Here is an 876,493-nt window from a genome sequence, read left to right on the forward strand (position 1 = left end):
TGCAGATCGGCTTCGACCCGGCGTGGGAGGGCGCACATGTCAGCCGCGTGACCAACATGGTCGAGCGCGACAAGAACCACCCGTCGATCATCTTCTGGTCGCTGGGCAACGAAGCCGGCATCGGTCCCAACTTCGAGAAGGCCGCCGCCGCCGCGCGTCGCCGCGATCCCTCGCGACTGATCTCGTATCTGGGCTGGGGTACGCTCGACTGGAATCACGCGCCCAACGGTTTCGTGGATATCTACGCGCCGATGTACGACGACATCGAGAAGATGGTGGACTGGGCGACGGACCCGACCCGTACCCAGCCGATGATCCAGTGCGAATACGCCCATATGCAGGGCAATTCGGGCGGCAACTTCAAGGATTACTGGGACACCATCTACAAATACGACAAGTTGCAGGGCGGCTTCATCTGGGACTGGGTGGACCAGTCGATGTACCGTTATAACAAGGAAGGCCGACGCTATTGGGGCGACGGCGGCGAGTACGGCCCGAACCCCGGCGGCGATATCGAGTTCGGCGACGGCCTGAACCAGCCCGACCGCACGCCCAATCCGCAACTGTACGAGGTCCAGAAGGTCCTCTCGCCGATCCAGTTCGAGGGGTTCGATCCCGCGACCGGCCGCGTCACGGTGCGCAACCGGCACGACTTCCGCGACCTGTCCGGTTTCGACTTCGACTGGGTCGTGGAGGAGGACGGCGTCGCCGTGGCGCAGGGCGCGCTGCCGGCGATCACGCTTGCCGCACGGTCTGCGGAGGTCGTGACGCTGCCACTGCCTGCCTTCACGCGCAAGCCGGGTGCGGAGTATCTGGTGACCGTCCGCGCCCGCGCTAAGGCGAACGCGGTGCCGCTGGTACCCGCCGGCTACACGGTCGGATGGGAGCAGTTCGCGCTGGGCAGCACGCCGAAGCCGGTCGTCGCGCGCGGCGGTGCGGTGACGGTGCGCGATGCCGCCGATGTGGTGCGGTTGTCGGCGAGCGGCGCCAGCCTGACGATCGATCGCAAGACCGGACTGGTCGACGGCTATGCCCGCGGCGGCGCAATGCTCGCGACCGGCGGCGCGCCCCATTTCTGGCGCGCGGAAACCGACAACGACACCGCCAACGGAGTCATCGCGCTGGTCGCGCCGTGGAAGGGCTTCAACGACGAGCGTCAGGTGCGCTCGATCACGGTGCGCAAGACCGATGCGGGCGCGGAGATCGTCGTCGATCACGAGATGGGGGCGGGCGCGGTGCGCTTCGTCACTACCTATACGATGGCGGGCGACGGATCGGTCGCGGTCGCGGGCGAACTGACGCCGCTGAAGAGCGATCTGCCGCCGCCGATCCGCGTCGGCCTGCAATATGCGATGCCGACCAGCATCAAGACGGTCGAGTGGTACGGGCGCGGGCCGCACGAAAGCTATGTCGATCGCAAGACCAGTGCCCCGATCGGCCTTTGGCGCGGCGCGATCGCGGAGCAGGACCACGATTTCATGCGGCCGCAGGATACCGGCAACAAGGTCGATGTCCGCTGGATGGAATTGTCGGGTGCAGGCAACGGCTTGAGGGTCGTCGGCGAGACGCCGCTGATGATGAACGCGCTCGCCTTTCCGTACACCGACCTCTACCGCCGCGCGCCGGGGACGTGGAAGTCGAGCGACATCGTGCCGCACGGTCAGGTATCGTTGCTGATCGACGCGGCGCAGTGGGGCGTCGGCGGTGACACGACGTGGAGCGACGTCGGCAAGCCGCACATGCAGTACCGTACGAAGCTGGAGCCGACGCGCGTCGCCTTCCGCTTCGAACCGTTTGCCGGCGAAGGCACAACTCCGACAAAGGCCAAGCCAGCGCGCGCGACCCAGCCGCAATAGGTTCCGTCGATTTGCCGCAAACTGAGGGCAGTACATCGCGTCGGGAGTGTAAAATGGCCACACTCCCGTCGCTTATGACGTTGATAACTCCTACTATATTGCAATCGTCCGATAAAACCGACTAGCGCAGCGGCGGGAAATCGCCGCCGTCCGGCGGCGGAACCTCCCGGGTTCAGGCAGGCCGAGAACGGCCGCGCGGTGCATCGCTGCACCGGTGGAGAGGACGAAAACGATGAAGCGCGCACCCTTATTCCTGTTGTCGAGCGCCACGATGGCGCTGGTGATCGCCGGCGCGATGCCCGCCGCGGCGCAGGACGCGCCAACACCCGCCGCGCAGGATGCTCCGGCCCCGACCGCCGGCGAGACGACGCAGGTCAACCCCGCCGCCGATGTCGCGCCCGCGCCTGCCGCGCCGCAGTCTCCGACCGCGCCGCAATCGCCCGAAGGTGGGCAGGATCAGGAGGCCGCGCAGGCGGCCCCGCCCGCCGGCTATGCGGCGCAGGGGGATGGCGGCGAGATCGTCGTGACGGGGTTCCGCCAGAGCCTCAGTTCCGCGCAGGCGTTGAAGCGCGACTCCGATTCGATCCTCGACGCGATCGTCGCCGAGGATATCGGCAAGCTGCCCGACAACAACGCGTCGGAGGCGCTGGCTCGCATCACCGGCGTGCAGGTGACGCGCACCAACGACGAGGCGACGGGCGTGCTGGTCCGCGGCCTGCCCGACCTGACCACCACCTTCAACGGCCGCGAGATCTTCACCGCCGAGAACCGCGGCGTCGCGCTTCAGGATTTCCCCGCCGGTGCGCTCGCCGCGCTGGAGGTCTATAAGTCCGGTACGTCGAACCTGATCGAGCCGGGCCTCGCCGGGCTCATCAACGTGCGCTCGCGCCGGCCGTTCGACTTCGACGGGCTGGAGATCGCAGGCGCGATCCGCGGCACGTACAACGACCAGTCGAACAAGTACGACCCGAACGGCAACATCCTCATCAGCAACCGGTGGGAGACGGGGATCGGCGACTTCGGTGCGCTCATCAACTTCGCCTACACCCAGTCGCATTACCGCAATGCCGTCCGTTACGACGAGGCGTTCGTTCGGACGCCGGTCGGCGATCTCGGCACGACCGACGACGATCTGCCCGTCACGACGCCGGGCGTCGGCAACGAATTCGCCTTCCCCGGCTCGATCGGCAATTATTACAGCCGCGGCAAGCGGTGGCGGCCGTCGATCAACGGCTCGCTCCAGTGGAAGCCTGCGTCGAACCTGGAAATCTATGCCGACGGCCTGTGGCAGGCCTATCGCGGAGAGGCCGCGAACGAGTGGTTCAACGCCAACCTCGAACGCGCCAGCGTTGCCGGCGTGCGCCCGACCCTGAGCAACGTCGTGCTGGTCGAAGGCGAGCCGAACAAGGCCGCCAGCCTGACCAAGACCGGTGGCTATCCGGCGGAGATGTACCGGTCGACCAACAACGATCGCACCGATACCTATCAGGGTGCGATCGGCTTCGTCTGGAGCATCGGTCGCGCGAAGATTTCGAGTGATTTCGCCTATACCACGTCGACCTACACCGCGAGCGAGTACAGCCTCGACTCGCAGTTCACCTCCGCGCCGACGGTCAATGCGGCGTTCGATGTCGACGGATCGGTCGATTACGACCTTGGCGGATACGACGCGCTGAACCCCGCCAACTATGCGTGGCGCGGCTATTACGAGCGCCGGTACAAGGCGAAGGGCGACGGTATCCAGTGGCGGGCCGATGTCGACCTCGCCACCGACTTCGCGGTGCTGCCGTCGATCCAGTTCGGCGCGCGCTACGTCGATCGCAATTCCAGTCTGGAACAGGGCAACCGCTACGCCAACACCTCGACGCTGGGCATCCCGCTCGCCAGCCTGCCGTCCGGCGCGCTGGAGACCGTGACGGACGGCTTCCGCAGCAACACGCTGCCGGGTTTCCAGAACTGGCTGATGCCCAGCCGCGTCAACATCCGCGAGAACTTCGCCGGGCTTCAGCAGGCGTCGGTCGCGGCGCTGACGCAGCTGGCGGCGGCCAATCCGACCGACACCGGCCTGGCCGAGAACCTCGCCCGGTTCCAGACGGCGATCATCCCGCTCGACCCGCTCGGCGGCTTCACCGCGACGGAGCAGACCTACGCCTTCTATGCGCAGGGCAAGTATGAATTCACGGTCGGGACGTTCGACATCGACGGCACGTTCGGGGTGCGCGCGGTGAATACCGACGGCCGCTATTCGGGCTTCCAGCGGTCGGTCGACGCCGCGGGCGTCGCCAGCATCGACCCGATCACCAACAAGCAGAACTACCTCGACATCCTGCCGTCCGCCAACATGCGGATCAAGTTCACGCCGAAGTTCCAGGCGCGTTTCGCCTATACCGAAACGCGCACGCGGCCGACCTTCGGCCAGCTCAACCCCGGTGCGACGGTGACGTTCAACAGCCAGACCTCGGGCGGGCAGACGACCGGGCCGGATGGACAGCCGCTGTTCAACGCGTTCGTCACGCGCGGCAATCCCAACCTCCAGCCGCTGACGTCGAACAATTTCGACGCGACGCTGGAATGGTATTTCTCGAAGACGGGGTCGCTGACCGGTGCGGTATTCTATCGCGACCTGTTCGGCTTCATCAACACGTACACGAATCCGGTCGAGAACTTCGAGGGGCTGGGCCGCGTCCAGTTGACGCAACCGGAGAATGCCGGCGCCGGCAAGGTCAAGGGTGCGGAGATCGGCATCCAGTCGTTCTTCGACTTCCTGCCGGGCGTCCTCAGCGGCTTCGGCGGACAGGCCAACGTCACCTATCTCGACGGCACCAACGAACTGCCCTCGGCACTGGGCGAGCAGGCCCCGATCGTGCCGATCACCGGCGTGTCGAAGTGGACGTACAACCTGACCGCCTTCTACGAGCGCGGGCCGATCTCGACGCGCCTGTCGTACAATCGCCGCAGCGAGTTCGTGAACAGCTTTAACCGCAACGTCAACGAGGAGCAATATGCCGGCGAGACGACGCGGGCGGTGTCGCGCCTCGATTATTCGCTGGCCTACACCCCGTTCAAGAACCTGACGTTGACGGCCGATATCAACAACATTCTGGCGACGCCGTTCAACAACTACCGCAACTATAACGCGACCCAGTTTTTTCCCCGCGATGTTCGCGAGGAGGGGCGCTATTACAGCCTCGGTGCCCGGTTTCGGTTCTGAGGTCATGATGAAAAACGCGTTCGCCATTCTCGCTCTGTGTCTTGCCGGAGCGGGGGTGGCGGCCGACGTTCCGACGCCGCGCTGGGATCTGCCGGGTGCGGGCAACCCGTTGCTGCCGGGGTATTTCGCGGACCCCTCGATCGTGCGCGACAGGGGCCGCTGGTACATCTTCGCGACGATCGATCCGTGGGGCGACGACCGGCTTGGTCTGTGGCAGTCGGACAACGGCCGCGACTGGACCTTCTCCACACCGGATTGGCCGACCAAACAGGCCGCGACCAGTCCGACCTCCGGCGACGCCAAGGTCTGGGCACCCTCCGTCGTGCAGGCGAGGGACGGCCGCTGGTGGATGTACGTGTCGGTCGGCAACGAGATCTGGGTCGGCACCGCACCCTCCGCTGGCGGACCCTGGCGCGATGCGAATGGCGGCAAGCCGCTGGTGAACAAAGCGTTTGCGCCGAAATATCACATGATCGACGCGGAGGCGTTCATCGACGATGACGGGCAGGCGTATCTCTATTGGGGTTCGGGCTGGAACTGGACCAACGGCCATTGCTTCGTCGCTAAGCTGAAGCCCGACATGATCGGCTTCGACGGTCCGGTGCGCGACGTGACGCCCGCCAACTATTTCGAGGGACCGTTCATGGTGAAGGCGAACGGCCGCTATTACCTGACCTATAGCGACGGCAACACGACAAAGGACACGTACAAGGTGCGCTATGCGGCCGGCGCGACGCCGTTCGGCCCGTTCGAGGAGGGTGTGACCAGCCCGATCCTCCAGACCGATGCGGCGCGACAGATCGTCAGCCCCGGCCATCACGCCGTCTTCCGGTCCGGCGGCGACCCGTACATCCTCTACCACCGGCAGGGCCTGCCGTTCGATCCCGCCGGCACCGAGGTGAAGCGGCAGATCGCGGTCGACGCGCTGCGCTTCGCCGCCGACGGCACCATCGCGAAGGTCGAACCGACGCATACCGGTGGGGCGGTGACGGGCTTCGCGGCCGCTCGCACGCGCGGATTGCGGTGGCAGGCGAGCGGCACGGCGGGCGATCCGCTGCATGGTCCCGAACGGGCGGCGGACGACAATTACGCGACGTTGTGGAAGCCGCTGGTCGGTCGGCCGGTGACGTTGGTCGCCGACCTCGGTAAGAGCCGGCCGGTGCGCGGGACACGGCTGCGGCCGGAATATGCGACGAAGCCGTACCGCTTCCGGGTCGAGGCATCGCGCGACGGCCGTCGCTGGACGCCGCTCGCCGCCGACGCCGTCCGCACCGGATCGCCGATCGTGGTCGCGCATCCGACGACGACGCGCTGGCTGCGGCTGGTGTTCGCGGACGCCGCCGATGTCGGTGTTTTCGAATGGACAATCGACTGATTGCGCCCGGATGAACGACTCGTTATGTCGGAGTAATCAACAGCGCCGCGACGACGGCGAACCTTGAACGGGAGAGATCGATGACACGAACCTGGCGCACCTTCGCGGCCGCCCTGCTGCTGACCGCCAGTGGCGGCGCTGTCGCCCAGACCGAGCAGGCGTCCGCTCCGGCGGCTCAGGGCGCGCTGACCGCGACCGCCACCGTTCGCGGCGACACGCCGGGCGCGACCTATGACCGCCGCGTCTTCACCCAGTTCGCGGAGCATCTCGGCAACGGCATCTATGGCGGCCTGTGGGTCGGCAACGACCGCAAGATCCCCAACACCCGCGGCTTCCGCAACGACGTGGTCGGCGCGCTGAAGGGGCTGGGCGTGCCCGTCATCCGCTGGCCGGGCGGCTGCTTCGCCGACGAGTATCACTGGCGCGAGGGCATCGGCGCGAAGGCGAAGCGCCCGGTCAAGATCAACACGCACTGGGGCGGCGTGACCGAGCCGAACAGCGTCGGCACGCACGAGTTCATGGATCTGGCCGAACAGGTCGGCGCGGACGCCTATATCAGCGGCAATGTCGGCAACGGCAGTCCGCAGGAAATGGCGGAGTGGGTCGAATACATGACCTCGCCCGCCGGCACGCTGGCGGACGAACGCGCGAAGAACGGCCGCAAGGAGCCGTGGAAGCTGCCGCTGTTCGGCATCGGCAACGAGCTGTGGGGTTGCGGCGGCAACATGCGCGCGCCCTATGCGGCGGACGTGACGCGTCGCTACGCCACCTTCATCAAGGCACCGGCGGGCACCCGCATCCTGAAAGTCGCATCGGGGGCGAACGCCGACGATTACGAGTGGACGGAAACGATGATCCGCGACACCGCGGGCCAGATCGATGCGCTGTCGCTGCATTACTACACGGTGCCGGGCGGCTGGGCGCCGCGCGCTTCTCCGTCGCAGTTCGACGAGGCCGGCTGGGCCGAGACGCTCGCGGAAACGTGGCGGATGGACGACATCATCACCAAGCATTCGAAGATCATGGACAAGTATGATCCGAACAAGCGGATCTGGCTGGCCATCGACGAATGGGGCACGTGGTACGGCCAGGACGAGGGGACGCACCCGGGCTTCCTGCGCCAGCAGAACTCGCTGCGCGACGCGCTGGTCGCGGCGATCAACCTCAACATCTTCGCCAAGCATGCCGATCGCGTGAAGCTGACCGCGATCGCGCAGATGGTGAACGTGCTGCAGGCGATGATCCTGACGGAGGGGCCGAAGATGGTCCTGACGCCGACGTACCACGTCTTCAAGATGTACAAGCCGTACATGGACGCGACGGTGCTGCCGATCGAACTGAAGACGCCGTGGTACAACAAGGACAAGTGGGTCGTCCCCACCGTCAGCGCGAGCGCGGTTCGCGACAAGGCGGGTCAGGTCCATGTCGGCATGGCCAACAGCGATCCGAACCGGTCGATCACCGTGTCGACGACGCTGACCGGCGTCACCGCCAGCGGCGTGACCGGCACGATCGTCACCGCCCCGACGATGACGGCGATCAACACGTTCGATCAGCCGAACAACGTCGTGCCGACCGCCTTCACCGGCGCGCAGCTCGGGAACGGCACGCTGACCGTGACGCTGCCGCCCAAGTCGGTCGTGATGCTCGACCTGCGCTGAGGGAAAGTCCGATGATCCGGATCGTCCTTGCCGCCGCGCTCTCCCTGCTTGCAGGGGGAGCGACGGTCGCCCAGGAGCCGCCATCGCCGCTCAACACGCGCCTGGACGGGGCGATCGCCCCGGTCCATGATCCGGTCATCATACGCGCGGGCGACACGTATTACGTCTACGGCACCGGTCTCGGGCCGGGCCAGATGCTCGGCGCGCGGACGTCGAAGGACCTGATCCACTGGACGGAGGCCCCGTCGCCGATCGCCGCTCTGCCCGACTGGGCGACGAAGGCGGTACCCGGCACGAAGGGCATGTGGGCACCCGACATCAGCTACGTGAACGGGCGCTACCGGCTGTATTATTCCGTCTCGACATTCGGATCGAATCGCTCCGCGATCGGGCTGGCGACCAGCACGACGCTCGATGCCGCCGCGCCCGGCTATGGCTGGCGCGACGAGGGGATGGTCGTCGGCTCGACGCCCGACAGGGATTACAATGCGATCGACCCGAACCTGATCGTCGCGCGCGACGGTCGCCAGTATCTCGCGCTCGGCAGCTTCTGGACCGGCCTCAAGCTGTTCGAACTCGACCCGAAGACCGGCAAGATGCTGAAGCCCGATGCCGCGCCGGTGTCGATCGCCCGCCGCCCGGCACCCGCCGGCGGCCCCGCGCCGGTCGAGGCACCGTTCATCATCGATCACGGCGGCTATTACTGGCTGCTCGCCAGCTACGACTATTGCTGCAAGGGCGCGCAGAGCACCTACTATACCGTCGTCGGCCGGTCGAAGAATGTCGCCGGACCGTATCTGGGCAAGGACGGAAGTTCGATGTTGCAGGGCGGCGGCACGATCTTCCTGCGCGCCGACCTTCAGGAGCAACAACGCTATCGCGGCCCCGGCCACGCCGGCGCGTTCCGCGACAAGGACGGCACCGACTACGTCGTCTATCACGCGTACGACAAGCAGAACAAAGGTGTGCCGACGTTGCGCATCGCCCGCATCCGCTGGGGCGCGGACGGCTGGCCGGTGGCGGAGCAGTAATCCGCTGGCCCGCTCATGCGCACCGCGTGTAGCAGGAAGCTTCGAGTGACTGAGGTCCCGAACTGTTCGTGCTGGGCCTGTCGAAGCATCTTCACGCCGGGCGTTGCAACAGGTAGCCCCATCGACAGGCTCAGGGCGAATGATAGGGTCGGTGGCGGCACAGGTGTGACCGTCCGGGCGGCGAGACACAGGACTAATGGAGAGCATCATGGACCCGATCACCCGCCGCCTGTTCATCGCCGGCTCCACCGCGACGCTGGCCGTGCCCGCGCTGGCGCAGCGGCGTGCCGCGCCGGTGCCGGTCAACCCGCTGGTCCGCCAGCGCGCCGATGCGCAGGTCTTCCGCCACACCGACGGCTGGTACTACATGACCGGCTCGGTTCCGGAGTATGACCGGCTCGTCCTGCGCAGGTCGAAGACGATCGCCGGGCTGACGACGGCGAAGGAAGCGGTGCTGTGGCGGCACGAGGCGTCGGGGCCACGCTCCGGCTTCCTGTGGGCGCCCGAGCTGCACCTCATCGATGGTCGCTGGATAATGTATTTCGCCGCCGGCCCAAGCGGCGGCGGCGAGGACGTGTTTCGCATCCGTACCTATGCGGTGGTGTGCGACGGTCCCGATCCGATGACGGGCAAGTGGTCCGTGCTCGGCCAGCTGGAAACGCCGTGGGACAGCTTCAACCTCGATTCGACCAGCTTCGTTCACCGCGGCACGCGCTATCTGGCCTGGGCGCAGCGGGAGCCGGGGATCGAGACGAACTCCAACCTCTACGTCGCCCCTCTGGCGACGCCGCTGACGCTCGCGGCCAAGCCCGCGCGCCTGACCGTGCCGACATTGCCGTGGGAAATCCGCGGCTACAAGGTCGCGGAGGCTCCGGCGCTGCTCGCGCGCAACGGGCGGCTGTTCATGACCTACTCGGCCAGCGCTACCGACGCGCGCTACTGCCTGGGCATGCTGACGGCGAAGGACGATGCCGACATCATGGATCCCGCGGTCTGGACCAAATCGCAGCAGCCGGTGATGAAGACCAGCGCCGCGCACAGGATCTACGGCCCCGGCCATAACAGCTTCACCGTCGACGAGCGCGGGCGCGACATGCTCGTCTTCCACGCGCGCGATTACGAGGCGATCAAGGGCGATCCTTTGTTCGATCCGAACCGCCACACCCGCGTCCAGCCGATCCGCTACGACGCGGCAGGCGTGCCGCAGTTCGACCCGCCCGTCGCCAACGGACCGGTGCGTTGAAGGCGCTGCTGCTGGCGGCGACCGCCGCGCTCCTGTGTGCGGCGGCATCACCGCCCGCGCTCGATACCAAGGCGATCGCGAAGGCGCGCTTCGGCAACGACGCGCCGTGGTACGAGAACCGCATCCCGTTCTTCGAATCCGCCGATCCGAAGATCGACGCGGTCTATTATTATCGCTGGTCGCTGTATCGCGCACATCAGCGTGATCTTGGCGAACGCGGCTATATCTCCACCGAATTCCTCGATGACGTCAGCTGGCAGCTCGAACCCTGGGCCAGCCTGAACGACGCCACCGGATTCCATCTCGGCGAGGGGCGGTGGCTCAACGACCGGCGCTTCGCCGACGATTACATCGCGCATATGTACAATGGCGGCAACGACCGCCATTTCACCGACTACATGGCCGACAGCGTGTGGGGCCGATATCTGGTCGACGGCGACCGTGCCGGGGCGACCCGGCATCTGGCGGCCATGCGGACGCTCTACGGCCAGTGGGACGATCATCTCGACCGAGCCAAGGGGCTGTATTGGGTCGAGCCGCTGCTCGACGCGACCGAGTACACCATCTCCTCGATCGACGCGTCGGGCGGCCAGGAAGGTTTCTTCGGCGGCGACGCGTTCCGCCCCTCGATCAACGCGTACATGTTCGCCAACGCGCGTGCGATTTCCAACATCGCATCGCTGTCCGGCGATGCGGCGACGGCGAAGGATTACACCGCCCGCGCCGCCGCGATCCGGACGCGGGTGGAGCGCGATCTTTGGAACCCGGCGCTCGGCCACTTCATCGACCGGTACAAGGTCGACAACCAGTTCGTGAAATACTGGGAGCCGATCCGCGGCCGCGAACTGGTCGGCTATTTGCCGTGGACGTTCGACCTCGCCGCCGACGATCCCCGCTTCGCCGCCGCGTGGAGCCACGTCCTGTCGCCGACCGAACTGGGCGGCGCGGGCGGAATGCGCACGGTCGAGCCCTCCTACCAATATTACATGCACCAGTACCGCTATGAGAGCGGCGTCTTCACCGGCGGTCGGCCCGAATGCCAGTGGAACGGCCCGATCTGGCCGTTCCAGACGACGCAGGTGCTGCTTGGCATGGCCAATCTGCTCGATCACTACAAACAGTCGGTCGTGACGCGCGGCGATTACATGCGCCTGCTGCGCCAGTACACGCAGCTTCACTATCAGGGCGATGCGCTCGATCTGGAGGAGGATTATCACCCCGATACCGGCCGCCCAATCGTGGGCCTGGGCCGGAGCCACCATTATTTCCATTCGGGCTATGCCGATCTGATCCTCGGCGGGCTCATCGGCATTCGCCCGCGCGCGGACGATGTGCTGGAAGTGAACCCTCTGCTGCCCGATGCACGTGATCCGCAGGCGCTGGCGTGGTTCCGCGTGCAGGACGTGCCCTATCACGGCCACCGCGTCGCCGTGACGTGGGACGCGACCGGCCAGCATTACGGGCGGAAGGGCCTGTCCATCGACGTCGACGGTCGCACTGTAGCGCAGCGCCCGACGCTCGGACGCCTGACCGTAGCCGTGACGCGCGTCGCTTCGCCACCGATCGATCGGCCGATCGACCGCGCCGTGCAGCTGAAGCGCACCGATTTCCCCAAGGGCAGCGCCTCCACCGCCGAAGAAGCGGAAAACGTCCATGACGCGATCGACGGCCGCGTCTGGTTCTTTCCCGAACTCGGCAATGGCTGGTCCTCCAAACCCAGCCCGGTGCAACAATGGTATGCGATCGACTTCGGCAAGCCTGTGAAGCTGGAGCGCGCCGAACTCGCCTTCTTCGCCGATGGCGGCCACTTCGCCGCGCCACGCGCTTACCGGATGCAGGCGTGGGTGGACGGTCAATGGCGCGATCTGCCGGCCCAGGCGGATGCGCCGCTGGCGAACGGGATCACGCATGCGCGCTGGCCGGCGTTGACGACCAGCAAGGTGCGCGTGATGTTCGACCTGACTCCCAACCGCGCGATGCGGCTGGTGGAGGCGAAGCTGTACTGATCCGACCGGCGACACGCCTTCAACTCTCTCGTCACCGCCGCGACAGCTAAGGTGACGACTGAATGCGTCGCGCCGTAGATATCCTCGTCATCCCGGGACCAGCCCGGCATGACGTTACCGACGCACTCATCCGCCGATCGAAAGCTGCGTGTCCTCCAGCGCGAGATCGACCAGCGTCCGCATCGCCGCGCTTGCGGCCGGGCCGTCGCCGGCCGCGATCGCGTCCAGCACGACGCGATGGTCGGGGATCGGGTTGCGGGGCAGGGCGCGTTGCCGCTGCTTGAACTGCGTCGTCCAGTTCACCGCCGCGCCGATGCTGGCGCTCAGCACCATCAGCGCGGGGTTGCCGGTCGCGTGCAGGATGGCGTTGTGGAAATCGCGATCCGCCGCGCGGCCCGCTTCGCTTGCGAGCGTATGGCGGGTCATCGCCGCCAGCGCATCCTTCATCGCCTTCAACTGCACACGGTCGCGCCGCTCGGCCGCAAGTGCCGCCGCCGCCGGTTCCACGATCGCACGCAACTCGAACAGGCCGCGGATCAGGTCGCGGTCGGGTTCGCCGGAAAACGCCCAGGCGAGAACCTCCGGGTCGAGGAGGTTCCACCGGTCCCGCGGCAGCACGCGCGTGCCCGCCTTGGGCCGGCTTTCGACCAGTCCCTTCGCCGCCAGCACCCGCACCGCTTCGCGATAGGCGCTGCGCGATACGTCGAGCGCCTCCGAAAAGGCGACTTCGCCCGACAGCACCTGCCCCGGGACATATTCGCCGGACAGGATCGCGATGCCCAGCTTTCGGGCGATGCCGCCATGCAGCCGCCGTCCCGTGCCGCGTGGCACCCGCACGCCATCCACCATGCGTGGAACGCCTGACCCCAGCGCGTCGGGCAGGTCGGTATCGGTCATCGGCATCTCTCCCCGCCCGACTGCTATCAGGCGATCCGGGAGCCTAACAGTCAATTGTCCGACCGGAAACGGGTCATCGCACCGGCAGCGTCGGGGCGGCTGCTCCATCGGTCATTCGAACCGGCAGAATCGTACCGTCCTTTGCGTAGCTTAACCGGTCGATCGCGACCACGCGCTCGCCCTTGAACGGGGCCGGGCCGGGGCGCTGCTCCCAACGGTGATAGACGATCAGCGTCTTGCCGTCCGGGGTCGGCACGATGCTATGGTGGCCCGGGCCCTGATGCTTCGCGTCGCTGGTCAGGATCGCGCCGCGATAGCGCCACGGCCCCAGCGGCGACGATGCCGTAGCGTAATGGACCGAGTAATCCGGCCCGTTGAAGCGACCGTGGCTGTACGACAGGTAATAGGTGCCGTTGCGGTAATCGACGAAGGCGCCCTCGGTGAAGTTCTTCGGCGTCGCGACCGGCATCTCGCGCACGATCGACACCATATCGTCCGCCATCTGCCACACGCGCAGCTTCGCGCCCGCGCTGCCGCCGGCATAGAGATAGGCGATGTTCGTCTTCGGATCGACGAAGACCATCGGGTCGATCGCCTCGAAGCCGTTGCCGCCGGTGACCAGCGGCTTGCCGATGTCGCGATAGGGACCCTGCGGGCGATCGGCGACGGCGACGCCGATGCGGCTGGGGGTCGGGTTCTGCGGGCCGACCGAGAAATAGAGATAGTATTGACCGTTGCGGGTCGCGACGCCGGGAGCCCACAGGAAATGCTCCTTAGCACCGTCATCGCCGATCCACTTGATCTGGTCGCGGCGGATCAGTTCGCCGCGCGCGGTCCACTGGCGCAGGTCGCGCGACGACCATGCCCCGAATCGGTCCGCGTCCCAGCTTCCGGCGGTGCTGCCGGTCTGCTCCTTCGGGCCGCCCGTCGGGAAGACCCACATCTCGCCGTCGATCATCATCGCGTGCGGGTCGGCGCCCTCGAACTGTGGATTGCCGGGCGTGCCGGTTGTTTGAGGCAGCGGTGTCGCACCGCCGAGGGTCAGGGCGGCGATGACGCCGGCAAGGGCAGGGCGCATGGCATTTCTCTCCCGTTCGTCTCATGACGTTTTCGACAGCATATCACGCGCCGCGAGAAGATCGAGGCTTGTTATAAGACTAATATGCCGTGATACTCGATGCTTAGCGATCAGGCCGCGACAGACGGCGAAGAGGAGGACGAGGCGCGATGAAGTTTTTGTGGGCGACCCTGCTGGCGAGCGTCGCGCTCACCGCCACATCCGCCGAGGCGCGTGGGCGCTGGACCGAGGCGCAGGCCAATGCGTGGTACGCGAAGCAGCCTTGGCTGGTCGGCGCGAATTACGCCCCCGCCACCGTGATCAACCAGATGGAGATGTGGCAGGCGGAAACGTGGGACCCGAAGCGCATCGACTACGAGCTTGGACTTGCGCAGGGGATCGGCATGAACACGATGCGCGTGTTCCTGCACGATCAGCTGTGGCAGCAGGATGCGGAGGGGTTCAAGCGTCGGATCGCCGAATTCCTGACGATCGCGCAACGGCATGGCATCAAGCCGCTGTTCGTACTGTTCGATAGTTGCTGGGACCCCAACCCCGTGCTCGGGCCACAGCATCCGCCGATTCCCGGCGTCCACAATAGCGGCTGGGTGCAGGGACCGGGCCTGCCCGGACTGCGCGATCGCAGCCGGTATCCCGGGTACAAGGCGTATGTGCAGGGCGTGATCGGCGCGTTCGCGACCGACGATCGCATCCTTGGCTGGGACGTATGGAACGAGCCGGACAATGGCGCCGACCAGTATAAGGGGCAGGAGGGCAAGGAGCCGCTGGTCCGTGCGATGCTGGCGCAGGTGTTCGACTGGGCGCGCGATGCCGATCCGTCGCAGCCGCTGACATCGGGCGTGTGGGTCGGAAGCGACTGGGCGCCCGGCGGCAAGTCGTCGCCGATGGAAAAGCTGCAGCTCGGCCAGTCGGACGTCATCAGCTTCCACGATTACAACTGGCCCGAGACGTTCGAAGGCCGCATCCGCCAGTTGCTGCCCTATGGCCGTCCGATCCTGTGCACCGAATATATGGCGCGCGGCAACGGATCGACGTTCGACGGCAGCCTGCCGATCGCCAAGCGCTACAACGTCGCGGCGATGAACTGGGGTTTCGTCGACGGCAAGACGCAGACGCGGCTGCCATGGGATAGCTGGCAGAAGCCATACGTCATGGCCGAACCGACGATCTGGTTCCACGAGGTGTTCCGCAACGACGGGACGCCGTACCGGGCTGCGGAAACGGACCTGATCCGCAGACTTGCGGCCGCGCCGAAGGGCGTGGTGCCGCCGGCCGTCGTGGCTCCGCAGCGGCGCAGGAAGCGCTGACCCGAATCCGGAACGCCGGTCGCCAAAGCTCCGGGAAACTGCGGGAGGCGGCATGTCCGCCTCCCGCGCGAGAACTACCGCGCTTTCACGAACCGCAGGGTCATCCGGTCGCTCTCGCCGATCGCGACGTATCTGGCGCGGTCGGTGTCGCCCAGCCGCAGGGTCGGCGGCAGCGTCCAGACGCCCTCCGCCCAGTCATGCGTGTCGCGCGGGTTGGCGTTGACCTTGCTCTCGCCGGCCAGCCTGAAACCGGCGTCCGACGCCAGCTTCACGATCGTCGATCGCTTGAGATAGCCGCTCTTCATCTCCGCCGCAGAATCCATGTCTTCGGGCAGGCGGTGGTCGACCACGCCCAGCGTGCCGCCGGGTTTCAGCATGCGGTGGAACGCTTTGAACGCGTTCGGCGCGGCCTGTCCGCCCTGCATGATGAGGTTGTGGACGTTGCGGAACGTCAGCACGGTGTCGACCGACCCGTCCGGCACAGTCGACGTACCCGCCGCGACGTCCAGCGCCGCCGCCGTCGCGCCCTTGTACCGGGTGCCGCCGCCCGCGAGCAGCTTCGTCAGCCCCTCCTGCCCCTTCTGACTGGTGAGGCCGACATAATGGCCGCGCGCCGACAGCATGGGTGCGAGGATTTCGGTGTACCAGCCGCCGCCGGGCTGGAACTCGACCACCGTCTGCGTCGGCGTCACGCCGAAGAACGCCAGCGTCTCGGCCGGATGCCGGTATCTGTCGCGCGCGCGGTTCTGCGGGCTGCGTTCCGGCGCGGCGACGGCCTTCGCGATCGCCGGGTCGGTCCGCTTCGCCACCGCCTGCGCGCCCGACGGCGTCGCCGCCGCGATCAGCATCCCGCCCATTCCTGTGACGGCCAGTGCCGCCAGACCGTGCTTCAGCATCATTCTCTCCCGCCGCTTCCTTGAGGGCGGGGGTGGTGGACCATAGATTGCGACCGGCCGCAACCGCGGCGAAGGAACCTGCGATGACCGACCCGAACTACGAACCGCCCAAGGTCTGGACCTGGAACCGCGAGGCCGGTGGCCGCTTCGCCAGCATCAATCGCCCGATCGCCGGGCCGACGCACGACAAGGACCTGCCGGTCGGCGACCATCCGCTGCAACTCTATTCGCTCGCCACGCCCAACGGGCAGAAGGCGACGATCATGCTGGAGGAGCTGCTGGAGGCGGGGCACGCCGGTGCGGAATACGACGCATGGCTGATCCGCATCATGGACGGCGACCAGTTCGGCAGCGGCTTCGTCGCCGCCAACCCCAATTCGAAGATTCCCGCGCTGGTCGATCATAGCGGCCCGGAGCCGGTCCGCGTGTTCGAGTCCGGTTCGATCCTCGTCTATCTCGCGGAGAAGTTCGGGGCGTTCCTGCCGACCGAGCCGGCCGCGCGCGCGGAGACGTTGTCGTGGCTGTTCTGGCAGATGGGGGCCGGCCCGCTGCTGGGCGGCGGCTTCGGGCATTTCTACGCCTATGCGCCGGTGAAGATCGAATATGCGATCGACCGCTATGCGATGGAGGTGAAGCGGCAGCTCGACGTGCTGAACCGGAGACTGGGCGAGGTGCCCTATATCGCGGGCGACGACTACACGATCGCCGATATCGCGATCTGGCCGTGGTACGGCGCGCTGGTGCAGAACAAGGTCTATGACGCGGCCGAGTTCCTGGCGGCGCAGGACTACGCGAACGTCGTCGCCTGGGCCGGGCGCATCGGCGAGCGGCCGGCGGTGAAGCGGGGACGGATCGTCAACCGCATCATGGGCGACCCCGCGGAACAGCTCCACGAACGCCACGACGCGAGCGATTTCGACGGGAAGCTGGCCTGACTTGAATCCTCCCCGTCACGGGGAGGGGGACCGCGCAACGGTGGAGGGGCAGCCACGGGCGACACCGCGTGTGGCCGCCCCTCCGTCACGCCTGCGGCGTGCCACCTCCCTGTGCCGGGGAGGAATAGTTGGCCGGCTCAACCCTCTACTGGTGAGGGAAGCCGGAAATAGCGGGGGATCGACAGAGGCCATTGCGACCGCCTCCGCCACATCCTAGGGCGATCCGCGATGGCATCGGGTTACCGCGTCTCGCCCGGTCGGCGTCGGCCCGCCTCGCTGATCCTGGCGCTGGTGGCGCATGTCCTTATCATCCTCGCGCTGTTCTGGGCCGCGCCGAAGCCGCCGCCGCCGCGCGAGGTCGATCCCGACCCCAAGACTTTCAGCCTCTATCCCGCGCCGAACGAGGTCGCGCGGCCGAGTCCGCAGAAGAGTGTCGCCCGTTCGACCAGCGCCGCGCGCAAGGCCCCCGCCGCCGCGCCGGTCGGCCCCGCTGTCGTACCACCACCGCCGCCGATCCCCGCGCCCGCGCCCGTGAAGATGCTGGCCGGCGGCATGGAGCTGTTCGACGCCGCCGACATCGGCAAGCTGGGCAACAAGGGCGATACCGGCGCTGACACCGCCGGCACCGGGAAGGGCAGCGGCAAGGTCTATGGTCCCGGCGAGGGGCCGGGCGGCGAGCGGTTGTACGACGTCGACTGGTATCGTCGACCGACACAGGCGGAACTCGACGGCTACCTGCCCAATGGCGCACCGCCCGGCGGCTATGCGATCATCGCGTGTCGGATGATCGAGAACTACCAGGTCGAGAATTGCCGTCAGCTCGCCGAATCGCCGGTCGGCTCCGGGTTGGCCCGCGCGATGCGGCTGGCGGCGTGGCAGTTCCGCGTGCTGCCGCCGCGGGAGGGAAACCGCATGATCCTGGGCGGTTGGGTACGCATCAAGATCAGCTTCGGCGAACTGCCGCAAAAATAGCACGTCACGCGTCCGTCACGGAGGCGTCACGACCCGGTCATCCGGTGGGAACATGGCCCCGCTCACCGGGAAGCATATCCGTTCAAGGGGCTGTAATCATGATCGCCAAGTTTCTGATGCTCGCGGGCGTCGCGCCTGCGGCGCTGTTCGCGCAGGCCGCCGTCGCGCAGGACATGTCCGTGCAGGCCGCCGCCGCTGCTCCTGCCGCCGCCGATATCACACCCGAAGATCAGGCCACTCCGGATCAGGCTGGCCCCGATCAGGCGGGCGGGGACATCGTCGTGCTCGGCTTCGGCCAGAGCCGTCAGGTCCAGACCGTCACTGCCAGCGATCTCGAGCGCCTGACGCCCGGCACGTCGCCCCTGAAGGCGGTTGCCAAGCTGCCCGGCGTCAATTTCCAGTCGTCGGACGCGTTCGGTGCGTATGAGTGGTCGACGCGGATCAGCCTGCGCGGGTTCAACCAGAACCAGCTCGGCTTCACGCTGGACGGCGTGCCGCTCGGCGACATGAGCTACGGCAACGTCAACGGCCTGCACGTCAGCCGCGCGATCATCTCCGAAAATCTCGCCAGCACCACCGTCGCGCAGGGCGCCGGGTCGATCGGTACGGCATCGACCAGCAACCTCGGCGGCACGTTGCAATTCGTCAGCCGGACCCCGTCCGACGCATTCGATATCGTCGGCTCCGGCACGTATGGCAGCGACGACACGTACCGCGCTTTCGTCCGCGTCGACTCCGGCGATCTGGGTGAGGGTCTGAAGGGGTATCTCAGCTACGGCTTCCTTCAGACCGACAAGTGGAAGGGCTATGGCAACCAGCGCCAGCATCAGGCGAACGGCAAGATCGTCAAGGACATCGCCGGGCTGGGCAGCATCACCGCGTTCCTGAACTTCTCCGACCGGCGGGAAACCGATTATCAGGACCTGAGCCTCGACATCATCCGTCGCCGCGGCCTGAACAACGACAATATCGGCGACAACTACCCGCTCGCGCTGCAACTGGGGCAGATCTACGCCAACCAGACGGTCCGCGCGGGCAGCGGTGCCGCGCCCTTGCCCTATCCCTCCGCGGGCCTCGCTTTCCCGTCGGGGATCGGCACGATCGACGACGTGTATTACGACGCGGGCGGCCTGCGTCGCGACTGGCTGGGCGGGGTGACGTTCGACGCCAAGCTGTCGCCGGAGCTGTCGGTCGTCTCGACCAGCTATTACCACAAGAACAAGGGGCAGGGATCGTGGATCACGCCCTATGTCGGTACCCCCGCCGGTGCGCCCGACGGCAATGGCGGCACGCTGACGGCCGGATCGCCGCTGTCGTTCCGCACCACCGAATACGGCATCGATCGCGCCGGCAATTTGACGCGGTTCGCGTACGAGACGGCCGTCAACAGGCTGGAGGTCGGCGGCTGGGTCGAGAGCAACAGCTTCAATCAGGCGCGCCGCTTCTATGGCATGACCAGCGCCGCGACGCCCAATCGCGAGACGCTGGCGTTCCAGAAGGACCCGTTTGCGACGCAGTGGAACGGCAAGTACGACACTTTCACGCTGCAATATTACGTCGCCGATACGCTGACGCTGGGCGACCTGACGCTGAACGGCGGGTGGAAGGGGATGCGCGTCCAGAACCGTGCGAACCTGACCACCGGTACGCTGGTCGCGGGTGAGATCCAGTCGAAGGACTGGTTCCTGCCGCAGGTCGGCGCGGTGTTCCGCCTCGGCGGCGGCGCGGAGGTGTTCGCCAGCTACACGGAAAACATGCGCGCGTTCGTGTCGTCGGCGACGACTGGCCCGTTCGCGATTACGCAGGTCGGGTTCAACGCGATCCGCAACACGCTGAAGCCGGAAACGTCGAAGACCGCGGAGGGCGGCGTGCGCCTGCGCACCGGCGGGCTGCAACTGTCGGCGGTCGGCTATTATGTCGATTTCTCGGACCGGCTGCTGACCTTCGCCAACGGGGCGGGCATCATCGGCAACCCGCCGACGCTGAACAATGCGGGCAGCGTCGAGAGCTATGGCGCGGAACTGTCCGCCTATTACCGGATCGCCGGCGGCTTTTCCGCCTTCGCCAGCTATTCGTACAACAAGGCGACGTATCAGGACGACGTCCGCAACGTCGCCGGCGCGGTGCTGACCGCGACCGAAGGCAGGACCGTGGTCGATACGCCGGAGCATATGGCCAAGGGCGAACTGGTGTTCGACAATGGCAGCTTCTTCGCGCGTGCCGGTGCGGATTACATGTCGAAGCGGTACTTCACCTACCTCAACGACCAGTCGGTCGGTGCGCGCGTGCTGGTCGATGCCAGCATCGGCTATCGCTTCCCGGCGCTGGGCGGGCTCGCGATCGAGGGCAGCGTGACCAACCTGACCGACAAGGAGTATATCTCCACGATCGGCTCCAACGGCTATGGGGCCAGCGGCGACAACCAGACGCTGCTGGCGGGTGCGCCGCGTCAGTTCTTCGTCTCCCTGCGCAAGGGGTTCTGACGATGCTGCGGCGTCTCCTGTTCGTGGCGGCGGCGCTGCTGACGACCGGCGAGGCTTCGGCCTCGTCGGTGCTGCTGATCTCGCTCGACGGGCTGCGGCCCGCCGACGTGGCGCAGGCGAAGGCGCGGGGCATGACACTGCCCGCGCTGACCGCGCTCGCGGCGGAGGGTGCGTCGGCGGAGGGGGTGATCGGCGTCCTGCCGACGCTGACCTACCCCAGCCACACCACGCTCGTTACCGGCGTCTCCCCCGCGAAGCATGGTGTGTCGAACAACCTGACCTTCGATCCCGATGTGAAGAACCAGACCGGCTGGTACTGGTATGCCAGCGACGTGCGCGTGCCGACCCTGTGGGCCGCGGCGCACGCGAAGGGGCTGACGACCGCCAACGTGCACTGGCCGGTCACGGTCGGCGCGCCCGGTATCGACGCCAATCTGCCGCAGATCTGGCGCACCGGCACTGCCGACGATCCCAAGCTGCTCGCCGCGCTGGCGACGCCCGGACTGTTGCCCGAACTGGAGAAGGCGGTCGGCACAGCCTATGCGCAGGGGATCGACGAGAGCGTCGAGGGCGACGCGAACCGCGTCCGCTTCGCCGCTGCGCTGATCGCGGCGCGCAAGCCCGCCTTCACCACCGTCTACCTCGCCGGGATCGATCACGAGGAACATCGCAGCGGCCCCGGCTCCGCCGCCGCCAACGCCGCGATCGAACAGACCGATGCACTGGTCGGCCAATTGGTCGCCGCCGCCCGCAAGGCGATGCCGGACGTGACGATCGTGCTGGTGTCCGATCACGGGTTCCAGCCGATCGCGACCGACATCAACCTGTTCAAGCCGTTCCTCGACGCCGGCCTCATCACGCTTGGGCCGGACGGCAAGCCGACCGGGTGGGAGGCGATGCCGTGGCTCGCGGGCGGCACCGCGGCGGTGCGGCTGGCGCGCCCGGACGACGCCGCGCTGGTGGCGAAGGTCGCGGCCGTGCTGGCGAAGACGGCTGCCGATCCGGCCTATCACATCGCCACCGTCATGGACCGCAGTGCGGTGGCGAAAGCCGGTGGCGCGAGCGAGGCCAGCTTCTTCGTCGCGCTCCAGCCGGGTTACGAGACCGGTCGCGATCCGGGGGCGCCGATCGCAAAGCCGGCGGCATACAAGGGCATGCACGGCTATGTCCCGACCGATCCGGCGATGCGATCGACGTTGATCGTGGCGGGACCGGGGATCGGGCCCACCGATCTGGGCGTGGTCGACATGCGCGCCATCGCGCCGTCGATCGCGCGGGTGCTGGGCGTGACCCTGCCGGATGCAGAGGTGAAGCCGGTGTTTTGAGGGGGGGCGTCACCTTTCCCGTTATTGCGAGCGCAGCAAAGCAATGGCCTTCGCCGCGGTGGCAGAAGATGTGGACCGGTTCCGGGCGGATGAGCAGTTGCGCTACCAAGCATCCGTGCTCCCGGGAAGGCGGGAGCCAGTGCCTTGGTTCGACAGGCGTAGACCGCTTTGGTTCACTGGGTCCCGCCTTCGCGGGGATACGGGGCCCAGCGCGGAGGGATCACGTCCGCCGGCATAACAGTGCGCTGGCGTTCGGCGGCATCTCACGCCGCCTCGTTCCCTACCGCGTCGCGTGGGCGATCGCGGCGAGCGCCACGGGGCGCATCGCCGCATAGCCCGCCTCGGTCGGATGCACCCCGTCGCTGGCCAGTCCCGGCTTCATCGCGCCGTCCGCCGTCGCCAGTACGGGGTGGTAATCGACCCACTGAAAGCCGTTCGCCGCCGCATATCCCTTGGCCCAGGCATTTATCGCGGCAATCTGCGGCGCGGGCTTCTTATCCTTGCGCCATGGAAACTCGATCGCCGGCGGCACCGAGGCGATGACGACACGGATGCCGTTCGCCTTCGCCAGCTCGGCCATGCTGCGGATGTTTCCTGTCACGGTCGCCATCGTCGCCGCGCCGGTGTTGCCGGCGATGTCGTTGGTTCCGGCCATGATATGCACGGCCTTCGGGTGGAGGTCGATCACGTCCTGACGGAAGCGGACCAGCATCTGCGGCGTGGTCTGCCCGCTGATGCCGCGCCCGACGACGCCGTTCGCGAACAGCGCCGGGTCCTTCTGCGCCCATCCCTCGGTGATGGAATCGCCCATGAATACGATCCGCACCGGCGTCTTCGCCGCGATCAGCCGGGCGTCGTCTGCGGCATAGCGACACAAGCCGCCGAAATCGCGTGTCTGCAGATGCAGCCGGTAAGCCGCCTTGGCCTTGTCGTCGATCGGGGCGGGATGCACGATACAGGGTCGATCGACGATGCCGACCGGGTCGGACGCGTAGTCGTCGGGGGCCACGATCTGCGCGCAGATCGGAGAGATGAACGGCACGCCCAGCAGCAGCGACATGGCGGTGACAGGGCGACGAAGCATCAGGCTCTCCTTCGAGGTAGTGGCGATCAGGATTCTGGCCGGTTCAGCCGCAATCGCAACGCGACGGAGCGGGCATGGGCGGGCAACCCTTCCGCCTCCGCCAGCGCCACGGTTGCCGGGCCGAGTTCGGCGAGTGCGCTCTCGTCCAGCCCCAGGAAGCTGGTGCGTTTCATGAAGTCCAGCACCGACAGCCCGCTGGCGAAGCGCGCGCGCCGGCCAGTCGGCAGGACGTGGTTCGGTCCCGCGACGTAATCGCCGATCGCCTCCGGCGTATGGCGGCCGAGGAACACCGATCCGGCGTGACGCACCCGGTCGAACAACGCCTGCGGATCGTCCACCGCCAGTTGCAGATGCTCGGGCGCGAGACGGTCGACCAGCGGCAGCGCCTCGTCCAGATCGCGGACCACGACGATCGCGCCGTTCGCCTCCCATGCGGTTCGCGCCACGATTTCGGTCGCCAGTGTGGTCAGTTGCGCCTCGACCGCGGCGGCGACGCGATCGGCGAAGGCGGCGTCGTCGGTGAACAGGATCGACTGCGTCGTCACGTCATGTTCGGCCTGACTCAGCAGGTCGGCGGCGATCCAGTCCGGATCGTTCGCGCCATCGGCCACGACGACGATCTCCGACGGTCCGGCGACCATGTCGATCCCGACGACGCCGTAAAGCTGGCGCTTGGCCTCCGCGACCCAGGCGTTACCCGGTCCGGTGACGACGTCGACCGGCGCGATCGGCCCCGCGCCGTACGCCAGCGCAGCGACACCCTGCGCACCGCCGACGCGGAATATTTCGTCCACGCCCGAAAGATGCGCGGCCGCGAGGACCAGCGGGTTGATCTCTCCGTTCGGTGTCGGCGTGACCATCGCCAGCCGCTTCACGCCCGCGACCTTGGCCGGGATCGCGTTCATCAGCAGCGACGACGGATAGGCCGCGCGTCCGCCCGGCACGTACAGCCCGGCCGCGTCGACCGCCGACCACCGCGCGCCCAGCCGGACGCCCGCCGCATCGACATAGTCGCTGTCCACCGGCCGCTGACGCTCGTGATAGGCGCGGATGCGGGTGGCGGCGAGGTCGAGCGCGGCGCGCAGGCCCGGTTCGAGTGCGTCATAGGCGGCGGCGCAGGTCGCGGCGTCGATCCGCCAGCCGGTCTGGTTCAGGTCGTGACGATCGAATTGCAACGTCAGCTCGGCGACGGCGTCCGCCCCGTGCGCCTTCACGCGCGCCAGCATCGCCGTCACGTCGCGCGTCACGTCGGCGGCGGATTCGCGCCGGCCCTCGACCAAAGCGTCGAATGCTTCCGCAAAGCCGGTGTCGGTCGTGTCGAGCCGGATCATGCCGCGATCGCTCCGGCAACGGCGCGGCGGAACGCCTCTACCAGCGGCACCACGTCCGGCCGCGTCTTCATCGCGGCGCGGTTGACGACGAGGCGGCTGGTCACGTCCATGATGCGCTCGACCTCGACCAGCCCGTTTTCCTTCAGCGTCCGGCCCGACGACACGAGGTCGACGATCCGCGGCGCGAGGCCCAGCGTGGGGGCGAGTTCCATTGCGCCGTTCAGCTTGACGCATTCCGCCTGCACGCCGCGGCGTGCAAAATGGGCGGCGGTGACGTGCGGGTATTTGGTGGCGACGCGGACGTGGCTCCACCCGCGCGGGTCGTCGCGCTCGGCCATCGCGACCGGCTCCGCGACCGAGAGGCGGCAATGACCGATGCCGAGATCGACGGGCGCGTAGAGTTCCGAATAGTCGAACTCCGCCAGCACGTCGGACCCGACGACGCCCAGTTGCGCCGCGCCGTGCGCCACGAAGGTCGCGACGTCGAACGCGCGGACGCGGATCAGCTCGATCTGCGGCACGTCGGTGGCGAAGCGCAGCGCGCGGCTGTCCTCGTCGGCGAAGGCGGCTTCGGGGCGGATGCCGGCGGCGGCGAGCAGGGGCAGCGCCTCGCTCAGGATACGCCCCTTGGGCACGGCGATGATGAGGGGTTTCACGTCCCGCGCCTTACCGGTGCGCCGCGAGGGGCGCAACGCGCCTCACACCACCAGCCGGTATCCGATCCCCGGCTCGTTCCGGATCAGCACGGGGCGTGACGGATCGTCCTCCAGCTTCACGCGCAACCCGCGTGCGGCGACGCGCAGATAGGCGATATCTTCGACATGCGCCGGGCCCCAGATCGCCGTCAGCAGCTGCGCGTGCGTGACGATCCGCCCCGGATGCGTGGCGAGCATCGCCAGCAGCGCGTATTCCTTGCGCGTCAGATGCACCTCCGCGCCGGCCTTCGTCACCGATCGCCGGTCCGCATCGATCGTCACGTCGCCGGCCGTCACGACCCGGGCCGGCACTGCGCCGCGACGGCGCAGTGCCGCACGGAGGCGTGCGAGCAGTTCGTCGCCGTCGAACGGCTTGGTCACGTAATCGTCCGCACCCAGATCGAGTGCCGCGACCTTCTCCGCCGCGGCCTCGCGCGCCGATACGATCAGCACGGGGGCGGTGCTGATCCGGCGGATGTCGCTCAGCACCTCCAGCCCGTCGCGGTCGGGCAGGCCGAGGTCGAGCAGCACCGCCTCCGCACGCGGCACCAGCCCCATCGCCGATCGCGCATCGCCCGCCTCCGCCACGTCGTACCCGCCGCGCGACAGGATCGTCGCCAGCAGCCGCCGCACATGCGGTTCGTCATCCACGATCAGGATCATGCGATGCGGAAGCCCACTGTGAAGATCGCGCCGCCGCCCGGCCGGTTCGCCGCGGTCACCCTCGCGCCGAACGCTTGGGAAAAGGCGCGGACGATCGCGAGGCCGAGGCCGCTGCCGCCATCGCGGTCCGAGCCGGCGAACCGGCGGAATCGGGTGAAGACATCGTCTTCGTGTCCGGCCGGAATACCCGGTCCCGCGTCGGACACGGTCAGCACCGCGCCCTCGACCACAATGGCGATCGGCCCCCCTGAAAACTTCGCGGCATTGTCGATCAGGTTGAGGAGGACGTGGTGGAGCAATCCCGGATCGGCCTGCACCAGCGGCGCATCGGGTGCGATCGTCACCGTCACGTCGCGTCCCGCCAGCATGCCCGCGGCATCGTCCAGCACGCTGGCGACGGCGTCGGTCAGGTCGACCGGCTCGATCGCGACCGCCACCGCCCCACCCTCGACCCGCGCCATGCCGAGCAGATTGTCGATCCGCCGCGCCAGCCGCTGCGCCTCCGCCACGATCGTTCCTCCGCCCGCCAGCGCGCGTCCCTCGCCGAGAATGACCGTCAGCGGCGTGCGCAGGTCGTGGCCCACCGACGACAGCAGCGCGGCGCCCAGTTCGCTGCGCCGCCGTTCCTCGCGGATCGCCGCCTGTTGCTCGGCCAGCCGCAGCCGGCCGATCGTCTGCGCCGCCGCCGCGATCATGCCCCGGATCAGCGAGCGCCGCCCCGCCGGCACCGGTGGGGTGCCGTCGACGCGGGACAGCGCGATCAGCGCCACCCGCTCGCCCCCGGCGACCACCGGCCAGTAGAGCCGGTCGGCGCTGTCGATCACGCCGCTGCCGCGCCCCGCCGGCTCTCCGTTCGCCAGCGCCCATTCCCCCGCCGCGCGGTCGAGCGGCGCGGCGACCGCGATATCGGGTTCGCCCAGCGCCGCCGCGTCGACAGCGAAGGCGGTGGTCACCGCATCGATCAGCAGCGCCAGTGCCGCACCCTGATCGCCGGCATCGGTCATCGCCCGCTCCAGCATGGCCAGCCGCCGCTGGTCGGCCGCCAGCGCCTCCGCCGCCTCCCGCGCCGCGCGCAGCCGTCCGGCGAGCTGGCTGACCGCGCCGGCGACCAGCAGAAGCACCAGCGTCGTCGCGACGTTGTCCGGATCGGCGATGCGCAGCGTGAAGCGCGGTTCGATGACGAAGAAGTTGAACGCCACCGCGCCGCCGCCCGCGGCGACCAGCCCGGCGACCAGTCCGCCCCGCGCCGCCGCGATCATCACCGGCAGGATGAACAGCAGCGCCAGACTGCCCGGCCCCAGCCATGGCGACAGCAGCATCGCGGTGACGCCGACCGCCGCCACGCCGAGCAGCGCCACGGCGATGCCGATCCGGCGGCTGACGATCCCATCGGTCATGCGGGCGTCCTGCCGCCTCGGATCGCCCACGTCTACACCTCGATCCGGCTGCCGAGTTCGACGACGCGGCCGGGCGGAATGCAGAAGAATTGCGTCGGGTCGGTCGCGTTCTTTTGCAGGAAGAGGAAGATCACGTCCTGCCAGAACGGCATCCCCTGACCCTTCGCCGCGCCGATCGAGTTGCGGCCGATGAAGAACGACGTTCCGCCCTTGTCGCGGGGCCAGCGCGGATCGCTCAGCAGGTCGGCCGGGATGTCCGGCGTATCCATATAGCCATAGGTCAGGGTCGCACATTCGAACAAATCGCCCAGCGCCGTCATCCGGAGCCGGTCCGGTGCCGCGACATAGGGAGTGTCGGCGGTCCGCACCGTCAGCACCACGTTGTGCGCGTGCAGCACCTTGTTGTGTTTGAGGTTGTGGAGCAGCGCGGCCGGCGCCTCGTGCGTCTCGCGCGTCAGGAAGACGGCCGTGCCCTCGACCCGTTCGGGCGGCCGACGCCCCAGCGCGGCGGCGATGTCGGCCAGCGGCACGCTGTCGCCCGACGTCCGCTCCGCCACCAGCGCGCGCCCGCGCCGCCACGTTGCGATCACCAGCCCGACCAGTGCCGCGACCAGCAACGGCACCCAGCCGCCTTCACTGACGCGCAGGATGTTGGCCCCGAAGAAGATCAGGTCGATCGCGAGCAGCGGCACGATCAGCGCCAGCGCGGTCGCCAGCTTCCACTTCCACAGCCGCGTGACGACGATGAACGCCAGACAGGTGGTGATGACCATCGTTCCCGTCACCGCGATGCCATAAGCGGCGGCCATCGCCGACGAGCTCTGGAAGGCATGCACCAGATACAGCACGCCGATCAGCACCAGCCAGTTGATGAGCGGGATATAGATCTGCCCGGCATGATGCTGCGACGTCTGGCGGATCGCCATCCGCGGCAGCAGCCCGAGCGCGATCGCCTGCTGCGTCAGGCTGAACGCGCCGGTGATGACCGCCTGCGACGCGATGATCGTCGCCAGCGTGGCGAGTACGACCAGCGGCGCGCGAAGCTGGTCGGGGGCCATCAGGAAGAACCAGTCGGCGTTGGCGAACGGCTTGCCCGCCGCGGTCGCCGTTTCCAGCGTCGCGAGCGCGAACGCGCCCTGTCCCAGATAGTTGAGCACCAGCGCCGGAAAGACGAGCGCGAACCAGCCGATGCGGATCGGCTGCGCCCCGAAATGACCCATGTCGGCGGTCAACGCCTCTGCGCCGGTCACGGTCAGGAACACCGCGCCCAGTACGAACAGCCCGGCGGTGCCATGACTGGCGAGGAAGGTCGCCGCATGCCACGGGTTGAACGCCATCAGGATACCGGGCCGGTCCAGCACGTGCCACGCCCCCAGCGCCCCGATCGCGAGGAACCACAGGACACAGACCGGCCCGAACACGCGCGCGACGCTGGCGGTCCCGCGCGACTGCACCGCGAACAGCGCGATGAGGATCACGACGGTCATGCCCATGATCGCGGGCAGCGACAGCCCGCCCAGGCCCGGCACCGTCTTCAAGCCTTCGACGGCGGACAGGACCGACAGGGCCGGCGTGATGATCGCGTCGCCGTAGAACAGCGCCGCGCCTGCCGCGCCGAGCAGCAGCACCAGCCCGCCGCGCTGCGCCGTGCCCGATCGGCTGGCCAGCGCCATCAGCGACAGCACGCCACCCTCTCCGTTGTTGTCGGCGCGCAGCAGGAACAGCACGTATTTGACGGTCACGATCAGGATCAGCGCCCACAAGGCGAGGCTCAGCACGCCGACGATCTCGCCCGCATCGATGCCACCCGCCGCCGACTGCGCCAGCGCCTCGCGAAACGCATAGAGCGGGCTGGTGCCGATATCGCCGAAGACGACGCCGATCGCGCCGAGCGTCAGGGCGGCCGTTCGGCCACGGGGAGAATGCTGGTCCATCCCGCCGCTGAACCACGCAGGGGCGTAAAGCCGCGACGGGGAATACCGGCTGCCGGCATAAAGATGTCGTAAAGTTCATTTGACTGCCCAGGCAATGGTAGCCAAGGCAACCATTATATGGGCTTCTACACCGACTCGGATTTCACGCCCGACTGCTCGATCGGCTATCTCGTCCGCCGCGTGCACCAACTGGGTGGCGTGCGGATCGAGGGCATTTTCGCGGCCGAGGGGCTGACAGCGATGCAGTGGCAGGCGCTGGTCGCGATCTGGTACGGGCGCGGCAACACCGCCGCCGAACTCGCGCGCGATCTGGGCCATGACAAGGGTGCGATGACGCGGCTGGTCGATGCGATGGAACAGCGCGGCTGGATCACGCGCGAACGCACCGCCGAGGATCGCCGCTGCATCAATCTCGCGCTGACCGCGGAAGGCGAGGCGGTGGCGCTCCGATGCAAGCGACAGGTGCTGGCGTGCTGGAACGAATGGCTGGCGGACTGGGAGCCGCAGGAGGTGGAGACGATGATCGCCCTGTTGCAGAAGCTGCGCGACACGCTGGTGACGGTGTCGGCATGATGCGCGTGTCCCGCCTTATGCCGCTCGCCGCCGCGCTGCTGGCCGGGTGCACCGTGCCCGCGACGCAGCAGGCGGTGACGCCGGTCGCACCCGCCGCGCTCGGCCTGACCGGCGCACCCGCGCCGTTGATCGCGGGCGACTGGTGGCACGGCTTCGGCGACCCGCAGCTCGACCGGGTCGTCGCCGACGCGACCGGCGGCAACCCGACGCTCGCCGCCGCGCTTGCCCGCGTCGCGCAGGCGCAGGCGGTGCTGTCGCAACGCCGGGCGGAGGACGGGCCGGACCTGACCTTCGACGGGCAGGGGCAGGTCAGCCGGCTGAGCGGCAAGTACATCATCCCGCCGCCCTTCGGCGGCTCGGTCCGGTTCGTCGGCACCGCGCTCGCCAATCTCAACTGGAACCTGGACCTGTTCGGGCGGCAGCAGGCGGCGATCGCCGGCGCGCGCGCCACGGGCCGGGCGGCGGCACTCGATCTGGAGGCGGCGCGGCTCGCGCTCGCCGGGTCGGTGGTCCAGACCTATCTCGATCTCGCCCGCGCCGAAGCACAGGCGCGGATCGCGAGCGACACGATCGCCACCCGCTCGCGCTCGGCCCGGCTGATCGACGTCCGCATCCGCAACCGGCTGGCGAGCAACCTCGATGCGCAGGGGGCGGCGACGCTGCTGGCGCAGGCGCGGCAGGCTTTGGTCCGCGCGCAAGCGGCGCAGGTGCTGGCGAAGAATGCGCTCGCCGCGCTGGCTGGCCGCGGCGTCGATTACCCGCAGACGATCGCGCCGACCCGCCTGACGCTCGACGCCGCCCTGCCGCTGCCAGCGACGGTACCCGCCGACCTGCTGTCGCGCCGGGCCGACATCGCCGCGGCGCAGGCGCGGGTCGAGGCGGCGGCGGCAGGGCGTCAGGTCGCGCGCCGCGCTTTTTACCCGAACATCAACATCTCCGCCGCGGCCGGGCTGCAGGCGATCGGCCTCGGCAATCTGTTTTCCCCCGATGCGGGCAATGCCGCGGTCGGGCCGGCGATCCACCTGCCGATCTTCGACAATGGCCGGTTGCGTGCCGATCTGGCGGGCGCGACGGCGGCGGTCGACCTCGCCACCGCCGATTACAACGACCGCGTCGTCGGATCGGTGCGGCAGGCGGCGGATGCCATCGCCCGCATCGGCGCGCTGGAGCAGGACCGCGCCCGCCAGCGCGAGGTCGTGCGCGGCTTTGCGGAGACGGGCCGCCTCAACGCCATACGCGTGTCGAGCGGCCTCGAAAGCCGGCTCGGCCTGATCGACAACGACGTCCGCCAGCTCGCCGCCGCGCAGGACGATGCCAACCTCGCGGTGGATGCGGCGCAGGCGCGCGTCGCGCTGGTCCTCGCGCTCGGCGGCGGCTTCTCACAGGACACGACCCGATGACCGACACGACCGCTCCCGCGCCGGAGGCTCCCGCCGCGCCGGCTCCCGCTCCTGCCCCCTCGGCACCGCCCGCCAGCGGCAATCCGCGCGCGCGGCGTCGCGGCCTGATGCTGCTCGGCCTCGTCGTCGTCATCGGCGCGATCGTCTGGGCGGTGTTCCACTTCCTGCTCGCCGCACCGGAGCAGGAGACAGACGACGCCTATGTCGCCGGCGATATCGTCGCGATCACCGCGCGCGATCCCGGCACGGTGCTGTCGATCCATGCCGACAACACGCAGATGGTGAAGGCCGGGCAGCCGCTGATCGATCTCGACGCCGCGACCGCCGATGTCGGCCTCGCCTCCGCCGAAGCCGATCTCGCCCGCGCCGTCCGCGCGACGCGGTCGGACTTCTCGAAGGTCGACTCGGCGGGTGCGGAGGTCGTGCAGGCGCAGGCGCAACTGGCGCGCGCGCAGAGCGATTACGCCCGTCGTCGCGGGGCCGCCGCCGAGGGGGCCGTGTCGGGCGAGGAACTCAGCCACGCCGCCGACGAGGTCCGCGTCGCGACCGCGAATCTCGCGCTCGCCCGCACGCGCCAGCAACAGTCGCGGACCGGCGTGCAGGGGACGACGGTCGACACCAACCCCGCCGTCCTCGCCGCGATTGCCGCCTATCGCCGCGCCGCGATCGTGCGCGGGCACATGCACGTCACCGCGCCGATCGACGGCGTCGTCGCGCAGCGCACGGTGCAGATCGGCCAGCAGGTCGCGGCGGGGACGCCGCTGATGGCGGTCGTGCCGCTCGACCGCGTGTGGGTCGACGCCAATTTCCGCGAGACGCAGCTCAAGGACCTGCGCATCGGCCAGCCCGCGACGATCCATTCGGACATGTACGGCGACGACGTCGTCTATCACGGCCGCGTGATCGGTCTGGGGGCGGGCAGCGGCAACGCCTTCGCGCTGCTGCCGGCGCAGAACGCCAGCGGCAACTGGATCAAGATCACGCAGCGCGTGCCCGTCCGCATCGCCCTCGACCAGCGCGAACTGAAGGCGAACCCGTTGCGCGTCGGCCTGTCGGTGGCGGCGACGGTGGATACGGCGAACACGTCGGGGACGCGCATCGGCCAGCCGGCGCGCGCTTCCTATAAGGGGCTGGACACCGCCGCCAACGACCCCGCGGTCGAGGCACGCATCCGCCAGATCGTCGCGGCCAACCGCTGATGGCCGGCCCTCCCGCCGCCGGTGGCGCACCGCCCCTGCAAGGGGGGAAGCTGGCGCTGGTCGCCTTCGCGCTGGCGCTCGGCACGTTCATGCAGGTGCTGGACGGCACGATCGCCAACGTGTCGCTGCCGACGATCGCGGGCAATCTCGGCGTGTCGAGCGACAATTCGACGTGGATCGTCACGGCCTTCGCGGTCGCCAACGGCGTCGCGGTGCCGCTGACCGGCTGGCTGATGGGCCGGTTCGGCGTGGTGCGGACATTCTGCACGTCGGTGTTTCTGTTCACGATCGCGTCGTTCCTGTGCGGGATCGCGTGGAACCTGCCCTCGCTGATCGGTTTCCGTATCCTTCAGGGGGCGGTGTCGGGGCCGATGATCCCCGGCAGCCAGGCGCTGCTGATCGCGATCTTCCCGCCCGACAAGCGCGGCACCGCGCTTGGCATCTGGTCGATCACGACGCTGGTCGCGCCGATCATGGGGCCGATCCTGGGCGGGTATATCAGCGACAATTATCACTGGAGCTGGATCTTCCTCATCAACGTGCCGTTCGGCCTGTTCTGCGCGGCGACGTGCTGGAAAGGTCTGAAATCGCGGGAGACGCCGACGCGCAAGCTGCCGATCGACCAGGTCGGGCTGGTGGCGCTGGTCATCTGGGTCGGCGCGCTCCAGATCGTGCTCGACCTCGGCAAGAACGACGACTGGTTCGCGTCCGAACGGATCGTCGTTGCGACCGTCGTCGCCGCGATCGGCTTCGTCTTCTGGCTGATCTGGGAACTGACCGACGCCAACCCGGCGGTGAACCTGTCGCTGTTCAAGAGCCGCAACTTCGCGATCGGCACCATCGCCTTCTGCCTCGGCTATGCGGTGTTCTTCGCCAACACGCTGCTGCTGCCGCTGTGGTTGCAGACGCAGCTCGGTTACACGGCGACCTGGGCCGGCCTCGTCGCCGCACCGTCGGGCGCGGTCGCGGTGCTGCTGACGCCGTTCGTCGCCAAGTTCAGCGGGCGGATCGATGCGCGGATCATGGCGACGATCGCCTTCGCGGCGTTCGGCCTCTCCTATTACCTGCGCTCCGGATATACGACGGGGGCCAGCTTCCGCGACCTGATGCTGCCGCTGCTGGTGCAGGGGATCGCGATGAGCACGTTCTTCCTCGCGATGCTGACGATCTCGCTCGATCGTATCCCGCCCGAACGCCTGCCGTCGGCGACCGGAATCTCCAACTTCGCGCGAATCACCGCGGGCAGCTTCGCCGCCTCGCTCATCACGACGGCGTGGGACCGGCGCGAGGCGCTGCACCAGAGCCGGCTTTCCGATGCGGTCGGCACCAACATGCCGTACCGGATGGCGTCCGGTGCGCTGGGGAAGATGGGCCTGACCGACGTTCAGTCCGCCGCGGTCGTGACGCGGCAGATGGTCGGGCAGGCGTATCTGCTAGCGTCGACGGACCTGTTCCGGCTGTCGGCGTGGCTGTGCGTCGTCATGGTCGTCGTCGTCTGGTTCACCCGCCGCGCGTCGCCGCCGCAGGGGCCGATCGCGGCGGATTGACCGTCCCAAATCCTCCCCGCTCGCGAGGAGGATTTTGGAGACGCCGCGCGCACGACCCGCTACCCTCCGCATCGTGAACCACTGGACCCCCAATGTCGTGCATCAGGGCGAGGAGCGGTCGCCTGTCCTGATCCTCGACGGTTTCGCGCCCGATCCCGCCGTCTTCGTCGCCGACGCCGCCGCGCGCGAGTTCGCGCCGATCGGCCCCTATTATCCCGGCGTCCGCGCCACGGTCCCGGCCCCGTTGATCGCCGATCTGCTCGCCGCGCTGGAGCCGCTCGCGAGCGAAACCTTCGGCACAGGCGCGCTGTCGGTGGTCGAAGCCTATTACTCCATCGTCACCACGGCCCCATCGGCGCTCGCGCCGATCCAGCGGCTGCCGCATATCGACGGCGTCGGCGAGGACCGGCTGGCGCTGCTCCACTATCTGTCACCCAACGAGCGGGGCGGCACCGCCTTCTTTCGCCAGCGATCGACCGGCTACGAGAGCGTCGATCGTTCGCGCTACCCGTCCTACGCCTCCGCGCTGCAACTCGACGTGCGCGAGCACGGGTTGCCGGATGCCGCGTATATCGACGGCGATACGCCGCTGTTCGCCTGTATCGCGCGCCACCAAGGCCGCTTCAACCGCGCGATCCTCTATCGCAGCAACACGCTCCACTGCGCCGATCTGCCCGCTGACCTGTCGCTCTCGCCCGATCCACGAATAGGGCGGCTGACCGTCAACACCTTCCTGAGCGCGGCATGAGCGCGCCCTTCACCGTCACGATCGCGGGCGGCGGCACCGCGGGGTGGATGACCGCCGCCGCGCTGGCGCGGTTCGCCGGGCCTGCGACGCGCGTCAGGCTGATCGAATCCGACGCGATCGGCACGGTCGGCGTCGGGGAGGCGACGATCCCGCAGATCCGCCTGTTCAACCACGGTCTCGGCATCGACGAGGACGCGTTCCTCGCCGCGACGGGCGGCACGTTCAAGCTCGGTATCGAATTCGTCGACTGGCTCCGCCGCGGCCACCGCTACATGCACGCGTTCGGCACCGTGGGTCGCGATATCGGCGTCGTGCCGTTCCATCATTACTGGGCTCGCGCCAACGCAGCCGGAGTGGCGGCTCCGCTCGGCGACTATGCCCTGAACGACGTCGCTGCGCGCGCGGGCCGCATGCACCGCGGGCCGTCGATCACCGCGCCCAATTTGCCGCCCGTCCCCTATGCCTATCATTTCGACGCCACGCTCTATGCGCGGTTCCTGCGCGATTATGCCGAGGCGCGCGGCGTCGAGCGGATCGAGGGCCGCATCCTGTCGGTCGAGCGTGCCGACACCGGCGACATCGGCGCACTGCGGCTGGAGGGGGATCGCCGCATCGACGGCGACCTGTTCGTCGACTGCACCGGTTTCCGCGCCCTGCTGATCGGCGAGACGCTGGGCGTCGGCTACGAGACGTGGAGCCACTGGTTGCCCTGCGACCGTGCGCTCGCGGTGCCGAGCGAACCGACGCCGGAGCCGGTTCCCTACACCCGCTCGACCGCGCATAAGGCGGGCTGGCAATGGCGTATCCCGCTGCGCCACCGCACCGGCAACGGTCATGTCTATTGCAGCGCGCATACCAGCGACGACGAGGCCGCCGCGACGCTGCTCGCCGGGCTCGACACGCCGGCGCTGGGCGATCCCCGCCCGCTGTCCTTCACGACCGGTCGTCGCATCCGCACGCGCGAGGCCAATGTCGTTGCGATCGGCCTGTCGAGCGGCTTCCTCGAACCGCTGGAATCGACCAGCATCCACCTGATCCAGTCCGCGATCGCGCGCCTGCTCAAGCTGTTTCCCGGCCGCACGGTCATCGCGGCCGAGCGCGTCGAACATAATCGCCAGACCGACTTCGAGATCGAGCGTATCCGCGACATGGTCATCCTCCACTATCATGCGACCGAGCGGCCGGAGCCGTTCTGGCAGACCTGCCGCGACATGACGCTTCCTGACACGCTGGCGGCGAAGATCGACCTCTGGCGCGCCCGTGGTCACATCGTTCGCGAGCATGACGAGCTGTTCACCGAACCCGGCTGGCTACAGGTGCTGGCGGGGCAGGGGATCGCCCCCGCTGCATGGCACCCGCTGGCGGAGACGCTGCCGGATGCCGACCTTGCGGGCTTCATGCGGATGCTGGCGGACCACAATGCCCGCGAAGCCGCGGCGATGAAGCCGCACGCGGCGTTCCTGCGCCCGCAATGACGGAACTTCAGGCGTTGGGCAGCCACTCGGTCGCGACTTCGCGGTAGCGGTCGACGAAGCCGGTCGCGGCGATCATCCCCGCCTCGTCCAGCATCGTCACGCGCCGGCCGTCCCGGCGGATCATCGCCTTGGCCTCCAGCGCGCGGAACGTGCGGTTGACGTGGACCTTGGTCAGGCCCAGCGCATCGCCGAGATCGGTCTGCGTCAGCGGCAGGTCGATCGTGTCGACGACGCCCCCGGCGGTGACACGCAGCCGCGCCAGCACGTCGAGCAGCAGCATCGTCAGCCGCTGCAGCGCGTTCATCCGGCCGATCGTCGTCAGCCGGTCCGCCATCGCGACCTTTTCCGCGCAGGCGACCGCATAGAGCAGCCCGCCGATCCGCGGATGCGCGGCGAACAGCCGGCCCAGATTGGCCTTCGGCACGACCGCGACGATACAGTCGCTGACCGCCGTCAGCGACGCCGCGGCGACCGACCACGCGATCGACGACGTGCCGATCAGGTCGCCGGAATAATGGAATCGCAGGATCTGCCGCCCGCCGGTCGCCAGCCGCTTCGACGAGTGGAGCCAGCCCTGCTGCACCACGAACAGCCCGTCGACGGGGCCGCCCTGTTCCTGCAACAGCTGCCCGGCGCTCAGTCGCCGCTCGCTTTCGATCAGCGCGGCCAGTGCGTCGCGCTCATGCCCGGTGAGGTCGACATAACGCGCCAGACGCATCGTCAGCGCATTGCGGGGTGTTCCTGGCGGATGCAGCAGCATGATGCTGAAACATCGCACTTACGCAGCGGTGCCGCAACGGCTTTACGCGCCCGATGCGTGATGCCGTGCGATATCAGCAACAGCGTCCGCCGCCCTTGCCGCCGTAACGCGCCTGCTGGCGATCCCGGAAGAACGCGACCTCGTCCATCGGGGCGGTTTCCGGGTGCCGTTCCGCCATATGCCGTCGATAGGCGGCGTAGGACGGCATTCCGACCATCGCCCGCGCGGTTTCCGCCAGCAGCGCGATCAGCGTCATGCCGCGGCCCCGTGCGCCGGAATTTCCCGGACGGTCGGCCGATCGACTCGCCGCGCGGCGAGGCAGGCGCGGATGCCGAACACCAGCATCGTCGCCACGACGGCGAGGAACAGCGCGCACAGCCCGGCGTCGATGCGATCGTTCAGCACGACGCGGCTCATCTCCGCCAGCGATTTGGCGGGGGCCAGCACGCGTCCCTCCGCGGCGGCGGCGGAGAACTTCGCCGCATGGGCGAGGAAGCCGATCGCGGGATCGGGATGGAAAACCTTCTGGAAACCCGCCGTGCCGGTGCACAATACCAGCCACGCCGCCGGGGCCGCCGTGACCCAGGCGTAACGGTCGCGTTTCATCCGGAACAGCACCACCGTCGCGAGGATCAGCGCGACGGCCGCGAGCATCTGGTTGGCGATCCCGAACAGAGGCCACAGCGTATTCACGCCGCCCAGCGGATCGGTGACGCCCTGATAGAGGAAGAACCCCCACGCGCCGACGCACAGGAAGGTCGCGACCAGCCCCGGCCCCCAACCCACCCCCTCGCGAAAGCGCGGCACCGCCAGCCCGAGCAGGTCCTGCAACATGAACCGCCCCGCGCGGGTGCCGGCATCGACCGCGGTCAGGATGAACAGCGCCTCGAACAATATGGCGAAATGGTACCAGAACGCCTTCATCGCCGATCCGCCGAGGATGTGGCTGAAGATCTCCGCCATCGCCACCGCCAGCGTCGGCGCGCCGCCGGTGCGGCTGATGACCGTCGCCTCGCCGACGTCGCGTGCCGCCTGTGCGAGGGCGGCGGGGGTGATCGGGAAACCCATCGCGGTCACGGCGGCGGCGGCGCTTTCCGGGCTGGTGCCGACGATTGCGGCGGGGCTGTTCATCGCGAAATACAGGCCGGGGTCGAGGATCGACGCGCCAACCAGCGCCATGATCGCGACGAAGCTCTCCGCCAGCATCGCGCCATATCCGATGAACGGCGCGTCGCCCTCGCTCGCGATCAGTTTCGGGGTGGTGCCGCTCGCGATCAGCGCGTGGAAGCCGCTGACCGCACCACAGGCGATCGTGATGAACAGGAACGGGAACAGCGTGCCCGCCCAGACCGGTCCGCCGCCATTCGTGAACTGCGTCAGCGCCGGCATCCGCAGCGGCGGGGCCATGATCGCGATGCCCAGCGCCAGCGCGACGATCGCGCCGATCTTCAGGAAGGTCGACAGATAATCGCGCGGCGCGAGCAGCAGCCACACCGGCAGCAGCGCCGCGACCGCACCGTAGGCGATCAGGCCGAAGCAGAGCTGCACCGGCGTCAGCGTGAACCACGGCGCGAGCGACGATTGCGCCACCTGTCCGCCCAGCACGATCGCGGCGAGCAGCCCGACGATGCCCAGCACCGACACCTCGCCGATGCGTCCCGGCCGCAGCCAGCGGGTGTAGCAGCCCATCAGCAGCGCGAGCGGGATCGTCGCCGCCACGGTGAACAGCCCCCACGGGCTTTCCGCCAGCGCGCGGACGACGATCAGCGCCAGCACCGCGAGGATGATGACCATGATCGCGAACGCGCCCACCAGCGCGACCGTCCCCGCCACCTGCCCCATCTCGGCGCGGACCAGTTCGCCCAGCGAGCGACCGTCGCGGCGCATCGACACGAACAGGATGCAGAAATCCTGTACCGCCCCCGCCAGCACGACGCCGACGAGGATCCACAACACGCCCGGCAGATAGCCCATCTGCGCCGCCAGCACCGGCCCGACCAGCGGCCCCGCGCCCGCGATCGCCGCGAAATGGTGGCCGAACAGCACGCGCCGGTCGGTCGCGACGTAATCCAGCCCGTCGGCGCGGCGCACCGCCGGCGTCGGGCGCGAGGGATCGATGCCGAGCACCTTCGTGGCGATGAAGCGGGCATAGAATCGATAGGCGATCAGGTAGGTGCAGAGCGCCGCGGTGACGATCCACAGCGCGTTGACGCTCTCGCCGCGCACGGTGGCGACGACACCCAGCGCGGTCGCCCCCAGCAGCGCCAGCGCGCCCCAGCCGATCCTGTCCTTGGTAGTCACGTCGCCTCTCCCGCTTCGGGAGAGGTTATCGGTGCCCCCTCGCATCGGAGCAACAGTCTTTTACCGGTCGCCGACCTTCCACGATATCGCCCAGATCAGCAGCCCGCCCAGCGCCAGCGCACAGCCGACGATGCCGGTCGACGTCCAGCCATAGCCCGCCGCCAGCACCAGTCCCGCCAGAAACGGCCCCAGCGCATTGGCGGTGTTGAACGCCGAGTGATTGAGCGCGGCGGCCAGCGTCTGCGCCTCGCCGGCGACATCCATCAGCCGCGTCTGGAGGACGGTGCCGAGCGCCCCGCCGACCCCGATCGCGAACACGTCCAGCGTCAGCCACGTCAGGTCGTGCGCGGCGAGCGGGAACAGCGCCAGCATCGCCGCCGACCACAGCAGCAACACGCCCGCGGTCGGCATCAGCGCACGGTCGGCGAAGCGCGGTATGAACAGGTTGCCCGCGGTCATGCCGCTGCCGAACGCCACCAGCACCAGCGCGAGTGCGGCGGGGCCGCCGCCGGTCACCGCCGCCAGCGTCGAGGCGAGATAGGTGTAGACCGCGAACATGCCGCCGAACCCGACCGCGCCGGTCGCCAGCGTCAGCCACACCTGCCGTTTCTTCAGCGCACCCAGTTCCCGCATCGCGTTCGCGCCGGGCTCAACCGTGTCGCGCGGGGCCATGATCGCCACCGAAACCGCCGTCGCCGCCGCCAGCACCGCCACCACGCCGAAACCCCACCGCCACCCGATCCACTGGCCCAGCGCATTGGCCAACGGCACGCCCGCCACGGTCGCGACGGTCAGCCCCAGCATCACGCGCCCGACGGCGCGCGTCCGTCGCTCGGCCGGCACCAGCGACGCCGCGACCAGCGACGCGATCCCGAAATATGCGCCGTGGGGCAGGCCGCTCAGGAAGCGGAACACCAGCATCGATCCATAGCTTGGCGCCAGTGCCGACAGCCCGTTGGCGATCGCGAACACGGCCATCAACGCGATCAGCATCGTCCGCTTGGGCCATTTCGCGCCCAGCACCGCCAGCGTCGGTGCACCGACGACGACGCCCAGCGCATAGGCGCTGATGACGTGCCCCGCGGTCGGTTCGTCGATATGCAGGTCGCGCGCCATCAGCGGCAACAGGCTCATCGTCGCGAATTCGGTCGTCCCGATCGCGAACCCGCCCAGCGCCAGCGCAAGATGGACGAGGCCGACGGCGGGGGTGCGCCGGACGGGGGCGGATAGCACGGTAGCGGTCATCCTGCCGGAGGTGAGGGCGCGCGGCCCCGAGGGCAAACGCATGTTGCGTCAGGATGATTGCACCGCGTGCATCTGAAATCCTCCCCGTTCACGGGGAGGATTTCAGATCAATCGTAATTCTTCAATTCGTCCCCGACGATCCGCGTCACATGGATGACGTTGGTTGATCCCGGCGTGCGGAACGGCACGCCGGCCATGACGACGACCTGCTCGCCCGCCTTGGCGATGCCGTGGCGCAGCGCCATGCGCTTCGACTTGGCGACCATCTCCTCGAACGATTCGACATCGCGGGTGTGGACGGCGTGCGTCCCCCAAAGCAGTCCCAGCCGCCGTGCCGTCTCCAGCTGCGGCGTCAGGACCAGGATCGGCACCGAAGGGCGCTCGCGCGCGATCCGGCGCGCGGTCGATCCGGACGAGGTGAAACAGATGATCGCCGTCGCCGACACCGTGCGCGCGATGTTCTTCGCCGCCTCCGCCAGCGCGTCGGCGGTCGTCGGGTCGGGCTTCATGACGGTGAAGTGGACACGGTCACCATGACCCGGATCGCGCTCCACCGCATTGCCGATCGCGTTCATCATCGTCACCGATTCGATCGGCCAAGCGCCCGCCGCGCTTTCTGCCGACAGCATGATCGCATCCGCGCCGTCGTAGATCGCCGTCGCGACGTCCGACACTTCGGCGCGGGTGGGCGATGGCGACTGGATCATCGATTCCAGCATCTGCGTCGCCACCACGACCGGCCGCCCCATCCGGCGCGACACCTCGACGATGCGCTTCTGCAGCGGCGGTACCTGCTCGGGCGGCAGTTCGACGCCCAGATCGCCGCGCGCGACCATCACGCCATCGCACTGCTCGACGATCTCCTCCAGCCGCTCGATCGCCGCCGGCTTCTCGATCTTCGCGAGCAACGCCGCCTTGCCGCCGATCAGGCGGCGGGCCTCCATCAGGTCCTCGGGCCGCTGCACGAACGACAGCGCGATCCAGTCGACGCCCTGCTCGACCGCGAACGCCAGATCGCTGCGATCCTTTTCGGTCAGCGCCGCCATCGGCACGACCACGTCGGGCACGTTCAGCCCCTTGTTGTTGGACAGCATGCCGCCGACCTCGATCGTCGTGACGATCTTCGTCTCGTCGTGATCGGTGACGCGCAGCACCAGCTTGCCGTCGTCCAGCAACAGGCGCGCACCCGGCTCGATCGCCGCGAAAATCTCCTTGTGCGGCAATTCGACGCGCGTGGCGTCGCCCGGCTCCGGCGAACGGTCGAGCGTGAAGACGGCGCCGGTCACCAGTTCGACGCGCCCCTCCGCGAAGCGGCCGACGCGCAGCTTGGGTCCCTGAAGATCGGCGAGGATCGTCGTCGGACGCCCGAACTGCTTCTCCAGACCGCGGATCGCCTCGATCACCGCGATCTTCGACTGCTGGTCGCCGTGGCTCATGTTCACGCGGAACGCGTCGGCTCCCGCCTGGAACAGGGTGGCGATCATCTCCGGCGTGTTGCTGGCGGGGCCGAGCGTCGCGAGCACGCGGACCTTGCGCGTCCGGGGGGCGATCTCCGTGGGGGCGTGGGCCTGGGTCATGGGATGGCTTTCATCAGGTGCGGCTGGGGGGATGCGGTGCCACCTCCTAAAGCCTATTATACCTCGATCAACCACGGAGCATACGAATGGACCCGCTTGACAGCGTCGACGACGCCACCGCCGCCGCGGTATATCGGCGGCTCGTGCGCCATTTGCGGCATCGGACGGACGCGCAGAACGTCGACCTGATGGGCTTGGCGGGATTCTGCCGCAACTGCCTCGCGGACTGGACGCAGGAGGCGGGCGGCCTCGACCGGGATGTCGCGCGCCAGGCGATCTACGGCATGCCCTATGCCGACTGGAAGGCGAAGCATCAGGGCGACGCCACGCCCGAACAGCTCGCCCGCATGAAGGACAGCGTCGCCCGCAATGCTCCGGCGGACCCGGCCGACGCCGAGGCGGCGCTCGACGAAGCACTGGACGAAAGCTTTCCGGCCAGCGACCCGCCCGCGATAACCGAACCCGGTCGGGGCTGAGGCCGGGTCAGGCTACAGCCGGGCCGGGCTTGAGCCGGTAAAGGTAAACGCCTAGACGCGCCCCCCTGCCGGTGATCCGGCATCCTTTCATCGAATCAGCAAAAGGCCGCGCACGGGCGCGGGCGGGGTGGGACTATGGCCGAAGAGCGTAACGAAGGCATGGGCGGCGGGCACGTCGCGGCGGACGAGCTGCGGCTCCTGATCGAGCGCGCGGAGCGTCTCGAAGAGGAAAAGAAGGGCATCGCCGACGACATCAAGGACGTGATGGCCGAGGCGAAGGGCCGTGGCTACGATCCCAAGGCAATCCGCAAGATCCTGTCGATCCGCAAGAAGAAGAAGGAAGAATATCAGGAGGAGGAGGCGATCCTCGAAGTCTACATGCAGGCGCTGGGCATGATCTGAACCGTTACATCCTCCCCCTGGAGGGAGGATGAAGTTCGCCAGCGTCAGGCGGCGCGCACGCCGATCAACGGGATCGCGCCGCCGAATAGCTGTCCCGTCACCGGCTCGTTCGCCAGCACGCGCGCCGCGATCATCGGCCAGTCGCGGCCGAACCAGCGGTCGCCGTCTTCCGGCCGCAGGATCGCGTCGCCGTGCGGCGCCGGCTTCGCGACGGCATCGCGCAGCGACAGGAAGCGCGAGTCCGGCACCGCATAGAACCGCCGGATGCACGGCAGCGTCGGTTCGTCGGCATTGGCGGCGATGACGATGCCGAGCTGGCTGTCGGCCATCTGCACCAGCGTGCCGATCGGATAGATGCCGATGCTGCCGACGAACGCGGACAGCACATTCGGGTCGAAATGCCCCTCCCACGTCATCATTTTGGACAGGGCGTCGGACGGCGACCAGGCCGGCTTGTAGCTGCGGTTGCTGGTGACCGCGTCGTACACGTCGCACACCGCGCCCATCCGTGCATGGACGCTCAACTGATCGGCGGTCAGCCCGAACGGATAGCCGGTGCCGTCCACCCGCTCGTGATGATGCAGGCACACGTCGCGCGCGATCGGCAACAGATCGTCGCCGTCGCCGCCCAGCAGGCGGATGCCCTCTTCCGGATGCGTGCGGATGATCCGCGTCTCCGTGTCGTCCAGCTTTCCCGGCTTGTCGAGCAGCCCGTTGGGCATCGCCATCTTGCCGATGTCGTGCAGCAGCCCGGCCATGCCGATGTCGCGGATCTCGCGCTCGTCCAGCCGCAGGTGCCGGCCGAGGTTTATCATCAGCGCGCACACGGCGACCGAATGGAGATAGGTATATTCGTCCTTGTTCTTCAGCCGGCAGACCGAGATGATCGCGCCGGGATCGCGCGCGACGGACGCCGCGATCTCGTCGACCAGCGGTGCGACGTCGGCCGGCTTCACCGCCTGGCCCAGCCGTGCTTCCCCGAACATGCGGCGGACCGCCAGCTTCGACTTCTGCACCGTCTCCGCGGCACGGGTGGCGGCATCCTCGCGGCGGCGGACCGGAGGACGGGGGCGGGGGGGAGCGGCGATCGGCTCGTCGACCGGTTCGCCCGGCGGCGGAGTCATCTCCGCGACGAACGAATCGTCGGGCGCGCTTTCGGCCGGGCGGGCGTCCGGCGTCGGTGACAGGCCGCGCTCGGTGTCGATTTCGATCCGTTGGAAATCGCTGGCGACGATCTTGTCGAGATCGGCCTGCCGTCGCAGCAGGAAGCTGCTCCGCCAGAAGGGATGTTCCCACCACGACGTGTCGATCGCACAGATATACATACCAAGCCGCAACTGGCTGGCGGTGATCGTCACGCGCATGAAGTTATCCTCCCGCCGCTGCTGATACGCAGCGGGAGTAAACAATGTAGAACCAAACTCGTTTTTCCGAATAAAATAACCTGGATCAGGCCGCGTCCGCCGACTCCGTCGTCCAACCGAGGCGCGGGATGGTGATCGACCGCTTGCCGGACAGATCGACGCGCGTGACGAACAGTTCGCGACTTTCGATATAACCGATCAGCCGCCGCACCCGTCCCAGCGAGCTCGTCCCATAGGTCGTCGCGAGTTCCGAATCGGAGGGACAGGGTCGTCCCTCCTTCGCCGCCCGGGCGACGAGCAGGAAGGCACCCATCATGTCGTCGGGCAACGTGCCCGCCAGCGCCAGTGCGTCCTGCCACTCCTCCGCCGCCACGTCGAAGATACCGGCCCGCGCGCAACTCAGCCGCCGGGTGAAGCCCGGCAGGTCCAGCGGCGGCCGCGCCAGCCCCGCCATCCGGCACCGCACCTGGAAATCCTGAAACAGCGTCGATGGCGACCGGAACGCCGCATCCGCATCGGCGACGATCGCACGCAGTGCCTCCGCATAGATTGCCTCGACCTCCGCCTCGTCCTTGTCGGGCACGGGCGCGAGGGGGGCCGGGGCAGGGCGGCCGATATCCGCCGCCAGTTCCTCCGCCGGTACCAGCCGCGGTCGCGATTCGAACGCCATCGGCAGCATCGGCGCGTCGACCACCCGCTCTGCCAGCATGTCGACCAGATCGAACGGCTTCGCCGCCGGCAACGGTGTCAGCTTGGGGCTGCCCGAGCGCGCGGACGTCTCGACGGTGCCGATCCTGACGGTGATCGGCCGCCGCGACACCGCTGGCCCCAGCGCCATGAAGGTGCCACGCGGCAGGTCGCGGATCGCCTCCGCCTGTCGCCGCTCCATCCCCAGCAGGTCGGCGGCGCGCGCCATGTCGATATCGAGGAAGGTGCGGCCCATCAGGAAGTTCGACGCCTCGGCGGCGACGTTCTTCGCCAGCTTGGCGAGTCGCTGCGTGGCGATCACCCCCGCCAGCCCGCGCTTGCGGCCCCGGCACATCAGGTTGGTCATTGCCGACAGCGAGGCGCGGCGCACCTCCTCCGTGACCTCGCCGCCGGTCGTCGGGGCGAACAATTGCGCCTCGTCGACCACGACCAGCGCCGGATACCAGTGTTCGCGCGGGGCATCGAACAGCGCCGACAGGAACGCCGCGGCGCAGCGCATCTGGCCCTCCGCCTCCAGCCCTTCGAGACTCAATACCACCGAGGCGCGGTGTTCGCGGATGCGCGATGCGAAGCGGGCCACCTCCGCCACCGAATAATCCGCCGCCTCGATCACGACATGCCCGTAGGGGCCGGCGAGGGTGACGAAATCGCCCTCCGGATCGATCACCACCTGCTGCACCTGCCCGGCGGACCGCTCCAGCAGGCGGCGCAGCAGGTACGATTTTCCCGATCCGGAATTGCCCTGCACCAGCAACCGGGTGGCGAGCAGTTCCTCAAGGTCCATCGCCACCGCCGAGCCGCGCTCGTCGGTGCCCATATCCACGCTTACCGTCATCGCGGTGCCGTTTGCCGGAAGGGGACGATTGGCGAAAGCCCTTTGTCGGGTCTAAGGACGCTGCCATCTTCCAAGAGGCGGACCGATGGCAGGCCATTCCAAGTTCAAGAATATCATGCACCGCAAGGGCGCGCAGGACAAGAAACGGTCCGGCATGTTCTCCAAGCTCAGTCGCGAGATCACCGTGGCGGCCAAGATGGGCCTGCCCGATCCCGACATGAACCCGCGCCTGCGCGCGGCGGTGAACGCCGCCAAGGCGCAGTCGATGCCCAAGGACAATATCCAGCGGTCGATCGACAAGGCGTCGCGCGGCGACATGGAGGCGTATGAGGAAATCCGCTACGAGGGGTTCGGCCCGGGCGGCGTGTCGCTCATCATCGAGGCGCTGACCGACAACCGCAACCGCACCGCGACCAACGTGCGGACGGCGGTGGCGAAGAACGGCGGCAATCTCGGCGCGTCCGGATCGGTCAGCCACGCCTTCGACCGCGTCGGCCTCATCAACTATCCGGCATCCGTGGGCGATGCCGAGAAGGTCTTCGAGGCGGCGCTGGAGGCGGGTGCGGAGGACGTGACCTCCACCGACGACGGCCACGAGATCTGGACCGCGCAGGGCGACCTGCACGAGGTCGCCAAGGCGCTGGAGCCGGTGCTGGGCGAACCCGAAGGCGCGAAGCTGGCATGGCGCCCGCAGACGATGGTCGGCGTCGACGAGGGCGACGCGGCGACGCTGTTCAAGCTGATCGACACGCTGGACGACGACGACGACGTCCAGACCGTCTGGGGCAATTACGAAGTCTCCGACGAGGTCATGGAGAAGCTGGGTTGAGCCACGCCCCCTCTCCGGCACGGAGAGGTTCGGGCGAGCGGCGGGATCGTCCTCATCCTTCCGTCGCTTCGCTCCTCCCTCCCTCTCCCTCTGGGAAGGGTGAGGCCGCACATTTCGCGGGCATCACGGCTGGCGAGCACACGGGCCGATGATCATCCTCGGCCTCGACCCCGGCCTCGGCACGACCGGCTGGGGCGTCATCCGGGCCGATGGCAACCGGCTCAGCCACGTCGCCAACGGGCAGATCCGCACCGATCCGTCGATGGCTTTGCCCCGCCGCCTGTCGCTGCTCTACTCGGCACTGGTCGACGTCATCCGCACCGAGCGGCCGGACGGCGCGGCGGTGGAGGAGGTGCTGGGCAACACCAATGCGCAATCGACGCTGAAGCTGGGGCAGGCGCGCGGCGTCGTGCTGCTCGCCGCTGCCGCCGCGGGGCTGCATATCGGCGAATATCATCCCTCCACCGTCAAGAAGGCGGTCGTCGGCACCGGCGGTGCGGAGAAGAAGCAGATCCAGGCGATGATGGCCGTCCTGCTGCCCGGCGCGAAGCTGGCCGGACCCGACGCCGCCGACGCGCTGGCGGTGGCGATCACGCACGCGCACCATCTCGCCAGTGCGGAGGGCATGGCGCGGCGTTCCCGCATCACCGCCTGAATACTTGCAACCCGGCAACGGATGTCGGAAATGCCGCTGCGACAGGGAGGGAATTGATGCGAGGACAGGTACTTGGTGTCGATGCGCGGACTGGGGCGGGGCAGGTCGCGGGCGATGATGGCCGCCGCTACACCTTCGGCCCGGACGATTGGGCGGATCGCGGCGAGCCGGCGATCGGCGCCTATGTCGATTTCGAGACCGCCGACACCCGCGCGCTGAGCATCTTCCCGCTGCCCACCGCGACGCAGGCGGTGGCCGTGCCGTCGCCGCCGGCCCGTCCCCGCACCGATCGCAACAAATATGTCGCGGCGATCATCGCGTTCCTGTTCGGCACGCTCGGCATCCACCGCTTCTATCTCGGCCGAACCGGCTCCGGCATCGCGATGCTGGTGCTGACCTGCACGCTGGTCGGCCTGCTCGTCACCGGCCCGTGGGCGCTGATCGACATGATCCGCTATCTCGTCATGTCCGACGACGATTTCGCGGAACGCTATCCGCGGTAGGTGCGCGGGCGCGGCATCGGCCCGATCAGGCGTTCATACTCCGCCTCCGGCGCGCCATAGGCATCGCCCGCAAACTCCTCCAGCGCCGGCCGGTCGCGCATCACGACCTGCCCGCGCAGCGACCGGATCAGCCCGCTCCCCTCCAGCGTCTGCAACGCCAGCGTCACGCTCGATCGCCGCGTGCCCAGCATCAGCGCCATGAACTCATGCGTCAGCGCGATGCCGTCGGTCGGCACCCGGTCGTGGCACATCAGAATCCACCGCGCGAGCCGCTCGTTGATCGTGTGCAACGCATTGCTGAGCGCGGTATGCGCCACCTGCACCGCCGACGCCTGCGCATAGCGGAGCATCAGCGCCATCAGCGTCGGACTGGCCCATGCGGCATCGGCGAACGCACCGGCGGGCATCCGCAGCGCATCCCCCTCGACCTGGATCAGCGAGTCGTGCGGCGATCGTCCGCCCGCCAACAGGACGGGAAGTCCCGACATCCCTTCCGCGCCGAAGAGGCCGGCCTCCACCCGGTTCCCGTCCGGCGATACCGCCAGCAGCGACGCGACCGCCGTCTGCGGGAAATAGACGTGGTCCATCACCTCGTCCTTGTCGCCCATGACATGGCGGACCGGCAGCATCATGCGCTCCAGCGAAGGCACCAGTCGCGCGAAGTCCTCCGCCGCCATCATCGCCAGCAACCGGTTGCCGATCGTCGCCTGATCCAGATCGGGCATCGTTCCACCCCCGTCGTCCGGCCGGAAGCGCCTGTCTTCCGGGCGTCCACACCCCGGATGATGCGAGCGGACGCGCGCCTGGCCTAACACCGGAAGCGCGGCACCGCCTTGCTGTGGATAATGCTGCCACGCTAAAATGTTCGCTTTCCGACCAAGTATTCTGGCGCGTGAACATGATCGGTATCCGGTCGGCGATACGTGAGACAAAGGAATATCCCGATGCCGGCAGGCGAACCCGTCCTCATGCCCATCGTCCGGAAACTGACACGGTCCGGCCCCCTCGGGGAGGACGACCGGGCGGCGATCCTGTCGCTGGCGCAGGATAGCGTGATGCTCGATGCGGGCGTGGCCATCGTCGCCGATGGCGGTCCGGTGGACCGCTGCTGCGCGCTGCTGTCCGGTTTCGCGTCGCGGTCCAAGGTCACGGGGGAGGGCAAGCGCCAGATCCTGTCGCTGCACGTGTGCGGCGACCTGCTTGATCTGCACGGCCTGATGAGGGGTGTAGCCGATCACGACATCCGCACGCTGACGCCGTGCCGCGTCGCGTTCCTCCCCCGGTCGGCGATCCTCGACCTGATCGATCGGCACGCCGCCATCGCGCATGCGCTGTGGCTCGATACGCTGGCCGATGCGTCCGTGTTCCGCGAATGGATCCTCAACGTCGGCCGGCGGGGCGCACGGACCCGTATCGCGCATCTGCTGTGCGAAAGCGCCCTGCGGGTCGCGGCGGCCGATCCGGATGCCCGATCCGGATTGCCGCTGACGCAGGCGCAACTGGCGGATGCGACGGGACTGACGCCGGTCCACGTCAACCGCGTGCTGCAGGCGCTGGTCCAGGAACGTCTGATCGACCGTGATGACGGCACGATCACGATCGTCGATTTCGACCGGCTGGCGATCCTGGGCGAGTTCGATCCCGCCTATCTCGGATCGCTCGCCCACGGCTGACACGGTACCGCTTTCGTTCCCCGTGCCCTTGCACTACGCCTCGCGGCCATGATTGCGCATCTCAAGGGACGGCTGGAGTCCACCGGCATCGACCATGCCGTCATCGACGTCGGCGGCATCGGCTATCTGGTCGGCGCATCCTCGCGCACGCTGGCGGCGATCGGCCCGGTCGGGGAGGCGGCCACGGTGTTTACCGAGATGCTGGTATCGGAGGATTCGATCCGCCTCGTCGGCTTCGCGAGTGCATCCGAACGGGATTGGTTTCGTCTGCTGACGGGCGTGCAGGGAGTCGGCTCGCGCGTGGCACTGGCGATCCTGTCGACGCTGGAACCGGTCGATCTCGCCCGTGCGGTCGGCGCGCAGGACAAGGCGATGGTCGCGCGCGCCAACGGCGTCGGTCCGAAGCTGGCGGAGCGCATCGTGCGTGAGTTGAAGGACCGCGTCGGCGCATTTCCGGCGGGAACCGGTGCCGCGCCGGGAATGGTGGCCCCCGCGGGCGCGGCGGCGGATGCGGTGTCGGCACTGCTCAACCTGGGTTTCCGGCCCGCCGAGGCCAGCACAGCCGTCGCTGCGGCGGACGAGGAACTGGGCGCGGGTGCCAGCCTCGATGCGCTCGTCCGACTGGCCCTTCGAAAAGCCGCGAAATGACACATAAATCAATCATTACGAGTGAAACCCATTTTGGATTCGTAACGGATGGGTAAGCGTTTGCTCGTAAAACCGGGATCATGGACACGACCCGCGCACTTCATCTGCTGCACGAGCATCGGCAGGGCCTATCGAACCAGTTAACCGCCGCGGAAGCGGTGGTGAGCGTCGCGGGGTCCGATGGCGGTCCGGCCCTCGCCCGCGCCCATTGGGATCTGGCGCGGCTGCTGCGCTCCTATCGCCTGTTCAAGCATGCGGAGGTGTTCTGCCCGGCCATCGCGCAGGGTGACACCGACGAACGGCGGTCGGCCGCCGACATGATGGTCAACTGCGACAGGGCCGCTGCCCGTTTCGACGACTATGTCCTGCGTTTCAGCGGGATCGGCGGCACCGTCCCCGTCGGGGAGCCGGATCGGCGCGCGGCGATGCTGGCTCTGATCGCCGGCATCCGCGCCCACCTCGACAACGAGGGCCGCGCAATCGAACGGTTGATGAACGACTGGCGCGGGATGCCGGTGGGTATGCCGCCATCGCAGCCTGCCGCAACCAGTCTCTACGCCCGCCGCTGAAGCGCCACGCCGGTCAGGTCTTCGATCCGATCAGTCCCGCGCCGACGGCGACGGCGACACTCGCCAGCATCATCGCGGCGATCATCAGTGCCCCGTCACGCACCAGCAACGCCAGTCCGAACGCCGCGATCGCCGCCATCGGCGCGGTGCTGGCGAACGGCAGCAGCTCCAGCGGCGGCACCGTCGCCGCCAGCACGATGCAGCACACGCCCGCCACCCGCACGAACGGCCCTCGCGTCAGTGCCGGCAGTCGCCCGTGGAACCAGCGATCGGCATGGTGCGCCGCGCCACGCAGCGTCTGCGTCGCCTTGCGGACCGTGTCCGCCCTGGCGCTCCGCCGCGCGAGGAAACCGGGCAGCCAGAGGTGATCGCGGCCCAGCACGATCTGTACCGCGAACAGCGCGATGATCGCCGCCAGCACCGTCGGCAGGCCGGGGATGCCGCCGATCGGCGACATCTCGATCAGCGCCGGCACCAGCAGGAACGGGCCGTACGACCGGTTGCCGAACGCCTCCACCGCATCGCCCAGCGACACGCGATCCTGTTCCCCGGCCAGCTCGTCCAGTCCGTCCAGAATGTCGCCGATGCTGTGGGGATCGTCCGCCATGGAGACCGAACCGCGCCACGCCGGAACGGGTTCCGCTGTCCTACAGGTGCCGCCGGTGCGATAGTGAGGCGATGTTCCGGCCGACACTCCCCCGCTCACCTGATCGGTCGTATCCGGTGGTGATGCGGGCGAAGTGGAGGCCGGTGCGCCGACGCCTCCACTTCCTCCACTTCGATCCCCTCGACTTGGGGCTGTCCGGTCCGCTACGGAACGAATCGTGACCGATGACCGCCTCCTGACCGCCAGCCGCCGCCCCGAGGACGTCGATGCCGCGCTGCGCCCCAAAAGCCTCGACGAATTCGTCGGGCAACAGGCGGCGCGCGAGAATCTGCGCATCTTCATCCAGGCCGCGCGCGGTCGCGGCGACGCGCTCGATCACGTCCTGTTCTTCGGCCCGCCGGGTCTCGGCAAGACGACGCTGGCACAGATCATCGCGCGCGAAATGGGCGTCGGCTTCCGCGCCACCTCCGGCCCGGTCATCGCCAAGCAGGGCGATCTCGCCGCCCTGCTGACCAATCTGGAGGACGGCGACGTCCTGTTCATCGACGAGATCCACCGACTGCAACCGGCGGTGGAGGAAGTGCTCTATCCGGCGATGGAGGACCGCGCGCTCGACCTGATGATCGGGGAGGGGCCGTCGGCACGTTCCGTCCGCATCGACCTGCCGCGATTCACGCTGGTCGGCGCGACGACGCGGCAGGGATTGCTGACGACGCCGCTGCGCGACCGGTTCGGCATCCCCGTGCGCCTGCAATTCTATACCGTGGAGGAACTGACGCGCGTCGTGTCGCGCGCCGCCGGGCTGCTCGACCTCGGCATCGCACCGGACGGCGCGGCGGAGGTGGCCCGCCGCGCGCGGGGCACGCCGCGCATCGCCGGTCGCCTGCTGCGCCGCGTCCGCGACTTCGCCAACGTCGCCGGGGTGGAGACGGTGGACGCCCGAATCGCCGACGCCGCGCTCAACCGGCTGGAGGTCGACAAGCTCGGCCTCGACGCGATGGACCGGCGCTATCTGCACATGATCGCCGACATCTATCGCGGCGGCCCGGTCGGGGTCGAGACGCTCGCCGCCGGCCTGTCCGAACCGCGCGATACGATCGAAGAGGTGATCGAGCCGTATCTGATCCAGCTCGGGCTGATCGCCCGTACCGCCCGTGGCCGCTTCCTGAACGCCGGGGGGTGGAAGCATCTGGGACTCAACCCGCCGGCGGGGTCGCAGGACGGATTGTTCGACTGACGGAGTAGAAGGGGGGATCACATGGGGGGAATGGTCGTCGATCCGGCGGATGGGGGCAATGTGCCGTCGCCTGCGCCACCCGCGATATCGTTGCCGGCGCTGTTCCTGCGTTTCCTGCGCTTTGGCTGCCTCGCCTTCGGGGGACCGGTCGCGCAGATCGCGATGATCCGGCAGGCGCTGGTAGAGGACGATCCGTGGATCTCCGGCGCGCGCTTCAATCGCCTGCTCGCCATCCTCCAGATCCTGCCGGGGCCGGAGGCGCACGAACTCTGCGTCCATCTGGGCATGGTCGCGCGCGGCCGCTGGGGTGGACTGCTTGCCGGGCTCGGCTTCATGCTGCCCGGTCTCGTGCTGATGCTGGGCGCGGCGTGGCTCTACGACGCGTGGCTGCTCGGCCGGACGGGGGCGTCGGGGTTGCTGCTGGGCGTGCAGATCGTCGTCGTCGCGATCATCGTCCGCGCGGTGCAGCGGATCGGCAGGCATGTGCTGGAGGATCGCCTGCTGTGGCTGATCGCGGGCCTCGCGACGGTCGCGACTTTGCTCGGCGTGCCGTTCTGGATTCCGCTGATCGCGGGCGGTCTGGCCTATGCGGTCGCGGCGCGGCGCCGGGCCGCGGCGGCGGTCGCGGTGCTGGCCGTCCTCGTCGCGATCGCGCTGCATGACGGCACGGTGGCGCCGGTCGGCGCGGTGGCCGCGTCACCCGGCGTGCAGGCGGGCATCGCCGCGCTGTTCGTCGCCGGGCTGAAGGGCGGGCTGCTGACCTTCGGCGGGGCCTACACCGCCATTCCGTACGTACGCGCCGACACGGTGGGGCGCGGCTGGCTGGCGGACGGCACGTTTCTCGACGGCGTCGCGCTGGCGGGCGTGCTGCCCGCGCCGCTGGTGATCTTCGGCACCTTCGTCGGCTATGTCGCCGGTGGGCTCGGCGGTGCGCTGGCGCTGACCGCGGGCATGTTCCTGCCCGCGTTCGCCTTTTCGATGATCCTGTTCGAACGGCTGGAGGCGGTGGTGGAGAACCCGGCCACCCACCGGCTGCTTGCGGGTGTCGCGGCGGCGGTGGTCGGGGTGATCGCCGCCACGTCGGTGCAACTCGGCTGGGCCACCGAAGCCCGCGCGCCGGCGCTGTGGCCGGTCGCGACGATCTTCGCGCTGGCGCTGGCGGCGGCGTGGTTCGGCAAGGGGCGCTGGCTGATCCCCGCGCTGATCGCGTTCGGTGCGGCGGCGGGGTGGCTGCTGTTTCCGTGATCGCGCCGCTACCCGGCCCCCGGACAATCTGATAGCGAGTCGCATCATGCCCACGGCCGCCGCCTCCGCCCGCGAGATTCTCGTTCGTCTCCACGACGTAATGGCGTCGCGCACGCCCGCGCAGGCGAAGCTCAATCAGGTCGTCGGCATCATCGGCGAGGAGACGGACAGCGAAGTCTGTTCGGTGTATCTGCTGCGCGAGGGCGTGCTCGAACTCTTCGCCACCCGCGGCCTGGCGCAGGAGGCGGTCCACGTCACCAAGCTGGCGCTGGGCGAGGGGCTGGTCGGCACGATCGCCGAGCGGGGCGAGGTGCTGAACCTCGACGAGGCCGCTTCCCATCCCGATTTCCGCTACATGCCGGAAACGGGGGAGGAGCGCTTCCACAGCTTCGCCGGCGTGCCGATCATCCGCCGCGAACGCGTCGTCGGCGTGCTCGCGGTCCAGCATGCCGAACAGCGCCGCTACGCCGATGTCGAGATCGAGGCGTTGCTGACGGTCGCGATGGTGTTGTCTGAACTGATCGCCAATGCCGGCCTGATCGACACCGGCGCGGTGACCGATCGTCCGCAATCGACCGCCGCCGTCCGCATTCCGGGGCAGAAGCTGGTCGAGGGCATGGCGTCCGGCGCGGCGGTCTTCCACCAGCCGCGCATCGTCGTCGAGCATACTGTCGCCGAGGACACCGATGCGGAGCGCCACCGCGTCTACGCCGCGTTCGACAAGATGCGCGAGCAGATCGACCGGATCGCGCGGGAGGCCGAATTCGGCGTCGGTGGCGAGCATATCGAGGTCATCGAGACCTACAAGATGTTCGCCTATGACGAGGGCTGGGCGCGGCGCATCAACGAGGCGATCGACAGCGGCCTGACCGCCGAGGCGGCGATCGAGCGCGTGCAGCAGCGCACCCGTCAGCGGATGCGCCAGATCGACGACCCGCTGCTCGCCGATCGCATGCACGATCTGGAGGACCTCGCGAACCGCCTGCTGCGCATCGTCTCGGGCCAGATGGGCACCGCCGCGCAACTCGGGCTGCGGCAGGACACGATCCTGATCGCCCGCAATCTCGGCCCCGCCGAATTGCTGGAATACGACCGCCGCCGTCTGAAGGGCGTGATCCTGGAGGAAGGATCGCTCACCGCGCACGTCACGATCGTCGCGCGCGCGATGGGCGTGCCCGTGCTCGGCCGGGTGCGCGACGTTCGCCGCCTGATCGCGGAGGGCGACCAGTTGTTGCTCGACGTGACGGAGGGCAACGTCTTCGTCCGCCCGTCCGCTGCGATGGAGGAGGCGTTCGACGCCAAGCTGGCGCTCCGTCAGAAGCGCAAGGCCGCGTTCGCCGCGTTGCGCGACGTGCCGCCGGTGACGAAGGACGGCCACCGCGTCACGCTGATGATAAACGCCGGGCTGCGCGACGATGTCGGTGCGCTCGACATCACCGGCGCCGACGGGATCGGCCTGTTCCGCACCGAATTCCAGTTCCTCGTCTCCGCCACCCTGCCGCAGCGCGAGCGCCAGCAGCGCCTCTATCGCGAAGTGATGGAAACCGCCGGCGACCGCCCGGTCGTGTTCCGCACGATCGACATCGGCGGCGACAAGGCTTTGCCCTATCTGAAGCTGGAGGGCGGGCACGAGGAGAATCCGGCGATGGGCTGGCGCGCGCTGCGCCTGTCGCTGGAGCGCGACGGCCTGATGAAGGTGCAGGCGCGCGCGCTGCTGGAGGCGGGGGCCGGCCGCACCCTCAACGTCATGTTCCCGATGGTGTCGGAGGCGTGGGAGTTCGACGAGGCGAAAGCCCTGTTCGAGGCGCAGCGCGACTGGCTGACCGGCCGGGGCAAGCGCGCACCGAATGAGGTCCGCTATGGCGCGATGCTGGAGGTGCCGGCGCTGGCCGAACAGCTCGACCTGTTGTTGCCCGCGGTCGATTTCCTGTCGATCGGCACCAACGACCTGACGCAGTTCCTGTTCGCCGCCGACCGCGCCAACCCGAAACTGGCGGAGCGGTACGACTGGTTGTCCTCCTCGATCCTGCGCTTCCTGCGCCGCGTCGTCACGGCAGCGCGGGAACAGGGCGTGCCGGTGGCGGTATGCGGTGAAATGGGGGGTCGCCCCTTGGAGGCGCTGGCGCTGATCGGTATCGGGATCGACCGGCTGTCGATCACGCCCGCCGCGGTCGGTCCGGTCAAGGCGATGATCCGGTCGCTGGACCGGACGGCGGTGACCGCGGAACTCGACCGGCTGCTGGCCCGCCCGCCGCGCGACATGCGTGGTGCGCTCGAAACATGGGCGGCGGCGAACGGAATCGAACTGGCCTGACAGGCAATCGGATGGCGGGCGCGGGTTGACGGGGCTGGAGCGCTCTGAAAGATGCAGGGGCGGGCGGGATGCCCGGGCGGAGTGAATGGATGAGTGACGTCGTGCCCGACCAGCCCGTGCCGCCCGCGCCGTCCGAACGCGTGGGCGATCGCCTGCGCGCGGGACGCGAGGCCGCCGGCCTGTCGATCGCCGAAGTGGGGCAGCGCACCCGCGTGCCGCTCCGCCATCTGGAGGCGATCGAGGCCACGGATTTCACCGCTCTGCCGTCGCCGACCTACGCTATCGGGTTCGCCCGCGCCTATGCCCGCACGCTGGGGATGGACGAGGTCGCGGTGGCGCACGATGTCCGGCTGGAATTGCGCAACGTCACCCGCGCGCCGGAATATGCGCCGTACGAAACCGCCGATCCCGCCCGCGTCCCTTCGCGCGGGGTGGCGATCGTCGGACTGGGACTGGCGCTGGCGGTCATCATCCTCGTCGGACTGTGGTATGGCACCGACCTGTTCCGCCGCACCGGCACCGGCACGATCGCCGCGACACCCGCCGCGCTGCCGAGCGCCGGGCCGACGCCGGCCGCAGCCCCCACGCCGGTCGCGCCGCGTCAGGTGACGCTGGCCGCCGGTGACGACGAGGTCTGGCTGCGCGTCTACGATGCGGACAATACGACGCTGTACCTCGGCACGTTGAAGCCGGGCGAGACGTTCGACGTACCGCCGACGGCGAACCGCCCGATGATCAACGTCGGCCGCCCGGACGAGTTGAAGGTCAGCGTCGACGGTCGCGCGATCCCGCCGCTCGGCGACGGCCGCCGGCCGATCAAGGACGTGCCGGTCGACGCCGCCTCGATCGCCGCGCGCCTGTCGGGTGCCACGCCTGCACCCTCATCCGGCGCGACTCCAGGCTCGACTGCGGGTCCGGTCGCCGCCACCGCCCGGCCTGTGCGGACCGCCGCTCCGGCGCAGCCTCGCTCGCGCCCGACGCGCGTTCTGACCGAGACGCAGCGCGCCAACCTCAATTCGGCCACCAACCCGCCCGCGCCCCGGCCGACCACCAGCGAGTAACCGCCAGTGACCCAGCGTATAGTGACCCAGCGTAGCGTATCTTTCCTGCCCCTCCTGCTCGCCGCAGCGCTTCCCGCCGCCCTTTTTCCCGCCGTCGCCAATGCGCAGTCCGGGCTCGACGGTCGCGTCGGCCGGCTGGAGAGCGAGATGCGCGCGGTGCAGCGCAAGGTGTTTCCGAACGGCCAGCTTCTCCAGCCCGACGTCACCGCCCCCGTCGCGCCGACCGAGGTTCCCGGCGCTCCTGCGTCCAGCGCGGTCGTCGACCTGACGGCGCGTGTCACGTCGCTGGAGCAGCAGCTGGCGACGTTGACGGGTCAGGCCGAACAGAATGGCTATCAGATCCGCACCCTGCGCGAGCAGTTCGAGGCCTATCGCCGCAGCACGGACGCGAAACTGGCCGCGCCGGTCGCCGCCGCACCGATCGACGGCGGCGAACCCGCGCCGATCGCTCCTGCGCCGGCTTCGCGTCCGCTGGGCTCCACCGGCGGTGCTGCGCGTCCGGCTCCGGCCGGCCCCACCGTCACCGACGAACGCGCCGCGCGTCTCGCGGCGCTGGAACGCCCGGCCAGCGGCGATGCGGCCGAGGACGCGTATCTCTACGGCTATCGCCTGTGGCAGGCGAAGCTCTATCCGGAAGCGCAGGCGCAACTGAAGAAGACGGTCGCGGACCATCCGAAGTCGAAGCGCGCCAGCTATGCCCAGAACCTGCTCGGTCGCGCCTATCTCGATGACGGCAAGCCCAGCCTCGCATCAATGGCTTTCTACGATAATTACAAGAAGATGCCGGACGGTGAGCGTGCGCCCGACAGCCTGCTTTATCTGGGTCAGGCTCTGGTCAAGCTCAACAAGCCTGCCGACGCCTGCAAGGTGTATGACGAACTGAGCGATGTCTATGCCGGCAAGCTGTCGGCCGGGATGCAGGCGGATATCGCCCGTGGCCGTACCGCCGCCAAGTGTAGGTGAGGCCCGGACGATCGACGCCGCGCAGGTCGATCGCTTCCGCACCGATGTCGGTGCGCTACTCGCCGATCCGCCGGGTATCGATCGTCCGCTCGCGCTGGCGGTCTCCGGTGGTCCCGACAGTATGGCGATGCTCGCGCTGGCTACGGCCGGCTTTCCCGGCCGGGTGATCGCGGCGACCGTCGATCACCGCCTCCGCCCGGATGCGGCCGACGAAGCCGCGATGGTCGCCGGCTGGTGCGCAGACGCCGAGATTCCGCACCGCACGCTGACGCTGGAGCCGCTGCCCGGCGGCAATCTGCATGCCGAAGCGAGGGCGGCGCGGTACGCCATACTGGCGGACTGGGCGACGGGGCAGGGGGCGCAGCACCTCGCCACCGCGCACCACGCCGACGATCAGGCCGAAACCTTCCTGATGCGGGCGAACCGCGGCAGCGGACTGGCCGGGCTGGCCGGCATCCGCCCACAGCGCGCGTATAGGAACCTCACGATCGTCCGCCCGCTGCTCGGCTGGCGTCGTGCCACGCTGCGCGCCGTCGCGGAGGCCGCCGCGCTGCCGTTCGTCGACGATCCCGCCAACGATGCCGATCGCTTCGACCGCACGCATCTGCGCCGCCATCTCGCCGGCCAAAACCTTCTCGATCCCGCCGCGCTCGCCCGCAGCGCCGGCTGGTGCGCCGAGGCGGACGCCGATCTGCGCGCGATGCGCGACTGGCTGTGGAGCGGGCGTGCCCGGTCCGGCGACGAGCTCGCGATCGATGTCGCCGACCTGCCGCGCGCACTGTGCCGCCTGCTCGTGCGTCGGGCGATCGAGGGGGTCCGCACGGCTCTTGCGATCACGCACCCCACCTTCTCCGAATCGACCAATGTCGAGGCGCTGCTGGATGCGCTTCAGGCCGGCAGATCGGCGACGCAGGCGGGCGTGATGGCGTCGCCGCGCGGTACGACGTGGTATTTTCGCGAAGCACCGCCACGTCGATCACTCTGAGCGCGGTTGTTCCATTGCCATTAACCCATCCCGGCTTATCTTGATGGTCGAAAGGTACAGCGCGACCCATGAACGACAACGACAAGCAGAACGGAACCGAGGGCGGCGGGCCCAACCCCTGGATGAAGAGTCTTCTCATCTGGGTGGCGATCCTGCTCGGCCTCGCGCTGTTCGTGACGATGATCGACGGTCGGACCACGACCTCGGGCACCGGCAACCAGATCGCCTATTCGGCTTTCCTCGACAAGGTCGACGAGGGCACGGTGCGTGACGTCAACATCAGCCGTGACATCATCACCGGCACGATGACGAGCGGGGAGAAGTTCCGCTCCTATCCGATTCAGGATGCGACGCTGGTCCCGACGCTGCGGAAAAAGGGCGTGACGATCACCGCCAAGCCGGAGGAGGGTCCCTCGGTCTGGATGGTGCTGCTGTATCAGTCGCTGCCGTTCCTGCTGTTCCTCGGCATCGCGTTCTTCGTGCTGCGCCAGATGCAGAAGGGCGGCGGCGCCAATGGCGCGATGGGCTTCGGCAAGAGCCGGGCGAAGATGCTGACCGAAAAGCACGGCAAGGTGACGTTCGACGATGTCGCCGGCATCGACGAGGCGCGTTCGGAACTGACCGAGATCGTCGACTTCCTGAAGGACCCGACCAAGTTCGCGCGCCTCGGTGGCAAGATTCCCAAGGGCGCGCTGCTCGTCGGGTCGCCGGGCACCGGCAAGACGCTGCTCGCCCGCGCCATCGCGGGTGAGGCGGGCGTCCCGTTCTTCACCATCTCCGGTTCCGACTTCGTCGAGATGTTCGTCGGCGTCGGCGCGAGCCGCGTCCGCGACATGTTCGAACAGGCCAAGAAGTCCGCGCCCTGCATCGTCTTCATCGACGAAATCGACGCGGTCGGTCGTCATCGCGGTGCCGGCCTCGGCAACGGCAATGACGAGCGCGAGCAGACGCTGAACCAGCTGCTGGTCGAGATGGACGGCTTCGAGGCGAACGAAGGCATCATCATCGTCGCGGCGACCAACCGCCCTGATGTGCTCGACCCTGCGCTGCTGCGTCCGGGCCGCTTCGACCGTCAGGTCGTCGTGCCGCGACCGGATATCGAGGGGCGCGTCAAGATCCTTGAAGTGCACATGAAGAAGGTGCCGCTCGCCCCCGACGTCGATGCCCGCACGATCGCGCGCGGCACGCCGGGCTTCTCGGGTGCGGACCTCGCCAACCTCGTCAACGAAGCGGCGCTGACGGCGGCGCGCAAAGGCAAGCGTCTCGTCGCGATGGCCGAGTTCGAGGAAGCCAAGGACAAGGTCATGATGGGCGCGGAGCGTCGCAGCATGGTCATGACCGAGGACGAGAAGCGCATGACCGCCTATCACGAGGCTGGCCACGCCATCGTCTCGATCCACGAACCGGCGTCCGATCCGATCCACAAGGCGACGATCATCCCGCGTGGCCGTGCGCTGGGCATGGTGATGCGCCTGCCGGAGCGGGACAGCTATTCGTACCACCGCGACAAGATGTACGCGAACCTCGCCGTGGCGATGGGCGGTCGCGTCGCCGAGGAAGTGATCTTCGGCTATGACAAGGTGTCCTCGGGCGCGTCGGGCGACATCCAGTACGCCACTGGGCTGGCCCGCGACATGGTCACCAAATGGGGCATGTCGGACAAGGTCGGTCCGGTCGAATACGCGCAGCCGGAGGGCGAGAGCTTTCTCGGCTATTCGTCCTCGCAGCCGGTGCGGATGTCGAATGCCACCGCGCAGTTGATCGATGACGAGATCAAGGCGATCGTCGAGGGTGGTCTGGCGCGTGCCCAGCATCTGCTGACCGAGCATGTCGACCAGCTTCACCTGCTGGCCGGTGCGCTGCTCGAATACGAGACGCTGTCGGGCGACGAAATCAAGAAGCTGATCGCGGGCGAGCAGCTCGACCGCAGCGATCCGGGTTCGAAGACACCATCGGTCCCCGCCGCCGGCACCTCGATTCCCAAGACCCGCCGCCCGACCGGTTTCGGCAACCCAAGCCCGCTCGGCGCGTAAGCGCCGGGTCGACCGCTCCGAAGCGGAAGTGGAGGAACTGGTGCGCCAGCGCCTCCACTTCCTCCACTTCGCCGGCTGGCGCTCCACCGCGCACCCCGCTATCCGGCGCGCATGACCAAGCCCGGCCTGCTTCCGGAGGGGTTCCACGACCGCCTCCCGCCTTTCGCCGATGTCGCCGCCGCCGTGGAGGCGCGCGTGCTGGAGGCGGCGCGGCTCTATGGCTACGAACGCGTCGATCCGCCGCTTGCCGAATATGCGGAGGAACTCGCCGCGCGGCTGAAGGCCGGCGGCCTTGCCAACGCCGTACGCTTCGTCGATCCGGTCGGGCAGGCAACGCTCGCGATCCGTCCCGATCTGACCGCACAGGTCGCCCGCATCGCCGCGACCCGCATGGGCCACCACCCGCGTCCCGTCCGCCTGTCCTATGCCGGCTCCGTCCTGAAACTGCGCGCGACGCAGCTCGCCCCGGCTCGGGAGCGCCGCCAGCTTGGCGTCGAACTCATCGGTCTCGATTCGATCGCTGCCGCCCGCGAAGTCGTGGCGGTCGCCGCCGACGCGCTGACCGCGGCGGGTATCACCGACCCGTCGGTCGACTTCACGCTCCCCGATCTGGTCGACACGCTTGCCGCCGGCGCGCTGCCGGTCCCCGCCGGGCAGATCGATGCGTTGCGCGACCGGCTCGATGCCAAGGACGCCGGCGGTGTCGCCGCGATTGCGCCGGCCTATTTGCCGCTGATCGAAGCGGCGGGTGCCTTCGCCCCCGCGCTGGAGCGGCTGCGCGCGTTCGACACGACGGGCGCGCTCGCCAGCCGGCTCGACGGGCTTCGGCAGATCGCCGAGTCGCTGGGCGATCGCGTGGCGATGACGCTCGATCCGACCGAACGTCACGGCTTCGAATACCAGTCCTGGCTCGGCTTCTCTCTGTTCGCTGCCGGCGCGGCGCGCGAGCTGGGGCGGGGCGGCACCTATGTGGTCGTCCATCCGAACGGCAACGAGGAACCCGCCACGGGCTTCACGCTCTACGCCGACGCACTGCTGGCCGGCGATGCCACGGTGGAGCGCCGCCGCCTGTTCCTGCCGCATGGTACGCCCGATGCCGAAGGTGCATCGCTCCGCGCGCAGGGATGGGTCACCGTCGCCGCCCTCGATCCGGCGGATACGCCGCAAGCGCAACTCGCGACGCATTGCTGGGTGGCAGGACAGGCGCAGGCCCTGTAGAGGGCACGCGCATCCGGGGAGAAACGCATTGGCGAACGTAGCGGTCATCGGCGCACAGTGGGGCGACGAGGGCAAGGGCAAGATCGTGGACTGGCTCGCCGAGCGCGCCGACATGGTCGTCCGTTTTCAGGGCGGGCACAATGCCGGCCACACGCTCGTCGTGGGCGACGCCGTCTATAAATTGTCGCTGCTGCCGTCGGGTATCGTGCGCGGTACGCCGTCGGTCATCGGCAACGGCGTCGTGCTGGACCCATGGGCGCTGAAGGCGGAGATCGAGCGTCTGGGCGAACAGGGCGTCGTCGCCACGCCGGACACGCTGCGCATCGCCGACAACTGCGCGCTGATCCTGCCATTCCACCGCGACCTCGACGGTCTGCGCGAGGATGCGAGCGGTGCCGGCAAGATCGGCACGACCCGCCGCGGGATTGGCCCCGCCTATGAGGACAAGGTCGGCCGTCGCGCGATCCGGGTCTGCGATCTGGCGCATCTCGACACGCTCGATGCCCAACTCGACCGTCTCTGCGCCCACCACGACGCGCTGCGGGCCGGCTTCGGCGTCGACCCGATCGATCGCGACCGCCTGATCGGCGACCTGCGCGAGATCGCCGATTTCGTCCTCTCCTTCGCCAAGCCGGTCTGGCGCGACCTGAACATCGCGCGCGCCGCCGGCAAGCGCATCCTGTTCGAGGGCGCGCAGGGCGTGCTGCTCGACGTCGACCACGGCACCTATCCGTTCGTCACCTCGTCCAACACCATCGCCGGCACCGCGGCGGGTGGCTCCGGCCTCGGGCCGGCGGCGGTCGGCTTCGTGCTGGGGATCGCCAAGGCGTACACCACGCGTGTCGGTTCCGGCCCGTTTCCGACCGAACTGGACGATCCGACCGGCGAGCAGCTCGGCATCCGCGGCCACGAGTTCGGCACTGTCACCGGGCGCAAGCGGCGCTGCGGCTGGTTTGACGCGGTGCTGGTGCGTCAGTCGGCGGCGGTCGGCGGGATCACGGGGATCGCCCTGACCAAGATCGACGTGCTGGACGGCTTCGAAGAGGTGAAGATCTGCACCGGCTATCGCCTGCGTGGCGAGACGCTGGATTACTTTCCGTCACACTCCGCCGATCAGGCGGCGGTCGAGCCGGTCTACGAGACGATGGAGGGGTGGCAGGAGTCGACGGCGGGAGCGCGCAGCTGGGCCGACCTGCCGGCGCAGGCGATCAAATATATCCGCCGTGTCGAGGAATTGATCCGCTGTCCCGTCGCGCTCGTTTCGACCAGCCCGGAACGCGCCGACACGATTCTCGTCCGCGATCCCTTCGCAGACTGACACGCGAAAGGGCCGGACGATCGCTCGCCCGGCCCTTCGATAACGCCCGAAACCGGCTTATTGCGGCGGGGTCGTACCCGTCGTTCCGCCAGCCGTTCCGGTGGTGCTGCCACCCATCGTGCCACCGGTCGTTCCGGGCGCGCCGGTGGTTTCACCCATCGTCGTCCCGGTCGTGCCCGGTGCGGTCGTGCTGTCGACGCCGGTCGTGCCTGCGCCGCCATACGTGCCCGGTGCGCTGGTCGTCGGATCGACGGTCGTCGCGCCGCCTGTGGTTCCGCCGGTCGCCGAGCCGCGGCGCGCACGGTTGGGTGAGCGGGTCGTCGTCGAACGCGTGGTGCTGGTCTGGGTATCCGGCGTCGTAGTCTGGGTGCCGGTCTGACCCATCGTGCTGCCGGTCGTGCCACCCATCGTGCTGCCAGCCGTGCCGCCCATCGTGCCGGCACCCATCGTACCGGAAGTGCTACCGGCGGTGCCGCCGGTGGTCCCGGTCGTCTGCGCTCCGGCGAGTGCGGGAAGGGCAAGAGCGGCGGCTGCCAAAGGAAGGATCATACGCATCGTCATTCTCCTAAAAGTCTCCGTCCAACGAAGACCGATAGGAGGCGTTCCATTTCAATTGTTTAGTAGGTTAACATTGCGCCAGTTTGACCGCGATGAAGCAACGCCTGGTCGGCCAGCACCAGTGCTACCATCGCCTCCACCACGGGAACTCCACGAATACCGACGCAGGGATCGTGCCGGCCTTTGGTGGCGATCTCGGCAGCTTCACCCGCCGGCGTGATCGTCGGCACCGGCGTCAGGATGGAACTGGTCGGCTTGAACGCCACGCGAAGCCTGATCGGCTGGCCGGTGGCGATCCCGCCCGCGATCCCGCCCGCATGGTTCGCCAGAAAGGCGGGGCCGTTTTCGCCCGGCTGCATCGGATCGGCATTCTGTTCGCCCGACAACGCCGCCGCCGCGAAGCCGTCGCCGATCTCCACACCCTTGACCGCGTTGATCCCCATGCACGCCGCCGCCAGTTCGCTGTCGAGCTTGGCATATAGCGGCGCGCCCCAGCCAGCCGGAACGCCGGTGGCCTCGCACGCGACGACTGCACCCAGCGACGATCCCGCCTTGCGGGCGCGGTCCACCAGCTCCTCCCAGCGGACCGCCGCCGCCCGATCCGGGCAGAAGAAGGGATTCTCGTCGATCGCGCCGTCATCGAACGCCGCGGGATCGATCGCGTCGCCGCCGATCGCCTCGACCCAGGCGCGAATGCGGACGCCGGGGATCACCGCCCGCGCGACTCCGCCCGCCGCAACCCGGCTGGCCGTTTCGCGCGCCGATGATCGGCCGCCGCCGCGATAGTCGCGAAAGCCGTATTTGGCGTCATAGGCGTAATCGGCGTGGCCCGGCCGGTACGCCTTGGCGACCTCCGAATAGTCCTTCGATCGCTGGTCGACATTCTCGATCATCAGGCTGATCGGCGTACCCGTCGTGCGCCCGTTGAACACGCCCGACAGGATGCGGACCAGATCCGGTTCACGTCGTTGAGTGGTGAAGCGCGACGTGCCAGGTCGCCGCCGGTCGAGCCACGGCTGGATATCCGCCTCGCTCAGCGCGATGCCCGGCGGGCAGCCGTCCACGACCGCCCCGATCGCCGGACCGTGACTTTCGCCCCACGTCGTGAACCGCAGCATGCGGCCGAAGCTGTTGACGCTCATGCCGCGCTCCGAGCCGCCTGCGTCATGTCACCGCGGCCTGCGATCAGGCCCTGTACAAAGATGTCTTTGTCGAAACCAACGCTGATCGCGCGTTCCAAGAGGGTCATTCCATGCATCCACGATCTCTGGCCGGCGAAGGCTCACCTGTTCGACGATCCATCGCAAGGTGCGGGCGTCCAGTCCATGATTATCGGCGATCGCCACGTCCGCGTAAGGGACGTGGGTTGGTGCCCGCGGTTCGGCCTCACTGGAATAGAAGTGGAAGCGATTATCGGTCGAGGAAAACGACAGGCACCCGCCCTTAGACCAGCGCGATGTCCGGCGCGTCCTCCGCCTTCATGCCGATGACGTTGTAGCCGGCATCGACGTGATGCACCTCGCCCGTCACGCCGCTCGCCAGATCGGAGAGCAGGTACAGGCCCGCGCCGCCGACATCCTCGATCGTGACGTTGCGCTTCAGCGGCGAGTTGAGCTCATTCCACTTCATGATGAGGCGGAAGTCACCGATGCCGCTCGCCGCCAGCGTCTTGATCGGACCGGCGCTGATCGCGTTGACGCGGATGTTGTCGCGGCCCAGATCGACCGACAGATACTGCACGCTCGTCTCCAGTGCGGCCTTCGCCACGCCCATGACGTTGTAATGCGGGATCACCTTTTCCGCGCCGTAATAGCTCAGCGTCAGCAACGCGCCGCCATCCGGCATCATCTTCGCCGCCCGCTGCGCCACCGCCACGAACGAATAGACGCTGATGTTCATCGTCATCAGGAAATTGTCGAGGCTGGTGTCGACATAGCGACCGCGCAGTTCGTTCTTGTCCGAAAAGCCGATCGCGTGGACCACGAAATCGATCGTCGGCCAGTCCTTGGCCAGTTCCTCGAATGCGGCGTCCAGCGCGCCCATGTCGGACACGTCACACTCGATCAGCCGCGCGGTGCCGAGTTGCTCGGCCAACGGACGAACCCGCTTGCCCAGTGCCTCGCCTTGATACGAAAAGGCGAGTTCCGCCCCCGCCTCGGCCAGCTTCTGCGAGATACCCCACGCGAGCGACTTGTCGTTGGCGAGGCCCATCACGAGCCCACGCTTGCCAGCCATCAATCCGTTCACGCCGATCCCTTTTGTCACATCAAGCCTTTACGCTATCGCCGCTCCCGCCGGCGTCGGTTCGTTCTTCTCTAGCGAAGATTCGGGCGGTTCCGCCAGTGCCGCGTTCAGATGCGCGCCGAACACGAGGCCAAGCCCGATGAGATAAAAGAATAACAGCATGACGACAACGCCTGCCAGGCTGCCATAGGTCATGTCGTATCCACCGAGTTGCGCCAGAACGACGGGCAGCAGCGCGGTCATGCTGACCCACCAGACCGTCGTGAACGCTGCGCCCGGCCATTTGCGGCAGTCGGTGTAGCGATATTTCGACGGCGTGACCGAATAGAACAGCATGTACAGCGCGCCGAACATGATGAAGCCGGGAATGAAGCGCGACAGGCCGATCACGCCGACCCAGTCCTGCGCGAACGGCAGCAAGCGATACACGAACTGTTCCGCGGCGGTCAGTATACCCTGCGCGAGGAACGCGAACAGCGCGACGACGACCGACAGGATGATGACGCCGGACGACGACAGCCGCGATTTCCAGAAGGGTGCCGTCGCCTTGATACCATATGCGCGGTGGAAGATGTCGCGGATCGTCTCCACGAAGCCGCCGACCGTCCACAGCCCGACGAGGCCACCCAGCCACAACAGGTTGCCGGTGCGAGATGCCAGCACGTCGGCGATCGGCTTTTGCAGGATCGTGGACACGTCGGGGGGCAGGACGTGGAGAAATCCCTCGACCGTCCGGACCGTCTCCTCGCTCTGCCCCAGCAGCGACAGAATCGCAGCGGCAACGATGAAGAACGGGAACAGCGTCATCAGCGCCAGATAGGCGAGGTTGCCCGCGTGCGTGAAACCGTCGTTGAACACGCCGACCGCCGCGCGCTTGAAAACTTCGAACGCGTAGCTGCCAGGTCGAACCTTCGCCAGTTGCTTGTCGAGACGGGCGCGGGCGCGACCGTGATGGTCGGCCCGTGCTTCCGGGGTCAGTTCGCCAATATCATCCACAGGGTCTTCAGACGCCCATCGCCGCCCGCGGGTTCCCCGCGTCGCGCCCGGCCCATGCCTCGACGAACGTCTTAAGCGCGGCGTCATCGGGAACGTCGACCATCAGCGTGACGAGCTGATCGCCGCGGTCACCCGCCTTTTTGTGGAAGCCTTTGCCCTTCAGGCGCAGGACCTTGCCCGACGACGTGCCGGCAGGGATGGTCAGCATGACGGGGCGTTCCACGGTAGGCGCCTTGATCTGCCCACCCAGTACCGCCTCGGCCAGCGAGATCGGCAGGTCGACGCGAACGTCGTCGCCGTCGCGCACGAAGAAGCGGTGCGGCTGCACCTCGATCGTCACCAGCGCGTCGCCCGCACCCGCCGGCCCCGGCTGGCCCTTGCCGCCCAGCCGCATCTGCGTGCCGGTCTCGACGCCCGCCGGCAGTTTCAGGTCGATCGCCTTGCCGTCGCCCAGCGTCACGCGTTGCGGCGCAAGCGTCGCGGCATCGGTGAAGGGCACCTGCAACTTATACTGTACGTCCGCACCCCTGGTCGCACCGCGCCGCCCGAAGCCGCTCGCGAAGCCGCCGCCGCCCGGTGCCCCGCCGCCGCGCGATCCGCCGCCGAACAGTCCTTCGAAGATGTCGCTCATGTCGGGCGCATCGGCTCCGCCGCCGCCGAACTCGAATCCCTGACTGCGGAACCCCCCGCCGCCCGCGCCGGGATGCGGCGAGCGACCACCACCGCCGCCGAAGCCGAACGGCGCGGCGGGGTTGCCGTCGCCGTCGATCTCCCCGCGGTCGAACCGCGCGCGCTTGTCCTTGTCGTTCAGCAGGTCGTACGCATTCGTCACCTGGCTGAAGCGTTCGGACGCCTTGGGATTGTCCTTGTTACGGTCGGGGTGCAGCTCCTTGGCGAGCTTGCGGTAGGCTTTCTTGATATCGGCCTCGGTCGCGGTGCGTGCCACGCCGAGTGTCTGGTACGGATCGGCCATCGAATTCCCTGTAATCCGGGTCGGTGTATTATCCGCCTATGTGGGCGCTTCGCCGCAAGAGCGCAACGCGCGAGCGGAACGGCGCGTTGTCGGCGATGAAGGAGAGAGTTCCATGTCCGATCAACCAATGCAGGCCGGTGGCGGCGACGGCCGCAAGGGCGCACCCGACGGGGTATCCGACACCCCCGCCAAGGATGGCAGCGGTGAGAGTGGCGGCGGTGCGTACCCGAACCCGCAGACCGGGAAGAAGCCCGAGGGCGGCGGATTCTTTGGTCATGGCGGCCAGACCGACAATCGCTATTCGGGGCCGGGCGACAAGGACGATCCCGATGGCGGCGACCCCAACGCCGTGACGAAATAGCGTCGTGATGCCGGGGTATTCCCGGCATACCAGCTCAGCGCCGCATCGTCCTCTGCGCGAAGGTCCAGCCGATGTCGGTGCCGATCGCCATCAATGGCAGCACCAACGCCCAGTCCGGCAGATCGCGTCCGGTCATCGCCCGGAACAACCAGTAGCTCAGGCCGAACAACGTCACGACGATCAGCATCACCAGCGCGAAGCGTTTCACGGAGCGTCTACCGGCGCGACATCGACGCTTACGGCCATGTCCTGCGCCCCCGACCCCAGCACGACCCCGTCGACCGGCGCGATCTCCGCATAGTCGCGGCCGACCGCGGTGACGATGTGGTCCGCCGCCATCCAGATGCCGTTGGTCGGGTCCATGCCGACCCAGCCGCGTGCCGGTCCGCACCATAGCAGCACCCACGCATGCGTCGCGTCCGCACCCACCAGCCGCGCCTGCCCGGGTGGCGGGATCGTGCGGATATACCCGGACGCATAGGCTGCCGGCAGCCCGGCGGCGCGCAGCCCCGCGATCATGATCTGCGCGAAATCCTGGCACACGCCGCGCCGCTGCCGGAACGCGTCGATCGGGGCCGTGTCGACGAAGGTCGCATCGGCATCGAACGCGAACTCCCGCTGGATGCGCCGCGCCAGCGCCATGCCCGCCTCCAGCGATCCCCGCGTCGGATCGAGGTCCGCCGCGCACCACGCGCCGATTTCCGGGTCCAGCGGGATCAGCGGCGAGGGGTAGATATACGCCGCCGGTCCCGCCGCCGAGAGGTCGCTGCTCGCCCGCGCCAGTCGCGCGATGTCCGCCAGCGTCGGATCGTCGACGGCCGGGATCGGCACCAGCCGATCCACCGTCACCCGCGCCACGCTCTCGATCGTCAGCGTGCGGACAGGGCTGTCCACCACCAGCCGCGTGACATTGGCGAGGCCCGCTTCCGCCCGCGCCGGGCTCGTCCGCCCCACCGGGGACACCGTCAGCCGATAATCGTCCAGCGTCTGCCCCGGCCAGTCGATCGGCTTCAATCGCAAATTGCAGCGCGCGAACTTGACCTGATTGCCGTAGTCGAACGTCGTGACGTGCCGGATGTCGTAGATCACGCCGCCACCCTCATGCGAGCGTCAGCCCGACAGCGCGCAGCGGCTCCGCGCCTTGCAGGAAATAGCGACGTGCCACCGCCTCCGACAGCGCCACCAGCCGGCTCTCGACATCGCCCAGCGTATCCACGTCCAGCGTCGTAGCATCCGCCGTCGTCACCATCGCCTTCAGCCGGATGGCCTGCGCCTGCTGCGCCTCCGCCATCTCGTCGTCGCCCAGCACCGGCAGCGCGGCGAGGTGACTGGCGATCCGTTCCGTCTGGAAACCCAGGCTGCGCGGGTTGTTCGGGTCGAGCGCAACGAGATCGACCACCGCGACGCGGGCCAGTCCGGTCGGATAACGCTGGCGATAGCTGATCTGGCTGTCCCCCAGATCGAGCAGCGTCGACAGATCGTCCACCGTCGCGCCCGGCATCCCGAACAGCCGCACTGCCCGCGCGATCGCCGCCGCACGCTCGATCCGCCGGCCGAGATCGTGGAACCGCCACGCCGAGGTCCGCACCATATGCTCCGCCGACAGGCCGACGATCGCCGCATAACGCCGCTGCAGCGACCCCGCCCGCTCCAGCATCCCGCGCTGCGTAGGGAAGGGTGCTTCCAGCAACCGCACCATGTCCGCCGACAGCCGGTCGCGCGATCCCTCGCCGATCGCGCGCGCGTTGCGGTTGATCGCCGCCACCGAATGCCAGTCCGGGTCTTCCATCGCGGTCCGCGCGAACTGGATCAGCGCGGGCCGGTTGAGCGACGAAGGTGAGGGGGCCGCACCCGATCCCGCCAGCATCCCGACCAGCCGCGCGAGCGTCGCGGTCGGCAGCACCGCGCCGCCGCCGTCCGCATCGATCGAATTGCCCAGCAGCACGCGGATCGCGCCCAGCAACGCTTCGCCCCGCTCCAGATACCTGCCCAGCCAGTAGAAATTGTCCGCCACCCGGCTCGGCAACGTCCCCGGATTCCGCCGGACGTGGAGCGAATCGGGCGCGGTCAGCAGCGACACCGGCGCGACCGGCTCCGCGCCGTAGATGCAGACGTCGGCCGACCACAGCCCCTCGCCGATCGCCGCCACGGTCGCCTGCGGATGTTCGCCGATCCGGCCGAAGCCGCCCGGCATCACGGCCCATTGGCCGTCACCGTCGCGCGCCGCGAAGACGCGGAGCATGAACGGGCGCGCCTCCAGCCGGTCGCCGACCACGACGGGCATGGTCGAAAGCCGCACCTCCTCCTGCCCGACATAATCCTGCGGGCGGCGGACCATGTCGGCGATCAGGTCGGCGCGCGACGCGTCGTCCGTCAGCCCCAGCGGCAGATGCCCGAAGGCCGGCGCGATCGTCAGCCGGTCGAGATTGGCGGCGACATGCGCGCACTCGTCCGCCCCACCGCACCACCACGTCGCGATCGTCGGCAGTTTCAGCGGCTCGCCCAGCATTGCCCGCGCCAGCGCCGGCATGAATGCGTGGAAGGCGGGGGCCTCCATCACCGCCGCGCCCGGTGCGTTGGCGAGCACGACATTGCCCTCCGCATAGGCATCGATCAGACCGGGTACGCCGATCTGCGAATGGGTGTCGAACGCCAGCGGATCGAGCATGCGCGGGTCCAGCCTGCGCCACAGCGCATCGATCCGCTTCAGCCCGCCGATCGTGCGGACATAGACCTTGCCCTCCAGCGCGGCGAGGTCCGCCCCCTCGACCAGCAACAGCCCCAGATACCGCGCGAGGTGCGCCTGTTCCGGATAGCTCGGGTTGAACCGCCCGGGTGTCAGCAGGCCGATGCGCGGATCGTCGCGCCGGCAGAGAGCCGCCAGCCCGCTGCGGAATGCCGCGAAGAACGGCGCGTGCCGTTGCACGTTCAGTCGCGCCGCCAGCCCGCCCAGCGTGCGTCCGACCGCCAGCCGGTTCTCCAGCGCATAGCCCGCACCCGCCGGCGCACGCAGGTGATCGGCCAGCACCCGCCACTCCCCGGTCGGCCCGCGCGCCAGATCGAACGCCACGAATTGCAGATGCTTGCCGCCCGGCGGCTCCAGCCCGACCATCGGTCGCAGGAACAGGCGGCTGCCGGTCACCAGCGACGCGGGCAGCACGCCCTCCGCAACCAGCCGTCCCTCGCCATACAGGTCGGCGACGACACGCTCGATCAACTCCGCGCGCTGCGCCACGCCTGCTTCGATCCCGGCCCATTCCGCTGCCTCGATCAGCAGGGGGACGGGCGATACCGGCCACGGTCGCTCGTCCGCCTCGCCGATGATCCGGAACCCGGTGCCGATGTCCGCCGCGTGCCGCTGCACGCGCTCGCGCGCATGGCCCAGATCGTCGCTCGCGACCGCCGCCAGTTCCTCCAGCATCGTCGCCCATGGTTCGGTCGATCCCGTCGCGAGCACGTCATGCGCCGGCGCCCGCGCGGCATAGTCGTCGATCCACCGCCGTGCGTTCACGCCGGCATCGAAAAGAGAGGTCGACTGCGTCGCCATGACCGTCGCGTCGCGTCCTTTGCTGGGGCGGAGGGTGCAGGCGCGCGTGGTCCCACAGGCGGACGGCGGCGGCAAGCCGTTTCGGTTTGGGAACGCGGGTGTGGGTATTGCCTGCCGCCTCCTTCTTAACTCCCCCAACCCTTGCCAAGGGGAGGGGAGCAGAAAGAAGCGGGGGGCGAGCGCATGGAAGTGCGCTCGATCCCCCCTTCAAAAATCCGGCAACACCTGATCCGCCACGCCCCAGCCCTGCAGCCCGCGCCCACTGGCACGCTTTGCCAGGGCGGCGAGGTCCGTCACGCTCCAGCGCGCCGCCGTGTCGATATCGCGCAACTCCGTCCATGACACCGGCACGGCCACCGGCGCACCTTCGCGGGCGCGCGCCGAATAGGGCATGATCGCCGTCGCCCCCCGCTGGTTGCGCAGCCAGTCGATGAAGATACGACCCTTGCGCTTCGCTTTCGCCATCGTCGCGACGAACCGGTCGGGCTCCGCCTGTGCCAGCGCCTGTGCGAAGCGGCTGGCGAAATCCTTCACCGCCGGCCACTCGGCTTTCGGCGTCAACGGAACGACGACATGCACACCTTTGCCCCCCGACAGCAGCGGAAAGCTGACCAGGCCCAGTTCCGCCAGTTGCTCCTTCAGATGCTCCGCCGCCTTTTTCGTGTCGGCGAAATCCAGCCCCTCGTCGGGGTCGAGGTCGAAGACCATGCGGTCGGGCTGTTCGACACTGGCGACCGACGATCCCCAGCCATGGAATTCGATCGCGCCCATCTGCACGCATGCGACCAGCCCGTCGGCCGTATCGACGTACAGATAGTTCTTGGTCGATCCGTCCTTCTCGCGGATCGGCACCTGATGCACCGTATCGCCGAAGCTGCCCGCATCGTGCTTCTGGAAGAAACAGGCGCGGGCGCGACCCTGCGGACAGCGGACCAGACTGACCGGGCGCTTGCCGGCCCACGGGAGCATGACCGGTGCGATCGCCGCGTAATAGTCCGCCAGCTGCCCCTTGGTGACGTTCGATTCCGGGAAGATCAGGCGGTCGCGGTTGCTGATCTTCACGCTGGTCGCAGTCTTCGCATCGGGCGCCGGCGCAGGAACCTCCGCTACCACCTCGTCCGCGCCCTTGTCCTCGCGCAGGCCGATGAAGCTCGCGTGGCGCAGCATTCCGTCCGGCGTCACCTCCGCATAGGCGATCTCCGCGACCAGTTTCGGCGTCACCCATTTCGCGCCGCGCACCATGGCCCGCGGCGCGCTGACCGTGGCGGTCTTGCGTTCCAGCGGCGCCAGCTTCGCGACCACTTCGTCCATCGTCCCGGCGTTGAAGCCGGTGCCGACCTTGCCGCGATAGGCGAAGCCGTCTCCCTCATGCACCGCCAGCAGCAGCGACGCGAAGCCGCGCCCTTTCGGCGACGGTTGCCAGCCGACGATCACGAATTCCTGCCGCTGGATGCACTTGGCCTTGAGCCACGCCTTGGTGCGCCCCGACCGGTAGGGCGAATCGGCGCGCTTCGACACGACACCCTCGAGCCCTTCGCGACACATCTGTTCGAACAGTGCCTCGCCCGATCCGACGACGTGCTCGGAATAGCGCAGCGTCTCCGATCCCTCGCCGATCAGCGCGCGCAGCCGCTCCTTGCGCTCCATCAGCGGCAGGTCGGACAGGTCCTCGCCGTCCTGTTCGATCAGGTCGAACGCGAACAGCGTCATGCCCCCGTCCGCCGCCGCGATCGCATCCTTCAGCGCGGCGAAGTCGGGTTTGCCGTCGCGGAACGCGACGATCTCGCCATCGATCAGCGCCGTCCCCGGCAGCGCCGCCACCGCGTCGGCGATGCCGTCGAACTTGTCGCTCCCGTCGAGCCCGCTGCGGGTGAAGACCTTCGCCGACTTGCCGTCGCCCGCGACCAGCGTGCGATACCCGTCATATTTGATCTCGTGCAGCCACGCCGACCCGGCCGGCACCGCATCGACCAGCGTGCATAATTGCGGCTCGCGAAACACGGGCGCGACCTTCCTGGCAGCCGCTTTCTTCGGCGCAGCCTTGCGCGTCTTGGGCGCAACCTTCGCCGCTGTCTTCCCCTCGGCGATCTCGCTCATCGTCCGGCCGGTGGCGACACTGGTCAGCGCTTCCTCAACCAGCGTGTCGGTGCCGCCGGCGAACCCGTCCTCCACCTTGCGCAACAGCCAGTTCTCGCCGCGATCCTTGCCGCGCGGTTTCAGGCGGATCAGTAGCCACTCGCCCCGCATCCGCTCGCCTTCCAGCACGAAATGCAGGTGGCCCTTGTCGATGTCCTTCGCCGACTTTCCGGCGATCGGCGACCACGTCCCGCGGTCCCACAGCATCACCGTGCCGCCGCCATATTCCCCCTTGGGGATCGTCCCCTCGAACGTCGCATAGGACAGGGGATGATCCTCGGTCCGCACCGCCAGCCGCTTTTCGCCGGGATCGAGGCTCGGCCCCCGCGTGACCGCCCAGCTTTTCAGGACGCCGTCGATCTCCAGCCGGAAGTCCCAATGCAGCCGCGTCGCGTCATGCTTCTGGACCATGAAGCTGTTGCCGTTACCGGGTTCCAGCGTTCCCGCCGGCTCCGCGGTCTTCGTGAAATCACGCTTGGCGTTGTAGCGTGCAAGTGCGTCCGTCACCGGTTCCCCTCCCCACCAGAGAGGGGAGACGGCCAGCCCCTAAGCACGCTTCTTCGCCGCGGGTTTGCGGGCTGGAGCCTTCTTCGCCGCCTCCTTCTTCGCCGGTGCCGCCTTGTCGCCCATCGACTTTCGCAGCGCCGCCATCAGGTCGACCACGTTCGACCCCTTCGCGTCTCCCGTGTCCTTCTCCTCGATGATCTTCTTGCCGTTCGCCTTGCGCTTGCGCTCGATCAGTCCTTTCAGCGCATCGACGTAGCGGTCGTGAAATTCCTGCGGATCGAACGCCGCCGTTTTCCGGTCGATCAGCGCCTCCGCCAGATCGAGCAGTTCCGCGTCGGGCTTGTCGTCGGGGATCTCGCGGAAATAGCCCTGCGCCTTATGCACTTCGTCGGCGTAGCGCAGCGTCTCCAGCACCATGCCGCGTCCGCACGGCTTCAGGCTGACGACATATTCGCGGCCGCGCATCGCCAGCTGGCCCAGCCCGACTTTCTTCGTGCGCCGCAACGCCTCGCGCAGGACGATGAACGCTTCTTCCGCCAGATCGTCGGCAGGCACCACGAAATAGGGCTTTTCATAATAGAGCACGTCGATCTCGGACGCGTCGACGAACTGCGTCAGCTCCAGCGTCTTCTTCGATTCCAGCTTCACCGCGTCGATCTCGTCCTGCTCCAGCAGGACGTATTCGCCCTTCGACACCTCGTACCCCTTGACGATCTCGTCGACATCGACCGGACCCATGCCGGTCACGACCTTCTCGTAGGATATGGGCTTGCCGGAGGGCTCGTGGATCTGGCGGAACGAAACCGCCGCGCCGCTCTTGGTGGCGGAGTAGATTTCGACAGGAATGGACACCAGCGCCAACCGGATCTGCCCCTGCCAATATGCGCGTGCCGCCATGTTGTGATCCCCGATTATCCTGAATGAATGCGGAGCCTGCGGACTCGTTCCGTTCGCCGCGCGATTGCGGTAAGGGCGGGGCATGACCGACGACCCTTTCGCCCTGTTCGATACGTGGTTCGCGGAGGCACAGGCGTCCGAACCCAATGATCCCAACGCGATGGCGCTCGCCACTGCGGACGGGCAGGGGCATCCTTCGGTGCGCATGGTCCTGTTGAAGGGCCACGGTCCGGGCGGCTTCGTGTTCTACACCAACCGCGACGGGCGAAAGGCTGGCGACCTCGCCGCCAATCCGCACGCGGCGCTGCTGTTCCACTGGAAGTCGCTGCGCCGGCAGGTGCGGATCGAGGGACCCGTGTCGCTTGCCACCGAGGCGCAGTCGGACGCCTATTATGCCAGCCGCGGTCGCGACTCGCAGCTTGGCGCATGGGCGTCGGAGCAATCGCGGCCTCTCGACTCGCGCGAGACGTTCAAGGGTCGCTTCGACGAGATGAAAGCCCGGTTCGAGGGGCAGGACATTCCCCGCCCGCCCTTCTGGGGCGGCTATGTCGTCGCGCCGAAACAGATCGAATTCTGGCAGGACCGTGCGCACCGGTTGCACGAGCGTCGACTGTTCGTGCGCCAGGACGGCGGCTGGACGGAAGGGTTGCTCTACCCATGACTCAGGAAGAACGTCGTCTCGCGCTGCCGCTCGCCACGCGCGCGGCGCTGGCCAGCGTTGCGATGGCGCTGTTCCTGCTGGCGCTCAAGGGCTTCGCCGCGTGGCACACGGGCTCGGTCGCGATGCTGGGTTCGCTGGCGGATACCGGGCTCGACCTGCTCGCCAGCCTCGTGACGCTGTACGGCGTGCGGCTGGCGGCGACGCCGGCCGATCACGACCACCGGTTCGGCCATGGCAAGGCGGAGGCGCTGGCGGCGCTGTTCCAGGTCGGCCTCATCACCGCGTCCGCCGCCGGCATCGGCTGGCGGGCGCTCATGGCTCTGGGCGAGACCGCACCGACGCAAGATGCGGAATTCGGCATCGGCGTGTCGATCGTCGCGATCGGCGCGACCGTGCTGCTGCTCTGGTATCAGCGGCGGATCATCCGCCAGACCGGATCGGTCGCGATCATGGCGGACAACGTCCATTACCAGTCGGACGTGTTGCTCAACGGATCGGTGATCGCCGCCCTGATCCTCGACCAGTATCTCGGCTGGCACGGTGCCGACGCGCTGTTCGGCATCGCCATCGCCGCGTGGCTCGCCTGGGGGGCGTTTCAGGCGTCTTCCAATGCGATCGACCAGTTGATGGACAAGGAGTGGCCGGAGGATCAGCGATCCGCCTTCCTCGACATCGCCGCGCGTCAGCCGGGGCTACGCGGCATTCACGACTTCCGCACGCGCCGCTCCGGCAGCCACGATTTCGCGCAATTCCATATGGAGGTCGATCCGACCATCACCGTCGCGCGCGCCCACGACCTCGTCGAATCGGTCGAGCGCAACCTGAAACGGGCCTTCCCGAAGGTGGAGGTGCTGATCCACCTCGATCCGGAGGGCCATGTCGACACCGACAACCCGCTGGTGGAGGCCGACGTGACGCCGCACTGGTTCAGCAAGCGCGTGGGATATTGACGATGCGGATACCCTTCACTCAGGTCGACGCGTTCGCCGATGCGCCGTTTACGGGCAATCCGGCGGCGGTGATGCCGCTGTCGGCGTGGCTGGCCGACGACGTGCTGCTGAAGATCGCGCAGGAGAACAATCTCAGCGAAACCGCCTTCCTCGTCCCTGCCGAGGACGACGATGCCGATTTCGAGCTGCGCTGGTTCACCCCGGGCGCGGAGGTCGTGTTGTGCGGCCACGCCACGCTGGCCAGCGGTCATGTCGTGCTCTCGTCCGATCCGGCGCTGCTCAAGGTCCGCTTCCGCACGCGCAAGGCGGGGATGCTGGAGGTTGCGCGGCAGGATGACGGCTACACACTGTCGCTGCCTGCCTGGGGGCCGTCGCCGCGTGCGATGCCGGGGCTGGTCGAGGCGCTGGGGATCACCGGCACCGCCGACATCCTGTGGCACGAACATGGCTACGCACTGATCGTGGTGGAGGACGAGGGAGTCGTCCGCAATCTCGATCCGGACCAGCGTGCGCTCGCCGCGCTGGAGCCGATGGTTGCGGTCGTCACCGCGCCGGGCGCGACCACCGACATCGTCAGCCGCGTGTTCACGCCCGCTTACGGCATCGACGAGGACCCCGTGACCGGCTCCGCTCATGCGCTTGCCGTGCCATATTGGGCAGATCGCTTGGATCGTGACACGATGACCGCGTTTCAGGCCAGCGCGCGTGGCGGGCACCTGACCTGCCGCCTTGCCGGCGACCGCGTCGTGCTGGGGGGGCAGTGCGTCACCGTTATCGAGGGCACGTTCCTTCTGCCCTGAGTATACGATTGCAACATTTGCAACTATGATGGATCAAGTTGCACTTGCGAAGAGCCGCGCTGCGCTGCACAAAGAGCGTGCCTTTCAGGCATCCTCTCCTAAAAACTTACACAGGCCGGCTTGTCCGGCCTTTTTTTTTGCCCGACGCTGATCTACGCAGCGCCCGACTGTCGCGGTCGCCGTCAAAAAAAGACGAATTCTGGAGCGGAGCCGCCGGCAAGACCGGCACCGGCGAACACGACAGCGGCGGGAGATCGAGCGCACCGGCATGCGCTCTCTCCCGCCTGAATCCCTGATGTTATGCGGCCTGTAGCGCCGCCTCCGTCGCGGCGATCCAGCCGCCGCCCAACACGCGCTCGCCCGCATACAGCACCGCAGCCTGACCCGGTGCGACGCCATATTCCGCCGAATCGAAGCTCAACCGTCCGCCGTTCAGCTGCGCGGGCACCGGCCGGGCCATCGATCGCACCTTCGCCGTCAGCGGTCCGGTATGATTTCCGCCGATCCAGTTGACGTTCTCCAGCGCCGCCGCCGTCACGGCCAGCGCCGCGCGGGGGCCGACGACGACGCGCTTCGATTCGGGTTCCAGCCGCACCACGTAGAGCGGCTCCGGCGTGCCGCCGATCTCCAGCCCCCGCCGCTGCCCCACCGTGAAGTGGATCAACCCGCGATGCCGCCCGAGTGTGCGGCCCGACAGATCGACGATCTCCCCCGCGGTATCCGCGTCGGGCCGCAGCTTGCGGACGAGGCCCGCGTAATCGCCATCGGGCACGAAGCAGATATCCTGACTATCCGGCTTGGCGGCGACGCCCAGCCCCAGTTCCGCCGCGATCTCGCGCACCCGCGCCTTGGGCAGGCCGCCGAGGGGAAAGCGGAGATAGTCGAGCTGCTCCTGCGTGGTCGCGAACAGGAAATAGCTCTGGTCGCGCGCCGGGTCCGCACCGCGATGCAGTTCCGCGCCGCCCTGACCGTCCACGCGGCGCACATAATGGCCAGTCGCGAGGCAATCCGCGCCCAGCTCGCGCGCCAGCGCCAGCAGATCGGTGAATTTCGGTCCGGTGTTGCACGAAACGCACGGGATCGGCGTGCGCCCCGCCAGATACTCGTCGGCGAATTTATCGACCACGTCGCGCCGGAACGCACTCTCGTGATCGAACACGTAATGCGCGATGCCCAGCCGGTCGCATACCGCGCGCGCATCGCGGATGTCGCGCCCGGCGCAGCAACTGCCCGCGCGCCCGACCGCCTCGCCATGGTCGTAGAGTTGCAGCGTCACGCCGATCGTCTCTGCCCCGGTGCGCGCCGCCAGTGCCGCCACGACCGAGCTGTCGACGCCGCCGGACATGGCGACGACGATGCGCCGTGCGCGGATATCGCCGCCCAATTGAAAGTCGGTGTCGTCCATCGTTCCCGCCACATAGGGGCGGGGGGCCGCAATGGCGAGCCGTACGGCCGGTCGGCTAGCGTGCTTTACCGGACCTTCATGCCCCTCCGCTACAGGTTGGCGACTACCCACCCGCCTGTTTCGGAAAGACGTGCCGCCTTGGACCTCAGCTTCTCCTTCGATCGCGATGCCGAGCCGGTGGCGTGGCAGGGCGATCTGGCGGTGTTGATGATCGGCGTGCGGGCGCGCCAGTCCGCCAGCCGGACGGCCGTGGCGCAGGCGGCGGGGGATGCGGTGCAGCGTCCCGCGCCGTCGGCGTTCGCGCCGGAGAACGGTAGTTTCAACGGCCAGGTGGCGGCCGCGATAACGCGTTGGAAGGACGAATGAAGAGCGCGTTTACCGTGGGATTTCAGGCGATCTTCAAGACCAGCCCTTACTCCCAAGTCATCGAGTTCGTGAAGGGGGCCCCCCGCCCCGACAGAGGTTGAGTATGATCGAGAACCAGAAGATCCGTCCGGCGAAAGTCATCGGCCCCCTTGGAGAGCCGTTGACGCTGGACACCCTGCCGCCGCCGGGCACGACCCGATGGGTCGTGCGTCGCAAGGCGGAAGTGGTCGCGGCGGTGAATGGCGGCCTGTTGTCGGTCGACGAGGTGTGCGAGCGTTATGGCCTGACCATGGAGGAGTTCGCCGGCTGGCAGCGGGCGATCGATCGTTCGGGTATGCCGGGCCTGCGCGTCACGCGCATCCAGCACTATCGTTCCCTGTACGAGCGCCAGCAACGCTATTAAAAATCCCCGTTACGAATCAGATCGCAGGCGGAACATAAATCAACGCCACCGATTTGTACCTTCATCGCCCGTATGATGGGCATAATGGAGGGAAGTAAAATGGGTATCATCCTTTGGCTCATCATCGGCGGCGTCATCGGCTGGCTGGCCAGCATCATCATGCGGACGGACGCGCAGCAGGGCATCTTCCTGAACATCGTCGTGGGCATCATCGGCGCCTTTATCGGCGGGCTCATCATCAGTGGCGGTTCGATCAACAACGCGCCGCTGAACGTCACGTCGTTCCTGGTGTCGCTGCTGGGTGCGGTGGTCCTGCTCGGGATCGTCAACTTGGTGCGTCGCGGTAGCGTGCGCTAATACGGACGCATCACCGCCAGCCTGGATGGCGGCAGATCGTCACTACGGGAATAGGGGCCGCCGGCTAAGCCGGAGGCCCCGTTTTCATCTATTAATGTCCGAGCAGGAAGCGGACCCGCAGCGTGGCGGTGATATCCTTTTCGCCGGGCACGATCTTCGTCGCCGAATCCATCATCTGCGCGCGCGCCGCGAGGAAGATCGGCGGCCGGTCCGGGCCGCCGGCATCCTGGCCCGCCTCGTCGATCGACACGATCCGGACGACGCGCATCCCGGCCGCTCTGGCATAGAGCTCCGCGCGTGCCCGCGCCCGCTTGACCGCGTCGGTCCGTGCCTCATCCAGCGCAGCCTCCGGCTGATCGACTGACAGGTTTGGTCCGTCGATCTGATTCGCGCCCTGTGCCACCAGCGTGTCGAGAACCGTGCCCGCCTTGCCGATGTCGCGGAAACGGATGCTGACGCTGTTGGTCGCCTGATACCCGGTGATGACCGGCGGCTGGTTATCCTGATAGCGATATTGCGGCGACAGCTGAACCGATGCCGTCGCCAGATCTCGCGGCTGCACGCCCGCCTTGCGCAGGGCGGCGACCACCTTCTCCATCGCATTGCTGTTCGTGGTCAGCGCCTGCGCCGCAGTCGTCCCCTGCGTCACCACGCCCGCGCGAATCGTCGCGAGGTCCGGGACGCGCGTCGTCCGCCCCTCCGCCGTAATGTCGAGCACGGTCCCCTCCGCCGGAATCATCGGCGCGACGCCGGGCACCGTCTGCGCGGCAGCGGGGGACATCGCCACCGGCGTCAGACCCGCGGCGACGAGGGCGAATGTGGTAAGGCGCATGGACTTCTCCCGAGGGTCACGAAACGGATACACACCCCATGACGCGACCACAGACAACCCGCGATGAACGGGGAAGACGCCATTAGGATATGATACTGGCCCCCTATTGAGCTTGGTGACCTATTCCGATAATACAGCCAAGACATTGACCAAAAGGGTCGTGTGGGGGGAAGACGAAAGCCGATGAACTACGAGACGGGCTCTATCGCGCAAGAACGGCTGCCGGGTGTCGAAGCGCCGCCGTCGCGTCGTAAGTTCCTGATCGCCGCGATCGTCGTGGCGGTGCTCGCCGTCATTGGCTGGGCGATGTTCGGCCGCGGCGGATCGGACGATGCGCCCAAGGCGTCTGGTGAACAGCTTGCCGCGATCTCCGTCATGGTGCCCGGCCGCACCGTCGTCGCCCGCGACGTGACCACCACCGGTTCGCTTGCCGCCCGCCGTGACATGCCCGTCGGGATCGCCGGCGAAGGCGGCCTCGTCACCCGCGTGCTGGTCGAACCCGGCCAGTGGGTCGCTGCCGGCCAGGTGCTGGCGACCGTCGACCGGTCCGTGCAGACGCAGACCGCCGCTTCGCTCGCCGCGCAGGTCAGCGTCGCCAGGGCCGATGCCGACCTCGCGCAGGCGGAACTCGACCGCGCCGCGCAGCTCGTCGACCGCGGCTTCATCTCCAAGGCGGATCTGCAGCGCCGCGCCGCCACGCGCGACGCCGCCTCCGCCCGCGTCAAGGTCGCACAGGCGTCGCTCGGCGAGGCGCGTGCCCGCAACGGCCGCCTCGACATTCGCGCACCGACCGCCGGCCTGATCCTGACGCGTCAGGTCGAACCCGGCCAGATCGTCAGTTCCGGCTCGGGCGCGCTGTTCCGCATGGCGCAGAACGGGCAGCTGGAGATGCGCGCGCAGATGAGCGAAGGCGACCTTCAGGGTCTTCGCGTCGGATCGCGCGCCACCGTCACGCCGGTCGGCTCGGCGCAGAGCTTCCCCGGCGAGGTGTGGCAGGTCGCGCCCGTAATCGATCCCTCCACGCGTCAGGGCATCGCCCGCATCGCCGTGAAATACGACCCGGCGCTGCGTCCCGGCGGCTTTGCCTCCGCGACCGTGACCGCCGGCACCGCATCCGAGCCGCTGTTGCCCGAATCGGCCGTGTTGTCCGATGCTACCGGCAATTTCGTCTACGTCGTCGGCAAGGACGACAAGGTGGAGCGCCGCTCGGTAAAGACCGGCGAGGGTGCCGATAACGGCATCCCGATCACGCAGGGACTGAACGGCACCGAGCGTGTCGTGATCTCGGCGGGCGCATTCCTGAACCCGGGTCAGAAGATCAAACCCGTCCTCCAGGCACGCAAGGGCTAACCCACGATGGGCTTTCGCAACATGTCCGCCTGGGCGATCCGGAATCCGGTCGTCCCGCTCGTCCTGTTCATGGCGCTGACGCTGGCGGGCATCATCTCGTTCAACCGGATGCAGGTGAACGACAGCCCGGAGATCACCTTCCCCGCGGTCTACGTCCAGATCAGCCAGCCGGGTGCCGCCCCGACCGAGATCGAGACGCAGATCACGACCAAGGTCGAAGCGGCGATCCGCGGGCTGGAAGGCGTCGACGAGATCAATTCGACGATCAGCGAAGGCTCCAGCGGCACCTTCATCCAGTTCGATTTCTCGACCCCGGTCGACCGGGCCGTCACCGACGTGCGCGACGCGGTGGCGTCGGTGCGCAGCGAATTGCCGGACGGCGTGATCGAACCGCGCGTCGAGCGCGTCATCATCAACGACGATTCGATCGCGACATGGTCGGTCGAGGGTACCGACACCACGATGGAGGGTTTGTCGGAATTCGTCGACACCGTCGTCGTCAAGCGCCTGCTCGGTATTCCGGGCATGCAGAAGGTCGACCTTTCGGGCGGCGTCGATCGCGCGATCCGCGTCATCCTCGATCCCGCCAAGATGCAGTCGCTCGGCATCACCGCCAGCCAGGTGAACTCGGCGCTGCGTAACGTGAACCAGAATGCGGCGGGCGGTCAGGCGGAGATTGGCGGGTCGCAGCAGTCGCTCCGTATCGTCGGCAGCGCCAAGACCGCGTACGAGGTCGGCCAGCTTCAGATCCCGATTGCCGGAAACCAGATCGCCAATGGGGGCCAGACGCTCCAGACGATGAGCCGGATGGTCAAGCTGGCGGACATCGCCCAGATCCGCGACACCTCGCTCGAACAGAAGCGCTTCTCCAAGGTCAACGGCCATCAGGTCGTCGGCTTCGGCATCCAGCGCGCGCGCGGCGCGTCCGAGGTCGCGCTCTACGACGCGACCGTGAAGGAGCTGGCGAAGATCGAAAAGGAGAACCCGAAGTTCCGGTTCATCCAGCAATTCACCAGCGTAGATTATACCAAGGCGCAGTATAAGTCCGCCGTACACGCGCTGCTCGAAGGCGCGATTCTGGCGGTCGTGGTCGTCTTCCTGTTCCTGCGCGACGGCCGCGCGACGGTGATTTCCGCGCTTGCGATCCCGCTGTCGGCGATCCCGACCTTCTGGATCATGTCGCTGATGGGGTTCAGCCTGAACTTCATGACGTTGCTGGCGCTCAGCCTCGTGGCGGGCGTGCTCGTCGACGATGCGATCGTGGAGATCGAGAACATCGTCCGCCACATGCGGATGGGCAAGACCGCGTATCAGGCATCGATCGACGCCGCCGACGAGATCGGGCTCGCGGTCGTCGCGACGACCTTCTCGATCGTTGCGGTGTTCCTGCCGGTCGGCCTGATGCCGGGTATCGCCGGTCAGTTCTTCAAGAATTTCGGCATTACGGTCGTCGTCGCGGTGCTGATGAGCCTTGCCGTCGCGCGCTTGATAACGCCGATGGTTGCGGCCTATTTTCTGAAAGCGCACGGCCACGCCGAACATGGCGAGGGCAAGGCGATGGACGTCTACATGGCGATCCTGCGCTGGACGCTGCGCAATCGCTGGTGGACGATGGCGATCGGCGGCCTCGCGTTCCTTGCCACGATCGGCGCGTTCGCGACACTGCCGTTCACGTTCCAGCCGCCGCGCGACAATGATTTCAGCCGCGTCTCGATCACGATGACGCCCGGTACGACGCTCGCGCAGACGGAGGCGGTCACCAGCCGCGTCGCCGATATCCTGCGCCAGCAGCAGGAGGTTCGCTCCGCCGTCGAGAACGTCCGCATCGGCAATGCCAGCATCGCCATCACACTGAAGAAGGACCGCAAGCGTAGTTCGATCGATTTCGAGCGCGAGACGGCGGTGCTGCTGAACGAGATTCCGGATGCCCGGATCAACTTTGGCGGCGGCGGCGGCGGTGGCCGCGCGGTGTCGCTGATGCTGGCGGGTGCCGATCCCGACGCACTGATGAAGGCCGCCAACACGCTCGCCAACGAGATGCGGACGCTGCCCAATCTGCGGGCGCCGCGAGTCGAGGGCGATCTGCCGCGGCCTGAGCTGGTCATCACGCCGCGGCTCGACCTCGCCGCTGATCTCGGCGTGACGACGGCGGCGCTGAGTCAGACGATCCGGATCGCGACGCAGGGCGAAATCGCGCAGAACGCGGCGAAGTTCTCGCTGCCCGATCGCCAGATTCCGATCGGCGTCGCGCTGGACGAATATAGCCGCCGCAACCTGTCGACGATCCAGAACCTGCCCGTTCAGACCTCCCGCGGGGGCACCGTGCCGTTGCGCGTCGTCGCGGAAATCGGCTTCGGGGCGGGGCCGTCGGAAATCCGTCGCTTCAACCAGGAACGCCGCATCATGATCGGCGCCGACCTCGCACCCGGCGCGATCGCCGGCGAGGAGCGGTCGAAGATCATGGAACTGCCGATCATGAAGAACCTGCCGCAGGGTGTGCACTACGCCGCCTCCGGCGAGGCGAAATGGCAGGCGGAGATGATCCAGAACTTCGTCATCGCCGTATTTGCCGGCGTGCTGCTGGTGCTGGCGGTGCTGATCCTGCTGTATCGCCGTGCGATGCCGCCGTTCGTGAACCTCGGCTCGCTGCTGCTGGCGCCGCTGGGCGGGGCGATCGCGCTGCACCTGTGCGGCATGCCGATCTCGCTGCCGGTGCTGATCGGTCTGCTGATGCTGCTCGGCATCGTCGCCAAAAACTCGATCCTGTTGATCGACTTCGCACTGGAGGAGATGCGCGTCGGCGTGCCGCCGCTGGCCGCGATCCTCGATGCCGGGCACAAGCGGGCGCAGCCGATCGTCATGACCACGGTCGCCATGATCGCCGGCATGATCCCGACCGCGTTGGCGCTGGGCGGCGACGGATCGTTCAACCAGCCGATGGCGGTGACCGTGATCGGCGGGCTGTTCCTGTCGACGATCCTGACGCTCTGCATCGTGCCTGCCAGCTTCAGCCTCGCGATCGGGATGGAAGAGTGGATCGGGCCGAAGCTGGGCCGCCGCCTGCTCACCTATCGTCCCGGTGACGAGGATGGCCCGGTGATTGCCGGCCCGTCCGCGCCGACGCCGCTCGGCGCACCGGCGGGCAAGATCGGTTACGATGCGGATCGTCCGCATCCCGCCGAATGACGCCGATCGTCGCGAACACCGGAACGGCTCCGTCACGAACCGGCTGAACCAAGTGGCCGGTTCGGGTATTGTGCAAGCGATGACGTTCGCCCCCCGATCCCCGCTGGCGACCCAGGCGCCGCCACCGGGACTCGTGCGGATGCGCCGACTGGCCACCGGGCTGCTGATCCTGATGGCGGCGGTGTTCCTCGCCAGCCGTCAGTTGGTGCCGCTCCATCCCGGCTGGGGCTATATCCGCGCCTTTGCAGAGGCGGCAATGGTCGGCGCGCTGGCCGACTGGTTCGCGGTGACGGCGCTGTTTCGCCACCCGCTCGGCCTGCCGATCCCGCACACGGCGATCGTCGCGCGCAACAAGGACCGGATCGGCGACCAGCTCGCGCAATTCCTGCGTGACAATTTTCTGATCCCGCACGTCGTCGCGCGCCGGATGCGGCGACTCGACGTGGCGGAAGCGGTTGCACGCTGGCTGACCGATCCGCCCGAAAGCGCCGGCGGCCGGTTCCGGCAGGGCGCGTCGGCACTGGTCGCCGGCATGCTCGACGGTCTCGATCCCGCGCGGCTCGGTGGCATGGTCAAGGCTGCGGTGGCAGGGCGGCTGCGCGATACGCAGGTATCGCCGCTCGCCGGCCAACTGCTCAAGGCGGCGATGGCGGAAGGGCGGCATGGGCCATTGCTCGATGCCGCGATCCGCTGGGGCGCGAATGCACTGTCCGGCAACGACACGCTGATCCGCCAGATGGTCCACGACCGCGCCGGCGCGATCCTGCGCTGGACGGGGCTGGACGAGACGCTGGCGGACAAGCTGATCGGCGGCCTCGAAAAATTGCTCGCCGACATGGCCGACGATCCGCAGCATCCGATGCGGGTCAAGGCAGAGGAGGGGCTCGATCGCCTGGCGTGGGATCTTCAGTACAATGCCGCCACCCAGGCTCGCGTCGAGTCGCTGAAGGAGGAACTTCTCGCCAATCAGGCGATGGCGCGGTGGCTGGACGGGTTGTGGGAACAGGCCCGGGGTGCGCTGCTCAACGTCGCACGCGATCCCGAGCGCGCGATGGCGGGAAAGCTGGGCGAGGTGCTGCGCCAGCTTGGCGCGACGCTGCGCCAGAACCGGGCGCTTGCGGCCCGGATCAACCGTTTCGTCCGCCGCACGGTCGTCGGTATCGCCTCCGACTATGGCGATGGTATCGTTCGGCTGGTATCGGAGACGGTGCGAAGCTGGGACGTACGGACCATCACCGGCCGGCTGGAGAATGCGGTCGGACGCGATCTCCAGTACATCCGCATCAACGGCACGATTGTCGGCGGGCTGGTCGGTCTGTGCCTGCATCTCGTTGACGGTCTGCTTTGATCGCAATGGCCGGATGTTTTCGGAAACGGTCCGTCGCGGTGGCAAGCCGCCTTGCCGTTCAGCAACGATTCGCCCAAGGAGTGGTCCGATGAGCGACGGTGCCACTTTTGATCGAGATCAGGATACGGTCCGATTCGCCGGCGACCTGTCGCTGGCGCGGCTCGGCACGCTGCCCGACCGCCTCGATCGCGTCGACGGCAAGGTCGCCCGCGTCGACATGAGCGGAGTCGATCGCATCGACACCGTCGGCGCATGGGTCGTCCACCGCTTCGCCGCCCGCCACGATGCCCCTGTCGAGGGGTTGAGCGCGGACGGCCAGCATCTGTTCGATCAGGTCGTCCAGTCCGACACGCCGGTTTCCGTTCGCCCCGGTCATCAGTCGAGCTTCAAGCGGGTGCTGGGGGAGGTCGGGGATGCCGTCGTCACCGCCGGCCGCACATTGTATGGCCTGCTCGGCTTCATGGGCGCGACGGTCATCGCGTTCGGACAGGTCATCCGTCACCCGCGGCGGTTCCGCTTCAACGCCGTCGTGCATGAGTTCGAAACGGTCGGCGTGTCCGCGCTCGCGATCCTGGGCCTGATGGGCTTCCTGATCGGCATGGTCATCGCGCAACAGGGTGCGGTGCAGCTTCGTCAGTTCGGTGCGGAGGTGTTCACGATCAACCTCGTCGGCCGCCTGACGTTCCGCGAACTCGGCGTGCTCATGACCGCAATCATGGTCGCCGGGCGCTCCGGCTCGGCCTTCGCCGCGCAGCTCGGAACGATGAAGCTGACCGAAGAGATCGACGCCATGCGGACGATCGGCGTGTCGCCGATGGAGGCGCTGGTGCTGCCCCGCACCCTGGCGGCGATCGTCCTGATGCCGCTGCTCGGCTTCTACACATCGATGATCGCGCTGATCGGCGGCGGCTTGCTGTCCTGGGTCACGCTGGAGATTCCACCGGTCACCTTCGTCGCCCGCATCCGAGAGGTCGTGCCGATCACCGACCTCTATATCGGCCTCATCAAGGCACCCGTGTTCGGCGCGATCATCGCCATTGCCGGCTGTTTTCAGGGGATGCAGGTGGAGGCGGATGCGGAGCAGGTCGGACTGCGCACGACGTCGGCGGTGGTGCAGGGCATCTTCCTCGTCATCGTGCTCGACGCGTTCTTCGCGGTGTTCTTCACGTGGATCGGGTGGAACTGATGGCCACCTCCAACGCAGCCCGGGACAGCCGCCGCGACGACGACATCATCGTCGACGTAAAGGGTCTGCGGAACAGTTTTGGCGAATCGGTCATCCATGAGGGTCTCGACCTCCAGGTCCGGCGCGGCGAGATACTCGGCGTCGTCGGCGGCTCGGGCACCGGCAAGTCGGTGCTGATGCGCTCGATCATCGGCCTCCAGTCGCCCGACGCCGGCGACATCACCGTCTTCGGAGAGCCGACGATCGGCCGCGACGAGACGGAGGCGACCAATATCCGCAAGCGCTGGGGCGTGCTGTTCCAGGGCGGTGCGCTGTTCTCGACGCTGACGGTGGCGGAAAACGTGCAGGTGCCGCTTCGCGAATTCTATCGCGATCTATCCCCCGCGTTGATCGACGAAATCGCCGCGTACAAGGTCGTGATGACCGGCCTGCCCGCCGATGCCGGGCCGAAATACCCCGCCGAACTGTCGGGCGGCATGAAGAAGCGCGCCGGCCTCGCCCGTGCGTTGGCGATGGACCCGGAATTGTTGTTCCTCGACGAGCCGACCGCGGGTCTCGACCCGATCGGTGCGGCGGCGTTCGACGGCCTGATCCAGTCGCTGCAGCGGACGCTGGGGCTGACCGTGTTCCTCATCACCCACGACCTCGACACGCTTTATGCGATCTGCGACCGGGTGGCGGTGCTGGCCGACAAGAAGGTCATAGCGGTCGGCACGATCGACGAGCTGAAGGCGCTCGATCATCCGTGGATCCATGAGTATTTCGAGGGACCACGCGGCCGCGCCGCCGCCACGACGCAGGAACTCGGCAAGGCCGATACACCGGCGGAGGCGCATCCGACCGAGGTCGCTGCCAACGAGACCGGCCAGCGCTCGCAAGGTGCCGCCGCCGACAACGCAGCAAGGGCAAGCTGATGGAAACCCGTTCTAATCACGTCCTCGTCGGTGCCGTCGTGCTGATCCTGCTCGGGGTGCTCGCGCTGTTCACCGTCTGGATCGCGCGGCTCGGCAGCACCGAGGCGAAGGAATACGACATCTTCTTCCGCCAGTCGGTCGATGGGCTGGCTCGCGGCTCGGCGGTGACGTTCTCGGGCGTGCCGTCGGGTCAGGTGAAGCAGATCGCCCTGTGGGCTAACGACCCGCAGTTCGTGCGTGTCCGCATCAGCGTCAACCACGACACGCCGATCCTGCTCGGCACCACGGCCAGCATCTCCGGCGTTGGCTTTACGGGCGTCAGTCAGGTGTCTCTGGATGGTGCGCGGAAGGGTGCGCCGCCGATTGCGTGTCCGGAAACGCCGGTCGCCGACAAATGCCCGTACGGCGTGCCGGTGATCCCGACCAAGCAGGGCGGCCTCGGCGCGATCCTGAACTCCGCGCCGCAATTGCTGGAGCGGCTGTCGACGCTGACGGAGCGGCTGACGGGTCTGCTAACCGATCGCAATCAGGCGTCGATCGCCGGCATTCTGGAAAATACCAACCGTCTGACCGATGCGCTCGCCGATCGCGGGCCGGAGATCGCGGCGACGCTGGCGCAGACCCGCGTGGCGATCCAGCAAGCGGGCAATGCGGCGGAGCAGATCGGCGCGCTGGCGGCGACGACCAACGGTGTGCTGGCGAACGACATTCAGCCGACGATCCGCAACCTGAACGGTGCGATCGCGGCGGCGCAGCAATCCGCGGAAACGCTGAATGGGGCGATCAACGACGCGCGGCCCGGCCTCCAGACCTTCTCGCGGCAGACGATCCCGGAGGCGAACCGGCTGGTTCGCGATCTGCGCACGACCGCGGCGGCGCTGTCGTCGGTGGCCGAAAAGGTCGACCAACAGGGCGCGAGTTCGCTCATCGGGCAGCAGAAGCTGCCGGATTACAAGGGTAAGTGAGGGGTATCGGCATGAAGACGCTCTCGATCGCGATCGGCCTCCTCGCCGCGCTTCCGCTCGCCGGCTGCATCAGCTTCGGGGCGACTCCGCCCGACACGCTGCTGAAGCTGGAATCGGCCGCACAGGTGCCGGTCGGTCAGGTCCAGAACTCCGCGACCGCCAAGTCGATCGTCATCGGCGTGCCGGTGACGCCGCAATCTCTGGCGACGCAGCGCGTGCCGGTGGCGACCAGCGCGACCAGCGTCGCCTATGTCAAGGACGCCCAATGGTCGGAACCACCTGCGCGCCTGTTCGCGCGGCTTGTGTCCGACACCGTTGCGGCACGTACCGGCCGCGTCGTGCTCAGTCCCGTCCAGGCGATCGCGGAGGCGAATGACGATCTGGAGGGCGAACTGCGCAGCTTCGGCCTCGACGCGGCAACGCGGGAGGCGGTGGTGACGTTCGACGGCGCGCTCCAGCGGGCTGGCCAGCCGGCGACCGAGAAGCGCCGGTTCGAGGCGCGCGTGCCGGTGACCGCGATCGACGCGGCATCGACCGGACCGGCGCTCAATCAGGCCGCCAATCAGGTCGCCGCCGAAGTTGCCGACTGGATCGGCCGCTAGGGCGAACGACACGGCGCGCAAGGCGGCGTAGCGAAATCGTGTTGATCGAAGTAAGTATCTCGCAAAGCTAGGCATTTTGCCCTGATCGCAGGGGAACTCCGCAACCCGGCGGAGGATTGCACCGCCGGTCGAACCCGCCCGCGCAGCATCGCTGCCACGGCGTTTCAACAGGAGAGATACGATGATCCGCACTTTCAGCATCGCCGCCGCGCTCGCGATCATGCCCGCCGCGGTCCACGCGCAGGCCGTGACCCCGAACACCTACGTCGCCAAGGCCGGAGCCAGCGACCTGTATGAGAAGCAGTCGAGCCAACTCGTCCTCGCCTCCACGAAGAACGCCAAGGTTCGCCAGTTCGCGAACCAGATGATCGCTCATCACACGAAGAGCACCAACGACGTGAAAGCCGCCGCCGGTCAGGCCGGCGTCCCGGTACCGCCGCCTACGCTGGAGCCGATGCAGGCAAGCAACATCGCCAAGCTGCGCGCCGCCAATGGCGCCGCGCGCGACCAAGCCTATATCCAGCAGCAGAAGACCGCACATCAACAGGCGCTGGCGCTGCATCAGGGCTACGCGTCGAACGGCGCGTCCGCGCCTCTGAAAGCTGCCGCCGCCAAGATCGCCCCCGTCGTGCAGATGCACATCAACGAACTGCAGCGGATGTGATGATTTAGGGCGGGTGGTGACATATCGCCGCCCGCCCCGCGAGCAGGACTGACATAATTTCCGCGCCGCTAGCTATTGGACTATCGCCAGCACGCGTTGCGCCTCGGCAAGGTGAAGGCGCTCCACCATCTCGCCGTTCAGACTGATCGCCCCGCGCCCTTGTGCATCGGGGGCCGCAAACGCCGTAACGATCGCCCGCGCCCGGGCGATCTCCGCCTCGCCCGGCCCGAATGCAGCGTTGGCCGCGTCGATCTGCGACGGGTGGATCAGGCTCTTGCCGTCAAAGCCCCAATCCGAGCCCTGACCACATTCCGCGGCCAGCCGCGCCGGGTCGTCGAACACGTTCAGCACTCCGTCGAGCGCCAGCATCCCGCCCGCCCGAGCCGCCGTCACGATCGCCCCCAGCGCCGGCAGCAACGGTGCCCGATCGGATCCCGGTCGACACCGCAGGTCCAGTGCCAGATCGTTCGTCCCCGCGACCAGCGCCGTCAGCCGCAGTTCCGCCGCCGTCGCGGCGATCTCCGGCAGCGCCACGATCCCGCGCGCCGTCTCGATCATGGCCCATAATGCCGGGCCATTCTCACCCAGCACCGTCCGCGCCGCCCGCAGGGTCGGGGTTCCGTCGACCTTGGGCAACAACACCGCATCCGGTGGCGCGGTCGCCAGCATCGCCAGATCGTCCGCGGCCCAGTCCGTGTCCGCACCGTTCACGCGGACCACCAGCAACCGGTCCCCGAAGCCGTCATCGCAGACCGCCGCCCGCACGGCCTCCCGCGCCGTAACCTTGGCATCCGGCGCGACCGCGTCTTCCAGATCGAGGATCACCGCATCGCACGGCAATCCGCGCGCCTTGACGATCGCCCGTGCGTTCGATGCAGGCAGGAACAGTGAGCTGCGACAGCGAGGCATGGGAGAGGGGGTCATCATCTTCATGATCCATGTTGTCCGGCGGCGTTTTTCACCATCCTCAGCCTAGCAGCGGATCGTCGGCAGGCGTAGAGCCAAGCCGTGATCGCCGGTAAACCTCGCTCGATCCGCATCGCCGCGCTGGCCGCCGCGTTGCTGCTGGCCGCCTGCGAGCCGGGCGTCCTCAATCCTGCCGGGCCGGTCGCGGCCGGTGAACGGACCGTGCTCCTGAACTCGCTCGTCATCATGCTCGGCATCGTCGTTCCGACGATCGTCGCCACGCTCGGCTTCGCGTGGTGGTTTCGCGCCGGCAATGAACGCGCGACGTACCTGCCGACCTGGACCTATTCCGGCCGCGTCGAACTGCTCGTCTGGTCGGTGCCGGCGCTGGTCGTCATCTTCCTCGCGGGCATCACCTGGATCGGCAGTCACGATCTCGCGCCCGAAAAGCCGATCGCATCGAAGGTCGCACCGATCGAAATCCAGGTCGTCGCGCTCGACTGGAAATGGCTGTTCATTTATCCCGGCCAGAACGTCGCGACGGTTAATCGCCTCGTCATCCCCGTCGGCACGCCGATCCGCTTCCGCATCACCAGCGGCACCGTGATGAACAGCTTCTTCGTGCCGCAGCTCGGCAGCCAGATCTATGCGATGTCGGGGATGGATTCGCGCCTGCATCTGCAAGCCGACCAGGCCGGCCGCTATCGCGGCATGTCCGCGCACTACAGCGGAGAGGGGTTCGCCGACATGAATTTCATCGTCGATGCCATCCCGCCCGCGCAGTTCACCGGCTGGGTCGCGCAAACGCGGGGGGCGGGACCGTTGCTCGACGGACCCGGTTTCGCCAAGCTCGCTCGGCAGGCATCGTCGGTGAAGACGCCGTTCAGCTACCGCGCGGTGCTGCCCGGCCTGTACGATCGTATCGTCGCGCATGCCGGTGCGTCGGTCCGCGACACCGCCGATTCCGGCCGGGAGGACAAGAAGTGAGCCCGCTGCACCCCGTCGAGACGGGGCAGATCTCGCCGATCTTTGGCAAGCTGAACTGGAATTCGATCCCGTTCGACGAGCCGCTGCCGCTGGTGTCGTCCGCCGTCGTGGCGATCGCGATCCTGAGCATTCTCGGCTGGGTGTGGAAGAAGGGGCTGTTTCCCTATCTGTGGAAGGAGTGGATCACCTCCGTCGATCACAAGCGGATCGGCGTGATGTACTGCCTGCTGGCGGCGGTGATGCTGCTCCGTGGATTTTCGGACGCGCTGTTGATGCGGTCGCAGCAGGCGATCGCGTATATGAATCCCGGCTATCTGCCGCCCGACCATTACGATCAGATCTTCTCCGCGCACGGCACGATCATGATCTTCTTCGTCGCGATGACGTTCATGATCGGCCTGATGAACTTCGCGCTGCCGCTCCAGCTCGGCGTCCGCGATGTGGCGTTTCCGACGCTCAACTCCGTTAGCTTCTGGCTCACCGCCAGCGGCGCGCTGCTGCTTAACATCAGTCTCGTCGTGGGCGAATTCGCGAAAACCGGCTGGGTCGTCTATCCGCCACTCAGCGAGTTGCGCTTCTCGCCCGGGGTCGGTGTCGATTATTATCTGTGGGCGATCCAGATATCGGGCGTCGGCACGTTACTGTCCGGCGTCAATCTGGTGACGACGATCCTGAAGATGCGCGCACCCGGCATGGGATACACGCGCATGCCGATGTTCTGCTGGACATCACTGGCGGCCAACCTGCTGATCGTCGCCGCCTTTCCGATCCTGACTGCGACGCTCGCGATGCTGACGCTCGATCGGTATCTCGGATTTCACTTCTTCACGAACGAGGCTGGCGGCAACCAGATGATGTTCGTGAACCTGATCTGGGCATGGGGCCATCCGGAAGTCTACATCCTGATCCTGCCTGCATTCGGCATCTTCTCCGAAGTCGTGTCGACCTTCTCGGGCAAGCCGCTGTTCGGCTATCGGTCGATGATCGCGGCGACGATGGTCATCTGCATCCTGTCGTTCATGGTCTGGCTGCACCATTTCTTCACGATGGGGGCGGGGGCGGACGTCAACGGCTTCTTCGGCATCACGACGATGATTATTGCGGTGCCGACGGGGGTGAAGGTCTTCAACTGGCTGTTCACGATGTATGGTGGCCGCATCCGCTTCACGTCGATGATGATGTGGTCGATCGGGTTCATGGTCACGTTCGTGATCGGCGGCATGACGGGCGTGCTGCTCGCCGTACCGCCGGCCGACTTCGTGCTGCACAACTCGCTGTTCCTCGTCGCGCATTTCCACAACGTCGTGATCGGCGGCGTGCTGTTCGGCGCGTTCGCGGGGCTCAGCTATTGGTGGCCCAAGGCGTTCGGTTTTACGCTGGACGAGCGCTGGGGCAAGCGGGCCTTCTGGTTCTGGATCGTCGGCTTCTACGTCGCCTTCATGCCGCTCTACGTGCTCGGCCTGATGGGCATGACGCGGCGGCTGGGCCATTACGACGTCGCCGCATGGCACCCGTGGCTGATCGCCGCGGCGGTCGGCGCGGTGCTGATCGCGATCGGCATCGGGTGTCAGATCGTCATGATCTACGTCTCGATCCGCGACCGGGAGCGGCTGGCGGACACCAGCGGCGATCCGTGGGACGGCCGGACGCTGGAATGGATCACCACCTCCCCGCCGCCGCCCTTCAACTTCGCCGTGCTGCCGAACGTGCAGGGCGAGGAGGCGTATTGGGACATCAAGTCGCGCGCGCTGGAAAAGAAACAGCTCAGCGACCAGCCCGAATACGAGCATTTCGAAATGCCGCACAACTCGCCGACCGGCATCGTCACCGCCTTCTTCGCGACGATCATGGGCTTTGCCCTGATCTGGCATATCTGGTGGATGGTCATCCTCGGCTTTCTGGGCGCGTGGGCGACCTTCGTGGTCTTCGCGTGGCGGGACGAGGGGGAATATGAGGTGCCGGCGGAGGAGGCCCGCCGCCGGGATGCCGAGCGCCGTCGCGCCAAGGCGATCCTGCTCGGCCTGCCCGAGGACAGGATAGCATGAGCGCGCATGCGGCACCCCGGCGCGGCGGGCACGGTCATGGCCATGGCGGGGGCGATCCCAACCATCTCGGCCACGGCGACACGCCGATCAGCGAGCAGGGACCGGCGTCGAAGCGGATCGTCGTCGCCTATGGCTTCTGGATTTTCCTGCTCTCCGACTTCATCATGTTCTCCGGGTTCTTCGCGGCCTATGCCGTGCTGGTCGGGGAGACGGCGGGCGGGCCGGGCGGACGCGATCTGTTCGAACTGCCGCTGGTCGCCGGGGAAACCGCGCTGCTGCTCCTGTCCAGCTTCGCCTGCGGCATGGCGGGTATCGCGATGCACGCCCGCTCCACCAAATGGTTTCAGGTCGCGATGGCCGCGACCGCGTTGCTCGGCGCCGGCTTCCTCGCGCTGGAACTCTACGAATTCCTGCACCTGATTGGGGAGGGTGCAGGGCCGGGGCGCAGCGCGTTCCTGTCGGCGTTCTTCGCGCTGGTCGGTTGCCACGGCGTCCACGTGGCGCTCGGCCTTGCATGGCTGACGACGATGATGGCGCAGGTTTGGACCAAGGGTTTCCGCGAGGACATCGACCGGCGGATCGCGTGTTTCATGCTGTTCTGGCATGCGCTCGACATCATCTGGGTAGCCCTGTTCACCGTAGTCTACCTTCTCGGCGCGGGAGCGGCGGCATGAGCGAACGCGACATGGAGATGGAAACCGGTCACGAGCCGGGCGATTCGGCGCCGGGTGAAAGCGACGAGCATGACGGCGCGTCGGTCGCGATCCAGGTCCGCAACTATCTGGTCGGGCTGGGGCTGGCGACGCTGCTGACCGCCGCGTCTTTCTGGGCGGCGGGCACCGGCCTGATCTACGGACCCGGCATCCCCGTCGCGCTGATCGCGCTGGCGGTCGCGCAGATGGGCATCCACCTCGTCTTCTTCCTGCACATCACCACCGGGCCGGACAACAGCAACAACGTGCTGGCGCTGGCGTTCGGCGTGCTGATCGTCGGGCTGGTGCTGATCGGGACGATCTGGATCATGAACCACCTCGACCACAACCTGATGCCGATGGGCGAGATGATGCGGATGCAGCGCTGAACGCAGGATCTCAGGGCGTCTCCGCCAACAGTGCGCGGGTGACGCCGTTGGTCCAGCCGAAACCGTCCTGATTGGGGTATTCCCCACCGCCTCCGGGCTTGCGTTCGACCACGTCGTATTTTTCCAGCAGCTTGCCCGACGCGGCATATTCCCGCTGCACGCCCGCCAGCCAGCCGGCCTTGATCCGGGTCGCCAGCGCGGTTTCGCCATAGCGGCGCAGGCCGGTGATCGCGATCCACTGGAGCGGAGCCCAGCCATTGGGTTCGTCCCATTGCTGGCCGCTGGGCGTGCCCGTGGTCATCACGCCACCCTCGCCGATCAACGGCTGGAACGCCGCCGCGGTCGCGCGGCCCTGATCGGGCGTCGCGGCCCCCACGAACAGCGGGAACATCGTCGCAGCGGTCAGCACGGTGTTGGCGCGGCCGGTGTCGAGATCATGGTCGGCGAAGAAGCGCCCGTTCCACAGATGCCGGCGGATCGCCCGCGTCCGCGCCTCCGCCCGCTGGCCAAACTCCGTCGCACACGCCGTATCGGTCAGTGTCCGGCAGTTCGTGGCGATCGCCTGCTCCAGCCCCAGCAACAGGCTGTTGAGATCGACCGCGGCGAAGCGTGTCGTCCGGATCGTCGCCAGCGTCCGCCCGTCCGCGAACCAGCGCGAAGAGAAATCCCAGCCGCTCTCCGCCCCGGCGCGCAGGTTGCGGAACAGTTCGGCCCGATCGCGGTCCGGCGTATGATCCGCCAGCGTGGCATCCTCCCGGTAACTTTCGTCGCGCGGATCGTCGCGGTCGTCCCAATAGCGGTTGAGCAGCGATCCATCGGCCAGCCGCGCGACGCGGCGATGCTGCTGCCCCGGCTTCAGCGCCGCTTCGCCATCCATCCAGAACGCATGTTCGGCGCGAAGCTGGCGGGTGCGGGTAGCCAGCGTCATGGCATCGCGCGACAGGCCGGACATCAGGTAGAAGACCGGCGGCTGCGACCGGCTGAGATAATAGGTGCGTGTGCCGTTGGGGATATGGCCGTAACGATCGATCAGGCTGCCGAAATCGGCGACCATCGTCTCGATCAGGTCCTGTCGCCCCGCCGCGGGCAGGCCCAGCATCGTGAAATAGCTGTCCCAGTAGTACAGCTCGCGAAACCGCCCACCGGGGACGACATAGGGCTTGGGCAGCGACAAGGCCGACGATCCCGCGGGGCCGCTGGTGGTGGTGCGCGTCAGATGAGGCCATAACGTGTCGATATGCTCGGAGAGGCTGCTCGTCGGTTGCGGCGTCACCACGCGTTCGGCGGGCAACGTAAAATTCCCGGTGACGAACGCCTTCAGCGCCGGATCGGTGTCGCAGTTGCAGCTTTTGTACGCGGCCATGATCGCCGCCGCCGGCCGTTTTGGGACGGCATCCGCGAACGTCTTTGAATCTGGGAAGATCTGGCGCATCTGCACCGCCTCGTAGAGCGGGCCGTACACCTGCGCCGGCGAGGGCGGGAACGGTCTGGATGGCACAGCGGCGATGGGGGCGGCAACGGCGGCGGCGGCCAGCATCATCAGCATCACAGTCGACTCTCCAGCATCGTCGCCCGCGCCAGCGTCACCCGCCGTTCGCCGCGATCGACGCGCAGGAACATCGTCTCGTCACCGGCAGGCAGGCGCAACAGGAAACCGCCTGCGCCCATCCACCGTTCCGGGGTCATCGGCCGGTCGCACAGGTCGCGCCAGTCCGCCGACGCCAGCCATGCGGGGTCCGCGAGCGGCCAGTCGCGCCGGAACGCGGACAGCGCCGCGACGAAATCCTCCAGCGCCACGTCGCGATGCTCCCAGTCGAGCCACGTCGTCTCGTCCTGCGCATAGGCGTTGTTGTTGCCGCGCTGCGTCCGGCCGAACTCGTCGCCGGCGGTCAGCATCGGCGTGCCCTTGGACGCGAACACCGTCGCGAGCATCGCACGCACATCGGCATCGCGGCGGCTGCGGATCGCGGGATCGCCGCTCGGCCCCTCGACGCCGCTGTTCCATGCGACTTCCTCGGCATGGCCGTCGCGGTTCTGCTCGCCGTTCGCCTCATTGTGGCGCTGTGCGTAGGCGACGACATCGCCCAAGGCGAAGCCGTCATGCGCCGCGACGAAGTTCACGGATCGCGATCCGGGCGCGCCGCCGAACACATCCGACGATCCGGCGATCCGCGTCGTCAGCACGCCTGCGCCGCCATCGCCGCGCCAGAAGCGGCGCACGTCGTCGCGGTACCGGTCGTTCCATTCCAGCCAGTTCGCCGGAAAATGCCCCAACTGATAGCCGCCTGGGCCGGTATCCCAGGGCTCCGCGATCATGATCCGGTCCCGCAGCACCGGATCGCCCGCGATCGCCGCGAAGATCGGCGCGGCGGGATCGAAGCCGGGCCCGCGCGCGAGGATCGGGGCGAGATCGAACCGGAACCCGTCGACACCCAGGGACGCGAAATGCCGCAACGACGCGAGCACCAGCTCCCGCACCGGCTCCCGCGAGCAGTCGAGCGTGTTGCCCGTCCCCGAATCGTTGATGAGCCGCCCCGCGCCATCCCGCGCATAAGCCGCCGGATCGAGCCCGCGCAGGCACAAGGTCGGCCCCGCCGCATCGCTCTCCCCCGTGTGGTTGAACACCACATCGAGCAGCGTGCCGATCCCCGCCGCCCGCAACGCCGCGACCGTCGTCGCCAGTTCTTCGACCCCGCCGGGACACAGGCCCGGATCGAGCGCCATCGGCGCGACGGGGTTGTAGCCCCAAGCGTTGACCAGCCCCAGCGGCGGCAGATGCCGTTCGTCGATCCACGCGATGATCGGCATCAACTCGACCCCCGCGACACCGATCTTCGTCAGATGCCGCAGCACCGCCGGGTGCGCGAGCGCCGCGATCGTGCCGCGCTGCTCCGGCGGCACCTCCGGATGCCGCATCGTGAAGCCGCGCACGTTCAGTTCGTAGATCAGCCCGCCCGGCGCGAAAGCGGGCGGCGGCGGTGGCCCGCGCGACGCGACGGCGGGCACGATCGCCTTCGGTACCAGTGCGGCGGTGTCCTCTCCGAACATCGCCAGTCGCGGGTCACAGACGAAGCGGCGGTCCAGCTCGATCGCCCACGGATCGACCAGCAGCTTGGCAGGATCGAACCACAGGTTCGCCGCGGGTTCGTACCGCCCATGCGCGCGATAGCCATAACGATCGCCGGCGCGCACGCCCGGCACCGTCAGGGTCCAGCCGTCACCGCTACGCTCCATTGGCAGCCGCCGTTCGCCGTCATCGTTGGGGGCGTCGCGGTCGAACAGGCACAGGAACACCGCGCTCGCATCCGGTGCAAGAACCGCGAAGTGCGTGCCCGAGGCGTCCGGACGAGCGCCCCAGGCGGGCACGCTCACGTCACGACGTCCGGACGCTCGCGACCCGTATGCCGGACGATGCCGGCGATCGCGTCGGCGGCGACGGCGATACCGGCCAACATCTTCGTCGTGTCGCCGTCGATGGCCGTCGCTTCGTACCGTTCGAGATAGACGCGCAGCGTCGCGCCACTGGTGCCGGTGCCGGACAGGCGGAACACGACGCGGCTGCCGCCTTCGAACAGCACGCGGATGCCCTGGTTGCGACTGACCGAACCATCGGTCGGGTCCTCATAGGCGAAATCGTCCGCCGCCTCCACGATCAGGTCGCCGAACCGCTGGCCGGGCAGATCGCCCAGTTTGCCGCGCAGTTCGGTCATCAGCGCATCGGCGCGGTCGCTCTCCACGCCCTCGTAATCGTGACGGGCGTAATAGTTGCGACCATAGGTCGCCCAATGCTCGCGCGCGATCGCCTCGACCGACTGGCCACGCACCGCGAGGATGTTGAGCCACAACAACACCGCCCACAGCCCGTCCTTCTCGCGGACGTGATCGCTGCCGGTGCCGGCGCTCTCCTCGCCGCAGATCGTCGCCAGCCCCGCATCGAGCAGATTGCCGAAGAATTTCCAGCCGGTCGGCGTCTCGAACGACGGGATGCCCAGCGCGGCGGCGACGCGGTCGGCGGCGGCGCTGGTCGGCATCGACCGCGCGATCCCCTTCAATCCGCCACGGTATCCGGGCGCGAGGTGCGCGTTGGCCGCCAGCATCGCGAGGCTGTCGGAGGGCGTGACGAAGATGTTGCGGCCGATGATGAGATTGCGGTCGCCGTCGCCGTCCGACGCGGCCCCGAAATCGGGGGCATCGGGTGCCATCATCGTCGCGTACAACTCATGCGCGTGAACGAGATTGGGGTCGGGGTGGTGCCCGCCGAAATCGGGCAGCGGCGTGCCGTTCCGCACCGTGCCCGCCGCGAAGCCGAGCTGCCGCTCCAGTATCTCGGTCGCGTAGGGACCGGTCACCGCGCTCATCGCGTCGAACGCCATCGTCAGCCCGGCGCTCCGAATCGCCTCAAAGTCGAACAGCTTGCGCATCAGTTCGGCATAATCAGCGACCGGATCGACCACCTCGACCGTCATCCCCGCCAGCATCGTCTCGCCGTCGGCGTCGAGGTCGATGTCGCCCGCCTCCACCGTCAGCCAGCGGTCGATCGTCAGCGTGCGCGCGTGGATCGCCTCCGTCACCTTTTCGGGTGCGGGGCCTCCATTCGCGATGTTGTACTTGATCCCGAAATCCTCGTCCGGCCCACCGGGATTGTGGCTGGCGGACAGCACCAGCCCGCCGAGTGCGCCGCGGATGCGGATCATGTTGCTGGCGGCGGGCGTCGACAGGATGCCACCGCGCCCGACGACCACGCGACCGAAACCGTTGGCCGCGGCGATGCGGATCGCGATCTGGATCACCTCCCGGTTCAGGAAGCGGCCGTCGCCGCCGATCACCAGCGTTGCATCGTCCTTATCCTCGACCGCGTCGAACACCGACTGGATGAAGTTCTCGGCGTAATTCGGCTGCTGAAACACGCGGACCTTCTTGCGAAGGCCGGACGTGCCCGGCTTCTGGTCGGTATAGGGGGTCGTGGAGACGGTGATGGTCATGATGATCCCGTTAGATCGCGGTAGAGGTCGGCATAGAGTCGGCCGCTTCTGCCCCAGGAAAAGTCGGCGCGCATCCCGTTTCGCTGCACCGCGCGCCAGCGATCGGCTTGGGCATATAGCGCGACGGTGCGATCGATCGCATGAGTGAGGGCCTCGGGCCTGACGCCGTCATGCACGATGCCGGTCGCGACGCCCGCCGCCAGCGCCGCTTCGTTGGCGTCGATCACCGTATCCGCCAGTCCGCCGGTCCGTGCGACGACCGGCACGCAACCATAAGCAAGACCGTAAAGCTGCGTCAGACCACAGGGTTCGAAGCGCGACGGGATCAGGATCGCGTCCGCCCCGCCCTGCAACACATGCGACACGCCCTCGTCATAGCCGATCCGCACGCCGACCCGCCCGCGATGCCGCTCCGCCGCCGCGAGGAACGCATATTCCAGCGCCGCGTCCCCCGACCCGAGCAGGGCCAGCCGGCCGCCGCGCTCGACCAGATGGTCCAGCACCTGTGCCAGCACGTCCATGCCCTTCTGCCATGTCAGCCGGCTGACGACAGTGAAGATCGGGCCGGGCGCGGGGTCGAGGCCGAACGCCTGTTCGACCGCAGCGCGATTGGCGGCGCGCCGATCGAGCGTTGCGACGCCGTACCGCGCGGGCAGGGCGGTGTCCGCATCGGGACTCCAGACCTTCGGGTCGATCCCGTTGACGATCCCATGCAGCGCCCCCTGCCGCGACCGCGTGGCGATCAGTCCCTCCAGCCCCATGCCGAACTCCGGCTTCAGGATCTCTCGGGCATAGGTGGGGGACACGGTGGTGATCGCGTCGGCGGCGTTCAGCCCGGCCTTCAGAAATCCGACCTGGCCGTAATATTCGACGCCGTCGATGGTCCAGTCGGACGCGGGCAGGCCCAGCGCGGGGAAGATGCCGGCGTCATAACTGCCCTGAAACGCGATGTTATGGACGGTGACGACCGTCTTCGCCCCGACTCCCAGTGCCCGCGCATAGACGGGGGCGAGCGCCGCCTGCCAGTCATGCGCGTGCAGCACGTCGAAACGGTGACCGTCGATCTGCCCGGCCGCAAGGTCCGCCGCAGCCCGGGACAGAGCGGCGAAGCGCCGCCAATTGTCGCTCCAGTCGCGCCCGTCCGCATCGGCATAGGGACCACCCGGCCGCGCGAATAGCTCCGGCGCGTCGAGGACGAGCAGCGGATGTTCGCCGATCCGCGCCTCGATCAGCCGCGCCTCGACTCCGAGCAGGTCCGGCCACCGATGGGCGACCCGCCCGTTGCGGGTGGCGGCGGCCAGCGTCGGATAGCCGGGCAGCAGCGTGGTGGTCGCGATGCCATGCGCGGCCAGCGCGGCGGGCAAGGCCCCGACGACATCGGCGAGGCCGCCGGTCTTGACGAGGGGATAGGCTTCGGACGCGACGGAGAGGGTCTGCATCACCTCATCCCCTCTCCCACGGCGAGGGGGAGATCCTTCGACATCCTCACAATCCCAGCCGGTCGATCATCGGCTGCGTAATCAGGCACACGCCTCGATCCGTCCGCCGGAACCGCGACGCGTCCAGTACCGGATCGTCGCCGACCACCAGACTGTTGGGGATCTGAACGCCCGCATCGATCACCACTCTCCGCAACCGCGCGCCGCGGCCGATATGGCAGTTCGGCAGCACCACCGCCTCGTCCAGCATGGAGAAGCTGTGCGCGCGCGTGCCGGTCGACAGCAGCGACCGGTTGATCGATGCGCCCGACACGATGCAGTTGCCCGCCACCAGACTGGCGACCGCCGACCCGCGTCGGCCGTCGATGTCGTGGACGAATTTGGCGGGGGGCGTGATCTCCGAATAGGTCCAGAGCGGCCAGCTATTCTCGTACAGGTCGAGCTCGGGCACGACATCGGTCAGGTCGATGCTCGCCTCCCAATACGCATCGATCGTCCCGACATCGCGCCAATAGGCCTGCGGCTCCCCGTCGGACCGCACGCATGATGCGCTGAAACGGTGTGCCTGCGCGTGGCCGTGCCTGACCAGATAGGGGATGATGTCCTTGCCGAAATCGCGGTCCGATCCTTCGGTCGCGGCGTCTCGGCGCAGTTCCTCGATCAGGAATTTGGTCGCGAAGACATAGATGCCGAGCGACGCTAGCGCGATCTCCGGATTGCCGGGGATCGCCGGCGGATCGGCGGGCTTCTCGACGAAATCGACGATCCGGTCGTTCTCGTCGACGTGCATCACGCCGAAGCCGACCGCCTCCATCCGTGGCACTTCCATGCAGGCGACGGTCACGTCTGCACCGCTGTCGCAGTGCTGCTGGAGCATGATCTCGTAATCCATCTTGTAGATGTGGTCGCCAGCCAGGATGACCATGAATTCGGGACCATAGCTTTCGATGATGTCGATGTTCTGGAACACCGCGTCGGCCGTACCCTCATACCATTGCGTCTCCGAGACGCGCTGCGATGCGGGCAGGATGTCGAAACTTTCGTTGCGTTCCGGGCGCAGGAAGTTCCAGCCGCGTTGCAGGTGCCGGATCAGGCTGTGCGCCTTGTACTGCGTCGCGACGCCGATGCGCCGGATGCCGGAATTGAGCGCATTCGACAGGGCGAAGTCGATGATCCGCGCCTTGCCGCCGAAATACACGGCCGGCTTGGCACGCGTGTCGGTCATCTCGAACAGGCGGCTGCCACGTCCGCCGGCCAGTACATACGCCATGGCGTCACGGGCCAGCGGCTGTCCCCGGCGGTGGTGGTGATCCATCCTCATCCCTCCTGTTAAGCCGCCACTGTTCCACCCGTTTCGGGGCGTTGTCGAGGGGGGAAGAAGCTGTTCTGCCCGCCTTTACCCCTCATACTCCAGCATGATCGTGGCGAGCGGCGGCAGCGTCACCCACGCGACCCCGTCCTTCGCTTCGACCCCGCCCATATTGCCGAGGCCCGACCCCCAATAGTCATGGGCATCGGAGTTCAGCACCTCGCTCCACCGCCCGTCGTGCGGCAGGGGAAGGCGATAGGGTGCCCGCGCGACCGGCGTCATGTTGGTAACGACCGCGACGGGTTTCTCGCCCGGTGCCTTGCGGAGCCACGCGAAGACGGAGTTGACACTATCGTCCGCCACCAGCCACTCGAACCCCTCCGGCTCGCAGTCGCGGGCGTGGAGTGCGGGCTTCGCGGCATAGAGGTGGTTCAGGTCACGGACCAGCTTGCGGACGCCGTCATGCGCGTGGCTGGAGCGCAGATGCCAGTCGAGGCCGCGTTCCTCCGACCATTCGGCGCGCTGGGCGAACTCCTGCCCCATGAACAGCAGCTTCTTGCCCGGATAGCCCCACATGAACGCGTAGTAGAGGCGCAGATTGGCGAATTGCTGCCAGTCGTCACCCGGCATCTTCGCCAGCAGCGATCCCTTGCCATGAACGACCTCGTCATGGCTGAGCGGCAGGACGAAGTTCTCGGAAAAGCTGTAGACCAGCCCGAACGTGATCTCGCCGTGGTGGTGTCGCCGATGCACCGGCTCTCGCGCCATGTAATGGAGCGTGTCGTGCATCCACCCCATGTTCCACTTGAACCCGAAGCCTAGCCCGCCATCGCGCTCACCCGGCGGTGGCGCGGGCTGGGACACGCCGGGCCACGACGTTGATTCCTCGGCGACGGTGAAGATGCCGGGATGCTCGCGATAGACGGCCCGGTTCATCGAACGGAGGAACTCCACCGCCTCCCAATTCTCGCGGCCACCTTCTTCGTTGGGAATCCACTCGCCCGCCTGACGGCTGTAATCGCGGTACAGCATCGACGCGACCGCATCGACGCGCAGTCCGTCGAGGTGGTAGCGTTCGGCCCAGAACAGCGCGTTGTTGACGAGGTAGGACGACACTTCACGCCGCCCGAAATTGTAGATCGCGGTGTTCCAGTCGGGGTGATAGCCGAGCCGCGGGTCCTCATGCTCGTACAGTGCGGTGCCGTCGAACCGCGACAGGCCGTGCACGTCGGTCGGGAAATGCGCCGGCACCCAGTCGAGCAGCACGCCGACCCCCGCCTGATGCGCCCCGTCAACGAAGCGCGCAAAGCCCTCGTGATCCCCGAACCGGGCGGACGGGGCATAAAGGCCGGTGGTCTGATATCCCCATGACGGATCATAGGGATGCTCGGTGATCGGCAGGAATTCGATATGGGTGAAGCCCATGTCGACCACATAGGGGATCAATCGGTCGGCCAGCGCGTCCCAGGTCAGATACCAGCCGTTCGCGTCCTTCTCCCACGATCCGGCATGAACCTCGTAGATCGAGATCGGCTGGCGGCGGGGGTCGACCGCGGCCCAATGCTGGCGGTGGCCGTCGTCCTGCCACGCGTGCGTGAACGCGCCGGTGGTGACCGACGCCGTCTTCGGGCGGAGTTCGGCGGCGAAGGCGAACGGATCCGCCTTTTGCGGCACCATCTCACCATGCGGGCCGATGATCTCGAACTTGTAGCCTTGGCCGGCTGACAGATCGGGCAGGAATATCTCCCAAACCCCGACGTCGACGCGGCGGCGCATGACGTGGCGGCGTCCGTCCCAGCCATTGAAGTCGCCGACCACCGATACGCGCCGCGCATTCGGGGCCCAGACGGCGAAGTGCATGCCGGTCGCGCCCTGATGCTCGATCAGGTGCGCGCCCATCTTGTCCCACAGGCGGTGGTGCGTGCCTTCGCCCATCAGATAATCGTCGGTCGGGCCAAGAACGGGGCCGTAGCTGTACGGATCGCCGACCCACCACTCTGCGCCATACCCTTGCGCCTTGTAGCGGAGCGGCTGCGGATCGCCCGCGACCGGCCCCTCGAACATATCGTCGCCGACCGGCGTCAGATCGCCGAGGCTTTCACCGGCAAGATCGAACGCCTCCGCCGTCTCCGCTCCGGGAATCCAGGCCCGCGCAAAGCTTCCCCCGGGGCCGGGGAAGACACCGAGGAGGGAGAAAGGGTCGTCGTGACGCCCTTCCAGCAGGGCGGCGATAGCGTCACTCGATGGTTTCACAGGACTCCCCAGATGTCCTTCGCGTATTCGCGGATGGTGCGATCCGACGAGAACCATCCGACGCGCGCGACGTTCCTTATCGCGGCGGCGTTCCATCCCTCCCGGTCCTGCCAGCGCGTATCGACCTGACGCTGGGCGGCGGCATAGGCATCGAAATCGGCGGCGAGCATGAACCAGTCGCCGTCATAAAGGCCGCCGATCAGCCCCCTGTACCGGTCGGGATCGTCGGGGGAGAAGACGCCTGACGCGATCCCGGACAGCGCCTGCGACAGTTCCGGCGACGCCTCGATGGCGGCACGCGGATTGTAACCGCGGGCGCGCTGGTCGGCGACCTCGTCCGCGGTCAGGCCGAAGATGACGATGTTGTCGTCGCCCACCCGATCGCGGATCTCGACGTTCGCACCGTCCAAGGTGCCGATCGTCAGCGCCCCGTTCAAAGCGAACTTCATGTTGCCGGTGCCCGACGCTTCCATGCCCGCGGTGCTGATCTGCTCCGACAGGTCGGCGGCGGGGATAATCTTCTCCGCCAGCGACACGTTGTAATTGGGCACGAACGCGACCTTCAATAGCCCGCCGATCGCCGGGTCGGCGTTGATCCGGCGGGCCACGTCGTTGGCCAGTTTGATGATGAGCTTGGCATTGTGATAGCTCGACGCCGCCTTGCCGCCGAACAGCTTCACGCGCGGCACCCAGTCGCGTTCGGGATGGCTGCGGATCTGGTCGTAGAGCGCGACCGTCTCGACGATGTTGAGCAACTGGCGCTTGTATTCGTGAATACGCTTGATCTGGACGTCGTACATCGCGTCGGGATCGATGCGGATGCCCATCAGCTCCTTCAGGTGCTGCGCCAGCGCGACCTTGTTGGCGCGCTTCACGCTCGCGAACTTGCTGCGGAAATCGGCATCGTCGGCGAACGGGTCGAGCGCCGACAGCTTCTCGGCGTCATCGAGGAAATCGTCCCCGATCGCTTCCCGGATCAGCGCGGTCAGTCCGGGGTTCGCCTGTTGCAGCCAGCGGCGCGGGGTGATGCCGTTGGTCTTGTTGTTGATCCGCTCCGGATACAGCGCGTGGAGGTCGGCGAAGACCGTCTTCTTCATCAGGTCGGTGTGCAGCGCCGCGACGCCGTTGATGCTGTGCGATCCCGCGAACGCCAGATTGGCCATCCGCACGCGCCGCTCGCCGCCCTCGGCAATCAGGCTGATCGCCGCGATCGCGCGATCGTCGGCACCCTTCGCCTTCGCCTCGCGCAGCAGCTTGGCGTTGATGGCGTAGACCAATTGCATGTGCCGGGGCAGCAACCGCTCGAACAGCGGCAGGGGCCAGCTTTCCAGCGCCTCGGGCAGCAGGGTGTGGTTGGTGTAGCCGAACGTCGCACGGGTGATGTCCCACGCCTCGTCGAAGCCCAGATCGTGGAAATCGACCAGCAACCGCATCAGCTCCGCCACCGCCACCGCAGGGTGCGTGTCGTTGAGCTGGATCGCCGCCTTGTCGGGCAGCGTGCGAATATCGCCGGTATACTGGATGTGACGGCGGACGATGTCCTGGATCGACGCGGAGGAGAAGAAATACTCCTGCCGCAGCCGCAGTTCCTGCCCGGCGGCGGTGGAGTCGTTCGGGTAGAGCACGCGCGTCAGCGTCTCGGCGCGGGTCTGTCCGGCCAGCGCACCCTCGAAATCGCCCGCGTTGAACTGGTCGAGCTTGATCGGGTCGAACGCGCGCGCGGTCCACAGGCGCAGCGTGTTGACCCGCTTCCCGCGCCAGCCGACCATCGGCGTGTCGACGGCGGTCGCCTCGACGCCCTCGCCCGCCTTCCAGTGGACATGGCCGGTCTCGGTGCCGACGACTTCACCGCCGAAGCCGATGAAATACGCGCTCTCGCGGCGCTCGAACTCCCACGGGTTGCCATGTTGCAGCCAGTTCTCGGGCAATTCGACCTGAAAACCGTCGTCGATCCGCTGCCGGAACATGCCGTTCACGTACCGGATGCCATAGCCATAGGCGGGCAGGTCGAGGCTCGCGAGGCTTTCCATGAAGCATGCCGCCAGCCGGCCGAGCCCGCCGTTGCCCAGCGCCGCGTCCGGCTCGATCTCCTCGATCATCGCCAGATCGACGCCGAGCGACGACAGTGCGCCGGCGATGTCGTGCGTCTGGTTCAGGTTCGACAGTGCGTCGCGCAGCAGCCGCCCGATCAGGAATTCTAGGCTGAGATAATAGACGCGCTTGGCCCCCTTGGCATGGGCTTCGCGCGTGGATTCCATCCACTTCTCGATGATGTCGTTGCGAACGGTGAAGATCGTCGCCGCCAGCCAGTCGTGCGGCCGTGCCGCCTTCTCGTCCTTGCCGATGCGGTGGACGAGGGTGTCGAGGATCTGCGCTGCGAGCGGCGTCAGCGTCGGCTTGTCGGCGGCAGGGGACAGCAGAGTGGCCAAGAGATGCTCCGGGATGATTGATCCGGATCAGCGATAGCGTGCGCGCCTTAAGGAAGTCACGCGATCATACGTATGTGGCTTGTTCGATCCTCCCCGCGCCGGGAAGGAGCTTGTGGATTAAACCATCCCGTACAGCAACGTACCGTTCAATCCGATGATGATCGCGGTAATCACCCATGCCAGCCCGCGCAGCCATGCCGGGCTGACCAGATCGCCCATCACCGCGCGCCGGCCGGTGAACATCACCAGCGGCACGACCGCGAACGGCAGTTGCAGGCTCAGGATCACCTGGCTCAGCACCAGCAACTGCGTCGCGCCCGAATCGCCGCTTGCGCCCACCACCAGCACCGCCGGCACGATCGCCAGCGCCCGCGTCACCAGCCGGCGCGCCCAAGTCGGCAGGCGCAGATGCAGGAACCCCTCCATCACGATCTGCCCCGCCAGCGTGCCGGTGACGGTGGAGTTCTGACCCGACGCCAGCAGCGCTACGGCGAACACGATGCTCGCCGCGCCGACACCCAGCGACGGCGCGAGCAGGCGATACGCCTCGTCGATCTCCGCCACGTCCGTCCGTCCCGCGGTGTGGAAGGTCGCCGCGGCGAGGATCAGGATGGCGGCATTGATGAAGAAAGCGAGGCCGAGCGCGACGGTCCCGTCGATCGTCGCCATCTTCGCGGCTTCGCGCTTGTCCGCCGGTTCTGTGCCGAACGCGCGGGTCTGCACGATCGAGGAGTGCAGGTAGAGGTTATGTGGCATCACCGTCGCGCCAAGGATGCCGATCGCGATATACAGCATCGCCGGATTGGTCAGGATCTCCGGCGTCGGCACGAAGCCCCGCATGACCGCCTGCGGATCGGGCCGCGCGAGGAAAAGTTCGTATACGAAGCAACCGGCGATGATGCACAGCAGCGCGATGACGAACGCCTCCAGCCGGCGGAACCCGAAGCGTTGCAGCGCGAGGATCAGGAACACGTCGACCGCCGTGATGAGCACGCCCCATGTCAAAGGCAGGCCGAACAGCAGTTTCAGCGCGATCGCGGTGCCCAGCACCTCCGCCAGATCGCAGGCGATGATCGCGATTTCGCACAATACCCACAACGCGATGCTGACCGGCTTCGAATAATTCGCGCGGCATGCCTGCGCCAGGTCCATGCCCGACGCCACGCCAAGCCGCGCGGACAGGGCCTGCAGCACGATCGCCATCAGATTGGACAACAGGATGACGCTGAGCAGCGTATAGCCGAACGCCGATCCGCCGGCGATGTCGGTCGCCCAGTTGCCGGGGTCCATATAGCCGACCGCGACCAGATAGCCGGGGCCGGCGAAGGCCAGGAAACGGCGGAATGCGCCCGCGCCGGCGGGCAGCGCGACGCTGCGATGGCTTTCCGCCAGCGATCGGAAATCGCCGCGGGGCAGGGTGTCGGTGGCGGAAGGTGGCGGCATCGCGGTCACAGGTGGCGCAGGTCGGGCGCGGCGGCAAGCGACTTGCATTAGGCCGGCGGGCAGGACAACGATTGCAGCGATGCAAAAGACCCTGATCCTGCTGGCGTCCGCCGCCGCTGCCACCGCCACGCCCATCCTTGCCACGACGCCGATCGCAGGTCGCTGGATCACCGAGGAAAAGACGGCGATCGTCACCATCGGCCCGTGCGGCGCGGCGATCTGCGGACGCCTGACGACGCTGCTGAAACAGCCGCCGTCGGGACCGCCGGTCGACTCCAACAACCCCGATCCGAAGCTGCGGCAGCGCCCGCTGGAGGGACTGGTGATCCTGTCCGGCTTCACCGAGAAGGGCGACGACTGGCGCGGCAAGATTTATGATCCCAGATCGGGAAAGACGTACAAATCGATCCTGAAGCGGGACGCGAACGGAACGCTGAAGGTGCAGGGCTGCATCGCGTTCTTCTGTCGGACGCAACGCTGGTCGCTTGTAACCCGTTGATCTTGGCCGGAACGGCCCATTAATAATTGATGAACGCGCCTTGACCGTTAACGACGAATGGTCATGATGACCCCCGGCTGATCCGACCAGAGTCGGGCGAAGTCAAAGCTATCTCGGGGAGATCACCATGAAGAATGCGTTGAAGCGTGCGAGCGCTGTCATGCTGGCGGCGACCAGCCTTGCCGCCGCCGCGCCGGCGTCCGCCGTGACCATCAACCTGATCGATGTCGGCGGCGTCGCCGGTTCGCCCGCCGCACGCGGCTTCGCCGCTGCCGCCGCTTATTGGGAGAGCGTGTTCACCAACGATGCGGTGCTGAACTTCGAAGTGGGCTTCTCCCCGCTCGGGCCGAACGTGCTGGGCGGCACGCGCAGCACCCTGCTGACCGACGTTGCGATCTCCAGCTATTACGGGGCCCTGCGCGCCGGTGCGTCGAGCGCTCTGGACCGGGCGGCCGTCGGCGGCCTCGCGCCGCTGACCGGCGGCAGCGTCAACGTCACGGTGCCGCAATATCTCAACCCGACCAACCGCACCGGCATCGCCGACAACGGCACGCGCATCGCCCCGCTCGGGCAGGAGATCAGCAGCGAGATCGCGATCTCGACCGCCAACGTGAAGGCGCTCTACGACGACAACGCCGCGTACGAGGCGGATTACGGGGCCGGCGTGATCGACGGCAACATCCAGTTTTCCAGCACCTTCAACTTCGATTTCGACCCGACCGACGGCATCACCGCCGGCTCCTACGACTTCATCGGCGTCGCGATCCACGAACTCGGCCATGCGCTGGGCTTCCTCAGCGGTGCCGACGATTTCGACTATTCGACCGGTTTCGCGGGTCAGGTCGACAATGTCTGGTGGGGCTATGCGGGCGACATGTTCCGCTATTCGGCGGAAGGCCAGCTCGACTGGACGTTCGGCACCGATTCCTATTTCTCGCTCGATGGCGGCAAGACGGCGTTCATGAACGGCTTCTTCTCGACCGGGGAGAACAACGGCGACGGCTGGCAGGCTTCGCACTGGAAGGCGCCGGGCGGCTGCACCGACCTGCTCGGGATCATGAACCCGTATATCTGCAGCGGTCTGGTCGACAAGGTCGACGCGCTCGATCTCGCCTTCTTCGACGCGATCGGGTGGAACGTGAACGTCGATGTGCTGGCCAATTCCGGCTATGCGTTCACCACCGGTCAGGCGTTCGGGCTGGTTCCGGAGCCGGCGACGTGGGCGATGATGATCGGCGGTATGAGTCTGGTCGGCGGTGCGATGCGCCGCCGCCGCACCTCCGTCCGTTTCGCGACGACGACGGCCTGAGCGAGCGAAGCCCGGCGGTTCCGACGGACCGCCGGGTTGATCGAACAAAAAAGGGAGCCGGACATCGCGTCCGGCTCCCTTTTTTGTCGCTCGATGAAAGGGCGGTTCATCGCGGTGATCCGCCTGAACCATCGGTCAGTGCTCCGCACGGCCCCGGCGCGAAATGCCGTATCGAAACCCCAACCCCTGGCCTGACTTTCCCGCGATCCCGCTCCCGTCCGGGCAGCGGGATCGTACCGGTCAGGCGACCAACTTCGCGCGGCTGGCCTTCTTGCGCTCGTTGGCGTCGAGGTGGCGCTTGCGCAGCCGGATCGACTTCGGCGTCACCTCGACCATCTCGTCGTCGTCGATATAGGCGATCGCCTGCTCCAGCGTCGCGCGCTTGGGCGGAGTCAGGCGGACCTGATCGTCCTTGCCGCCCGAGGCGCGGAAGTTGGTCAGCGCCTTGGTCTTCATCGGGTTGACCTCGAGGTCGTCCGGCTTGGCGTTCTCGCCGACGATCATGCCCTCGTACAGCGCCTCGCCATGCCCGACGAACAGGATGCCGCGCTCCTCCAGCGGTCCCAGCGCGTAGGAATTGGCCTCACCGGCACCGTTGGAGATCAGGACTCCGTTCTTGCGGCCCTCGATCTGGCCCTTGTGCGGGCCGTACTTCTCGAACAGCCGGTTCATGATGCCGGTGCCGCGCGTGTCCGACAGGAACTCGCCGTGATAGCCGATCATGCCGCGCGACGGCGCGGAGAAGGTGATGCGCGTCTTGCCGCCGGTCGACGGGCGCATGTCGGTCAGCTCCGCCTTGCGCAGGTTCATCTTCTCGACGACCGTGCCCGAATATTCGTCGTCCACGTCGATGATGACGGTCTCGTACGGCTCGGTCTTCTTGCCGTTCTCGTCCTCGCCGAACAGCACGCGCGGGCGGCTGATGCCCAGTTCGAAGCCCTCGCGGCGCATCGTTTCGATCAGCACGCCCAGCTGAAGCTCGCCGCGGCCCGCCACTTCGTAGCTGTCGCGGTCGGCGGCCTCGGTCACCTTCACGGCGACGTTCGACTCGGCTTCGCGGAACAGGCGGTCGCGGATCATCCGCGACGTCACCTTGGTGCCCTCGCGACCCGCCATCGGCGAATCGTTCACCGCGAAACGCATCGACAGTGTCGGCGGATCGATCGGCTGTGCGTGCAGCGGCTCGGTGACGGTCACGTCGGCAATCGTGTTGGCGACGGTCGCGATCGACAGGCCGGCCAGCGAGATGATGTCGCCCGCCTTCGCCTCGTCCACCGGCACGCGCTCCAGCCCGCGGAACGACATGATCTTCGACGCGCGGCCGGTCTCGACGATGTTGCCGTCGTTATCCAGCGCGTGGATCGCCTGGTTGGTCTTCACCGTGCCGGAATTGACCCGGCCGGTCAGCACGCGGCCGAGGAAGTTGTCGCGGTCGAGCAGCGTGACGAGGAAGGTGAAGGGAACGTCCTCGACCTCGACCTCGGGGGCGGGGACGTGGCTGACGATCGTCTCGAACATCGGGATCAGCGTGCCTTCGCGCGCGTCCATGTCGGTCGAGGCGTAGCCGTTGCGGCCCGACGCATAGAGCACGGGGAAGTCGAGCTGTTCGTCATTGGCGTCGAGCGAGACGAACAGGTCGAACACCTCGTCCAGCACTTCCTGGATGCGTGCGTCGGGACGGTCGACCTTATTGACGACGACGATCGGCTTCAGGCCGAGCGCCAGCGCCTTGCCGGTCACGAACTTGGTCTGCGGCATCGCGCCCTCGGACGAGTCGACCAGCAGGACGACGCCGTCGACCATGCTGAGGATGCGCTCCACCTCACCGCCGAAGTCGGCGTGGCCGGGCGTGTCGACGATGTTGATGCGGATGCTCTCGCTGGCGCCCGGCGGCGTCCAGTCGACCGAGGTGGGCTTGGCGAGAATGGTGATCCCGCGCTCCTTCTCGAGGTCGTTGGAGTCCATCGCGCGCTCCTCGACGCGCTGATTGTCGCGGAAGGTACCCGACTGGCGGAAGAGCTGGTCGACGAGCGTGGTCTTGCCGTGGTCGACGTGCGCGATGATCGCCACGTTGCGGAGGCTCATGGGGAATCCTGGATGTCTGGAGCGAAGTTGCGCGCCCCATAGCCGAAATGGTGCGCCGCGGGAAGGGCGGGCATTGCAGGGCGGGTCGGCCGTGCGTATTATTCGCCTAATACGCTTGCGCGGCAGCACCGGCCCGGCCACATTGCCGCTCCTATCCGAGGACAAGACGCATGGCGACGACGACCGAGACGATCACCGCTGAAAAAGAGCTGGTGCTGACGCCGCCCGATCCGGTGCCGACGGTCGCGCCGGCCAGGGCGGCGGGGCTGGTGCCGGTGGACGACACCAAGAAGTCGGAGCTGGAGACTAGGGTCGACAGCTTCGTGACCGATCTGGTCGCGCAGGACGTCAACAGCCCCGAATTCGGCAAGCGCGTCGATGCCATCACCGCGATGGGCGCGAAGGAGATTCGCGAGGCGGCGGGCCAGTCCAACCGCTTCCTCGACCGCCCGGTCCGCGCGATGGATCAGGAGACGGGTGTCGGCAAGGATCTGGCCGAGCTTCGCCGCGTCGTCGAGGACCTCGATCCCGGCAAGAAGGGCAATTTGACCGCGCCGCAGAAGCTGTTCGGGATCATTCCGTTCGGCAGCAAGATGCGCAATTACTTCGATGGCTACAAATCGTCGCAGACGCATATCAGCTCGATCCTGAAGAGCCTCGCCAGCGGCAAGGACGAGCTGCTGATGGACAACGCCGCGATCGATACGGAGCGCGCCAATCTGTGGAACGCGATGGGTCGGCTGGAGCAGATGATCCACCTGTCGCAGGCGATGGACGCCAGGCTGGAGGACAAGGCCAACGAGCTGGATCACACCGATCCCGCCAAGGCAAAGGCGATCCGCGAGACGGCGTTGTTCTATACGCGGCAGCGCACGCAGGACCTGCTGACGCAGATGGCGGTGACGGTGCAGGGCTATCTCGCGCTGGATCTGGTCAAGAAGAACAACGTCGAACTGGTGAAGGGCGTCGACCGCGCCAGCACCACGACGGTCGCGGCGTTGCGCACGGCGGTGACGGTGGCGCAGGCACTGACCAACCAGAAGCTGGTGCTGGAACAGATCACGCAGTTGAACACGACGACGGCGAACATCATCGATTCGACCGGCAAGTTGCTCAAGAGCCAGACCGCGCAGATTCACGAACAGGCCGCCGCCTCGACGATCCCGCTGGAGACGCTGCAACGCGCGTTCCAGAACATCTACGACACGATGGATGCGATCGACACGTTCAAGCTGAAGGCGCTCGATTCGATGAAGACGACCGTCACTACGCTGGGCAACGAGGTTGAGAAGTCGCGCGGCTACATCGCCCGCGCCGAAGGTGCGAGCCAGGGGGCGATTGCCGCCCCGACCAACCAGTACCGGCTGGAGAGCCTGTAACCGATGAGCGACGTCGACGACGCCATCTCGGCCGCGCGGTCCAGCTGGGCACGGATCAGCGATACCGGTGACGGGGTGCCGACCCGCGCCCGGCGGCGGCGGACCGCGAGCATCGCCAAACGGCTGACATGGATCGCCGGCGCGATCGTTGCGATCCTTGCGGTGGCGATGGTGTGGGGCATGATCGTGCCGCTGGGCATCGCCGGTGCGATGATAGTGATGGCGATACTGCTCGCGGCCGTGCTGCTGCTGTCGTTCATCCCCGGCGAGCGCGCTGCCCCACCGCCCGAGAAGCTGAAGACGGTCGATATCCGTGCGCTGCCCGCGCAGACCGAGCGGTGGCTGGGCGCGCAGCGCGGGGCATTGCCGCGGCCGGCGCAGGTGCTGGTCGACCGGATCGGCGAGCGGCTGGACACGCTCTCCCCGCAGCTGGCGCGGATCGAGCCGCAGACGGAAGAAGCGTTCGAGGTCCGGCGGCTGGTCGGCGAGCAGTTGCCCGCCTTCGTCAACGACTATGCGCGGGTGCCGGATACCCTGCGCACCGTCGAGCGGAACGGGCGGACGCCGGACGCCGAACTGGTCGCCGGCCTGCAACTGATCGAGCGCGAGATCGCCGACATGACGGCACGGCTGGCGCAGGACGATCTCGACAATCTCCAGACGCGTGGACGCTTTCTGGAGATGAAGTACAAGGACGGCGACGAGCCACGCTGACCGCAGCCCGGCGTCAGGCGAGGCCGTCTCCCTCCACGATCAGGCCCACGCCGATCGTGTTCCGCAGCGTCGTCGGCAGCGTCACGTCGAGGCCGCTCGCCGTCTGGCGGAACGTCAGCGGCGCGGCATCACCCGGGACGGTCACCCGCGCGACCTTGCCGGTGCGGCCGAGTGCCGGGAAGCGGGCGATATTGTCGTCGGGCCAGCCCAGCGTGAACGCGTGCACCGCCGATCCTTTGCGCATGTAGCGCACGTCGCGGGCGGTGTACGGGGACTCGTTGGTGCCTTCGTTGAAATGGCCCTGCGCGCTGGCGGTCGGACCTTCGCCCGCCAGTGTCCAAGGGCGCGTTCCATAGATCGCGACGGCGTAACGCTGCATCCACACCGCGATGCCCTCCACGACGGCGCGTTCCTTCTCGTCGATCGAGCCGTCGCCGCGGATCGGCACCGACAGCATCAGGTTGCCGTTCTTGGCCGCGACGTCGCACAGCGTGTGGATGACCTTGCCCGCGGTCTTGTAGCCGTTCCGGTCGTAGAGATCGCGGTCGTAATGCCAGTTGCCGATGCACGTGTCGGTCTGGAACGGGTAGCGCTGGATGTCGTCATGGCCGCCCCGTTCGACGTCGTCGACGATGCCGGCGCGCCATTTCTCCGGAGTCGACTTGGCGGTGACGACCGCTTCGTTGCGGCCGCCATGCCATTCCATCGACTTGTTGTAGAAATAGGCGGTCATGTCCAAGCCGGTCTGGCCCAGCGGCATGGCCATGTTGTCGAAGTAGATCATGTCCGGCCGGTAATTGTCGATCAACTCCTTGCAGCGGTTCGTCCAGTTGCGCGTGAAGGCCGGGTTGCTCGCCGGCGCCTCCTCGTTCCAGACGCGGTCGTTCTTCTCATGCCACGCGTTGGCCGCGGAGATCGAGCGGATGCCGTCCGGCATCGGCATGGTCCGACCGGTGTAGAGCTGTTGCGGGTCCAGCCCGTCCCACCACTGGCCGCGGCCATCGGCCTTTGTCAGCCGCCACGCATCGTAACGCTGACCTGCGCGAGGCCCCTCGGGGTCATAGCCATAGGCGGGCTGATACCAGTGCCAGGCATGGGCGGAATGGTTCGACACGGCGAACCGCATGCCGCGTTCGCGCGCCAGTTTCTCCCAGGTGCCGACGATGTCGCGCCTGGGGCCATAACGCGTGCTGTTCCACGGATTGTGGCTGGACGCATAGCTGTCGAAATTATCGTGATGATTGGCGAGCGCCATGAAGTATCTGGCACCGGCCCGCTTGTAGAGGTCGAGCAGATCGACGGGGTTCCACCGCTCCGCAGTCCAGCGCGGATACATCTGCATGAAGCCGACGTCCGATGGATGTCCGTACGTCTTCAGATGATGATTATAGGCGCGCGTTCCCTGAAGATACATTTCGCGCGCATACCAGTCGCCCGCCTCCGGAACGCATTGTGCGGACCAGTGCGCCCAGATGCCGAATTTGGCGTCGCGGAACCAGTCGGGGGCCTGATAACCGCCGGTCAGCGACGCCCAGTTGGGCTGGAACACCCCCTGCGGCGCGGCCATTGCCGACGCACCGACGAGTTGGCTGCCAAGGCCCATGCCTCCCATTGCGAGAAGCTGCCTGCGATCGATCGACATCCCGTTCTCCTATGGAGCCGAGACTATCTGCGAGGCGGGGCGGCGACAATGCCATATGTCGGACAAACTCGGGGGTGTCTTCGCTCCGTCCCGACCGTGGGGCGGGTCGCGGCGCACACCGGCCTCGTCAGTCGTTTTGCGCCTTCGGCCCTTCCAGCAGCGTCACGAGGTCGTAGCTGTCGAGCGGCTGAACGAACTCGCAGCCGGTGATGTCGCCCTCGCTCCACACCACGCGGGCATGACGCTTGTTGTTGCCGGGCAGGCCGATGTTGATGAGCGTACCGATCGGCAGCGGCACCGACAGCCGCGCCTTCACGCCCGTGGCGGAGGCGTCGATGATGTCGATACCGACGGCGATGCGCGCGCTGCCCTTGATGTTCAGCGAATGACGCGTGCTCTTGCGCACGTCGGGTCGATTATCTTCGATGGGCTGAGTCGCCACGTAATGTCTCCTGACCGATGCCGCGTAATGAACCGAAATGGTCAATATCGGCTTACCAGACGCACGATGCGGTGAAGAAACCAGCAAGCTGCTGTTCGATCTTGCTAAATTCAACGCGCCGCGACGGCACGCCCCTCCAGCCGGGTCACGGCGGCGGCGTGAAGGCCCGGTGCGGCGACGAGGACGCCGAACGCCTGCGGGCGGGACTTGTTGAAGATCAGGGGTTGGCCGTGCGCGTCGGTGGCGGCGGCTCCCGATTCGGTTGCGATCAGCGCTGCGGCGGCGATGTCCCATTCGTTGCCCCAGCGCAGCGTCGCGACGAGGTCGGCCTCGTCGGCGGCGACCATCGCCATGCGGAGCGCGATCGAATTGGGCTTGTGGACGGCGACGAAGTCGCGGTCCGAACGGGGCAGCGCGTCGGCGGGCACTCGCGCGCCGGTCAGGTCGCTGCGATCGCCCGCGGTCAGGCGCACGCCGTTGCGCCACGCGCCCCGGCCCAGCGTCGCGGACCAGCGCTCCTTGCGGGCGGGGGCGTCGAGGAACGCCAGCACGGGGCGACCATCCTCGACCAGCGCCACGGAGACGGCCCAGCCCTCGCGACCGCGGATATAGTCGCGGGTGCCGTCGATCGGGTCGACTACCCAGACGCGGCGGCGGGACAGTCGGTCGGGAGCATCGGCCGTCTCCTCCGACAGCCAGCCCGCATCGGGCAGCAAGGCGGACAGGCGCGCCATCAGCATCCGGTCGACATCCAGATCGACCTCGCACACCGGACTGCCCGGCTCCTTTTCCCAGCGACGGAAATCCGTGCGCCACCGGGAGAGCGCCATCTGCCCCGCCGCCGCGGCGATCTCCGCCACCGCGGGAAAAAGAGTGGCGGGGTTCAGGTCAGCCACTCGCGACCGTCATGCCGTCCACGCGCACGGTGGGGACGTTGGTGCCGTAGCGGAATTTCAGGTCGTTGGCCGCGGTCAGGTTCGCGTACATATCCTTCAGATTGCCCGCGATCGTGAACTCCGCAACGGGACCGGCGATCTCTCCGCCGACGATGCGGAAGCCGGCGGCGCCGCGGCTGTAATCCCCGGTGACGCCATTGACGCCCTGACCGATCAACTCCGTCACGTAGACGCCGTCGGCGATGTCGCCGATCAACGTCTCGACCGGCAGCTTGCCGCCGTCCAGATAGGTGTTGCTGGTCGTCACGCCGGGACCGCCGCCGATGCCCCGGCTGGCATGGCCGGTCGGCTCCAGCCCCAGTTGGCGGGCCGAGGCGGAGTCGAGCAGCCATGTCTCCAGCACGCCGTCCTCGACGATCGCGGTGGGGGAGACGGGCAGGCCCTCTCCGTCGAACGGGCGTGAGCGCAGGCCGTGCGGGCGGTGCGGATCATCGCGGACCGACAGGCCGTGCGGCAGGATGCGGGTGCCGAGCGCGTCGAGCAGGAAGCTGGTGCGGCGGGTGATCGAAGACCCGCCGATCGCGCCGATCAGATGGCCGAGCAGCGACGATCCGACGCGCGGATCGAAGACGACCGGCATCGCGCCGCTGGCAAGGCGGCCGGGGTTGAGGCGCGCGACGGCACGCTCCCCCGCCGCCCGCCCGATCGCGTCGGGGGCGTCGAGGTGGCGGAGGTGGCGCGCGCCGTGATGGGCATAGTCGCGCTGCATACCGGCGGCAGCGTCGCCGGCCAGCACGCTGGCGGACAGGCCGTAGCCGGTGGCGGCATAGGACCCCGCGAAACCCGTCGATGTCGCGAGCGCCCAGACGCTGCGCGAGCCGCTGGCGCCGCCGCCCTCCGAATTGGTGACGCCGGCGACGGCACGCGCCGCTTCCTCGGCGGCGAGCGCGAGGTCGCGGAGACGCTCGGGTGCGGGATCGTCGTGGTCCGCCAGATCGAGCAGCGGCGGTGCACCGTGGAGCAGGCGTTCGGCGGGCGCGAGGCCGGCCCACTCGTCCTCCGGTGCTTCGCGCGCCATCGCGACGGCGCGTTCGACCAGGGTCTGCATCGAGTCCGGCGTCAGGTCGGAGGTGGAGACGCTGGCCGAGCGGCGGCCGACGAACACCCGCAGGCCGAGTTCGGCGCTTTCGGACCGGCCGACATCCTCCAGCTTGCCGAGCCGGACGGACACTTCGAGTGCGGCGTCGGCGGCGAAGACGGCATCGGCGGCGTCGGCCCCGGCGCTGCGGGCGCGGGCGACGATGTCGGCGGCGCGGTCGCGCGCCTGATCGGTGGTGAGCATCGCGCAGACTTAGGGGGGTGGGCCTGCGGATGCTAGGGGTGGCCGGCCAGGGTCAGTCCAATGCGGCCGTTCGGCGATCACCCGTCCGACAGGCCGGGCGTGCAGGACAGCGTGTTCAGACCGTCGATCCGACGACGGCACAGGCGAGGAAGACGAGCAGCCCGGTAAAGCGGTTGGCGCGGAAGCGGGCGAGCGCACCCGTGCCATCCTCCGGACGCAGCGTCGCCGCCTGCCAGCCGAGATGGAGAGCAGCAGGGAGCAGGGCAAGGAGCGCGAGCGGGTCGGGCCGGATGCTCCACAGCGCCATGCCCCAGAGCAGCAACGCCAGGACATAGAAGGCCGCCACGCCGCTCCGGACTTGGCCACCGAGCGCGAGCGCCGACGAGCGGACGCCGATTAGCGCGTCGTCCTCCCGGTCCTGCACAGCATAGATCGTGTCGTACCCGATCACCCACGCGATCGAGCCGGCATAGAGCCACCACATCGGTGCGGACAGGTCGCCCGCGGTGTCCGCCCAGCCGACGAGCAGCGCCCAGCTGAAGACCAGGCCGAGCCATGCCTGCGGCCACCAGGTGATGCGCTTCATGAAGGGATAGGCGGCGACGGGCGCGAGGCTGGCGAGCGCGACGACCTTCGACAGCGTGCCGAGTTGCAGCAGCACGATCAGGCCGATCAGGCTGAGCGCGACGAGCCAGACCCATGCCGCCTTGACGGAGATCAGGCCGGCGGGGATCGGCCGGGCGGCGGTGCGCGCGACCTGAGCGTCGAGATCGCGGTCGACGATGTCGTTATAGACGCAGCCCGCGCCGCGCATCGCGATGCTGCCGAGCAGGATCCACGCGATCAGGTCCCACCGCGCGACCGTGCCGCCGGCGAGCGCGACGCCCCACGCGCCCGGCCAGAACAGCAGCCACCAGCCGATCGGCCGGTCGAATCGCGCCAGCAGCGCGAGAGCGCGCGGCGTGGCGGGCAGCCGCGCGACGAGGCCGCGATGTTCGCTGTCGGGGACGATCTGGGGCGGGGTGGCGGGCATCGCCGTCCTATGCCGCAAGGACCGGCGGGGAGGAAGGCGGGGGCTTGTGGCTTGGAGGGACCTTCAGCCGAAGCTCAGCTTCAGCGACCGACGACGCAGGCTACCGCCCGCCAATCCGATCCCGGCGATCATCAGCGCCCAACTGGCGGGTTCCGGCACGGCACCTGCGGCGGAGGCGATGGTCAGCGTATAGCGGCCGGTGCCCTGATATTGGGTCAGCGCGAAACTGCCGGTCAGGAAGGTCGGCGCATCGACGGTGCCGGTGAAAAGCTGCGGGCCATCGGCGACGAATACCGCGTCGAAAGTGGCGGGGTCGACGATGCTCATCCCGCCGCCGAAGCCGCCCTCGAAGAAGCCGAGATCGAAGACGCCGGTGTCGGTGCCCGTGACGGGAATACCGTAGAGGACGAGGCCGAGGCCGGGGATGAATTCGTCGGGAATCGGGCTGGAGTCGATCGCGAAGCTGGCGGTGTAGTCGCCGGACAGCGTGAAATTATACAGTTCTGCGCCGACGGGAGCAGCCGCCAGCGTGGCGGCGGCGGCGACAGCGGAGGCGAGCAGGATCTTCATCGGAACTCCTTGATCGGAACGCGCAACATCCGCGGCGTCGGGCGCAGGATGGGCGGAGTATAGCCATGACGTCAAGCAACATGAACGGCTGTTCATCCTTTTTTCTCGCGGCGCAGCAAACCGGGATACGGACTTGCCGACTGCGCCGCCATCGCTATCCCGATCGGATGCCGTGGTGCGCGCCTTCATGATCGGTCTGTCCGTCGCGGTCGGGCGCTTCGTGGAGGCGCTGTTCTGGGCGATCTTCCGCGTCGCCGGCGTGGTCGCGGGGATCGCGATCCTCGGCGTGCTCGGGCTGGCGGCGGCATGGGTGATCGGGCGGCGTATCTGGAAGAGGAAGCGGTGATGGCGGCGACGCCGGCCTGGCCGCCGCGATCGACGCCGCGGCTGTTCGTGGACGAGGAACTGGCGGCGGGCGCGCGGCGCGTCGACGGCCCGGCGGCGCATTATCTCGGCTCCGTCATGCGGATGAAGCCGGGCGATCCGGTCAAGCTGTTCGACGATCGCACGGGCGAGTGGCTGGCGGTGGCGACGGCGGTCGGCAGGCGCGACCTGATGCTCGACGTGCAGGAGCGGCTGGCGGAGCGGGAGGCGGTACCCGATCTGTGGCTGTGCGCCGCGCCGTTGAAGAAGAATCGCGTCGACTGGATGGCGGAGAAGGCGTGCGAGCTGGGGGTCGACCGCTACGTTCCCGTTGTCACGCGGCGGACGGTGGTCGACAAGCCCAATACCGAACGGCTGCGCACGCAGATGATCGAGGCGGCGGAGCAATGCGGGCGGACCGCGTTGCCGCAGGTGGCGGAGCCGGTGAAGCTGATGGCGCTGCTGCGCGACTGGCCTGCCGACCGCGCGCTGTTCTTTGCGGACGAAGCCGGCGGCGAGCCGGCGGTGGCGGCGATGCGGGAGCGGCCGGGCGCGGGCGCGATCCTGATCGGGCCGGAGGGGGGCTTCGACGACGACGAACGCGCGGCGATCCGCGCCTGCCCGGCGGCGGTGGGCGTGACGCTGGGTCCCCGCATCCTGCGCGCGGACACCGCGGCGGCGGCGGCGGTGGCGCTGTGGATGGCGGCGGCGGGGGACTGGTGAGGCGGCGAAGTGGAGGAAGTGGAGGCGCCGGACGGGGTCCTCTACTTCGCCCGTGATCGATTGCGATGGCGGCGGTCGACGATGTCAAAGAGCGGTTCGACTATCGCGCAAAACCGGCGTGTAGGACAGGGTGCGAACCCGCCGCGCGCCGTCACCGCACCGACAGGACGCCGCGTCGATCCACCTCGATGCGCGCGCCGCCGTTGACGACGCCGCCGGGGATGAACCGGCTCTGCAGGCGTGCCCAGTCCCAGCCGCTGGACGACGGCGAGATTGATGAGAATTCCTTGGGAAAGCTGGTGTCGCCGTCACCGGTTTCTTTGGTCGGGAACAGGACCGGGCGTAGCGATTTGTTCTTGATCGACCCCAGTCCGTTGGGGAGATGCTCGTCCCACAGGCGCAGGCTTTCTTTGTTGCTGACCTCTCCGCAGATGCGGCGCTGCTGATCCTGCGAATAGCCGTGGAACGCGGCGTAGAAGCCGATCAGGTCCGACACCAGATCCTCGGCGCTGAAGCCGCTGTCGGTGACGAGCGAGAAGGGGAAGCTCGCCTGTGCCCCCTCCAGATCGTAGGACGCCGACAGAAAGATACCCAGTGCCGCGCTTTCCCGCGAAGCACGGGGCAGGCCGCGGCGGATGACCCAGTGACGCGCCGCGCTGAACCCCGTCATGCCCTGACCGTAATGGATGGCGAAGGCGGGATGGCCGTTGAGCGTGACCGTCACCTGAGACAGGCCGGGCCATGCCGCGCGTTCGGATTCGAGCTGGGTCCTGAGGCCCAGCGCGTTGCCGGGCAGGGCATGGCCCCAATCAACCCAGCCGCAGCGGCGGGTGTAGCTCAGACGCTTCCAGCCATTCTTGTTCGGCAGGATATCGCTGCGTTGAGTCATGTCCGTCTCCCCGGGATCACACCAGACGGGTTTGCAAATAGGCGGTGCAGGTCTTCGTGCAGCGCAGGCGGAGGTGGATGCTGTCGCCGGGGCGGCTCGATCCGCCGACGCACGCCACATCGGCCTCGATCGCGCGGCGGCGAGCGTCCGGGGGCCGAAATCCCGCCGTCCGGCACGCCGCGACGATACGGGTGGCGATCGTCGCGGCGCCCGCGTCGATGACCAGCGTGCGGTCCGCCATCTCCGGCATAGGGCCGTCCGGGGCGGTGCGTTCGATCGGCCCCCGGTCCGATACGGGCAATGCCGCCGCCTTTTCGATGGCAACGAGCAGGGATGCCGCGCGATCGGCCCGGACGAGGCTCACGTCGCTGGTCCATGCGACCCACGCCGCGATCGCCAGCGCTGCCGCGGCGGGAATGGCCCAGAACCACAGTCGGAGCCGGCGTTTCGATCGATCGGGTCGCGCGGTCATCCGGTCCCCTTCCGATGCGGCCGCGTCGAACGTATTGGAGCCGTGGCATGCGGTCAACGACGGCGTCCCGCGCGCGCCCGGAATCGGCGCTCTGGAAGAACGGCGAGGGGGCTGGTAGCGTTGGCGATGCAGAATGTTCATCCGGTTCGCGTCCGTCGGCTTCTTTTCGTTCTGGCTCCGCTATTTGCGCTGTGGGAACCCCTCGCCGCCAAAGATGGAGCGGCACCAGGAGGCGTGATTCTGGTCGAACCGGTCGAGACGGTGGCGCAGGCCAGCCTGCCGCCGATGCTCGCCGGCAAGTTCGCGAGGCTGGCGAGCATCGATCCGCGGAACCCGCTGGCGGACGACGGCGACCGCCAGACGCTGAGCCTGTTCGGGCGGGAAGACCTGATCGCCGCCGTCAGCGACGATTACAGACCCGGCCGCTGCTCCCCGGCGATCGGGGTGGCAGGTGTGTTCGAGGAAATCGAGACGCGGGCACGTGCCACGTCGATCGTGATCGTCAACGAAAGTCACGAACGGTCGCAGCATCGCGGCTTCACGGCGGAGGTCGCGCGGCGGCTGCGGCCGCTCGGCTACGACGTGCTGGCGATGGAAACGCTGATGAACGATCCGCCGGGGCTGGCGGAGGACAAGCGCTCGACGTTCCTGAAACAGCCGACACTGCCGTATCTGGCCGACGAGGACGGTTATTATCTGTCGGAAGCGGGCTTCGGCCGGCTGGGGCGGCAGGCGAAGGCGCTCGGCTATCGGCTGTTCCCCTACGAACCGAACGAGGACGGCCCGGCCGTGGAGCGGACATGGGAGCAGCGGATCGCCCTTCGCGAGGAAGGGCAGGCAAGTGCGCTGGCGGCGTTCCTGCGCGATCATCCCGGCACGAAGCTGTTGATCCATGTCGGCTATTCACATGCCGCCGAAGTTCCCCGCGAAGACGGTTCCCGGTGGATGGCCGCGCGCCTGAAGCAGAAGACGGGGATCGATCCGCTCACCGTCTCGCAGATCAGCTGTCGCGGGTCCGGCAATAGCGTCGGGCTGTCCGCCCTGCCGGCCGACGAGCCAAAGGGATCGTTCGACCTGATCGTCGACCATCCCGATGCCCGGTTCGAGCGGGGGCGGCCGGAATGGCGGAAGCAGGCGGGCGACAGCGTCGTCAGCATCCCCTATCTGCTGCGTCCGACCACGGGATGGCGCGTCGTCGAGGCGCGGCCGGTGGGGGAGTCGACCGCATCCGTGCCGATGGACCGGGTCGCGATCCGGCCGGGCGAGGACGTGGCGCTGATGCTGCCGCCGGGACGCTATGCGCTGCGCATCATCGATCCGGTGGCGCCGGTGGCGGTGGCGAAGACGCCGGTGAACGCCGCGCACTGAGCATGTCGCGGCCGGATGAGATGCGGCGCGGCGGACCGGGTCGCCAATCCATCTGGCGCGGGTGCCCGCGCGCGCGTAGAGGCGCGGGATGACGACCAAGATCGATGCGCCTGCGCCCGCGACAACGACCGCGAAGGCATCCCCCATCATCGAATCGCGCGATCAACTGATCGCCAGTTTCGCGCGCGGGGAGAAGCCGGCGGAGCGGTGGCGGATCGGGACCGAGCACGAGAAGTTCGTCTATGCGACGAGCGATCATCACGCGCCGTCCTATGACGAAAAGGGCGGCATCCGCGACCTGCTGATGGCGCTGACCGAGCATGGCTGGGTGCCGGTCGAGGAGCTGGGGCCGGACGGCACGACGAACGTGATCGCGCTGACGGGCGCGGACGGGAGCGTCAGTCTGGAGCCGGCGGGGCAGTTCGAGTTGTCGGGCGCGCCGCTGGAGAATCTGCACCAGACCTGCGCGGAGACGGGCCGGCACCTGCGGCAGGTGAAGGAGGCCGGCGACCGGCTCGGCGTCGGGTTTCTGGGGCTGGGAATGTGGCCGGACAAGGCGCGCGCCGACCTGCCCGTGATGCCCAAGGGGCGGTACGGGATCATGCGGCAACACATGCCGCGGGTCGGGTCGATGGGCCTCGACATGATGCTGCGCACCTGCACGATCCAGGTGAATCTGGACTATGCCGCCGAGGCGGACATGGTGCAGAAGTTCCGCGTCGGGCTGGCGCTGCAACCGCTCGCCACCGCGCTGTTCGCGAACTCGCCCTTTACGGAGGGGAAGCCGAACGGGATGCTGTCGTACCGCAGCCATATCTGGTCGGACACCGATCCGGCGCGGACCGGCATGCTGCCGTTCGTGTTCGAGGACGGCTTCGGGTATGAGCGCTACGCCGAGTACATGCTCGATGTGCCGATGTACTTCGTCTACCGCGAGGGGCGCTATATCGATGCCGCCGGGCTGTCGTTCCGGGATTTCCTGAAGGGCGAATTGTCGGTCCTGCCCGGCGAGAAGCCGACGCTGGACGACTGGACCGACCACCTGTCGACGGCGTTCCCGGAAGTGCGGCTGAAGACGTTCCTCGAAATGCGCGGCGCGGATGGCGGGCCGTGGAACCGTATCTGTGCGCTGCCGGCTTTATGGGTCGGGTTGCTGTACGATAGCCAGGCGCTCGATGCGGCGTGGGATCTGGTGAAGGGCTGGTCGATCGAGGATCGTCAGAGCCTGCGCGATGCGGTGCCGAAGCTGGCGCTGGATGCGCCGCTGCCCGGTGGCGGCAAGCTGCGTGACGTGGCCGCGGAGGTGCTGGAGATCGCGCATCGCGGACTGGCGGCGCGGGCGCGGACCAACGCGGCGGGCGACGACGAAACCGGCTTCCTCGATCCGCTGCGCGAGATCGTGCGGCGTGGGAAGGTGCCGGCCGAGATGCTGCTGGAGCGTTACGAGGGCGCGTGGGGTGGCGATATCTCGCGCGTGTACGCCGAAGAGAGCTTCTGACGGACGCGCGCGATCGGACCGTGCCGGGCGATCCAGTCGCTGTATGCGACATAGGCCGGATCGCTGAGGAGGTGGCGTTCCTCCGTCTTCGCGCGCCAGTAATAGATGCCGCTGACCGCACCCAGCGTCAGCGTGGCGCGGATCGCGTCCACGGGTGATCCGGTGGTGAACCACGGTAGGACCGACAGCCACCAGAACAGGTTCTTCGACCAGTAGGCGGGGTGCCTGGTCCACGCATACGGCCCGTGCGTCAGGATGCCGCGGTGGGTGAGATTGGAGAAGCGCGGCCCGAACGCCAGCGTCGCCCAGGCGTAGATCGCGGTCAGGCCGACCAGCACCGAGCCGAACGCGGCCAGCAGGAGCGGGTGGTCGCCCAGCCAGTAATCCCATTGCGCGGTACCCTGATGATAGTCGAACGGCCCGCCGTCGATCATCAGGATGAAGGGCGGGTAACAGATCAGCGCGGGCATCCACGCCGCCGCGAACGGGTTGGCCGAGCGAATATGCGCGTCGAGCGGGCGGAACGTCAGGATATAGCCGACCGTGGCGATGCCCATATCGATCAGGAACATCGCGCCGATCAGCATCTGCGTCAGCGCAACCGGGTGTGCGAGTGCCCCGGCAAGGTCGGCGCGGACGAACGCGCCGAAGCCGGAGGGAACGCCGCCGAGCATGAACGGCAGGAAGAACGCCTTCACGCCCCAGCTCAGGAGGTGGTTCCGGATGGCGGCGCGGTCGACGCCGGACTGGCCGGTCAGCCATCCGCCGAGATGCCACGGACCGTCGCGCGGTTCGAGCATGTGACGGTCGATCCAGAGGACGTACGGGATCGACAGCGCGAACAGGGCCGGCGCTCCCCACAGGAAGCACCACATCGCGAACTCGAAATTGCCCTGCCAGTAGAAGCGGCCGGTCGCGTAGACCACGGCGATGCCGCCCCATGTCAGCCAATAGCCGGCGAGTTTGGTCAGGCTGATGTCGAGCGTGATCTTGAGCGGCCGGGGGTGCTGCCAGTCGAGGCCGGTGGTGGGCGAGCGGTGGACGCGATCGATCAGCAGCGACCAAGCGATCATCGCCAGCGCGCAGGCGGCGAGACCGACCAGCGCCGAATACGGCCCGTCGAGGAAATTGGCGCGCGCGACCAGCGTCCAGCTCGTGAGGCCGGCGAACCCGGCGAACCCCGCGCCGCCTGAAACGGCGGAGGCCGGACGCGTCACGCGGGTGGCGGCAGCGAGCGCTGGGTCGTGGTACATGGCGCAAGCGTAGCGCGCGGATGGTTAGGAGGGGGTTAAGGTGCGGCCGTCATGCCGGGCTTGTCCCGGCGTGACGAGAGCTACAGCACCACGCGCGGAGTTGCCGCGTGATCGATGGCGGTGAGGATCATGCGTTCCCAGATCGCCACGTCGCCGGCCTGCGCCATTTCTTCGTCGGGTTCGCGCAACGTGCGGAGGACGGCGAGCGCGTCAGGCAGATGGTCGCGCCAGTTCGCATCGATCGTGGCGGCGGCGGACTCTTCGTCGCCGGCGGCGTTGGCGCTGATCCGCTGCGCGGTCAGGACGCGGGCGATGCGTTCGGCGATGGGGGTGGTGGAGATGTCCATGTCGCGCTCCCGGTCACGTTCGTCGTCAGGGCGTAACGGGCGGGAAGGACTTGGTTTCCCGGATTTTTGAATGGTGTACGTCCCTCGCCTTGCAGCGGAGGGGGTGCAAAAGAAAAGGCGCCGCGACGGTGGGTCGCGGCGCCTTTTTCTAATGGTCGTGTGTCTTACCGCCCTTGCGTCGAAGCGCCGGCAGGCCGCCCGGCACCGCCGCGCCCTGCGCCGCCGCGACCGCGGCCACCGCCAGCACCCGTGCTACCAGCGGGACGCGCGCCGCCGCCGCTACCGCCGGCCGGGCGACCGCCGCGGCTGGCGTTGGCGTAGTTGCGGCCGGTCGCGCCGGTGTGCTGCGGCGCGTGCGTGGCGCGCGGCTTGGCGGGGCCGCGCTGCTGGCGGGGGCGGTCGGCGCGGGCGGCGGGGTCCTCGCCGATCGCCTTCACGCGCTGCGACTTGATCGCGTTCGCCTTGTTCTGGAAATCCTCGGGCAGGGCCTGAACCGGGATCTTCTGGCGCGTCGTGCGCTCGATATCCTTCAGGTACGGCCGCTCGTCATCGGCGCAGAACGCGATGGCGATGCCCGATGCGCCGGCGCGCGCGGTGCGGCCGATGCGGTGGACATACTGTTCCGGCACGTTGGGCAGTTCGAAATTCACGACGTGGCTGACGCCCGAGACGTCGATGCCGCGCGCCGCGATGTCGGTGGCGACGAGGATGCGGACGCTGCCAGTCTTGAATTCGCCCAGCGCGCGCTCGCGCTGGCCCTGACTCTTGTTGCCGTGGATCGCGTTCGCGGCGATGCCGTTGCCGGCCAGCAGCTTCACGACGCGGTCGGCGCCATGCTTGGTGCGGGTGAAGACCAGCGCGCGGTCGATCGCCGCATCCTGCAACGTCAGCGTCAGCAGCGCCTGCTTCTCCGCCTGGTTGACGAAGATGACGTGCTGGTCGACGCGCTCCGCCGTGGTGGCGGCGGGCTTGACCGACACGGTCGCCGGCTCGTGCAGGAACTGGCTGGCCAGCTCGCGGATCGAGGTCGGCATGGTCGCCGAGAAGAACAGCGTCTGGCGCTTGCGCGGGACCATCTTCACGATGCGCTTCAGCGCGTGGATGAAGCCCAGGTCGAGCATCTGGTCGGCTTCGTCGAGGACGAGGATCTCGATCATCGACAGGTTCACGAAGCCCTGCTCGACGAGGTCGATCAGGCGGCCCGGCGTGGCGACGAGGATGTCGACGCCGCGGCTCATGTCCTGACGGTTCTTGTTGATGCTGGTGCCGCCGAACACGGTCGTGACCGACATCTTCGAGAACTTGCCATAATCGCGCGCGCTGTCGGCGATCTGGCTGGCGAGTTCGCGGGTGGGCGCGAGGACGAGCATGCGGCAATGCGTCGGCAGCACGCGCTTCGGCGCGGCGGCCATGCGCTGGATCGACGGCAGCGTGAACGCCGCGGTCTTGCCGGTGCCGGTCTGCGCGATGCCGAGCAGGTCGCCGCCTTCGAGGACGGTCGGGATGGCCTGCGCCTGGATCGGGGTGGGAGTCGTATAGCCCTTGGCTTCGAGCGCGCGGACGAGCGGCTCGGACAGGCCGAGATCGATAAAGGACATGGGGTAACCTTAGAACAGATGCCAAGGCCGCGCGCACGGATGCGCTCGCTTGGCGGGGGAAGTTGACACCCCGCGTGAGTAGGGAAGCCGTTGGCTGGACCGAGACGGAGCCCGAACCGATAAAGGTCCGATCACGCTGCATGACGCCTCGATACTGCGGCAGATACGCTGCACCGCGGAAAAGTCAAGCCGCGCTTGTCCCGGAGCGGGGGCGGAACTACCCTCCGCATCAAACAAGGAGAGGTCCCCCGCATGAAACTCGCCAGCCTGAAGCATGGCCGTGACGGCAAGCTCGTCGTGGTGTCGAACGACCTCGCCTGGTGCGCGGATGCCGGCCACATCGCCCCGACGTTGCAGGCGGCGCTGGACGACTGGGACCGGCTGGAGCCGGACCTGCGCAATCTGGCGACCGATCTGGAACATGAGGTGATCCCGCGCGATCGTTTCCACGAACACGCCGCCGCGGCGCCGCTGCCGCGTGCCTATCAGTGGGCGGACGGGTCCGCCTATGTGAACCACGTCGCGCTGGTGCGGCAGGCGCGGGCGGCGGAGATGCCGGACAGCTTCTGGCACGATCCGCTGATGTATCAGGGCGGGTCGGACGGGTTCCTGGGGCCGCGCGACCCGATCCCGCTGGCGGACGAGAGCTGGGGCTGCGATCTGGAAGCCGAGGTGGTGGTCGTCACCGGCGACGTGCCGCTGGGCGCGAGCCGCGACGAGGCGCTGGCGGCGGTGCGGCTGGTCGGGCTGACCAACGACGTGTCGCTGCGCAACCTGATCCCGGGAGAACTGGCGAAGGGGTTCGGATTCTTCCAGTCGAAGCCGGCCAGCGCGTTCTCGCCGGTGTTCGTGACGCCGGATGCGTTGGGCGACTGGTGGCAAGACGGCAAGCTGCACCGGAAGCTGAACGTCGACCTGAACGGCCAGCCGTTCGGGCGTGCCGAGGCGGGCGAGGACATGAATTTCGACTTCGGCACGCTGGTCGCGCACGCGGCCAGGACGCGCAGGCTGGGCGCGGGGACGATCGTGGGCTCGGGGACGGTGTCGAACCGCGGGCCGGACGGCGGACCGGGCAAGCCGATCGCGGACGGCGGCGTCGGCTATTCGTGCCTGGCGGAGGTACGCACGGTCGAGACGATCACCGGCGGACAGGCGGTGACGCCGTTCCTGAAGAGGGGCGACATGGTACGGATCTGGGCGGAGGACGACCGCCATCATCCGATCTTCGGGGTGATCGAACAGACCGTGGAGTGATGCCCACGGTCGCCGGGGAACCGGGGGCGGGGGCGAGTGCCGCGGCCGGGCGTGACGCGACGCCCGGCCGGCCCAGCTTACGCTCCGTTGACTTTCTGCCCGGCATTGCCGCCGTCGTCATCCTTCGACGACGCGGTCTTCTTGGCGCCGGTCCGGGTGCCGCCGCCCCGACCTGTTCCGAGGCTGCCGCGGGCGCCGTCGCCGCCCTTCGTCGTGATCGCTCCGGGATTACCGCCTGCGCCTTTCTGTGCCATGTTCGCTCTCCTGCGTCCGATGCCTGTCGAACAGGCGCGAAGGCCGACAGTTCCTTTATTTTACAATAGCATAAGTTAGACAGAGGTCACGGAAGCAGCGATGTTGACGCAGGCTGGTGGAGGGCGCGCGAGCCGGTCGGCACAGGGGGAGTGCAGGCGCGGCACCGAACGATGCTTGAAATTTTATTTCAAAGCGGCAAGAGGGTCGGAAGGTCGCGAGGGGAACATCTCCGGGGCCGTCGTAGATGGAGAGACGAGTGGCCGATCCGACGCGCGCCAACCTGCCCCGGTTGTCCCTGCACGTGCCCGAGCCGAAGTTCCGGCCCGGCGACGCGGTCGATTTCGTCGGTGTGGAGGTGCCGCCCGCCGGCTCCGCGCCGCGCCCCGATACCGCCGCCTCGCCGCGAGACTTCACCGAACTCGCCTATACGATGGTCCGTGTGCTGGACGAGGAGAACCGCGCGGTCGGCCCTTGGGACCCGCGCCTGTCCGCCGACACGCTGCGCCGGATGTTGCGCCACATGGCGCTGCTGCGCGCGTTCGACGAGCGGATGTTCCGGGCGCAGCGTCAGGGCAAGACCAGCTTCTACATGAAGGCGACGGGCGAGGAGGCGGTGTCGGTCGCCGCCGTGCACGCGCTGGATTACGAGGACATGTGCTTTCCGTCCTATCGTCAGCAGGGGCTGTTGATCGCCCGCGACTGGTCGCTGGTCGACATGATGAACCAGATCTATTCGAACAAGGGCGACCGGCTGCAGGGCAAGCAGTTGCCGATCATGTATTCGGCGAGGGAGGCGGGGTTCTTCTCGATCTCCGGCAACCTGACCACGCAATATCCGCAAGCGGTGGGCTGGGCGATGGCCTCCGCCGCGAAGGGCGACACGCGCATCTCCGCGGTATGGTGTGGCGAGGGTTCGACGGCGGAGGGCGACTTCCACTCGGCACTGACGTTCGCGACGGTGTACCGCGCGCCCGTCATCATGAACATCGTCAACAACCAGTGGGCGATCTCCAGCTTTTCCGGGTTCGCGGGCGCGGAGGCGACGACCTTCGCGGCGCGCGCGGTCGGCTACGGGATCGCGGGCCTGCGCGTCGACGGCAACGACGCGCTGGCGGTCTATGCCGCGACGCAGTGGGCGGCGGAGCGGGCGCGGACCAATCAGGGGCCGACGCTGATCGAGCATTTCACCTATCGTGCGGAGGGGCATTCGACCTCCGACGATCCCACGCAATATCGCTCCGCCGGGGAGCCGACGGCGTGGCCGCTGGGTGACCCGATCCGCCGGCTGAAGGATCATTTGATCGCGCTGGGCGAGTGGGACGAGGAGCGCCACGCCGCGCAGGACCGCGAACTCGCCGAGCAGGTGAAGGCGGCGCAGAAGGAGGCCGAGAAGAACGGCATCCTCGGCCACGGCCTGCACCAGCCGCTGGATACGCTGTTCGACGGCGTGTTCGAACATATGCCGTGGCACCTGCGCGAGCAGCAGGCGCAGATGATGGCCGAGGAAGCCGCCAGCGGCCGGCCGTGGGACCGGAAATGATCGTGCAGAACTCCCTCCTCCGCCCTCGCGGGGGCACACACGGCCGGAACGATGTTCGATGAGTGACATGATGGAAACCGAAGCGATCGTTGCCGCAGATGGCGACACCACCCGCATGAACATGATCCAGGCGATCAATTCCGCGCTGGACGTGATGATGGCGCGCGATCCCGACGTGATCGTGATGGGCGAGGATGTCGGCTATTTCGGCGGCGTGTTCCGCGCGACCGCCGGACTTCAGGCGAAGTTCGGCAAGACGCGCGTGTTCGATACGCCGATCACCGAATGCGGCATCATCGGCGTCGCGGTGGGCATGGGCGCATATGGGCTGCGGCCGGTGCCGGAAATCCAGTTCGCCGATTACATCTATCCCGCGCTCGACCAGCTGGTCAGCGAGGCGGCGCGGCTGCGCTATCGCTCGGCGGGGGAGTTCACGTCGCCGATCACGGTGCGGTCGCCGTTCGGCGGCGGCATCTTCGGCGGGCAGACGCACTCGCAGTCGCCGGAGGGTATCTTCACGCACGTATCGGGCGTGAAGACGGTGATCCCGTCGACCCCCTATGACGCCAAGGGCCTGTTGATCGCGGCGATCGAGGACAACGACCCGGTCATCTTCTTCGAGCCCAAGCGCATCTACAACGGCCCGTTCGACGGATATTGGGACCGCCCGTCGCAGAACTGGTCGAAGCACCCCGCGGGTGAGGTGCCGACCGGTTACTACCGCGTCGATCTGGGCAAGGCGAAGGTGGTGCGGCCGGGCGAGGCGCTGACCATCCTCGCGTACGGGACGATGGTGCATGTCTGCACCGCGGTCGTCGCGGAGGCGGGCGTCGATGCGGAGATCATCGATCTGCGCACGCTGGTGCCGCTCGATATCGAGACGATCGAGGCGTCGGTCCGGAAGACCGGCCGCTGCATGATCGTGCACGAGGCGACGCGCACCTCCGGTTTCGGCGCGGAGCTGTCGGCGCTGGTGCAGGAGCGGTGCTTCTACCACCTGGAGGCGCCGATCGAGCGCGTGACGGGGTTCGACACGCCGTACCCGCACAGCCTGGAATGGGCGTATTTCCCGGGGCCTGTCCGTATCGGACAGGCGCTGAAGAAGATCATGAAGGACGCGTAAGACATGGCCCGCTTCACCTTCCGCCTGCCCGACATCGGCGAGGGCATCGCCGAGGCCGAGATCGTCGCGTGGCACGTCCGCGTCGGCGAGCGCGTCGAAGAGGACCAGAACATCGCCGACATGATGACCGACAAGGCGACGGTCGAGATGGAGTCGCCGGTGTCGGGCGTGGTGGTCGAGCTGGCCGGCGAGGTCGGCGATCAGGTCGCGATCGGCGCGGCGCTGGTGGTGATCGAAACCGACGTCGACGCGTCGGCGGAGGAAGCGCCCGCGCTGGGGCCGGTCGATGTCGAGCTGAAGGCCGCGCCGGCTTCGCGCGAGCAGGAGGAGGTCGCCGAGCAGTACGAGGCGGAAAATCCCGGCGTGGAGGAGGTGGTCGCTTCTCCCGCCCCCGCACCGATGACGGCGGATCCGGCACGGTCGGGGGATCAGGGCGGCTCCGCCAGGCCGACGCCCCACGCTCCCCGTTCAGAAAGGGCGGAAGCGGTCCTCGCATCCCCCGCCGTCCGTGCCCGCGCGAAAGACCTCGGCGTCGACCTGTCGCAGGTGAAGTCGGAGTCCGACCGCATCCGTCATTCCGACCTCGACGCGTTCCTGCGCTACGGCTCGGATCAGGGCTATGCCGCGCCCGGCGCCAGTCGCGCGCGGCCGGACGAGGCGATCCGCGTCATCGGCATGCGGCGCAAGATCGCCGAGAACATGGCGGCGGCGAAGCGCAATATCCCGCACTTCACCTATGTCGACGAGATCGACGTGACCGAGCTGGAGCGGGTCCGCGCCGACCTGAACGACAATCGTGGCAACCGGCCCAAGCTGACGTTGCTGCCGCTGATGATCGTGGCGATGTGCCGGACGCTGCCCGAGTTTCCGATGCTCAACGCGCGCTACGACGATGAGGCAGGCGTGGTGACGCGCCATGGCCGCGTGCATGTCGGCATGGCGGCGCAGACCGATGCCGGGCTGACCGTGCCGGTCATCCGCGACGCGCAGGACCGCAATGTGTGGCAGCTCGCGACGGAGATCGGGCGGCTGGCCGACGCCGCGCGCGCGGGCAAGCTGAAGCCGGACGAGCTGGGCGGCGGCACGATCACGGTCACCTCGCTCGGCCCGCTCGGCGGCATCGCGACGACACCGGTCATCAACCGGCCCGAAGTCGCGATCATCGGCCCGAACAAGATCGTCGAACGGCCGGTATTCCGGCCGAATGGTCGGGGGGGCGACGACATCGTCCGCGCGAAGCTGATGAACCTGTCGATCAGCTGCGACCACCGCGTCGTCGACGGCTGGGACGCGGCGAGTTACGTGCAGGCGCTGAAGAAGATGCTGGAGACGCCGGTCCTGCTGTTCGCGGACTGATCGGGATCGCGCCTCGACGTGGCTGCGTTGATGGTCGCGAAGGAGATTCGATGTGACGGACTGGCCGCGGCGGGCGGTGCTGCGCGGCGGCGTGGTGTCGGCGGCGATGATCGGCGGGGCGGGGCCGGCGGCGACGCGGGCCGCCACCATGCCCGCTTACGAGGGACCGGTCGTTTCGGTGCCGGATCGCGGCGCGCTGGCGGCGTTGGCGGCGATGCCGGGGCGGCTGGTCCATCTGGACGAGCGCGGGCGCGAGGGGCTGTTCCGCTGCGTCGTCGCGCAACCGTCCTATGCGCGGGTCGACCCGTTGCAGGGGCTGTACGTGCCGGGCCGCGATGTCGGCTGGGCGCGGGCGTGGGACGGGACTCACGGCCGGCCGGAATGGTTCGGCGCGATCACCGGCGACGGCAATGTCGATTGCGCGCCCGCGATCGAGGCCTGTTACGCGCTGTGTCCGGTCACCGATTTGGGGCAGGCCGATTACTTCGTGCAGCGGACGGTGAAGCTGGGGCGGAGCTGGCGCACGGTGCGCGGGCATGGTCGCTACGCCACGAACGACGGTCAGGGTACGCGCATCATCCTGAGCCGGGTGGCACCGGGCCTGCGCACCGACGACATCGTGCTGCTGGGCACCGCGACACGGCCGACGGGCGATCTGGTCAACGAAAATCACCTGAGCGGCGTCACCTTGGTCCGTGACGGGCCGTGCACGCCGCACCCCTCCGGCGATCTCGCCCGCTATCCCACCGGCCTGCGCGCGTCCTATCTGTTTCATTGCACCGTCAGCGGCGTGGCCTCGCTGGAGAACAGCGTCGGCTTCTATATCGGCGGCGTCGTCTACACCAAGGTGGACGACTGCCTCGCGCAGCGGACCCGTGCAGGCGAGGGACCGGGCAGCGACCGTGCGGCGGGGTATTTCCTCGATGGGCGGGTGCGGTTCGGCTATCCGGGCGGCAACGCGTCGCTCTACATGGACCGCTGCGTCGCCGCCGAACAGCACGCGCATCACGTCGAACCCGCCGGGCTGATCGCGCAGGGGGCGTTCGTGGACAGCTTTCTCGACCGGTTCGAAAGTGCGCGGATCGATACCGGCATGAGTTTCGACGCGGCCGGGTCGCGCGGGTTCGGGGAGACGATCGACCTGCACATCCGCAACCCGATCCTCGACGGGTGCGGGCGGTTCGGGCTGGACCTGAACCTGGACGCGACCGCCAGCGCGTGCGTGGAGATCGTCGATCCGTACGTGACGCCGGCGGGCGGGCGCGGCGATCGCGGCATCCTGATCCGCGATGGCGCCGGGCTGGTGACGATCACCGGCGGGCAGGTGCTCGGCGACTTTCCGGGCGGATCACTGTTCGTGTCGCGAACGCGCGGCCTGACGGTCCACGGGCTGAAGATCGCGCAATCGGTGCGGCCGGTGGTGGTGGTCGATGCCAGCGCGCTCCAGCTGGAGCCGCAGATATCGAATTGGAACAAGACGTCGCCGCATCCGGCGATCGAGTGCCGGCATGTGGAACGCAGCAGCCTGCGGCCCACCGTGATCGGATTCGACGCGCCGGGGTTCGCGGGTGGCGTCGCGCTGGATGCGACGTGCGCACGCGTGACGGTCGACGGGACGGCGATCGATCCGGCCAATCTGGCGGGTGGCGTGACGGCGAAGGTGACGTTCGGCGGGGCCGATGCGCGGGGCAGCGCGGCATTCGCGGCGGCGGGAAATCAGCTATCAGGGGTGCGGGACTGAACCGGACGGGCAGGCTCGGCTCTCGTCGTCCCAAGACCAACTTCGTTGCGGCGCAGCGCGAATGCGCCGATGGGGCGTCATGGCCTCGTCTCCTCCCGATCGCGCCGCGCCCTGGCTGGGCGTCAGCGCCTATGTGCTCTGGGGGCTGTTGCCGCTTTATCTGAAGCTGTTGAAGGACGTGCCCGCGCTGCAGGTGCTGAGCCACCGCGTCGTGTGGTCGCTGCTGTTGCTGGGCGTGATCGTGATCGCGCTGGGCCGGTTGCGCGGGATCGCGGCGGCGGCGCGGGGGCGGACGCTGCTGTTGCTGGTGGCGAGCGCCAGCCTGATCGCGGTCAACTGGCTGGTGTATATCTGGGCGGTGCAGCACGGCCATGTGCTGGAGGCGAGCCTCGGCTATTTCATCAACCCGCTGGTCAACGTCGCGCTTGGCGTCGCGGTGCTGGGGGAGCGGGTATCGCGCGTGCAGAAGGCGGCGGTCGCGGTCGCGGCGCTGGGCGTGATCGTGATGGCGGTGTCGGGCGGCGGCGCGATCCTGATCTCGCTGACGCTGGCGCTGAGTTTCGGCACGTACGGGCTGATCCGCAAGGTCGCGGCGATCGACGCGCTGGGCGGGTTGACGGTGGAGACGCTGATCCTCGCGCCGCCCGCGCTGGCGGTGCTGGGCTGGGCAGGGATGCACGGGCAGGGCGCGTGGGGCACGGACACGCGGCTCGACCTGCTGCTGGTGCTGGCCGGCGCGGTGACGGCGGCGCCGCTCCTGCTGTTCGCGGTGGCGGCGCGGCGGATGAAGTATACGACGCTCGGGCTGCTCCAGTATATCGCGCCGACCTTGCAGTTCGCCGAAGCCGTATTGCTGTTCGGCGAGCCGCTGCGCTGGGTCCACCTCGTCACCTTCGCGCTGATCTGGGGCGGGTGCGCGCTATACGCGAGCGACAGCCTGCGCAGCGCCCGCCGGGTCCCCGCTACCGCGAGCTGACCCGGCGTTGCTCGCCGATCCAGCGCCACAATGCCGGATCGTCATAGGCGGGCACCCACGAGAAATGGTCGGTGTCCGGATAGACGGTCAGGCGCGGGGCGACGTTGCCGCGGCAGGCGCGGACCGCCTCCACCATCTCGAAATCGCCGCGGACCGGCACCGCCTCGTCGCGATCGCCGTGCAGCGCCCAGATCGGCAGGTCCTTCAGCGTGCAGGCGGCGTCGGTCGGCGTCTTCGCCGCGACCGGCGCGATGGCCGCGAACAGCGCCGGATGCGCCAGCGCCCAGCGCCACGTCGCCATCCCGCCCAGCGACAGGCCGGTCAGATAGATGCGCGCATCGTCGACGCGGTAGGTGCGGCGCAGGTCGGCGAGCAGCCGGTCGAGCGTCGCCACGTCCCAGTCCCCCGCCGGCAATTGCGGCGACGCGATCAGCATCGGGGTGCCGGGATGCCTCGAAACGACCGCGGGCGGACCCCATTTCGCGACCACCGAAACGTCGGTGCCGCGCTCGCCCGAGCCGTGAAGGAAGATCATCAGCGGCCAGCGCGTCTTGCGGTCGTCGCCATAACCGCGCGGGACGAACATCTGGAACGCGTAGTCGCCGGTGCGATAGGCCATGTGCGGGGCCTGGCCGGCGACCGGTCCGGCCGGTTCGGCGGCACCCGCGGCGACCGCGAACAGCGCGGCGGCGATCAGCATCCTCTTCATGCGTCCTCTCCTTTTTTCGGCAGCTTGGCATGGCGGCGGGCGGCGGTACAGTGGCGGGATGACCGTTACCACCACCCGCGACGGACCGGTCGCGATCGTCAGTTTTGCCCGTCCGCCCGTGAACTTCGCCGACCTCGCGATGATCGCGGCGATCGGGGCGGCGTTCGACGCGGCGGATGCGGATCGCGATGTGCGCGCCATCGTGCTGCGGTCGGAGGGGCGGGTGTTCTGCGCGGGCGCGGACCTCGTCAACGCCAACCCGGTCGCGGACGGCGTCACGGCGGAACGCAACCCGTTCTACGTCGCGGCGGCGCGGCTGTTCGCGGTCAGGACGCCGGTCGTATGCGCGGTGCAGGGCAGCGCGGTCGGCGCGGGACTGGGCCTGTCGCTGGTGGCGGACTTCCGCGTCGGCACGCCGGACGCGCGGTTCGTGGCGAACTTCGTGCAGATCGGCTTCCACCCCGGTTTCGGCATTTCGGCGGTGCTGGAGCGGGTGATCGGGCGACAGCGTGCGAACCTGATGTGTCTGACCGGCCGCCGTATCCGGGGCGAGGAGGCGGCGGCATGGGGGCTGCTCGACACGCTGGTCGGACCGGCCGCGCTGGACGGGGCGGCACTGGCGCTGGCGCAGGAGATCGCGGCGGGCGCTCCGCTGGCGGTCCAGTCGACGCGCGCGACGATGCGTGGCGACCTGCACGCGCTGGTGACCGAGCAGACCGATCACGAACTGGCGGAACAGGCGTGGTTGCAGAAGACCACCGACTTCGCGGAGGGCGTGCGCGCGGTGGCGGAACGGCGGCCGGGGCGGTTCGTGGGGGCTTGAGGGCTGGCCCTGCCGGACAGGAAGAGGGGGCGAAAGGAAGAAGGAGCGTCGCGGCTAAGCCGCGCCGTCGGATGAGTTCGGCTTTGCCGACCCGTCGGCCGCTCGTTCTGATGAGGTGAGCCGTAGGCTCACCTCATCAGAACGAGTTCCTCCGCCATGCTCGGGTGCAGCGCCACGGTCGCGTCGAAGTCCGCCTTGGTCAGCCCGGCCTTCACCGCCACGGCGCACGCCTGGATGATCTCCGGCACGTCGGGGCCGATCATGTGGATGCCGACGACGCGGTCGGTGTCGCCGTCGCACACCATCTTGTAGAGTGCGCGTTCGTTGCGACCCGCCAGCACGTTCTTCATCGGCCGGAAGTCCGAGGAATAGACCTTCACCGATCCCAGCTTCTGCCGCGCCTGCGTCTCCGTCAGGCCGACGCCGGCCAGCGGCGGATGGCTGAAGACGGCGGCGGGGACGCACTCGTAATCGACCTTGGTGGGCTTGCCGCCATAGACGGTGTCGGCGAACGCCTGCCCCTCGCGGATCGCGACGGGGGTCAGCTGGATGCGGTTCGTCACGTCGCCGATCGCGTAGATCGACGGGCAGGTCGAGCGGTTGTCGCCATCGACCTTCACCGCGCCCGTCTCGTCCAGCTCGACGCCGGCGCTGTCGAGGCCGAGTCCCTCGGTGTTCGGGCGGCGGCCGGTGGCGAACATCACGCAATCGACCACGACCGGATCATGATTGGCGAGGCTGACCTTCAGGCAACCGTCGTCCAGCTTCTCGATGCCGCGGAAGCCGGCGTCGAACTTGAACTCGATTCCCTTCATCGTCGAGATCTGGAGCAGCCGGTCGCGGATCTGCTCGTCATAGCCGCGCAGGATGTCCTGGCTGCGGTTGGCGAGGATCACGTGCGCGCCGAACTGGTGAAAGATTCCCGCGAACTCGTTGGCGATATAGCCTGCGCCCGCGATCAGGATGCGCTTCGGCACCTCGTCCAGATGGAACGCCTCGTTGGAGGTGATGCCGTATTCGTGGCCGGGGCATTCGGGGATCGCCGGATGCGCGCCGACCGCGACGAGGATGCGCTCCGCCGTCTTTTCCGTGCCGTCGGCCAAACGCACGCTGTTCGGACCGGTGACGGCCGCGCGCTGCGGGATGATGTCGACCTTGTGCGTCTCCAGCGTCTGCGTGTAGGCGCCGTTGATCCGGTCGACCTCCCTCAGGACGTTGTCGCGCAGCCGCCGCCACGAAAAGCTGCACGGGCTGGGCACGTCCCACCCGAAATGCTGCGCGTCGCGAAGGTCCTCGGCGAAGTGTGCGCCATAGACGAGCAGCTTCTTGGGGACGCAGCCACGGATGACGCAGGTGCCGCCGACCCGGTATTCCTCCGCCACCGCAACGCGCGCGCCGTGCGCCGCCGCGACCCGGCTGGCGCGCGTGCCGCCGCTGCCTGCACCGAGGACGAAGAGGTCGTAGTCGTACTGGGGCATGGGGGTCCTTCCGAAGGCCCGTCACATGGCGCTGTCGCCCCGCGCGGGCAAGGGGCTCGCCCATCGTCAGCGTCGGTCGGGCACATGGGTTGCCCGGATGAACGCCCGGGCGTAGACGACGGACGTGGTGCGACGATGTTGATAGGCCATTCGGTGTCCGATGCGGACGGCCGGATTCTCACGATGGATCAGGCGCTTTGCGACCTGTTGCAGCGGTCGGAGCGGGAACTGGCCGGCCTGAGCTATGCCGATTTCACGCATCCGGGCGACGTTCCGCGCAACCGGCGTGCGGTGGATGCGCTGCTCGTCGGTCAGGGGCCGCTGCGGCTGCGCAAACGGTATGTCAGGGCGGACGGCGTCACCCTGTGGTGCGACGTCCATGTCTCGCGGTTCACGACCGGGTTTGGCGGACGGCTGGTCGGGACGATCCACCACGTCGGGCAGGATGCGCTGACCGAGGGGCCGGCGCGACTGTGGCGGGCGGCGCGGGAGGCGGATCGGATGATGCGTCGCCGACGGGCGGAGCTGGGCGACGACCTGTTCGCCGATCACGCATGGGCGATCATGCTCAACGCGTATCTGGCGGAGGCGGAGGGACGGCTGATCCGTCTGCCCGACGTGGCGGAACAATCCGGGATCAGCACCGGCATGGCGGAGCGATGGACGAACGCGCTGGAAGCCAAGGGGTATCTGGACCAGCGCGGCGGCAGCGACGGCATCGTCCAGTTGAGCCAGGCGGGCGTCGCGCGGGTCGAGAGGCTGCTGGTCAGCTCTTCGCGGGAGGCGGGATAGGATCGTGTTCGGCGTCGAGCAGGTCCAGCGCATGACCGAGATGCGCGGCGGCGATGAAATTCTGTTCCGTATCGAGGATGGCGAGCGCCTCCACGATCAACTTGCGTGCATGGGCGATCCGTGCGGCGCGGCCTTCCATGACCATATGTTCACCTGTCCTTCCTGGCTGCGTCGCGGGCGGCATCACCGGCGGCCCGCGCGGCGCATCGGCATCGCGTCGATCCGCGACTGAATGGATTCGGACAGGATCGGTTCCCCCGACCGGACCGCGACCTGCCCGTCCTTGCCGATCAGGATCACGCCGAAACGGTCTGCGGGCAGGCCGTAGGTGCGCCGGATCGCATCGGCCTCGTCCCCCGCGCCCGACACGCGGACGCCCACGACCTCCACGATCGTGACGTCGCGATCGGCGGCGCCGTCCCAGCCGGACAGCGCCCGGCGCTGCGCCAGCAACGCGGGATCGTCGGCGCGCGGTGCGGCGACGACCAGCACGCGCCGCTGCCACCGTAGATCGGCGATCGCCGGTCCGGTCGCGGCGACAAGGGCGGCGAGTGCCGGCAGCACCGGCATCAATCGAGCCCGGCGCGCCGGATCAGGTCCTGCGTCGAGACGTCGAAATCGCCGCCGCCCTGATCCGCCGCCTTGGCCATCTCCTTGCCCAGCTCGACGCCGAACTGGTCGAAGCTGTTGATGCCGAGCAGCACGCCATTCACGAACACGCGGTGCTCGTAAAAGGCGATCAGCGCCCCCAGCGTCCGTGCGTCGAGCGTGTCGAGCAGCAGCGTCGACGACGGCCGGTCACCCGAATAGCTGCGCGCCGGATCGTCGGCCTGCTTGCCCTTCATCAGCGCCGCACCCTGCGCGAACGCGTTCAGCAGCAACTGGCGGTGATGATCCTCCGCCAGCGTGTCATATTGTTCGATGACGGCGATGAACTCGACGGGGACCAGGTGTGTGCCCTGATGCAGCAGCTGGAACACCGCATGCTGCGCGTCGGTGCCGACGCCGCCCCAGGTGATCGCCGCGGTCGGGCGACCGACCGGCTGTCCGTCGACCGTCACCGCCTTGCCGTTCGACTCCATCTCAAGCTGCTGGAGATAGCTGGGCAGCAGGCGCAGGCGCTCGTCATAGGCGAAGGGCGCGCGCGTCTCGGCGTGGCGGACCTGCGTGTAATAGAGGTCGGCGAAGGCGGCGAGCGCGGGGGCGTTCTCGTGCAGCGTGGACAGGCGGAAGTGCCGGTCCATCTCGGCCGCCCCTTCCAGCAACTCCTCGAACTTGTCCCAGCCCAGCGCGATCGCGGCGGGAAAGCCGATCGACGACCACAGCGAATATCGGCCACCGACACCCTCGCTGAACGGCAGCACGCGCGTCTCGTCCACGCCCCATTCGACCGCCTTGTCCGGCGAGGCGGTCAGCGCGATGACCTTGCCATACGGGTCCTCGACGCCGTGTTCGGTCATCCACTGGATGGCGGAGGTGGCGTTGAGCATCGTCTCCGTCGTGGTGAAGGTCTTCGATGCGATCACCAGCAGCGTCGTCGCGGGATCAAACCGGTCGAACGCATCCTCCAGCGCGATGCCGTCGACGTTCGACACGATCGCCACGTCGTAGCGGCGATCGTCGCGGCCCAGCGCATCGACCAGCAGGTGCGGCCCCAGCGCGGAACCGCCGATGCCGACATGCAGGACGGAGCGGATCTCGCCCAGCGCCCCAGCCTCGATCGCGTCGATCAGCGCGCGCATCCGGGCGTGATACTGGCGCGACCGGGCGACGCTGTCCGCCTTGCCCTCGCCGCGTTCGGCGGTGTGTTCGACCGGACGGTCCTCGGTGACGTTGACATGCTCGCCCCCGAACATCGCCTCGCGCTTGCCGGCGAGGTCGCGGGCCTTGGCCAGCGCGGCGAAGGCGTCGATCGCGGGCCGCGTCAGGTGCGTCTTCGACCAGTCGAAATGGATGCCCGCGGTGTCCAGCGTCAGCAGGTCGAGTCGCGCGGGATCGGCGTCGAACAGCTCGACCAGCGTGGAAGAAGGTAGCGCCTCGATGGCCGACCAGTCGCTCATGAAACCTCCGGGGGATGATCGTTACGGGTTTGTCGCTAGCGGGGACGCATGGCCGGCGCAAACGATCCGGCCATCTTGACGCCGCCAACCGTGCACGCCACGCCTCAATTCATGGCCAAGCCTTCCAGCAAGACCCCGCCGGGCAAGCGTTCAGAGACGAACGAGACCATTCGCTTCCTGTTGAAGCTGGCGCTGATCGTGTTCGTGTTCCGCAGCTTCGTGATCGCGCCGTTCTCGATCCCGTCGGAATCGATGTTGCCGCGCCTGCTGATCGGCGATTACCTGTTCGTGTCGAAATGGAACTACGGCTATTCGCGCTGGTCGCTGCCCTGGGGCCTGCCGCTGATCCCCGGCCGCATCTTCGGATCGCTGCCGGAGCGGGGCGATACCGTCGTGTTCCGCTCGCCCGATCCCGCCCCCGGCGACACCGATCCGGCGCATGACGACCACGACGTCATCAAACGGGTCATCGGCCTGCCCGGCGATACGATCCAGGTGCGCGGTGGTCAGGTGATCCTGAATGGAAAGCCGATCCCGAAGCAGCGGATCGCCGATTTCACGCTGCCGCTGACGCCCAATTTCGACGCGACGCATTGCGAGTCCGACTTTCAGGACACCGACGCTGCGGGCAAGCCGATCTGCCGATACCGCCAGTATCGCGAGACGTTGCCGGGGGGACGCAGCTACCGCGTGCTCGACCAGCGCGATATCCCGGAGGCGGACGATACCGGCCTGTATACCGTGCCCGCCGGCAACGTCTTCCTGATGGGCGACAACCGGGACGACAGCGCCGACAGCCGCTTCGCAGCCCCGCGCGGCATGGGCTACATCCCGGTGGAGCGGATCGAGGGCAAGGCGATGGTCGGCTTCTTCTCGACCGACGGATCGGCCGAGTGGCTGAAGCCGTGGACATGGTTCTCCGCGGCGCGGTGGGAGCGTATCGGAGAAGGATTCTGACGCCGCCGCTGGAGGACTGGCTGGCCGGCGTGTTCGGCCGGGTGCCGGACGACGTCGTGCCCTTTGCGCGCGCGCTGACGCATGGCAGCCACGCGACCGAGACGTATCAGCGGCTGGAGTTTCTGGGCGACCGCGTGCTCGGCCTCGTCATGGCGGACTGGCTGTGGGCGCTGTTCCCGCAAGAGACCGAGGGCCAGTTGTCCAAGCGGCTCAACGCGCTGGTCACCGGAGCGGTCTGCGCCGAGGTGGCGCGCGAACTGGGCGTGCGCGATCATCTGCGTCTCGGCAAGCAGGCGCGCGACGACGGCGCGTCGAACAGCGACAATGTGCTGGGCGACGTGATGGAGGCGCTGATCGGGGCGTGGTACCGGGAAGCGGGACTGGAACCGGCGCGCGCGCTGATCCACCGGGCATGGGGCGGACGCCCGACCGCGCCGATGCAGCGGCATCCCAAATCCGCGCTGCTGGAATGGACCGCCGCCAACGGACGGGCGTCGCCGGTCTATACCGTGGTCGATCGCTCCGGCCCCGACCATGCCCCGCGCTTCACCATCGTGGTGACGGTGGGCAAGGCGCTGTCTGCGACGGCGACCGGCCGCAACAAGCAGGAGGCGGAGATCGCGGCGGCGGCGGCGCTGCTGGCGGAGGTGGAGGGCTGACTTCGCTGATGCAGATCAGGCGGTTCGCGCTGAACTCCTGACGCGACGGACCGTTGGGGGCGCATCGTCAACACCCCGAAAGGACGCATCATGGGCCTGTTCAGCAAAGACATCGCGACGTTCGACGACCTGTTCCTGCACCAGTTGCAGGACGTCTATTACGCCGAGAACCAGATCACCAAGGCGCTGCCGAAGATGATCGAGAAGGCGACCGCGCAGGACCTGCGTCAGGGATTCGAGCGGCATCTGAGCGAGACGGAGACGCAGATCACCCGGCTGGAGCGCGTTTTCGACCTGCTCGGCGAGAAGGCGAAGGCGGTGACCTGCCCGGCGATCGACGGCATCATCAAGGAAGCCAACGAGGTCGCGGGCGAAGTGTCCGACAAGGACGTGCTGGACGCGGCGCTGATCGCGGCGGCGCAGGCGGTCGAGCATTACGAAATCGCGCGGTACGGTACGCTGATCGCGTGGGCGAAGCAGCTCAGCCGGACCGAGATCGCCGGCATTCTTCAGGAGACGCTGGATGAGGAATATGCGACCGACGACAAGCTGACCCAGATGGCGACCAGCAAGATCAATGCAAAGGCCGACGCGGTTCCGGCCTGATCGAATGCGACAAGGTCGGGGGGTGAACTCCCCCCGACCTTGTCGCTGCGTCGCTTTTCCGTCATCCGGCGACGATGGATCAGGAACAGCATTGCGGCCTCGTTGCCGTCGTCGGCGCGCCGAACGCCGGCAAATCGACCCTCGTCAACGCCCTTGTCGGCCAGAAGGTGGCGATCGTCAGCCCCAAGGCGCAGACGACGCGCGCGCGCCTGATGGGCGTCGCGATCGAGGGCAGTACGCAGCTTCTGCTGGTCGACACCCCCGGTATCTTCGAACCCAAGCGCCGGCTGGACCGCGCGATGGTCGCGGCGGCATGGGGCGGCGCGGAAGGTGCTGACGTGCTCGCGCTGGTGGTCGACGCGAAGGGCGGGCTGGGGCCGAAGGTCACCGATATCGCCGAGTCGCTGAAGGATCGGCCCGAACCCAAGCACCTGATTCTCAACAAGGTCGATCTGGCCGACAAGGCGAAGCTGCTGCTGCACGCCGAGCGGCTCAACGCGCAGGTCGCGTTCGTGGAGACGTGGTTCGTCAGCGCGGAGACGGGCGACGGCGTTCCCGAACTGAAGAAGGCGCTGGCCGGGGCGATGCCGGCGGGACCGTGGCACTATCCGGAAGATCAGGTGTCCGATGCCACCGAACGCGCGCTGGCGGCGGAGGTGACGCGCGAGCAGCTGTATCTTCAGCTGCACGCCGAACTCCCCTATGCGAGCGCGATCGAGACCGAGTCGTTCAAGGAGCGCGAGGACGGCTCCGTCGAGATCCACCAGCAAATCCTGGTGGAACGGCCGACGCAGCGTGCGATCGTGCTGGGCAAGGGCGGCACGCGCATCCGTGAGATCGGCGCGCGGGCGCGCAACCAGCTATCGTCGCTGATGGATCGGCCGGTGCACCTGTACCTGCACGTGAAGGTGAAGCCGGGCTGGGACGAGGACCGCGCGCTGTATCGCGATATCGGGCTGGACTGGGTGGAATAGGGGGGACCGGTCGCGCTCGACTTTACCCACTCCAAGCCCCTCATCCCCGCTCCACCCCGGCAGAGGCCAGGGTCCAGTTGCCGATCACGCGGTGAGGCTCACGGCGTGCGCCGATGCTGGAACCCGGCTCCGAAGGGGCGGTCTGTCCGATGATCGACAGGGCCGGATTTTAACATCCCTCGCCTATCGCGACGACGATGCGCGTACTGACCCTCTCGACGCTGTTTCCCGATGCGTCCCGGCCCAATTTCGGGGTGTTCGTGGAGCGGCAGACGCGCGCTCTTGCCGCGGTGCCCGGCGTCGAGGTGACGATCGTCGCGCCGGTCGGGCTGCCGCCGTGGCCGCTGTCCGGGGCGGGGCATTACCGGGCGCTGGCGACGCTGCCGCGGCGCGAGACGTGGCGCGGGCTGGACGTCCATCGGCCACGCTTCACGACGATCCCGGCGACGCAGGGCCGGTGGCACGTTGCGGGGCTGATCCGTGCGCTGGGGCCGCTGCTGGATACGCTCGACTTCGATGTGATCGACGCGTCCTTCTTCTTTCCCGATGGTCCTGCCGCGGTGGCGCTGGGGCGGCGGTATGGCGTGCCGGTGTCGATCAAGGCGCGCGGGGCGGACATCCATCTCTGGGGTCGCTCCCCGGCGACCGCTGCCCAGGTGCTGGCGGCGGGGCGGAACGCGGACGGCTTGCTCGCGGTGAGCGCGGCGATGCGCGACGACATGATCGCGCTGGGGATGCCGGCGCAGCGGATCGCGGTGCACCGGACGGGGATCGATCGCGACCGTTTCCATCCACGCGAGCGGACGCCGGGGCGGCGGGTGATCGCGGTCGGCGCGTTGATTCCGCGCAAGGGGCATGACGTGGTGATCCGCGCCGTCGCGGCTCTGCCGGGCGTCACGCTGAAGATCGCCGGCGAAGGGCCGGAACGGGCGGCCCTGACCGCGTTGATCGCGGCGCTGGGCGTGGGGGACCGGGTGCGGCTGCTCGGCGCGGTGCCGCATGACGATCTGCCGAAGCGGATCGCGGCGGCGGACGTGATGGCGCTGGCGTCGTCGTCCGAAGGGCTGGCGAATGCGTGGGTCGAGGCGCTGGCGTGCGGCACGCCCGTGGTCGTAACCCCGGCGGGCGGTGCGGCGGAACTGGTGACGCCGGCGGCAGGGCGGATCGCGGCGCGGACGCCCGCGGCGTTCGCGGAGGCGATCGGGGCGCTGCTGACCGATCCGCTGCCGGTGGCGGGCGTAACGGAAAGCGTCGCCGCGTTCGGGTGGGACACCAATGCCGCGCAACTGGCCGCGCATCTGCGCGGGTTGGTGGAGGCGTTCCGGCTCAGATCCTAGTCCGGCCGCACGAAGCCCCGCTCAGGCGTCGAGCGGATACAGCGCCGCGGCCACGCGCCGGCCCTCGTCGCGCAGGACGCCCCACGCGCGGGCGGCGGCGCGGCTGTCCATCGCCTCCAGCCCGATGCCGCGGGCGTCCAGCGCGCGCACCAGCGACTGCGGCGGCCGGGCGAGGCGTGCGCCCGTGCCGAGGATCACGAACTCCGGCGGCGGCGTCAGCGCCGGCTCCAGCGCGTCGATCGTCAGATCCGCGATCGGCGGCGGCGTCCAGTCGGTCGCCTTGTCCTCCGTCAGCAGTAGCGCGGGAGCGACGGTGACATCGTCCAGCCGGAAGCCGGCGGCGGTGAAGCCCCGGATCACCGGGCCGCTCGCCGGCTGGCCGCGTTCCATCCTCATCGTGATATGCTCAGGCGCGCGGCTCGCGCGGGACGATGCGTTCCGCGTCGCTGATCCGCGTCTTGTCGGTGGTGCCCGGCTTCTCGCGGGTCGGCTCCGCACGCAGGCCGAGCGCGATCAGCAGCGACGACGACACGTAGATCGACGAATAGGTGCCGACCACGATGCCCAGGATCATCGCGGCGGTGAAGCCGCGCAGCACGTGCCCGCCCAGCAGCAACAGAGCCGCCAGCGCGAGGAGGATCGTCAGCGAGGTCATGACGGTCCGCGGCAACGTCTCGTTGACCGACAGGTTGATGATCTCGCGCATCTCCATCTTGCGATAGCGGCGCATGTTCTCGCGGATGCGGTCGTCGATGACGATCTTGTCGTTGATCGAATAGCCGATGATCGTCAGCACCGCGGCGACGATGTTCAGGTCGAATTCGAACCGCGTCAGCGCGAAGAAGCCCACCGTCATCAACAGATCGTGGACGATCGCCACGATGGTCGACACGCCGAACTGCCATTCGAACCGGAAGATCGCGAACAGGCCGATGCCGAGAACCGCCAGCGCCACGGCGAGCAGGCCGTTGCGGATCAGCTCGTTCGATACCTTGCCCGAAACCGTCGCGTAACGATTGAACGTCGCGCCGGGAAAGGCCTGTCCCAGCGCGGTTTCGACCTTGCGGACGACGGCGTTGGTGGCACCTTCGTCGGCATTTTGCTGCGCGGGCAGGCGGATGGTGATCGTCCGCGGGTCGCTGGCCTGCTGGAGCTGCGCCTCACCGAAGCCTTGCGCGTTTACGACCTCGCGGACGTGGTCGAGCGAGGGAGGAGTCGGGAACTTCTCCTCGATCATCAGGCCGCCGGCGAAATCGACACCCATGTTGAGGCCGCGCACGGCGACGAGGCCGATCGCGATCAGCGACAGGGCGAGCGTCAGTCCGAACGCCCATTTCCGCAGGCGGACGAAATCGATGTTGGTGTCGTCGGGGACGAGCTTCAGGAGTTTCATATGCCCGGCCTCAGATATTGATCGTCTTGGGCTTCGTGCGCCGGATCCACAGCGCGGTCAGCATGCGCGTGAAGGTCACGGCGGTGAAGACCGACGTCGCGATGCCGATCAGCAGCACGACCGCGAACCCCTTCACCGGACCGGAGCCCAGCACCAGCATGATGAAGCCCGAGATCGCGTGCGTCACGTTCGCCTCGAAGATGGTGCGGCTGGCCTCCTTGTAGCCCAGCTCCACCGCCTGCACGACGCTGCGCCCGCGATGCCGCTCCTCGCGGATGCGTTCGTTGATGAGCACGTTGCAGTCGACGGCGGTGCCGATCGTCAGGATGAACCCGGCGATACCCGGCAGCGTCAGCGTGCCGCCCAGGAAGGACAGCACGCCGAGGATGACGAACACGTTGATGACGACGGCGAGGTTCGCATAGGCGCCGAACCGGCCATAGGTCACGAACATGAACGCCACGACCAGTGCGACCGCGACGGCGGAGGCGAGGATGCCCGCGCGGATCGAATCGGCACCGAGTTCCGGTCCGACGGTCGATTCCTCGATGATCTTCAAGTTCACGGACAAGCTGCCCGACCGGAGCGCGATCGCGAGCTGATTGGCGGATTCGACGGTGAAGCTGCCGAAGATCGAGGCACGGCCGCCGAGGATCGGCTCGTTGATCGACGGTGCGGAGATCACCGAATTGTCGAGGATGATCGCGAACCGCTTGCCCGCATTCTCCTGTGTCACGCGGGCGAACCGCGCGCCGCCGGGGCCGTTGAACGTCAGCGCGACCTGAGGCGCATTGGTCTGCGGGTCGAACGTCTGCTGCGCGTCGGCGATCTGTTCGCCCGACAGGATCGTCTGGCGCTTCAGCGCAATCAGCGGGATGCCGGACGGATTGGTGGGATAGGGCAGGATGACGCTGCCGATCGGCGCCTGACGGCGGGCGATCGCGGCCGTGTCCTGATTGCCGACCTCGTCGACCAGCTTGAATTCCAGCTTGGCGGTCGTGCCGATCAGCGCCTTCAGCGCCTTTGGATCTTCCAGGCCGGGGACCTGCACGAGGATGCGGTCGTCGCCCTGGCGCAGGATCGTCGGCTCGCGCGTGCCCAGCGCGTCGATGCGGCGGCGGACCACCTCCGTCGCGTCGTTCATCGCGGTGTTGACCGCCTGCTTCAGGCCGGCCTGCGTCGGACGCAGCACGAAGCGGCTGCCGTCGACGACCTGGATGTCCCATTCGCGCTGGCCGGTCATGCCCGCGCCGCTGCCGGTGATGCCCAGCAGGCGTTCGCGCGCGGCATCGACCTGCGTCGAATCGCGGACCATGAAGGTCAACTGGCCGTCACGCGTGGAGATGTCGCCGATCGCGATGCGGGGATTGCCGCGCCGCATTTCGGTCTGCACCTGATCGCGCATCGATTCGATGCGGGTTGCGGCGAGATCGTTGACGTCGGCTTCCAGCAGCAGATAGCTGCCGCCGGCGAGATCGAGGCCCAGATTGATGTGCCGCGCGTTCGCGAGCCACGACGGCGAATAGCGTTCCGGCACCAGACTCGGGATCGCCAGCGCACAAAGCGCCGCGAGCAGCGCCCAGATCGACCAGACCTTCCAGCGGGGAAAGTCGAGCATCAGTCGTTCGCCGGCTTGGCGGACATCGGGTTCGTCACCTCGGCGATCGTCGCCTTGACGATGCGGACGCGCGTGTTGGCGGCGATCTCGACCTCGACGAACACGTCCTCGACCCTGGTCACGCGGCCGACGATGCCGCCGGCGGTCACCACGGAATCGCCCTTCTTCACGGCCGACACGGCGTCCTGCAACGCCTTCACCCGGCGCTGCTGCGGACGGATCATCAGGAAGTAGAAGACGATGAAGACGAGGACGAGCGGCGCGAGGCTGAGGAACGAGGCGAACCCGCTGGCCTGCGCGGCAGCGCCCGTGGTCTGGGCGTAGGCTGGTGAAATGAGCATGATGTCCCGACGTGACTGATCGGCCGGGCCGGGAAACCCGCCCGCGCGTTGGGCAGGGCCGCTACCACCCCCCGCGTCCGGAAGCAACGTCGCTTGCGACGGCGGCGCTTGCATCCGCGGGCAGCGGCGCGTAGAGGCCCCGGCTCTGGACTGCCCCGGATCGAACCGGTGCGGTCCTCGGTCGGGGCGTAGCGCAGCCTGGTAGCGCATCACACTGGGGGTGTGGGGGTCGCAGGTTCGAATCCTGTCGCCCCGACCATTTCTTCATCGTCGGATCGAGGTGATCGCTGGTGCCGGCACTGGCGCTTGCGAACGGCAGGGTTACGACCCACAGGTGCGCGCCATGTTGAACGCCACCAGAAAGCCCCCGTCCCGCCTGCGTCGTCTGGACGCCGCGCTGCTCGACCTGAACGACGGGGCGATGCTGCTGTCGGAGCTCGACGGGTTCGTCGCAGGGCTGCTGGTCGGCCCCGAAGGGATTTCGCCGGACGAGTGGCTGCCCGTGATCTGGGGCGGGGGCGAGCCGCCGTTCGAGGAGGCGGAGGATGCGCGGTGGTTCGCCGGCATGGTCACCGCCTATTCGGACGAGATCGCGCGGGCGCTGGAACGTGGCCGGTACCAGCCCCTGCTGGAGGTCGACGAACGGAACGGCGATGTCCTGTGGGAGATCTGGACCGATGGCTTCGCCAGGGCGATGACGCTACGACCGGAGGGCTGGAGCCTCATCGCGCAGGCGGATGACGACGAGGTTCGTGCGGCGCTGGCGGGACTACGCACCCTGATCGACATCGGAGAGGACGCCAGCGATCTCGCGCATCACGAGATCGATGCCATCGCCGACCGGGCGGCCGAACTGATCTCGATGTGGGTCGCGCCGCTGCATGCCGCGCGCTCCGTGGGAGGCAACATCGTCGCTTCGCCGGCCGCCATGCCGTCGAAGGTGGGCCGGAACGATCCCTGCCCCTGCGGATCGGGGAAGAAGTCCAAGAAATGCTGCGGGTGAGCTGATCCGGCGGCGGCTTGGCTTCGTGCTCGTGATCGGCCAGGATACTGGACGATAAGCCTTATCGGGAGAAGAGGGTGATCCGGCCGGGTGTCATCGCAGCGACGGCGGCCGCGTTCCTCGCGACGCTGCCCGCGCCGCGCGGCACCGCCCGGGAAAACCCGCCGGGCGGTCCGGTCACACCGCGGATCGACCCTGACGGTGCGTATCTGTTCGCGCACATGACGAAGGCGCGATACGGCGTGTTGCACTATTCCGTCAGCCGCGACGGGCTGCATTGGCGGCAGGTGAATGGCGGTCGGCCGGTGTCGTCGGACTATCACGGCCATGCCTCGATCGCCCGCGGTGGCGACGGACGCTATTATCTGGTCGGCAATCGCAGCGACGACGATCCGCTGATCCGCTTCTGGGTATCGGACGACCTGATCCGCTGGACACCCCATGGCACCTATCGGCCGGACCTGAAGGCGGTGGCGGGGCATCCGCATCCGTTGCCGCGCATCGGTGCACCGAAGCTGTTCTTCGATGCGCCCTCGGGCCGGTTCCTGCTGAGCTGGCATACGCCGAACCTCGACGGATCGCGCGAAGACCCGGAACGCTATTGGGGCAGCCAGCGGACGTTGTACGTATTGTCCAGGGACCTGAAGAATTTCCCCGATCGACCGCGGCGCCTGTTCGAATGGGATATGGCGACGATCGACACGATCGTGCAGCCGAATGGACAGGGAGGATATTGCGCGATCATCAAGGACGAGCGCTATCCGTCGACGAACTGGCCAACCGGCAAGACCATCCGGATCAGTTGCGCGAAGCGGCTGCTCGGCCCGTATCCGCCGCCGGGACCGCCGGTCAGCCCCAACTTCCGCGAAGCGCCGACGATCATCCGCGCACCGGGCAAGGGTGACTGGCTGCTCTATTACGAGCAATATGCCGGCACCGGCTATGGCCTGTCGACGGCACCGCGACTGACCGGGCCATGGTATCAGGTGTCCGGCAACACCGGCGTGCCGGAGTGGGATCGCTACGCTTTGCCGGCCGGGCTGCGGCACGGATCGATGATCGCGATATCGAAGGCGCAACACGACGCGATCGTCGCGGCGTTTCCGGACGGATGAAGGATAAACCCGCATGAGGATGTTGCCGACGCTCGCCGTACTGGCCTGCGCGACGTTGCCGATCGCGGGCGGCGTGGCGCAGGCGCCCGCCGCGCGCACCTTCACCAATCCGCTGCTGCCGTCCGGTCCCGATCCGTGGATCGTGCGGCATGGCGACACCTATTACTACATGCACACGCTGGGCAACCGGCTGGCGATCCGCGCCACCAGGGACGTGTCGCGACTGGCGGATGCGCCGGAGACGGTGGTGTGGACGCCGCCCGCGAGCGGACCGAACGCACAGTCGATCTGGGCACCCGAGCTGCACCGGATCGACGGCAAATGGTACCTCTATTACACCGCCGCGGCGAGCGGACATGACGACGACGCACATCGCGGCGTATTCGTGCTGGAAAATGGCGGCGAAGACCCGCTGGCCGGCGAATGGATCGATCGCGGGATGCTGAAGACCGCGCATCGCGGGATCGACGGCACCACCTTCGCGCATCGCGGCAGGCGGTATTTCGTCTATTCGCCCTATGTCGGGCGGGACAGCGTGCTGGCGATCGTCGCGATGCGCGACCCGTGGACGCTGACCGGGCCGGAGACGGTCATCGCCCGCCCCGATAGCGCGTGGGAGCGGCAGGGCGGCCGGCAGATACTGGAGGGGCCGGAGTTTCTGGCGGGCCCCGGGGGCGATCTGTTCCTGACCTATTCCGGCAGCGCCTGCTGGTCGGACGGCTATGCGATCGGGTTGCTGAGCGCCGCACCCGGTAGCGATCCGCTGGACGCCGGTGCGTGGAAGAAGTCGCCGCAGCCGGTGATCGCCAGCCATCCCGCCGCCGGGGTCTATGCGCCGGGGCATAACGGCTTCTTCACATCGCCGGGCGGGCGGGAGACGTGGATCGTCTATCACGCCAATCCGGGGCCGGACATGAAGTGCACCGCCCGGCGGTCGCCGCGCATCCAGCGGGTGACGTGGTCGACCGGCGGAAAGCCCGTGTTCGCAGCGCCGACCGGGCCGGGGACGAAACTCGCAGCGCCGCGCTAGAGGCGATCAGTGGCCGTAGGTCTTGATCCCGCGCCGGCGCAGTTTCTCGCGCCGCCGCCGTCGCCGGACGGCGATCAGGATGGGCACCGCGATGACGATCACCAACCCTATGATGCCATAGGCAATCAGCTTTCGGTCGAACTCGATCATGCCACGCCTGTGGCAAAGGATGAGCGCTTTGTCATGAAAAATTGCAGTCGCTGGCTCGGCATATGGGCGGACCGCCGGTCTATCGGTCGTCCGGCCGGGCCGGGGAGAACGGTGGCAGGCCGAAGTTCGCCGGGCTGAAACGCATCGCCTGCCCGCTCATTTCCCGCGTGGCGAGCAGCCCGTCCGTGGTGGCGAGATAGGCCCAGCTGGAATGCGGACGGGGCGGCGGCTTCAGCGCGGCGGGGTCGAGGACGGCGAGGTTGATGCCGCCCGCGCGCCGGGCCGAAGGCGCGCGGATCGCGGCGATCTCGTCGGTCCGGGCGCGCGCGGCGAGCGACTGGGTTTCCCGGTAATCGGACGGATGGGTCCAGCGGTCCTGCGGTTCCTGCGTCAGGTCGATACTGCGCGGTGCATCGACCGCGACGGAAAAGGCGGACATCGGTGTCGGCGTGCGCGGCCGCACGAAGCCCGGCGACCGCGCGAAGGCCACCAGCCGCCAATAGGCGGTTTCCGTCACCGCCGTCTCGATATCCTCCGACGCGTAGAATATGCCGGGCCGTACGTCTGCCGCGCGGTAGCGGGATGGCCGCCCCAGACCGTAGCGGAACGGCGAGGCGAGCAGCCACGGCAGATGCCGCGCCGCATCGGGCAGCGGCGGTTTCACCTCATCCGCCAGCGCCTCCAGCAGCGCCTGGTCGACGGCATCGGCGGCGAGGCGGTTGGTGGCGATCCGGTGCTGCGCCTCGACGATGCGGATGCCGCGCCCGTGATAGGGCGTGACTTCAAACGCGGGCACGCAGCGCGTCGACATAGTCGCCGGTGCGGAGCAGGCCACGCACCGTCGCCAGTTGCGCGATCGGCGGGCCTCCGAGATCGAGGTTCGGCGTCGTCAGCCACGATCGTGCGGACTGGTCGTCCTGTCCCAGCCAACTGTCGAGCGAGCGGAACAGCCGGAGCAGATGCTGCGCGAGTTCGAACGGCTTGCTGCCTGGCTCCAGCCGATACTGGCCGCTCCGCAATCGCGAGATGGTGGGGGCGGACAGACCCAGTATCGCCCCCGCCTGAGCATTGGACAGGTTCCAGAACGATGCGATCCGGCTCACCGCCTCGCTCAGCACGCGGGCGGCATTCGGGGTGTCGGCAGCGGTGGCCAGCGTCGCCATGGCGATCTCCTTGGAACGGATATAGGCGATATCGTTCCAAAGAACAACGACGGCATAAATCGCCGGGTTCACGATCAACGCGATAGCCGTTATCGCCATCGGCATGGAGCATCCCGCCCTCGTGATCGCGCTGATCGGTGCGCTCGGTATCGGCGCACAGTGGGTGGCGTGGCGCACCGGCTGGCCGGCGATCGCGCTGATGCTGGTCGCGGGCGTCGTCGCCGGTCCCGTCACCGGCCTGATCGATCCCAAGCACGTCTTCGGCGAACTGCTGGAGCCGATCGTGTCGATCGCGGTCGCGCTGATCCTGTTCGAGGGCGGATTGAGCCTGAACGTCCGCGAGCTTCGCCGCACCGATGGCGCGGTCACGCGATTGCTGTTTCTCGGCGTGCCGATCGGCTGGGTACTCGGGACGCTGGCCTGTTATTATATCGGCGGGCTGGTGTGGCCGGTCGCCGTGCTGTTTGCGGGTATCCTCGTCGTGACCGGGCCGACCGTCGTCCTGCCGCTGCTGCGCCAGAGCACGATCGCCGCCCGCCCGCGCGCGATCTTGAAATGGGAAGCGATCGTCAACGACCCGATCGGCGCGCTGTGCGGCGTCGTGACGTACGAATATCTGCGCCGGGTGGGGGAGGGTGGCACGATCGCCAGCGTCGCGCTGTCGCTGCTGGCGGCGAGCGTCGTCGCCGGGCTGATCGGCTGGCTGGCCGCGCGCGCGATCGGCTGGGCCTTTCCGCGCGGCCATGTGCCGGAATATCTGAAAGCGCCCGTGCTGCTGGTCGCGGTGATCGGGGCGTTCGTGGTGTCGAACCTGATCCATCAGGAAACCGGGCTGTTGACGGTGACGGTGATGGGCGTCGCGCTGGCCAACATGCGGCTGGCATCGCTGCGCGACATTCATCCGTTCAAGGAGAACGTCACCGTCCTGCTGATCTCCGGCGTGTTCGTGATGCTGTCGGCGACGCTGAATCTGGAGGTGCTGCGGCGGTTCGAATGGCGGTTCGCGGGATTCCTGCTGGCGCTGCTGTTCCTCGTGCGGCCGGCGACGGTGCTGCTGAGCCTCGCATTCACGCGGGTACCCTGGAACGAGCGGCTGCTCGTCGCCTGGATCGCACCGCGCGGTATCGTTGCGGTCGCGATTTCCGGCCTGTTCGCGCTGCGGCTGGATCAGCTCGGCTATGGTGACGGATCGATCCTCGTCACCCTGTCCTTCGCGGTCGTGATCGCCACGATCATCGCGCATGGTTTCTCGATCGGGCCGGTGTCGCGCTGGCTGAAGGTGACGGGCGCGACGGAGCGGGGGCTGCTGATCGTGGGCGGGACGCCGTGGAGCCTGTCGCTGGCCAATCAGCTTCGCACGCTGGAGGTGCCGGTGACGATCTGCGACACCAGCTGGCAACGGCTGTCACCCGCGCGTCAGGCGGGGATCGCGACCTATCATGGCGAGATCCTGGCGGAGGCGACGGAGGACCGGCTCGACCTGTCGCAGTTCCAGGTGCTGGTCGCCACCAGCGACAACGAAGCGTACAACGCGCTGGTCTGCAACGAATTCGCACCGGAGATCGGGCGTGACAACGTCTATCAGCTGGGCGGTGGCACCGACGACCACGACGAGGACACCCGCGCGCTGCCGACGTCGCTGAGGGGGCGCGCCCTGTTCGCCAGCGGCCACGGCGTCGAGGAGATCGTGTCGCGCGAACGGCAGGGCTGGGGCTTTCGCAAGACGCGGATCACCGAGCGGTATGATTTCGATGCGATCAAGGCCGATCTGCCCGACGAGGCGGACATGCTGCTGCTGTTGCGCAAGAACGGCGCGCTGCGCTTCTTCTCGCACGCGACGCGGCCGACGGCGCAGCCCGGCGATACCATCCTGTCCTATGCCCCGCCAACGCGGCCGGGGGCGAGGCGCGTGCAAGGGGAGGCGGCCTGATGAGGCGACTGGCGTGGATCGCGGCGGTGGGCGTAACGGCGTGTGCGCCCGGACCCGACGGCAACCGGGCGGAGCCGGTGACGGCGAACGCAACGATCGGCAACGACGCTCTGGCGAACGTCGCGGACAACGCCGCGGAGCCCGCCAAGTCGATCCTGCGGCCGGAGATCGTGGCGCCGGAACCCGCCCCGCCGGCGCTGGAGCCGGTCGCGGCGACGGTGGCGTTCGGCGCGTCCGGGCTGGTGCTGGACGATGCCGGGCGGGCGGCGATCGATGCCCTGCTCGCCAGTCCGACGGCGGCGGCCGGTGGACCGATCACCGTGCGCGGCCATTCGGACAGCCCGGGCAACGACCGCGTCAATCTCCGTGCGTCGCAATCGCGGGCGGAGGCGGTGCGCGACTATCTGGTCGAAAAGGGTATCGCGACCGATCGCATCACGGTCGTCGCGCTGGGCGAGACGACGCCGCTGGTCCCCAACGCGCGTCCGGACGGCAGTGACGATCCGGAGGCACGGGCCAGGAACCGTCGGGTCGAGCTGACGGTCGATCTCCCCGCCCCGCCTGCGGAAGCACCCGTAGCGGACCCGGACAATGCGGCCGGATAACGAAGTCTAGCGTGCCTTGCCGTTCCTGACGGTCGCGGTGCTGTCACGGACGACGAGTTCGTGGCGCAGCGTGACCTGTTGCAGCGGGGTTTCGACGTTGCGCAGGATGTCGACCAGCAATTCGACCGCGCGGCGGCCGATCATCGCCTTGGGCTGGGCGATCGTGGTCAGCGCGGGCTGGAAGAAGCGCGCGAGCGGCAGGTCGTCGAAACCGATGACGGACACGTCGCGGGGACAGGACAGGCCGGCCCGTCCGATCGCGCTGATCGCGCCCATCGCCATTTCGTCGCTGAAACAGAAGATTGCGGTGACGCTCTGCGCGATCAGGTTGTCGGCCTGTTCGAACGCCGACCGCGCGGAATAATCGCCGGCGCGGACGCGGAGGCGATCGCGCAGGCCGTGGCGATCGGCGGCGATCATCGCGCCCGCGAGACGATCGCGGCTGATCGGGCTGATCGACGGACCGGCGATGACGCCGATGTCGCGGTGCCCCAGCGCGATCAGATGCTCGATCGCGTCGACGCTGGCGGCGGCATTGTCGATATGGACGCTGGGGACGCCGATATCGGGGCTGTACTCGCAGCCGTTGACGATCGGCGCGGCGGGACCCTGCGCGGCGAGCAGCGGCTTCAGGCTTTCGGGTAGCCGGTGGCCGAGGAAGATCAGGCCGTCGACCTCGCGCCGGGACAGCATGTCGGCATATTGATCCTCGACCTCCGGATCGTGGCGCGTATCGCCGACGACGATCGCATAGCCGGCATCGCGTGCCACCTCCTCCGCGCCGCGAATGACGCTGGCGAAGAAGGGATTGGAGATGTCGGGGACGGTCAGCAGGATCTTGGCGGCGCGCAACGTCCGCAGGGTGCGGGCGGCGACGTTGGGCGAATAGCCGAGCGACTGTACGACCTGCAGCACGCGCAGGCGCGTCGGTTCGGCCACCCGCTGCGGCTGGCTCAACACGCGCGAGACGGTCGCGGTGGAGACACCGGCCATCGCGGCGACGTCGATGATCGTCGGCATTCCCGTGTCATGGGGCCGTCGCGGCATCCTGTCGAGCCTGCCCGATGTAATCCTTTACATCGGTTTGCGATCTGCCTAGCCTGTTGTCCGACAAGCGGCAAAGCTGCGTGGGGAGGGTAAGGCGAATGGCCACTGCGGACGCCGTGTTCACGGCGGGTGATCGAAACGGCGGCATGCTGACCGCACGGCTCAGTGCGATGATGTTCATGCAATTCTTCGTCTGGGGTGCCGGGGCCGTCACGCTGGGCCTGGTGATGCAGACGGTCGGCATCGGCAACCTCATCGGCAACGCCTTTTCGGTCGGGCCGATCGCGTCGATCGCGGGATCGTTCCTGCTCGGCATGGCCGCGGCGCGGTACGTCAGCCCGAAGATGCTGATGGTGATCCTGCACCTGCTCGGCGGCGTGCTGCTGTTCATGCTGCCGACGCTGCTGACGCCGGCGACCGGGTCGACCTTCGTCTGGCTGCTGCTCGGCTACATGATGCTGTACATGCCGACCGTCGGCCTCGCGAACACGATCGCGCTGAAGAGCTTCGGCGACCGCACCGACAACTTCCCCTTCGTGCGCGCGTTCGGCACGCTCGGCTGGATCACCGCCGGCCTCATCATCGGCTGGGCCGGACTGTCCGCCAGCCCGCAGATCTTCCGCGTCGCCGCGGTCGTGTCGATCGCGCTCGGCTTCTACAGCCTGACGCTGCCCAACGTGGAGGCCGACAAGCCGAGCGACGAGGGGATCGTGCGCCAGGTGCTGTGCGTCGAGGCGTTCGGCCTGCTGCAACAGCGATCGTTCCTGATCTTCATCCTCTGCGCGACGCTGATCTCGATCCCGCTGGCGATGTATTACGCCTATGCCTCGCCGTTCGTCGGCGCGGCGGGGATCACCAATGTCGGCGGCACGCTGGCGATCGGGCAGATGTCCGAACTGGTGTTCATGTTCTCGATGCCGTGGCTGTACCGCCGCTTCGGGGTGAAGCCGCTGCTGCTGGTCGGGATGCTCGCCTGGGCGCTTCGCTATGCGCTGTTCGCGATCGGCGACGGCGGCGGGTCGCTGTGGGCGGTGTATCTGGGCGTGGCGCTGCACGGCGTGTGCTACGACTTCTTCTTCGTGGCCGGGGCGATCTACACCGGCACGATCGCGACGCCGAAGGGCGTCAACGCACAGGCGCAGGGGATGCTGACGCTGTTCACCTACGGCGTCGGGATGTTGCTCGGGTCGCAGATCGGCGCGTTCCTGTACGCGCAGCTTCCGGCCAATCCGACGATCGCCGACTGGCACCAGATGTGGTGGTATCCCGCCATCGCGGCGGCGCTGATCGCGATCCTGTTCCAGCTGACGTTCCGCGACAACAGCAGGGGCGATCACCGGATGGGAGTTACGGCATGACGGCGATGAAGGGACCGGCGATCTTCCTGGCGCAGTTCCAGGGCGACACCGCACCGTTCGACACGCTCGACGGGCTGGCCGAATGGGCCGCCGGGCTGGGCTATGTCGGGGTGCAGATTCCCTGCAATTCGCGGCTGATCGACCTGAAGACGGCGGCGGAGAGCAAGGATTACTGCCAGGATCTGCAAGGCCGGCTGGCGCGGCACGGCGTCGAGGTGACCGAGCTGTCGACGCACCTGCAAGGGCAGCTGGTGGCGGTGCATCCGGCCTACGACACGCTGTTCGACGGATTCGCGCCGCCGGAGGTCCACGGCAAGCCCGCCGAGCGTCAGGTCTGGGCGGTCGAGCAGGTCAAGATGGCGGCGCGGGCCAGCGCCAATCTGGGGCTGAAGGCGCATGCGACCTTCTCCGGCGCGCTGGCATGGCCCTATGTCTATCCGTGGCCGCAGCGCCCGGCCGGGCTGGTCGAGGAAGCGTTCGCCGAACTGGCGCGGCGGTGGCTGCCGATCCTCGACGTGTTCGAGGAATCGGGTGTCGATTGCGCGTTCGAGGTGCATGCCGGTGAGGACCTGCACGACGGCGCCTCGTGGGAGCGGTTCCTGACGGCGGTGGGCGAACATCCGCGCGCGCGGCTGTTGTTCGATCCGTCGCATTACGTGCTGCAACAGCTCGACTATCTCGACTTCATCGATCGCTATCACGATCGCATCTCGTGCTTCCACGTCAAGGATGCGGAGTTCAATCCGACCGGGCGTTCGGGCGTCTATGGCGGCTATCAGGACTGGGTCGATCGCGCCGGGCGGTTCCGCTCGCTGGGCGACGGGCAAGTCGATTTCTCGTCGATCTTCAGCAAGCTGGCGCAATATGGCTATACCGGCTGGGCGGTGCTGGAATGGGAATGCGCGCTGAAACGGTCCGAGGACGGCGCGCGTGAGGGTGCGCCCTTCATCCGCGACCACATCATTCACCTGACCGATCACGCGTTCGACGATTTCGCCAGGAGCGGCATCGATCGCGACGCGATCCGTGCGATCATGGGGCTTCCGGCCGCCGGATCGGACGCGGGGCAGGGGAACTAGGCGCGTGGCGGTGGTGCAACCTCTACGGCTCGGGATGGTCGGCGGTGGCGAGGGCGCGTTCATCGGCGCCATCCACCGCATGGCGGCGGCGCTGGACGGCGACTGGCGGCTGACGGCGGGCGCGTTCAGCACCGATGCCGGCCGCAATGCGCGCACCGGCGATCTGCTGGGTCTGGACGCCGCGCGCGTGTACGACACGCTCGACGCGCTGGTCGCGGGCGAGGCGGCGTTGCCGGATGGCGAGCGGATCGACGCGGTCGCGGTGGTCACGCCCAATTACCTGCACGCGCCGATGGCGATCGCGGCGCTGAACGCCGGCTTCCACGTGTTCTGCGAAAAGCCGATGGCGATGAACGTCGCCGAGGCGGTGGCGATCGCCGATGCGGCCAAGGCGAGCGGCCGCCATTTAGGGCTGGCCTTTACCTATAGCGGCTATCCGCTGGTCGAGGAGGCGCGGCTGCGCGTCGAGCGCGGCGATCTGGGCGCGATCCGGCTGGTGCAGGTCGAATATCTGCAAGGCTGGCTGAGCCTGCCGATCGATACCGACGGCAACAAGCAGGCGGAATGGCGCACCGATCCGGCGCGCGCCGGCATGGGCGGCTGCCTGGGCGATATCGGCACGCACGCGTTCCAGCTGGCGGAGCATGTCAGCGGGCTGCGCGTCACGGCCGTGTCGGCGGAACTGTCGACGCATGTCGCGGGACGCCGGCTGGACGACGATGTCGGCGCGATGCTCCGCTTCGACACCGACGCGCGCGGGATGCTGAAGGCGAGTCAGGTCGCGGCAGGCGAGGAGAACGGCCTGAAGCTGCGCATTTATGGCGAGCGGGGCGGACTGGAATGGGCGCAGATGGAGCCCAACACGCTGACGCTGCGCTGGCTGGATCGCCCCACCGAAGTCGTTCGCGCCGGCGGGCCGGGACTGGACGCGCGATCGGTGGCGCTGGGGCGGACGCCGGCGGGGCATCCGGAGGGCTATATCGAGGCGTTCGCAAACCTGTACCGCGCCTTCGCCGCGACCATCCGGGGCGACACAAATCGCTGGTATCCCGGCGTTTCCGATGGTTTGCGTACGATGCGGTTCATCGAAGCCATGATAACGAACGCATCGTCCGACCAGAAATGGACGATGGTCGATTCGGGAGAGAGTGCATGAAGCTGTTCATCGGTCTGGCCGCTGCGGCCGCCGCCGCGTTTGCCGTGCTGGGGCTGTCCGAGCCGACCACGGCGCAGACCGCACCGGCCGCGTCGCCCCCCGCCTTCGCCGCCTGCAAGGCCTGCCACACCGTCAACAAGGGCGGCCGCAACGGGATCGGTCCCAACCTGAACGGCGTCGTCGGCCGTCCGGCGGCGTCCGTCGCCGGCTTCAACTATTCGCCCGCGCTGAAGGCATCGAAGCTGCGTTGGGACGAGAAGACGCTGAACGAGTATCTCGCCGCGCCGCAGAAGAAGGTGCCCGGCACGCGGATGCCGATCGCCACGCCCGATCCGGCGAAGCGCGCCGCGATCATCGCCTATCTGAAGGCGGAAGGCGCCAGGTGATCGCCGCAACGCTCCCCCGGTTGTCCGCATGACGTTCTCGCGCCGCACGATGCTGGCCGTGGGAGCCGCCGCGTCGGTGATCCCCGGCCTCGTCGCGGCGCAGCGGCGTCCGTCCAGTGCGGCGCGGTTCGCGATGAAATATGCGCCGCACGAGGGCAGCTTCGCCAGTCGCGGCGGCCGGATCGAACAGATCGCCTTCGCCGCCGACCAGGGTTTCACCGCGTGGGAGGATAACGAGGCCGCCGGCCGCACGATCGCCGAGCAGGACGAGATGGCGAAGGCGCTGCAACGGCGCGGCATGACGATGGGCGTGTTCGTCGCCAGCATGCCGAAATGGTCGCAGTCGCGGCCGGTGTTGGGCGGCAACGACGATTCGGAGCGCGAGGGCTTCCTGGCCGATGTCCGCGCATCGCTGGAGGTCGCCAAACGGCTGAACGCGTCGCGGATGACGGTCGTGACGGGCTTTCTCGACCGGAAGATCCCGGTCGAGATCCAGACCGCGCGCGTCATCGACGTGATGCGGCGGGCGGGCGACATCGTCGCGCCATCCGGCCGGGCGCTGGTGATGGAGCCGCTGAATACCCGCACCGATCATCCCGGCGTCTATATGCAGTCGTTCGCGGCCGGTTTCGCGGTCGCGCGCGGGGCAAACAGCCCGGCGGTCAAGATCCTGGCCGACCTGTATCACGAGCAGATCCAGTCCGGGAACCTGATCCCCGCGCTCGACACCTGCTGGAGCGAGATCGGCTATATCCAGTTCGGCGACAATCCGGGCCGCAAGGAGCCGACGTCGGGCGAGGTCAATTACCGCAACGTCGTCCGATGGTTGAAGGCGAAGAACTATGACGGCGTGATCGGCATGGAACATGGCAATTCGATCGCCGGGCGTGCCGGTGAGGACCGGTTGATCGCCGCCTATCGCGAAATCGACCAGCCATGACGGCGTCGTTGATAAACATCCGAAAAAACCGCAACATCTGGATAAGCCCGCAGGCCGAGATACCGGTCCCGCAGGGCATGGGAGGACATGGCCAATGATCGATCGCAGAACCGCCCTGGCAGGAGCCGTGGCGATGTTCGGCTCCGCGCTGTTCGCACCGATCGCGCGCGCGGCCGGTGCGTCGCTGGTGACGAAGCTTCCCGTCATCAACGACGGGCCGCCGAGTGTCGCGATCTTCACCGCGCCGCAACGCGCGACGATGACGGCGTTGAGCGAACGCGTGATGCCGACCACCGATACGCCGGGCGCGATCACCGCCGGCGTCCCGGCCTTCATCGAGAAGCTGCTCGCCGACTGGGCCTCGCCGCAGGACAAGGTGCCGATCCTCGCGGGTCTCGATGCGATCGAGGCGCGCAGCATGAAGGATTACAGGGTCGCCGCCGCGAAGGCGACGCCGGCCCAGCAGGACGCGCTGCTGACGCTGGCGATGAACGACCAGATCCCGGGCGGTGCGAAGTTCTTCGAACCGTTCCGCCAGCTGGTGATCGTCGGATATTTCACGTCCGAGGTCGGCATCACGCAGGAGCGCGAGTATCTGCCCGTGCCCGGCGAGTATAACGGCGAGTTCCTCTACTCCAAGGTCAACAAGGTGTATTCCTCATGATCGTCACCCGTCGACATCTGCTGGCGGGCGCAGGCGGCGTCGCCGCCCTCGCGCTGACCGATCTGGGGATCGCGCCGGCCTTCGCCGCGCAGCTCAGGGCGATCGGGATCCAGCTCTACACGGTGCGCGACCTGTTCCAGAAGGACCCGGTCGCCACGCTGGAGGCGATCGCGAAGATCGGTTACCGCGAGGTCGAATATGGCGGTGGCGGTTACGACGCGATGGACCACGCCATGCTGCGCCGGACCACGGACCGGCTCGGCCTGAAGGCGCCGTCGGCGCATATCAGCTACGATGCGCTGTTGCAGCATTTCGACCAGTCGGTGACGATGGCGAAGACGCTGGGCGCGGACACGGTCGTGCTGCCCTACATGACCGACGAGCATCGCACCGAGGCGGGATGGAACGCCGCCCTGCCGAACATCGCCCGGTTCGGCGCGGACCTGAAGAAGGCGGGGCTGGGCTTCGCCTATCACAACCACGACTTCGAATTCACGATCAAGCCGGGCGGCGTCAGCCTGTACGACCGGCTGGTGAAGGAAACCGATCCGGCGCTCGTGAAGCTGGAGCTGGACCTGTACTGGGCCGTGCACGCGGGCGAGGACCCGAAGGCGCTGATCGAGCGGCTGGGGCCGAGGCTTTATGCCTATCATGTCAAGGATATGCGTGCGGACCGCAGCATGACCGCGGTCGGCCAGGGTACGATCGACTTCGGCGCGCTGTTCAAGCTCCGGGCCGGGGCGGGCGTCCGTCATTTCTACGTCGAGAACGATCAGGCGCCCGCGCCATATCTTCCCGACATCACCACCAGCTACCGGACGCTGCGCGCACTGCGTTTCTGAGCAGCGATTCTGAACGATACGGGGAGAGGACAACATGGCTTCCACCAACAGGTTCGACGCGATCGTCATCGGATCGGGCGTCAGCGGCGGTTTCGCCGCGAAGGAACTGACCGAGAAGGGCCTCCGCGTCCTGATGCTGGACCGCGGCGTCATGGTCGAACATGGCGAAGATTACACCTACGACGGCAAGCCGGCCTATGAAGTGCCGGCGCGCAACATGATGCCGCAATCGCTGATGGAGAGCGATTACTTCATCTCGAAGCATGGCTATGTCGCGCCGAGCAACATGAAGTTCTACAACAACGACAAGGCCAACCCCTACGACTATGACGACGGTAGCCAGTTCTACTGGATCCGTCCGGCAGCCGTCGGTGGCAAGTCGCTGATCTGGGGACGCTGGAGCTTCCGCTGGGCGCCCGAGGATTTCGAGGCGAACAAGCGCGACGGCATCGATGGCATCTGGCCGATCGGCTATGACGACGTCGCGCCATGGTACAGCTATGTCGAGAAGTTCATCGGCGTGTCGGGATCGCGTGAGAACCTGCCGTACCTGCCGGACAGCGATTTCCAGCCGCCGATGCCGATGAACATCGCCGAGAAGTGGGTGAAGCAGCGGCTGGAATCGAAGTTCCCCGGTCGCAAGCTCATCAACACCCGCCTGTCGAACATGACGCAGGACAAGCCGGACCAGAACCGCACCAAGTGCCAGTTCCGCAACCAGTGCAGCAACGGCTGTTCGTTCGGTGCGTATTTCTCGACGCAGGCGGTGACGCTGCCGGCTGCGCGGGCGACGGGCAAGCTGACGCTGCGATCCGACGCCGTGGTCACGAACCTGGAATATGACGCCGTTCGCAAGAAGGTGACGGGCGTCCGCTATATCGATGCGAAGACGGGTCAGGCCCAGGTCGTGAACGCCGATCTGGTGTTCCTGTGCGCGTCGGCGATGGCCTCGACGCAGATCATGATGAACTCCCGCGCGCCGGGCAGCGACAAGAGCTATTTCGACAATAGCGGCACGCTGGGCCGGTACGTGATGGACCACATCTTCCGGGTCGGCGTGCGCGGCGATATTCCGGGGATGGAAGACTATATCGAATATGGCCGCCGCCCCGGCGGCGTCTACGTCCCCCGGTTCCGCAACATCGGCGGCGAAGAGGGCGTCGGCTTCAAGCGCGGCTATGGCTATCAGGGCAGCGCGCGGCGTGAACCCGCCAAGCCGGTCGGCTTCGGCGCGTCGATGAAGGACGGCATGCGCAAATATGGCGGCTGGAAGTTCGACATGGGGGCGTTCGGCGAATGTCTGCCCTATGCCGACAATCGCGTGTCGCTGAACGCGAACAAGGTCGACCGCTTCGGCGTGCCGCTGATGCGCTTCGACGTGACGTTCCGCGAGAACGAGCTGAAGATGATGAAGGACGCGCGCGAGCAGGGCGAGATCATGCTGCGCGAGGCGGGCCTGCTCAACGTCTCCAGTTCGGAAAGCGAGCATGTTCCGGGCGACGCGATCCACGAAATGGGTGGCGCGCGCATGGGAGCCGATCCGCGCAAGTCGGTGCTGAACGGCTGGAGCCAGGCGCACGACGCGTCGAACCTGTACGTGACGGACGGCGCGCAGATGGCGTCGGTATCGTGCGTGAACCCGTCGCTGACGTTCATGGCGCTCACCGCACGCGCGGCGGATCACGCGGTCAAGGCGATGCGCGCCTGATCGGGCGGAGAGGGCTTCGTGCGCCGGCGGTGTGCTGGCGGCGAGGTCCTCCCCTCCTCGACGGGCCGAGGCGAGGCTGGCCTCTGATCTGCTGCCACCCCGGCCTTCGCGGGGGTGGCAGGACGTATAGTGCTGAGATCCTCGTCGCCGTCTACCGCGCCGTCGACATCGAATAGGGCCGTGCCCCCGCGCTGCTGCCCCACGCCTTGTTCGGCGTGCTGGCCATCGTGAAGCGCAACGTACCGCCGGCGCGGATATCCTCGTCGCGGATCACGCTGCGGGTCAGCGGGCGGTCGTTGAGCGTCACCGACCCGACATAGCGGTTCGCATCCGACAGCCCGTCCGCGACGATCGCGAACTGCTTGCCGTTCGGCAGGCGCAGCGTCGCCCGGTTCACGAACGGCCGGCCGACGACATACTCGTTCGATCCCGGCGCGACCGGGTAGAAGCCGAGCGACGTGAACACCAGCCACGCCGACATCTGGCCGAGATCGTCGTTGCCCGACAGCCCGTCCGGCGTCGCCTTGTACTGCGACCCGACGATCTGCGCCAACCGCTCCTGCGTGCGCCACGGTGCGCCGGCGAAGTTGTACATATAGGCGACGTGGTGGCTCGGTTCGTTGCCGTGGATATACTGGCCGATCAGGCCGGCGATATCCTCCGCGTGGCTGTAGTCGAGCTTCGAATTGTCGTAATCGAACATCGCATCCAGCTTCGCGATTGTCTTGCGATCGCCGCCCAGCAGGCGGATCAGCCCGGCCTGATCCTGCGGCATGAACCAGCTATATTGCCACGCATTGCCCTCCGTATAATCCGATCCGTAGTTGATCGCGGTCGGATCGAACGGCACGCGGAAGCTGCCGTCGCTCTTGCGGGCGCGGAGCCAGCCGGTCTTCGCGTCGAAGCTGTTGCGCCAGTTGCCCGCGCGCTTCTCGAACCGCGCGGCGACATCGGTACGGCCCATCGCGCGCGCCATGCGGGCGATCGTCCAGTCGTCATAGGCGTATTCGACGGTCTTCGATGCCGCCTCCGGTTCCTTGTCGATCGGCACATAGCCGCGCGCGATATACTCGCCGAGACCGCCATACGCCTTCGCGTCGGCGCTCGCGACCATCGCGTCGAGCGCGGCGTCGGCGTCGAACCCGCGCAGCCCCTTCATATACGCGTCGGCGATCACGGGCACCGCATGATAGCCGATCATCGTCCACGTCTCGCGCCCGGCGAACTGCCACACGGGCAGGATGCCGTCCGGGCTATAGCGCTGCCCGTCGACCAGCGAGCGGACGACATCGGTCGTCGTCCGCTCCGGCTGGATCAGCGTCAGCAGCGGATGTTCGGCGCGAAACGTATCCCAGAGCGAGAAGGTGGAGCGGACCGTATAGCCGTCGGCGACATGCACCTGATCGTCGGGCCCGCGCCAGCGCTCGTCCGCATCGCTCCAGACGCTCGGCGCGAGCAGGCTGTGGTACAAGGCGGTCGATACGATCCGCTTCATCGGTGCGGCCGCCTCGATCGCGACCGCGCCCAGCGCCTCGTCCCATGCGGTACGGGTGCGTGCGAGGACGGCGTCGAAATCGCCGGCCTCGGCGGCGAGATTCGCGACCGCACCCGCCTCGTCGACCCCGGACAGCGCGACCTTCACCTCCAGCGGACGGTCGAGCTTGCCGAAATCGAGCCGCGCCTCCAGCGCCTTGCCGAGCTTTTCGGCCAGCGCATCGGTGCCGCGACCCGGCCCCTGGAAACCGCGATAGGGCACGTCCTTGTCACGGTCGACCAGCGCGTGGCCGGTCAGCGGCGCGGAGAAGCGCATCGCGAAGAACAGCTTGCGGCCCGGTGCCCAGCCGCGCGTCTCGCGGAAGCCGGTCAGGATGCCGTCGGGGCGCAGGTGCAGCCCGGACCACAGGATCTTGCCCGGATAATTGTACAGCGACGTGCGCAGGTCGACGACCAGATGCGCCGCCCGCCCCCTGGGAAAGGCATAGCGGTGGACGCCGACGCGCGTGCCCGCGGTCATCTCCGCGCGAACGCCGGGTCCGTCCAGCGTGACCGCGTAATAGCCGGGGCGCGCCATCTCGTTGGCGTGCGAGAATGCCGAGCGATAGCCGGGGGCGGCGGGGGTGCCGGGGTCCATCGGCACCGTCTCTCCCGACACCGGCATGACGAGGATATCGCCGAGATCGGAATGGCCCGCGCCGGAGAAGTGGGTGTGGCTGAACCCCTCGATGGTCGGATCGTCATGGCGATAGCCGGCGGCGTGGCCGTAGCAGTCGCGGATCTTGCAGCCGGTATCGGTATCCGGCGACAATTGCACCATCCCGAACGGCGCGACCGCACCGGGAAAGGTATGACCCTCGCCGCCCGTGCCGATGAACGGATCGACCGCATCGGACGGACGGGGCCGGGATTCCCGAGCGTCCTGCGCGGCGATCGGCGCGGACAGGATCAGGGCGGCGGTAAGGGCGAAACGGTGCAGCGTGGATGCCATGATCGGACCTTCCCGAATGAGGATATCAGAGAGCGTTGGCGGCGAGGACGATCGAGCCGAGCGGGCCGGCGAGATCGCCCAGCGCGGGGGCGGTGACGAAGGGGCGGGTGCCGGGCAGGTCCATGTAGCCGCCCAGGCTGTCTTCCAGCGCTGCCTCGATCCGCGGCAGGAGGTGCGGCTGACGGTTGAGCACGCCGCCGCCGATCGCGATCCGCAGCGGCCCCGTCGTGGCGACAAGCGAATGGCACATCGCCGCCAGCGTCGCGACCACCGGGTCCCAGACGGGATCGTCCGCCGCCACGTCGACGACCGCGCGACCTTCGAGGCGGACGACCAGTGCGCTGCCCGATGCCAGACCCTCGACGCAATCGTCGTGATAGATGCAGGCGCTGGCCACGGTGTCGTCGGGCAGGCGGGGCACGCGGATATGGCCGATCTCGCTATGGCCGATGCCGCGCGTCGGCTGGCCGTGGACGATCAGGCCGACGCCGACGCCGGTCCCGACCGTGACAAAGGCGAAATCGTGCAGCCCCTGCGCGCAGCCCCAGCGCATCTCCGCCAGCGCCGCGCCGTTCACGTCGGTGTCGAAGCCCACCGGCCGGTCGACCGCCGCCGCGATCGGCCCGACGATGTCGGTATCGCGCCAGCCCGGCTTGTTGGTGGCGAGGATATGGCCATAGCGGGGATCGTCGCGGTCGAGGCAGATCGGCCCGAACGAGGCGATGCCCACCGCGGCGAAGCCTGCGCCCGCGTCCCAGTCGCGCAACGTCGCGAGGATCGCCGCCAGCGTCTCGGCCGGCAGCGTGGTCGGGATCGTCCGCTGCTCGATGATGTCGTCGGGGCCATGCGCCAGCGTGCAGACGCATTTGGTGCCGCCGAGTTCGATGCCGGCATAGGGCCGGTGCTGCTGCGTATCTGGACCCAAGGCGGCCTGTCCCCTTACGTGCCGGCTTGATCTGGCGCCGGTCGTCTGCTTCGCTCTTGTGCGATGATATCGAACGATTAAACAATCAAATTGCATTATTCAAATCAAGATCTTGCGGGGCAAAACATGGCGCAGCGATTCCCGACGATCGTTCGGCCGGCCACCGTCGCCGGCCGGATGGACCCGACGTCATGACCCGGGGCGGCGCACCACGCCTGTCGGGCACCAATCTGGAACGGGCCGCGGATCACAACCAGCGGGTGACGCTGCACGCGATCCGGGTCGGCGGATCGCTGACGCGGGTCGATCTGGCGCGGATCACCGGGCTGACCGCGCCGGCGATCGCCAACATCACCCGCCGCCTGTTGCAGGATGGATTGATCGAGGAGGCGGGGCAACGCCGCGGCGGGCGGGGGCAGCCGCCGACCAATCTGGAGGTGCGGCGCGACGCCTGTTACTCGATCGGGGTCAATGTCGACCGCGATCACATGACGATCGTGCTGGTCGACTTCGCGGGCGACGTGCTGGCGCGCAAGTCGGAGGAGATCGATTTCGCGCTGCCCGACGATGTCCGGGCGCTGTACCGCCGCTCGATCCGGCCGATGCTGAAGAGCGCGAACGTCGATCCGGCGAAGCTGGTCGGGCTGGGTGTCGCGGTGCCGGACGATCTGGGATCGGTCGACCTCCCCGGCCGGCCTGCGGCCTATGCGGCGTGGAACGACGTCGACATGGCGGACCTGTTCGCGCAGCCGCTGCCGCTCGCCGTGTTCGTCGAAAACGATGCGGCGGCGGCCGCGACGGGCGAGATGCAGCTGGGTCTGGGGCAGAGCTTCAACAGCTTCTTCTATATCCTCATTTCCTCCGGTCTCGGCGGCGGCTTCGTGATCGACGGCGCCTATGCCCGCGGCGCGAACGGGCGCAGCGGCGAACTGGGCTTCATGCGCGCGCCCGACGGCGACGGCGGGCACGAGCAGGTGCAGGCGCTGGTGTCGCTGTCCGGACTGGCGGAGCATCTGCGCGGCGGCGGCTTCGCACTGACGGACATGGTGCGCGACGACGGCAGCGACCCTGCGCTGGCGGCGTGCATCGACCAGTGGATCGACCGTGCGGCACAGCGTCTGTGCACGCCGCTCGACGCGATCAACTGCCTCATCAACCCCGCCGTGGTGCTGATCGGCGGACGGTTGCCGAGCATGGTCGTCGAGCGGCTGGCGGAGCGGGTGAACGCGCGGATCGGTGGTGCGACCGATGCGCCCGCGATCGCGCCGGTGGCGCGGGCGGCCCTGTCGGAAGATGCGCCGGCAGTCGGGGCGGCGATCCTGCCGTTCAGCCATTTCCTGCTGCCCAAGCCGGGTGCGCTGTGGAAGGCGCCGGCGGCGGGCGACGGGATCGGCATGCCGATGTGACGGGCTTCGCGGACCGGCAGGACCGGCCGCGCAATCGGGAGAGAATGATGCGCAGACTGATCGGACCGATGCTGGCGGGATGGCTGGCGATGACGGCGATGCCCCTTTACGCGCAGGGGGCCTCGCCCGCAGCGACGTCGCCGGCCACGGCGCAAAAGGTCTACACGAACCTGACGACGCGGTGGGGACAGGCGGTGACGCCGGCGAATGCGTGGCAAAGCTATCCGCGTCCGCAGATGAAGCGGACGGCGTGGAAGAACCTGAACGGCCTGTGGAATTACGCCGTGACGCCCGCCGCCGCCGTGCAGCCGCAGCGGATGGACGCGACGATCCTCGTGCCGTTCCCCGTCGAATCGAAGCTGTCCGGCGCGACCGTGCGCGTGATGCCCGACGATCGCATCTGGTACAGGCGCGGCTTCACCGTGCCGGCCGACTGGCGCGGACAGAATGTGATGCTCAATTTCGGGGCGGTCGATTTCGAGGCGCAGGTGTTCGTCAACGGTGCGCCGGTCGGCGGCCATCGCGGCGGATCGGACGCGTTCGGGTTCGACATCACGCCGTTCCTGCGGGACGGTGAGAACGAACTGGTGGTGCAGGTCGCCGATCCGACATCGGCGGGCAGCCAGCCGCGCGGCAAGCAGATCCTCGACCCCAACGGCATCTGGTACACCGCCGCCAGCGGCATCTGGCAGACGGTGTGGCTGGAACCCGTGCCGAAGCTGCACATCGCCGACGTGCGCGCGACGCCCGATATCGATCGCGGCGTGGTGGACGTGGAGGTCGCGCTGAGCGGCTGGGCGGAGGACAGGGACGCGGTACGGCTGACCGCGAAGTCGGGCGGGCGCACGATCGCCACGACGATCGTCCGCGCCAATCGCCGCACCACGCTGGCGATCCCGACGCCGCATCTCTGGTCGCCCGACGATCCGTATCTATACGACCTGACCGCGGAACTGGTCGGTATCCGCGATCCCTATGCGGGCCTGCCGGAGCGGGACCGGAAGGCGTATGACGCGCGCTTCACCCGCGGCGAGCAGGATCGTTATGCCGCTGCCGTGGTCGAGGGTCCGGTGCGCGACCGGGTCGAGACGTATTTCGGGATGCGCAAGATCTCGGTCGGGCCGGGTCGCGTCGCCGGACAGCCGGTGCTGTTGCTCAACAACAAACCGCTCTTCCACAACGGCACGCTCGATCAGGGCTGGTGGCCGGATGGCCTGCTGACGCCGCCCTCGGAGGAGGCAATGAAGAGCGACCTGCTGTTCCTGAAGCAGGCGGGCTTCAATATGGTCCGCAAGCATATCAAGGTGGAGCCGGCGCGCTATTATCACGACGCCGACCGGCTGGGCATGCTGGTGTGGCAGGACATGCCCTCGGGCGGGGGCGAGGACCAGTTCGTCACCGGATCGAGCCAGTCGCAGGCGGTCATGTCCGCCGACATGATGGCGCAGCACCAGACCGAGCTTACGCGGATGGTCGGGCAGTTGCGGCCGTTCCCGTCGATCGTGCTGTGGGTCGTCAATAACGAGGGCTGGGGCCAGTACGACTCGGCGACGCTTGCCCGTTACGTGAAGGGTATGGACCCGACGCGGCTGGTGAACGCCGACAGCGGCTGGCTCGACGTGGCGGGCGGCGTATCCGACGTGTTCGACATCCACACCTACGAGGACGTGCCGAACACGCCGACGCGGCAGAGCGCGCGGGCGATCGTGATCGGCGAATATGGCGGTATCGGCCTGCCGGCGGAGGGGCATATCTGGAAGCCGGGCAAGCGCAACTGGGGGTATCAGACCGCCACCGGGGAGCAGGATTTCCTGACGCGCTATCGCCGCAAGATGGACGAGGTGATTCGTCAGGCCCGCGAGCAGGGCTTGAGCGCATCCGTCTACACCCAGACCACCGACGTCGAGGACGAGATCAACGGCCTGCTGACCTATGACCGGGCGGTGCCGAAGGTGCCTGCGGAGGCGCTGGCGAAGATCGCCGCGCCGTTGTGGCAGGCAAAAGCGCGCTAGGCCGTTGTCGTTGAGGGGGGCGGCGAAGCGGTCCGGAGCGTGAGGGCTTGGGTCGCTTCGCCGCGCCGGACGGCGTCGCCCTGCAATCATTTGCAGCCGTGATTACAGGTCCGGAAAGGACCTAAGTCGATCAATCTATTGACAATTTGCTTTTCATATTGCGAAAAGCGCCTCGGGTCGCCGCCTGTTTCGTACCCCGCCATGCCGGTCGGGTCGGGCTCGTGGACGGCCGATGTAACGGGAATTGCGATGCGGAGAGCGTCCTGCCCGAGGGAGGGATTTCGCATGACCGTATCCGATCGTAACCGCCGCCGCGCGCTGTCGCATCTTCTCGCGACCGCCGGCTTCGCCATCGCCGCTGCCGGGTCGGCGCAGGCGCAGCAGGCGACGTCGCCCGCCATCGCGCCCGCGACCGCCCAGCCGGTGGAAACGCCGCAGGCGCAGGCTCCGTCGAACCAGCCGGGCACCGAAAATCAGGCTGCGCCGCTCGGCGATGCAGCCGGGGGCGATATCGTCGTTACCGGATATCGCCAGTCGATCGAGCAGAGCCTGAGCCGCAAGCGCGAGGCGAATGCGTTCGTCGACGTCATCACCGCGGAGGATATCGGCAAGTTCCCGGACAAGAACGTCGCCGACTCGCTGCAACGCGTGCCCGGCGTCATCATCGACCGCGACGGCGGCGAGGGCTCGCGAGTCAGCATCCGCGGTCTCCAGTCGGATCTGACCCTGACGCAGCTCAACGGCAACTTCATCGCGTCCGCCGACGACAACGAACCGTCGCGCTCGTTCAACTACCTGCTGCTGCCGTCGAACATGATCGGCAGCGTCGACGTGTTCAAATCGCCGGAAGCGCGCCTGGACGAGGGCGGCGTGGGCGGCACGATCATTCTTCACACCCGACGTCCGCTCGACCTGAAATCCCTAACCGGCTTCGTGTCGGTCGAGGGCACCTATGCCGATGTGACCGAGAAGCTGGAGCCGCAGGTCGGCGGGCAGCTGTCGTGGAAGAACACCGACGAGACGTTCGGCGTCCTCGTCGGTGCGACCTATCAGGTCCGGACCGTGCGGGATCACCGCGCGGCGGCGTCGAGCTGGAACTGGTGGACATACGATCGCGCCAGCGAGCCGGCGACCGACGTCAACGGCAACACCTTCGCCAATGACGACGCGATTTCCTACTGGCCGGAGAACAGCGGCTCCACGACACAGTCGGGCGAGCGTTTTTCCGGCTATTGGGCGCCGCAGCAGGTCAGCCAGACGATCACCGACCAGAAGCGCAAGCGGCTCGGCATCCAGGCGACGGCGCAGATGAAGCCGTTCGAGGATTTCACCGTCACCGCAAACTTCTTCCGGTTTCAGGTGAACGACAATTTCGTCAGCAACGGTATCCAGATCCCCGAATGGGGCTACGGTAACTTCTTCTCGGGTGCCACGCTGGACCCCAGCGGCACGATCTTCCAGTCGGCGCAGTTCACCGTGCCGCAGGACGGCACCGGATGCCGCGTGCAGGTCGGCAACCAGCCGCCGTGCACGATGGAAACGCCCCAGATCTACGGCACGTACAGCCGCGAGAAGTCCGTCTCCAACACCTTCGATGTCGAGGGCGCGTTTGCCCGCGACCGGTTCGAGGCGACGTTCAAGCTGGGCAAGACGCGCGCCACCGGCGGTCCGTCCGGCCGGTTCAGCGTCGCCGCCAAGCCGCGCGTGGTGAACGGCACGACGGGGATCAACGGCAACCTGTACAGCGCCTGGAACTTCACCGACCAGTCGGCGAACTTCGAATTCTCGCCGGAGCTTCAGGACAACATCAACCGCGGCCTGACGCAGATCGATCTCGGCTCGACCAACTCGTCGTTCAACCGCAGCCGCATCGATCAGCGTTATGCGCAACTCGACCTGACCCGCCGGTTCGAGACGTTCCTCGATTCGGTGCAGATCGGCGCGAAGTGGCGTGACGGCGGGGTGCATCGCTCGACCGGCCGCAACGAATGGTATGCCGATCCGGCGACGCGCCTGCGCTATCAGGACACGCCGGGTGCCGCCGCGACCCAGCCGGGGTTCTTCTTCGACAAGCCGATCGGCAACATCGCCGGCGGCTTCACCGGCAACGCGTTTCCGGCGATCGATTTCCAGAACTATCTCAACTACCTAAACACCACTTACGGCGAGGCGGTGCGCGTCGACGAAACCGATTTCGTCTACGATATCGGCGAGCGGATCTGGGCGGGGTACGTCCAGACCAACTTCAAGACCGATCGCTTCCGCGGCAATCTGGGCCTGCGCTATGTCAACACGAAGCAGACCGGCGTCACGTCGGACCGGTTGCAGTTGCTGAACGATTACTGCGTCAACGCGCCGGGGGGTCCGTTCGTGACGCCGCCGGTCGGGGCGGACGGCAACTGCCTCGTGCTGCCGCTCGCGCAGCGGGAGACGATCGTCAACACGCGGCTCGACCAGACGCGGTCGTACGACGACTGGCTGCCGAGCGTGAACGCGTCGTTCGATGTGACGGAGAACCTGCTGCTGCGCGGAGCGATCGCCAAGGTCGTCTCGCGCCCGGCATTCTCGAATCTGGGGTCGCAGCGCAACCTGACGTTCCGCACCGCCGAATATGCGTTCGACCGCCGCCAGTTCGGCGAGCGCGAGGGCTGGTCGGGGTCGGGCGGCAACAGCGCGCTCAACCCGTTCAAGGCGTGGCAGTACGACATCGGCCTGGAATGGTATTTCAAGCGCGGGTCGGTGCTGGGCGCGACGCTGTTCCGCAAGGACGTGTCCGACTTCATCGTGCCGCTCGTTCTCGACGTGACGCAGACGGTGAACGGCGATCAGGTGCTGATCCAGCCGTACAGCACAGTCGCCAACGGATCGGACGCGCGGTCGCAGGGTGTCGAGGTCTATGCGCAGCACACGCTGCCGTTCGGGCTCGGCGCGCAGGTGAACTTCACCTATAACGACACGTCGGTCGCCCAGATCACGCTGGAGGGGCAGAATGTCGGCAGCTCGCCGCTGGTCGGCAGCGCCAAGACGCAGGTCAACGCGTCGCTGTTCTACGAAACCGACAGGATGCTGCTGCGCGCGTCGTACAACCGCCGCGGCGAGGTGGTGCGCGGGTTGCAGTCCGGCCTGAACGTCTACGACAATCCGTATGAGCAGATCGATCTGAACGCGTCGTACAATCTGGTCGAGAACCTCGTCCTCAGCGCGTCGATCATCAACCTGACCAAGTCGGAACAGCGCCAGCATCTGGGCAACGACACCGATGCGCGGTTCATCTCGAACCTCTATTCGGGTCGGCGCGCCTATGTCGGCGTGACGTACAAGTTCTGATGATGACCAGCCGGGCCGGGATGCGTACATTCCGGCCCGGATCGTTCCGAAAGGGCGCGCGATGAAGAAGGTGCTGCTGGCCGGACTGGCGATGCTGGCGTTGCCGGTGGCGGTGATCGCCGCCAATCCGATCGTGAAGGGCTGGTACGCCGACCCGGAGATCCGCGTCTTCCAGAACCGCTACTGGATCTATCCGACCTATTCCGACGACGACGGCAAACTTGACGTCACGAAAAGCTTCTCCCCTCGCCAGCTGGAGGATCGCAAGCGCCGGATGGTGCGGCCATCCTATGGCAAGCAGACGTTCTTCAACGCCTTTTCCTCGACCGACCTCGTCCACTGGACCAGGCACCCGCATGTTCTCGACGTGACCAACGTCGCCTGGGCATCCTATGCGATCTGGGCGCCGACGGTGATCGACGCGAAGGGCAAATTCTACATGTTCTTCAGCGCCAACGACATCCAGAGCGACGCCGAGGTCGGCGGCATCGGACTGGCGGTCAGCGATACGCCGGGCGGGCCGTTCCGCGACGCGATCGGCAAGCCGCTGATCGACAAGTTTCATAACGGCGCGCAGCCGATCGATCCGTTCGTGTTCCGCGACGACGACGGTCAGGTCTATCTTTATTATGGCGGCTGGAAGCACTGCAACGTGGTGCGCCTGAGCGACGACCTGCGCAGCGTGGAACCGTTCCCTGACGGCACGACGTACAAGGAGATCACGCCGCCCGGCTATGTCGAGGGTTCGTTCGTAGTCAAGCGCAAGGGCGTCTATTATCTGATGTGGTCGGAGGGCGGCTGGACCGGCCCCGACTACCGCGTCGCCTATGCGATGGGGCCGACCGCGACCGGGCCGTTCAGGCCGATGGGCACGATCATGGCACAGGACATGAAGATCGCGCGCGGCGCGGGGCACCACTCGGTCGTCAACGTACCCGGCACCGACGACTGGTACATCGTTTATCACCGCCGGCCGTTGAACGACGATACGGGCGAGCATCGTCAGGTCGCGATCGACCATCTGTATTTCGAAGGCGACGGCACGATCCGGCCGGTGAAGCTGACGAACGAGGGCGTCGCGCCCCGGCCGCTGACCACGAAGCGATAACGACACGCGCAACGGCGCGATGGGAGAGATTGATATGAAGCGCATCATCACCGCCCGGCCGCTGCGCGGTGTCGTGGCGACTCTGTTCGCGGGGTCGATGCTGGCGACGGGCGTGATCGACGCCGGCGCGGCGTTCGCGCGGCCGCAGGCCGGAGCGGCGCAGACCGCGTCCGTCGACCTCGTCAATCCGCTGATGGGGACCGATTCCAGTTACGAACTGTCCTACGGAAATACCTATCCGGCGGTCGCGGTACCGTTCGGGATGAATGCGTGGACGCCGGTGACGGGGAAACTCGGCAGCGGCTGGGGCTACACCTACGACGCGAACAAGATCAACGGCATCAAGCAAACGCACCAGCCCAGCCCGTGGATGAACGACTATGCCGCGCTGGCGCTGATGGCGATGACCGGGCCGCTGCGCATCAAGCAGGACGAGCGCGCGTCGTGGTACAGCCACAAGGCGGAAGAAAGCCGGCCCTACAGCTACAAGGTCTATCTGGCCGATTACGACGTGACGGCGGAGGTCGCGCCGACCAATCGCGCCGCGCAGTTCCGCTTCACCTTTCCCAAAAGCGACGACGCGCACATCCTGATCGACGGACAGGCGGGCGGGTCGATGGTTTCGGTCGACCCGGCGCGGCGGCGGATCACCGGATACGTGCGCAACAACAGCGGCGGCGTGCCGGCCAATTTCCACAACTGGTTCGTCGCCGAGTTCGACCACGACTTCACCGTCACGCGGACATGGGACGACAACGGGCAGGTCACCGCCGCACCGACGCGCGAGGGCGATCATGTCGGCGCGGTCGTCAGCTTCCGCACCGCCAAGGGCGAGCAGGTGGCCGTCAAGGTTGCATCGTCCTTCATCAGCGCCGAACAGGCCGCACGCAATCTGGACGCGGAGATCGGCCGCGACGGGTTCGAGCAGACCAAGGCCAAGGCGAAGGCCGCTTGGCAGCGCGAGTTCGACCGCATCCAGGTCACCGATCCCGACACCGAGAACCGGCGCATCTTCTATTCGGCGCTGTACCGGATGCTGCAATTCCCGCGCACCTTCCACGAGGTCGATGCAGGCGGACAGGCGGTCCATTACAGCCCGTATGACGGCAAGGTTCATCCCGGCCCGCTCTATACCGACAACGGCTTCTGGGACACGTGGCGCGCGGTCTTCCCCTTTTTCGCGCTGATGTATCCGGAGCGCGACGGGGAGATCATGCAGGGGCTGGTCAACACGTACAAGGAATCCGGCTGGCTGCCCGAATGGGCCAGCCCCGGTCACCGCAACGTGATGATCGGGTCCAATTCCGCGAACCTGATCGCCGACGCCTATTCGGCGGGCGTGCGCGGTTTCGACGTGAACACGCTGTACGAGGCGATGGTCAAGAACGCGACGACGTCCGAGGGACGTCCGCGTGACAAAAAGGGCAAGGTGCTGACCGCCGTCGGCCGCGAAGGCGTCGAATATTACAACCGGCTCGGCTATGTGCCGTACGACGTCGACATCAACGAGAATGCGGCGCGCACGCTGGAATATGCCACTGCCGATTTCTCGCTGTCGCGCCTCGCCACCGCGCTCGGCAAGACCGAGGACGCCAGGCTCTATGCGGGTCGCGCGCAGAATTACCGCAAGCTGTTCGACACGGGGAGCGGCTGGATGCGCGGGCGCAATCAGGACGGCTCGTGGTCGACACCGTTCAATCCGTACAAATGGGGCGATGCCTTCACGGAGGGCAATTCGATCCATTACAGCTGGTCCGTCATGCAGGACGTGCAGGGCCTGATCGACCTGATGGGTGGCGACAGGGTGTTCACCGACCGGCTGGATTCGGTGTTCACCACTGCGCCGATCTTCGACGACAGCTATTACGGGCAGGTCATCCACGAGATCCGCGAGATGCAGATCGTCGACATGGGCCAGTACGCGCACGGCAACCAGCCGATCCAGCACATGATCTATCTGTACGATTGGGCGGGCCAGCCGTGGAAGACGCAGTTCCACGTCCGCGACGTGATGCGGAAGCTCTATTCCTCCGCGCCGGATGGGTATCCGGGCGACGAGGATAACGGCCAGACATCGGCGTGGTACGTGTTCTCCGCGCTCGGATTCTATCCGGTGACGCCCGCTGTCGGGCAATATGCGGTCGGCAGTCCGCTGTTCCGCAACGTCCGGCTGGCGATGCCGGGCGGCAGGACGCTGACGATCGAGGCGCAGAACAATGGGCCGGACAATGTCTACATTCAGTCGGTGCGCTTCAACGGCAAGACGTACGACAAGCCCTGGCTTTCGCGCGACGCGCTGAAGCAGGGTGGAAATCTTCGCTTCGTGATGGGACCGACGCCGAACCGCAACTGGGGCACGCGCAAGGCGGATGCGCCGTTTTCGATGAGCGCGCCCCAAAGTGCGGCCGGGAGTTTGCAGAAGTGAACCGGCGTGACATGCTGGCGGGTGGTGCGGCGCTGGCGGTGACGAGCGCGATGCCGCTGCGGGCGGCGACGCCGGGCCTCGTCAGCAAGCGGCCGCCGGTGGCGCATCGCCGCTTCGTCAGCAAGGCGGTGGAGGCGGAGATCGCGCGGGTGAAGGCGAAGATCGCCGATCCCGAACTCGCGTGGCTGTTCGAGAATTGCTACCCCAACACGCTCGACACGACGGTCAAATATTCGGAAGCTGGCGGCAAGCCCGACGCGTTCGTCATCACCGGCGATATCGAGGCGCTGTGGCTGCGCGACAGCTCTGCCCAACTCCAGACCTACGTCCATCTCGCGCCCCGCGACGCGACGCTGCGCAAGCTGTTCGCCGGGCTGATCCAGCGGCAGGCGCGCTGTATCCTGATCGACCCCTATGCCAACGCGTTCATGGAGGACCCGACCGCGAAGTCGAACCTCGGTGCGCGGACCGACCAGACCGAGATGAAGCCGGGCGTGGCCGAGCGGAAGTGGGAGATCGATTCGCTCTGCTACCCGATGCGGCTGGCGCATGCGTACTGGACGACGACGCGCGACCGGACGCCCTTCGATGCGGTCTGGGCGCAGGCGATGGCCCGCGCCGTCGCGACCTTCCGCGAGCAGCAGCGCGAGGATGGCCCCGGTCCGTACCGGTTCCAGCGGCTGAACGTGTCCCCGACTGAAACGTTGATGTTCGAGGGGCTGGGCGCACCGACGAAGAAGGTCGGGCTGATCCATTCGATGTTCCGCCCGTCCGACGACGCCACGCTCTACCCGTTCCTGATCCCGTCCAACCTGTTCGCAGTGTCCGCGCTGCGCATGATGGCGACCGTCCAGCGCGAGGCGCGCGGCGATACCGCGGCGGCGACCGATGCCGAGGCGCTGGCGACCGAGGTCGAGGCGGCGCTGCGCCAGTATGGTCGGATGCCGGACGGCCAGGGCGGCGAGGTCTGGGCGTACGAGGTCGACGGATATGGCAACGCCATCTTCATGGACGACGCCAACGTGCCGTCCTTGTCTGGCCTGCCACTGCTCGGCGCGGCGGATCGTGCCGACCCGCTGTTCCGCCGTACCGCCGCGCTGGCGTGGAGTGATCGCAATCCGTATTTCTTCAGCGGCTCCGCCGCGAAGGGAATCGGCGGACCGCATATCGGCCTCGACATGATCTGGCCGATGTCGATCGTCACGCACGCGATGAACAGCGACGACGACGCCGTGATCCGGCAATGCCTGTCGTGGCTGAAGGCGACGCATGGCGGCACCGGCTTCATGCATGAGTCCTTCCACAAGGACGATCCGGCGAAGTTCACGCGAAGCTGGTTCGCCTGGGCGAACGGGCTGTTCGGCGAGTTGATCCTCGACCTGGAAAAGCGCAAGCCGGCGTTGCTCGCCGCCAAAATCTGATTTCACCCGGAGAATCGCCTTGACGACCACGACCCGCCGCCAGGTACTGGCAACCACCGGCCTTGCCGGGCTGGCCGGCGTGCTGCCCGCCCCCGCGCTGGGCGCGCGCACCGCGGCGGGCAAGCCGGACCTGTTCGTCGGCACCGGCGGTCACGGCCACACCTTTCCGGGGCCGTCGATGCCGTTCGGCATGGTGCAGCTGGGGCCGGATACCGACAACAAAAGGTGGGACGCGTGTTCGGGCTATCACCGGACGGACACGTCGATCATGGGGTTCAGCCACACGCACCTGTCCGGCACCGGCATCGGCGACATGCTCGACGTGCTGGTGGTGCCGACGACGGGGCCGCTGCAATTGCAGCCGGGGCCTCTCGACAATCCCGATGCGGGCTATCGCCAGCGGTGCTCCGAGGAGCACGCGGAGCCGGGTTATTACCGCGTGAAGCTGGAATCGGGCGTGCTGGCGGAGCTGACCGTGACGGAGCGGACGGGGCAGCACCGTTATCGCTTCCCCGCCGGGCCGGGGCACATCCTGATCGATTTCGCGCACATGATCCTCGACGTGTGGGACAAGGGGACGCTGGTCGACGAAGCGTCGCTGGCGCTGTCGCCGGACGGGCTGCTGACCGGCAGCCGTCGGGTGCATCGCTGGGCCAAGGGCCGCCGCATCCATTTCGCGATGCGGATGTCGCGCACGCCCGATCGCGTGCAGTTCTTCGGCGACAATGATGCGCCTGCCGCCGCAGGTGCGACCGGCGTGACGGGCAACAAGCTGAAGGTCGCGTTCTTCTTCGACGAGGCGGGTGGCGCGCCGATCGAGATCAAGACCGGCATCAGCGCGGTCGATGTCGAGGGCGCGAAGGCGGCGCTGGCGGCGGAAGCGCCCGGCTGGCGCTTCGACACGACGCGCAAGGCGGCCGCGCGCGCGTGGACGAAGGAACTCGATTGCGTGAAGGTGTCGGGCGGCACCGTGGCGCAGCGCACGATCATGGCGAGCGCGCTGTATCACAGCTTCGTCTCTCCCACGCTCTTCACCGATCGCGACGGACGCTATGTCGGGCTCGACCGGCAGGTGCATAGCGTGCCGGCGGGCGAGAAGGCGTACAGCGCCTATTCGCTGTGGGACACGTACCGCGCGCTCCACCCGCTGCTGACGATCGTGCGGCCGGAGGTGGCGACGCTGCTGACCCGCGACCTGATCCGCCAGACCGCGCAGAGCCCGTACGGCCCGCCGATCTGGCCGCTGCAGGGCGTGGAGACGGGAACGATGACCGGCTGGCACGCGGTGTCGGTGCTGGCGGAGGCGAAGGCGAAGGGGATCGAGGCGGACTATGCCGCCGCCTGGCCGATGATCCGCCGCCGCGCGTTCGACCGCACGCTGAAGGACGCCGACAGCACGCTGGGCCGCGGTTTCTATTACGATCTGGGCTATGTGCCCGCCGACAAGATCTGGGAATCGGTCAGCCGGACGCAGGAATATGCGTATGACGACTGGGCGATGGCGGTGCTGGCCGATGCGGTCGGCGCAGGTGACGATGCGGCGGCGCTGCGTCAGCGCAGCCGCAACTATCGCAACGTCATCGATCCCTCGATCGGCTTCGCCCGCCCGCGCTTCGCCGATGGCAAGTGGTGGACGCCGTACGATCCGATCCAGCTCGGGCATAATCCCGAAAAGTACCGCGATTATACGGAGGCGAACGGCTGGCAGGCGACGTTCCTGAATCAGCACGACATCTATGGCATGATCGAGCTGTTCGGCGGTGACGACAACTACGTGCGCAAGCTCGATGCGTTCTTCACGGCACCGTCGACATTGCCGCGCAACGCCCCGCCCGACATCACGGGGCTGGTCGGCCAGTACGCGCACGGCAACGAGCCGGACCAGCACGCCGCCTATCTTTATGCCTATGCCGGCGCGCCGTGGAAGACGCAGGCAATGGTGCGGCGTCTGTGCGTGGAGATGTACAAGGCGGACCCGGACGGCGTCATCGGCAACGACGATTGCGGCCAGATGAGCGCGTGGTTCGTGCTGTCGGCGCTGGGATTCTATCCGGTCGACCCGGTCAGCGCGATCTATGTGTTCGGATCGCCGCTGTTCGACATGGCGGAGGTCGAGGTCGGCAAGGGGCGCAGGCTGCGCGTCCGCGCGATCGGCAACGCGCCGAATGCACCCTATGTGCAGTCGGTGCGCTGGAACGGCCGGCCGTGGACGAAGAACTGGATTGCGCACGCCGACCTGATCCGCGGCGGCGAACTGGAATTCACGATGGGCACCGCGCCCTCGCGCTTCGGCATGGCGGTCGCGGACCGACCGCCGTCGTTCGGGCGCGGAGCGGCCTGAACCCCGAAGCTGCCGCTCCCCGGTTCCGGGGGGCGGCATGACCAGGTTCATGGTCGTCGACCGTTCCGGTCGAGCCGCGCGCAATCGAAAAAATGGCACCCCGGACGTTCATCCGAGGTGCCTCGCACCGCCGCTGGGAGGGGCGTGGGGTGACGGCGGGCGCCGCCCGTCAGCGATGTGACGGGAAGGTAGTAAACTCCAGCGCGATCGGGATAGCGGCACGGCCGTGACGCAGCACGGACAACCTGCCGATGCGACATGGCGGAACGGCGCGCGGTGCGCGGATCGTCATGGTCATGTGCGTCTCTCCCGATTGCGGATGCGCCCGCCCGTTGACGGTGTCGCCTGAACACCGTCGAATAAAGCAATTTGTTTGTCAATCGCAATGCGTTGAGCGACCGCGCTACTGTCGTCGGAGTGTCCGCCGGGGCGGTCGAGCAGGGCGGATGATGCTACATCCGCCCCGGTATCGATCAGAACGTCACCGTCGCGCCTGCGAACACTGTGCGGCCGAGCGCGTCGTATACGCCCGGGAAAGTGTTGCCGTTGCCGAACGCCGACAGGATACCGCTGGCGATGATCGGCGGATCCTTGTCGAGCAGGTTGTTGACGCCCATCCGCAGCGTAAACTGCTTGCCGACGCTGACCGTGCCCGCGAGATCGAAATAGTTGTAGTCGCCGATGCGCCGGTTGATGATGCTCGGCGTACCCGCCAGGAACGAGTTGTCCGACAGGCTCGAAAGCTTGGTCGCGCCCAGATGCCGCCACGACAGCGACAGGGTGGCATCGTCCGGCAGCAGCCACGTGGCTCGCGCGACGTGCCGCCATTCGGGATTCGGCTGGCCGCAGGTATAGCCGTACAGCCCCTTGCAATCATAGCTGCCCAGCCCCGGCAGCGGCTGTGATACCTGCTCGTTCAGCCACGTGCCGACGACATTGAGGTTGATGCGACCCGCGCCGCCCAGTTCCAGCATATAGTCCGCGGTCACGTCGATGCCCGACGTCTTGAGAAAGCCGGTGTTGACCGTGGTCGAGATCACATAACCCTGATCGCCGAAGATTGCGCCGCTGCGCGGATCACGCTTGAACAGGTTGCAGAAGAACGGATCGCTTGTCTGGGCGCACTGGGTGATCGCAAGCTGCGGCGCGACCGAACTGATGTAATCCTTCACCTTGATGTTGAAATAGTCGATCGACAGCGAGAATGCCTTCATCTGGCGCGGCGTCAGCACCACGCCGATCGTGTAGGTGTCGCCGGTTTCCGGCTTCACGTTGCGATTGCCGCCGAACTGGCCGGAGCAGGTGTCCGCCGGGCACGCGATGATGTTGCCATATTGCGCGGCGGTGACGCCGGTCAGCGAGCAGACCGCGGCACTCGCGGCCGGGGTCGCGCCCGAACACGGGTCCTGTGCGGATACGTTGCCGATGCTCTGCGCCGCGAACAGCTCACCGATATTCGGTGCGCGGATCGCGTGGTTGTAGCTGGCGCGGAGGCGTACGTCGCGTACCGGGCTCCACGTCACCTCGCCCTTGTAGGTCCAGACGTTGTACTTGGACCCGAATCCGGTCGACCCTTGCGAGTTCTTGTACGCCGAATAGCGCGCGGCGCCGTTCACCGTCAGGTCGTGGAACAGCGGTCGGTCCTGCACCAGCGGCACTTCCAATTCGCCATAACCTTCGGTCACGGCGATCCGGCCGTCGCTGTCGTTGAAGCCGCCCTGCTTGGCGACCGCATCACCGAAAGCACGCAGCGTCTCGATCCGGCGCTCGGCACCCAGCACCAGCGACGCGCCTGCGGTCGCGAAGGGACTGGTGATCCCCAGCTTGCCGAGATCGCCGGTAATGGTGCCCGAATACACGGTCTGGCGATTGCGCGAACCGGTGTTGCTGGGAGAGAACAGATACTGCGCCTGTTCGGCGGTGACGCCGTTCGCCTGAAACACGTTGGCGGGGAGGCAGGCCGGATCGGTGCCGTTGACGACCGAGCGGCATGTCGGGACGCCGTTGACGGTCACCACGTCCAGCGCACGCTGCGCCTTCACGTTGTCGACGTTGTTCAGATAGGTCTCGTCGAACTTCACGCGCGATTGCAGGAAGCCCACGTCGTAGCTGAACCCGCTGCCCAGATCGCCACGCAGGCCGGCGGTATACCGGTAATCTTCATGGCGCAGATCGTCGCGGCGCGGCGCGATCGCGAGGCGGTAGCCGACAAAGGCGGGCTGCAGCGTGGCGGTGCCGGCGCTGGCTCCACACAGCGACGTCAGCTGGCTGGCGCTGGCGAGGGGGCTGTTGCAAGGGATGTTGAACGTGGTGCCCTGGAACAGCGCGGACGGCGCGGCCTGGGAGAAGGTGTGATCCTTCATGTACATCAGGCTGCCATAGGCTTCCGCCGCCTCGGCGATCTTGAAGCGGGCGAAGCCGCCGCCGGTATAGCGTTCGTCGGACCGCTGAAAATAGTTGGTCGGTGAGAAATTATAGGCGAAGCTGTTGTTGTACGGCACCCAGGTGCGCGATCCGTCCTTGGCGTTGGTCAGCGTCTTGCCCTGGTTCGGTCCAGCCAGCGGCACGAAGGTTCCGAACGGCGTATTGCTCGATCCGCCGCAGACGAACGCGGAGTCGCCATCGGGGTTGATCCCACACGACGAAACGTCACGTTTCGATTGCAGCACCGGGTCGAAATGGCGGTAGCCGCCATAGAGCGTTATGTTGGCGCGACCGTCGAGGAATGTCTTGCCGAATACGGCGTTGACATCCTGCTTGCCGCCGTCCGCAACCTGCCGGGGTGCGAGGGCGTAGCCGCGTGCAGCCTGCACGGCTCGAATGCCCTTGTTATCGTTGATGTGCTGCGCGAAGCCGGCCTGCGCATCAATCCGCAGCCCATCGAAATTGTCGCGCAGAATGAAGTTGACGACGCCGGCCAGGGCATCCGAGCCATACACGGCGGATGCGCCGCCGGTGACCACGTCGATCCGCTCGATCAGTGCACTGGGCACGAAGTTGATGTCGACCGCCTGCTGCGGCAACATGCGTTGACCGTTGATGAGCGTCAGGACCCGCGAACTGCCGAGATTGCGCAGATTGACGTTGGCGGTGCCATCCGATCCGTTCGATACGTTCTCGTTCGCATCGGCGGTAAACTGCGGCAGGCGGTTCAACACGGCCTCTGCGGTGGTCGCGCCCTGATACTGGATCTCCTGACTGTCGACGGCGGTCAGGGGACTATTGCTGTTCAGGTCGGCGCGCTTGATACGCGTGCCGGTCACGAGGATGTCCGCATTACCGTCACCGGTGTCGGTCGGAGCGCCTTGCGGGAGATCGGCGGGAGAGCTCGCGACCTGCGCCATCGCAGTGCTGGTCAGCAGTGCCGCGCATATGGCAGCGATCGCGCCGGCGGTCTGGAACCTGTTAGTCATTAAAACCCCCTGATTTTTCCGGTCATGCCTAAATATCGGAGGATCGTATACTAACCACGGTATACGATCAATCTTTGTTGCGTTTTGTCGTTGAAAAGTGAAACATTCTTTATTGAGGCGGTGGGCTGATCCGCCAGCTACGCTTGACCCGCGACCCATGAGAGGCGCACCACCGTCGTTCTGGCGATCGAGGAGTGACCGGTTTGAACGCGACGCTGATCCGGGGCGTGACGGTCGGGGCGCTGGTAGGCCTGTTGTTCGGCTTCGATACGGCGGTGATCGCCGGCACCACGTCCGGCGTGCGCGATGCGTTCGGGCTGGATGCGGGCGGGGTCGGGATCACCGTGTCGAGCGCGCTGTGGGGCACGCTGGTCGGCGCGCTGACCGCGGGTATTCCCGGCGATCGCTATGGCGCGCGGACGTCGCTCCAGGCGATCGCGCTGCTCTATATCCTATCCGGCATCGGGTGCCTGCTGGCGTGGGACTGGGGGTCGCTGCTGGTGTTTCGCGTGATGGCCGGGCTGGCGGTTGGCGCTTCGTCGGTGCTGGCCCCTGTCTACATCGCGGAGATCGCGCCGGCCGACAAGCGTGGCGCGATGGTCGGCGCGTTCCAGCTCAACGTCGTATTCGGCATCCTCGTCGCGTATCTATCCAATTTTTTCGTCGCCAGCCTCGATCTCGGCGCGTGGGACTGGCGCGTGAAGTTCGGCGTCACTGCGATCCCCGCGGTGATCCTGCTCGCCCTTTTGTTCTCGATCCCTCACAGCCCGCGCTGGCTGGCTGCGAAGCACCGTGCCCGGGAGGCGGCGGCGGTGCTCGCCAGTCTGGGCGATCCCGATCCGGATCGCAGTGTCGCCGCCTATCAGCGCGCCGACGACCAGCAGACATCGGCGCCCAAACTGAGCTGGGCGAAGCACCGGAAACCGATCCTGCTCGCCTTCGCGGTGGCGGCGTTCAACCAGCTGACCGGCATCAACGCGATCCTCTATTATCTGAACGACATCTTCGCCGCCGCCGGGTTCAGCGGCACGTCGGCGGACCTTCAGGCGATCGCGATCGGTGCGGCCAATTTCGTCTTTACCGGTCTGGCGCTGACCGTCATCGATCGTCTCGGGCGGCGGACGCTGTTGATGATCGGATCGGTCGGGCTGGCCGCGACGCTGGCGGGGACGGCGGCGATCTTCCTGAGCGGGGAGGGGGAGCAGTATCTGCTGTGGCTGTTGCTCGCCTATATCGCGTTCTTCGCGTTCAGTTCGGGCGCGGTGATCTGGGTCTATATCTCGGAAATCTTCCCCACCGACGTGCGGGCGCGGGGCCAGTCGCTGGGATCGTCGACGCACTGGGCGTTCGATGCGGTAATCGCCGGCGGGTTTCCGCTGGTCGCCGCCTATTCGCGCGGTGCGCCGTTCGTGGTGTTCGCGGGGGCGATGGTCGCGCAGCTGGTGATCGTGTTCCTGTTCTTCCCGGAGACGAAGCAGCGGTCGCTGGAGCAACTGGGGCAGGGGCTGTGATCGATGGCTCGTGGCTGCCCCTCCGTCAGACTGCGGCTGTTACCTTCCCGTACCGGCGGGATCGTTCTCTCCGATGATCCCCCGCACCAGTTCCAGATCCGCCATCTTGTCGACATCGACCGCCGCCAGCCCGAATGGACTCGGCACCACCGCGGCCTGCAACCCGGCCCGCGCGCCCAGCGCCGTGACCGCATCCGCCAGCGTCAATCGCCCGGTGACATAGCGCAGCAACAGGCCAATCCCTAGCCGGCGCACGATCCGCCACGGCCGCTTGCGATCCGCCTCGACCTGCTGCCACAGGTCCAGTGCGCGTCCGGCCGGCGGTGTCGCGAGCAGGAACAGGTTGCACCCGGACCATGCGCCATCGGCGAAGCGGAGATAGGTGCGTCGCGTACCTGGTGCCGCGGTCTCGACATGCGCGCGCTCGGCCATCAGCGCGGCGACGTCGATGCCGACCGGAGCGTCTGTCAGGAAACGCGCGACCCACGCCGCCTCCAGCAGCGCATGATCCGCCGTCGTCACCAGCAACGGCGCGCCGAGCGCCTTCAGCGCCACGGCGACGCTGCCGCTCGGTCCCGCGGCGGGGGCGAGCGTCTCCAGCCCCAGCCGCTTCGCCTCCGCAAGCACCGCCGGATCGGACGCCGAGACCGCGATCCGCTCCAGCCCCGCAGCGCGCAAGGCCGTCGTCACCCGCTCCAGCAGCGTCTCGCCACCCAGCACGATCAGCGCCTTATGCGGCACCCCCGCCGCCGTGGCGAGCGGATCGGGCGCGCCGGGTCGCGAGCCGGCGAGGATCAGCGCGGCCGGGATCATCGCCGCGCCCGCCACACGCGCCAGAAGACGCCGGGCGCGGCGAGGATCGGGTGGCGTTCCCGCCACGGCGTCATCGATACGGCGATGCCGGTATGCCGCTCGATCTTCCACGCGCCATATTTTGCCGCGCCGTCGAAGGTGAAGGCGGCACGCACCAGCCGCACGACGTTCAGCGGCTTGCCCAGCCGCCGCCGTCGCGCCCATCTCGCGCGCCAACGCTTCGCCTCGCCCGGCGGCATCCGCGCGATCAGGCTCGATCCATCGCGCACGAACGGTACGCCGCCTGCCTCCCATGCCAGTGGCAGCAGCGTGTCATACCGGTTGCCGCCATGCGTCAGGATCTGCTCCTCGCGTCCCGGCGCCTCAACGCGCAATTCGGCGGCATAGGTCTGGCGGAACAGCGCCCGCCAGTAGTCCGCCGGGTTACCCTCCGCCGGGCCCAGCGCGGCGGCGAACCGCGAGGCCGTCACCGCCGCCGCCGCAATTGCATCCACGACGATCGCCGCCGCCGCCCCGGACCGTATCTGCGCCAGTGCGGCAGGCTGCACGAATCGGGTCCAGATCGTCGTATCGATCAGCCGCCCGGCGGCGGCGGCGGCGAAGGTAGCCAGCGTCATCGTCGCGATTTTCGCGCGCAACGTCGCGGGCCCCACCGCAAACTCCCGATATCCGACACGCGGCCAGATGCCGCGTTCGCGCGGACCGGCGGTCAGAATGTAGAAGTCGAGAACACCGTCGAGCGAACCGGTGCGCAGATTGGAGCCATAGAACAACACCGCCTCCGCGCCCGCCTCCGTCGCCAGCAGGTCGGCGACGTGGCGCACCGCCGCCGGCACCGGCGCAGCGAGCGTATCGGCGACGAACGCCCCAAGCGCGTCGGTCACGGCACCACGAAGGAGAGGCGCGGGCCCTGACGAACCTCCAGCGCCCCGCCCGAGAAATGTTCCCCGTCGAGGATGAAGTTCGCGTCCATCTCGAGCCGGAAACCGGTCATGTCGCGCCGGTGATAGCCCAGCTTCGCCAGCCAAGCACTCGCGCGGCCCGCCAGCACCGCGGGCACCGCCGCCGCCATCATCCGCGGGGGGGCATCGACATCGAGCAGTTTCAGCCCCTGGCGTACCGGCCCGAACGGCTTCAGGCCCAGCGGCATCCGCTCCATCGTCGAAGCCAGCAGCAGGTAACGGGGATGTGCCTCGATAGCGCCGACGGGTGTCGTCAGCGTCATCGGCGTGCCCGACCGCCATTCACCCGAATCGCTGCCGAACATCGTCTGCACGACGGTCCAGCCCAGTGCCAGTCCGACCGCGACGCCGTTGAACGCGCCGACGCGGTGCGTGCGCTGCGCCAGTTCGGTCGCGCTGACGAAGCCGCCGGCGCCCATCAGGAATCCGCGCACGCGAGGGGTCGCGGGCGCGTCGAGGCGTGCGATCTCCAGCGGACGGCGCGTCACCGTACGGCCGACGCGCGCCGCGATCAGCGCATCGTCCAGCGTCCAGTCGGCGGGCAGGCCCAGATCGATCGCCAGCGCATTGGTCTTGCCCGACGGGATCACGACGATCGCGGGCCAGCGCCGGCCCCAGGCGTCGCCCGCGCCGCTCAGCACGTCGCGGACCGTCCCGTCACCGCCGTCGATCACCAGCAGGTCGATCCCTGCCGCCGCGAACTCCGCCAACGTCTCGGCCAGCGCCTCGCGCGTCGACGGTGCCGCGACCATCACCCGCCCCGCACCCGGTACGCCTGCGGCATAGGCAGCCCCGCGGTTGCGGTGACTCTTCGGGTTGCAGACGATGCCGACGCGCAGATTGCCCGCGGCGGACGCGCTCGGCGCAGCCTTCACCTGCGGGGTGAAGTGCGGATCGACCCCGACAAAGGCAAGAACGGTAGCGGACATCGGCGTTGGACTTCCAGACAGGCTAGGAATGATGCCTGACTACACATTTGTGACCAATTCAGGGCGGGAATGTTTCGCTGCCGCATCGGTTCCGTCATGCCCGGTGGGCAATCGTATGCAGCGGCAACGGTTCACCGCATTTACTGGCGATAGCGCATCGCCATGTTCAGTGTCCGTCCGGCGGCCGGCAGGGTGAACCGCGCCGCATCGAGCGAGGGCAGGCCGATCGAGGTCGGCGCATCGTTGGAAAAGCCGAAGCCCTCCTTGGGTGCCCACAGCGTCCGGTTGAAGTTCCGGTCGCCATTCTCGTCATGATATTGCGCAACGGCGTATTTCCCCGCCGGCAGCCAGAAACATGCGCTCGTCACCGGCGCGCGGGCGGGGACGCGGACGCGCGCCAGCTTGCCCCCCTTCGCCAGGAACCGCTTCTTGTCGTCCGCATAGACGGTGAACGCGACTTCTCCGTCGCCGCTGCGCAGGCCGGTTGCCTGCACGGTCAGCTTCACCGCATTGCCGCCCAGCGTACCGGTGCAGGTTTCCGCGGCGACCATGGAAGGGGTGAGGGCCAGCGCGCCGGCAAGGATCGATTTCGTCAGTATCTTCGCAGTCATGCGGTATCAGATGGGCGCCAACCACGGCATTATAAAGGCGTTATGAAGGCCGCTTCGCCGCAGGCTTCGCAAGCCGTACGGCGACGATCGCCATCATCACCGCCACCCCCGCCGACCCGATCGCGACGCCGATCGCCACGCCCGTGGGTCCGAAGAACGGCATCAGCGCGAACGCGGCGGCCAGCATCAGTCCCGCGCCCAGCGCCCGGATAGCGAAGACGGTGCCCGCGCGTTGCAGCGCGGTCATGACGGTATCGACCCCGACCGTCGCGAAGTCGAGGCACCCCGCCACCGCCAGCCACAGCAGGATCGGCCACGCGCCCGTGAAGTCGCGTCCGCCGACGAGGTTCAGCACCGGCCGGCCCGCCACGGCGACCAGCGCCATGATGACGATCGCCGCCGCGCCGCTGCCGAGAAACAATCGCCGCAGCAACCGGCCCAGTTCGCCCGGTCTGGCGTCGCGGACCGTCTTCACCACCTCCGGAAAGGCCGCGCGGCTGATGAGCTGTGACAGTTTCGCCAGCGCCTGCGCAATCTGGCTGGCGAGGCGGAACGCACCAGCCGCCGCCGGCCCGGCGGCGGCACCGACGACCAGCAGGGGGATCTGCTTGCTCGACAGGCCCAGCGTCGAGCTGGCGTTGGTCGACAGCGCGAAGCGGACGATGCCGGGATGCTCCGCCAGCAGCCGCTTCATGCCCCGCCCGCGCCGCATCAGCGCGATGTCGCCGCGCCGCGCGACCATGATCCAGTAGGTCGCCGCCGTCAGGATTTCCGCCAGCCCCCATGCGGACAGGAATCCCTGCACGGTCGGGTGCACCGCCCAGACCAGCACGGTGCCGACGAAGCGCGCCACCGGCGTCACGCTGTCCGCCGCCGCGGACAGGGCGAACCGGTCGCGCAGACGCAGAATGCCGAGCGGGGTGGAGCGGATCGTGACCAGTTGTACGATCGCGAAGATCAGCGTCGCGCGCTGCAACGTCGGGCCGATCCCCAGCGCCTCGCCGAAGAACTCCAGGATCAGCCACGCCAGCACCGCGCCGATCGCGGCGCTGCCCGCATCGACCAGCGCCGATCCGCGGAACACGCGGCCCAGCGCATCGTCGTCGCCGCGCGCCAGTGCCGGCGTGCCGTACTGGACGATCACCTGCCAGCTCTGGAACGCGACCAGCGTCGCCAGCGTCTGCGCCGCACCGATGATGAGCGCGAACCGCCCGAAGCCGTATACGCCCAGCGACCGCGTCGCGATGCCGAGATAAAAGAGAGACAGCACCGCCAGCACGCCCCGGCTGGCCAGCAACCAGCCGAGATTGCGCCACACCGCCCCCATCGCGCCGCTGAAACGGCCTTCCGGTTCCTCCGCCACGTCCTCGGTCACGGCGTTCAATCGGCCAGCCAGCTGACGATCGGAATCCCGCGGGCCTTCATCGCCATCGCCTGGAACAGGCGGACGAGGTGGACGACAAGCGAGATCGCCGTCCACGCCGCGACGCCGATGATGCCCCAGTCGGGTCGCAGGACCAACAGGCTGGCGAAGAGGATGACCATATTCGGATTGCGCCGCGCGGTGACGAGGCGGAACTTGCTGTCGAACCGCTGCCAGACGTGGATGTGCATCTTGAAGCGGACGATGAACGCTCCCTCGATCAGCCGTTGTGCGACATAGCCGAACAGCATCGTGCCGATGACGATCCAGAACGTCTCGTCCGTCAGCGGCCGCCCATACGGTGCGCAGCCCGCCGCCCACGCCCACCACCAGAAGGGTGGGTGAACCAGATCGACGCCGTGATCCCACGCATTGCCCAGCTTCGACGAGGTGATGGTGCACCGCGCCAGCTTCCCGTCGACGGTGTCGAGCACCATGAACACGAGGCCGATCGCCAGTCCGGACCAGAACCATCCATACCAGAACGCCACCGTGGCAACGATGCACAGCACGCTGCCGATCGCGGTCACGCCATTGGGCGAGATGCCGATCCGCGCGCAAGCCCGTGTGATGTGGAACGCCCAGACCGGCCACAGATACAGCGTCAGCAGGTCGGTGACGCCCTTGTACGCGCCCTGATAGCTGGCGCGCTCGATCGCGGGGACCGTTTCGGGCGTGAGCGGCAGGGTGAAGGGCTTCTCCCGCTTGCGCAGGACATCGTCGTAGATGCCGGCGGGGTCCAATGCGTCGATGACTGCAAGCGAGGTGAGGGGGCCAGAGGGGGCATCCCGCATCGCCGCTGCAACCGCATCCGCTTGTCCGGCATCGACGTGCGCCAGCACCGGCACGCCATCCACCATCAGTACGCTGCCCGGCCGCGCCGCGATGTAACGGCTCCATGCCGGATCGAACGCATAATCGTCGTTCGCCAGCATCACCGCGGCATCGCCATCCGTCAGCCCCTGCGCCGTCGCGATCCGGCGCGTTCGTTCGGCATTGGTCATGCCCCAGATACGGGTCGGATTGTTGCCGACGGATGTCAGGCGGGGCTTGGTCACGGCAGTCATCGCAGGCGTTCCTAGCGGTTTCCGCTCCGCCTGCCACTATCTTGGCGCATCAGGCTCATGACGACGTCCGCCGCGCGGTCGCTGGCGCGACCATCGTCCACGCCCATCATCCGCTCGACATAGGCGCGCTGCACCGGTTCGTATGCCGCCAGCCGCCCCGGCGCGGCGTCCAGCGCGCGTGGCAACGCCGCGACATCCGCGATCACGTCGCCCATCGACCAGTGGCTGAAGCGGGGATCGTCCGCCCACGGATGCCGGTCGGGGTTCAGGAATACGACGGGCCGCGGCTTCACGGCGGCGAATTCGACCACCTGACTGCTGCCGTCGCCCAGATACAGGTCGGCGTTGCCGGTATAGCTCTGGTCGATCAGCCGGTACGATGTCGCGTCGACGACGATGTTCGGCCGGTCGCGATAGGGGGCGATGCGGCGTTCGAATTCGGGATCGAACTTCGGCAGGCGGACATGCGGCGCGACGATCAGGTTGTAGCGATCCTGCGCGGCGAACCACGCCATCACCGCCTCGCCCATGCCCCACCAGCTCGACTTGTCACGCTTCCAGTGCGGGACGTAGACGACGACCGGGCGCGCTTCCGCGAACACCGGCATCGCCGCCGCCGTGACGAGCGTGCGGACGTAATCCGGCTTGATATAGCCGACGACGTGGATCGGTGCGTCGTCATGCCCCGACGCGCGGACGCGGGCCGCCATGCCGTCGCTCGGCATCAGGATCGCATCCGCCTCGCGGTTGCGCGGGTCGGCGAAATTGGCGTGCGGGGCCGCGCCATGCTCGTTGTAGACAAACCGTGTCCTCCGCCCGATCCCCAGCCGCCGCGCGACCCGCGGCAGCCACAGGCTGGTCCGCTCCGCCACCACGACGACGTCGTGTGTCAGGAAGCGGCGCGCGTTCAGCGCCAGCACCAGCGGCTTGGAGGGCAGGGGCGGTGTTTCGCGCGACCCCGGTGCGGCTTCTCGGAAACCGCGCACGCGCCGGATCGCGAGATCGATCCCCAGCGTCGCGATCGCCTCGCGGAGGATCTCCTCATGCACCGATGTCGCGACGTGCAGTGTCACGGCGGGCGCATCCTCCCGCCGCGCCAGCGCTGCTGCGATCGGCAGCAGGTGCGGGATCAGGTGCAACTCGCCGAGGAACAAGAAGCCGACGCTGGTCATGCGGACAGGCCATTACGAACGCGCTGAAAGGTTGCTTCCATCTCTCGAGGCCGAGTCCGGCGCGCTCCACAGGCACCACCCCGGCGCAGGCCGGGGTCCAGTTGCCGCGCACCAAGTCGGAGAAGGTCGTCCACGCCAATCGAAACCCTCGCGACTGGACCCCGGCCTTCGCCGGGGTGGCACAATGGTCGGACTTGAAGCCCCGCTCCATCGCTCGCCAACGACTCACCCACCACCATGCTCCCGTCGCCAACGGTCGATATCCTCCGGCCGGTCGATCTCCTGCCAGTGGCCATCCGCCGGGATCGTCACCGCCGCCACAGCGTCGGCTTTTGCCAGCCGGTCGACGATCGCGTGATGATAGGCGTGGATGCCCTCATCCTCGCCGATCACCAGTCTCAGCGCGCGGGCATAGGCGTCGCCGCCGCGCGACAGCACCAGCCCCAGCGAGCGGTGCGTCGCCCCGTCCAGCGTCTTGCCCACCGCCAGCACGCGGCCGCGCTCCACCGCGACCAGCATGTCGTCCAGCTCGGCCGCACCCAGCGCCTCCACCATCAGTGTCACGCCGGACGGCGCCGCCTCCACCGCACCCCGCATCACGTCCGCATCGAACACGGTATCGCCGTTCATCAGCGCGAACGCGCCGCCCAGATGCGCGCGCGCCGCCCAGACGCTGCCGATGCTGCTCGCCGCCGACCAGAAGGGGTTGAAGACCAGCTCCGTGGTCAGGCCGCCCGCCCGCCGCGCCGCCAGATGCTCCGCGATCTGGCCGATCCGGTAGCCCCCAACGACCACCGCACGGTCGATGCCGGCCGCCGCGATTGCGTCGAGCTGATGGTCGAGGATCGCCCGGCCGCCCACCGGCACCAGGCATTTCGGCGTGGTCAGCGTCAGCGGCAACAGGCGCGAGCCGTGCCCCGCCGCGATGATGATGGCCTTCATCCCGCACCCCTATCCAAAGCGTCCGACCGAAAAAAGGCGCTGCTGTCCTACACGCGCGAATCGGTATAGTTGGTGCGCCCTGTTCGAGCGATAGATGGGGTGAAACATGAACATCGACGATCTGATCGGCGTGGTGATCGCGCGGGAGGGCGGCTTCGGCCACCATCCGGGCGATCGCGGCGGAGCGACGCGCTGGGGAATCACGGAGGCAGTGGCGCGCGCGGACGGCTGGACAGGACCGATGCGAACGCTGCCACGCGACCGGGCGGTCGCGATCTATCGCCGGCTCTACTGGTTGCGCCCGCGGCTCGATGCGGTCGCCGCGCTCGCGCCGAAGCTGGCGGCGGAGATGTTCGATACGGCGGTGAATATGGGGCCGGAGGTCGCGGTCGGCTTTCTCCAGCGCGCGCTGACCGCGCTCAATCGCGGCGGCGACGATTATCCCGATATCGCGATCGACGGGCAGGTCGGCCCGCGCACGCTGGCCGCCCTCGATGCGTTTCTCGGCCGCCGTGGCCGGGTGGGGGAGGCGGTGCTGATCCGCGCGGTCGAGGCGCTTCAGGGCGAACGCTATCTGACCCTTGCCGAAGGGCGACCGGCGAACGAGGCGTTCCTCTATGGCTGGCTCGCGAACCGCGCCGGTTGAGGCGTGCCGTTGGACCGCCTTCCCATAACCTTTGAAAGGATCGACATGGCCGTTCTGGATGCCATCATCGGCCCCGTCGCGGGTCTTCTCGACAAGCTTATTCCCGATCCGAAGGCACGGGATGCCGCCAAGCTGGAACTGCTGAGGCTGGAGAATACGCAGGATCTCGAACGCCTTCGACAGCAGATGGCGGCAGTGATCGCGGAGGCGCAGTCGCCCGATCCGTGGACGTCGCGGGCGCGGCCGATGTTCCTGTACGTGATGTACGCACTGTTGCTGTGGTCGATCCCGATGGGCCTGATCGCGGCGATCGACCCGGCGATGGCGAAGGGGATCGCGGCCGGCATGAACGCCTATCTGGCGGGCATTCCGGAGCCGCTCTACGCGCTCTTCGGCACCGGCTATCTCGGCTACACCGTCGCCAGAAGCTGGGGCAAGGCGAAGGGGCTGGAGCGATAGCGGCGGGCCGGCCGATGCTTCAATAAAAGCGTTTCAGCGTCAGCCGGCGCTCCTCGCCACCACACAGGGTCAGCCGCACTACCGTTCCCGGCGCGCCGATCGACCACGCCGCCATCCGGTTCTCCGCATAGTCCGCGGGCACCGGTACGCCGTCGACCGCGCAGATCGTCTCCCCCGCGCGCCAGCCCGCCGCCGCCGCCGGCCCGCCGCGCATCACGTGCAGCACGCTCAGCCGGTCTTTCGCGACGCCGAGCAGGATACCGCTGGTGGAGCGGAGCGGCGGTGTAGGATCGTCCAGCCGCAGGACCATGCGCCCGGCACCGGGGTCCAGCAGCACGCGGTAATGCTGCAGGAAGCTGGACCCGATCCGCCCCGCGACGCCTATCGCCTGGCTGAACCCGCCCGCCGGCTCGACGCGCAACTCGACCTCCCCGGTGGTCAGAGTTCCCAGTTTCAGCGACGGCACGATCGCCAGATCGGTGACCAGCGGTCCCGCCAGACCGAAGCCGATCGCCGTGGTGGTGGTCACCCCCGGCGGCGCGGCGGCGCGCCATTCCGGGCCGGTGATCGTCACCGACGCCCCGTCGCCGGTATCCACGATCATCGGCGCCAGCCGCCGCGTGCCCAGCGTCACGCTGGTCTCGTAGACCCGCCGCTCTCGGGAGATCGTCAACGGCGCGGTCGCCCCGGCGAAGGGAAGACGGCCGGACGGCAGCACCCGGAATCGGCGACGGGCGTAATCGATGTCGAGCGCCCCCTTCGCCAGCAGGTCACGCCCGACCAACAGGTCGACCGCCTCCGTCCGCCCGGTCGCGGCGGCGGGCAGCGCGGCGACCGCGACTGATCCGCCGCGCCGCTCGACCGCGCCGAAGGTCACGTTGCGTGTCGCCATCCATCCGATCGGCACCGCCCCGCCGATCGCCGCCGCGGTCCCGCCGGTCTTGACCCGCGCCGGCACCAGCGCGGCTGAGGTGCGCGCCAGCAGGGTGACGCTGACCCCGGTGTCGAGGATTGCGGTGACCTTTCGTCCGTCGAGGGTCGCGTCGAACAGGATCTGGTTGCCCGGCGTCAGCGTGAACGAGACCCAACGCGTTTCGGCATCGGATGCGATCGTGACGGTGCCCGCCGGCGGCTCGGCCGCGACGGGGGAAGCGAGAAGAAGGAGCAGGGCCAGCACGCGGGCGGCTCTAGCGGGTTATGCGGGGCAGGGCGAACGGGCATGTCCGCCGATCCGCGTGCGTCATGCCGGGCCTGTCCCGGCATCCACGGTGTCGCGAACCCGCCACCTGAGCATATGCGGCACGGCGGATGCCGGAACGAGCCCGGCATGACGAAGACGATGGGCTACGCGGACAGCGCCCTACAGGCACGCCTCCAGATACGCCTGATCGAACCCGAACTGCTTGGCCTTGTCCAGCGTGTAGGGGCGCAGACCCATCGAGCGATACTCGCCGAGGATCTTGCCGTCCGCCGACTCGTCCAGATATTCGAACTTGAAGAGTTCCTGTGTGACGATGACGGGGCCTTCCATGCCGATCACCTCGGTGACGTTGGTCACGCGGCGCGAACCGTCGCGCAGGCGCTTCACCTGGATGATGAGATCGACCGAATCGGCGATCTGGCGGCTGATCGCCTCCTTCGGGACCTTGATATCGGACATCATGACCATGTTCTCCATACGCGCCAGCGCCTCGCGGGGGCTGTTGCTGTGGAGCGTGCACATCGATCCGTCGTGGCCCGTGTTCATGGCCGCGAGCATGTCAAAACACTCGCTGCCGCGGATTTCGCCCAAGATGATGCGATCCGGGCGCATACGCAGCGCGTTCTTGACGAGGTCGCGGATGCTGATCTCGCCCTGACCCTCCAGATTGGCGGGCCGGGTTTCCAGCGGCAGCCAGTGCGGCTGTTGCAGGCGAAGTTCGGCCGCGTCCTCGATCGTCAGCACGCGCTCGCCCGGGTCGATCATCTTCGACAAGGCGTTGAGCATCGTCGTCTTGCCCGAACCGGTACCGCCCGAGATCACGACGTTGAAGCGGCTGGCCCCCGCGATCTTCAGTGCGGTCGCCATCTTGGGCGACATGCTACCGAAGCCGGCCATCATGTCGATCGTGATCGGCTTGGCGGAGAATTTACGAATCGACAGCGCCGTGCCGCGGAGGCTCAGTGGCGGGACGATGACGTTGACGCGGGACCCATCCTTCAGGCGGGCGTCGGCCAGCGGCGTGGTCTGGTCGACGCGGCGACCGACCGAGTTCACGATCCGCTGCGCGATCTGGAACAGATGCTCCTCGTCGCGGAACTGGATTGGGGCGAGTTCCAGCTTGCCCTTGCGCTCGACATAGGTCTGGTCGGGGCCGTTGACCATGATGTCGCTGATCGCCGGATCGGCGAGCAATTCCTCCAGCGGCCCAAGACCCAGCAGTTCGTCGACCAGCACCTTTTCCAGCGCGAACTGCTCGCGGCGGTTCAGCGTCAGCTTCAGTTCGGCCAGCACCTCGTGGATGATCGGCCGGAATTCTTCCGCCAACTCGTCCTTGCCCAATGTCGCCGCGGCTTCCGGATCGACGCGTTCCAGCAGGCGCGGCAGCACCTGCTCCTTGATCTTGTGGATCGAGGCTTCGAACCCCTCGACGCGGCTCGATCCCGCTTCGCCGCTGGCGGCCTGACGGTCGGCCAGCCGCTGCATCGCATCGGCCTGCGGTGCGGCGAAGACGGTGTCCGATTCGCCCGGCATCGGCGTCAGCATGTCGATCGAGGGGAATTGCTGGCCGCCCTGCTGCCCAGCGTCCGTTTCGGTGCGGGCCGCGGGGCCGCCACCCTGCATCGGCCGTGCGACTCCGAACGCCGGTCGCGCTCCCTGACCCGACCCCATTCCGTTTCGACGTCCGAACGCACTCATGCCGCGACCTCAACTTGTTCGCATGCCGGACTAACCGCCAAGGTTTTACATTTGCCTAACCAAACCTGCTTCGCCGCTGCCCCGTTTCCCGGCAGCACGCCGCGGCCTCATGGACGCTCGCGATCCAGCAGCGCCCGCTTCCGTTCCGGGCCGTAGGCATAGCCGCCGATCGATCCGTCGCGCTTCGTCACCCGGTGGCAGGGGATCACCACGGCCACGCCATTCGCACCGCACGCGGTGCCCGCCGCCCGCACCGCACCCGGCCGGCCCGCCATCGCCGCCAGTTCGGCATAGCTGATCGTCTCCCCCCGGGGGATCGTCCGCAGCGTGCGCCACACCGCTTCCTGAAAGACGGTGCCGCGCACGTCGAGCGGCAGGTCGGCGGCCCCCGCGGGTTGCTCCACCTCCACAACGACGCGCGCGGCGAGGTCGGCCAGCGCCGCACCGCCCGCGATTACCTCCGCGGCGGGAAAGCGTGCCTTCAGCGCCGCTTCATCCTCGTCGAACGCGACGCGGCACAGCCCCTTGTCGGTCGCGGCGATCATCAGCGGGCCGAGCGTCGTCGCCGCCACCGTCCAGCGGATCGTCGCGCCGGCACCTCCTTTGATCCACGCGTTCGGCGTCATGCCCAGCCGGGCGGCGGCGCTGTCGTAGAAGCGACTCGGCGCGGTATAGCCCGCCTCGTAGATCGCGTCCGTCACGGTGTCCTCCCTCGATAGCGCCTCGACCGCGCGGGCTTCGCGTCGTGCGCGCGCATAGGCTGCGGGGCTCAGGCCCGTGGCCCGCGTGAACAGCCGCTGGAAATGATGCGGGGCATAGCCGACCCGTGTCGCCAGCTCGGCCAGCGTCATCGCGTCACCCGATTCGAGCAGCGCGGCGGCGGCGGCCACCGCCGTCCGATCGCGACCGACACTGTCCGGCGTACAGCGCAGGCATGCGCGAAACCCCGCCGCCCGCGCCGCCGCACCGTCCGTATAGAAGTCGACATTCTCCCGCCGGGGATGCCGCGCCGGGCAACTCGGCTTGCAATAGATGCGCGTCGTCCGCACGCCGACGACGAAGCGCCCGTCGGCGGCGCGATCCCGCGCGGCAAAGGCGGCCCAGGCGCTGTCGGGATCGATGCGGTCCATGTCGCCCGGCCTACGCCCTTCGCCGCCCGTCCGCATCCTGCCGCTTGCGGTCAAAGCCGGGCCACCGCTTGCGGTCAAAGCCGGGCGTCATTCCGTGCCTTTTGCACGTCCGCCATCTGCCGCTCGCCGGCCATCAGTCGCTCGACCCGGCCAAGTGCCTTCCGCGCGTCGTCGGCATCGCCCGGCAGCCATGCGGCTACGCTGGCATAGCCCGCCTGCGCCCGGGCGTAATCGCCGCGTGATTCCGCGCACAGCGCGACATTGTAGCGCGTGGACGGATGCGGCGCGCGGGCCTCGATCGCAGCGAAGGCGTCGCAGGCGGCCGGGACATCGGTCTTCGTCCAGCCCACCGCCGCCTTGAAGATCGCGGCATCCGCCCCGGTCATGCCGTTGCGCCCCTCGCGGATGCGCGGCGTCCAGCTCTCCCGATGCGGCGCGACATCGACACGAACCTGCGCCGCGACCGCCGCCAGCATCCGGTCGACGGTCGATCCCACGTCGGACAGCGTGCCCGAATCCTCGCAAGCCTCGTCGCTCGCCTCCTGCGCGATCGGGCGGGCGAACAGGACCCGGTCGTCACGCCGCCGCACCAGCCGCCAGTCGCCATGCAGGGACACGCTCCGCCGGACACATTCCACGCGATATCGCTCGTGCCGCACGCACTCCTTCTTCACCTTCTCGGCGCAGCGTTTGCGGGTTTCGAAATAGCCGCTCTCCGCCACGTCGACGCCGGCCTGACCATCGATCACCCCGTCCGCCGCCCCGGGGCGTGCGACGAGATCGAAGAACGGACGCGGCTCGTCATCCGCCTGCGCCAGCCGCGCGCCGATCACGCCCGCAACCGCATCGCCGTCCGGCCCGCCGAACCGGGCCACGGCGATCGTACGGAGCATCGGCGCATCCGCCGTGGCGGCGGGGAGCATGCCGGTCACGCGGATCGTCTCCGCCGCGACCGGGGAGGCCATCATCATCATCGCCGCCACCACGCCCCGGACCCGCATCGCCGCTCTCCATTCGTTGCGGGGGCGATATGGTCCCCAGCCTGAACAGCCGCTGGCCGGATGCCGACGAAGCCGCACGGCTTGCACAATCGCGGACCTCATGCTAGCCGCCCGCCAGCCCTTCGGAGGCGCGTTTCGCGCGCCCCGTGGTGTTGGGCATCATCCGTTACGGCGACGAGGAATTCCAGGTCCGTGGAGACTTCCGGAGGTATTGCAGGCGGCGGCATCCAGGCGAGCCTGGGTGGACGCTACGCGCTCGCGCTGTTCGAGCTGGCGCAGGACGCGAAGGCGATCGACGCCGTCGAGGCCAGTCTGACGACGGTGCGCGACGCGTTGGCGCAGTCGGACGATTTTCGCACGCTGACGACCAGCCCGATGGTCGGCCGCGGTCCGGCGGTGAAGGCGGTGCTTGCCACTGCCGACGCGCTGGGGATCGACGCCACGACGAAGAGCTTCCTCGGCGTGCTCGCGGAGAACCGCCGTCTGGCGCAGCTTCCCGCGATCATTCGCGCCTTCCGCAAACTCGCCTCGCGCTACCGCGGTGAAGTGTCGGCGGAGGTGACCAGCGCCCACCCGCTCGACGAGAACCAAATTTCCGAACTGCGGCAGCAGCTTCGTACCCGTGTCGGGCGTGAGGTGTCGGTCGACCTGTCGGTCGATCCGGCGCTGCTCGGCGGGCTCGTCGTCCGCATCGGTTCCCAGATGATCGATTCGTCGATCCGTACCCGTTTGAATGCGCTCGCCAGCGCGATGAAGGGCTGAAGATAATGGATATCCGCGCCGCAGAAATCTCCAAGGTCATCAAGGACCAGATCGCCAATTTCGGCACCGAGGCGCAGGTCTCCGAAACCGGTCAGGTGCTGTCGGTCGGCGACGGCATCGCACGCATCTACGGCCTCGACAACGTCCAGGCGGGCGAGATGGTCGAGTTCGCCAACGGCGTGCAGGGCATGGCCCTCAACCTCGAAGCCGATAACGTCGGCGTCGTGATCTTCGGCTCGGACGCCGAAATCCGCGAGGGCGACACCGTCAAGCGCACCGGCACGATCGTCGACGTCCCCGTCGGCAAGGGCCTGCTCGGTCGCGTCGTGGACGGTCTCGGCAATCCGATCGACGGCAAGGGTCCGATCGTCAGCGACCAGCGCAGCCGGGTCGAGGTCAAGGCCCCCGGGATCATCCCGCGCCAGTCGGTCTCGGAGCCGATGCAGTCGGGCCTGAAGGCGATCGACGCCCTCGTCCCGGTCGGCCGCGGTCAGCGCGAGCTCATCATCGGCGATCGCCAGACCGGCAAGTCCGCCGTCGCGATCGACACCTTCATCAATCAGAAGGGTGTCAATTCCGGCAGCGACGAATCCAAGAAGCTGTATTGCGTCTATGTCGCTGTCGGCCAGAAGCGCTCGACGGTGGCGCAGCTCGTCAAGACGCTCGAAGAGAATGGCGCGATGGAATATTCCATCGTCGTCGCCGCGACCGCATCGGAGCCCGCTCCGCTCCAGTTCCTCGCGCCCTATACCGGCGCGGCGATGGGCGAGTATTTCCGTGACAATGGCATGCACGCGCTGATCGTGTTCGACGATCTGTCGAAGCAGGCGGTCGCCTATCGCCAGATGTCGCTGCTGCTGCGCCGTCCGCCGGGCCGTGAGGCGTATCCGGGCGACGTGTTCTATCTGCACTCGCGCCTGCTGGAGCGTGCCGCCAAGATGTCGGACGCCAATGGCGGCGGCTCGTTGACCGCGCTGCCGATCATCGAGACGCAGGCGGGCGACGTGTCGGCCTACATTCCGACCAACGTGATCTCGATCACCGATGGCCAGATCTTCCTCGAAACCGACCTGTTTTTCGCGGGCATCCGCCCGGCGATCAACGTCGGCCTGTCGGTCAGCCGCGTCGGCTCCGCCGCGCAGACCAAGGCGATGAAGAAGGTGTCCGGCTCGATCAAGCTCGAGCTGGCGCAGTATCGCGAGATGGCGGCGTTCGCGCAGTTCGGCTCGGACCTCGACGCGTCGACGCAGAAGCTGCTGAACCGCGGCGCGCGCCTGACCGAGCTGCTGAAGCAGAAGCAGTTCTCGCCGATGCCGTTCGAGGAGCAGACCGCGTCGATCTTCGCCGGTACGCAAGGCTATCTCGACACGGTGCCGGTCGCCGACGTGACCCGGTATGAAGCCGCGATGCTGCAGGATCTGCGCGCCAACCATGCCGGCGTCCTGACCAAGATCCGCGAGACGCGCGATCTGGGCGACGAGGCGAAGTCTGGGCTGAAGGCTGCGCTGGACCAATTCGCGAAGACCTTCGCGTAGGTGGCGTTGACCTATCTCGCGGAGATCGATCTCAAATCCGACTGTTTCGATGCGGCGTGTCGGGCGGTGGCCGGGATCGTTTCTGCGACGCGGGCGGAAACTGGCTGTGAGCGGTTCGATCCGCATCCGGCTGCTGACGGATCGCCCCGGCTCTACATCTACGAGCGCTGGACCGACCGGGCGGCGTTCGATCATCACCACGCGCAGGATTATACGCGCGCGGTGTTCAAGCGTTACGAGGATTGGCTCGCCGGGCCGGTCCGAATGACTGAACTCGCGGACGGACTGGCGTAAGATGGCAAGTTTGAAGGCCCTCAAGGTTCGGATCAACTCGGTCAAATCGACCCAGAAGATCACCAAGGCGATGAAGATGGTGGCCGCCGCCAAGCTGCGCCGTGCGCAGGAGGCGGCGGTCGCCGCGCGCCCCTATGCCGATCGGCTGGAAGGCGTGATGGCCAGCATTGCCGGCCGCGTCGGCATCGCGCCGGGCGCATCGCCGCTGCTGGCGGGTACCGGCAAGGATCAGGTCCACCTGATCGTCGTCGCCACTTCCGAGCGCGGCCTCGCGGGCGCGTTCAACACGAACATCGTCCGCGCCGCCCGCAAGAAGGCTGACGCGCTGATCGCGGACGGCAAAACGGTGAAGTTCTACATCGCCGGCAAGAAGGGCCGCGTGTTGCGCCGTTTCTACCCGACGATGATCGCCGCCGATCACGAGATGGGCCACATCAAGAAGCTGGCGTTCGACGATGCGCGCGCGATCGCCGACGACGTGATCGCCCGCTTCACCGCTGGCGAGTTCGACGTTGCGCACCTGTTCTACGCCAAGTTCGTCTCGGCGCTGGTGCAGGAGCCGACCGGGATCCAGCTCGTCCCGGTGCCGCTGTCCAGCATCAAGGGCGCGACCGGCAAGGCCGATGCCCCGGCGGCGGTGACCGAGTACGAGCCGAGCGAGGAGGCGATCCTTGCCGACCTGCTGCCGCGCAACGTCGCGATCCAGATCTTCCGCGCGCTGCTGGAAAACGCGGCGTCGGAGCAGGGCAGCCGCATGAACGCGATGGAAAACGCGACGAAGAACGCGGGCGACATGATAAACCGCCTGTCGATCCAGTATAACCGCACCCGTCAGGCCGCGATCACGACCGAACTGGTCGAGATCATCTCGGGCGCCGAAGCGCTCTAAAAGTTTCGAAGCAGGAAGAACCGCAATGGCAACCGTCGTAGACGACATCCGCCCGACGCAGTCGACGGGCAGCAGCAACACCACCGGCACGATCTCGCAGATCATCGGCGCGGTCGTCGACGTGCACTTCCCCGAGCAGTTGCCGGCGATCCTGTCGGCGCTGGAGACCGACAACAACGGTAGCCGCCTCGTTCTCGAAGTCGCCCAGCATCTCGGTGAGAACACCGTCCGCACGATCGCGATGGACGCGACCGAGGGTCTGACCCGCGGCCAGAGCGTGCGCGACACAGGCGCGCAGATCTCCGTGCCGGTCGGCCCGGCGACGCTCGGCCGCATCCTGAACGTCATCGGCGAGCCGATCGATGAGCGTGGTCCGGTCGCGACCGACATGCGCAACCCGATCCACGCGCCCGCGCCGCTGTTCGTCGACCAGTCGACCGAGAACGCGATTTTGGTCACCGGCATCAAGGTCATCGATCTGCTCGCGCCGTACGCGAAGGGCGGCAAGATCGGCCTGTTCGGCGGCGCCGGCGTCGGCAAGACCGTGCTGATCCAGGAACTCATCAACAACATCGCCAAGGGCCATGGCGGCACCTCGGTGTTCGCGGGCGTCGGCGAGCGTACCCGCGAGGGTAACGATCTGTACCACGAATTCCTCGACGCGGGCGTCATCGCCAAGGATGCCGACGGCAATCCGCAGTCGGAGGGTTCGAAGGTCGCGCTGGTGTTCGGCCAGATGAACGAGCCGCCCGGCGCCCGCGCCCGCGTCGCCCTTTCGGGCCTGACCATCGCCGAATATTTCCGCGATCAGGAAGGGCAGGACGTGCTCTTCTTCGTCGACAACATCTTCCGCTTCACGCAGGCGGGCGCGGAAGTGTCGGCACTGCTCGGTCGCATCCCGTCGGCGGTGGGCTATCAGCCGACGCTGTCGACGGACATGGGCGCGTTGCAGGAGCGGATCACGTCGACCAACAAGGGGTCGATCACCTCGGTGCAGGCCGTCTACGTTCCCGCGGACGATCTGACCGATCCGGCCCCCGCGACGTCGTTCGCTCACTTGGACGCGACGACCGTGCTCAACCGCGCGATCTCGGAGCTGGGCATCTATCCGGCGGTCGATCCGCTCGACTCCACGTCGCGCGTGCTCGAACCGCGCGTCGTCGGTCAGGAGCATTACGATACCGCTCGCGCGGTGCAGTCGCTGCTCCAGCGCTACAAGTCGTTGCAGGACATCATCGCCATCCTCGGCATGGACGAACTGTCCGAAGAGGATAAGCTGACCGTCACGCGCGCCCGCAAGATCCAGCGTTTCCTGTCGCAGCCGTTCCACGTCGCCGAGGTCTTCACGGGCATCGCCGGCAAGTTCGTGCAGATCGAAGATACGATCCGCTCGTTCAAGGCTGTCGTCGACGGCGAGTACGACCATCTTCCGGAAGCGGCCTTCTACATGGTCGGTGGCATCGACGAGGTCGTCGCCAAGGCCGAGAAGATGGCGCAGGACGCGTAATCGACGACCGGCTCCTCCCGCTGCGGGAGGGCCGGTCGACTGCCTGCGCTTCTTCGGAAAGGCTCTCCCTCGGCTGCGGGAGGGGAGAAGGTAACAGACCATGCTGCACTTCGAACTCGTCACCCCCGAAAAGCTCGTCCGGTCGGAGGAGGTCCATATGGTCGTCGTCCCCGGCACGGAGGGCGACTTCGGCGTGCTGGAGGGGCATGCGCCCTTCATGTCCACCGTGCGCGACGGCGCGATCCAGGTCTTTCGCACCGCCGGTGGCGCAGCCGAGACGATCGCGATCCAGGGCGGCTTCGCGGAGGTCAACGACAAGGGGCTGACGGTTCTCGCCGAACACGCCGGCTGATCGGTCCATCGCGTCATGCCGGGACCAGCCCGGCATGACGGATGATTGCCTTCGTTACTTCCCGAACCCGCCCGGGGCCGGTGACACCGTGACCGCCGTGCCGCCGCGAATCTCCTGAACCTCCAGCGCGCGTTCGGCGACGCCGTCGCGTCCGAAACGGAACGCACCGTCGATGCCGGCGAAACCGTCGCCGTCGCGCAGCCGCGCCTCCGGGAATGGCGTCCCCACCGCCCAGTCGCGCGATATCCGCACAGTCAGCAGCACGGAATCGTAGCCGAGGCTCGACAGCCGATACGGTGCCGCCCCGAACCGGGCACGGTATTTCGTTGCATATTGCCGGTATAGGCCGTTCGATACGCTGGCATACCACGCCCCGGTCAGCGCCGCCCGCGAACCGATATTCGCTTCGCTGTTCCACAGTTCGGTGCCGAGAATACGCGTGCCCGCGCCGACGCCGCGCTTGACCAGCGGCGCGGCCGCCGCCGCGGTCGCGCCGCCATCGGCGATCAGCACCGCATCATACGGAGCCTTGGCGTTCAGCCGCTGCACCGCCGTCGTCATGCCGCCCGACGTGCGACCATAGGCTTGAAGCGATACGACCTGTCCGCCCGCACTCTCGACCGCGCGCAAGAAGCTGGTCGACGCGCGTTCCCCGTACAGGCCGTTGGGCACCAGCCCCGCGAAGCTCGTCACGCCGCGACCGCGCGCATAGCTGACGACCCGGTCCACCGACTGTGCCGGGACGTAGCCCATGACATAGGTGCCGCCGCCCGCGACGCCGGTGTCGTTGGAGAAGCTCAGCACCGGCACCTTGGCCGCCTTCGCGACCGGGGCCACCGCGCGGACGTCGTCCGCCAGCAACGGTCCCAGGATCAATTGCGCGCCCTCCGCGATCGCGCGCTGCGCCGCATTCGCCGCGCCCGTGGCGGTGTCGTAGTTGGTGATCCGCACCGACCGGTTCTGCGTGTCGAGCAGTGCCAGCATCGTCGCGTTGGCGATCGACTGGCCCACGCCCGCATTGCTGCCGCTGAGCGGCACCAGCAGCGCGACGCGGTTGCGCCCCTCGTCGCGCGGCAGTCCCGCCTGCACGCCCGTATCGACGCGTGGAGCCGCGGCGACCGGCGCGCGCGTCGTCGGCGCAGGCGGCTCTACACCACGCGGCAACACCGTCTGGCACCCCCCGAGCAGTCCGGCTGTCGCCAACGCGGTCCAGTGCACGCGGCGGAACGCCCGTTGCGGCATCGATGCGGCCTCTGCCATGTACGTCCCCATGCAAGATTTTCTTCCCGGGCTGTACATCGTCGCCACCCCCATCGGCAATCTCGGCGATCTGTCGCCCCGCGCGGCGGCGGTTCTGGGCGCAGCCGGCGTGATCGCGGTGGAGGACAGCCGCGTCACCGCCGGATTGCTGCGGCATATCGGCATCAAGACGCCGATGACGCCCTATCACGATCACAATGCGGAAGGGGTCCGCCCCGGCCTGATCGCGCGCATGGCGACGGAGATCGTCGCGCTGGTATCGGACGCGGGCACGCCGTTGATCTCCGATCCCGGTTACAAGCTGGTCCGCGATGCGCGTGCGGCGGGGCATCTGGTCGCGACGATCCCCGGCCCTTGCGCGGCAGTGGCGGCTCTGACTCTGGCGGGGTTGCCGACCGACCGGTTCCTGTTTCTGGGATTTCTGCCGCCCAAGGAAAAGGCGCGGGCCGACGCCATCGCGGAGATCGCGGGCGTGCGCGCCACGCTGGTCCTCTACGAATCGGGTCCGCGACTGGCCGCCTGTCTGGCGGCGCTGGCGGCGGGGCTTGGGGACCGCGATGCCGCTGTCACCCGCGAAATCTCCAAACGGTTCGAGGAGGCGGTCACCGGCACGCTCTCGATGCTGGCCGCGCGCTATGCCGAGGCCGCACCGAAGGGGGAGATCGCGGTCGTTGTCGCGCCGCCGCAAGCCGCCGCACCGGCCGACGCGCGCGATGTCGACGCCGCGCTGGCGGATGCGCTGACGCGCCTCACGACATCCCAGGCGGCAGGCGAGGTCGCGAAGGCGTTCGGGCTTGACCGGAAGTCGCTCTATGCAAGGGCGCTCGCCCGGAAAGCCGGTGCGAACTAATTCATGTTGCGAACATAATTGTTTAAACGTGTTGTGCGAGAAGAAAGCCGTCATCGACAATCATCATCGTTGCTGGAGAGTATCGTGGCTGACGGCCGCTACAGATTTGAAACCGATCCTGTTCGAAACTTCTTGCATGTGGAGTTGACGGGAACATGGGACCAGCCGATGGCGGTGACGTTTCTTGCCGATCTGGAAAGAACCATTCGCGCGATGATCGGTGCGGGGGCGACCTACGGCGAGTTCCGGACGATCGTCGACATGAGCGGCAAGAACATCCTGCCCCAGCACGCGGCGGCGGAATTCGCCAAGATTGTCCGACCCGATTCGCCGTCGCGCAAGATCGCCCTCGTCGTATCGGGATCGCTGCACCGGTTGCAGGCCAGGCGTCTGTCGTCCGCCGACAAGCACCGCATCTTCGACCGTCGGGAGGAGGCGCTGGAGTGGCTCTGGGCCGACGCCGCCTGACCGGGCGAGGTCATGGCGCTTGAGCGCGGGCGTGCGCTCCGCCACGCTGCCGCGATGCCTCGTTCCACACCCGATCGCCGCACCGCAGAAGCCGCCGGCCGCCGAGGCGAGCGGCTGGCAGGCTGGTGGCTTCGACTGAAAGGCTGGACCATTCTCGACCGGCGCGTCCGCACGCCGGCCGGCGAGGTCGATCTCGTCGCGCGAAAGGGCAATCTGATCGCGTTCGTCGAGGTGAAGACGCGTCGCAGTGCCGCCGAACTGGATCATGCGATCGACGAGCGCCGGCTGGCCCGTGTTGCGGCGGCGGCGGAGGTGTTGATGCCGCGTTACGCCGGGCCGGGCGACGATATCCGCGTCGATGTGATCCTGCTCGCACCCGGCACACGGCCGCGGCACATCGAGAATGCGTGGATCGGCTAGGGCTCGGGTGACTTCGCGGCGTCGCCCCCCTACATGCGCGGCAGATTTCAGGAGCCGTGCATGACCCTCACCGTCGCCGTCCAGATGGACCCGCTCGCCGGCATCAACATCGCCGGAGACTCGACGTTCGCGCTGATGCTGTCGGCGCAGGCGCGCGGACATCGGCTGTTCCACTATTCTGCGGAGGATCTGAACTGGTCCGACGGGCGGCTGTGGGCCAACGCCCATCCTGTCACGGTGCAGCGCGTCGACGGCGATCATTTCCGCTTCGGGCAGCCAGTGTCGCTCGATCTGGGCGAACAGGCCGACGTCGTGCTGATGCGACAGGACCCGCCCTTCGACCTCGGCTACATCACCGCGACGCATCTGCTGGAGCGGATCGCCGACCGGACGCTGGTGGTCAACGATCCGGCCAGCGTCCGCAACGCGCCGGAAAAGGTCTGGGTGCTCGACTTCGCCCGCTTCATGCCGCCCACGCTGGTGACGCGCTCGCTGGAGGAAGCGAAGGCGTTTCTCGCGAAGCACGGCGAGATCGTCGTCAAGCCGTTGCACGGCAATGGCGGCAAGGCGATCTTCAAGGTCGGTCGGGACGGCGCGAACCTGTCCGCGCTGATCGAGGTCTTCAACCAGACGTGGCGCGAACCGCACATGATCCAGGCGTTCCTGCCCGCCGTGGCGAAGGGGGACAAGCGGATCGTACTGGTCGACGGAGAGGTTGCGGGCGCGATCAACCGGTTGCCGGGGGAGGGGGAAATCCGCTCCAATCTCGCGGTCGGCGGTTCGGCGGAAAAGACCGGGCTGACCGCGCGCGAGCGGGAGATTTGCGCCGCGCTCGCCCCCGAACTGAAAGCACGCGGGCTGATCTTCGTCGGGATTGACGTGATCGGCGGCGAATGGCTGACGGAGATCAACGTCACCTCGCCCACCGGCATCGTTGCGATCGAAAAGTTCGACGGCACCGACGTCGCGGGCATGATCTGGGACGCGATCGAGGCGAAGGTCGGCGAGTCGAAAGTCGGCGAACGGAATGCGCGCCTGCCGCGTTGAGGCGCGATGTATCCGGACCATAAACCCGCCCACGCCCGGTTTCCGGCATGACCGACTTCATCATCGATCTGATCGCGCGGGGCGGTTATCTCGGCATTGTCTTCCTGATGGCGCTGGAGAACATATTTCCGCCGATCCCGTCGGAGGTCATCATGGGCCTTGGCGGCATGGCGGTCGCGCGTGGGCACATGACGCTCGGCTGGCTGATCGCGGCGGGGACGATCGGCACCGTCGTCGGCAACTACTTCTGGTACGCGGTGGGACGGAAGTTCGGCTATCAGGGATTGCGGCCGTTCGTCGACCGCTGGGGCCGGTGGCTGACGCTGGACTGGGAGGATGTCGAGAACATCACCCGCTTCTTCCACGATCGCGGTGGCTGGGTCGTGTTCGTGTTCCGCTTCATGCCCACCTTCCGCACGATGGTGTCCCTCCCCGCCGGCATGTCCTGCATGCCGCACTGGCGCTTCCTGATCGCGACGGCGGGCGGATCGGCGATCTGGAATGCGGTGCTGGCGCTGGCAGGCGTGTACCTCGATCGCCGGTTCGAATTGCTCGACCGCTATGTCGGGCCGCTCGCGGCGGCGCTGACGGTGGCGATCATCGGCTGGTACATCTATCGCGTCACCACCTGGAAGCCGCGCGCGGAACGCTGATTTCTTCCCTCACGCTCGCGGATGGGCGTTGCGGTAGACGTCGAGCAGGTGCGCGGCATCGACCGAGGTATAGACCTGCGTCGAGGACAGACTGGCATGGCCCAGCAACTCCTGCAACGCGCGCAGGTCGGCGCCGCGTCCCAGCAGGTGAGTCGCGAAACTGTGGCGGAGCGCGTGCGGCGTCGTCCGCTCCCCCAGCCCCAGACCGGCGCGCGCACGCTGCACCGCCGCCCGGACCACCCCCGCTGACAGGGTACCGCCGCGCGCGCCGCGGAACAGTGCTGCGTCGCGGTCCAGCCGCCACGGCACCTGCGCGACATAGTCGTCGATCGCGGTCCGCACCTGCGGCAGCAACGGCACGACGCGGGTCTTGGCGCGCTTGCCCGTCACGGTCAGCGTCTCGCCCAGCGGCAGCACCGACGCGGTCAGCGCCATCGCCTCGCCGATCCGCAGCCCCGCGCCATACAGCAGCAGCAGCACCGCCCAGTCGCGCGCGCCGATCCAAGGTGCGCTCGCATCGTCCGCGACCTCGCCCGCCAGCGCGAGAACATCGGCGGGGGCGACCGGCCGCGGTACGCCCTTCGCCACCTTCGGCCCGCGTAGACGCGGCGCGTCCGCACCCGCGAAGGCCAGAAATCCACGCACCGCCGACAGTTCGCGCGCGGCGGAGGCGTTGCCCAGCCCGTCAGTCCGCCGCCACGCCAGGAACGCGCGCAGGTCGGCCGCGCTGACGCCGCCCAGCGCCTCCTGCGTCACCACACCGCCCCAGTGTTCACCCAGAAACCGCAGCAGCCGCACGGCGGTGGCGCGGTACGCCCTGACCGTATGCTCCGACCGCCGCCGATCGCGCGCCAGATGCGCGGCCCAATCTTCGGCAAGGGGGAAGGGCAACTCCATTCCCTCTCCCTGCCACCGCCCAGCCTTTCGCGCGAGTCGATCCGTCGCCATATGACTGGTGCATGACCCGCGCCCGCGTCCTCCTGCTCAATGCCGCTCTGGGCCCGCTCGACTACCGCGTGCCGCATGGTACCGAGGTCGAGCCCGGATCGATCGTGGTCGCGCCGCTAGGGCCGCGCCAGTTGCTGGGCGTGGCGTGGGAGCCGGAGCGGATGCCGTCCGACGCGGAGGTCGGCGACAATCGCCTCCGCAACCTGCTCGCCGTCGCCGACGTGCCGCCGCTGCGCGCGCCGCTCCGCCGGCTCGTGGAGTGGACGGCGGATTACTACCTCGCCAGCCCCGCGTCGGTGCTGCGCATGTGTCTCGCCTCCACCTCGGCGCTGGAAGGAGCGCGGACCGTCACCGAATATCGCGCGACCGGCGAGGTGCCCCCACGCCTGACGCCGCAGCGCCAGCAGGCCTTAGAGCGGATCGCCGACCGACAGGGTCTGATCCGCGAACTGGCGACGATCGCCGACGTGTCCGACGCCGTCATCCGCGGCCTCGTCAAGGCGGGCGCGATCGAGGCGGTCGAGGTCGATATCGACAGCCCCTTCGTCCCGCCCGATCCAGATCATGCCGTCCCCACGCTCAACTCCGGCCAGTCCAAAGCAGCCGCGGCGCTCGTCGCCGCGGTCGCGGACCACAGGTTCGAGCCGACGCTGCTCGACGGCGTCACCGGTTCGGGGAAAACGGAGGTGTATTTCGAGGCGGTGGCGGAGGCGATCCGTCAGGGTCGCCAGACTTTGGTCCTGCTGCCCGAGATCGCGCTGACCGAGCCGTTCCTGAAGCGATTTCACGACCGGTTCGGCGTCGAACCTGTCGCGTGGCATTCCGGCCTGCGTTCGACCCAGCGCCGCCGCGCGTGGCGAGCGATCGCGGAGGGCCGCGCGCTGGTGACGGTCGGGGCGCGCTCGGCGCTGTTCCTGCCCTACGCCAATCTCGGCCTGATAGTCGTCGACGAGGCGCATGAGACCAGCTTCAAGCAGGAGGAGGGCGTCCATTATCACGCGCGCGACGTGGCGGTGATGCGCGGCAAGTTCGAACAATGCCCGGTGATCCTCGCCTCGGCGACGCCCGCGATCGAGACGCGGCAACAGGTCGCACTTGGCCGATACGCCGAACTGAAGCTGCCCGACCGCTACGGCCCGGCGGAGATGCCGCACATCGCCGCGATCGACCTGATCGCGGAGCCGCCGGAGCGGGGACGCTGGCTCGCACCCCGCCTCGTCACCGCGCTGACCGAGACGCTGGAGAGGAGCGAGCAATCGCTGCTGTTCCTCAACCGCCGCGGTTATGCGCCGCTGACCCTTTGCCGAACGTGCGGCCATCGCTTCCAATGCCCGAACTGCACCGCGTGGATGGTGGAACATCGGCTGACGCGGCGGCTGGCGTGCCATCACTGCGGCCATGTCGAACCCGTCCCGCGCGCCTGCCCGGAGTGCAAGGGCGAGGATACGCTGGTCGCCTGCGGCCCCGGCGTCGAACGCATCGCCGACGAGGTGGCGCTGCTATTCCCGGACGCGAAGACCGCAGTCGTGACGAGCGACACGATCTGGTCGCCCGCCAAGGCGGCGGAGTTCGTCGGCCGGATGGAGGCGGGCGACATCGACATCGTCGTCGGCACGCAACTCGTCACCAAGGGATATCACTTTCCCAATTTGACGCTCGTGGGCGTAGTCGATGCCGATCTCGGACTGGAGGGCGGCGATCTGCGCGCCGCCGAGCGTACCTTCCAGCAGATCCGGCAGGTGTCGGGACGTGCGGGCCGGGGGGAGAAGCCCGGCCGCGTACTGATCCAGACGCACAGCCCACAGGCGCAGGTGATGCAGGCGCTGATTACCGGCGACGCCGAAACCTTCTACGCCGCGGAGACGGAAGCCCGGCGGGAGGCGGGCGCGCCGCCGTTTGGCCGTTATGCCGCGATCGTGGTGTCGTCGGAGGATCAGCCCTGCGCGCTGGAGATCGCCCGCCTCGTCGGCCGGACCGCGCCGAAGGTAGACGGCATGCACGTCTACGGCCCTGCGCCCGCGCCGCTGGCGATGCTGCGCGGGCGGCACCGATATCGCTTGCTCGTCCATGCCCGCCGGGCGCTCGATGTGCAGGATGTGATCCGCGGATGGCTGGGCGGACTGGAATGGCCCGCGAAGGCGCGCGTGACGGTGGATGTTGACCCGTACAACTTCTTGTAGGATTGCAGCGCTCGCAATGACGGAGGGATTGGCGACCCTCACCATTCGCATTGCATTAACCATTCGCACACCGCTCGCCCGTAAGCGGGTATCATGGCGACCAGCATCTCTGCCGTCCGCACGCCGCGGTTCGTCCTCGTCGCCGAGCAGGCGGCGGCGCGGCACTGGCGGCCGGCGCTGCTCGCGACGGCGCTGGTGCTCGGTGTTGCGACGCGATTGTTGTTCAACCGGCAGGCGCCGCTCTGGTTCGACGAGACCTTCACCGGCGTGATCGCCAGCCAACGCGATCTGGCGGGGTTATGGGTCTGGTTGCGCGGTGAACTGACCGGGCCGTTGTTCTACGCGCCGCTGTGGCTGTGGGCGCGCGTCGCGGGGACCAGCGACGTGGCGTTGCGCCTGCCCAGCCTGATCCTGTCATTGGCGGTGCCGGCGATGATCCTGTGGCGCGGCCATCCGGATCGCGACATCCGCCTGCTCTGGGCCTGTACGTCGTTATTGTGGTTGCCGGCCCCGATCCTGTCGAGCGATGCGCGGCCGTATTCCTTGCTGGCGTTCCAGGCGACGGCGCAGGGCATCGCCTTCGTGGCGGCGATGCGCCGCACGACCACGTCGCGGATGCTGATCTGGACGGCGATCACGACGGCGATGGGACTGACGCACTACTGGGCGTTGCTGATCGGGCTGGTGCAGGGATTGATCGTCGTCGGCACGCGGCCGCGGCGCGCGCTGGCGACCTGGCCCGCGTTGGCACCATTCGCCGTCCTGCTCGCATGGATGGCGGTGCATCTGCCGTTCGTGCTGCGGTTCACGGGCGGCTATGTCGGCAGCAGCTATACGATCCCGTGGTCCAGCATCGTCAGCCTGCCCGGCGTGCTTGCGGGAACGCCACTGTTCGCCGGGATCGGCGTCGCGGCGATGCTGTGGACGCTGGTCGAGCGATTGAGGAGAGGCCGGTCGGGGTTCGGCGGGTCGTTGAGCCTCAACCCGTCACCGGAGGCGTGGCTGGGTATCAGTGGCGTCGTCGCGGTGCTGCTGTTCTTCGTGATCGGCGTCTATCGTCCCGGTTTCGCGCCTCGTTATCTGCTGCCGTCCTGTCCGGCCCTGCTGTTCGGCGTCGCGGTCTGGGCGCGGTGGGCGCTTCGCTTCAACGCACCGGCCGTCGCGGCGGCGTTCCTCGCGATGATCGTCGGCGCGGTGGGGCTGGTCGGCTCGTCCCTCGGCGCGCAGGAGGCGGATCAGCGCCATTCGTTCAATCTGGAACGCCCCAGCGAATGGCTGATGCAGCAGCCCGTTCGCGAACTGGTGTTCGTGTGGAGCGACCCCGACGCCGAACGGTCCGACACCGGCCGGATGGCGCAGGTCGCGCGCTTCTTCTTCGATCGCGCGGGGCGGCGCGTCGCCGTGCGCCAGATCATCGTGCCCGCCCATGTCAATGCCAGCGGCCATGTCCTTGCGCGGGCGGGCCATGCAGCGGGGACGGTGATCCTGTGGGTCGCGAACACGCCGCATCTGGGCGATGCTCCCCGCAATCCGGATTTTGCCCGCGACCCGCGCTGGGATTGCCGCGATTTTGGCAACGGACTGGCGGTGTCGACGGCATGCCGTCTGCGCTAGGCGACGACGCGCGTTTCCACGACCTCGGTCAGGATCGCGTCGAGTAGCAGCGCTCCCGCTCCGGTCACGCGCAGCCGATCCGGTGTCGCGACGATCAGCCCCAGCGCCGACAGCCGCTCAATCGCGCGCCAGTCCAGTGGAGCGAAGCCGCCCGCCAGCGCCGCGATCCGTGACAGGTCCACGCCCTCCGCCAGTCTCAGGCCCATCAGCAGCGCCTCGACCGCGCGGGTATGGGGGGTGAGCGGGTCCTCGACCTGCGCGCCGTGGCCGTTGCGCGCGACCGCGCCCAGCCAGTTTTCCGGCTTCTTGTGGCGCACCGTCGCCAGCGTGCCGCGCCGTCCGTGCGCGCCCGGCCCGATGCCGGCATAATCGCCATAGCGCCAGTATGTCAGATTATGGCGGCTCTCCGCGCCCGGACGGGCATGGTTCGACGTTTCATAGGCCGGCAGCCCCGCCGTCGCCGTCATCGCCCGTGTTGCCTCGTACAGGTCGGCCGCCGAGTCGCCATCGGGGATCGTCAGCCGCCCCGCCGCCGCGTCGGTGGCGAAGCGCGTGCCCGGTTCGATCGTCAATTGATACAGCGACAGGTGCTCGGTCCCCAGCGCCAGCGCCCGGGTCAGGTCCGCCTGCCATTCGCCCATCGTCTGTCCGGGCAGCGCGTAGATCAGGTCGAAACTGACGCGTGCGAAGGCAGCTTGCGCGGTCGCGAGCGCCGCCAGCCCCTCGTCCACGTCGTGCGCACGGCCCAGAAAGTGCAGCGCCTCGTTCCGCAGCGATTGCAGGCCCAGCGACACGCGATTGACCCCGACGCTCGCCAGATCGGCGAAACGCGCCGCCTCGACGGATGACGGGTTCGCCTCCAGCGTGATCTCTACGTCGTCCGCGAAGCCCCACGCCCGCTCCGCCGCCGCCAGCACCGCTGCGATGGTGGCGGGGGGCATCAGCGACGGGGTGCCGCCGCCGAAGAAGATCGATCCCAGCCGCCGGCCCGGCGTCAGCGCCGCCTCATACGCCAGATCCGCCAGCATCGCGTCGCGCCATGCCGCCTGATCGACGGAATCGCGGACGTGGCTGTTGAAATCACAATAGGGGCATTTCGATATGCAGAACGGCCAATGGACGTAGAGGGCCAGATCGGGTGCGGTCATCGGATGGGTCTATGGAGATGCGAGGGATGCGTGGAAAGCTCTGGATTGCGGCGCTGCTGATGCTCGCATCCTGCGCGGACGGTCCGCCGCGCGTGGTGGAACGGCGGATCGACAGCGCACCGGCCCCGCGCGGCGCGGCGCTGTTGCGGACGACGATGCTGGACGGCCAGAATGCCGAGCGCGCCACGCTGGGCCTGCCCCTGCTGACGTGGGACGAGAATCTCGCGACCAGCGCCCGCGCCTATGCGCGGCAGATGACGTACACCGGCCGGTTCCAGCATGCCGAACAGCCGAGGGGGCCGACGCGGGAGGGGGAGAATTTGTGGACCGGCACGACCCGCGCCTACACCTATGCCGAGATGCTGGGCCACTGGCTCGACGAGCGGCAGGCGTTCGTCAACGGCGTCACGCCCGCCTATAGTCGTACCGGCCGGTATCAGGACGCCAGCCATTATGCCCAGATCGTCTGGCGCAATTCGCAGCGCATGGGCTGCGCGATGGCCGGCGATGATCGCGACGAATATCTGGTGTGCCGGTACAGCCCGACCGGCAACGTGGTGGGTGAGAGGGTGTATTGATCCACGCGATTTGGCGACACGCCTGCGTCAAGCTACAGCAGCACCCGTGTCAGTACCCGCTTCCGCCAAGGCCATGATCCGGCATCTGTTTACCGTCATCGCGGTGCTGGCCGCCCTCGTCACTGCGGCCGGGCCCGCCGCCGCGCAGACCGGGCAGTTCGATCTCGTCGGCCCCACTCTCCGGGTCTCGGTCAGGCACGGGAGCGTCACGCTGCCGCTGTCGCAGGTGCCTAACCTGACCGCAGGCGACCGTATCCGCGTGGCGGTCGATCTGCCGCCGGAACAGGGCGCACACTATCTGATGGTGCTCGCCTTCCTGCGTGGTGCGACCAACCCGCCGCCCAAGGACTGGCTGACGCAGGCGGAGACGTGGCAGCCGAAAAAGGCCATCATCGACACCGTCGTGCCGAAGGGCGCGGAGCAGGCATTGGTCTTTCTGGTTCCCGACATCGGCGGTGCGATCGGCGCGGTGACGGCGGCGGTCCGCGACCGGCCCGGCGCGTTCGTGCGCGCGTCGCAGGAACTCAATCAGGCGATGCTCGATCGTGCGCGGCTGGCGGCGTTCCTCGACGGCATCCACCGCTACGACGCGACCCGGATCGCGGAGGTTTCGCCGCAACTCGCGCAAAGCCTCGCGGTGAAGCTCGATACCAATTGCCTGCTGCGTCAGGCGGATACGCAGGCAGCCTGCCTGACGCAGAGCAGCAACGCCGTCGTCCTCGCCGACAGCCAGACGAGTTCGATCGCGGAGACGCTGGCGGGTGCGCCGGTCGACCTCGCCCTGCAACTCAGCGCTACGCCGCAAGGCGGATACGGCTATTACAGCCCCTATATCGGCGTCGTCCGCGACCTCGCGCGCATCTTCGGCGCGTTCCAGTCGGCGCAGTTGCAGTTCATTCCCGCACTCAGCGAGCAGCGCAGCGGCGCGACCGACCTGCTGCTTAATGCCGTGCCGTCCTTCCGCCGGCCGCAATCGGTACTGGTCGTCGCACTGCCGCCGGTGTCCGCGCCGAAACTGCCGCCGCTCCAGCCCGCGACCAACGCGGCGCTATGCCTCTACCGGCCCGGAGTGGTGCTGCCGGTCAGCGGTGCGCCTTTGGTGTTCGCGACCGACTATCCACGAGGGATGGCGCTGCGCGTGCGCAAGGCGGGCGGGGCGAGCATCGACCTGCCGGTCGCGGTCGATGCCGCAAAGGGTGGCTACGTCCTCGCCGGCAGCGCGCCGCCCGACGTGGACACCGCCGCGCCCGGCGTGCTGCACGGCATCTGGGGCTTCACGCCGTTCGATGGCCCGGCCTTCGCGCTCGGCGACAAGGCCGCATGTACGGAAAAGGTCGCGCCGCCGCGACCGCAGGCGTCGCTCGTCGCCAAATCCGTGGAGCGCGCCGCATCTCCCGGTCCGATGCCGCTGCGACTGGAGGGCGCCGACCTGATCGCGCAGGACGCGCGCCTGACCTTCTCGCTCCGCACCGCCGGCCGCTTCTCGCCCGGTGATACGGTGGAGATCGCCGCCGCGGACGATCGCCTGACGACGACCGTACCGCTCCGCCTGCAGGACGCGCAGGTCGCGGTCGCCACCGTCTCGCCCGGCACGGCGCTCGGCCCCTCCGCCTATGGCCCGCTACGCTTCCGCCTGAAGCGCGGCGACGCCACCGGCGAGTGGCAGAAGCTGGCGACGCTCGTCCGGCTGCCGACGCTCGGCGGCTTCGCGTGCGATCCGGTGCGCTGCACGGTCAGCGGCAGCAACCTGTTCCTGATCCGCGACGTCGGCACCGGCGGTCCGGAGCGGACGGCGGTGCCGGACGGTTTCACCGGCACGACGATCGACCTGCCGCCCGCCGCCACGCCGCCGACCAGCCTGTCGCTGGCATTGCGCGACGATCCCGACGCGAGGGCGGTCGCCACCCTGTCCCCCTGACGGAGACAGAGGGGAAGGTGCTACCTCGCCGTCGAGGCCGGCAGGATCAACGCCCGCTCGATCGCCGGCGCAAGCTGCTCCGCCACCAGCGCGATCGCGCGCGCATTGGGGTGCACCCGGTCCCACAGCACCATGTCGGGATGACCCAGCACACCCGGCGGAAAGAACGGGCAGGTCGTCGCGCCGTGCCGTGCCGCCACGGCTTCGTGGATGCCGGCATAAGTCTTCGTCCGCTGCATCAGGAACGGCGGCGCGGCGACCGTCGCCAGCAGCACCGGGATGGCACAGCGTTCGAATTCCGCCAGGATCGCCTCCAGATTCGCCCGCATCCGCTCTGGCGGCACCGCGCGCAGCACGTCGTTCGGCCCGATCTGCACCAGCGCCAGATCGGGCCGCGCCGGCAAACCGCTCAACACGCGGGGCAGCCGCCGCAATGCCCCCTCGGTCGTATCACCGGACACGCCCCCATTCACGACCTCCATTCCCGGATGATCCGCGCACAGACGCCGTTGAAGCCGAGCGGGCAGACCCTCGTCGGGCTTCAGGCCGTAACCGGCGATCAGACTGTCGCCGAATGCAAGGATGAGCGGTGTGGAGGCCATCGTCATCAACCACATAGGAAGCCGATCGCCGACATCCATGCTTCCGACCGCGTGCTCGTGCGTTTCCGGCATATGGCGACCGTCCTTGCCCGCTCCGAACCTTCCGCCCGCCTCTGGCGTCCCAGACGGGTCGTGGCGACGCGATCCGCGCTGGAATGGGATCATGGCCGCGCGATCGTCGCGCGGGTCGAGGCGCTGGGTATCGCGGTCGAACGTCTCGCAACCGATCGCCTGAGCCTGACCCAGCCCGACGACCCGCGCGCCGCCTATGCGCTCGCCAAGCAGACGCTGGCGATCGTCGTCGCGCCGCCGTCGAAGCGCCGCCCGCAGCCCATCGCGCCGTCCGCCGACTGGCGCATCGATCTGGCGGAGGGATGCCCGGCGCATTGCAGCTATTGCTATCTGGCGGGATCGTTGAAGGGGCCGCCGATCACCCGCGTCTATGCCAACCTGCCGGAGATATGGGCGGAACTGCCGCCGCGGCTGGGACAGGGGGCGGTCACCTCACGCTCCGCCGCCCGAGCGCATGAAGGCACCACGTTCGAGGCGAGTTGCTACACCGATCCGCTCGCGCTGGAGCATCTGACCGGGTCGCTGTCGGCGACGATCACGTGGTTTGGGGCGTGGGATGCCGATGTGCAGCTTCGCTTCACCAGCAAGTTCGCCGCGGTCGATCCGCTTCTTACGCTGGATCATCGTGGCCGCACCCGGACGCGCGCTTCGATCAACCCCGCCTGGTTCGCGCGGTTCGAGGGCGGCACCAGTCCGGTCGCGGAACGGCTCGCCGCGCTCGCCGGCATGGGGCGCGCCGGCTATCCGCTCGGCCTGACGATCGCGCCGATCATCGCGGCCGAGGGGTGGGAGCAGGCATATGGCGAACTGATCGCGCAAGCCGCCGCCTTGCTCGGGAATGCGCCGGACCTGACGATCGAACTCATCACCCACCGCTATACGCCGGGATCGAAGGCGGTGCTCGACAGCTGGTATCCCGGTTCGTCGCTCGACATGAGCGGCGCGCAACGGTCCGAGAAGCGAACCAAGTTCGGGTCGATCAAGCACGTCTACGACGCTGCGACGATGCGAGAACTGCGCGCGTTCTTCGAAGCGCGGATCGCCCGCGACCTGCCGAACGCACGCATCCTCTACTGGACCTGATCCTGGCGGTCCTCTTCACGGCCGACACACATTTCGGCGACCACCGCACGATCAACATCCAGCGTCGCCCGTTCGCAAGCGTGGCGGAGATGGACGCGGTGCTGGTCGCGAACTGGAACGCCGCGGTGGGGCCGACCGACACGATCTGGCATCTGGGCGATGTCTGTCGCCGGCTGGCGGACCTGCCCGCGTTGCTGGCGGCATTGCACGGCACGAAGCACCTGCTCCGCGGCAATAACGATCCGGCGGAGATCGGCGACGTTCCCGGCTGGGCCAGCGTGCGCGATTATGCCGAGATCGAGGGGGAGGGGAGGCGGCTGGTGCTGTGCCACTATCCGTTCCGCAGCTGGAATGGCCAGCATCGCGGTGCGATCAACCTGCACGGACATAGTCACGGGCGACTGAAGCCCATGCCCCGACAATATGATGTCGGCGTGGATGCGCAGGGGTTTCTGCCGGTGAGGTTGGCCAAGTTGCTATAGGGATAGTTTCCGTCATGCCGGGCTTGTCCCGGCATCCACCGTTTCCCGACGTAAAGCCTGCTGCGCCTCCGGCACCGTGGATGCAGGGACGAACCTGGCATGACGAAGAATAACGCAAAACGCCGGCCGCTTTCGCGACCGGCGTTTTCGGTAATCGACCGGCGAGCGGATCGCCCACCGAGGGTCGATCAGGCGGCGACCGCTTCGAAGTGACCGCACCAGTCACTGGCCTCAACCTTCGGCCAGACGCCGGCGGTGTCGCCGCTCGGCTGGCTGATCGGTGGGTTGTAGCGGCACAGGCCGAGCTGCTCGCCCGAAGCCTCGGTGTCGAAGAACTTGCACTTGGCACAGGCGGCAACGCCAGCGGTGGTGAGGGCCATGAGAACTGCTCCTGTAGTCGTAATCTTGATGACAGAACGGCAAGTACGTCCGCAAAGTTCCCAAGACAACAACAAATCACCGTTGCGAGTTATTCTCATGCAAGATGATAGCTGGTATCAATAACAGTATAGTTGTTTGCGACAGACTATCAAAAGCAACCGATGGCGCAATTGCGACCGACTATCATTTACAGGTTACGGCGTCATCCGCAGCGCGACATCGTTGACGAAGCGCACGTCCTCGCCGGCGGCGAGCAGCGATGCCTCCGCCGCCACCGCGCCCAGCATGTCGGACAGCGTATCCAGCTCCGCCTTCGCAAAATTGCCGAGGACGTAGCCGGTGACGCGATCCTTGTGCCCCGGATGGCCGATGCCCAGCCGGACGCGGCGATAGTCCGGCCCCAGATGCTGGTCGGTGGAGCGCAGGCCGTTATGCCCGGCCGCACCGCCGCCGGTCTTCACCTTGACGCGGAACGGCGCGAGATCGAGCTCGTCGTGGAACACCGTCAGCGCCTCCACGCCGAGCTTGTAGAAGCGCAGCGCCTCGCCGATCGACCGGCCGCTGTCGTTCATGAAGGTCGCGGGTTTCAGCAGCAGAACCTTCTGCAACCCGACCCGGCCTTCCAGCGTCCAGCCCTGGAACTGCTTCCTGACCGGACCGAAGTCGTGGACCGCGGCGATCGCGTCTGCCGCCATGAAGCCGATATTGTGCCGGTGCATCGCATATTGCGGCCCCGGATTGCCCAACCCGACCCAGACCTGCATTCGTCATACCTTCTATTCTCCCCTCCCCTTCAGGGGAGGGGCTGGGGGTGGGGCGGTGCCGCGGGCGACCCGCCCCGGGGGAGAGGCATCCCAAGCCTACCCCTGAGGGGAGGAGCTCAGTCCCGATAAACGACGAAGGGGCAGGGGGCGTTGCCGCCACCTGCCCCCGAACGTCGGTACGGGAAGGGGATCAGCCCTCCGCCGTATCCTCGTCGCCAGCCTCTTCGGCCGCTTCGGCAGCAGCCTCGGCTGCGGCCTCTTCCGACTGCGCCTCGGCGACTTCGGCGTCGAGCGCCTCGTCGGCGGCGGTCGGGACGGTCGGCGGCACGATCGTGGCGATCGCGAAGTCGCGGTCCTCGATCGCCGGCGTCGCGCCGTTCGGCAGCGTGATGTCGCTGATGTGGATCGCGTCGCCGATCTCACGCCCCTTGAGCGAGATGGTCAGTTCCGCCGGGATGTCCGCGGCGTCGACGACCAGCTCGATCTCGTGGCGGGTGATGTTGAGCACGCCGCCCTGCTTCAGGCCGCGGCACTCGTCCTCGTCCGTGAACACGACCGGCACCGCGACGGTGACCGTCGAATGCTCGGAAATGCGCAGGAAGTCGACGTGCGTCGGTCGGTCGCTGACCGGGTGGAAGGCGACGTCCTTGGGCAGCGTGCGCTGCCCGGCGACCATCACGACCGTGTTCATGAAGTGACCCGTCGACAGCGCCTTGTTCAGCGCCTTCTCTTCCAGGTGGATCGCGGTCGGCTCCTTGCCGAGGCCGTAGATGACGGCGGGCACGCGGCCGTCGCGACGCAGTGCCCGGGAGGCTCCCTTGCCAACCCGGTCACGCGTCTCGGCCGCGAGCGTGATGGTCTCGCTCATGTAACGTCTCCGAAAACAGTGTGTCTCTCCGCGCCACGCCTCCAGGGATGGTGATGGCCGGAAGCGGGCGCGCCTAGCGGAAATGCGGATTAAAGGCAATCGGACTCTGAAATCCTCCCCGATACGGAGAGGATTTCAGAGCTCAGTAGGGCACGCGTTCGGCCTTCACGCCCAGCCGCTGCAACTGCGCCTGTACGCTCTCCGGCCCGGCCAGATGCCCCGCGCCGACCGCAACGAACACCGTTCCAGGCTTCTCCATCCGCGCCTTCACCCACTCCGCCCAGCGCGTGTTGCGATCGGTAAGCAGGACCTTCGCCACCTCCGGTGAATCCTTCAGGCTGTCGTTCATCTCGTTCGCCAGATCGTCGGGCCGCCCCCTGGCCCAGTCGTCGACCATCCGCGCCATCTGCTTCTCGACGGTCGGCAGTTCGTCGACAGTGCTTTCGAGGAACTTGAGCTGCGCCTTGTCCGACAGGCCGGCGAAATAGCCGAGCTGCTGCTCCGCCGTTTCCAGCCCGGTCACCGGCTTGCCCGCGGTCCTGGCGGCGGCGGTGATGACCTCTTCGGGGCCGTTCGCCGAGTCGTATCCCAGCTTCGACAGCGGCGCGACCGACAGCTGCGTCGCGGCCAGCCATGGCCGATACCGGTCCAGTGCGTTGGCGGGCAGGCCCAGATCGACCACCGCCTTCCCGAACGCCTTGCGCTTGTCGGCGGGCAGTCGCTCGGTCAGCGGCGGCGTCCCCTCGGGGGCGAGGCCGGTCGACGCGACCAGCCCCTGCATCTTCGCCGGATCGGGCATCACCAGTTCCAGCACGACCTCCCCCGATCGGTCGAACGCGGTCTTCACCGCCTCGTCGAACCAGCTCATGCCGGGTTTCAGCACGTGGATCGTGCCGAACAGGTAGATCGTCGTGTCGGCGTCCTTCACCACCCACAATGCGGGATCGGCATCCGCCTTCGCGGCGGGCGGGGTGGGAGCCTGTTGCGCGCAGGCCGGAAGGGCCAGCGCCAGAGCCAGCGATGTCAGGGTCGTCTTCATGAGAGTCTTCATGGGGATCGCCCTTAGCCGTGGGAAGATGAATCAGGCATGCTTGCGCCACAGCCAGACCAGACCGGTCACCGTCATCGTGGCCCCGTAGAGCCAGACGGCGTCGACGGCCGGGGCCATGCCGCCCCGCCACAGGAACCACCAGACCGGAGCGCCGAGGCCCATGACATAGAAGCCCGCAACCGCCCCGTCGCGATAGGCGCGCCGCTCATGCTCGTCGACCACGCGTTCCCAGCGCCAACTGACGATCGGCATCCCGATCCCCCAGATCAGCGCGACCAGAACGGCGAACCAGCGCGGCAGCGGCATCGTCAACAGCGCGCCCGGATCGTCGTTCGGCACGCCGTTACGTAGCAGGATCAGCGCCATCGCCAGCCCGATCACGCCGCCGATCGCGCCGGACAGCACGAGCAGGCGGTGGTTGGCCCGGACGCTGGGTGATATGAGATAGGATTTGCCTGTCATCGTCCCACCTGCATCCGGATGCTGACGATCGGAACGGCCTGCCGCGTCCACGATGCCGTGACCGCGCAGGATCCCTCGCAACCCAGCGTCAGCCGGCCGAAGTCGATCCGGTCGGGTGCGTAGAGCGACAGAGCCAGCGCCACGCCAAATATTATGCCCATGATCGCCCGCACGATCACGCCGCCCCGTCGGCAGGCTGGCTCAGGCGTCCTGATGTTCGTCATCGAAAATCTCCTCCACCCGCATCTGGAACAGGCGTCCGATGCGAAAAGCGAGCGGGAGCGAGGGATCGTATTTCCCCGTCTCGATCGCATTGACCGCCTGACGCGACACGTCGAGCCGCCCGGCAAGCTCCGCCTGGCTCCAGTCGCGTTCGGCCCTGAGCACCTTGAGACGATTTTTCATGTCGTCCTTCCCTGCCATGCAACCTCTCGTTGTCAGCATCGCCTGACCGGATGTCAGGTGACCATGACTCTATGCCGGTGAGGTGCGTGGATGTCAACAAAACCTGACACGAAGTCATGCAAGGTTGTCACCGAAGGCTGCTGCCCTTGCGGTGGCGGCGGGGTTTCGCCAAAGCGCGGGGCATGTCCGCCGCCCCATCCGCCGCCCCGCCTGCTCCCCCACCTGCTCAGCGCCCGCTGTCCTTCCAGCGCATGATCCTCGCGCTGCACGATTACTGGAGCGAGCGCGGCTGCGTAATCCTGCAGCCCTATGACATGGAGATGGGGGCGGGCACGTTTCACCCCGCGACCACGCTGCGCGCGCTGGGGCCGGACAGCTGGAACGCCGCTTTCGTGCAGCCATGCCGCCGCCCGACCGACGGCCGCTACGGGGAGAACCCCAACCGCCTCCAGCATTACTATCAATACCAGGTGATCCTTAAGCCCAGCCCGCCCGATCTTCAGGACCTGTACCTCGGCTCGCTGGCGGCGATCGGGGTGGATACCGCCCTTCACGACATCCGCTTCGTCGAGGACGACTGGGAGTCGCCGACGCTCGGCGCATGGGGGCTGGGCTGGGAAGTCTGGTGCGACGGGATGGAGGTGACCCAGTTCACCTATTTCCAGCAGATGGGCGGTTACGACATGAAGCCGGTCGCGGGCGAGCTGACCTACGGGTTAGAGCGCCTCGCCATGTATATCCAGAACGTCGACAACGTGTACGACCTGGCGTTCAACGACAGCGGCGTCAGTTACGGCGATGTCTTCCTCGAAAACGAGCGCCAGATGTCGACCTGGAACTTCGAGGTCGCAGACACCGACAGGCTGTTCGACCTTTTCCGCAAGGCCGCGGCGGAGTGCGAGAACTGTCTGGAGCGCGGCCTGCCGATCCCCGCCTACGAACAGGCGATCAAGGCATCGCACACCTTCAACCTGTTGCAGGCGCGCGGCGTGATCTCCGTTGCCGAGCGGCAGGCGTATATGGGCCGCGTCCGCGATCTGGCGAAGGGCGCGTGCGGCGCTTGGATGGACAAGAACGGATGGGCCGCGTGACCGACTTCCTCCTCGAACTCCGCTCCGAAGAAATCCCGGCGCGCATGCAGGACAAGGCGCGCGAAGACTTCGCCCGCCTGTTCGCCGCCGAACTCGCCAGGGCGGGCATCTCGGCCGGCGCGATCGCGACCTATGCGACGCCGCGCCGACTTGCGCTGATCGCGCGCGATCTGCCGCTGGAAACCGCCGCGGTCACCGAGGAGGTGAAGGGCCCCAAGACCGCCGCGCCGCCGCAGGCGCTGGAGGGGTTCCTGCGCAAGACCGGCCTGACGCGCGAGCAACTGACCGAGCGTGACGGCGTGTTCTTCGCGATCACCGAAAAGCCCGGCCGCGCCACCGCCGACGTGCTGGCGGAGGCGATCCCGGCGATCGTCCGCGCCTTTCCGTGGCCGAAATCGATGCGCTGGGGCGCGGCGTCCGCGTCCACCGAGTCGCTGCGCTGGGTCCGCCCGCTGCACGGCATCGTCGCGCTGCTCGGCGAGGCGCTGGTGCCGGTGTCGATCGCCGGCATCGAGAGCGGCTACGCGACGCTCGGCCACCGTTTCCACCACCCCGGCCAGATCACGATCGGCTCCGCCGACGATTACGTCGCCAAGCTGAACGCAGCGCACGTCATCGTCGATCAGGACGCCCGCCGCACGATCATCCGCGACCGCGCGTCCGCGCTGGCGGCGGAGGCCGGGCTGACGCTGGTCGAGGACGAGGGGCTGGTGGGCGAGAATGCCGGCCTGACGGAATGGCCGGTGCCGCTGCTCGGCCGGTTCGACGCGGAGTTCCTGAGCGTGCCGCCCGAGGTCATCCAGCTGACCGCGCGTGTGAACCAGAAGTATTTCGTGTGCCGCGACGCGGATGGCGCGCTGGCCAACGCTTTCGTCTGTACGGCGAATATCGAGGCGTCGGACGGCGGCGCGACGATCGTCGAGGGCAACCGCAAGGTCCTCGCCGCGCGGCTGTCGGATGCGCGCTTCTTCTACGACACCGATCTGAAGGTGCCGCTGGAAGAACAGGCGGCGAAGCTGTCGAAGATCGTCTTCCACGAGAAGCTGGGCACGGTGGCCGATAAGGTCGACCGCGTCGCCAAGCTGGCGCGGTGGCTGGTGGAAGAGGGGATAATCCTCCCCGGCACGGGGAGGGGGGCCAGCGAAGCTGGTGGAGGGGGCGTGCCTCATGGTGCGTCGCTCGCGGACGCCCCCCCCCACCATCCTGCGGATGGTCCCCCTCCCCGTTCCGGGGAGGAACTGGCCGACCTCGCCGAACGCGCCGCGCGGCTGGCGAAGGCGGACCTCGTCACCGGCATGGTCGGCGAGTTCCCGGAATTGCAGGGCCTGATGGGCGGCTATTACGCCGCCGCGCAAGGCGAAGACCCCCGCGTCGCGGCGGCGGTGCGCGATCACTACAAGCCGGTCGGGCAGGGCGACGAGGTGCCGACCGATCCCGTGACGGTGGCGGTATCGCTGGCGGATAAGCTGGATACGATCGGCTCGTTTTTTTCCGTCGAGCTGTATCCGACGGGGTCAAAGGACCCATTCGCCCTGCGCCGTGCGATGCTTGGCGCGATCCGCCTGATACTGGCGTCGGAGTTGCGTCTCGACTTCATCGGACTGTCCGACGTTCTGAAACTCGACACCGGTCAGAGCGCCTGGCTGTTCGAGTTCCTGGACGATCGCTTGAAAGTTCAGCAACGCGAAGCCGGCGTACGGCACGACCTGATCGACGCCGTATTCGAGAATAGCGGCGATGGCGATATCATCCGCCTGCTCGCCCGCGTCCGCGCGTTGCAGGCGTTCGTCGGGACGGAGGACGGGGCCAATTTGCTCGCCGGCTACAAGCGGGCGGCCAATATCCTGAAGAAGGAGGGGTATTCCTCCACTCCTCTTCCGCAGGGAGACGGAAAGAAGCTGTCCTACACGGCCGAAATAGCGGAAGCGGACCTGATCACCGCGCTCGACGCCGCCGAACCCGCTGCCGCCCGCGCGGTGGAGGCGGAGGATTTCGAGGCGGCGATGGGGGCGCTCGCCACGCTTCGTGGGCCGATCGACGCGTTCTTTGACAGCGTGACCGTCAACGATCCGGATGCGGACAAGCGCGCCGCGCGGCTGGCGCTGCTCGCACGCGTGCGCGATGCGGTGCACGGCGTTGCCGACTTCTCACGGATCGAAGGCTAACTTTACGCAACGCGGCGTGAAAATAGCTTGCAAGAATGCTGCGGCGCACAACATACGAATGCATCGATCATAAGATGGGGATGAGGACATGGCAACGGCACCCGGAACGAGCACCGACCTGAACGGGGCCGACGACCGCTATGTCTACCGCTTCGGCGGCGGCGTCTCCGACGGGGGCAAGGGTGACAGGAACCTGCTTGGCGGCAAGGGCGCGAATTTGGCGGAAATGGCGTCGATCGGCCTGCCGGTGCCGCCGGGCTTCACCATCTCCACCGCGATGTGCGCGCGCTATTACGAGGAAGGGGAGGTCTTCCCGAAATCGCTGCGCGACGAGGTGGCGCAGGGGCTGGCCCATATCGAACAGGTAACGGGCAAGGCGTTCGGCAATTCCGCCAATCCGCTGCTGGTGTCGGTCCGATCCGGCGCGCGCGTGTCGATGCCGGGGATGATGGATACCGTGTTGAACCTCGGGCTGAACGATGAGACGGTCGAGGGGCTGGCGAAGGGGGCTGACGACGAGCGGTTCGCGTGGGACAGCTACCGCCGCTTCATCCAGATGTACGCCGACGTGGTGCTGGAATTGGATCACGGCGCGTTCGAGGAAGCGCTGGAGATCGCGAAGGAAGACAACGGCTTCACGCTCGACACCGAACTCTCCGCCGCGCATCTGAAAGCGCTGGTCGCCGAGTATAAGGCGCTGGTCGAGGCGGAATGGGGCAAGCCGTTTCCGCAGGACGTGCACGACCAGCTCTGGGGTGCGGCCGGCGCGGTGTTCGGATCGTGGCAGTCGGAGCGGGCGAAGGTCTATCGCCGCCTGAACGACATTCCCGCCGGATGGGGCACCGCCGTCAACATCCAGGCGATGGTGTTCGGCAATATGGGCGAAACGTCGGCGACGGGCGTGGCCTTCACCCGCGACCCGTCGAAGGGCGACCGCGCCTATTATGGCGAATTCCTCATCAACGCGCAGGGCGAGGACGTCGTCGCCGGAATCCGCACCCCGCAATATCTGACGAAGACCGCGCGCGAGGAGGCGGGTGCGAAGGCGGCTTCGATGGAGGAGGCGATGCCGGAAGTTTATGGGGAACTTGCCGCCGTGTTCGACCGGCTCGAAACCCATTACCGCGACATGCAGGACATCGAGTTCACGGTCGAACGGGCCAAGCTCTGGATGCTCCAGACCCGGTCGGGCAAGCGGACCGCCAAGGCGGCGCTGAAGATCGCGGTCGACATGGCGAACGAGGGGCTGATTACCCACCGCGAGGCGATCGCCCGCGTCGATCCCGCCGCGCTCGACCAGTTGCTGCACCCGACGCTCGATCCGTCGGCACCGCGCGACGTGATCGCCAAGGGGCTGCCGGCCTCGCCCGGCGCAGCGTCCGGCGCGACGGTGTTCGACGCCGACACCGCCGAGCGCTGGGCAGCGGACGGCAAGGCGGTGATCCTCGTCCGCACGGAGACAAGCCCGGAAGATATCCACGGCATGCATGCGGCGCGCGGCATCCTGACCGCGCGCGGCGGCATGACCAGCCACGCCGCCGTCGTGGCGCGTGGCATGGGCCGGCCCTGCGTGTCGGGTGCCGGCAGCATCTCCGTCTCGGCCAAGGACAAGATCCTGCGCGTCGGCGGGCGCGAGGTGCGCGAAGGCGATATCCTGACGATCGACGGCGCGACCGGCGAGGTCATGGCCGGCGAGGTCGCGACCGTTCAGCCGGAACTGGCGGGCGATTTCGGCACGCTGATGATGTGGGCCGACGAGGTCCGCCGCCTGAAGGTGCGCGCCAATGCGGAGACGCCGGCCGATTGCCGCACCGCGCGCGAGTTCGGGGCAGAAGGAGTCGGCCTGTGCCGGACCGAGCATATGTTCTTCGATGCGGCGCGCATCACCGCGGTGCGCCAGATGATCCTGGCGTCCGACGAGAAGGGTCGCCGCGCCGCGCTGGACAAGCTGTTGCCCGAACAGCGTAGCGATTTCGCGGAGATCTTCGAGGTGATGGCCGGCCTGCCGGTGACGGTGCGCCTGCTCGATCCGCCGCTGCACGAATTCCTGCCCCACGAGGAAGCCGAGTTCGCCGAGGTCGCGACGGCGGCGGGGATCGACATCGACACGCTGAAGCGGCGTGCGGCCGAGTTGCACGAGTTCAACCCGATGCTCGGCCATCGCGGCTGTCGGCTGGGCGTGACCTATCCCGAAATCTACGAGATGCAGGCACGCGCGATCTTCGAGGCGGCGCTGGATGTCGCCGAGAAATCGGGCGAACCGCCGATCCCGGAAGTGATGATCCCGCTGGTCGGAACCAAGCGCGAACTCGATTTGATGAAGGCGGTCGTCGACAAGGCGGCGGAGGCGGTGTTCGCCGAACGCGGCAAGCGCGTCGAATATCTCGTCGGCACGATGATCGAACTACCCCGCGCCGCGCTGAAGGCGGGCGAAATCGCGGAGACGGGCGAATTCTTCTCGTTCGGGACCAACGACCTGACGCAGACCACGCTCGGCGTCAGTCGCGACGACGCCAGCCGCTTCCTCGGCGCGTATGTGGAGCAGGGCATCTACGCCAAGGACCCGTTCGTCAGCCTCGATGTCGATGGCGTCGGCGAACTGGTCGAGATGGCGGTGGAGCGCGGCCGCGCAACGCGGCCCGACATCAAGCTGGGCATCTGCGGCGAGCATGGCGGCGACCCGGCCTCGATCGCGTTCTGCGAGAAGGTGGGGCTCGATTACGTGTCGGCCTCGCCATATCGCGTGCCGATCGCGCGACTGGCAGCGGCTCAGGCGGCCTTGGCGGCGGAGTAGGGACACGTCATGCCGGGCTGGTCCCGGCATGACCCGGAGGGCCGCTACGCATTCCCCTGGGGATGCCCGAGCGGCGACTTCGCGACCCAGAAGCGGAATCCGTCGACCTCGGCACCCATGCACTCTTCGCCACCGCATCCCGATGCGGCATCGGCGAGTTGCGTCATCATGTCGGCGAGCAGACGGAACTGGAGGGCGGTCATCGTCACCTTGGCGTCGCGGCCATGCCCCTCGACCGCAGCGCGCATCTTGTCCGCTTCGGCGCGTACCTGCCGGGCATGCTCGCCGATTCCGGCCACCGAACACCTCTGGCGCATCGTCCACTCCCGCTTCGTTACGGCGGCGACCCTAAGCGCAACAAGGTTAACGAGGTGTTGAGCATCACACCCGCGGGCGCTGGCCCCAGTCGAACCAGCCGCGACGCTCGCCGGCCGGATAGGCCGGGCGGGCGCGGTTGGCGGCGGCGGTAGCGCGGGGCGCGATCGTTGCGGCGGTAACGGGGGCTGCCCTGGCGAGGCGGGCATGCTCGCGCTCCAGTTCCGTGTTGCGGCGGTCGGCAGCGGCGATGCGCGCCTCGGCTTCCTTGCGGTTGGCCGCATGTGCCTCCCGCTCGGCGGCGTAGCGGGTCTTCCACCTCTTGCCGCCCGGATGGCTCGCCAGCCCGAGCAGCCAGCCGGCGACGAGGACGAGCGCCACGATCAGCCATTGGGTGGTAGTGAACATCGAAATCCCTCCTGTTACGGAGCGACAACGATCATCCTGTCCGCGGGTTGCGCGGGGGGTGGGGAGGGGGGCGGCGACGACCGGCATCAGCCGGTCATCAGCGCGTCCTTGATCGAACAGGCCGCCGGACCCAGGATGACGACGAACAGCACCGGCAGGATGAAGAGGATCAGCGGCACCGTCATGATCGCGGGCAGCCGCGCGGCCTTTTCCTCGGCGCGCATCATGCGCTCGTTCCGGAACTCCGCCGACAGCACGCGCAAGGCGGAGGCGAGGGGGGTACCGTATTTCTCGGTCTGGATCATCGTCGTGGTCACGCCCTTCACCGCGTCCAGATCGACCCGCATGGCGAGATTCTCGAACGCCTGACGTCGATCGGTCAGGAAGCCGAGCTCGATCGCGGTGAGGGTGAATTCCTCGCCCAGTTCGGGATAGGCGCGGCCCAATTCACGCGCCACGCGATGGAACGCTGCGTCGACGGTCAGGCCCGCCTCCGCGCAGATGACCAGCAGGTCGAGCGCATCGGGCAGCCCCTTGCGGATCAGGTCGGTGCGCTTCTTGATCTTGTTGGTCAGGAAGATGTCGGGCGCCTTGTAGGACATGATGAACGTGACCGCGACCAGCCCGTATTTCTTCAGCGGCGACCAGTCCGCGAAACCGTCCGTGCCATAGACCCAGAACACCGCCATGCCGCCGAACACGATCGGCAGGACCATGCGGCCGAAGATCACCGCGACCGCCCATTCCTTGGACCGGATGCCCGCCTGCAGCAGCTTGATCTGCGCGGCCTTGACCTGACTGTCCTGCAACACCTTCATCGACGACAGCATCGTCTTCATGCGATCGGCGGTGTCGTTGCGCTGGACCAGCTTGGCGCGACGCTTGGTCGATGCGGTAATGCCCGCCTTCAACTGTTCGCGACGATCGTTCAGCGCCTTCACGCGCTTCGTCATCGGGTCCTTGACCGTGGTCGCGGCATAGATCGCGATCATCACCGCGAAGGCGGCGACGCCGGACAGCAACGTCGCGACCCAGAGGACGTCGACGCCGAGCAGCGTTGGGCCATGAGCTGGAGTCATCGTCGCTGTCCTAAATCTCGAAGTTTATCATCTTGGCCATGATGAAGGCGCCGATGCTCATCCAGATCATGCCGCCCAATCCCGCGACGATCAGCCGCTGGTCGACGAAGAAGTTCTGCATGTACGTGTCGTTGATCGTCCAGATCAGGCCGAAGACGACGAACGGCAGCGATCCGATGATATAGGCCGATGCCTTGGATTCGGACGACATCGCCCGGATCTTCAGCTTCATCTGGCTGCGCTTGCGCAGCACTTCGGCCAGGTTGGCCAGCGTCTCCGCCAGGTTGCCGCCGGTTTCCCGCTGGATCGCGATCGTGATGACGAAGAACTGGAACTCCGGCGTACCCAGCCGGTCGGCGGTTTCCTGCATCGCGGCATCCATCGTCCGCCCGATCTTCATCTTGTCCGCGATCGCGCGGAATTCCTCGCCGACCGGGCCGTCGACCTCGCTGCCGACGACGCTCATGGTTTCGCTGATCGGCAGACCGGAGCGCAGACCGCGCACCAGCAGGTCGATCGCGTCCGGGAACTTCGCCGTGAATCTGGCGATCCGGCGCTTGATGACCTTGCCGACGACGAAATGCGGGATGCCCGCGCCCATCGCCAGACCGAGCAGCAGCGCCATCAGCAAGGGCGCGCCCTTCAGCATCAGCAGCAGCCCGACGACTGCGGTGATGCCCGCGGTCGCCATGCCGTAATGGCCGACGGTCCATTCCTTGCCCGTCATCGCCAGCCGCTTCGCCAGCGCCGCGCGGTTCGGCAGCAACCGGCCGACCGCCGCATCCATCTTCGTGTCGCGGGACGCGGTGATACGGCGCAGCTTGGCGTCCACCGCTACGCCCGCATCGCCGTGCCGCTCGCGCAGCGCGGCAATCCGCCGCGCCTGGGCGCGCTGCGGGGAAGGGCCGGCGAACGCCAGCGCCGCCATCCCCAGGATCAGGATTCCGCCGAACCCGGCGATCATCAGTGGCAGCATGTCCATGACGTGCCCTTCCGCCGTCGCCGGCTTACTTCGCCTTCGCGGGGCGCTTCGTCATCAGGCCCTTGAGCCCGCCGAACAGCGAGGAACCGCCGGACCCGGCCGCATCCTTGCCGGACTTGGCTTTGCCCTTGGCCTTCGCGTCCGTGTCGTCGGGGACGATCGCGGTGATCGCGCGAACCAGGTCGCCGATCGGCGTGACCGTCTTGGAACTCTTGCCCGCCTCGGCCATCGGTTTGCCGAGCTTGGCCGCCTGCGCCGCCAGCTTCATGTCGAGCGGCACGATGTAATCGATCTTGCGCTCGATCGAGGTTTCGAAATCCTTGCGCGTGATCTCCGGCTGGCCGCTGCCCGCGACGCGGTTGGCGAGCACGGTGACCGACGTATTCGGCGCATGGGTCTTGAACCACGACAGCAGGCGGATCGTGTCGCGCGCCGCCGCCAGCGTCAGATCGGTAACGACGACCATCACCTGAATATCGCTGACGAGGTGCGGATGCTGGACCAGCATGCCGCGCGGCAGATCGACGACGGTGCATTCGAACGCCGACCGCATCTCCTCCTGCAACTGGAAGAAGGCGGCGCCGTCCGTCATCAGCGGCTGGTTGATCGGCGCTTCGGCGGACAGCACCGCCAGCTTTTCCGATGCCTTGACCATCGCGCGTTCGATGAACAGTCCGTCGATTCGGCTGGGATTGTCGATCGCGTCGGTCAGGCCGCGGCCCGGTTCCAGATCTAGGCTTAGCGCGCCGGTGCCGAAATGCACGTCGAGATCGAGCAGCGCGGTGGTGCGCCCCTCTTTCTCCGCCAGCAGCCACGCCATCGAGGTCGCGACCATCGACGCGCCGACGCCGCCGCGCGCCCCGACGATGCCGACCGAATAATGCGGCCGATCCGCCGTCGTATCGACCAGCTTGGGCGCGTTCAGCATCGCCTGTGCGTGACTGAACGCGTCGCGCATCATGTCCGGATGGAGCGGCTTCAGAAGGTAATCCTGAATGCCGCTGGCGATCAGGTCGCGGTACAGGCGCACGTCGTTGATCTGCCCGGCCGCGATCACGACCGTGCCCGGTTCGCAGACCTCGGCGAGCGCGTTGATGTCGTTCAGCGGATCGCCCGATTCGGCGAGATCGACGAACAGGATCTGCGGGCTGGCGGATACCGACAGCGACTGGATCGCGTTGCGGAGCCCGCCCTTGTGGATCTTCTCGATCGACCAGCCGAGTTCGCTGACGATCGGCCGCAGCGCGTCGGCGGTCGTGTCGTCGCAGACATAGGCGAAGAACGGGTCGCGCGTGCCCACGCCGGTGGGCTTCCAGGGAGCGTTCATTTCAGCGGCCTCCTGCCGATTCGGCCTTCACGGCGGTGCCGCCACCGCCGGTGGACGTCGCCTTGCGATAGGCGACGATCGCGCGGTTGCTGGTCGCGGGATCGGTGGTGGTCGTGCCCGCGCCGTGGATCAGGTCTTCGGGCCGGGCGACCATCGCCGCCAGATTGCGGTTCACCGCGCAGCCGTAATTGGGGGATGTCGCCGATTCGAACGTCGTGTCGAGACGGTGCTCCCAGTCCGGGCAGCCTGGAACCGAGGCCTTCATCCGGCTGACGACGACGCGCACCGTACCGGGGGCGACGGGCGCGGCGGTGATCGGAACCTCGTCGCTGATGAGCAGGCCGCGTGCGGCGAGCGTCCCCGACACCTGCCCGCGCAGCATGGCGGAGGAACTGCCCTGATCGTCGAGTCCGATCCGGTCGCCGAATTCCACGCGCAGTCCGTCCAGCCAGCCGGCCAGCCGCTGCGACTCGCCGCTGGCGAGGCGATCGCCGGCGACCTGAAGGTCGAGGACGTAGTCGGACCTCTGTACGACCGGCTGATGAACCGACTCCACGCCGCGGCGCGCAGGCTGGTTGCCCATGCAGCCGCCGAGGAGGAGGGCGGGGGTCAGGGCGAGGAGGAGATTGTGCTTGGTCATCGTGTTGGTCCCTTGGGCACGCATCAGCGGGAGAAGCCGGGCATCGCGGTGCTGCCCTTCTTCGCAGCGGCGGGAAGCGCGCGGACGCGGTCGTCGGACCGCGGCGCGGCCGGGATCGGGACCGGCGGCACCGTCGCGTTGACGCCGATCGCGGGTGCCGCATCCGGAGACACCGCCATCGTCGGCACCGGGCGGCGGTCGATCGGCGTGCCCGGCAGATAGGAGCCGCTGAGCTGTCCGCCGAGGATCCGGCCCGCATCGGTCGGTGCGCGATAGCCGTCGCTCGGCAGCGCGATCTCCGACGAGGAGTTGACCGGCTTCACCAGATACGGGGTGATGATGATGACGAGTTCGGTCTCGTTCCGTTGAAAGGAATTGGACCGGAACAGCGACCCGATGATCGGCAGATCGCCCAGGAACGGCGTCTTCTCGATGTTGTTGTTGTGGCTGTTCTGGAGCAGCCCGCCGATCATGACGCTCTGGCCGGAGCCAAGCTCGACCGTGGTTTCCGCCCGGCGCGAGGTCAGGCCCGGCACACGCGTGCCGCTCATGTTGATCGCATTCGAATAATCGAGCTGCGACACTTCCGGACGGACACGCAGCGAGATGCGGCCGTCCGACAGCACGATCGGCGTGTAGGACAGGCTGACGCCGTATTGCTTGTACTCGATCGACACCGCACCGAGCGCCTGCGCGATCGGGATCGGGATTTCGCCGCCCGCCAGGAACGTGCCCGTCTCGCCCGACAGGGCGGTCAGGTTCGGATTGGCCAGCGTCGTCACCTGCCCGATCGTCTCGCCGAGGTCGATCGCCGACAGGATGTCGGTGCCGAACAGGCGACCCGCGATACCCAGCGTGCTGCGCTGCGCCCCGACCGAGTAGGTGGACGTCTTCACGCCCGCGCCGTCATAGGTGATCGTGCCGGCGTTGCCCGAGTTGGAGCCGAACAGGAAACCGCTGCCCGCACGGTCGCTGGTGTTGAGGCGGACGCCGACGTTCTTGATGAAGTTGCGGCTGACCTCGGCGAAGCGCACCTGCAGGTTCACCTGCAACGGCGTCGCCGTCTTCAGGCGCGACAGCACCTTGGTCGATTCGCCGACGAATGCCTGCACCAGCCGCTCCGCCTCGGCGGCGTCGTCCGGTGCGGCGACGGTGCCGGTCAGCAGGACCATGCCGTTCATCGGCGTCGCGGTGATCTTCGCCTCCGGCATCGCCAGAGACAGCATCTGGCCGACCGAATTGAGGTTGGTGCCGACGCGAACCGTCGCGGAATAGACGACCGCGCCGCTCTTCGACGTCGCGGAGATCGTCGTCTCGCCGGTCTTCTTGCCGAAGATATAGAGCTGGGTGGGCGACCGGACCTGCACGTCGGCGATGCCGTCGTCGGCGATGAACAGGTCGCTCATCGGCTGGGCAAGCCGGATCAGCTGACCGCGCCCGGTCGCGACCACCAGCACCGCGGCGGGAGCCGATGCGGGGGCGGCCGATGCGGCGGGGGCAGCGGGCCGGGCCGGACGGACCGGCGCCTTGCCGCGGGCCAGCGCCGGGGCACCGGTGGTGACCGCACCGGCGAGGGCGACGACGAGGACCCCCGTCAGGTTCATCGTGGAGACGCGCATCTTACTTACCCCCGACGGGCACGGCCGTCACGTTGCTGCCGCGGGCGATCCGGACGACCGGACCCATGGCGACTGCGGGCGCGGAGCCCGGGAAATTGCCGGCCGGCGCGGGCGCCGCGATGCCGGGGCCGCTGAGCTGCGAGGACATCGTGCCCTGATCCGCCTTGCCGGGCACGCTGCGGCGCTGAAAGCGCGACACGTCGGCCCCGGTGGCGAAGCTGGCATTGCCGGACGTGGGCTGCGTCGCCAGTTGCATCAGCATCGCCTTTTCAGCCTTGGGATCGCCGTTCGGCACCGTCACGGCACCCGATGCGATCGCCTCTTCCAGCTCGGTAGAATTGTCGGCCAGGCTGCGCAGCGACAGCGACAGGCTTCCCAGCGTCTGCGCCACGGCGATCTGCTCGGCGATCTTCGGTGTCGATTCGACGGTGACGTTGCTGAACGTGCTGACCTTGGTCTTGCCGTCCTCGCCGACGACGTTGTCGGTGCGCTGGTCGGTCGCCAGCACGCGCATGTTGCGGATGATCGTCTCGGACACCTTGAGCGGCGGACCGTCGCCGCCGCCCGCCACCGTCTGCGTCAGGACGAGGTCGATCCGGTCGCCCGGAAAGACGAAGCCGGCGACGGCGGCCTGCGCCGACACCGGCACGGTCACGGCGCGCATGCCCGGCCCGAGTGCGGCGGCGAGGAAGCCGCGATCGCCCGGCTTCACCAGCGCGCCCTGCGTGATCGGCTGGCCGGCGGTGACGGCGTTGCGGACGACCGTCCCCTGCAGCGCCTTCAGATCGCTCTGCGAGCGCAGATAATAGGCCCCGTCGACCAATTCTTTCGGCCATGGCTGGTACTTCAGCGCGGTGGCGTCGAGGATCGTGCCCACCGGCAGCGCGCGGGTGGCGACGAGCACCTCCGGTCCGTCGACGGCGGGCGCGGCGGCGGCGATCGGCGCGGCGCTGCCCTGCATCATCGATCTCGCGAGGAATGCGGTCAGGCCGGCGACGAACAGCGCGCCTACCAGCAGGATGAGTTTACGACTGTCCATGTTGCGTATCCCGCGCCTTTCGCGACTTGATCCGGTTCTTCAGACGTTAAGCATCAGGCAAAATGGTTAAGGATGGGTTCCCGGAACGCCAGGATGCCGGCCGCGGCGATGGCGACGCCGTACGGCACCTCGATCGGGCGACCCCGCGCACCGAACCGCCGCTCGACCAGCATCGCCAGCGTCACGACACCGCCGGCCAGCGACATCACCACCAGCATACCCACCAGTTCGTGGAGCGGCAGCCACAGCGTCAGCGCGGAGATCAGCTTGACGTCGCCCCCGCCCATCATGCCGAAGTTGAAGGCGGCCGCGAATGCCGCGAACAGGATCACGGCGGCCGCGACCTGCACCGCCGCGCCGGGCCAGAAGGTGGCGGCGTTGGCCCACCACCACAACGGTGCGAGCAGGCACAGCGCGATGCTCTTCCAGTCGGCGATCTCGCGGGTGCGTGCGTCCTCAATGCCTGCCGACAACAGCAGGCCGCCGGCGACGAACGCCAGCCCGATCCGGACGAAATCCCATAGCATCACAGCATCGGTCCTAGACGGCAGCCCTTAGGAAACCGTAACCGGGGGGCGTGACCGTTAACCCCGTCCCGACCATCCCGACGTTGCAGGACTGGCCCGCCGATGCGGTCCGGGGCGTCTGGCGCGCACCGGACGGCTGGGCGCACCGTCGCTACGACCGGCCCGGCGACGGGCGCGGCCGGCTGCTGCTGCAAGCCGGGCGTGCCGACATGATCGAGAAATATCTGGAGACGCTGGCGCATTTCCACGATCGCGGCTGGGCGACGACCGCATTCGACTGGCGCGGGCAGGGCGGCTCCGGTCGGCTGGCGGAGGGCGATGTCGGCCATCTCGACGATTTCGCGACGCTGGTGGCGGATCTGGCGGCGTTCTGGCGCGACTGGAAGGCGGATGGCGAGGGGCCGCATGTGCTGGTGTGTCATTCGATGGGCGCATTCGTGGCACTGCGCGCGGTCGTGGAGCGCGCGATCGACCCGGACGCGGTGGTGCTCGCCGCGCCGATGCTCGGCCTGCGCAATCCTCTGGGCGCGTGGATCGGCGGCGGGCTGGCGCGCCGACTCGCGGCGCGCGGCGATGTGCGGCGGGCGGCGTGGGCGCATGGTGTGACCCCGCGCGCGATCCGCAACCGCCAGCGCCGCCTGACGCACGATCCCGCGCGGTTCGCCGACGAGCAGGCGTGGTTCGATCGCGAACCCACGCTCCGGCTGGGGCCGCCGAGTTGGGGCTGGATCGTGCAGGCCTTCGCCGCCACCGCCGCGCTCCGCGACGACGCGCGGATCGCGACGGTCACGACGCCGGTGCAGATGCTGGTGGCGGACACCGACCAGTTGGTCGACGCGCGCGCGGCCCTGCGCGTCGCCAGCCGGCTGCCGGACGTCGATCTGGTACGGTTCGGCCGCGAATCGGCGCACGAGATCCTGCGGGAGGCCGATCCCGTGCGTCAGCGTGCGCTGGCGGCGATCGACGGTTTTCTCGATGCGCGGGCACCGCGGCGATGACCTACGACATCGCCATCGTCGGTGCGGGCATCGCCGGCGCCAGCCTCGCCGCCGAACTCGCGCCCCATGCGCGCGTGCTGTTGCTGGAGGCCGAGGATATGCCCGGCCGCCACGCGACCGGGCGGTCGGCGGCGTTCTGGTCGGAAACCTATGGCGGGCCGTTGATCCAGCCGCTGACGACCGCATCGGCGCAGGGACTCGCGCCGTTCCTGCAACCGCTCGGGTCGCTGCATATCGGCCGCACGGAAGACGAGGCGGCGGTCGATACCTTTCTGGCCGGGTTCGCCGGCAGCGACGTTGAACTGCACCGGGTCGATCCGGCGAGCTTTATTCCCGGCCTGCGTCCCGACTGGACGCTGGGCGTGATGGAGCCGAGCTGCGCCTATATCGACGTGGCTGCGGTGCATGCCGATTGCCTGTCGCGGGCACGGCGCGGCGGCGCGACGCTTGTCGTGGACGCCGGTCTCGAAGCGGCATGGCGCGAAGGCGGTCGATGGGATATCGCGACCAGCGCCGGTCGTTTCGGCGCGGATATCCTCGTCAATGCCGCCGGCGCGTGGGCCGATACCGTCGCGAGCCGGGCCGGCGTCCGCCCGATCGGTATCCGCGCCTATCGCCGCACCGTCGCCCAGCTCCGGACGTCGCCGCCGGCACCCGCCGGCCTGCCGCACGTCGCCGACATCGGCGGGCGCTTCTATTTCAAGCCGGAGGCGGGCGGGCGGCTATGGCTGTCGCCGCACGACGAGACGCCGACCGATCCCTGCGATGCCGCACCGGAAGAGTATGACGTCGCGCTCGCGATCAACCGGTTCGAGGGCGTGGTCGACTGGCGTGTCGAGGCGGTCGAGCGGCGCTGGGCCGGCCTGCGCAGCTTCGCGCCCGACCGCCTGCCCGTCTATGGTTTTGCCGAACCGGGATTTTTCTGGTGCGCGGGGCAGGGCGGCTTCGGCATCCAGACCGCGCCGGCGGCGGCCGGACTGGCGGCGGCGCTGTTGCTGGGGCATGATCCCGCCGTGCCGGGCGTCGATCCGGCGCGCTACGCCCCTGCCCGCCTCGACGCGGGATAGGAAGCGGAGACACCGGCCCGCTTCATGCGTATTCGGGCACGCGGATGCTGGTTGAGCGTCACACGGGGGAACGAACGGGAATGCAGACCGGCGACGAGTTCTGGCGGATCGAACACGCCGACAAGATGGCGGTCATCATCGATGCCGACGAGTATTTCCGCGTCGCGCGCAGGGCCATGCTTCAGGCGAAACGCCGTATCCTGCTGATCGGATGGGATTTCGACGCACGCATCGTGCTGGACCACACCGCCGACCAGCCGCGTCCGCTGGGCCGGTTCGTGCACGATCTGGTCGAGGCGAACCCGGCGCTGGAGGTGTTCGTGCTGCGCTGGGACACGGGCGCGATCAAGTCGCTGTTCCGCGGGTCGACGTTCTTCACGGTGCTGCGCTGGATGCGGCATCCACGTATCCACACCAAGCTGGACGGGCATCATCCGACCGCCGCGTCGCATCACCAGAAGATCGTCATCATCGACGATTGCCTCGCCTTTTGCGGCGGCATCGACATGACGGCGGAGCGGTGGGACACGCGCGAGCATCTCGACGAGCAGCCGCTGCGCCATCGGCCCGGCGGCCAGCCCTACAAGCCGTGGCACGACGCGATCAGCGCAGTGCAGGGGCCGGTCGCGGGCGCGCTGGGCATCCTGTTCCGCGAACGCTGGCGCGCGGCGGGCGGCGACATGGCGCTGCTGACGGAGCCGGAGCCGTCCGGACCCTGCTGGCCGGAAGGGCTGCCGGTCGATTTCGAGGATATCGATATCGGCATCGCCCGGACGTTTCCGGAGATGGACGACCAGGAGCCGGTGTATGAGAGCGAGGCGCTGTTCCTGTCGCAGATCGCGGCGGCGCGGCACACGCTGTACATCGAAAGCCAGTATTTCGCGTCCCGCAAGATCGCCGAGGCGATCGCCCGGCGTCTAGACGAGGCGGAGCCGCCCGAGATCGTCATCATCAATCCGGTCACCGCGCAAGGGTGGCTGGAACCCCTGGCGATGGACACCGCCCGCGCGCGCCTGATGGAGGCGCTGCGGCGGCGGGACCGGCATGGCCGGCTGCGAATGTACCACCCGTATACGGCGGGCGGGACGCCGATCTATTGCCACGCCAAGATCCTGATCGCGGACGGCGAGGTGCTGCGGCTGGGATCGTCGAATATCAACAACCGCTCGCTCCGGCTGGATACGGAATGCGACCTGTCGATCGCGCCCGCCGACGAGGGGCAGCGCGCGTGCATCGTCGCGATCCGCGACGGCCTGCTCGCCGAACATCTGGGCTGGCCGGTCGAGCGGGTGGCGGCGGCGATCGCCGAACGCGGTTCGCTGATCGATACGATCGAGGCGTTGCGCGCGCCGGGCGGCGAAGGCCGGAAGACGCTGGTCCCCTATGAGGTGCCGGACCTTTCCGCGGTGGAGACGTGGCTGGCGGACAACGAGGTGCTCGATCCCGAAGGGCCGGCGGAGATGTTCGAGGGGTTTTCGAAACGCGGGTTGTTCCGGCGGTGGCGGTCGCGGCGACGGTCGCGCAGATCGGCCCGGGCGCGGGGCTGATCGGCCTTACCGGGACGTCACCTTGCGGTCGAGGCGTACGAGGCGCATATAGGAGTCGCTATAGTCGCATATCGACGGTCTTCGGCGCTTTGCGGCACCCTCTTCCTTCTTTCCCTGCTGCCCTGGCGCCGGCGCTCCCACACGGGGGGCGACGGACACGAAAGAAGGAATGCCTGTCATGACTATCGGAACCGTCAAGTTCTTCAACGCCGACAAGGGGTATGGCTTCATCACCCCCGATGAGGGCGGCAAGGACGCGTTCGTGCACATCAGCGCCGTCGAGCGCGCCGGCATGGTGACCCTGCGCGACAACCAGCGCGTCCATTTCGAAATGGAAGAGGATCGCCGCGGCAAGATGGCGGCAGTCAACCTGCAGCCTGCGGATTGATTCCATCCGGACGGCGGTGCGCTTCGGCGGGCCGCCGTCCGGCTTCTATCCGACGATCCTGCCCGATGGCGGAAGGAATATCATGTCCGACGATGCAGCCTTCTATCGCAACCGTGCGATCGTGGAACGCACCAACTCCGAGGCCGCGACGCTCCAGAACGTCAAGGACCGCTGCGACCGCGCGGCGAGTACTTGGGAACAGATGGCCGTTCGTGCCGAGCGGACGCAGGTGATGCGTGCCCAGCGCGAGGGGGCGAAGACCTCCGCCGAGCCGGCCCGGGATATGGCCGACGCCGAAATGGCCGAGGAATCAGCGGGGGCGTAACGCCATCGCCGTCGCGTGGAGATCGCTGGCGGTGTCGCTGTAGAGGCGGCAGATCGCGGTCATCTCCGCCGACGACAGCGGCAGCGCCGCATCCGGCGTGCGACCCGCACCGGTGGCATCGCGCCCGCCGGCATGTTTCAGGAAATCGCGCGAGCGCCCGATCGCCGACAGTCGCGCATGGCCGCTCTCTGCCACGCCGGTGCGGCCGACGTCGATGCCCGCGCCACTTCGCCTCACGACCTCATGCCCGGCGGCATCGCGCCCCGTGACGTCGTGCCCCGTGACGTCGTGCAGCGCCGACAATTTGTTGGCGGTGTTGCGTTGTCCGGGACGAACGGGTGCGCCGATCCAGTCGGCGACCTCGTCCACCAGCACGTTCAGGAACCGGTCGAGTTCCCCCAGCGCATTGCCGATGAAGGGCGCGTGGACCCCGGCGTCGCAGCGCGGCGCGACGTGACGGTCGAGATAGGCCGCCCCGCGCATCAACGTGTCGTGCGCCCGGTCCAACGATGCGGCGCGCGGCGGGCCGTCATCGTGGAGGAGCGGTGAAGTCGCAATCATCGCGCCGCCTAACATGGCGCAAGCCCCTGCCGGCCATGAAATCGCAACTTCAGGCGATCGATACGCGGTCGCCGTCGATCGCCAGCCTGAACCACGGTGCCGCCGTGCCGCCGAAATGCCGGCGACGCAGGTCGGGCGTGTCGGGGGATCGACCCTCCAGTCCCCAGAAATCCACGAAGCTGATGACGTCCAGTTCGCCCGTCACCCACCAGCAATAAGCCTGGAACGGCTCCGCCGCCGGATTGCCCGCGACGAGGCCGGTGCCGTTGACCGGCCGCCACGGCCCGCCGATCCGGTCGGCGACCATCGCGTACAGGCCGGTGATGCCCGCTGCGGCGGTATCCGGCGCGAACCGCTTCGCCTGCGTCGACCAGAACAGGTAATAGCGGCCATCGACCACCACGATATGGGGGCGTTCCAACTCGCTGTTGGTGCCGATCGCCTCCACCAGCGGCGGCGTCAGGACCCAGCGATCCCCCTCCCGACGGGCCGCGCCGATCACGCCGTCATGGACGTCGTCCAGCCATCCCGCCGATCCGACGAACAGCAGATATTCCGCGCCGTCCGCGGGATCGCGAAAATAGCCGGGATCGCGAAAGCCCTTGATCCGGTCGTCGACGGCCTCGGTCTGGTCGGCGGCGGCATAGGTGACACGGTCGGTGGCAACGGACTCGACGGGGGGCGACCAGCCCTCGGTCTGCGCTGCTGCCGCGACGAAGCGGCCGGTGCTCTCGAACAGGCGCTGCTCGAAGCTGCGCGGTTCGCCGCGGCGACCCGATGCGGTGAAGTACATCGTCAGCGTCTCGCCGTCCGCGGCCAGCACGGCCGAGCCGGACCATTCGCGGCTGCCGGGCGTGAACCCCTCGGCAAAGGTGTCGCCGTGATCGCGCCATCCGTCCGCGCCGTGGCTGGTCAGGCGGATGCGCGCGGCGTCGTGCCGCTGGTCGGGGTCGGCGAAGCGAGGCGTGGCGAGGAAGAACCAGAAGCTGCGCCCGTCCACGAACACGGTGCGGCCATCGGCATCCGCGATCGGCCACATGTCCCAGACATCGTGATCGGGAACGACCGGCGCGACGTCGGCGGCGCCAATGACGGGCAGCGCCGCATCGGCCTGATCGCGGATGCCGGCAATCGCGGCGGCGGACCAGTGGGTCGGGGTCCAGAGGGGTTCGGGCATGAATATCCTGTTTTCTACGATCGTCAGGCGGCGGTGAGGCGGAAGATGGCGACGCTTTCGGCCTTCATCGCCGGTAGCGGCAGGCCGGCCTGCGCCAGCCAGTCGCCATCGAGGACTGCACCCTCCGCACGCATCGTGGCGAACAGCGGTGCGTCTGGCATCGGGTGATCCGCCTCGCCGGCGACATCGATCAGGTGGACACGCAGGCGGCCGGCCCCGGCTACCGGCGGCAGCGCCAGCATGGGCGGTCGGCGCAGGGCCGTCGGTCCCACGCGGGTGACGAGCAGGATCAGGTCGTCGGGTTCGCCATGCGCCTGCCACACCAGCCCGTCCGGTCCCTCGCCTAGCCAGACGCGGCCGCTGTGCAGCCGGTCGCGCAGCGCCTTGTAGCGGGCGATGCCGGCGGCGAGCGTCGCCGCATCGTCGGCGGGCATGGTGGCGGGATCGAGTTCGACGCCGAAATGGCCGGGCAGCGCGACGGCGGTCCGAAACGCCATCGACTGGCTGCGGCCGGTCGAATGGGCCGGGCTGGCCCCGACATGCGCGCCCATTGTTTCCGGGGGCATGAAGTGCAGGAAGCCGCGCTGCATCGCGACGCGCGACACGGCGTCGATACAGTCGCTGGTCCAGAACCGGTGCGCGCGTTCGGCGATACCGGCGTCGATCCGGCCGCCGCCACCGGCGCAGGCCTCGATCTCCAGATCCGGATGCGCGGCGATCAGCCGGTCGAACAGCGCATAGGCCCCCTCGATCTGCGCGTGATAGACGGCCCGTCCGTCCGCGTCCGCCGCAGGGGCGAGATCGCGATTATGGTCCCATTTCAGATACGCGATCGGCAGCGTGCGGAGCAGCGCGTCGATGCGATCGAACAGATGATCGCGAACCTCCGCGCGGCCCATGTCGAGGACCAACTGGTTGCGCGCGGTCAGGCGCGGCAGGCCGTCGACGTGCAACGCCCAGTCGGGATGCGCGCGGTAGAGGTCGCTGTCCGGGTTGACCATTTCGGGTTCCACCCACAGCCCGAACTCCATGCCCAGCGCCACGACGTGATCGGCCAGCGGCCTCAGCCCGTTCGGGTATTTGACCGCATCCGGTGTCCAGTCGCCGAGCGCCGCGGTATCGTCGTTGCGACCGGTGAACCAGCCGTCGTCCAGCACGAATCGCTCGACGCCCAGCGCGGCGGATCGGTCCGCCAGCGCCTTCAGGGCCGCTTCGTCATGGTCGAAATAGAAGCCTTCCCACGAATTGATGTGGACGGGGCGCGCACGCATGCCCGATACCGGCCAGGGCGCGGCGGCACGGGCGGCGGCATGGAACGCCTGGATCGCGCCGTTCAGGCCCACGTTCGAGCAGGTCGCGAGCATCGCCGGCGTCGCATGGCTCCCGCCGGGCGCAAGCCGGATTTCGCCGGGCGTGAGCGCCTCGCCCATCTGCAACACCCAGCCGCCCTCGTCGTCGCGCTCCACCAGCAGGCGATGATTGCCCGACCAAGCAAGCTGCGCGGCATGGACCCGACCGGCGTGCCAGCCGGCGCCGGAACCGGCAACGAACAGTCCCGGCGGTCCGGCATGACCGGTCAGTCCGCGCCGGTTCTCCCGCACCCAGCCGTGCACCGGCATCGGTTCGGCGTGCGGCACGAACTCCGCGACATGCCGGCCGGTGAAGCTGCGGATCGTCTCGCAATCGGCGGGCAGGGGGAGGGTGCCGGCGGCGAGCCAGTCGATCTCCAGCGTGTCGTCGCCGTCGTTGACCACGCTCGCCGACAGTGTCAGCACGTCGCCCGTCAGCGCCAGCCGCTGAACAAGCGTGATCCGCGCGGCGCGATCGACCAGCGTCACCTCGACAGCGTTGTCCTGCCGTTCGATCGCGACCGTCTCGAACGTCTGCGCGAAATGCCGTCCGGCGCGATGCGCGCGGAGGGCGGCGGGCCCGAACCAGCCCGTACCGAAGCCCGGCACGATCGTCAGCGGCAGGTCGCGGTCGAGCGAGAAGCTGGCGGCCGGTCGCGTATCCGCCAGAGGCGGCAACCCGTCCGCATCGACGGCCGGCCCCCACCAGCGCCACGCGGGCGGTTCGCCCCCGCGCGGTTCCAGCACGACGCTGGACGATGGGCCGTGCAGCGCGATCACGCCTGCGTCGCTCCCACCGGCAGCCCCTCGGCGTTGCGCTCCCGCACCGACCAGACGGCGACCGCCGCACAGATCATCAGGACACCGCACAGGCTCAGCACATGGCGCGGATCGCCGTTCATGAGCGGCTGGTAGTAGAAGGGCAACGTCGCCGCGAGCAGCAGCATCGGAATGACGATCATCATGTTGAAGATGCCCATGTACACGCCCGTCCGTTCCGGCGGGATCGATCCGGCGAGGATGACATAGGGATTGCCCATGATGCTGGCCCAGCCGATGCCGACGCCGATCGCCGGCAGGAACAGCATCCACTTCTCGGTGACGTGCGGCAGCCACAACATGCCCGCACCGGCGAGGACGAGGCAGGCGGCATGCAGGCTGGCGGCACCCAGACGCTTCGCCAGCGGCACCATCGCGAAGGCGGCGACGAACGCGACCGCGTTGTAGAAGGCCGCCATCTCTCCGTTGGTCAGCACCGCGGAATGGAAGCCGGTCGAGGTCGGTGCATCGGTGCCGTAGACCGACCGTCCGATCGCGTAGATCACATAGGCCCAGTATGCCGCCATCGCGTACCACTGGAACAGGCTCATCACCGCCAGCTTGCGCATCGCAACCGGCATGTCGCGGATGGCGCTGCCGATCTCCGTCAGCGTCGCGACGATGCCCTTCGGCTCGGCGGCGATGCGGGCGCGTTCGGCGAGCGACAGCGGCAGTTCGGGCACGCGCCGGATCGACCACAGGATCGTCGTGAAGCTGAGGAATGCGCCGACCATGAACGCGATGCGCGCGGTGTAGGGGATGTTGTGGGTGTCGACCCAATCCTGGTTCATCCCCGCCCACACCAGCAGCGACGGCGTCAGGAAAGCGAGCATCTGCGCCAGCCCGGTGAACGCCGATTGCGTCAGGAAGCCGATCTGATGCTGGTTCTCGTTCAGGCGATCCGAGACATAGGCGCGGTACGGCTCCATCGTGATGTTGTTGCCGGCATCGAGGATCCACAGCATCGACACCGCCATCAGCAACGACGACGACAGCGGCATGAAGAACAGCCCGATCGCGCACAAAACCGCGCCGAACAGGAAATAGGGCGTCCGGCGGCCCCAGCGCGAATCGGTCCGGTCGCTCATCGCGCCGATCAGCGGCTGGACCAGCAGGCCGGTGATCGGCCCCGCGAGGTTGAGGATCGGCAGCGCCGCCTCCGACGCGCCCAGATAGCTGTAGATCGGGGCCATGTTGCCCTGCTGCAGCCCGAAACTGAACTGCAGGCCGAGGAAGCCCAGATTCATCTCCAGGATGCGCGGCAACGACAGATGCGGCTTGGAGTCCGGAAAGCGCATGGACGACATGATCCCCTCAAGAGAACGGACCCGTCTGGTGCGGGCTGGCCAGCGTTCTAGCGCGTGAGCCGGAGAAGGCAACAATCGATTGTTAAAGCGGTTTCGATCGTCCTTCAGGCGGCGTGATCGGGTGCGACGGCGAGCCGGAGGGTGACCCGAAATCCCGGCCGCGTATTCATGAAGTCGATCGTCGCGCCCAGCCGTTGCGCGGCGGATCGAACTATGGCGAGGCCAAGGCCGCTGCCCTCCTGCCCGACGCTGGTCTGGAGGCGCACGAACCGCTCGCCCAGCCGGTCGAGGTCGCCCTCGGCGATGCCCGGCCCATCGTCGGCGACGGCGATCGAGATGACGTCGGCTGCCCGCTCGATGCCGATCGCGACCATGGTGCCGGTGCCGATATAGCGGATCGCGTTGTCGAGCAGGTTGGAGAGGATTTCGAACAGCAACGTCCGGTGACCGGCGATGATGATGGCCCCGTCCGGGGCATCGAGATGCACCTCCACCCCGGCCTCGATCGCCTGCGCGATGCGGCGGTTGATGACCGCCACCGCGACCTCGCGCAGGTCGACGCGCTCCAGCGGCGGCGAGGTGCCGGCTTCCTCGGCGCGGGCGAGCGCCAGAAGCTGCGTCACCAGCCGCTCCAGCCGGTCGGCGGCGTCGGCGATCTCGCCGAGCGCCTGCGGCTCGCCGCGCCGTGCCAGCGCGACCTGAACCTTCAGCACCGCGAGTGGCGTCCGCATCTGATGCGACGCGTCGGCGGTGAAGCGGCGGACGCCGGCGGTGGCGGCGTCGAGGCGGGCGAGCAGATGGTCGAAGGCGTCGGACAGCGGGCGCAGCTCGGCGGGCAGCGGTCCGGTCTGAAGCGGCGACAGGTCGGGCGTCGCGCGGGTATCGCGCGCCTCCACTGCGCTGCGCAGCCGGGCGAGCGGACGCAGGCTCCACGCCAGCGCCGGCCGGATCAGCAGCATCGCGACGCCGACCAGCACGATCTCCCCCACCAGCAGCGCGATCATCAGCCGGCGCTGGAGCGCGGCGCGCCCGTCCAGCGTCTCCGCGACCTGCACGATCACGGGCTCTGCGATCCGCGGCAGCGCGCGGCGAACCTCGGCGATGCGGATTTTCTGGCCTCGATAGGTCGCGAACCGAAAACTCGGCGTGTCGATCTCCAGCGCGCCGGGGATCGGCGCGGGGAGGTCGGCATAGCCGGTCAGCAGTCGTCCGCCGACCGCGACGCGGTAATAGACGTTGTCGCGCTCGCTGTTCTCCAGCATCCCGAACGCGGCGGCAGGCAGGTCCAGCGTCACCTCGCCCCGCTCCACCTCCACCGTTTCCGCGATGGCGCCCAGCGCGCCGCCGAGGACGCGATCGTTGGTGCGGCGGACCACGTCGGCGATCAGCGTCGCGCCGGCCAGCCCCAGCAGGACCGCGATCGCCAGCAGCGGCACCAGCATCGCGGTGAGCAGCCGCGTCCGCAGCGCCAGCGCGCGGGGGCGCGGCTCAGCCAACGCGCGGTGCCGCGGCTCAGCTGGCATCGAGCAGATAGCCCACGCCGCGCACCGTCCGGATCGCCGGACCGTCCGGGGCCAGCTTGCCGCGCAGCCGGGTGATGTTCACCTCCAGCGCATTGGGGCCGACCGGCTCGTCATACCCGAACACCTCCGCCTGCAACGTCTCCCGCGGGACGATCTGGCCGGCGCGGGTCGCCAGCGCATCGAGGACCGTCCACTCGCGACGGCGCAGGTCGAGCAGCCGGTCGCCGATCCGCGCTTCGCCGGTAGAGCGGTTGAGCGCCAGCGATCCCACCACCAGCTCCGGGGTCGGATCGCCGCCCCGGCGACGGCCGAGCGCGCGGATGCGGGCCTCCAGCTCCTCTGGCGCGAACGGCTTGCGGAGATAGTCGTCCGCGCCGAGATCGAGGCCGCGGACGCGGTCGTCCAGCGCGTCGCGCGCGGTCAACATCAGCACCGGTACGCGCTGCCCGCGCCGCCGCAGCGTCTGGAGCACCGCGAACCCGTCGATGTCGGGAAGGCCGACGTCGAGGATCACGAGCGCATAGACATCGTCGGCGGTGACCATCAGCGCATCCGCGCCGGTGGCGACGTGATCGATCGCGTGGCCGGCGGTGCGCAGCAGCGCGACGATGCTGCGGGCCAGCGGCGCATCATCCTCGACGATCAAGATCCTCACAGTCCGTATCGCCCGTGAAAGGTTGATGACAGCTTGCCCGTGTAGCCCATCCTTGTCGACTTACCCGAACGCAGAGCCGGGAAGCGAGAGGAGCCTGAACGATGCGTCCCCTGTTGCTGTCAATGCTGATGGTCGTCGCTGCCGTGCCTGCTGCCGCACAGCGCCCGGCGGGCTATCCGCGATCCTACGACGCGCTGGTCGCCGAGGCGCGCGTCGAACGCGGCGTGCGCGTCTACGGCAATGCCGACGCGGCGGCGATGACGGCGGTGATCGCGGCGTTCCGGCGCACCTATCCCGGCGTGATCGTCCAGTACCGCGAACTCGAATCGAGCGACATCTTTCGCCGCGTCGTCGCAGAGACGCGCGCGCACCGGCCGACCGCCGATCTGGTCTGGTCGTCGGCGATGGACCTTCAGGCGAAGCTCATCAACGATGGCTATGCCCAGAGTTACCAGAGCCCGGAAAAGCCGGCGCTGCCGCCCGCGGCGGTGTGGAAGAACATGGGCTATGGCGTCACCGCCGAGCCGGTCGCCTTCGTCTACAACAGGCGGCTGATCCCATCGGCCAGCGTGCCCCGAACGCACGAGGCGTTCGAGCGGCTGTTGCGGGAGCGCCGGTCCGCATTGACGGGCCGCGTCGCGACCTATGATCCGGCACGGTCCAATGTCGGGTATCTGTACCTGACGGAGGATTATGCGATCACCCGCGACACGCACTCGCTGTTGCAGGCGGTGGCGGGGACCCGGCCGCTGCTGTCGCGCACCACGGGCCCGATGCTGGACGCGGTCGCCAGCGGGCGCGCGGCGATCGCGTACAACGTGGTCGGTCCCTACGCGCTGACCCGCGCGCGCAAGGATCCGCGGATCGGGGTCGTCTTCCCGCGCGACTACGTGCTGGTCGCATCGCGGGTCGCCTTCATCGCGCGCAACGCCCGCCGCCCGGCGGCGGCGAAGCTGTTCCTCGATTTCCTGCTGTCCCGCACGGGGCAGGGGCTGCTGGCGCGACAATGGCTGTTGCCGGTCCGCGCCGACGTTCGTGCACCGCGTCTGGGTGCCGACCGCGCCCGGGCGATCCGCGTCGGACCGCAGCTGCTTGTCAATCTCGACTCGATCAAGCGTCGGCGCTTCCTCGCCGACTGGACCGCCATCCTCTCCGAAGGAGCCCTCGTGAAATGACCCTGTTGCGTACCGGTTGCGCGATGATCGCGCTCGTTATCGCCACCCCGGCGCTGGCCCAGACGCCGAGCGCGGACGATCTGGCGGCTCTCGTCCGCGCGCAAGCCGCGGAGATCGCGGCGCTCAAGGCGCGGCTCGACCGGCTGGAGGGTGCGCCGGTCGCGAGCGCGTCCGTCGCCTCTCCGTCTCCACCGCCGGTCGCGCCCGCGCCGGTGCAGGTCGCGCAGCAGACCCGCAGTCCGCAGGTCACCGCCCCCTTTGCGCCGCAACTCGTACCGCCCGGACCGGCCGAGCGGGACATCGCGCGGGCACGGGAGGCGAACGATGCCGGCGTCACCACCGAATGGGGCGCGGGCCTGCCGGTGTTCCACTCGGCGGACGGCGTCTACACGTTCAAGCCGCGCGGCCGCATCCTGACCGATGTCAGCTCCAGCTTCGGGTCGAAATACGACGGCCGCAACATCACCACGACGGGGATGCGCGCGCTTCGGCTGGGACTGGAGGGCGGCGTCGGCACGCACTTCTTCTACCAGTTCGAAAGCGACTTCTCCGAGAACGAGGTCGATGTCGTCACCGCCTTCATCGGCTGGCGGAACCGCATCGCGCCGGGTCTCGATTACGATGTCCGCGCCGGCCATCTGTTCAACGATCGCGCCTTCGAAGGGTCGACGGGGTCGGATTCGACACCGTTCATGGAACGCAGCACCGTCTCCACCGCCATCATTCCGCAGCGCGGCTTCTATGGCATCGGCATCATGCCGCGCCTGTTCTGGAAGACCGGCCACGCGTCGCTGACCGTCACCGGCGACCGCGTCGACGGCAATCAGGCGGTCAGCGACAGCCGCACGCTGCTCGGGCGCGTCCACTGGAACCCGATCAAGACCGCGAGCGGCGTGCTCCACCTCGGCCTGTGGGGCTTCGACGAATCGCTGTCGAGCGCGGCGACCACGCTGACCCGCAACACCGTCATCGGCGGCCGCTTCAACGGCGCGCTGCGCGTGTCGAGCGGGCCGCTGACCGGCGGCACCGGCACCACCGGCTATGGCGCGGAGCTGGGCGGCTATGCGGGACCGGTCTGGATCATGGGAGAGGCCGGGCGACGCAACGCGCGGCTCGACGGCGGCCGGCCGGACTTCGTCAGCAAGGCGTGGAGCCTGTCGGGCGGCTGGTTCATCACCGGCGACCTGCCGCCGTACAATCCGCGTCTCGGCAGCTTCGGCCAGCCCCATGTCCTCGATCCGCTGTTCGAAGGCGGGGCGGGCGCGATCGAGCTGACCGCGCGCTACGAGAATCTCGACTTCACCGACCTGCTGACCGGCGGAGAGGGCTGGGCGGCGACCGTCGGCGTCAACTGGTATCTGAACAGCTTCACCCGCATCCAGGTCAACGCGATCCACTGGAACACCGACAATCGCAGCGGCGCCTTTATCGGCCCGGACGACGGCGAGACGGTCAGCGCCCGCGTCGCGGTGACCTTCTGATGCCGTTCCGCTCCACCTCCCGCCAAGGAAGCATCGCATGAGCCTTGCCCTGTACGGCTTCCTGATGGTCGCCACCTTCATGACCCTCATCATGACGAAGCGGATGACGCCGCTCGTCGCGTTGATCGTCGTTCCCACCATCTTCGCGCTGATCGCCGGCTTCGCGGGCGGCGTCGGCGACATGATGATCGACGGCATCAAGAACCTCGCGCCAACCGGCGTGATGCTGCTGTTCGCGATCCTGTTCTTTTCGATCATGACCGACACCGGCCTGTTCGATCCGTTGGTCAACCGCCTGTTGCGGCTGGTCCATGGCGATCCGTTGAAGATCCTGATCGGCACCGTTGCCCTGTGCGCGATGGTCAGCCTGGATGGCGACGGATCGACGACCTACATCATCACGATCGCCGCGCTGTTGCCGCTGTACAAGCGGTACGACATGAACCGGCTGTATCTGTGCTGCCTGTTGATGACGACCAGCGGCATCATGAACCTGACCCCTTGGGGCGGACCGACCGCGCGTGCGGCGAGCGCGCTGAAGCTCGATCCGGCGACGTTGTTCCTGCCGTTGATCCCCGGCATGATCGCGGGGCTCGGCTTTCTGGTCGGACTGGCGATCTGGTTCGGGCGCAAGGAGCGCGCGCGCATCGGCCACGTCAAGACGAACGAGCCGACCGCGTTCAGCGGCATGGCGGTGTCGCAGTTCCCGGAGGCGCGCCGGCCGCACCTGCGCTGGTTCAACGGCGCGCTGACGGTGGTGCTGCTCGCCGGGCTGGTATCGGGAATCCTGCCGCTGTCGGTGCTGATGATGCTGGCGTTCGCGGTGGCGATGATCGTCAACTATCCGCAGGTCGCCGAACAGAAGGAGCGGATCGCCGCGCATGCCGGCAACGTCCTGTCGGTCGTGTCGCTGATCTTCGCGGCGGGCATCTTCACCGGCATCCTGTCCGGCACCGGCATGGTGGAGGCGATGAGCAAGGAGGTCGTCGGCTTCATCCCGCCGGTGATGGGCCCCTATATGGCGCCGATCACCGCATTGCTCAGCCTGCCGTTCACCTTCTTCATCTCCAACGACGCCTTCTATTTCGGGATGCTGCCGATCCTGGCGGAGGCGGGGACGCATTACGGGGTGGAGCCGATGGCGATCGCGCGCGCATCGCTGATGGGACAACCGGTCCACCTGCTCAGCCCGCTGGTGCCGTCGACCTATCTGCTGGTCAGTCTGGCGGGCGTCGATCTGGCCGACCACCAGCGTTTCACGCTGATCCCGGCCATTCTGGTGTGCACCGTGATGACGGTGATCGGCATGCTGGTCCTCGCCTTTCCGTTCGTCGGGTGAGTGGCGCCCGGTGAGGAGGATCGGGTGAGCAGGCGCTTCGTCCCGGACGGCGATGCCGCGCGCATCGTCCTGCGCTTTCTGGCTGCGGTCGGCGTCGGGGCGGCGGGCGGCGCGACGTTCGTGGCGTTGCGCGCGCCCCTGCCGTGGGTACTGGGGTCGATGGCCGCCTGTGCCCTGGCCAGCATCGCGCGCTGGCCGGTCGCGGCGGGAGCGGCGACGCGGCGGCCGATGGCGGCGGTGATCGGGGTGGTGCTGGGCTGTTCCTTCCATCCGGGACTGTGGGCCACGGCGCGGGAATGGTGGTTGCCGCTCCTGCTGCTACCGGTGTTTCTGGGTATCGCCGCGCTGCTGTGCGTGGCGTGGTTCCGGCGGGTCGCGGGGTTCGATCCGGCGACCGCCTATTTCGCGGGGATGCCCGGCGGCATCGCCGAAATGGTACTGATGGGCGGGGAGCGCGGTGCCGACGAGCGGACGGTCGGGCTGATACACGCCGCACGCATCTTCCTCGTCGTGTTCACCTTGCCGTTCGTGATCCGTCACGTCCACGCGCCCGCCGCGACCCCGGCGAAGGCGGTGACGGCGGCATCGCACTGGCCCGACCTGTCGCTGCTGCTGTGGGGCGGGGGCAGCATGGTCGCGGGCCTGCTGATCGGCCGCGCCCTGCGCCTGCCGGCGTGGCATCTGATGGGGCCGCTGGCGGTCAGCGCGCTGTTGCATGCGACCGGCGTCACCGATTTCCGGGTGCCGGCGTGGCTGCTCGCCGCCGCGCAGGTCGGGCTGGGCGCGACGATCGGGTGCCGGTTCGGCGGGCTGGGCCTGCTGGCGTTCGTCCGCATCATCGGCCTGGCCGCGGGTTCGACGCTGATCCTGCTCGCGCTGACATTCGCGTTCGCAGTGTCGATCGGCTGCCTGACCGGCCTCGACCCGGCGCTGCTCGCGCTGGCCTATTCGCCGGGCGGGCTGGCGGAGATGAGCATGGTGGCGATCAGCCTCGCGCTCGAACCCGGCGTCGTCATCGTCCATCATCTGGCGCGCGTGGTCCTCGTCCTCGTCGCCGCACCGCTCGCCTTCCGTTCAACCCGTCAGGAGACCTCATCATGATCCGCAAGCCGATGCCGCTGGTCCTGCTGCCCGCGATGGGATGCGACGGGCAACTCTGGGCGCGACAGGTGGTCGATCTCGGCGACGTCGCGCATCCGGAACTGGGCGACCTGACCGTCGACGACACGCTGGCGGCGATGGCCGCGCGTGTGCTGGCCCATGCGCCGCCGCGGTTCGCGGTCGCAGGGGTCAGTCTGGGCGGTTACGTCGCGCTGGAGATGATCCGGCAGGCCCCGGAGCGGATCGAGCGGATCGCGCTGTTCGGCACGCGGGCGACGATGCAGATGCGGCCGCGCACGGTGCTGGAACAGGGGATGCTGGCGACGGCGCCGCATGCCGATCCGATGCTGACCTCGATCATCAGCGGGCCGGTTCAGGCGATGGCGGAGCGGGTGGGGGCGGAGGTGTTCGAACGGCAGCAGCGGGCGCTGCTGGCCCGGCCCGATATCGGCCCGGCGATCGACGCGGTGCGTGTGCCGACGCTGGTGGCGGTCGGCGACCGCGATCGCATCTGCCTGCCAAACGATGCGCGGGAGCTGGCCGACCGCATACCGGGTGCACGTTTCCACGTGCTGCACCAATGCGGTCATCTCGCGCCGATGGAACGGCCGGGGGAGGTGACGATGCTGTTGCGGGACTGGCTGGGGGAGGCTCGATCGTGATCGCCATCCTGTATCAGGCGCTGCCGCCGCCATCGATCGACGGGCTACGCAAGGATGCGAAGCCGGGCGGCTATTCGGATGGCGGCGCGGATATCGCCTTCGCCCTAAGGTTGGCCGGATGGGCGATCGTCACCCCCGTCGACGATCCCGACCCGGCGGTGGCGCTCGACTGGGTGTTCCCCGACACGGACGCCGGCATCGCGGCGGCACGAATGGCGGGCGCCGATACGCTCTGGGCCAACACCGTGCTGTTCGAAGAGCATCCGCTCGCATCCGTGTTGGGCGAGGTCGCGGTGATCGGGCAGCATCCGGCGGCGATGCAGGCGTTCGACGACAAGTTCGCGACCAATCGCCTGCTGGCGGAGGCGGGATTGCCCGTCGCGCGGTCGTTCCTGCTGTCCGCCACCTCCCGCGAAGGCGGTCGCGACCGTGTATGGGCGCTCGGCGATCTCGACGACGCACTGGACGCGTCGGGCTTGCGCTTTCCGCTGATCGTCAAGCCGGTGCGCGGCCGTGGCAGTCAGGGCGTGACGCGCGTCGCCGATCGCGCCGCGTTGCAGGTCGCGGCGGGCGACCTGATCCGGCGTGCGACGTTCGGCGATATGCTGATGGTCGAGGAGTATCTGGATGGCGAGGAACTGACCGTCACCGTGATGCCACCCGCCTCGCCGCGACCGGACGGCAGCCGGGGCGGGCTGCACCCGGCGTTGCGGCACTGGGCGTTGCGGCCGGTGCGGCGGTTCGCCCAGCGGGGCGGCGTCGCACCGTACAATGGCGACGTGCCCGTCACCGCCAACAGCGACGCGATCGAGGGCTCGCGCCTGACGGAGCCGGCGGTTGCGGCGATGACCGACGCGTGCGTCGCCGCCGCGGCGCTGGTCGACGCGCGCGCCGCGATCCGGATCGACTGCCGCGAGGATCGCGACGGCGTCTTCCGGCTGTTCGATCTCAACATGAAGCCCAACATGACCGGCCCCGGCCGCCCGGGCCGCGACGATCAGGATTGCCTGTCCGCCATCGCCGCCCGGGCGGAGGGCTGGCGCTATGTCGATCTTTTGCAGGCGATGGCGCGGGCGCGGTGGTCGGATGATCCCGTCAGGAGCGACCGGCTGTCGCGTGACACGGATCGACACGGCGGACGATCGCCGTCAAGCGACATATAAAGAAATCTTTATATGTCGCTTGACCCGCTGCTTCGAAGCTGGGAGATGCGGCGGCGTCAAGGTTCTCCGGTCGCGGAAGCGCGCCGGAGCTAAGACGGGAAGCCGGTGCGGACCCCCTTTCAGGATCAGGGTCCCAGGCCGGCGCTGCCCCCGCAACTGTAAGCGGCGAGCGGCGGTCCATCATGTGTCACTGGCGGTGCGAACCGCCGGGAAGGCCGGACCGACGCGACGACCCGCGAGCCAGGAGACCTGCCTTCGACGCCATAACGTCCACCGGCGGGGATCCCTGGCTGGCCGCTTGCATGCGCGCGGCCGGGCCTTGTCCGGTGGCGTGGCGTGCCTGTGACCATCCGTCTTCCTCGCCCTTCATCGGGGTATGAAGACCATGACCGTCACCGTCGCCACACTCGGCTTTCCACGTATCGGCCCACGCCGCGAACTGAAGTTCGCTCTCGAAAAATACTGGGCGGGCAAGACGTCCCGCGACGACCTGATGACCGCCGCGGCGGGCCTGCGCACCGCGGCCTGGGCGCGCCAGCACGCGCTGGGCGCGGACTGGCTGCCGTCCAACGACTTCTCGCTGTACGACCATGTTCTCGACACCAGCGTGATGCTGGGCGCGGTGCCCGCCCGCTATGGCGCGGCGGACGGGCAGGCGGACCTCGGCACCTATTTCGCGATGGCGCGCGGCACGACGGCGGCGGACGATGGCTGCGGTCATGCCCATGCCAGCCAGACCGCGTGCGAGATGACCAAGTGGTTCGATACCAACTACCACTACATGGTCCCCGAACTGGTCGCGGAGCAGAAGCTGGCGCTGAACGCACCCAAGATCGTCGACGAGTATCGCGAGGCCAGGGCGCAGGGGTTCGAGACGCGACCCGTCCTGCTCGGCCCGGTGACGTGGCTGACGCTGGCGAAGGGCCGCGACGTCGATCCGTTCGACTTTCTGGACGAGGTGCTGGGCCTGTACGGGGTCGTGCTGGGGCATCTGGCCGCGGCGGGCGCGGAATGGGTGCAGATCGACGAGCCGATCCTGGTGCTGGATCTGGACGATCGCCAGCGCAAGGCGCTGACCCGCGCCTATGCGAAGCTGTCGCGGATCGGCGTGAAGCTGATGCTGGCGACGTATTTCGGTGGTCTGGGCGATAATCTGGGGTTCGCGACGGCGCTGCCGGTCGCGGGTCTGCACGTCGATCTGGTCCGCGCGCCGGAGCAGCTGGATGCGGTGCTGGCGCGGGCGCCGAAGTCGCTGCTGCTGTCGCTGGGCGTGATCGACGGGCGCAACGTCTGGCGGGCCGACCTCGCCGCGCTGCTCGACCGGCTGGAGCCGATCGCCGCGTCGCGCGACATCGTCCTCGCTCCGTCCTGTTCGCTGCTGCATGTTCCCGTCGACCTCGCGCTGGAGACGAAGCTGGACGCTGAGGTGGCACAGTGGCTGTCGTTCGCCGTGCAGAAGGTCGGCGAACTCGCGGTGCTGAAATCCGCGCTCAACCACGGCCGGGAAAGCGTGGCGGATGCGCTGGCCGCCTCCACGTTCGCGGCGACGGCCCGCGCGGTTTCGACGCGCATCCACGATCCCGAGGTCGCCCGACGCATCGCCGCAGTGACGCCGGACATGGCGGAGCGCCGCTCCGGTCATGCGACGCGGATCGCCGTACAGGCCGCGATGCTGGACCTGCCCGATTATCCGACGACGACGATCGGGTCGTTTCCGCAAACGCCGGAGGTTCGCCATGCGCGCGCCGAGTATCTGCGCGGGACGATGAATGTGGCGGAGTATAACCGCTTCCTGCGCGAGGAGACGGAGCGTGCGATCCGCTGGCAGGAGGAGGTCGGGCTCGACATGCTCGTCCATGGCGAGTTCGAGCGCAACGACATGGTCCAGTATCTCGGGGAGCAACTGTCCGGCTTCGCGTTCACCGTCAGCGGCTGGGTGCAGAGTTACGGTTCGCGCTGCGTCCGTCCGCCGATCCTGTACGGCGACGTGGCGCGACCGCGGGCGATGACGGTGGACTGGTGGCGGTACGCGCAGGGACTAACCGATCGGCCGGTCAAGGGGATGCTGACCGGGCCGGTGACGATCCTGAACTGGTCGTTCGTGCGCGACGACCAGTCGCGGGAGGCGAGCTGCCGCCAGATCGCGCTGGCGATCCGCGATGAAGTGATGGATCTGGAAGCTGCCGGCGCGCAGGCGATCCAGATCGACGAGGCGGCGCTGCGCGAGGGGCTGCCGCTGCGGCGGAGCGAATGGCAGCGGTATCTGGACTGGTCGGTCGCGTGTTTCCGCCTGTCCGCGGCGGGCGTGGGCGATGCGACGCAGATCCACACGCACATGTGCTATTCGGAGTTCAACGACATCCTGCCGTCGATCGGCGCGATGGATACGGACGTGATCTCGATCGAGACGGCGCGGTCGCAGATGGAGTTGCTGGAGGGGTTCGCGCGCTATCGCTATCCCAGTGCGATCGGACCGGGGGTGTACGACATCCACGCCCCGCGTGTCCCGTCCAGTGAGGAGATGGTCGCGCTGATGCGGCTGGCGCGCCAGCATCTGCGGCCGGAACAACTCTGGGTGAATCCCGATTGCGGGCTGAAGACGCGCAAGTGGGACGAGGTGAAACCGGCGATCGAGGCGATGGTGGCGGCGGCGCGCGTGCTGCGCACCGACGTGCCCGTTCCGGCCTGATCTCAGGTCCGTACCCCGCCGGTGCCCGCCTCGTCAGGGTGCCGGCGGGGACAGCGTGCGGATCTTAATGTTCCGGAACGCCACGGGCTCGCGATGGTCCTGCAAGCCGATGATGCCGCTGTCGAAGGTGCCGAACAGTGGCATCTTCGCGAACTTCGATGCCGCGACGCGTGCGCGCCACGCGGCATCGCCATAGGACACGTCGGCGGTCGGCGTGCCGTTCAGCCATTGCCGGATGCGGCCGGGTTCGACCCGTAGCCGCGCGTGGTTCCACTGTCCCGCCGGGCGAACCACCCCGGCGGGCGGCACGGTCATGTCGTACAGCGCGCCGGCACGATGCGACGGGATCTTGCCGTCCGGATGGCCGGCATCGTCCAGGATCTGCATCTCCAGTCCGGTTTCGTAGATCTGGTTCGTTTGCGGGACGTTGCGGGCGAGATAGAGGACGCCGCTGTTGCCGCCGCGCTCCACCATCCAGTCGAGCGTCAGTTCGAAGGCCGCGAAGCGATCGACGGTGACGAGATCGCCGCCGCTCATCTTGCCGGTGGTCGCGGTCAGCCTCAGAATGCCGTCACGCACCGTCCAGCTTGGCGACGGGGCACCGCCGCGATAGGACTGCCACCCCGCGAGATCACGCCCGTCGAACAGCAGTCGCCAACCCTCCGCCCGTTCGCGGGGCGTCAGCACGTTGGGGGCGGGGTCCCGTTGCCGGGCCGGTGCCGATGCCGTCGCCAGCATCATCAGGGTTATCCTGAGCATCGCCGTCATCCGCATCCCGACTCTCCCATCATCGATCGACCGCCCGTCGTTAGCGCAGGAATATCGCCGGCTTCCAGCGGGATCATCCGTCGACGCGACCGCCCGGCACGATCCTGTCGCCATTGACGGTCCATAGCAAACCGGGCTCCGGCGTCACCTCCATTGCTCGGGCCGCGACGGTAGCACCGGGATCGTCATCTGGCAGGATTGCGGCCTCGATCGATCGTCGCGGCGAACGCCGCCGGCCCGAAGGGACCGGCGGCGTCGTCAGGTCACGCGAACGAGACGGTCGTCTTCACCGCACGACGACGGCGCAGTGCACCGCCGGCCAAGCCGACGCCCGCGATCATCATCGCCCAGGACGCCGGCTCCGGAACGGCACCACCGACACCGTCATAGGTGAAGGTCAGCGTGCCGCTGTTCCAGATCGAGTCCGGCCGCTCGCCGTCGGTGAAGCCCTCGAAGAATTCGAGTCGCAGGAGCCCGTCCGCGCCGACATTGAACGCGAGGTCGAAATCGACGAGGCTCACGCTGTCCGAGAACGTGCCGGTGCCGGGCGCAGCCACCTCGAAACCGGGGCGCAGGAACACGCCGCCGAGCTGGTCGGTATCGCCGAAATACACGGTCGCTTCCGAAAGATAGCTTTCGCCCAATGCGGTGATGTTGACGTTGTAGGACACATCGGTGACGCGCGCGTTCGCGCCGATGAAGTAGGACAGGATCGTGTTTCCGGTCGCCCCGAGGGCGCCGAAGCCCTGAGCGCCGGCCACGTTGACGACGACCACTTCGGCCTGAGCCTGGGTCGCGGGCAGTGCCGCTGCGAGGGCGGCGGCCGCTGCGGCGTATCGAACCATGTTTCTCATGTGCTTCTCCCTGTACGTTCATCGGCGATTGTCGGATCGCCCGTCAGCCGCCACCTCACGAAGCCGGCTGGCGATGCCTCGACTCGTTGCATCGAAGCATGACAGGAAGCTGAACGATTAGTTAATGTTGTGCAAGTATCTGATTCCATTCAATGGTTTGTGGCCGCGTCGGCTATAATCGCGACAGCGTTATCCGGCGGAAGCGGTGATGTTCCAGCGCCATCTGTATCGGGAAACGGGCGCGGCCTGATCGCGCCACGTCGACCGGGCGGCCGGAACACCCGATGCGGTCCATGCGTCCGTGGGGCGGATAGTCGCAGGAGATGGACGATGACGATTTTCAACAAGGACATGATCGACCTCGCGACCAGGAACGACCTTTGGCAAAAGGAGGTCTATCGCGACAAGAAGGTCCAGATCGTCCTGATGAGCATTCCCGTGGATGAGGAGATCGGCATGGAAACGCATCCCGCGGACCAGACTACGTTCATCGTCGCGGGCGAAGCGCAGGTCGTGATCGACGGCCATTCGACCAGGGCCGGGCCCAATCATCTGGTCGTCGTGCCCAAGGGCGCGGAGCACAATATCGTCAACAAAGGCGCGGGCGTGTTGAAGCTGTTCTCCGTCTATGCGCCGCCAGCCGAGCCGGAGGGTGCCGCCTTCAGGACCAAGGCGGAAGCGGAGGAAGCGGAAAAGGGACTGCTGGCCAAGGCGGCCGACGCGGTGAAGGATGCGATCAACCGCTGATGCGTGGCGCTACCGATTGAATGACCCGGCCCCGGCAGAGCGTCGCTCCGCCGGGGCCGATCGGACAGGTTGCGCGCACCGATATTAGAGGGTGCTGCGGAAGGTGTCGCACTGGGCCGGATCGCCGGTCTGCAACCCGCGACGCAGCCATTCCATCCGTTGTGCCGACGTGCCGTGCGTGAAATTGTCGGGCGAGACGCGGCCCTTGGTCAGCGTGTCATCGCCGATCGCCGACGCGGCGGTCATCCCCTCCTCGATATCGCCGGGATCGAGCCGGTCGCGGTTCTGAGCGGCCCAGACGCCGGCGTAGCAATCGGCCTGCAGCTCCAGCCGGACCGACGCGGCATTTCCCTCGGCTTCGCCGGCGGACCGCTGGACGCGCTGCACCTGTTCGGACGTGCCGAGCAGGTTCTGGATATGATGGCCGAACTCGTGTGCGATCACATAATATTGCGCGAAATCGCCCTTCGCGCCGAAGCGGTTCGCCAATTCGTCGAAGAAGCTCGTGTCCAGATAGATGGTATCGTCGGTGGGGCAATAGAACGGCCCCATCGCCGACTGGGCCGCGCCGCAGCCGGACCGGCCGTTGCGGCTGAAGAACTGGAGGCCGGGCGCCTTGAACTGCTGACCGGACTTGGCGAAGATCGCCTCCCACGTATTCTCCGCAGAGCTGAATGCGTTGCAGGCGGCCCGTTTGGCAGGGTCGGACGAGCAGATCTGCGTCGCGCTGCCTTCGCCCGATTGCGGTGCGCTGCGTGTGACCTGCGTGCCCGATCCGCCGCCGCCGATCATCGACCCGATGTTGCCGAGACCGCCGAACACCGCGAGCAGGATGAGCACGACGACGATGCCGCCGCACCCGAAGCGACTGCCGATCAGCGGCAGCAGTCCGAACAGCAATCCACCGCCACCACCGCCGCCGAAGCCGCCACTCCGGTCGCCCTGATCCCCGACGTTGATATCCGGATCGAAATCGTCGAGCCGCATGGCGTTGCCCCTTTACCGTCACTCCGCCGTTGAATGCGCGACGGACCCAAGAGGTTCAAGAGCCGTTGATCGGGCGGGATCGCCCGGCCACACTGGCGGCGGACAGGTGGGGGAGTGGGTGATGTTCCTGAAAGGCAAGACGGCGGTCGTGACCGGATCGACCAGCGGCATCGGGCTGGCCTATGCGCGGGCGCTGGCGGCGGAGGGGGCGGCCGTCGTCATCAACGGCTTCGGCGATGCCGACGCGATCGAGACGATCCGCGGTGAGCTGGCGGAGGCGAGCGGCGCGGCGGCGCTGTACGACGCCGCCGACATGACGCAGCCGGATCGGATCGCGGCGATGATCGCGCGGGCCGCGGCGGAGACGGGGTCGGTCGACATCCTCATCAGCAATGCCGGCATCCAGCATGTCGCGCCCGTCGCGGAGTTTCCGCCGGAGAAATGGGACGCGATCATCGCGATCAACCTGTCCTCCGTCTTCCACGCCGTCCGTGCCGCGATCCCGCACATGAAGGCGAAGGGGTGGGGCCGGATCATCTCCACGGCATCCGCCCATTCGTTGGTCGCGAGCCCCAACAAGTCGGCCTATGTCGCCGCCAAACATGGCCTGATGGGCCTGACCAAGACGATCGCGCTGGAGGTGGCGCAGGCCGGGATCACCGCCAACTGCATCTCCCCCGGCTATGTCTGGACGCCGCTGGTCGAGGGACAGATTCCCGATACGATGAAGGCGCGGGGGATGACGCGGGATCAGGTGATGAACGACGTGCTGCTCGCCGCGCAGCCGACCAAGGAGTTCGTGACGCTCGAACAGGTCGCCGCACTGGCGCTGTTCCTGTGCCGGGACGAGGCGAAGGCGATCACCGGCGCGAACCTGTCGATGGACGGCGGCTGGACCGCACAGTGAGGCGCGCGATCGCAGCCGCGACGCTGATCCTGATCGCGGGCGCGGGGCAGGCGGCGGACTGGCGCAGGATCGCGACGCAACCGGATCGCTGCCGGCTGCGCGGGTGGCGCGACGCGTGGGTGACCGCGCTGGAACAGGCGCGGCGCGTACCGGACGGGGCGGCGGCGATCGCGGCCGATCCGATGCTGTACGATCCCGATCATCCGCTGGTCGACCCGATGCCCCCGGCGGGCGAGTATCGTTGCCGCGCGGTGAAGCTGGGCGGCCGCGGCGTCCCGGGGTTCGTGCCATATACGTGGTTCGGATGCCGGGTGGGTGCAGGCGCGGACGCAGTGCCGTTGATGAAGACGACCGGATCGCAGCGGCCGGCGGGGCTGCTCTACGCCGATACCGATGCGCGGGCGGTGTTCCTGGGGACGCTGTCGCTGGGGGATGAGGCGCGGCCGATGCCCTATGGGCGAGACCGGTCGCGCGACATGGCCGGGATCGTCGAGCGGATCGGGGAGCGGCGCTGGCGGCTGGTGCTGCCCTACCCGGCGTTCGAGTCGACACTGGACCTCATCGAACTGGTGCCGGTGGACTAGCCGTGGCGACGAACGCATCCTCGCGCCGTTCGGGGCGGATGTAGATCGACGACAGCGTCGGCAGTTCGGCATGAAGCGTCGTCTCCAGTTCCTCGATCAGGCGCTCGCCGTCGCCCATCGTGACGGCGTCGTCGAAGTCGGCGCTGATCGCCACGAACACCGCGTCGGGTGCGGTGTGGATGGTGCGGACGTGATTGACCGCGGCGATGCCGGGCTGTGCGGCGACGATATCGCGGATGCGGGCGATCGTCGCGGGATCGGTCCGCTCACCGATCAGCAGCCCCTTGCTTTCGCGCGCCAGCAGCCCGGCGACGAGGGCCAGGATACAGCCGATCGCGATCGATGCGATGCCGTCGAGCGCCGGGTTGTCGTAATGGTGGCTGGCCCAGACGCCCGCGCCGGCGATGACGAGGCCGGCGAGCGCGGCCGAATCCTCGAACAGGACGATGAAGCCGGCCGGATCCTTGGACTCGCGGATCGCCTGCCACCAGCCGGTGTCGCCCTTCGATGCCGAAAACTCCCGGACGGCGATCGTCCACGAGGCGCCCTCCAGCAGGACCGAAACGCCCAGCACGACATAGTTGACGAGTGGACTGGTCAGCGGTTCCGGCTCGACGATATGGCGCCAGCCCTCGTAGATCGACACGCCCGCGCCGATCGCGAAGATCAGGATCGCGACGACGAACGCCCAGAGATAGAGTTCGCGGCCATAGCCGAACGGGTGGGCGGCATCGGGCGACCGGCGGCTGCGATGCTGGCCGTAGAGCAGCAGGATCTGGTTGCCGCTGTCGACGCAGCTATGCACCCCCTCCGTCAGCATCGACGACGATCCGGTGATCCCCGCCGCGACGAACTTGGCGACGCCGATACCGAGATTGGCGGCGAGCGCGCCGTAGAGGACGATGTTCTCGCGGATGCGGGCGGTGAGGGTGGTCATTGGGTTCGATCCGGAGCAGGCCGTCCGATGCGACGCCGAAGTTGTGGTAAGTGGCCTTGCTGAACGCGCCCGCATCGATCCCGGTCCCTCCCGTCGCCGATGTCGACGGTACGGCCGCGGTCGTCTTCCCGCTTGAACTCCCGACGCGCCTTGACGACAGCATCGATGTGCTTGAGGCAAAAGGGAAATCGTCATCCGCCGTCATGCCGCACCGGCAGTCGACCAAATGGCGCGCCGACGCAAGGCGTTGAGCCGACCGGCTCAACCCGGTGCAACAAGTGCACCGCAGCGCGTAAGCGAACTGACATTCCGAACCCGCCGCCGGGAAAGCGGCGGCGGGTCGGGCTCCCGCGTCGACGGGGTCAGCCGAGACGGCCCAGGCGGTGGTACAGGTTGGAGAATTTCGCCGAGCGCGGATCGTCGGCGATCTTGCGGACGTAATCGGCGACGGCTTCCTTCATCAGGCCGAAATCCTCCGTCGAGAAGACGGCGCGGCTGCGTTGGGGTTCGGTGTTCGGCATCGGTGTTCTCCTGATTAGGTCGTCGACTAGGCGGCTTTATGGAACTGGGCGGCTTCGGTGGATTCGGCGAGGGCGGTGGTGCTGCTCTGGCCGCCGGCGACGGTCTGCGCGACGAGGTCGAAATAGCCGGTGCCGACCTCGCGCTGGTGACGCGTGGCGGTGTAGCCCCTGGCTTCGCTGGCGAACTCGGCCTGTTGCAGTTCCGAATAGGCCGCCATGCCGCGGTCCCGGTAGCCCGACGCCAGCTCGTACATGCCATGGTTGAGCTGGTGAAAGCCGGCGAGCGTGACGAACTGGTATTTGTAGCCCATCGCCCCGATCTCCCGCTGGAAGCGGGCGATGTCGTCCTTGTCCAGATTTGCCTCCCAGTTGAAACTTGGCGAGCAATTATAGGCGAGCATCTTGTTCGGATGCTCCCGCCTGATCGTCTCCGCGAACCGGCGCGCATCGTCGAGGTTCGGGTGGGAGGTTTCCCACCACAGCAGGTCGGCATGCGATGCAAACGCCAACCCGCGCTTGATGCAATGATCGACGCCGGTACCGTCCTTCAGGCGGAAGAACCCCTCCGGCGTGCGTTCGCCGGTCAGGAACTCGTGATCGCGCTCGTCGACGTCGCTGGTGATGAGCTTCGCGCTTTCGGCGTCGGTGCGGGCGCAGATCACCGTCGGGACGCCCGATACGTCCGCGGCGAGGCGCGCCGCGTCGAGGTTGCGGATATGCGCCTGCGTCGGGATCAGCACCTTGCCGCCGAGATGGCCGCACTTCTTTTCGGAGGCGAGCTGGTCCTCGTAATGGACGCCCGCCGCGCCCGCCGCGATGTACGCCTTCATGATCTCGAAACAGTTGAGGGGGCCGCCGAACCCGGCCTCCGCATCCGCGACGATCGGTGCGAACCAGTCCCGCTCGGCATCCCCTTCCGAATGCTCGATCTGGTCGGCGCGTTGCAGCGCGTTGTTGATGCGCTTGCACAGTTCCGGGCCGGCATTGGCGGGGTAGAGCGACTGGTCCGGATACATGGCGCCGGCCGTGTTGGCGTCGGCGGCGACCTGCCAGCCGGACAGGTAGATCGCCTTCAGCCCGGCGCGCACCATCTGCATCGCCTGATTGCCGGTCATCGCGCCGAGCGAGTGGACGTAATCCTCCGTATTCAGAAGCTCCCACAGTTTCAGCGCGCCGCGCTTCGCCAGCGTATGTTCGATCGCGACCGACCCGCGCAGCCTGGCGACATCCTCCGGCGAATACGGGCGCACGATCCCATCGAAGCGACCGGGGGGCGAGGGAACGAGATCGTCGAAGGTCATTGTCGCATCCTTTACATCATCGAGCATCTTGTCCGTCGAAGTGGAGGAAGCGGAGGCGATCGAATAGCTGTCGTCCCGTCTTCCCGAGGTCGCGAAGTAGAGGCTCTCCACTTTGAAACCTGTCGTCTTGTAAAAGATTGACATGATGGAAGCTCCTGCCGACTGTGCGTGGAAATACAGGATCGGGAGGCTGTAGGACATGGCCGGGGCGGGAACGGGCGGGCGCAAATTGCTGGCGGGCCATGCGCTGCGGCGGCTGCGGCGCGCACAGGGTCTGAGCCAGGTGCAAATAGCGGAGATGCTGGAGGTCAGCACCAGTTACGTGAACCTGATCGAGCGCAACCAGCGGCCGGTGTCGGCCGCGATCGTGATGCGACTGGTCGAGCGGTTCGACTTCGACCCGCGCGCGCTGGCGGCGGACGCGCCGGGCGGTGGTGCGGCGGCGATGCGGCGGCGGCTGGCCGATCCGATGTTCGCCGATCTGGAGATCGACCGCAACGAGGTCGAGGAATGGCTGGCCGCCGCCCCCGGTGGCGCGGCGGCGTTCGCAAGGGTGTTCGATCGGCTGGATAGTGGTGGCAGTGAGGGCGGAGCGCCCGTGGCCGACGATCCGTTCGGGGAGGTGCGGCGGGCGATCGGGCGGTGGCGCAATCACTTCGCCGATCTGGATGCCTCGGCGGAGGCGCTGGCGGACGAGCTGCGGCTGGGCGCGGGCGACCTGTACGGCGCGGTGGCGGAAAGGCTGCGCGTGCGGCACAGCCTGTCGATCCGGGTGCTGCCGGTCGATGTACTTCCGGACGTGCTGCGGCGGCTGGACCTGCATGCGCGGCAGTTGCAACTGTCGGAATTGCTGGCGCCCTCTGCGCGGACGTTCGCGGCGGCGTTCCAGCTGGCGCAGATCGAGGCGCGGGCGGAGATCGACGCGCTGGTGCGGGGCGAGGCGTTCGTGGCGCGCGCGGCGGAGCGGCTGTTCCGGCGGCATCTGGCCGGCTATTGGGCGGCGGCGCTGATGATGCCCTATGCCCGCTTCCTGCGCGGGTGCGAAGCGACGGGCTATGATGTCGAACTGCTGGGGCGGCGGTTCGGAGCGGGGTTCGAGCAGGTGGCGCACCGGTTGACGACGCTGAGCCGGGTCGGCGCGCGCGGGCTGCCCTTCTTCATGATCCGGGTCGATCGCGCGGGACAATCATCCAAGCGCTATCCGGGGGCGAGCGGCGCGGCTTTGGTCGAGGTCGAGGGGCGATGTCCGCTGTGGCGGCTGCACCACGCGTTCGACCGGCCGGGCGAGATCGCGACGCAACTCGTGGAGCTGGAGGACGGCGCGCGGTTCGTGACGATGGCGCGGACGGTGACGCCTCAGGTGCGGCGGGTCGGCGGGGTGCCCGTCGCGTTCGCGGTCGGGCTGGGCGTGGCGGCGGAGTTCGCGCGCGGGCTGGCGGCGGCACGCGGGCTGGACCTCGGCGGCAGTGCCACGCCGATCGGACTGGGATGCCGCGCCTGCCTGCGTGCGGACTGTCCGCAGCGGTCGGCCCCGCCGGCGGGACGGGCGCTGACGGTGAACGAACGCGAGCGGCGGGTCACGGCGCTGACCTTCGCGGGGGATTGAGGACGCCGGGTCGACGTGCAGGCCGCGAGCGAAGGGAGCACGGCGGGTCCCGGAACAGCCCGACCGCCAGATCGACGCGCGCGATCAGGCTTCCCTCCACGACAAGGGTTCCTTGCGGGCGACCGTGACCTCGACGGGCACCGGCGGCGACACCGTCGCCGGCCATCGTGCCCCGATAAACCGGCTTTTGGCGACCCAGGCCAGCGAGACGCTGTCCGACTGATTGCCGCCGAGGATGCGATAGGCGTCCGCATCCTCGCCCGCATAGAAGCCGACATGACCCAATCCGCTGTCCCTGGTCTTTCGCCAGAAGACCATGACCGCACCCGGCGTCGGCTTCGTCGCGATACCGAACGCGCCCCAGGCGCGGACACTCAGCACGCGGGTCGGTAAAGGTTCGCGGTCCAGTGTCGACGAGATGCAGTGGCCGACGAACAGGCCGCACCAGGGAATGTCGTCCGACTTGTAATCGAGCGTCTTCATATCCTTGACCCATTCGATGATCTCCGGGTTCGATCCCACGCCGGGTCGTTCGCGAGTACCGAGCAGCCGCTGGGCTTCCTTGAACCAGACCAGGCTGAGATCATCCAGTTTTCGCGGCAGCTTCGTATCGGGGAAGAGTGCGGCGAGTGTCAGATTTCCAAGGATTCCATCTGCCTGCAAGTTATTGTTGGCCTGAAAGGCGCGAAGAGCCGCCGCGGTTTGCCGTCCCCATATTCCATCGAGCGTACCCGGCTTATATCCTTTTTGTGCAAGTGCCTGTTGAACCTCGATGATCTTCACGATTACTGCTCCCGACTCGCCACCATACGCAGGATCATCGCGTGATAGATCGATGGAGTCTATCCCCTAACCATCCAGTACTGGTGAAGACCGGATCGATCGGACAATGGTCTTCGCGGTTTTCGCGCGATGCTGCGAAGCGATGTGCGAATCCGACGAAGAGTCGCTTCCGCGCGATGAATCAGCGCGCTAGGCCGAATGCGGAGCCGCAGGTGCGATTCCGCCGGAGCCTTGATTCATGCGTTCGACCCCGTCCCTTCTGCTGTTTGCCTCCGCCGCCCTGATCGCCGTCGGAGTATCGGGTATCGCTTCCGGTCAGGCGCTGCCGCCGCCCGTGCCCGTGGCCGGCGACGGGCCGGAGGACGCACGGTTGAAGCGCCTGTTCTATGACAGCGACGAGCGGGATCTGGCATTGTCGCCGCTCGGTGCGATCGCGCGCGGCGACATGCGCTATGCGGACCAGTTCGGCGAATATCTGACCGACGCGCGGCTGGCGCGGGACAAGCGCAATCTGGAGGCGGACCTGAAGGCGCTGAACGCGATCGATCGCGCCAGGCTGACGCCGGTCGATCGCATCGCATACGACGTGTTCCGCAATCAGGCCGCCATCGGGCTGAAGGGCTATGCGCCGGAATTGCTGGCGATCGGCCGGCTGTTGCCGGTCAGCCATTTCGACGGGTTCCAGACCTTCTACCCCGATTTCGCGTCGGGCAAGGGTGCGGCACCGTTCAGGACGGTGCAGGATTACGACAACAACCTGAAGCGCAATGCCGGCTACGCGGCGCTGTACCAGCGGCTGACGGAGCGGCTGCGCGAGGGCATGGCGAAGGGCGTGACGCAGCCCAGGCTGGTCGTGCGCAACATGATCGCGCAGTTCGACAATCTGATCGCCGAGGGCGTCGAGAAGTCGACCTTCTACGCGCCCGTCACGATGTTCCCGGACGGCATTCCGGCCACCGAGCGGGTGCGGCTGACGGCGGCCTATGCCGCACAGGTGCGCGACGTGATCCTCCCGGCGCATCGCACGTTCCGCGATTTCCTGGCGAACGAGTATCTGGCGAAGGCGCGCGATACGGTCGGGCTGTCGGCGCTACCCGGCGGCGCGGCGCTGTACGCGCACAATATCGAGCAGAACACGACGCTGCCGCTGAAGGCGGACGACGTGCACCGGCTCGGTTTGTCGGAAGTGGCGCGGATCACGCGCGAGATGACGGCGCAGCAGAAGGCGGTCGGTTTCAAGGGCACGCTGGCGCAGTTCTTCGACCACCTGCGCACCGATGCGCGGTATCAGCCGACATCGGCGGAGGCGCTGCGTGCCGGGTACGAGGCGATCGGCAAGCGCATCGACGCGCGGGTGCGGGAGCAGTTCTCGCTGATCCCGAAGACGCCGCTCGAAATCCGGCCGGTGCCCGATTTCCGCGCCAAGACCGATGCGGCGGGATCGTACCAGCAGGGCACGCCGGACGGATCGCGGCCGGGCATCTTCTATTACAACACCTACGATCTGCCGACCCGGTTCACCTGGGGGATGGAGACATTGTACCTGCACGAGGCGGTGCCGGGGCATCATTTCCAGATCAGCCTGGCACAGGAGAATGCGGCCCTGCCGGCGTTCATGCGCTTCGGTGGCAACACCGCCTATGTCGAGGGATGGGCGCTGTATGCAGAGACGCTGTGGCCGGAGCTGGGGATGGAGACCGATCCCTACCAGCGGATGGGTGGCCTGTCCGACGAGATGCTGCGCGCGATGCGGCTGGTGGTCGACACCGGCATTCACGCCAAGGGGTGGAGCCGCGAGCAGGCGATCGATTACATGCTGGCCAATTCACCGATGAGCCGGACCGATGCGACGGCGGAGGTGGAGCGGTATATCGCGATCCCCGGACAGGCGCTGGCGTACAAGATCGGGCAGCTCACGATCCTGAAGCTGAAGGCGCAGGCGAAGGCGAAGCAGGGCGCGGCGTTCGATCCGCGTGCCTTCCATGCCGAGGTGCTGGATACGGGCGCGCTGCCGATGCCGGTGCTGGAGCGGAAGATCGGCGACTGGCTGGCGGCGAAATAGCGTCTCCGTCATGCCGGAACAGGTCCGGCATGACGTCCCCTACGCGTCCCGCAAGCCGATGCCGATCGCGGCCCTCGCCGCGTCGCTTTCGCTGCTGACGACCGGATAGGCGCAGTAATCGGCGGCGTAATAGGCGCTGGGGCGGTGATTGCCGGACCAGCCGATGCCGCCGAACGGCGCGTTGCTGGCGGCCCCGTTGGTGGGGCGGTTCCAATTGACCACGCCGGCGCGGATGTTGGCCCAGAAACGGTCGTAGAGCGCGGGCGTCTGGCTGACGAGGGCCGCCGACAGGCCGTAGCGGGTGTTGTTCGCCTCCGCGATCGCCGCATCGAAATCGGCGGTGCGGAACACCTGCAGGATCGGGCCGAACAGTTCCAGGTCCGGCCGCTCCGCCATGTTGGTGACGTCGATCATGGCGGGGGCGAGGAACGGCAGGCGGTCGTCGGGCCGCTCCAGATGGCGGATCGGGCGGCCGCCCCGCATCAGGAGCGACAGGAAGCTCTCGGTCAACTGGTCGGCGGCCTCGTTGTCGATCACGGGACCCATGAAGGGAGCGGGCGTGTCGTGCGGTGCGCCGACGATGATCCGCTGGCAGATGCGCCCGATCGCGTCGATCAGCCCGTCATAGAGCGAGTCCTGTACGATCAGGCGGCGGGCGGCGGTGCAGCGCTGGCCGGCGCTGGTGAAGGCGGATTGCACGACCAGCACCGCGGCGGTGTGGAGGTCGGGCGTGTCCCACACGACGATCGGGTTGTTGCCGCCCATTTCCAGCGCGAGGATCTTTTCCGGGCGGGTCGCGAACAGGCGGTTGAGCGCGATACCGGTGCGCGCTGAGCCGGTGAACAGCAGGCCGTCGATATCGCGGTGTTCGGCGAGCGCCTTACCCTCCGCCGGACCGCCGACGAGCAGGCGGACGGACGCCTCCGGGACGCCGGCCGCGTGGTAGCATTCCACGAGGAACCTGCCCGTGGCGGGGGTCTTTTCGGACGGCTTGAACACCACCGCGTTGCCGGCGATCAGCGCGGGGACGATGTGACCGTTGGGCAAATGCGCGGGGAAGTTGTACGGCCCCAGCACCGCGAGCACGCCGTGCGGCTTGTGACGCAGCGCGACGCGGGCCCCGGCGGCGGCTTCCATCCGGCGCTGCGCGGTGCGGTCGGCATAGGCGGTGGCGGAGATGTCGACCTTGGCGATCACCGACTCGACCTCGGTCCGCGCCTCCCACAGGGGCTTTCCGGTTTCGCGCGCGACGATGTCGACGAACGCGTCCTGACGCTGGCGGACGACGTTGGCGAAGCGGCGCATCGTCTCGATCCGGAACGCCAGCGGCTGCGCGGCCCAGCCGGCCCAGCCGGTGCGCGCCGCCGCCACCTCCGCATCGACGTCGCCGATGGGCAGCCGGGCCAGTTCGACGCCGGTCGCCGGTTCGAAGGAGATGATCTCGCTCATGCCCGCTCTATCGGCGCGTGCGAACTGCTAGGCAAGCGCGACGCCAAGCTCGCGCATCTGCTTGATCTTGGTGGCAAGCACGGTCCAGTCGTCGGCATCGGCGATACGCGCCCAGATCGCCTCCACCTCGTCGATCAGCATCGAACAGGGTTCGTCGGCCCAATAGTCGCCACGTGCCTTGCGCGGGGGGAAGGCGGCGGCGCGGCCGCGGACGTCCGCCCAGTCGTCGCCGTAGCTGTCGGGCAGGGGCGCAGCGAAGACATCGTGGAAGAAGCGGTCGAGCGGGTGGCCGGTCGCGCGCAACGTCGCCTCCACCGCCCGCACCAGCGCGCGATCGTCCGGCGTGCCGAGCGGGGTCAGGCCCATGCGCCACAGCACCGCCTCGACCAGCGCCTGCTGGAAGCGCGCGGAATAGCGCTCGACCGTCTCGACCAGCGCATCGCTCTCGGCGATCGGGCGGAGCGAGGCGGCGAGCTGCATGACGTTCCAGCCGATCGCCTCCGGCTGGCGGCCGAACGCGTAGAGGCCCTGATGGTCGAAATAGGCGGCGGTGAAGGCGGGGTCCCAGGTCGGCGCGAACCGCCACGGGCCGTAATCGAAGCTCTCCCCCGTGACGTTGATGTTGTCGGTGTTGAGCACGCCGTGGACGAAGCCCGCGGCCATATACTGCGCCGCCAGCGTCGCGGCGCGACCGACGACCAGGTCGAGCAGGCGCACCGGATCGCCCGGTTCCTCATCGAACAGGTTCGTCAGGGCATAGTCGGTCAGGCGGCGCAGGCCGTCGTCGTCGCGCAGATAGGCGAGCCGCTGGAAACTGCCGATGCGGATATGACCGTGGCTGAGCCGGACCATCACCGCCGAGCGCGTGGGGGACGGCTCGTCGCCGCGGTCCAGCTGCTCGCCCGTCTCGATCAGCGACAAGGTGGCGGATGTGGAGACGCCCAGCGCGGCCAGCATCTCGGTCGCCAGTATTTCGCGCACGCCGCCTTTCAGCGTCAGGCGGCCGTCGCCGAAGCGGCTCCATGGCGTCTGCCCCGATCCCTTGGTGCCGAGATCGACCAGCCGGCCGCGATCGTCGCGCATCTGGGCGGAGGTGAAGCCGCGCCCGTCGCCGAGATCGGGATTGTAGGTGCGGAACTGATGCCCGTGATAGCGCAGCGCCAGCGGTTGCGGCAGCGTATCGGGCAGCGGTACGAAGCGCCCGAAATGCGCGATCCATTCGTCGTCGCTCAGTCCCTCGAGGCCGACCGTGGCGGCGGCGCGATCGTTGCGGAAGCGCAGTCGTGTCTGCGGAAAGTCGGCGGCGGCGACCGGGTCGACGAAGGTCGGCCCGAGATCGAGCAGGGCGGCTTCGGGGCGATAGGCTTGCGTCACGGGCATGGCCCGATATGGGTGGCGCACACCGGGAGACGCAAGCATGGCCGCTTATACGAACGTCTATTGGTGGTCCGCCGACGGCGTTCGCCTGCATGCGCGCGATTACGGTGGCGGAGACGATGCGCCCCGGGATGGGCGTCCTCCCCTGCTGTGCATTCCCGGGCTGACGCGCAACGCCCGCGACTACAAGGCATTCGCGGAGGCGCATGCCGGCGAATGGCGGGTGATCGCGGTCAGCCTGCGCGGGCGCGGCGAGAGCGGCTACGCCAAGGACGCGATGAGCTATGTGCCGCTGACGTACATGCAGGATATCGAGGCGCTGCTGGTGGATCAGAAGATCGACCGGTTCGCGCTGGTCGGTACGTCGCTGGGCGGGATCGTCGGCATGTTGCTGGCGGGCGCGCGCGGCGGCCGGATCGCGGGCGCGCTCATCAACGATGTCGGGCCGGAGATCGACGCGGCGGGGCTGTCGCGCATCCGCGGCTATGTCGGCAAGGGGTCGAGCTGCCCGACCTGGCTGCACGCCGCGCGCACGGTGGCGGAGGCGAACCGCGATATCTATCCGGACTGGGGGCTGGAGGAGTGGCTGGCGATGGCCAAGCGGCTGTACCGGCTGACCAGCGCGGGCCGGATCGTGCTGGATTACGACCTGCGCATCGCCGAGCCGTTTCGCGTGCCGGGCGCGGAGAGCGGGCCGGACATGTGGTCGGCGCTGGCCGCGCTGGGCGACGCGCCGGTGCTGGTGATGCGCGGCGAGCGGTCCGACATCCTGTCGGGACCCGTGGCGGAGCGGATGATCGCGGCGCTGCCCGACGCGACGCTGGCGACGGTGCCGGGCATCGGCCACGCGCCGACACTGGCGGAGCCGGAGGCGGCGGCGCCGATCGCGGCGTGGCTGGAGCGGGTGCGGGTGCGTCCCGTCCCGTAATCCCTTTGAATAGGGCGGAACACGCGCCGGTCACGCCGCCGGTGTGTGCGGAGATCGGGATTGACGACAAAGGATTGCAGTGGAAGGTGAAACGCCTGCGGTGAACGGGCCGCCGGGAGGAGCCAGCATGCAATCCGGTACGATCGGCGAGGCGGAGGGCGATCGTCGGGTCCGGTCGATCCTGATCGTGGGTGGCGGCACCGCGGGGTGGATGACGGCGGCGGCGCTGGCGCATGCGATGCCGCGCGGATGCCGGATCACGCTGGTCGAATCGGAGGAGATCGGCACGGTCGGCGTCGGTGAGGCGACGATCCCGCCGATCCGGCTGTTCAACGAGACGCTGGGGATCGCAGAGGCGGACTTCCTGCGCGAGACGAAGGGCAGCTTCAAGCTGGGGATCGAGTTCGTCGACTGGGGGCGGCTGGGCCACCGGTATTTCCATCCGTTCGGCGGGTACGGGAAGCCGTTCGATCTGTTGCCGGTGCACCAGCACTGGCTGGCGGCGAGGGCGCAGGGATGCGCGGTGCCGCTGGACGATCTGTCGATGGCGTGGGGGGCGGCCAGCCGGAACCGCTTCGCGCCGCCGCTGGCCGATCCGCGCAGCGTCGCGTCGACGTTCGACTATGCCTATCACTTCGATGCCGGCCTCTATGCGGCGTTCCTGCGGCGCTATGCGGAGGCGCGCGGCGTCGTGCGCGTCGAGGGGCGGGTCGCCGATGTCGCGCTGGACGGAGAGGGCGGGCAGGTCGCGTCGGTGACGCTGGACGACGGGCGGATGCTGGCCGCCGACCTCTTCGTCGATTGCTCGGGATTTCGCGGCCTGTTGATCGAGGGTGCGCTCAAGACCGGCTATGAGGACTGGCGGCATTGGCTGCCCTGCGACCGGGCGGTGGCGATGCCGTGCGCGACGGGAGGCGACGGGTTCACGCCCTATACGCGGTCGACGGCGCGGGCAGCGGGATGGCAGTGGCGCATCCCGCTCCAGCACCGCACCGGCAACGGTTATGTCTATTGCAGCGAATATCTGTCGGACGACGAGGCGGCGGCGACGCTGGCGGCGAATCTCGACGGAGCGGCGCTCGGCGATGCGTGGCCACTGCGTTTCGCGACCGGGCGGCGGCGGCTGTTCTGGAAACGCAACGTGGTGGCGATCGGGCTGTCCAGCGGGTTCATGGAGCCGCTGGAGTCGACCAGCATCCATCTGATCCAGGCGGGCATCGCCAAGCTGCTGGCGCTGTTCCCGACGCGCGACATGGCGCCGATGCTGGTCGACGAATATAACCGCATCGCGATCACCGAATACGAGCGCATCCGCGACTTCCTGATCCTGCACTACACGCTGACCCAGCGCGACGATGCGCCGCTGTGGCGGTATTGCGCGAACATGGCGGTGCCGGACACGCTGGCGCTGAAGATCGCGCATTTCCGTGATTCCGGGCGGCTGATCGCGCGCGATATGGACCTGTTCGGGCCGGCGAGCTGGCTGGCGGTGCATGTCGGGCAATTCAACATGCCCGTGGGAGCCGACCCGCTGCTGGGCAACATGGCCGATCCGGGCGCGAGCAGGGATTTCGTGGAGCGGCTGGCGGCGGCGATCGCGGGAATGGCGGGGTCGATGCCGGTGCATCGCGACACGGTGGCGCGGATGGTCAGGTAAGGCTCTCTATGACCGACATGCGTGCGGCGCGGCCTTTCCCCAGGGAAAGGCAGAGTGGAGAGGTCCGCCGAGGAGGGACCCGGCGCGATTGATGATGCACATCGGCAACACAGGATGTTCATCCAACAATCGATTGCATGATTGATGTTGCAAACGATTTCAGCGCTGCTATCGAGCCTCTCGTCCGCGAGCCGGTAGAGCCGCGATGTCCAATAGAGGGGATACCGATGAAGATGCTCGCATTCCGTTCGTGCGTTTCGACGATCGCGCTGGTCGCGGCCGGTGTCGCACTGCCCGTCGCCGCCCAGACCGTCACGCCGGACGCCGCGGCCCAGGCCGACCCGACCGTGTCGCAGGCCGCCTCCGCCGGTGCGAACAGCGCGCAGGACGCCGCACCCGGCCAGATTCCCGACGCCGCGCAGGCGAGCGAGGACATCGTCGTCACCGCCACCGTCGGCGACCGATCCCGCTTCCGGACCTCGATCTCGGTGTCGCAGGTCAGCCAGGAGGCGATCCAGAACTTCACGCCGCGCTCCGAGGCCGAAGTGCTGCGCAACATCCCCGGCCTCCAGCCGAGCGACACCGCCGGCCCGGGCGGCAACGCCAATATCGGCGTGCGTGGCATTCCCGTGTCGACCGGCGGGTCCGAATATGTCGCGTTGCAGGAAGACGGCCTGCCGACCGTGCTGTTCGGCGACATCAACTTCGGCAACAACGACTACTGGATCCGCTTCGACCAGAATGTCAGCCGGGTCGAGGCGGTGCGCGGCGGATCGGCATCGACCTTCGCCAGCCAGGCACCGGGCGCGGTCGTCAACTACATCAGCAAGACCGGGGACAAGGAGGGCGGCCAGATCGCCTATTCCAACGGCCTGGGCTACCGCGAGCATCGCATCGATTTCGACTATGGCACGCCCGTCAGCGATACGCTGCGCTTCCACGTCGGCGGCTATGCCCGCAACGGCGGCGGCCTGACCAACGAGCGGTTCAACATCCTGCGCGGATACCAGATCAAGGGTAACGTCACCAAGGACTTCGCCGACAACAAGGGTTTCGTGCGGCTGTACTTCAAGCGGCTGGACGAGCAGGCGCCGACCAACACGACGACGCCGTCGCTGGCGAAGCTGGACGGCAACAAGGTCACCGGTTTCTCGCCGTTGCCGACGTTCGACGGTCGCGACGGATCGAGCTATTCGGTCTATAACCGCAGCTTCCAGTATCTGGATTACGACGGCGGCGGCGTGCGCCGCGCCGAAGTGCAGGGCATCGCGCCCAAGGTGACCAGCATCGGCGGTCAGGTCCATTACGTCCTGAACGATGCGATCACGATCGACGACACGATCCGCTATCAGTGGATCAAGGGCAATTTCACGACGCAGTTCATCAACGTCCAGCCGCTGAACGGTGCGGGCGGAGTGATCGGATCGACGGTCAACGGGCTGCTCGTGGGATCGGCGCGCTATGCCGCCGGGCCGAATGTCGGTCAGGTCTATACCGGCGCGTACGTGAACAATAATCCGAACATCAACACGTTGATGAAGGACATGGACAATTTCGCCAACAACCTGACGATCAGCGGCAAGCTGGACGTCGGCGGCGGCAAGATCACCGCGACCGGCGGCTTCTTCGCGATGCGCCAGAACATCGTGCAGGACTGGCACGTCAATCGCCAGATCAGCGAGCTGAACGGCGAGAATGCCGCGCCGCTCGACCTGTTCTCGATCACCGGGCAGCAGCTGACCGCCGCCGGACAGGCCGGTTTCAACGATAACTGGGGCACGTGCTGCTCGCGCCGGGTCGACCTGCAATACACCGATTACGCACCGTATCTGCAGGTCGGATACGAAACCGGCGGCCTGAACCTCGACGCGTCCGTCCGCTACGACAATGTCCACGGCGAGGGCACGGCACAGGGCGGCGTCGCGGGACCGAACACGCTGGTGCGCGACGCGCTCGGCACGGCGTCGATCCCGTCGCTGGTGCTGAGCCCGACGGTCGAGAAGATCGATTACAACGACGATTACGTCAGCTGGTCGGTGGGCGCGCTGTATGCGTTCGGCAGCCAGACCAGCATCTTCGCCCGCGCCAGCCGCGGCGGTCGCTTCAACGCGGACCGGCGCGTGCTGTCGGGCAATTTCAACGCCGACGGATCGCTCAACGGTCAGGGCAAGTCGACCTCGGTCAACTTCCTGAACCAGCAGGAAGTCGGCGTGAAGCAGCGCGGCGAGATCGGGGCGGGATCGTACACGGTCGAGATCACCGGGTTCCGTTCGACGCTGACGGAGAACAACTACGACTTCACGCGGATCAACAATCCCGCGCCGAACAACGATCCCAACATCTCGAACGGGTATCGTTCCTACGGCATCGAATTCACCAGCCGCCTGAACTACGGCAATTTCCATCTGGCGGTCGATGCGACCTATTCGAATTCGAAGATCACCGACAGCGCGACGGCGGCACTGGTCGGCAATCGTCCGGGTGGCCTGCCGGAGTTCCTGTACGTCGTGTCGCCGTCCTACGACGCCGGCCTGGTGGCGTTCGGCGTCAGCGTCAACGGGCAGACGGCGACCAGGTCGGACGACTTCAACCTGTACACGGTCACCGGATCGACCTTCGTCAACGGCTTCGTGACGGTGCGGCCGGTCGACAACATCGAACTGGGGCTGAACGTCAACAACCTGTTCGACAAGCTCGGCTTCCGGGGCGGCGGCACCGTCAATCCGCTGCTCTCGCCGACGCAGGGGGTGTTCAGCAACACGGCGCTGTACGGTCGCACGGTGACCGGCTCGATCCGCTACCGCTTCTGAGGTTTCCGTGCTGCCGGGCGGAGGTCCGCCTTCGCCCGGCATTTTCCGGTCAGAGTATACGATTGTAACGCAGACGACATTCGCGCGTCATCAAAGTCGCACGGAGGTGCAATGCCCCCGTCGCCAAGCATGATTAGGCGCATCCCCGACGGACCGATGTCCGGATCACGGGGAAAATACCAGAATGTCTGTCGATAACGAGCGGCTGTTGCGCCGCATATCCGATCGCCGCGAACTGCTGCGCAGTGCCGCCGGCCTGTCCATCCTGCCACTCGGCGCCGGCCTGTTGAGCGCCTGTGGCGAGGATGGCGCGGGCGCCACCGCCGATACCGCGATCACGACGAGTGCGTCGTCGCGCACCTCGACCGCGACCACCAGCTTCACGATCGCGGTGCTGCCCGATACGCAATTCTACTCGCGCTATGCGACGACGGACGAGAGCGAGCAGTTCCAGCGCAAATATGGCAGCACGCCGTTCGCCGCGCAGACGAAGTGGATCGCGGACAACGCTGCCGCCTACAATATCCCGTTCGTCATCCATCTGGGCGACGTGGTCGATCAGGTCGGCAAGCCCAACCAGTGGCGCATCGCCGATGCCGCGATGAAGCAGCTGGAGACGGCGCGCATCCCGTATTCGATCCTCGCGGGCAATCACGACGTCGTCACCGATTACGAATATCGCGGACCGTGGGACCAGTCGTCGGGCACCGACGCTCAGCGCAACCTCGGCGCGGAGCCGTACCTCCAGTGGTTTCCGAAAAGCCGCGCCGCGACGCAGGCGACGTTCCGCGAGCGCGACAGCAGCGGTTTCCACGAGGCGCATGTTTTCAAGGCGCACGGCGTCGAGTTCATGGTGCTGTCGCTGTCTTGGCGCATCTCGGATGCGGCGATCGCGTGGGCGCGCGACGTGATCCGGCGCAACCCGACGCTGCCCGTGATCCTGTCCAACCACCAGTTGCTTAACATCGACAAGGACGGCGTCAGCCCGCTCGAAACCGAATATGGCAAGATGCTGTGGGAGAAGCTGATCCGCGATACGGACCAGATCTTCATGACGCTGAACGGCCATCATCATGGCGCGGCTTGGCTGTCGAAGACCAACGACTTCGGCAATCAGGTCGAGGAGATGGTGGTCGATTACCAGATGGATTATCAGGGCGGCAACGCGCTGATGCGGCTGTACGAGATCGACTTCAGCGCGAACAGGATCGACGTCATGTCCTTCTCGCCCTGGGTCGTCCAGAAGCCGAAGAACACGCTGAACCAGTTTGATCGCGCGGTCCTGACCGAGGGCAACAACCAGTTCACGATCCCGATCAACTTCAAGAAGCGTTTCGCGGGCTTCCAGAAGTTCAGGCCGACGCTGGCGACGACGGGCGCGCCGATCCTGCCGGTGGTGAAGGCCAATCTGCTGAAGGATTACACCAATCCGGTGCCGCCGGTGATGACGCCGCCGCGCGACGCCAACGACTTCCCGGTCGTGCCGGACACCTACGCCCACTGGCGCGCGACCGGCGGCAAGGACGGGCAGGCGGTCGCGATCGGCGAAACGCTGGCCGATATCAGCGGCAACGGCTTCGACATGAAGCGCAATCCGCTGACCGGCCCGGCGCAGGTCGGCGACGTGATCTGGACCGACGACAAGCATTATCTGTCGTCCGCACCGGGCAGCCTGCGCTTCCTGAATTCGGACAAGGTGACAGGGCGGTGCAGCTCGTTCGCGACCGCGCCGGGGATGGGCGTCAACAACCGCAGCTTCTGGGATGGCTATACGGTCGAGGCGTTCATCAAGGTCGACGCGAACTGGACGCGGGAGAACCACCGCTGGTGCAACATCCTGGCGCGGATGGGCAATCGCGGCAATCTGCCGGGGTTCAGCGGCGGTGACCGCGAGGCGTCTTCGGTGCTGTTCGCGATCTCGTCGCTCCGTGAGGTGCAGTGGGAGATCGTCCCGGCCAGCAATTCCAGCCAGCCCAAGGCGAACTGGTCGGGCGAGATCATCCGCGACACATGGTACCACGTCGCGATCGTCAACGATCCGGCGACGAAGGACACGATCCTGTACGTCGAGGGCGCGCCGGTGCTGCGCAACGTCAACGGCACGACCGGCATCCGGTCGCAGAACGTCAACCAGCCCTGGGTGATCGGCGCGACGCACTGGGATGGCGCGATGGAGGACGGCTATTTCGGCCATATCGGCGAACTGCGCCTCGTCGGCCGCGCGCTGACCCCCGACCAGTGGCTGACCGCGCGCCGCAAGTAAGCCGGCGACGCACCCGAATTATTCCGGAGATTTGACATGAAGACCTTCACGCTCGCGCTCTCGCTTTCGGCGGCGCTCCTTCCGGCCGCGGCCGGTGCCCGGCAGTTTCAGGCCGGGGCCGACATCTTCACCGGCACCGGCACGTCCGACCGCTATGTCGGTCGTGGCGGCACGGTGCAGCCGTCCAACCGGGCGCTCGGCTCGGTCGCCGATGGCGGCTTCGATACGTTCGACAATTTCGGCTATTTCAACGGCTCGCTCGGCGGATTGACGCTGAACCGGCAGGTCGAATTGCGGTCGGACAATATCTATCGTTTCCTCGACAGCTTCACGAACACGAGCAATGCGACGGTCACGACGACGGTGTCGTTCTTCGGCAATCTGGGGTCGGACGGCGACGAACTGGTCGGCTACGATGCCGGCGGCCTGATGGTCAGTTGCGAGGGTGATGGCGCGGGGCTGTGCGTCGACGATGCGGTGCTGGCGCTGGTTTCGGGCAACACCGGCATGGGGCGTCAGGCGATCACGCCGAACTTCTACAATGCGACCTTCGACCTGACGGTGGGGGCCGGGCAGACCGTCAGCCTGCTGAACTACGCATTCCTCGCGCGCGACATCGACGGGCCGCTGGCGAGCGACGTGGCGCTCGCGACGCGGCATGGCCTGTCGCTGGTCGCGCGACCGGATGTGGTCGGGCTGAGCAAGGCGCAACTGGCGACGGTCGTGAACTTCTCCGCCGCCAGCATGGTGCCGGAACCGGCAAGCTGGGCGCTGATGATCGTCGGCATCGGCGGCGTCGGTGCAGGTCTGCGCCGCCGGGTGACACGGGTCCGCTTCGCCGCCTGAGCGATCGGGGGCGGCGCAGGACCGCCGCCCCCGCACGCCGTTCCCGAAATACCTCTGGATTCCAGCGCCTCCCTCATTCATCAGACAATTAGGGAGAGTGGCATGATCGAGGACTTCACGCGGCGCAGCGTCCTGGCGACCGGCGCGACGGCGGTATTGGCTTCGGCCGTGGCCGTTCCGGGCGACGCGCGGGCGGCGGAGACCGCAGCGCCGCGGTCGCGCGAGCGGCTGGCGGAGTGGCGCTTCCATCCGGGTCATGCCGCCGATCAGGAGCAGGATTTCGGCTTCGGCCGCAACCAGCGGACGTTCGCCAAGGCCGGCAACTCCACCGCCGACGCGGCGATGGCCAAGTTCGACGATGCGGCTTGGCAGGCGGTGCGCGTGCCGCACGACTGGGCGGTGGCGCTGCCCTTCGCCAGACCGGAGACGCCGGCGGGCAAGGACATGGAGGATGCCGCCGCCGCGCATGGCTTCAAGGCGATCGGGCGGGCATTCCCCGGCAACAGCATCGGCTGGTACCGTCGGACGATCGCGGTGACGGCGGCGGATCGTGGACGCCGGCTGTGGCTGGAGTTCGACGGCGTGTTCCGCGACTGTCTGGTGTTCGTCAACGGTCACATCGTCGGCCGGAACGAGAGCGGCTATGCGCCGTTCGCGGTCGCGATCGACGACTTCCTCGATTACGACGGCGGACCCAACATACTGGCGCTGCGCGTCGATGCGACGCTGGGCGAGGGCTGGTTCTACGAGGGGGCGGGGCTGTACCGCCATGTCGATCTGGTCCGCGCCGATCCGCTGCACATGCCACAATGGCATAGTGTGGTGCGCAGCGAGGTGGGCGCGGCCGGCGCGCGGGTGACCGCCGCGACCGAGGTGTTCAACAGCGGCGCGGCGGAGGCGTCGGGCACGCTGCGGCGCACGCTGATCGCGCCGGACGGGCGGACGGTGGCATTGCCGGACGCGACGTTCCGCGTTGCGCCGGGCGAGCGGATCACGCTGGACGCCGACGCTCGGGTGATCGCGCCGGTGTTGTGGTCGGTCGAGACGCCGAAGTTGTACCGGATGGCATGCGAAATCGTGGTGAGCGATCGGGTGATCGACGCCGACGAAACGCGGTTCGGCATCCGCACGCTGCGCTTCGATGCGGAGCGCGGGTTCCTGCTCAACGGGAAACCGGTGAAGCTGCTCGGCACCTGCAACCATCAGGATCATGCCGGCGTAGGCAGCGGCATCCCCGACGCGCTGCACGCGTTCCGGATCGCGCAATTGCAGTCGATGGGGTCGAACGCATGGCGCAGCGCGCACAACCCGCCGGCGGCGGCGCTGCTCGACCTGTGCGACGAGATGGGCATGCTGATGATCGTGGAGGCGCGGCTGAACAGCAGCGAGGAGGAGGCGATGGGCCAGCTCGACCGCATCCTGCGCCGCGACCGCAATCATCCGTGCGTGATCGCGTGGTCGCTGGGCAATGAGGAGCCGCAGCAGGGCACCGACAAGGGTGCGCGGGTGACGGCGGCGATGCAGGCGCATGTCCGCAAGCTGGACCCGACGCGGCCGACGACGTTCGCGTTCGACAATAGCTGGGATCGCGGCGCGGCGAAGGTCGTGGACGTGGTCGGGTTCAACTATCGCACCGACAAGATCGAGGGGTTCCACCAGAGCTTCCCGACCGTGCCGACCTACGGGTCCGAAACGGGCAGCACGGTCGCGACACGCGGAGCCTATGCCAACGATGCCGCGGCGCATGTCGTCCGCGCCTACGACACCGAGCATCCGTGGTGGGCATCGACCGCGGAGGCGTGGTGGACGATCGCGGCGACACGGCCGTATATCTCCGGCGGGTTCGTGTGGACCGGCTTCGACTATCGCGGCGAGCCGACGCCCTATGCGCAGTTTCCCAGCATCTCCAGCTACTTCGGCATTCTCGATACGTGCGGGTTCCCGAAGGACAATTTCTATTACTATCGCGCGTGGTGGCGGCCCGACGAGCCGCTGGTCCACCTGTTGCCGCACTGGACATGGCCGGGCCGCGAGGGTCAGCCAATCGAGGTGTGGGCGCATGGCAATTGCAAGGAGGTCGAGCTGCTGCTCAACGGCCGCTCGCTGGGGCGCAAGGCGATGCCGCGCAACGGCCATCTGGCGTGGAGCGTCCCCTATGCACCCGGCCGCATCGAGGCGCGCGGTTACAATAAGGGGCGCCGCGTCGCACGGTCCGTCCGCGAGACGGCGGGTCCGGCGGCGGCGGTGCGGCTGACGGCCGACCGGCGGATGACCAGAGCGGGCGGCGACGATGTCGCGATGCTGCGCGCGGAGGTGGTCGACGCGAAGGGGCGGCCGGTGCCGGACGCGGACCAGATGCTGCGCTTTTCGGTGCAGGGCGATGGCGCGATCATCGGCGTGGGCAACGGCAATCCGACCAGTCTGGAGGCGGATGTCGCGAGCGAGCGGCGGGCCTTCCACGGACTGGCGCAGGCGATATTGCGCGTCGGCAAGACGCCGGGGCCGATCCTCGCCACGGTGTCGGCCGGGGGATTGAAGGGCGATGCGGTCCGTATCGTCGCCCTGCGGGGAGTTTCCTGATGCGCCGTATGATGCTGGCCGCCGCACTGATCGCGTCCACCGCGCAGGCGGGGGAGCGTGCGCCGTTGCCGAAGGGCGGGCTCTATCTGGGCGGCGACCTGTCCTACGTGAACGAGATGGAGGATTGCGGGGCGGTGTACCGCGCGGGCGGCAAGCCGGTCGATCCGTTCGCGTTCCTGAAGGCGAAGGGCGGCAACATCGTCCGCGTGCGGCTGTGGAACGATGCGACGTGGACGAAGTACAGCGACTATCCGGACGTGCTGAAGACGATCCGCCGCGCAAAGGCGGCGGGCATGCAGGTGCTGCTCGACTTCCATTATTCGGACGACTGGGCGGACGGCGGCAAGCAACTGACGCCGAAAGCGTGGGAGGGGCTGTCGACGGAGGCGCAGGCGAAGGCGCTGCACGATTTCACCCGCGACACGCTGCTGCGGCTGGACCGCGACGGCGCGATGCCGGAGATGGTGCAGGTCGGCAACGAGACGAACCCGGAACTGCTCGGCGGCAAGGAGACGGTGCCGATCGATTGGGCGCGCAACGCCGCGCTGTTCAACGCGGGGATCAGGGCGGTGCGGGAGGTCGGCAAGACCGCGTCGATCGACCCACGCGTGATGCTGCACATCGCCCAGCCCGAACATGTCCTGCCGTGGTTCACCGCGGCGAAGGCGGCGGGTGTGACCGGTTACGACATCATCGGCATCAGCTATTATACGAGATGGTCGAAATACTCGCTGCCGCAACTGAAGCAGACGATCGCGTCGGCGAAGGCGCGGTTCGGCGCGGACGTGATCGTCGTCGAGACGGGATATCCGTTCACGCTGGAGGCGGGGGATACGGCGAAGAACCTGCTCGGCACCGATGCGCTGGTGAAGGGCTATCCGGCGACGCCGGCCGGACAGCGCAGGTTCATGATCGACCTGACGCAGCTGACCGTCGATGCCGGCGGGATCGGCATGGTCTATTGGGAGCCCAACTGGGTCTCGACCCGATGCGGGACGCGGTGGGGCAACGGCTCCGACTGGGAGAACGCCGCGTGGTTCGACCTGAAGCGAACCGGAGCGCTGCCGGTGTTCGACTGGCTGGGGCATAAGTACCGCCGGCGGTGATTTTCGCTCCTCCCCTGCAAGGGGAGGTGGCGCGGAGCGCCGGAGGGGTGACACCGCCGGCGTGGACACCCCTCCGTCAGCCCTGACGGGCTGCCACCTCCCCCTGCAGGGGAGGAATGAGGGATGGAGGCTAGCCTAAGGTCAGTTCAATGCGGCGTTTCGACGCCGTGTGGTTTTGGCCATTTCGAAGAGCATCACCAGCGATACACGCGATCAGGCGTGTAGGATGGCCAACGCCCTCAAATCGCGCCCGTCGCGGTATAGACGTGCATCCATCGCGGCGCTGCGGCATTAGAATGGGCACATGTTCGTGCTGCTCCTCGTCGCGCTCCTGGGGAGCTGCATCGTACCGCTGTCGGCGCGGTATGTGGGGAAGGGCGCGGGGTTCATCGTCGCGCTGTTGCCGTTCGGGCTGGCCGCGGCCTTCGTCGCCTATGCGCCGGTCGTGGAGCGCGGCTGGGTACGGGGCGAGGGAGTGTCGTGGGCACCGTCGCTGGGGCTGGACCTGACGCTGAGGCTGGACGGGTTCTCGTTCCTGTTCTGCCTGCTCATCACCGGCATCGGCGGGCTCGTCGCGATCTATGCGGGCGGGTATCTGACCGACAAGCCGAAGGCGGAGCGGTCGCGGTTCTTCACGCTGATCCTGCTGTTCATGACGGCGATGCTCGGCACCGTGCTGGCCGACAACATGCTGTTGCTGATCGTGTTCTGGGAGGCGACGAGCATCCTGTCGTTCCTGCTGATCGGGTTCGACAGCCGCAGCGCGCGGTCGCGCAGGGCGGCGATCATGGCGTTGCAGGTGACGGCGGGCGGCGGCCTCGCGCTGGTCGCGGCGGCGGCGATGATCGCGCAGGTGACGGGAAGCTGGTCGCTGGCGGCGGTGGCGGGCAACGCGCCCGCGATCGTCGCCAGCCCGTACGGCGTCGCGATCATCCTGTGCGTCATGGTCGCCGCCTTCACAAAATCGGCGCAGTTCCCGTTCCATTTCTGGCTGCCGAACGCGATGCAGGCGCCGACCCCGGCATCCGCGTTCCTCCATTCGGCGACGATGGTGAAGCTGGGCATCTATCTGCTCGCCCGGTTCGAGCCGGTGATCGCGGCGACGTGGTGGGGGCGCACGACGCTCATCACGGTCGCGTGCATCACGATGGCGGTCGCATCGGTGCAGGCGTTGCGCGCGGCCAGCTTCAAGTCGGCGCTGGCCTATTCGACGATGGCGTCGCTCGGCATCCTCGTATTGCTGGTCGGGCTGGACGGGCCGGCGGCGACGGTGGCGATGATCGGGTTCCTGCTGGCGCACGCGATCTACAAGGCGGCGTTGTTCTTCTGCGCCGGATCGGTGCTGCACGCGACCGGCACCGGGACGCTGCGGTCGCTGGGTGGCCTTGCGCGCAAGCTGCCGATGACGGCGATCGCCTGTACCGGCGCGAGCCTGTCGATGGCCGGCATCCCCCCGTTTCTGGGCTTCATCTCCAAGGAGTTCCTGTTCGAGGCGCAGCTGGAAAGCAGTTGGGAGCTGATCCCGCTCGCCGTCGCGGTGCTGGTCAATGCCGTGATGGTCGGCGTCGCCGGCGTGGTGACCTTGCGGCCGTTCTTCCTGAAGCCGGTCAGGCCGGTGAAGGTCGAACACCGCGAGAGCGTGTCGCTGTTCATGCCGCCGCTGTTGCTGGCGCTGGCGGGCCTGACGATCAGCCTCGACCCCGACTGGATCACGCGCGTCGCGATCCGGCCGGCGGTGGCGGCGGTATATGGCCGCGCGGTGCCGGTCGACGTCGCCGTGTGGCATGGCTGGACGCCGATGCTCGCGCTCAGCCTGGTGGTGGTGACGATCGGCGTCGCGATCATCCGCTGGTGGGCGCCGATCCACGTCTTCCTGCGCGACAGCTACCTGATCGAGGAGATCGGGCTGGAGCGGCTGTGGGAGATGACCGTGCGCGGCCTGTTGCGGGCCAGCGCCGCCGTCACCGGCTGGGTCGAGCATGGCGACCTGCGCCGCTATGTCGTGACGACGGCGGTGGCGCTGGTCGGGCTGGTGCTCTGGTCGCTGGGGATGGCCGGCGCGGCGATCCGCTGGCCCGTGGCAGAGGCGATCCGGCCGGCGGAGGCGCTGGTCGCGCTGATCGGGGTCGGCGGTGCGGTGGCGGCGGTGCGGGCGCGCAATCTGCTGACGACGATGGTCGCGGTCGGAATCACTGGCTTCGCGGTCGCGATCACCTTCATGGTCAACGGCGCGCCCGATCTGGCGATCACGCAGTTCACGGTCGAGGCACTGCTGGTCGTCCTGCTGACCGCATTGCTGCTGGCGGTGCCGCTGGATGCCGCGCGCAGCCGCCGCCCCCGCCAGCGGGCAGGCGATGCGGCGATCGCGGCGGGCTTCGCGGCGGTAATGTTCGTGGCGATGGTCGACATGACGGGGGCCGGGCATCCCACGCCCGCTGCCGACTGGTTCGGGCGGATGAGCTATGTCGCGGGCAAGGGGCTGAACGTCGTCAACGTCATCCTCGTCGATTTCCGCGGGTTCGATACGCTCGGCGAGACGACGGTGATCGCGGTCGCCGCGCTGCTCGGGGCGTCGCTCCTGCGGTCCCGCCGGACCGAGCCGCAACCGCGTCAGGCGGTGCATTACAGCTTCGCCGCGGCCAGCGGGCCGTTGTTCTGGCTGCTGATCGTCGCCTCGGTGGTGATCCTGTGGCGCGGACACGACCAGCCGGGCGGCGGTTTCGTCGGCGGGCTGGTCGCGGCGCTGGCGTTCGCGGTGTTCGCCCTCGCGCGCGGGGTCCGCCCGGCGGAGGACCGGCTGCGCGTGCGGCCGACGACTTTGGTCGCGACCGGGCTGTTGCTCGCGATCGTCAGCGGATTGCCGGGGATGATCGGCGGCGGGCCGTTCCTGTCGCAATTATGGTGGGAGCCGCCCGCCGGCGTGCCGCTGCCCAAGCTGGGGACGACGATCGCGTTCGATCTGGGCGTGTTTCTCGTCGTGCTGGGCGCGGTGCTGACCTTCCTGTTCGGTTTGCGGCGGGAGGGGGCGCGATGACGATCCTCTATGCGTTCTGCGCCGCCGCGATCATGGGCGCGGCGCTGTACATGGTCCTGTCCCGCAATCTGGTCCGCATCCTGCTGGGGCTGGCCCTGTTGTCGACGGGCGTGAACGTGATGCTCTTCGTCGCGGGCGATTTCAGCAGCCGGCAGCCGCCGTTGATCCGCGCCGGCGAAAAGGCGCTGGGCGAGGCGGCCGATCCGCTGGCGCAGGCGCTGATCCTGACGGCGATCGTGATCGGGTTCGCGCTGACCGTGGTGCTGGCGACGATCGTCGTCACCGGCTGGCGATCGTCCGGGTCGCTCGACGCACGCGATCTGGACGCGGCGGAGCAGCCGGACGATCCCGAGATCCGGGAGCCGCACGCTGACTGACGCATGGCTCCTGTTCGCACCCGTCGGGGTGCCGATGCTGGGTGCGGGGATCGCCGCGCTGCTGCGTCGCCGCGCCGGCGTGGCGGAGGCGGTGTCGCTGACCGCGCACGGGATCGTGCTGGTCGGCGCGTTGCTGCTGTTCGGGCGCGCGACGCAGGACGGGCCGCTGGCGGTAACGGTGTTCGGCGGCTGGCCGGCGGGGATCGGCGTCGGCTTTTCCGCGCGGTTGCCGGGGGCGGCTCTGGTGCTGGTCGGCGCGCTGATCGCGTTCGCGGGCGCGGTGTTCGGGCATGCGGCGATCGGGCCACGACGGCGGCGAGCGGGGTATGACGCGCTGATGCTGGCGTTGCTGGCGGCGGTGAACGGCGCGTTCCTGACGACCGATCTGTTCAACCTGTACGTCTGGTTCGAACTCGCGCTGCTCGCCGCGCTGGGGCTGGTGACGCTCGACCGGCGGCAGACGCAGATCGGCGGCGCGATCCGCTACGCCGCGTTCGGGATGCTGGGCGCGACGGCGATCCTCGCGGGCATCGCGATCCTGTACGGCGTGGCGGGGACGCTCGATCTGGCGACGCTGGCGCGATTGCTGGGCGGTCAGGCGCCCAGCGTCGCGACCGCGGCGGCGGCGGCATTGCTGCTCGGCGGGCTGGCGTTGAAATCCGGGCTGGTGCCGTTCCACGTCTGGCTGCCGTCCTCCTATGCCGCCGCGCCGCTTCCGGCGGCGGCGGTGTTCGCCGGGTTGCTGACCAAGATGGGCTTCTACGCGCTGCTCGTCGTCTTTGCAGGCGTTTTCGGGGTGGCGGGGGTGTCCGGCCCGGGCGCGACGTTCCTGACGCCGGCGCTGCGCGCGATCGCGGCGGCGACGATGCTGCTGTGCGCGCTGTCGGCCCTGGCGCAGACCGATATGCGACGGCTGATCGGCTATCACGTGGTCGCACAGGTCGGGTACATGGCGGCCGGGCTGTCGGTGGCGACGCCGGCCGGGGTCGAGGCGGCGGTATTCTACATGATCCATTCGATGATCGTGCAGGCGAACCTGTTCTTCGGGCTGGGCGCGATCCACCGTGCCACGGGAAGCTGGAACCTGCGTGGCACGGGCGGGATGATCCGGTCCAACCCGCTGTTCGCGTTCCTGTTCGCGGTGCCGATGCTGTCGCTGGCGGGCATTCCGCCACTATCGGGATTCTGGGCGAAGTTGCTGGTGGTGCGCGGCGCGTTCGAGGGCGGGCAGGCGTGGCTGGCGGTGGCGGCGCTGGTCGCGGCGCTGCTGACGATCGTGTCGGTCGCGGGTCTATGGTCGGAGGCGTGCTGGAAATCGCTGAAGGGGCGGCGGGTGCGGCGCGTGCCGTGGTCGATGCTGGCGGGGATGGCGATCCTGTCCGCCGCGACGCTGGCGATCGGCCTGCTGCCGGAGCGGGTCGCCATCGTCGCGAAGCTGTCGGCGGCGGCGCTGGCGCGGATGGGCGGGGCGTGATGCGAAAGGTCTTCGCCCTCATCGCGCTGCTCGTCAGCTTCGTCGTCGACCTGCTGCTATCGTCGTTCGCGGTCGCGCGGATCGTGCTGGCCCCGCGCATCCGCACGCATCCCGCGATCGTGGCGATGCCGGTGCGGGTGACGCAGCCCTGGGCGATCGCGCTGCTGGCGTGCTTCACCTCGCTGACGCCGGGATCGACATGCCTGCAAGTGTCGGAGGATCGGCGGACACTGTATCTGCACCTGCTCGACGGGCGCGATCCGGAGGCGAGCATCGCGAAGTTCCGGCGCGTGTATGAGCGGCATCTGCTGGAGCTGGAGCGATGAGCGATATCGTCGACTGGCTGGAACTGCCGCTGGTCGCCGCATTGGCGCTGGCCGGGTGGCGGATGGTGCGCGGGCCGAGCGCGGCGGACCGATTCGTCGCGTTCGACATGCTGACGGCGGTGGCGGTCGGTTTCGCGGCGCTGACGGCGGTGGCGACCGGGCGGGCGGCGTTTCTCGACGTGGCGCTGGGGCTGGCGCTGGTCAATTTCGTCGCGACGGCGGCGTTCGCGCTGTTCCTCGAACGCAACGACGGAGCGGGGGAATGATCGCCAAGCTGCTGATGGCGCTGGGCGTCCTGTTCCTGCTGATCGCGGCGATCGGCGTCATCCGCCTGCCCGACGCGCTGCAACGGATGCACAGCGCGACCAAGGCGGGGACGCTGGGCACCGCGCTGACCGTCGCGGGCGCGGTGGTGGCGTTGCGCGGCGAGGGAGCGGGCACGGGCGCGCTGGCGGTGCTGTTCCTGCTCGTCACGCTGCCGATCGGCGCGCAGTTGCTGGGGCGGGCGGCGTACCGATCTGGCACGACGCTGAAGGGGATCGAGCACGATGCGTTGGCGGACGATCGTGCGGGGTCGGACACGAGCAGCGTTGACCGCGCCGACCGCGATATCTAGTCAGACCATATGATGGGAGGCCGGCATCGGACCCCCGATCCGGAGAGAGACACCCGCATGGCCATGGCACCCACGTCCCACGCTGCGACCACCGGCGCGACCGCCGCCGGGGGCGGCGACGGCAAAAGCTACCGTTCCGCCCTGACGCTGCTCGCCAGCCTGTTCTTCATGTGGGGCTTCATCACGGTCATCAACAACACGCTGCTGCCGCATCTGCGCAGCGTGTTCGACCTGGATTACACCCAGACGACGCTGATCGAATCGGTGTGGTTCATCGCGTACTTCTTCGCGTCGATCCCGTCGGCTAAGCTGATCGAGCGGATCGGGTACCAGAAATCGCTCGTCACCGGCCTGCTCGTCATGGCGGCGGGTGCGCTCGGCATGGTGCTGGCGGCCAGCATCCCGTCCTACGGCGTGACTTTGGTCATGCTGTTCGTGATCGCCAGCGGCATCACGCTGCTGCAGGTCGCCGCCAATCCGTATGTCGCGGTCGTCGGCCCGCCGGAGACGGCGTCGTCGCGCCTCAATCTGGTGCAGGCGCTGAACTCGCTCGGCACGATGCTCGCGCCGTCGTTCGGTGCGTATCTGATCCTCGGCCGCTCGGTCGGCGGCACGGCGAAGGCGGACACCGTGCTGACCCCGGCGCAGCGGCTGGCCGACGCGCAGTCGGTGATCCTGCCCTATGTGCTGGTCGCGATCGTGCTGGTCGTGCTGGCGGTGGTCATCGCGCGCTTCCCGCTGCCGGCGATGGGATCGTCGACCAGCCGCGCCGCCAAGGCGGATCGCAAGAACCACTCGCTGTGGAAGCATCGCAACCTCGTCTTCGGCATTCCCGCGATCTTCATCTACCTGATCGCGGAGATCGGCGTCGCCAACCTGTTCGTGAACTTCGTCAGCCAGCCCAACATCGCCAACCTGACGCACGAGCAGGCGGGCAATTACCTGACCTTCCTGTGGGGCGGCATGATGGTCGGCCGCTTCGTCGGCTCCGCGATTATGCAGAAGGTGCGGGCGGAAACATTGCTGGCGGTGTTCGCAGTCGGCGCGTTCGTCGTCATGCTCGTGTCGGTGTTCACGACCGGTCACGTGGCGATGTGGGCGCTGATCTCGGTCGGGCTGTTCCACTCGATCATGTTCCCGACGATCTTCACGCTCGGCATCAAGGGCCTGGGCCCGCTGACGGAAGAGGGCTCCGGCCTGCTCATCATGGCGATCGCCGGTGGCGCGCTGGTGGTCGTTCAGGGCAAGCTGGCCGACCTGTATGGCTTGCAGACCTCGTTCCTGCTGACCGCCGCGTGCGAACTGTATATCCTTTTTTACGCACTGTGGGGATCGAAGGCGACGCATGCGTTGCCGGACCAGCAGCCCGTAGAAGCCGCCGAATGAGGGCGCCGCCCGGTTGCAGAATCGGGCGCGCTACCATATGTCGGACTAAATATCAGAACAGGCAGATGACGACATGGACGTGATGGACCGCACGGGCTTTCGCTCGATCACCGCAGCCACCGGCGAACCCGCCGGCGAGCCGCTCGCGACGCACAGCGTGACGGATGTCGAGGCCGTCTGCGCCGCGGCGGAAGCGGCGTTCGACACGTACCGGTCGATCGACAACGAGGCGCGCGCCGCGTTTCTGGAGAAGATCGGCGAGGAGATCGTCGCGCTCGGCGATACGCTGATCGAAACCGCCTGTCGCGAGAGCGGCCTGCCGCGTCCGCGGATCGAGGGCGAGCGCGGGCGGACCGTCGGCCAGCTCAAGCTGTTCGCCGGCGTCGTCCGTCGCGGCGGCTGGATGGGCCTGCGCATCGATCCGGCGATGCCCGATCGCGCGCCGCTGCCCCGCCCCGACCTGCGCCTGCGGATGATCCCGCTCGGCCCGGTGGCGGTGTTCGGCGCGTCGAACTTCCCGCTCGCCTTCTCGACCGCGGGCGGCGACACCGCCTCCGCTCTCGCCGCCGGCTGTCCGGTGGTGGTGAAGGGTCATCCCGCGCATCCGGCGACGGGCGAACTGGTCGCGTCCGCGATCCGCGCCGCCGTCAAGGCGTGCGGCCTGCCCGAGGGTGTGTTCGGTCACCTCGTCGGCCCCGGCAACGAGCTGGGTCAGGCGCTGGTGCAGGACCCGCGCATCACCGCGGTCGGCTTCACCGGGTCACGCGGCGGCGGGCTTGCGCTCGTCAAGCTGGCGCAGGCGCGTGAGGTGCCGATCCCCGTCTACGCCGAAATGTCGAGCATCAATCCCGTCGTGCTCTGCCCGGCCGCCCTGTCGGCGCGTGGCGCGGCGCTGGGAACCGCCTTCGTCGGATCGCTGACGATGGGCGCGGGTCAGTTTTGCACCAACCCCGGTCTGGTGCTGGCGGTCGACGGCGAGGGGCTGGACGCGTTCGTGTCCGCCGCCGCCGAGGCGCTGACGCAGGCCGAGCCGCAGACGATGCTGACCGGCGGTATCCACGCCGCGTACGAGCGCGGGGTCGAGGATCTGTCCAGCCACGACAAGGTCGAGACGGTCGCGCGCGGCAAGGTGGGCGAGGGCGTCGCCCGCGGTCAGGCCGCGTTCTTCCAGACCGACGCGCAGGCGTTCCTCGCGGATGCGGCGCTGGGGCATGAGGTGTTCGGCGCGTCGTCGGTGCTGGTCCGCTGTCGCGATGCCGACGAGCTCGCCGCCGTGCTGAAGGCGGCGGAGGGTCAGCTCACCGCGACGATCCACATGGACGAGGCGGACACCGATTTCGCGGCGAAGCTGGTGCCGGTGCTGGAGCGGAAGGCCGGTCGCATCCTCGCGAACGGCTGGCCGACCGGTGTCGAGGTGGCGCACGCGATGGTGCATGGCGGGCCGTTCCCGGCGACCTCGGACGGGCGCACGACCTCGGTCGGCAGCCTGGCGATCGATCGCTTCCTGCGGCCGGTCAGCTACCAGAATCTGAGCGCGGCGTTGCTGCCGGCGGTGCTGCGCGACGGTGGCGCGGGCGATGCGCCGGTGTTGCTGGACGGGACGCTTGTGGCCGGCTCGGCCAGCTGAGGGACCTTTAGTCCTCCCCTGCAAGGGGAGGTGGCAGCCCGCAGGGCTGACGGAGGGGTGACACCGCCAGCGTCGACACCCCTCCGGCGCTTCGCGCCACCTCCCCTTGCAGGGGAGGATTGTGAATATAGACGACCAAGGAGAGAGACATGACCCTGCGCCTCTTGCAGCATCGCGGCGATGACGGTGCCCGGAGCGTGATCGTGGCGGACGACGCGGGTGCGTCGTTCGTGACCGGCGTCGACAGCGTACGCGCGCTGGCGGCGAAGGCGATCGCGGCGGGGACCGACCTCGCCGCGGCGATCGAGACGTGCGGGCGCGGCGATGCGGTGGATGTCGCCGCCGAGCTGGACGCGGGTCGCATCCTTTCGCCGATCGATCACGACGATGCGGCGCATCTGGTGATGACGGGCACCGGCCTGACCCATCTCGGGTCCGCCGAGGGGCGCGACAAGATGCACCGCGCGGCGTCAGAGGCGGCGGTGCAGACCGACTCGATGCGGATGTTCCTCGAAGGCGTCGAGGGTGGCAAGCCCGCCGCGGGCCAGGTCGGGCAGCAGCCGGAGTGGTTCTACAAGGGCGACGGCACCGGACTGGTCGGGCCGGGCGAGGCGCTGACGATGCCATCCTTCGCTCAGGATGGCGGCGAGGAGCCGGAGCTGGCGGGCATCTATCTGATCGGCGAGGACGGCACGCCGTTCCGCATCGGCCTGTGCCTCGCCAACGAGTTCAGCGATCATGTGACCGAGCGGCACAATTACCTGTGGCTGGCGCATTCGAAGCTGCGTCAGGCGGCGCTCGGCCCCGAACTGCTCGTCGGCACGCCGCCGCAGCATATCGAGGGCAGCAGCCGTATCGTTCGCGACGGTGCGACGCTCTGGGAGAAGCCGTTCCTGTCGGGCGAGGCGAACATGTCGCACAGCCTGTCGAATCTGGAGGCGCATCACTTCAAGTACGCGCTGTTCCGGCGGCCGGGCGACATTCACGTCCATTTCTTCGGCACCGCGACGTTGTCCTTCGCGGACGGCGTGACGACGCAGGAGGGCGACGTGTTCGAGATCGAGGCGGTGCCGTTCACGTTGCCGCTCCGCAATCCGCTGGCGCGTGCCGCGGAGCAGACGGTCAGCGTCCGGACGCTGTAACCCGCGTCGCGAACGTCGCCATGTCCGCCAGCACCGGCGCGCGGCGTCGGAAGGGGCGGGCGATGGCGGTCAACACCCCGGCATGGCCGATGCCGGGGTAGCGGACCCGCTCGACCGGGACGCCGGCGGCGGTGAGCTGCCGTGCCAGCGTATCGCTGTTCGACGGACGGACCAGCGTGTCGTCGTCGCCGGTGACGAGCAGCGCGGGCGGATCGCCCTCCGCGACATGCGCGCCGGGCTGGGTCGCCGGAAGGTCCGGCGTGTCGCCGAACGTGGCGCGCGTGACATCGCCGTCCAGCGGCAGGAAGTCATAGGGGCCGGCCAGACCGATCCAGCCGCGCACCGCCGCCCGGTCCCGACCCAGCCACCGCGGGTCGATCGCCAGCATCGTGGCATTGTACGCGCCCGCCGAATGGCCGGCGAGCACCAGTCGGTCCGGATCGCCGCCCAGCGCCGCGACATGGGCGCGGACCCAGCGCACCGCCGCCGCATTGTCCCGGAGGAAGGTTGGATAGCGGACATCCGGCACCAGCCGGTAGTCGGGCACGACCACGACGAACCCGCGCGCCGCCAACGCCCGCCCGACGAAGCCATAGCCCGCCTTCGTGCCCGAGTTCCACGATCCGCCATAGAAGAAGATCACTACCGGCAGCGGCGTCGCGGCTCCTGTCCGGCGGGGGGCATAGACGTCGAGCCGCTGGCGCGGTTCGCCGCCATAGGCGACGTTGCGCGCGACCATGGCGACGCCGCCGTCCTTGGGCATCATCGCGTCGAAGATGCGCACCGGCGCGCAGGCCGCCGCCAGCCCGCCGAGTATCGCGCCGACCCACGGCGTCCGTCCGATCCGCATCGCCCACCCTCCCATAACGTGATCGCCGCGCCACCGCCGGAACGCGGTTAGTATCCTGTTAACCGTGCAACACTAGGCAAGGAACGTTACGAACGAGGGGATTGCGTGGTTCATCGAACGATCCTGGCCCCGCTGGGCGTTGGATTCCTGTATTGGGCGGCGGCGGCGATGTCGCTGGCGCTCACGAACGGAGCCGATGGCGTCGCCACGATGTGGCCGGCGAGCGGGGTGCTGTTCGCCGCGCTGATCGTCCTTCCCGCGCGATATCGGTGGAGCTGCATCGGCTTTTCGGCGATCGGCAGCGTGCTGGCCAATGCGATGGCGGGCATGTCGATGGCCACCGTCATCGGCTTCACCGTCGCGAACATGGCGGAGGCGCTGGTCGCCACCGCGCTGCTGCGCCACTGGTGCCCGCACCGGCCGTCGTTCATCGTCCCGCGCGACGTCGTCGCGTTCACCGCATCGTCCGTCATCGCCGCATGGCTGAGCGCGACGATCGCGTGGCTGTCGGCCGGTCGGCCGGGCGATCTGTTCCTGCCGTCCTGGTTCGTCACCGTTACGCTCGGCATGCTGATCGTGACGCCGACCGCGCTGCTGCTGCTGGCGATGCGCGACCCGGATACGCGGGCGACGGTATGCCAGGGCTCGGCGGCGCAGACGATCGGCCTGTTGGGAATGGTGCTGGCGGTCAGTCTCGCGGTGTTCGCGCAAGGGGCCTATCCGCTGCTGTTCCTGCCGCTGGTGGTGCTGCTGGCGGCGACGTACGGGCTGGGGCCGCTGGGGGCGGCGGCGGGCGTGGCGATCATCGCGATCGTCGCGCCGTTGATGACCGGCATGGGCATGGGGCCGCTCGGCCTGATGCTCCACAGCCGCATCGAAATGTCGTTCTTCCTGCAATTCTATCTGATCGTGCTGTTCGCGACCGCCTTGCCGCTCGCGGCGCTGCTGGCCGCGCGCGATCGGCTGGGGCGGCAATGCGCCGACAGCGAGCGGCTGCACCGCCTGCTCGCGGATACGTCGAGCGACGTCATCGTCCGGTTCAGCAACGACGGAAATCCGGTCTATATCTCGCCGGCGGTCGAGCGTATTCTGGACCTGTCGCCGGCGGAGGTCATCGCCGCACCGACGATGGACCCGATCCATCCCGACGACCGGGAGATGGTTCGCAACAACTGGGTCCGGCTGCTCGCGGGCGATCCCGATGCCTGCCTCGTCGTGTATCGCCATCGACGTCGCGACGGCAGTTACGTCTGGCTGGAAGCGGCCTATCGCATCGTCGATGCCGCGCCCGGCACCCCGGCGCAGGTCGTCGCATCGATCCGCGACATCGACTCGCGGCACCGGGCGGAACTCGACGCGGCGCGAGCGGTGCAGCGATTGCAGGAAACCAATCGCCTGCTTGCGCTGGCGGAGCGGACGGCTGGCGTCGGCCACTGGCGGCTGGGCGCTGACGATGGTGCGCTGTTCTGGTCGCCCGAAGTGTTCCGGATCCACGGGATTGCGGACAACGAGATGCCGAACGCAGAGGACGCGATCCGCTTCTATCTGCCCGAGGAACGGGAGCGGGTCGCCGCGCTCGTGGGCCAATCGATGGCGATGCGCGTCGGGTTCGATCTGGAAAGCCGGATCATCCGCGCGGGTGGGGAAATGCGCCACGTCATCTCCCGCGGACAGCCGGAGTTCGGGCGCGACGGCGAGTTCATCGGCCTGTTCGGCATCTTTCAGGACGTGACCGCGCAGGTGGTCGCAGGCCGCGAGCTGGAAGCGGCCAAGCGCGCGGCCGAGGATGCGGCGGCGCACGCGCTGCGTCTGGTCGATACCGATGCGCTGACCGGCGTTGCCAGCCGGCGCAAGGCGATGGCGGCTCTGGACGAGGCCATCGTCGCCAGCCGGGCCGGCGGCAATCCGCTGGCCGTCGCGATCTTCGATATCGATCACTTCAAGGCGGTGAACGATCGCTACGGCCACGCCGCGGGCGACGCCGTGCTCCGCCGCGTCGCGCGTGCCGCCAGGGAGGCGGTGCGGCCGACCGATCTGGTCGGACGACTGGGGGGCGAAGAGTTTCTGGTGCTGCTGCCGGGCGCACCTGCCGCCAATGCGGTGGCGATCGCCGAGCAGTTGCGTACTGCCGTTGCGGCGAGCGGCGGCGGCGTCGACGTGGGACCGCGCGTGACCGTCAGCATCGGCGTCGCGCTGCTGGATGGCAACGCCACCGCCGCCAGCCTGCTCGGCGATGCGGATCGTGCCCTGTACCGGGCCAAGGCAGCCGGGCGCAACGCGGCGCGGCTGGCCGCCTGAGCCGGCGCCCGTCAGGCCGCAGGTTCAGGCGGCGATCAGGTCCACCACCTCCGCCGCGATCTCGGCCGGGGTGCGCAGCAGGCCGCCGGCCAGCGTCGGCACCGTCGCCCATCGGCCGAGCAGTCCCGCCGCCGCCATCGCCGCATAATTGGCGCGGACCCGCACCTGCAATCCGCCGTCCGCCTCGTACGCATCCAGCGCCTCGTCGGTGTAGCTGCGCTTGCGTTTGCGCAGGATCAGGCCGTGCGCGACATCGACGGGTGTATCGAGATAGACCGACAGGTCGGGCGCAGGCAGCGCGAACTGCCCCGTCTCCAGCGCCGCGATCCAGCGCATCAGCTCGTCGGCGTCGTCCGCCGCGCCCTGGGCCGCCTGATACGCCATGTTGGACGCTATGTAGCGGTCGAACACCACGACCCGGTGCGAGGCCGCGGCGGCCCGGATCGCTTCCGCCGACTCCAGCCGGTCGAGCGCGTACAGCACCGCCGCCGCTTTGGGCGAGGCGGCATGCGGCAACCGGTCGCCGAGCAACTCGCCCAGCACATGCCCGCCGATCGTCGCCGTATAGCGGGGGAACGACAGCACCGTCGCCGATCGGCTGGCGGCGTTCAGCTGCGCCGCCACCGCCGCTGCGGTCGTCGCCTTGCCCGCGCCGTCGCCGCCCTCGATCGCCAGCAGGAAACCGGTCACGCCTGCATCCGGGCGTGGTGGCGGATCACCTCGTCGATGATGAAGCGCAGGAACTTCTCGGTGAACTCCGGATCCAGCTCCGCCTCTTCGGCCAGATGCCGCAGTCGCGCGACCTGACGCTCCTCGCGGCCGGGATCGGCGGGGGGCATGCCCGTCGTCGCCTTGTAGCGGCCGACCGCCTGCGTCACCTTGAACCGCTCGGCGAGCAGGTGGACCAGCGCCGCATCGATGTTGTCGATCGACTTCCGGTACCCCTGCAACACGTCGTCCGCCATCGAAATGCTCCCTGTTTCGCGTTCAATGCTGTGTCATGGATCGTATCACAAGCCTACCAAGGCTTGCGTCGCGGGGTGGTTGCCGTAGAGGGTGCCGATCCGATGACCGCCACGATCCACCGCCTCGGTTCGCGACCGCAGCCTTCGCTCGACCCGATGGTCCGTCTGGTCACCGGCGATATGAACAGCGTGAACGCCGTGATCCTCGACCGCATGCAGTCGGAGATTCCGCTGATCCCCGAACTCGCCGGCCACCTGATCGCGGGCGGCGGCAAGCGGATGCGGCCGATGCTGACGCTCGCGAGTGCGCGGCTGATTGGCTATACCGGCAACCGCCACCACCGGCTGGCGGCGGCGGTGGAATTCATCCACACGGCGACGCTGCTGCACGACGACGTGGTCGACGGATCCGATCTGCGCCGGGGCAAGCGCACCGCCAACATCATCTGGGGCAACCCCGCCAGCGTGCTGGTCGGGGATTTCCTGTTCAGCCGGTCGTTCGAGCTGATGGTCGAGGATGGCAGCCTGAAGGTGCTGAAGATCCTGTCCAACGCCAGCGCGGTGATCGCGGAGGGAGAGGTCAACCAGTTGACCGCCGCCCGCCGCATCGATCTGGGCGAGGACCGGTATCTCGATATCATCGGTGCGAAGACTGCGGCCCTGTTCGCCGCCGCCTGCCGCATCTCCGCCGTGGTCGCCGAGCGATCGGAGCGCGACGAAGCCGCGCTGGACGCCTATGGGCGCAATCTCGGGATCGCGTTCCAGCTGGTCGACGATGCGATCGACTATGTCTCCGACGCCGGCACGATGGGCAAGGATGCGGGCGACGACTTCCGCGAGGGAAAGATGACATTGCCGGTCATCCTCGCGCATGCCCGCGGCGATGCCGAGGACCGCAAGTTCTGGAAGGACGCGATCGAGGGCCGCCGCGATTCGGACGAGGATTTCGCCCATGCGGTCGATCTCGTCCGCCGCACCCGCGCCGTCGACGATACGATCGCCCGCGCGCGCCATTACGGTCGGCGCGCGATCGATGCGATCGCCGGCTTTGCAGACGGCGTGGCGAAGGACGCGATGATCGAGGCGGTCGAATTCGCGGTGGCGCGGGCGTACTGAGCCGGGTCGATCCGGCGCGGACGATGTCCCCGCCGGGGAACGACGGCTCTTACCGCCCGAACAATCCCCCGAGGCCGCCGGCCAGTCCGCCGAGGCCGTCCATCTTCTGCAGCATCTCCTCGCCGCCGATCTGCTCCAGCAGGGCGCGAAGCGGTTCGATCGGCAGGCCGGAGGAGTCCGCGGCCTGCGCCGCCGTATCGCCGGGCTGGGCCTGCGCCACGCCGAGTGCGGCCAGCGCCGCGCCGACCTGCTCCGGCGTCAGGCCGACCCGTGCCGCCAGCGATTCCGCGTCGAAGCCGCCGGGGATCTGCCCCATAATGCCGTCCAAAATACCCATCGTGCGTGCTCCTGATCCAGATTACGATCCATGCGGTGCACCCTCAGCGATTGCAATCGCGACCTCGCCGCGTCGGTCCGGCCCTGTCCTCTTCGGCCCCGGCTGTGGCATGGGGCGGAGATGATCCGGCACCTTCCATTCCCCTACGACCGCGACCCGGTGAAGAGCACATGACCGACCGGCTGCCGATCGAATCTGTGTTGCCGGACCTGCTCGCCGCGTTGCGCGCCGGGCCGAACGCCGTGCTGGTCGCGCCGCCGGGGGCAGGCAAGACGACCGCCGTCGCGCCCGCGCTGCTGGCGGAGGACTGGTGCGACGGCGAGGTGCTGCTGCTGTCGCCGCGCCGGCTGGCGGCACGCGCGGCGGCGGAGCGGATGTCGGCGCTGGCGGAGGAGCCGGTCGGGAGGACCTTCGGCTATGCGACGCGGCTCGACAGCAAGCGCTCCGCCGCAACGCGCGTCACCGTAGTGACGGAGGGCATCTTCGTCGCGCGCATACAGTCCGATCCGGAGCTTGCCGGGATTTCGGCGGTGCTGTTCGACGAGGTGCACGAGCGCAGCCTCGACGGCGATTTCGGGCTGGCGCTTGCGCTGGATGCGCAGGCGGGGTTGCGGCCCGACCTGCGGCTGGTGGCGATGTCCGCGACGCTGGACGGCGCGCGGTTCGCGGCGTTGATGGGTGTCGATGGCAAGCCGGCGCCCGTGATCGAGAGCGAGGGGCGGAGCCATCCGCTGACGCTCCGCTATCTCGGTCGCGATGGTGCGAGGCGGATCGAGGACGAGGTCGCCGCGGCGATCCGCCATGCGGTGGCGACGGACGAGGGCGGGGTGCTCGCCTTCCTGCCCGGCGTCGCGGAGATCGAGCGGGTGGCGGAGCGGCTCGACCGCTTGCCCGCCGGCGCGGTGCTGTATCGGCTGCACGGGAGCCTCGATCCGGCGGAACAGCGGGCGGCGATCCGGCCGTCGTCGGAGCGGAAGGTGGTGCTGGCGACCTCGATCGCGGAAACCAGCCTGACACTGGACGGCATCCGCATCGTCGTCGATTCCGGGCTGGCGCGGCGACCGCGATACGACCGTGCCGCGGGAATGACGCGGCTGGTCACCGAACGCGCGAGCCAGGCGGCGGCGACACAGCGGGCCGGGCGGGCGGCGCGGCAGGGGCCGGGCGTGGCGTATCGCCTGTGGGAGGAGGCGGCGACGGCTGGACTGCCGCGCTTCGATCCGCCGGAAATCGTGGAGGCGGATCTGTCGGCGCTGTTGCTGGCGACGGCGATCTGGGGCCTCGCCGATCCGCGGGCGCTGGCGTGGCTCGATCCGCCGCCCGAAGCGGCGGTGGCGGAAGCGCGGGCACGGCTGACGCTGCTGGAGGCACTGGACGAGGACGCGCGGCCGACGCCGCACGGTCGCGCGATCGCGGCGATGCCGATGCCGCCGCGGCTGGCGCACATGCTGGTCCGGGCGGGAGAGCGCGGGCTGGCGGAGGTCGCCGCGGAGGTCGCGGTGTTGCTGTCGGAGCGGGGGCTGGGCGGGAACGACTCCGATCTGGAGTTACGGCGGAGACGCTGGCGGACAGAACGTGGAGCGAAGGCGGAGGCTTCGCGCAAGCTGGCGGTGCGGTGGGCCAGGCTGGGTCCATCCCTGAAGAGGACGGAAGAGCGTTCTCCGGCCGAGGACATCGCTACCTGCATCGCGCTGGCGTTTCCGGATCGGGTGGCGCGGCGGCGGGATGCCTCGGGGGAGATGTGGGCGTCCGCGGGTGGGCGCGGTTTCCGGCTCGATCCGACGTCTTCGCTCGCTTCGGCGGAGTGGCTGGCGGTGGCGGACACGCAAGGCGCGGCGTCCGGTGCGCGCATCCTGGCGGCGGCGGCGATCGACCTGCCCACGATCGAGCGGCTGTTCGCGGACCGGATCGAGCGGCGGCGGACGGTGACGTTCGATCCGGCGACGGGCGGCGTGCAGGCGGTCCACGAGCGGCGGCTGGGCAGCCTGCGCCTGCAATCCGGGCCGGACGCGAATGCCGATCCGGCGGCGATCGCGGCGGCGTTGCTGGAGGGGGTGCGGACGCATGGGCTGGCGCTGCTGCCGTGGAGCCGCGCGGCGGAGGCGCTGCGGCGGCGGGCGGACTATGCCGGGCTGGCGCTGGGCGATGCGGAACTGCTCGACCGCGCGGAGGAGTGGCTGGTGCCGCTGCTGACGAGCAGGCGACGGCTGGATGCGATCCCGCCGGGGGACCTGACCGACGCGCTGCGCGGGCTGATCGGGTGGGACGACCTGAAGCGGCTCGACCGGCTTGCCCCCGCCGACTTCACCACCCCGGCGGGCAGCACGCATGCGATCGACTATGCGGCGGAGGGCGGGCCGCGCGTCGAGCTGCGTCCGCAGGCGCTGTTCGGACTGGCCGAGCATCCGGTGATCGGCGAGGCGCGGGTGCCGCTGGTGCTGTCGCTGACCTCCCCCGCGGGGCGTCCGATCCAGACGACGCGCGACCTGCCGGGCTTCTGGGCGGGCAGTTGGGCCGATGTCGCGCGGGAGATGCGCGGACGTTATCCGCGGCATCCGTGGCCCGACGATCCGGCGGCGGCGAGCGCGACGCTGCGGACGAAAAATGCGGATGCACGGCGCGCGCGATCCGGCTAGGGGAGGCATATGGCTATTGCTCGCATATTCCAGCGCCCCAAGAACGCGATGCAGTCCGGCAAGGCGCGCACCGACCTCTGGCAGCTCGAATTCGAGCCGTCCGAGGCGAAGCATCCCGATCCCCTGACCGGCTGGGCCGGCAGCGGCGATACGCGCGAACAGCTTCGTCTGTTCTTCCCGAACGCCGAGGCCGCCGTCGCGTGGTGCGAGCGGGAGGGGCACGAGTCGGTGGTGGTCCCCGCACCGCAGAAGACGCTGAAATTGCAGGCCTATGCGGATAATTTCCGCTGATTCGCCGACGCCGTCGAAGTCGGAAGGTCAGGCCGTGGTTAGCTCTGCGCGGTGCTTGCAGCGCTGATATACCGGCCGGACCTAGGCCGGCGTCCTGCTGCCGCCGATGCTGTGAGCGTCGAAGGCTTCGTCGGGGTGGAGCGGTGATTTCAGGCTTAGCTTCCGCGCAGCCGACATCCTTCACATCGTCGCAACGTCCAGCACCAGCAGGATTTTCGCGTCGATCCCCAGTCCCTCCGATCGCTTCAGGCGGATGAAAGCGGGCACCTCCTCGACCGGGACCAGATGGACGGTGATGTCCTCCTCCGCATCGCCGCCGCCGTCGCTAACGCGGGTCAGGCCAGTGGCGCGGACGATCGTGAAACATTCCGACGTCATGCCGGGCGACGAATAGAACAGGCCCATGTTTTCGACATGGTCGGCGCGGAAGCCGGTTTCCTCTTCCAGTTCGCGGCGCGCACCAGTGGCAATCGACTCGCCGGCGTCCTCGTCGCCCACCAGCCCGGCGGGCAGTTCGATCGTGCGCTTACCGAGCGGGATGCGATGTTGTTCGACCAGCACCAGCCGGTTCTCGCCATCGACGGCGACGATCACCGCCGCGGCGATCTGGCCCTTGCGCTCGGCATATTCCCACGTTCCTTCCGTCACGACGGTGAGGAAGCGGCCTTCCCAGACGATGGTCTTCATAATTCTATCAACCGATCCGGTAGCTCGTTGGTATCATCGTCCGAGCGGGGAAAATGTTCGGCGAGGATGGCCCCGATCGCCGTCACGGCGTCGGCCATGCCGTCGGCGGGACGGCCGTCCTTCACCGCCGCGATCAGCGCCGCCATCGCCTCGCCCCAGCGTTCGGGCGCAACGCGGCCGTGGATAGCGGCGTCGGCGACGATCTCCGCCCGGTGTTCCGCCAGCGACAAATAGAGCAGCACACCCGTCCGCCCGCGCGTGCGCCGCTCGGCGGCGGCGTGAAACAGCGTTGTCGCCCGTGCCCGCACCCGCCGCGCCTTGGTCGCGCCGGGCGTCAGCGCCATGCGCAGCGCGGGCAGCGCAAAGACGTAGCGGCCGATCAGGAACGCCGCTGTTACCACCACCAGCGCGATCGTGTAGAGCGCGGCGGGCGTCGCCGGCCCGCTCCACGGATCGGCGACCAGCGCGTGCAGCCAGTCGGACAGGCCCGGTACGCTCGCCAGCAAGGCGAGCGCGAGCAGCATCGTCAGCACCGCCCAGTGCAGGCCGACGTCGTGATACGCGTCCGACCGGCGCGCGACGATCGTGACGATCTCGCCGTCGGTCTGCGCTTCCGCCACGGTCACCGCCTCGGTGACGCGGATGCGATCCGCTTCGCTCAACTGCATCACCAATCCCCCGAAGCGCCGCCGCCGCTGAAGCCGCCACCACCGCCGCCGGTGAAGCCCCCCCCGCCCCAACCGCCGCCGCCTCCGGACGAGCCGCCGCCACCCCAGCCGCCGCTGTTCTGGCTGGATCGGCCGATCTCGTTCGCGATGGACCACAGGACGATCGGCAGCGCGCCGCCATCGTTGCTGAAGCGCCGGCCGCGGCCGTGTCTACGGCCGAAGATCGCGGGCAGGATGACAAAGCCGAGCACGACCAGCCAGAAGATCAGCCCGATCGGGATGCCGCCGCCGCTGCTCCGGCGCTGCCTCTTGTGCGTGCGATCGAACTCCTTGATCGCCGCGTCGGTGCGCGCCTCCGCCTCCTCGGGCGAAGCGCGCAGTTGCTTGTCGATCGCATCGACGCCCGCGATCATCGCCGAGTTGATGTCATCTCCCGCGCGCAATTTGGGCATCATCTGCTGCTGGATCATGACGCTGCCGAACGCGTCGGTCAGGATCGGCTCCAGCCCGGTGCCGACTTCCAGTCGCGGACCGCGCTGACCGCCGGGGTTGTTCGGCGCGGCGAACAGCACTGCGCCATTGTTGACGTCACGCAGGCCGACGCCCCAGTTGCGGCCGAGCCGATACCCGTATTCGTCGAGTGGGTACCCCTGCGTATCGGACACCGTCGCGACCACGACCTGCCGTTTGGTGTCCTTCTGCAACGCCTCCAGCTTCGTCGTCAGCACTGCCTCCGTCTCCGGAGACAGTACATCGGCGGCGTCCACCACATAGCCGGTGAATTTCGGAAAGGTCTGCGCCTGCACGGCCCCTGCCGTCATCAGCAGGAGCAGCGCGGCGATCCAGCGCATCATGACGCTCGGCTGGCCCGGTTAACTGGCGTTGCCGAAGTTCACCGCCGGCGCCTGCTCCGCGCCGGGCGTCGCGGCGAATGGCGTCAGCGGCTTGGCCCCGTAGAAGATGCGCGCGCCGACCGCGTCGGGGAAGGTGCGGATGCGGGTGTTATACGCCTGAACCGCCTGATTATAGTCGGTACGGGCGATTGTGATGCGGTTCTCCGTTCCTTCCAGCTGGCTCATCAGGGTGGTGTAGTTGCCCTGGGACTTCAGCTCCGGATACGCCTCCTGAAGACGCTGCAACGACAGCGTCAGCCCGGCCTGCGCCTGCTGGTACGCCTGAACCTTGGCCGGGTCGGTCAGCTGGTCCGGCGCGACGCGGATCTGGCTGGCGGAGGCGCGCGCCTGCGTCACCTGGGTCAGGATGTCCTTCTCCTGCGCACCCGCGGCACGGACGGTCGAGACGAGGTTGGGGATCAGGTCGGCGCGACGCTGATACTGGTTCTGCACATCGGCCCAGCGCGCCTTCGCATTCTCCTCCGCGGTCGGCACCGAGTTGATGCCGCACCCGGCCAGCAGGGCCGAAGCGCCGATGAGAGCGGTGATCGAACGACGGGACATGCGTGAAGCTCCTGCTGTCTGTCCTATCGATATAGGACACTCGCGCCGCTTGGCGAAGGGGAAAACGGCGGCTACCCTCCCGCAAGGACCAACGACGGCAAAAGGGGGCGATGATGCTCAAGGAATTCAAGGGGTTCATCGCGCGTGGCAACGTGCTGGACCTGGCCGTCGCGGTCATCATCGGCGCGGCGTTCGGCAAGATCGTGACCTCGCTGACCGAGGATGTGCTGATGCCGATCATCGGCAAGCTGTTCGGCGGGCTGGATTTCTCCAGCTACTTCCTGACGATGGGGCCGGTGCCGGCAGCGTTGCAGGGGTCGAGCGACTATGCCGCGCTGAAGAAGGCGGGCGTGCCGCTGCTCGGCTATGGCGAATTCGTGACGCAGGCGGTCAATTTCATCATCGTCGCCTTCATCATCTTCCTGATCGTGCGTTCGGTCAGCAAGCTGTTGCCGAAGCCGGAGGCACCGACGACGGCGGAGCCGGCGGATGTGACGCTGCTGCGCGAGATCCGGGATGAGTTGAAGGCGCGCCCGCGGGTTTGATGTGCTTCCGGCCCCCTTCCCACCGGGGAGGGGAGCTTCAACAAGGAAGGACTATGCCGCGACCAGATCCTCGGTGGTCGCGTCCGCCAGACTGGTACCGTCAAGGATGCGCGCCGTCTCGTCCCGCACGCGCATCATCGCGTGGCGGATCGCGCAGGCGGCTTCGTCGGCGCAATCGGAGCACCGGCGATAGGCGGTGCGGCTGACGCAGGGAACGAGCGCGAGCGGCCCCTCGATCACGCGGATGATGTCGCCGAGCGAGATCAGGTGCGCCGGCCGCGACAGGCAATATCCGCCCAGCTTGCCGCGGTGGCTGTGCACCAGCCCGGCATCGCGCAGGTCGGCGAAGATCAGTTCCAGGAACTTGCGCGGCACGTTCGCCTCCGCCGCGATCCGCGTCATCGGGATGGGCGGGCTCTTGGCCGGTGCCCGCGCCAGAAACAGCATGGCGCGCAAGGCGTAACGGGAACGCTGGGTCAACATGATGGGGCCGCTATGGACCGGCATTGTGGCGAGCGAAAGGCCCCGAACCGCCCGCGCGAAAGACGTTGCGTGGATGCGCGCGACTACCTACATCCACCGATGCCGGGTTTACCCGGCTATGGCGATAAAAGGCGGCGCGCAATAGATGCAGCGGACCCGGGGGCGGTACCCGGCGGCTCCACCATTTGCGCCGGCCTGCGGCCCGTTTCGGCGGGCGGCTGGACGGCGCAACTGACGGGGCCGAACTAGGATCGACGTGTGTTGAAAAACGCTGCTCTTCGCTCGGAATGGGACCACCGCAACGGCCCATTACACAAGTGCCAACGATAACGAAGCACTCGCGATTGCGGCGTAACTGAGGGCCTCACGGCCTAAGGTTACTCCAAAATAGCGCGGTTGGACCCCACCGGGCAACAGAAGGGGAATCCAGCGGTACGGGGAGCACCGGGCAACAGAAGCTCCCCACTTTCGCGGCCTGCCACTCGCCTTCGACCGCTGCGGATCGGATGATGCCGCGTTGAAGCGTGGCTCATCGTGCGTGGCGGGCATGTGCTGGTGCTGCTGCGAGCGGCAGCCCTTTGGATCGTGTCCGGCCATCTGGCTGGACTGCCCGACAGGCGGATATCAGCCCGATGATGCGAAGATGCAGTAGGCGAGTACCGGAACGCCGATCAGCAGGATCATCAGCAGCAGGTTGAGATCGATCAGGCGTTCCAGCCCGGTGTGTGGTGCCGGTCGGGAGGGAGAGGGCGGTGCCCCGGTGGCATCCTCGACGGTCAGGCTGAAGCGGTGGGAGAAGAAGCTTTTGGGCTTCATGACCAGCATCGGATGCGCCGGTTCGTCCGCGCTGCGAGGGGCAATAGGCTCCGATCAGCGATCATTCGCCGGGGTATCGACGTCAGACATCGTGCGAGATCCGCATATTCGAGGGACATGGACGCGGCGAGCGCATCCATAAAGGTCAGGTCGAATACATCCCGAACCCGGTCGGCGTGCCGCCGGATCCGGGCTACAGGCGCGCGGCGAGTTGGCCGGCGTGGTCGCGAAACCGCTGATATGTCGCGAAAGCGGACATGGATGTAAGATGACAATGATGTCATGTTCCGTCAAGTCCGAGGCATAAAGAAAGCCGGTACAGTTGGTTGGCAGGCCGACGATACGCCCGCACGGCACGCTAACAAAAAAGGGGCCCGGTTGCCCGAGCCCCTTTTCATCATCCGGGGATGAGGATCAGTCGCGATCACCGGTCAGGAAGGCCGGCGCGAACTCGGGCGCGGGGCCACGATCGTCATTGGCATCGTTGCCGCCGGTGCGGGGCGCGCGGTCGCCGCCGCCGTCGCCACGGGGACCACGATCGCCGCGGTCGCGACGTGGGCCGCCACGGCCGCCACCCTCGCCGCCGCCACGCGGGCCACGGTCGCCGCCACGTCCACCGTCGCGGTCGCCACCGCCGCTGCGCGGGCCGCGCGAACCACGATCGCCGCCTTCACGGGGCTCACGGGCCGGACGGGTGTCCTCCAGTTCTGCGCCGGTTTCCTGATCGACGACGCGCATCGACAGGCGGACCTTGCCGCGCGGATCGATCTCGAGGACCTTGACCTTCACGTCCTGCCCCTCGGACAGGACGTCGGCGACCTTCTCGACGCGCTCGTTCTTGATTTCGGAGACGTGGACGAGACCGTCCTTGCCGCCCATGAAGTTCACGAACGCTCCGAAATCGACGAGGTTGACGACCTTGCCGTCGTAGATCTTGCCGACCTCGGCCTCTTCGACCAGGCCCTTGATCCACTTGATCGCGGCTTCGATCTGCGCCGGATCGGACGACGACACCTTGATGACGCCCTCGTCGTCGATGTCGACCTTCGCGCCGGTGGTGGCGACGATCTCGCGGATCACCTTGCCGCCGGTGCCGATCACTTCGCGGATCTTCGACTTGTCGATCGTGAAGCTCTCGATGCGCGGTGCGTGCGCCGACAGTTCCGAACGGGTCGAATCGAGCGCCTTCGCCATCTCGCCCAGGATGTGGGCACGGCCCTCGTGCGCCTGCGCCAGCGCGACCTTCATGATCTCCTCGGTGATACCGGCGATCTTGATGTCCATCTGGAGCGACGTGATGCCCTCCGACGTGCCGGCCACCTTGAAGTCCATGTCGCCGAGGTGATCCTCGTCGCCCAGGATGTCGGACAGGACGGCGAAATCCTTGCCCTCCAGGATCAGGCCCATCGCAATGCCCGACACCGGGCGCTTCAGCGGCACGCCGGCATCCATCATCGACAGCGAACCGCCGCACACCGTCGCCATCGACGACGAGCCGTTCGACTCGGTGATGTCGGACAGGACGCGAATCGTGTACGGGAACTCCTCCTTCGTCGGCAGCACCGGGTGCAGCGCTCGCCACGCCAGCTTGCCGTGGCCGACTTCGCGACGGCCCGGCGCGCCGAAGCGGCCGACTTCACCGACCGAATAAGGCGGGAAGTTGTAGTGGAGCATGAAGTGCTCGTAGTTCAGCCCGTTCAGGCCGTCGATCATCTGCTCCGCATCGCGGGTGCCCAGCGTCGTGGTGCAGATCGACTGCGTCTCGCCGCGGGTGAACAACGCCGAACCGTGCGCGCGCGGCAGGAAGTGCACCATCGCCTCGATCGGACGGATCTGCGTGGTGGTGCGACCGTCGATCCGCACGCCGTCCTTCAGGATGGCGCCGCGGACGATATCCGCCTCCAGCTTCTTCACCAGCTTCAGCGACGCGAGATACTCGGCCGGGTTCTCGTGCTTCAGACCCTCCAGCTCGGTGCGCGCCTTGGCGCGGGCGTCGTTGATCGCGGTCTGGCGCGCCTGCTTGTCGCGCAGCTTGTACGCGGCGGTCAGGTCGTTGCCGATGATCGCCTTCAGCTTGGCCTTGACGGCCTTCGCGTCGACGCCGGCCTTCAGCTCCCACGGCTCCTTGGCGGCCTGCTCGGCGAGATCGATGATCGCGTCGATCACCTGCTGCGACGCCTTGTGCGCGAACATCACCGCGCCCAGCATGACCTCTTCCGACAGCTCCTTGGCTTCGGATTCTACCATCATCACCGCGTCGTGCGTGGCGGCGACGACGAGGTCGAGCTCGCCCGACTTCACCTGATCGATCGTCGGGTTCAGCACGTACTCGCCCTCGACATAGCCGACGCGCGCCGCACCGATCGGGCCCATGAAGGGTACGCCGGAGATCGTCAGCGCCGCCGACGCCGCGACCATCGCGAGGATGTCCGGCTCGTTCTCGCCGTCATAGCTGAGAACCTGACAGATCACGTTGATCTCGTTCAGGAACTCTTCCGGGAAAAGCGGGCGGATCGGACGATCGATCAGGCGGCTGGTCAGCGTTTCCTTTTCGGTCGCGCCACGCTCACGCTTGAAGAAGCCGCCGGGGATACGACCCGCGGCCGAATACTTCTCCTGATAATGGACGGTCAGCGGGAAGAAATCCTGCCCCTCCTTCACCGACTTGGCGGCGGTCACCGCGCACAGCACGACGGTTTCGCCGAGCGTCGCGAGCACGGCGCCATCGGCCTGGCGGGCGACACGGCCCGTCTCCAGCGTCAGCGTCTTGCCGCCCCATTGGGTGGTTACGGTCTTGGTATCGAACATATCGTTTCCTTCACTCCCGGCGCCAGATGCGACGGGGGCCTATGTGCGGACTTAGCCGGTCCGCGGCGGTGCGGAGCGAGTTGTCGCCCCTGTGCCAGCGCCACCGGATTGCGGGCTGGCCGATACGAGAAGGGCGACCCGCAGGCCGCCCTTCCGAATTACTTGCGAAGGCCGAGCTTCGCGATCAGCGCCAGATACCGGTCGCCATCCTTGTGGCGGAGGTAGTCGAGCAGCGAGCGGCGCTTGTTGACCAGCATCAGAAGGCCACGACGCGAGTGGTTGTCCTTCTTGTGATCCTTGAAATGCTCGGTCAGGTTGCGGATACGCTCGGTCAGGATCGCGACCTGCACCTCGGGGGAGCCGGTATCGCCGTCCTGGCGCGCATGCTCCTTGACGAGCTCGGTCTTGCGCTCTGCGGTAATCGTCATGAATCTTCCTTCGACATCGTCACGTTGAAGCCCCTGACGACCCGCACCTCTCCTGCGAGCACATCGACCAGCGCCACGGGGACGTCATCGAGCATCGCAAAGGCCGCGCCGTCGGTGGCTGCGATCCCGGCCAGTACACGCCCCTGTCGGAGCGCCCCTGCCTGGTCGGGGGTGAGGGAAAAAGCCGGGATGTCGTCCAGCCCCGCCCTCAACGGCAGGAGTATCTGTTCAAGGGCGCGCGCCTGCCCGAGTTCGCCCAGTTTGTCCAGCGATATCGCCTGCGACAGGTCGAACGGACCCGCCTTCGTGCGGCGCAGCATGGTCACATGCCCGACCGTGCCGAGCGCCAGCGCGATGTCCCGCGCGAGACTGCGGATATAGGTGCCCTTGGAGACATGAGCGATGAGGGTGGCCTCTTCCAGTTCCTCCCCGGCATGGGGAGGGGGACTAGCGAAGCTGGTGGAGGGGCGACCGGGGGCGATGTCGCTCATGGCGGCCTCTCCGTCACGTCCTGCGAACGCGCCCCCTACCCGTGCCAGGAAGGATTTCAGGGAGAAGATCGTCACGTCGCGGCTGGCCAGCACCACCTCCTCGCCGGCCCGCGCGAGATCGTAGGCGCGTTCGCCGTCGATCTTCAGCGCCGAATAGGCTGGCGGCACCTGCGCGACCGGGCCGGTGAAGCGCGCCAGCACCGACTCCAGCGCCGCCGCGGTCGGCCGGACCGACGACGTTGCGATCACCGCGCCCTCGGCGTCGAGCGTGTCGGTCTGCTCGCCGAAGCGGATCGTGAAACTATAGACCTTGTCGCTGTCGAGCAGGCGACCGGCCAGTTTGGTCGCCTCACCGACGGCGATCGGCAGAACGCCGGTCGCCAGCGGATCGAGCGTGCCGCCATGGCCGACCTTGAACTTGCCATAGCCACCTTGCCGCAACGCGCGCTTGACCGCGCTGACCCCTTGCGTGGAGCCGAGCCCCAGCGGCTTGTCGAGTATGATCCAACCGTGCATCATAGTGCCTCTAGCCGAGGCGGGCCGGAACCGTCAGCGTTTTGCCGCGAGCTTTCCACCTTTCGACGGTGGCGTGGCGGTGGAGACGATGCTCTTCACGCCGCAGGTGACGTTGGGATAGCGCAGAAAGCGGATGCGCGAAAAGCGGTCGAACACGCCGTTGCTGTCCGTCGTGTAGGTCAGCGTATCGAGATTGCCGATCCGCGGGCAGGGGCCGGACGTCGTGACACGGTACCACCGCTCCGTCCGGTCGCGGACGAACAGCACGTCGCGGGTGGGTCCATGCTCCCAGTCGCGCAGACCGCCATTGCCGGCGTAGCTGATGACGGTTTCCTTTTCGGGCGGCGTACCGGCTGTGGCGGTCTGAATCAGGGCGGCGGTCAAGATCGGAAGAAGCATGGCATTCTCCTTATGTCATAGACGCTTAACTGGCGCTGACGGGCTCCGTTCCGGCAAGCGCCGTACAGTAGTGTCGGCGGCAGAGCGCGACATAACGGTCGTTGCCGCCAATCTCCGTCTGCCGCCCCTCGGCAACCGGATCGCCCTCGTGATCGACGCGCAGGTTCATCGTCGCCTTCCGCCCGCACTGGCAGACCGACTTTATTTCGATGAGCGAGTCGGCCAGCGCCAGCAGCCGCGCCGACCCCTCGAACAAATGCGCCTGGAAATCGGTGCGCAGGCCGTATGCCAGCACGGGAATGTCGTGGACGTCGGCCAGCCGGGCGAGCTGGTCGACCTGCCCGGCAGTCAGGAACTGCGCCTCGTCGACGAGGGTGCAGGCGATCCGCTCCGCTGCATGCCGGGAGAGTACGCACGCCTCGATATCGGTCAGCGCGTCGAACGCGGTCGCCGGCTGGGTCAGGCCGATGCGCGACGTGATCGTACCCCGCGCGAACCGGTCGTCGATCGCCGCGGTGAACAGCATGGTCGCCATGCCGCGCTCGCGATAGTTGAAGTCGGCCTGGAGCAGGTTGGTCGACTTCCCCGCGTTCATCGATGCGTAGTAGAAATACAGCTTGGCCATGTCAGGCGAGCGTTTCGACGGGGATGGGGGACGACGATCCGGCGAGGCCTGCCAGGTTCGTCTCGAAGCTGACGAAGCCGTCGGTGTCACGTCCACCGAGGATATGCATCATGTCCGCGAAATCCGCCCCCGCCTCGAACCGATGGATCGCCCATTCGACCAGATCGCGGTCCGCGACGCAGACGGAGGGAAGGCGCAGAATGTCCCTGAGCGTGGCCGCAAGATCCTTGCGCCGCATTCGATAGCTGGAGCGCAGGACCCAAGCTGTCTCGAGCAGGACGGTGTCGGAGATGAAGCACTCGTTGGTCAGCAGAAAGTGCTCGGCGATCGGCGACTGCGACGGATCGTCCTGCGTCACGTATCGGACGATGATGTTAGTATCGACGGCCTTCATCGATCCCAGTCCGGCCCACTGTCAGCCCACATCTTCGTGACGGATGCCTTCATGTCATCGAGGGGGACGGGCGGGCCGTCGTACTGAACGCGCGCCCGAATACGCGCGGTGACCACATCGAAAGGCTCTTTCGGTCCAGCCGCACGCCGACGCAGGAGAACTCCGTCCGGTCGCTCGATCACATCGAGCCGATCGCCCGGCGAAAGATGCAGGCGATCACGGACATCCTTCGGGATGACGACCTGACCCTTGCCGGAGATTGTTGTCTGAGCGTTCATAATGGTAAGATGCGTCTTACCGGCACCTGCGTCAATCCTCGGCCAGATCGCGCGCGACGGTCGGCTGGCGGAGCAACGCATCAATGTGGCTGCCTTCGTCGAAACTCTCGTCGGCGAGGAATTTCAGCTTCGCGGCGTACTTGTTCTGCACGCGAGCGGCGACCTCGCGTTGCAGGTACGCTGTATTGGTGCGCAGCGCCTTCAGCACCGCCTCCTCGTCCTTGCCGAGCAGCGGCTTCACGAACACCGTCGCGTGACGCAGGTCGGGCGACATCCGCACCTCCGTGACTGACACGACGTGCTTGGCCAGCACATCGTCGTGCACGTCGCCGCGGGCGAGGATTTCGGACAGGACGTGGCGCACCTGTTCGCCCACGCGCAGAACGCGAACGGATTTCTCGGGAGCGGCTTCGTCCTTACGCATCGTGTCGGTCCTGCGGTGCTGACACCGCCTCGTAGAAAGTGGTGGGCGTGTAGAAGGTCAGGCGATTGCTCGCCGGATCGGTGATCGTGATCTCGCGCGTACCCCACGGCGTCTCGCCCGGAACGCCGGGTCGCGCATTGCCGTGATGCTTGGCGAGCAGGTCCGCGGCGAATGCCACTACGTCGTCGACGGGAATACGGATCGCCGACCCCGGCGTGGCATCGCCATAATGTTCCGACAGGTGCAGCACGCAGTCGCCGCGCCGCACGCCCCGGTACAACGGCAACCCGGGTTCGAAGCGGTGCTCGAACACCGTCTCGAACCCGAGGAAGTCGATGTAGAACGCGGTGGTCCGCGCCTCGTCGAAGCTGCGCAGGATCGGGATCGGCGCCTCGAACATCGTCGCCTTACAGCGTCCGCTCGCGCATCTCGACCTCGAACGTCTCCAGGAAGTCGCCCGGCTTGATGTCCACGAAGTTCGACGTGAAGGTCACGCCGCACTCCAGACCCGCACGCACTTCGGGGACATCGTCCTTGAAGCGGCGCAGCGACGCGATCTCACCCTGATAGATGATGACGTCGTTGCGCGTAATGCGTGCCTTGAGCGCCTTGCGGATGACACCGTCGACCACCAGCAGACCCGCCGCCTTGCCGTGCTTGCCGGCGGAGAAGACGTCGCGGATTTCCGCGCGGCCCACCACCGTCTCGAACGCTTCCGGCCCGAGCTCGCCCGCCATGCCGGCGCGGATCTCGTCGGTCAGGTCGTAGATGACGTCGTAATATTTCAACGCCACCTTGTGCCGCTCGGCGATCTCTCGCGCCTTCGCATTCGCACGGACGTTGAAGCCGATGATCGGCGCGCCGCTGGCACCCGCCAGCGTCACGTCGCTTTCGGTGATGCCGCCGACGCCCGAGTGCAGGATCCGGGCACGAATCGCGTCGGTGGAGATCTTGTTGATCGCCCCGACGATCGCCTCGACCGTCCCTTGCGTATCGGCCTTCACGACCAGCGGATACTCGATCGCCTGCTTGTCCTTCAACGCGGAGAACATGCTCTCCAGGCTGGCGGGGGCCGTCGTCGTGCGCTTCTGGGTGATGACGCCCTGACGATACTCCGCGACCTCGCGGGCGCGCGCCTCGTTCTCGACGACCTGTAGCGGATCGCCCGCGGACGGCACGCCGGACAGGCCGAGCACCTCGACCGGCATCGACGGCCCGGCTTCCTTGATCTGGCGACCTTTGTCGTCGACCAGCGCCCGGACCTTGCCGCTTTCCGCGCCGACGACGAACACGTCGCCGACCTTCAGCGTGCCGCGATTGACCAACACCGTCGCGACCGGGCCGCGACCCTTGTCCAGCTTCGCCTCGATCACGGTGCCTTCGCCCGGACGATCGGGGTTGGCGGACAGTTCGAGCAATTCGGCCTGAAGCTGAATCTTCTCGATCAGCGTATCGAGGCCGAGCTTCTTCAGCGCGGACACCTCGACGTCCTGCGTCTCGCCGCCCATCTCCTCGACGACGACCTCATGCTCCAGCAGGCGCTCGCGCACCTTCTGGGCATTCGCCTCGTGCTTGTCGATCTTGTTGATCGCCACGATCATCGGCACGCCGGCCGCCTTGGTGTGGTTGATCGCCTCGATCGTCTGCGGCATCAGTCCGTCGTCCGCCGCCACCACCAGCACGACGATGTCGGTGACGTTGGCGCCGCGCGATCGCATGTCGCTGAACGCTTCATGGCCCGGCGTGTCGAGGAACGTGACCTTCGACTTGTCCTTCAGCGTGACCTGATACGCGCCGATATGCTGGGTGATGCCACCCGCCTCGCCGCGGACCACGTCGGTGCCGCGCAGCGCGTCGAGCAGCGACGTCTTGCCGTGGTCGACGTGACCCATGATCGTGACGACCGGCGGACGCGACCGCAGCGTGTCGGCGGCATCCTCCGTCGTGTCGAGCACCAGATCGATGTCGGCATCGCTGACCCGGACGATGTTGTGACCGAATTCGGTCACCAGCAGCTCGGCCGTGTCCTGGTCGATCGTCTGCGTCATCGTGACGGGCATGCCCATCTTGAACAGCGTCTTGACCAGATCCGCGCCCTTTTCGGCCATGCGGTTGGCGAGTTCCTGCACGGTGATCGCGTCGGGCACCTGCACGTCGCGGACCTGCTTGGCCTGCGGCTCGCGATTGCCGCCGAAGCCACGCTTCTCCTTCTCGCGCGCACGCTTCAGCGCGGCGAGGCTGCGCGACCGCGCACCATCGTCGCCGAGCGCCCGGTTAACGGTCAGCTTGCCGCCACGACGCTCGTCGCCCTTGCGGTCGCGCTGGGTCGGCCGGCTGGGAACGCTGTTGCGCGGGGTGGCGGAGCCGGACGTGAACGCGCGCGGCTGGGCGGATCCACCCGATGCCGCGGGAGCGGACGTCGGCGCGGCGGCGGCAGCAGGCTGCTCCACCGGCTTTGGCGCAGGCTTCGGGATTTCGGGACGCGCGACCGGAGAGAATCGGCGCGGAGCCGGCATCGACGGATCGCGGGCCAACTCGATCGTCGGCGCAGGCGCGGGAGCAGGTGCGGGCGTCGGCGCCGCGCGTGCCGGTGCAGCGACCGGCGTCGGCACGGGAGCCGGTGCGGCCGGCGCAGGTGCGGCCTCGGCGACCGGCGCAGCCTCGGGCTGCGGTTCGGGCGCAGGCGGCACGGACCGCTCGACCGGGCGGAAGCCACGACCCGCAGGCGTCGGCACGACGACCGGCGCGACAGGGGCCGGCGCAGGCGCGGCTGCGGCGACCGGAGCGGGCTCCGGTGCGGCCGGCGGCGTCTCGACGACGGGCACGGGGGCAGGGGCCGCCGCGCGCTCTTCGGCGCGACGACGCTCGTCCTCGACGGCGCGGGCACGTTCCGCGTCCTCGCGACGGCGCGCATCCTCCAGCGCGTGCATGCGCTGATCCTCGGCCTCCCGCAGCATGCGGGCCTGACGCTCCTGCGCCGTCTCGTTCGACGGGGCGGGGCGGGATGCCGGCGCAGCGGCGGGTGCCGGCGCAGCCTCGACCGGCGCGGATGCGGCGGCCTCCACCTGCGGTTCGGCAGCGGGCGCGGGATCGCCCGGGCGGCGCAGGACGCGCGCCTTCTTCGTTTCCACGATCACCGTATTGGAGCGGCCGTGGCTGAAGCTCTGCTTCACCTTGCCGGTCTCGACCGTGCGGCGCAGCCCCAAAGGCGCGCGCATTCCGAGTTTCGGCTTGTCGTTGTCGGTGTCGCTCACTCAAATTCCTCGTGCACAGTCGCGGCCGGTGACGCCCCGGCCCGGAGTTCATCCGGGCGGTGCGCCGATGCGCCTTGCGAGGCCGTTTCGCAAGGGGCCGTGGGTTCGCGCAGCTGGTCCTGCGGCGATCCCGGTTGGGGTTCGGGTCCGATGAAATGCAGCCAGCGGCCGAGCGCATCGCTCACCCGCTTCGCCGCCAGCCGGTCGGTCAGGCCGATATGTACCACATTCTCGCGGCCCAGCGCCAACGACAATATGGGGCGCTCTACCGGCAACGCCAACCCCTTCAGGGCGGAACCTTCGCGATCCGATCCGACCCGCCACGCCTGCGCCAGTTTGTTGCGGCCATCGAGGCCCGAGTCGGCCGCGTGATACAGGGCATGAAGCTGGCCCGAACGCGCCGCCGTCTCGATCCGGTCGAACCCGGTCAACAGCATGCCGCCACGCGCCTCCAGCCCCAGCCGATCGAGCGCGTTCCGCTCCAGCGCCGCCGCGATCAGCGCGGGCAGATCGTCGCCGAGCGCGAATTCGCCGGTCTTGAACGCGCGCGCCAACGCACCGCGCAGGCGGCCCTTGGCATAGCTCGCGATCAGCCCGGCGCGATCGACGCCGATCCACGCGCCGCGACCGGGGGCCTTGGCGCGCACGTCCGGAAGCACCCGCCCGTCGGGGGCGAGCGCCAGCCGGATCAACTGCGCGCGCGAGTCATGCTCCCGGCTCAGGATACACTTGCGGGTGGGATCCTCCTCTTTCGAAGAAGGGTCCGGCCGCGAAGAGACGTCCGTCAGGGTCTCATTGCGAGGGGTCCGCATGCGCGTCCTCCCTCACAGGAGCCGCGGCGATGGTGCAGCGACACAGCATCAGGCGGTCTTGTCCTCGTCCGAGTCGGTGTCGGTGTCGGTGTCGGCGACCGGAGCGGCGTCTGCCACCTCGTCCTCGACTTCCGGTTCGGACACCTTCGAAGTCTCGACTTCGGCCTCGACTTCGGCCTCGTCATCGGCCGCGGCCGCGGCCGGAGCCTCGTCCTCGAACCAGTGGGCGCGGGCGGCCATGATGATCTCGTTGCCCTGCTCGTCGGACAGCCCGTACTGCGCGAGAATGCCGCCCTTCGGCTCCGGCCGCTTCGGCGCGTCCTCGTTGCGACGGCGCGGCTCGATGCGCTTCTTCTCGACCAGTTCGTCGGTCGCGAGATCCGCGAGATCGTCGAGCGTCTTGATGCCCGCCTTGCCCAGCGTCACCAGCATCGCCTCGGTCAGATACGGTATCTCCGCCAACGCGTCCTCGACACCCAGCGCGGTCCGCTCCTCGCGATTGGCCTGCTCGCGGCGATCCAGCGCCTCCTGTGCACGACTTTGAAGCTCGGCACCCAGATCGTCGTCGAACCCTTCGATGCCGGCGATTTCCTCCAGCTCGACATAGGCCACTTCTTCGAGGCTGCTGAAGCCTTCGGCCACCAGCAGCTGGGCCAGCGTCTCGTCCACGTCCAGCTCGTTCTGGAACAGCTCGGAATTCGTGACGAACTCCTTCTGCCGCTTCTCCGACGCATCCGCCTCGGTCAGGATATCGATCGCCTTGCCGGTCAGCTGCGAGGCGAGGCGGACGTTCTGGCCGCGACGGCCGATCGCCAGCGACAGCTGGTCGTCGGGCACCACAACCTCGATCCGCTCCTCCTCCTCGTCGATCACGACACGGCTGACGCTGGCGGGCTGCAGCGCGTTGACGACGAAGGTCGCGATGTCGGGCGACCAGGGGATGATGTCGATCTTTTCGCCCTGCATCTCCTGCACGACGGCCTGTACGCGGCTGCCCTTCATGCCGACGCAGGCGCCGACCGGGTCGATCGAGGAATCGCGGCTGATGACGCCGATCTTCGCGCGCGAACCGGGGTCGCGTGCGGCGGCCATGATCGTGATGATGCCGTCATAGATTTCCGGCACCTCCTGCGCGAACAGCTTCTTCATGAAATCGGGATGCGCGCGGCTGAGGAAGATCTGCGGGCCGCGGTTCTCGCGCACCACCTTCAGGATCAGCGAGCGGATACGGTCGTTGACGCGCACCACTTCGCGCGGGATCTGCGCGTCGCGGCGGATGACGCCCTCGGCGCGGCCGAGATCGACGACGACGTGACCGAATTCGACGCGCTTGACGACGCCGGTGATGATCTCGCCCTGACGGTCCTTGAACTCTTCGAACTGACGCTCGCGCTCGGCGTCGCGGACCTTCTGGAAGATGACCTGCTTCGACGCCTGCGCCTGGATGCGGCCGAACTCGATCGGGGGCAGCGGATCGACCAGGAAGTCGCCGACGACCGCGCCGGGCTTCAGCTTCTGCGCACCCTTGACGTCGACCTGCTTGTACAGGTCGTCGACCAGCTCCACGACCTCGACGACGCGCCACAGGCGCAGGTCGCCGGAATTCGCGTCCAGCTTGGCGCGGATGTCCATTTCCTGCCCGTAACGCGTACGGGCGGCGCGCTGGATCGCGTCCTCCATCGCCTCGATGACGATCGCGCGATCGATCATCTTCTCGGTCGCGACCGAGTTGGCGATCGCGATCAGTTCGGCGCGGTTGGCGGTGGCCGTGGCCATCAGTGGTTATCCTCTGCTGGCGTGGACGATTCATGATCGTCCGACGCGTCTTCCAATTCGTCGGCCCCTTCCATGGAAAGGGGCGCGGTGGCGGCGATCAGCCGGTCGGTCATGACCAGCTTCGCATTGTCGATCTGGTCGAAGCGGACCGTGGCGATGCCGTGCTGGCCGAGGTCGACGCTGATCGCATCGCCCTCCACACCCGCCAGATCGCCGGTCAACTGCTTGCGCCCGTCGATCGTCTCCGTCAGGCGGATGCGGGCCTCGTGCCCGATCCAGTCGGCGAAATCGCTGAGCCGCGTCAGCGGACGGTCGATGCCGGGCGACGACACTTCCAGCCGATACGCCTCGGCGATCGGGTCCTTGCCGGCGGCCTCCATCTCGTCCAGCCGGTCGCTGATGCGGTGCGACAGCGCGGAGCAATCGTCGATGTTCAACTGGCGCGTGTCCGGCCGCTCGGCCATCACCTGCAACGTCGGGTCCGATTTGCCGCCCGTCATCTTCACGCGCACCAGCGCAAACCCCAAAGCCTGCGCTTCGGGTTCGATCAGGGCGGTCAGTGCGGCGATATCGGCCAAGTCATGCTCCGGACAGGTATGCGGCTTCGGCGCCGCGGAGCTTCGCCCCGCAGCCTCTTCATCCGACGATGTAGAGAAAGCATGGCCGATATAGAGGAAGCCCCGGGATCGCACAATCCCCCATCAGTCCGGTATCCCTCTTTGCGTAGACGCCGGAACCGCTACATCATGTCACTGGTATTCCCGCCGACTTCGCTCTTGTCACAGGATGATCCGTGCTCCGCACCAGCCTCTTCGCCGCCACCCTGCTCCTGTCCGCCGCCGCCGCCTGCTCCGCGCAGGAAACGGCACCGGCGTCGGACGACACCAAGCCGTTCGTGGAGACGGTGGTCGCCGACTTCGACTCGCCTTGGGCGATGACGTTCCTGCCCGACAAGCGGATGCTGGTGACGGAAAAGGACGGCCGGATGCTGCTCGTCTCCGCCGATGGCCGGCAGAGGCAGACGGTGGCGACGATCACCGTCGACAGTGCCGGGCAGGGCGCGTTGATGGACGTCGTCCTCGCCCCCGACTTCGCGACCAGCAAGCGCGTGTACTTCAGCTACTCGGCGGCCGGCGAGGGCGGCAAGGGTGTGGTTCTCGCGCGTGGTCGCCTGCGCCCGGACGGTGGTGGTGGCGAGCGGCTTGGCGAGATCGAGGCGCTGTTCCGCGCGCGTCCGTTCGTCGATGGCAACGGCCATTATTCCGGCCGCATCGCGTTTTCGCCCGACGGGAGATATCTGTTCTTCACGAATGGCGAGCGGCAGAAGTTCGATCCCGCGCAGGACCCCAAGGTCACGCTCGGCAAGGTGCTGCGCCTGACGCTCGCCGGCAAGCCCGCGCCGGGCAATCCCCTGGCCGCGAAGGGCTTCGCGCCGGAGGTTTGGAGCTACGGGCACCGCAACCTGCTCGGTCTCGCCTTCGACAAGGCGGGCAATCTCTGGGAGCAGGAGATGGGTCCCAAGGGCGGCGACGAGGTCAATCTGATCCTGCCGGGTCGTAATTACGGGTGGCCCAAGGCGTCGAACGGATCGCATTATGACGGTCGCGATATCCCCGATCACAAGGCCGGCGACGGCTTCGAAGCGCCGAAGCTGTGGTGGAACCCGTCGATCTCGCCGGGCGGCCTGATGATCTATTCGGGCGACCTTTTCCCCAAGTGGAAGGGCGACGCGTTCATCGGTGGCCTGTCCAGTCAGGCGCTGCTCCGCGTCGACCTGAACGGCACCAGCGCGACCAAGGGCGACCAGTTCCCGATGAATGCCCGCATCCGCGAGGTCGAGCAGGGACCGGAGGGCGCGATCTACCTGCTGGAGGATGGCGGCCAGTCGCAGGGCCGGCTGATCCGGTTGACGCCCAAAGGGTAGGGCGGTTGCTCTTCGTCGTTGCGGTCGACCCGGTTCGCTTGCAACGACGACGCCGGGCTCATCGCTCGATCAGGTAGTTCAGCCGCGCCGCCGCGATCGGTTTTGCCCGGTCGTCCTGCCACGCCGTCGCCTCGACATTGGCGATGCGGTTGCCCAGCCGTGTCACGACGCTGGCGGCATAGGTGACGCGGTCGCGTCCTCCGCGCTGGTAATCGACGGTGACGTTAATCGGCTTGATCCGCCCGCCGCCTTCGCGTTCCAGCACATGCGCCAGCGCCGCGATCGCCGCGACCTCCAGCAATCCGGCGATCGCGCCGCCGTGCAGAAAACCGGGCCGCCCCAGCACGGGCGCGCCGAACGGCAGTACGAGCAAAGGCGCGCCGGCCTCGTCGCATTCCAGCCGCGCGCCGAGGGCGGCGGCATAGGGGGGCAGCGCGATCATGCGCGCGCCTGCTTCGCCGGTGATCCGATCAGCATGAACGTCCCCGCGACATGCGCGATCGGATCGTCCGGATCGTCGTGATAGGCGACGCCGCGCACGAACGCGATCGAGCGCGTCAGCCGGTAACACTCGCCCCGCCCGATCACCGAGCGCTCCGGCGTGGCCGGGCGGAGGTAATCGACGCGCAGGTCGAGCGTGACGTGGGGGGCGAAGCGGCCGCGCCGGATCCACACCGCCGAGCTGGTCGCCATGTCCATCAGCGCGACGATCGGCCCCGATGCCAGCACGCCCGTCGCCACGTCGCCCACCAGTCCGGTGTCGTAAGGGAGGATCAGGTCGACCCAGCCCGGCCCCTGCGCGTGGAAGCCGATGCCGAGCAGGCCGGTGTGGCCGCCCTTGACGAGATCGAAGAAGCGTTCAGGATCGAAGCCGGACATGGCCGACGTCATGCCCCGGCCGGTGCGCGAAAGGCAAATCCGGCGCTCTCGTGTCGGCGGTCGGCGTGCGCTACGCGTCGCGAAACGATCGGGAGAGACGGGCGATGACACGCGTGACCATGACCGTGGAGGATGGCGTCGCCGATGTGCGCCTGTCGCGGGCCGACAAGTTGAACGCGCTGGACGCGGCGATGTTCGCGGAGATCGCCGCGACGATCGACCGGATCGCGGCGCTGGCGGAGGTGCGCGCGGTCGTAGTGTCCGGCGAGGGCAGGGGCTTCTGCGCCGGTCTGGATATGGCGGCGATGGCGGGGGGTGGTTCCGGCCTGCTCACGACGGAGCGGACGCATGGACCGGCCAATCTCGTCCAGCATGTCGCCTGGGGCTGGCGCGCGCTGCCGCAGCCGGTGATCGCGGCGCTGCACGGTGTGGCGCTGGGTGGCGGCCTCCAGATGGCCGCCGGCGCGGATATCCGGATCGCTCATCCCGAGACACGGCTGTCGGTGCGCGAACTATACTGGGGGATCGTGCCCGACATGGCGGGCTATGCGCTGTGGCGTGGCACGGTGCGCGACGATCACCTGCGCGAGGCGATCTACACGGCGCGCGAGTTCGCCGCGCCGGAGGCGGAACGGCTCGGCTTCGTCACGCGGCTCGCGGACGAGCCGCTGGCGGAGGCGCTGGCACTGGCGCGAACGATCGCCGGACGCAGCCCGGCCGCGATCCGCGCGGCGAAGCGGCTGGCGGCCATCGAGGGGGACGTCGCCGTGGTGCTGGCGGCGGAGACGGCGGAACAGCAGCGATTGCTGGGGACTGCGGAGCAGATCGAGCAGGTCCGCGCGAACATGGAGAAGCGCGTCCCGCAGTTTTAGCCTCGTCCCGAACGAGGGAGGAAGGCGCGGTATGGAGCAGAAGGGGGTCGCGGCGAAGCCGCGCCGTCGGTCGAGCCATTTGGCAGCTCGCCGCCTGAACGGCTGGAGCGGGTGAAGGGAATCGAACCCTCGTCGTAAGCTTGGAAGGCTTCTGCTCTACCATTGAGCTACACCCGCATTCCGATCGCCTTTAGCATCGGAAGGCGGTGGTGGACAGGGCTGGATTCGAACCAGCGTACGCTTGCACGGGCAGATTTACAGTCTGCTGCCTTTAACCACTCGGCCACCTGTCCATTTGGGCCGCCCGAGGCGAGGCGGCTCCTTGGCGAAGCGCGGACGCGCTGTCAACGCCTGCGCGCCAAAGCCTGCGGAGAAAGGTTGCACGCGTCCCGCCGTCCGCATAGCGGTGCGACAACGAAGGGGAACCCGTCATGCGCCACCTGCTGCTCGCCGCCACTGCGGCCGTTATCGCCATGCCTGTCGCCGCGTCGGCGCAGGAGAACGTCACCAACCGTATCATCGACGAGGGCACGAACCACAGCCAGGTGATGCCGACGGTGCAGCACCTGACCGACGTGATCGGCCCGCGCATGACCAATTCGCCGGCGATGCGCGTCGCGGAGAAATGGACGGCGGACAAGTTCGCGCAATGGGGTCTGAAGAACGTCCACAAGGAAGCGTTCCCGTTCGGCCGCGGCTGGACGATCGAGCGGTCCAGCGTCCGCATGACGACTCCCCGCGTCGTGCAGTTGACCGCGATCCCGATCGCCTGGACGCCCGCGACCCAGGGGACGCTGACCGCCCCCGTGATCGTCGCGCCGATCGAGAAGGAGCGCGACTTCGCCAAGTATCGCGGCCAGCTCAGCGGCAAGATCGTCCTCATTACCGAGCCCGGTACCGGCGACGAGCCGACCACGCCCGATTTCAAGCGGCTGTCGGGCGAGGACCTGTCGAAGCTCGACCAGTTCCAGCAGCCAAGCTACGACCCCGCCGCCGCCGACCGCCGGCTGAAGCGGCTCGACTACGCCAAGAAGCTCGACGCCTTCCTGAAGGCGGAGGGTGCGGTCGCCTATGCCACCAAGTCCTACCGCGACGGCAAGCTGGTGACGGGCGAGGGCAGCCTGTTCGGCGTCGGCGAGACGGGCGCGCTGCCCGGTATCCAGATCGCCGCCGAGGATTACCGCCGCCTCGCACGCCTCGCGAAGACCGGCGCGGCGCCGACGCTGGAAATCGTCAGCGACGTGCGCTTCGACGACAGCGATACGAACGGCTACAACATCATCGCCGAAATCCCCGGCAGCGATCCCAAGGCCGGCTATGTCATGGCCGGCGCACACCTCGATTCGTGGGTCGCGGCGGACGGCGCGGCGGACAACGCCGCCGGCTCGGCGATGATTATGGAGGCCGCGCGCATCCTCGCCGCCACCGGCATCAAGCCGAAGCGCGCGATCCGCTTCGCCCTGTGGGCGGGAGAGGAGCAGGGCCTGCTCGGCAGCCTCGCCTACGTACAGAAGCATCTCGCCACGCGCGGCGGCCCGAACGATCCGGTCGCCAGCGGCGGCAACGCCTATTACACGTGGTCGAACCGCTGGCCGGTCAACCCCCAGCCGGGCTATCGCGACCTCGCCGCGTATTTCAACATCGACAACGGCTCGGGCAAGCTGCGTGGCCTGTATGCGGAGAACAACCCGGCGGTGGTGCCGATCTTCCGCGAATGGTTGGCGCCGTTCTCGGCGATGGGCGCGTCGACCGTCGTCATGCGCCAGACCGGCGGCACCGATCACGTGTTCATGCAACAGGTCGGCGTACCGGGCTTCCAGTTCATCCAGGATCCGCTCGACTATTTTCCGCGCATCCACCACACCTCGGTCGACACGTTCGACCATCTGAAGGCGGAGGACATGCGCCAGGGTTCGATCGTGCTCGCCTCCGTCCTCCTGTCCGCCGCCAATGCGGACAAGCCGCTTCCCCGCAAGCCGGTGCCGACGCAGCCCGTCGTGACCGACCCGTATGCCTACCCGCAGGATGACGATTGATGGCCAAGCGTGGACACCGCCCCTCGACCGGCGTCGGCAACCGCCCGCGCATCTGGGGGCGTCATCCCGTCACCGCGGCGCTGGCGAACCCCGACCGCACCGTCCGCAAGCTGTGGATGACGCGCGAGGCGGCGGCGGCGCTGGATGTGCCGCCGATGATCCCGGTGACGTTCGCCGATGTCGCCGATCTCGGTCGGCTGGTGCCGTCGGACGCGCCGCATCAGGGCGTGGTGGCGGAGGTCGATCCGCTCGACGACATGTGGCTCGCGGACCTGCTGGAAACCGGACGCGACGACCAGCGCCCGCTGGTCGTACTCGATCAGGTGACGGACCCGCATAATGTCGGCGCAATTTTGCGCTCGGCGGCGGCGTTCGATGCGCTCGGCATCGTCACGCAGGACCGGAACTCGCCTCCCGAATCCGGCACGATCGCCCGCGCGGCATCGGGCGCGCTGGAGACGGTGCCGTGGGTCCGCGTCGTCAATCTCGCCCGCGCGCTGGACGAGATCGCGGAGGCGGGCTTCTGGCGCATCGGCCTGACCGGCCATGCGCCCAAGACGCTGGCGGAGACGATGGGCACGCAGCGCATCTGCATCGTCCTGGGTGCGGAAGGCGAGGGCATGCGCCAGAACACCGAGCAGCATTGCGACGAACTGGCGAGGCTGCCGATCGGCGGCAAGGTCGAGAGCCTGAACGTCTCGAACGCCGCCGCCATCGCGCTCTACGCGGCGGCGACGCGCGGCTAGGCTCCGTCATGCCGGGGCGTTCCGGCATGACGGAAAACCGGCTTCAGCCCGCGGGACCGCCGTCGAGCGCGACGGTGATCGCCTTTCCGCCATAGCGGACGGTTTGCCCCGCGCCTTCGGCCAGCCCGATGCCCTTGCCCGGCCCGACCGGAACGACGCGGAAAGTGCGCGACGCGGCCATGCCGGGATAGCGGCCCTGCCGCGCGCCGATCGTCAGCGTGCCCGCCTTGTCATCCAGCGTCAGGTCGATCGTCGCCCGCTCGCCCCGCCGCCAGCCCTGACCGTCGCCGGCATCGTCGTACAGGGTGAAGCGGCCATCCGCGCCGCGGTAGATGCGCAGTTCGGTCGGCAAGCTCACGGATTGTTCGGCATACTGGACCTGTTGCCCCAGCGGCAGGATCGTCCCCGCGGCGACATGCAGCGGGATCTGTCCGATCGGCGCGGCGACCGCGATCCGTTCGCCGCCCGTGCGACGTTCGCCGGTCCAGAAGTCGTACCAGTCCGCGCCGGCGGGCAGATGGACCTGCCGCGTCGTCGCGCCCTTCTCGACGACCGGGCTGACGAGGATGGACCGTCCGAACAGATATTGATCGCGCAGGTCGCGCGCCCGCTCGTCGTTAGGAAAGACGGTTCCGACCGGGTAAAGGAATGACGCTCCGCGATCGGTGACCTGCCACGATTGCGCGTACAGGAACGGCAGCAGCCGATATCGCAGGGCGACCGCAGCGAGCAGCGGCGGGCGTGCCGCCTCGGGGAAGCTGTAGATTTCTTTGCCCGACCCGGTTCCGTGGATGCGGAACATCGGGTTGAACACCGCGAATTGCAGCCAGCGGGTGAACAGTTCCTGATAGCCGGGATCGTCCGGGCTGCCGCCGAAGAAGCCGCCGATGTCGGCCGACCAATAGGGGATGCCGCTCATCGAGAAATTGACGCCGGCGGGGACCTGCGCGCGGAACACGTCCCAGCGCCCGGCGACATCGCCGGACCAGGTGATCGCGGCGTTGCGTTGCTGCCCCGCCCATGCCGAACGCGTCAGGATGATCGGCCGCCTGGCGGCATAGTCCGCGATCATGCCGTCGTGGACGGCGGTGGTATGAAGCAGCGGATAGGCGTTATAGACCACCGCACCCGGGCCGGCGGCCGTCTGCACATCGCGCATCTCGCCCCATCGGCCGCCCAGTTCCGCCTCGCTGCCGTCCAGCCAGTAACCGTCGAAACCCAGACGACCGAGCCGCTCCGAAACATGCTTCCAGTAGGTGGCGCGCGCAGGCGCGGAGAAGGCGTCGTACCAGCGGCCCTGGCCTGCAGGATACACGTTCGGATAGGTCTTCGGGTACAATCCACCCACGGCCTCCAGCGCCTTCGTGGTGTCCAGCCCCAAATCGAAGCGGGGCCAGATCGACACCATGCTGTGGAGATTCTGGCGATGCAGCGTGGCCAGCATGGCCTTCGGGTCCGGGAATCGCGCCGGGTCCATCCTGTGGCTGCCCCACTCGCCCGGCTTCCAGTATTGCCAGTCCTGCACCACGGCATCGAGCGGAATCTTCAGTTCGCGGTAGCGCGCCGCGACGCCCAGCAATTCCTGCTGCGACGCGTATCGCTCCTTGGATTGCCACAGGCCCCAGGTCCAGCGCGCCATCAGCGGCGCTTGCCCCGTCAACCGGCGATAGGCGCCGATCACGTCGTCGACATCGGGGCCGGCGAACAGGAAATAATCGATACCGGTCCCCGCCTGCGAGCGGAACACCATCCGGTCGGTCGCCTGCGGTACGGCGATGGCGACATCCGTGACGGCGGCGTTGTTCCAGAACAGGCCGTACCCGGCGCTGGATACCAGCACCGGCACGCCGACATCGGTGTTGGCCTGTTGCAGGCGCACGGTGGTGCCGCGATAATCGAGCAGCCCCGCCTGATGCTGGCCCAGTCCGTAGATCGCCTGTCCGCCGCCGATCTCGAACCGCTGCTGCACGCTGCCGTCCGGATCGGGCGCGTCGCCCAGTTTGCGGCTGCCGGCGTCGGCCTCGCCGATCAGCGTCTTGTCGTCTGCACCGAGTAGCGCGACGCGGCCGTCGCCCTTGCCGACGGCGACCCGCATGGCCGGGGTCGCGATGACGTACCGTTCGGCCTCGTCCGCCAGCGTCCATGCGACGCGGGCCGGGGCGCCCAGCACCGCCGGGCCGTTCGGGATGGCGGCGGCGCCCGGTCCTGAGATCGTCACCCGCATGGTCCGGTCGCCCCATACGGTGACCTGCAGGATGCCCTCGGGAATGCGGAAGCTCGCGCCGTTCGCCGTTTTCGCCTGAAGCGTGGCGTCGCCGGAGGTGGTGACCTGCGACTGCCACGGAGCCTGCGCCGATGCCTGCGTCGCGACCAATCCGGTCCCGAACATCGCGAATCCGATCATAGCGTAGCGCATACCCACTCCAATCCGCGCGGATCAGCCCGCGTCTCGCGTGAGATATGTCAGACTATTGATACCGATAAAAGAAGGTACCGCCGTCAACGACGTAAGGCTGGCGATGTGGGGCTGGCCGCCTGCACGCTGTCCTACAGCGGGTGATCTGGGTTATGGCGGCGGAATGTCGTCTTCCCGCCAGCCGGATCGGACCGATAGCAGGTCGTTGATGTGGCGAAAGGTCCCGGCTGGATGCGATATCCCGTGACCTTTGGGACCATTCGCGTCGCCTCGCTCAATCCTCCGCGGCGATCGTGACGCGCAAGCCGTCGAGCGCCGGGCCGAACGGGATCTGGCACGACAGTCGCGATGTCGCGGTGCGGTCGCTGGTCGAATCGAGCAGATCGTCCTCGTCGATGCCGATCGGTGGCAACCTGTCGGCGAAGTCGGGATCGACATGGACGTGGCATGTCGCGCAGCTCAGGCAACCGCCGCACAGCGCCAGCAGCTCGTCGACGCCGCCGTCGCGGATGACTTCCATCACCGACAGGCCCGCCTCGCCGGTCAGCTCGCGGGTCTCGCCTTCGCGGGTGGTGACGATCAGCGTGGGCATTGATGTATCTCCGAAATCCGTTTGCGTGCATGGCGGCGCGGCGCGCGCCGATCAAGCGACAACAACCATCCCGGGAACGACGACATGGGCCTGACCGCCGACCAGATCCGCGACAGCCTCGACGCGCTGACGGCGACGGAACCCGCCTTCGCCGCGGCGATCGGCCGGATCGGCTATCCCGCGCCGCGCTATCGCGGGCCGGGCTATTCCACGCTGTTGCGCACGATCGTCGGGCAGCAGGTCAGCGTCGCCTCCGCCGCCGCCGTCTATGCCAAGCTGGAGGCGGTGATGGACGCCGCCGGTTTCGGCTCGCCCGATGATCCGCTCGCGATCCTCGCAGCGAGCGACGAGCAGCTGCGCGCGGCCGGTTTGTCGCGGCAGAAGGCCGGCTATGCCCGTAGCCTCGCCGACGAAGTCGCGAGCGGGCGGCTCGACCTGAAGGCTTTGCCCGAGGATGATGAGGAGGCAATCGCCCAGCTCGTCCGGGTCAAGGGCATCGGCCGCTGGTCGGCGGAGATCTACCTGCTGTTCGCGGAAGGCCGGCCGGATATCTGGCCGGCGGGCGATCTGGCGGTGCAGATCGAGGTCGGCCGCATCCTGGGTCACGAGACCCGCCCGTCGGAGAAGCTGACCCGAGAAGTGGCGGAGGCGTGGCGGCCGCATCGCGGCGCGGCGGCGATTTTCGCATGGCATCATTACGGCGCGGACATGACCGTGCTTTGATCCGCTCGCTGAACTCCCGCTAAACACACCGTTCCGGACGCATTCAGGCCCTGAGCGCTAGACACGGCAACACGGTCGCGGCTCGTGCGTTTTGACCAGATGGACCGGGTATAGCGTATGGAGGTCTGAGATGACGGGTTTGTGGAAGAAGGCTGGGCTGGGCGCGGTAATGGCCGCAACGGTCCTGACGGCGGCGGCGCCCGCGGATGCGCAGCGCTGGCGCGGCGGTTATCGCGGTCATCACCGCGGCGGTGGCGATGTCGCGGCGGGTGCGGTGCTGGGCGGCATATTGGGACTGGGCGTCGGCGCGGCGATCGCGTCGAGCAATCGCAACCGCTATTATGACCGTGGCTATTACGGCGGCGGCGGATATCGAGGTTACGACCGCGGCTATTACGCGCCGCCCCCGCCGCCGGTCCGTTACCGCGGCTATTATGACGGCGGTTACTATCAGCAGCGTTGCTGGACCCAGTGGCAGTTCGATCCCTATTATGGCGATCGGGTGCCGGTGCAGGTCTGCAACTGAATTCGGTTCGTCACGGGGAGAACGGCGTGGGGCTTCGGTCCCGCGCCGTTTTCTCTTGTCAGCGGGTCGGATCGCGGTAAGCCGCCAGCATTATGACCGATACGCCCCCCGATCGCCTCTCGATCAACCCCGACAGCCCCTATTTCGACCAAGCGCTGCTGGAGCGCGGCATCGGCATCCGCTTCAAGGGTGCCGAGCGAAAGGATGTCGAGGAATATTCGATTCCCGACGGCTGGATCCGCGTCGCGCTGGGCAAGAAGGTCGACCGGAAGGGGCGGCCGTTGACCCTGAAGCTGTCGGGCGAGGTCGAGGCCTGGTTCGAGCGTCCCGCCGCGACAGACGAAACGACGACCACCGACGAGGGCTGAAGCGCCTCCTCGGCGATCCGCTGAAGCTGCTGCGTGATGAGCGGGTCAAGGCCGAGATGCGCGGCGGCTTCCTCACGTGGACCCAGCGTGCGCGGATCGATGCCCGTCACCGCGCCGAATACCGTCAGTGCCGACAGGTAATAGCCGGCGCTGCTGGCGTGATACTGGTCGTAGGTCCAGAGATCGACCTTACCGTACGCGATGCCGTCGAACGGATTGCCGTCGGCGATGCCGTTGCGGATGGCGATGTTCCATGCGGTGCCGACCGGGATCGGCCGGCCGAACATCGGGTCGGTGGCGCTGATCTGCGCGTTCGCGGCATAGAGGTCGTCGGCCATGCGGGTGATCGGCTGCCCCGACCAGCGGCTGCCTGGTCGATAGGTCAGATCGGCGCGCGACCATGTCGAGGTCAGATGGATGCTCGCCGCCGCGTTGCGCGCCTTCACCAGAGCGGCCAGGGCGCGGGCGGCGGCGGCGTGCGCGGTCGGATCGCCGGGCTGTGCCGCGTCAAGCGTGCTGTAGCCCTGGAGCAGCACGACATCCCATTTGCGGTCGATCACCTGACGTTTTTCCGCCAGATGCCAGGCGAGATCCTTGCCGGGGGAGGTTTCGAGGCTGACCTTCCAGTCCTGCTTCGTCTCCTCGGCGAACGTCGCGAACAGGGCAGGGACGCCGCCGATCCTTTCCTTGTTGAGGTCGGTCACGCGGTCGGGGTGATAATGCTGGACCGCCGAGCCGGCCCCGAAGGTGAAGCTGTTGCCGACGAACAGGATGGTCTTCGCAGCGGCGGGGGTGGTGAAAAGAGCAGAGGCGGCCAACACTAGCATCCACCCCGGCGAAGGCCGGGGTCCAGTCGCCACGAACGATGTGACGGCTGTCAGCCCACGCTTCGACGCGCCCAGCAACTGGACCCCGGCCTTCGCCGGGGTGGTGCGGACCGTGCGAGGCGTTCGCCCCAAAGCTAACATCACGCCGCCTGCGCTCCCGCCATTTCCAGCGCCTCGCTCGCCTCCAGCCATTTCGCTTCCGTCGTCTCCAGCTTCGCCTGCACCTCGGCGCGGCGGCGATTGAGGTCGCTCATCGACAGCTTCGCGAAGCGCGGTTCCGCCCCCGAGGGATCGAACATCGCGCGGTCGATCGCGTTGCGCTCCCTGGTCAGGCGAGCGGTGTCCTCCTCCAGATCGCGGACGGTCTTGCGTAGCGCTAGGTCGCGGTCGCGCGCTTCGGCCGCGGCTTTCTTGCCGGCCTTGCGGTCGGCCTTGCTCTCGCCCGGCTTGTTCGGTTCGCCCTTGAGGATGAACGCGATATAGTCGTCGAGGCTGCCGTCGAATTCCTTGGCGGTGCCCTCATCGACCAGCACCAGCCGGTCGGCGGTCAGTTCGACCATATGGCGGTCGTGGCTGACGAGGATGACCGCGCCCGAATAGTCGTTCAGCGCCTGCACCAGCGCCTCGCGCGCATCGACGTCGAGGTGGTTGGTGGGCTCGTCGAGGATCAGCAGGTGCGGTGCGTCGCGGGTGATGAGCGCCAGCGCCAGCCGCGCCTTCTCGCCGCCGGACATCTTGCCGACCTTGCCCGTCGCGCGCTCGCCGGAGAAGCCGAACCGGCCGAGCTGCGCCCGCACTGCGGCGGGCGTCGATCCGCGCATGATGCGGGTCATATGCTCCAGCGGGGTATCGTCGGAATCGAGTTCCTCGACCTGATACTGGGTGAAATAGCCGACCTTCATCTTGCCGGTCGCGGTCATCTCGCCGTCCATCGCCGACAGTTGCGCGGCGAGCAGGCGGGCAAGCGTGGTCTTGCCGTTGCCGTTGCGGCCGAGCAAAGCGATCCGGTCGTCCGGGTCGATGCGCAGGTTGAGGCGACGCAGGATCGGCGTGTCGGCGTACCCGACGCTGGCCATGTCGAGCGTGATGAGCGGCGGGCGCAATTCTTCGGGGTTGGGGAAGCCGAACGACAGCGTCGGATCGTTCGCCATTTCCGCGATCGGCTGCATCTTGGCGAGCATCTTCTGCCGGCTCTGCGCCTGTTTGGCGGTGGAGGCGCGAGCGGAGTTGCGTGCGACGTAATCGATCAGCTTCGCACGCTGCGCGTCCTGATTGGCCTTGGCGGCGGCAAGCTGCGCCATGCGCTCCGCACGCTGACGTTCGAACGCGTCGTATCCACCCGGATAGAGCGTGATCTTGCCGCCCTGTAGATGCAGGATGTGATCGACGACGTTGTTCAGGAAATCGCGTTCGTGGCTGACGACGACGATCGTCGCCTTGTAGGACTTCAGGAAGTCCTCCAGCCACATCACCGCTTCGAGATCGAGGTGGTTCGACGGCTCGTCGAGCAGCAGCAGGTCGGGCTGCGAGAACAGCAAGGCCGCAAGCGCGACGCGCATCTTCCACCCGCCCGAGAAGCTGTCGAGCGGCTGCGCCTGCATCGCTTCGTCGAAGCCCAGTCCGATCAGGATTTGGGCGGCGCGGGCGGGGGCGGTGTAGGCGTCGATCGCGATGAGGCGTTCGTAGATGTCGCCGAGCTTGTCGGCGTCCTGCTCCGTCTCGCTGGCGTGCATCAGCGTAGCGCGCTCCAGATCGGCGGCGAGGACCGTTTCGAACGGCGTCGCCTCTCCGTGCGGAGCCTCCTGCGCGATATAGCCGATGCGCGCGCCGCGCGGCATGTCGGCGCTGCCGCCGTCCGGTTCGAGCTGGCCGGCGATGACGCGGACCATCGTCGATTTGCCCGCGCCGTTGCGACCGATCAGGCCGACGCGGCTGCCGGGAGGAAGCGTCGCGGTCGCGCCGTCGAGGATCGTGCGGCCGCCAAGGCGCACGGTGATGCCGTTCAGGTTGAGCATGCGGCGCCCATAGCAGATTGCGGCGGTGCAGCGAAGAGGGACGGTGAAGGGGCGAAGTGGAGGAAGTGGAGGCGATTGGAGGGTGTCCTCCACTTCACGCGTCATGCCCGGAGGAGCCCGGCATAACGTGGAGGAGTCAAGATCGACATGTTGCCGCTATGTCACGCCTGTGCCGTGTAGGACATAGCTGCCCCCGTCCTGTCACAAATGCGGCCTAGCGGGTGCCTCGACCAGCACCGGGTCCGGGATGACCGGTGCCGGGTCTTCGTTTCGAAAGGGATTATTGTGACTGCTTCCGCCGCCCTCCGGGCGCTGCTCCTGCTCACCGCCGCCACCGGCGCGACCGCCGTCCATGCTCAGGAGGCGGCACCGGCCGCTCCCGCCGCGCAGGACGACAGCCTGGGCGACATCGTCGTCACCGCCGAGCGTCGGTCCGAGAACACGTTGCGCGTGCCGGTATCGGTCGGTGTCGTGTCGGGCGACACTCTGCGCGACTATACGTCGGGCGGCGACGACACGCTGCTGTCGCTGTCGGGCCGCGTGCCCAGCCTGTATATCGAATCGACCACGGGCCGCATCTTCCCGCGCTTCTACATCCGCGGTCTGGGCAACATCGACTTCTATCTCGGCGCGTCGCAGCCGGTGTCGATCATCCAGGACGATGTCGTGCTGGAGCACGTCGTGCTGAAGTCGAACCCGGTGTACGACGTACAACAGGTGGAGGTGCTGCGCGGGCCGCAGGGTTCGCTGTTCGGCCGCAACACCACCGCCGGCATCATCAAGTTCGACACGTTCAAGCCGACGCAGACGTTCGACAGCCGCGCGAGCGCGTCGGTCGGCACCTATGGCTCGGTCAATCTGGACGCGGGCGTCGGCGGGCCGCTGATCGCCGACGTGCTGGCGTTCCGGCTGTCGACGCTGATCCAGCACCGCGAGAACTGGGTCGACAACAGGTTCGCCGGCACCAGCGCGGACTCCACCGCGACTCCGCGCAAGAATGCGATGGGCGGCTATGACGATCGCAACGTCCGGTTGCAGTTGCTGCTGACGCCGGGGTCGGACTTCTCGGTCGACCTGTCGGGCCATGCGCGTTGGTATGACGGCACGTCGACGCTGTTCCACCGTGCCGCGCTGGTCAAGGGATCGAACGACGTGTCGCGTGAGCCGCGCGGCAGCGTCGCCTATGACGAGGCGCGCGACAATCCGCAGTCGTATGACACGTTCGGCGGATCGGTGCGGGCGGCCTATGACTTCGGGGCGGCGACGCTGACCTCGATCACCGCATACGAAACGACGTCCGGCTACAGCCGCGGCGATACGGACGGCGGCGCGGGCGCGAACTTCCCGGTGCGCGGCGTCGCCAACGGTTTCGGCCAGTCGCAGGGCCAGATTCGCGATCTCGACCAGTGGACGCAGGAAGTGCGGCTGGCGAGCAACGGCGATGGGCCGTTCCGCTGGCAGGTCGGCGGCATGTATTTCGACAGCCGCGACATCACCGACTTCTACCAGCGCACGTTCTTCCTGACGACGGCGGCGCGCAACCCCAACAACTGGGTGCGCCTGCATGACGTGAATACGTCGTGGGCGGGCTTCGGGCAGGTCAGCTACATGATCGACCGGCTGACGCTGACCGCCGGTGGCCGCGTGACGGAGGACAAGAAGCGCACGCAGTTGCTGAAGACGGTGCTGAGCGCGACCGGCGTGAACCAGTATCCCGCGACGGGCCGACGCGACGTGACGCTGAAGGATACGCAGCCGAGCTGGGATTTCAGCACCCTGTATGCGGCCAGCGACGATGTCAGCCTCTATTCGCGCGTCGCCCGCGGCTTCCGCGGACCGACGATCCAGGGCCGGTCGGCGGTGTTCAACACCGACTTCACAACGGCGGATTCGGAGACGATCCTGTCCTGGGAGACGGGCGTGAAGACGCGCCTGCTGAACAATACGCTGAGCCTGAACGCGACGGTTTTCGGCTACCGCGTCAAGGACATCCAGCTGAACGGTAACGACGTGTTCGGCAACGGCATCCTGTTCAACGCGCGCCGCGCCGACGCTTACGGCGTGGAGGCGGATGCGACGTGGCGGCCGGTGCGCAACGTCACTTTGGGGCTGGGCGGAAGCTGGCTGCACAGCGAGATCAAGGATAGGGGTGCCGAGACGCAGATCTGCGCGCTGAACAGCGTCGTCGTCTGCACGCCGTCCGCGCCGGTGCGCTCGGTGCCGGGGGCGTTCGGGCCGGTCTATCTGGTCAAGATCGACGGCGAGCCGTTGCCGAATGCGCCCGAGTACAACGTCAACGTCAACGCGCGGTTCGACCAGCCGCTGGGCAATGGCGGGCGCGCGTTCGTCGCGGGCGACTTCAACATCCAGGGCTATACCCAGTTCGTCCTCTACAAGACCGCCGAGTTCACCTCGAACGGCAACTTCGAGGGCGGGCTGAAGGTCGGGTACAGCGCGCCCGGCGACGCGTATGAGCTGGCGGTGTTCGCCCGCAACATCACGAACGAGAAGAACCTGAAGGGCGTGATCGAGAACTACATGGCCGCGGTCTTCAACGAGCCGCGGATCATCGGCATTTCGCTGTCGGGCAAGTTCCGCTGATCGGCTGAAGCTGGCCGCCGGGTCGTTCCGTTCCGTAGCGGGACAGCGCGATCCGGCGGGTGTTTCCTTAACTCCGGCCGAGGCATGGCCATGTCATGACTTGGCGCAGGATCGCAGCATGGACCGGAGTCGGCCTGCCCCTCGCGGGTGGGTTGGCTCTGGCGGTCTGGCCTGAGCCGGCGGTGCCGAAGCAGAAACCCGTCTCGGTGCAACGCGCGCCCGAGACGGTGATGGCGGCCCCTCGACCTGCCCCGCCACCGAACGAAGCACCCTATGTCGTCAAGCGCGTGCTGGATGTCGCCAGCCCGATGAAGTTCGGCGAGTGGCATTGGGACGAGAAAGGCGCGCCCGCGACCGGCGAGATCGTCATCACCGTCGATCTGGAGGCGCAGGTGCTCAGCGTCTTTCGCGACGGGTACGAGATCGGCACCGCCGTGGCGCTGTACGGGGCGGACGTGAAGCCGACGCCGCTCGGCGTGTTCAAGGTCAGCCAGCGCGACGCGGACCACGTGTCGAATCTCTACGACGCACCGATGCCGTACATGCTGCGCCTGACCAACGACGGCGTGTCGATCCATGGATCGAACGTGCAGGCGGGGTTTATGACGCATGGTTGCGTCGGAGTCCCCACCGCCTTTGCGAAGAAGCTGTTCGCGGTCACCAAGCTGGGTACGAAGGTGATCGTCACCCGTGGCGAGATGCTGGACGTCGGCGGCGCGATCACCGCCGCCTGACCGCCGATCGTTCTAGTGGACGAACCGCGCAACCACGTCGCGGTAGCTGCGGCTGACCTTCACCTGCGCGCCGGAGCCCAAGACCAGGAAACATTCGCCGTTGGTATGCGGCTTGACCTGCTTGACGAGGTCGAGGTTGACGATCGTCGAACGGTGCACGCGCTGGAAGCGGCGCGGGTCGAGGCGTTTTTCCAGATCCTTCATCGTCTCGCGCAGGATCAGCGTGTTGTCGCCGGTGTAGATGCACATGTAATCGCCCGCCGCGTCGATGCGCTCGATCGTATCGACGTCGACCCGGAAGATCTGGCCGCGATCCTTGATGTTGATGAGCTTTTCGAACCGGTTCGACGCCAGATCGGCGCTGCCGCCGTCGGTGATGTCTGCCGCCGCGGCAGCCTCGGGAGCGTGCTCGGCGAGCACTTCCTTCAGCCGATCGACTTCCTCCGCACCGCGCTTTTCGGACAGGCGCTGGCGGACGCGGTCGAGCGTGTCGGCGAGGCGGCTCTCCTCCACCGGCTTCATCAGATAATCGACCGCCTGAGCCTCGAACGCGCGCAGGGCGTGGTCGCTATAGGCGGTGACGAACACGAACAGCGGCGGTTCGACCTCCATCAGGCCCTGCACCACCGAGAAGCCGTCGAAACCGGGCATCTGGATGTCGAGGAAGACGAGGTCCGGCTTGTGGGTCTTGATGGCGCGGATCGCTTCGCGCCCGTTCATGCACTTCTCGACGATCTGCACATCGTCGAAAGCCTGGAGGCGAAGCTCCAGCCCCTGAATGGCAAGGGGCTCGTCGTCGACGAGGATGGTGCGAATGGTCATGCGGCCTCTCTGTTCACGTCTTCCAGCTGGTACGGGATCTCGATCTCGACCGAGAAACCGCCGGCGGGTGTCGAGCGCGTCTCGAAACGCTGGTGGGGCCCATAGGCCTGAACCAGACGCTCCCGTATATTGGTGAGCCCGACACCGGTTGAAAGGCTTGGACTGATCCGCGCCTCATGCAAGCCGGGGCCGGTATCGGATACGCCGATCTGCACCCGTTCCCCGGCGAGCCGCACCGTGACGCAGATTTCCGCGCCTTCCTCCTGCGGGGTCACGGCATATTTGATCGCGTTCTCGACCAGCGGTTGCAGCAACAGCGAGGGCAGGCGACCCCGCTCCGCGCGCGGATCGATGTCGAACTTCGGACGCAGCCGATCTTCGAACCGCATCTTCTCGATTTCGAGATAGAGCTTCAGCTGCTCGACCTCCTGCGCGATCGTGACGTGCGCGGTCGGCTCGTTCGCCAGCGTGTAGCGGAGGAAGGACGACAGCCGCGACAGCATCGCGTTGGCGCGCTCGGTCTGTTTCAGCAGGACCAGCGTGGAGATGGAATTGAGCGTGTTGAACAGGAAATGCGGGTTCAACTGGTAGCGCAGCATCGCCAGCTGCGCCGAGGACGCCTGTAGCTCCAGCGCGCGCAACTCGTCGATCTGCTGTTCCAGGATCAGGAAGAAGTTGATCGCGTAGTAGAGCGCGGACCAGCCGGCGAGCACCGTGAAGTACAGGAAGCTGTAGCCCAGCACGCGGGTGACATCGATCGACGCCGTCGCGGTCTGGATGAAGGACCAGGTGAAGGCTTGCAGCGTCGCGTAGAGAGCGACGGCCGCGAGCAGCGTGACGATGCTGAGCGGAACGCCGGTGATGCGCGGCAGGCGGCGATAGGCACCATAGAAGGTCGAGAGCAGCAGCGTGATGCAATAGCCGACGATCGCCTCGACGATGATCGGGATGATGATCTGGAGCTGCAGGCCGTTGAAGCTGGCCGACACGCCGCGCAGCAGCAGATACCCCCCCCAGCCGACCGCCTGCAGCGTCCAGAAGGCACGGGCCTTGTTCTCGAAAAAGGGGCGGACGTTGATGGTCCGGCCGGCGGAGGGGGCGGTTAGCGAAGCCACGCGGCGGCTTCTACACGGGCGCGCGGGGCGGTGCAAAGCGCGGGAAGCGGGTTCAACGAGAAGGTGCCAAACGAAAAGGGCCGCCGCGATCCCGAAGGTTCGCGGCGGCCCCGTTCAGGTCGATCGGGTGCCGATCAGAAGGTGAAGCGCGCACCGACCCGGATCGCGTAGAGCGACTGGCGGGCATAGATCGTGTCCGTCGGCGCCGTGTTCGGCGCGAGGTAACGATACTGGGCGCAGGCCTGGCTGGAGTTGGTGATCGGCGTGGCCGTGGTGCCGGTCGCGACCGGGGTCGCCAGGCACTGCACGCGAACCGCGGGGATGGTGTACGGGAAGGTGTATTCCCGGATCTGGCCCCAGTTCTTGTTCAGCAGGTTGGTGACATTCTCGATGTCGCCGAAGATCTCGAACCGCGAGCCGAACAGGCCGGTCGGGATCTGCTGCGCGACATGCAGATCGATGCGGGTGAACCACTTCGAATTGAACGCGTTGCGCGGCGCGATCTTGCCGCGATACTTGGACAGGCCGCTCGATTCGATCAGCGCGTTGAACGTGTCGCGGACCGACTCCGCAGACTGCGTCACCACGCCGGCCGAATTGACCGTCGAGCCATAGCTCACGCGCGGATCGTCGATGCCGGTCGGTACGTACAGCAGGTAGCGGGTCGACGACAGCACGGTGCCGAACACCGGGCTCCGCGCGTTCGACGTATCCTGCATCGTATAGCTGTACGGACGGCCGATGCGGGTTTCGCCGAACAGCGCGAACGTCGTCTTGTAATCGCCGAAGAAGGCGTGGTCGAAGGTCAGGTTGTACTTGATGTTATACTTCACCTGATCGTTCGAGATGCCGTAGGCCGCGCCATTGGCATCGAGGAACGCACCGTTGCCATAGTTGGAGTTGGCGGTCGACGAGGTCGCCGGCGCCTGATCCTTGATGTCCTGGTAGGTGAAGCTGGCACCCGCCGACAGGCCGAAGTCGAACGTCTTGTCGGCGCGGGCGACCGCGACATAGCTGCGGCCCTTCTTGGTGTTGGTCAGCAGCAGGTCGTAATTGGTGTCGGCGAAGTTCGTGATCGACGAATAGCGTGCGCGGCCGTCCGGCGTCAGCAGGCCGTTGGCACGGACGCGCGCATCGGTGAAGAACACTTGATTGCGCACGGCCGAGTAGAACAGGTCGGCCCCGAAGTTGATGCCGCCCAGCGCGTCCGGCGCATAGTCGAACGACAGCGTGCTGCGCCACTGCGACGGCAGCTTGAAGTTGGGGTCGAGCGCGTTGACCAGCGCCGGCGAGGTGGTCGACCCCGTCAGGCTCTGGAGGTAGGTGTTGACCGCCCCCGGAATGGCCGTGCCGTTGACGTTGGTCAACGCAGCCTGACCGATCGTCGCGGCCGCGCCGCCGGTCTGCGACGGCACCGTGTAGCCACCGTCATTGTTCTGGCGGATGTCGACCGAGTTGGACAGGAAGCCGGTGTTCGAGAAGCTGTTGGACACGTACACGTCCGGCGAGCCGCCCGAGAAAATGCCGACGCCGCCCCGGACGCTGAGATCGTCGATCGGCTTCAGCTCGAAACCGATGCGCGGCTGCACCACGCCACGGCCGCTGATATACGCCTGATTGGTGAAGCCCAGCCGGTTGGTGAAGCTGGTGTTCGCCGCCGGCCGGCTGTTGCCGCCGTACATGTCGTAGCGGATGCCGTAATCGAGCGTGAACCAGTCGGTGACGCGCCAGTTGTCCTGGATACCGAAGGCATAGGACTGATAGCGGAAGCGCGCGGCGGCATCGTCCGGCACCAGCGACGGGACGGCATTCTGATAGCGCAGGCGCTGTGCATTGCCGGCCGCGAAGTCGGCGATCGAGTCGAAATAATAGTCGCCCGCGCTACGCTGCAGGAACTGGTTGAAGATCTTCGTATCCTGGAAATCGGCGAAGATGCGCAGATCGTGATCGTCGCGGCTCAGGCGAGCCTGCACCAGACCGCCATAGGTGCGGCTGGTCAGTGCGTTCGACTGGCGCGAGATGTCCGGGCCGAGATAGACCGAGGCATAGCCGGGGGCGCAGGCGGTGGACGCCGCCGCCCCCTGCGAGCCGGGGTTTGCACGGTCCGACGTTGGTGCGGCGCAGACCTGGAACTGGGCGAAGCCGCGGCCGAGGATCGGGTCCTGCCCGCGCTTGTAATCCTTGTAGAAGGCGCGGACTTCGGTCGAGAACTCGTCGGACCAGTCGCTGTTCAGCTGGAACACGCCGGTGTGCAGCCGGTTCGATGCGACATATCCGTTCGATTCGAGGCCAAGGCTGGGGGCCGTGGTCGAGGCGTTCTGGTTGAAGCGGATCGAGTCCTTCGTATACAGATACGTCAGCGAGGCGCGCTGCGTGTCGGACAGATTGGCGTCGATGCGCGCCGCCAGACGATCGTCCTTGTCCTGCGAATTGCTCAGCACGCCGCCGGCGTCATAGCCATAGCGAGACTGGGCGATCGAGGTGATCTGGTTGACCACCGCGTCCGTCAGGTTGCCGCCCGCGATCGCGGTCGACGGGATGACGGTGCCCGCATTGGTTTCGGCCGTGCCCTCCGGGATCGGCGTGCCGGCGCGGATGCGCTCACCGGCGACCATGAAGAACAGCTTGTCCTTGATGATCGGACCGGCAAGCTGTGCGCCGTAATTCTCGATCTTGAAGTTCGGCAGCGTGACGCGGCCGGTGGGAACGCCCGGGCCAGCCTTGGTCTTCTTGCCGGTCAGTTCATCCGACGAATAGCTGTAGAAGCCGGTGCCGTGGAAGCTGTTGGTGCCCGACTTCAGGATGGCGTTGATCGCGCCACCCTGGAAATTGCCCTCGCGCACGTCATACGGCGCGACCTTGGTCTGGAACTGGCCGATGGCGTCGAGCGGGATCGGGCTGCGGCGCGTCGGCAGGCCGTCCGGGTTCAGGCCGAAATTGTCGGTGACGGGCACACCGTCCACCGAGAAGCGGTTGAAGCGGGCATTCTGGCCGGCGAACGACACCGCGCGACCGCCGCTGGGCGTATCGTCGAGGCGGGCGAACGGATCGCGGCGCATCAGGTCGCGGACGTCGCGGTTGATCGTGGCGACATTGGCGATATCCGCGGCGGTCAGGACGGTTGCGGGTCCCATCGACTGCGTGCCCGCGCCGGCGATCGACGATGCGGTGACGACGATGTCGCCGCCCGCATCCGCGCCCGCAAGGGCCAGTTCGACAGGTACGTCATAAGGCTGGGCGATGACGGTGTAGATGTCGGTGACGGTCGCGCCCTGATACCCGTCGGCGGCGACCGCAACGGTGAAGGGGCCGCCCACGCGCAGGCCGCTGAGGTTGAACGAGCCGTCCGTGCCGGTCACGGTTTCCGCGGTGGTGCCCGACGGCACGTTCGTTACGGTGACGCGGGCGCCCGCGACGGCCGTTCCGCCGCTGGTGACGGTGCCACGCACGACGGTCGTAGTTTCCTGCGCCATGGCGCCCATCGGCGCGATCAGCGCAACGGCAGCCGCGCCCAGGAAAAGATGGTTCCGCATCAGAAAATGTCCCCTTGGAGAGCTCATGCTCCGGTCAGCGGTCGTTACCGCTTCGATCCGCGCCCTGCGGCAGGATTATGACGCTTCGGTGACAGATGCGAGATGGTTCCAAGGCTTTGAAAATTCTGTCGTGTTGCGTTGCAAAACGGCAACGCTGCTGACCCGTGCAGCGGCTCAGGCCGTAGCGGAAACGATTGTCGCCCACTCCGCTTCGGTCAGGGTGCGGATACCCAGATCGACGGCCTTTTTCAGCTTCGATCCCGCGCCGGGTCCGGCGACCACGATGTCGGTTTTCTTCGATACGGAGCCCGCGACATGCGCGCCGAGCGATTCGGCCTGCGCCTTGGCTTCGTCGCGGCTCATCGTCTCCAGCGTGCCGGTGAAGACCACCGTCAGGCCGGACACTTCGGAAGAGCGGGTTTCATGGACGACCTCTGCGGGGGCGACCTGACGCAACAGATCGAACACGACGGCACGGTTGTGCGCCTCCGCGCAGAAACCGGTCAGCGCGTGCGCGACTTCGGGGCCGATGCCGGCGGTGTCGATGTGCGCGACGAGCAGGCGGTCGCGGCGCAGGACGAACTTGCGTTCCGGCTCGCCGATCTGCGGCTGCGTCGCGTGGCGCAGCGCCACGGCGGAGCGGAGCATCGCGCCGAGCGCCGCGGCGGTGCGGTAGCGACGGGCGAGGTCGCGTGCGGTGACCTCCCCGATATGGCGGATGCCGAGCGCGAACAGGAAGCGGTCCAGTGGAACGCTGCGCCTGGCGTCGATCGCCTCGATCAGCTTGCGCGACCAGAGCCGGCCGTCCTTCTTGCGGGCGGCGAGTTGCTCCTCGGTCAGCTTGAAGATGTCGGCGGGCGACTGGATCAGCCCGTCCGCGAAGAACGCCTCGATCAGGGTTTGGCCAAGGCCCGTGATGTCGAAGGCGTGGCGGGAGACGAAATGGCTCAGCCGCTCGACGCGTTGCGCCGGACAGATCAGGCCGCCGGTGCAGCGATAGACGACCTCGCCCTCCTCGCGATCGGCGGCGGAGCCGCAGGCGGGGCAGGTGGTGGGGAAGACATAGGGTGCGCGGTCGACGTCGGCGGTCAGGTTCTCGACGATCTGGGGGATCACGTCGCCTGCGCGCTGCAGGACGACGCGGTCGCCCTCGCGCACGCCCAGCCGCGCGATCTCGTCCGCGTTATGGAGCGTGGCGTTCGTCACGACAACGCCACCGACGGTGACGGGTTCGAGCCGCGCGACGGGGGTCAGCGCGCCGGTGCGGCCGACCTGGATGTCGATCCGCTCCAGCGTGGTCTGCGCGCGTTCGGCGGGAAATTTGTGCGCGAGGCCCCAGCGGGGCGTGCGCCCGACGATGCCGAGCCGCGCCTGCCAGTCGAGGCGATCGACCTTGTAGACGACGCCGTCGATGTCGAACGGCAGGTCGGCGCGCGCCGTCTCGATCGCGCGGTACACGGCAAGGGCAGCGGCGATGTCTTCCGCCAGTGCGAAGCCGTCGGCGATCGGGAAGCCCCAGCGGCGCAGCGTCTCGACCAATGCGTGCTGCGTCTCGCCCGGCACCGCGCTCGCCTCGCCCCAGCCATGCGCGAAGAAGCGCAGCGGGCGGCTGGCGGTAACGGCGGCGTCCTTCTGGCGCAGAGATCCGGCGGCGGCGTTGCGCGGGTTGGCGAACTGGCGCGCCTCCTTGCCGGTCGTTTCCGCCTCGGTCAGCAGGCGGGCGTTGAGCGCGGCGAAGGCGGCCTTGTCCATATAGACTTCGCCGCGGACCTCGAAGATCGCGGGGGCGTCGGCGGGAAGGCGGCGGGAAATGTCGGCGATCGTCAGGACGTTGGCAGTCACGTCCTCGCCGACCGCACCGTCGCCGCGGGTCAGCGCCTGCACCAGCGCGCCGCCTTCGTAGCGCAGCGAGCAGGACAGGCCGTCGATCTTGGGCTCGGCGGTCAGCGCGACCGGCTCGTCGTCGGGCAGCTTCAGGAAGCGGCGGACGCGCGCGACGAACTCCTCGACCTCCTCGTCGGCGAAGGCGTTGTCTAGGCTGGTCATCGGCCGCGCATGGGCGACCTTGGCGAGGTGGGCGGCGGGAGCGGCGCCGACCTGCTTCGAGGGGCTGTCGGCGCGGATCAGATCCGGGAACGTGGCCTCGATCGCGATGTTGCGGCGGACGAGTGCGTCATATTCGGCGTCGCTGATCTCGGGCGCATCGTCGGTGTGATAGAGCGACGAATGACGGCCGATCTCCTCAGCGAGGGCGGCGAGTTCGACGGTGGCGGCCTCTGGCGAATCAGGCAACGGGTCCATGCGCGTCCGCCTAAAGCAGCCAGCCCGGCCACGCGAGCAGGACGAGCACCCGGAGCAGCATCGTCACGACGAAGCCGATCGCGGCCAGCCCCGATCCGATCGTCAGCAGCGCACCGATCAGCAGCATCGCCAGTAAGGCCCGGCCCTCGCGGCGCTGTGCCTGGGTCATGCGGTTTCCAGCAGGCGGTCGGCCTGCGCGCGCGCCTCGTCGGTGATCGTCGCGCCGGACAGCATGCGCGCGATCTCCTCGCGCCGCTCGTCCTCGTCCAGATGGCGGACGCCGGTGCGGGTGACGGTCCCGTCGGACGATTTGGCGATCAGCAGATGCGCCGCGCCCCGCGCCGCCACCTGCGGACTGTGCGTGACGACCAGCAACTGCGTACTCTCCGCCAGCCGCGCCAGCCGCTCGCCGATCGCGGAGGCGACCGCGCCACCGACGCCGCGATCGATCTCGTCGAACACCATCGTCGCCGCGCCACCCGTTTCGGCCAACGCGACCTTCAGCGCGAGGATGAAGCGCGACAGCTCGCCACCCGATGCGATCTTGGTCAGCGGCGCGAAGGGCGCGCCGGGGTTGGTCGAAATCTCGAACTCCACGCGGTCGCGGCCGGCGGCGGACCAGCCCTCCGCCGGGACTTCCGCGACGACGGTCCTGAAGCGCGCGGCGTCCAGCTTGAGCGGCGCGAGTTCGTTCGCGACCGCCACGTCGAGCCGGGTGGCGGCGGCACGACGCTGGCCGGACAGGATCGCGGCGGCGGCATCATAGGCAGCGTGGGCCTTCGTCACGGCGGCTTGCAACGTGGCGATCCCACCTTCGCCCGCCTCCAGCCGCTCCAGCCGGGCGGCGAGGTCGTCGGCCAGCGCGGCGAGATCGTCGGGCTGGACGCGGTGCTTGCGCGCCATCGCGCGCAGTTCGAACAGGCGCGTCTCGTCGTCCTCCAGCGCGCGGGGATCGTAGGACAGCGCCGTGCGCGCCTCGCGCAGGCTGTCCTCGGCGGCGTCCGCTTCGGTCACCGCGCGATCGACCGCGGCCAGCGCGTCGGCGAGCGCAGGGTGATCGGCGGCGACCCGCTCCAGCACGCGGGCGGCCTGACGCAGCTTGGCGAGGCCGCCGTCCGACCCCTCCAGATGCGCGTCGATCGCGGCGAGGTCGTCCGCCACCTTCTCCGCGCGCTGCATCGACCGGCGCTTGTCGGCCAGCGCTTCCTCCTCACCGGGTTCGGGGGCGAGCGTCCGAAGCTCGCCGACCGCATGTTCCAGCCACTCGCGGTCGCGCGCTGCCGTCTCGATCTCGGCACGGGCGGCCGTCAGCGCCGCCTCCGCCTCCCGGTACGCGGACCATGCGCGGGTCGCATCGCCCGTATCGACGCGGCCGAACGCATCGAGCAAGGCACGGTGGCCGCGCGGATTGAGCAGGCCGCGGTCGTCGTGCTGTCCGTGGATCTCGACCAGCCGCGGCGCGATCTCGCGCAGCAGGGTCGCGGAGGCGGGCTGGTTGTTGACGAAGGCGCGACTGCCGCCGTCCGCCTTGACGATGCGGCGGATCAGCAGCGGCTCGCCCGGCTCCACCTCGACACCATTGTCGTCGAGCAGCGCGGCAATGTCGGAGGCGGGCGGCTCGAAACTGGCGGTCACCACCGCCTGCGCCGCACCGTGCCGCACCAGACCGCTATCGCCGCGACCCCCGAGCGCAAGGCCGAGCGCATCGAGCAGGATCGACTTGCCGGCGCCGGTCTCGCCGGTCAGGACGCCGAGCCCCGGCCCGAAATCGAGGTCCAGCGCCTCGATCAGCACGACGTCGCGGATGGAAAGGGCGGTCAGCATCTGCGGTGCTGTTTAGTGCGGCTTGGCGGGGAATTGAACCGCTTATGTTCCGGTGGGCGCGCTCCGGGGATACGCGAAGAGGTTTGCTTCATGCAGAGGCGCAGATAAGGGTGGGGCTTGCTGGCCGGCGAAGGTGACGATCGTGCAGGATCGAAACGAGCTCGCTACGCCGCGGCGGATCCTCTCCGCTCCCCGCAACACTGCGCGGGATCGATTGCATATCCCACTCTCCGCCATGCGGGAACGACCACGGCATGACATGAAATCAGGCTGCCCTAACGCTCGGCCTTCGGCACGGCATAGGGCATGACCAGCGTCCCGTCGGGCGCGGCGGTGTAGGTGGTCTGGGTCGGGTAGGGGATGACGATGCCTTGCTCGGCGAAGCGGCGCATCAGCAGCACCAGCGCCTTGTTGCGCGTGGCATGCGCGGTCGGCCAGTCGTCACCGGGGACGTCGAACTGGACGATGAAGTCGAGGCTGGATGCGCCGAAGCTTTCGAAGCCGGCACGCGCGACTTTGCCGCCGGCTTCCTCGAAAATCGCCTTCAGCAGGTCGGGCAGCGCCTCCAGCGTCTCCGGCGGCGTCTCGTACGCGACGCCGATCGTCAGCGTGACGCGGACATGATCGCGGTTGGAGATGTTCTGGATTTCCTTGTCGAGCAATTGCCGGTTGCTGATGACGCGCATCTCGCCCCCGAACGAGCGGATGCGGGTCGATTTTAGGCCGATCGACTCGATCACGCCCACGGTCTGGTCGTACTGGACCTTGTCGCCCCGCCGGAACGGGCGGTCGAAGATGATCGCCAGCGCCGCGAACAGGTCGCCGAAGATACCCTGCGCCGCCAGACCGATGGCGATACCGCCGACACCGAGACCCGCAACGAGGCCGGTGACGTTGACGCCCAGATTGTCGAGCACCACGACGAGCGCGATCGCGAACAGCGCGAAGGTGATGAGGACGCGGATCAGGCCCATCGCCGACAGCAGCGCTTCGCCGGAATAATGCGCCGACTGGGTACGATGCTCGATCGCGCCTAGCGCGATCTCCCGTACCCAAGCCGCCGCCTGGAAGACGGAGGCGATCGTCCATAGGAAGTTGATCGTGCTCGACACCTGCGACGGTGCGCCGGAATAGCCGGTGACCAGTTTCGCGGCGAGCATGATGATGAAGAAGTTGCTCGTCCTCACCAGCGCCCGGCCGATGATCGAACCCCACCCGGCACGGCCCTCCGGATCGCGGACTGCGAACCTGCCCGCGAGACGACGCGCGGCGTGCAGGCCGATTACGATGACCGCGCCGATGCCGAACGCGATCAGGATCTGGAGCCAATGGTGCTGCAGCCAATCACTGCTGACGGTGAACAGTCCGCTGGTCTGATCGGCAAGGTCGGAGGCGTCGAACAGCGGTTCCTGCGCGTTGGCGGCGGGAGATTGGGACATCGTGAAAATACTCAGGTGGCGGGCGTGCCGGCTTCGAGGAACGCGATCAGGCCGCGCTCCTCGCGCGTCAGATAGCGTTTGGCACGGGGAAGGCGCGTGGCCTTGCGAAACGCCGACTGACCCTTTTTGACGAGATCGATCAGCGACGGGTGGACGTAGCTCTTGCGTGCGATGGCGGGCGTGTTGCCCAGCTTCTCGACGACGGGCTCCAGCAGGGACTTGAGGCTCAGGTCGCGTTCGGCTGAGGCCAGCGCTTCGAATGCGCAGACGCTGGCGCACCAGGTGCGGAAATGCTTGGCGGTGAAATCGTGGCCGGTCGCGTCGCGGATATAGTCGTTGACGTCGGATGAGGTCACCGGATGCGCCTCGCCCTTGTCGTCGAGCCAGGCGAAGAGATGCTGCTCGTCGAGATCCTGCATCTTCTTGACTGCCGACGCGAGCGCGCGGTCGGCGACCTTCATGTCGCGCTCCTTGCCCGACTTGCCCTTGAACCGAAGGCGGAGCGTCTGGCCCTTCACCTCGCCATGCCGCTTGCGCAGCGTGGTCGCGCCGAAACTCTCGTTCGAGGCGGCATAGGCCTCGTTGCCGACGCGCAGATGGCCGACATCGAGCAGCCGGACGACCGCCGCCACCGCACGTTCGCGCGATAGCGAGCGCTTTTTCAGGTCCGCTTCCACCTTCTTGCGGATAGCGGGAAGGCAATGGCCGAAATCGGCGCACTTCTCGTATTTTGCAGCTTCCTGCGCTTCGCGAAAGCCGGTGTGATAGCGGTATTGCTTGCGCCCCTTTTCATCCCAGCCGACCGCCTGGATATGACCGTTTGCCCTGGGGTTGAACCAGGCATCCCGGTACGCCGGGGGCAAGCCGATCGCGTTGAGCCGATCGATCTCCTCACGATCGGTGATGCGGTCGCCCGACGCATCGAAATAGGCCCAGCCGTTCCGCACCTTTCGGCGGGTAATGCCGGGCTTTGAATCGTCGGAATACACTATACGGGTCGCCATCAATGCTCCGGTCGCTTCTCGTCCGGGCAATGCACGGGCTCGTCGCTTCGTTCCGGAACGAGGCCGGGAGGCGGGGGTTGAGGCGGCTCCCACCCCGACAGGAGTTCATCCGATGGCAGATCTTTCCAGGGCGCGCGTGCTGATGCTCGCCGCCGACGGTTTCGAGACGGTGGAGTTGTTCGAGCCGAAAAAGGCGCTTGAGGCGGCCGGTGCCACGGTGACGCTGGCGTCGATCAGGACGGACCCGATCCAGGGCATGGAGCAGGATCTGAACAAGGCGGAGATGGCGGCGCCCGACCTGACGCTGGATGACGTCGACACCGACGATTACGACGCGCTGGTGCTGCCGGGCGGGACCTGTAACCCGGACAAGCTGCGGCAGGAGGATCGCGCGGTCGAGATCGTCGCGGAATTCATGGAGGACGACAAGATCGTTGCCGCGATCTGTCACGGCCCGTGGTTGCTGGCGGAGGCGGACGTGATCGATGGCCGGCGGCTGACCAGCTATCCGTCGATCCGCACCGATCTGGAGAATGCCGGTGGCGATGTGGTGGACGAGGAGGTCGTGGTCGACGGCAACCTCATCACCAGCCGCAAGCCGGATGACCTGCCGGCGTTCAACAAGGCGATCATCGCCGCGCTGGTGGAGGAGCTGGCCGATGAGCCGGCGGACTAAAGATTGCCCCTGATCCTTCCCTCTTCAGGCAAATGCGCCGGAGGGGCAGCCACGGGCCGGACGGCTTGTGGTTGCCCTTCCGTCACGCCTGCGGCGCGCCACCGCCCCGTGCCGTGAAGGATCTTGGAGGCCAACCGCGCAATCCGCGCCAGCGCTGCGCCGGAAGCTCGACACAGGTGTACAGGAACGCCGACGCGGCGAGGACCAGCCCCAGATACACCCCGATCGCCGGCGGTGGCACGTCGGAAACATCGCGGACGGCAACCAGCTTGAACGCGTGCCACAGTACGTAATGCGACAGGTAGGTCGCGTAGCTGATCGTGCCGAGCCAGTGCACAGTCCGCCCCTCCAGCGGGTGCCCGACCGATCCGGCCCCCAGCGCCAGTGCCAGCAGCAGCGCGGCGAAAACCGCCGGAACGACGACCACTTCCGGTGCTCCGACCGCGAGCGCAAGCAAGCCGGTCGTGGCCCCCGCCGCCGGCCACCACGCCGACACGTCGCCGCGCCATCGCAACCAGAGCGCCGCGACGGCGGTGCCGGCGGCGAACTCCGTCACGCAGCGCAGGACACCGAAGCGCGCGATATCCTGCCCGAGGATCATTTCGCCGCGCATCGCCCACGCGAGTATCGCCAGCGGTGCGATGACCCCGACGAGCACCACAGGCGTGGCGCACCGCCGCCAGTCGACGGCCAGCACGAGCAGCGGGAACAGCAGATACGCCATCGTCTCGGCGCTGATCGACCACGCCGGCACGTTCCATGTCGTCGGCGGGACCAGTCCCCAATCCTGCATGAGCAACAGGTGCAACGGCAGGTCGCGCCACGGGAAGTCGGACCCCGCCGGGTGCCCAAGCGCACCCTGTGCCGCGACCATCGCGACGGCGGCGGCGAGCATCGCGAGGTGCAGCGGCCAGACCCGCAGCACCCGCTTCAGCAGAAACGCCGGGATCGCGCGCCGGTCGCGCAGCCGCTCGTGCCAAGCCAGCCAGATGACGAAGCCCGACAGCAGGAAAAAGAAATCGACCGCGAGATACCCCTTGTCGAGCACGCGCATCACGCCCGCCGGCAATCCCGCTATCGAGCCGCGGATGTGGAACAGGACGACCAGCCACGCCGCGAGCCCGCGGGCGCCGGTCAACGCGCGGATTTCCGTCATGCCGGCAGCGGCGGCGCGGCGCGGGCAGGGCGCAGACGGCGGCCCGTCGCCTCCGCCCGGCGACGCGCGGTATAGGTGTCGAGGCCGACCTGCGCGCCGATCAGCATGTACACGAACGGCTGGAACGCGATGGCGATGAACCCCGCGCCGAGCAGGTACACCATATGTCCGGTCTGAAGCGCGGCGGCGAGCGACCCTGCCCACGCCTCGTCACCCGTCCGATAGCGCCGGCGCAGAACCTCCATCCGGAACAGTCCCGCCAGATTGATCGTCAGCCACAGCGCTAGGCCGGGATAGCCCTGCTCGCCCAGCATTTCGAAATAGGCGCTGTGCCATGCCCGCCCCTGATCGGTCTGTTCCGTTTCGGTCGAATTGCCGCCGGACGTGCTGACCAGTTCGAGCCGGATGCGGTTCTGGCGATACGCCTCGAACCCGCCGCCGAACGGATGCGTCTTCGCGAACTCCCACGTCCATGCCCACACCGCGAGCCGCGTGCTGGCCGATGCGTCCGCCTGATGATTCTGGATCGTGCCCATCCGTTCGGTGAAGGCGGACGGCAGGAACGGCACGGCGACGAGGCCGAGCACGCCGATCGCCGCCAGATAGGTCGCCTTGCGCTTGACCGTACGCAGCGACAGTGCCGCGACGAGCGCGATGCAGAGCAAACCGGTGCGCGTCGAGGTGCCGACCGGGATCAGCAGGCACGCGAACACCAGCGCGAGGCCGAAAATCTTCACGCGCCGGTCCGGCCGGAAGATCGTGCCGTATTTCATCAGCCAGAAGATCACCGGCACGATTGCGACCGCGACCGTCGAGATGGTCGATCCCTCGTACAGGCCGCTATTGTTGTCGACCATCAGGTTCAACTGACCGTAACCGCCACCGGAGACGAGCGTCTTCACGCCGCCGACGATGATGATCGACGCGGCGGATACGACCATGAACAGCAGCAGCGCCTCGATCCGCAAGCGCGTCCGCAGCGTCGAGGGAAGGAAGGCGGCGAAGGCCAGCGCCTTCCAGACCCAGCCCCATTTGTCTTGCGCCTCGACCGGAAAATCGGCGGCCATCGTCGTCAGCCAGCAATAGACCAGCAGCAGCACGATCATGCCCTGTCGCGGCGCGAAGCGGCTGTCGCGCTTGTCGTCCGCCAGCGCGAACGCGCCCACCGCCAGCACGACCGACACGAGCGAGATCGGGATCGCGTTCAACAGGTAATAGGTCAGCCGCTGCGGTGCGACGATGTCGATATAGACATAGACGAGCACGAGCAGGAACGGCCGCCGCAGCCCCATGCCCATGAATGCCGCAAGGAAGGCGATGAACGCGAGATCACGCACGCGGGCGGCGTCCGGGCTTCGGTGCGGGCTGATCGCCGCTGCGGGGTTCGCGGTCGAGATCGGGCCGCTTCAGCAGCAGCCACGCCGCCAGCATCAGCAGACCGTGCGTGACGCCGAGCGCGAAATTGTCGATCATCGTTCGCGCTCCTGTGTCTGATCCCTCTGCCGCTGGGAAGAAAGGGAGCCGCGTAGCGGCGGACGGGAGAGGGCGGCGTGCCCTCTCGACGCGTTTAGGAGCGCGGGAGTTGAAGGCGGGTTAAGCGCGTGGCCGGTGCGGCATCCTTCCCTTCGCAACCCTCTACCGTTGGGAGCGCGAGGGTGCTTCGATTAGCGCAACTTTAAGCGCAGCCGTGCCACGCGACGGCGATGCGTATTCTCCACATCCTCGACCACGGGCTGCCGCTCCAGAGCGGATACACGTTTCGAACGCGGGCGATCCTGACGGCGCAGGCGGCGGCGGGGCATGTCGTGGCGGCGGTGACGGGGCCGCGACAGGGCGAATCCGGCGGCGTGGTCGAACGGATCGATGGCCTGACGTTTCACCGTACGCCCAGCACGGGGATGCCGACTGGCCTGATCGGTGAACTGGCGGGCGTCGCCGGCTTTTCGAAGAGCATCGCAGCGGCGGTGGCGGAGTTCCGGCCCGATATCCTGCACGCGCATTCGCCCGCGCTCGACGGGCTGGCCGCATGGCGGGTCGCGCGGCGGCACGGCTTGCCGTTCGTCTACGAAATCCGTGCCTTCTGGGAGGATGCGGCGGTCGGTAACGACACGGGAACCGAAGGATCGCTGAAATATCGCGCGACGCGGGCGCTGGAGCGGTTCGTAGTCGATCGCGCCAACGCGGTGGCGGTGATCTGCGACGGGCTGCGCGGCGACCTGATCGCCCGCGGCGTGGCAGCGGACAAGATCATGGTGTCCCCCAACGGCGTCGACCTGACCCTGTTCGGATCGCCTGCGCCGCGCGACGACGCGCTGGCCACGGCGCTGGGGCTGGACGGGGCGGAGGTGATCGGCTTCATCGGCAGCTTCTATCCCTATGAGGGGCTGGACGATCTGATCGCGGCGATGCCGGCGCTGGTCGCCGCCCGCCCGGATGCGACGCTGCTGCTGGTCGGCGGGGGCCCCGCCGGCGACGCCTTGCGCGCGCAGGCGGCGGCGTCCCCGGTGGCGGACCGCATCCGCTTTGTCGGCCGCGTGCCCCATGCGGAGGTGGAGCGCTATTATTCGCTGGTCGATGTGCTGGCCTATCCGCGCAAGGCCATGCGGCTGACCGAGCTCGTCACACCCCTGAAACCGCTGGAGGCGATGGCGCAGGGGCGGTTGGTCGCGGCGTCGGATGTCGGCGGCCACCGCGAACTGATTCGCGACGGCGACACGGGCACGCTGTTCGCCGCGGACGATCCGGCGGCGATCGCGGCGGCGCTGGCGGGGCTGCTCGCGGATCGGTCGGGGTGGGAGGCGCGGCGCGCGCGGGGCCGCGCCTTCGTCGCCCAAGAGCGTAACTGGTCGTCAAATATTTGCCGTTACGACGCTATTTACCAGCGGCTGGTCGAAGCCGCGAACAGGAAGTCCCGATGGTCCGCTTACCCCGCCCCGATTTGACCGGCCGCCGCCTTTCGACCGGCCGCCTTTCGACCGGCATGATCCCGACGATCGGGGCCGGTGCGACGGCGGTGCTGACCGCGATCTTCTTCCTGATCCTGCCCGACTGGCGCCTCGAGGCGGCGGTGGACGCGAGCGGGCTGGCGCAGTTGCTGCCGCTGGCGAAACCGCCGCTGGGCCTGACGGCTCGCGCGCTGATCCTGCTGGGTGGAACGGCGCTGGCGGGCGCGGTGAGCTGGTCGTCACTGTACCTGATCTGGGGGCCGGGCGGCTTCCTCGCGCCGACGCCGGTGCGATTCGGCGGCACGAGGGATGTGCCGGTCGCCCGCCGCGCCGATACGCATCCCGATGCACCGACCCGGCGACCGCTGTCGGCCGATGAATTGGGAACGCCGCCGTCGCCGCCTACTCCGCCAGCGGCTCCGCCCCCGACTCCGCCATCGACGCCGCGGATCGCTCCGCCGCCTCCGCCGCCCGTCGAGCAGCCGATCCCCGCCGATCTGGAACAGCCGCTGGCGGCGTTTCATCCCGGCGCGATCCTCGACGAGCCGCTGGAGCCGGTCAGGCCCGTCGCGTCGATCGCGCGGTCCGCAGGCGAACCGGCGGCGGAGGAGGAGCGGATCGAAACCTTTGTCCTGCCGATGCCGGAAATCACCGTCGCGCCGACGAGCGGCTTCGGCGAACGCGCCTCGACGCTGGACAGCCTGATCGCGCGGCTGGAACAGGGTGTCGGCAGGCGCGCGCAACTGGCCCGACGTTGAGCATACCCATTCGCCGAAAAACGATAGGCGACCCTAGAAACCTCTGATACCTCCTTTCCGATAAGGAGAGGATCATGGCCGACACGGTTCCCGATCGGGGTGAGGCGCAGGCGTCCGGCTATGCCTGGTACGTGCTCGGAATCCTGTTCCTCGTCTACGTCCTCAATTTCGTCGACCGCCAGATCATCTCGATTCTCGCGGAGGACATCAAGCGCGACCTGCACCTCGCGGACGAGGATCTCGGCTTCCTCTACGGTACTGCCTTCGGTGTGTTCTATTCGCTGTTCGGCATCCCGCTGGGGCGGCTGGCGGACAATTGGCATCGCGGGCGGCTGATGGTGATCGGTCTCGCGCTCTGGTCGACGATGACCGCGCTGTCCGGCCTGTCGCGCAGCGGCGGGCATCTGGCGGCGGCGCGAATCGGCGTCGGCATCGGCGAGGCGACCGCCAGTCCGTCCGCCTATTCGTTGATTTCCGACTGGTTTCCGAAACGGCTGCGCGCGACGGCGCTGTCGATCTATTCGGCGGGGCTGTACGTGGGTGGCGGCGTGTCGCTCTTCATCGGCGGGCTGATCGTCCAGAACTGGAACCGTGCGTATCCGGGCGGCGGACCGCTGGGGCTGGTCGGGTGGCAGGCCGCGTTCATGGCGGTCGGTCTGCCGGGTCTGCTGGTTGCGTTGTGGATCGCCACGCTGAAGGAGCCGATCCGCGGGGCCGTGGAGGGTCTGCCGCCACCGCCGAAGCATCCGGCGCCCTTCGCCGAGTTCGGGCGCGAGCTGGTCACGATCATCCCGCCGCTGACGCTGATCGGTGCGGCGATGGGCGGTACGCGGGCGCTGGCGATCAATCTGCTGGCGGCCGGCATCACCGTCGCGGCGGTGCTGGGACTGATCGGCGCGGGCGAGCCGTGGCCGCAATGGACCGCTGTCGGGATCGGGGTTTATGCCGTGTTCTCTTGGGGGTGCGCGCTGAAGCGGCGCGATCCGGCGACGTTCGCGCTGATCGTCGCGACGCCGGCGTTCGTGCTGACCGTGATCGCCTATGGGCTGAACGCGTTCCTGGCCTATGCCGCCAGCTTCTGGGCCGCGCCCTATGCGTTGCGGGTGCTGCACGCCGCGCCGGCGGAGGCGGGGTTCTTCATCGGCGCGAGCGGCGCGCTGGGCGGATTTCTGGGCGTGACGCTGGGCGGCATCGTCGCGGACCGGCTGCGGCGGACCAATCCGGCGGGCCGCCTGATCGTCGTCCTGTTCGGCGCGGTCGCGCCGTTGCCGTTCATGGCGACGGCGTTCACGGCATCCTCGACCTGGCTGCTCTATCCGATGCTGTTCATCGGTCAGGTCTGCGCGGCGACCGCGCTGGGTGCGGCAGCGGCGACGACGCAGGATCTGGTGTTACCCCGGATGCGCGGCACCGCGACGGCGACGTTCTTCATCGGCACGACGCTGCTCGGGCTGGCGCTCGGCCCTTACCTCGCGGGCCGCGTGTCGAGCCTGTCGGGCAGTCTTTCCACCGGAATGCTGTCGCTGATGCTTAGCGCGCCGATCACGATCGCGGCGGCGATCATGGCCTATCGGCTGGTGCCGCGGGCAGAGGCGACGCGCGAGGAACGGGCGCGGGCGGTGGGTGAGGCGATCTGACCGCCGGCACCCGCCGGTCGGGTGGAAAGTCGTCTATTCCCGAGTGCCCCGCCCGCGCCGTTCACCGCGACGTTCCTTGCGGACCGACTTGGCATGCGCCTTGGCGCGCTGTTTCAGCACCGCCTTGGGGGGCGGACCCTTATCCTCGTCCAGCTTCAGCGCGTCGCCCAGCGCCTCGTCGAACCCAAGGCTGGCCAGCGATTCGCGGAAGTGCGTCGGCAGCGCGGCGACCTCGTCGATCCGCCCGCCATCGGGATGGTCGACGCGGATGCGGCGGGCGTGGAGGTGCATCTTGCGGCTGATCCCGCCGGTCAGGAAGGCCGCCGGGCCGCCATATTTGCCGTCGCCGACGATCGGATGGCCGATCGCCGCCATATGCACGCGCAACTGGTGGGTGCGGCCGGTGAAGGGTTGCAGCTCGACCCACGCGCAGCGATTGCCGGCGCGTTCGATCACGCGATAGCGGGTGCGCGCCGGGCTGCCATTCTCCTCGTCGATCGCCATCTTTTCGCCGCCGGTACCGGGCTGCTTGCCGATCGGCAGGTCGATCGTGCCGTCGTCGATCGAGGGAACGTCGACCACCAGCGCCCAATAGACCTTGCGCGCGGTACGGCCGGAGAACGCCTTGGCGAAGAACGCCGCCGCGCGGCTGGTGCGGGCGATCAGCAGCGCGCCGGACGTATCCTTGTCGAGCCGGTGGACCAGCTTGGGACGACCATCGGCATCGCCCTGCAACGCGTCGAGCAGGCCGTCGACATGCACTTCGGTCTTGGTGCCACCCTGCGTGGCGAGGCCGGGCGGCTTGTTGAGGACCAGCGCCTGGAAATCGCGGTGGATCACCATCTCTTCCGCAAAGGCGATCTGGTCCGGCGACAGCGGCGCACGCTCCTTCTTCGGGCGGGCGGCGGGTGCATCGGGGGCGCGCTCCGGTTCCGGCGGCGGGACGCGCAGGATCTGGCCCGCAGCGATGCGATCACCCGGCGTCGCGCGCGATCCGTCGACGCGCAGTTGCCCGGTGCGCGCCCATTTCGCGACGGTGGTGAAGCTCGTCTCCGGCAGATGCCGCTTGAACCAGCGGTCGAGCCGGATGCCGTCGTCGTCATAGCCGACGGTGAACTGGCGGACGGTGTCGGTCATGCGGTCGCTCCCATCCGGGCAATGCTCAGCCCGGCAACGAGCGCGCCGATCGACCCGATCACCGACAGCAGCAGATAGCCGATCGCGATGCCCGGCTGCCCGCGTTCGATCATCGTCACGACGTCGAGCGAAAAGGACGAGAAGGTGGTGAAACCGCCCAGTACGCCGACGCCGAGCAACAGTCGCCACGGTTCGTTGCCGCCGGTGCGCGACAGGACGCCCGCGAGCAGCCCCATCGCCAGGCCCCCGACGATATTGACGGTCAATGTACCGGCGGGAAAGCCCGGACCGAACGCGGCCAGCGTCGCGCGCCCGGTCAGGTGCCGCGCACCCGAACCGAGCGCGCCGCCAAGCATGACGAGAAGGAGGGAGTTCATGTGCCCGCCCTAGTCGTTCCGCGCTCTGGCGGCAAACCGGCCCTCAAGTGCCGGCGTTCGCCACCAGATCGACCTCGGTGCCGCCCCCGGCGCGAGGCCGGGCATAGACGACGTAGGCCGCATCGCCGCGCGTGCCGGCCAGCACGTGCTGCGTGCCGTCGACCTTGTGCTCGGCCGAGTAACCGCCGCCGGTTGCGCGGGTATGATACCAGTCGAGCACGCGATCGAGCGGCGCGGTGCTGGCGAAGGTCACGACGCGCAGCGAGCAGCCGTTGCGATCGGCCCCCGCGGCCTCTATCACGCGCGCGTCGGGATAAAGCGGGATCGCCGCGGGCAGGCGGTTCGCCCATCCGGCCGAATAGGCGACCCGGGCGGCGCAACCGCCTTGACCACCCTGTTTCTGCGTGAGCGCGCCGAGCGTGATCGCGCCGCTCCGGGCACGGCATTCGGGGCAGTCCGCCGAAGGGGCAGGAGCCTTGCGGAGCGTCTTCGGATCGACCGCGTCGTCCGTCTTCGCGATATCGACAGGCGGCACCGCGCGGGGATCGGGGCGGTTCGGCGGACGAACGGCATTGGCGTTCGACCCCTGCGTCAGCGCCGGATCGACCATGATCTGGTCCGCCAGCGACGCGGTCAGCGCGGGATCGCGGCCGGCGGCATTACCCTGCGTCAGTTCCTTGTCGAGGCTATCGAGGTCCTGCTGCGAGGCGGGTTGTTTGCCACAGCCGGCGAGCGTGGCGAGCAGGGCGAGCGAGGCGATGATCCGGGTCACATGGACCGGCATGCGCGCCGACCGTTAACGAAACGTCAACGAAGATGGTTGACGCGCCGGGCGTTGAGCCATCGTCCCGAACAGGGACGCTTGTGCCGACGTCGCGATCGCCCCATGTCTGGCGGATGCTGAACATCGTCTCCGTCCTGATCGGTCTCGTCACCCTGGTGCTGGGCCTCGTTGCGTTCATCCCGTTGCTGGGGTGGATGAACTGGCTGGTCATCCCTATCGGGATCGTCGGAGCGGCGGTGGGCGCGATGTCGTCGTCGAACGGCGGCCGCAACCTGAACATCGTCCTGATCGTGATCTTCGCCATCCGGCTGTCTCTGGGTGGCGGCATTTTTTGATACGAAAAAGGGCCGGCGAACCGACCCTTTTCCATCCTGAGCCGGACGATCAGCGGCAGACGACCTGACCGCGATCCACCGACTGGCCGAGCAGCGCGCCACCGCCCGCGCCGATCAGCGTACCGAGCAGGCGCGAGCCGCCGCCGGCGATGATGTTGCCCAGTGCACCGCCTGCCAGACCGCCGACGATCAGACCGGTCGTCCCGTCGTTGCGGCGGCAGTAATAGCGTCCGTTACCGCCGCGATAGATGCGATCGTTGCGACCCAGCCGGCGCGGCTGGTAATAGCGGCCGTCGCGGTAATAGCGGTCGGCATAATAGGTCCGCTGACCACGCTCGAACCGGTTGTAGTCATAGTTGCGATAACCGCGCCAGTCGCGGGCATTCTGCCGACGATCCTGCCGGATGTCGCGGATGTCCTCGCGGCGATCCTTGCGGGCGTCGCGGACGTCCTCGCGATATTCGCGGCGGGCATCGCGGACGTCGCGGCGGCTGTCGGCGTTGCGCAGGTCGCGGCGATAGTCACGCTGGGCATCGCGAACCTCGTTGCGATACTCGCGGTTGGCCTGATAGCGATTGTCCTGCGCGGCGGCGGGAATGGCGGTGAATGTCGTTGCGGCCAATATGGCCGACAGCATCGCGATACGCATGATCTACTCTCCGTCTGATGATGTGGGTCAAACCTCCGGATCAGCTTTGTAGTTGCGTGAACCGAAAACTACCTCGCGTTCATCGATCCGACAGCCCCGCACCTCTTCCGAACGAAAGAGGGCGCCGCGAATTGCTTCGCGACGCCCTCTTTCGGTAGTCGGTGACTTAACGGCAGCGCTTGTTGCTACTGCCCCGATCGATCTCGCGGCCGGCCAGCGCACCGGCGGCGGCACCGCCCAAAGTACCGATCGTGCGGTCGCCGCGCGTATCGATCGTCCGGCCGAGCAACGCACCGGCAACGCCGCCGACGACCAGACCGGTCGTCCCGTTCGGCTTGCGGCACCGGACGCGGCCGCGATCGTCGCGCCACTCCCGGTACTTGTAGCGGCGCTGCGCGTCGGCCGTGCTGACCGTCACCATCAGGCTGGGGGCCACCATCGCGGCGCATCCCAGTGCGAGCATCATCTTACGCATATTACACTCCCTCTCGAAAAGTACGGAGCCGAAACGTCCTGTCGCGGCGGGCGGTTGCATGAACGGAAAACAACGTCCGGGATCGTTCCCGTTCAGATACGATTTATCCCCATGATCCACGTTATCCACAGGCATGGCGCGATCGGCCGTTGCCGACGAAGCGGATGCTTTATAGGCGGGCGGCATGTTGCCGCCCGTCCTCTCCGCGCCCGTAATTCCGCTGATCGCGCCGTGGGTCGATCTGGCGGGGCTGGCGGTGTTCGCCGCCTCCGGCGCGCTGGCGGCGGCGAAGCGGCAGCAGACGTTCGTGACGCTCGCCTTCTTCGCGCTCATCACCGGCGTCGGCGGTGGCACGATGCGCGATCTGTTGATCGACGCGCCGGTATTCTGGGTGCACGATGCGCGCGTCGCGGCGCTCTGCCTGTTCGTGGCGGTGGTGATCTGGGTGACGCCGCAACGCTGGTGGTCGGACACGGCGCTGGCGTGGTTCGATGCGGTCGGACTGGCGGCGTATGCGGTCTACGGCGCGGCCAAGGCGATCGGATATGGCGTACCGCCGGTTCCGGCGGCGGTGATGGGCGTTCTGACGGCGTGTGTCGGCGGTATCATCCGCGACGTGCTGGCGGGCGAACCGTCGATCCTGATGCGGCCGGAATTGTATGTGACGGCCGCCGCGCTGGCGTCCGGCCTTTTCGTGACGCTGGTGCAGTTCGATACGCCGATCACGGCCGCGGCGGTGATCGCGGCGACCGCCGGGTTCGCCTTGCGCGCGGCGGCGTTGCGGTGGCGGCTGGCGCTGCCGGCTTATGGAGGTGACGCATGACCGACCCCGTCGTGATCGTCGGTGGCGGCTTCAGCGGTACGCTGCTCGCGATCAACCTGCTGCGCTTCGGCGGACCGGACGCGGTGCTGGTCGAACGGGCCGGGGACCGGATCGCGCGCGGCGTCGCCTATAGCGCGACGGAACCGGCGCACCTGCTCAACGTCCGCGCCGCCGGGATGAGCGCGTTCCCCGACGATGCCGGCCATTTCGTCCGCTGGCTGGGAACGCGGGACGCGGGCAGCGCCCAGACCTTCGTACCGCGCCTGCTGTACGGCGAATATCTGCGCGAGACGCTGGATGCGGTCCGCGACGCGCGGCTGACCCTGATCGAGGGCGATGTCGTCGACGTCGATGCGGGCGGCGTGACGCTGGCGGACGGACGCCGGGTCGCGGCCGACAGCATCGTGCTCGCGACGGGCAATCTGCCGCCGCACACGCCGCCCGGCGTCGATCCGGCGCTGCTGCCTTCGGGCAGGTATATCGACGATCCGTGGCGGTCCCGGCCGGGCGAGGGGCTGGGGGCGGAGGACGTGGTCGTGCTGCTCGGCACCGGCCTGACCGCGATCGACGTGGCGTTGCAGCTCGATGCGAGCGGCTTTGCCGGGACCGTCCTGGCGATGTCCCGCCGCGGACTGAAACCGCGCCGTCACCGCGACGGCCTGCCGCCGCCGACCGGGGAAACCGACCTGCCCGGCGTGCCGCTCTCGGGGATCGTCCGGCAACTGCGCGAGCGGGCGGCACGCGAGGGCTGGCGCGCGGCGGTGGATGCGATGCGCCCGATCACGCAGCGGCTGTGGTCGGCGAGCGACGCCGCCACCCGCAAGCGCTTCCTGCGGCACGTCCGCCCGTTCTGGGACGTGCATCGTCACCGCCTCGCGCCCCCGGTCGCCGATCGCATCGACATGCTGGTCGAGAGCGGTCGGCTGCGCTTCGTGGCGGGCAAGGTCGCCAGCGTGACGGCGGAGGGCGCGGGCGTCTGCATCCAATGGCGGCCGCGCCACGGTGACGACGTTGAACCGCTTCGTGCCGCGCGAATCGTGAATTGCACCGGGCCGCAGGGCGACCTGACGCGGACGGACGACACGCTGCTGCGGACGCTGGCCGCGCGCGGGGCGATCCGGCCCGATCCGCTTCGGTTGGGCATCGACGTCGACGCGCAGTCGCGGGTGATCGACGGCGAAGGCCGGGCGCAGGACGCGCTCTGCTGCATCGGCCCGATGACACGGGGCGGTTTGTGGGAGGTCGTGGCCGTGCCCGATATCCGGCGACAGGCGTGGGACCTCGCACGGCGGCTGAGCCACGCGCAATGGGTCGGCGGCGAGGGGCTGTAGCGTCCGACTCCGTTGCGCAGCCGGTCCGGCCGCCCTATCTCCCAGCGAGAACAAGACCGCACGACGAAAGGGACACCGCGCCGATGACCAGCTTCGAGGACCGCCAGCGAGCTTTCGAAACGAAGTTCGCGCGCGACGAGGAGATGGCCTTTCGCATCATCGCGCGCCGTAATCGTCTGCTCGGCGTCTGGGCGGCGGAGCAGATGGACCTCACGCCTGCGGAAACCGACGCCTATTGCAAGGCGGTGGTGCAGGCCGATTTCGAGGAAGCCGGCGACGAGGACGTGATCCGCAAGTTGATGGGCGACCTGACCGCCGCCGGCGTCGAGACCGACGAGGGCATTGTGCGCCGTGCGCTGGACGACCGCGCGATCGAGGCGCGGCGACAGTTGATGGAGGCGCAGTAACACCGTGCCGATGGCAGCCGACGATATCGCCGCGCTCATCCGCGCCGCCATCCCCGATGCGGAGGTGGAGATCACCGATCTGGCGGGGGACGGCGACCATTATGCCGCGCGCGTGGTGGCGAAGAGTTTCGCCGGCATGAGCCGCGTGGCGCAAACCCGCGCAGTCTACGCCGCGCTGGGTGGCCGCATGGGCGGCGAACTCCATGCGCTTCAACTCACGACGGCAATTGCCCAAGGATGACCGAGATGACCGACGACGCACAGGCCCGCATCGACGCGGTGGTGAAGAACAACGACGCCGTTTTGTTCATGAAGGGCAGTCCGCTGTTCCCGCAATGCGGCTTTTCCAGCCGCGCGGTGGCGATCCTCAACCATCTCGGCGCGGAGTTCGAGAGCGTCGACGTGCTGCAGGATCAGGGCATCCGTCAGGGTATCAAGGCCTATTCGGACTGGCCCACCATTCCGCAGCTCTACGTGAAGGGTGAGTTCGTTGGCGGATCGGACATCATGATGGAGATGTACGAAAGCGGTGAACTGGCGGCCCTGTTCGGCGCGGAACAGCCAACGGACTGATCCTTCCCGACCATCCGCCAGGGGCGACGTGCCCGGCTACGAACGAAAGATGGGAAGCCGGGTGCGGGTGGATCGGCGCGAGACGTGCGAGCGTCCGATCCACCCTGCTGAAAGCGCTGACGCTTCGGCTGCCCTTATCCTAGCACTCTGCGTGCCAGATCGGCGGAACCGCAGATTTTCGCGAGGTCCGGCGGTTAACCGTCATTCACGATGATTACTGGTTGTAAGCTCCACCGACAGTGATGGGTGTCCACCGGTCGCGAGGTCGCAGGCCCGTATCTTCCCGAGATTGACTACGCGTGTAATCAGTGCGACTACACGCGTAATCGATAGGGAGCGAGTCGTGACCGAACGTATCAGCGACGCCGAACATGCCGTGATGGAAGTCCTGTGGGAGGAAGCGCCGCTGACCGCCAGCGACGTCGCCGATCGTGTCGATCCCGCCAGGGGGTGGAGCGGCAACACCGTGAAGACCTTGCTCGGCCGGTTGCTGGCCAAGAACGTCATCGCGCATCAGGAGGACGGCCGCCGCTATCTCTATCGGCCGATGGTCGCGCGCGAGGATTATGTTTCCGGCGAGTCGCGCCGTCTGATGGACCGGCTGTTCGGCGGCCGGCTGACGCCGCTGGTCGCGCATCTCGCCGACCGCGACGAACTTACCCAGCGCGATATCGCCGATATCGAGGCCATCCTGAAGGAGTTGAAGGCATGAGCGGCTTCGACCTCACGGGTTGGGCGATGGAGGCGCTGATCGCGTCGACGCTGCTGATGGTCGCCGTGCTGCTGGCGCGCGGTCCGGTACGCCGCGCCTTCGGACCTCAGGTCGCCTATGCGCTCTGGGCGTTGCCGGCGCTCCGCCTGCTGTTGCCGCCGCTGCCCGCCGACTGGCGCGAGCAGGCGGTAATGCCGATCACCCGCGCCAGCGAAGTGGTGACGGTGCTGATCGTACCCGCCCGAGCCCTGCCGGCGGCGACGCCGGTCGTGGCCGCGGCGGCGGAACCTTCGCTCTGGGCGACATTGCCGTGGGGCATGATCGTGGCCGGTGCCTGGGTAGTGGGTGCCGCCGCCTTCTTCGCCTTCCACATGGTCAATCACCGCCGCTTTTGCGCGCGGGTGCTGTCCGAGGCGAAGCTGGTCGATGAGGTCGACGGCATCCGCGTCATCGAAAGCGCCGCCGCCAGTGGTCCGCTGGCGTTCGGAACGGCACGCCGCTTCGTCGCCTTTCCGCGCGATTTCGCCGACCGTTACGACGCGGACGAGCGCGAACTCGCGCTGGCGCACGAACTGGGCCACCACGCCCGCGGCGACCTGTTCGCCAACTGGGCGGCGCTCGCCGTCCTCGCGCTCCACTGGTTCAATCCGGTAGCGTGGCGCGCCTTCCGCGCCTTTCGCTGCGATCAGGAACTGGCGAACGACGCCCGCGTCCTCGCCGGCCGCAGCCGCACCGATCGTCACATCTATGCCTGCGCCATCGTCAAGGCGGCGCACGGCGGCGCGGTGTCCGCCGCCTGCCACCTCCACACCATCGCCGATCTGAAAGGGAGACTGAAGATGCTGACCAACTCGCGCGTCTCGCGCACCCGTTTGATGACCGGCGCCGTCGCGGTCATGGGCCTCGTCGCGACCGGCCTCGTCGCCACCGCCTCCGGCACCCGGGCCGCCGCCGCGGTGACGAACACGATCGAGGCCGCGACGGGTGTGAAGATCGCGACGCCACCGGCCCCGCCGGCGCCTCCGGCGGCGGCGGGCAACGTCAAGCGCGTCGTGATCGTGAAGGACGGCAAGACACATGTGTACGAGGGTGCGGAAGCGGATCATTATGCCGCGACCCACGCGCTGCCGATCCCGCCTGTTCCGCCCGTCGCGCCGCGTCAGGGGACGATCCCCCCCGTACCGCCGGTGCCGCCGGTCGCCGCCGTCGTGCCGGACGTCAACATCTCCTCCGCCGATTGCGGATCTGGAGAGCCCCGGGCCTTCGTCGTCACGCGTAACCAGAACGGCAGCAAGGCGACGGTCATCTGCAACGATCGCATCGCAGCGGCTGCCCGCGCCGGTGCCTTGTCCGAAACCGATCAGCAGGACATCCAGCGCAAGGCGATGAACGCGGCACTCGCCAGCCTGTACGCGACCCGCGCGTCGCTCGCCGTCAACGGTATGATCCCGGAGGAAGGCCGGCAGGAAGCGGTCGCGGGGATCGACGAGTCGATCGCCGAACTGAAGGGCGAGATCGCCGACATCGGCAAGGACAAGGACTGACACTCGCAGGGCGGACGGGCCGGGGTTGCGCCCCGGTCCGCCAGCCGCCATTTCTGCTGGCGATGGCACAACACCCCACCGGCGTCCCGATGCGGCTGGACCCTCTGGTCACCCGCATTCTCGCGCCCAACGCCTCCGCCTATACCTATACCGGTACGCAATCCTATGTGGTCGGCGACACCGATGTCGCGGTGATCGATCCCGGTCCCGACGATCCCGCCCACCTCGCCGCGCTGATCGCGGAGATCGGCGGGCGACCAGTGACGGCGATCATGGCCACGCATCATCACCGCGATCACAGCCCCGCCACCCGTCCGCTCGCGGCCGCCACCGGTGCTCCGATCGTCGGCGCCGCGCCGTTTTCGGTTGCGGGTGAGGGCGGAGCGGACGCGGCGTTCGACGCCGACTACGCGCCAGATCGGGTCCTTGCAGACGGTGAGGCGGTGATCGGCACTGGCTGGAGCCTGATGGCCCTGGCGACGCCCGGCCACACGTCGAACCACCTGTGTTTTGCGCTTCCCGAAAGCGGCGTGCTGTTTTCCGGCGATCACGTCATGGGCTGGGCCACCAGCGTCGTCTCCCCTCCGGACGGCGATATGGGCGCGTACATGGCAAGTCTGGAACGGCTGATGGAGCGCGACGACCGCATCTATTATCCCGGTCACGGTGACGCAGTGGAAAATCCGCGACGGCTTGTGCGTGGCATGCTGGGACATCGCAAGCAGCGCGAGGGCCAGATCTTGCGTCTGCTGGGGCAGGGGGAGTGGCCGGTGGGGACGATGGTGGCGCGCATGTATGCCGGGCTGGACCCGCGGCTGTTGGGCGCGGCGGAACGATCGGTGCTGGCGCACCTCTATGATCTGCGCGGCCGCGGCATGGTCGCCGACGATGGCGAAACGTGGCGAATCGCGGCATGACGCCGTCGCCCACCCCCGTGACGCCGCCTGTTCGCTCGGGCAGCGGTGTCGGCGCGTTCCTCGTCAAGGCGACGGGTGTCGTTCTGATCCTCGTGCTGGCGGTCCTGCTCGTCCTGTGGGGCGTGCAGCGCTACGTCGCCGAGCGACTGACGCCCGATCCGGTCACGGTGGCCAGCGCCAGTCTGGAAGGGCTGCGCGAACAGAACCGCCTGTCGGCGTTCGCGGCGCGCTTCGTGGCGGTGACCACCTCCACCCAGTCGCAATACGGCCTGTCGACTAAGAAGACGCTCATCATGCCCGGGATGGTCCGGTACGAGGTCGATCTGGGCAAGCTGACGCCGCGCGACGTGGCATGGGATCCGAAAACCTCGACCCTGTCGGTGCGGCTGCCTCCGGTAGAGGTCGAAGGCCCGCAGATCGACCTGACCCAGATCCGCGAATATGGCTCCGGCGGGCTGCTGACGACGTTCACCGACGCGGAGGCGCGGCTGGACGAGGCGAACCGCCGCGCCGGCCAGATCGAACTCGTCCGTCAGGCGAAGGCGCCGCCGATGATCCGCATCGCCCGCGACGCCACCCGCCGCGCAGTGGAGCGCAGCTTCGCGATGCCGCTCAACGCCGCCGGCCTGTCCGCCAGGGTGCAGGTCCGCTTCGCCGACGAACCCGTCGCCAGCGACGAACGCTGGGATGTCTCGCGCTCGCTGGAAGACGTGCTAGGGAACCGCCGATGACGATCCAGACCTCCTTCACGGGCGTGGATATCCGCGCCGAGATCGACCGCCTCCGCAAGGAGCGCAACGCCGTGATTCTGGCGCATTATTATCAAAAGCCGGAATTGCAGGACATCGCCGACTTCGTGGGCGACAGCCTCGATCTGTCGAAGAAGGCGCAGGCGACCGATGCGGACGTGATCGCGTTCTGCGGCGTGCGATTCATGGCGGAAACGGCGAAGATCCTCAGCCCGCAGAAGATCGTCGTGTTGCCCGACATGGATGCTGGCTGTTCTCTGGAGGACAGCTGTCCGCCCGATCAGTTCGCGGCGTTTCGCGCGGCGCATCCCGATCACATCGCGCTGACGTACATCAACTGCTCGGCGGAGGTGAAGGGGTTGTCCGACGTGATCGTCACGTCATCGTCGGCGGAAGCGATCCTCGCGAAGATCCCGCCCGAACAGAAGATCATCTTCGGCCCCGACCGCAATCTCGGCGGCTATCTGGCGCGCAAGACCGGCCGCGACCTGTTGCTGTGGCCCGGCGTGTGCATCGTCCACGAGGCCTTCTCGGAAACGGAGTTGCTGAAGCTGAAGGCGCAGCATCCGGGAGCGCCCGTGGCCGCGCATCCCGAATGTCCCGCGGTCATCCTCGACCATGCCGATTATGTCGGCTCGACCCGCGGAATCCTCGAATATGCGAGCGCCATGCCCGGCGACACGCTGATCGTCGCGACCGAGCCGCACATCATCCACCAGATGGAAAAGGCGATGCCGCACAAGCGGTTCATCGGCGCACCGGGCGCGGACGGAAACTGCAACTGCAACATCTGCCCGTACATGGCGCTCAACACGATGGAGAAACTCTACGTCGCCCTGCGCGATCTGGAGCCGCGGATCGAAATCGAGGAGGGGCTGCGTCTGCGCGCGAAGAAAAGCCTCGATGCGATGCTGGCGATGGCGTCGGGTACGGTGGGACAGGGCGATCTGGGGCCGGCCAGGGTGACGGGGGACTGAACATCCGGCCGGTCCGCGCGGGATCAGACCCGCGCCCGGATCAACCGTTCTTCCGTCGTCGTCAGCCCGTCCGCCGGTCGCGCGCCTTCGCCCAGCGCCTTGATCCGGTACAGGCCGCGATCGGCGCGCTTCATCAGGTCGTCGAGGGAGGCCTCCGGATCGGGCATCGCGATGCCGATGCTGCCGCCCGACAGGATCGTCGCGTCGGTCAGCCTGTAAGGCTGGCGCAAGGCCTCCGAGGTCGCACCGCTCAGCGCCAGCGCATCGTCCTGCGTGGCCACCGCCGCCAGGATGATGAACTCGTCACCACCGGTGCGCGCGACCAGCGCATCCGGGCCAGCCACCATCCGCATGCGGTCGGCGACGTCGCGAAGCACCGCGTCCCCGACCGCATGCCCATGCGCGTCGTTGACCTGTTTGAAGCCGTCGAGATCGATGTAGAACAAGGCCTGCCCCCGCCGCGTGGCGTGCCCCTGTTCCAATCCGGCGCGGTTGCACAGGCCGGTCAGCGGATCGTGCAGCGCGCGTTGCTGGCTGTCGAGTTCCGCCTCCATCGTCTTCACCAGCATGCGGTTCAGACGGAAGGTGGCGGCGGCCATGCTGAACAGGAAGAACGGAAGCTGCATCAGCACGACCAGCAGCACCGCTTCGCCGGTCATCACCGCGGCGACCGCGCACGGCCCCAGGATCAGCAGCAGTTGCAGGATGGCGAAGCGGGGTGCGGCGTAATTGCGCAGGCAGGCGCCACCCGCCATCGCCGCCACCGACAGACATACGATCGCGACCGTCCGCCAGTCCCCATGCGCGATCGTGATGAACCCGCCATATCCCAGGCTCGCCGCCCACAACAGGGTCAGAAGAATGTAGAGATCGGTCGGCGTCGACAGGCCCCGCGCGGCGCGGCGCAGCGACAGGCCCAGCGTCGCCAGTCTGGTCAGGCAAACCAGGATTTCCATGACGAACCAGACGCGGAAATGGACGTCGTCGTCGTGATGCCAGGCGACCATGCCCGCCGTGACGACAGAATTGACCAGCGCCGCGAAATAGACCGGCAGCGCCCCGAACAACGCCGCCAGCAGCGCGCCGTGCAGCGCCGGCGGCGTCTTCTTGCCCGGCGACACCAGTCGCTGGAACAGGTGCAGCCGTGGCGGCGTGAAGGTATCCATCCTGCCCGTCATCCCGCCGCTCGCCTTCGCGCCCCCGTCGATACAGCCATTCTGGGCGAATCGGGTTAACAATGTCTGTCGCAGAATGCCGCCGGTCGCTAGACGGCGGCATGGCTATTTTACGTTTTTCCACCGGCGAGGCGGCACGATGACGATCCCGGGTGGCTTCGACACGGCGGCATTCGTCCGCGCCACGCTGGCGGAGGATCTGGGCGAGGGCGGCGACATCACCTCCGCCGCGGTCATCCCCGCCGATGCGCGCTTCACCGGCGTGATGGACAGCCGCGATCCGATCGTCGTCGCGGGGCTGGAACTGGCGGAGGCGTTCTTCCGCATGCTCGACCCGGATGTCGCGATCGAGCGCGTGGTGGAGGATGGCCAGCGTGTCGCGGCGGGCAGCGACCTGCTGCGCCTGACCGGCAATGCCCGTGCGCTGCTGACCGCCGAGCGGTCCGCGCTGAACACCGTCCAGCATCTGTCCGGCATCGCGACGCTGACCGCGACCTATGTCGATGCGATCGCCGGGACGGGCGCGACCCTGCTCGACACGCGCAAGACGATCCCCGGCCTGCGCGTGCTGGAGAAATATGCCACGCGAATGGGCGGCGCGACCAATCACCGCATGGGCCTGTGGGATGCGGCGATGATAAAGGACAATCACGTCGCGGTCGCGGGCGGCATCGCCGCCGCCGTCCGCCGCGCCGTGGCCGCGGGTATCGCCCGCGTGATCGTGGAAGTCGACCGGATCGACCAGATCGCGCCGGCGCTGGAGGCCGGCGCGACGCACCTGCTGCTCGACAATATGCCGCCACCCACGCTGCGCGAGGCGGTGGCGTTGGTCGCCGGCCGCGTCCCGACCGAGGCATCGGGCGGTGTCCGGCTGGACACGATCCGCGCCATCGCGGAAACGGGCGTGACCTATATCAGCGTCGGTCGCCTGACCCAGTCCGCACCCGCCGCCGATATCGGGCTGGATTTCGCGCTGGTCTAGTGGCGTGCGGCACCCGCTTTGCGCTATCGCGGCGGGCAAGCAGGAAAGGGAAATGATGCGTCCGAAATCCGTGGTGCAGGCCGAACGCATCTATCTGGCCGCGACGGGCCTGTTGCTGGCCAGTTCGGTCGCGGTCTGGCCGGAACTGACCGCTGCTTACGGCTTCGGCCTGGCCGCCGGGGTGACGGCGTTCACCGTCGGCGCATTCCTGTTGCTGATCCTGCTGACCACGCGGCGGGGCAGCGGGATCTCGCGTATCCTGCTGACGATCCTGACCGCGTTCGGTGTCGCGTCGCTGTTGTACCAGATCGCCACCGCACAGCTCGCCTTCGGATTGCTGGGCGTCATCAACACGGTACAGGTCGTGTTGACGGTCATCGGGGCCGTGCTGCTGTTCCGGCCGAATGCGGGCATCTGGTTCGCCCGCGAGCATGACGAGTGGGAGGAAGACGCGTGATCCGTACCATCCTGATCGCGGCAGCGCTGTCTGGCTTGCCCGCCATTGCAGACGCGCAGGCGCTGCAATGCCGGATCCCGGCCCAGCCCAATCGGCCCCGGCCCGACCTGCCGACGCGCAGCCAGCCCAGCCGCGTGGTGCCGATCGGCAGCTACACGCTCGCGATCACATGGTCGCCGAACTATTGTCGGGAGCATGCGCGCGACGCCTCCGCCCGGTTCCAGTGCGGGGGCGGCAACCGCTTCGGCTTCACGCTGCACGGACTGTGGCCGGACGGCGAGGGGAAGGAATGGCCGCAATATTGCCGGCCGACGGGCCTGATCCCCTCACGCGTGGTGCGGACCAGTCTCTGCTCGACGCCGTCCGCGCAACTGATGCAGCATGAATGGGCGAAGCACGGCACCTGTATGCCCGGCTACAGCCCCGCGCGGTATTTCGCACAGTCGACGCGGCTATATCGCGTGCTCCGCTATCCCGACATGGACGCCCTGTCGCGCCGGTCGCTGACCGCCGACGGACTGGCGCGGGCGGTCGCCGGGGCCAATCCGGGGCTGCGCGCCGACATGATGCGGATCACCGCGGACCGTCAGGGCTGGCTGGACGAGATCTGGATCTGCCTCGACAAACGGTTCGGTTACCGGCGCTGTCCGGCGCATCAGGGCGGGCTGGCCCCGACCGCCGAGGTACGGATCTGGCGCGGCCGACGCTAACCCGCCAGCGTCGCCGTACCGGGATGGTGTTTGTCTAGGTGGCGGCGAATGATGCGCAGGTTGCGCGTGTTCGAGCGGAAGAAGAAATCGGCCGCATCGCCGACGAACGGCACGAGGCCCAATACCGCATCGAACCCGACATTGCCCATCATCCGCGCAAGCTGGAACCTGGACATGCCCAGATTGCGCGCTTCCCACACGATCCAGCCACCGAGCGCCGCCGCCGCCAGATCGCCGACGACCGGGATCAGTCCCAGCAGGAAGTCGAGGCCGACGGGGCGGTTGATCCCCGGCACGGTAAAGCTGCGCTCCAGCAACTTCTCCATCGCCTCGATCCGCCGCCGGACGGCTGCGGCATCGCGACCCAGTGGTAGCTGATCGAACAGCCGGGGATCGATGGCGGGGTGCGGGCGGGCGGCGCGTGTGTCCATGTCCGGTTATTTGGGATCGGCGCGCAACCGGTTCAACGGGTGCCACGCCCGCGCATTCGGAGCCCATGCCGCCAGCCTGCTGGATACCAGCGACCAGCGCAGCGGCTGCGCCAGCGGAATGAACGCCACGTCCGCGTTCATCGCCGCATCCGCAGCGGCGATCCCCTCCGATCGCGCACCCAGCGTCGCGGCATCGCGCGCCGCGCCCAGCGCCGCCACCGCCGTCAGGTCGCACGGGCGGCACGCGGTGGCGAGATACCAGCGCGCGCTGTCATATGGCGCAACCTCGTCGATCAGCGTCAGGTCCGCGGGCGCACTCGCCGCCACGCGGGTCGTGCCCACGCCGATCGTCCCGAACGATGCCGCGATCTGGCCGAACAGGATCGTCGATCCCGGCCCGGCCGGCAGCGCGATCGACACCGTCACCAGACCGCCCGCCGCTTCGCCCGCCGCGGTGCCGGCCCATGCCGCGACCAGCGCGCGCGCCGCCGCCCGCCGCTGCTCCAGCGTCAGCAGCAGCCATTCCGGCACCTGCGGCGGAGCGGCGGAGTCGAGCGCCTCGGGCAGGATACGGTCTATCGGCTCCCATTGCGGATTGAGGGCCGCCGTCAGAGCGGCACGATCGATCGCCTCCGACAGGGCGGCACGATGGCGCGGGTCGGACAGGAACCCCTCGCGTCGGGTCACCGCCAGCCCGAACAGGCCGGCCGCCGGATCGACCCGCGCGGCATTGCGCGGCAGATCGACGGTCGCCAGCAGCGGCCAGTCCACAAAGCGCCCGCCGCTGACCAGATCGGACTTGCTACGCGCGAACCGCAGGATCGCCCGCGCTGCCCGCTCGCCGATCAGGTGGACACGGTCCTCCGGCGCAACCTCCGCCTGATCCTCCGGATCGGCGAGACCCGGATCGAAGGCGGGCTGCAGCAGCGGCGCGGTGCCCGCGGACGCGATCCGCATCGGCCCGCTGCCGATCGCGGGGGCGGGCCGGATCAGCGCCATTTCCGGCTGGGCGAAAATTTTCAACAGGTCGAGGCGGGGGCGCTTCAACCGCAGCTCGATCACTTGCGGTGTCATGACCACCGCCTCGTCCACGGCGGTCAGGAACGGCGACAGCGGATTGGCGGGGCTGGCGATCCTGCGCTGGATCAGCCGCACCACCTGTTCCGCCGTGACGCGCTTGCCATCCGCCCAATAGGCTTCGCGCAGGCGGAAGATGTAGCTGGTGCCGCCGTCGATCACGATCCATCGCTCGGCCAAGCCCGGTTCGATCTGGCCCGCCGCATCGAACCGCACCAGCCCTTGCCCGATCGCATCGACCAGCAGGCGTGACGGCAGGTCGGCACCGGGCCGCGCTTCCGGATGGGCGCCGATCGCGCTGACGACGACGGGGCCGGAGTCGGGCCGCCGCTCGCACCCCGCCAACAGCGCGAACACCGCCGACAGCCACCATCGATATGCGTTCCGCCGCGTCATCGCGCCTCCTTACACAAGCGAAGAGGGGATGCGTAGCGGGAGCGGTGGGCAATTGATTTCGATCGTCATGCCGGTCTGGTCCCGGCATGACGCAGGGTCAATAAATCGCCGCGCAGAAGCGCCGGGTGCGTCGCGGTTTCGCCAGCCACCACCGGCAAGCACCACGGCAGCGAAGAGGGCGCCCGGATCGAACCGGACGCCCTTCTCGATGGTCCCGTCGTGGCGAAGCCACGCCGTCGGTCTTCGCCGGAGTGACGCCGGCCGACCGCGGTGATGCGCGGGTGCGCACCGCCGTGCCGGCGCGTCACGGCTTAACCGCTATAGTACATGTCGTACTCGACCGGGCTCGGCGTCATTTCCCAACGCGCGACTTCGGCCATCTTGATTTCGATATACGCCTCGATCTGGTCCTTGGAGAACACGTCGCCCTTGAGCAGGAAGTCGTGGTCCGCGGCCAGGCAGTCGAGCGCCTCGCGGAGCGAGCCGGCGACGGTCGGCACCTGTGCGAGTTCCGCTGGCGGCAGGTCGTACAGGTTCTTGTCCATCGCCTCGCCGGGATGGATCTTGTTCAGGATGCCGTCCATCCCCGCCATCATCAGCGCCGCATAGGCGAGATACGGGTTGGCGAGCGCGTCGGGGAAGCGCACCTCGACGCGCTTCGCCTTGGGGCCGGTGCCGTACGGGATGCGGCACGACGCCGAACGGTTGCGCGCCGAATAGGCGAGCAGCACCGGCGCTTCGTAACCCGGCACCAGCCGCTTGTAGCTGTTGGTCGACGGGTTGGTGAATGCGTTGACCGCCTTGGCGTGCTTGATGATGCCGCCGATGAAGTACAGGCACATGTCCGACAGGCCGGCATAGCCGTTGCCGGCGAACAGCGGGTTCTTGCCTTCCCAGATCGAGAAGTGGGTGTGCATGCCCGAGCCGTTATCTTCCTTGATCGGCTTCGGCATGAACGTCGCCGTCTTGCCGTACGCATGCGCGACCTGATGCACGACATACTTGTAGATCTGCATGCGGTCGGCGGTCTGCGTCAGCGTGCCGAAGGTCAGGCCCAGCTCGTGCTGTGCGGCGGCGACCTCGTGGTGGTGCTTGTCGCAGGGCAGGCCCATCTCGATCATCGTCGAGACCATCTCGCCGCGGATGTCGACCGCGGAGTCGACCGGCGCGACCGGGAAGTAACCACCCTTGGCGCGCGGCCGGTGGGCGAGGTTGCCGCCCTCATATTCGCGGCCTGAATTGCCCGGCAGCTCGATGTCGTCGATCTTGTAATAGCTGGTCGAGTAGCTGTTTTCGAATCGCACGTCGTCGAACATGAAGAACTCGGCCTCGGGGCCGACATATACCGTGTCACCGACGCCGGTCGTCTTCAGATACGCCTCGGCGCGCTTGGCGGTCGAGCGCGGGTCGCGGGCGTACAGCTCACCGGTCGACGGCTCGACGATGTCGCATACCACGATCAGCATCGGCGTCGCCGAGAACGGATCGACGTACACGGCATCCAGATCGGGCTTCAGGACCATGTCCGACTCGTTGATCGCCTTCCAGCCCTCGATCGAGGAGCCGTCGAACATCAGGCCATCGGTGAACTCGTCCTCACCCATCAGGCCGGCGACCATCGTCAGATGCTGCCACTTGCCCTTGGGGTCGGTGAACCGCAGGTCGATCCACTCGATCTCCTGCTCTTTCATCATCTTCAGAACGTCGCTGGCCGAATTCGCCATGTCATGCCCCTTGCTCTTGGAACCAATGCCGGGAAGCTCCCCGGCAGAATCATGTTACGATTGCGAACGCTGGATCGTGGAATTGTTGCGCCGCGTCAAATGCCGATGGCGTGATCCGCTCAGATCGCCGCTTCGTCGCGTTCGCCGGTGCGGATGCGGAGCGCCGATTCAACCGGGATCACGAAAATCTTGCCGTCGCCGATGCGACCGGTCTGAGCGGCGGCGGCGATCGCCTCCACCACGCGCTCGGTCAGCGCATCCTCCACCACGACTTCCAGCTTCACCTTGGGCAGGAAATCCACGACGTACTCGGCGCCGCGATACAGCTCCGTATGACCCTTCTGGCGCCCGAAGCCCTTCGCCTCGGTGACGGTGATGCCGGACACGCCGATCTCGTGCAGCGCCTCCTTCACCTCATCGAGCTTGAACGGCTTGATGATCGCCTCGACCTTTTTCACTGCGGAACGTCCCCTGAAATCCGAATCCCTCGCCCGGCTGAGCGCGATGCACGCAACGTGCCAGCCGGGGCCGTCAGGGGCAATGCTGAAGGAAACGTAAATGCCTGCCCGCTAATCGGGCAGGGTGAGGAATGATGCCCAGGTGAGGGGCATTTCGATGTTGGTTCCTCCCCTGCAAGGGGAGGTGGCGCGGAGCGCCGGAGGGGTGACACCGCCGGCGTGGCCACCCCTCCGTCAGCCCTGCGGGCTGCCATCTCGCCTTGCAGGGGAGGACTGACCTATTCCGGCTGCTTCGCCAGCCAATCCTCGAGCCACTTGATCGTGTATTCGCCCGCCTGGAACTCCGGATCCTCGATCAGGTCGCGGTGGAGCGGGATGGTGGTCTTCATCCCCTCGATTACGAACTCCTCTAGCGCGCGGCGAAGCCTCGCGATGCAGCGTTCGCGACTGGTGCCGTAGACGATCAGCTTCGCGATCATGCTGTCGTAATAGGGCGGCACCCTATACCCGGCGTACAGTCCGGAATCGACGCGGACGTGCATCCCGCCCGGCGCGTGGAACTGCGCGACCTTGCCCGGCGACGGCATGAAGGTGCGCGGGTCCTCCGCATTGATGCGGCATTCGATCGCGTGGCCGCTGAACCGCACCTGATCCTGCGTCACCGACAGTGGATGACCCTCCGCGACGCGGATCTGCTCGCGTACCAGATCGATGCCGGTAATCATCTCCGTCACCGGATGCTCGACCTGAAGCCGCGTGTTCATTTCGATGAAGTAGAACTCGCCGGCTTCCCACAGGAATTCGATCGTGCCCGCGCCGCGATAGCCCATATCGGCCATCGCCTTCGCGACGATGCCGCCCATCCGCTCGCGCTCGGCGGGGGTGATGACGGGCGAGGGGGCCTCCTCCAGCACCTTCTGGTGGCGGCGCTGCAACGAACAGTCGCGTTCGCCCAGGTGGATGGCGTTGCCGTTGCCGTCGCCGAACACCTGGAACTCGATATGGCGCGGGTTGCCGAGATATTTTTCCATGTACACGGTGGCGTCGCCGAACGCGGCCTTCGCCTCCGTGCCTGCCTGCGCCATCAGCGTTTCCAGCTGATCCTCCGACGTGCAGACCTTCATGCCGCGACCGCCGCCGCCCGACGCCGCCTTGATGATGACGGGATAGCCGGCCTTCGCCGCGATCGCCTTCGCCTCGTCCAGATCGGCGATCGGGCCGTCGGAGCCGGGCACCAGCGGCAGGCCGAGCGCCCCCGCGGTCCGCTTCGCCTCGATCTTGTCGCCCATCGTGCGGATGTGTTCCGGCTTCGGGCCGACGAACAACAGGTCGTGCATCTCCACGATCTCGGCGAAGCGGGCATTCTCGCTCAAAAACCCGTATCCGGGATGGATCGCGTCCGCGCCGCTGATTTCGGCGGCGGAGATGATGTTGGGAATGTTGAGATAGCTGTCGGTCGCGGCCGGCGGCCCGATGCAAATCGCCTCGTCGGCGAGGCGCACGTGCATAGCATCCGCGTCGGCGGTGGAGTGCACTGCGACCGTCTTGATCCCCATTTCGTGGCAGGCGCGATGGATGCGCAGCGCGATCTCGCCGCGATTGGCGATCAGCAGCTTCTTGATCTGCGGCATTATTCGACCACGACGAGGGGCTGGTCGAACTCGACCGGCTGGCCGTTCTCGATCAGGATCGACGTGATCGTACCCGCCGTCGGCGCGACGATCGGGTTCATCACCTTCATCGCCTCCACGATCAGCAGCGTGTCGCCCGCGGCGACCTTCTGGCCGACCGACGAGAACGGCTTCGCGCCGGGTTCGGCGGCGAGATAGGCGGTGCCGACCATCGGCGACTTGACCGCGTTGACGGTGCTGGCCGGGGCCATCCCGCCCGCCTCCACCGCCGGCGCGGCAGCCGCGACCGCAGCCGGTGCCGCCAGTTGCGGCGCGTACTGCACCGGGGCGGCGGCCGCCGCCTTGCGCGCGACGCGGATCTTGCGATCGCCGTCCTCGACCTCGATTTCGGTCAGCTGCGTCACGTCGAGCAACTGGGCGAGCTGGCGCACGAGATCGACGTCGACCTGCATGGCGCCCGAAGAATTAGTGTCGGTCATCGTGACCCTTCCCTCTGTAATCGGCGGCGTCTGTCAGAACCGCGCCGCGGCTTCAAGCGCGAGCGTATAGGACAGTGCACCGAACCCGGCTATCGTCCCCTTCGCCGCTTGCCCGACGAGGCTCACGTGCCGAAACGCTTCACGGCGATGCGGGTTCGACAGGTGCACCTCGATCACGGGCACCGTGATCGCCTTGATCGCGTCGTGGATTGCGACGGACGTGTGCGTGAAGCCTGCCGCGTTGAGCAACACCGCCTTTGCCCCCTCCGCCTGCGCCTCGTGCAGCCAGTCGACCAGATGCCCCTCGTGATTGGACTGGCGCAGGTCGATCTCCAGCCCCAGCTCGCGGGCGCGGTCCTCCAGCATCCCGGCGATATCGTCGAGCGTGTCGGACCCGTAGATGTCGGGCTCGCGCAGTCCGAGCAGGTTCAGGTTCGGGCCGTTCAGGACGTAGACGATGTCGGTCATGCGTGCGTTCATCGCATCCGTAACGACCGCGCGCAACATTGCCGGGCACGGGCGCGACGCCTAGATGACAGGCATGGCACATACCGACGGAACCGTATCGATCACCGTGAACGGCGAGCACAAGCGCGTCACGGCCGGCCTCAGCCTTGCCGATCTCGCCACCGAATTGGGGCTCGTGCCCGAAAAGGTGGCGGTGGAGCGCAACCTTGAGGTCGTGCCGCGCTCGACGTTGAAGGATGTCTGCGTCGAGGATGGCGACGATCTGGAGATCGTTCACTTCGTTGGTGGCGGCGACCACGCGCGCCCGGTGGCGGACGATACGTGGACTGTGGCCGGCCGGACCTTCCGATCGCGCCTGATCGTCGGCACCGGCAAGTACAAGGACTTCGCGCAGAACGCCGCCGCGCTGGAGGCATCGGGAGCGGAGATCGTCACCGTCGCCGTCCGCCGCGTCAACGTCAGCGACCGCAACGCGCCGATGCTGACCGACTTCATCGACCCGAAGAAAGTCACCTACCTCCCGAACACCGCCGGCTGCTTCGACGCCGAAAGCGCGATCCGCACCTTGCGGCTGGCCCGCGAGGCAGGGGGCTGGGACCTCGTCAAGCTGGAGGTGCTGGGCGAGGCGAAGACGCTCTATCCCGATATGCACGAGACGCTGCGCGCCACCGAGATCCTCGCCAATGAGGGATTCTTGCCGATGGTCTATTGCGTCGACGATCCGATCGCGGCCAAGCGGCTGGAGAATGCCGGCGCGGTCGCGATCATGCCGCTGGGCGCGCCGATCGGATCGGGGCTGGGCATCCAGAACCGCATCACCATCCGCCTGATCGTCGAGGGAGCGGGTGTGCCGGTACTGGTCGATGCCGGGGTCGGCACCGCGTCCGACGCGGCGGTGGCGATGGAGCTGGGTTGCGACGGCGTGCTGATGAACACCGCCATCGCCGAGGCGAAGGACCCGGTGATGATGGCCGCCGCCATGCGATCCGCGGTGGAGGCGGGGCGGCTCGCCTACCGCGCCGGCCGCATGGGTCAGCGACGTTACGCCGACCCCTCCAGCCCGCTCGCCGGATTGATCTGAATCGATAATTTGGCGCAGGTTACGGGTTTGTCACGGAACTCCATTCCGTAGAGTCCGTTTCCTTCCTGAATGTCGAAGCAGCCCGGCTGGCGGGCGGCGGACAGAGATGGAGGCCATCATGGGCGAATTCACCGACAAGGTCGCAGCAGCCGGCAACAAGATCGCGGGCAACGTCAAGGAAGCCATCGGCAAGGCGACCGATAACGAGCAGCTTCAGGCCGAGGGCGAGGCCCAGCAGGTCAAGGGCACTGGCCAGGACGTCAAGGGCAGCGTCAAGGGCGCACTCGGCGACAAGATCTGATCCGACGTAAAGTCTGACGAATAGGCCACTCCGGGCAACCGGGGTGGCTTTTTTGTTTGGGCGCCAGATAAACTCTTGGCCGGGGAGAGGTGCTTTTCGTGTCCCCCGCGAAGGCGAAGACCCAGTGCCTCAGCAGCCCGGTCGAAGACACTGGACCCCAGCCTTCACGGGGGAACCAACAAGCTCAAAAGCCGGCTCTGCTCACCCGCGCAGCTTCGCCAGCGTCGTCCCCGCGGTGATCGCCTCGACATCCGTCTTTACGTGCAGCAACCGCACGCCCGGCTCGCCGGCAGCCCGCGCCAGCGCCGCCGCGAAATCCTCCGTCCTTTCCACCGTCTCCGCCCAGCATCCGAACGCGCGCGCGAGCGCCGCGAAGTCCGGGTTCGCCAGTCGTGTGCCCGCGACCCGCCCCGGAAACTCGCGCTCCTGATGCATGCGGATCGTGCCGTACCATCCATTGTCGACCACCACGACCAGCATCGACGCGCCGCTCTGCACCGCCGTCGCCAGCTCCTGCCCGTTCATCAGGAAGCACCCGTCGCCGGCGAGCGCCACGACGCTGCGCCCCGGATGCCGCAGCGACGCCGCCACCGCCGCCGGAACGCCGTAACCCATCGCCCCGGCGGTCGGGGCAAGCTGCGTTCCCGGTCCGGCATAATGCCAGTACCGGTGCCACCAGCCCGAATAATTGCCCGCGCCGTTGCAGATGATCGTATCCGCCGGCGAAGCCCCGCGCATCGCCGCGACGCATGGACCCAGATCCATCGTCAGGTCGCGCGGCCGGGCCGTCGACCAATCCAGCCACTCCGCATGCGCCTCCGCGCCGGCAGTCAGCGGTGGGATCGAGATCGCCAGCAACGCCTCCGCGAACTCCGCCATGCCGGCGCAAATCGCCTGATCGGTGCGGTATGTCCGCCCAAGTTCTTCCGGGTCGGGATGGACATGCACCAGCCGCTGCCCCGGGTGCTCCGGCGTCACCAGCGCATATCCGTCGGTCGTCGCCTCCCCCAGCCGCGCACCGATCACCAGCAGCAGGTCGGCGTCGCGGATGCGCGCGAGCAGTTTTGGGTTGGGGCCATAGCCTAGATTGCCGGCATAGACCGGGCAGTCGTTCGGCACGGCGTCCTGCCGCCGGAACGCCGCCGCCAGCGGCACGCCCGCCTCCGCCGCCCAGTCGGCGACGGTCAGGCCGGCGGCTTCGTTCCAGCCGGCCCCGCCGACGATCGCCACCGGCCGCTCCGCGGTAGCGAGCAGATCGGCCAGATGCAGCATCGCATCCGCATCCGCCCCCTGCGCGGTCCGCTCCACGCGCGGGCGGTCCGCGGCCTCCACCATGTCGAGCAGCATATCCTCCGGCAGCGCAAGCACCACAGGCCCCGGCCGTCCGTTCATCGCCGTCGCATACGCACGCGCGACATATTCCGGGATGCGCGCGGCATCGTCGATCCGCGCCGCCCACTTGCAAAGCGGCGCGAACATCGCCTGGAAGTCGATCTCCTGAAACGCCTCGCGGTCGCGCGTTCCGCGATCGACATCGCCGATGAACAGGATCATCGGCTGCGAATCCTGCATCGCGACATGCACGCCGATCGACGCGTTGGTCGCGCCCGGTCCGCGCGTGACGAAGGCGATGCCAGGCCGGTGCGTCATCGTGCCGTCGGCACATGCCATGAACGCCGCGCCGCCCTCCTGACGGCACACCACCAGATCGATCGCGGGGGTATCGTGCAGCGCGTCGAGCACGGCGAGGAAACTCTCCCCCGGCACGGTGAAGATACGGTCGCAGCCTTGCGCCACGAGCTGGTCGACGAGGAGGCGGCCGCCGGTTCTGAGTGTCATCGGGACAGCATAGCCGCTCGCCATGCCACCGGGAACCGTGCACGCGCGCCGATCATTCCTCAGCAAATATTTCGTTACAGGAGAACGACCTATGCCGCTGGACAAGGACGCCGTCTGGTTCATCACCGGGTGTTCCACCGGCTTCGGCCGGGCGCTGGCGGAACGCGTCGCGGCGCGCGGCTGGCGGGCCATCGTCACCGCGCGGGATCGGGCGCGGGTCGCCGATCTGGCGAGCGACACCGTCCTCGCGCTGGCGCTCGACGTGACCGATCAGGGGCAGATCCATGCTGCGGTGGCGGCGGCGCTGGAGCGGTTCGGAAGGATCGACGTTCTCGTCAACAATGCCGGCTATGGCTATCAGGCGAGTATCGAGGAAGGCGAGGAAGAGGAAATCCGCGCACAGTTCGACGCCAACGTCTTCGGCCTGTTCGCGCTCACCCGTGCGATCCTGCCGACGATGCGCGCGCAATCCGGCGGGCACGTCATCAACATCACTTCGGTCGCCGGCCTCGTTGGCTTTCCCGGCTCTGGTTATTATGCCGCGTCGAAGCACGCCGTCGAGGGTTTCACCGATTCGCTGGCGGCGGAGGGCGCACCGCTCGGCATCCGCGCCACCTGCGTGGAGCCGGGGCCGTTTCGCACCGATTGGGCGGGCCGCTCGCTCCGCCAGACGCCGGTGCGGATCGATGCCTATGCCGACACCGCCGGCGCGCGGCTGGCCAGTACGAAGGACATCAGCGGCAAACAGGCGGGCGACCCGGTCCGCGCCGCCGACGCGATGATCGCACTGGCCGAGAGCGACCATCCACCGCGGCACATGGTGCTGGGCAAATGGGGGCTGGACGCGGTGCTGGACCGGCTGAACCGACGCGTCGCGGAGATCGAGGGACTGCGCGGGGAGGGGGAAGCGACGGATTATCCGGGCGGTTGAGCTTCACCGAAGCATCATTCCACCCCGACCCGGTCCAGCGCGGCATTCCGGCGCCAGCAGGCGACAAGGTGCTCGACCAGCGCAATGCCTGCCGCGGACGGTGACATGGTCGGAAACACGGCATGGATCGCCACTCGCGCCGACCCCTCATAATCCGGCAGCACGCGCTCCAACGCTCCGGTGCTCAGCGCTTCGCCGACGTCCCACAACGACCGCAACGCCACGCCGACGCCGCCGAGCGCCAGTTCGCGGATCAGATCGCTGCTGTTCGTCCGCACATGGCTCGGACCGTCCACACTCAACGTCCTGCCGCGCCCGACCAATCGCCAGGGCAACTGGTCCACGGTTGCGAGGACACGATGCCGGGCCAGATCCGCCGCCTTTGCCGGCGCCCCGAACGTCGCCAGATAGGCCGGGCTGGCACACAGGACCCGCGGGCTGGATGCCAGTCGTCGTGCATGCAGCGACGGCGGGATGTCGGCGGCGATCCGGATCGCGAGATCGATGCGGCCGGCTGCGAGATCGACCATCGCGTCCGTCAGATCCACCTCCAGCGCCACCCGCGGATACGCATCGAGGAACGTCGCCAGATGCGGCGCGATCAGCATCCGCCCGAACGATGTCGGTGCGGACACGCGCAACGGTCCTGCCGGCGTTCCGTCGCGCCCGGACACGCGTGCTTCCGCCTCGCTCAGCGCCGCGAGGATCGTCACCGCATCCGCATGGAACCGCTCGCCCGGCCCGGTCAGGTCCAGCCGCCGCGTCGTCCGCACCAGCAGGCGCGCACCCAGCCGCGCCTCCAGCCGCGCGATCCGCTTCGACACCATCGCCGGCGACAGGCCGCGAATGCGCGCCGCTCCGCTCAGGCTGCCGGCATCGACCACCTCCACGAACAGCGCGATATCGGGATCCATTCGTTCCTCCGGCGATCGACAGCTTTGCTATAGATGCGTCTAACGATGAAGTGCGCGGCGGGCTATGGTCTCGCAACCGAGGGAGAGAAGGTCATGACGGACAGGGTCGAACGCGCGGGGCTGATGGTCGCCACGTCGCTGGCCGGCTTCCTCGAAGCGCACGCGCTCCCCGGCACCGGGCTGGAGGCGGAGCCGTTCTGGCGCGGGGTTTCGACGATCTTCGCCCGGTTCGCGCCGGAGAATGCCGCGCTGCTGTCCATCCGCGACACGCTGCAGGCGAAGGTCGATTGCTGGTATGTCGATCACGCCGACATGCCGATCGATATGGCGGGATACCGGACCTTCCTGCGAGACATAGGCTACCTCGTGCCGGAACCGGAACCGTTCGCGATCGGCTCTACTGATGTCGATCCCGAGGTCGCGACGCTCGCCGGGCCGCAGCTCGTCGTCCCGATCCTCAACGCGCGGTTCCTGCTCAATGCCGCGAACGCGCGCTGGGGCAGCCTGTACGATGCGTTGTACGGCACCGACGCGATCCCCGGCGCGGCGGCGGGACAGGGATATGATATCGATCGCGGCGCGCAGGTGATCGCGTGGGCGAAGGCGTTCCTCGACCGCGCGGTGCCCCTGGCGATCGGATCGTGGAGCGACTGGGCCGGCGGCAACCCTGCGCTCGCCGATCCGTCGCAACTGGTCGGGCGTGCGGGCGAGAACATCCTGCTCCGCCATCACGGCCTGCACATCGAACTCGTCATCGACCGCGACCACCCGATCGGCCGCGGCGATCCGGCAGGGCTTGCCGACGTCATCCTAGAATCCGCGCTGACCGCGATCGCCGATCTGGAGGACTCGATCGCCGCCGTCGATGCCGATGACAAGGTCGCGGCCTATGCCAACTGGCTCGGCCTGATGAGGGGCGACCTGAGCGCCAGCTTCAAGAAGGATGGCGTCGTGCAGACCCGCCGGCTGGAGCAGGACCGCCGCTACGCCGCGCCGGACGGCAGCGTCTTCACCTTGCCCGGCCGCAGCCTGATGTTCGTGCGCAACGTCGGCCATCTGATGACGACACCTGCGGTCCTGCTGTCGGACGGATCGCAGGCGCCGGAGGGTATACTCGACGCGATCGTCACCAGCCTGATCGGGCTCCACGATCTGAACGGCCGCCGCGCGAACAGTCGGGCCGGATCGATCTACATCGTCAAACCCAAGATGCACGGCCCGGACGAGGCCGTCTTCACGAACAGGCTGTTCGACGCGGTCGAGGATCTTCTGGGTCTGTCGCGCCAAACGATCAAGGTCGGGGTGATGGACGAGGAGCGGCGGACCAGCGCCAATCTGGCGGCCTGCATCCATGCGGTGCGCGACCGGATCGTGTTCATCAACACTGGCTTCCTCGATCGTACCGGCGACGAGATGCACACTGCGATGCGCGCCGGCCCGATGATCCGCAAGGGCGACATGAAGGCGAGCGGCTGGATCGCCGCCTACGAGGATCGCAACGTCCAGATCGGCCTGGCATGCGGCCTCTCCGGCCGGGCGCAGATCGGCAAGGGGATGTGGGCCGCGCCGGACCGGATGGCGGACATGCTGGCGCAGAAGATCGGCCACCCCCGCACCGGCGCGAACACCGCCTGGGTGCCGAGCCCCACCGCCGCGACGCTGCACGCGATCCATTATCACGAGGTCGACGTGTTCGCACGGCAGGCCGAGCGACGCGGCGAGGCCGTCGCCTCGCTCGACCGGCTGCTGACGATCCCGGTCGCGACCGGTCGCAACTGGTCGGCGGCGGAGGTGCGGGAGGAACTGGACAACAACGCCCAGGGTATCCTCGGCTATGTCGTTCGCTGGATCGATCAGGGCATCGGCTGTTCCAAGGTGCCCGACATCCGCGACATCGGTTTGATGGAGGACCGCGCGACGTTGCGCATCTCGTCGCAGCACATCGCCAACTGGCTGCTCCACGGCGTCGCGACGCGCGGGGAGGTCGACGCCGCCTTCGCCCGTATGGCAGCGAAGGTCGACGCGCAGAACGCTGACGATCCGCTATATCGGCCGCTTGCGAATGGCGGCATCGCGATGGACGCGGCCAAGGCGCTGGTGTTCGACGGGCTGGACCAGCCCAACGGTTATACCGAGCCGTTGCTGCACCGGTACCGCACGGAGGCGAAGGTGGCCGCGGCGGGATAGGGCGCGCCTCCGGCCACCCTGAAGGGGGAGGGGAGCGCGGACGGGAAAAGGGCCGGCCCACCAGATGGTGGACCGGCCCTTCCTCATCCCCCGATGAGCCGTCAGAACCGTGAGCGGAGCGTCACGCCATAGGTGCGCGGCTCGGCGAGGAAGGCCGAGTAGAGCGCGTTCGCCGTCTGGCCGAAGCGCTGCGTGTTCGCGACCGAATTGGCGCCCTGGAACGGCGAGTTGAACGCGACCTGCACATAGTTCTGGTTGGTCAGGTTCTGCGCCCAGACCTCCAGCGCCCAGATCTGGTTCGGTCCACGCAGGCCGACGCGGGCGTTGACCAGCGGAAAGCCGTCCTGACGCTTCTCCGGCGCCAGATCGGACCCGGTGTTGTAATCCGACGTCAGGCGGCCATCGACGTAGAACAGCGCCGACAGGCCGTTCGACCCGATGTTCGGCGTCCATGCCAGCGACGAGGTGACGACGTTGCGCGGAGCGTTCGACATCTGGCTGCCCGGCAGCAGGAACAAAGCCGGATCGAGCGCCTCGCCCTGCGAATTGCCGACCAGATTGCGGCGGAACTTCGTGTCGGCGAAGGTGTAGCCGGCCGTGAAGGTGACGTTCCGCGCCGGGTTCATCACCGCCTCGACCTCGACGCCCTGCGAGATCACGCCCTTGCGGTTGGCATCGCCCGTGCAAGTGCCGTTGCCCGCCAGGCTGTCCGTATCCGCGCCGCCCAGATCGTTGTCGCAGCCCTGGATGTTCTGCACGACGAAGACGGTGCCGTTGAACGTGTTGAGCTGGAAGTCCTTGAACTCCTGACGGAACGCCGCGACGTTCAGGCTCAGGCTGCCGCGGATGTTGTACTTCGCGCCGACTTCGTAGGCATCGACCTTCTCCGCATCGAAGCGCAGACCGGCGGCATCCGCATTGGAGCGCGGCCCGAATACGCCGCTCAATCCGCCCAGATCGGACCGGTCAAGGTTGAACCCGCCCGCCTTGTAACCCTTCGCATAGGACGCATAGGTCAGCAGGCGCGGCGTCGGCTTCCACGAGATCACGCCGGTGCCGGTGAACTCCCCGTCCTTGAACCCGTCGCGCAGGTCGAGGCCGTTGAGCTGTGCGGAGCTGTTGCCGACGCACGACAGCGTGACGATGCCGCCGATGAAGGTCTTCGCCGCCGCCGGCACCGCCGCGCTGGCGATCAGCGGCCCCAAATTCGCCTGCTGCACCGGGCAGATCGTGTTGGTGTTGTTGATATCGGCGTTGAAGCGCTTGTTCTCGTGCGTGTAGCGCAGGCCGAGCGTCACCGACAGCGTGTCGGTGATGTTGAAGATATTATGCGTGAAGAACGCGTAATTCTCGCTCGTCTGGCGATACACCGATCCACGGTCGCCGACATTGTTGACCGTGGACAGACGATCGAGCCCGGCCAGGATCGCGGGGGCCAGTGCGCCGAAATTCGCGCCCAGCGCCTGCCGTGCGGTCGCGCCGCCCAACGCTGCCAACGGCGTCGTGCCCAGACAGCCTGGGTTGTTCTGGTTCTGGAGCAGCACCAGCGGGTTGGCCGTTGCGACCAGACGGCACGCCGCGAACGCGCCATATTGCGAACCGAAGTTCGTGCTGTCGACCAGCCTCAGCTTCTCGTGCGAATAGAAGCCGCCGACCAGCCAGTCGAGCTTGCCCTCGAACAGCGAGCCCTGAAGCCGGACTTCCTGCGTGAAGGTCTTGAACTGGCGATAGGAGTCCGAGCCGCGATAGCCGAGATCGACGTTGCCGTAATCGACGTCCGCGCCATTGCCCGACTTGTATTCGCGATAGGCGCTGATCGACGTCAGCGTGGCACCCCCCAGATCCCAGTCGAGCTGGCCCGATCCGCCATAATCCTTGGTCAGGTTGCGATAGCTGCGACCCGGCGTGATCGCGACGTTGCGCTCGAACGGGTCGGCGTAGAGGCTCGTGGTCGGGCGCACCGCACCCAGCCGGTTGAGAATGCCGAGGATGCGGTTGCTGGTGTTGTAGGCGACCGCGCCGTCGGTGTTGACCGCGCTGCCGTTCGCCTGCGCCGCGTTGGCGGTCGGATCGACCGTTTCGAACTTACCGTAATAAGTCGCGCCGCAGCAGCTTTCGTTACGGCGCGTGAAGTCGCCGATCAGGCGCAGCGACATCGTGTCGGTCGGCTTGAACAGCAACTGGCCGCGTACGAAATACCGGTCGCGGTTGTTGACCTGACGCTCGCTGCCGTTCGGATTGGGGGTGATGTTGGTCAGGAAACCGTCGCGCTTGTTGTAGACGCCGTCGACGCGGAACGCGAGAATATCGCCGATCAGCGGGCCGGTCAGGCCGCCGGCGAAGCGATAATTGTCGTAATTGCCGTAGGTCGCCTCGGCGACGCCGCCAAAGGTGAACTCTGGCGCTTTTGATACGATGTTGATGAGGCCGGCGGACGCATTGCGGCCGAACAACGTGCCCTGCGGTCCGCGCAGCACCTCGACGCGCTCGATCTCGCCCAGCTCGTTCAGGCCGACGCCGGTGCGGCTGCGATAAACGCCATCGATGAAGACCGCGACGGAGCTTTCCAGGCCGGGGTTGTCGCCGACCGTGCCGATGCCGCGGACGCGCGCCGATGCGTTGGCTTCCGATCCGGTGGAGGACACCAGCAGCGACGGCGCGAGCTGGTTGAGCTGGCGGATGTCGTTGCCGCCGGAATTCTGCAACGAGTCCTGCGTCACCGCGCTGACCGCGATCGGCACGTCGCTCAGCGGGCTGGCGCGGCGAGTAGCGGTGACGATGATGTCGCCGGCGTTGGTGGCGGGGGCCTCGCTCTGCGCGGTGCCGCCGGTATCCGACTGGCTCTGCACCGCGCCCGCGGCGGTCGCCTGCGACGGCACCTGCCGCTCTTCCCCCGTGGTGGGGGTGGCTTGCTGGGCGAAGGCAGGCACCGCGACGGCGACGGTGGCGACGGCAGACAACAGGTATGCGGTCCGGCGCATGGCGGCATCTCTCCCTTGGTTGACGTTCGTTTTACCGGTGTCCGGCTTTTTCGAATGTCTGGTTTGGCCATTTGCTAGAGCCTGCAAGGGGCGGGCGTCTACCGTTTTCGAGGATCGACCATGTTTTTTGCGCAAAACATAGGTGAGTGTCGCCGCTGGGCAACATCATGCGGTGCAGCATGACGGGGTCGACAGGAACCAATACGAAAAGGGCGGCCCTTCCGGACCGCCCTTTTTCACTGCCGAACCTGTGTTCGGTTCTGCATCACTTCGGCGACAGCACCATCAGCATCTGCCGGCCTTCCATCCGCGGATAGGCCTCGACCTTGGCGACGTCGGCCACCTGTTCGGCGACCCGCTGCAACACCGCCATGCCGAGCTGGCCGTGGCTCAGCTCGCGACCGCGGAACCGCATCGTCACCTTCACCTTGTCGCCCTCGCCGATGAACTCGACGACCTTCTTCATCTTGGTGTCGTAGTCGTGATCGTCGATGTTCGGACGCATCTTGATCTCCTTGATCTCCTGCGTCTTCTGCGACTTGCGGGCAAGGTTCGCCTTTTTCTGGGCCTCGTACTTGAACTTGCCGACATCCAGGAACTTGGCGACGGGCGGATCGGCGTTCGGCGAGACCTCGACCAGATCGAGCCCGACCTCCTGTGCCGCAGCGATCGCCTCCCGCGTGTACATGACACCGAGATTCTCGCCCTCGTGATCGATCACGCGGACCTTCTGGCTCTGGATCCATTCGTTGAAACGAGGACCGTTCATCGGCGGCGCCTGGTTCGGCCGGCGCATCATGGGAGGACGTATGGGTATTGCTCCTGTGGTTGTTCAACGCGCAATATAGCGCTCGATCGGTCGCTTTGAAAGGCTGGTGAGCGTCGGTGGCTAATCCACCGGTGTTTCACTGTCGAAACGGCGCGAATCAATGGGGGCAGCATGTCGGTTCGTTCTTTTACCTACGACGAAGTGAAGATGATCTTCCAGCTTTCGGAGAACGTCGGCCTTTCGGGCAAGCATATCGGCCATGCCGGCAAAAAGCATGTGATGATCGATAATGACTCGCTCGGCGAGCGTCAGACCTTTGAGGTCTTGCGTCTCAAAAAGGATAACGGGAAAGGTGCGCCGCTTTCGCTGTACACGGCGTTCCGGACGTTCCACGAACAGATCACTGCGGCTGTCGCCATCCTGAACCACGTAAATCAGCGGGACAAGCTTGCCGCGTTCGATCGGGCTCCCGGACGCGGTGCCGAACTCGTCATTACCGATGCGGCGCTCGATCAGCCTACTCCGATGCGTTACGCGATCGGTGGAAGCGGACAGGTATTTCCCTGTTATCACTTCACGCTGTGGGGCCGAAAGGAAATCGGCCGGCCCCACGATCTGCACGTCGTCAGCTTTTTCGGGACGATGGGGGATTTCGGCCGGCGCCGGTCTGACTAGCGCAAATCCGGCGGCGTGGCCTCCGTCACCAGCATCGCGATCGCTTCATCCAGCGTCAGGATCTCCTGCGCCTGGCTGCCCAGCCGGCGCAGCGCGACCTTGCCTTCCTCGGCCTCGCGCTTGCCAACGACCAGCAGGTTGGGGACCTTCGCCAGCGAATGTTCGCGCACCTTGTAGTTGATCTTTTCGTTGCGCAGGTCGGTTTCGACGCGAATGCTGGCCTTCGCCAGCTTCGCCTGCACCTCCCGCGCATAATCGTCCGCATCCGACACGATCGTCGCGACGACCGCCTGCACCGGCGACAGCCACATTGGGAAACGGCCCGCATGATGCTCGATCAGGATGCCGATGAAGCGCTCGAACGTGCCGAGAATGGCGCGGTGGAGCATGATCGGACGGTGGCGATTACCGTCCTCGCCGACATAGCTGGCGTCGAGTCGCTCGGGCAGCACCGTGTCGGTCTGGATCGTGCCGACCTGCCACGTCCGGCCGATCGCATCCGTCAGGTGGAACTCCAGCTTGGGCGCATAGAACGCGCCTTCGCCGGGTAGCTCCTCCCAGCCATAGTCGGCGGTGTCGCGCCCCGTCGCGGCAACCGCGTCGCGCAGCGACTGCTCGGCCCAGTCCCACATGTCTTCGGACCCGAAACGCTTCTCCGGCCGCAACGCCAGCTTGATCGCATAGCTGTCGAAACCGAGATCCTTGTAGACCGAGTCGAGCAGCTCGCAGAACTTGCGGACCTCGTCGACCAGCTGGTCCTCGCGGACGAAGATATGCGCGTCGTCCTGCGTGAACTGGCGCACGCGCATGATGCCGTGCAACGCGCCATGCGGCTCGTTGCGGTGGCAGCAGCCGAACTCGGCCATGCGGATCGGCAGGTCGCGATAGCTCTTGATCCCCTGTTTGAAGATCAGCACGTGCGCCGGGCAGTTCATCGGCTTCAGCGCCATCAGATCGCCTTCGCCCGACAGCACCGCACCTTCTTCCTCGGTGTTCGGCACTTCGTCGGGCACCACGAACATGTTTTCGCGGTACTTGCCCCAGTGGCCCGACTGCTCCCACTGCCGCGCGTCCATCAGCTGCGGCGTCTTCACCTCCTCGTAATCGGCGGCGTCGAGGCGGCGGCGCATATACGCCTCCAGCTGTCGCCACAGGATGAAGCCCTTAGGGTGCCAGAATACCGAGCCCTGCGCCTCCGACTGGAGGTGGAACAGGTCCATCTCCGCGCCGATCTTGCGGTGGTCGCGCTTGGCGGCTTCCTCCAGCCGGAACAGATGCTGGTCGAGCTGCTTCCTGTTCAGCCAGCCGGTGCCGTAGATGCGGCTGAGCATCGCGTTCTTCTGATCGCCGCGCCAATATGCGCCGGACACGCGCGTCAGCTTGAACGCCTGCGGGTCGAGCTTGCCGGTCGAGGCCATATGCGGCCCCCGGCACATGTCGAGCCACTGGCCCTGACGATAGATCGTCAGTTCCTCGTTCTCGGGCAGCTCGGCGGCCCATTCCGCCTTGAACGTCTCGCCCTGCTTCGTCCACGTGTCGATCAACTGCTCGCGCGACCAGACCTCCCGGACGAACGGCTCGTTGCGCGCGATGATGCGGCGCATCTCCTCCTCGATCGCGGGCAGATCGTCGTCGGTGAACGGCCGGTCCTTCCCATCGATCTTCGGGGGCGCGAAGTCGTAATAGAAGCCGTCGTCGGTCGCCGGGCCGAAGGTGATCTGCGTGCCCGGAAACAGGTGCTGCACCGCCTCCGCCATGACATGCGCCAGATCGTGGCGGACCAGTTCCAGCGCGTCCTTCTCGTCGCGCGCGGTCACCAGCGCCAGTTGCGTGTCGCCCTCGAACGGCCGCGACAGGTCGCGGACCTCCCCGTCGATCCGCGCCGCCAGTGCCGCTTTCGCCAGGCCCGGCCCGATCGCGGCGGCCACGTCCGCGGGGGTGGTCCCCGGCGCAACCTCGCGGACGGAACCGTCGGGCAGCGTGATGCGGAACATGACAGACATGGAAAACTCGGCTGTTGGGAGGAGAGGCGGCCTTATGCCGTCGCCCCCACGATATAGGCAAGCGCCGGTGGATCGCCTAGCGTCACGCCGCTTTCCGGCCGTTCGCGCCGGCGCGTGGGAGCAGGCCGAAGATATGCGTACGCGATCTGGAACTTACCGGACGGTACCGGGGCGAATCGGGCGGCGATGGGGCCATAGCCACGCGGTTGTGATCGCCGCATCGGTGGCAACGCCGGCCGCCGCGCAGGATCGCCCGGCTTCGCCGCCCGCCGAATCCTCCGGCGACATCGTCATCGAGGGCAAGCGGCTCGACGAGCGATCGATCGTCGGCGCGTCGCCGCCGCTGGCCGTCCTCGACGCCGCCGCGTTGCAGGCGCTGGGCACGACGTCGCTCGCGGAGATGCTGAAGAAGCTGCAATCGCTGACCCGGTCGTCCAGCGGCGAGCCGTCGATCTTCCTCCTGAACGGCCGCCGCATTTCCGGCTTCGAGGAGATGCAGGACATCCCGCAGGAAGCGATCGAGAAGTTCGAACTGCTGAGCGAGGCGGATGCGACCCGCTTCGGCTATCCGCCGACGCGGCGGGTGGCGAACATCATCACGAAACGGCATTTCCGCTCGCTGGAACTGGAGCAGCAGAGCAACGCGACGACGGAGGGCGGCGGCACCGGCATCATGACCCGGGCCGCCGTAACCCGGCTCGACGGGCCCGGCCGCCTGACGCTCGGTGTGCGTGGGGAGCGGCGGCTGGCGATCACGGAGGCGCAGCGCGATCTCGATCCGCTGCCCGGCCTGACCTCGCGCTCGATCGCCGCCGCCTCGCGCACGATCCGCGGCAACGCGGCCTGGGCCGTGGCGCTCGGCCGCACCATCAGCCTTTCGGTATCGGGATCGGCGGAACGACAGGCGGACCTGTCGCTGCTCGGCGTTGCGATCGGGTCGCCCGATCCGGCACGCCAGCGATCGGTGATCGGCACCACGACCGGCGGCGTCGCGGTGAGCGGAGCGCTCGGCGACTGGACATGGAACGGAACCGCCAGCGCCACCAACCTGATCTCGACGGTCACCAGCCTGGGCGGCGACCCGTCGCGTGCGTTCCGCACCCGCTCCACCACGCGGACGCTCGCGACGAAACTCGTCGCCAATGGTCCGCTCGTCCACCTGCCCGCCGGCGACGCCACGCTGGTGGTGGCGCTGGACGGCGATGATTCGCGTAGCCGCCGCGCCGGATCGTCCGGGGATGCCGCCCGCATTTTCGGTCGCCGGACGGGGGCCGCGACGGTCACCGCCAGCCTGCCGGTCACCTCCGTCCGGGAGGACGTGCTGCCGATGCTGGGCGACGTGACTGCGACGGCGACCGGCGGCATCGGCCATGTCACCGGCGGCGGTACCTACCCGCGCGTCGCGGCGACGCTCGGCTGGCAGCCGCTGCGCGCGGTGCGCGTCGGTGCGACCATCGATCGCAAGCAGACGCCGCCCTCCGTCAACCAGCTGTTCGACCCCGTCCGCTCGTTTCCCAACGTACCCTATTTCGACAACCTGACCGGCCAGACGGTGCTGGTCGACGTGATCGGCGGCGGCAACGCCCGCCTCGCGCCGGAGCGCCAGCGGCGGAACGCCGTCGACCTGACGCTGAAGCCGTTCGCGAAGCGCGAACTCACGCTGGCCCTGACCTACGCCACGACCGACATCATCGACCAGGCCATCTCCGTGTCGCAACCGACACTGCGGGTGGAGGCCGCGTTTCCGGCCTTGTTCACCCGCGATAATAACGGCCGCCTGCTGTCGGTGGACAGCCGCCCCGTCAATCTCGCCCGCGAACGCCGCCGCGAACTGACCGCGAACCTGTTCTGGGCAGGTCCGCTCGGGCCGCAGCCCGCACCGCCTGCGCCCCCGAGCGCAGGCGCGCCACCGCCGACGCGGCCGCCGCGCGAGCCGTTCTTCCTGTTCGCCAACGTCTCGCCCACGTTGCGTCTCGCGGACCGGCTGGTGCTGGCGGACGGCCAGCCTGCGCTCGACCTGCTCGACGGCGATGCGTTCGGCGGTAACGGTGGACAGCCGCGGTTCGAGGGGAACGTCTATACGTCGCTGTCGCGCGGCGGCATCGCCGGGGGCTTCGACCTGCAATGGCGCGCCGGCACCCGCGTCCGCTCGGACCTCGCCGCCGCCGACCTGCGCTTCGACAGCCTCGTCACGGTCGGCGCATACCTGATCGCGCCGCTCGCGAAGATCACCGGCGGGCAGCATTGGGGGAAGGCGGTGCACATCGCACTCAACGCCCGCAACCTGTTCAACGAGCGTCAGCGCGTCCGCGACCGCGACGGGGTCACCCCGATCGGCTTCCGCCCCGCCTATCTTGATCCGTTCGGCCGATCGGTGATGGTCACGTTGCGCAGTCTGTTCTGAAGGGGCAGTCCGTTCTGAACTTCAGGCGAGTCCGAACGGCACGACGTGGTTGTCCTGCGTGTGCCCCACCCGCGCGCGGCCCAGATACGGCACGCCCATGTCGGCGCACCAGCGCGCCATCATCGCCTCCAGCGTCTCGCCCCATGGCGGATCGTTCTCGACGATGTCGTTGACCACGCCCAGCCGCACCCCCGCGATGCCCTTTAGCTGGGTGGCGTTCGCGATCGTGAACAGCATCCGGTCGACGCGGTACAGCGGCTCCGACACCTCCTCGATGATGAGCACATGATCGGTCAGGTCGGGCAGCCACGGCGTCCCCACCAGCGCATCGAGGATGGCGAGGTTGAACGCCGCCGCCGGCCGCCCGCCCAGATCGGGTTCCAGCCCCTGCCGGTCGCCGCGCACCAGCCATCCCAGCGTCCGCGCGACCGTCTCGTCGCCCTTCGTCCGGTTGATGTCGGTCGCCATCGGCGCATGCACCGGCCGCCCGATCCGCCGCGCATACAGCGCACCGAGCAGGAACCCCATGTCCGAATAACCCGCATAGGCCTTGCGCGCCGCCGTCGGCCCCAGTTTCGGCATCACCTCCGCCAGGATGCGGTTCGATCCATAGCCGCCGCGCGCGAACCATACCGCATCGACCGCGGGATCGTTCGCCACCGACAGGAACGTCGCCGCGCGCACCGCATCGCTGCCCGCGAAATGCCCCGCGTTCTCGAAACATTGCGGGTGGAAGATCAGGTCCACCTCCGGATAGGCGATCGCCGCGAACGCCCCCGCGCGGGCGGCCACGACCGGATCGATCGGCCGGCCCGGTGCGACGACGGTGATCTTCATGGTCTTGCGTTCCTTCCGATTACGAACTTCCTCCACCCCGGCGAAGGCCGGGGTCCAGCTGCCGCGCACGCCGTGGGTCTCACTGGCTTCGCCGAGACTGGACCCCGGCCTTCGCCGGGGTGGTCGGCAGCGGAGAACGCCGGGATCATCCTCAAAAGCTTGCCCACGCTCCACCGCCGCGATAGCCCGCCCCGATGCACAGCGGCAAATCCTCTTTCTTCGTCGGCATCGGCGGGTCCGGCATGATGCCGCTGGCGATGATCGTCCGCGCGCGCGGCGGCATCGTCGCGGGTTCCGATCGCGGCCTCGATCAGGGGCGCACCTCCGCCAAGTTCGACGCGCTCCGCGCCGCCGGCATCGCGCTGTTCCCGCAGGACGGCAGCGGCGTCACCTCCGCGGATCAGGTCGTCATCGCGTCCGCGGCGGTGGAGGCTAGCGTGCCCGACATCGTTGCCGCCGACCGGCTCGGCTGCACGCGCATGACCCGCGCACATGTCAATGCCGGCCTGTTCAACGACGCGGCGCTGCCGATCGGGGTCGCCGGCACCAGCGGCAAGTCCACCGTTACCGGCATGATCGGGTATATCCTGCATACGCTCGGCCGCGATCCGACGGTCATGAACGGCGCGGTCATGAAGGATTTCGCCACCCCCGACGCCCCCTTCGCCAGCGCCCTGGTCGGCCGTGGCGACGCCTTCGTCAGCGAAGTCGACGAGAGCGACGGCTCGATCGTCCTGTACCGCCCGGCAGTCGCGGTGCTCAACAACGTCACGCTCGATCACAAGGGGCTGGACGAACTCCGCCAGCTTTTCGGCGACTTTGCCCACGCCGCCCGCCACGTCGTCGCGAACGCCGGCGATGCGGAAACCGCCGCGCTGCTCGCGACGCTGCCGCAGGACCGGCTCACCACCTTCGCAGTAGAAGGCGAGGGCGATCTCGTCGCCCGCAACCTGTCGCCCGAACCGTTCGCAATCTCTTTCGATCTGGTTGGCGCAGCAGGCCGCCACCGCATCCGCCTCTCCGTCCCGGGCCGCCACAATGTCTCCAACGCCCTCGCCGCGATCGGCGCGTGCATCGCGGCGGGAGTCCCGTTCGCCGACGCCGCCCGCGCGATCGAGGGTTTCACCGGCCTCCGCCGCCGCTTCGACGTCGTCGGGCAGGCGAACGGCATCGCTGTGATAGACGATTTCGGCCACAACCCGGACAAGATCGCCGCCACGCTCGATACGTTGCACGCGCATCCCGGTCGCCTGCTGCTCCTCTTCCAGCCGCACGGCTACGGCCCGCTGAAGCAGATGGGTCGCGAACTCGCGCAGACCTTCGTGGACCATCTCGGCCCCGAGGACGTGCTGACGATCCCCGACCCGGCCTATTTCGGCGGCACCGTCACGCGCGAGGTCGGCAGCGCCGACATCGTCGCCCGCATCGCCGCCGCCGGCCGAACCGCCCATCACGATCCCGAGCGCGCAGACGCCGCCGCGCGGCTCGTCGCGCTTGCCCGTCCCGGCGACCGCATCGTGGTCATGGGCGCCCGCGACGATACGCTGAGCGGATTGGCCGCGGACATGCTGGCAAACCTGTAAATCCTCTCCTTGCAGGCGAGGACCAAAGCGGCCCTTGAATCCTCCCCTCTTCAAGGGGAGGAGCGACAGCCAGCGCTGGATCACTCAGCGCCTTCCGTCTACGCTCGCTCGCAAAGGAGCAGACCGGCGATGAACCCCTTTACCGACCACCCCGCCACTGTCGGCGAAAGCTACGGCCAGCATTTCCGCGTCGCCACCCGCTTCGGCCTGCGCATGATCGCGGGCGGCATCGGTGCGGTGATCCACGGCATCTTCCCGTTTCTCTGCACCACCACCGGCAGCCGTGCGATCAAGACGCTGCACGGCGAGATCGTCGCCAAGCGCGACGGTGAAGTGCAGACCCGTTCGGTCGAATTCATCATCTGACCGGACGCCAACTGCCGTGCTCCCGCGAAGGCGGGAGCCCAGTATGTCATGCGCAGGCGCACGCTCTTCGAACCACCGGGCTCCCGCCTCCGCGGTAGCGCGAGAACGGCGAACACTGTCCTACATCGCCTGCCGCAGCTACACCGGCCCTCATGCGCTCCACCCCGACACCGCCCGAAGATCGCCCCGATGTCAGTCCCGTCGTACCGAAGTGGAGGCCGACGCACCGACGCCTCCACTTTCTCCACTTCGCCCGGAATCCAGCATGACCCAGCCGCACCGACTCGCCTTCCATCACACCGCCGGCACCGGCCCGACGATCGTCTTCCTGCCCGGATACGCGTCGGACATGCAGGGATCGAAGGCGCTGGCGCTCGAGGCATGGTCGAAGGCGAACGGCCGCGCCTTCCTGCGCTTCGATTATGCCGGCTGCGGCCAGTCGGAGGGGGATTTCAAGGATCAGACGCTCGCCGGCTGGCTGGGCGACGTGCTGGCGATGCTGGACGAGGTCGCGAAAGATCCGGTCGTGCTGGTCGGCTCGTCGATGGGCGGCTGGCTGATGCTGCTCGCGGCGAAGGCGCGGCCCGATCAGGTGAAGGCGATGGTCGGCATCGCGCCCGCGCCGGATTTCACCGACTGGGGCTTCACGATGGACGAGAAGATGGCGATGCTCCAGACCGGTCGCCTCGAACGGCCCAACCCCTATGGTCCGCTGCCGACGCTCTACACCCGCGCCTTCTGGTCGTCGGGGGAGGCGAACCGGCTGATGTTCGGGATGATCCCGTTCGCGGGACCGGTCCGGCTGCTCCACGGCCAGCAGGACAAGGAGGTTTCGTACCAGCGCACGATCCGGCTGGCGGAGCTGATCGCGAACGACGACGTGCAGATCACCCTCGTCAAGGACGGCGACCACCGCCTGTCGCGCGACGCCGATCTCGCGCTCCTGATCCGAGCCGTCGGCGATGTCGCGGACCTTGTTTCGGCCTGATCCGTTCCGCTCCCGACCTTCCACGGAGTTCTCGCGTGAAATACCTCCACACCATGATCCGCGTCACCGATCCGGACAAGACGATCGCCTTTTTCGAACTGCTCGGCCTGAAGGAGGTGCGGCGACTGGAGAGCGAGAAAGGCCGCTACACGTTGATTTTCCTCGCCGCCGACGCCGACATGAACGCCCCCGGCGAACGCGCCGAGGCGGAGGTCGAGCTGACCTACAACTGGGACCCGGAGGACTATTCGGGCGGACGCAATTTCGGGCATCTCGCCTACCGTGTCGAGGATATCTACGCGACCTGCCAGCGGCTGATGGATGGCGGCGTCACGATCAACCGCCCGCCGCGCGACGGCCACATGGCGTTCGTGAAGACGCCCGACGGCATCTCGATCGAGCTGCTGCAGGACGGCACGCTCGAACCGGCCGAGCCGTGGGTATCGATGCCGAACACCGGGACCTGGTGACATGCCGGGCCTCGACATCGTGCGGGTGCCGGTCCTGACGGACAATTATGCCTGGCTGATCCACGACCCGAAGACGGGCGAGGTGGCGGTGGTCGATCCGGGCGAGGCCGCCCCCGTTCTCGCCGCCGCGAAGGAACGCGACTGGACGATCGACCAGGTCTGGACGACGCACTGGCACCCCGATCACACCGGCGGCAACGCGGAGATGAAGGCCGCCGGCGCCACGATCACCGGGCCGGGCGCCGAGGCCGCGAAGATCCCGACGCTCGACACGCAGGTGGGGGAGGGCGACGTCATCCGTATCGGGAGCCACACCGGTCACGTCCTGTCCGTGCCCGGTCACACCGCCGGCCATATCGCCTTCCATTTCGCGGACGATGGTCTGATCTTTACCGGCGACACGCTGTTCGCGATGGGCTGCGGCCGGTTGTTCGAAGGGACGCCGGCGCAGATGTGGCGCAACATGGAACGCTATGCCGCGATGCCCGACGAGACGAAGGTCTATTGTGGCCACGAATATACCGTCTCCAACGCCGCCTTCGCCGCCCATGTCGATCCCGGCAACGACGCGGTGACCCGGCGCAAGGCTGCGGTCGAGGCGCAACGCACGGCCGGCGAGGCGACCATACCCTTCTCGATCGGCGAGGAGCGTGCGACCAATCCGTTCCTGCGCGCCGGCAGCGCCGAACGGCTGGGCGAGTTGCGGGGCATGAAGGATGATTTCCGCGGATGATGCGGTGGCGGTGTGGAGGATGATGCGATGAAGTTCCTGATCCCGATCGCCGCGCCCCTCCTGCTCGGGGCCTGCGCCGCGACCCCCGCCGAAACCGCGCGCGCCACCGCCGTCGCGCAAGGCGATGCGAACCGGCTCGCCAAGGTGCTGGCGGGCTTCGTTCCCGGCCGCAAGACGACCTGCATCCCGTCGATGCGGTCGTCGCGGACGGAGGTGTACGGCCCGACGCTGATCGTCCGCGACAGCGTCGGCAGCAGCCCGGTCTACGTCGCCGACACCGGCGGCGGGTGCGAGCGGGCGGCGCGCGGCGACATCATCGTCACCGTCCGCTCGCTCGGGCAGATGTGTTCCGGCGACATCATCCAGACCCGCGACCAGAACCAGGGATTCTTCACCGGCAGTTGCTCGCCGGGCGAGTTCACCGAATATCGAAAGGCGAAATGATGCGCGTCCTGATCCTCGCCGCGCTGGCGCTGCCCCTGCTCGCCGCCAAGTCCGACCCGCTCGCCGGCCGCGTCGCCGGCCCGCCGCAACGCTGCATCTCGCTGATGTCCCAACAGGGTCTCTACATAGCCGACGAGAACCTGATCCTCGCACAGCAGAGCGGCCGTCGCATTTGGCGCGCGAACACCGTCGGGCGATGCTCGATGCAGTCGCTCGATACGCTGATCGTCGACGTGTACGGCAGTCAGGTCTGCCGCAACGACCGATACCGCGTGCTGCGGACCGGTACGTCGATCCCCGGACCTTATTGCCGGTTCGAAAGCTTCACCCCCTACGAAAAACCGCCGAAGAACTAGGCGGCCAGTTCGATCGCCTCGCCTGACGCGGCATTCACCAGCCGCTTCTCCAGCGTCTTCAGCCGCTGCGCCGCCGTGATCCTGTCGCCGGTCAGGTCGGTCAGGTAGAACGTATCGACCGCGCGCTCGCCGTACGTCGCGACATGCGCCGAGTGGATCGTCACCTTCGACTGGAACAGCGCCTGCGCCAGTTGATGCAGCAGGGCGGGCCGGTCGCGCGCGTTGACCTCGACCACCGTGAACCGGTTCGACGCCTTGTTGTCGATCAGCACGTTGGGCTGGATCGCGAACGCATCCGCCCGCGGCCGCACCGCCGGCTTGGCGGTCAATCTGTCCGCGAGCTTGCTACGGTTCGCCAGCGCATCCTCGATCGCGGCCTTCAACCGCGTCAACTGGCTGGCATCCGCGAACGGCCGCCCCAGCGGGTCCTGCACGAGGAAATTGTCGATCGCCATCCCGTCGCGAGTCGTGTGAATGCGCGCGTCGATGATGTTCCCCCCCGCCAGACTGATCGCGCCGGCGATGCGATAGAACAGCCCCGGATGATCGGCCGCGTGGATTGTCACCAGCGTCGCGCCGCGTTCCGGATAGACCTGCGCATCGATCGACAGTGGCGTGTCGGCCGCGGTCATCGCCCGCGCATTGTGCGCCAGAACGTCGTCCGGCTCCGCGATCCAGTACGCCTCGGGCAGGCGGCGGACATGCTTCGCCAGCGCCACGTCGCTCCAGCCCATCGCCGCCTGCAAGCGTGCCTGCTTCTCCGCGATCCGCTCGCTGCGCCCGCGCTGCTTGTGCCCGAGCCGCAGTACCTCCTCCGCGGCATGGAACAGGTCGGCCAGCAACTGCCGCTTCCACCCGTTCCACGTCCCCGGGCCGACCGCGCGGATGTCGACGATCGTCAACACCAGCAGCAGCCGCAATCGCTCCGGCGACGCCACCGTCTCGCAGAAATCGAGGATCGTCTTGAAGTCCGACAGGTCGCGCTTGAACGCCGTCGCGGACATCAGCAGATGATGCCGCACCAGCCACGCCACCGTCTCGGTCTCCGCCGGGTTCAGCCCGAACCGCGGTGCCAGCCGCAGCGCCACCTCCGCCCCCAGGATCGAGTGGTCGCCGCCACGCCCCTTGGCGATGTCGTGGCACAACACCGCCACGCGTAACGCCCGCCGCGAGACCGTCTGACCGATGATCGCCGTGGCGAGCGGATGATCCTCCTTCAATGTCCCTGCCTCGATCCGCGCGAGCAGGCCGATCGCCTGGATCGTATGTTCGTCGACGGTAAAGTGATGATACATGTCGAACTGCATCTGCGCGACGACCCGGCCGAAATCGGGCACGAACCGGCCGAACACGCCGGCTTCGTTCATCCAGCGCAGCACCAGCTCGGGATCGCGCGGGCTGCACAGCACGTCGAGGAACAGCGCATTGGCACGCGGATCGCGGCGGATGCCGTCGACCAGCTTCGCGTCGCGCGCGGCGGCGCGCATGGCCAGCGGGTGGATCTCGATCTCGTTGGCATCCGCCAGCGCGAAGATTTCGATCAGCCGCACCGGATCCTCGGCGAAGAACTGGTCGCCGGGCAGGCCCAGTCGCCCCCGATCCAGCACGAATCCCTTCAGCCGTTTCGGACTGCGGCGGATACCGGGAAAGCCGAACCGCCGCCCCCGCGCCGCGAACCGCTCGTCCAGATGCGCGAGGAACACGCCGGTCAGCGTGCCGACGGTCTTCGCATGCAGGAAGTAGAGCTGCATGAACCGTTCGACCGCCGGCTTGCCCGCCGCATCACGAAACCGCATCCGCGCCGCGACCTCCCGCTGCACGTCGAACGTCAGGCGGTCTTCGGCCCTGCCGGTGATGACGTGCAGGTGGCATCGCACCGCCCACAGGAACTCGTCGGCGCGGTGGAACAACCGATATTCGGCGGACGTGAACAACCCGACATCGACCAATTGCCGCGCCCGCTCCACGTCATAGACGTATTTGCCGATCCAGAAGAGCGCGTGCAGGTCGCGGAGCGATCCCTTGCCCTCCTTGACGTTGGGTTCGACCACATAGCGGGTATCGCCCATCCGCCGGTGTCGCGCGTCGCGCTCAGCCAGCTTGTCGGCGATGAACTGGCGCTCGGTGCCGCGCTGCACCTCGTCGGAGAAGCGCCTTTCGGCTTCGTCTGCCAGCGCCTGATCGCCGACGACGAACCGCCCTTCGAGCAAGGCGGTACGCACCGTCACGTCGGCCTTGGACTGCCGGATCATCTCATCCAGCGAACGGCTGGAATGGCCGACCTTCAGCTTCAGGTCCCACAGCGCGTACAGCACCGTCTCCACCACCTTGGCGGCGCGGGGCGAGGGCGTGTCGCGCGTGAGGAAGCCGATATCGATATCGGAATGCGCCGCCATCTCGCCGCGCCCGTAGCCGCCGACCGCCATGACCGCGATCGGCTCGCGCTCGTCCGGATGCAGCCGCAAGGCGACCGCGAACAGGATCTGCAGGATGCGATCGATCAGATACGCCTGCGCCGCTGCCGCTTCCAGCCCGCGCGTCGGCCGCTCGGCCAGCCGACGCGCGATCTCCTCGCGTCCGGCGTCCAGAGCATCGCGCAGCAGCGTGGTCGCGGCGACCGGAAGCTGGTCGATCGGCAACGCCGCCACGGCTTCGGCGAGCGCGCGCCGATCGACGATCGCCTTGCGGTTGGACAGACTTTCGAAGCGATAGGTCATTGCGATGCTACATGGCCGTTCGCCGCCGACAGCGCTAGCCGTCCCGCGCCAGCGCCTTCAGCCGGTACAAGGTGTCGAGCGCCTCGCGCGGGGTCAGGGCGTCGACGTCGATCGCCTCCACCTCGGCACGGATCGCATCGCACTGTTCCTCCTCGACGGCAGCGGCCGCGGCGAACAGCGGCAGGTCGTCCAGCCCCGCCGCCAGTCCGCCCGTCTTGGCGCGACCGGCCTCCAGCTTCGCCAGCACCGCCTTGGCCCTCGCGACCGTCTGCGGTGCCATTCCCGCCAGTCGTGCGACGGCAAGGCCATAGCTGCGATCCGCCGGCCCGTCCGCGAGCTCGTGCAGCAGCACCAGTTCACCCTTCCATTCGCGGGCACGGACATGATGTAGCGACAGGGCGTCGCAGCGCTCCGCCAGCCGCGTCAGTTCGTGGTAATGCGTTGCGAACAGGCAGCGACAGCGATTGTCTTCGTGGATCGCCTCCACCACTGCCCAGGCGATGGCCAGCCCGTCATAGGTCGATGTCCCGCGACCGACCTCGTCGAGGATCACGAAGCTGCGCGGCGTCGCCTGCGCCAGGATCGCCGCCGTCTCGACCATCTCGACCATGAACGTCGAACGTCCGCGCGCCAGATTGTCCGATGCGCCCACCCGGCTGAACAGACGGTCGATCATCCCCAGCGTCGCGCTGCTCGCAGGGACGTAGCTTCCCGCCTGCGCCAGTACCGCGATCAGCGCATTCTGGCGCAGAAATGTGGATTTGCCGCCCATGTTCGGACCCGTGACGAGCCACAGCCGCGACGTCTCCGACAGTCGGCAGTCATTGGCGACGAAGCGTCCGCCCGATTTGGCGACTGCGGCCTCGACCACCGGATGCCGCCCGCCTTCGACATCGAAGCACGGCTCCTCGACCAGCTTGGGCCGGGTCCAGCCGCCTTCGGCCGCGCGCTCCGCCAGAGCGGCGGATACGTCGATGCGCGCCAGCGCGTCGGCGGTGGCGGCGATCGCTTCCCGGTGCGCCAACGCACGCGCGGTCAGGTCCTCCAGATGCGCCGCTTCCGCCGCCAGCGCGTGCGCGCCGGCCTGCGCCACTTTCTGCGCGACCTCGTGCAGCGCGGGCGTGTTGAAGCGCACTACGCCCGCCAGTGTCTGGCGATGCGTGAAGCCGCTGTCGGGTCTCATCAGGGCGTCGGCGGCGCGCGCGGGCACCTCGACATGATAGCCGAGTACGTTGTTGTGCCGCACCTTCAGCGCCGCGACGCCGGTGCTGCTGCGCATCTCCGCCTCCAGCGCGGCGATCGTCCGCCGTCCGCCCGCGCCCGCGTCGCGCAGATCGTCCAGCGCCAGATCATAACCGGCAGCGATATAGCCGCCGTCACTCGCCTCGATCGGCGGTGAGGGCACCAGCGCGCGGCGTAGCAGATCGATCAGTTCGCCGTGCCCGCGCAGCCGCGGTGCAAGCTCGGCGAGCAGGGCGGGGGGCTCGCCCGACGCCAGTCGCTCGCCCAGCGACCACGCGCCGTCCAGCCCGTCGCGAAGCTGCCCCAGGTCGCGCGGACTGCCTCGGCCTGCGACCAGCCGACCCAGCGCCCGCCCGATGTCGGGCAGCGCCCGCAAGGCGGCCCGCACCCGCTCTCGCGCGCCGTCATCGTCATGGAAATGGCGGACCAGATCGAGCCGCGCGTCGATCGCGCCCCGCTCCACCAGCGGTGCGCCCAGGTCCGCCGCGAGCAACCGCGCGCCGGCGCCCGTGACACTGCGGTCGACCGCATCCAGCAGCGATCCCTTACGCTGGCCGGAGGCGGTCTGTGTCAGTTCCAGGCTCTCGCGTGTCGCCGCATCGATCGCCATCGTCTGCGCCGCGCGGTGCAGCACCGGCGTGCGCAGGAACGGCAGCGCACCCTTGGCGGTATGATCCAGATACGCGACCAGCCCGCCCGCTGCCGCCAGTTCAGCGCGCCCGAAGCTGCCGAACCCGTCCAGCGTCGCGACCGCGAACAGGCGCTTCAGCCGCGCTTCGCCCGCGCCGCTGTCGAATTCCGCCTTGGGCCGTAGTGTCGTCGCCAGATCGGCGGTGGCGCTGGCCTCCGACGCCACCACCTCCGCCGCCCCCAGGCGGGCCAGTTCCGCGGGCAAGCCGGACTGATCGAGCGCGATCACCACGAACCGCCCGGTCGACACGTCCGCCGCCGCCAGTGCGACCTCACCCGCCGCTTCGCCGATCGCGACGCACCAGTTGTCCGCCCGCGCGTCGAGCAAGGCTTCCTCGGTCAGCGTGCCCGCCGTGACGACGCGGACGATCGCGCGGTTGACCAGCGCCTTCGATCCGCGTGCCTTGCGCGCCGCCTCCGGACTTTCGGTCTGTTCGGCGATGGCGACGCGGTGGCCGGCCTTGATGAGGCGTTGCAGATAGGCGGTCGCGGCATGCACCGGCACGCCGCACATCGGCACCTTTTCACCATCATGCTCCCCGCGTGCGGTCAGCGCGATGTCGAGCACGCCGGCGGCAATGCGCGCGTCCTCGAAGAACATCTCGAAGAAATCGCCCATGCGGTAGAAGAGCAGACAATCCTGCGCCTCTGCCTTCAGGGCATGATATTGCGCCATCATCGGCGTCGGGGCGGGGTTCACCGGAGACGTTTCCCGGTCCGGCACGCGCTGTAACAGGTTGTGGGAATAATCACCCGCCGTTCGTGGCGATGGTACGGCCGAAGGTAGCACGGAGGGAAAGATCGCGCGTGCGACGCGGTGACTGGACGGGTTCGGGCTTCATCGCTTCCGACATACGCATGCCCGCACCGGGTTGAAACCCCCCGCCCAAAGCCCGTAGAGGCCGTAAGGTAATCCGGGAGAGGCCGCCGCCATGTCAGACGCCGTCAACGTCCAGTTCTCCGAGCGCGAGGCGCTGCTGTTCCATTCGGAGGGACGGCCGGGCAAGATCGAGATCGTCGCGTCCAAGCCGATGGCGACGCAACGCGATCTGGCACTCGCCTATTCGCCCGGCGTGGCCGTTCCCGTCCGCGCCATCTACGAGGACCCGGCCACCGCCTACGACTATACCGCCAAGGGCAATCTCGTGGCGGTCATCTCCAACGGCACCGCGATCCTTGGCATGGGCAATCTCGGTGCGCTGGCGTCGAAGCCGGTGATGGAAGGCAAGGCGGTGCTGTTCAAGCGCTTCGCCGATGTCGACTCGATCGACATCGAGCTGAAGACGGAGGATGTCGACCGCTTCATCGATGCGGTCGAGTTGATGGAGCCGACGTTCGGCGGCATCAATCTGGAGGATATCAAGGCACCCGAATGCTTCATCATCGAGCAGACGCTGCGCGAGCGGATGAACATTCCCGTCTTCCACGACGACCAGCACGGCACCGCGATCATCACCGCCGCGGGCCTCATCAACGCCTGCCTGCTGACCGATCGCAATCTGGCCGACGTGAAGGTCGTGGTGAATGGCGCGGGGGCCGCCGCCATCGCCTGCACCGAACTTATCAAGGCGATGGGCGTGCGCCACGACAACGTCATCATGTGCGACCGTTCGGGCGTGATCTATCAAGGTCGCACGGACGGCATGGACCAGTGGAAGTCCGCCCACGCCGCACTGACCGATGCCCGTACGCTGACCGACGCGCTGCACGGTGCCGACGTGTTCCTCGGCCTGTCCGCCGCAGGGGCGCTCCAGCCGGACATGGTCGCCGACATGGCCCCCGCGCCGATCATCTTCGCGATGGCCAATCCGGAACCGGAAATCCGTCCCGAACTCGCCAAGGCGGCGCGCCCCGATGCGATCGTCGCCACCGGCCGGTCGGATTACCCGAACCAGGTCAACAACGTCCTGGGCTTCCCCTTCATCTTCCGCGGCGCGCTCGACGTGCGCGCAACCGGCATCAACGATGCGATGAAAATCGCCGCCGCCAACGCCATCGCCGAACTCGCCCGCCAGCGCGTGCCGGAGGAGGTCGCGATCGCCTATGGCACGCGGCACAGCTTCGGGCCGGAATACATCATCCCGGCCCCCTTCGATCCGCGTCTGATGGAGGTCGTGCCCGCCGCCGTCGCCAAGGCGGCGATGGATTCCGGCGTCGCGACCAAGCCGATCCTCGACATGGAGCGATATCGCCAGTCGCTGCGCGAGCGGCTCAACCCCACCACCTCGCTGCTGACGCTCGCTTATGAAGGGGCCCGCGCGCATCCCAAGCGCGTGCTGTTCGCGGAGGGCGAGGAGGAGGTCGTGCTGCGCGCCGCCATTGCCTTCAAGGAGGGCGGCTATGGTACGCCCGTCCTCGTCGGGCGCGACGACGTGTACGACCGGCTCAAGGCGCTCGGCGTCACCCGGCCGGAGGAATACGAGGTCCATAACAGTCGCCATTCGCCGCTCGTGCCGCGCATGGTCGACTTCCTCTACAAGCGTCTGCAACGCCGCGGCTTCCTGCATCGTGACGCGGAGCGGATGATCAATCAGGACCGCAACATCTTCGGCGCCGTCATGCTGCAACTCGGCGAGGCCGATGCGATGATTACCGGCATCACCCGAACCTGGGCGCATACCATGCGCGAAGTGAAGCGCGTGATCGATCCGGAGGCGGGCCGTACCCCCTTCGGCATCCACATCCTCGTGGGCCAGAGCCACACCGTCTTCATCGCCGACACCACCGTCAACGAGCGACCATCGGCGGAAGAACTGGCCGATATTGCCGAACAGACCGCGCAGGTCGCGCGTCGCATGGGTCACGAACCGCGCGTCGCGTTCCTCAGCTATTCGACCTTCGGCAATCCGGAAGGCCGCTATCTGGAAAACGTCCGCGCCGCGGTCGGGGTGCTAGACGGGCGTCAGGTGAGCTTCGAATATGAGGGCGAGATGTCGCCGGATGTCGCGCTCAATCCCAAGCAGCTCGCCAACTATCCGTTCGCACGACTGTCGGGTCCGGCCAACGTCCTCGTCATGCCGGGACTTCAGTCGGCGAATATCTCGGCCAAGCTGCTGCGCGAGCTGGGTGGCGACAATATGATCGGGCCGATGCTGATCGGCATGGAAAAGCCCGTCCAGATCGCGCCGATGACCTCGACCGCCAGCGAACTGGTGACGCTGGCCGTGCTGGCGGCAGGTGGAATCGCACGCTGAATTTTCGTTCCGCAGCCCGATTTGACCCCGGCGAATGTCGGGGTCCAGCTGCTGCCAAATTAGTTCGAGTATGATGTCCGCTCCAACATCGAAGCCCATCATCGGACTCCGGCCTTCGCCGGGATGGCGCAGGGGCGCTCTGGCGTCGGCGCTGCTGATGCTGACGGCGACCGCCGCTCCACAAACCGGCCCGCGTCCCGGCATCGTCCGGGTCCGGCTCGATACGACCGCCGGTCGTATCCTGCTCGCGCTTGATGCACGCCGCGCGCCGAAGACGGTCGAGAACTTCATGGCCTATGTCGACGACGGCCGGTTCGACGGCACCACCTTCTATCGCGCGGCGCGCGGCAAGAAGGATTCGAAGACCGGCTTCATCCAGGCCGGCATCCGTACCGACGCGCGCCGCATCCTGCCGCCGTTCCCGCTGGAGACGACGGCGAGGACCGGCATCCGCCATCTCGACGCGACCGTGTCGATGGCCCGTGCCGCATCACCGGACTCGGCGGGCGGCAACTTCGTCATCACGATCGGCCCGGCCCCCCAGATGGACGCACGTCCGGATTTCGCGGGCTATGCCGCGTTCGGCCACGCCATCGGAGGTCTGGACGTGGTCAAGCGCATCCTCGCGCTGCCGTCCGGCGGCGGCGTCGACGCGTTCAAGGGTCAGATGATCCTGAAGCCAGTGAAGATCATCAGGGCCGTCCGCCTCGACGGAAAGGCGAAGCCGACCAATCAACCCAGGGCATGGTTGCTGACGCAGGCGGGATGATCGCCAGTTCCAAGCGATGCTGCATCAGCGTGGAAGACGACGTTTGCGCGGCGGCTCCTCGCGGCTCAGGTGTATCGCAGGACGGTAGCCGGGTCGGTCCCCGCTGCCCGAAGTGCCGGGTAGAGGGTGCTTAGCACAACCCCGGACGCGACGATCACGACGATCCAGCCGATCTCCGCGCCGGTGACCGCAAGCGGCAGCGTGAGCAGTGCGTCCAGTTCGGCCGAGGGTCCGGCGACTTGCCCGCGCACCAGTTCGGCGAGGGGGTCTTTGGCAGCCTTCAGCGCCAACCCGATGCCGAGGCCAGCGGCTTCCCCCGCCAGCCCCATGGCAGCACCGACGCCGACGAAGACCTTCGCGACAGATGACCTGGACATGCCCATCGTCCTGAGGATCGCGATCTCGCGGGCCTTGTAGCGCGCCAGCATCACCATCGACGACATGATGTTCGACAGTGCGATCATCGTGACGATCGAGATGACGACGGTCATCGCCAGGCGCTCTTGATCCAGAGCTCCGAACAGCGCCTTGTTCAAATCCCGCAGGGTCGCGATTTCGTAGCCGTTCCCGATGGCGTTCCTGATCGCCTCCAGCGTCGTGTCTTGAGAGTCGAGATCGTCGAGCACGACGTTGATCCGGGTCGCGACGGACGACATGCCCAGCACGCTGCGCAAGTCATCGGCCGACATGATCACCCGGCGGCCGTCGACCGCATAAACGTCCGTGCGGAAGATGCCGGAGACGGTGAACTCATAGCTCGCCACGCTGACGTTTGCGCCGTCGTAGCGGATCGACGCGATGGCGGCATGATCGCCGATGCCGACGCCGAGACGGCCAGCCAGATCGCTGCCGAGCGCGAGCGTCCCCGGCTGGCCCGGCGGTCGCCCGATGACGACGGCGGTCGTGCCCTGAAACAGGGGCAGCATCGACATCTTGGCGGGATCAAGCCCTTGCAGATCGGCGGCCTGCGATCGGCCGGCGACGGCGATCAGTCCTGTTCGATCCAGCGTCGCCACGGCTGCTTTCACCCCGCCGACCTCGGCGAGCTTCTGCTCCAGCTGGAAAGGATGCACGAGCCGGTGGCGTGCGCCCGAGACGAAGACGTGCCCATCGACGGACGCGATCTGACCCGCCAGCCGTGCCTCCGCTCCGTTCATGAAACTGACGACCAGCACCAGCGAAGCGACGCCGATCGTCACGCCTGCAAACCCGATGGCGGCTATCAGCAAGGCCATTCGCCCGCCGATTCCCGGCATCAGGAAACGGGAAATCAGAAGTCGCTCGTACCTATTGGGCAAACCCGTCCCCTCGTTCCGTGCATTGGCCGCGAAGCTACTCCGCACCCGCTGCCAACCTGTTTTCGGCCATTCGCCTCCGACAGTCGGGATCGCGATACTCACCCGTCGATGCTGACCCCCAGCGACGCGTGGACCAGCCCGCCGTCGACCGTGATCGTCTCGCCCACCACATAGTCGCCCGCGCGCGAGGCGAGATAGATCGCCGCGCCGGCCATGTCCTCGTCGCCGCCGATCCGGCCCGCGGGGATGGACTTGCCGACCGCGTCGCCATGGTCGCGCGCGGCGCGGTTCATCTCGCTGGCGAATGCACCCGGCGCGATCGAGGTCACGGCGATCCCGTCGCGGATCAGCCGCGCTGCCAGTCGCTTCGTCAGATAGATCAGCGCGGCCTTGGACGCGTGATAGCTGTACGTATCCCACGCATTCAGCCGCTGGCCGTCGATCGAGGTTATGTTGATGACCTTGGCGGTGCGCTCCGCCCCCGCCGCTTTCAATAGTCCGTGCAGCGATTGCGTCAGGAAGAACGGAGATTTGACGTTCAGGTCCATGACCTTGTCCCAGCCGCTCTCGGGAAACTCCTCGAACGCCACGCCCCACGCCGCACCGGCATTGTTGACGAGGATGTCGAGCCGCTCCTCCCGCTCGCCCAGCGCCGCCGCCAATGCGCGGCAACCATCGACAGTCGACACATCGGCGGGCAGGGGAATGCAGTTCGGCCCCAGTTCGGCCGCCGTTTCCTCGCAGGCGGCGACCTTGCGCGACGAGACATAGACTTTCGCACCCTGCGCCACGAAGCCGGCTGCGATCATCCGCCCGATGCCGCGACTGCCGCCCGTGACGAGCGCGACACGACCGTCGAGCCGGAACAGCGTGCTGGTATCCATATCGTCATCCTCTCGCGTCGCCGGCCCGTCGCCGTACCTTTTGACGGGGGTAGCCGCTGCGGGGATGGTTGGCGAGCAGAACGAAAAAGGGCTGCCCTCCCGTCAGGAAGACAGCCCCGTTTCCACGATCCCGGGTGGGGATCAGTCGTTCAGATATTCGCCTGCATCGGCGTCCGTGCCGGTGCCCGACGGCACGACCGAAGCCAGAGGATCGTCGCCGGTGCCGGTGTCGTCGCGGCGCGAACGCTGCTCCTCCGCCGCCCGCAGCTCGGCTGCGGATTCCGGCGCAACCAGCACCGCCGACAGTGCGCGCTGCTGAGCCCGAAGCGCCACGTCGCGGCTGGTGGCCGCCACGCGGAGGCGGTTCATGCCCGCACCCGTACCCGCCGGGATCAGACGCCCGACGATCACGTTCTCTTTCAGGCCCATCAGCGTGTCCTGCTTGCCCTGGACCGCCGCCTCGGTGAGGACGCGAGTGGTTTCCTGGAACGACGCCGCCGAGATGAAGCTGCGGGTCTGCAGCGACGCCTTGGTGATGCCGAGCAGGATGGGCTTGCCCTGCGCACGCGCCTGGTTCTTGTCGAGCTTGTCGTTGATCGCGTCCATTTCCTCGCGATCGACCTGCTCGCCCTTTAGCAGCGTGGTGTCGCCGCCGTCCGTGATCTCGACCTTCTGCAGCATCTGACGAACGATGGTCTCGATGTGCTTGTCGTTGATCTTCACGCCCTGCAGACGATAGACCTCCTGGATTTCCGACACGAGATACTCGGCCAGCGGCTCGATCCCCATCGTCTCCAGAATGTCGTGCGGATCGGGGCTGCCGCCGATCAGGTTGTCGCCACGCTTGACGTAGTCGCCTTCCTGAACGTCGATCACCTTCGACTTCGGCACCAGATACTCGACGACGTCGCCGCCATCCTCCGGCTGGATTCCGATCTTCCGCTTGGCCTTATAGTCCTTGCCGAACACGACCCGGCCGGAGACCTTGGCGATGATCGCCGACTCCTTGGGGACACGCGCCTCGAACAGTTCGGCCACGCGCGGCAGACCGCCGGTGATGTCGCGGGTCTTGGCGCTCTCACGCGAGACACGCGCGATCACGTCGCCACCCTGAACCTGCGCGCCGTCCTCGACCGACAACGTCGCGCCCACCGCCAGCATGTAGCGACCGGCCTCACCCGAGCTTTCGTCGAGCAGGGTCAGGCGCGGACGCAGATCCTCCTTCGACTTGGTCGAGGTGCGGTATTCGGTCACGACGCGCTGGGCGATGCCCGTAGCTTCGTCGGTCTGCTCGACGAGCGTCTTGCCCTCGATCAGGTCGACGAACTTCACCGTGCCGGGGTTCTCGGTGATGACCGGCATGGTGAACGGGTCCCACTCCGCCATGCGATCACCCTTCGACAGGATGTGACCGTCGTCCATCAGCACATACGCACCATAAGGGATGCGATGCGTCGACAGCTCGCGACCGTCCATGTCGAGGATCGCGATCTCGCCGGAGCGCGACAGCGTCACGCGGCGGCCACGCTGGTCGACGATCAGGCGCAGGTCGCGGAACTCGGCCTTGCCATCGACCGGCGATTCCAGGTTCGACTGCTCGTTGAGCTGCGCCGCGCCACCGATGTGGAACGTGCGCATCGTCAGCTGCGTGCCCGGCTCACCGATCGACTGCGCGGCGATGACGCCGACAGCCTCGCCGATGTTGACCGGCGTACCGCGGGCGAGATCGCGTCCGTAGCACTTGCCGCAGACGCCGATCTTGCTCTCGCAAACCAGCGGCGAGCGGATCTTCATCCCCTGGATGCCGATCTTCTCGATCTGCAGGATCATCGGCTCGTCGAGCAACGTGCCCGTCGGGATGACGACCTTGCCGGTCTTCGGATCGACCACGTCCTCGGCCGTGGTGCGGCCAAGGATGCGCTCGCCGAGCGAGGCGATGGTCGAACCGCCCTGCACGATCGCCTTCATCTCCAGCGCGCGCTCGGTCCCGCAATCCTCCTCGATGATGACGCAATCCTGCGACACGTCGACGAGACGGCGGGTTAGATACCCCGAGTTCGCCGTCTTCAACGCCGTATCCGCGAGGCCCTTGCGAGCACCGTGGGTGGAGTTGAAGTATTCGAGGACGGTCAGGCCTTCCTTGAAGTTCGAGATGATCGGCGTCTCGATGATCTCGCCCGACGGCTTCGCCATCAGGCCGCGCATGCCGGCGAGCTGCTTGATCTGTGCCTGCGAGCCACGGGCACCGGAGTGCGCCATCATGTAGATCGAGTTGATGTCCTTCTCGCGGCCCTTGTTGGGACCGTCGGTGTGGTGACGGACAGCCTTGATCTCGTTCATCATCGAGTTCGCGACCTGATCGCCGCACCGCGACCAGGCGTCGATCACCTTGTTGTACTTCTCCTGCTGCGTGATCAGGCCGTCCTGATACTGCTGCTCGAAGTCCTTCACCTGATCGCGCGTCTCGTCGACCAGCTTCTCCTTGTCCGGCGCGATGATCATGTCATCCTTGCCGAACGAGATGCCCGCCTTGAACGCGTGCCGGAAACCGAGCGCCATGATCGCGTCGGCGAACAGCACGGTCTCCTTCTGGCCGGTGTGACGATAGACCTCGTCGATCACGTCGCCCACGTCCTTCTTGGTGAGGAGGCGGTTGACGGTCTCGAACGGCACCTTCGACGACTTCGGGAGCGTCTCGCCGAGCAGCATGCGGCCCGGCGTCGTCTCGAAGCGCTTCATATACTGCTTGCCGGCCTCGTCCGTCTGAGGGACGCGGCTGATGATCTTGGTGTGCAGCGTCACCGAACCGGCGTTCAGCGCCTGATGCACCTCCGCCATGTCGGAGATCAGCATGCCCTCGCCGGGCTCACCCTCCTTCATCATCGACAGGTAATACAGGCCCAGCACCATGTCCTGCGACGGCACGATGATCGGCTTGCCGTTCGCGGGCGACAAGATGTTGTTCGTCGACATCATCAGGACGCGCGCTTCCAGCTGCGCCTCGAGCGACAGCGGGACGTGCACGGCCATCTGGTCGCCGTCGAAGTCGGCATTGAACGCGGAGCAGACCAGCGGGTGAAGCTGGATCGCCTTGCCCTCGATCAGCACCGGTTCGAACGCCTGGATGCCGAGCCGGTGGAGCGTCGGTGCGCGGTTCAGCATCACGGGATGCTCGCGGATCACCTCGTCCAGGATGTCCCAGACTTCCTTGCGCTCCTTCTCGACCCACTTCTTAGCCTGCTTCAGCGTCATGCTGAGGCCCTTGGCATCGAGGCGCGCGTAGATGAACGGCTTGAACAGTTCGAGCGCCATCTTCTTCGGCAGGCCGCACTGGTGCAGCTTCAGCTCAGGTCCGGTCACGATGACCGAACGACCCGAATAGTCGACGCGCTTGCCGAGAAGGTTCTGGCGGAAGCGGCCCTGCTTGCCCTTCAGCATGTCGGACAGCGACTTCAGCGGACGCTTGTTGGCGCCCGTGATCGTGCGACCACGACGGCCGTTGTCGAAGAGGGCGTCGACCGCCTCTTGCAACATGCGCTTTTCGTTGCGGACGATGATGTCCGGCGCACGCAACTCCATCAGCCGCTTCAGGCGGTTGTTGCGGTTGATGACGCGGCGGTACAGGTCGTTCAGATCCGACGTCGCGAAACGGCCGCCGTCCAGCGGCACCAGCGGGCGCAGCTCGGGCGGGATAACCGGCACGACCTCGAGGATCATCCATTCGGGACGGTTGCCCGACTCCAGGAAGCTCTCGACGACCTTCAGCCGCTTGATGATTTTCTTGGGCTTCAGCTCCGACTTCGTGGTCGCCAGTTCTTCGAGCAGATCGCGCTTCTCACCCTCGAGATCGAGCGATTCGAGCATGATCCGCACGGCCTCGGCACCGATGCCGGCCGAGAACGCGTCCTCGCCATACTGGTCCTGCGCGTCGAGCAACTCGTCCTCGGTGAGGAGCTGGAACTTCTCCAGCGGCGTCAGGCCCGGCTCGATGACGATGTACGCCTCGAAGTATAGCACGCGCTCCAGCTGCTTCAGCTGCATGTCGAGCAGCAGGCCGATGCGCGACGGCAGCGACTTCAGGAACCAGATGTGCGCGACCGGCGCAGCCAGCTCGATATGGCCCATTCGCTCGCGGCGGACCTTCGACACCGTGACTTCGACACCGCACTTCTCGCAGACGATGCCCTTGTACTTCATGCGCTTGTACTTGCCGCACAGGCACTCGTAATCCTTGATCGGACCGAAGATGCGCGCACAGAACAGGCCGTCACGCTCGGGCTTGAACGTGCGGTAGTTGATGGTCTCGGGCTTCTTGATCTCGCCGAACGACCACGAACGGATCTTGTCCGGGGACGCGATGCCGATCTGGATCTGGTCGAAGGTTTCCGGCTTGGCGACCGGATTGGCGAAGTTGGTCAGTTCGTTCATGTCGTTTTCCCTCAGGAGGGTAAAATCAGTGCCGGGCCAGCAGAGCAGGGTGGGGGCGCCGCCAGCGGGCAGCACCCCGGAACCCGCTTACTCCGCCGCGATGGCGACGCCGTCCTCGTCGAGCTCGTTGCTCTTCAGGTCGACGTTCAGGCCCAGCGAGCGCATTTCCTTGACGAGCACGTTGAAGCTCTCCGGAATGCCGGCCTCGAACGTGTCGTCGCCCTTGACGATCGCCTCGTAGACCTTGGTGCGGCCGACCACGTCGTCCGACTTCACCGTCAGCATTTCCTGCAAGGTATACGCCGCGCCGTAGGCCTGGAGAGCCCAGACCTCCATCTCGCCGAAGCGCTGGCCGCCGAACTGCGCCTTGCCACCCAGCGGCTGCTGCGTGACGAGCGAGTAAGGCCCGATCGACCGGGCGTGGATCTTGTCGTCCACAAGGTGGTGCAGCTTGAGCATGTAGATGATGCCCACCGTCACCTTGCGGTCGAACTTGTCACCCGTGCGGCCGTCGAACAGGTCCGACTGACCGGAGGGGTCGAGCCCCGCCAGCGCCAGCATGTCCGCCACGTCCGACTCGTGCGCGCCGTCGAACACCGGCGTGCCCATCGGCACGCCGCCCCTCAGGTTCTGCGCCAGCTCGATGATCTCGCCCGCGTCGCGTGCCTCGATGTCGGCGGCATAGTGATCGCCATAGACTTCGAGCAGACGGCTCTTGACCGCATCCGGCATCACGCCGCCCTTGGCATCGGGATTGGCTTCGCGCCATTCCTCCAGCTGGGCCGCGATCTGCATGCCGAGACCGCGTGCGGCCCAGCCCAGATGCGTTTCGAAGATCTGCCCGACGTTCATGCGCGACGGCACGCCCAGCGGGTTGAGCACCAGATCGACCGGGGTCCCGTCCGCGAGGAAGGGCATGTCCTCCTGCGGCAGGATGCGGCTGATGACGCCCTTGTTGCCGTGACGGCCGGCCATCTTGTCGCCCGGCTGCAGCTTGCGCTTCACCGCCACGAAGACCTTGACCATCTTGAGCACGCCCGGCGGCAGCTCGTCGCCCCGCTCCAGCTTCTCGCGACGGTCGTGGAACTTGTCGGTGATCAGCTTGGCGGCGTCGTCATACTGCTGCTTGACCGCCTCCAGGTCCGACTGGACCTTGTCGTCGGCCACCGCGAACTTCCACCATTCGTGGCGGTCGACGCTGTCCAGCATCTCCATATCGATCGTGGAGCCCTTCTTCAGGCCCTTCGGTACGGCGGTGGCGACCTGATCGAGCAGCATCTCGCGCAAGCGCGACCATGTGGCACGGTTCAGGATGGTGCGCTCGTCGTCCGAGTCCTTCTTCAGGCGCTCGATCTCCTCGCGCTCGATCGCCATCGCACGCTCGTCCTTGTCGATGCCGTGGCGATTGAAGACGCGGACGTCGACGATCGTGCCGGCAACGCCCGGCGGCAGGCGGAGCGACGTGTCGCGCACGTCCGACGCCTTCTCACCGAAGATGGCGCGGAGCAGCTTTTCCTCCGGCGTCATCGGGCTTTCGCCCTTCGGTGTGATCTTGCCGACCAGGATATCGCCCGGCTCGACCTCTGCGCCGATATAGACGATGCCCGCCTCGTCGAGGTTGCGCAGCGCTTCCTCGCCGACATTGGGGATGTCGCGCGTGATGTCCTCAGGCCCCAGCTTCGTGTCGCGGGCCATCACCTCGAACTCGTCGATGTGGATCGACGTGAACACGTCGTCCTTCACGATCCGCTCGCTGATGAGGATCGAATCCTCGTAGTTGTAGCCGTTCCAGGGCATGAACGCGACGAGCGCGTTGCGGCCCAGCGCCAGCTCGCCGAACTCGGTCGACGGACCGTCGGCCAGCACGTCGCCGGCGTTGATGACATCGCCCACCTTCACCAGCGGACGCTGGTTGATGCAGGTCGACTGGTTCGAGCGCTGGAACTTCATCAGGGTGTAGATGTCGACGCCCGACTTGCCGGCATCGACGTCACCCGTGGCGCGGATCACGATGCGCGAGGCATCGACCTGATCGACGATACCGGCGCGCTTCGCCGAGATCGCCGCGCCGGAATCGCGTGCCACCGTCTCTTCCATGCCGGTTCCGACGAACGGCGCCTCGGCCTGGACGAGCGGCACCGCCTGACGCTGCATGTTCGAACCCATCAGGGCGCGGTTGGCGTCGTCGTTTTCCAGGAACGGGATCAGCGACGCGGCGACCGACACCAGCTGCTTCGGGCTGACATCCATCAGCGTGACGTTGTCGGGCAGCGCCATCAGGAACTCGCCCGCCTGACGCGACGACACCAGCTCCTCGGAGAAGCCGCCATTCTCGTCCAGCTCGGCGGAAGCCTGCGCGATCGTGTGCTTGGCCTCCTCCATCGCCGACAGATAGACGACGTCGTCGGTGACCTTGTGGTCCACGACCTTGCGGTACGGCGTCTCGATGAAGCCGTACTTGTTCACCCGGCTGAACGACGCCAGCGAGTTGATGAGGCCAATGTTCGGGCCCTCCGGCGTTTCGATCGGGCAGATGCGACCGTAGTGGGTCGGGTGAACGTCGCGGACTTCGAAGCCCGCACGCTCACGTGTCAGACCGCCCGGGCCGAGCGCCGAAACGCGACGCTTGTGCGTCACTTCGGACAGCGGATTGGTCTGATCCATGAACTGCGACAGCTGCGACGAGCCAAAGAATTCACGCACCGCGGCGACCGCCGGCTTGGCGTTGATGAGGTCGTTCGGCATCACCGTCGACACGTCCACCGACGACATGCGCTCCTTCACGGCGCGCTCCATCCGCAGCAGGCCGACGCGGTACTGGTTCTCGAGCAGCTCGCCCACCGAACGTACGCGGCGGTTGCCGAGATTGTCGATGTCGTCGATCTCGCCCTTGCCGTCCTTCAGGCCGACCAGCGTCTTCACCACGGCGAGGATGTCCTCGGTCCGCAGCGTCGTGACGGTGTCTTCGGCATCGAGGTCGAGGCGCATGTTCAGCTTGACGCGGCCGACCGCCGACAGGTCGTACCGGTCGGGATCGAAGAACAGGCCGGCGAACAGCGACTCCGCCGTCTCCAGCGTCGGCGGCTCGCCGGGGCGCATGACGCGGTAGATGTCGGACAGCGCCTGCTCGCGCTCCTCGGCCTTGTCGGCCTTCAGCGTGTTGCGGATCCACGGACCGGTCGAGACATGGTCGATGTCGAGCAGCTCGATACGCTCGATACCCGCCTGATCCAGCTTCTCGAGATTGTCGGCACCGATCTCGTCACCGGCCTCGACATAGATCTCGCCCGTCGTCTCGTTGATGAGGTCGTAGGCGGAGTAGCGGCCGTAGATTTCCTCGGTCGGGATCAGCAGCTCGGTCAGACCATCCTTGGCTGCCTTGTTGGCGGCGCGTGGGCTGATCTTCTGCTGGGCGGCGAACACCACCTCGCCCGACGATGCGTCGACGATGTCGAACAACGGCTTCACGCCGCGCCAGTTCTCGGCCGCGAACGGGATGATCCAGCCACCCTGACCGCGGACATAGGTCACGCGGTTGTAGAATTCGTTGAGGATGTCCTCGCTCGTCATGCCGAGCGCGTAGAGCAGCGCCGTCACCGGCAGCTTGCGCTTGCGATCGATGCGGACGTTGACGATGTCCTTGGCATCGAACTCGAAATCGAGCCAAGACCCGCGATACGGAATGACGCGCGCGGCGAAGAGGTACTTGCCGCTGGCATGGGTCTTGCCGCGATCATGGTCGAACAGTACGCCCGGCGAACGGTGCATCTGCGACACGATGACGCGCTCGGTGCCGTTGATGAAGAAGGTGCCGTTCTCCGTCATCAGGGGCATGTCGCCCATGTAGACGTCCTGCTCCTTGATATCGATGACCGACTTGGCCTCGGTATCCGGATCGACCTCGAACGCGGTCAGGCGCAGGGTGACGCGCATCGGCGCCGCATAGGTGATGCCCCGCTGGCGGCATTCCTCGACGTCGAACTTGGGCGGTTCGAGGACGTAATCGTCGAAATCGAGATAGGCGGTGCCGGCGAAATCCTGGATCGGGAACACGCTGCGCAGCGTCTTCTCCAGACCCGACACGTGGCCGGTGGCCTTGTCCGAGCGCAGGAACTGCTCATAGCTTTCCCGCTGAACCTCGATCAGGTTCGGCATCTGCACGACTTCGTGGATGTTGCCGAACACCTTGCGGATACGCCGCTTGGCGGTGCCGCTTTCGACCCGCCGGGCGCTGCCGCCGTCGATTGCCTTGGTTGCCATAGGAATACAGTGCCTCGTCAGCCAGAATTGCCGGCGCATAGGTCGGACGCAAAAAAGCCGATCGCAATCCTGCGTCGGCTTTCGGCGTCCAAGAACCGCAAGCTTCCCATTCGATCGGCATGCTGCGCGACGGCATACCATTTCCCGGAAGCTGTGGTGATGAGGGCGATATAGGCACCGGGTCGGCTGATGTCAAAGGGCCGCGCAACCTCCGGCCTTGATGCCGGTTGGGATCGCCGAGAGGGCGGCGGTGTGTCGCCCCCACCGAGAGGATGCGGACGATGACAGACGACAATACTGCGAGCACGGCCGGGCAGGGCCAGTTTCACGATCGAATCACCGAGCCGGCGCGTCGTGCGGGCGAAGCCATGAAGGCGTCCGGCGAGAAGATGGTGGAGGGCGGCTCCACCATCGGCGTCAGGATGATCGATCAGGCCGAACAGAATGCGCGCGAGGCGTTCAATGCGATGCGGGAAGCGGCAGGCGCCAAAGACATTTCGGAAGTCATGAAGATCCAGGGCGATTATCTGCGCGAACAGAGCAACCGGTCGATGGCGCAGGCCCGGGAGATCGGCGAGCTCATCATGCAGTTCGGCCGCGACGCGGTCGCGCCGATGAAGGGCGGGGCAGGGGAGTAGCCGACCGTCGGCACCCTCTCCTTTCTAGGAGGGGGTGCCGGACCTTGCGTCACTGGCCGGTGCGGATGCGCTCCATGACGCGCTTGTGCAGCCAGATGTTCATCTCTGCCGAGCCGTCCTTCTCACCTTCGTAGCCCAGCTCCGTCGCCAGCTGCTTCCGGTTGTCGAGGGTGGGGTCCATGCCGATCAGCTTCATCAGGTCGACGATCGAGCTCTTGTAGTTCAGGTCGGGATCGCCCTTGGAGTGGTAGATCTTCTCCAGCGCCGCATCGGCGTCGACCGTTTTCGGCGCGGCCGGTGCTGGTGCAGATGCGGGTGTCGGGGCGGGCGCAGCGGCGGCCGGAGCAGGAGTCGGGGCTGGCGTGGGCTTCGTGTCCGCGGCGGCGGGATGGCCGAAGATCGCGTCCTTGATCGATCCGAAGATACTCATGATGACGGTGTCCCTTTCGTTGAAGTCGATCGTGCAACGTGCAGGTCGGTGGATCGGGTCCGGATCAGCCGCCGATCGGACAGGCGAGGATCGCCAGATCGTGCGCCGTGCCCGACTGGTCGCGGACGTGCCGGGCCAACAGCGCCTCCTGATGGAAGCCGACGCTTTCCAGCAAGGTTCGCGACCCGGCCTGATCGACGGTCATCGACGCGGTCAGCTTGGCGAGGCCGTGCGCGGTGGCGGCGGCGAACACCGCCTCCACCAGATCGCGGCCCAGCCCGTGGCCGCGCCGGTCCGCCATGACGAGCAGCCGGACTTCGCCGACATGCGCGCTCCAGCCGTGCGGATCGCGGACCAGTGCGGCGCTGCCGATGATGACGCCGTCCGCATCCGCCGCGAGGAAGCTGTCGATCCAGCCCGCCTCGATCGCCTCCAGCCACGCCGCGATCACCCGCGGCTGGCGCAGGTCGCGGCCCAGAAACAGCAGGTCATGCTCGGGCAGCCCGGCCGCGAAGGCGAGCATCGCGTCGCGATCGGCAGGGCGGAAACGACGGATGACATGGTTCATGCCGCGACCCTCCCCCTGCCGGCGAGCGACGTCAAGGCGTTGCGGTGGTTGGCGGTCCCGAAGGAGCGGCGAGCGGGCGTGGTCCGTTCGCCGTCGCATCCAGCGTCGAATCCCCGCCGAGCACGCGGTAGAGCGTTACGCGGTTGGAAGCGGCGGTCAGCTGGGTCGCGACGAACTGGCGCTGGGCGGTGTAGAAGGACCGCTGCGCATCGAGGGTGTTGAGGAACGGCGAGATGCCGCCCCGGTACGACGCATCGGTCAGCCGCAGCGTATCGGCGGCGGCGGCGGCGAAGCGGCGATTGGCGCTCAACTGCTGGTCGATCGTGCCCTGCCGCGCGAGCGCATCCGCGGTCTCGCGGAACGCGCTTTGGATCGCGCGTTCGTAGGTGGCGAGCGCGGCATCGCGCTGCGCCTGACTGAATACGACGCCCGCCCGGCCCGCGCCGGCGCGGAAGATCGGGTAGCCCACGTTCGGCGCGACCGAATAGGTGAAGCTGTCCCCCTTGAAGAGCGACGACAACGCGTTGGATGCGAAGCCGACGAGTCCGGTGAGCGAGATCGTCGGAAACAGCGCGGCCCGCGCCGCGCCGATCTCCGCATTGGTGGCGCGCAATTCGTATTCGGCCTGCACCACGTCGGGACGGCGCAGCAGGATCTGCGAGTCCAGCCCGGCGGGCAGAGCGGCGACCGTCGCCGCGGCCTCGTCCAGCGTTGCTGGCAGCAGGGCCGGATCGACCGGCGCGCCGACCAGCAGCTGCAGTGCATTGGCATCCTGCGCGACCGCCGTCCGCTGGAGCGCGAGGTCGCTCTCGGCGGTCGCTAGGATCTGCTCGGCTTGCGCCACGTCGGTGCGCGGCGAGATGCCGCCACGCAAGCGCGCGCGCGTCAGCACGACGGAGCGCTGCGCCGAGGATGCGGTGTCCTGCGCGATCCGGAGCAGGCTCTGGTCCGCCGCATAGGTCAGCCACGCATCGGCGATGTCGCCGACCAGCGTCAGGCGCGTGGCGCGCGCCGCGGCCTCCGTGGCGAAATACCGGTCGAGCGCGGCGCGGGTCAGGCTGCGGACGCGGCCGAACAGGTCGATTTCGAATGCGGTGATGCCCAGCCCGGCGGAGAAGGCGCTGCCGCCGCCCGACGTCGTGATGATCGTGCCGGTGCCGCCCGTCCCCCCGGTGCCACCCGTCCCCGTGCCGCCGGTTCCGCCCGTACCGGTCCCACCGGTCCCACCGGTGCCGCCGCCCGCGGTCGTCGTCGCACCGCGACCGCCGCCGGAATAGGTGTAGCGGCCGGTCGCATCGACCTGCGGGAACAGGTCGGATCGCTGGACGCGGTACTGCGCGCGCGCCGCCTGAATGTTCGCAGCGGCGATGCGCAGGTCGCGGTTGTTGACCAGCGCCTGCTCGATCAACGTCTGCAATCGGCGGTCGGTGAACACTGCCGGAAAGCTGACCGACGGCAGCGCCGCCTCGGTCTGACGCAGATACGCGTCGCCGACCGGCCATGATTGCGGCGTCGGAAGTTCGGGACGAACATATTTCGGCGCGAACGAGCAGGCCGACAGCGCGGTCGCGGCGAGGACGATGGAGAGGATCGGCTTGCGCATCATGCGGGCTCCGGCCGGTTTTGCGGCCTTTGTGGTCCCTGAAGCTCGGGCGGGCCATAAGGCTCGCTGCCGTCGTCATCGTGCCCCTGGCCATGCCCGTCCTTGCCCTGGAAACCCGTCGGGCGACCGCGCAGCCTGGCGATACCGTCGCGAACGCCGCGGCGGACGAGGACGAAGAACAGCGGGATGTAGAAGATCGCGAGGAAGGTCGCCGACAACATGCCGCCGATCACCGCCGTACCGATCGCGATCCGGCTGTTCGCGCCCGCGCCGGTCGAGATGGCCAGCGGCAACACGCCGAAGATGAACGCGAACGACGTCATCAGGATCGGGCGGAGACGGATCTTGGCGGCCTGCAATGCGGCGTCGATGACCCGCGCGCCCTTCCGTTCCGCCTGCTCCGCGAACTCGATCATCAGGATCGCGTTCTTCGCCGCCAGCCCCATCGTCGTCAGCAGGCCGATCTGGAGATACACGTCGTTGGTCAGCCCGCGCAGCGTGACGAAGGCGATCGCGCCGATCAGCCCCAGCGGGATGACGAGCAGCACCGCGAACGGGATCGACCAGCTTTCGTAGAGAGCGGCGAGGCACAGGAACACGACGAGGATCGACAGGCCGTAGAGGATCGGGGCCTGACCGGAGGAAACGTCCTCCTGAAACGACAGCCCCGCCAGTGCGACCGACGTCCCCGGAATCTGGCTGGCGAGCCGTCGCATCGTCTCCAGCGCCTGACCCGAGCTTTGCCCCGGCGCGGCCGAACCCTGGAATTCGAAGCTCTGGATGCCGTTGAAGCGCGACAGCGACACCGGCGCCTGCTCCCACGACGTCGTCGCGAAGGAAGAGAAAGGAGCCATCTGCCCGGACGATCCGCGTACGAACCACTGGTTGATGTCGTCCGGTTTCGACCGGTACGGCGCGTCGCCCTGAACGAAGACGCGCTTCACGCGTCCGCGGTCGAGGAAGTCGTTGACGTACTGGCCGCCCCAAGCGGTCGACAGCGTAGAGTTGACCGTCGCCTGCGTCAGGCCCAGCGTCGCCAGCTTCTGCGGATCGACATTGACCTTCACGTTGGGCACGTCGGGTAGTTCGGTCAGGCGCACGCCAACCAGCGACGGCTCTCCGGAGGCGGCGGCGAGCAGCTTGTCCCGCGCCTCCTCGAACTGTTGCAGGCTCATGCCGCTGGTATTCTGCAGTTCGATCGTGAAGCCGTTCGACTGGCCCAGACCGCGCACCGCCGGCGGCACCAGCGCATAGACCTGCGCGTCGCGAAGTCCGGCGAACGCGGCGGAAGCGCGCTGCGTGATCGCGTCGGCGGAGTTCTCCTTGCCCTCGCGCAACGACCAGTCCTTCAGCGCGACGAAGCCGAGACCCGTATTCTGTCCGCCCGGCGCGCCGCCGCCACCGATGCCGCTGACCGAGAAGGCGGTGGCGACATTCGCGCCCTCGTTGTTGACGAAGTAGTTCTCGACCTCCTTCTGGACCTCGAACGTACGGTTCTGGGTCGCGCCGGGAGGCAGCTGGAACTGGACGATCGCAATGCCCTGATCCTCGGTCGGCAGGAAGCCGGTCGGCATCCGCAGGAACAGCACCGCGAGCAGCACGACGACGCCGGCATAGATGCCCAGCCACAGCCATTTCGCCGCGATGATCTTCTTGATCGCATCGACATAGCGGTCCGAGGTGCGATCAAACCAGTTGTTAAAATTGTCGCGAGCGCGGGCGAAGACATGCGCGACCTTCGGGAATTTCCGGCCCAGCCAGCCCTCCTGAATCGGGTCGCCATGCTCGTCCGTGGCATGCTTCTGCTTCAGCAGGGTCGTCGTTAGCGCGGGCGACAGCACCAGCGCGACGACCACCGACAGGACCATCGCCGATACGACCGTCAGCGAGAACTGACGATAGATGACGCCGGTCGATCCGCCGAAGAACGCCATCGGCAGGAACACCGCTGACAGGACGAGGGCAATCGCGATTAGCGCAACGGTGATCTCGTCCATCGACTGGATCGTCGCCTCCCGCGGCGACATTTCGGGATTCTCTTCCAGCAGGCGCTCGACATTCTCGACGACGACGATCGCATCGTCGACCAGCAGGCCGATCGCCAGCACGAGGCCGAACAGCGTCAGCGTGTTGATCGAGAAACCGGCGAGATAGAAGACGGCGAACGTGCCGAGCAGCACGACGGGCACCGCGATCGTCGGGATCAGCGTCGCGCGCCAGCTTTGCAGGAACACGAACATGACGATGACGACGAGGATCACCGCCTCGATCAGGGTCTTCACGACCTCCTCGATCGATAGTTTGATGAACTCGGTCGAGTCGTTGACGAAGGTATATTCGTAGCCGGGCGGGAAGTTCTTCGCCGCGGCCTCGACCTGCGCCTTGACCAGCTCGGCGGTTTCCAGAGCGTCCGCACCGGGGGCGAGCAGCACGGCGATACCGGCGCCGGGATGCTGGTTGATGCGGCTGCGCGCCGCGTAGTTTTCCGCCCCCAGCTCGACCCAGCCGACATCGGATACGCGCACGGCCGCGCCGCCGGTCGTCGTCTTCAGGATGATGTTGCGGAACTGCTCGGGCGTCTGGAGGCGCGACTGCGCTGTGACGACGGCGTTCAGATACTGTTTGTCGGACGACGGTTGCCCGCCGATCTCGCCCGCCGCGACTTCGGCGTTCTGCGCCTGCACCGCGCTGACGACATCCGCGGGGATCAGCTGGAAGCTGTTGAGCTTGTTCGGATCGAGCCAGATCCGCATCGCGTATTGCGATCCGAACACGTTGGTGTCGCCGACGCCGGGCGTACGGCCCAGCGGATCCTGCAACGTGGAGGTCAGGTAATCCGACACGTCGCGGTTGGTCGAGCGGTCGGTGGAGTCGTAGACGGCGGCGATCAGCAGGAAGTCCGGGTTGGACTTGCGGACGATCAGGCCCTGTTGCTGCACCTGTTGCGGCAGGCGGGCGAGCGCCTGCTGAACCTGATTCTGGACCTGAACCTGCGCGATGTCGGGATCGACGCTCTTGTCGAACGTACAGGTGATCGTCACCTGACCGCGGCTGGACGACGACGACTGGAAATACAGCAAGCCGTCGATGCCGGTCAGCGTCTGCTCGACCACCTGCGTGACGGCGTTCTGCAACGTCTGCGCGTTCGCACCCGGATAGGTGGCCCGGATCGACACCTGCGGCGGCGCGACGTCGGGATATTGCGCGATCGGCAGGCCGAGGATCGCGCCGACGCCGCCCAGCATGATGATGATCGCGATCACCCAGGCGAAGATCGGGCGATCGATGAAGATGCGGCTAATCATGAGGAGGTCAGCCGGCCTTCTTCTGCGCGGAGTCGCCGCCGCCTTCACCGTCCCTGGGCGGTGCCTGCACCCGCTGCGGCGTATTGGCCGGGACCGGCTGAACCTGCTGGCCGGGGCGCAGCTTCGACAGGCCCTGGACGATGATCCTGTCGCCCTGGTTCAGCCCTTCGGTCACGACCCAGTATTCGCCCTGGGTGCGCTCCGCGACGACCTTCTTCTGGACCGCCTTGTTGCCGGGGCCGACGATGATGACCGTCGCCTGACCCTGCGGATTACGGCTGACGCCCTGTTGCGGGACGAGGAAGGCGCGGCGATTGATCGCCTGCGCGAAACTGGCGCGGACAAACATGCCGGGCAACAATATGCCCTGCGGATTAGGGAAGCGGGCGCGCAGCGTCGTGGTGCCCGTGGTGGGATCGACCAGCGCCTCCGAAAACTCGATCGTGCCTGTCTGGCCGTAATCGCCGCCGTCCGGCAGCTTCAGCCGGACCTGCGCCGTCGTCGACGTCACCCCGCCCGAGGCGAGGCTGCGACGCAGCGACAGCAGCGCGTCGGCGGATTGCTGGATATCCACGAACATCGGGTCGAGCCGCTGGATCTGCGCCAGCGGGTCGGCCTGCGTCGCGGACACCAATGCGCCGACGGTGAACAGCGACCGGCCGATCCGGCCGGTGATCGGCGCGGGTACGGTGGTGAAGCGCAGGTTGATCTGCGCCGTCTCCAGCGCGGCGCGGGTCTGGCCGACGGCAGCGGTCGCCTGACGCGATTGCGCGACGGCGTTGGTATAATCCTGCTTCGAGATCGCCTCGATCTCCGCCAGCGGACGATAGCGCTCGGCAAGGATGCGGGTCGCTTCCTGATTGGCGCGCGCGCTGGCGAGGTTGGCACGCGCCTCGTTGGCGGCGGCGCGGTACAGCCGCGGGTCGATCTCGTAGAGAGGTTGCCCACGCGTCACGAGCGCACCTTCGGTGAAGAAGCGGCGGCGGATGATACCGGTCACCTGCGGGCGGACGTCTGAGCTCTCGAACGCAGTCGTACGGCCGGCGAGTTCGGTGACCAGCGCCGCATCGGTCGGCTGCACCACCACAAACCCGACCTGAGGCGTACCGCGGCCCGGCTGCTGACCACCCTTACCCGCACCTTTTTGCGCCGACTCACCCCCACCGCATGCGCCGAGCGTCAGGGCGAGGCCAATCGCGATGCCCGCGGCCGCGGGCCGCACATTCTGAAATTTCAAGTTGAGCGTGTCCGTCTGGTACACCGGAGCCCCGGAACCGATCCTTAATGTCCCAGATCGGAAATGGTTGCAGCCCAGAAAATGCCCCTGCGATCGATTTTAGTGTGCGACTGCCAAGGTCCGAAACGGACTTTCACGGGTTAGGCGTCCATGCACCACGATTCTGCCGATACCGATACTGACAAACGCTTGGCGGCCGAGGCGGCGGCGGGGGAAGTTGTGGACGGAATGCTGGTCGGTCTGGGCACCGGGTCGACGGCGGCGCACGCGATCCGCGCAATCGGCAGGCTGAAGCTGCACATCGACGCTGTCGCGACGTCGAACGCCAGCGCCGATCTGGCCCGGTCGCTCGGCATCCGGGTTCGCGATTTCGCGGACGTCGCGACGGTGGACCTGACGATCGACGGGGCGGACGAGATCGACGCACAGTTCCGCGCGATCAAGGGTGCGGGCGGAGCGATGCTGCGCGAAAAGGTCGTGGCCTGCGCCAGCCGCCGCATGATCGTGATCGCCGATGGCAGCAAGCGCGTCGAGGCGATCGGTGCGGCGAAGCTGCCCGTGGAGGTGCTGCCGTTCGCCGCCGGCTTCGTCGCGTCGCGCATCGCGGGGCTGGTGCGGTCCGCTACGTGGCGCGGCGATTACCGGACGGACAACGGTCATCGCGTCCTCGACTGCGATGTCGGCGCGTACCGCGACTGGGAATGCCTGTCGGACGCGATCGGGCGCATCCCCGGAGTCGTTGGCCATGGCCTGTTCCTGACGCAGGTCGATGCCGCATATATTGCGGAGGGCGGCGTCGTTACGAGAACGGAACGGGCGGGACTGGCACGGCCCTCCTCTTCTCGCTAGGGGAGCGACCAGTCGCAACCCGACCGGCGGCTGCGCGTTCCGCCCTTCGACCAGAGCGAGGTTCCATTCATGTCCGATACCCAGACCGCCACTCCTGCGGCCGCATCCCTGCACGAGGACGGCAGCCCGGAGCGGCTGGCGATCGATACCATCCGCACGCTGTCTATGGACGCGGTGCAGAAGGCCAATTCGGGCCATCCCGGCACGCCGATGGCGCTCGCGCCGGTCGGCTGGACGATCTGGAACCGCTTCCTGCGTTACGATCCCGCGCACCCCGACTGGCCGAACCGCGACCGCTTCGTGCTGTCGGTCGGCCACGCGTCGATGCTTCTGTATTCCATCCTGCATCTGGCGGGTGTCGCGGAGATCGATGCCGAGGGTAACAAGACGGGGAAGGAGGCGGTCAGTCTCGACGATATCCGCCAGTTCCGTCAGCTTTCGTCCAAGACGCCGGGCCATCCGGAATACCGGCACACCACGGGTGTCGAGACGACGACCGGCCCGCTGGGGCAGGGTTGCGGCAATTCGGTCGGCATGGCGATCGCCGAGCGCTGGCTGGCGGCGCGGTATAATCGTGACGGGTTCAAGCTGTTCGACCACGATGTCTACACCGTCTGCGGCGACGGCGACATGATGGAGGGCGTGTCCGCCGAGGCGGCCAGCCTTGCCGGTCATCTCAAGCTGTCGAACCTGTGCTGGGTTTACGACAGCAACCACATCTCGATCGAGGGTGGCACCGATCTGGCGTTCGACGAGGACGTCGGGCTGCGGATGAAGGCGTACGGCTGGAACGTCATCCATGTCGACGATGCCAACGATATCGCGGCGCTGACCAGCGCGTTCGAGACGTTCCGCGCGACCACGGATCGGCCGACCTTCATCGTCGTCCACTCCGTCATCGGCTGGGGCAGCCCCAAGGCCGGCAGCGAGAAGGCGCATGGCGAGCCGCTGGGCGAGGATAATATACGCGCCACCAAGAAGGCCTATGGCTGGCCCGAGGACGAGCAGTTCCGCGTGCCGGACGGCGTCGTCGACAGCTTCCGCGGCGCGGTGTCGGATCGCGGCCAGCCGCTGCGCGACGCGTGGGTCAAGCTGACGGACGCGTATCGCTCGTCCCACCCTGAGCAGGCCGCGGAACTCGACCTGCTGCTGAAGGACAAGCTTCCCGACGACTGGGATGCCGACATCCCCGTCTTCCCGGCTGACGCAAAGGGTGTCGCGAGCCGCGACTCCGGTGGCAAGGTACTGAACGCGATCGTCGGCAAGACGCCGTGGTTGATCGGCGGATCGGCCGACCTCGCGCCCTCGACCAAGACCGACATCAAGGGCGCGCCGTCGTTCGAGGCGGACAATTATGGCGGCACCAACTTCCACTTCGGCGTCCGCGAGCATGGCATGGGCGCGGTCGTGAACGGCATGGCGCTGTCGCACCTGCGCTCCTACGGCTCTACCTTCCTCGTGTTCGCGGATTACATGCGGGCGCCGATTCGCCTGTCGGCGATCATGGAATTGGGCGCGATCTGGGTCTTCACCCACGACTCGATCGGCGTCGGCGAGGACGGCCCGACCCACCAGCCGATCGAGCATCTGGCGACGCTGCGCGCGATCCCCGGCCTCGACACGATCCGGCCGGGCGATGCGAACGAGACGGCCTGGGCATGGCGGGCCGCGCTGGAGAAGGCGGATCGTCCGACCGCGCTGATCCTGTCGAGGCAGGCGCTGCCGACGCTCGATCGTGACAAGTATGCCAGCGCCGAGGGTGTGATGAAGGGCGGCTACGTGCTGGCCGATAGCGAGAACCCGCAGGTGATCCTGATCGCGACCGGCAGCGAATTATCGCTGGTCGTAGAGGCTCACGAGCGGCTGAAAGCGGAGGGCGTCGCCAGCCGCGTCGTGTCGATGCCGAGCTGGTATCGGTACGAGTTGCAGGATCAGGCGTATCGCGACTCCGTGCTGCCGCGCGACATGACGGCACGCGTGGCGGTCGAGATGGCGGGATCGATGGGCTGGGATCGTTACGTCGGGTTCGACGGCGCGACGATCACGATGTCGACGTTCGGCGCATCCGCCCCGATCGCCAAGTTGCAGGACAAATACGGCTTCACGGTCGACAACATCGTCAAGGTCGCGCGTGACGTGATGGAGAAGCGCAATGGGTAAGCTGAGTGACCTGTCCGCCGCCGGCACCGCCGTCTGGCTGGATTTCGTCGACCGCAAGTTCCTCGAGGAGGGCGGGCTGGAGAAGCTGGTCGAGGCCGACGGCCTGACCGGCGTCACGTCCAACCCGTCGATCTTCGAAAAGGCGATGGGCCATGGCGACGCCTATGACGGCACGCTGGCCGCGTTCGACAAGGAGAACCCCGGCGCGGCGACGATCGACCGGTACGAGCATCTCGCGATCCAGGACATCAAGGCGGCGGCGGAAACGCTGAAGCCCGTCTACGATCGGCTGGAGTCGAAGGATGGCTATGTCAGCCTCGAAGTGTCGCCGTACATCGCCGACGACACGGATGCGACGATCGCCGAGGCGCGCAAGCTGTGGGACGCCGTCGATCGCCGGAACCTGATGATAAAGATCCCCGGCACACCCGCCGGTGCGCCCGCCATCGCCGCGACGATCGCGGCCGGGATCAACGTCAACGTCACGTTGCTGTTCTCGCAGGAGGATTACCAGCGCGTCGCCGAAGCTTATGCGATGGGGCTGGAAGAACGTGTCCGCCAGAACCAGCCGATCGATCGTATCGCGTCGGTCGCCAGCTTCTTCGTCAGCCGCATCGACAGCAAGATCGACGCGAAGATCGATGAGCGCGTGAAGGACGGCGATGCGGATAGCGAGGCGCTGAAGGCGCTGCGCGGCAAGGTCGCCATCGCCAACGCCAAGCTGGCCTATGCCTGGTATCAGGACTTCATCGCGTCCGATCGCTGGCAGGCGCTTGCCGCCAGGGGCGCACAACCGCAGCGGCTGTTGTGGGCTTCGACCGGTGTCAAGGACCCGGCCTATCCCGATACGCTGTACGTCGATGAGTTGATCGGACCGGAAACGGTCAACACGATGCCGCCGAAGACGATGGACGCGTTCCGCGAGCGTGGCACGGTCGCGCAGACGCTGACGACCGACGTCGATGCGTCGCGCCACGTGCTGGCGGAGGCCGAGCGGCTCGGCCTCGATCTCGACGGCGTCACCGGCGGACTGGTCGAGGAGGGCGTCGCCTCCTTTGCCAAGGCGTTCGACGATCTGCTGGGTGCGATCGCGCAGAAGCAGCCGGCGGAGGCGTGATGTTTGAAGCCCCTGCCCGTCGGGGCAGGGGCTTGTCGCACGGAACTCCCTCGCCGCGCCGGACTTGTGCAGCGAAACGACCTCCAACTGGGATGACGAAATGAAGATCGCGATGATCGGCCTCGGCCGGATGGGCGGGAACATGGCGCGCCGCCTGATGGAGGGCGGGCACCAGATCGTCGCCTTCGACCGCGACGCCGATGCCGTGGCGAAGATCGTCGCCGACGGTGCGGAGGGTGCAGCATCGCTGGATGAGGCACGCGGCAAGCTGGACAGCCCGGCGATCTGGTGGGTGATGCTGCCCGCCGGTCAGATCACGGAGCAGACGATCGGCACGATCGCAGAGGCGGCGCAGCCGGGCGACATCGTGATCGACGGCGGCAACAGCTTCTACAAGGACGATATCCGCCGCGCGAAAATGCTGGCCGAGAAGCAGCTTCACTATGTCGATGTCGGCACGTCCGGCGGCGTCTGGGGTCGCGAACGCGGCTATTGCATGATGATCGGCGGCGACAGGGAAACCGTCGATCTGCTCGACCCGATCTTCGACACGCTTGCGCCGGGCACGGGCGACATCGTCCGCACGCCGGGTCGCATCACGGACAAGGTCGATGGCCGTGCCGAAAAGGGCTATATCCACGCCGGTCCCGCGGGTTCCGGCCATTTCGTCAAGATGATCCACAACGGCATCGAATACGGCCTGATGCAGGCCTATGCTGAGGGGTTCGACATACTGAAGACCAAGTCGTCGGAAATCCTGCCCGAGGACGAACGCTTCGACCTGAACCTAACCGACATCGCCGAGGTCTGGCGACGCGGCAGCGTAATCTCGTCGTGGCTGCTCGACCTGACCGCCATCGCGCTGGCGAAGGACGAGATGCTCGACCAGTTCAGTGGCCACGTCGCCGACAGCGGCGAGGGTCAGTGGACGATCGACGCCGCGATGGAGGAGAAGGTGCCGGCCAATGTGCTGACCGCAAGCCTGTTCGCCCGCTATCGAAGCCGCGTCGAGCATAGCTATGGCGACAAGGTCTTGTCGGCGATGCGCTTCGGCTTCGGTGGCCATGTCGAGATGCCGCAGTGAGCAAAGCCCCTGCGACGCCGCGCCTGGTGGTGTCCGACGTCGATGGAACGCTGGTCGACAGGCAAAAGGCGCTGACGGCGGGCACGATCGCCGCTGTTCAACGGCTGCGCGATGCCGGCATCGGCTTCACGATCATTTCCGCACGCCCGATGTCGGGGGTGATGCCGATTGCCGACGCGCTGGAACTAGACGCGCCGATCGGCGCGTTCAACGGCGGGATCGTGTTCCGCCGGTCGGGCGAGATCATCGAGCATCATCGCATCCCCGCCGGTATCGCACGCGGCATCTGGGACTCGGTCAGCGATGCGAAGGTCGATCGCTGGGTGTTCGCGGACGATCGCTGGTATGCGTCGAGCGGCGAGGGCACGCATGTCGAACATGAGCGGGTCGCGTCGAACCAGGCCCCGATCGTTACCGACGATTTTGCCGACATTCTGACTCGCGCGGACAAGATCACGTTCGTCAGCGACGATGAGCCGTATCTGCGCTCCATCCACGCGCAGGTCGCGCCCGCCTTCGGCGAGCAGGCGACGGTGGTGCAGAGCCAGACCTATTATCTCGACGTCACCGCGCTGGAGGCGAACAAGGGCGCCGGCGTTGCCGAACTGGCGAATGCGTTCGGTGTGCCGCTCGCGGAAACGGCGGCGATCGGCGATCAGGCCAATGATATCCCGATGCTGGCGCGCGTCGGTTTCGCGATTGTCATGGGCAATGCACCTGACGCGATGCGCGCAAAGGCCGCGCACGTCACGCGCGGCAACGACGAAGACGGGGTCGCGCACGCGATCGACACGATGATCCTCAAAGGGCACGGAAACTCATGAAGCAACTCGTCGCATTCGACCTCGATGGAACGCTGGCGGAGAGCAAGCAGCCGTTGAAGGAGCCGATGGGCGAGGCGCTGGCCGACCTGCTCGGCGTGGCGAACGTCGCGGTGATTTCCGGCGGCGACTGGCCGCAGTTCGAGAAGCAGGTCGCCAGCCGCCTGCCGGCGCGTGCGGACCGGACGAAGCTGTGGCTGATGCCGACGACGGGCACGAAGCTCTACACGTTCAGGGACGATGCCTGGTCCGCCGTCTATGCGGAACTGTTCAGCGAAGAGCAGCGCAAGGAGATCGTCGCGGCGTTCAACACCTCGCTGGAGGCGACCGGCTTCGTGCCGGAGCAGGTCTGGGGCGAGCGGATCGAGGATCGCGGTAGCCAGATCACCTTCAGCGCGCTGGGTCAGCAGGCGCCGATCGACGCCAAGGAGCATTGGGACCCCGATTTCGCGAAGCGCAAGATCATCCAGGCCGACCTGAAGCAGCGGCTGCCGGACCTGTCGATCAACATGGGCGGCGCGACCTCGATCGACATCACGCAAAAGGGCGTCGACAAGGCGTACGGCCTGAAGAAGCTGCGCGACGCGAGCGGCATCCCGCTCGATTCGATGATGTTCATCGGCGACGCGATCTTCCCCGGCGGCAACGACTATCCGGCCAAGGAACTCGGCCTCGACACGGTGCGCGTCCGCGACCCGGAGGAGACGCTGAGCGTGATCGCGGCGATCGTCGCCTGCCAGAAGACCGGCTGAGCGATACCAAGGCTAACGGTGGCAGGGGCAGGCTCGCGGTGATAGGGCGCAGCGCATGACCACTGCCCCCGTGACGACGCTATCTACCTCTGTATACGCCGAATTGTTCGATGCGACCGACGCGGGGTTCTGCGTCGCGCAGGTGTTGTTCGACGGCGAACGTCCGGTCGATTATCGTTTCGTGAGGGTCAACGCGTCGTTCGAACGGCAGACCGGGCTGGTCGACGCGGCCGGTCGCACGGCCAGCGAGCTGGTGCCGGGGCTGGAGCAGCATTGGTACGACCTGTACGGCCGCGTCGCGACGACAGGGGAACCGGCGCGGTTCGACAACGGGTCGGACGCGATGGGCCGCTGGTTCGAGGTTCATGCGTCGCGGGTCGGCGACCCCGCCGACCGGCTGGTCGGGATCATCTTCACCGACATGACCGAACGGCGGCGCAGCGAACAGTCGATGCGTGAAAGCGACGAGCGGTTGCAGGAGGCGCTGACCGCAGGCAGCGGCATCGGCACCTGGGACTGGGACGTGCCGAACGACCGCGTCTATGCCGACGGTCGCTTTGCGGAATTGTACGGCGTCGACCCGGTCCGCGCCGCGCTGGGCGCACCGCTGACGGAGTTCTTCCGCGGCATCCACCCCGCCGACCTGCCGCGCACGCAGGCGCTGATCGAGGCGGCGATGGCGACGGGGGAGCAGTTCCTTGCGTCCTATCGCCTCGTCCAGCCCGACGGATCGGTGCGCTGGGCGGCGGCGCAGGGCCGGTGCCGGTTGGGCGTGGACGGGCGTCCGCTGCGCTTTCCGGGCGTCAGTTTCGACATCACGTCGCAGAAGCTGGCGCAGAAGCGGCAGGAAGCGTTGCTCGATCTGGGCGACCGCATCCGCGACCTGACCGATCCGGGTGAGATCGCCTGCATCGGCGCGGAGGTGTTGGCGAAGACGCTGGATGTCAGCCGTGCCGGATATGGCGTGATCGATCCTGCGGCCGAGACGATCCTGATCGACCGCGACTGGAACGCGCCCGGCGTCAACAGCATCGCCGGCCTGCTGCAATTTCGCGATTATGGTTCGTATATCGAGGATCTGAAGCGCGGCGATACGGTGATCGTATCGGATGCCCGCATCGATCCGCGAACCCGCACGACCGCGGACGCGCTGGCGGGCATCGACGCGCTGTCCTTCGTCAACATGCCGTTGCTGGAACAGGGGCGTTTCGTGGCGCTGTTCTTCGCCACCAACGCCGTGCCGCGGCCGTGGAGCGACGATGAAACGGCGCTGATGCGCGAGATCGCCGACCGCGTCCGCGCGGCGACCGAGCGCGCCCGGTCGGAGGCCGAACAGAAGCGCCTGACGGAAACGCTGGAAGATCAGGTCGCCGAGCGCACGCGCGAACTGATGCTGGCGGAGGAGGCACTGCGCCAGAGCCAGAAAATGGAGGCGGTCGGCCAGCTTTCCGGCGGCCTCGCGCATGATTTCAACAACCTGCTGACCGGCATTATCGGCAGCCTCGAACTGCTGGGCATCCGGATCGCGCAGGGCCGCTACGCCGATGTCGAACGCTACTCGCTGGCGGCGCAGGGTGCGGCGAAGCGCGCGGCGGCCCTGACGCACCGGTTGCTCGCCTTTTCCCGCCGCCAGACCCTCGATCCGCGGCCGACCGACATCAACCGGCTGATCGGCGGGCTGGAGGAGCTGGTGCAGCGCACGGTCGGCCCCTCGATCGAGGTGGAGGTGGTCGCCTCCGCCGGATTGTGGACGACGCTGGTCGATCCCAACCAGTTGGAGAACGCCGTGCTGAACCTCTGCATCAACGCGCGCGACGCGATGCCGGAGGGCGGGCGGCTGACCGTCGAGACGGCGAACCGCTGGCTGGACGAGCGCGCCGGGCGCGCGCGCGATCTGCCGCCGGGCCAGTATGTCTCGGTCTGCGTGTCGGACACCGGCACCGGCATGACGCCGGACGTGATCGCCAAGGCATTCGACCCGTTCTTCACGACCAAGCCGATCGGCGTCGGCACCGGGCTCGGCCTGTCGATGATCTACGGTTTCGCGCGCCAGTCGGGTGGTCAGGTCCGCATCTATTCGGAGGTGGGGGAGGGGACGACGCTGTGCCTCTATCTACCGCGCCATCTGGGTCCGGCAGAGCAGGCGGACGCGATGCCCGACCTGACCGATGCGCCCCGCGCGATCGAGGGGCAGACGGTGCTGGTCGTCGACGACGAGCCGACCGTGCGGATGCTGGTCGTGGAGGTGCTGGAGGAGCTGGGCTATGCCGCGATCGAGGCGGGGGACGGCGCGGCGGGGCTGCGCGTCCTGCAATCCGATGTGCGGATCGACCTGCTCGTCACCGACGTCGGCCTGCCCGGCGGGATGAACGGCCGCCAGATGGCGGACGCCGCCCGGGTCGGGCGACCCGATCTCAGCATCCTGTTCATCACCGGCTATGCGGAGAATGCGGTCGTCGGCAACGGTCAGCTCGATCCGGGCATGCACGTCATGACCAAGCCGTTCGCGATGGAGGCGCTGGCTGGCCGGATCAAGGAATTGATCAGCCAGATCTGACGTTTGCCGGGGCCTCCGCAAACGTCGGCGATTGATCCGGATTAATTGCTTTCCGGCCCGATCCGATCCATGCCGGCCGGAAAGGATCATCCGGACAATATGGCTTCGCAGAGACTGATGGACGCGGTCGTGGACACGACAGCCTGCGATCGCGAACCGATCCATATTCCCGGCGCGATCCAGCCGCACGGCCTGCTGCTGATCGCCGATGTGCAGTCGCTGTCGGTGGTGGCCGGTGCGGGTGCGCTGGAGGAGCGGTTGTCACCCGCCTGGCTCGGCGCCGACCTGTCCGATCTGCTGGATCAGGATGTCGCCGCGCTGATCGGCGATTCCGCCGGCCCGGTCGGTGCGATCGTCGCCCAGCCCGTCGTCACCGCCGGGGGCGAGCGGCTGGATGTCGCGATCCATCGCAGCGACCGGCACTGGCTGGTGGAGCTGGAGCCCTCCGCCGAACAGCCGCTCGGCGCGGCGGCGGTGGTGTCGCGGCTGGACGGCTTCGCGGTCACGTTCGAACGCGCGAGCGATCTGGACGCGTTGTGCGCGCGCGCGGCGTCGGCGTTCCGCCAATTGACCGGATTCGACCGGGTGATGGTCTATCGCTTCCTCGACGACGATGCCGGGCGCGTCGTGGCGGAGGATCGCGATCCGAAGCTGGGTACCTTCCTGAACCACCATTTCCCCGCATCCGACATTCCGCGACAGGCGCGCGCGCTGTACATCCGCAACCGTGCGCGGGCGATCCCGACCGTCGACTACACGCCCGCCCCGATCCGCCCCGCCGACTATGCCGGGCTGGACCTTTCGGACATCGGCATTCGCAGCGTGTCGCCGATCCACCTGCGGTACATGGTCAATATGGGCGTGCAGGCGTCGGCGTCGATCTCGATCGTCAAGGACGGGCTGCTCTGGGGCCTGATCGCATGTCACCACGATACGCCCAAGCTGCTGCCGCCGGACGTGCGCGCGTCGGCGGCGACGCTGGCCTCCGGGCTGGCGCGCCAGATCCGTGCCAAGGAAGAGGCGGAAACCTATCGCGAGCGGTTGCGGCTGCGCGCGGCCGAGGACGCGGTGCTGCCGAAGCTGGCCGGCGATGGCGGCATGGCGGATGCGATGCGGCGGTCGCGCGACGACCTGATGCGGATGCTCGACGCGGACGGGTTCGCGTGGGTTCACCGGGGCGGCGTCGATTGCACCGGCCATTGTCCGCCCGCGGACCTGCTGCGGACGCTGTCGGCCTGGGTGCAGGGCGGCGTCGAGCCCGTGATGACGCGGGAACTGGGTCGGCTGCGCCCCGATCTGGTGGACCATGCGGGCAGCGCCAGCGGGATGATCGCGATGCCGCTGGCCGACGACGGCGCGACGCTGATGTGGTTCCGGATCGAGCAGGTCGAGGAAGTCGAGTGGGCGGGCAATCCGCACAAGCAGGGTGTGACGCCCGGCGAGCAACTGACTCCCCGCGCCTCGTTCGAGACCTGGACCGAGCAGGTGCGCGGCCGGTCGCGCCGCTGGACGATGGAGGAAATGGAGGCCGCACATCGCCTGCGCCGCGCGTTCCACGACGCACACCGGTCGCGGCAGTTGCGCGACCTGAACGCGCAGCTGATGCGGACGCTGGCGGACAAGGACGCCGCTCTCGCCCAGAAGGACCTGCTGATGAAGGAGGTGGATCACAGGGTCCAGAACAGCCTCCAGCTCGTCTCCGCCTTCCTTGCGATGCAGGCGCGCGCGGCGGGGCCGGGCGAGGTCGCGGAACAGTTGACGGAGGCGCAGGCGCGACTGTCGGCGGTGGCGCTGGTGCACCGTCGCCTCTACCGCGACGACCAGATCGGATCGGTCGACCTGTCGCGCTATCTGGAGGAACTAGCCGGCGACATGAAGGCGTCGATCGGCGACGAATGGGCGTCGCGCATGCACACCGATCTCGCCCCCGTGCTGATCCCCACCGATCGCGCCGTGGCGGTGGGGCTGGTGATGACGGAACTGGTCATCAACGCCACCAAATACGCCTATGACGGCGGCGTCGGCCCGATCGCGATCATACTGGAACAGCACCGCAACCGCCTCCGCCTGATCGTCGCCGACGAAGGCCGCGGCAAAAGCGGCGACAAGGCGGGCTTCGGCAGCCGGATGATGGGCGCGATGGTCGGCAAGCTTGACGGCGAGATCGCCTTCGTCGACAATGCGCCGGGCCTGAGAGCGATCCTGACCGCACCGATCGCCGCGGGGTAGAGGCCGGATTTCTTGTCCTGGGCCGCCCTCCTCAGGGAGGACGCTGCTGTTGCTTCTAAGCGGAATGAAGTACGCGACGAAACCGCCTAACCCACCGCACACCCATACAGCGCGAAACACGCTTCCGCCCCCGACACCGCGCCCTCGATCCACGCCTCGCCACCCGCTTCACCTGCCGCATCGATCGCCGCCAGCAGTGCTCGCCATTCGCCCGGCAGGTGCTTCGCGCCCAGATAGCGCGCGGGCAGATCCTCCGGCACGCCGCGGGCCAGCATGATTCCGCCAAGCCGCGATCCCTCCGTTACATACAGCGCGCCCCACGCCGCACCGGGGCGGTCTGGCATCACGAAAGGCAAATGTTCCGGCATCGCCAGCCCGAGATCGGCAAGGTCCGCCGCCAGCATCCCGGTCCGCTCCCGCCACGCCGGCAGTTCCGAACGTGCCGCCAGTACCGCCTCCACCGCCGGCAGCGCGCGGGCATGCGCGGTCAGGAAGCGGGCATAGGCGATGCGATCGCCCAGATCATGCCCGCCGAATGCGGCATCGACCGCGTCGTGCGCCGGCCCGGTCTGCGCCCGGAGGCGCTGCACGGCTCCCATCATGCGGAGGGCCGTCATGCAGAGCTTGGAACCGGGATCGCCTGCGGATCGGCGGGGGCGATGGCGTCGATCAATCCCTGCCGCTTGGCGACGATCGTCGGCACCAGCGCCTGTCCGGCGACGTTCACCGCGGTCCGTCCCATGTCGAGGATCGGATCGATCGCCAGCAACAGCCCTGCGCCCTCCAGCGGCAGACCCAGCGTCGACAGCGTCAGCGTCAGCATCACGAGCGCCCCCGTCAGCCCGGCGGTGGCGGCCGACCCGATGACGGATACCAGCACGACCAGCAGGTAATCCGACGCGTGCAGCGGCATGTTGTAATATTGCGCGACGAACAGCGCCGCCACGGCCGGATAGATCGCCGCGCATCCATCCATCTTGGTCGTCGCCGCGAACGGCACCGCGAAGGCAGCGTAACTACGCGGCACGCCGATCCGCTCCACCGCCGCCTCGGTCACCGGCAGGGTGGCGATCGACGAGCGCGAGACGAAACCAAGCTGGATCGCCGGCCATGCCGCGGCGAAGAACCGCCGCACCGACAGCCCGTTGATCCGCAGCAGCACCGGATAGACGACCAGCAGCACCAGCCCCAGCCCGATATAGACCGCGCCTGCGAACGCGCCGAGCGCCGACAGCGACCGCCAGCCATATTCGACGACCGCATGGCCGAGCAGGCCGGCGGTGCCGATCGGCGTCAGTCGCACGACCCAGCGCAGCACGCGCCGGAAGATCGCCAGCGCCGAGGCGTTGAACGACAGGAACGCGCTGCCCTGATCGCCGGTACGTACCGCTGCGACGCCGATCGCGACCGCGACGACAATGATCTGCAGAACGTTGAACGACAGCGTGGTCGTGGCCGCGCCATCGACCAGCTTGGTCGACGCGCCCAGCCCGAGGATATTGGCCGGCACCAGTCCGCGCAGGAAATCGAGCCACGATCCGTGCGTCGTCGGCGCGATGGCCGTGGCCATGTCGACGCCCGCGCGGACGCCCGGCTGGATCAGCGTGCCCAGCGTCAGGCCGATCGCCACCGCGATCAGCGCGGTGATCGCGAACCAGATCAGCGTCCCCGCGACCAGCCGCGCCGCGTTGCCCAGATCGCGCAGCGCCGCGATCGATGCGACGATCGCCGTGAACACCAGCGGCACGACCAGCGCGCGCAGCAACTGTACGAAGATCTCGCCGACGATCCGCAACGCTTCCGCCAGCGCGCTCGCCTCGCCGAGGGACCGTGCCCAGAAGCCCAGGAGCAGGCCCGTCGCCATGCCGACGAACACCTGCGCGGTGAAGGAAAACCGTGTCATCGCGCGATACCGTGGCCGCGTCCGCCGCGATTGCCCAGCAAGAATGTTGCGAGGGGGCGTAAAGCGGGGCCATGCCGCGCGACGGACCTGAACGATGAACGCGCGACGGTCGAATGGATGAGTCGCCTCGCGCAGTATGATCGTTCCGGTTCCGCACCGTTGACAGTGGAATACGGCGTGGCATGTCAGTGACATGCCCTTTTCCGCTCTTTCCGCATCGGACATGCCCGGCTGGCCGGTCGCGGGCGGCGAGTGCGGGCGGTTGATCCGGCGCTGTGACTGGAGCACGACCCCTCTCGGGCCGATCGAACGATGGTCGACGGTGCTGCGCGTGACCGTGCAGACGCTGTTGAACTCGCCCGTGCCGCAGGTTCTGATGTGGGGGCGCGACGGCGTCATGCTCTATAACGACGGCTATGCCGCGATCGCGGACGACCGGCATCCGGAGGCGCTCGGCTGCGACATCCGGTCGATCTGGCCGGAGGCGTGGGACTGGAACGCCGCCGTACTGGCGCGGGGTTTCGCCGGAGAGGTCGCCACCCATCGTAACGAGAGTTTCGTCGTGCGCCGCGGCGATGTCGAGGAAACACTGACCTTCGACCTGTTCTACACGCCGATCCGCGACGAGGACGGCGCGGTCGCGGGCGTGCTCGGTACGGTGATCGACAACACCGCCCGGCTGGGTGCGGAAAGGCGGCTGGCGCGCAGCCTGACGGAGGTGCGGTCGATCGGCGACGCCTTGCCGGTGTTGATCGCCTATATCGACCGGAATTTTCGCTATCGCTTCGCCAACGCCTATTACAAACACTGGATGGCCCGCGATCCGGAGTGGATGTTGGGCAGGACCGTCGCGGAGGTGCTGGGCGAGGAGATGTTCGCGCTGCGTCGGCCGCTGATGGAGCGTGCGCTGGCCGGGGAACGCATCGTCAGCGATGTCCGGCTGACGACCGCGAACCGGCGCGACCGACGGCTGGAAACGCATTACCTGCCGCGAACCGATGCCGACGGGCGTGTGACAGGCCTCTATCTGCTGGCGTTCGACGTCGAGGATCGCGCGCGTCGCGAGGAGGAACTGGATCGCAGCATCGGCCGCTTCCGCGCCGCCATCGCCGCCATGCACGGTGTCCTCTGGACCAACAGCCCCGATGGCCGGATGCTGGGCGAGCAGCCGGGCTGGGCGGCGCTGACCGGCCAGTCCGAGGAAGAGTATCAGGATCATGGCTGGGCGCAGGCGCTGCATCCCGACGACATCGCGCCGACGATCGCGGAGTGGGAGCGATCGGTCGCGACGCTGTCCGCGTTCGAGTTCGAACACCGCGTCTGCCGCCGCGACGGCGTATGGCGCAACTTCGCGGTGCGGGCGGTGCCGATCGTCGGCATGGGCGGCGAGGTCGTCGAATGGGTCGGCGTGCATACCGACATCACCGAACAGCGCGAGGCGGAACGCGCGCTGACCGAACAGGCCGTATTGCTGCGGCGGCAGGTCGAGCATCGCGAGCGCGCCGAGGCGCAGTTGCGGCAGTTGAACGACACGCTGGAAACGCGGATCGCCACCGAGATCGCCGAGCGTCATCAGGCGGAGGCCGCCCTGGCGCAGGCGCAGAAGATGGAGACGATCGGCCAGCTGACGGGCGGCGTCGCGCATGACTTCAACAACCTGCTTCAGGTCGTATCCGGCAATCTGCAATTGCTGGGGCGCGAGGTCGCGGGCAATCCCGTCGCGGAACGGCGCGTGACCAGCGCGATGGCGGGGGTCGAGCGCGGCGCGAAGCTGGCGGCGCAACTGCTCGCCTTCGGTCGGCGGCAGGCGCTGGAGCCGCGCATCGTCAACGTCACGCGCTTCGTTCACGGCATGCACGACATCCTGCGCCGCGCGATCGGGGAGGGGGTGGCGATCGACACGATCGTCTCGGAAGGGCTGTGGAACACCTTCATCGATCCCGCGCAGATCGAGAATGCGATCCTGAACCTCGCGATCAACGCCCGCGACGCGATGGCAGGGCACGGCCGCCTAACGATTACCGTCGCGAACACGCGCGTCGCGTCACCGGCGGCGGGCGCGGACGAGGTCGCGGCGGGGGATTACGTCGAACTCAGCGTCGGCGACACGGGATCGGGGATGACGCCCGACATCATGGCGCGCGTGTTCGAACCCTTCTTCTCGACCAAGGCGGAGGGAAAGGGATCGGGGCTGGGCCTGTCGATGGTCTATGGCTTCGTCAAGCAGTCCGGCGGGCATGTCCGCATCGATTCCACGCCCGGCCGGGGCACGACCGTCCAGCTGCTGCTGCCACGCGCCTTCGGTGCGGAGGACGCGGAGCGCGCCGTCGACGAGCGTCCGGTCGCGGGCGGGACGGAAACGGTACTGGTGGTGGAGGACGACGACGATGTCCGCGGCACCGTCGTCGGGATGCTGGAGGAACTCGGCTACCGCGTCCTGACCGCCGGCGATCCCGATGCGGGGCTGGCGATGGTGCAGGGTGGCGCGACACCCGACCTGCTGTTCACCGACGTCGTCATGCCGGGTACGATCGACAGCGCCGCCATGGCGCGGCGGATGCGGGAGCATCTGCCCGGTTTGTCGGTCCTGTTCACCTCCGGCTACGCCGAAAGCGCGATCGTGCATGGCGGGCGGCTGGACCCCGGCGTGGAGTTGCTGGCGAAACCCTATTCGCGGGAGGCGCTGGCCCGCCGCGTCCGGCAGGTGCTGGGTCCGCCCGCGCGCGCGGCGATCGTGGCGCTGCTGGTCGAGGACGATCCGACGATCCGCGCCCAGATTCAGGAGGTGCTGGCGGATGCGGGGTTCGAGGTGATGGTCGCGGGCAGCGCGGAGGAGGCGATCGAGCTGACCGATCGCGCCCGCGCGACCGTGCTGGTCACCGACGTCAACCTGCCCGGCGCGTCCGGCGTCGAGCTCGCCGCGACGATCCGGGCGGAACGGCCCGGCATCGGCATCGTGTTCGCGACCGGCGACGGCGCGGTCGCCCTGCCGGAGGATGGCGCGACCGCGATCCTGCGCAAGCCCTACGGCGTCGCCGCGCTGGTCCGCGCGGTGCGGACCGTGATAGACCAGCCTCCCGCCTGACGAGGAGCAACGCGCGGATGGTCCTGTTCCACATCCTCTGGCCGACCTTCGCGATGGTCGCGCTGATCTTCATCGTGTGGACGGTGCTGGTCACCAAGCGTCTGCATCACCTGAAGACGGTCCAGCCCACGCAGGCGGACTTCGCCGATCGCGCCGCGATGCATCGTTATTTCGCGCCGATCGCGTCGCCCGCCGACAATCTCGCCAATCTGTTCGAGATGCCGGTGCTGTTCTTCGCAGTCGTGCCGTTGTTGATGGCGACGCAGCAGGCGGGGATCGCACAGGTGCTGCTCGCGTGGATCTTCGTCGGGCTGCGCGCAATTCATAGCTGGCATCATCTGCGCGGCCGCATCCGGCCGCGATTCCGCACCTATATCGCCTCGGTCGCGGTGCTGGCGGCGATGTGGATCGGATTCCTGATCGACTTCGTCGTCGCCGCGGCGGCCTACAACGCCGCCCTTTCCCGCCTGTTGCAACCCTGATCGGCGTGCGTTCGTTTCCCGCGACCAAGGAGACGGATCATGGCAGAGGAACGGGACCACGACGCGATTCACCGCGACTTCGACAAGGCGGTGAACATGACGCCCGCGGCGCTGGAGAAGTGGCTCGCGACCGACGAAAGCCGGTCGGTCGGCACCGGCGTCGGCCATGACGAGGGCAAACGCATCGTCGCGATCAGGCACAAGAAGAAGGCGGAGCTGACCGACGCGGATTACGACCATATGCGCAAGGTCGTCGGTTATGTGCACCGCCATCTGGCGCAGAAAGGCTCCGCGGACGACAAGGAGCATAGCGCGTGGCGCTACTCGCTGATGAACTGGGGCCATGATCCACTGAAATAGCGGCCCCGTTCCGCCCGATCGCCGGTCAGGCCGCCGCCTGCATCCGCCGATTCGCCAGATCGCGCGCCTCCTCGACCGGCAGCGGGCGACCGAAATAATAGCCCTGTACCTTCGTACAGCCAAAGGCCTGTACCATCCGGTGCTCCGCTTCAGTTTCCACCCCCTCCGCCGTCGTTCCCATACCCAGGCTCTTCGCAAGAGCGACGACGGCGCTGACGATCGCCACCGCCTCGCGTATCCCCTTGGCCGCCGCCTGCACGAAGCTGCGGTCGATCTTGATCGACGAGAAGCGCGTGCGGCTGAGATAGCCGAGCGACGAATAGCCCGTCCCGAAATCGTCCAGGCTCAATCTCACGCCGAGATCGAGTATCCGCTCCAGCGTTTTGATCGCGCCCAGCCCCTCGTGCATGAACACGCTCTCGGTCACTTCCAGCTCCAGTCGCCCGGCCGAAAGGCCGGATGCCGCCAGTGCGCTTGCCACGGTGGCGACGAAGCCGGGGTTCTGGAGCTGGTCCGGGGACACGTTGACCGCGACGCGGATATCGTCCGGCCAGCATGCGGCTTCCGCGCACGCGGTCCGCACCACCCATTCGCCGATCGGGCCGATCAGCCGCGCCTCTTCGGCCAGCGGGATGAACTTGGTCGGCGGCACGTTGCCGAATTCCGGGCTGTTCCAGCGGAGCAGCGCCTCGAAACCCGTCAATTCGCCGGTGCCGGCATCGACGACGGGCTGATAGGCGAGATACATCTCGGCGCGGTCCAGCGCCTTGCGCAGCGCCATCTCCAGCACGCGGCGTTCTTCCGCCTGGACATGGAGTTGCGGTTCGTAGGCGTGAAAGACGCCGCCGCCCTTGTCCTTCGATCGATAGAGCGCGAGGTCGGCGGAGCGGATCAGCATCTCCGCCGTCCGCCCGTCGCGCGGCGCGATCGCCAGCCCGACCGACGCGCCGATATACAGCGTGTGCTGATCCACCTCATAAGGTTGCGACAACGTCTCGATGATGCGCCGCGCCAGCGTCTCGACCGCGGCGGGATCGGTCGCATCGGCGACCACGACCGCGAATTCGTCGCCACCCAGCCGGCCGCACATCTCGCCCTTGCCCATCAACTGGCCCAGCCGTTCCGACACGCGGCTCAGCAGCCGGTCGCCGACCGGGTGGCCCAGCGTGTCGTTGACGGCCTTGAACCGGTCGAGATCGATCATCATGAACGCGCAGCGACCGCCCCAGCGGTCCGCTTCCGCCATCGCACGCGCCAGCGTCTCGTTGATGTGCAGACGGTTGGGCAGGCCGGTCAGCGTGTCGTATCGGGCCATGCGGTTGATCTTGTCCGCCGACGCGCGCTGCTCGGTCACGTCCGATCCGACGCCGCGAAATCCGCTGAACTGGCCGGATGCGTCGTGGCGCGGACTGGCGGACAATTCCCACCAGCGTTCGACACCCCCGACCGTGACGGGCAGCCGCACGTCGCGAAAGCTCTCCCGCGCCTTCAGCTTCTCCGCCAGCAGCCGCAGCCCGGCGGCGAAATTGCCGTTCTCCCAGGCGGGGCCGGCGAGCACCTGCAGGAACGGCATCCCGTCGATCGCCGCCGGGTCGAGGCCGCACGCCGCCACGAACCGCGGCGACGGCTTGACGACGCGCCGCGCGCTGTCGGTTTCCCACAGCCAGTCCGCCTCCGTCTCCTCGAACTCGCGGAGCAGCAGGCTGACGGTTTCGTCGCGCTCCTCCAGTGCGATCTCGGCGGCGCGCAGGGCGACGAGCGATTTGCCGCGGCTGGTGCAGATCGCCGCCAGCAACAGCGCGAAGCACACGCCCCCGGCCGCCGCCGCGTACGCCCCGATCAGCGACAGCGCGATGGCGGCGAACAGGGCGATGCCGCCCAGAAAGACGAACGTGGCCGCGACCAGCGGCGCCATCGCATAGGCGGCCCCGGTCATCAGGATCGCGAGGACCAGCCCGAATCCGGCCAGCGTGCCGGCGGGAACGATCTCGACCAGCAGCCACGGTATGCTCCAGCACAGCGCCAGTGCGGCCCCCTCCTGGATCGTGCTCCGCACATCGGCACGGCGGGCGTAGCCGTCCTCCCGCCGATGCGAGCGCAGCCGGCGCATTGCGACCCCGGCCGCGAGCATCACCGTCGTCACACCCCAGCCGACCACCTCCACCAGCGGCGCGAATGGCGCCAACAACAGGACCGCGATCGCCGCGCCCAGTGCATTGGCGGCGAACATGACGATCGCCAGTCCCCGGCCGGCCGACAACTGGGTCGCCCGGATCTGGGCCCAGAGCGCCGCGTCCCGTCCGTTCGTGAAGCCGATCATCGCCGGCAACCCCGCATCGATAGACGTCCCGATGCCAACACCGCGCACGGCGCTGTCGGGGGCGGGCGGGGCGGCGGGGGCGGTTCGTTCGGTCACCGCACGGGGTTATCGCGCAGGGGGTTAGCGGATCGTTGAACGTCCGCAAAATATCGGGAAACTATGTTCCGTCGTGAAAACGGGATCAGCCGGCCGCACGCAGCCTTGCGGAGGACAGGTGCCAGCTTAACTGTCCGCGGGTCGCGCCGTCCACGTCGTTGACGCGCCGCAGGACATAGCTGCCCGCAAATTGCTGACGCCGTCCATTCTTCAGGGTGGCGTAGACGCGGACCGGCACGGTGACGAATACCGATCCCGCCGCGCCCTCGCCATCGGTCGGTTTCCCCACGACGGCCCGCGTATGTGCCGTTCGCGCGAAACCGCGGGTGAACGCCGCACAGCTCTGTCCGCTGGCACGGCCGTTACCCGACCACAGGCGATACGCGCCGCGATAGTTCCCGCGATCGATCGCGGCATAGTAACGCTGCAAGACGCCGCGCGCCTGTTCTGGCGTACGGTCGATCGGCGGCAACGGGCCGGCAAGGGCGAGCAGTGCGAGCGTAAACATGGGGGAACAACGCCGGTGAGCGCGCGATGCTCCTTCCGGTTTTCGACGCAAGGCGAACCGACCCTCCGCCGCGCGCCGGAAACCCTAGGCCCGCTCCCGCTCCAGTAGAGCATCCCAGTCCAGCCCCAGCAGATCCACCGCCTCGACGATCCGCGGCCAGTGCACCGTCATGAACGTCTCACGCTCCGCGCTGCGCAGTTTCTCCGCTGCGCCGGGCAGCACGAACATGCCGACGCCGCGCCGGACCTCGACATAACCTTCGTCCTGAAATCCCTGATACGCCTTGGCGACGGTCAGCGGGTTTGCACCGTGTTCGGCGGCGAAGGCGCGGACCGACGGCAACTGGTCGCCCGCCCGATATTGCCCGCGCAGGATCGACGAGGTGATCGCGCTCCGAAGGCGGAGATAGACGGGGCTGTCCTCGTTGCCGCTGAGTGCTGTCATGGTGACTTAATACAGCATGCACGCCGCATGTCGACTCACCAGTGAAATACGATGTCGCTCATATCGGGACGTGGACGCTCGTCCAGCGGGCGGGACGGCGTGCCGATGAACACGAACCCCGCGATCCGCTCCCCCGCCGAACCCAGCGCGTCGCGCACCGCCTCCGAATAGGCTGGCCACGCCGTCAGCCACCCGCCCGCAAAACCGTGGGCGTTCGCGGCGTGGAGCAGGTTCATGCACACCGCGCCCGCCGACAATTCCTGTTCCCACAGCGGGATCGTGTCCGTCTTCGGCGACGACATTACGGCGACCAGCACCGGGGCCTGATGCGCGAAACCGGCCATGATCGCCACTTCCGCCTCGCTCGCGCCGGGTTTTTCCGCGCGATAGGCATCGGCGATCACCGCCGAGAACCGCGCACGATCGCCGATCACCACGAATCGCCACGGCGCCAGCTTGCCGTGGTCCGGCGTTCGCGCTGCGATCTCCAGCAACATATTGAGAGTCGCGGCATCCGGTCCCGGCGCGACCAGATCGCGCGGCTTGCCGGAGCGGCGGGTGGACAGGAAGGCGAGGGGGGTGGAGCGGTCGTTGAACATGCGCATCCGCAGATAGGGCGGCCGCGCGCGTATTTACAGCGCCCGCGACCGCGCTACGGTATACGCTTCCGCCTGCGGGCGACCGGAGTAGTCGATGACCGATGTAACGCGTAACGGCCCACGGGCAGGCGGCGTGCCGCCCCATGCGAAGACGTTCCTGGGCCACCCGACGGGCCTGTTCATGCTGTTCTTCGCCGAATTGTGGGAGCGGTTTTCGTTCTACGGGATGCGCGCCATCCTGGTCTTCTACCTGACCAAGCACTTCCTGTTTACCGAACAGCCGGCCTATGCGGTCTACGGCGCATACACGTCGCTGGTGTACATCACCCCGATCATCGGCGGGTATCTGTCCGACCGGTTCATGGGCCCGCGCAAGGCGGTGCTGACCGGCGGCGTCCTCATCAGCATCGGCCATCTGCTGATCGCGCTGGTGGAGGCACCCCAGGGTGTTCAGGGTTCCGCCTTGCAGGGCTTCTATCTCGGCCTCGCCTTCATCATCGTCGGCACCGGCTTCCTGAAGGCGAATATCTCCGTGCTCGTCGGCAAGCTCTATCCGCGCGACGACCTGCGCCGCGACGGGGCCTTTTCGATCTTCTACATGGGCATCAACACCGGCGCGTTCATCGGCCCGCTGATCGTCGGCGCGCTGGGAGAGACGGTCGGCTGGTCCTATGGCTTCGGCGCGGCGGGCATCGGCATGGCGCTGGGCCTGGTCGTCTTCGTCCTGTGCCGGGGCGCGCTGCACGGCGTCGGCGAGCCGCCGGAGCCGGCGTTGCTCACGACGCGCACGCGCATCGGTCTGTCGCCGGAATGGCTGATCTATCTCGGCGCGGTCGGTGCGGTGCTGGTCGCATGGTGGCTGGTCGGCAATCAGGGCGTGGTCGGCACGCTGCTGATCGCGTCGTCGATCCTGACCGTCGGCTATATCCTGATCCGTTCGGTCCGCACCCTGCCGCGTCGGGAATTCCACCGCATCCTCGCCGCCCTGTTCCTGATCGCGCTGTCGCCGCTGTTCTGGGCGTTGTTCGAACAGACCGGCTCGTCGCTCAACGTCTATACCGACCAGCAGGTCGACCGGTCGCTGCTCGGCTGGGAGATTCCGGCGTCGTGGTTCCAGTCGGTCAACCCGTTCTTCATCATCACGCTCGCACCCGTTTTCGGTGCGCTGTGGGTCAAGCTGGCCAAGGCAGGCAAGGAACCGAGCGCGGCATTCAAGTTCGGCATAGGTCTGGTGATGGTCGGTGCGGGTTTCTTCGTCCTGACTTACGGCGCGCCGGCGCAGGGACTGACCCCAGCGATCGTCATCATCCTGCTCTACGCGTTCCATTCGGCGGGTGAACTGCTGTTCTCGCCAGTCGGCCTGTCGTCGATGACGCGGCTGTCGGTCGCCAGCATGACCGGGCTGATGATGGGTACCTGGTTCCTCGCCACCGCGGCCGGCAACTTCCTCGCGGGCCTGATCGCGCAGGCGACCGGGGGAGAGGGCGCTGGCGTCGGGCGCGTGCTGGAGGTCTATGGCCGCATTGGCTGGTTCGCGATCGGGCTGGGCGTCGTCGTGCTGGTGCTGGCACCCTTCGTCACGAAGCTGATGCACCTCGACACGTTGGGCGAGCCGGACCACGCGCTGGCCGGCGACCGCGCGATCGGCGAACCCGCCGCCGCCGGCGTGGACACGCGCAACGAACAGAAACCGCGCCCGTAAGAATCCTCCCCTCTTAAGGGGGAGGTGGCGCGCATGCGCCGGAGGGGCAGCCACGGCGACACGGCCATTGGCTGTCCCTCCCCGTCAGCCCTACTGACAAACCTGTCGATTACCCCTTGAGCAACCGCATCCGCAGGCGCAGGATACGGTTAATAAAAACAAGGGAGAGGCAGTATGTTACGCAAGACCACGCTCGCATTGTGTCTGGCGACGGCGACCCTGATCGCCGCCAGCCCCGCCGCGGCGGACCGCGATACCCGCCGTTATACGTCGCTGACGGTCTTTGGCGACTCGCTGGTCGATGCCGGCAATATCCGCCTCGTCACGGGCGGCGCGACGCCGAACCCCGCGCTGGGGTATTTCATGGGCCGGTTCACCAACGGCTATGATTACACCGACCTTCTGAGCCTCGACCTGTTCGGCACGGCGACGCGTCCCTCGCTGGCGGGCGGCAGCAATTTCGCGTTCGGCGGCGCGCGGATCGTCAACAACAACGATGGCATCCCCGACATCACCGCGCAGTATGCGGCCTACCGGCTCAGCGGTCAGGCCGTCGACGCCAACGGCCTGTACGTGCTGAACATGGGCGGCAACGACATCTTCGCGATCACCAACGGCACCGTCCCGTCGCGCTTCACGACCACCGACAGCTATGTGCTGGCCGCGGCGACCGAATATGCCGCTACCGTGCAGGCGCTGAACGACGCCGGCGTCCGCAACATCCTCATCACCGATTTCCCGCTACCCGCCAATCCGGGCAACGCGGAGGCCAACACCTATCTGACCGCGGCCCTCGACGTTCTGACGCTGGACAGCGACACCAGCCTGTTCCGCTACAGCTATGCCGACTTCTTTGCCCGCGTGACGACCAATCCGGGTGCGTTCGGTCTGCCGACGCTGGACCAGACCACCACCTGTATCGCCGCTAACGCGCAGAGCCGCGGCTGCGTCGGCTATTTCTCGTTCGACGGCACCCATCCCACCGCCGCCGTACAGGCCGCCGCCTATCGCGACATGAACGCGCAGTTCGGCCTGAACGCGTTCCAGGCGGTGCCGGAGCCCGCGACCTGGGCGATGATGATCCTGGGGATCGCGGCGGTCGGCGGCGCGGCCCGCTATCGCCGCCGCACGACCCGGCTCGCCTATGCTTGATCGCGCCTAATCGGGTGTTCGCCGTGCAACGATGGACGTGACCGCCACGTCCATCGTCACGTTGCCGACCGTTCGGAACAGGTCCGGCACCGTTTCCACCGCGACCAGCAGCGCCAGCGCCTCCAGCGGCACGCCCATCGCCAGCGCGACGGGCGCGACGCTGGCGAAGAAGCTGATCGTTCCCGGCAGCGACACCGATCCCATCGTCGTGATCGCCGCCGTCGCGATCCCCGCTGCCAGTTGCGCGGGGCCGATCTGAACGCCCAGCAGATGCGCGACGTATAGCGCCACCGACAGGTTCATCGCCGGGCTGGTAGCGCGGAACACCGCCACCGCCAGCGGCAGGACGATGCCCGCGGTCGAGGCGGGTACGCCCAGTTCGCCGCTGCCCTTCAGCATCGCCGGCACGCTGGCCAGCGACGACTGCGTGCTGATCGCCACCGCCTGTGCCGGCGCGACCGCCTTGGCGAATGCGCCCGGCTTCACGCGCGCACCGATCCACGCCAGCGGATAGGCGGCGATCAGCACGATCACGCCGACGCTCGACACCAGCACGATGTAATGCGCCAGCGCCCCGAACGCCGCCGTCCCCGTCCGCGCGCCGACGCCGTACGCCAGCATGAAGATGCCGATCGGCGCCAGTTTCAATACCCAGCCGACGATCACCAGCATCGCATCGACGATCGCCTGGAACAGCCCGGTCAGCCGCTCGCGGCTGTCCTCCGGCAGCGTCGCGGTGGCGAACGCGAAGACGAGGGTGAACACCGTCAGCGGCAGGAACGCGTCGGCCGCCGCCGCCGCGACCACGTTGGTCGGCACCACGCTGTCGAAGAACGCCGCCAGCCCCGGCACCTGACCCGCCGGCTCGGCCGCTGCCAGCCCCGCACGCAGGGCCGCGCTCCACGCCGCCGGCAATGGCCACGCCTTCAACAGCAACGGCATCACGACCGCCGCCATGACCGTCGTCGCCCACAGCACGGCGACGAACAGCACCATCGCCCGCACCGCGATCCGTCCCGCCCGCGCCGCATCCGCCGCTGCGCCCACGCCCGTGACCAGCAGGCCCATGACGAGGGGCACGATCACCATCTGCAATCCGTGCAGCCACGCCGCCCCGATCGGCTGCGTCACGGTCGTCGCCGCGATCGCCGCACCGGGGGCGAGCGCCGCCGCCAGCATCCCCAGCAACAGCCCCGCCGCCAGTCCCGTCAATATTCGTGTCGCCTGCGACATGCTCGCGCTCCCCATACTCGCGCTAGAAGCGTCCTTGCGCTATCGGCCCTTCAACTAGCGAGACGGAACGACGCGCGATGGCAAGGAAATATTTCGGCACCGACGGTATTCGCGGCGCGACCAACACCGGTGCCATGACGGCCGCGATGGCGATGAAGGTCGGCATGGCCGCCGGCGCATACTTCCTGCGCGGCGATCACAAGCACCGCGTCGTGATCGGCAAGGACACCCGCCTGTCGGGCTATATGCTCGAATCCGCGCTGGTCGCCGGCTTCACCAGCGTCGGCATGGACGTGGTGATGACCGGACCGTTGCCGACTCCGGCGATCGCGATGCTGACCCAGTCGATGCGCGCCGACATCGGCGTGATGATCTCCGCCAGCCACAATCCCTTCGCCGACAACGGCCTGAAGCTGTTCGGCCCCGACGGCTTCAAGCTGTCGGACGAGGCCGAACTGGCGATCGAGGCGCTGATCGACGGTGACATCCCGCTCGCCCCGTCGAAGCAGATCGGCCGTGCCAAACGCATCGACGACGCCGCCGGCCGCTACATCCATTTCGCGAAATCCACCTTTCCGGAGGATGCCCGCCTCGACGGGATGCGCGTCGTGATCGACTGCGCCAACGGGGCGGCATACTCGGTTGCACCCACCGCACTATGGGAACTCGGCGCGGACGTGATCGCGATCGGCGTCACGCCCAATGGCACCAACATCAACGACGGCGTCGGCTCGACCGCGCCGCAGACCCTGTCCGAGACGGTGGTCGCATCGGGCGCGGACATCGGCATTGCGCTCGACGGCGACGCCGACCGCCTGATCGTCGTGGACGAGCGGGGCAGGGTGGTCGACGGCGACCAGTTGATGGCGACGATCGCCGCCGGCTGGGCGCGTCAGGGCAAGCTGCGCGGTGGTGGGCTGGTCGCGACGGTCATGTCCAACCTCGGCCTCGAACGCCATCTGTCGGCGCAGGGTCTCGGGCTCGTCCGTACCGCGGTGGGCGACCGGCACGTCCTCGAAAAGATGCGGTCGAGCGGCTATAATGTCGGCGGCGAACAGTCGGGCCACATCATCCTGTCCGACTATGCGACCACCGGGGACGGCCTCGTCGCTGCGCTTCAGGTGCTGGCCGAGGTCCGCCGCGCCAACGCCCCCGCCAGCGAGGTCCTGCACCGCTTCGATCCTCTGCCGCAGCTTTTGAAGAACGTCCGCTTCGCCGGCGGCAAGCCGCTGGAGACCGACGCGGTCAGGACCGTGATCGCGGATGCCGAGGCCGAATTGAAGGGCCGCGGTCGCCTCGTCATCCGACCCTCCGGCACCGAACCCGTCATCCGCGTCATGGCGGAGGGCGACGACGCCGCTCAGGTCGAACGCCTCGTCGATCGTATCTGCGACGCTGTGAAGGCTGCGGCGTGAAGAGGATCGGCTGATGCTCCAGATGCGCCTCGACTGCGAGCGCTGCGGCGCGGACCTGCCCGCCGCCGCGCCCGGCGCGTTCATCTGCTCGATGGAGTGCACCTTCTGCGCGGAATGCGCGGAGGAACTGGACGACCGCTGTCCCAACTGTAGCGGCGAGTTGCTCGACCGCCCGACGCGGACCGGCAAGACGCTGAAAGCAAACCCGCCGTCCGCGGAACGGCGCTTCCAGAGCTGAAGAAGGACGGTCGCGCGGAGTTACGAAGGGGATCGGCTTCCTGCGAACACCCCTCCCCGGCGAAGGCCGGGGCCCAGTTGCCGCCAACCCAGTGAGTCTCACGTCCTTCACCGAAACTGGGCCCCGGCCTCCGCCGGGGACGTGAAGAGGCGGGATTGAACCACCTCGGGTTCCCGTGAAAACGCGAACCCGGTAGGCCCGGCAGCACCCCCGCCAGCCGCCCGGAAGACACTGACCTCCCGTCTTCGCGGGAGAACAGCAGCACGGATCTCCGCGTCTCCGCGCGAACAAAACTCTCCCGAACAAAAATGTCCTACACGCCCCAAATCCGCTACACCGCCGCCATGCCCGAAGCCCCGAAACCCCAAGCAGACGATACCCCGTCCGGCGCCTCCACTTCCTCCACTTCGGTCGCCCGCATCCTGATCGTCGCCGGCTCCGATTCGGGCGGCGGCGCGGGGATTCAGGCTGATATCAGGACCGTGACGATGCTCGGCGGCCACCCGATGACCGCGATCACCGCGATTACCGCGCAGAACACGCTCGGCGTGCAGGCCGTTCACGCCGTTCCGGTCGACACCGTCACCGCGCAGATGCGCAGCGTCATCGACGATATCGGCGTCGATGCGGTCAAGATCGGCATGATCGGCTCGGCCGCGATCGCCCATGCCGTCGCCGACATGCTGGAGACCCTGAGCGTTCCCGTCGTTTTCGATCCCGTGATGATCGCGACCAGCGGGGCGATGCTCGCGGATGCGGACACGATCGCCGCCTTCGACCGGCTGATGCGCCTCGCCACGCTCGTCACGCCCAACATCCCCGAACTCGTGGCGCTCGGTGGAGAGGCGGCGGTCCTCGCGACGGGCGCGGCGCTGCTCGCCAAGGGCGGCCACGGGGAGGGTGATGCCATCACCGACCGCCTCGTCACCGACGAGGGCGACCATCGGTGGACCCATGCCCGCGTCCATACCCCCCACACCCACGGCACCGGCTGCACCCTCGCCAGCGGCATCGCCACCGGCCTCGCACAGGACATGACACTGCCCGACGCCTGCGCCCGCGCGATCGCCTTCGTTCAGGCCGCGCTCGCCGCCGCCCCCGGCCTCGGCGGCGGCCACGGGCCGATGGGCCACGCGCTCGGCCGCATTCCGTTCGAGGACGCGACATGCCCGGCCTGAAGCACGAGAAAGCCTGCCTCGCCCCCGTCGCCGGCGTTGATGAGGCGGGGCGCGGCCCGCTCGCCGGACCCGTCGTCGCCGCCGCCGTCATCCTGCCGGCCAAGGGCACCCCGCGCGGCATCGACGACTCGAAGAAGCTTTCCGCCGCCGAGCGCGAGCGGCTGTGCGGCCTGATCCAGACCCGCGCCGTCTACGGTATCGGCATCGTCGAGCCGGAGGAGATCGACCGCCTCAACATCTACTGGGCGACGATGAAGGCGATGACGCTGGCGGTCGATGCACTGGTCGCGAAGCTCGGCTGCGCGCCCGGTCATGTGCTGGTCGACGGCAACCGCCTGCCGCGCTGGAGCTACCCCGCCACCGCGATCGTCAGCGGCGACGCGCACAGCCTGTCGATCGCCGCCGCGTCGGTCGTCGCCAAGCATACGCGCGACGGCATCATGCTCGAACACGCCGCGGCCCACCCGCAATACAACTGGCATTCCAACAAGGGTTACGGCTGCGCTCGTCACCTCGCGGCGCTGCGCGAATATGGCGCGACCCCGATTCACCGGCGCAGCTTCGCCCCCGTTGCGGCGGTCGTCGGCGGGCCGCAATCGATGCTCGGATTGTGACCCGTCCGCGTCTCGTCGCAAATCGCGATTCCGAGTCTTTCGAGTCACACACCCAACCGGTTGCGCCCGCCGGGTCGGTACGCCGCAACATCTGGGGCGGGACTCATGATGTTCCGCCGCCCCGTCCTGCGCCGTTACGATCCGCTTAACCAATGTTCGCTTGACGGGAGTCCGCTGTTTCGCGCGAATGGGGCGGCAAGGGGGACGTGATGGGGGTTATCGACAAGATCAGGCAGCCGCGGGCCGCGGCGCGCGGCACCGTCGCGACTCCGGCCGTGCTGCCACTCGACAGCATCATCCGCGGCGACTGCATCGCCGCGATGCGCGCGCTGCCCGCGAAATCCGTCGACATGATCTTCGCCGACCCGCCCTATAACCTCCAGCTCGGCGGCGAACTGTTCCGCCCGGACGGCACGCACGTCGATGCGGTCACCGACGATTGGGACAAGTTCGACAGCCTGAAGCATTACGACGCCTTCACCCGCGCGTGGCTGGCGGAGGCGCACCGTATCCTGAAGGATGACGGCACGATCTGGGTGATCGGCAGCTATCACAACATCTTCCGCGTCGGCGCGGCGGTGCAGGATCTCGGCTACTGGATCCTGAACGACATCGTCTGGCGCAAGGCGAATCCGATGCCGAACTTCCGCGGCACCCGCTTCACCAACGCGCACGAAACGCTGATCTGGGCATCGAAGGGCGAGAAGGCGAAATACACCTTCAACTATCGTTCGATGAAGACGCTGAACGACGAACTCCAGATGCGCAGCGACTGGGAATTCCCGATTTGCAGCGGTCAGGAACGGCTCAAGCGCGACGGAGTGAAGGTCCACCCGACCCAGAAGCCGGAGGCGTTGCTGTATCGCATCCTGCTCGCCTGCACGAAGCCGGGCGACGTCGTGCTCGACCCGTTCTTCGGCACCGGCACGACGGGTGCGGTCGCCAGGCGTCTTGGCCGGAGCTGGATCGGGATCGAACGCGAGGACGATTATATCGCCGCCGCCGAACGGCGCATCGCCGCCGCCCTGCCGCTCGACGAATCGGCGCTCGCGACGATGCAGAGCCCGCGCGGTGCGCCCAAGGTGGCGTTCGGCGTGCTGGTCGAGAATGCGTATCTGACGCCGGGCGCGGTCCTGACCGACGCCAGACGACGCTTCCGCGCCACCGTCCGCGCCGATGGCAGCCTGCTCAGCGACTGCGGCGCGATCGGTTCGATCCACAAGCTGGGCGCGACGGTGCAGGGCGCACCCGCCTGCAACGGCTGGAGCTTCTGGCACTACGAAGCGGACGGCAAGCTCGCTCCGATCGACGCGCTGCGCCAGACCTACCTGCTCGCGACGCAGCCGTAGGAACTCGTGATCCTCCCCGTGCCGGGGGGGAACAAGGCTTGACCCCATGACCTACCTCCGTCCCGTTCAGTTCGTCGACACCCCGATCGGCCTCACCGATGGCAGCGTCGCGCGGCTGGCGGGCGGGATGCAGTGGTTCGCCGCCTATGAACTGGTCGACGGTGCGGACCGCCGCATCGTCCCCGTCGCCGCCATCGGACAGGAAGGTGAACGCGCCGCCACGCTCCACGCCCGCATCACCGCGCTTCGCCCGCCGCTGGTGCTCGGAGAGCGCACCCTCCGCCTCGACCAGCCGCTCGTCGCGGGCATCCTCAACGTCACGCCCGACAGCTTCTCCGACGGCGGCGCACATGTCGGCGATCCGGCGGGCGCGGCGGCGGCGGGGATCGACATGGCGGCGGCGGGCGCGGCGCTGATCGACGTCGGCGGCGAATCCACGCGCCCCGGTGCGGCCGCCGTCTGGGAAGGCGACGAGATCGCCCGCGTCGTCCCCGCTATCGAACGTCTCGCCCGCGGCGGCGCGGCAGTGTCGATCGATACGCGCAAGGCCGCGGTGATGGAGGCCGCACTCGCGGCCGGCGCGGGGATCGTCAACGACGTGTCCGCGCTGCTGTGGGACGACCGCGCGCTGGAGGTCGTCGCCCGCGCCGCCGCCCCCGTCGTGCTGATGCATTCTCCCGACCCGCGCGACGGCGGGCATGGCCGCGTGGCCTATCGCGATGTCGTGAGGGAAGTGTTCGACTGGCTGGAGGCGCGCATCGATGCGGTGGTCGCGGCCGGTGTCGAACGCCGCCGGATACTGGTCGACCCGGGCATCGGCTTCGGCAAGTCGCTGTCCGACAATCTCGCGCTCATCAACGGTTTGGCCGCGTTCCATGGTTTCGGCTGCGCGATCATGCTCGGCGTCAGTCGCAAGCGGATGATCGGCGCTCTATCCGCAGAGGCCCCTGCGGCGGAACGCCTGCCCGGCAGCCTCGCGCTGGCGCTGCGGGGGGCGGACCTCGGCGTTCAGGTGTTGCGCGTTCACGACGTGGCGGAGACGGTGCAGGCGCTCAGGGTCTGGCGCGGATTGCGCGACCGTGCTTTGGCCGGCGGCTGAACCCATGCTGCGGTGCAGCGTTGGATGCGCCGAAAGGAAAACCGCTTGATCGTCGACGCCACACCCCGCCTGAAACGCATCGTTGCCGAGGTCTGGAAGCCGCTGCTCGGCTTGTTCGTGTGGGACTGTATCGTCACCGTCACGTACTTCCTGCTACCGTTCAAGGCGCCGTCATTGCCGTTGACCCTGTTCGGCTCGGCGCTCGCGCTGTTCCTCGGCTTCCGCGACAATTCCGCCTATCAGCGCTGGTGGGAGGGGCGAATCCTGTGGGGGGCGATGATTAACGCCTCGCGCAACCTCGCCCGCGGCGCGCGTAACTTCCTGCCCGATCCGGAGGCGCACGACCTGAAGCGGACGATCGTGCTCCGCCAGATCGCCTATGTGAACGCGCTGCGCTGTCAGTTGCGCAAACATCCGCGCGATGAGATCGTATTGAAGTTCCTGTCGCAGGGGGAGGCGTCGCCGTCGCTCGCGCGCGTCAACACCGCCAACGGCATCCTCGACGGTACCGGCCGCCGCATCGACGAGGCCCGCCGGCGCGGCTGGATCGACACCATCCAGCAGACCAGTCTCGAAAGCGTTCTGATCGACATCGCCAACGCGCAGGGCGGTATGGAGCGGATCAAGAACACGCCGCTGCCGAACCAGTACCGGTTCTTCCCCAACTTCTTCACCAAGCTGTTCTGCGTATTGCTGCCGATAGGTCTGGTCGAGACTTTGGGCTTCGCGACGCCGATCGGATCGACCATCGCCGGGCTGATGTTCCTCGCGGTGCTCCAGATCGGCGACGACCTCGTCGACCCGTTCGCCGACACGATTCACGACGTGCCGCTGAACGCGATGTGCCGCACGATCGAGATCGACCTGCTCGAATCGATCGGCGACACCCCGCCACAACCGTTGACGCCCGAAAAGGGCGTGCTCTGGTAACAGTGCCGGTCATCCCGGCGATAGCCGGGATCTCATCGCCGGCGCACACCGCGATCCGGGAACGCCGCGCTTGCTTGGGGGCCCTTGCAAAACCCTTTTCGCCGGGGTGGCGGCTTGGTGAGAGGCAGCGGGCTATTTTGCAACAAACCCTTTGGCGGATGGGGGAGGGTCTATCCTCAAGCGCACCCTCCGAGGCGCACTCGAAGAACCGGCCGAAACCCCTAAACCCGCTCCACCGCATTCACCGCGTCGATAGCGCGCAGCGCCGCCAGTAGCCGCATCAACTGGTGCACGTCATGCACCTCCACATCGATGACGTTGGTGTGGAACCGCGTATCGCGCGTATCGAGGCGCAGGTTGATGATGTTCGCCTTGTGCTGCCCGATCACCGTCGCCAGCACGCCCAGCGCGCCCGGCTCGTTGCGCACCGTCACCTGGATGCGCGCGACCGCACCCTCGGTCGCGTCGCCCCACGCAACGTCGACCCAGTCTGTCTCCTCGTCGGACCGGTCGGCCAGCTCGGTCAGCACCGCGCAGTCGATCGCGTGCACCTCGATCCCGGCATCCGGTCGCCGCAACCCGACGATCCGGTCGCCCGGAACCGGATGGCAGCAATGCGCCAGTTCATAGGCGACACCCGGCCGCAACCCCTTGATCGAGATCGCCGTCGCCTGAGGGGCCAGCGCCGCGACATCGGCGCCCGCCGATCCCGGCATCAACGCTTCCATCACCGCGGCATCCGACAGCGTCCGCCGCGCGATGGCGACCATCAGCGCCGCCTCGTCCGCCAGCTTCAGCCGCTTGAGCGCGTGTTTCAGCGCGTCCGCCGCCAGTTGCGCCGGCAGGCGTTCGACGATGTCGTCGTAAAGCTGCCGGCCGAGATCGATCTGCTCGCTCCGTTCGGTATGGCGCAGGTGCCGCCGGATCGCCGCCAGCGCCTTGCCCGTGGTCGCGACGTTCAGCCACGCCGCCTGGGGCTGCTGCCCGGCGGACCGCAGGATCTGCACCTGATCGCCATTCTCGATCACGGTCGACAACGGCACCACGCGTCCGTTGATCTTCGCGCCGACGGCCTGATCGCCCAGATCGGTATGCACCGCATAGGCGAAGTCGATCGGCGTCGATCCCTTGGGCAACTGGATCAGCTCCCCCTTCGGCGTGAACGCGAAGATGCGATCCTGGTACATCGCCATCTTGGTATGTTCGAGCAGCTCTTCCGGGCTGTCCGCCGTGTCGAGGATTTCGACCAGGTCGCGGATCCAGCTCACCTGCTTGTCGGGCTTGGACGCCTGTTTGTAGCTCCAGTGCGCGGCAAGGCCGAAGTCCGCCTCGGCATGCATATCCGGCGTGCGGATCTGGATTTCGACGCGCGTCTGTTCGGCGGTGATGATCGTCGTGTGCAACGATCGATAGCCGTTGCGCTTGGGCGTCGAGATATAATCCTTGAACCGCCCCGGCACCGCCGGCCAGCGCTGGTGGATCACGCCCAGCGCGCGGTAGCAATCCTCCACCGTCGGTACGAGCGCGCGGAATGCCATCACGTCCGACAGCTGCTCGAAACTGATGTGCCGCTCGTTCATCTTGCGGAAGATCGAATAGGGGTGCTTCTCGCGACCCGACACATCCGCCTCGATCCCGGCACGGCTCAATAGCAGCTTCAGCCCCGACGCGATCCGCGCGATCCGGTCGCCGCCACCGATCTTCAGCTGTTCCAGCCGCTTCGCGATGCTCTCATACGCGTCGGGTTCCAGCTGCTGGAAGGCGAGCGTCTGCATCTCCTTCATGAACTCGTACATGCCGATCCGCTCCGCCAGCGGGGCATAGATATCCATCGTTTCCTTGGCGATCCGCCGCCGCTTCTCCGGCTTGGAGATGTGGTGCAGCGTCCGCATATTGTGCAGCCGGTCGGCCAACTTCACCAGCAGCACCCGGATGTCGTCCGACATCGCCAGCAGAAACTTGCGCAAATTTTCGGCGGCGCGTTCGTTATCGGTCTGCGCCTCGATCTTCGACAGCTTCGTCACACCGTCGACCAGCCGCGCGACGTTGGAACCGAACAGCCGCTCGATTTCTTCCGGGGTCGCGACCGTGTCCTCGACGGTGTCGTGCAGGATCGCGGTGGCGATTGTCTCATCGTCCAGCCGCAGGTCGGTCAGGATCCCAGCCACCTCGATCGGATGGCTGAAATACGGGTCGCCCGACGCCCGCTTCTGCGATCCATGCGCGTGCATCGAAAAGACATAGGCGCGGTTCAGCAACGCCTCGTCGGCGTCGGGATCGTAGTCGAGAACTCGATCGACCAGTTCATATTGGCGCAGCACTGGCCCTAGATGGAGGTTAGCTGCGCTGCTTTGCAACAGAAACCGTCACCGGTCACACGGCCGCGCCCTCCGCGGACTCCTCCGGCGCACGGCGATGACCCCAGCGCACCAGCGACCACGCGCGTTCGTGAAAGTAGAACAGCGCGATCTTGGTTACCACTTCCGTGCCCGCGATCGACCCCGCCAGCTTCGCGTCGCCGCCGGAGAAGAACAGCCCGAGCAGGAACGTGTCGATCGATCCCACCGTCCGCCACGACACCGCCTTCACCAGCGACCGCGGATGGCTTTCGAGACCGTTGAACAGGAACATCGGACGGCATCCTTCGGGCGGGTGATCTTGGTTCGATATAGCAGGGCGGACCGGTCCGCGAACAATTCGCGCATCGTAGACGCGAAGTACAGCTAGCGGCGGAGTGTCGCTCACCCAGCGTCATGCTGGGCCCGTCCCGGCATGACGGACGAGGAAGCCAAAGGTAGCTGTCCCTGCGTCCCCGAGCAGGCGGGTACACAGTGCCCCTAGCAGGTCAGAAGTGACCAGGTTCCCGCCGGCGTGGGAACACGAGGCCGCTCAGAAGATCCCCAGGAACTTCTTCCGCTGGTCCTTCTTCTGCCCTGCGCCCGTCTTCCCATCCTCCGCCGTCGCGGTCGTGCCGTTGCCGACGTCGTCGCGCGTCTCGCCTTTTGTCGTCCGCTGCTGGTTGGCTCGCGCACCCGACAGCACCGGCCCGCATGCGGCCGATTTCGCATCGCCGACATCGACGAACGCCAGCACTCCCGCCAGCGGCGTCGCGACCAGCGACAGGCCCAGTCCGACGCCCGCACGCCCCATCAACTGGTCGCTGATGACGTCGATCGACGGCCTGGAGAAATACCCCTTCAATCCGACGGGCGACTGACCCGAGAACAGCGAGAACTTCTTCCCGTCCGCGCGGAACGCCAGATCCATCGCCTCCGTCCGGAAGCTGAAGCCGCCGCGTCCCAGGATCACGTTCTTCGATGTATCGATCAGGATCGGATCGGCGGCGGCAATGCCGTTGCGCACCGTGAACGCCAGCAGGCCGCAATTGACCTCCACCGGCTTCTCCAGTTTCCCCTCGAACATCTTTTGCACGAACGTGCCCAGATCAAGTTCGGCGAGCTGCACGTTGCGCGTCCACAACGTGCCCTGCGGCATCACGAAGGCGATGCGTCCTTTCGACGTCGCCAGCGAATCATGAACCGAATCACCGCGCCCGGCCAGCTGGATGCGCCCCTTGATCGTCCCCGTCGTTCCCGATTCCGCGAGGCCGTAACCCTTCAGCAGCCGCCCCATGGGCGTCGGCGCGAGACGGATGTCGTAGGTGACCGCGCTCGGCCGCTGACGTGTGTCGAACACCGTGTCCGACGCCACGTTGCCGCGCGCCATCGCGAAGGTCAGCGGCGACAGCGCCAGCCGACCGCGTTCAAGGTCCAGCGTCAGGTCTATGTTGGAGATTGGCAGGTTGCGTGACCGCACTACGCCGATCGTCCATTTCAGGTCGGCATCGAACGCCCGCATCGTTTCCACCGGCAGCGCGGCTTCGGGCAGGATGCGCTGCGGGGCCGCGCCCGTCGCGGCGGCAGCGGCGACCGCGCCCTTCGCCTCGACTATGTCGGGATTGTAGCCGATGAAGGGGGCGGCATCGACGATGTCGAGGCTCTTCGTGGTCAGCACCGAATCGAGATGCACGCGGTCGCCATTGGTGATCGTCAGCTTGCCCGCCAGATCGGTCTTGCCGGCGACACCCCGGATGCGGGTGAAGGTGTAGACATCCCCGTCCTTCACCATCTGTCCGCGAAGGCGATAGGTCCGTGTATTCGGGATCGCGACACCGATGATGGCCAGCAACTCCGACATGTTGCGCCCGCGCGCCGCAACTCGCAGCGGTACGTTCTCGATATCGGCGATGGAGGGCAAGGTGCCTGCCACGTCGACCACGTTGCCCGCCGCGCGAATTCGGCCCGTCAGCTTGTTCTGCCCGCGATTCGCAGTGGCGTCCGGCGACAGGAGTTGCGCGACGAGCGTGAATGGCGTGTCGCGGATGCGGCCCTCGCCGGTCACCCCCACCGCCTTGCCGATCCGCGCATCTGTGGAGATAATGTCTTCCAGCTTCAGATCCGCCAGCACACGCATCCGCGGATCAACATAACGCACCGTCGTACCGCGCACCGTAGCCATATCGATGCGGGGGAACTCCAGCGGCTTGCCGCCTTTCTTGCCGTCGAACGTCCAGGTGTTGGCGGTGTGCGCCTTGTTCCATTCCAGATCGGCGGAGCCGTCGGCCAGATCCAGCCAGTACAGTCGTCGCTTGCCGAACAGCAGCGACAGCGGCGCGACGCGCGTATCGATCCGCTTCGCCACAAACAGGTCCGGCCTGCTCGCCCATTCCGGATTCGCGATGCGGAAGTCCTCGGCGTAGAACTTTAGGCGGAACGGCGCGAAATACAGTTGGAAGTCGCCCCCGACCGTGACCTTGCGGTGGGTCTGCCCGCCGACGAAATCCTCGAACGTGCCTTTCAGGAACCGACCCTTGGTGACGAATAGCACCAGCCATACCGCGAAGATCGCGACGACGATGCCGCCCAGCACCCGCCACAGGATGCGTCGCTTCCGCCGACTCGACTCCGGGTCGGGGGTGGCGTGATCGGCCGGCGGGGGCGGCGCTGGTGTGGGGTCGGCCGTCATCTCCATCGCCGCCCGACGCTCCACATACCGTTGCGGTTCCGCATCGTTCGTACGGTCTTGCATCGCACCATCGGTTGCAATTCGCGGTGGGCTCGGCTAACGGCCCCGCTTCACCGAGCGATGCGCGTGAAGACGGCCCGGCCACAAGGGCTGCCGCGGCTGTCCGATGCATCGCCCATTTGAAAGGAAAAAAATGCCCAAGCTCAAGACGAAGAGTGGCGTGAAGAAGCGCTTCAAGCTCACCGCTACCGGCCTGTTGAAGCACGGCGTCGCCGGCAAGCGCCACCGCCTGTTGCATCACAACGGCAAGTACATCCGCCAGAACCGCGGCACCAAGGTGCTGGCGAAGGCCGACACCGCTGCGGTGAAGGCCTGGGCACCCTACGGTCTCGGCTGAGCGGAAGGATTTAGGGAATGGCACGCGTCAAACGGGGTGTAACCACCCGCGCCAAGCACAAGAATATCCTGGAACAGGCGAAGGGCTATTACGGCCGTCGCAAGAACACGATCCGCATCGCGCGTCAGGCCGTCGAAAAGGCCGGCCAGTATGCGTATCGCGACCGCAAGGTTAAGAAGCGGACGTTCCGTGGTCTGTGGATCCAGCGCATCAACGCCGGCGTCCGCGCCGAGGGTCTGACCTATTCGCAGTTCATGCACGGCCTGAAGCTGGCGGGCATCGAACTGGACCGGAAGGTTCTGGCCGACATCGCCATGCACGAAGAGGCTGCGTTCAGCGCCATCATCGCGCAGGCGAAGGCAGCCCTGCCGGAGCAGGTCGCGGCCTGATCCTGATCGCCGACGGTACCTGTGCGGTACCGCTCACGATTCGTGATACGTCGACGGGGGCGGAGCGTGAAGAACGCTCTGCCCCCGTCTCGTTTCAGGACTCCCGTTGGCAAGTGTATGGCAAAGTCAAAGACTTGAGCGGCCGTTCTTCCGCAATTGTGCAATCCCCCGCGATCCAGTAAATAGACTGTTAATATAAAGTGATGACTCGTCCATATTGGCCGACGTCATGCGAAGAGGGGATGATGTCATGAAGGCTTTCCTGCTGGCTCTGGCCACGACCATCGCTTTGCCCGCCGTCGCCGATGCGCAAGCCTTCACCAACGGCAGCTTCGAAACCGCGAACTTCGATCCGGGCGCGTTCACGCAGCTCGAGGCGGGCTCCACCGCCATCGCCGGCTGGTCCATCGACAGCGGCTCGATCGACTATATCGGTAACTACTGGAATGCCTCGAATGGCAATCGTAGCATCGATATGTCGGGTGGCGTCGCCGGCAGCATTTCGCAGACCTTCGACACGGTCGCAGGCCGTGCCTACACGGTGTCGTTCGACCTCGGCGGCAACGGTGACAGCGGACCTGCGACGAAGACGCTCGACGTGCTCGCGACGGGTGGTGTGCTCGGCAGCTTCTCCGCGCCCGCCAGCACGCGCCCGAGCATCGATTACACCAGCTTCACCTACTCATTCGTCGCGTCCGGCACGTTGACCACGCTGTCCTTCCTGTCGACGACGAACACCTCGTTCGGTCCGATCCTCGACAACGTCGCCGTGTCCGGCGCGGTGCCCGAGCCGGCGACCTGGGGCCTGATGATCCTGGGCTTCGGCTTTACCGGTGGCTCGCTGCGCCAGCGCCGCCGGGATGTCGCAGCGATCGCCTGATCGCCCGCGATCGATCCCGAAGGGGCGCCGGTGGCGACACCGGCGCTCTTTTCGTTTGCGGCCGACGCCGGTAGAGGCGCCGTCAGGACGATTGCTTTATACGTTTAATGCCGATCCTGTCGCCGACCCGTCGTCGCGCGCACAGGGTGGCCAGGATGAACCAGATGACCGAACTCGACCCCATGCGCGACAACATGCTCGCCGCCGTCGCGGCCTCCGCCGGGCTGGACGCGCTCGACGCGGTGCGCGTCGACGCGCTCGGCAAGCAGGGCCGGATCACCCAACTGCTGAAGACGCTCGGCGGCATGAGCCCGGAACAACGCCAGGTCGAGGGACCGCGCATTCAGTCTCTGCGCGAAGCCGTGACCACCGCGATCGCCGACCGCAAGGCCGCGTTGGAAGCCGCCGCGCTCGACGCTCGCCTCGCCAGCGAGACGTTGGACATGACGTTGCCCGCGGATGCGCCGCTGTGGGGCACGATCCACCCCGTCAGTCAGGTGATGGACGAACTCGCGGAGATATTCGCCGACCTCGGCTTCGCCGTAGCCACCGGGCCGGAAATGGAGACGGATTGGCACAACTTCTCCGCCCTCAATATTCCAGAGACGCATCCCGCCCGCGCCATGCACGATACCTTCTATTTGGAAGGTGCTCGGGCGTTGAAGCATCTCGGCCTTGCAGACGAGCGCGAGACGGTTTCGGTTTTGCGCACCCACACCTCGCCCGTCCAGATTCGCACGATGCTGTCGCAAAAGCCGCCGATCCGCATCATCGCGCCCGGCCGTACCTATCGTTCGGACAGCGACGCCACCCACACGCCGATGTTCCATCAGGTCGAGGGGCTGGTGATCGATAAGGGCATCACCCTCGGCCACCTGAAATGGACGCTGGAGACGTTCCTGAAGGCGTTCTTCGAGCGTGACGACATCGTCCTGCGCCTCCGCCCCAGCTACTTCCCCTTCACAGAACCCTCGGCGGAGATCGACGTCGGCTACTCGCTGGTCAAGGGCAAGCGCGTCATCGGCGGCTCCGGTGATGACAAGGACGGCGGCTGGCTCGAAGTGCTCGGCAGCGGCATGGTCCATCCGAAGGTCATCGAAGCCTGCGGTCTCGATCCCGCCGAATGGCAGGGCTTCGCGTTCGGCTGCGGCATCGACCGGCTGGCGATGCTCAAATACGGCATGGACGACCTCCGCGCCTTTTTCGACGGCGATATCCGCTGGTTGAAGCATTACGGCTTCTCCGCGCTCGACGTTCCCACGCTGTCCGGAGGAGTCGGCGCATGAAGTTCACGCTCGGCTGGCTCCGCGAACATCTCGATACCGACGCCACGCTCGATCAGGTTGTCGACGCGCTCACCCGCGTCGGGCTGGAGGTGGAGGGCGTCCACAATCCCGGCGATACGCTCGCGCCGTTCCGCGTCGCGCGCATCCTCAGCGCCGAACGCCATCCGCAGGCGGACAAGCTGCAGGTGCTGTCTGTCCACGCCGGCGATGGCCCGCTTCAGGTCGTCTGCGGCGCACCCAATGCGCGCGCCGGCCTGATCGGCGTGTTCGGCGCGCCCGGCACGCATGTTCCGGGTGCCGGCATCACGCTGAAGGTCGCGGCCATCCGCGGCGTCGAATCGAACGGCATGATGTGCTCCGCGCGCGAGCTGGAGATCGGGGAGGGGCATGACGGCATCATCGAACTGCCCGCCGATGCTCCGGTCGGCGAAAGCTACGCCGATTACGCCGGCCTGACCGATCCCGTCATCGACGTATCGATCACCCCCAACCGACAGGATTGCATGGGCGTCCGCGGTATCGCCCGCGATCTCGCCGCGGTAGGCCTCGGCACGCTCAAGCCGCTCCACGTCCCCACCATCCCCGGCGACGGCCCCGGCCCGGATGTGCGGACCGACGCACCCGGCTGCCCCGCCTTCTTCGCGCAGGGCGTGGCGGGCGTCGTCAACGGCGAGTCCCCCGACTGGATGCGCCGCCGCCTGACCGCAATCGGTCAGAAGCCGATTAGCGCACTGGTCGACATCACCAATTACGTGATGATCGATCTTGGCCGTCCCTTGCACGTCTACGACCGCGCCCGGCTGTCCGGTGGCCTCGTCGCGCGTCCGGCGAGCGCGGGCGAACAGGTCGTCGCGCTCAACGGCAAGACGTACACGCTGTCGGAGGGCATGACCGTCATCGCCGACGACGTGACGGTGCACGACATAGGCGGCATCATGGGCGGCGAGCATTCGGGCGTGTCGCACGACACCAGGGACGTCGTCATCGAATGCGCCTTCTTCGACCCCGACGCGATCGCCCGCACCGGTCAGGCGCTGATGCTGACCTCCGACGCGCGCCAGCGGTTCGAGCGTGGCGTCGATCCCGCTTTCCTCGATGACGGCCTCGCCATCGCGACACGGCTGGTGCTCGACCTGTGCGGCGGCACCGCCAGCACCGTCACGCGCGCCGGCGAAGCGCCGCTTGGCACCCGCACGTACACGTATGATCCGGCCCTGGCGGAGACGCTCGGCGGCCTCGCGATCGATCCCGCCCGCCAGCGTAGCATCCTCGAATCGCTCGGCTTCACCGTCGGCGACGACTGGCAGGTGACGCCACCCACATGGCGTCGCGATGTCGACGGCCCCGCCGACATCGTCGAGGAAGTCATCCGGATCGAGGGGATCGACAAGGTCGCGCCGGTGCCGCTGCCGCGCACGCCCGGTATCGCCACGCCCACCGCCACGCCCGAACAGAAGCTGGAACGCCGCGTCCGCCGCGCCGCCGCGGCGCGCGGGCTGGATGAGGCGGTGACGTGGAGCTTCATCTCCACCGCACAGGCCGCGCCGTTCGGCGGCGGCGACTGGACGCTCGCCAACCCGATCAGCGAAGAACTGAAGGTGATGCGTCCCTCACTGTTGCCCGGCATTCTGTCGGCAACGGAGCGCAACCTGCGTCGCGGTGCGGGCACGGTGCGCCTGTTCGAGATCGGCCGCCGCTATCTGGCGGCGGGCGAGCATCCGACGCTCGGGCTCGTGCTGGCCGGCGATCGGTCGACCCGCGGCTGGCGAACGGGCAAGGCCGCGGCGTTCGACGCCTATGATGCCAAGGCGGAGGCGCTGGCGCTGCTCGCCGCCGCCGGTGCGCCGGTCGACAATCTGCAGGTGATGGGGGAGGCGGGCGCCGCATGGCATCCCGGCCAGTCGGGTACGCTGCGCCTCGGCCCGAAGACGATCCTCGCGCGGTTCGGAATTCTGCATCCGGGCCTGCTCAAGGCGTTCGATCTCGACGGCGCGGTCGCCGGCGTCGAATTCTACCTCGATGCACTGCCCGCCAAGCGCGGCTCCGGTTTCATGCGCCCGGCCTATGCGCCGCCGACGTTGCAGCCGGTGCGGCGCGACTTCGCGTTCCTCGTGCCGCCGACGCTGATCGCCGACAGCCTGATCCGCGCCATCCGCGGCGCGGACAAGGCCGCGATCATCGCCGCCCGCGTCTTCGACGTGTTCGAACGCGACGGTGAGAAGTCGGTCGCGGTGGAGGTCGTGCTGCAACCCGGCGACAAGAGCTTTACCGATGCCGACCTGAAGGCGATCGCCGACAAGGTCGTCGCCGCCGCCGCGAAACAAGGCGCGAGCCTACGCGGGTGATGGAATTCCCTCCCTCTCCCTTTGGGAGAGGGAGGGGGAGCGCAGCGACAGAAGGGTGAGGACGCTTGGAGTACACTGACATGATCGAGATCGCCAACGACCACCTCTCCGCCGCGATCAACCCGCACGGCGCGGAGCTCACCCATTTACGCGACGCCGCCGGTCGTGAACTGATGTCTGCCGCTGACCCGGCCTACTGGCCCCGCTACGCCCCCCTGCTGTTCCCCGCGATCGGCAAGACCGCGCACGGCACCATCCGCGTCGATGGCATCGACTATCCGATGCCCAAGCACGGCTTCGCCCGCGACCTGACCTTCGCCGTCACCGATCAAGGTCCGTCGCATGTCGTCTTCACGCTGACCGACACGCCCGACACCCGCGCCGCTTACCCGTTCGCGTTCCGGCTCGACGTCAAGTTCTGCCTCGACGGCACGACCCTCACGACGGAGGTGCGCGTTACCAATCCCGCCGACACGCCGCTCCTTGCGCAGTTCGGCTTCCACCCAGCCTTCGCATGGCCGCTTCCCTTCGATCAGGCCCGCGCCGACCACCGCATCGTCTTCGACCGCGACGAGGCGCCCGATCTCGCCGCGATCACCCCAGACGGCCTGATCGCCGCCGAACCACGGCCCAGCCCGCTCGACGGTCGCACGCTCCACCTCGCCGATGCGCTGTTCGCCGAGGACGCACTCGTCTGGAACCCGGTCGCTTCCGGCTCGGTCGCCTACGGGGCCGCTACCGGTCCGCATCTGCGCATCGCCTTTCCGGAGACGCCGCGGCTCGGTATCTGGACGATGCCCGGCGCGTCGTTCGTCTGCGTCGAACCCTGGCACGGCATCGCCGATCCCGCTGGTTTCGCCGGCGAATACAAGGACAAGCCCGGCGTGTTCGAGGTCGCGCCCGGCGATACCAAGGTCATGACGATGAGCGTCACGCTGGTGCCATAGCCCGCGGCCCTGTCCTACAGCCGCCTGATCTGCGATAGGGCGCTCGCGAACCCATCGCGACGTCGCACCACGCCTGCCCGCGCCGGCAGTCGAAACGTCGCATTGGACTAACCTTAGCCTAACCTTCCGCGCCTCGGATTCTGAAAATGTCCTCCCCCCGCCGCACCTTCGCGATCATTTCCCACCCCGACGCCGGCAAGACCACGCTGACGGAAAAGCTGCTGTATTTCGGCGGCGCGATCCATCTCGCCGGCGAAGTGAAGGCCCGCGGCCAGAACCGGCGCGCGCGGTCCGACTGGATGAAGATCGAACAGCAGCGCGGCATCTCCGTCACCTCGTCGGTGATGACGTTCGAGCGCGAGGGCATTACCTTCAACCTGCTCGACACGCCGGGCCACGAAGACTTTTCGGAGGACACCTACCGCACGCTGACCGCGGTCGATTCCGCCGTCATGGTGATCGACGCGGCGAAGGGCATCGAGCCGCAGACGCGCAAGCTGTTCGAGGTGTGCCGCCTGCGCAGCGTGCCGATCATCACCTTCGTCAACAAGGTCGATCGCGAAGGCCGCCCGATCTTCGAATTGCTCGACGAGATCGCCGACATGCTCGCGCTGGATGTCTGCCCGATGAGCTGGCCGGTCGGCATGGGCGGCGAGTTCGAGGGCGTGCTGGACCTCGTCACCAACACGATCAGCCGCCCCGAAGGCGGCAGCCGCGCCTTTCTCGGCAAGACCGAGGATGCGCCGGTCCTGTCCGAACGCTGGACCGAAGAGATCGAGCTGGCGCAGGCGGGCTATGCCGAGTTCAATGTCGAGGCGTATCGCAACGGCGACCTGACGCCGGTCTATTTCGGCTCCGCGCTCAAGGACTTCGGAGTTGCCGAACTGATCGGAGCGCTCGCCGAACACGCGCCGCCACCGCGCACCCAGCCGGCCGAACCTGCCCCAGTCGCGCCCGACAATCCGGAGGTTACCGGCTTCGTGTTCAAGGTGCAGGCGAACATGGACCCCAACCACCGCGACCGCATCGCGTTCATGCGGCTGTGTTCGGGCACCTTCAAGCGCGGCATGAAGCTGACCCCGTCGGGCAGCGGCAAGCCGCTCGCGGTCCACTCGCCGATCCTGTTCTTCGCACAGAACCGCGAACTCGCCGACGAGGCGTTCCCCGGCGACATCATCGGCATCCCCAACCATGGCACGCTCCGCGTCGGCGACACGCTGTCGGAGCGGGCGGACGTGCGCTTCACCGGCCTGCCGAACTTCGCCCCCGAAATCCTGCGCCGCGTCGTCCTGAAGGACCCGACCAAAACCAAGCAGTTGCGCAAGGCGCTGGACGACATGGCCGAAGAGGGTGTGACGCAGGTCTTCTACCCGGAAATCGGGTCGAACTGGATCATCGGCGTCGTCGGCCAGCTTCAGCTCGAAGTGCTGCTGTCGCGGCTGGACGCGGAGTACAAGGTCGCGGCCGGACTGGAACCGGCCCCGTTCGAAACCGCCCGCTGGGTTTCCGCCGCGGAGGCTTCGGACCTCAAGGACTTCACCGACCTGAACCGCAGCGCAATGGCCAAGGACCGCGACGGCAACCCCGTCTTCCTGGCCAAGAGCGCGTGGGAGGTCGGCTACATCTCCGACCGCTATTCCAAGGTAAAGTTCGCCGCCACGCGAGAGCGCTAGTCGCTCCTACCGGACCGGCGCGCCCACGTTCGGCAGGGTCGCATCCTCCGCCTTCGGCACGCTGCCGAACAGCGCCCGGTCCGCCGGCCCGAATGCATAGCGCCACAGCACGAACAGGTACGTCGCGGCGATGGCAGGCTCGCCGATCAGCAGCTCCGCCCACTCCAACTCCTGCGGCAGGGCCGTGAATGCCGCCCCGACCGTCCCCGCCGCCAGCACCGCCCAGATGAGCGGCCACCGCAGCGGCGACACCGGCGCGCCCAGAATGTGCCGCAACAATCCTGCCTTGATGACCGATGTCAGGCCTAGACTGGCCATCAACGCCACCGCAGGCCCCGCCGCCTGCCATGTCGTCGGCCAGCCCAGCGACCGCATCCCCGCCACCAGCACGAACGACAGCGCGACCTGAAATGCCAGCATTACGCCTGAGATCAGCAGGTTCCGGTGCCGCGCGGTATAGACCAGCGCCGATTCGCATACCGCCCCGGTCGATGCGAACACCTCGCCCACCAGCAGGAACGCGAGCGCCGCGGTGCCCGCCACGAACTGCGGCCCGACCACGCCCATCACCGCCTCGCCCGGGATCGATCCCATCAACGCCAGCAGCCCCTGCGCCGCCATGATCCAGAACGCCACCTGCCGCACCTGCCGCGCGATAGCGGCCCGGTCGTTCTCCGCCAGTGCCCGCGTGATGACGGGGCCGAGCACCGGATCGAAGCTGGTCTTCAGCTTCTGCGGCAGGCTGCTAACCTGTTGCGCCATGTAATAGATGCCGACCACCGACGGCGCGAACAACAGGCCGAGGATGAAGCGGTCGACGTTGCGCGTTCCCCATTCCAGCGCGTCCGCCCCCGCCAGCGGCGCGTTGGCGCGCACCAATCCGCCCAGCCGCCGCAACTGTGGTCGCCAGCCATGCGGCAGTCCATAGCTGTGCAGGAACGGCACGATGCTGGCGACCAGCGCCGCCGTCATTGATGCGACATAGGACAGGACCAGCCCGTCACGGATCGTGAAGAACGAGAAGGCATAGGCCGCGACAGAGATCGTCCACGGCTCCACGACCGCCCGCGCCGTCACCGCCGCCTTGACGTTCAGGCGGTAGGCGAGGGCGGCAAGACTGACGTCCGACCATGCGATCGCGACGACGATCAGCGACAGCCATCGGTCCAGCCCGGTGATCGGCGTGTTCGGATAGAGCAGCTGCGGGAACGTCCACAGCACCAGACTGGCGGTGATCGACAGGAAAAACGCCAGCGCCATCCCGTCCCACACGACATGCGCGTGCGGCCGGTCCGACTCGCTCAGCGCCTGCGCCAGCCCGCGCTTCAGCCCGAGCGTCGCGAGCAGCGCCGCCAATTCCACGACGACGACGGCGATCGCGAACCGCCCCACGAGGTCCGGTCCGTAAAATCGCCCCGCGATGAACAGGAACGGGATACGCGCCAGCAGCCGCAGGATGAAGCCGGCGATATTCGTCCGGCCTCCCTTGGCGAGCGCGTCGATGTCCTTGGTGTCGGTCATCGGGCGGCAAAGGGTGAGGATAGCGGCATCAATGTGCCGCCCCCCAACTGGCGCCGGTGCCGATCTCGACCCCCAACGGCACCGTGAGCGTCACCGCCGGCGTCGCGGCGGTTTCCATCACGCCGCGGATCACCACGCTCGCCGCCTCGACATCGGCCGGCGGCAGTTCGAAGACGAGTTCGTCGTGTACCTGCAACAGCATCCGGACATGACCCAGCCCGGCGGCGGCCAAAGCCGGCTCCATCCGCACCATCGCGCGTTTGATGATGTCGGCCGACGTGCCCTGAATGGGTGCGTTGATCGCGGCGCGCTCGGCACCCTGGCGCTCGTGCTGCACCTTCGACTTGATCCGTGGGAAGTGGGTCTTGCGGCCGAACAGCGTCTCCGTGAAGCCGCGCTCGCGTACCTGTGTCAGCGTTTCCGCGATGTAGCGGTTGATGCCCGGAAACCGCTCGAAATAGCGGTCTATCATCGACTGCGCCTCGTCCGCGGTCACCTGCAACCGCCCCGCCAGACCCCAGCGGCTGATGCCGTACAGGATCGCGAAGTTGATCGTCTTGGCCCGCGCCCGTGTGTCGCGATTGACCTCCCCGAACAGCTCCGTCGCGGTCAGCGAGTGGATGTCGTCGCCGTTCGCGAACGCATCGCGCAACGCCGGAACGTCCGCCATATGCGCCGCCAGCCGCAGCTCGATCTGGGAATAATCGGCCGCGAGGATGACGTTGCCGGGTTCCGCCACGAACGCGTCGCGTATTTGCCGTCCGACCTCGGTACGGATCGGAATGTTCTGGAGGTTCGGCTCGGTCGACGACAGCCGCCCGGTCTGCGCGCCGGTCAGGCTGTACGAGGTATGCACGCGCCCGGTCTTCGGGTTGATCTGCTGCTGAAGCGCGTCGGTATAGGTGTTCTTCAGCTTCGTCAGCTGCCGCCAGTCCAGTACCTTGCCGACGATCTCCGCGCCCTCGCCGCCCTCGCGCTGGAGGCGTTCGAGTTCGGTGACATCGGTCGAGTAGACGCCGGACTTGCCCTTGCGTCCGCCTTTTAGGCCCAATCGCTCGAACAGCACGTCGCCCAATTGTTTGGGGCTGCCGATCGTGAACGGCCCGCCAGCCATCGCGTGGACCTCGGTTTCCAGCGCCGCGATCTGGCCTGTGAACTCCGACGACAGCGCCGCCAGCTTCTCGCGGTCGACGCGGATGCCGTGCGTCTCCATCCGGGCGATGACCGGCACCAGCGGCCGGTCGACCATCTCGTAGACGCGCGTCGCGCCTTCCGCCGGCAACCGTGCCTTGAAGCGCTTCCATAACCGGTACGTCACGTCCGCATCCTCGGCGGCGTACCGGGTGGCGGCTTTCAGATCGACCTCGTGGAAGCCGCGCTGCGTCTTGCCCGTGCCGACCACGTCCTTGAACGCGATGCAGCTATGCGACAGGTGCGTCGCCGCCAGTTCGTCCATCCCGTGCCCGTGCAGCCCGGCGTCGAGGTCGAAGCTCATCACGATCGTGTCGTCGTGCGGCGCGATGGCCATTCCGCCGACTTCCGAGCACAGCCCGAGCACGATCATGTCGAATTTCAGATTATGCCCGATCTTCAGGACCGACGGGTCCTCGAACAGGTCCTTCAGCTTCGCGAGCGCCACGGTGCGATCCAGCTGCACCGGTACTTCCGACAACAGGTCACTGCCGCCATGTCCGAGCGGGATATAGCAGGCGAGGTTCGGATGTAGCGCCAGCGACACGCCGACCAGATCGGCCTGCGTCGCGTCGGTGCCTGTCGTCTCCGTATCGATCGCGATCCAGCCCTGATGCCGCGCGACCGCGATCCAGCGATCCAGCGCCGCCTCGTCCACGACCGTCTCGTACGCGTCATGATCGCAGGCGGGGTCCTCCTCCATCGGCACGCTCGCCGGAGCGGGAACGGGCGCATCCGCCACCCCCGCACTGCCGCCCAGCTTGGCGAGCAGCGATTTGAAGCCGTGATGCTCCAGAAACGCACGCAACGGCGCGTCCGGAATGCCCTTCAGCGCCAGATCCTCCAGCGGCTCGGGCAGCGCCACGTCGCAGCGCAGTTCGACCAGCTGCCGGCTCAGCCGCGCCATGCCGGCATGCTCGATCAGATTGTCGCGCAGCTTGCCCTTCTTCATCCCCTCCGCGGCGGCGAGCACCGCTTCGAGATCGCCATGCTCCAGGATCAGCTTCGCCGCCGTTTTTGGTCCGACCCCCGGCACGCCGGGCACGTTGTCGACGCTGTCGCCCATCAACGCCAGCACGTCGCCGAGTTGCGACGGCACGATGCCGTGGAATTTCTCCGCGACATGTTCCGGCCCCAGCCGCCGGTTGTTCATCGTGTCGTACAGGTCCAGCCCAGGCTCGATCAGCTGCATCAGGTCCTTGTCGGAACTGACGATCGTCACCGCCCAACCCTGCGCCAGCGCCGCCTTGGCGTAACAGGCGATGATATCGTCCGCCTCCAGTCCCTCCGTCTCGATGCAGGGCAGGGAGAAGGCGCGCGTCGCGTCGCGGATCATCGGGAATTGCGGGACGAGGTCCTCGGGCGGCGGCGGCCGATGCGCCTTGTACCGGTCGTACAGCTCGTTGCGAAACGTCCTGGACGATTTGTCGAGGATGACCGCCATGTGCGTCGGCCCGTCCGCCGCATGCAGCTCGTCCGCCAGCTTCCACAGCATCGTCGTATAGCCATAGACCGCGCCCACCGGTTCGCCGTGGACGTTGGTCAGCGGCGGCAGCCGGTGATAGGCGCGAAAGATATAGCCGGAGCCGTCGACGAGATAGAGATGGGGCATCGTCGCCCGATGTAGCGGCTTAGCGGGGAGGGACCAAGCGGTCCCGCACTCTCAATGCGCCAGACCCCCTCCGGACGAGCCACCCGCGACCGTTGACGTATTCGCGAACGTCGTCACCGCCGCCGCCACCGCCTGGATCAGTTGCTGCCGCTCGCGGATCGGACGCACCGTGTCGCCGATCATCACCGCCAGCGCGTAACGGCGTCCGTCCGGCGCGGTCAGCAGGCCGACATCGTTGAAGCCGGCATTGCGCCGTCCGTAATCCTGCCCCGTGCCGGTCTTGTGGCTGATCTTCCACCCCGGCGGGATCGCGGCGCGCAGGCGTGCCCGACCGGTCACCGACGCGCCCATCGTGTCGAGCATGATCCGCGTCGACGTCTCCGACAGGATTTCGCCGCGCGCCAGCCGCGCCAGCGCATCGGCGATCGCCAGCGGCGCAGCCCCGTCGGGCGGATCGCCGATATAGCGGTCTAGCGCCGCCGTGCGCGCCTCCGGTGACAGGCGAGACCGCGCGATCTGGAATGCATTGCCGATCGCATAGCCGGGTTGCCAGACGAGGCCGGCAGTGCCCGCCTGCAACATCCGCTCGCCGGGGCCGAAGCGAATGTCGCCCAGCCGCTTCTTCGCGATCATCGCCCGCACGGCGGACGACCCGCCGACGAAGGTCAGCAGCCGGTCGTTGGCGGTATTGTCGCTCTGCGTCAGCGCACGCGTCAGCAGCCCGCCGACCGTGGTATCGAACCGGCCGGTCTTGGCGACCAGATAGGCGATCGGCTGATGGAATAGCGTCAGGTCGGCCGGGAGCACCGCGATCGGCTCGTCCAGCCGCGCCCGGCCCTGATCGCGCAGGTCGAGCAGCGTTATCGCCACCCAGAGTTTCGACACCGACTGCTGCGGCAGGCGCTGGCGGCCGCCCGCTTCGACGGTCCAGCCATCGTCCACTGCGCGGACGGCAGCCCCGGCACGCCCGTCGAAGCCGCGGATCAGGGAGTCGACCGCCGCCTGCAGCGCGCGCGGCGCGGTACTGACGGGGCGGGGGGCGGGCGGCGGCACCGGGATCGAAATCTCCGGCTGCTCGGGTCGCGCCGGCGTCATGCCGCTATTGCCCGGCCGCGAACCGGAGCCGCATGCCGACAATGTCGTGCCGATCATCATGAACAGGGCCGCAACCCGTGAAAATGTCATGCTATTCTATACGTCCCGCACCGCTGGACGTGATCCTTAACCAGCGCGCGTACCCGTGGAATGGTGTTTTGCCGGCGCTGCGGCGAACGGACATCCTGACGCGCCGAGGCGAGTCGCGTGCGAGGATCGAAACCGTGGCGGGCGGTGCGTCAGCGGGCGGCGACCCCTCCGAAGGCGTGCCGCCTGTACCCGCTTGCAGCATGATCGGCCGGCCGTCAGTCGCGCGCCTTCAACTTCGCCATCAACCCCGCCGCCAGCGGGCTCAGCGGCTTCGCCTCGTCCTCGCCGATCACGCCGGCCGCCTTCAACGCCGCTGCGGCGTTCGGTCCGCGCGGAAAGGGATCAAGCGCCAGCGCCATCGTCTCCGCCGCCGCTTCGCCCAGATCGATCGCGTTGCCCTCGATCTCGACGGTGTCGAGCGCATCGCCGCTCAGCTCAACTTCGTCCTCCGACGTGTCGCCCTCGACGAACAGCAACGCCACGGGCTCGTTGATCGCGACCGGCAACGGCTCTTCGGTAATCGCGCAGGACTGCACCACGGCACCCTTTACACGGCCTTTCGCCTCGATCCCGGCCGCGGTGCGCTTGACCGTGAACCGGGCCTCCAGCCGCTCGACCGCCGTTAATCCGAATCGCTTCGCCAGCGCGGCGCGCTCGGCCTCGTTCGCCTCGATCGCGATCGTGCGGTCACCTTCGCCGATCGTATCCAGCCGTTCGGGACGGCTCCATTCGGGGCTCATGCCAATTCTCCCGCCAGCATCCGGTCGACTGGAACGTCCCGCAGCGCATCGAGCAATGCGCGCAATTCGAACGTGACGTGCGCTAGCGCCCCGGGGGCAGGGGCCTCGCCACGGTACAGGTTGCGGACCAGCGCCTCCTCGAACTGCGGCCCGGCCACCGTTTCGCGATAGGCGCCCAGCCGGCCGCCGAGCGCCGCCATCATCTTGCCGATATGCTTGCCGACGGTGATGTCGCCGATCCCGATCTGGCGAAGCTGCGCGTCCATGTCGTCCACGAACCGTTCGGTCAGCCGCGCGGCGGGTTCCGCGCCCGCAGGTTCGCGCTCCAGCCGGATCAGGACCATCGACAGGACCGCGGCGATCGTGTCGAACCGGCCATCCACGGTGTCCGGCACCGCGCCGTCGACGTACCAGTGCGGCTGCCGCGCGCGGGCGACCACCGCGTTGTATAGCGGCAACGCCTCGTCCCGCTTGCCGCCACCGAACACCGCGCCGACCTTTGCCAACCAACCCACTCGTCTCGTCCCCGACTCCGTCCGGCGGCTTGTGCGCCGCCCGCTCCTCGCATATCGGGGCGATCGGCGGCCGAAGCAATCGCGGGCGGGCTGCCTTGCAGAGTGTGCGTGCCCCCGCGAGGAGTCTTTCCCATGTCCCGCCCCATCATCCTGGCCGCCGCGATCCTGGCCTCCGGCCTCGCCGCCGGGGCGTGCGCGCCGCTGCGTTCGCATCAGGGTTATGTGGTGGACGTCGATCTCGTGAACTCGGTCCAGCCGGGCGTCGACAATCGCGCTTCGGTGCAGCAGGTGCTGGGCAAGCCGACCGTGTCAGGGCAATTCGGCACCGGCGACTGGTATTACATCGCACGCGACAGCCGCAACTACGGTTTCCAGTCGCCCAAGGCCAAGTCGCAGATCGCGTTGCAGATCAGCTTCGATCAGGCCGGTACGGTGACGGCGATCCGCCGCACTGGCATCGACCAGGTCGCGTCGATCGATCCCTATGGCAAGACCACGCCGACGCTCGGCCGAAAGCGCGGGTTCTTCGAGGATCTGTTCGGCAACATCGGCACGGTCGGCGCTGCGGGGGCAGGCGGCAGTGGCGGTGCGGGTGGTGGTGCCGGTGGCGGACGCACAGGCCCGTAATTCGCTCAGGGCTTTGACGGTTTGGCCGCGCCGCGTGTTACGCGACGGCGCGGCCGGGCCGTGCTTGGACCGGCACCGATCCCGAAAGGGAGGGGGATCGATGCATGAACGCTCGGTCCCGCGAATGGTTCTGTCCAGAATGTTGCTAATGTAAGTTTTACCTGTCAAAGTTAATGCCGCGTTCCGGATGGAATGAGGCGAGCGTGGACGGGATCGATCTGATCGTGCGAGAGATCGCGCTGTTCGCCGCCGTCGGGCTGTTGATCGGTGGTATCGACGACCTGCTGATCGACGGCATCTATCTCGTTCGGCGTGTGTGGCGGGGCGGTCCGCCGCGGTTGAAGCTGGCCACGCTGCCGCTGGCGGCAAAATCCGGCCGCATCGTCGTCTTCGTTCCCGCCTGGGACGAGGCTACGGTGATCGCGCCGATGTTACGGGCAGCGCTGACCCGTTACCGACATGACGCTTACGCCATCCATGTCGGATTATACCCCAACGACCCGGACACGATCGCCGCCGTGCGATCCGTCGCGGATCGCGATCTCCGCATCCGGCCGGTGATCGGCGACCGCTTCGGGCCGACCAGCAAGGCGGATTGTCTGAACACGCTGTGGCGGGATCTCGCGGCGACGGGATCGATGCCGAAGGCGATCGTGTTCCACGACGCCGAGGATCTCGTCCACCCCGCCGAACTGATCGTGTTCGACACGCTGATCGAACGCCATTCCGTCGTGCAACTGCCGGTCCTGCCGCTCGTCCGTGGCGGGTCGCGGCTGGTGTCGGGTCATTATGCCGATGAGTTCGCGGAGTCGCATCTCCGCACGCTCGTGGTCCGGACCGCATTGGGAGCGGGTCTGCCACTGGCCGGCACCGGCTGCGCGATCCGCCCCGATGTGCTCGCCCGACTCGCGGAACGGCGCGGCGGCGATCCGTTCGATCCGACCTGCATGGTCGAGGATTACGAACTCGGCCTCGCCATCGCGCGGCTGGGCGAAAGCGGCATCTTCGCGCGGGTCGGCGACGGGGAGGGCGGCGTGGTCGCCGTCAGCGCCTATTTCCCTGACACATTGGCGGCGGCGGTGCGCCAGAAGGCGCGCTGGATGTGCGGCATCGCCCTGTCCGGCTGGGATCGCACCGGCTGGAGCCGCCCCGGCGCGTTCGGCGATCACTGGATGCGGATGAAGGATCGCAGCGCGCCGTTGGCCGTACTTGTGCTGACTGCGGCCTATGCCGCGCTGCTGTTGTGGCCGCTGGCCGCGCTGATGCACTGGATCGAGGGCAGCGTGCCACCGCCACCCGGTACGCTGCTGGCGGTGATGCTGCAGATCAACACCACGCTGCTCGCGTGGCGATGCGTGATGCGGGTCGTCTTCACCGCGCGGGTCTATGGCTGGCGGGAGAGCGTGTGGTCCGTCCCGCGCCTCGTCGTCGGCAATGCGGTCGCCATGCTGGCGGCACGGCGCGCGCTGGGGCGCTATCTGCTGGCGCTTCGCGGCGTGCCGCCGGTCTGGGACAAGACGGTGCACGTCTTCCCCGATGTGGACCCGGTCGAACGGGCATGAGCGGCCGCCCGCTACGCTTTCTCGCCGCGACGCTGACGATCTGGGCGACGTTGCGGGTCCTAGCATACTGGCCGGACGACATGCCCCCTGCCATTCGGGTCGTGGACGTTGCCGTTGGGAGGAAGGCCGCGCGCGCTGTCGCTCGGGGACCAGCGGATCGTGTCCAGGCGCCACAGGCGTTGCGGATCGCAGCGCACCTCGCGGGATCGATCCGCATTCCGGCAGATGCCGCCGACCCGGCCGCGGTCCTGATCGCGCAAGCATCGGCCGTCGCCGTTCCGCTGGTCACCTCACCCGATATCGCAGCCCTGCCGCCCGATCCGCCGGTCGCAAGGCTCGCATACCAACCATCGAGCGAAAGTCCCGATCGCTGGGCGTTCAGCGTCTGGGGTATCGCCCGCGACGGTCGCAGCGGCACGCTCGCGACCAGCCAGCTCGGCGCATCCCAGATCGGCGCACGTGCCACCTACCTGATCGATCGACCCGCGCGTCTCGCGGTCGCCGGGCGCATCAGCGCGCCCCTGCGCGGCCGCGACCGGGAGGCGGCACTCGGCCTCGACTGGCAGCCGTCCACCGCGTCCGTCCACCTGATCGGGGAACAGCGCGTGCCGCTCGATGGCGGAGCATCCCGTCCGGCCGTCTTCATCGCCGGCGGTCTCGGCCCGGCAGTGATTGGTTCGGGTTTTCGGGTCGACGGCTATGGCCAGGCGGGCGGGGTCCTGCGCCGCGGCCTGTTCGCCGATGCCGCCGTGCGCCTTACGAAGCCGATCACGCCGACCACGCCGATCCATCTCGGCATCGGCATCTGGGGCGGTGCGCAACGCAACGCGGCGCGGCTGGATGTCGGCCCCACGGCGGCCATCATCCTGCCGGTTTCCGGGCGCGCGATCCGGCTGACGCTCGACTGGCGGCACCGCATCGCCGGCGATGCCAGTCCCGGTTCCGGTCCGGCACTGTCGATCGGTGGCGACTTCTGACCGTCGAAACGCTACGGCAGCGGCCGTGGACCTGTATTTGCCCGTCGCGAACCTGTCGGTGAATGCCCTGGTGATGATCCTGCTCGGTGGCGGGGTCGGGTTGCTGTCGGGCATGTTCGGCGTCGGCGGCGGCTTCCTGACGACGCCGCTGCTGATCGTCTACGGCATCCCGCCGACGGTCGCCGCCGCCTCCTCCGCCAGTCAGGTCACGGGGGCTAGCGTATCGGGCGTCTTCGCGCACGTCCGCCGGGGCGGCGTCGATTTCAAGATGGGCGGCGTTCTCGTCGGCGGCGGTGTCCTCGGCACGATGGCGGGTGCGTGGCTGTTCCGCCGACTTCAGGAACTCGGCCAGATCGATACGGTGATCGGGGTCGTCTACGTCATCATGCTCGGCTCGATCGGCGGCCTGATGGCGAAGGAGTCGCTGGTGTCGATCGGCCTGTCGCGTCGTGGTCAGCCGCCGCGCGCCAAGAAGCGCCGCCACCACCCGCTCGTCGCCAGCCTGCCGTTCCGCACGCGCTTCTATGCGTCCGGCCTCTACATTTCTCCGCTCGCGCCGCTGATGCTGGGCTTTATGACCGGCGTGCTGACGATCCTGCTCGGGATCGGCGGCGGCTTCATCCTGGTGCCGGCGATGATCTACGTCATCGGCATGGCGACGGGCGTGGTCGTCGGTACCAGCCTGTTCCAGACGCTGTTTGTCACCGCCGTCGCGACGATGGTTCATGCCACCACGACCAAGGCGGTGGACATCGTCCTCGCGGGCCTGCTTCTCGTCGGTTCGGTGACCGGCGCGCAGATCGGGGCGCGGATGGCGACCAAGGTGAAGCCCGAATATCTCCGCCTCGCCCTCGCGGTGATGGTGCTGGGCGTCGGCATCCGTATCCTGCTCGGGCTGGTCTGGCGACCGGAGGAGATTTTCTCGGTCGCGATCTCATGAGCCCGCGTTTCGCAGCGCGGATCGCGCTCCTGCTCGCCGCGCCGCTGGCGATGGGGCAGGCGGCACCGACGCTGGTGCCGGACGTCTCGCAGCGCGATATCGAGATCGTCTACAGCTTCACCGGCGCCGACCTGCTGCTGTTCGGCGCGATCCTCTATCCCGGCGGTCGCGTGCCGGATGGTGAGCGACCCGCCGACGTCGTGGTCGTCGTGAAGGGGCCGACCCAGTCAGTGCTGATGCGCGAAAAGGAGAAGGTCGCCGGCATCTGGGTCAACGCCCAATCCGCGCGTTACCGCTCCGCGCCCAGCTTCTACGCCATCGCCTCGTCGCGGCCGATCAGCCAGATCGTCGACGACCGCACGCGCGCCATTTACGAACTCGGCCTCGACAGCCTGCAATTGTCGCCGGTGTCCACCTCCGCGCCCGACGTGCAGGCGCGTTTTACCCGTGGCCTCGTCGATCTGAAGGCGCGGGCGGGCCTGTATGTCGAGGCGCCACGCGCGGTCGAGATCAGCGAATCCGTCCTCTACCGCGCCCGCATTACGATTCCCGCCCGCGTCCCCGTCGGACGCTTTACCGCCGAAACCTTCCTGATCCGCGATGGTCGTGTCGTCGCGGCCGCGGTGCGCGATATCGATATCCGCAAATCCGGCTTCGAACGCTTCGTCGCCCGCGCGGCGGACCGGGACTCATGGCTTTATGGTCTTGTCGCGGTCACCTTGTCGGTGTCCCTCGGCTGGATCGCGGGCTGGGTCGCGCGGCGGCTCTAGGGCAGGGTTAATCCCGTCGATGTCTCGCATGAACCCGATGGTAACCAGCACGCGTGCAGGAATGGCGGGTTAGCAGGGACTCCGCCACGATATGACCGACATGCCCGGCCCAGCGGCCTTTACGCGCTCGACCGAGACGATCGCTTCCATGGGGATCGCCAAGGGGACTGGCCATGCCCCGATTGGCTGCGTCTTCGCGATCGCCGGGGCGTCCAGCCGCGTGCTGCTCGACCGCGCATTGCTGGAGATGCTGTCGCTCGATCCCGACCCCATCGTGGCGGCGGCGGGGCAGGTCGGCAGCCAGATCAAGATGCGGGTCGGTTCGGCATGGCTGGTCGCCAACGTCCGCGCCCTGAAGCTGGAGGATAACAGCGGCACCTGTATCGCCGCGGACATCGACTTTCTGGGCGAGGGCGACGAGGAGCGGCTGACGGGCAAACTCTACAACTTCCGCCGCGGCGTCACTCGCTATCCGATGCCCGGCTGCGAGGTGTTCCCCGTTACCGCTGCGGACCTGCGACAGGTCTATGCCGCCGACGATCGCGCCGCGATTGCGATCGGCACGGTGTACCCGACGCAGGACATTCCCGCTTCGCTCTATATCGACGCGATGCTCGGCAAGCATTTCGCGCTGGTCGGATCGACCGGCACCGGCAAATCGACCTCCGCCGCGCTGATTCTTCACCGCATCTGCGAACTCGCGCCGCAGGGTCACATCGTCATGATCGACCCGCACGGTGAATATGCTGCGGCGTTCAGGGACAATGGCGCGATCTACGACGTCAACAACTTGGCGATGCCGTACTGGCTGATGAACTTCGAGGAGCATTGCGAGGTCTTCCTGACCACCAGCGGCTCCGACCGTCAGGTGGATGCCGACATCCTCGCCAAATGCCTGCTCGCCGCCAAACAAAGGAATCGACTGGGACAGGAGATTGCGAAGCTGACGGTCGATGCACCGATCCCCTATCTGCTGTCCGATCTGACGAACCTGATCGGGCTGGAGATGGGCAAGATGGACCGGGCCGGTGACACCGCGCCGTATCTGCGCCTGAAATCCAAGATCGACGAGATTCGCGCTGATCCGCGTTATGGATTCATGTTCAGCGGGATGCTCGTCGCCGACACGATGGCTACCTTCCTGGCGCGCATCTTCCGCATGCCCGGCGACGGCAAGCCGATCTCGATCGTCGACGTGTCCGGCGTACCGTCCGACATCACCTCGGTCGTGGTTGCGGTGCTCAGCCGCATGACGTTCGACTTCGCGATCTGGTCGCGCAACGAACCGCAGCGGCCAGTGCTGCTCGTCTGCGAGGAGGCGCACCGTTACATCCCCGCGGGCAACGACCAGACCAACTCCGTCGGCCGCATCCTCGCGCGCATTGCCAAGGAAGGGCGCAAATACGGCGTCAGCCTGGGCCTCATCACGCAGCGTCCGTCCGATCTGGCGGAGGGGGTACTGTCCCAATGCGGCACCATCATCGCCATGCGTCTGAACAACGAGCGGGATCAGGCCTTCGTCCGGGCCGCGATGCCGGAGGGCGCGCGGGGTTTCCTCGATTCGATCCCGGCGCTGCGCAACCGCGAGTGCATCATCTGCGGCGAAGGCGTCGCGATCCCGATCCGCGTGTCGTTCGACGGGCTGGAAGAGTCCCGCCGCCCCGCGTCCAGCGATCCGCTATTCTCGCAACTCTGGAAGAACGTCGGCGGCGAGGACCAGATCATCGCCCGCACCATCCAGCGCTGGCGCGCGCAGGGAAAATAAGGCCTTTTCCTCAATCCTCCCCGTTCACGAGGAGGTGGCGCGGCGAAGCCGTGACGGAGGGGCAGCCGCAGGCAAACCGCTTATATGATCCTCCCCTTGCAGGGGAGGATCACGATCGTACATGTCGGCGGTATTCGCCGCTTAACCGCACGAGCCGTTCGTGCGGAACCCAGTCGAAGCACCTCGCGAAACGCCTACGCCGGCTCCCGCCGACCGCAGCCGCTACCGGCCCGGCGTGACCGCTAGCAAATTCGCCACGCGCCGTTTGAACGCGCGCAGGTTGTCGCCCGCCAATCGCGCCACGCTGGTGAAAGATAGCGCGCGCGGGTTGATCGTCTGGCCGTTGCGCCACACTTCCCAGTGCAGATGCGGTCCCGTCGACATGCCCGTCGACCCGACATAGCCGATCACCTGACCCTGCCGCACTCGGGTGCCCGGGCGCACGGCGATGCGGCTCATATGGCCATAGCCGCTCGACAATCCGCGCGCGTGCGCCAGCTTCACGAAATTGCCGTAACCGGCGTTGCGTCCGGCGAACTGCACCACGCCGTCGACCGCCGCATAGATCGGCGATCCATACGGCGCGGCGATATCCAGCCCCTTGTGCATCCTCATGAAGCCCAGCAGCGGATGCATCCGCATCCCGAACCCGGACGTCAGCCGCCCGGCGACCGGCATGCCCGCATAGCCGCGCTTCTCCGCCTGACCAGACGCATCGAACCAGTCGGCGCTGCGTTCGCCATTGGCGGTCCAGCGGACGAGCCGGATCGGCTTGCCGCCGCGGTCCAGCCCGGCGAACATCAGGTCGCCCAGCCGCGTCTCGCCCGTCGCTGCGCGCTCACGCTCCACGACCATGTCGAAGCTGTCGGCGGCGCGTACGTCGCGGCCGATGGACACGCGCGTCGCCATCGCCTTGATATACGTCTCGACCGCCTTGGCGGGGATACCGGCGGCGCGGGCCGATCGGTACAGGCTCTGGCCGACGAGCCCCTGCACGCGAAGCGGCGTCGAATCCACGGCGATCGGCGTCCTGTTCAGGATCAGCGCCGATCCCGCCCGTACCAGCGTCAGCGACAGGTCGAAGCGGGCACGGAAGGTCAGCGCCTCCAGCGGCCGCGCCACCGTCCGGCTCGGCCGGCGACCCAGCGTCAGCACCAGTCGCGTGCCTGAGGGGATGTCGCCCAGCGAGGTCGCGCCCGCGACCAGCCGCGCCGCCTCCTTCGCCTCGCCTCGACCCACGCCGGCACGGACCAGCGCCCGGTCCAGGGCATCGCCGTCACCCAGCGTCGTCGTCAGGTCCACGGTCGGCCGTTCCGGTGCCTGCGCCAGCGGTGCGACGAGGTCGCTTGCCGCCATCCGCTTGCCGGTGTCCGCTCCCCACGCCAGCGGTGCGATGCCCTGCGCGCGCGCCTCGTCCCACTGTTCGCCCTGAAGCGGCGCGGGTACGGCACCGATCAACGGCCGGTCGAAGCCCGGCGACAACGCCCATGTCGCAGCGCACAGCGCGGTGCAGGTCGCGACGCCGCGCCACCAGTCGCGCGTCCCGATCTGTGCGCCCAGATCGGGCACCCAGTCGATCGCGGCGAGCGTATGTCGCCAGTCCGGCTGGACGGGGATCGTGAAGCCGCGCGGCGAAAGTCCCCGCGCGCTCGTGCCGCCGGCGAACTCCAGGCCATGATCGCTGCGAAGGAACACCGGCGACGCTCTCGGTTACTCGCCGATACCCCCCGGCGCTGGGTGGAATCGTTGTGGGTCCAACATCCTAAAGTCAAATTAACCGCGTCGCGCGGCGGCCGTGCCTGCGACGAGCCGCCGCACGATTGCGACGGGATGCCAAGTCCTACGCCGATGAGCGACCATCAACCAAATCATTGCGAAAGCACGCGCGCGGCCCGATGTTGCACGGCATGGCCGCCCCGGTTCAGAACGTCACCGCCGTGCTCGGCCCGACCAACACGGGCAAGACGCATCTCGCGATCGAACGGATGTGTGCGCATTCCAGCGGCATCATCGGCTTTCCGCTCCGTCTGCTGGCGCGCGAAGTCTATGACCGAGTCGTCGCGCTGAAAGGCGCACATCAGGTCGCACTCGTCACTGGCGAGGAGAAGATCGTGCCCCCCGGCGCGCGCTGGTTCCTGTGTACCGCGGAATCCATGCCGTCGCACGACACCGCCTTCGTCGCGCTCGACGAGGCGCAGCTCGGTGCCGATTCCGAACGTGGCCACGTCTTTACGGACCGCCTGCTCCATGTGCGCGGGCGCGAGGAGACGATGATCCTCGGGTCGGAAGCGTTGCGCCCGATGGTCCGCGCGCTGGTGCCGGACGCGGAGATCGTCGCCCGCCCGCGCTTCTCCACGCTTAGCTATGCCGGCGCGAAGAAGATCAGCCGCCTGCCCAAACGCTCCGCCATCGTCGCGTTCAGCGCGGAAGAGGTTTATGCGGTGGCGGAGATGCTGCGCCGCCTGCGCGGGGGAGCGGCGGTGGTGATGGGCGCGCTCAGTCCCCGCACCCGCAACGCGCAGGTCGCGATGTTCCAGGCGGGCGAGGTCGACTACCTCGTCGCTACCGATGCGATCGGCATGGGCCTGAACATGGACGTCGCGCACGTCGCCTTCGCGTCGCTCAACAAGTTCGACGGCCGTCGCCAGCGCCGCCTGACCGTCGCCGAAATGGCGCAGATCGCCGGCCGTGCCGGCCGTCACCAGCGCGACGGCACGTTCGGCGCGGTGACGGAGGAGGGGCCGGGGGCGTTCCTGCCGGAGGAAATCCTGGCGATCGAGGAGCATAGGTTTCCCCGGCTTGAAGAACTCTACTGGCGCGAAGGGCAGCTCGACCTGTCCTCGATCGACGCGCTGGTCGCTGCGCTCGAACGCCGCCCGCCGCCCGGAACGCCCCTGCGTGCGGCACCGCAGGCGATGGACCTCGCGGTGCTGAAGCGGCTGGCGGACGAGGGCTGGGTGCGCGACCGGGTTCGAACAGCGTCGATGGTCAAACGTCTGTGGGCGGCGTGCGGCGTGCCCGATTTCCGCAAGGTCGGCCTCGATCCCCACGCACGCTTCGTCTCGCGTCTGTTCGGCCATCTGAGCGAGGGACGCGGCATCATACCGCATCAATGGTTCGCCGATGAGATTCAGAGGCTGGACACGATCGCCGGCGATGTGGAGACGCTGGCTGGTCGGCTCGCCGCAGTCCGGACCTGGGCCTATATCGCGCAGCGTCCGGACTGGCTTGCCGACCCTGCCGAATGGGCGGAGCGGACGCGCGCGATCGAGGAGCGCCTGTCGGATGGCCTTCACGCCGGCTTGACGCAGCGATTCGTCGACAAGAGGACGACGGCCCTGATCCGCCGCATCGGTGCGGATGCCGGGGCGCTGCCGGTGACGATCGGGCCGCAAGGGGAGGTGACGGTCGAGGATCACCCGATCGGTCGTCTCGACGGGTTCCGTTTCGTGGTCGAGCCGGGCGCGCGGGGTGGCGATCGCCGCATGCTGCTCGCGGCGGCGGAGAAGCGGCTTGTGCCGGAACGCGCGCGCCGGGCGCAGGCGCTGGCGGATGCGGCGGACGGCGAGTTCGCGCTGGACGATGTAACCATCCGCTGGAACGGCACCGCCGTCGCCTCGCTGGGCGCCGGTGTGTCGCTGGCGCGCGCGCGCATCGTTCTCGATCGCGACCTCGACGTGCTGGATCGAACTGCGCGCGACCGTGTCTCCGCGCGGCTGGAGACGTGGATCGCCGCCTCTGTCAAGAAACGCGTGCCCGCGCTCGCCGCGCTCGATGCCATCGCCCGCGACCCTGCCGCCGGACCCGCCCTCCGCACCGTCGCCGCCGCGCTGGAAGCTGCGGGCGGGCTGACCCAGCGCCTGCCGCTGCGCGGCCCGCTGGAGGCGCTGACGCAGGAGGATCGCCGCAGGCTCCGGATCGCCGGCATCACGCTCGGCGCGCTCGACCTGTTCGACCCGCGCCTCCTGAAACCTGAACCCTCCCGCTGGCGACGCGCCTTGCTCGGCCTGCGCGCCGCCGCGCCGCCGAAACCGCCGATCGGCGCGACCGTGCTGCCACGCGGTCACGTCGCCGCGACGCTTGCCGCCGGGTTCCGGCCGTTGGGGACGCAGGCCGTGCGCGTCGATCTGGCCGAGCGCATCGCCCGTGCCGCGCACGACGCGCGACAGGGTCGCAAACCGTTCGTCCCCGACGCGGCGTTGGCGACATCGATGGGGCTGGAGCCGGCGACGTTCGAACGATTGATGGCCGAGCTTGGCTTCCGTCAGACCGGCCCGGGCGGGGAGGGCGGCTGGGTCTGGCGCGGCCGTCCGGCCGCCCGCCCGACGACACCGACCCCGTCCAGCGGCAACGCCTTTGCGGGCCTTGCGGAGATGTTCGCCCGGTGAGTCCGTCCGCCGACTCCATGCGCCTCGACCGGTTCCTGTGGTGGGCGCGCCTCGCCAAGACGCGCAGCGCGGCGCAGGCGCTGGCCGGCACCGGCCACCTTCGCCTCGACGGCCGCCCGATCGATCGCGCGCATGCTGCGGTGCGTGTCGGCGCCATCCTGACCTTCGCGCAAGGATCGCGCATCCGCGCCGTCCGGGTGGAGGCGCTGCCCGCCCGTCGCGGCCCACCGGCGGAGGCACGAGGCTGCTATGCCGATCTCGTGACGGGTGATAACGTGTCGCAGGAGGGCGACGGCGATTGACGCACGCCACGCTTGCGGCCTAGTCGCCGCGCGATGATCGCCGGCCGGATGATGGCCGCCAAATGCTTGCCGGCATGGGCCGGTTCGGGAGTTCGCAATGACCTACGTCGTCACCGACGCCTGCATCCGCTGTAAGTACATGGACTGCGTCGAGGTGTGTCCGGTGGATTGTTTTTATGAGGGCGAGAACATGCTTGTCATCAATCCGTCCGAATGTATCGATTGCGGCGTGTGCGAACCGGAATGTCCAGCCGAGGCGATCCTGCCCGACACGGAAAACGGCCAGGAAAAGTGGCTGGAGCTTAACGCCACATTCTCTGCGCAATGGCCGAACGTCACGCGCAAGATGGACCAGACGCCGCCCGATGCAGACGAGATGAAGGGCGTCGAGGGCAAATACGACAAGTTCTTCAGCCCGGAGCCCGGCACGGGCGACTGACGCCCGTCCGGCCGGCTGGCCGCCGAACAGCGTGAGCCCGGCAGCCCCGATAGGGACGGAGCGGTCGGGTCATGCGGCGGTGCGACACGAAGCTGGCAATTTTGTTGCAAAGCTGCTAAACGTCGTTGCGACGGGCGCGATCGGCGTTGCCCGGGTTCCCCAACGCGCGATCCGGCGCTGGCCGTTTGGCCGGCAGGCCGGGCGCGGGTCCGATGAAAGGCCCCACATGGCTGCCAAGGCGCTGTTTTTCGACGTCGGCGATTATGTTGTCTATCCCAAGCACGGTGTCGGTCGCGTGATCGAACTGCAGAAGCAGGAAATCGCCGGCACCAGCCTCGAACTCTATGTCCTGCGGTTCGAGAAGGAGCGGATGACGCTTCGCGTTCCGACCAACAAGGCCGAAAGCGTTGGCATGCGCAAGCTGTCGTCGGACAAGACGATGCGCGAGGCGATGGACACGCTGAAGGGCAAGCCCAAGGTCAAGCGCACCATGTGGTCGCGCCGCGCACAGGAATACGAGGCGAAGATCAACTCCGGCGACCTGGTGTCGATCGCAGAGGTGGTCCGCGACCTGTTCCGCGCCGACGATCAGCCCGAGCAGAGCTATTCCGAGCGTCAGATCTTCGAGGCCGCGACCAGCCGTCTGGCCCGCGAACTCGCCGCCATGGAAGAACTCGACGAACCCAAGGCGCAGGAGAAGATCCTGGAGATCCTCCGCGCCGCCGCCGCGATCTACAACAAGGACAAGCCCGCCGCCTGACGGCGTCGAGCCTTGGCTAACGGGAAGGGCGGTCCGGCAACGGGCCGCCCTTCGTCGTTCAGGGGCTTGATGTCATGATGTTGATCCCACCCTTCCGTTCGTCCCGATTTCATCGACGGGCATGAGCCTCACCTGTGCTTCGACAGACTCCAGCACGAACGGTTAAGCTGACGACCGCAGTGCCCCGAATTCGGCATCCCGGCGAAAGCCGCAATCTGCCGCGACGGCGCGAACCGCCATCCTACTTGCATCGCCTCACCCGACGTGTATTATACAAACAATACACAGGGGAAACACATCATGAAGCTCGGCACCAGAACGCTCCTCGCTCCCGTTGCCCTCGCGCTGCTGGCGGTGCCCGTCGCCGCCTGTTCGTTCAACTGGTCGTCCGACGACGAGCAGACCGACGGTGTGGGTGCGACCGCTTCCGGCTCCGGCGGCACCCGCACCTATGCGGTGACCGATTTCGACAGTGTCGGGCTGGCGGCGGGCGGCGACGTCGAGGTTCGCGTCGGTCCCGCCTTTTCCGTGACGGCGACCGGCGACCCCGCCACCCTCGACAAGATCAAGGTCGAGCGGAACGGCAATGCGCTCAGCCTCGGCTGGAAGCGCGGGATCAACTGGAACGGCTCCGGCAAGGTTCGCTACGTCGTGACGATGCCGCGCATCACCGGTGTGGACATCGGCGGCTCGGGCACGATCACCGTCGACAAGGCGGAGGGCGATTCGTTCGAGGGCAATATCGGCGGCTCCGGCAAGCTCGATATCCGTGGGATGAAGGTCGACAAGGCGGAGTTCGCGATCGGCGGATCGGGCGACATCGCCGCCGCCGGCACCGCGCGCTCGCTGGAGGTGTCGGTCGGCGGGTCCGGCAACGTCCGCGCGCAACCGCTCCGCACCGAAACGGCGGAGGTCAACATCGCCGGTGCCGGCGACGTGCAGGCGACCGCCACGCGCACCGCGGAAATCAATATTCTCGGGTCGGGCAATGTCACCATCACCGGCGGCGCGAAATGCGAGATCAGCAAGATGGGCAGCGGCAAGGTCCATTGCGGCTGATCCCGGCTTGATCGGATGGCGGGGATCGTCGAGCGTAGCGTGATGCGCTCGTTCCCGATCCCCGTCATTCTCCTGACCACCATGGCTCTCTCGGCTGGTCCCGCATCCGCCGCCGACCGTACCGTGGGGATCGGCAGCTTCGAACGATTGCGCGTCGACGGTCCGTTCGAGGTGACCGTCACCACCGGATCGCCCTCCGTTCGCATCGCTGGCGACGTCGACGCGATCGAGGCCGTCGACGCCCACCTCGACGGCGCGACGCTGACGATCCGGCGTCGTTCGGGGCTGGTGGGACAGGGGCAGCGCCGATCAATCGCCCCCATCCGGCTGACGCTATCGACGCCCGCGCTCGCATCGGCGCAGTCGGTGGCGGGGGCGCGGCTGACGATCGCACGGCTGCGTGGACCGAAGATCGCTCTTGCCGTCTCCGGCTCCGGCGCGATCGAGGCAACAGCGGTCGACGGTGCTGAGGTATCGGCGGTACTGGCGGGAACCGGCCGCATTGCGCTGGCCGGTCGCGCCGGCAAGGCGCGGCTTACCCGAAACGGGGAGGGGACACTCGACGCCTCGGCCCTCGACGCGGGCGAACTACTCGTCGTGGCGGACGGGATCGGCGATCTCACTGCCCGCGCCCGCTACACCGCGCAGGTGTCGAATGCGGGCACCGGACAGGTCACCATCCTCGGCACCCCCCGCTGCGTGATCCGCGCCGTCGACGGCGGCCCGGTCGCGTGCGGAAAGCAGCGTTAGGTTCCGAAGCGGAGGAGTTCGCGAAACTCCTCAGATCAAGCCCAGCTCCGCCAGCTTCCCGATCAGATCCGACGGCATCGCCTCCACGCCCGTCCCGTCGCCGCCCAGATCGACCGGTGCATCCGTCGCCTCCAGATAGCGCCAGCCCTGATGCGCGCGCTTGGGCCGCGCCTGCACCAGCACCAATGGCGGCGCGAGGAAGATGGCGACGCGCCCGCCCTCCGCCTCGCCGAACCCGGTGATCGCCGATCGCGCGACCAGTTGATGTTTCAGGATCCAGAACAGCGACCCCGCGCCGGCCACCTCCTCATGCCGCTTGGGCAGGTAGCGCGTCGTCAGGAACGATTGCCCCTCCGCCGCGCGCAGGGCGAGCCGTTCGGCAAGATGCTCGACGCTCTGCGCGCCGAACGCCACTTTGGTCAGGTGAAGCGCCATCGGAAGCTGTCATGTGGCCCGGCCGCCATTGGGCCGCAAGCCTAGCCGTGCAGCCCCCAAAGCGTTGCAAGCCCCAGAAACGAAAAGAATCCCATCGTATCGGTCAATGTCGTCACGAACACCGCCGACGATACCGCCGGATCGACGCTGAACCGGTCCAGCGTGACGGGGACCAGCACGCCCGCCAATCCGGCGGTCAGGTTGTTGATGACCATCGCCGACCCGATCACCACCGCCAGATCGGCGCGTCCGAAGATCAGGAACGTCCCGGTGCCGATCAGCAACCCCAGCATGACGCCGTTCGCGGCCGCGATTCGCAGCTCTCGAAAGACCATCCAGCGGGTGTTCGAACTCGTCAGTTGATTGGTCGCGATCGCGCGAACCACCACCGCCAGCGTCTGCGTGCCCGCATTGCCGCCCATGCCCGACACGATCGGCATCAGCACCGCGAGCAGCGCGAAGGTCGCGATCGTACTCTCGAACATCTTGACCACGCTGGACGCGAACATCGCCGTCGCCAGATTGACGACCAGCCACGTCAGCCGCGTCTTCACCGTCAGCCGGATCGGTTCGTTGATGTCGCCGTCGCCCGCGCCCGACAGGCGCAGCACGTCCTCGCCTGCCTCCTGCTGAATGATGTGGACGACGTCGTCGACGGTAATCATGCCGACCAGCCGACCCGACCCGTCGGTGACCGCGGCGGAAATCAGCGCGTATTTCTGGAACCGGAGCGCGACCTCCTCCTGATCCATGTCGACCGGGATCAGGGTCTGCTCCCGGCTCATCACGTCGCCCACCGGCACCCAGTGCGGCGTACGCAGGATCCACGACAGGGCGCAGGTGCCGATCGGCCGGTGACCCGGATCGACGACGAACACTTCCCAGAAATCGGTGGTCAGGTCCTCCTGCTTGCGCAGATAGGTGATGACGTCGCCGACCGTCCAATGCTCCGGCACCGCGACCAGATCGCGCTGCATCAGGCGACCGGCGGATTCCTCCGGATAGGACAGCGCTTCCTCGATCGCGGCGCGATCGTCCGGCTCCATCGCGCGCAGCACCGCGCGCTGGCCGTCCTCGTCCATGTCCTCGATGATCGCGACGGCGTCGTCGGTATCGAGTTCGGACGCGATATCCGCGACCTCATGCGGCTCCAGCGCGTCGATCAGGTCCTCGCGGACGTAATCGTTCATCTCCGCAAACACGTCCGCGTCGAGCAGGTCGGTGACGGCACGGGCGAGGGCGGTGCGATCTTCCTGCGGCGTCAGCTCGAACAGGTCGGCGATATCGGCCGGGTGCAGCGGCTCGACCAGCGCGCGCGCGCCCTCGTCGTCGCCCGCCTCGACCGCATCCAGCACCGCCCGGACGAACTCGGGCCGCAGCCGGTCGTCCTCGTCCAGCTCGTCCAGTTCCTCGACCGGTGCTTCGGGAAGCTCGTTTTCGCTCATCGCCGGCTCCCTGTTGGCATGGTCTGATCGCTGCGGTCGCTCCCTATCGCGGTGCAGCGTCATTTGCCAGCGGCGCACTCCCTCCCTATCTGCCGCTCGACCATTCAGGAGTGGACTATATGACCGATACCCCGACCGCGGAGACGCTGACCCTGACGCTGGAGGGCGGCGACGTCACGATCAAGCTGCGTCCCGACCTCGCGCCCGAGCACGTCAAGCGCATCACCGAGCTGGCGAACGACGGCTTCTATGACGGCGTCGTGTTCCACCGCGTCATCCCCGGCTTCATGGCGCAGGGCGGCGATCCGACCGGCACCGGTATGCACGGCTCCGACAAGCCGAACCTGAAGGCGGAGTTCAACAAGGAGCCGCACGTTCGCGGTATCTGCTCGATGGCGCGCACCAACGATCCGAACACGGCGAACAGCCAGTTCTTCATCGTGTTCGACGACGCCCGCTTCCTCGACGGGCAGTACACCGTCTGGGGCCAGGTCACCGACGGCATGGAACTGATCGATGCGCTGCCCAAGGGCGAACCCCCCCGCCAGCCCGGCAAGATCGTCAAGGCGCGGGTAGCGTAACGGCACCGCTCACCTCACCCCTCCCTGCTAGGGAGGGGCTGGGGGTGGGTCGAGGCCCGCGCGACGGCTCGTGGCTGCCCCGCTCCTCAAGCCCCCAACGTCTTCACCAGCCAGTCGTGAAACAGCCGCACCGGCTTCAACTGCAACGCCCGCGGCCGGCATACGAACCAATAGCTGTACGGACTTTCCACCTCGATATCGAACAGGCGCACCAGCCGCGGATCGTTCGCGTCCTCGAAATGGCTCTCCAGCATGAAGGCGATGCCGAGTCCTTGCGCCGCCGCTTCCAGCATCAGCTGCCCCGAATCGAAATGATCGACCGCCTGTGGTTCGATCCCCTCCAGCCCGGCGGCGTTGCGCCACGCGGTGAACGTGTCGGGCATGTCGCGGTGGATTAGCGCCGTCAGGGTCGCGACCTGTGCGGGGTCGATCACCGGGTTCGGCCCCTCCAGCAGGGTGCGCGAGCCAATGACGTAAACCTTGTTGTGGTCCAGCCGCTTTCCGTACAGCGACGGATCGATGTCACGCGCCAGCGCGATCACCGCATCCAGCCCGTCGCCGAGTCGTGCAATACCGTGCGCCGCCGTATCGATGTCGAGATGCAGTTCGGGATGCGTCGCGCGCAGTTCGCCCAGCCGGGGGAACAGCCGCTGCGACGCGAACAGCGGCAGGATGCCCAACCGCAGCCGCAGCACCTCCGTCCCGCTGGTCATCGCCTCGACCGCATCGGACAGCTGGTCCAGCACCGGCGCGATCTGTTGCAACAGCCGCTCGCCGTCCGCATTGGCGACCATCGCCTGATGCCGCCGCGCGAACAGCGGTTTACCGATGAACCGCTCCAGCGACTGGACGCGACGGCTCAGTGCCGGCGCGGACAGCGCCAGTTCCTCGGCGGCAGCCTTGATCGATCCCAGACGCGCGACCTGCACGAAGGCCTCGATCGCGCCCAACGGGGGCAGCCTGCGCATCCCGTCCTCTCCCGCTTCTTATGTTAGCGATACCGCGAATTGCATCGAACGCAATCGTAGCGGAGTATTTCGCACTTGCAACATCGGGTGCTGCGACGCAAAAAGACCGTGCCTTTCAGGCATCCTCTCCTAAAAACTTTCAAGGGGTCGGACTTTCGGGTCCGGCCCTTTTTTTCGTCGCGAGCGGCCGCACGGCCTCTAACCGCGCCGGAACCGGCTTCCTACCTCACGCGCTTGCCGTTCGAAAGGGATCGGCCAAACGAACCGGGCCAAGATCGAATTGGCGGAAGGAAGCAGGAATGGCCGATAGCGAAACCCCGACACGCAAGATTCAGGTGGCGAACAGCCGCCCTGAGGACTCCGGCCGCGGCCTCGCCCATCTGCCGCGCGCGCTGATGGCGGCGCTGGGCGTGGGCGAAGGCGACGTGATCGAGATCGTCGGCAAGCAATCGACCCCCGCCCGCGCGGTCGGCCCCTATCCGGAGGACGAGGGGCTGGAGGTGCTGCGCATCGACGGTCTCCAGCGTGCGAACGCCGGCGTCGGCTCGGGCGATTTTGTGGAAGTGCATCGCGCCGAGTCCAAGCCGGCCACGCGCGTCGTCTTCGCCCCGGCGCAGGCCAATCTGCGCCTGCAGGGTTCCGGGGCGGCTCTGCAGCGTACCTTTCTCGGCCGGCCCTTCTGTCAGGGCGATGTCGTCGCGACCGCGGGCCACCAGCGCGTGGCGGACATGCCCCCGACCGTGCAGCGCTTCATGAACGCGCCTGCCTTCGCGTTGCAGGAAATCCGCCTGATCGTCGTGTCGGCCAGCCCCAAGGGCGTCGTGCACATCGACGAGAATACCGAAATCGAACTGCGCCCCGAATATGAGGAGCCTCAGGCCGCCCGTCGCGCCGATGTGACCTATGACGATATCGGCGGCATGGCCGCGACGATCGACCAGTTGCGCGAGATGGTCGAACTGCCGCTGCGCTATCCCGAGTTGTTCGAACGCCTCGGCGTCGAGCCGCCCAAGGGTGTGCTGCTCCACGGACCGCCCGGCACCGGCAAGACGCGCCTCGCTCGCGCCGTTGCGAACGAATCCGACGCGCAGTTTTTCCTCATCAACGGCCCGGAGATCATGGGCTCGGCTTACGGCGAGTCCGAGTCGCGCCTGCGCGACATTTTCGAGGAAGCGACCAAGGCCGCACCCTCGATCGTCTTCATCGACGAGATCGACTCGATCGCGCCGAAGCGCGGGCAGGTGCAGGGCGAGGCGGAGAAGCGCCTCGTCGCGCAATTGCTGACGCTGATGGACGGGCTGGAGGCGCGTGCGAACCTCGTCGTCATCGCCGCCACCAACCGGCCGGAGGCGATCGACGAGGCATTACGGCGGCCCGGCCGCTTCGATCGCGAGATCGTCGTTGGTGTACCGGACGAGCGCGGCCGTCGTGAGATTCTCGGTATTCACGCGCGTGGCATGCCGCTCGGTGATCGCGTCGACCTCGACGAGCTGGCGCGCACCACCTACGGGTTCGTCGGTGCCGACATCGCGGCACTCGCGCGGGAAGCGGCGATCGAGGCGGTCCGCCGCATCATGCCGCGTCTGAACCTTGAGGAACGAACGATTCCAGCGGAGGTGCTCGATACTCTTTCGGTCACGCGCGAGGATTTCCTGGAGGCTCTGAAGCGCGTCCAGCCATCGGCGATGCGCGAGGTGATGGTGCAGGCTCCGAACGTCCGCTGGGAGGATGTTGGCGGGCTCGACGCCGCGCAGGAGCGCCTGAAGGAGGGCGTCGAACTGCCGCTGAAGGACCCTGACGCCTTCCGCCGGCTCGGTATCCGTCCGGCCAAGGGCTTCCTGCTCTACGGCCCGCCGGGGACCGGCAAGACGCTGCTGGCGAAGGCGGTCGCACGCGAGGCGGAAGCGAACTTCATTGCTACCAAGTCGTCCGACCTGCTGAGCAAATGGTACGGCGAAAGCGAACAGCAGATCGCCCGCCTGTTCGCCCGCGCGCGTCAGGTCGCGCCGACCGTGATCTTTATCGACGAACTCGACAGCCTCGTTCCCGCCCGCGGCTCCGGCGGTGGCGAACCGCAGGTGACGGAGCGGGTGGTGAACACCATCCTCGCCGAAATGGACGGTCTGGAGGAATTGCAGTCCGTCGTCGTGATCGGTGCGACCAACCGGCCCAATCTGGTCGATCCCGCCCTGTTGCGACCGGGCCGCTTCGACGAGCTGATCTATGTCGGCGTTCCCAGCGAGGCGGGTCGCGAGCGCATCCTTGGCATCCAGACCGGCAAGATGCCGCTGGCGTCGGACGTCGATCTCGCGGCGATCGCGCGCCGCACCGACCGCTTCACCGGTGCCGATCTGGAGGATGTCACCCGCCGCGCCGGCCTGATCGCGCTGCGCCGTTCCCGCACCGCGACGGAGGTGACGATGGCCGACTTCGACGGCGCGCTGGCGGAGGCGCGGGCGAGCGTGACCTCCGAAATGGAGCGCGACTACGAACAGATCGCCGCGCGCCTGAAGCAGGATGCGGCTGCGATCCAGCCGGTCGGTTTCGCATTCCCGGGGGCTCAGCGGGGGTAGGGGGCGTTTGCTGGCGGAGACGGGTGGCAGTAAGTGGCGCTCGGCACTCGAACCAACCCCGATCCCCAGCCCCACCCCGGCGAAGGCCGGGGTCCAGTTGCCACATCGGCAGTGAGTTTCACAAAGCTGGCCGCGACTGGACCCCGGCCTGCGCCGGAGGAGTGCAGAACAAAGGGCTGTTTACCCTCGATTCCGTCATTGCGAGCGGAGCGAAGCAATGACAGGTCGGTGGCTGGTTAAGCCCGGATCAAGCGCCGTAGACCAGCTCTATCCCTCCCCTTCAGGGGAGGGGCCGGGGGTGGGGCGGTGCCACGAGCGAACGGCGCGTCAAAGAACCCGAGAGGCCCTAACTCGAAACCTAGGCCGCGGTCCCCCCGACCGTCAGTCCCTCGACCAGCAGCGTCGGCTGACCGACACCCGCCGGCACGCCCTGACCGCCCTTGCCGCACACGCCGATACCCTCGTCCAGCGCGAAGTCGTTGCCGATTCCGGTCACCTTGGTCAGCACCGTCGGGCCGTCGCCGATCAGCGTCGCACCCTTGATCGGCGCGCCCAGTCTGCCGTCCTCGATCATGTACGCCTCGGTGCAACTGAACACGAACTTGCCCGACACGATGTCGACCTGTCCGCCACCGAAGCTCTTGGCGAAGATGCCCCGCTTCACACGTGAAAGCAGCTCGGCAGGATCGTCCTTGCCGCCCTTCATGAACGTATTCGTCATCCGCGGCATCGGCGCGTGGGCATAGCTTTCGCGCCGACCGTTGCCCGTCGCCGCCATGCCCATCAGCCGCGCGTTGAGCCGGTCCTGCATATATCCTTTCAGGATGCCGTCCTCGATCAGCACCGTCTCGCGCGTCGGCGTGCCCTCGTCGTCGATCGACAACGATCCGCGACGATCGACCAGCGACCCGTCGTCGACGATCGTGATCCCCGGCGCGGCTACCCGCTCGCCTAGCCTGCCCGAAAATGCGCTCGTACCCTTGCGGTTGAAGTCGCCCTCAAGACCGTGGCCGATCGCCTCGTGCAGCAATACGCCCGGCCAGCCCGGCCCGAGCAGCACCGTCATCTCGCCCGCCGGCGCGGCGACCGCGTCGAGGTTGACCAGCGCCTGCGCCAGCGCCTCGTCGATGCCACGGTTCCACGTCGCGTCCTCGAACAGGCGATCGTAGAGATAGCGCCCGCCGATCCCGAACGTGCCCGTCTCGCGCCGGCCGTTCTGCTCGACCACGATCTGGATGTTAAGCCGTACCAGCGGTCGCACATCGGTCGCGACGAAGCCGTCCGGCCGCACGATCTCGACCACGCTCCACGATCCCGACAGCCCGACCGACACCTGCGCCACGCGCGGATCGCGCGCACGGGCCGCGGCGTCGATCGTCTGGCAGAGGTTTACCTTGTCGGCGAAGGGGATCAGGTCGAGCGGATCGGCATCCGTGTAGAGATGCCGGTTGTTACCCTGCGGCGGCGCAGCCTTCGCGGAGGCGGACGGGTCGATCAGCGCCATCGTCTGCGCCGCGCGCTTGATCGCCGCCTCGCTTACCTCGTTAGCGTGCGCAAACGCCGTCGTCTCGCCCGACACCGCACGCAGGCCAAAGCCGGCGTTGGTGTCGTAGCTGGCGGTCTTCAGCCGCCCGTCGTCGAAGCCGAACGCCTCCGACTTGCGATACTGGAGGTAGAGTTCGCCGTCGTCCGCCTTGCCCAGCGCATCGGCCGCCAGCGACTGCGCGGCCTCCGGAGCGAGATCGCGGTACAGGAAGGAGCGGGGATCGAGATATACCATACCGGTAATATAGGCACCGGTTCGCGAACGTCCATGCGGTTCAGGCGCTGCCCTCGGTCACGTCGGGCAGCCGTGCCTGATCAACGCCGTCCGCCGGCCCGCCGATCAGCACGAAGCGCCGGTCGCAATAGCCGCAGTCGACGTAACCGAGTTCGTCGATCTGCAACCACACGCGCGGATGGCCCAGCGCGGCCCCGCCGGGGATGTCGGCAGCGCCGTCGCAGGCGACGCGGGGCTGGCTGGTGCGGGTGACTTCGAGCGGCGGGGTCATGACCTCCGAATAGCGAGGAGCCCCCCCGAACCGCAAGAAAGATTGTGGCGAGGCAAGCCGAAGCCTAACGGGATTCGCCATGACCTCGATATCTTCCGATGCAGCGATCTCCATCAACGGCCTGTGCAAGACCTATCAGGGCGGCAAGCGTGCGCTCGACGGGGTGACGTTCGACGTGCCCCGCGGTCAGATCTTCGGGCTGCTTGGCCCGAACGGCGCGGGCAAGTCGACGCTCATCAATATTCTCGCGGGCCTCGTGAACAAGACCGGGGGGCAGGCGTCGATCTGGGGCTTCGACATCGACGCACACCCGCGCAACGCGAAGGCATCGATCGGGATCGTCAATCAGGAGATCCTGTTCGATCCCTTCTTCACGCCGGTCGAGACGCTGGAGATCCAGGCCGGCCTGTACGGCGTGCCGAAAAAGGACCGCCGCTCGCTCGACCTGCTGCGCGCGGTGCATCTGGAGGACAAGGCGAACGCCTATGCCCGGACGCTGTCGGGCGGCATGAAGCGGCGGCTGATGGTGGCCAAGGCGATGGTGCATTCGCCGCCCGTGCTGGTCCTCGACGAACCGACCGCGGGCGTCGACATCGAACTTCGCCAGCAGCTCTGGGCCTATGTCCGCGAACTCAACGCGGGCGGCGTCACCGTCGTGCTGACGACGCATTATCTGGAGGAGGCGGAGCAGCTCTGCGACCGCATCGCCATCATCAACCACGGTCGCCTGATCGCCAACGAACCCACCCGTGATCTTGTCGGCCGGGCGCAGGAAAAGGTCGTCGCCGTCACCGTCGACCGTGACCTGACCGCCGCACCCGATGCCCCCTGTTTCGAAAAGATCGTGCTGAAGGGCACCCGCGTGCTGGAGATCACCTATTCCAAGGCGCGCGTGAATGCCGGTGAAGTGCTGGCCGCGGTGCAGGCCGCCGGCGTCGGCATCGTCGATGTCTCCACCCGCGAACCCGATCTGGAGGATGTGTTCCTGTCGCTGACGCGCTCGACCGCGGCATAGGTATCAAACCGACGCGCTAGACCGCCGGATCATGGGCTGGCAGATAGCATGGAAAGGGGATCGCTCATGATCGGTATGGCGTTCGCGCTATTGCTTCAAGCCGGGGTAGTATCCCCGCCGGCCCTCGCGCCGGCTCCTGCTCCCCCGCTATCCACGCCGCCATCGGGGCAGTCGCACCCGCCGGGTCCCGGACATCCACCCGAAGGCGCGATGCACGGACTGATCGCGATCTTCGACATGGTTTGCAATCGCCTGTTCCCCGACGATCAGGCGCTGAACAAGCTCGACGCCGCTTCCGAATTACGATCTCTCAAGCCCTCGGAGGTCGGTGATTTTCTCGGCAAGGACCCCGGCCGTGGCTGGATCACGGCGCCCGGGCAGCCACCGATCATCATCACCGTCGAAGCCCCGCCGATCCATGCCTGCGCCGTGCGCATGCTCGGGACCGATGGCGAGATCGACGAGGCGATGTGGGGGCGCATCGTCGATGCCGCGAAACGGCGCTCGGGCGGCGGTTTCACCGCGATGCCGCCGCAGGATATCGTCCTTGGGACCATGCAGACGCACGTGATCGGTGAACAGAAACGCAACGCCGATGGCTCCGCCGAGACGTTCTACCTCATGCGCATGAAGCCGGCCGATCCGAAGAAGGCGCCCAAGGCCGGCATCGAACTGCGGCTCGTGCACCAAATGGTGGCCGCGACACGCTAAGCATCCACAAGACGCGGTTCGAGCACGCAGACGGTACGATCCACTCCCATCGGCGATGATTTCGCCCCTGCCGCCGCAACCCGTTGGCACTTCCGTGTGTTGCGGCGCAGCATAAGCAGGTGATTGATGGAGTGCGCCTTGCCTTTTCTCGTCAGCCCGACGCGCTTCATTCTGCATTACGTCCGGGTGCGGCCGTGGATATTCCTCGCGCTGGCGCTGCTGGTGGCGGGTGCGTCGATCTGCGCGATCAGTGTCCAGTACGCGATGAAGCTGCTGATCGACGCGATGACCGGTCCCGACCGCATCCGCTCCGCCGTCTACGACGCGCTCGCCGCGTTCCTGGGCCTGGTGGTGCTGGAAAGTCTGCTCCAGCGCGCGGCAGCGCTGACGCTGGGGCAGGCGACCGTGGCGTCCGGCGTCGGCATCCGGCTGGACATGATCGATTATCTGACCGGTCATCAAATGCCGTTCTTCCAGAACCAGCGCGCCGGCTCGCTCGGCCACCGCGTGTCGGGGCTTGCGGGGATCTTCGGCGCGATCGTCCACCGCCTGTTGCAGGAGGTGACGCCGCCGCTGATCGTGTTCGTCGGCGCGATGATGATCTTCACCACGATCGATATCCGCATGGCGATGGTGCTGGGCGCTATCTTCGTCGTCGTCACCGCCGGTCTCGTCATGCTCGGCCTGCGCGGGCACGTCCATCACAAGGCGTTCGCGGAACATGCCGGTACCGTCGGCGGCGAGCTGGTCGATTTCATCGGCAATATCTGGGTCGTGAAGGCCTTCGCGGCCCGCCAGCGCGAATTATCCAGACTCCAGGGGTTCCTCGACGACGAGGCGAGCGCGCAACGTCGCGGCTGGTTCTTCGTCGAGCGGATGCGCGGTCTCCACGATCTCGCGCTTGCGATCCTCGTCGGTGGCACGCTGGTCTGGGCGATCGGCCGCTGGTCGACCGGCGCGATCACCACCGGCGATGTCGTCATCATCAGCACGATGACGTTTCGCATCCTCCATGGCTCGCGAGATCTGGCGATGGCGCTGATCGATACCAGCCAGCAGTTTAGCTATCTGCGCGAGACGCTGGACATCATCGGCGTGCCGCAGACGCTGAGCGATGCCGACGATGCCGCCCGACTGCGCGTGGGCGAGGGCGAGGTCGAGTTGACGAACGTCACGTTCGGCTATGATCCGCGCCACCCCGTGCTGCACGACCTGTCACTCGTCATTCCCGCGGGGCAGAAGATCGGCGTCGTCGGTCCGTCGGGTGCGGGCAAGTCGTCGCTGCTCCAGTTGATCCAGCGCTTTCACGATCCTCAGGCCGGCCATCTGTCGATTGATGGCCAGCGCATAGACGGCGTCACGCAGGAAAGCCTGCGCGACACGCTGGCGGTCGTCCCGCAGGAGGTGCTGCTGTTCCATCGCACCGTCATGGAGAACATCCGCTTCGCCAGGCCGGACAGCAGCGACGAGGAGGTGCACCGCGCTGCCGAGGCCGCGGGGTGCGACGAGTTCATCCGTCGCCTGCCGCACGGTTACGACAGCATCGTCGGCGAGCGCGGCGCCAACCTGTCGGGCGGTCAGCGGCAGCGGATCGGCATCGCCCGCGCCTTCCTGAAGAACGCCCCCGTCGTTCTGCTCGACGAGGCAACGTCGGCGCTCGATTCCGAATCGGAACTGGAGGTGCAGAACGGGCTGGAGGCGCTGATCCGCAACCGCACCGTCATCGCCGTTGCGCACCGCCTGTCGACGATCGCCAATTTTGATCGCGTCATCGTCGTGGTCGATGGCCGCGTCGTCGAGGACGGCGCCCCGCAGGAACTGCTCCGCCGGCCCGGCGGCGCTTTCCGGCAACTCTGGGTGATGCAGGTCGAGGGGCTGGACCGCTCCACTGGCATCTCGTCCGCGGGCCAGCGCCTGCGCCACCTCTCCGATCAGAGCCGGCAGCATATCCAGCGCATGATGCGCAGCGCCTGGCAGGGCGTCACCGAGCGGGCCTGAGGCAGTCTGCTGCCCTTTCCTCGAGGGGAGCTAGGCGTTTGTCATCGGCGGGATAGCTCCAGGCACACAAAATCGGACAGGCCATCAATCCTGATTCTCGTAAGCCAGTTGCAGCACGCCCCAATGCTCGCCCTCAACGAAGATCGACGCGATTACCTGTTTCAGCAGCATGACGCCGCCGCCTGCGACCGGCCGACGATAGGCCTTGAGGCAGAAGGGCGTTTCGATCCGTACCTGCACCGCCGTCTCGGGATAGTCGTAGATCAGGCCGGCGCGCGAATGTTCGCTGTTCCAGGCCGGATGGCCGGGACGCTGCGGTCTGGACCGTTCGGGCATGGCAACCGCGCCGAAACAATGGCGGTCGGTGAAGCTCATTCCGAAGAAGCCGGGCAGCGTCCGCGCCGCTTCCTGATGCGGGCGTGCCAGCCCCGTCAGCAGCGCCATCGCCGGATGCGTGAACAGCGGCGGATCGCTGCCCTCGACCGGCGTATAGGTCTGGCCGAGGATCGTCGCGCGCGTGATCTCGCCCGCCCTGATCGCCTCGGACAATCCGTCCGACACCTGCCGCGCGACGTCCAGTCCGAACCGGATATAGGGGCGATCGGGAATATCCGCGTCGCTCTCCGCCAGCATCTGCAACAGCCCGTTGGTGTCGCCGCTGACCCCCGATACCCGCTCCGACAGATGTTCCAGCCCCAACGCGTTGTCCGACGACGTGCTGGACAGCGCCGACAGGCCCGACTCCACCTCCTCGACTGCGACGACCATCGATCCGATGCTGTCCGCGACGGTTTCGCTGTTACGGGCGAGGTCGTCCATCAGCCGCGCCAGCCGCCGCACCAGCGACTCGATGTCCTTGGTCCCGCGATGTGCCGACTGCGCCTTGGCCACGCCGACATCGACCCGGTTCAGCATCGTGTCGGCCTCGCTCGCCAACGTGCCGATCGATCCGTTGATGAGCTTGGTCGCGACCGCCGTCTGCGCGGCGAGCTTCTTCACCTCCGCCGCGACCACCGCGAACCCGCGCCCGGCATCGCCCGCCCGCGCCGCCTCGATCGTGGCGTTCAGCGCCAGCATGTTGGTTTGCTTGGCGATCGCGTTGATCGTCTCCGTCACCTGACCGACTTCAGCCAATGCAGAGGTGAACGCGTCCAGCCCTTCATGGATGTGGCTGACCTGGGAGATCAGCTCGACCACGTCGGCGGTCGCCGCGTTGATCTGGACGTTCGAATCATCAATGACGACATACGCGCCCGCCGTGTTCGCCCGCGCCTCCTGTGCCGCATCGGCGACATTGTTCACCTCGCGTGACAGACGATGCGTCTGCGCCTCGACGCGCTCGATCGTCGTGGCCTGCGCCGTGACGCGGTCCGACAGGGCTGAGATGTCCGCCTGCAGATCCAGGGTCCTGATGCCCAGATCGCCGGAAACGCGCGCGGCTGCTGTAATGGTCTGGCTGAGGGACAAGACAATATCCTCACTGGAGCTGAACTCCTACGCCAACATGAGTTAAGAGGTTGTTATCCAGCAATCTTTCGTGACTGCGGCCTGCCGACGCAGGTGGTCGTGCGGGCGTCCGTTGCCGCGGTTCTCCGCTGTTCTCAGGTGCTTCCATCCTCACCCTCTGTCCTGCACGGCGCTTTCGTGTCACAGACCCGTCATGCGCGCCTCGCCCTTTCGCCACCCCGATGTCGCCGATCGTGCGCGTTGGACTGACCTTGGCCTGACCTTCCGATCCGCCGCCGCGCGATGAGCCGGGCCGATATTCTGATCGTCGGGTCCGGCGCGGCCGGGCTGACGGCAGCGCTCAACCTCGCCGAGCGGTTCCATGTCACGGTGTTGGCCAAGGGGGCGCTGAACGAGGGGTCGACGGCCTGGGCGCAAGGCGGGATCGCCGCGGTGCTGGAGCCGGGCGACACGTTCGACAGCCATATCGAGGATACGATGATCGCCGGCGCGGGCCTGAACGACCGCGCCACCGTCGAATTCGTGGTCGAACGCGCGCCCGCCGCGATTGAGCGGCTTCAGAAACTGGGCGTTCCGTTCGCGCAGGAGAATGACGTCCTCCACCTGACGCGCGAAGGGGGCCATTCCCACCGCCGCATCGTCCACGTCGCCGACGCGACTGGCTGGGCGGTGCAGGAGGCGCTGCAACGCGCGGCCGAGGCGCATCCGAACATCACCCTCGTCCCCGATCAGGTTGCGATCGATCTCGCGACCAGCCGGCACGAGGAACGCTATTCGGGCGCGGGCCATGTCTGGGGCGTCTACGCGCTCGACCGCCGCACCGGCCGGGTCGAGGCGCATGTCGCGCGCGCGACGATCCTGGCGACCGGCGGGGCGGGGCGCACCTACCTCTTCTCGACCGCCCCGCGCGGTGCGACGGGGGACGGTATCGCGATGGCATGGCGCGCCGGCGCGCGCGTGTCGAACATGGAATTCATGCAATTCCATCCCACCTGCCTCTACCATCTGGAGGTCAAGAACTTCCTGATTACGGAGGCCGTGCGCGGCGAGGGCGGGCGGCTCATCAATCCCTCGACCGGCAAGCGGTTCATGTCGGAATACGACGCCGAGCGGATGGAACTGGCCCCGCGCGATGTTGTGGCGCGTGCGATCGACGCGGAGATCAAGCGCTACGGTCTCGATTACGTCCACCTCGACATCAGCCACCAGCCGCCGGACTTCGTCCGCGCCCATTTCCCGAACATCCACGAAAAGCTGATCGGGCTTGGCATCGACATGACGAAGGAGCCGATCCCGGTCGTGCCCGCGCAGCATTATACGTGCGGCGGCATCATGGTCGATCGCGACGGTCGCACCGACCTGCCCGGCCTCTATGCCGCGGGCGAGTGTACGCAGTCCGGGCTGCACGGCGCGAACCGGCTGGCGTCCAACTCGCTGCTCGAATGCTTCGTGTTCGGGGAAGCGGCGGCGGCGCACATCGCCGACTGCTGGGACGAATTGCCCGCACCGCCCGCGATCCGCGCGTGGGACGAAAGCCGCGTTACCGACTCCGACGAAGAGGTCGTCATCAAGCAGAACTGGACCGAAATTCGCCGGTTCATGTGGAATTACGTCGGCATCGTCCGCACGACCAAGCGGCTCCAGCGCGCCGCCAACCGCATCCGCATGATGACCGACGAGGTCGGCGACTATTACGGCCATTTCCGCGTCACGCCCGACCTGATCGAACTCCGCAACCTGCTGCAGACGGCGGAGCTGATCGTGAAGTCCGCGCTCCACCGCAAGGAGAGCCGCGGGCTGCACTATACGCTGGACTACCCGGAAACGGATACGGAGGCGGTCGACACGATCCTGGTGCCGTAGGGTCTCAGTCCCCGTCCGGCCCCAGCGTCGCATCCAGATCGCGCGGCCGTGTGAACGCCCCAAGCGTCGCCGCGCCCGGGCGCAGGTCCGCCCACTCGCCCTCCCACATCATCGTCGCCACCGCCGCGGTCGGATATTTCGCCTCGACCGCGTCGCGCAGGTCGCCACCGTCCGGAACGAGATCGAGGACCAGATCCTCCAGCCCCGGATTATGTCCCACCAGCAATACCGCGCCGGCCTGCGTGGGCAGGTCCCGGATCAGGTCGAGCAGGGTTGCCGACGATGCCAGATACACGCGCTTGTCCCACGCCGGGGCCAGCACCTGCCCGTAACCGGACTCCACCTCCACCAGCGTCTCGACGACGCGCAGCGCGGGCGAGGCGAGAACATGGTCGAATTTCGCGCCCTGCGTCTTCAGGAAGCGACCCATCACCTGCGCCGCGCGGCGGCCCTTGGGGTTCAGCGGTCGATCGAAATCGCGGGGAACGGTGTCGTCCCAGCCCGACTTGGCGTGGCGCAGCAGCGTCAGCGTCTTCATGGCGTCTCCGTCAGCCGGCTTGATCTGCGTCATGCCCGATCCGGACGGTGGTGGAAAGCCGCTCGGCGACCCGCGCGACCGCGTCTTCCAGCGTGACCCGCGAAACTTGCACGCCGGAAGGAAACGCATCCAGCAACCGCGACGGCATTGCCGCCGACAGCAGCACGAACGCGCCGCGATCGTCCGCCCGCCGGATCAGCCGCCCGAACGCCTGCGCCAGCCGCGCGCGGACGATGCGGTCGTCATAGGCCGACCCGCCCCCCGCCAGCTTGCGCGCGGCGTGCAGCACCGTCGGTTTCGGCCACGGCACTCCTTCCATGACGACGAGGCGCAGCGACGTGCCGGGCACGTCGACCCCGTCGCGCAGTGCATCGGTGCCCAGCAGCGACGCCGTCGGATCGTCGCGAAAGATATCGACCAGCGTCCCCGTGTCGATCGGATCGACATGCTGCGCGTGCAGCGGCAGGCCACCGCGCGCCAGCCGGTCGGCGATCCGCGCATGCACTGCGCGCAGCCGCCGGATCGCGGTGAACAGCCCCAGCGTGCCGCCGTTCGCCGCCTCGATCAGTCGCGCATAGGCGTTGGCGAGTGCCGGTATGTCGCCGCGCTTCACGTCGGTGACGATCAGCACCTCGGCGTTGTTGGCGTAATCGAACGGGCTCTCGACCTGAAACCGGGCGGGTGCGCGCGCCAGATGCGGAGCCCCCGTCCGCGCCTCCGCCACCGACCAGTCGCCGCCGCCGGTCAGCGTCGCCGACGTGACGAGCGCGCCGTGCGCCGGCTTCAGCACGATCTCCGCGAACGGACGCGTCGGGTCCAGCCACCGGCGATGCAGGCCGATGTCGTACTCGCGCCCCTCGACCCGTTCGACCGACAGCCAGTCGACATGATCGGGATCGACCGGCCCGCCGACCCGCGCCAGCAGCGCCAGCCACGCCGCGACCGTCTCCGCCCGCCACCCGATCGACGCGATCGCCCCTTCGACCCGCGCCCGCGCCTGTCCATCGAGCCAGTCCGGCCCCTCCGCCAACACCGCCTCCAGCCGCCGCCCCAGCGTCACCAGCGGCCGCACCAGCGCATCGAGTGCGGCGGCGGCGGGGGCGGCGGCCTCGATCAGCTCGGGCGTCGGTTCGGCCAGTTCGGTTTCCAGCCCATATCCTGCGTCGCCCGGCTGTTCGGCGCGTGCGTAGGTCAGGCCGCGTACCGCCGCGAGCAACGCCTCGATCGGCCCGAACGGCTGCCCCTCGTTCAGCCGCCCCAGCCAGCCATCAGCCGCCAGCGCCTGCGCAGCCTGCACCGCATCGGCGATCGCGACCCCGCCCGCCTCGTCGTAGCTGGCGACATCCGACAGGCGCGCCTGCAACCCGCGCCGCCGCCCGCGCCCGCCCGCTTCGGGACCCAGGATCCAGCGGCGCAGCTCGATCGTCTCCGATCCGGTCAGCGCCACGCCGAACATCGCGTCGGCCGCGTCGAACAGATGGTGCCCCTCGTCGAAGACATAGCGGGTGGGCCGCGTCGCCACCTCGCGTCCGCGCGCGGCGTTGACCATCACCAGTGCATGGTTGGCGATGACGATGTCCGCATCCGCGCTCGCCCGCGCCGCGCGCTCGATGAAGCATTTGCGGTAATGCGGGCACCCGGCATAGACGCATTCGCCGCGCCGGTCGGTCAGCGCCGCCGGCCCATTGCGCCGGAACAGCGTCGGCAGCCAGCCGGGCAGGTCGCCGCCCACCATGTCGCCGTCTGCACTATACGCCGCCCAGCGCGCCACTAGTTGCGCCAGCACCGCGGCCCGGCCCGCGAAGCCGCCCTGCAACGCATCCTCCAGATTCAGCAGGCACAGATAGTTCTCGCGTCCCTTGCGCGTCACCACACGCTCACGTCGCAGCACAGGGTCGGGATAGAGTCGCTGCGTCTCCGCCGCCAATTGCCGTTGCAGCGCCTTGGTATAGGTCGAAATCCACACCGCGCCGCCCGCCCGTTGCGACCACAGCGAGGCGGGCGCGAGATAGCCCAGCGTCTTGCCGATGCCGGTGCCCGCCTCCGCCAGCACCATGTTCGGCGACTCGCGCACGGCGCGCGGCGCGAAGGCGGCGGTCGCGGCGGCGGCATAGGCCCGCTGCCCCGGCCGTTCCTCCGCCAGTCCGCCGGTGAGTTCCGCCAGCCGCGCCTCGCTGTCGCCCGGCTCGATCTCGATCGTGCGCGGCGCAGGGCGGGGCGCACCCTCCTCCCATTCCGGTAAGCGCGAAAACAGCCAGCGCTCGTCCACCTGCGGCTTGACGATACGCGGTCCGACGACGGGGGCCCACGCCCATCTCAGCCGGCCGAGCGACTGGACCGACGCCCACGCCCCCTCCCGCTCGCACCAGTCGCCGTCGGGCACCGCCAGCAACGCCGCCGTCGCCTCCAGCAGGAACGCCGCCACGTCCTCGTCGCGCTCGGGCGGCGACAGGTCGACCGCGCGCCCAAGTCCGGCCGGCGTCGGCACTGCGAACCGTGCGGGATGCAGGAATGCGTAGAGTTCGAGGATGTCGAGGCCCGACAGTTCCGCGTAGCCCAGCCGCTGCCCGACCAGCGGCGCGTTCAGCAGGATCACCGGCGTATCGGCGGCGACGCGGATCGCCTCGCCACGTCCTACCGGCCGCGTGCCTTCGGCGGTCGCAATCCAGATGCCGCCATGACTGGCGTGAAGGGCGGGGTAGGGGGACACGTAACCGTTCTAGCGGAACGAAGCGTGAATGCTAGAGAATGCCGTGCCCGTCGATCGTCAGGTCCGGCAACGTCGCGCTCTGCAATGCCCCCGCCAGCGAGACTATCCGGCTGTCGGCGTAGCTGCCGTCCACCGGCGTCCAGAACTGATGCACTTGCCGCCCGTCGACATCGACCACCCAATATTCGGGGATGTTGTTGACGGCATACAGCGTGCGCTTTCCGCCCAGATCCCGTCGCAGCGTGCTGTCGGAGACTTCGATGACGATCGCGACCTGCTCGACCCTGAAATAGCTTCGATCCGCCACCGCCCGCGCGATCAGGATGTCCGGGTTCGGCAGATTATGGGGCGGCAGTGCCAGGCTCGCCTCGGGCAGGGCCATGAGCGGTGACGCCATCGCTTCCAGCGCCACCTGCAATCGGAAGGCCAATCTGGCCTGAACGACGGTATGCGCCTGAAACTGGGCATTCACGGTGATGATGGCCCCCTCGACCAGCTCGACCTTCTGGTCTTCGAACGCGCCGGCCCGGTCGAGCAGTTCGTAATCCTCGATACGCAACCTGAACGGTTGCAGGTCGGATGACGGCATCATGTTCATGGCGATACGCTTCTATCACTCACGCGGGCCGACCCCAAGCCTTTCAGCGCAACGAGCGCGCGATCAGATCCTTCAGCCGCGCCAGCATTCCCGGCGTCCGTTCGCCCAGCACGCCGCGCGCGTCGGGCGGCAGATGCGCGACCGGATCTGCGGCGTGGAAGACATAATGGTCGAACATCGCTCGCCACGCCTCGCGCTCGCGCTGAGGCACCGGCCCCAGCGTCAGGATCGCGTGGTACAGCGCGCTCAGCGGCGTCGTCGTTCCCGCCGGCGCATCCCGCCACCAGTAATTGACCATCGCACCGATCTCATCCAGCCCGCGTACCGCGTGCCACCAGAGCGAGGGCATATACAGCACGTCGCCCGGCTCCAACTCGGCGACCTGCGCCTGCTCCAGCGCCGCGGCGAACTTCGGATGTCGGGCGAAATCGGGTGCATCGACATCGACCAGGCTCGATGGCTGCCCCGCCAGCGTCAGGTCGAGCGGTCCGACATACAGGTTCGCGACCTGATCGGTCGGAAATAGCGTGAACCGCCGCCGCCCCGCCACCACGCACGCCAGATTCTGCGGCAAGTCCCAGTGCGCTGCCGTCTTCGTCCGGTTGCCCAGCCACAGCGACACCAGCATCCGCCCGTCCGCATCCAGCAGCGGCATCGCGTTCTCGGCGCGAAAGCCGGGCACATGCTTCGCCACCGGCAGCGCGCCGGCATAGATCGCGAACGGGCTGGCGCTCCCCCGCTGGCGCAGCAACAGGTCGAGCAACTGGTCGATCGTCGCCAGCCGCCGGTCGTGATTATACCCTTCGAAATCCTCGCTGAAGCCGAACCGCCCGTCGATCGCCGGATCGCCGAACCACGCCTCCGCCGGCTCGTCCGTCGCCCGCGCACGCAGATACGCGGCCAGCGCCTCCGCCCCCTCGCGCGCGGCCGTCACGATCGGCCAGTCCGCCACCAGCCCGCGTAGCACCGCGGGTCGTCCCGCGGGCACGATCTCCGCCTCGAACCGCGCGCGGTCGATCTCGTAATATTCCGGAACGCTGCTCGTCACGGCCCACAGGGTAGCAGCGCGCCGCAGGTGGAGCTAGGAGCCGGGACGATGGTCGACGAAACACTGAGAACGGAGGCGCTGGCCTCCAAGGCATGGCCCTTCGAGGAGGCGCGCAAGCTGCTCGCGCGCTATCCGGATGGGAAAGCCAGCGGCCCGATCCTGTTCGAAACCGGCTATGGCCCCTCGGGCCTGCCGCATATCGGCACCTTCAACGAAGTGCTGCGCACGACGATGGTGCGTCAGGCGTTCCACGCCCTGTCCGATCAGCCGACGAAGCTGATCGCGTTCAGCGACGACATGGACGGCCTGCGCAAGGTGCCGGACAACGTGCCGAACGGTGACATGCTGCGCGCGCATCTTGGCAAGCCGCTGACGACGATCCCCGATCCGTTCGGCACGCACGACAGCTTCGCCGCGCACAACAACGCCCGCCTCCGCGATTTCCTTGATCGCTACGGCTTTGAGTACGAGTTCGCCTCGTCGACCGAATATTACACCGGTGGCCGCTTCGACGAGGCGCTGAAGCTGGTGCTGCGCCACTTCCAGGGCATTCAGGACGTGATGCTGCCGACGCTGCGCGCGGAACGTCGCGCCACCTATTCGCCAGTGCTGCCGATCAGCCCGACGACGGGCGTCGTGTTGCAGGTCCCCGCCGAGGTGGTCGACGCCGATGCCGGCACGATCACGTTCGTGGATGAGGACGGTCAGCGCATCGTCCAGTCGGCGCTGGGCGGCCTGTCGAAGCTGCAATGGAAGGTCGACTGGGCGATGCGCTGGGTCGCGCTCGGCGTCGATTACGAGATGGCGGGCAAGGACCTGATCGATTCGGTCGTGCAGTCGTCGAAGATCGCCCGCGTCCTCGGCGGCCGCCCGCCGGAGGGCTTCAACTACGAGATGTTCCTCGACGAGCATGGCGAGAAGATCTCGAAGTCGAAGGGCAACGGCCTGTCGATGGACCAGTGGCTGACCTACGGCCCCGAGGAATCGCTCGCCTTCTTCGCCTATCGCGAGCCGAAAAAGGCCAAGCAATTGCACATGGGCGTGATCCCGCGCGCCGTGGACGACTATTGGCAGTTCCGCGCCAACTACCCGGCGCAGGATCTGAAGCAGCGGCTCGGCAACCCCGTCCACCACATCCATGACGGCAACGTCCCGACCGAAAAGCTGCCGGTGACGTTCGGGCTGCTGCTCAACCTCGCCAGCCTGCCGGGCGTCGGCGATGCGCAGACGATGTGGCGCTTCCTGCAACGCTATGATGCCGGCCTGTCGCCGGAAGCGAACCCCGCGCTCGACCGGCTGGTCGGCTATGCCGTCGCCTATAGTCGCGATTTCGTCGCGCCGACGCTCGTCCGCCGCCCGCCGACCGACGCGGAGCGCGTGGCGCTGACCGAACTCGATGCGGCGCTGGCCCAACCGGTCGAGGGCGATGACATCGCCGGCGCCTTGCAGGACCGCGTCTACGAGATCGGCAAGGCGCATTACGGCAAGGAGGCGCTGCGCGACTGGTTCAAAACCCTGTACGAGACGCTGCTCGGATCGTCGCAGGGCCCGCGCATGGGCAGCTTCTTCGCGCTCTACGGCGTCGACAACAGCCGCACGCTGATTGCGGAGGCGATGGCGCGGTGACCGTTCCGCCTAGCTGACGACGCCGTCGGTACAGCGGATACGCATTCCCTTGGTCGTCACCAGCGCGGTTTCGCCGGGTTGCGCCTCGACCCGGCCGTCGCCCTTGCTGCTCGATACGACCAGGATCATCGGGCGGTCGACGACGCAGCGATATTCGGCCTTGGTCACGGTGCAGGCGCGCCGCAGCGTGGCTGCGTCGTCGGCAGACGGATTTCCCACCGGTTCGACGCTGAACCCGATCGACGCGGAGCCGCCGAGGAATGCCGCCTTCAGACCCGAGATGAGCCGGCCTTGCCACAGGTCCGGTTTGCTCGTGGGGCTCAACCCGATCTGCGGCGCGAGCCGCGCGCAGAAGCTCGGCCGCCGTTGCTGTGCCGCGGAGGCGCTGCTTCCGATAATCGACGGTATCGCGACGATCGCCAGTTTCATCCACCACTCCCCGGAACTCGCACGGTCCCCCCGGCGTGTCGGAACGATAGGGACGTTAGACGACAGGTGCGTGACAACCGCCGGTCCGACCCGGCTGATGTCGCCGGTCGTGTCGCGGCACTTAGGGGGCACCGGATCGCGCCGGCCCTCCAAGCCGTATTCAGAACGCGCGTCCGATCGGCTAGGCCCCTTCGCATGATCCGTCGTCGTCCTCTCTCCCCCCTTCGCGCCTTCCTCGTCGGAGAGGCGGGGGGCGGGGCCGTGCTGATGGCGGCGGCGGTCGTGGCCATGATCGCGGCCAACCTGCCGGCGACCGCGCCTGTCTATGAGGCGTTCCTGCACTGGACCACCGGCCCGACGATCGCACCCGCGCTGGGGCCGATGACGGTGCATCTGTGGATCAACGATGCGGCGATGGCCCTGTTCTTCCTGCTCGTGGGACTGGAGATCAAGCGGGAGCTGATCGACGGCCAGCTCGCCAACCCGAAGAAACGGCGCTTGCCGGTCATCGTCGCGGCGGCGGGAATGGCCGTTCCCGCGTTGATCTATCTTGCGGTCGCCGGCGGCACGCCCGGCCTCGCGCGCGGATGGGCGATCCCGGCGGCAACCGATATCGCCTTCGCGGTCGGCATTCTCGCGCTGCTCGGCAGCCGGGTGCCGCCGTCGCTGAAGATCTTCCTGACGGCGGTGGCGATCGTCGACGACATGGGCGCGGTGGCGATCATCGCGCTCGCCTACACGCCTGCGGTCGATCTCGGGGCGCTGGCGGCGGCGACGGGGACGCTGGCTGCGATGATGGCGCTCAACCGGCACAAGGTGGGCAGCGTTTGGCCGTACATGCTCGGCTTCGTCGTGCTCTGGTATTGCGTGCTGCTGTCCGGGGTCCACGCGACGGTGGCGGGCGTGCTGGCGGCGGCGGCGATCCCGCTGACGCTGTCGCCGGGGGTGCCGGACGAACCCGATTCGCCTCTCCACCGGATCGAACACGCGCTGGCGGGGCCGGTCCTGTACGGGATCGTGCCGCTGTTCGCCTTCGCCAATGCCGGCGTGTCGCTGCGCGGGCTGAGCCTGGAAACGCTGTCGCATCCGCTCGTCGTCGGCATCGCCGCCGGGCTGTTCGTCGGCAAGCAGGCGGGGGTGCTCGCCGCGATTTGGCTGGCGGAACGCTTTGGACTGGCGAAGCGGCCGGGCGGCGCGGGCTGGACGCAGGTCTATGGCGTCGCGCTGCTGGCCGGGATCGGCTTTACGATGAGCCTGTTCATCGGCCAACTCGCCTTTCCCGACAATCCGGTGCTGGCGGAGGAGGTGAAGCTGGGCGTTTTGGGCGGATCGATCGCCTCCGCGGTGATCGGCTATTGCGTCCTGCGCCTCGCCGCCTCCAAAATCCGGTGATGCAACGCTTCTTTGCCCCCGCCCAGCTCAGCCACGCGCCCGCCCGCGAACTGCACAATGGCGACTTTGCCGATTATGCCGAGACGCCTGCGCGTGCGGAGGCGATCCTGCGGGCGATCGGCGGCGCGGACCAGCCGGAGGATCGCGGCGAAGCCGCCATTCTCGCCGTGCACACCCCGGACTACATCGCCTTCCTGAAGGATGCCGCGCGCCTGTGGCAGGCGGCGGGCCGCCCCGGCGACGCCATCCCCTACGCCTTCCCGATCGTCGGCCGCCGTCCGCTGAAGCTCGACCGTATCGACGCGTTGCTCGGTCGCCACGGCTTCGATGCCACGACGCCGATCACGCCCGACACCTGGACGGCCGCCTATGCCAGCGCGCAGACGGCGCTCGCCGCCACTTACGCGGTTCTCGGCGGAGAGCCGGCGGCATTCGCGCTCTGCCGGCCGCCGGGCCACCACGCCGGCGCGGATTATTGCGGCGGCTATTGCCATCTGAACGTCGCCGCCATCGCCGCACAGGCGGCCCGCGACGCGGGAAAGGAGCGGGTCGCGATCCTCGACATCGACTATCATCATGGCAACGGCACGCAGGATATCTTCTGGACGCGCGACGACGTTTTCTACGCCTCCGTCCACGCGGACCCGGCATCCGACTATCCCTTCTACTGGGGGCATGCCGATGAAACCGGAGAGGGTGAGGGCAGGGGAGCGACGCTCAACCTGCCACTGCCGCATGGCACGACGCGCGAGGTATTCCGCGCCGCACAGGCGACGGCGCTGGACGCGATCGCGGCGTTCGATCCCGGGTTGCTGGTCGTCAGCTTCGGCGCGGACACGTGGGAGGGCGACCCGATCTCCCGCTTCGCGCTCACGACCGCCGACTACCCCGTGCTCGCCGCCGACATCGCCGCGCGCGGCTGGCCGACGGTGATCGTGATGGAGGGGGGCTATGCCGTCGATGCTCTGGGAACGAACGTCGCCGGTTTCCTGTCGGGCTTCGACGGCTAGGCGGCGGAGGTCGCGCGGCGTCCGTGGAACAGCCACAGCGTCGCACCCGCCAGAACCACCGCGACCGCATCGATGGCGATCGGCCCCGCCGTGACGGGACGCAACAGGACGACATGTCCGATCGCCGTCCCCAGGATCGCGCTCAGGGCGACCGCGCGCAGCCGGACCGCCGTCGCCAAGCCCGGCCGGACCAGCGCGCCGACCAGCATCGCCAGCATCAACCCCCAGAACCCGGCCGCGAGGGGCGCATCCGGTCCGGCCGCTCCACGCAGCCACAGCGCGCCGAGCAGCGCCAGCGGCGTGCCCCACACCACCACCGCCCAGCATGCGGCCATGCGGCGGCTGTGCAGCCCGCGGCGGCGGCGCTTCTCCAGCCACAGCGACGTACCCGTCGCCGTGATGACGCACAGCCCCACGCCGAGCAGCATGTAGACCAGCTCCACCGCCAGCCCGCCGAAATTGCCGAAGTGCAGGTTGTACGCGGACGCCGCCGCCTGCCGTCCGATCGGCCCGTCGGACAACCCGACCTTGCCATGCGCCACGCCGCGCCCGTCGAAGACATAGGTTTCGCCGTAGATCAGCCGGCGAGGATGTTCGGCGATGATCTGGACGTGCTGGCCGCGCGTGCCGGGGTCATGGGCGATCACATAGGTCGGCGTGGTGCCCGGAGCCTGCGCCGCCTGATTGCGGATCGCCGCGGCCAGATCGGGGAGGGGCCCGCGCGCGGCATCGGGTTTCGGTTCGTTGCCGAAGATCGTCGCATAGACCGGCTCGATCGCGCCGTTGGTATAGGCGCGCGCCAGCAGGGTCGCACCGACGCTGCCCAGCCCGATGAACGCCCCCGTTAGCGCAATCGCCAGCACGAACGGCAGCGTCCACACGCCCAGCCGGTTGTGCCAGTCGGCCCGCGCCAGTTGCCCGTCATGCCTCGTCCGCAGACGGAACGCGTCGCGGATGATCCTCGGATGCGCGAGCACGCCAGTCACGACCAGCCCAACCAGCAGCACGCCGAACGCCCCGACCACGATCAGGCCCAGTGTCGCGGGCAGATGCAGATATTCGTGCAGGCCGATGACGAATTCGGTCCAGGCATGCGCTTCCCGGCCGACGACCCTGCCCGCGCCGTCGACGTACCACGCACCGTTGTCGGTCGTCACGACGGCACGCGGCAGGTCCGGCGTCGGCATCCGGATATACAGGTGCGTCGTGCGTGGCTTGCCCGCCTCGCTGGCTGCGACGGCGATCATCGCCGCCTGCGCCGCCGCTGGCGACAGCGTCGCGGTTTCGGCGATGTTGGGCTGTTCCCAGCGTTGCCAGCGATCGTGGATCACGATCACCGATCCGGTCAGGGCGATGATGTAGAGCAGCGCGCTGGCCAGCAGCCCGATCGCGGCGTGACCGCCCAGCGCGCGCTGCACCAGCGTCGCGGGCGGGGGTGCGACAGGCGTGGCGGCCTTGATCCTGAAGGGCGCGTTCATGCCACGCTCCAGAACAGCATTCCGAGCAGGGCGGCCGATGCCGGTGCCGCGATCATGCGGGACGGGCCGGCGCGCGTCATCTGCACGGCGATGATGATGGCCCAGGCGATCGGCTGCAGGAACAGGGTCAGTACGACCGCGTCCGTTTCCACCGCGCCCGCCCGCCGCGCCGCCGCCTGAACGCCGAACGCCAGCCATTGGGCGGCGACGAAGGCGACCGGTACGACCAGCACGAATACGGCGACGCGCGCGACGATCTCCGATCCGCGCCGGGGCAGGGCGATCGCCGCCGCGACGCGGGCGGGACGCTGGGGCCGCGCCGGGGATGTCCAGCCCGCGTACAGGACCATGGCGAGCGCGGCGACCAAACCCGTCAGCGTGACGACCGCCAGACCCCACGCACCGTCGGCCAGCGTCGCCGCGATGCACGCCCCCGCTGCCGCGACCCAGCCGAGCGGCGCACAGGCACGCCGTCCGTCCCAGCCGAAACGGACGAGGATCATCGCCGCGGCCGCGACGATCATGGCGGCGACGATCGTCATGCCTGCACGCTCGCGGATCGGCCCGCCTGGCCCGATCGCCTCGACAAGCTGGGCATCATTCTGGGATTTCCGGTCGGCTGCATCAGCATGACCGGTCTGGTACAAGGCGCGCTATTGCAAATCAATCGCATACTAAAAATGTGAAAGGATTGCCCGCCGCCATGTCACTGAAAAAGTCGCTGTCTTGGAATGTCTAGCCACTCAATCGACCGTCGATCGGCCACGACGGTTAGCCCGAACCATTCCATGGCGGCGGGACTAACCTCACATCGTCGCATCCAGAAAAGCCGGGCAGCGCACGCCCATCGAGCGGCCTCCGCCGCTCAGGTCGTCGTCGGGGTGCTATCCTCGTCGAGGGCATCCGCGAGCATGGCACGGATAGCACGAAGCGCGTCGGGCACGCCCAAATCGTCCGACGGCGCCGCAGCAGCGGCGTTGGGCGGTGGGGCAGCGTCCGGCGAGCCGGCAACCTCCACCGGCTTGATCCCGCCCTTCTTCTCCGCGACGAGCAATTGCTGGACGCCGCGAATGGTATAGCCCTGCTGGTTCAGCAACGCGTCGATACGCCTCACCAGCAGCACGTCGTCGGTGCGATAGTATCGACGGTTACCCGCGCGCGTCAGTGGCCGCAACTGGGGAAAGCGCGTCTCCCAATAGCGCAGCACGTGATGCGGCAGACCGGTTTCCGCAGAAACCTCGCCAATCGTTTTCAGCGCGCCGCTCGCCTTCGGCGTGGGCGCGTCCACCACGGTTTAGCCTTCCTGCGCGGTAACGATGCGATCGCGCATCATCTGGCTGGCACGGAAGGTCAGGACGCGGCGCGGTGCGATCGGCACTTCGATGCCGGTCTTGGGATTGCGGCCGATCCGCTCGCCCTTGTCGCGCAGGACGAACGTGCCGAAACCGGAAATCTTGACGTTTTCACCGGAGGACAGGCTCTCGCACATCTCGGTCAGGATCTGTTCGACGATATCCGCTGAATCGGCGCGGCTTAGCCCCACCTGATGATGCAGCGCCTCGGCCAGATCGGCTCGCGTCAACGTCCCCGCTTCGGTCATTCCATGCTCCCCCTCGAACCGTCCGCCTACACCGGCGCGCACCAATTCGAAAGCCCCTTTGCTCTATGTTATCCATAGTTGCAAAGAACGGTTGCGTAACGACCGAACTTTATTTCCGTCAGAAACGGATAACGGCCGCGCCCCAGGTGAAACCGCCGCCCATCGCCTCCAGCACGACGATGTCATCCTGCTTCACGCGTCCGTCGCGAACCGCGACGTCCAGTGCGAGCGGCACCGATGCGGCCGACGTGTTCGCGTGACGATCGACCGTGACGATCACCTTTTCGGGAGCGAGGCCGAGCTTGCGCGCAGTCGCGTCCAGAATGCGGGCATTGGCCTGATGCGGAACCACCCAGTCGACGTCGGACGATTCGAGGCCGGCGAGGGCGAGCGACTCGGTCATGACCGCCGCCAGATTGGTGACGGCATGGCGGAACACCTCGCGCCCCTTCATCCGCAACTTCCCGACAGTACCCGTCGTTGACGGACCGCCATCGACATAGAGCAGATCGTTGTAGCGACCGTCCGCATGCAGTTTCGTCGCGAGGATCCCGCGCCCGTCCTGCTCGACCCCCCGCCCTTCCAGCACGATCGCGCCGGCGCCGTCGCCGAACAGGACGCAGGTGGTACGGTCCTCCCAGTCGAGGATGCGGCTGAACGTCTCCGCGCCGATCACCAGCGCGCGACGATGGACGCCCGTGCGCAGCATCGAATCGGCGACCTGCACCGCATAGAGGAAGCCCGAACACACCGCCGCCACATCGAACGCGACGCAATCGAGGATACCGAGCGCCGCCTGTACCTTGGTCGCGGTCGCCGGAAACGTCTGGTCGGGCGTCGCGGTCGCCAGCACGATCAGGTCGATGTCGGTCGGTGATAGCCCCGCCGCCTCGATCGCGCGCCGCGCCGCGTCCGTGGCCAGGCTGCCCGTCGTCTCGTCCGGGGCGGCGATGTGGCGGAAGCGGATGCCGGTGCGCTCAACGATCCATTCGTCGCTGGTATCGACCTGCGCCGCCAGTTCCGCGTTCGATACGCGACGCGCCGGCAGCGCCGATCCCGTACCCGTCACCACCGCGCGGATCATGCCGCCGCATCCTGCGGACTGGAGGTCGATGTGCGCCGGGGCGGACGAGGGACATGCTCCAGCCCCAGATCCTCAGCGATGCGGCGGGTCAGATCGGCGCGCGCCATCTTCGTGGCATTGCCGATCGCCGTCGAGACGCCACGCTCGTTGGCGCTGCCGTGACTTTTCACGACGATGCCGTTGAGCCCCAGAAACACCGCGCCATTATGGTTGTTCGGATCGAGATGGTGCTTGAGCAACTCGGTCGCAGGACGGGAAATCAGGAAGCCCAGCTTCGAACGGATCGAACTGGTGAAGGCGCGCTTCAGCAGGTCGGCGACGAACCGCGCCGTGCCTTCGGCGGTCTTCAGCGCGATATTGCCAGCGAACCCGTCGCACACGATCACGTCGTGGTTGCCCCGCGCCAGCTTATCGCCCTCGACGAAGCCGGTGAAGGCGAGCGGAAGATGCGCGGCCGCCTTCAGCTGGGTCGCGGCGTCCCGGATCACGTCGGTGCCCTTCTGATCCTCGGACCCGATGTTGAGCAGCGCGACACGGGGCCGCTCCAGATCCATGATCGTGCGGGCATAGGCCGCACCCATCACCGCGAACTGGACCAGATTGCGGGCATCGACCTCGGTATTCGCACCCAGGTCGAGCATCACGACGTCGTTGTCGCCCAGCGTCGGCAACGGCGCGGCGAGCGCCGGCCGGTCGATGCCGGGCAGGGTGCGCAACGCGACCTTCGCCATCGCCATCAATGCACCGGTGTTGCCGGCCGACACGGCGGCAGCCGCGCGACCCTGCTTCACCATATCGATCGCCACGCCCATCGACGTACGTTTGGCGCGACGAATCGCCTGGCTCGGCTTCTCGCTCGGGCCGACGACCTCGGGTGCGTGCACGATCTCGGCGTTCTGCCCGAGATTGGGATGTGCGACAAGGGCTTCGCGAATCGCGACCTCGTCACCCACCAGCAGGAACCGGCTGTCTTCGAACGCATCGCGCGCACGCGCAACGCCGGCAAGCATCACCGCCAGCCCTTCGTCACCGCCCATCGCATCGATGGCGATCCAGGGCTGTTCGATCATCGTCGGTTCCTGTCGTTCGGAGGCTTACGCCTCGACCGACACGACCTCGCGGCCGTTATAGTGGCCGCAGGCGCCGCACAGCACGTGCGGGCGCTTCAGCTCGCCGCAGTTCGGGCATTCCTGAAAAGCCGCGACGGTCAGCGAATCGTGACCGCGACGCATGCCACGCTTGGAGGGAGAGGTCTTTCGCTTGGGAACGGCCATTGCGGCACCTTGTCGTGTTATACCGGTGGAGACGAACACGAAAAAATCGGGCACGGCCATATTGGCCGCGCCAGCATTGCGGGTCCGTCGCGAAGCGTGGCGCTATAGCGAATTCGCCCGCGGTTGCAAGCGCCGCGACGGCCGGCCGGCCGCTTGCAGTCCGCGGATCGGCGGTCCATCCCCGATCGATATAACCGGAAGGCCGCCAACCATGATCCTGCCCGTTTCGCTCACCATCGCCGCCGCCTGTGGCGCGCTCAACCTCTGGCTGGCGCTGCGGACCAGTGCCGGCCGCATCAGGGGCAAGGTGATGATCGGCGACGGCGGCGATCCCGTCATGCTCGCGCGAACGCGCGCGCATGCCAATTTCACGGAGTATGCGCCCTTCGTCCTGATCCTGATCGCGTTGATCGAGCTCGCCGGCGGTTCGCCGGACGCGCTGTGGTTGCTCGGCGCGACGTTCGTGCTGGCGCGGATCGCCCACGGCGTCGGCATGTTGCGGCCGGCCCCCAACGTCCTGCGCGCCGGCGGTGCCTTGCTGACGTGGCTGCTGCTCGCGGGTCTTGCCGGCTGGGCGCTGGCGATCACGGGATGGGCGTTCCTCGCGATGCAATAGCCGGCCTCTACCGCCCCGCCAGCACCGCATCCCCGACGAACGCGTTGCCCGCCCGTTCATGGGCGAAGGTACTGGCCGGACCGTGGCCGGGTATGAAGGCGGTGTCGTCGCCCAGCGGCCACAGTTTCTCCACGACCGATCGCACCAGCTGGTCGTGGTCGCCGCCCGGAAAGTCCGATCGCCCGACCGACCCCTGAAACAGCACGTCGCCGACCAGCGCCAGCTTCGACGGCGGATGGTGGAAGATGACGTGCCCGCGCGTGTGGCCCGGCGTTTCGTACACGTCGAGCGTCAGGTCGCCGATCATGACGGTATCGCCCTCAACCAGCCAGCGGTCGGGTTCGAACACCACGCCGCGGATACCATAGCTGCGGCCGTCGTCGTCCAGCCGCGCCAGCCAGAACCGGTCCTCCTCATGCGGGCCCTCAATCGCGACGCCAAGTTCGTCCGCCAGCGGCTTCGCTTCCCCGGCATGATCGATATGCCCATGCGTCAGCAGGATTTTCTCCACCGTCACGCCCGCCTGCGCGATGGCGGCGCGGATGCGGGGCAGGTCGCCGCCGGGGTCGATCACGGCCGCCTTCATCGTCGCGGTGCACCAGATGATCGAACAATTCTGCTGGAGCGGCGTGACCGGCACGATGACGGCGCGGAGAGGGGGCTGGCTCATGCCCGCGTGATTGGCGCAGGATGACGCGGATGGTCAATGCCGGCGGGCCGCTGCCAACGGGTCAATGCTTGCCCTGCCGGTGCGCAAGGGGCATCTTCACGGAATGCAGCCGCAAGCACCGTTCGTCCTGCTCGACGACGCCCGGCCGGGCGGCGCACCCCCGCGCCTCTACGCCGGCCCGGTGGAGGTGGTCGAAACCTATGATAGCGGACAGGTCGCCGCGGTCCTCGCTCGGGTCCGCGCCGCCATCCGCGACGGGCTGCACGCCGCCGGCTTCCTGTCCTACGAAGCCGGTGTCGCGTTCGAGGCGAAGCTGGTCGCGGGTGCGATGACGACGCCGCTCGTCTGGTTGGGCCTTTTCGACGGCTGGACCACGCCGCCGCCTCTGCCCGATCCGGCGGGTGCGTGGATCGGCGCGCCGCGGCCGCTGATCGAACGGGAGGACTATGAAGATCAGGTCCGCGCCATCCTCGGCCTGATCGCGGCGGGCGATCTGTATCAGGCGAATCTGTCGTTTCGTGCGGCCGTCCGCATCGTCGGTGACCCGCTTGCGGTCTATGCCGGGCTGCGCGGTGCGGCGGGGGCGGGATATGGCGCGGTGGTGTCGACCGGCATGGACACGCTCATCAGCCTGTCGCCCGAGTTGTTCTTCGCGCTCGACGGCGACCGGCTGACCTGCCGGCCGATGAAGGGCACCGCGCGGCGCGGCGCGACCCCGTCCGCCGACGCCGCGCTCGCCGCCGGACTGGCGCTGGACGCGAAGCAGCGCGCCGAGAATCTGATGATCGTCGACCTGATGCGCAACGACCTGTCGCGCGTCGCGATCGCCGGATCGGTCGCGGTGCCGGACCTGTTCGCGGTCGAGACCTATCCGACCGTCCACCAGCTCGTCTCCACCGTCACGGCGGCGCTCGCCCCCGATCGCGACGCGGTCGACGTGCTGGCCGCCGCCTTTCCGTGCGGATCGATCACCGGCGCGCCCAAGGTCCGCGCGATGCAGGCGATCGCAGAGATCGAGCGTGCACCGCGCGGACCCTACACGGGTGCGATCGGCCATATCGACCCGGACGGTACGGCGATGTTCAACGTCGCGATCCGGACGTTGACGATAGCGGGCGGCGACGATGTCGCGACGCTGTCGCTCGGCGCGGGCATCGTCGCCGATTCGGACCCGGCGGCGGAGTGGGAGGAATGTCTGGCCAAGGGTGCGTTCGTGGGGGAGGGGCATGTCGGATTCGACCTGATCGAGACGATGGCCTTCGATCCGGAAGAGGGCATGCCCCTGCTGGAGCGGCATCTTGCGCGCATGAAGGCCAGCGCGGAGACGTTCGGCTTCGCGTTCGACCGCCATGGCGCGCGCAACGAGTTGCAGGCGGCAACCTTTCGCCTACGCGATCCCTGCCGCATCCGCCTGTTGCTCGCCCCGTCCGGTTCGGTCGCGGTGGAGATGTCGCCGCTGCCGCCTGCGCCGACCCGGCCCTGGTCCGTGGCGATCGTGCCGCTGCCGTTGCCGCCCGCCGACCTGCGCCTGCGCCACAAGACCAGCGACCGCGGCTTCTACGACGAGGCGCGGCGGGCGGCCGGTACGGACGAGGTGCTGTTCGAGCATGACGGGGTGCTGACGGAGGGGAGCTTCACCTCGCTGTTCGTGGAGCGTGACGGCGTGCTGCTGACCCCCGCACCCGGCCCGCTGCTGCCCGGCGTGCTGGTCGCCGACCTGATCGCCGGCGACCGGGTGCGGCCGGCGACGCTGACCCGCGCCGATCTGACCAACGGATTTTTCGTCGGCAATGCGGTGCGTGGCCTGATTCCGGCTATTGTTGCGGTTGCGTAAAGGCAGTCCACGCGGCTAATGGCCCCGCCCCTTGCCGGGCTGCTTTTTGGGACATCCGCCATGCACGCCTCCGCTGCGCTCGACCGCATCAGCCCGTCGCCGACCCTCGGCGTCACCACGCGGGTCAACGAGCTGAAGCGCGCGGGCATCGACGTGATCGGTCTGGGCGCAGGCGAGCCGGACTTCGACACGCCGGACTTCGTCAAGGACGCCGCGATCCAGGCGATCCGCGACGGCAAGACCAAATACACCAACGTCGACGGTACGCCCGAACTGAAGGACGCGATCGTCGCGAAGTTCGCGCGCGACAACAGCCTGACCTACACGCCGAACCAGATCAGCGTGAACGTCGGTGGCAAGCATTCGCTGTTCAACGCCATCGTCGCGACCGTCGATGCGGGTGACGAGGTGGTGATCCCGGCCCCCTATTGGGTCAGCTATCCCGACGTCGTCCAGTTCGCCGGCGGCGTGCCGGTGATCGTCAAGGCTGGTCCCGAAGCGGATTACAAGCTGTCGCCGGAGGTGCTGGACGCCGCGATCACGCCGCGCACCAAATGGGTGATCCTGAATTCGCCGTCGAACCCGACCGGTGCGGCCTATACCGTCGACGAGCTGAAGGCGCTGGGCGAGGTGCTGTTGCGCCACCCGCACGTCTGGGTGTTCGCCGACGACATGTACGAGCACATCACCTATGACGGCTTTCGGTTCGCGACGATCGCCGAGGTGGTGCCGGAGCTGTACGAGCGGACGCTGACCGTGAACGGCTGTTCGAAGGCGTATTCGATGACCGGGTGGCGGATCGGATTCGCGGCGGGCGCGCCGTGGCTGATCAAGGCCATGGCGAAGCTGCAGTCGCAGTCGACGTCGAACCCGTGTTCTGTGGCGCAGGCGGCGGCCGCGGTCGCGCTGACCGGCGACCAGTCGTTCCTGAAGGAGCGCGCCGCCGCGTTCCAGGTTCGCCGCGACCTCGTCGTCAAGGCGCTGAACGCCATTCCGGGCATGAGCTGCCCGACGCCGGAGGGGGCGTTCTACGTCTATCCGTCGTTCGCGCCGCTGATCGGAAAGACGACGCCGAAGGGCGTGAAGATCTTCGATGACGAGGCGTTCGTGACCTACCTGCTGGACGACGCACGGGTCGCGGCGGTGCAGGGCGCGGCGTTCGGCCTCTCGCCGGCGATGCGGATCAGCTACGCGACATCGGACGCGCTGCTGACCGAGGCGTGCGCGCGGATCGCGGAGGCGTGCGCCGCGCTGAAGTAAGCGTCCGCTCCCGAACACGGGAGGCGTAGAGCCTGACAGCCACGTGAACGATCGACCCAGTCGAGGTTCAGTGTTGCAACGCTATGTTTCAGGACAGTCATCTTGTCGTGTCGTGGTGCATCCACGACATGGCAGGCAACGTAGCTTCGTCGGCGGTCCGGCGAAGGCATCAAGGTTTGGGATTATGTTTAAGCATCTGAAGTCGAGTTTCGTATGGCAGTTCGCCGGTGGCTTCGTGCTTGGCGCGGTCGGCCTGCTGGCGATCCAGCCCGCCGAAGCGACGCGCGAGCTGGAGCATCGCTTCGCTCCGACGCATCAGGTCCGCTGACATGAAGGCGGCGGCGCTGGGGCTGGGCATGGTCGCGGTCGCCGCGACCTTCGCGATGAGTCAGGCGAACGCCGAGCGCGCCGTGCCGATCCCGGCGGCGCGCGCGGACGTCGCTCCCACGCCCGGCGTGCAGACCGCCGTTCTGGCGGGCGGATGCTTCTGGGGCATGGAAGCCGTGTTCCAGCATGTGAAGGGCGTTCGCGCCGTTACCGCCGGTTATGCCGGTGGTACGCGTGCGACGGCATCCTATGCGCAGGTGTCGACCGAAACCACGCGTCACGCGGAGGCTATCCGGATCGCCTTTGATCCGCGTCAGGTCAGCTATGCGACGCTGCTCCGGGTCTACTTCTCGGTCGCGCACGATCCGACGCAGGTGAACGGGCAAAGGCCCGACATGGGGCCGAGCTATCGCTCCGCGATCTTCCCGCAGTCGCCCGATCAGGCGCGGGTGGCGCAGGCCTATGTCGCGCAACTGAACGCCACCCGCGTCTTCGCCAAACCGATCGCGACGAAGCTGGAACAGGGCCAGTTCTTCCCGGCCGAAGCCTATCATCAAGATTTTTTCGACCGGAATCCCGATCATCCGTATATCCGAATGTGGGACAAGCCGAAACTGGCGGCCTTCCGCGCGGGCTTTCCTGCACTGGCGCGGTAGAGGCGGCATCTAAGCGCACGCGCCCTGTTCATGCGCTATTTCTTTCAGAGGAGGGGTCAAGCGTGAGGTCTCGTCCCTAGCGGCGGATCCGTCAATCGTCCTCCCTTGATGGGGGAATATCTTCCTAAGCCGCCAGCGGAAACCGCAACAGCCGGTCCTCAACCGGGATCAGCGCCTGACCCTCGCGCCCCACAGCGGCGCGCAGGGCGGGGTGGTCGACGTCCAGCCCCCCCGTCAGCGAACCGAATGCCGGCAGCACCAGCTTGGTCGCGGTCGCAACGAAACAGCGGCGGGCGACCTGACGGCCCCGTACCCGCACGCGCAGTTTGGGATGAAAATGGCCGGACAGTTCTGATCGTGCCTCCCTGGGGTCGGCCTCGTGGCGCAGCACCAGACCGTCGACCAGCGCTTCCTCGACCACCTCGCCGCCGCAACGATCGAGGATCGCGGGGTCGTGATTGCCGGTGATCCACGTCCAGCGCGTCTCCATGGTCAGGCCGCGCAACGTCTCCTGCGCCGCCACCGGCAGGCGGTCGCATCCGGCGACATCGTGGAAGCTGTCGCCCAGGCACCAGATTTCCCGCGCCTTCGTCCGCCGCACCAGCACCTCCAGCGCTGCGAGCGTCGCCATCGAATCATAGGGGGGCAGCAACTGGCCCTTGCTGGCGAACCAGCTCGCCTTCTCCAGATGCAGGTCGGCGACCAGCAAAGCTCCGCGCGCCGGCCAGAACACCGCGCCCTCTGGCAGCGCCATCAATGCGTGATTGCCGAACGAAAAGGGAACCATGGCCCGCCAATGCCCCGGTGGAACGCGGCGTGCAAGCGCGGGATTGGCTTTCCGGCGCGAGCGGTTCAGGGTGGTCCGAGAACCTCGAAGAAAGTCCTGCCCGTGATCCTCCTCACCGCCGCTCTCCTCCTGGCACCCCAGACCGCGGCCACCGCCGCGGACGCGGACGGGCGCTGTATCGCCGTGCTCGGCTCCGTCGGTCAAAAAGGCAATCCGCAGGCGGCGCAGATGGCGCAGGCGGGCATCCTGTACTTCACCGGTAAGCTGAAGGGCCGCGACGCATCGACCAATGTCGGCGCGGTGGTCGTGCGGGCGGCCAAGCAGGCGACGGCGCAGAAAGCCAATCCGCAGAACGAGTTGAAGCGGTGTGGCGCGGAATTGAACGCGGCTGGCCAGTCGTTGCGCAGCGTCAACACGCGCGGAGCGGCGGCACCGAAGCGTTGAGGCGGAACATCGGGGCCCGCCTTCGGATCGAGATGTTCCAGTCCTGATCCGTCCGGGGGCGGAGGAGATTCCACAGCGAGGATCGCCGCACTAGAAGCCCGTGACGCTGGTTCCCGCAACCCGGGCACTGCGCGGCAGGGTCAATCGGATCGCGCGATTGGCGAAATCGATTTCGACCGCGCGGAACAGGCGCAGCGTTTCCATGCCAAGCAGCAGCGCGGGCGTGTCGCCAAGGCCGAAGCGGGCGAACGGCGCTGCGTCGGCGACCGCCACCGACACGCCGTCGAACGCGACGCCGCCCACCTCCAACCGTTCGAGGCGATACGCGTGGGCGACGAGGGTCGCGCCGCTCGGGGCGGTAATGGAAATCTGCCCCACGAACGGCGGCGGTTTGCGCGTCGCGATCCGCAGCAGCGCCGGGTTGGCGATCGTGACGGGCGATCCCGTATCGATGACGACGGCGATCTTCCTGCCCCGCCAGTGCGCGTCGGTGACGATCAGCTGACCATAGAGCGAGCGCGCGACGATCACGATCTCGTCCGCCGACGACCGGCGCGGCCTCCGCTTTCGCGACGGGGTCAGCGTCATCCGGCCGCGATCGAAGTCGATCGAAACCTTCTGCCCCTGCAACGCATCGATCCCCAGCATCCCGATCGCGCCCAGATTGGCGCGGGCGAAGGTCGGTGCCTCAATCGTGTCGGGGGTCAGCGCCCTGACGCGCAGCATCGGCACCATGGAGGTAGGCGCGACGACGCTGCCGGTCATCGTCATGACGCGCACTGTGCGACCGGGCACCAGCGCCAGCCGCGCGGCGAGTTCGTGCGACACGACCGTCCGTTCCGCACCAGTGTCGATGACGAAGGGCCACGATCCCTTGCCTGCGATCGATACGGGCACGGTCATCCGCAGTTCGGCTTCCCCGATCGCGAGTTCGTCGACGGGCGGTTCGAGAGATGGCGGCGGCACGATCTGGGAGGTGGCCGGCGCGGTCATCGCCGCGGCGGCAGTGAACGCCAGGGCGGCGATCCTCTCCATGCGATGAGGCTGCGCCCGTCTTGCGGGTTTGGCAAGGGTGGGATCACGACCCGCGGAGGCGGATTGCCGGGAGTTCGTCAATCCGCGCGCATCGCCTCCGCCGCCAGCGCTTCGGCCTCGATCAGCAGCGCGTCGTCGCCGGCGTTGGTCGATACCTTCTCGCGCCCGATCAGGACCAGCACGGGCACCGCCAGCGGCGACACGCGGGGCAGGTCGACGTGCACCATCGTATCGGCCGCGCGGTCGAGCAGGTTGGCGAGCCGGCCGACATCGGTCATCCGTGCGCGCGCGTCGTCCCACGCCGCCTGCAGCAACAGGTGGGACGGCTCGTATTTCCTGAGTACGTCGTAGATCAGGTCGGTGGAAAAGGTCACCTGACGTCCGGTCTTGCGCTTGCCGGGATGCTGCCGTTCGACCAGCCCGCCGATCACCGCGACCTCGCGGAAGGCGCGCTTCAGCAGGTGCGATTGCTGCACCCAGTCGACGAATTCATGTTCGAGGATGTCGGCGGAGAACAGCGAGGCGGGGTCGGTGATCTTCTCCGCGGAGAAGCAGGCGATGGCGTAATCGTTGGCAACGAAGCCGAGCGGCTTCAGCCCCTGCGTTTCCATCCGCCGCGTCACCAGCATGCCGAGCGACTGGTGCGCGTTCCAGCCCTCGAAACTGTAGGCGACCATGTAGTTACGGCCTTCGCGCGGGAAGGTTTCCACCAGCAACTGGTCGGGCCTTGGCAGGATCGATCGCGCCGCCTGCATGTCGAGCCATTCGTGCACGTCGGGCGGGAAGCGGTCCCATTCCGACGGCGTGGCGAGGAAGTGCCGGACGCGGTCGGCAAGGTTGGTCGACAGCGGCATGCGGCTGCCGCCATAGGTCGGGATGCGCGCAGGGCGGCTGGTGGCACGGACGATCAGGTCCTCGGTGTCGATCTTCTCCACCTCCAGGCTCAGGCCAGCGAAGAAGAAGGTATCCCCGTGACTCAGCGTGGCGGCGAAACCTTCCTCGACCTTGCCGAGATTGCGGCCGTTGCGGAAGCGGACGTTGAGCATCGTCGCCTCCACGATGATGCCCGCGTTCAGGCGGTGCTGCGCGACGAACTTCGGATGCGCGATACGCCAGAGGCCGTCGGCCTCCTGCACCAGCCGTTTGAACTTGTCATAGGCGCGCAGCGAATAGCCGCCGTCGCGGATGAACCCTAAAACGCGGTCGAACGTCTCGGCGGTCAGCGCAGAATAGGGGAGAGCCGAGCGCACCTCGTCCAGCAGATCGTCCTGACGGAACGGACCCGCGCAGGCGCAGGCCATGACGTGCTGCGCCAGCACGTCGAGCGCGCCGGGGCGGAACAGGTCGGGGTCGAGCTCGCCCGCCTCCACCGCGTCGAGCGCAGCGCGCGCCTCCAGATACTCGAAGCGGTTGCCGGGCACGACGATCGCCTTGGACGATTCATCGAGCCGGTGGTTGGCGCGGCCGATCCGTTGCAGCAGGCGCGACGAACCCTTGGGCGCGCCCATCTGCACGACACAATCGACATCGCCCCAGTCGACTCCGAGATCAAGGCTGGCCGTCGCGACCAGCGCGCGCAACTTGCCATCCGCCATCGCGCCCTCGACCTTGCGCCGTGCCTCCAGCGCGAGGCTACCGTGGTGGACGCCGATCGGCAGGCCCTTGTCGTTCGCCTTCCACAAGTCCTGAAAAATCAGCTCCGCCAAGCTGCGGGTGTTGCAGAAGACGATGCTGGTCCGGTTCTCCTCGATGACCTTCATCACCTGGGCGGCGGCGTAGCGACCGGAGTGCCCGGCCCACGGGATGCGATCCTCCGGCAAGAGGATGGTGATGTCCGGATCCGCGCCGGGCTCGCCCTGGATCAGGCTGACGGTATCGATGTCGCCATCGGGCGCCAGCCAGGCGCGGTAGCCGTCCGCATCGGCTACCGTCGCCGACAGCGCGACGCGGCGCATCGCGGGGGCGATCCGTTGCAGGCGTGCCATGCACAGCGACAGAAGGTCACCGCGTTTGCCGGTGGCGAAGGCGTGCACCTCGTCGACGACGATCGTGCGCAGGCCGGCGAACATCGTCAGGCTGTCGGGGTAGCTGAGCAGCAGCGACAGCGACTCGGGCGTGGTCAGCAGGATCTGCGGCGGTTTGACGCGCTGTCGTGCCTTGCGGTCGGAGGGAGTGTCGCCGGTGCGCGTCTCGACCCTGATGTCCAGTCCCATCTCCTCGACTGGCGTGATCAGATTGCGCTGGATGTCGACGGCGAGTGCCTTGAGCGGCGACACGTAGAGAGTGTGTAGACCCTCGGTCGGAATCTCGATCAGCTCTGTCAGGGTCGGCAGGAAGCCTGCGAGGGTCTTGCCCGCGCCGGTGGTCGCGACCAGCAGTGCATGACGACCGGCCCGACCCTCCGCCAGCATGTCCCACTGGTGCCGCCGCGGTCGCCATCCGCGCGCGGCGAACCAGTCCGCCAGCGGAGCGGGGAGCGTCAGGTCCGGTCGTGCGGCTTTTCGGTCGCCCCGTCCTTGTACAGGTCGTGCGTCGCCTGCTCCGTCCGGCGATGTTCCTCCGGCGTGATCGCCTTGTTCTTCTGGCGCGCCCAGATCATCACGCCCAGCAGGACGAACGCGCCGACGAACACCACGATCACCCAAAGGCTGCCGTCCGCCCAGTTGCTCGCCACCTGATCGTTCATGATCCATTCCTTCTCTATGTCGGGCTAAAGAACGACAGGGGCAAGGTTTTCGATCCGGGCGGCTCCATCCGACCCGGTCGCGCGTACTAGCCGCATGGCGAAACTCGGCGACTGGATCGAACCGCATCCCCACGGCATCTACGTCCGCCCGGCCGATGCGTGGATCGATCCATCGGAGCCGATGCCGCGGGCGCTGGTGACGCACGGCCACGCCGATCATGCGCGCGGCGGTCATGAGCGGGTGTGGGCGACGCCGGAGACGCTGGCGATCATGGCGGCACGTTACGGTCCGCAGACCGGCGAGCCGGTCGCTTATGGCGAGAGCATCCGGATGGGCGATGTGGAGGTGGGCTTCGTCCCCGCCGGCCATGTGCTGGGTTCGGCGCAGATCGTACTCGACTATCGCGGCGAGCGGGTCGTCGTGTCGGGCGATTACAAGCGCCGGCCGGACCCGACCTGCGCGGCGTTCCAGCCGGTAAAGTGCGACGTGTTCGTCACCGAGGCGACGTTCGCGCTGCCGGTGTTCCGCCATCCCGACACGGGCGACGAGATCGACAAGCTGCTGGAACGGCTGCACGCCAATCCAGACCGCTGCGTCGTCGTGGGAGCCTATGCGCTGGGAAAGGCGCAGCGGGTGATCGCGGAGTTGCGTGATCGCGGCCACGTCGCGCCGATCTACATCCACGGCGCACTCCAGCGCCTGTGCGAACTGTATGAAGAACTCGGCGTGCGGCTGGGCGAACTGATTCCCGCGACCGGTGTGCCGAAAGCGGCGATGGCGGGGCATGTGGTGATGTGCCCGCCGTCCGCGCTCAACGATCGATGGTCGCGGCGGCTGCCCGATCCGATCACCGCGATGGCATCGGGATGGATGCGGGTGCGGCAGCGCGCGCGGCAGAAGAACGTCGAGCTGCCGCTGATCCTGTCCGATCATGCCGACTGGGACGAGCTGATCGATACGCTGACGGAAATCGCGCCGAAGGAGGTGTGGGTGACGCACGGGCGTGAGGATGCGCTGGTCCACTGGTGCATGACCCGCCAGATCAAGGCAAGGGCGCTGGCGCTGGTCGGGTTCGAGGATGAAGACGACTGACGGAACGGCCTGTGCGGTCCGTTCGCTTCAAGGTTCGAGAAGGAGATCATTCATGGCCGACGACCGGCTCACCATCGACCCCGCCACCGTATTCGACAACGTCGACGATCGCCGCGTGGAGTTCGCCGCCGACATCGGCGATCAACGCCGCGCCTTCGCCGCGCAATACGATCTGCTGGAGGCGCTGGGGGCGGAGGTGCCGGACGATCGCGCCGTTGCGATGTTCAGGAAGCACATCGAGACGATCTCCGCGATCGGTGCGAAGGCGCTGGCCCGGAACGAGGACGAGGAACTGGTGGTGATCAGCGAAAACGATCTGGATTGAGAGTGGGCGTCTTCGGGAGCCGCGTGCGCTGGCCGGCCCACGACGGCGTGCGTTTCAATCGAGGGTGATCGTCGCGTCCGTGCCGGGTATCGTCAGGGCCTCGCCGAAGGGCACCAGACGCAGCGAGGCGTAGTCGCCCTCGACCGGCTGTTCGAAGACGTGGGTCACGGAACGCTTGCCGTCGACGACCCAGTAATTGGGGATGCCCGCACCGGCGTAGAGCAGGCGCTTCACGCCGAGGTCGCGGTCGATCGACGATTCCGCAACTTCGATCGCTAGCTTTATGGCGTCGGTCGGGAGCGGCCCGTCCTCCGCCACCACGCGCGTCAGCAGCGCGACATCCGGGCCGACGATGTTGTCGTCGTCGATTCGGACACCGGCCTCGATCCGCACCATCGTCTCGCCGACCGCGGACATCAGCCGGAAAGCTACAGATCCATGCCGGCGAGAGTGCGAGTTTCCGGCTGGTGGCATCCGCTGCAACTCTCCCTCGACCAGTTCGACGCTCATATCGTCGAAGGCCCCCGCCTCGACCATGTGCAGAAATTCTGCCGCGGTGAAGCGTGCCGGGCCTTCGGCGGCAAGCGTCATTGATGGGAATCGCGCAGGCTTGTTCATGCGGCTCCTCCTGTCACGGCGCCTATACCGCCGACAACGCACCGGTCGCGACCACCGGCCCGGTCGGCAGGCCGGTCGGCGATCCGCCGAGCGGTTCGACCGAGATCGCCAGCGTCGTCCCGGGCACCAGCCGAGCCCGATCCGCCGCCGCCAATCGCAGTTCGGTGCCCGCCGCGGTCAGCAGGCCGAGGGGATGCGGGACGCCGTCGCCACCGATCGCCCAAAGCTGCGCGACGCGTGCGGATGGCACGGTTGGCGCGGCCGCGATCCGCAACAGTCCGTCTTCCGGATGATAGGCCGCCGCGACCGGCGACCTCGCGTCGCCGAGCGTCGCGATCAGGAGCGTGCGAGATCCCTCCTGAACCTGCGGGGCGGGTGCGGGCAGCGGGGCCGGCGCGGGACGCAGGGCGATCACCACCAGCAGCACCGCCGCCAATGCGCTCATCGCCACGGCGATCAGCGGCCATGGCGCGCGTCGGGTACGGGATGGCTTAGGCCCGCCGAGCGATTCATCGATCCGGTCGATCAACCCCTCGGGCGCTTCCGCCTCCGGCCACAGATCGAACAGTTGCGCGAAATACAGCCGCCAACGTTCCACCTCCGCCGCGAAGGCGGGTTCCGCCAGTACGCGGCGCAGCGCCGCCGCACGATCCTCGCCGTCGAGCAACCCCAGCGCCAGCTCCGCCGCGGCTACGTCCTGCGGCCCGGTGTCGTGGATGTCGGGCTCAGGCGTCACGGTCGAGGCACTCCTTCAGTTTGGCAAGTCCGCGCCGTATCCAGCTTTTCGCGGTGCCGAGCGGAACGCCGCGCGCCTCCGCATAATCGGCATAGGTCATGCCGTCGAAGAAGGCGGTGCGGATCGCCTCGCTCTGCCGTGGCTCCAGTTCCTCGAGGCAATGGCGCAACGAGTGACGCTCGCCCGCCGCAACCAGTTCCGATTCGGCATCGGGCGCGGTGTTCGGGATGTCGGAGGCGTCCTCGATCGGTCCGGCGCGGCGGACCTTCTGCGCACGCCGCCAGTCGATGGCACGGTTACGGGCGATCGTCGCCAGCCAAGTGATCGGGCTGGCGCGGCCCGGTTCCCACGCCCCGGCGCGACGCCAGATGATGAGGTATACGTCATGAAGCACGTCCTCCGCCGCCTGGGTATCGCCACAGATACGCAGCACGACGCCGAAAAGCTTCGCGGAGGTCAGGTGGTACAGCTCGCGGAATGCGGCGCGATCCTCGCTTCCGGTCGCGATCAGCGTCCGGGCAAGATGGGCGCGCGCTTCGTCGCTGGAGGGGCGGGGCTGGGTCACAGGCGGGCAGCGTAGCGGTTCGCGCGGTGGCGGCAAGCGGCGATCGCAAAGGCTTGCAGGACCCGGTTCGGGGTGGCCTTTCACCCGGCCTGCGGCTATGGCGCGCGCCAATCTCCGCGATCAAAAGGACCGCACGCGCTTGCGTATCGCCATCGCCTCCGATCATGCCGCCGTTGCGTTGAAATCGTCGCTTGCCGCCTGGCTGCTGGAGCAGGGCCACGACGTGCTCGATCTGGGCGCGGATGGAACGGCTTCGGTCGACTATCCCGATTACGGCTTCGCGCTGGCCGGTGCGATCGGAGACGGTCGTGCCGAGCGTGGCATCGCGCTTTGCGGTTCGGGCGTCGGCATCTCGATCGCCGCCAACCGCAATCCGTCCTGCCGTTGCGCGCTGGTGTCGGAGCCGCTGTCCGCCGCGCTGGCGCGCCAGCACAACGATGCCAACGCCATCGCGATGGGTGCCCGCCTGATCGGTGAGGACATGGCGAAGGCGTGCATCGCCGCCTTCCTGACCACCGATTTCGAGGGTGGTCGTCATCGGCGCCGCGTCGACAAACTGTCGACCGGTTCCGTTTCCGTCGACCCATCGTCGACCAGCCCCGTTTCCGTCGACGTGCCGTCGACCAAGGAGTTCGCCGCATGAGCACGCAGCCCCGCACCCTGTCCGACGTCCAGCCGGACGGTTTCTTCACCCGCGATCTGGCCGATGCCGATGCCGCCGTATTCGCCGGGATCGCCGCGGAGCTGGAGCGCGAGCAGACGCAGATCGAGCTGATCGCGTCCGAGAACATCGTGTCGAAGGCCGTGCTCGCCGCGCAAGGGTCCGTGTTCACGAACAAGTATGCGGAGGGCTATCCCGGCAAGCGCTATTATCAGGGCTGCGCGCCGTCCGACACGGTCGAGACGCTGGCGATCGAGCGCGCCAAGCAGATCTTCGGCTGCGGCTTCGTCAACGTGCAGCCGCATTCGGGCGCGCAGGCGAACGGGGCGGTGATGCTGGCGCTGGTCAAGCCGGGCGAGACGATCCTCGGCATGAGCCTCGACGCGGGCGGCCACCTGACCCACGGCGCGCGTGCGGCGATGTCGGGCAAGTGGTTCAACGCGATCCAGTACGGCGTCGATCCGGTCACGCACCTGATCGATTACGATCAGGTCGAGGCGCTGGCGGTGGAGCATCAGCCGAAACTCATCATCGCCGGCGGCTCCGCCTATCCGCGCGTCATCGACTTCGCCAAGTTCCGCGCGATCGCCGACAAGGTCGGTGCGTATTTCATGGTCGACATGGCGCACTTTGCGGGGATCGTCGCCGCCGGCCATCATCCGACGCCGTTCGGCCATGCGCATGTCGTCACCACGACGACGCACAAGACGCTACGCGGCCCCCGCGGCGGCATGATCCTGACCAACGACGAGGCGCTGGCCAAGAAGTTCAACTCGGCGGTGTTCCCGGGGCTTCAGGGCGGCCCGCTGATGCACGTCATCGCCGCCAAGGCGGTTGCGTTCGGCGAGGCGCTGCAGCCCGATTTCAAGAGCTACATCGCCGCGGTGGTGGAGAACGCCAAGGTGCTCGCGGCCACGCTGAAGGAACGCGGCAGCGATGTCGTTTCCGGCGGCACCGACACGCATCTCGCGCTGATCGACCTGACGCCGCTCGGCATCACCGGCCGCGATGCGGACGAGGCGCTGGAGCGGGCCGGCATCACCTGCAACAAGAACGGCATCCCCAACGACCCGTTGCCGCCGGTGAAGACCAGCGGCATCCGCGTCGGCTCCCCGGCCGGCACCACGCGTGGCTTCGGCCCGGCGGAGTTCCGCGAGATCGGCAATATGGTCGCCGACGTGCTCGACGGTCTGGCGAAGAAGGGGGAGCATGGGGACCCGGAAGTCGAGGCGGACGTTCGGACCCGCGTGCGCGCTCTTTGCGCACGATTCCCCATCTATCAGGGCTGAACGGCATGTCTAAGATCGAAGAAATCCAGAGCGAAGTGAAGAATACGCCCGGTCTGGGCAAGAAGATGGCCAAGTACAGCGCGATCGGCGCGGTGATCGCGATCCCGCTGCCGGTCGTTGGTCCGGTACTGGGCGCGATTGCCGGTGCGGCATTCGCATATTCCAAGCGCAAGGGCTGAGCCGCTGAATGCGCTGTCCGTTTTGCAGCCACGAGGACAGCCAGGTCAAGGATAGCCGCTCCACGGAAGATGGAGCGGCTATCCGGCGGCGGCGGCAATGCGAGGCGTGCGGCGCGCGGTTCACGACGTTCGAGCGCATTCAGTTGCGCGAGTTGACCGTGTTGAAGAGCGAAAACCGGCGCGAGCCGTTCGACCGCGAAAAGCTGATGCGTTCCGTATCGATCGCCGCGCGCAAGCGGCCGGTCGAGGCTGCGCGGATCGAGAAGCTGGTCACGGGCATCCAGCGCCGACTGGAGACGCTGGGGGAGGGGGAGGTGACCTCCGCCCGGATCGGCGAACTGGTGATGGACGGGCTGAAGGGGCTGGATTCGGTCGCCTATATCCGTTTCGCGAGCGTATACCGCGATTTTAACGAGGCGCGCGATTTCGAGGCGTTCGCCGGCGCAGTGGAAGAGGCCGGGCGGGGCGAGTAGTTTTGCCAGAATGCGAAGCCGACGCATTCCCCCGTTCATCCTGAGTAGCGGCTGAGCGAAGTCGAAGACGCGTATCGAAGGACAGATGAGTTGAGCTTCTACACCTACATGCTGAGGTGTGCCGACGGCAGCTACTATATCGGCCACACCGATGCTCTCGATCGCCGCATCGCGCAGCACCAGCTCGGCGAGCTGGAGGGATACACACAGACGCGGCGTCCCGTGGAACCGGTTTGGTCGCAGGATTTTCCCTCGCAGGCGGAAGCTTTGGAAGCGGAGCGGCAATTGAAGGGTTGGTCGCGCGCCAAGAAGGAAGCGTTGATCGCCGGCGATTGGGATCTCGTCCGGACGCTCGCGCGTCGCAATGTCCTTCGAGATGCCCCTTCGACAGGCTCAGTGGCTCCTCAGGACGAACGGTTTTCCACTTTCGCCGATCGTGCCGGGGAGGGGCTGAGCGACGCCGAGGCTCCATCTCGCAATGCCACCCCGCCCCCTGTCATCGTCCTCGTCCGCCCCCAGCTTGGCGAGAATATCGGCAAGGCCGCGCGCGCGATGCTCAATTTCGGGCTGCTCGACCTGCGCCTCGTCGCACCGCGAGACGGGTGGCCGAATGCCGCCGCCGGCCCTGCCGCATCGGGTGCGGACATCGTCCTCGAACGTGCGCAGCTATACGATACGGTCGCCGACGCGGTCGCCGATTGCGCGCACGTCTATGCCACCACTGTCCGCAAGCGCGGCGTCACCAAACCGGTGGTCAAGCCCGACGAGGCGGCGGCGGCGATCCATACCGGTCCCGGCCGCTCGGCGATCCTGTTTGGGCCGGAGCGCTCCGGGCTGGAGACGGACGATGTCGCGGTCGCGCGAACGATCATCACCGTGCCGATCAACCCGGAATTCGGCAGCCTCAACCTCGCGCAGGCGGTGATCCTCGTCGCCTATGAATGGTCGAAGTATCTGGATCTGGCGCAGCCGCCGGAAACCGAGCTGCCGGAACCCGCGGCGCAGGAGGAACTGGACGGTATGATCGGCCAGCTCGATGCGATGCTGGTGCACGCCAATTTCTATTTCCCGCCGGCCCGTACCGAAACGACGCGGCGGACGCTGCGTACGTTGCTGACCAAGCCGGGCTGGTCGACACAAGAGGTGCGGACGGTGCGCGGCGTGCTCTCCGCGCTGGACGGGGCGAAGATGCGGCGAACTTCAGCCGTGCCGGAGGCTTCAGCGGCGCCGGTCGAAGGCAGCGAGTTCGTAGGCGATCGAAACCTCGACGAGCCGCTCCCATAGGTCGGCGATCTCCTGCGCGGGCAGGGCACGTTCTCCGGCATCGGCGTGCGCGTTGGCGATCACCGCGGCCTTGCGTGCTTCGTCGCGGACATGGCCGCGTTCCGGTTTGATGCGGGCGGCGGCATCCATATAGCCGAAGCGGCGGGCGAGCAGCGCCATCAACTCGCGGTCGGTCGCGTCGACGCCGGCGCGCACCTCCGCCATGGTCGTACAGTCTTCGGGGGCGAGGATCGTCATGGCCGGCCTGATGGCTGGTGGCGGCGCGCCTGTCCAGAAGGGCCGTTCGCCTTGACTCGCGATACCCGTCCGGCTAGGCGCGCCGCTTCGCAATGGCTCCGCACTCCGGTGAAGCGGCGGCCCTGCCTTTCCTGACGGAATCCAGCAGAGCGATACCGGAACCAACGTCGTTCGTAATTGCCAAGGAATATACATGTCCAAGCGCCAAAGCGCCAAGCACAAGCTCGATCGCCGGATGGGCGAGAACATCTGGGGTCGTCCGAAGTCCCCGGTGAACAAGCGTGAATACGGTCCCGGCCAGCACGGTCAGCGCCGCAAGGGCAAGGTGTCGGACTTCGGCATCCAGCTGCGCGCCAAGCAGAAGCTGAAGGGCTATTACGGCGACGTGACCGAGAAGCAGTTCCGCGCCTGCTATCACGAGGCCGCCCGCATGAAGGGCGATACCAGCCAGAACCTGATCGGCCTGCTGGAGCAGCGTCTGGACATGATCGTCTATCGCGCCAAGTTCGCGCCGACGATCTTCGCCGCGCGCCAGATCGTCAGCCACGGCCACATCCGCGTCAACGGCGTGAAGTGCAACATCGCGTCGCGCCGCTGCTTCGTCGGCGACGAGATCACGTTGGGCACCAAGGCCAAGGAAATGGCGCTGGTCCTGGAGGCGCAGACCCTCGCCGAGCGCGAGATTCCCGACTATGTCGCGCCGGACGGCAACGCGAAGATCACCTTCGTGCGCGTGCCGACGCTGGACGAGGTTCCCTATCCGGTGAAGATGGAACCGAATCTGGTCGTCGAGTTCTACTCGCGCTGATCGGGATCGGCAGAAGGGACGGGCATCGCTCGTCTTCCGGTACGAAAAGATGGGTCGGTCCTGCGGGGCCGCCCTTTTTCGTCGGGGCGTCATACGTCACTGGCGGCCGTCGATGCGGCGCGCCTCAGTCGGCCATCTTCATCGCAGCGCGCAGGAACCGATCCGCCTTGTCCAGCATCGCGACGCGCGCTTCGCCGTCGTCGATCTGGTGGTCCAGCCCCTTCAACTCTACGAATTCCACCGGCTTGCCGGCATCCTTCAGCCGCGACGCCATCAGCCGCGATTGTCCGACGCCGACATTCTGGTCTTCGGTGCCGTGGAACAGCAGCACCGGCGCGCGGATAGCGGCGACATTCTGGGCGGGTGATCCGGCGCGGATATGATCGCCGCGACCGATGAAGCCATCCACCAGACGATAGTTGCTGAAGTCGCGGCTTTCCTCGCACAGGGCGGCCAGATCGGTGACGGGCGCGATCGCGACGATCGCCTTGAACAGGTCGGGGGCCAGCACCGGAGACTGAAGCGCCGCATAGCCGCCATAGGACCAGCCGACGACCGCGAGCTTCGCCGGATCGATACCCTGCGCGATCAGCCAGCGACCGCCGTCGTCGATGTCGCCGATCGCGATCTTCCAGGACTTGAAGCCGTTGTTCTGGAACCAGCCGTCACCATAGCCCGACGATCCCCGGAAATTCGGCTGGAGGACGGCGTAGCCCCGCGCGGCGAAGAACTGCGCCAGCCAGTCGAATCCCCATTCGTCGCGCGCGGTCGGGCCGCCGTGAGGCATGACGATCGCGGGCAATCCCTTTGCATCGGTATGTCCGGGCGGCAGCGTCAGCTAGGCTGGGATGCTGGTCCCGTCGGTGGCGGCATAGGTCGTGGATTTCACCGCCGCCAGCGTCCGTCCCTCCAGTTCGGGACGGGCGCTCATCAGCAAGTCCAGATGCCGGGTCGCCTTGTCATAGACGAAGTAGCGGCCTGGATCGATGTCGCTGCCGGCCCATAGTAGAAGGCAGGATTCCTCGGCATCGGCATCGACGAAGCTGATGAGCGGCAGGCTGAGCAGGGCCTTGCGGAGCGCAGCCTGCAGCTTCTTCAACACCGGGTCTGCGAATCGCCGGTGACGATGCTCAGGGGCATCCAGTCGCGTGCGCCCTTGCGCCGGAACGTATAGATCATGCGGTTCTTGCCGTAGCCGACGACATCCTCCGGACGCGTGCCCATGATCCGCACGGTGCCGCGTCCGTCGCTGATATACTCCTCCGCCTCCAGCCGGGGACGCTCGAACGTGGTGCGTCGCATGGTCACGGGATCGACCCGCTCGACACCGAAGCCGTGCAGCGAATTCGCGGACCCGCCAGAACCATCGGGCACGAACTGGCGGGTCATCAGGATGGTCGATCCGGTTTCGTTGCCGAACCAGTCGATCACGCGGCCGCCATTCTGCATCGGTCCGCTGGCATCGTCGGACGTGCGAGCCGTCAACAGCTTGATGTTCTTGCCATCCGCGTCGATCGCGATCAGCCGCGAGAACCCCAGCAGCTGTCGACCGTCGCGCTTCGCGATGGCGATGCCGCAGACCAGCCGGCTCGAATTCGCCCACTGACAATCCGTCAGACGTTCGGGCGCGCCATTGGACGCGGTCACCCTCTGGATGGTTCCGGTGGCGACATCGCCGACGACGACCGATGTCGCCACGCCCTTCATCGCGACGAGCGCGAGATAGTGCAGGCCGTCGGGTGACAGCTTGACGCCCCAGACCCGTTCGCGCGCCCCGAACGCTTTGGCCGTGTCGCTCTGCGCCCCCACGCCCGAAGCCGCGCAGCATAGCGCGAGCGCCATCGCCGCCCGCATACCGTATCGCATTTATGCCAGCCCCCTAAAGCCACCAATCCGGCGGCATGACCGACGCTAGGCCGTTTCCGATGCGACGCAATCGCTGGCGGTTGCCGATCCCGCGTGCCGCTGGCAGACGGTGGTCATCCCATCGCTCACCGGAGCCGCCATGACCCCGATTTTCTCCCGCGCGCTGATCGCCGCACTCGCGCTGTCGACCAGCGTCACGGCGCACGCCCAGACCACACCCGCCATTTCCGTCGACACGCTGAAGACTGTGACGAAGGAATTGTCCGACGACCGTTACGAAGGACGCGCCCCGACGACGCCTGCGGAGGCGAAGACGGTCGATTATATCATCGCGCAGATGAAGGCCGCCGGCCTGAAGCCCGGCAACAAGGGCCAGTGGACGCAGGACGTGCCGATGGTGGAGATCACCGCGGCCAACGTCACGCCGATGACCTTTTCCGGCGGCAGGGCCGCGGTCGGCATGACGTATCGCACCGACATGGTCGCCGGCACCTATCGGGTGACACCGCGCATCGCGGTGAAGGACAGCCCCGTCGTGTTCGTCGGGTACGGCATCAACGCGCCCGAGAAGGGCTGGAACGACTATGCCGGACTGGACGTGAAGGGGAAGACGGTCGTCATCCTCGTCAACGATCCCGACTGGCAGACGATGGCGCGGGACGGCCCGTTCGAGGGGCGGGCGATGACCTATTACGGGCGCTGGACGTACAAGTTCGAGGAAGCGGCGCGCCAGGGCGCGACCGCCGCGATCATCGTCCACGATACCGAGCCGGCGGCGTACCCGTGGGGGGTCGTGCAATCGTCCTGGACCGGGCCGCAACTGGGGCTGGACGAGAAGGGCGACCATATGGACCAGAGCGAGGTCGTCGGCTGGATGCAGCTCGCCAAGGCGAAGGAGCTGTTCGCCAGCGCCGGCAAGGACTTCGCGGCGCTCTCCGCCGCCGCCCGGGTCAAGGGTTTCCGGGCGGTGCCGCTGGGAGTGACGATGTCGGTGGGATTCGACACCACCGTCCGGCGTCAGGCATCGAAGAACGTGCTGGGCGTGTTGCCGGGGACGGCGGACCCGGACGCCTATGTCCTCTACACCGCGCATTGGGACCATCTCGGCCGCTGCGATGCGGTCGATGGCGACGACATCTGCAACGGCGCGGTCGACAATGCCAGCGGCATCGCCGGCCTGATCGCGCTGGCGCAGGCGAACGCGAAGGCCGGGCCGGCGAAACGGTCGATCGGCTTCCTGGCGGTGACGGCGGAAGAATCGGGGCTGCTCGGATCGCGCTATTATGCGGAGCATCCGGTGTTCCCGCTGGCGAAGACGGTGGGAGGCGTGAACATGGATTCGCTCAACGTCGCGGGCCGCGCGCGCGACTTCGTGCTGACCGGTGCGGGCAAGTCGGAGATCGAGGATCTGGTGAAGCCGATCGTCGCCGCGGAAGGGCGCACCATTTCGCCAGAGCCGAGCCCGGAAAAGGGGCTGTATTACCGGTCCGACCATTTCTCATTCGCGAAACTGGGCGTGCCGATGCTCGACGGGACGTCCGGCGAGAACCTCGTCGTGGGCGGACCCGAGGCGGGGAAGAAGGCGGCGGAGGATTACACCGTCAACCGCTATCACAAGCCCGCCGACGAATATGATGCGAATTGGGATTGGTCGGGCGCGGTGTCGGACCTGACGATCTACTACGCTCTGGGGCGCAAGCTGGCTGACGACACGACGCTGTGGCCCAACTGGTATCCGACCGCCGAGTTCAGGGCGGCGCGCGACAAGAGCCGGGGAACCGCACGATGAGCAATTGCCCGCCAGCCGAATGGGCACCGCACGATGTGGTGTGGATCGGCTTTCCGAGCCATCCCGAACTGTGGGAGGATGACATCGATCCCGCGCGCGAGGAGGTCGTGGCGTTCGCCCGCGCCGTTCACGCGGAGGGGCGGGGCGAGCGCGTGATCCTCGTCTGCGCGGACGGGGAGGCCGCGTTCGCGGCGGCGGAGATGGCCGCGTTCGCGGAGACGCTGGTGGAGCCGTTCGGGGACATCTGGCTGCGCGACACCGGCCCAATCCTGCTGGGTGACGGCAGCGCGGCGCTGTTCCGCTTCAACGGATGGGGCGGCAAGTACGACCTGCCGGGCGACGACAGCGTCGGCGGGCGGCTCGCCGCGGCGATCGGCGTGCCGGCGGAGGCGCATGACTGGGTGCTGGAGGGGGGCGCGATCGACGGCGACGGCACCGGCATCGTCGTGACGACGGAGCAATGCCTGCTCAACCCCAATCGCAATCCGGGCGCGACACGCGCCGGAACCGAGGAGCGGCTGAAGCGCGATCTCGGCTTTCGGGAGGTCGTGTGGCTCGGCGAAGGCTTGCTGAACGATCATACCGACGGGCATGTCGACAATCTGGCGCGGTTCGTAGCGCCCGGCCGCGTCGCGATCCCGCAGCCGGCGGAGAACGATCCGAACTGGCAGGTCTATATGCACGCGCGCCGCGATCTGGAGGCGGCGGGGCTGGAGGTGGTGACGATCCCGTCGCCCGGCCGCGTGCTGCGCGACGAGGATGTCGTGCCGGCGAGCTACATGAACTTCTACATCGGCAACGCCGCCGTCGTCGTGCCGCTCTACGGTGCGGACAACGACGCGGCCGCCGTCGCCGCGATCCAGGCGCTGTTCCCGACGCGCGACGTGGTGGGCCAGCGCGCCGACCATGTCCTGACCGGCGGCGGCAGCTTCCACTGTATATCGCAACAGATCCCCGCCCGAAACGAGACGAACGCATGACCCGCATCACCGTCGCCGCCTTGCAACTGGCATTCTCCGACGACCTCGACGCCAATATCGCCAACGTATCCCGGCTGGTCCGGGAGGCGGCGGGGCAGGGCGCGCAGGTGATCCTGCCGCCCGAACTGTTCGAGGGCGAGTATTTCTGCCGCGTCGAGGACGAGGGCCTGTTCGCGAACGCCCGGCCGGTGGGCGAACACAAGGCAGTGCTGGCGATGCAGGCTCTGGCCGAAGCGCTGAAGGTGACGATCCCGACCAGCTTCTTCGAGGCGGACGGGCCGCATCATTACAACTCGCTGGCGATGATCGGGCCGGACGGCGAGGTGCAGGGCGTCTATCGCAAGAGCCACATTCCCGATGGGCCGGGATATGAGGAGAAGTTCTATTTCCGCCCCGGCAATACCGGGTTCAAGGTGTGGCCGCATCCGGCTGCGACGCTGGGCGTCGGTGTGTGCTGGGACCAGTGGTATCCGGAAACGGCGCGCGCGATGATGCTGATGGGTGCGGAGGTGCTGTTCTATCCGACCGCGATCGGCAGCGAACCGCACGACACGTCGCTGGACACCGCGCGGCTGTGGCGGCGGGCGATGGTCGGCCATGCGGTGTCGAACGTGGTCCCGATCGTCGCCGCCAACCGGATCGGGACGGAGCATGGCCAGACCTTCTACGGCACCAGCTTCATCGCCGACGAGCGCGGCGACATCCTCGCCGAGCTGGGCCGCGAGGAAGAAGGGGTGATCGTGGCGACGCTTGATCTCGACCGGATCAAGCGTCATCGTGCCGCCTTCGGCTTCTTCCGCGATCGGCGGCCGGAGCTTTACGGAAGGCTGGTGGAGGATGTTTGAGTAGCTTTCGTCATTGCGCGGTCGCCGGGCTCGTCCTGTTTGCCTCACCGGCGGCGGCGCAGACCGATCCCGTCCGGCCGCCCGCGACCGATCTGCCGAAACAGCCGGACACCGAACCGGCGAAAGACATCATCGTCGAGGGAACCCGTGATCTGAACGCGGACCCGCCGGTGAGCAGCAAGACGCTCAACAGCGGTCGGCTGGGAGCTGGTTCGCTTCGAAGCCGGCGGACCTATGAAATGGCCGACCGCTTCGCCCGGTGCAGCATCCGCTCGGACATGAACAACAAGGCGGCGCTGCGTCAGGCGCTGGACGGTGCGATCAACGGTGCGAAGCAGAAGTTCTGGCAGGGCCGCTTCATCGGATTGAACGCCTCCTGTGCCCTCGATACGCGGATGGCACTGGAATATGGTGTCGCGACGATCGATGATGCGTACGACACCAGCTATTACGATCGTGGCGTGATGTTCCTCCGCGCCCTTGGTGCATTTGCGCCCGACCTCGAACTGACCAAGGCGCAAACGAGCGACCCGAAGGTTCAGGCGCGCTTCAACGCGCGCGAAACGCCGCTGGCGCGATTCCGCCTGCCCGTCGACATGCGGTATTTCGAGATCGCCATCTGCCTGGTCCGGCTTCAGCCAGAACAATCGGTTCGTCTGATCCGTACCGAGGGCATCGAGGCGGTCAACCGGCTGGAAGGAGCGATCGTCAATGCCACCCCGATCTGCACCGGCGGGGCCAAGAAGGTGTACTTCGATCCGGCCCAGTTCCGCATGTACATCGCCGATGCCGTCTATCGCTGGGCGGTCGCGGCCAGGGGGGTCGATAGCCTCATTCCTGCGGGCGATTGATCTCCATCGCGCGCGCGAACACGGCTTCGAACATCTCCGTCGTCAGGCGGCCGGTATTCTGGTTGTAGCGCGAGCAGTGATAGCTGTCGATCAGGGTGACGCCGCTCGGCATGACGTGTTCGGCGAGATGCCCGAACCTGGTCTTGGGCAGGCGCCCGCCGAGCACCTTGACCGCCGACTGATGGGCGATCTGGCCCAGCGCGACGACGACCCGGACGTCGGGCAGGACCGCCAGCTGCCCCGCGAGGTAGGGGCGGCAGGTGTGGATCTCCTCCGGCGTCGGCTTGTTGGCGGGCGGCAGGCATTTCACCGCGTTGACGATGATCGCACCGGTTAGCGCCAGATCATCGTCCGGCGCACCGGCATAGGTGCCCGCGGCCAGACCGAATTTCGTCAGCGTGGAGAACAGCAGGTCGCCGGCATAGTCGCCGGTGAACGGGCGTCCGGTCCGGTTCGCCCCGTGTTTACCCGGTGCCAGTCCGACGATCGCGAGCCACGCCGCCGGATCGCCGAACGCGTTGACGGGCGCATTCCACCAGTCCGGGTATTCGGCGCGCAGGTCCTCGCGCAGTCCGACGAGGCGAGGGCACAGCGGGCAGTCGCGTGGCGGTTCTGTATCGGCGATTGGGGAGGGTGCGAAAAACATCGTCAGGAGGTAGGTGGGCGTGGTGTCCCCGGCAACGCCCCGTTTCATCTATGTCATTGCGCTCGGATCGAACCGGCGCGGCCGTCATGGCAGCCCCAGGGAGGCGATCGATGCTGCGCTGGAGCGGATCGGCGAGGTGCGTGCCGTCTCTCCGATCATCGTCACCGCGCCGATCGGCCCCTCGATCCGCCGCTTCGCCAATGCCGCAGCGCTGATCGAAACCGCGGAGTCGCCGCCGACGCTGCTCGCCCGGCTGAAGCGGATCGAACGCGCGATGGGGCGGCGCGCTGGCCGGCGGTGGGGCGCGCGCGTGATCGACATCGATATCGTGCTATGGTCGGGCGGCGTGTGGCGAAGTCGCGCGCTGTCGATCCCGCACGCATTCTGGGCGCAACGGGGGTTCGTCCTGACGCCGCTCGCCGCGATCGTGCCGGATTGGCGCGATCCCCGATCGGGCAGAACGATACGCCAGATGTCGTCGCTGGTTGACCGCCGCCGACCATCGACCTAGGTGCCACCCCGGCACGCGATGGCCGGGGTCCGTAGCTCAGTCGGTAGAGCAAGCGACTTTTAATCGAGAGGTCCCGGGTTCGAGCCCCGGCGGACCCACCATCGCTTCCGCCGCGGTCCGCCCGGACGTCGCGACAGGTGGATGCCTCAGCCGTTGACCAGTTCGCGCAATTCCGCGACCCGCTTCATGACGGTGCGTGACAATTCGCGGAATTGCTGTTCCTGACGCGGCGTCAGGCTGGTGCGGGGCAACGGATCGAACGCGCAGAGTGCACCCAGAGGCTGGCCGTCGTCGTTGCGCAACACCGCGCCGACGTAAAAGCGCAACATGCCGTCCACGACCGCCGGATTGCCCGCGAAGCGGGGGTCCACGCCCGCGTCCGGGACAAGGAACATATCGCTCTGGCCGGCCACCGCATGGCCGCAGAAGGAGGTGCGCCGGCCATAGACGCCAGGCTTCAGCCCGACGGCGGCGATGAGATACTGCCATTCCTCGTGCACGATCGATACCGCCGCCATCGACGTGCCGAGCAACGCGCGGGCACGCTCGACCAGCGCGTTCAGTTCGGGATCGTCGATGACCTCCAGTGCCCCCGACGCGACCACGGCGCGCGCCCGATCGGGCTCGTCGTTCGGCTCCGGCGGCGGGGTGTAGAATGTAATGCCCACGGTCCGCTCCCAGTCTGCAATGCGCGCGCCAGACCAATTTGGTTGCATGCCACGCAATTGGCAGCAAACGGTATCGCAACGAGATTGGGTCCATCGTTCGCGATGATCTGGTGGATGGCCGGGTCGTACGGGATCAGTGCAGGGCGGCCATGCTCAGCCCCGCCAGTCGTTGCACGATCAGCGGATGAAGCGGACGCAGGAATTCCAGCCCCATGCCCAGATGATGACACCACCGGACCCGTGCGCCGACGGGTTCCAGCGTGGGGATGGCCAGGGTCAGGTGCGCGCCATCGGACATGTACAGGCCGGTCGCGAGGCGGCAACCGCCGGTCGACAGGTCGACCAGATCGGCTTTGACCTTGCGCACCGCGGAACTGCAGATGGTGGATTTCAACCGCACCGGGATGCGGAGCGCCCCACGCCCGTCCCGTTGCGGCTCCGGATGAGATGCGATGCGGTCGTGGATCATCGACGGGGTCCCGAAAGTTGTCCGATCATGGTGGATGAGGGTAGGACAAACATCGTAAATGAATGCTAAACCGCTTTCGCATCGGTCCGCGGATCGACCGCTGCCCCGATCCACCCGCCGACCGATGCCGCCGATACTCGCCGGCGCGGCGATCGCGTCCGTCGCGGTGGCGCTGTTGCTGGCGGCGGCCACGATACTCGGTCGCTGGCCGATGGCTTGGGACCCGACGATCCTGACCGGATTGCGGGCATGGGGAGGGCCGCGCTGGCTGGGCAAGGTGGCGGTCGACCTGACGGCGCTGGGTGGGGGAACCGTGCTGACGCTGGCGGTGGCGCTCGTAGCGGGATTCCTGCTGGTCCGGCGACTGTGGCTGACGGCGTCGGCGATCGTCGTCGCCTGCGCGTCCGGAGCATGGATCGTCGGTCTGGTGAAGGACATCGTCGGCCGCGCGCGGCCCGACGTGGTCGCACACCTCGTTCCGGTATCCAGCGCCAGCTTCCCGAGCGCGCATGCCGCGAACAGCGCCATCGTCTATCTGACGCTGGCCGCCGTCGCGAGCCAGGTCGCGCCGGAGCCGGCGGTGCGCCGCTACCTGATGACGGTCGCGCTGGTGCTGGTCGGCGCGATCGGGCTCAGCCGCGTGTATCTGGGCGTGCACTGGCCATCGGACGTTATGGCGGGGTGGAGCTTCGGCACCCTGTGGGCGCTTGCCGGCTGGTGGGCCACCGCCCGCATCCGCGCCTCAATCGGCGGCGAGCGATAGCAGCCGTCGCGCCGCCTTCAGATGCGGCGCATCGACCATCCGCCCGTCGAGTTGCAAGGCGCCCGCGCCCGGATTCGCCGCGAACAGGGCGACGATCGCCTGCGCCCGCGCCACCTCGTCGGGTGTGGGGGAGAAGGCGGCGTTGATGACGGGAACCTGCGCGGGATGGATCGCCATCATGCCCGTGAAGCCGTCCCGCCGCCCGCGCGCGGCATAGGCGGCCAGCCCGTTCAGATCGCGGAAATCGGGATAGACCGTCTCGATCGCCGCCACGCCGGCCGCATGCGCCCCGAACAGCGTCAGCGAGCGCGCCAGCTGATAGGGCGCAGTATAGCTCCCGTCCGCGTCCCGCGACGTCGTTGCGCCGATGGCGGCGGGCAGATCCTCCGCTCCCCAGGTCAGCCCCGCCAGATGACCAGCCACCTGCGCGTAATCGCCCAGCCGGAACATCGCCGCCGGCGTCTCGGTCGCGATCGGCAGGATCGGCGTGCCGGGCAGTCGCTCGGCCAGACGGAGGACGCCGTCCGCCCCCTCCGCCTTGGGCAGCACGACGCCGTCCGGGACCGCGCCGGCCAACGCATCCAGGTCGAGCGCCGCCTCGTGGCCGTCCATTGGGCCGTCCAGCGCGCCGCTCAGCGGATTGATCCGCACGAACAGCGCGGGGCCGGCACCCCGCCGCCGCGTCACGAAATCGGCCACCGCGACCCGCGCCATCGGTCGCGCGGGTGGCGCGACCGCATCCTCCAGATCGAGGATCAGCGCATCGGCGCCCAGATCCAGCGCCTTCTCCATCCGGTCCGGCCGGTCGCCGGGCACGAACAGCAGCGACCGCAGCCTCATCCCCGACGCTCGGCCAGCGCGCGTTCCCATGCCAGTGCGTCGCGCACGATCAGGTCGAGATCGTCACGCTCCGGCCGCCAGTCGGTCGCGGCCAGAATGGCGCTGTTGTCCGCGACCAGTTCGGCCGGGTCGCCCGCGCGGCGGCCCTCGTAACGGCGTTCGATCGTCACGTTCGTCACGCGGTCGACGGCATCGAGCACCTGATTGACGGAGAAGCCACGGCCGTACCCGCAGTTCAGCGTGTGGCTGCGTGTCGGCTCGCCACGCAACAGCGTCAACGCCGCGACATGCGCCGCGGCCAGATCGCTGACATGGATATAGTCGCGCACGCCGGTGCCATCGACCGTGGGGAAGTCAGTGCCGAACACGCCGACGCCGTCACGCTTGCCCGTCGCCGCTTCCACGGCCACCTTGATGAGGTGCGTCGCGCCGGCGGTCGACTGGCCGGACCGCCCCTGCGGGTCTGCGCCCGCGACGTTGAAGTAGCGCAACGCGGCATAGTTCATCGGGTGGGCCGCCGCCACGTCGCGCAGCATCGCCTCCGTCATCAGCTTCGACATGCCATAGGGATTGATCGGCACGGTCGGGTCGCCCTCCGCCACCGGCACCTTTTCGGGCGTGCCATAGGTTGCGGCGGTGGAGGAGAAGATGAAGTGCTTCACCCCCTCGGTCACCGCGCTCTCGATCAGCGAGCGGGAAGCGGCGGTGTTGTTGCGATAGTATTTGAGCGGGTCGCTGACCGATTCGGGGACCACTACCGAACCCGCGAAATGCAGGATGGCGTCGATGTCGTGCCCGCGGATCGCGGCGCGCACCCGGCCCTCGTCGGACACGTCGCACTCGACCAGCGTCGCGCGCTCGTCCACCGCCCAGTCGAACCCGGTGACGAGATTGTCGACCACGACGACGTCCGTCCCCGCATCGAGCAGCGCCAGTACCGTATGGCTGCCGATGTAACCCGCTCCGCCCGTTACCATTACTGCCATCGTCGTTCCCCTTGTGCCCTTTCTCGCGCCCTAGCGGCTTCCTATCTGGGGAGCAAAGGAGACTATAATGACCGAATATGCCACGCTGGCCGGTGGATGCTTCTGGTGCACGGAAGCGGTATTCAAGGACGTGATCGGCGTCGAGAGCGTCGAGAGCGGATATATCGGCGGGCACGTGCCCGATCCGACGTATAAACAGGTCTGCGGTGGCGATACCGGCCATGCGGAGGCGATCCGGGTCGGCTATGATCCCGACCAGCTCCGCTATGCCGATCTGCTCGACATCTTCTTCGCGACGCACGATCCGACGCAGCTGAACCGGCAGGGCAACGATGTCGGGACGCAGTACCGGTCGGCGATCTTCCCCGCCGACGAGGCGCAGGAAGCGGAAGCACGCGCCGCGATCGAGCGGGCGGGTGCAACCGGCGGCCGGATCGTCACGACGATCGAGCCGATGACGACCTGGTATCCGGCCGAGGGCTATCATCAGGATTACTGGGAGACGTCGGGGCGCTCCAATCCGTATTGCATGGCAGTGATCCCGCCGAAGCTGCAGAAATTGCGCAAGAGCTTCGCGGCGCGGTCGCGCGCGGTCGGTGTTTGACGACAGGCGTTCGAGGAAAGGCGTTTTCGTCACGGAACGAACGCGCGCCATGAGCGCTGGTGGCGACCGTTCCGGACCCGGAGCGATGCCAACAGGGAATATCAAATGAAAGCCATCCTCTCGCTTGCCTGCCTGTCGCTTCTGGCCCTTCCCCTCGCAGCCTGTGGCGGCAAGGGCGACGACAAGCTGGCCGAGCGGGTGGAGGATGCCGCCGACAACCGCGCCGACTCGCTGGAGGCCATGGCCGATAACCTTCAGGAGCGAGCCGAGCGGACGCGCGATGTCGGCGAGGACCGCGCAGAGGCGATCGACGCGGCGGACGTGAATGCCGCGGCGATGTCGCCGGAGCGTAAGGCGGACATCGTCGCGAACGAGGCGGCGGCGGTCCGCTAGGCTACGTTGCGGCCCGGGCGAGGCGATCATTGATCGCCTCGCCGACACCATCGGCCGGGATCGGTGCGACGGCGATACGAGGTTTGCTGCCGGCGTCCGCCCGGTGGAGGGCGTCGAACAAACGGGCGGCCGCCTCGACGGGGTCACCGCATGCGGACAATGTCTCGTCTCCAGGGATCGCGCCGAAGCCGATCAGCCATTCGTCTGGCGCGGCAGTCATGGCATCGAGGCGCAGGGGCTTGGACGGGGCGTAGTGGGTCGCGAGCTGGCCCGGTGCGATGACCTCCCGCCGTACCGCCGGCCGCAGTCCGACATCGGTTGGTCCGGATGATCCCAGGGCCGCCAGTATCTCCGCCGACGTGACCGGCCCCGGCCGGAGGATCGTTCGGCCGAAGACGATCGTCGATTCCAGACCCGCCGCGCACGCACCGTCGTCGATGACGAGCGGTACCGCATCACCCAGACTGGCGACCACATGCTCCGCCCGCGTCGGGCTTATTCCGTTGCTGCGATTGGCGGATGGGGCGGCCAGCGCACGGCCGCTCGCGTGGAGCAGCGCCTGCATCGCCCGATGCGCGGGCACTCTGATCGCGACGGTCGCCAGACCGGCGGTGACGATCGACGCGACCGGCGCGCCGGGTCGCAACGGCAGCACCAGCGTCAGCGGTCCCGGCCAGAACGCCGTCGCCAGCGCGCGGTCGTCGTCGCCGAACACCGCAAGCGCCTCCGCCGCCGCCATGTCCGGCACGTGCACGATCAGGGGGTTGAACGCGGGCCGACCCTTGGCCGCATAGATGCGCGCGACGGCGGCCGAATCGGCGGCGTCGGCAGCGAGCCCGTAAACCGTCTCGGTCGGTACCGCGACGATCCCGCCGGCTCGAATCGCCGCCCCCGCCGCCGCGATCGCCGCCGGGCCGTAGGGGAAGATCGAGGCGTTTGGAGCGGTCATCGCAGTTGGCTATAGCCGGGGCAAACACAGGAGAGAAACCTTGGCCTTCGCAGCTCCCGTCGCGGAACAGCGCTTCGTCCTAGACCATGTCGTCGGCCTGTTGGAACTGGCTGCCACGGACCGGTTCTCGGCCGCCAGCGAGGATGTGGTCGATGCGGTGCTGGAGGGGGCCGGGCAATTCGCGGAGGGGGAGTGGGCGCCGCTGGCGAAGACCGGCGACACCGTCGGCGCGACTTGGACGGCGGACGGCGTGGTCATGCCGGCGGGCTATCCCGAAGCGTATCGCGCCTATGTCGAGGGCGGTTGGGGGACGATCGGGGCGCCCGAGCGATGGGGTGGGCAGGGGTTGCCCTTCGCGCTCCAGACGGCGGTGCTGGAGACGCTGGGGGGAGCGGACACGGGCTTCGCGCTGTGCCCGACCCTGACCGTCGGCGCGATCGAGGCGATCCAGCATCACGGCTCGCCCGAACAACAGGCTTTGTACCTGCCGCATCTGGCGACCGGCGAGTGGACCGGCACGATGAACCTGACCGAGCCGCAGGCCGGCAGCGATGTCGGTGCGCTGCGGACGATGGCGACGGCGCGCGGCGATGGCCGCTGGTCGATCAAGGGGACGAAGATCTACATCTCGTTCGGCGACCATGACATGGCCCCCAACATCGTCCACCTCGTCCTGGCGCGCACCCCCGACGCCCCGCCGGGAACGCGCGGTATTTCGCTATTTCTGGTGCCCAAATACCGGCTGGATGCGGATGGGACGCCGGCCGACTTCAACGACGTCCGCGTGGTGTCGATCGAACACAAGATGGGACTTCACGCCTCGCCGACCTGCGTGCTGTCGTTCGGCGACCATGACGATTGCATAGGCGAGCTGATCGGGCCGGAACATGGCGGGATGCGCGCGATGTTCACGATGATGAACAATGCGCGCCTCAACGTCGGCCTGCAGGGCGTCCAGATCGCCGAGGGCGCGACGCAGGCGGCGGTCGCCTATGCGCTGGACCGCATCCAGTCGGCGCGCGCGGGATCACCGGACAAGGCACCGGTCCGCATCGTCGATCATCCCGATGTGCGCCGTATGCTGCTGCGGATGAAGGCGCAGACGCAGGCGGCGCGGGCGCTGGTCTATTACGCCGCCGGTCAGGTCGATCGCGCCAATCTGGGCGATGCGGCGGCGAAAGGCCGGCTGGAACTCGTCACGCCGCTGGCCAAGGCACACGCGACCGACATCGGCAACGAGGTCGCGAGCATCGGCATCCAGGTGCATGGCGGCATGGGCTATATCGAGGAGACGGGCGCGGCGCGCTTCTTTCGCGATGCGCGGATCACGCCGATCTACGAGGGGACGAACGGCATCCAGGCCGCCGATCTGGTCGGGCGCAAGCTGGGGCTGGAGAATGGCGGAGTGTTTGCGGCCCTGATCGTGGAGATGCGTGGCGATGCGGATGCGGCGGGGCTGGTCGACCTGATCGCGGCCTGCGACGAGGCGGGTCGCCGGCTCGCGACGGCGGATGCGGACGACCGGCTGGCCGCGAGCTATCCGTTTCTGACGATGCTGTCGGTCGCCACCTGTGGCTGGTTGATGGAACGCGAAGCCGCCGCGGCGACCGGCGACGACGATTTCGCGCGGATGAAGCGCGCCAGCGTGCGCTTCTATCTGGAGCAGATCGTGCCGGAGGCGCTTGGGCTGGTAGCGGCCGCGAATGCGTCGGCGGATACGCTGTATGCGGTGCCGGCGGAGCTGTTCGCGGCCTAGATCGCGTTAGCGATCACCGTTCATCATGCCGGGACGAGCCCGGCATGACCGTGACACAGGACGATCGCGATGGAGCGAAGTCCCGAGCGAACCGCCTCAGGCGGCGATGTCGTAGGGCTTGATCTCGCCCGCCAGATACAGGTTGCGGGCCTTGGCGCGGCTGAGCTTGCCCGAACTGGTCCGCGGAAGGGTACGTGGCGGAATCAGTTCCACGACGCAGTTCATGCCGGTGACCGAGCGGACCCGCTCTCGAATCGCGTCGCGCAGGCGCGTGCGTTCGGCGTCGTCGCTGCTGCGGCACTGGACGAGAACGGCGGGGGTCTCCTCACCGCCCGGTGTAGTGATCGCGAAGGCCGCGATGTCGCCGGCCTTGAAGCCGGGAATCTGCTCCACGGCCCATTCGATGTCCTGCGGCCAGTGGTTCTTGCCATTGACGATAATCATGTCCTTGGCACGGCCCACGATATAAACGTAGCCGTCCGACAGATAGCCCATGTCGCCGGTGTCGAGCCAGCCGTCCTGCATGCACGCCTCGGTCGCGGCGGGATCGCGAAAATAACCGACCATCACCGACGGACCCTTGCACCAAACCTTGCCGATCGCACGATCGGGCAGGGGCGTGCCGTTCTCCTGACGGATCTCCACGACCATGTCGCGCACGGGCTTGCCGCAATTGACGATCGCGCGGAACCGCTGCGGCCGGCCATTGTCGTTGGCGCCGTTGTCGTGTGTGCCGGACAGTTCGGTCTCCTCGACGAGCTCGACGCGGATACCCTCGCCCGGCGGCATGATCGACACGGCCAAAGTCGCTTCCGCCAGCCCGTAGCTGGGGAGGAACGCCGACGCCTTGAACCCGGCATCGGCGAACGCGTCGACGAACGACTGCATGACGTCGGGGCGGATCATGTCGGCGCCGTTACCGGCCACGCGCCAGCGCGACAGGTCGAACCGGTCCGACGCCTTGGTCTGCGACGACATCCGACGTGCGCAGATGTCGTAGCCGAAGGTCGGCGAATAGCTGAGCGCGGTGCCCTTGTGACGGCTGATGAGGTCGAGCCACGCCAGCGGACGGCGGGCGAAATCCTCCGTCTTCAGATAGTCTGTCGATACCTGATTGGCGACCGGCGACAGGAAGCAGCCGACGAGGCCCATGTCGTGATACCAGGGCAGCCAGCTGATGCAGCGATCGGTGCCGTCGATCTGCATGCCGTGGCTGTGCGCGGCGAGGTTGTTCAGCAACGCCTCGTGCGTGATCGCGACGCCGTGGGGGAAGCGGGTCGAGCCGCTCGAATATTGCAGATAGGCGACCTGATCGCTGCTCGCGACGGGCAGCGCCACGTCGGGCACGTCGCGCGCACCGAATTCCGCCCAGTCGATGCCTGTGGTCTTCGCCAGTCCGGCCGCTGCGCCCGCCATCTCGGCGAGTTCCGGCGGATAGATCAACATCGACGGATCGCAGCTCGACAGCTGGACGCGCAACTGTTCGATATAGCTGTCGCGCCCGCCGAACGAGGTCGGCAGCGGCAGCGGCACAGGCCACGCGCCGGCATAGACGACGCCGAAGAACAGGGCGGCGAACTCCGCGGACGTCTCGGCGACCAGCGCGACGCGATCCTCCGGCTTGATGCCGGCGGCGATCAGGCGCCGCGCGGCGGCGAGCGCATCGACCCGCAGCTCCGAAAACGGATAGCCGCGCACCAGCGTACCGCGCGCGTCATGAAAATTAAGCCCGCGTTTACCGGACGCCGCGTAATCCAGCGCATCACCCAGCGTGGCGAAATCCGCGTAACGGCGGGGCAGCGAATCCTCGGTCGGCGTCGCCTGGGGCGCGTCCATCGGGGTTTGCGTCTCGGTCATCGACGGGTCTTGCCTTCTCTTGGTCGTCCGGCGCGAGCCGCGCCAACATTCCTCTTCACGGCCCAGTGTGGCACAATCAAGGCCATGCAACGGTCCGGCCGCCCCATTCCGCCCCTCGACGCGGCTGCGCTGGAGCGCATGGCGTTACGCTATGTGGAACGGTTCGCCACCACGCAGGGCAAGCTGGCCGATTATCTGAAGCGCAAGATCCGGGAACGGGGATGGGATGGAGAGCCCGCCGATCCGGTCGCGATCGCCGCGCGGATGGCGGAGCTGGGCTATGTCGACGACCGGGTGTGGGCGGAGGCGAAGGCTTCCGCACTCGGCCGGCGCGGCATGGGGGCAGGTCGCGTGCGACAGGCGCTGGCGGCGGCGAAGGTCGGGCAGGCGGATGCCAGCGCAGTTGCGCCAACGGTCGCGCGGGACACCGTCGACAGCGCGTTGCGGCTGGCGAAGCGCAAGCGGATCGGGCCGTTCGCCCTGACGGACGCCGATCGTGCGCTGAAGCAGAAGCAGCTCGCGACGATGATCCGCGCGGGCCACGGCTTCGCGCTGGCGCGGGCGATTGTCGATTCCGCCCCCGGCGAACAGGACGATGTGGATAGTTTTGCCGACCTGACGCATTGCAGCGAAGATGAATGATGCTAGTCAGGCCGCGTCAGGGGTGACTTATGCAAGTTGACGTGCAGCAGGGGGGCGAACCCGGTGGTGGCGCCGAGCCTATTGCGGTCGGCGGCGTCATCAAATGGTTCGATGTGACCCGGGGTTTCGGGTTCGCCGTAGCCGACGATGCGGCGATCGGGGACATCCTGGTCCATTTCAGCGTGTTGCAGCCGCATGGCCGCCGCAGCTTACCTGAGGGTGCGCGCGTCGAGACGATGGCGGTGCAGCGCGGGCGCGGTTTTCAGGCGCGGGAAATCGTGACGATCGACCTGTCCGAGGCGGTCGAGGAAGTGCCGCCGCGGCGGCCGGGCGTGCCGGGCCGGATCGATCCCGCGTCGCTGATCGAATCGGCGGGGCCGCTGGAGCCGGTCAGCGTCAAATGGTTCAACCGGCTGAAAGGCTATGGCTTCCTCGTACGGCTGTCGGACGGTCGCGACGTGTTCGTGCACATGGAGACGTTACGCCGCGGCGGCGTCATGGCGGTGGAGCCGGACCAGCCCTTAAGGGCGCGGATCGTCGACGGCGACAAGGGACCGCTGGCGGTGCTGATCGAGGATGTCGCCGATCCGGCGGAGGAGGAATCCTGATGCGTCTGACGCTGATATCGTTGTGCGCGCTGTCGATCGCCGGATGCTCGCGCGGGGACGGCGATGCGGCGACGGTGTCGCGCGCGACGACGATCCCGGTGAAGATCGCCGCGAACGGCCGGACGCAGGTATTCCGCGCCGAACTGGCCCGGACCAAGGAGGAACAGGCGAAGGGACTGATGTTCCGCACCAATCTGGCCCCCGATTTCGCAATGCTGTTCGCGCCCTATCCGGCGGAGGGCGGCGGCCCGCGCGAGGCGAGCTTCTGGATGAAGAATACGCCGAGCCCGCTCGACATCATCTATATCCGCGCCGACGGAACGATCGCCCGGATCGCGGAGAATACCGTACCCTTTTCCGAAACGCCGGTATTCTCGGGAGAACCGGTCGCGGCGGTGCTGGAAGTGCGCGGCGGCCGCACCGCCGAACTGGGCATCGGCGAGGGCGATGCGGTGTCGTGGACGCTGCCGAAGCCGTGACGATGGATGCGGTGACGGTTGAAGGCGAGCGGGAGGCGCGGTAAGCGGCGGACCATGGGCATCAATCGCAATCCGTTCACGTGGTGGAACGGTGCCTCGTGGGGCACCTGGTTCTATGGCCTTCGCGGCATGAAGCAGATGGGCGAGGATTCGCTCGGCAACGTCTATTTCGAGGGTCGCAAGGATACTTCCGGCAATCCGCGACGCTGGGTGATCTACAACGGTGCGAACGACGCCAGCCGGGTTCCGCCCGCGTGGTTTAGCTGGCTGCACCATCAGGTCGACGACGTGCCCGACCGCGCGCTGCCGGCCCCGCGGCCGTGGCAGAAGCCGGCGGTCGCCAACCTGACCGGGACGGCGCTGGCCTATCGTCCGTCCGGTTCGCTGGAAAAGGGCGGTAGCCGCGCCGCCGCGACGGGTGACTACGAAGCCTGGACGCCGGAGGGGTGAACCGACGCTGGATCGCCGCGGCGGTGCTGGTCGCGGCGCTGCTGGGGATCGGTGGCTGGTTTGGCTATCGAGCGCTCGATCAGCGGCAGACGCTCGCGCCGGCGCACCGCGTCGGGCAGGTCATACCCGAAGGTCCGCCGCCCGCAGCGAGCGGGATCGAGACGATCGATGCGGGCGACGCGGCGGTCGCCAATGGCGGGACGCCGATGGCGCAGCGGGTGGCGGTGCTCGGCCTGCTCAACAAACGCAACGGAGAGAACCGGGAATTGACGCTGAAGCCCGGTCAGGCGACGCGGATCGGCGATGTCGTCATTCGCTTGCGCGCATGCGAGAGGACCGCTCCGTGGGAGCAGGACCAGCTGACCGGTGCCTTCGCGCAGGTGATCGTGCGCGGGTCGGATACGAAATGGCGGCGGGCGTTCTCGGGATGGTTGTTCAAGGAGCGGCCCGGCCTGAACGTGGTGCAGCACCCGATCTACGATGTCTGGACCAAGAGCTGCACGATGTCCTTTCCCGACAAGGGCGCGGATACCGAGTCCCTGAGTGCTCCCAAGCGATCCAGCGCGGCGAAATCGCCGGCACCCGCCACGGTGCCGGATGAAGATGCGGCGGACGACGCGGAGGTAGAGAGCGCGGCGCCAAGCAACGCGACGTAATCGTCCCGATCGATCTCGACCGCTCCGAGGGAGGCGAGGTGCGAGGTCTGGAACTGACAATCGAGCAGCGTGAAGCCGCCGGCACGCAGGCGGGCGATCAGCCACGCCAGCGCCACCTTCGACGCGTCGGTCGCGCGGCTGACCATGCTTTCCCCGAAGAACGCACGGCCCAGCGCGAGGCCGTACAGACCGCCGACCAGCCGCTCGCCCTGCCAGCATTCCACGGAATGGGCGTAGCCTCGGGCGTGGAGGTCGAGGAAGACGCGCTCGATCGCGGTGCTGATCCACGTTTCCGGGCGATCCGTGGCGCTTTCGGCGCAGAGGCGCAGGGTGGCCTGAAAATCGCGGTCGGCGGTGACGTGGAAATCGTCAGCGGCAATGCGGCGGCGGAGCGAACGCGATAGATGGAATCCGTCCAGCGGCAGGATGGCGCGGCGACGGGGTTCGACCCAATATACCTCGTCCGCATCGCGCGCGTCCGCCATCGGGAAGACCCCGACGGAATAGGCGCCGAGAACGAGTTGGGGATCAAGCACGGTCATCGCGCATCCTAGAATGGCGGTGGCGATGCGAAAAGGGCCGGCGGATCGCTCCACCGGCCCCAAGGGGTTGAAAGAAAATGCCGATCAGTCGTGGCAGGTCAGTGCGGCCTTGCCGGCCGGCGTAACGGTGACAGACTTCTCGTCGCCGGTCAGCTTCCAGCCGCCGTCGGCCGTATAGGGCTGGCCGGCTTCGGGCGCGGTCAGGCGGACCGGCGTCGCGGTGGACGGGACGCGGACGCTGACCAGCTTGTCACCCTGGAAGAAGGTGACGCCCACGAGCGAGCCGTCGCCGCAGCGCAGCGTCTTGTCGGCACGGATAGCGGGGGGCAGCTCGACCGGCGCGGCGTTGGCGAGGCTGTTGGCCATCGGGTCGGGATTGGAATCCAGCACCTCAGGCTGCTTCGGCTGCGAGTTGCAAGCGGCGAGAGCGAGGAGAGGGGCGGCGAGAAGGATGGGGTTCTTCATAGCCTGGCCCGCTTCGCCGATGGTAGCGTTAGCGTCAAGATATGTCCGACAAGCGTGCTGTCCCATCGTTCATTCGTGGAACTCCGCGATCTCCGGAATCCGGCCGAACGCGATCTTGGTGCCGACCCGGTCGAGCCGGCCGCCGCCGAGCGGCCCCACGCTGACGGCGTTGCGACCCCAGCGCTGGTTGATCCGGTCCATCGCGCAACTGAGCGCCAGCGTGCGCGTCTCCCGCGCCAGCGGATCGTCGGCATCGAGATGCGCCCAGAGCGAACCCTGTTCCGCTGCCACCGGTTCGATCCCCGACAGCGTCACGCCGACCATCCGCAACCGGAACCCGCCGGGCCGCGCCCGACCGGCCGCGAGCAGGCGCGGCAACAGCAACCGGTCGAGATGATCGAGCACCACGAAGCTGTCCTGCGTCGTCGGCAGCCGGGTATGCCCGGCCCACTTGGCGCGCTTGCCGTCCACGCCGGGCTCCTCGAACCGGCAATGCAGCACCAGCTCGCGCGCCCGATACCCCTTGCGGCGAAGGCGACTGGCGGCTTTCAACGCGAGGCGGCGGGCGGTGAGCCGTGCTCCCTCGACGTCGCGATGGCGCGGCGACAGGACGTGGCTGTGTCCGACGGTGCGCGGCTGAGACGGCTTTTCGGGCAGGTCGACGCCGTGGAGCAGATACCACAGCCGGTCGCCATCGGTGCCGCCCCAGGCATGCCCGGCATCGCGCGGTCGCCGCTCGCAAAGCTGGCGGATGTCGTTCACGCCGTCGCGCGCCAGCCGCCGCTCCATCTTCTCGCCGATGCCGCTGATGTCGCGCAGCCGCAGGCGGTAGAGGGCGTGCGGCAGATCATGTTGCTCGAAGACGACGAGGCCATCGGGTTTCATCAGGTCCGACGCGAGCTTGGCGAGCAGGCGGTTGGGCGCGATCCCGATCGAGGAGGTCATCCGCTCCCCCACCGCGGCGCGGATGCCGGCCTTGATCCGCGCCGCCAGCGCCTCCGCATCGGCGCGCGCATTCTCGTTGTCGAGCAGGCGGCAGGCGACCTCGTCGATCGAACAGATCCGGGTGACAGGAATGTGGCGGCCGATTTCCGCGACGATCGCGTCGTGGAATTCGACATAGCGTTCGTGGCGGGCCGGCGTGACGACGACCTCCGGGCAGAGTTCCCGCGCCCGCCACACCGGCGTGCCCGTCGAAATGCCGTAACGCTTCGCCTCGATCGAGGCGGCGATGGCGACGGTGGTGTCGGTGCCGACCGGCGCGACGATGACGGGGCGGCCGCGGAGCGACGGCTGCAATTGCTGCTCGACGCTGGCAAAGTAGGAATTCAGATCGAGGAACAGCCAGCGGAGGGGGCGGGGCGGGAGGTTCGGTGCGCCGGCAGGGTCGAGCGAAGTGGAGGAAGTAGAGGCGTTCGACAGGGTGTCCTGCAGCGTGCGCGACAGGCTTCGCGCCGACGCATCCGCGGGAGAAGGGCAAGTCGATTCGCGGGACATTCTGGAACATTACCAGAACATCATCTCGCCGGACAGCCGCATCAGATGGCCGGGACGATATCCGTCGCGGCGAAATCGTCGCCCTTGAACAGCAGCGGCTCGCCCGACGATTTGCTGAGGGCGTAGGCGAAGCAATCGCCGAAGTTGAGGCGGGCAGGGTGATCCGAGCCGATGCCGAAATTGCGATACGCGTCGCTCGCGATGCGGGATTGTTCGATGGTCACCGGAGCGGGGGCGAGGCGAAGGACGCCGATCAAGGCGGCGGCGTCCTCATCCAGCAGGCCGCGAAAGCGTCGGGTCAGGACCGCCTGCAACTCGACCGCCGACACGACGGACCAGCGCGGTGCCGGGGATCGGCCGATCACCTCGGCAAAAATTTGGGCTTCATCTTCGCCCAGAAGGATCGCCATGACTGCCGACGTGTCGACAATCACGCGGGCAGGCCATCATCGTACAGAGTGTCCATTGCCTCTTTCGCGGTGAGGCCGTGAAGGTCTTCGGGCATCTTGCGAGCGACTTGGGCGCCGATCTCCCTGATCCGGGACAGGCGGACTGCGAGTTCCTCTTCCCGCACCACATGTTCGCGCTCCAACGCGGCCCGGATCGTCTCCGTAACGGAGCGCCCCGTCCGATCTGCCAGTTCGCGCGCCAACTGAACGGTGGCCGGGTCCTTGATATTGAGTTGAACGCCCATTTCTACCTCCGACAGCAAAGTTCTACCATCATCGCAGCTTTGCCGCAATCAAGCGGCGGTCGCTTGGGTCCGGCGGCGGCAGCGCCTATGTTCTTCGCTATGACGCTTCCCACCGCTATCGTTCCCGACACCCTCTCCCTCATCGGCCACACGCCGCTCGTCCGACTGAAGGGGCCGAGCGAGGCGAGCGGGTGCGATATCTTCGGCAAATGCGAGTTCACAAATCCGGGTGCGTCGGTGAAGGACCGCGCGGCGCTGTTCATCGTCGAGGATGCGGAGCAGCGCGGTGCGCTGAAGCCGGGCGGGACGATCGTCGAGGGTACGGCGGGAAACACCGGCATCGGGCTGGCGCTGGTCGCCAATGCCAAGGGGTACAGGACGATCATCGTCATGCCCGAGACGCAGAGCCGGGAGAAGATGGACACGCTTCGCGCGCTGGGTGCGGAACTGGTGCTGGTGCCGGCGGCCCCCTATTCGTCGCCGTGCCATTTCGTCCACACGTCGCGCCGGATCGCGGAGGAGACGCCGGGCGCGGTGTGGGCCAACCAGTTCGACAACATCGCCAATCGCCGCGCGCACATCGTCGGGACCGCGGAGGAGATCTGGACGCAACTGGAGGGTCGGATCGACGGCTTCACCTGCGCGGTCGGCACGGGCGGCACGCTGGCGGGTGTGGGATTGGGGCTGAAGGCGCATGACGAGGCGGTGACGATCGCGCTCACCGATCCGTACGGCGCCGCGCTCTACGACTATTACGCGCACGGCGAACTGAAGTCGGAGGGATCGTCGGTCGCCGAGGGGATCGGACAGGGCCGGATCACCGCCAATCTGGAGGGTGCGCCGGTCGATACCCAGTACCGGGTGTCGGATGCCGAGGGCTATGACTGGGTCCGGCGGCTGCTGGACGAGGAGGGGCTGTGTCTCGGCCTGTCGAGCGGGATCAATGTCGCCGGCGCGGTGCAGTTGGGGCGCGATCTGGGGCCGGGCAAGCGGATCGTGACGATCCTGTGCGATACCGGCTTTCGCTATCTGTCGACGTTGCACGACCCGGCATGGCGTGCCGAAAAAGGGCTGGATCGAGCCGCAGCTTGAGAATTTTCCGAAAACCGCCTATGTCCGACGGACCGATGAATGGCGTTTCCGAACCATCCCAGACGGTGCAGCGTGTGAAGGTCGGCCTGATCGGCCTTGCCGCGGTGGTGCTGTTGATCGCGCTGGCCAGTGCGATCATCGGCTCTGCGACTCGCGAACGCCCGGTCGCGGGTACCGCCCAGGCGAACCTCGTCGCGGCGATGGCCGCCGGCAACGACGCCGCACCGATCCCCGTCGAAGGGGAGCCGCTGGCGCAGATGGGCGCGGCTCCGAGTGCCAACATGCAGGATTCGGGCGAGAAATAGACGTCGCCCGCCGCGTGTATCGCGATGCGGATGCGGTCTCCGGTAAACATCCACAATCGACCATTATAATTTATCGCCCCAACATCGGCATGATACTCTTCCCGAAGAAATCCGGGGGGGGGGGATTATGCAACAGCGATTCGTACTCATTCTTTTGTTTGTTCTTGCCGGCTGCGCCGAAAGCACCACAATCTATCACAATCGCAAGTTCGACATGGATCGGCCGAAAGTCGTCACGACCGACGCCTACCAGCGGAGCGTTTTTTTCGTTCCGGATGAGAAAGATAAGGAAATTCGCGTCTGTGCCGAAGCGGCGCCGGATACTTTCTCGGTGCTGAGCGCAAGTATCGCCGCGAAGCTGGACGTGAAGACGCAGCAGGGGGAGCTGGCCGCAGGACTGGCCCAGTCCGCAGCAACCATCGAGCGTACGCAGACGATAAACCTGTTACGGGAATCGCTGTACCGGACCTGCGAGCGCTATCTGTCGGGAGCGATCAGCAAATCGACGCTGGTCGTACAGGCCGCGCGCGATCAACGAACAATGCTGGCGGTTCTGGCGATCGAGCAATTGACGCGGGTAACACGGCCGGCGTCGACGATCATTTCCGGTGGGGCAACGGGTGCCGCTGTGTCGAATGTGGCGGCGATCGAACTGGCGACGGCATTCCGCAAGGATCGTGATGCGGCCCGGCAGGTGGTGACCGCTGCCGAGGTCAAGTTGAAGGTCGCCGAGGCGGCGTTCGCAAAGCCGAACGGGGCGAAATGCGTCGGAGAGAATCCCATGCCGGATGGAGGCAATGAGGCCGCCTGGAGCGACTGCAAGTCAGCCGAGGGTGAAGCCGCCGTCGCCAAGGCGAACCTGGCCACGCAGGAGACGAGGCTGGGACAGGCGTTGGCCATAGGTGGCGCGGCCGGTGGAACGACCGCAGCCCAGAGCCGCGATGGCCCAAGCGATCCCGGTGGCGGCGGGGACGTGGCGAGTGCCGCCGCCGCTACCGGAGCCATCGCGCAGGCGATACAGCATATCGTCACCGTTCCAGCGATCGACGAGACGCTGCTCTTCTGTATCGGATATCTGGAGAAGCAACCCAATGATGAAAAGACATTGAAGAAGGACGAAACGCGACCTGCACTATCGGGCGACAGTGAACGAGCGACGCAAGGGCTGTGTCGGGGGATCATCGCGCAGCGATCCAAGGTCGAGGCTGCAAATTCCCAGACGCTGATTGCCAAATACATATCGTCCGTGCCGCTTGCAAAAGACGGAGAAGATTCAGGGGCAGATATCAAGCGTTATCTCAAAGCGGAGTCCTTGGCAGCGACTGAACGAAAGCGTCGGCGTGTGGTCGCCACGCGTGCGTCGGTAGCTCTCGGGCGCACTGACGATCCTGACAAGCTGATCCCGGATCTGGATCGCGGCGACGAAACGCGCAACCGCGAACTGCTCTACGTGCTTCAGGCTCTGGAGCGGAATTGGCCTATGGACGATCACCCTCGGTGATGTGAGCCTCACATATCCGATGGTGAATGCCTGACCACGGGGGCAATAGGAGTGCCGCCCGCCGGAGGGGGGGCACGGGGTGGCGTGGTTCGTTCGCAGTCTGCCGCAGCGACCTCCGATGCCCCACGTCCCGTCTGTTCGCGATTCGTCGGGGATGCCGACCGCAAAGCGGTGACGTCTTTACATTGCCGCCTTGCCTGCGCGTTCGCCGCATCCTGTGGCGAACGGTTTTTTACGCGCCCGACGTCGGCGGAGGCGTTCGACCGGACTGCGTTCGACCTGGGGGCGATCACACCCAAATCCACCATCGTTTCCCCTGAATTCCCCGAAAATCCCGTTGCCGACCGGGTTAACCCTTGATACACCCCATTCCACACAGGGGCATGGTTCATCGGTCGCAATTTGCGGCCGGGGCGCGGCGAAGGTCGGGTTCCGGGTCGGTGAAACTGTGCGCGCCAGGTGCGGAGTGGCGTGTTGGTCAGGGGTCGGTATCAGGGCGAAGGGATCGGACTTGTCGATGACAAGGGCCGGGTCGCCATACCTTCCTCACTTCGGACGACGCTGGCGGCGAATGCGCCGAAGGCGGACGGGAAGACCGGCGGCACGGTGATCGTCGGCCCGCACCAGAAGAGTAAATGCCTGGTCGCCTACGATCAGGGCTATCTCGACATCCTGGCGGAGCAGCTCGACCGGCGCGAGGCGGAGCATACCGGGCCGGGCGGCGAGTTCGACTACAACATCAAGCGTCGTGCGGCGGCGGGCGAAGCGGTGCCGTTCGACGGCTCCGGCCGCTTCATCATGCCGGCGTTTCCGCGCTTCTACGCGTCGATCGGCGAGCATGCGTTCTTCTACGGCGTGCTCGACTATATCGAGATCTGGGACCCGGCGACGCTGATCGCGGAGGCGGACATCGCCGACAACGTCAAGGCGGCGGCGCGTTTCCATATGATGCAGAAGGGGCTGGCGCTGTGAGCGACCCGGCGCCTCATGTTCCCGTGCTGCTCGACGAGGTCGTCGCCGCGCTTGCCCCGGCTCCGGGCGAGACGATGGTCGACGGGACCTTCGGTGCGGGCGGCTACACGCGTGCGCTGCTGGCGAAGGGCGTGCGGGTAATCGCGTTCGATCGCGATCCGGATGCGATCGCGGCGGGACAGGCCGCAGCGATCGATGGCCTGACGCTGGTGCAGGCCGATTTCTCCGCGATGGAATCGGCGATCGATTCGCCGGTCGACGGCGTGACGCTGGACATCGGCGTGTCGTCGATGCAGCTCGATCAGGCGGATCGGGGCTTCTCGTTCCAGTCGGACGGGCCGCTCGACATGCGGATGGCGCAGGCGGGGATGAGCGCGGCGGACTTCGTCAACGAGGCGGACGAAGAGGCGATCGCCGACGTGCTGTACCAGTATGGCGACGAGCCGAAGTCGCGGCGGGTCGCGCGGGCGATCGTCGCGGCACGGCCGCTGACCCGGACGGGCGAGCTGGCGACGGTGGTGCGCAAGGCGCTGGGATATCGGCCGCACGACAAGAAGGACCCGGCGACGCGGACCTTCCAGGCGATCCGCATCCACATCAACCGGGAGCTGGACGAGCTGGCCGAAGGGCTGGCGGCGGCGGAGCGCGTGCTGAAGCCGGGTGGGCGGCTGGCGATCGTGACGTTCCACAGTCTGGAGGACCGGATGGTCAAGCGCTTCCTGCGCGACCGGTCGGGCGGTGCGCCTTCAGGTTCGCGTCATCTGCCGCAGGCCAGTGCCGCGGCGGCCCCGAGTTTTCAGAAGGTCGGGCGCGCGGTGCGTGCCGGCGAGGCGGAGCTGGCACGCAACCCGCGCGCGCGCTCCGCGACATTGCGGATGGCGACGCGGACGGAGGCCCCGGCGTGGGGGGCGTTCCCTGCGCATGCGGCGAACGGGCGACAGGAGGCGAGTATATGACGGCGGCGTATCGACTGAAGGGGATCGGCTGGTTCGGCGGGGCCGTCGTGGTCGTGCTCGGCTTCTATCTCGTGTCGCTTCAGGTCGCCACCGAGCGCAAGAAGCTGGAGCAGCTGAACGGCCGCATCCTGTCGGCGCAGCGCGACATCCGCGCGCTGGAGACGGAGTTCGACACGCGCGCGAACCTGGCGCAGCTGGAGAAGTGGAACGGCGACACGCTCGCGCTGTCCGCTCCGGTCGCCGGCCAGTTCGTCAGCGACGAGGGCGCGCTGGCCGCGCTGGACGTGACGCAGCCGATGCTGCCGGGTGCGAACGGCCGGATGCAGACCGCCGCGCTGGTCGTGCCGTCGGGTGCGCCCCAAGCGCTGAACCAGCCGCAACCGGTGCAGGTGACGCAGCCGCAGCCGGCGATGACTTTGGTCGCCGCCAACGCCCCCGCGATCCGCACGCCCGCTGCGGTTCGCGTCGCTGCCCCCGTCCGCGTCGCTGCCGTCGTCGCCGCGCCGCAGGCCGCGCCGGCCCGTGCCGTCGAGGCGAGCGTCGTCCGCGCCGCCGCCGCCGTCGCGAAGGTCCGGCCGCAGGCGGTCGCGATGCTCGATCGCAAGCTGCTGTCCGACAGCACGTTCAGCGACATCCTCTCCTCCGCCCGGGCGGAGGCGCGCAAGCGGTGACCACGCTCGTCGCCCGTCCGATCCAGCAACGGAATACCCCGAAGCAGCGCCACGCGCTGGTCGCGACGTCGCATACGCGGCTGATGATGTTGCTGTTGCTGTTCGGCGTGGCGGTGCTGGTCGTGATCGGGCGGCTCGGGCTGCTGGCCGCGTTCGCGGGCAGCGAGGCGAAGGCCGCGGTCGCGACGCTGGCGGCGCGGGGCGATATCGTCGACCGCAACGGATCGCCGCTGGCCCGCACGATCGACGCCTGGACGATCGGCGTCCACCCACGCAAGCTGATGGGCGACCGGATGGAGCTGGCGTCGCGCCTCGCCGCGCTGATGCCCGACCGTGGCGATCAGGCGTGGTTCTACGGCCAGCTGACCAAGGACGTGAATTTCACCTATCTCCAGCAGCGGGCTTCCCCGGCGCTGGTCGAGCAGGTGAATGCGCTGGGTGAGCCCGCGATCGTGTTCGCGCGCGAAACCCAGCGCCTCTACCCGCAATCGACGATGGGCGCTCACGCGCTCGGTTTCCTGTCGACGGACGGCCACGGCATGAGCGGCATGGAGCGCGTGCTGGACGAGCGGCTGACCAACCCGGCGACCGCCGGCACGCCCGTCGCGCTGTCGCTCGACACGCGCGTTCAGGCGGCGATGGAGAGCGAACTGGGCCGCGCGATGACGACCTTCTCGGCGCGCGGGGCGGGGGGCATCGTACTCGACGTCGCGACCGGCGAGGTCATCGCGATGGTGTCGCTTCCGACGTTCAATCCGAACCGGGTCGGCATGGCGGGCAGCGAGCAACTGCGCAACATCACGACGCAGAGCGTGTTCGAGCTGGGCTCGACGTTCAAGCCGATCACGATGGCGACGGCGATGGAGACGGGCGTGGTCACGTCGTTCCAGCGACGGTTCGACGCGACGCACCCGTTGAAGGTCGGCCGCTACACGATCCACGACGAGCGCGGCGATCCCAAGCGCTGGCTGAACATGGCCGAAACGCTGATCTATTCGTCCAACATCGCCACCGCTCGCGTCGCCGACGAGGTCGGGCCGGAGCGGATGCAGACCATGTTCCGCAAGCTGGGTTTCGATACCAAGCCCGATATCGAGCTGCGCGAGAAGGGCCGGCCGCTCTGGCCGAAATACTGGGCGCGGACGACGACGATGACGACCGCCTATGGCCATGGCATCGCGGTGACGCCGCTGCATCTGGCGAGCGCCTATGCCGCGCTGGTCAATGGCGGCATCTGGCGGCCGGCGACGCTGTTGAAGATCGACCCCAGCCATGCACCGGTCGGTCGCCGCGTCATCAGCGAGCAGACGAGCGCCCGGATGCGCCAGATGCTGCGCCTGATCGTGCAGCGCGGCACGGGTCGCAGGGGCGAGGCACCGGGGTACCGCGTGGGCGGCAAGACCGGTACGGCCGAAGCGGCGGTGGCAGGCGGATACGACCGGTCGCGCAACGTCGCGACGTTCGCGACGGCGTTCCCGATGGATGCGCCGCGCTATGTCGTGCTGGCGATGCTCGATTCGCCGCAGGGGACGAAGGAGACGGGCGGGTGGAAGACCGCTGCCTACAACGCCGCACCGGCCGTCGGGCGTACGATCAGCCGTGTCGGAGCGATCCTGGGCGTGATGCCCGACGAGAATCGCGACATCGACGTGTCCGACATCGTGCCGACGCTGTGGGACGATCCCAGCCGTCGCATGCCGACCGGGCAGTGAGGGCCACATGAAACTTGGCAGCCTGACGGGGGTGAACGGCAACGGGGTCGAGGACGCGGTTGTCACCGGCTTTGCGATCGATCATCGCAAGGTCGCGCCGGGGACCGTGTTCGGCGCCTTTCGCGGCGCGCGGGTGAACGGCGAGGATTATATCGCCGACGCCGTGCGGGCCGGCGCGATCGCCGTCGTCGCGCGACCGGAGGCGGTGGTCGAGGGTGCGGTACACATCGCCGACGAGGAGCCGCGCGCCGCCTTCGCGCGGGCGGCGGCGCGGTTCTTCGGGCCGTTCCCGCCGTGCGCAGTGGCGGTAACGGGAACCAACGGCAAAACCTCCACCGTCGAGATGACGCGGCAATTGTGGCGGATGGGGGGGCTTCACGCCGCCTCGATCGGCACGCTGGGCGTGACGACGGCGGACGAGCGCGTGACGACCGGACTGACCACGCCCGACGTGGTGACGTTCCTGTCCAACGTCGCCGGCCTCGCGCGGGAGGGCGTGACCCATCTGGCGTTCGAGGCGTCGAGCCACGGGCTGACGCAGTATCGCACCGAGGGGCTGTCGGTGACGGCCGCGGCGTTCACGAACCTGAGCCGCGACCATCTCGATTATCACGGCGACATGGCGGCCTATCTGACCGCCAAGATGCGGCTGTTCTCGGAGGTGCTGGCGCCCGAGGGAACGGCGGTCGTCTGGGCCGACGACGCGGAGGCGGCGCGGGTCGTCGATCTGGCGCGGGAGCGGGGCAACAGGCTCGTCACGGTCGGTACGCGCGGCACGACGCTGCGGCTGGTCGGACGCGATCCGACGTTGCTGGGGCAGGGGCTGACGATCGAGGCGGACGGCGCAACCTATCAGGTGCGGCTGCCGCTGATCGGGGCATATCAGGCGGCGAACGCGCTGGTCGCGGCCGGGCTGGTGATCGCGACGGGCGGCGACGTGGCGCGGACGCTGGCCGATCTGGCGCGGTTGCAGCCGGTTCGCGGCCGGCTGGAACGGGCGGCGATCGCCAAAAGCGGCGCGCCGATCTATGTCGATTACGCGCACACGCCCGACGCGATCGAGGCGGCCATCGCCGCGCTGAAGCCGCATGCCGGCGGACGGCTGATCGTGGTGTTCGGCGCGGGCGGCGACCGCGATCCGGGCAAGCGCGAAACGATGGGGCAGGTCGCGGTGCAGCAGGCGGACCGCGTCATCGTGACCGACGACAATCCCCGCACCGAGGACCCGGCGGCGATCCGGCGTGAGGTGCTGGCGGGTGCGCGGGGGGCGATCGAGATCGGCGACCGCCGCGCCGCCATCGCTGCCGCGATCCGCGAAGCCGGCGCGGAGGATATCGTGCTGATCGCGGGCAAGGGGCATGAGCAGGGACAGATCGTCGGCGATCTGGTCCTGCCGTTCGACGATGTCGCCGTGGCGCGGGAGTGTGCCGGGTGAGCGATGCCAGTGTCTTGAATGGTGGCAAGCCCTTCCCCTTCAGGGGAGGGGATAGGGGCGGGCTTTGCCCGGTTGCGCTGCCAGGTGTGCAACGAACGGTTGCCGCTGCGTGCGACAGAGAGCCGGACTCCCGCATCAACGCTGGCGTGGGGAATGTGCCGGGGCAGGACAGGCGAAAGCTTGGCCTTCGTTACGGGGCGGGCCGGTGACGGCGCTCTGGACGTCGGCCGACATCGCTGCGGCTACGAAGGGTGCCGCTTCCACCGACTTCGCCGTCACGGGTGTCGCGTTCGACAGTCGTGAGGTCGGGCCGGGCGACCTGTTCGTCGCGCTGACGGGCGAGGCGACGAACGGTCATCGCTTCCTTGATCAGGCGTTCGCGCAGGGTGCGTCGGGGGCGATCGTCAGCGAGGACTGCGGGTATCCGCATGTCCGCGTTGCGGACAGCTTCGCCGCGCTGGAAGACCTCGCCCGCGCCAGCCGCGCGCGGACGGACGCGAAGATCATCGGCGTTACCGGATCGGTCGGCAAGACCAGCGCGAAGGAGGCGCTGTATGCGTGCCTGAACCGCATTTGGCGGGGTCAGGCGCACCGGTCCGTGCTCAGCTACAACAATCACACCGGCGTGCCGCTCAGCCTGTCACGGATGCCCGCGACGACGCGCGCGGCGGTGCTGGAGATGGGCATGAACCATGCGGGCGAGCTGGCGCATCTGACCACGCTCGTCCGGCCGCATGTCGCGGTCGTCACCGCCATCGCGCCCGCACACACTGAATTCTTCCGCGACGAAAGTGCGATCGCGGATGCCAAGGGCGAGATCTTCGCCGGGCTGTCGAACGGCACGGCGATCGTGCCGTTCGACAGCCCGCACCGCGACCGCCTGATCGTGGCGGCGACGCCCTATGCGGCGCGGATCGTGACGTTCGGCAGCGACAAAGCTGCCGATGTCCGCGCGGTCGAGGCGATGCGGCTGCCGACCGGCGGCAGCTTCGTGACCGCGCGGATCGGTGAAAAGGAGTTGAGCTTCACCCTGTCGCAACCGGGCGCGCATTGGGTATCGAACGCGCTGGCGGTGCTGGCGGCGGTCGATGCGGTTGGTGGCGATCTGGGGCTGGCCGGACTGGCGCTGGCGGACCTTGGCGGACTGGCCGGCCGGGGCGCGCGGTTTACGGCGACGTTGCCGGGCGGTGGCGAGGCGCTGGTGATCGACGAGGCCTACAACGCCAACCCGGCATCGATGCGTGCGACGCTGGCGGTGCTGGGCGAGGAAGCCGGGCGGCACGTCGCGGTGCTGGGCGAGATGCGGGAGCTGGGCGATGCGTCGGCCGATTATCATGCCGGGCTTGCGGAGCCGATCCTGGCGGCGCGCGTCGAAGCGGCTGTTCTGGTCGGCGAAGCGATGCGGCCGCTCGCGGAAACGCTTGAGGGACAAATCGCTATCGTCCATTGCGCCGATGCGACCGCAGCGCTGGTCGCCGCACGCGCGACGATCGCGCCGGGCGACGCGGTGCTGGTCAAGGGATCGAACGGGGTGGGCCTCGCCCGCGTCATCGCGGGGCTGAAGGGCGCGTAATGTTGTACTGGATCGCGGAGCATCTGGGTTTCTCGGGGCTCCTCAACCTCATCCGCTACCAGTCGTTCCGGACCGGGGCGGCGGTGGCGACGGCATTGTTCATCGGCCTCATCATCGGGCCGCGCTTCATCGGCTGGCTGCGCGTGCGTCAGGGCAAGGGGCAACCGATCCGCGCCGACGGTCCGCAGACCCATCTCGCCAAGCGCGGTACGCCGACGATGGGCGGGCTGATGATCCTGACCAGCATGGCGCTGTCGATCCTGATCTGGATGGATCTGTCCAACCCGTTCGTCTGGGCATGCCTGTTCGTGACATTGGGGTTCGGCGCGATCGGGTTCCTCGACGATTACGACAAGGTGCGCAAGGCGACGACGGCGGGCGTGCCCGGCCGCGTCCGGCTGTTGCTGGAATTCGGGATCGCGGGCGTCGCGTCGTGGATCATCATGGGGCAGAACGGCACCGGGCTGTACCTGCCGTTCACGAACCGCATGTACATCGAATTGTGGTATTTCTACCCGCTGTTCGCCGCCTTTACGATCGTCGCGTTCGGCAATGCCGTGAACCTGACCGACGGGCTGGACGGGCTGGCGACGATGCCGGTCATCATCGCATCGGTCGCGTTCATGGTCATCGTGTATCTGGCGGGCAACGCCAAGTTCGCCGACTATCTGGGTATCCAGCACGTACCGCGGGCGGGCGAACTTGCGATCTTCTGCGGTGCGGTGGTCGGTGCGGGGCTCGCGTTCCTGTGGTTCAATGCCCCGCCGGCGGCGGTGTTCATGGGCGATACCGGGTCGCTGGCGCTGGGCGGCGCGCTGGGCACGATCGCGGTCGTCGCGCATCACGAACTGGTGCTGGGGATCATCGGCGGGCTGTTCGTCGTGGAGGCGATGAGCGTCATCATCCAGGTGTTCTTCTACAAGCGCACCGGCAAGCGCGTGTTCCGGATGGCGCCGATCCATCATCATTTCGAACAACTCGGCTGGAGCGAGCCGACGGTGGTGATCCGGTTCTGGATCATCGCGTTCGTGCTGGCGCTGGCCGGCCTGTCGACGTTGAAGCTGCGGTGATCGTCTCGCGCGCCTGGGCGGGGAAGCGGTACGCGGTGCTGGGGCTGGCGCGCTCCGGCTCGGCGACGGTGCGGGCGCTGCTGGCCGGTGGGGCCCGTGTGGTGGCGTGGGATGCGGATGACGCGCGTCGGGCGGCTCTGAAGCCCCTCCCCTKMAGGGGAGGGGCTTTCGCTTGCCCCGCTCGACGACCTGACGGGCTTCGATGCGGTCGTCGTGTCGCCGGGAGTGCCGCTGAACACGCATCCGCTCGCCGCGCAGGCGAAAGCGGCGGGGGTGCCGATCATCGGCGACATCGAGCTGTTCGCGCAGGCGCGCTCTGAACTGCCGGCGCACAAGGTCGTCGGGATCACCGGCACCAATGGCAAGTCCACGACGACGGCGCTGATCCACCACCTTTGCCACACGGCGGGCATCCCGAGCCTGATGGGCGGCAATATCGGCCTGCCGATCCTCGCGCAGGAGCCTTTGCCGGCGGGTGGCGTGTATGTGCTGGAGCTGTCGAGCTATCAGATCGACCTGACGCAGACCCTCGACTGCGACGTGGCGGTGCTGCTGAACGTGACACCCGATCACCTCGACCGGTATGACGGGTTCGATGCCTATGCCGCGTCGAAAGCGCGGTTGTTCGCGATGCAGTCGCCGGAGCATGGCGCGGTGATCGGGATCGGCGATGCGGCGTCGGCGCAGATTGCACGCGGGCTGTCGGCACGGGGTGAGCATCTGACCAAGATCGCGCCGGGCGTGTGCATGGACCAGCGGAACTGGCCGTCGTTGCAGGGGCCTCACAATGCGCAGAACGCGCTGGCGGCGATTGCCGTGGCCAGGGCGCTGGGGATATCCGAAGCCGATATCGATGGCGGGCTGGCGAGCTTTGCCGGACTGCCGCACCGGATGGATCTGGTCGCGACGCTGCACGGCGTCGCCTATGTCGACGACAGCAAGGCGACCAACCCGGAAAGCACCGCGCCGGCGCTGGGTGCGTTCGGAAGGGTGCACTGGATCGTTGGCGGTCGGCCCAAGGGCGACGATCTCGACGCCTGCGCACCCTATTTCGACCGGGTCGTCGCCGCCTATACGATCGGCGAGGCGGGACCACGGTTCGCGGAGGTGCTGAAGGGGCGAGTGCCCGTGGTGGAGCAGGCGGGTACGCTGGATGCCGCCGTGCGTCATGCTGCCGCCGCCGCGCAAGCAGGCGATACCGTGCTGCTGTCGCCGGCCTGCGCCAGTTTCGACCAGTTCAGCGATTTCGAGGCGCGGGGGCGGGCGTTCCGCGCGGCGGTGGGAGCCTTGGCATGACCGATATCCGGGCCAATCCGACCAAGGGAGCGCGCCTGATGGCGCAGGTGAAGAAGCGCGGCGGGCGTGGCGACCGGTCGCCGCTCGGCACGTGGTTCTGGGATATCGACCGGATGCTGCTGCTGCTGACGCTGCTGCTGATCGCGATCGGCCTGATCGCGGTGGCGGCGGCGAGCCCGGCATCGGCGGTGCGCTATTCGGGCGAGCACAAGAAGTTCGCGCCGCTCTATTATTTCTGGCGGCAGTTGATGTGGGTCGGGGTGTCGCTGCCGGTGCTGTTCGCCGTATCGATGCTGCCGGCGGTGCTGGCGCGGCGGCTGGCAGTGGCCGGAGCCGGCGTATTCGGCCTGCTGCTGGCGCTCGCGCCGCTGATCGGGGCGGCGCATAACGGTGCGCGGCGCTGGATCGGCGTCGGGATCGCCGAATTCCAGCCGTCCGAGTTCCTGAAGCCGATGTTCATCGTCACGGTCGCGTGGCTGTTGTCGCTAAAGGCGAAGGACGACGAGCTGCCGACCGTGCTGATGACCGGGGCGATGACCGCACTGGTCGCGTTCCTGCTGATGTTGCAGCCGGATTTCGGACAGACCGTGATCTTCTGCACGGTGTGGATGGCGCTGCTGATGATCGCGGGTACGCCGATGCGGTACCTCGCGGGACTCGTCGCGATGGTGCCGGTCGGGCTGGGCGCGGCATACATGTTCTACGGCACCGCACGCCAGCGGATCGACGCGTTCCTGTTCCCGAACGTGGAGGGCGAGGGTGCGGCCGACCATTTCCAGGTCGATGCGGCGCACCGCACGCTGACCGCGGGCGGCTGGACCGGCACGGGCCCCGGTGGCGGATCGGCGAAGTTCGGCCTGCCGGAGGCGCATACCGATTACATCTTTTCCGTGATCGGCGAGGAGTTCGGGCTGATCGCCTGCTCCGTCGTGGCGATCGTGTTCCTGGCGATCGTCGTGCGCGTGTTCGTCAAGCTGCTGGACGAACAGGATGAATTCAAGCTGCTTGCGGCATCCGGGCTGGCGGTGCAGTTCGGCGCGCAGGCGCTGGTCAGCATGGCGGTCAACACCGGCCTCGCTCCGTCGAAGGGCATGACCCTGCCGTTCATCAGTTACGGCGGGTCGTCGATGATCGCGCTGTCGATCGGCATGGGGTTGCTCCTGGCGTTCACCCGGCGCAATCCGTTCCTGACGCGGTCGCCTTACGTGGTCCGCTGGAGCGGGGAATGAACAAGCATTACGTGCTGGCAGCGGGCGGAACGGGTGGCCACATGGTCCCCGCCGCGGCGCTGGCGGCGGAATTGATGAAGCGCGGACACCGCGTGGCGCTGGTCAGCGATCAGCGCGGGGTGCGGTTCCCCGGGCTGTTCGACGGGGTGCAGACGCACGTGCTCCCGGCGGGGCGGTTTCAGGTGAAGCGGCCGCTGGGCTGGCCATCGGCGGCGCGCGAGATGTGGCGCGGGCGGGCGATGGCGCGCGAACTGTACCGCACGTTCACGCCCGCCGCGGTCATCGGCTTCGGCGGATATCCGGCGATGCCCGCGCTGCTGGCGGCGTTCGCGAGCGGCATCCCGACTGCGGTGCACGAGCAGAATGCGGTGCTGGGTCGCGTCAACCGGCTGGTCGCGCGCCGCGTCGATGCGATCGCCACGAGCTATGCGACGACCGAGCGATTGTCGGAGAAGCTGGCGGGCAAGGTCCACCTGGTCGGCAATCCGGTGCGCGAGGCGGTGCTGGCGCTCAGGGCGAAACCCTATCCGCTGCTGGAGGATGACGGCATCTTCCGCGTGCTGGTGACCGGCGGCAGTCAGGGGGCGAGCGTCCTGTCGAAGGTGGTGCCGGATGGCCTGTCGATGCTGCCGGCGGCGTTCCGGCGAAGGTTGCAGGTGACGCATCAGGCGCGGATCGAGGATATCGACGCGGCGCGCGTCAAATATGCCGAGCATCACATTCCGGCGGAGCTGGCGACGTACCTTCCCGATATGCCGGAGCAACTGGCGTGGGCGCATCTGGTCATCGGGCGCGCGGGCGCGTCGACAATCGCGGAACTGACGGCGGCGGGGCGGCCGGCGATCCTGGTGCCGCTGCCGTCCGCGACCGACGATCACCAGACCGCGAACGCGCGCGAGATGTCGCAGGCGGGCGGCGCGCGGACGATCGTGCAGTCGGATTTCAACGCGGTCGAACTGGCGAAGCAGATGCAGAAGCTGGGGCTGGACCCGGCGGGCATGGAGAATGCGGCGGGGCGCGCGAAGAGCGTCGGCCGGCCGAATGCGGTGAGCGATCTCGCCGATCTGGTCGAGAGTCTGGATGCGCCGGTATCGCGGCTGCCGGTCGGCAAGCCGCAGCGCAAGGAGGCGTTCGCGTGAAACGGATCGTACCATTCCTCCCCGGCACGGGGAGGGGGACCAGCGTAGCTGGTGGAGGGGCAGCCACAGGCGAGGCCGCTTGGGGCTGCCCCTCGGTCCCGCCTTTGGCGCGCCACCTCCCCGTAGCGGGGAGGATTTGATGCGGGGCGTCGCGACCGACATCGGCACGATCCACTTTGTCGGGATCGGCGGAATCGGCATGTCCGGCATCGCGGAGGTGATGAAGAACCTCGGCTATGCCGTGCAGGGCAGCGACGTGGCGGAGGGCTATGTCGTGCAGGGCCTGCGCGACAAGGGCATCCCGGTCGCGATCGGGCACGCCGCGGAGAATATCGGCGATGCGGCGGTGGTCGTCGTGTCGACCGCGATCGTGCGGTCGAACCCCGAGGTCGAGGCGGCGCTGGAGCGGCGCGTGCCGGTAGTGCGGCGGGCGGAGATGCTCGCCGAACTGATGCGCCTGAAATCGACCGTCGCGGTGGCGGGGACGCACGGCAAGACGACGACGACCAGCATGGTTGCGGCGTTGCTGGACGCGGGCGGTATCGACCCGACCGTCATCAACGGCGGCATCATCAACAGCTACGGATCGAACGCGCGGCTGGGCGCGAGCGACTGGATGGTCGTGGAGGCCGACGAGAGCGACGGCAGCTTCCTGCGGCTGGACGGGACGATCGCGGTCGTCACGAACATCGATCCGGAGCATCTGGACCATTATGGGTCGTTCGACGCGGTCAAGGACGCGTTCGTCGAGTTCGTTGAGAACGTGCCCTTCTATGGCGCGGCGCTGCTGTGTCTCGATCACCCGGAGGTGCAGAACATCCTGCCGCGCGTGCGCGACCGGCGCGTGGTGACGTACGGATTCTCCGCGCAGGCGGACGTGCGCGGAGTCAATGTCACGCCGGTCCCGGGCGGCAACCGGTTCGAGTGCATCGTCCGCGAGCGCGACGGCAAGACCCGCTCGATCGAGGGGATCGAGATGCCGATGCCGGGTCGTCACAATGTCCAGAATGCACTGGCCGCGATCGGCGTGGCGCTGGAGATGGGTATTCCCGATGCGGTGATCCAGCAGGGGTTCGCCGCCTTCGGTGGCGTCAAGCGGCGCTTCACCAAGGTGGGCGAGGTGCGCGGATCGACGATCATCGACGATTACGGCCATCATCCGGTCGAGATTCGCGCCGTGCTGGCGGCGGCGCGCGAGGGTGCGCAGGGACGGGTGATCGCGGTGGTGCAGCCGCATCGGTTCTCGCGACTGGGCAACCTGATGGAGGACTTCCAGACCGCGTTCAACGATGCCGACCGGGTGCTGGTGACGCCGGTCTATGCCGCCGGCGAGCAGCCGGTGCCGGGCGTCGATGCCGACGCGCTGGTCGAGGGGCTGAAGCGGCGCGGACATCGTCATGCCGCGACGGTGGCCGACGCCGATGCGCTGGCGGACGAACTCGCGGCGACGCTGCGGCCGGACGACATGGTCGTCTGCCTGGGCGCGGGCGACATCACCAAATGGGCGGCGGGACTGGCCGACGCGATAGAGGCCCGTAGCGGGGTGGCGGCATGAACGACTGGATCAAGGCGTCGCTCGACGCGCAGAAGCAGATGCTCGATGCGCAGCAGCGGGCGTTGAACATCGGCAAAACTGCGGTCGGCACCGGTGAAGCGCTGGCGCAGGCGCAGGAGGCGTCGAAGCGTGCGATCGAGGCCAATCTGGCGGCGTGGCAGGCGTGGACGCGATTGTGGGGCGTGGGGCCGTGGTGACGGCGGACGTCCTTCAGCCCGTGATGCCGGCGGTGCGTGGGCGCCTGACCCGCGACGCGGCGCTGGCGCCGTTGGTGTGGTTCAAGACCGGCGGCGCGGCGGCGTGGCTGTTCGAGCCGGCGGATGCCGACGACCTGTCGGATTTCCTTGCGGCGCTCGACCCGGCCGTGCCGGCGTGGCCGCTGGGGCTGGGATCGAACCTGATCGTGCGCGACGGCGGCATGCCCGGCGTGACGGTGCGGCTCGGCAAGCCGTTCGCGAAGGTCGAGCGGCTAGACGCGACGACGCTGCGCTGCGGTGGCGGGACGAGCGGTATCCTCGCGTCCTCGACCGCGCGCGATGCCGGGATCGGTGGGATCGAGTTCCTGCGGTCCATACCCGGCACGGTCGGTGGGTTCGTGCGGATGAACGGCGGTGCGTACGGGCGCGAAGTGTCGGACGTGCTGGTGGAGTGCGAGGTCGTGCTGCGGTCGGGCGAGCGGCGGACGCTGGCGGCGGCGGAGCTTGGCTACACCTATCGGCATAGCGACCTGCCCGAGGGTGCGGTGGTGGTCAGCGCGACGCTGCGCGGCCACCCGGCCGACTCCGCGGCGATCGGGGCGGAGATGGACCGGATCGCCGCCGAGCGGGAGGCGTCGCAGCCGCTGCGCTCGCGCACCGGCGGGTCGACGTTCAAGAACCCGGCGGGGCACAAGGCATGGGCGCTGATCGACGCGGCGGGCTGTCGCGGCCTGACGCGCGGCGATGCGCAGGTGTCCGAGAAGCATTGTAATTTCCTGCTCAACCTGGGTTCCGCGTCGAGCGCGGAGATCGAGGCGCTGGGCGAAGAGGTGCGAGATCGGGTGAAGGCGCAGTCCGGCGTGACGCTGGAATGGGAAATCCAGCGCGTGGGAGTGGCGGCGTGATCGATCTTCTTCAAATCCTCGCCGAAACGGGGAGGTGGCAGCCAAAGGCTGACGGAGGCGCAGCCACAGGCCGTCCCGTTTGGGGCTGCGCCTCCACCAGCTTCGCTGGTCCCCCTCCCCGTGCCGGGGAGGATCTAGGATGGTAATGCACATCGCAGTGCTCATGGGCGGCTGGTCCGCGGAGCGGCCGGTGTCGCTGCAATCGGGCGCCGGCGTGGCCGATGCGCTGGAATCGCGCGGGCACCGGGTGACGCGGATCGACATGGGTCGCGACGTCGCCGCGCGGCTGGCGGAGGCGAAGCCCGATCTGGTGTTCAACGCGCTCCACGGTTCGCCCGGGGAGGACGGGACGGTACAGGGCATGATGGACCTGATGGGGCTGCGCTATACGCATAGCGGCCTCGCCACGTCCGTCATCGCGATCGACAAGGTGCTGACGAAGCAGGCGCTGGTGCCGCATGGCGTGCCGATGCCCGGCGGGCGCATCGTCAGGTCGGCCGACCTGTATGACCGCGACCCGTTGCCACGCCCCTATGTCCTGAAGCCGGTCAATGAAGGATCGTCGGTCGGCGTCGCGATCGTCACCGCCGACGGGAATTACGGCGATCCGATCTCCCCGCACGCGACCGGTCCGTGGCAGGAGTTCGAGGAACTGCTTGCCGAGCCGTATATCCGGGGGCGCGAGCTGACGACGGCGGTGCTGGGCGACCGGGCGCTGGGCGTGACCGAGTTGAAGCCGAAGAACGGCTGGTACGACTTCGACGCGAAATACACCGATGGCCTGACCGAGCATGTCTGTCCGGCGCAGATCCCGGACGAGATCGCCGACGCGTGCAAGTCGCTGGCGCTGGAGGCGCATCGCCTGCTCGGGTGCAAGGGCGCGAGCCGCTCCGATTTCCGCTGGGACGACGAGCGCGGCGTGGACGGGCTGTTCCTGCTGGAGGTGAATACGCAACCGGGGATGACGCCGCTCAGTCTGGTGCCCGAACAGGGTCGTCACGTCGGCATGGACTATGCCGATCTGGTGCAGGCGATCGTCGACGAGGCGGTGAAGGACTGGTCCGTCCGGGACGGGCCGCAATGAGCCGCACGATCAAGCGTGGCGCGCCGCCGAAGCGGCCGGCCCCGCGCAAGCGCCAGCCGGTGAAGAAGACGCCGTTGTTCGCGCGGCTCGTCGAGAAGCTGCCGATCAGCGAGGCAACGCTGAAAAAGGCGGTGACGTGGACGATCACCGGTGCGGCCGGAATCGCCGCGGTCGCCGCCGCGACCTATATCGGCGTGCCCGGGATGGTCGGTGCGGCGCTGGCGGAGACGGCGGGGCAGGCGGGCTTCCGCGTCGAGCAGATCGAGATCACCGGCCTGAAGCGGATGGACCGGATGTCGGTCTATGCCGTCGCGCTCGATCAGCAGAGTCGGGCGATGCCGCTCGTCGATCTGGAATCGGTGCGGCAGAACCTGTTGCGATACGGCTGGATCGCGGACGCGCACGTGTCGCGGCGGCTGCCCGATACGCTGCTGGTCGATATCGTCGAGCGGACGCCGGCGGCGGTGTGGCAGGATCGCGGCGACCTGACGCTGATCGACAGGGACGGCGTGCTGCTGGAGCCGGTGCGGCCGGACGCGATCCCGGACCTGCCGCTGGTGATCGGTCCCGGCGCGGACCGGCAGATGACGGGATACCAAACGCTGCTCGCCGCCGCGCCCGCGCTGAAGCCGCGGATCAAGGCGGCGACATGGATCGGCAATCGCCGCTGGGACCTGACGTTCGAGAGCGGCGAAACGCTGGCGCTGCCGGAGGACGACGCCGGGCGGGCGTTGATCCGCTTCGCGGAACTGGACGGGGCTCGGCCGCTGCTCGGGCGGGGCTGGTTGCGGTTCGATATGCGCGATCCGGCGAAGTTGGTTGCGCGAAAGCCCGGTTTGAATCAGAATCATGCTTTGGCGGAACCCGCGGTTCAGGGCGGGCCCGAACCGGCCATTACGGACGGCGCGGAGACGCAGGCAATCACCGCGGGGGCGGTCGAGGGGTAATATGGCGAAGGCAGCACCGGACGGTCTCATCACCGCACTCGATATCGGCTCGTCCAAGGTCTCGGCGATGATCGCCAGGAAGGGCGACGGCGGCGAACTGATCGTGCTCGGCACCGGTCAGCGCGAGAGCCGCGGCGTCAAGCGCGGCTATATCGCCGACATGGCCGCGACCGAGGTCGCGGTGCGCGAGGCGGTGGAGCAGGCGGAGCGGATCGCCGGCCTGAACATCGAGAATGTCTGGATCGGCTTTTCCGCGGGCGGTCTCGTCAGCGACGTCGCCGAAGTCGAGTTCGAATTGGGCGGGCACCGCGTGGAGCAGGGCGATATCGACGCACTGCTGGCGGCGGGTCGTCAGTCGATCGATCCGCAGGGCCGCATGGTGCTGCATGCGCAGCCCGCCCTCTACACGCTCGACGGGCTGACCGGCGTGAAGAAGCCGCTGGGGCTGCATGCCGATCGGCTGGGCGTGCATATCCACGTTGTCGCGGCGGATGGCTCGCCGGTGCGCAATCTCGACCTGTGCGTGCGGTCCGCGCATCTGGAGGTGAAGTCGATCATCGCGTCGCCGGTCGCGACCGGGCTAGCGTGCCTGTCCGAAGAAGAGCGCGAACTGGGCGTCGCGCTGGTCGAGATGGGCGCGGGGATCACCAACGTCTCGCTGTTCGCGGGCGGGATGCTGGTCGGATTGTGTTCGATCCCGATGGGCGCGGCGGACATCACCGACGACATCGCCAGCGCGTTCGGCACCCGCCGCGCGCAGGCGGAGCGGATGAAGTGCTTCCACGGCAGCGCCAACGCCAGCCCGCGCGACAATCACGACATGATCCCGATCGTACCGATCGCCGCCGAGGACGGGATGGGCGACGGCGCGGAGGGGACGCAGATCACCAAGGCGCAGTTGATCGGTGTGATCCGGCAGCGGCTGGAACATCAGATGGCGGAGGTCCGCAAGGCCCTGGCGCAATTGAAGTTCGAGGGGCCGGTCGGGCGTCAGGTCGTGCTGACCGGCGGCGGCGCGGAGCTGAAGGGCATCGCTGATTATGCGCAGCAGGCGCTGGGCCGCTCCGTTCGGCTCGGCCGGCCGCGGGGGCTGACCGGACTGCCGGAGGCGCATGGCGGGCCGGCGTTCGCGACGCTAGCGGGGCTGGCTTTCTATGCCGCGACCGATCCGATCGACCTGCGCAGCGTCGCGCCGGGCGGGCAGATGGTGCATCGGCCGGCAGGCATGAACATCTTCCGGAAACTCATCCAGGCGGCGCGCGCGAATTATTGAACCGACAATGGTTTTGCGGCGCTTTTAAGGTGGCGGCGCGCGAGCGGGTGGGTAAAAGGGTTAATTCAGGGGTCTGGCCAGGGTTTTGGGCCGGGGACGCGGAGAGTATTGGCGATGAGCATCGAATTCCTGGCACCGGAAGTGGACGAACTGACGCCGCGCATCGCGGTGATCGGCGTCGGCGGCGCGGGCGGCAACGCGATCGCGAACATGATGCGCGCCGACGTGCAGGGTGTCGACTTCCTCGTCGCCAACACCGACGCGCAGGCGCTGAAGCAATCGACCGCCCCGAACCGCGTGCAGCTCGGCACGAAGATCACGCAGGGGCTGGGCGCGGGCGCGCGGCCGGAGATCGGTCGTGCGGCCGCCGAGGAGACGATCGACACGCTCGCCAAGCAGCTCGAGGGTTGCCACATGGTGTTCATCGCCGCCGGTATGGGTGGCGGCACCGGCACCGGCGCGGCCCCCGTCATCGCCAAGGCGGCCCGCGATATGGGCATCCTGACCGTCGGCGTCGTGACCAAGCCGTTCGCGTTCGAGGGCAGCCGCCGCTCCAAGGCCGCCGATGGCGGGATCGAGGAATTGCAGAAGTACGTCGATACGCTGATCGTCATCCCCAACCAGAACCTGTTCCTGATCGCCAACGCGAACACCACCTTCAAGGAGGCGTTCAGCATGGCGGACGAGGTGCTGCAGCAGGGCGTGCGCGGCATCACCGACCTGATGGTCATGCCCGGCCTCATCAACCTCGACTTCGCCGACGTCCGTTCGGTGATGCAGGAGATGGGCAAGGCGATGATGGGCACCGGCGAGGCGGCCGGCGACAATCGCGCGCTGGAAGCGGCGCAGAAGGCGATCGCCAACCCGCTGCTCGACGGCGTGTCGATGCAGGGCGCGAAGGGCGTCATCATCTCGATCACCGGCGGCGACGACATGCGCCTGCTGGAAGTCGACGAGGCCGCGAACCACATCCGCGATCTGGTCGATCCCGACGCCAACATCATCTGGGGATCGGCGTTCAACCCCGATCTGGAAGGCCGCATCCGCGTGTCCGTCGTCGCGACGGGCATCGAGGCGGAGGCTCGTCCCGCCTCGGCCGCGGCATCCGCGCCGGAGCCGACGCGTTCGTTCAGCTTCGGCATGACGCGCAAGCCCGACGAGACGCCGTCGTTCCGCCCGACCTCGTCCGAGCCGGCTGTCGCTGCGTCGACGCCGGCCGCGCCCAGGGCGGAGGAGCCGATGGAACTGTCGACGCTCGCCCCTGCCGGGCAGGACGGAACCGCCGACGACGAACTGGTGCTGGGCGCCGACACGATGGTGACGCCGCCGCCAGTACCGACGCCTGCTCCCACGCCGGTTCAGGCCCCGGCGGCGGCTGTGCCTCGTTCTGCCGCCGCGCCCAAGCCTGCCGCGCCGACCCCGGCAGCGGACGAAGGTGGCCAGCGTCGCCAGTGGCTCGCCCCCGGCAACGAGGCCGCACCGGCCCCCGCCGCCGCCGCACCGCGCGTGAAGCTCGGCGGCACCTTGTTCGAGCGCATGTCCAACGCCGCGCGCGGCGCGGCGCGGGACGATGACAAGGGCGGCACCGCCGCCGAGCCGGAGTCGCTCGACATCCCCCGGTTCCTGCATCGGCAGAACAACCAGTAAGCGTGGCGCGGCAGGATCGGGTCGATCCTGCCGCCGGCAACGATCGGCATGGCCGTCGAACGCCGGTGATTCTGCGAGCGTTCGACGGGCCATGGATACAGGCGGAGGCCACTCGCCGCCCGCCTCGCCCGACTCGGCGCGTGGCGGCGGATCAGACATTGCCGGTTCACCCGCACTCGGGTTCAGGGTAATTCCATATCATGGCCCGTACATTCCGACCCCTGTTCCTCGCCGGGGCGCTCGCCGCCGCGAGCGTCGCCGCCATCGCCTCCGGTCAGGCGGTGGTCCAGTCTCTTGCGCCCGGCGACGCCGATCTGCTCGCGACGCAGATGCGTGCGCTGGCGGCGAACCCCAGGGACTTGAACGCGCTGGCGACCGCTGGCGAACTTTCGATCAAGCTGGGCGACCTGAGCGGGGCGGCGGCCCTGTTCGCGCGGGCGGACCGGATCGACCCGCGCAACGGCCGCGTGAAGGCGGGCATGGGATCGATCCTCGTCCGCTCCGAGCGGCCGGGCGAGGCGCTGCGATTCTTCCAGCAGGCGGAGACGAGCGGCTGGACCGCCGGCCGCTTCGCCGCCGATCGTGGCCTTGCCTATGATCTGATCGGCGAGCAGCGGCGGGCGCAGGCGGATTACCGCGTCGCGCTGGCGACCGCGTCCGACGACGAGACGATCCGTCGCTACGCCCTGTCGCTGGGCATCGCCGGCAAGCAGACGGAGGCGCTGGCACAGCTCGATCCGCTGGTCCGCAAGCAGGATCGGGCGGCGTGGCGCGCGCGGGCGTTCGTGCTGGCGATGGGCGGCGATACGGCCGGCGCGGAGAAGATCGCGACCACGATGATGCCGGCGGGCGTGGCGCAGGGGCTGGGATTGTTCTTCCAGCGACTGCCCACCTTGCCGGCGGCCGACCGTGCGTTCGCGGTGCATTTCGGAGAGATCGCGGCCACGCCGGAACGGATCGCCGACGCGCGCCTGACGCCGGCGCTCGCCGCGCTGCCGCCCGAGCAGGTCGCATCGGCGCCGGTGCAGGTCGCGGCGGTGACGCCGCAGGTGCAGCCGGATCGCCGGTCCGTTCGCCGCACCCGGCCGGGTCGTCAGACGCTGTCGACGACCGCCGCGCCGGTCGTGCTGGCGGCGAACACGACGGTTGCCCGCCCCGGGTTCGGTGCGCAGCCGGGCATCGCCCCGGCAACGGCTTCCGCCACGAGCATGCGGGAAACCGATGTGCGCGTCGCCGCCACCCCGTCGCGACCGGCGACGCCGGCCGTGACGGTTCAGCCGGTCCAGTCCGTCGTCGCCCAGCCGGTCGTCCGCCCCGCGCCGGCGCAGGTCGCGCAGGTCGCACCGCAGCCGGTCCAGACCGCCGCCGCCCCGCCCCCGTCGACGGAACCCGTCGCGCCGGTGCAGACCGCCGCCGCGACCCGGCGCGCGGACTCCGTGCTCGCGCGGATCGTCGCCAGCCTGTCGATCCCGGCAGCCGAACTCGGCGTGGTCGAGCCGATCGTCGCCACGACCGCGCCGCCGCGCCCGGTCGTTCCCGTCGAGGTCGCCAGCGCGCCGCGATCGACCGACGGTCGCCGCGTCGTCGCGGAGGCCGCCGCCAAGGAAGCGCGCGACACCGCGGTGCGGCGCACGGTCGCCGCCAAGCTGACGGGTGATGCGGATGCCGACGACGCGAAGCCGCTGACGCCTGCGCAGAAGCGCGCCGCCGATCGTCAGGCGGCCGCTGACAAGCGCGCCGAGGAACGGGCACTGGCGAAGATGACGCCGGCACAGCGCCGCGCCGCGGCGCGCAAGGCAGCGACCGACGCGGCGACGACGGACGACGTGGCGGAGGTCAAGTTGACGCCGGCGCAGAAGCGCGCCGCCGATCGTCAGGCGGTGGCCGACAAACGCGCCGAGGAACGGGCGCTGGCGAAGATGACCCCGGCGCAACGTCGCGCCGCCGCGCGCAAGGCGGCGGCGGAGAGCGCCGAGGAACCGGTCGAAATCGCCGATGCGAAGCTGACGCCGGCGCAGCGCCGTGCCGCGGCACGCAAGGCAGCGGCGGAAGAGGCGGAGAAGCCGCTGACCCCGGCCGAGAAACGCGCCGCGGCGCGCAAGGTGCTGGCCGACAAGAAGGCGGACGCCGAGAAGAAGGACCTCGCCGACAAGGCGGCGGCGGACAAGAAGGCGGTGCGGTCCAATCCGTCGCGTATCTGGGTGCAGGTCGCGGGCGGCGCGAATCAGGGCGACCTGGCGAAGGCGTGGAGCGGCGTGAAGGCGAAGTCGCCGGCGCTGGCTGCGCGGGCGGGCTATTCGACGCCGCTGCGCGCCACCAACCGCGTGCTGACGGGCCCGTTCAAGACCGATGCGGAGGCGCGCGCGTTCGTCAACCAGCTCGCCAAACAGGGCGTGTCCGCCTTCCCCTTCACCAGCGACGCCGGTCAGACCGTGACGAAGCTCGGTGGCAAATGAGCGTGCATGCTCCCTGGGCGTCGAACCCGGGGAGCAGCCTGGGTCGCCTTCACGAAGAACATAGCGGGACCACGCGCGGGCCGCGCGACGCGTTCCAGCGCGATCGGGACCGGGTGATCCACTCGATCAGCTTTCGCCGGCTGCGGCACAAGACGCAGGTGTTCATGGCGCCGGACGGCGACCATTTCCGCGTGCGCCTGACGCACAGTATCGAGGTCGCGCAGATCGGCCGCACCGTGGCGCGCACGCTGGGCCTGAACGAGGACCTGACGGAGGCGCTGTGTCTGGCGCACGACATCGGCCATCCGCCGTTCGGTCATGCCGGTGAGGATGCGCTGAAGGCGGCGACGCATGAGGCGGGCGGCTTCGACCATAACGGCCATACGCTGCGCGTGCTGACCGAGATCGAGCGGCCCTATCCCTTGTGGAACGGGCTGAACCTGACGTGGGAGACGCTGGAGGGGCTGGCGAAGCATAACGGGCCGGTGCGCCATCCCGGCTGGGCTTTGGCGGCGGCGGATGCGGCGTTCCCGCTCGATCTGGCGAGCCACGCATCGCTGGAGGCGCAGGTCGCGGCGATCGCGGACGATATCGCGTACGACAATCACGATATCGACGACGGGCTGCGCGCGGGCCTGCTGACGCTCGACCAGTTGATGGCGGTGCCGCTGGTGGCGCGCGGCTGGGCGGCGGTGACGGCGCGCTATCCGGGCGTGTCGCAGACCCGGCTGGCGCGCGAGCTGGTGCGGAGCCAGATCGGGACGATGGTGACCGACCTGATCGCCGAGACGCGCGCGCGGATCGCCGCCAGCGGTGTTGGATCGGTGGACGACGTGCGCGCCGCGGGGATTGCGCTGGTCGGGTTCTCCCCCGCGATGCGCGAGGAGGAGCGCGACCTGAAGCGCTTCATGTACGCCAATCTCTATCATCACCCCCGTCAGCTGGAGGCGGCATCGGCGGCGCATCATGTCGTCAGCGGGCTGATCGCGACGTATCGCGCCGACGGCGACCTGCTGCCGCCGGGATGGCGGGAGGATCTGCCGGATACGGAGCCGGCGCGGAGCCGGCACATCGCCGATTTCATCGCGGGCATGACGGACCGGTATGCGATCACCCGCTACCGCGAACTGATCGGGCCCATCGACCTGCCCGAAGGATTCTGAAGCAGGGACGGCGCGGCAGGCTATGCCGCGCCGCCCCCGTCAGCTTATCCGGCCAACCTAGAGCGTGTGTGCCGAGACGCCGCCGGCCGCGCCCCTGGCATCGCGCACGGAAAAGGCGACCGGCGTCTCGCCCGAGCGGCCCGTCACGCGACCGTCGCGAACCTGCAGGCGGAACGTCTCGCCGCCGGGTAGGCGACGACCCTTCAGCACGGTGGACTTGCCGAGTGCGGAGGTCGTGTAGGTATAGGTGTGGCCGTCATGGACGAACGTCCGCTGTGCGGCGTCGCCGGGGCCCTGGGCCATGCCGATGGTGCTGGTGAGAGCGGCGGCGAGGGCGGTGAGAATAGTGGTCTTGCGCATGATCGTGGACTCCGCACGGGAATGACGTTGCGCCGGATCAGGTCCTCTCCACTTTCGACACCGATCATATTGCGGTGCAGCATGCCCGCAACTGCAAAGCGGAACGCCCGGGATTGCGCTTGGCGCAATCGCGTTTGAGCCTTCGCGGCTTTGCGGTTACACGCCGACGCTTTCGCGAAACGGATCGACATGACGCTCTACACCCGGTTCGCCGCGCATATCGACGCGGCGCTCGACGCCCTGACCGCAAACGGCACGCTGTCGGGCGGGCTCGACCGCCGCAACGTGACGGTCGAGCCGCCGCGCGACGCCACGCATGGCGATCTGGCGACCAACGCCGCAATGGTCCTCGCCAAGCCGGCGGGCGTGAAGCCGCGTGCGCTGGCGGAGGCGCTGGCGGCCGAGCTTGAGACGCTGCCCGAGGTGTCGCGGGTCGATGTCGCCGGCCCGGGATTCATCAACATGGTGCTGACCGATGACAGCTGGCGCGAGGAACTGGCCGCGATCCACGCGGCTGGCGACGATTACGGCCGCTCGACCGGCGGGCAGGGCACGACCGTCAACATCGAATACGTCTCCGCCAACCCGACCGGGCCGATGCACATGGGCCATTGCCGGGGCGCGGTGGTCGGCGACGCGCTCGCCAGCCTGCTGGAGTTTGCGGGATCGACGGTGATCCGCGAATATTACGTCAACGACGCCGGCGGTCAGGTCGACGTGCTCGCCCGCTCCGTCCACCTCCGCTACCGCGAGGCGCTGGGCGAGGACGTGACGATCCCGGAGGGGCTGTACCCCGGCGACTATCTGGTCCCGGTCGGACAGTCGCTCGCCGCCGAGTTCGGCGACCGGTATCGCGATGCGCCGGAAGCGGAGTGGCTGGAGCCGTTCCGCACCCGCGCCGTGGCGGCGATGCTGGTCCTCATCAAGGACGATCTGGCGCTGCTCGGCATCCATCACGACCTGTTCTCGTCGGAGGCGGAGCTTCAGGCGGCGGGGAAGCCGGAGGCGGCGGAGGCGGACCTGCGCGCCCGCGACCTCGTCTATGACGGCGTGCTGGAAGCGCCGAAGGGCGAGACGCCGGACGACTGGGAGCCGGTGGTGCTGCCGCTGTTCCGCTCGACCGCGTTCGGGGACGACCAGGACCGGCCGATCCGCAAGTCGAACGGGCAATGGACGTATTTCGGTGCCGACCTCGCCTACCATTATCAGAAGGCGCAATCGGCGGATCAGTTGATCGACATCTGGGGCGCGGATCATGCCGGCACGGTCAAGCGCATCGTCGCCGCGGTCGCCGCGCTGACCGGCGGCAAGACGCGGTTCGACGTCAAGCTGATCCAGATGGTGCGGCTGCTGCGTGGTGGCGAGCCGGTGAAGATGTCCAAGCGCGCCGGCAACTTCGTGACGCTGGCGGACGTGGTGCGCGAGGTCGGCAAGGACGTCGTCCGCTTCACGATGCTGACGCGGCGGGCCGACGCGCAGATGGATTTCGACTTCGCCAAGGTCGTGGAGGCGTCGAAGGACAATCCGGTCTTCTACGTCCAGTACGCCCATGCCCGCATCGCATCGGTCCATCGTCGCGCGGCGGAGGCGGGAATCGAGGGTGGCGAAGCCGATCTGTCCCGTCTTGATACGGATGAATTGGCGCTGGTGAAGCTGGCGGCGCAGTTCCCCCGTACGATCGAGACGGCGGCGGCGACGCGGGAGCCGCACCGGATCGCCTTTTACCTCTATGACTTGGCGGCGGCATTTCACGCTGCGTGGAACGTCGGCAACGATCGGCCGGATCGCCGTTTCCTGATCGCCGACGATGCCGGGGCGACTCGCGCCCGGCTTTTCCTCGCCGCGGGAATCGGGCAGATCGTGCGCAATGGTCTGCGCGTCATGGGCGTCGAGGCCGTGACGGAGATGAATTGATGGCCGACGATCTCGACATCCGCGACGAGGATCGCCTTCCCTGGCTGGAAACGGTGGAGCCGGACGAGCCCGAGGGATCGGGCGTCGGCCAGGTCATCGCGCTCGCGCTGGCGGGACTGATCGTGGTGGCCGCGATCGGCTTCGGCATCTGGCATCTGACGGCCAGTCGCACCACCGGCGAGGGGCAACTGATCGCCGCGCAGGAGGGCGACTACAAGGTCCGTCCCACCGAACCCGGCGGCCTGAAGGTCGAGGGTGAGGGCGACAGCGCGATCGCGACCAGCGCGGGCAAGGCTCAGGGTACCGGCGCGATCGACCTGAAGGCGGTGCCCGAAGCGCCCGTGGCCAGCCAGCCGGCGGCGGCGGCGAAGCCCACGCCAAAGCCGAGCGCGACGCCGGGCCGGAGCACGGTCGCCAAAGTGCCGACGCAGGCGACGGGACCGTTGAAGGCCGCGGCCCCGCTGACCGGCTCGCGCCCGGCGGCACAAAGCTCGGCCGGTGGCGGTTCGCTCGTTCAGCTCGGCGCGTTTCCGTCGGAAGCGGCGGCGAACTCGGCGTGGGACCGCTTCGCCAAGCGGTTCGCCTATGTGGCCGCGCTCGGCAAATCGGTGCAGCCGGTCGCGACGGGCGGCAAGACGCTGTACCGCCTGCGCGTCAATGCGGGCAGCGCCAATCAGGCCGCGGATATCTGCGGCCGGTTGCGCGTCGCGGGGGAAAGCTGCTTCATCGCGAGTTGAGGGTTCGTCGCGCCGGAGGTCGGGTGTCGCGCTTTCGTCGAGACTAGCCCCGATCTCGCCGACGCCCTAGACCAGCCGGCATGAAGCCCGTCATCTTCGGCCTGTCCGGCCCGGTCCTGACCTCCGACGAACGCGCGTTCTTCGCGGCGGTCGAGCCCGCCGGCTACATCCTGTTCAAGCGGAACATCGTCGATCGCGCGCAACTGCGCGCGCTGACGGATGCGCTGCGCGATCTGGCGGGTCGCGACGATCTGGCGATCCTGATCGATCAGGAGGGCGGGCGCGTCGCGCGGATGCAGCCGCCGGAATGGCCCGGCTTTCCCGCCGGACCGGCGTTCGACGCGCTGTACGAGATCGCGCCGATGTCCGCGATCCAGGCGATGCGCGCCAACGGCGAGGCGCTGGGCCTGATGCTCGCGGAGGTCGGCATCACCGTCGACTGCGCGCCCCTGCTCGACGTGGCGCAACCCGATACGACCGAGGCGATCGCCTGCCGCGCCTATGGCCGGGAGCCGCTGCGCGTCGCGGCGCTGGGGCGGGCCATGCTGGAGGGGCTGGCGGCGGCGGGCATCGTCGGGGTCGTGAAGCACATGCCCGGCCACGGTCGCGCGCTGGTCGATTCGCACCACCTTCTGCCGACCGTCACCGCCTCCGACGCGGAACTGGAGGTCGATCTGGCCCCGTTCCGCACATTGGCCGGCGCGCCGATGGGCATGACCGGCCATATCGTGTTCGAGGCGTGGGATGCGGAGCGGCCCGCGACGCTGTCGCCGACGATCATCACCGACATCATCCGTGGCCGGATCGGCTTCGACGGGCTGTTGATGACCGATGACATCGACATGAAGGCGCTGTCGGGCACCGCCGGGCAGAAAGCGGCGGGCGCGATCGCCGCCGGGTGCGACCTCGTCCTCGATTGCTGGGCGCGGATGGACGAGATGGTCGAGATCGCCGGCCTGCTGGACGAGATCGCGCCGGCGTCGCGGGAGCGACTGGACAGGGCGATGGCGAGCGTGCGGCCGGGGACGGGCGACATGGCCGCGCTGATCGCAAAGCGGGATGCGCTGCTGGCGTTGGTGTGACGTATTCGGCGGCTTCCCGTGGCAACGCCGCCGCCTTCTGATATTCCGCCGCGGTGGATGACGATGCGCTGACGGTGGAACTGGAGGGGTGGGAAGGGCCGCTCGACCTGCTGCTCGCGCTCGCACGGTCGCAGAAAGTGGATTTGCGTGCGATCTCCATCCTGTCGCTGGTCGAGCAGTATCTCGCCTTTATCGAGGACCAGGCGGAGCGACTGGAACTGGCTGCCGATTATCTCGTGATGGCGGCGTGGCTGGCGTATCTGAAGTCCGCGCTGCTGCTGCCCCGCGAGCCGGAGCAGGACCCCGATCCGGACGAACTCGCCCTGCGCCTGCAACTCCGGCTGGAGCGGCTGGATGCGATGCGGGAGGCCGGCGCGCGGCTGATGGCGCGCGACCGGCTGGGTCGCGACGTGTTCCGGCGCGGCGCGGCGGGGGAGGGGCTGACGACGGTGCGCCGTACCGGGTGGCAGGTGGAGATATTCGACCTGATCGCCGCCTATGGCCGCGTCAGCGCGCGGACGCGGCCGGCGCTGCATGTCGTGGCCTCGCGCGAGGTGATGACGCTGGATGCCGCGCTGGCGCGGGTGGCGGCGATGCTGGCGACGCGGATCGACTGGACCGCGATCGAACGCTTCGTACCCCCGTCGTCGACCGGCCGGCTGCGGCGGTCGGCGCTGGCGTCCAGCTTCCTCGCGGCGCTGGAACTGGCGCGGCAGGGGCGGGTGGAGCTGGATCAGCGCGCGCCGTTCGCGCCGTTGATGCTCCGGCGACCGCGGTCATGACGCCGCCCGACGATCTGGTGCGCGCGGTGGAGGCGGTGCTGTTCGCCTCCGCCGAGTCGCTGACCCTCGATGCGCTGGCGGCGCATGTCGGGGCGGACCCGCGCGCCGCGCTGGGCGTGCTGGCGAAGGATTATGCCGGTCGCGGCGTCGAACTCGTCCGGCGGGGCGAGCGGTGGCATTTCCAGACCGCCGCCGATCTCGCCCCGCTGCTCCGCCGCACGCGGGAGGAGACGCGGCGGCTGTCGCGCGCGGCGGTCGAGACGCTGGCGATCATCGCCTATCACGAACCCGTCAGCCGCGCCGAGATCGAGGCGGTCCGCGGCGTGCAGATCGCTAAGGGCACGCTGGACGTGCTGATGGAGGCAGGCTGGATTCGCCCCGCGGGGCGGCGCGAGGTGCCCGGGCGGCCGCTGACCTATGCGACCACGCCGGGCTTCCTCGCGCATTTCGGACTGGCCAGCCGCCGCGATCTGCCGGGCCTCGACGACCTGCGTGCGGCGGGTCTGCTGGACCCCGTCGACACCGTGTTCGATGGCGCGACGGAGCGGCTGGAAAAGGCCGGCGACTCCGACTAGATGGGACTTCATCTTCAGGAGTAAGCATCATGGGCAGCTTCAGCCCGATTCACCTGCTCGTCCTTGCCGTCGTCGCCATCCTGCTCCTCGGCGGTGGCCGCTTCTCCAGCCTGATGGGCGATGTCGCCAAGGGCGTGAAGAACTTCAAGAAGGGCATGGCCGAGCAGGACGAGGACGACAAGCCGGCCAAGCGCATCGAATCGCAGAAGCAGGCGGAGCCGGCGTTCGATCGCGACGGCAACGCCACCCGCGACACGCTGCGCGACGACCGTTGATCCGTTCCGCTCGCTAGGTCGCGGCACCGCATGTTCGATATCGCGCCGACCGAGCTGATGCTGGTCGCCTTCGTGGCGCTGGTCGTGATCGGTCCCAAGGATCTGCCCAAGGCCCTGCGTGTGCTGGGCTATTGGGTCGGGAAGGCGCGCGGCGTCGCGCGCCAGTTCCGCTCCGGCTTCGACTCCATGGTCCGCGAGGCGGAACTGGAGGAGATGGAGAAGAAGTGGGCGGCGGAAAACGAGCGCATCATGCGCGAGCATCCCGTCACGCCGACCGAGTCCGAAACTCCGCCTGACACGCTCGACACGCCGCACGACGCGACGACCGGGCCGGTGATGGTCGAGAAGCCGCACGTGGTGCCGGCCGAAGACCCTGACCCGCCGCGTTCCGAAGGAGCCGCATCGTGAGCGACGCGACGAGCGAGATCGACGAGAGCCGCGCGCCGCTGCTCGATCATCTGATCGAGCTGCGTCGTCGGCTGCTCTATTGCATCGCGGCGGTGCTGGTGACGTTCGGCGTCAGCTATTATTTCGCGGAAGGGATTTTCGGCTTTCTGGTGCAGCCGCTGCTGTCGGCGGGCCAGAAGACCGTGATCTACACAGAGATCTTCGAGGCGTTCTTCGTCAAGGTGAAGGTCGCGTTTTTCGCGGCGATGATGATGTCGTTTCCGGTCATCGCCAACCAGTTGTGGCAGTTCGTCGCGCCCGGGCTGTATCGCAAGGAAAAGCGTGCGCTGTTGCCGTTCCTCCTGGCGACGCCGGTGCTGTTCATCGGGGGCGCGGCGATGGCCTATTACATCGCGATCCCGATGGCGCTGCACTTCCTGTTGAGCTTCCAGGGGAATATCGGTGGCGTGAACCAGGAAGCGTTGCCGGCGATCGGCAATTACCTGTCGTTCGTGATGCAGTTCCTGTTCGGCTTCGGCATCGCGTTCCTGCTGCCGGTGCTGCTGATGCTGCTGGAGCGGGCGGGGATCGTGACGCGACTGCAACTCGTGTCCGCCCGCCGCTACGCGATCGTCGGTGCCTTCGCGATCGCCGCGGTGCTGACGCCCCCGGACGTCGGATCGCAGCTGCTGCTCGCGATCCCGTTGTGCATTCTCTACGAGATGGCGCTGATCGGCATCTGGTTTACGGAGCGCCGCCGCGCCCGTGAGGCGGAAGCGGTCACCGAATAGGCGCACACGAAAACGGGCCGCGCGACGCGTGTCGCGCGGCCCGCCTTCAAGCGTATCGCTTACTTGGCGTCGCTCGCCGTCTTGGCGACCGTGTCGCCGGCCGAACCGACGTCCTTGCCCATGCCTTCGACCGTGTTGCATGCCGAGACGAGCAGGCTGCCGGCGATCAAAGCCAGACCGACCAATTTACGCATGATGTACCTCCCAAAGGGCTTGAATGCCGTTGGGGCAATGCGTCGCGGCGGATATCGTTCCACCATCGCAAGGATATGGACAGAGCAAAACAGATCGCAGCGGAAAAGTTAAAGGCCCGAAAACGTCACCGGGGGGGGGGAGGGTGAGCGCCTTCGGGCCTATGTCGTGGATCGCGAGAGCGGGGGGGCATAAGGTCGCGATCCGAATATCATAACCCCGATTGCTGGCACGGGTTCCACGCCCTTGCGGCGCAACGGCGATTTTTATTCGCGTCCCACCACGGCGACGGCGATCTCATATGCGCCGGTCAGCGGATCGTGATGCAGCGGGGAGCGGAGCTGGCGCGACAGCCCCTCGAGGATACGGCCATAGCGATTGCGCGCGAGATCACGCAGCGTGTCACCGTCCAACAGGGCGCGCGACACGACCCGCAGCGTGGCCCGCTGCTCCTGATCTCCGGCCTTCACCGAAACCTTGATCTGCGCGGCCGTATCGCAGGTATAGGCGAGTTCGACGATCTCTGTGAACAGGAACGCGACCGCCACGGCGACGTCCTGATTGACGAGGAAGGGATCGACGTCGAGCTTGATCGCGACGCCGGAGCCCTTGTCGGACGTGGCACGCAGGTTGGATGCCAGTTCCCCGATCATCGTGCGCAGGTTCAGGCCGCGATGCTCCTCCAGCTCCGCGAAATGGTGACGATGCACCACCGCGAGCGCATCGACGCGCCGCTGGATCGCCGCATAGGCCGCCGTCGCATCGGCGCTGGCGGCCCCGCGTGCGTGGAAGGCGATCAGGCTGGCGATCACCTGGAGGTTGTTCTTGACGCGGTGGTGCACTTCGCGCGTCAGCTTGGTCTGGCGGCGCAGACCCTCCTCCAGCCCCGCCTCGTGTTCGGCGACGGTTCGGCTGATCGTGCGGAACGTCTCGCCGAGTTCCCGGATCTCCTGCGCGGGCAGCCGGCTGGGCGGCGGCACGGGCACTTCCTCGCCAGGTTTGAACGAGGCGATCTCGCGGCGCAGATCGCGCAGGGGTCGCAGGAGCAGGCGGTCGACCACGAACCAGCCGATCCACGCAGCGGCGGCCCACATCAGCAGCGGCAGCAGCATCGCGACGACCATCGACGACGTCACCGGTGCGCTGCGGACGCTGGTCCTGAGCGCGAGGCCGGCGATGCCGAGTTCGGTCCGCATCGTCTCCATGCGCTGGAGCGGGCCGCCATCGGGCAGCGGCTCCAGGTCGATCGCCTCGTCGTCGAGGATCAATGCGCTGGCAAAGGTCGTCGCACGGCTGGTCGGACGGCCGAGTTCGCGCAGGAAATCCTGCGGGAAGAAGGCGCGGGCGACGACGTCCTTGCGCGGCGCGCTGATCGCGAGGATCAGACCGCGATCGGGCACGATGCTGGCGGTCGTCGCGGCATCGGTCGCCGTCGCGGACGAGCGGGGCAGGCGTTCGCCGCACAGCACATGGCCCATGCGGTCCGCGATCTCGAAGCGCGCGCCGACCGAGGCCTGTTGTGCGAAGACGCCCTGCGCGCGAGCGCAACTGGGCGCATCGGCGGGATCGATGTCGAGTGCGTTCACCGCGACGCGCAGCGCGGTCATGTCGCCGACCAGCTCGATGGCGATCGATCGGGCACTTTCCGTGGCGGCGATCCTGAGCCGCGAGCGGGCCTCGGCGTCGGTCAGGCGCGTGGTCTGCAACGTCGCGACGATCGCGATCAGGGCGAGCGGCAACAACGCGCCGCTCAGAACCAGCAACAGCTTCGCGCCGGTGGGCAGCCGCGACAGCGACAGTCGCGACCACTTGCCTGCGGTTTCGGTCATCTCAAGGCCGCCGGCGTCTGCGCCGGTCCGGACATCAACCCGGATAGCGGCGTCATCTGCCATGACGCGATTCCGTCAGTTCAATTTGCCGAGCAGGTCGAGCAGGTCGTCGGGGACCTTCTCCTCGACGGTCTGTTGATAGACCGATCGGAGCGCCGATCCGACCGGCTGGTCCATCGCGCCGTCGGGTCCGCGCGGCTTCGACCCTCGCGATCCCGGTTCCGGCGGGGACGAACGCGTGTCTGCCGGAATCTTCGATGTACTGTCCTGACCCAACCGACCGTATCCCCCTGAGGCTGCGCCGGGCGGGTGCTTACCCATTCCAGTCGACGTGCCGACAATGTCGAACCCGGTATCCCCGCTATGGCTGATGCCACAAATCCACGGTGACCCGATTGCGCGAGGAAACCAAACAGCATTTCGTTTGTTCCCTGCGGGCACGAAAATTCCGGGGGTGCGATTTCCGTGCAACCGGGGCATGTCGAATTGCATTTGTACGTGGATCAGTCTCTGCGGCCAGCCTTTGCGCCACGAAAGGCGTGCGCGGTCGCCCATTAACGCCAGGGAGTCACTTCGCCTCATGTCGCTCGGACAGCAACTCGCACCGCATCTGCCCTTCCTCCGCCGCTATGGCCGCGCCCTGACGGGCAGCCAGAACCACGGAGACAAGTATGTCCGTGCGACACTGGAGGCGATCGTCGCCGCGCCGGACCAGTTCCCCAAGGACGTGGAGCCGCGGCTGGGTCTCTACCGCATGTTCCAGGGCATCTGGGCGTCGGCCAATTATGACGAGATGGATGCGACGGGCGAGGCGGACGGTGCGGAGGCGCTGACGCGGGCACGGCTGGCGCGGATGACGCCGCTGTCGCGGCAGGCGTTGTTGCTGACCGCGATGGAGGGATTCACCCCGGAGGACGCGGCCTATCTGATCGACGTCGAGCCGGAGGAGGTCGAGACGCTGGTCGCGGAGGCGCTCGCCGAGATCGAGCAGCAGACCCGCGCCCGCGTCCTCATCATCGAGGACGAGCCGATCATCGCGATGGATATCGAGACGATCGTGCGCGATCTGGGCCACGAGGTCACCGGCATCGCAGTGACGCGCGACGAAGCGGTTGGGCTGGCGATGGAGGATCGTCCGGGCCTCGTCCTCGCCGACATCCAGCTGGCGGACGACAGTTCGGGCATCGACGCGGTCAAGGACATCCTGGCCGAGTTCGAGGTCCCGGTGATCTTCATCACCGCCTTCCCGGAACGTCTGCTGACGGGCGAGCGGCCGGAGCCGACCTTCCTCATCACCAAGCCTTTCCAGCGGTCGACGGTGAAGGCGGCGATCAGCCAGGCGTTGTTCTTCGACCAGGCGACCATTCCGTCGGAATGACGTCATGGCCCGCGGCCTGCACCCCGTCGTGCGCCCGCGGGCATTACGGACCCAAAACGACTTTGGAGCATTGACCCGTCATGGCTGATCCGAACGAACCCATCCATGTCACCACGGAAGAAGCGCGCGCGGGATCGACGCCGCATATGACGCGGTACATCCTGCCGATTTCCCTGATACTGGTGATCGTGATCTTCGCGGTGATCGTGTTCCGCTAGACGAAACGACTAGGAACAGGTGGTTTTCCGATGGCGCGACTGGCAAAGGGCCGGGTCGTCGCCTATCTTCCGCACCGGCGCGCGCTGCGCCGACTATTGCGATCGGACATGAATGACCCAGCCGATGCTGCGTGACGAGGACGACGAGGAGCAGGAAGCTCCCGTCGTGGAGCATGTCTCGCTATCAGATCCCGAGTTCAAGCAGCAGCTTGGACAAGTGATTCCCCATTTGCGCGCGTTCGGCCGTTCGCTGTCGGGCAGCCGCGACCTTGCCGACGATCTGGTGCAGGAGACGCTGTTGAAGGCGTGGGCCGCGCGCAAGCGGTTTCAGGCCGGCACGAACATGCGCGCATGGACCTTCATCATCCTGCGCAATCTGTATCTGTCGCAGATGCGCCGCGCCCGGTTCAAGGGCGAGTGGGACGATCTGGTCGCCGACCGCATTCTCGCCGCCCCCGCCAGTCAGGAGCGTCATGTCGAGTTGGGCGATATGCAGCGGGCGTTGATGCACCTGCCGCAGCCGCAGCGCGAGGCGTTGATCCTCGTCGGCGCGGGCGGCTTCGCCTACGAGGAAGCCGCCGAGATCTGTCAGGTCGCGGTCGGCACGATAAAGAGCCGTGTCGCGCGTGGCCGCGTCGCGCTGGAGACGCTGTTGAGCGACGGATCGCTGCCGGCGCGCAGCGAGCATGAAACGGATACCAGCATCACCGCGCTGGATTCGATCATGGGCGATGTCGAACATCTCAGCCGGGGGCGTTGACCCGCCTGCGATCAGGTCAGCCCCGTTCCGGAGCAGGACGATCGAGCCGCTGGAGCAGGCGCTGCATATCATCCGGCAGGTTCGCCAGATTACCGAACGCATCGCGTAGCGTCATGCCGATCGCATCCGTGGCACGGGGCGCACGGACGATCTGGCCGTCGCCCTCGTCGATCATCGGAATGGATGCCCATGTCATGGCATCATCAACGACACAGATCATGTTTCGTTGCGGTTCAATGACATGAGCCGTCACGGCGATTCGGCCGCGCTGAACGACGCAGTGGATCGCGCCGAGCGATGGTCGCCCTTCCTGTCGCTGTTGATGCGTCGAGAGCCGGGCATCGTCGACCGCGCGGCGACCGGCTCGCTTGCGCCGATGCCCGACATCGACGCCGACATGCCGGTCGCGCGCCGCCTGCGGCTTGAGCGTCGTGCCGTAGCGCTGACGGTGGCGTTGGGCGATCTCGCCGGATGGTACGACCTGACGCAGGTCACCGCCGCGCTGACGGATTTCGCGGACCGCGCTCTGGACGAGGCGATCCGCGCGGCGATCGTCGAGCGCTACCCGGGGGAGGAACCGCGCGGCTTCGCGGCGATCGCACTCGGCAAGCAAGGATCGCGCGAGCTCAATTATTCATCTGATATCGATCCCATCCTGATCTTCGACCCGCTGACGCTCCCTCGTCGTGCGCGGGAGGAACCTGAGGAGGCGGCGGTGCGGATCGCCAAACGCGTGGTCGAGCTGCTGCAGGCACGCGATGGCGACGGCTATGTACTGCGCGTCGACCTGCGCCTGCGGCCGTCGCCCGAAGCGACGCCAATCGCGCTGCCGGTGAACGGCGCCATCGCCTATTACGAAAGCCAGGCGCTGGCGTGGGAGCGGGCCGCGTTCATTCGCGCGCGGGCGGCGGCCGGGGATATCGCGCTGGGCCAGCGGTTCCTCGACGCCGTCCGTCCGTTCGTCTGGCGGCGAACGCTCGATTTCGGGGCAGTGGGCGAGATCCGCGACCTGTCCCGCCGCATCCGCGACCATCACGCGCAGGGTCAGCGGCTCGGCCCCGGCTACGACCTGAAGCGCGGGCGCGGCGGCATCCGCGAGGTCGAGTTCTACGCGCAGATCCACCAGCTGATCCACGGCGGCCGCGACAGGGCGTTGCGGGCGCCGGCGACCCGCGACGCGCTGGAGGAGCTGGCGATCGCCGGCTGGATCGACGTCGACGACGCGCAGGCGCTGGCGGCGGCCTACACGTTGCTCCGGACGATCGAACACCGGGTGCAGATGATCGATGATCGCCAGACGCATGCGCTGCCCGCCGGTCCGGGGCTGGCGGCGGTGGCGGGGCTGCATGGATTGCCGGATGGCGACGCGCTGATCGCGCTGCTGCGTGGACCCACGGAGCGGGTCGGGCGGGTCTATGACGCGCTGGACGACGACAAGCGGCCGGGGATCTCGCGCGATCCGGTCACGTTGGTGGACGAACTGGCGGCGGCGGGTTTCGCGGAGGCCGGGGCGGCGGCGCAGCGGATCGCGGCGTGGCGGGCGGGGACGTACGCCGCGCTGCGCAGCGCGGCCGCGCGTGAGGCGCTGGAGGCGGTGCTGCCCGTGCTGGTCGAGGCGCTGGGCCGTGCGCCCGAGCCGATGCGCGCGCTGGCGAGGCTGGACGGCGTGCTGGAGCGGATGCCGAGCGCGATCAACGTGTTCCGCCTGCTGGAGGCGCGGCCCGGGCTGGCGGAGCAACTCTCGACGATCCTCGCGCATGCCGCCCCGCTGGCGGACGAGCTCGCGCGGCAGCCGGCGCTGATCGACGGCCTGATCGACGCGTCCGCGCTGGACGATGTCGGAGAAGTGGAACACCTCGCCGAACGGATGCGCGGTGGCGATGTCGTGGATTATCAGGCGCGGCTGGATCACGTCCGCCGCGTGGTGGGGGAGGTGCGGTTCGCACTCGGCGCGCAAATCGTGCTGGGCGCGTCCGACCCGCTGGCCGTCGCGGCCGGATATGCCCGCGTCGCGGAGGCGGCGGTGGCGGTGCTGGCGGATGCGGCGATCGCGGAGTTCCGGAGCATCCACGGCCGCGTGCCGGACAGCGAGTTCGTCATCCTCGCGCTCGGGCGGCTGGGCGGACAGGCGCTGACGCATGCGTCCGACCTCGACCTCGTCTATCTGTTCACGGGCGATTTCGCGGGCGAGTCCGATGGCGCGAAGCCGCTGGGCGCGACCCTCTATTACACCCGTCTGGCCAGCCGGGTGACGGCGGCGCTGTCGGTCGCGACCGCCGCAGGGCCGCTGTACGACGTCGACACGCGCCTCCGTCCATCCGGCGCGCAGGGACCGCTGGTCGTGTCGCTCGACAGCTTCGCCCGCTACCAGCGCGAGGAGGCGTGGACGTGGGAGCATATGGCGCTTGCCCGTGCCCGCGTCGTGTTCGGGTCGGCGGAGGCGCGCGACGCGGTGGCGGCGATCGTCGCCCGCGTCCTCGCGGGGGATCGACCGGAACGGGATATCGTCGCGGAGGCGCGGACGATGCGCGCCGAGATGGCACGCCACAAGCCGGCCAAGGGACCCCTGGACGCCAAGCTGCTGCCGGGCGGGCTCGTCGACCTGGAGTTTGCGGTCCACGTCCTGCAACTGACGCATCGCACCGCGTTCGATCCACAGCTTCAGCGGGCGATCGACGGACTGGCGACGGCCGGGCTGGTGCCACCCGTGCTGCGTGCCGCCTATGACCTGCTCGCGCGGCTGCTGGTGACGATGCGCCTCGTCGCGCCCGATGCGGAACCGCCGGCGGACGCGACGCGGACGCTTGTCGCGGCGGCGTTGCGGCTGCCCGACTGGGATGCGGTGGTTGCCAGTCTCGACTCGGCCCGGCAGGAGGTCGAGCGGGTCTGGAACGGAGTGGCATGATGGACAGGATACCGGCGGCAACGGTGACGGGGGCGCACGGCGCGATCGACCTCGCCGCGATCGGGGCGCCATTGGTCGTGTACTTCTATCCGAAGGACGACACGTCCGGCTGTACGCGCGAGGCGCAGGATTTCACCGCCGCCGCTCCGGCCTTCGCGGAGGCTGGGGTGCGCGTCATCGGCATCTCGAAGGACAGCCCTGCCAGCCACATGAAGTTCACGGCCAAGCATGCGCTGGCCATCGACCTCGCCAGCGACGAGGACGGCAGCGCCTGCGAGGCGTTCGGCGTGTGGGGCGAGAAGAAGCTTTACGGCAAGACCTATATGGGGATCGAGCGCGCGACGTTCCTGTTCGCCGCGGACGGTATGCTGGTCCGTGAATGGCGCAAGGTCCGCGTCCCCGGCCATGTCGATGCCGTGCTGGACGCTGCCCGGGCGCTCTGATGGAGGATGTGGCCAGCGCCTGCCGCCGGGTACTCCTGACCGCCGGGCCGCTGGACAAGGTGCGTACCGCGCGATCGGTCGCCCGCGCGTGGCGACGCGGGGCGCTGGGCCATGACTTCGCGGTGGCGCCGCCCGATGAGCCTGCCCGGCCGGCACGCCCCGAACTGCTGCCGCCCGGTCGCATGCCGAAACGGGGGCGCGGCGGATCGGAGCGGGGGCGGCTGGCGCTGCTGCATGCGCTCGCTCATATCGAATTCTCCGCGATCGATCTGGCCTTCGATGTCGCCGGCCGGTTCGGCGCGCAGTTCCCGCGCAGCTTCGTCGACGACTGGCTGTCGGTCGGCGCCGACGAGGCGATGCACTTCGCGATCCTCGACCGCCGGCTGAGGGCGCTGGGGTCCGGCTATGGCGACATGCCCGCGCATGCCGGCCTGTGGGAGGCGGCTTCGTCGACCGCGCACGATGCCGCCGCGCGGCTGGCGATCGTCCCGATGGTGCTGGAGGCGAGGGGCCTCGACGTCACGCCGGAGACGGTGGCGCGGTTCGACGCCGCCGGCGATCCGGTCAGCGGCCGCATCCTCCACCGCATCTACACCGACGAGATTCGGCATGTCGGATTCGGTGCGAAATGGTTCGGCTATCTGTGTGCGAACGCCGGAATCCTGCCCGCGCCGCACTGGCAGATGCTGGTCCGGAGGTATTTTCGCGGCGTGCTTAAGCCGCCGTTCAACGACTCGGCGCGCGCGGCTGCCGGTCTGACGCGGGACTTCTACGCACCCCTTGCATCTGTCTGACCAATCCGGCCACACACGCTCAAGACTGAAGCGCGGTGGGGCTGCGGATCAGGATTGGGATGGACGAGCCGCCCGCGGCGATGCGGACGGCGCTGATTTTTGGGGCTTGATGACCAACATTCGCTTCTCTTCCGTCGCTGCCGTCGCCGCGATGATCCTGGCATCTCCGATCGCCGCCCAGACCACGAAGGTCGCCCCACCCGCAGCAGCCGGGGCACCCGCGGTCGGTGGCGAGTACATCCCGGCCAACAGCGCCGAGACGATGGCCGACCTGAAGGCGGACCAGCAGTTCCGCACCTTGTTCCAGACCTGGAAGAAGCTCGATACGTTATCGACCGGCAGCCAGCAGGGCGGGATCGCAATCCCCTCCGTCCAGCCGGTCACGAAGCTGCAGTTCACCAGCAATTTCGGCATCCGTTCCGACCCGTTCCGCGGTTCGGCGGCCATGCATGCGGGCGTCGACATTCCCGGCCCGGTCGGCACGCCGATCTACGCCACCGCCGACGGCATCATCGCCCATGCCGAGCGTCAGGGCGGTTACGGCAACATGGTCGAGATCAACCACGGCAAGGGCATCGCGACCCGGTACGGCCATCTGTCGAAGATCCTCGTCACCGACGGCACCCGCGTGCAGCGCGGGCAGTTGATCGCGTTGATGGGCTCGACCGGCCGCTCGACCGGCCCGCATCTCCATTACGAGGTCCGGATCGACGGCCACGCGGTCAATCCGGTGCCGTTCCTGACCACCGCCGATTATCTGCTCGCGTCGCAGGACCGCAGCGTCCGTCAGATCCCGGTGTCGGTCGACGGGCCCGCCGCGCAAGACTGACAGGTTGCCGGGGCGTCGGCCGAAGCCTATCTGTCGCCCATGGCCACTCTCGCTCCGGATACCGCCCCTGTCGATATCGCGCTGACCCCCGCCGCGGCGGCGCGCGTCGCGGCGATCGCCTCCCGTCAGAACAAGCCTGCCGTGCTGCGCCTGTCGGTCGATGGCGGCGGATGTTCGGGCTTCCAGTATAAATTCGGCCTGGCCGATGCGCCCGACGCCAACGACACCGTCGCGGAGACGGACGGTGTGCAGCTGGTCGTGGACGATGTCAGCCTCGATCTCGTGCGTGGTTGCTCGGTCGATTACGTGGAATCGCTCGGCGGCGCGGCGTTCCGGGTCGAAAATCCGCAGGCGGCGTCCGGCTGCGGCTGCGGCACCAGCTTCGCGATCTGACGCGCTTGAAGATCGTCACCTACAACGTCAACGGCATCAAGGCGCGGCTGCCCCGCGTCATCGAGTATCTGACCGAGGACCAGCCGGACATCGTCTGTCTTCAGGAACTCAAGTCGAGCGACGAGACGTTCCCGCTGAAGGAGATCGAGGACGCCGGCTATGGCGCGCTCTGGCATGGGCAGAAGGCGTGGAACGGCGTCGCGGTGCTCGCCAGGGGCAAAACGCCGGTCGAGCGGCAGCGGGGGCTGGAGGGTGAGCCGGAGGACGAGCATAGTCGCTATCTCGAATGCGACGTCGACGGCCTGATCGTCGCGTCGCTCTATCTTCCGAACGGCAATCCCCGGCCCGGACCCAAGTTCGATTACAAGCTGCGCTGGATGGAACGGCTTGCGCAACGGGCGGCGGCGATCCTCGCGGAGGAGCGGCCCGCGGTGCTGGCGGGCGACTACAACGTCATCCCCAACGACGACGACACTTATTCGGTGCGCGCGATGCAGGAAGATGCGTTGATGCAGCCCGAAAGCCGCGCCGCCTATCGCCGTCTGCTGGCGCAGGGCTGGACCGACGCGCTGCGGACCCGCGAGCCCAGGGGCGGCGTGTGGACGTTCTGGGACTATCAGGCGGGTGCGTGGCAGCGGGACGCCGGTTTCCGCATCGATCATCTGCTGTTGAGCCCGCAGGCGGCCGACCGTCTGGTCGGGGCGGGCGTCGACAAGGCGTATCGCGGCCGTGAAAAGGCCAGCGATCACGCGCCGACCTTCGTGACATTGCGGTGAAGCCGCTCGCCGTCGCGGCGCTGCTGCTGCTGCCGACCGCCGCATGGGCGCAGGACGAACCGCGCTTCTGCCCGAACAGCCCGTCGCTCGAAAGCTCCGCCTGCACGACGCAGCCGGGACGGGTGCATGTCGAGGCGACGCTCGGCGACTGGCAACTGGAGCGCGATGCCGACCAGCGGATCGACACGGTGCTGGCCGGCGACCTGCTGGTCCGGGCAGGCGTCGGGCCGTCGACCGAGTTGCAGTTGGAATGGACGCCCTACGGCCATTTCCGCACCCGCGACCGCGTCGCCGGTACGGTGGAGAAGCAGGCGCGCGTCGGCGACGTGACGATCGGCGTGCGTCAGAACCTGCGCAACCCGGACGGGACGGGCCTGTCGTTCGGTATCCAGCCCTTCGTGACGTTGCCGGTCGGGCGATCGCCGGTCGGGGCAGGGGATTGGGGCGCGGGCGTCGTGTTGCCGGTCACCTACGACCTGACCGACACGATCAACATCGGCACCACCGGCGAACTCGACGCGGCGGTGGACGAGGATGGGCATGGCCGCCACGTTCAGGGCAGTGCCGTCGCGGCCGTGGCGATCACGTTCAGCGACGCCTTTTCCGCGACGATCGAGGCGCAGGTCACGCGCGACGACGATCCCGCTGGCGCCACGACGCAGGCGGTGGCGGGGCTGGGCTGCCTCTGGACGGTCGCGCCGCAACGGGCGTTCTTCGCGGAGGCGGTCGGCGGTTTGAACCATGATGCGCCGGACGTCCGCGTCTATGCCGGGATCGCCGCGCTGTTCTAGGTCGGCAGGACCTCAGCGGATCCACGCATCCGCTGCACATTGGCGCGATATCCTACCAGTTGGCGGACCATATATGGCGTTTCCCGGGAAAATCCTTGGTTTTCCGTCGGTCTGCGTTTGGCACGGGTAATGCAGTACGTCCTGTGAAGCCGGATTGGACCGGCTCGCAAGAGGGAACCACCGCCATGCTGATCGCCATTCTCGCCTCCGCCGCCGCCACGATGACCGCACAGCCTTTCCCGGCCGCTTCGGTCTGGGGCGCGACGATCAACCGTCAGATGCTGCACACCGCCCTGCGCGCGCCTGAGCGTCCCGTCACGAAGGGCACGACCTATTGCTTCCTCGACGACGTGACCGCTCCCGGCACCGTCCGCAAGGTTTGCCGCAGCCGTCAGGACTGGAGCCGTCTGGGCCTCGAACCGGCGATCTGATCGACACCTGCCGACGCGGTGGCGGCGATCCCGGACGCGGGATAGCCGCTACAGCGTGCGTTCGTAGACCTGATAGACCTTGTTGATATCGCAATTGATCGTCGTCGCGATCGACCGCATCCCCTGATTGTCGTCGAGGATCCAGCCGATCTCGCCCCGGCTCGCGCCATAACGCTGGATCGAGGCGCGGCGGATATATTCGATCATCATGAAGGCGAGCTGGCTCGCCATCCGCGACGCCTGCAATTCCTTGACCACGCCCATCAACGGCACCCGCATCGTGCGGACCTGCGGCTTGCGCAGCCACAGCAGCAGCCTGGCCCAGCCGAACGGCAGCAGCGATCCGTTCAGCGGCTTGATCGCTTCGTTCAGGTCGGGCAGCGTAATCATGAAAGCCACCGGCCGGCCGTCGAGCTCGGCGATGCGGATCAGATCGTTGAATACGATCGGCTTCAGCTTGACCCCGACATCCTTGATCTCGGGCGGCGTCAGCGGCACGAATCCCCAATTGTCCGACCATGCGTCATTCAGGATCGCCAGGATCGTCGCGGCTTCCTCGTCGAACTTCGATTTGTCGACCTCGCGGATGCGGATTCGCTCGTTCTTCTCGCCGGACTTGATGATCCGCTGCACGATCGGAGGAAATTCCTTCGTGATATCCAGATCGTAGGTCAGCAACTGCTTGACGGGGGCATAGCCCGCCGCCTCGATCCAGCCGCGATATTCGGGTTTCGCATGGCCCATCATGATCGTCGGATCGTGATCGTAGCCGTCGATCAACAGACCCGGCTCTTCCCAGATCGACATCGAGATCGGGCCGAGTGCCCGCGTCATGCCCTGATTGCGCAGCCATTGCTCCGCGCTGCCGAGCAGCGTCCGGAATACACCCTCATCCTCCGCTTCCATCAGGCCCCATTGGCCGACACCCGGCCCGAAGCCCTGCGCCGGGTCCATCGTCAGCGCCAGAGTGTCGATATGCGCGGAGATGCGACCGACGATGCGGCCATCCCGCTCGGCGAGGAAAAGCTGAGCCTTCGCATGGCTGAACCAGCCGTTCTTGGCCGGCGTGATGAGGCCCAGCGCCTCGTTCTTCAGCGGCGGCACCCAGTGCGGATCGTTCGCGTACAGGCGAAAAGGCAGGTCGACAAAGGCCTTGCGATCACGCTTGCTGTCGATCGGACGGATGACGATGTCACTCATGCCGGGCGGTGTAACCGGCCTGTCCGATCATGGCGAGTGAAGTTTCCGTCAGCACGGCGCGCTAATCGACCTGTAAACGTCATGCTGTCGCCACTATTTCGGTGTGATGGATACGAGTATGACGAGCATGACTCTGGATCGCGCGACGACGCCACCTGTCGCAGGTACGACGCGGATCGCCGACGACAAGGCGATGCTGCGCGCCGCGGCGGACCTGACCCGCGAATTGTCGCAGCCCCGGCCTGCCATCTACTGGGCGGACCTGATCGCATCGGCACTGGTCGGATACAGCGCGCTGGCCGTCGCGGTCACCGCGTCGTCGACCGCTTTGGTCGTGCTGGGCGGCGCGATCGCGATGCTCGGCCTGTACCGTGCGATGAGCTTCATCCACGAAGTCAGCCATATGAAGCACAGCAGCCTGCCGCATTTCCGGCTGGGCTGGAACCTGATCGTCGGCATTCCGATGCTGATCCCGTCCTTCATGTACGAAGGGGTGCACAATCTGCACCACGCGAAGACGCGCTACGGCACGGTCGAGGACCCCGAATACCTGCCGCTCGCGCTGATGAAGCCGTGGACGCTGCCGCTGTTCATCGTCGTGTCCGCGCTGGCGCCGGTCGCGCTGCTGTTCCGCTATGCCGTCCTGTCGCCGCTGTCCGTGGCGGTGCCGTCGCTGCGTCGCGCGATCGTCGAGCGGTATTCGGCACTCGCGATCAATCCGCAATTCCGCCGGCGCGCGCCGGAGGGCGATGCGGCCACCTACTGGAACCGAGTCGAGGCTGCGGCGAGCGTCTGGGCGCTCGCGCTGGTCGCGATGGTCGCGACCGGCGTCATTCCGCTACGGTCGTTCGGCATCGCGATGCTGGTCGCTTCGGCGGTCGCCGTCGTCAATCAGGTCCGCACGCTCGTCGCGCATCTCTGGGAAAACGAGGGCGAGCCGATGAGCGTCACCGCCCAGTATCTCGACACCGTCAACGTCCCGCCGCCATCGCTGCTGCCGGCGCTCTGGGCTCCCGTCGGCCTGCGCTATCATGCGCTGCATCATCTGCTGCCGAGCGTCCCTTATCATGCGCTGGGGGAGGCGCATCGCCGGCTGACCGCGCTGCTGGAAGCGGAGTCGCCCTATCACAAGGCGAGCTATCCGGGGTTGCCCGGGCTGGTGTGGAAGATCGGGCGGAGTACGATGGTCCGCCGCTGAAACCTGTGGTGCCCGTTTCGGAACGGGGAAACTGTTAATCGCTCTTCGCTACGAACCATTCCTGTTCAAAAGGATGGCTTGCGATGTTGCCGACCGATCCATTGCCGCTTCATCACAGCTGGCCGCTGTATGAAAGCGGCTGCCGGTTCGAACACGGGCGTCTGCACGACCTTGAGGGAGGCTTGGCGACTGCTGCCGGGTTAGACGGGTCGTGGTCCTTCGACTTTTCCGACCAGGCGCTGACATGGTCGAGGTCGGTGTACGAATTGTTCGGCATGAACCCGGCCCGGTCCGCCATCCGATCCGAAACGGTCAAGCTCTACGGCGAGGAGTCGCGCGCGCCGATGGAGCGGCTTCGCTCCTACGCGATTCGCCATCGCCGTGGGTTCACGCTCGATGCCCGGATCACGACGCTGCAGGGTGAGAAACGCTGGATGCGCCTGATCGCGGCCCCTGTCTGCCAGTCCGGACAGGTGATGGGGCTACACGGCGTGAAGCAGGACGTCACGGTCGAGTACGGCCGCTGAGCGATTATTCCTCGGTGCGGAACAGCACGGCCTCGCCGATCAGCAGGAACAGCAGGAACGGGGCCCAGGCGGCGAGAAACGGCGGATATGCCCCGAGATTGCCCATCGCCAGCGCGAACTTGTCCGCGATGAAATAGGTGAAGCCCAACGCCATGCCGATCACCGCGCGCACGAACAGCTTGCCCGACCGCGCCACGCCGAACGCCGCGACACCGCCCAGGAGCGGCATCAACACCGCCGACAGCGGCCCCGACAATTTGTGCCAGAGCGATCCCTCCAGCGCCTTGGTCGGGCGGCCCGCCCCCGACAAATCCTCGATCGCGGACTTCAGCGCGCCCAGCGACAGTCCGTCGGGATCGACCGTCGCCAGCGTGAACTGATCGGGCCGCGCATCCCGGCCGACGATCAGCGACGGGATCCGCACCTGCTGCCCCGACGCCACGTCGAAGCGTAGCGCCGGTCCGATCCGCCAGCCGCCGCCGGGTTCGAATCGCCCGATCGGCGCCCGGACGATACCCGCCAGACTGCCGCCGGCCCGGTCGTAGAGCGTGACGTTGCGCAGGATCGTCTTCGCGCCGCGTCCCTGCGTCTGTTCGACCTCGATCAGATCGTCGCCGTCGCGCACCCACACGTTCGACCGGTTGCCGCGATCGATCGGCATCGGCCCGTAATTGACCTTCTGCCACTGGTTCAGCGTCGCGGTGGCGCGGCTGGCGATACGGTCGTTGAACGCGAACGAGATGATCGCCACGCCGAAGCTGGCGAGCAGCAGCGGTGCCAGCACCTGATGCGCGGACAGGCCGGCGGCCTTCAGCGCGATGATCTCGCTGTTCTGGTTCATCGTCGCCAGCGTCAGGATCGTCCCGAGCAACACCGAAAAAGGCAGGACGAAGGCGATGATCTGCGGCGCGCGCAGCGAGACATAGGTCCAGACCTGCGCCTGGCCGTTGCCCGGCACCTCCAGGATGTTGCCCGTCTCCGACAGCAGGTCCAGTGCCTGCAGGATCAGGACGATCGCCGCCATGATCGCGAAGGTGCGGACGAGGAACAGCCGCGCCATGTACCAGGACACGGTCCGCGACGGGAAGAAGCTCATCGCCTTCACGCCGGCATCTCCTCTCGCCGGCGGCCGGGCAGGCGGCGCAGGATCGCCTTGCCCAGCTTGCCGAAGCCGCGTTCCAGCGCCCCGATCGGCTGGCCGCCGGGGACATAGGCGATCTGATAGTACATCCAGAACACCAGTCCCGCGAAGACGAGGAACGGACCCCACAGCGCGATTACCGGATCGACCCGGCCCAGCGCGCCGATGTCCGACGCGTACTGGTTCACCTTGTGATAGGTCACGATCATCACGATCGACAGGAACACGCCCAGCGACGACGACGACCGTTTCGGCGGAATCGCCAGCGCCAGCGCGAGCAGCGGCAGCAGGAACATCGTCGCGACCTCGACCAGCCGGAAATGGAACTCCGCCCGGCTCGACGCGCGAAGTTCGCGATTGCCGGTTTCCTTGCCCAGCTTCGCGAGCTCGGGCAGCGTGAATTCCAGATTGCGCCCGCCGCGCTGGCGGAAGCTCTCGAACTTCGGCAGGTTGATCGGCAGGTCGTGCGCGGAGAAGGTCAGCACGCGCGGCACCTTGAACTCCGGCCGGTTGTGGACGAGCGTGCCGTTGGTCAGGCGGAAGATGATGACGTTGGGGTCGTCGGTCGCCATGAACCGGCCATGCTCCGCGGTGACGCCGATCCAGTCGTTCTTCGGCGTCTGGACATGGACGAAGATGCCGCTGAGATCGCGCCCCTTGTCGCGGCTCTCCTCGATCCGCATCGTCATGCGGTCGCCGAGATGGGTGAACTCGCCGACCTTGATCGATGCGCCCAGTGCGCCCGTCCGCAGTTCGAACCGCAATTGTTCGTAATAATAGCGTGCCTTGGGCTGCACGAACCCGACGATCGCGATGTTGAGCGCCGCCAGCAGGATCGCGAACATGTACGGCACTCGGAGCAGCCGGCCATAGCTCATGCCGACGCCGCGCATCACGTCCAGCTCCGACGTGGACGATAGCCGCCGGAACGCGAGCAGGATGCCGAGCATCAGCCCGATCGGAATACCGAGTCCGAGATATTCTGGCAGCAGGTTCGCCAGCATCCGCCACACGACCGTGATCGGCCCGCCCTGCGTCGCGACGAAGTCGAACAGCCGGCCGATGCGGTCCAGCACCAGCAGCATCGACGCGATCGTCAGCGTCGCGAACAGCGGCACCGCGATCAGGCGCGCCATATAGCGATCGATCGATTTCATCGGAGGGGGAGCTCGGTCAGCAAGATGGCGCGGGTATAGGCGCAGCATCGCCGGCCTGTCAGGGGAAAAATCCGGCTATTCGGCGGCGATCTGCTCCGGCGACGGTCGGCCTTCGCGCATTGAGGTGGCGATGGCCCGTTCCAGCCCGGCCAGCGTGAACGGTTTGCGCAGGACGTGATGATCGCCGAACTCGGCGGCGTTGGCATCGCCCGCGAAGCCCGTGACGAACAATATGGCGACCTGCGGAAATGTCGTCGCAAGCCCGGCGACCATCTCCGGCCCGCTCTGACGCGGCATCAGCACGTCCGAAATCACCAGGTCGATATGCGGGTGCCGGCCGAGCAGATCCGGTGCGGCGAGCGGGTCGCTGCACGATATCGTGCGATGCCCCAGTTCCGCCAGCGCTCCGGTCGTCGCCGCCAGCACGCGGGGATCGTCCTCGACGACGAGGATGTCGTATCCGTCGCGATCGACCTGCGCCGGAGCGATCACGGTCCGCCGCGGTTCCTTCGCGACCGCCATCGTGTCGCGTGGCAGGTAGAGCGTCACCGCCGTTCCCTCGCCCGGCGCGGTGTCGATCGTGATCTCGCCCGACTGGCTGCGCACGAACGCGAAGATCTGCGACAGGCCCAGACCCGTGCCCTTGCCGGCCTCCTTGGTCGTGAAGAACGGCTCGAACACGCGGTCGACGATCTCGCCGGTCATCCCGCAGCCATCGTCGCGAACCGCGATCGTGACATAGTCGCCCGCGGCGCAGGCGCCGATCTGTTCCGCATCGAGGGTGGCCGCGCCGGTGACGATCGCGATCGTACCGCGTCCGTCGACCGCGTCGCGTGCGTTGACCGCAAGGTTCACGATCACGTTTTCCAGTTGCACCCGGTCCGCGCGCACCCGCCAGTCGCCCGCCTCGTTGCGCGTCACCAGCGTCACGCCGTCGCCCAGCGTCCGGTCGAGCATGTCGGTCAGCTCCGCCACGAGCGCCGCCGCGGCGATCGGCTCGGGCTTCAGCGCGTCCTCGCGACTGAATGCCAGCAGCCTGCGGGTGAGCGCGGCGGCGCGGTCCGCACCCTCCGCAGCGCTGTCGAGATGACGTTCCGCGGCGGCCGGGTCGGTCCGCACGCTACGCTGCGCCAGCTCGATTCCGCCGATCACGACTGCCAGCATGTTGTTGAAATCATGCGCGATGCCTCCGGTCAGCTGGCCGACCGCGTCCATCTTCTGGACCTGTCGCAATTTGGCTTCCTGCTCGCGCAATTCGGCGCTGGTCCGCGCGACCGCCTCCGCCAGCGCCTCGGCATGTTCGCGCGCGGCGTCCGCATCGGCGCGCGCCAGCGCCCGCTCGCCGACCGCGCGCAGCGACAGCCAGCCGAGCAGGATCGCGCCCAGCACGATCAACAGGCCGAAGATCGCCAGCACCCCGGCGATCCGGCTGGAGCGTTCGACCGTATCGGTCGCGGTGGCGACACGCTGTTGCAGCAGCGCCCGTTCCCGGCCGATGATCGCGTTCAGGTCCCGGTTGATCTCGTTGAGCGCCGGGGCCTTTCGTGCCTGATAATAGCGGGCATAGGCCTGGCTGTTGCGGCCATAGCTCGTGGACAGTGCGGTGACCGACAGTTCCTTGCCCCGCGCCTCATAGGCTTCGCGCAGCTTCTCGATCGCCGGGTCCTGTTCCGGATTGTCGTTGGTCAGCCGGTCGAGCCGGTCGATCTGCGACCCCGCGAGCGTCCATTCGTCCCAGTATATCTGGCCCTGCGACTTGTCGCCGGAGATGACGTAGCGGCCCAGCGACGCCTCCGCCCGCGCGATCGTGCCCGACAGCGTGCGCGCGAGGATCATCACGTCGTAACTGTGCGTCTGGAGCTGGAGCGCGCGGTCGCGCTCCCGATCGGCGCCCTGCAACGTGACGACGAGCGCGATCAGCACCGCAGCAGCGAGCAGCGCCATCGCCCCCAGCGAGACGGTCTGCCACCGCGTGACGCCACCCCGCGTCACGCCATCGTCGTAATCACGCTCCACCCCGGCAACATACATCCATCGTATACCACTGCAAAGCGGTTGCTACGGATCAGCCGATGACGCCCACGGCCCGTCCCGCCGCGCGGAACATCTCCAGCACCGTCGCAAGCTGCGCTGGCGTATGTTCCGCACAGATCGAACAGCGCAGCAGGAACGTGCCCGCAGGCGTCGCCGGTGGCCGTGCGACGTTGACGTACAGCCCGCCGTCGAGCAGCGCCTGCCAGATGCCGACCGCCTGCTCCTGATCCTCCAGGATCACGGCGACGATCGCGCTTTCCGGCGTTTCGGTGCCGAGCCTGAAGCCCATCGCCTTCAGCCCGCCGTGCAGCATGCGCGCATTCTCCCACAGCCGCGCGCGCTTCCCGTGCGCGACAGCGAGCTTGCGGATCGACGTGGCGGCGGTCGCGACCACCGAGGGCGGCAGGCTGGCGGTGAAGATATAGGGGCGGCAGGCGAGGCGGATCGCCTCGAATTTCGGGTGGTTCGATACGCAGAACCCGCCGACCGTGCCGACCGATTTGGAGAAGGTGCCGACGACGAAATCGACGTCCAGCCCCTGATCCTCGTACACGCCGCGGCCGTTCGGGCCGAAAAAGCCCATCGAATGCGCTTCGTCGACCAGCACCATCGCATCGTGCTTGCGGGCGACGGCGACCATCTCGCGCAGCGGCGCGATATCGCCGAGCATCGAATACACGCCTTCCAGCACGACCAGCTTCGCCGGCTCCTTGGGCAGGCGACCGAGCCGCTTGTCGAGGTCCTCCACCGAGTTATGGCGGAAGCGGACGATCTCCGCATTGCCCTGCGCGCACCCGTCATAGATCGACGCGTGACTGTCCGCGTCGAGGATCACATACTCGCCCTTCGTCGCGAGCGTCGAGATCATGCCGAGATTGGCCATGTATCCGGTCGAAAACACGATCGCGCCGGACATGTCGTAGAAGTCGCGCAGGGCCTGTTCGACATCGACATGGTCGTGGAACGTGCCGTTGAGCATCCGGCTGCCGTTCGTGCCCGACCCGAACCGGTCCAGCGCGGTCTTGCCGGCGGCGACGACGTCGGGATCGAACGTCATGCCCATGTAATTGTACGTGCCGAGCAGGATCGTGTCGCGGCCGGCGATCACCGCCTCGGTCGGCGATTTCACCTGCTCCATCACGATCGCGAACGGATCGGTGACGCCCGTGTCGATCAGCGCCTTGCGCTCCGCGATCAGGCCATCGAATTTGGACATCAGGTCCCGCTGCGGAGCGATCGCCGGCGGATCGAGGTCGAGCGTCTCGGACTGGAAGCCGGTCTCGGTCATGCGCGCAGCTTCTGGACCGCATCGACCAACTGACCGATGGTTTCGATCTCGGCCTGCATGTTCATCGTGATGATGATGTCGAACTCGTCCTCGATCGCCGCGACGAAATCCATCACGGTCAGGCTGTCCCACTCCAGATCGCCCTGGAACGTGGTGGCATCGGTCAGCGCCACGCCCTTTTTGTTGAAAGGCTCGATCTGCGCGGTGACGGTGTCGAAGATGCTCTGGCGGTCGCTCATTACGGTTCCTTGCCGGAAGAATACGGCGGACTTGCGGCTATAGCAGGGCCTGCGCCCGATACCACTCCGCGGTATCGGCCAGCCCCTGCGGCGTCGCGATGGACGGTGTCCAGAGTGCGGCGGGCGGGCGCTTCGCCGGATCGACCGTCCAGTCGGGATGGCAGAGATACCCGACCCGGTCGGCGGTCAGGCGCGCCTCGTCGCCGCGCAGCAGCCGGTCGATCCGGGCAGCCAGCGCCAGCGCGGTGCGGGGCAGGTGGACCGGCAGCACGCGCCGGCCGACCGCGTCGCCGATCGCGCGGGCATAGTCGGCGTGCGTCCAGCCGTCGGTGCCGTCGTCCACCTCGTAGATCGTCTTCGGCGCGTCGCAGGTGGCGAGCGTCAGCAACAGCCGCGCAAGGTCGTCGACCGCGATCAGCGACACGCGCCCGCGCGGCGGCAACAGGGCGAGGCGGCGGCGCGCGAGCTTGTAAAGGTCGAGCTGGTCGAGATCGCCGGGCCCATAGATGCCGGGCGGGCGGACGATCGTCCAGGGCAGGGGGCTGGCCTCGACCAGCCGCTCGGCCTCCGCCTTCGACCAGCCATAGTTCGACAGCATCGGCTCGCGCGCGGCGAGGGAGGAGACATGGACGAAGCGCGGAACGCCCGCGCTGGCGGCGAGGATAGTGCGCGTCCCCTCGATATTGCCCGCGGCGAAGTCCTCGCGGGTCGGTACGTTGACCACGCCCGCGACGTGGACGACCGCGTCCGCGCCGCTGGTCAGCTCGCCCGGATCGGACAGCGTACCCGCAACCCACGTGACACCGGACTGCGGCGGCTGCGGCCGGCGGGTGAGCGCGCGGACGTGGTGGCCGGCGGCGAGCGCGTGGCGGATCAGGGTGCTGCCGACGAACCCCGTGCCGCCGGTGATGGCGAGGATCATCGGCCGCTATCCCGACACCGAACCGGGCCGGGGTTCCGGCGGCGGTCAGGCAACGGCAGGTCGGTCGGCGTGATGGCAATATTCACAACATCGCCAGATGGCTGCGGTGCACGAGTGCCGCGCGCGGCGCATAGCCAAGGATCGCCGCATGATCCTCACTGCGACGGCCGAGCAGCCGGCGCGCATCGGCGGCGTCGTATTCGGACAGGCCGCGTGCCAGCGGACCCGCCGGCCCGGCGATCGTGACGAGGTCGCCGCGCGCGAACGCGCCCTCGACGGCGACCGCACCCGCCGCCAGCAGGCTGCCGCCCCCCGCCAGCGCCGCACCGGCCCCTGCGTCGATGCGGATCGTCCCGGCGGCGGTCAGGCCACCCGCCAGCCACGCCTTGCGCGCCGATGCGCTGCGTTCGGCCACGAACAGCGTGTGACGGCGCTCGCCCGACAGCGGGCGTTCCACCCGGCCGGACGCGATCGCCAGCGGGATGCCGGCCGCAGTGGCGATGCGCGCCGCCGCGATCTTCGACACCATGCCGCCCGATCCCATGCCGGACCCGGAGCCGGCGTCGGCCATGCCGGCGACATCCTCGATCCGCTCGACGCGGGGTACGTGACGGGCGGCCGGGCTGGTCTGCGGGTTGGCGTCGTACAGGCCGTCGACATCCGACAGCAGCACGACGCCCTGCGCCGCCGCCGCCTGCGCGACGCGGGCGGCGAGCCGGTCATTGTCGCCGAACCGGATTTCCTCGGTGGCGACGCTGTCATTCTCGTTGACGACGGGCACCACGTTCAGCCCGAGCAGCCGTCCGAGCGTCGCCGCGGCGTTCAGGTAGCGACGACGGTCCTCCAGATCGCCGAGCGTCACCAGCATCTGCGCGGCGGTCAGCCCGTAATCGCCGAGCAGGTCCGCCCAGACCTGCGCCAGTGCGATCTGGCCGGTGGCGGCGGCGGCCTGCGCATCCTCCAGGCTGGCGCGACCGCCCTTGCCCAGCCCCAGTCGCCGTGCCCCCAGCGCGATCGCGCCGGACGAGACGATCGCGACCTGCTGCCCGGCGGTGCTGCGTTCGGCGACATCGGCCACCAACGTCGCCAGCCAGTCGCGCCGTACGGCCCCGTCGGGATCGACGAGCAACGCCGATCCGACCTTGACGATCAGGCGCTGGCACGTGGCGGGCGGGAAAAGCGACATTCATCCATCTTATAGCCCGCCCGACGATCCGCCAATCGCCCGAAACACTTTGGCGAAATGCGCCAACCACACGGCGCGGGTTGCGGACACTTGGCGCTGAGGCTGAGCGGAATGGAGGGATGCGAAACGCGAAGTGCGACTTTTCCGCCAATTCCGCGAATTGGCACGGCTCCTGCGAAGCACCCGGCAACACACCGACAGGAGCCAGACCGATGACCGACCTCCCCGCCGCCCAGCCCGACACCGAGTGGAAGAACCTGTTCGGCGTGTGCGGCTGCATCGCCGAGGATTTCGGCTTCGACCCGCTGTGGTTGCGCCTCGCCTTCGCGGCACCGTTGATCTGGGCACCGGTCGCGGTGCTCTCGACCTATGCGGCGCTCGGCGTGATCGTCCTCGCCTCGCGCCTGATCTTTCCGACCCGCAAGCGCGGCAAGGCCGCCGGCGTGGCACCGGTGATCGTGGAGCAGCCGGAACAGGAATTCCGGCTGGCCGCCTGATCGATCAGATCGGCGACCACTCCACGGCGTCTTCCTCGCCGTCGTCCGACACCGGCGCGTCGGCGGCGGGGCCGACCGCTTCGAGCAACTGGTCGAGGACCCAGTCGACGCCGACCCCGCTCGCGCCCGACAGCGGGATGACGTCCGCGCCGCTGGCGTCCGCCAGTTCCTTCGACATCACCTCGATCAGTTCGTCGTCGAGCATGTCGATCTTGTTCAGCCCGATCACGACCGGCTTCTCGGCCAGCCCGGCCCCGTAAGCCTCCAGCTCCTCGCGGACGATGCGGTAGCTTTCGGCGACATCGGTGTCGTTGGCGTCGACGAGGTGCAGCAGCACGCGGCACCGCTCGATATGCCCCAGGAAACGGTCGCCGATGCCCGCCCCGTCCGCCGCGCCTTCGATCAGGCCGGGAATGTCCGCGACGACGAACTCGCGCTGCTTGTGGCGGACCACGCCCAGCTGCGGACGCGTCGTGGTGAAGGCGTATTCCGCGACTTTCGCCTGCGCGTTGGTCACCGCGTTGATGAAGGTCGACTTGCCCGCGTTAGGCAGCCCGACGAGGCCGACATCGGCCAGCAGCTTCAGGCGCAGCCAGACGTACGCTTCCTGCGAGGGCCAGCCGGTGCCGTGCTGGCGCGGGGTGCGATTGGTCGAGGTCTTGTAGCTGGCATTGCCGCGACCGCCGTCGCCGCCGCGGAAGAATATCTCGCGCTGGCCGACTTTGGTGAAATCGAGCAGCACCTCTTCGCGGTCCTCCGACAGCACCTGCGTGCCGACCGGGACCTTGATGACCAGGTCGTCGCCACCGCCGCCGGTGCGATTGCTGCCCGATCCGCCGCTGCCGCGCGGCGCCCGGAAATGCTGGGTGTAGCGAAAATCGATCAGCGTGTTCAGGCCCGCGACCGCCTCGAACACGATGTCGCCGCCCTTGCCGCCGTTGCCACCGTCGGGGCCGCCATATTCGATGAACTTTTCACGGCGGAAACTGACAGCGCCGGGGCCGCCCGCGCCGGAACGGACGAAAATCTTGGCCTGATCGAGAAAATGCATGCGCCGCCCTTACGCGGGTTGTGCGCTTTCGTCATCCCGTGCCGCTTCGGACCCCAGCAGCGCCGCCAGCGCCAGCTCCCTCGCCCGCGTCCGGGGCAGGCCCAGCGCGTCCGCCATCGGCTGGCCGAGCAGCGCATCGCCCAGCGCGAGCAGCACCAGTTGCAGCGTCTCCTCCGCGATCGGCCGGGTGCCGATGCCGGTCGCCTGCCCTAGCTGGTCCACCAGCCGGTGGATCGCGATCAGGATCGGATCGAGCGCGTCCCGGTTGCCCGACAGGATCATCCAGCTCGCCAGCGCGCCCGCACCTTCCTTGTCGAACGCATCGAAGGTCAGGTCCACGATCACGCGGGGGTCGCGCTGGCGCGCGCGGGCGGCGAGCACCGCCTCGCCGATCGTTGCGGTGATGTCCGCCGCCATCCGCTCTGCCAGCGCCTTCTGAAGCCCCGCGGCCGACCCGAAATGGTGGAGCAGGTTGGCGTGCGTGCGGCCCACTCGCCCCGCCACCGCCTTCAGCGTCACCGACTGCGGGCCGGTTTCGATCAGCAGCGCACGCGCGGCATCCAGCGCGACGCTGCGCGATTCGTCGGGACTCAACCGCCGGCGCGGGGAGGGGGCGATTGACATGATCGGGAGGGTGCTTTATTTACATGTGTGTAAGTAGAGATCGAACCCCATCTTTGGAGAGTTTCGTGGCAAAGGCAAACCTGCGCGCGGCGATCACGCCGTCGGACCTGACGATCACGCCGCGCGACGTGCGGTTCGGGCGCGGTCATGTGATGAAGCGCTACTGGCTGAACGACGATCCGATCGCGACGGCGTTCTACAATGCGCTGTCGGTGACCTTCCCCAAGGGCGAGGCGTTCTTCGTCGAGAGCGTGCGGGCGTTTCGCGAGGGCGCGTCGCCAAAGCTGGCGGGCGAGATCCAGTCCTTCGTCAAGCAGGAGGTGATCCACAGCCGCGAGCATGTCGCGTTCAACCGCCACGTCGTCGATCAGGGCTACGACGTGGCGCTGCTGGAACGGCATGTCGACGAGGCGCTGGCGCTGACCAAGGGCCGGCCGCTGATCGCCAACCTCGCCGCGACAATGGCGCTGGAGCATTTCACCGCGATGCTGGCGCACGAGCTGATCGCCAACCCCGCGCATCTGAGGGGCGGCGACGCGCAGGCGGCCGGCCTGTGGCGCTGGCACGCGGCGGAGGAGATCGAGCATAAGGGCGTCGCCTACGACACCTGGATGCACGCGACGAAGGACTGGACCCGGTTCAAGCGGTGGAAGGTCAAGTCGATCGTCATGCTCCTCACGACGCAGCGTTTCTTCCAGGGCCGTCGCAAGGGCATGCTGGAACTGCTGCGGCAGGATGGCCTGACCGGACCGAAGGTCTGGTGGCGGCTGTTCTGGTACGCGTTCGGCCGCCCCGGCATGGCCCGCAAGGTCGCCGGCGTCTGGTTCAGCTATTTCCTGCCGGGCTTCCATCCGTGGAAACACGACGACCGGGCGCTGATCGCGCTGGCGGAAAGCGAGTATGAGGACGCGTTGCTGCCGGGTGCGCGCAAGCTGGCGGTCGCGGCCTGATCCGGCATCGTCGCGCGTTCCGCTATCCGGCGGATCGTGCGACAGGGGGGCATGAGCGCCGCCGTACTCGTCCCCGCACCGCGTCGTACCAACGGTGCGCGCGATGCAGCGTGATCCGTCGACCGACCTCTTGCTTGCGCGGCTGACCGGCAACGAAAAGGAATGTCTCCGCCGGCGTCTGCTGCCGCAGACGGCCAAGGAGATGGCGTTCGATCTGGGCATCTCGGTCCATGCGGTCGAGAAGCGGCTCAAGATGGCGCGACTCAAGCTGGGCGTCACGTCGTCGCTGGTCGCGGCACGCCGTCTGGCGGCGGCCGAACCGCAGTACCAATCGACCATACCCCATGTTTCGGACATTCCCGAGGAGGCGCTGGGGCATCACGGCGATCGGGCCGCGTTGCCGCTCCCCGAAGCGCAGCCGCGGCATTCACGTGCCGGAGGAAGCGCCATGATTGCTGGATTGTTGATGATCGTCCTGATCGCACAGGACACGCCCACCCCGGAACGATTGCCGCCACGGTCGGTGGACCCGGCAAAGGTCGTCCGGATGGCCGACATCCCTGCGCGTAAGGTCGGGCCTGACGAAGCCGCAGAATTTCTGAAGCCCGGTTTCCGGGACAAGGACGTCAACCGCTCGGGCTATCTGGAAATGTGGGAAGTGTCGGCGATGGAGCCTCGCGACACGTCCCGCGACCCCAGCCTTCCCGCCGCACCGCCGCGCGGCCAGCTGGATCCTGCCGCCGAACGGAAGTGGACGGAACTGATGGACACCAACCGCGACGACAGGGTCAGCGAACAGGAATATATCGGCTACCTGATGCCCTGGACGCTCCTGAGCGGTGTCCCGGCAGACTGGAAGTCGACGCACTGACCGCAGCATCCCGTCCCCGAACCTGCCGGGGACGGGGCTCACGCCGCGATTCTGAGTTCCGGTTGATCGCCCAGATCCAGCTCGTACTCGACGCTGTCCGCGATACCGCCGCGCCCTAACGAGGGGCGCTGCATCACCGATCCGGTCGGGCGAAAGCCCAGCTTGCGCAGGACACGGCCGGAGGCGGGATTGTCCGCGAAATGCCACGCGCCCAGCCGGTCGATCGGCAGCGCGTGACGGGCCATGCCGATGACGGCGCGACCCGCCTCCGTCGCATATCCGCAACCCCAGGCGGCGGGGGTCAGCCAGTAATGGAATTGCGGGCCCTCGCCATCGCGGTCGGCGATGCCGATGCCGCCGATCAGAACGGGTGTTCCCCCCTCCAGCGAATCGATCAGGAATCGCGGCTCGTGCGCGGCGCGTGGCTCCAGCGTGCGCGCGACCGCATCGTCCAGCGTATAGGGATGCGGCACGCGGGCCAGCATCCGGGCCACGCGTGCATCGGCCAGCGCCGATGCCAGCGCAGCGGCATCCTCCGGCCAGGCCGGGCGCAGCAACAGTCTCTCCGTCCGCGCGAACATGTTGTCGTGTCTCCTCGTCGCGTCGCGCTGCGCCTGCCACGTCATGATGACGGGACGGCGACAGGCGCGGGGGAGGGAGCACGAAAAAAGGGAGGCGGGGTGACCCGTCTCCCTTTTAGAGCTGGTTCCAGTGCGGAACCCGGGTCACCCTGCGGGGCAACCCGGTCGGTTGCCCGTTATTCTGCGGCCTGCGCGATCTGCTCCACGAAGCAGAATTTGCGACCGAGTTTGCCCTGCTTGAACGCCACGCGACCATCGACGAGCGCGAACAGGGTATGGTCGGTGCCCATGCCCACGTTGACGCCCGGATAGAACTTCGTGCCGCGCTGACGGACGAGGATGTTGCCGGCGACGCACTCCTGCCCGCCGAACTTCTTGACGCCGAGGCGACGACCGGCCGAATCACGACCGTTGCGCGACGAACCGCCTGCTTTCTTATGTGCCATGTCGAATAGCTCCCGATTCTCTGCCGGTTATGCCTGCGCGCCGATCGACACGATCTTCAGGATCGTGTGATTCTGGCGGTGGCCGTTCTTGCGGCGATAGTTGTGACGACGGCGCTTCTTGAAGACGATGACCTTTTCGGCCTTCGCCTGCGCGATGATCTCGGCGGCGACGGTCAGGCCGTCGACACTCTTCAGATCCGAACCCTCGCCCGCGAGCAGCACGTCGCCGAGCGTGATCGACGAACCTGCATCGCCGTCGATCTTCTCGACGACGATCTTGTCTCCGGCGGCGACGCGATATTGCTTGCCGCCCGTGCGCACCACTGCGAACATGGCCCTCATCACTTTCCAAATGCGTAGCCCACGCCGGACGCACATGCCCGCCGGGGAAGAAGGGCCAGCTACGGTGATCGGTTCCGCATGTCAACCGCCGAGCGGCTTTCGGCGCACGCAAGATTGGCTTTCGCCATGTTGCGGCGCGGCAACAGCGTGCTGCCAAAAGGACGCTGGCATGCGTATGCGGGATTGAGTGCGGCCCTCCCCGTCATACAAGTGTCATGCCGGATCGGGCGAAACCCGACCGCAAAATCAGGGGGTTCCATGCGCCGTACCAGTCTCGTCCTGTCGATCACCGCATCCACGCTGGCCCTGTCGGCCCCGGCCTTCGCGCAAACCACGATCGCGCCGGCCGATCAGCAGGCCGATCCTGCCGATCCGGAAGCCGTCGGCACCGAGCCGGGGCAGGAGATCCTCGTCATCGGCACGCGCGCGCAAGGGCGCACCGTCGCCGACAGCCCGGTGCCGATCGACGTCATCGGTGGCGATGCGCTGGTCAATGCCGGCTATACCGAGACGGCCAAGGTGCTGAACCAGCTCGTCCCGTCGTTCAACTTTCCGCAGCCGTCGATCACCGACGGGACCGACGTGGTGCGCCCCGCGACCCTGCGTGGCCTGTCGCCCGACCAGACGCTGGTGCTGGTCAACGGCAAGCGCCGCCACACCTCGTCGCTGCTCAACATCAACGGCTCGGTCGGGCGCGGTTCGGCGGCGGTCGACCTCAACACGATCCCGTCGCTCGCGATCGAGCGGATCGACGTGCTGCGCGACGGTGCCGCGTCCCAGTACGGCTCGGACGCGATCGCCGGCGTCATCAACATCCAGCTCAAGAAGCGTGAGGGCGGCCGTGCGCAGGCGACCTACGGCAAGTATGTCACCTCGCTTCAGGACGTGTCGGGCATTTCCGGCGTGCAGGGCGGGGCGGGCACCCAGCCGGTGGTCCGCGCCTCCGACGGGACGTTCGTGCTCGACGAAACCGGCAAGGACCGCAAGGCGCGGGACGGGGAGACGATCACCTATGCCGCAAACATCGGCCTGCCGGTGGGCGAATCGGGCTATCTGAACTTCACCGGCGAATATCGCGGTCGCGACGCGACGAACCGCGCCGGCTACGATCCCCGCCGCATCTATCCGCGGCTGGCGAACGGGCAGGTCGATCCGCGCGAGTTCACCTTCGACCGGCTCAACCACCGTTACGGCGACGCCAAGACCGACGACCTGAACTTCTTCGTCAACGGCGGCGCCGATCTCGGTGCGTCGGCGGAGCTGTACGTGTTCGGCAGCTACGGCAAGCGCGACGGCGAGAGCGCGGCCTTCTACCGCCGGGCCGCCGGGGCGGACGCGACGTTCTCGGGTACGATCCAGGACCTGCGCAACTGCAACTATGCCGGCGGCACGTGCCAGCCCTTCTATGCGGACGGCTTCCTGCCCCTCATCACCAGCGAGTCGGAGGATTATTCGGCGGCGGTCGGGATCAAGGGCCAGATCGGCGGCGGCATCAACTACGACCTGTCCTACGTCTACGGCCATAACGGCTTCGATTTCTACATCGCCAACAGCTACAACACCTCGTTCGGGCCGAACAGCAACCAGGGCTTCGACGCCGGCGGCACGCGGTTCGGGCAGGACGTCGTGAACCTCGACCTGCAAAAGCAGGTGGAGGTCGGCTTCCTCTCCAGCCTGTCGCTGGCGGCGGGTGCGGAATACCGGCGCGAGAACTACAAGCTGGTGGCGGGTGACGTGCAGAGCTACGCCGCCGGCCCGTTCGCCACGACCAACACCGCACCGGCGGGCGCGCAGGGCTTCCCCGGCTTCCGACCGGCCAATGCCACCGACCGGTCGCGCAACAGCATCGCCGGCTATCTGGAGGCGGACGCCGACATCAGCGACGCCTTCACGCTGCAGGCCGCCGGGCGCTACGAGCATTATTCGGATTTCGGCGACACGGTGAACGGCAAGCTCGCCGCCCGCCTCGCGCCGGTCCGGGGCATTGCGGTGCGCGGATCGATCTCGACCGGCTTCCGCGCCCCGTCGCTTCAGCAGCAATATTTCTCGTCGTTCGCCACCAACAACGTCAACGGCACGCTGGTCGAGGTCGGGACCTTCGCGGTCAGCGATCCCGTCGCCTTGGCGCTGGGGTCGCAGCCGCTGAAGGCGGAAAAGTCGCTGAACATCGGCGGCGGCGTGACGCTCGATCCGTTCCGCGGCTTCACGCTGACCGCGGACTATTACAACATCGAGATCGACGACCGCATCGTCGTGACCGAGAATCTGCAGGGTACCGGCGTCGTCAACATCCTGCGTGCGGCGGGGATCAACAACATCACCTCCGCCCGGTTCTTCATCAACGGCATCGATACGCGGACGCAGGGCGTCGAGGTCGTCGGCACCTACCGCGTGCCGGATCTGGGCATCGGCAAGATCTCGCTGACCGGCGGCTTCAACTACAACAAGACGCGGATCACCGAACGCGCGGTGCTGCCGACGCTGCCGACGCTGACGCTGTTCGGGCGTCAGGAGTCGCTGCGGCTGGAGCGTGGGCAGCCGCGCACCAAGATCAACCTGGGTGCCGACTGGTCGCTCGGCGCGCTCGGCGTGACGGCGCGGACCAACCGCTACGGCAAGGTGCTGTCGCCGGGTTCGACCGCCGCGAACGACGTGACGCTGGAGCCGAAGTGGATCACCGATCTGGAGGTTCGCGGCGAGTATCGCGGGATCGAACTGGCGGTGGGCGCGAACAACCTGTTCGACGTCTATCCGACGCGCCTGCCGGTGCTGAACACCGCGGCGACGATCAACAACTACTTCATCCCCTATTCCAGCTTCTCGCCTTTCGGCTTCAACGGCCGGTATCTCTACGCACGGGCCGGGATCAGCTTCTGATCCCTCCCGCCCGAAGGGACATGAAAAAGGCGGCGGGAGCGATCCCGCCGCCTCTTTCAGGCCACCTCGAATGCGGAGCGGATCAGTGCCGATGCTCCCGCTTCAACGCGTACCGGCCATCCGCATACCCCGTGAACAGGCCGGAGATCGCCGGATGGTCGACCGGTTCGTCGCTGTCGTCGGGCACCAGATTCTGCTGGCTGACATAGGCGACGTAGCTCGACTCCATGTTCTCCGCCAGCAGGTGGTAGAAGGGCTGGTCCTTGCGCGGGCGGATATGCTCCGGAATGGCATCATACCATTCGTCGCTGTTGGCGAAGACGGGATCGACGTCGAAGATCACGCCGCGGAAATCGAACATGCGGTGGCGCACGACGTCGCCGATCGCGAACCGGGCGTGCGCCACGGGCGGAGCGATCGGGGCGGGGCCGTCGACGGCCGGAAGTTCGGATGGAGCCATCCGGACAATCTAGTGTTTCTGCCGCGCCGCACAAGCAGGTGCTTGCAGCGCCTGTGATGTTGGGTTAGAGGCGCGCCCTCGACCGACCGACCGGCCCTTTGCGGGGCCCGTTCGTCCTCCGCGGAGAGGTGGCAGAGTGGTCGAATGTACCGCACTCGAAATGCGGCGTGCCCTCACGGGTACCGTGGGTTCGAATCCCACCCTCTCCGCCATTTTCAGGCCCTCTCCGCCATTTTCAGGAACGAGGCCGCTGACCTGGCGCCGGGCACGATCCGGGCCGGGCGACGACGTCCTGTTCCATGATCGGGAAAAGACAGGCGCAGATGCGGTGCCGGTCGGATGGCGATTGCCGGGTGCACCGCCGTCGGGACGATGTGCGCCCCTGTCGAAGAGCCGTCCGTACCGCCGACATGCCAAGGCTGACCAGATGACCTTCCGACGTTCGTTGTTCGCGCTGCTGATCGGCTGCGCGTATTCCCCGCAGGCGCAGGCGCAGGCGCAGGCGCAGGCGCAGGCGCAGGAGAGTGGCCCGGATATCGTCGTCACCGGACGCGGGCTGGCCGATCAGCCCGGCGACCGCGCGTTCGACGTGGTGACGATCGATCGCGACCGGATCGCGGCGAATGCGGCGGGGCGGCTGGAAAGCGTGCTGGCCGATGTCGCCGGCCTTCAGCAATTTCGCCGCTCGGACAGCCGCAGCGCCAATCCGACCAGTCAGGGCATCACCCTGCGCGGCATCGGCGGCAATGCGGCCAGCCGCGCGCTGCTGGTGCTGGACGGGGTGCCGCAGGCGGACCCGTTCGGCGGCTGGGTCGCATTCCCCGCCTATGCCACCGACCGCATCGGGCGGGTGCGCGTGACGCGCGGGGGCGGCAGCGGGTTCTTCGGCCCGGGCGCGCTGGCGGGGACGATCGAACTCGACAGCGCGACGCCGACCGCGCCGTTCGGCGGCAGCGTCGCCTATGGCAGCCGCGAGTCCGTCGATGCGCGCGGGTCGGCCGCGCTGGTGCGGCAGGACGGGTTCGTGACGCTGTCCGGGGCCTATGCGCGGGGCGATGGTTTCACGCCGACCGTCGCGGAGGATCGCGGCCCGATCGACCGGCCCGCGCCGTTCGAACAGGCTTCGCTGGCGGCGCGCACCGTGATCCGCGTCGCACCGTCCACCGAGTTGCAGGTCAACGCCGCCGCCTTCATCGACAGCCGCGACCGGGGCACGCCGTTCACCGGCAACCGGTCGCAGGGCGCAGACGCCAGCATCCGTCTGGTCGGACGCGGCCGTTGGGGGTTTTCGGCGCTCGCCTATCTCCAGACGCGGGTGTTCGCGTCGAGCTTCGCCAGCATCGACGCGGCGCGATCGACCGCGACGCAGACGCTGGACCAGTACAATACGCCCGCGACCGGCATCGGCGCGCGGATCGAGGTCGCGCCGCCGCTGGGTCAGGCGATCGCGCTGCGGCTGGGCGCGGACGTGCGCACCGTCGAGGGCAGGACACAGGAACTCTACACCTATGTCGCCGGCAGTCCGACGCGGCGGCGCGTCGCGGGCGGCGAGAACCGGACGCTGGGCCTGTTCGCGGACGGCAGCGTCGAGGCCGGGCGGCTGACGCTGTCGCTGGGGGGGCGGATCGACTGGTGGCGGATCGCGCAAGGCTCGCTGGTGGAGCGGCCGATCGCGATCGGCCCGACGATCAACGACCTTCGCTTTCCGGATCGCGACGGGACCGAGGCGACGGGACGCGCGGGGCTGGCCTATCGGGCGGCGGACGGCGTGACGCTGCGCGCGGCGGCGTATCGCGGCTGGCGGTTGCCGACGCTGAACGAGCTGTACCGGCCGTTCCGGGTCGGGGCGGACGCGACCGGGGCCAATGCGGCGCTGGCCCCCGAGGCGCTGAAGGGCGTCGAGGCGGGCGTCACGATCGCGCCGACGCGGACGGTCGGCATCGCTGCGACCTATTTCTTCAACCGGCTGGACGATGCCGTCGCCAACGTCACGGCGGGCAGGGGGCCGGGCACTTTCCCGCTGGTCGGCTTCGTCGCCGCGGGGGGCACGTACCGCGTGCGCCGGAATCTGGATGCGGTGACGTCGGACGGGTTCGAGATCGACGCATCGTGGCGGTCCGGCCCGGTCGGTGTCCGCGCGTCGTGGAGCCATGTCGATCCGCGCGTGCAGGCGTCGGGCGCGGCGGCGGCGCTCGACGGTCTGCGCCCCGCGCAGACACCGCGCGATCAGGTGTCTGCGACGGTCGATGCACGCTATCGCGGTGCGGCGGCGGCGCTGACGCTGCGCCATGTCGCGCGCCAGTTCGAGGACGACCAGAATACCCGGTCCCTCGCCCCGGCGACCACGATGGATGCCTATGTCGCCGTCCCGGTCACCGGCGCGCTGGCGATCGAGGCGCGCGCGGAAAACCTGTTCGACGAACGGGTCGAGGCCGGGATCAGCGGCGCCGATATCCTGGAACGCGCGACGCCGCGCACGCTGTGGCTGGGGCTGCGCTACCGGCCGGGCTGACCGGTCGACATTGACCTTGATCCGCCGCGGGATCATTCCTGCGTCGCAACGAGCGGGGAATGATGATGGCGACCTTGGCACAGCGGCACGGCGGTGGTTCGCGCGGTCTGCGTTATACGAACGTCGCCATCGCGCTGCACTGGGCGATCGCTGCGCTGATCCTGTACAATCTCGCGTCGGGACTGATGCGTCCGGTGCTGCCGCGCGGGTTCTTCGTATTCCACGTCTCGTCGGGGATCACGATCCTCGTGCTCAGCGTGATCCGGGTCGGCTGGCGCCTGACGCATCGGCCGCCGCCGCCCCTGCCGATGGCACGCTGGGAGCATGGGCTGGCGCATCTCGTCCACGTCCTGCTCTATATTGCGATGCTGCTACTGCCGTTTTCGGGATGGGCGCTGGTATCGTCCAATCCGCCGGCGGGGTCGCCCGGCGCGGTCTGGGCCGCGGCGAACCGGCCCGTTCCGCCACCGCCCGCACCGACGCTGAAGCCCGATACGACGTCGAGGGGCGGCCCGGCGGGCGAAGGCAAGGGCGGTGGCCAGCCGCCGCGTCCGCGTGGCCCGACGATGCTATGGGGCGTCGTGACGCTGCCGCTGATCGCGCCGCTGAACGAGATCGGCCGCACCGCCGCCGGAGTGCCGGAACAGCGCGCGCTGCACGAGCGGATCGAGACGTTCCACGCGCTGGGCGGCTGGGTGATGCTGGCGCTGCTGATCCTGCACATTGCGGGCGCGCTGAAGCATCAGTTCGTTGACCGGCAGCGCGAACTGGCGCGGGTGGGGATCGGGCGGACCGACTGAACCGCGGCACCAAAAATACGGGCCGGCAATTGCGGGCCGGCAATTTGGGGTCGGTAATTCCGGGTCCGCAATCGGAGCTTGGGCGGCGCAAACCAGAAGTTGCAATCCCTACCGATTAGATGGGATATGAGTGGCGGCGGGAGGTGACGCATGTCGCTCACGTCGTTCGATACCAAGGCCGCGGATCCGATCGTTCGCAGGTGGCGGGCGGATGATGTGGGGCCAGCGTCGGCCGGTCCGGCTTTCTCCGCCGGGTTCGCCGCGAGGCACTTCGCGCCTCCCGCAGGTTCCATCGTCAAAGGGTTCACGTCATGAAGATCATCGCCGCATCGCTTCTCGCCATTGCCGCACTGTCGGTCGGGGCCTGCTCGAAGTCCGACGAGGCATCGAACGCCGCCGTCGCCGACAACCTGACCGTCACCGACGAAGGGTTCGCCGACAACGGCGCGGTGCCGGGCGAGGAGCCGGGCAACACGACGGCGAACTTCGCCGACCCCGCGCTCGACTCCGCGGCTGACAATGTCGCAACGCTCGACAACGGGGTGGCCGCGAACGTCCAGTAATCCTCTCGCGGTCGCGCGGATCGCGGCGGCCGCCTCTCGCACACGCCAGGAAGCTCCCTAGCGTATCCTCGGCCCGGCAGTTCGCTGTCGGGTCGCTTTGTGCGTCCGGGCGTTGGGCGGGGATGAGCATCATCCTCGCCCTCCCCGCCGCCATGGCGGCCGCCACGGCTGTCGCCGCTTCGCCCGCAACGCAGGTCGGCGCGAACCTCGAACGCTTCGCCTATCCCTATCCGGTGCGCTGGTATGCGGCGGCGGCGGACAGACGCATGGCCTATATGGACGTCGCCCCCGCCGGCGCGGCGAACGGGCGGACGCTGGTGCTGCTGCACGGCAAGAACTTCTGCGCGGCGACATGGGGCGATACCGCCCGGCGGCTCTCGGCGGCGGGATACCGCGTCATCGTTCCCGACCAGATCGGGTTCTGCAAATCGTCCAAGCCGGCCGGGTTCCAGTACAGCTTCGCGGCGCTGGCGACGATGACGCGCGACCTGCTGGCGCAGGCAGGGGTGACCGGGCCGGTGACGATGGTCGGGCATTCCACCGGTGGCATCCTCGCGGTGCGCTATGCCCTGCTGTACCCGAAGGGCGTGGCGTCGGTGATGCTCGTCAACCCGCTGGGGCTGAACGACACGCTCGCGGAGGGAGTCCCCTATGCCCCGCTGGCGACGCTGCGCGCGGAGGAGGCGAAGACCGATGCCGCCTCGATCAGGGCGTATCAGCTGAAGACCTATTACCACGGCACGTGGCGGCCCGGATACGACCGCTGGGTGGCGATGCTGGCGGGGCAGTATGCCGGCGCCGGCGGCGATGCCGTGCGCGAGGCGCAGGCGCGGCTGTCGGACATGATCGAGACGCAGCCGGTCGCGGCGGAACTGTCGCGGGTCGCCGTGCCCGTGACGCTGCTGATCGGCGACCGCGACACGACCGCATTCCGCGGCGCCAGCGCGCCGGAGGGGACACGGGTGCGGACCGTGCCGGAGGCGGCGCGCGACGTCGCGGCGCGCTTGCCGGACTATCGGCTGGTGACGCTGACGGGGCTGGGTCATGCGCCGCAGGTGGAGGATCCGCAGCGGTTCGGGGCGGCACTGCTGGCGGCGCTGGGGCGCTGGCGAAGCGGTTGTCGCCGGTGTTAAGGCTCCCGACGATGCGGATAGAGGAATCGGGCATGGCCCCCAGCCATCATGACGTCGTCATCGTCGGCGCGGGCCTGTCGGGCATCGACGCCGCCTATCGCCTCCAGACCGAATGCCCGCGCAAGTCCTACACGATCCTGGAAGCGCGCGGCGCGATCGGGGGGACGTGGGACCTGTTCCGCTATCCCGGCATCCGATCCGACTCGGACATGTTCACACTGGGCTTCCCCTTCAGGCCATGGACGGACGACAAGGCAATCGCCGACGGAGAGTCGATCCGTCGCTATATCGAGGATACGGCGCGGGCGTTCGGGATCGACCGGCATATCCGTTACGACATGCGGGTGCGGCGCGCGGCGTGGTCGACCGCGGATGCGATCTGGACGCTGGAGGTCGAAAGCGCGGGACGGCGCACGACGCTGACGTGCCGGTTCCTGTACATGGGCAGCGGCTATTACGATTATGATGCCGGCTTCACGCCAGACTGGCCGGGTACCGGGGCGTTCGGCGGCCGGATCATCCACCCGCAGCACTGGCCCGCCGATCTCGACACCGCCGGCCGGCGCATCGTCGTGATCGGCAGCGGCGCGACGGCGGTGACGCTGGTGCCGGCGCTGGCGGAGAAGGCGGCGCACGTCACGATGCTGCAAAGGTCGCCAACCTATATCGTGTCACGGCCGTCGCGGGACGCCTTTGCTCGGGCTGCGCGGAAGGCCTTGCCGGGCGCGCTCGCCGGCCGGGCGGCGCGGTGGAAGAGCATCCTGCTCGGCATCGCGACCTATGGCTTGGCGCGCCGCCGCCCCGCGACGATCAAGGCGGCGATCCTGCGCAACGTCGCCGCGCAACTGCCCGAAGGATACGAGATCGCACGCGATTTCGAGCCGCGTTACGCGCCGTGGGATCAGCGCATCTGCCTCGTCCCCGATGCCGACCTGTTCCGCGCGCTGAAATCCGGTCGGGCGGAGATCGTCACCGACACAATCGCATGCTTCACGCCCGGCGGCGTGGCGCTGTCTTCGGGCCGCGAACTGGCGGCGGACATCGTGGTAACAGCCACTGGCCTGACGCTGAAGCTGTTCGGCGGAGTCGAACTGGTGGTCGACGGCCGCATCGTCGATCCGGCGGAGCGGCTGGCGTACAAGGGGATGATGCTGAGCGACGTGCCGAATCTGGTGCTCGCCTTCGGTTATACCAATGCGTCGTGGACGCTGAAATGCGATCTGACGGCACGGTATGCCTGTCGCCTGCTCAACCATATGGACCGGCAAGGCGTGACGGCCTGTACGCCGCGTCGCGACTGGGCGGTGGCCCGCGAGCCGATGCTGGGCTTCACCAGCGGCTACGTGACGCGCGCGGCGGCGATCCTGCCGCAACAGGGAGCGACGGCGCCGTGGCGGGTGCACCAGAATTATCTGCTCGACCTCGCCGCGCTCGCCGCCGCGCCGCTGGACGATGGCGTCATGGCCTTCACCCGGCCGGGCGAGGCGGCGGTGGACGCGGTGCCCGCCGGGAGGCTCAAACCCGTTATCGCCTTCGTGGTCGGGGCGGGCGTGGTCGGCGGTCTCGTGCTCGCGTTTCGGGGCAGGCGAAAGGGTTAGGGCGCTTGCCCTGGCGTGTCCGCACATTATATACCGGCCGTTATGGAAGCTAGTTTCAGCCCTGCACCCTGCGCCATTCCCAAGGGACGGCCGCGGGAATTCTGCACCGACCAGGCGCTGGCCTCGGCGCTCCGCGTATTCTGGAGTAAGGGGTACGAAGGCGCGTCGATGGCCGATCTGACGGAGGCGATGGGCATTACCAAGCCCAGCCTCTATGCGGCATTCGGCAACAAGGAAGCGTTGTTCCACAAAGCGCTGGACCTGTACGAGCAGGAGAAGCTGGAATATACACGGGTCGCGCTGGACCAGCCGACCGCGCGTGCGGTCGCGGAGTATTTCATGCGCGGAGCGCTGGAGAGCCAGACCAGCAATTGCGATCCCAAGGGGTGCCTCGGCGTCATTCATTCGATGGCGTGCGGCGCGGAGGCCGAGTCGATCAAGGCCGACGTCATCGCCCGCCGGGCATCGTCGCAGGCGGCTTTGGTCGAGCGGTTCGAGCGGGCGAAGAGCGACGGTGACCTGCCCGCGCATGTCGATGTCGCCGGGCTGACCAGCTATCTCTATGCCCTGTTACAAGGGATGGCGGTGCAGGCCGGATCGGGAGCGACGCGTACCGATCTCGAACGGCTGATCGACACCAGCCTGACGGTTTGGCCTAGTCGGTAAGGCACGCTTTGCGAGTAATCGTACCACACGGTACAGAAAGCCATTGACCGGGTCCGTGCTGCCATCTATACCGCTTGGTATAGAAGCTGAGGGAACGGGAGAACAACATGGCTTACCTCGCATTTGCAGAGACATGCGCCGGTGCCGCCGGCCGGGTTTTCACGCTCCCTAGGGCCGATACCGTTCCGGCCCGCCTGACCGCGCTGGAATGGTCGGTCGTCGCCTTGGCACGGAACGACCGGTTGTCGTCGTTGCGCGCGCCGGGACGCATCTCGATGGCGATGGGCACGCTGTTTGGCGGCTTCCGCAATCCGCGACTGGCCGATCCGCAACTGGAGGCGCTGCGCCGGATCGCGGTGCTGAGCTGGAACCACGGCTATACCGTCCCGTCCCGCGAGGTGAAGGCGTTCCTCGCCGCCGGCTACACCCCCGATCAGTACGAACTGGTGGTCGACAGCGTCGAAGCCGATCGGCTGCGTCGCGAGGAGCGGCTGGCCGCCTGAACGTAGAGGCCGGACCGATCGTCGATCGCGTCCGCCGCTGATCGTATCGCGTCGCTCCGCCATCGCCGCTCCCCTCGCGATGGCCGCTGCCCTGACCCCGGTGGCGACGATGCTCCTGAGCGTGAACATGGCGTCGTGGCGCTGCTCGGCGGGTTCGGGCGAAGGACAGATGCGGCATGACGTGCGGCTTGCGCGGGTTCGATTTGTCCCACTATAGCGGCGGTCGAGCGGGCGACGATGACGCGCCCAACGGAGAGGGTGATATGATCGGTCGAACCACCAAGACGGGCATGCTGTCCGCGGCGATGCTGGCGACGACGATGCTGGCGACGGCCGCGCAGGGGGCGACCACCCGGCGCGAGGCGGCGGGCGCGCTGCCTGACGGTACGAAGATCGAGGCGATCACCCTGACCGGCACCAACGGGGTGTCGGCCAAGATCATCACCTACGGCGCGACGCTGTTGTCGCTGATGGCGCCCGATCGTCAGGGCAAGTCGGCGGACGTGCTGATCGGGTATGACGGCGTCGACGGCTATGTGAAGAAGCCGGACTATTTCGGCGTTACGGTCGGTCGTTTCGCCAACCGCATCGGCAAGGGCCGCTTCACGCTGGACGGCAAGACATACCAGCTGCCGCTGAACGACAAGACCAACACGCTGCACGGCGGCACCGACGGTTTCAGCCGCAAGCCGTGGAAGGTGGTGTCGGTCAAGGACGGCGCGCAGGCCAGCGTCGTGCTGGCGCTGATCAGCCCCGACGGGGATCAGGGCTATCCAGGGACGTTCCAGGCCACCGTCACCTATTCGCTGGACGATGCCGGCGCGCTGACGATCAAGTTCGAGGGCAAGACGGACAAGCCCACCGTCGTCAACATGACCAACCACGCGATCTTCAATCTGGCCGGCGAAGGATCGCCGCTCGGCGTTCTCGATCACAGACTGACGATCCCGGCGAGCGCAATCACGCCGGTGGACGACACGCTGATCCCGACCGGCGAATTGCGCCCGGTGGCGGGCACCGTGTTCGACTTCCGCCAGCCGCGCGTAATCGGCGAGGGCCTGCGCGACGGTCGCGATCCGCAGATCGTGGCCGGGCGCGGCTACGACCATAACTTCGCGCTCGACAAGGGCGTGACGGCGACGCCGCAGCTCGCCGCACGGCTGGAGGACCCGTCGTCCGGCCGCGTGCTGGAGGTGCTGACGACAGAGCCGGGCGTGCAGATCTACAGCGGCAATTTCCTTGATGGAACTGTCGTTGGCAAGAACGGCCATCTGTACCGGATGGGCGACGGCCTCGCGCTGGAGCCGCAGAAGTTCCCGGATGCGCCCAACAAGCCGTCCTTCGTGTCGGCGCGGGTCGATCCGGGCAAGCCGTACAGTCACACGATGATCTACCGCATGTCGGTCGCGAAATAGCCCCGTACCACGGCGCGTTACGGCGTCGCTTCCCGTTCCCCCCGGCCTTTGTCGGGGAGGAACGGAAGATTGCGATCCGTACGGCCTTCGCTGAGGTTCCGGCCCCGCCGTTACCCGCCAGCCATCATCGGCGATCGGCTCCCGATCGCAGCCGCCTCTACCAGGTGCGTTTCCAACTCCGCCGCACGGTGCCCCGCCGTATGTTCGGCCAGAATCCGGGCCTGCGCCGCAGCACCGATCGCCCTTGCGTCATCCCGGGCCAATGCCGCCAGCGTGTCGTCGGTGCTGTCCGCCAGCACGATCTCCGTCCCCGGCATCAGCAGCGTGTCCAGCCCCGACCAGCGATCGGAGACGATCGCCGTCCCGCAGGCCGCCGCTTCGAACAGGCGAACCGAGGGCGACCAGCCGGCGGAGATCATGTCCGCGCGGGTGACGTTCAGCGTGAAGCGTGAGGCGGAGTAGAAGTCGGCGTGCCGGGCGGGCGGCAGATGCTCGATCCGCTCGACGTTCGCAGGCCAGTCGATCGCGGCGGGATATTGCGGCCCGGCAACGACGAAGCGCAGGTCCGGGCGTGCGCGCGCGGGGGCGAGCAGCAGGCGTTCCAGCGTCGGCTGACGATCGTCACTGTAGGTGCCGAGATAGGACAGGTCCCACCGCTTCCCCACGTCTGTCGGGCGATACAGCACCGGATCGACCGAGCAGTAAAGCGCCCGCGCCGCCGGTGCACCATAGCGCCCCTCAAGCAGATCGAGCGTCGGACCGCCGGTGAAGGACAGATAGACGTCATAGCCCGGAATCACCTCCGGCGAGATATATTCGTAGTCGCCGCGCGACAGCTTCGCCAGGGTCACCGGCGTGTCGATGTCGTAGAAGGCCGTCGTGCCGGTCGCGGTCGCCTGTACGAAGCGGGCGACCTCGACGCCTTCCGGAACGTAGGAGCCGATGACCACCGCATCGGCCCCCGCGATCGCCACGCCCCATTCCTGTTTCAGGTCGGTCAGGTCGCGGTAGAAGGCCAGCGTACAATAGTCCGGTGTCAGGCAATCCCGGTGATCGCGATACCAGGGCACGTCGCGTTCCAGGAACAGGATGTCGTGACCGCGCGCGGCATAGGCTTTCAGCAGCGCGCGAAAGGTGGTGGCGTGGCCGTTGCCCCATGCCGACGACAGGCTGAGACCGAGAACGACCAGCCTCATGCCGCCGCCGCCGTGCGTGCCGCATAGTCGTGCAGCAGCGTGTCGACCTGCGCTCCCCGGAGAGCGTATGTATGCTCGGACAAGACGCGGGCGAGCGCGGCCTGACCGATCGTGCGGGCACGCTCCGGCGTCAGGGCAGCCATATGGTCCGCCACGTCCTGCCCGTCGCGGGCGACCAGCACCTCCTCGTCCGGGATCAGGAACTGCTCGATCCCTTCCCATGCGTCCGTAATGAGGCACGCCGCCGCGCCGGCCGCTTCGAACACCCGCGTCGCAGGCGAGAAACCGACATGCGCCATCGAGTCGCGCGCCACGTTCAACACCGCCTTGGGCGTGCAGTTGAACGCGTTGTGTTCGGCCGTGTAGACATGCCCCCGGTGGCGGACGTTGCCCGGCATGGCCTTGCTGTCCCAGCCATTGCCGCCGATCAGGAACTGCCGTTCGGGGAGCAGCGCGGCGGGGCGCAGGAAGAACTCCTCCACCCGCGCCTCGCGGTCGGGCAGGCGGTTGCCCAGAAATGCGAGGTCGCACGAGAACCGCTCGTCCGGCGCGACCGGGAAATGTGTCGTCGGGTCGAGCGCGTTGTAGACGGGCACGCACTCCGCCGCACCGAACCCGCGATAGGCATCGATCACCGGCGGGCCACCGCCATAGGTTAGCACCATGTCGAGATCGGGCAGGGCGGCGCGGACCGGGTGATCGCGATCGACGCGCATCTCGTCCAGCGTCGCGGCGGCGTCGACGTCCCAGAAGATCTTGATGGCATGCGGCGCGGCATTGGCGATCGCTCCTTCCAGCAACTCGCGATCGAAGACGCCGACGCCGTTCGCCTTGACCACCACGTCCGCACGGGCGGCGTCGGCGAGGACGCAGCGCATCGATTCCTCGGTCGCGGGATAGACGACGACGCGCGCCCATTCCGGCGGATCGATGTCGCGGTGCTGCTGCCGGCCGAACGCATCGGGTTCGTAGAAGGTGATATCGTGCCCGCGCGACGCGAGATCGCGCAGGATGCCGCGATAATAGGTGGCGGCACCGTTCCAGTAGGAACTGAGCAGGCTGGAGCCATAGAAGGCGATTTTCATGCGGCGTCTTTTCGGTCGAGGGCGGCAACGATCGTCAGCAGTTCGTCGGCGCGGTGGGCGCAGGTGTGGCGGGCACGGATCGTCTCCAGCCCCGATGCGACGAGGGCGGCGCGCAGGTCCGCATCCCCGCGCAGCGCGGTCAGATGCGCGGTCATCGCGTCACCGTTTGCGGCAGTCAGGTAATCCCGGCCCGGCCGAAACAGATGCTCGGTATCGTCCCACGGTGCGGAGACGAGCGGGATGCCGCACGCCAGCGCCTCAAACACGCGGATCGTCGGAATGCCCGGCAGGATCGTCGCGTAATAGCGGCGGGGGACGTGGACGGTCGCCAGATGCCGCGCGAAGATGCCCGGTGCCGACGCGTTGGGCGCCCAGCCGTGATAGCGCGCACCGTGGCCTGCCAGCATCGCCCGGGCCTCGTCCGGATAGCGGACACCGTATATGTCCAGCGGCAGGCTGCCCGCGGCCGCCGGCGCGAACAGGAACTGCTCCAGTTCCGCCGTCCGCTCGCCATCGCCCCAGTTGCCGATCCAGACGAGACCATCGCGCTCGCCTTCGGTTTCGGGCGGGTGAAACAGGCGGGTATCGGCCGCCTCGTGCCAGACCCAGACGCGGTCACGCCAGCCCCAACGGCGATACACCTCCGCCAGCGTCTCCCCGAAGGCGAGGATGCCGTCGTAACCGGACAGGTCGAACGCCTGCATCTCTTCGGGCGCGCTGACGGCACGGTGATGCGTGTCGTGAAACAACAGATGGAACGGCGAACCATGCGCGCGCAGGCGTCCGAGCTCGGCGACCAAAGTCGGCTCGTTCCATTCGTGGACGATGACCAGATCGGCACCGTCGACCAGTTCATCGACCGGCGTATCGGGGGCATAGGTGACGGGAGACAAGTCTGGATACAGGGTGCGAAACGGCGTCAACCCGTCGTCGCCGGCATCGGCGAGGAGGTTGGACAGGCTCCAGTTCTCCTGCGGTTCCAGCGCCTGCACGTCATGGCCGCGCGCGATCAGTTCTCGCAATACCCCACGCAGGAAATGCGCGTTACCGTGGTTCCAGCAGGAGCGCAGCGAGTGGGTGAGATAGACGATCCTCACGCCGCCACCTTCGCGCTGGGCGTCACCAGCCCGGCGTACAGTGCCGCCATCGCACCGGCGGTCGCGACGGGCGTGTAGCGTTGCGCGCGGAGGCGGGCGGCCTCCGACAGGTGTGCGCGCAGGCCCGCATCCCCGCGTACGCGCTCTATCGCGGCGACAAAGGCGTCCTCATCCTCCTCGACGAGCAACGCGGCACCGGTCCACAGTTCGCGGAACGTGTCGATGTTCGACAGGATCAGCGGACATCCTGCCTGCGCCGCCTCCAGCACCGCCAGCCCGAACGGTTCGAACCGCGCAGCGGACACGAAGATCGGCCGCGCCGCCAGCTCGCGCGCAAGACCGTCAGGGCCAAGCTGGCCCAGCGCCTTGAGGTAGGCGATATCGGCGCGCTCCCCGTGCGGCCCCATCACGGCACCGGCCGCGCGGAACGGTACCGGCAACCGCGCAGCGACGCGGTCGAGCAGCGGGGTTTCCTTGACCAGATCCCACAGGCGCCCGGCGGTGAACACAGCGTCCGTCGACGGCACGTCGGCGGGCAGCGGCAGAGGCGCGCGACCGTTGTGGACGACCAGCGGAGCGACCTCCAGCGCGTGGTGGCGCATCACCGCGTCGGCGTGGCTGGCGCTCGGCGCGACGACGACATCCGCGGCTTGCAAACCGACCCGGTTCATCGCGTCGAGCCATGCGTAGCGGTGGCCCGGCACCTCGCCATGTGCGGCGCGCCACCAAGTGCCGATACAGCCATGCGCGACGGCGACGACCGGCTGGGATATGTCGCCGCCCGCGGCCAGCGTGGGCATGTTCGCCTGCACCAGATCGACCCGCTCGCGCCGGGCCAGCGCCGCAACCGCTCGGCCGGCGGCGATCATCGGCGCGGGGCCGTCGCACAGCCAGTCGAGCGGCAGGCCAGTGTCGACCAGCGTCACGCCCGGCATCGCCGCCACCTGCTCGCGCTGCGCATCGTCGGGCGAGGGGCCGAGCACGGTCAGCAACGTCTCGACGCCGAGCGGCGTCAGCGCCTCGGCCAGATCGGTCGCATATTGCCACACACCGCCGATCGCGTCGGCGGTCATCAATATCCGCATCAGGACGCCATCGCGTGCTGCCGCAGCGTCAGGCCGCGCTCGCCCGCTAGCCACTCTGCCAGTGCCGCGACGCCGTCTCGCCACGGCACCTTCGGCTTCAGCCCAAGCTCGGCCTCCGCCAGCCGCGTGTCGGCGACGAAATACCGTTGGTCGCCCGCGCGCCAATCCGAATAGCTGATCTCGACGTCACGCCCCGTCAGGTCACCGATATGCGCCAACAGACGGCGCAGGCTGACCGCGTTGCCAGCCCCGCCGCCAAGATTGAACGCACGGCCCGCCACGCGGTCGATCCGCCGCCACGCCTGCACATAGGCGTCGACCGCATTCGACACGTCGAGAATGTCGCGGACCTGATGCCCGTCGCCGTACAGCGTGATCGGCTTGCCTTCCAACGCACGGATCAGGAAGTGCGCGACCCAGCCCTGATCCTCGGTCCCCATCTGCCGCCGACCGTAGATGCAGCTCATTCGCAGGACCGCAGTCAGTACGCCGAAGCTGCGCGCGTAATCCAGCACATACTGGTCCGCCGCGCCCTTGGAGCAGCCATAGGGGGTGTGGAAATCGAGGGGCCGATGCTCGTCGATGCCATGCCCGCGCACCGCCGGATCGACGGGCACATAGGCTTCGTTCTCGAGCGCGAAGTCGAGGTCGGTCAGGTCGCCATAGACCTTGTTGGTGGACGCGAAGACCAGCGGGGTGCCATCGCCACGCCGCCGCAGCGCGTCGAGCAGGTTGAGCGTGCCGGCGATGTTGATCGAGAAGTCGTCGCGAGGATCGTTCAGGCTGGTCGTCACCGCAACTTGGGCGGCGAGGTGGAACACGGCCTTGGCATCACGCGCGGCATCGACGATCACCTGTTCGTCGCGGATGTCGGCGACCACCGCTTCGATGCGGTCGCCGTGCCGCTCCGTCAGCCAGCGCAGGTTGCCCTCGACTCCCGCCCGCAACAGCGCGTCGTAGACCCGGACGCGGTGACCCTCGCTCGCCAGCTGGTCGGCGAGGTTGGAGCCTATAAACCCGGCCCCGCCGGTGACGAGGATCGGCCGGTCGTCGGTCATGCCACCAGCCCCCGGCTTTCAAGTTCGGCGCGCATCTGGTCGACGCGGTCGCTGGCGGTCTGCTGCGCCACCCACTCGGCCAGCACGGCGAGGCCATCGCCGAAATCCTGCCGCGCGCGGAAGCCGAGCGTGTCGGCGGCAAGCGTCGTGTCGCAGAAACAATGGCGGATATCGCCGATCCGCGCCTTGCCGACGATCTGCGGCTCGATCTGGTTCTTGCCCATCGCCTTCGCCAGCTCGGTCGCGACTTCCGTGACGGAGCGATCATGGCCGGAGCCGATGTTGAACGTCCCGCCCGCCGCCTGCGGCAGCACCAGCGCCTCCGCGAACGCGCGCGCCACGTCGCCGACATGCACGAAGTCGCGGCGCTGTTCGCCATCCTCGAAAATCATCGGCTGCTGCCCATTGAGCAACCGCGACGCGAAGATCGCGAGCACGCCCGTATAGGGGTTGGAGAGCGCCTGTCCCGGACCGTAGACGTTGAACAGGCGCAGGCACACGCCCTCGATCCCATAGGGCGCGGACATGATGTGCGTGGTGCGCTCCTGCACATATTTGTTGAGCGCGTAGATCGACGACAGGTTCGGCCGCTTCCACTCGGGCGTCGCGACCGCCTCCAGCGGACGGCCCGCGCGATCGACGGGTTCCCAATTCGTCAGTCCGTCGCGCAGGCCGCGGCGTTCGGCATCCTCGATCAGCGCGCCCTCGGCGTCACGGTACAGGCCCTCGCCATAGATCGACATCGACGATGCGGTAACGACCCGGCGGACGGGATGGTCGATCAGCGCCTCGAACAGGACGGCGGTGCCGACGTCGTTGGTCGAGGTATAGCGCTCCACTTCGTACATTGACTGGCCGACGCCGACTTCGGCGGCGAGGTGGATGACGCTGTCGACGCCCTGCAGCGCGCCTGCCACGGCACCCTTGTCCCGCACGTCGCCGCGGATCAGCTCCGCCTCCGGGTTGAGCATCGCCGATCCGTCGACATCGCCGTGGACCTGATCGATCAACGCATCCAGCACCCGGACCTTATGGCCTCGCGTCAGCAACTCTTCGGCGACGGAGCGCCCGATGAACCCGGCGCCGCCGGTGATGAGGACCGTCTCGCTCATGACCGGACCGACGCCGGCTGGCTGAGCGAGGTTAATGCACTGGCGCGCGGCTTGATGCTCAAAGGACCTGTTCCCCTATCGTCGGGCGTATTCGCCACGGGGGTGTAACAATTCTTCTTCTTCTTTGTTCCTACTGATCTAGATCAATTATCAATGGCTTACGGCAAGGAACTTAGAAGCTGCGCGAGGTGTTGGACCCGTAACGACGCCGGCGAATCGCGGGCTATTCCGGGGCGGCGATACGGGCGTGACGACGACGTTTCTTCTCATCAGGCATGCGGCGCACATTCATCTCGACCGCGTGTTCTCCGGCCGGATGCCGGAAGTTCCACTCAGCGAGACGGGCCGCGAACAGGCCCGGCGACTGGCCACGAGCCTGTCGCCCGAGCCGATTGGCCGCGTCATCGCCAGCCCGCTCGACCGTACACGCGAGACCGCGCAGGCAATTGCCGACACGCACGGACTTGCGGTCGAAACCGATAGGAGTCTGCGCGAAATCGACCTCGGCGACTGGACCGGGCGCACGCTCGATGGTTTCGGCGACGACCCCGAATGGCGCGCGTGGAACACGCAGCGCGGCACGGCGCGCATTCCCGGCGGCGAGACGATGGCGGAGGCCACCGGGCGGATCGTCGGCCTGCTCAACCGGCTGGCGCACGAGCCGGCGGACGCGACGATCGCGATCGTCAGCCACTCCGACATGATCCGCGGCGCGGTGGCGCATGTTCTGGGCCTGCCGCTCGACAATCTGCTGCGCTTCGACATCCATCCGGCGTCGGTCACGCGCGTTGTCTGGGGTGACTGGGGCGCGAAACTCACGAGCTTGAACGAACGGGGAGGGGCGTGATGGACGCGAACGCGCTGAAGGAACGGGTGGCGGAACTGTCGCCCTGGTTCCACAACATCGATCTCGGTCACGGCGTCTGGACCGCGCCCGAACATTTTCTGGGCGACTATCCGGGCTTCAAGTTCCGGCGCTTCGCCGACGCTCTACCCGCCGACCTGACGGGCAGAACGGTGCTGGATATCGGATGCAACGCCGGCTTCTACTCTTTGGAAATGAAGCGGCGCGGCGCGGCGCGGGTATTGGGGATCGACAGCGACGACCGCTATCTGGCGCAGGCACGGCTGGCGGCCGAAGCCTTGGGAGGAGCGGGCGACATCGAGTTCCGCAACCTGTCGGTCTACGACGTGGGCGCGCTGGGCGAGCGGTTCGACGTCGTCGTATTCATGGGCGTCCTCTACCATCTGCGCCATCCGCTGCTCGCGCTCGATCTGATCCGGGAGCATGTGGCGGACGACCTGATGCTGTTCCAGACGATGCAGCAGGGGGCGGACGACCTGTCCGACGTTCCCGCGAACCACCCCTTCCACAAACCGGGCACATTCGATCCGCCCGACTATTTCAACGATCCCGGCTACCCGAAGCTGCACTTCATCGAGCGTGAATTCGCGGACGACTGGACTAACTGGTGGGCGCCGAACCGCGCCGCGAGCGAGGCGATGCTGCGGGCCGCCGGCTTCACGGTGGAGGCACAGCCCGACCACGACGTGTATATCTGCCGCGTCGCGCCGGTTCCCTACGCGGAATACGGGCCGGCGGCGGTCTATCCTGCGAAAGGCGTGCGATGATCGAAGCGGCGATGATCTGGAACGAGCCCAACAACAAATCGCACTGGGACCCGGAGGTCGATCCCGACTGGTCGATCTTCGCCGATACGGTGACGCGGGCGGGCGGCGCGATCGCCGCGATCAACCCGGCGGTGACGCGGGTGCTGGGCGGCATGTCGCCGATCGACCCGCTGTGGCTGAAGCGGATCGAGGCGCACGGCGCGCTCGACGCGGTTGACGTCATCGCGGTGCACGGCTTCCCGCTCGACTGGAACCTGTGGTCGATCCACGACTGGCCGCAACGGATCGCCGAGATCGAGGCGGTGACTCACAAGCCGGTCTGGGTGACGGAGGTCGGCGTCGGCTCGTTCGGGGCGGAGGAGGTGCAGGTGTTCGGCCTGCGCCGCACTGCCGAACTGCTGATCGGCCGCGTGCCGCGCGTGTTCTGGTATTCGCTGTTCGACCTGCCGATGGAATGGGGCGCGGAGACGCGCCACCGCGAGGCGGAAGGGTCGAGTTACTACCGGCATTTCTACATGGGCCTGATCCGCCCGGACGGCACGCCGAAGCCGGCGCTGGACGATTACGCCAAGGTCGCGGGCGAGATGGGTTTGATGCAGTGGTTCCATTATCAGGACCCGCGGCTCGACGATGCGGTCGCGTGGATGAAGCGGCTGGGCACGAAGAAGCTGCGCACCGGGCTTAGCTGGGCCGACAGTTTCCGCCCCGACGCGATCGACTGGTTCGACCGGCAGATGGAGGCGCTAGCGGATTTCGACGTCACGGTCACCTTCTGCTTCACGCCCGAGCATCTCGGCGTGCAGCCGCACCATACCAGCGCGGCGCGCGATCCTCAGGCGTTTTCGGATTTCTGCGCGTGGATGATCGATCGCTATGCGCCCGCCGTCGCGAACACGGCGGTCGCGTGACGCGTCAATCCTGCCGTTCCAGCGCGTCGAGAACCTTGCCGGGTTCGATGTCCGTCGTGATGTCGCGCATCGTCTCGGCATCGGTATCCGCGCCGACCTTCTGGGCAATGCGCTCGACGACTTCAGCCAGCTTCGACAGTTCGTGCTCCGCCAGCAGGTTGATGTGCAGGTCGAGGTCGGCACGCGCGTCGGCGGCGGCCTGCATGCGGTTCTGGCTGATGAGCACGAACGTCGACAGGAAGATCGCCTCCACCGACGCGACCATCGCCAGCATCACGAAGCTGGGGTCGAACTTCGGCGAGCCCCACAGGTTCCAGCCGATCCAGCCGCCGAACAGCAGCAGATGCAGCCCCACGAACGCCATTGATCCCGTGAAGCCGGTGATCCGGTCGGCGATCCGTTCCGACAGCGGCGCATCGGCGCGGCGGCGGTGGCGACGCTCCGCCAGCCGGTCGATATTCTGCCGCAACGTGGCGGTCATGCCGGGTTCGGATGCCATGGCTGCACAACGCAAAGACAAAGAAAAGGTCCTGTCTTGAATAGCTTGATGCGCGCGGCGGTGCTCACCGGCCCGGCAAGGATGGAGATGGCGGAGGTGCCCGTGCCACAGCCCGGGCCGGGTGAGGTGCGCATCAAGCTGGAGGGGTGCGGCGTCTGCGCGTCCAATATCGAACCATTCGAGGGGCAGCCCTGGTCCAGCTTCCCGGGTGAAGCGGGCGGCATGGGACACGAGGGCTGGGGCTTGGTCGACGCGCTGGGCGCGGGCGTGACGACCCTCGCGATCGGCACCCGCGTCGCCTCGCTCGCCCATCGCAGTTTCGCGGAATACGACGTGGTCGCGGCGGATGCGGTGGTCGAACTGCCCGCGTCGCTGGCCGGTCAGCCCTTCCCCGGCGAGCCGCTGGCCTGTGCGCTGAACATCTTCCGGCGCAGCGACATCGTCGCCGGGCAGACGGTCGCGATCGTCGGCATCGGCTTTCTCGGCGCGGTGTTGACGAAGCTGGCGAGCGATGCCGGCGCGCGGGTGATCGCGATTTCGCGGCGTCGGGAGTCGCTCGATCTCGCCACGCGCTACGGCGCGACCGAGACGATCGTCATGGACGATCACTGGGCGATCATCGATGCGGTCAAGCGCCTGACCGACGATCGCCTGTGCGAACGCGTGATCGAGGCGGTGGGCAAGCAATGGCCCCTCGATCTCGCGGGGGAACTGGTCGGCTTCGGCGGCAAGCTGATCGTCGCGGGCTATCATCAGGACGGACCGCGACAGGTGAACATGCAGATGTGGAACTGGAAGGGCATCGACGTGGTCAACGCGCATGAGCGCGATCCCGCGGTCAACCTGCGCGGCCTGCGCGAGGCGGTGGATGCGGTGGCGAGCGGCCGGATCGACGCCGCGGCCCTGTATACGCACCGCTACCCGCTCGACAGTTTGGGAGAAGCGATCGTCGCGACGCGCGACAAGCCGCAGGGCTTCGTCAAGGCGCTGGTGATGTATGACTAGGCCCCGCATCGGTTTCCTCGGAGTCGGCTGGATCGGTCGCCACCGCATGGCGGCGATGCTGGCGACGGGCGCGATCGAGGCGACAGCGGTCTGCGATGCCTCGCCCGAGATGCTCACGGAGGCGGCGGCGCTGGCTCCCGATGCGGTCGTCGTGCCTGATCTGGACGCGATGCTGGCGCTGGGCCTCGACGGCGTGGTGATCGCGACGCCGAGCGCGCTGCACGCCGACCAGTCGATCCGCGCGCTGGAGGCCGGAGCCGCGGTGTTCTGCCAGAAGCCGCTGGGTCGCGACGCGGCCGAGGCGGCGCGCGTCGTCGTGGCGGCACAAACCGTCGACCGGCTGCTGATGGTCGATTTCTCGTACCGCTATACGGAGGGGATGCGGCAGATCGCCGAACTGGTCCGCGGCGGAGCGTTGGGCCACGTCCACGCGATCGATCTCACCTTCCACAACGCCTACGGGCCGGACAAGCCGTGGTTCTATGACCGGGCGCTGTCGGGCGGAGGCTGCGTCATGGATCTGGGCGTTCACCTGATCGACCTCGCCATGTGGACGCTGGATTTTCCGGGAGACGCCTCGAACGTGAACGCGCGCCTGTTCGCGGGCGGACAGCGGTTGGCGGGCGATACGGTCGAGGATTACGCCACCGCCAGCTTCGACCTGCCCGGCGGCGTGGCGGTGCGGCTGGCCTGTTCGTGGCGGCTGCATGCCGGACACGAGGCGGTCATCGCGGCGCAGTTCCACGGCACCGACGGCGGCGCCGCCCTGCGCAACGTCGACGGTTCCTTCTACGACTTCGTCGCGGAACGCTACACCGGCACGACGAGTGAGACGCTGGTCGGCCCGCCCGACGACTGGGGTGCCCGCGCCGCAGCCGACTGGGCGCGGCGGATCGCGACCGACGCGCGCTTCGACCCGGCGGCGGCGAAACTCGTCTCCGTCGCGCGGACGATCGACGCGATCTACGCCGCGGGTTGAAGCAGGTTGCCCTCCGCTCTCCTCTGCGCGACACGTCACGCAGAGGAGAGCGGACGATGATCGCCAAGCGGCGGACGGTGACGATCGTGGGCGGCGGCACGGCCGGCTGGATGGCGGCGGCCCTGCTGTCGCGCCTGCTGGTCGACGGCTATGACATCCGACTGATCGAATCCGACGAGATCGGCACGATCGGTGTCGGCGAGGCGACCATTCCGAGCATCCGCACCTTTTGCGGACTGGCCGGCGTCGATCAGGTCGCGATGATCCGCGCGACGCAGGCGACGTTCAAGCTGGGCATCGAATTCGTCGACTGGCGCGATCGCGGCCACAGCTACATCCACGGCTTCGGCAAGATCGGGCAGGATTTGATGTGGCTGCACCCGCATCAGTTCTGGCTGAAATACGCGCCGCGCGGACAAGCGAAGCATTTCGACACCTATGCGCTCAACTGCGTCGCGGCGCGGATGAACCGCTTCGCGCTCCCCGACACGCGGCAGCCGGAGTCGCCGATGGCGGGCATCGACTATGCCTATCACTTCGACGCGTCGCTCTTCGCGCAGTTCCTGCGCACGACCTGCGAGGCGCGCGGCGTCGAGCGGATCGAGGGGCGGATCGTGTCGGTCGAACAGCGGCCGGAGAACGGCTTCGTCGACCACCTGACACTGGCGGACGGGCGCAGCGTAGGCGGCGACCTGTTCATCGACTGCTCCGGCATGCGCGGGCTGTTGATCGGGCAGACGCTCGGCGTTGGTTATGAAGACTGGAGCCGCTGGCTGCTATGCGATTCCGCACTGGCTGTGCCGTGCGGAAGCGTGGCCCCATTGACGCCCTATACCCGCTCCACCGCGCGCGACGGCGGATGGCAGTGGCGCATCCCGTTGCAGCACCGGATCGGCAACGGTCATGTCTATTCCAGCGCGCATGTCGGCGATCAGGCGGCGGCGGACACGCTGCTGGCGAACCTTGACGGCAAGCCGCTCGCCGATCCGCGGCCGGTGCGGTTCCGGCCGGGCAAGCGGGAGCGGGCGTGGGAGAAGAACGTCGTCGCGATTGGGCTGGCGAGCGGGTTTCTGGAACCGCTGGAATCGACCAGCATCCACCTGATCCATACCGGCCTGCTGCGGTTGATCTCGCTGTTTCCGCGCGACGATTTCGACGCGCGCGATATCGCCGAATACAACCGCCAGACCGATTTCGAATATCGCGACATCCGCGACTTCATCATCGCGCATTACAAGGTCACCGATCGGGAGGACACCGACTTCTGGCGCTATTGCAAGACGATGGAGGTCCCGGACAGCCTTAACGAGCGGCTCGACCTGTTCGCATCCTCCGCCCGCTTCTTCGTCCGGAACAAGGCCGAACTGTTCCGCGAGGAAAGCTGGGTTCAGGTGTTGCTGGGGCAGGGCATGGCGATGCGGTATGACCCGATGGTCGACATGATCCCCGACGATCAGGCGATCGGCTTCCTGTCGGATATCGAGGCCGTCGTCGCCGATTGTGCCCGCGCGATGCCCGACCACGCAGCCTATATCCAGCGCAACTGTAGCGCGACGGCCACACCTGTGATGCGACCGCCGACGGGACGATTGACAGTCCGCGTGTGAAAGCGTCTTAACGTCGCCAAGGGACCAGCCTCAACGCTGGCTCGTGGATGTAACCGGTTACGGTCGGTGGGGAGAGGGATGCGATGGGCAAGATTTTCGGCATGCGTTCAGCGCTGGCGTTCGGCATTTCGGTCACGGCGCTAACGGCGTCGCTCGGCTTCGCGCCGGCGGCCCATGCGCAGACAGTCGGCACGATCCAGGGGCAGGGCGCGCCCGCTGGGTCGACCGTGACGGCGACCGATACCGTAACCGGTCGTCCGGTGACGACCACCGCAGACGCCGCCGGTGCGTTCACGCTGGTCGGGCTGCGTCCCTCGCTGTACCGTATCGTCGCAGGCGACCGCACCGTCGAGGCGACCGTGCCGGTCGGCCTGACCATCTCCGTCGACATGACGCCCGCGGAAGAGGTCGCGGCCGGCGGCGGTGAGATCATCGTGACCGCGCGTCGTGGTCGGCCGGAAGTCCGCACCGCGACGATCGGCACCAGCGTCAGCCAGGCGCAGCTCGAAAATCTGCCGCAGAACGACCGCAACTTCCTCAACTTCGCCGCGCTCGCGCCCGGTGTGACGGTATCCAACGACCCGAACAACAAGCGCATCCAGGCGGGTGGCGTCAGCTCCAACAACGTCAACGTCTATATCGACGGCTCCAGCCAGAAGAATCAGGTCGGCTTCGGCGGCGTTGCGGGCCAGAACTTCTCCAAGGGCAATCCCTTCCCGCAGTCGGCGGTGCAGGAGTTCCGTGTCGAGACGCAGAACTATAAGGCGGAATACGAGCAGGCCGGATCGGCGATCATCAGCGCGATCACCAAGACCGGCGGCGACGAATTCCACGGCGGTGCCTTCGGCCAGTTCGTGCCGAAGGCGTGGTTCGGCCAGCCCTATTTCGATCGCAAGGGGAAGGCCAACAATCAGGGTTTCCCCTGCGCCGACGATGCGACGCGCACCTGCTACAACGAAAAGCCGGACTACAAGCGCTATCAGTATGGCGGCGATCTGGGTGGGCCGATCATCCCCGGCGTGCTGCACTTCTTCGCGGCCTACGAAGCCACGCGCCAGACCAGCCCGTCGCTGGTCGTGAATCTCACCGACTCCTCGCTGCCGAATACCATCGTGCAGGGGGCGCAGGGCAGCTTCGCCGGCAAGTTCAAGCAGGATCTGTATTTCGGCAAGCTGACGCTGTTCGCGAGCGCCGCCGACACGATCAACGTCAGCTATTTCCGCCGTGAGGAGCAGGACGTCACCGATTTCGGCGGCATCCGCCTGTTCGAAAATGGCCGCGACCTCGGCACGAAGTCGGAAAACTATCAGCTCGAATATAACCACCGGGCCGACACCTGGCTGAACGAACTGACGATCAGCCGGTTCAGCAGCTTCACCGGCACGCCGACCGTCACCGTCGGACCCGAGTTCAAGCTGCTGAACGCCACCGGCGCCGAAGTGCTGATCGGCGGCGCCAACTCGTTCCAGCAGGCGAACGACCAGAGCGCCTACACGCTGAAGAACAACTTCACCTACACCGGCCTCGACGGACACGTCATCAAGGCGGGCCTGCGTTTCTCGCGTACCAAGCTGAAGCGGATCGAGGATGCGTTCGCGAACGGATCCTACAGCTTCAACGCGGCCGGCTTCACCGGGTTCGGCACCAGCACGCCGGTCCGCGCGCAGATCTCGCTGCTGCCGGCGACACCGATCCGCGCGAAGAACAATCAGCTCGGCCTGTTCATCCAGGACGACTGGACCGTCGACGATCATGTCACGATCAACGCCGGCCTGCGTTGGGATTACGAATCCAACAACTTCAACAACAAGTTCGTGACGCCCGCAAAAATCGCGAACGCGCTGCGCAATTACCAGCCGTGGCAGGCAGCGGGGATCGATCCGGAGGATTACATCACCGACGGCACGAAGCGCGATCCGTTCAAGGGAGCGTTCCAGCCGCGGCTCGGGGCCAGCTACGACATCAATGGCGATCGTGACATGGTGATATTCGCCGGTGCCGGCCGCTATTACGACCGCAACATCTTCTATCTCGCCTCGCTGGAGACGCTGTTCAACACGATCCGCAGCGATGTGACGATCAACTTCTGTCAGGCCGGACAGACCACCGACTGCATTCCGTTCTCCGCCGCCTACCGCGATCCGGCGGCGTTGCGCGGGGCGGTCGCCAATTCGGGCCTGAACGGCGACATCTGGGTCATCAATAACGATGCCAAGACGCCGTTCACCGACCAGCTGACGCTGGGCGTGCGCAAGCAGGCGGGTGACTGGCAGCTTTCGGCGGCGATCGCGCACAACAGGTCGCACGATTCCTTCATCTTCGTGCGCGGCAATCGTCAGCCCAACGGCAACTACACCGACGCCGGCGACGGCTTCATCCGCGACAATTTCCCGATCGAGGGGCGGCCCGCCGGCTATACCGGACGCCTGAACATCGGGTCGTCGAATGGCGAGGCGCGGTTCACGGCGGTCTACCTGACCGCCGACAAGCCCTACAACAAGTCGGCCGGCTGGGGCGCGACCGCGTCGCTCACGATCTCCGATGCCAAGTCGAACCAGGGTATCGGTTTCGACGAGGGGCAGATGTTCAACGCCGGTCGTCAGGACGCATTCGGATGGCAGCGGACGCGCGGGCTGGAGAAGTTCCGCTTCGTCGGTACGTCGATCGTCGACATCCCGTGGGGTTTCCAGTTGTCCGGCACGCTGACGCTCGGCTCCGGCCCGGCCTTCGGCAACGTCGATTTCACGCGCACCGTGCCGAACTGCAACGGCTGCACCTATTACAACGATGGCGGCGTGTTCACGCCGAAGAAGGACATCGCGTACAAGAACCTCGACCTGCGCGTCGCCAAGACTTTCACGATGCCGTGGGGGCATGAAGTTACAGGCGATCTGGGCATCTTCAACGTGTTCGACTCGGTCAACCGCAACTACGAGACGTGGGGCGCGGGCAGCGGCCCGAATCCGACGCTGGAGCAGAACAACACCGTCGGTTACGCGCGCACGTTCCAGGCGGGGTTGAAGTACCGGTTCTGATGAAGTGACGCCGCGGCGGGAACTGGTCGGGGCGGGGCGCCACCCCGTCGTCATCGTCGACGATGCGTCGGGCAGGGTCCCGGCGATCGTCGACATGGCGGCGGCGCTTGCGCCGTTCCCGAAAGGGCCGAACCCGCACTATCCGGGCGTCCGCCGGGTGATCGAAGATAGCGACGCCGCAGCGTTCGGCTATGTCCGCGATCTGCTGGAGGAGACCGCGCCGTTCATCGCCGGCGGGTTCGATGTGGACGCGTTCGACCTGCTGGAGGCGAGCTTCTCGATGGTCACCGCCGCGCCCGCGACGCTGTCGGCGGCGCAGCGTGCGCCGCATTTCGACTCCACCGATGCGAACTACATCGCTGTGCTGCACTATCTGACGGCCACGCCGGGTACGGCCTTCTACCGACAGCGATCGACCGGGATCGAGGCGGTGACGCCGGCAACCTACGATCGCTTCGTTACGACCGTCCGGGCGGAGGGGGCGGGGGACGGCTATATCGTCGCCGACGATGATCGCTTCGAACGCATCGGCTCGGTTGAGGGCAAGGCGGACCGGCTGGTCATCTATCAGGGACGGCTGCTGCATTCCGGCATCATTCCCGCCGACGCCGTGCTGAGTGCCGATCCGCGCGTCGGCCGGCTGACGACGAACATCTTCGTCCGGGGGCGGTGATGCGGGTCGTGGCGATGCTGGCGGCGGCGCTACAGACCTACGCCAACCCCATCGACATCGATTACCGTTATAACTGGGAGCAGGTGAACGAGGGCATCTCGTACCGCACCGGCGCGGACCCGGCGATCGTGCGGCACAAGGGAGCCTATTACCTTTTCCAGACGCTGGCGGACGGATACTGGCGCTCGACCGATCTCGTGACATGGACGTTCGTGAAGCCCAGCCGCTGGCCGTTCCGTGGCATCGTCGCGCCGGCGGTGTGGTCGGACGGGGAGCGGCTCTACATCATGCCGTCGATGACCGATCAGGGCGCGGTGCTGGTCAGCGACGATCCGGCGAGCGGCAGACTGGAGTTCCTGACCCGTCGAATGCCGCCGCTGCCCGGCATGGTGCGATCGGGGTTCGAGGATACGATGAAGCCCGGTCAGGTTCCACCGGGACCGTGGGACCCGGCGCTGTTCAAGGACGATGACGGGCGTTGGTATCTGTACTGGAACTCGTCGAACGTCTTTCCGCTGTATGGCATCGAACTCGATCCGAACCGGTCGCTTGCCTATATCGGCATGCCAAAACCTTTGTTCGGACTTGATCCGCTGAAGCACGGCTGGGAACGGTTCGGACAGGATCATAGCGGCACGCTGCCGAACGGAACGCCGATCACGCCCTTTATGGAGGGGGCGTGGATGACGAAGGTGCGCGGCACCTATTACCTTCAATATGGCGCGCCCGGAACCGAATATAACGTCTACGCCAACGGGACCTATACGGCGACGTCGCCGCTCGGGCCGTTCACCTACGCGCCGTGGAACCCGGTCGCGTACAAGCCGGGCGGTTTCGTGCAGGGGGCGGGACACGGATCGACGTTCGAGGATGCGCACGGCAACTGGTGGAACACCGGCACGCCGTGGATCGGCCATAACTGGGCGTTCGAACGGCGGATCGCGATGTTCCCGACCCGGTTCGCCGACGACGGCCAGATGATCGTGTCGACGCGGTTCGGCGACCTGCCGCATTACGCACCGGACCGGAAAGTCGACGACCTCGACGCATATTTTACCGGCTGGATGCTGCTTTCCTATCGCAAGCCGGCCACCGCATCCTCGACCGAGGGTGAATATGCGGCGCCGCGGGCCGCTGACGAAGACCCGCGCACCTTCTGGGTTGCCGGCCGAAACGTACCGGGCGAAACGCTGACGCTCGACCTCGGCGCGACGAAGACGGTCCGCGCGGTGCAGGTGAACTTCGCCGACTACAAGTCGGGCCGCTTCGCCGATGCGCCCGACATCTATACCGAGTTCGCGCTGGAGGCGTCGCTCGACGGCGCACGCTGGATGCCGATCGCACGCACGGAGCCGCCCCGGCGCGACCGTCCAAACGCCTATTTCGAACTGCCTGCGCCGGTGCGGGCGCGATACGTCCGCTACGTCCACGGTCACGTCGGCAGCGCGACGCTGGCGATCGGCGACCTACGGGTGTTCGGCAACGCCGACGGCCCTCCACCGGCGATGCCGAAGGGGCTGCGTGGAGAGCGGCAGGCGGATCGCCGCAACGCCGACATCGCATGGCGGCCGGTATCGGGCGTGATCGGCTACAACGTCCGCTGGGGGCTCAGGCCCGACCGGCTGACGCTGACCTATCAGCTATTCGCGGACGATCGCCCGGACCGGCTGGCGCTGCGCGCGCTGAACGTCGATCAGGATTACTGGGTCGCGATCGAGGCGTTCGACGAACGCGGCGTGTCGCGGCTCAGCCGGCCGGTACGGATAACCAGCCGCCGGTGAAGCCGGCGCGCGTCAGCCCCCGCCGGATCGTCGGCGACCGCCGCATCACGCGCCACACGCCCTCGTTGCGGTAATTGGCGATCGCGCCCAGTATCGCACCCTGATCGATACCCAGATAGTCCTTCGCCACCCAGCCTCCGTCCTTCGTCACGGTGCCAGTGTCCAGCTTCGTGTCGTACCGAAAGCTCGGGTTGAACGCGTCGAGGAAGCCGTACCGTCCGTACAGCCGCCCGTTCTGGAAGCGATGCATCGCCTGTCCGGCGGGGATGCAGATCTCCGGCGCGAACGCGAGCGAGCCGAGCGCGGCGGTGGGGGCCAGCGTGCCGTCGTCGCGCCCGTCCGGCTGGTCGACCGGCCCGCGCGCGGAATAGCCGAAGAAGGTTCGGGTCTCGCCCCTGAACGGCAGTTCGGCGTTGGTTGGCCCGTCGCACGCCGTCAGGCCCCAGATGTCCTTCGAATAGCTGTCCCACTTCATCGGATTGGCGATGCACCACGCGCGGTTGGCGTACGTCGCGCGGCGGCTGTTCTCGCAATAGTCGAAGCCTGCCGCGCGCATCGGTTCGTCGCGGATGCCGCGGAAATCGATCCACATCTGGCTGTACTGATGCCCGAACAGCGGTGCGAAGGCGAGATGACGCGTCGACCCGCTGCCGCGCCAGAAGCCGGAGTAGCTGTGCGTCCACGCCCCCCACGCACCATCCGCGAGCGGGTGCTTGGTCGCGCCCAGCCCGAGGATGTAGACCATCATCCCCTCATTATATCCATCCCAGTTGCGCGCGATGAATCCTGTGCCCGGATGCCAGCCCATCGAAATCTGCGGCTGGCCGCGCTGGAACCACACCCAGTCGGCGCGCTCGACGATGTCTGTCGCCAGCCGTCTTATCTCCGTCTCGACCGGATCGGCGCCGTCGAACCACGCCCCCGCGTAGAGCATACCCAGAAACAGCAACGTACTGTCGACGCTGGACAATTCCGTATCGCGAAAGCGCAGTCCGGTCTCCATGTCGAGGAAGTGGTAGAAAAAGCCCTTGTGCCCGGCCATCCCCGTCTCCGCATCGCCACTGGGCAGACCGGCGAAGAAACGCAACGTCGTCAGCGTCAGGTCGCGGGCCTGTTTGCGCGTGATCCAGCCGCGCTCGACACCGAGCGGCCAGGCGGTCAGGCCGAAGCCGACCGCCGCGATGCTGGCGAAGGACGGCGTCGGCCAGCGATCGGGGACGAGGCCGTTCGCCTTGTTCGTCCGCTCCCAGAAATAGTTGAACGTCCGCCGCTCGATATCGTCGAACGGCGCGGGCAGGACGCGTCCGGCGCGCGCGGCGTGCAAGGGCAAGGCGGCGCCGGCGGCGGCCACCGCTGCCGAGCCGAGGAACCTGCGCCGGTCGATCGTCATGTCATCCCTCCTGTGGTGTCGCGTATCGCCAGCGTCGTGCCGATCCGTTCCTCGGCCGGACCGTCGCCGGTCTTGTTCTCCAGCGCCGCGACCAGTCGCTCGACCGCGCGCGCGCCCATGCCGGCGATGTCGAGGCTGACCGTCGTCAGGCCCAGATAGCGGGCAAGCGGGATGTCGTCGAAGCCGGCGACCGCGATGCTGTGCGGCACCCCCAGCCCGGCCTCGCGCAGCCCTTGCAGCGCGCCCAGCGCCATCATGTCGTTGGCAGCGAAGATCGCGTCGAATCCGGTACCGTCGGTCACCAGCTTCCGCACCGCCAGCAGCCCCGCCGCTTCCTGGAAATCTCCCTCGACCGGATCGCACGGCGGCTCCAGACCAGCCTCCGCAAGGGCAGCCCGGTACGCTCCGGACCGTTCGCGGGCGTCGAGGTTCGCTTGCCCGCCGGTGACGTGGACGATCCTGCGGCGGCCGGTCGCGACCAGATGCCGGACCATCTCCGCCGACCCTTGCGCATTGTCGATCCTGAGCGAAGCGCGCTCACCCGCATCCGGTGTCGCGACCAGCACCGAGGGCAGCGATCCGGGCAGCGAGGCGTCCAGCAACGTGCGCCCGAATTGCGGGGCCATGACGATCAGCCCGTCGACCCGCCCGCGCATCGTTCGCATCGCCTGTGCTGCCAGCCCGGCATCGGCGTGGATGTTCGACAGCAGCAGGTGATAGCCCGCCTCGCTCGCCGCGCGATCGATCCCGCGCACCAGTTCGGAAAAGAACTCTCCGTGCAGGTCGGGGAGCACGACGCCGATCGCGTGCGACCGCGCGAGGCTCAGGCTGCGCGCACCGGCATGGGGGATATAGCCGAGCGCCTTGGCCGCATCCGCGATGCGGGCGCGCGTATCCGGATGGACGTTGTTCGCGCCGTTCATCGCGCGCGATACGGACGCAACCGATACCTGCGCACGGGCCGCCACGTCGCGGATCGTCGGCTCTCCCATCCGTCTCCTCTGGCCCGTTATGGGCGGTTCGGCGATTGTCATCACCCTTCGGCATCGTCTATGTAACCGGTTACGGCCGGCGGCAAGAGCAAAGGGTGCGAGGCTCCGGAACCAGTTTGAGGAGGGGCCTGACCATGGTCGATACGCGACTTTCGCGCCGCGCGGCGCTGATGGGGGCCGGTGCCGTCGCCGCTTGGGCGAGCAGCCCGGCGCGCGCGCTGCTGATGCAGGCCGATGCGACGATCCGGATGGGCGTGGTGCCCGCCCCGGTCGACGCGCTGATCGCGCGGATGACGCTGGAGGAAAAGGCGGGGCAGTTGACGCTGAATGCCGCCGCGTGGGGCGGCGGCGTCGCCACCGCGCTCAACCCGCCATCGACGGGACCGAGTTTCGAGGGACAGGTCGCCGATGCCGTCGCGGGCAAGCTGACGGGCGTATTCAACGGCAACGGCGCGGTCATGGCGGAACGGATGCAGCGCGCGGTGATGCAGGGTTCGCGCCTGAAGATTCCGCTGATCTTCGCCGCCGACGTGATCCATGGCCACCGCACCATCTTTCCCGTCCCAGTCGCGGAGGCGGCGAGCTTCGACCCGGATCTGGCGATGCGGACAGCGCGCGTGGCGGCATCGGAGGCGGCCGGCGCGGGTATCGACTGGACGTTTTTCCCGATGGTCGACATCGCGCGCGACCAGCGCTGGGGCCGGACGATGGAAGGTGCGGGCGAGGACGTGCGGCTGGGCGAACTGTTCGCCGCCGCGCGCGTCCGCGGCTTTCAGGGACGCGACCTGAAGGCCGACGACGCGATGATGGCCTGCATCAAGCATTTCGCCGCCTACGGCGCGGCGGAGTCCGGCCTTGATTACAACGTCGTCGACCTGTCCGAACGCACGCTGCGCGAGGTCTATCTGCCCCCTTACAAGGCCGGCTTCGACGCGGGCGCGATGTCGGCGATGGCGTCGTTCAACGAGATCGCGGGCATCCCGGCGACGGGCAATCCGTGGCTGATGAAGACGGTTCTGCGCGACGAGTGGCGCTTTCCCGGCATCGTCGTGTCCGACTACACCGGCGACGAGGAGATGATCGCCGCCGGTTTTGCCGAAGATGGCCGGGACGCTGCGCGGATCGCGTTCATGGCGGGCGTCGACATGTCGATGCAGAGCAACCTCTACATGCTGCACCTGCCCGGACTGGTGCGCGAGGGGCTGGTGCCGCAGGCGACGCTCGACGCCTCGGTGCGGCGCGTACTGGCGGTGAAGCACATGCTCGGCCTGTTCGACGATCCGTTCCGGCGGATCGACGTGAAGCGCGAGAAGGCGCGTTCGCGGACGCGGGCCAATCTGGCGCTGTCGCGAGAGGCGGCGCGGCGATCGATCGTCTTGTTGAAGAACGACGGCGGGCTGTTGCCGCTGCCTACATCGGGCAAGCGCATCGCGCTGATCGGTCCCTTTGCCAGCGGGCAGCACGATCTGAACGGTCCGTGGGTCGTCTACGGCGACAACGCCAATGCGGTCGATCTGGCGACCGGCATCCGTGGCGCGCTGAAGGACCAAAACGCCCTGACCGTGGTCGCCGGTTGCGATGTCGAGAAGCCGATCCCCGGCGGGATCGAGGCGGCGGTCGCCGCAGCGCGCGCGGCGGACATCGTGCTGCTCGCGATCGGCGAGAACGAGGGCATGTCCGGCGAGGCGCAGTCGCGGACCGAGATTGTCGTGCCCGCCCCGCAACAGGCGCTGGCGGAGGCGGTCGCGGCAACGGGCAAGCCGGTCGTGATCGTCCTCAAGAACGGTCGTGCGCTGGCGCTGACGGGTGTGGTGCGCGACGCCCCCGCGATCCTCGTGACGTGGTTCCTGGGATCGGAAAGCGGTAACGCGACCGCCGACATCCTGTTCGGCACGGCGAGCCCGTCCGGCCGCCTGCCGATGAGCTTCCCCTTCGAGAGCGGGCAGGAGCCATATCATTACGATCACAAGGCGACCGGCCGCCCCGCGCAGGCGCTGTCCGATACCTATAAGGCGAAATACCGCACTGCGCTGAACGCCGCGCTGTATCCGTTCGGCCACGGGCTGACCTACGGCACGATCGGTTATTCAGCCCTGTCGCTGCCGCCGACGATGGCGTGGAACGGCGTGATCGAGATCGCCGCGACGGTGACGAACACCGGCGCGCGGACGGCGGAGGAGACGGTCCAGCTCTACATCCGCGACCGTGTGGCGACGATCACCCGACCGGTCCGCGAGATGAAGGCGTTTCGCAAGGTGAGGCTGGCACCGGGCGCGGGCGAGACGGTGCGGTTTACGCTGAAGCGCAGCGATCTGGAGTTCATCGGCGTCGATATGAAGCCGACCGTCGAGGCCGGCGAGTTCGACGTCTGGATCGCCCCGTCCGCCCAAGCGGAGGGTGTGACGGGACGTTTCGTGCTGGCGGCGGGGTGAGGGGGATCTTTTCGTCGCTACTAGCATCGCGAAGCACTCTGGACCCGGACGTTCGGTTCCGGGTCGCCGCGTCGCGACGCTCGTCACAACGACGGGTTGACCGTCAGTTCAACCCGCCCCCGAAGGCGCGGTACAGCTCGACCAGATTGTTCGCGCGCGCCAGCCGCGTCGTCACCAGATCCTGCCGCGCGCCGTATGCGGTACGCTGCGCGTCCAGCGTATTGAGGAACGAGTCCACGCCCGACCGGTAGCGCGCGTCCGAAAGCCGCACCGCGACGTTCGCCGAATCTGCCCGTGCCGTCCGTGCCGATACCTGCTCGTCGATCGTGCCGCGCGTCGCCAGTGCGTCGGCGACTTCGCGGAACGCGGTCTGGAGCGTCTTTTCGTAGGTCGCGAGCGCCGCCTGCTGGCTCGCTTCGGCGTAGCGGACATTGCCCTTGCGTCGGCCGAAGTCGAAGATCGGCAGCGTCGCGGCGGGATTGACCGTCCAGTTCTCGGTATTGTTGCCGAACAGGCCGCTGAGCGCGGTGCTGATCGTGCCAAGCGTCGCGGTCAGCGAGATGGTCGGGAACAGCGCGGCGCGCGCCGCACCGATATTGGCGTTCTGCGCGATCAGCTGATGTTCCGCCTGCAACACGTCCGGCCGCCGAAGCAGCACCGTCGAGGCGAGATTCGCGGGCAGCGTCGGGATCGTATGCGTCGTCAGCGTCGTCGGCAGCAGGTCGCGGGCGACGGTGGTGCCGACCAGCAGGTTCAGCGCATTCTGGTCCTGCGCGATCCGCGTCTGGATCGCGGCGATGTCGTTGCGGGCCGCCTGATACAGCGTGTCCGCCTGACGCACCTCCAGTTCAGAGATGACGCCGATGCGAAATTGCGCCTGCGTCAGTTCCAGCGACTGGCGAAAGCTGTCCAGCGTGTCGCGCGCGGTGACGAGCTGGTCCTGATCCGACGCCATCGTCAGGTACGCGGCGGCGATCTCCGCGATCAGGCTGACGCGCGCGGCGCGCTGTGCTTCCTCGGTGGCGAAATATTGTTCGAGTGCCGCACGGCTCAGGTTGCGGACGCGGCCGAACAGATCGAGCTCGAACTGCGACACGCCGACATTCGCCGAGTAGATCTCGATATTGCTGCTCGACGCCGCGGGCGTCGTACCGGTGCCCGGCACCGCTGCGGCGGGGGCACCGAACAGGTTGTTGGTATAGGTCAGCGACCCGTTGGCGCTGATCGTCGGCAACAGGTCTGCGCGCTGGATGCGGTATTGCGCGCGCGCCTGCAGCACATTGGCCGTGGCGAGTTGCAGGTCGCGATTATTCTCTAGCCCCAGCGCGATCACGTCGCGCAGCTTCGGATCGACGAAGAAATCGCGCCAACCGATCGCCGTCACGTCCGCCGCGTCGGTCGACGCCGCCGGATAGACGCCGCCCTGCGGTACCTCCGCGGGGACGGCGTTGGCCGAGCGGACGTATTTCGGCGCGAGATTGCAGCCGGCGAGCATCGTCGCCCCGGCGAGCAACGCCAGAAGGGATTTGGTCACTTCACGCTCCCTGCGGCGCGGGGCCGCTGCCTGCCGACGGCGTATCGCCGCGATCGGAGGCGTTGATATCGTCGGCGGCGGACGTCTTGCCCTGACCATGGCCGAACAGGCGGCTGACGACTACGAAGAACATCGGCACGAAAAAGATCGCGAAAACCGTAGCCGACAACATGCCGCCGACCACGGCGCGACCGATCGCGTTCTGGCCGCCCGCGCCCGCGCCGGTGGTCAGCGCCAGCGGCATCACGCCGAACACGAACGCCAGCGAGGTCATCAGGATCGGGCGGAGACGCAGCTTGGCCGCCGCGATCGCCGCGTCGAACGCGCTCATGCCTTCCTGGATGCGCTCTTCCGCGAACTCCACGATCAGGATCGCGTTCTTCGCCGCCACGCCGATCGTGGTGATGAGGCCGACCTGAAGGTAGATGTCGTTGTTCAGTCCCGTGATGGCGGCCGCCAGCAGCGCACCGACCACGCCGAGCGGCACGACGAGCAATACCGAGATCGGCACCGACCAGCTCTCGTACAACGCCGCGAGGCAGAGGAAGACGAGGATCAACGACAGCGCGTAGAGGGCAGGAGCCTGACCGCCCGACAGCCGCTCCTCGTACGACAGGCCGGTCCATTCCAGCGCGGTTCCCGGCGGTAGCTTGGCGTGGATCTCCTCCATCGCCGCCATCGCGTCGCCCGTGCTCAGGCCCTGACCCGGCGCACCCTGAAGCTGCATCGCGGGCTGGCCGTTATAGCGGGTCAACTGCACCGGTGCCTGCGCCCAGTTGAGCGTCGAGAAGGCGGTGAACGGTGCCATCGTCCCGCTGGCGCCACGGACGTAGAAGTCGCCGATGTCGTCGGGCGCCAGACGGTACGGGGCATCGGCCTGGATGTAGACGCGCTTGACGCGGCCACGGTCGATGAAGTCGTTGACGTATGCGCCACCCCACGCGGTCGAGATCGTCGAATTGACGGTGGACAGGTCGAGCCCGAGCGCGCGCGCCTTGTCCTGATCGACGTTGACCTTCAACTGCGGCGCATCGTCCAGGCTGAGCGGGCGCACCTGCGACAGGCGCGCGTCGCCCATCGCCATGCCCAGCATCATGTTGCGCGCGGCGAGCAGCTTTTCATGGCCGATCCCCGCCGTATCGACGAGCTGTACGTCGAAGCCGGTGGCGTTGCCGAGTTCCTGCACCGCGGGCGGCACGAGCGCGAAGATCATCGCGTCGTGGAACTGCGAGAACGCGCCCATCGCCCGTCCGGCGATCGCCTGCGCCTTGTTCTCCGCGCCCGACCGGTCCGCCCAGTCCTTGAGCTGGATGAAGGCGAGGCCGGCATTCTGCCCCTGACCGGCAAAAGAGAAGCCGCTGATCGTGAACACGCCGCTGACGGTCGCCTTCTCCGCATTCAGAAAGTGGTCGCGGACCAGCGCTAGCCCCTTGTCGGTGCGCGCGGTGGTCGCGCCCGACGGACCCTGCACCAGCGCGATGACGGTGCCCTGATCCTCGTCGGGCAGGAAGCCGGACGGCAGGCGCCAGAACATGACGCCCATGCCGACCACGATCAGCAGATAGACGAGCATCGACCGCTTCCAACCGGTCGCGGTGCGCCGCACGCCGCCCTCGTACTTCTCGGTGCCGCGATCGAACTTGTCGTTGAACCAGCGGAAGAAGCGCGCGAGCGGACCGTTGCCCTCGTGCTTGGTCGGGTCGTGCGGCTTCAGGATCGTCGCGCAGAGCGCCGGAGTCAGGATCAGCGCGGTCAGCACCGACAGGACCATCGCCGACACGATCGTGATCGAGAACTGGCGATAGATGACGCCTGTCGATCCGCCGAAGAACGCCATCGGCAGGAACACGGCCGACAGGACGAGGCCGATGCCGATCAGCGCGCCGCTGATCTCGTCCATCGATTTCCGCGCGGCCTCCAGCGGGGACAGATGCTCTTCCTGGATCAGGCGCTCGACATTCTCGACGACGACGATCGCGTCGTCGACCAGCAGGCCGATCGCCAGCACCATTCCGAACAAGGTCAGCGTGTTGATCGAATATCCCGCCAGCTGCATGACCGCGAAGGTGCCGAGCAGCACGACCGGGACGGCGATCGTCGGGATCAGGGTTGCTCGGAAGTTCTGGAGGAAGAGGAACATTACGAGGAAGACCAGGACGACCGCCTCGACCAGCGTGTGGATCACCTGCTCCACCGACAGCCGCACGAACGGCGTCGTGTCGTAGGGGTAGATGACCTTCACGTCGGCCGGGAAGCCCTTCGCGATCGACTCGACCGCGGTCTTCACCGCCTCGACCGTGTCGAGCGCGTTGGCTCCGGGGGCCAGCTTCACGCCGAAACCCGACGCCGGATGGCCGTTATACTGAAGGTCGAAGCCGTAATTCTCCGCGCCCAATTCGACGCGCGCGACGTCGTTCAGCCGCACGACCGCACCGCCCGCCGTGGATTTCAGGCGAATGTTGCCGAACTCCTCGGGCGTCTGGAGCCGCGACTGCACCGACACGGTGGCGTTGAGCATCTGCTCCCTGGGCGCGGGCTGCGCACCCAGCTGCCCGGCGGAAACCTGCGCGTTCTGCGCGGTCACGGCCGCCGTCACGTCGGCGATCGTCAGCTGATAGCTGTTGAGCTTCACCGGATCGACCCAGATCCGCATCGCGTACTGCGCGCCGAATACCTGCAGCTCGCCGACGCCGGTGACGCGGCTGATCGGGTCCTGAAGCCGCGATACGGTATAGTCGGCCAGATCGCTGCCGCTGTGCGAGCCGTTTTCCGAATACAGGCCGACGATCAGCAGGAAGTTGGCGGCCGATTTCGCGACCTGAAGCCCCTGACGCTGGACCTCCTGCGGCAACAGCGCGGTCGCCGCTTGCAGCTTGTTCTGCACCTGCACCTGCGCGGTGTCGGGATCGGTCCCCTGTTCGAACGTCACCGTGATCGTCACGGTGCCCGCCGACGAAGACGAGGACGAGAAGTAGCGGAGGTTGTCGATCCCCTTCAGCTGCTGCTCGATGATCTGCGTCGTCGTCTTTTCCAGCGTCTCCGCATCCGCGCCCGGATAGGTGGCGGTGATCGAGACGGCGGGCGGCGCGATCGTCGGGAACTGCGCGATCGGCAGGCTGCGGATCGCGAGCCCGCCGGCCAGCATCAGGACGAGGGCCAGCACCCATGCGAAGATGGGCCGGTCGATGAAATAACGGGACATCCTACTTCGCCTGACCCTGTGTCGCGGGCTGACCCTGACCCTGAGCCTGAGCCTGACCCTGACCCTGACCCTGCCCTTGGCCCTGACCCTGCTGCGCCTGCGGCTTGTCGCTCCACGCGACCGCCTTCACCGGCGATCCGGGGCGCAAATTCTGCGCGCCCTCGACGATGACGCGATCACCCGGCTTCAGGCCGGCTGTGACCAGCCAGTTGTCGCCGATCGTACGCGGCGCGGTCAGTACGCGCGCCTCGACCTTGTCGCCCTGTCCGACGACCATGACCGTCGGCTGGCCCTTCTCGTCGCGCGAAACGGCGCGCTGCGGCACCAGCATCGCGGATCCCTGCGTACCCTGAACCAGCTCGGCGCGGACGAACATGCCGGGCAGCAGCAACCCCCTGGGATTGGCGAACACGGCGCGGATCGCCTGCGTGCCAGTGGTCGGATCGACCGTGACATCGGCGAACTTCAGGGTCCCCTCGATGCCATAGTCGCTGCCGTCCTCCAGCTTCAGCCGAACCCGGGCGGCACCGCCGCCGCGTGACAACTGCCCGGACATGATCTGCTGGCGCAGCTTCAACAGGTCCGCACTGGACTGCTGGATATCGACATAGATCGGGTCGAGCCGCTGGATCGTGGTCAGCGGATCGGTCTGCGCCGCCGTGACCAGCGCGCCGGTCGTGAAGGTCGAGCGACCGATGCGGCCTGCGATCGGGGCCTTCACCGTCGTGCGGGCGAGATCGATCTGCGCGGTCCGCAGCGTGGCCTGCTGCGCGGCGACATCTGCCTCGGCCTGTTGCGCGCTGGTGGTGGCGTTCTCGAAATCCTGCTTCGAGATCGCGTTGATCTTGACCAGCTCGCCATAGCGTCGCGCGAGCGCCCGGCTGGATGCGATGGCGGAGCGGGCACGGGCCAGCGCGGCGCGCGCACTGGCGACCTGCGCCTGATAGGGGGCGGCGTCGATGCGATAGAGCGGCTGGCCGGCGCGGACGAAATCGCCCTCCTGAAACAGTCGCGCCAGTACCAGCCCGTTGACCTGCGGCCGGACCTCCGACGTCTCGTACGCGCTGGTGCGGCCGGGCAATTCTGTCGTCAGCGTCACCGGCTGTTCGCGGATCGTGACGAAGCCGACCTGGGGCGGCCCTTGCGGTGCCTGCTGCTGCGGCGCACCACCACCGCAGGCGGCCAGCGTCAGCGGCGTGGCGAGCGCGATGGCGAGGCCGAGCGGCGCAATGGACGGCGCAAGAAACTTCATGATCTGACCCGACGCTTTGTGCTAGAGACCGTGAGTGATCGATCACTCACGTTTGCCGCGCCTACGCCCGGCGGGGGTGGTTTGGCAAGTGTTGACGTTGGGACCACGCGTGAGTTTTTTGCACTGCAACATGCCGTCACGGGCGGACAAGGCGGATATCCGCCGCGCCAGATTGCTCGACGTATCCCGTAAGCTGTTCATAGAGAATGGTTTTCATGGAACCGGCGTGGCCCAGATCGCTGCGGAGTCGGGCGTCCGTGTCGGCCAGATCTACCGCGACTTCGCCAGCAAGGAGGATATCGTCGCCGCCCTGGTCGAGGCCGATCTGGCGGAGTTCCTGGCCAAGGATCTGCTCGCCGAGTCGGTCCGCAACGGCGATACCGCCGCGGTGCGCGAGTGGATCGGCCGCTTCACCCGATGCGACGAACCGATCGAGGAGTGTCGCATGATGACGGAGATCGTCGCGGAGGGTGCGCGCAACGTCCGTATCGCCGACATCCACCGTAACCTCGACGCGCAGGTGCGGGACAGCCTGATGATCGCGCTGGAGGTGCTCGTTCCCGGCCCGGCGGCGGCGGCGCGGCGGGTGTTGCTGGTCGACATGATCCTGACCGTGGGTCTGGGCATGGTCAACCGCCGCATCGTCGACCCCGATCTCGACTGCCGCGCCTTGTCGGACCGGATGGAGCGGTTCGTCGACGACGAGCTTGGGGAACTGCGAACGCTGGGGTGATACGACGCGAGTTCCGTCTCAAGCCCCCCCCGCGGGGGGATGGGGGGCGGGCCTTTCCGCAAGCGACTCGTCGGCGGCATCGCCCCACGCCGGGCACCGATAGAGAGCCCGCGAGATACGATGCGTTAGCCCGAGGTCGCCAGCAGCACCCGTTCCAGCCGTGCTGCCCACGCCGCCTGTCCGGTATCGTCGGCGATCAGGTCCTGCCGAACCTCCAGTTCCGCATAGGGCAGCCCTGCGGGATAGGCATGCCGCGGCACGGTATAGTCGATCAGGTCCATCCGGTACGGCTCGTTGTCGCCAACCGTCAGGTCCGCATCCCGCCGCAGCACCTCCAGCAAGCCGCGCGCGAACCCCGCATCGCCGCCGTCGTGCAGCACACCGATCTGCCATGGTCGCGCGACACCCCCGAAGACCGGCGTGAAGCTGTGCAGCGCGATCAGGATCGTCGGCTGGCCGGCGGCGGTGCGCCGGGCGATCTCCGCCGCGATCGCCGTCTGATAGGGTTCGTGGATCGCCGCGAAGCGCGCCGCCCGGTCCGCTCCGGTCAGGTCGGCGTTTCCCGGCACGACGGTCCCGTCGCTGATCGGGGCGATCGCGTCGGGCGCATCGTGGCGGCGGTTGCAGTCGACCACCAGCCGCGAATAGGTCTGGCGCACGAACGCGGCATCCATGGCCGCCGCCAGTCGCCCGCCCAGACCGGCCACCCCGATGTCCCACGCGATGTGGCGGTCCCGCTCCGCGTCATCCAGCCCCAGCGTGCCGAGTGACAAAGGGATGACATTCCCCGCATGATCGCCGATGAAGAGGAACGGCGACGCTCCTCCGGGGTTGACCACCGAGACGGGTGGCGGATCGCCTGCGACAAACAGGGGGCTTGCTTGGACGTCCAATGCCATTCCTGAACCTGTCGCACGTCACGACCTATACGTACAGGCAGCCCGTATCCTTTGGCGAGCACCGGATCATGGTGCGTCCGCGCGAAAGCTACGACCAGCATCTGCTGTCCGCGACCCTCGATATCCAGCCCAGGCCCAGCGACGTGCGCTGGTTGCAGGACGTGTTCGGCAACGCCGTCGCCATCGCCCGCTTCGACCGGCCGGCTGCACGGCTGGTGTTCGACAGCCGCATCCACCTGATGCACGAACCCGCTGATCTCGATCATGTCGATATCGAGGATTATGCGCGAACCTATCCGTTCACCTATTCCTCCGAGGAAATGCCCGACCTGCTGCGCTCGATCGAGCGCCAGCATCTCGATCCCCTGCGCCAGATCGACAGCTGGGCGCGGCGTTTCGTCGGCAGCGGCCAGACCGATACGCTGACGCTGCTGTCCGACATGACGACCGCGATCCGCCGCGAATTCACCTATGTCGCGCGGGCGGAGAAGGGCACGCAGACCCCGATCGAGACGCTGGCACGGCGCAAGGGCACCTGCCGCGACTATGCCATGCTGATGATCGAGGCGGTGCGCGCGCTGGGCTTCGCGGCGCGATTCGTATCCGGCTATGTCTATAATCCGACCGTGCAGGACGAGCGGGTCGGTGGCGGCAACACGCATGCGTGGGTGCGCGTCTATCTGCCGGGATCGGGCTGGGTCGAGTTCGATCCGACCAATGGCATCATCGGCAATCGCGGCCTGATCCGCGTCGCCATCGCCCGCGATATCTATCAGGCGGTGCCGATCTCCGGCACATGGGCCGGATTTCCCGGCAGTTTCCTCGACATGGAGGTCGCGGTGAACGTCAGCGTCGCCGGTCCGCCGCCCGTACCCGTTTCCGTCCCCGACCAGAAGGAGCCTGTCCGATGCTGATCCGCGCCGGTTACGACATCAGTTTCGCCACGGACGTTCCCACGCCGATGATGGCGCTGCTCAGCATCCATCCTTCGCGGAACAAGGACCTGAAGACGATGCAGCGCATCACCAGCGTGCCGCATGCGCCGATGTACGATTACGTCGATACGTTCGGCAACGTCTGCACGCGCCTGACCATCCCGGCCGGCGGCCTGACGCTGAGTTGCGACTTCACGATCGAGGACAGCGGCGTAGCCGACCCGTATACGCCCGACGCGGTGCAGCACGCGATCGAGGACCTGCCCGACGACGTGCTCGTCTATCTGCTCGGCAGCCGCTACTGCGAGACCGACCGGCTGTCGGAAACCGCATGGGGCCTGTTCGGGCACGTTCCCGCGGGCTGGCAGCGGGTGCAGGCGATCGTCGACTTCACGCATAATCACGTAGAGTTCGGTTATCACCACGCCCGCCCGACCAAGACGGCCTGGGACGCGCATCAGGAGCAGCAGGGCGTGTGCCGCGACTTCGCGCATCTTGCGATCACGCTGTGCCGCTGCATGAACATCCCGGCGCGATACTGCACCGGCTATCTCGGCGATATCGGCATCCCGCCGGTCGATGCCGCCATGGACTTCTCCGCGTGGTTCGACGTGTATCTGGGCGGTGCGTGGCATACCTTCGACGCGCGCCACAATCATCCGCGCATCGGCCGCATCCTGATGGCACGCGGACGCGATGCGACGGACACCGCACTGACGACGGCATTCGGCCCCGCCGCACTCGCCGGGTTCCAGGTCCATACCGACGAGGTGAGCGCAATTGCCTGACCCGCTGCTCGATGAAAGCGAACTGCCGTTCGGAGCGCCGGCGTTCGACCGGATCGCGCCGGACGCCTTCCTGCCCGCGCTGACGATCGCGCTGGCGGAGGCGAAGGCGGAGGTGGAGGCGATCGCCACCGACCCCGCCACGCCCGACTTCGCCAATACGATCGAGGCGATGGAGCGCGCCGGCGGCACGCTGGCCCGCGTCCGCCGTATCTTCTGGACGCTGTCCTCTGCCCATGCGACGCCGCCGATCCGCGCAAGCGAGGCGGACGTGTCGGCGATGCTGACTCGCCACGGCATCGCCATCTCGCACGATCCGCGTCTGTTCGCGCGCGTCGATGCACTGTGGATGCGGCGTGACACGCTGGATCTCGATGAAGCACAGATGCGGTTGCTGGAAAAGAGTCGCCGTGGCTTTGTCGACGGCGGTGCGCTGCTCGGGCCGGACGACAAGGCCCGGTTCGCCGCCATCGCGGAGCGGTTGTCGCTGCTCGGCACGCGGTTCGGCCAGAACGTGCTGTCGGCGACGAACGCCTGGACGCTGCGCCTTGATGCGGAGGATTGTGCGGGACTGCCGGACGCGATGCTCGCCGCCACCGCGCGGCGCGGAGAGGCGACGGGGCAGGGCGGCCATGTCATCACGCTCGACCGCGGCGATGTGGAGAGCTTCCTCGCCTTCGCCGATCGCCGCGACCTGCGCGAGACGGTCTGGCGCGCGTTCGTCGCGCGCGGCGACGGCGGCGCATACGACAATCGCCCGATCATCGACGAGATGCTGGCGCTCCGCCGGGAAAAGGCCGCCCTGCTCGGCTATGCCAGCTATGCCGATTATGCGCTCGCGGACAGCATGGCGAAAACGCCGGATGCGGCGGAGGCGCTGTTGATGCGCGTCTGGGCACCGGCGCTGCGGCAGGCCGCGGTCGAACAGGCGGAGCTTCAGGCACTGGCGGGCGACGAACCCGTCGCCGCATGGGACTGGCGCTACTACGCCGAACGCATCCGCCGGGAACGCTATGCGCTCGACGGCAGCGCAGTCCGCCGCTTCCTGACGCTCGACGCGGTGCGCGACACCGCCTTCGCCGTGGCCGGACGACTCTACGGACTGGATTTCGCCGCAGTCCCGGCCCTGCCGGGCTGGCATCACGACGTTCGGGCGTGGTCCGTCGCCGACCGGAGCGGCACATCGCGCGGACTGCTCTACACCGACTTCCACGTGCGGACCGAGAAGCATGGTGGTGCATGGATGGGCGCATTGCGCGTGCAGGAGGCGCTGGACACTCCGGTGCTGCCGATCGTGTATATCGTCGCGAACTTCGCGCCGGGTGCCGGCCTCTCGATCGACGAGGCACGCACGCTGTTCCATGAATTCGGCCACGCGCTGCACGCGCTTCTGTCCGACGTCATCTATCCCAGCCAGTCCGGCACTTCCGTAGCGCGCGACTTCGTCGAATTTCCCAGCAAGTTCATGGAACACTGGATCGTCGCGCCCGAGATGTTGGCGGGCCTCGGCATGCCGGATCTGCTTTGTGAGGCGGTCGAGCGTGCCGACCGTTATGGCCAAGGGTTTGCGACAGTCGAATTCCTCGCTTCAGCGATCCTCGATCTGTCGCTGCACCGCCACCCCGGCGGCAAGGACGCGGTGGACGATGGCGCGGCACTATTGACGGAACTCGGCCTGCCCGACACGATCGTTCCCCGACATGGCCTGACGCATTTCACGCACGTGTTCGATGGCGGCTATGCCAGCCGATATTACGCCTATCTCTGGTCCGAAGTTCTTGATGCCGATGCCTTCGCGGCCTTTACGGAGCGTGGTGACCTGTTTGCCTCCGATCTCGCCGCCAAGCTGCTAACGGAAGTGTTGGCCCGGGGCGACACCCGCGATCCGATGGCTGCCTACGTGGCTTTTCGCGGACGGGCGCCGGACGAGCTGGCGCTGCTGGAGGCCAGGGGGCTGGCGGCTTGAACGGTACGACCGGTCGGAAAGGCGAGGACAACGATGTCTGGCGGTCATTCTCCTGTTCGGCAAAGCGCTGTTTGATGGTGCGGTACGGAATGTCCCTTCTGGTGCGACGAGGGACGTTGCCGGTGCATGGGATATTGTCCCGAGCCGAGGTCGCGTGCATCGGTCTTCCGTTAAGTTGCCAAAAGCTGTGACGGATCGTCCGCTTGATACGCGCTGTCGTGAGTACCGATGAGATGCCCCGGATCCTGACCGGAACGCAGCCTTCAATCCGGGCGCGCAGGGGTGACAACGCGCAGACCTTTGTCCGTTTTGACCATGTTGTTGCGATCCACGCCCCCGCGGGCGGCGACACGGTCACGTCCGCATAGTGCGCGCCGCCGGAATTGTTTCGATCCATGCCCCCGCGCGGGGAGCGACCATCCACTTGTCGGACGGTAGATCGCCTGACCAGTTTCGGTCCACGCCCCCGCGCGGGGGGCGACGTCGCTAAGAGGCGTATCAGCCGCGATATGCTGCGTTTCGATCCACGCCCCCGCGCGGGGGGCGACTCGATCGTCTGAACCTGCCGCACACGAAGAACGCGTTTCGATCCACGCCCCCGCGCGGGGGGCGACGTACCTCGCGCGCGTTCGCGATCGTGGCCTTGGAGTTTCGATCCACGCCCCCGCGCGGGGGGCGACTGGAAAGTCCGGCGATGGCACCAGCCTTGGCGAGTTTCGATCCACGCCCCCGCGCGGGGGGCGACCGACCACCGACTTGTGCTCGTCGGTGTGCTTGTGTTTCGATCCACGCCCCCGCGCGGGGGGCGACGTCCATCCCCGCGAACGGATCGCCCCGCGTCTCGACGTTTCGATCCACGCCCCCGCGCGGGGGGCGACACGGATGTCGAATGGCGGCAGCACGTCGACAACGTTTCGATCCACGCCCCCGCGCGGGGGGCGACCAGTGCCAGCGCTCAAGATTTACGGGCTGGGTGCGTTTCGATCCACGCCCCCGCGCGGGGGGCGACTGCGTCCATGTTTCACATTGAGAAAGAAGGGGCAAGTTTGGGGTTTGCGCGAAGGGTGTAAGGTTGGTGGTCACGAGCAGCGATGTTTTTACCTTTTGCCGCAAAGCGTTCGGGGAATACAGCCACTTAAAGCCTGCGCGAACCGTCGGCTTTCAGGGGCGTCGCTTCGGGTTCGCGCGGGTGGGTCAGAGGATGATCGGGGCGTGCAGGTCGGGCACGCCCTTCGCACCGACATGTTCGACCTTCCCACGCCCCTTCGCGCCGAGGGCGTAAAAGCGCAAGCTGTCGCGGGCGGGGTCGATTTCCGCCAGCAAGGCCGCGCGCAGCATCGCCCATTGCGCCGGGTCGACCTCGCACTCGAAGACCGAGTTCTGCACCCGCTGGCCATAGTCGAGGCAGGTCCGCGCGACGCGGCGGAGGCGGCGGCGACCGGCGGTATCCTCCGTCCCGACATCGTAGGTTACGAGCATCAGCATAAGGGCGGCATCAGCACGACCCCGTCATTTCCACACGAACGGCGGATAGCCGTCGAGATCGCCGCGCAGATGCCGCGCCAGCAACTGCGCCTGGACGTGCGGGACGAGGCCGAGCGTCACCGTCTCCCCCAGAAAGGGATGGCGCAGTTCTTCCTTCTTCCGCTCGGTCCACGCCTCCAGCACGGTGCGCCGGGCCGGGTCGGTCAGCGTGATCGCGCCGCCCTCGTCGATGACGAAGTCCGACGCGCCGAGCTGACGACGGTTGACGAGGCTGAGCGCGAGGCGATCGGCGATCACCGGGCGGAACTCCTCGATCAGGTCGAGCGCGAGGCTGGCGCGGCCGGGGCGGTCGGCGTGCAGCAGCCCGACCTGCGGATCGAGGCCGACGCTCTCCAGCGCCGAGCGGCAGTCATGCCCGAGTAGCGCATACAGGAAGTTGAGCAGCGCGTTGATGCGGTCGAGCGCCGGCCGCCGCGACCGGCCGCCGAACATCAGCGCCGGATCGGGCACGCGGATCAGCCCGTTGAAGCCCGAGAAATAACATAGCGCCGCCTCCCCCTCGATCCCGCGCAGCGAGGCGATGTCGTCGTTGAACATCGCGCGCCGGGCGCAATCGCCCAGCCGCAACTCCGCCTCTTCGAGCACCGCGCGCATCGCCGGATCGAGCCGGTCGCCATGATCGCGCAACGCGCGCCGGATGACGGTGCGCTGGTTTGCCGCCTTGGCCGCGACGACGCTGCGCGCGAACGGCACCGCCAGCGCGGGATCGTCGGCGGCGCGATATTGCGCGCGGCGGAGCAGGACGTTGCCGGTGCGCGGCCCCTCCACCCGCGCCTGAAAACGGCCGTGGGGCGTGAGGAAGGACACGCTGACGCCGGCCTCCGCACAGGCGGCCATCAACGCGGGCGACATGCCGGCGCGGGTGAAGCAGACGATCGCGCCGATCATGTGGATCGGTGCGCGGCCCCGTTCGGCCCCGTCGATCTCGACGACGATGTTCGCGCCGTCCTTGCGCACCCACGCGTCCTCGCTGGTGACGTAGATGGTGTTGAGGTGGCGGCGCATCGCGTGGTCCGGCCGGCCGCGTCAGGCGGCCAGCGCCGCGTCGAGCTGGCGTTGCAGCCAGCGATCGACGGCGGGCCGGGCGGCGATCGCCTGGGGCCGGCACAGGGGTTCGAGCGAGCAGTGGCGGCAACCCGGCATCACCACCGGTCCGGGCGTGCGGCCGCTGGCCAGCATCGCGCGGACCGCCGCCGCCGTTTCGATGGTCAGCGCACGCAGACCGGCGTCGAGGGTCACCGCCACGCGTCGTCGCGTCTGTCCGTAGAACAACGCCCCCTCCGGCACCGGGCAGTCGAACATCTCCTCCAGACACAAAGCCTGCGCGCAGAGCTGCACCTCGTCGGCGCGATGCGCCTTGGGCCGGCCGCGCTTGTATTCGATGGGGTAGGGACGCCGGTCCGGCGCGCGACCGTGCAGTTCCACCGCATCGGCCTTGCCGATCAAGCCGTGCCGCACGCTACGCAGGTCGAGCGCGCGGACGGTGCGAACGTCGCGACGCCGCTCCCGCCCGCCGCCATCGACACGTTCGTGCAGGATGCGCCCCTCCGCCGTCGCGCCGTCGAGCGGCGCGGAGACGAAGCCGTGCGCGCGGTAGAGGCCATAGGGGATGATGTGCTTGCGCCCCATCGTGCGGTTGTCGGTGCGCTCGTCGTCGCTACCGGCATCGTCGCGCTGCTTCTTCTCGGCCTCGTTGGTCGCGGCCATGCGGGTGATCGACACTTCCAGCGGCAGCACCGGTTCGATCGATCGGGCGAAGGTGATCTGCACCGGTCCGCGCACCTGCCCGGCGTTGATGCCGGTCGACAGCACGCCGCCGAAAGTGCGGATGTCGAAGAAGTTGGCGCACATCCAGTCACGGATGCGCCTGGCTTCCTCGTCGCCCTTCGGATTCAGCTTCTTCGCGGTCTTCACCTCGTCGCTCTCGCCGCGGATGGCGACGTAGGCCTGACGATGCTTGTCGTTCAGCACCGCGCCTTCAGTGACGTAGATGCGGTAGCCCGGCTCCTCATCCTTCGCGAGTTCGACATAGTTGCGGATCTTGCGTTTCAGGCAGACGTCGGTGACGAGGCCGCAATTGGTCTCGGGATCGAGCCGCGGCAGGTTGCCGGCGTCGGGATCGCCGTTCGGATTGCCGTTGGTCACGTCGAACAGCAGGACGAATTCGTGGCGGCGGGTGAGTGCCGGGCTGGCGTCGGTCATGATGGGTCCCCCTGATTGACGGCGGCGGTCGCCGGTGCGTCCTCTTTCTTGCGGAAACGGTCGCTGCGCTGATGATAATAGCCGATGGCGAAGCGGCCCTGATCTTCCAGCCGAAGCGCGGGCGCGAAGGCCGAGCCGATTCCGGACATCACCTCGCCCAGTTTGCGCTCGATACCGATCGCCGCCCCCGGATTGTCCTTGCGCAGCTTGCCCAGATGGTTCTGGACACCGCGCAGCAGCAGCGGAAAGACGGTGGCGGGGGTCGCCGACGCGGCCCCGAAGTACCGGTCGCGGATCGTCGCATTGACGTTGCGGTCCAGCGCCTGCTCCTGCGCCTCCTCCAGCACGGCGAACAATCGCCCCAGCCGATAGCCTGGGTTCTTTTCGGTAATATCGAGACTCACGTCCGGCCTCCTCCCTTTTTCGGTATCCAGTCGCATCAACACCGCGCGGATCGCGGCGGCATGCCAGCCATTGGCGGGGTCGTCGCCCGCGCGCAGTCGCATGATCGCGTTGGACAGCAGCGTGCGCGGATAGGGCGTGCCGGCCAGCACCGCGCGCGCGACCTCGCCGCCCAGCAGCGGCGGGATATTGTCCCATTTCTCCTGCGCGGCGACGGTGTTGACCAGCAGTCGGTTGATCGACGGGCCGGTGCCCCAGCCGCGCGGGGGCGGGTCGATCCGGCAATGATCGTGGTGGAGCAGCGCGTTGGTGGCCAGCCGGCCGAGGCTGACCGTTTCCCACAGCCGGACTGACAGGCGCGCGGCGTTGGGGGCGAGGCCGAGGATGTGGATAAGGACCTCCGGCGGCACCGCATCGGTGCCGATCACCGCGGGACGGCCGGCGGACAGGCTTTCGAGCTGGTCGCGCAGGACGCGCGCGGACACGGCGTCCTCGGCGAGGGTCGGATCGACATCGCTTTCGATCCGTTCGAACAATCCCGCCGCGACATAGGCTTCGGCGGCGGCGAGGATGTGTTCCTTCAGGCCGGAGGCGTCGGCCCAGAACACGACGGTGGCATCGCCGATGCTGAACCGCTGGCGATGCCGTGCCTCGACCGGACGGCGGCGGCCGGGGTCGAGGCTGGCATGATCGACCAGACTGATCCTGTTGCGGCTGGAGCGATCGAGCAGCCGGTTGAGCGCCGCACCGTAACGGGCGGCGGCGGCCTGCCCGGTCGGCGCGTTGGCACCCTGTTCGTGGCCCTAGGATTCATAGGCGGCGGCGTTGAACGAGACAAGCGCGGCGCCGGCGGTCTGCGCGCCGTCCACGCCCTTGATCGCGGGATGCAGGCGGGCGACCGGGCCGGTCGTGCCGCTGATGAGGCAGGGGCCGGACTCTCCCGTGCCGCTGCGGCTTTCGATCAGCGGCAGCGCGGCGGGACGTTCGTGGATGGCGCGGATGCCCGCCTCGTCGGTGTCGAGGCGGAAGATGATGTTCGCATCGAGCATGTCGGGCGTGAAGGGGGCGTCGGCGAACCGGTCCGGCGTCCATCGTTCGAGGAACCGGCGCAGCGCGACGAGGCCGGCATCATCCGTATCAGCGAGCAGTTTCAGGTGAAGGTCGCGGAAGGCGGCGTGTTTCAGCGGCGTCCGCTTGTCACCGGAACTGTCCACGCCCAGTACGTAGGCGCTGGTATCCCAGAGGAAAAAAGGGCTTATCCCGGTTCCGGGCCGCTTGAAGGCCGCCGGGACATCGCGTTTGGACGGCACGGGGCGCTTGCCCGATTGATCGCGCAGATCGTCTATCGATCGGGGGCAGCCATCCGCATCGATAACGATGGCGAAACTGACGCCCTCCCGGCTGAACCCCGGCGGCTCGGCCTCACCCCGATCCGCCATCCGCTGATAATAGCGCGACAGCGCCTGAAGGATCGTCACGCCATCAGCCCTTTGTCGGTCAGCGTGGTCAGGTCGAGCACGCCGTCCGTCAGTTGCGCGCGGAAAAAGCTGGCGGGCGGGCCGCCGGGATAGCCCGGTGCAAAGGCCATGTAGCCGAGATCGCGGTTGCGATCGGGATCGGCGAGGGTCGATGCGGGCAGTGCGTCGCCCGGCGCGAGCAGACGAAACGCGGCGGCGAATTCGCGGGTGCCGAGGCAGGGGCGGTGGAAGCACTGGCCGCTGGCGGCGCGGCGGGTGAACATCGCGATGTGCTTGTCGGCGCTGTCGTCCGGCCCGGCCGCGTCGGTGAGGTGGAAGCGCGCCTCGATCACATAACCGACATCCTCCAGCACCAGCGCCGCGCGCTGTTGTCGGGCGGCGGTGATATCGATGCCGAGCCCGGCGGTGGTGCCGGCATTCATCGCCTTCTTCGCGTTGGCGGCGGAAGCCTTGTCCGACACCTCGTTGCGGCGGATCGAGCGGAAGCGGATCGGTTTCAGGACGTGGATGTGCGTCACCTCCCACCGGATCGCCGGTTTCCAGTGGATCGCCTCCAGGATGCCGCGCGCCGCGGAGGGGGTCATCACGTCGTACGAAACGCGTTCGACCTTCATTTCCGGCCGCGTGAAGCAGGCCAGTTCCCCCCAGACGTGCAGCCTTACCCCGATCGTCATCGCTCCCCCTTCACGTCGGAAAGCTGGCATGGTGGCGCGGGCCGGACAAGCGAACACTTACGTCCGGATCGGATCAGAATATGCCGGCGTCCGCGCTCATCCCGAACGGGTCGGTCGAGAGGCCGGTCGCCTCCGAATAGAGGCCGATGTCCTGCACCAGCATGAACCGGTCGCCGTATCTGTCCGCCGCGACGGGCTGGATCGCGCCCGCCTTCAGCATCGCGAGATAGGCGGCCTCGGGGATCGACACGGTATAGTGCTGCAACTGGCGCAGGACGTCGCGGGGCGGGACGGGGGCGTGGCGCAGCGTCTCGACCAGCCGCCCGACCGCGTCCGGCTCGTCGCCGCCGCGCCACGGCACGATGACCGGGCGACCCGCGTCGTCGATCATCCGGAACGCCTTTGCGATGCTGGCATAGGGCGGGGCAGGGGGCGGGCCCGTGGGGCCGAAGCTCTCCGCCAGCGTAGGCAGGATCGGGTAGGGATGGCCGTCGAGCGTCGCCGCGTCGAGCCGTTCGACACCCTTCACCCAGTGGAGCTGGTTGAAATATTCGCGGATCGCGGCGAGGCCGAGCGGATCGTGGGGATGATGCCGCAGCGTGTCGTTCATCGCCGCGACCTGCTGGCGGAACATCTTGGGCAGGCTGTGGTCGGCGGCCTCGAACACCACCACCGGCGCGGTGGCCGGCTTGCCCTCGCGATTGGCGCGGCCGGCGGATTGCGCGATGCTGTCCAGCCCGGTTTCCGCGCGCCAGACCTCCGGAAAGTCGACGTCGACGCCTGCCTCGATCAGGCTGGTGGAGACGAGGCGGACGGGCTTTCCGGCGATCAGGTCGGCGCGGATGCCGGCCAGCACCCGGCGGCGATGCGCCGCGCACATCAGCGTCGTCAGGTGGCGTGCGCCGGGCAGGTCGCGGATCAGCGCATGGAGCGCCTGCGCGTGCTTGCGGCTGTTGACGATGCACAGCATCCGCTCCGCCCGGCCGAACTGCGCGGCGAGATCGGCGTCGCCGACCGGGCCGGCGTGGCGGACGGAGACGCGTTTCAGGAGCTGGTACAGCGCCTCCGGATCGGGGGCGAGCTCGCGATCGGGCGGGATGTCGAGCCCGCCATGCTCTTTCCGGAAGCCCGACTGCTGCGTCAGCGCCGGCTGCGTCGCGGTGCACAGCACCACGCTGGCGCCGTATCCGGCAGCCAGCTCCGCGATCGCGGCCATGCAGGGGCGGAGCAGCGGGACGGGCAGGGTCTGCGCCTCGTCCAGCACGATCACGCTGCGCGCCAGATTGTGCAGCTTGCGGCAGCGCGAGGTGCGGTTGGCGTGCAGGCTCTCGAAGAACTGGACCGCGGTCGTCACCACCACCGGCACGTCCCAATTCTCGGTTGCGCGACGCAGTTTGGCCTGGGCGTCGCGCGCACCGTCGTCATCCGACTCCTTCTCGCGCGCGTCCCAGTCGACGGTGCCGGTATGTTCGAGAACGTCGGGCGCGTCGCCCTGTTCGTCGGCCAGCGCGGTGCGGAACACCTGCGCGGTCTGCTCGATGATCGCCGAATAGGGCGCGACGACGATCACCCGGTCCAGACCGTGCGCGACGGCATGATCGAGCGCGAAGGCGAGACCGGCGAGCGTCTTGCCGCCGCCGGTCGGCACCGTCATCGTGAACAGCCCCGGCGCCATCGCCGCCATGGCGCGGGCATGCGCCAGTATCTCCGCGCGTTTGGCGGTGAGCGGTCCGGACCGTCCCGCGAACGCCGAAGCGAAATGGCGGTCGAGCCGATCGCGCAGCACCGCCAGCGGCGCATGGTCGCCGCGCCCGACCGGGCGGCCGTCCGCCGCGGCGTAGAAAGCCTCGGTCGCAAGGAAGTCGGCATCCACCAGACAGGAAAAGATCATCCGACCCAGAAACGCCATGCGATAGCCTGCGCTCACGCCCGACGGGCGACCCAGCCGCGGTACGATCGAGACGGGAAGCGGCAACCCCAGCGACCGCCACGCGTCATACTTCGGCACGTCGCGGGCAAGCCGGTCGCCCATACCGGAGCCATCGGCAAGTCCCGCGTGATGCCCGGCGATCGCCAGCGACACCAGCCGCGCCATCGCCCGGTCGATCCCGTCGGCGAACAATGCGTCGGCGACGATCGCGCCGGCGGTGCTGTGATCGGGGCTCAAGGCATCGCCGCGGATGTACTGACCGAACGCGATCGAAGCCTTCCCGATATCGTGCAGATATCCCGCCAGCCGCGCCGCCGCCTCCGCCCCGAACCGCGCCGCGAACCGCCCCGCGAGATTACCGACCGCGAGGGAGTGCACGCCAAGCTCCTCCCAATCCACCTCCGGTCGTCCCGGCAGGGAATGGGCATGAAGGATAGCGGGCTCATCCGTTTCAGGCGGTTCTTCGCTCATCGCAACATCCCCTCGACCAGGCACGGCCGATCGGCCCGCACGCCGGTAGCGTAGCGGGTGCGCGATTCATCTGTCGAGCAGAGGAACGATCCGGATCGGAGGCATCCGTCAGCACGCCGCAATCACGGGTAAGTATCTGAAATATATGAAGCGGGTGAAGGGGGTCGATAGTAAACCGGCATGACTGAAGGCGAGGAATTGATCGCCGTTTTTAACCGCTTGCCATCATCAGGTCGACGGAAGCCATATCGCTCGGTTCTGCTTCAAGGCACCTTCGGCCATCGCGGCCTGCACCACCGCTTCCATTGCGCCCAACTCGCCGTCCGTCAGTTCCGGGAATTGCTTCCGTTTCGTCAGCGACAGACGGCCACCATTCTGGAGCATCAGGCGAATCAGCAGCGCGGCGCGGCTATCGGGCATGTCGACGATCGCCCTGACGCCTCCCATCGCCTGATCGAACACGGTGAGAAACCCGAGTTGTTCGTGCAGGTCGGTCCGCACGGTGTCGACTACCCGATCATAGAGATATTCCACGAACAGCGTCGCATCGAAATAGCGGTAGAGCGACGCGGTGTCGTTACGCACCGTGATTTCGCGTTCGCTGGTCCACGCCCAGTCGATCGCGGCGAACAGCGGCTGCGAGAAGCGTTCCAGCACCGCATCGTAGCTGCGCTGGTCGCGGACGATGGCGGCGGAAACCGGAAAGATCAGATCGTCGGGGCTGAACCCGGTCCGGCTCAGCACATGATGGACGAGGACGCGGTGGATACGCCCGTTGCCGTCCTCGAACGGGTGGATGAACACGAAGGCGAAGGCGAAGGCGAAGGCAGACACGGCCGGCGACGATGTCGATACCCGCGTCGGGACCGGGCGGGGGACCCATGCGTCTGGTAGCGAACGGCGCACGGATCGCACCGGTCGACATCCTGCAAGCTATGATCCCGCAGGTTTGCGAAGATATCGCATCAGCGCTGTCGGCTGGTTTGTCATTATCATTCGCGCGCCTGCTCGAATCTGGGCGCCCCACACCGCATCGGGATCTTTCAGGGCAAGCGCATCGTCTTCCCCGGCATTGTCTTGCGGAAACATCGTCGCCGTCCACAGCCTGACGGGGTGGTGCGCCTGATCGGCGGCGACGTCGCGAATCCAGTCGCCATCAGACCATTTGACATGGGCCCAGCCTGCGGGATTTGAGGGGCACCGTGCAACGGCGGGCGCCAGCGGGCCGTCCTTGCCGAACATGATCGGGATGGTGACGACGCGGTCGCGAAACGGCGCGATCGCCCTGGCGAGCATTTGATCGACGCATTCGTAGAAGAAGATTGCCTCATCGGCCGCGCCGGCCTTCTCGATATGCGCGAAGGTTTCGCGCTGACTGCCGTCCTTCACGTCATAGACGATCATGAGCCGGCCCTTCGCCGCCGCGATATACGCGTCGAGAGTAGGTACCCGCTCGGTCGTCACCGCTGCGCCCGCACCACCGTTGCGCGCGCGCAGGCGCAGCCGGGACAGCTCCGCCCAGGACAGGTCGGCGACACGGCCATGCCCATCGGTCGTGCGATCGACGGTTTCGTCATGAGAAACGGTGTCGTGTTCTCCGACACGTCACCGCGCGAGGGCGCGCTCGTCGCCGTGCGGATGCGGGTGACCAGCGTGTCGTCCAGCAGCGCTGACACGGGATCACCGCCGGCGACCACCTCCGGGTGGTCACTCAGCGCCATGCGTGCCTGCGCCTCGGCCCGCCCCAACAACAGCTGCACGCCGGCGTCACTGACAACCCTGTCGCTAAACGGCGCACCCAGTTCCCTCAGCACGTTGTGCGCGATCTTGCCGGTTACCCGGTGGGGAGCGCATGACTTCAGCATCAGTACGACGGCCCGTCGATCCTGTTCGGAGAAGTCCGGCGTATGCTCGTCGAGCAGCGCGACGGGGAGGTCGTCGGCGTCCGGGGCCAGACGCGCGGCGATACGATACGTCGCCGCGAAGATGCGGCTGGTGCGATGGTCCACACTGGACTGTGCGTCGTATCGCGCGGCAGCCGCTACGCCGAGTTCGTCGTTAAGGCCGTGTCGGAATACCGCCACCGCCTCGCTTGCGGTCATGTAGCCGCGCCCCATCTGCTGGATCATCACGCTCGTCGTCTCCCATCGGACCGACAAACATGCGGCGAGGCGACGTGCCTCGGCAGGGTCAGCGGTTCCCAATGCTATCGTTATAGGACGGCTAACCAGATTCCGCAGGTAGACCCTGCGGCGGTAGTGATAGCGGGCACCGCGCCTGCACAAATACTGAATCGAACCCACATGTCATCTCGCACCGAACGCCGGCTTGGAGCCCCAAATGCGGGTGGACGGGAAACGGTGCACCGCTTGGTGCTACAGTTTGGTGTCCCACAAGGCTCAGCCGGACGCCGTAATGGCGGTTTTTTGCGGGTTCAGCGCGGATGTGGAGCGGGTGAAGGGAATCGAACCCTCGTCGTAAGCTTGGGAAGCTTCTGCTCTACCATTGAGCTACACCCGCGATGATGTCGAAATCCTCGCTGGCGCGGCGGATGTCAAGTCCGCAGACGCGCCGCCGCCCAGCCGATATGGTCCGCCATGAAGGTGGAGATGAAATTATAGCTATGGTCGTAGCCGGGCTGCATCCGGAGGGTCAGCGGGATGCCCGCCGCATCGCACGCCGCGCGCAGCAGGTCCGGGCGGAGTTGCTCCGCCAGAAAGCCGTCCGCTTCGCCCTGATCGACCAGCACATCCGGCAACCGCGCGCCGTTCTCGATCAGCGCCACCGCATCGTGCTCGCGCCACGCCGCCCGGTCGTCGCCCAGATAGCCGCCGAACGCCTTCTCGCCCCACGGCACCTGCGACGGCGCGACGATCGGCGCGAAGGCGCTGACGCTGCGGAAGCGATCCGGATTGCGCAGAGCGATGGTCAGCGCGCCGTGGCCGCCCATCGAATGGCCGGTGATCCCCTGCGCGGCCATGTCCACGGGAAACCCGGCGGCGATCAGCGCCGGCAGCTCGTCCTCGATATAGGACCGCATCCGAAAATGCGGCGACCAAGGGGCCTGTGTGGCGTCGACGTAGAAGCCCGCGCCTTGCCCCATATCCCATGCCGGATCGTCGGCGACGCCATCGCCGCGCGGCGACGTATCGGGGGCGACGAAGACGATGCGGTGTTCGGCGCAGGCGGCGCGGTACTCGCCCTTGTCGGTGACGTTCGCGTGCGTGCAGGTCAGGCCGGACAGATACCAGAGCACGGGCAACGTCTCGCCCGCGTCATGTTCCGGCACGAAGACGGAGAAGGTCATGTCGGTGCCCGTTGCGGTCGACGCGTGCCGGTACGCGCCCTGGGTGCCGCCATGCGCCTTCGCGGTCGACAGCGTCTGCATCAGTAGATCACCACGCTGCGGATGCTCTCCCCGGCGTGCATCAGGTCGAAACCCTTGTTGATCTCGTCCAGCGTCAGGCGGTGCGTGATCATCGGGTCGATCTGGATCATGCCGTCCATGTACCAGTCGACGATCCTGGGCGTGTCCGTCCGTCCGCGTGCGCCGCCGAACGCGGTGCCGCGCCAGTTGCGGCCGGTGACGAGCTGGAACGGACGCGTGCTGATCTCCTTGCCCGCCTCCGCCACGCCGATGATGATGCTGGTGCCCCAGCCGCGGTGGCAGCATTCCAGCGCCTGCCGCATCACGTCGGTGTTGCCGGTGGCGTCGAAGCTGTAATCCGCACCACCATCGGTCAGCGCGACGATATGCTGGACGATATCGCCGACATCGCGCGGGTTGGCGAAGTGCGTCATGCCGAAGCGGCGGCCCCAATCCTCGCGGTCGGGGTTGATGTCGACGCCGACGATCATCTTCGCGCCGGCCAGCTTCGCGCCCTGAATGACGTTCAGCCCGATGCCGCCGAGCCCGAACACAACCACGGTATCGCCGACCTGAACCTTGGCGGTGTTGACCACCGCGCCGACGCCCGTCGTTACGCCGCACCCGACGTAACAGCTGGTGTCGAACGGCGCGTCCTTGCGGATGTTGGCCACCGCGATTTCCGGCAGCACGGTGAAGTTCGAGAAGGTCGAGCAGCCCATATAATGAAATATCGGCTGCCCCTTGTAGCTGAACCGCGTCGTGCCGTCGGGCATCAGCCCCTTGCCCTGCGTCGCGCGGATCGCGGTGCACAGGTTGGTCTTCTGGCTGAGGCACGACTTACACTGGCGACATTCGGGCGTGTAGAGCGGGATGACGTGATCGCCGACCGCGACGCTGGTCACGCCTGCGCCGATCTCGCGGACGATCCCCGCGCCTTCGTGGCCCAGCACGCTGGGGAACAGCCCCTCGCTGTCGAGGCCGTCGAGCGTGTAGGCGTCGGTGTGGCAGATGCCGGTCGCCATGATCTCGACCAGCACTTCGCCCGCCTTCGGCCCTTCCAGATCGAGTTCGACGATCTCCAGTGGCTGCTTGGCTTCGAACGCGACGGCGGCGCGGGTCTTCATGGTCGATATCCTCGGGAGATGGTCGAGGCGGAATAGGCCGGTCGGCGGGCGGGGGCCAGATGTTTGGCGATGCGTCACCCGTTTCGTCTCCGGTCTTGTCGGAGAAACCCAGGTATCCCGCAGGCCGATAACCCACGCGAACACGGACCCAATCCGGCGACCTGTCGTTCCCGACCCGATGCCAGCAACGGCACGGGAGATGGACGATGGACGACGATCGCGTGTGGAGTTTCGAGGAAAGCCTGTGGACCGCCGATGCGGAGCATTACCGGGAGTCGATCGACGACGAATGCCTGATGGTCCTGCCGACCCCGCCCTTCGTCATGAGTGGCGCGCAGGCGATCGAGGCGGTCGCCTCAACCCCGCGCTGGTCGTCGGTGGAACTGACCGAACGTCAGGTCGCACGACCGCAGGAGGGATTGATCGTGGTCGCCTATCGCGCCCGTGCCGAAAAGGATGGCGAGAGTTACGAAGCGCATTGTACCTCCACCTATCGCTGGCTGGCGCATGAGGTGTGGAGGGTGGTGCAGCACCAGCAGACGCCGCCGCTGACGTCGACGGTCGGCTGACCGGAGCCTGCTGACGCTTCACGTCGTCGTCATGCCGGGATCGTTCCGGCATGACGACGTGTGACAGGGTAGTTTCGAAAGGCACCCCGGCGGGGCGATCTTGAATTAATCTTCGAGCATAGCCGCCAGCGCGGGCGTCACCAGTTCCCGGTCATCGGCCAGAATTCTGGCCGCGATGCCAAGCGCCTCCGCCGCCGCTACGGCCGGGCGCCCGCCTACCGTCAACGCCGTCGCCCACGCATCGGCGATCATCGCGGAGGGGTGGAGGACGCTTACGGATCGCACGCCTCCGGCCGCAGGTCGACCGGTGCGGGGATCGAGGTTGTGGTCCCCGCGTCGGTAATTGCCCGAGGTCGCCACCGCCAGCCCGTGCAGCGCGACGCGTAGTGGCCGCACCTCTACGCCGGGGGGTAGTTCCAGGTCGACCCACCATGGCTCGCCGTCCGGGCGCACGCCACGCCCTGTGAGCTCGCCGCCGATCTCGACCAGGGCGTGGCGGATGTCACTCTGCATCAGCAGGTCGGCGACCGCGTCGACTGCAAACCCCTTGGCGATCCCCGAAAGGTCGAGCGACAGTCCGCCCGGCTGGCGCAGGCGGCGTGCAGCGGGGTCGTAGCGCAACTGCCGCCATCCCGATGCGCGGATCGCAAGGTCGATCGCCACCGGATCGGGCGGGACGATTGCAGCCACCGGGCCGAAACCCCAGAGATCGATCAGCCGCCCGACCGCCGGATCGAACGCTCCGTCGGTCGTGGCTGCGATATCCAGCCCGCGTGCGACGACGTGCGCGAAGTCGGGCGGAAGGGATACCCATGCACCCGCCGCCGCCCGGTTGAAGCGCGACAGATGCGAGTCCGGCTCCCAATGGCTCATCTCCGCGACGATGTCTTCGAGGCGCGCGAGGATGGCTGCGCGCACCGTGACCGGGTCGCACCGCGGCGGCGCGACGAAGCGGACGCTCCACGTCGTGCCCATCGTTTCGCCGTCGAGATCGACGATCGGGGCGGTCGGATCCAGCCCGACGAACGCCGCCGGGTCGATCGCCGTCGGCACGGCGATCAGCATGACCCTCGACGCATCAGGGCGTCAGCACTTCCAGCGTCGTGACATAGCTCATCCGTCGCTGCGTCGCGCGCGGCGTCGTGGTCCTGTCGTCGGTCGCCGTCGCGTTCAGCCAGTACATGCCGGCGCTCGGCCACGTCACGCTCAGCACGCCGTCCGCACCCGTCGTCAGTTCCATCGCGCCCTCGGCATCACGATAGCGCTTGCCGCCGGGGATGACGGTGACCTTCAGGTTCGCGGCGGGCTTGCCGTCGATCAGGAAGCGGAACTTCGCCGCCTCGCCCGAGACCAGTTCGTCCGGATGCGTGATCGGGGCCAGCTCCAGCCCCGTGTTGGTGGGCGCGAAGACGGTCGTGGTCGGCTCACCCGCGGTCACGAAGATCTCGTTGCGGGTCGAGCTTTCGGTCAGCTTCACGTCGGTGGCATCGGCGGGAATGTCGGCGACGGTCAGCGGCGCGGGCATGCCGGGGCGCGGCGGACCGCCACGTCCACCGACGCGCTTCTCCTCGCCATTCACCTTGAAGCTGCCCATGACGCCTGACATCGCCGTGCCGATCTTCCACGTGCCGGGCTTGTTCAACTGCACGTCGAAGGTGGAGCGATAGCGGCCGGTCGATCCGTTCTGAAGCTGGCCGGCGCTGCCATCGGGCTGCCAGACCTTCATCTGTTCCAGCCGCAGCGGCTGATGGTCGAAGAAGAACAGGTCGTTCGACACCGCGGCATCGACGGTGACCCAGTTCTCCGTGCCCGATACGACGGTCGCGGAGGGGAGCATCCACATGCGGTGCGCAGAGGCGGCGGCGGGGTTCGCCAGCGCGGCGGCGGCGATCATCAGGTGCGATAGCTTCATGTGCATATCCTCAGCGGGTGACGGCGACGGCGCCGAGTTCGGACTTGCCCGTGGCACGGCCACCGGCGGCGGTGATGGGCACGGAGACGAGTTCGCGGCCGCCGGTCTCGCGGGCGGCCTCCACGTTCAGGACGTACTGGCCGGGCTTGATGTCGGCGGGCAGGGGGATGGTGTACTGGCCGGGTGCGCGGGTCGCGCCGCTGACGCCGTCTGCCGGCAATTTGAGCGACCGGCCGCCCTTGCGCCACCACGCGCGCAGGTCCGACAGCCATTTGGTGCCCGGCTCGTTCCCGGTCTTCTTCACGTCGTACCAGACGGCCAGCGTCCGCGCCGCGCCGCCGCCGACCGGCTCCAGCCAGATCGCGACATAGGGGCGGTGATATTCGGCGACGTTGAGGCGCGGCACGGTGACCGTGACGGTGCCCGCGACCGCCGGGGCGGACACCGCGCCGGCGAGCAGGACAAGGGAGGACGGACGCATATTCAGGCCCTTCAATGGATGAACAGGATGGCGATGACGACCGGCAGCGCCAGCCCCGCCGCGACGATCGGCCAGGTCGAGGGCCGGCGATGGGCGTGAAGCTGGAGCAGCAGCAGTCCGGTCAGCGTGAACAGGATGCACGCCGCCGCGAACACGTCGATGAACCAGAACCATGCGGTGCCGGAATTGCGGCCCTTGTGCAGGTCGTTGAGGTAGGACACCCAGCCGCGGTCCGTGACCTCTGCGGTGATCCTGCCGCTGCCGCGATCGATGCTGACCCACGCGTCGCCGCCGGGGCGGGGCAGGGCGACGTAGACGTCGGCGTCGGACCATTCGCCGGTCTTCCCCGTCGGGTCGACGTCGACGGAGCGTTCGACGGCAGCGGCGACGGCGGGCGGCAGGACCGTGTCCGCGGTCGGGCTGGCGAGCTGGCGCAACAGGGGCGGCGACAGCGTGCCGGATTTCTCCGTAACGACGGGCGTCGCGCCGATCGAGCCTGCATGGTTGAGCGTGATGCCGGTGATCGAGAACAACAGCATCGCGACCAGCGACACCGCCGCGCTGACCCAGTGCCACGTGTGCAGTTGCTTCAGCCACCACGTCTTCCACTTGCGACGCGGCTTCGCCGTCGGTGCGGAACCGCCGGGCGCGGCGGCGTGGATGGGCGTGACCTGATTCACCCCTGCGACCTACCGGTTCATCGCGATTTGCTCAATAGCTATTGCGAGTGATTATCAAATTATTTGAGGCGGAGCTCCAGACCGGCCATCATCAGCACTACGTCGTCCGACGCCGCCGCAACCCGCTGGTTCATGCGCCCGGCGATGTCGCGGAAGCGGCGGGCGAGCGCGTTGTCGGGGACGATGCCCAGCCCGACCTCGTTGCTGACGATCACGACCGGGCAGGGCGCTGCGGCCAGGGTCGTCAGCAACCGGTCGGTCGCGGCGTCGGCATCCTCGTCCGCCAGCAGCAGGTTGCTGGCCCAGAGCGTCAGGCAATCGACCAGCAGCACCGCGCCCGCCGCCGCCTCTCGTCCGATCGCCTCCGGCAGATCGAGGGGACATTCGACGGTGCGCCACCCCTCCGCGCGATCGGCCCGGTGGCGCGCTATGCGATCGCGCATCTCGTCGTCGAACGCCTGCGCGGTCGCCAGATAGAGGCGGGTGGGCGACGCAGCCTCCGCGATCGTCTGCGCCCGCGCGCTCTTGCCGGACCGCGCGCCGCCCAGCACCAGCGTCACGCGTCCCACTTGCCCGATCCCGTCGCTGCTCATAAGGGGCCTATGCGACAGGTTCCCGGAGATGGGAATAATAGGGAATGCGGAAACGGGGAAACGTCCCCGTCATCCGCAGCTGTCCCCGCAACTGTGACCGGACAGCGGTCGCTCCATTATGCCACTGGCCTTGGCCGGGAAGGCGGAGCGAATGCGACGACCCGGGAGCCAGGAGACCTGCCTGTCGCGGTCGGTCCTTTGCGCGGACGGGGTGTTCAGCGCGATCGGGGAGTTTTCCTCGCGAGACGGCATGGATCGGGGTGGCGCGCGTGGACTTGTCCGCGAGCGACATCGTGGCTGTCGGACGTCCGTCGGCGCGCGCGACCCCTTGGTGTTGACAGGGGAATAACGTGACCAGGACCTATCTATCGCTCATCGCCGCGCTCGCCGTGGCGGCGCCCGCCGCTGCGCAGGACATTCGCGACAACACGGACGCGGCGGTGACGCAGTCGGCCGCAGACGGTACGATCGTCGTCACCGCCAATCGCACCGCGACGCCGATCGGCCGCGTCGGCCAGTCGATCACCGTGCTCGACGCCGACATCATCCGCGAACGGCAGGCGCAGTCGGTGTCGGACCTGCTGCGCACCGTGCCGGGCGTGACCATCGCGCGCAACGGCGGCGTCGGCACCAGCACGTCGGTGTTCATCCGCGGCGCCGAGAGCGACCAGACCGTCGCGCTGATCGACGGCGTGAAGCTGAACGACCCGTCGTCGCCCGGTGGCGGCTATAATTTCGGCAATCTGCTGGTCGGCAACATCGCGCGGATCGAGGTGCTGCGCGGACCGTCGTCGGTGATCTGGGGCAGCCAGGCGATCGGTGGCGTCGTCAACCTCATCACCGCGCCACCGACGGACGACCTGACGGTCAATGCGCGCGGCGAATATGGCTATCGCGACACCGCGCAGGGGGTGGTCAACATCGCCGGCAAGGCAGGGCCGCTGTCGGCGAGCGCGGGCGGCGGCTATTTCCGCACCGACGGCATCTCGACCTTCAACGAGGATCGCGGCGGCACGGAGAAGGACGGGTACCGCAACTATGGTGCGAACCTGAACCTGAACCTCGCCATCACCGACGCGATTTCGGTGGATGCGCGCGGTTATTATTCGAACGGCCGGGTCGGCATCGACGGCTTCCCCGCCCCGACCTTCGCGTTCGGCGACACGCGCGAATACGGGAAGACGCGCGAGCTGATCGGCTATGGCGGGCTGAACGTGGCGCTGTTCGACGGCGCTCTGCGGAACCGGTTCGGCTATGCGCGGACCGATACGCGGCGCCGCAACTACGATCCCGACGGCACCCCGATCGAGACGTTCGCGGGCGATGGTGACAATTACCGCGTCGAGTATCAGGGCGTTGCGGACGTGATGGATGCGGTGCAGGCGACGTTCGGCGCGGAGCGGGAAGTGTCGCGCTTCACGTCCAGCAGCTTCGGCGGGCCGGCGACGGCCGGCCGGGCGCGCATCTTCAGCGTCTATGGTCAGGTGTCGGTGACGCCGGTCGTGGGCCTGACGCTGACCGGCGGCGCGCGGCAGGACGATCACAATGTGTTCGGCGGCAAGACCAGTCTGGCGGGGAGTGGTGTCTATTCGCCGAACGGCGGCGCGACGACGATCCGCGCCAGCTATAGCGAGGGTTTCAAGGCCCCGACCTTGTACCAGCTGCAGAGCGAATACGGCAACGCCGGCCTGACCCCGGAGCGGGCAAAGGGCTGGGACGCAGGCGTGACGCAGCGCGCGCTGGACGGCGCGATCGAGGCGACCGCGACGTATTTCCACCGCAACTCGCGCGACCTCATCAACTTCGTATCGTGCACCGCGCCGCTGACGGGGATCTGCGTCGGTCGACCGTTCGGGACGTACGACAATGTCGCGCGCGCGACGGCCGAAGGTGTCGAGATCGGGATCACGCTGCGCCCGGTAGAGCCGCTCCGGTTTCAGGCGAACTACGGCTGGATCGATGCGGAGAATCGTTCCGCCGGCACCGCGAACTTCGGCCGCAAGCTGGTGCGCCGGCCGAGCCAGAGCGTGAACGCCTCGATCGATTACCGGTGGCCGTTCGGGCTGGAGACGGGCGCGACCGTGACCAGCGTCGGGTCGAGCTTCGACAACGCGAACAATACGCGCAAGGTGCAGGGTTACGTGCTTGCGGACATCCGCGCCGCGATCCCCATCACGCAGCAGGTGCAGGTCTATGGCCGGATCGAGAACCTGTTCGACGAGCAGTATGAGACGATCTTCCGCTACGGCACCTATGGCCGCGCCGCCTATGTCGGCGTCCGCCTGAGCTATTGACGGTGGACGCCGCCCGCGTCCCGATCGCGACGTTCGCCGAACATGGCGGACGGATCGATCGTGCGCGGGCGGCGATACCGGCGGTGCGCGACTGGATCGACCTGTCGACCGGGCTTGCACCGTGGTCGTACCCCGCACAGGTCGACGCGGCGATGCTGGAGCGGCTGCCCGATCCGGCGGCGCTGGCGGTGCTGGGGGCGAGCGCGGCGGCGGCGTTCGGCAGCGATCCGGCGCGGACGGTGGCGGTGCCGGGCAGCGATCTGGCGTTGCGGCTGCTGGGGACGCTGTTGCCGGGACCGGCGGCGGTGCTGGGGCGGGGCTATTCCGGACATGCGGCGATGTGGGCGTCGCCGCCGGAGCGGGTCGATGCGCCGGAGGATTGCGCCGCCGATACGCTCGTGCTGGCACGGCCGAACAATCCGGACGGTGCGATGGTGCCGGTCGAACGGCTGCGTCGCGATGGCATGCTGATCGTCGACGAGGCATTCGTCGAGGCGACGCCGGACGAGAGTTTGGCGGGTGCCGACTGGCCGACGCTGATCGTGCTGCGATCCTTCGGCAAATTCTATGGGCTGGCCGGGTTGCGGCTGGGCTTCGTGATCGCGCCCGAACCGGTCTGCGTGCGGTTGCGTCATCGGCTCGGCGACTGGCCGATCGGTAGTGCGGCGGTCGCGATCGGGACGGCGGCGTATCGCGATGTGGATTGGCAGGCGGCGCAGCGGGATCGGCTTCGCGTCGCCGCGGATCGCCTCGATGCGCTGTTGACCGGGGCAGGTCTGACGATCGCGGGCGGCACGCCATTTTTTCGGCTGGTGGAGACGCCGGCGCGCGATGCCCTGTTCGCGCATTTGCTGACGGCGGGCATCCTGACGCGGCCCTTCACCGACCGGCCGCACCATCTGCGGCTCGGCTTGCCGCGTGACGGGGACTGGCCGAAACTGACCGGGGCGCTGGCCCGATGGAGCGGATCATGACCGAAGAAACCGAGGATTATTCCCGCCACAATGCCCGCATGGCGCGGGTGCAGGCGGCGCGTGCGAAGATCCAGGCGCGGCACACGCTGGAGCGCGGCCTGCTGATCGTCCACACCGGCAACGGCAAGGGCAAGTCGTCCAGCGCGTTCGGCATGGCGATCCGCAGTCTCGGCTGGGGCATGAAGGTCGGGATCGTCCAGTACGTGAAGGGATCGTGGGAGACGGGGGAGAAGACCTTCTTTCAGGCGAACCCCGACCTGCTGACGTTCGAGGTGATGGGCGAGGGCTTCACCTGGGACACGCAGGACCGTGCCCGCGACATCGCCGCCGCGCGCGCCGCGTGGGAACGGTCGAAGGCGCTGATCCTCGACCCGGACTATGATTTCGTGATCCTCGACGAACTGAACATCGTGCTGCGGATGGACACGCTGCCGATCGCGGAGATCGTGGAGTTCCTGAAGGAGCGCCCGCTGACCAAGCATATCTGCATCACAGGACGGAGCGCCAAGCCGGAACTGCTGGAGATCGCCGACCTCGTGACGGAGTTCCAGGAGGTGAAGCATCCTTTCAAGGCCGGGTTCAAGGCGCAAAAGGGCGTGGAATACTGATGGGGATTTCCAGCTTCCCGAAGCCCCTCCTCCCCGGCGGAGGAGTGGGGCCTGCGTGGAGATTGGCGGCGGTGCTCCCCCTCCTCGCGATCGGTGCGACGCCGGCGCGGCCCCCGAGGATCGTGTCGATCAATCCCTGCATCGACGCCGTGCTCATGCGCGTCGCCGACCCGTCGCAGATCGCGGCGATCAGCCATTATTCGCAGGACGTCCGCGCGACATCGATCCCGGTCGCGCTCGCCAACCGGTTCAAGGCGACGTCCGGCACCGCCGAGGAGGTCGTCGCGCTCAGGCCCGATCTGGTGCTGAGCGGCGCGCACGTCGCGCCCTCGACGATCGCCGCGCTGAAGCGGATGAACATCGCGCTGGTCCAGTATCCCGTGCCCGAAACCGTCGCCGAGAGCGTGAGTCAGGTGCGCGACATCGCCGCGAAGACCAGGCATGCCGCGCGCGGCGAAGCGCTGGCGGCGCGGATCGCGGCGGCCGCGACACCCGTGCGCGGCGCGGCGGTGCCGGCGTTGATCTGGCAGGGCGGCGGCCTGGTTCCGGGCACCGGAACGCTGGCCGACGACCTGCTGACGCGTGCAGCATTCCGCAACATGAGCGCGGTGTACGGCCTGAAGCAGTGGGACGTGCTGCCGCTGGAATATCTGATCGCGAAGCCGCCGCGCGTGCTGTTTTCCGTCGGAGCCGCGGAGGTCGGGGGCGACCGGATGACCAGCCACCGGGCGGTCCGCGATCTGACCAAGCATATCGTCGTCGCGCCCTATCCGACGCGGCTGCTGAGCTGCGGCGGGCCGACGATCATCGATGCGATGCGCGTGCTGAAATCGACGCGCGCGGGGATCAGGGCATGAACCGGCTCGGCATCATGCTGCTGGTGATCGGCTGTCTCGCTGCCGCGGCCTTGTCGGTCGCGGCGGGGAAGGTCTGGTTGCCGCTCGACGCATGGACCGCCGCGGACCCGCGATCGATCATCATCGTCGAACTGCGGCTGCCGCGCACCGTGTTGGCGCTGACGATCGGGGCGGCGCTGGGGCTGTCGGGCGCGGTGATGCAGGGGTATCTGCGCAATCCATTGGCCGATCCGGGGCTGCTGGGCGTGTCGCCGGGCGCGGCGTTCGGCGCGGTGGTGTCGCTGTATTTCGGTTACGCGGCGCAGGCGTGGCTGCTGCCGATGTTCGCGCTCGCGGGCGCGGCGACGGCGATGGCGCTGCTGGCGCTGATCGCCGGACGATCGGCCAGTCTGGTGCTGTTCACGCTGGCCGGCCTCGTCATCACCAACATCGCCGGATCGCTGACGGCGCTGGCGATCAGCCTCGCGCCGACGCCGTTCGTCGCGTCGGAGATCATCACCTGGCTGAACGGCGCGCTGACCGATCGCAGTTGGGACGATGTGAAGCTGGCGTTGCCGCTCGTGCTGGCCGGTGCGGCGATGCTGGCGACGACGGCGCGGTCGCTCGACGCGCTGACGCTGGGCGAGGGGGCGGCGCGCAGCATGGGCGTCGATCCGCGGCGGTTGCAGGCGGCGGTGATCGCCGGCACCGCGCTGACGGTCGGGGCGTCGGTCGCGGCGGCGGGGGTAATCGGGTTCGTCGGGTTGATGGTCCCGCATCTGGTGCGGCCGTTCGCGGGCAACCGGCCGGGCGCGATCCTGTTGCCGTCCGCTCTGGGCGGGGCGTTGCTGCTGACGCTGGCCGATGCGCTGGTCCGGATCGCGCCGACGGTCAGCGAGCTGCGGCTCGGCATCGTGATGTCGATGCTGGGCGGCCCGTTTTTCCTCACGCTGCTGCTGCGGATGCGGAAGGGGCTGGCATGAGCCTCTCGGTCGAAGCGCTGTCGGTCGCGATCGGCGAGAAGCGGCTGCTGGACGACGTGTCGGTCGCGTTCGCAAGCGGTCGCGTGACCGCGATCCTGGGGCCGAACGGCGCGGGCAAGTCGACGCTGATGAGTTGCCTTTCCGGATTGATGCAGCCGAGCGGCGGCCGCGTGCTGTTGAACGAGCGGTCGCGCGACGAGTATGAGCGGCGCGATCTCGCGCGGCGGGTCGGGTATCTGCCGCAGGACGCGGATGTCCACTGGAACGTCGACGTCGCGACGCTGGTGGGGCTGGGCCGCTTTCCGCATCGTGGTCGCTGGGGCGAGACGCCGGCGGACCGGGCGGCGGTGGCGAGGGCGATGGCCGCGACCGACGTGGCCGGCTTTGCCACGCGCGGCGTGTCGACGCTGTCGGGGGGCGAGCGAGCGCGTGTGCTGCTGGCGCGGGTGCTGGCGGGGGAGCCGGAATGGCTGCTGGCGGACGAGCCGCTGGCGAACCTCGATCCGGCGCACCAGCTTGACGGGCTCGACGCCTTGCGGCGCGTGGCGACGGCGGGTGCGGGAGTGATCGTCGTGCTGCACGACCTGAACCACGCAGCCCGGGTGGCGGACGATGTGCTGCTGCTGCGCGACGGCCGCGTCGTGGCGTTCGGACCGCCCGATCGGGTGCTGACGCAGACGCTGGTCGCGGCGACGTACGGCGTCGACACGCATGTCGGCGTCACCCCCGGCGGGCGACGGTTCCTGATCCCCACCGGGCGGCTGGCGTGATCGCGTTGCGGCCGGAACCGTTGCTGGCCGCGCTGATGATCGAGGTGGCGGTGGGCTATCCGGCGTGGCTGTTCGCGCGGATCGGACATCCGGTGACGTGGTGCGGCGCGTTGATTGCGGTGCTGGAGGCGCGGTGGAATCATGGGCGTGGGCGACAGGTCAAGGGTGTCGCGTTGCTGGTCGTGCTGGTCGGGGTGGCGGCGGGCATCGCGTATGCGATCGAGATGGTTGCACCTTGGTGGCTGGTGGTCCTGCTCGCCGCGACCGGTCTGGCGCAGCGGAGCCTGCACGATCATCTCGCGAGAGTGGAGCGACCGTTGACCGGGCACGATCTGCCCGCCGCGCGGGCGGCCGTGGCGATGATCGTCGGACGCGATGTCCATCCGCTCGATGAGGCCGGGGTTGCGACGGCCGCGATCGAAAGCCTTGCGGAGAGCTTTTGCGATGGCGTCGTCGCGCCGGCGTTCTGGTTCCTGATCGCCGGGTTGCCGGGGCTGGCGGCGTGCAAGGCGATCAACACGGCGGACTCGATGATCGGGCACAGGGACGATCGGTATCGCGCATTCGGCTGGGCAGCCGCGCGGGCGGACGATATCGTGAACTTCGTACCGGCGCGGATCGCAGGGATGGCGATCTGCATCGTCGGGCGGGGCGGTGTTCGGACGATGCTGCGCGACGCGGGCAAGCACGCGTCGCCGAACGGCGGCTGGCCGGAGGCGGCGATGGCGGGGGTGCTGCGGCGGCGACTGGGCGGGCCGGTGAGCTATGACGGGGAGCCGGCGCACCGGGCGGTGCTCGGCAGCGGGCCGCGGCCGGATGCGGGCGACCTGACGCGGGCGCTGCGTTTGTATCGTGCCGCGTGTCTCGCTTTCTGGGTGTCGGTGGGGATCGTCGCATGGGCGCGGTGATGTTGCAGGGGACCGGGTCCGACGTGGGCAAGTCGGTGCTGGTCGCCGGCCTGTGTCGGCTGTTCGCCAATCGCGGGCTGCGCGTGCGTCCGTTCAAGCCGCAGAACATGTCGAACAACGCCGCCGTCACCTTCGATGGCGGTGAGATCGGACGGGCGCAGGCGTTGCAGGCGATCGCGTGCCGCACCTCGCCGACGGTCGACATGAACCCCGTCCTCATCAAGCCATCGTCGGACACCGGCGCACAGGTCGTGGTGCATGGCCGCGTGCTGGGCAATCTGCGCGCGGGCGAATACCAGCAGCGCAAGGCGACGCTGCTGGATGCGGTACTGCAATCCTGGGCGCGGCTGCGTGCCGACGCCGATCTGGTGATCGTCGAGGGGGCGGGGAGTCCGGCGGAGATCAACCTGCGTCGCGGCGACATCGCCAATATGGGATTTGCGCGCGCGGCCGACGTGCCCGTCGTGCTGGTCGGCGACATCGATCGCGGCGGCGTGATCGCGTCGATCGTCGGCACGCGCGCCGTGCTGGACGACGCCGACGCGGCGATGATCCGCGGGTTCCTCATCAACAAGTTTCGCGGTGATCCCGCACTGTTCGCGGATGGCTACGCCGAGATCGCGCGGCGGAGCGGATGGCGCGGGCTGGGCGTGGTGCCGTGGCTGGCGGCGGCGCGGCGGCTGCCGGCGGAGGACGCGGTGGTGCTGGATCGCGCCGCGCGCACCGGGGGCGAGATGGTCGTCGCGGTGCCGATGCTGTCCCGGATCGCCAATTTCGACGATTTCGATCCGCTGCTGCACGAACCCGGCGTGCGGCTATTGATGGTGCCGCCGGGCGAAACGCTGCCGGTCGAGGCGGACCTGATCGTCATACCGGGCACGAAGGCGACGATCGCCGATCTCGCCTTCCTGCGGGCGCAGGGCTGGGACATCGATATCGCCAGTCATGTCCGGCGGGGTGGACGCGTGCTGGGCATCTGCGGCGGTTACCAGATGCTGGGCGAGACGATCGCCGATCCGGACGGTGTCGAGGGGCCGGCGGAGACGGTGCGCGGGCTTGGCCACCTGCCGGTCACGACGACCCTGACGGGGGACAAGAGGCTGACGGAGGTCGGTGGAACGTCGATCGCCGACGGCGTTCCGTTCCGCGGATATGAAATCCATGTCGGGCGAAGCGTCAGGGCCTCCGGCACCGCGTCGCTGCTGCGGTTCGCGGACGGCAGTATGGACGGCGCGGTATCGGCGGATGGCCGTGTCGCGGGCTGTTACGTCCATGGATTGTTCGACCGGCCGGAGCAGCGGGCCGCGTGGTTCGGTACTTCGGATGGCATCGATCAGGCGCACCGCGTCGATGCCGCGCTCGACGAGCTTGCCGGGGAACTGGCGAGCCACGTCGATATAGACGCTCTTCTGACTATTGCCGGAGTGGCCGCATGATCGATGCCGAAACCGTTCGCGCGCGTCTGGATGCGCTGGCGAAACCACCCGGAAGCATGGGGCGGCTGGAGGATCTGGCGGTGCGACTGGCGCTGACGCAGCAGCGCTGCGACCCGGTCACGCATCCGCGCCGCGTCGTGCTGTTCGCGGGGGACCACGGCGTGGTGGCGAGCGGCGTATCGGCATGGCCCTCCGCCGTGACGGGAATGATGGTCGCGACGATCGCCGCCGGTCGCGCGACGAGCAGCGCGCTGGCGAAGGCGCAGGATTGCGACCTGCGGCTGGTCGATGTCGGGGTGATCGATCCGCCGACGATAACCGCGGGTTTCGCGCGCGACGCCAGCGTGGCGCAGGGGACGGCCGATCTGTCGGGCGGACCGGCCATGACCGTTGCGCAGTTCGATGCCGCCTGGGCGATCGGCGGCGACGAGGCGGAACGCGCGCTGGCGGAAGGATGCCGGGTGTTGATCGCGGGGGAGATGGGCATCGGCAACACGACCCCTGCCGCTGCCCTGACGATGCTGCTCGCCGACGCGTCGATCGATCAGGCGGTCGGGCGCGGTGCGGGGGCCGATGACGCGACGATGGCCAACAAGATGCGGATCGTCGGTGGTGCGGTCGCTCGCGCCCGGTCATCATCGAGCGAGGACTTCCGGGCGGCGATGGCAGCGGTGGCGGGGTTCGAGATCGTGGCGATGGCGGGGTTCTTCGCGGCCGGCGCGTGCGGCGGTGCGACGCTGCTGCTCGACGGCTATGTCGCGACGGCGGGCGCACTGATCGCCGAACGGCTGGCGCCCGGCACCGCCGCCGCGATGATCGCCGCGCATCGATCCGCCGAGCCGGGGCATGCCGTGGCACTGGCGCATCTCGGGCTGGAGCCGCTGCTGGAATGGGACATGCGGCTGGGGGAGGGTAGCGGCGCGCTGGTCGCGCTGCCGCTGCTCGACAGCGCGGCGGCGTTGCTGTCCGGCGTGGCGACATTGGCCGAGATCGGGGCCTGACATGCGGTGGTGGGCACCGCCGCTGCTCGCGCTCCAGTTCCTGACGCGCGTGCCGGTGCCCATCACCGCGAGATTGTCGGCAGGCGAGGCGCGGGAGGGGCTGATCCGGGCGGTCGGCTGGTTCCCGCTGGTCGGAACGCTGGTCGGTTGCGTCACCGCGGCGATCGTGGTCGCGGCGGGATCGGTGTGGCCGGCGATCGTGGTCGTGCCGATCGCCCTCGTCGTGGAGGCACGGCTGACCGGTGCGTTCCACGAGGATGCGGTCGCCGATTTCTGCGATGCGTTCGGGGGCGGATACGGCGCCGACGACGTATCGAGGATCATGAAGGACAGCCGCATCGGGAGTTACGGCGCGCTGGGGCTGATGCTGGCCGTGGGACTTCGTGCCGTGCTGACCGTGGATCTGGTCCGTGTCGGCCAATGGCAGGCGGTGGCGGCGATCGTTGCGGCGGCGTGCTTCGGACGGCTGACGGCAGTGGGGCTGATGACTGTCATACGGCCGGTGGGAAGCGGCCTGGGCAAGGATGTGGCGGGGCGGGTCGGGCGATCGACCATGCTGTTGGCGCTGGCGACCGCCGCGCCGGGGCTTGTCGGCTTCCTGCTGCTGGAGCCCATGCGGCTGCTTGCGGCATGGGCTGCGGCGTTGCTGTTTCTCGGCTGCTTCCGGGCGCTGCTGCTGCGGCGGATCGGGGGAAGCACCGGCGACTGTCTGGGGTTCGCGGCCTATGCCGGGCAACTGATCCTGCTGCTCGCGGCGACGGCCTTGCGATGATCCTGCTCGTTCGCCACACGGCGGTGGCGTTGCGCTGGCGAGGGCGGTGTTACGGGCGATCCGACGCAGGATTGAGCCGGACCGGTGCGGCGGAGGCGCGGCGGCTGGCAAAGGAACTGGCGGCGTGGAAGCCGGATCGTATCGTCCATTCCGGGCTGATCCGGACCCGCCTTCTCGCCACGCGGATCGCGCTGGCGACCGGAGCGCCGGCGACGGCCGACGCCGCCTGGGCGGAACGCGATTTCGGGACATGGGAGGGGCGGCGGTGGACGGCGATCTATCGCGACACCGGCGACGCGATGGACGGCATGATCGATGCACCGGACAGCTTTCGGCCGGGCGGCGGCGAAACGACGACGGAGCTCGCCGACCGGGTGACGACCGCGCTGGTCGCATTGCCCCCCGGCCGCACGATCGTCGTGACGCATGGCGGGCCGATCGCGGCGTTGCGGGGGACCGCTGCCGGGCTACCCCCGCGGGAGTGGCTGGCTCTGGTCCCCCAAACCGGTCAGGCGGTGGCGTTCGACGTCAGCACGCTGTGCCGGCGGCCATAGGCGAAATAGGCGACCAGCCCGATCGCGTTCCAGATCAGGAAGCGGACGATCGTCGATCCCGGCAGGCTGAACAGCAGATAGATGCAGCCCAGGATCGCCAGCGTGCCCACGACATAGGGCGCGGGGCAGCGGAACAGCCGGGCCATGTCCGGTGCCCGCTTGCGCAGGACCATCAGGCACGCGCCGACCGCGATAAATGCCAGCAGCGTGCCGGCATTGGCGAGTTCCGCGATCTCGTCCAGCCGGAAGAAACCGGCGACCGCGGCGATCACGACGCCCGTCAGCAGCGTGATGAGCGTCGGCGCGCCGGTGCGCGGCGACACTTTCGCCAGACCACGCGGCAGCAGACCGTCGCGGGCCATCGTAAAGAAGATGCGGCTCTGCCCGTACATCATCACCAGAATGACGGAGGGGAGGGCGATGACGGCCGCCAGCGCGATCAGGTGGCCGGCGGCCGGCGATCCCAGCGAGCGCAGCACCAGCGCCAGCGGTTCGGGCGAGTTCGCGAGTTGGGTGAAGGGCAGGGCGCCGACCGCCGCCACCGCGACGGCCATGTAGATGACGGTGCAGACCAGCATCGATCCGACGATGCCGATCGTCAGGTCGCGGCCGGGATTCTTCGCTTCCTCCGCCGATGTCGCCACCGCGTCGAATCCGTAGAAGGCGAAGAACACGATTGCCGCCGCGGCCATCACGCCGCGCTTCTCGCCACCGATCTCGGTCGATCCGAAGCCATAGGGCATGAAGGGGTGGAGATTGTCGGCGTTGAACGCCGGCAGGGCGAAGGTGATGAAGACCGCGAGCGCGACGAGCTTTACGATCACCAGCACGATGTTGAGCGTGGCGCTTTCCCGCGTGCCCGCGATCAACATGCCCATCACGGCCAGCGCGACCAGCACGGCGGGCAGGTTGATGATCCCGCCCGCATGGGGCCCGACGAGCAGGGCCTGTGGCAGGACGATCCCAGCCGACTGGATCCAGCCGACGAGATAGCCCGACCAGCCGACCGCGACCGTCGAACAGGCCAGCGAATATTCGAGGATCAGACTCCAGCCCACGACCCACGCCGCGGTTTCACCGAGGGCGGTGTAGCTGAAGGTATAGGCGCTGCCCGCGGCCGGGATCATCGTCGCGAGTTCGGCATAGGCGAGCGCGGCGCAGGCGCAGACCGCACCGGCGATCGCGAAGGCGAGGATCACCGCGGGGCCGGCCCGCTCCGCACCGACTCCCGTCAGCGTGTAGATGCCGGTGCCGACGATCGCGCCGACCCCCAGCGCGATCAGGTGAGGCCAGCTCAGCGTCTTGGCCAGCGCTTCCCCCTTGTCGTGGTGCGTCACCGCATCGAGCGATTTGACCGGTCCCAGCATCGTCGTCCCCCCTGTGCGCCGCTCAGGTGGCGGCGCTGAATTGTTGCCTTAGATCGTCCAGCGTCGCCTGAATATGGCCGGTCAACAGCGTTTCGAAGCTCGCGGCGTCGCGTGCGAGCCACGCATCCAGCAGTGCCTGATGCTCCTGATGCGCGCGCGACTCGCGACCCGCCGGTTGCAGGTGGGCGACGACATAGCGTTCGGCGAGGATCGACAGGCGCTCGATCAACTGGGTCGTCAGCAGCTTGCCGGCGGGGCGGACCAGCGCGGTGTGGAAATTGCGGTTGCTGACCGCGACGGCGGCCAGATCGGTGCCGGCGGCGTGATCCAGCGTCCTGAACGCCTCGACCGCGGCGGCACGTTCGTCTTCGTTGGCGATCATCGCGGCATCGGCGGCGGCGCGGGGTTCGACCAGCAGGCGTAGCGCGTAGATCTCGTCCGCCTGCTGCGCCGTCATCGGCTGCACGAAATAGCCGCGATTGGCCTGACTGACGATCAGCCCTTCCTGTTCCAGCCGGGCCAGCGCTTCGCGCAGGGGAATCTTGCTGACCCCCAGTTCGACCGCGAGCGCGTCCTGACGGATCGGCGTGTTGCCGGGCAGCCGGCCGATGACGATCCGTTCGCGCACGACTTCAAACACGCGTTCGGACAGGGTGCGGACGACGATGCTCATGCGGTAAACCTCCCGGGCGTGACGGGCGGTAGCGGTACCGTCGTCACGTGACCTGGAAACCTTCCCAGAACGGATCGGCGCGATCAATCCATATCGTATTGAATCCCGTACTGACCGCCGATCCCTCGATCGACGGGACGATCGCGGGACGGTCGCCAAGCGTCGTTTCTGCCTCCACGCGCCCGATGAAGCGGCTGCCGATATAGCTTTCGTGGACGAAGCGGTCGCCGACGTTCAATCGCCCCTGTGCGGCCAGATGTGCCAGCCGCGCGGAGGTGCCGGTGCCGCACGGGCTGCGGTCGATGGCCTTGTCGCCGTAGAAGACCGCGTTGCGCCCGTCCGCATCGTTCGCGCGGGGGGCGTCGGCCCACAGGACATGGCTGACGCCGCGGATCGTCGGATCGAGCGGGTGGACGGGCTCGTAGCGCTCGCGGACCGCCGCGCGTACCTTGGCGCTCAGGTCGATCAGGCGGCTCGCGCCGAGATCGTCGAGGCCGGTGTAGCCGCCCTGTGGTTCGACGATCGCATAGTAATTGCCGCCATAGGACACATCGACGGTCAGCGGGCCGAGCCCCTCCACGTCGATTGCGATGCCACGTTCCGCGACATAGGCCGGGACGTTGGTGATGCGGACGGAGGTGACCTTGTCGCCATCCCGCTCGTACGCGATGTCGATGATGCCCGCCGGCACCTCGACCCGCAACCGGCCGGGTTCGGCCGGCTGGATCAGGCCGTGTTCCAGCCCGAACGTGACCAGGCCGATCGTGCCGTGCCCGCACATCGGCAGGCATCCGCTCGTCTCGATGAACAGGATGCCGATATCGGTGTCGGCGCGAGTCGGCGGATAGAGGAATCCGCCCGACATCATGTCGTGCCCGCGCGGTTCGAAGCAGAGGCCGGTGCGGATCCAGTCGAAGCGGGTCAGGAAATCCTGACGCCGTTCCGACATGGATGCGCCCTTCAGCAGCGGCGCACCGCCCGCCACCAGCCGCACCGGGTTGCCCGCGGTGTGGCCGTCGATGCAGAAGAAGGTGTGGCGCATCGGTGGGCTACGCCGCCTTCGCCACATCCGCCGTGGTGCCGAGATCGGGCCGCGTCGCCGCCGCCCGCTCGACCATCGCGATCACTTCGGCGCGGCGCGCGCCTTCCAGCACGTAGCGCGGCGGCAGCACCCGCTCCGACCCGCGACCCATGACCTGCTCCGCCAGCTTGATCGACTGGACGAGGTCGTGTTCGGCGTCGAGATGGAGCAGAGGCATGAACCAGCGATAGATTTCCATCGCCTTGGCATGGTCGCCACGCTCGAACGCGCGGACCAGCTCGACCGATTCCTTGGGGAAGGCGTTGGTCAGGCCCGATACCCAGCCCTGCGCGCCGAGGTACAGCCCCTCCAGCGCGACGTCGTCCAGACCGGCGAACAGCACGTACCGGTCACCAAAGGCATTGCGGAAGTCGGTGAAGCGGCGCGTGTCGGGCGCGGATTCCTTGACCGCGACGATGTTGGCGACGTCGATCAGGGCGGTCAGCACCTCCTGATCGATCACCGTGCGATAGGCGGGCGGATTGTTGTAGAGCATGATCGGCAGCGCGGTCTTCTCCGCCACGCCCTTGAAATGCGCGACCAGCTCCTGCGCCTTGGGCACGTAGACCATCGGCGGCAGCAGCATCAGGCCATCGGCACCGGCCTTTTCGGCGGCCTGCGCATAGCGCACGGCGCGGCGGGTATCGAATTCGGACACGCCGGTGATGACCGGGACGCGGCCCGCCACAACCTCCACGATCGCCGACAGCACGGTGACCTTCTCGTCATATTCCAGCGAGTTGTTCTCACCCACCGTGCCGAGCGCGATGACGCCGGTGACGCCGTCGCGGATCAGATCGTCGACGACGCGTTGCGTGTCGGCCAGATCGATCGACAGGTCTTCGCGCAATTGGGTCGTTACCGCCGGGAACACACCCTTCCAACCGATCGTCATTATCTCATCATCCCAAAAGCTGCTGTTGAAAATCGTATACGAAAGTGTCAGGGGGTCGGCAAGGGGAGATTTCGTTGCAACGCATCATCATCATCGGCGGCGGTGTGGTCGGTCTCAGCAGCGCGGCGGCTCTCGCGGGGCAGGGTCATCGCGTCACTGTCCTCGACGCCAGCGTCGCACGGGAGGCATCCTCGTGGAACAACGCCGGCCATATCGCCGTGGAGCAGGTCGCGCCGCTGGCGTCAATCGCCGCGATCCGATCCGCGCCACGGCGGCTGTTCGCGCGCGGTGGTGCGCTTGCCTTGCCGCCGGCAATGGCGTCGACATGGCTGCCCTTCGCGCTGCGGATGATGATGGCCGCACGTCCGGCCGGTTTCCGGGCGGGAAGCGCCGCGCTCGGCGCGTTGCTGGCGGAGGCGATGCCCGCGTGGCGGCGGTCCGTCGCGGGGGACCTCGTGCGCGAGGACGGGCATCTCGTTGGCTGGGAACGTGCCGCGAGCGTCGCCGCGGGTCGGGCCGCGTGGCACACGGCGGACACCGGTATCGCCAGTGTCGCCGATATCGATCCCGTCGCCTTCGCCGCCATCACGGACAAGGTGGTCGGCGCGATCCGCTTCGCGGGTAGCGGTCAGATCGCCAATCTGTCGCTGCTGGCGGAGCGGCTGGAGGCGGCGGTGGTCGACCGGGGCGGAAGCATCGTCCGCGACAATGCTGCAGTGATCGTCGAGAACGGGCGCGCGCGGGTCGCGGGACATGACGCCGACCTCGTACTGGTCGCGGCGGGCGTCCGCAGCCGGGCGCTGATGGAGGCGGCGGGCCACCGCGCGCCGATGATCGCCGAGCGCGGCTATCATATCCGCGCCGCCGCGGATCGCTGGCCGCGCGACCTGCCGCCGGTGGTGTTCGAGGATCGGTCGCTGATCGTCACGCGCTATGGCGACCGGGTTCAGGCGTCCAGCTTCGTGGAACTGGGCGATCCCGATGCGCCCGCCGATCCGCGCAAATGGGATCGGCTTGAGCAGCATGTCGCCGCCCTGGGTCTGCCGATGAGCGCGCCCTTTGCGCGCTGGATGGGATCGCGTCCGACATTGCCGGATTATCTGCCCGCGATCGGCCGGTCGCGGCGCGCATCCAATTTGCTATATGCGTTCGGTCACCAGCATCTCGGTCTGACGCTGGCCCCGATCACCGCCGAAATCGTGACCGCTCTGGTCGCCGGAAAGGAACCGTTCATGCCGATCACGCCGTTCGACCTCGCCCGGTTCGGAGACCGCCGATGAGCGTGGGCGGATCGACCATCGCCGCCGAACTGGCGGCGCTGTCCCCCTGGGCCGAGCAGGCGCCGCGCATCGCCGTCGAGGAACGGCGCGCGCGGATCGCGCGTGCGGAGGCGGCACTGGCGACGATCGGTGCCGACGCGCTGCTGGTCACCGCCGGGCCGAGCCTGCGCTATTTCACCGGGGTGAGCTGGTCGCCGACCGAGCGGCTGGTCGCATTGCTGATCCGGCTTGGTCGCACACCGGCGATGATCTGCCCCGCGTTCGAACGGGGATCGCTCGACGCCGAACTGGCGATCGATGCCGACGTGCTGTTGTGGGAAGAGCATGAAGACCCGGTCGCGCTGGTCGCCGATGCCGCCGGTCCGACCGCGACGATCGCGCTCGACCCGCTATTGCCGTTCATGATTACGGAGCGCGTGCGCGCCTCGCGCCGCGTGACCGACGGCGCGCCGGTGATCGACGGACTGCGCCGGATCAAGTCGCCCGCCGAACTGGCGCTGATGCGTCAGGCGATGGCCATGACGCTGGAAGTGCATCGCCGTGCATCGCGCATCCTGACGCCCGGTATCCGCGCCAGCACCGTCAAGCGGTTCATCGACGACGCGCACCGCGCGGTCGGTGCGGCGGGGTCGACCTTCTGCGCGGTCCAGTTCGGGCTCGCCACCGCGTTTCCGCATGGTCTGCCGGGCGATCAGGAGCTGGAGGAGGGGCAACTGGTGCTGGTGGACACTGGATGCCTCGTCGATGGCTATCACAGCGATTTGACGCGGACCTATGCGTTCGGCGACGTGGATGCCGACATTCGCGCGACCTGGGATCTGGAGCACCGCGCACAGGCCGCAGCCTTCGCCGCCGTACACCCCGGCGCGACCTGTGAAAGCATCGACGCGGCGGCCCGGGCGGTGCTGGAGGACGGGGGGCTGGGGCCGGATTATCGCCTGCCCGGGTTGCCGCACCGCACGGGGCACGGGATCGGTCTGGCGATCCACGAGCCGGCCTATCTGGTGCGGGGCGACACGACCGAGCTGGCGCCGGGCATGTGCTTTTCCAACGAACCGATGATCGTGGTGCCGGGGCGTTACGGCATCCGCCTGGAGGATCATTTCCACGTCACCGGGACAGGGGCGGCGTGGTTCACGCAGCCGCAACCCTCGATCGATGAGCCGTTCGGATAAAGCGGGGACGCCGGCCTGCTCCACGCCCCCGACGGGGGAGTATGGTGGTGCCCGCGCCTATTTCTCGTCGTCGGGATACGGCCCTTTGCCGCCCTCGGCGATCAGGCGGTCGATCCGGCGATCGATCTCCGGCAGCGGCACCGATCCCAGTTCCAGCACCGCGTCGTGGAAGGCGCGGATGTTGAACTTTGGGCCGAGTGCCTTCTCCGCTTTCGCGCGCGCCGCCTGGATCGCGAGTTCGCCGGTGTAATAGCTGACTGCCTGACCCGGCCATGCGATGTAGCGGTCGACTTCCGTGCCGATTTCGTGATCCGACAGGGCGGTGTTGTCGTGGAAGAAGGCGCGGGCCTGTTCGCGGGTCCAGCCCTTGGCGTGGATGCCGGTATCCACCACCAGCCGCGCCGCGCGCCACATCTGGTAGCTGAGCATCCCGAACCGGTCGTAGGGCGTCTCGTACATCCCCATCTCCTCGCCCAGCGCCTCGCAATACAGCGCCCAGCCCTCGCCGTAGGCGGAGATGTAGCTGTCGCGCCGGAACGCCGGCAGGTCCTTGTTCTCCATCGACAAGGGCATCTGGAACGCGTGTCCCGGCGCACTTTCGTGCAGGGTCAGCGCCGGCATCGCGTACAATGCCCGCGCCGGCAGATTGTAGGTGTTGACCAGATACACGCCGGGTCCGCCGCGCCCGGCGGTGTAGAACGGCGCGATCGCCTCCGGCACGGGCTTGATCGCGAACCGCATGCGGGGCAGCCGGCCGAAATACTGAGATGCCTTGCCATCGAAGGTCTTGGCGATCCACGCCGCCCGGTCGAGCAGGTCCTGCGCGGTCTTCGGGTAGAAGCGCGGATCGGTGCGCAGGAAGGTCAGGAACGCGGGCAGGTCGCCCTGGAACTTCACCTCCCGCATCACGTCGAGCATGCGCGCGCGGATCTTCGCGACCTCCGCGAGGCCGATCGCGTGGACCTGTTCGGGCGTCTGGTTCAGCGTCGTGTATTCGGCGATCTTCGACTGGTAATAGGCGCGACCGTCCGGCAGGCCATAGGCGTCGAGCGCGGTGCGCGAGCCGGGAATGTATTCGGTGCGCAGAAAGGCGAGCAGCTTCGCATGCGCCGGCACCACCGCATCGCGAACAGCCGCGACACCGTCGGCGCGAAGCCGGGCCTGCGTCGCGGCGGGGATGACTGCGGGCATCGTCCGGAACGGTTCGTAGAAGGGCGACGCCTCCGGACTGCCGGCGTCCGCCACCTTCGCGACGTCGGCGTCGCGGCCCTCCAGCGTGATCCGGGCCTGCGTGAAGCCGCGTTTCAGACCCGCACGCATGTTGCCGGTCTGCTGGTCGTAATAGCGCGGGATGTCGCGCAGCATCGCGATATAGTCGCGGTACGCCTTCTCCGTCTTGAGCGGGTCGCGCGCCGAGGACTGGATATCCCCCCAGAAGCTGCTGTCCGCGTTCAGCGGCTTTTCGTATTCGCGGAATTGCTGTTCGGCGAGCAACGCGTCGATCTGCGCCTTGTAGACGGCGTAGTTCACCTGCTCTTTGGCGGACAGCGTCTTCGGATCGATCGCGCGCAGCGCCGCTGCGATCTTCGTCCAGCGATCGAGCTTCGCCGCCTGCGCCGCCGGCCCGACATCGGGCAATCGCATCGCGGGGGCGTTGGGATTTTCCTCGCCCGCCGGCTCCTGTTGCTGACGCCACGCATATTCGGCGGTGTAGAGCGCCTTCAGGCGCGCGTCGGCGCTGGTGGCGGCAGGTTGCGCCGCATGGCCGGCGGAGGCGAGCAGGAGCGCCAGAAGGATGCCATGCTTCATGCCGCGTCTCCCAAAGTCGTGATGTCGTCGTACAGCGCGCGCGGGATCATGACGCCGTCCGCTTCGCTGACGGCGCGCGCGGCGTAGCGGCGCGCCGAGGGGAGGCGGGCACCCTGCTCCTCGATTGCGGCGAACATCGCCTCCGCGCGCACCATGTGTTCCGCCACCGCGTCGCCGAGGAAGCCGGCCGGATCGATCGCGAGGATCAGCTCGCCGCCCATCGGCGATCCGCCGCGCCCGTCGTCCGCCGCGATCGAGTCGGCGCTGGTCATCTCCCCGATCAGCGGCCCGGCCAGCAGCTCGACCATCGCGGCCAGCGCCGATCCCTTGTGCCCGCCGAACGTCCGCATCGCGCCGTCCAGCACCGCGGCGGCGTCCGTCGTCGACTGGCCGGCGGCGTCATAGCCCCAGTCGTCGGGCACGGCCTTGCCGGCGCGGCGGTGAAGCTCGATCTCGCCCCGGGCGACGGCGCTGGTCGCGAAGTCGAATACGAACGGATGCGCGCCCGGCCGCGGCCAGCCGAACGCGATCGGGTTGGTCCCGAACACCGGCTTCGTGCCGCCGGCCGGTGCGACCCACGCGTGACTGGGCGTGAAGGCGAGGGCGGCGAGACCCCGCGTTGCGATCGCCTCCACCTCCGGCCAGAGCGCGGCGAAATGGACGACGTTGGTCAGCGCCAGGGCGGCGATGCCGTGGGTGCGCGTCGCCTCGACCAGCGGGTGCAGGCCGCGTTCGAACGCGAGCTGCGCGAAGCCGCCGCCACCGTCGACGCGGACCAGCGCCGGGCGCGGTCGCGACACGACAGGGGTTGCGTCAGGGACGACGACGCGCGCCTTCAGGCTCTTCACCGCGACCAGCAGGCGATAGATGCCATGGCTGGCGCACCCGTCACGCTCGCCCGCCACCATCGTCTCGGCAACCGCGTCGGCATGGTCGCCCGCCAGACCGGCGGCGCGCAGCTTGCTGCGGGCGAGGGCGCGCACCTCCGCCAGTGTCATCCGCACGTCGTCGCTCATGCCATCTCGCCGGCTTTGACGGTGTAGAGGCGTACACCGAACACCGGGCCGGCGCTGCTGCGGTCATGGGGCAGGAACTTGACCTTCACCTGTTGCTTGCCGCGGGTCAGCGCCTCCGGCAGCGGATAGTCGACGTCGAAGAACTGGCCGGGCCTGTCGGCGTTCAGCGTCTGCGTCGCGACCTTCACGTTATCGACGAGGATGTCGAAGGTCCGCGACCGTTCGTCGCCCCAATAGGTCGCCTGCAACACCAGCGGACCCGGCTTCGTCTTCATCCCGAATTCGAAATAGCCGCCGGAGCGCGCATCGCGCCCGTTCCGTCCGCGATAGGCGACGGGATAGGAGATTTCCGACGTCAGGCCGTGATCCCGCTCCGGCTGCATCTCGCCGAGGAACATCGTGTCGACGGAGCGCGCGGCGATGTCCTTCAGGCGTGCCTGTTCGGCAGTGAACGCGGCTTCCTGACGCACCCAGGCGGCGTCGCTGAAGCGTTTGAAGTAGGTCGCGCTGTGTCGCTGATATTGCTTGTAGAACGGCGCGAACTCCAGATCGCCCGGGCGGCCGATCCCGCGCGTCGCGTAGCGGCCCGCCACCGCGGCCGGCGTAAAGGCCGCCAGCAGGTCGCTGCCGACGAGAGCCGGGTCCGCCTTGTCCCACTTGACGCCGGCGGGGCCGAGATCGGCGGCCATCACCATCGGTCCGCGCAGGATCGCGATCGTATCGGCATCGCCCGATGCCTCCTCGATCCGCAGATCCAGCGGTAGCGTGATCGCGACCGTGTCGCCCGCGATCCAGCGGCGATCGATGATGGCGTAACCACGCTCGAACATCGGCGTCGTCGCGCTGCCGTTGACGGTCACCACGGCCTTCCCCGCCGCCCAGCCCGGTACCCGCAACGCCACCGGAAAGCGGCCGGCCTTGACGCGGGTGAAGGTCAGCCGCGATTCCGGTTCGAACGGGTAGCGGGTGTCCAGCGTCAGCTTCGCCTTTCGCCGCGCCCAATCGGCATCAGCGGCAATGTAGAGGTTGACGATCAGGCCGCCGGCATCGTCCTCCCAGAAGATCGATTCGCCGTGCTTGGCGTGGCTTTCCATGCCGGAGCCGACGCAGCACCAGAAGGCATCGTCCTTGACGGTCGAATATTCGCGCGGCGCGCCTGTCATCAGCGGCGTCATGTAGGTGAAGCCTCCGGTCGACGGGTCCTGCGCGGACATGACGTGATTCAGATGCGCGCGTTCGTAATAGTCGAACAATACGCCGTCCGGCTGCCAGCCGTACAGATGCCGCGTCAGTTTCAGCATGTTGTAGGTGTTGCAATGCTCGCACGTCTGTTCGGTGATGTGCTGCGCGATCGTATCCGGCGCGGTGAAATATTCGCGGTCGGCATTGCCGCCGATGACGTAGCTGTGATGCCCCGTCACCCGATCCCAGAAGAACGTGGCGGCGGTGCGGTCCTTCTCCTCGCCGGTCAGCTCGTACAGGCGGGCGAGGCCGATCAGCTTGGGCACCTGAGTATTGGCGTGGAAATTGGCCAGCTTGTCCTCGCGTGCGGCGAGCGGATCGAGCACGCGACGATCATACAATTTGCGCGCCATCGCCAGCCAGCGCCTGTCGCCGCTGCGTGCGTAGAGTTCCGCATAACTCTCGTTCAGGCCGCCATATTCGCAGCCCAGCACCTCCTGCGTCTGCGCATCGTCCAGCGCCGCGAACACCCGCTCGAAATAGCCGGCGAGGCCGACCAGCACGGTCATCGCCTGTGCGTTGCCCCAGCCGGCATGCACATCGAGCAGTCCCGCGAACAGCTTGTGGACCGTGTAGAGCGGCGACCACGCGCCATTCAGGTCGAACCCGCCCGACTTGATCTGGCCCTTCATGATTTCCGGGAAGATCTCCTCCCCGTCGACGATCGTCCCGTCCTTTCGCTTGCGGCCGAGCGCGCCGACATAGCCGGTGCCGCGCTTCGCCTGCGCCTCCGCCAGTTCCGTGACGATATAATCCGCGCGCCGACGCATCTCGCCGTCGCCGGTCTGCTCCCAGGTCTGGACCAGCGCGGTCAGATAATGGCCGAGTGTATGGCCGGCGATCGTATCGCTCTCCCATCCGCCATATATCTCGGCTTTCGGGGGCAGCCCCGCGTATTTGCGGAAGTTGTGCAGCAGGCGATCGGGGCTGAGCCGATGCAGGTACAGCCGGTTGACCTCGACCGCCGTCGCATAGTCCGAGGGACGCAGCCGGACGGCGGCCAGCGGAAGGGGTTTGGCGGATCGGGCCTTGGTCGCCGCCAGTGCCGCTCGCGGCATGACCCATGCCGACGCGGCCGCCCCCAGCATCAACTCCCGGCGATCGATCGGCATATCATTCTCCTGACGCGATCTTATATCGTATAACATCGCCATGCAGGTCAACCGTCCGTTGCTGCCGCGATGGCGGACGATCGGTCAGGGCGTACCGCTCTCCGCCAGTCGCGCGGCGATCAGCTTCTTCAGCTGGACCTTGATCGACTGGCCGGCGGTTTCCGGTTCGACGGAGTCATAGCCTTCGTTGCGAAGCTGCGTCCGGATGTCGGCGATCGATCGGGCGGTGCCGGTGCGCGCGATCGAGAGCGCCCGTTCCACCGTCGAGCGGCCATTGCCGGTGTCGCTCATTCTGTGCAGCCTCATTGCTTCGTGGCGATCGACGGATGTCGACGGGCCGGAGATGGATATCCAGATGGTCTAACCGCGTTCCACCGATCCGCCTAGCTGCGACTCACCTGAACCCGATCGATCCGGCTGCGTTCACGGATCATGACGGCATCGAAGGATCAGGTATCGGACGGAGGCACGACGCGTCAGCGGGCCCGGCTGTCCGTCAAGGCCGGGCGACGGGCGGGCATGACGCTCGACGTGACGGTGACGAGCGGCGGCCTGCTCGCGATCGGCGGCCTCGTCGCTGCGATCCTGATGTCGACGGCGGTTCTGGTGGGTGTCGCCGGCATGGCGAGTCGCTCGCGCGGTTCAGCGTGACAGTACCGCGAAGCCGACGAACATCGCGCGCAGCCACATATCCGTGACGCCGGCGACGTTGAGCGACGTCTGCGCCTTGTAATCATCCCGCGAGACGAGGCCGGGATCGCGATAGTCCATCGACCAGGTACCGAACTGCCGCTGTGCGATCGCCTCGTCTGCGACGGTGACGATGTCGCAGTGGCGGTCGTCCTGCGCGATCCGGGCGTAACAGGCGCGAACCGCGTCCGCCTCACCCTCCAGCGCCTGAAGATAGCGCGTCCCGTCCGCCAGCAGCAGGCCGGTGATGCCGTCCGTTCCGTTGCGGAGTCGCGAGACGGTCAGGATGCCGTCCAGATCGACCTCTCCCGACAGCGCTGCCCGGCTCATGTAGCAGATACGGTGCATCGATTCCCCACGGCCACCGGCCCGCGGCATTGGCGGGTCGGGCGACGGTCCGCAAGAACATCGCTCAATCCCGTCCACGGGAAGCGGGGAAGGCGCTCCGCCCGTCCCGTAGTGACTCAAGCAAGGCGGAGCGCCGAGCGGCACCGCAGGATACTGGCGGGCTGCTCTGCGATTCGCTCTAGCCGTCAAACCTTAACGGAGACGTCATCGTCGTCGCCGGTACCGGAAAGGAATGGCGCGCCCGGCAGGACTCGAACCTGCAACTCCAAGCTTAGAAGGCTCGTGCTCTATCCAGTTGAACTACGGGCGCCCGGCGATCCCGGTAGCGCGGATTGCGCGGGGACGGAACCGGCTTCATACCGACGCGCATGGATCAGGGGGCTGGCGACGGGGCCGGGACGCATGCGTTCCGCTATTTCGATTTCGTGATGGCGGCGTTCGTCGCGATCCTGTTGCTGTCGAACGTCATCGGCGCGGGCAAGGTGGCGGTCGTCACGCTGCCGCTGGTCGGCGAGTGGCCGTTCGGCGCGGGCATCCTGTTCTTTCCGCTCAGCTACGTGATCGGCGACGTGCTGACGGAGGTGTATGGTTATGCCCGGGCGCGGCGGGTGATCTGGGCGGGGACGGTCGCGGTGCTGTTCATGGCGTTCATGAGCTGGGTCGTCGTGGCGCTGCCGCCCGCACCGAGCTGGGGCAATCAGGCGGCCTATGCGGTGATCTTCGGGCAGGTGCCGCGGATCGTGCTGGCGAGCGTCTGTGCCTTCTGGGCGGGCGAGTTCGTCAACGCCTATGTCATGGCGCGGATGAAGGTGCAGACCGGGGGCCGGCATCTGTGGATGCGGACGATCGGATCGACCGTCGTGGGGCAGGGGGTCGACAGCCTGATCTTCTACCCGCTGGCGTTTTGGGGAGCGACGGGGTGGACGACCGATCTGGTCGTGACCGTGCTGTTCACGCAATGGGCGCTCAAAGTGGGCTGGGAGGTGCTGCTGACGCCGGTGACCTACGCGATCGTCGGCTGCCTGAAGCGGGTGGAGGGCGTCGACGTGTTCGACCGGTCGACGGATTTCACGCCGTTCAGGACGCGGGTGTAGGTGGAAGGTTGAGCCAAGGTTGGTCCAATGCGGCGTCCAATCCCCGTGTCCCTCCACGGCGACCGGAATACCCTCTTCAGGCCCCCACCGTCTCCAACAATCCCTCGAACAGGCGGCGGCCGTCGGTGCCGCCATGGGCGGTTTCGACGCGACGTTCGGGATGGGGCATCATGCCGAGCACGTTGCCGCGATCGTTGAGGATGCCCGCGATCGCGCGCGCGGAGCCGTTGACGTCGTCGGCGTAGCGGAAGGCGACGCGGCCTTCGCCCTCCAGCCGGTCGAGCGTCGCGTCGTCGGCGAAATAATTGCCGTCGTGGTGGGCGACGGGAACGGTGATCGCCTCGCCCGCGTCGTACAGGCGGGTGAAGGCGCTGTCGGCATCACCGACCGTCAGCCGCGCGTCGCGACACACGAAATTCAGACCGGCATTGCGCATCAGCGCGCCGGGCAGCAGTCCCGCCTCCGTAAGCACCTGGAAGCCGTTGCAGACGCCGAACACCGGCACGCCCCTGTTCGCGGCGTCGACGACCGCCCGCATGATCGGCGACCGCGCAGCGATCGCGCCGCAGCGGAGGTAATCGCCATAGGAGAAGCCGCCGGGAACAGCGATCAGGCCGACATTATCGGGCAGTTCGCTGTCCCCGTGCCAGACCATCGCCGGGGCCGTGCCGGTCACGTCCCGCAGCGCGACGGCGATGTCGCGGTCGCAGTTCGAGCCGGGGAAGACGAGGACGGCGGTCTTCATCAGGCGCGCTCCACCCGGTAATTCTCGATCACGGTGTTGGCGAGCAACTGGCGGCACATGCCGTCGATCGCGTCGTCCGTGGCGTCGTCGGCGACCTCCATCTCGATGAGCTTGCCGGTGCGGACATCCTCCACGCCCTGAAAGCCGAGGCTGCCGAGCGCGTGGTGGATGGCGCGACCTTGCGGATCGAGGACGCCGGGCTTGAGCGTGACGAAGATACGGAGTTTCATGCGCTTATCGCCTTTACTTGCCGCGACGCTTGCGATGGCTGTCGAGGTCGAGCACCGCGCCCTCCTCGCCCTCGGGGAGCAGGCCGAGCCGGCGTGCGACCTCCTGATAGGCTTCCGCTTCGCCGCCAAGGTCCTGCCGGAATCGGTCCTTATCCATCTTGTCGTTGGTTTCGATGTCCCAGAGGCGGCAGCCGTCCGGGCTGATCTCGTCCGCGAGGATGATGCGACCGTAATCGTCGTCCCAGACGCGGCCGAATTCCAGTTTGAAGTCGACCAGCCGGATGCCGACGCCGGCGAACAGGCCGCACAGGAAATCGTTCACGCGGATCGCGAGGTCGGCGATGTCGTGCATTTCCTCCTGACTGGCCCAGCCGAAGCAGGCGATATGCTCCTCGGACACCATCGGGTCACCGAGCGCATCGTCCTTGTAGTAATATTCGATAATCGTGCGGGGGAGCTTCGTGCCCTCCTCGATCCCCAGCCGCTTCGACAGCGAGCCGGCGGCGACGTTGCGCACCACGACCTCGATCGGGACGATCTCGACCTGACGCACCAGCTGCTCGCGCATGTTGAGGCGGCGGATGAAGTGCGTGGGCACGCCGATATGGTCGAGCAGCGTGAAGACGTGCTCCGATATCCGGTTGTTCAGCACGCCCTTGCCGTTGATCGTGCCCTTTTTCTGGGCGTTGAACGCGGTGGCATCGTCCTTGAAATACTGGATGATCGTGCCGGGTTCGGGACCCTCGTACAGGATCTTGGCCTTGCCCTCGTAGATCTGGCGGCGGCGAGGCATGCGGTTCCCCTGAAATTAGCAGCCCCGGACCCCGCGAGTGCGGTCGCGGGCCGGGGCAGGTAAGGATGGCGCGCCTATACGGGATGGGCGGGCAGGGTGCAATCAGATCGGGCGATCCCGGTTGAGAAGGCGATCGTCGAGCAGGGCCTCCATATCGCGGCGGCCGTCGGCGACCAGAACGATCGTCACAGTCGCACCGGCTACGCGGTACAGAATGCGATAGGGTGGGAAGACGATCTGGCGGTACTGCCGGCGACCGACGACCTCCAGTTCCCGTGGAACAGATCCCCGAAAGGGGAAGGTCGCCAAGGCTTCTACTCGGGCGATCACTTCGGTGACGAACGCGCCGGCCGCTTCGGCCGAACGATTATGGGCGAGGTAATCGGCGATCGCGTTCAGGTCCGTGGCTGCATCGGAATCGAACTTGACCTCGAAGTCGATCGGCTCGGTCACTCCGCAACATATTTCTGGCGCAGTTCCTCCAGCACTTCGCGGGCAGGGCGGGTCCGGCCCTCCTCGATGTTGCGCTCTGCCAACGCAATGATCTTCAGCATGGCCAGTGTCTCCTGGGTTCGCTCGTACTCGCGAACGTCCTGCAGTACCGCTTTTGCCTCACCGTTCTGGGTAATGACGATGGGTGCGCCCCCGTCATTGAGTTCGGCAATAATCTCGGCGGCGTTCGCCTTGACGTAGCTGATAGGCTTGATCTGGGTCGAGAAGCGCATGACCGACTCCACTGACTGAATATGGTCGATATATAGTCTAGCGCGCTAAGGGGGCAAGCGCGCTGAGGATCAATCCGCGCGTTGCACCCCAAGCGGATGTTTCCGGCGCGATCAGTTCGACGTGACCTGTCTTTGCCACGGTGTGGAGCGTGGCTTTGTCGCCCCTGGCCTTTGCAGACGCGACATAGTGGGTGGCCAAGCGGTAGGGGATGATGCGGTCTTCCCGCCCGTTGACGAGATCCTGTGGGATGCCGAGCGGGAGGAGGCGGGGGACGGAGGTGTCGGCGTACGGGTCGGGTCGGCTGCCGACGAGCTTCGCGACGACCTCCGTGCCGCAGCCATTGTCGGGGCTGGCGGCGGTGGCTTCGAGGTCGGGGAGGCCGCCCAGGCTGATGACGTGGGGGATCGGCAGCGGGTCGGCGACGTAGAGCGCGCTGGTTTTCGGCAGGCGTGCGCGGGCGGCGAGCCATAGCGCCAGATGCCCACCGGCGGAGTGGCCGACCGCGACGAGGCGGCGCGGGTCGAGGTGGAAGCGGCGGGCATTGGCGGTCATCGCGTCTGCCGCTGCCGCCACGTCCGCGAAGGTGCCGGGATAGCCGCCGCCGGTGCGGTCGACGCCGCGATAGTCGATGTTCCAGACGGCGACGCCATGCTTGCGCAGGTCGTCGGCGACCCAGTTCATCAGGCTGCGATCCGCAATCTCGGTCTGCCAGCAGCCGCCGTGGACCATCAGCGCGACGGGGTGCGGACCGCGACCGGCCGGCAGCCAGACATCGACCTTCTGCATGGGGTCGGGGCCGTACTCGACGGTCGCGTCGGGTTTGGGTTGCACGCGTTTGGTCAGGTCGGGCCAGGTCAGGAGGCGGTCTGCGGACATGGCCGGAGTCATGCCGAGCGGAGCGACGAGAGCAAGCGCCAGCAGCGTCAGCGCGGTCCGAACTGGAGGAAGTGGAGGCGTTCCAGCGCGTCCTCCACTTTGCCGGAACGGAGACCGAAGTGGAGGAAGTGGAGGCGCTGGCGGGGCGGCCTCCGACGGCCGTCGCGCGGCGATGGCGTGGTGAGTAATCATGAGTACGGGAGCGACGATCATGAGTTGCACCTTGCCATCTTGATGCGGAGTAGGACAGCCGGGATGACAAAACAGGAACGCGGGTGCTATCCCGTCGGCGATGGCTGAATTGACCGACAAGGATGCGCCGATCGGCGTGCTGGATGCGCCGTTCGACAGTGCCTTGTCGGAGCGGTATCTGGTCTATGCGATGTCGACCATCACGGCGCGGTCGCTGCCGGATGTGCGCGACGGGCTGAAGCCGGTGCATCGTCGGTTGCTGTGGGCGATGCGGCTGCTGAAGCTGGACCCCAGCCAGGGTTACAAGAAGTGCGCGCGCGTCGTCGGCGATGTGATCGGCAAATATCATCCGCATGGCGATCAATCGGTCTACGACGCGATGGTCCGCCTCGCGCAGACATTCTCGCTGCGGTATCCGCTGGTCGACGGGCAGGGCAATTTCGGCAACATCGACGGCGATAACGCCGCCGCGTACCGATACACCGAGGCGCGGCTGACGCAGGTCGCGATCGACCTGATGGACGGGCTGGACGAGGACGGTGCGAACCTTCGCCCGACCTATAATGGCGAGGAGCAGGAGCCGGAGCTGTTCCCCGGCCTGTTCCCGAACCTGCTGGCGAACGGTGCGGCGGGAATCGCGGTCGGCATGGCGACCAGCATTCCGCCGCATAACGCCGCCGAGTTGCTCGACGCGGCGATCGCGCTGGTGGATGATCGCGCCGCCGATGTGCTCGCGTTCGTGAAGGGGCCGGATTTTCCGACCGGCGGGTTGGTGGTCGATCCGGCGGCCGTGATCGCGGAAAGCTATCGCACCGGGCGGGGCAGCTTCCGCGTGCGCGCGCGCTGGACGGTCGAGCGCGAGAAGGGCGGCGGCTGGCAGGCGGTGGTCAGCGAGATTCCGTTCGGAGTGCAGAAGGGGAAGCTGATCGAGCAGATCGCGAGCCTCATCAACGACAAGAAGTTCCCGATTCTGGCCGATGTCCGCGACGAATCGGACGCCGAAGTGCGGATCGTGCTGGAGCCGCGCAGCCGTACGGTGGACGCGAGCGTGCTGATGGACGGGTTGTTCCGGTTGGCCGACCTTGAAGTGCGGGTGCCGTTGAACCTGAACGTGCTCGACAAGGACCGGACGCCGCGCGTCATGAGTCTGGCGGAGGCGCTGGGCGCGTGGGTCGATCATCAGTTCGTAGTGCTGGAACGGCGAACGCGGCACCGGCTGGACAAGATCGCGGATCGGGTCGAGCTGCTCGACGGGTATCTGATTGCGTATCTGAACCTCGATCGCGTGATCGAAATCATCCGCACCGAGGACGAGCCCAAGCAGGTGATGATCGCCGAGTTCGGCCTGACCGATCGGCAGGCGGAGGCGATCCTGAACATGCGGCTGCGCAGCCTGCGCCGGCTGGAGGAGTTCGAGATCCGCAAGGAGCGGGACTCGCTCGACAAGGAACGCGCGGGACTGGCGGCGCTGCTCGAATCGCCGGCGAAGCAGAAGACGCGGATGAAGCGCGACCTGACCAAGGTGCGCGACCGGTACGGGCCGGCGACGGTACTGGGCGCGCGGCGGACGACGATCGAGGAGGCGGCGCCAGCGCGCGAAATCCCGCTGGAGGCGATGATCGAGCGGGAGCCGATCACCGTCATCCTGTCCCGGCGCGGCTGGATACGCGCGCTGCGCGGGCACAACGACCTGTCCGCGCCGGATACGATGAAGTTCAAGGAGGGCGACGGTCCGGCCTTGGCCTTCCACGCGCAGACCACCGACAAGCTGCTGATGGCGGCGGAGAACGGGCGGTTCTACACGCTGGCGGCGGACAAGCTGCCGGGCGGGCGCGGGTTCGGCGAGCCGGTGCGGGCGATGGTCGATCTGGACGGCAGCGTCGGGGTGATCGCGCTGGTGCGGGCGAGCGGGCAGGACCGGCTGCTGCTGGCGGCGAGCGACGGGCGCGGGTTCATCGTGCAGGTGGCGGACACGATCGCCGAGACGCGCAAGGGCAAGACGGTGATGACGCCGCGCACCGGCGCGCTGCTGAAGGTGGTGCGGCCGGTCGGCAAGGACGACGATTACGTCGCGGCGATCGGCGACAACCGCAAGATGCTGGTCTTCCCGATCGCCGAGCTGGTGGAGATGAGCCGCGGGCAGGGATTGCAGTTGCAGCGATTCCGCGACGGCGGATTGTCCGACGCCAAGACGTTCGTGTTCGCACAGGGGCTGAGCTGGCCGATGGGCGGCGGTACGGGACGGATGCGGTCGGAGCCGGACCTGTCCGCCTGGCGGGCGGCGCGCGGCGCGGCTGGGCGGATGCCGCCGACCGGTTTCCCGCGCGACAACCGGTTCGGGACCTGACCACGGTGCCGACCGGAGCCAATGTATGTTGCCCCGGTAAAACATGTTTTTGATAAAGCTTCAGCGGGTCTTAACCAGTCGCATCTAGAGCCGGGACATGGCCATAGCCCAGCCCGAGCCCCCGTTGCCGCCACCGTTCACGGTGCAGGGTGTCGCACGCGCGCTGGAGCTGATGCCGATCCCCGCGGCACATGTGATTCGAGAGGGCAACGGGTTCCAGTTCGTGGCGGTCAATCGCGCCTATCGCACCGCCGGGCTGGGGATCGTTGCGGAACGATCGCCGCTGCTGGCGAGCATCGCGTCGCGGATCGAGACGTTTCTGGGTTCCGACGACCTCCACATGGCGTTCGACTGGACGATCGGCAGCGCAGTCGACTGTCGCTATTTCCGGGTGACGCTGGCGCGATCCGACGCGCGGCTGCGGGGACGGTGCACGATCACGCTGATTGACCAGACGTCGCAGACCCATACCGAACGCAGCCTGCGCCGGGAAATGACGACCGACAGCCTGACCGGGCTGCCGAATCGCGAAGGGTTCGCCGACCTGATCGAAGCGGCCGAGAGCGACCGCGGCCACCGTGCCGTCATGGTCATCGACGTAGCGCGCTTCGGCCGGGTCAATGCGTGTCTCGGCAGCCTGTCGGGGGACGAACTGCTCATCACCGTGGCGCGGCGGGTCAAGGGTGCGCTGAGGGCACGCGATACGCTCGCGAGGATCGGCGGCGACGAATTCGGCGTGCTGATGACGATCGACGAACGGCATGACGAGGCGCACGAACTGGCCAACCGCATCCGGGGTGCGCTGGCCACGCCGTTCCGGCTGACCGATTTCGAGATCAGCGTCGATTGCTCGATCGGCGTCGCCTATGGCTCGGAGCCGGGCAGCATCGACGATCTGGTTCGCCACGCGCAGTTCGCGACGAAGCGCGCCAAGACGACCGGACGCGTCGAGACGTACCAGACGCAGGCATTCACGATCGCGCGCGAGCAGTTCGGCATGGAGACCGCGCTGCGCCGGGCGATCGAGCAAAGACGGCTGCGACTGACCTATCAACCGATCTGCGATCTGGCGACGGGCGACACGATCGCGTTCGAGGCGCTGGCGCGGTGGCGCGAGGGGGCGGAGGAACTGGCGCCGGCCGATTTCATCCCGGTGGCGGAGGAATCGGGCCTGATCGTGCCGCTGGGCCGCTGGGCGATCGACGAGGCGGCGCGGACGCTGGCATCGTGGGACGGCGCGATGGGCGGGCATTGCGGCGTCAGGCTGGCGGTCAACTTGTCGGCGATCCAGTTGCAGCGCGACGCGATCGCGCCCGTCGTGCGCCGCGCGCTCGACCGGACGGGATTGAGCGGCGACCGCTTCACGCTGGAGCTGACGGAAAGTGCGATCGTCACCGATCCGGATCGGATCGCCGGCACGATGCACGCGCTGAAGGCGCTGGGCACGACGCTGGCGATGGACGATTTCGGGACGGGCTATTCCAACCTCGCCTACCTTCAGAAACTTCCGATCGACATATTGAAGATCGACCGCAGCTTCGTGACGGGGATGCTGGCCGATCGCGACAAGATCGCCATCGTGCGCGCGATCCTGAGTCTGGCGCAGGCCCTGGGGATGAAAACCACCGCCGAGGGGATCGAGACGGGCGAGCTGGCGCAGACGCTGGCGGCGCTGGGTTGTACCTATGGTCAGGGCTATCATTACGCCCGCCCACTGGAGGCGCATGTCGCGCTGGCGATGCTGATGGAGCGGCCGCGCGGACGGGTTCTCTAGAGGTCAGCCTTTCCGGCCAGCGTTTCCGCCACCGTCGCGTCGGCGATCGTCTCCACGCGCGCGGCATCAGGGAAGTCCTCCGCGATCCACCGCGTCTCGATCGCCCGCAGCGCCGCCGCGACCTGCGGCCCCCTGGCCAGGCCGCGGGTGACGAGCGCACCGCCGGTGATCGGCAGGCGCGGGACGGGCCAACCCGCCAGCACACCCACGTCATGACCCGCCAGCAGCAGGCGATCGACGGCGATCGTCACGCCGCAGCGATAGGCGAGCGCATGCGGACCCTCGTCACCGGGGCCGGCGGTGGCGGCGTTCAGGCGCTTGCGATCGGTGTTGGACAGCTTCAGCCGTGCACCGACCCCATCCGCATCGGCGGCGGGCACCAGCGCGGCGAGGCGGCGGATGGCGTCGGGAGCGATGCCGGATCGCCGTTCCGCCGCCGCGAGCGCGGCCAGCCGGGCGACCCCCGCCGCGTCGATTTCCGGCAGGACGGCGCGAAGGATGGCGTGGTCGACCATCAGCGCCACGACGGACACCGCGTCGCGCGCGACCAGCAGCTTCAGCATTTCCGCCGCAATGCGTTCCCGCGACAGCGCCATCAGGTCGTTAGCCCGCGCAGCGCAGGCGGCAAGACCGTCCGCATCGATCGCATCGCCGAATCGCGCATGAAAGCGGAAGAAGCGCAGGATTCGCAGGTGATCCTCCGCGATCCGGCGCAGGGGATCGCCGATGAAGCGGACGCGGCCGGCGGCGAGATCGGCCAGTCCGTCATGATAGTCGTAGACCATGCCGGTCGCCGGATCGGCATAGAGCGCGTTCATCGTGAAATCGCGCCGGTCCGCATCCTCCCGCCAGTCGTCGGTGAAGGCGACCAGGGCGTGGCGGCCGTCGGTCGCGACATCCCGGCGCAGCGTCGTGACCTCGATCGGCTGGCCGGCGAGGATGGCAGTGACGGTGCCGTGGGCAAGCCCCGTCGGCACGGCCTTGATTCCCGCCTCCTTCAGGCGGCGCAGCACCTCCTCCGGCGCATGCGACGTGGCGATATCGATATCCGCGGCATCGATTCCGAGCAGCGTGTCGCGCACGACGCCGCCGACATAGCGCGCCTCGCCGATGCTGCCGCCCAGGATCGCGGCCAGCCGGTCCAGCCCCTCGCGGCGACGCCACGGGGCGTCGGGCAGGATCGTAGTCACAGGTTCACCAGCCGGCGCGAGAGGTTGACGATCATTCCTGCGGTCGCGCCCCAGATCCGGCGGTCGTTCCACAGAATCTCGACATATCGCCGCTCCGCTCCTTGCCACAGTGCGGTGCGGGGGGCGTGATTGGCGATATCGAGCAGGAAGGCGAGGGGCACCTCGAACACGCTCGCCACCTCCGCCTCCGCCGCGATCAGCGGCAGATCGGGCGGGACGACGGCGAGGACGGGCACGATCTCGAACCCGGTGCCGGTGCGATACGGCTCCATAGTCGCGATGACCTGCGGCAGGGTGCGGGGGAGGGCGATTTCCTCCTCCGCCTCGCGCAGGGCCGCTGCGATCGCATCCTCGCCGGGATCGAGGCGGCCGCCCGGGAAGGCGACCTGGCCGGGATGTTGGCGCAGGGTTTCGGTACGCTGCGTCAGGATGACGCCGGGTTCGGGGCGGTCGGTGATCGCCACCAGCACCGCCGCCGCCGTCATGTCGCTGCGCGTCGCCAGTTCGTTGTCGTCGCCGTCAAGCATCGTGCCGCCCGCCGAACGTGCGATCGCGGCACGCAGCCGCTCCGCCAGCATCATGCCGTGGCCGGCGCGAACGAAAAGAACGCACCGTCGCTCCAGATGCCGGGAACGTCGCCGGCTCCGCCGATCGCGCGATCGGCGAGTTCGTAATAGACGGGGCGGGCAACCAGCGCCTCCAGCCCCGCATCGATCGCGCCGCGGACGTGCAGATAGGGGCGCGGCCCGTCCGGCCCCTCCGCGAATCGCAGCGGATGCTGCGGCCCGGCGGTGACCAGGTCGCCGGTGTTGAGCCGGAAGGCGAGGCGCGAATCGGGGCCGTCGCCCTCCGCCTTCATCTCCACCGCGACGAACGGCGCATCCTCGACCGCGATGGTCAGCTTTTCGACGGGCGTGACGAGGACGTAGCCGCCATCCGCTTCCCGGCGGAGGATCGTGGAGAACAGGCGTACCATAGCGGGACGGCCGATCGGTGATCCCTGATAAAACCACGTCCCGTCCGATGCGATCCGCATCTCACTATCGCCGCAATGCGACGGGTTCCACTGGTCGACGGGCGGCAGGCGCCGTTCCTCGACCAGCCTTGCGATCTCCGGCAGGCTGAGCGTGGCGAGGTCGGGTAGCGGCTCCATCGGCATGGCGCGCGAGGTAGGCCCGCGCGGCGGATGCGTAAAGGCTCAGGCGGCGAGGCGAAGCGCCGGACCGAGCCGCCCGGCGGCGTCGGGCACCGCCGGCCCGCGCGCGAGCAGGCGATGCCGCTCGACCGGGCCTGGCACGCGCCAGCCCGCCGTCCGATCGGCGGAGAAGCCGAAGAACCGGCCATAATATTCGGGGTCGCCGATCAGCATCAGCGCCGCGTCCAGCCCCGTCGACGCAGCGGCGTCGAGCGCGGCGGCGGTCAGGCGGCGGCCGATGCCGTCCTGCTGACGTTCCGGTGCGACGGCGACCGGGCCGACCATCACCAGCGGGTGCGAGTCGCCGTCATCGGTAAACAGCGCGACGGGCCAGCACTGGATCGAGCCGATCAGGTCGCCGTCATCCACCGCCACGAAGCCCAGCGCGGCGATCGCCGTGGTATCGCCCCGCACCCTGTAGGCGGTGCGGGTGCGACGGTCGGGGCCGAAGGCGCGATCGAGCAGGCGCTCGACATCGCCCGCCCGGTCCGGCGTCAGCGTCTTGATGGAGGGCAGGCTCACGATGGGGGCAGGGTGGTGATCGGGTGTCTCCCGGCAGGCGCGGGCGCTGTAGCGGGACCGGGCGCGAAGGCAAGGGGCGCGAAGGCAGGAGGGCGCGAAGGCAGGGGGCGCGAAGGTAAGGGCGCGCGAAGGCAGGAGGAGGTCGCTTCCCCGTGCGGTGCCGCCGCCCGGCTTTGCCGCCGCCATTGCCGTGCACCAGCGCGGCCCCTAAGGCGCGGGCGCATGGAAGACCGCCTGCAACTGCATGTCGAAAACCTCGAAACGATGGTCCTGACGGGCATCTATTCGGAGGAGACGCATCTGCCGCAGCCACTGCGGATCTCGATGACGGTCGATCTGGACGCGGGCGAACGGTTCGCGCCGGATACGCCGCTTCGCGCGTCGAAAAACTATATGGACCTGAAACATGCGGCGACGACCGCGCTGCCGCAGGGGGTCCACTTCACGCTGGTCGAGGCGGTGGCGGAACATATCTGCGAGACTTTGTTCCTGCAGGATGCGCGCGTCGCCCGCGTCGAGGTGCGGATCGTGAAGCTGGCGATCGCCGAGGCCGGCGAATCGATCGGCATCACGCTGGTGCGGCACCGCCACTAGCCCCGCCGCTTGCCTCACCGCGGGTCCGCCCACAGGGGCCAAGCGCGGCGATGACGAAGGCGTAATCCTCCCGCGCGGCGACGGCGCCCGCCTGATCGAGTTCACCGACGCTGGTGTCCGGCAGCGTCGGCGGCAGCGCGCACGCCAGACGATACCAGAGCAACGTGTCGCGTGCGGGTGGGCCGGCGGCATCGTCGACGATCTCCCCCAAGGCGACCGACCAGCGCGGCTGCTCGCCGGGGCGGCGCAGGATCGACAGCGAGACGGGGCGCGCGTCGGCAGTCTTCAGGAAGACCTGCGTCTCGCTTTCGCCGGGCAGCGCGCCGGGAACGTGGAAGGCATTGCCGACGCTGGTGATCGACGGCGGCGCATCCGCGGCGACGACGGCCTTCGCCACGGTGCGGACGGTCGCGTCCATTGCCGGCGTCCACGCGAGCTGCGCATCGGGCGCGACGAGCTGAAGCTGATCGCCGGCCGCGGCGACGGGCCGCGCGAAGAGGAGGACGCGCGCCTTTTTCAGGCGTGGCTGCCGGCCGCGCGCATCGGGAGCGACATCCAGCAAATAGCCGATCCGCGCCGGCACGCCGGCGGCACCGCGGACGAGCGCGCCGACATCGGCCTCGACGTAATAGCGCGTCAGGCCGGATGCGACGCCGGCTGACTCCGCTCCCTTGATTCGGGTCGTGGAGCGGATCGTCGCATCGACGATGACCGGTGCCGCCAGGACGAGGTCCGCGAGATCGGCATAGCCGGGACCCGATTGCGGCGGTCCGGCGTCCGGTGCGGCGGCAACTGATTGAGGCGCGGCGGATAGCGGTAGCGGTACCGCTACGCAGAGTGCGGCGAGCAGCGGAACGGGCGTGCGGAATCGGGACATCATGACGCTTGCCTTACCGTATTCGACATGAACCGCACATATTCCGCGTGCGACCGCCGCGGCGAGCGACAAATTATTGCGCTTTTGTGGCGTGCGACAAAGCGTTTGCGTGGTCCGACCGGCGACGTTAGGGTTCATTAACTGCCCGACAGGCGGGAGGGGAGGAGACGCGTGTTCGATTCTCCATCCGTCGTTCGAGGACCAAGGGAGCGCAGTTGCTGAATGGCCTATACCGACCAGAAGATGAGCGGGGGCAAGGTAGTCGCGATCGTGATCGTCGCGCTGATCCATGCCGCTCTCGGCTATGCTTTCGTGACCGGCCTGGCGTACCAGTACGTCAAGAAGGTTTCGAGTGATCTGAACACGTTCGACGTGGAACCACCGCCACCGCCGCCGCCGCCGGACGAGCCGCCGCCGCCGCCGCCGGACCAGCCGAATCTGCCGCCGCCGCCGACCACGGTCGTCGTGCCGCCGCCGATCGTGACAACGCCGGTGCCGGCTCCGGCGATCAACACGTCGTCCATCATTCCGCCGTCGCAGCCGACAGCGCCACCCGCGCCGCCGGCACCGCCGGCACCGCCGGCACCGCCGGCCGCTCCGGTCGTCAGCAAGGCGGCAGGCGCGAAGGGCAATCCGGCCGAGTGGGTTTCGACCGACGACTATCCGGCCAGTTCGCTGCGTCTGCAGGAAGAAGGGACGTCGGCGATCAAGTGGGACATCAATGCCCAGGGTCGCGTCGAGAATTGCGTCGTCACCCAGTCGAGCGGCTCGGCCGCACTCGACCGGGCGGCCTGCTCGGCGATCACCCGTCGCGGTCGCTATTCACCGGCGATGGACACGGCGGGCAATCCGATCCGGTCGAGTTCATCGCGACGCGTCGTGTGGCGGATGCCGCCGCAGTAATGCGGACCACCTTCTACCAAATCCAATCATCGAATTAGTCAGAGGATCCAGCCACCATGATCACCACCATTCTTGCGGCCGGGGGAGCCGCAGCGGCCAAGGACGCGAACCCGTACGGTCTCGAAGCAGCTCTCCGTGAGGGCGGCCTGATTTCGCAGTCGGTCTTCTCGATCCTCGTCCTGATGTCGATCGTGTCGTTCTACATCCTGTTCTCGAAGCTGTTCGAGCAGCAGAAGATCATCAACCAGGCGAAGCGCGTCCGTCAGACCTTCTGGCAGTCGAACTCGCTGCGCGAGGGCTCGGCCAAGCTCGAGAAGAACTCGGCCTACAAGCAGCTCGTGGACGATGGTCTCGACGCGCAGGACCAGCACGCCAAGCTGACCGATCCGGTCGAGGCGCATGACTGGCTGCACGGTTCGCTGGCCCGCTCGGAAGCGGCCGTGAACTCGAAGCTGGCCAGCGGCCTCGCCTTCCTGGCGACCGTGGGCTCGACCGCGCCGTTCATCGGCCTGTTTGGTACGGTTATCGGCATCTACCGCGCGCTCATCAAGATCGGCTCGTCGGGGCAGGCGTCGATCGACGCGGTCGCCGGTCCGGTCGGCGAGGCGCTCATCATGACGGCGCTCGGCCTGGTCGTCGCGGTTCCCGCGGTGCTGGCGTACAACTGGCTCCAGAGCCGCAACAAGTCGATCGCCAAGGACCTGTCGGCCTTCTCGAACGACGTGCTGGGCTTCCTGGCGTCGAACGGCGCCGTCCGTCCGGTCGTCGGCACCGCGCCGAAGGCCGCGCCGCTGAAGACCAACACCGCGACCACCACGGCCGGCCAGGCCGGCGGCGTCCAGTCGCGCCCGTAAGCAACAGGGACGGGGCCGCCGCTGTGGCGGCCCCGTTCACGACGCCGGTCCGCCCCGTGCGGGGTTCGCGACCGGTGTACTTCAAGGATAGGATTGCCAAGACATGGCGATGAGTACCGGAGGAGGCGGCGACGACGCCCCGCTGTCGGACATCAACACGACGCCCCTCGTGGACGTCATGCTGGTGCTCCTCATCATCTTCCTGATCGCGGTGCCCGTGGTGCTGCAGTCGGTGAAGCTGAAGCTGCCCGACGTTCGCTTCGACCCGACCACGACCAAGCCGGAGAACGTCAACCTCTCCGTCACGTCGAACAACGGCGAATGCGAAGTCTACTGGAACATGACCAAGGTCGGTCACGAGGAACTGCTGGAGCGCGCGGTGTCCAAGCTGAAGATCGAGATCGATCGTCAGGGCGGCGTGAACGCGGCCGGGCTGGAACTGCCGGAAGCGCATATCCGCGGCGACGTGAATACGCCGTACCGGTGCATCGGCGGCACCATCTACACGATGCAGCAGGCCGGCTTCGCCCGCGTCGGCTTCATCTCCGAACCGCCGCCCGGCGGCGGTGCGTCGATCTGATCCGCGCGAGCGAGGGATAAACATATGGCAATGAGTGCAGGCCGCGACGACGGCGAGCCGATGATGGAAATGAACACGACGCCGTTGATCGACGTCATGCTCGTGTTGCTGATCATGTTCATCATCACCATCCCGATCCAGACGCATGCGGTGAAGGTCGACCTGCCGCAGAACTCCAAGAACCAGCCGAACCCGGTCGACGCGCAGAAGAACAAGATCACGATCGACGCCGCCGGCACGACTGCGTGGAACGGTTCACCGGTCGACGAAGTGACGCTGCGCCAATATCTGGACCAGAGTGCGGGGATGAACCCGGAGCCGGAACTCCACTTCCAGCCCGCGCCGGATGCGCGGTACGAAGCGGTCGACCGGACGCTGGCGACGATCAAGCGGTCTGCGATCACCAAGCTGGGCTTCATCGGCAACGAGCAGTATCGCAACGACTTCTGACCCATCGCCGCGTTGACCGCGGCGGCGACAGGCTCGTTCGAGCAGGTAGAGGCGGTCCTTCGGGGCCGCCTTTTTTTTGTCGGCGGAAGGCGGGAGCGTGACTTTCGACCGGCGCCAACGTCTCTGTCCGGATGCGGATGATTCGCTCCCTCTATAGCCCGGACGGAAACGGGGAGATGTCAGCCGGCAATTGCCTGAAATGTCGCAAAGCTGCTCTGGCGGGCGACGATCCGGCCGCGCAGGCAGATGCCGGCGGGCGATCGCTGCGTACGTCTACCCGTCCGCTTCACGTCAACGTGAATTCTATTTTCTCCCGTTTCCAGGGCCTTCCGAGCCATATCAGTGAAACAGGCCGGACGGGTTCCGATGGTGCCGCTTCGGTACGCGATGCGATGATTGTTGGAGCATCACGGGCGGCGGGCGGTCGCTGGCGGGACGCCATCCCGGTGACTTCAGGACAGGACGATATTGCCGCGTCGGGTCCTGAAACGACGGACCCACGTCTCGACCGGATCAACAGGGCTAGGCCGATCAGGATCATCGGCAGGCTGAGCGTTTAACCCATGGCGAGGCCCCGTCACAGGTCCTCCAAGCCAATGTGCGATCGAGCGGGAACCGCGCCGTTCCATAGGCCGTGAGGCCGGTTCCGGCGAGGTCGGCCGGGTCGAAGCCGGCATCGGTTCGCCAGAACCGATAGACCGGCACCATCATGGTCAGACCGCCCTCCAAGGCCGCCTCGTACATCTGCTGGGATGCGCGGAATATGGTCGTAGCTGCAGGGAGAGATCACCGCCCATGGCAGGGAAGCCGGCCCTCAGAGTTCTCGGTTCACGAAGCTGGTCAGCCGGATCAGGATCAGGCCGAACGGTGCCGCCAAGACCACATCGTCGCACATTCGCAGCACGCGCCGCACCGCAAACAGCCGCAAGGCCAGCATGACGCCGTGGAGGGACATGCCGCCTTTCCGGATTTTCAACAGGTCGAGCGGATGAGATCACAGGCCGAGGTGATAGAAGATCGTGTAAATCTGGTCGTGGTGGCATCACGCTCCAAGTAAACTTCAATACAAGTTTTTTCGACTTGGCGCCGCTCCATCGGTCAACTTGGTTAGTTTACGAGTTGAAAGTGCACCATAAGTTTAGCATGGTTGCCGCGCTCTGTTTTGCGGCGTATCAATATAGATAGTACAGTTGTTAACTGCGAGTCACTGGCGATGAGTGACGTAAAAGATAAAAGGTTATCGCGTAATTTATGATTCGATCAGTAACATATTCTATACCCTATTAAAATCATCGCTGGCTAGATTGTCGGCTGACAACACCGAACGCGCCTTTGTATGTCGTCTTTGGACAAAGGCGACGCCGAATCAACTGTCGAGACGCCATTGGCCAAAAACCTCGGCGTCGCGCGGCTTGCCGATGTCGCGGCACCGCGCCGACCGCTGACATCTTTACGATATCGTGAATTCGGCTCCTTCTTTCCGGTCCCGATCGTGGACCGACAATCGCTTGCGGTCGTTTCACGAAAGTGACATACCAATGTCACAAAACTGAAACCTCAATGATGAGGCGATGAAAGGAGACGGACCATGCGGACCATTCTTGTGGCGTGCCTGATGGCAGGAATCGCGACGCCGGTGATGGCGGCCGATCGCACCGGCTATCGGGCCATTGCGACTGGCGACCTGAAGGGCGCCGAACAGCGACTGCTCGCGGAGCGCCGGATTTTTCCGGAACGGCCCGAGTTGATGCTCAATCTGGCGGTCGTCTATGGGCAGACCGGACGACTGGATGCGGCGCGCGGCCTGTATGCCGCAGTGCTGGACCGTCCTGCGGTGGTGATGTCGCTTCCGACCGGCGAATCGGTATCTTCGCATGAGATCGCACAGCGCGGGCTGTCGCGGCTGACGCCGGCGATGATGGCGACGCGCTGAATCTCACTCCGTAACAGGGCCGGGAGCGGTGCTCCCGCCCTGTGGCGTTGTACACATTGTTCGATCCACTTAACGGCGTTGCGGATGTAACATTTCAAAAGCTGTGGCGGATCACTGGCGCTTCCAGCGCCCTGCCGCACAGGGCGCAGGTCGCGCCACGTCCTCGTCGGTAGTGGCCGCCAGCCTGCGTAATAGATGTGACAGGCTCATGTTGCTGGTCCGGGCGTTCTTTGGACTTCCGAGCGTCGAGCATGGCGGCCTAGCCCGTCCCGCTTCGCCTGAACGAAATTTGGGACGGGATCGACGTTGCCGCCTTTCTAGCGGCCGAGGAAGGTGATGAGATCCTGGCTCAACCGGTCCGAGTGCGTGACATTCAGGCCGTGGGGCGCACCGTCATATTCGACTAGCTGACTGCCGGGAATGCCCACCGCTGCGGCGCGGGCGGATGTGTCGATCGGGACGGTGGCATCACCCGTGCCGTGCACGATCAGCGTCGGAACGCGGAATGCCGCGAGATCGGGCCGAAAATCCGTGTAGGCGAAGGCGTCCAGACAGGCGAGGGTCGACTTCAATCCCGCGAGCAGCGCCATACCCACGGACCATTCCACGACATCGTCGCTGACCGGATGCGAGAAGGTGCCGACGCCGTAGAAGCCCGGTATGAAGGTGTGACGGAGGAATTTGGGACGGTCCTCGACCAGCCCCTGTCGCATCTGCGCGAAGGTGTCGTCGGGGACGCCATCGGTATTGTCGTCGGTCTTCAGCATGTAGGGAACGACGGACGCAACGAGGCCGGCGGCGATCACGCCCTTGCCGCCATGACGGCTCATGTAGCGCGCGATCTCGCCGCCGCCCATCGAGAAGCCGACGATCGTCGCGTCGCTGTCCGCGCCGGCTGCCTCCATCACATCCGCCAGATCGTCGGCGAGCGTGTCGTAGTCGTAACCGCTCCACGGCTGGCCCGAGCGGCCGAAGCCGCGCCGGTCGTACGCGATCGCCCGGAAGCCGGCATCGGCCAGCGCCATCGCCTGAGCGTCCCAACTGTCGGCATTCAGCGGCCAGCCATGCGTGAGGATGACGGGACGGCCGGCGCCCCAATCCTTGACGTAGAGATCGGTGCCGTCGCGGGTCTTGATATAGGGCATGGTGAACTCCTGATGGGTCGTGGCCGGTAACGTGCGTTGGGGTCGGGCGTTCCGGCGCGCCCTTCGTCTTGGGCCATGGCCCATTTGTCCTGCGCGGCGGGTCGTGCCAGCATCGCCGCGACACGAATCAAGGGGGTTGCATGACGAAGCGCACAACGCTGGCCGGGACGGCCGCGATGCTGATGGCGTTGACCGGCGCTGCACCGCAAGGGGGTCCAAAGGCAGAGGCTCCGGTGAAGGTGGGGGCGGCGCAGGGCCAGTGGGCGACGTTCCGCGACGGCTATATCGAGGGATTGTTCCGGCTCGATCCTGCCGCGGCGGTCTATCAGGGGCGGCACGACTTCGACGGGCAATTGCCCGACTGGAGCGAGGCGGGTTTGCAGCGGCAGGCGGATTTCCTTCGCACCGCCATCACCAGGGCGCGGGCGATCCCGTCGCAGGGGATGAGCGCGCAGGACCGGTTCGAACGCGATTACCTGATCCAGACCGCCGAGGGCCGTCTGTTCTGGCTGGTCGACGCCGATTCCCCGCATGCCAACCCGGCCTGGTATGTCGGTAACGGGCTGGACCCGAACGTCTATATCGCGCGCAATTATGCCGAGCCGGCGGTGCGGATGAAGGCGGCGACGCTCTTCCTGCGCGCGGTGCCGACGGCGGCGGCGCAGATCCGGGCGAACTTGAAGACGCCGATGCCGGCCAGCTTCGTCGTTTACGGGCAGGCGGGGTTCGACGGGTTCGCGGACTATTACAGCGGCGACCTGATCGCCGCGTTCGCGGGTGTGAAGGATGCGGGCGCTCAGGCGGACCTGCGCGAGGCGGCGCGGGACGCGAGCGCGGCGATGCGTGATCTCGGCCGCTGGATGAAGCAGCTGAAGGCGAGTGCGCCGGCGGACGGCTATGCACTGGGCGCGGCGCGGTTCACGCGGATGCTGCGTGCGACCGAGGGCGTCGACACGTCGCTCGATGCGCTGGAGGCAGCGGGGCGAGCCGATCTCGCGCGCAATCGCGCGGCATTGGTGGCGGCGTGCAAGCTCTATGCGGCCGGCGCGACGGTGCCCGCATGCGTCGCGAAGATGAATGCGGTGAAGCCTGCCGACGGTCCGGTGGCAGAGGCGCGACGGCAGATCCCGACATTGCGCGCGTTTGTGATCGCCAGGGATATCGTCAGCATCCCGGGCACGGAACAGGCGCTGGTCGAGGAGAGCCCGCCCTATAACCGCCAGAACCTGGCCTATATCGATCCGCCGGGGCCGTTCGATACGGGTCTGCCGTCGGTCTACTACATCTCGCCGCCCGATCCAGCGTGGGATCAGGCGACGCGCGATGCGTTCGTGCCGGGCAAGGACAATCTGCTGTTCACGTCGATCCACGAGGTGATGCCGGGACATTTCGTGCAGTTCCTGCACGCGAACCGCTCGCCGTCGCTCTTCGGAAGGCTGTTCGTCGGCTATGCGTTCGCGGAGGGCTGGGCGCATTATGCCGAGGAGATGATGTGGGAGGCGGGGTACGGCGCGGGCGATCCGGCGGTGCATATCGGCCAGCTTGCCAATGCGTTGCTGCGGAATTGTCGATACCTGTCGGCAATCGGGCTGCACGCGCGGGGGATGACGCAGGAGCAGTCGCGACGGATGTTCGTCGAGCAATGCTATCAGGACGAGGGCATGGCGCGGCAGCAATCCGCGCGGGGGACATACGATCCGGCGTATCTGAACTACACGATGGGCAAGCTGCTAATCCGGCGCTTGCGGACGGACTGGACTGCGCGGCATGGTGGACGAAAGGCGTGGAAGGCGTTCCACGACCGGCTGTTGAGTTTCGGCGGACCGCCAATCCCGCTGCTGCGGCGGGAGATGCTGGGGGAGAAGACGGCGCGGGCGGTGTTCTGAGGCCGCGAAGGCTCAACTCACCTGTGCGCCGGGTTGGGCGTCGGCGGCCTCGTCGCGCGGCGGATTGCGGATGGCGGGGTTGAGGCGGGCGAGGCTGCAAATGCCCGCCACGGCGGCGAGGCCGGCGGCGATCAGGGCTGGCCCGCCGCCAGACCCCAGCCCGACCGCGAGCAGCGCGGCGACCAGCGTCGCGCCGGTGGTCTGGCCGACCATGCGCGTGGTGGAGATCAGGCCGCCTGCCGCCGCCGCCCGCTCGCGCGGGGCGCTGCCGATGATGAGGCGGGCGTTGGGCGACAGGAACATGCCGAACCCCGCGCCGGTCAGCGACATGCGCCACGCTATCGCCCAGTAGTCCGGTTCGGCGGGAAGGTAGGACAGCGAGAGCAAACCGACGATCGCCAGCGCCATGCCGATGCCGCCGAGCAGTCCCGCCGGATAGCGATCCGACAGCCAGCCGGCGAGCGGCGCGACGATCATGGTCGTCAGCGGCCACGGCGCGATCGCCGCACCGACCTCCGACGGAGCGAAACCATAGCCGTGCTGGAGGCGGAACGGCAGCGACAGCAGCAAGGTCATCGTCGCGACGAAGGCGGTGAACGCCCCCATCGAGGACAGGGCCAGCACGGGCCGCCGCAACAGGTCGACGGGCAGGATCGGCGCGGCTTCCCCCCGTTCGCGGCGAATGAACAGGACGCCGACGATCATCCCGACGAGGACGATCGCGCCGGAGACGATCGGGCTGTCGCCGTGCACCGCCGTTTCCAGTCCGCCGATGACGAGGCCGAACATCGCCGCGCACATGACTGCGCCGAGGACGTCGAACGGCTCGGTGCGCGGTGTAGGATCGGGGAGCGACCGGCCGAGGATCAGGCTGAGGATCGCGAACGGCACCGCGCTGGCGAACACCCACGGCCATGGCGCGACGGCAAGGACGAGGCCGCCGAGGGTCGGTGCGAAGGCGGCCGAACTCGATACCACGACCGAGTTGATGCCGAGCCCGCGACCGAGCTGCCTGGCCGGATAGATCGACCGCAGCAGCGCCGACGACACGCTGAGCGCGGCCGCCGCGCCCAGCGCCTGCGCGGCGCGGACGATCAGCAGGAAGGGCAGGCTCTTCGCGAAGAAGCACAGGATCGTGGCGATGGTGAAGACCGCCTGACCGGCCTGATAGAGCTTTTTGAGCCCGATCCGGTCGCCGAGCCCGGAAAAGGGCAGCAGCGTCATGACGAGGACGAGCTGGTAGACGGTGACGACTGCGACGGCGGCGGAGCTGTCGACGCCCAGATCGCGCGCGATCGTCGGTAGAGCCACGGTGGCGATCGCACCGTCGATGACGACCAGTGCGGTGCCCGCCGACACTGCCGCGATGGCGAGGAAGCGGCGCGGTTTGGGAAGGCCGTCGGTCATGGCGGGGTAACGCTTTGCGGGTGGGATGTTGCCACGCCGGGTGGGCGGCGGCTGGACCCGGCCTCCGCCGGGGTGGGAACCGGTGGAGATTGCCTGGTGCCAGAGCGGAGGCTGTCGCTGCCATCCTCCGCATCGAGGTCGCTCGCCCGCGTCAATTCGCCGCGGCGGGTACTCCGTACAGATCGTGCTCGTCCGCGTCCTCGATCGTGACCGGCACGATGTCGCCGACCGTCAGATGCCCGGCATCGCGCAGGAACACCTCGCCGTCGATCTCCGGGGCGTCGGCGGTGGAGCGGCCGGTCGCGCCGCCTTCGTCATCGACCGCATCGACGATCACCGCCAGCGTGCGGCCGACCTTGGCGGCAAGTTTGGCGGCGGAAATGGCGGCGGTCTTTTCCATGATGCGGGCGTAGCGTTCTTCCTTCAGCTCCTCCGGCACATGGTCGGGCAGCGCGTTGGCGGTCGCACCCTCCACGGGTTCGAAGCGGAACGCACCGACGCGGTCGAGTTGCGCCTCATCGAGCCAGTCGAGCAGGTACTGGAAATCGGCCTCCGTCTCGCCGGGGAAGCCGACGACGAAGGTCGAGCGGATCGCGAGGTCCGGGCAGATGTCGCGCCACTGGTGGATACGCTGCAGCACCTTGGCGTCGTTGCCGGGGCGCTTCATCCGCTTCAGCACCGACGGGGCGGCGTGCTGGAACGGGATGTCGAGATAGGGGAGGACCAGCCCCTCGGCCATCAGCGGGATGACCTGATCGACGTGGGGATAGGGGTAGACGTAGTGGAGGCGGACCCACGGTGCGATGCGTCCGAGTTCGCGGGCGAGATCGGTCATGTGCGGCACGACCTCGCGCCCCTTCCACGCGCGCGGCTCCTTGCGGATGTCGATGCCGTAGGCCGACGTGTCCTGGCTGATGACGAGCAGCTCGCGCGTGCCGGCCGCGACCAGCTTTTCTGCTTCGCGCAGGATCGCGTCGGGGCGACGGCTGACGAGATCGCCGCGCAGGCTGGGGATGATGCAGAAGGAGCAGCGGTGATTGCAGCCTTCCGAGATCTTCAGATAACTGTAGTGCCGCGGCGTCAGCTTCAGGCCGGCGTCGGGGATCAGATCGATATAGGGCGACAGGTTCGCGGGCGCGGCCTCGTGCACCGCCTCGACCACCTGTTCGTACTGATGCGCGCCGGTGACGGCGAGCACCTGAGGGAAGCGGGCGCGGATGACGTCCGCCTCCTTGCCCATGCAGCCCGTCACAATGACGCGGCCGTTTTCGGCGATGGCCTCGCCGATCGCTTCGAGGCTTTCTTCCTTGGCGGAATCGAGAAAGCCGCAGGTATTCACGAGGACCACGTCGGCGCCGGCATAGTCGGCGGACATCTGATAGCCATCGGCGCGCAACTGGGTCAGGATGCGTTCGCTGTCGACCAGGTTCTTGGGACAGCCGAGCGAGACCATGCCGACGCGCGGCGGGGAGGGGAGTTTGGTTGCCATGGGATCGCCGCCACATAGGCGATCGGACGCGATTTTGCCAGTGTCGGGCGGAGTGTGCGGCGAGCGGTGCTGGACGAGGCGGCGGGCGCGGGTAGAAGGGCGGTCATGCTAGCCATCGGCCTCATGTCCGGAACCTCGCTCGACGGGATCGACGCGGCGCTGATCGAAACCGATGGCGAGGGCGTCGCGCGGCCGGTCGCGTTCCGGGGCGAGGCGTATTCCGATGCCGCCCGCAGCGAACTGGCGGAGGCGACGCGGATCGCGCTGACCTATGACCGGCCGCAGATGAGCCGGCCGATGATCGCGGCGACGGAGCTGGTGACGCGGACTCATGCTCTGGCGGTGGGGACGCTGCTGCGCGATGCCGGGGTCGCGGCGGAGGAGGTCGGCGTGGTCGGCCTGCACGGACAGACGGTGGCGCATCGGCCCGATCGTGGCTGGACGTGGCAACTCGGCGACGGTGCGGCGCTGGCGGCAGCGACCGGCATCACGACGGTGGCGGATTTTCGCAGCGCCGATGTCGCGGCGGGCGGGCAGGGCGCGCCGCTGCTGCCGGTCTATCACGCGGCGCTGGTGGCGGGGCTGGAGCGGCCGCTCGCGGTGCTGAATCTCGGCGGCGTCGGGAACATCACGTTCGTCGGTGCGGACGGCGCATTGGTGGCGTTCGATACCGGTCCGGCGAACGGGCTGATCGACAGCTGGGTCGAGGAAGTGACCGGCGCGCGCTATGATGCCGGGGGTGCACTGGCGGCGGGAGGCCGTGTCGACGAGAGCGTGCTGACCGCGATGCTGGACAACCCGTTCTTCGACGCGGCGCCGCCCAAGTCGCTGGACCGTAGCGACTTCACGATCCAGCCGGCGCGCGGGCTGGGCGCGGCGGACGGGGCGGCGACGTTGACCGCGTTTACGGCGGAGACCGTCGCACTGGCGCTGCTGCAATTGCCGGAGCGGCCGCGACGGTTGCTGGTGGTCGGCGGCGGGCGGCATAATATGACGATGCTGGCGATGATCGCCGAACGCTGCGGGTTGGCGGCTGAGCCGGGCGACTCGCTGGGCTGGAACGGCGACGGTGTCGAGGCGGAGGGTTTCGCCTATATGGCCGTCAGGACATTGAAAAACCTGCCGATCAGCTTCCCGGGTACGACCGGAGTGCCGGTGCCGATGACCGGTGGCGTGATCCACCGCGCATGACGACCGGGTGATCGCGTGACGCCTGCCGACGCGGTAGACTCGATGCGGCTCGGGAGTAGGACGGGGACATGAGCGAATCCGGGGAAGGGACAGACCCGATGGAATCCGACCTGCGCTACTACCTGCGCCGCCTGACGATCGAACGCGCCGCCGCCGAACGCGCGCTGACGGCCGAGGCGCGCGAGCGCCGTCTGCGGCTGGTGGAGAGTTACACGCGCAAGATCGAGGCGTTGAGCGCCTGACCTCTGCTCAGCGTCCGGTCGGCGGCGCGGTCGGGTTGCCGATCCCGGTGCGCAGCGTGACCGGCGTGGGGCATCCGTCGACCTCGCGATAGACAGTACGGAAGACCGTCGCCGGTGGCATCCGGTCGAGACGCTGGACGCCGGCGCGTGGCGCCGACCGGCTGGCCATCGTCGTACCCGGTTTGCAATGCTGGCGTGACCTGGCCGGATCGTTCGCCGTTTGCGCCACGGTGGCCGTGGCGGGCCCAAGGATCAGGGCGGTCGCGATCATCAGGCGCATCGTCTGTCTCCAACGTCCATCGATCTACCACAGAATGCGTGGCCGTGGAACGGTGTGTTGCCGGCCGGCGCTATCGTTTCCGCGTCAGCTCGCGCGTCGCGTCATCGAGACCGGTGATGGTGAGGGGATACATGCGGTCCGCCATGATCTCCCGGACGATACGGATCGATTGCGTGTAGCCCCAATGTTCCTGCGGCAGCGGGTTGAGCCAGATCGAGGCGGGATAGGTGGAGATCAGGCGGTGGAGCCATACTGCGCCCGCCTCCTCGTTCATGTGTTCGACCGAACCGCCGGGGTGGGTGATCTCGTACGGACTCATCGACGCGTCGCCGACGAACACGCATTTATAGTCATGGCCGTATTTGTGCAGCACGTCCCACATCGGCGTGCGTTCGGCGAAGCGGCGGCGATTGTCCTTCCACACGCCCTCGTACGGGCAATTGTGGAAGTAGAAGAATTCGAGGTTCCTGAACTCGGACGTGGCGGCGGAGAACAGTTCCTCGCACAGCGTGACGAACGGGTCCATCGAGCCACCGACGTCGAGAAACAGCAACAGCTTGACCGCATTGCGCCGCTCGGGCCGCATGCGAACGTCCAGCCAGCCCTGCCGCGCGGTACCGTCGATCGTGCCGTCGATATCCAGTTCGTCCGCCGCGCCTTCGCGGGCGAAGCGGCGGAGGCGGCGGAGTGCGACCTTGATGTTGCGCGTGCCGAGTTCGCGGGTTGAATCGAGGTTGCGGAACTCGCGCTGGTCCCAGACCTTCAACGCGCGACCGTGCCCGGACTCGCCGCCGATGCGGACACCCTCCGGATTATAGCCGCCATTGCCGAACGGGCTGGTGCCGCCGGTTCCGATCCACTTGTTGCCGCCCTGATGCCGGGCGTGCTGCTCCTCCAGCCGCTTTTTCAGCGTCTCCATGATCTCGTCCCAGTTGCCGAGCGATCGCACGCGCTCCATTTCCTCCGGGGTCAGGAACTGTTCGGCGACCGCCTTCAGCCAGTCGGAAGGAATGTCGGCGGGTTGCTGCCCATAGCTGGAGGAGAGACCGCGAAAGACCTTGGCGAACACCTGATCGAAGCGGTCGAGCAGTCCTTCATCCTTCACGTAGGTCGCGCGGGCGAGATAGTAGAAATCCTCCGGCGTGCGATCGATCACGTCGGCATCGAGCGCCTCCAGCAGGAGCAGATGCTCCTTGAGGCTGGCAGGGATGCCGGCGCTGCGCAGCTCGTCGAGGAAGGTGAGGAACATCGCGGACGATCATGCGCCCGCGCGGTCCGCGCGGCAAGCTAGCGCCCGGCGTCGGGCACGTAGGCGTCGATCAGCGCGCCGACGAAATCAGGATCGCGCCCGGTCAGTTCGGTGGCCGTCCGCCCCTTGCCGTAAATGAAACCCTCGACCGGATAGATGCCGCCGCCGAGCCCGTCCGAATCGCGGAACCAGACCTTGACGCTGGACCAGTCGTTGGCGGGCGACACGTCGTACAGCGTAACATCCTGTTCGGCATGGCCGCGTTCGCCGTTCTGGCGGGACCAGTTGGCGTGGGTGAGCATCAATACGCGCCGTTCGACGATGCGGCTGACGACGGCGACATGGCCCAGACGAAGCCGGCTGGTCTTCGCGAAGACGATGACTGAGCCGACCTTCGGGCGGTGGCCGCGATCGTACCGGCCATCCGCCTGATCCCACCATGTCCACGCATCGCCATAGATCTGGATGCCCGATGCCGCACGGGCGAAGGGCACGCACTGGCCGACATAATCGAGCAGCGATTTCGCCTGCGCCGGCCATGCGGTGATCGCGGATGCGACGACCAGCAGCGTCGCCGCAAGGAAGCGGCCGGGGCGGCGGCTGGTGAGTCGGGCGCGGCGCATCGTCGAAGGCTATGCCCGAAATGGTAAACAGAATCTTAAGATTTGCGCATCGGATCACCGATTCAAGTTGCTTAACGCGATCGCAACGACTGCCGGTGTCTAGGGGACCGTAATGGCCACACGCTCTCTCCTGCCTGCAGCATCGCCCGATGCCGGCGATCACATCGCCAGCGTCGCGACGGCGTGCGGCAACCTTGCGGTCGGCTGCATGGAGGCGGTGGATGCGATCGCGGGCACGTCCGCGGGCGTGGCGCGGCAGCTGAGTAACCTCGAGTCGATCGAGGCGATCATCCGCGGGCTGGAGGCGCGGCAGGACGAGGCCGCGCGGGCGAGCGGGCTGGCGCGCACGCTGTCGGCGACGGCGCGCAAGAAGCTGGACGCCGGATCGACACTGATCGACGGGGCGATCGGCGAGTTCGCGGCGCTGACCGATCTGGTGTCGCGGATGGGATTGCAGGTCACGGCGTTCGCCGCTGCGATGGAACAGGTGCGCGGCGTCGCCGCATCGATCGAGACGATCACGCGCACGACGCGGATGCTGGCGCTGAACGCCGCGATCGAGGCGCAGCGGGCGGGTGAAACCGGCGCGACGTTCGCGGTGGTGGCGGACGAGGTCAACAAGCTGGCGCAGGATACGCGCGTCGCGGTCAACGAGATCGGCCGCACGGTCGCGTCGCTGGATCAGGAGGCGACGGCGCTGGCCGGGGATATCGTCGCGGGTGTCGCGCAGGCGAACGCCGCACGGTCGACCTTCGTCGCGGTGCAGGATACGAGCCGCGAGGTGCTGGAGATCGTCTGCGAGGTCGATATCCACAACGAAGGGATCGCCGTCGCCGCGCGCAGCATCCATGCCGAAGCCAGCGGCGTCCGGTCGCAACTCGCGACCTTTGCCGACGAGGCGCATGCCGCCGAAGACCTGCTCGACGAGGCGCGCGCCAAGGTCGAGGAGGTCGAACTCGTTGCCAACGGCATGTTCGATCGCATCGTCCATTCCGGGCTGGCGGTCGATGACCAGCGGTTCGTGGACACGACGCTGGCAGGCGCGGCGGAGGCCACAGCGATCATCGAACGGGCGCTGAAGGGGCGGGAATTGTCGATCGAGGCCGTGTTCGACACGCAGTATCGGCCGATCGCGGGGTCCGACCCGCCGCGGTACGATACGCATTTCTCCAGCTTCGCCGATGCGGCCTTGCGGCCATTGCTCGACCGGATCGCCGCCGGCGATGCGCGGATCGTCAGCGTCGTGTGCTCGGACGTGAACGGCTATCTCCCGACGCACACCAGTCGCTTCTCGCGAACGCCGCGGCCGGGTGATGCGGGCTGGAATCTGGCGAATTGCCGCAACCGCATGGTCATCCTCGACGCGCCGACCGCGCGCGCGATCAGGAGCGAGGCAGCGTTCATGATGGGCGTGTACCGTTTCGACCGGGGCGAAACGGCGACGGTCCTGCGCAACGTGTGGGTGCCGATCCGTGTCAACGGCCGGCGCTGGGGCAATTTCGAGATCGCCTATCGGGATGCCGCGTAGCTCTCGCCGAAACGCTGCGAGCCGAAACGCTGCGAAAGGTCCCGAAGGTCACGGCATATCGCCATGACGTGGGACCATTCGCCACATCGCCAGCGAGACCGGTGGAGGGATCAACGACGAGAAAGAGCGGGCGGCGGCTATGCGTCGGCCGCTGCCGGATCGACGTAGCTGATCGGCGCCATGTAGGACAGCGATCGCGATCGGCGGACGAGGTCGAGCTTCGATCGCCCACATCCGGACGTTCAGGCTGGCGATCCGGGCTTCCGATAAGGTCATCCGTCGAGCGCAACCTTTCTCGTTTCTCCGTCTGCGACCGGCCATTTCGGAAAAGAGCAATCGGGAACAGATTTTGGGAAAAGAGGAGCACCCGATGCTTCTCGGAGCATCGCTTCAGGCGACTGGCCCGCTATCTCTTCCCAATGGGAATGGATCAGGCGGTCATCAAGCGGCCGGTTCGCGCAGCATGAGCGAAGGCAGGAAAGCCAAATGCCTCCGCCTGTCGAGCAGCCACGCCATAGTCATAGGGCACCCCGTGCAGCTCGGCCGACCAACCCGTTCTGCTACGCTGGACGATCGCATAGCGCGCCAGCGGGCTGCCTGCCTCCATGACATGCGGGATTCTACCGCGATCCCGGTAGCAGGGCATGCCCAGGCTGCCGGGGTTGACGATCAGCACGCCGTCGATTGCAACCATTACGACCGGTTCTGTTGGCGCTTGGCCATGAAGGCCAGGCGTTCGAACAGCATCACGTCCTGTTCGTTTTTCAGGAGCGCGCCGTGGAGGGGCGGGATGGCCTTGGTCGGGTCGCGGTTCTGGAGGATGTCGAGGGGCATGTCCTCGTGCAGCAGCAGTTTCAGCCAGTCGAGCAGTTCGCTGGTCGAGGGCTTCTTCTTCAGCCCGGGAACGTCGCGGACGTCGTAGAAGATGTCCATCGCCTTCGACACGAGCATCCGCTGGATACCCGGAAAGTGGACGTCGACGATCGCCTGCATCGTCTGGCGATCGGGAAATTTAATGTAGTGGAAGAAGCAGCGGCGGAGGAACGCGTCGGGCAATTCCTTTTCGTTGTTGCTGGTGATGACGACGATCGGCCGTTCGACCGCGCGAACCGTCTCCTTCGTCTCGTAGACGTGGAACTCCATGCGATCGAGTTCCTGGAGCAGGTCGTTGGGGAACTCGATATCGGCCTTGTCGATCTCGTCGATCAGCAGGACGGGCGGGGAGGGACGGGTGAACGCTTCCCACAATTTGCCCTTGCGGATGTAGTTCCTGATGTCGTGGACGCGTTCGTCGCCGAGCTGGCCGTCGCGCAGGCGGGCGACGGCGTCATATTCGTACAGACCCTGCTGGGCCTTGGTCGTGGATTTGACGTTCCATTCGATCAGTTCGGCGTTGGCGGCCTTCGCGATCTCATAGGCGAGGACGGTCTTGCCGGTGCCGGGTTCGCCCTTCACCAGCAGCGGGCGGCGCAGCCGGACGGCGGCGTTGACCGCGACCTTCAGGTCGTCGGTCGCGACATAGGCGGCGGTGCCTTCGAAACGATCCATGCGCGGAGGAGTGGCGGATCGGCGGTCGCCGCGCAAGGCTCGGTGCGGTCTAACCCCTTGCGCTGGAGCGCGCTTCGAGCAGATCCCACAGGCCGCGATGCTGGGCAAGCAACTGACGCCCGCCGAAGTTCATCGCGCGTTCGATGGCGGGCGATCCGCCGAGGTCGACGATCGCGGTCGCCGTTTCCGCCTGGGACGGCAGCGACGTGACGGGAAGCGGCACGCCGAACCGGTCGGCGGCGCGGGCGAGGACGCTGCGGATCGTCAGCCAGTCGATCGCGAGCATCGCCGCGGCTCCGGTGGCGCAGCCGGTGCGGTCGGAGCCGGCGAGCATCTCGATAGCGTGCCGGACGCCGACCAAGGCGGCTTCTGTCTCGGCCTGACCGGGAGTGGACGGCAAGGGGCCGGCGGCGGCGGCAATCTGCGCCAGCAGCGCGCGTTCCTCCGCGAAGCCGGCGGCGACCGCATCCAGCCACGGATAGGCGTCCGCCTGCGCGCCGTGGAAGAGTGCCGCATCGATCAGGCCGGGATGGCGGCCGTGAACCGCGCACAGCGCATGGACCGCATCCGCGAGGTCGCGGTGCGACGAGCGCGGATCGGCGAGGCGGTGGACATGCGCGTGCGTGGCGCTGCCATCGGCATCGCCCAGACGCACGAGCATCTCCCAGGCGCTGCCGTGCCAGCCGTGCGAGGCGATATTCAAGAGCGCGTCCTTTCAACGATGGCGAGGGACAGCGGCGGGTAAACCGCGGTCCGTCATCGGTGATGTGATGCTCCGAACTATACCGAATGACGTAAAGATGAGGTGTACGAGGCGTTTACCCAATCGGATCGTCGCAAACGCAGGGTGGAAGCGCGGCTCTTTACGCCGCCCGCGCGCGCCGCGATAACGCGCGCCACGCCGGCGATGCCGGGCGATCATCGGATTGGAGCGGGACGGGATGCGCGCATGGCTGCTGGGTATGATGCTGGCTTCGGCGGGAAATTTTCCGGTCGAGGGTGTCACGCGGGGGAGCATGGCGATGGCCGCTGAGCAGGTGCAGACGGGCCGGGAGCAGACGGGCCGGGAGCAGACGGGCCGGGAGCAAACGGGAACGCCGACGCCCGCGCTGGCGGCCGACGCCGCCGCGCAGGCGCTGCCGCCGGTCGAGGCCGCCGGCACGCTGACGCTGGCGAAGGTGTTCGGCAGTCCCGATCTATCAGGGACCCAGCCGCGCGCGCTGAAGCTGTCGCCGGACGGGACGCTGCTGACGTATCTGCGCAACCGTGCCGACGAAAAGGAACGGTTCGACCTGTGGGCGACGGACACGCGGACGGGTGCGGAGCGGATGCTGGTCGACAGCAAGGCGGTCGGCAGCGGCGCGGAACTGTCCGAGGCGGAGAAGATGCAGCGCGAGCGGACGCGCATCGGTGGATCGAAGGGCATCGTCGCCTATGACTGGGCGCCCGATGGCAAGGCGATCCTCGTACCGCTGGACGGCGACCTGTATCTGGCCGGGCTGGACGGTAATGTCCGGCGGCTGACGAACACGCCCGGTGGGCAGTTGAACCCGGTCGTCAGTCCGGGCGGCGGTTACGTGAGCTTCGTGCGCGACCAGAATTTGTGGGCACAGCCGCTGACCGGTGGCGAGGCGAAGGCGCTGACGACCGGCGGCGGCGGGACCGTCCACTGGGGCGAGGCGGAGTTCGTCGCACAGGAGGAAATGGACCGACGCACGGGTTACTGGTGGTCGCCGAACGACAGGCTGGTCGCGGTCGAAAAGTTCGACGAGGAACCGGTCCACGTCGCGACGCGCGCGGCGATCGGTGCGACGGGCACGCGCGTCTACGAACAGCGCTATCCGGCGGCGGGGACGCCGAACGTGCTGGTCGAACTCTATATCATGAAGCCGGACGGTACGGGTCAGGTAAAGGTGAACCTGGGCGCGGAGCCGGACATCTATCTAGCCCGCGTCGACTGGATGCCGGATGGATCGGGCCTGCTGGTGCAGCGGCAGACACGCGACCAGAAGCGGATCGACATCTTGCGCGTCGATCCGGCGACGGGGCGGTCGACCATCCTGTTCTCCGAGAAATCGGGTGCGAAAAGCTGGACCAACCTGACCGACGCATATCGCGTGCTCAGGGACGGCAGCCTGATCTGGCGGTCGGAGCGGAGCGGATATGGACACCTGTATCGCTTCGCCGCGGGCAAGTGGACGCCGCTGACCAAGGGCGAATGGGTGGTCACCGATTTGGTCGGGGTGGACGAGACGAAGGGGCGCGTCTTCTTCGCGGGCACCAAGGACGACGTGCTGGAGCAGCATCTGTATGCGGTCGACATCGCCAAGCCGAACCAGATTACGCGCCTGACGGAGCGCGGCTTCACCAATTCGGGTACGATGGACGGGACGGCGAGCCGGCTGATCGTGCAGCGATCGAGCCCGACGCAGCCGCCACAGGTGTATCTGGCCGATGCCGCCGGCCAGCGCGTATCGTGGATCGCGGAGAATCCCGTCGCGGAGGCCCATCCCTGGTTCCCCTATGCCGCGGGCCAGGCCGCGACGACGTTCGGGACGATCAAGGCGGCGGACGGCAGCGACCTGCACTGGACGATGGTCGCGCCGAAAATGGAGCCGGGCAAACGCTATCCGGTGTTCTTCCAGCATTATGGTGGACCCGGCAGCCAGACGGTGACGCGAGGGTGGAAGGGGCCGCTGCCGCAGTATCTGGCACAGCAGGGCTGGATCTTCTTCATGCTCGACAATCGCGGCTCGCCCAATCGCGGCAAGGCGTTCGAGGATCATCTCTATCATGCGATGGGCGGGGTCGAAGTCGCGGACCAGTTGAAGGGGGCGGAGTATCTGAAGACGCTGCCGTTCGTGGAGCCCAGCAAGATCGCGACCTATGGCTGGTCGTACGGGGGCTATATGTCGATCAAGATGCTGGAGAAGACGCCGGGCGTCTATGCCGCGGCGGTGGCGGGTGCGCCGGTAACGAACTGGGAACTGTACGACAGCCACTATACCGAGCGGTATATGGGCGATCCGCGGATCGACGGCGCGGCCTATGCGGCGTCGGCGGCGATCGCGGACGCGTCGAAGATCCGCGATCCGTTGCTGCTGATCCACGGCATGGCGGACGACAACGTGTTCCTCGACAATTCGACGGCGTTCGCGGCGGAGATGCAGCGGACGGCGACCCCGTTCGAGATGATGTTCTATCCCGGCAACACGCATCGCGTCGGCGGGCCCGGCGTGTCGCAGCACCTGTGGGGCACGATCATGGCGTTCCTCAACCGGACGGTGCGCGACCGGCCGGAGGCGCTGCCCGTGCCGGCGGCGTCGTCGATGCCGACGCCCGCGCCAACGGCGGCCGATAGCGAGGGCAAGTAATCCTTCGTCACCCCGGACTTGTTCCGGGGTCCACGGTGCGGCAGGAGCCGCAGCATCGACCCGTGCCGCACCGTGGATGCCGGAACGAGTCCGGCATGACGTTCACGGGTTGCGGAGACAGATGATGGGTTATCGGGTGGTGGTCGCGGGCGCGTCGGGCAATGTCGGGCGTGAGATGGTCAACATCCTCGCCGAGCGGGAATTTCCGCTCGACGAGATCGCGGTGCTGGCGTCGTCGCGCAGCCAGGGCGACCAGATCGAATATGGCGACACCGGCAAGATGCTCAAGATCCAGAACATCGAGCATTTCGATCCCGAAGGGTGGGACATCGCGCTGTTCGCGATCGGCAGCGAGGCGACCGCGATCTATGCGCCGAAGTTCGCCGCCGCCGGCTGCACCGTGATCGACAATTCGTCGCTGTACCGGATGGACCCGGACGTGCCGCTGATCGTGCCGGAGGTGAACCCCGACGCGATCGACGGGTATCGCGCGAAGAACATCATCGCCAATCCGAACTGCTCGACCGCGCAGATGGTCGTCGCATTGAAGCCGCTGCACGATGCCGCGACGATCAAGCGCGTCGTCGTCGCGACGTACCAGTCGGTGTCGGGCGCGGGCAAGATCGGTATGGACGAACTGTTCGAGCAGAGCCGCAACATCTTCGTCGGTGACCCCGCCGAGGCGAAGAAGTTCACCAAGCAGATCGCGTTCAACGTGATCCCGCACATCGACAGCTTCCTGGACGACGGATCGACCAAGGAAGAGTGGAAAATGGTGGTCGAGACGAAGAAGATCCTGGGGGCGAAGATCAAGGTCGTCGCGACCTGTGTCCGGGTGCCGGTGTTCGTCGGCCATTCGGAGGCGCTGAACATCGAGTTCGAGAACGAGATTTCGGCCGAGGAAGCGCAGACGATCCTGCGCGAGGCGCCGGGCATCATGCTGATCGATAAGCGCGAGGACGGCGGCTATATCACGCCGGTCGAGGCGGCGGGCGACGATGCGACCTATGTCAGCCGCGTGCGCGAGGACCCGACCGTGGAGAACGGTCTGTCGCTGTGGTGCGTGTCCGACAATCTGCGCAAGGGCGCGGCGCTGAACGCGGTGCAGATCGCCGAACTGCTCGGGCGGAGGCATCTCCAGAAGGGTGCCTGAGGGCGCTTGAGGTGATCGCCGGGCGACGTGGGGCGATTCAGATCCAGCGCGCGGCTCAGGATCGCATCGCTGCCGCGCTCCTTGCTTCGAGGGGCGGCGGCATCAATGCCCGATGTATCGCCCCGGGCGATGCCACGCGAACAGGATCAGGCTGATCGCGATCGTGCTGAGGGCGGACCATGCCAGCGCCGGGCCGCTGACGACCAGCGCCGCGACGGCGAGGACCAGAACATCCAGCGCGACCTGTGTCAGCCCGGCGTTCCAGCCGCGCGTGCGGTAGAGCCACAGGACGATCACGCCGGTGCCGCCGACGCCGGCCTGATGCCGGGCGAGGCAGAGCACGCCCATGCCGATGACGGTGCCGCCGACCAGCGCCGCGAACGCGGGATGCACGTCGGCGATGTGCACCGATAGACGCGCCCAGCCGGAAAAGCCCGCAATCCCGGCGTTCACCAGCACGGTCTTCAGCGCGAACTTCGACCCCATCGTGCGGTGGGCGATGACGAAGAAGGGGAGGTTCACGATCGTGAACAGCACACCCGCAGGCAGCGGCACGATGTACGACAGCAGCAGCGCGATGCCGGCGATGCCGCCCGTGACCAGTCCAGCCGATTTCAGGAAGATCAGTCCGACGACGAGCAGCACGCATCCGATGGCGAGCGCATAGGCATCCTCCGCCACGCTGTGCGGGCGGCCGAGCGGCAGGCTGTCGTCGTTGGTCAATCCCGGTTCCCTCACGAAGGTGGAACAGGCATCCTCTCTCCCGGCCCTCATGGTGGCGGGCGCGCGGCCGCGTCAACTGCGCAACGGTGTATCGTGCATCAGGTCGCGTCACGCCGCAGCAGCCTTCGCGCGTGCTGACCCTTCACGCCGGTCGTGCGTTCGCCATCGAGGAGGTGGGCATGACGAGGGATATGACCGGCGGGTGTCAGTGCGGGCGTGTCCGCTACGTCGTGACGATCCACGACGACGATGCCTATCTGTGTCATTGCCGGATGTGCCAGCGTGCCACTGGCGGAGTCTCGATCGCGTTCAAGGGCGTGGCGCGGAGCAACCTTCGGTGGATCCCGCATGAGCCGGAGCGGTTCCGGTCGTCGCCGATCGCGCAGCGCGGTTTCTGCCGGGAATGCGGGACGCCGCTGACCTATGAGGGTGACGGTGCAGACCATCTGGACCTGACGGTGGGCAGTTTCGACGATCCGTCCGCGTTCCGGCCCGGTCGAGCATTCGGGTACGGAAAGCTGGCATCCGCAGTGGCTGGACACGCGCGGGTTGCCCGCCAGCCGGACAGAGGACAATGAGCGGATCGCGACATTATGGAGGACGGCGGTTGGCAAGCTCCCCGACTGACTATTTCGAGAGTTTCGACGGCGTCCGGATCGCCTGGCGCGAACTGGGGGAGGGGCGGCCGGTGGTGCTGATCCACGGGTACTTCTCCGACGCGGCGACCAACTGGATACGATATGGCCATGCGGCGAAGATCGCCGCCAACGGGTTCCGGGTCATCATGCCCGACCTGCGCGCGCATGGCGAAAGCGACCGGCCGCACGATCCCGCAGCCTATGCGCCAGATACGCTGACCCGCGACGGCCACGCGCTGATCGCGCATCTGGGTCTGACGAACTATGATCTGGGTGGCTATTCGCTGGGAGCACGGACGACGTCGCGGATGCTGGCGACGGGAGCGACGCCGGGCAGGGTCGTGTTCGCGGGCATGGGGCTGGACGGGCTGCTCCACACCGACCGACGCGTCGATCATTTCCGCAACATCCTGACCCGGCTGGGCGAGCATCCGCGCGGATCGCCGGAATGGCTGGCGGAGGCGTTCCTGAAGACGACGAAGGGCGATCCCGTCGCGTTGCTGGGTATCCTGAACACGTTCGTGGATACAGCGGCGGAGGACGTTGAGCGGTTTGTCCAGCTGGCGCTGGTGGTGGCGGGCGAGGAGGATCAGGACAATGGCTCCGCGCCCGATCTCGCTGCCGCGCTGCCGGACGGGCGCTATGTCGAGGTGCCGGGCGGGCATATGAGTTCGGTGGTGAAGCCGGAGCTTGGGCAGGCGATCGCGGATTTTCTGGCGGCTTGACGTGCGACGGCGGGGCGGCGCATTTCGTGAGGATAGAAGAGGAATCCCCCGAATGCTTCGTACTTCCGTATCGCTCGCGGTGCTCGCGGGCCTGTCGGCCGCAGCCGTCGTGGCGCAGACCCCCGCGGCTCCCGCCGCCAGGACGACCGCCGCGCAGGCGGACGCCTTCGTCGCCAGCGCCGAGGAACGGCTGTCAGCGCTGTCGCTGCCGGTGAACCGCATCAACTGGGTGCAGGCGACCTACATCAACGACGATACCGATGCGCTGGCCGCTAAGGCGAACGGCGACCAGACCGAGATCCAGGTGAAGCTGGCGAACGACGCGGCCCGCTATGCGACCGCAGCCGGGCTGTCGGCGGACACACGGCGCAAGCTGGACCTGTTGAGGAACGGTATCACGCTGCCGGCCGCCGACACGCCGGGAGCGGCGGAGGCGCTGGCGACGCTGACCACGCGCATGTCCTCCGCCTACGGCAAGGGCAAGGGAACGCTCGACGGCAAGCCGATCAACGGGTCCGACATCGAAGCGGCGATGGGCGAGACGCGCGATCCGGCCAAGCTGAAGGAGATGTGGGTCAGCTGGCACGACACCGTCGGTGCGCCGATGCGGACCGATTATACGAAAATGACCGCCGCGGCGAATGCCGGCGCTAAGGGACTGGGCTATGCCGATGTCGGCGCGATGTGGCGCGCCGGGTACGACATGTCGCCCGATGCCTTCGCGGCGGAGACGGACCGCATCTGGAAGGAGGTGGAGCCGCTGTATCTGGCGCTGCACACCTATGTCCGGTGGAAGCTGAACGCGAAATATGGCGACGCGGTGCAGCCGAAGACGGGGCCGATCCGCAGCGACCTGCTGGGCAATATGTGGGCGCAGGAATGGGGCAACATCTATGACATCGTCGCGCCGGCGGGGGCGGGCGATCTGGGTTACGACACCGGCGAGCTGCTGAAGGCGAAGAACTACGACGCCGTGCGGATGGTGAAGCAGGGCGAGGCGTTCTACTCGTCGCTGGGCTTCCAGCCGCTGCCGGAGACGTTCTGGCAGCGCTCGCAGATCGTAAAGCCCGCGGACCGCGAGGTGATCTGCCACGCATCGGCATGGGACGTCGACAATGCGGACGACATCCGCATCAAGATGTGCACGAAGGTGAATGGCGACGACTTCGTGACGATCCACCACGAACTCGGCCACAATTACTATCAGCGCGCGTACAAGGCGCAGCCCTATCTCTACAAGAACGGCGCGAACGACGGATTCCACGAAGCGATCGGCGACACCGTCGCGCTGTCGATCACGCCGGATTATCTCGTGAAGATCGGGCTGCTGAATCAGGCGAAGGTGCCGAGCGCGGACAAGGATGTCGGGCTGCTGCTGCGGCAGGCGATGGACAAGGTGGCGTTTCTGCCGTTCGGGCTGCTGATCGACAAATGGCGCTGGCAGGTGTTCTCGGGCCAGATTTCGGCGAGCCAATATCAGGCGGGCTGGGACAAGCTGCGGCTGCAATATCAGGGCGTTGTGCCACCTGTCGCGCGCGACGAGACGAAGTTCGATCCCGGTGCCAAATACCACATCCCGGCGGGTGTCCCCTACACGCGCTACTTCCTCGCCCGGGTGCTGCAGTTCCAGTTCTATCAGGCGGCGTGCAAACAGTCGGGCTGGACCGGGCCGCTGCACCGCTGCTCCTTCTACGGCAACAAGGAGGTCGGGCAGCGGCTGAACGCGATGCTGGCGATGGGACAGTCGAAGCCGTGGCCGGATGCGTTGCAGGCGTTCACGGGCACGCGGGAGATGAGCGGCAAGGCGCTGATCGCGTATTTCGCGCCGCTGAAGACGTGGCTGGATCAGCAGAACAAGGGCAAGCCGACCGGGTGGTGAACGGGGGGGAGGGGATTTGCGCGGAGGCGTCACTCCCGCAGCGTGATTTTCTTGCGCGACCCCGGCTTACCGTTCGTCAGTCTCACGGCGTTTGCAGCAACTGTTCCGCGGTCCATCAAGGTGAAGCTGCTGTTAGCCTTGTGCTTCGAGTGACACACTCCCACGAAGGCGGGGGCCCAGTCCCTGATGCCGTAGCCGGACGATCCGACACCACTGGACTCCCGCCTTTGCGGGAGCACGAGCGTGAAACGTCGTCGCGGGATAAAATCTAAGGCAGGCTGTGCGAAGCGATCCAGCGTATCGCGAGACATTCTGGATTGCTTCGCCACGCTCCGAATGACGGGCTTGGGCAAACCGTCAGTTCGGGACGGTGTTCTCGTCCGCGATGCCGGCTTCGAACGACTTGGATGAGTCTGTGCCGTCGGGCTGATGCGCGCCCTTGGTCGGTGTTTTCGGACCAGAGCCCTTCGCGGGGTCCGCGGGCTTGGCGCTGCTGCTCTTGAGCGTGAACAGCGCCGCGGCGGCACCCGCGGCGGCAATGCCGGTGGCGATCGCGGCAGCACCCCACTTGCCACCAACCTTGTCGGTCGCGGTCTTCGCGGCGGCGCGCGTGCGGGTCGCAGCGGCGCGGGCCTTGGTTGCCGGGGTGGCGGGGGCGGCGCGCTTGCTTGAGCGGGGCTTGGGGGGAGCCTTGGCCTTGGGGGTCTTGGGCGCGGCGGGCGTGTCGCTGTCGGTCGTGACGGCCTTGGTACGCGTGGCGCGTGGCTTGGCGGCGGCGGCCTTGGCGGGGGTGGTCGTGCGGCGACGGCGCGCGGGCTTGGCGGGCGTGTCGGCGGTCGCTGTCGTATCGTCGTCGGCCATGTCATTTCCCCGATTTGGTTCCGGGTGCGTAACGCGACCGGCGCCGATTTGGTTGCGCGCGACGGGTTTCAGCGACTTAGCGGAACGGGGGTTCGTTGAAGGCGCGCAGCTTGCGGCTGTGCAGGCGTTCGCCCTCGACGCGCAACTGCTCGCACGCCTCGATGCCGATCCGCATATGCTCGCTGATCGCGCGTTCGTAGAAGCGGTTGGCCTGGCCCGGCAGCTTGAGTTCGCCGTGCAGCGGCTTGTCCGACACGCAGAGCAAGGTGCCGTAGGGGACGCGGAAGCGATAACCCTGTGCCGCGATCGTCGCGGATTCCATGTCGATGCCGACCGCGCGGCTGAGCGAGAAACGCAGCGCCGATTTGGAATAGCGCAACTCCCAGTTGCGGTCGTCGGTGGTGACGATCGTGCCGGTGCGCAGGCGGCGCTTGAGGTCCTCGCCCGACTGACCGGAGACGATCTCCGCGGCCTTGGCGAGCGCGACCTGCACCTCGGCGATGGCCGGCACGGGGATTTCGGGGGGCAGTACGTCGTCGAGCACGTGATCGTCGCGGAGATAGGCGTGCGCGAGGACGTAGTCGCCGATGCGTTGCGACGGACGCAGGCCGCCGCAATGGCCGATCATCAGCCACGCCTCCGGGCGCATGACGGCAAGATGGTCGCAGATCGTCTTGGCGTTGGACGGCCCGACGCCGATGTTGACGAGGGTGATGCCGGTGCGGTCGTCGGCCATCAGGTGATAGGCGGGCATCTGGTGCCGCCGCCACGCGCTGTCGGACACGATCGTGTCGACATCGTCGGGCGAGTGGATGACGACGTTGCCCGCGCCGGACAGCGCGGTGAAGCGGCTGCCCGCGCCAAGTTGCGATGCGCCCCAGCGTACGAATTCATCGACATAGCGGTGGTAGTTGGTGAACAGCACGAAGCGCTGAACATGCTCCGCCGGCGTGCCCATATAGTGGCGCAATCGCGCGAGGCTGAAATCGGTGCGCAGGCCGTCGAACAGCGCGAGCGGCCGCGTGCCGTCGACGGTGATCCACAGGCCGTCGGCGATCTCGTCGCCGATATGCGCCAGTTCGGTCGCCGGGAAGAAGCGGGCGAGTTCTGACGCCGACACCTGATCGAGGCTGAGGGCGTGACCGGGGTCGAGGACGTAGGGGAAGGGAATCTCCTGACGGCCCGGTACCGCCTCCACCGTGACGTCGTAGTCCTCGATCAGCAGCGTGAGCTGTTCGGTCAGGTAATCGGCGAAGATCGCGGGTTTGGTGACGCTGATCCGGTAGTCGCCAGGCGACACGAGACGACCGAACGATCGCAACGGCGCGGGACGGCCGGGTTCGCCGGCGAAGCTGAGCCGGATTTCGGGATAGGCGAAGCTGCCGTCGCTGCGGGCGGTCGCGTCCGGGGGCATACCATCGGCGAGATAGCGGGTGAGGGCGGCCTGAAGACGGTCGACGGAGGCGGTGTAGAGCCGGTCCAGCTCTGCGACGATGTCGGAAGCGGTTGTCATCGCGAAGGGTTACGCGCGGTGGATGACGGAGGCAAGACGGCCCAGCGCCGTCATGCCGGGCCTGTCCCGGCATCCACCGTAGCCGTTATTTCCAAGTTGGGCGCGTGCACCCCGGAACAGGTCCGGGGTGACGACGAAAGGCCGGGCGGCCTCAGATTTCGGCGAGCAGGTGTTCGGCGGAGCTGACCTTGAACTCGCCGGGCTGTTCGACGTGGAGCTGGGTCACGACGCCGTCCTCGACCAGCATGGAGTAGCGCTGGCTGCGCGTGCCGAGACCGAACTTCGATCCGTCCATCTCAAGACCCAGGGCACGGGCGAAGTCGCCATTGCCGTCCGCCAGCATCGTCACGCCCGACGCATCGTTCTGCTTCGACCATGCGTCGAGGACGAAGGCGTCGTTGACCGAGGTGCAGGCGACCTCGTCGACGCCCTTGCCGGCGAACGCGTCCTTTTGCGAGACGAAGCCGGGCAGGTGCTTCGCGGAGCAGGTCGGCGTGAAAGCACCGGGCACAGCGAACAGCGCGACCTTGCGGCCGGCGAAATAGGTTTCGGTATCGACCTGATCGGGACCGTCGGCGGTCACCTTGACGAGCGTGGCCTTGGGCAGTCGGTCTCCGACGCTGATGGTCATCCTGTATTCTCCGTAGATCGCCGACGGGATTCGTCGCGCGCCGCGCACTTCGGGCCGCAGCGGTACGATTTCAAGCGTGGCGGTGGCTTTCCGCACCGGCTATGCGGAAAAGCGTGACCGATCCCGCCTATCTCACCGGCCAGTTCCTCCTCGCGGTGCCGGGGATGAGCGATCCCCGCTTCGAACATGCGGTGATCGCGATGTGCGGGCACGACGCGGACGGAGCTCTGGGGATCGGGCTGGGCGCGGTGGTGCCGGGCGTCGGCTTCCACGCGCTGCTGGAGCAACTGGAGATCGACGTCGGCGAGGCGCCGAACGCGCCGGTGCATCTGGGCGGACCGGTCGAGCCGCGCCGCGGATTCGTCCTGCATTCCACCGAATGGTCGGGCCAGGATTCGGTGCAGGTCGCGGGGCGCTGGACCCTGACCGGGACGCTCGACGTGTTGCGTGCGATCGCGGAGGGCACGGGCCCGGCGCACTGGGTCGTCGCCTTGGGCTATGCCGGCTGGGGCGCGGGACAGCTGGAGGGGGAATTGTCTCGGCCGGGCTGGCTGACGGCTCCTGCCGAGAATGCCGTGTTGTTCGAGGTGCCGGCGCAGGAGCGCTGGGCGCGGGCGATGGCGGGGGCGGGGATCGACCCGCGGCTGCTGGTCGCCGGCGTGGGCACCGCCTGACGCGGATCGCTCCCGTCACGCCGGACTTGAACATATAAAGATATCTTTATATTTGCTCGTCAGGCTGCAAACCCGTATGGGCGCAGCCATTCATTCGTATCAGGAGCACTATTCGTGGCCACCGCACTTGCGCCCGAGGGCGCCGCCAAGACGGCGCAGGACTATGTCATCAAGGACATCGCGCTCGCCGACTTCGGTCGCGCCGAGATCCGCATCGCGGAGACCGAGATGCCGGGCCTGATGGCACTCCGCTCCGAATTCGGCGCGTCGCAGCCTCTCAAGGGCGCGCGCATCACCGGTTCGCTGCACATGACGATCCAGACCGCGGTGCTGATCGAGACGCTGACCGCGCTCGGTGCCGACGTGCGCTGGGCGACCTGCAACATCTTCTCGACGCAGGACCATGCCGCCGCCGCGATCGCCGCGACCGGCGTGCCGGTGTTCGCGGTGAAGGGCGAGAGCCTGGCCGACTATTGGGATTATGTCGGCGACATCTTCACCTGGGATGCCGAGGTCGAGGGCCAGACCGCCAACATCATCCTCGACGACGGCGGCGACGCGACGATGTTCGCGCTGTGGGGCGCGAAGCTCGAGGCCGGTCACACGCTGGGCGAGCCTGAGAACGAGGAGGAAGTCGAATTCCACCGCGCATTGAAGGCGTTCATCGCAAAGAAGCCGGGTTACCTGACCGAGACGGTCAAGAACCTGAAGGGCGTCAGCGAAGAGACGACCACCGGCGTGCACCGCCTGTACGAGATCGCGAAGAAGGGCGAGCTGCCCTTCCCGGCGATCAACGTCAACGACAGCGTCACCAAGTCGAAGTTCGACAATCTGTACGGCTGCAAGGAGTCGCTGGTCGACGCGATCCGTCGCGCCACCGACGTGATGCTGGCCGGCAAGGTCGCCGTGGTTGCCGGCTTCGGTGACGTCGGCAAGGGCTCGGCCCAGTCGCTCCGCAACGGCGGCGCGCGCGTGATGGTGACCGAGGTCGATCCGATCTGCGCGTTGCAGGCGGCGATGGAGGGCTTCGAGGTCGTGACGATGGACGAGGCGGTGACCCGCGCCGACATCTTCGTGACCGCGACCGGCAACGCCGACGTCATCACCGCCGATCACATGAAGGCGATGAAGCCGATGTCGATCGTCTGCAACATCGGCCACTTCGACAGCGAGATCCAGATCGCCGCGATGTCGAACTACAAGTGGACCGAAGTGAAGCCCGGCACCGACCTGGTCGAATTCCCGGACGGCAAGCAGATCATCATCCTCGCCAAGGGTCGCCTCGTGAACCTCGGCTGCGCGACCGGCCATCCGTCGTTCGTCATGTCGGCATCGTTCACCAACCAGACGCTCGCGCAGATCGAGCTGTGGACCAAGGGCGAGAACTACAAGAACGACGTCTACGTCCTGCCCAAGCACCTCGACGAGAAGGTCGCGGCGCTGCACCTCGAAAAGCTCGGCGTAAAGCTGTCGCAGCTCACCCCGAAGCAGGCTGGCTACATCGGCGTGCCGGTCGAAGGACCGTTCAAGCCGGATCACTACCGCTACTGATCGGACGCTCTACGGAGCAGCAAAAGGGGGCCGCGTCACCGGGAAGGTGGCGCGGCCCCCTTTTCGTTGTGCGCGATGCCCATGAAAAAGCCGCGCCGCCCGTGATGGGCGACGCGGCGGAACCCGTGTGGAAGGGGAGCGTCGCGAGGACGCTCCCCGGTCCGATCAGAAGCCGATGCGGACGCCCGCATAGAACCGGCGGCCGAGCGGATCGTAGACCGACGTGTCGGTATCCTGACCCGCAGTCGCGCCGATATCGGCGAGATAGGGCGGCTTGTTGTTCAGCAGGTTCTGACCACCGATGTAGAACTCGTACCCGCCATCGGTGCGGAAACGGATCTGGGAGTCGAGGTAGAACTGCGGACGCACGCGGTAGAGTGGGTTCGTACCCGGACGTGCACCCGTCAACTGATCGTCGAGGCTGGACTGGCTGATCCAGGTCCCTGTCAGGGTGAGGCCGACGCCTTCCCGGTCATAGCCGGACGTGACCGAGAACCGGTCGCGCGCCGCACCGATCTCGCCGGCGAAATAGTCGCGCTCCGAACCCGGCAGCGGGATCGTATAGCCCTTGATGAGGTGCGTGTACGCGCCGTGCAGCGTCAGGTTGCCGCCGACCCCGAGCGAGTCGAGGCTGCCGCGCCAGTCGACGTTGACGTCGACGCCCGACGTCTTCAGCCCGCCGCTGTTCGACGGCGAGGTGTTGACTTCGTCCAGCGAACCCGCGCTATTCGGACCGACGATGGTCGGCCGACGGACGACGAGGTCGCAGAATTCCTGCACCGCGTTGTTGTAGCACTGGTTCAGGATGAACTGCAGCGGCGTGGTAACGATCGCATCCCGGACGCGGATGTTGAAGTAGTCGACCGTCACGACGAGGTTGCGCAGACCCGCGATCGAACGCGGGTTCAGCACGACGCCGGCGGTGAACGAGTCGCCCTTCTCCTCCTGAAGATTCGGGTTGCCGCCGCCGAAGCTGGTGATGCCCTGAAGGTCCGCCTGGTTGACCGCGAACGCGCCATTGGCGGCGATGTTGGCGGCGACGCCGGGTGCGGCGAGACACTGGGTCGCGAGCGTGCCGGTCGCCCCCGCCGTCAGGCCCACGCATGGATCCTGAAGCCCGGACGGGAAGTCCTGCTGTGCGGGCTGGAACAGCTCGTTGATGTTGGGCGCGCGCACCGAGCGCGCCTGCATCACACGGAAGCGGACATCCTCGATCGGAGCCCATTCGCCGCCGTAATTGTAGCTGTAGGTCGTGCCGATCGTCGAATAGTCCGACACGCGGATCGCGCCACGCAGGGACAGCGAGTGGAAGAACGGCTGATCCTGAATGATCGGGACGATCGCTTCGCCGAACCCTTCGAACAAGTCGAACTTGCCGCGGGTGGAGGGCAGCGCGTTGTTACCGTTCAGGCCGAGCTGCGTGAGGGGATCGAACTCGTTGCTGCTCGATTCCCGGCGATATTCGCCGCCGACGCTGACACCGATCGCGTCGGCACCGAACAGCGAGAACAGCTTGCCCGACACGTTGCCGCCCGCGACCGTCTGCGTCAGCTTCGACCGCAGCGTCGTCGGTGCGGCGATATAGCCGGCCGCCGGAGCGAGCGCGTTGATGCCATAGATGTTCGCGGGGACGCAGCCCGCCGCGCGCGCGGCGGGATCGGCGCATACGATCTGGCCGGTGGCCGGGTCGGTGTACGCGTTCAGTGCTGCCGTGAAGTTGCGGCTGTCATACTGGCCGTTGCCGCTCTGGTTCTCGATCGTCTGACCGTAGATGCCATAGACCTCGTAGCTGAAGCGATCCTCCAGGAACTTGCCGTTGGCACCGCCGGCGATACGGAACAGCTCGCGGCTGGCGCGGCTGGTACGCGCGCCGAAATCGGCGAGACGACGGTCGAAATAGATGTCGCGCAGGCCGTCGCCATCGGTGTCGGTCGCCGCGTTGAAGATCGCGTCGGGCACGTAGGGGTTGCGATAGGTGACGCCGCCGACGACGGTCTGGATCGGCACCTGACCGCCCGTCGCGATGTTGACGAGGTCCGAACTGAGCGGGAACGGCTCGATGTTCGTGTTCGCCTTAGTCTTCGCGTAGTTGCCTTCGAGGAACAGGTTGAAGGCGGGCGACACTTCGAAATTGCCGCGGCCGGCGGCGACGTAGCGCTCGACCGGCACCGCGAGATAGCGGAAATCGGAACGGTTGAAGCCGCCGCAGCTGGTGGTGGTGCAGTTTCGCAGGACGTTGTCGGTGCCGTAGCTGAAGACCTGCGTGTCGTCGCCCGTACCGGTGTAGAAGCGGCCGCCGGGAATGAAGCCCGACAACAGGGTGCGCGGCGTGAACAGGTCGGCGTCATTGCCGTTCGCCAGCCCGAGGCTGCTGGAATCGACCGCGCTGGAGCCTGCTTCGGTCGAACGGTCCTTCTTGAAGACCGTGCCCTGCTTCGAATAGCCGCCGAACAGCATGATATTGCCACGGTCGTCGGCGAAGTTCTTGCCGACCAGAGCGTTGATCTGGCGATCGGCACCGTCGCCATATTGGCTGATGCCCATCTGGCCATCGATCTGCACGCCGTCGAACTTGGTCTTGTAGACCATGTTGACGACACCTGCGACGGCGTCCGAACCATAGACGGCCGATGCGCCGCCGGTCAGGATATCGACACGTTCCAGGAACTGCGTCGGGATGACGTTGAGGTCGACCGCCTGGCTGCCGGGAACGCCCGACACGAAGCGGCGGCCGTTGACCAGCACCAGCGTGCGGTCCTCGCCCAGATTACGCAGGTTGACGGTGGCGACGCCGGCCGACTGCGTGGCGAAGCTGGAGTTGGTGCGGCTGATGCCGGGCGCGCCGAAGGTCGGGTTCTGGAGCAGGACGTCCTGCACGTTGATGACGCCGGCCTGCTGGATCTGCGCGGCACCGATCACCTGAAGCGGCGATGCGGCGGTCGCGGAGGGCGAGGCGATGCGCGAGCCGGTGACGACGATGTCGCCGCCGCCTTCATCGCCCTGCGCCGCGGCGCCATTGGCCTGGGACGCGGGGTCGGTGGCGGACTGTTCCGTTCCATCCTGCGCGGATGTGGGATCGGCGGTTTCCGCGGTGCGCGCCGGATTGGCGGCATCCTGGGCGTGAAGCGCCGACACGGGGACCGCCGCGACCAGCAGGGTCGTGGCGAGGAGATGGCGTCGAAATACTGACATTGTGGCTGTGTTCCCTGAACCATGTACCATCGGGGCGGAGGGCCGACCCGCCTGCCGATGTGTCGGTCAGGTATCGCGAAAAACGCTCGGGTTCCTACAGATGTCCATCGTCGCCACAGGAATATCCAAACAGTGTCGCATCATTGCAACAACTTAGGTCCATACCGGTACTTCAAACATAGTTTTATCTGTAGTTAATCAAGGGGCGATCACAAATGTTGCCCGGCGACCCCGCGGACCGTAGACACGGAGACATGCCTGCACGACGGATCAGAACATGATGCAGCTTGGCACCGGCTCCGCGATCGCGCTGGGATTGATGCTGCTCGTCATGATCGGGGGCGGAGCGGCAGCTTTGTTCGTTGGGCTTCGTGCGCGCGCGGCGGCGGCGATGGCGGGCGACGAAAACGGACGTCTGCATGCGACGCTGCGAAGTGCGCCGGCGCTGGCGATGCTGGTGCGGCCGGACGGGCGGGTCGAGATGTCGACGCGGCTGGCGGACTGGTTCGGGCTGTCGGCGGCACCGCGGACGCTGTCCGACCTGACCGATGGCGATGACGCCGGGCTGAACGCCGAAGATGTGACGGCATTGTCCGCCGACGTGACCGCCGCGCAGCGCGCCGGACGTGATTTCGAACTGGCCGTGCGGCCGCGCGGGTCGCAACGCGCCCTGACGTTGCGGGGCGGACGCGCACCCGCGGAACTGGGCGCGGCGGGCGGTGCGATCGTCTGGGTCTTCGACGCGACCGATACGCAAGGCGAGATCGAGCGGCTGGGAGGCGAGGTCGAGCGGCTGGCGGATGCGTATCGTGCGTTGACCGGCCTGATCGAGGCCGCGCCGATGCCGATGTGGTATCGCGGTGGCGACCTGAAGCTGGCGATGGTCAATTCGGCCTATGTCGAGGCGGTTGAGGGACGCGACGCGGCAGATACGCTCGCGCGCGGGCTGGAACTGGTCGAGGGCACCGGCCAGGGCGGCCCGCTGGCCGGTGCGGCGGCGGCGAAGGCACAAGGGCGGCCGGCGGAGCAGGTGCTGCCCGCGACGATCGGCGGCGCACGGCGGCGTTTGCAGGTGATCGACGTGCCGCTGCCGACGGGCGGCGTCGCGGGCTTCGCGGTCGATATCGAGGATCTGGAACAGGCGCGAAGCGGAGCCAAGCGTTTCGCGGAGGCGCAGCGGGGTATGCTCGACCGGCTGTCGGCGGGCGTGGCGCAGTTCGGCGGCGACCGGGCGCTGGTATTCTGCAACCAGCCGTTCCACCGGATGTTCGCGATGCGCCCCGAGTGGCTGGCGGATCGCCCCGAGTTCGACCGCGTGCTGGAACGGATGCGCGAGGCGAACCGGCTGCCCGAGGTGCGTGATTTCCCCGGCTGGAAAGCGGAGCGGCGCAACTGGTTCGTCGCAGCGGACGTTGCATCGGAAGAGAATTGGCATCTGCCGGGCGGCACGCATCTGCACGTCGTGGCGCAGCCGCTGCCGGACGGCGGCCTGCTGCTGATCTTCGAGGACCGCACCGAGCAGGTGCAACTGGCCAGCGCGCGCGACACCCTGTTGCGGGTACGAACGGCGACGTTCGACAATCTGTTCGAGGCGCTGGGTGTGTTCGCCGCGGATGGCCGGTTGCAATTATGGAACAACCGGTTCCGCGCGCTGTGGGGCGTCGACGAGGAATTCCTCGCGAGCCATCCGCGCGTGGACGTATTTGCGAGCCGCATCGCGCCCCGGCTGTCGACGCCGAGCCGATCAACGCTGATCGCCGATCTGGTCCATTCCGCCACCGCCGAGCGGCAGCAACGTGGCGGGCGCGTCGCGTTCGCGGACGGGAGGCATTTCGAGTTCGCGGGCGTGCCGCTGCCGGACGGCAACGCGCTGTTCACGATGCTGGACATCACCGACAGCCGCCGGGCGGAGCAGGCCCTGCGGGAGCGGGCGGATGCTTTGGAAGCGGCGGACAAGGTGAAGACGCAGTTCGTGGCGAACATGAGCTATGAATTGAAGACGCCGCTGACGTCGATCGGCGGGTTCGCGGAAATGCTGCACGGCGGTTATGCGGGCGAGTTGCCGGCAGAGGCGGGGACGTACGTCGAAGCGATCCTTGATTCCGTAGAGCGGCTGGGGCTGTTGATCGACGACGTGCTGGACCTGACGCGCGGCGGCGAAGGGGCGGCGGTGGAGCGCAAGGACGTCGATCTGGTCACCGTCGCGCGCGAGGCGGCGATGGCGATCCAGCCGGCGATCAAGCGGCACAAGATCGACTTCGCGGTCGAACTCTCGCGATCGGCCGGGCGGGTGCAGGGCGATCCCCAGAGATTGCGCGAAGTGGTGGAGCATCTGTTGAGGCATGCGCTGGCGTCGCTGGGCGAGGGCGGGCGCATCCTGCTGCATGCGGACGGCACCGCGACGCACGCGCGGATCGTGGTGTCCGACGACGGACCGGGCTTGGACGAGGAGAGCGCGGGCCGGGTGTTCGACCGGTTCGCGGAGCCGCATCTGCAACCGGGCGGCGAGCGCGCGCTGGGGCTGGGCATGCCGTTGGCGAAGCAGTTCGTGGAGGCGCATGGCGGGACGATCGCGTTGGTGTCCGAGCCGGGCGAGGGGACGCTGGTGACGGTGGACCTGCCACGGCGATGAGCGGGGAGGGTGAGCGGCGGCTGGCCGATGCCGCAGCGACGGAGGCGTTCGGGGCGCGACTGGCGGCGGTTGTGCGGGCAGGCGATGTCGTCGCGCTGACGGGGCCGCTGGGTGCGGGCAAGACCAGCATCGCGCGCGGTTTGCTGGCGGCGCTGGGGCTGGCGGGCGAGGCGCCGAGTCCGAGCTTTGCGATCGTGCAGCCCTATGCACCGCCCGAGACGCTGATGCCGGTGTGGCATGTCGATCTGTACCGACTGGACGATCCGGACGAGGTCGAGGAACTGGGGCTGGAGGACGAGCGCGGCGACGGCGTGCTGCTGGTCGAATGGCCGGAGCGGGCGGGTGCGCGGGCGTGGCCGGAGGCGCTACGCCTGACGCTTGCGATGGAGCCGGACGGCGCGCGTCGCTTGACAGCGGAGGTGCCGCCGGGCTGGAGGGAGCGATGGCCGATATGATCCCGCCGCCGGGCGCGCTTCCGTTTCTCGACGCCCTTGGATGGGGTGCGGCGACCGTCTCGCCGCTGGCGGGGGACGCGTCGTTCCGCCGCTATTTCAGGGTGGTGGACGGCGAGCGTACTGCCGTGCTGATGGATGCGCCGCCGCCGCAGGAGGACACGCGGCCGTTCGTGGCGATGGCCCGCTGGCTGGACGAACGGGGATTTCTGGCCCCGGCGATCCTGGGCCTGGACGAGGCGCAGGGCCTGGTTTTGCTGGGCGATCTGGGTGACGTCCGCCTGCGCGAGACCGCGGATACGGAAGGCGACGAACTGGCGCTCTATGGCGATGCGATCGACCTGCTGGTCGATCTGGCGACGCATCCGGCCGGGCCGCTGCAACCCTATGACCGGGCGGTGATGCAGCGCGAGGCGGCGTTGTTCGTGGAATGGTATTGCCCGGCGGTGGGGATCGTGCCCGATGTCGCGGGCTACACGGCGGCATGGAATGCGGTGCTGGATCACGCACTGGCGGCGGAGCCGGTGACGGTGCTGCGCGACTATCATGCCGAGAATTTGATGCTGGTCGGCAGCGCGCGGCGGCTGGGCCTGCTGGATTTCCAGGACGCGCTGGCGGGGCATCCGGCCTATGATCTTGTGTCGCTATTGCAGGATGCGCGGCGCGACGTCGATCCGTCGATCGAGCAGGCGATGTTGGCGCGGTACATGGGCGCGACCGGTGTCGGTGACGACTTCCTGCGCGCCTATCACGTGCTCGGGGCGCAGCGGAATGCCAAGATTCTGGGGATTTTCGCGCGGTTGTGGAAGCGTGACGGGAAGCCGCGCTATGTCGGGCTGTGTCCGCGCGTCTGGGCCTATCTCGAACGTGACCTGTCGGAGCCGGTACTGGCACCGGTCGCGCGGTGGTTCGACGAGAACCTACCGCCGGAACTGCGCGGCGACCCGCTGGAGCTGACGCGATGACGCGGCAACTGGCGATCCGGCCCGATCCCGGCGGGACGGTGCCGAAGACGGCGATGGTGATGGCGGCGGGGTTGGGGAAGCGGATGCGGCCGCTGACCGCGACGCGGCCCAAGCCGATGATCGAAGTCGCGGGCAAGCCGTTGATCGATCATGTGTTCGACCGGTTGCAGGCGGCGGGTGTCGAGCGGGCGGTGGTGAACGTCCACTATCTCGCGGACTCGCTGGTGGCGCATCTGGGCGCGAAGTTCGACGGTGTCGACGTGGTCGTGTCCGACGAGCGCAAGCGGTTGATGGAGACGGGTGGCGGGCTGGTGCAGGCCCGCGACCTGCTGGGCAATGAGCCGGTGCTGGTCGCCAACAGCGACAACCTTTGGATCGATGGACCCGTGGACGCGATCAAGCTGCTGTCGTCGCGGTGGGACGACGAAAGCATGGACGCGCTGCTGCTGATGGTGCCGCTGGCGCGCGCGAACAATTATCGCGGGCAGGGAGATTTTCATCTGGCCGCGGACGGACGGATCACGCGGCGGCGGCGATCGGCCACCGTTGCGCCGTTCGCCTATACCGGCCTTCAGATATTGCACCCGCGGTTGATCGCCGACTGGCCGGAGGGGCCGTTCTCCACCAACCTGTTCTGGGATCGCGCGATCGCGGCCGGGCGCGCGTTCGGGCAGGTGCATCAGGGGTTGTGGTTCGACGTCGGCACGCCCGGCGCGATAACGAAGACCGAGGCGCTGCTGCTGGATGGCTGAGCGGCCATCCGTCTATACGATCCCGGCGCACCGCGCGTTCGCCGACGCGCTGGTCGGTGGGCTGATGCGCGGGCGCGATCAGGCGGCGTTGGCGCGGGGACTGGTGCTGCTGCCGAACAATCGCGCGGTGCGGGCGGTGACGGAGGCGTTCGTGCGAGCGAGCGGCGGCGGGCTGCTGCTGCCCCGGCTGGTGGCGCTGGGCGACCCCGACCTGGGCGAGGCGGCCGGCGCGGCGCTGGACGTGGCGGACGATCCGCCGCCGCCTGCGGTTGCGCCCTATGCGCGGCGGATGATCCTCGCCCGGCTGGTCGAGGAAGAGCGCGCGCGGACGGGAACGCCGATATCGGCCTCGGAGGCGGTGCGGCTGGCGGGCGATATGGCGCGGACGCTGGACCAGTTGCTGGTCGAGGAGGTGCCGCCGGCTCGGCTGGCGGAGCTGGATCTGGCCCCCGAACTGACGGAGCATTGGGCGCGGGCGCTGGCGACGTTCCGGATCGTGATCGATCGCTGGCCGGCGGAACTGGCGAAGCTGGGCGCGATCGACGGGGCGGAGCGGCGGGCGCGGTTGCTGGCGGCGCTGGCGGCGCGTTGGCGGACGACGCCGCCGACCGGGTTCGTGTGCGCGGCGGGGATCACCGACACGTCGCCCGCGGTCGCGCGGCTGCTGCGCTGTGTCGCCGATATGGCGCAGGGGCAGACGGTTTTGGCCGGGCTCGATCTGGCGATGCCGCAGGACGAGTGGGATGCGCTTGGCCCGCACGCCCTCGACAGCGGGCTGCGGGCGATCGAGACCCACCCGCAATTCCATCTGAAGCTGATGCTGGAGCGGATGAGCATCGGCCGCGACGAGGTCGTGCGCTGGCGCGGCGGCGGGGCAATGGTCAACTGGGGCGCGGATGCCGATCCCGCACGCGGGCGGGCGATCGCCAACGCACTGGCTCCGGCGGATTTCACCGGCAAGTGGACCGATCTGGCGGCGGCGGACCGGCGGCTGTCGGGCGTGCGCGCGGCCGAACTCGCCACCCCGGCGGAGGAGGCGCAGACGATCGCGCTGGCGCTGCGTCACGCGTTGGACACGCCGGGGAAGACCGCGGCGCTGGTGACGCCGGACCGGGCGCTGGCGCGGCGGGTGGCAGTGCATTGCCGGCGCTGGGGGATCACGGTCGACGACAGCGCCGGGCGGCCGCTCGCGATCCTGCCGCCGGGAACGCTTCTGCTGGCGCTGGCGGAGGCGGCGGCGCAGGCGTTCGCGCCGCTCGCATTGCTGTCGCTGCTGAAGCATCCGCTGGCGAATGGCGGCGTGCCGCGGCTGGAATGGCTGGACGGGGTGCGCGCGATGGACCGGTCGCTGCGGGGGCCGCGTCCGCCGGCGGGGTTGGACGGACTGTCGCCGGAAGGGCGCGCAGCGACGTTCTGGACGTGGATCAAGCCGCGACTGGAGCCGTTGGCGCGGCAGGTCTCGGCCGGGCCGCAGCCGCTGCCCGGGCTGATCGCGTGCGTTCGCGAGGCGGCACAGGCGCTGTGCGGCGATGCGCTGTGGTCCGGGCTGGCGGGGCGCGCGGCGGCGGAGTTCGTCGCCGATCTGGAGGCGGAGGGCGGTGCCGGGCCGGCGCTGGTCGATCCGGCCGAACTGCCAGCGATGCTGCGCACGCTGCTGGACGAGGTGGCAGTGCGGCCGGAGCGGGGCAAGGGACATCCGCGCCTCGCCATCTATGGCCAGATCGAGGCGCGGTTGCAGTCGGCGGACCTGATGATCCTGAGCGGGCTGAACGAAGGGACGTGGCCGGGCAGTCCGCCGCCCGATCCCTGGCTCGCGCCTCGCATTCGGAGTGCGCTGGGGCTGATCGGGCTGGAGCAGCGGATCGGCATCGCCGCGCATGATTTTGCGCAGGGGCTGGGCGCGCCCGAAGTGCTGGTGACCCGCGCGCGGCGCGATGCCGGGTCGCCGGCGCTCGCGTCGCGCCTGTGGCTGCGGTTGCAGGCGATGGCGGGGGACCGGTTCGAGCGTGACGGCGCGCTGGAAGGCTGGTCGCGGGCGCTGGACGCATCGGATACGCACAAGCCGGTCGAGCGGCCCGCGCCGCTGCCGAAGACGCGGCCCAGGAGCATCTCCGTCACGGAAGTCGACCGGCTGAAGGCGGACCCCTATTCCTTCTATGCGCGGCGCGTGCTGCGATTGTCGCCGCTCGATCCCGTCGATGCCGATCCGACCGCCGCGTGGCGGGGGACGGCGGTTCACGCCATTCTGGAGCAATGGTGGAAGCTGGACGGTTGCGCGCCCGACGCGCTGCGGCCGCGGGCTATGCGGATGTTGAAGGATGCGGAGGTGCATCCGCTGCTGCGCGCGTTGTGGCAGCCGCGATTGCGCGAGGCGATCGACTGGATCGCCGGACAGGTGGTCGAGATGCGCGCGGGCGACCGGCACGTGCTGGCCGCCGAAGGACGAGGCGAGATCGAGATGGCGGGCGTGACACTGTCGGGGCGCTACGATCGCATCGACCGGTTGCCCGGCGGGATCGGCATCGTCGATTACAAGACCGGCAAGCCGCCCTCCGCCGCGGCGGTGCGGGCGGGGTTCAGCCTGCAGCTCGGGCTGCTGGGGCTGATCGCGGAGCGGGGCGGGTTTGCGGATGTCGGCGGCACGGCGGCGGCGTTCGAATATTGGTCGCTGGCGAAGCGGCGCGACCAGTTCGGCTTCGTCGATAGCCCGTGCGATCCGGAGGGCAAGCGCGACAAGATCGTCACCGCCGATTTCACGCGTATCGCCGCCGCCAATTTCAGCGACGTCGCCGCCAGATGGCTGACCGGGAACGAGCCGTTCACCGCCAAGCTGGTGCCGGATTACGCCCCCTATGCCGAGTACGATCAGTTGATGCGCCGCGACGAATGGTATGGCCGTGAATGACCTGAAGCGCCTGCCGCCGCTGAAGGGCGAACAGCGGCGCGCGTCCGATCCGTCGGCGCATGTCTGGCTGGCGGCGTCGGCGGGCACCGGCAAGACGCAGGTGCTGTCCGCGCGCGTGTTCCGGCTGCTGCTGAAGGGGACCGATCCGTCGGCGATCCTGTGCCTGACCTTCACCAAGGCGGGCGCAGCGGAGATGGCGCACCGGATCAACGCGCGGCTGGCGGCGTGGGTGAGGCTGGACGACACCGAGCTGTTTCAGGACCTTCAGGCGCTGGGCGAGCCGGGCGGGCCGGAGCAGGTGGCGCGGGCGCGGACTTTATTCGCCAAGGTGCTGGACGCGCCGGGCGGGGGGCTGCGCATCCAGACGATCCACGGCTTTTGTCAGGGGCTGCTGGCGGCGTTTCCGGTCGAGGCGGCGCTGACGCCCGGCTTCCGGCCCCTGGAAGCGCGCGAGGAGGCGGGGCTGGCGCGCGAGGCGCTGGCGCAGATGCTGACCGCCGCGGAGCGGGACGGGCGCGATCATGTCGTGGAGACGATCGGCGCGCTGAGCCTGAGGCTGGGCGAGGGCGGTGCGGAGTCTTTCCTGAACGCGTGCGCGCGGTCGCTGCCAGCGCTGGAGGCGTTGCCGTCGGGGATACAGCCCTACATCCGCCGGGCGCTCGACCTGCCGATGGGCGACATCGCGGAGGCGGTGGCGGCGGGCTGTGCCGAGCTTGACGAGGAGTCGATCCGCGAGATCGGGCTGATGAACCGCGAATGGGGCACCAAAAACGGCCTCGCGCGGGCGGCGACGATCGCCGCGTGGCTGGAGGCGGATGAGGGTGAGCGGGTCGCCGGGCTGGCCGATGTGCATCTGGTGTGGGCGAAGGCGGACGGCGATCTGCGCTCCTTCGCGAAGGGGCAGGCGCCGCAGCATCCCGACTATGCCGATATCGGCCGCGACCTGCACGGGGCGCTCGCGGCGTTGCTGTCGCTGGGCGTGCGCGGGGCCTATGCCGATCTGCTCGCGGCGGGGCTGGAGGTCGGCCGCGATTATGCGCGCGCCTATGATCTGGCGAAGCGGCGGGTCGGTGGCGTCGATTTCGAGGATCTGATCCAGACCGCCGTCGCGCTGCTGGAGACGCCGGGGATCGGCGAGTGGGTGCGGTTCAAGCTGGACCGCGAGACCGAGCATGTCCTGATCGACGAGGCGCAGGACACCAACCTGAACCAGTGGCGTATCGTCAGCGCGATCGCCGAGGAGTTCTTCGTCGGGCGCGGCATCTATGCGCCGCGGACGCGGACGCTGTTTACGGTCGGCGACTGGAAGCAGGCGATTTTCGGATTTCAGGGGACCAGTCCGCTCAACTTCGCCTGGGCGGAGCGGCGGTTCGAGGACAAGGCGCGGGCGGCGCATGGCCCGGAGGATTGGCCCGAGCAGGATCGCGGGCTGCCGTTCCACCGCCTGTCGCTGACGCATTCGTTCCGGTCGGTGCGGCCGATCCTGACCTTCGTCGATGCCGCCGTCGCGGAGGTGCCGGAACCGGGTCTGGGTGCGATTGGCGCGGTTGAGCAGCACGCGAGCGAGGTGCCGGGATCGGGCGGGGTGACGATCTGGCCGCCTGTGGTGGCGGGTGGATCGGAGGACGACGAGGAAGGCTGGATATCCGACAGCGTCCGCAAGCTGGCCGGAGACATCGCGCGGGCGGTGAAGGGCTGGCTTGCCGAGCCGACGATGATGCTGGGATCGAAGGGGCGGGTGTTGCGGCCGGAGGACGTGATGATCCTCGTCAAGCGGCGGGGCGAACTGGCGTCTCTGATCGTCGCGCGGCTGTACGCGGAGGGGGTGCCCGTCGCGGGCGTCGACCGGTTGCGGCTGAATGCGCCGCTGGCGGTGCAGGACCTGCTCGCGGCGGTGCGGTTCGTGTTGCAGCCGGAGGACGATCTGTCGCTCGCCAGCCTGCTGGTGTCGCCGTTGATCGGGTGGACGCAGGACGAACTGATGCACGCCGCGCCGCGCGAGCGGGGCAGCCTGTGGCGGCATCTGGGCGAGACGCAATCCGACGAGCGGCTCGCACCGCTGCGCGCGCTGCTGGCGCGGGCGGACTTCACGACACCGTACGAGTTTCTGGAGGAGATGCTGTCGGGGCCCTTCGACGGGCGGCGCAAGCTGATCCGGCGGCTGGGCGCGGAGGCGCGCGATCCGATCGAGGAACTGCTGTCCGCCGCGCTGGCGTTCGAGAGTACGACGACTCCATCCTTGCAGCGCTTCCTCGACTGGTTCGATCGCGGCGATGTCGACATCGTGCGCGATCCGTCCGCGCCGCTGGACGCGGTGCGGGTGATGACTGCTCACGGGGCCAAGGGTTTGCAGGCGCCTTTGGTCATTCTGGCGGATGCGACGATCGACCCGACGCTGTCGCCGCGATCGATATTGCGCTGGTCGCCGGAGGATGGGGCCGCGCCGATCCCGGTGTTCTCGCCGCGCGCCGCCGAGCGAGGCGGGCCGCTGGACGCCGTGAAGGACGCCGCCGACGCGCGCGAACTGGAGGAGCATTGGCGGCTGTTCTACGTTGCGGCGACGCGGGCGGAGGAGCGGCTGGTGATCGCGGGCGCGCTGGGGCCGAAGGCGCAGGGGGTGCCGCCGGCGTCGAGCTGGTACGCCGCGGCGGATCGCGCGCTGACGGCGCTGGGCGTGCCGGCGGGCGAGGGCGAGCGGAGTTTCGAGGCGGGGACGCCGGTGCCGGTGCAACGGCGCGCGGACGCGGCCGTGAATGCGCCGGTGGCCCTGCCGGAATGGGCGCGGCTGCCAGCAGCCGTGGAGGCGCGACCGCCGCGGCCGCTCGCACCGTCGTCGCTGGGGGACGATCTGGTCGCCGATCCGCCGCCGACTGCGGCGATGCGCGCGGCGGCGGAGCGGGGGCGGCTGATGCACGCGCTGTTCGAGCGATTGCCTTCGGTCGCTGTCCCGGAACGGTCGGCGGCGGCGGATCGCTGGCTGGAACGGGCCGGGAGCGTCGCCGACCCGGCAGCGCGGGCGGCGATCGTCGCGGCGGTGCTGGCGGTGATCGAGGATACACGCTTCGCCGACCTGTTCGGTCCGGACGCGCTGGCGGAAGCCCCGATCGCGGCGACGCTGGACGAGGGAATCGTCATCGCGGGCACGGTCGACCGGCTGCTGGTCGGCGACACGATCCGGTTGATCGATTTCAAGACCGGGCGGCAGGTGCCGGACGCGGTGCCCGATTATCATCTGCGCCAGATGGCGGGCTACGCCGCGGCGCTGGCGGTGATCTTCCCGGACCGACCGGTGGAGGCGGCGTTGCTGTACACGGCGGGGCCCACTTTGGTGCCGCTCAGCGCGGATGACCTTGCCCGCCACAAGCCGCGCTATCACGCAACGGAGCAAAGCTCCGCGCTCATGGGTTGAGCCGGTCCGACCGCCGCCCTAGATCGCATTTCAAGGAGATATTCATGGCCACCAAGCAGATCACCGACGCCAGCTTCGACGCCGACGTCCTGAAGTCCGATAAGCCCGTCCTGGTCGATTTCTGGGCAGAGTGGTGCGGGCCGTGCAAGATGATCGGACCGTCGCTCGAAGAGATTTCGGAAGAACTGGGCGAGCAGGTGACGATCGCCAAGCTCAACATCGACGACAATCCCGACGCTCCCGGCCGTTACGGCGTGCGTGGCATTCCGACGATGATCCTGTTCAAGGCCGGCGTGCCCGCCGCGACCAAAGTCGGTGCGGAGCCGAAGGGCCGGATCAAGGCGTGGCTCGAAGGATCGCTGTAGGGGATATTCCGCGCTCCGGCACCGGCCGGGGCGCGGATCAGGTCAGTGGGATCATGACGTTGGCGGCATAGCCGGGTCGGTCCCGTAGGTCCCCGTACCACCGCGCCACGTTTGGCAGGTCTGGTCGGTTGACCGCCAGCGTGAACCAAGGGTGGGCATAGACGCCCATCGGGATGTCGGCGAGCCCGAACCCTTCTCCCGATAGCCAGCGATGCTCCGCCAGATGCGCGTCAAGGATGGTCATCAGTTTCGCCGTCGCCTGCGCCGATCGCGTGATCGCGGCAGTGTCACGATCCGCCGGTGCGCGGCGGATGAGGTTGAAGAACGCGTCGCGCTGGGCTTCGGCAAAGCCGTTCTGCCACTCCATCCAGCGATCGCCGAGTGCGCGGGTGGCGGGATCGGCGGGGAACCAGCGCTCGTCACCGTGCCTTGCGGCGAGGTAGCGCAGGATCGCATTCGACTCCCACAGCACGAAGCCGTCGTCCTCGATCGTCGGGATCAGCGCATTGGGATTCAGCCCGCGGTAAGCGGCGTCCATACCGAACCGGCCGCCGACGTCGTGCCGGAAATAGGGCATCGCCAGTTCCTCGGCAAGCCACACCACCTTCTTGACGTTGTGCGAGTTGAGGCGGCCCCAGATCGTCAGCATCAGCTTCGATAATCCGCGTTGATCGAGATATAGCCGTGCGTCAGGTCGCACGTCCAGACGGTGGCGCGACCCTCGCCGAGGTTCAGGTCGATGCCGATCTCGACTTCCTGTCCCTTCAGGTGTGCGGCGACCGGCTCTTCGTCATAGCCCTCGACGGCGAGCCCCCCGCTGGCGACCTGGGTCGAGCCGAACCGGATCGAGAGGCTGTCGCGCTCCGCCGGCTCCCCCGCCTTGCCGACGGCCATCACGACGCGGCCCCAATTGGCGTCTTCTCCGGCGATGGCGGTCTTCACCAGCGGCGAGTTGGCGATGCTCATCGCGATGCGGTGCGCGCTGCGGTCGCTGTCCGCGCCGTCGACGTCGATGCGGATCAGCTTCGTCGCACCCTCCCCGTCGCGGACGACGAGCAGGGCGAGCTGTCGGCACAGATCGGCGAGCGCGGCGCGGAAGGCGTCCGCACCGAGGCTGTCGTCGTCGGTGAGCGGCCGGTTGCCCGCTTTACCGGTGGCGAAGGCGAGGACGGTGTCGCTGGTCGAGGTGTCGCCATCGACGGTGATGCACGAGAAGCTGGGCGCATTCGCGGCGGTCAGCGCGCGTTGCAGGAAGGCGGGATCGACTGCGGCGTCGGTGAAGACGAAGCCGAGCATCGTCGCCATATCAGGGGCGATCATCCCTGATCCCTTGATGACGCCGACCAGCCTCACGATACGGCCATCGACGACGGCGGTGGTGCTGGCGCCCTTGGGATAGGTGTCGGTGGTACCGATCGTCTCCGCGACCTCGCGCCAGCCACAGGGTTCGGCGACGAAGGCGGCGCCGAGACCGGCTTCGGCCCTGTCGACGGGCAGCGGCACACCGATGACGCCGGTGGAGGCGACGAACACATCGGAGGGCTTGCAGGCGTGGGTGGCCGCGACGCGGGCGGCGATCGCCTCCACCGCTGCACGACCGCGGTTGCCGGTGAAGGCGTTGGAGTTGCCGGCATTCACCACCAGCGCGCGCGCGTTCCCGAGCGTCAGCGCGGCGCGGCACCATTCGACCTCGGGGGAGGGGCATCTGCTCTGCGTCAGGACGCCCGCCACCGTCGTACCCTCCGCGAGCGTCACGAAGGTCAGGTCGCAGCGATCCCACGTCTTGTAATGCGCGCGTGCGACGCGGAGTTCGACGCCGGCGATCGGCGGCATGTCGGGAAAGGGGGTGGCGAGCGGGGAGGTGGCGCTGGTCATGGGCATCGGCCTGACGCCAATCGCGTCGCGGCGCAAGACCCGCCGGGGGCCGGCCATCGGCGTGCATCGGTCGGGCCCGTGAGAACCCGACCGATGCTTGTTGCGATCTACGCCGCCAGCTTGCGCAACACGTACTGGAGGATGCCGCCGTTCAGGAAATATTCCAGCTCGTTGACGGTATCGATGCGGCAGCGGGTCGCGAACGTCTCGCTGCTGCCGTCGGCGCGGGTCAACGTGACCTCCACCTCCTGACGCGGGCGCAGGCCGGCAACGTTATGGATCGTGAACGTCTCGGTCCCGTCCAGCTTCAGCGTCTGGCGATCCAGACCTTCGCCGAATTGGAGCGGCAGCACGCCCATGCCGACGAGATTGGAGCGATGGATACGCTCGAAGCTCTCGGCGATCACCGCGCGCACGCCGAGCAGGTTGGTGCCCTTCGCCGCCCAGTCGCGCGACGAGCCGGTGCCGTACTCCTTGCCTGCGACGACCACGAGCGGCGTGCCGTCCGCCTTGTAGCGCATGGCGGCATCGTAGATCGGCATGATCTCGCCATCGTACTTCGACATGCCGCCCTCGACGCCTGGCACCATCTCGTTGCGGATGCGGATGTTGGCGAAGGTGCCGCGCATCATCACTTCGTGGTTGCCGCGGCGCGCGCCGTAGCTGTTGAAGTCGGCGCGGCTGACCTGATGCTCCTGGAGGTACTTGCCGGCCGGGCTGTCGGCCTTGATGCTGCCGGCCGGGCTGATGTGGTCGGTGGTGATCGAGTCGCCCAAGATCGCCAGCGGCTTCGCCTCGATGATGTCCGCCGTGGGAGCCGGCGTCATCGACATGCCCTCGAAATAGGGCGGGTTGGCGACATAGGTGGAGCCGGCGCGCCACTGGTACGTGTCCGAACCGGTGACGTCGATCGACGACCACTTCTCATCGCCGGCATAGACGTTGCCGTAGCGCGAGCGGAACATCTCGTCGTCGATATTGGCGGTCATCAGCGACGAGACTTCGGCGTTCGTCGGCCAGATATCCTTCAGATACACGTCGTTGCCATCAGTGCCCTGACCGATCGGCGTCTCGCGCATGTCCTGCGTGACGGTGCCCTTCAGCGCATAGGCGACGACCAGCGGCGGCGAGGCGAGGAAGTTCGCGCGGACGTCGGGCGACACGCGCCCTTCGAAGTTGCGGTTGCCCGACAGGACCGACGCGGCGACGAGATCGTTCTCGTTGATGGCGGCGGAGATCGGTGCGGCGAGCGGGCCGGAATTGCCGATGCAGGTCGTGCAGCCATAGCCGACGAGGTTGAACCCCATCGCGTCGAGGTCCTCGGTTAGGCCCGCCTTGTTCAGGTAATCGGTGACGACCTGCGAACCGGGGGCGAGCGAGGTCTTGACCCACGGCTTCGGCTTCAGGCCGAGCGCGCGCGCCTTGCGCGCGACGAGGCCGGCGGCGACGAGCACGGAGGGGTTGGACGTGTTGGTGCACGACGTGATCGCGGCGATCACGACGTCGCCATCGCCGATGTCATGGTCGCGGTCAGCCACCGCGACGCGCTGCGGCTGTTCCTTGTGGTAGATCTTGAAGAGGTCGCCGTTGAACACCTCGTCCACCTTGGTCAGCGCGACCTTGTCCTGCGGGCGCTTGGGGCCGGCGAGCGACGGCACCACCGTGCCCATGTCCAACTCCAGCGTGTCGGTGAAGACGGGGTCCGGCGCATCCGCGTCGCGCCAGAAGCCGTTCGCCTTCGCATAGGCTTCGACCAGCGCGATGTTATCCTCGGAGCGTGCGGTCAGGCGCATATACTCCATCGTCTTCTCGTCGATCGGGAAGAAGCCGCAGGTCGCGCCGTATTCGGGGGCCATGTTCGCGATCGTCGCACGGTCCGCCAGCGTCATCGTCGACAGTCCGGGGCCGTAGAACTCCACGAAGCGGCCGACCACACCCTTGGCGCGCAGCAGTTGCGTGACGGTCAGGACTAGGTCGGTGGCGGTGATGCCTTCGCCGAGTTCGCCGGTCAGCTTGAAGCCGACGACCTCGGGGATCAGCATCGACACGGGCTGGCCGAGCATCGCCGCCTCCGCTTCGATCCCGCCGACGCCCCAGCCGAGGACGCCCAGACCGTTGATCATCGTGGTGTGGCTGTCGGTGCCGACCAACGTGTCGGGATAGGCGATCATCGCGCTGTCCTTCGCGTGGTCGCCGACCTCCTGCGAGGACCAGATCGCCTGACCGATATATTCCAGGTTCACCTGATGGCAGATGCCGGTGCCGGGGGGCACGACCTTGAAATTGTCGAGCGCCTTCGATCCCCATTTCAGGAATTCGTAGCGCTCGCCGTTCCGCTGATATTCGAGATCGACGTTTTCGCCGAACGCCTGCGGTGTGCCGAACTCGTCGACCATCACCGAGTGGTCGATGACGAGGTGGACGGGGACGAGCGGATTGATCTTTTCCGGATTGCCGCCGAGCGCGGTCATCGCGTCGCGCATGGCGGCGAGATCGACGACGCAGGGCACGCCCGTGAAATCCTGCATCAGCACGCGCGCCGGGCGATACTGGATCTCGCGGTCGCTGCGGCGTTCCTGCTGCCAGTCGACGATCGCCTGGATATCGTCGCGGGTGACGGTCACGCCGTCTTCGAAACGCAGCAGGTTCTCCAGCAGGACGCGCATCGAGAAGGGCAGGCGGCTGATGTCGCCCAGCTGCTCCGCGGCCTTGGACAGGCTGTAATAATCATAGGACTTGCCGCCGGCGGTGAGCGTGGAGCGGGTGTTCAGCGTGTCCTGGCCGATGGCGGTCATAAGCGTCCTTTGCCTGTCGTCCCGGCGCGGAGCGAAGGCGGCGAAGCCGCGGGCGCGGGGACTGTACGGTGGGTTTGGGGCGGCGATAGCAGCCGTGCCGCGGAGAAGGAAGGGCTGTCCGGGCGCGTGTTGCTTTAGCTGGGTGTTTTGCGGGCGACGGGGTGCATCGTGGCTCCCGCTCATGAGCAAGGCAGCAGAGCCGTTGTAGTCGGCATGACGGGCGCATGAACGAAAAAAGGGGCGGCCCCGTGCGGAGCCGCCCCTTTTGTCGGTCGCTGGGCCGGTGGCGGACATGGGCGAAGCCCATGTCGTGGACGGCGCGTTGCGCCGCCGGCCGGCCTTGTCGGGATCGTGCTGGCTCGCCAGCACGATCCTGACTGCGGCTTACTTGACGTCGACGGTCGCGCCGGCGGCCTCGAGCTGAGCCTTCAGCTTCGCGGCCTCGTCCTTGTTTACGCCTTCCTTGACGGCCTTCGGCGCGCCCTCGACGAGAGCCTTCGCTTCGGTCAGGCCCAGGCCGGTGATCGCGCGGACTTCCTTGATGACGTTGATCTTCTTGCCACCGTCGCCGGTCAGGATCACGTCGAACTCGGTCTGCTCTTCAACCGCCGGTGCGGCTGCGCCGCCGGCTGCTGCCGGAGCTGCGACCGCTGCTGCGGCCGAAACGCCCCACTTCTCTTCGAGCAGCTTCGACAGCTCGGCTGCTTCCAGGACGGTCAGTTCGCTCAGGCTCTCAACGAGCGCGTTCAGGTCTGCCATGTGTATTCTCCATGCGGGGGCATCGGCCCCCAAAGTACGATTGAAACCAGGAAATGCGTCGACGGCTTACGCCGCCTCCTTCTCCGCATAGGCGGACAGCACGCGTGCGATCTGTGCCGCGGGAGCCTGCGTGATCGTTGCCAGCTTCGTGGCGGGTGCCACGATGAGGCCGACGATCTTGGCACGCAGTTCGTCCAGCGACGGCAGCGTGGCGAGTGCCTGAACGCCCGCGACGTCGAGGGGCGTCGAGCCCATCGCACCGCCCACGATTTCGAACTTGTCGTTCGTCTTCGCGAAGTCCACCGCAACCTTGGCTGCGGCGACCGGGTCGATCGAGGAAGCGAGAGCGACGGGGCCGGTCAGCATATCGCCGATCGATCCATAGTCGGTCCCGTCGAGCGCGATCCTGGCAAGCTTGTTCTTCGAGACCTTGTAGGTCGCGCCGGCGTCCCGCATCTTGTTCCGCAGCACAGTGGACTGTGCGACGGTCATGCCGAGGTTGCGGGTCACGACGACCACGCCGACTTCGGCAAAGTTACGGTTCAACTCGGCGACGGCCGCGGCCTTTTCAGTCCGATCCATGCCATTCTCCACGTTTGGACATGCCCCGAAGGCCATGTCCGGTTACCACCGGCACGCGACGCGCACCGGCTTGTCCAGTCGACGAGGGAATGGAGGACCGGCCGCATGGAAAGCGGCAGGCGAAAACCTATCCCCGTCTCGGCAGGGGATTAAGCCGGGCAAATCCCCAGCACCTGCTGTCTAGGACGGAATCCGGCGGGCGAACCTGCCGGATGCGGGGGTGCCACTAACGGTTCGGGGGCGAAAGTCAATGCGCCATGCCGCGTTGACCGGCGGCGGCCGCGCCGCCTATCGCTCCCGCGCAGGATCAGGAGGATTGCGGGATGCGGAAGCTTTATCCGGATGCGGGCGCGGCGCTTGACGGCCTGCTGCACGACGGCATGACGATCTGCGCGGGCGGATTCGGCCTGTGCGGCATCCCGGAACGGTTGATCGACGCGATCCAGGCATCGGGCGTCAAGGACCTGACGATCGCCAGCAACAATGCCGGCATCGATAACGAGGGCCTCGGCAAGCTGCTGCGCTCGCGGCAGGTCAGGAAGATGATCTCCAGCTATGTCGGCGAGAACAAGGAGTTCGAGCGCCAGTACCTGAGCGGTGAGCTGGAGGTGGAGTTCTGCCCGCAGGGGACGCTGGCGGAGCGGTGCCGGGCCGGCGGCGCGGGCATTCCGGGCTTCTACACCAAGACCGGCGTCGGCACGCAGGTGGCCGAGGGCAAGGAGGTCAAGACCTTCGACGGACAGGATTACATCCTCGAACGCGGCATCCGCGCCGACCTGTCGATCATCAAGGGGTGGAAGGCGGACGAGACGGGCAACCTCATCTTCCGCAAGACAGCACGCAATTTCAACCATCCGATGGCGACCGCCGGCCGCATCTGCGTCGCGGAGGTCGAGGAGGTGGTGCCGGTCGGCTCGCTCGATCCCGATGCGATCCACCTGCCGGGTATCTACGTGAAGCGGATGATCGTCGGCGCGCCGTACGACAAGAAGATCGAGTTCCGCCTGACCCGCCCGCGCGAGGCGGCGTGAGTACGCCGGCCCACCCCGGCGAAATCTCGCTGGAGGATGGCGACGTGCTGATCGCCGATGCCGCGGAGGTCGCGCGCATCTGGATCACGAACAATGGCGGCGCGAGCGTGTGGATCGCCGCGCATCTGCTGGAGGACCCGACGGTGTTCGGCTATCTGATGGCCGACACGATCCGTCACGCCGCGCGCGCCTATGCCGGGACGTGGGCGATCGGCGAGGACGCCGCGCTGCAGGCGATCGTCGACGGGCTGGGGCGGCAATTGCGCGAACAGTTCGGTGCGATCGAAACCATTCAGGAAGGGAAGCTGAACTGATGTCCGAGGACGTGAAGGGCTGGACCCGCGACCAGATGGCCGCGCGCGCCGCGCAGGAACTGGAGGACGGGTTCTACGTCAATCTGGGGATCGGCATCCCGACGCTGGTCGCCAACAACATTCCCGCGGGCATGACGGTGACGCTCCAGTCGGAGAACGGGATGCTCGGCATCGGGCCGTTCCCCTATGAGGGGGAGGAGGACCCCGACCTCATCAATGCCGGCAAGCAGACGATCAGCGAGCTGCCCTCGTCGGTCTATTTCAGCAGCGCGGACAGCTTCGCGATGATCCGCGGCGGGCATATCGACCTGACCGTGCTGGGTGCCATGGAGGTCAGTCAGGACGGCGACATCGCCAACTGGATGATCCCCGGCAAGATGATTAAGGGTATGGGCGGAGCGATGGACCTCGTCGCCGGCGTGAAGAAGATCATCGTCGTGATGGAGCATACGTCGAAGAACGGCGATCCCAAGTTCATCCCGTCCTGTTCGCTGCCGCTGACGGGCAAGGACGTGGTCGACATGATCGTCACCGATCTTGCCGTGTTCCAGCGGCCGGATCACGACAGCCCGTTCCGGTTGATCGAGTGTGCGCCCGGCGTGACGGCCGAAGACGTGCGGGCGAGGACCACGGCGGCCTATACGGAATGACCTACACGCTGGTCACCGCGAACCGGAATTATTCGAGCTGGTCGCTGCGCCCGTGGCTGCTGATGCGGGCGCTCGACATTCCGTTCGCGGACCGGATCGAGCCGTTCGCCGCGCCCGAGAATTACGAGGCGTTCCGCGCCTTCTCGCCGACCGGGCAGGTGCCGGTGTTGATCGACGGCGAGCGCACCGTCTGGGACTCGCTCGGCATCGTCCTGTACCTGGCGGAGCGGCATGAGGGCGTCTGGCCGTGTGACGAAGCTGCCCGCGCGTGGGCGATGAGCGCGGTGGCGGAAATGCACGGCGGCTTTTCGGCGTTGCGTAACGAGCGGACGATGAACATCGGCGTTCGCGTCGCGGCGATGCCTGGATCGGCGGCGCTGGAGCGAGACGCGGCGCGTATCGCCGAGTTGTGGGCCGAGGGGCTGTCGGGGTTCGGCGGGCCATGGCTGGCGGGGTCGGACTTCACCGCCGTCGATGCCTTCTATGCGCCGGTCGCGTACCGCGTCCGCACCTATGGCATCGATGTCGGTGCAGCCGGGCAGGGATGGGTGGAGCGGGTGCTCGGTCATCCCGCGGCGCGCGAATGGGAAGCGGCGGCGCTGGCGGAGGACTGGCGCGAGGCGGGGCACGAAGCGGAACTGCTGGCCTGTGGTTCGGTCGTCGAGGATCACCGGACGGGCGCGGATCAGGCGTCAGGCGCATAGCTGTCATTGCGCGGGGTGAGGGACAACTCACCGGCATCGGCCTTGGCGACCCGGCTGCTTTGGGTTAACGCCGCGCAATCATGGCCAGTCGTCCGCTCACCCTGTACGAGAAGATCTGGGCCGCGCACGTCGTCGAACGGCGCGACGACGGCACCTGCCTGATCTATATCGACCGTCATCTCGTCCACGAGGTCACCAGTCCGCAGGCGTTCGAGGGGCTGCGCGTGGCGGGGCGCCGCGTGCGCCGGCCGGAACTGACGCTGGCGGTGCCGGATCATAACCTGCCGACGACGCCCCGGATCGGACCGGACGGTCGGCTGCTGCCGATCACCGATCCCCAAAGCGCGCAGCAGCTCGACGCGCTTCGCCGCAATACCGCCGAGTTCGGTATCGATTATATCGATGCGACGGCGGCGGAGCAGGGGATCGTGCACGTGGTCGGGCCGGAGATGGGCTTCACGCTGCCCGGCACCACGCTGGTGTGCGGCGACAGCCACACGTCCGCGCACGGGGCGCTCGGTGCGCTGGCGTTCGGGATCGGCACGTCGGAGGTGGAGCATGTGCTCGCCACGCAGACGCTGCTGCTGCAACAGTCGAAGACGATGGAGATCCGCGTCGACGGATCTCTGGGCTTCGGCGTCAGTCCCAAGGACGTGATCCTCGCGATCATCGGCCGGATCGGCGCGGCGGGCGGGACCGGCTATGTCGTCGAATATACGGGCGAGATCGTGCGCGCGATGTCGATCGAGGGCCGGTTGACGATGGCGAACATGTCGATCGAGGGCGGCGCGCGCGCCGGCCTCGTCGCGCCGGACGAGACCACCTTCGCCTATCTGAAGGGGCGGCCGATGGCGCCGGAGGGTGCCGACTGGGAGAAGGCCGTGGCGTGGTGGCGGACGCTGCCGTCCGATGCGGGCGCGGTCTATGATCGCACCGTGACGCTCGACGCGACGGATATCGCGCCGTCGCTGACCTGGGGCACCAGCCCGGAGGATGTGGTCGCGATCACCGGCTCGGTACCCGATCCCGACAGCTTCGCCGATCCGGCCAAGCGTGACGCGGCGCGCAAGTCGCTGGATTACATGGGCCTAGCGCCCGGCACCGCAATGCAGGACGTCGGCGTCCAGCACGTCTTCATCGGCAGTTGCACGAACAGCCGGATCGAGGATCTGCGCGCCGCCGCTGCCGTCGCAGACGGTCGCTGCGTCGCGGACGGCGTGCGGGCGATGGTCGTGCCGGGGTCGGGTCTGGTGAAGCGTCAGGCGGAGGCCGAGGGCCTCGACCGCATCTTCGTCGGTGCGGGGTTCGAGTGGCGGGAGCCGGGCTGTTCGATGTGCCTGGCGATGAACCCGGACAAGGTGCCGCCGGGCGAACGCTGCGCCTCCACCTCCAACCGCAATTTCGTCGGACGGCAGGGGCCGGGTGCGCGCACTCACCTGTTGTCGCCGGCGATGGCGGCGGCGGCGGCGGTGACCGGGCGGCTGGCGGACGTGCGCGACCTCATGAGGCGCGGCGATAACGAGATCGGGGAGTGACGTCATGAAGAAGGTTCTTGCGCTGTTGGTGGTCGGCACGCTGGTCAGCGGGTTCGCGGCTTACGGCGCCAGCATCGCCCGACCCGCGGTGCAGCAGCAGCGCGGCCGCTGATGCGGGCGGTCACGACGGTATCGGGCCGCGCCTATCCGTGGGGCGCGAAGAATGTCGATACCGACGTCATCATCCCGGCGCACTGGCTGAAGACGATCTCGCGCGTCGGCCTTGGCCGTGGCGCGTTCGAGACGGTGCGCGCACAGGCGGACAATCTGTTCGACGATCCGCGCTATGCGGGGGCGCCGATCCTGATCGCGGGCGACAATTTCGGCTGCGGCTCCAGTCGCGAACATGCCGCCTGGGCGCTGGCCGACATGGGCATCACCGCCGTGATCGCGCCCAGTTTCTCCGACATTTTTTCCGGCAATGCGGTCAAGAATGGCATCGTGCCCGTGGTGCTGCCGCAGGAGGCGATCGACCGCCTGCTGGAAACCGCGGTCGATCAGGACGTGACCGTCGATCTGGAGACGATGACCGTCACCACCCCCTATCAGGATCGCTTCCCCTTCGACCTCGACCCGTTTCGCCGCCGTTGCCTGATGGAGGGGCTGGACGAGATCGGCCTGACACTGGCAAGAGATACCCAGATTTCGAAATTCGAAGGCGCTGCCGCCGGCACGCGCCCCTGGGTAGAGGGAAAACGCGGATATGAAGGCATTGTTGTCGCGGACGCCGGGCGGACCTGAAACTCTGGAACTGGCCGATGCGCCCGATCCGGTGGCGGGTCCGGGACAGGTCGTGATCGATATCCGCGCCTGCGCGATCAATTATCCGGACGTCCTCGTCATTGAGGACAAATACCAGTTCAAGCCGCAACGCCCCTTCGCACCGGGTGGCGAGATCGCCGGCACGATCGCGGCGGTGGGCGACGCTGCGGGAGACTGGCAGGTCGGCGACCGGGCGCTGGCGATGATCGGCAACGGCGGCCTCGCCGAGAAGGCGGTGGTCGATGTCGCGCGCCTTTATCGCCTGCCGGACGGACGCAGCTTCGCCGAGGGTTCGGCCCTGCTCTTGACCTATGCCACGACGATCCACGCACTGCTGGATCGCGGACGGTTGCAGGCGGGGCAGACCCTGCTGGTGCTGGGCGCGGCGGGCGGCGTCGGGCTGGCCGCGATCGAACTCGGCAAGGCGTTCGGCGCGCGGGTCGTGGCGGCGGTGTCGTCGGCGGAGAAGGCGGAGGCGGCGCGGGCCACAGGCGCGGACGAGGTGCTGATCTACGCGCGGGCGCCGTTCGACAAGGACCAGTCGAAGGCATTGGCGGAACAGTTCAAGGCAGCGGTCGGCAAGGACGGGGCGGACGTGATCTACGATCCGGTCGGCGGCGACTATGCCGAACCGGCACTGCGGTCGATCGCGTGGCAGGGACGGTATCTGGTCGTCGGCTTCCCGGCCGGTATCCCGAAGCTGCCGCTGAACCTGACGCTTCTGAAAAGCTGCGATGTGTGCGGCGTGTTCTGGGGAGCCTTCGCCGCGCGCGATCCAGCGGCGAACGCGGCGCATGTCGCGACGCTGTTCCAATTGTGGGAAGAAGGCCGCATCTCGCCGCGGGTGACGGAGACGTTCCCGCTGGAGCGCGGCGGCGACGCCATTGCCAAGATGGCGGCGCGCGGGGCGATCGGGAAGCTGGTGGTGACGGTCGGCTGATCTAGCCCCGCACTATGCCGACATCCGCGAATGGTCGCGGCTCGGCGGGCGGGGTGGCGGGTTGCGCCAGTTCGCGCTGCCACAGGCCGACGTCGATCCACTGGCCGTGCTTGAACCCGACCTCCCGCTGGACGCCCGCGCCGCGAAAGCCAGTGGTTTCGTGCAGCCCGATCGAGGCGGTGTTGGGGAGCGCGATGCGGGCGATCGCCTGCGTGAAGCCCTGCGCCGCCAGCGTATCCACCAGCGCCTCGTACAACAACCGACCGGCACCCTGACGCTGCGCCGCGTCGGCGACGTAGATCGTCGTCTCCACCGCCCAGCGATAGGCCGCGCGCGGGTGGAAGGCGGTGGCATAGGCATAGGCGAGGATGCCGGTGCCCTCCGGCCCCTGCGTCGCGACCAGCCATGGGTAGAGCCCGTCGCTCGCCGCCATCCGGCGCGCCATGGTACGGCTGTCGGGGGCCTCCTCCTCGAACGAGGCGGTGCCCACCAGCACGTGCGGCGCATAGATCGCGGCGATCACGCCCGCGTCCGCCGAGGTCGCTGCCCGGATCGCGATCACGCCGCGATCCTCAAAGTCCGAACCGCGCGAGCACCAGATCGAGCAGCCTGGCGTCGCCCGCCGCACCCGTGCTGGGGCCGAGGCCACCGCATTCCAGACACCGTGCCTGGATCGATCCACCGCTCGCCAGCCGCTTCATGTCGCCGAGTGCCTGCCCGAGCATCGCGCGCTGCTGCGTGGCGATCCGCGCGAAGGCGTCGCCGCCGGCGGTATCGTCGCGCTCGCTGTCGTTCCATGCCTGCGCCAGTTGCGCGGCCCAGCCCGGCTCTTTTTCGAGGTAGACGGTCCGGACCTTGGCGGGATCGAGCTTTGCACGGCGGGCGGCTTCGGCCACCGCATCGCCCAGCCCGCCGAACCGGTCGACCAGCCCGAGCTGACGGGCGGTGCCGCCGTCCCAGACGCGGCCCTGACCGATCTCGTCGACGCGGGCGGGCGTCATCCGACGCGCGCTCGCGACGCGGCCGATGAACTCGCGATAGCCATGTTCGATGCCCGCCTGAAGGATGGTATCGAGCATCGGCGTGGTGCCGCCGAACACGTCGGGCTGGCCCGACAGCGGCGTCGTGCGGACGCCGTCGGTCGTCACGCCGATCTTCGCCAGCGTCGCCTCGAACGTCGGGATGATGCCGAAGATGCCGATCGAGCCGGTGATCGTGTTCGGTTCCGCGAAGATGGTGTCGCCCGCCGTCGATACCCAGTAACCGCCGGACGCGGCGAGGCCGCCCATCGATACGACGATCGGCAGTCCGCGCTTCTTCGCCTCCAGCACCGCCAGCCGGATGCGCTCCGATGCCAGCGCCGAACCGCCCGGCGAGTCGACGCGCAGCACGACCGCTTTCAGGTTCTTCGTGGCGAGACCGTCGAGCATCGCCTTGGCGATCGTGTCGCCCGCCGCCGTGCCGGGGCCGGCCTCTCCGTCGACGATGTTGCCCGCCACGGTCAGGATGCCGATCGCGTCGCCGGTGGTCGGCATCGGATTGGCGGCAATCCACGCGTCGTAGCCGATGTTCGCGAAGCCGATCGCGGGTTTGGTGCTGTCGCCGCCGACCAGCGCCGCGACACGCTTGTTGAATGCGATGCGGTCGCCGAGCCGGTCGACCAGCCCCAGTGCGAGGTTCGCCTTCGCGACGTCGCCGCCGGTCGCCAGCACCGCCGCCTGCGGATCGGCGAGGAAGCGGGCCGCCTGCGCTTTCGGACGGGCCTGGACCACGCCCCGCACCCATTGCTCCATCAGCGATCCGTAGAGCGCCTGCGATGCGGCGCGGGCATCCGGGCTCTGGTCGGCGCGGGTGTACGGCTCCACGAACGATTTGTAGCGGCCGACCCGGTAGACATGCGTGTTGACGCCGAGCTTGTCGATCAGCCCCTTGTAATAGAGCTGGGTTCCGCCCGCACCCTGAAACAATGCGCCGCCCATCGGATCGACCCAGACTTCGCTCGCCGCCGCCGCCAGCCGGTAGCTGCCATCGGTATAGGCGGTCGCGTAGGCCAGCACCGGCTTGCCCGACTGCCGCACGCGAACCAGCGCATCCGCCATCTCGCCGAGTGCGGCAGGGTAGGCGCCTGAGAACTGGTCGAGGTCGAGGACGACCGCTTTGACCCGCGCATCGGTCCGCGCCGTGTCGATCGCCCGCAGCACGTCGCGCAGCCGGAACTGGCGCGTGGTCGCCTGACCCGACAGGGCGGCGAACGCCGCTGGCTCCTCGGGCTGCTCCACGACCGAGCCGTCGAGGTCGAGCAGCAGCGCGCCGCTGCCGATCGCCTTCGTACCCGGCCGGGCGGTCAGCGCGGCGAACAGGACGGCGAAGAACAGCAGCAGCAGGATCAGGACGAGCAGGTCCTTGACCGCCACCAGCAGCTTCCACGCGCCGCGCACCAGCCGCCAGCCACCGCGCCGCCGGCGTGGCTTGCCGTCGGTGAACGAGGGGCGGCCATCGGAAAAGGACGGCTGCGGCGCGGTGGTGTCTGTCATGACTAACACGGCTAGAGGATGGCGCGTGGGCTGGCAACGGATTCGGGCGGCTCGGCGAGGAAGGTCGGGATCGACACGGCGGCAAACTTAGCCGGTCGGCCAATCTTCGCGGCGCGGCTTACCGGCAATCGCCGGGAGGCGCGGCATGGCGTCGACGCGAGCATCTGGGTACAGCCGCCACCATGCACGCGCCTGTCACTCTCCCCGCCACCGCGGCCCCCGCGACGTGGGCGGGGGAGATGCGCGCGACGCTGGGGCTCGCCGCGCCGCTGGTGGCGGCCAACCTGTTGCAGATGGGCGTCTATGCCGTCGACGTGATCTTCGTCGCGCGGCTCGGCACGGTGGAGTTCGCGGCGGCGACGCTGGGCGTATACCTCTACAGCATCATCTCGTTCGCGCTGCTGGGTCTGGTCGGCGCGGCCGCGCCGGTGATGGCGGCGGAGCTGGGACGGCGGCGTCATGCGGTGCGGGAGGTGCGGCGCACGTTCCGCATGGCGATGTGGCTGGCGGTCGCGGCGAGCGTGCCGTTCATGCTGCTGCTGGCGAACGGTGAGACGCTGTTCCGGCTGGCGCATCAGGACCCCGCGGTCGCCGTTCGCGCGGGGGCTTTCCTCGACATATTGCTGTTCGCGATGGTGCCGTTCACCGCGTCCGTGGTGATGCGCAACGCCGCCTCCGCATTGGGACGACCGGGCTGGGCAATGGCGGTCACGGCGATGGCGCTGGGGCTGGGGATCCTCGGCAACTGGCTGCTCGTGTTCGGTCATGCCGGCTTTCCCGCGCTGGGGCTGGAGGGGTCGGCGATCGCCAGCGTCGTCACGACCTGTGCGATGGCAATGGCTTATGCTGCGATCCTGACGTTCGATCGCAAGCTGCGGCGCTATCGGCTGTTCGGTCGCTGGTGGCGAACGGAATGGTCGCGGATGGCGGAGATCGTGCGGATCGGCGTGCCGGTCGCGCTGACGATGACGTTCGAAGGCGCTTTGTTCGGCGGTGCGGCATTCCTGATGGGGCTGATCGGTGTTGTCGACGTCGCCGCGCACGCCGTCGCGCTCCAGATCGCGGCGGTGTCGTTTCAGGTGCCGCTGGGTATCGCACAGGCCGCGACGATCCGCGTCGGCATGGCCTATGGCGCGCTCGATCGCGTGTGGATCGGGCGGGCCGGGGCGGCGGCACTGGTGCTGGGCATCGGCTTCATGGCGCTGACTACGGTCGGATTGTGGATCGCGCCACGGCTGGTGGTGTCCGCGTATCTGGACCTGAATGCACCGGAAAACGTGGCGGTGGTGCCGCTGGCGATCCGCTTCCTCGCGATTGCGGCGCTGTTCCAGCTTTTCGACGGGGCGCAGGTCGTCGCGGCGGGCGCGCTGCGCGGGCTTCAGGACACGCGCGTGCCGATGCTGGTGGCGGCGGGCGGGTACTGGATCGTCGGGTTCGGCGTCGCGATCCTGCTCGGCTTCTATACGGAGCTGCGCGGCGTCGGCATCTGGATCGGGCTGGCGAGCGGGCTGGCGGCGGTGGCCGGATTGCTGCTGTGGCGCTGGATCGCGCGGGACGGCTTCGGTCTGACCGGGGCACCGGTCCGTCCGAAATAGTTCCAGTTCCCCCGTTGACGACTCATCAAGTCGGGCACATATCCCCGGCGTTGGCACTCGCCCCCGGTGAGTGCCAGAAATCTGTCACACACACTGAAAAGAGGGCTCAGCGATGAACTTTCGTCCGTTGCACGACCGCGTTCTCGTCCGCCGCGTCGAGGCTGAAGAGAAGACGGCCGGCGGGATCATCATTCCCGATACCGCCAAGGAAAAGCCGCAGGAGGGCGAGGTCGTCGCCGCCGGCACCGGCACGCGCGCCGACAATGGCACGATCACCCCGCTGGACGTGAAGGCGGGCGACCGCATCCTGTTCGGCAAGTGGTCGGGCACCGAGGTCAAGGTGAACGGCGAAGACCTGCTCATCATGAAGGAATCGGACATTCTGGGCATCGTCGCCTGATCTGTCCGATCGCCTCCACTTCCTCCACTTCGATAGTTTGAAAGGGTAGCCACCATGGCAGCCAAAGACGTAAAATTCGGCCGCGACGCGCGTGAGCGCATCCTGCGCGGCGTCGACATCCTCGCCGACGCGGTGAAGGTGACGCTGGGTCCGAAGGGCCGCAACGTCGTGATCGACAAGAGCTTCGGCGCTCCCCGCATCACCAAGGACGGCGTCACCGTCGCCAAGGAGATCGAGCTGAAGGACAAGTTCGAGAACATGGGCGCGCAGATGGTGCGCGAAGTGGCCTCGAAGACCAACGACATCGCCGGCGACGGCACGACCACCGCGACCGTCCTGGCGCAGGCGATCGTCCGCGAGGGCATGAAGTCGGTCGCGGCCGGCATGAACCCGATGGATCTGAAGCGCGGCATCGACATCGCCGTCCTGAAGGTCGTCGAGGACATCAAGGCGCGCTCGAAGCCCGTCGCCGGCACCAGCGAAATCGCGCAGGTCGGCATCATCTCGGCCAACGGCGACCGTGAAGTCGGCGAGAAGATCGCGGAAGCGATGGAGAAGGTCGGCAAGGAAGGCGTGATCACCGTCGAGGAAGCGAAGGGTCTCGATTTCGAGCTCGACGTCGTCGAGGGCATGCAGTTCGACCGCGGCTATCTGTCGCCCTACTTCATCACCAACCCGGAAAAGATGACGGTCGAGCTCGCCGATCCGTACATCCTGATCCACGAGAAGAAGCTGTCGAACCTTCAGGCGATGCTCCCGATCCTGGAAGCCGTCGTCCAGTCGGGTCGCCCGCTGCTCATCATCGCCGAGGACATCGAGGGCGAGGCTCTCGCCACGCTCGTCGTCAACAAGCTGCGCGGCGGCCTGAAGGTCGCAGCGGTCAAGGCTCCCGGTTTCGGCGATCGTCGCAAGGCGATGCTGGAAGACATCGCGATCCTGACCAAGGGCGAGATGATCTCGGAAGACCTCGGCATCAAGCTCGAGAACGTGACCGTCGGCATGCTCGGCACCGCCAAGCGCGTCACGATCGACAAGGACAACACCACCATCATCGACGGTGCGGGTGAAGCCGATTCGATCAAGGGCCGCACCGAGGCGATCCGTGCGCAGATCGAGAACACCACCAGCGACTACGACCGTGAGAAGCTCCAGGAGCGTCTCGCCAAGCTCGCCGGCGGCGTCGCCGTGATCAAGGTCGGTGGTTCGACCGAGGTCGAGGTGAAGGAGCGCAAGGACCGCGTCGACGACGCACTGCACGCAACCCGCGCAGCCGTCGAAGAAGGCATCGTCCCCGGTGGCGGTACGGCGCTGCTGTACGCGACCAAGTCGCTCGACGGCCTGAAGGGCGTCAACGAGGACCAGACGCGCGGTATCGATATCGTCCGCAAGTCGCTGACGGCCCTCGTCCGCCAGATCGCGCAGAACGCCGGTCATGACGGTGCCGTCGTGTCGGGCAAGCTGCTCGACCAGAACGACACGTCGTTCGGCTTCAACGCGTCGACCGACACGTACGAGAACCTGGTGACCGCCGGCGTGATCGATCCGACCAAGGTCGTCCGCACCGCCCTGCAGAACGCCGCTTCGGTGGCCGGCCTGCTGATCACCACGGAAGCGACCGTGTCTGAACTGCCCGAGGACAAGGCTCCGAGCATGCCCGGCGGTGGCGGCATGGGCGGCATGGGCGGCATGGACTTCTGATTTCGGACGGGCGGAGCCACGGCTCCGCCCGACACGAAATCAGAACCGGCCGGCCGGCCGGCAAAGCTGAACCGGTCTGACGTGCAGACAGCGGCTCCACCGCTGTCCGTTCCAACAAACAAAGGGCCAGGGGAGCGATCCCCCGGCCCTTTGTTTGTTGGAACTGCGGGCGTATATCGTCCGGCATGGCCAGCGTTTTCGCCCTTTCCATTCCCCGGCTGCTCACGGCCGAAGAGTTCTATCAGATCGACTTCGGCCCCGACCTGAAGGCCGAGCTTGATAACGGGTATATTCGCATGATGGCGGGCGGCACCCGTGACCATGCCAGAATCCAGGCGAACCTCATCGCATTTCTGATGACGGCGCTGCGCGGTTCCGGTTGTCGGCCTTACGGGTCAGATATGTCAGTGCAAACGCATGATTTATCCGTGCGTTATCCCGACGTAACGATAGATCGCGGAAGTCCGGGAGACTGTGGCGAGGACATCTACCTGTCCGCGCCCCGCGTAATATTCGAGGTGCTGTCGCCGTCCACCCGCGATATCGATTTCACGGTCAAGAAGCAGGAATATCGGGCGATCTCCAGCATCGATACCATTGTGTTTGTCGATCCGGAGAGCGAGCTAGTGGCTACCAGCCAGCGTCAGGGAAGGAATTGGATCGACACGCCATTCAAGCCTGACGACGTGTCGCTTCCCTTTCTGAAACTTGTGGTTCCCTATAGCCAGATATTTTCCCGCGACTGACCCTCAGACGCGCTTCATCGCCTCGATCAGCTTCTTCACTTCCTGACTGCGGCCGCGGGGCATGACGAGGATGTCGTTGCCGCTGGCGACGACGATCAGGTCGCTGACGCCGACCAGCGACACGCGCGCGCCGTCGCTTTGGACTAGGCAGTTGCGGGTGTCGATCGCCAGCACCTCGCCGCGGTGGCTGTTCTCGTCGCCGTCGCGCCCGCTGACTGCGTGCAGCGCATCCCAGCTGCCGACGTCGCTCCAGCCCATCGACACCGGCGCGACCGCGACCCGCTCAGCCTTTTCCATTACCGCATAGTCGATCGACTCCGACGGGGATGCCGCAAACGCCTCCGCGTCGGGGTAGAGCCGCGCGCCGTCGCGCCGCGCGGCGTCCATCGCCTCCCGCGTCGAGGCGACGATGTCGGGTGCGTAGAGGCCGAGTGCGGCGAGATAGCGGTCGGCACGGAACAGGAAGATGCCGCCGTTCCACGCATGATCGCCCGACGCCAGCATCGCCTCCGCCCGGTCGAGCGGCGGCTTTTCCACGAAGCGAGCGACGCGGTGGACGCCGTCCACCACCGGCTCACCGACCTGAATCCAGCCATAGCCGGTTTCCGGCGCGTCGGGCGCGATGCCGAAGGTCACCAGCCAGCCATCGTCGACCAGCGGGAGTGCGCGAAGAATGGCGGCGTGGAATGCGTCGACATCGGCGATGACGTGGTCGGACGGCATGACGAGCAACGCATCCTCGCCATTGTCGGCGGCGAGTGCGGCCAGCGCGATGGCGGGGGCGGTGTTGCGACCGGCCGGTTCCAGGATGATCGCCACCGGGCTGCTGCCGATCGCCGCCAGTTGCGTCTCGACCTCTTCGGCATGGGCCGCGTTGGCGACCACGATCGGGGCGGCGAACTGCGCTCCGACCGCCCGCTTCGCGGTCAATTGCAGCATCGTCTCGTCGGCGGTCAGCGCCAGGAACTGCTTCGGTCGCTCCGGCCGCGACATCGGCCAGAGGCGTGTACCGGAGCCACCCGAAAGGATCACCGGGACGATGGTTCTGCTCATGATTCCTCCTGCAAGACTGCGGCTATAGTCGGGAGCCGCCGCCGACCCAAGCGCCGATACCGGCCGCGAGTTTCAGTCTTTGTTGAGGAAAAGCTGCGAAACGTCCCTGTCGGGGACCCCTACACCTGCCCGGCGGAGTAGCTTTGGCCATGATCCGGCTGTTCAAGCATTACGTACCCCATGTCGTCCTGCTGCTCGGTCTGGTCGATGCCGTGCTGCTCATGCTGTCGGCGGAGATCGCGTGGATCATCCGCGCCCACCAGATCGACATGGCCGTCGACGCGACGATCAACCGGCTGCCGCAGCTCATCAGCTTCGCGGTCGCGCTGCAGGTCGCGCTGGTCGCGGTGGGCGCTTACGGGGTGGGATCGTTCATATCGCTGCGGTTCGCGGCGGCGCGGCTGGCGGTGGCGATCGCGCTGGGCGTGCTGTTCCTGTCGCTGCTGTATTTCCTCGTCCCCGGCCTGACGTTGTGGCGATCGAACCTGCTGTACGCGATGGTGATCGCCGCCGTTCTGCTGGTCGGCACGCGCGCCGTGCTCGGCGGCATTCTGGGCGGCGAGACGTTCAAGCGGCGGATCGTCGTCCTCGGCGCGGGTGAGCGGGCGGGGCGGATTGGGGTCTTGGCCCGGAAGCCCGGTGCGAACTTCGTCGTCGCGGGCTATGTCGCGATGAACGAGCCGGGCGTGGTGATGCCGGATGCCGTGAAGCGCAGCGCGATCACCAATCTGGCGATGCATGTGGTCGACTGCCGCGCGAGCGAGGTCGTGCTGGCGCTGGAGGAGCGGCGCAACGCGCTGCCGCTACAGGATCTGTTGCGGGTGAAGACCACGGGCGTGGCGGTGAGCGACATCTCCACGTTCCTGGAGCGGGAGACGGGGCGCATCGACCTGAACAGCGTCAACCCGAGCTGGCTGATCTTTTCCGACGGGTTTGCGTCGGGACGGGCGCTGTCCAGCGCGGCCAAGCGCGCGTTCGACATCGTCGCCAGTCTGCTGCTGCTTATCCTGACGCTGCCCCTCGTCATCCTGACCGCCGTGGCGATCAAGCTGGAGTCGCGCGGCCCCGCCTTCTATCGGCAGAACCGCGTCGGTCTGTACAACCAGTCGTTCGAGATCGTGAAGCTGCGGTCGATGCGGCAGGACGCGGAGATCGCCGGACAGGCGGTCTGGGCGGCGGAGCAGGACCCGCGCATCACGCGTGTCGGCCGCCTGATCCGGAAATTGCGGATCGACGAGCTGCCGCAGACCTGGACCGTGCTGAAGGGCGAGATGAGCTTCGTCGGCCCCCGCCCGGAGCGACCGCAGTTCGTCGCCGATCTGGAGCAGCAGGTACCTTATTACGCCGAGCGGCACATGGTGAAGCCGGGCATCACCGGCTGGGCGCAGATCAACTATCCCTACGGTGCGTCGATCGACGATGCGCGGCACAAGCTGGAATACGACCTGTACTACGCGAAGAACTATTCGCCGTTCCTCGACCTTCTGATCCTGCTCCAGACGCTGAGGGTCGTGCTGTGGCCGTCGGGGGCGCGGTGAAGGCGGTAGCGGAATGACCGGGACGATCGCCGGCGCGCTCGTCCTGTGGACCTATGCGCTCGCGGCCCTGATGTTCGGGATGGCGGCGCTGGCGGCGTGGCGGCGCGGCGGGCCGCTGCACCGGACGATGGCGGCCACGCTGTTGCTGACGGCGCTGTGGGCGCTGGCGGTGGCGGGGATCGACGCGCACGACGTCGGCCCCGATCTGGCGGCGGTGATCCGCAATCTGGCGTGGCTGGGGATGATGGCGGTCGTGGTGCGCCGGTCGGGCGGCGGTCCTACGTCGCTCGCCGCGCTGTACGTGGTCGTCGCGATCGTGATGGGCGCGACCGGCGTCGTCGCGCTGGCCGGGGCCGCGGTCGCCGTACCCGAAGCGGCCGCCGCGCTCGGCGACGCCCGCGCGGTGTTCGAGATGATGGGCGCGGCGGGCGCGTTGGTGCTGCTCCACCAGATCGCCCGCGATCCGCGCCGGCCGATGAGCGATGCGGCGCGGATCGTGGCGATCGCGCTGGGCGTGATGTGGGCGAGCGATCTGGCCGTCGCCTTCGGTGAAAGCGCAGACCCGGCGATGGCGCCCGTCCTGTTCCTGGCCCGCGGTCTGGCGATGATCGGCGTCGCGCTGCTGTTGTCGACGGACCGGCTGGGCACCGGCGCGCCGACCCTGTCGCGAACCATCGCGGTTCGGGCGATCGGCGGCGTCGCACTGGTCCTGTATGCCGGACTGACGATGTTCGGCGCGCATGTGGCGGGTGTGCTGGCGCCGGATCATGCCCGGATCGCACAGACCGCCGTGGTGATCGGCGCGACGACGGCGCTGCTGACGCTGGTGTCGACGCCGTGGCTGCGCGCGTGGTTCCGGGTGAAGGTCGCCAAGCATCTCTTCACCCACCGCTACGACTATCGGGTCGAGTGGCAGCGGGTGACGGCGACGCTGGGCGCATCCGGCGAGGGCGCGGCCCCGCTGGCGACGCGGACGATCAAGGCGCTGGCCGATCTGGTCGACGCGCCGGCCGGGCTGCTGCTGATCGCGCATGACGGCCGGCTGGTGTCGGGCGGCGAGTGGAACTGGGGCGAGGCGACCGGCGACGGCAGCGAGGCGCTGGCGCGCTATCTGCGCGCGACCGGACGGCTGGTGGTCATCGGCGACGTCATGGACGTGGTCGCGGCGGGCGTGCCGGAATGGCTGGCGAACAATCGCGACGCGTGGATCGTCCTGCCGCTGCTGCATGCCGAGGCGCTGGTCGGCGCGGTCGTGCTGGCGCGGCCGCCGGTCGAGCGGGCGCTGGACTGGGAGGATTTCGATCTGCTCCGCGTGGCGGGGCGTCAGGCGGCGAGCTTTCTGGCGGAGGATCGGCTGCGCACCGCGCTGGACGAGGCGCGCCGCTTCGACGAGTTCAACCGGCGGTTCGCGTTCCTGCTGCACGACATCAAGAACGTCGCGAGCCAGTTGACGCTGGTCGCCCGCAACGCCGAGCGCCACGCCGACAACGCCGAGTTCCGCGCGGACATGATCGCGACGCTGAAGGATTCGTCCAGCCGGATGGCCAGTCTGCTGTCGCGGCTGGGCCAGCATGACGGCGCGCGGCCGGAGCCGGCGCAGCCGGTCGATCTGGGCGCGCTGGTCGAGCGCGTCGTCGCCGCGCGGCGCGCGCAGCATCCCATCATCCCGGAGATCACGTCCATGCCGCTCGCCATCGCCCAGCCGTTGCGGCTGGAGCAGGTACTGGGTCACCTCGTCCAGAACGCCATCGAGGCGAGCGCCCCGGACCAGCCGGTGTCGGTCGCCGTGGAGGCGGTCTGCGAGGGAGCAGACGGCGGGGGAACAGGCGGCGGGGGAGCAGGCGGCGGGAGAGCAACGCATGGGGCGGTCGCGATCGTCGTCGCCGATCGGGGGAGCGGCATGTCCGCCGAGTTCGTGCGGGACGAACTGTTCCGGCCGTTCGTGTCGACCAAGCCGGGCGGCTTCGGCATCGGCGCTTACGAAGCGCGACAACTGGTGGTGGGCATGGGGGGAACGCTGACCGTGGACAGCCGGAACGGGAGCGGGACGCGGTTCCGCATCGTCCTGCCTGCGGCACCCGCGCTGGAGGTGGCGGCATGAGCAGGCCGATCCTGCTGGTCGTGGAGGACGATGCCGGCCTCGCGCGGCAGTTGCGCTGGGCGTATGAGGCGTATGAGGTGGTGGTGGCCGGCGATCGCGCCGCCGCGCTGGATGCGATGCGACTGCACGCGCCGGCGGTGGTGACGCTGGATCTGGGACTGCCGCCCGATCCCGACGGAACGACCGAAGGATTCGCGACGCTGCACGCCATTCTGGCGATGGCGCCGACGACGAAGGTGATCGTCGCGTCCGGGCACGGCGCGCGCGAAAGTGCGCTGGCGGCGATCGGCGACGGGGCGTGGGATTTCTATCAGAAGCCGATCGATATCGATGCGCTGGGCCTGATCGTATCGCGCGCCTTCCACGTCCACGCGCTGGAAGCCGAGAACCGGCGGTTGCAGGCGAAGGTCGTGCCGGGCGCGTTCGGCGGATTGCTGTATGCCTCGCCGGAGATGGCCAAGGTCGCGCGCCAGCTGGAGCGGGTCGCGCCCGCCGATGTGTCGGTGATGCTGCTGGGCGCGAGCGGGACGGGCAAGGAGTTGCTGGCGCGCGGTATCCACGAGGCGGGACCGCGGCGGAAGGGCAGTTTCGTCGCGATCAACTGCGCCGCGATCCCGGAGACGCTGCTGGAAGCCGAATTGTTCGGGTATGAAAAGGGCGCGTTCACCGGTGCGGTGAAAACGACCGAGGGCAAGATCGAACAGGCGGCGGGCGGCACGCTGTTCCTGGACGAGATCGGCGATGTGCCATTGCCGTTGCAGGTGAAGCTGTTGCGGTTCCTTCAGGAGCGGGTGGTCGAGCGGATCGGCGGACGCAAGGCGATTCCGGTGGATACGCGCGTCGTCTGCGCGACGCATCAGGATGTCGACGCGATGGTCGCGGAGGGGCGGTTTCGCGAAGACCTGTATTACCGGCTGGCCGAGATCGTGGTGAAGATCCCGGCGCTGGCGGAGCGGACGGGCGATGCGGCGCTGCTCGCGAAGCATTTCGTCGGGCGATACGCCAAGGCGCTGAACCCGGCGGTCACCGGACTGGCGGCGGATGCGCGGGCGGCGGTCGATGCGTGGCGGTGGCCGGGCAACGTCCGCGAATTGGAGAACCGGGTGAAGCGCGCGGTCATCATGGCCGACGGCAAGCTCGTCACCGCCGCCGACCTCGATCTGGCGGACGGCGACGGCGTGGTGGAACTGAACCTGCGCACGGCGCGGGAGGCCGCCGACCGGCGGGCGATCGGGCGGGCGCTGGCGCAGGCGGAGGGCAATATCTCCGGCGCGTCGCGCCTGTTGGGCGTCAGCCGGCCGACCCTGTACGACCTTTTGAAAAGCTACGACCTTCATGGCTGATGCGGCGATGCTCTATCCGATGATGCGGCGGCGGCGGCGGCGGGGTTGGCGCATCCGGGTATCGCCGCGGGTGCGGTCGATCGCGGTGCTGGCGGTGTGCGCGCTGCTGGTGCTGGGCGGCACGGCGAAGCTGTTGCTGCGGCCCGCGCCGGTCGACGCGCGCGTGCTGCTGAGCAACGCGCTGACGACGTGGGAAGCGGGCAATTACAACGCGGCGCGATCCAACGCGCTGGCGGCGGTGGCGGCGGCTCCGCAATCGGGGGCGGCGCAGGCGGTGCTGGCCCGCGCCTATCTGGAACTGGGCGAAGGACTGGCGGCGGAGGCGGCGCTGACGCGGGCGGAGGCGGCGGGTTTCCCGGCGACCCGCCTGCATCAACTTCGGGCGGAGGCGCGGCTGTTGCAGGGCGATGCGGACGGCGCGTTGGCCGAAGTGGCGGAGGCCGCGCCGCGCTATGCCGATTATGCGGAGCGTATCCGGGCGCGGGCGCTGGCGGTGCAGGGGCAGACGATCGCGGCGAGGGCGGCGCTGGAACGGCTGGTGGCGGAGCATCCGGGCAACGGACAGGCATGGCTCGACCTTGGGCGGCTGCGTTTCGCCGGTGGCGATCCCGGCGGCGCGAGCGAGGCGGCGGGCGCGGCGGTGCGGCTGTTGCCGCGCGATCCGCATGCGCTGGCGCTGGAGGGCGAGGTCGTCCGGGCGCGCTATGGCCTCGTCGCGGCATTGCCGTGGTTCGAGGCGGCGTTGAAGCGCGATACCTATGCGATGCCGACGCTGATCGATTATGCCGCGACGCTGGGCGAGACGGGGCGCAATGCGGAGATGCTCGCGGCGCTGAGGCGGGCGGCGGCGGCGCGGCCGGGCGATGCACGGGTGCTGTATCTGTACGCCGTGCTGGCGGCGCGGGCGGGGCGGCTGGAGCTGGCGGGATCGCTGCTGGAGCGGAACGGCGCTGTGTCGGGGTTGGCGGGCGCGCAGTTGCTGCGCGGAGCGATCGACTATGCCGGCGGGCGGTGGGAGCGGGCGGCGGCGTCGTGGCGGGCGTTGAGCGACAACCAGCCGATGAACCTGACGGCGCGGCGGTTGCTGGCGACGGCGTTGCTGAGGTCGGGCGATGCGCAGGGTGCGCTGGCGGTGCTGCGGCCCCTCGCCGTGCGGGGCGATGCGGATGCGTATGCGCTGACGCTGACGGCGCGTGCGTTCGAGGCGACGGGGGACCGGGTTTCGGCGGCTTCGTTCCTCGACCGGGCGGCGTCGGCGGGGCGCAGCGCGTCGCCTTCGTTCGCGACGGACGAGGCGCTGGCGACGTTGCAGGCGGAGGCGGCGGACGCGCCGGGCGATCCGACCTATGCGGTCGGCGTGATCCGGGGTCTGATCGGCGGGGGCGACATGGGCGCGGCGCTGGGGCAGGCGCGGACGCTCGTGCAGGGCGGGGCGGGCACGCCGGCGGCTCAGACGGCCTATGGCGACGTGCTGGCGCTGGCGGGGCAGCGGCCGGATGCCGCCTATGCCCGAGCGGCGGACCTCCGGTTCGACGAGCCGGCGATGCTGCGGCTGATCGATGCGCGGGGGCGGAGCGGTCAGGCGGACGCGGCGGCGGCGACGCTGGCGCTGTATCTGGCGCAAAACCCGCAAAGTGTCGCGGCGCTGCGGCTGCTGGGGCATCTTCAGGTCGCGGCGGGGCAGTGGGATGCGGCGATCGAGACGCTGGAGGGCGTGCGGCGGCGGGTCGGATCGGGCGAGGTCGCGCTGCTCGCCGATCTGGCGCTGGCCTATGCCGGGGACGGCGATGGCGAGGTGGCGGTGCGTTACGGGCGGGCGGCCTACGCGGCCCAGCCGATGAACGCGGGGGCGGCGGATGCGTACGGCGTCGCGCTGGCGGCGGCGGGGCGGGGCGATGCGGCGCGGCAGGTGCTGGACAAGGCGGTGGTGCTGGCGCCGGGCGATCCCGTCATCGCCGGACATCGCCGGCAGCTCGGCTGAGCCTTGCGCGGCGGCGGGGCAGTCGCCAGAGCGGCGGCATGGACCCGCTGGAACGGATCGCCGCGGCGCTGGAGCGCCTTTCGCCGCCGCCGGGGGAGCCCGCCGACCCGCTGGCGCATCCCGCCTATCGCTGGGACGGTGGCGTGCTGGTCGCGGCGCGGGGCTTCGCGCCGCTGCCGCTCGACCGGTTGCTGGGCGTCGAGCGGCAGAAGGCTTCGCTGCTCGGCAATCTGCGGCGGCTGGCGAAGGGGCATGCGGCGCAGGACGTGCTGCTGTGGGGCGCGCGCGGTACCGGCAAGTCCGCGCTGGTGAAGAGCGCGGTGGCGGCGGTGCAGGCGGAGGGCGGCGCGCTGGCGCTGGTGTCGGCGGGCGAGATGGCCGGGTTGCCGGCGCTGTTTGCGCGGTTGGGGGCTGTGGAGCGCGCGTTCGTGGTGTTCATCGACGATCTGGGCGTCGACCAGCCGGGCGAGGCGCGGGCGCTGCGATCGATGCTGGAGGGCGGGGCGGAACCGCGGCCAGCCAATGTGCGGCTCGCGGTGACCGCCAACCGCCGCCACCTGCAACCGCGCGACATCGCCGAGCAGGAGAGCGCGATCAATGCGCGCGATGCCGTCGACGATCACCTCGCGCTGGCGGACCGGTTCGGGTTGAGCCTGGGGTTCCACGTGCTCGATCAGGACGGGTATCTGGCGATCGTGCGCGGGTATGCGGGGGCGCACGCGCTGCCGTTCGACGCGGCGGACGCGGTGCAGTGGGCGACCCGGCGGGGGAGCCGGTCGGGCCGGGTCGCGTGGCAGTATATCGTCGATCTTGCGGGAAGAGAGGGGCGGACCCTGTGACGCGTTATAGCCCGAACCGGACCCGGCCGATAATGCGGTCGCCGGCGTGGCGCGCATCCGCGAAGGGGCCGAAGGCGTCGCGGCGGTCGATATCGGTGCCGACATAATCGATCGCGAGCGTCAGCGGACCGGTGCGGTGTTCGACGCCCAGCCGCCAGTTGCTGTAATTCCCGCCGGGGCGAAGACGCTGCGCGCGTACCGGGTCGTCCGCGTCGCCGCTCGATCGGCCGATATCGGCGACGACGGTGAACGGGGTGCCGGGCACGCCGGCGTTCGCGGCGGCATAGACGAACAGATTGTCGCCGCCGATCGCGTCCTGCGACGGGGCATAGTCCGCGCCGCCCGTCACCTGCAGCGGACCGAACGTGAAGCCGGCCGATGCACCGACCTCCCCGTAATCCATCTTGCCGCGCGCACCCGAGAACAGGTGGGCCGTGCCGCCCGCGCGGACGCGGATCGCGCCGAGATCCCAGCCGGTGCCAAGCGCGATGTCCGCGACCGTATCGGCGTCACCGTGGCGGGACGAGCCGCGAAGGGTGACGACACGGGCGGACGCATCGACCGGGCCGAAACCGGCGGCGGCATCCGCGGACAGCGCGGCGCGGTTTTCGCTCCAGCTGATGCCGCGGCGGGCTTCGTCGGTGGCGGCTTCGACGCCGGCGGAAAGGCCGGTCTGGGCGCGAGCGGGCCGGGCACTGGCGAGGAGGGCCGATGCCGCCGCGATGGCGGCACCGGCGATCATGACGAGATGCCTCATCCGTTGCGCGTCTTATCATGGGCGCGGTCGAGTTCGGCACGCAGGACGTCATGATCCTCCTGCGCGACGGCGACGATGTGACCGTTCATATCCTGCATCCTCGCGGCGACTTCCTTTGCGATGCTGTTGCGGTGCGTGTCGCACCACCCGGCACGGCTGCCGGAGGCGATGTCGTTGCGGACGAAGTTGCGCGTCATCGTCGTACCGGTGGCGGCGGTGGCGTGGCGATCGACGACCATGTTCGCCGACCACATGCAGCGCAGCGTCGAGGCGCGGCCGCCGGGCGCGACGGAGCCGACCTGCCTGTGCGAGACCGCTACGGTGCCGCGATACCGCGCATCGACGGGGCCGCTGTGGTGATCGATCCGGGTGGCGTGATCGACCGTCGCTGCGGGCACGGTTGCGGAAGCGACGCCGAGGATCAGCCCGGTCGCCAGAATATAGGTCATCGTCCTCTCCTTTACGGTTTCCCGGCCCATGCTGGCCGGTGACGTTTCCGACCGTTGCGGCCGTATTCCTTCAATGGTCGATCAGCCGGTTAGTTGCGGAAAAATCAGGTTTTCCGGTGGCCGGCAATGATGCTTGCGGTGGCGAGAGGCAGGAGCAGGTCGGGGAGATCGTCGTCACGGTTTCGAGCGCCGTTGGCGGCCATCCGGGGCTATGGCCGGACGATCGCGCTGTCGTCGATATGACCGCCGCGGAGTTCGGCGGTCGTCAGTTTCGCGACGCGGCCGGTCGCGGCGATCCGCGCGGGGCCCATGGCGGTCAGGTCCGCGTCGTCGGCGATCAGGCGGACCAGCCGAAGCTGGCCGCTCCCGGCAGCGAGCGCGTGGAAATCGGTGCCACGCGCGTCCTCGACCTGCATCCGGCCGGCTCCGTAGAGCTGGACGCCGTCGAGTTCCGGCGTGGTGACGACGAGGCGCAGGCTGTGGTCGCCGGCCGGGCCGTCGCTCGACCGGCGGATGCGGAGTTCCCCGTCGACGACGGTCAGCGCGAGTCCTTTGAGGGTGGCGTCGGTGCCATAGGCGGTCACGCTGCGGCTGGTGCCGACGCGGGCCACGACCGTGTAGGGGCCGTCGAGCAGAATGCGTGAGAACGGCACGGCGGCATAGGCGACGCGCGACATCGCCGTACCCGTGACCGTGCGGTCGATCGCGACGGCGTCGTCAGGCCCGCGGGAGGCGAGGCCGGCATAGGTGAAACCCGCCGTCACCACGGCCAGCATGCTCCATCGTATCAGGCGCTTCATCGTCCGCTCCCCTCGTGTATTATCAGAATAATACACGAGGGGAGCGGACCTGCAATGGGTCAGCCCAGGCCCTCGACCATTTCGGCGAGGGCCAGCCAGCGCATTTCCGCCGCATCCTTCTCCTCGCGCGCCTTTTCCACCGCCGCGCTCAGGCTGACGAAGCGGGCGTGGTTCTTCGTGTAGAGATCGGGGTCGGCGAGCAGCGCCTCGTCGCGGGCGATCTGGCGGTCGAGCTCCTCGATCCGGGCGGGCAGCAGCTCGTAGTCGCGCTGGTCCTTGTAGGTGAGCTTTTTCGTCTGCACGGGCGGTGGCGGCGGAGCGGCGGCGGCCCTGGGCTTCTTCGTGTCGGCGCGGGGTCGGCGGCGCTTTTCCCAATCCTCGTAGCCGCCGGCGACGACATCGACGGTGCCGCTGCCGTCCAGTCCCAGCGTGACGGTGACGGTGCGGTCGAGGAAGTCGCGGTCGTGGCTGACGATCAGGACGGTGCCGTCGTAATCGCCGATCACCTCCTGCAACAGGTCGAGCGTTTCGAGATCGAGATCGTTGGTCGGTTCGTCGAGTACCAGCAGGTTCGACGGGCGCGCGAATTCACGGGCGAGCAGGAGCCGCGATCGTTCGCCACCCGACAGCGTACCGACCTTCGCGTCGATCAGGCTGGGATCGAACAGGAACTCCTTGAGATAGCCGTGGACGTGCTTGCGCACGCCGAGCACGTCGATCCACTCGCCGCCGTCCGCCAGCACGTCGCGGACGGTCTTTTCCGGGGCCATCAGCGAACGCTGCTGATCGATGACGATGCCGTCGAGCGTCCTGGCCAGCTTCACGCTGCCGCTGTCGGGCTCGATCTCGCCGGTCAGCAGCTTGAGCAGCGTCGACTTGCCCGCGCCGTTCGCGCCGACGATGCCGATGCGGTCGCCGCGGGTGACGCGCAGGTTGAGGTCGCGGATGATGACGCGGTCGCCGAACGATTTCGAGACGTGGCCGACGTCGATCACGACCTTCGTCTTGACGTCGTCGGTGCCGACCGCGAGCGCGGCGGTCCCCTGCGGTCCGATCATCGCGGCGCGGGTGGCGCGCATCTCCTTGAGCTTGGCGAGCCGGCCCTGATTGCGGCGGCGACGGCCGGTGACGCCGCGCAAGAGCCAATGCTCCTCGATCTTGAGCTTGGCATCGAGGCGTTCGGCGTTGCGTTGTTCCTCGGCAAAGACCTGTTCGGTCCACGCCTCGAACCCGCCGAAACCGATTTCGGCGCGGCGGACGCTGCCGCGTTCCAGCCACAGCGTCTGGCGGGTCAGGCGCGTCAGGAAGGTGCGATCGTGGCTGATGACGACGAACGCACCGGTGTAGCGGCCGAGCCATTGTTCGAGCCATTCGATCGCGGCGACGTCGAGATGGTTGGTCGGCTCGTCGAGCAGCAAGACGTCCGGCTCCAGCGCCAGCGCGCGGACGATGGCGGCGCGGCGACGTTCGCCGCCCGACGCGGATTTCGCCTCGCGGTCGAGATCGATGCCGAGCTGGTCGGCGATCGCCTCCGCCTCGTGACCCAGCGGCGCGTCGTCGCCGGCGGAGACGTAATCGCGCAGGGTGGCGAAGCGGGACACGTCGGGGTCCTGTTCCAGCATCACGACGCGGGTGCCGGGGACGACCATGCGACGCCCCTCGTCGGCGTCGATGCTGCCGGCGATCAGGCGTAGCAGCGTCGACTTGCCCGCGCCGTTGCGGCCGATCAGCGCGAGCCGGTCGCGCTGGCCGATATGGATGTCGAGGTGGCGGAAGAGCCAGCCGGAGCCCTGAACGATGCCGAGGTCTTCGAAGGAGAGAATGGGTGCGGCCATGCCGGGTCGCCTAGGGGGTCGGGGCGGGGGAGTGCAACCCGAAGCTTGTCCTGCCATTCACAACGTGTTCAATGCGGGGCAACTAGGGGTTGCCATATGAAGACGCCTGTCGCCCTGATGATTCTCGTGCTGGCGACGCCACCTGCGGCGGCTTTCCCGGTACCGACCGCGGACGGACAGCGCGGCGACCAGATGAAGGCGTTCGACGGTCGGCGCGCGGGCAAGCTGATGCCGCTGCGCGAAATCGAACGGCGCGTGGTGCCGACGATGCCGGGCGCACAGTATCTGGGGTTCGAGTTCGACGGCGGCAGCAGCGTGTACACGCTGAAGTTCCTGCGCGACGGGCAAGTGATCTGGGTGGATGTCGACGGCCGTTCGGGTCAGGTGATCGGGCGGACGGGTAAGTAGCCCGCCCGATCGGCAACACGGTCAGAGAAACTTCTTCACCTGACGCAGGAAGTAGGTGCGCTGCTGCTTGCGCGTGCCGAAGTTGGTCATGCCCTTGTCGTCGGCATAGATCTGCGCGTAGAAATTCCAGTCGTTGGTGGATGCGGTGCGAATGCCCATCGTCGTCGATGCGAGATGGCCTTCGTTCGCCTCCACCCGGTAATCCTTCGGACTGAGGACCGCCGCCTGGTTCGCGCCCATTTTCTCGTTGAGATCGTCCTGCTGCCTGCCGGCGTTTCCACCCTTGTTGGCATGATAGACGAGGCGTGTACCGGATGATGTCTTGTGCCCGACGCCGAGCGAACATCCGTCCATCTGCGCCGTGAACATGAAGTCGGCCTTGGCGCCGACGGTCGTGCCGAATACCGCGCCGGGTTCATAGGAACAGAAATACGCCTTGAACGACTTTCCGTCGTCGACACCCCCACGGGTCACGATGCTGTCCACCAGACCGGGTACGGTGACGATGTAGATGCCCAGCGGCTCGCCGAGTTGCTTTGCATACCCGTCGGCCGGGGGCATCGAGACGAGGCGCATGTCGATCGGTTCGTCTTTCAGCGAGTCGCGCGGGGGGCCGTAGATACCCGGAATAAGAATGTTCTTTTTGAGGAACTCCAACGGATTGGCGGTTAATTGATCGACGGCGGCCATGGCGTATCCCTTCATCTTCGTGGATGTTGGCGCGATGACTATAAACTTCGGCCGGCTGGTCAAGCGGCCAGGGGATACCCGATCCGTCCGTTCACCCCCGCGACAGCGGTGGTCGCCTAAGCGCTTTTGCCCGCGTCCGGCACCCGTGCTAGCGCAGGTCGTATCCGTTTAGGGGAGCTGACACACGATGCGCGTTCTGATCGTCGAGGACGAACCCAATCTCGGCCAGCAACTGAAGAACACGCTGGAAGGCGCGGGCTATGCGATCGATCTGGCGGTCGATGGCGAAGAGGGGCTGTTTCTGGGACAGACCGAAAGTTACGATGCCATCGTGCTCGACCTGGGCCTGCCGGAGATCGACGGGCTGACGGTGCTCGATCGTTGGCGGAAAGAGGGCAGGACGACGCCCGTGCTGGTGCTGACCGCGCGCGACAGCTGGTCCGACAAGGTGGCGGGGCTGGATGCGGGCGCGGACGACTACGTCGCCAAGCCGTTCCAGACCGAGGAGCTGATCGCGCGGCTGCGGGCGCTGATCCGGCGCGCGTCCGGCAATGCCTCGTCCGAACTGACGGCGGGGGACGTGCGGCTCGACACGCGATCGGGCAAGGTCACGCGCGCCGGGGAGCCGGTGAAGCTGACCGCGCAGGAGTACAAGCTGCTCAGCTATCTGCTGCATCACAAGGGCAAGGTGGTCAGCCGGACCGAGTTGATCGAGCATATCTACGATCAGGATTTCGACCGGGATTCGAACACGATCGAGGTGTTCGTGACGCGCATCCGCAAAAAGCTGGGGCAGGACGTCATCACCACGATCCGCGGGCTGGGCTATAGTCTGGAAGATCCCGACGCGTGAGGTCTGGGCGTGCGTGACTTCACGACCGTGCCGGTCGGCGCGGGACCATCCAGCCTGTCATGAGTGACGTGACACTGCCCACCGCGAAGGGGTCGGGATCGCTGTCGCGGCGGATGATCCTGATCGCGGCAGTGTGGATCACGCTGCTGCTCGCGGGTGGCGGCTTCGCGCTCGATCGTGTGCTTAAATCGGCGGTGACGCGCAACTTCGACGATCAGCTCGAATATGTGCTGACCGCGCTGATCGTGTCGGCGACGATCGATTCGCAGGGCGACGTGTGGTTCACGCGCGAGGCGGCGGACCAGCGTTTCGTGGAGCCGGGGTCCGGCCTGTACTGGCAGGTGTCGGCACCGGGCCGCGATGGGTTCTGGTCGCGGTCGTTGTGGGACCGGCGGCTGGCCTATGGTTCGCCGCATGCCGCTCGCACCGTCCATTCCTACGACAGCCGGCAGTTCGGGGCCGAGCGGCTGCGCGTGGTGGAGCGCGACGTGAAGTTGCCGGGATCGCCGGTGCGCTGGCGGTTTCAGGTGGCGCAGGCGCGCGACGGGCTGGATGCGCAGATCACCACGTTGCGGCGGACGCTGGTGCGGTCGTTCGCGCTGCTGGGGCTGGGGCTGATCGTGCTGGCGGCGCTCCAGACCTTTTACGGGCTGCTGCCGCTGCGGCGCGTGCGGCTGGAGATCGCGCGGATGCGGGGCGGCCATGCGAACCGCGTCGAGGGCGACATGCCGATCGAGGTCGCGCCACTGGTCGAGGAGCTGAACGCCCTTGTGGCGCATAACGAAAAGCAGGCGGAGGAGGCGCGGCGGCACGCGGGCAATCTGGCGCATGCGCTGAAGACGCCGCTGACCGTCATCATGAACGCCGCGACCGCCGATGCCGACGATCTGGCGGAGACGGTGGTGCGGGAGGCACGGACGATGCGGCGGCAGGTCGACCACCACCTCGCGCGGGCAAGGGCGGTCGGGCGGCGCGGGTCGGCGCACAGCCGGGCGGATGTCTGGCCGAGCCTGGAGTCGGTGGAGCGGGCGGTGGCGCGGCTGTACCGGCACGTCCGCATCGACGTGACCGGCCCGCGCGATCTGGCGGTGCACGTCGAACGGCAGGACCTGGACGAGATGCTGGGCAATCTGATCGAGAACGCCGCGAAATATGGCGGCGGCAGCGTGTTCGTGACGGTCGGCGCGCAGGCGGGTTTCGTGGAGTTCCTGATCGAGGACGACGGCGCGGGAATCCCGGAGGAGGAGCGCGTCCGCATCTTCGATCGCGGCGTGCGGCTGGATACGGGCAAGCCGGGGACCGGCCTCGGCATGGCGATCGTGCGCGATGTCGCCGAAATCTATGAGGGGACGGTGTCGCTGGAGGAGAGCGAGGACCTTGGCGGGTTGATGGTGCGGTTGCGGTTGCCGGCGGCGGGGGTGGTGTAGTCCTTGCGGGGACAGCAGGTCTAGGCCGCCAGCCTGACCTCTCGCGCGGCCTCGGCCGTCAGGGTCAGGCTACGCTTGCGGGCGGTCTGGTCATAGATCGCGCTGGTGACCATGACCTCGTCGACGCCGGTGCGCTCGACGAAGGCGGCGAGGCCGCGAGCGACGGTGGCGGGGGTGCCGATCGCCGAGCAGCTGAGCACAGTGTCGAGCATCGCCGGGCCCTGCGGACCCAGGCTGTCGCGATAGCCGGCGACGGGTGGGGGAAGCTGACCGGGATTGCCGGTGCGGAGGCGGACGAAGGATTGCTGCTGGGACGTGGCGATCAGTCGCGCCTCCTCCTCCGTGTCGGCGGCGAAGACGTTGAAGCCGGCCATCGCGTACGGCTTGGCAAGATGCGCGGAGGGGCGGAAGTCGCGGCGGTAGACGGCGAGCGCCTGATCCAGCGCGTCCGGCGCGAAGTGCGAGGCAAAGGCGTAGGGCAGGCCGAGCGCGGCGGCGACCTGCGCGCCGTACAGGCTGGAGCCGAGGATCCACAGCTTGACGTCCGCGCCTGCGCCGGGCGTGGCGACGATGCCGGTCTGGCCATCGTCGGCGAAATAGCTCTGAAGCTCCATCACATCGCGCGGGAAGGCGTTGGGGTCGCTGTCCAGCGTGCGGCGGATCGCGCGGGCGACGCGCTGGTCGCTGCCGGGGGCGCGGCCGAGGCCGAGGTCGACACGGCCCGGAAACAGCGCGTCGAGCGTGCCGAACTGTTCCGCGATGACGAGCGGCGAATGGTTGGGCAGCATGATGCCGCCCGCGCCCACGCGGATCGTCTTCGTGGCGGCGGCGACATGCGCGATCACGACCGACGTTGCGGCGGAGGCGATGCCGTTCATGCCGTGGTGTTCCGCGACCCAGTAGCGGGCGAAACCGGCCGCCTCCGCATGGGCGGCGAGATCGGCGGCGCGGGCGAGCGCGTCCGACACGGTGCCCCCTTCGACGACGGGAACGAGATCGAGGAACGATAGCTGGGTCATGATGCAGGAGATGGGGGCGGATGGCGGCGGGTGCCAGTGAGGTTTTGATTTGCGCCGGTTTAGTTCGCGTGCGCCGTGACGGTCTTCGCGATCAAAATACCAGCGCGTAGCGCAATGCGATGCCCTGATCGTCCGGGAGCGCCGCGATGTTGCCGGGATCGCGCCGCCAGTAAAGGTTCGCCTGAAGGTCACCACCGGCGAAGGGGCGGGAATAGCGCGCCTCGATATCGACTTCGCGGCCCGAGGGCGCGAGCGTCATGCGTTGCGGGGTCCAGGCGGTGACGGCGCTGCCAGCATAGTCGTAGAAGGTCGGCAGCGCGAGATCGATGCCGCCGGCGGACACGCGCAACGGCTGCGCGATACGCAGGCCGATGCTGTCGCCGCCGAACAGGCCGGTCCTGCCGACATCCGCCGAATATGCGCTGGTCCGCAGCAGGCCGCCGCCCCCAAGGCCGCCGTGCAGGCTGGCGCGGGTCCAGCCGCTCCGCATGGTACCCCCAAACGTCCAAGCGCCCGCGGTCAGGCGGGCCCCGGCGTCGAGAAACCAGCTGGTCGCGCTCGCGCCACCGAAGCTGGGATCGAACCGCGCGCCGAGGACGGTCGCATCCTCGATCAGGCGCGAACCGGTGAAGCGGGCGGTGACCGGACCGAACGCGCGGTCGAGGCCGAGCGAGACGCGATCGAAACCCGATCGCTGCCAGCCGGCGATGGCGGGCAGGTAGGCGTCGCGACGGGAGAGGACACGGCCGTTCTCGACCGCCATCGTCAGCCCGACGGCATCCCATTGCTGGCGGACGGCGGTGGACGAGCGGGCGCCCCCCTCGAACCCCAGACCGTCGGCGGAGGCGATCATGAAGGCCGGTTCCGCGCTGCCGGCGAGTTGCGCGGACAGGCCGGCCGACCCCTGGGACAGGCCGATGCCGAACGACAGGGTGCGGCCGAGCCGCTGCGTGACGGTGCCGGCGAGGGCGCGGGCGGTGACGGCATCCCGCTGCGACAGGTTGAGCCGCTCGGTCGCGACGCCGCCGGGTCGGGTCGGGCTGAGCGTCAGCGACACCGCGGTGGCGCCGGCCGCGAAGCCGACATGGCGACCGCTCGACAGCAACGTCCCGCCGAGCGGGCGCAGGGGACCGGTGCGCTGGATCGTCTGGGCGAGTTCGGCGGCGAAGGCGCGGCCATAGCCGTCGAGGATCACCGCACCCATCGGCGCGATCGCGGCATCGCCCATCGGCGCGGAGAGTGCGGCGGTGCCGCTGGTCGCGAGCCGCGTGCCGGCGATCGAGGTGGTGCCGACCGGCTGGAACGCGCGTGTCAGATCAAGGACGCCGCGGCCATAGACGCTGTCGGTGCCGGTCTGGCCGACATCGCGCGCGGTGGTGAGCAGCAGATCGACGATCTGCGCGCCGGTGAGGTTCGGAAATGCCTGCGCCAGCAGCGCGACCGCGCCGGCGATTTGCGGTGCGGCGAACGAACTGCCCGACCAGAGCTGGACGGTGCCGTTCTGGTCCGGGGCGGCGACGCGGGTGCCGACCGCCGCCAGATAATGCGTCGGGTTGCTGCCGGCGCGGTTCGCGTCGTCGTCGATGCGATCGGTATGATCGACCCAGCCGGCGATGATGACCTGGTTGCGGGACACGGATGCGTCGTCGGCGACGGCGGCGAAGCCGTCCGGATCGGCGGCACCGTCATTGCCGGCGGACAGGATGACGACGATGCCGGCCTGCGTGGCGCGGGACAGCGCCTGTTGCACCGATTGCGGCATCGACGTACTGCCGAGCGACAGGTTGATGACGCGGGCGCCGGCCGTTCGCGCGGTATCGATGCCGCGGGCGAGAGCGTCCGAATCGAAGCGGCAGGTGTCGTCGCCATTGGCGTCCGGTTCACCGGTGCAGGTGCCGGGCCGGTCGGATCGAAGGGCGATGACGGTCGCGTCGAAGGCGACGCCGTGCGTACCCGTGCCGTTGCGGCGGCCGGCGGCGGTGAAGGCGACGGCGGTGCCGTGTCCGTCGACATCGTCGATCGTGCCGTTGCCGCCGACATCGGCGGACGCGGTCGAGAGGCGGTTGCCGAACTCCTCGCTTTGCAGATCGATGCCGGTGTCGATCACGGCGATGCCGATCCCCGCCCCGGTCGCCGCCCGTTGATAGGCGACGAGCGCGTTCATCGACACCGCGCCGACGGTGGCGCGATATTCCGTGCCGTCCGGATTGGCCGGCGGGGTCGGCGCGGGCGTGGGCGCCGGCGTTGGAGCCGGGGTCGGGGCTGGAGTCGGCGCGGGCGTGGGGGCGGGGGTTGGCGCGGGCGTAGGCGCTGGAGTCGGAGCCGGCGAGGCGATCGGCGGCGCAGGCGTGCTGGCGACACCGCCGCCGCCGCCGCCGCAGGCCGCGAGCCACAGCGGCAGCGTCGCAGCGGCGGCCGTCAGGAGGGTGGGCTTGCCGCTGCGCATACTCGTCCTTCGTAGATCGTTGCCGTTCGAAATGCCACGGAGGCGTTAACCAATTGTGACGGGACCGGAGTGGTTGTTCGTGGGGGTTAAGGGAGGGGGGCGACCATCGGTCATATCGGGTTCGTTCGGCCTCCACGGGGCGGCATGTCCGGCGGCGTTCGGTTCGCGATACCGTGGATGCCGGGACGAGCGCGGCATGACGAAGGCGAGTTCGACTCACCCCATTGCCGCCCGGCGCGGGCGACCGTAGAGGCGGCGGCGATGGCCGGGCCGCTCTCCTCGATCCGCAACTGGATCTTCGATCTCGACAACACGCTGTATCCGGCGCGGTGCGATCTGTTCGCGAGGATCGACGTGCGGATGACGCAGTTCGTCGGCGACCTGCTGGGGCTGGACCCGGTCGAGGCGCGGCGGGTGCAGAAGCAGTATTTCATCGATCACGGCACGACGCTGGCCGGGCTGATGGCCGAGCATGACGTCGATCCTCACGCGTTCCTGGATCATGTTCACGACATCGAGATGGACGTGCTGGAGCAGGACGCGCCGCTGGCGGCGGCGATCGCGCGGCTGCCGGGAAGAAAGCTGGTCTTCACCAACGGCGACACGCCGTACGCGCTGAGGGTGCTGGAGCGGTTGGGGCTGGGCGACAGTTTCGAGGCGGTGCACGACATCCGGGCGATGGGGCTGGTGCCGAAGCCGAACCCCGCCGCCTATGCCGGACTGTGCGATACGTTCGGCATCGACCCGCGGGAATCGCTGTTCGTCGAGGACATGGCGCGCAACCTGAAGCCGGCCAAGGCGATCGGGATGACGACGGTATGGGTCGACAACGGATCGGAACAGCACCCCGACATCGACCGCAGCTATATCGACTATCACATCCACGAGCTTGCGCCGTGGCTCGAATCCATTCCGGAGACCGCATGACCGACCTTTCGCAGACCATCGATGCCGCCTGGGACAACCGTGCCGAGCTGGGCTTCGACACGAAGGGCGACGTGCGGGACGCGGTGGAGGCGGCGCTGGCGCTGCTCGACCGGGGCGAGGCGCGGGTGGCGGAGCCGGACGGGCAGGGTGGCTGGCGCGTCAATCAGTGGCTGAAGAAGGCGGTGCTGCTGTCGTTCCGGCTGAACGACAATGTCGTGATGGGCGGCGGCGCGGGCGAGCTGCCGGGGTTCGACAAGGTGCCGTCGAAGTTCGCCGGCTGGGGCGAGGACGCGTTCCGCGCCGCCGGGTTCCGCGCGGTGCCGGGCAGCGTCGTGCGGCGCGGTGCGTTCGTGGGCAAGGGCGCGATCCTGATGCCGAGCTTCGTCAACATCGGCGCGCATGTCGGCGAGGGGACGATGGTCGACACCTGGGCGACGGTTGGCAGTTGTGCGCAGATCGGGAAGAACGTGCATCTGTCGGGCGGGGCCGGCATCGGCGGCGTACTGGAGCCGTTGCAGGCCGATCCGGTCATCATCGGCGACGGTGCGTTCATCGGTGCCCGCGCGGAGGTGGCCGAGGGCGTGCGCGTCGGCGAGGGCGCCGTGCTGTCGATGGGCGTGTATCTGGGCGCGTCGACCAAGATCGTCGATCGCGAGACCGGCGAAGTTATGAAGGGCGCGGTGCCGCCCTATGCGGTGGTCGTGCCGGGGACGCTGGGCGGTGGCGACGGGAAGCCCGGGCTGTACTGCGCGGTGATCGTCAAGCGGGTCGATGCGCAGACGCGGTCGAAGACGAGCATCAACGAGTTGCTGCGGGATTGAGGGGGAATATGTGCGGTTGCTCCCGGCCGCTCAAAGGCGTATCCGGCGTTTAACGTGTTCAACGCGGCCCGGAGACCATCATGACCGACAGCAGCAACGTCCTCGATCGAGTCCTCGTGCTGGAAATGGTGCGCGTGACGGAGGCGGCGGCGGTCGCGGCGTCGACGCTGACCGGGCGCGGCGACGAGAAGGCGGCGGATGCGGCGGCGGTCGAGGCGATGCGCGCGGCGCTCAACGAACTCGACATGGACGGCACCGTCGTGATCGGCGAGGGCGAGCGCGACGAGGCACCGATGCTGTTCATCGGCGAGAAGGTCGGCACCGGTAACGGCCCCGCGATCGACATCGCGCTCGACCCGCTGGAGGGAACGACGATCTGCGCCACGGCAGGGCCGAACAGCCTGGCGGTGCTGGCGATCGCGGAGAAGGGCGGGCTGCTCAATGCGCCCGACGTCTATATGGACAAGATCGCGGTCGGGCCGGGCTATCCGGCAGGGATCATCGACCTCGACCGCTCGCCGACCGAGAACGTGACCGCCGTCGCCAAGGCGAAGGGCGTCTCCCCGCGCGATATCATCGTGTGCGTGCTCGACCGGCCGCGTCATGCCGACATGATCGCCGAACTGCGCGCGGTCGGATGTGGCGTGATGCTGATCGGCGACGGCGACGTGGCGGGCGTGATCGCGACGAGCGATCCGGAGACGACGATCGACGTGTATATGGGATCGGGCGGTGCGCCGGAGGGGGTGCTGGCGTGCGCGGCGCTGCGCTGCGTCGGCGGGCAGTTCAAGGGCCGCTTGCTGTTCCGCAACGACGACGAGCGGGCGCGCGCGGCGAAGTGGGGCGTCACCGACCTCGACAAGCAATACGACCTGACCGAACTGGCGCGCGGCGACTGCATCTTCGCGGCGACGGGCGTGACGGACGGGTCGCTGCTGGCGGGCGTGAAGCGTCGGCCGGGCAAGATGACGACCGAAAGCGTGGTGATGCGCGCGTCGTCGGGCACGGTGCGCTGGGTCAAGGGCGAGCACCGGCTGGGCTGATCGGGCGGCAGTCGATGCTGGCGGCGGTCCTGCTGGCGGCGATGCTGGGGCTGATCGTCGCCAATTGTCGGAATGCGCGTGGCTTCTCGGCAAAACTTGCGGACCTGATCGGGCGCACGTCGCGGAAGCGCGCGGTGTTCGGCTGGGCGGCGGGGACAGCGATCTATTTCGGCTGGACCAGCGTCATGGCGTTGCTGCTGATGGGGCGCGGCGATGCGATCGTGACGATGCCGGTCGAATTGCAGGTGGCGGCGTGGCGGCTGGGACTGCCGGGTTACGCCGCTCCGGGGGATGTCCGCTGGCTGTTGTTGTGCCTGTGCGGCGGGGTGGTGCTGGGACTGGTCGCGCTGTTGATCCTGCGGCGGATGGGCCGCGCGCCGGCCGGCATCCGCTATCGCTCGCCGGCAGCGGTGCGCGGGCCAAGCGAATGGCCGGGGGCGGTGGCGCTGTCGCTGGCGGCAGGGATCGGCGAGGAGCTGTTCTTCCGGCTGACGCTGCCGCTGCTGGTGGCGATCGTGACGGGATCGGGATTGGCTGGATTCGCGGTCGGGCTGGTCGCGTTCGGCGCGTCGCACCGGCATCAGGGTTGGGCCGGTATTCTCGCGACTGGATTGGTCGGCGCGTTCCTGACGGGGCTGTACCTGCTGACCGGGCAATTGTGGCTGGCAATGCTGGTGCATGTCGTCATCGACCTCAACGCGCTGGTGCTGCGGCCGATGCTGTTTCCAGTGCGGGAATGATGCTTCCGCGTTCGGGATAGAGGCGAGCGGCGGTGCGGGATGCCGATGGCGGATCGTCCTCACCCTTACGTCGCTTCGCTCCTCCCTCCCTCTCCCAGAGGGAGAGGGAATTTCAGTCGGCGTCTGGCTGGCGTGACGGGTGCGCCGCCGCGAAGGCGGCGACGGCGGCGGCTTTGGCTCCGGCGGCGGCCAGAACCGGATAGGGCGTCGTGTCGACGCCGAACCGCGCGGCGGCGTAGAGTTGGGGTACGAGGAAACAATCCGCGATCGTCGGTGCGTTGCCATAGGCGAAGCCGCGACCGTGTTTCTCGATCGTCGGTTCCAGCGCGGCGAAACCGGCGGTCATCCACTCCGCGATCCACGCGTTCACCGCCGCCTCGTCCGCCGCGAAGTCGGACCGCAGGCGCTTGAGGACGCGGAGGTTGTGGAGGGGGTGGATGTCCGCGCCGATCGTCGTCGCCATCGCCCGCACGATCGCACGGCCGTCCGCATCGGCGGGCAGCAGCGCGGGTGTCGGGTGACGCTCGTCCAGCCACTCGACGATCGCGAGGCTCTGCGTCAGGATCAGGCCATCGACCTCCAGCGTAGGCACCAGATGCTGCGGGTTGAGCGCAGTGTAGTCCGGCGCGCTCTGGGCGCCGGTGCGCAGGTCGTGGTTCACCTGTTCGTAGGCGAGCCCCTTCAACGCGAGCGCGATGCGGACGCGGTAGGCGGCGCTGGACCGCCAATAGCCGTGGAGGATCACGGCAGTTTCGCCTTGGGGAAGTCGGACCAGACCGCGTCATAGTCGAGCTGCGAATGCTCCAGCGCGAAGGTCGTGGGTTTGTAGGGCCAGCAACTCTCCAGCATGAAGGCCATCGTGCCGTCGATCTTGTGCGGCTTGAGGTCGGCGGCGGATGCGCCCTGCCAGCTCGCAAGGTCGGGACCGTGGCCGGCCATGAGGTTGTGCAGCGACAGGCCGCCGGGCTGGAACCCCTCCGCCTTGGCATCGTACGCGCCGGTGATGAGGCCCATCGCCTCCGACATGACGTTGCGGTGGAACCAGGGCGGGCGGAACGTGTCCTCGGCGACCATCCAGCGCGGTGGGAAGACGACGAAATCGGCATTGGCGCGGCCGGGTACGTCGCTGGGGGACGTCAGGACGGTGAAGATCGACGGATCGGGGTGGTCGAACGACACGGTGTTGATCGTGTTGAAGCGCGACAGATCATAGCGCCACGGCGCGAGGTTGCCGTGCCACGCGACGACATCGAGCGGGCTGTGGTCGAGCGTCGTCGTCCAGAGCGAGCCCATGAACTTCTGGATGACCTCGACGGGGTCGTCGCGATCCTCGAACCACGCGACCGGCGTCTCGAAATCGCGCGGGTTGGCGAGGCCGTTGGCGCCGATCGGGCCGAGATCGGGCAGGCGGAACAGCGCGCCGTGATTTTCGCAGACATAGCCGCGGGCGGACCCGTCCGGCAGCAGCGCGCGGAACCGGACGCCGCGCGGGATCAGCGCGATCTGGCCGGGCGCGATCTCGACCCGGCCGAGTTCGGTGAGCAGGTCGAGACGGCCCTGCTGCGGCACGAACAGCAACTCGCCGTCCGCGTTCATGAACACGCGGTCGGTCATGTCGCGGTTGGCGGCATAGAGGTGGAGCGCGACGCCCTCCAGATCGGCGGGATCGCGGTTGGCGAGCATCGTCGTCATGCCGTCGATCAGGTCGGTGCCGGGAGCCGCATCGGCGATCGGGTCCCAGCGCAGGCGATTGGGGGCGAGCGGTGCTGCGGTGGTGCCGGGGGCGAGGCGCGGTGCGCCGTCGTAGCGGGTGTAGGCCGGATGCTCGGCGGTGGGGCGGAGGCGGTAGAGCCAGCTCCGGCGGTTCTCGTGCCGGGGCGCGGTGAAGGCGGTGCCGCTGAGCTGTTCGGCGTAGAGGCCGAAGGCCGGGCGCTGTGGCGAGTTGCGGCCGATCGGGAGCGCGCCGGGGACGGCCTCGGTGGAGATGTGGTTGGCGAAGCCGGGGATGTAGTCTGGCATCTCTTGGTTCTTCCGATGGGGGGAGTGTCCTCACCCGCGGGCGCTTCGCTCGTCCTTCCCCGTCCCCTAAAGGGAGAGGGGCTGGCTCGCGTTAGCCCGCGCTGGGCGAGGGCGGGAGCCACTCACCCGCCGGCGCGTCAGTCGCGAAGCCTGTCCTGAGCGCCTGCCCTTGCAGGCAGTCGAAGGGCCGCGCCTTGTGCGCCGGCTCCGCTGCGCTGGCCGGGCGCGGGCCGCGCCGGCGCGCGGCGTCCGGTCGACGCTTACGCGTCGACCTGGATCACGCCGCGCCGGATCTGATCCAGTTCGATGCTTTCGAACAGGGCCTGGAAATTGCCGTTGCCGAAGCCCTGATTGCCCTTGCGCTGGATGATCTCGAAGAAGATCGGGCCGACCATGTTCTCGGTGAAGATCTGGAGCAGGATGCCCTCGTCGCCGACATTGCCGTCGATCAGGATGCGATTGCGCTTCAGGCGGTCGAGGTCTTCGCCGTGGCCGGGGACGCGCTTGTCGACCAGTTCGTAATAGGTCTCGATCGTGTCCTGAAGCCGGACGCCGCGGGCGCGGAGTTTTTCGACGGTGTCGAAGATGTTCTCCGTCGTCAGCGCGAGGTGCTGGATGCCCTCGCCCTGATATTCGCGGAGGAACTCCTCGATCTGGCTGTTGTCGTCCTGCGACTCGTTCAGCGGGATGCGGATCGCTCCGTCCGGGGCGATCATCGCCTGCGAAAACAGGCCGGTCGCCTTGCCCTTGATGTCGAAATACTTCTGCTCCTGAAAGCCGAAGAGGCGGCCGTAGAAGCTGGACCATGTCCGCATCTCGCCGCGGCGCACATTGTGGGTCAGGTGGTCGAGCAGGTCGAGACCGACGTTGTTCGCGGCTTCGGCTTCGGCGGCGCCCTCGACGGGCGTCCAGTCTGCGTAGAGGTCCGCGCCGGCCTTGACGAGATACAGATACGATCCGCCGATGCCCTCGATCACGCAGGCCTCTTCGCCCAGCGTGCCGCGGGCGGCGTCGACCGCCTGTGCGCCCTCCTCAATGGCGTGAGCGTAGGCCGACTGCGGATCGGCAACGCGGAACGCCATGCCGCTGGCGGACGGACCGTGCGCGGCGCGGAAGTCGGCGGACTGGCCAGCCGACTCGCGGTTGAGCAGCAGGTTGATCTTGCCCTGCTTGTAACGGACGACATCTTTGGACGGATGACGATGCGCCGCGACGAAGCCCATCGCCTCGAACTGGGCGGCAAGTGCGTCGGGATCGGGGGAGGTGAATTCGCAGAATTCGAAACCGTCGAGACCCAGCGGGTTCGCCGTCGCGGCATTGGTCTCGTGGGAAGTGTTCTCGGGTGCAAGGGTCGCCATCGTCCGCTCCAAATCCGGTATCAATTGATACCAAGCTGCCGGATTGCGCAACCGGTGTCAAATGCTACCAATGCTGGAATGGACGAACCGACGTTGCGCCTCGACGAATTCCTGCCGTTCCGGCTGTCCTATACGTCGAACCTCGTGAGCGAGACGGTGGCGCAGATCTATATCGCGCTGTTCGACCTGCGCATTCCGGAGTGGCGGATCATCGCGGTCGTCGCCGAGCATGACGGGATCAGCCAGCAGGCGATCGGCGCGCGCACGCGGATGGACAAGGTCACCGTCAGCCGCGCGGCGATCGCGCTGACCGGGCGGGGCTTGCTGGAGCGGGCGGCGAACCCGGACGACAAACGGTCGCATCTGCTGGTACTGTCGGCGGCGGGACGCGCGCTCTATGCCGATGTCGCGCCGAAAGCGCTGGAGGTGGAGCGATCGATCTTCGCGGCGTTCGGGGCAGGGGAACTGGAGGCGTTTCGGGCGACGTTGCGGCGGATCGACGCGGTGGTGGCGGGGATGGGGATGGGGGCCGGGGCGGTTTCGACATCTTCGCCATGATCCTTCCCGGCCGGGGAAGGGCATGAAGGTCGGATCGCGCCCTACCGCCCCTCTTTCACGGCATTGAGGATGGCTTTTCCGTAGGCGGTTTTCTGGAAGGCTTCGCCCCTCGCGCGGGCTTCGTCGGCGGAGATGAAGCCTTGCTGGAAGGCGATTTCCTCGAGGCAGGCGACCTGGATGCCCTGGCGGTGCTGGATGGTGCGGACGAATTCGGAGGCTTCGAGGAGGCTATCGTGGGTGCCGGTGTCGAGCCAGGCATAGCCGCGGCCCATCTGTTCGACGAAGAGGTCGCCGGCCTGCATGTAGAGGCGGTTGAGGTCGGTGATCTCGAGCTCGCCGCGGGCCGAGGGTTTGAGGTCGCGGGCGAACTGCACGACGCGATTGTCGTAGAAATACAGGCCGGTGACGGCGTAGCTGGACTTGGGCGCGGCGGGCTTCTCCTCGAGGCTGATGGCGCGGCCATTGTCGAGTTCGACGACGCCGTAGCGCTCCGGATCGTCGACGCGGTAGGCGAAGACGGTCGCGCCGTCCTTGCGCGCGACGGCGCTGGCGAGCAGGTCGGTGAGATGCGCGCCGAAGAAGATGTTGTCGCCCAGCACCAGCGCGACATTGTCGTCGCCGATGAAGTCCGCGCCGATCGTGAACGCCTGTGCGAGACCCTCGGGCCGGGGTTGCTCGGCATACTGGATGGTCAGGCCGAGCAGCGAGCCGTCGCCGAACAGCTGGCGGTAATTTGGCAGATATTCCGGCGACGAGATGATGAGGATGTCGCGGATGCCCGCCAGCATCAGCACCGACAGCGGGTAGTAGATCATCGGCTTGTCGTAGACGGGCAGCAGTTGCTTGTTGATCGCCAGCGTCGCCGGGTGGAGCCGGGTGCCGGAGCCGCCGGCGAGAATGATGCCCTTCATGATGTCGGTCCCAGCAGTTCGTCGAGGATGTCGGAGAGCGCCGCCTGCCAGTCGCGCGGGCGGATGCCGTAGGCGCGCTCGATCGCGACGTGGCTCAGCAGCGAATTGGCGGGCCGGCGCGCGGGCGTCGGATAGTCGGCGGTGGCGATCGGCTGCACGATGGGGGAGGGACCGCCCCGCAAGGCGGCCTGCCGGAAGATCTCCTCCGCGAAGCCCGCCCAGCTGGTCGCGCCGGCGTTGGAGACGTGGAAGGTGCCGGTGGGGGCGTCCGGGTCCTCGATCAGCCGCACCGCGATCGTCGCGAGTGCCGCGGCGAGATCGGTCGCCGAGGTCGGGCTGCCATGCTGGTCGGCGACGACCGACAGGGCGGGGCGGTCCGCGCCGACGCGCAGCATCGTCCTGATGAAGTTATGCCCGGTCGCGCTCACCACCCACGCGGTGCGGACGATGACGTGGTGCGGGGTACCGGTGCGGACCGCCAGTTCGCCGCCCAGCTTCGACGCGCCGTAGACGTTGAGGGGGGCCACCGCATCGTCGACCTCCCACGCGCCGTCCTTGTCGCCCGGGAAGACATAGTCGGTCGACACCTGCACCAGCGGGATGGCGGCCGCCTTGCAGGCGGCGGCGAAGGCGGCGGGGGCCTGTGCGTTGACTGCCCAGGCGGTGACGACATCGTCCTCCGCCTTGTCGACCGCGGTATAGGCCGCGCCGTTGATCACCGCGGCGAAGGGCCGGCCGTCATGGCCCGCCGCCACCTTTGCGGCGATGGCGGCGGTGTCGGTCAGGTCGAGATCGGCCGTGTCGCTGGTGATGACATGATAGCCTTGCGGCCAGACATGCTTCGCGAGCGCGGTGCCGAGCTGGCCACCGCCTCCGGTGACGAGGATGGCGCGCATCAGGCGGCGAGGCCGCGGCGCTGGTCCGCCTGCCGCTCGTCGACGATGGCACGCCACCACGCCTCGTTGTCGAGATACCAGCGCACGGTCTTCTCGATGCCGGTCTCGAACGTCTCGGCAGGCTCCCAGCCGAGTTCGTCGCGAATGCGCGATGCGTCGATCGCGTAGCGCGCGTCGTGGCCGGGGCGGTCGGCGACGAAGCCGATCTGCTTCGTATAGCTCTCGCCATCGGCGCGCGGGCGCAGATCGTCGAGGATGGTGCAGATCGTCTCGACCACCGACAAATTGGTCTTCTCGTTGTTGCCGCCGACATTGTAGCTGCGGCCGGGCTGGCCGCGCTCGAACACCGCGCGCAGCGCGCGGACATGATCCTCGACGTAGAGCCAGTCGCGCACGTTCGCGCCGCGACCGTAGACGGGCAGCGTCTCCCCCGCGAGCGCCTTGACGATCATCAGCGGGATGAGCTTTTCGGGGAAGTGATACGGCCCGTAATTGTTCGAGCAGTTGGTCACGACCACCGGCAGGCCGTAGGTGTGGCCCCAGGCGCTGACGAGATGGTCGGAGCCCGCCTTGGACGCCGAATAGGGCGAGCGCGGGTCGTAGGGCGTATCCTCGGTGAACAGCCCCTCGTCGCCGAGCGACCCGTACACTTCGTCGGTCGAGATGTGGTGGAAGCGGAAGCGCGCACGCGCGTCCTCGTCCAGCCCCGACCAGTAGGTGCGTGCGGCGTCGAGCAGCGTGAAGGTGCCGACGATGTTGGTGTGGATGAACGCGCCCGGTCCGTCGATCGAGCGGTCGACATGGCTCTCGGCGGCCAGATGCGTGATGACGTCGGGACGGAATTCGGCGAGCGTCCTCGCGACCAGTTCGGCGTCGCCGATGTCGCCCTGCACGAAGCGGTAGCGAGGGCTGTCGGACACCGCCTCGACGGTCGTCAGCGTGCCGGCATAGGTGAGCTTGTCGAGGTTCAGCACCTCGTGCTCGCTGTCCGCGATGAGGTGCCGGACGAGCGCCGAACCGATGAAGCCGGCCCCGCCGGTGACGAGTACGCGCATGAAGGTGACCTCAGGAAAGCGGCGCCAGCGGGCGGCCGTCATAGGGAAAGGGGCTGTCGAACGCGGCCAGTGTGGGTTGCCTCGCGTCCTTGCCCGACAGCTCCGGCGTCGTGCCGGCGGGGAGCGGCCAGGCAATGCCGCAACTGTCCCACGCGATGCCGCCGTCGCACTCGGGCGCGTAGAGATCGGACACCTTGTAGGCGACCTCGGTATCGGGTTCGAGCGTCAGGAAGCCGTGCGCGAAGCCGACCGGCACGAACAGCTGGTGGCCGTTCTCCGCCGACAGTTCCGCGCCGACCCACCGGCCATAGGTCGGCGAGCCGGCGCGCAGATCGACCGCGACGTCGTAGATCGATCCGCGCAGGCAGCGGACCAGCTTGTCCTGCCCGTGTGGCGGCGTCTGGAAGTGGAGGCCGCGCAGCGTGAAGGCGGGCACCGACAGCGAATGGTTGTCCTGCACGAAGCGACACGCGATGCCCGCCTCCGCGAACGTCCGCTCGCTGTATACCTCCATGAACCACCCGCGTGCATCGCCGTGGCGCTTCGGACGGATCAACTGGACGGGACTGGGCATCGGTGCGGCGGACCCCCGGGTGTAGCTGCGATGGCGGGCCGCTTAGACCATCCGGCCCGCGGGGGGAACCGGCGGGTCAGCCGGACCGCGGACGACCGTCCCGCGTGCGGGCGACGGTGATGACGCACATGTAGCGGTAGACCGGGTGGCCGCCGCACGAAACGCCGGCGTAGCGGATGCTGTCGTCGAACAGCAGGGTGCGGTGGCCCCGGTCGGCGACGCCGTCGTCCACCACCAGCTGGCGGACGACATCGGCGGCGTCCTCCGATCCATAGGCGATGACCTCGCCGACATAACGGCCGCCGCCACGCCGGCGGACGCGGTCGCCCGGCGTGCTGCCGTCGGGGCCGTCATGACCGACAGCGCCATCGCGCTGCTGCTCGGCCTGATGATCGCTGGCCGCGGCGGCCAGCGCGGCGGCGGGTGCCAGCGGAGCCTGACGCTCGCGACGGACCACATAGTCGATCGCCTCGTCGACCGGCGCGACGCCCTCGACGGTCAGGTAGCGGATCGCGGTGACGGGGCTGACGATCACGCGGTCGCGATAATAGCCGCGATAGGTGCGGAGCGACTCGGCGTAGCGGACCGGGTCGGTGCGCGCGCGGTTGAGTTCCGCAAGCACGTCCATCGCCATCCGCTGCTCAAGCGGCAGGACGGAGGTGAAGGATGCGTGCAGGGCGATGATGAGCGGCAGCAGCGGCATGGCGGTTCCGTCGTGGCGACCGACGGAATGACTTTCCGTCGCACCCCGGATGGACCTCCACCCTTGAAAACGATGCCAAGAGAGCTGGTGAATGCGATTCTAACCACCTTGTTGTGTCGTTTCGATATTCCGTGCGTTGTGACGGCCAGAGAATGACTTTGACTCGCTTCATTCTGCGACGCATGATCGAACTTGGAAGGATTTTGGGTTGGCGCTTTCGCTTTTATCCAAGGCGGCTCTGTGTGTGTGTCCGCCTGCACTGATGGCGACGGCGGTTGCCACGGTCCCTGCTGCGAAGCGGGTGGTGAATCATGCCACGGCTCCGAAGCCAAAACCCAAGGCCGCATCGCGACCGGCGAGGCCGAACGCCACGCAGCCGCGTCTGGTGAAGGCGTCGATGCCGCCGCGCGAGTTTATCTGCGATCCCATACTGGGCCCCGGCAGCGGCATCGTCACGGCCCCGATCGTGCCTCTCGTCAGTTTCGCCGCTCCGATTCCAGACGAGCCGATCGCCCCGCTGGGTTCGCCCGGCGGCGGGCCGGCGAGCGGCTTCGTTCCGGTAGGGTTCGCGCCGATCGGGACACCGGGCGGCGGCGGCGGCGGTGTGATCGTCACGCCGACACCGGAACCGACGGCGGTGCCGACGTCGCAGCCCACCCTGGCACCGACGCCGGAGCCGACCGTGGTCCCGACGGCGACATCGACGGTGGTGCCGACGCCGCAACCCACTGGTACGCCAACGGCAATCCCGACGCCCCAGCCAACGGTCGTGCCACCGGGGCCACCGGTCGTATCGGTGCCGGAGCCATCCGTCTGGCTGATGCTGATCCTGGGGTTCGGCCTGTTGGGTGCCGGACTTCGCCATCGCCGCAACGGGCGTATCTCGGCACGGCAGGTTGCGCCGCAGGCCGCCGCCGCCACCGCCTTGTGGGCTGGAGCCACGCCGATCGCGGCCGGGGACATGACGGCGACGCTGGCGGCGCACGCCGCTGCGCAGTCGGCGGGTAGCGGCGTCGCCGGCAAGCTGATGCTGTGTGTGTGCCCGGCGGTGCTGACGGCCGGAGCGGTGATGACCGTCCCGCCCGTCCGCAGCGCCGTCCATCAGGCAACGAGCCCCGCCCCGGTCCGTCCGATCCGCGATCTGTGCGTCGAGACGCCGTTACCGGTGGAGGGACCCGCTCCGTTCGTCGCCTCGATCACACCCGCCGACCGGACGGAGACTGCGTCCGCGAGGTCGTCGGCGGGCTGATCCTGCGGGGGAAGGCTTAACGCGGTGCTGCGATCGCTTTAAAGAATACTCAACGATGGGTCGTCATGGTGCCTTCTCCACAGGAGGGCATCGATCATGATGGCACAGCGGCGAGCGCCCGGGTCGAGGGCAACGGACCATAGTGGCCCGCTGGGCGCAATGGCTGCACCGTTCGTTCCCGGTGGCCAGATCGCCGACCTGCAGGCCGAGATCGAACGGCGAATGCGCGCCGACCTCCGCCTGCCCGCCCCGGACGTCGGAGCCGACCGGATCGAGACGCTGGTTCACCGTCTGTCAGTTGCCGGCGGCTATGTCGCGCTGGCGACCGGCTATGTCGCAGCCGTAGCCGGGTGGTTCTATCTGGCCTGACTGGCCCGCGCGACGAGCGGAGCCCTGGTCGTGCTGCGCTGCCGCAGAAGTCGTTGTCCTTGCTGTTCAGCTTTGGCACTGTCTGCTAACGCTAGGACAAACTCGGGCCGCAAACGAAGGCCCGGATGAGCGTACAGGGACATCCCGGACTCGCCATTTGGGCCGTGGGCAGGGGTAGCGAACGATGAACGCCGCGACGCGGGCTATGAAAGGGACACCGATCGACGGCCCCGACGCGCCAATGTCGATGATGTCGCGTCAGGCGCGCCGCTATCGTTACTATGCGGCGCTTGCCGTCGCGGATGTCATCGCGATCTTCCTGGGCTTTGAAATCGGCGGCATGCTCCGGGTCACGACGCGCTATACCAACGGCTTTCTGCTGGCGTTGATGACCACGCCCATCTTCCTGTTCTTCTCGTTCAACAACGGCTCCTATGGCAATCAGGCGCTGATCGACTGGCGCACCGGATTGCAGCGCGCGATCGTGGCGCTGTTCGAGGCGCTGGCCCTCGTGCTGTTCGTCGCGTTCTTCCTCCAGACCAGCTCCGTCGTATCGCGACTGGTGTTCGGCGCCGGCTCGGCCCTCAGCGGGATGTTCCTGATCGGGGGACGGTGGTTGTTGAACCAGCGCGTCAAGGACGGGCTGGCCGCGATGCGCAGCGAACTGGTGATCCTCGATCGCTGCGAGATCGAACCGATCCCCGGCGCGCATGTGATCGATGCCGATGCGTTCGGCCTTCGCCCCGATGCGCGTGATCCGATGATGCTGAACCGGCTGGGCTCGGTGGTGCGCGGGGCCGATTACGTCTTCGTCTGCTGCCGGCTGGAGGATCGTGCCGAATGGGCGCATCTCCTGAAGGGGACCGATGTTCCCGCGCATGTGATCGCGCCCGAGTTCGACCAGATGGGCGCGACGCGGCTGGGCCGGTTCCACGGCCACTCGACGATGCAGGTGTCGACCGGCGTCATGGATATGCGGGACCGTTTCATGAAGCGGACCATGGATCTGGTGCTGACGGTGCCGGCGATCATCGTGCTGACGCCGGTGTTGCTGGCCGTTGCACTGGCGATCAAGCTCGACAGTCCGGGACCGGTGTTGTTCAGGCAGCAGCGCCTGGGGCGCGGCAATCGCCTGTTCGAGCTGTACAAGTTCCGGTCGATGCGGACCGACCAGTGCGACGCGGACGGCAATACCTCCGCTTCGCGCACCGATTCGCGGATCACGCGGGTGGGCCGGATCATCCGCGCGAGCAGCCTCGACGAACTGCCACAGCTATTCAACGTGCTGCGCAGCGACATGAGCCTCGTCGGGCCTCGCCCGCATGCACTGGGATCGCTGGCCGGTCTGGAACTGTTCTGGGACGTCGACCAGCGTTACTGGCACCGCCACGCGCTGAAGCCGGGGATCACGGGTCTGGCGCAGGTTCGTGGCCATCGCGGCGCGACGCTGAAGCGGGACGACCTCATCAACCGGCTGCAATCCGATCTGGAATATTTCGAGCACTGGACGCTGTGGCGCGATCTCGGCATCCTGCTGTCGACCGCGAAGGTCGTGGTGCACCGCAACGCTTTCTGAAAACGCCGGCGTGCGTTCGGTCAGCGGCCGGGATGAAGGCTGTCCCGTGATCGATCCCGAATGGATAGCTGCCATCGCGAGCGAGGACGGCCGCCGGAATGTCCGTCCGGCGGCCGTCGAAAGGATCAATTCTCGCGGAACGCGCGGCTGAGCTGATCGCGCAACGGTTTGGTGATGTAGGATAGCAGCGAACGGTCGCCGGTCTGGACGAACGCCTCGACCGGCATACCCGGAACGAGCTTCATGCTGCCCAGACGCTGCAACTGACCCGGCGCGATCGCGAGTTCGACCTTGTAATAGGCGCTGCCGGTGCGGTCTTCGGTGGTACGCTCGGCGGCGACGCGACGGAGCGTGCCGTCAAGCTGGGGCGTCGTCTGCTGGTTGAATGCGGTGAAGCGCAGCGTCGCGTGCTGGCCGGTATGGAGCTGATCGATGTCGGCGGGGCTGACTTTCGCGTCGATGACCATCCGGTCGGCGTCGGGGACGATCGAGACGATCGTCTGCGCGGCGGGAACGACGCCGCCGATCGTGCTGTAGCCGAGATCGCTGACCACGCCGTCGCTGGGCGCGCGCAGGATCGAGCGGTCGAACGTGTCGCTAGCGGAGACGTGGCGGACCTGCTGGTCGCCGAGCCGGGTCATCACCTCCGCCAGTTCGGTCGCGGCCTGACTGCGGGCGTCCTGGCTCAACTGGATCGATCCCTGTCGCAGTTCGGCGATATGAGCGCGGATCTGCGCGATCTGCGCGCGGAGGGAGGCTGCGCCGCCGTCGAGTTCGACGGCGGTCCGCTCCAGCTGGTTCATGCGCGCGACGGTCACGAGATTCTTGGCGTAGAGCGCGCGGACGCCCTCCCGCTCGGGTTCGATCAGGGCGGACTGGCGGCGGGAGGCGGTGACCTGCGCCTGCAGCCCGGCGATCTGCTCGTTCGCCTGACGGATGCGTTCCGCGAACTGTGCCTGCTGGCCCGCCCGCGCCTGTTGGCGAAGGCGGAAGAGGCGCGACTCCTCGGTCATCGCCGCCTTCGCATCGGCGGCGGTGCTCGACAGAAGCTCGGCGGGAAAGGCGATCGACGACAGGCCGTCGCGCTCCGCCACCAACCGCGCGCGGGCGGCAAGCAACTGGTCGTAGCTCTGCGCCGAGGTGCTGGCGTTGACGCCGGCGACGGTCGTATCGAGGCGCATCAGCGGCTGGCCGCGCTTCACCCGGTCGCCGTCATGGACGAACACCTGGGCGATGACGCCGCCTGTGGGGTGGGCGATCTTCTTGATCTTGGAGGCGACGGAGACTTCGCCGAACCCCATCACCGCGCCGGTGATCGGTACGAAGGCGGCCGCCCCGACGAGGCCCGCGGCGAGCACGCCGACCGCGACCATTCCGAAGCGGACGGTGCGGCCGACATCGGCCTGCGGGTCGTCGAGCAGCGACAATTCGCGTTCGGCGACGAAGGGAACGGGATATTGATAGGACACGGGCGGTTACTCCTTCACCGTGGCGAGTTCCGGGGTTTGTTGACGCTGGCGGCCGGCGGCGCGTGCTTCCGCCAGACGACGCCGGACCTCGTCCTTGGGGCCGAAATCCTGCATGCGGCCGGCACGGAGCAGCAGCAGCAGATTGGCCTCCTCGATCATCGCGGCGGCATGACCGACTGCGACGACGATGCCGCCCCGCTTGGCGACGGCGCGCATGGCGCTGGCCAGCGCGGCGTGGCTTTCGGCATCGGCGTGCGCGGCGGGATCGTCGAGGACGACGAGGAACGGATCGCCGTGCAACGCGCGAGCCAGTGCGATGCGCTGACGCTCGCCGGCGGACAGGTCGCCGTCGAACGGGCCGACGATCGTGTCATAGCCACGGGGCAGCCGGACGATCATGTCGTGGATACCCGCGGCGCGCGCGGCGGCGAGGACGGCAGCCGGATCGGCGGCGGGATCGAACGCGGCGATGTTCTGCGCGACGGTACCTTCGTACAGCTCGGCCGATTGCGGGAGATAGCCGACGTGGCGGGCGAGCGCGGCCGGCTCCCATTGGTCGAGAGTGCCCCCGTCGAGGCGGATCTTGCCCACGGTGGGCGTCCAGCCGCCGACCAGTGCGCGCAGCAGCGCCGACTTGCCCGCCGCCATCGGCCCGGCGACGACGACGATATCGCCGGCCGATAGGTCGAAGCCGATATCGCGCAGGATCACGCGGCGGGTATCGGCCACCACGAGGGACAGGGAGTCGATGGTCAGCGACAGGGACGGCGCCGGCAGCGCGAGGCGCTGGTTGGGGGAGGGCAGGGCGGAGAGCAGCGCATCGACCCGGTTCCACGCGGCCCGCGCGCCGGCCAGCGCATCGACACGGGCGATCGCCTCTCCAAGGGTGGAGAGCGACCGGTGGGTCATGAAGGCGGCGGCGACGATCGCGCCGACGCTGGCCGCGTCGCCGGTCGCCATCACGCTGCCGACCGCGACCGCCGCAACCCAGGCGAGCAGCGTCAGCATGCCGGCGTTCGTCACGCGGTGGGCCGCGGCGAGGTCGCGCCGTTGCGCCAGCGTCGCGTTGCGCTGTCCGGCGCGGCGGCGCGCGGCGGCGGCATGGTCGTGCATCCCGAGCGCGCGCAGCAACACGGGATCGCCGACATCGAGCAGGGTCTCCGCCGCGGCGTCGTTGCGGGCGGCCAGCGCGGACCGCGCGGCGGCGGCGGCGCGGACGAGCAGCGCGATCATGATCCCGGCCGCGGCCAGCCACGTCAGCGTCAGCCACACGCCCAGGCATAGCAGCACGGGAAGCGCGATCAGCATCATCGCCGTGTCGGCGAACGCCGTAGCGCCGCGTCCGGCGACGAAACCGCGCACCGTCTCCAGATCGGTCAGGGCCGCGATCGTGCGGCGCGCGGTGCGGGGATCGCCGGCATGCGTGATCCCGCGCGCCAGCGGCTCCTCCGCCCGCATGAACAACGTCGCCCCCAGACGGGCGAGCAACCGCGTACGCAGCCGGGCCATGACGACGGCGACGCCGGTCGCACCCGCCATCATCGCGACCATGCCCGCGATCGTCGCGGTGCTGCGGCTTGCCAGGGCGACGTCCAGCAGCATCATCAGATAGAGCGCCGCGGCGACCGTGAGCAGCGCCAGGCCGACGGTCAGGATGCCGATCACCACCATCGTCCGGCGGGATCGGTTCAGCATCGTCCGCAGGGGAGAGCCGGAAGCGGAGGTCGAGGTCATCGGCGGACTCGCGAGGGGGAGTGCATTGCCGAACGCTGTAGGTGGCCGTGCTTAAGAAGCTGATAACCAGCGATTACATTTCGATGCGCGGTCAATGGCGGCGGCATCCGGGCTGGCCATGTCCCCCCATGATACAGGGGTCAGGGAAACGTGGCTCCCGCGCCACGGCATGGGCGACAAAGAGCGTTAATCGCGGTGGCCGGCTTCTCTTAGGGAACCATCTGCGCTAGTCGCGACGATCGTAGTTGGGGTGGAGGAATTAAGGCATGCGTTCTGCTGGGTTGATCGCTGTGGCCGGCATGGCCGCGTTGCTCTCCGGGTGCGGCAGCGGGGGCGGTGGAACGCCGACCGGTCAGGTCGTTGCGACGGTCGACGGGCAGGAGATCACCGCCAACGAGTTGCGCATGGAACTGGGTGGCGCGAAGGCTCCGAATCCGGAAGCTCAGAAGGAACTGGAGCGCCGGGCGTTGCAGTCGATCGTCAACCGCAAGCTGCTGGCGAAGGCGGCGACCGACCAGAAGCTGGATCAGGCCCCCGAATTCGCGATGCAGAAGGCGAAGGCCGACGAGCTGGTCGCGATCTCCGCACTGGAGCGCAAGCTGGCCGCCGCGGTGCCGCAGCCCAGCAAGCAGGAAGCGGAGCGTTACGTCTCCGACCATCCGGACAGCTTCGCCCAGCGCAAGCTGTTCGTCGTCGATCAGGTCGTGGCACCGGGCGTGCCGCCGGCCGTGCTGCAGGAGATGCAGCCGCTCAAGACGCTCGATCAGGTCGAGCAGCTGCTGACCCAGCGCGGGGTTCCACATCAGCGTGCGGTCGGTGCGATCGACGGCGCGACGAGCGATCCGGAAATGGTGAAGAAGATCGCGGCGCTGCCGGCGGGCGAGGTCTTCGTGGTGCCGAACCAGGGCGGCGTGCTCATCAATCAGGTCCGCGAGGCGCGCACCGACCCGTTCACCGGTGACCGTGCCGTTGCCGTCGCACAGCAGATGCTGCGCCAGCGCAAGACGTCCGAGGCGGTCCGGAACCAGATGCAGCAGATCGCGACGCAGGGCGCATCGACGGTGAAGTACAACGCCGATTATGGCCCGCCGGCCGATGCCCCGGGCAATGCGGGCGCGCCCAAGGGCGGGACGGCCCCGGCCGCCGCCAAGTAAGGACGATGGTGCGGATCCGGCAGCGGACCCGCACCACACCGTGTCGCCAAAAGGGCGGGGCGACGCGACAATTTAGAGCCGGGGGCGGGCAGATGAACACGACGGGCCGTACGATGATCGCGTTGAGCGCCATGATGGGCGCCACGTCGGCCTATGCGCAGACCGCTGCGCCGGAGCGGCATCTTACCGCAGGCGTTCGCGCGACCGCGACCTATGATTCGAATATCTCGCGTACCAGCGACGAGCTGCGCGTTCGCCGCGGCCTGACCAAGGAGGACATGCGGTATACGCCGTCGCTGACGATCGACGCGCTGTTGCCGCTCGGCCGCCAGTCCCTGTCGTTGATCGGTGCGGTCGGTTACGATTTCTACCAGAACAACACGCGCCTCAACAGCGAGCGGGTCAATCTGGACGGTGCGGCCGGCTTCCAGGTGTCGCAATGCAGCGGAGCCTTCACCGCAAACTATGCGCGGCGGCAGAGCGACCTCGGCGACCTGTTCTTCATCACCGATCCCGTCGGGACCATATCCTCGCGGGTTCGCAATCAGGAAGACATCAAATCCATCGGCGTGAGCGCCGCGTGCGGTGGTGCGATCGGGATCAAGCCGACCGCGTCGATCCAGCAGACATGGGTCGACAACAGTGCCGGCATCCGCCGTATTTCCGACTACTCCTCGACGTCGGCTCAGGCCGGGTTGTCCTATTCGCGCCCGACATTCGGTCTGCTGACGCTGTTCGGAAGCTATTCGACGACATCTTTTCCCAACCGGTCTTCCATCGTCGGTTTGCCGGACAGCGACGGGTTCAAAAGCAAGGGTGGCGGTATCCGCTTCGAGCGTGCGATCGGCTCCAGGCTCTCGGGGCTGGTCGAGGTCAGCTACACATCGACGGATTCGCAGCGGAGCGTCAATGATTTCTCCGGCATAACCTATCGGGGACAGATCACGCAGAGGATCGGCACCAGCCTGCTGTGGACGTTCGACGTCTCGCGCGCGGTTCAGCCGTCCAATCGGGTCGACGCGAATTATTCGGTCGAGGAGCTGTATTCCTTCAATGCGGACTACGCACTGTCCGAGCGGGCCGGCATCAACCTGAACCTGTATTCGCGCGATCGTAACTACCGCGGCGGTTTTCTCGTGCTGGGTCCATCGCTTGTTAATGACCAGACCCGTAGCGTCACGGTCGGCGGTCGCTATCGCCTGTTGAGAAGGATCAATCTGACCCTGGCGGGAACGCGGGAATCGCGGCAGGCCAACGGGACGATCTTCGATTACAAGAGCACGCGGGTCGTTACGGGGATCTCGACGACCTTCTGATATCATTCCATAAGAGGAACAGGGCGTTCGATGTTGACGCAATTCTGGAACACGATGGCCGGATCAGCCGGTACCGCAGCGATCCTCGCCTTGTCGGTCCCCGCCGTGGCGATGGCGCAGACGGTGCCGGCATCCCCGCCGCCTGCCGCGGCGACCGCACCCGCGGCCGCTTCGGTCGGCGACACCGGCTACATTCTGGGCACGGGCGACGTCATCGAAGTCACCGTCGTCGGTCGTGAGGATTACAAGGCCCGGGTGAGGGTCCAGACCGACGGTACGGTCGCCCTGCCGCTGATCGGTTCGTTGACCGCCACGGGCAAGACGACGCTGCAATTGTCCGCCGAGATCGTGAAGGCGCTGAAGGCCGGAGGCTATTACGAAAAGCCCGTCATCAGCGTCGAAATCGCCTCCTATTCCAGCCGCTACGTCACGGTGCTCGGCGAGGTCGGAAGTCCCGGTCTGGTGCCGATCGACCGCGCGTATCGCGTGTCCGAGATCCTGGCTCGCGTCGGGGGCGCCAAGCCCAGCGCCGCCGACAATCTGACGTTGCGCCGGGTTACCGGCGAGGAACTTCAACTGCCGATCGTCGCGTTGGCGACGGGCGGCGAGAAGGAGGACCCCTATGTCAATCCGGGCGACAAGCTGTTCCTGGCATCGGCGGAAACCTTCTATATCTATGGTCAGGTCGCGGCGCCCGGCGTGTACAAGGTCGATACCGACATGAGCCTGCGCAAGGCGCTGGCCCGGGGCGGCGGACTGACGCCGTCGGGTTCCGAGAAGCGCGTCAAGGTGTTCCGCGACGGGCAGGAAATGAAGAAGGTCGATCTCAACGCGGCGGTCACTCCCGGTGACGTCGTGGTCGTCGGCGAGCGTCTGTTCTAAAAGCTACCACCCACAGGTGGCGTCGAGGCATCGGAGTTTCGGTTCATGAGTTTCCTGCAATTCTGTCGCATCCTGTGGGCGCGGCGCTGGATCGTGATCGCGGCGACCGCGGGGTGTTTCCTCGCCGCGCTGCTGACGATCCAGCTGCTGCCGACGCGTTACGAAGCGAAGTCGCGCGTCATGCTGGAACTGCTGAAGCCCGACCCGGTGACCGGTCAGGTGATCGCGAGCAATTTCGCGCGGACCTATATGTCGACGCAGGCCGAACTGATCCGCGACGATCGCGTGACCGGTGCGGTGGTGGACAGTCTGGGCTGGACCAACTCGCCGCAGCTTCTGGCCAGCTACAACGCGGCGGTGCCGGACCGGAGCATGGATTTCCGTCGCTGGCTGGGCCAGATCATCTCGGCCAACACGAAGGTCACGCCGGTCGAGGGCAGCAACATCCTCGAGATCACCTATACCGGCAATGACCCGCAAAGCGCCGCTGCCGTCGCCGACGCGGTTCGCGCGGCCTATGTCGACCAGAGCGTGGCGTTCAAGCGCGAGTCTGCGGGCGGTACGGCGAACTGGTTCGATACCCAGCTGGTCAAACTGCGTGGACAGCTGACCGCCGCCGAAGCGCGGAAAACGGCGTTCGAGAAAGCGAACAACGTCGTCATTCAGGACGATAACACCGATACCGAGAGCAATCGCCTGAAGGCGCTGGCGACATCGGCGACGGCCGGGCCGCTTGTCACGCCTGCCGCCGCGCTGCCGCCGTCGCCCAACGCAGCGGCGCTGGCGCAGCTCGATGCGCGGATCGTGTCGGAATCGCAGGCGCTCGGTCCCAATCATCCGACGATCCAGGACATGAAGCGTCAGCGCACGGCACTGGCCCAGACGGTGGCCCAGGAGCGCACGGCCGCGCCGACGATCAACACCGGACCATCGATCGCCGGCCAGGTGGCGGCGCAGACGAACAAGGTCATTTCCCAGCGTAACAAGGTCGAGGAGGCGCGGCGTCTGGGTGCCGACGTCGCCGTGGTTCGCGACCAGTATGTCAAAACGGCCGCGCGTGCCGCCGATCTTCGTCAGCAGGCGGAATCGAACGATTCGGGTCTGACGCTGCTCGGCAGCGCGGTGACGCCGGAGAGGCCGAGCTTTCCCAACGTGCCGCTGATCCTGATCGGATCGTTCCTGTTCGGTCTTGCTCTGGGTGTCCTGTCGGCGGTCATCACCGAAATGCTGAGCCGCCGCGTTCGCGGTGTCGAGGATCTGGCGTCGACCGGTGCTCCGGTGATCGTCGTGGTCGGTGCCCAGGTCGACACCACCAGGGCATCCCGACCTTCGCTTATGCAGCGCCTCCGCCTTCGTGGTCCGGAGGTCGCATGAGCACCGTCGTCACCAACGACAAGTCGGCCGCCGCATCCGTCAGGACGGATCAGGGCGACGTGACGTTCACGATCAGCGACGATGTCGTCGTCTTGAGCGATCCCGGTAGCGAGCACGCCGAGTCGGTCGGCGTTCTGCGCACCCACATCATGGCGCAGCATCTGGCGGAAGGCCGGCGATCGCTGGCGCTATGCAGCCCGACGCCGGACGTCGGTTGCACCTCATTGGCGGTTAACCTCGCCGTGGCGCTCTCCGAGGGCGGACTGAAGACGCTGTTGATCGATGCGGACCTGCGCCGTCCCGAAGTGCACACGCTGATCCGGCCGTCCCGCGAGGTGCCGGGACTGGCGCAATGTCTTGCCAGCGAGACGGTGAAGTTCGGCGACGCGATCCAGTTCGATGTGCTGCCCGGCCTTTCCGTGATGTTCGCCGGCGGACGATCCGATCGGCCGCAGGACCTGCTGTCGTCGCCACGCTTCAACGCGTTGGTCGAGACGTGCATGCGGGAATTCGACGTGACGATCGTCGACACGCCGCCATCGAACGCGTCGGCCGATGCGCGGCGGATCGCGACGGTGGTCGGGTATTCGCTGATCGTGGTCGGGCAGAACAAGTCGTTCGTGTCCGACGTGAAAGTCCTGTCGGAGGAATTGACGGCCGACCATTCGGTCATCATCGGCTCCGTGCTGACCCTGGCCTGACCGGTTGCGTCGACACAAGGCAGGACATCAGGACTTGGCGACTTCCGCATTTCCGCTCTCCCGCGATCGATATCGTCGTTGGCTGGATCACTGGCCGCTGATCCTCGGATTTGCGGTGATGGCGGTCCCGACGATCGTGACGCTGGGGCAGCAGGTCTGGACGCTGGAGATCGGAGCGCACGGCCCGATCGTACTGGCCACCGGGATCTGGTTGCTGGCGACGCAGCGGCAGGATGTCGGTGCGATCAGCCGACCCGGACCGCCGTGGCAGATCGCGGCGATCATGGTGCCGGCCTTGCTCCTGTACGTCTTCGGCCGCGCCTTCGACTTCATCAGTCTGGAGACACTGGCGGTATACGCCGCCTTGCTGGCGGCGGCGCTGTCGCTGGTGGGCTGGCGTGCGATGGCCGCGAACTGGTTCCCTTTATTCTACCTCGCTTTCCTGATCCCGCCGCCCGGTTGGCTGATCGACAAGATCACATCGCCATTGCGGATGTTCATTTCCTACACGGTCACGAACGCGTTGCACGCGCTGGGTTATCCGATCTCCCGTGAGGGGGTGACGATGACGGTCGCGCAATATCAGCTGCTGGTCGAGGATGCGTGCTCGGGCATGAATTCGATCATCGGCCTGACAGCGATCACGCTGTTATACATCTACCTCATGCACCGTGCATCGTGGCGCTATGCGCTTCTTCTGGTCGCGTTCATCCTGCCGATCGCGATCGTCGTGAACATGGTTCGCGTGACGGTCCTGGTACTGCTGACCTATTATTACGGGGACGCTGTCGCACAGGGATTCCTGCATGTGACGGCGGGCATGATGTTGTTCGTGCTCGCGCTGCTGCTGGTATTCGCGCTGGATGCGGGACTTCAGAGGATCGTGGTCCGGCGACGGACGGCACGGGCGGAGTCGGTGGCATGAGGCGGCGGGACGTGATGTTCGGCCTTGGCTGCGTGGCTGCGCTGGCGGGGGCCGAAACGCTGCGGCCGAGACGGCTGCTGTCGCTGGCGGGTGGGCGCAAGATCACCACGATGGTTCCGACCGCATTCGGCACCTGGGCTGCGGAGGGTGGCGGGGATATCGTCCTGCCCAAGGTGCCGGGGAGCCTGGCGGATACGTTGTATAACGAAACCGTCGCGCGGACGTACCGCAACACCGACGGCGGCGCGCCGATCATGCTGCTGATCGCGCACGGGGATTCGCAGAGCGATCTGTTGCAGCTACACCGACCGGAAGTGTGCTACCGGGCGGTCGGCTTCGCGATTACGGAACACCGTTTCGATCCGGTGACGCTGGGATCGGGGATCACGATCCCCAGTGTCGAATTGACCGCCACGGCCGGTGGACGAACCGAAGACATGTTATACTGGACGCGGCTGGGCGAGTATCTGCCGATCACTGCCGGCGAGCAACGGCGCGATCGGCTGGCAGCGGCCATGGACGGGTACGTCGCGGACGGTGTTCTGGTACGTGCGTCCATGGTGCGGGAAGGCGAGAACGCCGACTGGGCGCGACTGAACACCTTCATCGTCGATATGATGAAGGCGACGCCGTCCAACGGTCGCATCGCGCTGGTCGGTACCGAACGGGCGAAAGCCCTGAACCGGCTGGCGCGGGTCGCTTGATCCGGACGCAGGGAACGTGGTTTGATGGCGATACCGACACGCCGCCATCGGGAAGTCACCAACGATGAGTTCTATGGATAAGCCCCGGAGTTCCATGGCGAAGCCCGATCTTCTGGAACGTGGGCAAACGGACCCGCGCAAGGCTAGCGAGCACAATGTCGACGTCAATCGCTTCCGCGTGGCGCGCTTCGCGCGTTTTGCCGAGCTTCTGGAACTGGTGGACGTCGCAGACCGGCCGATCCGGATACTGGATGTCGGCGGCACCGTGCCCTACTGGCAAGGACTGAAACCCCTCTGGGCCAAGTACCGGCTGGAAATCACGATCCTCAATTATGGCGCGGAAGACGGCCAGCATGGCGAGTTCCGCATCGTGGGCGGGGACGCCCGGGACGTTGCCTTCGACGACATGGCCTTCGACATCGTTCACTCCAATAGCGTGATCGAGCATGTCGGCGCATGGCGCGATATCGAGGCGATGGCCGCCGAGGTGCGCCGGCTCGCCCCGCATTATTATGTTCAGACGCCAAACTACTGGTTTCCGCTGGAACCCCATTTCAGGGCGCCGTTTTTCCAGTATCTTCCGAAATGGCTACGGGCGAGATTGCTGATGTCGTTCAAGCTTGGTTTCCGCGAGCGCGTCCGGAACTACGACGACGCGCTGCACGATGTCGGATCGGTCTACCTGCTGGGTCGTCGACAGATGAAGCGTCTGTTTCCGGATGCCCGGATCGAGAGCGAGCGTTTTTACGGACTGGCGAAGTCGCTCATCGCGATCCGGTGAGCGTCGACGGCGGCTGCCGTCGACGACCCTGTCAAAGGCATTACGGCGCGAGGCGCGGTCGCGGATCGACCGCTTCGGCGAATCGTCAGCCGTACAGCACGCCCCCGTCTATCGGGGCCGTGCACGCCGATCATCTGGTGGCGACCCACGAAACCTTACCGCGCCAGTAAGATTCGGTACCGGCAATGTTACTTTCCGGTTCAATGTTTCAGGCTCGAAACCCACCGGATTTCGCCAATTCTCCCCGTGAATCAAGGTGACTCGCGGTTTAACCGAAGCCGGCAGCGAGGGTGAAAGGTTTCAATGGCTAACAGGAGTGCAAGGAAGGCGGCGACCCCCCGTTCGACTTTCCGCATCGGCCCCCCTGGAGTTTAGTTTCATGGCTGTCAGCGTTAACAGTGCATTCTCGAAGTTCGACCCGGCATTCGGCAACGACGCGACCCTCATGGAATCGAGCTACATGGTCAAGGACACGGCCGGCTTGCTGAACGTGCTGAAGACGGCGAAGTCGGGCGACACCGTGTATCTGCAGCAGGGCACCTATTCGGGGGTCAACCTGAGCAACATGCAGATCGCCGGCAACGTCACCATCACATCGCTGAACGCTGCCAAGCCGGCCGTGCTGACGGATCTGAAGATCAACAACAGCAAGGGCCTGACGATTTCGGGTCTCGAACTGGATGCAGGCATCAAGAACGTCGATATGCCGTTTCAGGTGCTGAATTCGAGCAACGTCGTCCTCGACAAGCTGTTCGTGCACGGGGTGCTGGACAACGATGCGTCCGACGACGTCCGTGGTATGCTGGTGCGGAACAGTTCCAACGTCACCGTCTCGAACTCGCGGTTCGAGCAGCTTACCGATGCGCTGTGCCACATCGACAGCAACGGCGTGACGTTCTCGGGCAACAGTTTCACCGGTCTTCGCGACAACGGGATCGCCGGCGGCGGAACGTCGAACCTGACGATCAAGAACAACGTGTTCACGAATTTCGATCACACCGGGGACATCCATCCCGATGCGATTCAGGTCTGGACGACCAATACCAAGGCATCGGCCAGCAACATCACCATTTCCGGCAACACCTTCGACCGGGGAACGGGCAGCGTGGTGCAGGGCATCTGGGTGCGCGACGAGGTCGGCAACCTGCCGTTCCAGAACGTGACGATCAGCGGCAACACGATCGTCGGCGCGGCCTATAACGGGATCGGCGTCATGGGCGCCAACAACCTCACGGTCAGCCAGAACACCGTGATCGGCCGCGACGACCAGGGAAGCTGGATCCGCGTGCAGAATGCGACCGGCGCGGTCGTGACGGAGAACGTCGCCAGCGACTTTTCATACGTCAACGCCGAGGTGACCAAGTCCGCGAACGTGCTGACGGGCATCGCGTCGTCGGCAACGGCATCGGCACTGTCCGCGTGGCTGAAGCTGAACGACCGGTCACCCGATCTGGCGAACAAGTACGAGGCGCAGATCCTGGGCCGTGTCGCTCTGATGGGGTATGTGGACGATCCGCTTCCCGGCGGCCGGCCCGACCACGGCTACACCTTCACCGCCGTTCAGGTGAACGGCACGGCGGGTGCAGACAATCTGCGCGCGGGGGTCGTCGGCGATTACACCCTGAACGGCGGCGCGGGCAACGACACGATGACCGGCGGCGCGCGCGGCACAACCACGATGAGCGGCGGTGTCGGCGACGACACCTACGTCGTCAAGAGTGCGCGGGACATCGTCGTGGAGTCGGCGAACGAGGGCACCGACACCGTCGCCACCCACGTCAACTATACGATGAGCGCCAACGTCGAAAACGTCCGGTTGATGGCTGGAGGCCTGACGGTGCATGGCAACGAACTTGCGAACATCATGTCGGGATCGGCGGGTGACAACGTGATGTATGGCGAGGGTGGCAACGACAACCTGCAAGGCGGGGCCGGAGCCGACACGCTGTATGGCGGTAGCGGCAACGACACGTTGAAGGGCGACGAGGGTAACGACAGGCTGTACGGCGAAGAGGGCAACGACCTGTTGTATGGCGGTGCCGGCAACGACGTTCTGGACGGTGGTGCCGGGACGAACGTCCTCGACGGCGGGGCCGGCGCGGACAAGCTGTACGGGGGTAGCGGGCAGGATACGTTCGTATACCGCACGGCCGACTTCAGGGCTGGTGCCAACCAGTCGATGGACGATATCTTCAATTTTTCGTCCGCGCAGAAGGACAAGATCCATCTGGGCGGTGTCGATGCCAATTCCCGCACCGCGGCCGACGAAGGGTTCAAATTCATCGGCACCGATGCGTTCCACCGCGTCGCGGGAGAGCTCCGGTACGAGAAGGTCGGTGGCGACAGCTATATCATGGGCGACACCAACGGCGACGGCGTCGCGGACATCAAGATCCACGTCGTGGGCGTGACCTCGCTGAGCGCCGCCGACTTCGTCCTCTGATCCACGGTTCAGTACCGCGTACCGAGTAAAGCGTACCAGTAGGGCGTAAGGGGCCGCCGTCCGGATATCGGGCGGCGGCTCTCGTCGTCGTGCCGGTCAGGCGGCGGTATCGACGTCCAGTCCGGGCGTGGACTGGCCGATGCGGTCGGGCATACGGAGCGGGCGGCGGCGGTCGGGCACGATCGCTTCCTTCGGTCCGAAGGCCCGGACTTCGCCGTCCTGCATCAGCAGAACCTTGTGGACGGCATCGAGGATCGAGGCGCGGTGGGCGACCAGCACCACGATCGCGCCGCGCGCCGTGGCGGCGCGAACGGCATCCGCCAACGCTTTTTCGCCAGCCTCGTCGAGGTTGGAGTTCGGTTCGTCCAGCACGATCAGGAACGGATCGCCGTACAGCGCCCGTGCGAGTGCGATCCGCTGTCGCTGCCCTGCGGAGAGGGCGCTGCCGTCCTGACCCACCGCGCTATTGTACCCGTCCGGCAGTTGCAGGACGAGCTGGTGGACGCCGGCCAGCGTGGCGGCGGTGACGATGGCTTCGGACGATGCTTCCGGTTCGAAGCGGGAGATGTTGGCGGCGACGGTCCCTCCGAGCAATTCGACGTTCTGCGGCAGATAGCCGATGGTGCTGCCCAGATCGTCGGCCGACCATTGATCCAGCGTCGCGCCGTCCAGGCGGATAGCCCCTGTGGCCGGCTGCGTCACGCCGACCAGGGCTCGGACCAGGGTCGACTTGCCGCATCCGCTGGGGCCGAGGACCGCGATCGCCTCGCCGGCTTCGGCGCGGAAGGACACGTCGCGAACGGTCATGCGGTCGGTGCCGGGCGGGCATACCGACAGACCCTCGACCGACAGCGATGCGACGGGCGCGGGCAGGGTGTGATGCGGGGCCTCTCGCGGGAGGGCGTTCATCAAGGCCTTCAACCGCCGCCAGCTTCCCCGTGCCGCGATGAAGCCGCGCCAGTTGGCGATCGCCATCTCCACCGGCGCGAGCGCGCGCGACGAGAGGATCGAGCTGGCGAAGATCACGCCACCGCTGGCGCGGCCGTCCATCACCAGCAGCGCGCCGACCGTCAGCACGGTCGATTGAAGGAGCAGGCGGACGACCTTGCTGATCCCGCCCAGCGTGCCGGCGACGCTGGCGAGCCGATCATTGGCGGTCAGGTGCTGGCGGCTGATCTGCGCGAAGCCCTCACCGACGCGCCCCTCCATGCCGAGCGCGCGGAGGACCTCGGCATGGCGACGCGATCCCTCGGCGGCCAGGTGGCGCTGCGACGCGGTGGCGGTGACGCGCTCCATCGGCGCGGCGGACAGCCGGTCCGTGAGGAAGGTCAGCGTGACGAGGACGAGACCGCCCGCCATCACCGTCGCGCCGATCAGCGGGTGGAGGATGAACAGCACCGCGATGAAGAAGAACATCCACGGCAGGTCGATGATCGCGGTCGGCCCGCCGCCGGACAGGAACCCGCGGACCGTGTCGAGATCGCGCATGGGCTGCAACGCATCGCCGCCGCGCGTGCGCGCGATCTCGCCGATCAGGCGGTGGACGCGGCGGGACAGGCCGATGTCGACGCTTTTGGAGACGTTGAGCAGCAACCGGGACCGGATGTGATCGAGCAGCGCCTGGAACACATAGACCGCGGTCACCATTGCGAACAGGCCGAGCAGCGTCGGGATGCTGCGACCCGGCAGCACCATGTCGTACACCAGCATCATGTAGATCGACCCGCCGAGCAGCAGCACGTTCAGCACCGCGCTGAGCAGCGCGATGCCGACAAAGGCGGCACGGGACTGGCTGAGGATCGAAGCCAGATCGGAACGGGGCGAGGCGGGGGGGAAGAACAGGCGCACGATCGATACATCCGTCGCTAGAGAGCGACCGGACCATGGATCGGACAAGGTTAAGGGCGTGTTATGGTTACTGATCCGTGCGTCGCACCACACTTGTGCCGCGAAGGTCGGCATCTATAGGCACGATCCGTTAAGGGCGCAGTAGCTACGGATGCTCTAAGCGGAATCGAGGCTGGACGGTGACGGACGACGGCCCTGCGCGATCGCGCAAGGGGACCAAAATCTATATGGCGGGTGTCGGCGTTGCGCAGGTGTGTGCGCTGCTTCGCTATACGTTGCTGGCACGATTGCTCGGTCCGGAACAGCTTGGCCTCGCCGTCACGCTCATCCTGACGGCGCAGTTCTTCGACTCGGTCAGCGACAGCGGCAGCGACCGGTTCCTCGTTCAGGACGAACATGGCGATGACCCGCGCGCGCAATCGCTGGTGCAGCTGTTGTCGGTCGCGAGGGGTTTCGCGATCGCCGGTGCGCTGCTGGTTTTTGCAGGGCCGATCGCCTGGTTCTACAACGAACCCGGACTGACGGTCGGCCTGATGTGGCTGGGTCTCGCGCCGCTGATCGGAGGCTTCCTGCATTTCGACGTCCGGCGTTCGCAGCGGCATCACGACTTCCGCCGGGAAGGTGCGTCGATGATGATCGCGGAAGTCGCCAGCCTGGGTGCGATGATCGCAGCGGCATTGTGGACGCAGAGTTACGTCGCCGCCCTGGCAGGATTGACGGTGCGATCGCTGGCGCTGGTTCTGGTGTCGCAGTCGATGGCGGAGCGCCGCTATCGACTGGGCTATTCACGCGAACTCGCGCCTCGTCTCGCGCTGTTCGCGTTGCCGCTCATGCTCAACGGGCTGGTGCTGTTCCTGTCGGGGCAGGGCGACAGGCTTCTGGTCGGCAGTCAGCTCGGCATCGTCGAGCTGGGCAGATATTCGGCGGTCATGCTGCTCATCTACTTCCCCAGCGCGACGCTGATGAAATATCTCCATACGATGCAGATGCCGATCATCGTCCGCGCGAGGGCGTCTCGCGCGACGCTGGAGGAGGCGATCGACACGATGGCGGGCGAGGCGCTGCTGGTGTCGCTCGCCATGTTGGCGGGTTTCGCCATCATCGCGCCGGTCGCCGCACCCTTTCTGTTCGGTGCACGCTTCGCGCAACCCCCCGTCATCATCGCATTGATCGGCGTGCTGCAAGTCGCCCGCTTCATCCGCATCTGGCCCACGACATCCGCCCTCGCTCTCGGCAACAGCCGGGTCGTCCTGGCCGGCAATCTGATACGCATGATGACCTATCCCGCCGCGTTCGCGGGTTTGTGGACGATCGGCGGTCTCGAGGGCCTGACGCTGGGGATTGCGGTCGCCGAGCTTGCCGGTATCGCCATCATCGTGGCGATGACGAACAAAGCGCTGGGCATGCGGACAGGCGTCGACGCGGGGCGCGTTCTGATGCTGGTTCTGGCAAGTGTCGCGGTGACGGGCTCCGCCTGGATGATGCAGCGATATCCGGGCATGGCCGCATGGAGCAGTTGTGCGCTGACCGCGATGGTGTTCGGCGTTCTGGCGTGGCGTGAGCGGAAGGTCGTCTTTCGACTTTACGAGACGGTCGCGATGTGGCGGATGGCGTCCGCGAAGGGGGCAGGCAGATGAGCAGTTTGGCGCGGCGCGTGCCGTTGGACCGGTTGTCGGATCTGGTCGCCACCATCAGGCGACGGTGGGCCGGCGACGGCGATCGTCCCGCTCCGGCGATCGGACGCTATGTCCATGCGTCCTGGTTTCGCCGTCATCGCATACTCTGCTTCGTGGCGCTGACGCTCTTCTCGATCCTCTATGGCTTTTCGTTCGCCATTCTGGGGCGTTATCTCCTGGTGCAGCTGACGGCACCCTTGCTGGTGCTTGGCTGCATCGTCCTGTGGGTGCTGCCGGACGCCGGCGCGGCGCCCGTGCGCGCCTTGGGTGCGAGCCTGATGGCGTTCATGTTCGCGCTGCTCTGCTGGCCGGATTACATCGCGTTCGCGGTGCCAGGGCTGCCCTGGGTCACGGCGACCCGCCTGTTCGGAGTGCCGATGGTGCTCATCATGCTCTATTGCATGGCGACATCGTCGGCGTTCCGCGACAGGATCTGGGATATCATCAACGTCGCTCCGGAAATCTGGAAGCTCTTCGTCGCCTTCAACGTCCTTGCCGCGCTGTCGATCGCGCTGTCCGACAACATCCCGGCATCGATCAACAAGTTCGTGATCGCCCAGGTATCCTGGACGACGGTATTCTTCGCGGCTTGCTACATCTTCACGGAACCGGGCCGCATCAAGCGGATGGCGGCGTATCTGTGGGGCATCACGATCTATTGCTGTCTCATCGGCCTGTACGAAATCCGCTATGAGAAACTGCCATGGGCCGGTCGGATTCCGTCGTTCCTGAAGATCGAAGACGAGCAGGTTCTGCGCGTGCTCGCGGGCCTGTCGCGCGCGGCGAGCGGCGTCTACCGCGTCCAGAGCAAATTCGGCATCAGCCTGTCGTTGGGGGAGTTTTTCGGCCTCGCATTGCCGTTTATCCTGCATCTGATCGTCAACACGAAGACGATGTGGGTCCGCCTGCTGGGTGTTGTCACGCTGGCGATGGTGTTCGTCGTCACGCTCCGCACCGATTCGCGGCTGGCATTCATCGGGTTCATCGTCGCGCTACTGCTCTATGCCCTGTACTGGTCGTTCACGTACTGGCGGACGAACCGGCAGAGCATTTTCGCCGCCGCGCTCATGCTTGCCTATCCTGCCGGGCTGGTTGCCTTCATCACGCTGGCGTTCGCCTGGCGGCGGCTGGAGCGTTTGATCCTTGGCGGCGGCGCGCAACAGGCGAGCACGGATAGTCGTAAAGACCAATATGCGATGGGCTGGCGTATCCTCAAGCACAATCCTATCGGACACGGGATCGGGGAAGCGGCGACGACGCTGGGCTACCGCGTTCAGGACGGTACCCTGACGATCGACACCTATTACCTCGCCGTCGCCCTGGAATATGGTGTGCTGGGTTTCGTCATCTATTATGCCATGTTCCTGTTCGGTATCGCGCGGGCGGCAAGTCTTGGTATGAAAACCAAGGATCCGGAGATCGTCTTCATCGTCCCGACCTGTATCGCGCTGGTCAACTTCTTCATCAGCAAATCGGTCTTCAGCCAGCAGGAAAATCACCCTCTGGCATTCCTGTTACTGGGGATCGTGGTGGCGCTGTCCTGGCGACAGCGGATAATGCTGCAGGAGGTCGGCGCGGTGCCGCCGCCACGCGCGACAGTGGTGGGCGCGACCTACCGCGCCATGCCGCGCATCGTCTAGAATGCTGGAACGTCAGCCGACCTGCGTGTCGGCGGACGTTCCAACTTTCGGAACATGGCACTTGCGTTGTTGGAAGCGGGTTGAGAGAACAAAAGGGCAACAAAGATGGAGATCATCAATGCCCGATCCGTTCGCGAGTTTCGTCAACAATCCCTCCGCGCCGGCCGTGCGGTTCGTGCCGGTGGTCAAGGCGGAGGCCGATCTGCCCGGCGGCACCTGCAAGGCGTTGCTCGTCGGGTCGGCGGGCACGGCCAATCTCGTCGATGCGGACGGAGGTATCCGCGCAGCGGTGCCGTTGCAGCAGGGCTATAATCCGCTGCGCTGCGTCCGGGTGGCGACCGGTGGCACCGCCACCGATATCTGGGCGCTGTATTAATGTTCGGCCTCGGTCTCGGCCTGGCCGATGCGGCGGCCGTCCTGCGCCGGGGCGCGGATGGCGGTACGGTGCAGGCGCCGCTGGCGGTCGCCCGGCCTCCGTTCGCCATCGCGCAGCCCTGGAACCTGTGGGGCGACAGCACGACCTTCGGGGTGGGTGCGCCGGGCGGATCGGACTATCCGCAGCTTCTTCGCACGATGGCGACGACGGGCGGCGGTGCGCCGGCGGGCGTCGCCTGTCATCTGGGTGCGCCGAACGACGGGACGCGGACGGGCGTGTGCAATGGCGGCGTGTCGGCGGAGAACAGCGCCGGCATCGGCGCGCGCGTCGCGACGCTCGCGGGCGGCAGTAACGCTGCGGAAATGCAGCGTCCGCAGATCTTTTCCGGCGGCCTCAACAACTACAATGCGGGCGTTCCCGGCTGGTCGCGCAACTGGCCGGCGCAGGTCCTGTCCGATCTCGGGCTCGCCGCGGCACGGATCGGCGGCGGGCGGGACTGGTTCCACATCCTCGCGCCGTCGGAGGACAATCGCAGCGACGGCATGGTCGAGGGCGCGTCGCACGTCCATCACCGCCGCGCGATGACGGCGGCGCACGACCGTCGCATCCTGAACTTCCAGCGTTACGCGCGCGACCATCCCGATCCTGTCGCGATCTCGGGATATGATATCGTGCAGGCGGGGACGAACGGAGCGATCCCGATATCCCTGCGCGGCACCAGCACCTCGGTCGCGACACCGGCTTATTGCGATGCGCCGCCGATCGTCGTCGCCGGCGTGCCGACGGACCTGCTGCAGGAAGACGGGCAGATCGCGTGGAACAGCACGGCGTTGACCGTTCATCGCAAGCTGGGGGCCAGCGGCGGCGGATCGTGGCAGGCGGTCGACGTCAAGCATTTCTCGGCCGCCGGCAATGCCCTGATGGCGCGGATGGTCGGCGATGCGATGATGGCGAGCGAAGGCACGGGGCCGCCCTTCGCCTCGCCCTGCGAGTTGCTGACGACGGTCGATGTTCCGGTCGGTGCGATTGTCGGACGGCTGCCCCATACCGGGACGGCAACGACGATGGCGCTGACGGTCGATCGTGCGGGCATCGTTCCGCTGACCACTCTGGCGATCGCGGCGGACGGCGCGATCACGCGGACCGGAGCGGGAACGCTGATGCCGGGGATGCAAACCGTCTATGCCTGGACGGGCAATGCCGCCGGCACCCTGCGGACACCGCTCGACCTCTATGTCGATGCGGCGACGGGCGTTCCACCCGCGCGCTTCACGGTCGGCGGCACAGGGATCGCGCTGTACGGGCGGGAGAGCCACGGTTTGCCGAACGGGCAGCAGATCGCCGGCGCGATGCTGGTGCGGGTCGATACGCTGGCGACCGCCCCGTTTCTCGTCAATCTGACCAAGGGACCTGGCGGGCAGACGAGCTTCGCCGTGAAAGTGCTGGTCGATGGACGCCTGTCGTTCGTGGGCAACAACAATTCGGCGACCACGACGCTGGGCGTGAACCTCATCATGGCGACCGGGCAGGGGATCGCGGCGGGCGCGTGGACGTGGATCCTCTTCTCGCTCGATTTCGCGGCAGGGACGGCCAGCATATGGTTCAACGATACCGCCAGAACGCCGGGCGCGTTTCCCGGATCGGGCGCGGCCGGGGGCAGTTTCAACTTTTCCGATACGTCGCCCCTGTTCTACGCCGCACGACCGCCCCAGCAGCTGGACGATGGGCTGAACGTGTTGAAGGGCGGGTTCGGGCCGCTGTTGCTGTTCGCGGGTGCGATCGACTGGAGCATCGCGGCCAACCGTCGGGCCTTGTTCGACACCGGGGGCCTGCCGGTGGCGAGGATGCCTTTCTCCCCGGTGGCGGGTGTCACGCCGCATTTCGACACCAGTGGCGGGATCGGCCGGTTCCTGTGGGGGTGCGCCGACCCGACCAATCCGCAGACGTTGCTGGTGCCGTCGTGGCGGGCACGGTCGTTGCTGGCGGTCGTGGGCTGAACCGCTATGGAGGGTTTCGTAAACTCTCGGGCATAAGAGTGCGCCCGGAGTGGTTGATCGGGGCATGGCGTATAGGCGTCTGGAGCATCGGGTGCCGATTGCCTGCGCTTGGCCGCGGCACTAAGTACCGGGCGGGCGGAATTTTAGGGGCTGTACGTGGAAACGATCTACGACTGGGTGACGATCGCGCTGTTCGCAGGATTGATCGTGCTGTTTCTGCAGCGGTCCACCGCGGAGGAACCGAGCGATCGCATGATCGAGTATCTGCCGCCCGCGATCGGTTGCGCGCTGGGCAACTATCTGGGCAATCACGATCAGCATATTCTGGCGATACTCGTGATCGCGGCGGTGCCCGTCTACACATGGTTCGTGTTGAAGCCCTTTGCGCGTTGATCCTCCTGTCGGGCGGCGCGTGATGGCCGATATCGAGGAGTAACGTCATTGAGTTGGTGGGGAAAACTGATCGGCCGGAAGGGTGCGGCCGATGCGCCGGCGCCGGCGTCGCGGCCCGTCCGTCCGCGTCCGCCGATGGCGGCGAGCACGCGTGACAATGCGGCGGACAGTCTGTTGCCGCGCTTCCGCGCGTCCGCGGTCGACCAGCTCGATCCGCGACGGGGCTCTGACGCCGGCGGCGCGCGCGTCCGGTTGCGCGACGCGTTCACGCCGTCCCAGCCGGTCGTCGATCCGCACATGTTCGCCGGGAGGGCCGCCCTGCTGACCAGTCTGATCCGCGCGATCGAGGATCAGAAGCTGCACGTGGTGCTGTATGGCGACCGGGGCATCGGCAAGACGTCGATGCTGCACGTGCTGTCGCGGCAGGCTACCGAGGCTCGCTATCTGGTGCGCTACGCGTCGTGCGGAGAGGAGACGAGCTTCGGCGACCTGTTCCGCTGCGTGGCGGCCGACGTGCCGCTGCTGTTCCATGGCGATTACAAGCCCACGTCGGATGCAATCGAAAAGGGTGCCAGGCTCGGCGACCTGCTGCCGCCCGGCGAGGTGACGCCACGACAGGTCAGCGACCTGTTCGCCCGCTTGCAGGGAACGCGCCTGCTCGTGATCCTCGACGAATTCGATCGCAGCCCTGCGGGCGATTTCCGCCGTCAGGTCGCCGAACTCATCAAGACGTTGTCCGACCGGTCCGTGCGGGTGCAGATCGTGATCGCCGGCGTTGCCGCCAACCTGACGGAATTGCTGGAACATATTCCCTCGATCCGGCGCAACATCGTCGGCCTGCCGGTGACGAGCATGTCGCGCGAGGAGGTCGGCATGCTGATCCGCAACGGTGAGCGCGCCAGCGGCCTGACTTACGGCGACGAGGCGGTGGAGATGATTACGTCGCTGGCCGCGGGGTCGCCCTATCTGGCCGGCCTGCTGGGGCAGCATGCCGGGTTGGCCGCGCTCGACCGGGAGAGCATGACCGTCGAGCCGCAGGATGCGCGACTGGCGATCACGCGGGCGTGCGACGAGATCGTCAACCGCATTTCCGAACGCAGCCGGTTCGCGATCGCCCAGAACGAGGCGCATTGGGATGCCCTCGCGCTGATGGCGCTGGCGGCGCTTCAGCGGGGCGGCCGGTTCGATGGCGACGTGCTTACGCCGATCATGGCGGATGCCGGAGCGCGTGACGCGGTGATGGCCGCCGCGACCGCCGGAGGTCTGATCGAGCGAATCGAATCGGATCCGACCGGTCAGTCCCGGTTCATCGAAGAGGGCGTGCCGACCTATCTCTGGATGTCTCAGGCGGCACGGAGATTGGCGGCTGGCTGAGATCTGTCCCAAAATCGGTCATTTCAGCCATCGGGCACGGTCGTTGACAAAGATTAATTCGACCTTGTCCATGTTGCCCGTCGCAACCGAAACGAGTATCATCGCGTTGCAGACCTAGTGGGGTTTTGAAGGTTCCTCGGGATGTTCCCGACCCCGGTTCGCAAGGAAAAGGGAAAGATCCATGACCAAGTTTGCATCTCTGGCGGCGGTAACGCTCGCCGCCACCGTGTCGATGGTGGCTCCGACGGTTGCGCAGGCTCAGACGGCAACTGGTCCGGGTATGGCCTACAACCTGTATTCGCCGACGGCGGGTTCGGGCACGTTCGGTAACAATGGCGGCTTGTCGGGCGTCTTCACGAATGTCTTCACGTTCGTCGTGACGCGCACCGGCGTGCTGAGCGCTGATTTCAGCAACGCGTCGACCGGCAATGGCCTCGCGTCCGACATCGACTTCTCGAGCGGTGTTCTGACCGGCAACAACACGACGATCAACTTCACCCGCCTGCTGGGTGAGCCGCTGTCGACGATCGAAGTCTGGGGCATCGACCCGACGAATATCACGGCGGGCACCTACACGCTGACCGTTTCGGGCAACTCGTTCGGTACGATCGCTACCTACGCGGGCAATTTCAACGTCAGCGCAGTTCCGGAGCCGGCTGCCTGGGCGCTGATGATGATCGGCGTCGGCGCGGTCGGTGGCGCGCTGCGCCGTCGCCAGCGCGTGAGCGTTCGCTTCGCCTGAAGCTCGTGACCATTCCGGTGCGCCGGAACGGTAATGAAATGGCCGCCTTCTCACGAAGGCGGCCATTTTTGCGTTCGTAGCAGCGCAGGTATCGGCCAACGGACGATCGAGCGCCTTCTCTTGCTTATCCTGCGGGCATGTTGGCGGTAGCCTCTTCACCAGCGACGTCTTTGCCGGCGAAATCCGCGCCGGGGCGGGACGATCCGAACGACGCGGTTGCGATCTGGACAGGACACCAGCAATTCTGGAAGAGCTTCGGCCAGCGCTAGTCCTCACGTCGCTGGCGATAGGCGCGGTGACGGTCGCATCCGGTGGCTCTGCAAGGGTGCGCAAGCAGCCCGGAGGCATCGGTGGCTCGGGCATCGGACCATATCGTCGCACCCCGATCACGACGCAATCCGCCCCTATTCCCGGGGCGAGCCTTATCCGGCGCGCAGCCAGCCCGGAACACCACGGCGGCCGAGAATGCCGGCCCACCATCCCGATACCGCCCATCGCCATTGCTTCCACGCCCCGCGTCGGGCGAAGCGCAGCGTCAGCAGCAGGAACGTCGCCGGAATGGCGACCGGCAGTCGCCACGGATCGACATCGCGGACGATGTTGAGCTTGTTGCGTTCGTCCAGATAGATCGGCAGGCGCGGGCGATCACGGATATCGTCGGCCGACCCCGTGGTGCTTCCTTGGGAATGAAGGACCCGGGCCGCCGGTGCGAAGCCCAGTCGCGCACCGCGTGCGACGCCGCGCAGGCACCACTCGATCTCCTCGCCGTACAGGAAGTAATCCTCTCGCATCAGGCCGGCGATCTGCACGAAGCGGGGGCCAACCAGCATCGACGCGCCCAGCAGATACGACAGGCGTGGCTCGATCGCGGATCGCGGCGGTGCCTCCCCCAGGGGATCGTTGCGTCCCATCGATACGGGACGCCCCAGCCAGCGCCGCCAGTGACCGCCATGTGCCTGGACCTTCTGACCCGGCAGATACAGCGTACCGGCGACCGCGTCGGCGTCGCCTTCCGCCAATCGCTCGACCAGCGCCGTCAGCGCATCGGCATCGGGCTGAGCATCCGGATTGAGGATCCACCATGCGGAGGCGTTCGGTCGCGCGTTCATGCAGATGTTGACGCCCCCTGCAAAGCCGGGATTGCCGGGGGCGAGGATCAGCTCGATCGACTGGCCCTGCGGCAGCATCGGAGGAAGGACCCTGACGAGGTCGGCATACGCCGCGGGGCCGCCGTTTTCGCAGATCACTACCTCGTAGGCGGTATAGCTCGACCGGCCGAGTGCCGAGAGGCAGGACGCGATGTCGCCGGCGTTGCGGAAGCCGACTATGCAGATCGCGACCGTCACGGCGTCAGCGCCTCAGACCGAAGAACAGCCGATGCGCGTCGACCACCCGCCACAGCCGCAGCCGTGCGAGCGTCCCCAGCGCCGCGGCCTTCTCCCGCGGACCATGGAGGTCGGGGGAAACCAGCACGCGCGGTGCATGAACGACGATCGACGCCGGCAATAGATAGCTCGTCCCCAGCCAGCGGAGGCGCTTTCCCAAGTCGCTGCCCGCCATGACATGCGTTTCGAGCATGCGCCGGCGCCACTTCTTCAACAAATCCTGCCAATCGGCGCGCGCCGGATGGCCCACGACGGCGGCCGGCGCATAGCCGAGCCGATACCCCTTCGCGACCGCGCGCTGTCCCCATTCGACGTCTTCGGAGATAGCGGGATAGAAGGGGCCGATCGCCTCGAACACCGCGCGCGAACAGAACAGGTTGGCGCTGACGGTAAAATTCTCCTCGCGGATGTAACGCTCGTTCTTGAACGCAAAGACCTGTTCAAACGCCTCCGCACCCGTCTTGGGGCGGGTCGGGTCGATCAGGACCGTCATCCGCCCACCGATCAGGTCCCAGTCCGCGAGCGCGGAGAGTCCCTGCTCCAGCCACTCGGTTTCCGGCACGCAATCCGAATCGGTGAAGGCGATGATCGGTGCGAGGGCCGCGGCCACCCCCGCGTTTCGCGCAGGCCCGGCTCCACGTTCCGGGACGATCAGCAGCCGCGCACGACCCGCGATGACTGCCGCCACCGCCTCCTGGCCCTGAGGCGAAGCGTTGTCGGCGACCACGACCTCGAACGCGTCCGCCGGCAACGTCTGCGCCTGCAAGGCGTCGAGGCAACGCCCGAGTGCCGGAAGATCGTTGAAGTGCGGCACGACCACCGTGACGCGCAACGCCGATCCTCCGGTCGACGCCGGGCGATACGGATCAGACATGGTCCGGGAGACCGGCGAAATACGCGATGGTCGGCGGCAGTCCCTCGGCCAGCGGAATGGTCGGCTCCCAGCGCAGCTTCTCGCGTGCCTGCGTGATATTGGGCTGGCGCTGCTTGGGGTCGTCCTGAGGCAGCGGCATCTCGATCAGTGCGGACGACGATCCCGTCAGGCGGATGACCTCCTCGGCCAGTTCGCGGATCGTGAATTCGACCGGATTGCCGATATTGATCGGGCCGGTGACGTCGGCGGGACTGTCCATCAACTTCATCAGGCCATCGACCAGATCGGAGACGTAGCAGAAGGACCGCGTCTGCGCGCCATTGCCATAGATGGTGATCGGCTGGCCGGCGAGCGCCTGCACCACGAAATTGGACACCACGCGCCCGTCGTTCGGGTGCATGCGGGGGCCGTAGGTGTTGAAGATGCGCGCGACCTTCACGTCCAGCCCGTGCTGGCGGTGATAATCGAAGAACAGCGTCTCGGCGCAGCGCTTGCCCTCGTCATAGCAGGAACGGACGCCGATCGGGTTGACGTTGCCCCAATAGCTTTCTTCCTGCGGATGGATCGCCGGGTCACCATACACCTCGCTGGTCGATGCCTGCAGGATCGGCACCTTCAGCCGCTTGGCCAGCCCCAGCATGTTGATCGCGCCGATGACGCTGGTCTTGGTCGTCTGGACCGGATCGTGCTGGTAATGGATCGGCGAGGCCGGGCAGGCGAGATTGTAGATCTCGTCGACCTCGACATAGAGCGGGAACGTCACGTCGTGGCGCAGGAATTCCAGCCGCGGATGATTGTGCAAGTGGGCGATATTGCGCCGCGCGCCGGTGAACAGATTGTCCACGCACAACACCTCGTTGCCGCGCTCCAGCAGGCGATCGATCAGGTGCGATCCGACGAAGCCCGCACCGCCGGTCACCAGCGTCCGCTTCCTGCTGTCGTAATTGCGAGCCATTCAACATTCCCCGTTCAGTTCGGTCGTGATGCGCGGCCGGATCCCGGCGGCGCGCTGTCAGTCCAGCAGCTGGACATATTCGGTGATGATCCCGCGTGTAGCGGTGGGCGCGAGGAAGTTGCAGAGGAAATTACCTGCGCCCTTAACGGCTTGCGGTTCGATCATGCGGATACCCTGCGCGGCGAACGCCGCCTGCGTGGCGGCGATGTCCGGCACCGCGAAGGCGATATGATGCAGGCCGCCGGCACCCTTGTTGAACTTCATCAGCGGACCGCCGTCAGGCACGACGAATTCGATCGGCGAGCCGTCGCCGGAGGGACGGGTGAAGATGCACAGCGCATGGAATTGTGGCACATAGCCGCGATAGTCCTCGGTCAGGTTCAGGACCTGCATGACGGCGGTGACGGTATCCTCGTCGGGCTGGACGATGCCGACATGGTGCAGCGGCGGATCACGCGTCATGGCGGGCCTCCGGCGCGGGGGCCTGTAACGTCCGGGCGCGCGCGACCAGCCAGCGTCGGCCGGGAACTTCGATCAGGCGATAGGTCAGCATCGACAGGATCGTCGCGGCGACGAGACCGGCAAGGACGGTGACGATCGCCGTCGGCACGTCGGCTGGACGCCAGCGCGGCAGCAGCGCGTCGTACAGCAGGATGCCCACGCCCAGATGCACCATGTAGACCGAATAGCTGATCTCCCCCAGATACACCGGCACCGTGCTGCCGAACGGGCGGAGCTTGCCGTGGCGATCGGAGTCGGCGGCGAAGAACACGATGCCGGCGAGGCCCAGCGTCGCGATCACGGCCATTGCGACCTCAAGGCCGGAAACCGCGGCGCCGATGCACAGGCTGACGACGACGAGGATGAAGGAGCCGACGAGTCCGGCCACCGCGCCGCGAGGCCCGGCGGACCATGTCTCACCAAACCGATGGAGTGACATGCCGATCAGAAACTCGGGAAAAATTCTCATGATACCGGCGTTCCAGCTCAGACGCGTCAGTTCGCCTTTGAACATCGCCGCGTAGACCAGCGCGAAAATCACGAATGCGGTCGCGATCCCGAACAGTTTCGCGGTTTCGGATCTCGGGGGCAGCCGGCGTATCATAACCAGAACCGGAAACAGGAGATAGGCGAACCATTCCGCGCTGATCGACCATGATGGCTGATTGAAGAACAGCCACCCCGTTGATCCCCAGGCATGGATCAGGGTGAGATTGGCGATCAAAGCCCGGAAAATGACGGCATGGTCGATCCCCGCGAATGACATGCCTGATAGCCAGGGCTCCACGACCAGCGCACCGGACCGTGCAGCCAGGCCGAAGCCGACAAACGCGAGCAGCGTCGCGGCGTGCATCGGATAGATCCGCGCGAACCGCCTCGATAGGAACGCCCAGTAATCGAACCGCCCGGCGGCGATCTGCGGCTGATAGACGTGCGTCAGCACGAAGCCCGACAGGATGAAGAAGAAATCGACGCCGAGATAGCCCGAGGCGACGAGCGGAAACTCCTGCAACGCGACCGACCCGGTGAAGTGGGAGAAGTGATAGAACACGACCCAGATGGCGGCGCAGTAGCGCAGCGACGTCAGCGCCGGGATGGCGTTGGGGAAGGGTGGGGGGCTGGTGCGCATCATCGATCCGTGACTGGCCGGATCAGGCGCCTACGCGCCAGTCCGGCAATGCGGTCGGCCAGCCACGGCGCGACGAGACGCGAGCCGTGGACATTGAGATGGCCGTAATCCGAATAGAGGCGGTAGTCGTCGGCAACGAAACCGGGGCTGACGGTGGGACCGATCGCATCGTAGAACTTCTGGTCGCTCACCGGCTCGTGATCCTTGTAGATCGGCAGGTACAGGAACATCACCGATACGCCATGCGCCTTCGTCAGTGCGGCGATACGGCGGGTATAGGCGCGCTCCACTGCGAATTCGTAATCCGCTCCGGCCGCGCCCAGTATCGGGCGGGTGATGTTCCGGACGCGCGCCGAGGCGACGGCGGCCAGTTCGGGTTCCAGTTGAACGGCGTCGCGGTCGACGATCTTGCCGTCGGGCAGGCGGAACGTCTGCGCCGAGTCCAGATCGCTGCCCGGATAGCGTGACCGGTCCAGCGCCGCGACGTCGCCGAACGCCGCCGGAAACAGCGACTGCACGAACAGGGATATCTGGCGAAACGGTAGCACGCCGATATCGTTGGCATAGTCGCGGTTAAGGAGCAGTGGGGCATCCAGCACATCCTTCACGTCGGCCAGATCGCGGAAGGCGGGATGCCCCTCGCGCGGCATCTGCTCGATGACGGACAGGACGATCAGTTTCAGTTCCGGTCGCTCGGCGATCAGGCGCTTGACGATGGCGTAATGGATGTTCCGCCCCTCCTGCGGCATCGTCAGATTGGCGACGTGGAGGTCGGACCCGGTCAGGCGACGAAGCCTGGCCTGCACCTGCGGCGCGCTGACCCCCGCACCCAGGCGGGAATTGCCGACGATGGCGATATCGATCGGCGTGCGATCGAGCGCGATGCGTTCATAGACCCACTGGCTGCGGAACTGGATCGTCTTCGCCAGTTGCTGGAAACGGATGTACGGATCGTGCGGCAGCGCGAGCACCGCGAGGAACAGCGCGACGAAGGTCGCCGCGATCGTCGCGAACAACGGCCACGGCCGGCGCGTAAAGGGGAGGTCGGTCATGACGGCTGCCTCCTCCATCAGAAGTTGAAGTAGATGAATTCGGTGGTGCCGCGCATGATGAATGCGACGCCGAAGAACAGGAATATGCCCGACACGATCGCCCAGCCGATCGTCGGTGCCCATTCCGCGCGGACGATGGCGGGGGCGACCTTACGCCATTTCGCCCATTCCAGCGCGGGTTCGACGCGCGTCATGAACGCTTGCGTATTCGGCAGCAGCGCGACGATCGACCAGCCGACCGCCAGCGAGGCCAACGCGCCGGCCGCGCCGAGCGGGACGAGCGTGGACCACGGGATATCGCCGCCGCCCAGCCCCAGCATCGCGCCGAAGAACCGGCCTGTGACGCGCACGTCGGCTGCGCGGAACGGCACCGTCGCGGCGACGAAGCACAGGATCGTCACGACGTGCGCCGCCATCTTCGACCCTGTCCGCTGCGGGTTCTTCTTGCGCTTCTTCTTCCAGTAGAAATCCCACGCATTGTATATCGCGACGTACAGCCCGTGCATCGCGCCGAAGATCACGAAATTCCACCCCGCCCCGTGCCACACGCCGATGATGACCATCGACAGGAACGTGGGCGCGAGCGTCGACACTGCGAGGAAGGCCCAGGGTGCGGAGAAACGCGTCGCGGCATAGCGGGCGAGCGGCATCGACAGCGGCTGGAAGATATAGCTTTGCACGAACCGCGACAGCGTCATGTGCCACCGCCGCCAGAGTTCCGCCATGTTGCCGGCGCGCAGGGGACTGTGGAAATTGAGCGGCAGCAGCACGCCGAACATCCGCGCCAGCCCGATCGCCATGTCGGAATAGCCGGAAAAGTCGAAATAGATCTGCAGCGTATAGCTGAACGCCGCCGTCCATGCCCCGACGAACCCGGGCATCGATCCGTCGCGCGCGGCGTCGAAGATCGGGCTGGCATAGAGCGCGGCGGTATCCGCCAATACGGTCTTCTTGAACAACCCGATCCCGAAGATCACCAGCCCGATCAGGATGTTGCGCGAGGCCGCCGACAGCCGCGGCGTGTCCGCCAGCTGCGGCGCGAGTTCCGAATAATGCACGATCGGACCCGCGATCAGCTGCGGGAAGAACAGCACGAACGTGACGTATTCCGTCACCGGCCCGAGGCGCACCTTCCTGCGATAGACGTCGAACAGCAGCGCGATTTTCTGGAAGGTGAAAAACGATATGGCGAGCGGCAGGACGATGCGCGCGATGGTGATCCCCGCGCCCGTCAGCGCATTCAGATTGTCGATGAAGAAGTTGAAATACTTGAAGTAGAACAGCAGCGCGAGATTGAAGACGATGCCGCCGATCAACAGGTGCCGCCGTCGCCCCGCCCCCTCCGGCAGGCGCTGGATCGCCGCCGCCAGAAGGTAATTCACCGTCATCGAGAAGACGAGCAGCAGGATGTAGCGCGGCGCCCAGTATCCATAGAAGAACAGGCTGGCCGCGGCGAGCCAGATCAGCCGCGGGCGATGGCGCCCCGTAGCCGCCAGCATCCAGTAGCCGGCGACGACTACCGGTAGGAATGCGAAGATAAAGACGAGCGAGTTGAACAGCATGGCGCGCTATCGCACCCGCCGGTCGGTGCCGGTCCGTTCGCCCGGCACGCACGGACGGGTCGCCACGGGCGTCGTGCGCATCATCCGCAAGGTCTCAGGCCGGCTCGGCGATGATCGAGCAGGTCACCGCGGCCTTGCGCTTCAACGCCTTGCCCAGCGGCATCGCCTGCGTCGTGTGGCTGGCGATCTCCAGCACGCGGAAACCGCCGTCGACCAGCATCTTTTCCGCCTCCGACGGGTCGCGCAGCAACTGCAGGTGATCGGGCATCGGCGCGTTGAGCGGCACGTTGACGAACAGCACGCCGTCCTTCGTCAGCAGCTTCCTGACCGTCGCCAGCGCGGGGATCGGATCGTCGAGATGCTCCAGGAGATGGCTGAGGATGACGAGGTCGAATTGCTCGCCGGTCGCCTCCGCCTGGTGCATGTCCTGCACCGCGAAACGCGCGCGGCCTTCGGCGCCCAATCGCGCGAGCGCCGCCCTGGTATGCTCCAGCGAAACCGGCGACAGGTCCCACGCCACCGCTTCGCGCATCTTCAGGTCGCGCAGGCACAGGAACAGCAGCAGGCCGTGGCCCGATCCCACCTCCAGCACCTTGCCGCCCGCCTTCACCCGCGCGGCGAGCCGCTGCACGAAGAAGTGCAGCGACGATGCGTGCATGAACCACAGCACGTGGCTGAACAGCAGGCCGTTCATGTACCGCTTCATGAAATCGTCGTCCGAATAGACGTGCGCGTTCGTCTCCTCGAAGGTCGAGAAGCGATAGGCGTCGGTCCGCGCGAAGTTCAGTTCCTCCTCGCGGATGCGGTCGCACAGCCAGCGATAATCCTCCGCGGTACCGCGCACGTCGTCGGCCGCCAGTTCCAGCACCGCCGCGGCCATCCGGTCGCTGGTATCCAGCAGCGAGGCCGTGCGCGCGCCGAAGCTCTTTTCCAGATAGGTGCCGTGATCGGGCCAGACGTCGACCACCGCCTCGACCAGACGGGCGATGTTCGGGTGGGCGGCATAGGGGCTGTCGGTCATGCGGCCTCGCGCTCCCGGTTATGGAAAAGATCGTCGACCTGCATCGGCAGGACCGGCGGCGTGTAACCGGCGAGATCGAGGATCCAGCGCGTGCCGCCATCCGGCAGGTCGCCATCCGCGACGAAGCCCAGCTTCGCGTAGTGATCCTCGACCATCCGGTTCTTCGGCGATGGTACGTAACGGCCGACGAGCCGCCTCGCACCCTCCGCCCGCGCGGCGGCGGCAAGATGGGCCAGCGCCGCTTCCTGCACGCGCCGGCCGAGCACGCGGCAGCTCATCAGCCACGTGTCGATCGTCCAGTCCGCCGCCGCCTTGTCGGCGATCAGGACGGAGATGATGCCATTGTCACCGAACCGGTCGACCAGCCGCACCTGAACCGCATGGCGCAGCGGATCGGCTTCCGCCGACGCGACCTCGGCCTCGGTATAGCGGCGGGTCGTCAGGTTGAACTGGTTGGATTTGTTGATGAGTTGCGCGACGCGCGGCCGGCTGATCGGATCGACCGGGCGGATCGTGCAGGTCATCGCCAGCGACGCGAGATAGGAATCCATGTCGGATGCGCCCGCCTGCATCTGCGCGCGTTGCGCGTTCGCCTGATACTGATCGGCGCGCAACCGGTCCTCCTCCGACAGCGCGACCGTGTCGAAATAGCCGGCCGCTGCCAGCATCCGCGGATACATCGCCGGGTCCGCCGGCAATTCCGGCACGCCGACCAGTGGCAGTTCGCGGCGGACCTGCGCGCGCTCCGCGGGATTGTCGTCGAGGAATACCAGCGCGTCGACGCCGATGTTCAGCGTCTCGGCGATCGCTGTCAGGTTCGACGCCTTGTCGGTCCAGTTCGCCTGAAACACGGCGATATGCTCTTCGCGCAACAGCATGTCGGGATGCTCGCGGAAGGGCAGGCGGGCGGCATCGTCCTCGTTCTTGGAACAGACCGCCAGCACGACGCCGCGCGCGCGCAGTTCGAGCGCCAGCCGCTGGATCGCCAGAAACGCCTCGCCGGTGGCGTTGCCCTGTCCCACCGCGATGCCATCCAACCCGTCGTCGCCGATGATCCCGCCCCACAAAGTGTTGTCGAGATCGAGGACCAGTGCCTTCTTCGCCTTGCCGCAGATCGCGCCGATCGTGCGCGCGACCACGTCGGCATAGACCGGGATCATGTCGGGCGAGAAGCCCAGCTTGGAGGCGTGCCAGTGGCGCGGATCGTCCCAGCGTTCGTGCCCCACCGACGCGGCGAGGCGGGCGATGTCGACCAGCACGATGCCGCCCTGTCGCGCCCATTCCGCCAGCCGTCGGTTGAGCGCCTCGACCATCGCGAACACGGAGCCGGGTTCGACGCGATCGAAACTGCCGAACAACGGTTCGACCGGGCTCGACAGCGTCTGGACGAGCAGCGGTCCTTTGACGCCGGAACGCAGACCCTCCACGATCATGCGGATGCGACCGAGCGCGGCATCGACCTGTGCCGCTGCCGTCGCCGCATCGGGCATCGCCCGGTCGAGGCCGGCGAGCCGATGGTCGAGCGCCAGTAACGCCATGTCGAGGCCGGCGCGGCGCACCGCGCTCGACGGATCGGCGGCGTCCTGCACCGCGCTGCCATAGCCGCCCTCGACAACGTCGATCAGCAAACCGTGACGCACGCCCGATCCGACGATCGCGGATGCCAGCAGCGACAGCGTTCCATCGCCCAGCAGCCCCAGCTTCACCCGCGAAAAGGACGGCAGGTCACCCGCCACGCGACCGACGATCCCGGCGAGCTTCGCCAGTTGCCCCTCATCGAGCCGGTGCAGCGACAACCGCGTCAACGCCTCGGCGAAGGCCGCGTCGAGCGGGGCCGCCCCGGCGGACGCGACGGTGGCTTTCAGCGCCTTGATATCGTCGCGGATCGATGCGGGAGCGGGAACCAGCCACGCCAGGTCGGACAGCATGGCGACTGCCCCTCAGACGCCCTGCTTCGCTTCGATCGCGCGGATCAGATCGCCGACATTCTGCAACCCCTCGATCTCGGCGTTCGAGAATTTGATCCCGAATTCCCGTTCGATCGCAACGACAAGCCGGATGTGGCTGAGCGAGTCCCAGTCCTCCACATCAGCCGCGGTGGTATCGGCGGTGACCGTCAGGTCGTCGTCGTCGAAGGTGTCGGCCATGATCGACTGAACACGGGAGAGGATGTCGTCGCTCACGAAATTGGCCCTTCGATCTGGATGCCGGCTGCTAACATTGTGCGATGCGGGACGCAATTGGCGGAACCCCGGCCATTCCGATCCCCGGCATTGCCCCGCCACCCCGGGTCCGTATCGGCTGTGTGCTGCTGATCGGTTAAACCGCTGCGTTGTCTCCGGTAAAATAGTCTGTCACGGCAGACGCGCTGACGAAGGAGAAGCATGATGCGGCGATCCATCACCCCGTGGGCGTTGATCCCGACGCTGATCCTGCCGGCCACCGGATGCGCGGCGGCGGCGGTGACACCGACCAACCTCGCCAGGACGCTGCAAAACGCCAGGGGCGGCGAGACGATCGTGCTGACCCCCGGGGATTATGGTACGGTGACGCTGCCGATGCGTCAGTTCTCGCCGCGGCTCACGATCGACGCGTCCCGGGCGCGGTTCAGCCAGATCGTCATGCGACGCGTCGAAGGTGTCGAGATCCGTGGCGGCAACGTCGTCGGTCCGCGGGAGCAGCAGTTCGGGATTGTTGTCGATTATGCAAGGGACATCCGCATCGCCGCGATGGCGATCAGGGGCGCGCGCATCGGCGTCGCGATCAGCCGCAGTCGGCAGGTGGATGTCGTCGGCAACGACTTCGCCGGCACCCGATCCGACGGCGTCAACGTGGCGGGATCGCAGAACATCCTGGTCGAACGAAACCGGTGCGTGGATTTCGACCCGATCGAGGCCGTCTACAGTCCGGACGGCAAGCTGATAACCGATGGCGACCACCCGGATTGTGTTCAGGGCTGGTCGATCAAGGGCATGCCGCCCACGGCCGATGTGACGATTACGGACAATATCGCCAACGGTTTCATGCAGGGCGTATGGTTTGGTAACCCCGGGCAGGGTGGGTACGATCGCATCATCGTGCGGAACAACCAGTTCGCTCTGGCTGCGCACAACGGCATCGTTCTGAAGGAGGCCCGCGACAGCATCGTCCAGGGCAACGTTGTGCGAACGATCAAGGGCGCGAGAATGCACGCCTATCCCTTCAAGCCCGTCACCGCGTGGATCAGCCTGACGGGTGAGCGCAATACGGTGTGCGACAACAAGACCGATTTTCCCCGGTTCTCGATGGGCATGGCCCGCTGCAAGGTCACGCCCGGCAGGTGAGCCGGGATCAGCCCGTCGCCTGAAGATAGAAAGCCGCCTGATCTCCCCGACCCCGGGCGTTGATCTCCGCGGCGCGGCGGCGATAGGTCTTCCTCGCCTCGGGTGCGATGAATGAAGCGCAGGCGAAATACCGGAACCGGTCGCGCACGCCGCCACCGGTGGCGGCGTCGCCGGGCACCGTCAGCGACGGATGGGGACCATGCGTCAGGCAGGCCCGGCAATCCTGTTCTATATCGATGCCCGTCGTCGCGAATGGAACGTGAACGCTGGTCGGACTGGTCACGGACGGCACATCGCTTCCCCCTCGGCTCCAAAAGCCGCGAGAGGCGAATATCTATCCTCGGTGAAGTTTTCTTCAACTACATATGCCGGCCGCGACGGTGCCCCAGGCGAGGACGATCAACGAAACGCTCTGTTGTACGCGGCGATCAGGGGATCGACCTGATGCGTCCAGCTCAGTTCGTGTTCGACGCGGGTACGGCCGAATTGCCCCATCGCGGCACGTTGGTCCGGATCATCGAGCAGGCCGGCGATCTTCTCCGCCAGATCGACCGGATCGTTGGCCTTTGCATACAGCGACGCCTCCTGGGCACTGAAGCGGCCTTCGGTGACGTCGAACTGGACCATCGGCTTCCCCAACGCCATGTATTCCATGATCTTGTTCATGGTAGACTTGTCGTTCATCGCGTTTACCCGGTCGGGATTCACGCCGATATCGGCGGTCGAGAGGACCTCGAACAGCGTCTGGTCCGGCGCGCGACCCGTAAAAGCGATGTAGTCGGACAGTCCACGCCGTTCGACATCTGCCTGCAGTCCCGCCAGCGAGGTGCCGCCGCCGACGAGGCAGAACTGGATGTCCTGCCGCCCCATCGGCCCGACGAGATGCTGGACGGCGTCGATCAGCAGGTCGATGCCCTCCTGCTCGCCCATCACGCCGACATAGCCGACGAGATAGCGCCGACCATTTCTCCAGCGATCGACCGGTGCCACCTGCCGGAGCTTCGACAGGTCCGGGCCGGAGCGGACGACGAAGACGTCCTCCGGCTTCATGCCGCCGCGGTCCAGTGCGATCTGGCGATAGCTGTTGTTGGTGGCGATCGACACGCGTGCGGTCCGGAACGTCAGCCTCTCGAACAGCACCATCAGCTTCCAGAAGAAGCCTCGCTTGCCGAACTTCGCTTCGTACAATTCCGGATTGATGTCGTGGTGATCGAACACGAACCGCACGCCGAACAGCTTGAACGGCAGTGCGACGAGGAAGATCAGGTCCGGCGGGTTGCAACCCTGGATCGCGTCGATGCCGCGCGTGAAGAATATCTTCCACGCCAGCACCGTCTCCCAGAACAGCGCCGCGCCATATTCGCGCAGGAAGCCGATCGGCCCGTGGCCATCGGGCGGCAGCGGATGGCGGTGGATGTGCACGCCATCGAGCAGCTCGTAGCGCGCTTCGTAACCCTTGCCGGTCGGACAGATGACGGACACCGTGGCACCTGCCGCCTTCAATGTCCGGGCCTCCTGCCAGACGCGGCGATCGAACGGCAGCGGCAGGTTCTCGACGATGATGAGGATGCGCTTGCCGGCGAGGGGCTGTCCCGCGATATGCGTCGGAAAGTCGTGGTTCACGGGATCGCGCTCACGTCTACGACGGGTGCGCCGCTGTTCGGCGTCAGCGTGTCGATCAGGCGATTGGTCGACACGATCAGGTCGTATTCGCCAGCCTCCGCGGTCGCTTTATCCACCAGCAGCGTGTCGATCGTCGGCAGATAGGCATAAGCATAGCCGAGATTCTGTCCGACCAGTTGCTCCGGCGTCAGGGCCGGATCGTAAACCTGCACGTGAAAGCCTGCGTCGAGCAGCTTGCGGGTGATATCGACGGCCGGGCTCTCCCGCAAATCGTCGGTATCGGCCTTGAAGGCGAGGCCGACGATCAGCACGCGCGCGCCCGGCGACAGGTCGCGGGTCAGGCGCATGAACTGATAGTGCTTGTGCGCTTCGTTGGTGCGGATCAGCGAATCGACCAGATGCGTATTCGCGCCGACGTCGGCGGCGATGTGCTGAAGCGCGCGGACATCCTTGGGCAGGCACGATCCGCCGAACGCGCCGCCGGGCCGCGTATAATAGGGCGAGATGTTGAGTTTGGTGTCCGACACGAAGATCTGGTGGACCTGACGCGCGGAGATATCGAGCGACTGGCAAACCCGGCCGACCTCGTTGGCGAAGGCGACCTTGACCGCGTGCCAGCTGTTGTCGACGAATTTGGTGATCTCGGCTTCGCGAAAGGGGACATGGAACACCGGCGCGTCGATACCGGTATGGAGAGCGTCCATCGCCGCGCTGGGGCCGCCATCGCGGGTGCCGAGCACGATCTTCGGGGGATGGAAATAATCGTCTACCGCCGTCGCTTCCCGCAGGAATTCGGGGTTGTAGACCAGCTCGACGGCGCGATCGGCAGCGTCGCCGAGGAACGAGCGGAAGATCGGCAGAATGATGTGCTCGATCGATCCCGGCCGCATCGTCGAACGGTACGCCACGGTCAGCGGCGATGCGCGGTCCGGCTTCACCGCAGCGGCGATCTGGCGCGTGACCTGCGCGATGTAGCTCATGTTGTGCGATCCGTCCGGGCCGCTCGGCGTGCCGACGCAGACGATGGCGATGTCGGTATCGTCCAGTTCCGAACCGATCGTCATGGTGGCGGACAGGCGTCCGTCGGCGTGAATCGCCTTCAGCATGTCGCCCACCTGCGGTTCCGCGATCGGCGATCGGCCATGGCCGATCGCATCGACCTTGGCGGCGCTGACGTCGACACCGACCACGCGGTGCCCCTGCGACCCGATACAGGCCGCCGCCGTACAGCCCACGTAGCCAAGGCCGAAAATGGCGATCTTCAAGCGTTTGCTCCCTCACGTGACGTGGCACCGACCGCCTGCCGGAACCTATTGCGCGGTGCGGCGAAAGCCTGTCAACCGACGTGCCTGCGGTAACCGCCGATCGTTACAGGGGCGATAAGGCTGTCACGGTGCGACTTCCAGTTCCGTCGCGCCGACAGCGGGGCGGCCGCGGCCCGTCCACCAGCCCGAAAGATACCTGCCGGCACGGATGCCCGGCCGCTCGATGATGAGATAGGTGACCGCCGTCACCAGCACCGCCAAGATCGTCAGGACCGGCAATATGACGCCGACCCACGATACCGGCAGCCGGTCGACCCATGCCCGACCCTCGACGAAGGTGAGGGCCAGCACGATGCCATGCAGCAGGTACAGTCCGTATGAACATTCGCCCAGCACCCGTGCACCACGCGTCGCGAGCAGTCCGCCCATCGGATTGCCGCAGGCCACGGCCGTGAAGAACAGGGCGAAACCGGACAGGGGAACGATATGGAACGGCTCGTGGAACATCGACATCGCAACCGCGAGCGACAGTCCGGCGACCGCGGCCGCCCGGCCGCCGCGCAGGCGAGCCTTGACGTTCGCATGCCGGGCGATCTCGAACGCGAGCATGCCGATCGCGAACAGCGGCAAGTAGGTCGGGATGTTGCGCGGAACGTCGATCGCGCGCGCCGTCAGCGCACCGATCAGCAAAGCCGCCGGGATGCTCCAGCTTGGCAGACGCCCGCGGACAAGATCCATGCCGATCGCGCAGGCGGGGAGAACCAGCAGGTAGAAGAACCATTCGTGCCACAGCGACCAGAGCACATGCGCGTTCAGACGCGACGCCGACGAATAGCCGAGCAGCGGCGGCTGCGACCAGCTGGATATCCACAGCGCCGCCGCCCTGACGTCGCGCCATCCGGCCGCCGCGCCGGTACGCCAGTGGACGATCAGGGCGATCGTCACCACCGACGCCGCGACCAGCGGCACGATGCGGAACACGCGGCCGATATAGACCGCTACCCAGCGATTGGCGCGCCAGCCGGTGAGGACGCGCGGGTAGAAGACGAACCCCGTCGTCATGAAGAACAGTGCGACCGCGCCCGGCCCGAGCTGGTTCAGGACGTTGTCCGCCGGTGCGGCCCAACCCAGATTCAGCCTCGTGATGCCGGTCCAGACGACGAAATGATGGACCAGCACCGACAGCGCGAGATAGCCGCGGAGACCGTCGATATGGCCGATCCGCTGCCGCGTGTCCGGTAACGGAAATCCGGCACGCGCCAGCGCGTTGCCGGCCAGCGTCGCCACGCAGAAGGTCAGCGGGGCGAACAATACCAGTGCGGCGAAAGGATGGTCGAAGGTCGGCACGGATTCTCGTCATCTGGTCCGCACGGGCGGCGGTATCATCGTGTCACGATGACGCAACGCGATCGTCGGTGCGAGCCCGAAATCGTGGTCTATGCCGTCGTCGGGCAGCGAGGTCCCGCTATCGGGCTGGCGCTTCCGCTGTCCACTGGCTAGGCGCGCGGAAGCGATGGACGACTGCGCGGGACGGCCCTGTCGAGGCTGTGATCTGCGCCTGCACAAGGGGTTTTTATGCGCATCACGATGATCGGATCTGGCTATGTCGGCCTCGTCTCCGGTGCCTGTTTTGCCGATTTCGGGCATGACGTGGTCTGCGTCGACAAGGATCAGGGGAAGATYGACCTGCTGTTGCAGGGGGTGATGCCGATCTTCGAGCCGGGGCTGGACGAGCTGGTGGCGCGCAACGTCGCGGCGGGCCGGCTGCGCTTCACGACCGAYCTGCCGGAGGGCGTGCGCGATGCGGAGGCGGTGTTCATCGCGGTCGGCACGCCGTCGCGCCGCGGCGACGGCCATGCCGACCTGTCCTATGTCTATGCCTGGCTGTGATCTGCGCCTGCACAAGGGGTTTTTATGCGCATCACGATGATCGGATCTGGCTATGTCGGCCTCGTCTCCGGTGCCTGTTTTGCCGATTTCGGGCATGACGTGGTCTGCGTCGACAAGGATCAGGGGAAGATYGACCTGCTGTTGCAGGGGGTGATGCCGATCTTCGAGCCGGGGCTGGACGAGCTGGTGGCGCGCAACGTCGCGGCGGGCCGGCTGCGCTTCACGACCGAYCTGCCGGAGGGCGTGCGCGATGCGGAGGCGGTGTTCATCGCGGTCGGCACGCCGTCGCGCCGCGGCGACGGCCATGCCGACCTGTCCTATGTCTATGCCGCGGCCGAGGAGATCGGGCGCTCGCTGACCGGCTTCACCGTCATCGTCGACAAGTCGACCGTGCCGGTCGGCACCGGCGACGAGGTCGAGCGGATCATCCGCGMGGCGAACCCGGAGGCGGATTTCGCCGTCACCTCGAACCCGGAGTTCCTGCGCGAGGGCGCYGCGATCGACGACTTCAAGCGGCCCGACCGCATCGTCATCGGCTCGGACGATCCGCGCGCGCTGGCGGTGCTGCGGCAGGTCTATCGTCCGCTGTACCTGAACAAGTCGCCGATCGTGGAGATGAGCCGGCGCGCGGCCGAGCTGACCAAATATGCCGGCAACGCGTTCCTGGCGACCAAGATCACCTTCATCAACGAGATCGCCGAYCTGTGCGAGAAGGTCGGCGCGGACGTGCAGGACGTGGCGCGCGGCATCGGSCTGGACAAGCGGATCGGCGACAAGTTYCTGCATGCGGGKCCGGGCTATGGCGGMTCGTGCTTYCCCAAGGACACGCTGGCGCTGCTGAAGACCGCCGACGATTTCGAGGCGCCGCAGCGGATCGTGGAGACGGTGGCGGCGGTCAACGATCACCGCAAGCGGGCGATGGGCCGCAAGGTGATCGCGGCGATGGGCGGCGACGTGCGCGGCAAGACGGTCGCGGTGCTCGGCCTGACGTTCAAGCCCAACACCGACGACATGCGCGACAGCCCGGCGATCGCGGTGATCCAGACATTGCAGGATGCCGGCGCGACGGTGCGCGCCTATGACCCGGAGGGCATGGAGCAGGCGAAGAARGTGCTCGACACCGTCGTCTATTGCGAGGGCGCGTACCAGACGATGGAGGGGGCCGACGCGCTGGCGATCGTGACCGAGTGGGACGCATTCCGCGCGCTCGACCTGCGCCGCGTCAAGTCGCTGCTGACCGAGCCGGTGATCGTCGACCTGCGCAACGTCTATCCGCGCGACATGATCGAGGACGCCGGCTTCA

The 876,493-nt window shown here is 67.7% G+C and carries 794 protein-coding genes, 7 tRNA genes, 1 other RNA gene, 7 pseudogenes, 1 CRISPR repeat array and 2 riboswitches (1 of these 812 running past the window's edge); of the genes and pseudogenes, 438 read left to right on the forward strand and 371 right to left on the reverse strand.

Going from position 1 to position 876,493, the window contains the following annotated elements; translation table 11 throughout:
• The 7 genes and pseudogenes from ASG07_RS00445 to ASG07_RS00475 all read left to right on the forward strand — a co-directional run.
• On the forward strand, window positions 1-1,856 hold the 3' portion of the coding sequence (locus ASG07_RS00445) for a glycoside hydrolase family 2 TIM barrel-domain containing protein (RefSeq protein ID WP_055840702.1). The gene continues 1,363 nt to the left of window position 1, outside the view; only the last 1,856 of its 3,219 coding nucleotides appear in the window; its start codon lies beyond the left edge, outside the window; the stop codon is at window positions 1,854-1,856.
• Window positions 1,857-2,088: 232 nt separating this feature from the next.
• The gene (locus ASG07_RS00450; protein ID WP_055840704.1) at window positions 2,089-5,067 is read left to right on the forward strand and encodes a TonB-dependent receptor; all 2,979 of its coding nucleotides are present in this window, start codon (window positions 2,089-2,091) and stop codon (window positions 5,065-5,067) included.
• Between the two features lie 4 nt (window positions 5,068-5,071).
• Window positions 5,072-6,442, forward strand: coding sequence for a family 43 glycosylhydrolase (locus ASG07_RS00455; RefSeq protein ID WP_055840707.1), 1,371 nt, complete (start codon window positions 5,072-5,074; stop codon window positions 6,440-6,442).
• An 80-nt stretch (window positions 6,443-6,522) separates the two neighbouring features.
• Window positions 6,523-8,103, forward strand: coding sequence for an alpha-L-arabinofuranosidase C-terminal domain-containing protein (locus ASG07_RS00460; RefSeq protein WP_055840711.1), 1,581 nt, complete (start codon window positions 6,523-6,525; stop codon window positions 8,101-8,103).
• An 11-nt stretch (window positions 8,104-8,114) separates the two neighbouring features.
• Window positions 8,115-9,134, forward strand: coding sequence for an arabinan endo-1,5-alpha-L-arabinosidase (locus tag ASG07_RS00465; protein ID WP_201780933.1), 1,020 nt, complete (start codon window positions 8,115-8,117; stop codon window positions 9,132-9,134).
• A gap of 208 nt (window positions 9,135-9,342) precedes the next feature.
• Window positions 9,343-10,371, forward strand: a pseudogene (locus tag ASG07_RS00470) (glycoside hydrolase family 43 protein); the annotation flags it as partial.
• A gap of 2 nt (window positions 10,372-10,373) precedes the next feature.
• A complete protein-coding gene (locus ASG07_RS00475; protein WP_055840713.1) occupies window positions 10,374-12,383 on the forward strand; it encodes an MGH1-like glycoside hydrolase domain-containing protein in 2,010 nt (669 codons plus the stop codon).
• Between the two features lie 126 nt (window positions 12,384-12,509).
• On the opposite strand, the gene ASG07_RS00480 is transcribed toward ASG07_RS00475, so the two are convergent.
• Together ASG07_RS00480 and ASG07_RS00485 are read right to left on the reverse strand one after the other, a co-directional pair.
• On the reverse strand, window positions 12,510-13,232 hold the full coding sequence (locus ASG07_RS00480; RefSeq protein ID WP_055842671.1) for a FadR/GntR family transcriptional regulator: 723 nt from the start codon (window positions 13,230-13,232) through the stop codon (window positions 12,510-12,512).
• Window positions 13,233-13,353: 121 nt separating this feature from the next.
• Window positions 13,354-14,358: a family 43 glycosylhydrolase gene (locus ASG07_RS00485; protein ID WP_055840717.1), complete on the reverse strand. Its 1,005-nt coding sequence runs from the start codon at window positions 14,356-14,358 to the stop codon at window positions 13,354-13,356.
• 149 nt (window positions 14,359-14,507) lie between these two features.
• Between ASG07_RS00485 and ASG07_RS00490 the strand changes: the two genes are divergently transcribed.
• On the forward strand, window positions 14,508-15,665 hold the full coding sequence (locus ASG07_RS00490; RefSeq protein WP_055840719.1) for a cellulase family glycosylhydrolase: 1,158 nt from the start codon (window positions 14,508-14,510) through the stop codon (window positions 15,663-15,665).
• Between the two features lie 74 nt (window positions 15,666-15,739).
• Here ASG07_RS00490 and ASG07_RS00495 read toward each other — a convergent pair whose 3' ends face one another.
• A complete protein-coding gene (locus tag ASG07_RS00495; RefSeq protein ID WP_055842674.1) occupies window positions 15,740-16,561 on the reverse strand; it encodes a class I SAM-dependent methyltransferase in 822 nt (273 codons plus the stop codon).
• Window positions 16,562-16,644: 83 nt separating this feature from the next.
• Between ASG07_RS00495 and yghU the strand changes: the two genes are divergently transcribed.
• The 4 genes from yghU (at window position 16,645) to ASG07_RS00515 (ending at window position 22,276) form a co-directional block, all read left to right on the forward strand.
• Entirely contained in the window at window positions 16,645-17,496 is an 852-nt protein-coding gene (gene yghU / locus ASG07_RS00500; protein WP_055840722.1) for a glutathione-dependent disulfide-bond oxidoreductase, read from the forward strand.
• Window positions 17,497-17,724: 228 nt separating this feature from the next.
• On the forward strand, window positions 17,725-18,468 hold the full coding sequence (locus ASG07_RS00505; RefSeq protein ID WP_055840724.1) for a hypothetical protein: 744 nt from the start codon (window positions 17,725-17,727) through the stop codon (window positions 18,466-18,468).
• A 98-nt stretch (window positions 18,469-18,566) separates the two neighbouring features.
• Window positions 18,567-20,951 (forward strand): TonB-dependent receptor, encoded by a 2,385-nt coding sequence (locus ASG07_RS00510; RefSeq protein WP_236694461.1) that lies wholly within the window; start codon window positions 18,567-18,569, stop codon window positions 20,949-20,951.
• A gap of 2 nt (window positions 20,952-20,953) precedes the next feature.
• Window positions 20,954-22,276: an alkaline phosphatase family protein gene (locus ASG07_RS00515; protein ID WP_055840727.1), complete on the forward strand. Its 1,323-nt coding sequence runs from the start codon at window positions 20,954-20,956 to the stop codon at window positions 22,274-22,276.
• 280 nt (window positions 22,277-22,556) lie between these two features.
• On the opposite strand, the gene ASG07_RS00520 is transcribed toward ASG07_RS00515, so the two are convergent.
• Genes ASG07_RS00520 through ASG07_RS00545 form a run of 6 tightly spaced genes read right to left on the reverse strand, consistent with a single transcriptional unit; the run spans window position 22,557 to window position 29,380 of the window.
• Window positions 22,557-23,360 carry an SGNH/GDSL hydrolase family protein gene (locus ASG07_RS00520; protein ID WP_055840730.1) on the reverse strand — a complete coding sequence of 268 codons (804 nt, stop codon included), beginning with the start codon at window positions 23,358-23,360 and terminating at the stop codon, window positions 22,557-22,559.
• A gap of 26 nt (window positions 23,361-23,386) precedes the next feature.
• Window positions 23,387-24,691, reverse strand: a complete 1,305-nt coding sequence (gene hisD / locus ASG07_RS00525; RefSeq protein ID WP_055840733.1) for a histidinol dehydrogenase — start codon at window positions 24,689-24,691, stop codon at window positions 23,387-23,389.
• Complete coding sequence (hisG, locus tag ASG07_RS00530; protein ID WP_236694462.1) at window positions 24,688-25,347, reverse strand: ATP phosphoribosyltransferase; 660 nt, start codon at window positions 25,345-25,347, stop codon at window positions 24,688-24,690. The genes hisD and hisG overlap by 4 nt, the downstream gene beginning before the upstream one ends.
• 42 nt (window positions 25,348-25,389) lie before the next feature.
• Entirely contained in the window at window positions 25,390-26,049 is a 660-nt protein-coding gene (locus ASG07_RS00535; protein WP_055840735.1) for a response regulator, read from the reverse strand.
• A complete protein-coding gene (locus ASG07_RS00540) occupies window positions 26,046-27,446 on the reverse strand; it encodes a DUF4118 domain-containing protein (protein WP_156361675.1) in 1,401 nt (466 codons plus the stop codon). The genes ASG07_RS00535 and ASG07_RS00540 overlap by 4 nt, the downstream gene beginning before the upstream one ends.
• A gap of 32 nt (window positions 27,447-27,478) precedes the next feature.
• Entirely contained in the window at window positions 27,479-29,380 is a 1,902-nt protein-coding gene (locus tag ASG07_RS00545) for a potassium transporter Kup (RefSeq protein WP_055840741.1), read from the reverse strand.
• 117 nt (window positions 29,381-29,497) lie between these two features.
• Here ASG07_RS00545 and ASG07_RS00550 point away from each other — a divergent pair, with 117 nt between their 5' ends.
• The 6 genes from ASG07_RS00550 (at window position 29,498) to ASG07_RS00575 (ending at window position 36,322) form a co-directional block, all read left to right on the forward strand.
• A complete protein-coding gene (locus tag ASG07_RS00550; protein ID WP_055840744.1) occupies window positions 29,498-29,953 on the forward strand; it encodes a MarR family winged helix-turn-helix transcriptional regulator in 456 nt (151 codons plus the stop codon).
• The gene (locus tag ASG07_RS00555) at window positions 29,950-31,353 is read left to right on the forward strand and encodes an efflux transporter outer membrane subunit (protein ID WP_156361676.1); all 1,404 of its coding nucleotides are present in this window, start codon (window positions 29,950-29,952) and stop codon (window positions 31,351-31,353) included. The genes ASG07_RS00550 and ASG07_RS00555 overlap by 4 nt, the downstream gene beginning before the upstream one ends.
• The gene (locus ASG07_RS00560) at window positions 31,350-32,552 is read left to right on the forward strand and encodes an efflux RND transporter periplasmic adaptor subunit (RefSeq protein WP_055840747.1); all 1,203 of its coding nucleotides are present in this window, start codon (window positions 31,350-31,352) and stop codon (window positions 32,550-32,552) included. The genes ASG07_RS00555 and ASG07_RS00560 overlap by 4 nt, the downstream gene beginning before the upstream one ends.
• Window positions 32,552-34,099, forward strand: a complete 1,548-nt coding sequence (locus ASG07_RS00565) for a DHA2 family efflux MFS transporter permease subunit (RefSeq protein WP_055840750.1) — start codon at window positions 32,552-32,554, stop codon at window positions 34,097-34,099. Before ASG07_RS00560 ends, ASG07_RS00565 begins: the two co-directional genes overlap by 1 nt.
• Before the next feature lie 73 nt (window positions 34,100-34,172).
• Complete coding sequence (locus tag ASG07_RS00570) at window positions 34,173-34,847, forward strand: DUF6445 family protein (RefSeq protein WP_055842690.1); 675 nt, start codon at window positions 34,173-34,175, stop codon at window positions 34,845-34,847.
• Complete coding sequence (locus ASG07_RS00575; protein WP_055840753.1) at window positions 34,844-36,322, forward strand: tryptophan halogenase family protein; 1,479 nt, start codon at window positions 34,844-34,846, stop codon at window positions 36,320-36,322. The genes ASG07_RS00570 and ASG07_RS00575 overlap by 4 nt, the downstream gene beginning before the upstream one ends.
• Before the next feature lie 7 nt (window positions 36,323-36,329).
• Here the strand turns inward: ASG07_RS00575 and ASG07_RS00580 are convergent, their stop codons facing one another.
• The 5 genes from ASG07_RS00580 to pyk form a co-directional block, all read right to left on the reverse strand.
• Complete coding sequence (locus ASG07_RS00580) at window positions 36,330-37,082, reverse strand: Crp/Fnr family transcriptional regulator (RefSeq protein ID WP_082474394.1); 753 nt, start codon at window positions 37,080-37,082, stop codon at window positions 36,330-36,332.
• 73 nt (window positions 37,083-37,155) lie between these two features.
• Window positions 37,156-37,338, reverse strand: coding sequence for a YbdD/YjiX family protein (locus tag ASG07_RS00585; RefSeq protein ID WP_055840757.1), 183 nt, complete (start codon window positions 37,336-37,338; stop codon window positions 37,156-37,158).
• The gene (locus tag ASG07_RS00590; protein WP_236694463.1) at window positions 37,335-39,383 is read right to left on the reverse strand and encodes a carbon starvation CstA family protein; all 2,049 of its coding nucleotides are present in this window, start codon (window positions 39,381-39,383) and stop codon (window positions 37,335-37,337) included. The genes ASG07_RS00585 and ASG07_RS00590 overlap by 4 nt, the downstream gene beginning before the upstream one ends.
• Before the next feature lie 60 nt (window positions 39,384-39,443).
• Window positions 39,444-40,628, reverse strand: coding sequence for an MFS transporter (locus ASG07_RS00595; RefSeq protein WP_055840760.1), 1,185 nt, complete (start codon window positions 40,626-40,628; stop codon window positions 39,444-39,446).
• A 107-nt stretch (window positions 40,629-40,735) separates the two neighbouring features.
• Window positions 40,736-42,205, reverse strand: coding sequence for a pyruvate kinase (gene pyk, locus ASG07_RS00600; protein ID WP_055840763.1), 1,470 nt, complete (start codon window positions 42,203-42,205; stop codon window positions 40,736-40,738).
• An 86-nt stretch (window positions 42,206-42,291) separates the two neighbouring features.
• On the opposite strand from pyk, the gene ASG07_RS00605 reads away from it, so the two are divergent.
• Both ASG07_RS00605 and ASG07_RS00610 read left to right on the forward strand, forming a co-directional pair.
• Complete coding sequence (locus ASG07_RS00605) at window positions 42,292-42,681, forward strand: DUF1244 domain-containing protein (protein WP_055840766.1); 390 nt, start codon at window positions 42,292-42,294, stop codon at window positions 42,679-42,681.
• A gap of 135 nt (window positions 42,682-42,816) precedes the next feature.
• Window positions 42,817-43,083 (forward strand): DUF2312 domain-containing protein, encoded by a 267-nt coding sequence (locus ASG07_RS00610; protein ID WP_055840769.1) that lies wholly within the window; start codon window positions 42,817-42,819, stop codon window positions 43,081-43,083.
• Between the two features lie 44 nt (window positions 43,084-43,127).
• Here ASG07_RS00610 and ASG07_RS00615 read toward each other — a convergent pair whose 3' ends face one another.
• Both ASG07_RS00615 and ASG07_RS00620 read right to left on the reverse strand, forming a co-directional pair.
• Window positions 43,128-44,447, reverse strand: a complete 1,320-nt coding sequence (locus ASG07_RS00615; RefSeq protein WP_055840772.1) for an HD-GYP domain-containing protein — start codon at window positions 44,445-44,447, stop codon at window positions 43,128-43,130.
• 85 nt (window positions 44,448-44,532) lie between these two features.
• Window positions 44,533-45,990: an ATP-binding protein gene (locus ASG07_RS00620; RefSeq protein ID WP_055840775.1), complete on the reverse strand. Its 1,458-nt coding sequence runs from the start codon at window positions 45,988-45,990 to the stop codon at window positions 44,533-44,535.
• 85 nt (window positions 45,991-46,075) lie between these two features.
• On the opposite strand from ASG07_RS00620, the gene ASG07_RS00625 reads away from it, so the two are divergent.
• The 3 genes from ASG07_RS00625 (at window position 46,076) to ASG07_RS00635 (ending at window position 47,977) form a co-directional block, all read left to right on the forward strand.
• Window positions 46,076-46,819, forward strand: coding sequence for a YebC/PmpR family DNA-binding transcriptional regulator (locus ASG07_RS00625; RefSeq protein ID WP_055840777.1), 744 nt, complete (start codon window positions 46,076-46,078; stop codon window positions 46,817-46,819).
• Window positions 46,820-46,967: 148 nt separating this feature from the next.
• Window positions 46,968-47,474 (forward strand): crossover junction endodeoxyribonuclease RuvC, encoded by a 507-nt coding sequence (gene ruvC, locus ASG07_RS00630; RefSeq protein WP_055840780.1) that lies wholly within the window; start codon window positions 46,968-46,970, stop codon window positions 47,472-47,474.
• A gap of 56 nt (window positions 47,475-47,530) precedes the next feature.
• Window positions 47,531-47,977, forward strand: a complete 447-nt coding sequence (locus tag ASG07_RS00635; RefSeq protein WP_055840783.1) for a TM2 domain-containing protein — start codon at window positions 47,531-47,533, stop codon at window positions 47,975-47,977.
• On the opposite strand, the gene ASG07_RS00640 is transcribed toward ASG07_RS00635, so the two are convergent.
• A complete protein-coding gene (locus ASG07_RS00640) occupies window positions 47,965-48,702 on the reverse strand; it encodes a Crp/Fnr family transcriptional regulator (RefSeq protein WP_055840786.1) in 738 nt (245 codons plus the stop codon). The genes ASG07_RS00635 and ASG07_RS00640 overlap by 13 nt on opposite strands.
• Window positions 48,703-48,945: 243 nt before the next feature.
• On the opposite strand from ASG07_RS00640, the gene ASG07_RS00645 reads away from it, so the two are divergent.
• The 3 genes from ASG07_RS00645 to ASG07_RS00655 all read left to right on the forward strand — a co-directional run bounded on the left by ASG07_RS00645 (window position 48,946) and on the right by ASG07_RS00655 (window position 50,867).
• Entirely contained in the window at window positions 48,946-49,650 is a 705-nt protein-coding gene (locus ASG07_RS00645; protein WP_168377283.1) for a Crp/Fnr family transcriptional regulator, read from the forward strand.
• 48 nt (window positions 49,651-49,698) lie between these two features.
• Window positions 49,699-50,298, forward strand: coding sequence for a Holliday junction branch migration protein RuvA (gene ruvA, locus ASG07_RS00650; protein ID WP_055840791.1), 600 nt, complete (start codon window positions 49,699-49,701; stop codon window positions 50,296-50,298).
• A gap of 80 nt (window positions 50,299-50,378) precedes the next feature.
• Window positions 50,379-50,867: a hypothetical protein gene (locus ASG07_RS00655; RefSeq protein ID WP_055840794.1), complete on the forward strand. Its 489-nt coding sequence runs from the start codon at window positions 50,379-50,381 to the stop codon at window positions 50,865-50,867.
• Between the two features lie 13 nt (window positions 50,868-50,880).
• Here ASG07_RS00655 and ASG07_RS00660 read toward each other — a convergent pair whose 3' ends face one another.
• Window positions 50,881-51,474, reverse strand: coding sequence for an exopolysaccharide biosynthesis protein (locus ASG07_RS00660; protein WP_055840796.1), 594 nt, complete (start codon window positions 51,472-51,474; stop codon window positions 50,881-50,883).
• Window positions 51,475-51,691: 217 nt separating this feature from the next.
• On the opposite strand from ASG07_RS00660, the gene ruvB reads away from it, so the two are divergent.
• The 9 genes from ruvB to ASG07_RS00705 all read left to right on the forward strand — a co-directional run bounded on the left by ruvB (window position 51,692) and on the right by ASG07_RS00705 (window position 63,848).
• Entirely contained in the window at window positions 51,692-52,711 is a 1,020-nt protein-coding gene (gene ruvB, locus ASG07_RS00665; RefSeq protein ID WP_055840799.1) for a Holliday junction branch migration DNA helicase RuvB, read from the forward strand.
• A gap of 21 nt (window positions 52,712-52,732) precedes the next feature.
• Window positions 52,733-53,956 carry a chromate efflux transporter gene (gene chrA, locus ASG07_RS00670; RefSeq protein ID WP_236694464.1) on the forward strand — a complete coding sequence of 408 codons (1,224 nt, stop codon included), beginning with the start codon at window positions 52,733-52,735 and terminating at the stop codon, window positions 53,954-53,956.
• A gap of 46 nt (window positions 53,957-54,002) precedes the next feature.
• A complete protein-coding gene (gene ptsP, locus ASG07_RS00675; RefSeq protein ID WP_055840805.1) occupies window positions 54,003-56,270 on the forward strand; it encodes a phosphoenolpyruvate--protein phosphotransferase in 2,268 nt (755 codons plus the stop codon).
• An 89-nt stretch (window positions 56,271-56,359) separates the two neighbouring features.
• A complete protein-coding gene (locus tag ASG07_RS00680; protein ID WP_055840808.1) occupies window positions 56,360-57,331 on the forward strand; it encodes a helix-turn-helix domain-containing protein in 972 nt (323 codons plus the stop codon).
• Window positions 57,332-57,337: 6 nt separating this feature from the next.
• Window positions 57,338-58,294, forward strand: coding sequence for a hypothetical protein (locus tag ASG07_RS00685; RefSeq protein WP_236694465.1), 957 nt, complete (start codon window positions 57,338-57,340; stop codon window positions 58,292-58,294).
• On the forward strand, window positions 58,266-59,279 hold the full coding sequence (gene tilS, locus ASG07_RS00690) for a tRNA lysidine(34) synthetase TilS (RefSeq protein ID WP_236694466.1): 1,014 nt from the start codon (window positions 58,266-58,268) through the stop codon (window positions 59,277-59,279). Before ASG07_RS00685 ends, tilS begins: the two co-directional genes overlap by 29 nt.
• Window positions 59,280-59,347: 68 nt before the next feature.
• Entirely contained in the window at window positions 59,348-61,312 is a 1,965-nt protein-coding gene (gene ftsH, locus ASG07_RS00695; RefSeq protein WP_055840811.1) for an ATP-dependent zinc metalloprotease FtsH, read from the forward strand.
• Window positions 61,313-61,423: 111 nt separating this feature from the next.
• Entirely contained in the window at window positions 61,424-62,530 is a 1,107-nt protein-coding gene (locus ASG07_RS00700; protein WP_055840814.1) for an ATP phosphoribosyltransferase regulatory subunit, read from the forward strand.
• A 28-nt stretch (window positions 62,531-62,558) separates the two neighbouring features.
• Window positions 62,559-63,848 carry an adenylosuccinate synthase gene (locus ASG07_RS00705; RefSeq protein ID WP_055840817.1) on the forward strand — a complete coding sequence of 430 codons (1,290 nt, stop codon included), beginning with the start codon at window positions 62,559-62,561 and terminating at the stop codon, window positions 63,846-63,848.
• Between the two features lie 57 nt (window positions 63,849-63,905).
• Here the strand turns inward: ASG07_RS00705 and ASG07_RS00710 are convergent, their stop codons facing one another.
• From ASG07_RS00710 to ASG07_RS00730, 5 genes are all read right to left on the reverse strand, one after another.
• Window positions 63,906-64,403 carry a hypothetical protein gene (locus ASG07_RS00710; RefSeq protein ID WP_082474491.1) on the reverse strand — a complete coding sequence of 166 codons (498 nt, stop codon included), beginning with the start codon at window positions 64,401-64,403 and terminating at the stop codon, window positions 63,906-63,908.
• A gap of 62 nt (window positions 64,404-64,465) precedes the next feature.
• On the reverse strand, window positions 64,466-65,548 hold the full coding sequence (gene aroC / locus ASG07_RS00715; RefSeq protein WP_055840822.1) for a chorismate synthase: 1,083 nt from the start codon (window positions 65,546-65,548) through the stop codon (window positions 64,466-64,468).
• A gap of 301 nt (window positions 65,549-65,849) precedes the next feature.
• A complete protein-coding gene (gene fabI, locus ASG07_RS00720; protein ID WP_156361677.1) occupies window positions 65,850-66,653 on the reverse strand; it encodes an enoyl-ACP reductase FabI in 804 nt (267 codons plus the stop codon).
• A gap of 27 nt (window positions 66,654-66,680) precedes the next feature.
• Window positions 66,681-67,646 carry a YihY/virulence factor BrkB family protein gene (locus ASG07_RS00725; protein WP_055840827.1) on the reverse strand — a complete coding sequence of 322 codons (966 nt, stop codon included), beginning with the start codon at window positions 67,644-67,646 and terminating at the stop codon, window positions 66,681-66,683.
• Between the two features lie 7 nt (window positions 67,647-67,653).
• Window positions 67,654-68,619 (reverse strand): DnaJ C-terminal domain-containing protein, encoded by a 966-nt coding sequence (locus tag ASG07_RS00730; RefSeq protein ID WP_055840830.1) that lies wholly within the window; start codon window positions 68,617-68,619, stop codon window positions 67,654-67,656.
• A 112-nt stretch (window positions 68,620-68,731) separates the two neighbouring features.
• On the opposite strand from ASG07_RS00730, the gene ASG07_RS00735 reads away from it, so the two are divergent.
• Entirely contained in the window at window positions 68,732-68,980 is a 249-nt protein-coding gene (locus tag ASG07_RS00735) for a hypothetical protein (RefSeq protein ID WP_055840835.1), read from the forward strand.
• Window positions 68,981-69,014: 34 nt separating this feature from the next.
• Here ASG07_RS00735 and ASG07_RS17120 read toward each other — a convergent pair whose 3' ends face one another.
• From ASG07_RS17120 to ku, 5 genes are all read right to left on the reverse strand, one after another.
• On the reverse strand, window positions 69,015-69,188 hold the full coding sequence (locus ASG07_RS17120; protein ID WP_156361678.1) for a hypothetical protein: 174 nt from the start codon (window positions 69,186-69,188) through the stop codon (window positions 69,015-69,017).
• Window positions 69,185-70,069 carry a transglutaminase family protein gene (locus ASG07_RS00740; protein ID WP_055840837.1) on the reverse strand — a complete coding sequence of 295 codons (885 nt, stop codon included), beginning with the start codon at window positions 70,067-70,069 and terminating at the stop codon, window positions 69,185-69,187. The genes ASG07_RS17120 and ASG07_RS00740 overlap by 4 nt, the downstream gene beginning before the upstream one ends.
• 10 nt (window positions 70,070-70,079) lie before the next feature.
• On the reverse strand, window positions 70,080-72,527 hold the full coding sequence (locus ASG07_RS00745) for a circularly permuted type 2 ATP-grasp protein (protein WP_055842706.1): 2,448 nt from the start codon (window positions 72,525-72,527) through the stop codon (window positions 70,080-70,082).
• Window positions 72,528-72,734: 207 nt separating this feature from the next.
• The gene (gene ligD, locus ASG07_RS00750; RefSeq protein ID WP_055840841.1) at window positions 72,735-75,170 is read right to left on the reverse strand and encodes a DNA ligase D; all 2,436 of its coding nucleotides are present in this window, start codon (window positions 75,168-75,170) and stop codon (window positions 72,735-72,737) included.
• A gap of 39 nt (window positions 75,171-75,209) precedes the next feature.
• Window positions 75,210-76,067, reverse strand: a complete 858-nt coding sequence (ku, locus tag ASG07_RS00755; RefSeq protein WP_055840845.1) for a non-homologous end joining protein Ku — start codon at window positions 76,065-76,067, stop codon at window positions 75,210-75,212.
• A gap of 82 nt (window positions 76,068-76,149) precedes the next feature.
• Between ku and pdxH the strand changes: the two genes are divergently transcribed.
• From pdxH to ASG07_RS00770, 3 genes are read left to right on the forward strand one after another with little or no spacing between them, the layout of a single operon-like run.
• Window positions 76,150-76,728, forward strand: a complete 579-nt coding sequence (gene pdxH, locus ASG07_RS00760; RefSeq protein WP_055840848.1) for a pyridoxamine 5'-phosphate oxidase — start codon at window positions 76,150-76,152, stop codon at window positions 76,726-76,728.
• Window positions 76,725-77,678 (forward strand): cation diffusion facilitator family transporter, encoded by a 954-nt coding sequence (locus ASG07_RS00765; protein ID WP_055840851.1) that lies wholly within the window; start codon window positions 76,725-76,727, stop codon window positions 77,676-77,678. Before pdxH ends, ASG07_RS00765 begins: the two co-directional genes overlap by 4 nt.
• Window positions 77,679-77,680: 2 nt before the next feature.
• Complete coding sequence (locus tag ASG07_RS00770) at window positions 77,681-78,478, forward strand: PhzF family phenazine biosynthesis protein (protein ID WP_055840854.1); 798 nt, start codon at window positions 77,681-77,683, stop codon at window positions 78,476-78,478.
• A gap of 298 nt (window positions 78,479-78,776) precedes the next feature.
• On the opposite strand, the gene mnmA is transcribed toward ASG07_RS00770, so the two are convergent.
• Window positions 78,777-79,883, reverse strand: a complete 1,107-nt coding sequence (gene mnmA / locus ASG07_RS00775; protein WP_055840855.1) for a tRNA 2-thiouridine(34) synthase MnmA — start codon at window positions 79,881-79,883, stop codon at window positions 78,777-78,779.
• 138 nt (window positions 79,884-80,021) lie between these two features.
• Here mnmA and ASG07_RS00780 point away from each other — a divergent pair, with 138 nt between their 5' ends.
• From ASG07_RS00780 to ASG07_RS00790, 3 genes are all read left to right on the forward strand, one after another.
• Window positions 80,022-80,249 (forward strand): hypothetical protein, encoded by a 228-nt coding sequence (locus ASG07_RS00780; RefSeq protein WP_055840858.1) that lies wholly within the window; start codon window positions 80,022-80,024, stop codon window positions 80,247-80,249.
• Between the two features lie 103 nt (window positions 80,250-80,352).
• Window positions 80,353-80,652, forward strand: a complete 300-nt coding sequence (gene sciP / locus ASG07_RS00785) for a CtrA inhibitor SciP (protein WP_055840861.1) — start codon at window positions 80,353-80,355, stop codon at window positions 80,650-80,652.
• Between the two features lie 99 nt (window positions 80,653-80,751).
• Window positions 80,752-81,009, forward strand: a complete 258-nt coding sequence (locus tag ASG07_RS00790; RefSeq protein WP_055840864.1) for a GlsB/YeaQ/YmgE family stress response membrane protein — start codon at window positions 80,752-80,754, stop codon at window positions 81,007-81,009.
• Window positions 81,010-81,100: 91 nt separating this feature from the next.
• Here ASG07_RS00790 and ASG07_RS00795 read toward each other — a convergent pair whose 3' ends face one another.
• Window positions 81,101-81,841 carry an SIMPL domain-containing protein gene (locus ASG07_RS00795; RefSeq protein ID WP_055840867.1) on the reverse strand — a complete coding sequence of 247 codons (741 nt, stop codon included), beginning with the start codon at window positions 81,839-81,841 and terminating at the stop codon, window positions 81,101-81,103.
• A 183-nt stretch (window positions 81,842-82,024) separates the two neighbouring features.
• On the opposite strand from ASG07_RS00795, the gene ASG07_RS00800 reads away from it, so the two are divergent.
• The 8 genes from ASG07_RS00800 (at window position 82,025) to ASG07_RS00835 (ending at window position 92,056) form a co-directional block, all read left to right on the forward strand.
• Window positions 82,025-83,191, forward strand: a complete 1,167-nt coding sequence (locus tag ASG07_RS00800) for an efflux RND transporter periplasmic adaptor subunit (protein ID WP_055840870.1) — start codon at window positions 82,025-82,027, stop codon at window positions 83,189-83,191.
• A 6-nt stretch (window positions 83,192-83,197) separates the two neighbouring features.
• Window positions 83,198-86,377 carry an efflux RND transporter permease subunit gene (locus tag ASG07_RS00805; RefSeq protein WP_055840871.1) on the forward strand — a complete coding sequence of 1,060 codons (3,180 nt, stop codon included), beginning with the start codon at window positions 83,198-83,200 and terminating at the stop codon, window positions 86,375-86,377.
• 79 nt (window positions 86,378-86,456) lie between these two features.
• Complete coding sequence (locus tag ASG07_RS00810; protein WP_055842709.1) at window positions 86,457-87,725, forward strand: DUF445 domain-containing protein; 1,269 nt, start codon at window positions 86,457-86,459, stop codon at window positions 87,723-87,725.
• Between the two features lie 88 nt (window positions 87,726-87,813).
• Window positions 87,814-88,911 carry an ABC transporter permease gene (locus ASG07_RS00815; protein ID WP_055840875.1) on the forward strand — a complete coding sequence of 366 codons (1,098 nt, stop codon included), beginning with the start codon at window positions 87,814-87,816 and terminating at the stop codon, window positions 88,909-88,911.
• Window positions 88,911-89,825, forward strand: coding sequence for an ABC transporter ATP-binding protein (locus ASG07_RS00820; RefSeq protein ID WP_055842712.1), 915 nt, complete (start codon window positions 88,911-88,913; stop codon window positions 89,823-89,825). The genes ASG07_RS00815 and ASG07_RS00820 overlap by 1 nt, the downstream gene beginning before the upstream one ends.
• A complete protein-coding gene (locus ASG07_RS00825; RefSeq protein WP_055840878.1) occupies window positions 89,825-90,790 on the forward strand; it encodes an MlaD family protein in 966 nt (321 codons plus the stop codon). Before ASG07_RS00820 ends, ASG07_RS00825 begins: the two co-directional genes overlap by 1 nt.
• Before the next feature lie 11 nt (window positions 90,791-90,801).
• Window positions 90,802-91,392, forward strand: coding sequence for an ABC-type transport auxiliary lipoprotein family protein (locus ASG07_RS00830; RefSeq protein ID WP_055840879.1), 591 nt, complete (start codon window positions 90,802-90,804; stop codon window positions 91,390-91,392).
• Between the two features lie 181 nt (window positions 91,393-91,573).
• The gene (locus ASG07_RS00835; protein ID WP_201780934.1) at window positions 91,574-92,056 is read left to right on the forward strand and encodes a DUF4142 domain-containing protein; all 483 of its coding nucleotides are present in this window, start codon (window positions 91,574-91,576) and stop codon (window positions 92,054-92,056) included.
• A gap of 72 nt (window positions 92,057-92,128) precedes the next feature.
• Here ASG07_RS00835 and ASG07_RS00840 read toward each other — a convergent pair whose 3' ends face one another.
• Window positions 92,129-92,989 (reverse strand): HpcH/HpaI aldolase/citrate lyase family protein, encoded by an 861-nt coding sequence (locus ASG07_RS00840; protein ID WP_236694467.1) that lies wholly within the window; start codon window positions 92,987-92,989, stop codon window positions 92,129-92,131.
• A gap of 75 nt (window positions 92,990-93,064) precedes the next feature.
• Here ASG07_RS00840 and cyoA point away from each other — a divergent pair, with 75 nt between their 5' ends.
• Genes cyoA through cyoD form a run of 4 tightly spaced genes read left to right on the forward strand, consistent with a single transcriptional unit; the run spans window position 93,065 to window position 97,075 of the window.
• Entirely contained in the window at window positions 93,065-93,949 is an 885-nt protein-coding gene (gene cyoA / locus ASG07_RS00845) for a ubiquinol oxidase subunit II (protein ID WP_055840882.1), read from the forward strand.
• Entirely contained in the window at window positions 93,946-95,994 is a 2,049-nt protein-coding gene (gene cyoB / locus ASG07_RS00850) for a cytochrome o ubiquinol oxidase subunit I (RefSeq protein ID WP_236694468.1), read from the forward strand. Before cyoA ends, cyoB begins: the two co-directional genes overlap by 4 nt.
• On the forward strand, window positions 95,991-96,668 hold the full coding sequence (locus tag ASG07_RS00855) for a cytochrome (ubi)quinol oxidase subunit III (protein ID WP_055840885.1): 678 nt from the start codon (window positions 95,991-95,993) through the stop codon (window positions 96,666-96,668). The genes cyoB and ASG07_RS00855 overlap by 4 nt, the downstream gene beginning before the upstream one ends.
• Complete coding sequence (cyoD, locus tag ASG07_RS00860) at window positions 96,665-97,075, forward strand: cytochrome o ubiquinol oxidase subunit IV (RefSeq protein ID WP_055840889.1); 411 nt, start codon at window positions 96,665-96,667, stop codon at window positions 97,073-97,075. Before ASG07_RS00855 ends, cyoD begins: the two co-directional genes overlap by 4 nt.
• Window positions 97,076-97,085: 10 nt before the next feature.
• Here the strand turns inward: cyoD and treA are convergent, their stop codons facing one another.
• From treA to ASG07_RS00900, 8 genes are all read right to left on the reverse strand, one after another.
• The gene (treA, locus tag ASG07_RS00865; RefSeq protein ID WP_236694469.1) at window positions 97,086-98,621 is read right to left on the reverse strand and encodes an alpha,alpha-trehalase TreA; all 1,536 of its coding nucleotides are present in this window, start codon (window positions 98,619-98,621) and stop codon (window positions 97,086-97,088) included.
• On the reverse strand, window positions 98,621-100,441 hold the full coding sequence (gene glgX, locus ASG07_RS00870) for a glycogen debranching protein GlgX (protein WP_055840892.1): 1,821 nt from the start codon (window positions 100,439-100,441) through the stop codon (window positions 98,621-98,623). Before glgX ends, treA begins: the two co-directional genes overlap by 1 nt.
• Window positions 100,442-100,443: 2 nt before the next feature.
• Entirely contained in the window at window positions 100,444-102,057 is a 1,614-nt protein-coding gene (locus ASG07_RS00875) for an alpha-D-glucose phosphate-specific phosphoglucomutase (RefSeq protein WP_055840895.1), read from the reverse strand.
• Entirely contained in the window at window positions 102,054-103,496 is a 1,443-nt protein-coding gene (gene glgA / locus ASG07_RS00880) for a glycogen synthase GlgA (protein ID WP_055840899.1), read from the reverse strand. Before glgA ends, ASG07_RS00875 begins: the two co-directional genes overlap by 4 nt.
• Window positions 103,497-103,542: 46 nt before the next feature.
• Window positions 103,543-104,811 carry a glucose-1-phosphate adenylyltransferase gene (gene glgC / locus ASG07_RS00885; RefSeq protein ID WP_082474405.1) on the reverse strand — a complete coding sequence of 423 codons (1,269 nt, stop codon included), beginning with the start codon at window positions 104,809-104,811 and terminating at the stop codon, window positions 103,543-103,545.
• Window positions 104,812-104,892: 81 nt separating this feature from the next.
• A complete protein-coding gene (gene glgB, locus ASG07_RS00890) occupies window positions 104,893-107,058 on the reverse strand; it encodes a 1,4-alpha-glucan branching protein GlgB (protein WP_055840901.1) in 2,166 nt (721 codons plus the stop codon).
• On the reverse strand, window positions 107,055-109,487 hold the full coding sequence (locus ASG07_RS00895; RefSeq protein ID WP_236694471.1) for a glycogen/starch/alpha-glucan phosphorylase: 2,433 nt from the start codon (window positions 109,485-109,487) through the stop codon (window positions 107,055-107,057). Before ASG07_RS00895 ends, glgB begins: the two co-directional genes overlap by 4 nt.
• Before the next feature lie 117 nt (window positions 109,488-109,604).
• Window positions 109,605-110,930 carry an Nramp family divalent metal transporter gene (locus ASG07_RS00900; protein WP_055842733.1) on the reverse strand — a complete coding sequence of 442 codons (1,326 nt, stop codon included), beginning with the start codon at window positions 110,928-110,930 and terminating at the stop codon, window positions 109,605-109,607.
• A 79-nt stretch (window positions 110,931-111,009) separates the two neighbouring features.
• Here ASG07_RS00900 and ASG07_RS00905 point away from each other — a divergent pair, with 79 nt between their 5' ends.
• Together ASG07_RS00905 and ASG07_RS00910 are read left to right on the forward strand one after the other, a co-directional pair.
• A complete protein-coding gene (locus ASG07_RS00905) occupies window positions 111,010-111,429 on the forward strand; it encodes a DUF2147 domain-containing protein (protein ID WP_055840904.1) in 420 nt (139 codons plus the stop codon).
• Window positions 111,430-111,556: 127 nt separating this feature from the next.
• Window positions 111,557-112,738, forward strand: coding sequence for an NF038122 family metalloprotease (locus tag ASG07_RS00910; RefSeq protein WP_055840907.1), 1,182 nt, complete (start codon window positions 111,557-111,559; stop codon window positions 112,736-112,738).
• Window positions 112,739-112,978: 240 nt separating this feature from the next.
• Here ASG07_RS00910 and typA read toward each other — a convergent pair whose 3' ends face one another.
• Window positions 112,979-114,823 carry a translational GTPase TypA gene (gene typA, locus ASG07_RS00915; RefSeq protein WP_055840910.1) on the reverse strand — a complete coding sequence of 615 codons (1,845 nt, stop codon included), beginning with the start codon at window positions 114,821-114,823 and terminating at the stop codon, window positions 112,979-112,981.
• 170 nt (window positions 114,824-114,993) lie between these two features.
• Here typA and ASG07_RS00920 point away from each other — a divergent pair, with 170 nt between their 5' ends.
• Window positions 114,994-116,202 (forward strand): toxic anion resistance protein, encoded by a 1,209-nt coding sequence (locus ASG07_RS00920; protein ID WP_055840913.1) that lies wholly within the window; start codon window positions 114,994-114,996, stop codon window positions 116,200-116,202.
• A gap of 3 nt (window positions 116,203-116,205) precedes the next feature.
• Complete coding sequence (locus ASG07_RS00925) at window positions 116,206-116,916, forward strand: hypothetical protein (RefSeq protein ID WP_055840916.1); 711 nt, start codon at window positions 116,206-116,208, stop codon at window positions 116,914-116,916.
• A 13-nt stretch (window positions 116,917-116,929) separates the two neighbouring features.
• Here ASG07_RS00925 and ASG07_RS00930 read toward each other — a convergent pair whose 3' ends face one another.
• From ASG07_RS00930 to ASG07_RS00955, 6 genes are all read right to left on the reverse strand, one after another.
• On the reverse strand, window positions 116,930-118,558 hold the full coding sequence (locus ASG07_RS00930; RefSeq protein ID WP_055840919.1) for an alpha-L-fucosidase: 1,629 nt from the start codon (window positions 118,556-118,558) through the stop codon (window positions 116,930-116,932).
• Window positions 118,559-118,685: 127 nt separating this feature from the next.
• On the reverse strand, window positions 118,686-119,000 hold the full coding sequence (locus ASG07_RS00935) for a PilZ domain-containing protein (protein ID WP_156361680.1): 315 nt from the start codon (window positions 118,998-119,000) through the stop codon (window positions 118,686-118,688).
• Between the two features lie 110 nt (window positions 119,001-119,110).
• On the reverse strand, window positions 119,111-119,896 hold the full coding sequence (locus ASG07_RS00940) for a 3'(2'),5'-bisphosphate nucleotidase CysQ (protein WP_055840926.1): 786 nt from the start codon (window positions 119,894-119,896) through the stop codon (window positions 119,111-119,113).
• On the reverse strand, window positions 119,889-121,238 hold the full coding sequence (locus ASG07_RS00945; protein ID WP_055840930.1) for a TldD/PmbA family protein: 1,350 nt from the start codon (window positions 121,236-121,238) through the stop codon (window positions 119,889-119,891). Before ASG07_RS00945 ends, ASG07_RS00940 begins: the two co-directional genes overlap by 8 nt.
• A gap of 115 nt (window positions 121,239-121,353) precedes the next feature.
• On the reverse strand, window positions 121,354-122,271 hold the full coding sequence (gene ubiA, locus ASG07_RS00950) for a 4-hydroxybenzoate octaprenyltransferase (RefSeq protein ID WP_055840932.1): 918 nt from the start codon (window positions 122,269-122,271) through the stop codon (window positions 121,354-121,356).
• 63 nt (window positions 122,272-122,334) lie between these two features.
• Window positions 122,335-122,841, reverse strand: coding sequence for a PEPxxWA-CTERM sorting domain-containing protein (locus ASG07_RS00955; protein ID WP_055840935.1), 507 nt, complete (start codon window positions 122,839-122,841; stop codon window positions 122,335-122,337).
• A gap of 175 nt (window positions 122,842-123,016) precedes the next feature.
• On the opposite strand from ASG07_RS00955, the gene ASG07_RS17390 reads away from it, so the two are divergent.
• Window positions 123,017-123,187 (forward strand): hypothetical protein, encoded by a 171-nt coding sequence (locus tag ASG07_RS17390; protein WP_236694472.1) that lies wholly within the window; start codon window positions 123,017-123,019, stop codon window positions 123,185-123,187.
• Window positions 123,187-123,927, forward strand: a complete 741-nt coding sequence (locus ASG07_RS00960) for a 16S rRNA (uracil(1498)-N(3))-methyltransferase (RefSeq protein WP_055840939.1) — start codon at window positions 123,187-123,189, stop codon at window positions 123,925-123,927. The genes ASG07_RS17390 and ASG07_RS00960 overlap by 1 nt, the downstream gene beginning before the upstream one ends.
• 151 nt (window positions 123,928-124,078) lie before the next feature.
• Here ASG07_RS00960 and ASG07_RS00965 read toward each other — a convergent pair whose 3' ends face one another.
• Together ASG07_RS00965 and ASG07_RS00970 are read right to left on the reverse strand one after the other, a co-directional pair.
• Window positions 124,079-124,816 (reverse strand): hypothetical protein, encoded by a 738-nt coding sequence (locus ASG07_RS00965; protein WP_055840943.1) that lies wholly within the window; start codon window positions 124,814-124,816, stop codon window positions 124,079-124,081.
• A 16-nt stretch (window positions 124,817-124,832) separates the two neighbouring features.
• Entirely contained in the window at window positions 124,833-125,288 is a 456-nt protein-coding gene (locus ASG07_RS00970; RefSeq protein WP_156361681.1) for a hypothetical protein, read from the reverse strand.
• Window positions 125,289-125,522: 234 nt separating this feature from the next.
• Between ASG07_RS00970 and ASG07_RS00975 the strand changes: the two genes are divergently transcribed.
• On the forward strand, window positions 125,523-126,656 hold the full coding sequence (locus tag ASG07_RS00975) for a hypothetical protein (protein WP_055840950.1): 1,134 nt from the start codon (window positions 125,523-125,525) through the stop codon (window positions 126,654-126,656).
• An 88-nt stretch (window positions 126,657-126,744) separates the two neighbouring features.
• Window positions 126,745-128,154, forward strand: coding sequence for a glutamate--cysteine ligase (locus ASG07_RS00980; RefSeq protein ID WP_055840954.1), 1,410 nt, complete (start codon window positions 126,745-126,747; stop codon window positions 128,152-128,154).
• On the opposite strand, the gene ASG07_RS00985 is transcribed toward ASG07_RS00980, so the two are convergent.
• From ASG07_RS00985 to ASG07_RS00995, 3 genes are all read right to left on the reverse strand, one after another.
• Window positions 128,097-129,407 carry a methyltransferase family protein gene (locus tag ASG07_RS00985; protein ID WP_156361682.1) on the reverse strand — a complete coding sequence of 437 codons (1,311 nt, stop codon included), beginning with the start codon at window positions 129,405-129,407 and terminating at the stop codon, window positions 128,097-128,099. The two genes, ASG07_RS00980 and ASG07_RS00985, sit on opposite strands and share 58 nt — an antisense overlap.
• Before the next feature lie 80 nt (window positions 129,408-129,487).
• Complete coding sequence (locus ASG07_RS00990; protein WP_055840957.1) at window positions 129,488-129,754, reverse strand: hypothetical protein; 267 nt, start codon at window positions 129,752-129,754, stop codon at window positions 129,488-129,490.
• Between the two features lie 164 nt (window positions 129,755-129,918).
• The gene (locus ASG07_RS00995; protein WP_055840961.1) at window positions 129,919-131,352 is read right to left on the reverse strand and encodes a DEAD/DEAH box helicase; all 1,434 of its coding nucleotides are present in this window, start codon (window positions 131,350-131,352) and stop codon (window positions 129,919-129,921) included.
• A 252-nt stretch (window positions 131,353-131,604) separates the two neighbouring features.
• On the opposite strand from ASG07_RS00995, the gene ASG07_RS01000 reads away from it, so the two are divergent.
• Window positions 131,605-132,606 carry a fumarylacetoacetate hydrolase family protein gene (locus ASG07_RS01000; RefSeq protein WP_055840963.1) on the forward strand — a complete coding sequence of 334 codons (1,002 nt, stop codon included), beginning with the start codon at window positions 131,605-131,607 and terminating at the stop codon, window positions 132,604-132,606.
• A 77-nt stretch (window positions 132,607-132,683) separates the two neighbouring features.
• Here the strand turns inward: ASG07_RS01000 and ASG07_RS17125 are convergent, their stop codons facing one another.
• Window positions 132,684-132,860, reverse strand: a complete 177-nt coding sequence (locus ASG07_RS17125; RefSeq protein WP_156361683.1) for a hypothetical protein — start codon at window positions 132,858-132,860, stop codon at window positions 132,684-132,686.
• Between the two features lie 257 nt (window positions 132,861-133,117).
• Here ASG07_RS17125 and ASG07_RS01005 point away from each other — a divergent pair, with 257 nt between their 5' ends.
• From ASG07_RS01005 to rarD, 5 genes are all read left to right on the forward strand, one after another.
• Complete coding sequence (locus ASG07_RS01005) at window positions 133,118-134,401, forward strand: 3-methyl-2-oxobutanoate dehydrogenase (2-methylpropanoyl-transferring) subunit alpha (protein ID WP_443024572.1); 1,284 nt, start codon at window positions 133,118-133,120, stop codon at window positions 134,399-134,401.
• A 115-nt stretch (window positions 134,402-134,516) separates the two neighbouring features.
• Window positions 134,517-135,524, forward strand: a complete 1,008-nt coding sequence (locus tag ASG07_RS01010; protein WP_055842740.1) for an alpha-ketoacid dehydrogenase subunit beta — start codon at window positions 134,517-134,519, stop codon at window positions 135,522-135,524.
• 3 nt (window positions 135,525-135,527) lie between these two features.
• Window positions 135,528-136,880, forward strand: a complete 1,353-nt coding sequence (locus ASG07_RS01015; RefSeq protein WP_055840968.1) for a dihydrolipoamide acetyltransferase family protein — start codon at window positions 135,528-135,530, stop codon at window positions 136,878-136,880.
• A 52-nt stretch (window positions 136,881-136,932) separates the two neighbouring features.
• Window positions 136,933-138,621, forward strand: coding sequence for a hypothetical protein (locus ASG07_RS01020; protein WP_055840973.1), 1,689 nt, complete (start codon window positions 136,933-136,935; stop codon window positions 138,619-138,621).
• A 79-nt stretch (window positions 138,622-138,700) separates the two neighbouring features.
• On the forward strand, window positions 138,701-139,597 hold the full coding sequence (rarD, locus tag ASG07_RS01025) for an EamA family transporter RarD (RefSeq protein WP_055840975.1): 897 nt from the start codon (window positions 138,701-138,703) through the stop codon (window positions 139,595-139,597).
• On the opposite strand, the gene ASG07_RS01030 is transcribed toward rarD, so the two are convergent.
• Window positions 139,584-140,306, reverse strand: a complete 723-nt coding sequence (locus ASG07_RS01030; protein ID WP_156361684.1) for a dienelactone hydrolase family protein — start codon at window positions 140,304-140,306, stop codon at window positions 139,584-139,586. The genes rarD and ASG07_RS01030 overlap by 14 nt on opposite strands.
• A gap of 58 nt (window positions 140,307-140,364) precedes the next feature.
• On the opposite strand from ASG07_RS01030, the gene ASG07_RS01035 reads away from it, so the two are divergent.
• Entirely contained in the window at window positions 140,365-141,129 is a 765-nt protein-coding gene (locus tag ASG07_RS01035) for an enoyl-CoA hydratase/isomerase family protein (RefSeq protein ID WP_055840980.1), read from the forward strand.
• Between the two features lie 128 nt (window positions 141,130-141,257).
• Here ASG07_RS01035 and gorA read toward each other — a convergent pair whose 3' ends face one another.
• Entirely contained in the window at window positions 141,258-142,607 is a 1,350-nt protein-coding gene (gorA, locus tag ASG07_RS01040) for a glutathione-disulfide reductase (RefSeq protein WP_055840983.1), read from the reverse strand.
• Between the two features lie 135 nt (window positions 142,608-142,742).
• On the opposite strand from gorA, the gene ASG07_RS01045 reads away from it, so the two are divergent.
• The gene (locus ASG07_RS01045) at window positions 142,743-143,399 is read left to right on the forward strand and encodes a PAS domain-containing protein (protein WP_055840987.1); all 657 of its coding nucleotides are present in this window, start codon (window positions 142,743-142,745) and stop codon (window positions 143,397-143,399) included.
• Here the strand turns inward: ASG07_RS01045 and ASG07_RS17130 are convergent.
• From ASG07_RS17130 to pgi, 3 genes are read right to left on the reverse strand one after another with little or no spacing between them, the layout of a single operon-like run.
• Window positions 143,374-143,586 carry a hypothetical protein gene (locus ASG07_RS17130; RefSeq protein ID WP_168377286.1) on the reverse strand — a complete coding sequence of 71 codons (213 nt, stop codon included), beginning with the start codon at window positions 143,584-143,586 and terminating at the stop codon, window positions 143,374-143,376. The two genes, ASG07_RS01045 and ASG07_RS17130, sit on opposite strands and share 26 nt — an antisense overlap.
• Window positions 143,583-143,969, reverse strand: coding sequence for a DUF4174 domain-containing protein (locus ASG07_RS01050; protein WP_055840990.1), 387 nt, complete (start codon window positions 143,967-143,969; stop codon window positions 143,583-143,585). The genes ASG07_RS17130 and ASG07_RS01050 overlap by 4 nt, the downstream gene beginning before the upstream one ends.
• Window positions 143,969-145,459: a glucose-6-phosphate isomerase gene (pgi, locus tag ASG07_RS01055; protein ID WP_055840993.1), complete on the reverse strand. Its 1,491-nt coding sequence runs from the start codon at window positions 145,457-145,459 to the stop codon at window positions 143,969-143,971. Before pgi ends, ASG07_RS01050 begins: the two co-directional genes overlap by 1 nt.
• Before the next feature lie 111 nt (window positions 145,460-145,570).
• On the opposite strand from pgi, the gene lepB reads away from it, so the two are divergent.
• From lepB to ASG07_RS01080, 5 genes are all read left to right on the forward strand, one after another.
• On the forward strand, window positions 145,571-146,416 hold the full coding sequence (gene lepB / locus ASG07_RS01060) for a signal peptidase I (protein WP_055842744.1): 846 nt from the start codon (window positions 145,571-145,573) through the stop codon (window positions 146,414-146,416).
• The gene (gene rnc / locus ASG07_RS01065; protein ID WP_156361730.1) at window positions 146,371-147,075 is read left to right on the forward strand and encodes a ribonuclease III; all 705 of its coding nucleotides are present in this window, start codon (window positions 146,371-146,373) and stop codon (window positions 147,073-147,075) included. Before lepB ends, rnc begins: the two co-directional genes overlap by 46 nt.
• A gap of 90 nt (window positions 147,076-147,165) precedes the next feature.
• Window positions 147,166-147,681 carry a YciE/YciF ferroxidase family protein gene (locus tag ASG07_RS01070; protein ID WP_055840995.1) on the forward strand — a complete coding sequence of 172 codons (516 nt, stop codon included), beginning with the start codon at window positions 147,166-147,168 and terminating at the stop codon, window positions 147,679-147,681.
• A 74-nt stretch (window positions 147,682-147,755) separates the two neighbouring features.
• The gene (gene era, locus ASG07_RS01075) at window positions 147,756-148,655 is read left to right on the forward strand and encodes a GTPase Era (protein WP_055840998.1); all 900 of its coding nucleotides are present in this window, start codon (window positions 147,756-147,758) and stop codon (window positions 148,653-148,655) included.
• A 197-nt stretch (window positions 148,656-148,852) separates the two neighbouring features.
• Complete coding sequence (locus tag ASG07_RS01080; RefSeq protein ID WP_055841000.1) at window positions 148,853-149,992, forward strand: glycosyltransferase; 1,140 nt, start codon at window positions 148,853-148,855, stop codon at window positions 149,990-149,992.
• 21 nt (window positions 149,993-150,013) lie between these two features.
• On the opposite strand, the gene ASG07_RS01085 is transcribed toward ASG07_RS01080, so the two are convergent.
• The 4 genes from ASG07_RS01085 to yajC are packed head-to-tail and all read right to left on the reverse strand — an operon-like array spanning window position 150,014 to window position 153,344.
• Entirely contained in the window at window positions 150,014-150,388 is a 375-nt protein-coding gene (locus ASG07_RS01085; protein ID WP_156361686.1) for an Mth938-like domain-containing protein, read from the reverse strand.
• Window positions 150,389-150,398: 10 nt separating this feature from the next.
• Window positions 150,399-151,385 carry a protein translocase subunit SecF gene (gene secF, locus ASG07_RS01090; RefSeq protein ID WP_055841006.1) on the reverse strand — a complete coding sequence of 329 codons (987 nt, stop codon included), beginning with the start codon at window positions 151,383-151,385 and terminating at the stop codon, window positions 150,399-150,401.
• A 10-nt stretch (window positions 151,386-151,395) separates the two neighbouring features.
• Window positions 151,396-153,003, reverse strand: coding sequence for a protein translocase subunit SecD (secD, locus tag ASG07_RS01095; RefSeq protein WP_055841009.1), 1,608 nt, complete (start codon window positions 153,001-153,003; stop codon window positions 151,396-151,398).
• Complete coding sequence (gene yajC, locus ASG07_RS17395) at window positions 153,003-153,344, reverse strand: preprotein translocase subunit YajC (RefSeq protein WP_055841013.1); 342 nt, start codon at window positions 153,342-153,344, stop codon at window positions 153,003-153,005. The genes secD and yajC overlap by 1 nt, the downstream gene beginning before the upstream one ends.
• Before the next feature lie 182 nt (window positions 153,345-153,526).
• Between yajC and ASG07_RS01105 the strand changes: the two genes are divergently transcribed.
• The 4 genes from ASG07_RS01105 to ASG07_RS01120 all read left to right on the forward strand — a co-directional run bounded on the left by ASG07_RS01105 (window position 153,527) and on the right by ASG07_RS01120 (window position 156,492).
• Window positions 153,527-153,603: transfer RNA gene (locus ASG07_RS01105), tRNA-Pro, on the forward strand.
• Between the two features lie 84 nt (window positions 153,604-153,687).
• On the forward strand, window positions 153,688-154,347 hold the full coding sequence (locus ASG07_RS01110; protein ID WP_055842750.1) for a UPF0149 family protein: 660 nt from the start codon (window positions 153,688-153,690) through the stop codon (window positions 154,345-154,347).
• Between the two features lie 128 nt (window positions 154,348-154,475).
• Complete coding sequence (locus ASG07_RS01115; protein ID WP_055842753.1) at window positions 154,476-155,462, forward strand: hypothetical protein; 987 nt, start codon at window positions 154,476-154,478, stop codon at window positions 155,460-155,462.
• Between the two features lie 19 nt (window positions 155,463-155,481).
• On the forward strand, window positions 155,482-156,492 hold the full coding sequence (locus ASG07_RS01120) for a glycoside hydrolase family 43 protein (RefSeq protein WP_055841016.1): 1,011 nt from the start codon (window positions 155,482-155,484) through the stop codon (window positions 156,490-156,492).
• 6 nt (window positions 156,493-156,498) lie between these two features.
• Here the strand turns inward: ASG07_RS01120 and ASG07_RS17400 are convergent, their stop codons facing one another.
• From ASG07_RS17400 to ASG07_RS01130, 3 genes are all read right to left on the reverse strand, one after another.
• Window positions 156,499-156,642, reverse strand: coding sequence for a hypothetical protein (locus ASG07_RS17400; RefSeq protein ID WP_168377287.1), 144 nt, complete (start codon window positions 156,640-156,642; stop codon window positions 156,499-156,501).
• Window positions 156,643-156,721: 79 nt separating this feature from the next.
• On the reverse strand, window positions 156,722-157,438 hold the full coding sequence (locus ASG07_RS01125) for an RES family NAD+ phosphorylase (protein WP_055841019.1): 717 nt from the start codon (window positions 157,436-157,438) through the stop codon (window positions 156,722-156,724).
• Window positions 157,425-157,877, reverse strand: coding sequence for an MbcA/ParS/Xre antitoxin family protein (locus ASG07_RS01130; protein WP_236694474.1), 453 nt, complete (start codon window positions 157,875-157,877; stop codon window positions 157,425-157,427). The genes ASG07_RS01125 and ASG07_RS01130 overlap by 14 nt, the downstream gene beginning before the upstream one ends.
• A 31-nt stretch (window positions 157,878-157,908) precedes the next feature.
• Between ASG07_RS01130 and ASG07_RS01135 the strand changes: the two genes are divergently transcribed.
• Window positions 157,909-159,735, forward strand: a complete 1,827-nt coding sequence (locus ASG07_RS01135) for a cation:proton antiporter (protein ID WP_055841023.1) — start codon at window positions 157,909-157,911, stop codon at window positions 159,733-159,735.
• A complete protein-coding gene (locus tag ASG07_RS01140) occupies window positions 159,735-160,340 on the forward strand; it encodes an OmpA family protein (protein ID WP_055841025.1) in 606 nt (201 codons plus the stop codon). Before ASG07_RS01135 ends, ASG07_RS01140 begins: the two co-directional genes overlap by 1 nt.
• Before the next feature lie 6 nt (window positions 160,341-160,346).
• On the opposite strand, the gene ASG07_RS01145 is transcribed toward ASG07_RS01140, so the two are convergent.
• Window positions 160,347-161,360 carry a LacI family DNA-binding transcriptional regulator gene (locus ASG07_RS01145; protein ID WP_055841030.1) on the reverse strand — a complete coding sequence of 338 codons (1,014 nt, stop codon included), beginning with the start codon at window positions 161,358-161,360 and terminating at the stop codon, window positions 160,347-160,349.
• A 125-nt stretch (window positions 161,361-161,485) separates the two neighbouring features.
• On the opposite strand from ASG07_RS01145, the gene ASG07_RS01150 reads away from it, so the two are divergent.
• From ASG07_RS01150 to ASG07_RS01185, 8 genes are all read left to right on the forward strand, one after another.
• The gene (locus ASG07_RS01150; protein WP_055841033.1) at window positions 161,486-162,745 is read left to right on the forward strand and encodes an MFS transporter; all 1,260 of its coding nucleotides are present in this window, start codon (window positions 161,486-161,488) and stop codon (window positions 162,743-162,745) included.
• On the forward strand, window positions 162,742-163,824 hold the full coding sequence (locus ASG07_RS01155; RefSeq protein ID WP_055841036.1) for a sugar phosphate isomerase/epimerase family protein: 1,083 nt from the start codon (window positions 162,742-162,744) through the stop codon (window positions 163,822-163,824). Before ASG07_RS01150 ends, ASG07_RS01155 begins: the two co-directional genes overlap by 4 nt.
• 34 nt (window positions 163,825-163,858) lie before the next feature.
• Window positions 163,859-164,980 carry a Gfo/Idh/MocA family protein gene (locus ASG07_RS01160; RefSeq protein ID WP_082474493.1) on the forward strand — a complete coding sequence of 374 codons (1,122 nt, stop codon included), beginning with the start codon at window positions 163,859-163,861 and terminating at the stop codon, window positions 164,978-164,980.
• A complete protein-coding gene (locus ASG07_RS01165) occupies window positions 164,977-165,366 on the forward strand; it encodes a c-type cytochrome (RefSeq protein ID WP_055841042.1) in 390 nt (129 codons plus the stop codon). The genes ASG07_RS01160 and ASG07_RS01165 overlap by 4 nt, the downstream gene beginning before the upstream one ends.
• A gap of 28 nt (window positions 165,367-165,394) precedes the next feature.
• Window positions 165,395-166,306 carry a hydroxypyruvate isomerase family protein gene (locus tag ASG07_RS01170; protein WP_055841045.1) on the forward strand — a complete coding sequence of 304 codons (912 nt, stop codon included), beginning with the start codon at window positions 165,395-165,397 and terminating at the stop codon, window positions 166,304-166,306.
• A gap of 94 nt (window positions 166,307-166,400) precedes the next feature.
• A complete protein-coding gene (locus ASG07_RS01175) occupies window positions 166,401-166,970 on the forward strand; it encodes a gluconate 2-dehydrogenase subunit 3 family protein (protein WP_055841048.1) in 570 nt (189 codons plus the stop codon).
• Window positions 166,967-167,812, forward strand: coding sequence for a sugar phosphate isomerase/epimerase family protein (locus ASG07_RS01180; RefSeq protein ID WP_055841051.1), 846 nt, complete (start codon window positions 166,967-166,969; stop codon window positions 167,810-167,812). The genes ASG07_RS01175 and ASG07_RS01180 overlap by 4 nt, the downstream gene beginning before the upstream one ends.
• A gap of 34 nt (window positions 167,813-167,846) precedes the next feature.
• Window positions 167,847-169,520: a GMC family oxidoreductase gene (locus ASG07_RS01185; RefSeq protein ID WP_055841054.1), complete on the forward strand. Its 1,674-nt coding sequence runs from the start codon at window positions 167,847-167,849 to the stop codon at window positions 169,518-169,520.
• A gap of 151 nt (window positions 169,521-169,671) precedes the next feature.
• Here the strand turns inward: ASG07_RS01185 and ASG07_RS01190 are convergent, their stop codons facing one another.
• Together ASG07_RS01190 and ASG07_RS01195 are read right to left on the reverse strand one after the other, a co-directional pair.
• A complete protein-coding gene (locus tag ASG07_RS01190) occupies window positions 169,672-172,005 on the reverse strand; it encodes a GH92 family glycosyl hydrolase (protein ID WP_082474411.1) in 2,334 nt (777 codons plus the stop codon).
• Window positions 172,006-172,030: 25 nt separating this feature from the next.
• The gene (locus tag ASG07_RS01195; RefSeq protein ID WP_055841059.1) at window positions 172,031-172,930 is read right to left on the reverse strand and encodes an ROK family protein; all 900 of its coding nucleotides are present in this window, start codon (window positions 172,928-172,930) and stop codon (window positions 172,031-172,033) included.
• 191 nt (window positions 172,931-173,121) lie between these two features.
• Between ASG07_RS01195 and ASG07_RS01200 the strand changes: the two genes are divergently transcribed.
• From ASG07_RS01200 to ASG07_RS01230, 7 genes are all read left to right on the forward strand, one after another.
• Window positions 173,122-174,336: an ROK family transcriptional regulator gene (locus ASG07_RS01200; protein WP_055841062.1), complete on the forward strand. Its 1,215-nt coding sequence runs from the start codon at window positions 173,122-173,124 to the stop codon at window positions 174,334-174,336.
• A 47-nt stretch (window positions 174,337-174,383) separates the two neighbouring features.
• A complete protein-coding gene (locus ASG07_RS01205; RefSeq protein WP_236694475.1) occupies window positions 174,384-176,348 on the forward strand; it encodes a glycoside hydrolase family 2 protein in 1,965 nt (654 codons plus the stop codon).
• Window positions 176,349-176,633: 285 nt separating this feature from the next.
• The gene (locus tag ASG07_RS01210; RefSeq protein WP_055841065.1) at window positions 176,634-179,675 is read left to right on the forward strand and encodes a TonB-dependent receptor; all 3,042 of its coding nucleotides are present in this window, start codon (window positions 176,634-176,636) and stop codon (window positions 179,673-179,675) included.
• A gap of 61 nt (window positions 179,676-179,736) precedes the next feature.
• Window positions 179,737-180,783, forward strand: coding sequence for a glycoside hydrolase family 43 protein (locus ASG07_RS01215; RefSeq protein ID WP_055841068.1), 1,047 nt, complete (start codon window positions 179,737-179,739; stop codon window positions 180,781-180,783).
• 34 nt (window positions 180,784-180,817) lie between these two features.
• Window positions 180,818-183,208, forward strand: a complete 2,391-nt coding sequence (locus ASG07_RS01220) for a GH92 family glycosyl hydrolase (protein WP_201780935.1) — start codon at window positions 180,818-180,820, stop codon at window positions 183,206-183,208.
• A gap of 11 nt (window positions 183,209-183,219) precedes the next feature.
• A complete protein-coding gene (locus ASG07_RS01225; RefSeq protein ID WP_055841070.1) occupies window positions 183,220-184,629 on the forward strand; it encodes a glycoside hydrolase family 125 protein in 1,410 nt (469 codons plus the stop codon).
• 19 nt (window positions 184,630-184,648) lie between these two features.
• Window positions 184,649-186,970, forward strand: coding sequence for a GH92 family glycosyl hydrolase (locus tag ASG07_RS01230; protein ID WP_055841073.1), 2,322 nt, complete (start codon window positions 184,649-184,651; stop codon window positions 186,968-186,970).
• A gap of 473 nt (window positions 186,971-187,443) precedes the next feature.
• On the opposite strand, the gene ASG07_RS01235 is transcribed toward ASG07_RS01230, so the two are convergent.
• Window positions 187,444-190,383 (reverse strand): TonB-dependent receptor domain-containing protein, encoded by a 2,940-nt coding sequence (locus ASG07_RS01235; RefSeq protein ID WP_055841076.1) that lies wholly within the window; start codon window positions 190,381-190,383, stop codon window positions 187,444-187,446.
• Window positions 190,384-190,577: 194 nt separating this feature from the next.
• Here ASG07_RS01235 and ASG07_RS01240 point away from each other — a divergent pair, with 194 nt between their 5' ends.
• Entirely contained in the window at window positions 190,578-191,894 is a 1,317-nt protein-coding gene (locus tag ASG07_RS01240) for a sugar porter family MFS transporter (RefSeq protein WP_055841079.1), read from the forward strand.
• A gap of 39 nt (window positions 191,895-191,933) precedes the next feature.
• Here the strand turns inward: ASG07_RS01240 and ASG07_RS01245 are convergent, their stop codons facing one another.
• The 8 genes from ASG07_RS01245 to ASG07_RS01280 form a co-directional block, all read right to left on the reverse strand.
• Entirely contained in the window at window positions 191,934-192,707 is a 774-nt protein-coding gene (locus ASG07_RS01245) for a nucleotidyltransferase family protein (protein ID WP_055842767.1), read from the reverse strand.
• The gene (locus ASG07_RS01250; RefSeq protein ID WP_055841082.1) at window positions 192,704-193,591 is read right to left on the reverse strand and encodes a hypothetical protein; all 888 of its coding nucleotides are present in this window, start codon (window positions 193,589-193,591) and stop codon (window positions 192,704-192,706) included. Before ASG07_RS01250 ends, ASG07_RS01245 begins: the two co-directional genes overlap by 4 nt.
• Window positions 193,588-194,598 carry a diacylglycerol/lipid kinase family protein gene (locus ASG07_RS01255; RefSeq protein ID WP_055841085.1) on the reverse strand — a complete coding sequence of 337 codons (1,011 nt, stop codon included), beginning with the start codon at window positions 194,596-194,598 and terminating at the stop codon, window positions 193,588-193,590. The genes ASG07_RS01250 and ASG07_RS01255 overlap by 4 nt, the downstream gene beginning before the upstream one ends.
• A 140-nt stretch (window positions 194,599-194,738) precedes the next feature.
• Window positions 194,739-195,209, reverse strand: a complete 471-nt coding sequence (locus ASG07_RS01260) for a DUF2141 domain-containing protein (RefSeq protein WP_055841088.1) — start codon at window positions 195,207-195,209, stop codon at window positions 194,739-194,741.
• Window positions 195,210-195,249: 40 nt separating this feature from the next.
• Entirely contained in the window at window positions 195,250-196,584 is a 1,335-nt protein-coding gene (locus ASG07_RS01265; RefSeq protein WP_236694543.1) for a lipopolysaccharide biosynthesis protein, read from the reverse strand.
• A gap of 5 nt (window positions 196,585-196,589) precedes the next feature.
• Window positions 196,590-197,699, reverse strand: a complete 1,110-nt coding sequence (locus tag ASG07_RS01270; RefSeq protein WP_055841092.1) for a CDP-alcohol phosphatidyltransferase family protein — start codon at window positions 197,697-197,699, stop codon at window positions 196,590-196,592.
• Between the two features lie 11 nt (window positions 197,700-197,710).
• Entirely contained in the window at window positions 197,711-198,871 is a 1,161-nt protein-coding gene (locus tag ASG07_RS01275) for a CDP-glycerol glycerophosphotransferase family protein (RefSeq protein ID WP_055841093.1), read from the reverse strand.
• 225 nt (window positions 198,872-199,096) lie between these two features.
• Complete coding sequence (locus tag ASG07_RS01280) at window positions 199,097-199,813, reverse strand: phosphocholine cytidylyltransferase family protein (RefSeq protein WP_055841096.1); 717 nt, start codon at window positions 199,811-199,813, stop codon at window positions 199,097-199,099.
• Window positions 199,814-199,919: 106 nt separating this feature from the next.
• On the opposite strand from ASG07_RS01280, the gene ASG07_RS01285 reads away from it, so the two are divergent.
• Both ASG07_RS01285 and ASG07_RS01290 read left to right on the forward strand, forming a co-directional pair.
• Window positions 199,920-200,459 (forward strand): glycoside hydrolase family 108 protein, encoded by a 540-nt coding sequence (locus ASG07_RS01285; RefSeq protein ID WP_055841099.1) that lies wholly within the window; start codon window positions 199,920-199,922, stop codon window positions 200,457-200,459.
• A gap of 45 nt (window positions 200,460-200,504) precedes the next feature.
• Entirely contained in the window at window positions 200,505-200,918 is a 414-nt protein-coding gene (locus tag ASG07_RS01290) for a holin family protein (RefSeq protein ID WP_055841102.1), read from the forward strand.
• A 19-nt stretch (window positions 200,919-200,937) separates the two neighbouring features.
• Here ASG07_RS01290 and ASG07_RS01295 read toward each other — a convergent pair whose 3' ends face one another.
• The 4 genes from ASG07_RS01295 to ASG07_RS01310 form a co-directional block, all read right to left on the reverse strand.
• Window positions 200,938-202,095 (reverse strand): hypothetical protein, encoded by a 1,158-nt coding sequence (locus ASG07_RS01295; protein WP_236694476.1) that lies wholly within the window; start codon window positions 202,093-202,095, stop codon window positions 200,938-200,940.
• A 183-nt stretch (window positions 202,096-202,278) separates the two neighbouring features.
• On the reverse strand, window positions 202,279-203,817 hold the full coding sequence (locus tag ASG07_RS01300; RefSeq protein ID WP_082474413.1) for a CpaF family protein: 1,539 nt from the start codon (window positions 203,815-203,817) through the stop codon (window positions 202,279-202,281).
• Window positions 203,818-203,924: 107 nt separating this feature from the next.
• On the reverse strand, window positions 203,925-204,947 hold the full coding sequence (locus ASG07_RS01305; protein ID WP_055841107.1) for a bifunctional transcriptional activator/DNA repair enzyme AdaA: 1,023 nt from the start codon (window positions 204,945-204,947) through the stop codon (window positions 203,925-203,927).
• 74 nt (window positions 204,948-205,021) lie between these two features.
• Window positions 205,022-205,948: a hypothetical protein gene (locus ASG07_RS01310; protein WP_055841111.1), complete on the reverse strand. Its 927-nt coding sequence runs from the start codon at window positions 205,946-205,948 to the stop codon at window positions 205,022-205,024.
• Window positions 205,949-206,140: 192 nt separating this feature from the next.
• On the opposite strand from ASG07_RS01310, the gene ASG07_RS01315 reads away from it, so the two are divergent.
• The 6 genes from ASG07_RS01315 to ASG07_RS01340 all read left to right on the forward strand — a co-directional run bounded on the left by ASG07_RS01315 (window position 206,141) and on the right by ASG07_RS01340 (window position 211,287).
• Window positions 206,141-206,710, forward strand: a complete 570-nt coding sequence (locus tag ASG07_RS01315; protein ID WP_055841114.1) for a F0F1 ATP synthase subunit delta — start codon at window positions 206,141-206,143, stop codon at window positions 206,708-206,710.
• Between the two features lie 5 nt (window positions 206,711-206,715).
• On the forward strand, window positions 206,716-208,245 hold the full coding sequence (atpA, locus tag ASG07_RS01320) for a F0F1 ATP synthase subunit alpha (RefSeq protein WP_055841117.1): 1,530 nt from the start codon (window positions 206,716-206,718) through the stop codon (window positions 208,243-208,245).
• Entirely contained in the window at window positions 208,246-208,539 is a 294-nt protein-coding gene (locus ASG07_RS01325) for a putative quinol monooxygenase (RefSeq protein ID WP_055841121.1), read from the forward strand.
• A 1-nt stretch (window position 208,540) separates the two neighbouring features.
• Entirely contained in the window at window positions 208,541-209,428 is an 888-nt protein-coding gene (locus tag ASG07_RS01330; protein WP_055841125.1) for a F0F1 ATP synthase subunit gamma, read from the forward strand.
• Window positions 209,429-209,453: 25 nt separating this feature from the next.
• A complete protein-coding gene (atpD, locus tag ASG07_RS01335; protein WP_055841128.1) occupies window positions 209,454-210,935 on the forward strand; it encodes a F0F1 ATP synthase subunit beta in 1,482 nt (493 codons plus the stop codon).
• 100 nt (window positions 210,936-211,035) lie between these two features.
• A complete protein-coding gene (locus ASG07_RS01340; RefSeq protein WP_055841131.1) occupies window positions 211,036-211,287 on the forward strand; it encodes an ATP synthase F1 subunit epsilon in 252 nt (83 codons plus the stop codon).
• 54 nt (window positions 211,288-211,341) lie between these two features.
• On the opposite strand, the gene ASG07_RS01345 is transcribed toward ASG07_RS01340, so the two are convergent.
• Window positions 211,342-212,547, reverse strand: a complete 1,206-nt coding sequence (locus ASG07_RS01345) for a penicillin-binding protein activator (RefSeq protein ID WP_055841134.1) — start codon at window positions 212,545-212,547, stop codon at window positions 211,342-211,344.
• A 10-nt stretch (window positions 212,548-212,557) separates the two neighbouring features.
• Between ASG07_RS01345 and rsmI the strand changes: the two genes are divergently transcribed.
• The 5 genes from rsmI (at window position 212,558) to ASG07_RS01370 (ending at window position 215,985) form a co-directional block, all read left to right on the forward strand.
• On the forward strand, window positions 212,558-213,397 hold the full coding sequence (gene rsmI, locus ASG07_RS01350; RefSeq protein WP_055842778.1) for a 16S rRNA (cytidine(1402)-2'-O)-methyltransferase: 840 nt from the start codon (window positions 212,558-212,560) through the stop codon (window positions 213,395-213,397).
• A gap of 168 nt (window positions 213,398-213,565) precedes the next feature.
• Window positions 213,566-213,865 carry a hypothetical protein gene (locus ASG07_RS01355; protein WP_055841138.1) on the forward strand — a complete coding sequence of 100 codons (300 nt, stop codon included), beginning with the start codon at window positions 213,566-213,568 and terminating at the stop codon, window positions 213,863-213,865.
• Between the two features lie 54 nt (window positions 213,866-213,919).
• Complete coding sequence (locus ASG07_RS01360; protein WP_055841141.1) at window positions 213,920-214,285, forward strand: YraN family protein; 366 nt, start codon at window positions 213,920-213,922, stop codon at window positions 214,283-214,285.
• Window positions 214,286-214,345: 60 nt separating this feature from the next.
• Window positions 214,346-215,332 carry a glutathione synthase gene (gshB, locus tag ASG07_RS01365; RefSeq protein WP_055841144.1) on the forward strand — a complete coding sequence of 329 codons (987 nt, stop codon included), beginning with the start codon at window positions 214,346-214,348 and terminating at the stop codon, window positions 215,330-215,332.
• 47 nt (window positions 215,333-215,379) lie between these two features.
• A complete protein-coding gene (locus ASG07_RS01370) occupies window positions 215,380-215,985 on the forward strand; it encodes a DedA family protein (protein ID WP_055841147.1) in 606 nt (201 codons plus the stop codon).
• A 9-nt stretch (window positions 215,986-215,994) separates the two neighbouring features.
• Here ASG07_RS01370 and ASG07_RS01375 read toward each other — a convergent pair whose 3' ends face one another.
• The gene (locus tag ASG07_RS01375) at window positions 215,995-216,882 is read right to left on the reverse strand and encodes a tyrosine recombinase XerC (RefSeq protein ID WP_055841150.1); all 888 of its coding nucleotides are present in this window, start codon (window positions 216,880-216,882) and stop codon (window positions 215,995-215,997) included.
• Window positions 216,883-216,944: 62 nt separating this feature from the next.
• Between ASG07_RS01375 and ASG07_RS01380 the strand changes: the two genes are divergently transcribed.
• Both ASG07_RS01380 and ASG07_RS01385 read left to right on the forward strand, forming a co-directional pair.
• Window positions 216,945-219,113, forward strand: a complete 2,169-nt coding sequence (locus ASG07_RS01380) for a primosomal protein N' (protein WP_055841153.1) — start codon at window positions 216,945-216,947, stop codon at window positions 219,111-219,113.
• Between the two features lie 93 nt (window positions 219,114-219,206).
• Window positions 219,207-220,727 carry a glycosyltransferase family 39 protein gene (locus ASG07_RS01385; protein ID WP_055841155.1) on the forward strand — a complete coding sequence of 507 codons (1,521 nt, stop codon included), beginning with the start codon at window positions 219,207-219,209 and terminating at the stop codon, window positions 220,725-220,727.
• On the opposite strand, the gene hemW is transcribed toward ASG07_RS01385, so the two are convergent.
• Complete coding sequence (gene hemW, locus ASG07_RS01390) at window positions 220,724-221,875, reverse strand: radical SAM family heme chaperone HemW (RefSeq protein ID WP_055841157.1); 1,152 nt, start codon at window positions 221,873-221,875, stop codon at window positions 220,724-220,726. The genes ASG07_RS01385 and hemW overlap by 4 nt on opposite strands.
• Before the next feature lie 26 nt (window positions 221,876-221,901).
• Here hemW and ASG07_RS01395 point away from each other — a divergent pair, with 26 nt between their 5' ends.
• Both ASG07_RS01395 and ASG07_RS01400 read left to right on the forward strand, forming a co-directional pair.
• Window positions 221,902-222,453: a CAP domain-containing protein gene (locus tag ASG07_RS01395; protein WP_156361689.1), complete on the forward strand. Its 552-nt coding sequence runs from the start codon at window positions 221,902-221,904 to the stop codon at window positions 222,451-222,453.
• Window positions 222,454-222,526: 73 nt separating this feature from the next.
• Window positions 222,527-224,371: a hypothetical protein gene (locus tag ASG07_RS01400; RefSeq protein ID WP_055841160.1), complete on the forward strand. Its 1,845-nt coding sequence runs from the start codon at window positions 222,527-222,529 to the stop codon at window positions 224,369-224,371.
• 20 nt (window positions 224,372-224,391) lie between these two features.
• Here the strand turns inward: ASG07_RS01400 and ASG07_RS01405 are convergent, their stop codons facing one another.
• Window positions 224,392-224,979 (reverse strand): arylesterase, encoded by a 588-nt coding sequence (locus tag ASG07_RS01405; protein WP_236694477.1) that lies wholly within the window; start codon window positions 224,977-224,979, stop codon window positions 224,392-224,394.
• A gap of 66 nt (window positions 224,980-225,045) precedes the next feature.
• On the opposite strand from ASG07_RS01405, the gene ASG07_RS01410 reads away from it, so the two are divergent.
• Complete coding sequence (locus ASG07_RS01410) at window positions 225,046-226,128, forward strand: SPL family radical SAM protein (protein ID WP_055841166.1); 1,083 nt, start codon at window positions 225,046-225,048, stop codon at window positions 226,126-226,128.
• A gap of 89 nt (window positions 226,129-226,217) precedes the next feature.
• Window positions 226,218-226,610 (forward strand): metallophosphoesterase, encoded by a 393-nt coding sequence (locus ASG07_RS01415; protein ID WP_236694544.1) that lies wholly within the window; start codon window positions 226,218-226,220, stop codon window positions 226,608-226,610.
• Window positions 226,611-226,798: 188 nt separating this feature from the next.
• Here ASG07_RS01415 and ASG07_RS01420 read toward each other — a convergent pair whose 3' ends face one another.
• From ASG07_RS01420 to ASG07_RS01450, 7 genes are all read right to left on the reverse strand, one after another.
• Window positions 226,799-226,990: a hypothetical protein gene (locus tag ASG07_RS01420; protein WP_055841169.1), complete on the reverse strand. Its 192-nt coding sequence runs from the start codon at window positions 226,988-226,990 to the stop codon at window positions 226,799-226,801.
• Between the two features lie 195 nt (window positions 226,991-227,185).
• Complete coding sequence (pth, locus tag ASG07_RS01425; RefSeq protein WP_055841172.1) at window positions 227,186-227,755, reverse strand: aminoacyl-tRNA hydrolase; 570 nt, start codon at window positions 227,753-227,755, stop codon at window positions 227,186-227,188.
• Window positions 227,756-227,945: 190 nt separating this feature from the next.
• Window positions 227,946-228,623, reverse strand: a complete 678-nt coding sequence (locus tag ASG07_RS01430; RefSeq protein ID WP_055841175.1) for a 50S ribosomal protein L25/general stress protein Ctc — start codon at window positions 228,621-228,623, stop codon at window positions 227,946-227,948.
• Between the two features lie 142 nt (window positions 228,624-228,765).
• The gene (locus ASG07_RS01435) at window positions 228,766-229,674 is read right to left on the reverse strand and encodes a TraB/GumN family protein (protein WP_055841178.1); all 909 of its coding nucleotides are present in this window, start codon (window positions 229,672-229,674) and stop codon (window positions 228,766-228,768) included.
• Between the two features lie 30 nt (window positions 229,675-229,704).
• Window positions 229,705-230,136, reverse strand: coding sequence for a hypothetical protein (locus ASG07_RS01440; protein WP_055841183.1), 432 nt, complete (start codon window positions 230,134-230,136; stop codon window positions 229,705-229,707).
• Complete coding sequence (locus ASG07_RS01445; RefSeq protein ID WP_156361690.1) at window positions 230,133-230,360, reverse strand: hypothetical protein; 228 nt, start codon at window positions 230,358-230,360, stop codon at window positions 230,133-230,135. Before ASG07_RS01445 ends, ASG07_RS01440 begins: the two co-directional genes overlap by 4 nt.
• On the reverse strand, window positions 230,338-230,541 hold the full coding sequence (locus tag ASG07_RS01450; RefSeq protein WP_055842787.1) for a helix-turn-helix transcriptional regulator: 204 nt from the start codon (window positions 230,539-230,541) through the stop codon (window positions 230,338-230,340). Before ASG07_RS01450 ends, ASG07_RS01445 begins: the two co-directional genes overlap by 23 nt.
• Window positions 230,542-230,792: 251 nt before the next feature.
• Between ASG07_RS01450 and ASG07_RS01455 the strand changes: the two genes are divergently transcribed.
• The 3 genes from ASG07_RS01455 (at window position 230,793) to ppdK (ending at window position 236,591) form a co-directional block, all read left to right on the forward strand.
• A complete protein-coding gene (locus ASG07_RS01455; RefSeq protein WP_055841189.1) occupies window positions 230,793-231,632 on the forward strand; it encodes a glycine--tRNA ligase subunit alpha in 840 nt (279 codons plus the stop codon).
• Window positions 231,629-233,797, forward strand: a complete 2,169-nt coding sequence (glyS, locus tag ASG07_RS01460; RefSeq protein WP_055842790.1) for a glycine--tRNA ligase subunit beta — start codon at window positions 231,629-231,631, stop codon at window positions 233,795-233,797. The genes ASG07_RS01455 and glyS overlap by 4 nt, the downstream gene beginning before the upstream one ends.
• Before the next feature lie 88 nt (window positions 233,798-233,885).
• Complete coding sequence (gene ppdK / locus ASG07_RS01465) at window positions 233,886-236,591, forward strand: pyruvate, phosphate dikinase (RefSeq protein ID WP_055841192.1); 2,706 nt, start codon at window positions 233,886-233,888, stop codon at window positions 236,589-236,591.
• A gap of 44 nt (window positions 236,592-236,635) precedes the next feature.
• Here ppdK and ASG07_RS01470 read toward each other — a convergent pair whose 3' ends face one another.
• From ASG07_RS01470 to ASG07_RS01510, 9 genes are all read right to left on the reverse strand, one after another.
• Window positions 236,636-236,908, reverse strand: coding sequence for a hypothetical protein (locus ASG07_RS01470; RefSeq protein WP_156361691.1), 273 nt, complete (start codon window positions 236,906-236,908; stop codon window positions 236,636-236,638).
• 64 nt (window positions 236,909-236,972) lie between these two features.
• Entirely contained in the window at window positions 236,973-237,314 is a 342-nt protein-coding gene (locus ASG07_RS01475; RefSeq protein ID WP_055841196.1) for a hypothetical protein, read from the reverse strand.
• A gap of 86 nt (window positions 237,315-237,400) precedes the next feature.
• Window positions 237,401-238,393, reverse strand: a complete 993-nt coding sequence (locus tag ASG07_RS01480) for a type II secretion system F family protein (protein ID WP_055841198.1) — start codon at window positions 238,391-238,393, stop codon at window positions 237,401-237,403.
• A 10-nt stretch (window positions 238,394-238,403) separates the two neighbouring features.
• Window positions 238,404-239,375: a type II secretion system F family protein gene (locus ASG07_RS01485; RefSeq protein WP_055841201.1), complete on the reverse strand. Its 972-nt coding sequence runs from the start codon at window positions 239,373-239,375 to the stop codon at window positions 238,404-238,406.
• A 25-nt stretch (window positions 239,376-239,400) separates the two neighbouring features.
• Complete coding sequence (locus ASG07_RS01490) at window positions 239,401-240,702, reverse strand: AAA family ATPase (protein WP_055841204.1); 1,302 nt, start codon at window positions 240,700-240,702, stop codon at window positions 239,401-239,403.
• 1 nt (window position 240,703) lies between these two features.
• Entirely contained in the window at window positions 240,704-241,342 is a 639-nt protein-coding gene (locus ASG07_RS01495) for a CpaD family pilus assembly protein (RefSeq protein WP_055842793.1), read from the reverse strand.
• Between the two features lie 23 nt (window positions 241,343-241,365).
• Window positions 241,366-242,961 (reverse strand): type II and III secretion system protein family protein, encoded by a 1,596-nt coding sequence (locus ASG07_RS01500; RefSeq protein WP_082474417.1) that lies wholly within the window; start codon window positions 242,959-242,961, stop codon window positions 241,366-241,368.
• A 1-nt stretch (window position 242,962) separates the two neighbouring features.
• Window positions 242,963-244,000 (reverse strand): Flp pilus assembly protein CpaB, encoded by a 1,038-nt coding sequence (cpaB, locus tag ASG07_RS01505; RefSeq protein WP_055841208.1) that lies wholly within the window; start codon window positions 243,998-244,000, stop codon window positions 242,963-242,965.
• Window positions 244,001-244,053: 53 nt separating this feature from the next.
• Window positions 244,054-244,527 carry an A24 family peptidase gene (locus tag ASG07_RS01510; RefSeq protein ID WP_055841210.1) on the reverse strand — a complete coding sequence of 158 codons (474 nt, stop codon included), beginning with the start codon at window positions 244,525-244,527 and terminating at the stop codon, window positions 244,054-244,056.
• Between the two features lie 50 nt (window positions 244,528-244,577).
• On the opposite strand from ASG07_RS01510, the gene ASG07_RS01515 reads away from it, so the two are divergent.
• From ASG07_RS01515 to ASG07_RS01535, 5 genes are all read left to right on the forward strand, one after another.
• On the forward strand, window positions 244,578-245,525 hold the full coding sequence (locus ASG07_RS01515) for an alpha/beta fold hydrolase (protein ID WP_082474418.1): 948 nt from the start codon (window positions 244,578-244,580) through the stop codon (window positions 245,523-245,525).
• Window positions 245,522-246,592, forward strand: coding sequence for an NAD(P)/FAD-dependent oxidoreductase (locus ASG07_RS01520; protein WP_055841213.1), 1,071 nt, complete (start codon window positions 245,522-245,524; stop codon window positions 246,590-246,592). The genes ASG07_RS01515 and ASG07_RS01520 overlap by 4 nt, the downstream gene beginning before the upstream one ends.
• An 80-nt stretch (window positions 246,593-246,672) precedes the next feature.
• Window positions 246,673-248,139, forward strand: a complete 1,467-nt coding sequence (locus ASG07_RS01525; protein ID WP_055841216.1) for a phospholipase D-like domain-containing protein — start codon at window positions 246,673-246,675, stop codon at window positions 248,137-248,139.
• Window positions 248,140-248,317: 178 nt separating this feature from the next.
• Entirely contained in the window at window positions 248,318-248,527 is a 210-nt protein-coding gene (locus tag ASG07_RS01530) for a cold-shock protein (protein WP_055841220.1), read from the forward strand.
• Window positions 248,528-248,609: 82 nt separating this feature from the next.
• Window positions 248,610-248,852: a hypothetical protein gene (locus ASG07_RS01535; protein WP_055842804.1), complete on the forward strand. Its 243-nt coding sequence runs from the start codon at window positions 248,610-248,612 to the stop codon at window positions 248,850-248,852.
• Here the strand turns inward: ASG07_RS01535 and ASG07_RS01540 are convergent.
• The 6 genes from ASG07_RS01540 to ASG07_RS01565 all read right to left on the reverse strand — a co-directional run bounded on the left by ASG07_RS01540 (window position 248,838) and on the right by ASG07_RS01565 (window position 256,243).
• Window positions 248,838-249,413, reverse strand: coding sequence for a hypothetical protein (locus ASG07_RS01540; protein WP_156361692.1), 576 nt, complete (start codon window positions 249,411-249,413; stop codon window positions 248,838-248,840). The genes ASG07_RS01535 and ASG07_RS01540 overlap by 15 nt on opposite strands.
• Before the next feature lie 49 nt (window positions 249,414-249,462).
• The gene (locus ASG07_RS01545) at window positions 249,463-250,590 is read right to left on the reverse strand and encodes a glycoside hydrolase family 68 protein (protein WP_055841227.1); all 1,128 of its coding nucleotides are present in this window, start codon (window positions 250,588-250,590) and stop codon (window positions 249,463-249,465) included.
• Between the two features lie 23 nt (window positions 250,591-250,613).
• On the reverse strand, window positions 250,614-252,719 hold the full coding sequence (locus ASG07_RS01550) for an alpha-galactosidase (protein ID WP_201780936.1): 2,106 nt from the start codon (window positions 252,717-252,719) through the stop codon (window positions 250,614-250,616).
• Window positions 252,716-254,056, reverse strand: coding sequence for an MFS transporter (locus ASG07_RS01555; RefSeq protein ID WP_055841229.1), 1,341 nt, complete (start codon window positions 254,054-254,056; stop codon window positions 252,716-252,718). The genes ASG07_RS01550 and ASG07_RS01555 overlap by 4 nt, the downstream gene beginning before the upstream one ends.
• A gap of 113 nt (window positions 254,057-254,169) precedes the next feature.
• Window positions 254,170-255,561 (reverse strand): sensor histidine kinase, encoded by a 1,392-nt coding sequence (locus tag ASG07_RS01560; protein WP_443024575.1) that lies wholly within the window; start codon window positions 255,559-255,561, stop codon window positions 254,170-254,172.
• A 16-nt stretch (window positions 255,562-255,577) separates the two neighbouring features.
• Window positions 255,578-256,243: a response regulator gene (locus ASG07_RS01565; protein ID WP_201780937.1), complete on the reverse strand. Its 666-nt coding sequence runs from the start codon at window positions 256,241-256,243 to the stop codon at window positions 255,578-255,580.
• Window positions 256,244-256,344: 101 nt separating this feature from the next.
• Between ASG07_RS01565 and ASG07_RS01570 the strand changes: the two genes are divergently transcribed.
• From ASG07_RS01570 to metE, 7 genes are all read left to right on the forward strand, one after another.
• The gene (locus tag ASG07_RS01570; protein WP_055841235.1) at window positions 256,345-257,418 is read left to right on the forward strand and encodes an ABC transporter substrate-binding protein; all 1,074 of its coding nucleotides are present in this window, start codon (window positions 256,345-256,347) and stop codon (window positions 257,416-257,418) included.
• Window positions 257,415-258,899, forward strand: coding sequence for an OprO/OprP family phosphate-selective porin (locus ASG07_RS01575; protein ID WP_055841238.1), 1,485 nt, complete (start codon window positions 257,415-257,417; stop codon window positions 258,897-258,899). The genes ASG07_RS01570 and ASG07_RS01575 overlap by 4 nt, the downstream gene beginning before the upstream one ends.
• A 37-nt stretch (window positions 258,900-258,936) precedes the next feature.
• Window positions 258,937-260,238: a CitMHS family transporter gene (locus ASG07_RS01580; protein ID WP_055841241.1), complete on the forward strand. Its 1,302-nt coding sequence runs from the start codon at window positions 258,937-258,939 to the stop codon at window positions 260,236-260,238.
• Between the two features lie 24 nt (window positions 260,239-260,262).
• Window positions 260,263-261,339, forward strand: a complete 1,077-nt coding sequence (locus tag ASG07_RS01585) for an AbrB family transcriptional regulator (protein WP_201780938.1) — start codon at window positions 260,263-260,265, stop codon at window positions 261,337-261,339.
• Window positions 261,336-262,001 carry an alpha/beta fold hydrolase gene (locus ASG07_RS16770; RefSeq protein ID WP_156361693.1) on the forward strand — a complete coding sequence of 222 codons (666 nt, stop codon included), beginning with the start codon at window positions 261,336-261,338 and terminating at the stop codon, window positions 261,999-262,001. The genes ASG07_RS01585 and ASG07_RS16770 overlap by 4 nt, the downstream gene beginning before the upstream one ends.
• The gene (locus tag ASG07_RS01595; RefSeq protein ID WP_236694480.1) at window positions 261,998-263,164 is read left to right on the forward strand and encodes a biotin carboxylase; all 1,167 of its coding nucleotides are present in this window, start codon (window positions 261,998-262,000) and stop codon (window positions 263,162-263,164) included. The genes ASG07_RS16770 and ASG07_RS01595 overlap by 4 nt, the downstream gene beginning before the upstream one ends.
• A 43-nt stretch (window positions 263,165-263,207) precedes the next feature.
• A riboswitch (cobalamin riboswitch) is annotated at window positions 263,208-263,435 on the forward strand.
• 114 nt (window positions 263,436-263,549) lie between these two features.
• Window positions 263,550-265,853: a 5-methyltetrahydropteroyltriglutamate--homocysteine S-methyltransferase gene (gene metE / locus ASG07_RS01600; protein ID WP_055842818.1), complete on the forward strand. Its 2,304-nt coding sequence runs from the start codon at window positions 263,550-263,552 to the stop codon at window positions 265,851-265,853.
• A gap of 33 nt (window positions 265,854-265,886) precedes the next feature.
• On the opposite strand, the gene ASG07_RS01605 is transcribed toward metE, so the two are convergent.
• Together ASG07_RS01605 and ASG07_RS01610 are read right to left on the reverse strand one after the other, a co-directional pair.
• Window positions 265,887-266,612 carry a 3-keto-disaccharide hydrolase gene (locus ASG07_RS01605; RefSeq protein WP_055842821.1) on the reverse strand — a complete coding sequence of 242 codons (726 nt, stop codon included), beginning with the start codon at window positions 266,610-266,612 and terminating at the stop codon, window positions 265,887-265,889.
• A gap of 272 nt (window positions 266,613-266,884) precedes the next feature.
• Entirely contained in the window at window positions 266,885-267,475 is a 591-nt protein-coding gene (locus ASG07_RS01610; RefSeq protein ID WP_156361694.1) for a PEPxxWA-CTERM sorting domain-containing protein, read from the reverse strand.
• A 330-nt stretch (window positions 267,476-267,805) separates the two neighbouring features.
• On the opposite strand from ASG07_RS01610, the gene ASG07_RS01615 reads away from it, so the two are divergent.
• The gene (locus ASG07_RS01615; protein WP_055841251.1) at window positions 267,806-268,222 is read left to right on the forward strand and encodes a cupin domain-containing protein; all 417 of its coding nucleotides are present in this window, start codon (window positions 267,806-267,808) and stop codon (window positions 268,220-268,222) included.
• Window positions 268,223-268,306: 84 nt separating this feature from the next.
• On the opposite strand, the gene ypfJ is transcribed toward ASG07_RS01615, so the two are convergent.
• Window positions 268,307-269,209 (reverse strand): KPN_02809 family neutral zinc metallopeptidase, encoded by a 903-nt coding sequence (gene ypfJ / locus ASG07_RS01620; protein ID WP_055841254.1) that lies wholly within the window; start codon window positions 269,207-269,209, stop codon window positions 268,307-268,309.
• Window positions 269,210-269,330: 121 nt separating this feature from the next.
• Here ypfJ and ASG07_RS01625 point away from each other — a divergent pair, with 121 nt between their 5' ends.
• Entirely contained in the window at window positions 269,331-270,116 is a 786-nt protein-coding gene (locus ASG07_RS01625; protein ID WP_055842824.1) for a 3-hydroxybutyrate dehydrogenase, read from the forward strand.
• Window positions 270,113-270,700, forward strand: a complete 588-nt coding sequence (locus tag ASG07_RS01630; RefSeq protein WP_236694481.1) for a DUF4893 domain-containing protein — start codon at window positions 270,113-270,115, stop codon at window positions 270,698-270,700. The genes ASG07_RS01625 and ASG07_RS01630 overlap by 4 nt, the downstream gene beginning before the upstream one ends.
• Here ASG07_RS01630 and ASG07_RS01635 read toward each other — a convergent pair.
• A complete protein-coding gene (locus ASG07_RS01635) occupies window positions 270,675-271,637 on the reverse strand; it encodes a cation diffusion facilitator family transporter (protein WP_055841257.1) in 963 nt (320 codons plus the stop codon). The two genes, ASG07_RS01630 and ASG07_RS01635, sit on opposite strands and share 26 nt — an antisense overlap.
• Before the next feature lie 50 nt (window positions 271,638-271,687).
• Between ASG07_RS01635 and ASG07_RS01640 the strand changes: the two genes are divergently transcribed.
• Entirely contained in the window at window positions 271,688-271,888 is a 201-nt protein-coding gene (locus ASG07_RS01640) for a hypothetical protein (RefSeq protein WP_168377290.1), read from the forward strand.
• A 111-nt stretch (window positions 271,889-271,999) separates the two neighbouring features.
• On the opposite strand, the gene ASG07_RS17405 is transcribed toward ASG07_RS01640, so the two are convergent.
• Together ASG07_RS17405 and aceA are read right to left on the reverse strand one after the other, a co-directional pair.
• Complete coding sequence (locus ASG07_RS17405; protein ID WP_168377291.1) at window positions 272,000-272,158, reverse strand: hypothetical protein; 159 nt, start codon at window positions 272,156-272,158, stop codon at window positions 272,000-272,002.
• A 26-nt stretch (window positions 272,159-272,184) separates the two neighbouring features.
• Window positions 272,185-273,603 carry an isocitrate lyase gene (gene aceA, locus ASG07_RS01645; RefSeq protein ID WP_236694482.1) on the reverse strand — a complete coding sequence of 473 codons (1,419 nt, stop codon included), beginning with the start codon at window positions 273,601-273,603 and terminating at the stop codon, window positions 272,185-272,187.
• A gap of 55 nt (window positions 273,604-273,658) precedes the next feature.
• Between aceA and ASG07_RS01650 the strand changes: the two genes are divergently transcribed.
• Window positions 273,659-275,065: a helix-turn-helix domain-containing protein gene (locus ASG07_RS01650; protein WP_055841263.1), complete on the forward strand. Its 1,407-nt coding sequence runs from the start codon at window positions 273,659-273,661 to the stop codon at window positions 275,063-275,065.
• A gap of 84 nt (window positions 275,066-275,149) precedes the next feature.
• On the opposite strand, the gene ASG07_RS01655 is transcribed toward ASG07_RS01650, so the two are convergent.
• Window positions 275,150-275,848, reverse strand: coding sequence for a TIGR02594 family protein (locus ASG07_RS01655; protein WP_055841265.1), 699 nt, complete (start codon window positions 275,846-275,848; stop codon window positions 275,150-275,152).
• Window positions 275,849-276,086: 238 nt separating this feature from the next.
• Between ASG07_RS01655 and ASG07_RS01660 the strand changes: the two genes are divergently transcribed.
• A complete protein-coding gene (locus ASG07_RS01660) occupies window positions 276,087-277,910 on the forward strand; it encodes a DUF885 domain-containing protein (protein ID WP_055841267.1) in 1,824 nt (607 codons plus the stop codon).
• Between the two features lie 39 nt (window positions 277,911-277,949).
• On the opposite strand, the gene astD is transcribed toward ASG07_RS01660, so the two are convergent.
• Together astD and ASG07_RS01670 are read right to left on the reverse strand one after the other, a co-directional pair.
• On the reverse strand, window positions 277,950-279,359 hold the full coding sequence (gene astD, locus ASG07_RS01665) for a succinylglutamate-semialdehyde dehydrogenase (RefSeq protein ID WP_055841270.1): 1,410 nt from the start codon (window positions 279,357-279,359) through the stop codon (window positions 277,950-277,952).
• Between the two features lie 27 nt (window positions 279,360-279,386).
• Window positions 279,387-280,739: a protein adenylyltransferase SelO family protein gene (locus tag ASG07_RS01670; RefSeq protein ID WP_055841272.1), complete on the reverse strand. Its 1,353-nt coding sequence runs from the start codon at window positions 280,737-280,739 to the stop codon at window positions 279,387-279,389.
• A gap of 37 nt (window positions 280,740-280,776) precedes the next feature.
• Here ASG07_RS01670 and ASG07_RS01675 point away from each other — a divergent pair, with 37 nt between their 5' ends.
• From ASG07_RS01675 to araD1, 16 genes are all read left to right on the forward strand, one after another.
• Window positions 280,777-281,664, forward strand: a complete 888-nt coding sequence (locus tag ASG07_RS01675) for an alpha/beta fold hydrolase (RefSeq protein WP_055841275.1) — start codon at window positions 280,777-280,779, stop codon at window positions 281,662-281,664.
• Window positions 281,665-281,791: 127 nt separating this feature from the next.
• Window positions 281,792-283,321 carry a tryptophan halogenase family protein gene (locus ASG07_RS01680; RefSeq protein ID WP_055842832.1) on the forward strand — a complete coding sequence of 510 codons (1,530 nt, stop codon included), beginning with the start codon at window positions 281,792-281,794 and terminating at the stop codon, window positions 283,319-283,321.
• Between the two features lie 227 nt (window positions 283,322-283,548).
• Complete coding sequence (locus ASG07_RS01685; RefSeq protein ID WP_055841278.1) at window positions 283,549-286,131, forward strand: TonB-dependent receptor; 2,583 nt, start codon at window positions 283,549-283,551, stop codon at window positions 286,129-286,131.
• A gap of 184 nt (window positions 286,132-286,315) precedes the next feature.
• Window positions 286,316-288,394 (forward strand): LamG-like jellyroll fold domain-containing protein, encoded by a 2,079-nt coding sequence (locus ASG07_RS01690; RefSeq protein ID WP_055841280.1) that lies wholly within the window; start codon window positions 286,316-286,318, stop codon window positions 288,392-288,394.
• 36 nt (window positions 288,395-288,430) lie between these two features.
• On the forward strand, window positions 288,431-289,240 hold the full coding sequence (locus tag ASG07_RS17740; RefSeq protein ID WP_055841283.1) for a PEPxxWA-CTERM sorting domain-containing protein: 810 nt from the start codon (window positions 288,431-288,433) through the stop codon (window positions 289,238-289,240).
• 102 nt (window positions 289,241-289,342) lie between these two features.
• Window positions 289,343-291,820: a beta-galactosidase GalA gene (gene galA, locus ASG07_RS01700; protein ID WP_055841286.1), complete on the forward strand. Its 2,478-nt coding sequence runs from the start codon at window positions 289,343-289,345 to the stop codon at window positions 291,818-291,820.
• On the forward strand, window positions 291,820-292,926 hold the full coding sequence (locus ASG07_RS01705) for a glycoside hydrolase family 53 protein (RefSeq protein ID WP_082474420.1): 1,107 nt from the start codon (window positions 291,820-291,822) through the stop codon (window positions 292,924-292,926). Before galA ends, ASG07_RS01705 begins: the two co-directional genes overlap by 1 nt.
• 304 nt (window positions 292,927-293,230) lie before the next feature.
• Window positions 293,231-295,960, forward strand: a complete 2,730-nt coding sequence (gene mbhE / locus ASG07_RS01710; RefSeq protein WP_055841289.1) for a hydrogen gas-evolving membrane-bound hydrogenase subunit E — start codon at window positions 293,231-293,233, stop codon at window positions 295,958-295,960.
• The gene (locus tag ASG07_RS01715) at window positions 295,957-296,337 is read left to right on the forward strand and encodes a sodium:proton antiporter (RefSeq protein ID WP_055841293.1); all 381 of its coding nucleotides are present in this window, start codon (window positions 295,957-295,959) and stop codon (window positions 296,335-296,337) included. Before mbhE ends, ASG07_RS01715 begins: the two co-directional genes overlap by 4 nt.
• A gap of 34 nt (window positions 296,338-296,371) precedes the next feature.
• On the forward strand, window positions 296,372-297,811 hold the full coding sequence (locus ASG07_RS01720; protein ID WP_082474421.1) for a proton-conducting transporter transmembrane domain-containing protein: 1,440 nt from the start codon (window positions 296,372-296,374) through the stop codon (window positions 297,809-297,811).
• Window positions 297,811-298,137 (forward strand): Na+/H+ antiporter subunit E, encoded by a 327-nt coding sequence (locus tag ASG07_RS01725; protein ID WP_055841298.1) that lies wholly within the window; start codon window positions 297,811-297,813, stop codon window positions 298,135-298,137. The genes ASG07_RS01720 and ASG07_RS01725 overlap by 1 nt, the downstream gene beginning before the upstream one ends.
• Window positions 298,134-298,403, forward strand: a complete 270-nt coding sequence (locus ASG07_RS01730; protein WP_055841301.1) for a monovalent cation/H+ antiporter complex subunit F — start codon at window positions 298,134-298,136, stop codon at window positions 298,401-298,403. The genes ASG07_RS01725 and ASG07_RS01730 overlap by 4 nt, the downstream gene beginning before the upstream one ends.
• A complete protein-coding gene (mnhG, locus tag ASG07_RS01735; RefSeq protein WP_055841304.1) occupies window positions 298,400-298,753 on the forward strand; it encodes a monovalent cation/H(+) antiporter subunit G in 354 nt (117 codons plus the stop codon). The genes ASG07_RS01730 and mnhG overlap by 4 nt, the downstream gene beginning before the upstream one ends.
• Before the next feature lie 63 nt (window positions 298,754-298,816).
• Window positions 298,817-300,139 carry a sugar MFS transporter gene (locus ASG07_RS01740; RefSeq protein WP_443024584.1) on the forward strand — a complete coding sequence of 441 codons (1,323 nt, stop codon included), beginning with the start codon at window positions 298,817-298,819 and terminating at the stop codon, window positions 300,137-300,139.
• A gap of 73 nt (window positions 300,140-300,212) precedes the next feature.
• The gene (locus ASG07_RS01745; protein WP_055841311.1) at window positions 300,213-301,766 is read left to right on the forward strand and encodes an aldehyde dehydrogenase (NADP(+)); all 1,554 of its coding nucleotides are present in this window, start codon (window positions 300,213-300,215) and stop codon (window positions 301,764-301,766) included.
• A 149-nt stretch (window positions 301,767-301,915) separates the two neighbouring features.
• Entirely contained in the window at window positions 301,916-302,908 is a 993-nt protein-coding gene (gene araD1 / locus ASG07_RS01750; protein ID WP_055841314.1) for an AraD1 family protein, read from the forward strand.
• Here araD1 and ASG07_RS01755 read toward each other — a convergent pair.
• Window positions 302,889-303,758, reverse strand: coding sequence for an alpha/beta hydrolase (locus ASG07_RS01755; protein ID WP_055841317.1), 870 nt, complete (start codon window positions 303,756-303,758; stop codon window positions 302,889-302,891). The two genes, araD1 and ASG07_RS01755, sit on opposite strands and share 20 nt — an antisense overlap.
• 105 nt (window positions 303,759-303,863) lie before the next feature.
• Between ASG07_RS01755 and ASG07_RS01760 the strand changes: the two genes are divergently transcribed.
• A complete protein-coding gene (locus ASG07_RS01760) occupies window positions 303,864-306,056 on the forward strand; it encodes a diguanylate cyclase (protein WP_055841319.1) in 2,193 nt (730 codons plus the stop codon).
• A gap of 24 nt (window positions 306,057-306,080) precedes the next feature.
• On the opposite strand, the gene ASG07_RS01765 is transcribed toward ASG07_RS01760, so the two are convergent.
• Both ASG07_RS01765 and ASG07_RS01770 read right to left on the reverse strand, forming a co-directional pair.
• Window positions 306,081-306,746 (reverse strand): AAA family ATPase, encoded by a 666-nt coding sequence (locus tag ASG07_RS01765; RefSeq protein WP_055841321.1) that lies wholly within the window; start codon window positions 306,744-306,746, stop codon window positions 306,081-306,083.
• Window positions 306,743-307,021: a chorismate mutase gene (locus ASG07_RS01770; protein ID WP_055841324.1), complete on the reverse strand. Its 279-nt coding sequence runs from the start codon at window positions 307,019-307,021 to the stop codon at window positions 306,743-306,745. The genes ASG07_RS01765 and ASG07_RS01770 overlap by 4 nt, the downstream gene beginning before the upstream one ends.
• A 102-nt stretch (window positions 307,022-307,123) precedes the next feature.
• Here ASG07_RS01770 and ASG07_RS01775 point away from each other — a divergent pair, with 102 nt between their 5' ends.
• Complete coding sequence (locus ASG07_RS01775) at window positions 307,124-308,137, forward strand: polyprenyl synthetase family protein (protein WP_055841325.1); 1,014 nt, start codon at window positions 307,124-307,126, stop codon at window positions 308,135-308,137.
• A gap of 49 nt (window positions 308,138-308,186) precedes the next feature.
• Here ASG07_RS01775 and ASG07_RS01780 read toward each other — a convergent pair whose 3' ends face one another.
• Window positions 308,187-308,474, reverse strand: a complete 288-nt coding sequence (locus ASG07_RS01780) for a hypothetical protein (protein WP_082474422.1) — start codon at window positions 308,472-308,474, stop codon at window positions 308,187-308,189.
• Between the two features lie 170 nt (window positions 308,475-308,644).
• Between ASG07_RS01780 and hrpB the strand changes: the two genes are divergently transcribed.
• Both hrpB and ASG07_RS01790 read left to right on the forward strand, forming a co-directional pair.
• On the forward strand, window positions 308,645-311,110 hold the full coding sequence (hrpB, locus tag ASG07_RS01785) for an ATP-dependent helicase HrpB (RefSeq protein WP_055841331.1): 2,466 nt from the start codon (window positions 308,645-308,647) through the stop codon (window positions 311,108-311,110).
• A 9-nt stretch (window positions 311,111-311,119) separates the two neighbouring features.
• Window positions 311,120-311,401, forward strand: coding sequence for an ETC complex I subunit (locus ASG07_RS01790; protein ID WP_055841334.1), 282 nt, complete (start codon window positions 311,120-311,122; stop codon window positions 311,399-311,401).
• Window positions 311,402-311,581: 180 nt separating this feature from the next.
• Here the strand turns inward: ASG07_RS01790 and ASG07_RS01795 are convergent, their stop codons facing one another.
• From ASG07_RS01795 to ASG07_RS01810, 4 genes are read right to left on the reverse strand one after another with little or no spacing between them, the layout of a single operon-like run.
• Window positions 311,582-312,091: an NUDIX hydrolase gene (locus tag ASG07_RS01795; RefSeq protein ID WP_443024585.1), complete on the reverse strand. Its 510-nt coding sequence runs from the start codon at window positions 312,089-312,091 to the stop codon at window positions 311,582-311,584.
• Window positions 312,085-312,756 (reverse strand): TPM domain-containing protein, encoded by a 672-nt coding sequence (locus tag ASG07_RS01800; protein WP_082474423.1) that lies wholly within the window; start codon window positions 312,754-312,756, stop codon window positions 312,085-312,087. The genes ASG07_RS01795 and ASG07_RS01800 overlap by 7 nt, the downstream gene beginning before the upstream one ends.
• A complete protein-coding gene (locus tag ASG07_RS01805; protein ID WP_055841344.1) occupies window positions 312,756-313,610 on the reverse strand; it encodes a TPM domain-containing protein in 855 nt (284 codons plus the stop codon). Before ASG07_RS01805 ends, ASG07_RS01800 begins: the two co-directional genes overlap by 1 nt.
• Window positions 313,611-313,628: 18 nt before the next feature.
• Window positions 313,629-314,213, reverse strand: coding sequence for a LemA family protein (locus ASG07_RS01810; protein WP_055841347.1), 585 nt, complete (start codon window positions 314,211-314,213; stop codon window positions 313,629-313,631).
• A 113-nt stretch (window positions 314,214-314,326) separates the two neighbouring features.
• Here ASG07_RS01810 and mscL point away from each other — a divergent pair, with 113 nt between their 5' ends.
• On the forward strand, window positions 314,327-314,758 hold the full coding sequence (mscL, locus tag ASG07_RS01815; protein ID WP_055842837.1) for a large conductance mechanosensitive channel protein MscL: 432 nt from the start codon (window positions 314,327-314,329) through the stop codon (window positions 314,756-314,758).
• Window positions 314,759-314,809: 51 nt separating this feature from the next.
• Here mscL and ASG07_RS01820 read toward each other — a convergent pair whose 3' ends face one another.
• Complete coding sequence (locus tag ASG07_RS01820; protein ID WP_055842841.1) at window positions 314,810-315,241, reverse strand: RrF2 family transcriptional regulator; 432 nt, start codon at window positions 315,239-315,241, stop codon at window positions 314,810-314,812.
• Between the two features lie 61 nt (window positions 315,242-315,302).
• Here ASG07_RS01820 and ssrA point away from each other — a divergent pair.
• Window positions 315,303-315,670, forward strand: a transfer-messenger RNA (tmRNA) gene (ssrA, locus tag ASG07_RS16775).
• 195 nt (window positions 315,671-315,865) lie between these two features.
• On the opposite strand, the gene ASG07_RS01825 is transcribed toward ssrA, so the two are convergent.
• The 14 genes from ASG07_RS01825 to rimP all read right to left on the reverse strand — a co-directional run bounded on the left by ASG07_RS01825 (window position 315,866) and on the right by rimP (window position 328,840).
• On the reverse strand, window positions 315,866-316,057 hold the full coding sequence (locus tag ASG07_RS01825) for a hypothetical protein (protein WP_168377292.1): 192 nt from the start codon (window positions 316,055-316,057) through the stop codon (window positions 315,866-315,868).
• Window positions 316,058-316,471: 414 nt separating this feature from the next.
• A complete protein-coding gene (gene pnp / locus ASG07_RS01830) occupies window positions 316,472-318,865 on the reverse strand; it encodes a polyribonucleotide nucleotidyltransferase (protein ID WP_055841350.1) in 2,394 nt (797 codons plus the stop codon).
• Window positions 318,866-319,023: 158 nt separating this feature from the next.
• The gene (gene rpsO, locus ASG07_RS01835; protein WP_055841353.1) at window positions 319,024-319,293 is read right to left on the reverse strand and encodes a 30S ribosomal protein S15; all 270 of its coding nucleotides are present in this window, start codon (window positions 319,291-319,293) and stop codon (window positions 319,024-319,026) included.
• Complete coding sequence (gene truB / locus ASG07_RS01840; RefSeq protein WP_055842844.1) at window positions 319,290-320,300, reverse strand: tRNA pseudouridine(55) synthase TruB; 1,011 nt, start codon at window positions 320,298-320,300, stop codon at window positions 319,290-319,292. Before truB ends, rpsO begins: the two co-directional genes overlap by 4 nt.
• 33 nt (window positions 320,301-320,333) lie before the next feature.
• The gene (locus ASG07_RS01845; protein WP_055841355.1) at window positions 320,334-320,699 is read right to left on the reverse strand and encodes a DUF6491 family protein; all 366 of its coding nucleotides are present in this window, start codon (window positions 320,697-320,699) and stop codon (window positions 320,334-320,336) included.
• Between the two features lie 25 nt (window positions 320,700-320,724).
• Window positions 320,725-321,324, reverse strand: a complete 600-nt coding sequence (locus ASG07_RS01850; protein ID WP_055841358.1) for a thymidine kinase — start codon at window positions 321,322-321,324, stop codon at window positions 320,725-320,727.
• 1 nt (window position 321,325) lies between these two features.
• Complete coding sequence (locus ASG07_RS01855; RefSeq protein WP_055841361.1) at window positions 321,326-321,718, reverse strand: type II toxin-antitoxin system VapC family toxin; 393 nt, start codon at window positions 321,716-321,718, stop codon at window positions 321,326-321,328.
• A complete protein-coding gene (locus tag ASG07_RS01860) occupies window positions 321,715-321,996 on the reverse strand; it encodes an AbrB/MazE/SpoVT family DNA-binding domain-containing protein (protein WP_055841364.1) in 282 nt (93 codons plus the stop codon). Before ASG07_RS01860 ends, ASG07_RS01855 begins: the two co-directional genes overlap by 4 nt.
• Before the next feature lie 31 nt (window positions 321,997-322,027).
• Window positions 322,028-322,420, reverse strand: coding sequence for a 30S ribosome-binding factor RbfA (gene rbfA, locus ASG07_RS01865; RefSeq protein WP_055841367.1), 393 nt, complete (start codon window positions 322,418-322,420; stop codon window positions 322,028-322,030).
• A complete protein-coding gene (locus tag ASG07_RS01870) occupies window positions 322,413-322,820 on the reverse strand; it encodes a glyoxalase superfamily protein (protein ID WP_055841369.1) in 408 nt (135 codons plus the stop codon). Before ASG07_RS01870 ends, rbfA begins: the two co-directional genes overlap by 8 nt.
• Window positions 322,821-322,827: 7 nt before the next feature.
• Window positions 322,828-325,674, reverse strand: a complete 2,847-nt coding sequence (infB, locus tag ASG07_RS01875; RefSeq protein ID WP_055841372.1) for a translation initiation factor IF-2 — start codon at window positions 325,672-325,674, stop codon at window positions 322,828-322,830.
• Window positions 325,671-326,486: a DUF448 domain-containing protein gene (locus ASG07_RS01880; RefSeq protein ID WP_082474424.1), complete on the reverse strand. Its 816-nt coding sequence runs from the start codon at window positions 326,484-326,486 to the stop codon at window positions 325,671-325,673. Before ASG07_RS01880 ends, infB begins: the two co-directional genes overlap by 4 nt.
• Before the next feature lie 48 nt (window positions 326,487-326,534).
• A complete protein-coding gene (gene nusA, locus ASG07_RS01885; protein WP_055841375.1) occupies window positions 326,535-328,262 on the reverse strand; it encodes a transcription termination factor NusA in 1,728 nt (575 codons plus the stop codon).
• Window positions 328,262-328,840 (reverse strand): ribosome maturation protein RimP, encoded by a 579-nt coding sequence (rimP, locus tag ASG07_RS01890; RefSeq protein ID WP_055841378.1) that lies wholly within the window; start codon window positions 328,838-328,840, stop codon window positions 328,262-328,264. Before rimP ends, nusA begins: the two co-directional genes overlap by 1 nt.
• 215 nt (window positions 328,841-329,055) lie before the next feature.
• On the opposite strand from rimP, the gene ASG07_RS01895 reads away from it, so the two are divergent.
• Entirely contained in the window at window positions 329,056-330,186 is a 1,131-nt protein-coding gene (locus ASG07_RS01895; RefSeq protein ID WP_055841380.1) for a PQQ-dependent sugar dehydrogenase, read from the forward strand.
• Window positions 330,187-330,244: 58 nt separating this feature from the next.
• Here ASG07_RS01895 and ASG07_RS01900 read toward each other — a convergent pair whose 3' ends face one another.
• Both ASG07_RS01900 and ASG07_RS01905 read right to left on the reverse strand, forming a co-directional pair.
• A complete protein-coding gene (locus ASG07_RS01900; RefSeq protein WP_055841383.1) occupies window positions 330,245-330,628 on the reverse strand; it encodes a PaaI family thioesterase in 384 nt (127 codons plus the stop codon).
• Window positions 330,625-331,077, reverse strand: a complete 453-nt coding sequence (locus ASG07_RS01905) for a PaaI family thioesterase (protein WP_055841388.1) — start codon at window positions 331,075-331,077, stop codon at window positions 330,625-330,627. Before ASG07_RS01905 ends, ASG07_RS01900 begins: the two co-directional genes overlap by 4 nt.
• 92 nt (window positions 331,078-331,169) lie before the next feature.
• Between ASG07_RS01905 and ASG07_RS01910 the strand changes: the two genes are divergently transcribed.
• Window positions 331,170-331,937, forward strand: a complete 768-nt coding sequence (locus tag ASG07_RS01910; RefSeq protein WP_055841391.1) for a crotonase/enoyl-CoA hydratase family protein — start codon at window positions 331,170-331,172, stop codon at window positions 331,935-331,937.
• A gap of 103 nt (window positions 331,938-332,040) precedes the next feature.
• Here the strand turns inward: ASG07_RS01910 and ASG07_RS01915 are convergent.
• Both ASG07_RS01915 and ASG07_RS01920 read right to left on the reverse strand, forming a co-directional pair.
• Window positions 332,041-332,114, reverse strand: a tRNA-Gly gene (locus ASG07_RS01915).
• Window positions 332,115-332,144: 30 nt separating this feature from the next.
• Window positions 332,145-332,230: transfer RNA gene (locus ASG07_RS01920), tRNA-Tyr, on the reverse strand.
• 138 nt (window positions 332,231-332,368) lie between these two features.
• On the opposite strand from ASG07_RS01920, the gene ASG07_RS01925 reads away from it, so the two are divergent.
• On the forward strand, window positions 332,369-333,973 hold the full coding sequence (locus tag ASG07_RS01925) for a M20/M25/M40 family metallo-hydrolase (RefSeq protein WP_055841394.1): 1,605 nt from the start codon (window positions 332,369-332,371) through the stop codon (window positions 333,971-333,973).
• The gene (gene rlmB, locus ASG07_RS01930; RefSeq protein WP_055841397.1) at window positions 333,973-334,719 is read left to right on the forward strand and encodes a 23S rRNA (guanosine(2251)-2'-O)-methyltransferase RlmB; all 747 of its coding nucleotides are present in this window, start codon (window positions 333,973-333,975) and stop codon (window positions 334,717-334,719) included. Before ASG07_RS01925 ends, rlmB begins: the two co-directional genes overlap by 1 nt.
• A gap of 43 nt (window positions 334,720-334,762) precedes the next feature.
• On the opposite strand, the gene ASG07_RS01935 is transcribed toward rlmB, so the two are convergent.
• Both ASG07_RS01935 and ASG07_RS01940 read right to left on the reverse strand, forming a co-directional pair.
• Window positions 334,763-337,123 carry a glycoside hydrolase family 31 protein gene (locus tag ASG07_RS01935; RefSeq protein ID WP_236694483.1) on the reverse strand — a complete coding sequence of 787 codons (2,361 nt, stop codon included), beginning with the start codon at window positions 337,121-337,123 and terminating at the stop codon, window positions 334,763-334,765.
• 286 nt (window positions 337,124-337,409) lie between these two features.
• Complete coding sequence (locus tag ASG07_RS01940; protein WP_055841403.1) at window positions 337,410-337,727, reverse strand: 2Fe-2S iron-sulfur cluster-binding protein; 318 nt, start codon at window positions 337,725-337,727, stop codon at window positions 337,410-337,412.
• An 84-nt stretch (window positions 337,728-337,811) separates the two neighbouring features.
• Between ASG07_RS01940 and ASG07_RS01945 the strand changes: the two genes are divergently transcribed.
• The 3 genes from ASG07_RS01945 to ASG07_RS16780 all read left to right on the forward strand — a co-directional run bounded on the left by ASG07_RS01945 (window position 337,812) and on the right by ASG07_RS16780 (window position 339,344).
• Window positions 337,812-338,450 (forward strand): DNA-3-methyladenine glycosylase family protein, encoded by a 639-nt coding sequence (locus ASG07_RS01945; protein WP_055842850.1) that lies wholly within the window; start codon window positions 337,812-337,814, stop codon window positions 338,448-338,450.
• A gap of 130 nt (window positions 338,451-338,580) precedes the next feature.
• A complete protein-coding gene (locus ASG07_RS17410; protein WP_055841404.1) occupies window positions 338,581-338,976 on the forward strand; it encodes a hypothetical protein in 396 nt (131 codons plus the stop codon).
• Window positions 338,977-339,068: 92 nt separating this feature from the next.
• Window positions 339,069-339,344 (forward strand): DUF3297 family protein, encoded by a 276-nt coding sequence (locus ASG07_RS16780; RefSeq protein WP_082474425.1) that lies wholly within the window; start codon window positions 339,069-339,071, stop codon window positions 339,342-339,344.
• 95 nt (window positions 339,345-339,439) lie between these two features.
• Here the strand turns inward: ASG07_RS16780 and ASG07_RS18080 are convergent.
• Together ASG07_RS18080 and ASG07_RS01960 are read right to left on the reverse strand one after the other, a co-directional pair.
• A pseudogene (locus tag ASG07_RS18080) lies at window positions 339,440-340,363 on the reverse strand (DUF4886 domain-containing protein); the annotation flags it as partial.
• A complete protein-coding gene (locus ASG07_RS01960; protein WP_055841407.1) occupies window positions 340,312-342,186 on the reverse strand; it encodes an ABC-F family ATP-binding cassette domain-containing protein in 1,875 nt (624 codons plus the stop codon). The gene ASG07_RS01960 and the pseudogene ASG07_RS18080, both read right to left, overlap by 52 nt.
• A gap of 285 nt (window positions 342,187-342,471) precedes the next feature.
• Here ASG07_RS01960 and ASG07_RS01965 point away from each other — a divergent pair, with 285 nt between their 5' ends.
• Together ASG07_RS01965 and ASG07_RS01970 are read left to right on the forward strand one after the other, a co-directional pair.
• The gene (locus tag ASG07_RS01965) at window positions 342,472-344,787 is read left to right on the forward strand and encodes a TonB-dependent receptor (protein WP_055841410.1); all 2,316 of its coding nucleotides are present in this window, start codon (window positions 342,472-342,474) and stop codon (window positions 344,785-344,787) included.
• A 95-nt stretch (window positions 344,788-344,882) separates the two neighbouring features.
• Window positions 344,883-345,521 (forward strand): L,D-transpeptidase family protein, encoded by a 639-nt coding sequence (locus ASG07_RS01970; RefSeq protein ID WP_055841413.1) that lies wholly within the window; start codon window positions 344,883-344,885, stop codon window positions 345,519-345,521.
• A 12-nt stretch (window positions 345,522-345,533) separates the two neighbouring features.
• On the opposite strand, the gene ASG07_RS01975 is transcribed toward ASG07_RS01970, so the two are convergent.
• The 8 genes from ASG07_RS01975 to ASG07_RS02005 form a co-directional block, all read right to left on the reverse strand.
• Window positions 345,534-346,343 carry a LytR/AlgR family response regulator transcription factor gene (locus ASG07_RS01975; protein ID WP_055841415.1) on the reverse strand — a complete coding sequence of 270 codons (810 nt, stop codon included), beginning with the start codon at window positions 346,341-346,343 and terminating at the stop codon, window positions 345,534-345,536.
• Entirely contained in the window at window positions 346,340-347,458 is a 1,119-nt protein-coding gene (locus ASG07_RS01980; RefSeq protein WP_055841419.1) for a sensor histidine kinase, read from the reverse strand. The genes ASG07_RS01975 and ASG07_RS01980 overlap by 4 nt, the downstream gene beginning before the upstream one ends.
• A gap of 134 nt (window positions 347,459-347,592) precedes the next feature.
• Window positions 347,593-350,991, reverse strand: a complete 3,399-nt coding sequence (locus ASG07_RS01985; protein WP_055841422.1) for a TonB-dependent receptor — start codon at window positions 350,989-350,991, stop codon at window positions 347,593-347,595.
• 174 nt (window positions 350,992-351,165) lie between these two features.
• A complete protein-coding gene (gene ligA / locus ASG07_RS01990) occupies window positions 351,166-353,292 on the reverse strand; it encodes an NAD-dependent DNA ligase LigA (protein ID WP_055841425.1) in 2,127 nt (708 codons plus the stop codon).
• A gap of 10 nt (window positions 353,293-353,302) precedes the next feature.
• The gene (locus tag ASG07_RS17145) at window positions 353,303-353,461 is read right to left on the reverse strand and encodes a hypothetical protein (protein WP_156361695.1); all 159 of its coding nucleotides are present in this window, start codon (window positions 353,459-353,461) and stop codon (window positions 353,303-353,305) included.
• Window positions 353,458-355,116, reverse strand: a complete 1,659-nt coding sequence (recN, locus tag ASG07_RS01995; RefSeq protein ID WP_055841428.1) for a DNA repair protein RecN — start codon at window positions 355,114-355,116, stop codon at window positions 353,458-353,460. Before recN ends, ASG07_RS17145 begins: the two co-directional genes overlap by 4 nt.
• Window positions 355,117-355,391: 275 nt before the next feature.
• Window positions 355,392-356,555: a mechanosensitive ion channel family protein gene (locus ASG07_RS02000; protein WP_055841431.1), complete on the reverse strand. Its 1,164-nt coding sequence runs from the start codon at window positions 356,553-356,555 to the stop codon at window positions 355,392-355,394.
• A gap of 11 nt (window positions 356,556-356,566) precedes the next feature.
• Entirely contained in the window at window positions 356,567-357,559 is a 993-nt protein-coding gene (locus tag ASG07_RS02005) for a DNA topoisomerase IB (RefSeq protein ID WP_055841434.1), read from the reverse strand.
• Window positions 357,560-357,671: 112 nt separating this feature from the next.
• On the opposite strand from ASG07_RS02005, the gene ASG07_RS02010 reads away from it, so the two are divergent.
• Window positions 357,672-358,235 (forward strand): type 1 glutamine amidotransferase domain-containing protein, encoded by a 564-nt coding sequence (locus ASG07_RS02010; protein ID WP_055841437.1) that lies wholly within the window; start codon window positions 357,672-357,674, stop codon window positions 358,233-358,235.
• Window positions 358,236-358,317: 82 nt separating this feature from the next.
• Here the strand turns inward: ASG07_RS02010 and ASG07_RS02015 are convergent, their stop codons facing one another.
• Genes ASG07_RS02015 through ASG07_RS17415 form a run of 3 tightly spaced genes read right to left on the reverse strand, consistent with a single transcriptional unit; the run spans window position 358,318 to window position 360,864 of the window.
• Window positions 358,318-359,373 carry an acyltransferase family protein gene (locus tag ASG07_RS02015; protein ID WP_236694484.1) on the reverse strand — a complete coding sequence of 352 codons (1,056 nt, stop codon included), beginning with the start codon at window positions 359,371-359,373 and terminating at the stop codon, window positions 358,318-358,320.
• A gap of 14 nt (window positions 359,374-359,387) precedes the next feature.
• Complete coding sequence (locus tag ASG07_RS02020; protein WP_055841443.1) at window positions 359,388-360,728, reverse strand: putative O-glycosylation ligase, exosortase A system-associated; 1,341 nt, start codon at window positions 360,726-360,728, stop codon at window positions 359,388-359,390.
• On the reverse strand, window positions 360,721-360,864 hold the full coding sequence (locus tag ASG07_RS17415) for a hypothetical protein (RefSeq protein ID WP_168377293.1): 144 nt from the start codon (window positions 360,862-360,864) through the stop codon (window positions 360,721-360,723). Before ASG07_RS17415 ends, ASG07_RS02020 begins: the two co-directional genes overlap by 8 nt.
• A gap of 230 nt (window positions 360,865-361,094) precedes the next feature.
• Here ASG07_RS17415 and ASG07_RS02025 point away from each other — a divergent pair, with 230 nt between their 5' ends.
• The 3 genes from ASG07_RS02025 to ASG07_RS02035 all read left to right on the forward strand — a co-directional run bounded on the left by ASG07_RS02025 (window position 361,095) and on the right by ASG07_RS02035 (window position 364,731).
• Complete coding sequence (locus ASG07_RS02025; RefSeq protein ID WP_055841445.1) at window positions 361,095-362,333, forward strand: TIGR04063 family PEP-CTERM/XrtA system glycosyltransferase; 1,239 nt, start codon at window positions 361,095-361,097, stop codon at window positions 362,331-362,333.
• Complete coding sequence (locus tag ASG07_RS02030) at window positions 362,306-363,094, forward strand: hypothetical protein (protein ID WP_156361696.1); 789 nt, start codon at window positions 362,306-362,308, stop codon at window positions 363,092-363,094. Before ASG07_RS02025 ends, ASG07_RS02030 begins: the two co-directional genes overlap by 28 nt.
• 74 nt (window positions 363,095-363,168) lie before the next feature.
• Window positions 363,169-364,731 carry a spinster family MFS transporter gene (locus tag ASG07_RS02035; protein ID WP_055841452.1) on the forward strand — a complete coding sequence of 521 codons (1,563 nt, stop codon included), beginning with the start codon at window positions 363,169-363,171 and terminating at the stop codon, window positions 364,729-364,731.
• A gap of 33 nt (window positions 364,732-364,764) precedes the next feature.
• Here the strand turns inward: ASG07_RS02035 and ASG07_RS02040 are convergent, their stop codons facing one another.
• The 3 genes from ASG07_RS02040 to ASG07_RS02050 are packed head-to-tail and all read right to left on the reverse strand — an operon-like array spanning window position 364,765 to window position 367,017.
• A complete protein-coding gene (locus tag ASG07_RS02040; protein WP_055841455.1) occupies window positions 364,765-365,868 on the reverse strand; it encodes an RluA family pseudouridine synthase in 1,104 nt (367 codons plus the stop codon).
• Window positions 365,865-366,245 carry a fluoride efflux transporter CrcB gene (gene crcB, locus ASG07_RS02045; protein ID WP_055841459.1) on the reverse strand — a complete coding sequence of 127 codons (381 nt, stop codon included), beginning with the start codon at window positions 366,243-366,245 and terminating at the stop codon, window positions 365,865-365,867. The genes ASG07_RS02040 and crcB overlap by 4 nt, the downstream gene beginning before the upstream one ends.
• 43 nt (window positions 366,246-366,288) lie before the next feature.
• Window positions 366,289-367,017, reverse strand: a complete 729-nt coding sequence (locus ASG07_RS02050) for a hypothetical protein (protein WP_236694485.1) — start codon at window positions 367,015-367,017, stop codon at window positions 366,289-366,291.
• A 125-nt stretch (window positions 367,018-367,142) separates the two neighbouring features.
• On the opposite strand from ASG07_RS02050, the gene ASG07_RS02055 reads away from it, so the two are divergent.
• A complete protein-coding gene (locus tag ASG07_RS02055; RefSeq protein ID WP_055841465.1) occupies window positions 367,143-367,364 on the forward strand; it encodes a hypothetical protein in 222 nt (73 codons plus the stop codon).
• A 49-nt stretch (window positions 367,365-367,413) separates the two neighbouring features.
• Here ASG07_RS02055 and ASG07_RS02060 read toward each other — a convergent pair whose 3' ends face one another.
• Together ASG07_RS02060 and ASG07_RS02065 are read right to left on the reverse strand one after the other, a co-directional pair.
• The gene (locus ASG07_RS02060; protein ID WP_055841468.1) at window positions 367,414-368,013 is read right to left on the reverse strand and encodes a glycine zipper 2TM domain-containing protein; all 600 of its coding nucleotides are present in this window, start codon (window positions 368,011-368,013) and stop codon (window positions 367,414-367,416) included.
• Window positions 368,014-368,179: 166 nt separating this feature from the next.
• Complete coding sequence (locus tag ASG07_RS02065; RefSeq protein WP_055841471.1) at window positions 368,180-368,488, reverse strand: glycine zipper 2TM domain-containing protein; 309 nt, start codon at window positions 368,486-368,488, stop codon at window positions 368,180-368,182.
• Between the two features lie 184 nt (window positions 368,489-368,672).
• On the opposite strand from ASG07_RS02065, the gene ASG07_RS02070 reads away from it, so the two are divergent.
• The 10 genes from ASG07_RS02070 to nadA all read left to right on the forward strand — a co-directional run bounded on the left by ASG07_RS02070 (window position 368,673) and on the right by nadA (window position 376,521).
• A complete protein-coding gene (locus tag ASG07_RS02070) occupies window positions 368,673-369,311 on the forward strand; it encodes a trimeric intracellular cation channel family protein (RefSeq protein WP_055841476.1) in 639 nt (212 codons plus the stop codon).
• A complete protein-coding gene (locus ASG07_RS02075) occupies window positions 369,308-370,642 on the forward strand; it encodes an FAD/NAD(P)-binding protein (protein WP_055841479.1) in 1,335 nt (444 codons plus the stop codon). The genes ASG07_RS02070 and ASG07_RS02075 overlap by 4 nt, the downstream gene beginning before the upstream one ends.
• Window positions 370,643-370,725: 83 nt before the next feature.
• Entirely contained in the window at window positions 370,726-371,049 is a 324-nt protein-coding gene (locus ASG07_RS02080; RefSeq protein WP_055841482.1) for a DUF1476 domain-containing protein, read from the forward strand.
• A 4-nt stretch (window positions 371,050-371,053) separates the two neighbouring features.
• Window positions 371,054-371,290: a BolA/IbaG family iron-sulfur metabolism protein gene (locus tag ASG07_RS02085; protein ID WP_055841484.1), complete on the forward strand. Its 237-nt coding sequence runs from the start codon at window positions 371,054-371,056 to the stop codon at window positions 371,288-371,290.
• A gap of 5 nt (window positions 371,291-371,295) precedes the next feature.
• A complete protein-coding gene (gene grxD, locus ASG07_RS02090) occupies window positions 371,296-371,622 on the forward strand; it encodes a Grx4 family monothiol glutaredoxin (RefSeq protein ID WP_055842852.1) in 327 nt (108 codons plus the stop codon).
• Between the two features lie 343 nt (window positions 371,623-371,965).
• Complete coding sequence (locus ASG07_RS02095) at window positions 371,966-372,334, forward strand: BlaI/MecI/CopY family transcriptional regulator (protein ID WP_055841487.1); 369 nt, start codon at window positions 371,966-371,968, stop codon at window positions 372,332-372,334.
• The gene (locus ASG07_RS02100) at window positions 372,331-373,878 is read left to right on the forward strand and encodes a M56 family metallopeptidase (protein ID WP_055841489.1); all 1,548 of its coding nucleotides are present in this window, start codon (window positions 372,331-372,333) and stop codon (window positions 373,876-373,878) included. Before ASG07_RS02095 ends, ASG07_RS02100 begins: the two co-directional genes overlap by 4 nt.
• A 62-nt stretch (window positions 373,879-373,940) precedes the next feature.
• On the forward strand, window positions 373,941-374,795 hold the full coding sequence (locus tag ASG07_RS02105) for an MBL fold metallo-hydrolase (RefSeq protein ID WP_055841494.1): 855 nt from the start codon (window positions 373,941-373,943) through the stop codon (window positions 374,793-374,795).
• A complete protein-coding gene (locus ASG07_RS02110) occupies window positions 374,792-375,526 on the forward strand; it encodes a DUF4230 domain-containing protein (protein WP_055842855.1) in 735 nt (244 codons plus the stop codon). The genes ASG07_RS02105 and ASG07_RS02110 overlap by 4 nt, the downstream gene beginning before the upstream one ends.
• Window positions 375,523-376,521 (forward strand): quinolinate synthase NadA, encoded by a 999-nt coding sequence (nadA, locus tag ASG07_RS02115; RefSeq protein ID WP_055841497.1) that lies wholly within the window; start codon window positions 375,523-375,525, stop codon window positions 376,519-376,521. Before ASG07_RS02110 ends, nadA begins: the two co-directional genes overlap by 4 nt.
• Before the next feature lie 23 nt (window positions 376,522-376,544).
• On the opposite strand, the gene ASG07_RS02120 is transcribed toward nadA, so the two are convergent.
• Window positions 376,545-377,699, reverse strand: a complete 1,155-nt coding sequence (locus ASG07_RS02120; RefSeq protein WP_055841500.1) for a GGDEF domain-containing protein — start codon at window positions 377,697-377,699, stop codon at window positions 376,545-376,547.
• Window positions 377,700-377,835: 136 nt separating this feature from the next.
• On the opposite strand from ASG07_RS02120, the gene nadC reads away from it, so the two are divergent.
• The 3 genes from nadC to ASG07_RS02135 are packed head-to-tail and all read left to right on the forward strand — an operon-like array spanning window position 377,836 to window position 379,845.
• On the forward strand, window positions 377,836-378,678 hold the full coding sequence (gene nadC, locus ASG07_RS02125; protein ID WP_055841504.1) for a carboxylating nicotinate-nucleotide diphosphorylase: 843 nt from the start codon (window positions 377,836-377,838) through the stop codon (window positions 378,676-378,678).
• Between the two features lie 55 nt (window positions 378,679-378,733).
• The gene (locus tag ASG07_RS02130; RefSeq protein WP_156361697.1) at window positions 378,734-379,135 is read left to right on the forward strand and encodes a hypothetical protein; all 402 of its coding nucleotides are present in this window, start codon (window positions 378,734-378,736) and stop codon (window positions 379,133-379,135) included.
• On the forward strand, window positions 379,132-379,845 hold the full coding sequence (locus ASG07_RS02135) for a ribonuclease T2 family protein (protein WP_082474427.1): 714 nt from the start codon (window positions 379,132-379,134) through the stop codon (window positions 379,843-379,845). The genes ASG07_RS02130 and ASG07_RS02135 overlap by 4 nt, the downstream gene beginning before the upstream one ends.
• Here the strand turns inward: ASG07_RS02135 and ASG07_RS02140 are convergent.
• The 7 genes from ASG07_RS02140 to aroQ form a co-directional block, all read right to left on the reverse strand.
• A complete protein-coding gene (locus tag ASG07_RS02140; protein ID WP_082474428.1) occupies window positions 379,842-380,276 on the reverse strand; it encodes a DUF4112 domain-containing protein in 435 nt (144 codons plus the stop codon). The two genes, ASG07_RS02135 and ASG07_RS02140, sit on opposite strands and share 4 nt — an antisense overlap.
• Before the next feature lie 6 nt (window positions 380,277-380,282).
• A complete protein-coding gene (locus ASG07_RS02145) occupies window positions 380,283-381,749 on the reverse strand; it encodes an ABC transporter substrate-binding protein (protein WP_082474429.1) in 1,467 nt (488 codons plus the stop codon).
• Between the two features lie 311 nt (window positions 381,750-382,060).
• Window positions 382,061-383,473, reverse strand: a complete 1,413-nt coding sequence (gene glnA, locus ASG07_RS02150; protein ID WP_055841513.1) for a type I glutamate--ammonia ligase — start codon at window positions 383,471-383,473, stop codon at window positions 382,061-382,063.
• A 119-nt stretch (window positions 383,474-383,592) separates the two neighbouring features.
• On the reverse strand, window positions 383,593-383,931 hold the full coding sequence (locus ASG07_RS02155) for a P-II family nitrogen regulator (RefSeq protein ID WP_055841515.1): 339 nt from the start codon (window positions 383,929-383,931) through the stop codon (window positions 383,593-383,595).
• A 278-nt stretch (window positions 383,932-384,209) separates the two neighbouring features.
• A complete protein-coding gene (accC, locus tag ASG07_RS02160) occupies window positions 384,210-385,562 on the reverse strand; it encodes an acetyl-CoA carboxylase biotin carboxylase subunit (RefSeq protein WP_055841518.1) in 1,353 nt (450 codons plus the stop codon).
• Window positions 385,562-386,041 (reverse strand): acetyl-CoA carboxylase biotin carboxyl carrier protein, encoded by a 480-nt coding sequence (gene accB / locus ASG07_RS02165; protein ID WP_055841521.1) that lies wholly within the window; start codon window positions 386,039-386,041, stop codon window positions 385,562-385,564. Before accB ends, accC begins: the two co-directional genes overlap by 1 nt.
• A gap of 33 nt (window positions 386,042-386,074) precedes the next feature.
• The gene (gene aroQ, locus ASG07_RS02170) at window positions 386,075-386,509 is read right to left on the reverse strand and encodes a type II 3-dehydroquinate dehydratase (protein WP_055842868.1); all 435 of its coding nucleotides are present in this window, start codon (window positions 386,507-386,509) and stop codon (window positions 386,075-386,077) included.
• Between the two features lie 73 nt (window positions 386,510-386,582).
• On the opposite strand from aroQ, the gene thiS reads away from it, so the two are divergent.
• Complete coding sequence (thiS, locus tag ASG07_RS02175; protein WP_082474430.1) at window positions 386,583-387,590, forward strand: sulfur carrier protein ThiS; 1,008 nt, start codon at window positions 386,583-386,585, stop codon at window positions 387,588-387,590.
• A gap of 118 nt (window positions 387,591-387,708) precedes the next feature.
• A complete protein-coding gene (locus tag ASG07_RS02180) occupies window positions 387,709-387,891 on the forward strand; it encodes a CsbD family protein (protein ID WP_055842874.1) in 183 nt (60 codons plus the stop codon).
• A 201-nt stretch (window positions 387,892-388,092) separates the two neighbouring features.
• Here the strand turns inward: ASG07_RS02180 and ASG07_RS02185 are convergent, their stop codons facing one another.
• Window positions 388,093-389,730, reverse strand: coding sequence for a thiamine pyrophosphate-binding protein (locus ASG07_RS02185; RefSeq protein WP_055842877.1), 1,638 nt, complete (start codon window positions 389,728-389,730; stop codon window positions 388,093-388,095).
• A gap of 91 nt (window positions 389,731-389,821) precedes the next feature.
• Here ASG07_RS02185 and ASG07_RS02190 point away from each other — a divergent pair, with 91 nt between their 5' ends.
• Entirely contained in the window at window positions 389,822-390,661 is an 840-nt protein-coding gene (locus ASG07_RS02190) for an oxidoreductase (RefSeq protein WP_055841524.1), read from the forward strand.
• A gap of 14 nt (window positions 390,662-390,675) precedes the next feature.
• Here ASG07_RS02190 and ASG07_RS02195 read toward each other — a convergent pair whose 3' ends face one another.
• The gene (locus ASG07_RS02195) at window positions 390,676-391,575 is read right to left on the reverse strand and encodes a LysR family transcriptional regulator (RefSeq protein ID WP_055841527.1); all 900 of its coding nucleotides are present in this window, start codon (window positions 391,573-391,575) and stop codon (window positions 390,676-390,678) included.
• Window positions 391,576-391,668: 93 nt separating this feature from the next.
• Here ASG07_RS02195 and ASG07_RS02200 point away from each other — a divergent pair, with 93 nt between their 5' ends.
• On the forward strand, window positions 391,669-393,762 hold the full coding sequence (locus ASG07_RS02200; RefSeq protein ID WP_055842881.1) for a malate synthase G: 2,094 nt from the start codon (window positions 391,669-391,671) through the stop codon (window positions 393,760-393,762).
• 101 nt (window positions 393,763-393,863) lie between these two features.
• Here the strand turns inward: ASG07_RS02200 and ASG07_RS02205 are convergent, their stop codons facing one another.
• Both ASG07_RS02205 and infC read right to left on the reverse strand, forming a co-directional pair.
• Window positions 393,864-396,743 (reverse strand): TonB-dependent receptor, encoded by a 2,880-nt coding sequence (locus tag ASG07_RS02205; protein ID WP_055841532.1) that lies wholly within the window; start codon window positions 396,741-396,743, stop codon window positions 393,864-393,866.
• Window positions 396,744-397,008: 265 nt separating this feature from the next.
• Window positions 397,009-397,542, reverse strand: a complete 534-nt coding sequence (gene infC / locus ASG07_RS02210; RefSeq protein ID WP_055841534.1) for a translation initiation factor IF-3 — start codon at window positions 397,540-397,542, stop codon at window positions 397,009-397,011.
• A 141-nt stretch (window positions 397,543-397,683) separates the two neighbouring features.
• Here infC and ASG07_RS02215 point away from each other — a divergent pair, with 141 nt between their 5' ends.
• A complete protein-coding gene (locus ASG07_RS02215; RefSeq protein WP_156361698.1) occupies window positions 397,684-398,187 on the forward strand; it encodes a hypothetical protein in 504 nt (167 codons plus the stop codon).
• Here ASG07_RS02215 and thrS read toward each other — a convergent pair.
• Entirely contained in the window at window positions 398,184-400,190 is a 2,007-nt protein-coding gene (gene thrS, locus ASG07_RS02220; RefSeq protein WP_055841540.1) for a threonine--tRNA ligase, read from the reverse strand. The two genes, ASG07_RS02215 and thrS, sit on opposite strands and share 4 nt — an antisense overlap.
• Window positions 400,191-400,413: 223 nt before the next feature.
• Here thrS and ASG07_RS02225 point away from each other — a divergent pair, with 223 nt between their 5' ends.
• Window positions 400,414-402,594, forward strand: a complete 2,181-nt coding sequence (locus ASG07_RS02225; RefSeq protein WP_156361699.1) for a hypothetical protein — start codon at window positions 400,414-400,416, stop codon at window positions 402,592-402,594.
• A gap of 21 nt (window positions 402,595-402,615) precedes the next feature.
• Here ASG07_RS02225 and ASG07_RS02230 read toward each other — a convergent pair whose 3' ends face one another.
• Window positions 402,616-403,431 (reverse strand): LD-carboxypeptidase, encoded by an 816-nt coding sequence (locus ASG07_RS02230; RefSeq protein ID WP_055841546.1) that lies wholly within the window; start codon window positions 403,429-403,431, stop codon window positions 402,616-402,618.
• Between the two features lie 194 nt (window positions 403,432-403,625).
• Between ASG07_RS02230 and ASG07_RS02235 the strand changes: the two genes are divergently transcribed.
• The 7 genes from ASG07_RS02235 to ASG07_RS02265 all read left to right on the forward strand — a co-directional run bounded on the left by ASG07_RS02235 (window position 403,626) and on the right by ASG07_RS02265 (window position 408,371).
• Complete coding sequence (locus tag ASG07_RS02235) at window positions 403,626-405,014, forward strand: glutamate ligase domain-containing protein (protein ID WP_055841549.1); 1,389 nt, start codon at window positions 403,626-403,628, stop codon at window positions 405,012-405,014.
• Between the two features lie 129 nt (window positions 405,015-405,143).
• Entirely contained in the window at window positions 405,144-405,380 is a 237-nt protein-coding gene (locus ASG07_RS02240; RefSeq protein WP_055841552.1) for a DUF6356 family protein, read from the forward strand.
• Window positions 405,381-405,645: 265 nt separating this feature from the next.
• Complete coding sequence (locus ASG07_RS02245; RefSeq protein ID WP_055841555.1) at window positions 405,646-406,368, forward strand: alpha/beta hydrolase; 723 nt, start codon at window positions 405,646-405,648, stop codon at window positions 406,366-406,368.
• A gap of 35 nt (window positions 406,369-406,403) precedes the next feature.
• On the forward strand, window positions 406,404-406,838 hold the full coding sequence (locus tag ASG07_RS02250) for a VOC family protein (protein ID WP_055841558.1): 435 nt from the start codon (window positions 406,404-406,406) through the stop codon (window positions 406,836-406,838).
• 1 nt (window position 406,839) lies between these two features.
• The gene (gene gloB, locus ASG07_RS02255) at window positions 406,840-407,571 is read left to right on the forward strand and encodes a hydroxyacylglutathione hydrolase (protein WP_055841561.1); all 732 of its coding nucleotides are present in this window, start codon (window positions 406,840-406,842) and stop codon (window positions 407,569-407,571) included.
• A 27-nt stretch (window positions 407,572-407,598) separates the two neighbouring features.
• Window positions 407,599-408,015, forward strand: a complete 417-nt coding sequence (locus ASG07_RS02260; protein ID WP_156361700.1) for a hypothetical protein — start codon at window positions 407,599-407,601, stop codon at window positions 408,013-408,015.
• Window positions 408,015-408,371, forward strand: coding sequence for a hypothetical protein (locus tag ASG07_RS02265; RefSeq protein WP_055842884.1), 357 nt, complete (start codon window positions 408,015-408,017; stop codon window positions 408,369-408,371). Before ASG07_RS02260 ends, ASG07_RS02265 begins: the two co-directional genes overlap by 1 nt.
• On the opposite strand, the gene ASG07_RS02270 is transcribed toward ASG07_RS02265, so the two are convergent.
• Window positions 408,368-411,088 (reverse strand): [protein-PII] uridylyltransferase, encoded by a 2,721-nt coding sequence (locus tag ASG07_RS02270; RefSeq protein WP_055841567.1) that lies wholly within the window; start codon window positions 411,086-411,088, stop codon window positions 408,368-408,370. The genes ASG07_RS02265 and ASG07_RS02270 overlap by 4 nt on opposite strands.
• Window positions 411,089-411,122: 34 nt before the next feature.
• Window positions 411,123-413,699, reverse strand: a complete 2,577-nt coding sequence (gene mutS / locus ASG07_RS02275; RefSeq protein ID WP_055842889.1) for a DNA mismatch repair protein MutS — start codon at window positions 413,697-413,699, stop codon at window positions 411,123-411,125.
• Window positions 413,700-413,952: 253 nt separating this feature from the next.
• On the opposite strand from mutS, the gene ASG07_RS02280 reads away from it, so the two are divergent.
• Together ASG07_RS02280 and ASG07_RS02285 are read left to right on the forward strand one after the other, a co-directional pair.
• Window positions 413,953-416,214, forward strand: coding sequence for an NADP-dependent malic enzyme (locus tag ASG07_RS02280; RefSeq protein WP_055841570.1), 2,262 nt, complete (start codon window positions 413,953-413,955; stop codon window positions 416,212-416,214).
• 157 nt (window positions 416,215-416,371) lie between these two features.
• Window positions 416,372-416,983, forward strand: a complete 612-nt coding sequence (locus tag ASG07_RS02285; RefSeq protein ID WP_055841572.1) for a peptidylprolyl isomerase — start codon at window positions 416,372-416,374, stop codon at window positions 416,981-416,983.
• Window positions 416,984-417,048: 65 nt separating this feature from the next.
• On the opposite strand, the gene ASG07_RS02290 is transcribed toward ASG07_RS02285, so the two are convergent.
• From ASG07_RS02290 to rpoB, 4 genes are all read right to left on the reverse strand, one after another.
• A complete protein-coding gene (locus tag ASG07_RS02290; protein WP_156361701.1) occupies window positions 417,049-418,383 on the reverse strand; it encodes an ABC transporter permease in 1,335 nt (444 codons plus the stop codon).
• A complete protein-coding gene (locus ASG07_RS02295; protein ID WP_055841578.1) occupies window positions 418,380-419,165 on the reverse strand; it encodes an SDR family oxidoreductase in 786 nt (261 codons plus the stop codon). Before ASG07_RS02295 ends, ASG07_RS02290 begins: the two co-directional genes overlap by 4 nt.
• A gap of 141 nt (window positions 419,166-419,306) precedes the next feature.
• Window positions 419,307-423,593, reverse strand: a complete 4,287-nt coding sequence (gene rpoC / locus ASG07_RS02300; RefSeq protein ID WP_055841581.1) for a DNA-directed RNA polymerase subunit beta' — start codon at window positions 423,591-423,593, stop codon at window positions 419,307-419,309.
• Between the two features lie 87 nt (window positions 423,594-423,680).
• Window positions 423,681-427,853, reverse strand: coding sequence for a DNA-directed RNA polymerase subunit beta (gene rpoB / locus ASG07_RS02305; RefSeq protein ID WP_055841584.1), 4,173 nt, complete (start codon window positions 427,851-427,853; stop codon window positions 423,681-423,683).
• A gap of 281 nt (window positions 427,854-428,134) precedes the next feature.
• Here rpoB and ASG07_RS02310 point away from each other — a divergent pair, with 281 nt between their 5' ends.
• Window positions 428,135-428,491: a phasin family protein gene (locus ASG07_RS02310; protein WP_055841586.1), complete on the forward strand. Its 357-nt coding sequence runs from the start codon at window positions 428,135-428,137 to the stop codon at window positions 428,489-428,491.
• Window positions 428,492-428,540: 49 nt separating this feature from the next.
• Here the strand turns inward: ASG07_RS02310 and ASG07_RS02315 are convergent, their stop codons facing one another.
• From ASG07_RS02315 to ASG07_RS02335, 5 genes are all read right to left on the reverse strand, one after another.
• Window positions 428,541-428,921, reverse strand: coding sequence for a DUF3597 domain-containing protein (locus tag ASG07_RS02315; protein WP_055841589.1), 381 nt, complete (start codon window positions 428,919-428,921; stop codon window positions 428,541-428,543).
• A gap of 64 nt (window positions 428,922-428,985) precedes the next feature.
• Window positions 428,986-429,489 (reverse strand): GNAT family N-acetyltransferase, encoded by a 504-nt coding sequence (locus ASG07_RS02320; protein WP_055841592.1) that lies wholly within the window; start codon window positions 429,487-429,489, stop codon window positions 428,986-428,988.
• A 31-nt stretch (window positions 429,490-429,520) separates the two neighbouring features.
• Window positions 429,521-431,095 carry an efflux transporter outer membrane subunit gene (locus ASG07_RS02325; protein WP_055841594.1) on the reverse strand — a complete coding sequence of 525 codons (1,575 nt, stop codon included), beginning with the start codon at window positions 431,093-431,095 and terminating at the stop codon, window positions 429,521-429,523.
• Window positions 431,092-434,397: a multidrug efflux RND transporter permease subunit gene (locus ASG07_RS02330; protein ID WP_055841596.1), complete on the reverse strand. Its 3,306-nt coding sequence runs from the start codon at window positions 434,395-434,397 to the stop codon at window positions 431,092-431,094. The genes ASG07_RS02325 and ASG07_RS02330 overlap by 4 nt, the downstream gene beginning before the upstream one ends.
• 7 nt (window positions 434,398-434,404) lie before the next feature.
• Complete coding sequence (locus ASG07_RS02335) at window positions 434,405-435,634, reverse strand: efflux RND transporter periplasmic adaptor subunit (RefSeq protein ID WP_236694487.1); 1,230 nt, start codon at window positions 435,632-435,634, stop codon at window positions 434,405-434,407.
• 150 nt (window positions 435,635-435,784) lie between these two features.
• Here ASG07_RS02335 and rpiA point away from each other — a divergent pair, with 150 nt between their 5' ends.
• From rpiA to ASG07_RS02375, 8 genes are all read left to right on the forward strand, one after another.
• Window positions 435,785-436,483 (forward strand): ribose-5-phosphate isomerase RpiA, encoded by a 699-nt coding sequence (gene rpiA, locus ASG07_RS02340; protein WP_055841600.1) that lies wholly within the window; start codon window positions 435,785-435,787, stop codon window positions 436,481-436,483.
• 69 nt (window positions 436,484-436,552) lie between these two features.
• On the forward strand, window positions 436,553-438,643 hold the full coding sequence (tkt, locus tag ASG07_RS02345; RefSeq protein ID WP_055841603.1) for a transketolase: 2,091 nt from the start codon (window positions 436,553-436,555) through the stop codon (window positions 438,641-438,643).
• Window positions 438,636-439,760 (forward strand): transaldolase, encoded by a 1,125-nt coding sequence (tal, locus tag ASG07_RS02350; RefSeq protein WP_055841606.1) that lies wholly within the window; start codon window positions 438,636-438,638, stop codon window positions 439,758-439,760. The genes tkt and tal overlap by 8 nt, the downstream gene beginning before the upstream one ends.
• 100 nt (window positions 439,761-439,860) lie before the next feature.
• Window positions 439,861-440,844, forward strand: coding sequence for a phosphogluconate dehydrogenase (NAD(+)-dependent, decarboxylating) (gnd, locus tag ASG07_RS02355; protein ID WP_055841608.1), 984 nt, complete (start codon window positions 439,861-439,863; stop codon window positions 440,842-440,844).
• Between the two features lie 26 nt (window positions 440,845-440,870).
• Window positions 440,871-441,668, forward strand: a complete 798-nt coding sequence (locus ASG07_RS02360; RefSeq protein ID WP_236694488.1) for a Cof-type HAD-IIB family hydrolase — start codon at window positions 440,871-440,873, stop codon at window positions 441,666-441,668.
• The gene (locus ASG07_RS02365) at window positions 441,665-442,417 is read left to right on the forward strand and encodes an HAD-IIB family hydrolase (RefSeq protein WP_055841614.1); all 753 of its coding nucleotides are present in this window, start codon (window positions 441,665-441,667) and stop codon (window positions 442,415-442,417) included. Before ASG07_RS02360 ends, ASG07_RS02365 begins: the two co-directional genes overlap by 4 nt.
• A gap of 55 nt (window positions 442,418-442,472) precedes the next feature.
• Window positions 442,473-444,974, forward strand: coding sequence for an ATP-binding protein (locus ASG07_RS02370; RefSeq protein WP_082474434.1), 2,502 nt, complete (start codon window positions 442,473-442,475; stop codon window positions 444,972-444,974).
• Window positions 444,975-445,073: 99 nt separating this feature from the next.
• Window positions 445,074-447,203 (forward strand): histidine kinase dimerization/phosphoacceptor domain -containing protein, encoded by a 2,130-nt coding sequence (locus tag ASG07_RS02375; protein WP_055842899.1) that lies wholly within the window; start codon window positions 445,074-445,076, stop codon window positions 447,201-447,203.
• An 86-nt stretch (window positions 447,204-447,289) separates the two neighbouring features.
• Here ASG07_RS02375 and ASG07_RS02380 read toward each other — a convergent pair whose 3' ends face one another.
• Window positions 447,290-447,820 carry a biliverdin-producing heme oxygenase gene (locus ASG07_RS02380; RefSeq protein ID WP_156361702.1) on the reverse strand — a complete coding sequence of 177 codons (531 nt, stop codon included), beginning with the start codon at window positions 447,818-447,820 and terminating at the stop codon, window positions 447,290-447,292.
• Entirely contained in the window at window positions 447,817-449,106 is a 1,290-nt protein-coding gene (locus ASG07_RS02385; protein WP_055841617.1) for a dicarboxylate/amino acid:cation symporter, read from the reverse strand. The genes ASG07_RS02380 and ASG07_RS02385 overlap by 4 nt, the downstream gene beginning before the upstream one ends.
• A gap of 193 nt (window positions 449,107-449,299) precedes the next feature.
• Here ASG07_RS02385 and ASG07_RS02390 point away from each other — a divergent pair, with 193 nt between their 5' ends.
• The 3 genes from ASG07_RS02390 to ASG07_RS02400 are packed head-to-tail and all read left to right on the forward strand — an operon-like array spanning window position 449,300 to window position 453,033.
• Window positions 449,300-452,191, forward strand: a complete 2,892-nt coding sequence (locus ASG07_RS02390) for a hybrid sensor histidine kinase/response regulator (protein ID WP_055841620.1) — start codon at window positions 449,300-449,302, stop codon at window positions 452,189-452,191.
• A 17-nt stretch (window positions 452,192-452,208) separates the two neighbouring features.
• Window positions 452,209-452,673 carry an MAPEG family protein gene (locus ASG07_RS02395; protein ID WP_055841623.1) on the forward strand — a complete coding sequence of 155 codons (465 nt, stop codon included), beginning with the start codon at window positions 452,209-452,211 and terminating at the stop codon, window positions 452,671-452,673.
• A gap of 39 nt (window positions 452,674-452,712) precedes the next feature.
• Window positions 452,713-453,033, forward strand: coding sequence for a DUF3140 domain-containing protein (locus ASG07_RS02400; protein ID WP_055841625.1), 321 nt, complete (start codon window positions 452,713-452,715; stop codon window positions 453,031-453,033).
• Window positions 453,034-453,058: 25 nt separating this feature from the next.
• On the opposite strand, the gene ASG07_RS02405 is transcribed toward ASG07_RS02400, so the two are convergent.
• From ASG07_RS02405 to ASG07_RS02420, 4 genes are all read right to left on the reverse strand, one after another.
• Window positions 453,059-455,353 (reverse strand): putative bifunctional diguanylate cyclase/phosphodiesterase, encoded by a 2,295-nt coding sequence (locus ASG07_RS02405; protein WP_055841628.1) that lies wholly within the window; start codon window positions 455,351-455,353, stop codon window positions 453,059-453,061.
• 181 nt (window positions 455,354-455,534) lie between these two features.
• Window positions 455,535-455,957, reverse strand: coding sequence for a hypothetical protein (locus ASG07_RS02410; RefSeq protein ID WP_055841631.1), 423 nt, complete (start codon window positions 455,955-455,957; stop codon window positions 455,535-455,537).
• An 84-nt stretch (window positions 455,958-456,041) separates the two neighbouring features.
• The gene (locus ASG07_RS02415; protein WP_055841634.1) at window positions 456,042-456,401 is read right to left on the reverse strand and encodes a GntR family transcriptional regulator; all 360 of its coding nucleotides are present in this window, start codon (window positions 456,399-456,401) and stop codon (window positions 456,042-456,044) included.
• Window positions 456,402-456,436: 35 nt separating this feature from the next.
• Window positions 456,437-457,000, reverse strand: a complete 564-nt coding sequence (locus tag ASG07_RS02420; protein ID WP_055842904.1) for a nitroreductase family protein — start codon at window positions 456,998-457,000, stop codon at window positions 456,437-456,439.
• A 94-nt stretch (window positions 457,001-457,094) separates the two neighbouring features.
• Here ASG07_RS02420 and ASG07_RS02425 point away from each other — a divergent pair, with 94 nt between their 5' ends.
• Entirely contained in the window at window positions 457,095-458,702 is a 1,608-nt protein-coding gene (locus ASG07_RS02425; protein WP_055841637.1) for a peptide MFS transporter, read from the forward strand.
• A 174-nt stretch (window positions 458,703-458,876) separates the two neighbouring features.
• A complete protein-coding gene (locus ASG07_RS17750) occupies window positions 458,877-459,854 on the forward strand; it encodes an SGNH/GDSL hydrolase family protein (protein WP_055841641.1) in 978 nt (325 codons plus the stop codon).
• A 6-nt stretch (window positions 459,855-459,860) separates the two neighbouring features.
• Here the strand turns inward: ASG07_RS17750 and ASG07_RS02435 are convergent, their stop codons facing one another.
• A complete protein-coding gene (locus tag ASG07_RS02435) occupies window positions 459,861-461,087 on the reverse strand; it encodes a dicarboxylate/amino acid:cation symporter (protein ID WP_055841645.1) in 1,227 nt (408 codons plus the stop codon).
• Between the two features lie 77 nt (window positions 461,088-461,164).
• Here ASG07_RS02435 and glmM point away from each other — a divergent pair, with 77 nt between their 5' ends.
• From glmM to ASG07_RS02470, 7 genes are all read left to right on the forward strand, one after another.
• Window positions 461,165-462,502 (forward strand): phosphoglucosamine mutase, encoded by a 1,338-nt coding sequence (gene glmM / locus ASG07_RS02440; RefSeq protein ID WP_055841648.1) that lies wholly within the window; start codon window positions 461,165-461,167, stop codon window positions 462,500-462,502.
• 13 nt (window positions 462,503-462,515) lie between these two features.
• Window positions 462,516-462,740 (forward strand): DUF1272 domain-containing protein, encoded by a 225-nt coding sequence (locus tag ASG07_RS02445; protein ID WP_055841651.1) that lies wholly within the window; start codon window positions 462,516-462,518, stop codon window positions 462,738-462,740.
• A gap of 344 nt (window positions 462,741-463,084) precedes the next feature.
• A complete protein-coding gene (gene thiD / locus ASG07_RS02450) occupies window positions 463,085-463,918 on the forward strand; it encodes a bifunctional hydroxymethylpyrimidine kinase/phosphomethylpyrimidine kinase (protein ID WP_082474435.1) in 834 nt (277 codons plus the stop codon).
• On the forward strand, window positions 463,906-464,532 hold the full coding sequence (locus tag ASG07_RS02455) for a ribonuclease HII (protein ID WP_055841653.1): 627 nt from the start codon (window positions 463,906-463,908) through the stop codon (window positions 464,530-464,532). Before thiD ends, ASG07_RS02455 begins: the two co-directional genes overlap by 13 nt.
• 209 nt (window positions 464,533-464,741) lie before the next feature.
• Entirely contained in the window at window positions 464,742-465,881 is a 1,140-nt protein-coding gene (locus ASG07_RS02460) for a site-specific DNA-methyltransferase (protein WP_055841656.1), read from the forward strand.
• Window positions 465,882-465,927: 46 nt separating this feature from the next.
• On the forward strand, window positions 465,928-466,980 hold the full coding sequence (gene folP, locus ASG07_RS02465; RefSeq protein WP_055841659.1) for a dihydropteroate synthase: 1,053 nt from the start codon (window positions 465,928-465,930) through the stop codon (window positions 466,978-466,980).
• A gap of 45 nt (window positions 466,981-467,025) precedes the next feature.
• Entirely contained in the window at window positions 467,026-467,910 is an 885-nt protein-coding gene (locus ASG07_RS02470) for a bestrophin family protein (RefSeq protein ID WP_055842910.1), read from the forward strand.
• A gap of 221 nt (window positions 467,911-468,131) precedes the next feature.
• On the opposite strand, the gene ASG07_RS02475 is transcribed toward ASG07_RS02470, so the two are convergent.
• From ASG07_RS02475 to ASG07_RS02485, 3 genes are all read right to left on the reverse strand, one after another.
• On the reverse strand, window positions 468,132-470,231 hold the full coding sequence (locus ASG07_RS02475; protein WP_055841662.1) for a RelA/SpoT family protein: 2,100 nt from the start codon (window positions 470,229-470,231) through the stop codon (window positions 468,132-468,134).
• Between the two features lie 52 nt (window positions 470,232-470,283).
• Window positions 470,284-470,541 (reverse strand): DUF2061 domain-containing protein, encoded by a 258-nt coding sequence (locus ASG07_RS02480; RefSeq protein ID WP_055841665.1) that lies wholly within the window; start codon window positions 470,539-470,541, stop codon window positions 470,284-470,286.
• 258 nt (window positions 470,542-470,799) lie between these two features.
• Window positions 470,800-472,941, reverse strand: a complete 2,142-nt coding sequence (locus ASG07_RS02485) for an AsmA family protein (protein WP_443024586.1) — start codon at window positions 472,939-472,941, stop codon at window positions 470,800-470,802.
• Between the two features lie 187 nt (window positions 472,942-473,128).
• Here ASG07_RS02485 and rpmI point away from each other — a divergent pair, with 187 nt between their 5' ends.
• From rpmI to ASG07_RS02520, 7 genes are all read left to right on the forward strand, one after another.
• Complete coding sequence (gene rpmI, locus ASG07_RS02490) at window positions 473,129-473,332, forward strand: 50S ribosomal protein L35 (RefSeq protein WP_055841668.1); 204 nt, start codon at window positions 473,129-473,131, stop codon at window positions 473,330-473,332.
• 17 nt (window positions 473,333-473,349) lie between these two features.
• Window positions 473,350-473,721, forward strand: a complete 372-nt coding sequence (rplT, locus tag ASG07_RS02495) for a 50S ribosomal protein L20 (protein WP_055841672.1) — start codon at window positions 473,350-473,352, stop codon at window positions 473,719-473,721.
• Window positions 473,722-473,971: 250 nt separating this feature from the next.
• Window positions 473,972-474,601 carry a choice-of-anchor C family PEP-CTERM protein gene (locus ASG07_RS02500; RefSeq protein ID WP_055841675.1) on the forward strand — a complete coding sequence of 210 codons (630 nt, stop codon included), beginning with the start codon at window positions 473,972-473,974 and terminating at the stop codon, window positions 474,599-474,601.
• Between the two features lie 164 nt (window positions 474,602-474,765).
• Window positions 474,766-475,887 (forward strand): phenylalanine--tRNA ligase subunit alpha, encoded by a 1,122-nt coding sequence (gene pheS / locus ASG07_RS02505; protein WP_055842916.1) that lies wholly within the window; start codon window positions 474,766-474,768, stop codon window positions 475,885-475,887.
• Window positions 475,884-478,232: a phenylalanine--tRNA ligase subunit beta gene (gene pheT, locus ASG07_RS02510; protein ID WP_055841678.1), complete on the forward strand. Its 2,349-nt coding sequence runs from the start codon at window positions 475,884-475,886 to the stop codon at window positions 478,230-478,232. The genes pheS and pheT overlap by 4 nt, the downstream gene beginning before the upstream one ends.
• An 80-nt stretch (window positions 478,233-478,312) precedes the next feature.
• Window positions 478,313-479,179 (forward strand): aldose 1-epimerase family protein, encoded by an 867-nt coding sequence (locus ASG07_RS02515; RefSeq protein WP_055841681.1) that lies wholly within the window; start codon window positions 478,313-478,315, stop codon window positions 479,177-479,179.
• Window positions 479,180-479,325: 146 nt separating this feature from the next.
• Window positions 479,326-480,852 carry a peptide chain release factor 3 gene (locus tag ASG07_RS02520; protein WP_055841684.1) on the forward strand — a complete coding sequence of 509 codons (1,527 nt, stop codon included), beginning with the start codon at window positions 479,326-479,328 and terminating at the stop codon, window positions 480,850-480,852.
• A gap of 6 nt (window positions 480,853-480,858) precedes the next feature.
• Here the strand turns inward: ASG07_RS02520 and ASG07_RS02525 are convergent, their stop codons facing one another.
• From ASG07_RS02525 to ASG07_RS02545, 5 genes are all read right to left on the reverse strand, one after another.
• On the reverse strand, window positions 480,859-482,373 hold the full coding sequence (locus ASG07_RS02525; RefSeq protein ID WP_055841688.1) for a lipopolysaccharide biosynthesis protein: 1,515 nt from the start codon (window positions 482,371-482,373) through the stop codon (window positions 480,859-480,861).
• Window positions 482,374-482,401: 28 nt separating this feature from the next.
• Window positions 482,402-485,176 carry a DNA polymerase I gene (gene polA, locus ASG07_RS02530; protein WP_055841691.1) on the reverse strand — a complete coding sequence of 925 codons (2,775 nt, stop codon included), beginning with the start codon at window positions 485,174-485,176 and terminating at the stop codon, window positions 482,402-482,404.
• A gap of 51 nt (window positions 485,177-485,227) precedes the next feature.
• Window positions 485,228-486,361 (reverse strand): serine hydrolase, encoded by a 1,134-nt coding sequence (locus ASG07_RS02535; RefSeq protein WP_236694490.1) that lies wholly within the window; start codon window positions 486,359-486,361, stop codon window positions 485,228-485,230.
• A gap of 215 nt (window positions 486,362-486,576) precedes the next feature.
• The gene (locus ASG07_RS02540) at window positions 486,577-487,101 is read right to left on the reverse strand and encodes a YceD family protein (protein ID WP_055841694.1); all 525 of its coding nucleotides are present in this window, start codon (window positions 487,099-487,101) and stop codon (window positions 486,577-486,579) included.
• Window positions 487,098-487,616: a ubiquinol-cytochrome C chaperone family protein gene (locus ASG07_RS02545; protein ID WP_055841697.1), complete on the reverse strand. Its 519-nt coding sequence runs from the start codon at window positions 487,614-487,616 to the stop codon at window positions 487,098-487,100. The genes ASG07_RS02540 and ASG07_RS02545 overlap by 4 nt, the downstream gene beginning before the upstream one ends.
• A 132-nt stretch (window positions 487,617-487,748) precedes the next feature.
• Here ASG07_RS02545 and ASG07_RS02550 point away from each other — a divergent pair, with 132 nt between their 5' ends.
• The 6 genes from ASG07_RS02550 to ASG07_RS02575 all read left to right on the forward strand — a co-directional run bounded on the left by ASG07_RS02550 (window position 487,749) and on the right by ASG07_RS02575 (window position 494,257).
• Window positions 487,749-488,243 (forward strand): outer membrane protein assembly factor BamE, encoded by a 495-nt coding sequence (locus ASG07_RS02550; RefSeq protein ID WP_055841701.1) that lies wholly within the window; start codon window positions 487,749-487,751, stop codon window positions 488,241-488,243.
• A 203-nt stretch (window positions 488,244-488,446) separates the two neighbouring features.
• Window positions 488,447-489,805 carry a glycosyl transferase family protein gene (locus ASG07_RS02555; RefSeq protein WP_236694491.1) on the forward strand — a complete coding sequence of 453 codons (1,359 nt, stop codon included), beginning with the start codon at window positions 488,447-488,449 and terminating at the stop codon, window positions 489,803-489,805.
• Window positions 489,806-489,984: 179 nt separating this feature from the next.
• Window positions 489,985-490,782: a hypothetical protein gene (locus ASG07_RS02560; protein WP_236694492.1), complete on the forward strand. Its 798-nt coding sequence runs from the start codon at window positions 489,985-489,987 to the stop codon at window positions 490,780-490,782.
• 25 nt (window positions 490,783-490,807) lie between these two features.
• Window positions 490,808-491,722: a sulfite exporter TauE/SafE family protein gene (locus ASG07_RS02565; RefSeq protein WP_055841706.1), complete on the forward strand. Its 915-nt coding sequence runs from the start codon at window positions 490,808-490,810 to the stop codon at window positions 491,720-491,722.
• On the forward strand, window positions 491,719-492,492 hold the full coding sequence (locus ASG07_RS02570; RefSeq protein ID WP_055841709.1) for a TIGR02186 family protein: 774 nt from the start codon (window positions 491,719-491,721) through the stop codon (window positions 492,490-492,492). Before ASG07_RS02565 ends, ASG07_RS02570 begins: the two co-directional genes overlap by 4 nt.
• Window positions 492,493-492,583: 91 nt before the next feature.
• Window positions 492,584-494,257, forward strand: coding sequence for an ATP-binding protein (locus ASG07_RS02575; RefSeq protein WP_055841712.1), 1,674 nt, complete (start codon window positions 492,584-492,586; stop codon window positions 494,255-494,257).
• A gap of 222 nt (window positions 494,258-494,479) precedes the next feature.
• Here the strand turns inward: ASG07_RS02575 and ASG07_RS02580 are convergent, their stop codons facing one another.
• Window positions 494,480-495,952, reverse strand: coding sequence for a M23 family metallopeptidase (locus ASG07_RS02580; protein WP_055841716.1), 1,473 nt, complete (start codon window positions 495,950-495,952; stop codon window positions 494,480-494,482).
• Window positions 495,953-496,164: 212 nt separating this feature from the next.
• Between ASG07_RS02580 and ASG07_RS02585 the strand changes: the two genes are divergently transcribed.
• The 6 genes from ASG07_RS02585 to ASG07_RS02610 all read left to right on the forward strand — a co-directional run bounded on the left by ASG07_RS02585 (window position 496,165) and on the right by ASG07_RS02610 (window position 501,955).
• Window positions 496,165-498,645: a helicase-related protein gene (locus ASG07_RS02585; protein WP_055842926.1), complete on the forward strand. Its 2,481-nt coding sequence runs from the start codon at window positions 496,165-496,167 to the stop codon at window positions 498,643-498,645.
• A 17-nt stretch (window positions 498,646-498,662) separates the two neighbouring features.
• Complete coding sequence (locus ASG07_RS02590; RefSeq protein ID WP_055841719.1) at window positions 498,663-498,947, forward strand: RNA-binding S4 domain-containing protein; 285 nt, start codon at window positions 498,663-498,665, stop codon at window positions 498,945-498,947.
• A gap of 97 nt (window positions 498,948-499,044) precedes the next feature.
• The gene (gene fdxA, locus ASG07_RS02595; protein ID WP_055841722.1) at window positions 499,045-499,386 is read left to right on the forward strand and encodes a ferredoxin FdxA; all 342 of its coding nucleotides are present in this window, start codon (window positions 499,045-499,047) and stop codon (window positions 499,384-499,386) included.
• 226 nt (window positions 499,387-499,612) lie between these two features.
• A complete protein-coding gene (locus tag ASG07_RS02600; protein WP_055841725.1) occupies window positions 499,613-500,146 on the forward strand; it encodes a CarD family transcriptional regulator in 534 nt (177 codons plus the stop codon).
• Window positions 500,147-500,446: 300 nt separating this feature from the next.
• Window positions 500,447-501,205 carry a head GIN domain-containing protein gene (locus tag ASG07_RS02605; RefSeq protein WP_055841728.1) on the forward strand — a complete coding sequence of 253 codons (759 nt, stop codon included), beginning with the start codon at window positions 500,447-500,449 and terminating at the stop codon, window positions 501,203-501,205.
• A 15-nt stretch (window positions 501,206-501,220) separates the two neighbouring features.
• Window positions 501,221-501,955, forward strand: a complete 735-nt coding sequence (locus ASG07_RS02610; RefSeq protein WP_055841731.1) for a GIN domain-containing protein — start codon at window positions 501,221-501,223, stop codon at window positions 501,953-501,955.
• 30 nt (window positions 501,956-501,985) lie between these two features.
• Here ASG07_RS02610 and ASG07_RS02615 read toward each other — a convergent pair whose 3' ends face one another.
• Both ASG07_RS02615 and mgtE read right to left on the reverse strand, forming a co-directional pair.
• Window positions 501,986-502,390, reverse strand: coding sequence for a DUF1489 family protein (locus tag ASG07_RS02615; protein ID WP_055841733.1), 405 nt, complete (start codon window positions 502,388-502,390; stop codon window positions 501,986-501,988).
• Window positions 502,391-502,431: 41 nt separating this feature from the next.
• Window positions 502,432-503,835 (reverse strand): magnesium transporter, encoded by a 1,404-nt coding sequence (gene mgtE / locus ASG07_RS02620; protein WP_055841737.1) that lies wholly within the window; start codon window positions 503,833-503,835, stop codon window positions 502,432-502,434.
• Between the two features lie 119 nt (window positions 503,836-503,954).
• On the opposite strand from mgtE, the gene ASG07_RS02625 reads away from it, so the two are divergent.
• Window positions 503,955-504,416, forward strand: a complete 462-nt coding sequence (locus tag ASG07_RS02625; protein WP_055842927.1) for a peptidylprolyl isomerase — start codon at window positions 503,955-503,957, stop codon at window positions 504,414-504,416.
• Window positions 504,417-504,502: 86 nt separating this feature from the next.
• Here ASG07_RS02625 and ASG07_RS02630 read toward each other — a convergent pair whose 3' ends face one another.
• Complete coding sequence (locus ASG07_RS02630; protein ID WP_055841740.1) at window positions 504,503-505,384, reverse strand: LysR substrate-binding domain-containing protein; 882 nt, start codon at window positions 505,382-505,384, stop codon at window positions 504,503-504,505.
• Window positions 505,385-505,683: 299 nt separating this feature from the next.
• Between ASG07_RS02630 and ASG07_RS02635 the strand changes: the two genes are divergently transcribed.
• The gene (locus ASG07_RS02635) at window positions 505,684-507,957 is read left to right on the forward strand and encodes a CDC48 family AAA ATPase (RefSeq protein WP_055841743.1); all 2,274 of its coding nucleotides are present in this window, start codon (window positions 505,684-505,686) and stop codon (window positions 507,955-507,957) included.
• Window positions 507,958-508,315: 358 nt separating this feature from the next.
• Here ASG07_RS02635 and tldD read toward each other — a convergent pair whose 3' ends face one another.
• Both tldD and ASG07_RS02645 read right to left on the reverse strand, forming a co-directional pair.
• Window positions 508,316-509,737 carry a metalloprotease TldD gene (tldD, locus tag ASG07_RS02640; RefSeq protein WP_055841746.1) on the reverse strand — a complete coding sequence of 474 codons (1,422 nt, stop codon included), beginning with the start codon at window positions 509,735-509,737 and terminating at the stop codon, window positions 508,316-508,318.
• A gap of 40 nt (window positions 509,738-509,777) precedes the next feature.
• Window positions 509,778-510,008 (reverse strand): zinc-finger domain-containing protein, encoded by a 231-nt coding sequence (locus ASG07_RS02645; RefSeq protein WP_055841749.1) that lies wholly within the window; start codon window positions 510,006-510,008, stop codon window positions 509,778-509,780.
• A 79-nt stretch (window positions 510,009-510,087) separates the two neighbouring features.
• On the opposite strand from ASG07_RS02645, the gene ASG07_RS02650 reads away from it, so the two are divergent.
• The 3 genes from ASG07_RS02650 to ASG07_RS02660 all read left to right on the forward strand — a co-directional run bounded on the left by ASG07_RS02650 (window position 510,088) and on the right by ASG07_RS02660 (window position 513,732).
• Entirely contained in the window at window positions 510,088-511,023 is a 936-nt protein-coding gene (locus ASG07_RS02650; protein WP_055841752.1) for an ABC transporter ATP-binding protein, read from the forward strand.
• Between the two features lie 210 nt (window positions 511,024-511,233).
• The gene (locus ASG07_RS02655; protein WP_055841755.1) at window positions 511,234-511,734 is read left to right on the forward strand and encodes a hypothetical protein; all 501 of its coding nucleotides are present in this window, start codon (window positions 511,234-511,236) and stop codon (window positions 511,732-511,734) included.
• 138 nt (window positions 511,735-511,872) lie between these two features.
• Window positions 511,873-513,732, forward strand: coding sequence for an ABC transporter ATP-binding protein (locus ASG07_RS02660; protein ID WP_055842929.1), 1,860 nt, complete (start codon window positions 511,873-511,875; stop codon window positions 513,730-513,732).
• Between the two features lie 84 nt (window positions 513,733-513,816).
• On the opposite strand, the gene ASG07_RS02665 is transcribed toward ASG07_RS02660, so the two are convergent.
• The gene (locus ASG07_RS02665) at window positions 513,817-515,199 is read right to left on the reverse strand and encodes a methyl-accepting chemotaxis protein (RefSeq protein ID WP_082474437.1); all 1,383 of its coding nucleotides are present in this window, start codon (window positions 515,197-515,199) and stop codon (window positions 513,817-513,819) included.
• A gap of 282 nt (window positions 515,200-515,481) precedes the next feature.
• On the opposite strand from ASG07_RS02665, the gene nadB reads away from it, so the two are divergent.
• The gene (gene nadB, locus ASG07_RS02670) at window positions 515,482-517,062 is read left to right on the forward strand and encodes an L-aspartate oxidase (protein WP_055841758.1); all 1,581 of its coding nucleotides are present in this window, start codon (window positions 515,482-515,484) and stop codon (window positions 517,060-517,062) included.
• Window positions 517,063-517,066: 4 nt separating this feature from the next.
• Here the strand turns inward: nadB and ASG07_RS02675 are convergent, their stop codons facing one another.
• From ASG07_RS02675 to ASG07_RS02690, 4 genes are read right to left on the reverse strand one after another with little or no spacing between them, the layout of a single operon-like run.
• The gene (locus tag ASG07_RS02675) at window positions 517,067-517,600 is read right to left on the reverse strand and encodes a SixA phosphatase family protein (protein WP_055842933.1); all 534 of its coding nucleotides are present in this window, start codon (window positions 517,598-517,600) and stop codon (window positions 517,067-517,069) included.
• Between the two features lie 10 nt (window positions 517,601-517,610).
• Entirely contained in the window at window positions 517,611-520,310 is a 2,700-nt protein-coding gene (locus tag ASG07_RS02680; protein WP_055841760.1) for an ATP-dependent DNA helicase, read from the reverse strand.
• Window positions 520,311-520,341: 31 nt separating this feature from the next.
• A complete protein-coding gene (locus ASG07_RS02685; RefSeq protein ID WP_168377294.1) occupies window positions 520,342-520,902 on the reverse strand; it encodes a Uma2 family endonuclease in 561 nt (186 codons plus the stop codon).
• Window positions 520,903-520,951: 49 nt separating this feature from the next.
• On the reverse strand, window positions 520,952-521,956 hold the full coding sequence (locus ASG07_RS02690) for a cupin-like domain-containing protein (protein WP_055841771.1): 1,005 nt from the start codon (window positions 521,954-521,956) through the stop codon (window positions 520,952-520,954).
• A 48-nt stretch (window positions 521,957-522,004) separates the two neighbouring features.
• On the opposite strand from ASG07_RS02690, the gene ASG07_RS02695 reads away from it, so the two are divergent.
• Window positions 522,005-523,582 (forward strand): lysine--tRNA ligase, encoded by a 1,578-nt coding sequence (locus ASG07_RS02695; protein WP_055841774.1) that lies wholly within the window; start codon window positions 522,005-522,007, stop codon window positions 523,580-523,582.
• Window positions 523,583-523,591: 9 nt separating this feature from the next.
• On the opposite strand, the gene ASG07_RS02700 is transcribed toward ASG07_RS02695, so the two are convergent.
• A complete protein-coding gene (locus ASG07_RS02700) occupies window positions 523,592-524,011 on the reverse strand; it encodes a hypothetical protein (RefSeq protein ID WP_055841779.1) in 420 nt (139 codons plus the stop codon).
• Window positions 524,012-524,206: 195 nt separating this feature from the next.
• Here ASG07_RS02700 and nhaA point away from each other — a divergent pair, with 195 nt between their 5' ends.
• On the forward strand, window positions 524,207-525,403 hold the full coding sequence (gene nhaA, locus ASG07_RS02705; protein WP_055841781.1) for a Na+/H+ antiporter NhaA: 1,197 nt from the start codon (window positions 524,207-524,209) through the stop codon (window positions 525,401-525,403).
• A complete protein-coding gene (locus tag ASG07_RS02710; RefSeq protein ID WP_055841785.1) occupies window positions 525,403-526,413 on the forward strand; it encodes a histone deacetylase family protein in 1,011 nt (336 codons plus the stop codon). Before nhaA ends, ASG07_RS02710 begins: the two co-directional genes overlap by 1 nt.
• On the opposite strand, the gene ASG07_RS02715 is transcribed toward ASG07_RS02710, so the two are convergent.
• The 7 genes from ASG07_RS02715 to rpmF form a co-directional block, all read right to left on the reverse strand.
• Window positions 526,410-527,891, reverse strand: coding sequence for a PepSY-associated TM helix domain-containing protein (locus ASG07_RS02715; RefSeq protein ID WP_082474439.1), 1,482 nt, complete (start codon window positions 527,889-527,891; stop codon window positions 526,410-526,412). The genes ASG07_RS02710 and ASG07_RS02715 overlap by 4 nt on opposite strands.
• Complete coding sequence (locus ASG07_RS02720; protein WP_156361704.1) at window positions 527,888-528,433, reverse strand: hypothetical protein; 546 nt, start codon at window positions 528,431-528,433, stop codon at window positions 527,888-527,890. Before ASG07_RS02720 ends, ASG07_RS02715 begins: the two co-directional genes overlap by 4 nt.
• Before the next feature lie 323 nt (window positions 528,434-528,756).
• Window positions 528,757-529,179 (reverse strand): MerR family transcriptional regulator, encoded by a 423-nt coding sequence (locus ASG07_RS02725; RefSeq protein ID WP_055841791.1) that lies wholly within the window; start codon window positions 529,177-529,179, stop codon window positions 528,757-528,759.
• A 6-nt stretch (window positions 529,180-529,185) separates the two neighbouring features.
• Window positions 529,186-529,491 (reverse strand): integration host factor subunit alpha, encoded by a 306-nt coding sequence (locus ASG07_RS02730; protein WP_055841794.1) that lies wholly within the window; start codon window positions 529,489-529,491, stop codon window positions 529,186-529,188.
• A 118-nt stretch (window positions 529,492-529,609) separates the two neighbouring features.
• Entirely contained in the window at window positions 529,610-530,575 is a 966-nt protein-coding gene (locus tag ASG07_RS02735; RefSeq protein ID WP_055841801.1) for a beta-ketoacyl-ACP synthase III, read from the reverse strand.
• Window positions 530,572-531,645, reverse strand: a complete 1,074-nt coding sequence (plsX, locus tag ASG07_RS02740; protein WP_055841805.1) for a phosphate acyltransferase PlsX — start codon at window positions 531,643-531,645, stop codon at window positions 530,572-530,574. Before plsX ends, ASG07_RS02735 begins: the two co-directional genes overlap by 4 nt.
• Before the next feature lie 24 nt (window positions 531,646-531,669).
• Complete coding sequence (gene rpmF, locus ASG07_RS02745; protein WP_055841808.1) at window positions 531,670-531,849, reverse strand: 50S ribosomal protein L32; 180 nt, start codon at window positions 531,847-531,849, stop codon at window positions 531,670-531,672.
• 211 nt (window positions 531,850-532,060) lie between these two features.
• On the opposite strand from rpmF, the gene ASG07_RS02750 reads away from it, so the two are divergent.
• Window positions 532,061-532,465 (forward strand): MAPEG family protein, encoded by a 405-nt coding sequence (locus tag ASG07_RS02750; RefSeq protein ID WP_055841810.1) that lies wholly within the window; start codon window positions 532,061-532,063, stop codon window positions 532,463-532,465.
• Between the two features lie 7 nt (window positions 532,466-532,472).
• Here the strand turns inward: ASG07_RS02750 and ASG07_RS02755 are convergent, their stop codons facing one another.
• Window positions 532,473-533,135 carry an MBL fold metallo-hydrolase gene (locus tag ASG07_RS02755; protein ID WP_055841813.1) on the reverse strand — a complete coding sequence of 221 codons (663 nt, stop codon included), beginning with the start codon at window positions 533,133-533,135 and terminating at the stop codon, window positions 532,473-532,475.
• A gap of 103 nt (window positions 533,136-533,238) precedes the next feature.
• Here ASG07_RS02755 and pabB point away from each other — a divergent pair, with 103 nt between their 5' ends.
• The 4 genes from pabB (at window position 533,239) to msrA (ASG07_RS02770) (ending at window position 537,212) form a co-directional block, all read left to right on the forward strand.
• Entirely contained in the window at window positions 533,239-534,969 is a 1,731-nt protein-coding gene (gene pabB / locus ASG07_RS02760) for an aminodeoxychorismate synthase component I (protein ID WP_055841816.1), read from the forward strand.
• A gap of 60 nt (window positions 534,970-535,029) precedes the next feature.
• Complete coding sequence (locus ASG07_RS02765) at window positions 535,030-536,229, forward strand: pyridoxal phosphate-dependent aminotransferase (protein ID WP_055841819.1); 1,200 nt, start codon at window positions 535,030-535,032, stop codon at window positions 536,227-536,229.
• A gap of 184 nt (window positions 536,230-536,413) precedes the next feature.
• Entirely contained in the window at window positions 536,414-536,557 is a 144-nt protein-coding gene (locus ASG07_RS17420; protein WP_168377295.1) for a hypothetical protein, read from the forward strand.
• Between the two features lie 28 nt (window positions 536,558-536,585).
• Window positions 536,586-537,212: a peptide-methionine (S)-S-oxide reductase MsrA gene (gene msrA / locus ASG07_RS02770; RefSeq protein WP_236694550.1), complete on the forward strand. Its 627-nt coding sequence runs from the start codon at window positions 536,586-536,588 to the stop codon at window positions 537,210-537,212.
• A gap of 124 nt (window positions 537,213-537,336) precedes the next feature.
• On the opposite strand, the gene pdeM is transcribed toward msrA (ASG07_RS02770), so the two are convergent.
• Window positions 537,337-537,999 carry a ligase-associated DNA damage response endonuclease PdeM gene (gene pdeM / locus ASG07_RS02775; protein WP_055841825.1) on the reverse strand — a complete coding sequence of 221 codons (663 nt, stop codon included), beginning with the start codon at window positions 537,997-537,999 and terminating at the stop codon, window positions 537,337-537,339.
• A gap of 102 nt (window positions 538,000-538,101) precedes the next feature.
• Here pdeM and ASG07_RS02780 point away from each other — a divergent pair, with 102 nt between their 5' ends.
• Window positions 538,102-538,443 carry a hypothetical protein gene (locus ASG07_RS02780; RefSeq protein WP_055841828.1) on the forward strand — a complete coding sequence of 114 codons (342 nt, stop codon included), beginning with the start codon at window positions 538,102-538,104 and terminating at the stop codon, window positions 538,441-538,443.
• A gap of 90 nt (window positions 538,444-538,533) precedes the next feature.
• On the opposite strand, the gene ASG07_RS02785 is transcribed toward ASG07_RS02780, so the two are convergent.
• From ASG07_RS02785 to ASG07_RS17425, 3 genes are all read right to left on the reverse strand, one after another.
• The gene (locus ASG07_RS02785; RefSeq protein ID WP_055841831.1) at window positions 538,534-539,478 is read right to left on the reverse strand and encodes an aspartyl protease family protein; all 945 of its coding nucleotides are present in this window, start codon (window positions 539,476-539,478) and stop codon (window positions 538,534-538,536) included.
• A gap of 77 nt (window positions 539,479-539,555) precedes the next feature.
• Window positions 539,556-541,943: a ligase-associated DNA damage response DEXH box helicase gene (locus ASG07_RS02790; protein WP_269082620.1), complete on the reverse strand. Its 2,388-nt coding sequence runs from the start codon at window positions 541,941-541,943 to the stop codon at window positions 539,556-539,558.
• A gap of 14 nt (window positions 541,944-541,957) precedes the next feature.
• Window positions 541,958-542,164 carry a hypothetical protein gene (locus ASG07_RS17425; protein WP_055841837.1) on the reverse strand — a complete coding sequence of 69 codons (207 nt, stop codon included), beginning with the start codon at window positions 542,162-542,164 and terminating at the stop codon, window positions 541,958-541,960.
• Between the two features lie 94 nt (window positions 542,165-542,258).
• Here ASG07_RS17425 and ASG07_RS02800 point away from each other — a divergent pair, with 94 nt between their 5' ends.
• Together ASG07_RS02800 and ASG07_RS02805 are read left to right on the forward strand one after the other, a co-directional pair.
• Window positions 542,259-543,257 (forward strand): ligase-associated DNA damage response exonuclease, encoded by a 999-nt coding sequence (locus ASG07_RS02800; RefSeq protein ID WP_055841841.1) that lies wholly within the window; start codon window positions 542,259-542,261, stop codon window positions 543,255-543,257.
• Between the two features lie 52 nt (window positions 543,258-543,309).
• The gene (locus ASG07_RS02805; RefSeq protein WP_055841844.1) at window positions 543,310-543,582 is read left to right on the forward strand and encodes a hypothetical protein; all 273 of its coding nucleotides are present in this window, start codon (window positions 543,310-543,312) and stop codon (window positions 543,580-543,582) included.
• 54 nt (window positions 543,583-543,636) lie between these two features.
• On the opposite strand, the gene ASG07_RS02810 is transcribed toward ASG07_RS02805, so the two are convergent.
• Genes ASG07_RS02810 through ASG07_RS02820 form a run of 3 tightly spaced genes read right to left on the reverse strand, consistent with a single transcriptional unit; the run spans window position 543,637 to window position 545,501 of the window.
• A complete protein-coding gene (locus ASG07_RS02810) occupies window positions 543,637-544,200 on the reverse strand; it encodes a Uma2 family endonuclease (protein WP_082474440.1) in 564 nt (187 codons plus the stop codon).
• A gap of 22 nt (window positions 544,201-544,222) precedes the next feature.
• Window positions 544,223-544,936 (reverse strand): anti-sigma factor, encoded by a 714-nt coding sequence (locus tag ASG07_RS02815; RefSeq protein WP_055841848.1) that lies wholly within the window; start codon window positions 544,934-544,936, stop codon window positions 544,223-544,225.
• Entirely contained in the window at window positions 544,926-545,501 is a 576-nt protein-coding gene (locus ASG07_RS02820; protein ID WP_156361705.1) for a sigma-70 family RNA polymerase sigma factor, read from the reverse strand. The genes ASG07_RS02815 and ASG07_RS02820 overlap by 11 nt, the downstream gene beginning before the upstream one ends.
• A gap of 139 nt (window positions 545,502-545,640) precedes the next feature.
• Between ASG07_RS02820 and rpiB the strand changes: the two genes are divergently transcribed.
• The 5 genes from rpiB (at window position 545,641) to ASG07_RS16785 (ending at window position 549,387) form a co-directional block, all read left to right on the forward strand.
• Window positions 545,641-546,144: a ribose 5-phosphate isomerase B gene (rpiB, locus tag ASG07_RS02825; RefSeq protein WP_156361706.1), complete on the forward strand. Its 504-nt coding sequence runs from the start codon at window positions 545,641-545,643 to the stop codon at window positions 546,142-546,144.
• Window positions 546,141-547,451, forward strand: coding sequence for a serine hydroxymethyltransferase (glyA, locus tag ASG07_RS02830; RefSeq protein WP_055841854.1), 1,311 nt, complete (start codon window positions 546,141-546,143; stop codon window positions 547,449-547,451). The genes rpiB and glyA overlap by 4 nt, the downstream gene beginning before the upstream one ends.
• 5 nt (window positions 547,452-547,456) lie before the next feature.
• Entirely contained in the window at window positions 547,457-547,630 is a 174-nt protein-coding gene (locus ASG07_RS17430; protein ID WP_168377296.1) for a small multi-drug export protein, read from the forward strand.
• 8 nt (window positions 547,631-547,638) lie between these two features.
• Window positions 547,639-548,103: a transcriptional regulator NrdR gene (gene nrdR / locus ASG07_RS02835; protein WP_055841857.1), complete on the forward strand. Its 465-nt coding sequence runs from the start codon at window positions 547,639-547,641 to the stop codon at window positions 548,101-548,103.
• A gap of 90 nt (window positions 548,104-548,193) precedes the next feature.
• Window positions 548,194-549,387, forward strand: coding sequence for a TrmH family RNA methyltransferase (locus tag ASG07_RS16785; protein ID WP_082474441.1), 1,194 nt, complete (start codon window positions 548,194-548,196; stop codon window positions 549,385-549,387).
• Here the strand turns inward: ASG07_RS16785 and ASG07_RS02845 are convergent.
• Window positions 549,322-549,624, reverse strand: a complete 303-nt coding sequence (locus ASG07_RS02845; RefSeq protein ID WP_055841860.1) for a chorismate mutase — start codon at window positions 549,622-549,624, stop codon at window positions 549,322-549,324. The two genes, ASG07_RS16785 and ASG07_RS02845, sit on opposite strands and share 66 nt — an antisense overlap.
• 193 nt (window positions 549,625-549,817) lie before the next feature.
• Here ASG07_RS02845 and rpsD point away from each other — a divergent pair, with 193 nt between their 5' ends.
• Entirely contained in the window at window positions 549,818-550,432 is a 615-nt protein-coding gene (gene rpsD / locus ASG07_RS02850) for a 30S ribosomal protein S4 (RefSeq protein WP_055841863.1), read from the forward strand.
• A gap of 124 nt (window positions 550,433-550,556) precedes the next feature.
• Here the strand turns inward: rpsD and ASG07_RS17755 are convergent, their stop codons facing one another.
• From ASG07_RS17755 to ASG07_RS17765, 3 genes are read right to left on the reverse strand one after another with little or no spacing between them, the layout of a single operon-like run.
• Window positions 550,557-551,234, reverse strand: coding sequence for an alpha/beta hydrolase family protein (locus ASG07_RS17755; protein ID WP_236694493.1), 678 nt, complete (start codon window positions 551,232-551,234; stop codon window positions 550,557-550,559).
• 36 nt (window positions 551,235-551,270) lie between these two features.
• Entirely contained in the window at window positions 551,271-551,534 is a 264-nt protein-coding gene (locus ASG07_RS17760; protein ID WP_236694494.1) for a hypothetical protein, read from the reverse strand.
• Window positions 551,528-552,274, reverse strand: coding sequence for a hypothetical protein (locus ASG07_RS17765; RefSeq protein WP_236694495.1), 747 nt, complete (start codon window positions 552,272-552,274; stop codon window positions 551,528-551,530). Before ASG07_RS17765 ends, ASG07_RS17760 begins: the two co-directional genes overlap by 7 nt.
• 163 nt (window positions 552,275-552,437) lie before the next feature.
• Here ASG07_RS17765 and ASG07_RS02860 point away from each other — a divergent pair, with 163 nt between their 5' ends.
• Genes ASG07_RS02860 through ASG07_RS02875 form a run of 4 tightly spaced genes read left to right on the forward strand, consistent with a single transcriptional unit; the run spans window position 552,438 to window position 556,763 of the window.
• Window positions 552,438-554,087, forward strand: coding sequence for a M28 family metallopeptidase (locus tag ASG07_RS02860; protein ID WP_055841866.1), 1,650 nt, complete (start codon window positions 552,438-552,440; stop codon window positions 554,085-554,087).
• The gene (locus ASG07_RS02865; protein WP_055841869.1) at window positions 554,084-555,067 is read left to right on the forward strand and encodes an agmatine deiminase family protein; all 984 of its coding nucleotides are present in this window, start codon (window positions 554,084-554,086) and stop codon (window positions 555,065-555,067) included. Before ASG07_RS02860 ends, ASG07_RS02865 begins: the two co-directional genes overlap by 4 nt.
• On the forward strand, window positions 555,064-555,912 hold the full coding sequence (aguB, locus tag ASG07_RS02870) for an N-carbamoylputrescine amidase (protein ID WP_055841873.1): 849 nt from the start codon (window positions 555,064-555,066) through the stop codon (window positions 555,910-555,912). Before ASG07_RS02865 ends, aguB begins: the two co-directional genes overlap by 4 nt.
• A complete protein-coding gene (locus tag ASG07_RS02875) occupies window positions 555,909-556,763 on the forward strand; it encodes a hypothetical protein (RefSeq protein WP_055841876.1) in 855 nt (284 codons plus the stop codon). The genes aguB and ASG07_RS02875 overlap by 4 nt, the downstream gene beginning before the upstream one ends.
• Here ASG07_RS02875 and ASG07_RS02880 read toward each other — a convergent pair.
• Window positions 556,744-557,409: a uracil-DNA glycosylase gene (locus tag ASG07_RS02880; protein WP_055842935.1), complete on the reverse strand. Its 666-nt coding sequence runs from the start codon at window positions 557,407-557,409 to the stop codon at window positions 556,744-556,746. The two genes, ASG07_RS02875 and ASG07_RS02880, sit on opposite strands and share 20 nt — an antisense overlap.
• A gap of 13 nt (window positions 557,410-557,422) precedes the next feature.
• On the opposite strand from ASG07_RS02880, the gene folK reads away from it, so the two are divergent.
• Window positions 557,423-557,920 (forward strand): 2-amino-4-hydroxy-6-hydroxymethyldihydropteridine diphosphokinase, encoded by a 498-nt coding sequence (gene folK / locus ASG07_RS02885; protein WP_236694496.1) that lies wholly within the window; start codon window positions 557,423-557,425, stop codon window positions 557,918-557,920.
• 25 nt (window positions 557,921-557,945) lie between these two features.
• A tRNA-Lys gene (locus ASG07_RS02890) sits at window positions 557,946-558,021 on the forward strand.
• A gap of 45 nt (window positions 558,022-558,066) precedes the next feature.
• Here the strand turns inward: ASG07_RS02890 and ASG07_RS02895 are convergent.
• Window positions 558,067-558,588, reverse strand: a complete 522-nt coding sequence (locus ASG07_RS02895) for a GAF domain-containing protein (protein WP_055841878.1) — start codon at window positions 558,586-558,588, stop codon at window positions 558,067-558,069.
• Between the two features lie 133 nt (window positions 558,589-558,721).
• Window positions 558,722-559,057, reverse strand: coding sequence for a PilZ domain-containing protein (locus ASG07_RS02900; protein WP_055841880.1), 336 nt, complete (start codon window positions 559,055-559,057; stop codon window positions 558,722-558,724).
• A 124-nt stretch (window positions 559,058-559,181) separates the two neighbouring features.
• Here ASG07_RS02900 and ASG07_RS02905 point away from each other — a divergent pair, with 124 nt between their 5' ends.
• Window positions 559,182-559,820 carry a phosphatase PAP2 family protein gene (locus tag ASG07_RS02905; RefSeq protein WP_055841881.1) on the forward strand — a complete coding sequence of 213 codons (639 nt, stop codon included), beginning with the start codon at window positions 559,182-559,184 and terminating at the stop codon, window positions 559,818-559,820.
• On the opposite strand, the gene ASG07_RS02910 is transcribed toward ASG07_RS02905, so the two are convergent.
• Both ASG07_RS02910 and galE read right to left on the reverse strand, forming a co-directional pair.
• On the reverse strand, window positions 559,800-560,660 hold the full coding sequence (locus ASG07_RS02910) for an HpcH/HpaI aldolase/citrate lyase family protein (protein WP_055841883.1): 861 nt from the start codon (window positions 560,658-560,660) through the stop codon (window positions 559,800-559,802). The genes ASG07_RS02905 and ASG07_RS02910 overlap by 21 nt on opposite strands.
• Window positions 560,657-561,646, reverse strand: coding sequence for a UDP-glucose 4-epimerase GalE (galE, locus tag ASG07_RS02915; RefSeq protein ID WP_055841885.1), 990 nt, complete (start codon window positions 561,644-561,646; stop codon window positions 560,657-560,659). The genes ASG07_RS02910 and galE overlap by 4 nt, the downstream gene beginning before the upstream one ends.
• Before the next feature lie 67 nt (window positions 561,647-561,713).
• Here galE and msrA (ASG07_RS02920) point away from each other — a divergent pair, with 67 nt between their 5' ends.
• Together msrA (ASG07_RS02920) and ASG07_RS02925 are read left to right on the forward strand one after the other, a co-directional pair.
• Window positions 561,714-562,250, forward strand: coding sequence for a peptide-methionine (S)-S-oxide reductase MsrA (msrA, locus tag ASG07_RS02920; RefSeq protein WP_055841888.1), 537 nt, complete (start codon window positions 561,714-561,716; stop codon window positions 562,248-562,250).
• A gap of 105 nt (window positions 562,251-562,355) precedes the next feature.
• Window positions 562,356-562,643: a hypothetical protein gene (locus ASG07_RS02925; RefSeq protein ID WP_055841891.1), complete on the forward strand. Its 288-nt coding sequence runs from the start codon at window positions 562,356-562,358 to the stop codon at window positions 562,641-562,643.
• Window position 562,644: 1 nt separating this feature from the next.
• Here ASG07_RS02925 and ASG07_RS02930 read toward each other — a convergent pair whose 3' ends face one another.
• Window positions 562,645-563,592: an L-threonylcarbamoyladenylate synthase gene (locus ASG07_RS02930; RefSeq protein ID WP_055841894.1), complete on the reverse strand. Its 948-nt coding sequence runs from the start codon at window positions 563,590-563,592 to the stop codon at window positions 562,645-562,647.
• 40 nt (window positions 563,593-563,632) lie between these two features.
• Between ASG07_RS02930 and ASG07_RS02935 the strand changes: the two genes are divergently transcribed.
• Window positions 563,633-565,348: an acyl-CoA dehydrogenase gene (locus ASG07_RS02935; RefSeq protein WP_055841896.1), complete on the forward strand. Its 1,716-nt coding sequence runs from the start codon at window positions 563,633-563,635 to the stop codon at window positions 565,346-565,348.
• A 96-nt stretch (window positions 565,349-565,444) separates the two neighbouring features.
• On the opposite strand, the gene ASG07_RS02940 is transcribed toward ASG07_RS02935, so the two are convergent.
• Complete coding sequence (locus ASG07_RS02940; RefSeq protein WP_055841899.1) at window positions 565,445-567,205, reverse strand: fatty acyl-AMP ligase; 1,761 nt, start codon at window positions 567,203-567,205, stop codon at window positions 565,445-565,447.
• A gap of 138 nt (window positions 567,206-567,343) precedes the next feature.
• Here ASG07_RS02940 and ASG07_RS02945 point away from each other — a divergent pair, with 138 nt between their 5' ends.
• The 5 genes and pseudogenes from ASG07_RS02945 to ASG07_RS18085 all read left to right on the forward strand — a co-directional run.
• The gene (locus ASG07_RS02945) at window positions 567,344-567,847 is read left to right on the forward strand and encodes a regulatory protein RecX (RefSeq protein ID WP_055841902.1); all 504 of its coding nucleotides are present in this window, start codon (window positions 567,344-567,346) and stop codon (window positions 567,845-567,847) included.
• A 29-nt stretch (window positions 567,848-567,876) separates the two neighbouring features.
• On the forward strand, window positions 567,877-568,455 hold the full coding sequence (locus ASG07_RS02950) for a cold-shock protein (RefSeq protein ID WP_055841905.1): 579 nt from the start codon (window positions 567,877-567,879) through the stop codon (window positions 568,453-568,455).
• Window positions 568,455-568,934, forward strand: a complete 480-nt coding sequence (locus ASG07_RS02955; protein WP_055841908.1) for a DUF192 domain-containing protein — start codon at window positions 568,455-568,457, stop codon at window positions 568,932-568,934. The genes ASG07_RS02950 and ASG07_RS02955 overlap by 1 nt, the downstream gene beginning before the upstream one ends.
• A gap of 54 nt (window positions 568,935-568,988) precedes the next feature.
• Window positions 568,989-569,384, forward strand: a complete 396-nt coding sequence (locus ASG07_RS02960; protein ID WP_055841911.1) for an NADH:ubiquinone oxidoreductase subunit NDUFA12 — start codon at window positions 568,989-568,991, stop codon at window positions 569,382-569,384.
• 206 nt (window positions 569,385-569,590) lie between these two features.
• Window positions 569,591-569,824, forward strand: a pseudogene (locus ASG07_RS18085) (DUF2155 domain-containing protein); the annotation flags it as partial.
• Window positions 569,825-569,859: 35 nt separating this feature from the next.
• Here the strand turns inward: ASG07_RS18085 and aat are convergent.
• The 5 genes from aat to ASG07_RS02990 form a co-directional block, all read right to left on the reverse strand.
• Entirely contained in the window at window positions 569,860-570,582 is a 723-nt protein-coding gene (gene aat / locus ASG07_RS16790; protein WP_082474443.1) for a leucyl/phenylalanyl-tRNA--protein transferase, read from the reverse strand.
• A gap of 84 nt (window positions 570,583-570,666) precedes the next feature.
• Window positions 570,667-571,047 (reverse strand): hypothetical protein, encoded by a 381-nt coding sequence (locus tag ASG07_RS02975; protein WP_055841917.1) that lies wholly within the window; start codon window positions 571,045-571,047, stop codon window positions 570,667-570,669.
• A 69-nt stretch (window positions 571,048-571,116) separates the two neighbouring features.
• Window positions 571,117-572,544, reverse strand: a complete 1,428-nt coding sequence (locus ASG07_RS02980) for a Y-family DNA polymerase (RefSeq protein WP_082474444.1) — start codon at window positions 572,542-572,544, stop codon at window positions 571,117-571,119.
• 41 nt (window positions 572,545-572,585) lie between these two features.
• The gene (locus ASG07_RS02985; RefSeq protein WP_201780939.1) at window positions 572,586-572,954 is read right to left on the reverse strand and encodes a type II toxin-antitoxin system VapC family toxin; all 369 of its coding nucleotides are present in this window, start codon (window positions 572,952-572,954) and stop codon (window positions 572,586-572,588) included.
• 20 nt (window positions 572,955-572,974) lie between these two features.
• Window positions 572,975-573,238 (reverse strand): type II toxin-antitoxin system VapB family antitoxin, encoded by a 264-nt coding sequence (locus tag ASG07_RS02990; RefSeq protein ID WP_055841922.1) that lies wholly within the window; start codon window positions 573,236-573,238, stop codon window positions 572,975-572,977.
• Between the two features lie 99 nt (window positions 573,239-573,337).
• Here ASG07_RS02990 and ASG07_RS02995 point away from each other — a divergent pair, with 99 nt between their 5' ends.
• The 22 genes and pseudogenes from ASG07_RS02995 to ASG07_RS03100 all read left to right on the forward strand — a co-directional run bounded on the left by ASG07_RS02995 (window position 573,338) and on the right by ASG07_RS03100 (window position 599,416).
• A complete protein-coding gene (locus tag ASG07_RS02995; RefSeq protein ID WP_055842943.1) occupies window positions 573,338-574,330 on the forward strand; it encodes a cysteine synthase A in 993 nt (330 codons plus the stop codon).
• A 35-nt stretch (window positions 574,331-574,365) separates the two neighbouring features.
• Complete coding sequence (locus ASG07_RS03000) at window positions 574,366-574,635, forward strand: hypothetical protein (RefSeq protein ID WP_201780956.1); 270 nt, start codon at window positions 574,366-574,368, stop codon at window positions 574,633-574,635.
• Window positions 574,636-574,762: 127 nt separating this feature from the next.
• Window positions 574,763-576,136 carry a hypothetical protein gene (locus tag ASG07_RS03005; protein WP_156361708.1) on the forward strand — a complete coding sequence of 458 codons (1,374 nt, stop codon included), beginning with the start codon at window positions 574,763-574,765 and terminating at the stop codon, window positions 576,134-576,136.
• A gap of 471 nt (window positions 576,137-576,607) precedes the next feature.
• Window positions 576,608-577,108, forward strand: a complete 501-nt coding sequence (locus ASG07_RS03010; protein ID WP_156361709.1) for a division/cell wall cluster transcriptional repressor MraZ — start codon at window positions 576,608-576,610, stop codon at window positions 577,106-577,108.
• The gene (rsmH, locus tag ASG07_RS03015; RefSeq protein ID WP_055841929.1) at window positions 577,105-578,064 is read left to right on the forward strand and encodes a 16S rRNA (cytosine(1402)-N(4))-methyltransferase RsmH; all 960 of its coding nucleotides are present in this window, start codon (window positions 577,105-577,107) and stop codon (window positions 578,062-578,064) included. The genes ASG07_RS03010 and rsmH overlap by 4 nt, the downstream gene beginning before the upstream one ends.
• Window positions 578,061-578,735 carry a hypothetical protein gene (locus ASG07_RS03020; RefSeq protein ID WP_055841933.1) on the forward strand — a complete coding sequence of 225 codons (675 nt, stop codon included), beginning with the start codon at window positions 578,061-578,063 and terminating at the stop codon, window positions 578,733-578,735. The genes rsmH and ASG07_RS03020 overlap by 4 nt, the downstream gene beginning before the upstream one ends.
• A complete protein-coding gene (locus ASG07_RS03025) occupies window positions 578,732-580,447 on the forward strand; it encodes a peptidoglycan D,D-transpeptidase FtsI family protein (protein ID WP_055841935.1) in 1,716 nt (571 codons plus the stop codon). The genes ASG07_RS03020 and ASG07_RS03025 overlap by 4 nt, the downstream gene beginning before the upstream one ends.
• Window positions 580,448-580,454: 7 nt before the next feature.
• Entirely contained in the window at window positions 580,455-581,882 is a 1,428-nt protein-coding gene (locus tag ASG07_RS03030; RefSeq protein ID WP_055841939.1) for a UDP-N-acetylmuramoyl-L-alanyl-D-glutamate--2,6-diaminopimelate ligase, read from the forward strand.
• Window positions 581,883-582,087: 205 nt separating this feature from the next.
• Window positions 582,088-583,455, forward strand: coding sequence for a UDP-N-acetylmuramoyl-tripeptide--D-alanyl-D-alanine ligase (locus tag ASG07_RS03035; RefSeq protein ID WP_055841942.1), 1,368 nt, complete (start codon window positions 582,088-582,090; stop codon window positions 583,453-583,455).
• The gene (mraY, locus tag ASG07_RS03040) at window positions 583,455-584,525 is read left to right on the forward strand and encodes a phospho-N-acetylmuramoyl-pentapeptide-transferase (protein ID WP_055841945.1); all 1,071 of its coding nucleotides are present in this window, start codon (window positions 583,455-583,457) and stop codon (window positions 584,523-584,525) included. The genes ASG07_RS03035 and mraY overlap by 1 nt, the downstream gene beginning before the upstream one ends.
• A pseudogene (gene murD / locus ASG07_RS03045) lies at window positions 584,522-585,821 on the forward strand (UDP-N-acetylmuramoyl-L-alanine--D-glutamate ligase). Before mraY ends, murD begins: the two are co-directional and overlap by 4 nt.
• Window positions 585,818-587,050, forward strand: a complete 1,233-nt coding sequence (locus ASG07_RS03050) for a peptidoglycan glycosyltransferase FtsW (RefSeq protein ID WP_055841950.1) — start codon at window positions 585,818-585,820, stop codon at window positions 587,048-587,050. The pseudogene murD and the gene ASG07_RS03050 overlap by 4 nt, the downstream one beginning before the upstream one ends.
• Window positions 587,047-588,189, forward strand: coding sequence for an undecaprenyldiphospho-muramoylpentapeptide beta-N-acetylglucosaminyltransferase (murG, locus tag ASG07_RS03055; protein ID WP_055841953.1), 1,143 nt, complete (start codon window positions 587,047-587,049; stop codon window positions 588,187-588,189). The genes ASG07_RS03050 and murG overlap by 4 nt, the downstream gene beginning before the upstream one ends.
• A gap of 139 nt (window positions 588,190-588,328) precedes the next feature.
• Window positions 588,329-589,744 carry a UDP-N-acetylmuramate--L-alanine ligase gene (gene murC, locus ASG07_RS03060; RefSeq protein ID WP_201780940.1) on the forward strand — a complete coding sequence of 472 codons (1,416 nt, stop codon included), beginning with the start codon at window positions 588,329-588,331 and terminating at the stop codon, window positions 589,742-589,744.
• Complete coding sequence (locus ASG07_RS03065) at window positions 589,741-589,941, forward strand: hypothetical protein (RefSeq protein WP_055841959.1); 201 nt, start codon at window positions 589,741-589,743, stop codon at window positions 589,939-589,941. Before murC ends, ASG07_RS03065 begins: the two co-directional genes overlap by 4 nt.
• Window positions 589,942-589,964: 23 nt before the next feature.
• A complete protein-coding gene (gene murB, locus ASG07_RS03070; protein WP_055842949.1) occupies window positions 589,965-590,846 on the forward strand; it encodes a UDP-N-acetylmuramate dehydrogenase in 882 nt (293 codons plus the stop codon).
• A 145-nt stretch (window positions 590,847-590,991) separates the two neighbouring features.
• The gene (locus tag ASG07_RS03075; protein WP_055841964.1) at window positions 590,992-591,930 is read left to right on the forward strand and encodes a D-alanine--D-alanine ligase; all 939 of its coding nucleotides are present in this window, start codon (window positions 590,992-590,994) and stop codon (window positions 591,928-591,930) included.
• Window positions 591,927-592,877 (forward strand): cell division protein FtsQ/DivIB, encoded by a 951-nt coding sequence (locus ASG07_RS03080; protein ID WP_055841967.1) that lies wholly within the window; start codon window positions 591,927-591,929, stop codon window positions 592,875-592,877. Before ASG07_RS03075 ends, ASG07_RS03080 begins: the two co-directional genes overlap by 4 nt.
• A gap of 1 nt (window position 592,878) precedes the next feature.
• Window positions 592,879-594,150, forward strand: a complete 1,272-nt coding sequence (gene ftsA, locus ASG07_RS03085) for a cell division protein FtsA (protein ID WP_055841970.1) — start codon at window positions 592,879-592,881, stop codon at window positions 594,148-594,150.
• 114 nt (window positions 594,151-594,264) lie between these two features.
• Window positions 594,265-595,797, forward strand: a complete 1,533-nt coding sequence (gene ftsZ, locus ASG07_RS03090; protein WP_055841973.1) for a cell division protein FtsZ — start codon at window positions 594,265-594,267, stop codon at window positions 595,795-595,797.
• A gap of 200 nt (window positions 595,798-595,997) precedes the next feature.
• On the forward strand, window positions 595,998-598,253 hold the full coding sequence (locus tag ASG07_RS03095; protein WP_055841976.1) for an SPOR domain-containing protein: 2,256 nt from the start codon (window positions 595,998-596,000) through the stop codon (window positions 598,251-598,253).
• A complete protein-coding gene (locus ASG07_RS03100; RefSeq protein WP_055841980.1) occupies window positions 598,250-599,416 on the forward strand; it encodes a deoxyguanosinetriphosphate triphosphohydrolase in 1,167 nt (388 codons plus the stop codon). The genes ASG07_RS03095 and ASG07_RS03100 overlap by 4 nt, the downstream gene beginning before the upstream one ends.
• A 57-nt stretch (window positions 599,417-599,473) precedes the next feature.
• Here the strand turns inward: ASG07_RS03100 and ASG07_RS03105 are convergent, their stop codons facing one another.
• Window positions 599,474-599,776, reverse strand: coding sequence for a hypothetical protein (locus tag ASG07_RS03105; protein WP_055841983.1), 303 nt, complete (start codon window positions 599,774-599,776; stop codon window positions 599,474-599,476).
• Between the two features lie 189 nt (window positions 599,777-599,965).
• Here ASG07_RS03105 and argS point away from each other — a divergent pair, with 189 nt between their 5' ends.
• The 8 genes from argS (at window position 599,966) to tatC (ending at window position 606,319) form a co-directional block, all read left to right on the forward strand.
• Window positions 599,966-601,690 (forward strand): arginine--tRNA ligase, encoded by a 1,725-nt coding sequence (gene argS / locus ASG07_RS03110; RefSeq protein ID WP_055841985.1) that lies wholly within the window; start codon window positions 599,966-599,968, stop codon window positions 601,688-601,690.
• Window positions 601,690-602,427 (forward strand): SPOR domain-containing protein, encoded by a 738-nt coding sequence (locus ASG07_RS03115; protein ID WP_055841989.1) that lies wholly within the window; start codon window positions 601,690-601,692, stop codon window positions 602,425-602,427. The genes argS and ASG07_RS03115 overlap by 1 nt, the downstream gene beginning before the upstream one ends.
• 80 nt (window positions 602,428-602,507) lie before the next feature.
• Window positions 602,508-603,509: a glycoside hydrolase family 3 N-terminal domain-containing protein gene (locus ASG07_RS03120; RefSeq protein ID WP_055841991.1), complete on the forward strand. Its 1,002-nt coding sequence runs from the start codon at window positions 602,508-602,510 to the stop codon at window positions 603,507-603,509.
• A 53-nt stretch (window positions 603,510-603,562) separates the two neighbouring features.
• Complete coding sequence (locus tag ASG07_RS03125) at window positions 603,563-604,291, forward strand: segregation and condensation protein A (protein WP_055841994.1); 729 nt, start codon at window positions 603,563-603,565, stop codon at window positions 604,289-604,291.
• A complete protein-coding gene (gene scpB, locus ASG07_RS03130) occupies window positions 604,288-604,866 on the forward strand; it encodes an SMC-Scp complex subunit ScpB (protein WP_055841997.1) in 579 nt (192 codons plus the stop codon). The genes ASG07_RS03125 and scpB overlap by 4 nt, the downstream gene beginning before the upstream one ends.
• A gap of 29 nt (window positions 604,867-604,895) precedes the next feature.
• The gene (locus ASG07_RS03135; protein WP_055842000.1) at window positions 604,896-605,141 is read left to right on the forward strand and encodes a Sec-independent protein translocase subunit TatA; all 246 of its coding nucleotides are present in this window, start codon (window positions 604,896-604,898) and stop codon (window positions 605,139-605,141) included.
• Window positions 605,142-605,171: 30 nt separating this feature from the next.
• The gene (gene tatB / locus ASG07_RS03140) at window positions 605,172-605,549 is read left to right on the forward strand and encodes a Sec-independent protein translocase protein TatB (protein ID WP_055842003.1); all 378 of its coding nucleotides are present in this window, start codon (window positions 605,172-605,174) and stop codon (window positions 605,547-605,549) included.
• Entirely contained in the window at window positions 605,546-606,319 is a 774-nt protein-coding gene (gene tatC, locus ASG07_RS03145; protein WP_055842005.1) for a twin-arginine translocase subunit TatC, read from the forward strand. Before tatB ends, tatC begins: the two co-directional genes overlap by 4 nt.
• A gap of 59 nt (window positions 606,320-606,378) precedes the next feature.
• Here tatC and ASG07_RS03150 read toward each other — a convergent pair whose 3' ends face one another.
• From ASG07_RS03150 to ASG07_RS18000, 3 genes are all read right to left on the reverse strand, one after another.
• Window positions 606,379-606,513, reverse strand: a complete 135-nt coding sequence (locus ASG07_RS03150) for an entericidin A/B family lipoprotein (RefSeq protein WP_055842009.1) — start codon at window positions 606,511-606,513, stop codon at window positions 606,379-606,381.
• Between the two features lie 264 nt (window positions 606,514-606,777).
• A complete protein-coding gene (locus ASG07_RS03155; RefSeq protein WP_055842013.1) occupies window positions 606,778-608,340 on the reverse strand; it encodes a sensor histidine kinase in 1,563 nt (520 codons plus the stop codon).
• A 75-nt stretch (window positions 608,341-608,415) separates the two neighbouring features.
• Window positions 608,416-608,517 carry a NepR family anti-sigma factor gene (locus ASG07_RS18000; protein ID WP_168377297.1) on the reverse strand — a complete coding sequence of 34 codons (102 nt, stop codon included), beginning with the start codon at window positions 608,515-608,517 and terminating at the stop codon, window positions 608,416-608,418.
• A 403-nt stretch (window positions 608,518-608,920) separates the two neighbouring features.
• Between ASG07_RS18000 and ASG07_RS03160 the strand changes: the two genes are divergently transcribed.
• From ASG07_RS03160 to ASG07_RS03170, 3 genes are all read left to right on the forward strand, one after another.
• Window positions 608,921-609,718 (forward strand): response regulator, encoded by a 798-nt coding sequence (locus ASG07_RS03160; protein WP_055842014.1) that lies wholly within the window; start codon window positions 608,921-608,923, stop codon window positions 609,716-609,718.
• 80 nt (window positions 609,719-609,798) lie between these two features.
• On the forward strand, window positions 609,799-609,936 hold the full coding sequence (locus ASG07_RS17440) for a hypothetical protein (protein WP_055842018.1): 138 nt from the start codon (window positions 609,799-609,801) through the stop codon (window positions 609,934-609,936).
• Between the two features lie 112 nt (window positions 609,937-610,048).
• Window positions 610,049-610,696, forward strand: a complete 648-nt coding sequence (locus ASG07_RS03170; RefSeq protein ID WP_055842020.1) for a sigma-70 family RNA polymerase sigma factor — start codon at window positions 610,049-610,051, stop codon at window positions 610,694-610,696.
• A 16-nt stretch (window positions 610,697-610,712) separates the two neighbouring features.
• Here ASG07_RS03170 and ASG07_RS03175 read toward each other — a convergent pair whose 3' ends face one another.
• Window positions 610,713-610,892 (reverse strand): hypothetical protein, encoded by a 180-nt coding sequence (locus ASG07_RS03175; protein WP_156361711.1) that lies wholly within the window; start codon window positions 610,890-610,892, stop codon window positions 610,713-610,715.
• Between the two features lie 45 nt (window positions 610,893-610,937).
• On the opposite strand from ASG07_RS03175, the gene ASG07_RS03180 reads away from it, so the two are divergent.
• The 8 genes from ASG07_RS03180 (at window position 610,938) to ASG07_RS03215 (ending at window position 618,058) form a co-directional block, all read left to right on the forward strand.
• Window positions 610,938-613,601, forward strand: a complete 2,664-nt coding sequence (locus ASG07_RS03180) for a bifunctional [glutamine synthetase] adenylyltransferase/[glutamine synthetase]-adenylyl-L-tyrosine phosphorylase (RefSeq protein ID WP_055842027.1) — start codon at window positions 610,938-610,940, stop codon at window positions 613,599-613,601.
• Window positions 613,601-614,044 carry a peroxiredoxin gene (locus tag ASG07_RS03185; protein WP_055842029.1) on the forward strand — a complete coding sequence of 148 codons (444 nt, stop codon included), beginning with the start codon at window positions 613,601-613,603 and terminating at the stop codon, window positions 614,042-614,044. Before ASG07_RS03180 ends, ASG07_RS03185 begins: the two co-directional genes overlap by 1 nt.
• Window positions 614,044-614,838 carry a ferritin-like domain-containing protein gene (locus tag ASG07_RS03190; RefSeq protein ID WP_055842032.1) on the forward strand — a complete coding sequence of 265 codons (795 nt, stop codon included), beginning with the start codon at window positions 614,044-614,046 and terminating at the stop codon, window positions 614,836-614,838. Before ASG07_RS03185 ends, ASG07_RS03190 begins: the two co-directional genes overlap by 1 nt.
• Window positions 614,839-614,947: 109 nt before the next feature.
• Window positions 614,948-615,667 carry a M23 family metallopeptidase gene (locus ASG07_RS03195; protein ID WP_055842034.1) on the forward strand — a complete coding sequence of 240 codons (720 nt, stop codon included), beginning with the start codon at window positions 614,948-614,950 and terminating at the stop codon, window positions 615,665-615,667.
• 39 nt (window positions 615,668-615,706) lie between these two features.
• Window positions 615,707-616,060, forward strand: coding sequence for a HesB/IscA family protein (locus ASG07_RS03200; protein WP_055842037.1), 354 nt, complete (start codon window positions 615,707-615,709; stop codon window positions 616,058-616,060).
• Between the two features lie 5 nt (window positions 616,061-616,065).
• A complete protein-coding gene (gene xth / locus ASG07_RS03205; protein WP_055842041.1) occupies window positions 616,066-616,836 on the forward strand; it encodes an exodeoxyribonuclease III in 771 nt (256 codons plus the stop codon).
• Complete coding sequence (locus ASG07_RS03210) at window positions 616,833-617,627, forward strand: transporter (protein ID WP_236694497.1); 795 nt, start codon at window positions 616,833-616,835, stop codon at window positions 617,625-617,627. Before xth ends, ASG07_RS03210 begins: the two co-directional genes overlap by 4 nt.
• Window positions 617,628-617,812: 185 nt before the next feature.
• Window positions 617,813-618,058: a hypothetical protein gene (locus ASG07_RS03215; RefSeq protein ID WP_055842046.1), complete on the forward strand. Its 246-nt coding sequence runs from the start codon at window positions 617,813-617,815 to the stop codon at window positions 618,056-618,058.
• Between the two features lie 48 nt (window positions 618,059-618,106).
• On the opposite strand, the gene ASG07_RS03220 is transcribed toward ASG07_RS03215, so the two are convergent.
• A complete protein-coding gene (locus ASG07_RS03220) occupies window positions 618,107-619,258 on the reverse strand; it encodes a hypothetical protein (protein WP_055842049.1) in 1,152 nt (383 codons plus the stop codon).
• 118 nt (window positions 619,259-619,376) lie between these two features.
• On the opposite strand from ASG07_RS03220, the gene ASG07_RS03225 reads away from it, so the two are divergent.
• Together ASG07_RS03225 and ASG07_RS03230 are read left to right on the forward strand one after the other, a co-directional pair.
• Window positions 619,377-620,456, forward strand: coding sequence for a fatty acid desaturase family protein (locus ASG07_RS03225; RefSeq protein WP_236694498.1), 1,080 nt, complete (start codon window positions 619,377-619,379; stop codon window positions 620,454-620,456).
• Between the two features lie 83 nt (window positions 620,457-620,539).
• Window positions 620,540-620,983 carry a PAS domain S-box protein gene (locus ASG07_RS03230; protein WP_082474445.1) on the forward strand — a complete coding sequence of 148 codons (444 nt, stop codon included), beginning with the start codon at window positions 620,540-620,542 and terminating at the stop codon, window positions 620,981-620,983.
• Between the two features lie 4 nt (window positions 620,984-620,987).
• On the opposite strand, the gene lptG is transcribed toward ASG07_RS03230, so the two are convergent.
• From lptG to proB, 7 genes are all read right to left on the reverse strand, one after another.
• On the reverse strand, window positions 620,988-622,079 hold the full coding sequence (lptG, locus tag ASG07_RS03235; RefSeq protein ID WP_055842953.1) for an LPS export ABC transporter permease LptG: 1,092 nt from the start codon (window positions 622,077-622,079) through the stop codon (window positions 620,988-620,990).
• 5 nt (window positions 622,080-622,084) lie between these two features.
• Window positions 622,085-623,281, reverse strand: a complete 1,197-nt coding sequence (lptF, locus tag ASG07_RS03240) for an LPS export ABC transporter permease LptF (protein WP_055842055.1) — start codon at window positions 623,279-623,281, stop codon at window positions 622,085-622,087.
• 75 nt (window positions 623,282-623,356) lie between these two features.
• Window positions 623,357-625,312 (reverse strand): ATP-binding protein, encoded by a 1,956-nt coding sequence (locus tag ASG07_RS03245; RefSeq protein ID WP_055842057.1) that lies wholly within the window; start codon window positions 625,310-625,312, stop codon window positions 623,357-623,359.
• A 34-nt stretch (window positions 625,313-625,346) separates the two neighbouring features.
• The gene (gene spt, locus ASG07_RS03250) at window positions 625,347-626,603 is read right to left on the reverse strand and encodes a serine palmitoyltransferase (protein WP_055842061.1); all 1,257 of its coding nucleotides are present in this window, start codon (window positions 626,601-626,603) and stop codon (window positions 625,347-625,349) included.
• Window positions 626,600-626,842, reverse strand: coding sequence for an acyl carrier protein (locus tag ASG07_RS03255; protein ID WP_055842064.1), 243 nt, complete (start codon window positions 626,840-626,842; stop codon window positions 626,600-626,602). The genes spt and ASG07_RS03255 overlap by 4 nt, the downstream gene beginning before the upstream one ends.
• A 37-nt stretch (window positions 626,843-626,879) precedes the next feature.
• Complete coding sequence (locus tag ASG07_RS03260) at window positions 626,880-627,764, reverse strand: SDR family oxidoreductase (RefSeq protein ID WP_055842066.1); 885 nt, start codon at window positions 627,762-627,764, stop codon at window positions 626,880-626,882.
• Between the two features lie 82 nt (window positions 627,765-627,846).
• Window positions 627,847-628,950 (reverse strand): glutamate 5-kinase, encoded by a 1,104-nt coding sequence (proB, locus tag ASG07_RS03265; protein WP_055842069.1) that lies wholly within the window; start codon window positions 628,948-628,950, stop codon window positions 627,847-627,849.
• Window positions 628,951-629,162: 212 nt separating this feature from the next.
• Here proB and ASG07_RS03270 point away from each other — a divergent pair, with 212 nt between their 5' ends.
• Window positions 629,163-629,447 (forward strand): PspC domain-containing protein, encoded by a 285-nt coding sequence (locus ASG07_RS03270; RefSeq protein WP_055842072.1) that lies wholly within the window; start codon window positions 629,163-629,165, stop codon window positions 629,445-629,447.
• 4 nt (window positions 629,448-629,451) lie between these two features.
• Here ASG07_RS03270 and obgE read toward each other — a convergent pair whose 3' ends face one another.
• Window positions 629,452-630,498 (reverse strand): GTPase ObgE, encoded by a 1,047-nt coding sequence (obgE, locus tag ASG07_RS03275; RefSeq protein WP_055842075.1) that lies wholly within the window; start codon window positions 630,496-630,498, stop codon window positions 629,452-629,454.
• Window positions 630,499-630,507: 9 nt separating this feature from the next.
• The gene (locus ASG07_RS03280) at window positions 630,508-631,122 is read right to left on the reverse strand and encodes a TetR/AcrR family transcriptional regulator (protein ID WP_055842078.1); all 615 of its coding nucleotides are present in this window, start codon (window positions 631,120-631,122) and stop codon (window positions 630,508-630,510) included.
• A gap of 53 nt (window positions 631,123-631,175) precedes the next feature.
• Here ASG07_RS03280 and ASG07_RS03285 point away from each other — a divergent pair, with 53 nt between their 5' ends.
• Window positions 631,176-632,072, forward strand: a complete 897-nt coding sequence (locus ASG07_RS03285; protein WP_055842081.1) for a metal-dependent hydrolase — start codon at window positions 631,176-631,178, stop codon at window positions 632,070-632,072.
• 202 nt (window positions 632,073-632,274) lie between these two features.
• Entirely contained in the window at window positions 632,275-632,943 is a 669-nt protein-coding gene (locus tag ASG07_RS03290) for an EF-hand domain-containing protein (protein ID WP_156361712.1), read from the forward strand.
• A 38-nt stretch (window positions 632,944-632,981) separates the two neighbouring features.
• Here ASG07_RS03290 and ASG07_RS03295 read toward each other — a convergent pair whose 3' ends face one another.
• The 3 genes from ASG07_RS03295 to rplU form a co-directional block, all read right to left on the reverse strand.
• Window positions 632,982-633,524, reverse strand: coding sequence for a GNAT family N-acetyltransferase (locus ASG07_RS03295; RefSeq protein WP_201780941.1), 543 nt, complete (start codon window positions 633,522-633,524; stop codon window positions 632,982-632,984).
• A 176-nt stretch (window positions 633,525-633,700) separates the two neighbouring features.
• Window positions 633,701-633,970, reverse strand: a complete 270-nt coding sequence (gene rpmA, locus ASG07_RS03300) for a 50S ribosomal protein L27 (protein ID WP_055842088.1) — start codon at window positions 633,968-633,970, stop codon at window positions 633,701-633,703.
• A 27-nt stretch (window positions 633,971-633,997) separates the two neighbouring features.
• On the reverse strand, window positions 633,998-634,303 hold the full coding sequence (gene rplU, locus ASG07_RS03305) for a 50S ribosomal protein L21 (protein WP_055842092.1): 306 nt from the start codon (window positions 634,301-634,303) through the stop codon (window positions 633,998-634,000).
• Window positions 634,304-634,570: 267 nt separating this feature from the next.
• Between rplU and ASG07_RS03310 the strand changes: the two genes are divergently transcribed.
• Window positions 634,571-637,189 carry a TonB-dependent receptor plug domain-containing protein gene (locus ASG07_RS03310; RefSeq protein WP_055842095.1) on the forward strand — a complete coding sequence of 873 codons (2,619 nt, stop codon included), beginning with the start codon at window positions 634,571-634,573 and terminating at the stop codon, window positions 637,187-637,189.
• Between the two features lie 82 nt (window positions 637,190-637,271).
• On the opposite strand, the gene hspQ is transcribed toward ASG07_RS03310, so the two are convergent.
• Entirely contained in the window at window positions 637,272-637,649 is a 378-nt protein-coding gene (gene hspQ, locus ASG07_RS03315; RefSeq protein ID WP_055842098.1) for a heat shock protein HspQ, read from the reverse strand.
• Between the two features lie 122 nt (window positions 637,650-637,771).
• On the opposite strand from hspQ, the gene ASG07_RS03320 reads away from it, so the two are divergent.
• From ASG07_RS03320 to ASG07_RS03360, 9 genes are all read left to right on the forward strand, one after another.
• Window positions 637,772-637,861: transfer RNA gene (locus ASG07_RS03320), tRNA-Ser, on the forward strand.
• Window positions 637,862-638,076: 215 nt separating this feature from the next.
• Entirely contained in the window at window positions 638,077-640,161 is a 2,085-nt protein-coding gene (locus ASG07_RS03325) for a TonB-dependent receptor (RefSeq protein WP_055842101.1), read from the forward strand.
• Window positions 640,162-640,226: 65 nt separating this feature from the next.
• Window positions 640,227-640,961 carry a cytochrome b gene (locus ASG07_RS03330; RefSeq protein ID WP_168377299.1) on the forward strand — a complete coding sequence of 245 codons (735 nt, stop codon included), beginning with the start codon at window positions 640,227-640,229 and terminating at the stop codon, window positions 640,959-640,961.
• Between the two features lie 311 nt (window positions 640,962-641,272).
• The gene (locus tag ASG07_RS03335; protein WP_055842107.1) at window positions 641,273-641,524 is read left to right on the forward strand and encodes a hypothetical protein; all 252 of its coding nucleotides are present in this window, start codon (window positions 641,273-641,275) and stop codon (window positions 641,522-641,524) included.
• Window positions 641,525-641,646: 122 nt separating this feature from the next.
• Window positions 641,647-642,657 carry an alpha/beta fold hydrolase gene (locus ASG07_RS03340; RefSeq protein WP_055842110.1) on the forward strand — a complete coding sequence of 337 codons (1,011 nt, stop codon included), beginning with the start codon at window positions 641,647-641,649 and terminating at the stop codon, window positions 642,655-642,657.
• 32 nt (window positions 642,658-642,689) lie between these two features.
• Entirely contained in the window at window positions 642,690-644,255 is a 1,566-nt protein-coding gene (locus ASG07_RS03345; protein ID WP_082474447.1) for a flavin-containing monooxygenase, read from the forward strand.
• Window positions 644,256-644,297: 42 nt separating this feature from the next.
• Entirely contained in the window at window positions 644,298-644,921 is a 624-nt protein-coding gene (locus tag ASG07_RS03350; RefSeq protein ID WP_055842113.1) for a TetR/AcrR family transcriptional regulator, read from the forward strand.
• Between the two features lie 107 nt (window positions 644,922-645,028).
• Window positions 645,029-645,424, forward strand: a complete 396-nt coding sequence (locus ASG07_RS03355) for a hypothetical protein (protein WP_055842116.1) — start codon at window positions 645,029-645,031, stop codon at window positions 645,422-645,424.
• 320 nt (window positions 645,425-645,744) lie between these two features.
• Window positions 645,745-646,839: an aldose epimerase family protein gene (locus ASG07_RS03360; RefSeq protein WP_156361740.1), complete on the forward strand. Its 1,095-nt coding sequence runs from the start codon at window positions 645,745-645,747 to the stop codon at window positions 646,837-646,839.
• 110 nt (window positions 646,840-646,949) lie between these two features.
• Here the strand turns inward: ASG07_RS03360 and ASG07_RS03365 are convergent, their stop codons facing one another.
• Genes ASG07_RS03365 through ASG07_RS03390 form a run of 6 tightly spaced genes read right to left on the reverse strand, consistent with a single transcriptional unit; the run spans window position 646,950 to window position 653,472 of the window.
• Window positions 646,950-648,035 carry a CgeB family protein gene (locus tag ASG07_RS03365; protein ID WP_055842118.1) on the reverse strand — a complete coding sequence of 362 codons (1,086 nt, stop codon included), beginning with the start codon at window positions 648,033-648,035 and terminating at the stop codon, window positions 646,950-646,952.
• A complete protein-coding gene (locus ASG07_RS03370) occupies window positions 648,032-649,120 on the reverse strand; it encodes a CgeB family protein (RefSeq protein WP_055842121.1) in 1,089 nt (362 codons plus the stop codon). Before ASG07_RS03370 ends, ASG07_RS03365 begins: the two co-directional genes overlap by 4 nt.
• Window positions 649,117-650,217 (reverse strand): CgeB family protein, encoded by a 1,101-nt coding sequence (locus ASG07_RS03375; RefSeq protein WP_055842124.1) that lies wholly within the window; start codon window positions 650,215-650,217, stop codon window positions 649,117-649,119. The genes ASG07_RS03370 and ASG07_RS03375 overlap by 4 nt, the downstream gene beginning before the upstream one ends.
• Entirely contained in the window at window positions 650,214-651,302 is a 1,089-nt protein-coding gene (locus ASG07_RS03380; RefSeq protein ID WP_236694499.1) for a glycosyltransferase family 4 protein, read from the reverse strand. The genes ASG07_RS03375 and ASG07_RS03380 overlap by 4 nt, the downstream gene beginning before the upstream one ends.
• On the reverse strand, window positions 651,302-652,360 hold the full coding sequence (locus ASG07_RS03385) for an SDR family NAD(P)-dependent oxidoreductase (protein WP_055842127.1): 1,059 nt from the start codon (window positions 652,358-652,360) through the stop codon (window positions 651,302-651,304). Before ASG07_RS03385 ends, ASG07_RS03380 begins: the two co-directional genes overlap by 1 nt.
• Complete coding sequence (locus tag ASG07_RS03390) at window positions 652,357-653,472, reverse strand: NAD-dependent epimerase/dehydratase family protein (RefSeq protein ID WP_055842130.1); 1,116 nt, start codon at window positions 653,470-653,472, stop codon at window positions 652,357-652,359. Before ASG07_RS03390 ends, ASG07_RS03385 begins: the two co-directional genes overlap by 4 nt.
• 247 nt (window positions 653,473-653,719) lie before the next feature.
• Between ASG07_RS03390 and ASG07_RS03395 the strand changes: the two genes are divergently transcribed.
• From ASG07_RS03395 to ASG07_RS03405, 3 genes are read left to right on the forward strand one after another with little or no spacing between them, the layout of a single operon-like run.
• Window positions 653,720-654,319, forward strand: a complete 600-nt coding sequence (locus ASG07_RS03395; protein ID WP_055842133.1) for a histidine phosphatase family protein — start codon at window positions 653,720-653,722, stop codon at window positions 654,317-654,319.
• Entirely contained in the window at window positions 654,319-655,104 is a 786-nt protein-coding gene (locus ASG07_RS03400; RefSeq protein WP_055842136.1) for a TIGR04290 family methyltransferase, read from the forward strand. Before ASG07_RS03395 ends, ASG07_RS03400 begins: the two co-directional genes overlap by 1 nt.
• Window positions 655,101-656,012 (forward strand): glycosyl hydrolase, encoded by a 912-nt coding sequence (locus ASG07_RS03405; RefSeq protein ID WP_055842138.1) that lies wholly within the window; start codon window positions 655,101-655,103, stop codon window positions 656,010-656,012. The genes ASG07_RS03400 and ASG07_RS03405 overlap by 4 nt, the downstream gene beginning before the upstream one ends.
• Window positions 656,013-656,016: 4 nt before the next feature.
• Here the strand turns inward: ASG07_RS03405 and ASG07_RS03410 are convergent, their stop codons facing one another.
• Window positions 656,017-656,493, reverse strand: a complete 477-nt coding sequence (locus tag ASG07_RS03410) for a DUF1003 domain-containing protein (RefSeq protein ID WP_236694500.1) — start codon at window positions 656,491-656,493, stop codon at window positions 656,017-656,019.
• Between the two features lie 54 nt (window positions 656,494-656,547).
• Between ASG07_RS03410 and ASG07_RS03415 the strand changes: the two genes are divergently transcribed.
• From ASG07_RS03415 to ASG07_RS03440, 6 genes are all read left to right on the forward strand, one after another.
• Complete coding sequence (locus ASG07_RS03415; RefSeq protein ID WP_236694501.1) at window positions 656,548-657,516, forward strand: MDR/zinc-dependent alcohol dehydrogenase-like family protein; 969 nt, start codon at window positions 656,548-656,550, stop codon at window positions 657,514-657,516.
• Window positions 657,509-658,495: a Gfo/Idh/MocA family protein gene (locus tag ASG07_RS03420; RefSeq protein ID WP_055842144.1), complete on the forward strand. Its 987-nt coding sequence runs from the start codon at window positions 657,509-657,511 to the stop codon at window positions 658,493-658,495. The genes ASG07_RS03415 and ASG07_RS03420 overlap by 8 nt, the downstream gene beginning before the upstream one ends.
• A 56-nt stretch (window positions 658,496-658,551) precedes the next feature.
• Complete coding sequence (locus ASG07_RS03425) at window positions 658,552-660,102, forward strand: tryptophan halogenase family protein (RefSeq protein ID WP_055842148.1); 1,551 nt, start codon at window positions 658,552-658,554, stop codon at window positions 660,100-660,102.
• An 83-nt stretch (window positions 660,103-660,185) separates the two neighbouring features.
• Window positions 660,186-663,137 carry a TonB-dependent receptor gene (locus ASG07_RS03430; protein ID WP_055842151.1) on the forward strand — a complete coding sequence of 984 codons (2,952 nt, stop codon included), beginning with the start codon at window positions 660,186-660,188 and terminating at the stop codon, window positions 663,135-663,137.
• Between the two features lie 4 nt (window positions 663,138-663,141).
• Window positions 663,142-663,810, forward strand: a complete 669-nt coding sequence (locus ASG07_RS03435; RefSeq protein WP_055842154.1) for a DUF6445 family protein — start codon at window positions 663,142-663,144, stop codon at window positions 663,808-663,810.
• Window positions 663,810-665,591, forward strand: a complete 1,782-nt coding sequence (locus tag ASG07_RS03440) for a family 43 glycosylhydrolase (protein WP_055842157.1) — start codon at window positions 663,810-663,812, stop codon at window positions 665,589-665,591. The genes ASG07_RS03435 and ASG07_RS03440 overlap by 1 nt, the downstream gene beginning before the upstream one ends.
• On the opposite strand, the gene ASG07_RS03445 is transcribed toward ASG07_RS03440, so the two are convergent.
• A complete protein-coding gene (locus ASG07_RS03445) occupies window positions 665,557-666,981 on the reverse strand; it encodes a glucoamylase family protein (protein WP_055842159.1) in 1,425 nt (474 codons plus the stop codon). The genes ASG07_RS03440 and ASG07_RS03445 overlap by 35 nt on opposite strands.
• Complete coding sequence (locus ASG07_RS03450) at window positions 666,978-667,973, reverse strand: LacI family DNA-binding transcriptional regulator (RefSeq protein WP_055842163.1); 996 nt, start codon at window positions 667,971-667,973, stop codon at window positions 666,978-666,980. Before ASG07_RS03450 ends, ASG07_RS03445 begins: the two co-directional genes overlap by 4 nt.
• Before the next feature lie 134 nt (window positions 667,974-668,107).
• Between ASG07_RS03450 and ASG07_RS03455 the strand changes: the two genes are divergently transcribed.
• Window positions 668,108-670,405, forward strand: coding sequence for a glycoside hydrolase family 3 N-terminal domain-containing protein (locus tag ASG07_RS03455; RefSeq protein ID WP_055842166.1), 2,298 nt, complete (start codon window positions 668,108-668,110; stop codon window positions 670,403-670,405).
• A gap of 103 nt (window positions 670,406-670,508) precedes the next feature.
• Here ASG07_RS03455 and ASG07_RS03460 read toward each other — a convergent pair whose 3' ends face one another.
• Genes ASG07_RS03460 through ASG07_RS03470 form a run of 3 tightly spaced genes read right to left on the reverse strand, consistent with a single transcriptional unit; the run spans window position 670,509 to window position 676,393 of the window.
• Window positions 670,509-671,939, reverse strand: coding sequence for an efflux transporter outer membrane subunit (locus tag ASG07_RS03460; RefSeq protein WP_236694502.1), 1,431 nt, complete (start codon window positions 671,937-671,939; stop codon window positions 670,509-670,511).
• A 1-nt stretch (window position 671,940) separates the two neighbouring features.
• Window positions 671,941-675,141: an efflux RND transporter permease subunit gene (locus ASG07_RS03465; protein WP_055842169.1), complete on the reverse strand. Its 3,201-nt coding sequence runs from the start codon at window positions 675,139-675,141 to the stop codon at window positions 671,941-671,943.
• A gap of 1 nt (window position 675,142) precedes the next feature.
• On the reverse strand, window positions 675,143-676,393 hold the full coding sequence (locus ASG07_RS03470) for an efflux RND transporter periplasmic adaptor subunit (protein ID WP_055842174.1): 1,251 nt from the start codon (window positions 676,391-676,393) through the stop codon (window positions 675,143-675,145).
• A 130-nt stretch (window positions 676,394-676,523) separates the two neighbouring features.
• Here ASG07_RS03470 and ASG07_RS03475 point away from each other — a divergent pair, with 130 nt between their 5' ends.
• Window positions 676,524-677,126: a TetR/AcrR family transcriptional regulator gene (locus tag ASG07_RS03475; protein ID WP_055842178.1), complete on the forward strand. Its 603-nt coding sequence runs from the start codon at window positions 676,524-676,526 to the stop codon at window positions 677,124-677,126.
• A gap of 125 nt (window positions 677,127-677,251) precedes the next feature.
• On the opposite strand, the gene ASG07_RS03480 is transcribed toward ASG07_RS03475, so the two are convergent.
• On the reverse strand, window positions 677,252-678,019 hold the full coding sequence (locus ASG07_RS03480) for an N-formylglutamate amidohydrolase (RefSeq protein ID WP_236694507.1): 768 nt from the start codon (window positions 678,017-678,019) through the stop codon (window positions 677,252-677,254).
• Between ASG07_RS03480 and ASG07_RS03485 the strand changes: the two genes are divergently transcribed.
• Genes ASG07_RS03485 through ASG07_RS03495 form a run of 3 tightly spaced genes read left to right on the forward strand, consistent with a single transcriptional unit; the run spans window position 678,019 to window position 681,711 of the window.
• Window positions 678,019-678,939 carry a transglutaminase family protein gene (locus ASG07_RS03485; RefSeq protein WP_055842182.1) on the forward strand — a complete coding sequence of 307 codons (921 nt, stop codon included), beginning with the start codon at window positions 678,019-678,021 and terminating at the stop codon, window positions 678,937-678,939. The genes ASG07_RS03480 and ASG07_RS03485 overlap by 1 nt on opposite strands.
• Entirely contained in the window at window positions 678,933-679,748 is an 816-nt protein-coding gene (locus tag ASG07_RS03490; RefSeq protein ID WP_055842185.1) for a transglutaminase-like domain-containing protein, read from the forward strand. Before ASG07_RS03485 ends, ASG07_RS03490 begins: the two co-directional genes overlap by 7 nt.
• Complete coding sequence (locus ASG07_RS03495) at window positions 679,741-681,711, forward strand: M3 family metallopeptidase (protein ID WP_055842188.1); 1,971 nt, start codon at window positions 679,741-679,743, stop codon at window positions 681,709-681,711. The genes ASG07_RS03490 and ASG07_RS03495 overlap by 8 nt, the downstream gene beginning before the upstream one ends.
• Window positions 681,712-682,031: 320 nt before the next feature.
• A CRISPR array of direct repeats spans window positions 682,032-682,720; the repeat unit is 32 nt; unit sequence GTTTCGATCCACGCCCCCGCGCGGGGGGCGAC.
• A 185-nt stretch (window positions 682,721-682,905) separates the two neighbouring features.
• Here the strand turns inward: ASG07_RS03495 and cas2 are convergent.
• The 13 genes and pseudogenes from cas2 to ASG07_RS03560 form a co-directional block, all read right to left on the reverse strand.
• Entirely contained in the window at window positions 682,906-683,196 is a 291-nt protein-coding gene (cas2, locus tag ASG07_RS03500) for a CRISPR-associated endonuclease Cas2 (RefSeq protein ID WP_055842192.1), read from the reverse strand.
• A 24-nt stretch (window positions 683,197-683,220) separates the two neighbouring features.
• Window positions 683,221-684,261 carry a type I-C CRISPR-associated endonuclease Cas1c gene (gene cas1c, locus ASG07_RS03505; RefSeq protein WP_055842195.1) on the reverse strand — a complete coding sequence of 347 codons (1,041 nt, stop codon included), beginning with the start codon at window positions 684,259-684,261 and terminating at the stop codon, window positions 683,221-683,223.
• 21 nt (window positions 684,262-684,282) lie between these two features.
• Entirely contained in the window at window positions 684,283-685,458 is a 1,176-nt protein-coding gene (gene cas7c / locus ASG07_RS16795) for a type I-C CRISPR-associated protein Cas7/Csd2 (protein WP_082474449.1), read from the reverse strand.
• Window positions 685,455-687,338, reverse strand: a pseudogene (gene cas8c / locus ASG07_RS03515) (type I-C CRISPR-associated protein Cas8c/Csd1). Before cas8c ends, cas7c begins: the two are co-directional and overlap by 4 nt.
• Window positions 687,335-688,012 carry a type I-C CRISPR-associated protein Cas5c gene (cas5c, locus tag ASG07_RS03525; RefSeq protein WP_055842202.1) on the reverse strand — a complete coding sequence of 226 codons (678 nt, stop codon included), beginning with the start codon at window positions 688,010-688,012 and terminating at the stop codon, window positions 687,335-687,337. Before cas5c ends, cas8c begins: the two are co-directional and overlap by 4 nt.
• A 73-nt stretch (window positions 688,013-688,085) precedes the next feature.
• A complete protein-coding gene (locus ASG07_RS03530; RefSeq protein ID WP_236694508.1) occupies window positions 688,086-690,320 on the reverse strand; it encodes a CRISPR-associated endonuclease Cas3'' in 2,235 nt (744 codons plus the stop codon).
• A 321-nt stretch (window positions 690,321-690,641) separates the two neighbouring features.
• The gene (locus ASG07_RS03535) at window positions 690,642-691,328 is read right to left on the reverse strand and encodes a Fic family protein (protein WP_082474450.1); all 687 of its coding nucleotides are present in this window, start codon (window positions 691,326-691,328) and stop codon (window positions 690,642-690,644) included.
• 18 nt (window positions 691,329-691,346) lie between these two features.
• On the reverse strand, window positions 691,347-691,940 hold the full coding sequence (locus ASG07_RS03540) for a hypothetical protein (RefSeq protein ID WP_443024587.1): 594 nt from the start codon (window positions 691,938-691,940) through the stop codon (window positions 691,347-691,349).
• Window positions 691,874-692,542, reverse strand: coding sequence for a hypothetical protein (locus ASG07_RS03545; protein WP_055842211.1), 669 nt, complete (start codon window positions 692,540-692,542; stop codon window positions 691,874-691,876). Before ASG07_RS03545 ends, ASG07_RS03540 begins: the two co-directional genes overlap by 67 nt.
• A gap of 21 nt (window positions 692,543-692,563) precedes the next feature.
• Window positions 692,564-692,716 (reverse strand): annotated as a pseudogene (locus ASG07_RS18105) (DUF6538 domain-containing protein); the annotation flags it as partial.
• Window positions 692,717-692,859: 143 nt separating this feature from the next.
• Window positions 692,860-692,933, reverse strand: a tRNA-Gly gene (locus tag ASG07_RS03550).
• 34 nt (window positions 692,934-692,967) lie between these two features.
• Window positions 692,968-693,801 (reverse strand): S-formylglutathione hydrolase, encoded by an 834-nt coding sequence (gene fghA, locus ASG07_RS03555; RefSeq protein WP_055842214.1) that lies wholly within the window; start codon window positions 693,799-693,801, stop codon window positions 692,968-692,970.
• Window positions 693,801-694,907 (reverse strand): S-(hydroxymethyl)glutathione dehydrogenase/class III alcohol dehydrogenase, encoded by a 1,107-nt coding sequence (locus tag ASG07_RS03560; protein ID WP_055842217.1) that lies wholly within the window; start codon window positions 694,905-694,907, stop codon window positions 693,801-693,803. The genes fghA and ASG07_RS03560 overlap by 1 nt, the downstream gene beginning before the upstream one ends.
• Before the next feature lie 206 nt (window positions 694,908-695,113).
• Between ASG07_RS03560 and ASG07_RS03565 the strand changes: the two genes are divergently transcribed.
• Window positions 695,114-695,476, forward strand: a complete 363-nt coding sequence (locus tag ASG07_RS03565) for a DUF4440 domain-containing protein (protein ID WP_055842218.1) — start codon at window positions 695,114-695,116, stop codon at window positions 695,474-695,476.
• A gap of 105 nt (window positions 695,477-695,581) precedes the next feature.
• On the opposite strand, the gene ASG07_RS03570 is transcribed toward ASG07_RS03565, so the two are convergent.
• From ASG07_RS03570 to cobU, 5 genes are all read right to left on the reverse strand, one after another.
• Window positions 695,582-696,541 carry an FAD:protein FMN transferase gene (locus ASG07_RS03570; protein ID WP_236694512.1) on the reverse strand — a complete coding sequence of 320 codons (960 nt, stop codon included), beginning with the start codon at window positions 696,539-696,541 and terminating at the stop codon, window positions 695,582-695,584.
• 13 nt (window positions 696,542-696,554) lie between these two features.
• Entirely contained in the window at window positions 696,555-697,394 is an 840-nt protein-coding gene (locus ASG07_RS03575; protein ID WP_055842221.1) for a DUF4198 domain-containing protein, read from the reverse strand.
• 4 nt (window positions 697,395-697,398) lie between these two features.
• On the reverse strand, window positions 697,399-697,869 hold the full coding sequence (locus tag ASG07_RS03580) for a DUF2271 domain-containing protein (protein ID WP_055842225.1): 471 nt from the start codon (window positions 697,867-697,869) through the stop codon (window positions 697,399-697,401).
• A gap of 11 nt (window positions 697,870-697,880) precedes the next feature.
• A complete protein-coding gene (locus tag ASG07_RS03585; RefSeq protein ID WP_443024580.1) occupies window positions 697,881-698,549 on the reverse strand; it encodes a PepSY-associated TM helix domain-containing protein in 669 nt (222 codons plus the stop codon).
• Window positions 698,550-698,608: 59 nt separating this feature from the next.
• Entirely contained in the window at window positions 698,609-699,142 is a 534-nt protein-coding gene (gene cobU, locus ASG07_RS03590) for a bifunctional adenosylcobinamide kinase/adenosylcobinamide-phosphate guanylyltransferase (protein WP_055842228.1), read from the reverse strand.
• A riboswitch (cobalamin riboswitch) is annotated at window positions 699,142-699,341 on the forward strand. It overlaps the preceding gene by 1 nt.
• A 151-nt stretch (window positions 699,342-699,492) precedes the next feature.
• Here cobU and ASG07_RS03595 point away from each other — a divergent pair.
• The 11 genes from ASG07_RS03595 (at window position 699,493) to ASG07_RS03645 (ending at window position 710,278) form a co-directional block, all read left to right on the forward strand.
• Window positions 699,493-701,436, forward strand: a complete 1,944-nt coding sequence (locus ASG07_RS03595) for a TonB-dependent receptor plug domain-containing protein (RefSeq protein WP_055842231.1) — start codon at window positions 699,493-699,495, stop codon at window positions 701,434-701,436.
• Between the two features lie 2 nt (window positions 701,437-701,438).
• Window positions 701,439-702,410 (forward strand): aminotransferase class I/II-fold pyridoxal phosphate-dependent enzyme, encoded by a 972-nt coding sequence (locus ASG07_RS03600; protein ID WP_236694523.1) that lies wholly within the window; start codon window positions 701,439-701,441, stop codon window positions 702,408-702,410.
• A complete protein-coding gene (gene cobO / locus ASG07_RS03605; protein ID WP_055842233.1) occupies window positions 702,407-703,018 on the forward strand; it encodes a cob(I)yrinic acid a,c-diamide adenosyltransferase in 612 nt (203 codons plus the stop codon). The genes ASG07_RS03600 and cobO overlap by 4 nt, the downstream gene beginning before the upstream one ends.
• 122 nt (window positions 703,019-703,140) lie before the next feature.
• Entirely contained in the window at window positions 703,141-703,875 is a 735-nt protein-coding gene (locus tag ASG07_RS03610; RefSeq protein WP_236694525.1) for an ABC transporter substrate-binding protein, read from the forward strand.
• On the forward strand, window positions 703,872-704,837 hold the full coding sequence (locus ASG07_RS03615; protein WP_055842240.1) for a FecCD family ABC transporter permease: 966 nt from the start codon (window positions 703,872-703,874) through the stop codon (window positions 704,835-704,837). The genes ASG07_RS03610 and ASG07_RS03615 overlap by 4 nt, the downstream gene beginning before the upstream one ends.
• Window positions 704,834-705,607 carry an ABC transporter ATP-binding protein gene (locus ASG07_RS03620; RefSeq protein WP_055842243.1) on the forward strand — a complete coding sequence of 258 codons (774 nt, stop codon included), beginning with the start codon at window positions 704,834-704,836 and terminating at the stop codon, window positions 705,605-705,607. The genes ASG07_RS03615 and ASG07_RS03620 overlap by 4 nt, the downstream gene beginning before the upstream one ends.
• Window positions 705,607-706,515 (forward strand): adenosylcobinamide-phosphate synthase CbiB, encoded by a 909-nt coding sequence (gene cbiB / locus ASG07_RS03625; protein WP_236694552.1) that lies wholly within the window; start codon window positions 705,607-705,609, stop codon window positions 706,513-706,515. Before ASG07_RS03620 ends, cbiB begins: the two co-directional genes overlap by 1 nt.
• Window positions 706,503-707,951 (forward strand): cobyric acid synthase, encoded by a 1,449-nt coding sequence (locus tag ASG07_RS03630; protein WP_055842246.1) that lies wholly within the window; start codon window positions 706,503-706,505, stop codon window positions 707,949-707,951. The genes cbiB and ASG07_RS03630 overlap by 13 nt, the downstream gene beginning before the upstream one ends.
• Window positions 707,948-708,952: a nicotinate-nucleotide--dimethylbenzimidazole phosphoribosyltransferase gene (gene cobT / locus ASG07_RS03635; RefSeq protein WP_055842250.1), complete on the forward strand. Its 1,005-nt coding sequence runs from the start codon at window positions 707,948-707,950 to the stop codon at window positions 708,950-708,952. Before ASG07_RS03630 ends, cobT begins: the two co-directional genes overlap by 4 nt.
• A gap of 1 nt (window position 708,953) precedes the next feature.
• Window positions 708,954-709,724: an adenosylcobinamide-GDP ribazoletransferase gene (locus ASG07_RS03640; protein WP_055842253.1), complete on the forward strand. Its 771-nt coding sequence runs from the start codon at window positions 708,954-708,956 to the stop codon at window positions 709,722-709,724.
• Window positions 709,721-710,278, forward strand: a complete 558-nt coding sequence (locus tag ASG07_RS03645; RefSeq protein WP_055842256.1) for a histidine phosphatase family protein — start codon at window positions 709,721-709,723, stop codon at window positions 710,276-710,278. The genes ASG07_RS03640 and ASG07_RS03645 overlap by 4 nt, the downstream gene beginning before the upstream one ends.
• Here ASG07_RS03645 and ASG07_RS03650 read toward each other — a convergent pair.
• From ASG07_RS03650 to ASG07_RS03665, 4 genes are read right to left on the reverse strand one after another with little or no spacing between them, the layout of a single operon-like run.
• A complete protein-coding gene (locus ASG07_RS03650; protein ID WP_055842258.1) occupies window positions 710,233-711,645 on the reverse strand; it encodes an amino acid permease in 1,413 nt (470 codons plus the stop codon). The two genes, ASG07_RS03645 and ASG07_RS03650, sit on opposite strands and share 46 nt — an antisense overlap.
• A 22-nt stretch (window positions 711,646-711,667) precedes the next feature.
• A complete protein-coding gene (locus ASG07_RS03655; RefSeq protein ID WP_055842260.1) occupies window positions 711,668-712,318 on the reverse strand; it encodes a GntR family transcriptional regulator in 651 nt (216 codons plus the stop codon).
• 43 nt (window positions 712,319-712,361) lie between these two features.
• Complete coding sequence (locus ASG07_RS03660) at window positions 712,362-713,360, reverse strand: 4-hydroxyproline epimerase (RefSeq protein ID WP_055842263.1); 999 nt, start codon at window positions 713,358-713,360, stop codon at window positions 712,362-712,364.
• A 7-nt stretch (window positions 713,361-713,367) separates the two neighbouring features.
• Window positions 713,368-714,294, reverse strand: coding sequence for a dihydrodipicolinate synthase family protein (locus ASG07_RS03665; RefSeq protein WP_055842265.1), 927 nt, complete (start codon window positions 714,292-714,294; stop codon window positions 713,368-713,370).
• 74 nt (window positions 714,295-714,368) lie between these two features.
• Between ASG07_RS03665 and ASG07_RS03670 the strand changes: the two genes are divergently transcribed.
• Window positions 714,369-715,574: an NAD(P)/FAD-dependent oxidoreductase gene (locus ASG07_RS03670; protein ID WP_055842267.1), complete on the forward strand. Its 1,206-nt coding sequence runs from the start codon at window positions 714,369-714,371 to the stop codon at window positions 715,572-715,574.
• Complete coding sequence (locus tag ASG07_RS03675) at window positions 715,571-716,749, forward strand: M24 family metallopeptidase (protein WP_055842269.1); 1,179 nt, start codon at window positions 715,571-715,573, stop codon at window positions 716,747-716,749. The genes ASG07_RS03670 and ASG07_RS03675 overlap by 4 nt, the downstream gene beginning before the upstream one ends.
• 57 nt (window positions 716,750-716,806) lie before the next feature.
• Here the strand turns inward: ASG07_RS03675 and ASG07_RS03680 are convergent, their stop codons facing one another.
• The 4 genes from ASG07_RS03680 to ASG07_RS03695 all read right to left on the reverse strand — a co-directional run bounded on the left by ASG07_RS03680 (window position 716,807) and on the right by ASG07_RS03695 (window position 722,219).
• Window positions 716,807-718,558, reverse strand: coding sequence for a DUF885 domain-containing protein (locus tag ASG07_RS03680; protein WP_082474452.1), 1,752 nt, complete (start codon window positions 718,556-718,558; stop codon window positions 716,807-716,809).
• Window positions 718,555-719,574: an Ldh family oxidoreductase gene (locus ASG07_RS03685; RefSeq protein ID WP_055842272.1), complete on the reverse strand. Its 1,020-nt coding sequence runs from the start codon at window positions 719,572-719,574 to the stop codon at window positions 718,555-718,557. Before ASG07_RS03685 ends, ASG07_RS03680 begins: the two co-directional genes overlap by 4 nt.
• Window positions 719,571-721,928: a glycoside hydrolase family 127 protein gene (locus tag ASG07_RS03690; protein WP_055842274.1), complete on the reverse strand. Its 2,358-nt coding sequence runs from the start codon at window positions 721,926-721,928 to the stop codon at window positions 719,571-719,573. The genes ASG07_RS03685 and ASG07_RS03690 overlap by 4 nt, the downstream gene beginning before the upstream one ends.
• An 84-nt stretch (window positions 721,929-722,012) precedes the next feature.
• A complete protein-coding gene (locus ASG07_RS03695) occupies window positions 722,013-722,219 on the reverse strand; it encodes a hypothetical protein (RefSeq protein WP_055842277.1) in 207 nt (68 codons plus the stop codon).
• Between the two features lie 141 nt (window positions 722,220-722,360).
• Here ASG07_RS03695 and ASG07_RS03700 point away from each other — a divergent pair, with 141 nt between their 5' ends.
• Window positions 722,361-722,579: a hypothetical protein gene (locus tag ASG07_RS03700; RefSeq protein WP_055842280.1), complete on the forward strand. Its 219-nt coding sequence runs from the start codon at window positions 722,361-722,363 to the stop codon at window positions 722,577-722,579.
• On the opposite strand, the gene ASG07_RS03705 is transcribed toward ASG07_RS03700, so the two are convergent.
• Both ASG07_RS03705 and ASG07_RS03710 read right to left on the reverse strand, forming a co-directional pair.
• Window positions 722,571-722,996: a BLUF domain-containing protein gene (locus ASG07_RS03705; protein WP_082474453.1), complete on the reverse strand. Its 426-nt coding sequence runs from the start codon at window positions 722,994-722,996 to the stop codon at window positions 722,571-722,573. The two genes, ASG07_RS03700 and ASG07_RS03705, sit on opposite strands and share 9 nt — an antisense overlap.
• Before the next feature lie 203 nt (window positions 722,997-723,199).
• A tRNA-Arg gene (locus ASG07_RS03710) sits at window positions 723,200-723,276 on the reverse strand.
• A 58-nt stretch (window positions 723,277-723,334) separates the two neighbouring features.
• Between ASG07_RS03710 and ASG07_RS03715 the strand changes: the two genes are divergently transcribed.
• Complete coding sequence (locus ASG07_RS03715; RefSeq protein ID WP_055842285.1) at window positions 723,335-724,060, forward strand: queuosine precursor transporter; 726 nt, start codon at window positions 723,335-723,337, stop codon at window positions 724,058-724,060.
• 76 nt (window positions 724,061-724,136) lie between these two features.
• On the opposite strand, the gene purQ is transcribed toward ASG07_RS03715, so the two are convergent.
• The 6 genes from purQ to ASG07_RS03745 form a co-directional block, all read right to left on the reverse strand.
• Complete coding sequence (gene purQ, locus ASG07_RS03720; protein WP_055842287.1) at window positions 724,137-724,805, reverse strand: phosphoribosylformylglycinamidine synthase subunit PurQ; 669 nt, start codon at window positions 724,803-724,805, stop codon at window positions 724,137-724,139.
• Entirely contained in the window at window positions 724,805-725,035 is a 231-nt protein-coding gene (gene purS, locus ASG07_RS03725) for a phosphoribosylformylglycinamidine synthase subunit PurS (RefSeq protein WP_055842289.1), read from the reverse strand. The genes purQ and purS overlap by 1 nt, the downstream gene beginning before the upstream one ends.
• 13 nt (window positions 725,036-725,048) lie before the next feature.
• Window positions 725,049-725,828 carry a phosphoribosylaminoimidazolesuccinocarboxamide synthase gene (gene purC / locus ASG07_RS03730; RefSeq protein WP_055842293.1) on the reverse strand — a complete coding sequence of 260 codons (780 nt, stop codon included), beginning with the start codon at window positions 725,826-725,828 and terminating at the stop codon, window positions 725,049-725,051.
• 102 nt (window positions 725,829-725,930) lie between these two features.
• Window positions 725,931-726,281 (reverse strand): type II toxin-antitoxin system RelE/ParE family toxin, encoded by a 351-nt coding sequence (locus tag ASG07_RS03735; RefSeq protein ID WP_082474454.1) that lies wholly within the window; start codon window positions 726,279-726,281, stop codon window positions 725,931-725,933.
• Window positions 726,278-726,553 (reverse strand): type II toxin-antitoxin system Phd/YefM family antitoxin, encoded by a 276-nt coding sequence (locus ASG07_RS03740; RefSeq protein WP_055842979.1) that lies wholly within the window; start codon window positions 726,551-726,553, stop codon window positions 726,278-726,280. Before ASG07_RS03740 ends, ASG07_RS03735 begins: the two co-directional genes overlap by 4 nt.
• Window positions 726,554-726,590: 37 nt before the next feature.
• A complete protein-coding gene (locus ASG07_RS03745; protein ID WP_055842296.1) occupies window positions 726,591-727,442 on the reverse strand; it encodes an alpha/beta hydrolase family protein in 852 nt (283 codons plus the stop codon).
• 280 nt (window positions 727,443-727,722) lie between these two features.
• Between ASG07_RS03745 and parC the strand changes: the two genes are divergently transcribed.
• Together parC and ASG07_RS03755 are read left to right on the forward strand one after the other, a co-directional pair.
• Entirely contained in the window at window positions 727,723-729,969 is a 2,247-nt protein-coding gene (parC, locus tag ASG07_RS03750; RefSeq protein ID WP_055842299.1) for a DNA topoisomerase IV subunit A, read from the forward strand.
• Window positions 729,970-730,066: 97 nt separating this feature from the next.
• A complete protein-coding gene (locus tag ASG07_RS03755; protein WP_055842305.1) occupies window positions 730,067-731,743 on the forward strand; it encodes a putative bifunctional diguanylate cyclase/phosphodiesterase in 1,677 nt (558 codons plus the stop codon).
• Here the strand turns inward: ASG07_RS03755 and ASG07_RS03760 are convergent.
• The 4 genes from ASG07_RS03760 to ASG07_RS03775 are packed head-to-tail and all read right to left on the reverse strand — an operon-like array spanning window position 731,740 to window position 734,653.
• Window positions 731,740-732,933 (reverse strand): CCA tRNA nucleotidyltransferase, encoded by a 1,194-nt coding sequence (locus ASG07_RS03760; RefSeq protein ID WP_055842307.1) that lies wholly within the window; start codon window positions 732,931-732,933, stop codon window positions 731,740-731,742. The two genes, ASG07_RS03755 and ASG07_RS03760, sit on opposite strands and share 4 nt — an antisense overlap.
• Window positions 732,930-733,514, reverse strand: a complete 585-nt coding sequence (locus ASG07_RS03765; RefSeq protein ID WP_055842311.1) for a CoA pyrophosphatase — start codon at window positions 733,512-733,514, stop codon at window positions 732,930-732,932. The genes ASG07_RS03760 and ASG07_RS03765 overlap by 4 nt, the downstream gene beginning before the upstream one ends.
• A complete protein-coding gene (locus ASG07_RS03770; RefSeq protein ID WP_055842312.1) occupies window positions 733,511-734,092 on the reverse strand; it encodes a DUF1285 domain-containing protein in 582 nt (193 codons plus the stop codon). The genes ASG07_RS03765 and ASG07_RS03770 overlap by 4 nt, the downstream gene beginning before the upstream one ends.
• 39 nt (window positions 734,093-734,131) lie before the next feature.
• Window positions 734,132-734,653 (reverse strand): GNAT family N-acetyltransferase, encoded by a 522-nt coding sequence (locus ASG07_RS03775; RefSeq protein ID WP_443024588.1) that lies wholly within the window; start codon window positions 734,651-734,653, stop codon window positions 734,132-734,134.
• A 219-nt stretch (window positions 734,654-734,872) separates the two neighbouring features.
• Here ASG07_RS03775 and ASG07_RS03780 point away from each other — a divergent pair, with 219 nt between their 5' ends.
• Window positions 734,873-735,244, forward strand: a complete 372-nt coding sequence (locus ASG07_RS03780; RefSeq protein ID WP_055842315.1) for a dihydroneopterin aldolase — start codon at window positions 734,873-734,875, stop codon at window positions 735,242-735,244.
• Here the strand turns inward: ASG07_RS03780 and ASG07_RS03785 are convergent.
• On the reverse strand, window positions 735,219-736,124 hold the full coding sequence (locus ASG07_RS03785) for a hypothetical protein (RefSeq protein ID WP_330219009.1): 906 nt from the start codon (window positions 736,122-736,124) through the stop codon (window positions 735,219-735,221). The genes ASG07_RS03780 and ASG07_RS03785 overlap by 26 nt on opposite strands.
• Window positions 736,125-736,343: 219 nt before the next feature.
• Here ASG07_RS03785 and ASG07_RS03790 point away from each other — a divergent pair, with 219 nt between their 5' ends.
• The 4 genes from ASG07_RS03790 (at window position 736,344) to ASG07_RS03805 (ending at window position 738,908) form a co-directional block, all read left to right on the forward strand.
• Window positions 736,344-737,024 carry an energy transducer TonB gene (locus ASG07_RS03790; RefSeq protein WP_055842318.1) on the forward strand — a complete coding sequence of 227 codons (681 nt, stop codon included), beginning with the start codon at window positions 736,344-736,346 and terminating at the stop codon, window positions 737,022-737,024.
• Between the two features lie 56 nt (window positions 737,025-737,080).
• Complete coding sequence (locus ASG07_RS03795) at window positions 737,081-737,878, forward strand: MotA/TolQ/ExbB proton channel family protein (RefSeq protein ID WP_055842321.1); 798 nt, start codon at window positions 737,081-737,083, stop codon at window positions 737,876-737,878.
• 103 nt (window positions 737,879-737,981) lie between these two features.
• Complete coding sequence (locus ASG07_RS03800; RefSeq protein ID WP_055842324.1) at window positions 737,982-738,458, forward strand: ExbD/TolR family protein; 477 nt, start codon at window positions 737,982-737,984, stop codon at window positions 738,456-738,458.
• A 24-nt stretch (window positions 738,459-738,482) separates the two neighbouring features.
• Window positions 738,483-738,908 (forward strand): ExbD/TolR family protein, encoded by a 426-nt coding sequence (locus ASG07_RS03805; RefSeq protein ID WP_055842327.1) that lies wholly within the window; start codon window positions 738,483-738,485, stop codon window positions 738,906-738,908.
• 814 nt (window positions 738,909-739,722) lie between these two features.
• Here the strand turns inward: ASG07_RS03805 and ASG07_RS16800 are convergent.
• A complete protein-coding gene (locus ASG07_RS16800; protein ID WP_269082621.1) occupies window positions 739,723-739,887 on the reverse strand; it encodes a prolipoprotein diacylglyceryl transferase family protein in 165 nt (54 codons plus the stop codon).
• 357 nt (window positions 739,888-740,244) lie between these two features.
• On the opposite strand from ASG07_RS16800, the gene ASG07_RS17770 reads away from it, so the two are divergent.
• Both ASG07_RS17770 and ASG07_RS03815 read left to right on the forward strand, forming a co-directional pair.
• Window positions 740,245-740,439, forward strand: coding sequence for a hypothetical protein (locus tag ASG07_RS17770; protein WP_236694527.1), 195 nt, complete (start codon window positions 740,245-740,247; stop codon window positions 740,437-740,439).
• Window positions 740,440-740,496: 57 nt separating this feature from the next.
• The gene (locus ASG07_RS03815) at window positions 740,497-740,841 is read left to right on the forward strand and encodes a tetratricopeptide repeat protein (protein ID WP_055842333.1); all 345 of its coding nucleotides are present in this window, start codon (window positions 740,497-740,499) and stop codon (window positions 740,839-740,841) included.
• 317 nt (window positions 740,842-741,158) lie between these two features.
• Here ASG07_RS03815 and ASG07_RS03820 read toward each other — a convergent pair whose 3' ends face one another.
• The gene (locus tag ASG07_RS03820; protein ID WP_055842336.1) at window positions 741,159-741,986 is read right to left on the reverse strand and encodes an alpha/beta fold hydrolase; all 828 of its coding nucleotides are present in this window, start codon (window positions 741,984-741,986) and stop codon (window positions 741,159-741,161) included.
• A 140-nt stretch (window positions 741,987-742,126) separates the two neighbouring features.
• Between ASG07_RS03820 and ASG07_RS03825 the strand changes: the two genes are divergently transcribed.
• Complete coding sequence (locus ASG07_RS03825) at window positions 742,127-743,872, forward strand: DUF885 domain-containing protein (protein ID WP_156361714.1); 1,746 nt, start codon at window positions 742,127-742,129, stop codon at window positions 743,870-743,872.
• A gap of 12 nt (window positions 743,873-743,884) precedes the next feature.
• Here the strand turns inward: ASG07_RS03825 and ASG07_RS03830 are convergent, their stop codons facing one another.
• Both ASG07_RS03830 and rimO read right to left on the reverse strand, forming a co-directional pair.
• Entirely contained in the window at window positions 743,885-745,279 is a 1,395-nt protein-coding gene (locus ASG07_RS03830) for an MFS transporter (protein ID WP_055842338.1), read from the reverse strand.
• Between the two features lie 151 nt (window positions 745,280-745,430).
• The gene (gene rimO / locus ASG07_RS03835; protein ID WP_055842342.1) at window positions 745,431-746,768 is read right to left on the reverse strand and encodes a 30S ribosomal protein S12 methylthiotransferase RimO; all 1,338 of its coding nucleotides are present in this window, start codon (window positions 746,766-746,768) and stop codon (window positions 745,431-745,433) included.
• Window positions 746,769-746,873: 105 nt separating this feature from the next.
• Between rimO and ASG07_RS03840 the strand changes: the two genes are divergently transcribed.
• Window positions 746,874-747,959, forward strand: a complete 1,086-nt coding sequence (locus ASG07_RS03840; protein ID WP_055842988.1) for an anhydro-N-acetylmuramic acid kinase — start codon at window positions 746,874-746,876, stop codon at window positions 747,957-747,959.
• 68 nt (window positions 747,960-748,027) lie between these two features.
• On the forward strand, window positions 748,028-748,201 hold the full coding sequence (locus ASG07_RS17150; protein WP_156361715.1) for a hypothetical protein: 174 nt from the start codon (window positions 748,028-748,030) through the stop codon (window positions 748,199-748,201).
• 7 nt (window positions 748,202-748,208) lie between these two features.
• Here ASG07_RS17150 and ASG07_RS03845 read toward each other — a convergent pair whose 3' ends face one another.
• From ASG07_RS03845 to ASG07_RS03855, 3 genes are all read right to left on the reverse strand, one after another.
• Window positions 748,209-748,481 (reverse strand): hypothetical protein, encoded by a 273-nt coding sequence (locus ASG07_RS03845; protein ID WP_055842345.1) that lies wholly within the window; start codon window positions 748,479-748,481, stop codon window positions 748,209-748,211.
• A 70-nt stretch (window positions 748,482-748,551) separates the two neighbouring features.
• Window positions 748,552-749,730, reverse strand: a complete 1,179-nt coding sequence (locus ASG07_RS03850) for a vWA domain-containing protein (RefSeq protein WP_055842348.1) — start codon at window positions 749,728-749,730, stop codon at window positions 748,552-748,554.
• A gap of 38 nt (window positions 749,731-749,768) precedes the next feature.
• A complete protein-coding gene (locus ASG07_RS03855) occupies window positions 749,769-750,353 on the reverse strand; it encodes a CHAP domain-containing protein (protein WP_055842351.1) in 585 nt (194 codons plus the stop codon).
• 112 nt (window positions 750,354-750,465) lie between these two features.
• Between ASG07_RS03855 and ASG07_RS03860 the strand changes: the two genes are divergently transcribed.
• Window positions 750,466-751,881: a methyl-accepting chemotaxis protein gene (locus ASG07_RS03860; protein ID WP_055842354.1), complete on the forward strand. Its 1,416-nt coding sequence runs from the start codon at window positions 750,466-750,468 to the stop codon at window positions 751,879-751,881.
• Window positions 751,882-752,311: 430 nt separating this feature from the next.
• Here the strand turns inward: ASG07_RS03860 and ASG07_RS03865 are convergent, their stop codons facing one another.
• Genes ASG07_RS03865 through ASG07_RS03875 form a run of 3 tightly spaced genes read right to left on the reverse strand, consistent with a single transcriptional unit; the run spans window position 752,312 to window position 754,132 of the window.
• On the reverse strand, window positions 752,312-752,575 hold the full coding sequence (locus ASG07_RS03865; RefSeq protein ID WP_055842357.1) for a hypothetical protein: 264 nt from the start codon (window positions 752,573-752,575) through the stop codon (window positions 752,312-752,314).
• A complete protein-coding gene (locus ASG07_RS03870) occupies window positions 752,575-753,429 on the reverse strand; it encodes an AAA family ATPase (RefSeq protein ID WP_055842360.1) in 855 nt (284 codons plus the stop codon). Before ASG07_RS03870 ends, ASG07_RS03865 begins: the two co-directional genes overlap by 1 nt.
• 49 nt (window positions 753,430-753,478) lie before the next feature.
• Window positions 753,479-754,132, reverse strand: a complete 654-nt coding sequence (locus ASG07_RS03875; RefSeq protein ID WP_236694529.1) for a DUF6975 family protein — start codon at window positions 754,130-754,132, stop codon at window positions 753,479-753,481.
• Between the two features lie 238 nt (window positions 754,133-754,370).
• On the opposite strand from ASG07_RS03875, the gene ASG07_RS03880 reads away from it, so the two are divergent.
• Together ASG07_RS03880 and ASG07_RS03885 are read left to right on the forward strand one after the other, a co-directional pair.
• A complete protein-coding gene (locus ASG07_RS03880; RefSeq protein ID WP_236694531.1) occupies window positions 754,371-756,803 on the forward strand; it encodes a S9 family peptidase in 2,433 nt (810 codons plus the stop codon).
• A 124-nt stretch (window positions 756,804-756,927) separates the two neighbouring features.
• A complete protein-coding gene (locus ASG07_RS03885; protein ID WP_055842993.1) occupies window positions 756,928-757,956 on the forward strand; it encodes an aspartate-semialdehyde dehydrogenase in 1,029 nt (342 codons plus the stop codon).
• Between the two features lie 102 nt (window positions 757,957-758,058).
• Here ASG07_RS03885 and ASG07_RS03890 read toward each other — a convergent pair whose 3' ends face one another.
• Window positions 758,059-758,679, reverse strand: coding sequence for a YitT family protein (locus ASG07_RS03890; RefSeq protein ID WP_236694532.1), 621 nt, complete (start codon window positions 758,677-758,679; stop codon window positions 758,059-758,061).
• Window positions 758,680-758,858: 179 nt separating this feature from the next.
• Between ASG07_RS03890 and ASG07_RS03895 the strand changes: the two genes are divergently transcribed.
• Genes ASG07_RS03895 through ASG07_RS03905 form a run of 3 tightly spaced genes read left to right on the forward strand, consistent with a single transcriptional unit; the run spans window position 758,859 to window position 761,921 of the window.
• Window positions 758,859-759,257 (forward strand): GFA family protein, encoded by a 399-nt coding sequence (locus tag ASG07_RS03895; protein WP_236694533.1) that lies wholly within the window; start codon window positions 758,859-758,861, stop codon window positions 759,255-759,257.
• Between the two features lie 29 nt (window positions 759,258-759,286).
• The gene (locus ASG07_RS03900; RefSeq protein WP_055842362.1) at window positions 759,287-760,042 is read left to right on the forward strand and encodes an alpha/beta fold hydrolase; all 756 of its coding nucleotides are present in this window, start codon (window positions 759,287-759,289) and stop codon (window positions 760,040-760,042) included.
• 52 nt (window positions 760,043-760,094) lie between these two features.
• Complete coding sequence (locus tag ASG07_RS03905) at window positions 760,095-761,921, forward strand: M2 family metallopeptidase (RefSeq protein ID WP_055842365.1); 1,827 nt, start codon at window positions 760,095-760,097, stop codon at window positions 761,919-761,921.
• A 357-nt stretch (window positions 761,922-762,278) separates the two neighbouring features.
• On the opposite strand, the gene ASG07_RS03910 is transcribed toward ASG07_RS03905, so the two are convergent.
• From ASG07_RS03910 to ASG07_RS03920, 3 genes are all read right to left on the reverse strand, one after another.
• Window positions 762,279-762,782 carry a hypothetical protein gene (locus ASG07_RS03910; RefSeq protein WP_055842368.1) on the reverse strand — a complete coding sequence of 168 codons (504 nt, stop codon included), beginning with the start codon at window positions 762,780-762,782 and terminating at the stop codon, window positions 762,279-762,281.
• Between the two features lie 76 nt (window positions 762,783-762,858).
• Window positions 762,859-764,295 carry an AMP nucleosidase gene (locus tag ASG07_RS03915; RefSeq protein WP_055842371.1) on the reverse strand — a complete coding sequence of 479 codons (1,437 nt, stop codon included), beginning with the start codon at window positions 764,293-764,295 and terminating at the stop codon, window positions 762,859-762,861.
• Between the two features lie 151 nt (window positions 764,296-764,446).
• Complete coding sequence (locus ASG07_RS03920) at window positions 764,447-764,926, reverse strand: peroxiredoxin (RefSeq protein WP_055842374.1); 480 nt, start codon at window positions 764,924-764,926, stop codon at window positions 764,447-764,449.
• A 113-nt stretch (window positions 764,927-765,039) separates the two neighbouring features.
• On the opposite strand from ASG07_RS03920, the gene ASG07_RS03925 reads away from it, so the two are divergent.
• Both ASG07_RS03925 and ahcY read left to right on the forward strand, forming a co-directional pair.
• A complete protein-coding gene (locus tag ASG07_RS03925; protein ID WP_156361716.1) occupies window positions 765,040-765,600 on the forward strand; it encodes a YqgE/AlgH family protein in 561 nt (186 codons plus the stop codon).
• Between the two features lie 114 nt (window positions 765,601-765,714).
• Window positions 765,715-767,151, forward strand: a complete 1,437-nt coding sequence (ahcY, locus tag ASG07_RS03930; RefSeq protein WP_055842380.1) for an adenosylhomocysteinase — start codon at window positions 765,715-765,717, stop codon at window positions 767,149-767,151.
• 165 nt (window positions 767,152-767,316) lie between these two features.
• Here the strand turns inward: ahcY and ASG07_RS03935 are convergent, their stop codons facing one another.
• Window positions 767,317-770,343 (reverse strand): TonB-dependent receptor plug domain-containing protein, encoded by a 3,027-nt coding sequence (locus ASG07_RS03935; protein ID WP_055842381.1) that lies wholly within the window; start codon window positions 770,341-770,343, stop codon window positions 767,317-767,319.
• Window positions 770,344-770,620: 277 nt separating this feature from the next.
• Between ASG07_RS03935 and ASG07_RS03940 the strand changes: the two genes are divergently transcribed.
• Genes ASG07_RS03940 through trxA form a run of 7 tightly spaced genes read left to right on the forward strand, consistent with a single transcriptional unit; the run spans window position 770,621 to window position 781,823 of the window.
• On the forward strand, window positions 770,621-772,975 hold the full coding sequence (locus ASG07_RS03940; RefSeq protein WP_055842385.1) for a sensor histidine kinase: 2,355 nt from the start codon (window positions 770,621-770,623) through the stop codon (window positions 772,973-772,975).
• Window positions 772,972-773,430 (forward strand): tRNA (adenosine(37)-N6)-threonylcarbamoyltransferase complex ATPase subunit type 1 TsaE, encoded by a 459-nt coding sequence (tsaE, locus tag ASG07_RS03945; protein WP_055842387.1) that lies wholly within the window; start codon window positions 772,972-772,974, stop codon window positions 773,428-773,430. Before ASG07_RS03940 ends, tsaE begins: the two co-directional genes overlap by 4 nt.
• Window positions 773,427-774,392, forward strand: a complete 966-nt coding sequence (locus ASG07_RS03950; RefSeq protein ID WP_201780958.1) for an aminoglycoside phosphotransferase family protein — start codon at window positions 773,427-773,429, stop codon at window positions 774,390-774,392. The genes tsaE and ASG07_RS03950 overlap by 4 nt, the downstream gene beginning before the upstream one ends.
• Window positions 774,389-775,144, forward strand: coding sequence for a nucleotidyltransferase family protein (locus ASG07_RS03955; RefSeq protein ID WP_055842390.1), 756 nt, complete (start codon window positions 774,389-774,391; stop codon window positions 775,142-775,144). Before ASG07_RS03950 ends, ASG07_RS03955 begins: the two co-directional genes overlap by 4 nt.
• Entirely contained in the window at window positions 775,137-778,049 is a 2,913-nt protein-coding gene (gene addB / locus ASG07_RS03960; RefSeq protein WP_055843000.1) for a double-strand break repair protein AddB, read from the forward strand. The genes ASG07_RS03955 and addB overlap by 8 nt, the downstream gene beginning before the upstream one ends.
• Complete coding sequence (gene addA, locus ASG07_RS03965; RefSeq protein ID WP_055842392.1) at window positions 778,036-781,458, forward strand: double-strand break repair helicase AddA; 3,423 nt, start codon at window positions 778,036-778,038, stop codon at window positions 781,456-781,458. The genes addB and addA overlap by 14 nt, the downstream gene beginning before the upstream one ends.
• 44 nt (window positions 781,459-781,502) lie before the next feature.
• A complete protein-coding gene (gene trxA, locus ASG07_RS03970; RefSeq protein WP_055842395.1) occupies window positions 781,503-781,823 on the forward strand; it encodes a thioredoxin TrxA in 321 nt (106 codons plus the stop codon).
• A gap of 37 nt (window positions 781,824-781,860) precedes the next feature.
• Here the strand turns inward: trxA and ASG07_RS03975 are convergent, their stop codons facing one another.
• The 5 genes from ASG07_RS03975 to rplJ all read right to left on the reverse strand — a co-directional run bounded on the left by ASG07_RS03975 (window position 781,861) and on the right by rplJ (window position 787,834).
• On the reverse strand, window positions 781,861-782,472 hold the full coding sequence (locus ASG07_RS03975) for a glutathione S-transferase family protein (RefSeq protein ID WP_055842398.1): 612 nt from the start codon (window positions 782,470-782,472) through the stop codon (window positions 781,861-781,863).
• Window positions 782,472-783,698: a bifunctional glutamate N-acetyltransferase/amino-acid acetyltransferase ArgJ gene (argJ, locus tag ASG07_RS03980; RefSeq protein WP_055843002.1), complete on the reverse strand. Its 1,227-nt coding sequence runs from the start codon at window positions 783,696-783,698 to the stop codon at window positions 782,472-782,474. Before argJ ends, ASG07_RS03975 begins: the two co-directional genes overlap by 1 nt.
• Before the next feature lie 107 nt (window positions 783,699-783,805).
• Window positions 783,806-786,493, reverse strand: coding sequence for an aconitate hydratase AcnA (gene acnA, locus ASG07_RS03985; protein WP_055842401.1), 2,688 nt, complete (start codon window positions 786,491-786,493; stop codon window positions 783,806-783,808).
• Window positions 786,494-786,877: 384 nt separating this feature from the next.
• Window positions 786,878-787,252, reverse strand: a complete 375-nt coding sequence (gene rplL, locus ASG07_RS03990; protein WP_055842404.1) for a 50S ribosomal protein L7/L12 — start codon at window positions 787,250-787,252, stop codon at window positions 786,878-786,880.
• A gap of 66 nt (window positions 787,253-787,318) precedes the next feature.
• On the reverse strand, window positions 787,319-787,834 hold the full coding sequence (gene rplJ, locus ASG07_RS03995; RefSeq protein WP_055842407.1) for a 50S ribosomal protein L10: 516 nt from the start codon (window positions 787,832-787,834) through the stop codon (window positions 787,319-787,321).
• A 323-nt stretch (window positions 787,835-788,157) separates the two neighbouring features.
• Between rplJ and ASG07_RS04000 the strand changes: the two genes are divergently transcribed.
• The 7 genes from ASG07_RS04000 (at window position 788,158) to ASG07_RS04030 (ending at window position 793,770) form a co-directional block, all read left to right on the forward strand.
• The gene (locus tag ASG07_RS04000) at window positions 788,158-788,865 is read left to right on the forward strand and encodes a CoA transferase subunit A (RefSeq protein WP_055842410.1); all 708 of its coding nucleotides are present in this window, start codon (window positions 788,158-788,160) and stop codon (window positions 788,863-788,865) included.
• Window positions 788,862-789,179 carry a DUF5076 domain-containing protein gene (locus ASG07_RS04005; RefSeq protein ID WP_055842413.1) on the forward strand — a complete coding sequence of 106 codons (318 nt, stop codon included), beginning with the start codon at window positions 788,862-788,864 and terminating at the stop codon, window positions 789,177-789,179. Before ASG07_RS04000 ends, ASG07_RS04005 begins: the two co-directional genes overlap by 4 nt.
• A complete protein-coding gene (locus ASG07_RS04010) occupies window positions 789,179-789,829 on the forward strand; it encodes a CoA transferase subunit B (RefSeq protein WP_055842417.1) in 651 nt (216 codons plus the stop codon). Before ASG07_RS04005 ends, ASG07_RS04010 begins: the two co-directional genes overlap by 1 nt.
• Entirely contained in the window at window positions 789,826-790,533 is a 708-nt protein-coding gene (locus ASG07_RS04015; RefSeq protein WP_055842420.1) for a glutathione S-transferase family protein, read from the forward strand. The genes ASG07_RS04010 and ASG07_RS04015 overlap by 4 nt, the downstream gene beginning before the upstream one ends.
• An 80-nt stretch (window positions 790,534-790,613) precedes the next feature.
• Window positions 790,614-792,068, forward strand: a complete 1,455-nt coding sequence (gene leuC / locus ASG07_RS04020; protein WP_055842423.1) for a 3-isopropylmalate dehydratase large subunit — start codon at window positions 790,614-790,616, stop codon at window positions 792,066-792,068.
• A 111-nt stretch (window positions 792,069-792,179) separates the two neighbouring features.
• Window positions 792,180-792,809, forward strand: coding sequence for a 3-isopropylmalate dehydratase small subunit (leuD, locus tag ASG07_RS04025; protein WP_055842424.1), 630 nt, complete (start codon window positions 792,180-792,182; stop codon window positions 792,807-792,809).
• Window positions 792,772-793,770: an NADPH:quinone oxidoreductase family protein gene (locus tag ASG07_RS04030; protein WP_201780942.1), complete on the forward strand. Its 999-nt coding sequence runs from the start codon at window positions 792,772-792,774 to the stop codon at window positions 793,768-793,770. The genes leuD and ASG07_RS04030 overlap by 38 nt, the downstream gene beginning before the upstream one ends.
• Before the next feature lies 1 nt (window position 793,771).
• Here ASG07_RS04030 and ASG07_RS04035 read toward each other — a convergent pair whose 3' ends face one another.
• Both ASG07_RS04035 and sppA read right to left on the reverse strand, forming a co-directional pair.
• Window positions 793,772-794,332, reverse strand: coding sequence for a GNAT family N-acetyltransferase (locus ASG07_RS04035; RefSeq protein WP_055842431.1), 561 nt, complete (start codon window positions 794,330-794,332; stop codon window positions 793,772-793,774).
• Window positions 794,333-794,342: 10 nt separating this feature from the next.
• Window positions 794,343-796,304: a signal peptide peptidase SppA gene (gene sppA, locus ASG07_RS04040; RefSeq protein WP_082474460.1), complete on the reverse strand. Its 1,962-nt coding sequence runs from the start codon at window positions 796,302-796,304 to the stop codon at window positions 794,343-794,345.
• A 182-nt stretch (window positions 796,305-796,486) separates the two neighbouring features.
• Between sppA and ASG07_RS04045 the strand changes: the two genes are divergently transcribed.
• The 4 genes from ASG07_RS04045 (at window position 796,487) to ASG07_RS04060 (ending at window position 800,743) form a co-directional block, all read left to right on the forward strand.
• On the forward strand, window positions 796,487-797,899 hold the full coding sequence (locus tag ASG07_RS04045; RefSeq protein WP_055842433.1) for an MATE family efflux transporter: 1,413 nt from the start codon (window positions 796,487-796,489) through the stop codon (window positions 797,897-797,899).
• A 112-nt stretch (window positions 797,900-798,011) separates the two neighbouring features.
• The gene (groES, locus tag ASG07_RS04050) at window positions 798,012-798,299 is read left to right on the forward strand and encodes a co-chaperone GroES (RefSeq protein WP_055842436.1); all 288 of its coding nucleotides are present in this window, start codon (window positions 798,012-798,014) and stop codon (window positions 798,297-798,299) included.
• Window positions 798,300-798,353: 54 nt separating this feature from the next.
• Window positions 798,354-799,997 (forward strand): chaperonin GroEL, encoded by a 1,644-nt coding sequence (gene groL, locus ASG07_RS04055; RefSeq protein ID WP_055842439.1) that lies wholly within the window; start codon window positions 798,354-798,356, stop codon window positions 799,995-799,997.
• A 185-nt stretch (window positions 799,998-800,182) separates the two neighbouring features.
• Entirely contained in the window at window positions 800,183-800,743 is a 561-nt protein-coding gene (locus ASG07_RS04060; protein ID WP_055842442.1) for a Uma2 family endonuclease, read from the forward strand.
• Between the two features lie 3 nt (window positions 800,744-800,746).
• On the opposite strand, the gene ASG07_RS04065 is transcribed toward ASG07_RS04060, so the two are convergent.
• Entirely contained in the window at window positions 800,747-801,796 is a 1,050-nt protein-coding gene (locus tag ASG07_RS04065) for a mannose-1-phosphate guanylyltransferase/mannose-6-phosphate isomerase (protein WP_082474461.1), read from the reverse strand.
• A gap of 149 nt (window positions 801,797-801,945) precedes the next feature.
• On the opposite strand from ASG07_RS04065, the gene ASG07_RS04070 reads away from it, so the two are divergent.
• From ASG07_RS04070 to ASG07_RS04090, 5 genes are read left to right on the forward strand one after another with little or no spacing between them, the layout of a single operon-like run.
• Window positions 801,946-803,334: a TIGR03013 family XrtA/PEP-CTERM system glycosyltransferase gene (locus ASG07_RS04070; RefSeq protein WP_055842448.1), complete on the forward strand. Its 1,389-nt coding sequence runs from the start codon at window positions 801,946-801,948 to the stop codon at window positions 803,332-803,334.
• Window positions 803,335-803,347: 13 nt separating this feature from the next.
• Window positions 803,348-805,435 carry an XrtA/PEP-CTERM system histidine kinase PrsK gene (prsK, locus tag ASG07_RS04075; protein WP_055842451.1) on the forward strand — a complete coding sequence of 696 codons (2,088 nt, stop codon included), beginning with the start codon at window positions 803,348-803,350 and terminating at the stop codon, window positions 805,433-805,435.
• Window positions 805,432-806,778 (forward strand): PEP-CTERM-box response regulator transcription factor, encoded by a 1,347-nt coding sequence (gene prsR / locus ASG07_RS04080; protein WP_055842454.1) that lies wholly within the window; start codon window positions 805,432-805,434, stop codon window positions 806,776-806,778. Before prsK ends, prsR begins: the two co-directional genes overlap by 4 nt.
• Entirely contained in the window at window positions 806,771-808,759 is a 1,989-nt protein-coding gene (locus ASG07_RS04085; protein WP_055842456.1) for a tetratricopeptide repeat protein, read from the forward strand. The genes prsR and ASG07_RS04085 overlap by 8 nt, the downstream gene beginning before the upstream one ends.
• Before the next feature lie 38 nt (window positions 808,760-808,797).
• Complete coding sequence (locus tag ASG07_RS04090; protein WP_055842459.1) at window positions 808,798-809,598, forward strand: DUF815 domain-containing protein; 801 nt, start codon at window positions 808,798-808,800, stop codon at window positions 809,596-809,598.
• Window positions 809,599-809,602: 4 nt separating this feature from the next.
• Here ASG07_RS04090 and ASG07_RS04095 read toward each other — a convergent pair whose 3' ends face one another.
• From ASG07_RS04095 to ASG07_RS04110, 4 genes are all read right to left on the reverse strand, one after another.
• Window positions 809,603-810,355, reverse strand: coding sequence for a TorF family putative porin (locus tag ASG07_RS04095; protein ID WP_055842462.1), 753 nt, complete (start codon window positions 810,353-810,355; stop codon window positions 809,603-809,605).
• Window positions 810,352-810,804 (reverse strand): hypothetical protein, encoded by a 453-nt coding sequence (locus ASG07_RS04100; protein WP_055842464.1) that lies wholly within the window; start codon window positions 810,802-810,804, stop codon window positions 810,352-810,354. The genes ASG07_RS04095 and ASG07_RS04100 overlap by 4 nt, the downstream gene beginning before the upstream one ends.
• Window positions 810,805-811,013: 209 nt before the next feature.
• Complete coding sequence (locus ASG07_RS04105; RefSeq protein ID WP_055842467.1) at window positions 811,014-811,604, reverse strand: GIN domain-containing protein; 591 nt, start codon at window positions 811,602-811,604, stop codon at window positions 811,014-811,016.
• A gap of 59 nt (window positions 811,605-811,663) precedes the next feature.
• Complete coding sequence (locus ASG07_RS04110; protein ID WP_055842469.1) at window positions 811,664-813,439, reverse strand: ABC-F family ATP-binding cassette domain-containing protein; 1,776 nt, start codon at window positions 813,437-813,439, stop codon at window positions 811,664-811,666.
• A gap of 96 nt (window positions 813,440-813,535) precedes the next feature.
• On the opposite strand from ASG07_RS04110, the gene ASG07_RS04115 reads away from it, so the two are divergent.
• Window positions 813,536-813,847, forward strand: coding sequence for a PepSY domain-containing protein (locus ASG07_RS04115; RefSeq protein WP_055842472.1), 312 nt, complete (start codon window positions 813,536-813,538; stop codon window positions 813,845-813,847).
• 21 nt (window positions 813,848-813,868) lie between these two features.
• On the opposite strand, the gene ASG07_RS04120 is transcribed toward ASG07_RS04115, so the two are convergent.
• On the reverse strand, window positions 813,869-814,537 hold the full coding sequence (locus ASG07_RS04120) for a hypothetical protein (RefSeq protein WP_156361717.1): 669 nt from the start codon (window positions 814,535-814,537) through the stop codon (window positions 813,869-813,871).
• Window positions 814,538-814,724: 187 nt separating this feature from the next.
• On the opposite strand from ASG07_RS04120, the gene ASG07_RS04125 reads away from it, so the two are divergent.
• Entirely contained in the window at window positions 814,725-815,390 is a 666-nt protein-coding gene (locus tag ASG07_RS04125; protein ID WP_055842478.1) for a response regulator transcription factor, read from the forward strand.
• A gap of 59 nt (window positions 815,391-815,449) precedes the next feature.
• Window positions 815,450-816,817, forward strand: coding sequence for a sensor histidine kinase (locus tag ASG07_RS04130; protein WP_055842481.1), 1,368 nt, complete (start codon window positions 815,450-815,452; stop codon window positions 816,815-816,817).
• A 20-nt stretch (window positions 816,818-816,837) separates the two neighbouring features.
• On the opposite strand, the gene ASG07_RS04135 is transcribed toward ASG07_RS04130, so the two are convergent.
• Window positions 816,838-817,836 carry an LLM class flavin-dependent oxidoreductase gene (locus ASG07_RS04135; protein ID WP_055842483.1) on the reverse strand — a complete coding sequence of 333 codons (999 nt, stop codon included), beginning with the start codon at window positions 817,834-817,836 and terminating at the stop codon, window positions 816,838-816,840.
• 91 nt (window positions 817,837-817,927) lie between these two features.
• A complete protein-coding gene (locus ASG07_RS04140) occupies window positions 817,928-820,282 on the reverse strand; it encodes a S8 family peptidase (protein WP_082474462.1) in 2,355 nt (784 codons plus the stop codon).
• 261 nt (window positions 820,283-820,543) lie between these two features.
• Here ASG07_RS04140 and ASG07_RS04145 point away from each other — a divergent pair, with 261 nt between their 5' ends.
• From ASG07_RS04145 to ASG07_RS04160, 4 genes are all read left to right on the forward strand, one after another.
• A complete protein-coding gene (locus tag ASG07_RS04145; RefSeq protein WP_055842486.1) occupies window positions 820,544-821,209 on the forward strand; it encodes a pyrimidine 5'-nucleotidase in 666 nt (221 codons plus the stop codon).
• Complete coding sequence (dapD, locus tag ASG07_RS04150) at window positions 821,206-822,030, forward strand: 2,3,4,5-tetrahydropyridine-2,6-dicarboxylate N-succinyltransferase (RefSeq protein WP_055842489.1); 825 nt, start codon at window positions 821,206-821,208, stop codon at window positions 822,028-822,030. The genes ASG07_RS04145 and dapD overlap by 4 nt, the downstream gene beginning before the upstream one ends.
• A gap of 80 nt (window positions 822,031-822,110) precedes the next feature.
• Entirely contained in the window at window positions 822,111-823,073 is a 963-nt protein-coding gene (glpX, locus tag ASG07_RS04155; protein WP_055842492.1) for a class II fructose-bisphosphatase, read from the forward strand.
• 14 nt (window positions 823,074-823,087) lie between these two features.
• Entirely contained in the window at window positions 823,088-823,813 is a 726-nt protein-coding gene (locus ASG07_RS04160; RefSeq protein WP_055842496.1) for a CPBP family intramembrane glutamic endopeptidase, read from the forward strand.
• A 112-nt stretch (window positions 823,814-823,925) separates the two neighbouring features.
• Here the strand turns inward: ASG07_RS04160 and maiA are convergent, their stop codons facing one another.
• From maiA to hppD, 3 genes are all read right to left on the reverse strand, one after another.
• Window positions 823,926-824,558, reverse strand: coding sequence for a maleylacetoacetate isomerase (gene maiA / locus ASG07_RS04165; RefSeq protein WP_055842499.1), 633 nt, complete (start codon window positions 824,556-824,558; stop codon window positions 823,926-823,928).
• Window positions 824,555-825,832, reverse strand: a complete 1,278-nt coding sequence (gene hmgA, locus ASG07_RS04170; RefSeq protein ID WP_055842502.1) for a homogentisate 1,2-dioxygenase — start codon at window positions 825,830-825,832, stop codon at window positions 824,555-824,557. Before hmgA ends, maiA begins: the two co-directional genes overlap by 4 nt.
• 260 nt (window positions 825,833-826,092) lie before the next feature.
• Entirely contained in the window at window positions 826,093-827,190 is a 1,098-nt protein-coding gene (hppD, locus tag ASG07_RS04175) for a 4-hydroxyphenylpyruvate dioxygenase (RefSeq protein ID WP_055842505.1), read from the reverse strand.
• A gap of 78 nt (window positions 827,191-827,268) precedes the next feature.
• Here hppD and ASG07_RS04180 point away from each other — a divergent pair, with 78 nt between their 5' ends.
• Entirely contained in the window at window positions 827,269-827,748 is a 480-nt protein-coding gene (locus ASG07_RS04180; RefSeq protein ID WP_055842508.1) for a MarR family winged helix-turn-helix transcriptional regulator, read from the forward strand.
• Between the two features lie 41 nt (window positions 827,749-827,789).
• On the opposite strand, the gene rfbA is transcribed toward ASG07_RS04180, so the two are convergent.
• The 5 genes from rfbA to ASG07_RS04205 form a co-directional block, all read right to left on the reverse strand.
• On the reverse strand, window positions 827,790-828,659 hold the full coding sequence (gene rfbA / locus ASG07_RS04185) for a glucose-1-phosphate thymidylyltransferase RfbA (RefSeq protein WP_055842511.1): 870 nt from the start codon (window positions 828,657-828,659) through the stop codon (window positions 827,790-827,792).
• The gene (gene rfbD / locus ASG07_RS04190; RefSeq protein WP_055842515.1) at window positions 828,656-829,555 is read right to left on the reverse strand and encodes a dTDP-4-dehydrorhamnose reductase; all 900 of its coding nucleotides are present in this window, start codon (window positions 829,553-829,555) and stop codon (window positions 828,656-828,658) included. Before rfbD ends, rfbA begins: the two co-directional genes overlap by 4 nt.
• Complete coding sequence (gene rfbB, locus ASG07_RS04195) at window positions 829,555-830,610, reverse strand: dTDP-glucose 4,6-dehydratase (RefSeq protein ID WP_055843008.1); 1,056 nt, start codon at window positions 830,608-830,610, stop codon at window positions 829,555-829,557. The genes rfbD and rfbB overlap by 1 nt, the downstream gene beginning before the upstream one ends.
• A 10-nt stretch (window positions 830,611-830,620) precedes the next feature.
• Entirely contained in the window at window positions 830,621-831,184 is a 564-nt protein-coding gene (rfbC, locus tag ASG07_RS04200; protein ID WP_055842519.1) for a dTDP-4-dehydrorhamnose 3,5-epimerase, read from the reverse strand.
• Between the two features lie 76 nt (window positions 831,185-831,260).
• A complete protein-coding gene (locus ASG07_RS04205; RefSeq protein WP_055842521.1) occupies window positions 831,261-831,887 on the reverse strand; it encodes a CAP domain-containing protein in 627 nt (208 codons plus the stop codon).
• A 385-nt stretch (window positions 831,888-832,272) separates the two neighbouring features.
• On the opposite strand from ASG07_RS04205, the gene ASG07_RS16805 reads away from it, so the two are divergent.
• The 3 genes from ASG07_RS16805 to ASG07_RS17775 all read left to right on the forward strand — a co-directional run bounded on the left by ASG07_RS16805 (window position 832,273) and on the right by ASG07_RS17775 (window position 835,081).
• Window positions 832,273-833,136: a PEPxxWA-CTERM sorting domain-containing protein gene (locus ASG07_RS16805; RefSeq protein ID WP_168377300.1), complete on the forward strand. Its 864-nt coding sequence runs from the start codon at window positions 832,273-832,275 to the stop codon at window positions 833,134-833,136.
• A 159-nt stretch (window positions 833,137-833,295) separates the two neighbouring features.
• Window positions 833,296-833,505, forward strand: coding sequence for a hypothetical protein (locus tag ASG07_RS04220; protein ID WP_055842532.1), 210 nt, complete (start codon window positions 833,296-833,298; stop codon window positions 833,503-833,505).
• Window positions 833,506-833,746: 241 nt separating this feature from the next.
• Entirely contained in the window at window positions 833,747-835,081 is a 1,335-nt protein-coding gene (locus ASG07_RS17775; RefSeq protein WP_236694534.1) for a sugar transferase, read from the forward strand.
• 125 nt (window positions 835,082-835,206) lie between these two features.
• On the opposite strand, the gene ASG07_RS04230 is transcribed toward ASG07_RS17775, so the two are convergent.
• Window positions 835,207-836,550, reverse strand: coding sequence for an HlyD family type I secretion periplasmic adaptor subunit (locus ASG07_RS04230; RefSeq protein WP_055842537.1), 1,344 nt, complete (start codon window positions 836,548-836,550; stop codon window positions 835,207-835,209).
• Between the two features lie 6 nt (window positions 836,551-836,556).
• Window positions 836,557-838,221: an ATP-binding cassette domain-containing protein gene (locus tag ASG07_RS04235; RefSeq protein WP_236694535.1), complete on the reverse strand. Its 1,665-nt coding sequence runs from the start codon at window positions 838,219-838,221 to the stop codon at window positions 836,557-836,559.
• Window positions 838,222-838,550: 329 nt separating this feature from the next.
• Here ASG07_RS04235 and ASG07_RS04240 point away from each other — a divergent pair, with 329 nt between their 5' ends.
• The 9 genes from ASG07_RS04240 (at window position 838,551) to ASG07_RS04280 (ending at window position 848,564) form a co-directional block, all read left to right on the forward strand.
• Window positions 838,551-839,438 carry a SurA N-terminal domain-containing protein gene (locus ASG07_RS04240; protein WP_082474465.1) on the forward strand — a complete coding sequence of 296 codons (888 nt, stop codon included), beginning with the start codon at window positions 838,551-838,553 and terminating at the stop codon, window positions 839,436-839,438.
• Between the two features lie 92 nt (window positions 839,439-839,530).
• Window positions 839,531-840,754 carry an outer membrane beta-barrel protein gene (locus ASG07_RS04245; protein ID WP_055842544.1) on the forward strand — a complete coding sequence of 408 codons (1,224 nt, stop codon included), beginning with the start codon at window positions 839,531-839,533 and terminating at the stop codon, window positions 840,752-840,754.
• Window positions 840,755-840,784: 30 nt separating this feature from the next.
• Complete coding sequence (locus ASG07_RS04250; protein ID WP_055842548.1) at window positions 840,785-841,636, forward strand: SLBB domain-containing protein; 852 nt, start codon at window positions 840,785-840,787, stop codon at window positions 841,634-841,636.
• A gap of 45 nt (window positions 841,637-841,681) precedes the next feature.
• Window positions 841,682-843,010: a Wzz/FepE/Etk N-terminal domain-containing protein gene (locus ASG07_RS04255; protein WP_055842551.1), complete on the forward strand. Its 1,329-nt coding sequence runs from the start codon at window positions 841,682-841,684 to the stop codon at window positions 843,008-843,010.
• Window positions 843,007-843,711, forward strand: a complete 705-nt coding sequence (locus ASG07_RS04260; protein ID WP_055842554.1) for a CpsD/CapB family tyrosine-protein kinase — start codon at window positions 843,007-843,009, stop codon at window positions 843,709-843,711. The genes ASG07_RS04255 and ASG07_RS04260 overlap by 4 nt, the downstream gene beginning before the upstream one ends.
• A gap of 34 nt (window positions 843,712-843,745) precedes the next feature.
• Window positions 843,746-844,636, forward strand: a complete 891-nt coding sequence (gene xrtV, locus ASG07_RS04265; RefSeq protein ID WP_236694536.1) for an exosortase V — start codon at window positions 843,746-843,748, stop codon at window positions 844,634-844,636.
• Window positions 844,633-845,340 carry an exosortase-associated protein EpsI, V-type gene (epsI, locus tag ASG07_RS04270; RefSeq protein WP_082474467.1) on the forward strand — a complete coding sequence of 236 codons (708 nt, stop codon included), beginning with the start codon at window positions 844,633-844,635 and terminating at the stop codon, window positions 845,338-845,340. Before xrtV ends, epsI begins: the two co-directional genes overlap by 4 nt.
• A gap of 94 nt (window positions 845,341-845,434) precedes the next feature.
• The gene (locus tag ASG07_RS04275; protein ID WP_168377301.1) at window positions 845,435-846,121 is read left to right on the forward strand and encodes a methyltransferase domain-containing protein; all 687 of its coding nucleotides are present in this window, start codon (window positions 845,435-845,437) and stop codon (window positions 846,119-846,121) included.
• A gap of 379 nt (window positions 846,122-846,500) precedes the next feature.
• On the forward strand, window positions 846,501-848,564 hold the full coding sequence (locus tag ASG07_RS04280; RefSeq protein ID WP_055842560.1) for a right-handed parallel beta-helix repeat-containing protein: 2,064 nt from the start codon (window positions 846,501-846,503) through the stop codon (window positions 848,562-848,564).
• A gap of 96 nt (window positions 848,565-848,660) precedes the next feature.
• Here the strand turns inward: ASG07_RS04280 and ASG07_RS04285 are convergent, their stop codons facing one another.
• A complete protein-coding gene (locus ASG07_RS04285; protein WP_201780943.1) occupies window positions 848,661-850,412 on the reverse strand; it encodes a type I secretion system permease/ATPase in 1,752 nt (583 codons plus the stop codon).
• 179 nt (window positions 850,413-850,591) lie between these two features.
• Between ASG07_RS04285 and ASG07_RS04290 the strand changes: the two genes are divergently transcribed.
• From ASG07_RS04290 to ASG07_RS04320, 7 genes are all read left to right on the forward strand, one after another.
• The gene (locus tag ASG07_RS04290) at window positions 850,592-852,049 is read left to right on the forward strand and encodes an oligosaccharide flippase family protein (protein WP_055842563.1); all 1,458 of its coding nucleotides are present in this window, start codon (window positions 850,592-850,594) and stop codon (window positions 852,047-852,049) included.
• On the forward strand, window positions 852,046-853,728 hold the full coding sequence (locus tag ASG07_RS04295) for an O-antigen ligase family protein (protein WP_156361718.1): 1,683 nt from the start codon (window positions 852,046-852,048) through the stop codon (window positions 853,726-853,728). The genes ASG07_RS04290 and ASG07_RS04295 overlap by 4 nt, the downstream gene beginning before the upstream one ends.
• Before the next feature lie 118 nt (window positions 853,729-853,846).
• Entirely contained in the window at window positions 853,847-854,104 is a 258-nt protein-coding gene (locus ASG07_RS04300; protein WP_055842569.1) for a spike base protein, RCAP_Rcc01079 family, read from the forward strand.
• Window positions 854,104-856,101 (forward strand): hypothetical protein, encoded by a 1,998-nt coding sequence (locus ASG07_RS04305; protein ID WP_055842571.1) that lies wholly within the window; start codon window positions 854,104-854,106, stop codon window positions 856,099-856,101. Before ASG07_RS04300 ends, ASG07_RS04305 begins: the two co-directional genes overlap by 1 nt.
• 156 nt (window positions 856,102-856,257) lie before the next feature.
• Entirely contained in the window at window positions 856,258-856,494 is a 237-nt protein-coding gene (locus ASG07_RS04310; RefSeq protein WP_055842572.1) for an XrtV sorting system accessory protein, read from the forward strand.
• Between the two features lie 48 nt (window positions 856,495-856,542).
• On the forward strand, window positions 856,543-857,868 hold the full coding sequence (locus ASG07_RS04315) for an ATP-binding protein (protein WP_055842575.1): 1,326 nt from the start codon (window positions 856,543-856,545) through the stop codon (window positions 857,866-857,868).
• A gap of 181 nt (window positions 857,869-858,049) precedes the next feature.
• A complete protein-coding gene (locus ASG07_RS04320) occupies window positions 858,050-858,610 on the forward strand; it encodes an FxDxF family PEP-CTERM protein (protein ID WP_055842580.1) in 561 nt (186 codons plus the stop codon).
• Between the two features lie 422 nt (window positions 858,611-859,032).
• Here ASG07_RS04320 and ASG07_RS04325 read toward each other — a convergent pair whose 3' ends face one another.
• The 10 genes from ASG07_RS04325 to ASG07_RS04370 form a co-directional block, all read right to left on the reverse strand.
• The gene (locus ASG07_RS04325; protein ID WP_055842583.1) at window positions 859,033-859,956 is read right to left on the reverse strand and encodes a glycosyltransferase; all 924 of its coding nucleotides are present in this window, start codon (window positions 859,954-859,956) and stop codon (window positions 859,033-859,035) included.
• A 4-nt stretch (window positions 859,957-859,960) separates the two neighbouring features.
• Window positions 859,961-860,869 carry a glycosyltransferase family 2 protein gene (locus ASG07_RS04330; RefSeq protein ID WP_236694537.1) on the reverse strand — a complete coding sequence of 303 codons (909 nt, stop codon included), beginning with the start codon at window positions 860,867-860,869 and terminating at the stop codon, window positions 859,961-859,963.
• Window positions 860,862-861,824, reverse strand: a complete 963-nt coding sequence (locus ASG07_RS04335; RefSeq protein WP_055842586.1) for a UDP-glucuronic acid decarboxylase family protein — start codon at window positions 861,822-861,824, stop codon at window positions 860,862-860,864. The genes ASG07_RS04330 and ASG07_RS04335 overlap by 8 nt, the downstream gene beginning before the upstream one ends.
• Window positions 861,825-861,881: 57 nt before the next feature.
• Window positions 861,882-862,286 carry a VOC family protein gene (locus tag ASG07_RS04340; protein WP_055842588.1) on the reverse strand — a complete coding sequence of 135 codons (405 nt, stop codon included), beginning with the start codon at window positions 862,284-862,286 and terminating at the stop codon, window positions 861,882-861,884.
• Window positions 862,276-863,454 (reverse strand): acyltransferase family protein, encoded by a 1,179-nt coding sequence (locus tag ASG07_RS04345; RefSeq protein ID WP_055842591.1) that lies wholly within the window; start codon window positions 863,452-863,454, stop codon window positions 862,276-862,278. The genes ASG07_RS04340 and ASG07_RS04345 overlap by 11 nt, the downstream gene beginning before the upstream one ends.
• Window positions 863,454-864,506, reverse strand: coding sequence for a hypothetical protein (locus tag ASG07_RS04350; RefSeq protein WP_156361719.1), 1,053 nt, complete (start codon window positions 864,504-864,506; stop codon window positions 863,454-863,456). Before ASG07_RS04350 ends, ASG07_RS04345 begins: the two co-directional genes overlap by 1 nt.
• 17 nt (window positions 864,507-864,523) lie before the next feature.
• Complete coding sequence (locus ASG07_RS04355) at window positions 864,524-866,068, reverse strand: MBOAT family O-acyltransferase (RefSeq protein ID WP_055842597.1); 1,545 nt, start codon at window positions 866,066-866,068, stop codon at window positions 864,524-864,526.
• A 94-nt stretch (window positions 866,069-866,162) separates the two neighbouring features.
• Complete coding sequence (locus ASG07_RS04360) at window positions 866,163-867,089, reverse strand: class I SAM-dependent methyltransferase (protein WP_055842601.1); 927 nt, start codon at window positions 867,087-867,089, stop codon at window positions 866,163-866,165.
• Entirely contained in the window at window positions 867,086-869,017 is a 1,932-nt protein-coding gene (locus ASG07_RS04365; RefSeq protein ID WP_055842604.1) for an HAD-IIIC family phosphatase, read from the reverse strand. The genes ASG07_RS04360 and ASG07_RS04365 overlap by 4 nt, the downstream gene beginning before the upstream one ends.
• 12 nt (window positions 869,018-869,029) lie before the next feature.
• Window positions 869,030-869,272: an acyl carrier protein gene (locus ASG07_RS04370; protein WP_236694538.1), complete on the reverse strand. Its 243-nt coding sequence runs from the start codon at window positions 869,270-869,272 to the stop codon at window positions 869,030-869,032.
• 201 nt (window positions 869,273-869,473) lie between these two features.
• On the opposite strand from ASG07_RS04370, the gene ASG07_RS04375 reads away from it, so the two are divergent.
• A complete protein-coding gene (locus tag ASG07_RS04375; RefSeq protein WP_082474471.1) occupies window positions 869,474-870,412 on the forward strand; it encodes a right-handed parallel beta-helix repeat-containing protein in 939 nt (312 codons plus the stop codon).
• Between the two features lie 7 nt (window positions 870,413-870,419).
• Here the strand turns inward: ASG07_RS04375 and ASG07_RS04380 are convergent, their stop codons facing one another.
• The 4 genes from ASG07_RS04380 to ASG07_RS04395 all read right to left on the reverse strand — a co-directional run bounded on the left by ASG07_RS04380 (window position 870,420) and on the right by ASG07_RS04395 (window position 874,647).
• Window positions 870,420-870,695 (reverse strand): hypothetical protein, encoded by a 276-nt coding sequence (locus ASG07_RS04380; RefSeq protein ID WP_156361720.1) that lies wholly within the window; start codon window positions 870,693-870,695, stop codon window positions 870,420-870,422.
• Window positions 870,696-870,811: 116 nt separating this feature from the next.
• A complete protein-coding gene (locus ASG07_RS04385) occupies window positions 870,812-872,035 on the reverse strand; it encodes a glycosyltransferase family 4 protein (protein WP_201780944.1) in 1,224 nt (407 codons plus the stop codon).
• Window positions 872,032-873,300 carry a nucleotide sugar dehydrogenase gene (locus ASG07_RS04390; protein WP_055842612.1) on the reverse strand — a complete coding sequence of 423 codons (1,269 nt, stop codon included), beginning with the start codon at window positions 873,298-873,300 and terminating at the stop codon, window positions 872,032-872,034. Before ASG07_RS04390 ends, ASG07_RS04385 begins: the two co-directional genes overlap by 4 nt.
• Before the next feature lie 123 nt (window positions 873,301-873,423).
• A complete protein-coding gene (locus tag ASG07_RS04395; protein WP_055842615.1) occupies window positions 873,424-874,647 on the reverse strand; it encodes an acyltransferase family protein in 1,224 nt (407 codons plus the stop codon).
• 228 nt (window positions 874,648-874,875) lie between these two features.
• Between ASG07_RS04395 and ASG07_RS04400 the strand changes: the two are divergent.
• Window positions 874,876-875,181: pseudogene (locus ASG07_RS04400) on the forward strand (3-hydroxyacyl-CoA dehydrogenase NAD-binding domain-containing protein); the annotation flags it as partial.
• A 33-nt stretch (window positions 875,182-875,214) separates the two neighbouring features.
• Window positions 875,215-876,493, forward strand: a 1,279-nt coding sequence (locus ASG07_RS04405) for a UDP-glucose dehydrogenase family protein (RefSeq protein ID WP_055842621.1), incomplete at its 3' end; no start/stop codon positions are given.

The organism is Sphingomonas sp. Leaf343 (genome assembly GCF_001423765.1).
GTDB lineage: Bacteria > Pseudomonadota > Alphaproteobacteria > Sphingomonadales > Sphingomonadaceae > Sphingomonas.

Coding starts and splice junctions, on each gene's coding strand:
- ASG07_RS00450 (WP_055840704.1), top strand. CDS start 2,089: ATGAAGCGCGCACCCTTATTCCTGTTGTCGAGCGCCACGATGGCGCTG.
- ASG07_RS00455 (WP_055840707.1), top strand. CDS start 5,072: ATGATGAAAAACGCGTTCGCCATTCTCGCTCTGTGTCTTGCCGGAGCG.
- ASG07_RS00460 (WP_055840711.1), top strand. CDS start 6,523: ATGACACGAACCTGGCGCACCTTCGCGGCCGCCCTGCTGCTGACCGCC.
- ASG07_RS00465 (WP_201780933.1), top strand. CDS start 8,115: ATGATCCGGATCGTCCTTGCCGCCGCGCTCTCCCTGCTTGCAGGGGGA.
- ASG07_RS00480 (WP_055842671.1), bottom strand. CDS start 13,232: ATGGTGGATGGCGTGCGGGTGCCACGCGGCACGGGACGGCGGCTGCAT.
- ASG07_RS00485 (WP_055840717.1), bottom strand. CDS start 14,358: ATGCGCCCTGCCCTTGCCGGCGTCATCGCCGCCCTGACCCTCGGCGGT.
- ASG07_RS00490 (WP_055840719.1), top strand. CDS start 14,508: ATGAAGTTTTTGTGGGCGACCCTGCTGGCGAGCGTCGCGCTCACCGCC.
- ASG07_RS00495 (WP_055842674.1), bottom strand. CDS start 16,561: ATGCTGAAGCACGGTCTGGCGGCACTGGCCGTCACAGGAATGGGCGGG.
- yghU (WP_055840722.1), top strand. CDS start 16,645: ATGACCGACCCGAACTACGAACCGCCCAAGGTCTGGACCTGGAACCGC.
- ASG07_RS00505 (WP_055840724.1), top strand. CDS start 17,725: ATGGCATCGGGTTACCGCGTCTCGCCCGGTCGGCGTCGGCCCGCCTCG.
- ASG07_RS00510 (WP_236694461.1), top strand. CDS start 18,567: ATGATCGCCAAGTTTCTGATGCTCGCGGGCGTCGCGCCTGCGGCGCTG.
- ASG07_RS00515 (WP_055840727.1), top strand. CDS start 20,954: ATGCTGCGGCGTCTCCTGTTCGTGGCGGCGGCGCTGCTGACGACCGGC.
- ASG07_RS00520 (WP_055840730.1), bottom strand. CDS start 23,360: ATGCTTCGTCGCCCTGTCACCGCCATGTCGCTGCTGCTGGGCGTGCCG.
- hisD (WP_055840733.1), bottom strand. CDS start 24,691: ATGATCCGGCTCGACACGACCGACACCGGCTTTGCGGAAGCATTCGAC.
- ASG07_RS00535 (WP_055840735.1), bottom strand. CDS start 26,049: ATGATCCTGATCGTGGATGACGAACCGCATGTGCGGCGGCTGCTGGCG.
- ASG07_RS00540 (WP_156361675.1), bottom strand. CDS start 27,446: ATGACCGATGGGATCGTCAGCCGCCGGATCGGCATCGCCGTGGCGCTG.
- ASG07_RS00545 (WP_055840741.1), bottom strand. CDS start 29,380: ATGGACCAGCATTCTCCCCGTGGCCGAACGGCCGCCCTGACGCTCGGC.
- ASG07_RS00550 (WP_055840744.1), top strand. CDS start 29,498: ATGGGCTTCTACACCGACTCGGATTTCACGCCCGACTGCTCGATCGGC.
- ASG07_RS00555 (WP_156361676.1), top strand. CDS start 29,950: ATGATGCGCGTGTCCCGCCTTATGCCGCTCGCCGCCGCGCTGCTGGCC.
- ASG07_RS00560 (WP_055840747.1), top strand. CDS start 31,350: ATGACCGACACGACCGCTCCCGCGCCGGAGGCTCCCGCCGCGCCGGCT.
- ASG07_RS00565 (WP_055840750.1), top strand. CDS start 32,552: ATGGCCGGCCCTCCCGCCGCCGGTGGCGCACCGCCCCTGCAAGGGGGG.
- ASG07_RS00575 (WP_055840753.1), top strand. CDS start 34,844: ATGAGCGCGCCCTTCACCGTCACGATCGCGGGCGGCGGCACCGCGGGG.
- ASG07_RS00580 (WP_082474394.1), bottom strand. CDS start 37,082: ATGCTGCTGCATCCGCCAGGAACACCCCGCAATGCGCTGACGATGCGT.
- ASG07_RS00585 (WP_055840757.1), bottom strand. CDS start 37,338: ATGACGCTGATCGCGCTGCTGGCGGAAACCGCGCGGGCGATGGTCGGA.
- ASG07_RS00595 (WP_055840760.1), bottom strand. CDS start 40,628: ATGACCGCTACCGTGCTATCCGCCCCCGTCCGGCGCACCCCCGCCGTC.
- pyk (WP_055840763.1), bottom strand. CDS start 42,205: ATGACCCAGGCCCACGCCCCCACGGAGATCGCCCCCCGGACGCGCAAG.
- ASG07_RS00605 (WP_055840766.1), top strand. CDS start 42,292: ATGGACCCGCTTGACAGCGTCGACGACGCCACCGCCGCCGCGGTATAT.
- ASG07_RS00610 (WP_055840769.1), top strand. CDS start 42,817: ATGGCCGAAGAGCGTAACGAAGGCATGGGCGGCGGGCACGTCGCGGCG.
- ASG07_RS00615 (WP_055840772.1), bottom strand. CDS start 44,447: ATGCGCGTGACGATCACCGCCAGCCAGTTGCGGCTTGGTATGTATATC.
- ASG07_RS00620 (WP_055840775.1), bottom strand. CDS start 45,990: ATGACGGTAAGCGTGGATATGGGCACCGACGAGCGCGGCTCGGCGGTG.
- ASG07_RS00625 (WP_055840777.1), top strand. CDS start 46,076: ATGGCAGGCCATTCCAAGTTCAAGAATATCATGCACCGCAAGGGCGCG.
- ruvC (WP_055840780.1), top strand. CDS start 46,968: ATGATCATCCTCGGCCTCGACCCCGGCCTCGGCACGACCGGCTGGGGC.
- ASG07_RS00635 (WP_055840783.1), top strand. CDS start 47,531: ATGCGAGGACAGGTACTTGGTGTCGATGCGCGGACTGGGGCGGGGCAG.
- ASG07_RS00640 (WP_055840786.1), bottom strand. CDS start 48,702: ATGCCCGATCTGGATCAGGCGACGATCGGCAACCGGTTGCTGGCGATG.
- ASG07_RS00645 (WP_168377283.1), top strand. CDS start 48,946: ATGCCCATCGTCCGGAAACTGACACGGTCCGGCCCCCTCGGGGAGGAC.
- ruvA (WP_055840791.1), top strand. CDS start 49,699: ATGATTGCGCATCTCAAGGGACGGCTGGAGTCCACCGGCATCGACCAT.
- ASG07_RS00655 (WP_055840794.1), top strand. CDS start 50,379: ATGGACACGACCCGCGCACTTCATCTGCTGCACGAGCATCGGCAGGGC.
- ASG07_RS00660 (WP_055840796.1), bottom strand. CDS start 51,474: ATGGCGGACGATCCCCACAGCATCGGCGACATTCTGGACGGACTGGAC.
- chrA (WP_236694464.1), top strand. CDS start 52,733: ATGGGGGGAATGGTCGTCGATCCGGCGGATGGGGGCAATGTGCCGTCG.
- ptsP (WP_055840805.1), top strand. CDS start 54,003: ATGCCCACGGCCGCCGCCTCCGCCCGCGAGATTCTCGTTCGTCTCCAC.
- ASG07_RS00680 (WP_055840808.1), top strand. CDS start 56,360: ATGAGTGACGTCGTGCCCGACCAGCCCGTGCCGCCCGCGCCGTCCGAA.
- ftsH (WP_055840811.1), top strand. CDS start 59,348: ATGAACGACAACGACAAGCAGAACGGAACCGAGGGCGGCGGGCCCAAC.
- ASG07_RS00700 (WP_055840814.1), top strand. CDS start 61,424: ATGACCAAGCCCGGCCTGCTTCCGGAGGGGTTCCACGACCGCCTCCCG.
- ASG07_RS00710 (WP_082474491.1), bottom strand. CDS start 64,403: ATGCGTATGATCCTTCCTTTGGCAGCCGCCGCTCTTGCCCTTCCCGCA.
- aroC (WP_055840822.1), bottom strand. CDS start 65,548: ATGAGCGTCAACAGCTTCGGCCGCATGCTGCGGTTCACGACGTGGGGC.
- ASG07_RS00730 (WP_055840830.1), bottom strand. CDS start 68,619: ATGGCCGATCCGTACCAGACACTCGGCGTGGCACGCACCGCGACCGAG.
- ASG07_RS00735 (WP_055840835.1), top strand. CDS start 68,732: ATGTCCGATCAACCAATGCAGGCCGGTGGCGGCGACGGCCGCAAGGGC.
- ASG07_RS00745 (WP_055842706.1), bottom strand. CDS start 72,527: ATGGCGACGCAGTCGACCTCTCTTTTCGATGCCGGCGTGAACGCACGG.
- ku (WP_055840845.1), bottom strand. CDS start 76,067: ATGGCGGCACGCGCATATTGGCAGGGGCAGATCCGGTTGGCGCTGGTG.
- pdxH (WP_055840848.1), top strand. CDS start 76,150: ATGACCGACGACCCTTTCGCCCTGTTCGATACGTGGTTCGCGGAGGCA.
- ASG07_RS00765 (WP_055840851.1), top strand. CDS start 76,725: ATGACTCAGGAAGAACGTCGTCTCGCGCTGCCGCTCGCCACGCGCGCG.
- ASG07_RS00770 (WP_055840854.1), top strand. CDS start 77,681: ATGCGGATACCCTTCACTCAGGTCGACGCGTTCGCCGATGCGCCGTTT.
- mnmA (WP_055840855.1), bottom strand. CDS start 79,883: ATGGACGACACCGACTTTCAATTGGGCGGCGATATCCGCGCACGGCGC.
- sciP (WP_055840861.1), top strand. CDS start 80,353: ATGATCGAGAACCAGAAGATCCGTCCGGCGAAAGTCATCGGCCCCCTT.
- ASG07_RS00790 (WP_055840864.1), top strand. CDS start 80,752: ATGGGTATCATCCTTTGGCTCATCATCGGCGGCGTCATCGGCTGGCTG.
- ASG07_RS00795 (WP_055840867.1), bottom strand. CDS start 81,841: ATGCGCCTTACCACATTCGCCCTCGTCGCCGCGGGTCTGACGCCGGTG.
- ASG07_RS00800 (WP_055840870.1), top strand. CDS start 82,025: ATGAACTACGAGACGGGCTCTATCGCGCAAGAACGGCTGCCGGGTGTC.
- ASG07_RS00805 (WP_055840871.1), top strand. CDS start 83,198: ATGGGCTTTCGCAACATGTCCGCCTGGGCGATCCGGAATCCGGTCGTC.
- ASG07_RS00810 (WP_055842709.1), top strand. CDS start 86,457: ATGACGTTCGCCCCCCGATCCCCGCTGGCGACCCAGGCGCCGCCACCG.
- ASG07_RS00815 (WP_055840875.1), top strand. CDS start 87,814: ATGAGCGACGGTGCCACTTTTGATCGAGATCAGGATACGGTCCGATTC.
- ASG07_RS00820 (WP_055842712.1), top strand. CDS start 88,911: ATGGCCACCTCCAACGCAGCCCGGGACAGCCGCCGCGACGACGACATC.
- ASG07_RS00825 (WP_055840878.1), top strand. CDS start 89,825: ATGGAAACCCGTTCTAATCACGTCCTCGTCGGTGCCGTCGTGCTGATC.
- ASG07_RS00830 (WP_055840879.1), top strand. CDS start 90,802: ATGAAGACGCTCTCGATCGCGATCGGCCTCCTCGCCGCGCTTCCGCTC.
- ASG07_RS00835 (WP_201780934.1), top strand. CDS start 91,574: ATGATCCGCACTTTCAGCATCGCCGCCGCGCTCGCGATCATGCCCGCC.
- ASG07_RS00840 (WP_236694467.1), bottom strand. CDS start 92,989: ATGAAGATGATGACCCCCTCTCCCATGCCTCGCTGTCGCAGCTCACTG.
- ASG07_RS00855 (WP_055840885.1), top strand. CDS start 95,991: ATGAGCGCGCATGCGGCACCCCGGCGCGGCGGGCACGGTCATGGCCAT.
- cyoD (WP_055840889.1), top strand. CDS start 96,665: ATGAGCGAACGCGACATGGAGATGGAAACCGGTCACGAGCCGGGCGAT.
- treA (WP_236694469.1), bottom strand. CDS start 98,621: ATGCTGATGATGCTGGCCGCCGCCGCCGTTGCCGCCCCCATCGCCGCT.
- ASG07_RS00875 (WP_055840895.1), bottom strand. CDS start 102,057: ATGACCATCACCGTCTCCACGACCCCCTATACCGACCAGAAGCCGGGC.
- glgA (WP_055840899.1), bottom strand. CDS start 103,496: ATGCAGACCCTCTCCGTCGCGTCCGAAGCCTATCCCCTCGTCAAGACC.
- glgC (WP_082474405.1), bottom strand. CDS start 104,811: ATGGATCACCACCACCGCCGGGGACAGCCGCTGGCCCGTGACGCCATG.
- ASG07_RS00900 (WP_055842733.1), bottom strand. CDS start 110,930: ATGCCGCCACCTTCCGCCACCGACACCCTGCCCCGCGGCGATTTCCGA.
- ASG07_RS00905 (WP_055840904.1), top strand. CDS start 111,010: ATGCAAAAGACCCTGATCCTGCTGGCGTCCGCCGCCGCTGCCACCGCC.
- ASG07_RS00910 (WP_055840907.1), top strand. CDS start 111,557: ATGAAGAATGCGTTGAAGCGTGCGAGCGCTGTCATGCTGGCGGCGACC.
- typA (WP_055840910.1), bottom strand. CDS start 114,823: ATGAGCCTCCGCAACGTGGCGATCATCGCGCACGTCGACCACGGCAAG.
- ASG07_RS00920 (WP_055840913.1), top strand. CDS start 114,994: ATGGCGACGACGACCGAGACGATCACCGCTGAAAAAGAGCTGGTGCTG.
- ASG07_RS00925 (WP_055840916.1), top strand. CDS start 116,206: ATGAGCGACGTCGACGACGCCATCTCGGCCGCGCGGTCCAGCTGGGCA.
- ASG07_RS00930 (WP_055840919.1), bottom strand. CDS start 118,558: ATGTCGATCGATCGCAGGCAGCTTCTCGCAATGGGAGGCATGGGCCTT.
- ASG07_RS00945 (WP_055840930.1), bottom strand. CDS start 121,238: ATGCTCACCACCGATCAGGCGCGCGACCGCGCCGCCGACATCGTCGCC.
- ubiA (WP_055840932.1), bottom strand. CDS start 122,271: ATGCCCGCCACCCCGCCCCAGATCGTCCCCGACAGCGAACATCGCGGC.
- ASG07_RS00955 (WP_055840935.1), bottom strand. CDS start 122,841: ATGAAGATCCTGCTCGCCTCCGCTGTCGCCGCCGCCGCCACGCTGGCG.
- ASG07_RS00960 (WP_055840939.1), top strand. CDS start 123,187: ATGGCGGCGACGCCGGCCTGGCCGCCGCGATCGACGCCGCGGCTGTTC.
- ASG07_RS00965 (WP_055840943.1), bottom strand. CDS start 124,816: ATGACTCAACGCAGCGATATCCTGCCGAACAAGAATGGCTGGAAGCGT.
- ASG07_RS00970 (WP_156361681.1), bottom strand. CDS start 125,288: ATGACCGCGCGACCCGATCGATCGAAACGCCGGCTCCGACTGTGGTTC.
- ASG07_RS00980 (WP_055840954.1), top strand. CDS start 126,745: ATGACGACCAAGATCGATGCGCCTGCGCCCGCGACAACGACCGCGAAG.
- ASG07_RS00985 (WP_156361682.1), bottom strand. CDS start 129,407: ATGTACCACGACCCAGCGCTCGCTGCCGCCACCCGCGTGACGCGTCCG.
- ASG07_RS00990 (WP_055840957.1), bottom strand. CDS start 129,754: ATGGACATCTCCACCACCCCCATCGCCGAACGCATCGCCCGCGTCCTG.
- ASG07_RS00995 (WP_055840961.1), bottom strand. CDS start 131,352: ATGTCCTTTATCGATCTCGGCCTGTCCGAGCCGCTCGTCCGCGCGCTC.
- ASG07_RS01000 (WP_055840963.1), top strand. CDS start 131,605: ATGAAACTCGCCAGCCTGAAGCATGGCCGTGACGGCAAGCTCGTCGTG.
- ASG07_RS17125 (WP_156361683.1), bottom strand. CDS start 132,860: ATGGCACAGAAAGGCGCAGGCGGTAATCCCGGAGCGATCACGACGAAG.
- ASG07_RS01010 (WP_055842740.1), top strand. CDS start 134,517: ATGAACATGATCCAGGCGATCAATTCCGCGCTGGACGTGATGATGGCG.
- ASG07_RS01015 (WP_055840968.1), top strand. CDS start 135,528: ATGGCCCGCTTCACCTTCCGCCTGCCCGACATCGGCGAGGGCATCGCC.
- rarD (WP_055840975.1), top strand. CDS start 138,701: ATGGCCTCGTCTCCTCCCGATCGCGCCGCGCCCTGGCTGGGCGTCAGC.
- ASG07_RS01030 (WP_156361684.1), bottom strand. CDS start 140,306: ATGAAGAGGATGCTGATCGCCGCCGCGCTGTTCGCGGTCGCCGCGGGT.
- ASG07_RS01035 (WP_055840980.1), top strand. CDS start 140,365: ATGACCGTTACCACCACCCGCGACGGACCGGTCGCGATCGTCAGTTTT.
- gorA (WP_055840983.1), bottom strand. CDS start 142,607: ATGCCCCAGTACGACTACGACCTCTTCGTCCTCGGTGCAGGCAGCGGC.
- ASG07_RS01045 (WP_055840987.1), top strand. CDS start 142,743: ATGTTGATAGGCCATTCGGTGTCCGATGCGGACGGCCGGATTCTCACG.
- ASG07_RS01050 (WP_055840990.1), bottom strand. CDS start 143,969: ATGCCGGTGCTGCCGGCACTCGCCGCCCTTGTCGCCGCGACCGGACCG.
- pgi (WP_055840993.1), bottom strand. CDS start 145,459: ATGAGCGACTGGTCGGCCATCGAGGCGCTACCTTCTTCCACGCTGGTC.
- lepB (WP_055842744.1), top strand. CDS start 145,571: ATGGCCAAGCCTTCCAGCAAGACCCCGCCGGGCAAGCGTTCAGAGACG.
- rnc (WP_156361730.1), top strand. CDS start 146,371: ATGGTTCTCCGCGGCGCGGTGGGAGCGTATCGGAGAAGGATTCTGACG.
- ASG07_RS01070 (WP_055840995.1), top strand. CDS start 147,166: ATGGGCCTGTTCAGCAAAGACATCGCGACGTTCGACGACCTGTTCCTG.
- era (WP_055840998.1), top strand. CDS start 147,756: ATGGATCAGGAACAGCATTGCGGCCTCGTTGCCGTCGTCGGCGCGCCG.
- ASG07_RS01080 (WP_055841000.1), top strand. CDS start 148,853: ATGCGCGTACTGACCCTCTCGACGCTGTTTCCCGATGCGTCCCGGCCC.
- ASG07_RS01085 (WP_156361686.1), bottom strand. CDS start 150,388: ATGAGGATGGAACGCGGCCAGCCGGCGAGCGGCCCGGTGATCCGGGGC.
- secF (WP_055841006.1), bottom strand. CDS start 151,385: ATGAAACTCCTGAAGCTCGTCCCCGACGACACCAACATCGATTTCGTC.
- secD (WP_055841009.1), bottom strand. CDS start 153,003: ATGCTCGACTTTCCCCGCTGGAAGGTCTGGTCGATCTGGGCGCTGCTC.
- yajC (WP_055841013.1), bottom strand. CDS start 153,344: ATGCTCATTTCACCAGCCTACGCCCAGACCACGGGCGCTGCCGCGCAG.
- ASG07_RS01110 (WP_055842750.1), top strand. CDS start 153,688: ATGTTGAACGCCACCAGAAAGCCCCCGTCCCGCCTGCGTCGTCTGGAC.
- ASG07_RS01120 (WP_055841016.1), top strand. CDS start 155,482: ATGTTGCCGACGCTCGCCGTACTGGCCTGCGCGACGTTGCCGATCGCG.
- ASG07_RS17400 (WP_168377287.1), bottom strand. CDS start 156,642: ATGATCGAGTTCGACCGAAAGCTGATTGCCTATGGCATCATAGGGTTG.
- ASG07_RS01135 (WP_055841023.1), top strand. CDS start 157,909: ATGGAGCATCCCGCCCTCGTGATCGCGCTGATCGGTGCGCTCGGTATC.
- ASG07_RS01140 (WP_055841025.1), top strand. CDS start 159,735: ATGAGGCGACTGGCGTGGATCGCGGCGGTGGGCGTAACGGCGTGTGCG.
- ASG07_RS01145 (WP_055841030.1), bottom strand. CDS start 161,360: ATGCCGACGATCATCGACGTCGCCGCGATGGCCGGTGTCTCCACCGCG.
- ASG07_RS01150 (WP_055841033.1), top strand. CDS start 161,486: ATGGCCACTGCGGACGCCGTGTTCACGGCGGGTGATCGAAACGGCGGC.
- ASG07_RS01155 (WP_055841036.1), top strand. CDS start 162,742: ATGACGGCGATGAAGGGACCGGCGATCTTCCTGGCGCAGTTCCAGGGC.
- ASG07_RS01160 (WP_082474493.1), top strand. CDS start 163,859: ATGGTCGGCGGTGGCGAGGGCGCGTTCATCGGCGCCATCCACCGCATG.
- ASG07_RS01165 (WP_055841042.1), top strand. CDS start 164,977: ATGAAGCTGTTCATCGGTCTGGCCGCTGCGGCCGCCGCCGCGTTTGCC.
- ASG07_RS01170 (WP_055841045.1), top strand. CDS start 165,395: ATGACGTTCTCGCGCCGCACGATGCTGGCCGTGGGAGCCGCCGCGTCG.
- ASG07_RS01175 (WP_055841048.1), top strand. CDS start 166,401: ATGATCGATCGCAGAACCGCCCTGGCAGGAGCCGTGGCGATGTTCGGC.
- ASG07_RS01180 (WP_055841051.1), top strand. CDS start 166,967: ATGATCGTCACCCGTCGACATCTGCTGGCGGGCGCAGGCGGCGTCGCC.
- ASG07_RS01185 (WP_055841054.1), top strand. CDS start 167,847: ATGGCTTCCACCAACAGGTTCGACGCGATCGTCATCGGATCGGGCGTC.
- ASG07_RS01190 (WP_082474411.1), bottom strand. CDS start 172,005: ATGGCATCCACGCTGCACCGTTTCGCCCTTACCGCCGCCCTGATCCTG.
- ASG07_RS01200 (WP_055841062.1), top strand. CDS start 173,122: ATGACCCGGGGCGGCGCACCACGCCTGTCGGGCACCAATCTGGAACGG.
- ASG07_RS01205 (WP_236694475.1), top strand. CDS start 174,384: ATGCGCAGACTGATCGGACCGATGCTGGCGGGATGGCTGGCGATGACG.
- ASG07_RS01210 (WP_055841065.1), top strand. CDS start 176,634: ATGACCGTATCCGATCGTAACCGCCGCCGCGCGCTGTCGCATCTTCTC.
- ASG07_RS01215 (WP_055841068.1), top strand. CDS start 179,737: ATGAAGAAGGTGCTGCTGGCCGGACTGGCGATGCTGGCGTTGCCGGTG.
- ASG07_RS01220 (WP_201780935.1), top strand. CDS start 180,818: ATGAAGCGCATCATCACCGCCCGGCCGCTGCGCGGTGTCGTGGCGACT.
- ASG07_RS01225 (WP_055841070.1), top strand. CDS start 183,220: ATGCTGGCGGGTGGTGCGGCGCTGGCGGTGACGAGCGCGATGCCGCTG.
- ASG07_RS01235 (WP_055841076.1), bottom strand. CDS start 190,383: ATGACTAACAGGTTCCAGACCGCCGGCGCGATCGCTGCCATATGCGCG.
- ASG07_RS01245 (WP_055842767.1), bottom strand. CDS start 192,707: ATGATCCCGGCCGCGCTGATCCTCGCCGGCTCGCGACCCGGCGCGCCC.
- ASG07_RS01255 (WP_055841085.1), bottom strand. CDS start 194,598: ATGTCCGCTACCGTTCTTGCCTTTGTCGGGGTCGATCCGCACTTCACC.
- ASG07_RS01260 (WP_055841088.1), bottom strand. CDS start 195,209: ATGACTGCGAAGATACTGACGAAATCGATCCTTGCCGGCGCGCTGGCC.
- ASG07_RS01270 (WP_055841092.1), bottom strand. CDS start 197,699: ATGACTGCCGTGACCAAGCCCCGCCTGACATCCGTCGGCAACAATCCG.
- ASG07_RS01275 (WP_055841093.1), bottom strand. CDS start 198,871: ATGACCAGCGTCGGCTTCTTGTTCCTCGGCGAGTTGCACCTGATCCCG.
- ASG07_RS01280 (WP_055841096.1), bottom strand. CDS start 199,813: ATGAAGGCCATCATCATCGCGGCGGGGCACGGCTCGCGCCTGTTGCCG.
- ASG07_RS01285 (WP_055841099.1), top strand. CDS start 199,920: ATGAACATCGACGATCTGATCGGCGTGGTGATCGCGCGGGAGGGCGGC.
- ASG07_RS01290 (WP_055841102.1), top strand. CDS start 200,505: ATGGCCGTTCTGGATGCCATCATCGGCCCCGTCGCGGGTCTTCTCGAC.
- ASG07_RS01300 (WP_082474413.1), bottom strand. CDS start 203,817: ATGAGTGCGTTCGGACGTCGAAACGGAATGGGGTCGGGTCAGGGAGCG.
- ASG07_RS01305 (WP_055841107.1), bottom strand. CDS start 204,947: ATGGACCGCATCGATCCCGACAGCGCCTGGGCCGCCTTTGCCGCGCGG.
- ASG07_RS01310 (WP_055841111.1), bottom strand. CDS start 205,948: ATGCGGGTCCGGGGCGTGGTGGCGGCGATGATGATGATGGCCTCCCCG.
- atpA (WP_055841117.1), top strand. CDS start 206,716: ATGGATATCCGCGCCGCAGAAATCTCCAAGGTCATCAAGGACCAGATC.
- ASG07_RS01330 (WP_055841125.1), top strand. CDS start 208,541: ATGGCAAGTTTGAAGGCCCTCAAGGTTCGGATCAACTCGGTCAAATCG.
- atpD (WP_055841128.1), top strand. CDS start 209,454: ATGGCAACCGTCGTAGACGACATCCGCCCGACGCAGTCGACGGGCAGC.
- ASG07_RS01340 (WP_055841131.1), top strand. CDS start 211,036: ATGCTGCACTTCGAACTCGTCACCCCCGAAAAGCTCGTCCGGTCGGAG.
- ASG07_RS01345 (WP_055841134.1), bottom strand. CDS start 212,547: ATGGCAGAGGCCGCATCGATGCCGCAACGGGCGTTCCGCCGCGTGCAC.
- rsmI (WP_055842778.1), top strand. CDS start 212,558: ATGCAAGATTTTCTTCCCGGGCTGTACATCGTCGCCACCCCCATCGGC.
- ASG07_RS01355 (WP_055841138.1), top strand. CDS start 213,566: ATGGCGGTGACGTTTCTTGCCGATCTGGAAAGAACCATTCGCGCGATG.
- ASG07_RS01360 (WP_055841141.1), top strand. CDS start 213,920: ATGCCTCGTTCCACACCCGATCGCCGCACCGCAGAAGCCGCCGGCCGC.
- gshB (WP_055841144.1), top strand. CDS start 214,346: ATGACCCTCACCGTCGCCGTCCAGATGGACCCGCTCGCCGGCATCAAC.
- ASG07_RS01370 (WP_055841147.1), top strand. CDS start 215,380: ATGACCGACTTCATCATCGATCTGATCGCGCGGGGCGGTTATCTCGGC.
- ASG07_RS01375 (WP_055841150.1), bottom strand. CDS start 216,882: ATGGAGTTGCCCTTCCCCCTTGCCGAAGATTGGGCCGCGCATCTGGCG.
- ASG07_RS01380 (WP_055841153.1), top strand. CDS start 216,945: ATGACCCGCGCCCGCGTCCTCCTGCTCAATGCCGCTCTGGGCCCGCTC.
- ASG07_RS01385 (WP_055841155.1), top strand. CDS start 219,207: ATGGCGACCAGCATCTCTGCCGTCCGCACGCCGCGGTTCGTCCTCGTC.
- hemW (WP_055841157.1), bottom strand. CDS start 221,875: ATGACCGCACCCGATCTGGCCCTCTACGTCCATTGGCCGTTCTGCATA.
- ASG07_RS01395 (WP_156361689.1), top strand. CDS start 221,902: ATGCGTGGAAAGCTCTGGATTGCGGCGCTGCTGATGCTCGCATCCTGC.
- ASG07_RS01400 (WP_055841160.1), top strand. CDS start 222,527: ATGATCCGGCATCTGTTTACCGTCATCGCGGTGCTGGCCGCCCTCGTC.
- ASG07_RS01405 (WP_236694477.1), bottom strand. CDS start 224,979: ATGACGATGGCCTCCACACCGCTCATCCTTGCATTCGGCGACAGTCTG.
- ASG07_RS01410 (WP_055841166.1), top strand. CDS start 225,046: ATGGCGACCGTCCTTGCCCGCTCCGAACCTTCCGCCCGCCTCTGGCGT.
- ASG07_RS01415 (WP_236694544.1), top strand. CDS start 226,218: ATGGACGCGGTGCTGGTCGCGAACTGGAACGCCGCGGTGGGGCCGACC.
- ASG07_RS01420 (WP_055841169.1), bottom strand. CDS start 226,990: ATGGCCCTCACCACCGCTGGCGTTGCCGCCTGTGCCAAGTGCAAGTTC.
- pth (WP_055841172.1), bottom strand. CDS start 227,755: ATGCAGGTCTGGGTCGGGTTGGGCAATCCGGGGCCGCAATATGCGATG.
- ASG07_RS01430 (WP_055841175.1), bottom strand. CDS start 228,623: ATGAGCGAGACCATCACGCTCGCGGCCGAGACGCGTGACCGGGTTGGC.
- ASG07_RS01435 (WP_055841178.1), bottom strand. CDS start 229,674: ATGAAGACTCTCATGAAGACGACCCTGACATCGCTGGCTCTGGCGCTG.
- ASG07_RS01440 (WP_055841183.1), bottom strand. CDS start 230,136: ATGACAGGCAAATCCTATCTCATATCACCCAGCGTCCGGGCCAACCAC.
- ASG07_RS01445 (WP_156361690.1), bottom strand. CDS start 230,360: ATGACGAACATCAGGACGCCTGAGCCAGCCTGCCGACGGGGCGGCGTG.
- ASG07_RS01450 (WP_055842787.1), bottom strand. CDS start 230,541: ATGAAAAATCGTCTCAAGGTGCTCAGGGCCGAACGCGACTGGAGCCAG.
- ASG07_RS01455 (WP_055841189.1), top strand. CDS start 230,793: ATGATCCTCGCGCTGCACGATTACTGGAGCGAGCGCGGCTGCGTAATC.
- ppdK (WP_055841192.1), top strand. CDS start 233,886: ATGGCAACGGCACCCGGAACGAGCACCGACCTGAACGGGGCCGACGAC.
- ASG07_RS01470 (WP_156361691.1), bottom strand. CDS start 236,908: ATGCGCCAGAGGTGTTCGGTGGCCGGAATCGGCGAGCATGCCCGGCAG.
- ASG07_RS01475 (WP_055841196.1), bottom strand. CDS start 237,314: ATGTTCACTACCACCCAATGGCTGATCGTGGCGCTCGTCCTCGTCGCC.
- ASG07_RS01480 (WP_055841198.1), bottom strand. CDS start 238,393: ATGACTCCAGCTCATGGCCCAACGCTGCTCGGCGTCGACGTCCTCTGG.
- ASG07_RS01485 (WP_055841201.1), bottom strand. CDS start 239,375: ATGGACATGCTGCCACTGATGATCGCCGGGTTCGGCGGAATCCTGATC.
- ASG07_RS01490 (WP_055841204.1), bottom strand. CDS start 240,702: ATGAACGCTCCCTGGAAGCCCACCGGCGTGGGCACGCGCGACCCGTTC.
- ASG07_RS01495 (WP_055842793.1), bottom strand. CDS start 241,342: ATGACCAAGCACAATCTCCTCCTCGCCCTGACCCCCGCCCTCCTCCTC.
- ASG07_RS01500 (WP_082474417.1), bottom strand. CDS start 242,961: ATGCGCGTCTCCACGATGAACCTGACGGGGGTCCTCGTCGTCGCCCTC.
- cpaB (WP_055841208.1), bottom strand. CDS start 244,000: ATGGACAGTCGTAAACTCATCCTGCTGGTAGGCGCGCTGTTCGTCGCC.
- ASG07_RS01510 (WP_055841210.1), bottom strand. CDS start 244,527: ATGCTATGGGATTTCGTCCGGATCGGGCTGGCGTTCGTCGCCGGCGGC.
- ASG07_RS01520 (WP_055841213.1), top strand. CDS start 245,522: ATGACCTACGACATCGCCATCGTCGGTGCGGGCATCGCCGGCGCCAGC.
- ASG07_RS01525 (WP_055841216.1), top strand. CDS start 246,673: ATGCAGACCGGCGACGAGTTCTGGCGGATCGAACACGCCGACAAGATG.
- ASG07_RS01530 (WP_055841220.1), top strand. CDS start 248,318: ATGACTATCGGAACCGTCAAGTTCTTCAACGCCGACAAGGGGTATGGC.
- ASG07_RS01535 (WP_055842804.1), top strand. CDS start 248,610: ATGTCCGACGATGCAGCCTTCTATCGCAACCGTGCGATCGTGGAACGC.
- ASG07_RS01540 (WP_156361692.1), bottom strand. CDS start 249,413: ATGATTGCGACTTCACCGCTCCTCCACGATGACGGCCCGCCGCGCGCC.
- ASG07_RS01545 (WP_055841227.1), bottom strand. CDS start 250,590: ATGCCCGAACCCCTCTGGACCCCGACCCACTGGTCCGCCGCCGCGATT.
- ASG07_RS01555 (WP_055841229.1), bottom strand. CDS start 254,056: ATGCGCTTTCCGGACTCCAAGCCGCATCTGTCGTTGCCGCGCATCCTG.
- ASG07_RS01570 (WP_055841235.1), top strand. CDS start 256,345: ATGCGTCCCCTGTTGCTGTCAATGCTGATGGTCGTCGCTGCCGTGCCT.
- ASG07_RS01575 (WP_055841238.1), top strand. CDS start 257,415: ATGACCCTGTTGCGTACCGGTTGCGCGATGATCGCGCTCGTTATCGCC.
- ASG07_RS01580 (WP_055841241.1), top strand. CDS start 258,937: ATGAGCCTTGCCCTGTACGGCTTCCTGATGGTCGCCACCTTCATGACC.
- ASG07_RS16770 (WP_156361693.1), top strand. CDS start 261,336: ATGATCCGCAAGCCGATGCCGCTGGTCCTGCTGCCCGCGATGGGATGC.
- metE (WP_055842818.1), top strand. CDS start 263,550: ATGACCGTCACCGTCGCCACACTCGGCTTTCCACGTATCGGCCCACGC.
- ASG07_RS01605 (WP_055842821.1), bottom strand. CDS start 266,612: ATGCTCAGGATAACCCTGATGATGCTGGCGACGGCATCGGCACCGGCC.
- ASG07_RS01610 (WP_156361694.1), bottom strand. CDS start 267,475: ATGAGAAACATGGTTCGATACGCCGCAGCGGCCGCCGCCCTCGCAGCG.
- ASG07_RS01615 (WP_055841251.1), top strand. CDS start 267,806: ATGACGATTTTCAACAAGGACATGATCGACCTCGCGACCAGGAACGAC.
- ypfJ (WP_055841254.1), bottom strand. CDS start 269,209: ATGCGGCTCGACGATTTCGATCCGGATATCAACGTCGGGGATCAGGGC.
- ASG07_RS01625 (WP_055842824.1), top strand. CDS start 269,331: ATGTTCCTGAAAGGCAAGACGGCGGTCGTGACCGGATCGACCAGCGGC.
- ASG07_RS01635 (WP_055841257.1), bottom strand. CDS start 271,637: ATGACCACCCTCACCGCCCGCATCCGCGAGAACATCGTCCTCTACGGC.
- ASG07_RS17405 (WP_168377291.1), bottom strand. CDS start 272,158: ATGCCGAACACCGAACCCCAACGCAGCCGCGCCGTCTTCTCGACGGAG.
- aceA (WP_236694482.1), bottom strand. CDS start 273,603: ATGTCAATCTTTTACAAGACGACAGGTTTCAAAGTGGAGAGCCTCTAC.
- ASG07_RS01650 (WP_055841263.1), top strand. CDS start 273,659: ATGGCCGGGGCGGGAACGGGCGGGCGCAAATTGCTGGCGGGCCATGCG.
- ASG07_RS01660 (WP_055841267.1), top strand. CDS start 276,087: ATGCGTTCGACCCCGTCCCTTCTGCTGTTTGCCTCCGCCGCCCTGATC.
- astD (WP_055841270.1), bottom strand. CDS start 279,359: ATGAGCGAGATCATCTCCTTCGAACCGGCGACCGGCGTCGAACTGGCC.
- ASG07_RS01670 (WP_055841272.1), bottom strand. CDS start 280,739: ATGCCCGTGACGCAAGCCTATCGCCCCGAAGCCGCCCTGCTCGATCTC.
- ASG07_RS01675 (WP_055841275.1), top strand. CDS start 280,777: ATGGCCGCTTATACGAACGTCTATTGGTGGTCCGCCGACGGCGTTCGC.
- ASG07_RS01680 (WP_055842832.1), top strand. CDS start 281,792: ATGCAATCCGGTACGATCGGCGAGGCGGAGGGCGATCGTCGGGTCCGG.
- ASG07_RS01685 (WP_055841278.1), top strand. CDS start 283,549: ATGAAGATGCTCGCATTCCGTTCGTGCGTTTCGACGATCGCGCTGGTC.
- ASG07_RS01690 (WP_055841280.1), top strand. CDS start 286,316: ATGTCTGTCGATAACGAGCGGCTGTTGCGCCGCATATCCGATCGCCGC.
- ASG07_RS17740 (WP_055841283.1), top strand. CDS start 288,431: ATGAAGACCTTCACGCTCGCGCTCTCGCTTTCGGCGGCGCTCCTTCCG.
- galA (WP_055841286.1), top strand. CDS start 289,343: ATGATCGAGGACTTCACGCGGCGCAGCGTCCTGGCGACCGGCGCGACG.
- ASG07_RS01705 (WP_082474420.1), top strand. CDS start 291,820: ATGCGCCGTATGATGCTGGCCGCCGCACTGATCGCGTCCACCGCGCAG.
- mbhE (WP_055841289.1), top strand. CDS start 293,231: ATGTTCGTGCTGCTCCTCGTCGCGCTCCTGGGGAGCTGCATCGTACCG.
- ASG07_RS01715 (WP_055841293.1), top strand. CDS start 295,957: ATGACGATCCTCTATGCGTTCTGCGCCGCCGCGATCATGGGCGCGGCG.
- ASG07_RS01720 (WP_082474421.1), top strand. CDS start 296,372: ATGCTGGGTGCGGGGATCGCCGCGCTGCTGCGTCGCCGCGCCGGCGTG.
- ASG07_RS01725 (WP_055841298.1), top strand. CDS start 297,811: ATGCGAAAGGTCTTCGCCCTCATCGCGCTGCTCGTCAGCTTCGTCGTC.
- ASG07_RS01730 (WP_055841301.1), top strand. CDS start 298,134: ATGAGCGATATCGTCGACTGGCTGGAACTGCCGCTGGTCGCCGCATTG.
- mnhG (WP_055841304.1), top strand. CDS start 298,400: ATGATCGCCAAGCTGCTGATGGCGCTGGGCGTCCTGTTCCTGCTGATC.
- ASG07_RS01740 (WP_443024584.1), top strand. CDS start 298,817: ATGGCACCCACGTCCCACGCTGCGACCACCGGCGCGACCGCCGCCGGG.
- ASG07_RS01745 (WP_055841311.1), top strand. CDS start 300,213: ATGGACGTGATGGACCGCACGGGCTTTCGCTCGATCACCGCAGCCACC.
- araD1 (WP_055841314.1), top strand. CDS start 301,916: ATGACCCTGCGCCTCTTGCAGCATCGCGGCGATGACGGTGCCCGGAGC.
- ASG07_RS01755 (WP_055841317.1), bottom strand. CDS start 303,758: ATGCGGATCGGACGGACGCCGTGGGTCGGCGCGATACTCGGCGGGCTG.
- ASG07_RS01770 (WP_055841324.1), bottom strand. CDS start 307,021: ATGGCGGACGACGTGTTGCAGGGGTACCGGAAGTCGATCGACAACATC.
- ASG07_RS01775 (WP_055841325.1), top strand. CDS start 307,124: ATGACCGCCACGATCCACCGCCTCGGTTCGCGACCGCAGCCTTCGCTC.
- ASG07_RS01780 (WP_082474422.1), bottom strand. CDS start 308,474: ATGGGTATTTTGGACGGCATTATGGGGCAGATCCCCGGCGGCTTCGAC.
- hrpB (WP_055841331.1), top strand. CDS start 308,645: ATGACCGACCGGCTGCCGATCGAATCTGTGTTGCCGGACCTGCTCGCC.
- ASG07_RS01790 (WP_055841334.1), top strand. CDS start 311,120: ATGGCTATTGCTCGCATATTCCAGCGCCCCAAGAACGCGATGCAGTCC.
- ASG07_RS01800 (WP_082474423.1), bottom strand. CDS start 312,756: ATGCAGTTGAGCGAAGCGGATCGCATCCGCGTCACCGAGGCGGTGACC.
- ASG07_RS01805 (WP_055841344.1), bottom strand. CDS start 313,610: ATGATGCGCTGGATCGCCGCGCTGCTCCTGCTGATGACGGCAGGGGCC.
- ASG07_RS01810 (WP_055841347.1), bottom strand. CDS start 314,213: ATGTCCCGTCGTTCGATCACCGCTCTCATCGGCGCTTCGGCCCTGCTG.
- mscL (WP_055842837.1), top strand. CDS start 314,327: ATGCTCAAGGAATTCAAGGGGTTCATCGCGCGTGGCAACGTGCTGGAC.
- ASG07_RS01820 (WP_055842841.1), bottom strand. CDS start 315,241: ATGTTGACCCAGCGTTCCCGTTACGCCTTGCGCGCCATGCTGTTTCTG.
- ASG07_RS01825 (WP_168377292.1), bottom strand. CDS start 316,057: ATGAAGCCCAAAAGCTTCTTCTCCCACCGCTTCAGCCTGACCGTCGAG.
- pnp (WP_055841350.1), bottom strand. CDS start 318,865: ATGTTCGATACCAAGACCGTAACCACCCAATGGGGCGGCAAGACGCTG.
- rpsO (WP_055841353.1), bottom strand. CDS start 319,293: ATGACGATTACCGCAGAGCGCAAGACCGAGCTCGTCAAGGAGCATGCG.
- truB (WP_055842844.1), bottom strand. CDS start 320,300: ATGCACGGTTGGATCATACTCGACAAGCCGCTGGGGCTCGGCTCCACG.
- ASG07_RS01845 (WP_055841355.1), bottom strand. CDS start 320,699: ATGCTTCTTCCGATCTTGACCGCCGCCCTGATTCAGACCGCCACAGCC.
- ASG07_RS01850 (WP_055841358.1), bottom strand. CDS start 321,324: ATGGCCAAGCTGTATTTCTACTACGCATCGATGAACGCGGGGAAGTCG.
- ASG07_RS01855 (WP_055841361.1), bottom strand. CDS start 321,718: ATGAAGGCCGTCGATACTAACATCATCGTCCGATACGTGACGCAGGAC.
- ASG07_RS01860 (WP_055841364.1), bottom strand. CDS start 321,996: ATGAACGCTCAGACAACAATCTCCGGCAAGGGTCAGGTCGTCATCCCG.
- rbfA (WP_055841367.1), bottom strand. CDS start 322,420: ATGCGTAAGGACGAAGCCGCTCCCGAGAAATCCGTTCGCGTTCTGCGC.
- ASG07_RS01870 (WP_055841369.1), bottom strand. CDS start 322,820: ATGTTCGAGGCGCCGATCCCGATCCTGCGCAGCTTCGACGAGGCGCGG.
- ASG07_RS01880 (WP_082474424.1), bottom strand. CDS start 326,486: ATGCGGACCCCTCGCAATGAGACCCTGACGGACGTCTCTTCGCGGCCG.
- nusA (WP_055841375.1), bottom strand. CDS start 328,262: ATGGCCACGGCCACCGCCAACCGCGCCGAACTGATCGCGATCGCCAAC.
- ASG07_RS01900 (WP_055841383.1), bottom strand. CDS start 330,628: ATGATCGCGCTGCCCCCCTATGCCGCCGCCCTCGGCGCGCGGCTGGAA.
- ASG07_RS01905 (WP_055841388.1), bottom strand. CDS start 331,077: ATGACGTCGGCCATGTCCGGCTTCGATCCTGAACGCTTCTTCGATCTC.
- ASG07_RS01910 (WP_055841391.1), top strand. CDS start 331,170: ATGACACGCGTGACCATGACCGTGGAGGATGGCGTCGCCGATGTGCGC.
- ASG07_RS01925 (WP_055841394.1), top strand. CDS start 332,369: ATGCGCCACCTGCTGCTCGCCGCCACTGCGGCCGTTATCGCCATGCCT.
- rlmB (WP_055841397.1), top strand. CDS start 333,973: ATGGCCAAGCGTGGACACCGCCCCTCGACCGGCGTCGGCAACCGCCCG.
- ASG07_RS01935 (WP_236694483.1), bottom strand. CDS start 337,123: ATGATCGGATTCGCGATGTTCGGGACCGGATTGGTCGCGACGCAGGCA.
- ASG07_RS01940 (WP_055841403.1), bottom strand. CDS start 337,727: ATGCCCACGCTGATCGTCACCACCCGCGAAGGCGAGACCCGCGAGCTG.
- ASG07_RS01945 (WP_055842850.1), top strand. CDS start 337,812: ATGGGCCTGACCGCCGACCAGATCCGCGACAGCCTCGACGCGCTGACG.
- ASG07_RS17410 (WP_055841404.1), top strand. CDS start 338,581: ATGACGGGTTTGTGGAAGAAGGCTGGGCTGGGCGCGGTAATGGCCGCA.
- ASG07_RS16780 (WP_082474425.1), top strand. CDS start 339,069: ATGACCGATACGCCCCCCGATCGCCTCTCGATCAACCCCGACAGCCCC.
- ASG07_RS01960 (WP_055841407.1), bottom strand. CDS start 342,186: ATGCTCAACCTGAACGGCATCACCGTGCGCCTTGGCGGCCGCACGATC.
- ASG07_RS01970 (WP_055841413.1), top strand. CDS start 344,883: ATGACTTGGCGCAGGATCGCAGCATGGACCGGAGTCGGCCTGCCCCTC.
- ASG07_RS01975 (WP_055841415.1), bottom strand. CDS start 346,343: ATGACCATTCGCACCATCCTCGTCGACGACGAGCCCCTTGCCATTCAG.
- ASG07_RS01985 (WP_055841422.1), bottom strand. CDS start 350,991: ATGCGGAACCATCTTTTCCTGGGCGCGGCTGCCGTTGCGCTGATCGCG.
- ligA (WP_055841425.1), bottom strand. CDS start 353,292: ATGGACCCGTTGCCTGATTCGCCAGAGGCCGCCACCGTCGAACTCGCC.
- ASG07_RS17145 (WP_156361695.1), bottom strand. CDS start 353,461: ATGACCCAGGCACAGCGCCGCGAGGGCCGGGCCTTACTGGCGATGCTG.
- recN (WP_055841428.1), bottom strand. CDS start 355,116: ATGCTGACCGCCCTTTCCATCCGCGACGTCGTGCTGATCGAGGCGCTG.
- ASG07_RS02000 (WP_055841431.1), bottom strand. CDS start 356,555: ATGTCCCAATCTCCCGCCGCCAACGCGCAGGAACCGCTGTTCGACGCC.
- ASG07_RS02005 (WP_055841434.1), bottom strand. CDS start 357,559: ATGGCGACCCGTATAGTGTATTCCGACGATTCAAAGCCCGGCATTACC.
- ASG07_RS02010 (WP_055841437.1), top strand. CDS start 357,672: ATGGCAGATCTTTCCAGGGCGCGCGTGCTGATGCTCGCCGCCGACGGT.
- ASG07_RS17415 (WP_168377293.1), bottom strand. CDS start 360,864: ATGATCGACAATTTCGCGCTCGGCGTCACGCACGGTCTGCTGATGCTG.
- ASG07_RS02025 (WP_055841445.1), top strand. CDS start 361,095: ATGCGTATTCTCCACATCCTCGACCACGGGCTGCCGCTCCAGAGCGGA.
- ASG07_RS02030 (WP_156361696.1), top strand. CDS start 362,306: ATGGTCCGCTTACCCCGCCCCGATTTGACCGGCCGCCGCCTTTCGACC.
- ASG07_RS02035 (WP_055841452.1), top strand. CDS start 363,169: ATGGCCGACACGGTTCCCGATCGGGGTGAGGCGCAGGCGTCCGGCTAT.
- ASG07_RS02040 (WP_055841455.1), bottom strand. CDS start 365,868: ATGACCGACACCGTCCGCCAGTTCACCGTCGGCTATGACGACGACGGC.
- crcB (WP_055841459.1), bottom strand. CDS start 366,245: ATGAACTCCCTCCTTCTCGTCATGCTTGGCGGCGCGCTCGGTTCGGGT.
- ASG07_RS02055 (WP_055841465.1), top strand. CDS start 367,143: ATGCTGAACATCGTCTCCGTCCTGATCGGTCTCGTCACCCTGGTGCTG.
- ASG07_RS02060 (WP_055841468.1), bottom strand. CDS start 368,013: ATGCGTATCGCGATGCTGTCGGCCATATTGGCCGCAACGACATTCACC.
- ASG07_RS02065 (WP_055841471.1), bottom strand. CDS start 368,488: ATGCGTAAGATGATGCTCGCACTGGGATGCGCCGCGATGGTGGCCCCC.
- ASG07_RS02070 (WP_055841476.1), top strand. CDS start 368,673: ATGTTGCCGCCCGTCCTCTCCGCGCCCGTAATTCCGCTGATCGCGCCG.
- ASG07_RS02075 (WP_055841479.1), top strand. CDS start 369,308: ATGACCGACCCCGTCGTGATCGTCGGTGGCGGCTTCAGCGGTACGCTG.
- ASG07_RS02080 (WP_055841482.1), top strand. CDS start 370,726: ATGACCAGCTTCGAGGACCGCCAGCGAGCTTTCGAAACGAAGTTCGCG.
- grxD (WP_055842852.1), top strand. CDS start 371,296: ATGACCGACGACGCACAGGCCCGCATCGACGCGGTGGTGAAGAACAAC.
- ASG07_RS02100 (WP_055841489.1), top strand. CDS start 372,331: ATGAGCGGCTTCGACCTCACGGGTTGGGCGATGGAGGCGCTGATCGCG.
- ASG07_RS02105 (WP_055841494.1), top strand. CDS start 373,941: ATGGCACAACACCCCACCGGCGTCCCGATGCGGCTGGACCCTCTGGTC.
- ASG07_RS02110 (WP_055842855.1), top strand. CDS start 374,792: ATGACGCCGTCGCCCACCCCCGTGACGCCGCCTGTTCGCTCGGGCAGC.
- nadA (WP_055841497.1), top strand. CDS start 375,523: ATGACGATCCAGACCTCCTTCACGGGCGTGGATATCCGCGCCGAGATC.
- ASG07_RS02120 (WP_055841500.1), bottom strand. CDS start 377,699: ATGACGGGCAGGATGGATACCTTCACGCCGCCACGGCTGCACCTGTTC.
- nadC (WP_055841504.1), top strand. CDS start 377,836: ATGACGATCCCGGGTGGCTTCGACACGGCGGCATTCGTCCGCGCCACG.
- ASG07_RS02130 (WP_156361697.1), top strand. CDS start 378,734: ATGCGTCCGAAATCCGTGGTGCAGGCCGAACGCATCTATCTGGCCGCG.
- ASG07_RS02140 (WP_082474428.1), bottom strand. CDS start 380,276: ATGGACACACGCGCCGCCCGCCCGCACCCCGCCATCGATCCCCGGCTG.
- ASG07_RS02145 (WP_082474429.1), bottom strand. CDS start 381,749: ATGACGCGGCGGAACGCATATCGATGGTGGCTGTCGGCGGTGTTCGCG.
- glnA (WP_055841513.1), bottom strand. CDS start 383,473: ATGGCGAATTCGGCCAGCGACGTTCTGAAGATGATGAAAGAGCAGGAG.
- accC (WP_055841518.1), bottom strand. CDS start 385,562: ATGCCGCAGATCAAGAAGCTGCTGATCGCCAATCGCGGCGAGATCGCG.
- accB (WP_055841521.1), bottom strand. CDS start 386,041: ATGACCGACACTAATTCTTCGGGCGCCATGCAGGTCGACGTCGATCTC.
- aroQ (WP_055842868.1), bottom strand. CDS start 386,509: ATGACCGACATCGTCTACGTCCTGAACGGCCCGAACCTGAACCTGCTC.
- thiS (WP_082474430.1), top strand. CDS start 386,583: ATGGCACATACCGACGGAACCGTATCGATCACCGTGAACGGCGAGCAC.
- ASG07_RS02180 (WP_055842874.1), top strand. CDS start 387,709: ATGGGCGAATTCACCGACAAGGTCGCAGCAGCCGGCAACAAGATCGCG.
- ASG07_RS02185 (WP_055842877.1), bottom strand. CDS start 389,730: ATGACACTCAGAACCGGCGGCCGCCTCCTCGTCGACCAGCTCGTGGCG.
- ASG07_RS02190 (WP_055841524.1), top strand. CDS start 389,822: ATGCCGCTGGACAAGGACGCCGTCTGGTTCATCACCGGGTGTTCCACC.
- ASG07_RS02195 (WP_055841527.1), bottom strand. CDS start 391,575: ATGGATCCCGATATCGCGCTGTTCGTGGAGGTGGTCGATGCCGGCAGC.
- ASG07_RS02200 (WP_055842881.1), top strand. CDS start 391,669: ATGACGGACAGGGTCGAACGCGCGGGGCTGATGGTCGCCACGTCGCTG.
- ASG07_RS02205 (WP_055841532.1), bottom strand. CDS start 396,743: ATGCGCCGGACCGCATACCTGTTGTCTGCCGTCGCCACCGTCGCCGTC.
- infC (WP_055841534.1), bottom strand. CDS start 397,542: ATGATGCGCCGGCCGAACCAGGCGCCGCCGATGAACGGTCCTCGTTTC.
- ASG07_RS02215 (WP_156361698.1), top strand. CDS start 397,684: ATGTCGGTTCGTTCTTTTACCTACGACGAAGTGAAGATGATCTTCCAG.
- thrS (WP_055841540.1), bottom strand. CDS start 400,190: ATGTCTGTCATGTTCCGCATCACGCTGCCCGACGGTTCCGTCCGCGAG.
- ASG07_RS02230 (WP_055841546.1), bottom strand. CDS start 403,431: ATGAAGATCACCGTCGTCGCACCGGGCCGGCCGATCGATCCGGTCGTG.
- ASG07_RS02235 (WP_055841549.1), top strand. CDS start 403,626: ATGCACAGCGGCAAATCCTCTTTCTTCGTCGGCATCGGCGGGTCCGGC.
- ASG07_RS02240 (WP_055841552.1), top strand. CDS start 405,144: ATGAACCCCTTTACCGACCACCCCGCCACTGTCGGCGAAAGCTACGGC.
- ASG07_RS02245 (WP_055841555.1), top strand. CDS start 405,646: ATGACCCAGCCGCACCGACTCGCCTTCCATCACACCGCCGGCACCGGC.
- gloB (WP_055841561.1), top strand. CDS start 406,840: ATGCCGGGCCTCGACATCGTGCGGGTGCCGGTCCTGACGGACAATTAT.
- ASG07_RS02260 (WP_156361700.1), top strand. CDS start 407,599: ATGAAGTTCCTGATCCCGATCGCCGCGCCCCTCCTGCTCGGGGCCTGC.
- ASG07_RS02265 (WP_055842884.1), top strand. CDS start 408,015: ATGCGCGTCCTGATCCTCGCCGCGCTGGCGCTGCCCCTGCTCGCCGCC.
- ASG07_RS02270 (WP_055841567.1), bottom strand. CDS start 411,088: ATGACCTATCGCTTCGAAAGTCTGTCCAACCGCAAGGCGATCGTCGAT.
- mutS (WP_055842889.1), bottom strand. CDS start 413,699: ATGATGGCGCAATATCATGCCCTGAAGGCAGAGGCGCAGGATTGTCTG.
- ASG07_RS02280 (WP_055841570.1), top strand. CDS start 413,953: ATGTCAGACGCCGTCAACGTCCAGTTCTCCGAGCGCGAGGCGCTGCTG.
- ASG07_RS02285 (WP_055841572.1), top strand. CDS start 416,372: ATGCTGACGGCGACCGCCGCTCCACAAACCGGCCCGCGTCCCGGCATC.
- ASG07_RS02295 (WP_055841578.1), bottom strand. CDS start 419,165: ATGGATACCAGCACGCTGTTCCGGCTCGACGGTCGTGTCGCGCTCGTC.
- rpoC (WP_055841581.1), bottom strand. CDS start 423,593: ATGAACGAACTGACCAACTTCGCCAATCCGGTCGCCAAGCCGGAAACC.
- rpoB (WP_055841584.1), bottom strand. CDS start 427,853: ATGGCAACCAAGGCAATCGACGGCGGCAGCGCCCGGCGGGTCGAAAGC.
- ASG07_RS02310 (WP_055841586.1), top strand. CDS start 428,135: ATGACAGACGACAATACTGCGAGCACGGCCGGGCAGGGCCAGTTTCAC.
- ASG07_RS02315 (WP_055841589.1), bottom strand. CDS start 428,921: ATGAGTATCTTCGGATCGATCAAGGACGCGATCTTCGGCCATCCCGCC.
- ASG07_RS02320 (WP_055841592.1), bottom strand. CDS start 429,489: ATGAACCATGTCATCCGTCGTTTCCGCCCTGCCGATCGCGACGCGATG.
- ASG07_RS02325 (WP_055841594.1), bottom strand. CDS start 431,095: ATGATGCGCAAGCCGATCCTCTCCATCGTCCTCGCCGCGACCGCGCTG.
- ASG07_RS02330 (WP_055841596.1), bottom strand. CDS start 434,397: ATGATTAGCCGCATCTTCATCGATCGCCCGATCTTCGCCTGGGTGATC.
- rpiA (WP_055841600.1), top strand. CDS start 435,785: ATGCACCACGATTCTGCCGATACCGATACTGACAAACGCTTGGCGGCC.
- tkt (WP_055841603.1), top strand. CDS start 436,553: ATGTCCGATACCCAGACCGCCACTCCTGCGGCCGCATCCCTGCACGAG.
- tal (WP_055841606.1), top strand. CDS start 438,636: ATGGGTAAGCTGAGTGACCTGTCCGCCGCCGGCACCGCCGTCTGGCTG.
- gnd (WP_055841608.1), top strand. CDS start 439,861: ATGAAGATCGCGATGATCGGCCTCGGCCGGATGGGCGGGAACATGGCG.
- ASG07_RS02365 (WP_055841614.1), top strand. CDS start 441,665: ATGAAGCAACTCGTCGCATTCGACCTCGATGGAACGCTGGCGGAGAGC.
- ASG07_RS02370 (WP_082474434.1), top strand. CDS start 442,473: ATGACCACTGCCCCCGTGACGACGCTATCTACCTCTGTATACGCCGAA.
- ASG07_RS02375 (WP_055842899.1), top strand. CDS start 445,074: ATGGCTTCGCAGAGACTGATGGACGCGGTCGTGGACACGACAGCCTGC.
- ASG07_RS02380 (WP_156361702.1), bottom strand. CDS start 447,820: ATGACGGCCCTCCGCATGATGGGAGCCGTGCAGCGCCTCCGGGCGCAG.
- ASG07_RS02385 (WP_055841617.1), bottom strand. CDS start 449,106: ATGACACGGTTTTCCTTCACCGCGCAGGTGTTCGTCGGCATGGCGACG.
- ASG07_RS02390 (WP_055841620.1), top strand. CDS start 449,300: ATGCCCTTTTCCGCTCTTTCCGCATCGGACATGCCCGGCTGGCCGGTC.
- ASG07_RS02395 (WP_055841623.1), top strand. CDS start 452,209: ATGGTCCTGTTCCACATCCTCTGGCCGACCTTCGCGATGGTCGCGCTG.
- ASG07_RS02400 (WP_055841625.1), top strand. CDS start 452,713: ATGGCAGAGGAACGGGACCACGACGCGATTCACCGCGACTTCGACAAG.
- ASG07_RS02405 (WP_055841628.1), bottom strand. CDS start 455,353: ATGATCGGCTTCACGAACGGACGGGACGCGGCGCTCTGGGCCCAGATC.
- ASG07_RS02410 (WP_055841631.1), bottom strand. CDS start 455,957: ATGTTTACGCTCGCACTGCTCGCCCTTGCCGGCCCGTTGCCGCCGATC.
- ASG07_RS02415 (WP_055841634.1), bottom strand. CDS start 456,401: ATGACAGCACTCAGCGGCAACGAGGACAGCCCCGTCTATCTCCGCCTT.
- ASG07_RS02420 (WP_055842904.1), bottom strand. CDS start 457,000: ATGTTCAACGACCGCTCCACCCCCCTCGCCTTCCTGTCCACCCGCCGC.
- ASG07_RS02425 (WP_055841637.1), top strand. CDS start 457,095: ATGACCGATGTAACGCGTAACGGCCCACGGGCAGGCGGCGTGCCGCCC.
- ASG07_RS17750 (WP_055841641.1), top strand. CDS start 458,877: ATGTTACGCAAGACCACGCTCGCATTGTGTCTGGCGACGGCGACCCTG.
- ASG07_RS02435 (WP_055841645.1), bottom strand. CDS start 461,087: ATGTCGCAGGCGACACGAATATTGACGGGACTGGCGGCGGGGCTGTTG.
- glmM (WP_055841648.1), top strand. CDS start 461,165: ATGGCAAGGAAATATTTCGGCACCGACGGTATTCGCGGCGCGACCAAC.
- ASG07_RS02445 (WP_055841651.1), top strand. CDS start 462,516: ATGCTCCAGATGCGCCTCGACTGCGAGCGCTGCGGCGCGGACCTGCCC.
- thiD (WP_082474435.1), top strand. CDS start 463,085: ATGCCCGAAGCCCCGAAACCCCAAGCAGACGATACCCCGTCCGGCGCC.
- ASG07_RS02455 (WP_055841653.1), top strand. CDS start 463,906: ATGCCCGGCCTGAAGCACGAGAAAGCCTGCCTCGCCCCCGTCGCCGGC.
- ASG07_RS02460 (WP_055841656.1), top strand. CDS start 464,742: ATGGGGGTTATCGACAAGATCAGGCAGCCGCGGGCCGCGGCGCGCGGC.
- folP (WP_055841659.1), top strand. CDS start 465,928: ATGACCTACCTCCGTCCCGTTCAGTTCGTCGACACCCCGATCGGCCTC.
- ASG07_RS02480 (WP_055841665.1), bottom strand. CDS start 470,541: ATGTTCCTGTTCAACGGTCTCGAAAGCCATCCGCGGTCGCTGGTGAAG.
- ASG07_RS02485 (WP_443024586.1), bottom strand. CDS start 472,941: ATGGAGATGACGGCCGACCCCACACCAGCGCCGCCCCCGCCGGCCGAT.
- rpmI (WP_055841668.1), top strand. CDS start 473,129: ATGCCCAAGCTCAAGACGAAGAGTGGCGTGAAGAAGCGCTTCAAGCTC.
- rplT (WP_055841672.1), top strand. CDS start 473,350: ATGGCACGCGTCAAACGGGGTGTAACCACCCGCGCCAAGCACAAGAAT.
- ASG07_RS02500 (WP_055841675.1), top strand. CDS start 473,972: ATGAAGGCTTTCCTGCTGGCTCTGGCCACGACCATCGCTTTGCCCGCC.
- pheS (WP_055842916.1), top strand. CDS start 474,766: ATGACCGAACTCGACCCCATGCGCGACAACATGCTCGCCGCCGTCGCG.
- pheT (WP_055841678.1), top strand. CDS start 475,884: ATGAAGTTCACGCTCGGCTGGCTCCGCGAACATCTCGATACCGACGCC.
- ASG07_RS02515 (WP_055841681.1), top strand. CDS start 478,313: ATGATCGAGATCGCCAACGACCACCTCTCCGCCGCGATCAACCCGCAC.
- ASG07_RS02520 (WP_055841684.1), top strand. CDS start 479,326: ATGTCCTCCCCCCGCCGCACCTTCGCGATCATTTCCCACCCCGACGCC.
- ASG07_RS02525 (WP_055841688.1), bottom strand. CDS start 482,373: ATGACCGACACCAAGGACATCGACGCGCTCGCCAAGGGAGGCCGGACG.
- polA (WP_055841691.1), bottom strand. CDS start 485,176: ATGCCCCATCTCTATCTCGTCGACGGCTCCGGCTATATCTTTCGCGCC.
- ASG07_RS02535 (WP_236694490.1), bottom strand. CDS start 486,361: ATGACATTTTCACGGGTTGCGGCCCTGTTCATGATGATCGGCACGACA.
- ASG07_RS02540 (WP_055841694.1), bottom strand. CDS start 487,101: ATGAGCCCCGAATGGAGCCGTCCCGAACGGCTGGATACGATCGGCGAA.
- ASG07_RS02550 (WP_055841701.1), top strand. CDS start 487,749: ATGTCCCGCCCCATCATCCTGGCCGCCGCGATCCTGGCCTCCGGCCTC.
- ASG07_RS02570 (WP_055841709.1), top strand. CDS start 491,719: ATGAGCCCGCGTTTCGCAGCGCGGATCGCGCTCCTGCTCGCCGCGCCG.
- ASG07_RS02575 (WP_055841712.1), top strand. CDS start 492,584: ATGACCGACATGCCCGGCCCAGCGGCCTTTACGCGCTCGACCGAGACG.
- ASG07_RS02585 (WP_055842926.1), top strand. CDS start 496,165: ATGGCCGCCCCGGTTCAGAACGTCACCGCCGTGCTCGGCCCGACCAAC.
- ASG07_RS02590 (WP_055841719.1), top strand. CDS start 498,663: ATGCGCCTCGACCGGTTCCTGTGGTGGGCGCGCCTCGCCAAGACGCGC.
- fdxA (WP_055841722.1), top strand. CDS start 499,045: ATGACCTACGTCGTCACCGACGCCTGCATCCGCTGTAAGTACATGGAC.
- ASG07_RS02600 (WP_055841725.1), top strand. CDS start 499,613: ATGGCTGCCAAGGCGCTGTTTTTCGACGTCGGCGATTATGTTGTCTAT.
- ASG07_RS02605 (WP_055841728.1), top strand. CDS start 500,447: ATGAAGCTCGGCACCAGAACGCTCCTCGCTCCCGTTGCCCTCGCGCTG.
- ASG07_RS02610 (WP_055841731.1), top strand. CDS start 501,221: ATGGCGGGGATCGTCGAGCGTAGCGTGATGCGCTCGTTCCCGATCCCC.
- ASG07_RS02615 (WP_055841733.1), bottom strand. CDS start 502,390: ATGGCGCTTCACCTGACCAAAGTGGCGTTCGGCGCGCAGAGCGTCGAG.
- mgtE (WP_055841737.1), bottom strand. CDS start 503,835: ATGAGCGAAAACGAGCTTCCCGAAGCACCGGTCGAGGAACTGGACGAG.
- ASG07_RS02625 (WP_055842927.1), top strand. CDS start 503,955: ATGACCGATACCCCGACCGCGGAGACGCTGACCCTGACGCTGGAGGGC.
- ASG07_RS02630 (WP_055841740.1), bottom strand. CDS start 505,384: ATGCGCAGGCTGCCCCCGTTGGGCGCGATCGAGGCCTTCGTGCAGGTC.
- ASG07_RS02635 (WP_055841743.1), top strand. CDS start 505,684: ATGGCCGATAGCGAAACCCCGACACGCAAGATTCAGGTGGCGAACAGC.
- tldD (WP_055841746.1), bottom strand. CDS start 509,737: ATGGTATATCTCGATCCCCGCTCCTTCCTGTACCGCGATCTCGCTCCG.
- ASG07_RS02645 (WP_055841749.1), bottom strand. CDS start 510,008: ATGACCCCGCCGCTCGAAGTCACCCGCACCAGCCAGCCCCGCGTCGCC.
- ASG07_RS02650 (WP_055841752.1), top strand. CDS start 510,088: ATGACCTCGATATCTTCCGATGCAGCGATCTCCATCAACGGCCTGTGC.
- ASG07_RS02655 (WP_055841755.1), top strand. CDS start 511,234: ATGCACGGACTGATCGCGATCTTCGACATGGTTTGCAATCGCCTGTTC.
- nadB (WP_055841758.1), top strand. CDS start 515,482: ATGAGCCGGGCCGATATTCTGATCGTCGGGTCCGGCGCGGCCGGGCTG.
- ASG07_RS02675 (WP_055842933.1), bottom strand. CDS start 517,600: ATGAAGACGCTGACGCTGCTGCGCCACGCCAAGTCGGGCTGGGACGAC.
- ASG07_RS02685 (WP_168377294.1), bottom strand. CDS start 520,902: ATGATGCCGTCATCCGACCTGCAACCGTTCAGGTTGCGTATCGAGGAT.
- ASG07_RS02695 (WP_055841774.1), top strand. CDS start 522,005: ATGGTCGACGAAACACTGAGAACGGAGGCGCTGGCCTCCAAGGCATGG.
- ASG07_RS02700 (WP_055841779.1), bottom strand. CDS start 524,011: ATGAAACTGGCGATCGTCGCGATACCGTCGATTATCGGAAGCAGCGCC.
- nhaA (WP_055841781.1), top strand. CDS start 524,207: ATGATCCGTCGTCGTCCTCTCTCCCCCCTTCGCGCCTTCCTCGTCGGA.
- ASG07_RS02710 (WP_055841785.1), top strand. CDS start 525,403: ATGCAACGCTTCTTTGCCCCCGCCCAGCTCAGCCACGCGCCCGCCCGC.
- ASG07_RS02715 (WP_082474439.1), bottom strand. CDS start 527,891: ATGAACGCGCCCTTCAGGATCAAGGCCGCCACGCCTGTCGCACCCCCG.
- ASG07_RS02720 (WP_156361704.1), bottom strand. CDS start 528,433: ATGACGATCGTCGCCGCCATGATCGTCGCGGCCGCGGCGATGATCCTC.
- ASG07_RS02730 (WP_055841794.1), bottom strand. CDS start 529,491: ATGACCGAAGCGGGGACGTTGACGCGAGCCGATCTGGCCGAGGCGCTG.
- ASG07_RS02735 (WP_055841801.1), bottom strand. CDS start 530,575: ATGATCCGCGCGGTGGTGACGGGTACGGGATCGGCGCTGCCGGCGCGT.
- plsX (WP_055841805.1), bottom strand. CDS start 531,645: ATGATCGAACAGCCCTGGATCGCCATCGATGCGATGGGCGGTGACGAA.
- rpmF (WP_055841808.1), bottom strand. CDS start 531,849: ATGGCCGTTCCCAAGCGAAAGACCTCTCCCTCCAAGCGTGGCATGCGT.
- ASG07_RS02750 (WP_055841810.1), top strand. CDS start 532,061: ATGATCCTGCCCGTTTCGCTCACCATCGCCGCCGCCTGTGGCGCGCTC.
- ASG07_RS02755 (WP_055841813.1), bottom strand. CDS start 533,135: ATGAGCCAGCCCCCTCTCCGCGCCGTCATCGTGCCGGTCACGCCGCTC.
- pabB (WP_055841816.1), top strand. CDS start 533,239: ATGCAGCCGCAAGCACCGTTCGTCCTGCTCGACGACGCCCGGCCGGGC.
- ASG07_RS02765 (WP_055841819.1), top strand. CDS start 535,030: ATGCACGCCTCCGCTGCGCTCGACCGCATCAGCCCGTCGCCGACCCTC.
- ASG07_RS17420 (WP_168377295.1), top strand. CDS start 536,414: ATGTTTAAGCATCTGAAGTCGAGTTTCGTATGGCAGTTCGCCGGTGGC.
- msrA (WP_236694550.1), top strand. CDS start 536,586: ATGGTCGCGGTCGCCGCGACCTTCGCGATGAGTCAGGCGAACGCCGAG.
- pdeM (WP_055841825.1), bottom strand. CDS start 537,999: ATGGTTCCCTTTTCGTTCGGCAATCACGCATTGATGGCGCTGCCAGAG.
- ASG07_RS02785 (WP_055841831.1), bottom strand. CDS start 539,478: ATGGAGAGGATCGCCGCCCTGGCGTTCACTGCCGCCGCGGCGATGACC.
- ASG07_RS17425 (WP_055841837.1), bottom strand. CDS start 542,164: ATGAACGATCAGGTGGCGAGCAACTGGGCGGACGGCAGCCTTTGGGTG.
- ASG07_RS02800 (WP_055841841.1), top strand. CDS start 542,259: ATGGCGAAACTCGGCGACTGGATCGAACCGCATCCCCACGGCATCTAC.
- ASG07_RS02805 (WP_055841844.1), top strand. CDS start 543,310: ATGGCCGACGACCGGCTCACCATCGACCCCGCCACCGTATTCGACAAC.
- ASG07_RS02810 (WP_082474440.1), bottom strand. CDS start 544,200: ATGAACAAGCCTGCGCGATTCCCATCAATGACGCTTGCCGCCGAAGGC.
- glyA (WP_055841854.1), top strand. CDS start 546,141: ATGAGCACGCAGCCCCGCACCCTGTCCGACGTCCAGCCGGACGGTTTC.
- ASG07_RS17430 (WP_168377296.1), top strand. CDS start 547,457: ATGTCTAAGATCGAAGAAATCCAGAGCGAAGTGAAGAATACGCCCGGT.
- nrdR (WP_055841857.1), top strand. CDS start 547,639: ATGCGCTGTCCGTTTTGCAGCCACGAGGACAGCCAGGTCAAGGATAGC.
- ASG07_RS02845 (WP_055841860.1), bottom strand. CDS start 549,624: ATGACGATCCTCGCCCCCGAAGACTGTACGACCATGGCGGAGGTGCGC.
- rpsD (WP_055841863.1), top strand. CDS start 549,818: ATGTCCAAGCGCCAAAGCGCCAAGCACAAGCTCGATCGCCGGATGGGC.
- ASG07_RS17765 (WP_236694495.1), bottom strand. CDS start 552,274: ATGGCGCTCGCGCTATGCTGCGCGGCTTCGGGCGTGGGGGCGCAGAGC.
- ASG07_RS02860 (WP_055841866.1), top strand. CDS start 552,438: ATGACCCCGATTTTCTCCCGCGCGCTGATCGCCGCACTCGCGCTGTCG.
- ASG07_RS02865 (WP_055841869.1), top strand. CDS start 554,084: ATGAGCAATTGCCCGCCAGCCGAATGGGCACCGCACGATGTGGTGTGG.
- aguB (WP_055841873.1), top strand. CDS start 555,064: ATGACCCGCATCACCGTCGCCGCCTTGCAACTGGCATTCTCCGACGAC.
- ASG07_RS02880 (WP_055842935.1), bottom strand. CDS start 557,409: ATGTTTTTCGCACCCTCCCCAATCGCCGATACAGAACCGCCACGCGAC.
- ASG07_RS02900 (WP_055841880.1), bottom strand. CDS start 559,057: ATGATCCACGACCGCATCGCATCTCATCCGGAGCCGCAACGGGACGGG.
- ASG07_RS02905 (WP_055841881.1), top strand. CDS start 559,182: ATGCCGCCGATACTCGCCGGCGCGGCGATCGCGTCCGTCGCGGTGGCG.
- ASG07_RS02910 (WP_055841883.1), bottom strand. CDS start 560,660: ATGAGGCTGCGGTCGCTGCTGTTCGTGCCCGGCGACCGGCCGGACCGG.
- galE (WP_055841885.1), bottom strand. CDS start 561,646: ATGGCAGTAATGGTAACGGGCGGAGCGGGTTACATCGGCAGCCATACG.
- msrA (WP_055841888.1), top strand. CDS start 561,714: ATGACCGAATATGCCACGCTGGCCGGTGGATGCTTCTGGTGCACGGAA.
- ASG07_RS02925 (WP_055841891.1), top strand. CDS start 562,356: ATGAAAGCCATCCTCTCGCTTGCCTGCCTGTCGCTTCTGGCCCTTCCC.
- ASG07_RS02930 (WP_055841894.1), bottom strand. CDS start 563,592: ATGACCGCTCCAAACGCCTCGATCTTCCCCTACGGCCCGGCGGCGATC.
- ASG07_RS02940 (WP_055841899.1), bottom strand. CDS start 567,205: ATGACCGAGACGCAAACCCCGATGGACGCGCCCCAGGCGACGCCGACC.
- ASG07_RS02945 (WP_055841902.1), top strand. CDS start 567,344: ATGGCGTTACGCTATGTGGAACGGTTCGCCACCACGCAGGGCAAGCTG.
- ASG07_RS02950 (WP_055841905.1), top strand. CDS start 567,877: ATGCAAGTTGACGTGCAGCAGGGGGGCGAACCCGGTGGTGGCGCCGAG.
- ASG07_RS02955 (WP_055841908.1), top strand. CDS start 568,455: ATGCGTCTGACGCTGATATCGTTGTGCGCGCTGTCGATCGCCGGATGC.
- ASG07_RS02960 (WP_055841911.1), top strand. CDS start 568,989: ATGGGCATCAATCGCAATCCGTTCACGTGGTGGAACGGTGCCTCGTGG.
- aat (WP_082474443.1), bottom strand. CDS start 570,582: ATGACCGTGCTTGATCCCCAACTCGTTCTCGGCGCCTATTCCGTCGGG.
- ASG07_RS02975 (WP_055841917.1), bottom strand. CDS start 571,047: ATGAAGAACCCCATCCTTCTCGCCGCCCCTCTCCTCGCTCTCGCCGCT.
- ASG07_RS02980 (WP_082474444.1), bottom strand. CDS start 572,544: ATGTCCCGCGAATCGACTTGCCCTTCTCCCGCGGATGCGTCGGCGCGA.
- ASG07_RS02985 (WP_201780939.1), bottom strand. CDS start 572,954: ATGGCGATCCTTCTGGGCGAAGATGAAGCCCAAATTTTTGCCGAGGTG.
- ASG07_RS02990 (WP_055841922.1), bottom strand. CDS start 573,238: ATGGGCGTTCAACTCAATATCAAGGACCCGGCCACCGTTCAGTTGGCG.
- ASG07_RS02995 (WP_055842943.1), top strand. CDS start 573,338: ATGACGCTTCCCACCGCTATCGTTCCCGACACCCTCTCCCTCATCGGC.
- ASG07_RS03000 (WP_201780956.1), top strand. CDS start 574,366: ATGAATGGCGTTTCCGAACCATCCCAGACGGTGCAGCGTGTGAAGGTC.
- ASG07_RS03005 (WP_156361708.1), top strand. CDS start 574,763: ATGCAACAGCGATTCGTACTCATTCTTTTGTTTGTTCTTGCCGGCTGC.
- ASG07_RS03020 (WP_055841933.1), top strand. CDS start 578,061: ATGACGGCGGCGTATCGACTGAAGGGGATCGGCTGGTTCGGCGGGGCC.
- ASG07_RS03030 (WP_055841939.1), top strand. CDS start 580,455: ATGAAACTTGGCAGCCTGACGGGGGTGAACGGCAACGGGGTCGAGGAC.
- mraY (WP_055841945.1), top strand. CDS start 583,455: ATGTTGTACTGGATCGCGGAGCATCTGGGTTTCTCGGGGCTCCTCAAC.
- ASG07_RS03050 (WP_055841950.1), top strand. CDS start 585,818: ATGACCGATATCCGGGCCAATCCGACCAAGGGAGCGCGCCTGATGGCG.
- murG (WP_055841953.1), top strand. CDS start 587,047: ATGAACAAGCATTACGTGCTGGCAGCGGGCGGAACGGGTGGCCACATG.
- murC (WP_201780940.1), top strand. CDS start 588,329: ATGCGGGGCGTCGCGACCGACATCGGCACGATCCACTTTGTCGGGATC.
- ASG07_RS03065 (WP_055841959.1), top strand. CDS start 589,741: ATGAACGACTGGATCAAGGCGTCGCTCGACGCGCAGAAGCAGATGCTC.
- murB (WP_055842949.1), top strand. CDS start 589,965: ATGCCGGCGGTGCGTGGGCGCCTGACCCGCGACGCGGCGCTGGCGCCG.
- ASG07_RS03075 (WP_055841964.1), top strand. CDS start 590,992: ATGCACATCGCAGTGCTCATGGGCGGCTGGTCCGCGGAGCGGCCGGTG.
- ASG07_RS03080 (WP_055841967.1), top strand. CDS start 591,927: ATGAGCCGCACGATCAAGCGTGGCGCGCCGCCGAAGCGGCCGGCCCCG.
- ftsA (WP_055841970.1), top strand. CDS start 592,879: ATGGCGAAGGCAGCACCGGACGGTCTCATCACCGCACTCGATATCGGC.
- ftsZ (WP_055841973.1), top strand. CDS start 594,265: ATGAGCATCGAATTCCTGGCACCGGAAGTGGACGAACTGACGCCGCGC.
- ASG07_RS03095 (WP_055841976.1), top strand. CDS start 595,998: ATGGCCCGTACATTCCGACCCCTGTTCCTCGCCGGGGCGCTCGCCGCC.
- ASG07_RS03100 (WP_055841980.1), top strand. CDS start 598,250: ATGAGCGTGCATGCTCCCTGGGCGTCGAACCCGGGGAGCAGCCTGGGT.
- ASG07_RS03105 (WP_055841983.1), bottom strand. CDS start 599,776: ATGCGCAAGACCACTATTCTCACCGCCCTCGCCGCCGCTCTCACCAGC.
- argS (WP_055841985.1), top strand. CDS start 599,966: ATGACGCTCTACACCCGGTTCGCCGCGCATATCGACGCGGCGCTCGAC.
- ASG07_RS03115 (WP_055841989.1), top strand. CDS start 601,690: ATGGCCGACGATCTCGACATCCGCGACGAGGATCGCCTTCCCTGGCTG.
- ASG07_RS03120 (WP_055841991.1), top strand. CDS start 602,508: ATGAAGCCCGTCATCTTCGGCCTGTCCGGCCCGGTCCTGACCTCCGAC.
- scpB (WP_055841997.1), top strand. CDS start 604,288: ATGACGCCGCCCGACGATCTGGTGCGCGCGGTGGAGGCGGTGCTGTTC.
- ASG07_RS03135 (WP_055842000.1), top strand. CDS start 604,896: ATGGGCAGCTTCAGCCCGATTCACCTGCTCGTCCTTGCCGTCGTCGCC.
- tatB (WP_055842003.1), top strand. CDS start 605,172: ATGTTCGATATCGCGCCGACCGAGCTGATGCTGGTCGCCTTCGTGGCG.
- ASG07_RS03150 (WP_055842009.1), bottom strand. CDS start 606,513: ATGCGTAAATTGGTCGGTCTGGCTTTGATCGCCGGCAGCCTGCTCGTC.
- ASG07_RS03155 (WP_055842013.1), bottom strand. CDS start 608,340: ATGACCGAAACCGCAGGCAAGTGGTCGCGACTGTCGCTGTCGCGGCTG.
- ASG07_RS18000 (WP_168377297.1), bottom strand. CDS start 608,517: ATGGACCAGCCGGTCGGATCGGCGCTCCGATCGGTCTATCAACAGACC.
- ASG07_RS03160 (WP_055842014.1), top strand. CDS start 608,921: ATGTCGCTCGGACAGCAACTCGCACCGCATCTGCCCTTCCTCCGCCGC.
- ASG07_RS17440 (WP_055842018.1), top strand. CDS start 609,799: ATGGCTGATCCGAACGAACCCATCCATGTCACCACGGAAGAAGCGCGC.
- ASG07_RS03170 (WP_055842020.1), top strand. CDS start 610,049: ATGACCCAGCCGATGCTGCGTGACGAGGACGACGAGGAGCAGGAAGCT.
- ASG07_RS03175 (WP_156361711.1), bottom strand. CDS start 610,892: ATGACATGGGCATCCATTCCGATGATCGACGAGGGCGACGGCCAGATC.
- ASG07_RS03180 (WP_055842027.1), top strand. CDS start 610,938: ATGAGCCGTCACGGCGATTCGGCCGCGCTGAACGACGCAGTGGATCGC.
- ASG07_RS03185 (WP_055842029.1), top strand. CDS start 613,601: ATGGACAGGATACCGGCGGCAACGGTGACGGGGGCGCACGGCGCGATC.
- ASG07_RS03190 (WP_055842032.1), top strand. CDS start 614,044: ATGGAGGATGTGGCCAGCGCCTGCCGCCGGGTACTCCTGACCGCCGGG.
- ASG07_RS03195 (WP_055842034.1), top strand. CDS start 614,948: ATGACCAACATTCGCTTCTCTTCCGTCGCTGCCGTCGCCGCGATGATC.
- ASG07_RS03200 (WP_055842037.1), top strand. CDS start 615,707: ATGGCCACTCTCGCTCCGGATACCGCCCCTGTCGATATCGCGCTGACC.
- ASG07_RS03215 (WP_055842046.1), top strand. CDS start 617,813: ATGCTGATCGCCATTCTCGCCTCCGCCGCCGCCACGATGACCGCACAG.
- ASG07_RS03220 (WP_055842049.1), bottom strand. CDS start 619,258: ATGAGTGACATCGTCATCCGTCCGATCGACAGCAAGCGTGATCGCAAG.
- ASG07_RS03225 (WP_236694498.1), top strand. CDS start 619,377: ATGACGAGCATGACTCTGGATCGCGCGACGACGCCACCTGTCGCAGGT.
- ASG07_RS03230 (WP_082474445.1), top strand. CDS start 620,540: ATGTTGCCGACCGATCCATTGCCGCTTCATCACAGCTGGCCGCTGTAT.
- lptG (WP_055842953.1), bottom strand. CDS start 622,079: ATGAGCTTCTTCCCGTCGCGGACCGTGTCCTGGTACATGGCGCGGCTG.
- lptF (WP_055842055.1), bottom strand. CDS start 623,281: ATGAAATCGATCGATCGCTATATGGCGCGCCTGATCGCGGTGCCGCTG.
- ASG07_RS03245 (WP_055842057.1), bottom strand. CDS start 625,312: ATGTATGTTGCCGGGGTGGAGCGTGATTACGACGATGGCGTGACGCGG.
- spt (WP_055842061.1), bottom strand. CDS start 626,603: ATGACCGAGACCGGCTTCCAGTCCGAGACGCTCGACCTCGATCCGCCG.
- ASG07_RS03255 (WP_055842064.1), bottom strand. CDS start 626,842: ATGAGCGACCGCCAGAGCATCTTCGACACCGTCACCGCGCAGATCGAG.
- ASG07_RS03260 (WP_055842066.1), bottom strand. CDS start 627,764: ATGATCCTCGCCATCACCGGCGGCACGGGGTTCGTCGGCAGCACCCTG.
- proB (WP_055842069.1), bottom strand. CDS start 628,950: ATGTCGCTTTTCCCGCCCGCCACGTGCCAGCGCCTGATCGTCAAGGTC.
- ASG07_RS03270 (WP_055842072.1), top strand. CDS start 629,163: ATGACCGACCTCCCCGCCGCCCAGCCCGACACCGAGTGGAAGAACCTG.
- obgE (WP_055842075.1), bottom strand. CDS start 630,498: ATGCATTTTCTCGATCAGGCCAAGATTTTCGTCCGTTCCGGCGCGGGC.
- ASG07_RS03280 (WP_055842078.1), bottom strand. CDS start 631,122: ATGTCAATCGCCCCCTCCCCGCGCCGGCGGTTGAGTCCCGACGAATCG.
- ASG07_RS03290 (WP_156361712.1), top strand. CDS start 632,275: ATGGCGTTCGATCTGGGCATCTCGGTCCATGCGGTCGAGAAGCGGCTC.
- ASG07_RS03295 (WP_201780941.1), bottom strand. CDS start 633,524: ATGTTCGCGCGGACGGAGAGACTGTTGCTGCGCCCGGCCTGGCCGGAG.
- rpmA (WP_055842088.1), bottom strand. CDS start 633,970: ATGGCACATAAGAAAGCAGGCGGTTCGTCGCGCAACGGTCGTGATTCG.
- rplU (WP_055842092.1), bottom strand. CDS start 634,303: ATGTTCGCAGTGGTGCGCACGGGCGGCAAGCAATATCGCGTCGCCGCC.
- ASG07_RS03310 (WP_055842095.1), top strand. CDS start 634,571: ATGCGCCGTACCAGTCTCGTCCTGTCGATCACCGCATCCACGCTGGCC.
- hspQ (WP_055842098.1), bottom strand. CDS start 637,649: ATGGCTCCATCCGAACTTCCGGCCGTCGACGGCCCCGCCCCGATCGCT.
- ASG07_RS03325 (WP_055842101.1), top strand. CDS start 638,077: ATGACCTTCCGACGTTCGTTGTTCGCGCTGCTGATCGGCTGCGCGTAT.
- ASG07_RS03330 (WP_168377299.1), top strand. CDS start 640,227: ATGGCGACCTTGGCACAGCGGCACGGCGGTGGTTCGCGCGGTCTGCGT.
- ASG07_RS03335 (WP_055842107.1), top strand. CDS start 641,273: ATGAAGATCATCGCCGCATCGCTTCTCGCCATTGCCGCACTGTCGGTC.
- ASG07_RS03340 (WP_055842110.1), top strand. CDS start 641,647: ATGAGCATCATCCTCGCCCTCCCCGCCGCCATGGCGGCCGCCACGGCT.
- ASG07_RS03345 (WP_082474447.1), top strand. CDS start 642,690: ATGGCCCCCAGCCATCATGACGTCGTCATCGTCGGCGCGGGCCTGTCG.
- ASG07_RS03350 (WP_055842113.1), top strand. CDS start 644,298: ATGGAAGCTAGTTTCAGCCCTGCACCCTGCGCCATTCCCAAGGGACGG.
- ASG07_RS03355 (WP_055842116.1), top strand. CDS start 645,029: ATGGCTTACCTCGCATTTGCAGAGACATGCGCCGGTGCCGCCGGCCGG.
- ASG07_RS03360 (WP_156361740.1), top strand. CDS start 645,745: ATGCTGGCGACGGCCGCGCAGGGGGCGACCACCCGGCGCGAGGCGGCG.
- ASG07_RS03365 (WP_055842118.1), bottom strand. CDS start 648,035: ATGAGGCTGGTCGTTCTCGGTCTCAGCCTGTCGTCGGCATGGGGCAAC.
- ASG07_RS03370 (WP_055842121.1), bottom strand. CDS start 649,120: ATGAAAATCGCCTTCTATGGCTCCAGCCTGCTCAGTTCCTACTGGAAC.
- ASG07_RS03380 (WP_236694499.1), bottom strand. CDS start 651,302: ATGCGGATATTGATGACCGCCGACGCGATCGGCGGTGTGTGGCAATAT.
- ASG07_RS03385 (WP_055842127.1), bottom strand. CDS start 652,360: ATGACCGACGACCGGCCGATCCTCGTCACCGGCGGGGCCGGGTTTATA.
- ASG07_RS03390 (WP_055842130.1), bottom strand. CDS start 653,472: ATGAGCGAGACGGTCCTCATCACCGGCGGCGCCGGGTTCATCGGGCGC.
- ASG07_RS03400 (WP_055842136.1), top strand. CDS start 654,319: ATGGACGCGAACGCGCTGAAGGAACGGGTGGCGGAACTGTCGCCCTGG.
- ASG07_RS03405 (WP_055842138.1), top strand. CDS start 655,101: ATGATCGAAGCGGCGATGATCTGGAACGAGCCCAACAACAAATCGCAC.
- ASG07_RS03410 (WP_236694500.1), bottom strand. CDS start 656,493: ATGACCGCCACGTTGCGGCAGAATATCGACCGGCTGGCGGAGCGTCGC.
- ASG07_RS03420 (WP_055842144.1), top strand. CDS start 657,509: ATGACTAGGCCCCGCATCGGTTTCCTCGGAGTCGGCTGGATCGGTCGC.
- ASG07_RS03425 (WP_055842148.1), top strand. CDS start 658,552: ATGATCGCCAAGCGGCGGACGGTGACGATCGTGGGCGGCGGCACGGCC.
- ASG07_RS03430 (WP_055842151.1), top strand. CDS start 660,186: ATGGGCAAGATTTTCGGCATGCGTTCAGCGCTGGCGTTCGGCATTTCG.
- ASG07_RS03440 (WP_055842157.1), top strand. CDS start 663,810: ATGCGGGTCGTGGCGATGCTGGCGGCGGCGCTACAGACCTACGCCAAC.
- ASG07_RS03445 (WP_055842159.1), bottom strand. CDS start 666,981: ATGACGATCGACCGGCGCAGGTTCCTCGGCTCGGCAGCGGTGGCCGCC.
- ASG07_RS03450 (WP_055842163.1), bottom strand. CDS start 667,973: ATGGGAGAGCCGACGATCCGCGACGTGGCGGCCCGTGCGCAGGTATCG.
- ASG07_RS03455 (WP_055842166.1), top strand. CDS start 668,108: ATGGTCGATACGCGACTTTCGCGCCGCGCGGCGCTGATGGGGGCCGGT.
- ASG07_RS03465 (WP_055842169.1), bottom strand. CDS start 675,141: ATGTCCCGTTATTTCATCGACCGGCCCATCTTCGCATGGGTGCTGGCC.
- ASG07_RS03470 (WP_055842174.1), bottom strand. CDS start 676,393: ATGAAGTTTCTTGCGCCGTCCATTGCGCCGCTCGGCCTCGCCATCGCG.
- ASG07_RS03475 (WP_055842178.1), top strand. CDS start 676,524: ATGCCGTCACGGGCGGACAAGGCGGATATCCGCCGCGCCAGATTGCTC.
- ASG07_RS03485 (WP_055842182.1), top strand. CDS start 678,019: ATGCCATTCCTGAACCTGTCGCACGTCACGACCTATACGTACAGGCAG.
- ASG07_RS03490 (WP_055842185.1), top strand. CDS start 678,933: ATGCTGATCCGCGCCGGTTACGACATCAGTTTCGCCACGGACGTTCCC.
- cas2 (WP_055842192.1), bottom strand. CDS start 683,196: ATGCTGATGCTCGTAACCTACGATGTCGGGACGGAGGATACCGCCGGT.
- cas1c (WP_055842195.1), bottom strand. CDS start 684,261: ATGCGCCGCCACCTCAACACCATCTACGTCACCAGCGAGGACGCGTGG.
- cas7c (WP_082474449.1), bottom strand. CDS start 685,458: ATGACCGACGCCAGCCCGGCACTCACCCGCCGCCACGAATTCGTCCTG.
- cas5c (WP_055842202.1), bottom strand. CDS start 688,012: ATGACGATCGGGGTAAGGCTGCACGTCTGGGGGGAACTGGCCTGCTTC.
- ASG07_RS03545 (WP_055842211.1), bottom strand. CDS start 692,542: ATGATCCAGCAGATGGGGCGCGGCTACATGACCGCAAGCGAGGCGGTG.
- fghA (WP_055842214.1), bottom strand. CDS start 693,801: ATGCAGACGCTGTCGACCGCGAAGGCGCATGGCGGCACCCAGGGCGCG.
- ASG07_RS03560 (WP_055842217.1), bottom strand. CDS start 694,907: ATGAAGACCCGCGCCGCCGTCGCGTTCGAAGCCAAGCAGCCACTGGAG.
- ASG07_RS03565 (WP_055842218.1), top strand. CDS start 695,114: ATGGACGACGATCGCGTGTGGAGTTTCGAGGAAAGCCTGTGGACCGCC.
- ASG07_RS03570 (WP_236694512.1), bottom strand. CDS start 696,541: ATGCTGATCGCCGTGCCGACGGCGATCGACCCGGCGGCGTTCGTCGGG.
- ASG07_RS03575 (WP_055842221.1), bottom strand. CDS start 697,394: ATGCACATGAAGCTATCGCACCTGATGATCGCCGCCGCCGCGCTGGCG.
- ASG07_RS03580 (WP_055842225.1), bottom strand. CDS start 697,869: ATGCGTCCGTCCTCCCTTGTCCTGCTCGCCGGCGCGGTGTCCGCCCCG.
- cobU (WP_055842228.1), bottom strand. CDS start 699,142: ATGAGCAGCGACGGGATCGGGCAAGTGGGACGCGTGACGCTGGTGCTG.
- cobO (WP_055842233.1), top strand. CDS start 702,407: ATGACCGAAGAAACCGAGGATTATTCCCGCCACAATGCCCGCATGGCG.
- ASG07_RS03615 (WP_055842240.1), top strand. CDS start 703,872: ATGAACCGGCTCGGCATCATGCTGCTGGTGATCGGCTGTCTCGCTGCC.
- ASG07_RS03620 (WP_055842243.1), top strand. CDS start 704,834: ATGAGCCTCTCGGTCGAAGCGCTGTCGGTCGCGATCGGCGAGAAGCGG.
- ASG07_RS03630 (WP_055842246.1), top strand. CDS start 706,503: ATGGGCGCGGTGATGTTGCAGGGGACCGGGTCCGACGTGGGCAAGTCG.
- cobT (WP_055842250.1), top strand. CDS start 707,948: ATGATCGATGCCGAAACCGTTCGCGCGCGTCTGGATGCGCTGGCGAAA.
- ASG07_RS03640 (WP_055842253.1), top strand. CDS start 708,954: ATGCGGTGGTGGGCACCGCCGCTGCTCGCGCTCCAGTTCCTGACGCGC.
- ASG07_RS03645 (WP_055842256.1), top strand. CDS start 709,721: ATGATCCTGCTCGTTCGCCACACGGCGGTGGCGTTGCGCTGGCGAGGG.
- ASG07_RS03650 (WP_055842258.1), bottom strand. CDS start 711,645: ATGCTGGGACCGGTCAAATCGCTCGATGCGGTGACGCACCACGACAAG.
- ASG07_RS03655 (WP_055842260.1), bottom strand. CDS start 712,318: ATGAGCATCGTCGTCCGCACCCTGTCCGAACGCGTGTTTGAAGTCGTG.
- ASG07_RS03660 (WP_055842263.1), bottom strand. CDS start 713,360: ATGCGCCACACCTTCTTCTGCATCGACGGCCACACCGCGGGCAACCCG.
- ASG07_RS03665 (WP_055842265.1), bottom strand. CDS start 714,294: ATGACGATCGGTTGGAAGGGTGTGTTCCCGGCGGTAACGACCCAATTG.
- ASG07_RS03675 (WP_055842269.1), top strand. CDS start 715,571: ATGAGCGTGGGCGGATCGACCATCGCCGCCGAACTGGCGGCGCTGTCC.
- ASG07_RS03680 (WP_082474452.1), bottom strand. CDS start 718,558: ATGAAGCATGGCATCCTTCTGGCGCTCCTGCTCGCCTCCGCCGGCCAT.
- ASG07_RS03685 (WP_055842272.1), bottom strand. CDS start 719,574: ATGAGCGACGACGTGCGGATGACACTGGCGGAGGTGCGCGCCCTCGCC.
- ASG07_RS03690 (WP_055842274.1), bottom strand. CDS start 721,928: ATGCCGATCGATCGCCGGGAGTTGATGCTGGGGGCGGCCGCGTCGGCA.
- ASG07_RS03695 (WP_055842277.1), bottom strand. CDS start 722,219: ATGAGCGACACCGGCAATGGCCGCTCGACGGTGGAACGGGCGCTCTCG.
- ASG07_RS03700 (WP_055842280.1), top strand. CDS start 722,361: ATGACGGCATCGAAGGATCAGGTATCGGACGGAGGCACGACGCGTCAG.
- ASG07_RS03705 (WP_082474453.1), bottom strand. CDS start 722,996: ATGCCGCGGGCCGGTGGCCGTGGGGAATCGATGCACCGTATCTGCTAC.
- ASG07_RS03715 (WP_055842285.1), top strand. CDS start 723,335: ATGGATCAGGGGGCTGGCGACGGGGCCGGGACGCATGCGTTCCGCTAT.
- purQ (WP_055842287.1), bottom strand. CDS start 724,805: ATGAAGACCGCCGTCCTCGTCTTCCCCGGCTCGAACTGCGACCGCGAC.
- purS (WP_055842289.1), bottom strand. CDS start 725,035: ATGAAACTCCGTATCTTCGTCACGCTCAAGCCCGGCGTCCTCGATCCG.
- purC (WP_055842293.1), bottom strand. CDS start 725,828: ATGCCTCGCCGCCGCCAGATCTACGAGGGCAAGGCCAAGATCCTGTAC.
- ASG07_RS03740 (WP_055842979.1), bottom strand. CDS start 726,553: ATGCGCTTCTCGACCCAGATCAAGCCTATCAGCTACGTCAAGGCGAAC.
- ASG07_RS03745 (WP_055842296.1), bottom strand. CDS start 727,442: ATGACTCCGGCCATGTCCGCAGACCGCCTCCTGACCTGGCCCGACCTG.
- parC (WP_055842299.1), top strand. CDS start 727,723: ATGGCTGAATTGACCGACAAGGATGCGCCGATCGGCGTGCTGGATGCG.
- ASG07_RS03755 (WP_055842305.1), top strand. CDS start 730,067: ATGGCCATAGCCCAGCCCGAGCCCCCGTTGCCGCCACCGTTCACGGTG.
- ASG07_RS03765 (WP_055842311.1), bottom strand. CDS start 733,514: ATGATGCTGGCGGAGCGGCTGCGTGCCGCGATCGCACGTTCGGCGGGC.
- ASG07_RS03770 (WP_055842312.1), bottom strand. CDS start 734,092: ATGCCGATGGAGCCGCTACCCGACCTCGCCACGCTCAGCCTGCCGGAG.
- ASG07_RS03780 (WP_055842315.1), top strand. CDS start 734,873: ATGGAAGACCGCCTGCAACTGCATGTCGAAAACCTCGAAACGATGGTC.
- ASG07_RS03785 (WP_330219009.1), bottom strand. CDS start 736,124: ATGATGTCCCGATTCCGCACGCCCGTTCCGCTGCTCGCCGCACTCTGC.
- ASG07_RS03790 (WP_055842318.1), top strand. CDS start 736,344: ATGGCCTATACCGACCAGAAGATGAGCGGGGGCAAGGTAGTCGCGATC.
- ASG07_RS03795 (WP_055842321.1), top strand. CDS start 737,081: ATGATCACCACCATTCTTGCGGCCGGGGGAGCCGCAGCGGCCAAGGAC.
- ASG07_RS03800 (WP_055842324.1), top strand. CDS start 737,982: ATGGCGATGAGTACCGGAGGAGGCGGCGACGACGCCCCGCTGTCGGAC.
- ASG07_RS03805 (WP_055842327.1), top strand. CDS start 738,483: ATGGCAATGAGTGCAGGCCGCGACGACGGCGAGCCGATGATGGAAATG.
- ASG07_RS17770 (WP_236694527.1), top strand. CDS start 740,245: ATGTCGTCTTTGGACAAAGGCGACGCCGAATCAACTGTCGAGACGCCA.
- ASG07_RS03815 (WP_055842333.1), top strand. CDS start 740,497: ATGCGGACCATTCTTGTGGCGTGCCTGATGGCAGGAATCGCGACGCCG.
- ASG07_RS03820 (WP_055842336.1), bottom strand. CDS start 741,986: ATGCCCTATATCAAGACCCGCGACGGCACCGATCTCTACGTCAAGGAT.
- ASG07_RS03825 (WP_156361714.1), top strand. CDS start 742,127: ATGACGAAGCGCACAACGCTGGCCGGGACGGCCGCGATGCTGATGGCG.
- ASG07_RS03830 (WP_055842338.1), bottom strand. CDS start 745,279: ATGACCGACGGCCTTCCCAAACCGCGCCGCTTCCTCGCCATCGCGGCA.
- rimO (WP_055842342.1), bottom strand. CDS start 746,768: ATGGCAACCAAACTCCCCTCCCCGCCGCGCGTCGGCATGGTCTCGCTC.
- ASG07_RS03840 (WP_055842988.1), top strand. CDS start 746,874: ATGCTAGCCATCGGCCTCATGTCCGGAACCTCGCTCGACGGGATCGAC.
- ASG07_RS17150 (WP_156361715.1), top strand. CDS start 748,028: ATGAGCGAATCCGGGGAAGGGACAGACCCGATGGAATCCGACCTGCGC.
- ASG07_RS03845 (WP_055842345.1), bottom strand. CDS start 748,481: ATGCGCCTGATGATCGCGACCGCCCTGATCCTTGGGCCCGCCACGGCC.
- ASG07_RS03850 (WP_055842348.1), bottom strand. CDS start 749,730: ATGTTCCTCACCTTCCTCGACGAGCTGCGCAGCGCCGGCATCCCTGCC.
- ASG07_RS03855 (WP_055842351.1), bottom strand. CDS start 750,353: ATGCGCCGCGCCCGACTCACCAGCCGCCGCCCCGGCCGCTTCCTTGCG.
- ASG07_RS03860 (WP_055842354.1), top strand. CDS start 750,466: ATGGCCACACGCTCTCTCCTGCCTGCAGCATCGCCCGATGCCGGCGAT.
- ASG07_RS03865 (WP_055842357.1), bottom strand. CDS start 752,575: ATGGTTGCAATCGACGGCGTGCTGATCGTCAACCCCGGCAGCCTGGGC.
- ASG07_RS03870 (WP_055842360.1), bottom strand. CDS start 753,429: ATGGATCGTTTCGAAGGCACCGCCGCCTATGTCGCGACCGACGACCTG.
- ASG07_RS03880 (WP_236694531.1), top strand. CDS start 754,371: ATGCGCGCATGGCTGCTGGGTATGATGCTGGCTTCGGCGGGAAATTTT.
- ASG07_RS03885 (WP_055842993.1), top strand. CDS start 756,928: ATGGGTTATCGGGTGGTGGTCGCGGGCGCGTCGGGCAATGTCGGGCGT.
- ASG07_RS03895 (WP_236694533.1), top strand. CDS start 758,859: ATGACGAGGGATATGACCGGCGGGTGTCAGTGCGGGCGTGTCCGCTAC.
- ASG07_RS03905 (WP_055842365.1), top strand. CDS start 760,095: ATGCTTCGTACTTCCGTATCGCTCGCGGTGCTCGCGGGCCTGTCGGCC.
- ASG07_RS03910 (WP_055842368.1), bottom strand. CDS start 762,782: ATGGCCGACGACGATACGACAGCGACCGCCGACACGCCCGCCAAGCCC.
- ASG07_RS03915 (WP_055842371.1), bottom strand. CDS start 764,295: ATGACAACCGCTTCCGACATCGTCGCAGAGCTGGACCGGCTCTACACC.
- ASG07_RS03920 (WP_055842374.1), bottom strand. CDS start 764,926: ATGACCATCAGCGTCGGAGACCGACTGCCCAAGGCCACGCTCGTCAAG.
- ASG07_RS03935 (WP_055842381.1), bottom strand. CDS start 770,343: ATGTCAGTATTTCGACGCCATCTCCTCGCCACGACCCTGCTGGTCGCG.
- ASG07_RS03940 (WP_055842385.1), top strand. CDS start 770,621: ATGATGCAGCTTGGCACCGGCTCCGCGATCGCGCTGGGATTGATGCTG.
- tsaE (WP_055842387.1), top strand. CDS start 772,972: ATGAGCGGGGAGGGTGAGCGGCGGCTGGCCGATGCCGCAGCGACGGAG.
- ASG07_RS03950 (WP_201780958.1), top strand. CDS start 773,427: ATGATCCCGCCGCCGGGCGCGCTTCCGTTTCTCGACGCCCTTGGATGG.
- ASG07_RS03955 (WP_055842390.1), top strand. CDS start 774,389: ATGACGCGGCAACTGGCGATCCGGCCCGATCCCGGCGGGACGGTGCCG.
- addB (WP_055843000.1), top strand. CDS start 775,137: ATGGCTGAGCGGCCATCCGTCTATACGATCCCGGCGCACCGCGCGTTC.
- addA (WP_055842392.1), top strand. CDS start 778,036: ATGGCCGTGAATGACCTGAAGCGCCTGCCGCCGCTGAAGGGCGAACAG.
- trxA (WP_055842395.1), top strand. CDS start 781,503: ATGGCCACCAAGCAGATCACCGACGCCAGCTTCGACGCCGACGTCCTG.
- ASG07_RS03975 (WP_055842398.1), bottom strand. CDS start 782,472: ATGCTGACGATCTGGGGCCGCCTCAACTCGCACAACGTCAAGAAGGTG.
- argJ (WP_055843002.1), bottom strand. CDS start 783,698: ATGACCAGCGCCACCTCCCCGCTCGCCACCCCCTTTCCCGACATGCCG.
- acnA (WP_055842401.1), bottom strand. CDS start 786,493: ATGACCGCCATCGGCCAGGACACGCTGAACACCCGCTCCACGCTCACC.
- rplL (WP_055842404.1), bottom strand. CDS start 787,252: ATGGCAGACCTGAACGCGCTCGTTGAGAGCCTGAGCGAACTGACCGTC.
- rplJ (WP_055842407.1), bottom strand. CDS start 787,834: ATGGATCGGACTGAAAAGGCCGCGGCCGTCGCCGAGTTGAACCGTAAC.
- ASG07_RS04000 (WP_055842410.1), top strand. CDS start 788,158: ATGCGGAAGCTTTATCCGGATGCGGGCGCGGCGCTTGACGGCCTGCTG.
- ASG07_RS04010 (WP_055842417.1), top strand. CDS start 789,179: ATGTCCGAGGACGTGAAGGGCTGGACCCGCGACCAGATGGCCGCGCGC.
- ASG07_RS04015 (WP_055842420.1), top strand. CDS start 789,826: ATGACCTACACGCTGGTCACCGCGAACCGGAATTATTCGAGCTGGTCG.
- leuC (WP_055842423.1), top strand. CDS start 790,614: ATGGCCAGTCGTCCGCTCACCCTGTACGAGAAGATCTGGGCCGCGCAC.
- leuD (WP_055842424.1), top strand. CDS start 792,180: ATGCGGGCGGTCACGACGGTATCGGGCCGCGCCTATCCGTGGGGCGCG.
- ASG07_RS04030 (WP_201780942.1), top strand. CDS start 792,772: ATGAAGGCATTGTTGTCGCGGACGCCGGGCGGACCTGAAACTCTGGAA.
- sppA (WP_082474460.1), bottom strand. CDS start 796,304: ATGACAGACACCACCGCGCCGCAGCCGTCCTTTTCCGATGGCCGCCCC.
- ASG07_RS04045 (WP_055842433.1), top strand. CDS start 796,487: ATGCACGCGCCTGTCACTCTCCCCGCCACCGCGGCCCCCGCGACGTGG.
- groES (WP_055842436.1), top strand. CDS start 798,012: ATGAACTTTCGTCCGTTGCACGACCGCGTTCTCGTCCGCCGCGTCGAG.
- groL (WP_055842439.1), top strand. CDS start 798,354: ATGGCAGCCAAAGACGTAAAATTCGGCCGCGACGCGCGTGAGCGCATC.
- ASG07_RS04060 (WP_055842442.1), top strand. CDS start 800,183: ATGGCCAGCGTTTTCGCCCTTTCCATTCCCCGGCTGCTCACGGCCGAA.
- ASG07_RS04065 (WP_082474461.1), bottom strand. CDS start 801,796: ATGAGCAGAACCATCGTCCCGGTGATCCTTTCGGGTGGCTCCGGTACA.
- ASG07_RS04070 (WP_055842448.1), top strand. CDS start 801,946: ATGATCCGGCTGTTCAAGCATTACGTACCCCATGTCGTCCTGCTGCTC.
- prsK (WP_055842451.1), top strand. CDS start 803,348: ATGACCGGGACGATCGCCGGCGCGCTCGTCCTGTGGACCTATGCGCTC.
- prsR (WP_055842454.1), top strand. CDS start 805,432: ATGAGCAGGCCGATCCTGCTGGTCGTGGAGGACGATGCCGGCCTCGCG.
- ASG07_RS04085 (WP_055842456.1), top strand. CDS start 806,771: ATGGCTGATGCGGCGATGCTCTATCCGATGATGCGGCGGCGGCGGCGG.
- ASG07_RS04090 (WP_055842459.1), top strand. CDS start 808,798: ATGGACCCGCTGGAACGGATCGCCGCGGCGCTGGAGCGCCTTTCGCCG.
- ASG07_RS04095 (WP_055842462.1), bottom strand. CDS start 810,355: ATGAGGCATCTCGTCATGATCGCCGGTGCCGCCATCGCGGCGGCATCG.
- ASG07_RS04100 (WP_055842464.1), bottom strand. CDS start 810,804: ATGACCTATATTCTGGCGACCGGGCTGATCCTCGGCGTCGCTTCCGCA.
- ASG07_RS04105 (WP_055842467.1), bottom strand. CDS start 811,604: ATGAAGCGCCTGATACGATGGAGCATGCTGGCCGTGGTGACGGCGGGT.
- ASG07_RS04110 (WP_055842469.1), bottom strand. CDS start 813,439: ATGGCCGCACCCATTCTCTCCTTCGAAGACCTCGGCATCGTTCAGGGC.
- ASG07_RS04115 (WP_055842472.1), top strand. CDS start 813,536: ATGAAGACGCCTGTCGCCCTGATGATTCTCGTGCTGGCGACGCCACCT.
- ASG07_RS04120 (WP_156361717.1), bottom strand. CDS start 814,537: ATGGCCGCCGTCGATCAATTAACCGCCAATCCGTTGGAGTTCCTCAAA.
- ASG07_RS04125 (WP_055842478.1), top strand. CDS start 814,725: ATGCGCGTTCTGATCGTCGAGGACGAACCCAATCTCGGCCAGCAACTG.
- ASG07_RS04130 (WP_055842481.1), top strand. CDS start 815,450: ATGAGTGACGTGACACTGCCCACCGCGAAGGGGTCGGGATCGCTGTCG.
- ASG07_RS04135 (WP_055842483.1), bottom strand. CDS start 817,836: ATGACCCAGCTATCGTTCCTCGATCTCGTTCCCGTCGTCGAAGGGGGC.
- ASG07_RS04140 (WP_082474462.1), bottom strand. CDS start 820,282: ATGCGCAGCGGCAAGCCCACCCTCCTGACGGCCGCCGCTGCGACGCTG.
- ASG07_RS04145 (WP_055842486.1), top strand. CDS start 820,544: ATGGCCGGGCCGCTCTCCTCGATCCGCAACTGGATCTTCGATCTCGAC.
- dapD (WP_055842489.1), top strand. CDS start 821,206: ATGACCGACCTTTCGCAGACCATCGATGCCGCCTGGGACAACCGTGCC.
- glpX (WP_055842492.1), top strand. CDS start 822,111: ATGACCGACAGCAGCAACGTCCTCGATCGAGTCCTCGTGCTGGAAATG.
- ASG07_RS04160 (WP_055842496.1), top strand. CDS start 823,088: ATGCTGGCGGCGGTCCTGCTGGCGGCGATGCTGGGGCTGATCGTCGCC.
- hmgA (WP_055842502.1), bottom strand. CDS start 825,832: ATGCCAGACTACATCCCCGGCTTCGCCAACCACATCTCCACCGAGGCC.
- hppD (WP_055842505.1), bottom strand. CDS start 827,190: ATGGCGACCCTTGCACCCGAGAACACTTCCCACGAGACCAATGCCGCG.
- ASG07_RS04180 (WP_055842508.1), top strand. CDS start 827,269: ATGGACGAACCGACGTTGCGCCTCGACGAATTCCTGCCGTTCCGGCTG.
- rfbA (WP_055842511.1), bottom strand. CDS start 828,659: ATGAAGGGCATCATTCTCGCCGGCGGCTCCGGCACCCGGCTCCACCCG.
- rfbD (WP_055842515.1), bottom strand. CDS start 829,555: ATGCGCGCCATCCTCGTCACCGGAGGCGGTGGCCAGCTCGGCACCGCG.
- rfbB (WP_055843008.1), bottom strand. CDS start 830,610: ATGCGCGTACTCGTCACCGGCGGGGCCGGCTTCATCGGTTCGGCGCTC.
- rfbC (WP_055842519.1), bottom strand. CDS start 831,184: ATGCCCAGTCCCGTCCAGTTGATCCGTCCGAAGCGCCACGGCGATGCA.
- ASG07_RS04205 (WP_055842521.1), bottom strand. CDS start 831,887: ATGCCGCTGCTGCCGCTCATCATCGCCCTGCACGCATCCTTCACCTCC.
- ASG07_RS04220 (WP_055842532.1), top strand. CDS start 833,296: ATGGCTGCACCGTTCGTTCCCGGTGGCCAGATCGCCGACCTGCAGGCC.
- ASG07_RS17775 (WP_236694534.1), top strand. CDS start 833,747: ATGTCGATGATGTCGCGTCAGGCGCGCCGCTATCGTTACTATGCGGCG.
- ASG07_RS04235 (WP_236694535.1), bottom strand. CDS start 838,221: ATGGTGGTGATCGGCATCCTGACCGTCGGCCTGGCGCTGCTCACGGTC.
- ASG07_RS04240 (WP_082474465.1), top strand. CDS start 838,551: ATGCGTTCTGCTGGGTTGATCGCTGTGGCCGGCATGGCCGCGTTGCTC.
- ASG07_RS04245 (WP_055842544.1), top strand. CDS start 839,531: ATGAACACGACGGGCCGTACGATGATCGCGTTGAGCGCCATGATGGGC.
- ASG07_RS04250 (WP_055842548.1), top strand. CDS start 840,785: ATGTTGACGCAATTCTGGAACACGATGGCCGGATCAGCCGGTACCGCA.
- ASG07_RS04255 (WP_055842551.1), top strand. CDS start 841,682: ATGAGTTTCCTGCAATTCTGTCGCATCCTGTGGGCGCGGCGCTGGATC.
- ASG07_RS04260 (WP_055842554.1), top strand. CDS start 843,007: ATGAGCACCGTCGTCACCAACGACAAGTCGGCCGCCGCATCCGTCAGG.
- epsI (WP_082474467.1), top strand. CDS start 844,633: ATGAGGCGGCGGGACGTGATGTTCGGCCTTGGCTGCGTGGCTGCGCTG.
- ASG07_RS04275 (WP_168377301.1), top strand. CDS start 845,435: ATGGCGAAGCCCGATCTTCTGGAACGTGGGCAAACGGACCCGCGCAAG.
- ASG07_RS04280 (WP_055842560.1), top strand. CDS start 846,501: ATGGCTGTCAGCGTTAACAGTGCATTCTCGAAGTTCGACCCGGCATTC.
- ASG07_RS04295 (WP_156361718.1), top strand. CDS start 852,046: ATGAGCAGTTTGGCGCGGCGCGTGCCGTTGGACCGGTTGTCGGATCTG.
- ASG07_RS04300 (WP_055842569.1), top strand. CDS start 853,847: ATGCCCGATCCGTTCGCGAGTTTCGTCAACAATCCCTCCGCGCCGGCC.
- ASG07_RS04305 (WP_055842571.1), top strand. CDS start 854,104: ATGTTCGGCCTCGGTCTCGGCCTGGCCGATGCGGCGGCCGTCCTGCGC.
- ASG07_RS04320 (WP_055842580.1), top strand. CDS start 858,050: ATGACCAAGTTTGCATCTCTGGCGGCGGTAACGCTCGCCGCCACCGTG.
- ASG07_RS04330 (WP_236694537.1), bottom strand. CDS start 860,869: ATGTCTGATCCGTATCGCCCGGCGTCGACCGGAGGATCGGCGTTGCGC.
- ASG07_RS04335 (WP_055842586.1), bottom strand. CDS start 861,824: ATGGCTCGCAATTACGACAGCAGGAAGCGGACGCTGGTGACCGGCGGT.
- ASG07_RS04340 (WP_055842588.1), bottom strand. CDS start 862,286: ATGACGCGTGATCCGCCGCTGCACCATGTCGGCATCGTCCAGCCCGAC.
- ASG07_RS04345 (WP_055842591.1), bottom strand. CDS start 863,454: ATGCGCACCAGCCCCCCACCCTTCCCCAACGCCATCCCGGCGCTGACG.
- ASG07_RS04350 (WP_156361719.1), bottom strand. CDS start 864,506: ATGACCGACCTCCCCTTTACGCGCCGGCCGTGGCCGTTGTTCGCGACG.
- ASG07_RS04355 (WP_055842597.1), bottom strand. CDS start 866,068: ATGCTGTTCAACTCGCTCGTCTTTATCTTCGCATTCCTACCGGTAGTC.
- ASG07_RS04360 (WP_055842601.1), bottom strand. CDS start 867,089: ATGACCGACAGCCCCTATGCCGCCCACCCGAACATCGCCCGTCTGGTC.
- ASG07_RS04365 (WP_055842604.1), bottom strand. CDS start 869,017: ATGCTGTCCGACCTGGCGTGGCTGGTTCCCGCTCCCGCATCGATCCGC.
- ASG07_RS04375 (WP_082474471.1), top strand. CDS start 869,474: ATGATGCGGCGATCCATCACCCCGTGGGCGTTGATCCCGACGCTGATC.